At 56.7% G+C, this 922,746-nt stretch carries 868 protein-coding genes, 11 tRNA genes, 3 rRNA genes, 1 other RNA gene, 5 pseudogenes and 1 riboswitch (2 of these 889 running past the window's edge); of the genes and pseudogenes, 542 read left to right on the forward strand and 346 right to left on the reverse strand.

The window, feature by feature from the left end; all coding sequences use genetic code 11:
• The 27 genes from rplC to rplQ form a co-directional block, all read left to right on the forward strand.
• Positions 1-620 carry the 3' portion of a 50S ribosomal protein L3 gene (gene rplC / locus NUW46_RS03375; protein ID WP_008174858.1) on the forward strand. The gene continues 19 nt to the left of window position 1, outside the view, so only the last 620 of its 639 coding nucleotides appear in the window; the start codon falls outside the window, past its left edge; it ends in the stop codon at positions 618-620.
• Between the two features lie 11 nt (positions 621-631).
• Positions 632-1,237 carry a 50S ribosomal protein L4 gene (rplD, locus tag NUW46_RS03380; RefSeq protein ID WP_008174860.1) on the forward strand — a complete coding sequence of 202 codons (606 nt, stop codon included), beginning with the start codon at positions 632-634 and terminating at the stop codon, positions 1,235-1,237.
• Positions 1,234-1,527, forward strand: coding sequence for a 50S ribosomal protein L23 (rplW, locus tag NUW46_RS03385; protein WP_008174862.1), 294 nt, complete (start codon positions 1,234-1,236; stop codon positions 1,525-1,527). Before rplD ends, rplW begins: the two co-directional genes overlap by 4 nt.
• Positions 1,528-1,544: 17 nt before the next feature.
• Complete coding sequence (gene rplB, locus NUW46_RS03390; RefSeq protein WP_069185080.1) at positions 1,545-2,372, forward strand: 50S ribosomal protein L2; 828 nt, start codon at positions 1,545-1,547, stop codon at positions 2,370-2,372.
• A gap of 23 nt (positions 2,373-2,395) precedes the next feature.
• The gene (gene rpsS / locus NUW46_RS03395; RefSeq protein WP_007154011.1) at positions 2,396-2,671 is read left to right on the forward strand and encodes a 30S ribosomal protein S19; all 276 of its coding nucleotides are present in this window, start codon (positions 2,396-2,398) and stop codon (positions 2,669-2,671) included.
• Positions 2,672-2,687: 16 nt separating this feature from the next.
• Positions 2,688-3,020, forward strand: coding sequence for a 50S ribosomal protein L22 (gene rplV, locus NUW46_RS03400; RefSeq protein WP_069185081.1), 333 nt, complete (start codon positions 2,688-2,690; stop codon positions 3,018-3,020).
• 11 nt (positions 3,021-3,031) lie between these two features.
• Positions 3,032-3,715, forward strand: coding sequence for a 30S ribosomal protein S3 (gene rpsC, locus NUW46_RS03405; RefSeq protein ID WP_008174872.1), 684 nt, complete (start codon positions 3,032-3,034; stop codon positions 3,713-3,715).
• Positions 3,716-3,727: 12 nt separating this feature from the next.
• A complete protein-coding gene (gene rplP, locus NUW46_RS03410) occupies positions 3,728-4,141 on the forward strand; it encodes a 50S ribosomal protein L16 (protein WP_069185082.1) in 414 nt (137 codons plus the stop codon).
• The gene (gene rpmC / locus NUW46_RS03415) at positions 4,141-4,332 is read left to right on the forward strand and encodes a 50S ribosomal protein L29 (RefSeq protein WP_008174877.1); all 192 of its coding nucleotides are present in this window, start codon (positions 4,141-4,143) and stop codon (positions 4,330-4,332) included. Before rplP ends, rpmC begins: the two co-directional genes overlap by 1 nt.
• A gap of 1 nt (position 4,333) precedes the next feature.
• Positions 4,334-4,600: a 30S ribosomal protein S17 gene (gene rpsQ, locus NUW46_RS03420; protein ID WP_008174879.1), complete on the forward strand. Its 267-nt coding sequence runs from the start codon at positions 4,334-4,336 to the stop codon at positions 4,598-4,600.
• Between the two features lie 18 nt (positions 4,601-4,618).
• Positions 4,619-4,987, forward strand: coding sequence for a 50S ribosomal protein L14 (gene rplN, locus NUW46_RS03425; protein WP_007154005.1), 369 nt, complete (start codon positions 4,619-4,621; stop codon positions 4,985-4,987).
• A gap of 17 nt (positions 4,988-5,004) precedes the next feature.
• Positions 5,005-5,325, forward strand: a complete 321-nt coding sequence (gene rplX, locus NUW46_RS03430; protein WP_069185083.1) for a 50S ribosomal protein L24 — start codon at positions 5,005-5,007, stop codon at positions 5,323-5,325.
• A gap of 15 nt (positions 5,326-5,340) precedes the next feature.
• Complete coding sequence (gene rplE, locus NUW46_RS03435) at positions 5,341-5,880, forward strand: 50S ribosomal protein L5 (RefSeq protein ID WP_008174883.1); 540 nt, start codon at positions 5,341-5,343, stop codon at positions 5,878-5,880.
• Positions 5,881-5,892: 12 nt separating this feature from the next.
• Positions 5,893-6,198: a 30S ribosomal protein S14 gene (rpsN, locus tag NUW46_RS03440; RefSeq protein WP_012139779.1), complete on the forward strand. Its 306-nt coding sequence runs from the start codon at positions 5,893-5,895 to the stop codon at positions 6,196-6,198.
• An 88-nt stretch (positions 6,199-6,286) separates the two neighbouring features.
• Positions 6,287-6,679, forward strand: a complete 393-nt coding sequence (gene rpsH, locus NUW46_RS03445; RefSeq protein ID WP_069185084.1) for a 30S ribosomal protein S8 — start codon at positions 6,287-6,289, stop codon at positions 6,677-6,679.
• Positions 6,680-6,688: 9 nt separating this feature from the next.
• Positions 6,689-7,222 (forward strand): 50S ribosomal protein L6, encoded by a 534-nt coding sequence (rplF, locus tag NUW46_RS03450; protein WP_008174888.1) that lies wholly within the window; start codon positions 6,689-6,691, stop codon positions 7,220-7,222.
• 9 nt (positions 7,223-7,231) lie between these two features.
• Positions 7,232-7,579 (forward strand): 50S ribosomal protein L18, encoded by a 348-nt coding sequence (gene rplR / locus NUW46_RS03455; protein ID WP_041341459.1) that lies wholly within the window; start codon positions 7,232-7,234, stop codon positions 7,577-7,579.
• 12 nt (positions 7,580-7,591) lie between these two features.
• Positions 7,592-8,092, forward strand: a complete 501-nt coding sequence (gene rpsE, locus NUW46_RS03460; protein WP_008174892.1) for a 30S ribosomal protein S5 — start codon at positions 7,592-7,594, stop codon at positions 8,090-8,092.
• Positions 8,093-8,096: 4 nt separating this feature from the next.
• A complete protein-coding gene (gene rpmD, locus NUW46_RS03465; protein ID WP_012139786.1) occupies positions 8,097-8,285 on the forward strand; it encodes a 50S ribosomal protein L30 in 189 nt (62 codons plus the stop codon).
• 1 nt (position 8,286) lies between these two features.
• Entirely contained in the window at positions 8,287-8,721 is a 435-nt protein-coding gene (rplO, locus tag NUW46_RS03470) for a 50S ribosomal protein L15 (RefSeq protein ID WP_069185085.1), read from the forward strand.
• A gap of 17 nt (positions 8,722-8,738) precedes the next feature.
• On the forward strand, positions 8,739-10,061 hold the full coding sequence (gene secY / locus NUW46_RS03475; RefSeq protein WP_064230335.1) for a preprotein translocase subunit SecY: 1,323 nt from the start codon (positions 8,739-8,741) through the stop codon (positions 10,059-10,061).
• 30 nt (positions 10,062-10,091) lie between these two features.
• Positions 10,092-10,205 carry a 50S ribosomal protein L36 gene (gene rpmJ / locus NUW46_RS03480; RefSeq protein ID WP_008174902.1) on the forward strand — a complete coding sequence of 38 codons (114 nt, stop codon included), beginning with the start codon at positions 10,092-10,094 and terminating at the stop codon, positions 10,203-10,205.
• Positions 10,206-10,345: 140 nt separating this feature from the next.
• Entirely contained in the window at positions 10,346-10,702 is a 357-nt protein-coding gene (gene rpsM, locus NUW46_RS03485) for a 30S ribosomal protein S13 (protein WP_014575963.1), read from the forward strand.
• Positions 10,703-10,715: 13 nt separating this feature from the next.
• Positions 10,716-11,105, forward strand: coding sequence for a 30S ribosomal protein S11 (gene rpsK / locus NUW46_RS03490; protein WP_007153992.1), 390 nt, complete (start codon positions 10,716-10,718; stop codon positions 11,103-11,105).
• Positions 11,106-11,123: 18 nt separating this feature from the next.
• A complete protein-coding gene (gene rpsD / locus NUW46_RS03495; protein ID WP_069185086.1) occupies positions 11,124-11,744 on the forward strand; it encodes a 30S ribosomal protein S4 in 621 nt (206 codons plus the stop codon).
• 35 nt (positions 11,745-11,779) lie between these two features.
• On the forward strand, positions 11,780-12,784 hold the full coding sequence (locus NUW46_RS03500) for a DNA-directed RNA polymerase subunit alpha (protein ID WP_008174911.1): 1,005 nt from the start codon (positions 11,780-11,782) through the stop codon (positions 12,782-12,784).
• Between the two features lie 33 nt (positions 12,785-12,817).
• On the forward strand, positions 12,818-13,216 hold the full coding sequence (gene rplQ / locus NUW46_RS03505; protein WP_064230334.1) for a 50S ribosomal protein L17: 399 nt from the start codon (positions 12,818-12,820) through the stop codon (positions 13,214-13,216).
• Between the two features lie 221 nt (positions 13,217-13,437).
• Here rplQ and uvrA read toward each other — a convergent pair whose 3' ends face one another.
• The gene (gene uvrA, locus NUW46_RS03510) at positions 13,438-16,260 is read right to left on the reverse strand and encodes an excinuclease ABC subunit UvrA (RefSeq protein WP_069185087.1); all 2,823 of its coding nucleotides are present in this window, start codon (positions 16,258-16,260) and stop codon (positions 13,438-13,440) included.
• A gap of 186 nt (positions 16,261-16,446) precedes the next feature.
• Between uvrA and NUW46_RS03515 the strand changes: the two genes are divergently transcribed.
• The 19 genes from NUW46_RS03515 (at position 16,447) to NUW46_RS03605 (ending at position 36,127) form a co-directional block, all read left to right on the forward strand.
• Positions 16,447-17,817 (forward strand): MFS transporter, encoded by a 1,371-nt coding sequence (locus tag NUW46_RS03515; protein ID WP_069185088.1) that lies wholly within the window; start codon positions 16,447-16,449, stop codon positions 17,815-17,817.
• Between the two features lie 57 nt (positions 17,818-17,874).
• A complete protein-coding gene (gene ssb, locus NUW46_RS03520) occupies positions 17,875-18,399 on the forward strand; it encodes a single-stranded DNA-binding protein (RefSeq protein ID WP_069185089.1) in 525 nt (174 codons plus the stop codon).
• Between the two features lie 235 nt (positions 18,400-18,634).
• On the forward strand, positions 18,635-19,567 hold the full coding sequence (locus NUW46_RS03525; RefSeq protein ID WP_228744654.1) for a biogenesis protein MshI: 933 nt from the start codon (positions 18,635-18,637) through the stop codon (positions 19,565-19,567).
• A complete protein-coding gene (locus tag NUW46_RS03530; RefSeq protein ID WP_069185091.1) occupies positions 19,564-20,169 on the forward strand; it encodes a PilN domain-containing protein in 606 nt (201 codons plus the stop codon). Before NUW46_RS03525 ends, NUW46_RS03530 begins: the two co-directional genes overlap by 4 nt.
• On the forward strand, positions 20,169-20,858 hold the full coding sequence (gene gspM, locus NUW46_RS03535; protein WP_418141369.1) for a type II secretion system protein GspM: 690 nt from the start codon (positions 20,169-20,171) through the stop codon (positions 20,856-20,858). The genes NUW46_RS03530 and gspM overlap by 1 nt, the downstream gene beginning before the upstream one ends.
• A gap of 43 nt (positions 20,859-20,901) precedes the next feature.
• Complete coding sequence (locus NUW46_RS03540) at positions 20,902-21,207, forward strand: hypothetical protein (RefSeq protein WP_227514620.1); 306 nt, start codon at positions 20,902-20,904, stop codon at positions 21,205-21,207.
• 17 nt (positions 21,208-21,224) lie between these two features.
• Positions 21,225-22,937, forward strand: a complete 1,713-nt coding sequence (mshL, locus tag NUW46_RS03545; protein WP_209398983.1) for a pilus (MSHA type) biogenesis protein MshL — start codon at positions 21,225-21,227, stop codon at positions 22,935-22,937.
• Between the two features lies 1 nt (position 22,938).
• Positions 22,939-23,778, forward strand: a complete 840-nt coding sequence (locus NUW46_RS03550) for an ExeA family protein (protein WP_291909250.1) — start codon at positions 22,939-22,941, stop codon at positions 23,776-23,778.
• Entirely contained in the window at positions 23,775-24,851 is a 1,077-nt protein-coding gene (locus tag NUW46_RS03555) for a tetratricopeptide repeat protein (RefSeq protein ID WP_418141370.1), read from the forward strand. The genes NUW46_RS03550 and NUW46_RS03555 overlap by 4 nt, the downstream gene beginning before the upstream one ends.
• A complete protein-coding gene (locus NUW46_RS03560) occupies positions 24,851-26,620 on the forward strand; it encodes a GspE/PulE family protein (RefSeq protein ID WP_418142007.1) in 1,770 nt (589 codons plus the stop codon). Before NUW46_RS03555 ends, NUW46_RS03560 begins: the two co-directional genes overlap by 1 nt.
• Positions 26,620-27,849, forward strand: coding sequence for a type II secretion system F family protein (locus NUW46_RS03565; protein WP_418141371.1), 1,230 nt, complete (start codon positions 26,620-26,622; stop codon positions 27,847-27,849). The genes NUW46_RS03560 and NUW46_RS03565 overlap by 1 nt, the downstream gene beginning before the upstream one ends.
• A gap of 39 nt (positions 27,850-27,888) precedes the next feature.
• On the forward strand, positions 27,889-28,431 hold the full coding sequence (locus NUW46_RS03570) for a hypothetical protein (protein WP_418141372.1): 543 nt from the start codon (positions 27,889-27,891) through the stop codon (positions 28,429-28,431).
• 37 nt (positions 28,432-28,468) lie between these two features.
• Entirely contained in the window at positions 28,469-28,981 is a 513-nt protein-coding gene (locus NUW46_RS03575; protein ID WP_418141374.1) for a prepilin-type N-terminal cleavage/methylation domain-containing protein, read from the forward strand.
• 41 nt (positions 28,982-29,022) lie between these two features.
• Positions 29,023-29,493 (forward strand): type II secretion system protein, encoded by a 471-nt coding sequence (locus tag NUW46_RS03580; RefSeq protein WP_141697248.1) that lies wholly within the window; start codon positions 29,023-29,025, stop codon positions 29,491-29,493.
• 75 nt (positions 29,494-29,568) lie between these two features.
• Complete coding sequence (locus NUW46_RS03585; protein ID WP_418141375.1) at positions 29,569-30,030, forward strand: type II secretion system protein; 462 nt, start codon at positions 29,569-29,571, stop codon at positions 30,028-30,030.
• A complete protein-coding gene (locus tag NUW46_RS03590; RefSeq protein WP_153634800.1) occupies positions 30,027-30,518 on the forward strand; it encodes a type IV pilus modification PilV family protein in 492 nt (163 codons plus the stop codon). Before NUW46_RS03585 ends, NUW46_RS03590 begins: the two co-directional genes overlap by 4 nt.
• Positions 30,518-31,303 carry a PulJ/GspJ family protein gene (locus NUW46_RS03595; protein ID WP_418141376.1) on the forward strand — a complete coding sequence of 262 codons (786 nt, stop codon included), beginning with the start codon at positions 30,518-30,520 and terminating at the stop codon, positions 31,301-31,303. The genes NUW46_RS03590 and NUW46_RS03595 overlap by 1 nt, the downstream gene beginning before the upstream one ends.
• Entirely contained in the window at positions 31,293-31,706 is a 414-nt protein-coding gene (locus tag NUW46_RS03600; RefSeq protein ID WP_305967111.1) for a hypothetical protein, read from the forward strand. Before NUW46_RS03595 ends, NUW46_RS03600 begins: the two co-directional genes overlap by 11 nt.
• The gene (locus NUW46_RS03605; RefSeq protein WP_418141377.1) at positions 31,703-36,127 is read left to right on the forward strand and encodes a DUF2341 domain-containing protein; all 4,425 of its coding nucleotides are present in this window, start codon (positions 31,703-31,705) and stop codon (positions 36,125-36,127) included. The genes NUW46_RS03600 and NUW46_RS03605 overlap by 4 nt, the downstream gene beginning before the upstream one ends.
• Before the next feature lie 61 nt (positions 36,128-36,188).
• Here the strand turns inward: NUW46_RS03605 and ntrC are convergent, their stop codons facing one another.
• From ntrC to glnA, 4 genes are all read right to left on the reverse strand, one after another.
• Complete coding sequence (gene ntrC / locus NUW46_RS03610) at positions 36,189-37,616, reverse strand: nitrogen regulation protein NR(I) (RefSeq protein WP_153634797.1); 1,428 nt, start codon at positions 37,614-37,616, stop codon at positions 36,189-36,191.
• Positions 37,613-38,707, reverse strand: a complete 1,095-nt coding sequence (gene glnL, locus NUW46_RS03615; protein WP_069185105.1) for a nitrogen regulation protein NR(II) — start codon at positions 38,705-38,707, stop codon at positions 37,613-37,615. The genes ntrC and glnL overlap by 4 nt, the downstream gene beginning before the upstream one ends.
• 254 nt (positions 38,708-38,961) lie before the next feature.
• Entirely contained in the window at positions 38,962-39,486 is a 525-nt protein-coding gene (locus tag NUW46_RS03620; protein ID WP_136630003.1) for a DUF4124 domain-containing protein, read from the reverse strand.
• A 173-nt stretch (positions 39,487-39,659) separates the two neighbouring features.
• On the reverse strand, positions 39,660-41,063 hold the full coding sequence (gene glnA, locus NUW46_RS03625; protein WP_069185107.1) for a glutamate--ammonia ligase: 1,404 nt from the start codon (positions 41,061-41,063) through the stop codon (positions 39,660-39,662).
• 560 nt (positions 41,064-41,623) lie between these two features.
• Between glnA and typA the strand changes: the two genes are divergently transcribed.
• The 5 genes from typA to NUW46_RS03650 all read left to right on the forward strand — a co-directional run bounded on the left by typA (position 41,624) and on the right by NUW46_RS03650 (position 47,521).
• A complete protein-coding gene (typA, locus tag NUW46_RS03630; RefSeq protein WP_069185108.1) occupies positions 41,624-43,435 on the forward strand; it encodes a translational GTPase TypA in 1,812 nt (603 codons plus the stop codon).
• A gap of 125 nt (positions 43,436-43,560) precedes the next feature.
• On the forward strand, positions 43,561-44,523 hold the full coding sequence (pip, locus tag NUW46_RS03635; protein WP_222466520.1) for a prolyl aminopeptidase: 963 nt from the start codon (positions 43,561-43,563) through the stop codon (positions 44,521-44,523).
• 92 nt (positions 44,524-44,615) lie between these two features.
• On the forward strand, positions 44,616-45,074 hold the full coding sequence (gene dtd, locus NUW46_RS03640; protein ID WP_069185110.1) for a D-aminoacyl-tRNA deacylase: 459 nt from the start codon (positions 44,616-44,618) through the stop codon (positions 45,072-45,074).
• Between the two features lie 488 nt (positions 45,075-45,562).
• On the forward strand, positions 45,563-46,567 hold the full coding sequence (locus NUW46_RS03645; protein WP_222466522.1) for a porin: 1,005 nt from the start codon (positions 45,563-45,565) through the stop codon (positions 46,565-46,567).
• A 90-nt stretch (positions 46,568-46,657) separates the two neighbouring features.
• Positions 46,658-47,521 carry a CYTH domain-containing protein gene (locus tag NUW46_RS03650; RefSeq protein ID WP_418142008.1) on the forward strand — a complete coding sequence of 288 codons (864 nt, stop codon included), beginning with the start codon at positions 46,658-46,660 and terminating at the stop codon, positions 47,519-47,521.
• A gap of 27 nt (positions 47,522-47,548) precedes the next feature.
• Here NUW46_RS03650 and NUW46_RS03655 read toward each other — a convergent pair whose 3' ends face one another.
• Positions 47,549-48,727, reverse strand: coding sequence for an ion channel (locus tag NUW46_RS03655; RefSeq protein ID WP_418141378.1), 1,179 nt, complete (start codon positions 48,725-48,727; stop codon positions 47,549-47,551).
• An 80-nt stretch (positions 48,728-48,807) separates the two neighbouring features.
• Between NUW46_RS03655 and glnE the strand changes: the two genes are divergently transcribed.
• The 3 genes from glnE (at position 48,808) to NUW46_RS03670 (ending at position 53,214) form a co-directional block, all read left to right on the forward strand.
• On the forward strand, positions 48,808-51,714 hold the full coding sequence (gene glnE, locus NUW46_RS03660; RefSeq protein ID WP_418141379.1) for a bifunctional [glutamate--ammonia ligase]-adenylyl-L-tyrosine phosphorylase/[glutamate--ammonia-ligase] adenylyltransferase: 2,907 nt from the start codon (positions 48,808-48,810) through the stop codon (positions 51,712-51,714).
• 77 nt (positions 51,715-51,791) lie between these two features.
• On the forward strand, positions 51,792-52,718 hold the full coding sequence (locus tag NUW46_RS03665) for a branched-chain amino acid transaminase (protein WP_069185114.1): 927 nt from the start codon (positions 51,792-51,794) through the stop codon (positions 52,716-52,718).
• An 88-nt stretch (positions 52,719-52,806) separates the two neighbouring features.
• Positions 52,807-53,214 (forward strand): DUF6165 family protein, encoded by a 408-nt coding sequence (locus NUW46_RS03670; RefSeq protein ID WP_418141380.1) that lies wholly within the window; start codon positions 52,807-52,809, stop codon positions 53,212-53,214.
• 38 nt (positions 53,215-53,252) lie between these two features.
• Here the strand turns inward: NUW46_RS03670 and NUW46_RS03675 are convergent, their stop codons facing one another.
• Positions 53,253-54,317, reverse strand: a complete 1,065-nt coding sequence (locus tag NUW46_RS03675) for a glycosyltransferase family 9 protein (RefSeq protein WP_418141381.1) — start codon at positions 54,315-54,317, stop codon at positions 53,253-53,255.
• Between the two features lie 155 nt (positions 54,318-54,472).
• Here NUW46_RS03675 and NUW46_RS03680 point away from each other — a divergent pair, with 155 nt between their 5' ends.
• The 4 genes from NUW46_RS03680 (at position 54,473) to NUW46_RS03695 (ending at position 58,465) form a co-directional block, all read left to right on the forward strand.
• Complete coding sequence (locus NUW46_RS03680; RefSeq protein ID WP_418141382.1) at positions 54,473-55,189, forward strand: 3-deoxy-D-manno-octulosonic acid kinase; 717 nt, start codon at positions 54,473-54,475, stop codon at positions 55,187-55,189.
• Positions 55,190-55,305: 116 nt separating this feature from the next.
• The gene (locus tag NUW46_RS03685) at positions 55,306-56,304 is read left to right on the forward strand and encodes a glycosyltransferase family 4 protein (RefSeq protein ID WP_418141383.1); all 999 of its coding nucleotides are present in this window, start codon (positions 55,306-55,308) and stop codon (positions 56,302-56,304) included.
• Positions 56,305-57,384 carry a CDP-glycerol glycerophosphotransferase family protein gene (locus NUW46_RS03690; RefSeq protein WP_305967119.1) on the forward strand — a complete coding sequence of 360 codons (1,080 nt, stop codon included), beginning with the start codon at positions 56,305-56,307 and terminating at the stop codon, positions 57,382-57,384. It begins immediately after the preceding gene.
• A 34-nt stretch (positions 57,385-57,418) separates the two neighbouring features.
• Complete coding sequence (locus NUW46_RS03695) at positions 57,419-58,465, forward strand: hypothetical protein (protein WP_418141384.1); 1,047 nt, start codon at positions 57,419-57,421, stop codon at positions 58,463-58,465.
• Here the strand turns inward: NUW46_RS03695 and NUW46_RS03700 are convergent.
• Genes NUW46_RS03700 through NUW46_RS03710 form a run of 3 tightly spaced genes read right to left on the reverse strand, consistent with a single transcriptional unit; the run spans position 58,424 to position 62,750 of the window.
• The gene (locus tag NUW46_RS03700; RefSeq protein WP_418141385.1) at positions 58,424-60,433 is read right to left on the reverse strand and encodes a glycosyltransferase; all 2,010 of its coding nucleotides are present in this window, start codon (positions 60,431-60,433) and stop codon (positions 58,424-58,426) included. The two genes, NUW46_RS03695 and NUW46_RS03700, sit on opposite strands and share 42 nt — an antisense overlap.
• Positions 60,427-61,332 carry a lysophospholipid acyltransferase family protein gene (locus tag NUW46_RS03705; RefSeq protein ID WP_305967122.1) on the reverse strand — a complete coding sequence of 302 codons (906 nt, stop codon included), beginning with the start codon at positions 61,330-61,332 and terminating at the stop codon, positions 60,427-60,429. Before NUW46_RS03705 ends, NUW46_RS03700 begins: the two co-directional genes overlap by 7 nt.
• Complete coding sequence (locus NUW46_RS03710) at positions 61,329-62,750, reverse strand: mannose-1-phosphate guanylyltransferase/mannose-6-phosphate isomerase (RefSeq protein WP_418141386.1); 1,422 nt, start codon at positions 62,748-62,750, stop codon at positions 61,329-61,331. Before NUW46_RS03710 ends, NUW46_RS03705 begins: the two co-directional genes overlap by 4 nt.
• A gap of 132 nt (positions 62,751-62,882) precedes the next feature.
• On the opposite strand from NUW46_RS03710, the gene NUW46_RS03715 reads away from it, so the two are divergent.
• Positions 62,883-63,677, forward strand: coding sequence for a glycosyltransferase family 2 protein (locus NUW46_RS03715; RefSeq protein WP_418141387.1), 795 nt, complete (start codon positions 62,883-62,885; stop codon positions 63,675-63,677).
• 23 nt (positions 63,678-63,700) lie between these two features.
• Here NUW46_RS03715 and NUW46_RS03720 read toward each other — a convergent pair whose 3' ends face one another.
• From NUW46_RS03720 to lpxL, 4 genes are read right to left on the reverse strand one after another with little or no spacing between them, the layout of a single operon-like run.
• Positions 63,701-64,756 (reverse strand): glycosyltransferase, encoded by a 1,056-nt coding sequence (locus NUW46_RS03720; protein ID WP_418141388.1) that lies wholly within the window; start codon positions 64,754-64,756, stop codon positions 63,701-63,703.
• A complete protein-coding gene (locus tag NUW46_RS03725; RefSeq protein ID WP_418141389.1) occupies positions 64,753-65,868 on the reverse strand; it encodes a glycosyltransferase family 4 protein in 1,116 nt (371 codons plus the stop codon). Before NUW46_RS03725 ends, NUW46_RS03720 begins: the two co-directional genes overlap by 4 nt.
• Positions 65,865-66,860, reverse strand: a complete 996-nt coding sequence (locus NUW46_RS03730; RefSeq protein ID WP_069185127.1) for a mitochondrial fission ELM1 family protein — start codon at positions 66,858-66,860, stop codon at positions 65,865-65,867. Before NUW46_RS03730 ends, NUW46_RS03725 begins: the two co-directional genes overlap by 4 nt.
• Before the next feature lie 47 nt (positions 66,861-66,907).
• A complete protein-coding gene (gene lpxL / locus NUW46_RS03735) occupies positions 66,908-67,855 on the reverse strand; it encodes an LpxL/LpxP family Kdo(2)-lipid IV(A) lauroyl/palmitoleoyl acyltransferase (RefSeq protein WP_083231882.1) in 948 nt (315 codons plus the stop codon).
• A 121-nt stretch (positions 67,856-67,976) separates the two neighbouring features.
• Between lpxL and waaA the strand changes: the two genes are divergently transcribed.
• On the forward strand, positions 67,977-69,230 hold the full coding sequence (gene waaA / locus NUW46_RS03740) for a lipid IV(A) 3-deoxy-D-manno-octulosonic acid transferase (protein WP_418141390.1): 1,254 nt from the start codon (positions 67,977-67,979) through the stop codon (positions 69,228-69,230).
• 56 nt (positions 69,231-69,286) lie between these two features.
• On the opposite strand, the gene NUW46_RS03745 is transcribed toward waaA, so the two are convergent.
• The gene (locus NUW46_RS03745; protein ID WP_418141391.1) at positions 69,287-70,645 is read right to left on the reverse strand and encodes a TolC family outer membrane protein; all 1,359 of its coding nucleotides are present in this window, start codon (positions 70,643-70,645) and stop codon (positions 69,287-69,289) included.
• 186 nt (positions 70,646-70,831) lie between these two features.
• A riboswitch (TPP riboswitch) is annotated at positions 70,832-70,954 on the forward strand.
• Between the two features lie 87 nt (positions 70,955-71,041).
• On the opposite strand from NUW46_RS03745, the gene thiC reads away from it, so the two are divergent.
• The 7 genes from thiC to NUW46_RS03780 all read left to right on the forward strand — a co-directional run bounded on the left by thiC (position 71,042) and on the right by NUW46_RS03780 (position 77,733).
• Positions 71,042-72,919 carry a phosphomethylpyrimidine synthase ThiC gene (gene thiC, locus NUW46_RS03750; RefSeq protein WP_418141392.1) on the forward strand — a complete coding sequence of 626 codons (1,878 nt, stop codon included), beginning with the start codon at positions 71,042-71,044 and terminating at the stop codon, positions 72,917-72,919.
• Positions 72,920-72,980: 61 nt separating this feature from the next.
• On the forward strand, positions 72,981-73,598 hold the full coding sequence (locus NUW46_RS03755) for an NUDIX domain-containing protein (RefSeq protein WP_418141393.1): 618 nt from the start codon (positions 72,981-72,983) through the stop codon (positions 73,596-73,598).
• Complete coding sequence (locus tag NUW46_RS03760; RefSeq protein ID WP_069185133.1) at positions 73,598-74,083, forward strand: DUF1249 domain-containing protein; 486 nt, start codon at positions 73,598-73,600, stop codon at positions 74,081-74,083. The genes NUW46_RS03755 and NUW46_RS03760 overlap by 1 nt, the downstream gene beginning before the upstream one ends.
• A gap of 200 nt (positions 74,084-74,283) precedes the next feature.
• A complete protein-coding gene (gene cpdA, locus NUW46_RS03765) occupies positions 74,284-75,090 on the forward strand; it encodes a 3',5'-cyclic-AMP phosphodiesterase (protein WP_069185134.1) in 807 nt (268 codons plus the stop codon).
• 85 nt (positions 75,091-75,175) lie between these two features.
• Complete coding sequence (locus NUW46_RS03770; protein ID WP_305967131.1) at positions 75,176-76,066, forward strand: LysR family transcriptional regulator; 891 nt, start codon at positions 75,176-75,178, stop codon at positions 76,064-76,066.
• A gap of 46 nt (positions 76,067-76,112) precedes the next feature.
• Complete coding sequence (gcvH, locus tag NUW46_RS03775; RefSeq protein WP_418141394.1) at positions 76,113-76,505, forward strand: glycine cleavage system protein GcvH; 393 nt, start codon at positions 76,113-76,115, stop codon at positions 76,503-76,505.
• Between the two features lie 31 nt (positions 76,506-76,536).
• Positions 76,537-77,733: a class I SAM-dependent rRNA methyltransferase gene (locus NUW46_RS03780; protein ID WP_418141395.1), complete on the forward strand. Its 1,197-nt coding sequence runs from the start codon at positions 76,537-76,539 to the stop codon at positions 77,731-77,733.
• 54 nt (positions 77,734-77,787) lie between these two features.
• On the opposite strand, the gene NUW46_RS03785 is transcribed toward NUW46_RS03780, so the two are convergent.
• Positions 77,788-78,444, reverse strand: coding sequence for an HAD family hydrolase (locus tag NUW46_RS03785; protein ID WP_418141396.1), 657 nt, complete (start codon positions 78,442-78,444; stop codon positions 77,788-77,790).
• A gap of 172 nt (positions 78,445-78,616) precedes the next feature.
• On the opposite strand from NUW46_RS03785, the gene NUW46_RS03790 reads away from it, so the two are divergent.
• The 3 genes from NUW46_RS03790 to NUW46_RS03800 all read left to right on the forward strand — a co-directional run bounded on the left by NUW46_RS03790 (position 78,617) and on the right by NUW46_RS03800 (position 82,832).
• Positions 78,617-79,147 (forward strand): RNA pyrophosphohydrolase, encoded by a 531-nt coding sequence (locus NUW46_RS03790; RefSeq protein WP_069185139.1) that lies wholly within the window; start codon positions 78,617-78,619, stop codon positions 79,145-79,147.
• A 15-nt stretch (positions 79,148-79,162) separates the two neighbouring features.
• Positions 79,163-81,469, forward strand: a complete 2,307-nt coding sequence (gene ptsP / locus NUW46_RS03795) for a phosphoenolpyruvate--protein phosphotransferase (RefSeq protein WP_153634776.1) — start codon at positions 79,163-79,165, stop codon at positions 81,467-81,469.
• Positions 81,470-81,590: 121 nt separating this feature from the next.
• Positions 81,591-82,832 (forward strand): patatin-like phospholipase family protein, encoded by a 1,242-nt coding sequence (locus tag NUW46_RS03800; RefSeq protein WP_069185141.1) that lies wholly within the window; start codon positions 81,591-81,593, stop codon positions 82,830-82,832.
• A gap of 56 nt (positions 82,833-82,888) precedes the next feature.
• On the opposite strand, the gene hslU is transcribed toward NUW46_RS03800, so the two are convergent.
• From hslU to NUW46_RS03830, 6 genes are all read right to left on the reverse strand, one after another.
• Positions 82,889-84,217 carry an HslU--HslV peptidase ATPase subunit gene (gene hslU / locus NUW46_RS03805; RefSeq protein ID WP_418141397.1) on the reverse strand — a complete coding sequence of 443 codons (1,329 nt, stop codon included), beginning with the start codon at positions 84,215-84,217 and terminating at the stop codon, positions 82,889-82,891.
• A 12-nt stretch (positions 84,218-84,229) separates the two neighbouring features.
• Positions 84,230-84,760, reverse strand: a complete 531-nt coding sequence (gene hslV, locus NUW46_RS03810) for an ATP-dependent protease subunit HslV (protein ID WP_048497819.1) — start codon at positions 84,758-84,760, stop codon at positions 84,230-84,232.
• 91 nt (positions 84,761-84,851) lie between these two features.
• Positions 84,852-85,490, reverse strand: a complete 639-nt coding sequence (locus NUW46_RS03815) for an SPOR domain-containing protein (protein WP_418141398.1) — start codon at positions 85,488-85,490, stop codon at positions 84,852-84,854.
• A gap of 5 nt (positions 85,491-85,495) precedes the next feature.
• A complete protein-coding gene (gene argS, locus NUW46_RS03820) occupies positions 85,496-87,181 on the reverse strand; it encodes an arginine--tRNA ligase (protein WP_418141399.1) in 1,686 nt (561 codons plus the stop codon).
• Positions 87,182-87,317: 136 nt separating this feature from the next.
• Positions 87,318-89,093 carry an Ig-like domain-containing protein gene (locus NUW46_RS03825; RefSeq protein WP_418141400.1) on the reverse strand — a complete coding sequence of 592 codons (1,776 nt, stop codon included), beginning with the start codon at positions 89,091-89,093 and terminating at the stop codon, positions 87,318-87,320.
• A gap of 128 nt (positions 89,094-89,221) precedes the next feature.
• The gene (locus NUW46_RS03830; RefSeq protein WP_418141401.1) at positions 89,222-91,396 is read right to left on the reverse strand and encodes a primosomal protein N'; all 2,175 of its coding nucleotides are present in this window, start codon (positions 91,394-91,396) and stop codon (positions 89,222-89,224) included.
• 264 nt (positions 91,397-91,660) lie between these two features.
• On the opposite strand from NUW46_RS03830, the gene rpmE reads away from it, so the two are divergent.
• Together rpmE and NUW46_RS03840 are read left to right on the forward strand one after the other, a co-directional pair.
• The gene (gene rpmE / locus NUW46_RS03835) at positions 91,661-91,882 is read left to right on the forward strand and encodes a 50S ribosomal protein L31 (RefSeq protein WP_064230272.1); all 222 of its coding nucleotides are present in this window, start codon (positions 91,661-91,663) and stop codon (positions 91,880-91,882) included.
• 229 nt (positions 91,883-92,111) lie between these two features.
• Positions 92,112-93,377, forward strand: coding sequence for a malic enzyme-like NAD(P)-binding protein (locus NUW46_RS03840; RefSeq protein WP_418141402.1), 1,266 nt, complete (start codon positions 92,112-92,114; stop codon positions 93,375-93,377).
• A 67-nt stretch (positions 93,378-93,444) separates the two neighbouring features.
• Here NUW46_RS03840 and NUW46_RS03845 read toward each other — a convergent pair whose 3' ends face one another.
• Positions 93,445-95,973, reverse strand: coding sequence for a penicillin-binding protein 1A (locus NUW46_RS03845; RefSeq protein ID WP_418141403.1), 2,529 nt, complete (start codon positions 95,971-95,973; stop codon positions 93,445-93,447).
• A gap of 195 nt (positions 95,974-96,168) precedes the next feature.
• Between NUW46_RS03845 and NUW46_RS03850 the strand changes: the two genes are divergently transcribed.
• The 12 genes from NUW46_RS03850 to NUW46_RS03905 all read left to right on the forward strand — a co-directional run bounded on the left by NUW46_RS03850 (position 96,169) and on the right by NUW46_RS03905 (position 112,502).
• On the forward strand, positions 96,169-97,230 hold the full coding sequence (locus tag NUW46_RS03850) for a pilus assembly protein PilM (RefSeq protein ID WP_008170799.1): 1,062 nt from the start codon (positions 96,169-96,171) through the stop codon (positions 97,228-97,230).
• A complete protein-coding gene (locus tag NUW46_RS03855; RefSeq protein WP_088829301.1) occupies positions 97,230-97,793 on the forward strand; it encodes a PilN domain-containing protein in 564 nt (187 codons plus the stop codon). Before NUW46_RS03850 ends, NUW46_RS03855 begins: the two co-directional genes overlap by 1 nt.
• The gene (locus tag NUW46_RS03860; protein ID WP_222466552.1) at positions 97,793-98,404 is read left to right on the forward strand and encodes a type 4a pilus biogenesis protein PilO; all 612 of its coding nucleotides are present in this window, start codon (positions 97,793-97,795) and stop codon (positions 98,402-98,404) included. The genes NUW46_RS03855 and NUW46_RS03860 overlap by 1 nt, the downstream gene beginning before the upstream one ends.
• Before the next feature lie 2 nt (positions 98,405-98,406).
• Positions 98,407-98,955, forward strand: a complete 549-nt coding sequence (locus NUW46_RS03865; RefSeq protein WP_222466553.1) for a pilus assembly protein PilP — start codon at positions 98,407-98,409, stop codon at positions 98,953-98,955.
• Positions 98,956-99,020: 65 nt separating this feature from the next.
• Entirely contained in the window at positions 99,021-101,087 is a 2,067-nt protein-coding gene (gene pilQ / locus NUW46_RS03870; RefSeq protein WP_418141404.1) for a type IV pilus secretin PilQ, read from the forward strand.
• Positions 101,088-101,223: 136 nt separating this feature from the next.
• Positions 101,224-101,790 carry a shikimate kinase AroK gene (aroK, locus tag NUW46_RS03875; RefSeq protein ID WP_418141405.1) on the forward strand — a complete coding sequence of 189 codons (567 nt, stop codon included), beginning with the start codon at positions 101,224-101,226 and terminating at the stop codon, positions 101,788-101,790.
• Complete coding sequence (aroB, locus tag NUW46_RS03880; RefSeq protein ID WP_418141406.1) at positions 101,783-102,877, forward strand: 3-dehydroquinate synthase; 1,095 nt, start codon at positions 101,783-101,785, stop codon at positions 102,875-102,877. The genes aroK and aroB overlap by 8 nt, the downstream gene beginning before the upstream one ends.
• Before the next feature lie 55 nt (positions 102,878-102,932).
• On the forward strand, positions 102,933-104,417 hold the full coding sequence (locus tag NUW46_RS03885; protein ID WP_418141407.1) for an AAA family ATPase: 1,485 nt from the start codon (positions 102,933-102,935) through the stop codon (positions 104,415-104,417).
• Positions 104,418-104,629: 212 nt separating this feature from the next.
• The gene (gltB, locus tag NUW46_RS03890; RefSeq protein WP_291909372.1) at positions 104,630-109,078 is read left to right on the forward strand and encodes a glutamate synthase large subunit; all 4,449 of its coding nucleotides are present in this window, start codon (positions 104,630-104,632) and stop codon (positions 109,076-109,078) included.
• Positions 109,079-109,150: 72 nt separating this feature from the next.
• A complete protein-coding gene (locus tag NUW46_RS03895) occupies positions 109,151-110,569 on the forward strand; it encodes an FAD-dependent oxidoreductase (RefSeq protein ID WP_069185158.1) in 1,419 nt (472 codons plus the stop codon).
• Between the two features lie 126 nt (positions 110,570-110,695).
• Positions 110,696-111,760 carry a uroporphyrinogen decarboxylase gene (gene hemE, locus NUW46_RS03900; RefSeq protein ID WP_418141408.1) on the forward strand — a complete coding sequence of 355 codons (1,065 nt, stop codon included), beginning with the start codon at positions 110,696-110,698 and terminating at the stop codon, positions 111,758-111,760.
• Between the two features lie 373 nt (positions 111,761-112,133).
• Positions 112,134-112,502 carry a PilZ domain-containing protein gene (locus NUW46_RS03905; RefSeq protein ID WP_418141409.1) on the forward strand — a complete coding sequence of 123 codons (369 nt, stop codon included), beginning with the start codon at positions 112,134-112,136 and terminating at the stop codon, positions 112,500-112,502.
• 170 nt (positions 112,503-112,672) lie between these two features.
• On the opposite strand, the gene radA is transcribed toward NUW46_RS03905, so the two are convergent.
• Positions 112,673-114,049, reverse strand: coding sequence for a DNA repair protein RadA (gene radA / locus NUW46_RS03910; protein WP_418141410.1), 1,377 nt, complete (start codon positions 114,047-114,049; stop codon positions 112,673-112,675).
• Entirely contained in the window at positions 114,049-115,710 is a 1,662-nt protein-coding gene (gene ettA, locus NUW46_RS03915; RefSeq protein WP_418141411.1) for an energy-dependent translational throttle protein EttA, read from the reverse strand. Before ettA ends, radA begins: the two co-directional genes overlap by 1 nt.
• Before the next feature lie 375 nt (positions 115,711-116,085).
• Here ettA and glyA point away from each other — a divergent pair, with 375 nt between their 5' ends.
• From glyA to NUW46_RS03955, 8 genes are all read left to right on the forward strand, one after another.
• Positions 116,086-117,339 carry a serine hydroxymethyltransferase gene (gene glyA, locus NUW46_RS03920; protein WP_069185163.1) on the forward strand — a complete coding sequence of 418 codons (1,254 nt, stop codon included), beginning with the start codon at positions 116,086-116,088 and terminating at the stop codon, positions 117,337-117,339.
• A 77-nt stretch (positions 117,340-117,416) separates the two neighbouring features.
• The gene (gene nrdR / locus NUW46_RS03925) at positions 117,417-117,935 is read left to right on the forward strand and encodes a transcriptional regulator NrdR (RefSeq protein ID WP_418141412.1); all 519 of its coding nucleotides are present in this window, start codon (positions 117,417-117,419) and stop codon (positions 117,933-117,935) included.
• The gene (ribD, locus tag NUW46_RS03930) at positions 117,932-119,047 is read left to right on the forward strand and encodes a bifunctional diaminohydroxyphosphoribosylaminopyrimidine deaminase/5-amino-6-(5-phosphoribosylamino)uracil reductase RibD (protein WP_153634759.1); all 1,116 of its coding nucleotides are present in this window, start codon (positions 117,932-117,934) and stop codon (positions 119,045-119,047) included. The genes nrdR and ribD overlap by 4 nt, the downstream gene beginning before the upstream one ends.
• A 64-nt stretch (positions 119,048-119,111) precedes the next feature.
• On the forward strand, positions 119,112-120,227 hold the full coding sequence (gene ribBA / locus NUW46_RS03935) for a bifunctional 3,4-dihydroxy-2-butanone-4-phosphate synthase/GTP cyclohydrolase II (protein ID WP_069185165.1): 1,116 nt from the start codon (positions 119,112-119,114) through the stop codon (positions 120,225-120,227).
• A 47-nt stretch (positions 120,228-120,274) separates the two neighbouring features.
• A complete protein-coding gene (ribE, locus tag NUW46_RS03940; RefSeq protein ID WP_069185166.1) occupies positions 120,275-120,751 on the forward strand; it encodes a 6,7-dimethyl-8-ribityllumazine synthase in 477 nt (158 codons plus the stop codon).
• Entirely contained in the window at positions 120,751-121,227 is a 477-nt protein-coding gene (gene nusB / locus NUW46_RS03945; RefSeq protein WP_069185167.1) for a transcription antitermination factor NusB, read from the forward strand. Before ribE ends, nusB begins: the two co-directional genes overlap by 1 nt.
• A 3-nt stretch (positions 121,228-121,230) precedes the next feature.
• Entirely contained in the window at positions 121,231-122,187 is a 957-nt protein-coding gene (gene thiL, locus NUW46_RS03950) for a thiamine-phosphate kinase (RefSeq protein WP_418141413.1), read from the forward strand.
• Positions 122,184-122,711, forward strand: a complete 528-nt coding sequence (locus tag NUW46_RS03955) for a phosphatidylglycerophosphatase A (RefSeq protein ID WP_153634757.1) — start codon at positions 122,184-122,186, stop codon at positions 122,709-122,711. Before thiL ends, NUW46_RS03955 begins: the two co-directional genes overlap by 4 nt.
• Positions 122,712-122,730: 19 nt before the next feature.
• Here NUW46_RS03955 and NUW46_RS03960 read toward each other — a convergent pair whose 3' ends face one another.
• On the reverse strand, positions 122,731-122,934 hold the full coding sequence (locus NUW46_RS03960) for a DUF6316 family protein (RefSeq protein ID WP_069185170.1): 204 nt from the start codon (positions 122,932-122,934) through the stop codon (positions 122,731-122,733).
• A 269-nt stretch (positions 122,935-123,203) separates the two neighbouring features.
• Between NUW46_RS03960 and NUW46_RS03965 the strand changes: the two genes are divergently transcribed.
• Positions 123,204-123,899: a DUF2057 family protein gene (locus NUW46_RS03965; protein ID WP_209398932.1), complete on the forward strand. Its 696-nt coding sequence runs from the start codon at positions 123,204-123,206 to the stop codon at positions 123,897-123,899.
• A 36-nt stretch (positions 123,900-123,935) separates the two neighbouring features.
• On the opposite strand, the gene NUW46_RS03970 is transcribed toward NUW46_RS03965, so the two are convergent.
• Positions 123,936-125,465 carry a WS/DGAT/MGAT family O-acyltransferase gene (locus NUW46_RS03970; protein ID WP_069185171.1) on the reverse strand — a complete coding sequence of 510 codons (1,530 nt, stop codon included), beginning with the start codon at positions 125,463-125,465 and terminating at the stop codon, positions 123,936-123,938.
• Positions 125,466-125,581: 116 nt separating this feature from the next.
• Complete coding sequence (locus NUW46_RS03975) at positions 125,582-126,493, reverse strand: LysR family transcriptional regulator (RefSeq protein WP_153634754.1); 912 nt, start codon at positions 126,491-126,493, stop codon at positions 125,582-125,584.
• Between the two features lie 115 nt (positions 126,494-126,608).
• Between NUW46_RS03975 and NUW46_RS03980 the strand changes: the two genes are divergently transcribed.
• Positions 126,609-127,595, forward strand: coding sequence for a glutathione S-transferase family protein (locus NUW46_RS03980; protein WP_153634753.1), 987 nt, complete (start codon positions 126,609-126,611; stop codon positions 127,593-127,595).
• Here the strand turns inward: NUW46_RS03980 and ispB are convergent.
• Positions 127,588-128,556, reverse strand: a complete 969-nt coding sequence (gene ispB, locus NUW46_RS03985) for an octaprenyl diphosphate synthase (protein WP_412537138.1) — start codon at positions 128,554-128,556, stop codon at positions 127,588-127,590. The genes NUW46_RS03980 and ispB overlap by 8 nt on opposite strands.
• 243 nt (positions 128,557-128,799) lie before the next feature.
• On the opposite strand from ispB, the gene rplU reads away from it, so the two are divergent.
• From rplU to proB, 4 genes are all read left to right on the forward strand, one after another.
• The gene (rplU, locus tag NUW46_RS03990; RefSeq protein ID WP_008170744.1) at positions 128,800-129,111 is read left to right on the forward strand and encodes a 50S ribosomal protein L21; all 312 of its coding nucleotides are present in this window, start codon (positions 128,800-128,802) and stop codon (positions 129,109-129,111) included.
• A 36-nt stretch (positions 129,112-129,147) separates the two neighbouring features.
• Entirely contained in the window at positions 129,148-129,408 is a 261-nt protein-coding gene (rpmA, locus tag NUW46_RS03995) for a 50S ribosomal protein L27 (protein WP_008170742.1), read from the forward strand.
• A 144-nt stretch (positions 129,409-129,552) separates the two neighbouring features.
• A complete protein-coding gene (gene cgtA, locus NUW46_RS04000) occupies positions 129,553-130,746 on the forward strand; it encodes an Obg family GTPase CgtA (protein ID WP_069185175.1) in 1,194 nt (397 codons plus the stop codon).
• A gap of 36 nt (positions 130,747-130,782) precedes the next feature.
• On the forward strand, positions 130,783-131,907 hold the full coding sequence (gene proB / locus NUW46_RS04005; RefSeq protein ID WP_418141414.1) for a glutamate 5-kinase: 1,125 nt from the start codon (positions 130,783-130,785) through the stop codon (positions 131,905-131,907).
• 68 nt (positions 131,908-131,975) lie between these two features.
• Here the strand turns inward: proB and rpsT are convergent, their stop codons facing one another.
• On the reverse strand, positions 131,976-132,245 hold the full coding sequence (gene rpsT / locus NUW46_RS04010; protein ID WP_222466572.1) for a 30S ribosomal protein S20: 270 nt from the start codon (positions 132,243-132,245) through the stop codon (positions 131,976-131,978).
• Positions 132,246-132,506: 261 nt separating this feature from the next.
• Between rpsT and murJ the strand changes: the two genes are divergently transcribed.
• The 14 genes and pseudogenes from murJ (at position 132,507) to NUW46_RS04080 (ending at position 146,928) form a co-directional block, all read left to right on the forward strand.
• A complete protein-coding gene (gene murJ, locus NUW46_RS04015) occupies positions 132,507-134,087 on the forward strand; it encodes a murein biosynthesis integral membrane protein MurJ (protein ID WP_418141415.1) in 1,581 nt (526 codons plus the stop codon).
• Positions 134,088-134,168: 81 nt separating this feature from the next.
• Complete coding sequence (ribF, locus tag NUW46_RS04020) at positions 134,169-135,140, forward strand: bifunctional riboflavin kinase/FAD synthetase (protein WP_418141416.1); 972 nt, start codon at positions 134,169-134,171, stop codon at positions 135,138-135,140.
• Positions 135,141-135,214: 74 nt separating this feature from the next.
• Entirely contained in the window at positions 135,215-138,034 is a 2,820-nt protein-coding gene (gene ileS / locus NUW46_RS04025) for an isoleucine--tRNA ligase (RefSeq protein ID WP_418141417.1), read from the forward strand.
• On the forward strand, positions 138,034-138,558 hold the full coding sequence (gene lspA, locus NUW46_RS04030; protein WP_153634746.1) for a signal peptidase II: 525 nt from the start codon (positions 138,034-138,036) through the stop codon (positions 138,556-138,558). Before ileS ends, lspA (NUW46_RS04030) begins: the two co-directional genes overlap by 1 nt.
• A gap of 5 nt (positions 138,559-138,563) precedes the next feature.
• Positions 138,564-139,016 carry an FKBP-type peptidyl-prolyl cis-trans isomerase gene (gene fkpB / locus NUW46_RS04035; protein ID WP_153634745.1) on the forward strand — a complete coding sequence of 151 codons (453 nt, stop codon included), beginning with the start codon at positions 138,564-138,566 and terminating at the stop codon, positions 139,014-139,016.
• Positions 139,017-139,034: 18 nt separating this feature from the next.
• Positions 139,035-139,988, forward strand: coding sequence for a 4-hydroxy-3-methylbut-2-enyl diphosphate reductase (ispH, locus tag NUW46_RS04040; RefSeq protein ID WP_418141418.1), 954 nt, complete (start codon positions 139,035-139,037; stop codon positions 139,986-139,988).
• Positions 139,989-140,139: 151 nt separating this feature from the next.
• Positions 140,140-140,763 carry a GspH/FimT family pseudopilin gene (locus tag NUW46_RS04045; protein WP_418141419.1) on the forward strand — a complete coding sequence of 208 codons (624 nt, stop codon included), beginning with the start codon at positions 140,140-140,142 and terminating at the stop codon, positions 140,761-140,763.
• Positions 140,744-141,310, forward strand: coding sequence for a type IV pilus modification protein PilV (pilV, locus tag NUW46_RS04050; protein WP_418142009.1), 567 nt, complete (start codon positions 140,744-140,746; stop codon positions 141,308-141,310). The genes NUW46_RS04045 and pilV overlap by 20 nt, the downstream gene beginning before the upstream one ends.
• Positions 141,311-141,333: 23 nt before the next feature.
• Positions 141,334-142,383 (forward strand): PilW family protein, encoded by a 1,050-nt coding sequence (locus tag NUW46_RS04055; protein ID WP_418141420.1) that lies wholly within the window; start codon positions 141,334-141,336, stop codon positions 142,381-142,383.
• 14 nt (positions 142,384-142,397) lie between these two features.
• Positions 142,398-142,505 (forward strand): annotated as a pseudogene (locus tag NUW46_RS04060) (hypothetical protein); the annotation flags it as partial.
• Positions 142,506-142,526: 21 nt separating this feature from the next.
• Complete coding sequence (locus tag NUW46_RS04065; RefSeq protein WP_418142073.1) at positions 142,527-142,877, forward strand: hypothetical protein; 351 nt, start codon at positions 142,527-142,529, stop codon at positions 142,875-142,877.
• Between the two features lie 95 nt (positions 142,878-142,972).
• Positions 142,973-143,269, forward strand: a complete 297-nt coding sequence (locus tag NUW46_RS04070; RefSeq protein ID WP_418141421.1) for a hypothetical protein — start codon at positions 142,973-142,975, stop codon at positions 143,267-143,269.
• Positions 143,270-143,284: 15 nt separating this feature from the next.
• A complete protein-coding gene (locus NUW46_RS04075; protein ID WP_418141422.1) occupies positions 143,285-146,455 on the forward strand; it encodes a pilus assembly protein in 3,171 nt (1,056 codons plus the stop codon).
• Positions 146,456-146,460: 5 nt separating this feature from the next.
• Positions 146,461-146,928 carry a type IV pilin protein gene (locus NUW46_RS04080; RefSeq protein WP_418141423.1) on the forward strand — a complete coding sequence of 156 codons (468 nt, stop codon included), beginning with the start codon at positions 146,461-146,463 and terminating at the stop codon, positions 146,926-146,928.
• Between the two features lie 7 nt (positions 146,929-146,935).
• Here the strand turns inward: NUW46_RS04080 and NUW46_RS04085 are convergent, their stop codons facing one another.
• From NUW46_RS04085 to NUW46_RS04095, 3 genes are all read right to left on the reverse strand, one after another.
• Positions 146,936-147,505: a GspH/FimT family protein gene (locus tag NUW46_RS04085; protein ID WP_418141424.1), complete on the reverse strand. Its 570-nt coding sequence runs from the start codon at positions 147,503-147,505 to the stop codon at positions 146,936-146,938.
• 101 nt (positions 147,506-147,606) lie between these two features.
• Positions 147,607-148,995, reverse strand: a complete 1,389-nt coding sequence (locus NUW46_RS04090; protein WP_418141425.1) for a sigma-54-dependent transcriptional regulator — start codon at positions 148,993-148,995, stop codon at positions 147,607-147,609.
• Positions 148,996-149,052: 57 nt separating this feature from the next.
• The gene (locus NUW46_RS04095; RefSeq protein ID WP_418141426.1) at positions 149,053-150,708 is read right to left on the reverse strand and encodes a sensor histidine kinase; all 1,656 of its coding nucleotides are present in this window, start codon (positions 150,706-150,708) and stop codon (positions 149,053-149,055) included.
• 93 nt (positions 150,709-150,801) lie between these two features.
• Between NUW46_RS04095 and NUW46_RS04100 the strand changes: the two genes are divergently transcribed.
• Complete coding sequence (locus NUW46_RS04100) at positions 150,802-152,472, forward strand: NAD+ synthase (RefSeq protein ID WP_418141427.1); 1,671 nt, start codon at positions 150,802-150,804, stop codon at positions 152,470-152,472.
• 52 nt (positions 152,473-152,524) lie between these two features.
• Here the strand turns inward: NUW46_RS04100 and NUW46_RS04105 are convergent, their stop codons facing one another.
• On the reverse strand, positions 152,525-153,358 hold the full coding sequence (locus NUW46_RS04105) for an outer membrane protein assembly factor BamD (protein ID WP_418141428.1): 834 nt from the start codon (positions 153,356-153,358) through the stop codon (positions 152,525-152,527).
• Between the two features lie 134 nt (positions 153,359-153,492).
• Here NUW46_RS04105 and rluD point away from each other — a divergent pair, with 134 nt between their 5' ends.
• The 3 genes from rluD to clpB all read left to right on the forward strand — a co-directional run bounded on the left by rluD (position 153,493) and on the right by clpB (position 158,116).
• A complete protein-coding gene (gene rluD / locus NUW46_RS04110; protein ID WP_418141429.1) occupies positions 153,493-154,470 on the forward strand; it encodes a 23S rRNA pseudouridine(1911/1915/1917) synthase RluD in 978 nt (325 codons plus the stop codon).
• The gene (gene pgeF / locus NUW46_RS04115; RefSeq protein WP_418141430.1) at positions 154,460-155,218 is read left to right on the forward strand and encodes a peptidoglycan editing factor PgeF; all 759 of its coding nucleotides are present in this window, start codon (positions 154,460-154,462) and stop codon (positions 155,216-155,218) included. The genes rluD and pgeF overlap by 11 nt, the downstream gene beginning before the upstream one ends.
• Positions 155,219-155,539: 321 nt before the next feature.
• Positions 155,540-158,116: an ATP-dependent chaperone ClpB gene (gene clpB / locus NUW46_RS04120; protein WP_418141431.1), complete on the forward strand. Its 2,577-nt coding sequence runs from the start codon at positions 155,540-155,542 to the stop codon at positions 158,114-158,116.
• A 51-nt stretch (positions 158,117-158,167) separates the two neighbouring features.
• Here clpB and NUW46_RS04125 read toward each other — a convergent pair whose 3' ends face one another.
• On the reverse strand, positions 158,168-158,629 hold the full coding sequence (locus NUW46_RS04125) for a DUF4124 domain-containing protein (RefSeq protein WP_418141432.1): 462 nt from the start codon (positions 158,627-158,629) through the stop codon (positions 158,168-158,170).
• A 518-nt stretch (positions 158,630-159,147) separates the two neighbouring features.
• On the opposite strand from NUW46_RS04125, the gene NUW46_RS04130 reads away from it, so the two are divergent.
• The 23 genes from NUW46_RS04130 (at position 159,148) to NUW46_RS04240 (ending at position 181,661) form a co-directional block, all read left to right on the forward strand.
• Positions 159,148-160,866 (forward strand): acetolactate synthase 3 large subunit, encoded by a 1,719-nt coding sequence (locus NUW46_RS04130; RefSeq protein WP_418141433.1) that lies wholly within the window; start codon positions 159,148-159,150, stop codon positions 160,864-160,866.
• A 2-nt stretch (positions 160,867-160,868) separates the two neighbouring features.
• The gene (gene ilvN / locus NUW46_RS04135) at positions 160,869-161,360 is read left to right on the forward strand and encodes an acetolactate synthase small subunit (RefSeq protein WP_008170692.1); all 492 of its coding nucleotides are present in this window, start codon (positions 160,869-160,871) and stop codon (positions 161,358-161,360) included.
• Between the two features lie 64 nt (positions 161,361-161,424).
• Complete coding sequence (ilvC, locus tag NUW46_RS04140) at positions 161,425-162,441, forward strand: ketol-acid reductoisomerase (protein ID WP_418141434.1); 1,017 nt, start codon at positions 161,425-161,427, stop codon at positions 162,439-162,441.
• A gap of 89 nt (positions 162,442-162,530) precedes the next feature.
• Entirely contained in the window at positions 162,531-163,349 is an 819-nt protein-coding gene (gene pssA, locus NUW46_RS04145) for a CDP-diacylglycerol--serine O-phosphatidyltransferase (protein ID WP_209398907.1), read from the forward strand.
• A 97-nt stretch (positions 163,350-163,446) separates the two neighbouring features.
• Positions 163,447-164,421: a protein-methionine-sulfoxide reductase catalytic subunit MsrP gene (msrP, locus tag NUW46_RS04150; protein WP_418141435.1), complete on the forward strand. Its 975-nt coding sequence runs from the start codon at positions 163,447-163,449 to the stop codon at positions 164,419-164,421.
• Positions 164,422-164,459: 38 nt separating this feature from the next.
• Complete coding sequence (locus NUW46_RS04155; protein WP_418141436.1) at positions 164,460-165,044, forward strand: sulfite oxidase heme-binding subunit YedZ; 585 nt, start codon at positions 164,460-164,462, stop codon at positions 165,042-165,044.
• Between the two features lie 419 nt (positions 165,045-165,463).
• Positions 165,464-167,003: ribosomal RNA gene (locus NUW46_RS04160) — 16S ribosomal RNA — on the forward strand.
• 91 nt (positions 167,004-167,094) lie between these two features.
• Positions 167,095-167,171: transfer RNA gene (locus NUW46_RS04165), tRNA-Ile, on the forward strand.
• A gap of 223 nt (positions 167,172-167,394) precedes the next feature.
• Positions 167,395-167,470: transfer RNA gene (locus NUW46_RS04170), tRNA-Ala, on the forward strand.
• Between the two features lie 324 nt (positions 167,471-167,794).
• Positions 167,795-170,686, forward strand: a 23S ribosomal RNA gene (locus tag NUW46_RS04175).
• A 114-nt stretch (positions 170,687-170,800) separates the two neighbouring features.
• Positions 170,801-170,915 (forward strand): 5S ribosomal RNA (rrf, locus tag NUW46_RS04180).
• The 16S, 23S and 5S rRNA genes sit together here with 2 tRNA genes alongside, the layout of an rRNA operon.
• Before the next feature lie 321 nt (positions 170,916-171,236).
• The gene (locus tag NUW46_RS04185; protein WP_153634616.1) at positions 171,237-172,787 is read left to right on the forward strand and encodes a 2-isopropylmalate synthase; all 1,551 of its coding nucleotides are present in this window, start codon (positions 171,237-171,239) and stop codon (positions 172,785-172,787) included.
• 36 nt (positions 172,788-172,823) lie between these two features.
• Positions 172,824-173,636 carry a 2-isopropylmalate synthase gene (locus NUW46_RS04190; protein ID WP_418141437.1) on the forward strand — a complete coding sequence of 271 codons (813 nt, stop codon included), beginning with the start codon at positions 172,824-172,826 and terminating at the stop codon, positions 173,634-173,636.
• Entirely contained in the window at positions 173,636-174,121 is a 486-nt protein-coding gene (gene rimI, locus NUW46_RS04195; protein WP_418142010.1) for a ribosomal protein S18-alanine N-acetyltransferase, read from the forward strand. The genes NUW46_RS04190 and rimI overlap by 1 nt, the downstream gene beginning before the upstream one ends.
• Positions 174,122-174,209: 88 nt before the next feature.
• The gene (prfC, locus tag NUW46_RS04200; RefSeq protein WP_069184013.1) at positions 174,210-175,790 is read left to right on the forward strand and encodes a peptide chain release factor 3; all 1,581 of its coding nucleotides are present in this window, start codon (positions 174,210-174,212) and stop codon (positions 175,788-175,790) included.
• Between the two features lie 21 nt (positions 175,791-175,811).
• Positions 175,812-176,597 (forward strand): TatD family hydrolase, encoded by a 786-nt coding sequence (locus NUW46_RS04205; protein ID WP_418141438.1) that lies wholly within the window; start codon positions 175,812-175,814, stop codon positions 176,595-176,597.
• 193 nt (positions 176,598-176,790) lie between these two features.
• Positions 176,791-177,219: a 50S ribosomal protein L13 gene (gene rplM / locus NUW46_RS04210; RefSeq protein ID WP_008176556.1), complete on the forward strand. Its 429-nt coding sequence runs from the start codon at positions 176,791-176,793 to the stop codon at positions 177,217-177,219.
• Positions 177,220-177,231: 12 nt separating this feature from the next.
• A complete protein-coding gene (rpsI, locus tag NUW46_RS04215) occupies positions 177,232-177,624 on the forward strand; it encodes a 30S ribosomal protein S9 (RefSeq protein WP_069184011.1) in 393 nt (130 codons plus the stop codon).
• A 243-nt stretch (positions 177,625-177,867) separates the two neighbouring features.
• Positions 177,868-178,461 (forward strand): ubiquinol-cytochrome c reductase iron-sulfur subunit, encoded by a 594-nt coding sequence (gene petA, locus NUW46_RS04220; protein ID WP_069184010.1) that lies wholly within the window; start codon positions 177,868-177,870, stop codon positions 178,459-178,461.
• Positions 178,461-179,693, forward strand: a complete 1,233-nt coding sequence (locus NUW46_RS04225) for a cytochrome b (protein WP_296933806.1) — start codon at positions 178,461-178,463, stop codon at positions 179,691-179,693. The genes petA and NUW46_RS04225 overlap by 1 nt, the downstream gene beginning before the upstream one ends.
• Positions 179,693-180,448: a cytochrome c1 gene (locus tag NUW46_RS04230; RefSeq protein WP_136630355.1), complete on the forward strand. Its 756-nt coding sequence runs from the start codon at positions 179,693-179,695 to the stop codon at positions 180,446-180,448. The genes NUW46_RS04225 and NUW46_RS04230 overlap by 1 nt, the downstream gene beginning before the upstream one ends.
• Before the next feature lie 107 nt (positions 180,449-180,555).
• Complete coding sequence (locus tag NUW46_RS04235) at positions 180,556-181,185, forward strand: glutathione S-transferase N-terminal domain-containing protein (RefSeq protein WP_069184007.1); 630 nt, start codon at positions 180,556-180,558, stop codon at positions 181,183-181,185.
• 59 nt (positions 181,186-181,244) lie between these two features.
• The gene (locus tag NUW46_RS04240) at positions 181,245-181,661 is read left to right on the forward strand and encodes a ClpXP protease specificity-enhancing factor (protein WP_174805052.1); all 417 of its coding nucleotides are present in this window, start codon (positions 181,245-181,247) and stop codon (positions 181,659-181,661) included.
• Between the two features lie 45 nt (positions 181,662-181,706).
• Here the strand turns inward: NUW46_RS04240 and NUW46_RS04245 are convergent, their stop codons facing one another.
• From NUW46_RS04245 to NUW46_RS04255, 3 genes are read right to left on the reverse strand one after another with little or no spacing between them, the layout of a single operon-like run.
• On the reverse strand, positions 181,707-182,297 hold the full coding sequence (locus NUW46_RS04245; protein ID WP_418141439.1) for a D-sedoheptulose-7-phosphate isomerase: 591 nt from the start codon (positions 182,295-182,297) through the stop codon (positions 181,707-181,709).
• 11 nt (positions 182,298-182,308) lie between these two features.
• Positions 182,309-182,674, reverse strand: coding sequence for a YraN family protein (locus NUW46_RS04250; protein ID WP_136630356.1), 366 nt, complete (start codon positions 182,672-182,674; stop codon positions 182,309-182,311).
• A gap of 24 nt (positions 182,675-182,698) precedes the next feature.
• On the reverse strand, positions 182,699-184,627 hold the full coding sequence (locus NUW46_RS04255) for a penicillin-binding protein activator (RefSeq protein ID WP_418141440.1): 1,929 nt from the start codon (positions 184,625-184,627) through the stop codon (positions 182,699-182,701).
• 75 nt (positions 184,628-184,702) lie between these two features.
• Between NUW46_RS04255 and rsmI the strand changes: the two genes are divergently transcribed.
• From rsmI to lpxC, 18 genes are all read left to right on the forward strand, one after another.
• Positions 184,703-185,599 (forward strand): 16S rRNA (cytidine(1402)-2'-O)-methyltransferase, encoded by an 897-nt coding sequence (rsmI, locus tag NUW46_RS04260; RefSeq protein ID WP_418141441.1) that lies wholly within the window; start codon positions 184,703-184,705, stop codon positions 185,597-185,599.
• Between the two features lie 53 nt (positions 185,600-185,652).
• Positions 185,653-186,002, forward strand: an RNA gene (gene rnpB / locus NUW46_RS04265) — RNase P RNA component class A.
• 301 nt (positions 186,003-186,303) lie between these two features.
• Positions 186,304-186,756 carry a division/cell wall cluster transcriptional repressor MraZ gene (gene mraZ, locus NUW46_RS04270; protein WP_064227001.1) on the forward strand — a complete coding sequence of 151 codons (453 nt, stop codon included), beginning with the start codon at positions 186,304-186,306 and terminating at the stop codon, positions 186,754-186,756.
• Positions 186,753-187,736 (forward strand): 16S rRNA (cytosine(1402)-N(4))-methyltransferase RsmH, encoded by a 984-nt coding sequence (gene rsmH / locus NUW46_RS04275; RefSeq protein ID WP_418141442.1) that lies wholly within the window; start codon positions 186,753-186,755, stop codon positions 187,734-187,736. Before mraZ ends, rsmH begins: the two co-directional genes overlap by 4 nt.
• A gap of 2 nt (positions 187,737-187,738) precedes the next feature.
• Positions 187,739-188,143 carry a cell division protein FtsL gene (gene ftsL / locus NUW46_RS04280; RefSeq protein WP_153634610.1) on the forward strand — a complete coding sequence of 135 codons (405 nt, stop codon included), beginning with the start codon at positions 187,739-187,741 and terminating at the stop codon, positions 188,141-188,143.
• Positions 188,144-188,177: 34 nt separating this feature from the next.
• Positions 188,178-189,917 (forward strand): peptidoglycan D,D-transpeptidase FtsI family protein, encoded by a 1,740-nt coding sequence (locus tag NUW46_RS04285; RefSeq protein WP_418141443.1) that lies wholly within the window; start codon positions 188,178-188,180, stop codon positions 189,915-189,917.
• A 4-nt stretch (positions 189,918-189,921) separates the two neighbouring features.
• Positions 189,922-191,406, forward strand: a complete 1,485-nt coding sequence (locus NUW46_RS04290) for a UDP-N-acetylmuramoyl-L-alanyl-D-glutamate--2,6-diaminopimelate ligase (protein ID WP_418141444.1) — start codon at positions 189,922-189,924, stop codon at positions 191,404-191,406.
• Positions 191,403-192,791, forward strand: coding sequence for a UDP-N-acetylmuramoyl-tripeptide--D-alanyl-D-alanine ligase (locus NUW46_RS04295; RefSeq protein ID WP_418141445.1), 1,389 nt, complete (start codon positions 191,403-191,405; stop codon positions 192,789-192,791). The genes NUW46_RS04290 and NUW46_RS04295 overlap by 4 nt, the downstream gene beginning before the upstream one ends.
• Positions 192,776-193,861 carry a phospho-N-acetylmuramoyl-pentapeptide-transferase gene (gene mraY / locus NUW46_RS04300; RefSeq protein ID WP_064227007.1) on the forward strand — a complete coding sequence of 362 codons (1,086 nt, stop codon included), beginning with the start codon at positions 192,776-192,778 and terminating at the stop codon, positions 193,859-193,861. The genes NUW46_RS04295 and mraY overlap by 16 nt, the downstream gene beginning before the upstream one ends.
• Before the next feature lie 15 nt (positions 193,862-193,876).
• Complete coding sequence (gene murD, locus NUW46_RS04305) at positions 193,877-195,217, forward strand: UDP-N-acetylmuramoyl-L-alanine--D-glutamate ligase (RefSeq protein WP_418141446.1); 1,341 nt, start codon at positions 193,877-193,879, stop codon at positions 195,215-195,217.
• Positions 195,217-196,416 (forward strand): putative lipid II flippase FtsW, encoded by a 1,200-nt coding sequence (gene ftsW / locus NUW46_RS04310; protein ID WP_291910335.1) that lies wholly within the window; start codon positions 195,217-195,219, stop codon positions 196,414-196,416. The genes murD and ftsW overlap by 1 nt, the downstream gene beginning before the upstream one ends.
• Positions 196,409-197,494 carry an undecaprenyldiphospho-muramoylpentapeptide beta-N-acetylglucosaminyltransferase gene (gene murG / locus NUW46_RS04315; protein ID WP_136631478.1) on the forward strand — a complete coding sequence of 362 codons (1,086 nt, stop codon included), beginning with the start codon at positions 196,409-196,411 and terminating at the stop codon, positions 197,492-197,494. The genes ftsW and murG overlap by 8 nt, the downstream gene beginning before the upstream one ends.
• Positions 197,487-198,932, forward strand: a complete 1,446-nt coding sequence (gene murC, locus NUW46_RS04320; protein ID WP_136631479.1) for a UDP-N-acetylmuramate--L-alanine ligase — start codon at positions 197,487-197,489, stop codon at positions 198,930-198,932. Before murG ends, murC begins: the two co-directional genes overlap by 8 nt.
• Before the next feature lies 1 nt (position 198,933).
• Positions 198,934-199,905, forward strand: coding sequence for a D-alanine--D-alanine ligase (locus NUW46_RS04325; RefSeq protein WP_222466195.1), 972 nt, complete (start codon positions 198,934-198,936; stop codon positions 199,903-199,905).
• A complete protein-coding gene (locus NUW46_RS04330) occupies positions 199,898-200,737 on the forward strand; it encodes a cell division protein FtsQ/DivIB (RefSeq protein ID WP_209398886.1) in 840 nt (279 codons plus the stop codon). Before NUW46_RS04325 ends, NUW46_RS04330 begins: the two co-directional genes overlap by 8 nt.
• A 36-nt stretch (positions 200,738-200,773) precedes the next feature.
• Positions 200,774-202,009 (forward strand): cell division protein FtsA, encoded by a 1,236-nt coding sequence (gene ftsA / locus NUW46_RS04335; RefSeq protein WP_008176504.1) that lies wholly within the window; start codon positions 200,774-200,776, stop codon positions 202,007-202,009.
• 98 nt (positions 202,010-202,107) lie between these two features.
• Complete coding sequence (gene ftsZ, locus NUW46_RS04340; RefSeq protein WP_008176500.1) at positions 202,108-203,265, forward strand: cell division protein FtsZ; 1,158 nt, start codon at positions 202,108-202,110, stop codon at positions 203,263-203,265.
• Positions 203,266-203,477: 212 nt separating this feature from the next.
• On the forward strand, positions 203,478-204,392 hold the full coding sequence (gene lpxC / locus NUW46_RS04345) for a UDP-3-O-acyl-N-acetylglucosamine deacetylase (protein ID WP_136631481.1): 915 nt from the start codon (positions 203,478-203,480) through the stop codon (positions 204,390-204,392).
• Positions 204,393-204,403: 11 nt separating this feature from the next.
• Here the strand turns inward: lpxC and NUW46_RS04350 are convergent, their stop codons facing one another.
• Entirely contained in the window at positions 204,404-204,850 is a 447-nt protein-coding gene (locus NUW46_RS04350; RefSeq protein WP_418141447.1) for a DciA family protein, read from the reverse strand.
• Between the two features lie 215 nt (positions 204,851-205,065).
• Between NUW46_RS04350 and NUW46_RS04355 the strand changes: the two genes are divergently transcribed.
• The 6 genes from NUW46_RS04355 (at position 205,066) to ribA (ending at position 212,589) form a co-directional block, all read left to right on the forward strand.
• On the forward strand, positions 205,066-206,019 hold the full coding sequence (locus tag NUW46_RS04355; protein ID WP_222466196.1) for a M23 family metallopeptidase: 954 nt from the start codon (positions 205,066-205,068) through the stop codon (positions 206,017-206,019).
• A 181-nt stretch (positions 206,020-206,200) separates the two neighbouring features.
• Entirely contained in the window at positions 206,201-208,939 is a 2,739-nt protein-coding gene (gene secA / locus NUW46_RS04360) for a preprotein translocase subunit SecA (RefSeq protein ID WP_418141448.1), read from the forward strand.
• 127 nt (positions 208,940-209,066) lie between these two features.
• Positions 209,067-210,284, forward strand: a complete 1,218-nt coding sequence (gene argJ, locus NUW46_RS04365; RefSeq protein WP_418141449.1) for a bifunctional glutamate N-acetyltransferase/amino-acid acetyltransferase ArgJ — start codon at positions 209,067-209,069, stop codon at positions 210,282-210,284.
• A gap of 2 nt (positions 210,285-210,286) precedes the next feature.
• Positions 210,287-211,270 carry a Nudix family hydrolase gene (locus NUW46_RS04370; RefSeq protein ID WP_418141450.1) on the forward strand — a complete coding sequence of 328 codons (984 nt, stop codon included), beginning with the start codon at positions 210,287-210,289 and terminating at the stop codon, positions 211,268-211,270.
• Between the two features lie 87 nt (positions 211,271-211,357).
• Entirely contained in the window at positions 211,358-211,840 is a 483-nt protein-coding gene (gene moaC, locus NUW46_RS04375; protein WP_153634599.1) for a cyclic pyranopterin monophosphate synthase MoaC, read from the forward strand.
• A 134-nt stretch (positions 211,841-211,974) separates the two neighbouring features.
• A complete protein-coding gene (ribA, locus tag NUW46_RS04380; protein ID WP_418141451.1) occupies positions 211,975-212,589 on the forward strand; it encodes a GTP cyclohydrolase II in 615 nt (204 codons plus the stop codon).
• A 79-nt stretch (positions 212,590-212,668) separates the two neighbouring features.
• Here ribA and dxs read toward each other — a convergent pair whose 3' ends face one another.
• The 4 genes from dxs to NUW46_RS04400 form a co-directional block, all read right to left on the reverse strand.
• On the reverse strand, positions 212,669-214,600 hold the full coding sequence (gene dxs, locus NUW46_RS04385) for a 1-deoxy-D-xylulose-5-phosphate synthase (protein WP_418141452.1): 1,932 nt from the start codon (positions 214,598-214,600) through the stop codon (positions 212,669-212,671).
• A gap of 133 nt (positions 214,601-214,733) precedes the next feature.
• Positions 214,734-215,630 carry a (2E,6E)-farnesyl diphosphate synthase gene (gene ispA, locus NUW46_RS04390; protein ID WP_418141454.1) on the reverse strand — a complete coding sequence of 299 codons (897 nt, stop codon included), beginning with the start codon at positions 215,628-215,630 and terminating at the stop codon, positions 214,734-214,736.
• Positions 215,630-215,884, reverse strand: coding sequence for an exodeoxyribonuclease VII small subunit (locus NUW46_RS04395; RefSeq protein ID WP_418141455.1), 255 nt, complete (start codon positions 215,882-215,884; stop codon positions 215,630-215,632). The genes ispA and NUW46_RS04395 overlap by 1 nt, the downstream gene beginning before the upstream one ends.
• 55 nt (positions 215,885-215,939) lie before the next feature.
• Positions 215,940-216,713 (reverse strand): NRDE family protein, encoded by a 774-nt coding sequence (locus tag NUW46_RS04400; RefSeq protein ID WP_418141456.1) that lies wholly within the window; start codon positions 216,711-216,713, stop codon positions 215,940-215,942.
• Between the two features lie 89 nt (positions 216,714-216,802).
• On the opposite strand from NUW46_RS04400, the gene NUW46_RS04405 reads away from it, so the two are divergent.
• From NUW46_RS04405 to NUW46_RS04420, 4 genes and pseudogenes are all read left to right on the forward strand, one after another.
• Positions 216,803-217,600: a sulfite exporter TauE/SafE family protein gene (locus NUW46_RS04405; protein WP_069183981.1), complete on the forward strand. Its 798-nt coding sequence runs from the start codon at positions 216,803-216,805 to the stop codon at positions 217,598-217,600.
• Positions 217,601-217,610: 10 nt separating this feature from the next.
• A complete protein-coding gene (gene lgt / locus NUW46_RS04410; protein WP_222466204.1) occupies positions 217,611-218,399 on the forward strand; it encodes a prolipoprotein diacylglyceryl transferase in 789 nt (262 codons plus the stop codon).
• Positions 218,396-219,061, forward strand: a pseudogene (locus tag NUW46_RS04415) (thymidylate synthase); the annotation flags it as partial. The gene lgt and the pseudogene NUW46_RS04415, both read left to right, overlap by 4 nt.
• 171 nt (positions 219,062-219,232) lie before the next feature.
• The gene (locus tag NUW46_RS04420; RefSeq protein WP_418141457.1) at positions 219,233-220,174 is read left to right on the forward strand and encodes a DUF4238 domain-containing protein; all 942 of its coding nucleotides are present in this window, start codon (positions 219,233-219,235) and stop codon (positions 220,172-220,174) included.
• A gap of 803 nt (positions 220,175-220,977) precedes the next feature.
• Here the strand turns inward: NUW46_RS04420 and NUW46_RS04425 are convergent.
• The gene (locus NUW46_RS04425; protein WP_418141458.1) at positions 220,978-222,405 is read right to left on the reverse strand and encodes an argonaute/piwi family protein; all 1,428 of its coding nucleotides are present in this window, start codon (positions 222,403-222,405) and stop codon (positions 220,978-220,980) included.
• Positions 222,402-224,168, reverse strand: a complete 1,767-nt coding sequence (locus NUW46_RS04430) for an SIR2 family NAD-dependent protein deacylase (RefSeq protein ID WP_418141459.1) — start codon at positions 224,166-224,168, stop codon at positions 222,402-222,404. Before NUW46_RS04430 ends, NUW46_RS04425 begins: the two co-directional genes overlap by 4 nt.
• Positions 224,169-224,703: 535 nt before the next feature.
• Between NUW46_RS04430 and NUW46_RS04435 the strand changes: the two genes are divergently transcribed.
• Positions 224,704-224,916, forward strand: a complete 213-nt coding sequence (locus NUW46_RS04435; RefSeq protein WP_418141460.1) for a helix-turn-helix domain-containing protein — start codon at positions 224,704-224,706, stop codon at positions 224,914-224,916.
• 524 nt (positions 224,917-225,440) lie between these two features.
• Here the strand turns inward: NUW46_RS04435 and NUW46_RS04440 are convergent.
• From NUW46_RS04440 to NUW46_RS04450, 3 genes are all read right to left on the reverse strand, one after another.
• Positions 225,441-225,704, reverse strand: a complete 264-nt coding sequence (locus NUW46_RS04440) for a hypothetical protein (protein WP_418141462.1) — start codon at positions 225,702-225,704, stop codon at positions 225,441-225,443.
• Positions 225,689-226,821 (reverse strand): IS3 family transposase gene (locus NUW46_RS04445; RefSeq protein WP_418141463.1). Its coding sequence is split into 2 segments (ribosomal slippage): positions 225,689-226,581 and positions 226,581-226,821, totalling 1,134 coding nucleotides; the frame shifts between segments, so codons are not numbered across the junction. The genes NUW46_RS04440 and NUW46_RS04445 overlap by 16 nt, the downstream gene beginning before the upstream one ends.
• Complete coding sequence (locus NUW46_RS04450; protein WP_418141464.1) at positions 226,767-227,618, reverse strand: hypothetical protein; 852 nt, start codon at positions 227,616-227,618, stop codon at positions 226,767-226,769. Before NUW46_RS04450 ends, NUW46_RS04445 begins: the two co-directional genes overlap by 55 nt.
• 725 nt (positions 227,619-228,343) lie before the next feature.
• On the opposite strand from NUW46_RS04450, the gene NUW46_RS04455 reads away from it, so the two are divergent.
• Positions 228,344-228,607 carry a hypothetical protein gene (locus NUW46_RS04455; RefSeq protein WP_418141465.1) on the forward strand — a complete coding sequence of 88 codons (264 nt, stop codon included), beginning with the start codon at positions 228,344-228,346 and terminating at the stop codon, positions 228,605-228,607.
• Complete coding sequence (locus NUW46_RS04460) at positions 228,600-229,304, forward strand: Abi-alpha family protein (protein WP_418141466.1); 705 nt, start codon at positions 228,600-228,602, stop codon at positions 229,302-229,304. Before NUW46_RS04455 ends, NUW46_RS04460 begins: the two co-directional genes overlap by 8 nt.
• Positions 229,305-229,357: 53 nt before the next feature.
• Here NUW46_RS04460 and NUW46_RS04465 read toward each other — a convergent pair whose 3' ends face one another.
• Positions 229,358-230,938, reverse strand: a complete 1,581-nt coding sequence (locus NUW46_RS04465; RefSeq protein WP_418141467.1) for a hypothetical protein — start codon at positions 230,936-230,938, stop codon at positions 229,358-229,360.
• Positions 230,939-231,371: 433 nt separating this feature from the next.
• Between NUW46_RS04465 and NUW46_RS04470 the strand changes: the two genes are divergently transcribed.
• Entirely contained in the window at positions 231,372-231,662 is a 291-nt protein-coding gene (locus NUW46_RS04470; RefSeq protein WP_418141468.1) for a DUF6957 family protein, read from the forward strand.
• An 81-nt stretch (positions 231,663-231,743) separates the two neighbouring features.
• Here NUW46_RS04470 and NUW46_RS04475 read toward each other — a convergent pair whose 3' ends face one another.
• From NUW46_RS04475 to NUW46_RS04500, 6 genes are all read right to left on the reverse strand, one after another.
• Positions 231,744-233,474: an McrC family protein gene (locus NUW46_RS04475; RefSeq protein ID WP_418141469.1), complete on the reverse strand. Its 1,731-nt coding sequence runs from the start codon at positions 233,472-233,474 to the stop codon at positions 231,744-231,746.
• Complete coding sequence (locus tag NUW46_RS04480; RefSeq protein WP_418141470.1) at positions 233,471-235,453, reverse strand: AAA family ATPase; 1,983 nt, start codon at positions 235,451-235,453, stop codon at positions 233,471-233,473. Before NUW46_RS04480 ends, NUW46_RS04475 begins: the two co-directional genes overlap by 4 nt.
• Before the next feature lie 201 nt (positions 235,454-235,654).
• The gene (locus NUW46_RS04485; protein ID WP_418141471.1) at positions 235,655-238,717 is read right to left on the reverse strand and encodes a type I restriction endonuclease subunit R; all 3,063 of its coding nucleotides are present in this window, start codon (positions 238,715-238,717) and stop codon (positions 235,655-235,657) included.
• A gap of 7 nt (positions 238,718-238,724) precedes the next feature.
• A complete protein-coding gene (locus NUW46_RS04490) occupies positions 238,725-239,903 on the reverse strand; it encodes a restriction endonuclease subunit S (protein ID WP_106695312.1) in 1,179 nt (392 codons plus the stop codon).
• Positions 239,904-241,394, reverse strand: a complete 1,491-nt coding sequence (locus NUW46_RS04495) for a type I restriction-modification system subunit M (protein WP_418141472.1) — start codon at positions 241,392-241,394, stop codon at positions 239,904-239,906. It lies immediately after the preceding gene.
• The gene (locus NUW46_RS04500) at positions 241,391-242,890 is read right to left on the reverse strand and encodes an N-6 DNA methylase (protein ID WP_418141473.1); all 1,500 of its coding nucleotides are present in this window, start codon (positions 242,888-242,890) and stop codon (positions 241,391-241,393) included. Before NUW46_RS04500 ends, NUW46_RS04495 begins: the two co-directional genes overlap by 4 nt.
• Positions 242,891-243,009: 119 nt before the next feature.
• On the opposite strand from NUW46_RS04500, the gene NUW46_RS04505 reads away from it, so the two are divergent.
• Positions 243,010-243,774: a DNA-binding protein gene (locus NUW46_RS04505; RefSeq protein WP_418141474.1), complete on the forward strand. Its 765-nt coding sequence runs from the start codon at positions 243,010-243,012 to the stop codon at positions 243,772-243,774.
• Positions 243,775-244,016: 242 nt separating this feature from the next.
• Here the strand turns inward: NUW46_RS04505 and NUW46_RS04510 are convergent, their stop codons facing one another.
• From NUW46_RS04510 to NUW46_RS04530, 5 genes are read right to left on the reverse strand one after another with little or no spacing between them, the layout of a single operon-like run.
• On the reverse strand, positions 244,017-244,868 hold the full coding sequence (locus NUW46_RS04510; RefSeq protein ID WP_104323012.1) for a thymidylate synthase: 852 nt from the start codon (positions 244,866-244,868) through the stop codon (positions 244,017-244,019).
• On the reverse strand, positions 244,865-245,302 hold the full coding sequence (locus tag NUW46_RS04515) for a hypothetical protein (RefSeq protein WP_418141475.1): 438 nt from the start codon (positions 245,300-245,302) through the stop codon (positions 244,865-244,867). Before NUW46_RS04515 ends, NUW46_RS04510 begins: the two co-directional genes overlap by 4 nt.
• The gene (locus NUW46_RS04520) at positions 245,295-247,163 is read right to left on the reverse strand and encodes a site-specific integrase (protein ID WP_418141476.1); all 1,869 of its coding nucleotides are present in this window, start codon (positions 247,161-247,163) and stop codon (positions 245,295-245,297) included. The genes NUW46_RS04515 and NUW46_RS04520 overlap by 8 nt, the downstream gene beginning before the upstream one ends.
• A gap of 2 nt (positions 247,164-247,165) precedes the next feature.
• The gene (locus NUW46_RS04525) at positions 247,166-249,274 is read right to left on the reverse strand and encodes a site-specific integrase (RefSeq protein WP_418141477.1); all 2,109 of its coding nucleotides are present in this window, start codon (positions 249,272-249,274) and stop codon (positions 247,166-247,168) included.
• Positions 249,267-250,490, reverse strand: a complete 1,224-nt coding sequence (locus NUW46_RS04530) for a tyrosine-type recombinase/integrase (protein WP_418141478.1) — start codon at positions 250,488-250,490, stop codon at positions 249,267-249,269. Before NUW46_RS04530 ends, NUW46_RS04525 begins: the two co-directional genes overlap by 8 nt.
• A 143-nt stretch (positions 250,491-250,633) precedes the next feature.
• On the opposite strand from NUW46_RS04530, the pseudogene NUW46_RS04535 reads away from it, so the two are divergent.
• Together NUW46_RS04535 and NUW46_RS04540 are read left to right on the forward strand one after the other, a co-directional pair.
• Positions 250,634-250,816, forward strand: a pseudogene (locus NUW46_RS04535) (thymidylate synthase); the annotation flags it as partial.
• 23 nt (positions 250,817-250,839) lie between these two features.
• Positions 250,840-251,349: a dihydrofolate reductase gene (locus NUW46_RS04540; RefSeq protein ID WP_069183978.1), complete on the forward strand. Its 510-nt coding sequence runs from the start codon at positions 250,840-250,842 to the stop codon at positions 251,347-251,349.
• Here NUW46_RS04540 and NUW46_RS04545 read toward each other — a convergent pair.
• Positions 251,346-252,860, reverse strand: a complete 1,515-nt coding sequence (locus NUW46_RS04545; protein WP_418141479.1) for a DEAD/DEAH box helicase — start codon at positions 252,858-252,860, stop codon at positions 251,346-251,348. The two genes, NUW46_RS04540 and NUW46_RS04545, sit on opposite strands and share 4 nt — an antisense overlap.
• A gap of 197 nt (positions 252,861-253,057) precedes the next feature.
• On the opposite strand from NUW46_RS04545, the gene NUW46_RS04550 reads away from it, so the two are divergent.
• The gene (locus NUW46_RS04550; protein ID WP_305966660.1) at positions 253,058-253,846 is read left to right on the forward strand and encodes an acyl-CoA thioesterase; all 789 of its coding nucleotides are present in this window, start codon (positions 253,058-253,060) and stop codon (positions 253,844-253,846) included.
• Positions 253,847-253,859: 13 nt separating this feature from the next.
• On the opposite strand, the gene NUW46_RS04555 is transcribed toward NUW46_RS04550, so the two are convergent.
• The 3 genes from NUW46_RS04555 to NUW46_RS04565 all read right to left on the reverse strand — a co-directional run bounded on the left by NUW46_RS04555 (position 253,860) and on the right by NUW46_RS04565 (position 255,581).
• On the reverse strand, positions 253,860-254,759 hold the full coding sequence (locus tag NUW46_RS04555) for a haloalkane dehalogenase (RefSeq protein WP_136629755.1): 900 nt from the start codon (positions 254,757-254,759) through the stop codon (positions 253,860-253,862).
• A 147-nt stretch (positions 254,760-254,906) separates the two neighbouring features.
• Positions 254,907-255,155 (reverse strand): hypothetical protein, encoded by a 249-nt coding sequence (locus tag NUW46_RS04560; protein ID WP_069183974.1) that lies wholly within the window; start codon positions 255,153-255,155, stop codon positions 254,907-254,909.
• A gap of 75 nt (positions 255,156-255,230) precedes the next feature.
• Positions 255,231-255,581 (reverse strand): hypothetical protein, encoded by a 351-nt coding sequence (locus tag NUW46_RS04565; protein WP_069183973.1) that lies wholly within the window; start codon positions 255,579-255,581, stop codon positions 255,231-255,233.
• A gap of 127 nt (positions 255,582-255,708) precedes the next feature.
• Between NUW46_RS04565 and NUW46_RS04570 the strand changes: the two genes are divergently transcribed.
• Complete coding sequence (locus NUW46_RS04570) at positions 255,709-256,824, forward strand: AI-2E family transporter (RefSeq protein ID WP_418141480.1); 1,116 nt, start codon at positions 255,709-255,711, stop codon at positions 256,822-256,824.
• A 122-nt stretch (positions 256,825-256,946) separates the two neighbouring features.
• Positions 256,947-257,369: a peptidoglycan-binding domain-containing protein gene (locus tag NUW46_RS04575; protein ID WP_418141481.1), complete on the forward strand. Its 423-nt coding sequence runs from the start codon at positions 256,947-256,949 to the stop codon at positions 257,367-257,369.
• Positions 257,370-257,443: 74 nt separating this feature from the next.
• Here the strand turns inward: NUW46_RS04575 and ilvD are convergent, their stop codons facing one another.
• On the reverse strand, positions 257,444-259,279 hold the full coding sequence (gene ilvD, locus NUW46_RS04580) for a dihydroxy-acid dehydratase (protein WP_418141482.1): 1,836 nt from the start codon (positions 259,277-259,279) through the stop codon (positions 257,444-257,446).
• Positions 259,280-259,439: 160 nt separating this feature from the next.
• Between ilvD and NUW46_RS04585 the strand changes: the two genes are divergently transcribed.
• Complete coding sequence (locus tag NUW46_RS04585) at positions 259,440-260,696, forward strand: HDOD domain-containing protein (protein WP_069183970.1); 1,257 nt, start codon at positions 259,440-259,442, stop codon at positions 260,694-260,696.
• A 49-nt stretch (positions 260,697-260,745) separates the two neighbouring features.
• Positions 260,746-261,324 (forward strand): LON peptidase substrate-binding domain-containing protein, encoded by a 579-nt coding sequence (locus tag NUW46_RS04590; RefSeq protein ID WP_305966659.1) that lies wholly within the window; start codon positions 260,746-260,748, stop codon positions 261,322-261,324.
• Between the two features lie 3 nt (positions 261,325-261,327).
• On the opposite strand, the gene NUW46_RS04595 is transcribed toward NUW46_RS04590, so the two are convergent.
• Genes NUW46_RS04595 through NUW46_RS04605 form a run of 3 tightly spaced genes read right to left on the reverse strand, consistent with a single transcriptional unit; the run spans position 261,328 to position 264,787 of the window.
• The gene (locus NUW46_RS04595; protein ID WP_305966658.1) at positions 261,328-262,779 is read right to left on the reverse strand and encodes a bifunctional DedA family/phosphatase PAP2 family protein; all 1,452 of its coding nucleotides are present in this window, start codon (positions 262,777-262,779) and stop codon (positions 261,328-261,330) included.
• Positions 262,776-263,774, reverse strand: coding sequence for a GGDEF domain-containing protein (locus NUW46_RS04600; protein WP_069183967.1), 999 nt, complete (start codon positions 263,772-263,774; stop codon positions 262,776-262,778). Before NUW46_RS04600 ends, NUW46_RS04595 begins: the two co-directional genes overlap by 4 nt.
• Positions 263,771-264,787, reverse strand: a complete 1,017-nt coding sequence (locus NUW46_RS04605) for a GGDEF domain-containing protein (protein ID WP_418141483.1) — start codon at positions 264,785-264,787, stop codon at positions 263,771-263,773. Before NUW46_RS04605 ends, NUW46_RS04600 begins: the two co-directional genes overlap by 4 nt.
• A 185-nt stretch (positions 264,788-264,972) precedes the next feature.
• Here NUW46_RS04605 and NUW46_RS04610 point away from each other — a divergent pair, with 185 nt between their 5' ends.
• The 10 genes from NUW46_RS04610 (at position 264,973) to lipB (ending at position 274,006) form a co-directional block, all read left to right on the forward strand.
• Positions 264,973-266,229, forward strand: a complete 1,257-nt coding sequence (locus NUW46_RS04610; protein WP_305966656.1) for a glutamate-5-semialdehyde dehydrogenase — start codon at positions 264,973-264,975, stop codon at positions 266,227-266,229.
• 5 nt (positions 266,230-266,234) lie between these two features.
• Positions 266,235-266,885, forward strand: a complete 651-nt coding sequence (gene nadD / locus NUW46_RS04615) for a nicotinate-nucleotide adenylyltransferase (RefSeq protein ID WP_305966655.1) — start codon at positions 266,235-266,237, stop codon at positions 266,883-266,885.
• Positions 266,886-266,955: 70 nt separating this feature from the next.
• Positions 266,956-267,306, forward strand: a complete 351-nt coding sequence (gene rsfS, locus NUW46_RS04620) for a ribosome silencing factor (protein ID WP_064227041.1) — start codon at positions 266,956-266,958, stop codon at positions 267,304-267,306.
• Between the two features lie 2 nt (positions 267,307-267,308).
• Complete coding sequence (gene rlmH, locus NUW46_RS04625; protein WP_069183963.1) at positions 267,309-267,779, forward strand: 23S rRNA (pseudouridine(1915)-N(3))-methyltransferase RlmH; 471 nt, start codon at positions 267,309-267,311, stop codon at positions 267,777-267,779.
• A 9-nt stretch (positions 267,780-267,788) separates the two neighbouring features.
• Positions 267,789-269,678 carry a penicillin-binding protein 2 gene (gene mrdA / locus NUW46_RS04630; protein WP_418141484.1) on the forward strand — a complete coding sequence of 630 codons (1,890 nt, stop codon included), beginning with the start codon at positions 267,789-267,791 and terminating at the stop codon, positions 269,676-269,678.
• On the forward strand, positions 269,678-270,820 hold the full coding sequence (gene rodA, locus NUW46_RS04635) for a rod shape-determining protein RodA (protein ID WP_069183961.1): 1,143 nt from the start codon (positions 269,678-269,680) through the stop codon (positions 270,818-270,820). The genes mrdA and rodA overlap by 1 nt, the downstream gene beginning before the upstream one ends.
• Positions 270,821-270,944: 124 nt before the next feature.
• Positions 270,945-271,838: a septal ring lytic transglycosylase RlpA family protein gene (locus NUW46_RS04640; protein ID WP_418141485.1), complete on the forward strand. Its 894-nt coding sequence runs from the start codon at positions 270,945-270,947 to the stop codon at positions 271,836-271,838.
• Positions 271,839-271,895: 57 nt separating this feature from the next.
• On the forward strand, positions 271,896-273,062 hold the full coding sequence (locus NUW46_RS04645; protein ID WP_418141486.1) for a D-alanyl-D-alanine carboxypeptidase family protein: 1,167 nt from the start codon (positions 271,896-271,898) through the stop codon (positions 273,060-273,062).
• A 30-nt stretch (positions 273,063-273,092) separates the two neighbouring features.
• Positions 273,093-273,362 (forward strand): YbeD family protein, encoded by a 270-nt coding sequence (locus NUW46_RS04650; protein ID WP_069183958.1) that lies wholly within the window; start codon positions 273,093-273,095, stop codon positions 273,360-273,362.
• Positions 273,363-273,367: 5 nt separating this feature from the next.
• A complete protein-coding gene (lipB, locus tag NUW46_RS04655) occupies positions 273,368-274,006 on the forward strand; it encodes a lipoyl(octanoyl) transferase LipB (protein ID WP_153634578.1) in 639 nt (212 codons plus the stop codon).
• Position 274,007: 1 nt separating this feature from the next.
• Here lipB and NUW46_RS04660 read toward each other — a convergent pair whose 3' ends face one another.
• Positions 274,008-275,099, reverse strand: a complete 1,092-nt coding sequence (locus NUW46_RS04660; RefSeq protein WP_418141487.1) for a GGDEF domain-containing protein — start codon at positions 275,097-275,099, stop codon at positions 274,008-274,010.
• A 252-nt stretch (positions 275,100-275,351) separates the two neighbouring features.
• Here NUW46_RS04660 and NUW46_RS04665 point away from each other — a divergent pair, with 252 nt between their 5' ends.
• Positions 275,352-276,797 (forward strand): ABC1 kinase family protein, encoded by a 1,446-nt coding sequence (locus tag NUW46_RS04665; RefSeq protein ID WP_418141488.1) that lies wholly within the window; start codon positions 275,352-275,354, stop codon positions 276,795-276,797.
• Here NUW46_RS04665 and NUW46_RS04670 read toward each other — a convergent pair.
• Positions 276,737-277,180, reverse strand: coding sequence for a YqaA family protein (locus tag NUW46_RS04670; RefSeq protein WP_064227051.1), 444 nt, complete (start codon positions 277,178-277,180; stop codon positions 276,737-276,739). The genes NUW46_RS04665 and NUW46_RS04670 overlap by 61 nt on opposite strands.
• Before the next feature lie 60 nt (positions 277,181-277,240).
• Here NUW46_RS04670 and NUW46_RS04675 point away from each other — a divergent pair, with 60 nt between their 5' ends.
• Positions 277,241-279,367, forward strand: coding sequence for a methyl-accepting chemotaxis protein (locus tag NUW46_RS04675; RefSeq protein ID WP_069183954.1), 2,127 nt, complete (start codon positions 277,241-277,243; stop codon positions 279,365-279,367).
• A 118-nt stretch (positions 279,368-279,485) separates the two neighbouring features.
• Positions 279,486-279,740 carry a GrxA family glutaredoxin gene (locus NUW46_RS04680; RefSeq protein ID WP_064227053.1) on the forward strand — a complete coding sequence of 85 codons (255 nt, stop codon included), beginning with the start codon at positions 279,486-279,488 and terminating at the stop codon, positions 279,738-279,740.
• Positions 279,741-279,825: 85 nt separating this feature from the next.
• On the opposite strand, the gene NUW46_RS04685 is transcribed toward NUW46_RS04680, so the two are convergent.
• Positions 279,826-281,088, reverse strand: coding sequence for a 6-phosphofructokinase (locus NUW46_RS04685; RefSeq protein ID WP_069183953.1), 1,263 nt, complete (start codon positions 281,086-281,088; stop codon positions 279,826-279,828).
• A 155-nt stretch (positions 281,089-281,243) separates the two neighbouring features.
• On the opposite strand from NUW46_RS04685, the gene mpl reads away from it, so the two are divergent.
• From mpl to NUW46_RS04710, 5 genes are all read left to right on the forward strand, one after another.
• Positions 281,244-282,638: a UDP-N-acetylmuramate:L-alanyl-gamma-D-glutamyl-meso-diaminopimelate ligase gene (mpl, locus tag NUW46_RS04690; RefSeq protein WP_418141489.1), complete on the forward strand. Its 1,395-nt coding sequence runs from the start codon at positions 281,244-281,246 to the stop codon at positions 282,636-282,638.
• A gap of 46 nt (positions 282,639-282,684) precedes the next feature.
• Positions 282,685-283,332, forward strand: a complete 648-nt coding sequence (locus NUW46_RS04695; protein WP_418141490.1) for a flavin prenyltransferase UbiX — start codon at positions 282,685-282,687, stop codon at positions 283,330-283,332.
• A 122-nt stretch (positions 283,333-283,454) separates the two neighbouring features.
• Positions 283,455-284,594 (forward strand): acyl-CoA dehydrogenase family protein, encoded by a 1,140-nt coding sequence (locus NUW46_RS04700; RefSeq protein ID WP_069183950.1) that lies wholly within the window; start codon positions 283,455-283,457, stop codon positions 284,592-284,594.
• A gap of 82 nt (positions 284,595-284,676) precedes the next feature.
• Positions 284,677-286,419, forward strand: coding sequence for a protein adenylyltransferase SelO (locus tag NUW46_RS04705; protein ID WP_222466223.1), 1,743 nt, complete (start codon positions 284,677-284,679; stop codon positions 286,417-286,419).
• A gap of 115 nt (positions 286,420-286,534) precedes the next feature.
• Positions 286,535-288,418 carry a hypothetical protein gene (locus NUW46_RS04710; RefSeq protein WP_418141491.1) on the forward strand — a complete coding sequence of 628 codons (1,884 nt, stop codon included), beginning with the start codon at positions 286,535-286,537 and terminating at the stop codon, positions 288,416-288,418.
• Positions 288,419-288,531: 113 nt separating this feature from the next.
• Here the strand turns inward: NUW46_RS04710 and NUW46_RS04715 are convergent.
• Positions 288,532-288,618 (reverse strand) — tRNA-Leu (locus tag NUW46_RS04715).
• Positions 288,619-288,870: 252 nt separating this feature from the next.
• Here NUW46_RS04715 and rnr point away from each other — a divergent pair.
• From rnr to alr, 8 genes are all read left to right on the forward strand, one after another.
• Positions 288,871-291,447, forward strand: a complete 2,577-nt coding sequence (rnr, locus tag NUW46_RS04720; RefSeq protein ID WP_418141492.1) for a ribonuclease R — start codon at positions 288,871-288,873, stop codon at positions 291,445-291,447.
• A 15-nt stretch (positions 291,448-291,462) separates the two neighbouring features.
• The gene (gene rlmB, locus NUW46_RS04725) at positions 291,463-292,200 is read left to right on the forward strand and encodes a 23S rRNA (guanosine(2251)-2'-O)-methyltransferase RlmB (RefSeq protein ID WP_412537169.1); all 738 of its coding nucleotides are present in this window, start codon (positions 291,463-291,465) and stop codon (positions 292,198-292,200) included.
• A 246-nt stretch (positions 292,201-292,446) separates the two neighbouring features.
• Entirely contained in the window at positions 292,447-292,863 is a 417-nt protein-coding gene (rpsF, locus tag NUW46_RS04730) for a 30S ribosomal protein S6 (protein ID WP_069184037.1), read from the forward strand.
• A gap of 25 nt (positions 292,864-292,888) precedes the next feature.
• Complete coding sequence (gene rpsR, locus NUW46_RS04735; RefSeq protein ID WP_007154918.1) at positions 292,889-293,119, forward strand: 30S ribosomal protein S18; 231 nt, start codon at positions 292,889-292,891, stop codon at positions 293,117-293,119.
• A 26-nt stretch (positions 293,120-293,145) separates the two neighbouring features.
• A complete protein-coding gene (locus NUW46_RS04740) occupies positions 293,146-294,012 on the forward strand; it encodes a hypothetical protein (protein ID WP_069184038.1) in 867 nt (288 codons plus the stop codon).
• Positions 294,013-294,032: 20 nt separating this feature from the next.
• Positions 294,033-294,479, forward strand: coding sequence for a 50S ribosomal protein L9 (rplI, locus tag NUW46_RS04745; protein WP_064227062.1), 447 nt, complete (start codon positions 294,033-294,035; stop codon positions 294,477-294,479).
• A 234-nt stretch (positions 294,480-294,713) separates the two neighbouring features.
• A complete protein-coding gene (gene dnaB, locus NUW46_RS04750) occupies positions 294,714-296,120 on the forward strand; it encodes a replicative DNA helicase (RefSeq protein WP_041644976.1) in 1,407 nt (468 codons plus the stop codon).
• The gene (gene alr, locus NUW46_RS04755) at positions 296,120-297,196 is read left to right on the forward strand and encodes an alanine racemase (protein ID WP_418141493.1); all 1,077 of its coding nucleotides are present in this window, start codon (positions 296,120-296,122) and stop codon (positions 297,194-297,196) included. Before dnaB ends, alr begins: the two co-directional genes overlap by 1 nt.
• Positions 297,197-297,213: 17 nt before the next feature.
• Here the strand turns inward: alr and NUW46_RS04760 are convergent, their stop codons facing one another.
• Positions 297,214-297,570 (reverse strand): hypothetical protein, encoded by a 357-nt coding sequence (locus NUW46_RS04760; protein ID WP_008176372.1) that lies wholly within the window; start codon positions 297,568-297,570, stop codon positions 297,214-297,216.
• A 149-nt stretch (positions 297,571-297,719) separates the two neighbouring features.
• On the opposite strand from NUW46_RS04760, the gene NUW46_RS04765 reads away from it, so the two are divergent.
• Positions 297,720-298,601, forward strand: a complete 882-nt coding sequence (locus NUW46_RS04765) for an SDR family oxidoreductase (protein WP_069184040.1) — start codon at positions 297,720-297,722, stop codon at positions 298,599-298,601.
• Positions 298,602-298,625: 24 nt separating this feature from the next.
• On the opposite strand, the gene fnr is transcribed toward NUW46_RS04765, so the two are convergent.
• The 3 genes from fnr to ylqF form a co-directional block, all read right to left on the reverse strand.
• Positions 298,626-299,375, reverse strand: coding sequence for a fumarate/nitrate reduction transcriptional regulator Fnr (fnr, locus tag NUW46_RS04770; RefSeq protein WP_153634566.1), 750 nt, complete (start codon positions 299,373-299,375; stop codon positions 298,626-298,628).
• A gap of 139 nt (positions 299,376-299,514) precedes the next feature.
• Positions 299,515-300,723, reverse strand: a complete 1,209-nt coding sequence (gene fabB, locus NUW46_RS04775) for a beta-ketoacyl-ACP synthase I (protein WP_209398845.1) — start codon at positions 300,721-300,723, stop codon at positions 299,515-299,517.
• A 136-nt stretch (positions 300,724-300,859) separates the two neighbouring features.
• Entirely contained in the window at positions 300,860-301,798 is a 939-nt protein-coding gene (ylqF, locus tag NUW46_RS04780) for a ribosome biogenesis GTPase YlqF (RefSeq protein WP_209398844.1), read from the reverse strand.
• 242 nt (positions 301,799-302,040) lie between these two features.
• Between ylqF and NUW46_RS04785 the strand changes: the two genes are divergently transcribed.
• Positions 302,041-302,505, forward strand: a complete 465-nt coding sequence (locus NUW46_RS04785; RefSeq protein ID WP_227514549.1) for a Spy/CpxP family protein refolding chaperone — start codon at positions 302,041-302,043, stop codon at positions 302,503-302,505.
• 414 nt (positions 302,506-302,919) lie between these two features.
• On the opposite strand, the gene NUW46_RS04790 is transcribed toward NUW46_RS04785, so the two are convergent.
• The 4 genes from NUW46_RS04790 to NUW46_RS04805 form a co-directional block, all read right to left on the reverse strand.
• Positions 302,920-305,427 (reverse strand): efflux RND transporter permease subunit, encoded by a 2,508-nt coding sequence (locus NUW46_RS04790; protein WP_418141494.1) that lies wholly within the window; start codon positions 305,425-305,427, stop codon positions 302,920-302,922.
• Between the two features lie 48 nt (positions 305,428-305,475).
• Positions 305,476-306,696, reverse strand: coding sequence for a methyl-accepting chemotaxis protein (locus tag NUW46_RS04795; protein WP_418141495.1), 1,221 nt, complete (start codon positions 306,694-306,696; stop codon positions 305,476-305,478).
• Between the two features lie 9 nt (positions 306,697-306,705).
• Positions 306,706-307,758, reverse strand: a complete 1,053-nt coding sequence (lipA, locus tag NUW46_RS04800) for a lipoyl synthase (RefSeq protein ID WP_418141496.1) — start codon at positions 307,756-307,758, stop codon at positions 306,706-306,708.
• Between the two features lie 128 nt (positions 307,759-307,886).
• Positions 307,887-309,164 (reverse strand): O-acetylhomoserine aminocarboxypropyltransferase/cysteine synthase family protein, encoded by a 1,278-nt coding sequence (locus tag NUW46_RS04805; RefSeq protein WP_418141497.1) that lies wholly within the window; start codon positions 309,162-309,164, stop codon positions 307,887-307,889.
• 146 nt (positions 309,165-309,310) lie between these two features.
• Here NUW46_RS04805 and NUW46_RS04810 point away from each other — a divergent pair, with 146 nt between their 5' ends.
• Complete coding sequence (locus tag NUW46_RS04810) at positions 309,311-309,979, forward strand: hypothetical protein (protein ID WP_418141498.1); 669 nt, start codon at positions 309,311-309,313, stop codon at positions 309,977-309,979.
• Positions 309,980-310,253: 274 nt separating this feature from the next.
• On the opposite strand, the gene NUW46_RS04815 is transcribed toward NUW46_RS04810, so the two are convergent.
• On the reverse strand, positions 310,254-310,382 hold the full coding sequence (locus NUW46_RS04815) for a chlorhexidine efflux transporter (RefSeq protein WP_227549549.1): 129 nt from the start codon (positions 310,380-310,382) through the stop codon (positions 310,254-310,256).
• Positions 310,383-310,571: 189 nt separating this feature from the next.
• Here NUW46_RS04815 and NUW46_RS04820 point away from each other — a divergent pair, with 189 nt between their 5' ends.
• Positions 310,572-311,315 carry a hypothetical protein gene (locus NUW46_RS04820; RefSeq protein ID WP_418141499.1) on the forward strand — a complete coding sequence of 248 codons (744 nt, stop codon included), beginning with the start codon at positions 310,572-310,574 and terminating at the stop codon, positions 311,313-311,315.
• A 99-nt stretch (positions 311,316-311,414) separates the two neighbouring features.
• Here the strand turns inward: NUW46_RS04820 and NUW46_RS04825 are convergent.
• The 42 genes from NUW46_RS04825 to NUW46_RS05030 form a co-directional block, all read right to left on the reverse strand.
• Positions 311,415-311,516, reverse strand: a tRNA-Met gene (locus NUW46_RS04825).
• A 59-nt stretch (positions 311,517-311,575) separates the two neighbouring features.
• Positions 311,576-314,290 carry a host specificity factor TipJ family phage tail protein gene (locus tag NUW46_RS04830; protein WP_418141500.1) on the reverse strand — a complete coding sequence of 905 codons (2,715 nt, stop codon included), beginning with the start codon at positions 314,288-314,290 and terminating at the stop codon, positions 311,576-311,578.
• Complete coding sequence (locus tag NUW46_RS04835) at positions 314,280-314,678, reverse strand: hypothetical protein (RefSeq protein ID WP_418141501.1); 399 nt, start codon at positions 314,676-314,678, stop codon at positions 314,280-314,282. Before NUW46_RS04835 ends, NUW46_RS04830 begins: the two co-directional genes overlap by 11 nt.
• Positions 314,678-315,157: a DUF1833 family protein gene (locus tag NUW46_RS04840; RefSeq protein ID WP_418141502.1), complete on the reverse strand. Its 480-nt coding sequence runs from the start codon at positions 315,155-315,157 to the stop codon at positions 314,678-314,680. Before NUW46_RS04840 ends, NUW46_RS04835 begins: the two co-directional genes overlap by 1 nt.
• 47 nt (positions 315,158-315,204) lie before the next feature.
• Entirely contained in the window at positions 315,205-316,329 is a 1,125-nt protein-coding gene (locus NUW46_RS04845) for a hypothetical protein (RefSeq protein ID WP_418141504.1), read from the reverse strand.
• Between the two features lies 1 nt (position 316,330).
• Positions 316,331-318,175, reverse strand: a complete 1,845-nt coding sequence (locus tag NUW46_RS04850) for a hypothetical protein (RefSeq protein ID WP_418141505.1) — start codon at positions 318,173-318,175, stop codon at positions 316,331-316,333.
• Between the two features lie 10 nt (positions 318,176-318,185).
• Positions 318,186-318,650 (reverse strand): hypothetical protein, encoded by a 465-nt coding sequence (locus tag NUW46_RS04855; protein WP_418141507.1) that lies wholly within the window; start codon positions 318,648-318,650, stop codon positions 318,186-318,188.
• Positions 318,650-320,704, reverse strand: a complete 2,055-nt coding sequence (locus NUW46_RS04860; RefSeq protein WP_418141508.1) for a hypothetical protein — start codon at positions 320,702-320,704, stop codon at positions 318,650-318,652. Before NUW46_RS04860 ends, NUW46_RS04855 begins: the two co-directional genes overlap by 1 nt.
• Positions 320,705-320,752: 48 nt before the next feature.
• The gene (locus tag NUW46_RS04865) at positions 320,753-321,865 is read right to left on the reverse strand and encodes a Rha family transcriptional regulator (RefSeq protein WP_418141509.1); all 1,113 of its coding nucleotides are present in this window, start codon (positions 321,863-321,865) and stop codon (positions 320,753-320,755) included.
• A 721-nt stretch (positions 321,866-322,586) separates the two neighbouring features.
• The gene (locus tag NUW46_RS04870; RefSeq protein ID WP_418141510.1) at positions 322,587-322,850 is read right to left on the reverse strand and encodes a phage tail assembly protein T; all 264 of its coding nucleotides are present in this window, start codon (positions 322,848-322,850) and stop codon (positions 322,587-322,589) included.
• 32 nt (positions 322,851-322,882) lie between these two features.
• The gene (locus tag NUW46_RS04875) at positions 322,883-323,233 is read right to left on the reverse strand and encodes a phage tail assembly chaperone family protein, TAC (RefSeq protein ID WP_418141511.1); all 351 of its coding nucleotides are present in this window, start codon (positions 323,231-323,233) and stop codon (positions 322,883-322,885) included.
• A 2-nt stretch (positions 323,234-323,235) separates the two neighbouring features.
• Positions 323,236-323,952 (reverse strand): phage tail tube protein, encoded by a 717-nt coding sequence (locus tag NUW46_RS04880; RefSeq protein WP_418141512.1) that lies wholly within the window; start codon positions 323,950-323,952, stop codon positions 323,236-323,238.
• A 72-nt stretch (positions 323,953-324,024) separates the two neighbouring features.
• Entirely contained in the window at positions 324,025-324,390 is a 366-nt protein-coding gene (locus tag NUW46_RS04885; protein WP_418141513.1) for a DUF3168 domain-containing protein, read from the reverse strand.
• Positions 324,387-324,656 carry a hypothetical protein gene (locus NUW46_RS04890; protein ID WP_418141514.1) on the reverse strand — a complete coding sequence of 90 codons (270 nt, stop codon included), beginning with the start codon at positions 324,654-324,656 and terminating at the stop codon, positions 324,387-324,389. Before NUW46_RS04890 ends, NUW46_RS04885 begins: the two co-directional genes overlap by 4 nt.
• Positions 324,653-325,195 (reverse strand): HK97-gp10 family putative phage morphogenesis protein, encoded by a 543-nt coding sequence (locus NUW46_RS04895; protein WP_418141515.1) that lies wholly within the window; start codon positions 325,193-325,195, stop codon positions 324,653-324,655. Before NUW46_RS04895 ends, NUW46_RS04890 begins: the two co-directional genes overlap by 4 nt.
• Positions 325,185-325,520: a phage head closure protein gene (locus NUW46_RS04900; RefSeq protein ID WP_418141516.1), complete on the reverse strand. Its 336-nt coding sequence runs from the start codon at positions 325,518-325,520 to the stop codon at positions 325,185-325,187. Before NUW46_RS04900 ends, NUW46_RS04895 begins: the two co-directional genes overlap by 11 nt.
• Before the next feature lies 1 nt (position 325,521).
• Positions 325,522-325,875: a hypothetical protein gene (locus NUW46_RS04905; protein WP_418141517.1), complete on the reverse strand. Its 354-nt coding sequence runs from the start codon at positions 325,873-325,875 to the stop codon at positions 325,522-325,524.
• A 13-nt stretch (positions 325,876-325,888) separates the two neighbouring features.
• Positions 325,889-326,248 (reverse strand): head-tail connector protein, encoded by a 360-nt coding sequence (locus NUW46_RS04910; RefSeq protein ID WP_418141518.1) that lies wholly within the window; start codon positions 326,246-326,248, stop codon positions 325,889-325,891.
• 44 nt (positions 326,249-326,292) lie between these two features.
• Positions 326,293-327,519 (reverse strand): phage major capsid protein, encoded by a 1,227-nt coding sequence (locus tag NUW46_RS04915; RefSeq protein WP_418141519.1) that lies wholly within the window; start codon positions 327,517-327,519, stop codon positions 326,293-326,295.
• Between the two features lie 32 nt (positions 327,520-327,551).
• On the reverse strand, positions 327,552-328,154 hold the full coding sequence (locus NUW46_RS04920; protein ID WP_418141520.1) for an HK97 family phage prohead protease: 603 nt from the start codon (positions 328,152-328,154) through the stop codon (positions 327,552-327,554).
• Complete coding sequence (locus NUW46_RS04925) at positions 328,151-329,386, reverse strand: phage portal protein (RefSeq protein ID WP_418141521.1); 1,236 nt, start codon at positions 329,384-329,386, stop codon at positions 328,151-328,153. Before NUW46_RS04925 ends, NUW46_RS04920 begins: the two co-directional genes overlap by 4 nt.
• Positions 329,386-329,562, reverse strand: coding sequence for a hypothetical protein (locus tag NUW46_RS04930; RefSeq protein ID WP_418141522.1), 177 nt, complete (start codon positions 329,560-329,562; stop codon positions 329,386-329,388). The genes NUW46_RS04925 and NUW46_RS04930 overlap by 1 nt, the downstream gene beginning before the upstream one ends.
• Positions 329,563-331,281, reverse strand: coding sequence for a terminase large subunit (locus NUW46_RS04935; RefSeq protein ID WP_418141523.1), 1,719 nt, complete (start codon positions 331,279-331,281; stop codon positions 329,563-329,565). It abuts the gene before it with no gap.
• Between the two features lie 3 nt (positions 331,282-331,284).
• Complete coding sequence (locus NUW46_RS04940) at positions 331,285-331,734, reverse strand: phage terminase small subunit P27 family (RefSeq protein ID WP_418141524.1); 450 nt, start codon at positions 331,732-331,734, stop codon at positions 331,285-331,287.
• A gap of 105 nt (positions 331,735-331,839) precedes the next feature.
• Entirely contained in the window at positions 331,840-332,202 is a 363-nt protein-coding gene (locus NUW46_RS04945; protein WP_418141525.1) for an HNH endonuclease, read from the reverse strand.
• Positions 332,202-332,375, reverse strand: coding sequence for a hypothetical protein (locus NUW46_RS04950; protein ID WP_418141526.1), 174 nt, complete (start codon positions 332,373-332,375; stop codon positions 332,202-332,204). The genes NUW46_RS04945 and NUW46_RS04950 overlap by 1 nt, the downstream gene beginning before the upstream one ends.
• Before the next feature lie 108 nt (positions 332,376-332,483).
• Entirely contained in the window at positions 332,484-332,954 is a 471-nt protein-coding gene (locus tag NUW46_RS04955; protein ID WP_418141527.1) for a hypothetical protein, read from the reverse strand.
• Positions 332,951-333,199 (reverse strand): hypothetical protein, encoded by a 249-nt coding sequence (locus NUW46_RS04960; protein WP_405418684.1) that lies wholly within the window; start codon positions 333,197-333,199, stop codon positions 332,951-332,953. The genes NUW46_RS04955 and NUW46_RS04960 overlap by 4 nt, the downstream gene beginning before the upstream one ends.
• A complete protein-coding gene (locus NUW46_RS04965) occupies positions 333,186-333,455 on the reverse strand; it encodes a hypothetical protein (RefSeq protein ID WP_405418685.1) in 270 nt (89 codons plus the stop codon). The genes NUW46_RS04960 and NUW46_RS04965 overlap by 14 nt, the downstream gene beginning before the upstream one ends.
• Position 333,456: 1 nt before the next feature.
• Positions 333,457-333,885, reverse strand: coding sequence for a glycoside hydrolase family protein (locus NUW46_RS04970; RefSeq protein ID WP_418141528.1), 429 nt, complete (start codon positions 333,883-333,885; stop codon positions 333,457-333,459).
• 154 nt (positions 333,886-334,039) lie between these two features.
• Positions 334,040-334,552 carry a hypothetical protein gene (locus NUW46_RS04975; RefSeq protein WP_418141529.1) on the reverse strand — a complete coding sequence of 171 codons (513 nt, stop codon included), beginning with the start codon at positions 334,550-334,552 and terminating at the stop codon, positions 334,040-334,042.
• On the reverse strand, positions 334,552-334,857 hold the full coding sequence (locus tag NUW46_RS04980) for a hypothetical protein (protein ID WP_418141530.1): 306 nt from the start codon (positions 334,855-334,857) through the stop codon (positions 334,552-334,554). The genes NUW46_RS04975 and NUW46_RS04980 overlap by 1 nt, the downstream gene beginning before the upstream one ends.
• Positions 334,854-335,249, reverse strand: a complete 396-nt coding sequence (locus NUW46_RS04985; protein WP_418141532.1) for a nuclease domain-containing protein — start codon at positions 335,247-335,249, stop codon at positions 334,854-334,856. Before NUW46_RS04985 ends, NUW46_RS04980 begins: the two co-directional genes overlap by 4 nt.
• A gap of 1 nt (position 335,250) precedes the next feature.
• Entirely contained in the window at positions 335,251-335,562 is a 312-nt protein-coding gene (locus NUW46_RS04990; RefSeq protein WP_418141533.1) for a hypothetical protein, read from the reverse strand.
• The gene (locus tag NUW46_RS04995) at positions 335,559-336,065 is read right to left on the reverse strand and encodes a DNA N-6-adenine-methyltransferase (protein ID WP_418142011.1); all 507 of its coding nucleotides are present in this window, start codon (positions 336,063-336,065) and stop codon (positions 335,559-335,561) included. The genes NUW46_RS04990 and NUW46_RS04995 overlap by 4 nt, the downstream gene beginning before the upstream one ends.
• A 5-nt stretch (positions 336,066-336,070) precedes the next feature.
• Positions 336,071-336,442 carry a hypothetical protein gene (locus NUW46_RS05000; protein ID WP_418141534.1) on the reverse strand — a complete coding sequence of 124 codons (372 nt, stop codon included), beginning with the start codon at positions 336,440-336,442 and terminating at the stop codon, positions 336,071-336,073.
• Positions 336,439-337,113: a DUF6475 domain-containing protein gene (locus tag NUW46_RS05005; RefSeq protein ID WP_418141535.1), complete on the reverse strand. Its 675-nt coding sequence runs from the start codon at positions 337,111-337,113 to the stop codon at positions 336,439-336,441. Before NUW46_RS05005 ends, NUW46_RS05000 begins: the two co-directional genes overlap by 4 nt.
• Positions 337,100-338,071 (reverse strand): replication protein O, encoded by a 972-nt coding sequence (locus tag NUW46_RS05010; protein ID WP_418141536.1) that lies wholly within the window; start codon positions 338,069-338,071, stop codon positions 337,100-337,102. The genes NUW46_RS05005 and NUW46_RS05010 overlap by 14 nt, the downstream gene beginning before the upstream one ends.
• Entirely contained in the window at positions 338,068-338,808 is a 741-nt protein-coding gene (locus tag NUW46_RS05015; protein WP_418141537.1) for a Rha family transcriptional regulator, read from the reverse strand. The genes NUW46_RS05010 and NUW46_RS05015 overlap by 4 nt, the downstream gene beginning before the upstream one ends.
• Before the next feature lie 62 nt (positions 338,809-338,870).
• On the reverse strand, positions 338,871-339,281 hold the full coding sequence (locus NUW46_RS05020; RefSeq protein ID WP_219495984.1) for a hypothetical protein: 411 nt from the start codon (positions 339,279-339,281) through the stop codon (positions 338,871-338,873).
• 174 nt (positions 339,282-339,455) lie between these two features.
• A tRNA-Met gene (locus tag NUW46_RS05025) sits at positions 339,456-339,527 on the reverse strand.
• Positions 339,528-340,270: 743 nt separating this feature from the next.
• Positions 340,271-340,510, reverse strand: a complete 240-nt coding sequence (locus NUW46_RS05030) for a transcriptional regulator (protein WP_418141538.1) — start codon at positions 340,508-340,510, stop codon at positions 340,271-340,273.
• 12 nt (positions 340,511-340,522) lie between these two features.
• On the opposite strand from NUW46_RS05030, the gene NUW46_RS05035 reads away from it, so the two are divergent.
• Together NUW46_RS05035 and NUW46_RS05040 are read left to right on the forward strand one after the other, a co-directional pair.
• On the forward strand, positions 340,523-341,431 hold the full coding sequence (locus tag NUW46_RS05035) for an XRE family transcriptional regulator (RefSeq protein ID WP_418141539.1): 909 nt from the start codon (positions 340,523-340,525) through the stop codon (positions 341,429-341,431).
• Positions 341,432-341,933: 502 nt separating this feature from the next.
• Positions 341,934-342,680: a DUF1828 domain-containing protein gene (locus NUW46_RS05040; RefSeq protein WP_418141540.1), complete on the forward strand. Its 747-nt coding sequence runs from the start codon at positions 341,934-341,936 to the stop codon at positions 342,678-342,680.
• Positions 342,681-342,875: 195 nt separating this feature from the next.
• Here the strand turns inward: NUW46_RS05040 and NUW46_RS05045 are convergent, their stop codons facing one another.
• Both NUW46_RS05045 and NUW46_RS05050 read right to left on the reverse strand, forming a co-directional pair.
• Positions 342,876-344,024, reverse strand: a complete 1,149-nt coding sequence (locus NUW46_RS05045; protein ID WP_418141541.1) for an acyltransferase family protein — start codon at positions 344,022-344,024, stop codon at positions 342,876-342,878.
• Between the two features lie 103 nt (positions 344,025-344,127).
• Entirely contained in the window at positions 344,128-344,652 is a 525-nt protein-coding gene (locus tag NUW46_RS05050) for an HNH endonuclease (RefSeq protein ID WP_418141542.1), read from the reverse strand.
• A 154-nt stretch (positions 344,653-344,806) separates the two neighbouring features.
• Between NUW46_RS05050 and NUW46_RS05055 the strand changes: the two genes are divergently transcribed.
• From NUW46_RS05055 to NUW46_RS05140, 18 genes are all read left to right on the forward strand, one after another.
• A complete protein-coding gene (locus NUW46_RS05055) occupies positions 344,807-345,196 on the forward strand; it encodes a response regulator transcription factor (RefSeq protein WP_209398789.1) in 390 nt (129 codons plus the stop codon).
• Positions 345,197-345,209: 13 nt separating this feature from the next.
• Positions 345,210-345,407 (forward strand): hypothetical protein, encoded by a 198-nt coding sequence (locus tag NUW46_RS05060; RefSeq protein WP_418141543.1) that lies wholly within the window; start codon positions 345,210-345,212, stop codon positions 345,405-345,407.
• Between the two features lie 105 nt (positions 345,408-345,512).
• Positions 345,513-345,701 (forward strand): carbon storage regulator, encoded by a 189-nt coding sequence (locus NUW46_RS05065; protein ID WP_209398787.1) that lies wholly within the window; start codon positions 345,513-345,515, stop codon positions 345,699-345,701.
• Positions 345,694-346,029, forward strand: coding sequence for a hypothetical protein (locus tag NUW46_RS05070; protein ID WP_418141544.1), 336 nt, complete (start codon positions 345,694-345,696; stop codon positions 346,027-346,029). The genes NUW46_RS05065 and NUW46_RS05070 overlap by 8 nt, the downstream gene beginning before the upstream one ends.
• Positions 346,004-346,237, forward strand: coding sequence for a hypothetical protein (locus tag NUW46_RS05075; protein WP_286810815.1), 234 nt, complete (start codon positions 346,004-346,006; stop codon positions 346,235-346,237). The genes NUW46_RS05070 and NUW46_RS05075 overlap by 26 nt, the downstream gene beginning before the upstream one ends.
• Before the next feature lie 5 nt (positions 346,238-346,242).
• The gene (locus NUW46_RS05080; protein ID WP_418141545.1) at positions 346,243-346,872 is read left to right on the forward strand and encodes an HNH endonuclease signature motif containing protein; all 630 of its coding nucleotides are present in this window, start codon (positions 346,243-346,245) and stop codon (positions 346,870-346,872) included.
• Positions 346,866-347,252, forward strand: coding sequence for a hypothetical protein (locus tag NUW46_RS05085; protein WP_418141546.1), 387 nt, complete (start codon positions 346,866-346,868; stop codon positions 347,250-347,252). Before NUW46_RS05080 ends, NUW46_RS05085 begins: the two co-directional genes overlap by 7 nt.
• On the forward strand, positions 347,252-347,512 hold the full coding sequence (locus NUW46_RS05090; protein ID WP_286810818.1) for a hypothetical protein: 261 nt from the start codon (positions 347,252-347,254) through the stop codon (positions 347,510-347,512). Before NUW46_RS05085 ends, NUW46_RS05090 begins: the two co-directional genes overlap by 1 nt.
• Entirely contained in the window at positions 347,493-347,684 is a 192-nt protein-coding gene (locus NUW46_RS05095) for a hypothetical protein (RefSeq protein ID WP_286810819.1), read from the forward strand. Before NUW46_RS05090 ends, NUW46_RS05095 begins: the two co-directional genes overlap by 20 nt.
• Entirely contained in the window at positions 347,678-347,905 is a 228-nt protein-coding gene (locus NUW46_RS05100) for a hypothetical protein (protein WP_273156404.1), read from the forward strand. The genes NUW46_RS05095 and NUW46_RS05100 overlap by 7 nt, the downstream gene beginning before the upstream one ends.
• Positions 347,906-348,205: a hypothetical protein gene (locus tag NUW46_RS05105; RefSeq protein WP_418141547.1), complete on the forward strand. Its 300-nt coding sequence runs from the start codon at positions 347,906-347,908 to the stop codon at positions 348,203-348,205. It abuts the gene before it with no gap.
• Positions 348,198-348,479, forward strand: coding sequence for a hypothetical protein (locus NUW46_RS05110; RefSeq protein WP_418141548.1), 282 nt, complete (start codon positions 348,198-348,200; stop codon positions 348,477-348,479). Before NUW46_RS05105 ends, NUW46_RS05110 begins: the two co-directional genes overlap by 8 nt.
• Complete coding sequence (locus NUW46_RS05115) at positions 348,476-349,561, forward strand: hypothetical protein (RefSeq protein ID WP_418141549.1); 1,086 nt, start codon at positions 348,476-348,478, stop codon at positions 349,559-349,561. Before NUW46_RS05110 ends, NUW46_RS05115 begins: the two co-directional genes overlap by 4 nt.
• Positions 349,558-350,007 carry a hypothetical protein gene (locus NUW46_RS05120; RefSeq protein ID WP_418141550.1) on the forward strand — a complete coding sequence of 150 codons (450 nt, stop codon included), beginning with the start codon at positions 349,558-349,560 and terminating at the stop codon, positions 350,005-350,007. The genes NUW46_RS05115 and NUW46_RS05120 overlap by 4 nt, the downstream gene beginning before the upstream one ends.
• Positions 350,004-350,369 (forward strand): hypothetical protein, encoded by a 366-nt coding sequence (locus NUW46_RS05125; RefSeq protein ID WP_418141551.1) that lies wholly within the window; start codon positions 350,004-350,006, stop codon positions 350,367-350,369. The genes NUW46_RS05120 and NUW46_RS05125 overlap by 4 nt, the downstream gene beginning before the upstream one ends.
• 223 nt (positions 350,370-350,592) lie before the next feature.
• Positions 350,593-350,856, forward strand: coding sequence for a hypothetical protein (locus NUW46_RS05130; protein WP_418141552.1), 264 nt, complete (start codon positions 350,593-350,595; stop codon positions 350,854-350,856).
• Positions 350,853-351,302 (forward strand): hypothetical protein, encoded by a 450-nt coding sequence (locus NUW46_RS05135; RefSeq protein ID WP_418141553.1) that lies wholly within the window; start codon positions 350,853-350,855, stop codon positions 351,300-351,302. The genes NUW46_RS05130 and NUW46_RS05135 overlap by 4 nt, the downstream gene beginning before the upstream one ends.
• Positions 351,303-351,522: 220 nt before the next feature.
• Positions 351,523-352,638: a tyrosine-type recombinase/integrase gene (locus NUW46_RS05140; protein WP_418141554.1), complete on the forward strand. Its 1,116-nt coding sequence runs from the start codon at positions 351,523-351,525 to the stop codon at positions 352,636-352,638.
• Between the two features lie 21 nt (positions 352,639-352,659).
• On the opposite strand, the gene NUW46_RS05145 is transcribed toward NUW46_RS05140, so the two are convergent.
• The 9 genes from NUW46_RS05145 to NUW46_RS05185 form a co-directional block, all read right to left on the reverse strand.
• Positions 352,660-352,736: transfer RNA gene (locus NUW46_RS05145), tRNA-Met, on the reverse strand.
• Positions 352,737-352,827: 91 nt separating this feature from the next.
• Positions 352,828-353,919, reverse strand: a complete 1,092-nt coding sequence (gene ychF, locus NUW46_RS05150; RefSeq protein WP_069184051.1) for a redox-regulated ATPase YchF — start codon at positions 353,917-353,919, stop codon at positions 352,828-352,830.
• A gap of 36 nt (positions 353,920-353,955) precedes the next feature.
• The gene (gene pth / locus NUW46_RS05155) at positions 353,956-354,543 is read right to left on the reverse strand and encodes an aminoacyl-tRNA hydrolase (protein WP_418141555.1); all 588 of its coding nucleotides are present in this window, start codon (positions 354,541-354,543) and stop codon (positions 353,956-353,958) included.
• A 30-nt stretch (positions 354,544-354,573) separates the two neighbouring features.
• Complete coding sequence (locus tag NUW46_RS05160) at positions 354,574-355,224, reverse strand: 50S ribosomal protein L25/general stress protein Ctc (protein ID WP_136630231.1); 651 nt, start codon at positions 355,222-355,224, stop codon at positions 354,574-354,576.
• Positions 355,225-355,390: 166 nt separating this feature from the next.
• On the reverse strand, positions 355,391-356,341 hold the full coding sequence (locus NUW46_RS05165) for a ribose-phosphate diphosphokinase (protein WP_008176348.1): 951 nt from the start codon (positions 356,339-356,341) through the stop codon (positions 355,391-355,393).
• 52 nt (positions 356,342-356,393) lie between these two features.
• Positions 356,394-356,468, reverse strand: a tRNA-Gln gene (locus NUW46_RS05170).
• Between the two features lie 19 nt (positions 356,469-356,487).
• Positions 356,488-357,351 (reverse strand): 4-(cytidine 5'-diphospho)-2-C-methyl-D-erythritol kinase, encoded by an 864-nt coding sequence (gene ispE, locus NUW46_RS05175; protein WP_418141557.1) that lies wholly within the window; start codon positions 357,349-357,351, stop codon positions 356,488-356,490.
• Positions 357,348-357,980, reverse strand: coding sequence for a lipoprotein insertase outer membrane protein LolB (lolB, locus tag NUW46_RS05180; protein ID WP_418141558.1), 633 nt, complete (start codon positions 357,978-357,980; stop codon positions 357,348-357,350). The genes ispE and lolB overlap by 4 nt, the downstream gene beginning before the upstream one ends.
• Entirely contained in the window at positions 357,977-359,725 is a 1,749-nt protein-coding gene (locus NUW46_RS05185) for a tetratricopeptide repeat protein (protein ID WP_418141559.1), read from the reverse strand. Before NUW46_RS05185 ends, lolB begins: the two co-directional genes overlap by 4 nt.
• A gap of 247 nt (positions 359,726-359,972) precedes the next feature.
• On the opposite strand from NUW46_RS05185, the gene hemA reads away from it, so the two are divergent.
• The 4 genes from hemA to NUW46_RS05205 are packed head-to-tail and all read left to right on the forward strand — an operon-like array spanning position 359,973 to position 363,969.
• Positions 359,973-361,262, forward strand: a complete 1,290-nt coding sequence (hemA, locus tag NUW46_RS05190) for a glutamyl-tRNA reductase (protein WP_418141560.1) — start codon at positions 359,973-359,975, stop codon at positions 361,260-361,262.
• The gene (gene prfA, locus NUW46_RS05195; RefSeq protein ID WP_069184058.1) at positions 361,259-362,347 is read left to right on the forward strand and encodes a peptide chain release factor 1; all 1,089 of its coding nucleotides are present in this window, start codon (positions 361,259-361,261) and stop codon (positions 362,345-362,347) included. Before hemA ends, prfA begins: the two co-directional genes overlap by 4 nt.
• Complete coding sequence (gene prmC / locus NUW46_RS05200) at positions 362,337-363,233, forward strand: peptide chain release factor N(5)-glutamine methyltransferase (RefSeq protein ID WP_418141561.1); 897 nt, start codon at positions 362,337-362,339, stop codon at positions 363,231-363,233. Before prfA ends, prmC begins: the two co-directional genes overlap by 11 nt.
• Positions 363,223-363,969, forward strand: coding sequence for a molybdopterin-synthase adenylyltransferase MoeB (locus NUW46_RS05205; protein WP_305966628.1), 747 nt, complete (start codon positions 363,223-363,225; stop codon positions 363,967-363,969). The genes prmC and NUW46_RS05205 overlap by 11 nt, the downstream gene beginning before the upstream one ends.
• 184 nt (positions 363,970-364,153) lie before the next feature.
• Here NUW46_RS05205 and phrB read toward each other — a convergent pair whose 3' ends face one another.
• Positions 364,154-365,557: a deoxyribodipyrimidine photo-lyase gene (gene phrB / locus NUW46_RS05210; RefSeq protein WP_418141562.1), complete on the reverse strand. Its 1,404-nt coding sequence runs from the start codon at positions 365,555-365,557 to the stop codon at positions 364,154-364,156.
• A gap of 165 nt (positions 365,558-365,722) precedes the next feature.
• Here phrB and NUW46_RS05215 point away from each other — a divergent pair, with 165 nt between their 5' ends.
• From NUW46_RS05215 to NUW46_RS05265, 11 genes are all read left to right on the forward strand, one after another.
• Entirely contained in the window at positions 365,723-366,532 is an 810-nt protein-coding gene (locus NUW46_RS05215; RefSeq protein ID WP_136630223.1) for a hypothetical protein, read from the forward strand.
• Positions 366,533-366,583: 51 nt separating this feature from the next.
• Positions 366,584-367,444 (forward strand): mechanosensitive ion channel family protein, encoded by an 861-nt coding sequence (locus NUW46_RS05220; RefSeq protein WP_136630237.1) that lies wholly within the window; start codon positions 366,584-366,586, stop codon positions 367,442-367,444.
• A complete protein-coding gene (locus NUW46_RS05225; RefSeq protein WP_069184063.1) occupies positions 367,425-367,922 on the forward strand; it encodes an ATP-dependent zinc protease in 498 nt (165 codons plus the stop codon). The genes NUW46_RS05220 and NUW46_RS05225 overlap by 20 nt, the downstream gene beginning before the upstream one ends.
• On the forward strand, positions 367,919-368,827 hold the full coding sequence (gene rimK / locus NUW46_RS05230) for a 30S ribosomal protein S6--L-glutamate ligase (protein ID WP_069184064.1): 909 nt from the start codon (positions 367,919-367,921) through the stop codon (positions 368,825-368,827). The genes NUW46_RS05225 and rimK overlap by 4 nt, the downstream gene beginning before the upstream one ends.
• A 3-nt stretch (positions 368,828-368,830) precedes the next feature.
• Positions 368,831-369,895 carry a succinylglutamate desuccinylase/aspartoacylase family protein gene (locus tag NUW46_RS05235; RefSeq protein ID WP_069184065.1) on the forward strand — a complete coding sequence of 355 codons (1,065 nt, stop codon included), beginning with the start codon at positions 368,831-368,833 and terminating at the stop codon, positions 369,893-369,895.
• A gap of 14 nt (positions 369,896-369,909) precedes the next feature.
• A complete protein-coding gene (locus tag NUW46_RS05240; RefSeq protein ID WP_418141563.1) occupies positions 369,910-370,335 on the forward strand; it encodes a secondary thiamine-phosphate synthase enzyme YjbQ in 426 nt (141 codons plus the stop codon).
• Positions 370,336-370,569: 234 nt separating this feature from the next.
• The gene (locus NUW46_RS05245; RefSeq protein ID WP_069184067.1) at positions 370,570-371,547 is read left to right on the forward strand and encodes a TAXI family TRAP transporter solute-binding subunit; all 978 of its coding nucleotides are present in this window, start codon (positions 370,570-370,572) and stop codon (positions 371,545-371,547) included.
• 90 nt (positions 371,548-371,637) lie between these two features.
• Complete coding sequence (locus NUW46_RS05250) at positions 371,638-373,827, forward strand: TRAP transporter permease (RefSeq protein ID WP_069184068.1); 2,190 nt, start codon at positions 371,638-371,640, stop codon at positions 373,825-373,827.
• A 123-nt stretch (positions 373,828-373,950) separates the two neighbouring features.
• Positions 373,951-375,762, forward strand: coding sequence for a sensor histidine kinase (locus NUW46_RS05255; protein WP_153634551.1), 1,812 nt, complete (start codon positions 373,951-373,953; stop codon positions 375,760-375,762).
• A complete protein-coding gene (locus NUW46_RS05260) occupies positions 375,759-377,111 on the forward strand; it encodes a sigma-54-dependent transcriptional regulator (RefSeq protein ID WP_418141564.1) in 1,353 nt (450 codons plus the stop codon). The genes NUW46_RS05255 and NUW46_RS05260 overlap by 4 nt, the downstream gene beginning before the upstream one ends.
• 150 nt (positions 377,112-377,261) lie before the next feature.
• Positions 377,262-378,956, forward strand: coding sequence for a methyl-accepting chemotaxis protein (locus tag NUW46_RS05265; RefSeq protein ID WP_153637260.1), 1,695 nt, complete (start codon positions 377,262-377,264; stop codon positions 378,954-378,956).
• A gap of 77 nt (positions 378,957-379,033) precedes the next feature.
• Here the strand turns inward: NUW46_RS05265 and NUW46_RS05270 are convergent, their stop codons facing one another.
• The 3 genes from NUW46_RS05270 to NUW46_RS05280 all read right to left on the reverse strand — a co-directional run bounded on the left by NUW46_RS05270 (position 379,034) and on the right by NUW46_RS05280 (position 381,752).
• The gene (locus tag NUW46_RS05270; RefSeq protein WP_205632665.1) at positions 379,034-380,419 is read right to left on the reverse strand and encodes a PhoH family protein; all 1,386 of its coding nucleotides are present in this window, start codon (positions 380,417-380,419) and stop codon (positions 379,034-379,036) included.
• 24 nt (positions 380,420-380,443) lie between these two features.
• Positions 380,444-380,935, reverse strand: a complete 492-nt coding sequence (locus NUW46_RS05275) for an HPP family protein (protein ID WP_008176308.1) — start codon at positions 380,933-380,935, stop codon at positions 380,444-380,446.
• Between the two features lie 82 nt (positions 380,936-381,017).
• Positions 381,018-381,752: an START domain-containing protein gene (locus NUW46_RS05280; RefSeq protein WP_136629264.1), complete on the reverse strand. Its 735-nt coding sequence runs from the start codon at positions 381,750-381,752 to the stop codon at positions 381,018-381,020.
• Between the two features lie 137 nt (positions 381,753-381,889).
• Between NUW46_RS05280 and NUW46_RS05285 the strand changes: the two genes are divergently transcribed.
• Positions 381,890-382,897, forward strand: coding sequence for a DUF2804 domain-containing protein (locus tag NUW46_RS05285; RefSeq protein ID WP_418141565.1), 1,008 nt, complete (start codon positions 381,890-381,892; stop codon positions 382,895-382,897).
• A 51-nt stretch (positions 382,898-382,948) separates the two neighbouring features.
• Here NUW46_RS05285 and minE read toward each other — a convergent pair whose 3' ends face one another.
• The 5 genes from minE to NUW46_RS05310 all read right to left on the reverse strand — a co-directional run bounded on the left by minE (position 382,949) and on the right by NUW46_RS05310 (position 385,519).
• Positions 382,949-383,200, reverse strand: coding sequence for a cell division topological specificity factor MinE (gene minE / locus NUW46_RS05290; protein ID WP_064227083.1), 252 nt, complete (start codon positions 383,198-383,200; stop codon positions 382,949-382,951).
• A 3-nt stretch (positions 383,201-383,203) separates the two neighbouring features.
• Positions 383,204-384,016, reverse strand: a complete 813-nt coding sequence (minD, locus tag NUW46_RS05295; protein WP_069184076.1) for a septum site-determining protein MinD — start codon at positions 384,014-384,016, stop codon at positions 383,204-383,206.
• A 77-nt stretch (positions 384,017-384,093) separates the two neighbouring features.
• Positions 384,094-384,855: a septum site-determining protein MinC gene (gene minC, locus NUW46_RS05300; protein ID WP_069184077.1), complete on the reverse strand. Its 762-nt coding sequence runs from the start codon at positions 384,853-384,855 to the stop codon at positions 384,094-384,096.
• The gene (locus NUW46_RS05305) at positions 384,852-385,241 is read right to left on the reverse strand and encodes a HopJ type III effector protein (protein ID WP_153634546.1); all 390 of its coding nucleotides are present in this window, start codon (positions 385,239-385,241) and stop codon (positions 384,852-384,854) included. Before NUW46_RS05305 ends, minC begins: the two co-directional genes overlap by 4 nt.
• A complete protein-coding gene (locus NUW46_RS05310; protein ID WP_069184079.1) occupies positions 385,241-385,519 on the reverse strand; it encodes a DUF1244 domain-containing protein in 279 nt (92 codons plus the stop codon). Before NUW46_RS05310 ends, NUW46_RS05305 begins: the two co-directional genes overlap by 1 nt.
• A gap of 115 nt (positions 385,520-385,634) precedes the next feature.
• Between NUW46_RS05310 and dinB the strand changes: the two genes are divergently transcribed.
• The gene (gene dinB / locus NUW46_RS05315) at positions 385,635-386,699 is read left to right on the forward strand and encodes a DNA polymerase IV (protein WP_418141566.1); all 1,065 of its coding nucleotides are present in this window, start codon (positions 385,635-385,637) and stop codon (positions 386,697-386,699) included.
• On the opposite strand, the gene NUW46_RS05320 is transcribed toward dinB, so the two are convergent.
• Complete coding sequence (locus NUW46_RS05320; RefSeq protein ID WP_405418756.1) at positions 386,696-387,244, reverse strand: phosphatase PAP2 family protein; 549 nt, start codon at positions 387,242-387,244, stop codon at positions 386,696-386,698. The two genes, dinB and NUW46_RS05320, sit on opposite strands and share 4 nt — an antisense overlap.
• A complete protein-coding gene (locus NUW46_RS05325; RefSeq protein ID WP_418142012.1) occupies positions 387,210-388,418 on the reverse strand; it encodes a glycosyltransferase family 4 protein in 1,209 nt (402 codons plus the stop codon). The genes NUW46_RS05320 and NUW46_RS05325 overlap by 35 nt, the downstream gene beginning before the upstream one ends.
• A 126-nt stretch (positions 388,419-388,544) precedes the next feature.
• Between NUW46_RS05325 and NUW46_RS05330 the strand changes: the two genes are divergently transcribed.
• The 4 genes from NUW46_RS05330 (at position 388,545) to NUW46_RS05345 (ending at position 393,215) form a co-directional block, all read left to right on the forward strand.
• The gene (locus NUW46_RS05330; RefSeq protein ID WP_069184082.1) at positions 388,545-389,582 is read left to right on the forward strand and encodes an NADP(H)-dependent aldo-keto reductase; all 1,038 of its coding nucleotides are present in this window, start codon (positions 388,545-388,547) and stop codon (positions 389,580-389,582) included.
• A gap of 224 nt (positions 389,583-389,806) precedes the next feature.
• Positions 389,807-390,130, forward strand: coding sequence for a hypothetical protein (locus NUW46_RS05335; protein WP_418141567.1), 324 nt, complete (start codon positions 389,807-389,809; stop codon positions 390,128-390,130).
• 404 nt (positions 390,131-390,534) lie between these two features.
• Positions 390,535-392,745 (forward strand): acetyl-CoA hydrolase/transferase C-terminal domain-containing protein, encoded by a 2,211-nt coding sequence (locus NUW46_RS05340; protein ID WP_418141568.1) that lies wholly within the window; start codon positions 390,535-390,537, stop codon positions 392,743-392,745.
• Positions 392,745-393,215: an FKBP-type peptidyl-prolyl cis-trans isomerase gene (locus tag NUW46_RS05345; RefSeq protein ID WP_008176279.1), complete on the forward strand. Its 471-nt coding sequence runs from the start codon at positions 392,745-392,747 to the stop codon at positions 393,213-393,215. The genes NUW46_RS05340 and NUW46_RS05345 overlap by 1 nt, the downstream gene beginning before the upstream one ends.
• On the opposite strand, the gene NUW46_RS05350 is transcribed toward NUW46_RS05345, so the two are convergent.
• A complete protein-coding gene (locus tag NUW46_RS05350; protein ID WP_418141569.1) occupies positions 393,133-393,993 on the reverse strand; it encodes a lysophospholipid acyltransferase family protein in 861 nt (286 codons plus the stop codon). The two genes, NUW46_RS05345 and NUW46_RS05350, sit on opposite strands and share 83 nt — an antisense overlap.
• Positions 393,994-394,010: 17 nt before the next feature.
• Positions 394,011-394,772, reverse strand: a complete 762-nt coding sequence (locus tag NUW46_RS05355) for a GNAT family N-acetyltransferase (RefSeq protein ID WP_153634542.1) — start codon at positions 394,770-394,772, stop codon at positions 394,011-394,013.
• A gap of 247 nt (positions 394,773-395,019) precedes the next feature.
• On the opposite strand from NUW46_RS05355, the gene NUW46_RS05360 reads away from it, so the two are divergent.
• The 3 genes from NUW46_RS05360 to glpK all read left to right on the forward strand — a co-directional run bounded on the left by NUW46_RS05360 (position 395,020) and on the right by glpK (position 399,139).
• Positions 395,020-395,757 (forward strand): response regulator, encoded by a 738-nt coding sequence (locus NUW46_RS05360; protein ID WP_069184088.1) that lies wholly within the window; start codon positions 395,020-395,022, stop codon positions 395,755-395,757.
• Positions 395,758-395,779: 22 nt separating this feature from the next.
• The gene (locus NUW46_RS05365) at positions 395,780-397,399 is read left to right on the forward strand and encodes an ATP-binding protein (protein ID WP_227514556.1); all 1,620 of its coding nucleotides are present in this window, start codon (positions 395,780-395,782) and stop codon (positions 397,397-397,399) included.
• A 258-nt stretch (positions 397,400-397,657) separates the two neighbouring features.
• Complete coding sequence (glpK, locus tag NUW46_RS05370; protein ID WP_418141570.1) at positions 397,658-399,139, forward strand: glycerol kinase GlpK; 1,482 nt, start codon at positions 397,658-397,660, stop codon at positions 399,137-399,139.
• A 9-nt stretch (positions 399,140-399,148) separates the two neighbouring features.
• Here the strand turns inward: glpK and NUW46_RS05375 are convergent, their stop codons facing one another.
• Both NUW46_RS05375 and argF read right to left on the reverse strand, forming a co-directional pair.
• Entirely contained in the window at positions 399,149-400,222 is a 1,074-nt protein-coding gene (locus NUW46_RS05375) for an ABC transporter ATP-binding protein (protein WP_136631310.1), read from the reverse strand.
• A gap of 3 nt (positions 400,223-400,225) precedes the next feature.
• Positions 400,226-401,140: an ornithine carbamoyltransferase gene (argF, locus tag NUW46_RS05380; RefSeq protein ID WP_069184091.1), complete on the reverse strand. Its 915-nt coding sequence runs from the start codon at positions 401,138-401,140 to the stop codon at positions 400,226-400,228.
• Positions 401,141-401,378: 238 nt separating this feature from the next.
• On the opposite strand from argF, the gene grxD reads away from it, so the two are divergent.
• Positions 401,379-401,705, forward strand: a complete 327-nt coding sequence (gene grxD, locus NUW46_RS05385; RefSeq protein ID WP_008176261.1) for a Grx4 family monothiol glutaredoxin — start codon at positions 401,379-401,381, stop codon at positions 401,703-401,705.
• Positions 401,706-401,717: 12 nt separating this feature from the next.
• Here grxD and NUW46_RS05390 read toward each other — a convergent pair whose 3' ends face one another.
• From NUW46_RS05390 to NUW46_RS05410, 5 genes are all read right to left on the reverse strand, one after another.
• Positions 401,718-402,470 carry an energy transducer TonB family protein gene (locus NUW46_RS05390; RefSeq protein ID WP_418141571.1) on the reverse strand — a complete coding sequence of 251 codons (753 nt, stop codon included), beginning with the start codon at positions 402,468-402,470 and terminating at the stop codon, positions 401,718-401,720.
• 5 nt (positions 402,471-402,475) lie between these two features.
• Complete coding sequence (locus NUW46_RS05395) at positions 402,476-404,707, reverse strand: DUF1631 domain-containing protein (RefSeq protein ID WP_069184093.1); 2,232 nt, start codon at positions 404,705-404,707, stop codon at positions 402,476-402,478.
• Between the two features lie 195 nt (positions 404,708-404,902).
• The gene (locus NUW46_RS05400; RefSeq protein ID WP_069184094.1) at positions 404,903-405,505 is read right to left on the reverse strand and encodes a Yip1 family protein; all 603 of its coding nucleotides are present in this window, start codon (positions 405,503-405,505) and stop codon (positions 404,903-404,905) included.
• A 158-nt stretch (positions 405,506-405,663) separates the two neighbouring features.
• Positions 405,664-406,950 (reverse strand): HlyC/CorC family transporter, encoded by a 1,287-nt coding sequence (locus tag NUW46_RS05405; RefSeq protein WP_064227101.1) that lies wholly within the window; start codon positions 406,948-406,950, stop codon positions 405,664-405,666.
• An 86-nt stretch (positions 406,951-407,036) separates the two neighbouring features.
• Entirely contained in the window at positions 407,037-407,843 is an 807-nt protein-coding gene (locus NUW46_RS05410) for a cytochrome C assembly family protein (protein WP_136629334.1), read from the reverse strand.
• Between the two features lie 182 nt (positions 407,844-408,025).
• Here NUW46_RS05410 and ffh point away from each other — a divergent pair, with 182 nt between their 5' ends.
• From ffh to ung, 13 genes are all read left to right on the forward strand, one after another.
• On the forward strand, positions 408,026-409,417 hold the full coding sequence (gene ffh, locus NUW46_RS05415) for a signal recognition particle protein (RefSeq protein WP_153637256.1): 1,392 nt from the start codon (positions 408,026-408,028) through the stop codon (positions 409,415-409,417).
• 163 nt (positions 409,418-409,580) lie between these two features.
• On the forward strand, positions 409,581-409,820 hold the full coding sequence (gene rpsP, locus NUW46_RS05420; RefSeq protein WP_069184097.1) for a 30S ribosomal protein S16: 240 nt from the start codon (positions 409,581-409,583) through the stop codon (positions 409,818-409,820).
• 27 nt (positions 409,821-409,847) lie between these two features.
• A complete protein-coding gene (gene rimM / locus NUW46_RS05425) occupies positions 409,848-410,375 on the forward strand; it encodes a ribosome maturation factor RimM (RefSeq protein WP_418141572.1) in 528 nt (175 codons plus the stop codon).
• Between the two features lie 3 nt (positions 410,376-410,378).
• Positions 410,379-411,125 (forward strand): tRNA (guanosine(37)-N1)-methyltransferase TrmD, encoded by a 747-nt coding sequence (gene trmD / locus NUW46_RS05430; protein ID WP_069184099.1) that lies wholly within the window; start codon positions 410,379-410,381, stop codon positions 411,123-411,125.
• Between the two features lie 37 nt (positions 411,126-411,162).
• Positions 411,163-411,519 carry a 50S ribosomal protein L19 gene (rplS, locus tag NUW46_RS05435; protein ID WP_048495327.1) on the forward strand — a complete coding sequence of 119 codons (357 nt, stop codon included), beginning with the start codon at positions 411,163-411,165 and terminating at the stop codon, positions 411,517-411,519.
• A 109-nt stretch (positions 411,520-411,628) separates the two neighbouring features.
• Positions 411,629-412,531, forward strand: coding sequence for a site-specific tyrosine recombinase XerD (gene xerD, locus NUW46_RS05440; RefSeq protein WP_069184100.1), 903 nt, complete (start codon positions 411,629-411,631; stop codon positions 412,529-412,531).
• A gap of 129 nt (positions 412,532-412,660) precedes the next feature.
• A complete protein-coding gene (locus NUW46_RS05445; protein ID WP_418141573.1) occupies positions 412,661-413,392 on the forward strand; it encodes a DsbC family protein in 732 nt (243 codons plus the stop codon).
• 145 nt (positions 413,393-413,537) lie between these two features.
• Positions 413,538-414,839, forward strand: coding sequence for a homoserine dehydrogenase (locus NUW46_RS05450; protein WP_136629332.1), 1,302 nt, complete (start codon positions 413,538-413,540; stop codon positions 414,837-414,839).
• Between the two features lie 11 nt (positions 414,840-414,850).
• Positions 414,851-416,251, forward strand: a complete 1,401-nt coding sequence (thrC, locus tag NUW46_RS05455) for a threonine synthase (protein WP_069184103.1) — start codon at positions 414,851-414,853, stop codon at positions 416,249-416,251.
• A gap of 6 nt (positions 416,252-416,257) precedes the next feature.
• Positions 416,258-417,991, forward strand: coding sequence for a single-stranded-DNA-specific exonuclease RecJ (gene recJ / locus NUW46_RS05460; protein WP_418141574.1), 1,734 nt, complete (start codon positions 416,258-416,260; stop codon positions 417,989-417,991).
• Between the two features lie 120 nt (positions 417,992-418,111).
• Positions 418,112-419,207 (forward strand): peptide chain release factor 2 gene (gene prfB, locus NUW46_RS05465; RefSeq protein ID WP_099045589.1). Its coding sequence is split into 2 segments (ribosomal slippage): positions 418,112-418,183 and positions 418,185-419,207, totalling 1,095 coding nucleotides; the frame shifts between segments, so codons are not numbered across the junction.
• 51 nt (positions 419,208-419,258) lie between these two features.
• A complete protein-coding gene (gene lysS, locus NUW46_RS05470) occupies positions 419,259-420,794 on the forward strand; it encodes a lysine--tRNA ligase (RefSeq protein ID WP_418141575.1) in 1,536 nt (511 codons plus the stop codon).
• A gap of 3 nt (positions 420,795-420,797) precedes the next feature.
• Positions 420,798-421,532 carry a uracil-DNA glycosylase gene (ung, locus tag NUW46_RS05475; RefSeq protein WP_418141576.1) on the forward strand — a complete coding sequence of 245 codons (735 nt, stop codon included), beginning with the start codon at positions 420,798-420,800 and terminating at the stop codon, positions 421,530-421,532.
• A 154-nt stretch (positions 421,533-421,686) separates the two neighbouring features.
• On the opposite strand, the gene NUW46_RS05480 is transcribed toward ung, so the two are convergent.
• The 5 genes from NUW46_RS05480 to nadB all read right to left on the reverse strand — a co-directional run bounded on the left by NUW46_RS05480 (position 421,687) and on the right by nadB (position 426,028).
• Positions 421,687-422,520 carry an HDOD domain-containing protein gene (locus tag NUW46_RS05480; RefSeq protein WP_209398735.1) on the reverse strand — a complete coding sequence of 278 codons (834 nt, stop codon included), beginning with the start codon at positions 422,518-422,520 and terminating at the stop codon, positions 421,687-421,689.
• A 125-nt stretch (positions 422,521-422,645) separates the two neighbouring features.
• Positions 422,646-423,641: a YgfZ/GcvT domain-containing protein gene (locus tag NUW46_RS05485; protein WP_418141577.1), complete on the reverse strand. Its 996-nt coding sequence runs from the start codon at positions 423,639-423,641 to the stop codon at positions 422,646-422,648.
• A 21-nt stretch (positions 423,642-423,662) separates the two neighbouring features.
• On the reverse strand, positions 423,663-424,127 hold the full coding sequence (locus NUW46_RS05490) for a hypothetical protein (protein ID WP_418141578.1): 465 nt from the start codon (positions 424,125-424,127) through the stop codon (positions 423,663-423,665).
• The gene (locus tag NUW46_RS05495) at positions 424,111-424,383 is read right to left on the reverse strand and encodes a succinate dehydrogenase assembly factor 2 (RefSeq protein ID WP_069184110.1); all 273 of its coding nucleotides are present in this window, start codon (positions 424,381-424,383) and stop codon (positions 424,111-424,113) included. Before NUW46_RS05495 ends, NUW46_RS05490 begins: the two co-directional genes overlap by 17 nt.
• Before the next feature lie 40 nt (positions 424,384-424,423).
• Complete coding sequence (nadB, locus tag NUW46_RS05500; protein WP_194839000.1) at positions 424,424-426,028, reverse strand: L-aspartate oxidase; 1,605 nt, start codon at positions 426,026-426,028, stop codon at positions 424,424-424,426.
• Positions 426,029-426,163: 135 nt separating this feature from the next.
• Between nadB and rpoE the strand changes: the two genes are divergently transcribed.
• The 13 genes from rpoE to pdxJ all read left to right on the forward strand — a co-directional run bounded on the left by rpoE (position 426,164) and on the right by pdxJ (position 439,538).
• Positions 426,164-426,850: an RNA polymerase sigma factor RpoE gene (rpoE, locus tag NUW46_RS05505; protein WP_069184112.1), complete on the forward strand. Its 687-nt coding sequence runs from the start codon at positions 426,164-426,166 to the stop codon at positions 426,848-426,850.
• A 15-nt stretch (positions 426,851-426,865) separates the two neighbouring features.
• Positions 426,866-427,426 (forward strand): sigma-E factor negative regulatory protein, encoded by a 561-nt coding sequence (locus NUW46_RS05510; RefSeq protein ID WP_069184113.1) that lies wholly within the window; start codon positions 426,866-426,868, stop codon positions 427,424-427,426.
• Positions 427,427-427,446: 20 nt separating this feature from the next.
• The gene (locus tag NUW46_RS05515) at positions 427,447-428,466 is read left to right on the forward strand and encodes a MucB/RseB C-terminal domain-containing protein (RefSeq protein WP_228289986.1); all 1,020 of its coding nucleotides are present in this window, start codon (positions 427,447-427,449) and stop codon (positions 428,464-428,466) included.
• A complete protein-coding gene (locus NUW46_RS05520; protein WP_069184115.1) occupies positions 428,463-428,912 on the forward strand; it encodes a SoxR reducing system RseC family protein in 450 nt (149 codons plus the stop codon). The genes NUW46_RS05515 and NUW46_RS05520 overlap by 4 nt, the downstream gene beginning before the upstream one ends.
• A 135-nt stretch (positions 428,913-429,047) precedes the next feature.
• Positions 429,048-430,472: a DegQ family serine endoprotease gene (locus NUW46_RS05525; protein WP_069184116.1), complete on the forward strand. Its 1,425-nt coding sequence runs from the start codon at positions 429,048-429,050 to the stop codon at positions 430,470-430,472.
• Between the two features lie 128 nt (positions 430,473-430,600).
• Entirely contained in the window at positions 430,601-433,327 is a 2,727-nt protein-coding gene (locus NUW46_RS05530; RefSeq protein WP_069184117.1) for an EAL domain-containing protein, read from the forward strand.
• Positions 433,328-433,431: 104 nt separating this feature from the next.
• Positions 433,432-435,234 (forward strand): translation elongation factor 4, encoded by a 1,803-nt coding sequence (gene lepA, locus NUW46_RS05535; protein ID WP_069184275.1) that lies wholly within the window; start codon positions 433,432-433,434, stop codon positions 435,232-435,234.
• A 12-nt stretch (positions 435,235-435,246) separates the two neighbouring features.
• Positions 435,247-436,053: a signal peptidase I gene (gene lepB, locus NUW46_RS05540; RefSeq protein ID WP_069184118.1), complete on the forward strand. Its 807-nt coding sequence runs from the start codon at positions 435,247-435,249 to the stop codon at positions 436,051-436,053.
• 26 nt (positions 436,054-436,079) lie between these two features.
• On the forward strand, positions 436,080-436,469 hold the full coding sequence (locus tag NUW46_RS05545) for a DUF4845 domain-containing protein (RefSeq protein ID WP_069184119.1): 390 nt from the start codon (positions 436,080-436,082) through the stop codon (positions 436,467-436,469).
• Complete coding sequence (rnc, locus tag NUW46_RS05550) at positions 436,466-437,155, forward strand: ribonuclease III (protein WP_153634528.1); 690 nt, start codon at positions 436,466-436,468, stop codon at positions 437,153-437,155. Before NUW46_RS05545 ends, rnc begins: the two co-directional genes overlap by 4 nt.
• On the forward strand, positions 437,155-438,072 hold the full coding sequence (era, locus tag NUW46_RS05555; protein ID WP_418141579.1) for a GTPase Era: 918 nt from the start codon (positions 437,155-437,157) through the stop codon (positions 438,070-438,072). Before rnc ends, era begins: the two co-directional genes overlap by 1 nt.
• Positions 438,073-438,079: 7 nt before the next feature.
• Positions 438,080-438,808, forward strand: a complete 729-nt coding sequence (recO, locus tag NUW46_RS05560; protein WP_153634526.1) for a DNA repair protein RecO — start codon at positions 438,080-438,082, stop codon at positions 438,806-438,808.
• On the forward strand, positions 438,798-439,538 hold the full coding sequence (gene pdxJ, locus NUW46_RS05565; protein ID WP_153634525.1) for a pyridoxine 5'-phosphate synthase: 741 nt from the start codon (positions 438,798-438,800) through the stop codon (positions 439,536-439,538). The genes recO and pdxJ overlap by 11 nt, the downstream gene beginning before the upstream one ends.
• 12 nt (positions 439,539-439,550) lie before the next feature.
• Here the strand turns inward: pdxJ and NUW46_RS05570 are convergent, their stop codons facing one another.
• Positions 439,551-442,424: an ATP-binding protein gene (locus tag NUW46_RS05570; RefSeq protein ID WP_153634524.1), complete on the reverse strand. Its 2,874-nt coding sequence runs from the start codon at positions 442,422-442,424 to the stop codon at positions 439,551-439,553.
• A gap of 225 nt (positions 442,425-442,649) precedes the next feature.
• Between NUW46_RS05570 and cysM the strand changes: the two genes are divergently transcribed.
• From cysM to NUW46_RS05595, 5 genes are all read left to right on the forward strand, one after another.
• On the forward strand, positions 442,650-443,543 hold the full coding sequence (gene cysM / locus NUW46_RS05575; RefSeq protein WP_069184125.1) for a cysteine synthase CysM: 894 nt from the start codon (positions 442,650-442,652) through the stop codon (positions 443,541-443,543).
• A 26-nt stretch (positions 443,544-443,569) separates the two neighbouring features.
• A complete protein-coding gene (rlmD, locus tag NUW46_RS05580) occupies positions 443,570-444,919 on the forward strand; it encodes a 23S rRNA (uracil(1939)-C(5))-methyltransferase RlmD (RefSeq protein WP_136629319.1) in 1,350 nt (449 codons plus the stop codon).
• A 57-nt stretch (positions 444,920-444,976) separates the two neighbouring features.
• Positions 444,977-447,214 carry a GTP diphosphokinase gene (gene relA, locus NUW46_RS05585; protein ID WP_418141580.1) on the forward strand — a complete coding sequence of 746 codons (2,238 nt, stop codon included), beginning with the start codon at positions 444,977-444,979 and terminating at the stop codon, positions 447,212-447,214.
• Positions 447,211-448,068 carry a nucleoside triphosphate pyrophosphohydrolase gene (gene mazG, locus NUW46_RS05590; RefSeq protein WP_209398710.1) on the forward strand — a complete coding sequence of 286 codons (858 nt, stop codon included), beginning with the start codon at positions 447,211-447,213 and terminating at the stop codon, positions 448,066-448,068. The genes relA and mazG overlap by 4 nt, the downstream gene beginning before the upstream one ends.
• A 136-nt stretch (positions 448,069-448,204) precedes the next feature.
• Positions 448,205-448,549: a hypothetical protein gene (locus NUW46_RS05595; protein WP_008176163.1), complete on the forward strand. Its 345-nt coding sequence runs from the start codon at positions 448,205-448,207 to the stop codon at positions 448,547-448,549.
• A 31-nt stretch (positions 448,550-448,580) separates the two neighbouring features.
• Here NUW46_RS05595 and NUW46_RS05600 read toward each other — a convergent pair whose 3' ends face one another.
• Positions 448,581-448,814: a hypothetical protein gene (locus tag NUW46_RS05600; RefSeq protein WP_091991508.1), complete on the reverse strand. Its 234-nt coding sequence runs from the start codon at positions 448,812-448,814 to the stop codon at positions 448,581-448,583.
• A gap of 104 nt (positions 448,815-448,918) precedes the next feature.
• On the opposite strand from NUW46_RS05600, the gene ppc reads away from it, so the two are divergent.
• From ppc to NUW46_RS05630, 6 genes are all read left to right on the forward strand, one after another.
• Entirely contained in the window at positions 448,919-451,564 is a 2,646-nt protein-coding gene (ppc, locus tag NUW46_RS05605) for a phosphoenolpyruvate carboxylase (RefSeq protein ID WP_349343697.1), read from the forward strand.
• A gap of 76 nt (positions 451,565-451,640) precedes the next feature.
• Positions 451,641-453,011, forward strand: a complete 1,371-nt coding sequence (locus NUW46_RS05610) for an HDOD domain-containing protein (RefSeq protein ID WP_305966604.1) — start codon at positions 451,641-451,643, stop codon at positions 453,009-453,011.
• Between the two features lie 201 nt (positions 453,012-453,212).
• Positions 453,213-453,866, forward strand: coding sequence for an adenylate kinase (gene adk / locus NUW46_RS05615; protein ID WP_069184132.1), 654 nt, complete (start codon positions 453,213-453,215; stop codon positions 453,864-453,866).
• Between the two features lie 34 nt (positions 453,867-453,900).
• Positions 453,901-454,596, forward strand: coding sequence for a tRNA (adenosine(37)-N6)-threonylcarbamoyltransferase complex dimerization subunit type 1 TsaB (tsaB, locus tag NUW46_RS05620; protein WP_291909775.1), 696 nt, complete (start codon positions 453,901-453,903; stop codon positions 454,594-454,596).
• A gap of 133 nt (positions 454,597-454,729) precedes the next feature.
• Positions 454,730-455,092, forward strand: coding sequence for a UDP pyrophosphate phosphatase (locus tag NUW46_RS05625; protein WP_069184134.1), 363 nt, complete (start codon positions 454,730-454,732; stop codon positions 455,090-455,092).
• A complete protein-coding gene (locus tag NUW46_RS05630; protein WP_349343696.1) occupies positions 455,092-455,919 on the forward strand; it encodes a class I SAM-dependent methyltransferase in 828 nt (275 codons plus the stop codon). Before NUW46_RS05625 ends, NUW46_RS05630 begins: the two co-directional genes overlap by 1 nt.
• Before the next feature lie 6 nt (positions 455,920-455,925).
• Here NUW46_RS05630 and plsB read toward each other — a convergent pair whose 3' ends face one another.
• The gene (gene plsB / locus NUW46_RS05635; protein ID WP_418141581.1) at positions 455,926-458,394 is read right to left on the reverse strand and encodes a glycerol-3-phosphate 1-O-acyltransferase PlsB; all 2,469 of its coding nucleotides are present in this window, start codon (positions 458,392-458,394) and stop codon (positions 455,926-455,928) included.
• A 152-nt stretch (positions 458,395-458,546) separates the two neighbouring features.
• Here plsB and nudC point away from each other — a divergent pair, with 152 nt between their 5' ends.
• Both nudC and murI read left to right on the forward strand, forming a co-directional pair.
• A complete protein-coding gene (nudC, locus tag NUW46_RS05640) occupies positions 458,547-459,362 on the forward strand; it encodes an NAD(+) diphosphatase (protein ID WP_418141582.1) in 816 nt (271 codons plus the stop codon).
• The gene (gene murI / locus NUW46_RS05645) at positions 459,359-460,222 is read left to right on the forward strand and encodes a glutamate racemase (protein WP_418141583.1); all 864 of its coding nucleotides are present in this window, start codon (positions 459,359-459,361) and stop codon (positions 460,220-460,222) included. The genes nudC and murI overlap by 4 nt, the downstream gene beginning before the upstream one ends.
• Here the strand turns inward: murI and NUW46_RS05650 are convergent.
• The 4 genes from NUW46_RS05650 to NUW46_RS05665 form a co-directional block, all read right to left on the reverse strand.
• Positions 460,200-461,207, reverse strand: coding sequence for a DUF2156 domain-containing protein (locus NUW46_RS05650; protein WP_069184139.1), 1,008 nt, complete (start codon positions 461,205-461,207; stop codon positions 460,200-460,202). The genes murI and NUW46_RS05650 overlap by 23 nt on opposite strands.
• Positions 461,208-461,256: 49 nt before the next feature.
• Positions 461,257-461,910, reverse strand: coding sequence for a class I SAM-dependent methyltransferase (locus NUW46_RS05655; RefSeq protein ID WP_209401106.1), 654 nt, complete (start codon positions 461,908-461,910; stop codon positions 461,257-461,259).
• Between the two features lie 233 nt (positions 461,911-462,143).
• On the reverse strand, positions 462,144-464,318 hold the full coding sequence (locus NUW46_RS05660; RefSeq protein WP_222466271.1) for an EAL domain-containing protein: 2,175 nt from the start codon (positions 464,316-464,318) through the stop codon (positions 462,144-462,146).
• A 24-nt stretch (positions 464,319-464,342) separates the two neighbouring features.
• On the reverse strand, positions 464,343-466,328 hold the full coding sequence (locus NUW46_RS05665; RefSeq protein WP_418141584.1) for an HDOD domain-containing protein: 1,986 nt from the start codon (positions 466,326-466,328) through the stop codon (positions 464,343-464,345).
• 206 nt (positions 466,329-466,534) lie between these two features.
• Here NUW46_RS05665 and NUW46_RS05670 point away from each other — a divergent pair, with 206 nt between their 5' ends.
• The 5 genes from NUW46_RS05670 (at position 466,535) to NUW46_RS05690 (ending at position 473,988) form a co-directional block, all read left to right on the forward strand.
• Positions 466,535-467,857, forward strand: a complete 1,323-nt coding sequence (locus NUW46_RS05670) for a MinD/ParA family protein (RefSeq protein WP_418141585.1) — start codon at positions 466,535-466,537, stop codon at positions 467,855-467,857.
• Positions 467,858-468,079: 222 nt separating this feature from the next.
• Positions 468,080-469,615 carry a fatty acyl-CoA reductase gene (locus tag NUW46_RS05675; protein ID WP_136631806.1) on the forward strand — a complete coding sequence of 512 codons (1,536 nt, stop codon included), beginning with the start codon at positions 468,080-468,082 and terminating at the stop codon, positions 469,613-469,615.
• A gap of 305 nt (positions 469,616-469,920) precedes the next feature.
• A complete protein-coding gene (acs, locus tag NUW46_RS05680; RefSeq protein WP_136631807.1) occupies positions 469,921-471,870 on the forward strand; it encodes an acetate--CoA ligase in 1,950 nt (649 codons plus the stop codon).
• A gap of 44 nt (positions 471,871-471,914) precedes the next feature.
• Entirely contained in the window at positions 471,915-472,580 is a 666-nt protein-coding gene (locus NUW46_RS05685) for a LuxR C-terminal-related transcriptional regulator (RefSeq protein ID WP_069184146.1), read from the forward strand.
• A 319-nt stretch (positions 472,581-472,899) separates the two neighbouring features.
• On the forward strand, positions 472,900-473,988 hold the full coding sequence (locus NUW46_RS05690) for a fatty acid desaturase family protein (RefSeq protein ID WP_418141586.1): 1,089 nt from the start codon (positions 472,900-472,902) through the stop codon (positions 473,986-473,988).
• 279 nt (positions 473,989-474,267) lie between these two features.
• Here the strand turns inward: NUW46_RS05690 and NUW46_RS05695 are convergent, their stop codons facing one another.
• On the reverse strand, positions 474,268-475,251 hold the full coding sequence (locus NUW46_RS05695) for a D-2-hydroxyacid dehydrogenase (RefSeq protein ID WP_418141587.1): 984 nt from the start codon (positions 475,249-475,251) through the stop codon (positions 474,268-474,270).
• Between the two features lie 239 nt (positions 475,252-475,490).
• On the opposite strand from NUW46_RS05695, the gene NUW46_RS05700 reads away from it, so the two are divergent.
• Genes NUW46_RS05700 through NUW46_RS05710 form a run of 3 tightly spaced genes read left to right on the forward strand, consistent with a single transcriptional unit; the run spans position 475,491 to position 477,483 of the window.
• The gene (locus NUW46_RS05700) at positions 475,491-476,717 is read left to right on the forward strand and encodes a pyridoxal phosphate-dependent aminotransferase (protein WP_136629632.1); all 1,227 of its coding nucleotides are present in this window, start codon (positions 475,491-475,493) and stop codon (positions 476,715-476,717) included.
• A 9-nt stretch (positions 476,718-476,726) separates the two neighbouring features.
• Positions 476,727-476,918, forward strand: a complete 192-nt coding sequence (locus NUW46_RS05705; RefSeq protein WP_069184151.1) for a CPXCG motif-containing cysteine-rich protein — start codon at positions 476,727-476,729, stop codon at positions 476,916-476,918.
• A complete protein-coding gene (locus NUW46_RS05710; RefSeq protein ID WP_418141588.1) occupies positions 476,911-477,483 on the forward strand; it encodes a DUF1439 domain-containing protein in 573 nt (190 codons plus the stop codon). The genes NUW46_RS05705 and NUW46_RS05710 overlap by 8 nt, the downstream gene beginning before the upstream one ends.
• Positions 477,484-477,490: 7 nt before the next feature.
• On the opposite strand, the gene NUW46_RS05715 is transcribed toward NUW46_RS05710, so the two are convergent.
• Positions 477,491-478,645: an isocitrate/isopropylmalate dehydrogenase family protein gene (locus NUW46_RS05715; protein ID WP_291909761.1), complete on the reverse strand. Its 1,155-nt coding sequence runs from the start codon at positions 478,643-478,645 to the stop codon at positions 477,491-477,493.
• A gap of 189 nt (positions 478,646-478,834) precedes the next feature.
• Between NUW46_RS05715 and NUW46_RS05720 the strand changes: the two genes are divergently transcribed.
• Positions 478,835-479,605: an EAL domain-containing protein gene (locus NUW46_RS05720; protein WP_222466278.1), complete on the forward strand. Its 771-nt coding sequence runs from the start codon at positions 478,835-478,837 to the stop codon at positions 479,603-479,605.
• Between the two features lie 29 nt (positions 479,606-479,634).
• Complete coding sequence (locus NUW46_RS05725) at positions 479,635-479,991, forward strand: hypothetical protein (RefSeq protein WP_228289983.1); 357 nt, start codon at positions 479,635-479,637, stop codon at positions 479,989-479,991.
• A gap of 3 nt (positions 479,992-479,994) precedes the next feature.
• Here the strand turns inward: NUW46_RS05725 and NUW46_RS05730 are convergent, their stop codons facing one another.
• Complete coding sequence (locus NUW46_RS05730; RefSeq protein ID WP_418141589.1) at positions 479,995-480,888, reverse strand: LysR family transcriptional regulator; 894 nt, start codon at positions 480,886-480,888, stop codon at positions 479,995-479,997.
• A 154-nt stretch (positions 480,889-481,042) separates the two neighbouring features.
• Here NUW46_RS05730 and NUW46_RS05735 point away from each other — a divergent pair, with 154 nt between their 5' ends.
• From NUW46_RS05735 to NUW46_RS05755, 5 genes are all read left to right on the forward strand, one after another.
• Complete coding sequence (locus NUW46_RS05735) at positions 481,043-482,254, forward strand: acyl-CoA dehydrogenase family protein (RefSeq protein ID WP_418141590.1); 1,212 nt, start codon at positions 481,043-481,045, stop codon at positions 482,252-482,254.
• Positions 482,255-482,442: 188 nt separating this feature from the next.
• The gene (locus NUW46_RS05740) at positions 482,443-483,261 is read left to right on the forward strand and encodes an SDR family oxidoreductase (protein WP_008176103.1); all 819 of its coding nucleotides are present in this window, start codon (positions 482,443-482,445) and stop codon (positions 483,259-483,261) included.
• A 51-nt stretch (positions 483,262-483,312) separates the two neighbouring features.
• Positions 483,313-484,377, forward strand: coding sequence for a phosphotransferase family protein (locus NUW46_RS05745; RefSeq protein ID WP_418141591.1), 1,065 nt, complete (start codon positions 483,313-483,315; stop codon positions 484,375-484,377).
• Positions 484,377-485,066: a histidine phosphatase family protein gene (locus tag NUW46_RS05750; RefSeq protein ID WP_418141592.1), complete on the forward strand. Its 690-nt coding sequence runs from the start codon at positions 484,377-484,379 to the stop codon at positions 485,064-485,066. The genes NUW46_RS05745 and NUW46_RS05750 overlap by 1 nt, the downstream gene beginning before the upstream one ends.
• A gap of 17 nt (positions 485,067-485,083) precedes the next feature.
• A complete protein-coding gene (locus tag NUW46_RS05755; protein ID WP_069184160.1) occupies positions 485,084-485,854 on the forward strand; it encodes an SDR family oxidoreductase in 771 nt (256 codons plus the stop codon).
• Positions 485,855-485,924: 70 nt separating this feature from the next.
• Here the strand turns inward: NUW46_RS05755 and NUW46_RS05760 are convergent, their stop codons facing one another.
• A complete protein-coding gene (locus tag NUW46_RS05760; protein WP_418141593.1) occupies positions 485,925-486,803 on the reverse strand; it encodes a DUF6279 family lipoprotein in 879 nt (292 codons plus the stop codon).
• Between the two features lie 144 nt (positions 486,804-486,947).
• On the opposite strand from NUW46_RS05760, the gene NUW46_RS05765 reads away from it, so the two are divergent.
• Positions 486,948-487,187: a DUF2798 domain-containing protein gene (locus tag NUW46_RS05765; RefSeq protein ID WP_041645013.1), complete on the forward strand. Its 240-nt coding sequence runs from the start codon at positions 486,948-486,950 to the stop codon at positions 487,185-487,187.
• Between the two features lie 154 nt (positions 487,188-487,341).
• A complete protein-coding gene (locus NUW46_RS05770; protein WP_418141594.1) occupies positions 487,342-488,757 on the forward strand; it encodes a DUF4397 domain-containing protein in 1,416 nt (471 codons plus the stop codon).
• Positions 488,758-488,805: 48 nt separating this feature from the next.
• Here NUW46_RS05770 and dacB read toward each other — a convergent pair whose 3' ends face one another.
• On the reverse strand, positions 488,806-490,311 hold the full coding sequence (gene dacB / locus NUW46_RS05775; RefSeq protein ID WP_418141596.1) for a D-alanyl-D-alanine carboxypeptidase/D-alanyl-D-alanine-endopeptidase: 1,506 nt from the start codon (positions 490,309-490,311) through the stop codon (positions 488,806-488,808).
• A gap of 386 nt (positions 490,312-490,697) precedes the next feature.
• Here dacB and NUW46_RS05780 point away from each other — a divergent pair, with 386 nt between their 5' ends.
• From NUW46_RS05780 to NUW46_RS05795, 4 genes are all read left to right on the forward strand, one after another.
• Positions 490,698-491,174: a hypothetical protein gene (locus NUW46_RS05780; protein WP_418141597.1), complete on the forward strand. Its 477-nt coding sequence runs from the start codon at positions 490,698-490,700 to the stop codon at positions 491,172-491,174.
• 29 nt (positions 491,175-491,203) lie between these two features.
• On the forward strand, positions 491,204-491,974 hold the full coding sequence (locus NUW46_RS05785; protein WP_418141598.1) for a glutathione S-transferase N-terminal domain-containing protein: 771 nt from the start codon (positions 491,204-491,206) through the stop codon (positions 491,972-491,974).
• 195 nt (positions 491,975-492,169) lie between these two features.
• Complete coding sequence (locus NUW46_RS05790) at positions 492,170-493,105, forward strand: aldo/keto reductase (protein ID WP_418141599.1); 936 nt, start codon at positions 492,170-492,172, stop codon at positions 493,103-493,105.
• Complete coding sequence (locus tag NUW46_RS05795) at positions 493,102-493,779, forward strand: DUF6064 family protein (protein ID WP_418141600.1); 678 nt, start codon at positions 493,102-493,104, stop codon at positions 493,777-493,779. The genes NUW46_RS05790 and NUW46_RS05795 overlap by 4 nt, the downstream gene beginning before the upstream one ends.
• Here the strand turns inward: NUW46_RS05795 and dkgB are convergent.
• Complete coding sequence (gene dkgB, locus NUW46_RS05800; RefSeq protein WP_418141601.1) at positions 493,748-494,557, reverse strand: 2,5-didehydrogluconate reductase DkgB; 810 nt, start codon at positions 494,555-494,557, stop codon at positions 493,748-493,750. The two genes, NUW46_RS05795 and dkgB, sit on opposite strands and share 32 nt — an antisense overlap.
• 121 nt (positions 494,558-494,678) lie before the next feature.
• Between dkgB and NUW46_RS05805 the strand changes: the two genes are divergently transcribed.
• On the forward strand, positions 494,679-495,092 hold the full coding sequence (locus tag NUW46_RS05805) for a GFA family protein (protein WP_069184169.1): 414 nt from the start codon (positions 494,679-494,681) through the stop codon (positions 495,090-495,092).
• Here NUW46_RS05805 and NUW46_RS05810 read toward each other — a convergent pair.
• From NUW46_RS05810 to NUW46_RS05840, 7 genes are all read right to left on the reverse strand, one after another.
• Entirely contained in the window at positions 495,086-496,207 is a 1,122-nt protein-coding gene (locus tag NUW46_RS05810) for a PQQ-dependent sugar dehydrogenase (RefSeq protein WP_418141602.1), read from the reverse strand. The genes NUW46_RS05805 and NUW46_RS05810 overlap by 7 nt on opposite strands.
• Positions 496,208-496,460: 253 nt before the next feature.
• A complete protein-coding gene (locus NUW46_RS05815) occupies positions 496,461-497,282 on the reverse strand; it encodes a (2Fe-2S)-binding protein (protein ID WP_418141603.1) in 822 nt (273 codons plus the stop codon).
• On the reverse strand, positions 497,269-499,299 hold the full coding sequence (gene fhuB, locus NUW46_RS05820; protein ID WP_418141604.1) for a Fe(3+)-hydroxamate ABC transporter permease FhuB: 2,031 nt from the start codon (positions 499,297-499,299) through the stop codon (positions 497,269-497,271). The genes NUW46_RS05815 and fhuB overlap by 14 nt, the downstream gene beginning before the upstream one ends.
• A complete protein-coding gene (locus tag NUW46_RS05825; protein WP_418141605.1) occupies positions 499,289-500,161 on the reverse strand; it encodes an ABC transporter substrate-binding protein in 873 nt (290 codons plus the stop codon). The genes fhuB and NUW46_RS05825 overlap by 11 nt, the downstream gene beginning before the upstream one ends.
• A 52-nt stretch (positions 500,162-500,213) precedes the next feature.
• The gene (locus NUW46_RS05830; RefSeq protein ID WP_209398639.1) at positions 500,214-500,987 is read right to left on the reverse strand and encodes an ABC transporter ATP-binding protein; all 774 of its coding nucleotides are present in this window, start codon (positions 500,985-500,987) and stop codon (positions 500,214-500,216) included.
• Positions 500,988-501,055: 68 nt separating this feature from the next.
• Positions 501,056-502,858 (reverse strand): ABC transporter ATP-binding protein, encoded by a 1,803-nt coding sequence (locus tag NUW46_RS05835; RefSeq protein WP_418141606.1) that lies wholly within the window; start codon positions 502,856-502,858, stop codon positions 501,056-501,058.
• 102 nt (positions 502,859-502,960) lie between these two features.
• A complete protein-coding gene (locus tag NUW46_RS05840) occupies positions 502,961-503,413 on the reverse strand; it encodes a YaiI/YqxD family protein (protein WP_069184176.1) in 453 nt (150 codons plus the stop codon).
• 284 nt (positions 503,414-503,697) lie between these two features.
• On the opposite strand from NUW46_RS05840, the gene NUW46_RS05845 reads away from it, so the two are divergent.
• The 3 genes from NUW46_RS05845 (at position 503,698) to NUW46_RS05855 (ending at position 505,305) form a co-directional block, all read left to right on the forward strand.
• Positions 503,698-504,270, forward strand: coding sequence for a histidine phosphatase family protein (locus tag NUW46_RS05845; protein WP_418141607.1), 573 nt, complete (start codon positions 503,698-503,700; stop codon positions 504,268-504,270).
• Positions 504,271-504,310: 40 nt separating this feature from the next.
• Positions 504,311-504,649 (forward strand): zinc ribbon domain-containing protein YjdM, encoded by a 339-nt coding sequence (locus NUW46_RS05850; protein WP_014576332.1) that lies wholly within the window; start codon positions 504,311-504,313, stop codon positions 504,647-504,649.
• 146 nt (positions 504,650-504,795) lie between these two features.
• The gene (locus NUW46_RS05855) at positions 504,796-505,305 is read left to right on the forward strand and encodes a copper chaperone PCu(A)C (RefSeq protein ID WP_418141608.1); all 510 of its coding nucleotides are present in this window, start codon (positions 504,796-504,798) and stop codon (positions 505,303-505,305) included.
• A 36-nt stretch (positions 505,306-505,341) separates the two neighbouring features.
• On the opposite strand, the gene NUW46_RS05860 is transcribed toward NUW46_RS05855, so the two are convergent.
• Both NUW46_RS05860 and NUW46_RS05865 read right to left on the reverse strand, forming a co-directional pair.
• Complete coding sequence (locus tag NUW46_RS05860; RefSeq protein ID WP_136629612.1) at positions 505,342-505,518, reverse strand: DUF2897 family protein; 177 nt, start codon at positions 505,516-505,518, stop codon at positions 505,342-505,344.
• A gap of 64 nt (positions 505,519-505,582) precedes the next feature.
• Complete coding sequence (locus NUW46_RS05865) at positions 505,583-506,413, reverse strand: zinc-dependent peptidase (protein ID WP_418141609.1); 831 nt, start codon at positions 506,411-506,413, stop codon at positions 505,583-505,585.
• A 144-nt stretch (positions 506,414-506,557) separates the two neighbouring features.
• Between NUW46_RS05865 and NUW46_RS05870 the strand changes: the two genes are divergently transcribed.
• Genes NUW46_RS05870 through NUW46_RS05880 form a run of 3 tightly spaced genes read left to right on the forward strand, consistent with a single transcriptional unit; the run spans position 506,558 to position 508,218 of the window.
• Positions 506,558-507,229, forward strand: a complete 672-nt coding sequence (locus NUW46_RS05870; protein WP_418141610.1) for an SDR family oxidoreductase — start codon at positions 506,558-506,560, stop codon at positions 507,227-507,229.
• Positions 507,230-507,264: 35 nt separating this feature from the next.
• Positions 507,265-507,720, forward strand: a complete 456-nt coding sequence (locus NUW46_RS05875) for a CopD family protein (protein WP_418141611.1) — start codon at positions 507,265-507,267, stop codon at positions 507,718-507,720.
• A gap of 27 nt (positions 507,721-507,747) precedes the next feature.
• The gene (locus tag NUW46_RS05880; protein ID WP_418141612.1) at positions 507,748-508,218 is read left to right on the forward strand and encodes a MaoC family dehydratase; all 471 of its coding nucleotides are present in this window, start codon (positions 507,748-507,750) and stop codon (positions 508,216-508,218) included.
• Between the two features lie 18 nt (positions 508,219-508,236).
• On the opposite strand, the gene NUW46_RS05885 is transcribed toward NUW46_RS05880, so the two are convergent.
• Positions 508,237-509,091 (reverse strand): PA4780 family RIO1-like protein kinase, encoded by an 855-nt coding sequence (locus NUW46_RS05885; protein WP_418141613.1) that lies wholly within the window; start codon positions 509,089-509,091, stop codon positions 508,237-508,239.
• A 106-nt stretch (positions 509,092-509,197) separates the two neighbouring features.
• On the opposite strand from NUW46_RS05885, the gene NUW46_RS05890 reads away from it, so the two are divergent.
• Positions 509,198-510,058: a DUF6544 family protein gene (locus NUW46_RS05890; RefSeq protein WP_418141615.1), complete on the forward strand. Its 861-nt coding sequence runs from the start codon at positions 509,198-509,200 to the stop codon at positions 510,056-510,058.
• 22 nt (positions 510,059-510,080) lie between these two features.
• On the opposite strand, the gene NUW46_RS05895 is transcribed toward NUW46_RS05890, so the two are convergent.
• The 4 genes from NUW46_RS05895 to NUW46_RS05910 all read right to left on the reverse strand — a co-directional run bounded on the left by NUW46_RS05895 (position 510,081) and on the right by NUW46_RS05910 (position 516,776).
• On the reverse strand, positions 510,081-510,500 hold the full coding sequence (locus NUW46_RS05895; RefSeq protein ID WP_069184187.1) for a universal stress protein: 420 nt from the start codon (positions 510,498-510,500) through the stop codon (positions 510,081-510,083).
• A 139-nt stretch (positions 510,501-510,639) separates the two neighbouring features.
• A complete protein-coding gene (locus NUW46_RS05900; protein WP_418141616.1) occupies positions 510,640-512,022 on the reverse strand; it encodes a sodium-dependent transporter in 1,383 nt (460 codons plus the stop codon).
• Positions 512,023-512,077: 55 nt separating this feature from the next.
• Positions 512,078-513,265: an aromatic amino acid transaminase gene (locus NUW46_RS05905; RefSeq protein ID WP_418141617.1), complete on the reverse strand. Its 1,188-nt coding sequence runs from the start codon at positions 513,263-513,265 to the stop codon at positions 512,078-512,080.
• On the reverse strand, positions 513,258-516,776 hold the full coding sequence (locus NUW46_RS05910) for an indolepyruvate ferredoxin oxidoreductase family protein (protein WP_418141618.1): 3,519 nt from the start codon (positions 516,774-516,776) through the stop codon (positions 513,258-513,260). The genes NUW46_RS05905 and NUW46_RS05910 overlap by 8 nt, the downstream gene beginning before the upstream one ends.
• 157 nt (positions 516,777-516,933) lie before the next feature.
• Here NUW46_RS05910 and NUW46_RS05915 point away from each other — a divergent pair, with 157 nt between their 5' ends.
• Entirely contained in the window at positions 516,934-517,413 is a 480-nt protein-coding gene (locus NUW46_RS05915; RefSeq protein WP_136631644.1) for an Lrp/AsnC family transcriptional regulator, read from the forward strand.
• Between the two features lie 90 nt (positions 517,414-517,503).
• Here NUW46_RS05915 and NUW46_RS05920 read toward each other — a convergent pair whose 3' ends face one another.
• The 3 genes from NUW46_RS05920 to NUW46_RS05930 form a co-directional block, all read right to left on the reverse strand.
• Positions 517,504-517,710 carry a cold-shock protein gene (locus NUW46_RS05920; protein ID WP_069184192.1) on the reverse strand — a complete coding sequence of 69 codons (207 nt, stop codon included), beginning with the start codon at positions 517,708-517,710 and terminating at the stop codon, positions 517,504-517,506.
• A gap of 205 nt (positions 517,711-517,915) precedes the next feature.
• Positions 517,916-521,671, reverse strand: a complete 3,756-nt coding sequence (locus NUW46_RS05925) for a DUF1631 family protein (protein ID WP_418141619.1) — start codon at positions 521,669-521,671, stop codon at positions 517,916-517,918.
• A gap of 142 nt (positions 521,672-521,813) precedes the next feature.
• A complete protein-coding gene (locus tag NUW46_RS05930; RefSeq protein WP_418141620.1) occupies positions 521,814-522,785 on the reverse strand; it encodes a ribonuclease Z in 972 nt (323 codons plus the stop codon).
• A 139-nt stretch (positions 522,786-522,924) separates the two neighbouring features.
• Here NUW46_RS05930 and NUW46_RS05935 point away from each other — a divergent pair, with 139 nt between their 5' ends.
• Entirely contained in the window at positions 522,925-523,770 is an 846-nt protein-coding gene (locus tag NUW46_RS05935) for a crotonase/enoyl-CoA hydratase family protein (protein WP_418142013.1), read from the forward strand.
• Positions 523,771-524,391 (forward strand): lysostaphin resistance A-like protein, encoded by a 621-nt coding sequence (locus NUW46_RS05940; protein ID WP_418141621.1) that lies wholly within the window; start codon positions 523,771-523,773, stop codon positions 524,389-524,391. It abuts the gene before it with no gap.
• Here NUW46_RS05940 and NUW46_RS05945 read toward each other — a convergent pair.
• Genes NUW46_RS05945 through NUW46_RS05955 form a run of 3 tightly spaced genes read right to left on the reverse strand, consistent with a single transcriptional unit; the run spans position 524,382 to position 526,096 of the window.
• A complete protein-coding gene (locus NUW46_RS05945) occupies positions 524,382-524,801 on the reverse strand; it encodes a DUF2721 domain-containing protein (protein ID WP_069184196.1) in 420 nt (139 codons plus the stop codon). The genes NUW46_RS05940 and NUW46_RS05945 overlap by 10 nt on opposite strands.
• 36 nt (positions 524,802-524,837) lie before the next feature.
• Positions 524,838-525,218, reverse strand: coding sequence for a gamma-glutamylcyclotransferase family protein (locus NUW46_RS05950; RefSeq protein WP_136631640.1), 381 nt, complete (start codon positions 525,216-525,218; stop codon positions 524,838-524,840).
• A complete protein-coding gene (locus NUW46_RS05955) occupies positions 525,215-526,096 on the reverse strand; it encodes a LysR family transcriptional regulator ArgP (RefSeq protein WP_418141622.1) in 882 nt (293 codons plus the stop codon). The genes NUW46_RS05950 and NUW46_RS05955 overlap by 4 nt, the downstream gene beginning before the upstream one ends.
• Before the next feature lie 88 nt (positions 526,097-526,184).
• Here NUW46_RS05955 and NUW46_RS05960 point away from each other — a divergent pair, with 88 nt between their 5' ends.
• Both NUW46_RS05960 and NUW46_RS05965 read left to right on the forward strand, forming a co-directional pair.
• Entirely contained in the window at positions 526,185-526,790 is a 606-nt protein-coding gene (locus NUW46_RS05960; protein WP_418141623.1) for a LysE/ArgO family amino acid transporter, read from the forward strand.
• Positions 526,791-526,905: 115 nt separating this feature from the next.
• Positions 526,906-527,379 carry a DUF4442 domain-containing protein gene (locus tag NUW46_RS05965; RefSeq protein WP_418141624.1) on the forward strand — a complete coding sequence of 158 codons (474 nt, stop codon included), beginning with the start codon at positions 526,906-526,908 and terminating at the stop codon, positions 527,377-527,379.
• A 20-nt stretch (positions 527,380-527,399) separates the two neighbouring features.
• Here the strand turns inward: NUW46_RS05965 and NUW46_RS05970 are convergent, their stop codons facing one another.
• Both NUW46_RS05970 and NUW46_RS05975 read right to left on the reverse strand, forming a co-directional pair.
• On the reverse strand, positions 527,400-527,900 hold the full coding sequence (locus tag NUW46_RS05970) for a C40 family peptidase (protein WP_418141625.1): 501 nt from the start codon (positions 527,898-527,900) through the stop codon (positions 527,400-527,402).
• 137 nt (positions 527,901-528,037) lie between these two features.
• Positions 528,038-528,706, reverse strand: a complete 669-nt coding sequence (locus NUW46_RS05975; RefSeq protein WP_418141626.1) for an SOS response-associated peptidase — start codon at positions 528,704-528,706, stop codon at positions 528,038-528,040.
• 84 nt (positions 528,707-528,790) lie between these two features.
• Between NUW46_RS05975 and arfB the strand changes: the two genes are divergently transcribed.
• On the forward strand, positions 528,791-529,204 hold the full coding sequence (arfB, locus tag NUW46_RS05980; protein WP_153634501.1) for an alternative ribosome rescue aminoacyl-tRNA hydrolase ArfB: 414 nt from the start codon (positions 528,791-528,793) through the stop codon (positions 529,202-529,204).
• A gap of 25 nt (positions 529,205-529,229) precedes the next feature.
• Here arfB and NUW46_RS05985 read toward each other — a convergent pair whose 3' ends face one another.
• Positions 529,230-530,300 (reverse strand): alpha/beta hydrolase, encoded by a 1,071-nt coding sequence (locus NUW46_RS05985; protein ID WP_209398589.1) that lies wholly within the window; start codon positions 530,298-530,300, stop codon positions 529,230-529,232.
• Between the two features lie 106 nt (positions 530,301-530,406).
• Between NUW46_RS05985 and NUW46_RS05990 the strand changes: the two genes are divergently transcribed.
• The 8 genes from NUW46_RS05990 (at position 530,407) to NUW46_RS06025 (ending at position 536,599) form a co-directional block, all read left to right on the forward strand.
• Positions 530,407-530,733 carry a DUF2007 domain-containing protein gene (locus tag NUW46_RS05990; protein ID WP_418141627.1) on the forward strand — a complete coding sequence of 109 codons (327 nt, stop codon included), beginning with the start codon at positions 530,407-530,409 and terminating at the stop codon, positions 530,731-530,733.
• A gap of 66 nt (positions 530,734-530,799) precedes the next feature.
• Positions 530,800-531,492, forward strand: coding sequence for an SDR family oxidoreductase (locus NUW46_RS05995; RefSeq protein WP_418141628.1), 693 nt, complete (start codon positions 530,800-530,802; stop codon positions 531,490-531,492).
• Between the two features lie 30 nt (positions 531,493-531,522).
• Entirely contained in the window at positions 531,523-532,281 is a 759-nt protein-coding gene (locus tag NUW46_RS06000) for an SDR family oxidoreductase (RefSeq protein ID WP_418141629.1), read from the forward strand.
• Between the two features lie 4 nt (positions 532,282-532,285).
• The gene (thpR, locus tag NUW46_RS06005; protein WP_418141630.1) at positions 532,286-532,837 is read left to right on the forward strand and encodes an RNA 2',3'-cyclic phosphodiesterase; all 552 of its coding nucleotides are present in this window, start codon (positions 532,286-532,288) and stop codon (positions 532,835-532,837) included.
• 63 nt (positions 532,838-532,900) lie between these two features.
• A complete protein-coding gene (locus tag NUW46_RS06010) occupies positions 532,901-534,469 on the forward strand; it encodes a bifunctional GNAT family N-acetyltransferase/carbon-nitrogen hydrolase family protein (RefSeq protein WP_069184208.1) in 1,569 nt (522 codons plus the stop codon).
• A gap of 23 nt (positions 534,470-534,492) precedes the next feature.
• Positions 534,493-536,013 carry an intermembrane phospholipid transport protein YdbH family protein gene (locus NUW46_RS06015; protein ID WP_418141631.1) on the forward strand — a complete coding sequence of 507 codons (1,521 nt, stop codon included), beginning with the start codon at positions 534,493-534,495 and terminating at the stop codon, positions 536,011-536,013.
• A gap of 44 nt (positions 536,014-536,057) precedes the next feature.
• The gene (locus NUW46_RS06020) at positions 536,058-536,225 is read left to right on the forward strand and encodes a YnbE family lipoprotein (RefSeq protein WP_418142014.1); all 168 of its coding nucleotides are present in this window, start codon (positions 536,058-536,060) and stop codon (positions 536,223-536,225) included.
• Between the two features lie 29 nt (positions 536,226-536,254).
• Positions 536,255-536,599, forward strand: coding sequence for a YdbL family protein (locus NUW46_RS06025; protein WP_136631634.1), 345 nt, complete (start codon positions 536,255-536,257; stop codon positions 536,597-536,599).
• A gap of 27 nt (positions 536,600-536,626) precedes the next feature.
• Here NUW46_RS06025 and rluF read toward each other — a convergent pair whose 3' ends face one another.
• The gene (gene rluF / locus NUW46_RS06030) at positions 536,627-537,565 is read right to left on the reverse strand and encodes a 23S rRNA pseudouridine(2604) synthase RluF (RefSeq protein WP_418141633.1); all 939 of its coding nucleotides are present in this window, start codon (positions 537,563-537,565) and stop codon (positions 536,627-536,629) included.
• 134 nt (positions 537,566-537,699) lie between these two features.
• Between rluF and NUW46_RS06035 the strand changes: the two genes are divergently transcribed.
• From NUW46_RS06035 to NUW46_RS06045, 3 genes are all read left to right on the forward strand, one after another.
• Positions 537,700-538,095, forward strand: coding sequence for a hypothetical protein (locus NUW46_RS06035; protein WP_069184212.1), 396 nt, complete (start codon positions 537,700-537,702; stop codon positions 538,093-538,095).
• A 48-nt stretch (positions 538,096-538,143) separates the two neighbouring features.
• Positions 538,144-539,130, forward strand: coding sequence for a CobW family GTP-binding protein (locus NUW46_RS06040; RefSeq protein ID WP_222466323.1), 987 nt, complete (start codon positions 538,144-538,146; stop codon positions 539,128-539,130).
• Positions 539,131-539,233: 103 nt separating this feature from the next.
• Positions 539,234-539,773 carry a class I SAM-dependent methyltransferase gene (locus tag NUW46_RS06045; RefSeq protein WP_418142015.1) on the forward strand — a complete coding sequence of 180 codons (540 nt, stop codon included), beginning with the start codon at positions 539,234-539,236 and terminating at the stop codon, positions 539,771-539,773.
• Here NUW46_RS06045 and NUW46_RS06050 read toward each other — a convergent pair.
• The 4 genes from NUW46_RS06050 to NUW46_RS06065 form a co-directional block, all read right to left on the reverse strand.
• Positions 539,770-540,771, reverse strand: coding sequence for a PA2778 family cysteine peptidase (locus NUW46_RS06050; protein ID WP_418141634.1), 1,002 nt, complete (start codon positions 540,769-540,771; stop codon positions 539,770-539,772). The two genes, NUW46_RS06045 and NUW46_RS06050, sit on opposite strands and share 4 nt — an antisense overlap.
• Before the next feature lie 9 nt (positions 540,772-540,780).
• Positions 540,781-541,182: a PA2779 family protein gene (locus NUW46_RS06055; protein WP_418141635.1), complete on the reverse strand. Its 402-nt coding sequence runs from the start codon at positions 541,180-541,182 to the stop codon at positions 540,781-540,783.
• A 107-nt stretch (positions 541,183-541,289) separates the two neighbouring features.
• A complete protein-coding gene (locus tag NUW46_RS06060) occupies positions 541,290-542,354 on the reverse strand; it encodes a carboxysome shell carbonic anhydrase domain-containg protein (protein WP_136631630.1) in 1,065 nt (354 codons plus the stop codon).
• A gap of 18 nt (positions 542,355-542,372) precedes the next feature.
• Entirely contained in the window at positions 542,373-543,821 is a 1,449-nt protein-coding gene (locus NUW46_RS06065) for a phospholipase D family protein (RefSeq protein ID WP_418141636.1), read from the reverse strand.
• A 159-nt stretch (positions 543,822-543,980) separates the two neighbouring features.
• On the opposite strand from NUW46_RS06065, the gene NUW46_RS06070 reads away from it, so the two are divergent.
• Genes NUW46_RS06070 through NUW46_RS06080 form a run of 3 tightly spaced genes read left to right on the forward strand, consistent with a single transcriptional unit; the run spans position 543,981 to position 546,746 of the window.
• On the forward strand, positions 543,981-545,630 hold the full coding sequence (locus NUW46_RS06070; RefSeq protein WP_418141637.1) for a protein kinase domain-containing protein: 1,650 nt from the start codon (positions 543,981-543,983) through the stop codon (positions 545,628-545,630).
• Positions 545,630-546,385, forward strand: a complete 756-nt coding sequence (locus NUW46_RS06075) for a protein phosphatase 2C domain-containing protein (protein ID WP_418141638.1) — start codon at positions 545,630-545,632, stop codon at positions 546,383-546,385. The genes NUW46_RS06070 and NUW46_RS06075 overlap by 1 nt, the downstream gene beginning before the upstream one ends.
• 10 nt (positions 546,386-546,395) lie before the next feature.
• Positions 546,396-546,746, forward strand: a complete 351-nt coding sequence (locus NUW46_RS06080; protein ID WP_069184220.1) for an FHA domain-containing protein — start codon at positions 546,396-546,398, stop codon at positions 546,744-546,746.
• 21 nt (positions 546,747-546,767) lie between these two features.
• On the opposite strand, the gene NUW46_RS06085 is transcribed toward NUW46_RS06080, so the two are convergent.
• From NUW46_RS06085 to NUW46_RS06105, 5 genes are all read right to left on the reverse strand, one after another.
• The gene (locus NUW46_RS06085; protein WP_418141639.1) at positions 546,768-547,514 is read right to left on the reverse strand and encodes a glutamine amidotransferase; all 747 of its coding nucleotides are present in this window, start codon (positions 547,512-547,514) and stop codon (positions 546,768-546,770) included.
• Positions 547,515-547,550: 36 nt separating this feature from the next.
• Positions 547,551-548,276, reverse strand: coding sequence for a YebC/PmpR family DNA-binding transcriptional regulator (locus NUW46_RS06090; protein WP_069184221.1), 726 nt, complete (start codon positions 548,274-548,276; stop codon positions 547,551-547,553).
• An 87-nt stretch (positions 548,277-548,363) separates the two neighbouring features.
• The gene (locus NUW46_RS06095) at positions 548,364-549,164 is read right to left on the reverse strand and encodes an MBL fold metallo-hydrolase (RefSeq protein WP_418141640.1); all 801 of its coding nucleotides are present in this window, start codon (positions 549,162-549,164) and stop codon (positions 548,364-548,366) included.
• 147 nt (positions 549,165-549,311) lie between these two features.
• A complete protein-coding gene (locus tag NUW46_RS06100; protein WP_418141641.1) occupies positions 549,312-549,740 on the reverse strand; it encodes an SRPBCC family protein in 429 nt (142 codons plus the stop codon).
• 103 nt (positions 549,741-549,843) lie between these two features.
• The gene (locus NUW46_RS06105; RefSeq protein WP_222466333.1) at positions 549,844-550,719 is read right to left on the reverse strand and encodes an AraC family transcriptional regulator; all 876 of its coding nucleotides are present in this window, start codon (positions 550,717-550,719) and stop codon (positions 549,844-549,846) included.
• Between the two features lie 161 nt (positions 550,720-550,880).
• On the opposite strand from NUW46_RS06105, the gene NUW46_RS06110 reads away from it, so the two are divergent.
• The 8 genes from NUW46_RS06110 to NUW46_RS06145 all read left to right on the forward strand — a co-directional run bounded on the left by NUW46_RS06110 (position 550,881) and on the right by NUW46_RS06145 (position 562,333).
• On the forward strand, positions 550,881-552,374 hold the full coding sequence (locus tag NUW46_RS06110) for a CoA-acylating methylmalonate-semialdehyde dehydrogenase (protein ID WP_418141642.1): 1,494 nt from the start codon (positions 550,881-550,883) through the stop codon (positions 552,372-552,374).
• Positions 552,375-552,467: 93 nt separating this feature from the next.
• The gene (locus tag NUW46_RS06115; protein ID WP_291909602.1) at positions 552,468-553,634 is read left to right on the forward strand and encodes an acyl-CoA dehydrogenase family protein; all 1,167 of its coding nucleotides are present in this window, start codon (positions 552,468-552,470) and stop codon (positions 553,632-553,634) included.
• A 62-nt stretch (positions 553,635-553,696) separates the two neighbouring features.
• Positions 553,697-554,476, forward strand: a complete 780-nt coding sequence (locus NUW46_RS06120) for an enoyl-CoA hydratase (RefSeq protein ID WP_069184227.1) — start codon at positions 553,697-553,699, stop codon at positions 554,474-554,476.
• A 34-nt stretch (positions 554,477-554,510) separates the two neighbouring features.
• A complete protein-coding gene (locus NUW46_RS06125; protein WP_418141643.1) occupies positions 554,511-555,581 on the forward strand; it encodes an enoyl-CoA hydratase/isomerase family protein in 1,071 nt (356 codons plus the stop codon).
• Between the two features lie 27 nt (positions 555,582-555,608).
• A complete protein-coding gene (gene mmsB / locus NUW46_RS06130) occupies positions 555,609-556,496 on the forward strand; it encodes a 3-hydroxyisobutyrate dehydrogenase (RefSeq protein ID WP_418141644.1) in 888 nt (295 codons plus the stop codon).
• A gap of 237 nt (positions 556,497-556,733) precedes the next feature.
• Complete coding sequence (locus tag NUW46_RS06135) at positions 556,734-558,848, forward strand: type VI secretion system Vgr family protein (RefSeq protein WP_418141645.1); 2,115 nt, start codon at positions 556,734-556,736, stop codon at positions 558,846-558,848.
• Positions 558,817-559,677 (forward strand): DUF4123 domain-containing protein, encoded by an 861-nt coding sequence (locus tag NUW46_RS06140; protein WP_418141646.1) that lies wholly within the window; start codon positions 558,817-558,819, stop codon positions 559,675-559,677. Before NUW46_RS06135 ends, NUW46_RS06140 begins: the two co-directional genes overlap by 32 nt.
• Positions 559,664-562,333 (forward strand): LysM peptidoglycan-binding domain-containing protein, encoded by a 2,670-nt coding sequence (locus NUW46_RS06145; RefSeq protein ID WP_418141647.1) that lies wholly within the window; start codon positions 559,664-559,666, stop codon positions 562,331-562,333. Before NUW46_RS06140 ends, NUW46_RS06145 begins: the two co-directional genes overlap by 14 nt.
• Here the strand turns inward: NUW46_RS06145 and NUW46_RS06150 are convergent.
• The gene (locus NUW46_RS06150; RefSeq protein WP_418141648.1) at positions 562,330-563,181 is read right to left on the reverse strand and encodes a formylglycine-generating enzyme family protein; all 852 of its coding nucleotides are present in this window, start codon (positions 563,179-563,181) and stop codon (positions 562,330-562,332) included. The genes NUW46_RS06145 and NUW46_RS06150 overlap by 4 nt on opposite strands.
• A 212-nt stretch (positions 563,182-563,393) precedes the next feature.
• Here NUW46_RS06150 and NUW46_RS06155 point away from each other — a divergent pair, with 212 nt between their 5' ends.
• From NUW46_RS06155 to NUW46_RS06210, 12 genes are all read left to right on the forward strand, one after another.
• Positions 563,394-564,092, forward strand: a complete 699-nt coding sequence (locus NUW46_RS06155; RefSeq protein ID WP_418141649.1) for a DUF3592 domain-containing protein — start codon at positions 563,394-563,396, stop codon at positions 564,090-564,092.
• Positions 564,093-564,233: 141 nt separating this feature from the next.
• Positions 564,234-565,337: an AI-2E family transporter gene (locus tag NUW46_RS06160; RefSeq protein WP_153634488.1), complete on the forward strand. Its 1,104-nt coding sequence runs from the start codon at positions 564,234-564,236 to the stop codon at positions 565,335-565,337.
• A 100-nt stretch (positions 565,338-565,437) separates the two neighbouring features.
• Positions 565,438-566,580: a zinc-binding dehydrogenase gene (locus tag NUW46_RS06165; protein WP_418141650.1), complete on the forward strand. Its 1,143-nt coding sequence runs from the start codon at positions 565,438-565,440 to the stop codon at positions 566,578-566,580.
• Positions 566,580-567,620, forward strand: a complete 1,041-nt coding sequence (locus tag NUW46_RS06170) for a proline racemase family protein (RefSeq protein WP_418141651.1) — start codon at positions 566,580-566,582, stop codon at positions 567,618-567,620. Before NUW46_RS06165 ends, NUW46_RS06170 begins: the two co-directional genes overlap by 1 nt.
• Positions 567,621-567,814: 194 nt before the next feature.
• Positions 567,815-569,464, forward strand: coding sequence for an AMP-binding protein (locus tag NUW46_RS06175; protein WP_418141652.1), 1,650 nt, complete (start codon positions 567,815-567,817; stop codon positions 569,462-569,464).
• On the forward strand, positions 569,461-569,877 hold the full coding sequence (locus NUW46_RS06180) for a PaaI family thioesterase (protein WP_136631801.1): 417 nt from the start codon (positions 569,461-569,463) through the stop codon (positions 569,875-569,877). The genes NUW46_RS06175 and NUW46_RS06180 overlap by 4 nt, the downstream gene beginning before the upstream one ends.
• A gap of 4 nt (positions 569,878-569,881) precedes the next feature.
• Positions 569,882-570,685, forward strand: a complete 804-nt coding sequence (locus NUW46_RS06185; protein WP_418141653.1) for an alpha/beta fold hydrolase — start codon at positions 569,882-569,884, stop codon at positions 570,683-570,685.
• A 78-nt stretch (positions 570,686-570,763) separates the two neighbouring features.
• A complete protein-coding gene (locus NUW46_RS06190) occupies positions 570,764-571,567 on the forward strand; it encodes an ABC transporter ATP-binding protein (RefSeq protein ID WP_069184244.1) in 804 nt (267 codons plus the stop codon).
• Entirely contained in the window at positions 571,564-572,286 is a 723-nt protein-coding gene (locus tag NUW46_RS06195; RefSeq protein ID WP_069184245.1) for an ABC transporter ATP-binding protein, read from the forward strand. The genes NUW46_RS06190 and NUW46_RS06195 overlap by 4 nt, the downstream gene beginning before the upstream one ends.
• Positions 572,287-572,358: 72 nt before the next feature.
• Positions 572,359-573,570: an ABC transporter substrate-binding protein gene (locus tag NUW46_RS06200; RefSeq protein WP_069184246.1), complete on the forward strand. Its 1,212-nt coding sequence runs from the start codon at positions 572,359-572,361 to the stop codon at positions 573,568-573,570.
• A 105-nt stretch (positions 573,571-573,675) separates the two neighbouring features.
• Positions 573,676-574,563: a branched-chain amino acid ABC transporter permease gene (locus tag NUW46_RS06205; RefSeq protein ID WP_069184247.1), complete on the forward strand. Its 888-nt coding sequence runs from the start codon at positions 573,676-573,678 to the stop codon at positions 574,561-574,563.
• 2 nt (positions 574,564-574,565) lie between these two features.
• On the forward strand, positions 574,566-575,561 hold the full coding sequence (locus NUW46_RS06210; protein WP_069184248.1) for a branched-chain amino acid ABC transporter permease: 996 nt from the start codon (positions 574,566-574,568) through the stop codon (positions 575,559-575,561).
• Between the two features lie 85 nt (positions 575,562-575,646).
• Here NUW46_RS06210 and NUW46_RS06215 read toward each other — a convergent pair whose 3' ends face one another.
• Positions 575,647-576,420: a DODA-type extradiol aromatic ring-opening family dioxygenase gene (locus NUW46_RS06215; RefSeq protein ID WP_412537266.1), complete on the reverse strand. Its 774-nt coding sequence runs from the start codon at positions 576,418-576,420 to the stop codon at positions 575,647-575,649.
• Positions 576,421-576,444: 24 nt separating this feature from the next.
• Complete coding sequence (locus NUW46_RS06220) at positions 576,445-576,885, reverse strand: DoxX family protein (protein ID WP_069184250.1); 441 nt, start codon at positions 576,883-576,885, stop codon at positions 576,445-576,447.
• Positions 576,886-576,989: 104 nt separating this feature from the next.
• Between NUW46_RS06220 and NUW46_RS06225 the strand changes: the two genes are divergently transcribed.
• Entirely contained in the window at positions 576,990-577,880 is an 891-nt protein-coding gene (locus tag NUW46_RS06225) for a LysR family transcriptional regulator (RefSeq protein ID WP_069184251.1), read from the forward strand.
• 9 nt (positions 577,881-577,889) lie between these two features.
• On the opposite strand, the gene NUW46_RS06230 is transcribed toward NUW46_RS06225, so the two are convergent.
• Genes NUW46_RS06230 through NUW46_RS06245 form a run of 4 tightly spaced genes read right to left on the reverse strand, consistent with a single transcriptional unit; the run spans position 577,890 to position 581,872 of the window.
• On the reverse strand, positions 577,890-578,717 hold the full coding sequence (locus tag NUW46_RS06230) for an ABC transporter permease subunit (protein ID WP_418141654.1): 828 nt from the start codon (positions 578,715-578,717) through the stop codon (positions 577,890-577,892).
• Complete coding sequence (locus NUW46_RS06235) at positions 578,710-579,639, reverse strand: ABC transporter permease subunit (RefSeq protein WP_136631691.1); 930 nt, start codon at positions 579,637-579,639, stop codon at positions 578,710-578,712. The genes NUW46_RS06230 and NUW46_RS06235 overlap by 8 nt, the downstream gene beginning before the upstream one ends.
• 4 nt (positions 579,640-579,643) lie before the next feature.
• The gene (gene potA / locus NUW46_RS06240) at positions 579,644-580,762 is read right to left on the reverse strand and encodes a polyamine ABC transporter ATP-binding protein (protein ID WP_209398504.1); all 1,119 of its coding nucleotides are present in this window, start codon (positions 580,760-580,762) and stop codon (positions 579,644-579,646) included.
• Between the two features lie 3 nt (positions 580,763-580,765).
• Positions 580,766-581,872, reverse strand: coding sequence for a polyamine ABC transporter substrate-binding protein (locus NUW46_RS06245; RefSeq protein WP_136631689.1), 1,107 nt, complete (start codon positions 581,870-581,872; stop codon positions 580,766-580,768).
• A gap of 345 nt (positions 581,873-582,217) precedes the next feature.
• Between NUW46_RS06245 and NUW46_RS06250 the strand changes: the two genes are divergently transcribed.
• The gene (locus NUW46_RS06250) at positions 582,218-583,582 is read left to right on the forward strand and encodes a glutamine synthetase family protein (RefSeq protein WP_418141655.1); all 1,365 of its coding nucleotides are present in this window, start codon (positions 582,218-582,220) and stop codon (positions 583,580-583,582) included.
• 68 nt (positions 583,583-583,650) lie between these two features.
• Here NUW46_RS06250 and NUW46_RS06255 read toward each other — a convergent pair whose 3' ends face one another.
• Positions 583,651-585,168 carry an aldehyde dehydrogenase gene (locus NUW46_RS06255; protein WP_136629357.1) on the reverse strand — a complete coding sequence of 506 codons (1,518 nt, stop codon included), beginning with the start codon at positions 585,166-585,168 and terminating at the stop codon, positions 583,651-583,653.
• A gap of 181 nt (positions 585,169-585,349) precedes the next feature.
• Here NUW46_RS06255 and NUW46_RS06260 point away from each other — a divergent pair, with 181 nt between their 5' ends.
• The 3 genes from NUW46_RS06260 (at position 585,350) to NUW46_RS06270 (ending at position 588,791) form a co-directional block, all read left to right on the forward strand.
• Positions 585,350-586,633, forward strand: coding sequence for an NAD(P)/FAD-dependent oxidoreductase (locus NUW46_RS06260; RefSeq protein WP_136629358.1), 1,284 nt, complete (start codon positions 585,350-585,352; stop codon positions 586,631-586,633).
• Positions 586,634-586,978: 345 nt separating this feature from the next.
• Positions 586,979-588,463 carry a hypothetical protein gene (locus tag NUW46_RS06265; protein ID WP_418141656.1) on the forward strand — a complete coding sequence of 495 codons (1,485 nt, stop codon included), beginning with the start codon at positions 586,979-586,981 and terminating at the stop codon, positions 588,461-588,463.
• A gap of 91 nt (positions 588,464-588,554) precedes the next feature.
• Positions 588,555-588,791 (forward strand): hypothetical protein, encoded by a 237-nt coding sequence (locus tag NUW46_RS06270; RefSeq protein WP_418142016.1) that lies wholly within the window; start codon positions 588,555-588,557, stop codon positions 588,789-588,791.
• Positions 588,792-588,859: 68 nt separating this feature from the next.
• Here NUW46_RS06270 and NUW46_RS06275 read toward each other — a convergent pair whose 3' ends face one another.
• The 5 genes from NUW46_RS06275 to NUW46_RS06295 all read right to left on the reverse strand — a co-directional run bounded on the left by NUW46_RS06275 (position 588,860) and on the right by NUW46_RS06295 (position 592,356).
• Positions 588,860-589,288 (reverse strand): DUF7282 domain-containing protein, encoded by a 429-nt coding sequence (locus NUW46_RS06275; protein ID WP_069184260.1) that lies wholly within the window; start codon positions 589,286-589,288, stop codon positions 588,860-588,862.
• A 117-nt stretch (positions 589,289-589,405) separates the two neighbouring features.
• The gene (locus NUW46_RS06280; protein ID WP_418141657.1) at positions 589,406-590,137 is read right to left on the reverse strand and encodes an anti-sigma factor; all 732 of its coding nucleotides are present in this window, start codon (positions 590,135-590,137) and stop codon (positions 589,406-589,408) included.
• Positions 590,134-590,730 carry a sigma-70 family RNA polymerase sigma factor gene (locus tag NUW46_RS06285; RefSeq protein ID WP_418141658.1) on the reverse strand — a complete coding sequence of 199 codons (597 nt, stop codon included), beginning with the start codon at positions 590,728-590,730 and terminating at the stop codon, positions 590,134-590,136. The genes NUW46_RS06280 and NUW46_RS06285 overlap by 4 nt, the downstream gene beginning before the upstream one ends.
• Before the next feature lie 151 nt (positions 590,731-590,881).
• Entirely contained in the window at positions 590,882-591,268 is a 387-nt protein-coding gene (locus tag NUW46_RS06290) for a hypothetical protein (protein WP_418141659.1), read from the reverse strand.
• Positions 591,269-591,342: 74 nt separating this feature from the next.
• The gene (locus NUW46_RS06295; protein ID WP_418141660.1) at positions 591,343-592,356 is read right to left on the reverse strand and encodes an AraC family transcriptional regulator; all 1,014 of its coding nucleotides are present in this window, start codon (positions 592,354-592,356) and stop codon (positions 591,343-591,345) included.
• A gap of 88 nt (positions 592,357-592,444) precedes the next feature.
• On the opposite strand from NUW46_RS06295, the gene NUW46_RS06300 reads away from it, so the two are divergent.
• Positions 592,445-594,058, forward strand: a complete 1,614-nt coding sequence (locus NUW46_RS06300; protein ID WP_418141661.1) for an FAD-dependent oxidoreductase — start codon at positions 592,445-592,447, stop codon at positions 594,056-594,058.
• Positions 594,059-594,116: 58 nt separating this feature from the next.
• Positions 594,117-595,775 (forward strand): acetolactate synthase large subunit, encoded by a 1,659-nt coding sequence (locus NUW46_RS06305; RefSeq protein WP_418141662.1) that lies wholly within the window; start codon positions 594,117-594,119, stop codon positions 595,773-595,775.
• Positions 595,776-595,790: 15 nt separating this feature from the next.
• On the opposite strand, the gene NUW46_RS06310 is transcribed toward NUW46_RS06305, so the two are convergent.
• From NUW46_RS06310 to NUW46_RS06320, 3 genes are all read right to left on the reverse strand, one after another.
• Positions 595,791-596,516 carry an SGNH/GDSL hydrolase family protein gene (locus NUW46_RS06310; protein WP_418141663.1) on the reverse strand — a complete coding sequence of 242 codons (726 nt, stop codon included), beginning with the start codon at positions 596,514-596,516 and terminating at the stop codon, positions 595,791-595,793.
• Between the two features lie 26 nt (positions 596,517-596,542).
• Positions 596,543-596,875 (reverse strand): SMR family transporter, encoded by a 333-nt coding sequence (locus tag NUW46_RS06315; RefSeq protein WP_008175853.1) that lies wholly within the window; start codon positions 596,873-596,875, stop codon positions 596,543-596,545.
• A 97-nt stretch (positions 596,876-596,972) separates the two neighbouring features.
• A complete protein-coding gene (locus NUW46_RS06320) occupies positions 596,973-597,998 on the reverse strand; it encodes a DUF2235 domain-containing protein (RefSeq protein WP_418141664.1) in 1,026 nt (341 codons plus the stop codon).
• Between the two features lie 848 nt (positions 597,999-598,846).
• Here NUW46_RS06320 and NUW46_RS06325 point away from each other — a divergent pair.
• From NUW46_RS06325 to NUW46_RS06375, 11 genes are all read left to right on the forward strand, one after another.
• The gene (locus NUW46_RS06325) at positions 598,847-599,977 is read left to right on the forward strand and encodes a hypothetical protein (protein ID WP_418141665.1); all 1,131 of its coding nucleotides are present in this window, start codon (positions 598,847-598,849) and stop codon (positions 599,975-599,977) included.
• Between the two features lie 140 nt (positions 599,978-600,117).
• Positions 600,118-600,513: a hypothetical protein gene (locus NUW46_RS06330; RefSeq protein ID WP_418141666.1), complete on the forward strand. Its 396-nt coding sequence runs from the start codon at positions 600,118-600,120 to the stop codon at positions 600,511-600,513.
• Between the two features lie 460 nt (positions 600,514-600,973).
• The gene (locus tag NUW46_RS06335) at positions 600,974-601,201 is read left to right on the forward strand and encodes a hypothetical protein (protein WP_023008831.1); all 228 of its coding nucleotides are present in this window, start codon (positions 600,974-600,976) and stop codon (positions 601,199-601,201) included.
• Between the two features lie 175 nt (positions 601,202-601,376).
• Positions 601,377-601,706: a hypothetical protein gene (locus NUW46_RS06340; RefSeq protein ID WP_418141667.1), complete on the forward strand. Its 330-nt coding sequence runs from the start codon at positions 601,377-601,379 to the stop codon at positions 601,704-601,706.
• A gap of 653 nt (positions 601,707-602,359) precedes the next feature.
• A complete protein-coding gene (locus tag NUW46_RS06345; RefSeq protein ID WP_305967375.1) occupies positions 602,360-602,839 on the forward strand; it encodes a hypothetical protein in 480 nt (159 codons plus the stop codon).
• Between the two features lie 59 nt (positions 602,840-602,898).
• Positions 602,899-603,363 carry an Imm26 family immunity protein gene (locus NUW46_RS06350; RefSeq protein WP_418141668.1) on the forward strand — a complete coding sequence of 155 codons (465 nt, stop codon included), beginning with the start codon at positions 602,899-602,901 and terminating at the stop codon, positions 603,361-603,363.
• 67 nt (positions 603,364-603,430) lie between these two features.
• Entirely contained in the window at positions 603,431-603,652 is a 222-nt protein-coding gene (locus NUW46_RS06355) for a GDCCVxC domain-containing (seleno)protein (protein WP_418141669.1), read from the forward strand.
• 81 nt (positions 603,653-603,733) lie between these two features.
• Complete coding sequence (locus tag NUW46_RS06360; RefSeq protein WP_418141670.1) at positions 603,734-604,114, forward strand: hypothetical protein; 381 nt, start codon at positions 603,734-603,736, stop codon at positions 604,112-604,114.
• Between the two features lie 130 nt (positions 604,115-604,244).
• On the forward strand, positions 604,245-604,616 hold the full coding sequence (locus tag NUW46_RS06365) for a hypothetical protein (protein ID WP_418141671.1): 372 nt from the start codon (positions 604,245-604,247) through the stop codon (positions 604,614-604,616).
• 17 nt (positions 604,617-604,633) lie between these two features.
• Positions 604,634-605,134 carry a hypothetical protein gene (locus tag NUW46_RS06370; RefSeq protein ID WP_418141672.1) on the forward strand — a complete coding sequence of 167 codons (501 nt, stop codon included), beginning with the start codon at positions 604,634-604,636 and terminating at the stop codon, positions 605,132-605,134.
• A gap of 138 nt (positions 605,135-605,272) precedes the next feature.
• The gene (locus NUW46_RS06375) at positions 605,273-608,248 is read left to right on the forward strand and encodes a DUF3857 domain-containing transglutaminase family protein (protein ID WP_418141673.1); all 2,976 of its coding nucleotides are present in this window, start codon (positions 605,273-605,275) and stop codon (positions 608,246-608,248) included.
• Positions 608,249-608,436: 188 nt separating this feature from the next.
• Here NUW46_RS06375 and NUW46_RS06380 read toward each other — a convergent pair whose 3' ends face one another.
• Positions 608,437-608,940: a lactoylglutathione lyase family protein gene (locus NUW46_RS06380; RefSeq protein ID WP_418141674.1), complete on the reverse strand. Its 504-nt coding sequence runs from the start codon at positions 608,938-608,940 to the stop codon at positions 608,437-608,439.
• Positions 608,941-609,034: 94 nt separating this feature from the next.
• Between NUW46_RS06380 and NUW46_RS06385 the strand changes: the two genes are divergently transcribed.
• The 3 genes from NUW46_RS06385 to NUW46_RS06395 all read left to right on the forward strand — a co-directional run bounded on the left by NUW46_RS06385 (position 609,035) and on the right by NUW46_RS06395 (position 610,393).
• Positions 609,035-609,190, forward strand: coding sequence for a LysR family transcriptional regulator (locus NUW46_RS06385; protein ID WP_418141675.1), 156 nt, complete (start codon positions 609,035-609,037; stop codon positions 609,188-609,190).
• A 69-nt stretch (positions 609,191-609,259) separates the two neighbouring features.
• Positions 609,260-609,904: a substrate-binding domain-containing protein gene (locus NUW46_RS06390; protein WP_418141676.1), complete on the forward strand. Its 645-nt coding sequence runs from the start codon at positions 609,260-609,262 to the stop codon at positions 609,902-609,904.
• 78 nt (positions 609,905-609,982) lie between these two features.
• Positions 609,983-610,393 (forward strand): GFA family protein, encoded by a 411-nt coding sequence (locus NUW46_RS06395; RefSeq protein WP_222466380.1) that lies wholly within the window; start codon positions 609,983-609,985, stop codon positions 610,391-610,393.
• 41 nt (positions 610,394-610,434) lie between these two features.
• Here NUW46_RS06395 and NUW46_RS06400 read toward each other — a convergent pair whose 3' ends face one another.
• The 3 genes from NUW46_RS06400 to NUW46_RS06410 all read right to left on the reverse strand — a co-directional run bounded on the left by NUW46_RS06400 (position 610,435) and on the right by NUW46_RS06410 (position 611,943).
• Positions 610,435-610,836, reverse strand: coding sequence for a GFA family protein (locus NUW46_RS06400; protein ID WP_418141677.1), 402 nt, complete (start codon positions 610,834-610,836; stop codon positions 610,435-610,437).
• A gap of 121 nt (positions 610,837-610,957) precedes the next feature.
• Positions 610,958-611,338, reverse strand: coding sequence for a cupin domain-containing protein (locus NUW46_RS06405; protein ID WP_418141678.1), 381 nt, complete (start codon positions 611,336-611,338; stop codon positions 610,958-610,960).
• Positions 611,339-611,349: 11 nt separating this feature from the next.
• Positions 611,350-611,943 carry an NAD(P)H-dependent oxidoreductase gene (locus NUW46_RS06410; RefSeq protein ID WP_418141679.1) on the reverse strand — a complete coding sequence of 198 codons (594 nt, stop codon included), beginning with the start codon at positions 611,941-611,943 and terminating at the stop codon, positions 611,350-611,352.
• Between the two features lie 110 nt (positions 611,944-612,053).
• Between NUW46_RS06410 and NUW46_RS06415 the strand changes: the two genes are divergently transcribed.
• Complete coding sequence (locus tag NUW46_RS06415) at positions 612,054-612,413, forward strand: winged helix-turn-helix transcriptional regulator (RefSeq protein WP_418141680.1); 360 nt, start codon at positions 612,054-612,056, stop codon at positions 612,411-612,413.
• On the opposite strand, the gene NUW46_RS06420 is transcribed toward NUW46_RS06415, so the two are convergent.
• The 4 genes from NUW46_RS06420 to NUW46_RS06435 are packed head-to-tail and all read right to left on the reverse strand — an operon-like array spanning position 612,406 to position 614,692.
• On the reverse strand, positions 612,406-613,455 hold the full coding sequence (locus NUW46_RS06420) for an NAD(P)H-dependent flavin oxidoreductase (RefSeq protein ID WP_418141681.1): 1,050 nt from the start codon (positions 613,453-613,455) through the stop codon (positions 612,406-612,408). The two genes, NUW46_RS06415 and NUW46_RS06420, sit on opposite strands and share 8 nt — an antisense overlap.
• A 27-nt stretch (positions 613,456-613,482) precedes the next feature.
• Entirely contained in the window at positions 613,483-613,680 is a 198-nt protein-coding gene (locus NUW46_RS06425; RefSeq protein ID WP_136631951.1) for a tautomerase family protein, read from the reverse strand.
• 37 nt (positions 613,681-613,717) lie between these two features.
• Complete coding sequence (locus NUW46_RS06430; protein WP_418141682.1) at positions 613,718-614,074, reverse strand: nuclear transport factor 2 family protein; 357 nt, start codon at positions 614,072-614,074, stop codon at positions 613,718-613,720.
• On the reverse strand, positions 614,075-614,692 hold the full coding sequence (locus NUW46_RS06435) for a glutathione S-transferase (RefSeq protein WP_349343594.1): 618 nt from the start codon (positions 614,690-614,692) through the stop codon (positions 614,075-614,077).
• Positions 614,693-614,816: 124 nt separating this feature from the next.
• Between NUW46_RS06435 and NUW46_RS06440 the strand changes: the two genes are divergently transcribed.
• The 3 genes from NUW46_RS06440 to NUW46_RS06450 all read left to right on the forward strand — a co-directional run bounded on the left by NUW46_RS06440 (position 614,817) and on the right by NUW46_RS06450 (position 617,214).
• A complete protein-coding gene (locus NUW46_RS06440) occupies positions 614,817-615,701 on the forward strand; it encodes a LysR family transcriptional regulator (RefSeq protein ID WP_418141683.1) in 885 nt (294 codons plus the stop codon).
• A 113-nt stretch (positions 615,702-615,814) separates the two neighbouring features.
• Positions 615,815-616,750: a M14 family metallopeptidase gene (locus NUW46_RS06445; RefSeq protein WP_418141684.1), complete on the forward strand. Its 936-nt coding sequence runs from the start codon at positions 615,815-615,817 to the stop codon at positions 616,748-616,750.
• 74 nt (positions 616,751-616,824) lie between these two features.
• On the forward strand, positions 616,825-617,214 hold the full coding sequence (locus NUW46_RS06450) for a phosphate-starvation-inducible PsiE family protein (protein ID WP_418141685.1): 390 nt from the start codon (positions 616,825-616,827) through the stop codon (positions 617,212-617,214).
• On the opposite strand, the gene NUW46_RS06455 is transcribed toward NUW46_RS06450, so the two are convergent.
• Together NUW46_RS06455 and NUW46_RS06460 are read right to left on the reverse strand one after the other, a co-directional pair.
• A complete protein-coding gene (locus NUW46_RS06455) occupies positions 617,211-618,020 on the reverse strand; it encodes a substrate-binding periplasmic protein (RefSeq protein WP_349343592.1) in 810 nt (269 codons plus the stop codon). The genes NUW46_RS06450 and NUW46_RS06455 overlap by 4 nt on opposite strands.
• 98 nt (positions 618,021-618,118) lie before the next feature.
• On the reverse strand, positions 618,119-619,195 hold the full coding sequence (locus NUW46_RS06460) for a TauD/TfdA dioxygenase family protein (protein WP_418141686.1): 1,077 nt from the start codon (positions 619,193-619,195) through the stop codon (positions 618,119-618,121).
• Positions 619,196-619,381: 186 nt separating this feature from the next.
• On the opposite strand from NUW46_RS06460, the gene NUW46_RS06465 reads away from it, so the two are divergent.
• The 5 genes from NUW46_RS06465 to NUW46_RS06485 all read left to right on the forward strand — a co-directional run bounded on the left by NUW46_RS06465 (position 619,382) and on the right by NUW46_RS06485 (position 624,567).
• Positions 619,382-620,305: an ABC transporter substrate-binding protein gene (locus NUW46_RS06465; RefSeq protein WP_418141687.1), complete on the forward strand. Its 924-nt coding sequence runs from the start codon at positions 619,382-619,384 to the stop codon at positions 620,303-620,305.
• A 36-nt stretch (positions 620,306-620,341) separates the two neighbouring features.
• Positions 620,342-621,496 (forward strand): ABC transporter permease, encoded by a 1,155-nt coding sequence (locus tag NUW46_RS06470; protein ID WP_418142017.1) that lies wholly within the window; start codon positions 620,342-620,344, stop codon positions 621,494-621,496.
• Positions 621,497-621,516: 20 nt separating this feature from the next.
• Entirely contained in the window at positions 621,517-622,464 is a 948-nt protein-coding gene (locus NUW46_RS06475; RefSeq protein WP_418141688.1) for an ABC transporter ATP-binding protein, read from the forward strand.
• A complete protein-coding gene (locus NUW46_RS06480) occupies positions 622,464-623,207 on the forward strand; it encodes an ABC transporter permease (RefSeq protein WP_418141689.1) in 744 nt (247 codons plus the stop codon). Before NUW46_RS06475 ends, NUW46_RS06480 begins: the two co-directional genes overlap by 1 nt.
• Before the next feature lie 88 nt (positions 623,208-623,295).
• Positions 623,296-624,567: an MFS transporter gene (locus tag NUW46_RS06485; RefSeq protein ID WP_418141690.1), complete on the forward strand. Its 1,272-nt coding sequence runs from the start codon at positions 623,296-623,298 to the stop codon at positions 624,565-624,567.
• Positions 624,568-624,585: 18 nt separating this feature from the next.
• Here the strand turns inward: NUW46_RS06485 and NUW46_RS06490 are convergent, their stop codons facing one another.
• The 10 genes from NUW46_RS06490 to NUW46_RS06535 form a co-directional block, all read right to left on the reverse strand.
• Positions 624,586-626,571, reverse strand: coding sequence for a hypothetical protein (locus NUW46_RS06490; protein WP_418141691.1), 1,986 nt, complete (start codon positions 626,569-626,571; stop codon positions 624,586-624,588).
• A gap of 21 nt (positions 626,572-626,592) precedes the next feature.
• Positions 626,593-627,279 carry a DUF2959 domain-containing protein gene (locus tag NUW46_RS06495; protein WP_418141692.1) on the reverse strand — a complete coding sequence of 229 codons (687 nt, stop codon included), beginning with the start codon at positions 627,277-627,279 and terminating at the stop codon, positions 626,593-626,595.
• Between the two features lie 152 nt (positions 627,280-627,431).
• Complete coding sequence (locus NUW46_RS06500; protein ID WP_418141693.1) at positions 627,432-629,120, reverse strand: AMP-binding protein; 1,689 nt, start codon at positions 629,118-629,120, stop codon at positions 627,432-627,434.
• Positions 629,121-629,172: 52 nt separating this feature from the next.
• Entirely contained in the window at positions 629,173-629,748 is a 576-nt protein-coding gene (locus NUW46_RS06505; RefSeq protein ID WP_418141694.1) for a peroxidase-related enzyme, read from the reverse strand.
• A gap of 14 nt (positions 629,749-629,762) precedes the next feature.
• Positions 629,763-630,668 (reverse strand): hydroxymethylglutaryl-CoA lyase, encoded by a 906-nt coding sequence (locus NUW46_RS06510; protein WP_069183913.1) that lies wholly within the window; start codon positions 630,666-630,668, stop codon positions 629,763-629,765.
• Positions 630,668-632,662 carry an acetyl/propionyl/methylcrotonyl-CoA carboxylase subunit alpha gene (locus NUW46_RS06515; RefSeq protein WP_418141695.1) on the reverse strand — a complete coding sequence of 665 codons (1,995 nt, stop codon included), beginning with the start codon at positions 632,660-632,662 and terminating at the stop codon, positions 630,668-630,670. Before NUW46_RS06515 ends, NUW46_RS06510 begins: the two co-directional genes overlap by 1 nt.
• 2 nt (positions 632,663-632,664) lie before the next feature.
• Positions 632,665-633,471: an enoyl-CoA hydratase-related protein gene (locus NUW46_RS06520; RefSeq protein WP_418141696.1), complete on the reverse strand. Its 807-nt coding sequence runs from the start codon at positions 633,469-633,471 to the stop codon at positions 632,665-632,667.
• A 14-nt stretch (positions 633,472-633,485) separates the two neighbouring features.
• On the reverse strand, positions 633,486-635,093 hold the full coding sequence (locus NUW46_RS06525; protein ID WP_069183910.1) for a carboxyl transferase domain-containing protein: 1,608 nt from the start codon (positions 635,091-635,093) through the stop codon (positions 633,486-633,488).
• A gap of 202 nt (positions 635,094-635,295) precedes the next feature.
• Positions 635,296-636,465 (reverse strand): isovaleryl-CoA dehydrogenase, encoded by a 1,170-nt coding sequence (locus tag NUW46_RS06530; RefSeq protein WP_069183909.1) that lies wholly within the window; start codon positions 636,463-636,465, stop codon positions 635,296-635,298.
• A 29-nt stretch (positions 636,466-636,494) separates the two neighbouring features.
• Positions 636,495-636,938, reverse strand: a complete 444-nt coding sequence (locus NUW46_RS06535) for a MerR family transcriptional regulator (RefSeq protein ID WP_069183908.1) — start codon at positions 636,936-636,938, stop codon at positions 636,495-636,497.
• 104 nt (positions 636,939-637,042) lie between these two features.
• Between NUW46_RS06535 and NUW46_RS06540 the strand changes: the two genes are divergently transcribed.
• The 4 genes from NUW46_RS06540 to NUW46_RS06555 all read left to right on the forward strand — a co-directional run bounded on the left by NUW46_RS06540 (position 637,043) and on the right by NUW46_RS06555 (position 642,092).
• A complete protein-coding gene (locus NUW46_RS06540) occupies positions 637,043-637,804 on the forward strand; it encodes a 3-hydroxyacyl-CoA dehydrogenase (RefSeq protein ID WP_069183907.1) in 762 nt (253 codons plus the stop codon).
• 24 nt (positions 637,805-637,828) lie between these two features.
• Complete coding sequence (locus NUW46_RS06545) at positions 637,829-638,980, forward strand: acyl-CoA dehydrogenase family protein (protein WP_014576486.1); 1,152 nt, start codon at positions 637,829-637,831, stop codon at positions 638,978-638,980.
• A 161-nt stretch (positions 638,981-639,141) separates the two neighbouring features.
• Positions 639,142-640,323 carry a thiolase family protein gene (locus tag NUW46_RS06550; protein ID WP_069183906.1) on the forward strand — a complete coding sequence of 394 codons (1,182 nt, stop codon included), beginning with the start codon at positions 639,142-639,144 and terminating at the stop codon, positions 640,321-640,323.
• Between the two features lie 431 nt (positions 640,324-640,754).
• Positions 640,755-642,092: a sodium-dependent transporter gene (locus tag NUW46_RS06555; RefSeq protein ID WP_418141697.1), complete on the forward strand. Its 1,338-nt coding sequence runs from the start codon at positions 640,755-640,757 to the stop codon at positions 642,090-642,092.
• Here NUW46_RS06555 and NUW46_RS06560 read toward each other — a convergent pair.
• Positions 642,079-643,992 carry a sigma 54-interacting transcriptional regulator gene (locus NUW46_RS06560; protein WP_305967010.1) on the reverse strand — a complete coding sequence of 638 codons (1,914 nt, stop codon included), beginning with the start codon at positions 643,990-643,992 and terminating at the stop codon, positions 642,079-642,081. The genes NUW46_RS06555 and NUW46_RS06560 overlap by 14 nt on opposite strands.
• 313 nt (positions 643,993-644,305) lie before the next feature.
• Here NUW46_RS06560 and NUW46_RS06565 point away from each other — a divergent pair, with 313 nt between their 5' ends.
• From NUW46_RS06565 to cynS, 4 genes are read left to right on the forward strand one after another with little or no spacing between them, the layout of a single operon-like run.
• A complete protein-coding gene (locus NUW46_RS06565) occupies positions 644,306-645,727 on the forward strand; it encodes an ABC transporter substrate-binding protein (protein WP_418141698.1) in 1,422 nt (473 codons plus the stop codon).
• Positions 645,728-645,729: 2 nt separating this feature from the next.
• On the forward strand, positions 645,730-646,557 hold the full coding sequence (gene ntrB / locus NUW46_RS06570; RefSeq protein ID WP_069183902.1) for a nitrate ABC transporter permease: 828 nt from the start codon (positions 645,730-645,732) through the stop codon (positions 646,555-646,557).
• A 55-nt stretch (positions 646,558-646,612) separates the two neighbouring features.
• Positions 646,613-647,515 carry an ABC transporter ATP-binding protein gene (locus tag NUW46_RS06575; RefSeq protein ID WP_069183901.1) on the forward strand — a complete coding sequence of 301 codons (903 nt, stop codon included), beginning with the start codon at positions 646,613-646,615 and terminating at the stop codon, positions 647,513-647,515.
• A gap of 28 nt (positions 647,516-647,543) precedes the next feature.
• Positions 647,544-647,987 (forward strand): cyanase, encoded by a 444-nt coding sequence (gene cynS, locus NUW46_RS06580; RefSeq protein ID WP_069183900.1) that lies wholly within the window; start codon positions 647,544-647,546, stop codon positions 647,985-647,987.
• Positions 647,988-648,219: 232 nt separating this feature from the next.
• Here the strand turns inward: cynS and NUW46_RS06585 are convergent, their stop codons facing one another.
• Both NUW46_RS06585 and ilvG read right to left on the reverse strand, forming a co-directional pair.
• Positions 648,220-648,498 carry an ACT domain-containing protein gene (locus tag NUW46_RS06585; RefSeq protein ID WP_418141699.1) on the reverse strand — a complete coding sequence of 93 codons (279 nt, stop codon included), beginning with the start codon at positions 648,496-648,498 and terminating at the stop codon, positions 648,220-648,222.
• On the reverse strand, positions 648,495-650,195 hold the full coding sequence (gene ilvG / locus NUW46_RS06590) for an acetolactate synthase 2 catalytic subunit (RefSeq protein WP_418141700.1): 1,701 nt from the start codon (positions 650,193-650,195) through the stop codon (positions 648,495-648,497). The genes NUW46_RS06585 and ilvG overlap by 4 nt, the downstream gene beginning before the upstream one ends.
• Positions 650,196-650,507: 312 nt before the next feature.
• Between ilvG and NUW46_RS06595 the strand changes: the two genes are divergently transcribed.
• Positions 650,508-651,590, forward strand: a complete 1,083-nt coding sequence (locus NUW46_RS06595) for an efflux RND transporter periplasmic adaptor subunit (protein WP_418141701.1) — start codon at positions 650,508-650,510, stop codon at positions 651,588-651,590.
• A 5-nt stretch (positions 651,591-651,595) separates the two neighbouring features.
• Entirely contained in the window at positions 651,596-654,679 is a 3,084-nt protein-coding gene (locus NUW46_RS06600) for an efflux RND transporter permease subunit (protein ID WP_418141702.1), read from the forward strand.
• Here NUW46_RS06600 and NUW46_RS06605 read toward each other — a convergent pair.
• Positions 654,676-656,301, reverse strand: a complete 1,626-nt coding sequence (locus NUW46_RS06605; RefSeq protein WP_418141703.1) for a methyl-accepting chemotaxis protein — start codon at positions 656,299-656,301, stop codon at positions 654,676-654,678. The two genes, NUW46_RS06600 and NUW46_RS06605, sit on opposite strands and share 4 nt — an antisense overlap.
• Positions 656,302-656,443: 142 nt before the next feature.
• Between NUW46_RS06605 and NUW46_RS06610 the strand changes: the two genes are divergently transcribed.
• Positions 656,444-657,187, forward strand: coding sequence for a pseudouridine synthase (locus tag NUW46_RS06610; RefSeq protein WP_418141704.1), 744 nt, complete (start codon positions 656,444-656,446; stop codon positions 657,185-657,187).
• On the opposite strand, the gene NUW46_RS06615 is transcribed toward NUW46_RS06610, so the two are convergent.
• Together NUW46_RS06615 and NUW46_RS06620 are read right to left on the reverse strand one after the other, a co-directional pair.
• Positions 657,172-659,028, reverse strand: a complete 1,857-nt coding sequence (locus NUW46_RS06615) for an EAL domain-containing protein (RefSeq protein WP_418141705.1) — start codon at positions 659,026-659,028, stop codon at positions 657,172-657,174. The two genes, NUW46_RS06610 and NUW46_RS06615, sit on opposite strands and share 16 nt — an antisense overlap.
• A 127-nt stretch (positions 659,029-659,155) precedes the next feature.
• Positions 659,156-660,661 (reverse strand): amidase, encoded by a 1,506-nt coding sequence (locus NUW46_RS06620; RefSeq protein ID WP_418141706.1) that lies wholly within the window; start codon positions 660,659-660,661, stop codon positions 659,156-659,158.
• 170 nt (positions 660,662-660,831) lie between these two features.
• Between NUW46_RS06620 and NUW46_RS06625 the strand changes: the two genes are divergently transcribed.
• Complete coding sequence (locus NUW46_RS06625; RefSeq protein WP_209398357.1) at positions 660,832-661,440, forward strand: methyltransferase family protein; 609 nt, start codon at positions 660,832-660,834, stop codon at positions 661,438-661,440.
• Positions 661,441-661,460: 20 nt separating this feature from the next.
• Here NUW46_RS06625 and djlA read toward each other — a convergent pair whose 3' ends face one another.
• Positions 661,461-662,240 (reverse strand): co-chaperone DjlA, encoded by a 780-nt coding sequence (djlA, locus tag NUW46_RS06630; RefSeq protein WP_069183890.1) that lies wholly within the window; start codon positions 662,238-662,240, stop codon positions 661,461-661,463.
• A 49-nt stretch (positions 662,241-662,289) separates the two neighbouring features.
• Entirely contained in the window at positions 662,290-665,115 is a 2,826-nt protein-coding gene (locus NUW46_RS06635) for an HD domain-containing phosphohydrolase (RefSeq protein ID WP_418141707.1), read from the reverse strand.
• Between the two features lie 112 nt (positions 665,116-665,227).
• Between NUW46_RS06635 and alkB the strand changes: the two genes are divergently transcribed.
• Positions 665,228-665,878 (forward strand): DNA oxidative demethylase AlkB, encoded by a 651-nt coding sequence (gene alkB / locus NUW46_RS06640; RefSeq protein WP_418141708.1) that lies wholly within the window; start codon positions 665,228-665,230, stop codon positions 665,876-665,878.
• Positions 665,879-665,882: 4 nt separating this feature from the next.
• Here alkB and NUW46_RS06645 read toward each other — a convergent pair whose 3' ends face one another.
• Positions 665,883-667,163, reverse strand: a complete 1,281-nt coding sequence (locus NUW46_RS06645; protein WP_418141709.1) for an MgtC/SapB family protein — start codon at positions 667,161-667,163, stop codon at positions 665,883-665,885.
• Between the two features lie 165 nt (positions 667,164-667,328).
• On the opposite strand from NUW46_RS06645, the gene NUW46_RS06650 reads away from it, so the two are divergent.
• Positions 667,329-668,816, forward strand: coding sequence for a SulP family inorganic anion transporter (locus tag NUW46_RS06650; protein WP_291908151.1), 1,488 nt, complete (start codon positions 667,329-667,331; stop codon positions 668,814-668,816).
• Position 668,817: 1 nt separating this feature from the next.
• Complete coding sequence (locus tag NUW46_RS06655) at positions 668,818-669,744, forward strand: universal stress protein (RefSeq protein WP_418141710.1); 927 nt, start codon at positions 668,818-668,820, stop codon at positions 669,742-669,744.
• On the opposite strand, the gene NUW46_RS06660 is transcribed toward NUW46_RS06655, so the two are convergent.
• The 3 genes from NUW46_RS06660 to NUW46_RS06670 form a co-directional block, all read right to left on the reverse strand.
• Positions 669,741-670,610: a patatin-like phospholipase family protein gene (locus tag NUW46_RS06660; protein ID WP_418141711.1), complete on the reverse strand. Its 870-nt coding sequence runs from the start codon at positions 670,608-670,610 to the stop codon at positions 669,741-669,743. The two genes, NUW46_RS06655 and NUW46_RS06660, sit on opposite strands and share 4 nt — an antisense overlap.
• Before the next feature lie 92 nt (positions 670,611-670,702).
• The gene (locus NUW46_RS06665; protein ID WP_418141712.1) at positions 670,703-671,896 is read right to left on the reverse strand and encodes an NAD(P)/FAD-dependent oxidoreductase; all 1,194 of its coding nucleotides are present in this window, start codon (positions 671,894-671,896) and stop codon (positions 670,703-670,705) included.
• Between the two features lie 43 nt (positions 671,897-671,939).
• Positions 671,940-672,746, reverse strand: coding sequence for a PhzF family phenazine biosynthesis protein (locus NUW46_RS06670; RefSeq protein WP_418141713.1), 807 nt, complete (start codon positions 672,744-672,746; stop codon positions 671,940-671,942).
• 239 nt (positions 672,747-672,985) lie between these two features.
• Here NUW46_RS06670 and NUW46_RS06675 point away from each other — a divergent pair, with 239 nt between their 5' ends.
• On the forward strand, positions 672,986-674,401 hold the full coding sequence (locus tag NUW46_RS06675) for a PLP-dependent aminotransferase family protein (RefSeq protein ID WP_418141714.1): 1,416 nt from the start codon (positions 672,986-672,988) through the stop codon (positions 674,399-674,401).
• Between the two features lie 7 nt (positions 674,402-674,408).
• Here the strand turns inward: NUW46_RS06675 and NUW46_RS06680 are convergent, their stop codons facing one another.
• Positions 674,409-675,065, reverse strand: a complete 657-nt coding sequence (locus tag NUW46_RS06680) for a response regulator transcription factor (protein ID WP_418141715.1) — start codon at positions 675,063-675,065, stop codon at positions 674,409-674,411.
• Complete coding sequence (locus NUW46_RS06685; protein ID WP_418141716.1) at positions 675,058-676,572, reverse strand: PAS domain-containing sensor histidine kinase; 1,515 nt, start codon at positions 676,570-676,572, stop codon at positions 675,058-675,060. Before NUW46_RS06685 ends, NUW46_RS06680 begins: the two co-directional genes overlap by 8 nt.
• 152 nt (positions 676,573-676,724) lie before the next feature.
• On the opposite strand from NUW46_RS06685, the gene NUW46_RS06690 reads away from it, so the two are divergent.
• The 6 genes from NUW46_RS06690 to NUW46_RS06715 all read left to right on the forward strand — a co-directional run bounded on the left by NUW46_RS06690 (position 676,725) and on the right by NUW46_RS06715 (position 683,846).
• Positions 676,725-678,353, forward strand: a complete 1,629-nt coding sequence (locus NUW46_RS06690) for an acyl-CoA synthetase (protein ID WP_418141717.1) — start codon at positions 676,725-676,727, stop codon at positions 678,351-678,353.
• Between the two features lie 95 nt (positions 678,354-678,448).
• Entirely contained in the window at positions 678,449-679,825 is a 1,377-nt protein-coding gene (locus NUW46_RS06695; RefSeq protein WP_418141718.1) for a solute carrier family 23 protein, read from the forward strand.
• A 257-nt stretch (positions 679,826-680,082) separates the two neighbouring features.
• The gene (locus tag NUW46_RS06700; RefSeq protein ID WP_418141719.1) at positions 680,083-680,916 is read left to right on the forward strand and encodes a metal-dependent hydrolase; all 834 of its coding nucleotides are present in this window, start codon (positions 680,083-680,085) and stop codon (positions 680,914-680,916) included.
• A gap of 111 nt (positions 680,917-681,027) precedes the next feature.
• Positions 681,028-681,978, forward strand: a complete 951-nt coding sequence (locus tag NUW46_RS06705; RefSeq protein ID WP_069183876.1) for a DegV family protein — start codon at positions 681,028-681,030, stop codon at positions 681,976-681,978.
• A 139-nt stretch (positions 681,979-682,117) separates the two neighbouring features.
• Positions 682,118-683,152, forward strand: a complete 1,035-nt coding sequence (locus NUW46_RS06710) for a hypothetical protein (RefSeq protein ID WP_418141720.1) — start codon at positions 682,118-682,120, stop codon at positions 683,150-683,152.
• A 64-nt stretch (positions 683,153-683,216) separates the two neighbouring features.
• Positions 683,217-683,846 carry a LysE family translocator gene (locus NUW46_RS06715; protein ID WP_418142018.1) on the forward strand — a complete coding sequence of 210 codons (630 nt, stop codon included), beginning with the start codon at positions 683,217-683,219 and terminating at the stop codon, positions 683,844-683,846.
• A gap of 74 nt (positions 683,847-683,920) precedes the next feature.
• On the opposite strand, the gene fdxA is transcribed toward NUW46_RS06715, so the two are convergent.
• The gene (fdxA, locus tag NUW46_RS06720) at positions 683,921-684,244 is read right to left on the reverse strand and encodes a ferredoxin FdxA (RefSeq protein ID WP_008170541.1); all 324 of its coding nucleotides are present in this window, start codon (positions 684,242-684,244) and stop codon (positions 683,921-683,923) included.
• Positions 684,245-684,394: 150 nt separating this feature from the next.
• The gene (mutS, locus tag NUW46_RS06725; RefSeq protein WP_418141721.1) at positions 684,395-687,025 is read right to left on the reverse strand and encodes a DNA mismatch repair protein MutS; all 2,631 of its coding nucleotides are present in this window, start codon (positions 687,023-687,025) and stop codon (positions 684,395-684,397) included.
• 81 nt (positions 687,026-687,106) lie between these two features.
• Between mutS and pncC the strand changes: the two genes are divergently transcribed.
• From pncC to NUW46_RS06740, 3 genes are all read left to right on the forward strand, one after another.
• Positions 687,107-687,607: a nicotinamide-nucleotide amidase gene (gene pncC, locus NUW46_RS06730; protein WP_069183872.1), complete on the forward strand. Its 501-nt coding sequence runs from the start codon at positions 687,107-687,109 to the stop codon at positions 687,605-687,607.
• A 164-nt stretch (positions 687,608-687,771) separates the two neighbouring features.
• Positions 687,772-688,818, forward strand: a complete 1,047-nt coding sequence (gene recA / locus NUW46_RS06735; RefSeq protein WP_069183871.1) for a recombinase RecA — start codon at positions 687,772-687,774, stop codon at positions 688,816-688,818.
• A gap of 487 nt (positions 688,819-689,305) precedes the next feature.
• Complete coding sequence (locus tag NUW46_RS06740; protein WP_418141722.1) at positions 689,306-689,776, forward strand: flavodoxin family protein; 471 nt, start codon at positions 689,306-689,308, stop codon at positions 689,774-689,776.
• Between the two features lie 13 nt (positions 689,777-689,789).
• On the opposite strand, the gene NUW46_RS06745 is transcribed toward NUW46_RS06740, so the two are convergent.
• The gene (locus tag NUW46_RS06745; protein ID WP_069183868.1) at positions 689,790-690,167 is read right to left on the reverse strand and encodes a PilZ domain-containing protein; all 378 of its coding nucleotides are present in this window, start codon (positions 690,165-690,167) and stop codon (positions 689,790-689,792) included.
• A 217-nt stretch (positions 690,168-690,384) separates the two neighbouring features.
• Here NUW46_RS06745 and NUW46_RS06750 point away from each other — a divergent pair, with 217 nt between their 5' ends.
• Genes NUW46_RS06750 through NUW46_RS06760 form a run of 3 tightly spaced genes read left to right on the forward strand, consistent with a single transcriptional unit; the run spans position 690,385 to position 695,088 of the window.
• Complete coding sequence (locus NUW46_RS06750) at positions 690,385-692,793, forward strand: AAA family ATPase (RefSeq protein WP_418141723.1); 2,409 nt, start codon at positions 690,385-690,387, stop codon at positions 692,791-692,793.
• A 39-nt stretch (positions 692,794-692,832) separates the two neighbouring features.
• The gene (gene fixJ, locus NUW46_RS06755; RefSeq protein WP_069183866.1) at positions 692,833-693,459 is read left to right on the forward strand and encodes a response regulator FixJ; all 627 of its coding nucleotides are present in this window, start codon (positions 692,833-692,835) and stop codon (positions 693,457-693,459) included.
• Between the two features lie 45 nt (positions 693,460-693,504).
• Positions 693,505-695,088, forward strand: a complete 1,584-nt coding sequence (locus tag NUW46_RS06760) for a response regulator (protein ID WP_418141724.1) — start codon at positions 693,505-693,507, stop codon at positions 695,086-695,088.
• Here NUW46_RS06760 and NUW46_RS06765 read toward each other — a convergent pair.
• Positions 695,085-695,960, reverse strand: coding sequence for a MaoC/PaaZ C-terminal domain-containing protein (locus NUW46_RS06765; protein WP_418141725.1), 876 nt, complete (start codon positions 695,958-695,960; stop codon positions 695,085-695,087). The genes NUW46_RS06760 and NUW46_RS06765 overlap by 4 nt on opposite strands.
• A gap of 282 nt (positions 695,961-696,242) precedes the next feature.
• Between NUW46_RS06765 and NUW46_RS06770 the strand changes: the two genes are divergently transcribed.
• Both NUW46_RS06770 and NUW46_RS06775 read left to right on the forward strand, forming a co-directional pair.
• Entirely contained in the window at positions 696,243-697,274 is a 1,032-nt protein-coding gene (locus NUW46_RS06770; protein WP_418141726.1) for an AraC family transcriptional regulator, read from the forward strand.
• A gap of 137 nt (positions 697,275-697,411) precedes the next feature.
• A tRNA-Asp gene (locus NUW46_RS06775) sits at positions 697,412-697,488 on the forward strand.
• A 230-nt stretch (positions 697,489-697,718) separates the two neighbouring features.
• Here NUW46_RS06775 and NUW46_RS06780 read toward each other — a convergent pair.
• Positions 697,719-698,768, reverse strand: a complete 1,050-nt coding sequence (locus NUW46_RS06780; RefSeq protein ID WP_418141727.1) for an AraC family transcriptional regulator — start codon at positions 698,766-698,768, stop codon at positions 697,719-697,721.
• A 153-nt stretch (positions 698,769-698,921) separates the two neighbouring features.
• On the opposite strand from NUW46_RS06780, the gene NUW46_RS06785 reads away from it, so the two are divergent.
• The 21 genes from NUW46_RS06785 to NUW46_RS06885 all read left to right on the forward strand — a co-directional run bounded on the left by NUW46_RS06785 (position 698,922) and on the right by NUW46_RS06885 (position 726,040).
• Complete coding sequence (locus tag NUW46_RS06785; protein WP_418141728.1) at positions 698,922-700,994, forward strand: FAD-dependent oxidoreductase; 2,073 nt, start codon at positions 698,922-698,924, stop codon at positions 700,992-700,994.
• Positions 700,995-701,199: 205 nt separating this feature from the next.
• Positions 701,200-702,447 (forward strand): DNA repair protein, encoded by a 1,248-nt coding sequence (locus tag NUW46_RS06790; protein ID WP_418141729.1) that lies wholly within the window; start codon positions 701,200-701,202, stop codon positions 702,445-702,447.
• Positions 702,448-702,564: 117 nt separating this feature from the next.
• Positions 702,565-703,449: an NAD(+) kinase gene (locus tag NUW46_RS06795; protein WP_008170512.1), complete on the forward strand. Its 885-nt coding sequence runs from the start codon at positions 702,565-702,567 to the stop codon at positions 703,447-703,449.
• A 2-nt stretch (positions 703,450-703,451) separates the two neighbouring features.
• Positions 703,452-704,465: a metallophosphoesterase gene (locus tag NUW46_RS06800; protein ID WP_418141730.1), complete on the forward strand. Its 1,014-nt coding sequence runs from the start codon at positions 703,452-703,454 to the stop codon at positions 704,463-704,465.
• A gap of 43 nt (positions 704,466-704,508) precedes the next feature.
• Positions 704,509-705,372, forward strand: coding sequence for a rhomboid family intramembrane serine protease (locus NUW46_RS06805; RefSeq protein ID WP_418141731.1), 864 nt, complete (start codon positions 704,509-704,511; stop codon positions 705,370-705,372).
• Between the two features lie 166 nt (positions 705,373-705,538).
• Positions 705,539-705,829, forward strand: a complete 291-nt coding sequence (locus tag NUW46_RS06810; RefSeq protein WP_418141732.1) for a YeaC family protein — start codon at positions 705,539-705,541, stop codon at positions 705,827-705,829.
• The gene (locus NUW46_RS06815; RefSeq protein ID WP_418141733.1) at positions 705,826-706,665 is read left to right on the forward strand and encodes a DUF2797 domain-containing protein; all 840 of its coding nucleotides are present in this window, start codon (positions 705,826-705,828) and stop codon (positions 706,663-706,665) included. Before NUW46_RS06810 ends, NUW46_RS06815 begins: the two co-directional genes overlap by 4 nt.
• 81 nt (positions 706,666-706,746) lie before the next feature.
• Positions 706,747-709,389 (forward strand): aminopeptidase N, encoded by a 2,643-nt coding sequence (gene pepN, locus NUW46_RS06820; RefSeq protein ID WP_418141734.1) that lies wholly within the window; start codon positions 706,747-706,749, stop codon positions 709,387-709,389.
• 136 nt (positions 709,390-709,525) lie between these two features.
• Positions 709,526-710,914, forward strand: coding sequence for a DUF1329 domain-containing protein (locus tag NUW46_RS06825; protein WP_418141735.1), 1,389 nt, complete (start codon positions 709,526-709,528; stop codon positions 710,912-710,914).
• Positions 710,915-711,060: 146 nt separating this feature from the next.
• A complete protein-coding gene (locus NUW46_RS06830) occupies positions 711,061-712,209 on the forward strand; it encodes a WD40/YVTN/BNR-like repeat-containing protein (RefSeq protein WP_227514533.1) in 1,149 nt (382 codons plus the stop codon).
• Between the two features lie 46 nt (positions 712,210-712,255).
• Positions 712,256-714,640, forward strand: coding sequence for an efflux RND transporter permease subunit (locus NUW46_RS06835; RefSeq protein ID WP_209398298.1), 2,385 nt, complete (start codon positions 712,256-712,258; stop codon positions 714,638-714,640).
• A gap of 185 nt (positions 714,641-714,825) precedes the next feature.
• Complete coding sequence (locus NUW46_RS06840; RefSeq protein WP_069183852.1) at positions 714,826-715,809, forward strand: TAXI family TRAP transporter solute-binding subunit; 984 nt, start codon at positions 714,826-714,828, stop codon at positions 715,807-715,809.
• 82 nt (positions 715,810-715,891) lie between these two features.
• On the forward strand, positions 715,892-718,492 hold the full coding sequence (locus NUW46_RS06845; protein ID WP_209398297.1) for a TRAP transporter permease: 2,601 nt from the start codon (positions 715,892-715,894) through the stop codon (positions 718,490-718,492).
• Between the two features lie 152 nt (positions 718,493-718,644).
• Positions 718,645-720,570: a threonine--tRNA ligase gene (thrS, locus tag NUW46_RS06850; RefSeq protein WP_418141736.1), complete on the forward strand. Its 1,926-nt coding sequence runs from the start codon at positions 718,645-718,647 to the stop codon at positions 720,568-720,570.
• Positions 720,567-721,112, forward strand: coding sequence for a translation initiation factor IF-3 (gene infC / locus NUW46_RS06855; protein WP_083231826.1), 546 nt, complete (start codon positions 720,567-720,569; stop codon positions 721,110-721,112). Before thrS ends, infC begins: the two co-directional genes overlap by 4 nt.
• A gap of 95 nt (positions 721,113-721,207) precedes the next feature.
• Positions 721,208-721,399 (forward strand): 50S ribosomal protein L35, encoded by a 192-nt coding sequence (gene rpmI, locus NUW46_RS06860; protein WP_007151842.1) that lies wholly within the window; start codon positions 721,208-721,210, stop codon positions 721,397-721,399.
• 50 nt (positions 721,400-721,449) lie between these two features.
• Positions 721,450-721,803, forward strand: coding sequence for a 50S ribosomal protein L20 (gene rplT / locus NUW46_RS06865; RefSeq protein WP_418141737.1), 354 nt, complete (start codon positions 721,450-721,452; stop codon positions 721,801-721,803).
• Positions 721,804-721,955: 152 nt separating this feature from the next.
• Positions 721,956-722,954, forward strand: coding sequence for a phenylalanine--tRNA ligase subunit alpha (pheS, locus tag NUW46_RS06870; RefSeq protein ID WP_418141738.1), 999 nt, complete (start codon positions 721,956-721,958; stop codon positions 722,952-722,954).
• Positions 722,955-723,015: 61 nt separating this feature from the next.
• A complete protein-coding gene (gene pheT, locus NUW46_RS06875; protein WP_418141739.1) occupies positions 723,016-725,388 on the forward strand; it encodes a phenylalanine--tRNA ligase subunit beta in 2,373 nt (790 codons plus the stop codon).
• 3 nt (positions 725,389-725,391) lie between these two features.
• Positions 725,392-725,694 (forward strand): integration host factor subunit alpha, encoded by a 303-nt coding sequence (gene ihfA / locus NUW46_RS06880; RefSeq protein WP_007151838.1) that lies wholly within the window; start codon positions 725,392-725,394, stop codon positions 725,692-725,694.
• A complete protein-coding gene (locus tag NUW46_RS06885) occupies positions 725,675-726,040 on the forward strand; it encodes a MerR family transcriptional regulator (RefSeq protein WP_008170477.1) in 366 nt (121 codons plus the stop codon). Before ihfA ends, NUW46_RS06885 begins: the two co-directional genes overlap by 20 nt.
• Positions 726,041-726,106: 66 nt before the next feature.
• Here NUW46_RS06885 and NUW46_RS06890 read toward each other — a convergent pair whose 3' ends face one another.
• Complete coding sequence (locus NUW46_RS06890) at positions 726,107-726,295, reverse strand: YgaP family membrane protein (protein WP_008170476.1); 189 nt, start codon at positions 726,293-726,295, stop codon at positions 726,107-726,109.
• A 129-nt stretch (positions 726,296-726,424) separates the two neighbouring features.
• Here NUW46_RS06890 and NUW46_RS06895 point away from each other — a divergent pair, with 129 nt between their 5' ends.
• The gene (locus tag NUW46_RS06895) at positions 726,425-727,054 is read left to right on the forward strand and encodes a Crp/Fnr family transcriptional regulator (RefSeq protein ID WP_418141740.1); all 630 of its coding nucleotides are present in this window, start codon (positions 726,425-726,427) and stop codon (positions 727,052-727,054) included.
• A 44-nt stretch (positions 727,055-727,098) separates the two neighbouring features.
• Here NUW46_RS06895 and NUW46_RS06900 read toward each other — a convergent pair.
• Both NUW46_RS06900 and NUW46_RS06905 read right to left on the reverse strand, forming a co-directional pair.
• Positions 727,099-727,175: transfer RNA gene (locus NUW46_RS06900), tRNA-Pro, on the reverse strand.
• 117 nt (positions 727,176-727,292) lie between these two features.
• A complete protein-coding gene (locus NUW46_RS06905; protein ID WP_418141741.1) occupies positions 727,293-728,936 on the reverse strand; it encodes an FMN-binding glutamate synthase family protein in 1,644 nt (547 codons plus the stop codon).
• A gap of 260 nt (positions 728,937-729,196) precedes the next feature.
• Here NUW46_RS06905 and NUW46_RS06910 point away from each other — a divergent pair, with 260 nt between their 5' ends.
• Complete coding sequence (locus NUW46_RS06910; RefSeq protein ID WP_418141742.1) at positions 729,197-730,789, forward strand: BCCT family transporter; 1,593 nt, start codon at positions 729,197-729,199, stop codon at positions 730,787-730,789.
• Positions 730,790-730,849: 60 nt separating this feature from the next.
• Here NUW46_RS06910 and NUW46_RS06915 read toward each other — a convergent pair whose 3' ends face one another.
• The 4 genes from NUW46_RS06915 to NUW46_RS06930 all read right to left on the reverse strand — a co-directional run bounded on the left by NUW46_RS06915 (position 730,850) and on the right by NUW46_RS06930 (position 734,645).
• Entirely contained in the window at positions 730,850-731,797 is a 948-nt protein-coding gene (locus tag NUW46_RS06915) for an alpha-L-glutamate ligase-like protein (protein WP_418141743.1), read from the reverse strand.
• A gap of 1 nt (position 731,798) precedes the next feature.
• Positions 731,799-733,316, reverse strand: a complete 1,518-nt coding sequence (locus NUW46_RS06920; RefSeq protein WP_008170458.1) for an inactive transglutaminase family protein — start codon at positions 733,314-733,316, stop codon at positions 731,799-731,801.
• Positions 733,313-734,110 carry an ATP-dependent zinc protease gene (locus NUW46_RS06925; protein ID WP_418141744.1) on the reverse strand — a complete coding sequence of 266 codons (798 nt, stop codon included), beginning with the start codon at positions 734,108-734,110 and terminating at the stop codon, positions 733,313-733,315. The genes NUW46_RS06920 and NUW46_RS06925 overlap by 4 nt, the downstream gene beginning before the upstream one ends.
• A gap of 145 nt (positions 734,111-734,255) precedes the next feature.
• On the reverse strand, positions 734,256-734,645 hold the full coding sequence (locus NUW46_RS06930) for a hypothetical protein (protein ID WP_153634469.1): 390 nt from the start codon (positions 734,643-734,645) through the stop codon (positions 734,256-734,258).
• Positions 734,646-734,932: 287 nt separating this feature from the next.
• On the opposite strand from NUW46_RS06930, the gene rmuC reads away from it, so the two are divergent.
• Positions 734,933-736,408: a DNA recombination protein RmuC gene (gene rmuC / locus NUW46_RS06935; protein ID WP_153634468.1), complete on the forward strand. Its 1,476-nt coding sequence runs from the start codon at positions 734,933-734,935 to the stop codon at positions 736,406-736,408.
• Between the two features lie 5 nt (positions 736,409-736,413).
• A complete protein-coding gene (locus NUW46_RS06940; protein WP_069184929.1) occupies positions 736,414-737,268 on the forward strand; it encodes a hypothetical protein in 855 nt (284 codons plus the stop codon).
• A gap of 1 nt (position 737,269) precedes the next feature.
• Here the strand turns inward: NUW46_RS06940 and NUW46_RS06945 are convergent, their stop codons facing one another.
• Positions 737,270-738,289, reverse strand: coding sequence for an AraC family transcriptional regulator (locus NUW46_RS06945; RefSeq protein ID WP_153634466.1), 1,020 nt, complete (start codon positions 738,287-738,289; stop codon positions 737,270-737,272).
• Between the two features lie 195 nt (positions 738,290-738,484).
• Between NUW46_RS06945 and NUW46_RS06950 the strand changes: the two genes are divergently transcribed.
• Together NUW46_RS06950 and NUW46_RS06955 are read left to right on the forward strand one after the other, a co-directional pair.
• Positions 738,485-739,606, forward strand: a complete 1,122-nt coding sequence (locus NUW46_RS06950; protein WP_209398285.1) for a CaiB/BaiF CoA transferase family protein — start codon at positions 738,485-738,487, stop codon at positions 739,604-739,606.
• Positions 739,607-739,723: 117 nt separating this feature from the next.
• Positions 739,724-742,408, forward strand: a complete 2,685-nt coding sequence (locus NUW46_RS06955; RefSeq protein ID WP_418141745.1) for a penicillin acylase family protein — start codon at positions 739,724-739,726, stop codon at positions 742,406-742,408.
• A gap of 354 nt (positions 742,409-742,762) precedes the next feature.
• On the opposite strand, the gene NUW46_RS06960 is transcribed toward NUW46_RS06955, so the two are convergent.
• Both NUW46_RS06960 and NUW46_RS06965 read right to left on the reverse strand, forming a co-directional pair.
• The gene (locus NUW46_RS06960) at positions 742,763-745,663 is read right to left on the reverse strand and encodes an MECDP-synthase (RefSeq protein ID WP_222466437.1); all 2,901 of its coding nucleotides are present in this window, start codon (positions 745,661-745,663) and stop codon (positions 742,763-742,765) included.
• Between the two features lie 306 nt (positions 745,664-745,969).
• A complete protein-coding gene (locus NUW46_RS06965; protein WP_222466438.1) occupies positions 745,970-746,743 on the reverse strand; it encodes an enoyl-CoA hydratase in 774 nt (257 codons plus the stop codon).
• Positions 746,744-746,926: 183 nt separating this feature from the next.
• On the opposite strand from NUW46_RS06965, the gene NUW46_RS06970 reads away from it, so the two are divergent.
• Positions 746,927-748,441: a fumarate hydratase gene (locus NUW46_RS06970; protein WP_222466439.1), complete on the forward strand. Its 1,515-nt coding sequence runs from the start codon at positions 746,927-746,929 to the stop codon at positions 748,439-748,441.
• 79 nt (positions 748,442-748,520) lie between these two features.
• On the opposite strand, the gene NUW46_RS06975 is transcribed toward NUW46_RS06970, so the two are convergent.
• Entirely contained in the window at positions 748,521-749,975 is a 1,455-nt protein-coding gene (locus tag NUW46_RS06975) for a protein adenylyltransferase SelO (RefSeq protein WP_418141746.1), read from the reverse strand.
• A gap of 75 nt (positions 749,976-750,050) precedes the next feature.
• On the opposite strand from NUW46_RS06975, the gene NUW46_RS06980 reads away from it, so the two are divergent.
• The 5 genes from NUW46_RS06980 (at position 750,051) to NUW46_RS07000 (ending at position 755,863) form a co-directional block, all read left to right on the forward strand.
• The gene (locus NUW46_RS06980; protein WP_418141747.1) at positions 750,051-750,989 is read left to right on the forward strand and encodes a hypothetical protein; all 939 of its coding nucleotides are present in this window, start codon (positions 750,051-750,053) and stop codon (positions 750,987-750,989) included.
• 12 nt (positions 750,990-751,001) lie between these two features.
• Positions 751,002-751,817, forward strand: coding sequence for an HAD-IIB family hydrolase (locus tag NUW46_RS06985; RefSeq protein ID WP_418141748.1), 816 nt, complete (start codon positions 751,002-751,004; stop codon positions 751,815-751,817).
• A gap of 36 nt (positions 751,818-751,853) precedes the next feature.
• The gene (locus NUW46_RS06990; RefSeq protein ID WP_008170429.1) at positions 751,854-753,077 is read left to right on the forward strand and encodes a hypothetical protein; all 1,224 of its coding nucleotides are present in this window, start codon (positions 751,854-751,856) and stop codon (positions 753,075-753,077) included.
• Positions 753,074-754,813: a sugar phosphorylase gene (locus NUW46_RS06995; protein WP_349343519.1), complete on the forward strand. Its 1,740-nt coding sequence runs from the start codon at positions 753,074-753,076 to the stop codon at positions 754,811-754,813. The genes NUW46_RS06990 and NUW46_RS06995 overlap by 4 nt, the downstream gene beginning before the upstream one ends.
• A gap of 84 nt (positions 754,814-754,897) precedes the next feature.
• Positions 754,898-755,863, forward strand: a complete 966-nt coding sequence (locus NUW46_RS07000) for an NAD(P)H-quinone oxidoreductase (protein WP_418142019.1) — start codon at positions 754,898-754,900, stop codon at positions 755,861-755,863.
• A 31-nt stretch (positions 755,864-755,894) separates the two neighbouring features.
• Here the strand turns inward: NUW46_RS07000 and NUW46_RS07005 are convergent, their stop codons facing one another.
• On the reverse strand, positions 755,895-756,920 hold the full coding sequence (locus tag NUW46_RS07005; protein ID WP_418141749.1) for an NADP-dependent oxidoreductase: 1,026 nt from the start codon (positions 756,918-756,920) through the stop codon (positions 755,895-755,897).
• A 170-nt stretch (positions 756,921-757,090) separates the two neighbouring features.
• Here NUW46_RS07005 and NUW46_RS07010 point away from each other — a divergent pair, with 170 nt between their 5' ends.
• Together NUW46_RS07010 and NUW46_RS07015 are read left to right on the forward strand one after the other, a co-directional pair.
• On the forward strand, positions 757,091-757,504 hold the full coding sequence (locus NUW46_RS07010) for a TA system antitoxin ParD family protein (RefSeq protein WP_418141750.1): 414 nt from the start codon (positions 757,091-757,093) through the stop codon (positions 757,502-757,504).
• Complete coding sequence (locus tag NUW46_RS07015) at positions 757,488-758,066, forward strand: AAA family ATPase (protein WP_418141751.1); 579 nt, start codon at positions 757,488-757,490, stop codon at positions 758,064-758,066. Before NUW46_RS07010 ends, NUW46_RS07015 begins: the two co-directional genes overlap by 17 nt.
• A gap of 4 nt (positions 758,067-758,070) precedes the next feature.
• Here NUW46_RS07015 and NUW46_RS07020 read toward each other — a convergent pair whose 3' ends face one another.
• The gene (locus NUW46_RS07020; RefSeq protein WP_418141752.1) at positions 758,071-758,970 is read right to left on the reverse strand and encodes a DUF1853 family protein; all 900 of its coding nucleotides are present in this window, start codon (positions 758,968-758,970) and stop codon (positions 758,071-758,073) included.
• A 69-nt stretch (positions 758,971-759,039) separates the two neighbouring features.
• Here NUW46_RS07020 and NUW46_RS07025 point away from each other — a divergent pair, with 69 nt between their 5' ends.
• The 3 genes from NUW46_RS07025 to NUW46_RS07035 all read left to right on the forward strand — a co-directional run bounded on the left by NUW46_RS07025 (position 759,040) and on the right by NUW46_RS07035 (position 761,354).
• Positions 759,040-759,480: a VOC family protein gene (locus NUW46_RS07025; protein WP_418141753.1), complete on the forward strand. Its 441-nt coding sequence runs from the start codon at positions 759,040-759,042 to the stop codon at positions 759,478-759,480.
• Between the two features lie 103 nt (positions 759,481-759,583).
• Complete coding sequence (locus tag NUW46_RS07030) at positions 759,584-761,008, forward strand: hypothetical protein (RefSeq protein WP_418141754.1); 1,425 nt, start codon at positions 759,584-759,586, stop codon at positions 761,006-761,008.
• Positions 760,980-761,354, forward strand: a complete 375-nt coding sequence (locus NUW46_RS07035; protein WP_136631752.1) for a hypothetical protein — start codon at positions 760,980-760,982, stop codon at positions 761,352-761,354. Before NUW46_RS07030 ends, NUW46_RS07035 begins: the two co-directional genes overlap by 29 nt.
• Before the next feature lie 41 nt (positions 761,355-761,395).
• Here NUW46_RS07035 and NUW46_RS07040 read toward each other — a convergent pair whose 3' ends face one another.
• Positions 761,396-761,926, reverse strand: a complete 531-nt coding sequence (locus NUW46_RS07040; protein ID WP_069184912.1) for a cold-shock protein — start codon at positions 761,924-761,926, stop codon at positions 761,396-761,398.
• 223 nt (positions 761,927-762,149) lie between these two features.
• Between NUW46_RS07040 and NUW46_RS07045 the strand changes: the two genes are divergently transcribed.
• A complete protein-coding gene (locus NUW46_RS07045; RefSeq protein ID WP_064227410.1) occupies positions 762,150-762,368 on the forward strand; it encodes a SlyX family protein in 219 nt (72 codons plus the stop codon).
• 71 nt (positions 762,369-762,439) lie between these two features.
• Here NUW46_RS07045 and dapE read toward each other — a convergent pair whose 3' ends face one another.
• From dapE to map, 6 genes are all read right to left on the reverse strand, one after another.
• Positions 762,440-763,576, reverse strand: a complete 1,137-nt coding sequence (gene dapE / locus NUW46_RS07050; protein WP_418141755.1) for a succinyl-diaminopimelate desuccinylase — start codon at positions 763,574-763,576, stop codon at positions 762,440-762,442.
• Positions 763,563-764,591: a 2,3,4,5-tetrahydropyridine-2,6-dicarboxylate N-succinyltransferase gene (dapD, locus tag NUW46_RS07055; RefSeq protein WP_418141756.1), complete on the reverse strand. Its 1,029-nt coding sequence runs from the start codon at positions 764,589-764,591 to the stop codon at positions 763,563-763,565. Before dapD ends, dapE begins: the two co-directional genes overlap by 14 nt.
• Positions 764,592-764,679: 88 nt before the next feature.
• Positions 764,680-765,021 (reverse strand): ArsC family reductase, encoded by a 342-nt coding sequence (locus tag NUW46_RS07060; RefSeq protein WP_418141757.1) that lies wholly within the window; start codon positions 765,019-765,021, stop codon positions 764,680-764,682.
• Positions 765,018-766,220, reverse strand: coding sequence for a succinyldiaminopimelate transaminase (gene dapC / locus NUW46_RS07065; RefSeq protein ID WP_418141758.1), 1,203 nt, complete (start codon positions 766,218-766,220; stop codon positions 765,018-765,020). Before dapC ends, NUW46_RS07060 begins: the two co-directional genes overlap by 4 nt.
• A complete protein-coding gene (locus tag NUW46_RS07070; protein ID WP_136631748.1) occupies positions 766,217-768,862 on the reverse strand; it encodes a [protein-PII] uridylyltransferase in 2,646 nt (881 codons plus the stop codon). The genes dapC and NUW46_RS07070 overlap by 4 nt, the downstream gene beginning before the upstream one ends.
• On the reverse strand, positions 768,863-769,633 hold the full coding sequence (gene map, locus NUW46_RS07075) for a type I methionyl aminopeptidase (protein ID WP_418141759.1): 771 nt from the start codon (positions 769,631-769,633) through the stop codon (positions 768,863-768,865).
• Between the two features lie 253 nt (positions 769,634-769,886).
• On the opposite strand from map, the gene rpsB reads away from it, so the two are divergent.
• From rpsB to NUW46_RS07155, 16 genes are all read left to right on the forward strand, one after another.
• Positions 769,887-770,639: a 30S ribosomal protein S2 gene (gene rpsB, locus NUW46_RS07080; RefSeq protein ID WP_069184906.1), complete on the forward strand. Its 753-nt coding sequence runs from the start codon at positions 769,887-769,889 to the stop codon at positions 770,637-770,639.
• Between the two features lie 92 nt (positions 770,640-770,731).
• Positions 770,732-771,601: a translation elongation factor Ts gene (tsf, locus tag NUW46_RS07085; protein WP_069184905.1), complete on the forward strand. Its 870-nt coding sequence runs from the start codon at positions 770,732-770,734 to the stop codon at positions 771,599-771,601.
• 184 nt (positions 771,602-771,785) lie between these two features.
• On the forward strand, positions 771,786-772,514 hold the full coding sequence (gene pyrH / locus NUW46_RS07090) for a UMP kinase (RefSeq protein ID WP_008170379.1): 729 nt from the start codon (positions 771,786-771,788) through the stop codon (positions 772,512-772,514).
• A 74-nt stretch (positions 772,515-772,588) separates the two neighbouring features.
• Complete coding sequence (frr, locus tag NUW46_RS07095) at positions 772,589-773,146, forward strand: ribosome recycling factor (RefSeq protein WP_069184904.1); 558 nt, start codon at positions 772,589-772,591, stop codon at positions 773,144-773,146.
• 71 nt (positions 773,147-773,217) lie between these two features.
• A complete protein-coding gene (uppS, locus tag NUW46_RS07100; RefSeq protein ID WP_069184903.1) occupies positions 773,218-773,988 on the forward strand; it encodes a polyprenyl diphosphate synthase in 771 nt (256 codons plus the stop codon).
• A gap of 21 nt (positions 773,989-774,009) precedes the next feature.
• Positions 774,010-774,849, forward strand: coding sequence for a phosphatidate cytidylyltransferase (locus NUW46_RS07105; protein ID WP_418141760.1), 840 nt, complete (start codon positions 774,010-774,012; stop codon positions 774,847-774,849).
• A gap of 2 nt (positions 774,850-774,851) precedes the next feature.
• On the forward strand, positions 774,852-776,036 hold the full coding sequence (ispC, locus tag NUW46_RS07110; RefSeq protein ID WP_418141761.1) for a 1-deoxy-D-xylulose-5-phosphate reductoisomerase: 1,185 nt from the start codon (positions 774,852-774,854) through the stop codon (positions 776,034-776,036).
• A 49-nt stretch (positions 776,037-776,085) separates the two neighbouring features.
• Positions 776,086-777,435: an RIP metalloprotease RseP gene (gene rseP, locus NUW46_RS07115; protein ID WP_069184900.1), complete on the forward strand. Its 1,350-nt coding sequence runs from the start codon at positions 776,086-776,088 to the stop codon at positions 777,433-777,435.
• A 44-nt stretch (positions 777,436-777,479) separates the two neighbouring features.
• A complete protein-coding gene (gene bamA / locus NUW46_RS07120) occupies positions 777,480-779,798 on the forward strand; it encodes an outer membrane protein assembly factor BamA (RefSeq protein WP_136631746.1) in 2,319 nt (772 codons plus the stop codon).
• 45 nt (positions 779,799-779,843) lie between these two features.
• Complete coding sequence (locus NUW46_RS07125; RefSeq protein ID WP_136631745.1) at positions 779,844-780,341, forward strand: OmpH family outer membrane protein; 498 nt, start codon at positions 779,844-779,846, stop codon at positions 780,339-780,341.
• A 47-nt stretch (positions 780,342-780,388) separates the two neighbouring features.
• Positions 780,389-781,414 (forward strand): UDP-3-O-(3-hydroxymyristoyl)glucosamine N-acyltransferase, encoded by a 1,026-nt coding sequence (gene lpxD, locus NUW46_RS07130; protein WP_153637474.1) that lies wholly within the window; start codon positions 780,389-780,391, stop codon positions 781,412-781,414.
• A gap of 11 nt (positions 781,415-781,425) precedes the next feature.
• Entirely contained in the window at positions 781,426-781,863 is a 438-nt protein-coding gene (gene fabZ, locus NUW46_RS07135) for a 3-hydroxyacyl-ACP dehydratase FabZ (protein WP_069184896.1), read from the forward strand.
• Positions 781,863-782,654, forward strand: coding sequence for an acyl-ACP--UDP-N-acetylglucosamine O-acyltransferase (gene lpxA / locus NUW46_RS07140; RefSeq protein WP_069184895.1), 792 nt, complete (start codon positions 781,863-781,865; stop codon positions 782,652-782,654). Before fabZ ends, lpxA begins: the two co-directional genes overlap by 1 nt.
• Positions 782,655-782,672: 18 nt before the next feature.
• A complete protein-coding gene (lpxB, locus tag NUW46_RS07145; protein WP_209398241.1) occupies positions 782,673-783,854 on the forward strand; it encodes a lipid-A-disaccharide synthase in 1,182 nt (393 codons plus the stop codon).
• Positions 783,854-784,552 carry a ribonuclease HII gene (gene rnhB / locus NUW46_RS07150; RefSeq protein ID WP_418141762.1) on the forward strand — a complete coding sequence of 233 codons (699 nt, stop codon included), beginning with the start codon at positions 783,854-783,856 and terminating at the stop codon, positions 784,550-784,552. The genes lpxB and rnhB overlap by 1 nt, the downstream gene beginning before the upstream one ends.
• Before the next feature lie 69 nt (positions 784,553-784,621).
• Positions 784,622-784,698 (forward strand) — tRNA-Met (locus NUW46_RS07155).
• Between the two features lie 639 nt (positions 784,699-785,337).
• On the opposite strand, the gene NUW46_RS07160 is transcribed toward NUW46_RS07155, so the two are convergent.
• The 6 genes from NUW46_RS07160 to NUW46_RS07185 all read right to left on the reverse strand — a co-directional run bounded on the left by NUW46_RS07160 (position 785,338) and on the right by NUW46_RS07185 (position 789,029).
• On the reverse strand, positions 785,338-785,964 hold the full coding sequence (locus NUW46_RS07160) for an SCO family protein (RefSeq protein WP_041644852.1): 627 nt from the start codon (positions 785,962-785,964) through the stop codon (positions 785,338-785,340).
• 17 nt (positions 785,965-785,981) lie between these two features.
• The gene (locus NUW46_RS07165) at positions 785,982-786,338 is read right to left on the reverse strand and encodes a DUF3703 domain-containing protein (RefSeq protein ID WP_014575715.1); all 357 of its coding nucleotides are present in this window, start codon (positions 786,336-786,338) and stop codon (positions 785,982-785,984) included.
• A gap of 57 nt (positions 786,339-786,395) precedes the next feature.
• Positions 786,396-787,118, reverse strand: coding sequence for a cytochrome c biogenesis CcdA family protein (locus NUW46_RS07170; protein ID WP_041644854.1), 723 nt, complete (start codon positions 787,116-787,118; stop codon positions 786,396-786,398).
• 80 nt (positions 787,119-787,198) lie between these two features.
• Positions 787,199-787,876, reverse strand: a complete 678-nt coding sequence (locus NUW46_RS07175; protein WP_014575717.1) for a DsbA family protein — start codon at positions 787,874-787,876, stop codon at positions 787,199-787,201.
• The gene (locus tag NUW46_RS07180) at positions 787,873-788,307 is read right to left on the reverse strand and encodes a disulfide bond formation protein B (protein ID WP_014575718.1); all 435 of its coding nucleotides are present in this window, start codon (positions 788,305-788,307) and stop codon (positions 787,873-787,875) included. Before NUW46_RS07180 ends, NUW46_RS07175 begins: the two co-directional genes overlap by 4 nt.
• Positions 788,304-789,029, reverse strand: a complete 726-nt coding sequence (locus tag NUW46_RS07185; RefSeq protein ID WP_062785141.1) for a cation diffusion facilitator family transporter — start codon at positions 789,027-789,029, stop codon at positions 788,304-788,306. Before NUW46_RS07185 ends, NUW46_RS07180 begins: the two co-directional genes overlap by 4 nt.
• 69 nt (positions 789,030-789,098) lie before the next feature.
• Between NUW46_RS07185 and NUW46_RS07190 the strand changes: the two genes are divergently transcribed.
• Positions 789,099-789,506, forward strand: a complete 408-nt coding sequence (locus tag NUW46_RS07190; RefSeq protein ID WP_041644855.1) for a MerR family transcriptional regulator — start codon at positions 789,099-789,101, stop codon at positions 789,504-789,506.
• A gap of 61 nt (positions 789,507-789,567) precedes the next feature.
• Here the strand turns inward: NUW46_RS07190 and NUW46_RS07195 are convergent, their stop codons facing one another.
• The 7 genes from NUW46_RS07195 to NUW46_RS07225 all read right to left on the reverse strand — a co-directional run bounded on the left by NUW46_RS07195 (position 789,568) and on the right by NUW46_RS07225 (position 794,938).
• Positions 789,568-790,191: an SCO family protein gene (locus NUW46_RS07195; RefSeq protein ID WP_062785139.1), complete on the reverse strand. Its 624-nt coding sequence runs from the start codon at positions 790,189-790,191 to the stop codon at positions 789,568-789,570.
• Complete coding sequence (locus NUW46_RS07200) at positions 790,188-791,030, reverse strand: cytochrome c oxidase assembly protein (protein ID WP_014575722.1); 843 nt, start codon at positions 791,028-791,030, stop codon at positions 790,188-790,190. Before NUW46_RS07200 ends, NUW46_RS07195 begins: the two co-directional genes overlap by 4 nt.
• 22 nt (positions 791,031-791,052) lie before the next feature.
• Positions 791,053-791,691 carry a DsbA family protein gene (locus NUW46_RS07205; protein ID WP_418141764.1) on the reverse strand — a complete coding sequence of 213 codons (639 nt, stop codon included), beginning with the start codon at positions 791,689-791,691 and terminating at the stop codon, positions 791,053-791,055.
• 176 nt (positions 791,692-791,867) lie between these two features.
• A complete protein-coding gene (locus NUW46_RS07210; protein WP_014575725.1) occupies positions 791,868-792,440 on the reverse strand; it encodes a hypothetical protein in 573 nt (190 codons plus the stop codon).
• A gap of 75 nt (positions 792,441-792,515) precedes the next feature.
• The gene (locus tag NUW46_RS07215) at positions 792,516-793,424 is read right to left on the reverse strand and encodes a cation diffusion facilitator family transporter (protein WP_041644856.1); all 909 of its coding nucleotides are present in this window, start codon (positions 793,422-793,424) and stop codon (positions 792,516-792,518) included.
• 97 nt (positions 793,425-793,521) lie between these two features.
• Positions 793,522-794,037 (reverse strand): signal peptidase II, encoded by a 516-nt coding sequence (gene lspA / locus NUW46_RS07220; protein ID WP_062785137.1) that lies wholly within the window; start codon positions 794,035-794,037, stop codon positions 793,522-793,524.
• A gap of 4 nt (positions 794,038-794,041) precedes the next feature.
• A complete protein-coding gene (locus NUW46_RS07225) occupies positions 794,042-794,938 on the reverse strand; it encodes a cation transporter (RefSeq protein ID WP_014575728.1) in 897 nt (298 codons plus the stop codon).
• A 165-nt stretch (positions 794,939-795,103) separates the two neighbouring features.
• Here NUW46_RS07225 and NUW46_RS07230 point away from each other — a divergent pair, with 165 nt between their 5' ends.
• From NUW46_RS07230 to NUW46_RS07255, 6 genes are all read left to right on the forward strand, one after another.
• Positions 795,104-795,571: a hypothetical protein gene (locus tag NUW46_RS07230; RefSeq protein WP_041644857.1), complete on the forward strand. Its 468-nt coding sequence runs from the start codon at positions 795,104-795,106 to the stop codon at positions 795,569-795,571.
• Positions 795,572-795,890: 319 nt separating this feature from the next.
• Positions 795,891-796,466 (forward strand): hypothetical protein, encoded by a 576-nt coding sequence (locus NUW46_RS07235; protein ID WP_041644859.1) that lies wholly within the window; start codon positions 795,891-795,893, stop codon positions 796,464-796,466.
• Positions 796,463-797,653 (forward strand): saccharopine dehydrogenase NADP-binding domain-containing protein, encoded by a 1,191-nt coding sequence (locus NUW46_RS07240; protein WP_227510567.1) that lies wholly within the window; start codon positions 796,463-796,465, stop codon positions 797,651-797,653. The genes NUW46_RS07235 and NUW46_RS07240 overlap by 4 nt, the downstream gene beginning before the upstream one ends.
• Positions 797,654-797,700: 47 nt before the next feature.
• Positions 797,701-798,690 carry a porin gene (locus tag NUW46_RS07245; protein ID WP_227514626.1) on the forward strand — a complete coding sequence of 330 codons (990 nt, stop codon included), beginning with the start codon at positions 797,701-797,703 and terminating at the stop codon, positions 798,688-798,690.
• A gap of 248 nt (positions 798,691-798,938) precedes the next feature.
• Positions 798,939-800,345: a hypothetical protein gene (locus tag NUW46_RS07250; protein WP_014575733.1), complete on the forward strand. Its 1,407-nt coding sequence runs from the start codon at positions 798,939-798,941 to the stop codon at positions 800,343-800,345.
• A 73-nt stretch (positions 800,346-800,418) separates the two neighbouring features.
• Positions 800,419-801,957, forward strand: a complete 1,539-nt coding sequence (locus NUW46_RS07255) for a hypothetical protein (RefSeq protein ID WP_014575734.1) — start codon at positions 800,419-800,421, stop codon at positions 801,955-801,957.
• 30 nt (positions 801,958-801,987) lie between these two features.
• Here NUW46_RS07255 and NUW46_RS07260 read toward each other — a convergent pair whose 3' ends face one another.
• Positions 801,988-803,301 (reverse strand): ATP-binding protein, encoded by a 1,314-nt coding sequence (locus NUW46_RS07260; RefSeq protein WP_014575735.1) that lies wholly within the window; start codon positions 803,299-803,301, stop codon positions 801,988-801,990.
• 186 nt (positions 803,302-803,487) lie between these two features.
• On the reverse strand, positions 803,488-803,784 hold the full coding sequence (locus NUW46_RS07265; RefSeq protein WP_041644860.1) for a hypothetical protein: 297 nt from the start codon (positions 803,782-803,784) through the stop codon (positions 803,488-803,490).
• A gap of 336 nt (positions 803,785-804,120) precedes the next feature.
• Here NUW46_RS07265 and NUW46_RS07270 point away from each other — a divergent pair, with 336 nt between their 5' ends.
• The 5 genes from NUW46_RS07270 (at position 804,121) to NUW46_RS07290 (ending at position 811,717) form a co-directional block, all read left to right on the forward strand.
• The gene (locus NUW46_RS07270; RefSeq protein ID WP_014575737.1) at positions 804,121-805,371 is read left to right on the forward strand and encodes a DcaP family trimeric outer membrane transporter; all 1,251 of its coding nucleotides are present in this window, start codon (positions 804,121-804,123) and stop codon (positions 805,369-805,371) included.
• A gap of 326 nt (positions 805,372-805,697) precedes the next feature.
• Entirely contained in the window at positions 805,698-806,999 is a 1,302-nt protein-coding gene (locus NUW46_RS07275) for a TolC family protein (RefSeq protein WP_041644862.1), read from the forward strand.
• Positions 807,000-807,048: 49 nt separating this feature from the next.
• Positions 807,049-808,233: an efflux RND transporter periplasmic adaptor subunit gene (locus tag NUW46_RS07280; protein ID WP_014575740.1), complete on the forward strand. Its 1,185-nt coding sequence runs from the start codon at positions 807,049-807,051 to the stop codon at positions 808,231-808,233.
• Positions 808,234-808,247: 14 nt separating this feature from the next.
• Positions 808,248-811,355 (forward strand): efflux RND transporter permease subunit, encoded by a 3,108-nt coding sequence (locus NUW46_RS07285; protein WP_014575741.1) that lies wholly within the window; start codon positions 808,248-808,250, stop codon positions 811,353-811,355.
• A 17-nt stretch (positions 811,356-811,372) separates the two neighbouring features.
• On the forward strand, positions 811,373-811,717 hold the full coding sequence (locus tag NUW46_RS07290) for a P-II family nitrogen regulator (RefSeq protein ID WP_014575742.1): 345 nt from the start codon (positions 811,373-811,375) through the stop codon (positions 811,715-811,717).
• A 424-nt stretch (positions 811,718-812,141) separates the two neighbouring features.
• On the opposite strand, the gene NUW46_RS07295 is transcribed toward NUW46_RS07290, so the two are convergent.
• Complete coding sequence (locus NUW46_RS07295; protein ID WP_041644863.1) at positions 812,142-814,283, reverse strand: TonB-dependent receptor family protein; 2,142 nt, start codon at positions 814,281-814,283, stop codon at positions 812,142-812,144.
• A gap of 417 nt (positions 814,284-814,700) precedes the next feature.
• Here NUW46_RS07295 and NUW46_RS07300 point away from each other — a divergent pair, with 417 nt between their 5' ends.
• Genes NUW46_RS07300 through NUW46_RS07310 form a run of 3 tightly spaced genes read left to right on the forward strand, consistent with a single transcriptional unit; the run spans position 814,701 to position 820,402 of the window.
• Positions 814,701-815,918, forward strand: coding sequence for a TolC family protein (locus NUW46_RS07300; RefSeq protein WP_041644864.1), 1,218 nt, complete (start codon positions 814,701-814,703; stop codon positions 815,916-815,918).
• Between the two features lie 24 nt (positions 815,919-815,942).
• Positions 815,943-817,190 (forward strand): efflux RND transporter periplasmic adaptor subunit, encoded by a 1,248-nt coding sequence (locus NUW46_RS07305; RefSeq protein WP_062785126.1) that lies wholly within the window; start codon positions 815,943-815,945, stop codon positions 817,188-817,190.
• 14 nt (positions 817,191-817,204) lie between these two features.
• Positions 817,205-820,402, forward strand: a complete 3,198-nt coding sequence (locus NUW46_RS07310) for an efflux RND transporter permease subunit (RefSeq protein ID WP_014575746.1) — start codon at positions 817,205-817,207, stop codon at positions 820,400-820,402.
• A gap of 87 nt (positions 820,403-820,489) precedes the next feature.
• Here NUW46_RS07310 and NUW46_RS07315 read toward each other — a convergent pair whose 3' ends face one another.
• Complete coding sequence (locus tag NUW46_RS07315) at positions 820,490-821,857, reverse strand: sensor histidine kinase (protein ID WP_014575747.1); 1,368 nt, start codon at positions 821,855-821,857, stop codon at positions 820,490-820,492.
• A 302-nt stretch (positions 821,858-822,159) separates the two neighbouring features.
• Between NUW46_RS07315 and NUW46_RS07320 the strand changes: the two genes are divergently transcribed.
• Complete coding sequence (locus NUW46_RS07320) at positions 822,160-822,390, forward strand: hypothetical protein (RefSeq protein ID WP_014575748.1); 231 nt, start codon at positions 822,160-822,162, stop codon at positions 822,388-822,390.
• A gap of 535 nt (positions 822,391-822,925) precedes the next feature.
• Complete coding sequence (locus NUW46_RS07325; RefSeq protein ID WP_041644866.1) at positions 822,926-823,654, forward strand: TorF family putative porin; 729 nt, start codon at positions 822,926-822,928, stop codon at positions 823,652-823,654.
• 124 nt (positions 823,655-823,778) lie between these two features.
• Here the strand turns inward: NUW46_RS07325 and NUW46_RS07330 are convergent, their stop codons facing one another.
• On the reverse strand, positions 823,779-824,465 hold the full coding sequence (locus NUW46_RS07330) for a response regulator transcription factor (protein WP_014575751.1): 687 nt from the start codon (positions 824,463-824,465) through the stop codon (positions 823,779-823,781).
• Positions 824,466-824,752: 287 nt separating this feature from the next.
• Here NUW46_RS07330 and NUW46_RS07335 point away from each other — a divergent pair.
• Positions 824,753-825,052 (forward strand): annotated as a pseudogene (locus NUW46_RS07335) (transposase); the annotation flags it as partial.
• On the opposite strand, the gene NUW46_RS07340 reads toward NUW46_RS07335, so the two are convergent.
• Complete coding sequence (locus tag NUW46_RS07340) at positions 825,029-826,198, reverse strand: IS30 family transposase (protein WP_014575753.1); 1,170 nt, start codon at positions 826,196-826,198, stop codon at positions 825,029-825,031. The pseudogene NUW46_RS07335 and the gene NUW46_RS07340 sit on opposite strands and share 24 nt — an antisense overlap.
• A 58-nt stretch (positions 826,199-826,256) precedes the next feature.
• Here NUW46_RS07340 and NUW46_RS07345 point away from each other — a divergent pair.
• Both NUW46_RS07345 and NUW46_RS07350 read left to right on the forward strand, forming a co-directional pair.
• Positions 826,257-826,865 (forward strand): annotated as a pseudogene (locus tag NUW46_RS07345) (IS3 family transposase); the annotation flags it as partial.
• A 266-nt stretch (positions 826,866-827,131) separates the two neighbouring features.
• Positions 827,132-828,211, forward strand: a complete 1,080-nt coding sequence (locus NUW46_RS07350; protein ID WP_069185208.1) for an IS110 family transposase — start codon at positions 827,132-827,134, stop codon at positions 828,209-828,211.
• Positions 828,212-828,542: 331 nt separating this feature from the next.
• Here the strand turns inward: NUW46_RS07350 and NUW46_RS07355 are convergent, their stop codons facing one another.
• From NUW46_RS07355 to NUW46_RS07395, 9 genes are all read right to left on the reverse strand, one after another.
• A complete protein-coding gene (locus NUW46_RS07355) occupies positions 828,543-829,265 on the reverse strand; it encodes a cytochrome c biogenesis CcdA family protein (RefSeq protein WP_011784772.1) in 723 nt (240 codons plus the stop codon).
• Between the two features lie 26 nt (positions 829,266-829,291).
• Complete coding sequence (locus NUW46_RS07360; RefSeq protein ID WP_011784773.1) at positions 829,292-829,768, reverse strand: hypothetical protein; 477 nt, start codon at positions 829,766-829,768, stop codon at positions 829,292-829,294.
• Between the two features lie 36 nt (positions 829,769-829,804).
• Positions 829,805-830,236: a c-type cytochrome gene (locus NUW46_RS07365; RefSeq protein WP_011784774.1), complete on the reverse strand. Its 432-nt coding sequence runs from the start codon at positions 830,234-830,236 to the stop codon at positions 829,805-829,807.
• Entirely contained in the window at positions 830,229-831,083 is an 855-nt protein-coding gene (locus NUW46_RS07370; protein ID WP_011786664.1) for a WD40/YVTN/BNR-like repeat-containing protein, read from the reverse strand. The genes NUW46_RS07365 and NUW46_RS07370 overlap by 8 nt, the downstream gene beginning before the upstream one ends.
• A 10-nt stretch (positions 831,084-831,093) precedes the next feature.
• On the reverse strand, positions 831,094-831,606 hold the full coding sequence (locus tag NUW46_RS07375; RefSeq protein ID WP_011786663.1) for a DUF411 domain-containing protein: 513 nt from the start codon (positions 831,604-831,606) through the stop codon (positions 831,094-831,096).
• A 99-nt stretch (positions 831,607-831,705) separates the two neighbouring features.
• Positions 831,706-832,011, reverse strand: a complete 306-nt coding sequence (locus NUW46_RS07380) for a hypothetical protein (protein ID WP_011784777.1) — start codon at positions 832,009-832,011, stop codon at positions 831,706-831,708.
• Positions 832,012-832,121: 110 nt separating this feature from the next.
• A complete protein-coding gene (locus tag NUW46_RS07385; RefSeq protein WP_223268882.1) occupies positions 832,122-832,430 on the reverse strand; it encodes a hypothetical protein in 309 nt (102 codons plus the stop codon).
• A 392-nt stretch (positions 832,431-832,822) separates the two neighbouring features.
• On the reverse strand, positions 832,823-833,176 hold the full coding sequence (locus tag NUW46_RS07390) for a DUF3703 domain-containing protein (protein ID WP_062785117.1): 354 nt from the start codon (positions 833,174-833,176) through the stop codon (positions 832,823-832,825).
• 64 nt (positions 833,177-833,240) lie between these two features.
• A complete protein-coding gene (locus tag NUW46_RS07395; RefSeq protein ID WP_418141765.1) occupies positions 833,241-834,137 on the reverse strand; it encodes a cation transporter in 897 nt (298 codons plus the stop codon).
• Between the two features lie 172 nt (positions 834,138-834,309).
• Here NUW46_RS07395 and NUW46_RS07400 point away from each other — a divergent pair, with 172 nt between their 5' ends.
• Positions 834,310-834,777: a hypothetical protein gene (locus NUW46_RS07400; RefSeq protein ID WP_041343552.1), complete on the forward strand. Its 468-nt coding sequence runs from the start codon at positions 834,310-834,312 to the stop codon at positions 834,775-834,777.
• A gap of 223 nt (positions 834,778-835,000) precedes the next feature.
• On the opposite strand, the gene NUW46_RS07405 is transcribed toward NUW46_RS07400, so the two are convergent.
• The 3 genes from NUW46_RS07405 to NUW46_RS07415 form a co-directional block, all read right to left on the reverse strand.
• The gene (locus NUW46_RS07405) at positions 835,001-835,567 is read right to left on the reverse strand and encodes a class I SAM-dependent methyltransferase (protein WP_082814039.1); all 567 of its coding nucleotides are present in this window, start codon (positions 835,565-835,567) and stop codon (positions 835,001-835,003) included.
• 445 nt (positions 835,568-836,012) lie between these two features.
• Complete coding sequence (locus NUW46_RS07410; RefSeq protein WP_418141766.1) at positions 836,013-837,347, reverse strand: ATP-binding protein; 1,335 nt, start codon at positions 837,345-837,347, stop codon at positions 836,013-836,015.
• Positions 837,334-837,999 (reverse strand): response regulator transcription factor, encoded by a 666-nt coding sequence (locus NUW46_RS07415; RefSeq protein WP_022990681.1) that lies wholly within the window; start codon positions 837,997-837,999, stop codon positions 837,334-837,336. The genes NUW46_RS07410 and NUW46_RS07415 overlap by 14 nt, the downstream gene beginning before the upstream one ends.
• 199 nt (positions 838,000-838,198) lie before the next feature.
• Here NUW46_RS07415 and NUW46_RS07420 point away from each other — a divergent pair, with 199 nt between their 5' ends.
• From NUW46_RS07420 to NUW46_RS07460, 9 genes are all read left to right on the forward strand, one after another.
• Entirely contained in the window at positions 838,199-838,732 is a 534-nt protein-coding gene (locus tag NUW46_RS07420) for a cupredoxin domain-containing protein (RefSeq protein ID WP_062785111.1), read from the forward strand.
• A gap of 84 nt (positions 838,733-838,816) precedes the next feature.
• Positions 838,817-840,526 carry a copper resistance system multicopper oxidase gene (locus NUW46_RS07425; protein WP_062785109.1) on the forward strand — a complete coding sequence of 570 codons (1,710 nt, stop codon included), beginning with the start codon at positions 838,817-838,819 and terminating at the stop codon, positions 840,524-840,526.
• Entirely contained in the window at positions 840,523-841,272 is a 750-nt protein-coding gene (locus NUW46_RS07430; protein ID WP_062785107.1) for a copper resistance protein B, read from the forward strand. Before NUW46_RS07425 ends, NUW46_RS07430 begins: the two co-directional genes overlap by 4 nt.
• 151 nt (positions 841,273-841,423) lie before the next feature.
• Positions 841,424-841,777: a hypothetical protein gene (locus NUW46_RS07435; RefSeq protein WP_062785105.1), complete on the forward strand. Its 354-nt coding sequence runs from the start codon at positions 841,424-841,426 to the stop codon at positions 841,775-841,777.
• 10 nt (positions 841,778-841,787) lie between these two features.
• A complete protein-coding gene (locus tag NUW46_RS07440; RefSeq protein ID WP_082814038.1) occupies positions 841,788-843,140 on the forward strand; it encodes an APC family permease in 1,353 nt (450 codons plus the stop codon).
• Positions 843,141-843,167: 27 nt separating this feature from the next.
• Positions 843,168-843,395 (forward strand): hypothetical protein, encoded by a 228-nt coding sequence (locus NUW46_RS07445; protein ID WP_048496390.1) that lies wholly within the window; start codon positions 843,168-843,170, stop codon positions 843,393-843,395.
• Positions 843,388-845,745, forward strand: a complete 2,358-nt coding sequence (locus tag NUW46_RS07450) for a heavy metal translocating P-type ATPase (RefSeq protein WP_062785103.1) — start codon at positions 843,388-843,390, stop codon at positions 845,743-845,745. The genes NUW46_RS07445 and NUW46_RS07450 overlap by 8 nt, the downstream gene beginning before the upstream one ends.
• 27 nt (positions 845,746-845,772) lie before the next feature.
• Entirely contained in the window at positions 845,773-846,159 is a 387-nt protein-coding gene (locus NUW46_RS07455; RefSeq protein WP_062785101.1) for a DUF302 domain-containing protein, read from the forward strand.
• Positions 846,160-846,335: 176 nt separating this feature from the next.
• Positions 846,336-846,794 (forward strand): hypothetical protein, encoded by a 459-nt coding sequence (locus NUW46_RS07460; RefSeq protein ID WP_062785099.1) that lies wholly within the window; start codon positions 846,336-846,338, stop codon positions 846,792-846,794.
• 60 nt (positions 846,795-846,854) lie between these two features.
• On the opposite strand, the gene NUW46_RS07465 is transcribed toward NUW46_RS07460, so the two are convergent.
• On the reverse strand, positions 846,855-848,147 hold the full coding sequence (locus NUW46_RS07465) for a hypothetical protein (protein ID WP_062785097.1): 1,293 nt from the start codon (positions 848,145-848,147) through the stop codon (positions 846,855-846,857).
• 188 nt (positions 848,148-848,335) lie between these two features.
• Here NUW46_RS07465 and NUW46_RS07470 point away from each other — a divergent pair, with 188 nt between their 5' ends.
• The 4 genes from NUW46_RS07470 to NUW46_RS07485 are packed head-to-tail and all read left to right on the forward strand — an operon-like array spanning position 848,336 to position 850,764.
• Complete coding sequence (locus NUW46_RS07470; protein ID WP_418141767.1) at positions 848,336-849,406, forward strand: YncE family protein; 1,071 nt, start codon at positions 848,336-848,338, stop codon at positions 849,404-849,406.
• A gap of 41 nt (positions 849,407-849,447) precedes the next feature.
• Positions 849,448-849,687: a DUF2933 domain-containing protein gene (locus NUW46_RS07475; protein ID WP_062785093.1), complete on the forward strand. Its 240-nt coding sequence runs from the start codon at positions 849,448-849,450 to the stop codon at positions 849,685-849,687.
• Positions 849,680-850,345 carry a methyltransferase family protein gene (locus NUW46_RS07480; protein ID WP_062785091.1) on the forward strand — a complete coding sequence of 222 codons (666 nt, stop codon included), beginning with the start codon at positions 849,680-849,682 and terminating at the stop codon, positions 850,343-850,345. Before NUW46_RS07475 ends, NUW46_RS07480 begins: the two co-directional genes overlap by 8 nt.
• Positions 850,345-850,764 carry a c-type cytochrome gene (locus NUW46_RS07485; protein WP_062785289.1) on the forward strand — a complete coding sequence of 140 codons (420 nt, stop codon included), beginning with the start codon at positions 850,345-850,347 and terminating at the stop codon, positions 850,762-850,764. Before NUW46_RS07480 ends, NUW46_RS07485 begins: the two co-directional genes overlap by 1 nt.
• Positions 850,765-851,259: 495 nt before the next feature.
• Here the strand turns inward: NUW46_RS07485 and NUW46_RS07490 are convergent, their stop codons facing one another.
• Together NUW46_RS07490 and NUW46_RS07495 are read right to left on the reverse strand one after the other, a co-directional pair.
• Complete coding sequence (locus tag NUW46_RS07490) at positions 851,260-851,499, reverse strand: hypothetical protein (RefSeq protein ID WP_062785087.1); 240 nt, start codon at positions 851,497-851,499, stop codon at positions 851,260-851,262.
• Between the two features lie 149 nt (positions 851,500-851,648).
• Positions 851,649-851,933 (reverse strand): hypothetical protein, encoded by a 285-nt coding sequence (locus NUW46_RS07495; RefSeq protein ID WP_062785085.1) that lies wholly within the window; start codon positions 851,931-851,933, stop codon positions 851,649-851,651.
• 266 nt (positions 851,934-852,199) lie between these two features.
• Between NUW46_RS07495 and NUW46_RS07500 the strand changes: the two genes are divergently transcribed.
• The 3 genes from NUW46_RS07500 to NUW46_RS07510 are packed head-to-tail and all read left to right on the forward strand — an operon-like array spanning position 852,200 to position 857,888.
• The gene (locus NUW46_RS07500) at positions 852,200-853,468 is read left to right on the forward strand and encodes a TolC family protein (protein WP_227510563.1); all 1,269 of its coding nucleotides are present in this window, start codon (positions 852,200-852,202) and stop codon (positions 853,466-853,468) included.
• 5 nt (positions 853,469-853,473) lie between these two features.
• Positions 853,474-854,769 carry an efflux RND transporter periplasmic adaptor subunit gene (locus NUW46_RS07505; protein ID WP_062785083.1) on the forward strand — a complete coding sequence of 432 codons (1,296 nt, stop codon included), beginning with the start codon at positions 853,474-853,476 and terminating at the stop codon, positions 854,767-854,769.
• Positions 854,766-857,888: an efflux RND transporter permease subunit gene (locus tag NUW46_RS07510; protein WP_062785081.1), complete on the forward strand. Its 3,123-nt coding sequence runs from the start codon at positions 854,766-854,768 to the stop codon at positions 857,886-857,888. The genes NUW46_RS07505 and NUW46_RS07510 overlap by 4 nt, the downstream gene beginning before the upstream one ends.
• 350 nt (positions 857,889-858,238) lie before the next feature.
• Here the strand turns inward: NUW46_RS07510 and merR are convergent, their stop codons facing one another.
• Positions 858,239-858,673, reverse strand: a complete 435-nt coding sequence (merR, locus tag NUW46_RS07515; RefSeq protein ID WP_062785079.1) for an Hg(II)-responsive transcriptional regulator — start codon at positions 858,671-858,673, stop codon at positions 858,239-858,241.
• A 73-nt stretch (positions 858,674-858,746) separates the two neighbouring features.
• Between merR and merT the strand changes: the two genes are divergently transcribed.
• Genes merT through merA form a run of 4 tightly spaced genes read left to right on the forward strand, consistent with a single transcriptional unit; the run spans position 858,747 to position 861,074 of the window.
• Positions 858,747-859,103, forward strand: coding sequence for a mercuric ion transporter MerT (gene merT, locus NUW46_RS07520; RefSeq protein WP_104271913.1), 357 nt, complete (start codon positions 858,747-858,749; stop codon positions 859,101-859,103).
• A gap of 15 nt (positions 859,104-859,118) precedes the next feature.
• A complete protein-coding gene (merP, locus tag NUW46_RS07525) occupies positions 859,119-859,421 on the forward strand; it encodes a mercury resistance system periplasmic binding protein MerP (protein ID WP_062785075.1) in 303 nt (100 codons plus the stop codon).
• A complete protein-coding gene (gene merF / locus NUW46_RS07530; RefSeq protein WP_014575810.1) occupies positions 859,418-859,678 on the forward strand; it encodes a mercury resistance system transport protein MerF in 261 nt (86 codons plus the stop codon). Before merP ends, merF begins: the two co-directional genes overlap by 4 nt.
• Positions 859,620-861,074: a mercury(II) reductase gene (gene merA, locus NUW46_RS07535; protein ID WP_227510562.1), complete on the forward strand. Its 1,455-nt coding sequence runs from the start codon at positions 859,620-859,622 to the stop codon at positions 861,072-861,074. Before merF ends, merA begins: the two co-directional genes overlap by 59 nt.
• Here merA and NUW46_RS07540 read toward each other — a convergent pair.
• Entirely contained in the window at positions 861,034-861,414 is a 381-nt protein-coding gene (locus NUW46_RS07540; RefSeq protein WP_156484284.1) for a hypothetical protein, read from the reverse strand. The two genes, merA and NUW46_RS07540, sit on opposite strands and share 41 nt — an antisense overlap.
• Before the next feature lie 896 nt (positions 861,415-862,310).
• On the opposite strand from NUW46_RS07540, the gene NUW46_RS07545 reads away from it, so the two are divergent.
• Complete coding sequence (locus NUW46_RS07545) at positions 862,311-863,201, forward strand: GIY-YIG nuclease family protein (RefSeq protein WP_062785071.1); 891 nt, start codon at positions 862,311-862,313, stop codon at positions 863,199-863,201.
• A 91-nt stretch (positions 863,202-863,292) separates the two neighbouring features.
• Positions 863,293-863,487 carry a PLDc N-terminal domain-containing protein gene (locus NUW46_RS07550; protein ID WP_062785069.1) on the forward strand — a complete coding sequence of 65 codons (195 nt, stop codon included), beginning with the start codon at positions 863,293-863,295 and terminating at the stop codon, positions 863,485-863,487.
• 338 nt (positions 863,488-863,825) lie between these two features.
• Here the strand turns inward: NUW46_RS07550 and NUW46_RS07555 are convergent, their stop codons facing one another.
• Complete coding sequence (locus NUW46_RS07555; RefSeq protein ID WP_008937849.1) at positions 863,826-864,032, reverse strand: helix-turn-helix domain-containing protein; 207 nt, start codon at positions 864,030-864,032, stop codon at positions 863,826-863,828.
• A gap of 152 nt (positions 864,033-864,184) precedes the next feature.
• On the opposite strand from NUW46_RS07555, the gene NUW46_RS07560 reads away from it, so the two are divergent.
• From NUW46_RS07560 to NUW46_RS07580, 5 genes are all read left to right on the forward strand, one after another.
• Positions 864,185-864,430 (forward strand): hypothetical protein, encoded by a 246-nt coding sequence (locus tag NUW46_RS07560; RefSeq protein WP_062785067.1) that lies wholly within the window; start codon positions 864,185-864,187, stop codon positions 864,428-864,430.
• Entirely contained in the window at positions 864,423-865,652 is a 1,230-nt protein-coding gene (locus NUW46_RS07565) for a site-specific integrase (RefSeq protein WP_062785065.1), read from the forward strand. The genes NUW46_RS07560 and NUW46_RS07565 overlap by 8 nt, the downstream gene beginning before the upstream one ends.
• Positions 865,645-865,911 carry a hypothetical protein gene (locus NUW46_RS07570; RefSeq protein ID WP_062785063.1) on the forward strand — a complete coding sequence of 89 codons (267 nt, stop codon included), beginning with the start codon at positions 865,645-865,647 and terminating at the stop codon, positions 865,909-865,911. The genes NUW46_RS07565 and NUW46_RS07570 overlap by 8 nt, the downstream gene beginning before the upstream one ends.
• A gap of 86 nt (positions 865,912-865,997) precedes the next feature.
• The gene (locus NUW46_RS07575; protein ID WP_062785061.1) at positions 865,998-866,681 is read left to right on the forward strand and encodes a hypothetical protein; all 684 of its coding nucleotides are present in this window, start codon (positions 865,998-866,000) and stop codon (positions 866,679-866,681) included.
• A 187-nt stretch (positions 866,682-866,868) separates the two neighbouring features.
• A complete protein-coding gene (locus NUW46_RS07580; RefSeq protein WP_062785285.1) occupies positions 866,869-867,108 on the forward strand; it encodes a hypothetical protein in 240 nt (79 codons plus the stop codon).
• A gap of 211 nt (positions 867,109-867,319) precedes the next feature.
• Here the strand turns inward: NUW46_RS07580 and NUW46_RS07585 are convergent, their stop codons facing one another.
• From NUW46_RS07585 to NUW46_RS07595, 3 genes are all read right to left on the reverse strand, one after another.
• The gene (locus NUW46_RS07585; protein ID WP_062785059.1) at positions 867,320-867,763 is read right to left on the reverse strand and encodes a hypothetical protein; all 444 of its coding nucleotides are present in this window, start codon (positions 867,761-867,763) and stop codon (positions 867,320-867,322) included.
• Positions 867,756-867,899, reverse strand: coding sequence for a hypothetical protein (locus NUW46_RS07590; RefSeq protein WP_156484283.1), 144 nt, complete (start codon positions 867,897-867,899; stop codon positions 867,756-867,758). Before NUW46_RS07590 ends, NUW46_RS07585 begins: the two co-directional genes overlap by 8 nt.
• Before the next feature lie 115 nt (positions 867,900-868,014).
• A complete protein-coding gene (locus NUW46_RS07595; RefSeq protein ID WP_062785057.1) occupies positions 868,015-868,638 on the reverse strand; it encodes a hypothetical protein in 624 nt (207 codons plus the stop codon).
• 497 nt (positions 868,639-869,135) lie between these two features.
• On the opposite strand from NUW46_RS07595, the gene NUW46_RS07600 reads away from it, so the two are divergent.
• A complete protein-coding gene (locus NUW46_RS07600) occupies positions 869,136-869,570 on the forward strand; it encodes an MbcA/ParS/Xre antitoxin family protein (protein WP_197476572.1) in 435 nt (144 codons plus the stop codon).
• A 401-nt stretch (positions 869,571-869,971) separates the two neighbouring features.
• Positions 869,972-870,829: a hypothetical protein gene (locus NUW46_RS07605; protein WP_062785053.1), complete on the forward strand. Its 858-nt coding sequence runs from the start codon at positions 869,972-869,974 to the stop codon at positions 870,827-870,829.
• On the opposite strand, the gene NUW46_RS07610 is transcribed toward NUW46_RS07605, so the two are convergent.
• Entirely contained in the window at positions 870,811-876,294 is a 5,484-nt protein-coding gene (locus NUW46_RS07610) for a hypothetical protein (RefSeq protein ID WP_418141769.1), read from the reverse strand. The genes NUW46_RS07605 and NUW46_RS07610 overlap by 19 nt on opposite strands.
• A 318-nt stretch (positions 876,295-876,612) precedes the next feature.
• Here NUW46_RS07610 and NUW46_RS07615 point away from each other — a divergent pair, with 318 nt between their 5' ends.
• From NUW46_RS07615 to NUW46_RS07630, 4 genes are all read left to right on the forward strand, one after another.
• A complete protein-coding gene (locus tag NUW46_RS07615; RefSeq protein WP_418141770.1) occupies positions 876,613-877,596 on the forward strand; it encodes a TRAP transporter substrate-binding protein in 984 nt (327 codons plus the stop codon).
• A 15-nt stretch (positions 877,597-877,611) separates the two neighbouring features.
• On the forward strand, positions 877,612-878,157 hold the full coding sequence (locus NUW46_RS07620; RefSeq protein WP_222466460.1) for a TRAP transporter small permease: 546 nt from the start codon (positions 877,612-877,614) through the stop codon (positions 878,155-878,157).
• Positions 878,154-879,413: a TRAP transporter large permease gene (locus NUW46_RS07625; RefSeq protein WP_069184879.1), complete on the forward strand. Its 1,260-nt coding sequence runs from the start codon at positions 878,154-878,156 to the stop codon at positions 879,411-879,413. Before NUW46_RS07620 ends, NUW46_RS07625 begins: the two co-directional genes overlap by 4 nt.
• 318 nt (positions 879,414-879,731) lie before the next feature.
• Entirely contained in the window at positions 879,732-880,196 is a 465-nt protein-coding gene (locus tag NUW46_RS07630) for a fibronectin type III domain-containing protein (RefSeq protein WP_418141771.1), read from the forward strand.
• Positions 880,197-880,227: 31 nt separating this feature from the next.
• Here NUW46_RS07630 and NUW46_RS07635 read toward each other — a convergent pair whose 3' ends face one another.
• The 4 genes from NUW46_RS07635 to NUW46_RS07650 form a co-directional block, all read right to left on the reverse strand.
• Positions 880,228-882,795 (reverse strand): CHASE2 domain-containing protein, encoded by a 2,568-nt coding sequence (locus NUW46_RS07635; RefSeq protein WP_418141772.1) that lies wholly within the window; start codon positions 882,793-882,795, stop codon positions 880,228-880,230.
• A 33-nt stretch (positions 882,796-882,828) separates the two neighbouring features.
• Positions 882,829-884,466: a FecR domain-containing protein gene (locus tag NUW46_RS07640; RefSeq protein ID WP_418141773.1), complete on the reverse strand. Its 1,638-nt coding sequence runs from the start codon at positions 884,464-884,466 to the stop codon at positions 882,829-882,831.
• Positions 884,459-885,193 carry a response regulator transcription factor gene (locus tag NUW46_RS07645; RefSeq protein WP_069184877.1) on the reverse strand — a complete coding sequence of 245 codons (735 nt, stop codon included), beginning with the start codon at positions 885,191-885,193 and terminating at the stop codon, positions 884,459-884,461. Before NUW46_RS07645 ends, NUW46_RS07640 begins: the two co-directional genes overlap by 8 nt.
• Before the next feature lie 111 nt (positions 885,194-885,304).
• Positions 885,305-887,488 carry a DNA topoisomerase 3 gene (locus tag NUW46_RS07650; protein ID WP_418141774.1) on the reverse strand — a complete coding sequence of 728 codons (2,184 nt, stop codon included), beginning with the start codon at positions 887,486-887,488 and terminating at the stop codon, positions 885,305-885,307.
• Positions 887,489-887,766: 278 nt separating this feature from the next.
• Between NUW46_RS07650 and NUW46_RS07655 the strand changes: the two genes are divergently transcribed.
• Together NUW46_RS07655 and NUW46_RS07660 are read left to right on the forward strand one after the other, a co-directional pair.
• Positions 887,767-888,123: a BolA family protein gene (locus NUW46_RS07655; protein ID WP_418141775.1), complete on the forward strand. Its 357-nt coding sequence runs from the start codon at positions 887,767-887,769 to the stop codon at positions 888,121-888,123.
• Positions 888,120-888,743 (forward strand): L-threonylcarbamoyladenylate synthase, encoded by a 624-nt coding sequence (locus NUW46_RS07660; RefSeq protein ID WP_069184874.1) that lies wholly within the window; start codon positions 888,120-888,122, stop codon positions 888,741-888,743. Before NUW46_RS07655 ends, NUW46_RS07660 begins: the two co-directional genes overlap by 4 nt.
• A gap of 13 nt (positions 888,744-888,756) precedes the next feature.
• On the opposite strand, the gene NUW46_RS07665 is transcribed toward NUW46_RS07660, so the two are convergent.
• Complete coding sequence (locus tag NUW46_RS07665) at positions 888,757-889,422, reverse strand: hypothetical protein (protein ID WP_209398231.1); 666 nt, start codon at positions 889,420-889,422, stop codon at positions 888,757-888,759.
• A gap of 275 nt (positions 889,423-889,697) precedes the next feature.
• Here NUW46_RS07665 and NUW46_RS07670 point away from each other — a divergent pair, with 275 nt between their 5' ends.
• Positions 889,698-891,323, forward strand: coding sequence for a methyl-accepting chemotaxis protein (locus tag NUW46_RS07670; protein ID WP_418141776.1), 1,626 nt, complete (start codon positions 889,698-889,700; stop codon positions 891,321-891,323).
• Positions 891,324-891,350: 27 nt separating this feature from the next.
• Here the strand turns inward: NUW46_RS07670 and NUW46_RS07675 are convergent, their stop codons facing one another.
• Both NUW46_RS07675 and NUW46_RS07680 read right to left on the reverse strand, forming a co-directional pair.
• Positions 891,351-891,998 (reverse strand): MBL fold metallo-hydrolase, encoded by a 648-nt coding sequence (locus NUW46_RS07675; RefSeq protein ID WP_323128542.1) that lies wholly within the window; start codon positions 891,996-891,998, stop codon positions 891,351-891,353.
• Positions 891,999-892,040: 42 nt separating this feature from the next.
• The gene (locus tag NUW46_RS07680; RefSeq protein WP_418141777.1) at positions 892,041-892,715 is read right to left on the reverse strand and encodes a spermidine synthase; all 675 of its coding nucleotides are present in this window, start codon (positions 892,713-892,715) and stop codon (positions 892,041-892,043) included.
• 163 nt (positions 892,716-892,878) lie between these two features.
• Between NUW46_RS07680 and NUW46_RS07685 the strand changes: the two genes are divergently transcribed.
• The gene (locus tag NUW46_RS07685; RefSeq protein ID WP_209398225.1) at positions 892,879-893,418 is read left to right on the forward strand and encodes a GNAT family N-acetyltransferase; all 540 of its coding nucleotides are present in this window, start codon (positions 892,879-892,881) and stop codon (positions 893,416-893,418) included.
• Between the two features lie 58 nt (positions 893,419-893,476).
• On the opposite strand, the gene NUW46_RS07690 is transcribed toward NUW46_RS07685, so the two are convergent.
• Positions 893,477-893,553 (reverse strand) — tRNA-Arg (locus NUW46_RS07690).
• Between the two features lie 87 nt (positions 893,554-893,640).
• Between NUW46_RS07690 and NUW46_RS07695 the strand changes: the two genes are divergently transcribed.
• Both NUW46_RS07695 and NUW46_RS07700 read left to right on the forward strand, forming a co-directional pair.
• Positions 893,641-894,348: a TIGR04283 family arsenosugar biosynthesis glycosyltransferase gene (locus tag NUW46_RS07695; RefSeq protein ID WP_418141778.1), complete on the forward strand. Its 708-nt coding sequence runs from the start codon at positions 893,641-893,643 to the stop codon at positions 894,346-894,348.
• Entirely contained in the window at positions 894,335-894,967 is a 633-nt protein-coding gene (locus NUW46_RS07700; protein WP_069184868.1) for a TIGR04282 family arsenosugar biosynthesis glycosyltransferase, read from the forward strand. The genes NUW46_RS07695 and NUW46_RS07700 overlap by 14 nt, the downstream gene beginning before the upstream one ends.
• A 5-nt stretch (positions 894,968-894,972) precedes the next feature.
• Here NUW46_RS07700 and NUW46_RS07705 read toward each other — a convergent pair whose 3' ends face one another.
• Both NUW46_RS07705 and NUW46_RS07710 read right to left on the reverse strand, forming a co-directional pair.
• Positions 894,973-897,795, reverse strand: a complete 2,823-nt coding sequence (locus tag NUW46_RS07705; protein WP_418141779.1) for an insulinase family protein — start codon at positions 897,793-897,795, stop codon at positions 894,973-894,975.
• 64 nt (positions 897,796-897,859) lie between these two features.
• Entirely contained in the window at positions 897,860-898,159 is a 300-nt protein-coding gene (locus NUW46_RS07710; protein WP_349343431.1) for a hypothetical protein, read from the reverse strand.
• Between the two features lie 386 nt (positions 898,160-898,545).
• On the opposite strand from NUW46_RS07710, the gene NUW46_RS07715 reads away from it, so the two are divergent.
• Both NUW46_RS07715 and NUW46_RS07720 read left to right on the forward strand, forming a co-directional pair.
• Entirely contained in the window at positions 898,546-900,531 is a 1,986-nt protein-coding gene (locus NUW46_RS07715) for an SDR family oxidoreductase (RefSeq protein WP_291907971.1), read from the forward strand.
• Positions 900,532-900,687: 156 nt separating this feature from the next.
• Entirely contained in the window at positions 900,688-902,934 is a 2,247-nt protein-coding gene (locus NUW46_RS07720; RefSeq protein WP_418141780.1) for a methyl-accepting chemotaxis protein, read from the forward strand.
• Positions 902,935-903,013: 79 nt separating this feature from the next.
• On the opposite strand, the gene rnt is transcribed toward NUW46_RS07720, so the two are convergent.
• Complete coding sequence (gene rnt / locus NUW46_RS07725; RefSeq protein WP_083231870.1) at positions 903,014-903,670, reverse strand: ribonuclease T; 657 nt, start codon at positions 903,668-903,670, stop codon at positions 903,014-903,016.
• A 44-nt stretch (positions 903,671-903,714) separates the two neighbouring features.
• Positions 903,715-904,746 (reverse strand): dihydroorotase, encoded by a 1,032-nt coding sequence (gene pyrC / locus NUW46_RS07730; RefSeq protein WP_418141781.1) that lies wholly within the window; start codon positions 904,744-904,746, stop codon positions 903,715-903,717.
• Between the two features lie 185 nt (positions 904,747-904,931).
• Here pyrC and NUW46_RS07735 point away from each other — a divergent pair, with 185 nt between their 5' ends.
• On the forward strand, positions 904,932-905,849 hold the full coding sequence (locus NUW46_RS07735) for a flagellar protein MotY (protein WP_305967093.1): 918 nt from the start codon (positions 904,932-904,934) through the stop codon (positions 905,847-905,849).
• A gap of 6 nt (positions 905,850-905,855) precedes the next feature.
• Here NUW46_RS07735 and NUW46_RS07740 read toward each other — a convergent pair whose 3' ends face one another.
• Positions 905,856-906,782, reverse strand: coding sequence for a histone deacetylase family protein (locus tag NUW46_RS07740; protein WP_069184861.1), 927 nt, complete (start codon positions 906,780-906,782; stop codon positions 905,856-905,858).
• Between the two features lie 208 nt (positions 906,783-906,990).
• On the opposite strand from NUW46_RS07740, the gene NUW46_RS07745 reads away from it, so the two are divergent.
• Positions 906,991-909,735, forward strand: coding sequence for a GNAT family N-acetyltransferase (locus NUW46_RS07745; RefSeq protein WP_418141782.1), 2,745 nt, complete (start codon positions 906,991-906,993; stop codon positions 909,733-909,735).
• A gap of 58 nt (positions 909,736-909,793) precedes the next feature.
• Here NUW46_RS07745 and rdgC read toward each other — a convergent pair whose 3' ends face one another.
• The 8 genes from rdgC to NUW46_RS07785 are packed head-to-tail and all read right to left on the reverse strand — an operon-like array spanning position 909,794 to position 915,538.
• Entirely contained in the window at positions 909,794-910,720 is a 927-nt protein-coding gene (gene rdgC / locus NUW46_RS07750) for a recombination-associated protein RdgC (protein WP_069184859.1), read from the reverse strand.
• 19 nt (positions 910,721-910,739) lie between these two features.
• Positions 910,740-910,940: a DUF2788 domain-containing protein gene (locus NUW46_RS07755; protein ID WP_069184858.1), complete on the reverse strand. Its 201-nt coding sequence runs from the start codon at positions 910,938-910,940 to the stop codon at positions 910,740-910,742.
• A gap of 24 nt (positions 910,941-910,964) precedes the next feature.
• Positions 910,965-911,735, reverse strand: coding sequence for a peroxide stress protein YaaA (gene yaaA / locus NUW46_RS07760; RefSeq protein WP_418141783.1), 771 nt, complete (start codon positions 911,733-911,735; stop codon positions 910,965-910,967).
• A 12-nt stretch (positions 911,736-911,747) separates the two neighbouring features.
• Positions 911,748-911,981: a glutaredoxin family protein gene (locus tag NUW46_RS07765; RefSeq protein ID WP_069184856.1), complete on the reverse strand. Its 234-nt coding sequence runs from the start codon at positions 911,979-911,981 to the stop codon at positions 911,748-911,750.
• Positions 911,981-912,730, reverse strand: a complete 750-nt coding sequence (locus NUW46_RS07770) for a YciK family oxidoreductase (protein WP_069184855.1) — start codon at positions 912,728-912,730, stop codon at positions 911,981-911,983. Before NUW46_RS07770 ends, NUW46_RS07765 begins: the two co-directional genes overlap by 1 nt.
• Positions 912,731-912,787: 57 nt before the next feature.
• Entirely contained in the window at positions 912,788-913,459 is a 672-nt protein-coding gene (gene gph, locus NUW46_RS07775) for a phosphoglycolate phosphatase (protein WP_418141784.1), read from the reverse strand.
• The gene (gene ubiG / locus NUW46_RS07780) at positions 913,449-914,165 is read right to left on the reverse strand and encodes a bifunctional 2-polyprenyl-6-hydroxyphenol methylase/3-demethylubiquinol 3-O-methyltransferase UbiG (protein WP_069184853.1); all 717 of its coding nucleotides are present in this window, start codon (positions 914,163-914,165) and stop codon (positions 913,449-913,451) included. Before ubiG ends, gph begins: the two co-directional genes overlap by 11 nt.
• Positions 914,166-914,200: 35 nt before the next feature.
• Complete coding sequence (locus tag NUW46_RS07785; protein ID WP_418141785.1) at positions 914,201-915,538, reverse strand: TRZ/ATZ family hydrolase; 1,338 nt, start codon at positions 915,536-915,538, stop codon at positions 914,201-914,203.
• A gap of 113 nt (positions 915,539-915,651) precedes the next feature.
• Here NUW46_RS07785 and mtnA point away from each other — a divergent pair, with 113 nt between their 5' ends.
• A complete protein-coding gene (gene mtnA / locus NUW46_RS07790) occupies positions 915,652-916,716 on the forward strand; it encodes an S-methyl-5-thioribose-1-phosphate isomerase (protein WP_418141786.1) in 1,065 nt (354 codons plus the stop codon).
• Here mtnA and NUW46_RS07795 read toward each other — a convergent pair.
• The 4 genes from NUW46_RS07795 to NUW46_RS07810 all read right to left on the reverse strand — a co-directional run.
• Positions 916,705-917,505: a helix-turn-helix domain-containing protein gene (locus NUW46_RS07795; protein WP_418141787.1), complete on the reverse strand. Its 801-nt coding sequence runs from the start codon at positions 917,503-917,505 to the stop codon at positions 916,705-916,707. The genes mtnA and NUW46_RS07795 overlap by 12 nt on opposite strands.
• 18 nt (positions 917,506-917,523) lie before the next feature.
• Complete coding sequence (locus tag NUW46_RS07800; RefSeq protein ID WP_418141788.1) at positions 917,524-919,707, reverse strand: carboxy terminal-processing peptidase; 2,184 nt, start codon at positions 919,705-919,707, stop codon at positions 917,524-917,526.
• A 244-nt stretch (positions 919,708-919,951) separates the two neighbouring features.
• Positions 919,952-922,102, reverse strand: coding sequence for a 3-hydroxyacyl-CoA dehydrogenase NAD-binding domain-containing protein (locus tag NUW46_RS07805; protein ID WP_418141789.1), 2,151 nt, complete (start codon positions 922,100-922,102; stop codon positions 919,952-919,954).
• Between the two features lie 29 nt (positions 922,103-922,131).
• Positions 922,132-922,746 carry the 3' portion of an acetyl-CoA C-acetyltransferase gene (locus tag NUW46_RS07810; RefSeq protein WP_418141790.1) on the reverse strand. 594 nt of this gene lie beyond the right edge of the window, so the window shows 615 of its 1,209 coding nt (coding positions 595-1,209); the start codon falls outside the window, past its right edge — the gene reads right to left on this strand; its stop codon occupies positions 922,132-922,134.

The raw sequence follows: 922,746 nt of genomic DNA on the forward strand, positions 1-922,746 counted from the left end.
GTCGTAAGGCCGGTATGACCCGTATTTTTACGGAAGATGGGCAGGCGCTGCCCGTAACGGTAATCGAGGTTGAGCCCAACCGCATTACCCAACTGAAAACTCTTGAAAGCGATGGCTACCGCGCCGTACAGGTGACAGTCGGTACTCGTCGTTCCTCTCGTGTTACCAAGAGCGAAGCGGGCCATTTTGCCAAGGCTGGCGTTGAAGCCGGTCGTGGTATGTGGGAATTCCGTCTTGCTGATGGCGAAGGTGAAGACCTGGCCGCCGGTGGCGAAATTACAGCTTCTGTATTTGAAGACGGTCAGGTGGTTGATGCCATCGGTCAGTCCAAGGGTAAAGGCTTCCAGGGCGGCGTAAAGCGCTGGAACTTCTCTATGCAGGACGCCACTCACGGTAACTCTCTGTCTCACCGTGCTCCGGGTTCCATTGGTCAGAACCAGACTCCGGGCAAGGTATTCAAGGGCAAAAAGATGGCGGGCCAGATGGGTAACGCTCAGGTAACTGTGCAGAACCTGAAGATCGTCCGTGTCGACGCCGAGCGCAACCTGCTGCTGGTAAGTGGTGCCGTTCCCGGCGCAACTGGCGGCGATGTTGTCATCAAGCCTGCAGTTAAAGCCTGAGGAGCGGTGCGATGGAATTGACTATTACAGGTAGCGGCAAAGGAATTTCTGTTTCCGACGCCGCATTCGCCAAAGATTTTAACGAGTCGCTGGTTCACCAGGTTGTGACTGCCTACATGGCAGGCGCCCGCCAGGGTACCAAGGCTCAGAAGACGCGTTCCGAAGTAAGCGGTGGCGGTAAGAAGCCATGGCGTCAGAAGGGCACCGGTCGTGCCCGAGCTGGTACCATCCGCAGCCCGATCTGGCGCTCCGGTGGCGTTACCTTCGCTGCCAAGCCCCGTGGCTTCGAGCAGAAGGTTAACCGCAAAATGTACCGCGCAGCGATGCGCTCCATTTTTTCCGAGCTGGTTCGCCAGGAGCGTCTGGTTGTTGTTGACGACATGAACGTTGACAGCCCGAAGACCAAGGCATTCAACGCCAAGCTGAAGGACATCGGTGTGACCAATGCGCTGATTCTGTCCGACAACGTCGAGCAGAACCTGCACCTGGCCTCACGCAACATCCCGCACGTTGATGTGCGTGATATTGCTGGCCTGGATCCGGTTAGCCTGGTTGCCTTCGAGAAGGTCGTTGTGACCGTTCCCGCTCTGAAGAAGATCGAGGAGATGCTGGGATGAATCAGGAACGTATTTACAAGGTCCTGCTTGGACCGCACGTATCGGAAAAAGCGTCTCTGGCAGCAGAGCGTGGTCAGGTTGTGTTTCGTGTAGCACCCGATGCCACCAAGCCCGAGATCAAGAAAGCCGTTGAGCAGCTGTTCAACGTCACCGTAGAAGGTGTTCAGGTTCTGAACCGTAAGGGTAAGCTCAAGCGCACTATCCGCGGGTTCGGCAAGCGTAATGACATTCGTAAGGCTTACGTCAAGCTGGCAGAAGGTCAGGACATCGATTTTCTGGATGTGGAATAAGGTAAAGGGGTCGTAATATGCCGATCGTCAAAACCAAACCAACATCTGCCGGACGCCGTCACGTTGTAAAGCTTTACAACCCGGATCTCCATACTGGGCGCCCCTACGAGCCGTTGGTAGAAAGAAAGAACAAGACGGGTGGTCGTAACAATGTAGGCCGCATCACAACCCGTCACACGGGTGGTGGCCACAAGAAGCACTACCGTGTCATCGATTTCAAGCGGACCAAAGATGGTATTCCGGCGGTCATTGAGCGCCTGGAATACGATCCGAACCGCTCTGCGCACATTGCACTGCTGAAGTATGCCGATGGCGAGCGTCGCTACATTATCGCTCCCAAGGGTATGCAGATCGGTGATCCTGTGCGCTCTGGTATCGACGCGCCAATCAAGGTGGGTAGCACTCTGCCGCTCCGGAACATTCCGGTCGGTTCTGTGATCCACTGCGTCGAACTCAAGCCTGGCAAAGGTGCACAGCTGGCTCGCTCTGCGGGCGCATCCGTACAGCTGGTTGCCCGGGAAGGTGCATATGCCACCATCCGCCTGCGCTCAGGTGAAATGCGTAAGGTGCTTGTAGATTGCCGTGCAACGCTGGGTGAAGTTTCCAACAGCGAGCACAGCCTCAAGCAGCTTGGTAAAGCGGGTGCATCACGTTGGCGCGGCAAACGGCCAACAGTACGTGGTGTTGCTATGAACCCAGTTGACCACCCGCATGGTGGTGGTGAAGGGCGTACCTCTGGCGGGCGTCACCCGGTTACTCCGTGGGGTGTTCCGACCAAAGGGCATAAGACTCGTAAGAACAAGCGTACTGACAAGATGATAGTACGTCGTCGTTCGGCCAAGTAAACGACTACATAGAGGTAATTGCTGTGCCACGTTCTTTGAAGAAAGGTCCTTTTATAGACCTGCATCTGTTGAAGAAGGTCGAGGCAGCTCTGGAAGCTAACGACAAGCGGCCGATCAAAACCTGGTCCCGCCGGTCAACAGTCTTTCCAGAGATGGTAGGCCTGACCATTGCAGTCCACAACGGCAAGCAGCACGTGCCGGTTTATGTCACCGAAGATATGGTTGGACATAAGCTGGGTGAGTTCGCGGCAACGCGTACTTATCGTGGTCATGCGGCCGACAAGAAAGCTAAACGCTGATTCTGAGGTAATCGAAATGGAAGTAGCAGCCAAGTACAAGGGCGCTCGCCTCTCAGCTCAGAAAGCACGTCTTGTCGCTGACCAAGTACGCGGCAAGGCTGTTGAGGACGCCCTGAACATTCTGACTTTCAGCCCGAAGAAGGCGGCGGTCGTGATCAAGAAAGCTCTTGAGTCCGCCATCGCCAACGCTGAGCACAACGAAGGTCTGGACGTTGACGAACTGCGGGTTTCCACCGTCATGGTGGATGAGGGTCCGACGCTCAAGCGAATCAAAGCTCGAGCCAAGGGGCGCGCTGACCGTATTTTCAAGCGCACCTGCCATATCACCGTCAAGGTCGCCGACAAGTAGGAGATGCTCAGATGGGTCATAAAGTAAATCCAACCGGCATTCGCCTGGGTGTGATCAAAGAGCACAACTCAGTCTGGTATGCCGACAAAAAGGAATACTCCAAGAACCTGCTGAATGACATTCAGGTTCGTGAGTTCCTCGACAAGCGTCTGGTTAAGGCGTCTGTCAGCAAGATTGTGATCGAGCGCCCTGCTCAGAACGCCCGTATCACGATCCATACTGCCCGTCCCGGTATTGTTATCGGTAAGAAGGGTGAAGATGTTGATCGTCTGCGTCGCGAAGTCAGCGACATGATGGGTGTGCCTGTGCACATCAACATCGAAGAAGTCCGCAAGCCGGACCTCGATGCCCGCCTGGTAGCGCAAAACGTTGCCGGCCAGCTGGAGCGTCGTGTGATGTTCCGTCGCGCTATGAAGCGTGCGGTACAGAACGCCATGCGCCAGGGTGCCAAGGGTATCAAGATCCAGGTAGGCGGTCGTCTCGGGGGTGCTGAAATCGCGCGTTCCGAGTGGTATCGCGAAGGTCGTGTTCCTCTGCACACTCTGCGTGCAGATATTGATTACGCAACCTACGAAGCGCATACCACTTACGGCGTAATCGGCGTCAAGGTATGGATCTTCAAAGGTGAGATTCTTGGTGGTATGGAGCAGGTCCGTGCTGACAAGAAAGCCTCTGGGAAGAAAGGTTCTAAGTAAAGGGGCACTCTTATGCTGCAACCAAAACGCACCAAATTCCGCAAGGTAATGAAAGGCCGTAACACCGGTCTTGCTCACCGCGCCAACAAGGTGAGCTTCGGTGAATACGGATTGAAGGCGACCAGTCGTGGGCGTATAACTGCGCGCCAGATTGAGGCGGCACGTCGTACCATGACTCGCCGCATCAAGCGGGGCGGAAAGATCTGGATCCGGATTTTCCCGGACAAGCCGATCTCCAGCAAGCCGCTTGAAGTTCGAATGGGTAAAGGTAAAGGTTCTGTCGAGTATTGGGTGGCTGAAATCCAGCCAGGCCGCATGCTCTACGAGATGGAAGGCGTTGCTGAAGACGTAGCACGCGATGCGTTCACTCTCGCCGCGGCCAAACTGCCGGTACAGACCACCTTTGTAACGAGGACGGTGATGTGATGAAAGCAACAGAGCTGCGTGAAAAGTCAGTCGAGGAGCTGAACAAAGAGCTGATCGACCTCCTGAAGGAGCAGTTCAACCTGCGCATGCGTAAGGCGACAGGTCAGCTGAATCAGTCTCACCTTCTCGGCAAGGTGAAGCGCGACATCGCTCGCGTGAAAACAGTATTGAACGAAAAGGCAGGACAGTGACATGACCGAAGCTACCCAAACTGCCAGAACTCTGAGCGGCAAGGTCGTGAGCAACAAGATGGAGAAATCCATCGTGGTGCTGGTCGAGCGTCAGGTGAAACACCCGCTGTACGGAAAGTACATGAAGCGTTCAACCAAGATCCACGCTCACGATGAGAGCAATCAGTGCAACATCGGTGACACTGTGACCATTCAGGAAACCCGTCCGGTCTCCAAGACCAAGAGCTGGGCCCTGGTGGAAGTCACTGAACGTGCATCCAAGGTGTAATTCGCCCGGAGAACAACCATGATTCAGACTCAAACAATGCTTGAAGTCGCGGATAACAGCGGTGCGCGTCAGGTGATGTGCATCAAGGTCCTGGGCGGTTCACACCGGCGTTATGCCAGCGTTGGGGATATCATCAAGGTGACCGTCAAGGAAGCCATTCCCCGCGGTAAGGTGAAGAAAGGCCAGGTCCTGAAAGCTGTCGTGGTGCGCACTCGTAAGGGTGTTCGCCGTCCCGACGGTTCGCTGATCCGTTTCGACGGAAACGCGGCAGTACTTCTGAACAATCAGGACGCTCCTATCGGTACCCGTATCTTCGGACCGGTTACCCGTGAACTGCGTAATGAGAAGTTCATGAAAATTATCTCACTGGCACCCGAAGTACTTTAAAGGACCAGAGGCCGGTTATGAAAAAGATCAAACGAGATGACGAAGTAATCGTCACCACGGGGAAAGACAAAGGCAAACGTGGTAAAGTCCTGAAGGTTCAGGACGATGGCCGCATGGTTGTTTCAGGGATCAATATGATCAAGAAGCACACCAAGCCGAACCCGATGCTGGGCACCCCAGGTGGCATCGTCGAAAAAGAAGCACCTATCCAGGCTTCCAACGTGGCTATTTTTAATCCGCAGACCGGCAAAGCCGATCGCGTAGGCTTCCAGATCAAGGAAGACGGCGCGAAAGTGCGGATCTTCAAGTCCACGAATGAAGCTGTCGATAACCAGTAAGCGGTGGTGGTTACGATGCTTAACATGAAAGAGCAGTACAGTAAGGAAGTGGTACCCGCCCTGCAGAAAGAGTTCAGCTACAAGAACATCATGCAGGTGCCGCGTATCGAAAAGATCACCCTTAACATGGGTGTCGGCGAAGCGGTTGGTGACAAGAAGCTGATTGAAAATGCCGTGGCGGATCTTGAGCGCCTGGCAGGTCAGAAAGCCGTTGTTACCAAGGCACGTAAATCCGTTGCGGGTTTCAAGATTCGTGAAGGTTGGCCTATCGGCTGTAAGGTTACCCTGCGCGGCGAGCGTATGTGGGACTTCTTTGATCGCCTGGTTCACATTGCGGTTCCCCGCATTCGTGACTTCCGGGGTCTGAATCCCAAGTCGTTCGACGGTCGTGGTAACTACAGCATGGGTGTGCGTGAGCAGATCATTTTCCCAGAGATCGAGTACGACAAAGTCGACAAGATCCGTGGTCTGGACATCACCATTACCACCACTGCCGGTACCGACGATGAAGGTCGCGAACTGTTGAAAGCCTTTGGCTTTCCGTTCAAGAAATAAGGAACGAGTGTAATGGCTAAGGTTTCCATGAAAAACCGTGAGCTCAAGCGCGAAAAGACCGTTGCAAAGTTTGCAGCGAAGCGTGCCGAGCTCAAGGCGATTATCAAGAACCCGAATACCAGCGATGAAGAGCGTTGGGACGCACAGATGAAGCTTCAGCAGCTTCCTCGCGATGCTTCTCCCTCACGTCTTCGTAATCGTTGCCAGGTGACTGGTCGTCCCCACGGCGTTCTGCGCAAGTTCGAGCTGTCACGGATCAAGCTCCGTGAATACGGCATGCGCGGTGACGTTCCGGGCCTGACCAAGGCAAGCTGGTAAGATAGGCATCCTGACTTCGGTCAGGTGCCTGTTGGTAAGCGGTGCGGCAAGCCGCTGCACAACTAAAAAGATCAGGAGCCTCATACCAATGAGTATGCAAGACACGCTTGCGGATATGTTTACCCGTATCCGTAATGCACAGATGGCATCAAAAGCAGACGTTACGATGCCGTCTTCAAAGATGAAGATCTCCGTAGCCCAAGTCCTGAAGGACGAAGGTTATGTTGACGATTTCTCCGTTTCAGCCGACGCGAAGCCCGAGCTGACGATTACTCTGAAATACTTCGGCGGCAAGCCGGTCATTGAAGAGATCAAGCGGGTCAGCCGTCCGAGTCTGCGCCAGTACAAAGGCGCTGGGGAACTGCCGAAAGTATCCGGTGGTCTGGGAGTCGCGATTGTCTCAACGTCCAAGGGCGTTATGACAGACCGCGCCGCACGAGCTGCTGGCGTGGGTGGCGAAGTCATCTGCACCGTATTCTAGGAGATACACATGTCCAGGGTTGCCAATAATCCTGTCGTGCTGCCTTCCGGTGTTGAGGTTAAGCTGAACGGACAGGAAATTAGTGTGAAGGGTTCCAAGGGAGCGCTTCAAATCACCATTCACCAGGCGGTTGAAGTAAAGCAGGAAGAAAATGTTCTGCGCTTTGCGGCCCGCGATGGTGCTACAAAGTCCCGCGCTCTTGCTGGTACTACTCGTGCATTGGTCAACAACATGGTGACCGGTGTTTCCACAGGCTGGGAACGTAAACTCCAGCTGACGGGCGTAGGTTACCGTGCCCAGGCGCAAGGTAAGAAGCTCAATCTGACACTGGGTTTTTCTCACCCGGTGGAGTACGAGCTGCCCGAGGGGATTACCGCAGAAACTCCGTCCAATACGGAAGTTGTGATTCGCGGTATCGACAAGCAACAGGTTGGCCAGGTCGCTGCGGAAGTCCGCGCGTTCCGTCCGCCCGAGCCTTATAAGGGTAAGGGTGTTCGTTATGCGGATGAGCAGGTCAGACGCAAAGAAGCCAAGAAGAAATAAGGCGGGACTATGAGCGCGAATAACGAAAGATTGCGTCGCGCACGCAAAGTGCGCATGAAGATCCGTGAACTGGGTACCAATCGTCTGTGCGTTCACCGCACACCGCGTCACATGTACGCCCAGGTCACGACTGCAGACGGCAGCAAAGTGCTGGCTTCTGCCTCCACGTTGGATAAGGAACTGCGCCAGGGTGCAACCGGTAACGTGGACGCTGCCAAGAAGGTTGGTCAGCTGATTGCTGAGCGTGCCAAGGCAGCAGGTGTTGAGCAGGTTGCTTTTGACCGCTCCGGTTACCGTTATCACGGCCGTATTCAGGCTCTGGCCGACGCAGCCCGTGAAGCTGGCTTGCAATTCTAAGAGGTGGAGAAGATGAGCGTTAACGAACAGAAGGCGCCTGAGCTCCAGGAGAAGCTGGTCCAGGTCAATCGTGTCGCCAAGGTTGTTAAAGGTGGCCGTATTTTCGCCTTCACCGCACTGACAGTAGTGGGTGATGGTAAAGGTCGCGTTGGTTTCGGTCGTGGCAAGGCGCGTGAAGTGCCGGTCGCCATCCAGAAGGCCATGGAAGCTGCACGCAAGAACATGGTAGAAGTTCCGCTCGACGGCACTACCCTGCAATACCCGGTTAAGGCTCAGCATGGCGGCTCCAAGGTCTACATGCAGCCAGCTTCCGAAGGTACTGGTATCATCGCCGGCGGTGCGATGCGTGCGGTACTGGAAGTGGCGGGTGTTCAGAACGTACTGTCCAAGTGTTACGGGTCTACCAACCCGGTGAACGTGGTACGTTCCACCATCAAGGGTCTCCAGGCAACTCAAGCGCCTGAAGATATTGCAGCCAAGCGCGGTAAGACCGTGGAAGAGATTCTGGGTTGAAGTCATGGCGAACGCAAAAACGATCAAAGTAACTCTGACCCGCAGCCCCATCGGCTGCCAGCCCAAGCACAAGCTGTGCGTCAAGGGCCTGGGTCTTCGTAAAATCGGTCACACCGTGGAAGTGGAAGATACTCCGTCTATCCGCGGCATGATCAACCGGGTTGATTACCTGGTTCGGGTTGAGGAGAACTAAGATGCGTCTGAACGAACTTAGTCCGGAACCCGGTTCACGCCAGGCACCCAAGCGTGTCGGTCGTGGTATCGGTAGCGGTCTCGGTAAAACCGGCGGTCGTGGTCACAAAGGTCTGAAATCCCGTTCCGGCGGCAGCGTAGCGCCCGGTTTCGAGGGTGGTCAGCAGCCGTTGGCCCGTCGTCTGCCGAAGTTTGGTTTCACCTCCCGTCAGCAGCGTTACGTTGCAGAAATTCGCCTGAACGAATTGGCGAAGGTTGAAGGCGATGTGGTGGATCTGGAAGCCCTGAAGAAGGCGGACATCATTCGCGGGGAAATTCGCGAAGCCAAGGTTATCCTGTCTGGTGAATTGAGCCGGCCGGTAACCGTGAAGGGACTTCGGGTAACCAAAGGCGCGCGCGAGGCAATTTCTGCCGCGGGTGGTAAAGTCGAAGACTAAGGCGAGTCGAGGACTAAATGGCCAAGAACGCATCATTGCCTGCGGGCGCGGGTAAAGGACTGGCAGAGCTGCGATCGCGGCTCTGGTTCGTCTTCCTGGCATTGCTGGTGTACCGGATCGGTGCCCACATCCCTGTGCCGGGTATCAACCCCGACCGTCTGGCGGCACTGTTTGAACAGAACCAGGGCACAATCCTGAGCATGTTCAACATGTTTTCCGGTGGTGCGCTTGAGCGCATGAGTATCTTCGCTCTCGGTATCATGCCGTATATTTCGGCCTCTATTATCATGCAGCTCATGACTGCGGTCAGCCCGCAGCTTGAGCAGCTGAAAAAAGAAGGCGAAGCTGGTCGTCGTAAGATCAGCCAGTACACGCGGTATGGTACGGTTATCCTGGCCCTGGTTCAGGGTTTTGGTATTTCTGTCGGCCTGGCATCACAGGGTGTCACCTTCAATGACAGCTTCAGCTTCCACTTCGTGGCAGTTGTGTCGTTCGTAAGTGGCGCCGTGTTCATGATGTGGCTTGGCGAGCAGATCACCGAGCGGGGTGTCGGTAACGGCATTTCTCTCCTGATCTTCGCCGGTATTGTTGCCGGGTTGCCCGGCGCTATCGGTCAGACGCTCGAGCAGGCCCGTAATGGTGAGATGAGTCTGCTGGTCGTCCTGGGTATTGGCGTTCTTGCGGTTGCTGTAATTGGCTTCGTGGTGTTCATGGAGCGCGGTCAGCGCCGGTTGACGATCAACTACGCCAAGCGGCAACAGGGGCGCCGGGTGTTTGCTCAGCAGTCCAGCCATTTGCCTTTGAAGGTGAACATGGCGGGTGTCATTCCGCCGATCTTCGCCTCATCCATTCTGCTGTTCCCTGCATCTCTGGGTCAGTGGTTCGGCCAGGGCGAAGGTATGGAATGGTTGAGCGATATCTCCCAGGCCCTGGCGCCAAGCCAGCCGTTGTACATTATCCTGTTTGCGGCAGCAGTGGTTTTCTTCTGCTTCTTCTACACAGCGCTGATGTACAACCCGAAAGAAGTTGCGGATAACCTCAAGCGCTCTGGAGCGTTTATTCCGGGCATTCGTCCTGGTGATCAGACTGCCAAGTATATCGATGGTGTTCTGACCCGTCTGACGCTGTTCGGTGCAATGTACATTGCAGCAGTTTCCCTGTTCCCTCAGTTCCTGATGGTGGCCGGGAATGTTCCGTTCTATCTGGGCGGTACCTCACTGCTGATTGTTGTAGTCGTGGTGATGGATTTCATGGCGCAGGTTCAGTCGCACCTGATGTCCCATCAGTATGAATCACTGATGAAGAAGTCCAATCTCAAGGGCTATGGTCGGAACGGTTAACCCCGTTCCCCTTGAAAACTGGAGTCGACAATGAAAGTACGCGCTTCGGTAAAGAAAATTTGCCGTAACTGCAAAGTAATTCGTCGCAATGGCTCGGTACGAGTCATTTGCTCGGAGCCTCGTCACAAGCAACGCCAGGGCTGATTCCTGAAGGAATCCTTCCTGACATTGTAGGGTTTCGAAATGATGGCGCTTGACTCCATGCGGGGTCAGGCGCTATTATTTCGCGCCCTTTTTGTGGCGGAAAATTCACACAGCAAAGCTTTGAACGCGGAGTAATTTGGATGGCACGTATAGCCGGTGTCAATATACCCGATCACAAACATGCTGTTGTCTCGCTGACCTACATCTTTGGTGTTGGCAAGACCACAGCCCAGAAGCTTTGCGATGCAACCGGCGTCAAGCCGGACGTCAAGGTCAAAGACCTTAGCGATGAGCAGCTTGAAGCACTTCGTACCGAAGTGGGCAAGGTGTCTGTCGAAGGCGATCTGCGTCGTGAAGTACAGATGAACATCAAGCGTTTGAAGGATCTCGGATGCCACCGTGGTCTGCGTCATCGTCATGGCCTTCCGGTCCGTGGCCAGCGCACCAAGACCAACGCACGCACCCGTAAAGGTCCACGCAAACCTATTCGTAAGTAACAGGTAGGCAAACATGGCAAAGCCAGGTACACGTACCCGTAAAAAGGTGAAGAAGACGGTTGTTGATGGCGTCGCGCACATTCACGCGTCCTTCAACAACACTATCGTGACCATTTCTGACCGTCAGGGCAACGTCCTGTCCTGGGCCACCTCCGGTGGTTCCGGTTTCCGTGGGTCACGCAAGAGTACACCTTTTGCTGCGCAGGTAGCAGCTGAAAGAGCCGGTAATGCGGCTGCTGAATACGGCCTTAAAAACCTGGACGTAGAGGTTAAGGGTCCTGGGCCCGGACGTGAATCTGCAGTTCGCGCGCTGAACGCGTGTGGCTACAAGATCACCAACATCACAGATGTGACGCCGATTCCCCACAACGGCTGTCGTCCGCCCAAGAAGCGCCGCGTCTAACACAGGAGACAGTGAATTATGGCTCGTTATATAGGCCCGAAGTGCAAGCTGTCTCGTCGTGAAGGGACAGATCTTTTTCTGAAGAGCGGTGTTCGCGCGCTCGATTCAAAGTGCAACATCGAGACTCCGCCGGGTATGCACGGCGCGCGTCGCGGTCGTCTGTCCGAGTACGGCGTACAGCTTCGTGAAAAACAGAAAGTTCGTCGTATCTACGGCGTTCTCGAGAAGCAGTTCCGCAACTATTACAAAGAGGCCGCCCGAGGCAAGGGTGCAACTGGTGAAAACCTGCTGCAACTTCTGGAAGGCCGTCTTGATAACGTTGTATACCGCATGGGCTTTGGTTCCACCCGTGCAGAAGCCCGTCAGCTCGTCTCTCACAAGGCGATCCTGGTTAACGACAAGTCGGTGAACATCCCGTCTTACCAGGTCCGTCCGGGTGATGTTGTGAGCGTGCGTGAGAAGGCGAAGAACCAGCTGCGTGTTAAAGGCGCACTGGATCTGTCTGCAAGCCGTGCACCGGTGAGCTGGGTAGAAGTCGACGCCAACAAGATGTCCGGCGTTTACAAGTCAGTACCTGAGCGTACTGAACTGCCGGCCGACATCAACGAGAACCTCATCGTCGAGCTTTACTCCAAGTAAAGCCCAGTTAGCAACGATAGCAGATAGGGGCGTCTATGCAGCGTTCAGTACATGAGTTATTGACACCTCGTACCATTGACGTGAAGGAATCAAGCGCCACGCGTGCCAAGGTTACGCTTGAGCCTCTGGAAAGAGGCTTTGGTCATACCCTGGGCAGTGCACTGCGCCGGATTCTCTTGTCTTCGATGCCGGGCTGCGCCGTGACTGAAGCGCAGATCGACGGTGTCCTGCACGAGTACAGCGCCATTGAGGGTGTCCAGGAAGACGTCATCGAGATTCTTCTGAATCTCAAAGGCGTAGCCGTAAAAATGAACGGTCGGGACGATGCCGAGCTTACGCTCAGCAAGAAAGGCCCGGGCGTTGTGACAGCCGGTGATATCAAGCTGGATCATGACGTCGAGATTGCCAACCCGGAGCACGTGATCTGTCACCTTAGCGAGAATGGTGAAGTGAACATGCGTCTCCGCGTGGCTCGCGGTCGCGGCTATGAGCCGGCAGACCAGCGTGGTCTCGACGAGGACGAAACTCGCGCCATCGGACGCCTGCAGCTGGATGCAACATTCAGCCCGGTTCGTCGCGTGGCTTACGCCGTGGAAAGCGCACGGGTAGAGCAGCGGACCGATCTGGACAAGCTGGTTATCGACCTGGAGACCAATGGCACCATCGACCCGGAGGAAGCAATTCGTCGGGCGGCCACCATCCTCCAGCAGCAACTGGCGGTGTTTGTTGATTTCGATCATGAGAAAGAGCCTGAGCGCGTTGAGGAAGAGGAAGAAATCGATCCTATCCTGCTGCGCCCGGTTGATGATCTGGAATTGACAGTGCGTTCAGCTAACTGCTTGAAGGCTGAGAACATTTACTACATCGGCGATCTTATCCAGCGCACAGAAGTTGAGCTGTTGAAGACGCCTAACCTTGGTAAAAAGTCGCTGACCGAGATCAAGGACGTTTTGGCGTCCCGTGGTCTGTCACTGGGTATGCGTCTTGATAACTGGCCGCCGGCTAGCCTTCGTGGCGACGACCGGGTTCTGGGCGGTTAATCGCCGATTAGTTTAAGGTAAGGAATAAGAGCAATGCGTCATCGTAAGAGTGGTCGTAAGTTCAGCAGGACCAGTGCGCATCGCAAGGCCATGTTCCGTAACATGACTGCGTCACTGGTTGAACACGAGCTGATCAAAACAACGCTGCCGAAAGCCAAAGAGCTTCGTCGGGTAGCTGAGCCTTTGATCACGCTTTCCAAGAATGATTCGGTCGCGAATCGTCGTCTGGCGTTCTCACGCCTGCGTGACGATGCAGCGGTTGCCAAGCTGTTTGATGAGCTGGGCCCCCGTTACAGCGAGCGTCCGGGTGGATACCTTCGTATCCTGAAGTGTGGCTTCCGTGCCGGCGACAATGCCCCGATGGCATTTGTTGAGCTGGTTGGTCGTCCGCTGGATATTGAAGCGGAAGAGGTGGACGAAGACGAGGATTAATTTCTTCGGCTTTGGCCAACCACAGAAAAACCGGGTTCCGTGAGGGCCCGGTTTTTTTGTGTCTGGGTTTTAGGAAATTGGTAGCCTTCGCGGTTGGGTGGCTGGCAAGGGGGTGGGGATTTATTTTCTTTGGAAAAATAACTCGCTTCGCTCAGACATCTTTTTCCGGCATAAAATAAACCCCCACCCCCTTGCCGACAGAGCTATTCATTGCCCGCCAATTACTTTGTCAGCATGGGCTTGAGGTAACGTCCTGTGTGGGAAGCGGCGTTCTCTGCTACTTCCTCCGGGGTTCCCTCTGCAATGATCTGGCCGCCACCAGAGCCGCCTTCTGGGCCCAGATCGACGATCCAGTCTGCGGTCTTGATGACGTCCAGGTTGTGCTCGATCACCACGATGGTGTTGCCGTGGTCGCGGAGCCTCTCCAGGACATTCAGAAGCTGCTGGATGTCGTAGAAGTGCAGGCCGGTGGTGGGCTCGTCCAGAATGTACAGCGTTTTGCCGGTGTCTCGTTTCGACAGTTCCTTAGCCAGTTTTACCCTTTGGGCTTCGCCGCCGGAGAGGGTCACGGCGCTCTGACCGAGGCGGATGTAGGACAGGCCGACGTCGATCAGGGTCTGAAGCTTGCGGGCGATGAAAGGAACGGCGTCGAAGAACTCTCGGCCTTCCTCGACGGTCATTTCCAGCACTTCGTTGATGTTCTTGCCCTTGTACCGGACTTCCAGGGTTTCGCGGTTGTAGCGTTTGCCCTTGCAAACGTCGCAGGGTACGTAGACGTCTGGCAGGAAGTGCATTTCTACCTTGATCACGCCGTCGCCCTGGCAGGCTTCGCAGCGGCCGCCCTTGACGTTGAAGGAGAATCGGCCGGGCTTGTAACCCCGTGAGCGGGCTTCCTGGGTTCCGGCGAACAGTTCCCTGATCGGCGTGAACAGTCCTGTGTAGGTCGCGGGGTTGGAACGCGGTGTGCGGCCGATGGGGCTCTGGTCGATATCGATGACCTTGTCCAGATGGTCGAGCCCCTTGAGTGACTGGTAGGGCGCGTGGTTCAGACTGGTGGCCTTGTTGAGTTTCGCGGCGGCGACCGGATACAGGGTGCTGTTGATCAGCGTGGACTTGCCGGACCCGGACACGCCGGTGATGCAGGTCATGATGCCCAGAGGCAGGTTCAGGGTTACATCTTTCAGGTTGTTACCGGTAGCACCAGCAAGGGTCAGTGATTTTCCGCCGCCTTTGTTCCGCGTACTGGGTACGGCTATCTCCCGGCTGCCTTTGAGGTATTGGCCAGTGAGAGAATCCGGGTTGTCGATAATCTGTTGAGGCGTACCCTGGCCGATAATGTGGCCGCCGTGGACGCCGGCGCCTGGGCCGATATCAATCACATGGTCGGCGGCTCGAATGGCGTCTTCATCGTGCTCGACGACAATTACCGTATTGCCCAGATCACGCAGGTGGGTGAGGGTGGCCAGCAGGCGGTCATTGTCCCGCTGGTGGAGCCCGATGGAGGGTTCGTCGAGAATGTACATGACACCAACCAGTCCGGCCCCGATCTGGCTTGCCAGGCGAATCCGCTGGGCCTCGCCCCCGGAAAGTGTGTCGGCGCTTCGCTCCAGGGTCAGGTACTCCAACCCCACGTTCACAAGAAACTGGAGCCTTTGACGGACTTCCTTCAGAATTTTCTCGGCAATTTCGCCCTTCCGGCCCGGTAGGGCGAGGGTTTCGAAGTAATCATGGGCCTCGCCAACCGGCAGATGTGTAACGTCCGAAATATTGTGTTCTTCAATAAACACATGGCGGGCGCTACGGCGCAGGCGGGAACCCCCGCACTCCTTGCACGGCTGTGTGCTGAGGTTGCGAGCCAGTTCCTCTCGCATGCTTTGAGAGTCAGTTTCACGGTAGCGCCGCTCAAGGTTGGGGAGAATGCCTTCGAACGGATGGGCCTTTTCCATGATGTGGCCACGGGAATTCACATAGCGAAAAGGAATGTCTTCTTTCCCCGAGCCGAACAGCAGTACATTTCGGAAATCCTCGGGAAGGTCCACCCAGGCCGTTTCCAGATCAATGCCGTAGTGATCTGCCACGCTGCCCAGCATCTGGAAGTAATAGACCGCCCGGCGATCCCAGCCCTTGATGGCGCCCGATGCCAGAGTGGCCTCTGGGTGCTGGACGATTTTCTCCGGATCGAAGAATTGTTTGACGCCAAGCCCGTCGCAGGTAGGGCAGGCGCCTGCGGGATTGTTAAATGAAAACAGTTTTGGCTCGAGTTCGCTCAGGGCGTAGCCACATTGGGTGCAAGCGTAACGGGCGGAGAATGTGTGTTCTTCGCCTTCACCGGTCATCGGCGCTACCAGGGCGATTCCGTCCGCGAGGTGCAGCGCCGTTTCAAAGCTTTCTGCCAGGCGCTGTTCAAGGCCCGGCTTCACCTTGAATCGATCAACGACCACATCAATCTGGTGCTTGCGTTTCTTGTCCAGGGCCGGCACATCGTCAATGTCGTAAACCGTGCCATCCACCCTCAGGCGGATGAAGCCCTGGCTGCGCATGGTTTCGATAACCTGCAGGTGTTCGCCCTTCCGGTCCCGTATCACCGGCGCGAGGATCATCAATTTGCTGTCCTCCGGCATGGCCACCACCTGATCCACCATCTGGCTGATGGTCTGAGCTTCCAGGGGCTGGCCATGGTCTGGGCATCGAGGCTCACCGGCACGGGCAAAGAGCAGGCGCAGGTAATCGTATATTTCGGTGATGGTGCCAACGGTCGAGCGCGGGTTGTGGGAGGTGGATTTCTGCTCAATGGAGATGGCGGGCGACAGACCTTCGATGTGGTCTACGTCCGGCTTTTCCATCATCGAAAGAAACTGGCGGGCATAGGTGGAAAGCGATTCTACATAGCGGCGCTGTCCTTCCGCATAAAGCGTATCGAACGCAAGGGACGATTTCCCGGAGCCGGAAAGGCCGGTGATCACGATCAGCTTGTCCCGTGGCATATCCAGGTCGATGTTTTTCAGGTTGTGGGTCCGTGCCCCTTTGATCTGGATATGGTCCATAACACCTCGCTCGGATAAAAAACGAAAATTATACCGCGTTGGGTCGGCTGCGGCGAAAATGATCCCCGGATCAGCATCACGCGACCTGTCCCCCGTCAGCGCCCCTTCTGCTACAATGCGCCGCCTGCGAAGGGTATCTGCCCTTAATCTGACCGCTTTCAACCCCGGCTGAGGTACGTAATTGCCATGAACGCGCTGGAAAAACGCTCCGTACTCGCACTGGCGTCCGTCTACGCCATGCGCATGCTCGGACTGTTCATGGTGCTGCCGGTGTTCATGCTGCTTGGTGAAGATCTCAAAGATGCGACGCCGGCCCTGCTCGGTTTTGCCATAGGGGCATACGGCCTCAGCCAGGCCCTGTTGCAGATTCCCTTTGGCATGCTGTCTGATCGGGTCGGTCGTAAGCGCATGATCTACATCGGGCTCGTACTGTTTGCCGCGGGCAGTTTGCTGGCCGGGGCCACGGACTCCATATACGTTGTGATTGCCGGTCGGATTCTTCAGGGTGCCGGCGCTATCGCCAGTGTTCTGATGGCGTTGCTCAGTGATCTGACCCGTGAAGAGGAGCGGACCAAGGCCATGGCGACCGTTGGAATCACGATTGGTCTGTCGTTCTCGGTCTCCCTGGTGCTCGGCCCCCTTCTTGGGGCCTGGTGGGGGCTGTCCGGAATCTTCTACGCGACCGCAGCGCTGGCAATAGTGGCGCTGGTGATCGTCAACCGCCTGGTCCCGACGCCGCATCAGCACAAGACGAGCCCCGATACCCATCCTGCCAGGGACATGCTGGGCCGTGTGCTTTCAGACGGTCGTCTTCTCCGGTTGGATTTCGGCATCTTTGCCCTGCACCTGGTGCTCACCGCCCTGTTCCTGGTCTTTCCCTCCATGCTGCAGGAGCAGTTTGGTCTTGCCAGCAGGTCACACTGGTGGTTCTACCTGAGCGTGATGATTACGTCTTTCTTTGCCATGGTGCCCTTCATCATCATCGGCGAGAAAAAGCGTCGGATGAAGCCGGTGCTGTGCGGGGCGATTGCGTTACTGACGTTGGCCACTGCCGGGTTTACTGGTGTGTCCGGCAGCCTGGTTGCGGCCTGGGCCGTGCTGTTTTTCTTCTTCATGGCCTTCAATCTGCTTGAAGCCAGCCTGCCATCACTAATCAGCAAAGAGGCACCGGCGGCAAGCAAAGGGACAGCGATGGGGGTCTATTCCACGTCCCAATTCATGGGTGCGTTTCTGGGTGGCGCCCTGGGCGGCTATCTGCTGGAGAGTGGCGGAATCCAGGGTGTACTCTGGTTCATGGTGGTGGTGCTTGGCCTCTGGTTACTGGTGGCGCTTACTATGCCAGCGCCCGGCCACACCACCAGTTTCGTGGTACAGTTGCAGCAGGTAATGAATAACCAGTACGACGATATCGATGACAATCTCCGTCGCCTTCCCGGCGTTCAGGACGTGGTGATTGTTGAAGAGGCTGCCACCGCCTATCTTAAGGTGGATCGTCAGCAATTTGATGAGGCGTTACTTGCGGACTTTTCCTTTGTCCGGCAGGCTAAACATTCTTGAAATCCGGAAGCCCGCACGGAACGCGGGCGTCCCTGAAAAAAGAGTCAGGAGCAGAGCATGGCACGAGGCGTAAACAAAGTAATTCTGATCGGTAACCTGGGACAGGACCCGGATACCCGCTACACCCCTAACGGTAATGCCGTTGTGAACCTGAATCTGGCAACAGACGAAAGCTACAAGGATCGTCAGACCGGGCAATTGGTGCCAAAAACCGAATGGCACCGGGTTGTCATGTTCGGCAAGATCGCCGAAGTGGCGGGCCAGTATCTGCGCAAGGGCTCGAAGGTCTACATTGAGGGCAAGTTGCAGACGCGCAAATGGCAGAACAAGGAAGGTCAGGATGTCTACACCACCGAGGTTGTGGTGGATATCAACGGCCAGATGCAGATGCTCGACAGCCGTGGCGGCGAAGGCGGTATGAATCAGGGCGCCCCGGCAGGGCGGCCTCAGCAGTCCGGCTATAATGCCCCGGCGGGCCAACAGAACAATCCGCCACCGCAGTCAGGTGGGTACAGCAATCAGCCGTCGCAGGGCAGCATGCCGGAGCCGGTAGACGACTTTGACGATGACATTCCGTTTTAAATTTCCCGTGAACAGAAACGGAATCTGAGCATCCAAAGTGACTTAAGCCCCCGCCTCGCGGGGGCTTTTTGTTACTGGTTTGCAAAAACGGTGTGAAATTGGCCAAAAAAACGTGGAGTTACGTTCGCTTTCTCATCTATCATGTCATTTGATGTAAAAAGCGCCTGTTTTTTAGGCAGCATAATAATAGCTTGATGCTGGCGAGTTGGCTTCGGATCCTTTTTTAACGGACTCCATGACAAAGATACCAATCTTCAAAAGACTGACCGGTCTGTTCGGACGTTCCGGGGCTCGCCTGCGGGTAAGTCTTGAAATTCGTCCAGACGGTATTGCCTGGGCGGAATCGGGGCGGCCGGATGCCGGTAGGTGGGGGTTCATTGATTGCCTCCCTGCGAGGCGTCAGGCGGCACTGGTTGAACTAGTCGACAAGCACGGCTGGTCGGGTGCAGCGACAACGCTCGTGCTGCCCCTGGACCAGTATCAGGTTTTCCAGATGGACCGCCCGGAAGGCGTCGAGGAATCGGAGCTGGGGGATGCCCTCAAGTGGAAACTTAAGGATTTTCTCGATTTCAGCCCGTCCGACGCGGTTTCTGATGTTTTCCCGTTTCCGAAAGACGCATCCCGGGGCCGTGGCGAACTGGTCAACGTGGTCGCCGCCAGAAAAGTTCTGGTCTCTGAACTGGTTCGGCTGGTTCAGGAAGCCGGCCTGGAACTGGAGCGCATTGATATCGCCGAGCTCGCGTTGCGAAATCTGGTATGCAGGCTGGATGAAAACCGGCGTGGTGCCGCGCTGGTCCACCTGAAAGAAAACTACGGCCAGATGGTGATCTGCAAGGACAACACGCTGTACTTGTCCCGCCGGCTTGATGTGACTTCCGACGATCTTCGAGATGCCGCCCGGCAGGAGTCGGCGGTGCAATCACTGGCCCTGGAGATGCAGCGTTCACTGGACTATTACGAAAGCCAGTTGGGCCAGGTGCCGCCGGCAATGATCCACCTCGTTGCCCGTGACAGCGTGCTTCCTCTTGCCTCGATGCTTTCTTCCTATGTCGCCGCGGGCCTTGAAACCCTCGATTGGCGTGCCCTGGGCTTTGAGTCCGATCTGGACAGTCGTTGCCTGCCGGCCTGGAGTGCGGGCTTGCCGTTGCCGGAGGGCGGGCGTCCATGATCCAACAGGTCAATCTCTACACTGACGAGCTGCGTCCGAGAAAGGAAAGACTCCAGGCTGGAATGGCGGTTGGTATTCTGGTTGTCGGAGTGGTGCTGGTTGCGTTCGTGGCTGGTTTCCTGACTTACAAGAATTCGGTGATGGCAAACAAGGCCTCACGCCTTGATCAGCAGAACCAGCAGCTTGAACAGGCTGTGGCGCAGCTTTCTGCCGCGGTTCAAGCCCGTCAGCCGGATGCCGAAGTGAAGGAGGCTCTGGAGCGCGTCACCCAGACCCTCGCGCGCCGCCAGCGATTACTGGAACGGGTGGAAAGCCTGGTGCTTTCCGAGGACCGCAATTTCTCGCCACAGCTGGCAGCATTGGCCCGACAGATCCCGGAAGATGTCTGGCTGACAGGCGTTATCCTGGAGTCAGGCCCGGACAGAGTCACTATCGAAGGGCGTAGCCGCGAAGGCGCTCTGGTGCCTCTGTACCTTGAGAACCTGGGCGAGGAACCAGCGTTTACGGGACGAACCTTTGGTGTGTTCCGATTGTCGCGCCCGGAGGAAGGCCGCTGGATTGACTTTCATGTTTCAAGCGAGCGTGACGGGGAGGGTAACTGATGGCGGACGCACCCAACACTTCCCTTGCCCGGGCTGCGCAGTGGTATAACCTGCGACCGATTCGTGAGCGGGCCCTGATTCTGCTGACTGCACTCGTGCTGGTTGTGGTGCTGGTCTGGGAGCTTGGGGTTACGCCATTACAGCAACGACACCAGAGTCTGGAGAATCGGATCCAGACGCTTTCCGCTAGCCGGGACGACCTGCTGGCGCAGCAGCAAACGCTCAATCAGCAACTTGCCACCGATCCCTCCAGGGAAATGCGGGATCAGTTAAATGCCCGGCAGCAGAGACTGGAGCGGCTCAATCAGCAGATCGCGGAGACCACCGGGCAACTGATCGCGCCCAGGGCGATGGTGGCGCTGTTGCGGGATATTCTGGCCGCCCAGGATGCACTGGAGCTGCAGGCTCTGGAGCTACAGACTCCGACCCCGGTTTTCGCTCCGGATGCCCCCGATCAATCCTCACAGGAGCAGGCAGAGGCGGCGCAACCACTGCTTTATGCCCATGATGTCGAGCTCCGCATCATGGGAAGCTATCTTGATGTGCTGAACTATCTCGAGCGGCTCGAGGCACTGGATGAGCGTCTCGGGTGGATAAAGCTGGAGTACAGTGCGGGCGACTGGCCCTCCGGTGAAGCGACCATCAGGGTGCAAACACTGAGCCTGGATCAGGCGTGGCTGGGGGTGTGAAGTGAGCAGGAACTTGGGTGCCTCAATAATCCGGTGGTTTTGTGTGGCTATCGGTTCGCTGTTGCTGGTGGTGGGAAAAACCCATGCACTGCAGGACCCGACCCGGCCACCGGGCCCCCAGACAACTGTGGCCAAGCCTGCCCCAGAGCGGGCTCTTGCTCTGGATTCCATACTTTTCAGCAAGGACAGGCGTGTCGCCGTCATCGAAGGTGAGGCCCTCAGGGAAGGCCAGGGTTTTGACAACGTGCGGGTTATCCGGATTTTTGCCAACCGGGTTCTGGTAACGGATAACGGCCGCGAACGGGTGTTGTACCTGGAGAGACTTCCGCAGGTTCGGGGAACTCAATGACAGATAATCGGATACTCATGACAACGATCAAAACAACCAGTGCACTGATACTGAGCCTGGTACTGGCGGCCTGCAGCAACAATCCGTTGATGCGCTCGGCAACAGCCACCTCAACCGATGCTGCCGATGCCATTGATCGAAGCCTTGAAGAGGCTTCGCAGGCACAACCTCCAGCGCCGACCCCGAGTCAGGCAGCTGCAACTCTGCCGGCTGACGTGAGCGCAGCACTGCTGCCGCCACTCTCCAGCGAGGCGGATCTGGACGAACGTTTTGACGTCAATGCCCGGGGCGTGCCGGCAGCAAGCTTCTTCGAATCTCTGGTGGAAGGAACCCGCTATAACGTGGTGGTTCATCCTGATGTAAATACCAGTATCGACCTTCGGCTGGGGGACGTCACTGTACCGGAAGTGATGGATATCGCAGGCGACCTGTACGGGCTGGATATTCGACGCAGTGGCCGACTGTTCCGCGTTCAGTCGGACCAGATCCAGACCCGGCTGTTCCCGATTGATTACTTGCACTTCAAGCGTAAGGGCGGCTCGGAGACCAGGGTGAGCTCCGGTCAGGTTACCGGTGCTCGCAGTGGCGGCTCAGGCAGCGCTGACAATAGTGGTGACAGTGCCGGTTCCGGCGAAATCCGCAACCTGGTTGGAACAACCATTTCCACAGAAACAGCCTCGGATTTCTGGCAGGATATCCAGAGCGCACTGAGCATGATTGTCGGTGGCAGTGATGGCCAGCAGGTGATCGTGAATCCGGGCGCAGGGCTGGTAATGGTCCGTGCCGGTTCCGAGGATTTGCGGATGGTTGAGGAGTATCTGCGCCGCACCGAGCTGATCATGCAGCGTCAGGTCATTCTGGAAGCCAAGATCCTGGAGATCGCGCTCAACGAGGGCTACCAGCAGGGCATCAACTGGTCGGATATCCAGAGTGCGTCCAGCATCACGGCCTCGGATGGTCTGCCCGAAGATTTTACCGCGCAGGCGTTGGCCGGCCAGGCCATTCAGACCTCCGATATCGGAGGCCTGTTCTCCGCCAGCGTGCGGGCCGGCGACTTTACCGGCCTGATTGAGCTGCTTGGGGAGCAGGGCAATGTGCAGATTCTTTCCAGCCCACGTATTTCGACCGTGAATAACCAGAAAGCCGTGATCAAGGTCGGTACCGATGAGTTCTTTGTGACCGACATTGATTTCGACGACAACAACTCGGCCGTGACGGCCACGGACTCAACCTCTACCTCCGTGGAACTGACCCCGTTTTTCTCTGGCATTTCACTGGATGTGACGCCTCAAATTTCCGAAAACGGCGTCATCACCCTGCACGTGCATCCGTCGGTCAGTGAGGTTAACGATCAGGAGAAGGTGATCACCATTGGCGAGCGTGACGTCACGCTGCCTCTGGCCAGCAGCACCGTTCGTGAAACCGACAGCGTTATCCGTGCCGAAAGCGGGCAGATCGTGGTTATCGGTGGTCTGATCCAGAACTCCAGCGAAGACAACAATTCCGCGGTTCCCTTCTTCAGCGAGATTCCGCTGGTGGGTGAACTGTTCAAGCAGCGGCGGTTCCAGTCCCGCAAGAGCGAGCTGGTTATCCTCCTGCGCCCGGTTGTCGCCGGAATGCCCGAGATGAATGCGGATGTTTCTGCCAGCCGTGAACGCATGAATGTGCTGCGTGAGTTGCTGCAATCGTCTGAATCCGTTACCCCGGAACCGGAGAAAGCCGTTCGATAGCATGTACGAAGCCCATTTCGGACTGCAGGAAGCACCGTTCGCATTGACGCCCAACACCCGCTATTTCCTGCGGGCGCCCAGCCATGGTGATGCGCTGGAATTGTTGCTGGTGGCGTTGAAAGAGCGGGAGGGCTTTATCAAGATCTCCGGAGAGGTAGGCACGGGCAAAACCCTGCTGTGCCGGCTCCTGCTGAACGAACTCGAGCAGATTGCGTACACCGCCTATATTCCGAACCCGCACCTTACCCCGGATACGCTCTACGAAGCCGTGGCTGAAGAGCTGGGCGTGGAACTGTCCGGATGCGCCAATGCGCATCAGGTGCTCAAGGCCATCAACGAAAAATTGATCGCCCATGCCATGGAGCAAAAGCCGGTCGTCCTCGTGATTGATGAGGCCCAGGCGATGCCGGAAGAGACCATCGAGGCGTTGCGACTGCTCACCAATCTGGAAACCGAGAGCGTCCGGCTGCTGCAGGTGGTCCTGTTTGGCCAGCCTGAGCTGGATGTGCTGCTTCAAAAGCAGAGCCTGCGCCAACTCAACCAGCGCATAACGTTCCACTATCGCCTCGCCCCCCTGGACCGCCATTCGGTTGCCCAGTATCTGCGCCATCGCCTGGCCCAGGCCGGCTACAACGGCGCCGATCTTTTTGCACCGGGCGCGCTTCGGCTGATTACCCGGGCCTCCGGTGGCATTCCGAGGCTGGTTAATATTCTGGCTCACAAGTCCATGTTGGCCGCCTGGGGCAGGGGTGACCGTCTTATTGAGCGGGGCCATGCCATGCAGGCCATTCGCGACACCGAGAGCGTTCGCTTGCCGGGACTGATCGGGAGGTGGTTATGAGCCTGCTGAACGATGCCCTGCGTGCTGCAGAGCAGCGACAGAACCGGCCGGAAGTGGCCGCGGCCTATGCGGGACAGTCGCAATCGCGACGCGGTTCGCGTTACGGGTCTTGGGTCGTCATCGTTTTCCTGGTCGCAGGCGCAGTGGGCGCATCTGCCTTCTGGTTGATGACCCGAACCGGTAATGAAGACATACCTGTCCACGTGAGTGCCCCTCCGGCACAAGAGGCCGGAACAGAACTGCAACTCGAGAGCGTTGCCGAAAACGACAACACCGCAGAGGCCTCGCAGCCCGCCCCCGAGCCCCCGGTTGTGGTTCAGTCGGAACCGGAAGCCAGGAAAGTAGCCGAGGCGGTTGAGCCACAGAAGCCGGAGCCTGAACCTGAACCGGTTAGAGCCGAAGCCCCAAAGCCTGAACCCGCCGTCACTACACCGGTGGTGGCCGAAGCCGAGCCTGCCCAGGAATCCGAAGCGCCAACGCCACCCATAAAACAGGTTCGTGAGACGCCCGAAGCCATCGATCGTCGAGTCAGCCGGGAGTTGGCCTCGCTGCTGAGGAGTGGTGAACCCCGTCAAGCTGAGCAGATGTTGCAGGAACTGGCGAATGTTCAGGTGGCGACTGCCAGCCGCGAAGTTTTCGCGCGCCAGATGCTGGTGCAGGAAATGCCTGACAGGGCTCTGGCCTGGCTTCCGGAATCGGTGACGAGCGGCGATGCCGCTCTGCGACTTCTCAGGGCCCGGGCACTCCACGCCAAGGGCAGTCTGCCCGAAGCACTCGCCACCCTTGAGAGTAGCGTGCCTGCAGCGCGCCAGGGCGTTGAGTATCGGGTAACCCTGGCGACCTTGCTGCAGCAGGCAGGCCGCACCACCGACGCGGCCCGACACTGGTCGGCCCTTATTGCCGAGGACGACAGCCGCGCGGCCTGGTGGGTAGGCCTTGCGATTGCCCTGGAGACAGGCGGCGAGACCAGCAGCGCGGTCCGGGCCTACAGCCAGGCCGCCCAGTTACCCGGGCTTTCGCCGTCCCTGGCGAATTACGTTCGCGAACGACTGAAAGCTTTGCAGGCGGGATGATGACGACAGAGCCGAAAAAGAAAGTCCGGTTAGGCGACCTGCTGGTCCAGAATAATGTCATCACTGAGCAGCAGCTGATGACGGCCCTGCGCGAGCAGAAAAGCACCGGGCGTAAGCTTGGTAAAACGCTTACAGACCTTGGTTATGTGGACGAGGACAGTCTGCTCAATATCCTGTCCCGCCAGCTGGATGTTCCCTTTGTGCAGCTGCGTCACTACCAGTTCAACAACGAACTGGTGAAAAAGCTACCGGAGGCCATGGCCCGACGGTTCCGCAGTATCGTGCTGGCGGAGCATAGTGGCGAGCTGCTGGTGGGTATGGCCGACCCACTGGATATCTTTGCCTACGACGAGCTGGTTCGCATTCTGAAGCAGCCCATCAAACAGGCGGTGGTGCGTGAGAGCGAGCTGCTGAGCACCCTGGACCTGGTCTACCGGCGTACCGATGAAATTGCCTCACTGGCGGAAGAGCTGGAGGACGAGCTGGGCGAGGATGCCTTCGACCTCGCGGACCTCTCGGCCGAATCCGAAAGCGCCGAGGCGCCGGTGGTCAAGCTTCTGCAAACACTGTTCGAGGATGCCGTTCAGGCCCGCAGCTCGGACATCCACATCGAGCCGGACGAGACCGTCGTTCGTATCCGGCAACGGGTGGATGGCGTGCTTCAGGAGCAGGTGATGAAGGAGAAGCGGGTCAATTCCGCGCTGGTCCTGCGCCTGAAGCTGATGGCCGGCCTGAACATCTCCGAGAAGCGGATGCCCCAGGACGGGCGTTTCAACGTCCGGGTCAAGGGCCGCAGTATTGACGTGCGGGTGTCCACCATGCCCGTTCAGTATGGTGAATCCGTTGTGATGCGTCTGCTGGACCAGAGCCAGGGCATGTTGAACCTCGATGGCACCGGGATGCCGGCGCAGCTGCTGGAACGATTCCGCCGGATGATCAAGAAACCCCACGGGATGATTCTGGTGACCGGCCCCACGGGTAGCGGTAAAACCACCACGCTTTATGGCGCCCTCACGGAACTGAACCGCCCTGAGGTGAAGATAATCACCGCGGAGGATCCGGTGGAATACCGCCTGCCCCGGATTACCCAGGTGCAGGTGAACCCTAAAATCGGTCTGGAATTCGCCAATGTACTTCGGGCCGCCCTGCGTCAGGATCCCGACGTGATCCTGGTGGGCGAGATGCGGGATCGCGAGACCGTGGAAATCGGTCTGCGGGCGGCGATGACTGGTCACCTCGTGCTTTCCACCCTGCACACCAACGACTCCATCAGCAGCGCCATGCGACTGATCGATATGGGTGCCGAACCCTTTCTCGTGGCCAGCTCGCTGCTCGGCGTGGTTGCCCAGCGTCTGGTCAGGCGGGTCTGTGACAACTGTGCCGAGGCCTACACACCGACGGAACAGGAAATGGTGTGGCTGCGCAGCTTTGATCTGGATCCGCTGGATATGGAAGCCGGGTTCGTCCATGGCCGAGGTTGCTACCAGTGCAGCAACACGGGCTACAAGGGCCGGGTTGGCGTTTACGAGATGCTTGAAATGAACGAGGCCATGCTGGACGCTTTGCGGCGCCAGGACGTCTCGGAGTTCACCAAAGCGGCTCGCCTGAGCGCCCTGTACCGACCGCTCGGACAGTGCGCCATGGATTTTGCGTTACAGGGCACCACCACGCTGGAGGAAGTGGCCCGGGTGGCGGCGACCTCCGAGGGTGATTTCTCGCCCGATGACGAGATTCCCTTGCCGGATGAGCCTGTTGGTGGAGGTGCCTGATGCAGTTCAGCTACCGGGGCAAGGATAATCGTGGCAGTGTCCAGCAGGGTTTGCTGGGCGCTCCCAATGCCGATGCCGCTGCCACGGAGCTGATGCGCCGGGGGATAACCCCGCTCTCCATCCGGGAGGTGGAGGATACGGATTCGGTTGTTGATCGATTGAACCGGCTGCCGATATTCCGGAAGAAGGTCACCCTCGATGAGCTAATTGTTTTCTGTCGCCAGATGCATGCCCTGACCAAGGCGGGTATTCCCCTGATCCGCACCATGCGCGGCCTGGCGGAAACCACCCGTTCACCGGTGCTGGCGGAAGTGCTGGAGGATGTGACCACCCGGCTCGAAGGCGGCACAACCATGGCGACGGCCATGCAGGCGCATCCCAAGGTCTTCTCGGAGTTATTTATTGCCATGATTCATGTGGGCGAGAACACCGGGATGCTGGACGACGCCTTCCGGCGCCTGTCAGAAATCCTCGAGCTTGAGCGGGACACCAAGCGTCGCCTCAAACAGGCCATGCGCTATCCGATGTTCGTCATTATCGCCCTGTTATCGGCGCTGATGGTCGTGAACTTTCTGGTTATCCCGAAATTCGCTTCGGTGTTCGACAAGCTGGGGGCGGACCTGCCGTTCCTGACCCAGGTATTGGTCGGAACCTCCAATTTCCTTCTGGCCTACTGGTACGTGATGCTCTTTGCGGTCGCTGCAGGCGGACTCCTGCTGCGGCAATGGAAGCAGACGGAACAGGGCCGACTGACCTGGGATCGTTACAAACTCAGGTTGCCGATTATCGGACCATTGCTGGAATTGATCACGCTCAGTCGGTTCGCGAGGAACTTTGCTACCATGCTGTCCGCCGGCATGCCGGTAACAACGGCGTTAACCGTGGTGGCGGACACCACAGACAATGCCTGGATCTCGACCCACATCAAGGGTATGCGAGGCGGTATCGAGAGAGGCGAGACTCTGCTCAGAACAGCCAGACAAAGCGAAATGTTCACCCCGTTGATTCTGCAGATGATTGCGGTGGGCGAGGAAACCGGTTCCGTGGACGACATGCTCAACAATGTCGCGGATTTTTACGATGAGGATGTGGATTACGGCCTCAAGCGACTGGCAGAGTCGATTGAACCGATACTGATTGTGGCCATGGGTATCCTGGTGTTGATTCTGGCGCTGGGTGTGTTCCTCCCGATCTGGGATCTGGGGGCCGCCGCCATGGGTCGGGGCTGAGTGCCAGCGGCACGGGTTTCAGAGGCCAGCGGACTGGCGATGTCGCGCAGGTTCCGCTTCGCGGTGGTGTTGGCCGTACTGGGAGTGCTCTGGTGGTTCCTGCTCGGCGTGTTGGAACGAGAAAGCCGAAATGCCGAAGAACGGGCCGCCAACATGGTGATCGGCCAGCTCAGATCGGCCCTGGTGATCAAGGGTGCAGAGGTAATGCTGAGCCGTGACGGCCGTCTTGCTGAGCACAGGGGCATCAACCCGTTTGAGCTGGTGGAGCACCAGTGGGGTAATTACGCTGGGCGATGCCAGGGCGAAAAACTGGCGCCGGCAACCTGGTGTTTCCGGGTAAGCGAACAAAAAGAAACAGAATACGGGCCCAAAGGCTGGTTAATTTATAAACCGGGGCAGCCGATAACCATAGACAGTCGGCAAGCCAACCAGGAGCAGCCTCTGGCCTGGGCAGTGACAACGGAATTTGCAGACCGCAACGGGAATGGTGCGCGGGAGCAGGAAGAACGGCTGACGGGGCTAAAACTCGCCCCGGTGTCGTTGACAGAAGAAGCAGCGCAAACGCAGGATGCCCAACGCTGACCAAACGGACGAATCAAACCGTAAAGAGGTCGATGTAATGAAACGGGATTGCAGGCAGAACAAACAACAGGGGTTCACCCTGATCGAGCTGGTGGTGGTTATTGCCATACTTGCGATCTTGGCGGCGTTCGCATTGCCACGGTTCGCCCAGCTGTCCGAGCAGGCGCATCAGTCCAGCATTCGCGCAACTGCCGGGGCCCTGGCAGCGGGTGTGGCGTTGGCCAAAACCCAGTGGGTATCCAACGGCTTCACCGCAGCAGAAACGGATGTGGTGGGCTTCGGCAACGACAATGTCGATGTCAGTGATGACGGCTGGCCGACCTCCGTTGCTTCAGACGATACCGGGACCACAATGGATGCCACCAAGTGCGAAGAGGTCTGGCTTGGGGTTCTGCAATCCAATGCGCCGACCGTGAGCACGACAGCGCCAGCCGAATATCTGATTTCGATCACTGGTGGTGATTGTGTCTTTACCTATCAGGCAGACAACCAGGGCAGCACCATTGCGTATGATGCGGACACTGGCGAAATAACCACAACCATTAACTGATAAACCTCGAAGCCAACTGGCGATAAAAACGGAGTAATACCATGAAAGCGATGACAGCCATTGCGGCAAGAAAAGAAAAAGGCTTCACCCTGATCGAACTGGTTATGGTGATTGTAATTCTGGGGATTTTGGCGGCGTTTGCTTTGCCAAGATTTGCTAATTTTACTAACGAAGCGCGCGTTGCAACCATCAATGGTGCTGCTGGATCCGTTCGGTCTGCGGCTTCGATAGCTCATGCACGCTGGGTGGCTGACGGAGACTCTTCATCTACCTCGGTCACGCTGGATGGAACCTCGGTTGCTATGAACGCCACAAATGGTTATCCCTCTGTTTCGGGTATTGTAGATGCGGCTCAGCTAAGTTCGGAGTTTGATGTAACTCCTGATGCTACTACCGCTACCACAGCAGTCGTTTCTCTAAAGGATTCCGACGGTAATGCGATAACAAACTGCAGCTTCAATTACGATGCCCTTACGGGTAATGCAACAGCACCGACTGTAAGTGGATGTTGATGCAATAAATCCGATAGTGGTGGCCTTGGGGATAGCGCTTTCTGTGCAGCTCCCACACTAGGAGCTGGTAGGGGCATGAAAATGAAAAACGCCCAGAGAGAATCGGGATTTACTCTCGTAGAGCTGGTAACGGTCATCATCCTGATCGGAGTCCTCTCCGCTCTGGGCATTGGCCTGTTCGCCAGCCGCTCGGCCTTCTCCCCCTTGCTGGCTACCCAGCAACTTGCCTCCGCCACGCTGCTTGCCCAGCAGGCAGCGTTGGCGGGGAATCCCGCCAACACCCTCACTATCGAGCAGGGTGGAGATAATTTCCGATTTATCGTGGGTGCCGGTTCCGGCAATCCGCGTACCTTCGAGATACCCCGGGAGGGCACCAGCCTTTCAGCACCGGGCGGGTTGCCATTGACGCTGACCTTTGACAGCAAAGGAGCGCCTTCAACCGGTACCAATCTGCAGTTCACTTTTTCGGGCGACAGTACCTTCCAGACGTGTCTCAGTTCATTGGGCGCGGTATACGCCGGGAGCTGCCAGTCATGAGGCCTACTCAAACCGGCGCAACCCTGGTGGAGCTGGTGATCACAATCGTGATTATCAGTGTGGCCATTGCCGGTGTGGTTGGTGCGTTCGCGCTTATCACTGGGCGCAGCGCGGATCCGCTGAATCAGACCCGCGCGGTTAAGCTGGCCCAGCTCTACATGGATGAAATTCTGACCCAGAAATACGATGATCAGACGCCCCAGGGCGGATTTCCCAAGTTTTCGGGGGCCTGTTCCATTGGTCCGGAAGGTTCCGAGGGCCGGGCCACTTTTGACGATGTTGACGACTACGACGGTCTTACCGGGGCTCCATCGACAGCCACAGGTTCTGCCCTGAGTGGCTATTCCGGTTTTTCCATCTCGATCACTGTCACCTGCGCAGGAACGGAAGTTGGCTTGCCCGCGGAAGAAGCCAAACGGGTTGATCTCGATATCACGGCCCCCGGCAATCAGACCTTTTCATTCACCGCATACCGGGCCAACTTCTGATGCACCGGTGTCGCGGCTTTACCCTCGTTGAACTGGTCATTGTGATCGTATTGCTGGCGATTGTGGCCACCATCTCGGTCCGCTTTGTCAGTCTGTCCACGCAGGGCGCGTTGGACGTAAGCTCCCGGCAGCAGCGTTCTCTGGCGGGCGTGGTGATCAGTGAGCAGATCAGCCGCGAGGTTCGCGAGGCGCTTCCCACATCCATCAGAACCAATGTCAGTGGAACCTGTCTTGAGTGGATGCCAATCCTGGCGGCGTCCAACTATCTCGACCTTCCCCGAGGCGCAACACCGAATTCATTTCGCGCTGTCCCTCTTCCAGGAGGCGCATCCGCTTCGGGACGGGTGGTGGTCTATGGCTACGGTTCCGACGTTTACAGCCTGGGCAGTCCGGGGCCGATCTCGCCACCGGCGACGATGCCCACCGGTGCTTCGCCAGTAACCGTCACATTTGATTCGGGGGCCACACACCGATTCTCGGCACAGTCGCCGGAGCGCCGGTTTTACATTGTCGGCGAGCCGGTGTCTGTCTGTCAGGTGGGTCGGTACCTGTATCGTTACAGGGACTATGGAATCAACGCCACACCGGCATCGGGCCTGCCATCGAGTTATCCGGATCGGGAAGTCATGGCCGCGACACTGGCGAACAACTCGCTGGATTTCCAGGTGACGCCGCCCAGCCTTCAACGTGGGGCGGTGGTGTCGTTCGGATTTGTACTGGAGGATTTTGATTCCGGTGAGACTACGGATATCAGCCAGGAGGTGCAGATCCGCAATGTACCGTGAACCTCATAATATGGCTAATCAGGGCGGCGCTGGTTTACCTGTCGCCTTGTTCATCATTACTGTCCTGGCTCTTCTGGTCATCGGTATGGCTCAACTCCAGCAGGCCAGCGGTGAATCTGTCAGTCTGCAGATTCAGTCCCAGAGAGCGTTCTATGCAGCCGAGAGCGGCGCGCAGGTGGCCGTGAGGGATGTGCTTGAGTCCAGCGACTGCAGTGCCTTGACAACCCCTCTTTCTTTTTCGGCAACAGGGCTCAACGGCTGTAGCGCTGCGCTCAGTTGTGAATCCGTCACGGAGAACATCAGTGGCCCGGGTGGCAACACGGTTTTTTCGATTTCCAGCACGGGACAGTGTGGCAGTGGACCCGATCGGGCTGTGCGGATAATTGAGGTGCGTGTCAGATGAAGTGGATCCGAACCAACCGTCCGATATCCGGTTTTCTCGCTCTTCTGGTTTTAATGGCCTGGACCGCAGTTTCTGAGGCCGCCTGGTTCAATCCTGACTGGAATTACCGAAAGGCGATTCAGATCCAGGCCAGCCAGGTGGTGGGTGACCAGGCAGATTTTGCGGTCATGTTCAGGGCGACAGACGCCGATCTGGCCAATTCCGCCCAAGTGGATGGAGACGATATCGTTTTTGCGCTTGAGGATGGGACCCAACTTGACCATGAGCTGGAACGCTATAACGGTTCTACCGGTGAGCTTGTCGCCTGGATCCGGATACCAACTCTGTCGGCATCCGCCAATACCAACCTGTATCTGTATTACGGCAATCCCGCAGCGGCAAACCAGTCGAATCCAGTTGGTGCCTGGGATAATGATTTCCAGATGGTTCACCACCTGGAAGAGTCAGGAGGTCGGCAGACCACTTTGGAGGATTCGACAGCCAACCTGAACGGTGGCGATCTGCTGGGACAGGGCAACAACTACCCGACGTATCTCAATAACGGGATCGTCGCCGGCGCAAGAGCGCACCCGGGGCAGTTCGCCAATGGGCAATCTGAAGACCCGGCGGTACGTTTTTTCGATTTCGGCGACCCCGGCTTATCGACAAGTTTCACGGCCGAAGCCTGGGCAAGGGTTTCCGGCAATCAGTCCGGAAACGATCATCATCCGATTCTCTGGAAAGGCAATGTCATTGGTTGGGGCGCCAACTACTTGTTCCGCATTGCCGTAAGGCAGAACAACGGTGTTACGTGGGGGGTGACCTGCGGTAACACCGAGGCGTGGTTCGATGGCGGTAGCGCCACTACCGGGTGGGCTCATTACGCCATCAGTTTCGACGGGACCACGACCCGCGCTTACATCAACGGGCAACAGGTTGCAGCCGATAACGACTGTTCCGGCAGAACCCTCAACGTAACCTCTCAGCCTTACAGATCCGGGTATGGCATCGTTCAGGGCAACGGTGAAACCATTCTGAATGGCGACGTTGATGAGATCCGGATCTCAACAGGGGCCCGGTCTGGCGGCTGGCTGAGAACCCACTACAACAACCTCTCTGATCCGGGGGCCTTTTTTGTTGTCGGTAATGAAGAGACGGGCGGCTTCTGCAGCACATTAACGGCCCTGTTTTGTGATGATTTCGAGCGCAGTTCTCTCGGACCGGATTGGTCTGTGGTGACATCGTCCGGCGGTGATGCTGGGATCAGTTCGCAAACCAGCAAGAGTCCCGTGCGTTCCCTGTTTACCTCGAGCGGCTTCGCCGAAGTCACGCTTGACCCTCTCGACCTTTCCGGCCTGACAACGGGCACCGTCTCCTATTGGTGGAGGCGGGGCGATGATGCCTTCAGTGAGGATCCCGATGGCAGCGAGGACCTGCGGGTCGAATATCTTGATGATGCCGGCAACTGGGAACTGATTGACCGATACCCCGGTAACGGAACCAGCGGTGAGTCCGGCGATGTTGTCTTCACACTGCCGCCCGATGCCTTTCATACCGACTTCCGCATACGTTTTGTTCAGGACTCAGGCAACAGCGGCAACTTCGATTTCTGGCACATCGACGATGTGGTAATTGATGGCTCTTCGTCACCGCTGACTTGTGCAGGTGATACCTTTGGTACGGGTACCCTGTCGCCGGATGACTGGATAACCAATGTATCCAGTGGCAGCTTCACGCCCGGTATTGTCAACGGTCGCCTGCGGATGACAGAGGCCGCTGGCAACCAGGCGACGGCCGCAACGTTCCAGAACCTGATTCCGGGAGCGGACAATTATGTGCGGCTTGAATTCGACTACTTTGCGTACGGTGGCAACGGGGCGGACGGCCTGACGGTTGTGCTGTCGGATGCGTCGGTTACCCCTCAGCCCGGGAGCTTCGGGGGGTCCCTTGGATATGCCCAACGCAACAATGGCGACCCCGGATTCGCGGGCGGTTGGCTGGGCATTGGCCTGGATGAATTCGGTAACTTTTCCAACGCCACTGAAGGGCGCGTGGGCGGTATTGGCTTTGTTCGTGATGCGGTTGCTATCCGTGGCGCTGCCCAGAGCAACTACCAGTACCTGGGAGGAACCGGTTCCCTGAACCCGGGAATCGACCAGCCAGGTAATAATCCAACGCCTCATCGGTACCGGATTATTGTGGACTCGAGAGGCGGTGTGGGGCCGATTGTTTCCGTCGAGCGGGATGTTTCGGGAACTGGTAATAATTTCCAGCAGCTTGTTCAACTGGACCTGAGCAGTTTCCCGAATCAACCGGTAACGCCTCAAAATTTCTACCTTTCTTTGACTGGTTCAACCGGTGGTTCCACCAACATCCACGAGCTGGATAATCTGCAACTTTGCGCTGAAAAGCTGAACCCGGTCGGTAAGCTGGTTGATCACTTCGAATTCGTGCATGACGGCACAGCACTGACGTGCCAGCCGGAAGCGATCACGCTCAGAGCTTGTGAAAATGCCGATTGCAGTGTGCTTTTTACGGACCCGGTGGATGTAACGCTCAATCCGTCGGGTTGGGTCGGCGGCGACAGTTTTTCATTCAGTGGCGGCCAGACCACTCGCCAGCTGCAGATTACTACAGCGGGAACGGCAAGCCTGGGGATTGCATCTTCAAACCCTTCAACGAAGGCATTTACTCAGACCCTGTGTGACAATGGAAGTGGTAACGTTTCGACCACAGCTTGTGAACTGCCTTTCCTTGATGCCGGGCTTGCCTTCGATGTACCGGATCTGACCTCGCACCGGCCAGCCACCTCAATCCAGGTGAGCGCCGTGCGGCGAGATAACCAGACTGGTGCGTGCGTTCCGGCTTTCGAGAATGTCCAGCGGGAGGTTCGTTTCTGGTCGACGTATGTTGATCCAGGCCCCTCGGGGCGCCCGGAAAGCCGACCGGTTTTCGTTGAAAACGCGGCGGTTGGTTCCGGCCAGGCCAACGCGACGCCGATCAGTCTGCAGTTTGGTGCGGGCGGTATCGCAGAGGTGGATGTTGTTTATCCTGACGCAGGCCTGATGAACCTGAATGCCCTCTACCTCGGCTCGGCAGCAACCGGCGACGACGGTTTACAAATGCCAGGCGCAGACAGTTTTGTCAGTATTCCGGCAGGTTTTTGTGTGACATCCGCGGGTGATTGCCCGGCCGGAAACGCGACCTGTCCTGCATTCCGGAAAGCGGGACAGACGTTTGATCTTTCGATCACCGCTGTGGGTTGGGAGCAGAACGGCGATGGTGATCTGTGTCAGGGCAATCCGATTACGCCCAATTTCCGGTTACTGGATATACCCTTGTCTTCCAGCCTGGTTCAACCTGCTGGTGGGGCACCCGGTTCAGTATCACCCGTCAGCTACTCCCACACCAGATCCTCCTCGGCAGAAGAAATTGTGGCAGCCGAGGTCTCAGAGGTAGGTGTTTTTCGTTTTGAAGCTTCGCCCGTGCCAGGAAGCTACCTCGGGCGAGACGTGCCCGGTGGGCAAAGTGTTCCAATCGGACGCTTTTACCCGGACCGCTTTCGGGTATCGGTCGATCCCGGCGAGTTTGAGGCCCAGTGTACGACGGGTTCAGCTTTTGTTTACACCGGACAGGCGTTCGAATGGCTGGTTACACCTTCTCTGACCATTGAGCCTTTGTCGGTGCAGGGAACCCGAACACGGAATTACACATTCACTGGATTCCAAAGGCTCGTCGCCTCCGATATCAATCGCTCGTATCCAACGTCCGATACTGCCGCTGTCGACACGGCTGGCGCGTTTATGGCGCTTTCGCCAACCGAGGTCGGCGGCAACCTCACGGCTCCGGTGTCTTCGCTGGGTTCAGGGGTGATGCTTTATGATTTCTCGGCGTCGGACCGCTTCGTTTATAACAAGACCTCCGATTCCCGGATAGCGCCATTTGTGCCACAGCTTGAGTTTTCGGTGACCAGCCTGACTGACTCTGATGGTGTGGCAGCCGCCGCTGCACCATACCTGTTTACACCCGCGGCCGCTTTTGATGTCCGGTTTGGCCGATTCACTCTGGAGAACGTTTATGGCCCGGAAAATATCGGGTCGCTCGCAATGCCGTTCAGGCTTGAGTACTGGGATGGGGCAAGTTTCATGACCCACACAAATGATAGCTGCACGATCTGGAATACAACTGATTTGACCAATTCGGCAAATCACCATTCGCTCAGTGCCAGTGCGCCTTCAAGCGGCAACTTCTCCATGGGCGAGGCCACGCCGCTGGAACTCGTGCCCAACGGTACCCGTGGGACCGATTCTTTGGTCTGGAATGTCGACGCCTGGCTGGAGTTTGACTGGAATGATGATGGCGTTCTTGAGGATCCGCTTGGGCTGGCAACGTTCGGCGTCTATCGCGGCCACGACCGCGTGATCTACTGGCAGGAACGATAAAAAAGGGCAGGACGCGAGTCCTGCCCCAAAACATCAACGAACCCCGGCGGTTCGCCAATCGTCAGTCTTCCTCGTGTTCCGGATGATCCATCCCCAGCTCGTTGATTTTCCGGGTGAGCGTGTTCCGGCCCCATCCCAGCAGGATGGAGGCATCCCGTCGACGGCCACCGGTGTGCTTCAGGGCTGTTTCAATCATGATTTTCTCGAACTCGGGCACGGCCGTATCGAGAATTCCCTTCTTGCCACGCTTCAGTTCCTGTTCGGCCCAGTTTTTCAGGCCTTCCTGCCAGGTTGCTCCGGTGGTTGGTGTCTCGGCCTGGTGTAATAACTCGGGTGGCAAGTCATCAATGTGGATCTCGCGGCCGCTGGCCATCACTGTCAGCCATCGGCAGGTGTTCTCCAGCTGGCGGACGTTGCCGGGCCAGGGCAGGGTGGTGAGGTATTCTTCGGCCTCTTCGCGCAGGATCTTGGGCTCGACGGCCAGCTCTTTGGCCGCCCGTTTCAGGAAGTGCTGCATCAGGCGGGGGATGTCTTCCCGGCGCTCGGCGAGCTTGGGCAAGTGCACGCGAATGACGTTTAGGCGGTGGAACAGGTCTTCCCGGAAGGTGCCTGCCTGCACCAGTTTCTCCAGGTCCTGGTGGGTTGCCGCGATGATGCGCACATCCACCTTGATCGGGGTTGTGCCGCCTACCCGGTAGAACTCGCCATCGGCCAGAACCCGCAGGAGGCGGGTCTGAGTGTCAGCGGGCATATCACCGATTTCGTCCAGGAACAGGGTGCCACCGTTGGCCTGTTCGAACCGGCCCTGGCGAGCGGCGCCAGCGCCGGTGAAGGCACCCTTTTCGTGGCCGAAGAGTTCGGATTCAATCAGGTCTTTGGGAATGGCTGCCATGTTCAGGGCAATGAAGGGATGGTTCGCCCGGGGGCTGTGATTGTGCAGCGCCTGGGCCACCAGTTCCTTACCCGTGCCGCTTTCGCCGTTGATGAGAACCGTGATGTTGGAGTGCGAAAGCCGGCCAATAGCCCGGAAGACTTCCTGCATGGCAGGCGCTTCACCGATGATTTCGGCGTTGCGCTGGGACATTTCGGCCTGGGGTTCACCACTGGCACGCTTTTCATGGCTGTGGGCCACGGCGCGCTTGACCAGTGCGACCGCGTCATCCACATCGAATGGCTTGGGAAGGTATTCGAAGGCACCGGTCTGGTAGCTGGTTACGGCGCTCTCCAGATCCGAGTGTGCGGTCATGATGATGACAGGCACGTCCGGGTGAACGTCCACAATCTGGGACAGCAGGGTGATGCCGTCGACGCCGGGCATCCGGATATCGCTCACGATGGCGTCCGGCTGTTCGTGTTCCAGCCGCATCATGATGCTTTCACCACTGTCAAAAACTCGGGGCTGCATACCGGCCTGGTTAAGGGCGCGCTCCAGCACCCAGCGAATACTGCGGTCGTCGTCTATGATCCAGACGTTCGCCGGTTGGCTCATGGGGTGTCCTCCAGAGGCAGGAAGATGATGAAGTCGGTTCGGCCTGGCTCGCTCTCGCATTCGACCAGTCCGCGGTGTTGGCCGATGATGCTCTGGGTAATGGAAAGGCCCAGGCCGGTGCCACTGGCACGGCCACTGATCATCGGATAGAAAATGTTCTGCACCAGCTCCGGCGGAATGCCGGGGCCGTTGTCGATAACGTCGACCCGGCACACGAGCCTGTGGCGTCGGTTACCAATGGTGAACTGACGCAGGGTGCGGGTGCGGAACGTAATGGTCGGCGGCTCGTCGGAACTGTGGCTCGCCTGGTTTTCGAAGGCTGCTTCCATGGCGTTCCGTGCGATGTTCAGGAACGCCTGAATCAGTTGTTCCTTGTCACCCTTGAACTCGGGAATGCTGGGGTCGTAATCCCGTTCGAAATTCAGTCGTCCCTTGCTTTCCGCCTCAAGCAAGGTGCCTACCCGTTCGAGGATTTCATGAATATTGGTCGGCGCCAGCTTCAATGCCTTGTTCGGGCCCAGCATCCGGTCCACAAGGCTCCGGAGCCGATCCGCCTCGTCGATGATGACCCGGGTGTATTCCCGTTGATCCTCACTGTTGAGTTCCCGATCAAGAAGCTGCGCCGCACCACGGATGCCGCCAAGCGGGTTCTTGATCTCGTGGGCCATGCCCCGGACCAGAATTCGGGTGGTCTCCTGCTGGGAGATGATGTCTTCCTCACGACTGATACGCATCAGCCTGTCTCTCGGCTGGATCTCGATCAGGAGTTCCGTCGGTTCCAGGCTGATGGGGGTGACGGAATAATCGACCGTAAGCCGGGAACCGCTGGTGAGGAGAAACTCGGCCTCGCGGCGAGTATAGGATTGTCCGTTCCGTACAGCGGCAAAAAGCGTTTTCAGGGCGTCTTCGGATTCCACCAGAATGTCCTGGAAGGGTTGGCCCTGACTGCGGGTCATGCTGGTTTCGAACAGGCTTTCGGCGGCGGGGTTGAGATACCGGATGCTGAGATTGTCCTCGAGCACCAGGACAGCGGTAGTGAGGCTGTCGAGAATGCTCTTGTATCCGGTTTGATGGGCCGAAGGCAGTGCCATGCGTGAATCCCGTTGGTTCGACATAGTGTGACCTCCGGAGTTTTGCAAAAAGCGAACCACTTTGAACCCGGTTCACGAATGAGTGGGCAAAGTGCGGGCAGAGGGGCTTATTGGCGCTGAAAAGTGCCGTAAGCTGGTGCAAATGGGAGAAATCCCTCTGACCAGTCCGGAAAATGCGCCCCGTTGCTGATCAGAGTATGGCTTTTTTCTGGTGCGTGAGCACCAAAATAGTGCGAATTGTTAGGCAGGTTTGGTTAGTTCAATGCGGAAGGGCGGTGAACGGTGAAGGTGATCGGTGAGCCGGTTTTCACCTGAACTCCGTTTTCATCCACGATGTGGACGCGGGCTTCATGGGTTCCACGGAAGACGTTGTTGACGGTGATCGAGCCAGAAGTACTCTGGCCGACTGGCTGCCCGTCCAGCGTGACTTCGTATTTGTGACCAGGCTGGAGCCCGGGTGTGCTACGGACCTCGAACTGTACGTCGCCGCTGCCACTATGGAACGCCTGATTGTTGTCTGGATAGGCGAACGAGACGCTGTCGTAAGCCGCGCCTTCCCGCTGCACCTCTTCGCGCAGCTTTTCGGTTTCCTGAACAACTTCTGGCTTGGGCAATGTGATGGTCGTGACTGGCTTGACCTGGACCGCTTCAGAGCCCTCGCTTGGCTCGTCAGAGTAGGTGACGTTGCCGTAGGCATCGACATTTCGGTAAACCTCGGCAGAGACGGGAACCGCCAGCAAAAAGAAAAGGCCGGCAACCAATCCAGACTTTGGATTCATAAGCTCACCTGTTATTGGGTTTCCTCGATTATCGGCGGCGCCCGGAGTCTTTTCAACGCCTGCAGAGCCTGATGTTGGTTACATATCGTTAAGGGCTCCAGGCACTGTGCGGCTGCTCACAAAAAAGCCCCGCACGAAGGCGGGGCTTGTCTGCTTTCCTCTAAAGCGAGGTGTTAGCAGGAGTAGTACAGGTCGAACTCGATCGGGTGAGTGGTCATGTTCAGTTTCTCGACTTCACCGCGCTTCAGATCAACGTAGCCTGCGATCATGTCTTCGGTGAATACGCCACCACGAGTCAGGAACTCGTGATCTGCTTCCAGGCAGTCCAGGGCTTCGGACAGAGTCTCGGCCACGGTCGGAATGCTCAGGGCTTCTTCTTTCGGCAGGTCGTACAGATCCTTGTCCATGGCATCGCCAGGGTGGATCTTGTTCTGGATACCGTCGAGGCCAGCCATCATCAGCGCTGCAAACGCCAGGTACGGGTTGGCAGACGGATCAGGGAAGCGAACTTCGATACGACGCGCTTTCGGGCTGTTCACATACGGGATACGGATAGAGGCTGAACGGTTACGGGCAGAGTAGGCCAGCATAACCGGAGCTTCAAAGCCCGGAACCAGACGCTTGTAAGAGTTGGTGGAGCTGTTGGTGAAGGCGTTGATGGCCTTGGCGTGCTTGATCACACCGCCGATGTAGTACAGAGCGGTTTCGCTCAGGCCAGCGTAGCTGTCACCGGCAAACAGGTTCTTGCCGTCTTTGCTCAGGGACATGTGAACGTGCATGCCGGAACCGTTATCGCCGACAACCGGCTTGGGCATAAAAGTGGCGGTCTTGCCGTAGGCGTGGGCCACGTTGTGCACGCAGTACTTCAGGATCTGAACTTCGTCTGCTTTGCGGGTCAGAGTGTTGGCGCCAACGCCGATTTCACACTGGCCAGCGGTGCCCACTTCGTGGTGGTGCACTTCGATTTCCAGTCCCATGGACTCCATGGCCGCACACATGGCGCCACGCAGGTCGTGGAGGCTGTCAACCGGCGGAACCGGGAAGTAACCGCCTTTTACGCCCGGGCGGTGACCGATGTTGTTGCGATCGAAATCTTCGCCGGAAACCCAGGCGGCTTCTTCAGAGTGGATGTGGTACATCGCACCCTGCATGTCGACGTTCCATTTTACGGAGTCAAACACGAAGAACTCGGGCTCGGGGCCGAACAGGGCACCGTCTGCGATGCCGGTAGACTTGAGGTATTCCTCTGCGCGACGGGCAACGGAGCGTGGGTCACGCTCGTAACCCTGCATAGTAGAAGGCTCTACGATGTTGCAGGTGATGTTTACTGTGGTCTCTTCGGTGAACGGATCGAGTACGGAAGTCTCGTCGTCCGGCATCAGGATCATGTCGGATTCGTTGATGCCTTTCCAGCCCGCGATGGAGGAGCCGTCAAACATCTTGCCGTCTGCGAAAAAGTCTTCATCTACTTCGGTGGCAGGCAGTGTAACGTGCTGCTCTTTACCGCGGCTGTCAGTGAAGCGCAGGTCAACCCATTTGACTTCGTGTTCTTTGATCAAATCAACTGTCTTGGACATTGTGCATGCTCCGTAAGTTATACCGCACAGGCGGCTGTATTCATGTTCGTGGCGCCGGATCGCCCGGGTTATCGGGTTCCGATCTGTTTCTCAGGTTTGCGCAGCTTAGCAAATGCCGTTGCGTCTTACCTGTAAATTTCGGCTGATTTCGATAAAGCAAGGCGCTTGCCAATTTTTAGGGCATGCGCCAGAACGGCGCAACTGCAAGGGTTTGGGGCATATTAGAAGGAAATGATGCGCCCTCCACCGAAAACCTGCACCCAAATGGTGCACCTTGTTGGTGCATTTATGAGGTGGTCGCCCCAATGAGGTGCGCGCCCGCTGTATGAAGAATAGGCGTTTTTCTTCATATTAACGACACAGACTTTTCGCTATACTGCGCGCCGCTTCATTTTTTACCCTGTCATTTTCAGGTCCATGATCGGAAAGCACCGTGCAGGGTGCCGGGCAGCCAGCTCCGGTGAATGAGTTCATTTTACGGATTTGAGACGGCATGTGCTGGGATTCCCCCTGCGAACGACCTTCTCAGGTCATTGAGTGCATGCCGCAGGAATATTTTTGTGATTGAGAAACTTCGTAATATCGCCATTATCGCCCACGTTGACCATGGTAAAACCACGCTCGTAGACCAGCTTTTGCGCCAGTCAGGCACTTTGGAGCGCAAAGAGCTCGATAGCGAGCGGGTCATGGATTCCAATGATCAGGAAAAAGAGCGGGGCATTACCATCCTGGCGAAAAACACCGCTCTGAAATGGAATGGCTACGACATCAATATTGTCGACACACCGGGCCACGCAGATTTCGGTGGTGAAGTTGAGCGGGTCATGAGCATGGTGGATTGCGTGCTGCTGGTTGTTGATTCCATCGACGGCCCCATGCCCCAGACACGTTTCGTTACCCAGAAGGCGTTTGCCGCGGGGCTGCGTCCGATCGTTGTGGTTAACAAGATCGATCGTCCTGGCGCCCGTCCGGATTGGGTTGTGGATCAGGTATTCGACCTGTTTGACAACCTGGGCGCCACTGACGAGCAGTTGGACTTCCCGATTGTGTACGCCAGCGCCCTGAACGGCATTGCCGGGCTGGATCACGAAAAGCTGGATGACAACATGGATGCCGTGTTCCAGGCGATTGTTGACCATGTCCCGGCACCCAATGTCGACCCGGACGGCCCGTTCCAGATGCAGATTTCCCAGCTGGATTACAACAGCTTCCTTGGCGTGATCGGTATCGGCCGTATCATGCGCGGCAAGATCAAGACCAATTCGCCGGTAACCGCTATTGGCGCCAACGGCAAAAAGCGCAACGGCCGCATCCTAAAGATCATGGGGCATTCCGGTCTGCAGCGGGTCGAGGTGGACGAAGCCCAGGCTGGAGACATTGTCTGTGTCAGCGGTATGGATGAGCTGTTCATCTCCGACACCCTTTGTGACCAGGCCAACGTTGAAGCGCTGCCGGCACTGACGGTGGATGAGCCGACCGTATCCATGACCTTCCAGGTCAACGATTCGCCGTTTGCCGGCAAGGAAGGCAAGTACGTTACCAGCCGGAACATCAAGGAGCGTCTGGAAAAAGAACTGCTGCATAACGTTGCGCTGCGTGTTGAGGAAGGTGACTCTGCCGACAAGTTCAAGGTATCCGGCCGTGGTGAGTTGCACCTGTCCGTTCTGATCGAGAACATGCGTCGCGAGAACTTCGAGCTGGCGGTTGGCCGGCCGGAAGTGGTTATCAAGGAAGTGGACGGTGAAAAGCAGGAGCCGTACGAGAACGTTATCGTGGATATCGAAGAGCAGCACCAGGGTGCCGTCATGGAGCAAATGGGGCTGCGCAAGGGCGACCTGACCAACATGGTGCCGGATGGCAAGGGCCGGATGCGTCTGGACTACACCATTCCCGCTCGCGGCCTGATTGGTTTCCGGAATACCTTCCTGACCATGACCTCAGGTACCGGCATCCTTACGTCCACGTTCAGCCACTATGGCCCGATCAAGGTTGGGGACGTTACCAGCCGCCAGAACGGCGTCATTGTGTCGATGGCTACGGGTACCGCGCTGACCTACTCGCTGGAAACCCTGCAGAGCCGCGGCAAGCTGTTCCTGGATCCGGGGCAGGAGATCTATGAAGGGCAGCTGTGTGGTATTCATAGCCGGGACAACGACCTGGTGGTGAACCCCACTAAGGCTAAAAAGCTCGACAACATGCGTGCCTCCGGCAAGGATGAAGTCATTGGCCTGGTGCCCCCCATCAAGTTCACGCTTGAGCAGGCGCTGGAGTTCATTGACGACGATGAGCTGGTGGAAGTGACGCCGAAGTCCATCCGGCTGCGCAAGAAGCTTCTGACCGAGAACGAGCGTAAGCGCGCCAGCAAGAAGTAATGTCTTTATGGGGTCAGATGAAAGTCTTCATCTGACCCCATTTCCTTTTGTACTCCCCTCTACGGAATGCCTCTTTCTTTTCGCTTAAGCTAAACTCCGGATAAATCCTTTAAACGGAGCGCTTCATGCTCAGCCTGTACCCGGAAATCAAACCCAACGCCCAGCACCGTATTGCCGTTGATCCACCGCATGAACTCTACGTTGAAGAAAGTGGAAACCCCGACGGGATGCCGGTTCTCGTTGTTCATGGTGGCCCGGGGGGTGGGTGCGAGGACTATCACCGGCGGTTTTTCGATGCCGAGCGGTTCCGGATTATTCTTATGGATCAGCGCGGTGCCGGCCGTTCCACGCCGCTAGCAGAGCTCGAGGGTAACAGCACCGACAAGCTGGTTGAGGATATGGAGGCGGTACGCTCGTTCCTCGGTATCGATAAGTGGCTTCTGTTCGGCGGCAGTTGGGGGTCGACCCTGAGCCTTGTTTACGCCCAGTCACATCCGGAACGAGTGTCCGGGCTGGTTCTGCGTGGCATATTTCTCTGTCGTCCCCGCGATATTCAGTGGTTCTACCAGGAAGGGGCCAGCCGCGTGTTTCCGGACTACTGGTCTGACTTCGAGGCGCAAATTCCGGAAGTCGAGCGCGATAACATGGTGGCAGCCTATTACCGAAAATTGACCAGTACCAACGAGCTGGAGCAGATCCAGGCGGCCAAGGCCTGGTCAATCTGGGAGGGTAGGTGTGCAACCCTGCATCCGAACCCCAGGGTAGTTGAGCATTTCGGCCATCCCCATGTAGCCATCGCGCTGGCCCGCATCGAATGCCACTATTTCATGAACGCTGCCTTTCTTGAGTCTGACCAGATCCTTCGCAATGCGCACCGCCTGGCGGACATTCCCGGGATTATCGTACACGGACGCTACGATATGGTTTGTCCTCTGGATAATGCCCAGGCGCTCAGTAAGGCCTGGCCCGAGGCAGAATTCCAGATCATTCGGGATGCGGGCCACTCTGCATCGGAGCCAGCTATTGTCGATGCGCTCATTCGCGGTGTTGAGTCCGTTGTCGCGAAAACTGAAAAAAGTGCTGGCTGAATTGCGTTTTGAGGGTTGCGGCCGGTAATTGGCATGGATACACTCTTGCCCGATCTTAATTTTTGCCTGTTCAATCGTCCTCAAGGCAGTTGATGAAAGGATTGATCCAGCGAGTTTCGCAAGCCAGTGTTACCGTGGGCGGTGAGCAGATAGCCTCGATCGACAAAGGCCTTTTGCTGTTGCTGGGCGTCGAGAAAGGAGATAGCGAGCGCGAGGCAAGGGAACTTTGCCGAAAAATCCTCACTTACCGTGTGTTTCCCGATGACGCAGGGCGGATGAATCGCAGCCTGCTGGATATCGGTGGTTCCCTCCTTGTTGTTCCACAGTTCACTTTGGCGGCCGATACGTCCTCCGGAACCAGGCCCGGTTTTTCCCTGGCTGCGGGGCCGGATGACGCCAACAGGCTTTATGAATCGTTTGTGGCAGACGCAATTTCACGCCTGGGGCCGGATAGAGTAGGGGAAGGAAGGTTTGGCGCGGATATGAAGGTTGGGTTAACGAATGACGGGCCTGTCACCTTCATGCTTGAGAATAGACAAAGGTGTGAATAGGTAGTTGCACTAGTATTGTGCGCAGGCCGCCATGCTGGCCTGCAATGGTGCGAAATCACCATCAGAGACTTTGTGTGCGCGCAGTTTTAAGGGGCCAAGCTGCTGTTAATAAAGAGTTAATGGTAATCTGGCCTCGGATTTGAAATATAACTGCAACGGAGCTCCTGAGCGCCAAATCGCATAAATAATTGCGTTTCTGGTGCCAAAAGAGCTAAAAATGCAGCGCAGTTAATTTGCAAAATGAGAATGATTGTATTAAAACAGTTTCATCATTCAGGGCTTTAAGAAGATCCTGTAAGTGATTGAGCTGTATAGATCTGGAATCTTTCAGATTTATCCGAAGAAGAAGAAAAGTTACTTGTGTGTCATCAAACTGACACAAGGGTAATGCAGAATCGGCCTCATCCAGCCTGACTGGTGAAGCCTTACAAAATCGGGATAAGAACCCGTCGCTAAAACCTGAGTTAACTCAAAAAGGAAGACGCAACATGAAAAAAACGCTCATCGCATCTGCTATTGCAGCCGCTACCTTCTCTGGCAGTGTTTTCGCACAGTCTGAGATGTCTGCTTCCGAGCTGGCCGCCAAAATGGACTCAATGCCGTCTGTATACGGTAACATCCAGTACGTCCTGACCCACACTAACGTTGATGGCGCTGGCTCCACTGTTGAGCACGCTGATAACGGTTCTACCCTGGGCGTGAAGCATGACCACGAAATTGCTCCGGGTATCACTGGTTTCTTCAAGCTGGAACTCGAAGGCATCAACGCTGACGACAAGTCCAGCAGCAACGGTATCGATGGCTTGGACGAGGCATACATCGGTGTTAAAGGCGACAGCTTCGGTCAGGTATGGGTAGGCTCTGACGACTCTGTTTACGAAAGTGCCATTGTTAAGATTGGTAACTTCCACGAGGTTGGTTCTGATATCTTTGCCAACTACGAGACCGGCGAAGGCGATCTGGTTCAGTACATGTCCCCGTCTTTCGGTGGCCTGACTCTGTCTGCCGCTGTTCAGGTTAACGGCGACAACGACACCAAGGGTGGCTCTGACAAGTCTTACCCGTACCAGTTGGTTGCTACTTATGCAGTTGACGCCCTGGAAATCTCTGCCGGTGTTGACTCCAACGACGGCGGCGCTGGCCCCAACAACGAAAACAGCTACGGTCTGACTGCTACATACAGCGCTGGCGATTTCAGCGTGATCGGTGAGTACCAGACCCGTAAAGACGTTAACGATATCGTTGGTGTAATGGGTGTTTACACCATGGGCGCTAACCAGTTCGCTCTGTCTTACCAGATGCTGGACGACGACGCTTCTGGCGACAAGAACGACACCATCATTCTGCAGGCTCTGCACAACGTGTCTGACCACATGTACGTTTACTTCGAAGGCTACCTGTCTGGTGCCGACGCTGCTAACGAGTACACTCTGGAAGGCGCTTCTGGCGACGAGCAGTCTATCGCAGCAGTTGGTGCTGTTTACTACTTCTGATCAGCCAACCGGCTAATCCAGTAGTATGAAAACCGGCGACCTCAGGGTCGCCGGTTTTTGTGTTTATGAGCATGAGAAAAGGTCGTGGCAATGGCAACCGAACTGGAAATCAAACTAAGTGTTTCTGAAGCTGCACAGGCTCGGGCTTTGCAGTGGCTTTCCTCCCGTACTGAGGTGCGCCCCGGAAAAACCAAACCCCTGGTCAATCGCTATTTCGACACGCCAAAAGCCGATTTGAATCGCGCCAAAGCCGCTTTGAGAATCCGCAAAGCCGGTGATGACTACATTCAGACTTTGAAAACCCGGGGTGAATTTGTCGATGGCGCCCACCGGCGCGAAGAGTGGGAGTGGCCGGTATCAGGTCCGGATCTGGATTTGTCGTTTCTGGAGGACACACCGCTGAGTACCGATCTGGATCTCGGCAGTCTGCGGGTAGTGTTTGAAACCAACTTCCAGCGTAACGTGCTCTGGTTGGAAGAGGGGCAGAGTGTCATCGAGATCGCCCTCGATTCTGGCAGTGTGGCTGGCAATGAAGCCAAGTGGCCACTGCACGAGGTGGAGTTTGAGCTGAAAAGCGGTGACGGCAGGCACTTGGTCGCTTGGGCACTTGAGCTGGCCCGAGAAGTTCCCGTTTTTCTGAATCTTATCAGCAAGGCCGAGCAGGGGTTTTTTCTTGCGGGCCTCTATCGCCCGGAGATTGTTTGCAATACTGAGCCGCTAACCGTAACCGAGTTCCTTCAGGCGTTGGGGAGCTGTTGGCTGCTTGACGAGCCTTTCCCTGCAGACCAATTGGATCTTTCGAAAGTAGCAAATGTAGCTGCTGCCGCGGGGTGCGGGGAGCTTTGGGAGCATGTGGTCGCTGAGCTGGCTCGCGGATCGACGGTTCGTAGTCTTTCCGAAAACGCTACAGAGCTGGGTGTTCTCCAGTTGCAGCTGGCCAGTTCAGGGCAGTAGCTGGCGGATTGTGGAGCCCGGTGGTTTCTAGCCGGGAGACTTGTTTTTTTCTGGCTCTGCTTCGCCCGTTTCCTGGGCGGCGGAGTGGGCTCGCCACTGCTTCAGGAAAACCCGGTATCGCTCCAGGGCTTCCTCCACTACTGACACCTCTGGTGTGTCAGCGGATTTAACAAGCACAATCAATCCCTTGCCTTCAATTTCCTCATTGGTCGGCGGATGACATATGACTTCATTGTCGTCATCAATGTAAGCGAGCGCAGTCCCTATGCCATGACGGACCAGGGCGCTGACTATGTCCGCCCAGTTCAGGTCGTCCAGCTTCAGCTCGTACCGATGGGGATGATCGTGCTCGTAGTTGAACAGGTCCTCCAGAACCTTTTCCGAGCCGGGGGCAACCACTGAACGCACCATGATTTCCGGATAAGTTCGAACAGGGCGGATGATGGTCCTCACACCGAGCGCCTTGAAGCGTCCCCGGTTCTGGTCGTTGACGCATTCGACAATGGTGTGACTGCCGAGATTCAGCTCTGTCAATCGATGAGCGATGTCGAAAGTCAGGCTATCTGAATAGGGATCGGCTTCGTCTGCCGCGAGCACGATGATATGTCTGGCACTGCCGGCGTGAACTGCTTTTAGCGCCTCGGGGTCGAACCCTGCACCGTGATGGTGCACGACTCCGGTGTCGGAAAGTTCTGTGGGCAGTCCCATCGGAAACTGGCGAGTCAGTATCATGATAGGAATGGTTTCATAGCCCGGGATTTCCCGAATCTGGGAAGCAAACCTCATGAAATACTGCTCGCCCCCGTGCTGGGGCGTGTTAACAATAATGATGTGGTCATTCATTTTATAGATCCACCTTCCTGTGAGAATCCGTTCCCGTCGATAGAACCGGTACTCGATATAGTCGCTGACGATCAGTGTCAGCAAGGTAATTGAGGTAATAAACATCAGCACAATGGTGCTGAACCGACCGATCATGGTCTGGGGCGCATAGTCGCCATAGCCAACGGTGACCAGTGTGGTCATTGTCAGCCAGGCAGCTTCGAATAATGAAAGGTCTTCGGCTGCCCAGATGATCAGAACCTGTACCGAAAGCAGCACGCCCAGTATTGCGAACAGGCGCTTCATCCGGCTTCGAATCAGGCCACCCATGGGCAGGTGAGTTTCCTGATGCTCCGGATTCAGTGGGCGGCGGTTTCGTTGCATCCGTGTCGGCGGCCTGTTCAGTTGCGGGGAAGTTCGTTATACAGTACCGGAAATATAACAGAGAGACAGGGGTTTGCATTATGTCCGAGCCGTGGCACAGCCTTCCGAAACCGCTGGCGGATGATGTCGCAGGGTGCTGGAAATCGGTGTTTCCGGATGGAATTCCGGCCTGGTTAACCTCATCGGAAGGCATGGATGACGCGGTGGTGGCTACGGCAATCTCCCGCAGCCTTTTCCTGCGCCAGACACTGGAGCGCCATGCCGGGCAGATTCAGGCCCTGATGATTTCCCGTTCGCTGGCGGAGCCGACCACGCCTGACTATCTGCAAGACCGTTGGCAGGATTATCTCTCCGAGGTCGATAGCGAGTCGGCGCTGCATTCGGCCCTCAGGCAGTTCCGCATGGAGTCCCAGTTCCGAATTATCTGGCGGGACCTGATGCGGTGGGCGGATCTGGCAGAAACCATGGCAGCGACCAGTGCCTTCGCCGATATCTGTATTGATGGCGCCCTCAGCTGGCTATACAGCGACGCCTGCGAGCAATATGGCACACCTCGCGGGGCTGATCCGGTGACCGGCAAGGAAGCAGACCAGAAAATGGTGGTCCTTGGCATGGGCAAGCTGGGTGGTCGGGAGTTGAACGTCTCCTCGGACATCGACCTCATTTTCGCCTTTCCAAGCAAGGGGGAGACTGTTGGCGGGCGTCGCTCGCTGGATAATCAGCAGTTTTTTGTGCGGTTGGGACAGCGGCTGATCCAGGCACTGGATCAGATAACGGCGGACGGCTTTGTCTTCCGTGTGGACATGCGGCTTCGGCCCTATGGTCAGAGCGGTGCCCTGGCTCTGAGTTTCGCGGCACTGGAGACCTATTACCAGGACCAGGGCCGTGACTGGGAGCGCTATGCCATGGTCAAGGCCCGTGTGGTGGCTGGCGACCAGAGGGCCGGCCAGGTTCTGATGGAGAGCCTGCGTCCTTTTGTCTATCGCAAGTACATCGATTTCAGCGCCTTCGAGTCCCTCCGGAGCATGAAAGCCATGATCGGTCGGGAGGTGCGCCGAAAGGGACTCGAAAATAACATCAAGCTTGGTAGCGGCGGTATCCGCGAAATTGAGTTTGTGGTCCAGGCATTCCAGCTTATCCGTGGCGGTCGGGACCGGGAGCTTCAGCAGCGGGAACTGCTGGTCATCCTGAAGGAGCTCGAGGAATTGGAGCTGTTGCCCTCACCGGTGGTTCGTGAGCTGCGCGAAGCCTATGTTTTCCTGAGAAACCTTGAGCATGCGCTTCAGGGTATGGAAGACAAGCAGACCCAACTTCTGCCGGAGGATGAGCTGTCCAGGGCACTGGTTGCCACAATCATGGGGTTCGAGACCTGGCAGGCGTGTGAGCAATGTCTCACCGAGCACAGGGCACGCGTGGCCACCCATTTTGCCAATATCATCGCCACCGAGGATGAAGAGGATGACGATGAGAAGTCGCTTGAAGAAGGATGGTTCGAACTCTGGCTCGCTGAAATGGAAGAGGGCGCAGCCGCCGACTGGCTGAAATCCTGTGGCTATGAAGCCCCCGAGAATACGTTGGCGGAACTGGCGAATCTACGTGACAACCGGACCGTACAGAACCTTCAGACCCAAGGGCGAAGACGGCTCAATCAGTTTATGCCCATGCTGCTTGAGGCACTTACCCAGGTCGATAACCCCTCCGAAACCCTGTCGAGGGTGTTGCAGCTGGTCGAGGCCATCCTCCGTCGAACCGCCTATATGGTGTTGCTGATTGAGAACCCGGGCGCCTGTACCCAGTTGGTCCGGTTGTGCAGTGAGAGCCCCTGGATCGCCCGGCAACTGGCAGAAACGCCGCTGTTGCTGGATGAACTTCTTAACGCCGAGAGCCTTTACAGTCCACCTGCAAAGGCAGAGTTGCAGGATGATTTGCGCCAGCAGATGTTGCGGATTCCGTTTGAGGATCTGGAAGAGCAGATGGAGTCGCTGCGGCATTTCAAGAAGGCCCACATTCTGCGGGTAGCGGCATCGGAGCTAAAAGGCACGTTGCCGTTGATGAAGGTTAGTGATTATCTGACCTGGATCGCAGAGGTTGTTCTGGATCACGTCGTGGACGTGGCCTTCGCCAATCTGGCCAGCCGCCATGGCTACCCAAGAAGGAAAGATGGTTCTGCCTGTGAGACCGATTTCGCCATCATTGGTTATGGCAAGTTGGGCGGTATCGAGCTTGGCTACACCTCCGACCTTGATCTGGTATTTGTGCATCAAGCCGATCCGGAACTGGCGACCGATGGCGAAAAGCCCATCGATAACGCGGTCTTCTACACCCGGTTGGGGCAACGGATTGTTCACATCCTCAATACTCAGACGCCGTCAGGCCAACTCTACGAGGTTGATATGCGCTTGCGGCCATCCGGCAACTCGGGGCTTCTGGTAAGCACATTACAGGCGTTTGAAAAATATCAGCGGGAAGATGCCTGGACCTGGGAGCATCAGGCGCTGGCACGCGCCCGGGGTGTCGCCGGCTGCAGTGAAACTCTCGAAGCCTTTGAATCCATCCGCCACGATATTCTTTGCCAATCCCGCGACCGTGAAAAGCTTCGCAAAGAGGTGGTCGACATGCGTGAGAAAATGCGCGCCAGCCTCGCTACACCCGAAAACCGGCAGGCCGAGGTGTTCCATATCAAGCATGATACTGGTGGTATCGTCGATATCGAGTTCATGGTCCAGTATCTGATGCTGGCCTCGTGTGCCGAGCATCCGGAGCTCACCCAGTGGTCCGACAATATTCGCCAGATGGAAGAGCTCGGCCGTGCGGGTGTGATGGCTGTGGACGATGCCGAGAAGCTCCGGGAAACCTTCATCGCGCTTCGCTCGACCATCCATCGACGGGCGCTTCAGAATCTCAATAGCCAGGTGGAAGGCGATGCCTTTACCGAGGAGCGTGACTACATCCGCGCCATGTGGAAAAAAGTGATGATTGATACCTGAGGCAAATTCAATTCCGGCAGATTTTCCTGCTAGAATGCCGGTTCCCCGAAAAAACGCTTTTTTAGGAGCAATGAAGAATGTCGATGGCTGATCGCGATGGCGTTATCTGGCTGGATGGTGAAATGGTTCCCTGGCGGGAAGCCAAGACGCACGTCCTGACTCACACCCTGCATTACGGCCTCGGCTGTTTTGAAGGTGTGCGGGCCTACAATACCGCGAACGGCCCGGCCATTTTCCGCCTGAAGGAGCACACCGATCGTCTTTTCCGGTCTGCCCACATCCTGAACATGAAAATGCCGTTCAGCAAGGACGAGATCAACGAGGCGCAACGCGCCGCTGTCCGTGAAAACAACCTCGACGAGGCTTACCTTCGCCCGATGGTGTTTCTCGGCTCTGAAGGCATGGGACTGCGAGCAGATAACCTGAAAGTGCACGTGATGGTTGCAGCCTGGAGTTGGCCCTCCTACATGTCCCCGGAAGCAAAAGAAATGGGCATCAAGGTGCGCACATCGTCTTACACGCGCCACCATGTGAATATCACCATGTGTAAGGCCAAGGCCAACGGCAACTACATCAATTCCATGCTGGCGCTGAATGAGGCCATTTCCGGCGGGGCCGAGGAAGCGCTGCTGCTGGACAACGAAGGCTACGTTGCCGAGGGCTCCGGGGAAAACATCTTTATCATGCGTGATGGTGTGCTGCACACGCCTGAACTCACCTCTTGCCTGGAAGGTATCACCCGCGCCACCATCCTGGACTTCGCCCGCGAGCTGAACATTCCGGTCAAGGAGCGCAGGATCACCCGTGATGAGGTCTATATCGCAGACGAAGCCTTCTTTACGGGCACCGCGGCCGAGGTATTGCCGATCCGCGAGCTGGATGGCCGAGTGATCGGCGCCGGCAAACGTGGCCCGGTGACCGAGAAGCTGCAGGGCATGTACTTTGATGCGGTCAAGGGCAAGCTGGCTGAGCACAGTGGCTGGCTGACTCACGTAAAAGGCTGATTCCAGAAAAAGTCGCAAGCCGCCGTTGACTGTTTCAGCCCGGCGGCTTTGTTATTTAACACACCCTGTTTATTGGCGGGACGAGCACATGGCAGACGTTATCAAGGTACCGGTGTCTTTCGGCGAGGTGCTGGACAAAATCACCATCCTCGAAATCAAATCCGAGCGCATCAAGGATGAAGCGAAGGTCAAGAACGTTCGTCTCGAACTGGACGAACTGAGCGCCACCTGGGACGAGGCGGTAAAGGACAAGGCTGCTGAAATTTCCGATCTTCGCAAGCAGCTGAAGGCGGTGAACGAAGAGCTGTGGGTGATTGAAGACGACATTCGTGATCAGGAGGCCGCCCAGGATTTTGGCCCGAAATTTATTAAACTGGCCCGCGCAGTGTACGTCACCAACGACAAGCGTGCTGCCATAAAGAAAGAGGTCAACCTGGCCCTGGGATCACGTTTCGTGGAAGAGAAGTCCTACCAGGACTACACCGCCCGTAAGTGAAGCCCGGGGCAGATTAGCGCTCAAAAACGGCGCCCGCGTCAGGTAGACTCGGGCCCCGATTCTGGATTGGGCGTTACGTGCGCTTCAACCCACCGATCCAGCATCTCCGTTGCATCCGCCACCGTAATCAGTTCCATTGCCCCCTCGAACTCTGCTTTGGCCCCCCATCGAGCCTGTTCCACCGTTTTACCAGTGAACTTTTCAAGTGCTTCTGGATACCGGTTCACACACCACTCAAGAGAATTGTAGGGGCCTGACCGGTACGGATTGCTGGCGGCAAACAACCCAAGCACATCGGTACCCACTGCACTGGCGATATGTGCCGGTCCGGTATCGGGGGCCACCACCAGGTCGGCGTGAGTCATCAGCGCTGTGAGCTGTTTGAGGGTGTCCTTGCCGCAGATGTTGTGGGCTTTCTCCTTCATCGCGGCTTCAATAGCAGCGCAATACTCGGCCTCGAACGGGGCAGGGCTTCCGACCAGGATCACCTTCATACCGTGCTTTTGAACTGCGTGATCGGCCAGCTGCGCGTAACGCTCGGCAGGCCAGTTACGAAGGGTGTGGCTGGCACAGGGGCTGATCACAAGGTTTCTGCGATCAGGCGCCAGTTGATCGCTGGCAAACTGGTGGTCTGATTCACTCAAGGGAATCTGCCAGCGCGGTGGTGCCGGGTCTAGCCCCAAAGGCTCCAGGAAGCTGGCCAGGCAGTCGCGAACATGCTGTTGCGGAGCCGGTTTGATTCGGCGGTTTATAAACAGACTGTGAAGATCCTTGCTGCGGGCCTTGTCATAACCAATTCTGGTGCGGGCGGGAATGCACGCGGCAGCGAGGTTGGCTCTGAATGCTACCTGCATATGCAGCAGTGCGTCGAATTTGCGCCCCTGCATCTGTCTGCGAAGCTCCGCGTACCCTTTGCGCCCGGCCTTCTTGTCGAAAACAATGAACTCAACGCCGGGCAGATCGCCAATCAGCTTGGCTTCGATCTTGCCGATAACCCAGGTGATCTTTACCCCGGGAAGCTGCTCCTGAAGGCTCAGCACAACAGGTATCACGTGGGTTACGTCACCGATGGCGGACAGGCGAAGAATGCAGATGGAGTTCATCAGATATTGATCCGGTTCAGGTTGTGGCCTGGGGCTGTGGAGCTTAGTCGGCAATCATTGGTAAACTGGCCGCCATTCTAACGCACTCGCGCGTGTCCGTCCTGGCGTGAGCGCGTAAGGTGTGTTCTTTCTGTTTCGGTGGCCGGGGACCCAGCATGGTGGAGTCTGAAATCTGTATTCGGGAAAGGGCTTCGGCAATGCTGATTCATCCCGATTATGAGGGCAGGGTTACCCAGGACTGGTTTAATGCCGCCACCTGGGGCGATCAGGCGAGGCCGGTGAGTAGCGGCGGTCGCGGCGGCGCCTGGTTCTTGCAGGCCGGAGAAGACAAGCTGGTGCTTCGCGAATATCGCAGGGGTGGTTTGGTGGCGAAATTTGCCCGATATGCCTATGCCTTCACTCGTGAGGCCGATGTGCGATCCTTTGCTGAATTCCGCTTACTGAATGCAATGCTCAGCAAGGGGCTTCCCGTACCCCGTCCGGTGGCAGCCTGGTATCGGAAACTGTCACCGATTCAATACCGGGCCGCCATCATCATTGAGCGACTGGAGAACACTTCACCATTAGCTGATCTTATTGCTGAACTGGACGGTGATGCCTGGGAGTCCATCGGAGAAACGATTCGTCGATTTCACGACGCGGGTGTCATGCATGCTGACCTTAACTGCTTCAATGTTCTGGTTCGAGACGAAGAATACTTTCTGATTGATTTCGACAAGAGCCGACTTACTGCAGACAGTGCGCCAGCCCGCTGGAAAGAGGCGAATCTTGATCGCTTCTCGCGGTCGCTAGTGAAAGTCGCCGGAGAACACACCCGGGCGAAGGTCTGGAGTTATTTCATGAACGGATATAACAGGGGAATGGCCGCTTGACCAATCCACGACAGGGCGGATCGCTTCCGTCAATACTATGCCTTACGGATGCCTGCGATCGTCCGGAAACTGAACTTTTTATCGGACTCAGAAAAGCCGGATTTGACCTCGACGTTATGTGCAACCCCAAGGGCAGGAATTATCAGCGTCTTGTCGACGAGGGCATGGTTGCCAGCCCCATGGCCCTGAAGAGTCGCTTCGACAAAGACGGCACCGAGGCCATCCGCCAACAACTGGCCAAGAAAAATTACGAGGTCATTCATGCCTATAATCCCCGGGCCCTGGCCTGCGGATTACGGGCTTCCCGGGGCACCGATATCAAGATCGTCGCCTATCGCGGTGTGATCGGTAACATCAGCTTTCTCAATCCGGAGTCCTGGATTACCTTCTTGCACCCACGCGTCAGCAAAATTGTCTGTGTTGCCGATGCCATCAAGGATTATCTGGCGAGCCTCCGGTTTTTGTGGATGCACATCCCTGAGCGCAAGCTTCAAAGAATCTACAAGGGGCACGATCTGGACTGGTATCAGTCGCCCAAGGCCGATCTCACCCAGTTTGGTGTTCCTGAAGGTGCCTTCGTGGTGTGCTGCACCGGACGGAATACCCCACGAAAAGGCTTCGATGACCTGATAGAAGCAGTCGACAAGCTGCCTGCGGATGTGAACGTACATTTGCTGCTGGTCGGAGACGTCATTGATAACGAAGAGATTCAGGCGCAGGCCGCTGCCACCTCTCACCCCGAACGGATCCACTTTACAGGCTACCGCACCGATGCCCCGGCCATCGCCGCCGCCAGTGACGTCTTTGTGCTTCCCTCCAAAGAAAGAGAAGGGCTGCCCCGGGCCGTTATTGAAGCCATGGTCTATGGTGTGACGCCGGTGGTGACCAGTGTCGGCGGCATGCCGGAACTGGTGGAAGACGGTGTCAGCGGTATTGTGGTTCCACCGAAAAATGCCACCGAGCTGTCGGCAGCTATCGAGCGGCTTTACCACGACAGAGAGCTGTCGGCCAAGCTTGGGCAGGCTGCGCGGCAAAGGATCGCCCAGAATTTTCACACCTCACATACCGTCAGCGAGACGGGTGAGCTATATAAAACACTCACGGGCAGGGCTTGAATGCGGCGGTATCTGTTTTTTGTCAATCAACCCTATTCCTATTCGATTCTGCGACCGCTGCAGGAAGAGATACTGCGTCGGGGTGACGAAGCGGCGTGGTTTGTCGCGGGTTGCTCAACGGCGCCGCTTCGGTCCGAAGAGCGCCGTCTTGGCAGCGTAAAAGAGGTTATGGAATACAATGCCGATGCTACCTTTGTTCCCGGGGACTGGGTGCCCTATTTCTTCCCGGGGATCAAGGTCGAGGTATTCCATGGTATGGCTCGCAACAAGCGCGGCCATAGCAGCGAGGACGAAAGTGATCATTACCGCATTCGCGGATGGTTTGATCTCTACTGCACCCATGCCATGAAAGATACGGAAAAGTTCCGTGAGCTGGCGTCCCAATACCAGCATTTCGGGGTTGCCCACACTGGCTGGCCAAAGCTGGATCCTCTGCTATCGCAGCCTAGTGAGGGGAAGAGAAAGCGCTCGGAAAATGAGCTGCCTGTCGTATTTTTCGCCTCCACGTTCAGCCGCTCCGTTACGTCCGCTCCGGATCTGGTGGAGAAAATCGGCGAACTGTCCCGGAATGGTCGGTGGAAGTTCATTGTAACCCTGCACCCAAAGATGGATCCTGCGGTAGTGGATCAGTATCGCGAGCTGAGCGGCGATAACCTCCGTTTTGTCGAAAGCGATGAGGATCTGTTACCCCTGCTTCCGCAGGCAGATGTGATGCTGTGCGATACCTCGTCCATCATGTTCGAATTCATGTTCCTGGATCGCCCGGTGGTTACCTTCAGGACGAAAATGCCGGGCCCCTATCTGATCGACGTCCACGAAGTTGAGGATGTTGAGTCAGCCCTGGAAGAGGCAGTGCAGTATCCCGACACCCTGATGCAAGAAACACGAGCCCTTTGCGACCAGTTGCACAGCTTCAGGGATGGTCGCTCCAGCGGACGGGTACTGGATGCGGTTGAGGATTTCCTGATCAACAAGCGAGGCGAACTGAAACGCAAGCCGATGAATCTGCTGCGCAAACTGAAAGTCAGACGCCGTTTGCGCAAGGAACTTGCACGCATGGCACCGGAAAGCTCAGGATAGATTCTTCGAAGGTCCAAACCGGGAAACGAATGATTTGAGCAGCGCCGCCAGTCCTATTAACGTTTTTGTTGCGAGCACGCCCCTCCAACTGATCAGTTGCTCCGAGGCTCGCTACCATTATGGCTGCAGCGCTGAAACCACGCTTCTTGTCATTGCCAGGCCTGATAACCGGGAGACCGAGGGGCAAATGGCTTTTCTCGCCGATGCCCTGGGCTGGCAGGGCATCGAAACCATCTATCTTAAGAAAAGTTCGTTTTATCTGCGTCTGGGGGCGGTCGCCAAGGGTCTTTCGCGACGCAAAATCGAAAGGTTGTTCATCGGGAACAAATCCAGCTGGATCCACGAAGTGTTCTATCGGGGATTCGACAGCGAGCAGCTGATTTTTGTGGATGACGGCCTGGCGACAGTAACCTACTACCATGCCATTCATGATGAGGGGATCGCCTCCCGGATCTCACCGGCCAAGAAACGGCTCCTCAGAACCATGGGTATCCGGATTCACCGCGTTGTTCCGGATGTGATCGCCTTCTTTACCTTCTTTCCGTTACCGAGCTCCGGGCTCGTTCAGGTGCAGGTTCACGATTTTCCGGTGTTTCGTAGAACCTTTAAAACATCAGCCCGTGACAGCAGCCAGACGCCCATGGTGGGGTTCCTTGGCCAGCCCTTTGGTGGTGAGGATCGGCTTGCGCAACTGAAACTGCAAATTCAGCATGTGGTGGAACGTCATCCTGATAGCCGCGTCGTGTACTTTATGCACCGAAAGGAAAGCCGGGAAGAGTTGGAGGCCTTGCTGGCGGAATTTCCGCTCGAGATACGGCAGGCCGGTCGTCCGATAGAGGTGGAGGTAGCCCTGTCCGGAGAAACGTATCTGGCGTTCTACAGCTTTGCTTCAACCGCTCTGTTTACCCTGAAAAAGATTTTTCCGGAGATCCGGGTGTTCCAGATTGATGACGCCGCACTGGGCGCGCGGCTACCCTATTACGAGGAAATACGGTGTATGTTCAGGAGCATCGGTGTGGAAACGACGCTCCTCCGGGGATCACGAGTCTTCAAAGCGGGCCGGCCGGTCCAGAGTCCATAACCCCGCATACTTATTGAAGGTTACCTGCGCATAGGTCACGGCCGTCAGATAACCCACAGCGCCATCCAGAAAACCGAACCGAATAAAGTACACCTGCACAAACGTCATGAGGCCCCGCAAAGTAGGGTAGATCATCGTTCGGGTTTTCTTGCCTTTACGATGCTTCTCCAGAGAGCCGAGCCACGCATATTTCGCGCTTTTCTCCAGCGAATGGCCGAAATCCCGGTGCGTGTAGTGCGTGAGGCGGCCTCTGAGGGTTTTGATCTTGCGCCCCGATGGAATCAGTATCCGCTCATGTACCAGAGCGTCTGAAAAGCTGACGCCTTCCCTACGGAACAGCCGGAGCGGGGCTCGACCGCTGCGGCCGAAATCCAGACGGCTGCCGTAAATCGTTACCGCCCAGGGAAGCTTGTAGGCGTCCGCGTCAGGATCTGCCAGGTGATCGTTGATCTCCCGTGCCAGCTCCGGTGTGACACGTTCATCGGCATCCAGTGACAGCACCCACTCTCCGGTCGCTTTCTCGAGAGCGCGCTGTTTCTGGATGCCAAACCCCGGCCAGTCAGTCACTTCAACCACATCGGCCAACTCTCTGGCCAGTTCCACCGTCCGGTCAGTACTGCCGCTGTCCAGAACAATAATTTCGTCGGCAACCAGCCTTGCGGATTTCAGACAGTCGGTAATATGGTCTTCTTCGTTTTTCGTGATGATGGTCGCTGAAACCTTGCGGGCCCTGTTTCGAACGTATGAGGCGCTTAACTCTGTGAACATGGCCGAGGCGATTGACGCATTAGCCAGTAGGTAGAAGGTCAGGAACAGGGTTCGATTAAACGTGGCTTCTGTGAGCCCGAACAGGAAGTAGCCGATGGAGACCATGCAACCAGCCGCCGCAAGGTGGGCTGTGGCTGAGTGTCGGCTAGTCAGGTTACGGGCAAAGATGGCCAAAGGAATGAAAATCAGCAGGGCCCAGCTGAGAATGCCCGGAATACCGCTGGTGGCAGCATTATTGAGCAGGTCGTTGTGAGCGTGCCCGGTGCAACAGTCGAGGAAGTGCGCTGGCAGATTGCCGGCTGCCACTTCTGCCTCAATACGGTGGGTATACCCCCCCAGACCTGCCCCGGACCAGGGGCTTTCTCCAAGCATGCTCAGTGCCTGTTCCCAGACCTCCAGACGGATTTCCATTCCTGAGTCCAGGTGGCCGTCATGGAGCAAGCCATTGAGCGAATTCGACATGCGGTCGCTGGTAATAATGGCGCCGGCGACGAGAACTGGCACAACGATCAGTCCGGCAACGCGAAGCCTTTTTCTGAGTAGTGGTACTAGCGCAACCAGAAGAAATGGTAAGGCAACCAGGTTGCTGCGGGTCTCCGACAGCATCGAAATCAGGACGGCAGCCGTTCCACCGATAAAAAACAGTATCGCCAGGCCCAGCCGTTTTTCTCGGACAAAAAACATGGCGCCAACGATGGTTAACATCCCGCCCAGGAGGGAAAGATTTCCAAAGCTGATGGGGTTAATTCCGCCACCAAAACGGGAGTTCATCACCTGGCCAAGGGCACCCTGGCGGGCAGCGATGGTCACGAGAAATATCCCGATGACAGACATGGAAACCAGTCCGATGGCCGCAAACGTCGTGCGTGCGCCGACCCGCGCATAGCTGATGCCAATGATCAGAGGCCAGAACAGGATAAACCGGGCGTGCGTTCCAAACGTTTTTCCACCCTCATAATCAAAGCCTTCCAGGGCCCAGGACAGAAAGCTCACCAGTACGAAGAACCAGAAGGAAAAGTGCAGCAACCTGAGCTCTTTGGGCTTGTCCCAACCGGTTTTGTAAAGAGATTTCCTGGCACTGAGCACCATTCCGGCAATGGCGAGCAACAGAGTGGCGCCGGCCAGGATGCTCGACGACAGGAGCGCGCCGCCAAGCCCGATGATCAGCAGTGCATGGAGGGCCAGTGTCGGGTTCAACATATGCGATCCGGGTTATAGGGATTGATTTCGCCGGGTGGTCGATGGCGCATGCGTTTGTATTCCCACTGATATTGCTCCGGGATTTCCCGCACGCATTGCTCGATGGCGTGATTCATGGCTGTGGTTGCGGCAACAGGGTCTTTGTCTCCGAGGCCCGGGCCAGTCTCCCGAACGACAATCCGGAACCCGGAGGCATCGGGCAGGCGCTCGGCGTAGGTGATCAGCACGTTGGCGCCGGTACGCTGGATCAGCTTGGACACCAGCGTCATGGTTTTCACTTCCATGCCGAAGAAAGGCGCGAAGGCATTGCCTTTGCCCCGGGGTGACTGATCCGGCAGGATCCCTGCGACACCGCCTTCCCGCAGAATTGAGGCGAGCCGGGCCAGACCCCGACGGTCGCCCCTGACCAGTTCCGAGCCAAGGCGTCCGCGGACCTTGATCATGTAATCTTCGAACTCGGGCATATTCGGCGGGCTATAAAGGGCTGCCATTTTGTAACGGGATGAGAAAAACAAACCCGCCAGTTCCCAGTTGCCGAGGTGCGGCGCAAGGAGAATCAGGCCCTTGTCTCCAGCCATGGCGTCGTCGATCAGTTCAAGCCCCTCGGTTTCACGGATCAGGCCAAGGCATTTCTCCACTGGCCACTCCCACATCAAAGGGACCTCGAGCATGGTCATGCCGGTCTGGGCCAGCGAATTTTTCGACATAGCCGCCCGCTCGGTGTCTGAAAGCTCTGGGAGGCAGATGGACAGGTTAATATCGGTGACCTGACGCGACTTGGTGGGCAGTCGCCATACCAGATAACCCACGAACCGACCCACCCGCTGGGCGCCGGCAAGAGATAACCAGCCGGCAATCCTGAGCAGCCCGGCAATAACGAAATACTTGAGCTTGCTCATTTGCGGCCGTACCGATCCTCGTAGCGGACGATGTCATCCTCACCAAGGTAGGAACCCGACTGGACTTCGATCAGTTCCAGATCGATGACCCCCGGATTCTCCAGCGAATGCACCTGGCCAACCGGAATGTAGGTGGACTGGTTTTCGGTGACCAGATAGGTTTTCTCACCGTTGGTGACCCGGGCGGTGCCACTGACCACGATCCAGTGCTCGGCGCGATGATGATGCATCTGCACGGAGAGCTTGGCGCCGGGTTTTACCGTGATGCGTTTGACCTGATAGCGGGCGCCGTTGTCGATGGAATCGTAAACACCCCAGGGCCGGTAGACTTCCCGATGGTTCATGTGTTCGTGGCGGCCATCGGTTTTAATCCGTTCCACCACGGTTTTGACGTCCTGGACACTGTCTTTGTGGGCAACCAGCAGGGCATCCTTGGTTTCGATAACTACCAGGTTGTCCACGCCAACGGTGGCCACCAGCCGGCTATCGGCACGGACCAGGGTGTTGGCTGTGTTGTGGGTAATCACGTCGCCAGTCAGGCTGTTGCCGTCGGCGTCCTTGTCACTGACTTCCCAGAGCGCGGACCAGGAGCCGATATCGCTCCAGCCGGCATCCAGGGAAACCACTGCGGCCTTGTTCGTCTTCTCCATGACGGCGTAGTCCACCGAGTCCGACGGGCATTCCGCGAAGCGCTCGGCATTGATCCGGGTGAAGTGAAGGTCATCGGCGGTATCTGCGATGGCGGCACGGCATGCGGCGAGGATATCCGGGCGATGGGTTTCCAGTTCCTCAAGGTACTGGCGGGCACCGAACAGGAACATCCCGCTGTTCCAGAGGTACTCGCCGGAATCCAGGTAGCCATTGGCGGTCGCCTGGTCCGGCTTTTCGACAAATTTGTCCACCAGGTAGCTGTCGGGGCCCAGTTCGGTGCCCCGGTGGATATAGCCGTAGCCGGTTTCCGGATGGTTCGGGACAATGCCGAAGGTGACCAGTTTTCCTTCCCGCGCCAGCGGAATAGCCTTCTTCACCCCTTCCTGAAAGGCGGTAACGTCCTTGATGAGGTGGTCCGCTGCCAGCACTAGCATTAGGGGATCGTCGGCGCCGTTTTCTGTTGCCTCTGCCAGCTGTAACGCAGCCAATGCGATTGCCGGGGCTGTATTGCGGCCGCAGGGCTCCAGAATGATCCGCGTCTCTTCGTGGCCGGATTGCCGCATTTGCTCCGCAGCCAGGAACCGGTGTTCTTCATTGCAGATCAGAAGAGGGTTAGCTGCGTCCATGCCCTCAAGCCGCGCAACGGTGGCCTGCAGCATCGACAGGGGGCCGTTGGTCAGTTTCAGGAACTGTTTCGGATTCAGCTGGCGCGACATTGGCCAAAGGCGCGAGCCGGTACCGCCAGCCATAATGACGGGGTGAATCATCTGCACACTCCGGGCTTGAGTTAAAGAATGCCAAGAAAAACATCAAAATCAGGCGCGTCATCTTATCATAAGGCAACCATGATATTGTTCTGACCAGTCCGTAAACCGATTGCCTCGACACCAGGAACTTTGATGAAGCTACCGTTATCCGTTTATTACATCACCCAGGATGAAGAGCTGCGATTGCCAGAATCCCTCGCAAAGGTTTCCGGCTGGGTTGATGAAATTATCGTAGTCGATTCCGGGAGCACTGACCGAACCCGCGAAATCGCAGAAGCGGCCGGTGCAAGGTTCGTGCATAACGATTGGCAGGGGTTTGCTTGCCAGAAGGCGTTTGCTGCCAGTCTTTGCCGGAATGACTGGGTGTTGGATCTGGATGCAGATGAGGTGTTGTCAGACGAACTTGTCGCCAACATCCAGGCCCTTTTTTCAAAGCCGGTTGACCCGGACATTGCGGGATTCCGTATGCGCTGGCTTCTGTCGCAGCCGGACCCACGGCATCCATTCCGCCATGATAAATCGAAGAAGATCCTCAGGCTCTACAATCGCAAAAAGGCGGAGATCGAGCCGGAAAAAGACAGCAACAATGACCGGCCGCAGGTGAAAGCTGGACGGGTTGTTGAGCTCAAGGGCGATGTGTTACATCGCACGCTGATTTCCCTGGAGCAGATGGAGCGAAAGTACTGCCAGTTGTCGACGGAGCAGGCCCGCTTTCTGGCCGCAAAGGGGCGACGAATTTCCAGTGCCCGCCTGTTCGCCGAGTTTCCCGTGAAGTTCCTGAAATATTATCTGCTTCATCGCCAGATCCTGAATGGCTGGTTCGGGCTTAGCGTTTCCATTACTGCAGCCAACAGGAACTTCATGCGCCTGGCCAAGGCTCGGGAGATGCAGATGCTGTCTGAATTCGAGAAGGAAAATACACGCTAGGTCGCCACCGGGCATAGCCGCCATCAGTTCGCCCGGCGCTCGCCCATCGCCCTCAGGTAGAGCGCTTCCGTTTGCTCTGCCATGGCAGTGATCGTGAGTTTTTCGCGGGCAAATGCGATGGCCGGTTGCTGGCTCCGCTTCAGTGCCTCCAGATCAGCGAGCGCTTGTGCCATTAAATCGGCGAGGTCCCGATCTCGATAACCTGCGCTGAGAGCCGTTTCTGGAAGAATATCTCGTGGTCCAGATACCGGAGTTGAGACAACAGGGCAACCACCAAGAAGTGACTCCGCCAGCACATAGGGAAAACCTTCCCGCTCGGAACTGATTACCGTCAATTGGGCCTCTTCGTAGATGGGCGCCAGATTTTCCCGGAAACCTGCCAGAGTGATCGAGTTTTCCAGTTTCAGCTGGCGAATCAACTGTTCAAGCTGTGACTGCTGGCTGCCCTCGCCAAAAATGGTCAGATGACAGTGATCTGCGGTGCTGCCGAGCATGGCCCAGGCTCTGATCAGCGCATCAAAGCCTTTGACGGTTTCGAGTCGTCCCACGGCGATGACATTGGTGACTCCCGAGAGGAGCTTTGGGCCAGTGACGGTTGCCATTCGTTGGTCCCCGGGCGCCACACCGTTGTAGATCAGGTGTTTTCTGGGGTGTCGCAGGGACGCCAGAATCCGGGGGCTTACGGCAATGACTTCGTCGAGTCGATCAAATGCCTTGTGACTGGACTTGGTGCCGTGCACCGTACCGACCCGTGCGCTGGCAAGTTTTCCGGTTTTGGCTACCAGTTGCGCCGCCTTGTTGCCCTGGGCGTGAACAATATCGGGTGACAGTTCGCGAAGGCGCCGTCGGAGGGCAAGCTGAAGCCAAAGGTTCCGTCGCCCGAGTTGAACCGGCAGTGGATGAAACTGGACGCCGGCAGGGAATCTTTCCCGATAGGTTTTATGGCCGATCACATGGACGCTATGGCCACGGTCGGCCAGCGCTTTCGCCAGATCCGCAGTGTGCTTTTCCATACCGCCCCAGGTTGTGCCGGGCGTGGCAATCAGCAGGGCAATCGTTAATCGGCGTGGTGACGTCATGATCGACCGGCGACGCTCTTCAGAACCATCTCATAAACTTTCAGGCTCGCTTCGGTCTGTGCTTCCAGACGGAACCGGTAGGGGATGTCGATGACCGGAGGCTCGGTATCCAGCATACGCAAAACGGCCTGAGCGAATTCTTCGACGTTGTCCGGCGTCACCAGTCCATCCCTGAAGCACGCCTGCAGGGTTTCCGCGGCGCCGCCCCGGTTGTAGGCCACAACTGGTGTTCCTGAGGCCAGGGCTTCGGTCACTGTCCGGCCAAAGGGCTCGGGCTTGGTGCTCATATGGCAGACTACGTCGGAGAGCAGGTACAGGTTGGTCATGTCATTGCGCTGGCCCAGAAAGCTGACATTTTCGGTCAGGCCCAATCGCGACCGGTCCTTCTCCAGTTCATCCAGGAAATGCTCTTTGCCGGGTTCCGCGCCACCCACAATAATGCCGTGGCAATCAGGCCGCGCCTTCACCAGCTTCGCCATCATGGCCAGGAAGTCCAGCTGGCCTTTCCAGCGGGAAATCCGCCCCGGCATCATGATGATTTTTTTGCCGGCAAGCTGCGGATACTGACGGAACCAGCGGTCGAGCCATTGCTGTGGGAGCTCCCGCTGATGAAAGGCATCCACATCCACACCCCTCTGGATGACCGTCAGTTTTTCCTCGGGGACCGGGTAATTGTTCATCACGTAATCCCGCACGCACTGGGAGACTGCGATTATGTGATCGGCGCGGGTCATGATGGCGCTATAGGGTGTTACCGAGTACATGCCGTGGAAGGTTGAGACAACCGCCGGTCGCTCGTGCCTCGGGATGCTTTTCAGGGCCAGGAAGATAATCCAGGCGGGCATGCGCGAACGCACATGAATGATGTCGGGCTTCAGTTCGAGGAGCAGTTTTCGCATCGGCAGGATTTGCCCGAAGGAGGCGGGACTCTTCCTGTGTATCGGCATGAAAATATGCTTCGAACCTTGCCCCCGCAGTTGCTCGGCCATGGGGCCACCCTTGGAGACAACAAAGGATTCGTGGCCACGTTTGACGAGATCGGCGGCAAACTCAACGGTGCCTCGCTCCACCCCGCCACTGTACAGTGCCGGAAGTGCCTGAAGAATTCTCAAGGTTGGTTCCCCTTGTGCAGGCGTTGACTGGTTTTCTGGTTCTTTGCGAGCAATCCGTTTTCGATGACCCAACGCGCCGCGCGGTTGGCTTCCCAGAGCGACCGGTCGTGGTCGGCCCGGCCTGCCATAACGCTGGCGTGGTCGGTCCACTGGGCAACATACCCGCTCCGTACCAACCGTTCCACACCTTCCACAACGCGGCTCCCGGATCTGGCAGGCAACTCGAAAAGGCCCGTTGGCACCCCGGAGGTTGCCGCCTCACAAACCATGGACATGCTGTCCGGGGTGACCCAGACCGCTCGCGAGGCCGACAATTGATGGCTCAGCCAGTCCTCGTGGGTCTCGTCCGGATGAACAACGGTAATCCGCAGTCCGGCCATTTCGTCAAGGCGTTCCTGCATGGGCTCTGGTGTTCTCCGGGAGGTGCTGATGGTCCACCGCCAGTCGGGGTAATGACCGATCAGGTGGGATATCTGGCCGAGGACAACATCGTCGTCCCAATCGAAATGGGGGGAAGGCCCGCCAATCAGGAGTAATGCTTCCCGTTTCTCGGTGATTCTGGCCAGGGGGGTGATGGTATTCAGAACGCCCTCGGTTAGCAGTACCCGCGGGCCTGGATGGACGCGATCATGGGCCGGAATCAGTGCGCCGCTGACCAGAGACAGCGGGAATGCGGGCTTCATGATGACCAGTGACCGGCTTCCACGAAGTTTTCGCAGCGCAAGCAATAGTCGATGCGTGCCGGATCCTGCCGCGACGACAAGATCGGGGCGCGGCAATGACTCCTGCATGCGCGGTGGCGATCCCAGGACGGCCCGCCAGAGCGGAATTTTCATGGCGGAGGCGTCGACCCAGTAGGTGCTTGCGCCGGTCAGGACGCGAAGCCGGTTGCCAAGCCCCTTCAGCTGGTTCCGGTGGCCAGGTTTGCTGTCTGTCAGAAGCCACACCACCGGTGTGGATGCATCCTGCGTTCTGGACTCTGATTTGGCCATGGTGTTCCGGCATGCACTGCCGGCCTCCGTATTGCCAGGGTTCTGTGTTACCGGCGTTTGTAGAAGCCAGGGTCGTTCTCGTCCGGACGGGTCTTGAATCGTCGATGCATCCAGAGATACTGATCAGGCGCTCGCCGCACCTCTCGCTCGATAGTCTGGTTGATCAGTGTTGCATCCTGAAGATCATCCCCACTGGGGAAGTTCTCAAGGGCCGGGTGGAAATATATGTCGTAACCCGGTCCATCGTCGCGCCGGAAATGACTGAACGGAACCACCTTGCATCCGCTGCGCTCCGCAATTCTGGATGTGGCGGTAATAGTGCCCGCCGGTATGCCGAAGAATGGAGCAAAAACAATATCCTTACGGCCATAATCCTGATCGGTGGCATACCAGACCGCACGGTTCTTCTTGAGGCTGCGGAACAACCCTCGGAGGTCTCTCGCGCCCAGCACAGTTCCGTATCGGCGTTCCCGGGCCCTCGTCATGACCGCGTTCATCAACGGATTGTTGTGATCCCGTTGCATAACGTCTGCTTCAATGAATTCGGTTACCAGGCTGCCGCCGAGATCCAGGGTGCTGTAATGCCCCCCCAGTAACAAAACGCCTTTGCCATGGGCCAGGGCTTCCTCGAAGTGTTCAAGGCCATGGACTCGGGTGATGCCCGTGAGTTTCGCCGGATCACGAAACCAGGCAATGCCAAGTTCCAGCAGGCCGATACCATTGGCGATAAAGGCATTGCGAACCAGCGCTGATTGCTGGGCAGCTGTAAGTTCCGGGAAGCACAGACGGATGTTCACCTGGGCGATGTGCCGACGACTGCCGGCAAGGCGGAGCGCCAACAGCCCAGCCAGTTTGCCCAGCCACCACTGAACGCGGATCGGGAGCCGTGACACACACCACATGAGGGATATGGCTATCCACGTGGGCCACCATCGGGGATGACGGTAGGCGGAGTAATCTGTGTTTCGCGGCAATTTGCGGTATTTCTTTTTCACGTAAAGAGGGTCCTGCCAGGTCTCAGTCGATCAACGGTGACACAATGGCCCAAGCGATCAATCGGAAGCAAATCAATAGGTTTTGCGCTATGATAGCGCACTGTTTTGCCCGGAGTCCTGTGTGCTGCAATTTATCTATTCCCAGCTTATTCGGCTGATTCTGCCGTTCATCCTGCTACGCCTGTGGTGGAACGGACGTCGAGCTCCGGATCTCAGGCGCAACTGGTACCAGCGCCTGGGCATTGTGCCCAGGGCAAGCGGCACGGTGGTGTGGGTTCATGCCGTCTCGGTAGGTGAAACCATCGCGGCTGCGCCAATGGTCCGACGTCTGCTGGTCCGGAACCCGGGTATCACCATCCTGATGACAGCCATGACTGACACAGGCCTGGCTCAGGCGCGCAAGATGTTCGGTGATCAGGTGCAGTACGCCTACGCACCCTATGACACGCCCGGTGCCATCCGACGCTTCCTCGACCGTGCCAATCCCCGGATTCTGGTGATCATGGAGACCGAAATCTGGCCGAACATGATTCGCCAGTGCCGGGCCCGACGGGTTCCAGTGTTCCTCATCAATGCCCGCCTGTCAGAGCGATCCGCGCGGGGATACGAGCGTATTCGCGGGCTTGCCGCTCCTATCATGCGCAGTATCAGTTGGGTGGCGGCCCAGGCGGAGAAAGACGCTGAGAGGTTCCGGCGAATCGGCGTTGCACCGGCCAAAGTCGCTGTCACCGGTAGCGTGAAATTTGACGTTGATATTCCGGAGGACGTGCGGGCAGCTGCCAGGACGCTCCGGCAGAAGCTGGTGGGTAGACCGGTCTGGATTGCCGGCAGCACCCATGGCAACGAAAATGATCAACTGATTGCCGCCCATGCGAAAGTGTTGGAAAAGCATCCGGACGCGCTGCTTATCCTGGTCCCCAGGCATCCCGATCGTTTTGAGCCCGTGGCGGAAAAGACCTTGAAGGAAGGACTGGTGCTGGCACGACGGTCGATGGGAGAAGACCCGGCCGGGGCTCAGGTCTACCTCGGTGATACCATGGGGGAGTTGATGATGCTCTACGGCGCCAGTGACCTGGCGTTTGTTGGCGGCTCGCTGATCGAGCGCGGTGGCCATAATCCACTGGAACCCGCCGGTTGGGGAATTCCCGTGTTTTCAGGTCCTCACTTCTTCAATTTCGAGACAATCTACCAGCGTCTGCTGGATGACCGGGGCGTAAAACTGGTTTCCGATGCAGACGATCTGGCCGCTCATGTGTCGTCGCTGTTTAGTGATCACCGGGAGCGCGAGGCGATTGGTCTTCGGGCATTGGAGGTTGTGAACAAGAACCGCGGGGCGCTCGACAAAGTGGTGGATGGTATTATTGAGCGGGTTTGACCCATTACCCATTGTTCAGATAGGAAGCTGGCGGGCCGGAGGGCCCGCCCTTAGTGTCACTGGGTCGGGTCGTTCAGGGTTTCTTCCTCATTTGCCAGGGCTTCGATCCCAGGTGCGGCCGCGCTCAGCCAGTTGTTCAGCTCAATCAGGTCTTGAGGGCTAAGGGTTCCTGCAGCCTGCTTCAACTGAAGCGAGTTGATCACATAGTCGTAGCGGGCGTTCGCATAGTCTCGCAGGGCAACGTAATAGGCCCGTTCGGCGTCGAGTACTTCCACGATGTTCCGTGTTCCTACCTCATAGCCTGCGCGGGTGGCATCCAGGGCGCTGCGCCGTGAAACGATGGTCTGCTCAAGTGCCGACGCGGTTTCAACGTTGTTGTTGACTGTCAGAAAAAGGCTTCGGGTGTTCACTCGGACATCGCGACGAACCGTGTTCAGTGACTGCTCGGCCACAGTCACCAGTGAACGTTGCTGGCGAACGCCTGCCTGTGTGCCGCCGCCACTGTACAGAGGAACGTTCAGGGTCAGCCCGATGGTCGCTTGCGTGCCTTCGAATTGGGTTGGTGAGCCACCGTCGATGTTGGTGTCCCCATAGGAGGCATTCAAATCCACAGTGGGATAATGCCCGGCCTTGGCTTCCCGGAGGCCGGCTTCACTAGCATTGAGTTCGTACAGCGCGGACTGGATGGACCAGTTCTGCTCCAAGGCAGTCGCTTCCCAGGCTGACGGATCCATGGGGTCCGGGCGTCCCAAGGGGAAGTTCTGGCGCAGATTGTCCAGCTCTTCAGCGTACTCGCCAGTCAGCCGGGCCAGTTGTTCCCGGGCAACATTCAGCTGGTTTTCGGCTGCGATGCGCTGGCTTTTGCTGTCGTCGTAGCTGGCGCGCGCCTCATAGACCTCTGTAATTGCAATCAGGCCGACATCAAAGCGTTCCTGCGCTTGCTCGTACTGGCGCTGGATGGCAGCTTCAGTTGCCCGGGCCGTGGTGACGGTATCCCGGGCCCTCAGCACATTGAAGTACGCAGTAGCAACATCCAGGATCAACTGTTGTTGGGCGAGATTGTATTCGGCCCGCGCCGATTCCGTCTGGAACTTGCTGGCGTCGTAGCGGAACCAGGCGTCGGCCCGGAAAAGCGGCTGGGTAAGTTGTACACCGTAGTTCAGTTCCCGGTAGCTGTTATCCTGGTTGGGACCATCCACATCGATGTAGTTGCCCTCACCGAAGGCGCCGATCTGGGGTAGCAATGCGCTTTGGCTGACATCGCTTGCTGCCTGCTGCGCTTCAAAGCTTGCCCTGGCAGCGGCAATACCGGAGTCGTAGGAAAGTGCTTTCTCATAGGTCTCGACCAGATCCATGGAAAGAGCGGGCTGGGCCGCCATGAGGCCAATTAGTCCGGAAAGCAATCGCTTTTTCATTCTGTCTCCTGAATACGGTTACGCATCTTTGCCCGGTATCCGGGGCGCGTGTCGGGCTGGTAGACACGCTGCTTCGCCCCGTTTGTTTCATGGGCCGACGGGTCTGGTTGGCCATTATGGACAATAAATGCCCGCAGCTCTACACTTGCAAATGGCACCCATTATGGGTGTCATGCTTTACAGATTCGCGTCTTGACGGGGTGCTGGTCTGCTTTCCGAAGAATTGGAAGCAACCGGCTGAGATTGCATCGCAGAACCCGCGACCTGATCCGGATAATACCGGCGTAGGGATTTAAGACCACAGTGCTGACCGACCATAATTCCTCTGGTGAGGAAGAGTGTCCACGGCTCCGTCATACGCGACCCGAAATCCAAAAATTGTTCCGGGAGCGAATGATGACCGACTTGCCTGATTACCTCAGCGATTCCGCCCAGGTGGATTCCGCCGCGATCAAACCCCTTCCAAGCTCACGCAAAATCTACGTACAGGGTAGCCGACCCGATCTACGGGTGCCCATGCGGGAAATTACCGTGCAGGACACGCCCACTGAAATGGGCGGGGAAAAGAATCCACCGGTAGTGGTGTACGACACCTCGGGCCCCTACACCGATCCGGAAGCCACCATTGACCTGCGCAAGGGCCTCGAGCCTCTGAGGGCCGAGTGGATTGCCGAGCGCGGTGACGTGGAGCAGCTGCCCGGCTATTCTTCGGAATTCACCCGCCGTCGGATGAAAGATCCGCAGCTCGATCCGCTGCGGTTCATGGATGAGCGTAAACCGCTGCGTGCCAAACCCGGGCAGAACGTTTCCCAGATGCATTATGCCCGTCAAGGCATTATTACCCCGGAGATGGAGTACATCGCCATCCGGGAGAACATGAAACTGCAGGAAGCCCGGGAACAGGGGTTGCTGAAAGACCAGCATCCCGGTCAGTCCTTCGGCGCCAATCTGCCCCCGGAAATCACTCCAGAGTTTGTCCGTGACGAAGTCGCCCGAGGACGCGCGATTATCCCCGCCAATATCAACCACCCGGAAATCGAACCGATGATCATCGGTCGCAATTTCCTGGTGAAGATCAACGGTAATATCGGTAACTCGGCCGTCAGTTCTTCCATCAAAGAGGAAGTGGAGAAGCTGACCTGGGGCATCCGCTGGGGCGCCGACACCATCATGGATCTGTCCACCGGCAAGAATATCCACGAAACCCGGGAATGGATCATCCGCAACTCCCCGGTGCCCATCGGCACCGTGCCGATTTACCAGGCTCTGGAAAAAGTTGGCGGCGTGGCCGAAGACCTGACCTGGGAAATCTTCCGGGATACGCTGATTGAACAAGCGGAGCAGGGGGTGGATTACTTCACCATCCACGCGGGCGTCCGCCTTCACCATGTGCCCATGACTGCAAAACGCACGACTGGCATCGTCTCCCGGGGCGGCTCTATCATGGCCAAGTGGTGCCTGGCTCACCACAGGGAAAGCTTCCTCTACGAGCACTTCGAAGACATCTGCGAAATTATGAAGGCCTACGATGTGTCATTCAGCCTTGGCGACGGTCTGCGGCCCGGCTCCATTGCCGATGCTAACGATGCGGCCCAGTTCGGCGAACTGGAAACCCTGGGTGAACTCACCAAAATCGCCTGGAAACACGATGTGCAGTGCATGATTGAAGGGCCGGGGCACGTGCCGATGCATCTGGTGAAGGAGAACATGGACAAGCAGCTCGAATGCTGCGACGAAGCGCCTTTCTACACCCTGGGGCCGCTGATCACTGACATCGCCCCCGGATACGACCACATCACCTCCGGCATCGGCGCTGCCATGATCGGTTGGTACGGCTGTGCCATGCTCTGCTATGTCACACCCAAGGAGCACCTGGGCCTGCCGAACAAGGACGACGTGAAAACCGGCATCATTACCTACAAGATCGCCGCCCACGCAGCCGACCTCGCCAAAGGGCATCCAGGCGCCCAGATTCGCGACAATGCCCTGTCCAAGGCCCGCTTCGAGTTCCGCTGGGAAGACCAGTTCAATCTGGGGCTGGATCCGGACACCGCCCGCGCCTACCACGACGAAACCTTGCCGAAGGAATCCGCGAAGGTGGCGCATTTCTGTTCCATGTGTGGTCCGAAGTTCTGCTCCATGCAGATTTCCCAGGAGGTTCGGGATTACGCGAAGGAACATGGACTGGATGAAGTGTCCGCGGTGGATGCCGGTATGCAGGAGAAATCCCGCGAGTTCGTGGAGTCCGGGAGCAAGCTGTACGATAAGGTTTGAACTTGAAGTAATACCCAACTAAAGGCTATCGTTCCAAGTCGATTCAACGACCGGACGAAAAATGGCCAAACCGTTCCAGTTCACCACCAACGACGTCAACGTCGAGAAACGTGAAACCGTCTTCCAGGGCTTCTTCCGCATGGATAAGCTCTGGTTGACCCATCCGCGTTTCGATGGCCGCGACATGCCTGTATTTACGCGCGAGCTGTTTATTCGTGGCGATGCCACCTGCGTGCTTCCCTACGATCCGGAGCGTGATGAAGTGGTTCTGCTGGAACAGTTTCGCCTGGGTGCCCTGGGCCGCGACCAGTCGCCATGGCTGCTGGAGCTCGTAGCCGGGATGAACGAAGATGGTGAGAGTCCGGAAGAGGTGGCACAGAGGGAAGGTCAGGAAGAGGCCGGGCTTACCTTTGAACCTCTGGAAAAGATCTGCGATTACCTGGTGTCCCCGGGCGGCAGCACCGAGATGATTCACCTGTACTGTGGCCGAGTGAGCACAGAAGACGCTGGCGGGCTCTATGGTATGGAGCATGAGCACGAGGACATACGCGCCCATGTGGTATCTTCGGACGAAGCTATAGCGATGATCCACGATGGCCGTATCAACAACGCGGCCGCCATTATTGCTCTCCAGTGGCTCGAACTGAATCGGGCCCGTTTGAGGAAAGGGTGGCAGTAATGGGTGAATGGACCATGAAGCCCAAGCGGTACGTTCCGGATCTGAGGCAGCTTGGCGCCCTGTGTGACGGGAACTATCAGCGGCTCCAGAAATTGCGGCAGCTGGAGGTAGACGGTAAGCCTGTCTGCGAGTTCGAGCTGCATCGGGAAAACCACTATCTGGGACGAGTCCGGATTCAGGTGCTCCAGACTGCAAGATTTACGGAAACTCTGTTGCTTGAGCAGGTTCACAATTCCGGGCGCTGGCTCAATAATCCTCAAATGACCGTGCGGGTCTACCACGATGCCAACATGGCCGAAGTGATCAGCTGTTACCGTGATCGCCAGATTGCCCCCGTCAATGACTACCCCAACCGCTTCATGCACCATCCCGACGAGAAGGTGCAGGTCAACGGTTTCCTGGCCGATTGGCTGGATTACTGTCTTCGGTTTGGACACCTGCCCATGGAACACGCGGCCTGGTCCGCCGGTGAAGGCGTCGACTGAGACGGTCTAAGTGCCTTATCCCGTACTAAAGTGGTGTGGCTATGGCGCGCCGATGTGCCATAGTTGTCAAAAAATGCAATATTTCGCCAAAGTCTGGCCAGAATGTGACTCCGGTTCGATTCCAATGTGATAAATCCGCCAACCGGCGTCGTACACTTGGGTGAATCCCACGCATTGCCAGTGAGTAGATCCAGAAAGCCATGACCACGAAGGAAGAAGCCCGCCCACTGCGGGTGCTGCAGCTGACTGATCCACACCTTATGGCGCGTGCCGATGGAGATCTGTTGGGCGTCAGAACCCGTGAAAGCCTGCAGGCGGTTATCGCGGAAGTGCTGAAGGTACACGGCCAGCCGGATCTGATTCTGGCTACCGGGGATCTTGCCCAGGATGGGTCCGTGGAGGCGTACCGCGTATTTGGCGAGAGCCTGAAGGTGTTTTCCTGTCCGTCAGTCTGGATCGCCGGTAATCATGATCACGCGGACAACCTGGCTAAAGTCGCCGGAAAATATGATGCCTGCGACCGGCATGTGATACGGGGAGGGTGGCAGTTTGTCATGCTGGATTCCTCAGTGCCCGGCAAGGTTTTCGGGGCCCTGGCCGACTCAGAGCTGGACTTCCTGGCCGAAACTCTGGAACAGCATCCGGATCTTCCGGCAGTCGTTGCCTTGCATCACCACCCGGTAGATATCGGTTCTGACTGGATGGAAAAAATAGGGCTTACCAACCGGGATGCCTTTTGGCAGGTGGTTGATCGCTTTCCTCAGGTTCGGATCGTGCTTTGGGGACATATTCACCAGGAACATGAGCGCGAACGCAACGGCGTGCGGCTGATGGCCACGCCGTCTACCTGTATCCAGTTTACCTCCGGTTCCAGCAAGTTCTCGGTCGAGGATCTTCCCCCCGGGTACCGTTGGTTCGAATTCCACGAATCCGGGAACTTCTCTTCGGAAGTTCGCCGGGCAAAGGATTTCCAGTTCGAACTGGATCAGAACAGTACCGGCTACTGAGTGTCTTCAGCCAATCCCCAGGCGGCAGCGACCGTGCCCCTCAAGGCAGGAAAGCCTCTTCCTGTTGGCCATATATGGAGTATTTATGATCGAGCGGAGCCACCTGGAGATTCTCAGGGCGGTCAATCAGCAGGGTTCGCTGACTGCGGCGGCGGAGAGCCTGCATCTTACCCAGTCTGCACTCAGCCATTCCATTCGTAAGCTGGAGCAGCAGCTGGGTACCGATATCTGGGTGCGGGAAGGGCGGCAGTTACGACTGACCCAGTCGGGAGAATACTTGCTGTCACTCGCCAATAGGCTGTTGCCGCAGATGGAACATGCGGAGATGCTGATTGGTCAGTTTGCCAAGGGACAAAGGGGTACGCTGCGTATCGGGATGGAATGCCACCCCTGCTACCAATGGCTGCTGAAAGTGGTCGGGCCCTATCTTGAGAGCTGGCCGGGCGTGGATGTGGACGTCAAACAGAAATTCCAGTTCGGTGGCATTGGAGCACTGTTTGGTCACGACATCGATATGCTGGTAACTCCGGACCCCCTGCACCGTCCGGGTCTGGTCTTCGAACCCGTGTTCGACTATGAGCAGGTGCTGGTAGTGGCTGAAGACCATGCTCTGGCGGGCAAGGCATGGGCGGAACCTGAGGATCTGGAGAAAGAAACCCTGATTACCTACCCGGTTGAGATCGAGCGTCTGGATATCTACACCCGGTTCCTGTTGCCGGCGCATGCCAGTCCGGCGCGGCATAAAACCATTGAGACCACCGACATCATGCTGCAGATGGTCGCCGCAGGCCGCGGTGTAGCGGCGCTTCCGCGGTGGCTGGTTGAAGATTACGGTGCCCGGATCCCGGTTCGAGCGGTACAACTGGGCGAGGCTGGAATTCCCAAGCAGATTTTCCTTGGGCTTCGGGAGCGTGATAGGGAGGTGGATTACCTGAATTCGTTCATGAAGCTGGCACGTGAGGTTCGCTGGAGTTAACGTCTTCAGTTAAACTGCGCAAAAAATTCGTTCAGGAAACCAGATTATGAGTGAGATACCCGCAGACCTGAAATACATTGAGACTCATCAATGGGTTCGCGTGTCTGATGACGGCACGGCGACGGTTGGCATTACCGATTTTGCCCAGGAGCAACTGGGTGATGTGGTCTATATCGGTGTTCCGGATCTGGGCGTCACCGTTAACGGTGGAGAGGAAGCTGGCGTAGCGGAGTCTGTGAAGTCGGCTTCGGACGTGTTCAGCCCGGTGACCGGAGAGGTGATCGAAGTGAATGAGAGCCTGGAAGATGAGCCGGAGAAGGTCAATGAGGATCCTTATGGCGACGGGTGGTTGTACAAGGTGAAGCTGGCGGATGCGGGCGAGCTGGATGGTCTGATGGACTCCGCCGCTTACGCGGAGCATGTGGCTGCCGAGGAATAATCCCTCGTTAATTCTTTCCCAGGTCATCTCTATGAATTTTCCGGTTCTGTATCTTCGAAAAGGCGCGGAGCGCCGTCTCCGTGCTGGGCATCTCTGGGTATACAGTAATGAAGTGGACACCCGTCGCAGCCCGCTGACGGATTTCGAGGCTGGTGTCCAGGCGGAGCTTCGGGCCTCCAATGACAAGCCTTTGGGGACGGTGTTCGTGAATCCCCATGCGCTGATTTGTGGCCGGCTGATCAGTCGGGACCCGGGCCATGGTATGACGCCGCAGCGGTTAACCCAGCGGATGGAAGCTGCGCTTGAGCTGCGGGAGCGGCTTTTCGACAAGCCATACTATCGCTGGGTGTTTGGCGACAGTGATGGTCTTTCAGGGCTGGTGGTCGACCGTTTTGATTCCACGGTGGTAGTTCAGATCTCCACGGCTGGTATGGAGGCGATGAAGGAGGCAGTTGTTCGGGCTATTCAGCGCCTGGCGCATCCGGAGGCGATCATCCTCAAAAACGACGGCAAGATGCGCAAGGTCGAGGGGCTGGATACCTACGTGGAGCAGGCCCATGGTGCTGAAGTCAGTCTTCTGGAAGTGGAGGAGAACGGTGTCAGGTTCGAGGTACCTTTGGAAGGTGGCCAGAAAACGGGTTGGTTCTATGACCACCGGATGAATCGCGCCCGTCTGCAGGCCTACGCGCCGGGTAAGCGGGTTCTCGATGTGTTCAGTTATGTCGGGGGCTGGGGCATCCAGGCAGCCTGTGCTGGAGCCGCCCAGGTGACCTGTGTGGATAGCTCCGCCGGTGCCATTGATTCGGTGCACCACAACGCCAAGCTCAATGGCCTGGGCAATGTGGAAACCATTGAGGGCGATGCTTTCGAGGCGCTGAAGGCGCTGGCCGATGAGAAGGAAAAGTTTGATGTGGTGGTTCTTGATCCGCCGGCACTGATCCCCCGGCGCAGGGACCAGAAGGCCGGGGAAGAGGCTTATGCCCGCCTGAACCAGCTCGGGCTGCGTTTGCTGGAGCGCGATGGAATTCTGGTCAGTGCCTCCTGCTCGATGCACCTGTCACAGGAAAAACTGATCGATATCATCCGGGGTAGCGGCCGGAAGATCGACCGCTTCGTCCAGTTGCTGGAGCAGGGGCATCAGGCGCCGGATCATCCGGTTATTCCGGGTATTCCCGAGACCGATTACATCAAATCCTGCTTTGTCCGCTCACTGACCGGATTTTTCTGAGGCAGTTGAAGTCGGGGTCAGATGCAAGCTTTCATCTGACCCCATGTTCACGTTTTAACCCCGCAATGACATAACCTTCCAGCCGTTGTCCCGGGCGAATTGCTCGAGAGTAGGGTCCGGGTCGACGGCTACCGGGTTGTCCACTTTTTTCAGCAGCGGCAAGTCATTGTGGGAGTCGCTGTAGAACCAGGCCCCCTCAAGTGTCCTGTTATGGGCATTCAGCCAGTCATCCAGTCGCGTGACCTTGCCATCCTGAAAGCTCGGGGTGCCGGCCACTTCGCCTGTATAACGGCCGTTGACAAGCTCGGGCTCGGTGGCGATCAGATGTTCGATGCCGAGGGCCTCGGCAATGGGTTCAGTCACAAAACGGTTGGTGGCGGTAATGATCATCAGGGTGTGACCCTGCTCCCGGTGGCTGTCCAGCAGCGTATCTGCAGTGGCCTGCATCATGGGGCGCACTTTTTTCTCCATAAAGGCTTCCCGCCACGCCAGTAGCTCTTCCATGCTGTGGCTGGCCAACGGCTGAAGGGCAAACCCGAGGTAGTGCAGGATGTCCAGCTCGCCGTTCAGGTATTCCTGATAAAACCGGTCGTTGGCCCGGCGGTATTCCTCGGCATCAACAATGCCTTCCTCTACCAGAAATTCGCCCCAGGCGTGGTCGCTGTCGCCGGCCAGAAGGGTGTTGTCCAGATCAAAAATTGCGAGCGTCAAGCGGTTACCTCCGGTGATCACAGGGCTTGCAGTAAAGGGCCAAGTCTATCATGACCTGTCCCCAACGGCTCCGTTTGCCGAACCCTTGGGATTCTGTAAGAATGAGAGCAACTTGGACAATTCCGACCGGTGAATTTTTGACCGGTCCACCGACTTTTGAGAGGACTGTGCCGTGATCGATTCAGACGGTTTCAGACCCAACGTCGGAATCATTCTGGCCAATCACAGAGGAGAAGTTCTCTGGGCAAGGCGAATAGGGCAGGACTCCTGGCAGTTTCCCCAGGGCGGCATCAAACATGATGAATCCCCCGAGGACGCACTGTACCGGGAGCTTGGAGAGGAAATCGGCCTGTGTGCAAACGATGTGGAAATCATCAGTTGCACCCGAGGCTGGCTGAGGTATCGACTCCCGAGGAGGATGGTACGCCAAAACTCCCACCCCGTCTGTGTGGGCCAAAAACAGAAATGGTTCCTGCTGAGGATGTTATCGCCGGACGCGCAGGTTTGCGTGGACGGTACGGATTCACCGGAGTTTGATGGCTGGCAATGGGTGAGTTACTGGTATCCATTGGGCCAGGTGGTTTCATTCAAGCGAGAAGTGTATCGACGCGCGCTGAGAGAGCTTGCCCCGCGGCTGTTCTATAACATGGAGCAGTGGCACAAAGCAGAGCAAAACCAGCGTTTACAGGAACACCAGAAATGACGGACTGACACCGCCATGCTGAGCATTCTGCGAAGTCTAGTACAAGAGGTAAACAGCGCCCGCGATCTGCAGGAGGCGCTGGATATCATTGTATCGCGGGTGCAGAAGGCCATGGGCACCGAGGTCTGTTCCGTTTACCTGTTGGATCCAGCCACCAACCGCTACATTCTGATGGCCACCGAGGGCCTGTACCGCAAGGCGGTTGGCCAGGTGAGCCTGGCCTATTCCGAGGGTCTTGTTGGCCTGGTTGGCTCCCGTGAGGAGCCCATCAATCTGGAAGACGCTCCGTCTCATCCACGCTATCGCTATTTCCCGGAGACCGGGGAGGAGCGGTTTCGTTCTTTCCTCGGTGTTCCGATCATTCACCATCGCCGGGTACTGGGCGTTCTCGTTGTTCAGCAGCGGGAGAGTTCCCGGTGTTTTGATGAGGGTGAAGAGGCCTTCCTGGTAACCGTTTCCGCGCAGCTGGCAGGAGTTATCGCCCACAGTGAAGCCACCGGTGCCATCAGCGGTCTCTCCCTGACCGGTGAGGAGGCTCATGATGTCAGCTTCAATGGCGTTCCGGGTGCACCGGGGGTAGCCATTGGCAGTGGTGTTGTAGTTTATCCATCCGCGGACCTTGATGTGGTGCCGGAAAAGCCCACCGACGATATTGATCAGGAACTGGCGCTCTTTGAAGCTTCGGTCAAAGCGGTCAGGGGGGATATTGAGCGGGTGGCAAAGCGTCTGGCTTCACAGCTACGTCCCGAAGAGCAGGCCCTGTTCGATGTCTACCTGAGAATGCTGGGTGACGATGCGATGCCCGGTGAGGTGGCAAACAAGATCCGGGAAGGTATCTGGGCCCAGGGTGCCCTGAAGCAGGTGGTTCAGCAATATATCCGTCACTTCGAAATGATGGATGATCATTACCTCCAGGAACGCGCTGTTGATATCCGGGATCTCGGCCGTCGCCTTCTGTCTCACCTGCAAGAAGGTGAACAGAAACACCTGAATTATCCTGAGCGCACAGTGCTGGTCAGCGAGGAGCTGACGCCTGCCATGCTTGGCGAGGTTCCGAAAGGGCAACTCGTCGGTCTGGTGTCGGTCAAGGGGTCCAGTAACTCCCACGTGGCCATCCTTGCCAGGGCCATGGGTGTTCCCACGGTAATGGGGCTGGTGGACATTCCGGTAAACCAGCTCGACGGCAAGGAACTGGTTGTCGACGGCTTTGAGGGCCAGATATTTGCCTCACCGTCTGCTGATCTCCGCTCTTATTACCAGGCGATCTGCGATGAAGAAGACGAGCTGATCCGGGGGCTTGAGGTACTCAAGGACAAGCCCTGTGAAACGACCGATCACCATCGGGTTTCACTTCTGGTGAACACCGGGCTGATGACCGACGTTGTCCGCTCACTTTCCCACGGCGCTGAGGGTATCGGTCTGTATCGGACTGAAGTGCCTTTCATGATCAAGGATCGGTTTCCCTCCGAGCAGGAGCAGCGGGAGTATTACCGTGAGCAGCTCGAGGCCTTCGCTCCCAGCCCGGTAACCATGCGCACGCTGGATATTGGCGGCGACAAGGCGCTGACTTATTTCCCCATCCAGGAGGAGAACCCGTTCCTCGGCTGGCGCGGGATACGGGTTACCCTGGACCATCCGGAAATCTTCCTGGTGCAGGTCCGGGCCATGCTCAAGGCCAGCGAGGGGCTGAACAATCTACAGATCATGCTGCCGATGATCTCGAATATCTCGGAAGTGGAGGAGTCCCTGCACCTTATATATCGGGTGTACCACGAGGTTCGCGAAGAAGGCTACGACATTCATATGCCCAAAGTGGGTGTGATGGTTGAGATCCCAGCTGCCGTTTACCAGATTCGGGAGCTGGCGGACCGGGTGGACTTCCTCTCGGTTGGCTCCAACGACCTGACCCAATATTTGCTCGCGGTGGATCGCAACAATCCGCGGGTAGCTCAGCTCTATCACTCGTATCACCCGGCGGTACTTCAGGCGTTGGTCCGTATTGCCCAGGATGCGCATTCGGTCGGTAAACCAGTTGGTATCTGTGGCGAGTTGGCCGGTGATCCTGGTGGCGCGCTGCTGTTGATGGCCATGGGCTACGATTCCCTGTCCATGAACGCGGCCAGTTTGCCCAAGGTCAAATCGGTGATTCGCAGTGTCAGTCGGGAGTGGGCCATCCAGTTGCTGGAAGATGTGCTATTGCTGGATTCGCCTCACGTTATCAAGAGCTGCGTTGATCTGGCGTTGAGGAATGCCGGTTTCGGCCGCTATCTGCGACCGGGGAAGTCGACGGCCATGGCGGTGTCGGAGGCCGCCGTCTCCTGATACAGGGGCAGGTTTCAGCAATATAGGGTGTGTACTCTAAATACCGTTGTTATCTTGAGTACTGATGTATCCGGCGGTCCACATAACGGGCCCGCATTCTTTATCCGGAAAAGGGAAGTCTATGAGCTCGCCAGCTGATCATAAACCCGCTCCCCGCATAGGGCTTGCCCTTGGTGGCGGTGGTCCTCTGGGCGGCATTTATGAAATCGGAGCGCTCCGGGCGCTGGATGAGGCGCTCGATGGTCTCGATTTCAACAACATCGATGTCTATGTCGGCGTTAACGGCGGCTCTTTTGTGGCGGCGAATCTCGCCAACCAGATGACCACGGCGCAACTTTGCCGGATTTTCGTGCGCAACGAGGCGGAAGTACACCCGTTCCATCCGGAAGTATTCTATCGCCCGGCTTTCCGGGAAATTGGCAGTCGATTGCTGGCAATTCCCGGGTTGGTTTCGACCGCAGTGAGTCGCTTCGTCAACAACCCCTACGATCAGAGTCTGCTGGAAGCCATGACCATCCTGGCCCAGGCAGCGCCGGCCGGGTTGTTTGATAACGAAGGCCTGCATGAGTATCTCAAGCGGGCCTTCACCATGCTTGGGCGCACCAATGATTTCCGTCAGCTCAAGCGCAGCCTCTACATCGTGGCTGCCGATGTTGAGAGTACCGAAGCGGTCTGCTTTGGCGCTCCCGGTTTTGATCATGTGCCTATTTCCAAAGCTATTCAGGCCAGCACTGCTTCGCCGGGGTTGTATGTGCCAGTGGAAATCGATGGGCGGTATTATGTGGACGGAACACTGCGCAAGGGTTTGCACGCCTCCGTGGCTTTTGAAGACGGTGCCGACCTGGTTTTCGCCGTGAATCCCCAGGTGCCGATCGATGCCAGTGCGGCGGTCCGGGCCGGTTCCATGAAGCCGGGCGAACTGACCCGCTCAGGTATGCCAAACCTTCTGTCTCAGACCTTCAGGACCATGGTGTACTCAAGGATGCAGTCCGGCATTGCCCAGTATGCCCGGGACTATCCCGATAAGGATATTCTGCTGTTTGAGCCCACCCGAGACGACGCCAAGCTGTTCTTCTCCAACGTATTCAGCTTCCAGTCCCGCAGAATGGTGTGTGAGCACGCTTATCAGATGACACGGCGGGATCTTTTGAGTCGCGCAGACCAGTTGGAGCCCAAGCTGGCGAAATATGGCATCAAGCTTCGCCGGGATCGCCTTGAAGACGAGCAGAGGACCATCAGTACCAGTCTGTACGGCGAAATGCTGCCACTGTATGTGGCCAAAGGCAGAAAGAAAAAATCGGAGAAGGGCCGGCTGGCAGCCGGTCTGGACAACGTGTCGCACCTCTTTTCGAAGGCGCAGTAATATTGAGGGGCTGGATAGGGGGCAGATGATCGTTTCATCTGACCCCATATTCACACTTACAGGATATACCGGCTCAGATCCTCGTCTTCGGACAACTCTCCAAGCTTTTCGTCCACGTAGTCAGCGGTTACCTCGAAGCCGTCGGTCACCTTGTCCCCGGCATCGAAGGACAGGGTTTCCAGCAACCGCTCAAGGACGGTGTGCAGCCGACGGGCACCGATGTTCTCTGTGCTTTCGTTGACTTTCCAGGCTACCTCGGCAATACGGGCGATGGCATCCTCCCGGAACGTCAGTTTTACACCTTCGGTCAGCATCAGTGCTTCGTATTGCTGTACCAGGGAGGCATCCGGTTCTGTCAGGATGCGTTTGAAATCCTCGGGTGTCAGCGCCTGAAGCTCAACGCGGATCGGCAGGCGGCCCTGCAGCTCCGGAATGAGATCCGAGGGCTTGGACAGGTGGAACGCGCCGGAAGCGATAAACAGAATATGATCGGTGCGCACAGACCCATATTTCGTGCTCACGGTGCTGCCTTCGATCAGCGGCAGCAGATCGCGCTGAACGCCCTCGCGGGAGACATCTGACGAGGTGTTTTCGGACCGTTTGGCCACCTTGTCGATCTCATCCACGAACACGATGCCATTCTGTTCCACCGCCTGGATCGCTTTCTGTTTGATTTCTTCTTCGTTGACCAGCTTGGCAGCCTCTTCTTCTTTGGCCCGCTTCAGCGCGTCCGCAACCTTCATCTTCCGGGTCTTGCGCTTGTCGGAGGACAGGTTTGAGAACATGCTCTGCAGCTGATTAGTCATCTCCTCCATGCCTGGAGGTGCCATGATTTCCACCCCGGCGCTGGAGTTGCGCAGGTCGATCTCGATTTCCTTGTCATCCAGCTCGCCCTCGCGGAGTTTCTTACGGAACAGCTGGCGAGTGGAGGAATCAGAGCTGCGCTGGCTGTCCTCACCGAAATCCCGGGGCGGCGGAATCAATGCGTCCAGAATACGCTCTTCCGCGGCATCCAGTGCCCGCTCCTCGTGGCGTTTCATCTCTGCTTCGCGCAGCATTTTGACAGCCATATCCGCCAGATCTCGGATAATGGATTCCACGTCACGGCCGACGTAGCCGACTTCGGTGAATTTGGTAGCCTCCACTTTCAGAAACGGGGCATCGGCCAATTTTGCGAGGCGCCGGGCGATCTCGGTCTTGCCCACACCCGTGGGACCGATCATCAGAATGTTCTTGGGTGTGATCTCATCGCGCAGGCTGCTGTCGAGCTGCATCCGGCGCCAGCGATTTCTCAGGGCGATGGCCACCGCCCGCTTGGCTTCTTCCTGGCCCACGATGTGTTTGTTGAGCTCGTGGACAATCTCACGGGGAGTCATTGCAGACATGGTCGCTCCGGATCAGTCGTTTTTGGAGAGCACTTCAAGGGTGCGATTGTGGTTGGTGTAGATACAGATGTCGGCGGCGATATCCAGACCTTTTTCAACAATCTCGTGTGCTGACAGGTCGGTGTTTTCCAGCAGGGCCCGGGCTGAGGCCTGGGCAAAGGGACCGCCCGAACCGATGGCAATCAGTCCCTGCTCCGGCTCGATCACATCGCCGTTGCCAGTGATGATCAGTGAGGCGGTTTTGTCCGCAACGGCCAGCAGGGCCTCGAGCCTTCGCAACGCCCGGTCTGTTCGCCAGTCTTTCGCCAACTCCACAGCGGCTCGGGTCAGGTTGCCCTGATGCTTCTCAAGCTGGGCTTCAAAGCGCTCAAAAAGGGTAAACGCATCGGCGGTGCCGCCCGCAAAACCGGCGATCACCTTGCCGTTGTATAGACGGCGTACCTTCCGGGCATTGCCTTTCATTACGGTGTTGCCCAGGGAAACCTGGCCGTCGCCACCCATGGCAACTTCGTCATCGCGCCTGACGGAAAGAATGGTAGTCATTTGGGCTCCAATTGCCTGATTGAAATTGGTATCCCGTTGTTATGGTGGCTTGCGTGGCGAATTCAAGGTGTTCTTGCGCGGCCCGGAAAGATCAGCCTTCCTTGGGGATCTTCCGGACCAGTGGCTGGATATTCAGGGAGACCAGTTTGTCGATAGCGGAGTTCATCTGGCTTCGGGAGGTGAAGGGGCCAACATTGACGCGATACCAGACGGAGCCGTTGTCCAGGTCGATCCTTTGGGTACTTGCTCTCAAGCCTTGGAAGGCAATCTGGGCCCGCTGACGCTCGGCGTCCTCCTTGCTGCGGAAGGAGCCGGACTGAAGCAGGTAATTGAAATCCGTTTGCGTTGGCCCTGGCGTGTATTCTTCGACTTTGGGCGGCACAACCTCGGATTCCGGCAGCATTTCGTAGAAGCGGAACCCGGGTTTATCCTCTGCTTTCGCGGTCTCTGCGGGTGTCTTCGCCGGTTTCTGGGCCGGCTTTTCGGTGACTGCCGGCTGCTGGGAATGCGGGCTCGTTGGCAAAGAGTTCAGGTAGACGATAAACCCGATAAAGCCGCCCACGGCTGCGAGGGACAGTATCCACTTGAGTGACAGGCTGCCGTGCTGGGAGCGGGCACTGGCCGCAGGCTTTGGCCGGGCGGCCTTCGGCTTTGCCTGTCTCGCAGGCTTTTTGCGCGAAGTGGCTGAGGCCTTGGAAGGTCTGTCCTTGCGGGCGTAATCTCGGGACATTCGTTTTACATCTCTTCCGGTGCGCTGACGCCCAGCAGGTCCAGACCGTTGGCGATAACCTGCCGGATGGCAAGGTAGAGGCTGACCCTGGCATCACGAACGGCGGTATCTTCAATCAATACCTTATGGGCGTTGTAATACGTGTGGAACTGGCCTGCCAGATCCCGCAGGTAGTGCGTCAGGTGGTGCGGCTCACGCTGCGCGGCGGAGTTGGCAATGAGTTCCGGATACTTGGCCAACTGGTTGGCCAGGTCCTTTTCCTCATCAAGGGTTAACAGTGAAAGGTCACCGATGCATTCGTTGCGGTCACGCTCCACGCCCTCCTCAGCCAGTTTTCGAAGCACGCTGCAAATGCGCGCGTGGGCATACTGCACGTAATAAACCGGGTTCTCATTGGTCTGGGAGCGAGCCAGATCGATATCGAAGGTCAACTGGGAATCCACCCGACGCGCGGCCAGGAAGAACCGGGTTGCATCGCGGCCAACTTCATCAATCAGGTCCCGGACCGTCACGTAACTGCCGGCACGTTTGGAGATTTTTACCTCCTGGCCTGAGCGGGTCACCATGACCATTTGGTGCAGTACGTAGTCCGGCCAGCCTTCCGGAATGCCGGCATTCAGCGCCTGCAAGCCGGCGCGAACGCGGGTAACGGTAGAGTGGTGATCGGCACCCTGTTCGTTGATAACGGTGGTAAACCCCCGTTGCCACTTGTCCAGGTGATAGGCAACATCCGGCAGGAAATAGGTGTAGCCGCCATCCTTCTTGCGCATGACCCGGTCCTTGTCGTCGCCGAACTCGGTGGTTTTCAGCCACATGGCGCCATCCTGCTCATAGGTGTAGCCATTTTCCTGCAGCCGCTTGACCGTGGCTTCAACCTTGCCGTCCTCATACAGGGAGGATTCCAGGAAATAGACGTCGAACTGAACGCCAAAGGCTTTCAGATCCAGGTCCTGCTCCCGGCGCAGGTAGGCGACAGCGAATTCGCGGATGGCGTCGCGGTCTTCCGGGTCCGCCTTGGCGGTCACTTCCCGGTCGTCCGCGGTAACGGTGTCGCCCGCAAGGTAGGCCTTGGCCACATCGACGATGTAATCGCCCCGGTAGCCATCGGCCGGCCAGCTCTCGTCGTCCGGCGTCAGACCTTTCACACGAGCCTGGACGGAGAGCGCCAGGTTATCAATCTGGGCGCCGGCGTCGTTGTAATAGAACTCCCGGGTGACATCGTACCCGTTGGCTTCCAGCAGCCGGCACAGGCAGTCACCGATCGCCGCGCCACGGCCGTGACCAACATGAAGGGGGCCTGTGGGGTTGGCCGAAACAAACTCCACCTGAACTTTTTCGCCCTGGCCCTGATTGTTGCGGCCGAAGCGTTCGCCCTCATCCAGTATGGTGTTGACCACTTCAAAAGCACTGGCAGTGCTCATAAAGAAGTTGATGAAACCGGGCCCGGCAATTTCCACTTTCTCTACCGCTTTGCTCTGCGGCAGTTTTCCGACAAGCGCCTCCGCCAGCTTTCGAGGCGGGCAACCGGCAGCTTTCGAGGCAACCAGGGCAATATTGCAGGCATAGTCGCCATGGGACTTGTCCTTGGTATTGCCCACCTGTGGAGTGAAGGACTGATCCGGAGGCAGGGTGCCATCGGCTTGGAGTGCTGCCAGTGCAGACTGGAGCAGATCGGAAACGGTCTCTTTCATGCTGTCAGATGACTCGGTTTACAGGAGAATTGGGTTCGGGGCAGGAGGCCCTGCGATTGAGGCGGTATTATCGCGGAAAGGGATAGTCTTCTCAAACTTATGGCCGCCCTGTAAGAATTCAGGGCGGCCATCAACTTTAGTCGGTAAGAGTTGCCCGGAATATAAAGGCGTTTCCGGTAAATGGTGTTGGAGGAGTCACCTCGACGGTGAGTGTCCCGGTAGACGGTGTGTCATCAGCCTCTACCACGACACATTGTTCAACGGGGCTTTCCCTGTACGAGGTTGTTGTGGTGAAAGAAGTTGGGGCTACGATTGTACCGTTAGTTGATGAGAAGCTGACTTGCGTGCCTCCAGGTGGTGGCCCTTGTACTATGTTACCCGAGCTGTCAGAGAAGACTCCGGCTATTTCAAAGCACACTTCACCTGGAGCCACCGGGGTTGTGGAGCTTATTAAAATGTTGTCGCTCGCCATAAAAATTTCAGCTGTTTGAGTGATCTCCAAGAGTGAGGTTGTGCAATTAACATTGGTGTCGTCGCAGGCTGTTCCGTTATAGATGGAATTTGCCGCGTCGTACTGGCCGTTATCGTTGTAATCAAAATACTCTTCGTTCGCATCGCGTGAGTTATTTCGATTACGGTCGAGAAAGGCCTCTCCTTTGTCATCATTCTGCACATCAAACTCGTCATCAGCCTGGGTATACTTTCCATCGCTGTTGAGGTCTCTAAAGCTCTCTTCCCCTACAGTGCGAGCAAGGACCAGAATAATTCCGTCTTCAGGTCTGGGGTCTTGGCTAATCCATTGGACGGCGCAGGCACCGTCTTGGAGAGTGCACTCGCTCTGGACAGAACCTGCATTGGTCACAAAGTTTACAACGGCGTCACTTATTCTGTTGTTGTTCCTATCTGCTGCCCTTATAGAAATAGGAACGGTTACCCCGTCGTAATTTCTTGCGTTTGGAAGAAAGTTCTCTTCAACCGAAACAGAGAAGCTGTCTTGATCAGGAATGGTCGCGCTAATCGAAATTGGCGCTGATGTTGTCTGAATAGGCGTGCCGGAGTCAGGAGTATAGGTGGCGGTAACGCTTACAACGCTTGCGACTGTTCCTGCGTTAACTCGAGTTGTTGCCTCTCCCTGCTCATCCGTTTGTGTAGAGTTTTGAGAGAGTGAGATGCCTCCTACACTTGTTGAAAGTGAGAAAGTTATTTCTTCTCCAGAAGTGATAGGGTTGCCATTTTTATCTGTCAATCTGAAGGCCACCTCTGAAACGCTGGGGCGAGTGCTGTTGGAGCTCCCACTCAGTGCAATCGAATCAGGGGTGGCGCTGGTAAATTCCAGTTCGCCCACTTCTGGCGCTGCAACAGTGATGTTGGCAATCGCTGTTGATCCGTTTGGTAATCTGGCCGTGATTGTGTCATCGCCGGCGCAACCAGCCTCATAAGTCGTGGTAAAGGACCCTGAGGATGTTGTGACAGAACTGTCAAAATTCGCGCTTTGACACAAGGAGGTAATGCTAACTGAGGTCTCAGTGGCATTGAAAATGCTATTGCCAGCACTCGCGTTGACCACATTGAACTCCAGGCGAGTCGAGCCGCCTGCAGAAAGTGAAGTTGTTGATACGTTCATTTGTCCAGACTGAAACGAGGAGCCGCTCCCTGTGCCGAGCTCCAAAGTTACCTGCTGCTCTGTATCACCAGAGGAGTCGCCGCCAGTTGAAGGTGATGTGCCGCCTCCACCCCCGCCACTACCTGCTAAGGGCGCTGAGTTGTCATCGCCACCACAGGCTGCGAGAAGAAGCGTTAGCGAAATTGCTGACGCGCGCGCAAGGAATTTCCCTGACATTTCCAATCTCCATTTTTCCATTTGGTTGTAAAAAGCTATCCATAAAGCGGGTTTCCCGCACGAGAACCGCATATATGACTTCTGCAATTAAAAATTTTTTAATAGATGAATCGGATCTTAGCACAGGGTATGCGAATGCAAATTAACAGAGCCCGGATTTGTGTAAAAAACTGTGAAATGATGGAGGGTTACGTCGCAAATTAGCCGGTTTCCTGAGGATCAACATCAATCATCCATTTTGTGCCGGCAGGTAGCTTTCTCTGGTCCAGCTCCTGGCAGATTCCGGTTAACAATTGATTCAGTTTTTTCCTGTTTCGGGCGTTGAGGACAAGCTGGGCCCGGTGCTTGTCGGCACGCCGGGCAATCATGGCGGGCAGCGGTCCCCAGGTTTCGATGCCTGCAGCGTTGGTGAGGGGCTTTATTGTGTCCAGTACCTGAAGGCTCTTCTCCATGGTATCGGCTTCTGCCCTGAAGATAGCCATAGCCCGGAACGGCGGAAACTGACCTTCTTCCCGCTCTTTCAGGAGTTGGTCGGCGATATCGAGATACCGGCCTTCGCAAAGCGTCCTCAGTAAGGGGTGGTCGCTGTGGCAGGTTTGTACCAGGACTTTGCCGGGCTTTGTGCCGCGGCCGGCGCGGCCGCTGACTTGCAAAAGGGTCTGAATAAGCTGTTCGGGTGCGCGAAAATCCACGCTGAAAAGTCCGCCGTCGGCGTTGATTACTACCACGAGTGTGACGTTCGGGAAGTCGTGTCCTTTGGCCAGCATCTGGGTACCGACGAGCACGCAGGGTTTACCGCTGTTCACCTGTTTCAGAATGCCCTGAATGCTGCCTTTGCGCTGAGTGCTGTCGCGATCCACCCGTACCACAGGAGTGTCCGGGAAAGCGCTGGCGAGTATGTCTTCGGTCCTTTCTGTGCCCTGGCCGACAGGTTTGAAGGCATCGCTGTGGCATTTCGGGCAGTGTTCTGTGGCAGCCGTTTGGTAGTCGCAGTGGTGGCAGCGCATGGCCCGGTCCCGGCGGTGGTAGGTCAGGCGGGTATCGCACCGGGGGCACTCGACCATGTGGCCGCAGTCGAAGCACATCATCACCGGGGCAAATCCCCGTCGATTGACAAAGACCAGCGCCTGCTCGCCTTTTGTAAGGGTCTGCTCTATGGCGGTCAGGGCGGGCCGGGACAGGCCGCCCTCCAGGGGGCGGCTTCGAACGTCCAGCAGACTGATGTCGGGTGGAGCTGCATTGCCGGCCCGTTCCTCAAGCCTCACCAGATGATATTTGGCCTGCTCCGCGTTATGCACGGATTCCAGTGACGGAGTCGCCGATCCGAGGATGATGGGGCAGTTGTTCTGGTGGGCTCGATAGACTGCCAGGTCGCGACCGGAATAACGGAAACCTTCACCCTGTTTGTACGAACTGTCATGCTCCTCATCGACAATGATTGTGCGCAGATTAGTGAAGGGCAGCAAAACCGCCGATCGGGTGCCTACCAGGATAACCGGCTCACCGTTGCGGACTTTCAGCCAGGTTGTCAGGCGCTCACCGTCGTTGAGGGCCGAGTGCCATACGACAATTCGGCTGCCGAAGTAGTGTTGGAATCGAGCAACCGTTTGCGGGGTAAGGTTGATCTCCGGAACCAGTACCAGGGCCTGGTCCCGGGCGTTGAGGTGTTCCTTTAAATAGTGCAGGTAGATCTCGGTTTTTCCGCTGCCGGTGATGCCGTATAAGAGTGAGACGCCAAACCCTTCATCGGGAACAGTCAGCTCTTCTGCGGCTAAAGCCTGGGCCGCGGACAGTTCGGGTCTTCGAGCATCAAGCTCAGAATCTTGTTCAAGTGAATTCGGCCGGGGCGGCAAAATCGGCTCAATCAGCTGCTTCTCGCGTAGTGCATTGAGTTGCGTCCGGGCGAAACCGGCCTGCAGGATATCCTTTGTCGGGGCACCCCTCGGGTGTTGGCGTAGCCAATCGAAAAGCGCCTTCTGTTTATGGGCTTTTGCAGGCAAGGTCGCAGTATGGTCACGTGTATGCCACCACTGCTCCGTTTTCTCTTCGGCGATTCGCCCCCGCCTGAGGGCGGGGGGCAGGGCGGTGAACAGGCATTCGCCCAAGGGGTGCTGATAATAGTCGCTCGCCCAGCTGAGAAGTTTGAACGTTTCTTGCGGTAATGCCGGCCACTCCTCGATTGCCGAGGACAGCGGCTTGAGCTTTATGCCAGGGGGCGGTTCAACCCCCACCTCTACAACCAGGCCCGTTGCCTGCTGTCGGCCAAAGGGGATTCGCACTCTCTGGCCCGGCGTCAACTCAAGGTCTTCTGGAATAATGTAATCAAAGAGTCGACGCAGAGGTCGATTCAGGGCGATGCGTGCAATCAATGGCACTGAGTGCTCCACTGGATGAGAGGTGTCACGGTTTTTCCTTATCCTGTTTCAGTCGGCGCTCAGCCGCGAAATCCGGAATGGGCGGGTCCGGAAGTCAGGGTGGTGCTTGCCTGCGACACTAATTGCAAGTAAGATTCGCGGTCTGTTTCCGGCTGGGCATGATTGTGCCCCGTCTTCTCAATTGATTCAAACGTGCGGTGCCTGGCGCCTGGGTAATCAAGATGCCCCGCGATCAGGTAGCGGCATGACCTAACGAGGTTCACCATGAAAGAAGGTATCCACCCCAAGTACGAAGAGATTACCGCCACCTGTTCCTGCGGTAACACGTTCAAGACTCGCTCTACCTACACCCATGATCTGCAGCTGGACGTATGTTCCCAGTGCCACCCGTTCTATACTGGCAAGCAGAAAGTTATGGATACCGGTGGTCGTATCGACCGTTTCCAGAAGCGTTTCGGTGGCCGCATCGGCGGCAAGAAAGACTGATCGCACTGGATGTAAGAGAAAGCGCCTTCGGGCGCTTTTTTTGTGCCCGATGATCATACTGTATTTATTGTATACATACGCAATTAGCACTATTGACTGTTCACAAAATGTTCATGGGCCACTTGTCGTTTCGGGTCTGGCGGGCCATAATGGCGCGCTCCGCTGGCTGGGGAGGTTTCCTTGCTCCGGCGGTTCATTACCTTTAAACGTGACAAACGGAACAGTGGCAATGTCTCAAGATCTGAAAGAAGCAGCCCTTGAATATCACGCCAAGCCGCGGCCTGGTAAGCTGAGTGTTGAAATCACCAAGCCAACCAAGACTTCCCGCGACCTTTCCCTGGCGTATAGCCCCGGGGTTGCCGAACCGGTCCGCGAGATCGCAAAGGACCCGGAGAACGCATACAAGTACACCGCCAAGGGCAACCTGGTGGCTGTGATCTCCGACGGTTCTGCGATTCTTGGTCTGGGTAACCTGGGTCCGCTGGCAAGCAAGCCGGTTATGGAAGGCAAGGGCGTACTGTTCAAGCGCTTTGCCGGAATTGATGTTTTCGATATCGAGGTCAATTCCGAAAGCCCGCAGGCGTTTATTGAAACAGTTGAGCGGATTGCAGACACCTTTGGTGGCATCAATCTGGAAGACATCAAGGCGCCTGAGTGTTTCGAGGTCGAGCGCGCGCTCATCGAGAAGTGCAACGTGCCGATCTTCCACGATGATCAACATGGTACTGCTATCGTAACTGCAGCCGGCATGATCAATGCCCTGGAGCTGCAGGGTAAAAAAATTGAAGAGGCGAAGGTGGTGTGCCTGGGTGCCGGTGCCGCCGCCATTGCCTGCATGAAGCTGCTGATCAGCTGCGGTATTCGCTCTGAGAACATCTTCATGCTCGACCGCAAGGGTGTGATCCACTCTGGTCGTGATGATCTCAATCAGTACAAGGCGATGTTTGCCAACGATACTGACAGGCGTACTCTGGATGACGCTATTGATGGTGCTGATGTATTTCTTGGCCTGTCTGGCCCGGATCTGCTGACTGCCGACCAGCTCAAGAAAATGGCTCCGAAGCCTATCGTGTTTGCCTGCTCCAACCCTGATCCGGAAATCAGTCCGGAAGTTGCCCTGGCAACCCGCGATGATCTGATCATGGCTACAGGCCGGTCCGATTATCCGAACCAGGTTAACAACGTATTGGGCTTCCCGTTCATTTTCCGTGGCGCGTTGGACGTTCGTGCAACTGCCATCAATGAGGAGATGAAGGTGGCGGCTGTCAATGCGATTCGTGAGCTGGCAAAAGAGCCGGTGCCTCGGGAAATCTGTGAGGCCTATGGCGTGGATAGCTTTGAGTTCGGAAAAGAGTACATCATTCCCAAGCCGATGGATGTACGCTTGCTTGAAGTGGTGCCCGCAGCCGTTGCTCGCGCTGCTGTAGATTCCGGGGTTGCCCGCAATGCATACCCTGCGCACTACCCGCTCAAATCCATGGACGACATTATCTGATCTGTTCCTATGGATAATAGAAAAACCGGCGGTGATCCCGCCGGTTTTTTTGTGCCCGCTTCGCGTATCAGAAGATTCTGCGTGACAGATCGTCTTCCTCAGAACCTCCGTTCCGATCACCGTCGGTGTCTGACGTCAGTGGCGGTGGTGCGTCCTCTTCCCGGAAGACCTCAAAGATACCGTCCTCGCCAGGTCTGGCGCGCTGCCCAGTCTCGGGATTGATACGGATATTCACGATCCCGTTCGGGCGGGGCATCAAGGAAGAGGGCGCCCCTTCGAGTGCAACTTCCATGTAGTCCAGCCAGATCGGTAGCGCGGTGCTGGCGCCAAATTCACGCCTGCCAAGCGGTGCCGGCTGGTCGAATCCAACCCAGGTTGTCGTGGCGATATCGTGATTGAAGCCGGCGAACCAGGTATCCTTCTGCTCGTTGGTGGTGCCGGTCTTGCCAGCGATGTCGTCCCGGCCGAGGGCCAGCGCCCGCCTGCCAGTACCGCGTCGAATAACATCCTGCATCATCGAGTGCAGAATGAAGACGGCGCGCTCGTCCGCCAGTCTGGGCATCACGCGAACCTCAAGCGGCTCTTCGTTGCCTTGCGATGCATTTGCCGGCGTAGCTGCGTCGCTTTCGTCCGTTTCCGGGATCGCTTGTTCTGCAACCTCCTTGCAGTTTTCATCGCACAGGATGGTTTTCGGAGCCTGGTAGATGATCTCGCCGCTGAAGTCGCTGATCGTCTCGATCAGGTAGGGTTCGACGTCATAGCCGCCGTTGGCAATTACAGCCATGCCTCTGGCCAGTTCCATTGGAGTCAACTGGCCGCTGCCGAGCGACAATGACAGGTTGTCGGGCATGTTTTCGGTAGGGATTTCCAGTTGTGCGAGATAATTGAGCGTTTTTTCAATACCCAAGTCTCGCAGGAGCCTGATAGAAACCAGGTTTCGTGAGCGATAGAGCGCTTCGCGAAGCCGGGTCGGGCCATAAAACTGTCCGGAGGAGTTCTGCGGCCGCCATGCGGTCTCCAGTTCGGAGTCGTCGAACACTATGGGCGCATCATTATAAATAGTGGCCGGCGTCATGCCGCTTTCAAGGGCGCTCAGGTAGAGGAACGGCTTGAAAGTCGAGCCCGGTTGCCTGCGCGCCTGAATGGCCCGGTTGTATTTGCTTTGACCGAAGCTGTAGCCCCCTGCCAGTGCCTGTATAGCACCGGTTTTGGCTTCCAGTGAAATCAGTGCGCCTTCTACCCTCGGGATCTGGGCAAGTGCCACGGTCGCAGCAGTCGGCTGCTCCGGATCGTCAACCTGCTGACTGCTCTCGTCGGCATCAGCTTTTGAGGAAGCCTGGACTGGCTCCTGAGCGCGCACATAGACAACGTCGCCAGGCGAGACAACATCTGAAGGTTTCTCGGGTTCTGGTCCGGTCAGATTTTCGGTTTTGTAGCGACTCGCCCAGGTCATGGTTTCGAACGGCATAATGGCGGGGCCGACGACGCGTGCGTATACACGTACTTCGCCCGATTCGTCGTCAACCTCCTCGACGATTGCCGGCAGCAAGGACTCGACTCTGGGGTAATTCAGGATGACGTCAGATAATTCGCTCGTGGCGAGAGTGTCCTCGTCGATCTGCCCGATGGGGCCGCGAAAACCGTGGCGTCGATCATAGGCTTCCAGGCCGTTCCTGAGCGCTTCGGTGGCAACCTGTTGCTTTTCGCCGTCAACCGTCAGAGTGACGGTATAGCCATCGGTGTAGGCGTCTTCGCCAAACCGCCGAACCATTTCAGATCGTGCCATTTCAGCAACATAGTCGGCGTCGACTTCCGTTTCCGTGCTGTTATAGCTGGCGGTGATGGGGGCCGAAACGGCAAGTTCATGGGCATCCGGAGTGATGTATCCCAGATCCCTCATGCGCCCGAGGATCCAGTTGCGGCGAATCATCGCACGGTCCGGGTTGGCCAGCGGGTTGAAAGCCGAGGGCGCCTTGGGTAGGCCGGCCAGCATAGCCATCTGGGCCAGCGACAGTTCTGATACCGGCTTGTTGTAATAAACCTGTGCAGCGGCAGCTATGCCATAGGCCCGATTGCCCAGATAGATCTTGTTCAGGTAGAGCTCGAGAATGCGATTTTTGTCCAGTTCACGTTCAATCTGAAGAGCCAGAAGTATCTCGTTGAACTTCCGGATAAAGGTTCTGTCCCGTGACAAAAAGTAATTTTTTGCAACCTGCATTGTGATGGTGCTGCCCCCGGACTGGATCTCGCCGGTTGAGACCAGTTCGATGGCAGCCCGCGCCAGGCCTTTGATGTCGACCCCAAAGTGCTCATAAAAACGCGCGTCTTCAGCTGCCATAAAGGCTTGTAACTGAATTGTTGGGATCTGTTCGATTGTGATGGGTGCCCTTCTCTTTTCACCGAATTCTGCTATTAATCTGTTGTCTTTGCTATAGACCCTCAATGGCGTCTGCAGCTTGATGTCCAGAAGCTGATGTACCGGCGGAAGGCCAGGGCGAAGGTAAAGATAAAAGCCTGAGGTTACGATAACGGCGACACTCAGTCCGGTAAGAAACAACCAGGCAAAAAGGCGAGATGTGCGCAACAAATGAGACATTTTTTTCTGACAACTGTTGGATATAGGTCTATCATTTGAGAAATTGCTTTAGGAAGGAAGAGTCGCTTCACCGTCGCAATGGTTCTCAATTAAAGAAGAACAGGCATTGTAGACGGAATGGTGAAGAAATTCTCTTAAATAAAAAACACATAAGTTACGTAACCGGGTGCATCTAACCAGGTATAGGGTGAGCGCGTGTTTGGATTAGGAAAGAAATCCAGTGCAGTGCTGGGCGTGGATATAAGCTCCAGCTCGGTCAAACTTCTGGAGCTGTCGAAGCAGGGCGACCGGTATAAGGTCGAGAGCTACGCGGTTGAGCCATTACCGGCCAATGCCGTGGTGGAAAAGAACATTACCGACGTGGAAGCCGTGGGCGAAGTGATGAAGCGCGTGGCTTCCAAGTCCCGTTCCGGCGTAAAGCAGGTAGCAGTTGCGGTATCAGGTTCGGCGGTAATCACCAAGGTCATCCAGATGGATGGTGGCCTCAACGAATTCGAGATGGAAGATCAGATTGCCCTCGAGGCCGATCAGTATATTCCATACCCGCTGGATGAAGTGGCCATCGATTTTGAGGTTCAGGGACCTTCCGAAAGTAACCCCGACCAGGTAGATGTGCTTCTGGCAGCATGCCGAAAGGAAAATGTCGACATTCGGGAAGATGCACTCGAGATTGCTTCACTCACCACCAAGGTGGTTGATGTTGAGGCCTATGCCCTTGAGCGCGCCTACGCTTTGATCGAGCCGCAGCTGGACTCTCAGGGCGAAGAATTGGTGGTGGCGATTGTTGATATCGGCGCCACGATGACCACGCTGAGCGTTTTGGCCGGCGGCAAAACCGTTTACACCCGCGAACAGATTTTTGGTGGCAAGCAACTGACCGAGGAAATTCAGCGTCGCTATGGTCTGTCTCTGGAGGAAGCTGGCCTTGCCAAGAAACAGGGCGGACTGCCCGATGACTACGAATCCGAAGTTCTGACCCCGTTTCGCGAAGCCGTGGTGCAGCAAGTGGCCCGAGCGCTTCAGTTCTTCTTTGGTGCCAGTCAGTACAATGCTGTCGACTATGTGGTTTTGGCAGGTGGTACTGCCTCGATTCAGGGCCTGACGGAAATGGTCGAAGAAAAAACGGGTACGCCGACTATGGTCGCGAATCCTTTTGCAGACATGGCGGTTGGGTCTCGGGTCAACGCATCGGCACTGAGTAACGATGCGCCGTCTCTGATGATTGCCTGCGGCCTGGCAATGAGGAGCTTCGACTGATGGCAAAGATTAACCTTCGACCGTGGCGCGAGGAACTTCGCGCCGAGAAACAGAAGCAGTTTGTGGTTATGATTCTTGGCGCCGCCATTATCGCCGGTGGTTTGGTTTTCCTCTGGAAAACCGACATGGACAGCCGGATTGCGTACCAGCAATCCCGGAATGCCTATATCGAAACGGCCACGAAAAAGCTTGACCAGCAGATCAAGGAAATCGAGAACCTTAAACGCAAGCGTGATGAGCTTCTGGCCAGGATGCAGGTCATTCAGGATCTCCAGGGTAAACGCCCCGTGATCGTGCGCGTGTTTGATGAGTTGGTGAGAACTTTGCCTGATGGTCTCTTCTATACAGACCTCAAACGAACTGGTGAGCGCGTCGATATCGTTGGGATGGCTGAGTCTAATAGCCGGGTTTCTACGCTTATGCGTCAGTTTGAGGAGTCCGAATGGTTTACCGATCCCAACCTCTCCAATGTGTCAGCTGCTGACAGTCGCCGGGCCGGTTACAGCCAGTTCAATCTGTCGGTTAAACAGAAAACGCCCGAGCCCGAAGGGGAGGATAAGTAATGAGCCTCGCGGACTCTCTCAAAAGTCTCAATGAATTTGATATCAACGACCTTGATGTCAACAACGCGGGTATATGGCCTGCGCCCATTAAATTCATCGTAATCCTGATTATCTTCGGGCTTATCGCTGGCGGTGGTTACTGGTTCTTTATCAAGGATCAGTACGCTCAGCTTGAGCGTGTCGAGCGCACTGAGCAGGATCTGCGCAAGACCTATGAAGAAAAGGCCTATCAGGTGGCTAATCTTGAGGTCTTCAAGGCCCAGATGGCTGAAATGGAAGAAACCTTTGGTGCCCTGGTAAGGCAGCTTCCGAGTGAGACCGAAGTGCCGGGCTTATTGGAAGACATTACGAATACGGCGCTGGGTAATGGCCTGGCGCTTCAGGAAGTGAAGTTGCAGCCGGAGCAGCGGCGGGACTTTTATTCCGAGCTTCCAATCAACATCCGGGTGTCTGGTTCCTACCACGAGCTGGCATCTTTCGTCAGCAGCGTGGCTAGCCTTCCTCGGATCGTGACACTGCACGACTTGACCATAAAACCAACTGGCGGAGACGGAGAACGGCTTGATATGCAGGTTGTAGCTCGTACTTACCGCTACCGGGCTGGAGAATGAGCATGACAGGAAAGCATGCAGTAAAAGCCTGGCTGGGTGTTTGTCTGGTGTCGCTCCTGACAGCCTGCTCCCAGGGCAGCGGATTTTCAGATCTTGATCAATTCATGGCCGAGACCAGGGCAAAACCGAGAGGGTATGTTGAACCCTTGCCGGAGTTCAAAGCTTACGAGGCATTCAGTTACTCCGCAGCAGACCGGCGGGCGCCATTCGAGCCGCCTATCGACGTACAGCTCACTATGGTTGACGAGCAGCCGATCAGTGATGTTGAGCCGGATCTGGATCGGCCGAGGGAAGTTCTCGAGAATTTTGATCTGAAAACGCTTGAAATGGTCGGTACGCTTCAGGGGGCATCGGGTAACCTTTTCGCCCTTATCGAAGACGATACCGGTGGAATTCACAGAGTCCGTACCGGAAATTACATGGGGCAGAACTACGGTCGCATTGTGGGCGTCAGTGAAACCCGTGTCGAGCTTATTGAAATCGTTCCCAATGGCCGGGGTGGCTGGGTTGAGCGTCCTCGCTCCCTGACCCTGGAAGAGGGCGCAGGCTAAGGAGCGGCTGGATGAAAGTTGAAAGAAACATGCACGTACAAAAAAGTTTAGGGTCGAGGCTAGCGATGTTCAGAAAACTCAATGTATACGTCAGCGTGATTGCTTTTGGGTTGTTATCCGGCCTGGCCAACGCGGTCACGCTGGAAGACGTGTCGTTTTCCTCGCTACCGGGCGAGCGGCTTGAAGTCACACTGCAATTTGATGGGGCGCCACCGGAACCCTCTGGGTATACCATTGAGCGTCCTGCTCGCATTGCGGTTGACCTTCGAGACACGACCAGTGGCCTCGACAGCCGGAGCGTTCCGCTCGGCTCAGGCAACGCCCAGAGTATGACCGTAGTAGAAACCAAGGATCGCACACGGTTGATTTTCAATCTGGTTGAGCTGGTGCCTTACGAAACGGTCCGTTCGGGCAACTCCCTGGTTATGACGATTGGCGGGCAAGCCGGGGCTGTTGCTACTACGTCCACCTCTTCTTCGGCTCAAAGCAGCTCAGCTACGGGTACGGTGTCCTCCAACTCTCTTGCCGGGGTGGATTTTCGCCGTGGCAAGGATGGTGAAGGCCGGGTTCTTGTCGAGCTGGGCAGCTCCAGCACACCGGTGGATCTGACCGAACGTGCTGGCAAGATCCGCTTGACGATGGATGGGCTTGAAGTTCCATCGAATCTGCGTCGCCGGCTCGATGTCACTGATTTCGCCACCCCGGTTACCCGTATCGACACCTTTGTCGAGGATGGCAATGCCGTGGTCGAGATCACCCCAGAGGGCAATTACGACTACATTGCTTACCAGTCCGGCAGCCAGTTTACTGTTAGTGTCGAGGAGCTGAGTCAGGAAGAGGCGGAGTCTCGCCGGGAAGAGAAGTTCCCGTACACCGGTGACAAGTTGTCCCTGAACTTCCAGGATATTGAAGTGCGGTCGGTCCTGCAGTTGATTGCCGACTTCACCGGCCTGAACCTCGTGGCAAGTGACACTGTCGGCGGTAGCATCACTCTCCGCTTGCAGAATGTTCCCTGGGATCAGGCCCTGGATCTGATCCTCAAGACCAAAGGCCTCGATAAACGTCAGATTGGCAACGTATTGCTGGTAGCGCCTGCCGATGAAATCGCGGCTCGCGAGAAGCTTGAGCTTGAGACGAACAAGCAAATCGCTGAACTGGCACCGGTCCGTCTCGACATTATTCAGGTTAATTACGCCAAGGCGGCTGATATTGTTGCGTTGATCAAGGAAGACGAAGAGCTGATTTCCGATCGCGGCTTTGTCTCCTCGGATGTGCGAACAAACACCATCAGCGTTCGTGAAACGGCCGAGAAACTTGACGAAATTCGCCGTCTGGTATCGACATGGGACGTTCCGGTACGGCAGGTTTCTATCGAGGCCCGTATTGTGCGTGCGCAAACCAACGTTGCCGAGAACCTCGGTGTTCGCTGGGGTGGCGCTGCTTACGATGTGAGTGGAGATAATGTATTTACCGTAGGTGGTTCGCAGCAATCTCTGCAGGAAGCGCGGGACGCGGCTGCCGGAAACAGCAACACCATCACCTTCCCGGGCGCCCTTGCGGTTGACCTCGGCGTGACAGGTGAGGGCGCATCGTCCTTCGCCATCGGCTGGGGCAGCGATGACTTCCTGGTGGACCTCGAGCTGTCGGCTCTCGAGAGCGATGGTCAGGCCGAAGTGGTCTCCCAACCCCGCGTTGTGACTGCTGATCGCCAGACGGCGTCTATCAAGTCTGGTGAGGAAATTCCCTACCAGGAAGCGTCTTCGAGCGGTGCTACTTCCGTTTCTTTCAAGGAGGCCGTGCTCTCCCTTGAAGTCACTCCGCAGATTACGCCGGATGACAAGATCATCATGGATCTTGTGGTCAACCAGGACTCCCGTGGTGAGGTGACTGCTGGTATTCCATCAATCAATACCAATGAAGTGACCACCCAGGTCCTGGTTGGCAATGGTGAGACAGTTGTTCTGGGCGGCATTTTCCAGTCGGAAGTGGCGACTCAGACTACCAAGACGCCGTTCCTTGGAGATATCCCCTACCTGGGGCGTATTTTCAAGCGAACCGAGCATATTGATGAGCGCAGCGAGCTGCTGATCTTCATTACTCCGAAGATCATCAAGAACGACCTGCTTCGTTAATCAGTGCAGTTCAAAAGCCGCCGCTTAAAACCGGCGGCTTTTTTGTGCCTGAAACAGTCTCGGGGGCGGTCCTGAACTTATGCAATCACGGGGCCTGTGATATTCTCACCCGCCTGAACAAAACTGAGCGGAAGTTATGTCTTTGCCGAAACGCGTTGTCCTGGTTGGCCCAATGGGAGCAGGGAAAAGCACGATTGGCCGGATGCTCGCCAAAGAGCTCGGCTATCGTTTTCTTGATTCTGATCGCATCATCGAAGAGCGATGCGGGGCCAATATCCCGTGGATTTTCGACGTTGAGGGGGAGGATGGCTTCCGTTTGCGGGAAACAGCCATGCTGGACGAGTTGTCCCATGAGGATCATACCGTGCTGGCCACGGGCGGCGGCGCGGTCATGCGCGAGGAAAACCATCCTATCCTGAAAAGGGATGCGACGGTGATCTATCTGAAGACCTCGATAGAGCAGCAGGTGGAGCGAACACGCATGGACCGAAACCGGCCTTTGCTCCAGAACGATAACCCGGAGGCGGTTCTGCGGAACCTGTTCTCGATCCGGGATCCCCTGTATTCCAGTCTGGCAGACATCATCATGTTCACGGACAGGAAGAGCCCTAGGCTGGTTGTTCGCCAGTTGGTTAACCGCCTGAACCCGAAAACACCCCGTCATAAAAGGCAGGTCAGGAAGGAAGGTCGCAATCATGTCTAATCGGTATCGCGAACTCTCGGTGGAGCTCGGCGAGCGCAGCTATCCCATTTTTATCGGCCAGGACCTTCTCGGTACTCAGGATCTGTCATCCTATGTCTCCGGTGCACAGGTCATGATTGTCACCAACGAGACGGTTGCACCGCTCTATCTTGATCGGGCGAACGCCTGTTTTCCGGGTAAGCGGGTCGATACCGTCGTGCTTCCCGATGGCGAGAAGTTCAAGGACTGGCAGACCCTCAATATGATCTTCGATGGTCTCCTTGAGCAGCGGCATACCCGGAAAACCACTCTGGTTGCGCTTGGTGGAGGCGTCGTTGGTGATATGGCCGGTTTTGCCGCAGCGTGCTATCAGCGGGGGGTTCCATTCATCCAGATTCCAACCACTCTACTTTCCCAGGTAGATTCTTCTGTTGGTGGTAAAACCGGTATCAACCACCCCCTTGGCAAGAACATGATTGGTGCTTTTCATCAGCCGCAGGCCGTATTGATAGACACCGCAAGCCTGCAGACTTTGCCTCCCCGGGAAGTGTCAGCGGGCCTCGCAGAAGTAATCAAATATGGGCTGATTCGTGACCAGGACTTTCTTGCCTGGCTTGAAGATCACATGGATTCTCTGGTCAGCCTTGATCCGGAGGCTCTGGCAGAAGCTATCTTCCGCTCCTGTGCTTGCAAGGCTGAGGTTGTAGCTCTGGACGAGCGCGAGGGAGGTCTGAGGGCGATACTGAACCTCGGTCACACCTTCGGACATGCGATCGAAACCTTTGCCGGTTACGGCAACTGGCTCCACGGAGAGGCAGTAGGCACTGGCATGCTCATGGCTGCCGAACTGTCTGCGCTTGAAGGTATGATCAGCCGTGACGATTGCGTCCGGATTAACCGACTTATCCTGCGGGCCGGATTGCCGGATAAACCTCCGGTCGGAATGACCGCAGACGACTTTATGAGCTTGATGGCTGTCGATAAGAAAAACGTGGATGGCCTGCTCAGGCTCGTCCTGCTTCGTTCGATTGGCGATGCAGTCGTCACATCCCAGGCAAAGCCTGAAAACCTGGCACTCACGTTTGCCCGTTTTTGCAGCTCAACATGATGTCGGCCAGAAGGCTTCAATAATTTGGTAACGGACCAGCGACCAAGGAAGACCCGTGACTGAAGAAAGCTTGAACAGTCTTGATGGCGGCGGCCTGTTTCCCAGGCTGCAACAGCGCTACAGCCTCCGTGCCAACCCCCTGGAAATGGAAACGCCGTTTTTCCCGGACGCCATGCGTCATCACGCCCTGGAGGCATTGCGCCATCTTTGCGGCTTTGGTGATATGGCTCTGCTGTTGACCGGTGCTGCGGGTGCGGGCAAAACCCGGATACTGGCGGAGCTGGTCCGCAGCGAGTCGTCCAGGCTTGATTTTCACCGGATACCGGCTGCAGCGTTGACCAGCGCTCAGGCGCTTGCCCGGGACCTGAAAGCCGTTGCCCGCTCCAGTCTCGGCCAGGAAGACAGCCCGCGAGACCTGGTTTATCAGTTCTTCAGATGGTCGGAGTCCAGGGTTCGCAAGGGGCAGCGCATGGTCCTTTTGATTGACGATGCGGATAGAGCGCCGACGGAGCTGCTCAGACTGATTTTGTCTGCTTATCTGGCTTCAGAGCGCGGTTCTTCTGCGGTTCCGGTGTTTGCGGGTACCGATAACCTGGTGCAGATGCTGGGCCTGGATAATTCAAGCACCAGCGTACACCAGATTCATCTCCGCCCACTGACAAAAGACGAAATCGTGGCTTACCTTGAGCCAAGAGTTCATGCAGCTGGCGGTAAGACCGCCGAGCTTCTCAGTCCGGCGCGGGTTTCTAAAATTCATGCCTTGAGCCAGGGTAGTTTTTCGAGGCTTAAGCGGGTAACGCCAGGCGTCTGGTTGGATATGGTATCCGCGCCAAACAGTGCCCGCTCTAGGGCATTGCCCTGGAAAAAGCTTCTCTGGCCGGGGTTCGCTCTGGTTCTGCTCGCGGGCTCGTGGTGGTTCGTGTCGCGCCAGTACGATGAGTCGGTTGCCGAGGAGGTCGTGAAAGCGCCGGAGCCGGTGCGAAAGAGCATTACCATTGGCCCGGAAACGGCGGAATCCGAGCCCGTCTCCGATGAGCCACTCGTGGCGGCTGAGCCCCTGTTGACAGAGCCGGTAACCGAGCCGGACCCTGTCCAGCCAGAGCCAGAGCCAGAGCCAGAGCCAGAGCCAGAGCCAGAGCCAGAGCCAGAGCCAGAGCCAGAGCCAGAGCCAGAGCCAGAGCCAGAGCCAGAGCCAGAGCCAGAGCCAGAGCCAGAGCCAGAGCCAGAGCCAGAAGCCGCGCCGGAGTTCGTTCCTGCCGATCCGCAGTATTTTGCAGCCATCGACGAAATTCGGGCGCGAGGAGGCTGGACTATACAGCTGGTTGCCGGCAACCTGGAGCAGACCGCATTAAATGTCATATCCAGCTATTCAGAGCTTGATGATCTGGTGTATACCCGAGGGGAAAGGCAGGGCCAGCCATGGTTTATGGTATTCTATGGCGAGTTCCCTACCCGGGAGGCGGCGAACGCCGCAGCATCTGGTTTGCCGGAAGAGCTGGCTTCCCGGTCGCCCTGGGTGCGTCCAGTCGACAATTTATAGCGCCGCTCTTTTCGGCGCTAACTTGTTGTTCCGTAACCTTGTCGATTGGTAATTCCGGTTTCGGCTTCCCACAATAACTCCACGCCGATTTGAGTACGTATTTCTACGTGTGTAAAATAGCCAGCCCCCATTTTCAGTGTCAGAGGGTGGTTGTATGGCTGCGCGCCAATTAACTCTTTGATTGAAAAGCATTTCTACGTGAGAGAACGCTTATGATGACAGGTTTGTATCATCCCGATGAATTCAGGGACAACTGTGGATTCGGTCTGATTGCCCACATGAAGGGCGAGGCCAGTCATAAGTTGTTGCAAACTGCCATCGAGTCTCTGACCTGCATGACCCACCGAGGTGGTATCGCTGCAGACGGAAAGACCGGCGATGGTTGTGGCCTGCTGATCCAAAGCCCGGATGGCTTTCTGAAGAAAGCTGCCAAGGCGGCGTTTGGCAAGGAGCCAGGCGACCTCTTTGCCGTGGGTCAAGTGTTCCTTAACCCCGACGAGAACAAGGCTGCCGCCGGTCGTACAGCGATTGAAAAACGGCTGACCGAACAGGGTCTGGAAATCCTTGGCTGGCGTGAAGTGCCGGTGGATGACAGCTGCCTGGGCCCGATGGCGCTGGATTGCCTGCCCCGTATTGAGCAGGTTTTCGTGGTGCCAGCCGGCAAGGAAGAGCGTGACTTTGCAATCAGTCTGTTCGTGGGTCGCCGGCATGCTGAAAGCGACATGGCCGAAGATCCGGAATTCTATATCTGTAGCCTGTCTCACCGTACTCTGGCCTATAAGGGCCTCATGATGCCGGCGGACCTGGCCAACTTCTACAAGGATCTCGGTGATCCGGATCTTGAGACCGCTATCTGTGTATTCCACCAGCGGTTCTCCACTAACACCATGCCCCGGTGGCCGCTGGCACAGCCGTTCCGGTATCTGGCTCATAATGGTGAGATCAACACCATCGACGGCAACCGCAATTGGGCCATCGCTCGGGCCGCCAAATTCAGCTCCCCGGAACTGCCCGATCTGCAGACCCTTCAGCCACTGGTCAATCTCACTGGTTCCGACTCCTCGAGCATGGACAACATGCTGGAAGTCCTGCTTGCCGGTGGTGTAGACCTTTTCCGTGCCGTTCGCATGATGATTCCGCCGGCCTGGCAGAATGTCGACAGCATGGACTCCGAGCTGCGGGCGTTCTATGAGTACAACTCCATGCACATGGAGCCCTGGGATGGTCCCGCAGGTCTGGTGATGTCGGACGGTCGTTATGCGGTCTGTATGCTCGACCGAAACGGGCTGCGTCCCGCCCGGTGGGTTATTACCAAAGATGACTTCATCACGCTGGCTTCAGAGATCGGTACCTACGGGTACCAGCCCGACGACGTGGTTGCCAAAGGCCGTGTCGGGCCTGGGCAGATGCTGGCTATCGACACCGAATCCGGTGAAGTCCTGCATACCAAAGACATTGACCAGCGCCTGAAGACTGCGCAGCCCTACAAGCGCTGGCTGCGCGAGAACGCCTTGCGCGTGGAAACCACCCTGAACCAGGACACACCTGACTTCAGGCTGATGGACTCCGACGAGCTTCTGGTGCATCAAAAAATGTTCATGGTCTCCTTCGAAGAGCGTGACCAGGTCTTGCGTCCGCTGGCAGAGAACGGCCAGGAAGCGGTTGGGTCCATGGGTGACGATACCCCGATGGCCGTGCTCTCCAGCAAAGTGCGCCACGTGGCGGATTATTTCCGGCAGAAGTTCGCCCAGGTGACCAACCCGGCGATCGACCCCCTGCGTGAGGCAATCGTTATGTCTCTGGAGACCTGTCTGGGTGCCGAGCGTAACGTGTTCGAGGAAACCGCCGATCACGCGGATCGAATCATCCTGACCACGCCGGTACTCTCTCCGGCCAAGTTCCTGAAGATCGCCAACAACGAGCGTCCCGGGTTCGAGGTGGCGCGTATCTCCATGAGCTACCGCCCGGAGCAGGGTCTGGAGCAGGCGATTCGCCAGGTTTGTGAGGAGGCGGAGCAGGCTGTCCGGAATGGTAAGGTGCTTCTGATCCTCACAGACAAGGATTTGAAGGAAGGTGAGCTGCCGGTCAACGCCCTGATGGCAACCGGTGCCGTTCATCATCACCTGGTTCAGAAAGGGCTGCGCTGCGACTCCAATATCATTGTTGAAACCGGTTGGGCTCGTGATCCCCACCATTTTGCGGTGCTTTTCGGTTTTGGTGCGACAGCGGTTTATCCTTACCTCGCGTACCAGGTCCTGAACGATCTGATCCGCACCGGCGAATTGCTGATGGATCCGATTGACGCCAAGAACAACTACCGGAAGGGCATCAACAAGGGGCTGCTGAAGATCCTCTCCAAAATGGGGATCTCGACCATCACCTCCTACCGGGGCGCCCAGCTGTTCGAGGCGATCGGGCTGGCTGACGACGTCGTTGACCTGTGTTTCAAAGGTGTGCCCAGCCGTATCCAAGGGGCTGGCTTCTACGACTTCCAGCAGGACCAGGAGCAACTTGCTTCCGTGGCCTGGAAGCCGCGCAAGCCGATTGTCCAGGGTGGCTTGCTGAAGTACGTCCACGGCCAGGAGTACCACGCTTTCAACCCGGATGTCGTCGGAAAGCTGCAAGAAGCAGTAACCAGTGGCGACTACGGCCACTACAAGGAATACGCCGGTCTGGTCAATGAACGGCCGGTGGCAACCCTGCGTGATCTCCTTGGCTTCCGCAAGGACCTCAAACCGATTGATCTCTCGGAAGTTGAGCCGGTCGAGAATATTTTCCCGCGCTTCGATTCCGCGGCCATGTCGCTGGGTGCGCTGTCACCAGAGGCCCATGAGGCCCTGGCAGTCGCCATGAACACACTTGGTGGTCGCTCAAACTCTGGCGAGGGCGGTGAAGATCCTGCCCGCTATGGCACCGAGAAGCGGTCAAAGATCAAGCAGGTGGCTTCCGGACGTTTTGGCGTGACGGCTGAGTATCTGCGTAGCGCTGATGTCATGCAGATCAAGGTGGCTCAGGGCGCGAAGCCTGGTGAGGGTGGCCAGCTGCCCGGTGGCAAGGTCAATGATCTGATTGCACGTTTGCGTTATTCCGTGCCCGGCGTGACCTTGATTTCGCCGCCGCCGCATCACGATATTTACTCTATCGAGGATCTGGCCCAGCTGATTTTTGATCTCAAACAGGTCAATCCCCAGGCCCTGGTGTCAGTGAAGCTGGTTTCCGAGCCGGGTGTGGGTACTATCGCAGCTGGTGTTGCCAAGGCCTACGCCGACCTGATCACCGTCTCCGGTTACGATGGCGGTACGGCAGCAAGTCCGCTGACGTCCATCCGCTACGCGGGCTCTCCCTGGGAGCTCGGCTTGACCGAAACCCAACAGGCCCTGCGGGCCAACGATCTGCGTGGCAAGATTCGCTTGCAGACCGATGGCGGTATCAAGACCGGTCTGGATGTGGTGAAAGGTGCGATCCTGGGTGCGGAGAGTTTCGGTTTCGGTACCACGCCGATGGTGGCTCTGGGCTGTAAATACCTCCGAATCTGCCACCTGAATAACTGTGCGACCGGTGTGGCTACCCAGAATGATCACCTCCGTGAAGAGCACTTCAAAGGCACGGTGGAAATGGCCATGAACTTCTTCCGTTTCGTGGCTGAAGAAACCCGTGAGTGGATGGCGAAGTTGGGCGTGCGCAGTCTGGAAGAACTGGTTGGTCGCGTTGACCTTCTGGAGCGCCTGCCGGGCGACACCGAGCGCCAGAAGAAGCTGGATCTCAGTCGCCTTCTGTCTAATGACCATATTCCGGCGGACAAGCCTCAGACCTGCCAGGTGGAGCGGAACCATCCGTTCGACGAGGGCAAGCTGGCGGAACAGATGGTTCAGGATACCGCTGCAGCCATCAAGGAAAAGAGTGGTGGCGCCTGGTCCTACCGGGTCACCAACTGTGACCGCTCCATCGGTGCCCGTTTGTCTGGCGAAATCGCTCAGCTGCATGGCAATCAGGGCATGGTCGATGCGCCCATTACCCTGGATCTAACTGGTACCGCGGGCCAGAGTTTTGGTGTCTGGAACGTGGGCGGTCTCAACCTGATCCTTGAAGGGGATGCCAACGACTACGTGGGTAAAGGTATGACCGGTGGCAAGCTGGTCGTGAAGCCGCCCCGCGGTAGCGCCTTCAAGACCCAGGAGACGTCCATCGTCGGTAACACCTGCCTCTACGGCGCGACGGGCGGCAAACTCTTCGCTGCTGGTACTGCAGGTGAGCGTTTCGCGGTTCGTAATTCTGGCGCCCACGCGGTTGTGGAAGGCGCTGGCGATCACTGCTGTGAATACATGACCGGCGGCCTGGTGACGGTGCTCGGATCAACCGGGCACAACTTCGGTGCGGGTATGACCGGTGGCTTTGCCTACGTCATGGACCTCAACAATACCTTCGTGGACAAGTACAACCACGAGTTGGTCGAGATCCAACGCATTTCCAGCGAAGACATGGAGTCCTACCGCAATCATCTGCGTGGTGTGATTCGGGAGCACATTTCCGAGACCGGCAGTGAGTGGGCTGAGCACATTCTTGAGAATTTCGACGACTACATCGGCCGCTTCTGGCTGGTGAAACCCAAGGCTGCCAACCTGCGCAGTCTACTGGCCAGCACCCGGGCGCGCCCGGAATAAGAAGCTGAGAGGGTTCGGGGCGAGTGGCCTGGCTGCCGCCCTTGTCGAAATTGAGTTGATGAGAGCATCCAGATGAAAGAACGACTGAGTAACGACTTCCAGTTTGTTGAAGTAGGGCGGGTCGACCCCAAGAAGGTCCCGGCCAAGAAGCGGAAGAAAGAATTTGGCGAGATCTACCACCCCTTCACGGCAGATAGTGCGGCGTCCCAGTCTCACCGTTGTCTTGAGTGTGGTAACCCCTATTGCGAGTGGAAGTGCCCGGTACACAATTACATCCCGAACTGGCTCAAGCTGGTTTCCGAAGGCAATATCATGCGGGCCGTCGAATTGTGTCATCAGACCAACTCCCTTCCAGAGGTCTGCGGTCGAGTGTGTCCGCAGGATCGTCTCTGTGAGGGTGCCTGTACGCTGAACGACGGCTATGGTGCGGTTACCATCGGCTCTGTCGAGAAATACATCACCGACACCGCCTTTGCCCTGGGCTGGAAACCGGATATGTCCGCAGTGAAGTGGACAGACAAGAAGGTTGCCGTCATTGGTGCAGGCCCTGCCGGTTTGGGATGCGCCGACGTACTGGTTCGCAATGGCGTCAAGCCGGTTGTCTTCGATATCTATCCGGAGATCGGCGGTCTGCTGACCTTCGGTATTCCAGAGTTCAAGCTGGAAAAATCCGTCATGACCCGCCGCCGCAAGGTGTTCGAGGAGATGGGCGTGGAATTCCGCCTGTCCACCGAGGTTGGCAAGGACGTTCAACTGCAGGACATCATCGACGAATACGACGCAGTCTTCATGGGCATGGGCACCTACACTTACATGAAGGGTGGCTTCCCGGGCGAGAACCTGCCCGGAGTATATGACGCGCTGCCGTTCCTCGTTTCCAACGTCAATCGTCGTCTCGGCTTTGAGAAAGACGAAGCTGATTTCATCGACATGAAAGGTAAGCGGGTTGTTGTTCTCGGCGGTGGTGACACGGCTATGGACTGTAACCGCACCTCAATCCGTCAACAGGCCGAGAGCGTCACCTGTGCCTACCGCCGGGACGAAGCCAATATGCCGGGTTCCCGCCGTGAAGTGGCCAACGCCAAGGAAGAGGGCGTTAAGTTCCTCTTCAATCGTCAGCCCATCGCCATTATTGGTGAAGACCGGGTTGAGGGTGTGAAGGTGGTTCAGACTCGCCTGGGCGATCCTGATGAAAATGGTCGTCGCCGTCCGGAAGTAGTCCCGGGTAGTGAGGAGGTTATTCCTGCTGACGCGGTTCTGGTCGCCTTCGGTTTCCGCCCGAGCCCGGCCGACTGGTTCGATGAGCTGAAGGTGAACACCGACGATTCGGGCCGGGTAACCGCGCCGGAAGAGTCCGAGTTCATGTTCCAGACCAGCAACGAGAAAATCTTTGCCGGCGGGGACATGGTCCGCGGTTCGGATCTGGTCGTAACCGCTATCTGGGAAGGCCGTCAGGCTGCCGAAGGTATCATGGATTACCTGGATATCTGATTGCAGGATTGATCCTGATCAGAAGGGCGGTTTCCTAAGGGAAAGCCGCCCTTTTTTATTCCCGCAAACCGGGTATTATGGCCTCCATCCAATTTTCCCCTTTGTACAGAACACGCTGGATTTTCTATGACCGAGCTGAAGAATGATCGTTTCCTGCGCGCCCTGATGCGCCAGCCCGTGGACCGCACACCGGTCTGGATGATGCGACAGGCCGGGCGATACCTGCCGGAGTACCGTGCGACCAGGGCCAAGGCGGGGGATTTTCTCAGCTTGTGCAAGAACACTCCGCTGGCCTGCGAAGTCACACTCCAGCCCCTGGAGCGCTTCCCGCTGGATGCGGCCATCCTGTTTTCAGATATTCTGACCATTCCCGATGCATTGGGCCTCGGCTTGTACTTCGAAACCGGCGAAGGTCCGAAATTCCGGAACACGATCCGCTCCGAGGCGGATGTCGCTGCGCTGCCCAAAATTAACGCTGAGGTGGATCTGGATTACGTGATGAACGCGGTTTCCACCATTCGCGGAGCCCTGAACGGCAGCGTTCCCCTGATCGGTTTCTCCGGCAGCCCGTGGACCCTGGCGACTTACATGATTGAGGGTGGCTCCTCCAAGGATTTTCGGGAGGCCAAGAAGCTCATGTACGGCCAGCCGGAGGTTATGCACCGCTTGCTGGACCATCTGGCGGATTCGGTTATTGATTACCTCAACGGCCAGATCAAGGCCGGTGCCCAGGCTGTCCAGATTTTCGATACCTGGGGTGGCGTTTTGAGCAGCTGGGCCTATGAGGAGTTCTCCCTTCGCTATATGAAGAAGATCGTCGAGGGTCTGATTCGCGAGAACGATGGTCGCAGGGTGCCGGTGATTCTGTTCACCAAGAATGGCGGTCAGTGGCTGGAATCTATCGCCGATTCCGGTGCCGATGCCGTCGGCCTCGACTGGACCACGGATATTGGCAATGCCCGCGCCCGCATTGGTGACCGTGTGGCTCTCCAGGGCAACATGGACCCGGCCATGCTGTATGCACCGACTGAGCGGATCCGGCAGGAAGTGGCTGATATCCTCCGGCGCTTTGGTTCCGGTACTGGCCATATCTTTAATCTTGGCCACGGGATTACGCCGGATGTGGATCCGGAGCATGCCAAGGCGTTCATTGAGGCTGTGGTTGAGCTCAGCCCGGAGTATCATCGCTGAGGCTGAGGCGTCGTTCCTAGCCTTCGAGCTTGGAGTCTGAGTCTGTTGTGGGGCCCTTTCCAAAAACCGCTACGAGCACGTCCCTGTGGCTTGTCTCCGGCCGTCCATGGCCTCCGACATTTTTGGAAAGGGCCCCACAACAGACTCGCTCAAACATCGGAGATATGTCTGCCTATTCCACGGCCCTTGGTGAGCTCAAGATCCTCTTGATGCATCAAACTGTCCGGACCATAGTCAGTCCCGTAGGTCGGATTAGGTGCGCAACGCGTGCCGTAATCCGACAACCTTGATCCCACTCAAAAACTCCTCTGGATGCAATCTTCTGTCCGGTCTATAGTCAGGTAAAACAAGACCGGTAAACAGGAGTAACCCGTTGTCCACCAAAACCCCCGAAAAGCGCCGGTTTCACCGAATCGAATTCGATGCGCCGTGTGAACTCCACTGCCAGGAATCCGTCTGGACGACGGAGGTGCTGGATATTTCCCTGAAAGGTGTTCTGGTTAAGCGGCCGGAGGGGTGGCAGGTCCCGTTAAAGCAGCCCTGCGAAGTGATTATTCACCTGAATGATCATGAGGCAGGTATTGTGATGGCGGTAGAGCTTAGGCACGTGGAGCCGCATCGGCTGGGTTTCAAATGCCAGTACATTGACCTGGATAGTGCTACCCACCTAAAACGACTTGTGGAGCTGAACCTGGGAGATCAGGCGATGCTCGAAAGAGAATTTGCCCACCTCATTGATTAGATCTTTTGCAGCCGGACTCTGGCACCGTTGCCCGCAGGTCGGGTTGACTTCGGAGTTTCCAAAAATGTCGGAGGCCAAGGATGGCCGAGGACAAGTGCACATGGATGTGCTCGTAGCGGTTTTTGGAAACTCCGAAGTCAACCTGACCGTTCACTCCGAGGATGGCAGGCTTAAAGCTCTTCCAGGGCAGTAAGAGCATCACTAAGTTTGGTCACCGGAATAACCTTCATGCCTTCAATGGCCTTCCTTGGGGCATTGGATTTCGGCACCAGCGCCCGGGTAAAGCCATGCTTTGCGGCTTCGTAGATTCGTTCCTGCCCACTGGGCACCGGGCGGATTTCACCAGAGAGGCCCACTTCTCCGAAGATTACCAGATCCTGGGGCAGGGCCCGGTCGCGGAACGAGGAGACGATGGCGGCCAGAAGGGCCAGGTCGGCGCTGGTTTCGTTGACTTTTACGCCACCCACCACGTTCACGAACACATCCTGATCGGAGACATGCATGCCACCATGGCGGTGAAGAACGGCGAGGAGCATGGCCAGCCGGTTCTGGTCCAGGCCAACGGCAACACGCCTTGGGTAGCCGCCCTGGGCCATATCCACCAGTGCCTGGATTTCCACCAGCATGGGGCGGGTGCCTTCCCAGACCACCATCACCACGCTTCCCGGGGCGGCGTCTTCGCCGCGGTTCAGGAAGATCGCGCTGGGGTTCTTCACTTCCTTCAGGCCCTGTTCCAGCATCGCGAACACGCCCAGCTCATTGACTGCGCCAAACCGGTTCTTGATCCCGCGTAGTGTGCGATAGCGACTGTCGCTGGAGCCTTCCAGGAGGATAGAGCAGTCAATCATGTGTTCCAGGACTTTAGGGCCTGCCAGGCTGCCGTCTTTGGTCACATGGCCGACCAGGAACAGGATGGTGCCAGTCTGCTTGGCGAAGCGGGTCAGGTAGGCAGCGCTTTCCCGCACTTGGGAGACACTACCAGGGGCGGACTCGATATCCGCCATGTGCATCACCTGAATACTGTCGACCACAAGAATCCGGGGCTTCTCTGCCTCGGCCACCTGCATGACGCGCTCGACGCTGGTTTCGGACAGCATCTTCAGGTCTTTAGTGGGCAACCCCAGGCGTTTGGCGCGCATTGCGACCTGTTGCAGGGATTCCTCACCAGTCACATACAAGGCGGGGACCGTTGCGGCCAGATGGCAGACCGCCTGGAGTAGAAGGGTGCTCTTGCCTGCACCTGGATGGCCGCCCATCAGAACAGCCGAGCCCTCCACGAGCCCGCCGCCCAGAACCCGATCGAACTCCTGCATGCCGGAGCTGATCCGGGGCTGCTCGGCCAGGCTGACGTCGTCCAGGCTCTGAACCTCCGACAGGCTGCCGGCGAATCCCTCAAAGCGGCCACCGCGGGCGCCTTTGCTGTTGCTGCTGACGCCGCGGACTTCGCTGATGGTGTTCCAGGCCTGGCAGGCGGTGCACTGGCCCTGCCATTTGGAATAGTCTGCACCGCATTCGGTGCAGACGTAGGCGGTCTTGGCTTTTGCCATCAGGCCAGCTTCTTGTACTTCATGCGCTGGGGCTGCATGGCAGAATCGCCTTTGCGCTTCTTGAAGTCCTCATCGTACTCCGTGAAGTTACCCTCGAAGTAAACTACCTCGCCATCATCCTCGAACGCCAGGATATGGCTTGCCACACGGTCGAGGAACCAGCGGTCGTGCGAGATAACCAGGGCAGAACCCGGGAAGTTCAGAAGGGCTTCTTCCAGGGCGCGGAGGGTTTCCACGTCCAGATCGTTGGTCGGCTCGTCCAGCAGCAGCACGTTGCCGCCCTGTTTCAGCAGCTTGGCCAGGTGCAGACGGTTGCGCTCACCGCCGGACAGATCGCCAACCCGCTTCTGCTGGTCGCTGCCCTTGAAGTTGAAGCGGCCAACGTAGGCTCGCGAAGGCGTTTCGTAGTTGCCGACCTTGATGATGTCGTTGCCGTCGGAAAGTTCCTCCCAGACGGTTTTGCTGCCGTCCAGATCGCGCATCTGGTCCACGTAGGCCAGTTCCACGGTTTCGCCGACGGTGATGTCGCCAGAATCCGGTTTGTCGAAACCGGCGATCATCTTGAACAGGGTGGATTTACCAGCACCGTTACCACCGATAATACCCACGATGGCACCGGGCGGTACGCTGAAGGACACGTCCTCATGCAGCAGTCGGTCACCGAAGGACTTGCTGATGCCGTCCACCTCGATCACCTTGTTGCCCAGCCGTGGACCGGGCGGAATGTAGAGTTCGTTGGTTTCGTTGCGCTTCTGGAATTCCTGGGAGCTCATCTCCTCAAAGCGGGCCAAACGAGCCTTGCTCTTCGACTGGCGCCCTTTCGCGTTGCTGCGCACCCACTCCAGTTCCTGCTTGATGGCTTTCTGGTGAGAGGCTTCCTGCTTGGATTCCATCTCCAGACGCTTTTCCTTGTTCTCCAGCCACTGGCTGTAGTTGCCTTCAAACGGAATGCCATGGCCACGGTCCAGTTCCAGGATCCAGCCTGCGACGTTGTCCAGGAAGTAGCGGTCGTGGGTGATGGCGACCACGGTGCCCTCGTAGTCGTGGAGGAAGCGCTCGAGCCAGGCCACGGATTCGGCATCCAGGTGGTTGGTGGGCTCGTCCAGCAGCAGCATATCCGGCCCCGACAAGAGCAGGCGGCACAGGGCTACCCGGCGGCGCTCACCACCGGAAAGGACGCTGACTTTCTGGTCCCATGGTGGAAGGCGCAGTGCATCAGCCGCAACTTCCATCTTGCGTTCGATATCGTGGCCGTCGGTAGCCTGGATGTAGGCTTCCAGTTCGCCCTGCTTCTTGGCCAATGCGTCGAAATCGGCGTCCGGTTCTGCATAGGCTGCATAAACCTGGTCCAGTTCGGCCAGTGCGTCATGAACGCCGGAAACCGCCTCGTCGACGATCTCCTTGACCGTTTTGTCCTCGTCCAGCTCCGGCTCCTGGGGCAGATAGCCCACGTTGATGCCGGGCTGTGGGCGGGCTTCACCGATGTAATCCTGGTCCACGCCCGCCATAATGCGGAGCAGGGTGGATTTACCGGCACCGTTGAGGCCCAGTACGCCGATCTTGGCGCCGGGGAAGAAGCTTAACGAGATGTCTTTCAGAATCTCGCGCTTAGGCGGGACTACTTTGCCCACCCGGTTCATGGTGTATACGTATTGGGCCATACTGGCGTAAACCTCTTGATATAACAGGTTCGTGAATTCGAATACTGGTGACTCGGGCGGCGGGGCTGGCCTTCCGGGATACGCTGTAAATACGTCCATGGACGCTCGGCCAAATCATCCCTGATTTTGACGATCCCGGAAGGCCAGCCCCGCCCCCCTTGATCGGAGCTCGTGTTATTGATCCGGTAAGGTAACGAAACGCACCAGTGATAGCAATTGAGCAGAAACCGGAGGTGGCCGTATGCCGGTATCTGCGGACAGTATAGAGGGTGATTTTTCACCCCTTTGTAAGATAGAATAGCGGCCCAATTTTTCAGGGGGCTGCGGAGTGCCAAAGCTCTCCGGGCCAGCCAAGCACACAGAGGCAGCGCATCCATGTTTAATCGTGAAATGAAAATCGCCGGCTTTGACGACGAACTCTGGAACGCCATGCAGGCGGAAGAGAAGCGCCAGGAAGCTCACATCGAGCTGATCGCATCCGAGAACTATACCAGCCCTCGGGTGATGGAAGCCCAGGGCAGCGTGCTGACCAACAAGTACGCGGAAGGCTATCCGGGCAAGCGCTATTACGGCGGCTGCGAGTTCGTGGATATTGCCGAAGATCTGGCGATTGAGCGTGCCAAGGAGCTGTTTGGTGCTGCCTACGCTAACGTGCAGCCGCATTCCGGTTCCCAAGCCAACTCTGCTGTCTTCATGGCCCTGCTCAAGCCCGGTGACACTGTTCTTGGTATGAGCCTTGCCCACGGTGGTCACCTCACCCACGGGGCTAGCGTGAACTTTTCCGGCAAGATCTACCACGCCGTGCAGTACGGCCTGAACCCGGAAACCGGCCTGATCGATTACGACGAAGTGGAAGCGCTGGCTGTTGAGCACAAGCCGAAAATGATCATTGCCGGCTTCTCCGCGTATTCACAGGAGCTGGATTTTGCCCGTTTTCGCGAGATTGCGGACAAGGTTGGTGCCTACCTGTTTGTGGACATGGCCCACGTAGCTGGTCTTGTTGCCGCTGGCGTTTATCCGGATCCCGTTCCCCACGCTCACGTGGTTGCAACCACGACGCACAAGACTCTGCGCGGTCCCCGTGGTGGTCTGATCCTGGCCTGCGACGACGCCGATCTGCAGAAAAAACTGAACTCTGCTGTCTTCCCGGGTGGCCAGGGCGGTCCGTTGATGCACGTGATTGCCGCCAAGGCCGTGTGCTTCAAGGAAGCCATGAGCGATGAGTTCAAGGCCTACCAGCAGCAGGTTGTGAAGAACGCTTCTGCCATGGCCCAGGTTTTTGTGGATCGCGGGTACGACGTGGTTTCCGGTGGCACGAAGAATCACCTGTTCCTGGTCAGCCTGATCAAGCAGGACATTACCGGTAAAGATGCTGATGCGGCGCTGGGTCGTGCTCACATTACCGTGAACAAGAACGCGGTTCCCAATGATCCCAGGTCACCGTTCGTCACTTCCGGTCTGCGTATTGGCACCCCGGCGATCACAACCCGCGGATTCGGTGAGTCCGAGTGTCGTGATCTGGCCGGCTGGATCTGCGATATCCTCGATAACCTGGACGACGAGGCGGTCAACAGCCGTGTTCGCGAGCAGGTCGGTGCGCTTTGCGCCCGTTTCCCCGTCTACGGCTGATCGTTTTATAGCTAGACTACAGGCATGACCCGCCGGGCCGACATGTTGGCCCGGCTTCCTCTTCGGAGTTCCTGATTATGCATTGTCCCTTCTGTGGTGAAGCAGATACCAAGGTGATCGACTCCCGGCTGGTGGCCGAGGGTGATCAGGTGCGTCGCCGCAGGGAATGCCTGTCCTGTCGGGAGCGGTTTACGACCTTTGAGTCCGCCGAACTGGTGATGCCACGGGTGGTCAAGCAGGATGGCACCCGGCAGCCATTTGATGAGGAAAAGCTGCGCGCGGGTCTGATGAAAGCGCTCGAGAAGCGGCCAGTAAGCATTGAACAGATTGATGCGGCCCTGAATCGTATCAAATACCGTCTCCGCGCGATGGGCGAACGGGAAGTAAAATCCATGCAGCTGGGCGAGGAGGTCATGACTGAATTGCGCCAGTTGGACAAAGTTGCCTATGTCCGCTTCGCTTCGGTGTATCGCAGCTTCCAGGATATCAACGAGTTCAAGGAAGAAATCGAGAGGTTATCGGCAAGCAATGGCGAGGCAGCTGTTGATGTCGCCAAAGCACTGGCGGATAACCACGCCCCGAAAGGCAAGGCATGATCGAGAACCGCGACAGGGCCATGATGGCACGGGCTGTCCAGCTTGCCTGGCGCGGTCGGTACTCCACTCATCCTAATCCCAGAGTTGGCTGTGTCATTGCCCGGGGAGATCTGGTGCTTGGTGAGGGCTGGCATGAGCGTGCCGGAGAGGCCCACGCCGAAACTCGCGCTCTGAGTCAGGCAGGCACTGACGCCCGAGGCGCGACAGCGTACGTAACACTGGAGCCCTGCAGCCATTTCGGTCGCACGCCGCCCTGTGCCAGAGCGCTGATCGATGCCGGGATTGCTCATGTGTACGCCGCAACCAAGGATCCGAATCCGTCGGTGTCAGGTCGTGGGCTGGACATGCTCAGGGAAGCGGGTGTCCGGGTTACCGAAGGTTTGCTGGCGGAAGAAGCTGCGCGCTTGAATCCGGGTTTCATGAAGCGGATGAACACCGGGCGGCCCTGGGTGCGCCTGAAAATGGCCGCGAGCCTTGATGGCCGTACTGCGATGGCTTCCGGTGAGAGCCAGTGGATAACCGGTACAGAGGCCCGTCGCGACGTTCAGCGCTTGAGAGCGATCAGTGATGCGATTCTGACAGGTGTGGGTACGGTGCTGGCCGACGACCCGTCCCTGACAGTCCGGCGCGAAGACCTGGGGGATATTGGCGACGCGACGGAACCGTCCAGGCAGCCACTTCGGGTGATTGCAGACCGGGATGCGCGCACGCCGTGTTCGGCGAAGATCCTTCATGGCGGTAACGTCCAGGTGTTCTGTGCGTCATCAACACTGGCGACCGCGCCGGCACAGGATCTGGCGGCGCTGGGCATCAGTCTTACCGGCGTTGCCTGGAAGGACAACGGCATCGACCTGGCTGAGCTGCTGGATTCGCTAGGCGAGCTTGGTATCAACGAACTGCTGGTTGAAGCGGGGCCCACTCTGGCTGGCACATTTATCAGCGAAAACCTGGTCGATGAACTCTGGCTCTATCAGGCGCCGGTTTTCCTCGGCAGCACGGGGCGTCCGACCGCACACCTGCCGCTGGAGACCATGGCAGATAAAGTACAATGGAAAGTTCTGGACCGACGTCAGGTAGGTGAGGATCAGCGTTTGATCCTGGCCCGCCAGTAATCCATAAACTCAGGACGTTCTGCAAGCCAACACTTGCCGGAACGCCGCAAGGGTGCAAAACCATATGGCACTGAACAGCATTGAAGACATCATTGAAGATATCCGTCAGGGCAAAATGGTCATACTGATGGATGACGAGGATCGCGAGAATGAGGGCGATCTCGTGATGGCTGCTGAGCATTGCACGGCCGAGGCCATCAATTTTATGGCCCGTTTTGGGCGCGGCCTGATCTGTATGCCCATGACCCGGAACCGCTGCGAACAATTGGGTTTGCCGCTGATGGTCCAGCAGAACGCCTCCGGTTTCGGGACCAAGTTTACCCTTTCCATCGAAGCCGCAGAGGGCGTGACGACTGGTATCTCAGCGGCAGATCGGGCTCGCACGGTTCAGGCAGCGGTGGCCCGAAATGCCAAGGCCAGTGATCTGGTCCAGCCTGGCCATATTTTCCCGTTGATGTCTGATCCCGGCGGCGTGCTTAGCCGTGCGGGGCACACGGAAGCATCCTGTGACCTTGCGGCACTGGCCGGTTGCGAGCCGGCGGGTGTGATCTGCGAGATTATGAATGACGACGGCTCCATGGCCCGCCGGGAAGATCTGGAGCGGTTTGCCGAAGAGCACGATCTGAAGATCGGCACGATTGCCGACCTGATTCATTACCGCACCATGAACGAGCGCACTGTAGAGTGTGTGGAAGAGAACGACCTGGATACCGAGTACGGCGTCTTCAAGCTTCGAACCTATAGAGACAACATCCAGGGAGCCACTCATCTGGCCATGTTGATGGGGGATATTTCTCCTGACGAGCCAGCGTTTGTTCGTGTTCACATCACCGATACCCTGCGGGATCTTCTGGGCGCCCGCCGCAAGGACTCCCGTAGCTGGCCTCTGCACCACGCCCTGGAGAAAGTAGCGGAGGAAGGCAAGGGTGTGGTTGTTCTCCTGAACAGCGCCGAGGACAGCTACAACCTGGAAGACCGGATACAGGAATTCTTTGATGAGGGTAAGGGTTCCTCCGGCAAGGGCAGCTCGGGCGTCTACTTCACAGTAGGCACCGGTTCCCAGATTCTCCGGGATATCGGTGTTGGAAAGATGCGTCTTTTGAGTCCGCCGATCAAATTCTCGGCGATCTCCGGTTTTGATCTGGAAGTTGTTGAATACGTTCCCTATACCCCTGAATGATTAACCCGGTCGTGGCCTCGAAGCCGCGACACGTGAAGGAGCCATCAATGGCAGATATCAGAGTAATTGAAGGTGATTTTACCGAGTGCAGCGGACGTTATGCGCTGGTCGTGGGCCGTTTTAACGGCTTTGTTGTGGAAAGCCTGGTTGAGGGTGCACTGGACACCCTGCGTCGTCACGGCATTTCCGATGCGGATGTCACCATTGTGCGTGTTCCGGGGGCTTATGAAATGCCGCTGGCCGTCAAGCGCGTTGCAGAAACCAATGATTATGATGCGATTATCGCCCTGGGTGCGGTCATCCGTGGTGGCACGCCCCATTTCGAGTACGTTGCTGGCGAGGCCTCCAGTGGGCTCGGCGCAGTCAGTCTTGATACCGATGTGCCGGTAACTTTCGGGGTGCTGACGGTGGATTCCATCGAACAGGCCATCGAGCGTTCCGGAACCAAGGCTGGTAACAAGGGTGCGGAAGCCGCGATCACTGCCCTTGAAATGGTCAGTCTGTTCAAGAAGCTGGGTGAGTAATGAGCGAAACTGAAGGTACATCACCGCAGCCGGCTGCGTCCGGCCAACCAAAAGCCGGTGATCGACGCCGTGCCAGGGCCCTTGCTATGCAGGGGCTCTATCAGCGTCATTTCAGCAAAACGGCGATTTCTGACATTGAAGCCGAGTTCATGGTCGACAATGACATGAGCAAGGTCGATCTGCTGTATTTCCGTGATCTGCTTCGCGGTGTGCATCGCGAACAGGGCGAACTGGACAAGCTGATCGAGCCTTTCCTTGATCGTCCTATCAACGAGGTTGACCCGGTGGAACTGGCGATTGTTCGTCTGGGAGCCTATGAGCTCAAGCATCGGCTTGATGTGCCCTACAAGGTGGTGATCAACGAAGGCATTGAAATGGCCAAGCGCTTCGGTGGCACCGAGGGCCATAAATTCGTCAACAGCATCCTCGACAAGCTCAGCGGCCGACTCCGCCTTGCCGAGACTCGCGCCCGCTAGGCGATGGGCGAGTTCGAGCTGATCCGGCGCTTCTTTTTGCCGCTCGGCGAGCGGCAGGAATCCGGGTCTCTGATGCTGGGGCCTGGGGATGATTGCGCGATTCAGCGGATTCCCGCTGGCCGGGATCTTGTCTTTTCCGTGGATGCTCTCGTGGAGGGTGTCCATTTTCCCCGAAATTATCGCCCGGATTACCTGGGTTGGCGTGCTCTCGCTGTCGCAGCCAGTGATCTTGCTGCCATGGGCGCCGACCCGGAGAGCTTCACGCTTGCGCTGACGCTGCCAGCCGTGGATGAGCAGTGGCTTGAAGATTTCTCTGCCGGGTTGAGACGAGCCAGCGAGGCGTTCGGTCTCCAATTGGCTGGCGGGGATACAACCTCCGGGCCGCTCACTCTGAGCCTGCAGGTGCATGGCACTGTAGAGCAGGGGGGCGGGGTCCGACGCTCAGGCGCCCGTGCGGGGGATCTGATTGCCGTGTCGGGCACCCTGGGTAACGCGGGGGCTGCCCTCGACTATCTCTCTGAACCTGCCCCTTCTGCTGACATCCTCGCAGTGCTTGAGCATTACCATAGGCCCTGGCCAAGGCTAGATCTGGCAGGGGAGGTGCGCCGGTATGCCAGCGCCGCGATTGATATCTCCGACGGTTTGTTGGCTGATCTCGGCCATATTCTTGCCGCATCGAGGGTCGGTGCCCGGATCGCGAGTGATCGAGTACCTCTTTCGGCCGCGCTCTCGCGGCTCAAAGGTAGCAAGGCCCTAAACTACGCGTTGCGTTCGGGGGACGATTACGAACTCTGCGTCTGTTTTGCCCCGGAAAGCTGGGAGTCTGCACCGGAATCACTGAAGAGCCAGCTTACCGTGATTGGGGCCGTTACTGCCGAGCCGGGCCTGTACCTCGATGGCGTTGATTGCGGTCTGGAAGCGGTGCCAGCGGGGTATGACCATTTCAGGAGTAAATCATGAGTCAGGAAGGTCAAGCTCCGGAGCCCGAGGCGCCGGCAGTGATATTGCCACCCGGTTTTTTGCGAAACCCCGTGCACCTTTTGGCCTTTGGGTTTGGCAGCGGCGCAACCGCGAGGGCACCCGGTACATGGGGGAGTCTGGCAGCCATACCACTCTGGTACGGTTTCGCCTGGTTACCGCCGGTGGGTTATTGGCTGGTGATCCTGGTTGCGTTTATCGTAGGTATCTGGCTTTGCGGAAAGACGGCCCAAGACCTGAAGGTTCATGACCATGGCGGTATTGTCTGGGATGAATTCGTCGGGATGTGGATTGCTCTGGGACTGTTTCCCGACAATATTTACGGGGTTCTGGGCGCCTTCGCTCTGTTCCGGCTCTTCGACATCGCCAAACCCTGGCCCATAAACTGGCTGGACCAGCACCTGCCGGGCGGGCTGGGAATTATGGTCGACGACGTGATCGCCGGTTTAATGGCCCTGGCCTGCCTGTGGGCAGTGGACGTGTGGCTCGTTCCCGTAATGGTCTAGCGAGCCAGCACTGACCCCGTCAGTGAAGCTGCTGCTCTTCCGGCAACAGCCGGACAACGTGCAGAAACCGCTTCAGGCCTGTCTCCGCTCGCTCCCGGGAAGCAAACGGGCCACTATCAAACCCCTCCCGGGTAGTGAAGTACCATTTGCTCCCTACGCAGAAGAATCGACTGCTGCGAAAGGGAACCGGCCCTTCTTCTCCGGTCCTGCGTTGGGTGTCCATGGCATCTCCTGTACTGCCCGCTTTTCGCTCTTGCTTTTCGGGCGCCGCGTTAATATCTGCCGATCTGTTTAAAATTAACCCAATTCAGGGCGAATTCAACATTTTTTTACAATTTTACGGGTTGCGTCTCACTCGGGATCATCAGTGAAAAATCCAGAATGCGATGGTAAAGCCCGCCGTTGTCTTGCCCTTGTCAGATGCACTCGTCAGAATGCTAAAAAACTGGCGCCAGCCTGATGTTATATCCATCCTCATGCCAAGGAGACTTAATGAACATTTCTTATCTGATCCGTGTTTTCCAATCCACAGGACAGCGCTGTCGTCGAGGCGTAACTTGTTTGCGTGCCGGGCTGGCTGCCGTGCTCGTAGTGTCTCTGGTGGGATGTGCTTCCAGTGTCAGCGTCGTTGAAACCTGGGAAGGCAATCCTGCGGCCGCGTCTAACGCCGCTACTTTGCAAACACCCGGTGAAATCCGCGTGACCCGGGTGAACGGTCGCGTCATGACCAACTTCCTGATGGATGACCTGGCCCTAGACTACGCCTTGCTTCCAGGCGAAAACGAGGTTGTGTTTGTCTACAAGACTATCTGGGCGAAAAGCACTGTGGTCAGAAACGGGGAATCGAAAGTTCACGTGATTGAGAGCGAGCCCCAGGTTGCTCGCTTCGAGGCCGCAGCCGGTGAGACTTATCGGTTCAAGTTCGATCAGCCGGAGTCACGCCAGGAAGCTGAAGAAGAAATGCCGGAATTTTCCGCCCAGATTGTCTCTTCGGCGGGAGCAGCCGTGGCGACTTCCACCGTTTGGGATCCGAAAGAGCAGATGACAACCTCCCGTACGCCGATCCCGGCGTCTACTTCCGAGATCGCTCCTGCAAACGGCGACAATGCACTTGAACAGCTCAAATCCATTTGGGAAACAGCGAGTGACGAGGAAAAGAAGGCGTTTCTTCGTTGGGCCTTCGAATAATCGAATCCTTGCCTGAACGTTTCCGGGCCTGCCTGTTCAGGCCCGGAAGCGTTTAAAGGCCTTCTTCAGAAGTCCCTCCATCGCGTTCATCGCATCATCCGCCAGGGTCTGTGTTGGCGAGGCGGCAATGGGCTCTTTGGCATCCTCGGCCCCGAGCTGTTGCATGGCCGATTCGATGGCGCTGAGGCTTTCAGCCACGTGAGCTTGCAGGGACTCCCCATGTGCCACCACGTCTGGACAGCTGGTGAAATTGAGGGTCAGTCTTCCTTCATAGCTTACCGCAACAATAACCAGTCCCATGCTGTCGAACAGCGGCGCCGTGTTGTACTGCTGAACCAGTCGTGCGCCCTGTAGGTAAAGTGGCACCTGCGGCCCCGGAACGTTGGTGATGGGGAGGTTGAATACTGGCTGGTAGCGCTGGGCAATCTGCAATTCCGAGTAAAGTCTCGCTGATAGTGCCAGCATGGTGGATGGCAGGAGCTCCGTAAGCCGATCCGCGGCAATGGCCTCCCGGTAAGGTTCGGAGGCAACCGCATTCCAGTGAATCCGTCGAATCCGGTGGGCAGGATTGGTTTCATTGGTTGCCAGATCCAGCAGCATGGCGGACATCTGGTTCCCGGTTGCCCGGCGCAAACTGTTGGAACGCACCGAAATCGGTGTCATTGCCACCAGTGACTTTTCGGCGTTGGCGCCTTCGCTGATCAGATAGCGTTTCAGGGCTTCGGCACACAAACCCAGAACAACATCGTTCAGGGTTACATCACCGAGGAATGCTTTGATCGCTTTCAATCTGGAAAGCTCCACGCTGGCCGAAACGATCTGTCGGTTTGCTGTAATCTGGCGGTTGAAGGGGCTGTGTGGGGCCGAGAACAGCGGCAAAGGTAGCGGTAGTTTGCGCAGTTGTTTCTGGATCAGACCGCGGGCTGTGGCCTCGGCGGCGTTGAAGGCCAGAGAGGTGAATTGCAGAGGTGTTCGTATGATGTTCGCGCCGGCCTGCAGTACTACACGCTCTTCGGACGGTTCAGGTCTCGGCTGCCAGGGCCGCGGCGGAGCGATCGGGCTGGGCTGGGGGGTGTACTCAAGAAGCTTGCCGATTATTTCTTCGCCGCTGAAGGCGTCAATGGCGGCGTGATGCAGTTTGACGATCAGTGCAAAGCCTTCGCTGCCGGTGTTTTCATCGTCCAGTTTGAAGCCGTCTACGAAGGTGATGTGCCAGAGGGGGCGATCCCTCTTTAAGGGCTCTTCCAGAATCCGGGAGGCCAGGGTCATCAAGCTTGCCTTACGGCCATGTTCGCCCAGATTGACGTAGGCAAGGTGGCGTTCAATGCTGAAATCCGGGTCGTCAATCCAGTAAGGCCGGCCCAGGCGAAAGGGAATCTCTTTCAGGCGCTGACGAAATACCGGCACGACATGCAGGCGGCTTCTAAGGTAAGCGACAAAGGTACTGAAGGCCAGTGGCTTTTCCCGCTCGCTGGCATCGAAGAGATAGATGCCGCCGATGTGCATCGGTGTTGTTTCCGATTCCAGGTACAGGAAAGAGGCATCCAGTTCCGACAGTTGCCGCATCAGAGAGCTCCCTTCGGCGTTGGTTTCAGCTGCAGTATAAACGAAGTGTGCTGGCAAGCGGTTGACTCATTTGCCTGACTTTATTCCAAGTTTAAGTCATATCATTTTCTTTATTTTCAGCCTGTTAGCCAGTTTCCGATGGCGCCATTCGCGCTGAGCCGCTCCCAGAACCACATCAAAGCCTTGCCCTGATCCTCGGCATGCCTGGCTATATGGAGCGTTATCGGTTGGCGTGATTCCTGGACCTCTTTGATGATCAGTTTCCCTTCTTCCAGCTCTTTACTGATTCTTGCCCTCGGTAACCAACCCACGCCAAGACCGGCCACCTGAATGGCGATCTTCTGATCAATGTTGGCGACGGTCAGGGTCCGTTGCCTGTGAAATATGCCGGCATGTCCCGGTGGTAATGAACGTGAAGTGTCTGCCGCCACGGCTGCGGGAAAACGGGAGATGTCTTCCTCGGAAAGCGGCGTGTCGGCATCAGCCAGGGGATGATCCGTGGCAACCGCAAAGACAAAGGGCATGTCTCCCAGCGGCTTTGTAGTGTAGTTTCCGGCAGGCTTGCTGAAATTATCGGCACCAATGATCAGGTCCACTCTTCGGCTTTGTAGCGCATCCCAGGTGCCGGCGAAAACCTCCTCCACGATTTGCACATCCACCGGCACGCCCAGCTCATAGAATTCCTGGATTGTCGGAAACAGGCATTCTGCTGGCAGCAGCGAGTTGAAACCGATTCGTAGACGCGTTTCCCAGCCTTGGGCGACCTGGCGGGTGGTGTGAGCCAGGTTTTCTGCCGCTTCCAGGAGGGTGCGGCCCTCCTCCAGAAGGTATCGGCCGGCCGGCGTCAGTCGAGCGCGATGTCCGGTGCGGTCGTAGATGGCCACGTTCAGGTCTTCTTCCAGTTTCTGCACGGTGTAGCTGATGGCGGAGGGAACCCGGAACAGTTCGTTAGCGGCCCCGGCGAAACTGCCTTTGCGGTCAATGGCGTCAAGGACTTTGAGGGCGTCTATGGTGATGGCTGTATGCATGTTCGAATTATCTGAGGTTGTTGGCCAGAAATGCTTGTTTGAGAGCGTAGCAGGGTCCCCGGTATTCTGCCCGTATTGATTTCATCATGTTCAGGAATTTTAACGGGAGGGCTATATGGGCCTGCTGATTGATGGCAAATGGCACGACAAGTGGTATGACACCGACAAGACCGGTGGCAAATTTGAACGGGAGGCGGCCCGCTTCCGTAACTGGGTGACCGCCGACGGCTCGCCGGGGCCGGAAGGCGAGGGTGGCTTCAAGGCCGAGTCCGGTCGTTATCACCTGTATGTATCGATGGCCTGTCCCTGGGCACATCGCACATTGATCTTCCGAAAGCTCAAGGGGCTGGAAAAGCACATTTCAGTTTCCGTGGTGCACCCGGACATGGTGGAAAACGGCTGGGAGTTTCGGCCGGACAGCGAGCAGCATCGGGATCATCTGCATGACTTCCGCTTCATGCACCAGGTTTATACCAAGGCGGCCCCAGAGTATACCGGGCGGGTGACGGTGCCAACGCTGTGGGACAAAAAGAAGCAGACAATTGCGAGCAATGAATCCGCCGAGATTATCCGCATGTTTAATTCGGCGTTTGATGGTCTCGAAGATGTTCGCGCTGACTTGGATTTCTACCCCAGGGAGTTACAAGGGGAGATTGATGAGGTAAATACCCGGGTGTATGACACGGTTAACAATGGCGTTTACAAGGCGGGCTTTGCTACAGCGCAGGATAAATACGAGGAAGCCTACAACGCGTTGTTCGATTCCCTCGACTGGCTTGAAGAGCGATTGTCTGGAAAACGGTATCTCGTGGGTGGCCGTTTAACGGAGGCAGACTGGCGTCTGTTCACTACGTTGATCCGGTTCGATGCGGTGTATTACAGCCACTTCAAGTGTAACCGACAGCGTATCAGTGATTTCCCGGCGCTTTCTGCCTACGTTCGGGATCTCTACCAGGTGCCGGGTGTGGCGGAGACTGTCGATATCGATCAGATCAAACGCCATTACTATGTGAGCCAGAGAACCATCAACCCGACTCAGATCGTGCCGGTCGGGCCGAAACTGGACTTCGATTCACCTCACGGTCGTGAGTCGCTCAGCTAACCCTGGCAACGGCGACTTCGGTCAGCAGTTCCATGGCCATTTTATGGCCGGAGTCGGGTAGGGATTGAAGGCAGGCTTTCGCCAGGTCTGCCTGCTCCCGGGCCTTGCTCATGGTGTATTCGATGGCGCCTGAGCGCTCAACGATCTCGAGGATGCGTGGCAGATTGTCCAGGCCGCCCTTGCGAATCGCCTGGCGGATCAACTGCCGCTCATCCTCTGTTCCATGGGCCATGGCGTGGATCAGCGGCAAGGTCGTTTTGCCTTCCGCCAGATCGTCGCCAACGTTTTTGCCCATGGCTTCGGCGTCGCCCCGGTAATCCAGGACATCGTCGACTAGCTGGAACGCCAGGCCCAGGTACTTGCCGTAGTTTTTCAGGCTTAGTTCCTGCTCGTCACTGGCCTCGGCAAGCAACGCGCCGGTGTGAGAGGCGGCTTCGAACAGCATGGCGGTCTTGTTGTGGATGACCTTCATGTACTGCTCTTCGGTCAGATCCGGGTTTTTCACGTTCATTAGCTGCATGACCTCGCCTTCGGCGATTACCGCCGTGGCGTGGGACAATACGTCCATAATTCGCAGGCTTTTTAGCTCCACCATCATCTCGAACGCCCGGGCATAGAGGAAATCACCTACCAGTACACTTGGCGCGTTGCCCCAGCGGGCGTTGGCGGTGCTCCGGCCCCGGCGCATGTCCGAGGTGTCCACCACATCGTCGTGCAGCAGGGTGGCGGTGTGCAGGAATTCAATCACGGCGGCAAGTTTCAAATGATCGTCTTTATTGTAGCCGGCGGCCTGGCTGGAAAGCAGAACCAGTAATGGTCTCAGGCGCTTACCGCCGCTTTCGATGATGTACTGGGCTATTTTCTCTACCAGAGGAACATCGGAGGAAAGCCGCTGGATGATCAGGTCATTAACGCGGCTGAAGTCGTCGGCCACGGTGTCGTAAATGCGCTGGGCTGTCATGCGGCTTTTGGATCCCTTGCTGGTGTTATCGCCGTTGCGATCATTGATATTAAAGGCAGGTCGCGGCAATGCTAGGTATTGCCGAAGGTAGTGTCAACTTGGCTTGTGTTGAGGTGCGTCTTTTCGTACAATCACGCGCCCAACTCATCCCAACCTGCGCTCCCTGCTATAGGGTCGCCAGAGCGCCTCCCTTAGAACCAGGTGGATAAGAGCAGGGATGGGTCAATCGTGGAGAGCGAGTGAATGTACGCAGTTATTGTTAGCGGTGGTAAGCAGCACCGTGTAAAAGAAGGCGAAACCCTGAAGCTGGAAAAGCTGGAAGTTGAAACCGGTGGCAACGTTGAGTTTGATCGCGTTCTGCTGATCGCCGACGGTGACAAGGTTCAGGTAGGCGCGCCGGTAGTTGATGGTGCCAAAGTGACTGCAGAAGTGGTTAGCCACGGCCGTCACGACAAGGTTCAGATCATCAAGTTCCGTCGTCGTAAGCATCACATGAAGCGTCAGGGCCACCGTCAGTGGTTTACTGAAGTCAAGATCACGGGTATCAAGGGCTGAGGCTCTCGAATTACCCCTTAAATAAGGAGGCTGGTAATGGCTCATAAAAAGGCAGCAGGTAGTACCCGTAACGGTCGCGATTCCGAGTCGAAACGACTTGGTGTGAAGCGCTTTGGCGGCGAGACTGTATCTGCAGGCAGCATCATCATCCGTCAGCGTGGCACCCGTTTCCACGCTGGTAGCAATGTTGGCATTGGTAAGGACCACACCCTGTTTGCGAAAGCAGACGGCCAGGTGAAGTTCGAAACCAAAGGCCCGCAGAGCCGCAAGTTCGTGAGCATCGTTCCGGCTGCGTAAGCAGCGGCGATCCGGTTCTGTCGAACCTTGGGTGGCGCTGATATCCTGATATCATCAGGGAATCATAGCCATCCGGAGCCCCGCAAAGCTTCCTAGAGGCTGCGGGGCTTTTTAGTTTATGCGCATGGCGCAAAGGGTTGATTCATGAAATTCGTAGACGAAGCCACCATCATTGTGGAAGCCGGCAAGGGCGGTCACGGCTGTCTGAGCTTTCGACGTGAAAAATACGTTCCCAAGGGTGGCCCCGACGGTGGCGACGGGGGCGATGGTGGTTCCGTATATCTGGAAGCCGAGGAGTCGCTGAACACGCTGATCGACTATCGGTTCCAGCGCAAGCACAAGGCCCAGAATGGTGAGCCGGGCGCCGGTCGTAACTGCACTGGCAACAAGGGTCAGGATCTGGTTTTGCCGGTTCCCGTTGGTACCACGGTTGTTGATATGGATACCCATGAGGTCCTGGGGGATCTGACTTACGCCGGCCAGCGCCTTAAGGTGGCTCAGGGCGGGTTTCATGGTCTTGGCAACACCCGCTTCAAATCCTCAGTGAATCGCGCCCCCCGCCAGACTACCAAAGGCTCTGAGGGCGAGCTGCGTAACCTGAGGCTGGAGCTGAAAGTGCTGGCAGACGTGGGTTTGCTGGGCATGCCCAATGCCGGCAAGTCCACCTTTATCCGTTCGGTGTCGGCAGCCCGCCCGAAGGTTGCGGATTATCCCTTTACCACGCTGGTACCCAATCTTGGTGTGGTTAGCGTGCAGGCGCACCAGAGTTTCGTGATTGCCGATATTCCGGGTCTGATTGAAGGTGCCGCCGAAGGTGCCGGCCTGGGTATCCGCTTCCTGAAGCATCTCGTGCGCACCCGGCTACTGCTGCACCTTGTGGATGTGGCACCGTACGATGGCTCGTCGCCCGCCGATGCGGTTAGAGCGATCGAGCATGAGCTTGAGAAGTTCAGCGAAACTCTGGCCAACCGTCCGAGATGGCTCGTGCTGAACAAGGTCGACATGGTGGCAGAAGAGGATCGCGATGCTCACTGTCAGGCCATTGTTGATGAGCTCGGATGGGAAGGGCCGGTTTTCTGGATCTCTGCGCTCAGTGGCGAGGGCACCAAGTCTCTGGCTCAGGCCGTTATGCGCTGGATCGAAGAGCAGGCTGAGGAAGAGGCCCAGAATCCGGAATTTGCCGAGCGGGAAGCCGAGCGGCGCCGGCAGATGGACGACGAAGCTCGCGCCCGTATTGAGGCCGAGCGCAAGGCACGCCGCGCGGCCCGCGAAGAGGACGATGACGACGACTTTGACGACGATGATTATGACGTCGAAGTGGTCTACGCCCCGGAGTAAACGAAGGACTGATACCAGAGAGATCGCTCAAGCACCATGACTGAACGCCTACAGCTGCGCCAGGCCCGACGCCTGGTTATCAAGATCGGAAGCGCCTTGCTGACCAACGATGGCCGTGGCCTGGATGTGGCGGCCCTGGGTTTGTGGGTGGATCAAATTGCAGAGCTGATTGAAGACGGCGTGGAGGTGGTGATTGTTTCCTCTGGTTCCGTCGCGGAAGGGATGAGTCGTCTGGGCTGGACGGTTCGGCCCGAGCAGCTTCATGAGCTTCAAGCCGCTGCAGCTGTTGGTCAGATGGGGCTGGTGCAGACGTGGGAAGCCCAGTTCAAGCGGCACGACATCCATACTGCGCAGATTTTGCTGACCCATGATGATCTGTCGGACCGTAAGCGATATCTGAACGGCCGAGGCACACTGCGCGCCTTGCTGAACTTTGGTGTAGTGCCAATCGTCAATGAAAACGATACCGTTGTTACCGATGAGATTCGGTTTGGCGACAACGACACCCTTGGGGCGCTGGTTGCCAATCTGATTGAGGCGGACGGCCTGATTATCCTGACCGACCAGCTGGGTCTGTTTGACAAGGATCCGAGGAAGCATTCGGACGCCCGCCTGGTGACGGAGCGGCGGGCCGAAGACCGCGAACTGGACGCCATGGCCGGTGGTGGCGCTGGAGTTCTAGGTCGCGGTGGCATGCAGACCAAGTTGCGGGCGGCACGGCTTGCGGCAAGGTCCGGGGCTTTTACTGTGATCGTCGGTGGCCGAATCGAGGGTGTGATTGGCCGGTTGAGGCAGGGCGATGTAATCGGCACCTTGTTGTTGCCGGAGCAGGGCCGGATTGCTGCCCGAAAGCAGTGGCTCGCCAGTCATCTGCAGACCCGGGGCAGGCTGACGCTGGATGATGGTGCTGTGAAAGTGCTCTGTCTGGGAGGTCGCAGCCTTCTGCCGGTTGGGGTCAAGGGCGTGGTCGGGCAGTTTCGGCGTGGGGAGATGGTGTCCTGCTTCGATCAGAGTGGCCGTGAAATCGCCCGGGGACTGGTGAACTACGATGCCGATGAAGCCAGGGCCATTGCGGGCCGGTCCAGTGACCGGATTACCGAGATTCTGGGTTATATGTCAGGCGAGGAGATGATCCATCGGGACAATCTGGTGATTGTTTAAGCGTAATAATCGCTAACCCATAAAAAAACCGGCCGTTTGGCCGGTTTTTTGTACCTGCATCGAGCGAATCAGGCGCTCTTCAGTGCCTTGATCTTGGCGCTCAGGCGGCTCTTATGGCGAGCAACCTTGTTCTTCGCGAAGATGCCTTTGTTGACCATGCTGTCCAGAATCGGCTGAGCCTGCTGGAAAGCGGCCTGGGCTTCTTCGTAGTTGCCGGCTTCGATCTTGGACTGGATCTTTTTCATGTAAGTACGAGCCATTGAACGCAGGCTGGCATTGTGCTTGCGGTTCTTCTCGTTCTGACGTGCGCGCTTCTTGGCTTGCGGGGAATTTGCCACCGTAAAACTCCTGAAAATCTCAAATTCGTTGCTGAATGATTCGTTACATCGCGGGCGCGCCAAAACCAGCGCGTCGAAATAAATGACGCGGAACTATGCCGCTCAAACCTTCAAATGTCAAGGCTAAAACCCATTTCATGCCCCGACACAGAAGGCCTGTGGTAAACTCGCGGCTCACTGAACGCGGGCTAGACCGGGAAGCAGGTAATTCCCGAAATACCCGCGCCAAAAGGATGTCCAGAATGCCAGACAAGGGCCTGCATGTCGTCGGAACCTGAATCAACACCCGAACAGAAGACATTACCCAAGGCGCCCGGCCTGCTCAGGTCGTCGGGTGTTGTGGGCATCATGACCATGCTCTCCCGGGTGTTGGGCCTGGTGCGGGATATGGTCATCGCCCGCTATTTCGGTGCGGGTGCCGGGGCCGATGCCTTTTTCGTTGCCTTCAAGATCCCGAATTTCCTGCGCCGGCTATTTGCCGAGGGTGCCTTTTCCCAGGCTTTTGTGCCGGTATTGTCATCCTACCGGGAGAATCAGTCGCTCTCGGATGTCCAGCGACTGGTCAATGCGGTGGCAGGCTCCCTCGGTCTGGTGCTGCTGGGCGTCACGCTGGTGGCCATTCTCGGGGCGCCGGTTCTGACTGCAGTCTTTGCTCCCGGCTTCCTGGATGATGAGGTGAAGTTTGCGCTGACCAGCGAGATGTTGCGCATCACCTTTCCTTATCTGTTACTGATATCCCTGACCGCCTTCGCGGGAGGCATTCTCAACAGCTACGATCGATTTGCTGTGCCGGCATTTACGCCGGTGCTTCTCAATCTGGCGATGATTGCGGCGGCTATCTGGCTAACGCCGTTGATGGAGGAGCCGGTGATGGCCCTGGCCTGGGGTGTTTTCATTGCCGGGGCCCTGCAATTGTTTTTCCAGTTGCCGTTTCTTATGCGGTTGGGTCTTTTGCCCAGACCTCGCGTGGACTATCGCCACGAGGGTGTGATCCGGATCCTCAAGCTGATGGCACCTGCGCTGTTCGGGGTCTCGGTCAGCCAGATCAACCTTCTGCTCGATACGGTTCTGGCGTCCTTTCTCCAGACCGGCAGCGTTTCCTGGTTGTATTACTCTGATCGGCTGTCGGAACTTCCCCTCGGAGTATTCGGCATAGCCATTGCGACGGTGATTCTGCCGAGCCTTTCCCGTAAGCATGCAGCAGCATCAGCAGACCAGTTTGCGGCCACCCTGGACTGGGCGGTTCGGGCGGTTCTGTTGATTGGCCTGCCGGCTGCCCTGGCGCTTGCATTGTTGGCCGAGCCGCTGATTGCCACCCTGTTCCACTATGGCGCCGTTACCGACCGGGACGTGGCCATGTCGGCCCAGAGCTTGAGGGCCTATTCCGCAGGCTTGCTGGCGTTCATGCTGATCAAGGTTCTGGCCCCCGGGTTTTTCGCGAGGGAGGATACCAAGACGCCGGTCAAGATCGGCATCATTGCCATGGTGGCAAACATGGTGTTCAACCTGATTCTGATATTTCCCCTGGCTCACGCCGGTCTGGCACTGGCAACCTCACTGTCGGCCTGGCTCAATGGCTATCTTTTGTGGCGGGGGCTGCGCAAGGAAGGGGCCTGGCAGAGCCAGTCTGGCTGGCCGCGTTTCCTGCTGCAGCTTCTTTTTGCCAACGGTGCGCTGGCAGCCGTCATTATCTGGCTTAACGCACCGGTGTCGGTGTGGCTGGCAAACGGCGGTTATCAGCGCGCAGCGGATATGGCGTTGCTGGTGGGGGCAGGCGTAGCCGTCTACTTCGTTGCACTGGCCCTGGCCGGGGTTCGGGTAAGACATTTCCGCCAGAGGTAAGGTATAATCGCGCGTTTTCTCACCAGCGTTGTAATAATAGTGAGCGCTGAAAGCTAGCTGGCAATTGAAGGTTCGCATTGCATGCGTCTGATCCGGGGCCTGACCAACCTGAAAATGCTTTCCCGTCGCGAGGATTCACCGCTCGCCAGAGGATGTGTGGCCACCATCGGTAACTTCGATGGCGTGCATCTCGGGCACAAGACCATCATTGATCAGGTCAAAAGCAAGGCGGACGCTCTGGGCGTGCCCTCGGTGGTGATGATCTTCGAGCCCCAGCCCCGGGAGTTTTTTCAGGACGCAGAAGCGCCGCCCAGGCTGATGGGGTTCCGCCAGAAGTTCGAGGCCCTGCTGGCGGAAGGCATCGATATCGTGTTGTGCCTGCGCTTTAATCAGGCGTTTCGCAGCTATTCAGCCATGGGATTTATTGATGATGTTCTTATCCGGGGGCTGGCTGTCCGGCACCTTGTGGTGGGAGACGATTTTCGATTTGGCTGCGATCGCGCGGGCGATTTTGCATTGCTTGAAAAAGTTGGCAACGACGCCGGGTTTACCGTTGAAAATACTCTTACAGTGACCGTCGACGGCGAACGAGTAAGCAGTACCCGTGTCCGGGATTTACTCACTGTGAATGGCCTTGAGAAAGCCGAATCGCTGTTGGGACACCCCTATCGAATTCGGGGCAGGGTAGTGTATGGCCGTCAACTCGGGCGGCAGATCGGTGCGCCGACTGCGAATATCCTGCTGCACCGGACGCCTGCCCTGCGCGGCGTCTATGTGGTTGCCGCCACCCTGGATAACGGTGCCCGATTCGATGGTGTCGCCAACATTGGTGTGCGCCCGACCGTGGACGGTAAGCGGCCTTCGCTGGAAGTGCACCTGTTTGACTTTGCTGGCACACTTTATGGGCAGCATCTGGAAGTGGTGTTCCGCCACGGCCTGCGGAATGAGGAAAAGTTCGGCTCTGTGTATGAGCTGAAAGATCAGATTGCCCGGGATTTTGATCACGCCCGAGCGTGGATTGCCGAAAACGGCTCTGTGAAAAGCGCGGATTGAAACGCCCGGCTGCGCCCCAACGAATTAATGATCGACCAAAACTGACCAAGACCAAAAGAGTACGCACACAAACCATGAGCGACTACAAGCACACTCTGAACCTGCCGGAAACCGCCTTCCCCATGCGCGGGAACCTGGCCAAGCGCGAGCCGGAAATGCTCAAGCGCTGGCAGGATCTCGACGTCTACGGCAACCTGCGCAAGCAGCGTGAGGGGCGGGAGAAGTTCATCCTTCATGATGGCCCTCCCTACGCCAACGGCAGCATTCACATTGGTCACGCGGTCAACAAGATTCTCAAGGACATGATCGTCAAGTCCCGCAGCTTCATGGGCTACGACGCGCCCTACGTGCCGGGCTGGGACTGTCATGGCCTGCCGATCGAGCACAAGGTGGAACAGGAGATTGGCAAAGCCGGTGTGAAGGTGGATTACAAAACCTTCCGCCAGGCCTGTCGCGACTATGCCACCAAGCAGATTGCCGGCCAGAAAACCGATTTTATCCGCCTGGGCGTGATGGGGGAGTGGGACAAGCCCTACCTGACCATGGATCCTAAAGTTGAGGCGGGCATTGTTCGCGCCCTGGGCAAGATTGTCGCCAAGGGCCACTTGGTGCGTGGTTACAAGCCGGTTTACTGGAGTGTGGTAGGTCAGTCCGCACTGGCAGAAGCCGAGGTTGAGTACCAGGACAAGACCTCTACCCAGATCGATGTGCGTTTTACAGCGGTTGATCAGGCACAAGCCCTGTCACCGTTCGGCACCGACAATGGCAGTGGCGATGTCTCCGTGGTGATCTGGACCACGACGCCCTGGACCATTCCGGCCAACCAGGCAGTTTCGCTCAATGCAGATCTGGACTACGCGTTAGTGCAGACCGACGTTGGCCAGGGGCCTGAGCGCATGATTCTGGCCGCCGACATGGTGGAAGGCATCATGGCCCGCTGGCAGGTTGAGAGCTACGAAGTGCTGGCAACATGCTCCGGTTCAGCCCTGGAAAACCTCGTTCTCCAGCATCCGATCTATGATAAGCAGGTGCCGGTGATCCTGGGCGATCACGTGTCCACGGACGCCGGTACCGGCGCTGTCCACACGGCGCCCGATCACGGCATGGAAGACTTTGAGGTAGGCAAGGCCTACAACATCGGCACCATCAACCTGGTTCAGGCGGATGGTACCTACACCTCGGCCGCCGGTGAATTGGCCGGTGTGCACGTTTACAAGGCGGATGAGCCGGTTTGCAGTGCGCTCGAACGCGAGGGCAAGCTGGTTCGCTCCGAAAAGTTCCGCCACAGCTACCCTCACTGCTGGCGTACCAAGACCCCGTTGATCTACCGGGCAACCCCCCAGTGGTTTATCAGCATGGACAAGGAAAACCTGCGCGCTGACGCTTTGGAAGCCATTCAGGGTGTGCGCTGGGTGCCTGCCTGGGGTAAGAACCGTATCGAAGCCATGTTCAACCAGTCGCCGGACTGGTGCATCTCCCGTCAGCGAACCTGGGGCGTGCCCATCACCTTGTTTATCCATAAGGAAACTCAGGAGCTGCACCCGGACACCCAGAGCCTGATCGAGAAAGTGGCCCAGCAGATCGAGGAGGGCGGAATCGACGCCTGGTACGAGCTGGATGCTGCTTCCCTGTTGGGCAGTGATGCCGAGCAGTACGAGAAGGTAACCGATACTCTGGACGTCTGGTTTGACTCTGGCGTGACACACGAGTCGGTCCTGCGGGTTCGCGAGGAGCTGGGCCAGTTCCCGGCGGATATGTATCTGGAAGGCTCGGACCAGCACCGGGGCTGGTTCCAATCGTCCCTGAAAACCTCCATTGCTATGAATGGCGTGGCACCTTACAAGCAGGTTCTGACCCACGGCTTTACTGTCGATGGTAAGGGCCACAAGATGTCCAAATCCCTGGGCAACGTCATCGCGCCCCAGGAGGTCATGAACGAGCTGGGTGCCGACATCCTGCGCCTCTGGGTAGCGGCAACCGACTACAGCGGCGAAATGACCGTGTCCAAGGATATCCTGCGCCAGACCGCCGACGGTTACCGCCGGATCCGGAACACCTCCCGCTTCCTGCTCAGTAACCTTACCGGGTTTGATCCGGAGCAGCACATGGTTGCGCCGGAAGACATGATCGCGCTGGATCGCTGGATGGTGGACCGTGCACTTCAATTGCAGGAAGAGTTGCATGAGGACTATGGCAACTACGCCTTCCTGCGGATCTATCAGAAGGTTTACAACTTCTGTGAAGCCACCCTGGGCGGCTTCTACCTGGATATCATCAAGGACCGGCAGTACACCACCCAGGCCGACAGTCTGGCGCGTCGTTCCTGTCAGACAGCTCTGTACCATGTGGCCGAAGCGCTCGTTCGCTGGATTGGCCCGATCCTCAGCTTCACCGCTGATGAAATCTGGCAGCATCTGCCGGGTAAGCGCGGCGATACCGTGTTCTATGAAACCTGGTACGAAGGCCTCACAGCACTGCCGGACAACGCCGAGCTTGGTCGCGACTACTGGCGCGAGATGTACAGTGTGAAAGAGGCCGTCAACAAGTGTCTGGAGGAAGCCAGGGCGCGGGGTGAAATCAAAGGCTCGCTCAGTGCCGAGGTGACCCTGTTCTGCGAAGGCGATCTGGCTGCCGACCTGAAGCACCTGGGCGAGGAGCTGCGGTTTGTTCTGATTACTTCCGAGGCCAGTGTCAAACCGGTTTCAGAAGCGGGCGATGCGGAAATGACATCCCATGAAGGTCTCCGCGTGAAGGTGACACCCGCCGCTCACGCAAAGTGCGAGCGCTGCTGGCACCACCGTGAAGACGTCGGCCGCAACGCCAAGTACGACGATCTCTGTGGTCGCTGTGTGACCAATGTGGAAGGGCCTGGTGAAGCCCGCGCATACGCCTGATGGACGCGACCATGACGGAGCAGGTCACCGGGACCAAATTGAAGTGGCTGTGGCTGGCTGTTCTGGTGATCGCTTTGGATCTGGGCACCAAGGCGATGGCAACCGCCATGCTGACCTACGGTGATCCGGTTCCGGTGATGCCGATGTTCAATCTGACGCTGCTTCACAACACTGGAGCCGCGTTCAGTTTTCTGGCTGGCGCGGCCGGCTGGCAGCGCTGGTTCTTCGTAATTTTGGCGCTCGTGGTCAGCGTGGTGCTGATTTACTGGCTGAAAAACCTCCAGCGCCATGAAACCTGGACCGCCATTGCCATCGTACTCATACTCGGCGGGGCCCTAGGCAACGTCTACGATCGGGTGGTGCATGGCTACGTGGTGGATTTCCTGCATTTCTACTGGCAGGACTGGCACTTTCCCGCCTTTAACCTGGCCGACACCGCGATCACCATCGGTGCCGCCATGATGATTCTTGATATGTTCCGCAAACCCGCCGATTCGGACGGGGATGCGCAGAGAAGTGAGTAGCTCTTATGAATGAACTGCCTGTCGACAAGGGTACCCGGGTAAAACTGCACTTTGCCCTGAAATTCCCGGATGGCGAAGTGATTGACTCGACCTTTGAGAAAGAGCCGGCTTCCCTGGAAATCGGCGATGACAACCTGCCGGAGAACTTCGAAGCTTACCTGATGGGTATGAAGGCCGGTGACAGGGACAGCTTTGAGGTTCCGCCGGAGAAAGCCTTTGGCCAGCACAACCCGAATAACGTCCAGACCTTCAAGCGCCATGAATTCAGCCCCGATATGGTTCTGGAGCCGGGCGTGATGATCTCCTTCGCCGATGCGCGCCAGAGTGAGTTGCCCGGTGTGGTCAGTCGAGTGGAAGGTGATGAAGTCGAGGTGGATTTTAATCACCCCCTGGCAGGGCGTACACTGACATTTGAAGTGGAAATTATTGACGTGGAGCCGGCTGGCCCGGCCCATTAACCAGAGCAGCAGGTTGATATGCAGATCCGACTCGCCAATCCCCGAGGTTTTTGTGCCGGCGTGGACCGCGCCATTGAAATTGTAAACCGGGCGCTGGACGTGTTCGGAGCGCCTATCTATGTAAGGCACGAAGTGGTCCACAATAAATTTGTGGTGGATAATCTGCGCAACCGTGGCGCCATCTTCGTGGATGAGCTGGACGAGGTGCCAGACGACAAGCTTGTTATCTTCAGCGCCCACGGCGTCTCCCAGGCAGTGCAGAATGAAGCAGCGCGCCGTGGCCTGAAGGTCTTTGACGCGACTTGCCCGCTGGTCACCAAGGTCCACCTGGAAGTTATGCGCTACAGCCGCGACGGTCGGGAGTGCGTACTGATCGGCCACCACGGCCACCCGGAAGTGGAAGGCACCATGGGACAGTACGACCACAGCAATGGTGGTGAGATTTACCTCGTTGAAAACGAGGAGGACGTTGCCAACCTCGAAGTTAAAGACCCCGGCAAGCTCTCCTACGTGACCCAGACCACCTTGTCCATGGACGATACCGCCAGGGTCATCGACGCTCTTCGTGCAAAGTTCCCGGACATCCAGGGCCCGCGTAAGGATGATATCTGCTACGCCACCCAGAACCGTCAGGACGCGGTAAAGCAATTGGCTGGTGACTGTGATCTGATGCTGGTGGTGGGCTCGCCGAATAGCTCTAACTCCAATCGTTTGCGGGAGCTGGCGGAGCGGATGGGTACGCCTGCCTATCTTATTGATGAGGCTTCCCAGATTGACGCCGCCTGGCTGGAAGGCAAGACCGCTGTTGGTGTTACCGCTGGCGCCTCTGCGCCCGAGGTTCTGGTAAACGATGTGATTACTCGCCTAAGAGAACTTGGCGGCAGCGTTCCGGAGGAGATTGCCGGGCGTGAGGAGAATATTGTGTTTTCTATGCCGCGAGAGTTGCGGATAGATGCATCGAATGTTGATTAAATTTATTTCTCTGGCCGCGTAGAATGCCAATCGTGAGTGCTGCGCGGCCAGCCTGACCCGATTTTGTGATCTGCAGCACGCGAAGCTCCTCCTGATATCCGCTTATCCAACCTCTTTGACCGCTCGTCGATCAAAGCTCCATCTTTGAATTTTGCTGATCTATGCTTTCAATGCGGTTCTATCTAACGGACGTTTGGATGTTTGGATGAGAAATCAAAGTGGTCTGACGCTGATTGAGTTGCTCGTTACTCTTGTAGTGCTGAGCATTGTGATTGGCATCGCTGTGCCCTCCTTTCGTGAGCTGGTTCTGAACAACCGTATTACCAGTCAACTGAACACGGTATCTGGAACGCTTTCGTTCGCCAGAAGTTCTGCTTCGAGCAGGCCGGGAGCCTCCGTAACCTTCTGCTCGAGCACCAATGGTGCCGCCTGTAACGGCGGTGCCAACTGGGAAAACGGTTGGATTGTGTTCAGGGATGTGGATGGTGATGCCGCTGTTGATGCTGGTGACGATGAAATATTAAGGGTCAATTCCGGACTTGCCGGTGGAAATACGTTACGAATTCGGGGATTTGGTGGAGTGAATTCGTCAGTCAGGTTTGACCCTGAAGGTATGCCGAGGATGCCAGCAGGTGCGGCGGCTGCAGGAACCTTTATCGTGTGCGATGAGCGTGGTGTTGAAAGAGCTTCCGCCCTGGTTGTGTCGGGCGCCGGCCAGATTCGAATTGTCAGAGACGGGAATGATCATAATGGGAATGCCATTGGTTGTCCGTGAATGTCGTAAGCCTGTTGGGGCAGTCGCCAGGCAGCTTGGATCCTCCAGGTATCGGTCGAATGCTGGTATATCCATGATCGAAGTACTGGTAACACTGGTCATTGTATCGGTTGGGCTGCTTGGCGCCGCAGCTATGGTTATCAATGGCCTTGAGAGCAATCGAAATGCCTACCTCCGCACCCAGGCGAGTATTCTTGCCTACGACATGGCGGATCGTATTCGTGCGAATGGAGCACAGCTTGCCAGTTATACAGGTTTTGCCTTCGATTCGACCGATGAGGACGCGCCGGACCTTCCGGGTTGCTTTACGAGTGACGCAGGGTGTGATGGAGCTGGGCTGGCGAATGCCGACCTTGCGCAGTGGGCGGGTGCACTGGAAGGAGCCGATGGTGGCGTTGTGCTTCTGCCGGCGGCCCAGGGCGCAATTGCTGATGCAGGCGGTGGTGACGTCACCATAACCGTCTCCTGGATAGAGTCACAGTGGGACGAAGATGAAGATGCGTTCACAGATCAGGCTCAAAACTTTGTCCTTAGATTCAACCTCTGAAGGAAGTCTGGATGATATCTGAAGTGACTCGATCTCATAGCATAATCGGTGGCTTAAAGCAGCGTGGCCTCTCTCTTATTGAGCTGATGATTGCGTTGCTCCTGAGTACTCTGCTCACGCTGGGGATTTTGACCATGTACCTGGATTCAACGGAAACCTCACAGGTCAGTCGGTCTCTGGCCCGTGTGCAGGAGTCCGGACGGATCGCCCTGGATCTGGTTGCCCGGGATCTCAGAATGACTGGCTTTGCAGGTTGCGCAGATCCGCTGCAGGATCTGGCGCCGGCTTACGACGCCTCTACGCTTGATGAGGATTTCTACGGGAGCAGTTTGCGTGGCGCGCGGGTAGACGGCGACGAGTGGGATGACCTGGTCGATAACGTGGGAATTGCCGCCCTGGATGCGGCCGCCGTTGGTAATTCCGACGTACTTCAGATTCGTCGCGCCAGTGGCCCTTCCGCAACTCTCGATGCAGACATGGCGGCGGAGAATAGCACCATCAGTACAGATTCTGATCAGACTGTGACCGAATTCCGGATTGGAGAGAACGCGTTGATCACGAACTGCGTGACAGCGGACGTGTTTGCGGTTGGCGATCCGGACGGTTTCGAAGACAACGAGATTAATCACCAGCCGTTATCCAATACCTACCCGGAAGGCTCCAGGGTGCTGCACTTCAATACAACAACCTATTGGGTGGGAGATACAGGACGCACCGATCAGCAGGGCAATACCGTTTGGGCCCTTTACCAGAATGGCCTGGAGGTGGTCACCGGGGTGGAGCGGTTACAGGTTCTCTACGGAGTACGTGAGGACGACGGCAACGTGCGTTTCGAGAATGCGGACGACCTGACTGCGGATGATTGGAACGAGATCGACGTTGTTCAGGTCGGGCTGCTGGTCAGCGATGAGCAAAACGTTCTGGAGACAGCGGACACCAAGAGCTATGACTTGCCGGGGCTGACTGTTCAGCCTGCCGGAACCGCCGGGGCAGATGCCACATATCCGGCTGACGACCGGCTGCGCACGACATTTTCCATGACCGTGAATTTACGAAACAACATTGAGCAATGAGAGGGCCGGACATCATGAGGCGCAATCAAGTGACAGGCCCGCGGAAGGAGCGGGGCGCGGTACTGGTAATCAGTCTGGTTATTCTGCTTGTCGTTACTCTTTTGGGGGTCGGCGCCCTTGAAACGGCGGTTTTCCAGGAGAGGATGGCCGCCAACTCGCAAAACAAAAACATCGCATTTCAGGACACTGCGAGTCTTCTTGAGGACATCCTCCGGGACCCGAATATTCTGGGAGGAACTGCAACCGTGCTGAACGACGCAATTGTGCGCGGCGTTGGTGAGCCCAGTAACGCGACCAATTACGCTGCTGATGATCCAGTTTCAGCGCAGTACACCGTTACCTATATGGGGGAGAGCAACCCCTTTGTGGCGCCGGGACAGGAGACATCTCTGTCCTCTCCGATCCCACAACGACGCTTCGAGCTCCGGATGACGACAGAGAATGCCAACACTCAGGCCGGAACAAGTCATATTCAGGGCTTTGTGCCCAATTAATCTGAACAACAGCCTTATCAGGGGGTGTTATGAGAATTTCAGGATTCAATCTTTGTGGCCTGGCGATGGTCCTTTCAGCAGCTTTATGGAGTTCAATGGTCTTTTCGCAGTCAGTGCCGGGAAGCGGTACCCCCTTCGTGCCACCCATAGCGGCTGAGGGCTTGGACCTGGAACTGAACACCTCTGGTGCGGGCGAAGTGATTTCCATCAGGATTACAGAGTGTGATGGCTGTATGCCCAGAACATTCCTTCCGGCTCCCGAGATAGAGTTCCGGTCAGGCGGTGAGCAGATCAACTTGCGGCAGGCCAAGGCAGCCAGCGGAGGCGGGGGAACGGTACTTTATGACCGCGAAACCGAACTGGCGGAAGTCGTAATTTTTTACGGACAGTGAACCCGAGGTGCAGTCATGAACAAATTCAGATTTATACGCAATGTTTCCCTGGCTCATATCCTGGTGCTGTCCCCTTTCGCGAGTAGCGTCAGTGCTGATGACACGGAAATATTCTTCAACATCGAAAGGGATATATCGTCCCCGAATATTCTCTTTATTCTGGATAACTCCGGGAGTATGGATACCTTCGTTGAAGTGTCTGAGTCGAATTACGACCCTTCACAGAGTTATGAAGGAAATGCTAACGACGACTTCGTGTACTACGAGGACGGCGGTAATTGGTACACTATCAGAAAGACAGTCATAGAGTGTCAGGATATCAACACCAAGCTGGATACGCTTGGCAGGACATCCCCCTACAAAATGGCTTACTTTTACAGAAATCGCTGGAATTCGTTCAGTTACGATAACGTGAATAACTCCAGAACCGTTTGTCAGGCTGATGGCAACAATGAGGTAGATTGGGGGGATATTTCCGCGGAGGAGTTCTACTCTGCGAACTACCTCAACTGGTATGAAAATCGTGAAGTCACCTACGAGAGGCGGATCGATATTGTTAAGCGGGTCGCCAAGAACCTCGCCGATGGTCTTGAAAATGTGAACATCGGACTGATGGCATTCGATCGATTTGCAAACGATTTTGGTGAAGGTGGTGTTGTTCTTGAGGCCATTCGTCCCATATCCGAGGGCCGTAGTAGCTTCAAAGATGCTGTTGACGATCTCGGTGCGGATACCAACACGCCCTTATCGGAAACCTTATTTGGTGCCAAACGATACTTCGAGGGGGGATCTCCTTTCCTGAGCCCGTCCCGTCGCCAGGCCGATAATGCGATGGATGGTGATTCCTACAGCAGTCCAATTGAGCTTGAATGCCAGGCTAACTACGTCGTTCTCCTGACTGACGGTGAACCAACCCGGGATACCAACCACAACGATGACATGGAAGATGAGTTGGGGATTAATGGATGTGACGGCAATTGTCTCGATGAGATTGCCGAATATATGTACACCAACGACCTGAATGACGAGTACGATGGCACTCAGCGCGTGGTGACGTACACCGTGGGTTTCCAGTCTGATCAACAACTGCTGGATGACGCTGCCACCAAAGGCGGAGGTGAATATTATCTGGCAGAGAGTGCGGATCAGCTGGAAGGCGTTTTCAATGAGATTTTTCGGCAGGTTCTCTCTACCAATACGACATTCTCATCACCGGGTGTGAGTGTTAACAACTTTAACCAGCTCAACTATCTGGATGCGCTCTATTTCTCTGTGTTCGAGCCGGTTGTCGAACCCCTCTGGCCGGGTAACCTCAAACGCTACCGCCTTACCTCTGCCGGGGATATCGTTGACCAGAACGGCAATGACGCAATTGACCCTGTGACAGGATTCTTCAAGGATACGGCTCGCAGTTACTGGTCGTCTGGGGTCGATGGCGCGGTCGCCAGCGCAGGCGGTGCAGCCAGTGTTATACCTGACGATAATTCCCAACGGAACGTTTATACCTATTACGTGGGGTCAACATCCCAGTCGCTTACCAACGCGGTCAATAACGTAGTCGTCGGCAACGATAATTTGACCAAGACCCTCTTTGGCGATGCCGATATGTCTGATGCACGGCTTCAGGAGTTGATTCGCTTTACTCGTGGTCAGGATGTAGACGACGAGGACGATGACGGGAGTACGTCAGATTCCAGGAAATTTATCGCTGATCCATTGCATTCCCGGCCCTATCTGCAGGTCTATGGTGGAACTGAGGAAGATCCGGATACTACCGTATTCTTTGGTGACAACCAGGGGTTCCTCCATGCCCTTGATGGCGAAACCGGTCAGTTGAATTTCTCGTTCATGCCGGGCGAATTGCTCGCTAATCAGGGCGTGTATCGGGACAATTTGGTGTCGGAGTTTGCCCGGCCCTATGGCATGGACGGTTCGATCACTGCGTGGTTCCAGGATATCGACCGGGACCGGGTAGTTGATGAAGACGACTCTGTATACATCTACTCAGGCATGCGTCGCGGCGGCCGTAATTACTATGGTTTGGATGTCACCGATCGGGATGCCCCTTCCGTACTCTGGGCAATACGCGGAGGCCAGGGCGATTTTACGGAACTCGGCCAGACTTGGTCTGATCCTGTGAAACACCGCGTCCGCCTGGGTGATGAGATCCGTGAGGTTCTGTTCTTCTCCGGCGGCTATGACACCAATCAGGATGATGTGGCTGTGCGTACAGAAGATTCCATGGGTCGGGCCATCTACATGGTAGATGCATCCACTGGAGAGCGCCTGTGGTGGTCCGGTCCCGCAGACAGTGACGCTGACCTCGAGCTGGCGGATATGGACTACAGCATCCCGGCTACGCCTGCTGTCATTGATGTAAACGGTGACAGACTGGCCGACCAGCTATACGTGGGTGACATGGGCGGTCAGATCTGGCGGGTGGACTTGCGCAATGGTCAGGAAGCCGCCAATTTTGCCACGGCGGGTGTGATTGCGGACCTTGCAGGGAGTACCGAAGCTTCGAACCGCCGTTTCTATCACACACCGGATCTGTCAGGTACTCTGAAGAACGGACAGCGTTATCTGAACCTTGCAATCGGATCAGGCTATCAAGCGAGTCCTCTGGACAAGGGCGTTGAGGATCGTTTCTACAAGCTTACAATCTCTTCCATCGCTGTACCCTTGAATCAGGCTGGAGAAGTCGAGTACACAACTCTGACTGAAGCGGATCTCATGGATACCACGGATAACCTGATTCAGGAGGGTACCGAAGAGCAAAGGGAGGCGGCCGAAACTTCATTGTCCCAGGCTCAGGGCTGGTACATACGCCTCACCCGCGATGGCGAGAAAGTGCTGTCTTCGAGCACGACGCTTCGCGGTGACGTCTTCTTCACAACCTTTGAGCCCGCGGCCAGCCTTGATCCTTGTGTGCCGTCCGCCGGTCAATCTCGCCTCTATCATGTTGAGCTGGCCGATGGTAGGGCAGTGGTGAACTATGACAAGCTTGGTTCAGACGATGCTTTGACCGAATCTGATCGGTACGTCGCTCTGAAAACACTTGGTCTGCCTCCGTCGCCGAAGGCTATTACCATTGACGGCGAAGACATTATTGTGGCCGGTACTGAAACTCTGGTTCCCCCTCCCCCGGGTGGTCTGGTCAGAAAGATCTATTGGTATGAGGAGTAAGTCTCTTGATTCTTGAAAGACGTAATCAGGGCTTTACGCTGATCGAGCTGATGATTGTGGTGGCGATAATCGGAATTATCGCCGCCATCGCCTACCCGAGTTACACGGAATACGTGGAGAGGGCAAGGCGGACAGATGCCCAGGGGGCGCTGATGGGGCTTGCGGCGGCGATGGAACGCCACCGCACAGCTAATGGGACTTATCTCGGGGCTGGAAGTCCAAACAGTGGTGCACCATCAATTTATGCAGATGAATCGCCCATTGATGGTGCGCCAAAATTCTACGATCTGACCATAGATGATGGCAGCGTGATCGCTAATGTTACCGCAACCACATACGTTCTCATCGCTACTCCCAAAAATGCGCAGGCTGGAAATGGTATCCTGACGCTTGCTCACACTGGGGCGCGAGGCTGGGATGAGAATAACGATGGCGATGTGGACGACGCAGGAGAAAACAACTGGGAGGATTAACCGCCCTTTACGAGCAAGTTAATTCTCCACCCCATGCAAGTCTTATATGCCCGTCACCGTCGTCATCCCTGACCTGGCGGGCACGTCCTCCACGACTCACTGCGATGTAGGTCATCTGTCCGCTGGAAACATCGTCCGGACAGATGACCAAACTCCCGGTACCACCGTAGACAATGCCATCAGGCCCGAAATGAAACGAACCGCTGCCTGCAGTACGTGAATGAACGCGCAGTCGGCTACTTCTTGGGTTGATCACTCGCCAGATGGTATTGTCATCGGGTCTCTGATCCCGATCCACGTCCGGGAAAATAGATACTTGTCGGTTCCAATCGTCGACACACTTATTTTCTTCATCTAGTGGGCAGATAGCGGTAATCGCGCGCGTTTTCACCGCTTGGTATCGAGCGAATGCAAACGCGCCGAAATAGCTGTTCACGCTCGATGTTCGCGCATTACTCAGTGACAGACTGCTGAAAGCAGGCACTGCGATGCCTGCAGCGATAATCAGAATGGCGAGAGTTATGAGAAGTTCAACGAGGGTGAACCCCCTCGAGTGCAAGGGACGTAACTTTTTCATCAGGGCCCTCCATGGCTCCTAACTTGTTTTGGATTGAGACTTTAACACTTTTCCTGAGTTTGGGGCTGAACTCACTGTGTCGAACTTCACGGAAATTCAGTTTACTCCATTCCCAACTTCTTCAACCGATACCTCAGCGCCCGAAAACTGATTCCCAGTCTTTTGGCCGCAGCAGTCTTGTTCCATCGGGTCGCCTCAAGCGCCTTCTCAATCGCCTGTCGTTCAATCTTCTCGAGGTATCCCTCTAGATCGATTTCACCATCAGGAACAGCAACCCCCTCTCCCTCGCCGGACTGGCCTTCTGCAATAATCTGTGTGGCGGACGAGGGATGTTGCACTCCGTTCCCCAGGTGAAGATCCTCAGCATCAATCTGGTCAGCGTCGCAGAGGGTGAAAGCCCGCTCCAACACGTTTTCCAGTTCCCGAACATTTCCGGGGAACTCATAGCTTCTCAGCCTTTCGACGGCGGCAGGTGTTAACGAAGCTGGGTCACACTCATACTCTCTCGCAATCCGCTGAAGAATGTGGTTCGAGAGCAGTGGAATATCATCCGGCCGTTCTCTCAGGGGCGGCACTGCGAGTTCTATCACGTTAATGCGGTAGAAAAGATCCTGGCGGAAGCTGCCTTCCTGAACAAGTTCCGGCAGGTTCTTGTGGGTGGCACTCAGTACCCGGATGTCAACGGGGACCTCCTTCGTATCGCCAACCGGACGAACTGCTTTTTCCTGAATAGCCCGGAGCAGTTTCACCTGCATGGCGAGGGGCAGGTCAGCTACTTCATCGAGGAACAAGGTGCCGCCATTGGCTGACCGGAACAAGCCATCTTTATTCTCCACGGCCCCGGTAAAGCTGCCTTTTTTGTGGCCGAAGAATTCGCTTTCCATCAGTTCGGAGGGAATCGCGCCGCAGTTAACCGCGATAAATGCTCCTTCTCGGCGGGGGCCCTGCAGATGGATCATTCTGGCAACCAGCTCCTTACCGCTTCCGGACTCGCCGCTGATAAAAACGGGCGCCTGGCTTCTGGCCAGTTTTCGGGTCTGGTTACGGAGTTTGCGTATCTCTGGCGATTTACCCAGTAACAGGCCTGGCTCGTCGGCTGTATCTTCTGTGTCTGCCTTTGGCTCGGCTAATTTGAGAGCGCTATTGACCAACTCCCTTAAACGGGGCAGTTCCACCGGCTTGGATACGAAATCAAAAGCCCCGGCTTTGAGAGACTCGATCGCGGTATCCATGTTGCCGTAGGCTGTAATCACAGCAACAGGCGTGGCGGGAGAATGCTTCTGAATCCACTGTACGAGTTCGATGCCGTTACCGTCTGGCAGGTTCATGTCGGTCAGGCAAAGATGGGTGGTGTTTTGTTCCAGCAATTTTCGGGCGCTGGTGAGGTCAGGTGCCGTGAGCGTGGTTATCCCCATCCGTGTGAGGGTGATCTCAAGTAAATCCCGGATGTCCGGTTCATCATCAACGATCAGCGCTGTGTATGTGGTCATCTTTTTATCGTCGGTTCCATGTCGTTGTTCAAGCGCTCAATATCCACTAGCGCCGGTTCAGATCATTCGCCCCGGGTGAGCAAATGTAATGCGAAAACAGCAGCCGGGCTTGTTGTCTTCTACCAGAGAAAGGTGCGCCTGATTAGCCTCGCACAGTTCCCGAGCCAGATAAAGCCCCAGCCCGGTGCCCACCTTATCTGTGGTAAAAAATGGTTCGAAGACCGAGCTTCTGTGTTCCGGCGCGATGCCCGGGCCCTGGTCGCGAACGTCGATATATGCGCGCTCGCCGTCCTCGGTTGCCCCAGCATGGATGCCGATCTTTCGCTGTCCTGAATGCTGTTCACTGTAGCGTAAACCGTTATCGCAAAGGTTCACCATTACCTGTTCAATCTGGCTCTTGTCGAACCGGGCTGGCGGCAGTTGCGGATCGATTTTCAGAACGATGTTGGCGGCGGTGCAGTCATCGTCCTGCGTTTGGAGGAAATCTTCCCGAAATTCCTGGAGCCAGGGAGCCACTTCAATCAGATCGGCATTGGCTGCCCGGCGCCTGGAAAGATCCAGTACATTCTCGATGATGCCATTCACCCGCCGGGAATGGCGTCGGATAATTTCCAGCATCTGACGGTCACTGGGTTCGAGGTTGGGGGATTCCTCCATGAGTTGAGCCGCGTGGCTGATTGCCCCCAACGGATTACGGATTTCATGGGCGATGCCGGCCGTGAGTCGGCCCAGCGATGCCAGTTTCATCTGCTGGGCCTGTTGGGTAACTTTGCTCATGTCCTCGATAAATACGAGGATCTGGTCGCCTCGCTCCTGGTCCAGTTGGGTAAAGTTGACCTGCAAAAGCGGCGAGGTTGGTGAGGGCTGGAACGGCTCAATGCGCTGTGTAGGGTCCTTGAGCCATGCATCCAGACCCTGCTTGAGGGGTTTGGGTAACACGTTTGCCCGTTGGTTAATTGGTACCGAGGTTTTGGGTGCCCCGTATAGAAGTTCTTCGGCAGCAGCGTTGGCAACGCGGATCTGGCCGAAACGGTCCAGTACGAGTATGCCGGTACGCATGCGCTGGATAATCTGCTGGTTGATTTGCTCCAATTCGGCAATGCTGCGGGCACGGCTGCTGGCCAGAGCTTCGCTGCGCATCATGCGGAGGGAGATACTTTGCAGGACGAAAGCCGCCGCAAAATATAGGATGCCGAGGGAGCCGGCCCTGACAATGTCGTCGGCGGACTCGCCTAGCGCCAGCACGGCCCAGCCCGAGATTCCCAGGGAGCAGATTGCAGCCAGAGCCGCGTAGAAGGTGCCCATGCGGCTTGGAGTCAGGATGTTGCCCGCTGCCACGGATACTATCACCAGATTGGCCAAGCCGTTGGTAATGCCTGTGCTGGCGAGCAGCAGTCCATGCATGATGAGAATATCAAGCAGGATCGAAAGCGTTATATGACGCTGACTAGGGTGAAAGCCGGCCACCAGAAGCAGGGCAATGAAGGCATTCAGTCCAAGGTAAGCGGAGACCCCTGCCTGATAGTAATCCAGAAACCGGAAGCGCATGTCGAAGTTGACAGGATCTACGAACAACAGAGCCACCAGCATCAGGCTCACCACCAGGCGGTAGTGGTTGTAGATTCTGAACAGCTTTGCTTGCTGAACGCCGGATGGTGTTGAAGGGGGCTTGCCGAGCGTTTCGGCCGACTGTGCTGGTGTATCTGGTGCCATGAGTTACAGGGATCCGCTGTTGATCGGAAGAAATCCACGCCTATGCGGGGTTATAATAGCCTTTTCATGGCAATGAGTTACAGGAGCCGATTTATGTCCGTGTCCGGAAACCAGGCAGCGACCGGGGCGTCAGCCAGAAAACTGCGGGTGGTGATGGCCCAACTGGATTTTCTGGTAGGCGATATACCCGGCAACACCGAGCTTATCCTTGAGGCTGCCCGTCGGGCATCGTCCGAGCATCAGGCGGACATTGTGGTTTTTCCCGAGCTTTGCCTGACCGGCTATCCGCCGGAGGATCTGCTATTGCGCCCGAGCCTGGAAGTCCGGGTCAACGAAGCGTTGGAAAGACTGCAGGCGGAAAAGCTGGATCCGGTGATTGTTATCGGTGCTCCTCTTCGCCATGGCGCGCTGCTGTACAACGCGGCGGTGGTCATTGATGGAGGCGAAATCACCGGTCGGTACTTCAAACGTTTCCCGCCCAACTATCAGGTATTCGACGAGAAGCGTTACTTCGCCGAGGGTCGGGATGTCCTGACTCTGGATATCCGGGGCGTTCCGGTAGGAATTACTGTATGTGAAGATCTCTGGAAAGAAGGGCCGGTGGAGGACTGCGCTGCTGCAGGCGCCCGCCTTATCCTGAACCTAAATGCCTCGCCCTATGACATCGACAAACAGGCGCGCAGGAAGGCATTGCTGGAGCGGAAGTCCCGGGAGAATCTGGTCAGTATCGTGTACGTGAACCTGGTGGGCGGCCAGGACGAGCTGGTTTTTGACGGTGGCTCCATGGTGTTCGACCATTCCGGTGTGCTCACTGCAGAAGCTCCGCAGTTTGGCGAAGGCCTTTATCCGGTCGACTTCCTATGCGAGCACCATTGTCAGCCAGTATCCCAGCCCTTGCCGGAAGAGCCTTCGCTTGAGGCCAATGTCTACAGCGCTTTGGTGACCGGTGTTCGGGATTACGTCAACAAGAACGGATTCAAATCCGTGGTTCTGGGGCTATCAGGAGGCATCGACTCGGCAGTGACTCTGGCTGTGGCAGTGGATGCTCTGGGCAAGGATCGGGTCCGCGCGGTGATGATGCCGTTCCGCTACACCTCAAGTATGAGCCTGGAGGATGCTGAGGCCGAGGCGGTTAGGCTGGGTGTGCAGTACGATGTGTTCTCGATTGAGCCGATGTACGACGCCTTCATGGAATCTTTGGCAGCGCCTTTCGAGGGCACCAAGCCCGACACAACTGAGGAAAACCTGCAGGCGCGTCTGCGCGGTGTTTTGCTGATGTCCCTGTCCAACAAGTTCGGGTCGCTGGTGCTGACCACCGGGAACAAGAGCGAGATGGCGGTGGGTTACTCAACCCTGTACGGGGATATGGCTGGCGGCTTTGACGTTCTCAAGGACGTGCCCAAAACCCTGGTATTCCGCCTGGCCAAGTACCGCAATACGCTTTCGGAGGGAGAAGTGATCCCTGAGCGTGTAATCACCCGCCCGCCGTCGGCAGAGCTCGCGCCAGATCAGAAAGATGAGGACAGCCTGCCCGGTTACGACGTGCTTGATCAGATTCTGAACCTGTATGTCGAGAGGGATTTCAGCGCTGATGCGATCGTTGCCGAAGGCTTCGATAGGGTTGACGTTGAACGGGTGATACGTCTGGTGGATGTCAACGAATACAAGCGTCGGCAGGCGCCGATTGGTGTCCGGATTACCGAGCGAGGGTTTGGTAAGGACCGGCGGTATCCGATAACTAACGGTTGGAAGAGCGGAAAGTAGCCAACAGATATCGGGGTCAGTTGAACATTTCAATTGACCCCGATTTCAGCTCTTATTCGTCGCCCATCAAACCAAAGGTGACAACGTTAGTCAGTGAGCGGTTTTCCCCTTCCAACAGGTCCACCTCAAACTCACCGGCGTCATTGAACGCTTCACTTTCCGGGAAATTGGTGCGGAGCATGGCGATCGCGTCCTGTGACCCTTTTTTCAGTTCCAGGAAGCGAAAGGTTTCTGCAAGGATAATCAGTGCCTCTTCGGTCACAGTGGCGGTAGGGTAGTTCTCGATGATGTACCGCGCCCGGTTGTTGGCAGCTACGTAGGCCTGACGTTTGACGTAGTAACGCGCTGCGTAGAGCTCCAGCTCGGCCATGCGATTGCGTACCGCGATCATTCGCTGGCGGGCATCCGCGACGTACTGACTGTCCGGATAGCGGTTCAGCAGCTCGGAAAAGTCCCGGAATGACTGCAACTGCTCGCCCGGATCCCGGGCCGCTACGTCGATCGGGAAGTAGCGCGCCGCGAGCCCGATATCCAGATTATAGGAGGCGAGGCCGCGCATGTAGAGCGCGTAGTCTGCGTGGTCGCTTTGAGGATTGAGACGCAGAAACCGATCTGCGGCCGCGCGGGAGCCTTCAAGGTCCAGGTTCTGGTAGCGAGCATAGATCAGGTCAAGCTGGGCCTGTTCTGCATACCGGCCAAAGGGATAGTAGGTTTCCAGGGCATCCAGGTTCTGTTCTGCTTCGTTGAAGTTACCAGAGGTCATGGCCTCTCGGGCGTTCTCGTAATAGGTCTTCTCCGGAAGCACTTCCTCCTGCTTGTTGGAGGCGCAGGCGCTCACCATAACAACCAGTGTGGCAAGTAGCAGCAAACGAAGACCTGATCTCATTCCGGAATCCCGTATAATGTCGATTAATTCAAGGGCAGTCATTGTAGCGGGGAAGTGGCTCCATGTGCAGAGCAATCCCCCGTTGTTTCCAATAATCTGACCGAAACGTAACACACACAGGCCCTGGGGGCTTAATGTCATCTGAAAAACGAATCCTCGCCAGCTTTGTCGTGCCGCCGGAATTGAGTGATCGGCGCCTGGATCAGGCTGCGGCAGAACTGATGCCCGAACACTCCCGTTCCCGCCTGCAGTCCTGGATCAAGAGTGGTGCTTTGACGGTGAATGGTGAGGCGCGAAAGCCTCGCGACAAAGTGATGCTGGACGATCGCCTGGAGCTGGATGCCGAGCCGGAAGCTCAGGTGAGCTGGCAGGCCGAGGAAATATCCCTCGATATCGTCTATGAGGACGAGCACTTGTTGGTCATCAACAAGCCGGCGGGTCTTGTTGTGCACCCGGCTGCCGGGCACGCCGATGGGACCCTGGTTAACGCTCTGTTGAATTACGCACCGGAAGTCGAGAATCTGCCCAGAGCGGGCATCGTTCACCGACTCGACAAAGACACCTCCGGCATCATGGTTGTCGCTCGAAGCCTGATTGCGCACACATCCTTGGTTGATCAGTTACAAACCCGGACCATGGGCCGCGAGTATGAAGCCGTCGTCGTTGGTACCCTCACCGGAGGTGCAACGGTTGACGCACCCATCGGCCGACACCCGCGGGAACGCAAGAAAATGGCGGTCGTCGCCTCCGGAAAGCCGGCGGTCACCCACTATCGTCTGGTGGAGCGCTTTGCCGCCCACACCCACGTCCGCTGCAAGCTGGAAAGCGGTCGAACCCACCAGATCCGCGTTCATATGGCCCATGTAAAACACCCGCTGGTCGGAGACCCCCTTTACGGCGGCCGCCTCAGGCTGCCCAAGGGGACCACCGAAGAACTTCGAGAGGCTCTCTCGGCTTTCCATCGCCAGGCTCTCCACGCCCGGCAACTGACCCTCGAGCACCCGGAAACCGGTGAAATCCTGACCTGGGAGGTGCCCCTGCCTGAAGACATGGTTGCCCTGATCGAGGCCCTGCGCAAACACGCCCGGGAGCTGGAAGCGCGTGACTATTGAAGGTGACGCCCTGAAGCCTGACTGGTCCGCGCCTGACAGAGTGCGGGCCCTCAGCACAACCCGCGCCGGCGGCGTTAGCGGGCGACCCTGGGACAGTCTTAACCTTGGTAGCCACGTTGAAGACAACCCGGACAATGTGGAACAGAATCGACTAAGACTCGCCGAATCCGCAGGCCTGACAAGCGAGCGGATCGGCTGGCTCAATCAGGTGCACGGTACCGATGTTGTCGAACTGACCCCGGATAACGTCGGACAAATCGCCAAGGCCGACGCCAGCTACACCCGTCATCCAGGCATCGCCTGCGCCATCCTCACCGCCGACTGCCTGCCCGTTGTTCTTTCCGACCGCGAAGGAACCGTCGTCGGCGCCGCCCACTGCGGCTGGCGAAGCCTGTGTGGTGGCGTTATCGAGAATCTGGTGAGCGTCATGGCCGTTGCACCCGAAACCCTGCAAGCCTGGCTCGGCCCAGCCATCGGCCCGGACAGCTTTGAAGTCGGCCCGGAAGTGCGTGACGCCTTCCTTGATCATGATCCCAAAGCGGTCCAGGCCTTCACAGCCGAAGGCGCTCAGCCGGGTCATTTCATGGCAGATATCTATGCACTTGCCACTCTGAGGTTAAATCATCTCGGCGTTTCCACCGTGACTGGCGGTGGCCTGTGTACCGTTCAGGATTCGGATCGGTTTTTTTCTTACCGCAGGGATGGCCAAACCGGGCGTATGGCAACTTTGATCTGGATAAGAGACTGATTCTGCCTTTCTTTTATCGGTTGGCTCTGGTTTTAACCGAGAATCTCCGGGGCTGGTGCAGGACTACTTTACAGAACTGTCTGCAGCATGGATGCTGCAGCCAAGCCTACAGGGATGTATTCACGGCGTGTTCTGTAAAGTAGTCCTGCACCAGACCTGCACCCAAGTCCCAATTTCAAACTGACGGCCGTCAATTTTCTGACGAATACACCGAAGCCCCGCTTGAAGTCCCCCTACTTGCCCCTACATTAATTGTCAAAGCAATCGAATATCCGCCACCGATGGCACCTTGGTATTCGCAGAAATTTGGGGAAAGTACACATGAGAATCGACAAGCTGACCAGCAAGCTGCAGACCGCCCTCGCGGACGCACAATCGATAGCGGTCGGGAAAGATCACAACTTCATTGAGCCGGTTCACCTGCTGCAGGCACTGCTCGACCAGGAAGGCAGCGCCATCAAACCACTGCTCAAACAGGCCGGCGCAGAGCCCGGACGCATTCGCCAGGCGATTGCCCGTGAAATCGAGAACCTGCCGGAAGTACAGGGATCAGCCGGCGACGTCTCCATGTCCAATGACATGGGCCGCCTGTTCAACATTGCCGACAAACTCGCACAGAAGCGCAAAGACCAGTACATCTCCAGCGAGCTGATGCTGCTGGCTGCCCTGGAAGACCGGGGCACACTTGGCCGGGTACTCCGGGAGCAGGGCGTAGATAAAGCTGCCCTGGAAAAAGCCATCGACGAAGTTCGCGGTGGTGAAGCCGTCAACGACGCCAGCGCCGAGGAAAACCGTCAGGCGCTGTCCAAATACACCATTGATCTCACCGAACGGGCCGAAGCTGGCAAGCTGGATCCGGTTATCGGTCGCGATGATGAAATCCGTCGCACCATTCAGGTATTGCAGCGCCGCCGGAAAAACAACCCGGTCCTCATCGGTGAGCCCGGCGTTGGTAAAACCGCCATTGTCGAAGGGTTGGCCCAGCGGATCGTCAACGGCGAGGTGCCCGATGGCCTCAAGGACAAGAAAGTCCTGTCACTCGACATGGGTGCCCTGATTGCCGGAGCCAAGTTCCGGGGTGAGTTCGAGGAGCGCCTGAAAGCGGTCCTGAACGAGCTGTCCAAGCAGGAAGGCCAGATCATCCTGTTCATCGACGAGATTCACACCATGGTCGGTGCCGGCAAGGCCGAAGGCTCAATGGACGCCGGGAACATGCTCAAGCCGGCCCTGGCCCGCGGCGAGCTGCACTGCGTGGGCGCGACCACCCTTGATGAATACCGTGAAAATATCGAGAAAGATGCAGCCTTGGAGCGTCGCTTCCAGAAAGTTCTGGTCAGCGAGCCCGGCGAAGAAGATACGATCGCCATCCTGCGGGGACTGAAAGAGCGTTATGAAGTGCATCACGGGGTTGAGGTAACAGACGGCGCCATCATTGCCGCCGCCAAGCTATCACACCGCTACATTACAGACCGGCAACTGCCGGACAAGGCCATTGACCTGGTGGACGAAGCAGCTTCCCAGATCCGCATGGAAATGGATTCCAAGCCCGAGGCCCTCGACCGTCTTGAGCGTCGACTGATTCAACTGAAAATCGAGCGTGAGGCGCTCAAAAAAGAGACCGATGCTGCCTCGAAAAAACGCCTGTCGGAGCTGTCCGACGTGATTACCGGTGTCGAGCGTGAATACGCTGATCTGGAAGAGGTTTGGAACACCGAAAAGGCTGCGTTGCACGGTTCCCAGAAGATCAAAAGTCGCCTGGAGCAGGCCCGTATCGATCTGGAGAACGCCCGTCGCGCGGGCGATCTTGGCAAGATGTCCGAGCTCCAGTACGGCCAGATTCCTGAGCTGGAGCGCCAACTGGACATGGCCAGCCAGGCTGAGATGATGGAAATGAAGCTGCTCCGGAACCGGGTGACCGACGAGGAGATCGCCGAGATTGTCTCCAAGTGGACCGGTATTCCTGTGTCCAAGATGCTCGAAGGCGAGCGGGATAAGCTAATGCGCATGGAGGAAGCTCTGCACGACCGGGTGATCGGCCAGGATGAAGCGGTCGAGGCCGTATCCAACGCGGTGCGTCGTTCCCGTGCGGGCTTGTCAGACCCCAATCGCCCCAATGGTTCCTTTCTGTTCCTTGGCCCGACGGGTGTGGGCAAGACCGAGCTGTGTAAGGCCCTGGCGTCCTTTCTGTTCGATACCGAGGAAGCCATGGTGCGTATCGACATGTCCGAATTCATGGAGAAGCATTCAGTCGCTCGCCTGATTGGTGCGCCTCCGGGCTATGTAGGCTATGAGGAGGGTGGCTACCTGACCGAAGCGGTTCGTCGCCGGCCGTACTCTGTGTTGCTGCTGGATGAGGTGGAGAAGGCCCATCCGGATGTGTTCAACATCCTTCTGCAGGTACTTGAGGATGGCCGCCTGACGGACGGGCAGGGTAGAACCGTCGACTTCCGGAATACGGTCATTGTCATGACCTCAAATCTCGGCTCGGACATCATCCAGCAGAAAGCCGGTGAGGAGAACTATGAGGTGATGAAGAATGCGGTGATGGAAGTCGTCGGTACCCATTTCCGCCCCGAGTTCATCAACCGGGTGGATGAAGTGGTCGTGTTCCACCCGCTGGCGGAGAGCCAGATCCAGGGTATCGCCCGCATTCAGATTGAGTCGCTGAGCAAGCGCCTGAAAGAACAGGATATGAGGCTCGAGTTGGATGACGCCGCGATGGAGTTGCTGGCCGAAGTCGGGTATGACCCGGTTTACGGTGCGCGGCCTTTGAAGCGGGCGATTCAGCGAATGATCGAAAACCCGCTGGCTCAGAGGCTGCTGCAGGGAGAGTTTATGCCGGGGGATGTTATCAAGGGGACGGTGGAGGACCACCACCTGACTTTCGCCAAGGCTTGAGTGGAAAACCGGGGTCAGATGAATGCGTTCATCTGACCCCTTTTTTCCGTCTTACTGTTCTTCTGGTCCGCAATTCTCTTCCGCAATCCGCTCAAATTCTGCCCGCTTTTCGGCGATTTCTTCTGAGCTAAGGTAGCGTTGTTCTCCGTTCTCCTCAATCCGAATACGGGCGTTGGTGTCAATTATGTCCAGATTCGAACGAGCTGTTTCGCAGTTCGCTTCGCGCTGTTTTCTGCGGGCTTCCTCAGCTGCCGTTTCCTGGCGCTGCTCCGCCTCCTCCGCTTGACGTTCCTCCATATTCTGCAAACGCTCCTGAAGCCTCTGTCGATTGCCGGATGCGTCTGTGGAAGTGCCTGAGCGCACATTGACTCGTTCGGCCTTTGAACCAGTCGGCTGCCGGTCGCCGAAGTGGGTAACCCCGTTTTCATCGGTCCATTTATAGACAGAGGCGCTCATGGCGACACCTGGTACAACGGCCAGTAATAAGGTCAGCGTCAGGATTTTTCTGTTCATGGCTCTACTCGCGTATGTTCACTGCTCCCGGGCAGGCAGACAACCTGGATAGACCGGGCCCGTTTTTTCAATTCATTATTCCACATCATGCCACTGGCACTGCGGATTTTCTTCTGTCTGGTTCAAATCTTTGTATGGATTTGTAGCAAGATTGGCAGACCTTCGGCCAGTATAGGCACAGAAACCTGCAACGGCTATTGACAGGGAGTTTCGCGCTGTCAGAATTACCGATTGCCTGAAGACTGGGGTCAATACGGCAGGCAATCCCGAGCGAGTATCCCCCATCAATTACCACACTGAACGCGCCGCGCATCCGTCGCGGGATGGTTGTTGCTTACGTGCAACCCGTTGATTGGCCGTTCTCCGCAACCCTCAGGAGGGCGGCTGGCCAGGAGACAACCTCTTAACAAGGTGTGGAGGAGCAGCCGGTTCCGCTTTCACAAGAAGCATGGACACCGTGAATCCAGGCAACCGGGATCAGCCCCGGCTCATTCACTCGTAGAAGAGGGTAGAAAATCGTGGAGTTATTGTCTGGCGCCGATATGTTGATCCGGTCCCTTCAAGACGAATGCATCGAATACGTATACGGCTATCCGGGTGGTGCAGCCCTTCATATTTATGACGCGCTGTTCAGGCAGGACAAAGTCAAGCACATTCTGGTCAGGCACGAGCAGGCGGCGGTCCATATGGCCGACGGTTATGCCCGCGCAACCGGAAAACCAGGTACCGTACTGGTGACCTCGGGTCCTGGAGCCACCAACACCATCACCGGCATTGCCACCGCATTCATGGATTCCATCCCCATGGTGGTTCTGTGCGGCCAGGTTGCATCCACTCTCATCGGTGAGGACGCGTTCCAGGAAACCGATATGATGGGTGTCTCCCGACCCGTGGTGAAGCACAACCTCAGTGTCCGGCACCCCGAGGAAATCCCGGAAATCATCCGCAAGGCCTATTACATTGCTGCCACCGGCCGTCCCGGCCCTGTGGTCGTGGATATCCCCAAGGATATGACCACGCCGAACGAACGGTACGAATACGCGTACCCCAAGAAGGTCAAACTGCGGTCCTACAACCCCGCTATTCGCGGCCATGCCGGTCAGATCAAGAAAGCCGTCGACATGATGCTGGCGGCCAAGCGCCCGGTTATCTATGCAGGTGGTGGGGTGATTCTGGGCAAGGCATCGGATCAGCTGACCGAGCTTGTCCGGATGCTGGGGTATCCAATCACCAATACCCTGATGGGGATTGGCTGTTACCCGGCCAGCGACAAGCAGCACCTTGGTTGGCTCGGCATGCACGGCACCTATGAAGCGAATATGGCCATGCACCACTCGGATCTGATTCTCTGCGTGGGAGCCCGCTTTGATGACCGGGTGACCAATGCCACCGAGAAGTTCTGTCCGGGCGCGCGCATTATCCATATCGACATCGACCCGGCTTCGATTTCCAAGACGGTGGATGCGGATGTGCCCATTGTTGGTCCGGTAGACGCCGTGCTGAAGGAAATGCTGTCGCTGGTCAAGGAAGCCAAAGAAAAGCCCGATGCGGATGCCATCGCTTCCTGGTGGAAGCAGATCGATGAATGGCGGGCATTCCACGGAATGCGTTATGAGACCGGTCCGGATGTGATCAAGCCCCAGGAAGTGATCGAGATGCTGTGTCGCCTGACTAACGGCGAAGCCTTCGTGACTTCCGATGTGGGTCAGCACCAGATGTTTGCGGCCCAGTACTACAAGTTCGACAAACCCAACCGCTGGATCAATTCCGGTGGTCTCGGCACCATGGGCTTTGGTTTGCCGGCGGCCATGGGGGTCAAGCTGACCCATCCGGACGATGAAGTACTGTGCATTACCGGTGAGGGTAGTATCCAGATGAACATTCAGGAGCTGTCCACCTGCAAGCAGTACAATCTGCCGGTGAAGATCATCAACCTGAACAATCAGGCACTGGGTATGGTCAAGCAGTGGCAGGACATGAACTACGAGTCCCGTCATGCCGAGTCCTACATGGAATCACTCCCAGATTTCATCAAGCTGGCGGAAGCCTATGGGCACAAGGGTGTCCGGATTGAGAAGAAAGAAGATCTGGAAACCAAGCTGAAAGAAGTGCTGGCAATGAAGGACGATCTGGTGTTCGTGGATATTTACGTGGACCGCTTTGAGCACGTGTATCCGATGCAGGTTGCCCGGGGCTCCATGAAGGATATGTGGCTCAGCAAGACGGAGAGGGTCTGATCATGCGTCGAATCATTTCTGTTTTGCTTGAAAACGAGCCCGGCGCCCTGTCACGGGTTGTTGGTCTGTTTTCCCAGCGCAACTACAACATCGAAACGCTCACCGTGGCGCCAACCGAAGACGAGACTTTGTCCCGTCTTACCGTGACCACGACGGGTTCTGACAAGGTGATCGAACAGATCACCAAGCAACTGAACAAGCTGATCGAAGTCGTCAAGCTGGTGGATCTGACCGAAGGTGCCCACATCGAGCGTGAGCTGATGCTGGTCAAACTGAAGGCCACTGGTTCCCAGCGTGCCGAGATCAAGCGTACGGTAGACATTTTCCGCGGCCAGATTGTAGATGTGACCAGTTCGGTCTACACGGTCCAGCTGGCAGGTGACAGCGAAAAGCTGGACGGCTTTATTCAGGCCGTTGGCACGTCGGGCGTTCTGGAAGTAGTCCGCAGCGGTGTATCCGGTATCGCCCGAGGCGAGAAGGTGCTCAGCCTTTAAGAATTTCAAACACGTTTTGAACATTATGGCCCCTCGGGGTCATCACAAATAACAGAGGTTTCTCATGCAGGTTTATTACGATAAGGATTGTGATCTTTCCATCATCCAGGGCAAGAAAGTTGCCATCATCGGCTTCGGTTCCCAGGGCCACGCGCACGCGTGCAACCTGAAAGAGTCTGGCGTTGACGTAACCGTGGGTCTGCGCCCGGGTTCCTCCTCCATCGCCAAAGCCGAAGCCTATGGCCTGAAGACCAGCGACGTGCCGTCTGCGGTTGCCACGGCTGACGTTGTAATGGTTCTGACCCCGGACGAGTATCAGGCTCAGCTGTACAAGGCTGAAATCGAGCCGAATCTGCAGCAAGGCGCCACTCTGGCATTCGCCCACGGCTTTGCGATCCACTACAACCAGATCGTTCCGCGCAAGGATCTGGACGTAATCATGGTTGCTCCAAAGGCGCCGGGTCACACGGTTCGCACTGAATTCGCCAACGGCGGCGGTATTCCCGATTTGATCGCCATCTTCCAGGATGCCTCCGGCAATGCCAAGAATCTGGCCCTCTCCTATGCCAGCGGTATCGGTGGTGGTCGTACTGGCATCATCGAAACCAGCTTTAAAGACGAGACTGAAACCGATCTGTTCGGTGAGCAAGCCGTTCTGTGTGGCGGCACGGTGGAGCTGGTCAAGGCCGGTTTTGAAACTCTGGTTGAAGCCGGGTACGCACCGGAAATGGCCTATTTCGAATGTCTGCACGAGCTGAAGCTGATCGTAGACCTGATGTACGAGGGCGGCATTGCCAACATGAACTACTCCATCTCCAACAATGCGGAGTATGGTGAGTACGTGACTGGTCCGGAAATCATCAACGAGCAGTCTCGCGAAGCCATGCGCAACGCCCTGAAGCGTATCCAGAGCGGCGAGTATGCCAAGATGTTCATCTCTGAAGGCGCTCTGAATTACCCGTCCATGACTGCACGTCGCCGCCAGAACGCTGCCCACGATATCGAAGTGGTTGGTGAGAAGCTGCGCGGTATGATGCCGTGGATCTCCGCAAACAAGATCGTGGATAAGGACAAAAACTAAGCGGAATTCCGCCTGGTTTTGAAAAACGCGGCCCGTGAGGCCGCGTTTTTCGTATATACTCCGCCCAAACGCTTTCCGGAGTAATGGAAATGACTGAAGAAAGAAAAACCGCCGACGGCAAGCAGAACCCGGACTACGAAGTCGAGGCCGGGGAAGTGGTTGAAGAAGAGCTGGTTGAGGGTGCACCGGTTCGCCGAAAAGGTATCTATCTGCTCCCCAATGCGCTGACAACGGCTTCGCTGTTTTCAGGTTTCTACGCCATAGTCTCTGCCGCAAACGGCGTGTTTGATAACGCCGCGATTGCCATTTTTGTCTCCATGATTCTGGATGGACTGGATGGCCGTGTTGCCCGGATGACCAACACCCAAAGCAAATTCGGAGAAGAGTACGACAGCCTGGCCGACATGGTGGCCTTTGGTGTTGCCCCTGGCCTCGTTGCCTTCTTCTGGTCGCTGAACGCCTTTGATAAGGTCGGTTGGGCCGTTACTTTTATCTACGTGGCTGGCGCTGCACTTCGTCTGGCCCGCTTCAACACTCAGATTGGTTCAGTTGACAAGAAGTTCTTTGTTGGGTTGCCCAGCCCCGCAGCCGCGGCGTGCGTTGCTGGCCTGGTCTGGTGCTTCCATCTCTTTGAACCCGCTGCCTGGCTCACGTTGCTTACCATGGTGGTGGTTGCCGGTACGGGCGTGCTGATGGTCAGCAATATTCTCTATCGCAGTTTCAAGGATCTGGATCTGCGTGGTCGGGTGCCTTTTGCTGCGATTCTGCTTGTGGTCCTGGTCTTTGTAGTGATCGCGCTGGATCCGGCTACCGTACTCTTTACCGGATTTCTGATATACGCGTTGTCCGGCCCTATTCGTGCGCTGTTTCGTGGTAAGCCCCGAAAAGCTTCAGGCGCCGCTGACTGAGCTCTTGCTGCCCGGGCCTTCTCATCGAGGCCCGGGAATTTTCACCACAGTCTCCGGTCAACGCCTTAGCTGGCTGACGCCCTGACGGAGACTTTCCATGTTTATCAAGAATAGCCCATCCTGGGTGTTGCCCCACTCAGAAGTTACCCCCGAAGCTGTTTATCTCAATCGAAGGAAGTTCATGTCTGGAGCTGCGGCCGTCGCCGCGGGCCTTTCAATGCCGGGTCTTTTATCCGCTGCGAAGCTGCCGGTGCCGGGGGAAGCGTTGGACTATGTTGCAATGCCCGGCTTTTCTACCGGTGAGGAGAAAACACCGTTCGAGGATGTGACCCGCTATAACAACTTCTACGAATTTGGCACCGGAAAAGGCGATCCGGCCGAGTACGCCGACGAAATGAGCGTCGATCCCTGGTCCATAGTGGTTGAAGGTGAATGTGGTCGGCCCGGTAAATATGCCTTGGAAGACCTGCTAAAACCTCATGAATACCAGGAGCGGGTGTATCGCCTGCGTTGTGTCGAGGCCTGGTCTATGGTCATTCCCTGGATTGGCATTCCACTCGCCGACGTTATAAAACGGCTTGAACCCAATTCCCGAGCGAAATACGTCTATTTCGAGACCCTGTATGATCCGGATCAGATGCGGGGTCAGCGCTCATTGTTCAGCACCATCGACTGGCCCTACCAGGAGGGCTTAAGGATGGATGAGGCCATGAACGAGTTAACCTTCCTGGCGGTCGGGCTTTATGGCAAAACCATGCCCAATCAGAATGGTGCGCCTATCCGGCTGGTTGTTCCCTGGAAATACGGGTTCAAGAGCATCAAATCGATCGTCAAGATACGTTTCCAGGAGGAGCGCCCGAAAACCACCTGGGAAATGCTCGCGCCCCAGGAGTACGGATTCTATGCCAACGTTAACCCGGAGGTGGACCATCCAAGGTGGAGTCAGAAGCGTGAACGTAGATTGCCTTCCGGTCTGCTTTCGCCTAACTGGATGGAGACGGTCAAGTTCAATGGTTATGGGGAGCAGGTGGCCGACCTGTACAAGGGTATGGACCTGAGCAAGTTCTATTGATGAATCGTCCGCGAATAGTGGATCGACCGGGCTTTGTCTTGGCTTTTCGCCTTTTTGCGGCCTCTCTTGCCTGCGTTCCACTGCTGATATTGGCAATCAACATTGCAACGCAGTCTCTGGGGCCTGACCCGGGCCAGGAGGTGACGGAGTCACTCGGCCTTGCAGCGTTCCAATTGTTAATCGTGACTTTGGCGATGACCCCGCTCAAGCGATGGTCTGGCTGGGCAGGCTGGATCCGGATTCGCCGAATGCTCGGCCTGTTTGCATTTTTCTATGCCGTACTACATGTGCTGGCGTTTCTGCAATTCATACTCGGGTGGAGTGATCTTTGGGCGACGTTCACCAAGCGGCCCTACATTGTCGCGGGCGCACTTTCCTTCCTTATGCTCGTGCCTCTGGCTGTGACCTCAACGAGGGGGATGGTGAAGCGGCTGGGTAAAAACTGGAAACCGCTGCACAAGCTGATCTACCTGATCGCCATCGCTGCCTGGGTCCATTTTATCTGGCAGGCAAGAAGCGATATTGGCGAAATGGTCGCTTACGGCCTGGTCATCGTGGGTTTGCTGACGTTGCGCTGGAAATGGAACGGCGTTCGAGGGTTGATACCCTTTGTCAGGGGCTGATTTTGGTCTAAGAATTGATCAAAGTGATCGATTGCTGATCAGCCTACTACGTGGAAACCGAAACCGCTAGAAATTAATTCAAAAACCTCGTTGACAGTTTTCCTGACGCCTGTAGAATGCGCACCACTTCTGAGGGACAAGCCACTCACGGCGGTCTCCCGAAGCGATGCAACTGTTTGAAAGTATTGAAGAAAACGAGTTTTAAAATTCTTCAAATAAACGGTTGACAAGGCAGCGGAACGATGTAGAATACGCGGCCTTGATTGAGCAACAGCTCAAACGCTCTTTAAAAAGTTAACCAAGTAATTCGTGTGGGCGCTGGCCGAGGTATTTCGGATACGAAATATCAGGACAGTGACTCGTCGAAATTGAGTTTTGTCTTGAGCAAGAATTGCGATCTTCGGATTGCTATATGATTTAAACTGAAGAGTTTGATCATGGCTCAGATTGAACGCTGGCGGCAGGCTTAACACATGCAAGTCGAGCGGTAACAGGGGGTGCTTGCACCCCGCTGACGAGCGGCGGACGGGTGAGTAATGCATAGGAAACTGCCCAGTAGTGGGGGATAGCCCGGGGAAACCCGGATTAATACCGCGTACGCCCTTCGGGGGAAAGCAGGGGATCTTCGGACCTTGCGCTATTGGATGTGCCTATGTCGGATTAGCTAGTTGGTGGGGTAAAGGCCTACCAAGGCGACGATCCGTAGCTGGTCTGAGAGGATGATCAGCCACATCGGGACTGAGACACGGCCCGAACTCCTACGGGAGGCAGCAGTGGGGAATATTGGACAATGGGGGCAACCCTGATCCAGCCATGCCGCGTGTGTGAAGAAGGCTTTCGGGTTGTAAAGCACTTTCAGTGAGGAGGAAAAGTTGGTCGTTAATACCGGCCAGCCTTGACGTTACTCACAGAAGAAGCACCGGCTAACTCCGTGCCAGCAGCCGCGGTAATACGGAGGGTGCAAGCGTTAATCGGAATTACTGGGCGTAAAGCGCGCGTAGGTGGTTTGATAAGCGAGATGTGAAAGCCCCGGGCTTAACCTGGGAACGGCATTTCGAACTGTCAGGCTAGAGTATGGTAGAGGAGTGTGGAATTTCCTGTGTAGCGGTGAAATGCGTAGATATAGGAAGGAACACCAGTGGCGAAGGCGGCACTCTGGACCAATACTGACACTGAGGTGCGAAAGCGTGGGGAGCAAACAGGATTAGATACCCTGGTAGTCCACGCCGTAAACGATGTCTACTAGCCGTTGGGACTCTTGAAGTCTTAGTGGCGCAGCTAACGCACTAAGTAGACCGCCTGGGGAGTACGGCCGCAAGGTTAAAACTCAAATGAATTGACGGGGGCCCGCACAAGCGGTGGAGCATGTGGTTTAATTCGACGCAACGCGAAGAACCTTACCTGGCCTTGACATGCAGAGAACTTTCCAGAGATGGATTGGTGCCTTCGGGAACTCTGACACAGGTGCTGCATGGCCGTCGTCAGCTCGTGTCGTGAGATGTTGGGTTAAGTCCCGTAACGAGCGCAACCCCTATCCCTAGTTGCTAGCAGTTCGGCTGAGAACTCTAGGGAGACTGCCGGTGACAAACCGGAGGAAGGTGGGGATGACGTCAGGTCATCATGGCCCTTACGGCCAGGGCTACACACGTGCTACAATGGCGCGCACAGAGGGCTGCAAACCCGCGAGGGGGAGCCAATCTCACAAAACGCGTCGTAGTCCGGATCGCAGTCTGCAACTCGACTGCGTGAAGTCGGAATCGCTAGTAATCGTGAATCAGAATGTCACGGTGAATACGTTCCCGGGCCTTGTACACACCGCCCGTCACACCATGGGAGTGGATTGCACCAGAAGTGGTTAGTCTAACCTTCGGGAGGACGATCACCACGGTGTGGTTCATGACTGGGGTGAAGTCGTAACAAGGTAGCCGTAGGGGAACCTGCGGCTGGATCACCTCCTTAAACGAAGCCGAATGCTTCGGTCAGAGTCCACACGAATTACTTGGTTGGCTGAATAAAGAGAGCAGATGGGTCGTTGCAGGCCCGTGTTTTTGGGTCTGTAGCTCAGGTGGTTAGAGCGCACCCCTGATAAGGGTGAGGTCGGTGGTTCAAGTCCACCCAGACCCACCAGAATTTCACTGCTCGTCGTTGTCAAAGCACTTGCATAGCAGGCTATGCGGCGCACTTTGACGCCTAGATCAGCAAAATCCTGATCTTGGAGACGATAGCAGAGCGCAGGACAGATTACGTTAATCTAGGCGCAGCTTGAATGAGTGAAGGAGTGACCCTCGATGGGTCATGACTGATGCGAATGAATGCTGCAACGACGAGTAACGGAAGCTGGACAAGTTCTGGGGCTATAGCTCAGCTGGGAGAGCGCCTGCCTTGCACGCAGGAGGTCGGCAGTTCGATCCTGCCTAGCTCCACCAAATTACTGACTAACTTCGGTTAGCAGTGTACAGAAACAAGCTTTTCAGTTGTGTGACTCGATTGCGAGTTGTGGCTGAAGATCTTCTTTCTGATCACTGGGTCAGATTTGCTCTTTAACAAATTGGACGAGATAGAACACGAAGATATTTCTCTCATTATCTCCGAGAGGAATATGTTCAATGTGATAGCGATTTCAAGCGTTATCCGGTGTTGTCGTTGAAGTGGTTGTTATATTGCTTCAAGTGGCTGTCTCGAATAGACCTCTGAATCAGGCTTGCCTGGTGATGGGTGTTGATTCGTGATCAGTTGTCTTGGGGTTATATAGTCAAGCAACTAAGCGCATACGGTGGATGCCTTGGCAGTCAGAGGCGATGAAAGACGTGGAAGCCTGCGATAAGGCTCGGGGAGCTGGCAAACAAGCTGTGATCCGGGCATTTCTGAATGGGGAAACCCACCGACTTTCGGGTCGGTACCTTACACTGAATCCATAGGTGTAAGGGGCGAACCGGGGGAACTGAAACATCTAAGTACCCCGAGGAAAAGAAATCAACCGAGATTCCCTAAGTAGCGGCGAGCGAACGGGGACTAGCCCTTAAGCTAGACAACTGGTAGGAGAAGGCTCTGGAAAGTGCCGCCATAGTGGGTGATAGCCCCGTATCCGAAACCTGAGTCTGGTGAAATCGAGTAGGACGGGACACGTGATATCCTGTCTGAACATGGGGGGACCATCCTCCAAGGCTAAATACTCCTGACTGACCGATAGTGAACCAGTACCGTGAGGGAAAGGCGAAAAGAACCCCTGTGAGGGGAGTGAAATAGATCCTGAAACCGTATGCGTACAAGCAGTCGGAGCGGACTTGTTCCGTGACGGCGTACCTTTTGTATAATGGGTCAGCGACTTATGTTCAGTGGCGAGGTTAACCGTTTAGGGGAGCCGTAGGGAAACCGAGTCTGAATAGGGCGATTTAGTCGCTGGGCATAGACCCGAAACCGGGCGATCTATCCATGAGCAGGTTGAAGGTGCCGTAACAGGCACTGGAGGACCGAACCCACTGTCGTTGAAAAGCCAGGGGATGACTTGTGGATCGGAGTGAAAGGCTAATCAAGCCCGGAGATAGCTGGTTCTCCCCGAAAGCTATTTAGGTAGCGCCTCGGACGAATACCACAGGGGGTAGAGCACTGTTTCGGCTAGGGGGTCATCCCGACTTACCAACCCGATGCAAACTCCGAATACCTGTGAGTACTATCCGGGAGACACACGGCGGGTGCTAACGTCCGTCGTGAAGAGGGAAACAACCCAGACCGCCAGCTAAGGTCCCCAAGTACCAGTTAAGTGGGAAACGATGTGGGAAGGCTCAGACAGCTAGGAGGTTGGCTTAGAAGCAGCCATCCTTTAAAGAAAGCGTAATAGCTCACTAGTCGAGTCGGCCTGCGCGGAAGATGTAACGGGGCTAAAACTGGTCACCGAAGCTGCGGCTGCATACTTTGTATGCGGGGTAGGGGAGCGTTCTGTAAGCCTGCGAAGGTGTGTTGAGAAGCATGCTGGAGGTATCAGAAGTGCGAATGCTGACATGAGTAACGACAATGCGGGTGAAAAACCCGCACGCCGGAAGACCAAGGGTTCCTGCGCAACGCTAATCGGCGCAGGGTGAGTCGGCCCCTAAGGCGAGACCGAAAGGTGTAGTCGATGGGAAACGGGTTAATATTCCCGTACCTTGGATAGCTGCGATGGAGAGACGGAGAAGGCTAGGTGAGCCGGGCGACGGTTGCCCCGGTTTAAGCGAGTAGGGAGTGGACTTAGGCAAATCCGGGTCCACAATCCCGAGACGTGACGACGACTGCTCATAGAGCGGGAAGTCATTGATGCCATGCTTCCAGGAAAATCTTCTAAGCTTCAGGCTATTCGAGACCGTACCCCAAACCGACACAGGTGGTCAGGTAGAGAATACCAAGGCGCTTGAGAGAACTCGGGTAAAGGAACTAGGCAAAATGGTGCCGTAACTTCGGGAGAAGGCACGCTGGCAGTAAGTGAAGCCCCTGCGGGTGGAGCTGAGACCAGTCGAAGATACCAGGCCCCTGCGACTGTTTATTAAAAACACAGCACTGTGCAAACACGAAAGTGGACGTATACGGTGTGACGCCTGCCCGGTGCCGGAAGGTTAATTGATGGGGTTAGCGCTTGCGCGAAGCTCTTGATCGAAGCCCCGGTAAACGGCGGCCGTAACTATAACGGTCCTAAGGTAGCGAAATTCCTTGTCGGGTAAGTTCCGACCTGCACGAATGGCGTAACGATGGGGGCGCTGTCTCTACCCGAGACTCAGTGAAATTGAAATCGCCGTGAAGATGCGGTGTATCCGCGGCTAGACGGAAAGACCCCGTGAACCTTTACTATAGCTTCACAGTGAACTTTGAGCATGTTTGTGTAGGATAGCTGGGAGGCTTTGAAGTGGGAACGCCAGTTCTCATGGAGCCAACCTTGAAATACCAGCCTGACATGTTTGAGGTTCTAACTTGGTCCCCTTATCGGGGATGAGGACACTGTGTGGTGGGTAGTTTGACTGGGGCGGTCTCCTCCCAAAGCGTAACGGAGGAGCACAAAGGTGGGCTAAGCATGGTCGGACATCATGCGGTTAGTGTAATGGCACAAGCCCGCTTAACTGCGAGACAGACACGTCGAGCAGGTACGAAAGTAGGTCATAGTGATCCGGTGGTTCTGTATGGAAGGGCCATCGCTCAACGGATAAAAGGTACTCCGGGGATAACAGGCTGATACCGCCCAAGAGTTCACATCGACGGCGGTGTTTGGCACCTCGATGTCGGCTCATCACATCCTGGGGCTGAAGCCGGTCCCAAGGGTATGGCTGTTCGCCATTTAAAGTGGTACGCGAGCTGGGTTTAGAACGTCGTGAGACAGTTCGGTCCCTATCTGCCGTGGACGTTGGAGATTTGAGGAAAGCTGCTCCTAGTACGAGAGGACCGGAGTGGACGAACCTCTGGTGTTCGGGTTGTGACGCCAGTCGCATTGCCCGGTAGCTATGTTCGGACAGGATAACCGCTGAAAGCATCTAAGCGGGAAGCCCCTTCCAAGATGAGATCTCCCTGGACCCTCGAGGTCCCTGAAGAGCCGTTCAAGACCAGGACGTTGATAGGTCGGGTGTGTAAGCGCTGCGAGGCGTTGAGCTAACCGATACTAATTGCTCGTGCGGCTTGACTATATAACACCCAAGACAATTGCGGATAACGCAGAGCCTAACCGCTCAAACGAAATCAAACATCACTGTCAGTCCAACTGACCGTTCTATCCCGTCCCCCAGTGATCAACCGTTTTGCCTGACGACCATAGCGGTCTGGAACCACCTGATCCCATCCCGAACTCAGAAGTGAAACAGACCAGCGCCGATGGTAGTGTGGCGTTGCCCATGTGAGAGTAGGTCATCGTCAGGCTCCTAAATAAAACAGCCCCGACAGCATTAGCTGCCGGGGCTTTTTTATTTTGGATCGAGGCCCTGCTGTGCACTACACAGGCCCCCATGTGACCAGCTTGCCAACGGCAAGCGCAGGACGCGGGAGCGCAGCGACGGCGGGCCCAAAGGGCCGAAGGCCAACGGCCTGAGCAATGTAGGTCATCGTCAGGCTCCTAATACCTAAAACCCCAGCATCTTCGGTGCTGGGGTTTTTTATTGCCTGAAAATCACGCCCTCACTCACCACAACCCGGTGATATACTTCCTCCACAAAGAACAAACTCTGACAATGGAGTCACCCAATGCCTGCCACTGATCATCTGGTCATCTTTGATACAACGCTCCGCGATGGTGAGCAAAGCCCCGGTGCCACCATGAATAAAGCGGAGAAGCTCCGCATTGCGAAAGCGCTGGAAAAGCTCCGGGTCGACGTTATCGAGGCAGGATTCGCGATTGCGAGCCAGGGTGATTTCGAGGCGGTGAAAGGGATAGCAGAAACCATTAAGGATTCCACGATCTGCAGTCTTGCCAGGGCGCTTGATAAGGATATCGACCGCGCAGCAGAAGCAATCCGGCCGGCACACCGCGGTCGCATTCATACGTTCATCGCCACGTCGCCTATTCACATGAAGCACAAGTTGCAGATGCAGCCGGATGAAGTGATCGAGCAGGCGGTTCGATCAGTAAAGCGTGCTAGAAGCCATGTGGATGACGTTGAGTTTTCTTGCGAAGACGCAGGGCGCTCGGAGTTGGACTTCCTGTGCCGGATCATTGAGGCAGCCATTGATGCCGGCGCCACCACGATCAACATTCCCGATACCGTGGGCTACGCGATCCCAGAGCAGTTCGGTGAAACCATCCGTCAGCTCATGAACCGGATCCCCAACGCCGATAAAGCCATTTTTTCGGTACATTGCCATAACGATCTGGGTCTGGCTGTCTCAAATTCACTAGCGGCGGTCTCCCAGGGCGCTCGCCAGGTTGAGTGCACCATCAATGGGTTAGGTGAGCGAGCCGGTAATGCGGCGCTTGAGGAAATCGTGATGGCGGTCCGTACCCGCCAGGACCTGTTCAACATCGACACTCGCATTGATACCCAGCACATCGTGCCCGCGTCGCGGCTGGTTTCCACCATCACCGGGTTTCCTGTTCAGCCCAACAAGGCCATCGTGGGTGCCAATGCCTTTGCCCATGAATCGGGCATTCATCAGGATGGGGTGCTGAAGCACCGGGAAACCTACGAGATCATGCGTGCGCAGGATGTGGGCTGGCACACCAACAGTCTTGTGTTGGGTAAACATTCGGGGCGTAACGCGTTCCGTACCCGTTTGCTAGAACTCGGGATCCAGTTTGAGACCGAAACCGAACTGAATGAAGCGTTCACACGGTTCAAGGCACTCGCTGATCTCAAGCACGAAATTTTCGACGAGGATCTGCAGGCGATTGCCAGCGATACCCGCCAGAAAGAGGAAGACGGTCGGTATGGGCTGGTCTGCATGCAGGTATGCTCTGAGACAGGAGTCGTGCCCAAGGCCAATCTGACCCTGACAGTGGACGGCAAAGAACATAAGGTCGAGGCGGAAGGTAGCGGTCCGGTCGATGCGACCTTCAAAGCAATCGAATCTCTGGTGGATTCAGGCTGCAATCTCCAACTGTATTCCGTAAACAACATCACCAGCGGCACCGATGCCCAGGGCGAAGTGACTGTGCGCCTGGAACGTGGTGGTCGGATCGTTAACGGCGTGGGTGCGGATACTGATATCATCATTGCGTCCGCCAAAGCCTACATAGAGGCTCTGAACCTGATCAGCAAGGGCGGAATTCGACAGCATCCCCAGGTGGCGGATGTGTGAGAGTGTGAGTGCGGCGAGTTGCTACAGGCGAAGTGAATGATTGGATCGGAAGCAGAGCGTCAATTTTATCTGGGAGCGGCGGGGATACGGATGTGGTATGCCCGGCAGCCGCTCCCGGGTGCGGCGCCCAGTCCAGAGTTTGTGTATCCAGAGGAGGGCGCAGCTCCTGAGACAGTTCCAGGGCATCCCGAGCCGGTAGCCCGTCGGGCAGGTGGTTTGGGCCACGTTGGCACGGAGAAGCCGATTGCTCCGGATCGCACCGAAGGCGTTGCCCGAATAGCCGATCTGCAGGCATTGATGGGTGGTAACGCTGGTGTTCCGGAAAAGGCCTCGCAGCAGCCCCCCGCAACGCCCTCTTTGCCGGAGGCGCCAACCGAAACTCCGAATTCAGAGTTTTCTGAGGAAGTGTCGGCGCGACCGTCCCGAATCCCAACCGTGAGTGCCAATCTCATGATCTGGGCGGGGAGCAATGTGGTTCTTATCGGAGGCATGTCCGAGGATGCCAGCGGTCGTCTGCAGGAGACCCTTGCGATGAATATTCTCAAGAGCTTGGGAGAGCATAAGCCCCGGGTTCTGGGCCGTGTGGTCTGGCCCATCTTCAACAATCTGCTGGTCCCCGGGAACTCCGGTCATGACCTTGTTGAGGTGATTCGCCACATTCTGTCGGGTCTGGAGCGTAAGCCTGTTGTTGTTCTGCAGGCCGGAGAAGATTCGGAGCAGGGCTGGGTGGAAGCAGCTCTCGGCCGTGATGCGGCAGTTCGGTTTCCGCACACCCTCGCGGAGATTGCCGGTAACCCGACGCTCAAGCGATCCCTGTGGCAACAAATACGGCCTATGGTCGCCCGTTAATGCCCTATCCGGAAGCCTACCAAAAAGTTCTCAACGCCGATCTGCTCATGCGTCCTCTGGCGCCTGAGGATGTGCCGGCAGTGCTTGATATAGAGCGCCAGGGGTATTCCCATCCCTGGAGCGAATCCGTATTTCTGGATTGTTTCAAGGACAACTATCGGGTCTGGGGTGCCTTCCATGGCGGCGATCTTGTTGGCTACGCTGTCCTGGCTTACATCGTTGATGAAGCGCATTTGCTGAATATTTGCGTGCACCCGAGAGCCCGCGGCGAGGGCGTGGGACGCTATCTCCTGAGGTACGTTCTGGCAACCGCAGCCCATGAGGGTATGTCCCAGCTGTTGCTTGAGGTCAGGGTCAGCAATCATGCCGCTATCGCGTTGTACCAGGATGAGGGTTTTCGCGAAATCGGTCTGCGCCCCGGGTATTATCCGGCTGCCAATGGACGGGAGGATGCGCGCGTTATGATGCGTGCTCTCGGCCAGTGAGTGCTCAAGTGCGAGTTAGCGTCACAGCGGCATAGGGCCTATAATGGCCGCCTTTTCCAGAACATCAGATTCAGGTTGCTTTTCGATTATGTCTAACCTTTCCCAGGAAGTGGCCAAGCGCCGCACCTTTGCCATTATTTCGCACCCGGATGCCGGTAAGACTACGATTACCGAGAAGGTGCTGTTATTCGGCCAGGCCATTCAGAAGGCTGGTACCGTCAAGGGAAAGAAATCCGGTCAGCACGCCAAGTCTGACTGGATGGAAATGGAAAAAGAGCGGGGTATCTCGGTTACCACCTCCGTAATGCAGTTCCCCTATGGTGGCAAGCTGGTGAACCTGCTGGATACGCCGGGCCACGAGGATTTCTCCGAGGATACCTACCGGACCCTGACAGCGGTCGACTCCTGCCTGATGGTGATTGACAGTGCCAAGGGTGTTGAGGAGCGAACCATCAAGCTGATGGAAGTTACCCGCTTGCGGGATACCCCCATTCTCACCTTCATGAACAAGCTGGACCGGGATACCCGGGATCCGGTGGAGCTGATGGATGAGGTTGAAGAGGTCCTGAAGATCGCCTGCGCGCCGATCACCTGGCCTATTGGTATGGGCAAGAGCTTCAAAGGTGTGTATCACCTGCTGCGGGATGAAGTCATCCTCTATCAGTCCGGTCAGGGACACATGATTCAGGACAAGCGAATTATCTCGGGGCTCGATAACCCGGAGCTGGATGAGGCGATTGGCGCCTATGCTGACGACCTGCGCGATGAGATTGAGCTTGTAAAGGGCGCTTCCCACGAATTCGATCAGGAAGCCTTTCTTGCTGGCGAGTTGACGCCGGTATTCTTTGGTACAGCACTGGGCAATTTCGGTGTCGACCACATGCTGGATGGCCTGGTGGAGTGGGCTCCGGCGCCACAGCCCCGAGAAACCGACCAGAGACTGGTCCAGCCTGCAGAGGACGCCTTTTCGGGTTTCGTCTTCAAGATCCAGGCAAACATGGACCCGCAACACCGCGATCGCGTTGCGTTCCTCCGTATCGTCTCCGGCAGTTACAACCAGGGCATGAAGGCCCGCCATGTTCGTATTGGCAAAGAGGTCCGCTTTTCAGACGCACTGACCTTTATGGCCGGGGACCGTGAGCACGCCGAGCAGGCCTTTGCTGGCGATATTATTGGCTTGCACAACCACGGGACCATTCAGTTGGGGGATACCTTTACCGCGGGTGAGGATATGAAATTCACCGGCATCCCGAACTTCGCTCCGGAACTCTTCCGCCGGATTCGCCTGAAAGACCCGCTCAAGGCCAAGCAGCTCCAGAAAGGCCTGATCCAGTTGTCAGAGGAAGGGGCTGTTCAGGTGTTCAGGCCTCTGCGTAACAACGACCTGATTGTCGGGGCCGTGGGTGTTCTGCAGTTCGACGTGGTGGTCAGTCGCCTGAAAAGTGAGTACAAGGTAGAGGCGATTTACGAGCCGATCAACGTCGCCACGGCTCGGTGGGTGACCTGCAGCGATGAGCGCAAGTTGGATGAGTTCCAGCGCAAGAACAACGACAACCTGGCTCTTGATGGCAGTGACCGGCTCGCCTACATCGCTCCGACCATGGTAAACCTGAATCTGGCTCAGGAAAGGTATCCGGACATCCAGTTCCACAAGACCCGGGAGCATTAAACGTTCCGGGCGGAGGTGACCGTGCAGCTGATCGACGCCCATTGCCATTTTGATTTCCCTCAGTTCGATGGCCGGCACGAAGCGGAGCTCGAGCAGGCCCGATCGCTCGGACTCCGCCGACTGGTCATACCCGGTGTCCGGCGGCCAGACTGGGACAGGGTCCGTGACACAGCACTTGCCCATAATGGCCTGTTCTACTGTCTCGGGATTCATCCCTGGTTTGTTGAAGAGCATTCCGAAGAGGATCTGTCGGAGCTTCGCAGGCGACTTGCGGCTCGGCCCGAGCGCTGCGTCGCCCTAGGGGAGTGTGGACTCGACCGCCTCAAAGGCAGTCTTGAAGTACAATGGCCCTGGTTTGACAGCCAGGTGGCATTAGCGAACGAGTTCGGCATGCCGCTGGTGATCCATTCCGTTAAGGCCCATGACGAAGTACACAGTCTGCTCAACCGTCGGCAGTGGACGGGACGGGCCCTGATTCACGGCTTCAGTGGCAGTTTTCAGCAGGGCGAAAAGCTGGTCGATCTGGGGTGCTTCATTGGCGTGGGAGGCGTAATTACTCACCCCCGGGCCCGAAAGACCCGCGATGCAATCGCAAAGTTGCCACTGGAGGCGCTGGTGCTTGAGACGGATGCGCCGGACATGGCGCCGGTGGGTGTACCGCAGGGGCAGAATTCTCCCCGGTATTTGCCGGATATTCTGAAGGCGCTTGCAGAGATTCGTGGCGATACGCCAGAGCAGCTGGCGCCGGTGTTGCTGGATAATGTGTCCCGGCTTTACGGTTGGTCCGGCGCGGATATAGGGGAATAACGAAACGAGCCGACACAGGGTTGGCTTTCCCGGGTGGTTCGAGTATACTTCGCGCCCTGGCTTTTCAAGGCGATGTCATTATCTCAGCCCCGAATGATGGCAGCGCAACACAGGTATGGAACCTCCTCCGGATGCCTTGCATTTACCGGTGGTGGTTTTTAACGTTTCTTATATAGCGTTCAAGGCGGAATCAATGAAGACTCTGAGTGCGAAACCAGAAACAGTAAAACGTGACTGGTACGTTGTAGACGCAGCCGGCAAGACGCTGGGTCGTCTGTCAACCGAAATCGCCCTACGTCTGCGGGGCAAGCATAAGCCTGAGTACACCCCTCACGTAGACACTGGCGATTACATTGTTGTGATCAACGCGAGCCAGGTGCGGGTTACCGGCAAGAAGGCATCTGACAAGATGTACTACAGTCATACCGGCTTTCCGGGTGGAATCAAGTCCATCAACTTCGAGAAGCTGGTCGACAAGGCTCCCGAGCAAATCATTCAGAAGTCTGTCAAAGGCATGCTTCCGAAAGGCCCGCTCGGTCGCGCCATGTTCAAGAAGCTGAAAATCTATGCCGGCGCTGAGCATCCTCACGCAGCCCAGCAGCCCAAAGAACTCGACATTTAACGGAAGGCGGATATGTCTGTAGCACAAAATTACGGTACTGGTCGCCGCAAGACATCCACGGCTCGGGTTTTTATCAAGCCGGGAAGCGGTAACATCTCTATCAATGGTCGCTCAATCGAAGATTTCTTCGGTCGTGACACCCTGCGCATGATCGTTCGTCAGCCGCTGGTTGTTGCCGAGTCTACCGATCGTTTTGATATTCAAATCACCGTGAAGGGTGGTGGTATCAGTGGTCAGGCCGGCGCTATTCGCCACGGTCTGACTCGCGCCCTGATGGATTACGACGAAACTCTGCGTCCGGCGCTGCGTAAAGCGGGTTATGTTACCCGTGACGCGCGTGAGGTCGAACGTAAGAAAGTGGGTCTGCGCAAGGCGCGTAAGCGTCCTCAGTACTCCAAGCGTTAATTTCGCTGGAACAGATCCAGGAAAACCCGGCCCTTTTCGGTCGGGTTTTTTTATGTTCGGACGATTTGTCAGCAAATTGATCTGGAACAGTGATGAGGCGCCAGCGCCGGCTTTCCGACTTGTAAGGCCAAGGTAATTTCATTACCATTTGGGCGCTTATATTTTTGGGTTGTGAAGTCCTTTAAGATGCACATCGCCGGCGGTTTTGCGGGCTGTGACATCGCCTGATGGGAGAAAACCATAATGAGTAATGGCGACGTGAGCCAAGGCCGGCGCCGGTTTCTGATCGGTGCCACGTCTGTGGTGGGTGGAGTCGGCGTCGTCGGTGCGGCCGTTCCTTTCGTGGCATCCTGGAATCCCAGTGCCAAAGCGGAAGCAGCGGGTGCACCGGTAACCGTCAATGTCAGCAAGATTGAACCGGGTCAGCAGATTACGGTCGAGTGGCGAGGTAAGCCGGTCTGGATCATTCGCCGTACCGAAGAGATGCAGGCGAATATCGAGAAGCTCAACGACCGGGTGAAAGATCCCCAGTCAGAAGCGCCTCAGCAGCCACCGTATATTGATGGCATCCTGCGTTCCCTGAAGCCGGAGTTTGCCGTGCTTGTAGGGTTGTGTACCCATCTTGGCTGTGTTCCGTCCTACCGTCCGGAAGTTGCTCCGGCGGATCTCGGTGATGAGTGGCTGGGTGGACTTTTCTGCCCGTGTCACGGTTCCCGATACGACATGGCCGGAAGGGTCTATGAGGCGCAGCCTGCTCCCCTGAACCTTGAGGTGCCGCCTTATCGTTTTGACGACGATTCGACCCTCACGATTGGTCTTGATCCGGAGGCAGCGTAATGCAAAAGCTGATTAACTGGGTAGACGAGCGTCTGCCAATCGTAGATGCCTGGAACAAGCATCTTGGAAAGTATTACGCGCCGAAGAACTTCAACGTGTGGTACTTCTTTGGTTCCCTCGCCATGCTGGTCCTCGTGAACCAGCTGGTTACCGGGATCTGGCTGACCATGAGCTACAACCCGTCCGGCGAAGGCGCGTTTGCGTCTGTCGAGTACATCATGCGTGATGTCGAGTGGGGCTGGTTGCTCCGTTATCTGCATTCTACCGGTGCTTCGGCATTCTTCGTTGTGGTCTATCTCCACATGTTCCGGGGGCTGATGTATGGCTCCTATCAGAAGCCGCGTGAACTCATCTGGATCTTCGGTATGTTGATCTACCTGATCCTGATGGCTGAGGCGTTCATGGGTTATCTGCTGCCTTGGGGCCAGATGTCCTACTGGGGTGCCCAGGTTATCGTAAACCTCTTCGGTGCTATTCCGGTCATCGGTGAAGATCTGTCACTGTGGATCCGTGGCGATTACCTGATTTCCGGCATTACCCTGAACCGCTTCTTTGCGTTGCATGTGGTAGCTCTGCCGATCGTTCTCCTTGGTCTGGTTGTGCTTCACATTCTGGCACTGCACGAAGTGGGCTCAAACAACCCTGACGGTATCGATATCAAGAAGAACAAGGACGAAAACGGTATTCCGAAAGATGGTATCCCGTTCCACCCTTACTACACAGTGCACGACCTTCTGGGCGTCGGTGTATTCTTCTTTATCTTCTTCATCGTCGTGTTCTTCTTCCCGGAAGGCGGCGGGCTGTTCATTGAAAAGCCGAACTTCGAACCAGCTAACCCTCTCAAGACGCCCGATCATATCGCGCCGGTCTGGTACTTCACGCCTTTCTACGCAATGCTGCGTGCGGTAACGATTGACCTGTTCGGTCTGGATGCCAAGTTCTGGGGTGTTGTCGTGATGGGCGCAGCGATCGCCATTCTGTTTGTGCTGCCATGGCTGGACAAGAGCCCGGTACGCTCAATGCGGTACAAGGGCTGGCTGAGTCGCATTGCCCTGGCCATTTTTGCAGTCAGTTTCGTGGTGCTTGGCTATCTCGGCCTGGTACCGGCGACTGAAGGCCGCACCATGGTTGCCCAGATTCTGACGGTGCTGTACTTCCTCTACTTCATCCTTATGCCGTTCTATACGCGTATGGAGAAAACCAAGCCAGTTCCAGAGAGGGTGACAGGATAATGAGAAAGCTGATTTTTGGTCTTTTCATCGCGGTCCTGCCGGCACTCGGGCTGGCAGCGGGTTCAACCGTGCCGCTGGACAGCTTCGAGTCAGATCACTCTGACAAAGCCTCTCTGCAGCGTGGTGCAGCTCTGTTTACCAACTACTGCATGGGTTGCCATTCCATGGAGTATGCCCGATACAAGCGCGTGGCTGATGATCTGGAGATTCCCGACGAACTGTACGAGGAAAACCTGATCTTCACTGGCGCCAAGATTGGCGAGCTGATGAAGAACTCCATGAGCAAGGACATGGCTGCCGATTGGTTTGGTGCACCGCCACCGGATCTCACGCTGGAAACGCGTTTGCGGGGCGAAGCGTGGGTATATTCCTACCTGCGTGGCTTCTACAAGGATGAGTCCCGACCGCTGGGCGTGAACAACGTGGTGTTCCCGGCCGTGGGTATGCCTCACGTTCTGGTGGGAATGCAGGGGCTGTGTGCCGTTGAGCCCAACATCGGGACTCCGGCCAGCGTTGAGCCCTTGAGTGGCAACATCAACAACGCCGACGTATGCCCGGAGTACGCCATCGAAGGCAGCATGTCTGGACCGGAATTCGACCAGGCCATGTACGATCTGACCAACTTCATGTCTTACATGGGTGATCCGGTCAAGCTTGAGCGTGAGCGTCTGGGGATTTTTGTCCTGATCTTTGTGGCCATCTTCTTCGTGTTCGCCTACATGCTCAATCGTGAGTACTGGAAGGACGTACACTGAGAAATAGGGTATAATCCCGTCCCCTGAGTTCCAGCGGGCATAACCGGCCCGCTGGATTTTTGCGTTTTTCAGGATCATTTCGGTTTGTTTACTCGTGAGGTAGTTCTATGGGCGTTGTGACCAAGCGGTCATCAATGACGTTTTTCTCGGATCCGGCCAGCCATTACAGCCACAGGGTGCGCATTGTTCTGGCAGAGAAGGGTGTTACCGTCGATATCGTAGATGTGGATCCGGACAATCCGCCGGCTGAGCTGGCCGACCTGAACCCGTACAACGCCCTGCCGACACTGGTGGATCGTGATCTGGTTCTTTATGAGCCCAATATCATGATGGAGTACCTGGACGAGCGTTTCCCGCATCCACCCTTGTTGCCGGTGTATCCGGTTGCCCGTGCCAATAGTCGTCTGATGATTCATCGGATCCAGAAGGACTGGTGTGGCCTGGTAGATCAGATCCTGGCGCAGCCGAACGCCAAAGCGTCTGAAACGGCGCGCAAAGAGCTGAAAGAAAGCCTGTTGGCGACGGCGCCGCTGTTCGGGGAGATGCCGTTCTTCCTGTCTGAAGAGTTCACCATCGTGGATTGCTGTATTGCCCCGATCCTGTGGCGCCTTCCGGCCCTCGGTATCGAGCTGAACGAAAAGCAGGCCAAGCCACTGCAGAAGTACATGGAGAGCATCTTCAGTCGGGAAGGGTTCAAGGCAAGCCTGTCCGACCTGGAAGAAGACATTCGCAGCTGATTTGGTAACGTTCCGCTGGCCGGAGCAGGAGAGTGGCAGTGGCTGAGAGTAAAAACACTATGACGTCCAGCCGCCCGTACCTGGTACGAGCATTCAATGAATGGATTCTGGACAATGACTGCACTCCATACATCGTGGTGGATGCAGGCATTCAGGGTGTACAGGTGCCGACCGAGCATGTCGCCAATGGGCAGATTGTTCTGAATATCAGTCCGGGAGCGGTCCGTGGTCTGGTTATCGGTAACGGTGCACTCGAGTTCAGTGCCCGTTTCGGTGGCGTCCCCATGCAGGTTTTCATTCCGCTGCAGGCGGTTATGGCAATCTACGCCAAGGAGAACGGTGAGGGCATGGTGTTCGGCAGTGAGCCAGGCTCTCCGGATCCGGATGGCACTTCCCGTGAGCGTGAGGGCGAGCAGTCTGCATCCGGGCAGGAGGATCGCCCTTCGGGCAGGCCAACCCTCAAAGTGGTGAAATAAACCGCACCCCGTAGTCCAGAAAAAGCCAGCTTATGCTGGCTTTTTTTATCCGCCAAAAATCTTGGCGTCGATCAGCCCGCAGAGGGCATTGATGATGAGGAGAAGTAACGGCGTTGCCTCTGTGGGGCTGAGGTTATTCAGCGCAATTTCGTGATCTTCCGGATGCAGGAGCGATGTTATATCGGATTTCTCCCTGGCGCTGAGGACCACAACGCTCATCTCCCGGTCATGGGCGACCTGGATCGCCTGGATCAGGTTTGCCTTGTGGCCATCGTCCACGATGACGAAAAGAAGATCTCCGGGTTTGCCAATGGCCCTGACCTGGCGGGAAAAAGTGTCGTTGAAGCGATTATCCCGGCAGATCGCGGAATAGGTTGTCGCATCGGCGCCAAGATTGATGGCAGGTAGTGCAGGGCGGTCCTGGTCGAACCGGTTTAGAAGGGCGGTGCAGAAGTACTGGGCCAGAATATTGGCATTGCCGTTGGCGCAGGTAATGATTTTCCCATCCTGGAGCAGCGTTCCCGCGAAGGCATTGGCAGCCTCTTCAATGTCGGGGCCAACGGTGCTGGCGGTCTGTGCGGTATGCTCCATATGGCTCGCGAACCACTGATTGATCTGGTGTTCGGTATCGGTCATTTTCAGTATCACTATCCTGCCAGAATTGCGTTCCTGATCCATTGTACCCGGTATTTTTTAACGGTACCCGGGCTGATGGCAACCACATCAATCCGCGAGACGCTGTTCCAGAGCCCATGGCGGTGCAAATAAAAGGAAACGGCACGGATCAGGCGTTTCTGTTTGGGGTAATTGATTGAACTTGCAGGGTCAACAAGACTGCCCGTCCCCCGATAACGGACCTCAAAGAACACGAGGGTCTCGCCATCCTGGCCGACGATGTCGATTTCGCCGCCGCGATTGTAGACATTGCGCTCTAGAATCCGGACGCCTCGACTGGCGAGGTATCGGGCCGCGACGCCTTCAAAATGGTTGCCCGTGGTTTTGGTGCCATCCATGGCAGCTGGTCTGCTCCTGTAGTGTTACTCGCTAATGGGGGCCGTTTCCTGGTTCGTGACTTCTGGCTCGCTCTCTTCAGTCACCGGGTCGGGGATGAGCTCAGGAACCCCATTACGGAACTGCGCCCAGAGCTGTTCCCGGTGGATGCTGCCTTCGGCTGTCATGGTCAGGATTCCGGTCTGCCCGGAGATCGAGGCGCTTTCAACCTGTCTCAACAGGGGCAGGCGTTTGCTCAGGTGCCACGCATCGGCGCCCATGGCGAACAGGCGACCGGGTTGGCCACGGGTACCGGAAAGGTTCTCTGTAGCCCGGGTTCGAAGTTCATTGTCATCTCCCAGCACCCAGGGAATGTCGGTGAAAATAACCCCGTTCAGGTCACGGTCCCGGGAGGGTGCGGGTGTGCCCTCGTAGATGATGGATGGCGAATAAACGGGCAGGTCACCACCGAAATAAAAGGCGAACAGAGGCTTGAACTGCCGCGCAACGGTGGGCTCTGCCACCATGACGATGGCGTCGGCGTCCTGCCGGCGCCTCGGCTCGAACTCGACATCCATGCCGATGGTCCGCTCAACCTGAATGGCCCTGTCCCGGGAAACGGTGATGCCCAGAAGGTCGGCCGTTACCGCCCGAAGATTGTCCTCCCGGTAGAAGCGCTCGATATCCAGTGCAACCCCTTCGTTGGAGGCCATTCGCTTCAATAACGCGGCCTCAACCCGATCGCCCCATTCGCCACCGGGGATAAGAACCAGAACCTGGCGCAGTTGTTCTGCGGCAAGTCGGTCGGCAATCTGTCGGGCCTCATCTTCGGCGGAAAGCCCGAATTGATACAGCCCGTCAGCTGGCCGGGTATCGGCTGGCAGATAGTTTAGCCCGAGCGCAGGCACCGGCAGCGTATTCATTGAGCCAAGCCCCGCAAGCGCTTCCTTTTCGAGGGGGCCGACAATCAGGTCGATATCCTGTTCGGACAGCTGCTTGTAAAGATCGGCGAACGCTGTGCCGGCGGTGTTGAAAATGCGAATGTCTGTTTCGCCCCGGTCGGCAGAGTCATCAAGGTAGTAGGCCGCCAGAAAGCCGTCCCGGATTGCCTTGCCTGCCGTTGCCAGCGGCCCCTCGAGGGGAAGGGCAAGTGCGATTTTTTCGGGGCGACTTTCGGCCAGCGTCGCGATCAGTCGCAATTCCGCAGGCAGAACCTGGGCGGCCGGATGACCCGGCCAATTGTTTTGCCAGTTGCGGATGATTCGTCCCTGCTCGTCAATGCCGGCGTCCGGTGTTCTGACAAGGCTGGCCAATTCCAGCCAGCCCTGGGCTTCATAGCCGATGGCCTGGGCAGAAGCCGAGCTCAGGTCGCCCTCAGAGACCTGTTCCAGCAGGGACCAGATCCGGTTGTGAATCTGCTGCGCATCCGCCGTGTTATCGGTTTGCGCCAGCAGAATCAGGGTCATTGCCGCAGATATGGGCTCGCCGGCGAGGCCGTATGTGTCCGTCTGCAGGTTGGCCGCCCGGGTGATCAGGTCAGCCGGGTAGTCGATAAAGGTAGAAGGAGCAAGTTCGCCGGCGATTGCTTTTGCCCAGGACTCATCCCCAAGGGCTGTGGCGCTCGCCATGGCCAGCAGCAGTTTTTGATTGCCAAGCCCGGAGGCGGGTTGCGCGAGCTGCCGACTTTGCAGTAGCGTTCTGGCCGCTTCGTGATGGCCCTGATCCTGGAACCTGCTGGCGATCCGAAGCAGATAGGCCTGTGCGGTTTCGGTGTTGTCCTCGTTGCTCGCCAGTTCCAGGGCCTGGTCGGCAGTTTGTGCAACGTGGGTTTCGAGGTTCACGGTGGCGCAACCAGCCGACAAAAGGGCGGCAGTAAATACGCTGGCCAGGGCTCGTTGATGAATGCGGATCTTTATCATGGCAGGCTCGACATACTCCGGATGATTGGGCTTGTAGCGCCAGACTAACGGTGGCAAGTTTAACAGCTCCGGGGTTAATTCACATGACGTAACTGTCACTGTCCCGGGCTCCCCATGAGAGAGGCAGAAGCTTTGAAAGATGAAGTTAGCGATATCACATCGTCAGACAGCCGCAAGGGTGAATTGAAAGGAACGCTCTATGTTGTTGCCACACCCATCGGCAATCTCGACGATCTGTCTCCGCGGGCGGCCCGGACACTGGCCAGTGTGGATGTGGTGGCAGCAGAGGATACGCGCCACAGCGGGCGGTTGTTGAGCCATTTGGGTATCCAGAAGCGCATGGTCGCGTTGCACGATCATAATGAAAAGGATCGCGCCGCCGGGATACTGACTGAGCTGCAGGCCGGACGTGATGTGGCTCTGATCTCCGATGCGGGTACGCCGCTGATTTCAGATCCCGGTTATGTGCTGGTGCGCGAGGCCCGGGCTGCAGGCCATCGAGTCAGCCCGATCCCCGGGCCCTGTGCTCTGGTGGCGGCATTGAGTGTCGCCGGTCTGCCGACGGATCGATTCCTGTACGTGGGATTTTTGCCTGCAAAGCGCTCTGGCCGCAGGGCCAGTCTCGACGTGCTGAGCAGTGAAGTGGCGACCCTGGTCTTCTATGAGTCGCCCCATCGGATTCTGGAATCGGTACGCGATATTGCCGACGTGCTGGGACCGGATCGTGAGATGGTGCTGGGTCGCGAAATAACCAAGACCTTCGAAACCTTCTACTCCGGCTCGGTGGCCGACGTTCTGGCTGAGTTGGAACGTGACCCCCATGGAAACCGCGGCGAGTTCGTAGTGATGGTTCGCGGCGCAGCGGCTCAGGCCGGTAGTGAGGAGGCAGCTACCATGGACGTGGACCGTGTACTTCGTGTTTTGCTGGCGGAGCTGCCGGTCAAGAAGGTCGCCAAAATGGCTTCAGAGCTGACCGGGCTATCGAAAAACGAGCTTTATCAAAGGGCCCTGGCATTAAAGGATGGTTGAATTCAGGGGCAGTTTCTCTTGCAAGGCCATAGGTGCAGGAGTATTGTCTCGCCCGAGCTCGCCAGACAGTCGCCGCCGGTTTTCCGGGGGAGGAAAGTCCGGGCTCCACAGGGCAAGGTGCCAGGTAACGCCTGGGCGGCGCGAGCCGACGGAAAGTGCAACAGAAAGTATACCGCCTAAGCGCCTTCGGGCGCCGGTAAGGGTGAAATGGTGCGGTAAGAGCGCACCGCGTGGCTGGCAACAGTCCACGGCGATGGTAAACCCCACCTGGAGCAAGACCAAATAGGAATCCAATGGCGTGGCCCGCGCTGGATTCGGGTAGGTTGCTTGAGGTCTGTGGTGACGCAGACCCTAGATGAATGACTGTCCAAGACAGAACCCGGCTTATCGGCGAGCTCGTTTTTTCCCTTCGTGTGACGTCTGTCATTCTCAACGGGCGTTCTTTATAGCCAAAAAATCTTAAACCTCACTTGCAGTCTTCAGACTTTTTTGCAGGTATTTGATTTTATTTCTTTTCTTTTCCGTAATCTCACGATTTCATCGAATCCAGTCCTGTAACCTCTTGTCGTTAAAGGAAGTTTTCCAAGAGTGGCGCTGTTTGCGGCGCTTGCATTGTGTATTGCGTGTTTCTATAGTGTGCAGAAGTGGGAAAAAGTGGATTCTAGTGGTTTTTTGTGGATATCAGGCACCCAGAGACAGCGTAAATGAGCAATTTTCTTGGCAGTCATGCCATCAATATGGATGCGAAGGGTCGCCTGGCGATCCCCGCCAAGGTGCGCGAAGAGCTCGCGCAGGCCTGTGGTGGGCGCATTGTATTGACGGCAAACGCTGACGAGGAGCGGTGCCTGTTGCTTTATCCCGAGCCCGAATGGGAGGTTTTACGGCCCAAGATCGAGGCGCTTCCGAACATGAACAAAGCGGCCCGGCGTCTCCAGCGCCTGATCCTGGGTAACGCTGCGCCCATGGAGCTGGACTCTGCCGGCCGCATACTGATTCCGCCAACGCTGAGAAGCTATGCCCATCTGGAGAAGAAGCTGATGTTGATCGGGCAGGGCAAGAAGCTTGAGCTCTGGAGCGAGGAGCGCTGGTTCGCCTGGCTGGATGAGTCCTCTGATGACGAAGAGATGCCGCCCGAGATGGAGGCGCTGTCCTTATGACCTCCGATCGCAGTCAGGAGGCCGGGGCGGTGTACTCGCATCGCTCGGTACTCCTGGATTCGGCGGTCGACTATCTGGTTAACGACCCCGATGGCTATTACGTGGATGGCACCTTTGGACGGGGTGGCCACAGTCGCCTGATTCTGGGCCGTCTCGGAGAGTCGGGTCAGCTGCTTGGCATTGACAAGGATCCGGAAGCGATTCGCGCGGCGCGGGAGCTGGAAGCCCAGGATAGCCGTTTTCACTGTTTTCATGGTTCCTTTGCAGAGCTTGGCGCCGCGCTGGCCGGTCAGGGTTGGCAGGCAGTCAAAGGAATTTTGCTGGATCTGGGCGTGTCATCGCCGCAGCTTGATGATGCCTCACGTGGCTTCAGTTTCATGCGGGATGGTCCGCTGGACATGCGAATGAACACCGAGAAATCGCCCAGTGCGGCGGAGTGGCTGGCAACGGCGGAAGAATCGGATATAGCGAATGTGATCTTCCGCTATGGCGAGGAACGGTTCTCCAGGCGCATTGCGCGGCTCCTGGTCGAGCGTCGGCAAGAGGCGCCGGTCGAGACGACGCGTCAGTTGGCAGAGCTGGTCAGCGAGGCCGTGCCCAAGAAAGAAAAGCACAAGCATCCGGCCACTCGGACGTTTCAGGCCATCCGGATTTTTATCAACCGGGAACTGGAGGATCTGGAAATCGGCCTTCAGTCTGCTGTTGACCACCTGGCACCCGGCGGGCGCCTGGTGGTGATCAGTTTTCATTCGCTGGAGGACCGGCTGGTCAAGCGATTCATGAGGGATCTGGCCCGGGGGCCGCAGCTGCCCAAGGGTGTTCCGGTAACCGCGGAACAGGAAGCGTCGGACTTCCGGCTTGTTGGCAAGGCCAGCAAGGCTGGCGCTGACGAAGTAAGTGACAACGTACGTGCCCGCAGCGCAGTCATGCGGGTTCTGGAACGCACAGATACCAGAAAAAACTCGCAGGGGAGCGCGTGACCATGGGCGCGGTAGCCATTGAAGAGCCGGTAAAAACGGCAAAGCTGAACAAACAGAAGGTCCGGGACGGCGTTGCAACCGCGGTCCGGATTTCAAGGCAGGTGTTTGCTGCGACGAAGCAAGGCAGAGTGCTGGTCTCGCTCGGGCTGGTTGCCGTGTTGCTGGCTTCCTCCATCGGCGTGGTGGTCAGTGCTCACGAGAACCGGGAGCTCTTTAATACCCTGTCCCAGCTTCAGTCCGAGCGCGATCGCTACCAGAGCGAGTGGAGCCAGTTGCTGCTGGAGCAAAGCGCACTGAGCGCCCACGGGCGAGTGGAGAAACTGGCGGCCGAGCGTTTCGGCATGGTGGTGCCGGGGCGTCAGGACATTGTTCTGGTACCGCTGATGTCGCCGGTTGCTGACCGATAGTCAACGAAAACAACAACGATTCAGGGTGATCGACGTGTCCGATCAGGGAAAGAAGACAACATGGGGGCAGCGTCTGGCGTCCGGGCTGGCAGCCTGGCGTTTTGGCTCCGTCGTGGGCGTCTTTCTCCTGGTCGTAGGTGTGCTTGGCTGGCGCCTGGTTGACCTTCACGTAGTCGACAACGAGTTTCTGCGCAAGCAGGGAGATGTCCGGACCATCCGGGTTGAGAGTATTGATGCCCATCGCGGTGTGATCACTGATCGTTACGACGAACCACTGGCCGTCAGCACCCCGGTGCAGACCATCTGGGCCAATCCTTCGGAGGCCGATCCCGCCGAGGCGCGACTGACTAACCTCGCGCGGCTTCTGGATATCAATGAGGCTTCCCTCCGGCAGCGTCTGGAAGAGTACTCCGGACGGGAGTTTATCTACCTGCGCCGAAAGGTTCAGCCGGATCTGGCCAGAAAGGTCCTGGATCTGGAGATTGATGGTGTCTACGCCCGCCAGGAGTACCGCCGATATTACCCTGCGGGCGAAGTGACCGCTCACGTTGTGGGCTTCACAGATATTGATGAGCGTGGCCAGGAAGGGATCGAACTTGCCTACAACCAGTGGTTGTCCGGCGAAACCGGCCGCAAGCGTGTTCTGAAAGACAACCGGGGTCGAGTCATCAAGGATCTGACCCTGATTCGCGATGCCAGTCCGGGCCAGAATCTCGCGCTCAGCATTGATCTGCGCCTCCAGTACCTGGCTTACCGGGAACTCAAGGCGGTGGTGGCGGCTCATAATGCCAGAGGGGGCACGCTGGTCATGCTCGACGTGGATACCGGTGAGGTCCTGGCAATGGTCAACCAGGGGTCCTACAACCCCAACGATCGCAGCCAGCTTGCCGCCGAGAATCTCCGGAACAAGGCCATTACCGATCTGTTCGAGCCCGGCTCAACCATGAAGCCGATTACCATGGCGGCCGCCCTGGAGTCCGGCACTTACTCGGTTAACAGCACCATTGATACCAATCCGGGCTTTCGCCGGTTTGGTCGTTTTACCATTCGGGACCACCGCAACTATGGCGTGATGGATATGGCCGAGATCATCGTCAAATCCAGCAACGTTGGAATCAGCCGGATTGCCACCGATCTTGGTGGTGATGTGATTCGCGATCTTTACGCCAGGCTTGGGCTTGGCCAGCCAACGGGTATCGGTTTTCCGGGCGAAGCGGTGGGGGTCTTGCCATCGCCGCCCAAGTGGCGTCCAGTGGAAGAAGCAACGCTGTCTTATGGTTATGGCATGAGTGTGAATGCTCTTCAGCTGGCCCAGGCCTATATGGTGATTGCCAACGGTGGTGTGCGGTATCCACTGAGCCTGGTTCGGCAGGATAAAAAGCCGGAGGGGCAACGGGTGCTGTCGGAGCAGGTAGCCCATCAGGTTCGCGCTATGTTGCGCGAGGCAGTGTCGAGGGGAACGGGTAAACGTGCACAGCCGGGATTCTACTCGGCCGGCGGCAAGACCGGGACGGTTCATCTTGTTGGTGCCCAGGGATACGAAGACAGCCAGTACAAGGCGATTTTTGCCGGTATGGCGCCCATTGATAATCCAAGACTGGTTACGGTTGTGGCCGTTGATGCGCCGCAGTCCGGAGAGTACTACGGTGGCGAAGTGGCGGCGCCGGTATTCTCACGGGTAATGAGTGACGCACTGCGACTGTTGAATGTGAAGCCTGAACTGGAAGTGGGAGAGGCCGAAATCGGTTCTTCTGCTACCGGAGAGCGAGGGTAAGCCTATGTGCATCACATCTCTCAGCACGTTATTGCAAGGTATTGTGGCGGTTCCATCGGTCTTCGACGTGACCATTCACGGTCTGAAATCCGACAGCCGGGAAGTCGCCTCCGGCGATGCGTTTATAGCCCTTTCGGGTGCCAAAACGCCCGCTGATTTTTACGTGGACAAGGCGATCACCGCTGGCGCGACGGTCATCCTTTTGGAAACCGAACAGGCCGGCGAGTGCGCAGAGCACCACGGCGCCCTGATAGTGCCTGTTGCCGGCCTGCGCGGTTTGGTGGGTCGAATTGCAGATCGGTTCTTTGAGCACCCCTCCCAACGTCTTCGCCTGATCGGTGTAACCGGAACCAATGGCAAGACCTCGGTCTGCCAGTATGTGGCGCAGTTGCTCAGGGAAACTGGTACCCCGTGCGGCATCCTCGGCACTCTGGGCTACGGCATGCCTGGTTCGCTTCAACCAGCAACTCACACCACGCCGGATGCGGTTCAGGTCAATCGTGTCCTGTCCCGGATCGTGAAGCAGGAGGGCCGCGCTGCCGTGATGGAGGTGTCCTCCCACGCGCTGGATCAGGGTCGGGTGGACAACATCTCCATGACCGGGGCCGTGTTTACCAATCTCACCCGGGATCATCTCGATTATCACGGCTCCATGGAAGCCTATGGTGCGGCCAAGGCACGCCTCTTCGAACGAGAGGAGCTGCACTTTTCGGTGATCAACTTTGACGATCCTTTCGGTCGGCAGCTGTTTGAACAGCTTGAAGGCAAATGTGATCGCGTGCGCTACAGCCTTCACGAGGCCCAGACAGAGCTATGGTTGCGCGAGTTCCGGCCAGCCGACGACGGTTTTGAAGCGGAAGTGGATGGCGAGTGGGGGCGGTTTGTTATCGCGGTTCCCCTGATGGGCAGCTTCAATGCAAGTAATGTCCTGGCGGCGATGGCGACAGTCCTCACGCTCGGGGTTCCGGTCGATCGTGTACAGCAGGCCGTCGGCCGACTCGCGCCGCCCCCTGGCAGGCTTGAGAGATTCGATGGTGCCAATGGGGTCAGAGTGGTGGTTGATTACGCCCACACTACCGATGCCTTGGCCAATGCCCTGGCTGCACTGCGACCTCATGTGGACGGCGAACTGATTTGTGTTTTCGGTTGCGGCGGTGACCGTGATACCGGCAAACGTCCGGACATGGCCCGGGAAGCCGAGAAGCTGGCGGACCGTGTAGTGGTAACGGACGACAATCCCCGTAGTGAACATCCTGAAGCAATTGCGCGGGATATCCTTGCCGGATTCTCGGATTCAGCAAAGGTGACGGTCATTCATGACCGGGCCGAGGCCATCCAGTCGGCGATCCGTTCTGCTACTCCGAACGACCTAGTTTTGATCGCAGGAAAAGGGCACGAGGCCTACCAGGAAATCGCCGGCCAGAAATACCCGTTCAGCGATGCTGAGCAGGTTCGCCACAACTTGAAACTCAACGGGGGTGTGGCATGATGCGCGCCTTTTCGCTGGCCGAAGCCAAGGGCTGGCTCGACGCCGAGTGCGCCTCGGGCGACCTCGAGTCAGTGGCGTTCACTGGGGTTTCTACCGACACCCGTACCCTGGAGCAGGGGCAGCTGTTCGTGGCGCTTCGTGGCGAAAACTTTGATGGCCACCGGTTCCTGCAACAGGCGTTGGCCAAGGGCGCCGTTGGGCTGGTGGTCGATACGCCTGACAACAGTGTCGACCTACCCCAGTTAGTGGTAGACGACACGTTGGATGCCCTGGCCAGGCTTGCTTTGGGCAACCGCGGAGAAAGCAAAGCCAGCATTCTTGCTATCACCGGCAGCAGCGGCAAGACCACGGTCAAGGAGATGTGTACCGCCATTCTCTCGCAGATGGGCAAGACGCTTTCCACAAAAGGCAACCTGAATAATCACATCGGTGTTCCGCTTACCCTGTTTGGTCTTTCGCCAGAGCATCAGTATGGCGTGATCGAGCTGGGTGCCAGCGGGCTGGGTGAAATTGCCCATACGGTTGCCCTTGCGAAGCCCCGCGTTGCCATCCTCACCAATGCGGGCGAGGCCCATCTGGAAGGGTTTGGCAGCTACGAGAATATTGTGCTGGCCAAGGGTGAAATCATTGATGGCGTGGCGGCAGACGGGCTGATGGTACTGAACCGCGACGATCCGGCTTTCGAGCAGTGGCGAACGCGTGCCGGAGCCCGTCGTGTTGCCGGAGTGAGCCGTCTCGGTGCCGAAGCCGATTATCACGCGGTCCTCGAGAGCCAGGACGCTGGAACCAGAATCCTTCAGGTGAGCGGTCCGGACGGCTGGCATTGCCGGGTCACCCTGGTACTTGAGGGTGACCACAACATCACCAACATGCTGCTTGCCATCGCAGCCACCCGCGAGCTGGGCGCCAGTGATCGGGCGATTGTCGAAGGGCTGGCCAGTGTTGCGCCGGTAAAGGGGCGGCTCCAGGTTCTGAAGCTGTCACCGGAACTGACGCTGATTGACGACAGTTACAACGCCAACCCGTCCTCCATGAAGGCCGCGCTTGGAGTTCTGGCCGGGCGCGAGGGTCGGAAAGTGGCTGTGCTTGGTGCCATGGCAGAGCTCGGCGCCGAGGCCAGGACCCTGCACCGTGAGGTTGGGGAATGCGCCCGGGAGCGCGGTATTGATCGACTGATTACCGTGGGGCCGGGTTGCGAGGGTTATGCCGACGGGTTTGGAGAGTCCACGGAACTTGGGCTGAGCCACGAGCAGGCCGTCGAATCGGCCATTGGGGACAAAAACACACCATTGACAGTGCTGGTCAAGGGTTCTCGCAGTTCCGCCATGGAGCGTGTGGTGGAGGGGATTAAAGAAAAGGTGAATAACTCATGCTGCTCTGGCTGACAGAGGTTCTATCACAGTATTTCTCGGCACTGACGGTGTTTCAGTATCTGACCCTGCGGGGAATTCTGGGCACACTCACGGCGCTGCTGATTTCGCTGATCATCGGCCCGGTGATGATTCGTAAACTGAGCCAGTACCAGATTGGCCAGGCGGTGAGAGATGACGGTCCCCAGACCCACCTCAGCAAAGCCGGCACGCCGACCATGGGGGGCGCGCTGATCCTGGTGGCCATTGGCATCAGCACGCTGCTGTGGGCCGATCTTGGTAATCGCTATGTCTGGGTTACGCTCCTGGTGACGCTTCTGTTCGGCGCCATCGGCTGGGTTGATGACTATCGCAAGGTGGTGGAGCGCAATCCGAGAGGTCTGCCGGGTCGCTGGAAATACTTCTGGCAGTCGGTCATTGGTGCCACGGCGGCCGTGGTTCTGTTCTTCAGCTCGGCGTTGCCGCAGGAGACCTCTCTGTACGTGCCGTTCGTCAAACAGGTGTCCCTCACTCTTGGTCCGGTATTGTTCATCCTGCTGAGCTACTTCGTCATTGTCGGCAGCAGCAACGCGGTCAACCTGACTGACGGTCTGGACGGGCTGGCCATTATGCCAACGGTCATGGTCGCAGGCGCTCTCGGCATCTTCGCCTACCTGTCCGGGCACGCCCAGTTCGCCAACTACCTGCTGATCCCGCACCTTCCGGGCACCGGTGAGCTTATCGTTTTCTGTGGCGCCCTGGTCGGAGCCGGGCTTGGTTTCCTCTGGTTCAACACCTATCCGGCCCAGGTATTCATGGGGGATGTGGGCGCTCTCGCGCTTGGGGCGGCCCTGGGTGTGGTTGCGGTTATTGTTCGCCAGGAAATCGTCCTGTTCATCATGGGCGGTGTGTTCGTGATGGAGACCATATCGGTGATCCTGCAGGTTGCATCCTTCCGACTGACCGGTCGGCGGATCTTCCGCATGGCGCCGCTGCATCATCACTTCGAATTGAAAGGCTGGCCGGAGCCGAGGGTGATCGTCCGGTTCTGGGTGATCACCGTTGTTCTGGTCCTGATTGGCATTGCCAGTCTGAAACTGAGATAGGAAAGCACAGCAACTATGAGTGTCATTGTTTCGGATCGTCGCACACTGGTCGTAGGGCTCGGTAAAACCGGGCTTTCCTGCGTGCGCTATCTGTCCGAACAGGGACGGGACGTCACTGTGGCCGACAGCCGTGAGGCCCCGCCCGGTCTTGAGCAGCTGAGAGCAGGCTGGCCGGATGTTCCTGTGCACCTGGGGACCTTTGACAAAGAACTGTTTGCCGGCTTCAACGAGCTGGTGGTAAGCCCGGGCATCGCCATTTCGGAGCCTGCCATTGCCGCTGCTGCGGGCCAGGGCGCCAGAATCCGCGGCGACATTGATCTGTTTGCCGAGGCTGCCGATGCGCCCATTGTGGCCATTACCGGTTCCAATGGTAAAACCACCGTCACCACCCTGGTGGGTGAAATGGCAAAGGCCGCCGGCCGGAAGGTCGCTGTCGGCGGCAATATCGGCACCCCCGCGCTGGATCTACTGGGGCAGGGCGCCGATCTGTACGTACTCGAGCTGTCGAGTTTCCAGCTCGAGACTACGGACGAACTGAACGCCCTGGCGGCGACGGTACTGAACGTCAGCGACGATCACATGGATCGTTACCCGAACAAGATGGCTTATTTTCAGGCCAAACAGCGGATTTTCCGGGGCTGCAAGAACGCCGTTGTCAATCTGGACGATGCGCTGAGCACACCCATGGCGAGGGACAACCTCAGGTTCCTGTGTTTCGGCTTCCACCGGGTGAATCCCGAGACCTTCAGTACCCGGGACGATGACCAGGGTACCTGGATTACTTTTGGTTTCGACAACCTTGTGTTGGCCAGTGAACTGAAACTGATGGGGCATCACAATATAAGCAACGTGATGGCTGCGCTGGCACTGGGTCATGCCGCTGGTCTGCCCATGGATGTCATGCTGAAGGTTGCCCGGGAATTCCCGGGCCTGCCGCATCGATGCGAGTTTGTGCGCCGTGTGAACGATGTGGATTTCATCAACGATTCCAAGGGCACCAATGTCGGCGCCACGGTAGCCGCCATTGAAAGCCTTGCACCCGCCAATGGCAAAGTCGTTTTGATTGCTGGCGGTGATGGCAAAGGGGCCGATTTCACTGCACTGGAAGCCCCCATTGCGCTCTATTGTCGGGCGGTGCTGCTGATTGGTCGTGATGCATCGGCGATCGCCGATGTGCTGGGAAGCGGCATTCCGGTTCATCGGATGGACAGCCTCGCCGAGGCGGTCTCTCGCTCCGCGGAGCTGGCGGTGCCCGGGGATCGGGTCCTGCTTTCGCCGGCCTGCGCGAGCTTTGATATGTTCCGTGATTATCTTGATCGCGGTGACCAGTTCCGATCTCTGGTGGAGGGCCTGTGATGCACGCAGATCTTTCCCTGCAGAACCGGAATCAATGGCTGGGCGAGGTCCAACCGCTGCCGATGCTGGTGATCAGTTCGGTCGCCTTGCTGGTGCTCGGGGTTGTCATGATTTCCTCGGCGTCCATGGATATGGCCGCTGAGACCATGGGCAACAGTTACCACTATGTGATTCGCCAGCTGATGTTTGCCGGTCTTGGCTGCCTGCTGGCGCTGGTCGCCGTGAACGTTCCGGTGGCCTGGTGGGAGCGCAGTGGCTGGTTGCTCCTGGGCATCGGTCTGCTGGCCCTTGTTCTGGTGCTTACGCCGCTGGGGCGTACCGTTAACGGCTCCACTCGCTGGATTCCGTTTGGGCTGTTTAATGTCCAGGTTTCGGAAGTGGCGAAGCTCTGCCTGATTGCCTATCTGGCCGGCTACGTGGTCCGTCGCCGGGATGAATTGCTCAATACCTGGCCTGGCTTCCTCAAACCGCTGGTGGTTCTTGGTCTGGCATCGGTGCTGCTGGTTATTCAGCCGGATTTCGGTGCCACGGTGGTGCTGGTGACGGCCGCGGCGGGCATGATTTTCCTGAGCGGTGTGCGGCTTAGCCGGTTTGTACCTTTGATCGGTACGCTGGTGGTTTTGGGTGCCATTCTGATCGTTACCCAGCCCTATCGGCTGAAACGGGTTGTCAGTTACCTCGACCCCTGGAAAGACCAGTTCGACAGCGGATACCAGTTGACCCAGTCGCTGATTGCCTTCGGTCGGGGAGACTGGGGCGGTGTCGGCCTGGGCAATTCCATCCAGAAGCTGTTCTACCTGCCAGAGGCACACACCGACTTCATCTTTGCCATTATCGCGGAAGAGTTCGGACTCCTCGGATCGCTGCTGGTACTCAGCCTGTTCACCCTGCTGGTAGTGACCGGTTTTGTCATTGCCCGCCGGGCAGAGAAAGCGGATATGCCGTTCGGCGCCTGTTTTGCCTATGGTCTGACCCTGCTGATCGGCCTGCAGGCGGGCATCAATATGGCGGTCAGTACCGGCCTGTTGCCGACCAAGGGGCTGACCCTGCCGTTGGTCAGTTACGGCGGGTCCAGCCTGATGATCACCTGTATCTGCATTGGCATTCTGGCCCGGGTGGAAATGGAACGGCTTGATCAGGAAAAACTGGCCCGGGAAAAGACCGGCCCGAAGACGCGGGGAGGTGCGGTGTATGACTGAGCAGCGCCGCTTCCTGATGATGGCCGGCGGCACCGGAGGCCATGTCTTCCCGGCCCTCGCAACGGCGAGGGCACTTGAAGCCCGTGGTCACCAGGTGTACTGGCTCGGTGCCAGTGGTGGCATGGAGCAGAGGCTGATCGGCGAAACCGATATTCCGCTGTCACTGATTCACATTTCCGGTTTGCGCGGCAAGGGCAAACTGGCCCTGGTGCTGGCCCCGTTCCGCCTGATGCGAGCACTCGGTGAGGCGTTCACCATCCTGCGCCGGATTCGCCCGGACTGTGTCGTCGGTATGGGAGGGTTTGTCACCGGGCCAGGTGGTGTGGCCGCCTGGTTGAACCGCACACCCCTGGTGATTCATGAACAGAACGCCATTGCAGGCATGACCAACCGGATTCTGGTGCGATTTGCAGAAACCGTACTGGAAGCGTTTCCCGGCAGCTTTGGGCCAAAAGTCGTTACCCGCTGTACCGGCAACCCGGTCCGGGAGGATCTCGCGAACCTGCCGGTACCCGAGCAGCGGATGGCAGGACGGGAAGGTGCCCTCAGGTTGCTGGTGGTTGGTGGCAGCCTGGGCGCTCAGGTGTTCAACGAGCAGCTGCCCGAGGCTCTGGCCATGTTGCCGGAGGCCGATCGGCCGGTGGTTCGTCACCAATGTGGTGAGCGCCATGCAGATGCAGCCCGGCAGGCCTATGAGCAACACGGGGTTGAAGCCAGCGTGGAGCCGTTTATCAAGGATATGGCAGAGGCCTATCAATGGGCCGATCTGGTGCTTTGCCGGGCCGGCGCACTCACGGTTTCCGAACTGTGTGCTGCCGGTATCGGCGCAGTACTGGTGCCATTTCCCCACGCGGTGGATGACCACCAGACGAAAAATGGCCAACAGATGGTGGCGGCGAAAGCAGCCATCCTCATCCCCCAATCGAAGATGACCCCGGCGGTGCTGGCGGAAACTCTGGGCGATCTTGCCCGGGATCGCAGCCGGGCAACAGATATGGCAAAGGCCGCTCGAACGCTGGCCCGCCCCGATGCAACGGAGAGAGTCGTGAATTACTGTCTGGAGGCCGCCAATGGCTGATGCAACCAATCCGCCCCTGGTCTATCAGGTGCCTGAAATGCGCCGGATCCGTCACATCCACTTCGTGGGGATTGGTGGTGCAGGGATGAGCGGCATCGCCGAGGTTCTCAAGAACCAGGGCTACGACGTTTCCGGCTCGGATCTGAAAGAAGGTGCGGTGACCGATCGCCTGAAAGCCATGGGCGTGGAAGTCCAGATCGGCCACCGGGAGGAAAACAGCGCCAGTGCCGATGTGGTTGTGGTTTCTTCGGCGGTATCCGCGGAAAACCCCGAAGTTGTGGCCGCACGCAGTCGTCGGGTGCCGATCGTACCCAGGGCAGAAATGCTGGCGGAAATCATGCGCTACCGTCATGGCATTGCCGTGGCCGGAACCCACGGCAAGACCACCACCACAAGTCTGATTGCATCCATTCTGGGCGAGGCGGGTCTGGACCCAACGTTTGTCATTGGCGGCAAGTTGAACAGCGCCGGTACCAACGCCCAGCTTGGGGGATCCCGTTATCTGGTGGCGGAAGCCGATGAGAGCGATGCCTCCTTCCTGCATTTGACGCCGGTGATTTCGGTGGTAACCAACATCGAAGCCGACCACATGGATACCTATGGCGGCGATGTTGAAAAACTGAAGCAGACCTTTGTGGATTTCCTGCACAACCTTCCTTTTTATGGCATCGCGGTGATGTGCGTAGACGATGGGTACGTTCAGGAAATCATTCCCCGGATTTCCCGGGCGATCATTACTTACGGCATTGACAACCCGGACGCGGACTACCGTGCCGAAGGCATCCACTCTGACGGTCTGCGCACCCACTTTGTGGTGAAGCGTCCGGCCGGGAGAAGTGATCTGACCGTCGAGCTGAAAATGCCGGGCCGACACAACGTACTGAACGCTCTGGCGGCCATTGCCGTGGCCACGGACGAAGGCGTTGACGATGACGCCATCTGCCGCGGGCTGGCTGGTTTTGCCGGTGTCGGGCGCCGGTTCCAGGTTTACGGCGATTACAAGACACCCAAGGGTACAGTAACGCTGGTAGACGATTACGGTCATCACCCCACGGAAGTGGAGGCAGTGATCCGCGCGGCACACGATGCCTGGCCTGACCGTCGCCTGGTCATGCTTTACCAGCCGCATCGGTTTACCCGGACACGAGACCTTTACGAAGACTTCGTTCGGGTCCTCTCCGAAGTGGACGCGTTGCTGCTGATGGACGTGTATTCCGCTGGCGAACCGGCGATTCCGGGTGCCGATGGTCGGGCCCTGTGTCGCAGTATTCGCCAGCGTGGGCAGGTGGAGCCGGTCTTCGTCGAGGATAACCGGGAGATCGAAGCCCTGTTGGCCAATGTTCTGAAGGATGGTGACCTGCTGATAACCCAGGGCGCCGGCGATATTGGCGGTGTGGCTTCGCGGCTGGCGGCCGCGGGAGTGATTGCGGGTGAGTGATATGCATCATAACGAAACGCAGGTCTATCAGGCAGATCCCGAACTCGTGAGGGCACTCGGACGAGTCGCTGTCTTCATGGGCGGCGATTCCGCAGAGCGGGAAGTGTCCCTGAAAAGCGGCAAGGCGGTGCTGGCAGCGCTGGTATCTGCGGGCGTGGATGCCTACGCGGAGGACGTTCAAGGGTGTCTTCTGAAAACGGTCGATAATCCGCAATTTGATCGTGTCTTTATTGCCCTGCATGGCAGGGGCGGCGAGGACGGTACCTTGCAGGCCATCCTTTCGCAGGCCGGGATTCCGTATACCGGCAGTGAGGTTCTGGCCTCCGCCCTGGCCATGGACAAGCTCAGAACGAAGTACGTCTTCGAAGGTTGCGGCCTGCCGACGCCGAAGTTCCGGACCATGACCAGCGTCGACCAGGCGGACCAGATTATCGGTGAATTGCGCGCGCCACTGAGCGTGAAGCCTTCCCGGGAAGGTTCCAGTATCGGTATCCGGAAGGTGCATACCGCCGCCGAGCTGGCCGATGCATACGAAGCTGCGGCCGCGCTGGACAGCCTTGTGCTGGTGGAGGAATGGATCGAGGGGCCCGAGTTCACCGTCAGTCTGTTGCAGGATCAGGCGCTTCCGGCCATCGGTCTGAGTGCCAGCACTGAGCACGTTTTTTACGATTATGACGCCAAGTACCTGGCGGACGACACCCGTTACCAGATTCCCTGTGGATTGGCGCCCGAGGACGAAGTTCGACTCCAGCACCTGGCTCTGGATGCGTTTCGGGTTGTTGGCTGCCGGACCTGGGGGCGGGTCGACATCATGCAGGACAGCAACGGTCAGTTCTGGCTGCTGGAAGTCAACACGGTGCCCGGAATGACCGACCACAGCCTGGTGCCCATGGCGGCGAAGGCGGCAGGCATCAGTTTCGAAGAGCTGGTGGTCCGGATACTGAAGGACACCCTGGAGGGCGCCGATGCTTGAAACACTGCTGATCCGGAGCCGGGCGACACCGTCCGAGCCCCCGCGACGCCGGGGGGCAACGTCCCTTGGTCCTGAGCGGGACCGGTTTGGAGTGTTGAAAGGTGTGCTGGCGGCCGTGCCCTGGCTTCAGGTGGGCATGGGCGCCGTGATTGTATTGTTGGCCGCGCTGGTGCCCTGGGGCACCGGCAAGGTGCTGGGTGCCATGGATCAGCAGATCCTGGCGGTGGATGTAAAAGGGGATTTTGTGGGCGACAGCCGGGTGGCTATTGAGCGCGCGGCTGGCGACTGGATCGGCAAGAGCTATTTCGCCACAGACCTCTCAGAAATCAAGGAAAGCCTGGAGCGCCGGCCCTGGGTTGAGTCCGCTGCCGTGCGTCGGGTCTGGCCTGACCGGCTGGTGATCGATATCCGGGAAAAAAAGCCCCTGGCTTACTGGACCGACGGGCGCCTGGTCAGCCGGACTGGCGAATTGTTCGCGCCGTCCAACCCGGAAGTGGCGGGGCGGTTACCGAGACTCGCGGGGCCGGATGAGAGGGTGCGGGATGTGATCAATATGGCGCGGACCATGAGTGACAGGCTGGTCGCCCGGGGACTGGGGTTTTCTGGCCTGGCCCTGGAACACCGGGGCGCCTGGACCCTGCAGCTGGCCAATGGCATCGAAGTGGTGCTTGGCCGGGATCAGGTGGAGCAGCGGTTCGAGCGGTTTATCACGGTTTATGAAAACCGGCTGGCAGCACGGTCGGACGAAGTCAGTCGGGTGGATGCCCGTTACACCAATGGTGTGGCGGTCAAATGGAAAGCTGTCGAGACAGCCTCCAGCCCAAAATCATAGCAACGGTTAATTCAGACCTACGGTTTGGTGGAACACATGTCATCGGTTGAAACGGAAAACATGATTGTCGGCCTCGATATCGGAACCTCCAAGGTGGTTGCGATTGTCGGCAAGCGCAAGATGGACGGCACCATCGAGGTGGTGGGCATTGGCTCTCACCCTTCCCGGGGCCTCAAGCGTGGAGTGGTGGTGAACATCGAAACCACCGTCCAGGCCATTCAGCGCGCCGTGGAAGAGGCGGAGTTGATGGCCGGTTGCCGCATTCACTCGGTGTATGCGGGCATTGCCGGTAGCCACATCAAGAGCCTGAACTCCCACGGAATTGTTGCCATCCGTGACCGTGAAGTCACCCAGGCCGACATTGACCGGGTGATCGATGCCGCCCAGGCGGTCGCGATTCCGGCAGACCAGAAGATCCTTCACATTCTGCCCCAGGAGTTCGTGATCGACAGTCAGGAAGGCATCAAGGAACCCATGGGGATGTCCGGTGTACGCCTGGAGGCAAAGGTTCACCTGGTGACCTGCGCGGTGAATGCCGCCCAGAACATCGAGAAATGCGTCAAGCGGTGTGGCCTCGAGGTGGATGACATCATCCTGGAGCAGCTGGCTTCCAGTCACGCCATCCTCACCGAAGACGAAAAGGAACTTGGGGTCTGCGTCGTCGATATCGGTGGCGGCACCACCGACATTGCCGTGTTTACCGGCGGTGCGATTCGACACACGGCGGTAATTCCGATCGCCGGCGACCAGGTCACCAACGACATTGCCATGGCACTGCGCACACCCACGCAGAACGCCGAAGAAATCAAGATCAAGTATGCCTGCGCCCTGACCCAGTTGGCCGGCGCGGATGAAACCATCAAGGTGCCCAGTGTGGGCGATCGCGCACCGCGGGATCTGTCCAGGCAGGCCCTGGCCGAGGTGGTGGAGCCGCGTTACGAGGAGCTGTTCACCCTGGTGCAGTCAGAATTGCGCCGGTCCGGGTTCGAGGATCTGATTCCGGCAGGCATCGTGATAACCGGCGGTTCGTCCACCATGGAAGGGGTGGTGGAACTGGCCGAAGAGATCTTCCACATGCCGGTAAGGCTGGCCTGTCCGCAGGCAGTTTCCGGTATGACGGAGGTGGTCAACAACCCCATCTACGCCACTGGCGTCGGGTTGTTGATTCATGGTTTCCGCCAGATGGATCTGGGGCGGGCACCGGTGCTCAAGGGTGAAGATGCACCCTCGCTGTTTGAGCGCATGAAAGCCTGGTTTACCGGTCATTTCTGACGGAACCGGGTGGGTAGTACACGAAGGTATCTCGAAAACACAATCTCGAACAAACAGCCCGGAACAAGGGCTGAAAACAGCACGAAGGAGTAGGGGAAATGTTTGAACTCGTCGATAATGTCCAGCAAAACGCTGTCATTAAAGTCGTCGGTGTAGGCGGTGGTGGCGGTAACGCCGTTCGCCATATGCTTAACAGCGACATCGAAGGTGTGGAATTTATCTGCGCCAACACAGATGCGCAGGCGCTGACCGATATGGACGCGCGCCAGATCATTCAGCTCGGTGGCAACATCACCAAGGGTCTGGGTGCCGGCGCCAATCCGGAGGTTGGTCGTCAGTCCGCCCTGGAAGATCGTGATCGCATCGCCGAGGCCATCAAGGGCGCGGACATGGTTTTCATCACCGCAGGTATGGGCGGTGGCACCGGTACCGGCGCTGCGCCGATCGTGGCGGAAGTGGCCCGTGAGCTCGGCATTCTGACCGTTGCCGTGGTCACCAAGCCGTTCATGTTCGAAGGTGGCAAGCGCATGAGCGTTGCCGAATCCGGTCTGAAAGAGCTGGAAGAAAGCGTCGACTCCCTGATCACCATCCCCAACGAGAAGTTGCTGGCCGTGATGGGCAAGAAAACCAGCCTGCTGGACGCCTTTGCCGCCGCCAATGACGTGCTTCTGGGTGCGGTTCAGGGCATCGCCGACCTGATTACCCGCAACGGTATGATCAACGTCGACTTTGCCGACGTGAAGACCGTCATGTCCGAAATGGGTATGGCGATGATGGGCACCGCTCGGGCGACTGGCGAAAACCGTGCGCGGGAAGCCGCCGAAGCGGCCGTTCGCAGCCCGCTGCTGGAAGACATCAACCTGCAGGGTGCCAAAGGTATTCTGGTCAACATCACCGCTGGTATGGACCTCAACCTGGGCGAATTCTCCGAGGTTGGCGACATTGTGCGTGAGTTTGCGTCTGATTCTGCCACGGTGGTTGTTGGTACCGTCATTGATCCGGAGATGACCGACGAACTCAAGGTAACGGTTGTTGCGACCGGTCTGGGCGGTGATCGCGAGAAGCCGACCAAGGTGGTGGACAACACCCGCACCCTGGACGGCAAAACCGATTACAACCAGCTGGATCGTCCTGCTGTTCTGCGTCGCCGGGCCGTTTCCCACGGGAACGTAGCTATCGACCAGAGCAAGGACAGCGAGGAGCAGGGTGTCGACTATCTCGATATTCCCGCATTCCTCCGTCGTCAGGCTGACTGATAATCTGGTGCAATTGTGATCCGGTTCCGGTTTGTCATCGAAATATGGAACCCGAAAACCGGTGAATACGTGCACCGATTGCCAATAGTTGCGCGCTGAATGAACATTCGGCAACAACGGATTGGTTAAATGGTATTCAGTCTTATTTTCTGATATTCTCCGGGCAGATTTTTGCCTAGAATATCGCCTTTTTGTGACGGAATTATGTACCGATGATCAGACAACGGACACTTAAAAACACCATCCGTGCCACCGGTGTTGGCTTGCACTCGGGTGAGAAGGTCTATCTGACCCTCAAGCCCGCCCCGGTGGACTCCGGTATCATCTTCCGCCGTACCGATCTGGACCCGATGGTTGAGATTCGTGCTTCTGCGGAAAATGTGGGTGAGACCATGCTGTCCACGACGCTGGTAAAAGACGGTGTCCGTGTGGCGACTGTTGAGCATTTGCTCTCGGCCATGGCTGGTCTCGGGATTGACAACTGTTTCGTCGAGCTTAGCGCCGCGGAAGTGCCCATCATGGACGGCTCTGCCGGTCCGTTTGTGTTTCTTCTGCAATCCGCCGGTATTGCCGAGCAGGATGCGGCCAAGCGTTTTATCCGCATCAAGCGTGAGGTTACGGTTGAGGAAGGCGACAAGAAAGCGACCCTGCTGCCTTTCGAGGGCTTCAAGGTCAGCTTCGGAATCGACTTTGATCACCCGGTGTTCAAAGGCCGCGCCCAGACCGCAACCGTTGATTTTTCCAGCACTTCCTTTGTCAAGGAAGTGAGCCGCGCACGGACCTTCGGGTTCATGCGTGACATCGAAAAATTGCGTGCCATGAACCTCGCCCTTGGTGGCAGTGTGGATAACGCTATCGTTGTGGATGACTACAAGATCCTCAACGAAGACGGTCTGCGCTATGACGATGAATTCGTGAAGCACAAGCTGCTTGATGCCATCGGTGACCTTTATCAGTTGGGTAACAGCCTGATTGGTGAGTTCCGCGGTATCAAATCCGGTCACGATCTGAACAACAAGCTGTTGCGCAAGCTCAGGGCAGAAGAGGATGCCTGGGAAGTGGTTACCTTTGATGATGAGGCCACTGCCCCGATTTCCTACATGAAGCCCGTGCTGGCGGCGGGTTAAAGCCGGACGCTTTAATCCCGGACGTGGCTAGCGAGTTTTTCGAGAACCTCGCGTAATGCTTTATCCTTCGTGTGCCCGGCTTCCTCTTTGAGGAGCCGGGCATTTTCTTTACTCAAGGGCTCCTTCTTGAACACCGGTTTTTCCCGGAATCGTGGTGGCGCAACCTTGACCCTCAGTTTCCAGACGAACCGGAAGAGTTCGTTCTCTCTAAGCTTTTCCATGATCTCGTGCTGGCGGAACCGGATCTGACTGGCCTTCCCGGCGGTTTCGGCTGTCAGAGCCAGTTCGCCGTCATTGCAGCTGACAAAGCGTGTGCCCTTAACCAGATCCTGCGGAAGGGCTGCGAGAACTTCTGCCTCTGCCTGTCGGTGAAGTTCGGCCTTTGCCACTAGATCCTTGAGTACCGGGGTCATGCCCAGCTTGTCGAAGGTCATTTTTTGCTCGCTTTTGCGTTTCATGGCGGCGTTTTTACTCGACGGCTCCGTTTACGATTGGTTACACTTCGGCACGGTTTATGCGTAGTGCCTGTATTACACTCGTTTTACATTGTGATAAATGAGTATGTCTACCGGGCGCTGCAATTTTTTCAGTATGTAGCTGTTGCCAAAGGATGGCAGACCCCCTTCGGATTTTTCCGGGGCGCAACAGTACAGGATGCGGTTGCGGCTCAACGATGAAACCTGATGATGATATGAACATTATTTTCGTTGGCAAACACCACGGAAAATCCCGGGTGTTGTCTATCAACAGTACGCTTGCTGTTGCTCTGCTGTTTCTGGTGCTTTCCCTGCTGGTTGCCGCGGGTTGGGCCGGTTACCAGACGGCGATTGAGCAGGTAGAGGCCAGGGAGCCCACCAACGCCGAACTGGTGGCCGAGTGGCAGCTGAAGCTGGCAGAGCAGAAGGCCGAGTTGGCCAACATTGAAGAGAACGTCCAGCAACAGGTAGATGCATTGACTCTGCGCCTGGGCGAGATTCAGGGCCGGTTATTGCGCCTGGATGCCCTGGGCCAGCGTTTTGTGGAATCCGGCCTGGTGGCCAGCGATGAATTCAACTTCGATCAGCCTGCTGCGGTGGGTGGCCCGGAGGATGCCTTGTCCGGCGATTCCTTCTCCGCGCCCGAGCTGACCCGCATGATCGAGGAGATGGAATGGCGAATCGAAGACCGTGAACAGCAACTTCGTTTGCTCGACCAGTTGGCATCCAGCAAACGGCTTGAGGACGAACTGTACCTTGAAGGTCGCCCGATAACCTGGGGTTGGCTGTCCTCCAAGTACGGCTACCGTTCCGATCCGTTTACCGGCAAGCGTACCTGGCATGCCGGGGTTGATCTGGCCGGTAAGGATGGCAGCGATATTATCTCGGTTGCGGGCGGTGTGGTGACCTATGCCGGCGAGCGCTATGGCTACGGTAACCTTGTTGAAGTCGATCATGGCGATGGTCTGATCACCCGCTATGCTCATTGCAAGACGATCAAAGTGGAAGTGGGTGATGTTGTTCAGAAGGGCCAGGTAGTCGCGCTGATGGGCAGTACCGGGCGTTCCACCGGTCCTCATGTGCATTTTGAAGTCATTCGGAATGGCAAGTCTGAAAACCCGGAAACCTACATCAAGCGTGCCAGCCGCTGATCCGGTCCCGGCGCCGCAGCTTTCACAATCTCTCCGTCAACCGGCTCCGGGCCGGTTTTTATCTGTGAATCCGGTGCCTCACCGGCGACTTCTTGCGCCTGTGTGAGGCCTGCCTTTTGCCCTGTTACAAAATAAGGTTAGAATGCCGGCTTCCTCCGTTTAATCAAAGAAGCAGTGGTCTATGTTCACAAAGCTTGCAACTAAGATGTTCGGCAGTAAAAACGCCAGAGAAATCAAGAGAATGCGTAAATCTGTCATACGCATCAATGAGCTTGAAGAGCAGTATGGCAATCTGTCCGACTCCGAGTTGCAAGGTAAGACCGCGGAGTTCCGTCGCCGGCTTGATGAAGGCGAATCCCTCGACGCCCTGCTGCCTGAAGCCTTCGCGACCGTGCGTGAAGCAGGCCGTCGCGTTATGGGAATGCGCCATTACGACGTCCAGCTGATCGGTGGTATCACCCTGCACGAAGGCCGTATCGCGGAAATGAAAACCGGTGAGGGTAAAACTCTGGTTGCCACTGCTGCGGTGTATCTGAACGCGCTGCCCGGCAAAGGCGTCCACGTGGTTACCGTGAACGATTACCTGGCCCGCCGTGATGCCGAGTGGATGGGTAAGCTCTACCGGTTCCTGGGCATGCAGGTGGGTGTAGTGGCCTCGGGCCAGCCGGCGGAAGAAAAGCGCGCGGCGTATCAGGCGGATATTACCTACGGTACCAACAACGAATTTGGCTTCGACTATCTGCGTGACAACATGGCGTTCAGTACCGAGGACAAGGTCCAGCGCGGGCTGAACTACGCGATCGTGGACGAAGTCGACTCGATACTGATCGATGAGGCCAGAACGCCGCTGATCATCTCGGGTGCGGCTGAGGACAGTTCAAAACTGTACCAGGCCATCAATGAGCTGATTCCGGGCCTGGAAAAAGGTGAGGTGCCTGAAGAGGGTGAGCCTACCGGCGACTTCACCATCGACGAAAAATCCCGCCAGGTGGAATTGACCGAGGGCGGTCACGAGAAAGTTGAAGAATTGCTGCTTGAGCGTGGCCTTCTGAAGGAAGGAGAGAGCCTGTATTCAGCGGCCAACCTCAGCCTGCTGCACCACGTGCACTCGGCACTGCGGGCCCACCATCTGTTCCAGAAAGACGTGGATTACATTGTTCAGGGCGGCCAGGTGGTCATCGTGGACGAGCATACCGGCCGTACCATGCCGGGGCGCCGCTGGAGCGAAGGCCTACATCAGGCGGTTGAGGCCAAAGAAGGCGTCAAGATCCAGGCCGAAAGTCAGACTCTCGCGTCCACGACGTTCCAGAATTATTTCCGGCTTTACGACAAGCTGGCCGGCATGACCGGTACCGCAGACACCGAAGCTTTCGAATTCCGTCAGATCTACGGCCTCGACGTGGTGGTCATTCCGCCCAACAAGCCGATTCAGCGGACTGACTACAACGATCTGGTGTATCTGACTCAGGAAGAGAAATTCCACGCGATCATTGATGAGATCAAGGATGTCACCGCCGAAGGGCGCCCGATCCTCGTGGGTACCGCGTCTATCGAGGCTTCCGAGCTTCTTTCTGTGTTGCTCAAGAAGGCGCGGATCGAACACAAGATCCTGAACGCCAAGCAGCACGAATCCGAAGCCCATATCATTGCCCAGGCGGGCCGGCCGGGCGCAGTCACCATCGCCACCAACATGGCCGGTCGTGGTACCGATATCGTACTCGGCGGTAACTGGGAGCACGAAGTCGCCGCCATGGAGAATCCCTCGGAAGAGGAGGTTGCCCGGGTCAAGGCGGAATGGACCGAGCGCCACAATCAGGTTCTTGAGGCCGGTGGCCTGCACATCATTGGTACCGAGCGTCACGAATCCCGCCGGATTGATAACCAGCTTCGTGGCCGTGCCGGTCGCCAGGGCGATCCCGGTTCCTCACGGTTCTTCCTGTCCCTGGAAGACAACCTCATGCGTATCTTCGCACCTGACCGGGTCAAGAGCCTGATGCAGGCAATGGGCATGAAAAAGGGTGAGGCCATTGAACACCGTATGGTGACCAATGCGATCGAGAAATCCCAGCGCAAGGTCGAAGGCCGCAACTTCGATATGCGGAAGACGCTGCTGGAATACGACGACGTGGCCAACGATCAACGGACGGTTATCTATGACCAGCGTAATGAGGTCATGTCCTCAAACGACATCTCGGACATGGTCAAGACCATCCGGGAAGACGTTGTCGATTCGCTGATCAGTGAATACATCCCGCCCCAGAGCATGCCCGAACAGTGGGACATCACTGGTCTGGAAGCCCAGCTCCAGTCCGAGATGGCCATTGATCTTCCGGTACAGAAGTGGCTGGAAGAAGATAACAAGCTGTATGAGGAAAACCTGCGCCAGAAGATTCTGGACGAGATTGTCGCCGCCTACGAAGCCAAGGAAGAAATCGCCGGCTCAGAGGCCATGCGCAAGTTCGAAAAGCAGGTCTTCCTGCAGGTGTTGGATACCCTCTGGAAAGAGCATCTTTCCAACATGGACCATCTGCGCCGGGGCATCCATCTGCGGGGTTATGCCCAGAAGAACCCCAAGCAGGAGTACAAGCGCGAGGCGTTCAACCTGTTTGAAACCATGCTTGATACCATGAAGCGGGACGTCACCCGCGTACTCTGCCATGTTCGTGTCCAGAGCCGTGAAGAAATGGAAGAAGTCGAGCGCCGTCGCAAGCAGGAACTCGAAGAAGAGCTTGCCAAGGCTCGCCTGCGCCACGATGAGACCAGCGCCACGGCCCAGAGTCAGGGCGAGGGCAACGCCGACGATCCCCGTCCGTCGACCCCCGAAACCTTCGTTCGACAGGAGCGCAAGGTGGGTCGAAATGAACCCTGCCCCTGCGGGTCCGGCAAGAAGTACAAGCAGTGTCATGGCAAGGTCAGCTAATACAGACTACTGACTGCACCATCGGAACCCGCAATCTGCCAGCCACGACTGGTGGACTGCGGGTTTTTTCGTTTCCAGCGGGTTGTGCGGTACTTCGAGCGCAACCCCAGACAAGAGGAGTGGCAGAATGGCGGTAGGTCCGGGAACCTTACCTGAGTTTCACCCGGTGGCGGGGGTTAAGATCGGTATAGCCAGTGCAGGCATCAAGAAGCCGGGACGGAAGGACGTGGTTGTATTTGAGCTGGCCCCGGAAAGCCGGGTTGCCGGGATTTTCACGAAAAACCAGTTCTGCGCGGCACCGGTTACTCTCAGCCGCCGACATCTGGCCGAGACCTCGCCCCGGTATCTGCTGATCAATACCGGTAACGCTAATGCCGGCACCGGTGAGCAGGGCATGCGGGATGCCGTGGCCTGCTGCCAGGCTCTGGCAAACCAGGCGGGCGTTGCCGAAGCGGAGATCCTGCCGTTTTCCACGGGCGTGATTGGCGAGCCGCTGCCGGTGCAGAAGATTGTCGGCGCCCTTCCGGACGCTCTGGCTAACACCGCCGAGAACCGCTGGGCAGAGGCCGCCAGCGGCATCATGACCACGGACACCCGCCCAAAAGGCGCCTCCTGTCAGGTGGAGCTGGACGGTCACACGGTCACCATCTCTGGCATCAGCAAGGGTGCGGGGATGATTCGCCCGAACATGGCGACCATGCTCGGGTTTATTGCCACCGATGCCCGGATTGCGCCAGAGCTGCTGCAGACTCTGGCCTCCGAGCTGGGAGAGAAATCCTTCAACCGGATTACCATTGATGGCGATACCTCCACCAATGATGCCTGCATGCTGATGGCCAGTGGCCAGTATTCCGGCCCCGAGATTACCGCCTCCAGTCCGGCGCTGCCAAAGCTGCGGGAGGCGCTGCAAAAGGTCTACCTGGAACTGGCTCACGCCATCGTCCGTGACGGTGAAGGCGCTACCAAGTTTGTCACCATTGATGTGAGCGGCGCTGCCAGCCAGCAGGAAGCGCTGGATGTGGCATACACCGTGGCACATTCGCCGCTGGTCAAGACGGCGCTGTTCGCCTCGGACCCGAACTGGGGAAGGATCCTCGCGGCAGTCGGGCGCGCCGGTGTCGACGGACTGGACCTTGAGGCCCTGGAAATCTACCTGGGGGATATCTGCCTGGTTCGCAACGGTGGTCGCGCTGACGACTATTCCGAGGCCCGTGGCCAGGCCGTGATGGATCGGGAAGAGATCACCATTGCCATTGACCTCAAGCGGGGAGAGGTAAGGGAGACGGTGTGGACCTGCGACTTCTCCCATGATTACGTCACCATCAACGCCGAGTACCGTACCTGACCATGTCTGACTCTGCGTCTGCGTCGGAAGCCGGGGTGAAAGAAGTTCACGTTGCCGTTGCGGTTATTGTCCGGGATGGACGGGTGCTGATTGCGCGGCGGCCAGACCATGTCCACCAGGGCGGTTTGCTGGAGTTTCCCGGTGGCAAGGTTGAGCCGGGGGAGAGTGTCCAGGCTGCACTGGTGCGTGAGATTGCCGAAGAAACCGGTCTTCGTGTGCCTGAGGATTCCCTGGAGCCTGTCATCGGAATTCGCCACGACTACGGTGACAAGCGAGTTTTTCTGGACGTCTGGGAAACCGGGGCGGCGGAAGGCGAAGCAACAGGGTGCGAGGGGCAACCCGTTGAATGGCTCGCCCCGGATCAGCTACGGGACGAGGATTTCCCGGCCGCCAACCGGCCAATCATTCGTGCTCTGCGGTTACCCCGGCAGCTTGCGATCACTGGCGAAACCGGTGACCTGAAGCCGACGGTTAAACGCCTTGAGATGGGGCTTGAACTCGCGAGGCCGCCCCTGGTGGTGCTCCGGGCCCCGGCCTTGAGCGAGCGGGCGTACCGGCAGCTGGCTGAGGAAGCGGTGTCGGTTTGTGACCGGGCCGGAGTCGCGCTCATGGTTCACGGTGGTCCCGAGATATTCCGTGCGACCCCCGGTGCCCGGGGGCTGCATTTGCCCTGGCGCGAGGCTGCGGCGCTCTCGGCCCGGCCGGTTCCGCAAGAGGTGTGGTTGGGAGTTTCCTGTCATAGCCGGCAGGAAATCGATCATGCAGAGGCTATTGGCGCGGACTACGTGACATTGGGGCCTGTTCAGCCCACGGAAAGTCACCCGGGTGCGCCCACCCTCGGTTGGCCGGCCTTTGCCGAGCTGGTGTCGGAAGCTGCGCTGCCGGTCTTTGCGCTTGGCGGGCTGTCGTCCGGCGATATCCGGGAAGCCCGTCAACGTGGCGGCCAGGGAATAGCCGGCATCAGTTTCTGGTGGCCCCGGAACTGACGCTTGTCAGCGACGCCGGGCCCATCTCTGTTATGCTGTTATTCCTGCATTTTTCACTATCTTGCACAACCGATTCCGGGGGATTCCGTGAGCAAACTGACCCATCTCGATGACAAGGGCGAAGCCCGCATGGTGGACGTAACCGACAAGGCGGCCACTGAGCGGGAGGCGCGCGCTGAAGCCACCATACGCATGGCGCCGGAAACCCTGAATATGATTATTGAGGGTGAGCACCCCAAGGGTGATGTGCTGGCCGTTGCCCGAATTGCCGGCATCATGGCGGCCAAGAAAACCCATGACCTGATTCCCCTGTGTCACGCACTGAACCTGACCTCCGTGAAAGTCGAACTGAACCCGGGCAGCGATGGGGCATCTGTGCATATTCTCACCCGCTGCAAACTGTCCGGTCAGACCGGTGTCGAAATGGAGGCGCTGACAGCAGCAAGTGTTACAGCACTGACGCTTTACGACATGTGCAAGGCCGTAGACCGTGGCATGGAGATCGGTTCGGTGCGTCTATTGGAGAAGAAAGGCGGCCGGAGTGGCCACTGGGTCGCCGATAACGCCTGATCTGGCGAACCGCTGCGCTCGTAAAAGCTGGTTATCAGAACCACTCCGGAGGAGCGACAGTGCCGAGACTACGCCAAGCGGGCGGGCCCGTGCTAGAATGCGCGGCCCGATTGACTGAACCACGAGGAAACACTGTGGCTGTTCGTTACATCCAGACCTGCCGGTTGCCGACCCCGTTCGGGGTGTTTGATATGCACGGCTTTGAAGAACCGGACACCGGAAAGGAACACGTTGCCCTGACTCTGGGCAACCTGGACAGTGACGAACCCATGCTTGCCCGCACACATTCCGAGTGTCTGACTGGCGACGCCCTTTACAGCATGCGTTGTGATTGCGGTTATCAGCTCGAAGAGGCGCTGAGAAGCATTGCCCGGGAAGGCCGGGGTATTCTGATGTATCTGCGTCAGGAAGGGCGGGGCATCGGGTTGCTGAACAAGATCCGCGCCTACCACCTCCAGGATCAGGGTGCAGATACGGTTGAAGCCAATGAACGTCTTGGGTTCGCGGCGGATCTGCGTGACTACAGCATGTGCAAGGATATGCTGGAGCACCTGGGTATCAAGAGCCTGCGGCTGATGACCAACAATCCCCGCAAGGTGAAGGCGTTATCTTCCTACGGTATTGCTATTGCCGAGAGAGTGCCTCTGCATGTGGGCAGAAACCCCCACAATGAACACTATCTCGATACCAAGCAGAGCAAGTTGGGGCACTGGTTGGAGACACACCAAGACGATGATCCCGAGGTGTGACTCGACCCGCTACTGATCTGCTGACGAAAAAGCCCGCGAGTTTCGCGGGCTTTTTGCGTTTTCTGGGCAACTTGCTCGTTTATTTGACGATTTTCAGGCTCTGGTGGCGGAGGGTTTCCATCCGCGTGCGAATGGAAGATTCAATGCCGGTTGCATCCAGTCCGCATTCGGCCAGCAGTTCTCCATGCTTGCCATGGTCCATAAAGGTGTCCGGCAGGCCCAGTTGAAGAATCGGCATGGACACCAGCCGGCTGTTCAGGAACTCGGTTACAGCGCTGCCCGCGCCACCGGCAATGGCGTTCTCTTCCAGCGTCACCAGCAGTTCATGCTGCTCGGCCAGTTCCAGAACCAGTTCTTCATCGAGGGGCTTTACGAAGCGCATGTCGGCAACTGTTGCACCAATTGCCTCCGCCGCCTCCAGCGCCGGGGCCAGCAGGGTGCCAAAGTTCAGGATGGCAACTCCTCTGCCGCTGAGAAGCTTGCGGCCCTTGCCAATCTCCAGAGGGGTCAATTCCTGCTGTATTTCGGCGCCGGGCCCGGTACCGCGGGGATAGCGCACTGACGCCGGCCCCTCGTAAAGCATGCCCGTCTGGAGCATCTGGCGGGTTTCATTCTCGTCCGATGGTGTCATCACCACCATGTTGGGCACGCAGCGCAGGTAGCTGATATCAAAGGCGCCGGCATGGGTCGGGCCGTCCTCTCCAACCAGCCCTGCGCGATCAATAGCGAACAGGACATCGAGGTTCTGTATGGCGACATCGTGGATCAACTGGTCGTAAGCCCGCTGCAGGAACGTCGAGTAAATGGCGACAACCGGCTTGGCGCCATCGCAGGCCAGGCCCGCGGCTAAAGTGACGGCGTGCTGCTCGGCAATGGCGACATCGAAATAGCGTTCCGGGAAGCGCTGTGAGAATGCCAGCAGATCCGACCCTTCGCACATGGCAGGGGTGATGCCGACCACGCGCTCATCCTGCTCGGCGGAGTCGCAGAGCCACTGGCCGAACACGTTGGCATACTTGGGCTTCTTCGGTGTCGGCTTGACCGGTTCGGGCTTGCTCGGTGGCACCGGTTCAATCTTGTTGATGGCGTGGTAGCCAATCGGGTCGGCCTCGGCAGGCGCAAAGCCTTTGCCCTTGGTGGTTACCACGTGGAGGAACTGCGGGCCTTCAAGTTCGCGGATGTTCTCCAGGGTATCCACCAGCAGGGGCAGATCATGACCGTCGATAGGGCCGATGTAGTTGAACCCCAGTTCCTCGAACAGCGTTCCCGGGGCAATCATGCCCTTGAAGTGTTCCTCGGTCTTCTTGGCCAGCGCCATCAGGTGTGGCGCTCCCTGCAAAACTTTCTTGCTGCCGTCGCGGACCTGGTTGTAGGTGCGACTGGACAACAGTTTGGCAAAGTAATTGGACAGGCCCCCCACATTGCGGGAGATCGACATGTCGTTGTCGTTGAGAATAACCAGCATGTCGGCGTGCAGGTGACCGGCGTGATTCAGGGCCTCGAACGCCATACCGGCGGTCATGGCGCCGTCACCAATAACGGCAATACTCTTGCGGCCGGACTTTTGCAGACGCGCGGCGATGGCCATGCCCAGTGCTGCGCTGATGGAAGTGCTCGAGTGGCCAACGCCAAAGGTGTCGTATTCGCTTTCGGCCCGTTTAGGGAAGCCGGCCAGCCCGCCTTTGCGCCGGATGCTGCCCATTGATTCCTTCCGGCCAGTCAGAATCTTGTGGGGATAGGCCTGATGGCCGACGTCCCAGACCAGACGGTCGCTGGGCGTATCAAAGACGTAGTGAAGGGCAACGGTAAGCTCAAGCACGCCGAGGCCCGCGCCGAAATGGCCGCCGGTCTGGCCCACTGACCATAACAGAAATGCCCTGAGCTCCCGGGCGAGCAGGGTCAACTGCTCCGGGGCCAGCTCTCTCAGCTGGGCCGGTTCATCAATCCGGTCCAACAGAGGCGTGTTGGGCCGCTGCGACGGGATTTCCTTGAAAATATAAGTGTCCTGCATCTGCTCGGGTCTTTTCCGGTACGTTCAGTAACTGACTGGCATTATAAGGGAACAGGGGAAGCTGTTTCACACAAAGCGGGCCAGTTGTTACGAAAATATTTACGGCCAGTGTGCGCCTTCGGGGCGCCGGGGTTCAATGGGTTCTTGCCACCACGTAATCGGCCATGGCCCTGAGGGGGTCGGCTTCGGCGCCGAAATCCTTCAGGCTTTGCTGGGCCTGTTCAAGCAGATCTGCCAGATGCTCCCGGGCGCCGGCGACGCCCAATAGAGCGGGGTAGGTGGGCTTGGCTCGGGCCGCGTCCGAACCCTGGGGCTTGCCAATGACCGTTGTGTCGCCTTCTATGTCCAGCAGGTCGTCCTGAACCTGGAAGGCCAGGCCCAATGCCTTGGCGTACTTTGTCAAGGAGGCCAGAGCCTGCTCGCTGACAGAGGGTGCGGTCAGGGCGCCAATCCGCACGCTGGTCTCGATCAGGGCGCCAGTCTTGTGCCGGTGCATGGTTTCGAGCTGGGCCAGTGCCAGGGTCTTGCCAACGGATTCAAGATCGATGGCCTGGCCACCAACCATTCCACCGTGGCCGCTGGCCCGGGCCAATTCCCGCACCATAATCAGCCGCACGGATTCTGGCAGTCCCGGAGCTTCGGCCAGCCAGCCGAATGCCAGCGCCTGCAGGGCATCTCCGGCCAGTATGGCTGTGGCTTCGTCGAAGGCTATGTGGGTGGTGGGCCGCCCGCGGCGCAATTCGTCATCATCCATGGCCGGCAGGTCATCGTGGATCAGTGAATAGGCATGGATCAGTTCCACCGCGCAGGCCGGGATCAGGGCCTCGTCGCCGGTCTGTCCCAGTGCCTTTGCCGCAGCAAGGCAAAGGGCTGGCCGGATCCGCTTGCCGCCGCCCAGTACGCTGTAGCGCATGGCTTCCTGCAATCGGCCGGAGGCGGAATAACGGGTGATGCAACGGTCCAGTTCCGCATCGACGCGGGCCCGGCAGGTTTCCAGAAAATTAGAGGCAAGCGGGTTTGGTCCGGGCATCAGTCAGCATCATCCGGAGAAAACGGGCGGGTTTCGAGGGTGCCGTCGCTTTTCTGGACCAGCTGTTCAACCCGTTGCTCGGCGCTCTTCAGCGCCTGCTGGCATTCACGGGTCAGCTTTACACCTCGCTCAAACGCCGTGAGGGACTGTTCCAGAGACAGCTCGCCCTGTTCCAGATCGCGAACCAGCCTTTCCAGCTCATCCAGAGATTTCTCAAAATCGGCAATCGATGTGGCGCCTTGTTCACCGGCCATCAGGGGCCCTCCGATCGGGTGGCAGAATTTCGCGGATTATACCAGAGCCTGATCGCTATCGCTGCCAATGGAAGTGACGTCGTTCACCGGGTTCGGCGTCCGGGCCCCAGCTCTGTTCGGTCACCTGGATTTCGCCCCCTGCAGAGACGGTCACCACGGTGGTTGCCCGGGTGCCATAATCGGTCCCGACGATAAAGGGCGATGACAGGAAACGCTCGGTCCCCAGTCCAACACCGGTGTCGGGCAGCAGATGGTCCGGTGCCGGCGTGCTGTCCTGAAGCAGGGGAATCAGGTCGTTGTGCAGCTTTTCCGCGTTCTGGCCGGCGGCGCCAATGATCTCGCCTGCAGACTCGCGCAAACGCAGAAGTTTGGGCCAGGGTGTCTGCAGGAGGTGGTTGCTCAGGCCATAGACCCCACGGTGGACATGCCGACCGGGGTCTGCATCCCGATTACTGAAATACCAGCCGCTTTCAGTGGTAAGGCGCACTAGGTTGAAGCCGGAAAACTGGTCGGCCTTATCGAGCAGATAGCCCTCAAGCTGCTCCCGCGACTCGGTCAGAGCCCGCAAAGGCAGTTCGCCCCGGCTGATTCGACCGGTTTCCGGTGTGCCTTCGCGAACGTTGGTCACAGCACTGACCTCGCCTTTGGCATTTATCGCAAGCCAGGTGCCCCCGGAAAGCAGGTCGCGGCCGGCAAGTACCCGGGTGCCGGAGTCCGTGGTCCACCAGTTCATGGCGGCCGTCGGGCGACGGAAGAATTCATCCCGATTGGCCGCGACTACCAGCGGAAAATGAGGGTTCTGGCCAAGGGCAAAGGCGATCAGGCACATGGTGGCGGATGGCGCTCCCGGAGTTAATGAAGTTGACTCTTGCGCTGTGTATCATACCAGCCTTGGTTTTCCCGGGTGTGCCTCTAACTATGACCCTGTTTTATGTAATTGCATCGTATCTTGCCCTTGGAGCCCTGGCGGGCACCGTAGCGGGCCTGTTCGGCATTGGTGGCGGGCTGATCATCGTGCCTGTGCTGATGTTCAGTTTTGGTCTGCAGGGAATCAATCCGGACATTATTCCCCATCTAGCCGTCGGTACCTCGCTGGCAACCATCGTTTTCACTTCGGTCAGCTCTATCCGATCCCATAACAAGCATGGGGCCGTGCGCTGGGACCTGTTCCGACCCATGACCGTGGGAATCGTGGCCGGGGCTCTGGTTGGCGCCTGGACAGCATCCCTGTTGAGCGGGCGCGCCCTGGAACTGGTGATCGGTATTTTCGTAATCCTGGTGGGTCTCAAGATGTTTTTCCAAGTCGATCCCAAACCCGGTCGCGATGTCCCCGGCGTCGCCGGTCTGGGCGTTGCCGGCGGCGGCATCGGCTGGGCCTCTGCGATTTTCGGAATAGGTGGTGGAACCCTTACGGTTCCCTATCTGAGCTGGTGCAACGTGCGGATGCAGCAGGCTGTGGGAACATCGGCGGCCTGTGGCCTGCCGATTGCCATCGCCGGTGCCCTGGGTAACATCTGGACCGGATGGAGCAACCCCGCATTGCCGGAGCTGAGTGCCGGATTCATTTATCTGCCGGCCTTGATCGGTATCATTCTCACCAGCGTTTTCTTTGCCCGGGTGGGTGCCAATCTGGCCCATCGGCTGAATGCCCGGATTCTCAAGCGCACTTTCTCCATCATGCTCCTGCTGGTGGGGCTCCGTTTTCTCCTGAGCTGAGAGGTAGTTGATGCTGCAGCATCCCCAGATTGATCCGGTGGCGATTGCTATCGGTCCCTTCAAGATCCACTGGTATGGTCTGACCTATCTGTTCGGCTTTGTGGCCGGTTGGTGGCTCGGGCGCATACGCACCCGCAAGCCCTGGTCGCCCATCAATGAAGAGCAGATGGGTGATCTGCTGTTTTACCTGGCCCTCGGGGTGATCCTGGGCGGGCGATTCGGATATGTCCTGTTCTACAACTTTGATGCCTTCCTGGCTGACCCGCTGTGGCTACTCCGTGTCTGGGAAGGCGGCATGTCTTTCCATGGTGGTCTGCTGGGCGTGATGCTTGCCATGTGGTGGTATGGCCGCAAGGTGGGTAGTGGTTTCTGGCGCATGGCTGATTTTGTAGCGCCGCTGGTACCCCTGGGTCTTGGCGCAGGGCGGATCGGAAACTTCATCAACGGCGAGCTGTGGGGCAAGCCTACGGATGTTGCCTGGGGCATGGTATTTCGGACGGCGCCGGATTCGCTCGCCAGACATCCCTCCCAGCTTTATCAGTTTGCCCTCGAAGGTGTCGCCCTGTTCGTCATCCTGTGGTGGTTCTCATCGAAGCAGCGGCCGACCATGGCGGTGTCCGGTCTGTTCCTGGTCTGCTACGGCGTATTCCGGTTCCTGGTGGAATTCGTGCGCCAGCCGGATCCGCAACTGGGCTACCTTGCTTTTGACTGGCTAACCATGGGACAGGTACTGTCCTTCCCGATGATCGTTGCCGGCGCCGCCCTGATGTTTATTGCCTACCGGAGACAAGCCCGATGAAAGCCTATCTGGACCTGATGCAAGACGTTGTTGATAACGGATTCGACAAGGGGGATCGTACCGGTGTCGGCACCCGGTCGGTGTTCGGCCGCCAGATCCGTTTCAACCTGCAGGAAGGCTTTCCCCTGGTGACCACCAAGAAGGTCCACCTGCGCAGCATTATTTATGAATTGCTCTGGTTTCTCCGGGGCTCCACCGACAACACCTGGCTGCAGGAGCGGAAGGTCTCCATCTGGAACGAGTGGGCACTGGAGAATGGTGACCTAGGGCCCATCTACGGCAAACAGTGGCGTAGCTGGCAGTGCCCGAATGGCGAGGTGGTCGACCAGATCAGCGAAGTGATCGAACAGATCCGCACCAAGCCCAATTCCCGCCGCCTGATTGTCTCCGCCTGGAACCCGGCGGAACTGCCAGACGAATCCATTGGTCCCCAGGACAACGTTCGCGAGGGCCGCATGGCCCTGGCGCCCTGTCACTGCCTGTTCCAGTTCTACGTGGCCGACGGCAGGCTTTCCTGCCAGCTCTACCAGCGCAGCGCCGACCTGTTCCTGGGGGTGCCGTTCAATATTGCCTCCTACGCTCTGCTCACGCACATGATTGCCCAGCAGTGCGATCTGGAGGTTGGCGAGTTCGTGCATACCTTCGGCGACTGTCACATCCATAAAGAACCAGAAAAGGCATCACTGCATTGAAATTTTTGGATTAAACGAGTTTTTTGAGCATCACTGAAGAAAAAGCCCCACCCTTGAAAACCAACACTGCACAACTAGCTCCTAGTGACGAAGGTTAAGCCCCAGCAAGGATCGTGACGTCCAATCAACGGAGACACTAATTTGTCGCGACGTACGGATTTAAAGCGTAAACATCATCATGTTTGGGCCCATTACTTGCGAAACTGGCAAGGCGACAATCTGCCCAAAGGAAATCTATTCCAGCTTACTAAGAAGGGGCGCATAAACGCGACTAGTTCAAAGGGCGTGGCTTGTGAACAGGATTTTTATAAAGTTAATGCCTTAAGTGCAGACGATCTCAGATTTCTAAAGAAACTCGCCAATCATCCTGATAATTCAACCTTACGGGAGATCAATCAATCATTCGTTCAGGATATGAGCGTGTTGTCATTCGCTTCTGATTTTTACAAGACAACTATCTCACAACGTCGAAGAAACGAGTTGAAACGAATTTGTGCGAACGCAATTGAGGAGCTGCACTCGGGTTATGAGGATGCAGTACGTGACGAGTTAGATAGGTTGGCGCGTGGAGATGTTTCCGTGCTTTCACCTCGTGCAAGTCCTGAATTATGTGGTTATCTCGGTTTGCAGATCACTCGCACTAAGGCTTTCAAAGAGCGAGCGCTAGCTAGTGAAGATGGTCTAAAAACTGGTGGCTATAGCCTTAACCTTCCTCGACTCTGGTGGGCTCTGCACATAGTGTTAGGGAATAATATTGGTGCCAGTCTGTTCTTGGATGAGACAAATTTCTGTTTGCTGAAAAATGAGTCAAGTGAGGCTTTTTTGACCTCAGACCAACCCATAGTAAATATCCATCATATGCCAAGCAAAGGTTTTACTATTCTCTATCCACTTTCTCCGAGGCTCGCTTTACAGGGTGGGGATGGCATAAGCGACGACCGCAAGAGAACGGTTTCGAATGCTGGCGAAATCGAGATGTTGAATCGAGCAATCGTGAGAATGGCTTACAAAGAGGTGTTCGCTGATAACGAAATGATTTTAAAGAAGTATCGTGGCTTTTTTATGAATCAGAAAGTCATTTGAGGAAATTACATAAAACGGTAAATAGGATTCAAGGTTCCGGTCGTTCGATTTTCGGCCTACACAGCTACTTGGTCTTGGTATACAACCTGGGCACTACCGTCCATACCATCTCGTGACAAATAGCCGATCCACCACGTTGAAAGGGTGATTGCGGAATTGCTCTCCGATCAAGAAGAGACTTCCTCCCTCTGGTTTCTCAACTCTGGTGACCAGCTTTGCAGATCTTAATGCATAAACCTGCATAAAAATCATCCAAAATAACTCCCGATTTGGAGGCATAACCTTCTCACTCGAACGGGATGAAAATTCCTCCCGTAATCCGTGGAATGTGAACACTCCATTCGGTGACTCGATCAAGATTTCATAGAGAATCCTGTCGATAGTGAAAGCTTTGCGCGACATTATTTGACCCATAATTAATGAGAATTTTTTGCATTAAATGGGTATTATATGCCGTGGCACAATAAACTCAAGCACGGAATAACTCTGCCTCCACGTAGGTGGCAACGATATGCAATATCAAAAGAAGATTCGGTGAAAATCCAAGGGCTGTTCGGAAAGTTAGAGGATTTTCCCAAGAGCATCTTGCTCGTCACCCAGGCACCGATAGAAGCTCAAGATGGGATCACCGAACGCTTACATTAGTTCTAATCTTGATTGAGGTAACCGTCCGGCCATCACAGCTTGTGAGGATCAGGAGCCGGATTTTTTCAACTCCGGGTGGACCTAATACGGGTCAGGGTCAGATGCGTGGATTGCTAAGCTTAAAACGGTTAAACCAGAGGGGAGCGCAGGTCAAATAGTTACATAAAGAATCGATAATCGTATACATCATCGACGATATCTGGCGTGCCCTTTACTACGTTGGCAAAACGTTGCGAGTAGACCAAAGTTGCTGGCAGTGATTTATATAACGTATTGTTATTCCAGTCGCATTTTGTAAGCGAAAATACGCTCGAACAGGTGTCATGCCAACCACCGGATCCGGACCAACGTCTAAGCATGATAGGAGTAGGCGTGGGTTTGAAAACAGCCTCTTTAAAAACTGGGCGGCGAGCGTCTTGGACGTTTACTCCAAACACGCTGCCTTGGGTCCAAAGCAGACATTCATTCTCAGTGAGTGGAAGATAGCTGCCTCGTTCAAGTGGATATGGCGCAGGCATGGCCTTCTCGCCTTTTCGTCGCGGAGGGTCAACCTTAAGCCCATGCCAACTTATTCCACGAATAATCTGTATAAGCTCGACCTCAGTGTTTGAGCCAAAAGCATCTAGTGCTCCCTGGACTTCCTCTTCGGTAAATGGGGTTGATTTGTGGACGTAAATTTTTCGCGGCACATGCGCATAGTGACCATTCTGGTATAGCAACAGACTTCGCGAAAGTACTGACATCATTTCCTGGTAAGTTAAATAGGGATTACCTTTCTTATCTTTTTCGAACTCGCGCGTGTCGTAAGCAACAAATTCAAAACCCGTGCCATCAGGATCAAAGATCTGGCTGCAACAGGTGCTGTATTCTGCACCATCGCCACTCTTTCGCATTGCATAGCTAAGTCCAATGTAAGCCTCGTCACGATCAATATTGGCAAGCTTCCATGGAATACCGCCTGCCTTCGCGTAAAGTGCGACCGTAATACCCCACATCGTCTGAGCGCGGCAGATTCTGGAGAATACCATGTCGGTTACGATTTGCACCGGGATGTTGAATGGCGCAATCAGCGCCTTCAGCCGGTCGTGAAGGTTAAAACCCTCGTAGGCGAAAGCATTGCGCCACTCCGGTGGAAGATAAATTACAAGCACATCGAAAGAATGCCGCTTGGTCCTCGCGGCAGCGATAGCGTGGACCAGCATACTCACGAGCCCCTCGCCGTCTTGTAGTTGCGCAAGGCGTGCGCATTCATCAGGCGGAGAGAACTTCAGTAAATCATTCGGCGGTACTATTGGAACACCAAAGACCTGCTGAAATCCCGGATACTCCATATAGTAATTCGCCGCTTCTCTTACTTGGGCCCTTCGCTGCATCTCGCTTACCAAGGATTCTATTTGGTTCATGCGATTGGGGGGCGCAAGATAAGCAAGGCGTACTTGTGTCGGGAAGCCAAGATCATGACTGAACGGCCCATGCATCAGGAGTCCGCGAAGCGGATGTACATCTGTCTTCTTGCTCGCAAATAAGAGAGTTGGCTCCGGAATTACCCCGTGCGCCGATAGGTCATAGTTCCGTTTACCACTCATATTGTTCCCCTTCTGCTGAAGGCCGTGCGAGTGGATACAGTAAAAGATGCCGGGAAATCAGTCCCGGTTCCATAACCGATGGTCACCGGTGCGCCCTGGCCGATTGATCCAATGAGAATTTCAATCCAAGCGTTCAGAATTTCGTAGAATTGCTTGTTATACCGATTCTTTCTTCGCTTTCGAAGAAAGTCTTGAGCTTTTTCGCGATTACTGAGTGGTTTGACCCAGATGTCAGGCTCAAGTAGGAGCCACAACACGCCTGCACGAGCTTCTAGCCGAAGCCGTACACACTCCGACCACACAGTCTCAGGAATCCCCGTTATAGATCCACAAATTTGCCCAAGATCCCCCCGATAACCAACAGCTTTTCTGAGTGCGATAAACCTCTCATCTTTATCTTTCCGGTAGTCGACCACGGCATAAAAGGATCTGCCTTTTTTCCGTAAAAGGAGGGGTTTATCGTCGCAAAGCGCTTCTGCTATACCATGTTCAAAAAGAGACTTAAGATTTGAGGACTCCGCGATTTCAGCAACCGGTCCGACGAACTCAAGAGTGCTGACATTAGGATTTATCAGACCCCCTAGGCCGTTTGAAATCTCTTTAGAATCCCCCCAAAAAACGACTCCCTCCCGATAGGGAGTGGCAACCTTTTCCCTTGCTTCGCGTAAAGCAGAAAATATATCTGAGGCTGGGGTACCTTCAGTAGAAAACACTCCACACTGTCGAGGCGCATCTATAATTTCCAGTGCATTTGTTCGAATAAGTGGGAAAGATTTGCCGGGCTCAGGGATAGGTATCGAAACGGGAGTTGCCTTTCCAGAACGTACTTTGTCATCCAACGCACGCGTTTTATCCGGAATCTGTCTCCAAATTTTTTGGAGCATCACGTCGAACGTACCAGTTTCAACGATGTGGGCTGAAATGCCCATGCCTTGCGCTTTCTCAAGAAACGCAACGACAGTAGACGAAATCCCCCCAATGTTCGGAACTGTCCACCATATACCGTGAGGGAATGGATTAGGCTGGGCCAAAGCTTCGTCCAACATTGCCATAACGTTGCTATCCCGACCGCTATAACCTGCGATAATCAGACCATAGCGTCCAGCCGCAGCAACAAAACATTTCTTAATCTGTTCGTCGTTAGAAAGTAGGTCTTTAGACAGGTTCTTAAGTTTCTGGTATCGAAAGTCCCCATGAATCTTTGCGTACAATGGGAAACGTTCGGTATTGAGCGCCTCAAGCGCGGCATAAGACCCTTCAAGATTAAAAGAAGTTAAATTCTTGGCTGCCACGGCGGCATATGCATCTTCAAGGACATCATCAAAGTTTGTGGTAAAAACAATACGCGAGCGGCCCATTTCTAGAAGTGAAGCGAGCACACGAGGTCCAATCGTCAACGTGACTTTGTCGGGAGACAATCGGTCTTGGATGTAAGTTTGCTGCGCCGTGTAGTCAGCCCCGAACATTAATTCAAAATAGTAGGAATACTCCTCGTTACTCCAGAGTTCGGGACAGCCTTTTGCATCGAAGTAGTTTTGAATCCGCGCCTTGATGGCGTGATTGTTGAGCTTATGGGCCTGAAGGTCCTGATTCTCCTGAGAACAGTAATATTGGCGTTTTAACTCCCAAATCAGATCTACAGCGGTAGGTAAACCAGACGAACGTGAGGTTCCCGCTCCCAAAAACCACATAAGACGTGGTGAATTTTGAACGAAGAAGCGCAAGAACTCCTTTTCAGGGGTCTGTAGATGTGCGTTGCTCAAACTGCCCGGTCCCTCCGACTCACTGTGCGTCCTATTTTTCAGTGATGACTCAACAAATCTCCTCAATGTTGCGGAAATCTGGCTGCTTCAGGTCTAATGCTTCTGGCATGGCCTCTAACTTACTGCACAGTTAAAAACAAAAGGTTAGCCCACGATTAGTACCTATTCCACTGGCAGCCTAGCATAGGGGGGGGAATCTACTGTTCTGATCAGTCACAATAAGCTACGACATTTGCAACCATTGGGCCCTGATTTGCCTGCCCTAGGAGACGCTTCCAGGCAGGACAACCCGGCGGTAAAACCTCTTGGCTCTGGGTTTGAACAGCTAGAGACTTCCTTTCGCAATCCATCGAGAGTGAACATGCCCTCGGGCGATTCGTTCAAGGTTTCATAGAGGTTCCTTCCAATATAAAAAAATTTGTGCGACATAATTTTCCCTAAACTAATGAGAATGTTTGTCATAAAATGGGTGGTATATGCCGTGGCACAATAATCTCAAGCACGGAATAGTTCTGCCTCCACTTTGGAGGCAACGATGTGCGATATCAGAAGAAGATTTGGTGAAAATCTCAGGGCTCTAAGGAAAGCTAGAGGGTTTTCCCAAGAGCACCTTGCTCACGCTGCCGGCATCGATAGAAGCTATGTGGGCAAGGTAGAGCGGGGCGAAGTCAATCTCACTATTGAGAAACTTTACCTTCTGGCCAAAGCTATTGGCTGTTCCCCAAAAGATCTCGTACCTCAGATCTGAAAACTTGTAAGCTGAAGCACTGTTCCTGGCTGGAGTGGTCGGGGCAGCATCTTGGAAAAGGTTGACAAAAAGACTGTTAGGAAAAACATGACCATTTGAAAATACTGGCATCGTGAGCAACTTCATGGTCATGCCTCAGTGCATTATACTGGCTAAATCTCACAGCTGGTTTCCATCAATTGGGCATTGAATCTAATGGAAAGACCGAAAACTGCAAGAGAGCTACACAGACTTGTCCAGCTTCACGACAACTATCTCAAATCCCTTTTACCCAACAACGGTCTCGAAGCTATTCATATCGCGAGCGGCTGTGTAAACCTCCCAGAGTGGGCTTTGCGACGATGGGATAAAGAAGTGAAGTGCCAAGGTGATTTCGTTTACGTTTCGGATGCTCATTACAAGAGATCGGGACTGTATGTTGACTATGACAGTTTGCTTGGTCGAGACTATGACGATCTACTCGATGGGCTCTTGAAAGCATGAATCGCCCTGTTGGCTTGAAACAGGATAATAACAAAACCCAATTACCCGTTCTTCCAGTTTTGCTGTGCGGAAATCCAGTTTTTGGCTTTCTCAACTGAAGTTTCCAAATCTAATTCTTTGAGGTGTGCATACCTCCCAGGGTCCGATTCAATCATTTCCAAAACCTGGGCCATTAATTCTCTGGGTACGGTAAAATCCAAAGATTTTATTTGTTTTATTGGATCTATTCGATTCGCCTCGCTCTCCAGCCAGGTCAGCCAATCGGGTTCTACCCCGCTTCCACGGACGGTTATAAAACGGTGCAAAGCTTCCGATCCTGAGTGGCAACTCTACGTCGCATCCTCGGATTATGGAATCGCTCGATGTAATCGAATATGTCGGCCCTTGCCTCATCCAGGGTTCGATAGCGCCGGTGATGAACACGCTCTCGCTTGAGTATTCCGAAGAACCCTTCACAAGCAGCATTGTCGCCGCAGTGCCCCACAGCACTCATACTGCTCACCACGCGGTTACGACCGAGGAAGCGTTGGTAATCGCCACTGGTGAACTGACTGCCGCGATCTGAATGCAGAATGACAGGTGCCTTTCCCCGGCGTTGCCAGACAGCCATCTCAACCGCCCTGATGACCATGTGACGATCCTGCCGATGATGCATCGACCATCCCACGACCAGCTTGCTGAACAGGTCGAGAACCACGCACAGAAACAGCTTTCCTTCCTGGGTGTGTACTTCGGTGATATCCGTCACCCACTTGGTGTCCGGCTCAAGTGCTGAGAAATCGCGCTCCAGATGATTCTTGATCCCTGGTGGGCGATAAGTCTGTCGACCAGCACGCCCTCGTTTCTTCCTGGGCCAGCCCTGAATACCATTTTTAGCCATCAGCCGAGCAACGCGGTTCAAACCGACAGAAGCTCCCTCAGCAACCAGATCCTCATGCATCCGGGGTGAACCGATCATCCCACCACTGTCGTCATGAATCTCTCGTATGCGAGTAAGCAAAGCTTGATTAGCCCTTGCTCTGGCTGATGGTGGCCGGGATGCCCAGGCGTAATAGCCGCTGGGTGACACCTTCAGGCAACGGCACATCAGGCGTATCGGAAAATCACTGCGACAATGCTGAATCGCCTGATACCTCAGGACGACTCCTTTGCGAAGAACACTGCCGCTTCGCGCAAAAAATCACGCTCCTTCTTCACACGGGCCAGTTCTCGCTTGAGACGCGCAACCTCCTCGTCTCTGGGGGAGCCAGAGCCCTTGAAGGCCTTGTCCGTCTCCTCATCCGCTTCTCTGCGCCAACGGGTCAGTACGTTGGGATTGATGCCGATCTCCAGAGCTATTTGTCGACAGCTCACACCGGGTTGGCGAGTCAAAGCAATCGCTTCGCGTTTGAATTCTGGGCTATATTTTCTGCGTTTGGACATGAACACTCCTTTGGCACATTGTGCCTCTTTTTAGAAGTGTCCGCAGTAACGGGGTAGAACCCGGTGCCGAATTGGAATCTCAGGGTGCCAGTACTGTGATAGCGATACTCCCAAGTCGTCCACCTGCTCTCTGACTTTACTCGTTCTTGTCGTCGGTGTTCTGTAACTGTGAAATAGATTTCCACCCCGTCTACAACTACGGAGTTTTTTGTTCGATCTGATTCGGACGGGGTATGAATTTTCCAGTGATGCATCTGGAACTCTCGAAGAATGGTATCCATCAGCAGAAGCGCTCTTTCCACCATTTCTGGCATGACCGCTATTCGGATTACCTCGGCCGAGCCTGGTAACACGTGCTGGTACTTGTAATCCCGCACAGCTTTTGGAGAAGAGTAGGTCTTATATGCCTTTCGGACTGTTGGTAGGGCCTCTGAAATGGACGTGACTGGGTGTATGCTCGCCGGTACCGAGTTGCTTGAACCGACGGGTGTCGGGCCAGATGTCAGAGCCCCCTTTGTGGCAGCTTTTGCGGTGCCCGAAGAGGGTTGCTTTTTGTTCCTAGGTTTCCGGGGAGGATCCTCAAGTGTAACGCTTTCGTCAGGGTTTCCTATCAGTGTTGGTTGGGTGGGTGATTTCCCCATGGACACTAATGTCCAATGCCCAGGTTTCGGCAGGGGGATGTTCTGCTTTTTGCTGGCATAGGTAATTGTGTTTGGATCGATTCCCCAGGCTGATGCAAGCTCCTTTCTGGGGGACGACCAGAGTGCCTCGTAGAGCGCCTGCCGGGTAATTTCCATGGGGACAGCCTCGTTTACTCAACGCTGGACGTGGTGGAGTGTTGTTTGGGGTTGAATGAGGCCCTCCGCCACAGATGGCGATACTGGGTCGCATCAATAAACAGCAGCGCATGCCCGTTACCGTGATAGCTCTATAATTACAACAAGTCATTTTTGTTGCCAAGAGCGGCTTGCGGAAGAGGTGAAATCGGACGAAGTTACCGATCTGAGAGGCTATGGAAGCTTGGTGGTTGAGGGTGAATGCATGCCCGCCCTCAGTAGAGGAACAAGGCCAGCCAAAATGAGCTAGTTGAGCAGACGATCATAGATGCTGCTCTATGTGTCGCTCTGAGAGCCTTTTCTAGTCACTGATTTCGGAAGGGTGTCGCTGGTAACTTTTGAAATTAAATTACTTTTGGGCCAACCATCTCTAGACCTCATGTTTGTGAGCACAATCCTAAACTGATCCATTGGCTCTTCCTTGTCAAGCCCGCCTCGGGATCTGTGCCCTGTGCCTGCGGGGAATCAATTTTCATGCAGGTTACCGAGTTCGACGGTAAGAATCGGGCGTGTTTGAGTTGTATGCGAACTGAGAAATGCAGACCAACCGTCCCGACAGAGCTATAGTGACAGCAAGCTTCTGTATAGGCCAGCATCGGCTCGGCATCGAGATTAACTCTTACGAGGGGAAAAAGTGCAAGTCATGATAGGCTTGAGGCGTCGATTAGGGGTGAAAGGCAGCGGTCATGAAAAATTCGATCAAGCGGGTATTGCCATTGGAAAAGTCCGTCACTCTCAGAGAATTTTCAAGAGCCCCCTCACGCTGCTTTGAAGACGTTCCAGTTGCCGTCGTAGCCAAAGGCCATCCAGTCGGTTACCTTCTGAGTCCTGAACTCTTCGAAGATCTCACATTTCTAATGGCTCAAACCAAAGACCCTGGTCTATTGAAGAAAGAACTCAATCTTTCTGACGCCTGGCTTGAGAAGTTTTTAGGTGCCGTTGATGTCTGAGGAGGCGAAGGCAGTTCAAGAGGTCGCGAAAACTACCGGTGTCGCGATCCGTGCAGTAGAAAAGATGGGTAAGTTTATTTCGGATGTAGCAGGTGTCCCTATAGAAACAGCGGTAGGCATCTTCGAAGACAAATTGCGCTACATCAGATGGGAAAATCAGCTAAACCTGATACACAAAGCACACGAAAAGCTGGCTCAGCGAGGTTTGTCTGCTCCCACACGCGTTCTTTCGTTGCAATTCACCGTGCCACTGGTTGAAGCAGCTTCGCTGGAAGAGGACGATTTCCTTCGAGATATGTGGGCTACGGTTCTTGTGAACGCTGCGGACGAACATATAGAAGTTCAGCTCCGAAGAGCGTTCATCTCTATCCTTGAAGATATGACATCTCTCGATGTGCAAATTCTGAGAGTTATCGGAGCCGCAGCCGGAAATCCCAAACACCATTTGGACATATTAAACCCCGGATTTTATCTTGGTTACCTACCAGACGAGGCAGCCGCCATGGATGAGTTTCAGGGCGGGATTCCAGAACCAAAAAAAGAGGTTCGAATTTCTGTAGGTAATTTACAGAGACTCAATCTGCTCGCAATCACTAATACAGTCGATGGAGTTTCCGATCCGAATCATGTAATGATAACGGAATTGGGAAAGGAGCTACTGAGGCTTTGCTCAAACGATAAAAGCGCAAAGGGCTGACTTAGCCATGAGTGTAGCCAGGCAAACGTAGCAGAATGGCCGATACTCCACTCTCAAAGGTTCGGGTATACCGCCATCTTGAGCAGTTCATAAGCGAATTTCAGGTTTTCTTCAGTTTCTTCTCTGTCGCGTAGCCAACGGGTGGAAAACCCAAGGTAACCTGCCCAGGCGACACCTTTCTTGAACTCCTCCCAATTCTGAACTTTGGCGCAGATCTCAATATATTGGTTTACCAGCTTATACTGGTTTTCGCCTGCTGAGTATTTGCCCAGCTCGAAGGCTCTTTCGAAATGCGAGGCTGCCTCAGAATATTTCTCCTTTCGATAGAGATGGGTCGCTCTGGCCCACTCTGTGAGCCACCCGAGTGCTTCATCGCCATTGCTTTGGATCGTACCCTCCAATTTTTCGATATCTGAAAGCGACTGGGCGTGGTTCTTCAGCCTCAGGCCAGTTTGGAGCGCCTCTACAAAAGTCTGCGGAGGATAGATCTCTCTTGCGTGAGCATCGTTAAGGATGACAGAGTAGCCTCCGTGAATACCGAGCAAACGGATATACACTCTAAACTTCGAAAACTTCTCGGACGGTACTGAATTGGTCTTTTGCAGGTGGGCCAATTGTTGAGCACCAGCAATGAGATTATCGGATCGATTTTTCCAAAATTGCCGAGTGTTAAGCTCCCATGCAGTATCCACTGCCTGAATGTTTCGCACGTTGTTTGCTACCAGTTTCCGATCAAGGTTTTGCTCGAATCGTTTGTGGTTCCTTCGAAGTCGCCTATCCTGCTTGCGCAAAGTTTCTGAAACTGCATAAAGCACTTCTCGTCCATAGGCTTTCTCAATTTTCCGGAAGGCCGCAGTCGTGAATCGAGCGACTGCAAGCACAGTGCTGAAATTATTTTTGAGTTGGGGCGAGATTTCGCGCCGATAGGCAACGTTCTTCGTTGTCCGCATTGCCTCTGTAGACTCATCAAGGTTGGTCAGTATCGCACTGAGGGAGGGGAACCTCTTGTTTGAAGTCCATCGCCAGGCATTTTCATAATTCTGTTTAAGCCTGTGGTCCTCATAGTCTCCTTGGTTGGGAAAATGAAATCTTGTTTGGTTGGTCTCCACAGTTTCGTAGATCCACTGGAATGCCTTGGCTAATGGCCATTGAATTTGCTGCTCGTCGAATGAAGGAAGCCACCAAGTGCGATCTTCAGGGAATTGATAGCCCGTAGCCTTAACATTAAAAATTAGAGCGTTCTTTTGGTAGGAGAGAACAACCCTTTCCGGGATTGAGGTAAGGAGCAAAAAACGTAAGGTATCTTGCTTGCTCAGATGGCTAATTTGAGTTCGAATCAGATCACGATACTGGTCCAAGGCATCAGCGATGCATTCGCGTACAGCGTGAGCCAGGCGGACTGAGCCTGTCGTTTCTCTGGTGAGTTCTTCAAAAAGTCCCAAGAGTTGGTCAAGGTTTCTGCGAAGTTCGCTGCTTTCATTCGCAAGCCGTCGAAGCCGAGTCTGTATCGATTTTTTCTCTGTCTCTGAGCGGATTATCCCCAAAGGGTCGTTTTTGGTTGGAAGGAAGCCAGCGAGCGCAAAAAGCTCTTTTGCCACCGCTCCAATCGCCGGAAATCCATATTCGTAATTCATTTAAATCCTCGAAAATGCCGGGTATCCAGAGATACCCGGTCGAATTTTCTTATAAGTCTTTTTTAGTTACCTTTCCGGGCATTGCCTCTTCCTTTGCCGGACTTATTACCCGTTGTGGCTGGCCAATTGCCGCCTGGGCCAGGATGAGTTGAAGGGCCACGTCCGCCAGTTTTCTTTGAGCCACCTTTTGAGTTTGCCATCTTTATCACCATCGTTCTGAGTTACTGATAGAAATCGCTGAGGCTTAACTGCGATCAGCGATGTTTCAAAGCGTAATAGGTAGCTTTTGATGAGTAACTCTGCCTTTTGGCGACATCATAAATGAATTCGAATTCTTGGGTTTTAATTTATCCATAACTACTTGTTTAAAAGCAAGTTTTTGACTTTTTCGTGAATGCATCTAGGATCTTAAAAAACACACTGGAGATCTAAAATGAACGCTGACACCATTGTCCGAAACTGGTACCTGGTCGATTTCACGCAAGATGGAAAGCGCCTTGAAAAGCGAGTGTTGTGGGGGATTGTCGTTGAGGACCGAAAAGGACGCTGGGTACCGGGCGATTGGTGTTGCACAAGCCTTGTCCTTGAAGAATTTGAAAACCAGCTCTTCAAGACCCGTAACAGTCTCTATCAAACGGATGGCGAAGGTATCCGCATGGAAGCGCCGGTCGAGACAGTAGAGCTTCTTCGTGCTGGCTACTCACCAGATCAGTGGCAAGCATAAGGAGCACGCTAAACAGCGGTTCCACCAGTGATTCCTGAACCATCCTTGCCAGAGTTCCTCCTATCCGATTGGGCGTATGGTCTAGGATTTCGGTTCTTTCTTAGCGAGCGAAAGTCGAAGTGCTTCTTCTACTCTGGCCATGACGCCGTTTAAATTGGTTGGGACCGCGCCCGAAACCTGTCGCTGATACCGTTTGAGTAACAACTCCAGCTTGCGGAGCAATTGGTCGGTTCGGATAGGGAGTAAGAGCATCCCGGTCCCAACGCTCTGGTTACTTGTAGGAACTGGAACGTCATAGAAGAAACCGACTACTTGATTCTGATCTGACCAGTCGTTGAATTGATCACCAGAGTGTTTGTGAATCTGGTCCCCTCTAAGCAGAGTGAGCGTCCCCTCGAGGCCAAGGTGAAGCTTGAGCCAGTGTGCAAGGTCTGAGCTACCTTTCCCTCCCAGTGCTTGTGCAACATCGTCGATTGATGCCAGCATCTGTTTTAGAGCACTGTCCGCCTCCGTTGACTCGCTGTGAGTCAACGCCGGAAAAAAACGAGCCCACTCGCCAACCACTAACTGTTTTCTATATAAGTCGAAAGGCACACACCATAGGTGAAGATCTTCGCTGAAACTCAACTTCGGCAGAGGTTCCTGAAATGCTGCATGTTTGGGATATATCAGCAGCATATGGCCATATCCATTCTGGTATTTGTGTCCGTAAGCGAAGAGTTGGTAGAGGTCAGCCTGTTTAATGCCGTACTTCTCAGCCGATGTATTCTGGGTGGCCGCCAAAAGCTTCCATTTCGCGTCCATTACGTTCTTGCGGCTGAGATAAGTCACCAGCAGATCAGGTTTCAGTTGGAACCAGGATTCCTCAGGGGCTCTATCCGGAGCGTGTTGTATCAACCATTGACTTGCCGCTTGAGGATTCAGCTTTGCACCAGAGCGCATCCGTTTTTTAATGTGGTGAGTGACATAGTTTTCAAAAAGCTGTTCCATTGGGAACAGCATCGCGATGCCGCTGTGCAGGCCGTGTTGAAAGTTGGGGTTTAGTTGTTCGAGAACCAAAACACACCAGGACTTTATTGCTTTGTAGGGCTGCATCAACTTGGTGTTCTGCCATTGATTGATTTGGGGCAACGGCTTTTTGAAAGGCTCGATAACTGACAGTTGGTGAGACAGCGCGTTTGCTACCCGCCAGTTCTGTCCGTTCTTGGTGAGCTTTAGCACATAATCCAGTGCGGTCCTCAGCAGACGATTTTCAGTTCGATTCGGAGTGAATACGTCATGGCGGATATTGAACCAAGTCGCTCGTGCTGGGGATTGTCGGCTTTGTCTGCCCACATCCAACTGACCGCGAACAAACCTACTTTCCTCTTCGACGGTTTCGTAATCGAATCGGAGACCTCGCTTCACGAGGTGGGTCAGCTGATTGAGAAACTGTGCGATGATCCATTCGTGAATGGGTAGATCAGCGCGCCTGAGATCTGCTGAGTCTCCTTCACGGCCATCCAGTGACGCAGAGCATCCAAGCATATCCTGCAAAAGCATACGCAGCGACTCAGGCTCTTCTGGCGACGCAAATTCAGTTTTTGGCAGAATCTCGATGCCTTCACCGGAAGGGCTTTGGAGGTAACCGATGTAGCTTCCCAGCTTTAGGTATTTCTTGCCGTTCCGAATGATGAGTTTGGAATCCTGCTCCCACTGATTGTGCAGGTCGATAAGCCACTCAAACGTTGCACCCGACACTTGCCCAACATCCATACTCGTGTTGGCCTCAGGATCAGAGGTGATGGTGGCATACTCTCGAACTTGAATCACCGATGCATTCCAACGATCTGCTGATACGCTTCCGCTTCATCGAAAGCGGTTTCGTTGATCCTGAACCTGCTATCGGTCAACTGTTCTGCAATTTTGCCTGGGAAAAGATCGGTTAAGTTGCGCGTGAAGGCATTAGCACCAGTCGTTCCAGGAGTAATGAATTTATGCTCGGAAGCTTTGGCAGGATCGTTCAGGACCCAACCGATACGCTCGTAATCTTCGAAAAAGTATTCCTGAAGCAGAGGAATGACTTTGTCGCGGAATATTTGCCGGAGAGCCACCTGTCGTTCTGACTCCGATTCCATGTCTGCTAGTTCTATGAAATAGGCATGGCCAATCTGATGGTCAGAGTCCAGCAGGACTTCGATACGCTGGTTAATCATATCCAAAAGCGTATCAAGCGGAATGTCGTAAACGGTGATGTCGGACAAGCTGATGGGATCAGGAAGCATTTCAACGAAGCTAAAACGCCTACGAAGTGCCAGGTCCAGTTGGGCCAGGGATTTGTCAGCTGTGTTCATCGTACCAATGATAAAAACATTGGACGGCACTGAGAACTGCTCTTTGGAATAGGGCAATGTCACCGACTGAGCGTCAGAAGCTCCAGCTCGTTTGCTCGGTTCAAGGAGCGTTATTAGTTCGCCAAAAATTCGGGCGATGTTGCCTCGGTTGATCTCATCGATGATTAGAACATGCGGTGGTGCGCTTTCCTCAGGAGAATCTGTCGATACCATCTCCAGTAATCGATTTGTCTTCAGTTTCGAGGGCTTCAGTTTGTATAAGGTCATCTGGGTAAACTGACTGGCATATAGCTCACTGACTGGACGAGAGCTTTCGTAAACCTGAAGCCATTTCACGTTACGGGCTTGATGGAACCAATCTGGCTTCTCCTCAAGCGTTCGATGGGGGCCGGTAACTTCGGCTATGGCGCGAAATCGAGAGTTGCCGTCTGAAATGACCAGCAGGTCACCTTCCTTCACATGGTTTCGAAAGGTGTTCACGGCACGAAAAGCGTACTCCTGCTTTTCGGAGGGATTGTGTTCCAAGTAACGTTTTTTAACCGACTCATAATCGTCGCACCCGGAGAAATCGGCATCTTCGCCCCATCCAAGAAGAACGTAGTCATTTTCCAGACATTCTGTGAAAACCTCACCGGCTTCTGCTGTCTGAGAGTTGCCTAATGACATTTTCCAGACCGCTCTGTCGGCGAGACTTTCTGGTGAAATCGTTTGATGGGCTATGACTCGTTTGTCGGCGTTCTTGCATAGTGTCTTGAAAACGCCGTCTCGGACCGGATAGTGAAGTTCGCCCGTTTCAGGATCGCTTTCAGCTCGGATACCTTCAATAAAGTCTTCATAGGCGAAGCTCTGGTGAAAAGTCGTAAACCTTATTCGCTCTTCCTGGACTAACTCGTCAAAACGCGCTTTCAGAGCCGCCCGATTTTCCTCAGAGTCAGATTGGGTTCCATTTTCTCTATACCATTCTGGATCGGTTATCTGAACGGCCAGGTCGGTTGTGCGGTAGGTCTTTCCGGTACCGGGAGGACCATAGAGAATTTGATTGAGAGGAAACTGCATTGCGTCTTCCTTATTTGGCTGAGCATTCTCTCTCTCGGTAAGAGAAGAATCGGTTTGTTGGCCTCTTAAAATGTTCACAACTTCCTTCAAGACATCGGCATTAGCTACCTCTGCGGGGTAACCGAATTGCGACTGCCCATTTCGCTTCGGGAAACGACGATAGTTGGAATTCTTACTTGGTTGGGCCGAAATATGTAGGCCCGCAATATTTCGTAAATCGCGGCCTATTTGTCCACCTCGAGGCGGAAGAACCAACGGTTCCTTCTTTACCTTCCGCTTCACATAGAGATAAATGTCATTTCCGACGTAGTGTTCGTAAGCGTAGAAAGGGTGGTGTTCACCTGGCTTAATGTCGCAACCAAGCTTTTTCAGTTCGGTATGAATTTCGTCCGCAGTCAACATTCAGAATCTTCCATGCAGCAGTCGTAAATGGCGGCCTTTCCAAGTCTTACTTTCTAATTTTTGATTGGTTTATCAGGGCATCGAGGACCATTCCGGTGAAACTCATCCTGATTGGTTCTCAGGCACCACCGATCTTGGCCGCAGTTATACGCCAAAAAAATTTTTGACGTATAACTTTTAAAAACTATTCTTTCGAAATTTTCAATAATGACCCTTGATGTACTCATAGGCCTTATTGAATAACTCTTTATCCTTCCCCAATCCAAACTGAACTAACGTCAACATCAAAGCTTTCTGTATCTCTCTCGGTCCACTGGCAGAGTTCTGCCACCCATCAAATCGGGTAGCTTTGACGATCTTGTCGATCTGCTCCACCACATCCTGGATGACCTTTGGAGTTCGGTCAGGCCTGGTCTCCATGAAGAGCTTGGTAAGCGCCTGAACATTGTCTTCCTCAGTGACCGTGCGCTCGCCAGTCTGTTTCTCAAGTTCAACGGTTTCTTTGGCGGTATCAAGCAGGCCTTTGAGCCAATCAATGGCCTTAATCACTCCAGCCTCGTACTGTTGCCTGAGCTTTTCTAAACGTTCTCCGAGCGCTACGAATTCCGGGTTTCCACTACCGCGAAGCCGCCCCATCAAATCTATCTCAAGTCGGCGTGCGCGCTTCTCTTGTTCTTTCTCTGTGAGCGTGAAAATGGCGTGCTCATCCATCACAAGTTCATCGATATCATTCCGAATGCGGTTGATATCGGTGTTTTCGTGGATCATTTTGATGGTTTCAGGCCCGAGCGCGGCCCAGACCAGAGCGCCAGTTTGGCCAACGGGGCGAACACTCTCATAGATTTGAGCGAGCCATTTGTAATCGTTTCGGTAGGGCGCGAGGAAAGGGTCTGGATTGATCGCAGACCAGAGTTTGCTGAGTACGCCAAACGCGGCGGCAAATTCGTCCCGTTTCTCATTGGTCGGCAGGCATTCCTGGGCCGCGATGATGCCCTCAAAGCCTTCCAGGGATCGATCCACCCCAGGGAAGAACGCCAAGCACTTTTTCAGCTGCTCTGGAAGCATTTCCTTAAAGCGTTCGATGCCTTCAACAACGCCCTCGATCTCGTCGGGGTTGTAAGCGAGGGCCGTTCGCAGGTTCTCAAACACACCAAGATAGTCGATGATCAATCCCATTCCCTTGCGCACACCGTTTGCTTCGTAGAGACGGTTGGTACGGCACATAGCCTGGAGGAGGGTGTGGTCTCGAAGTGGCTTGTCCAGGTACATGCAGTAGCAAATGGGAGCATCAAAACCAGTGAGAAGTTTTGCAGTAACAATGAGAAGCTGGAGAGGGTTCTCTGGATCTTTGTAGGACTCAATCAGGTCTTTTTGTAGTTGGTCATCTCCGTCAATCTCCTGCCAACGCTGAAAGTCCGCCTCCGTTATCGGTAGTTCCAATTCTTTGTTCCATTTACGCCAGTCTCTGTTTTCCTTCCCATCTTTGCCACCGCCTTTCGCTTTAATCGGAGCTTGATCAACGTTCATCACCACTTCGACGGCGTCAAAACCAAGCTTCTGGCCGAGTAGGTAATACATCTGAACGCAGGCATCTCGGTCGTAAACAACCACCATGCCTTTCAATTTTTTCGGCTTCACGTGGCTGGTGAAGTGGTCAACGATGTCGTCGCTGATCGCCTCCATACGCTTCGGGGCTTTCAGCATTACTGCCAACTTGCCCGCCCGCGTAGACAGCGCGGTCTTCTCATCGTTGTCCAAGCCGTGTTCTTCAGCTAGCCGTTCAAACTCTTTGTCAATTGAGGCTCTATCGACGCGAAGCTCGGCCAAGCGTGGTTCGAATTTCACTGGTACGGTAGCCCCGTCGCGGATGGACTGCTTGTAGCTGTAGCGATTCATGTATCTGCCGGGGTCTTCGTCCGCACCAAACAGCTTGAAGGTGTTTCGCTCGATGCTTGAAATCGGCGTTCCTGTCAGGCCGTAGAAGTGTGCGTTCGGCAGGGCCCAGCGCATCTTGTCACCAAGGGAGCCCTCTTGGGTCCGGTGCGCTTCGTCGACCAACACAATGATGTTGTCCCGGTCATTCAGGCCTTTTGGATTACTTTCATCAATCTCGACATCTTGGAATTTGAAAATGGTCGTAATCAAAATGCCACGGCTGTCCTGCTCAATGTGCTCGCCCAATTTCTTGCAACTTTGCACCTTAACGAGGTTCTTAACGTCGGCACCGCCAAATGTTTCGTTTATTTGGCTATCAAGGTCTCGCCGATCCACCACCACCAGAACGGTGGGGTTTTTGAGGTCATTATCGGCTCGCAGCATACGAGCCGCGTAAAGCATCAGTAGGGACTTGCCGGAGCCCTGAAAGTGCCAGATCAGACCCTTTTTGGGGTAACCGCTTTTGACGCGGTCGACGATTTGCTTGGCAGCTTCGAATTGAGGGTAACGGGGAAGCAGCTTGATGCGTTTTGGTGGTGTTTTTTTGCCGGTCTTGATGGTTGAGAAGAGAGCGAAGGATTCGAGTATCCGAAGCAGCGTCCGAGGGTTCAGTAATCCTTCAACACTTGCAAGGACTGAGGCCATGCCCGTGAGCTGCTCTTCTTCCTGTTCAGTGGTATGCCAGGGCCCCCAATCTTTGGGGCCAGCGTTTATCGCACCATACGCGAAGGTCCGACCCTCGGAGGCGAAGCACAACAGATTTGGGACGAAGAAGGGTTCAGCGTTCTTCCAGTAGTGCTTGGTGCCACCGATGAAGTCAGCGGCACCATCCTGCCAAGTGACGCTTGGGCGCGTTGCTGTTTTGACTTCGCCAACAACCAGCGGGATACCGTTGATATAGAGCACGATATCGAAGAACACTTCCGTGGCAGCGATATAGTGCACCTGCTGCGCAATGACAAAGTGGTTGTTTTCAATGTTGTCGAAATCGATCAGGTTGATGGTGATGTGGTCGCCATTCTCGCCGAAGGGCAAGGTCTTATCGGCCATCAACCACTCTTGAAAATTTTCGTTGGCCTTCACCAAACCGGTATGACGAGCTTCGAGTACCACGCCGCGTAGCTTGTAAATAATCTCATCTGCGTAGTCGGGCTGCCTGGCGACATCGGGGTTTAACGAACAAAGTGCGTTTTTGAGCCATTCATCGACGAAGATATCTTGTGCTTGCTTTGGCAGGCTTTCCCCGTGGCAGTAGTTCCAATCTACTCCGCTCAATCCTTTCAAGCGGTCAATGATTCCGTTTTCTGTGACGGTTTGTTCGTTAAACATATAGGGCCTAGTCAAATAAAAATGCGTTAGCGATGCTCTTATTCAAATCTTGAATATGTTTCTTGTGATTTGAATTAACGATTTCTAAAGTCTGATCTATCAAATTTGCAATTTTTTCCTGATGAAACTTAGGGGGCTTGGGGATTAGTACTTGCTTGAAAACATCAGTACTTAGCCGACAAGTCCCATGAGTTGCTGTCGTGACTTTAGAGAGAAAAAGATCCGCATTATGAATGAGCCAGTGCAGAACGAATCTAGGTGAAAAGTCTTCAGATAAGACCAACGCCTTGATATCTTGATTAAATGTCGATGTTTGGTGCGTAATCCCCACAGGAAAGGTATGTGCTAAAATCATTCCCCTAACGACAATAAGGATTGTATTTTCGTCCACAGAGCGAGTGCCGTTTCGGGCTCCTTCTTCTGTAACTGTTAATAAAGACTTTTTCAGCTCCGGAGATTTCATATCTTTAGGACTGAACCACGGAATATTTCCGTCCCAATACGTCTCCTTTGATTTCGATGGGGTGCCCCCACTTTGCCAATGTCCAACTTCCCACAGCGGAACTTGTTTCCACGTTTTGGAAGGTGATCCGAGATTTTCTGGAATACTATTATTTGAGAAGAGATGGTGCCGTAAATTTTTTATTAATAACTGGCCACTCGTGGTCAAAGAGTCAAATTTTTCAGAGACTTTTAGGGCCTGTTTAAGAATTGCAGCCACTCGCTTTTGACTCTCAATGTCGGGTAATTGAAATTCCTGATTTTCAAGTGTTTTCCATTTAATTGTTGGCGAAAGTGAACCCTCTGAAATTGATTTTGCGCGCTTCATGAACGCGTCAGACTGCATAAAAAAGGGTAGAAAATCCGGGACTATTTTTTCTTTCTTTGGTTCGAGGACCATAGCATGAGCCGAGCATATGCAATCGCAATCCGCAATAGCTAATTTTCGCTGATACGCTCTCCGCTTTCCGAAGATGATTTGCCCTTTTTTTACCAATAGTTTTTGACCTTTAACATCAGCTGGGTTGCCGTGGCGCTTAATCCTCAAGCTATTAGGATCAAGGTGCTCTAACCCTATATAGATATCAAGATCTGTTTCGCTGGGCTCGACTCTCTTAGAGATGTTTTTGGCAATATCACCAAACTTTACTTTTCTCCAGCCCTTCAGTTTTACCTGGTCAGTCATTTATTGCTCCACCTTGCATGCGGTGTTACATACCTGATTCGAAAGGATTTCGAATAATTCGTTAGTCTGTTTTTTTAATTGCACACGGCTGACTTTCCATGCCTCAATAGCGTGCTGAGCATCAGGCACCTCGTGGTTGTCGGGTGTTTGCACATACAAGGGTATCGATAAGTTAAACAGGTTTTTTTCAATGGTATCTATGCCAACGAGAGCGGTGATGCCACTTTGCTGCTCAGGCGTAAAGAAGGCCGCGCATAGCGATTCGAGGTCATCATTTGATAAACGACTATGTGCGCGCTCGCGTGTGACAAGGTCCACACCATTGATAAATAGGATCTTGCCTTTTCGCTCACCTGATTTGTTGGAGTTAAGTACCACAACGCATGATTCCATCGGCGAATTGTAGAAGAGATTGGGTCCTAATCCGATCACTGCCTCGATAATGTCCGATTCAATAACCTGTTTGCGTATGCCTTGCTCGGAGTCCCTGAACAATACGCCGTGAGGCCAAAGCATGGCGGCACGTCCGGTGTCAGGTTTCAGGCTCTTGATGATATGGGTGAAAAACGCGTAGTCGGCACAGCCTTGAGGAGGCACTCCGTAAAGATTACGGCCATACGGGTCTGCGGCAAACTTGTCACGGTTCCATTTTTTGATGGAGTAGGGTGGATTCGCAAAAATGACATCAAACTGTTTGAGCCGATCGTTCTCTACAAACTTGGGATCGCCGAGCGTGTCACCGCGCAGAACGTCAAATTCCTCAATGTCATGGAGGAACATGTTCATGCGGGCGATGGCGGAGGTGAGCAGGTTTACTTCCTGGCCGAAGAGTTTTACTGATCGCCATTCCTTTCCCTGGCTTCGAAGATCCATAACTGCGTTTAACAGCATGCCTCCAGTACCACAGGTCGGGTCGTAAGCAGTCTCGCCGGGTTTAAGCCCCATAATCCTCGTCATTAAGTGGACTACGGTCCGGTTTGTGTAGAATTCAGCAGCCGTGTGGCCAGAGTCATCTGCAAATTTCTTAATGAGGTATTCATAGGCTTCACCCAGATCGTCCTGATTGACCGATTTGATGCCCAGCGGGATTTTGCTGAAGTGTTGGATGAGGTCGGCGAGAAGGTGGTCAGGCAGGCGTTCTTTGTTCGTCCACTGGGCATCACCAAATACGCCGTGCAGTCTCTCGTTCTTAGCTTCGATGAGCCTGAGGGCGCTCTGGATAGCTTCACCGATATTTTTGCTGGTATTGCGGACCCTTTCCCATCGTGCCTCTTCCGGAATATCAAATCGGTGGAACATGGGCATCGTGGCGTAGTGAGCGTCGCCGTCACTTAGCTCTAATGCCTCGGTATACTCGTCTAGGTAGACGTCCGAAAGGCGTTTGTAGAAAAGCAGAGGGAAAATATACTGCTTGTAATCAGACGCATCGATCTGGCCACGTAGGAACTCGGCAGCGCCCCAGAGAAGGTCTTCCAACTGTCGTTTGTTCATAGCTCAAAGCCCTCCTTTACCAATAGTTCCTCAAGCTCCTGCTCCGCTTTTTCCAGGGCAGTCAGTTTTTCCTGAAAATCCTTCAAAGCTTCCTCGACAGAGATTGATTCTTCTTCAAGAGGCTTTTGAACGTATCGCGCAATGTTCAGATTGAAGTCGTTCTCGGCAATTTCAGATAGAGGAACCCAGCGAGCTTTGCCTTCAACTGGTTGCCCAGCGGGGCCAGAGGCCTCTTGATTGCTGTAGATTTCAAAGATTTGGTCGGCTTGAGCATTTGATAAGGTGTTCTGTGCTCGGCCTTTGCTGAAAATTTCTTCTGCGTTAATGACCAGGACATAGCCTTCATGATCGGCTGGGCGCTGTTTGCGTAGAACAAGAATGCAGGCGGGTATGCTTGTGCCGTAGAAGAGGTTGGGCGCAACGCCGATGATGGCCTCGATCCTGTTCTCTTGCAGAAGCTTCGTTCTTATCTTTCCTTCGGAACCGCCTCGGAACAAAACTCCATGGGGTAGGACAACCGCCATGCGACCTTGGTCGTTGAGGGAAGCAAACATATGCAGAACCCAAGCAAAATCACCATTGGTTTTCGGAGCTAGTCCGTATGCATTTCGGTCGTAAGGGTCGCTCGACCAGAGGTTTTGACCCCACTCTTTGAGACTGAAAGGTGGGTTGGCGATTACGCAATCGAACGTTTCGAGGCGGTCATTGATCAAGAATTTGGGGTGTCGGAGTGTGTCGCCTCGCACGATGTCGAAATCTTCTTGACCGTGCAGGAACAGGTTCATCCTTGCGATAGCCTCGGTGGTAAGGTTCTTCTCCTGCCCTTTAATTTTAAGTAGGCGCGGATCGCCACCATTCTCCCGGACGTGGTGAATGGTTTCGAGCAGCATGCCCCCCGTACCGCAAGCCGGGTCGTAAACACTTTCTCCGGCCTTCGGATCAAGAATGTTAACCATCAGCCTGACGATGGTTCGTGGTGTGTAGAATTCACCAGCTTTCTTATTGGCTTTGTCAGCAAACCGTTTAATCAGATATTCATATGCGCGGCCCATGTCGTCATCGCGGACGCTGCGGACACCAAGATTAACTTGGTTAAAGTGGTTGAGTAGCGTGGCCAGCAACTCATCTGGCAGACGGTCTTTGTTGGTCCAGCTCGCATCGCCGAAGATCCCATGGAGCTTGCCGTTCGCCAGCTCAATCCCGCGAAAGGCGTCCTTCAGCGCCTGGCCGATGTCTTTGGTCTGCTCAAACACATGCTGCCAATGGCACTCAGGGGGGATCTGAATGCGGTGGAACATGCTCTGTGCGGCCAGGTCTCTGTCTCCAACCTTTTCCATGGCATCGGCGAACTCTTCGTCGTAGACGTCACAGATCCGTTTGAAGAAAAGAATCGGGAAGATGTAGGTCTTGTAGTCAGAAGCGTCGATGGGGCCGGTGATGATGTGCGCGGCGTGCCAAAGGTGGGCTTCGAGATCCTTTAGGTTGATCAGTGTCATGCTTGTTTTAAGGTCCGTTACTGCTCGAATCGGAGGTGAGAGCGGAAATATTCAGCACCCTCAGAAGTGAGGTTTTTCTATTGAGTTGATAGTAGCAAATACGCACGGCGGATGGTTGGATGAGTGGAGAATCGGTCCTTGGGGTGCTCACGAATCCCGGTTTCTCAGAAATTTACTTTCTTACTTACTTACTTACTTACTTACTTTCTTTCTTGCTTTCTTGCTTTCTTATTTTTTGGTCTATACTGAAAATGCCAGCAATAGAGGAGGTCAATGCGATGCGCCCGGCAGATTTTAGTGATGAAAAGATCATCGAGGCAGGGAAGCGCCTGCAAGTGCAGAAGGGAAAAGTTACTGGTTATGGTTTAAGAATTGAACTTGGTGGTGGAGATCAGAGTCGCCTTATTTCAGTTTGGAGAAAGTTCGTAGAACAAGAAACTAAAGAAGCGGTGCAGGATACGGAACTTCCGCCCGAGATTGAGGAATTGCTTGATAGCGCGGGACAAACGTTGCTATCCCAACTGCTTTCGGTAACGGCCAGTATTCATCAGGCCGCAACAAAAAACGCTGACCGGCGTGTTGCAGAGATGACTCGACAACTCAAGGAGTTGGAAGAACAGACCGATGCCGAGTTGAAAGATGCTGGAATTGTTATTGAAAAGCTTGAATCCGAATCGGGCGAGTTACAGCAGGAATTGACAAAAACCGAGGAAAAACTTGCATCGGCGCTAGAGGAGGCGAAAAAGTACGAAATGAAAGCCTTTCAGCTCGAAACCCAGCTCAACGAAATGAAGGGTGTGGAGGAATTGATAAAGCGACTGGAGGCATTAGAGCAAAGGGCCACAACTGAAACTGTGACCCCACCACAGGAGGCCGGTCATTGAAATGAGAAGCGACACAGACTAATCAATTATCTCTTGGTCCAGGAGAAGCTGCCGTTAGAGCAGTTGGGTTAAACGACACCGTATGTGGCCTTGATGACAGAATGGCACTTGCCCACGAGCGGGGCAGGGAAGTCTGAGAGACTTCCAGCGTATGCCTTCTGTCTGCTCACGTCATGTCTGAATCGAAGAGTAAATCGGTCCAAAGGATCGTAAATTGCTCAGTGCCATGCTAAAAGCATTCTTTACTCGGAGAACGGATATTTTATCGGTCCATGATGCTTGTAACCTGTAACGGTAAAATCATCGACGGTTACCCAAGTCTCAATATCCTCTAAAGATTTGATGTCGGGGTTAATGTGGAGTTGAGGCGACGGATAGGGCTCACGCTTGAGCTGTATATCGCGAAGCATCGGTAGCTGGTCCTCGTACACATGGCAATTGACTAGACGATGATAAGCAGCCTTGGGTTTGTTGCCGGTTATTTGTGCAATAAGTGCTAAGAGTGTAAAGACCTGGACTTGGTTGAAGTTCAGGCCAAGTGGAACATCGCAGCTTCTCTGGTATGAGGTCAGATAAAGGTCCTTGCCTAAGAGGGAAAATGTATGTGTATGCATGCATGGACGGAGGCAGCCCAGGTGAAACTCACCGGGGTTGTAAAACGAGAGAATCTCGCCTCGGTCGTCAATACCTTTAGAAAGGTTGTCGACGAGCTTTCTCAGCTGATCAACAGTTCCCCCATCAGGTTTGGCCCACCGACGACCCTGCACGCCATAAACTCGGCCCATGTCGTCTTCGCCTTTCCTGTTCGGGTTTTCAAGCCAAGCCGGAGTTTTGTTGGCGTTTGCATTCCAGGTGTTGCACCCAATGGCCCTAAATTGGGCAGCATTGTCATAGCCACGGAGATAACCGAGCAATTCAGCAATCGCGGCTTTATAGAAGCTTTTTCGAGTGGTTACGAGGGGAAATTGATTGTTTTCAACATCGTAATCGAGTGAGGCATCGATTACCGTAAGGCATCGCTTTCCTGTTCGGTCATTCGTAACCCATACGCCTTCGTCCACTATCCGTTGGCATAACTCAAGGTATTGTTTCATTCTTTCTCCATATGATTTTGAATTTTCATGATTAATCTTTTTTCAAGCACTTGTATTTCACGGTCGCGTCGTTCGAGCTGGCCTTTCAATCCTATTGCTTCCTCAAATAATATGGCGTTTTCTTTCAATAGATCCCGTACTCTTTCCCGTAACAAGTTAACTTCACTCTTCGACTTTGGCGGTGAAACGGCTTTTTCATTTGAGCTTTTTGCGCTCTTCTTCATTGCTTTTAGCCGCAGAACCGCCCACCTCCTTTTGCGAATTGCCCCTTCAGAAAGCCCGCAAAGATTTACCAGGTTATCCATAGTGGGCTTTGTTACACCGCTCTTAACATCCCTTTGAAGAGTGTCTAAGGCATCTTCGATTGCCTTGTCGTTTTTGTTCTGCTTGGTTTTGATGCTCTCTACTAATTGAACTGGCCGCTTGTCAGTCATCACGCATTCCGCCTTCGAACTTTTTAACGTGCTTGCCCAGTTGCTCAGCCAGGCCAACCCAGATGATGGCTTGCTCTGGGCTTTCCTTTGCTTTTTCTTCCGCGTGCATCTGGCGGTCTTTGAGAGCAGACGAGCACCCCTCTGAAATAACATGATTTGGACAATCGGGGTCGCACGAGAAGTCTCCATAGCAGGGCGGTGTTTCTTTTCCGTTGTCTTTTTCAACAAAGTTGTGCGTGCATACGCCGATTGATGTAGGCATGAGGCTGATATTGGAATTCGCCAACCGGGAAATGTACTTGGCTCTTTGCTCTCCGAAAAGGCCTGCGCCCTTGAACCAGGCATCAATCCGGTACTTGTGTTGCGCGCCCCCGCCCCCTGCGAATTTCTTGTCCGCGCCGAAGAGATCGGTCAGAACTTCCTCGCGGGCCATGGCCATGCGGGACTCAATGCTGAGCTGAAGGTCTCTCTTGTACCCCCCATAACCTGCTGTAACCTCGTTAGGCATCCGCTTGAAGCGACTATGGAAGTGCTTCAGTTGTTTCGAAATAAAAGGTAAGCCCACTTCATGTTTGGCAAGTTGATGTGTCAACGTCTCCCGGCATTGATGAACAGAAAATTTGTAACCATCGAAGAGGCCTTGATGATCAATTTTTTTAATCCAGCGGATGAAGGTGGTGTTGAGGTTGGAATAACCTTGACCTCCCTCTCGCACAACTCCTGTTGGAGAGGAAAATAGGTATTCGTTCCCGGATTGCTCACATGCGTAATTCAGGATGTCATGTGCATCCTCAACCAAGGGGATTGCTATCCATCGATCTACAGCTGGAGTGCCTTCATGTCTTCGTTTGACCACTTTCGAGACAATGTATCTGATGCCATCTGCATATGCCAAAGCTCCTCTTCTAATGAGCTGAGCCTCCGAAAATCTCATGCCCGTGAGTAAGAGAATTATAAGCATTGATGCTTTGTGGGCTTCGTTGTAGAGATTTCGAACTTCGCCAGGGGTGTACCCAAATTCCTTCCTGTATTTTTGCTCGAGGTTGTGATCGTCGCGACCTCCACCCCAAAGGTAGTATTCCAGTGGGATTTTCACATTAGTGAACTTTTTGATGATTTCTTTTCGAGCTGTGTTTGAGATGGTTCTGTCGTGGATCTCGAACTTTATTGCTGCTTTGAACTCGGAAATGGCGCGCTTGCAGTGGCTCAGAAGGAAAATAAACTGTGCATCGGATAGGGTGCCGATTCCTTCGTGTGATGACTGTTCACTCCAGTTGATCGATTTTGAGTCAATATCTGAAGATTGTAATGCAAGCCTCCGTGGCAGGTTTCGCTGAACAATCTCGCTCGTAAGTAAGCGCATAGCGCGTCTCAGGTGGTCTGGGCGGCCTCCGATGTGTGGCGCATGACGTTTGAATGTTTCAAAGCTGATATCAGCAAAAGAGTTTATAGTGCAGCCGTCCTTTTGTTCTTCTCGAATGATGTACGAGCCAATTTTGGCCAGCTCCCTAACTCGCCCTTTTACAGTTTTCCCATCGACGGTAGTTTTCGATGTTCTAGAGTGTTTGAAGAGTTTTGGATAAAAAGCATAGATTGCAGAAGCCGTCTTTAGTTCGGACACCATTTGCTCTGTGAGGCAGTAATCATACTTCTCTAGGTGGTGTCTCGATGATTGTTGGAAGCCCTCCCAATCGATCATGCTGCTTTTTCGGCCATTGAATCGGACGTCATCTGGTAGCAGGTAAACCCATTGGGGGTCTTTAAACTGTGAGTGCCAAATGGGAGTGGCAGGGTCAAACACAGCATCGCCAATTTCAAGATCGTTTACCGAAGGAAGGCCCTCTTGTTGTATGAGTCCCATAGCTAAAGCCCTTGGTATACGAGGTGGTCGAGTGCTTCATCGTCTAGCTCTGAAGCCAAAAATTCCGCTTCTTTCAAAACGGTTTCAGGATAGTTTTGGTCCGGCGTGATGAGGGTCTCGATTACGGTTAATATTTCCCCGTATAGAGCCTTCCTCCCCTCCATGTTCTTCTTATCTTGAAGGAGTACTTCTTCGATTTTCCACTTATAGGCAATGATCTTCGGTAGACCGTCTTCAGTAACGATTGCTTGCTCGCAGAGAAGGCACATATTCCAAAATTTGCAGGGTGACCCTTCAATGTGATTCGTGAGTTTTCTAACCCTTTCGCTGGGGTTGAAGGCATCTTTGCAGCCGGTTCCACATAGTGTCTCGGTGTAACCTGTGTTCGGGATAGGCATTTTGGGGACAGGTTGTGCGTTCTGCGTTTGCTCAGAAATTGATTCTAGAGCAGGCTTAACAACTTTTATGAATTCAGCATCGAGTGCCCGTTCGTTCAGATAATTCGCAGTGGTGCTAATACTTTCGTGGCCAACGACTGCCTGAATAGTAAAGATATTAGCTCCCTCTTTAACCATGTTGTTTATAAGAGTTGACCGGAAGCGGCTTATATTGAACGTAAAATCGTTTCCTAGAACCTCGTAAAGACCGTTCTCTTTACAAAATGCTTTGTACCAACGATCTGAGCCAGACAGAGCGGGGTTTGACTGTCGCTCAGTTAAAGAGGGATAACCCCAAATGATATGGGTTACGCCGCTTTTGTTGTCGTCAGCTGATCGAAACCAGCCGTTATGCTCGTAGATAAATAGCTTATGTTTTGTCTCGCCTTCTGCGCGATCCCTTATCCTTTGTGTGAGTTTGATGGCTAACTCGATTAGTTGTGCGACCTGAGTTTGCTTGGCGTCTTCGATAAAATATTCAGCATCCTCGAGTAAAGCGACGTGTAGCTCTCGATTATCGGTTCGGTTCGCGGAGCCTGACCTGGGTTTCGTGTAACGGATGCACGGCCGATTGGTAAGGGGGTGTTTGGCTATATAGCTGTCCAAAGTCAGTGAAGCGACAGACTCTGCATTCAGTCCGGTTATCCGGGAAAGTTCTGCTGCAATTGGCAAGATAAGCCGCTGATCCACATATGGCCATACTCCTATCTTCACGAAAAACTTCATGAGGAACGCCGAAGAGTAGCTTCCACGATGCATTTTCGAAAATTGAAGCATTCGCAAGGGGTCACATTCGAATTTCTCTTCAAATTCGTAGAGAGCACATTCAAAGCTACCCGCTTTGCTGTAGATTGGAGTTAAGCCTACTGCCTGCTCAGGAGAGCAACCCATAGCGAGGCGACCACCAATGGTTTCTCTTGCCACTCCGTAATGTTCAGCAGCTTGTGTGAGAGAAGACCATTCAACACCCTCAACATTTATGGCTTTGCCAATCCAATATTTTTGGTTTTGTGGAGCAGGGTCCAGGTTTACGCATTGTCTGTGTGTCCAGCCTTTTCTGTTTCTTCTTGCGATGGTGGCGGCACTCACTCCAAACAGTAATGACGCCTGCTTGGGAGTGAAGCTTTCGCCATCGATGAATAGCGGATCAGTATTGCAAGGACGACACCGAATTCCAGCATTCGACTTTCGATAAGGCTCACTAACGTTCATTGCATGTTGAATACACCTGCCGAGAGCGACGTTGATGATTTCTTGTTCCTGCTCAGAATATGGCGCTCGCGTGTCAGTTTCCGGGAGGCCCTTGAACATCGGGGCGTGGTACACAATGTGATCTGTAATGCCAAGCTGGTAGGTCCAGTCCATAGCGTATCGAACAGTTTTGTATACCGAATATCGAGATTTACTTGAAAGCGAGGTCTGTTGTTTGTTGAGCCATGCTGTGAAGCGTATTAGAGCATCCGTTTCCCAATACTTCCCAACAAAGAAGCGAGGATCTGAACGAAGCTCGTCATACCCTGCGCCAGTATCTTGGACAAACTTTACGTACCAGTTTTTTGCGAATGTGATGCTGCTGAGAGGTTTCTCACGTTGAATCATGGAAAATATCCATTCCACCTCACGCAGGGGGTCCAGAGTCGTCGCTTTCGGAACCAATCTAAAAACATTAGGCATTTCTGTGTCCCCTTTTTTCTCTGTGCTTCAAAGGGGGAAGAAATGTCGCTTTCCTGATGTCCTCAGCCTCATGGAGTCGGTTCTGCCTGCTACCCTCTTCGGTGAGTTTGCTGAGAAGCGCAGGTGAAATTTGGGTGTAAATCTCGGTAGTTCCGAGGTGGGAGTGACCGAGCATTTGTTGGGCCGTCAGCATTCGATCTTCGTAGTCTTTGCCGATATCTGAGCCCAGGATTGAAAAGGCTGTGCCATGTCGCATCCAATGCGTAGAAAATTCACCACCTACATTAGACCTAGCAACTGCGGACTTAAACTGTTTTGATGCGTTGCGAGTGCTCCATGGCCTCCCGTTTGCCGTTAAGAAAACAGGTTTGTTTGGGTCATTAATTTTCCAGGCTTCCGCAAGTCTGTATTCGACGGAGTTGTGATATTTCCTTATCCTGTTTAGTACGGCTCGCGATATGAGAGTGATTCGTTCTTTGGGGGATCCAGCACGGCCCTTCGACCCGCGTATACACAAGGGGATGAACTCGAACCCTTGGTCTCGAAATATTGAATCTGGCGGCAGGTCTGATCTTTTAAGGCCAATCAGTTCTGAAATTCTAAGCCCAGTGTCGTACTGGGTGTGGAACATGCAGCGCTCACATTCATTGTGCATTGAATTCAGTAACTGAACGATGTGCTCCGGTGTGATGAACTTTGGCGACTTTCTGTGGCCTCTTCTGGCAACGTAATTAAGATCGTTTGTGCGTCCCCAGGGTGAGTCGGCTATTTCTCGAACCCTTCCTCCCTCTTTAGATGTTAGCCATGAAAGGAACGCCTTCAAAGCCGCTTCACGTGAGTGAAGAGTCGAGTTCCCAACACGGCCTTTCGATAGCTGATGCTCGTGCCACTCCAAAACGTCTTCTCTGGTTATTATTTCGAGAGCCTCATCAATTTCTATGTTCGGGTATTGACGTGTTTGTTCCAGCCAAGAACAAAAGTATTCGATTGAGCGACCATATTGCTCAACTGTCTTAGGTGATATGGATGTCCCTACGGCTTTAGAGAGGTACGATAGCCAGCGATTGGCATGGCGAATGGTTTTTCCGTTTTTGTCGCTTAGCGATACGATCATGCGTTTTTGATTTGCATACGATAGAGGAAAAGCTTCCCCAGTTGATGAGATGACAATCTCTTTTGGTATGTTCTTTCCTTCAACGATGATCATTTTCGCCATTATATTGGATCTTTAGGATTGTTATTAAAGTGTACTAATGTTTTAATTATAGTACATTTTAAAAAATCGTGAAGAGGCTTCGTGATATAATTTCCGGTGAGGTAAATCAGTAGAGTGTTGGTTTTTGACTTTGGTTCCGCAAACACCTGTACCAGAACCATCTGACCGATGACATCGTCTTCGAGCAGCTCAAGCGCGAGCCCCGCGCCTTGCCGACGCTGGTGATCAAACGCAAGCCCGAGAGCATCTTCGAGTACGAGCTGGAGGACTTCGAGTTTGAGGGGTATGACCCGCATCCGGGCATCAAGGCGCCGATTGCCATCTGATTCCATTCCAAACAGGCGAGTCCATGAGAAAAGCACTGATTGTCGCCATGTCCCGCAACCGGGTCATCGGCCGGAACAACAAATTGCCCTGGTATCTGCCCGGAGACCTGCGTTATTTCAAACAGGCTACGATGGGAAAGCCCATTATCATGGGTCGAAAAACCTGGGACTCCATCGGTCGACCACTGCCGGGCAGGATGAACGTGGTGATTTCCAGGAACGAAACCTGGGAAGCACCAACCGGAACGGTTGCCGCCAAGTCATTGCCCGAGGCGCTGGTGAAAGCCGAAGCCCAGGCCGAGCTTGAGGGTGGCGACGAGGTGATGATTATCGGTGGCGGGCAGATCTACGCCGAGGCGCTGCCGATGGTGGATCGCATGTACATCACCCAGGTGCACGCTGAGGTGGACGGCGATGCGTTTTTTCCGGAAGTGAACTGGGATGAGTGGGAGGAAATCGGACGGGAGGATTTCTCCGCGTCCGATAACAACCCTTACGACTACAGCTTCGTGGTCTATCAGCGCCAGGCTTAAGCCTGGCGAGGTGGGCGCTTGCCAGCGGGCTTGCCGCCCTTACCGGGAGACTTGCCTTTGGGCCCCGGGCCGCCGCGTCCCTTCGGTCCTTTCTTGAATCCGCGTTTCGGGCCTTTGCGGTTATCGCCCGGGCGGCCACCCTTGCGGTCGCGACGCGGCGGAGGCGTGGCGGAGACCACCGGCAGTGCCTCGGGCTGCTCCAGAGGCAGGGAACCGGGTTGGGCCGCTTCCATCCAGCAGGCCAGGGCACCCGCCACCATGGCCATATCCATCTCGTTGCGCTCGGCGATCTCGTCCAGCAGGGCCATGGTCTTGGCCAGCTTCTTGTCTTCAGCGAACGCCAGCAGCTGGGTTTCAAACTGCTGCTCGCGCATTTTCTTCAGTTCAACCGGTGACGGCAGCTCATAGGCCTGCATAGGGGAGTTGGTGGCACGTTCCAGCGTGCGCAGCCAGCTCCGCTCCCGAGGCGTGACCAGCAGAATGGCCTTGCCTTCCCGACCGGCGCGGCCGGTACGGCCAACACGGTGGATGTAGGCTTCGGTGTCGTAGGGCACATCGTAGTTGATCACGTGGGTAATGCGCGGCACGTCCAGACCGCGGGCCGCCACGTCGGTCGCCACGATAATGTCTTTCTTGCTGCGCTTGAGGTCTTCAACGGTCTGCTCGCGCTGACGCTGGTTCAAATCGCCGTTCAGTGGTGCCACCGCGTGCCCGCGTGCCGACAGTTTCTCGGCCAGCAGTGTGGTTTCCGCCTTGGTGCGCACGAAGATGATGGAGGCGTCAAACGGCTCCACTTCGAGAATCCGTGTCAGGGCGTCGAGTTTACGCTCGGCGTAGACCGGCAAAACAAACTGGGAGATGCGCTCGACCGTGCGGGTTTCGCTTTCAATGCGAACTTCCGTGGCGTTGCGCAGGTAAGTCTGGGCCACTTTCTTGATTTGCGGCGGCATGGTGGCTGAAAACAGGGCGCGTTGGCAGTTCTCCGGTGTTTTCGCCAGGATCGCTTCCACGTCGTCGATAAAGCCCATGCGCAGCATTTCATCGGCTTCATCCAGAACCAGCGCCTTCAGGCCGTCCAGTTTCAGGGTGCCTTTGCGCAGGTGGTCGAGCATGCGGCCCGGGGTACCCACGACGACCTGGGCTCCGCGGCGGAGGCCCTTGATCTGGGGGTAAAAATCCTGGCCGCCGTAGATGGGCAGCACATGGAAATTCCGGAACTTGCTGGCATAGGTGGTAAAGGCTTCAGCCACCTGGATGGCCAGTTCCCGTGTTGGTGCCAGCACCAGAATCTGGGGTTCGGTAACAGAGGCGTCAATCCGGCTCAGCAGGGGCAGTGCAAATGCCGCGGTTTTACCGGTACCTGTCTGGGCAACACCCAACAGATGGTTGCCGGCAAGCAGCGCGGGAATAGACTGGGCCTGGATGGGAGACGGGGTTTCGTAGCCAACGGCGGACACAGCTTCAAGTACGGCTGGATCAAGCCCCAGTTCGGCAAAGGACAATTCAGACATTGATTCACTCGGAATTCGGGAGGTAGAGCATTGCCGGGCAATGCATGATGTGCGGGCATTATAGCGGTTTTGTTGATGTTTTAATACGCAAAACCCCGGAGGCGCTGTAGGTACTTGCCGGGGACCGGTTATTGCGTTGCCGTCCGATCTTGGGCAGGCTTCGTATTATCCCGATAGGTTGCTAACAGGAACTTGAGATGACCTTTGACGAATTATTGCAGGCGGCCCGTGGCAGCGAGGAACTGATCATGCCCGGCAGCTGGTCCCAGGGAAGAGCTACATTCGGTGGTCTTACGGCTGCATTGATGTTCGAGAGAATGGAGATGCTTGTTGCCGAGGGCCGCGCCATGCGTGCATTGCAGGTCTCGTTCGTGGGACCGGTGGAGCCCGAAGTGCCAGCCAGGTTCGAGGCCGAGATTCTGCGTGAGGGAAAGGCGGTCAGTCAGGTGCAGGGGCGCATTGTCCAGAAAGGAGAAACCCGGCTGGTCTGTCTGGCCAGCTTTGGCGGCGACCGGGAGTCGGAGGTACAGGTGGACGCCCTTCCTGCGCCCGAGGCGCCCCCGATCGATCAATGTCCCGGGCTCGACTATATCGAGGGTGTGACACCGGAATTCATCCAGCAGATTGAGATGCGCTGGGCGTTCGGAAACCTGCCGTTCAGTGGCAAAGGCGGTCGGGAACTGGGCGGCTGGATGCAGTTCCGGAAAACTCCGGAGTCGTTCTCTGACGCCCATATCGTTGCCCTCGTTGATGCCTGGCCCCCGGCAGTACTGCCGTATGTCAAACAGCGGGTACGAACCAGTTCCCTGAGCTGGGCTCTGGACATCGTGCATCCCAGGCCGGTCATGGAACCGGGAGACTGGCTGTTGTACAAGGTCTCTATCGATCAGGCGGGTGCCGGTTACGGTCATACCCAGGCCGGTATCTGGACTGCCAAAGGCGAGCTTGTGGCTTTGAGTCGCCAGACGGTGACCGTGTTCGGGTGATGGAAATGACGGCTCAGGCCGCCATTTCCGATTTCAGGGCATCGATGATAATGCGGGCGAAGTCTTCCGGTGAATCTTCCTGCAGGAAGTGCCCGCCCCGGAGCGTGATGTGGGGTTGGCCATGGGCACCGGGAATCCGACGCTGCATATGCCTGTCGCCGCCCCGGGTAATGGGGTCGCCACTGCTGAAACAGGTGATAAACGGCTTTTTCCAACGTTCAAGCACCTGCCAGGCGGCCTTGTTTGCATCGCTGTCCGGTGTGCCAGGCTCAGTTGGCACCAGCTTCGGAAACGCCCTGGCTCCGGCCTTGAACTCCGCCGATGGAAAAGGAGCCTCGTAGGCGGCCAGTTCAGCCTTGCTCAGCGTGCGATCGGTGCCCAGCTGCACAATGCGCCCAACCGGAAACCAGGGGCTGTGTGTGGCAAAGGCTTTCCAGACTGAGAATACCGCAGGCACAGGCGCCTCCCCGGTTGGCAGCATGCCATTGCCCACGATGATGCGACTGAAGCGCTGTCGGTGTTCTGCTGCCAGACGCAGGCCCAGCAGCGATCCCCAGTTCTGGCAAACCAGGGTGATGTTAGTAAGGTCCAGCTGTTCCAGCCAACTGGTCAGCCATGCCAGGTGGCGGCCATAACTGTAGTCGGTCACCGAGGCCGGCTTGTCGGATTTGCCAAAGCCGATCAGATCCGGAGCCAGTACCCGATGTCCGGCGCTTGCCACGAGGGGAATCATGTGCCGGTAAAGGTAGGACCAGGATGGTTCGCCGTGGAGCATGAGTACCGGCGACGCGCCTCGCGGGCCCTCGTCAACGTAGTGCATCCGGAGCCCGGGTTCTACGTCGAGATGGTTTGGAGTAAAAGGGTAATCCGGAAGACCTGCGAAGCGGGCTTCATCGGTTCTCAGAATACGCATGCCATCGACTGTCCTGACTGATTGGTTGCGTGATTGCCGGGCGGCATCCGGTGATCAGAATGCCCTACTACAATCGTCGAATATCAGGATAAAGCAGATGGAAAATTTGTGTGTTTGAGTTGCGTAACAGAGCGTTGCCGCTTTGAATCAGGACGCGATGCCGAACAGGCGTTCGGGGTTGTCAACGCGGGCCAGAGCCTCGTCGCAGCAATTGACTGCACCGCAATCGTCAGCTGAACAAAGGCCAATGGTGCGGCATTCCATATCCTGCTGGTGGTCACCCTGATTGTTGAAAATCCGGGCCCTGGAGAGAATCGAATGGCAGTGGCCGCACAGCAGGGTAGGAACCGCGCTGCCCTCAGCCAGAAGTGCCGTGTAATGCTGTGTTTGAGTCATAAATATCCTCCTGATACTGCCCAACATATGGGCCAAGTATGACATTTCAAAGTCTGGTTGCCGGATTTATACGGCTTAACTGTCTGGATCGACCAGTGGCCGACGGTTGGATCGCTTGTCATCCCAGTCAAGCTCCTTCGGGTCATACCAGCCAATCGCCTCCAGAACTCTTTCCCGTGTCTGTGGCGACAGTGTGGGCCAGAGCTCCTGGAAGTCCTCCAGGCCAAGGTCCCGCTGCTTCTGTTGCTTGCTCTGAAGTCGGTTGATGATACGTGGCAACTGCAGGGCTTCGCCGAGCTGACCGGGCACCACGACTTCCTGGCCCATCACCTTGCGCCGGTGCGTTCTGGCGGCCAGTACCTTGCGCAGCTCGGTGGCCGCGTCCAGGGCTGTTTCGACAGTGAAGGTTTCCAGTTCCAACAACATGACCTGTCTATTAGTTGAACAACAACCGTCCACTATAACCCGAAGAGAGCTACAGTGGCCACGCCAGCGTGGTAGGGTAGAATGCATCCGTTAACATGCAGAACCACATCAGGGAACCGCAAAAATTATGTACGCAAAACTTGAAACACGGACTTTTCTGGCGTTGCTGGTCGGCGTTTCCCTTGCCTTTGTATTTCTGATGAAGCCCTTCTTCGGGCCCATATTCTGGGCGGTCGCCATCGCCCTGATTTTTCACCCGGTGCAGCAACTGCTCGTACGTAAACTGGGTGACCGGCCAAACATCAACGCGCTGATTACCCTGTGCATCTGCATGTTCATTGTGGTTATCCCGGTTCTGGTTCTGGTGACATCTCTGGTTGCAGAGGGCGTGGCGCTCTACCAGCAGATCCAGAGTGGCGCCATTCGCCCCGGGGAGTACATCGATCGGGTCAATCAGTCTTTTCCGGCTATTCAGGCGTTCCTGGCACAGTTTGACATCAGCTTTGCCGAGCTGAGGGACCGGGCGGTGAGTATTTTTGTCGGCGGCAGTCAGTTCCTTGGCAAGCAGGCCCTGGGCGTTGGCCAGAACACCTTCCAGTTTTTCCTCGGCCTGGCCTTGATGGTGTATCTGGCGTTCTTCCTGCTGCGGGATGGCAGTGCACTGGTGGAGTTGATCATCCGGGCGCTGCCACTGGGCGACGAACGGGAGCGGTTGCTGTTCGCCAAGTTTGCAGAGGTAACCCGGGCGACCGTCAAGGGAAACCTGCTGATTGCAATCATCCAGGGGGGCCTGGGCGGGCTGATTTTCTGGGTCCTCGGGATCTCCGGGGCCCTGCTCTGGGGTGTGGTCATGGCGATCGTATCGCTGTTGCCGGCGGTTGGTGCCGCTTTGGTCTGGGTGCCCGCTGCCATCTACCTCGCGGCAGTTGGAGACGTGATCGAGGCGGTGGTTCTGACGGCCTTCGGCGTGGTGGTCATAGGGCTGGCGGACAACCTGTTGCGCCCGGTACTAGTTGGTCGCGATACCAAACTCCCTGATTACATTGTCCTGCTGTCGACTCTTGGAGGCATCGTCATGTTCGGAATCAACGGGTTCGTGATGGGGCCGTTGGTGGCAGCCCTGTTCATGGCGTTCTGGGGGATTTTCATCCGCGAGTTCAGCGAAGAGGCCCACCGCCAACCGGCCACTGTGGAAGATGAGGCGCATGAGTCTGACAGGTCAACGGGACATGATGTCCGGTAAGGCGACATACGACAAAAGTATGGTAGGCTTTTAACCGTTTGCCCCAGCCTGTGGAGATAGGCACCACATAACAAGAAAGAAACGGATATCGAAGAGATATCAGGAGTTAGCAGGTGAGTACCATGAAAAAAGCAACTTCCCGACTGGGACGCCTGACCGCCGCGGCCGGACTGGCGGTCACACTGGGCTTTGCCCCTGCAGCCTTCGCTGATGAGATCGTTGCACTCAAAAATGCACTTTACGGAGCCGGGTACGATATTACCAATGTCAGCCCGCAGATGGACGACTCTACCCGGTCTGCGTTGACCCGGTTCCAGCAGGATAACGGTCTCCAGGCCACCGGTATTTTGGACGATCCGACCAAGGAAGCCCTGGGCATGATTTCGGTTCAGGTGGCCGCGTCGGTGCCAGCACAGTCTACCGGAACCAGTAGCGCTCCGGCTCAGGAATCAGCGTCTTCCGCAGCGGCGGAGACTTCGGCCCCGGAGCCTGAGCAGGACGACGCCATCGAAGAAGATGACGACGGCGGCTGGTCGCTCTGGTAACCGGAATCTTCTGAACAGGAAAAGCCCGCCGGGTTTCCCCGCCGGGCTTTTTTGCTGGCCAGCGTTCAGGATTTTCAGTCGAGCTTTTCCAGATCCCGAACGGCACCCTTGTCGGCACTTGTGGCCAGTAGCGCGTAGGCTTTCAGGGCTGCAGATACCTTGCGGTCCCGCGGCAGTTCCGGTTTCCAGCCCTTGGCATCCCGGGCTTCCCGACGACGATCGAGCTCGCGCTGGTCGACTTCAACGTTGATGCTACGGCTCGGAATGTCGATGCGGATCGTATCGCCATTCTCGATCAGGCCAATGGCTCCACCGGCGGCTGCCTCCGGCGACGCGTGGCCGATGGACAGGCCCGAGGTGCCGCCTGAGAAACGTCCGTCTGTCAGCAGTGCGCAATCCTTCCCGAGGCCCTTGGATTTCAGATAGCTGGTCGGATAAAGCATTTCCTGCATGCCTGGGCCACCACGGGGGCCTTCATAGCGGATGATCACAACCTCACCCGGCTTGACCTCGTCTGCGAGAATGCCGGCAACGGCAGAATCCTGGCTCTCGAATACCCGGGCCTTGCCTTCGAATACATAGATGCTTTCGTCCACCCCCGCGGTTTTGACCACGCAGCCGTCAAGGGCAATATTGCCGTAAAGCACTGCCAGGCCGCCCTCGGAGCTGTAGGCGTGCTCAACCGAGCGTATGCAGCCGGTTTCCCGGTCGCCATCGAGTGTTGGCCAACGGGTGCTCTGGGAGAAGGCCGTCTGGGTGGGAATGCCGGCCGGCCCGGCTTTGTAGAACTCGACCACTTCGGTGGTCGGCGACCTCATGATGTCCCAGGTCTCCAACGCTTCTTTCATGGTTTTGCGGTGCACCGTCGGAAGATCGGTGTTGATCAATCCGCCTCGTTCCAATTCGCCGAGAATACCCATGATGCCACCTGCACGGTGCACGTCTTCCATATGGTATTTGGGCGAGTTGGGCGCGACTTTGCACAGCTGCGGAACTTTGCGCGACAGCTGGTCGATTTCGTTCAGGGTGAACGGAACGCCGCCTTCCTGGGCGGCCGCCAGCAAGTGAAGGATGGTGTTTGTCGAGCCGCCCATGGCGATGTCCATAACCATGGCATTCTCAAAGGCTGCCATTGAGGCAATGCTCAGAGGCAGTACGCTGGCGTCGTCTTCCTCGTAATAGCGCCGTGCATTCTCCACAATCTGTCGACCGGCCTTCAGGAACAGTTGCTCCCGATCGGCGTGCGTTGCCAGGAGTGAACCGTTGCCGGGCAGTGCCAGACCGATGGCTTCGGTGAGGCAGTTCATGGAGTTGGCGGTGAACATGCCGGAACAGGAGCCGCAGGTGGGACAGGCGCTGCGCTCATACTCTTCCACCTGTTCGTCGGAGGCGCTGGGGTCTGCAGCAATGACCATGGCGTCCACCAGATCGAGCTTGTGCTCGGACAGTTTGGTCTTGCCTGCTTCCATGGGGCCGCCGGAGACGAAGATCGTGGGGATGTTCAGGCGCATGGCGGCCATCAGCATGCCCGGGGTGATCTTGTCGCAGTTGGAAATACAGACGAGAGCGTCGGCGCAGTGGGCGTTCACCATGTACTCTACCGAATCCGCAATGATTTCCCGGGAGGGCAGGGAGTACAGCATGCCGTCGTGGCCCATGGCGATGCCGTCGTCGACCGCGATGGTGTTGAATTCCTTGGCAACACCCCCGGCTGCCTCGATTTCGCGGCACACCAGCTGACCGAGGTCTTTGAGGTGCACATGGCCCGGCACGAACTGAGTGAAAGAGTTGGCAACCGCGATAATGGGTTTGCCGAAATCTCCGTCTTTCATACCGGTAGCGCGCCAAAGGGCGCGGGCGCCGGCCATGTTGCGACCTGCGGTGGATGTCCGCGAACGATACTGAGGCATGGTGTTCTGTTCTCTCTGTTGTTACCTGATGACGGTGATCAAAAAAACAGAGGATACCAGATTAGACTCGAGGCGCATGGTTGTTTTCAGAGTCGCTGTTTACAATAGTTAACACAATTGCCAACTTATTTTCCGGTTTGAACCGACAAGGAGTATGCCTATGGCCGGCCAGGAAAGCCTGCCGCTTCGTCGCCTGAAAGAGTTTCAGCCGTTGAACCGGCTGACCGATGATCAACTGGTCCTGCTTGCCAGCCGCGCCGAGCGACGGACTCATGGGCCCGGACAGAGGGTTCTGGAACGGGGTGTCCGGGATGGTCTGGACTTTTTCCTGGTAGCGGGAAAGATCGAACTTGAATCTGTGGATGGCCGGAAAACAATCATCGAAGCCGAAACCGAGAAGGCCCAGAACCCCATTGCCCGGCTCCAACCCCGGATGTATGACGTTACGGCTGTCAAACCCTCTGAATTCCTGGTTGTCGAGCAGGAAATCCTCAACCAGCTGCTGCGCTCTGCGCCAGTGGAGCAGGTTGAGATGGATTCCGGTGAGGGCACTGGCGGTATAGATAGCGAGGAGCATCATCTGTTGATGGAGTTCCTGTCGGAGTTGAGGTCGAACCAGGTCAAGCTGCCCAGTGTGCCGGATGTGGCCTGGAAAGTGCGGCGTGCGGTCGATCGAGAGGAATCAACGGCGGATCAGGTAGCGCTGGCGGTGTCAGCGGACCCGGCTATGGCGGCCAAACTGGTCCGCGCCTGCAACAGCCCTCTGTACAGAGGGTTCAGTGACGTCCGGAACGTCCGGGAAGCCGTGGTTCGCCTTGGCATGCGTACCACTCGGCAACTGGTGACGGTGTTTTCCATGAGGGAGGTATTCAAGACCCGCCAGGCGTCACTTCAGAAAGAGATGGAAAAGCTCTGGCGGCATTCCCGGGAGGTAGCAGCCCTGTGCTGGGTGCTGGCGGATCACGCCACGAAACTGAATCCGGAGGAGGCGTTGCTGGCGGGCTTGCTCCACGATATTGGCGTGGTGCCGATACTCGTCCAGGCTGAACACCATGTGAACCTCTTTGCCGATGAGGCCAACCTGAGCCATGCGATCCGGGAACTCAGGGCAGACGTGGGAACGGCGGTACTCGAGAACTGGTCCTTTCCGCCGGCCTTTGTGGAAGCGGTCCGCCATGCCGAAGACTGGGGTTATGAATGCCGCGAGACGACGCCCCAGCTCGTGGATGTCGTTATCGTGGCGCAATTGCACTCGATGATTGGTTCCAGCCAGAATGCCGAGCTGCCCCCGTTCGATCAGGTGCCGGCGTACCGGCGTTTGGGTGAACTTGAACTCAATGCCTCCCGCAGTTTGCAGCTTCTGACGGAGGCCAGGGCCCGGGTCGACGAAGTTCAGCAATTGTTGGCCATCCGATGATCCGGGCTGTGTAAACTGTGGAGTCTGCTTTCCGGTGACTGTTGCGCTTATGAATGTACCTTTGTTCCCCCTGAATTCCATCGTCCTGCCCAGGGGGAGGATTCCTCTGCAGCTGTTCGAGCCGCGCTACATCGACATGCTGACGCGTTGTCTCAAGGAGGATCGCGGGTTCGTTGTGGTGCTGTTGCAGGAAGGCGGAGAGACCGGGCGCACCGCAGCCTTTTACGACATTGGTACCTATGTGCGAATTATCGATTTCCAACAGCTTGATAACGGCCTTCTGGGGATTACTGTTGAGGGCGAATCCAAGGTGTCGGTGGTCCGGAGCTGGCAACAGGAAGACGGGCTGAATGTTGGCGACGTGGAGTGCCTGATGGAAGAGGCAGAGAGTGAGGTGCCGGCGCGCTATAACGAACTGCCCTCCGTGCTCAAGGCGCTGTTCCGGCATCCGGTCATCCGCGATCTGAACATGGAGATTGATTATGGCGATGCCCGGGATGTTGGCTGGAGGCTTACGGAGCTATTGCCTCTGGACAAACAGGAAAAGCAGAAACTGGTAGAGTTGCAGGACCCGCTGGAACGGCTCAGCCGACTTCAGGAGCTTCTGGAAGCGCTCGAGGAAGGCTAGGTTCTAGCCGATCGGACGGAAATTCAGGACGGCTTCGTCCCATGACAGCAGGATGTACCCGCCTGCAAATACCGCCCATACAACTGCTGCGGCTACGATGGTTATATCCGGTGCCAAAGGGACCTTGTCGTACCGGCTGTAGCTCGCCCGTACGGCGCCGGTGACAGCCAGCGCCAGTAGCAACCCGCCAATCACGTCAGTGAACCAGTGAACCCCCAGGTACAGCCGGCTTAGAGCCACAGGAACCAATGGGAGAGACAGCAGGACATAGTAGTGCCAGCGCTTTCGGTGCCGGCTTTCACCGGCAACGAAGCTTGCCAGCAGGGTAACCAGCAAGGTAATACCTGCCGTATGGCCGCTCGGGAAGGCGCCGGAATTCGGTGGCCCCATGACTTCTTCCGGCCGGGGAACGCCGAGCAGAGATTTCAGGGCCCAGACCAGAACCACCGTTAAAACGACGGCCACCACAATATGGACAGCAGCGGCGTAGTAGCCTCGGAACATCAGTGCTGCGCATGCCAGGGCACCGGCAGCCACAAGTACCGGGGCGTCACCAAGCAGCGTGATGGCAATGAAGGGACCATCGAGTAGCGGCTGGCGGAGTTGCTCGAACCAGAGAAGAGTCGCCCGGTCGAACCCATCAAGCAGGTGAGTCGCTGTGGCCAGTTGTCCCCAGAGTAACAGCAGGGCGGAAGCGCCCAGTGCGAGCATGAATGAGGCCAGCGGAAATTCACCTTCCCGGGCCGGGCGCTGATTGGTATACAGGCGCCAGAATCGGTGAGTGGCGTCGTACTGCGCCATCCACTGTTTCAGCCATTGGTAGAAGCGGCTGCTTTCGCCAAGCCCCAGCTGGAACCGCAATAGCACGAAATAGACCACGGTCAGGGCCGCGAGGCTGATGCCGATCACCGCATAGAAGTGCGCAGGCGGCCTGATCTCGCTAGCCAGGGCACTGCCCACGAGAAATCCCGGGAAGATATACACCGGTGCCCAGGCGATGGCCGAGCCGATGTTGAAAGCCAGAAAGCGACGCCAGGACATCATCAGGGCCCCGGCCACAAGAGGAATAACCGGTCGTACCGGCCCGACAAAGCGACCGATGATCACGCTTTTGCCACCGTGACGGTTAAAGAAACGCTCGCCGGTGCTAATGATTTTGGGATAACGGCTCAGCGGCCAGGACGTTGTGAGGCGACCCTGCAGCAATCGCCCGAGACCGAAGCTTGCCGTATCGCCCGCAATGGCGCCCAGTCCCGCCCAGAGCAGTGCTTCTGGCAAGGGCATCCCGGTTTCACCGGCCAGCACAGCGACGGCAAACAGGATGGCAACACCCGGGACAATAATGCCGGCGATGGCAAGGGATTCGATAAAGGCGGTCGTAAACAGCGCCGTAGCAAGCCAGCCGGGATGCAGGCTCAGCCATGCCGACAGGTCATTCAGCCAGGCACTGCTCATGTTTCGATGGTTTCTCCCGGGCTGAACCAGACCGAATCCGTGCCGCGTCTGCGAGCTTCCTCCATGGCCTGGTGGGCCCGATTGCGGAGTGTGTCGGTTCGGGTGTCGCCGCTGCCCCGGGTGGTGCAGCCCAGGCTGACAGTGGCTTTGCCTACCACAGGCCAATGGTGCTCAGCGATGGTCCGGCGAATCCGCTCGGCTATCACCCTCACCCCTTCCTCCGGCGTAAATGGCAGGATCAGGAAAAACTCGAAGTCTTTCAGGGTATACAGGGTGTCACCGGCACGAATCACGCCAAAGAGGTGTTCGGTCATATCCCGGAACAGGCCCTGGACCTGATCTCTGCCGTGGAGGTCGGCTACCTCATCCGCGTAATCGATGCTCAGGTCGATCACTGAGAGGCAATGGCCGGTGGCTATGGCGCGGCTGATTTCTTTCTGCAGGGTTTCATCGAGGAAGCGCGCGTTGTGGGCGCCGGTCACCGGATCGGTGATGGCCAGATCCTCGGCCGACTGTGCCATATGATCGTAGTGCCAGATGTACAGGGCGGCGACCGCCAGAAGAATAAACAGCCCCCCGGTAATGGCAATGGCGTCAGCCGGCGCCTGTTCCAGGAACAGGAGGATCGTCATGGGCACCAACAGCAAAAGGGAGAGCCCCACACCCTGTCGCAACGGCAGGATCAGCAGGTTCAGTACGAGCAGGGGCATTGCCCAGTGGCTGATGCCGGGTGCATCCATGGTCAGCAGTGCTGCCAGCATGCCGCTGTTCAGGCCGGAGAGAATGATAAGGTGCCCTGGCGCTGACAGTTGGTGCCGGCGACAGATAATGGTGTAAATGGCGCCAGCCAGGGTCAGGACCGCCATCCCGGAGGCCAGATAGAAAAGCTCGTAGAAGCCGTAACGCAGGTTCTGCATGGCCAGGGTGAAAATGAACAGGCAGGCGATGCCATAGCCGAAGGCGTGGGTCCAGGTTCGGAGTCGGGTCTCTGTCATGATGCCGGTCCCTGTGCCTGAGGTTGGCCCGGTTGCGCCGGCTGCGACCATGAACTGTAGGCCTGGCTCCGGTTGCCACCCTGCTGCTGGGCCCGGCGCAGGGCATTCGCTGCGCTTTGCTGAAGGCTGTTGGCATCGTCACCGATATTCAGGCCGGCGATCCCGGTGCTGACAGTGAGGTTCATGCCGTGGGACTCGAGAAGTGTTGCCAGGCCCTTGCGGATCGTCTCGGCACGGGTGATGGCGTCGCTGGTGGAGATGCCTGGCAGGATCACCAGAAACTGAAGATCGGCCGCCCGGTAATAAGTGTCGAAATCACGGATCTGGGAGTGCAGGTAGCGACCAATGCGAGGAAGTATCGAGCGTATGTCTTCGTCGGGATCATTGTCGCTGAGGTGGGTGTCCAGTCCGATCATGATAACGGACATGTCCGTACCTTCCCGCTCGCTGCGCTGGATTTCCTTGTGCAGATCAGCGGAAAGATATTCCCGGCTGGCAGCCTGGGTAAGTTCATCGGTCCGACGCAACGGGGCCAGTTGCCGGGCTTTGTAGTCGCGAAGGAAGACCAGCAGCGCAGAGAGCAGCATGGTGAGCAGAAAAGCGCTGATCATTTGGTGGCGGTCGGCAAGGCCAACGGCCCATTGTGTCGCGATCATCGCCAGAACAGCGATCAGCAGCGTCACCAGTACAGCGGCCGCGGGCGGAACCAGTGCGAAAGCGGCCAGTGGAAGTGCGTAGAGCCAGTGGCTAAGCACCCAGGGGCCGGTCCAGAAGCCGGCCAGAAGAATCAGCAGAAGAATGGCAAAAAAGACCTGCTGGACTCGGGGCCAGGGCTGATTCACCCGGCTGGGGTGGAAGGTTTTGCCAGAGATTACAATGCCTGAGGCCGCAGCTGCGGCTGCTGCAACCATGGGCTCTCCCAGCAAGGCACAAAGCGTCGCAATGGCGATCAGGGCCGCGAAACCTGCCCGTGACAATTTGCTTAACAGGAATTTTTCGGCCATCTGGGCCATGGTGTCCTTCCTTTTCCTGAGCTCCCTGAAAAAAACGTCCCCGGGGAGTTGATCAAAAGCTCCTTCAGGTTCCGAGTATGGCATATCGCAGCGGTATAATATCTGTTTGGGATGCGTACTTGAAACGGGAAAGGTAAAGTTAGGCACTTATTCCTGATTCCGCTTGAAAACAGAAAGGTATTTGAATGGATATTGCAGCGTACATGGCTGAGGTTGGGCAGCAAGCCCGAGCAGCGGCAACCGGAGTGGCTCGTTCGACCACGGCCGTGCGTAATCAGGCGCTACTGGCGACGGCCGAGGCTCTGGATGCAGCCCGGGAAGAACTCGGCCTGGCCAATGGCAAAGACCTGCAGCGGGGCCGTGAAAATGGCCTGGATGCGGCGATGCTCGACCGTCTGGAGCTCACGCCCCAGCGAATCGATACCATGATCGAGGGCCTTCGTCAGGTTGCGTCGTTGCCGGACCCGATCGGTGCCATTACCGACATGGCCTACCGTCCGTCCGGTATCCAGGTGGGCAAGATGCGAGTCCCGCTGGGCGTCATCGGTATCATCTATGAGTCCCGCCCCAATGTGACCGTCGAGGCTGCCAGTCTTTGCCTCAAGTCGGGCAATGCCACTATTCTTCGGGGCGGCTCCGAGTCGATCCATTCCAACCAGGCGATTGCCCGCTGTCTTTCTGAGGGGCTGGCGAAAGCCGGGCTGCCCGAGAACGCGGTACAGGTAATCAAAACAACGGATCGCGCGGCCGTGGGTGAATTGATCACCATGCCGGAATATGTCGATGTGATTGTGCCCAGAGGTGGCAAGGGGCTGATCGAACGCATCAGTCGAGATGCCCGGGTGCCGGTCATCAAGCACCTGGATGGTGTCTGTCATGTCTACATCGACAGCCATGCGGATCCGGAAAAGGCGATGAAAGTGGCGATCAATGCCAAAACCCATCGGTACGGTACCTGCAACACCATGGAAACCCTGCTGGTCGACGCCGAGATCGCTGAGGATATCCTGCCTCTGCTGTCTCAGGCCTTCGTTGAGAAAGGTGTGGAACTGCGGGGCTGTGAACGAACCCGGGCTATCGTTGACGGCGTGGGCGAAGCCACCGAGGCAGACTGGGAGGCCGAATACCTGGCCCCGGTGCTGGCGGTGCGCGTGGTTGACGGGCTGGATGGCGCCATTGAGCATATCAACCGTTACAGTTCCCAGCATACCGACAGTATCATCACCGAGAACTACACGCGGGCGCGTCGGTTCATCACGGAGGTGGATTCCAGTTCGGTGATGGTTAATGCGTCCACGCGCTTCGCGGACGGCTTTGAGTATGGTCTGGGGGCTGAAATCGGTATCTCCACTGACAAGATCCACGCCCGGGGTCCGGTGGGGCTCGAGGGGCTCACGTCCCAGAAGTACGTGGTCTTCGGTGACGGGCATATCCGGACCTGATGCCCATGCATGTCATTTATGGTGGAACCTTCGATCCGGTGCATCATGGCCACCTGAGGCTGGCCCTTGAAATCAGTGACCGTCTTGGCGTGGAGTACGTCAGCCTGGTGCCCTGTCATATTCCGCCGCATCGGGGCCACACCGGGGCTTCCTCTGGCCAGCGCCTGGCGTTGCTGAGACTGGCGGTTGCCAACGAGCCCCAGTTACGGATTGACGATCGGGAACTGGCCCGGGAGGGGGCCTCCTACACCGCCGATACCCTGCGTCAGCTGCGGGCCGAGCTGGGACCCCGTGAGCCCCTGGTGATGGTGGTTGGCACCGATGCCTTTGCCGGGTTCGATCGCTGGCGGGAATGGCAGCAGATTCCGGAATTGGCCCATGTGGTGGTAGTCCGCCGGCCCGGTCCGGCGCTGGACCCTGCGGGCGAGCCTGCCCGGATGCTGGCGGAACTTGGCGTGAGCGGTCCCGAGGCCCTGCATGAGACTGCCTGCGGCCATTTCCTCGAGCTGGATCCACCACTCTTGGATATTTCTGCCACCGGCATCCGGGAACGGATTGGTGACGGGCGGTCGCCACGCTACCTGATGCCGGATCCCGTATGGGCAGAAATTCGTCGCCTGGGGCTCTATGGTGCATGCCCCGACGGGAACTTTTAGTGCTACAATCGCGTCTGAATATGACATTTCGGGCGGCCATACCGGCAAACGCCCGTCCAACAGGGTGATTATGCAGGCAGAGCAACTGAAAGATCTGGTAATTAATGCGCTTGAAGATGTGAAAGCACAGGACATCAGCGTGATTGATGTCCGTGACCGCACCAGTGTCACCGACTTCATGGTTCTGGCATCCGGAACGTCCAATCGACATGTAAAATCCCTCGCCGACTCCGTGGTTATTGAAGCCAAAGAGCAGGGTGTGCGAGCAAGCAATGTTGAAGGCGCTGGCGTCAGCGACTGGATCCTCGTGGACCTGGGCGATGTGGTTGTTCACGTAATGATGCCTGCCACACGGGAGTTTTACGATCTGGAGCGCTTCTGGCGCGATGCTCCCGATCTTGGTGTTGCGGGCAGCGAATAATCATGCGGTTACGTCTGATCTGCGTGGGGCAGAAAATGCCCGACTGGGTCAGTACCGGATTCGGAGATTACGCTCGCCGCATGCCGCCGGAGCTACCCGTGGAACTGGTTGAAATTCCCGTCGCCCACCGGGGCAAGAATCCCGACATTCCCAGACTGATGCAGCGTGAAAGTGACGCCATCCTCGCGGCGACTGGTCCGAAAGACCGGGTGATCGCACTGGAGGTTGGCGGTCGCCCCTGGTCGACGGAAAAACTGGCGACCCAACTGGAAAACTGGCAGCAGGATGGCCGAGATGTGAGCTTTCTGGTTGGCGGACCAGACGGCCTTGCCGAAGATTGCCGGAAGCGGGCCGACCAGCAGTGGTCGCTGTCCGCGCTCACCTTGCCCCACCCGCTGGTACGCATTGTTCTGGCAGAACAGCTGTACCGGGCCTGGTCGATCACCCGCAATCACCCGTATCACCGGGCCTAGGGGCTAGTTATGCCATGGGGTGAATTCAAGGATACAGCGGCAGAACGCCGGCTCTTCCAGCGCCGGACCCTGGTAATGCTGGCTTTTGTAATGCTGGCGATTGGCGGCCTTATTGCGCGGATGTACCAGCTTCAGGTCGTCGAACACGAGGTATACACCACCCTTTCGGACAAAAACCGCGTCCAGGTTCAGTCAGTGCCACCCCCGCGGGGGCTGGTGTACGATCGTAATGACACCCTGCTAGCCGAGAACCGGCCCGTTTTCAGCGTAACGCTCGTTCCTGAGCGGGTGCAGGGCATGGATGATACCCTGGCTCAGCTTGGCAAAATCCTGGAGATTTCCGACGAAGACCGCGAACGTTTCCAGCGCCGGCTTCAGGAACCCCGTCGACCCTTCCAGGAAATTCCCCTCCGCTACGACCTGAATGAACAGGAGATGGCCCGTCTCGCTGTGCATCGTCATGAGCTTCCTGGGGTAGAGGTCAAGGCTGAGCTTGTTCGTTTCTACCCGCACAGTGAATTGACGGCCCATGCCCTTGGCTTTGTCGGGCGTATCAACCGCGACGAGTTGCAGCGGATCGATCCGGTCAACTATGCCGGCACCAACTACATCGGCAAGTCGGGCATCGAACGTTTCTATGAAGAGATCCTTCACGGTCAGGTCGGCTACGAGCACGTTGAAACCAACGCACGGGGTCGAACGCTGCGAGTTCTGGAGCGGGAAAACCCTGTGCCTGGAGAAGATCTGCAGCTGCACCTGGATCTAAGGTTGCAACAGCGCGCTCACGAGCTATTGGACGGTCGCAGGGGTGCCATTATTGCGATTGAACCTGATACCGGTGGCATTCTTGCCCTGGCCAGTGTGCCGGGTTTCGACGCCAATAAATTCGTTACCGGGATCAGCGTCAACGACTATCGGGAGCTGAGCGACAGTAAGGACAAGCCCCTGTTCAATCGGGCCTTGCGGGGGCAGTACCCTCCGGGTTCGACGGTGAAACCTATGCTCGCAGTAGCCGCCCTTGATAGCGGGGCCACCACCCGGGATTACACCATCTGGGATCCCGGGCATTTCCGTCTGCGTGAAGGCGGCCGGCTATGGCGGGACTGGAAGCGTACCGGACATGGCTGGGTTGATCTGAAGGATGCGGTGGCCGAATCCTGCGACGTTTATTTCTACGAGGTGGCCGTGGAGATGGGTGTGGATACCATGCACAGTTATCTGTCCCATTTCGGTTTCGGAGAAGACGCTACTCTCGATGTCTCGGGTGCCCTGAGCGGTTTGCTGCCTTCCCGGGACTGGAAACGGGCGGTCCGGAATGAGCCCTGGTATCCGGGGGATTCCGTCAATATGGGCATTGGTCAGGGTTTCATGTTGGCTACACCCTTGCAGTTGGCCACGGCAACCGCCTTGATAGCCAACCGTGGCCGATGGGTAGAGCCAAGGCTGCTGAAAGACATCAAAGGGGACCGGCCGGTCGAGGAATTCCTGCCTGCCGAGACTCACGAACCGCTCAATCTCAAGAACCCCGACGACTGGGAATACGTCGTCGACACCATGGTTGAGGTCATGCATGGGCCGAAAGGAACGGCACGCTCTGTCGGCCGGGGTGCGTCTTACAAGATGGCGGGCAAGACTGGTACAGCGCAGGTTTTCAGTCTTGCAGAAGATGAAGAATACGATGAAGAGGAAATCCGCGAGCGGCTCCGGGATCACGCGCTTTTTGTCGGTTTTGCGCCGGCGGATAAACCGGAAATCGCGGTTGCTGTGATTGTCGAAAACGGGGGCAGCGGCAGTGGTACCGCCGCGCCGGTGGCCCGGGCCCTGTTTGATTCCTGGCTGCTTGAGTACAACCAGGCCGATGGCGCACTGGTCAGTGGGGTTGGTGAGGTGGCCAACTGATGGCTTTCAAGGCGTTACTGGATTCAACCGCGAGCAATCCACTTGGCCGGCACCGAAGTATCTGGACCGCGCTGCATCTGGATCCAATTCTTTTGCTCCTGCTGCTTCTGCTGGTTTCCGGCGGGCTGTTCGTTCTGTACAGCGGCGCTGACCGGAACTTCGAAGTCGTCAAGGCCCAGGGCATACGCCTGGGTGTCGCGTTTGTGGTGATGCTGGTGTTTGCCCAGCTGGATCCTTCGGTGTTCCGCCGATGGGCGCCCTGGCTATACGCAGCCGGCATTGTTGCATTGATTGCCGTCATGCTGGTTGGTGTCGGTGCCAAGGGCGCTCAGCGTTGGCTGGCGATACCGGGGCTGCCTCGTTTCCAGCCCTCGGAGCTTATGAAACTGGTGGTTCCCATGATGGCGGCCTGGTACCTGTCCAGGCATTTCCTGCCACCGAGGTTCCGGCATGTGGCTGTGGGGCTCGCGATCGTTCTTGTGCCCATGATCATGATCATGCAGCAGCCGGATCTGGGGACGTCGCTGCTGGTGGGCATGGCGGGCATTTTCGTGGTGTTTTTCGCAGGCATCAGCTGGAAACTGATCACCGCTTTTGTGGCCCTGGTGTCCGTGTCGGCTCCGCTGATGTGGTTTTTCGTCATGAGGGAATATCAGAAACAACGGGTACTGACACTCCTCGATCCGCAAAGTGACCCCCTGGGTGCTGGCTGGAACATCATCCAGTCCAAGACGGCGATTGGTTCCGGGGGTGTGGACGGGAAAGGCTGGCTGCAAGGGACCCAGTCACACCTAGAATTTCTTCCCGAGAGTCATACTGACTTTATCGTTGCGGTGCTGGCGGAAGAGTTCGGGTTTGTGGGAATGCTGATCCTGATGACAGTGTATTTCCTGATTATCCTTCGTTGCCTGTACATTGCCGCCACCGCTCAGGACTCGTTCAGTCGGCTGCTGGCCGGTGCGCTCACCATGACGTTCTTTATCTACATCTTCGTGAATGTCGGGATGGTAAGCGGACTTTTGCCCGTCGTTGGTGTGCCATTGCCCCTGATCAGCTATGGTGGCACTTCGGGTGTGACCCTGATGGCAGCGTTTGGCGTTCTGATGTCGATCCATACGCATCGACGAATGATTGGTGCCTGACCGGTGGTCAATCGAACCATGGCGGTCGGGTAATGGTGATTGCGGCGCAGAACCCGTTACAATGATAGCCAGAGCGCCGAACACCTGACGGCGGTGCCAGTGAAGTGAAGAGGAACTCCGGACAGTGAACTTCAAGCCCTCATTCTTTCTCCTGCTGACGGTTGTGGTGTCCGTGATACTCGGCGGCTGCGCGTCATCTCCGGAAACCGACCACTCCTCTCGCTATACCCTGGCGACCGACAGGGCGCCCTCGGGCAATTTTGATGTCTCCGGGCTTGATGATGCGGTCCCGGTTTATGAGGCGCCCCGAAGGGCCGGTAATAAATCGCCCTACAAGGTCTGGGGAAAGCAGTATCACGTCCTCGACAGCAACGACGGTTATGTTGCCCGGGGTACGGCCAGCTGGTACGGGGAGAAATTCCATGGCCACAAGACGTCCAATGGCGAAATCTTTGACATGTATGCCATGTCCGCCGCGCACAAATCCCTGCGGATTCCTGGTTTTGCCCGGGTAACGAATCTGGACAATGGCCGCTCGGTGATCGTCCGTGTCAACGATCGTGGGCCTTTTCACAGCGACAGAATCATCGATCTGTCCTACGCTGCCGCTAAAAAGCTGGGCTACCAGGCCCGGGGCACGGCGAGGGTAGAAGTCGCCGCCATTACGGTCAGGCCGGATGGATCCATGTTCATTGCCGGTCAGCCCTTTTCTCCGGGAGACGCGACCACATACGCAGAAAGCCGGGTGAAGGCAAGCGGCGACATGGCAATGAGCAACCGGTCATTGTTTGTACAGCTGGGCTCCTTCAGCAGCCGGGACCCGGCCGAGAAGCTGCTCAGCCAGGTAAGGTCGGTGCTGGAAAACCCGATGCGTGTTCGGGCTGTTGATACCTCCTCGGGGCGATTTCACCGGGTTCAGGTGGGCCCGTTCAGCGATGAAGACAGCGCCAGGCGCACCCAGAGCCTCCTGGAAGCTCGGGGTTTCGATCAGTCCATCGTGCTGACCGATACGCACTGAGCATGGCAAACAAGACACCTTCATAAGAAACACACTTAACGACGAATGAATGGACCCATGGCCTTAAACTCTGTTTTTCGAACCCTATCTATTGTCTTTGTGTTGATGCTTGCTCTGACAGGCAAGGCGATGTCCCAGGCGGTACTGATTCCGTCGCCGCCGCAGATTGCTGGCAGCTCTTATGTGCTGATGGATCCCAAGAGCGGACGGATCATCATGGAGGAGAACAGCCACGAGCGTTTGCCGCCCGCCAGTCTGACCAAAATGATGACCGCGTATATCGTTGAGCGGGAGCTTGATGAGGGCCGGATTGCCATGTCCGACATGGTGCCGATCAGCGTGAATGCCTGGAAAACCGAGGGGTCCCGAACCTTCGTCCGGGAAGGCACTCAGGTGTCGGTTGAGGATCTGCTCAGGGGGGTGATCATTCAGTCGGGCAACGATGCCTCAGTCGCCCTTGCGGAATTTGTTGCCGGTAGCGAAGACGCCTTCGTTGATATCATGAACCAGCAGGCCCAGTTGCTGGGCATGAAAGACACCAACTTTGAAAACGCTACCGGTCTGCCGTCGCCGGATCATTTTTCAACGGCCTATGACCTGGCCATGCTGGCGCAGGCAATCATCAATGATTACCCGGAAAACTATCCGCTGTACGCTGAAAAGCACTTCACCTATAACAATATCCGCCAACCGAACCGGAACAGCCTGCTCTGGCGTGATGACAGCGTCGATGGTCTGAAGACCGGTCACACCGAGGAAGCTGGCTACTGTCTGGTTGCTTCGGCCAAGCGCAACGACACCCGCCTTATTGCGGTCGTCATGGGTACCAACAGCTCAGAAGCTCGGGCTCAGGAAATCCAGAAGATGCTGAATTACGGCTTCCGCTACTACGAGAGCGAACGCCTGTTCCAGTCCGGCCAGGAGCTGATTGAAGCCCGTGTCTGGGGTGGCCAGACTGATCAACTGTCAGTCGGCATGACCGAAGACGTCTATGTCACCATCCCCCGGGGTTCGAGAAACGATCTGGAGTCCACGGTTGACCTTGATTCTGTGATCAAAGCACCCATCAAGGTCGGGGATGGGCTGGGCCGGGTCAAGGTGTCCTATAACGGTGAGGTACTGGTTGATCAGCCGGTGCTGGCCCTGACCGAAGTTCCGGAGGGCGGATTCTTCAAACGCATCTGGGATGCCATCAAGCTCTTTTTCGTTCAGTTATTTCAGTAGGGTGATGTTGATCCCGGGGAGTAAAGCGGCATGAGTCAGCCGAAAGCACCAAAAATTGAGTTTCCTTGCGACTACGTGATCAAGGTGATCGGCAATGCAGCGCCGGATTTCACCGAGTTCGTAGTTGAGGTTGTGGAGCAGCATGCGCCCGGGATCAGCGAAACCGACATTACGGTAAACGACAGCAGCAAGGGCCGGTTTTCCTCGGTCCAGCTCAAGATTGTGGCAACGGGTGAAGCACAGCTCAAAGCCCTGTTCGAAGATCTCAAGGCCAGCGGCCGCGTGCACATGGTGCTCTGAGCCCGATGCCTGACCTGATTGTTCGATCCCTCGGGGAACAGCCCTACCTGGAAACCTGGGAGGCCATGAAAGCGTTCACCGCCGACCGCGATGACAGCGTGGCGGACGAGTTATGGTGCCTTGAGCACCCCCGGGTCTATACCCAGGGCCAGGCGGGTAAGGCGGAGCATATCCTCGCTCCGGGCGATATTCCGGTGATCCCGGTTGATCGGGGCGGGCAGGTGACCTATCACGGGCCCGGTCAGTTGGTGATTTACCTGATGATCAACCTGACTCGAAAAAAAATGGGTGTGCGTTCCCTGGTGGATGAGATTGAACAGTCCATAGTCCGCACCCTGGCCGGTTTGGGTATTGAGGCCGCCCCCAGGCCCGATGCGCCCGGTGTTTACGTGGGAGATGCCAAGATCGCTTCCCTCGGCCTCAGGGTTCGCCGTGGTTGTTCTTTCCACGGACTGGCATTGAACGTGGATATGGACATGGAACCCTTCCAGCGGATTAATCCCTGTGGCTATGCCGGCATGGCCATGTGCCAGGTGCGGGACTTTGTTCCGGGTATAACCCTGGCCGACGTGCAGCAACGACTGTCAGAGCAACTCGTCAACGGCCTGGCCCGCGGGGATGTCGAGTTCTGCCAGGGTTGGTAGTTCAGGCCGCCGCTTCATCCTCATAACCGCAGGCACGGTTTCGGCCCTCGGATTTGGCCCGGTACAGGGCTTCATCTGCCCGCTGAAGGAGGCGGTCGATGGACTCCGATCCCCGGATTGATGCCGCGCCCACACTGATTGTGGCCTGCACCTGACCCTGCTCGGTGCTGACGGATCTTTCGGAAAATGCTTCCCGGATCCGGTTGGCAGAGGACATGGCCTCCTCGGTGGTTGTCTCCGGCAGCAGTACCAGGTATTCCTCACCGCCCCACCGGGCCAGGGTGTCAACCTTGCGACATTGCTCCCGCAGGGTTCTGGCAACCAGGGTGATCAATTCGTCCCCGACGTGATGTCCGTAGTTATCGTTGACGCTCTTGAACAGGTCGATGTCCATCAGCAGTACAGAAAACGACCGGGCGTTGCGAAGGTAGCGCTGGTATTCGATGTCCAGCTGCTCGAGGGCTTCCCGTCGGTTGGCAAGGCCGGTGAGTGCATCATGCTTGGCCGCATACTCGAATTCCGCGGCCAGCTTCAGCAGGCCCAGTTTGCTGCGCCGGCGGCTCTGGTCAAGGATGTAGCAGGTGACCATCTCAAAGCCCAGTACCGCCACCATGGTAATCCGGAAGCTGGCGCTGTGAGGAGGCTCGAACAGCAGGTCTCCCAGCGGGCTGAACAGCAGAATGACGGCGGCGAAGCCGCCACTGCAGGCGAGCACGCCAACCCGGGATTCGCTGATGTAGAAAATAATGGGGGGGTAGGCGAACAGCCAGATAATGGCGGACCCGTCCTCAACCGCATGGATCGCCAGGTAGGTGAACAGCACCGTGATAAGGGTTATAAAAGCCCGGCGTTGCAACGTTCTGTTGCCGGACAGTAAATAGGTAACAGAGTTGGCCGTCAGAAGCACGGCAAAGCCAATCAGCAATGGCGGTGTAATCGGGTCATTCTGCAGGCTTGAGCGCCAGGCGAAGAAGAACAGCAGGGGAACGGCAACGGCAGTCAGCCAGTTGATCAGAATCGGGACAGGAATCTCGCCCTTGACCCGGAACTGGGACAGTTCCGTATCCGGCGTTTTTCTTGCGGATTGCGGCATGTTCGGATCTTGTTCTTGTGATAATCGTTGCTGGACCTTACGTATGTAGAAATAGTAGACCGGTTTCCTGCCAGAAACTGTGTCGAAACGTAAACGATCCGGTTGCCCAGATGTAAACCGGCGACGGTGTTGGCACATTGGCCCCGTGGCCGCAGAAAGCCGGTCGACTCGGTTAGGTCAGCTCCCCTGACTATCCGTATAATGGAGTTAGACGCCAAACGTGGTGAAATTCTCTGATCCGAACAGGTCATTATGTCTTCCAGACGTTCAGGAAATTCGGTTTCCCGCATCAAGACAGGCAGTTTCGAGCGCAGGTTGAGCCTGACCCGTGCCGGGTTGTTTGCGGGTACCCGTATGGCTTCGCATATGGCAACCAACTGGTTCAGCAGCCGGGAAAACCGGGAGAAGCGCCACCGCGCCATGCTCTCTAACCAGGCGCGGTTCCTGGTGGATGAGCTGGGACAGCTGAAGGGTAGCGTGGTCAAGATCGGCCAGGTCATGGCCCTGTATGGCGAGCATTTCCTGCCCGAGGAAGTCACGGAAGCCCTCCATACCCTGGAGGACCAGACCACGTCACTGGAATGGCCGGCCATTGAGCGCGTTCTTAAAGACGAGCTGGGAGCCGATCGCCTGGCTCAATTGGATGTGGAACCCGAACCCATTGGAGCGGCCTCGCTGGGGCAGGTGCACCGGGCCTGGCGCAAAAGTGACGGCCTGGAATTGGTGCTTAAGGTTCAGTACCCCGGCGTTGCCGATGCTGTTGATAGCGATTTGAATGCGGTTGCCCAGTTGTTGCGGGTGGCAAGGCTGGTCAGTTTTGGCCCGGAGTTTAATGACTGGCTGGAAGAAGTCCGGCAGATGATGCACCGGGAAGTGGACTATCGTCTGGAGGCGAAAACCACCGAGAAATTCCGCACCATGCTGGCGTCGGATCCCAGGTTCATCGTACCCAGGGTCCTGCCGGAATTCTCAACGGCGCACGTGATTTGTTCGACCTACGAACATGGCCATTCTGTCAGTTCCCAGGCGGTAAAAGACCTTCCTCTGGAGCGTCGGAGCGCCCTGGGCAAGGCTGCCCTGGAGCTGTTCTTCCGCGAGCTGTTCGTCTGGGGCGAAATACAGACCGATCCGAACTTCGGCAACTACCGCATCCGGATTGCTGGCGAAGAAGGTGATGACCCGGGTTACGACCGCATAGTCCTGCTTGATTTCGGGGCTGTTCAGGCCTACTCGGATGACTTTCTCAAACCGGTTATCCAGATGATCAGGGCGTCCTATGAGAACGATCTGCATGCGGTGATTGATGGTGGCGTCAAGTTGCGCTTCATGAGCACCGAGTGGCCCGACGAAGTGCTGGAGAAATTCGGCCAGGTGTGTATGTCGGTGCTCGAGCCGCTATCCAGTGACAAGGACGCCTGGCCGGATTATGCGGTGAACAGTCACGGCGAATACCGCTGGAAGCAGAGTGAGTTGCCGTCCCGGGTGGCTCGACAGGCCGCTCGATCGGCTATCAGTCGCTATTTCCGTGTTCCTCCGAAGGAATTTGTTTTCCTTAACCGGAAACTGATCGGGGTCTACACCTTCGTTGCGGTGCTGAATTCCGAGTTCAACGGCGAGCCACTGCTCAGGAAATACCTCTACGGTGAGGGTGATGACGCGCCGGATGCCTCGGCCACAAGCCAGAGCACGAAGGCGTAGCGGGCGCCCTTGCCAATCCCCACCAGAATGACAAAGTTGAGCCAGGGCACGCGCATGATCCCGCCAACGAGGGTCAGCGCGTCACCCCCCAGGGGCAGCCAGCCCATCAACAGTGACCACTGGCCATAACGGTTAAATCGGTTCCGCGCCTTGTGCAGCTGCATTTCGCTGACCGGAAACCAGCGCTTATGCTTAAAGCGATCCACCTGCCGGCCGATAACTCCATTAACGACCGAGCCCAGCGTGTTGCCCAGCGTTGCCCAGAACCAGAGCCACCACCAGGAGTAGCCCTGGGTTATCAGGGTGCCAAGCAGGACTTCCGAGTAGGCAGGCAGCAGCGTGGCGGCAGCGAACGCGGTCAGAAATAGCGTCAGGTAGGCCACCGTGCCCTCCGTGCTTTAAGATGAAACGAACCTCCAACATTCCGCAGGTCCGGCCTTACCATGAAACAGTTATCGCTGCGCTTCAAGCTCTATGCCCTCGTTGTGTCACTGCTCCTGATTATGGGCATTAGCATTGTAGTCACGGCCCAGTTATCCCTCGGCGACATGGAAGAAAGGCTGACGGCAGAAACCCGGGATACGGTGCAGGGTATTGTGATGGATCAGCTAGGCGCAACCGCCGGCAAATATGGTGAGCTGGTCAGTGGCCAGTTTGCGACCGCTTTTCGCACGCCGGAAGTCGTTCGCAACGTCATCATCCGTAATATTCAGGCCGACAGCTCCGGGCGTATCAGCCGGTCAGCCCTTCAGGAGACCGTTGGCGCGGTTCTGGAGGAGCAGAAAAGCCTGAGCTCGATCTACGCCCAGTTCGAACCGGATGGCTACGATGGCCAGGATCGCTATTTCACCGGTGGTGTTGAAGAGCACAGCAGCGACGAGGGCACCCTGGAGATATACTACTACCGGGAGCCGGACGGGCAGGTCCAGTTCAGCCGCACAGAGGACCCCTCCACCAAGTATCTGGATAACCTCAACGAATTCGGGATCAGGGAAGCTGAGTGGTATCTCTGTTCGCGGGATACCAAAGCGCCCTGCATTATGGAGCCCTACGAATATGAAATCAGTGAGGGCTATTCCGAGCTGATGACCAGTCTGGTGGTTCCGATTCTGGATGACGGAACATTCGCCGGTGTGGTGGGTGTCGATATCAATCTTTCGACCCTGCAAAAAACCATTGCCGGTGTCAGCCAGGAGCTGTTTGGAGGCCAGTCCAGGGTCACGCTGATCAGTGAGCAGGGTCTTATCGCGGCCTCCAGCCATTATGAGTCGCACCTTGGCCGGCCTCTGCAGGAAGCCGTGCCCGATCACGGCAGCACCTTCGCAGGGCTGCACCAGGGTGAAGGCACCTTTGATGACGGTCAGACCCTGGCCGTGGCCTATCCCGTTGAGATCCGGTTGCCGGATGCCGAGTGGTCGCTGCTGATTGAGTTGCCCCGGGATGCCGCGCTGGCAAGCGTTTCGGAAATTACTGGCCTGTTGTCGGACGAAGTTGCCGCCACCGCCACTCGCCAGAGCCTTGTGGGTATCGGTGTGGTTGTCCTGGCCATTGTGGCCCTGGTGCTGCTGGTGCGCTCGGTGACCCGCCCGCTGGATGAAATTCGGGATCGTATGAAGAACCTGGCCAGCGCCGAAGGAGACCTGACCCGTGAACTGGAAATCGACACCCACGCCGAACTGATCGAGCTGGCCGGCGGGTTCAATGCCTTCCTGGCGCGTCTGAGAGAGATGATCAATGATCTGAAGGACGTGAATGTAAAGGTCCGCGAACAGGCCAGGGATGTAGGCAGCATTGCGGTCGAGACCGATGAACAGACAGGTCGACAGCACCAGGACATCGACAGCGTGGTCACCGCCATGAACGAAATGTCCGCCGCTGCAGGAGAGGTGGCAGGGTTTGCCGGCGAAGCGGCCGATAACGCCCGGATGGCCCAGGACGGCATCCGGTTTACCCAGGATACGCTGTCATCGGCGGTGAATGGAGTAAGCGCGGTGGCCAACGATATGGGCGAGGCCAGTACGGCAATCGGGCAGGTGGCCAATCGCAGCGAGGATATCAATCGCATCCTGGATGTCATCCGAGGCATCGCCGAGCAAACCAACCTTCTTGCCCTCAACGCTGCCATCGAGGCCGCCAGGGCTGGCGAACAGGGACGCGGATTCGCCGTGGTTGCCGATGAGGTCCGCACGCTGGCCTCCCGCACTCGGGAATCCACCGATGAAATCAGCACCATGATCGACGGCCTCAAGCAGGATGTGAACGGTGCCGTTTCGGTGATACAGAGCGGCGTTGATCGCGCCACCTCGGCGGTTGATGGCACCCAGGAAGCGGCCCATTCGCTGGCCACGGTAGTCGACCGGATCGGGACCATCGTGGAGCATGTAACCCAGGTGGCCACTGCGGCGGAAGAACAGAGCTCGGTGAGCGAGGAAATCAACCGCAACCTCACTCATATCGGCGATGCGGCCAACGATCTCCGGGAGCTTGCCAGCAGGGTCAAGGGCAGTGGTCAGGCCCTGGACCACGAGGTGCAGGTTCTGGAGCGTGAGCTCAGCCGGCTCAGAACATGATGGCTCGCTACTATGGCGGCGATTCAAAGCATCAATTTTCAATTACCGGGTGCCGTGTCATGATTCGCTCATACGATTTTAATCTCGGAATTTACCGCCAGAGATCTTGGAGGTGTTTATGGAGCAGGTCACGATTTACGGCCGCTCAAGTTGTGGGTTCTGTGTGCAGGCCAGGCACCTGTGTGAGGCCAGAAACATTCCCTATGTGTGGGTCGATATGATCGAGAAGGGTATGAGTAAGCAGGATATTGCCGACAGGATCGGCCGGCCAGTTTACACAGTGCCGCAGATTCTTGTGGGGAGCCAGTATGTGGGAGGTTTTGATCAGTTCTACGCCTATGTTCGAGACCATCAGGCGGAATTGGCTCGCTAGCACACAGCGATGACTCTTCAAGCAACCAAAAAAGCCTGACAGCGTAAACTGTCAGGCTTTTTTATTCGCTGAGTCCTGCAGTGGACTAGAGTTCAAAATCCGTTTTCAGCTTCTTCTCGGTCAGCGTGTTCTGGAGCCTGGCAACCCGAGGCAGGCCATTATCGAACGGCGGGAAGCTCTCTCCGGCAATGAGGGGCTCCAGGTAGTCCCGGCAATCCTGGGTGATACCAAAGCCATCGTCGGTGATGAAGTGGATCGGCATCTTCTTTTCCTGGTTTGCCACCTCACTGAGGGGCGCTTCGCCAATCTTCCAGCGGTACGGCTTTGCCTGCTCGCGCACGATGGTGGGCATCAGCGCCTGCTTGCCTTCCAGGGCCATTTCCACCGCCGCCTTGCCTACCGCATACGCCTGTTCAACGTCGGTAGCGGCGGCAATGTGGCGGGCGCTGCGTTGCAGGTAGTCGGCAACGGCCCAGTGGTATTTGTGGCCCAGGGCCTGCTTGACCATGTTGGCCAGGGCGGGGGCAACACCACCGAGCTGGGTGTGGCCAAACGCGTCCTTGGCTCCGGCATCTGCCAGGAACCGGCCATCTTCATACTGGGCACCTTCGGAGGCGACGACAACACAGTAGCCGTATTCCTTCACACAGTGGTCTACGCGCGCCAGGAAAGCGTCGCGATTGAAAGGAATTTCAGGGAACAGAATGATGTGGGGCGGCTCGCCCTCGCCCTGTCCCGCCAAGCCGCCGGATGCGGCAATCCAGCCGGCGTGACGGCCCATCACTTCCAGGATGAACACCTTGGTGGATGTCTCGCACATGGATTTGATGTCGAGGCTGGCTTCCAAAGTGGACGTGGCAATGTACTTGGCAACCGAGCCGAAGCCCGGGCAGCAGTCGGTGAACGGCAGGTCGTTATCTACCGTCTTGGGCACGCCGATGCAGGTAATGGGATATCCCATTTTGTCCGCGATCTGGGAGACCTTGTAGGCGGTATCCTGTGAATCCCCGCCGCCGTTATAGAAGAAGTAGCCAATGTCGTGAGCCCGGAATACCTCAATCAGACGCTCATACTCGCGGCGGTTTTCGGAAATGTTCTTTAGCTTGTGGCGACAGGAGCCGAAAGCGCCGCCCGGGGTATGAATCAGTGCCTGGATGTCATCGTCGCTTTCGAGGCTGGTATCAATCAGTTCTTCCTTCAGCGCCCCGATAATGCCGTTGCGTCCGGCAAATACTTTGCCGATTTTGTCCGGATGCTTGCGGGCAGTCTGGATGACGCCACAGGCACTGGCATTGATGACGGCGGTGACACCGCCGGACTGAGCGTAGAATGCGTTCTTGATGGCCATCTCGGGCTGGAGCCTCCTGCTGGTTCGACAATGGCGCAGATGATACGCCAATCGCCGGCAATTTTCATGAGCAGGATTGCGGATAGCATGGCTCTTGACGGGGTGGGGCGGATACGGGAGGCTTGTCGGGTTTCAACTCAGAGGGCAGTTGCCGAATGCACATTCATATACTCGGAATCTGTGGCACCTTCATGGGCAGCCTGGCCGTTCTTGCCCGGGAGCTTGGCCACACCGTGACCGGCTCTGATCAGGGTGTTTATCCGCCCATGAGCACGCAGCTGGAGGCTCAGGGTATCAGCCTGATGGAAGGCTATAACGCGGATCACCTTGAGCCCAAACCGGATCTGGTTCTGATCGGCAACGCCATGTCCCGGGGCAATCCGGAAGTCGAAGCGGTGCTTAACCGGAACATTGACTACATGTCCGGGCCCGAGTGGCTGAGCCGCGAGGTGCTTCGGCATCGTTGGGTGATGGCGGTGGCCGGTACCCATGGCAAGACCACAACCACGTCCATGCTGCTCTGGATCCTGGACCAGGCCGGGTTCGAACCGGGTTACCTGGTGGGCGGTGTTCCCCGGGATTTTCCCGTCTCGGCACGGCTGGGCAACAGCGACTTTTTTGTGATCGAGGCGGATGAATACGACAGCGCCTTCTTCGACAAGCGCTCCAAGTTCGTTCATTACCGTCCCCACACCCTGATCCTGAATAATCTGGAGTTTGATCACGCGGATATTTTCGACAACGTCGAGGCGATTGAGCGACAGTTCCATCATCTGGTTCGGACTGTCCCCTCCCAGGGCCTGATCATTCGTCCCGCAGTAGATCGCCACCTGGATAATGCCCTGGAATTGGGCTGCTGGAGCCCGGTCCAGGACACTGCCATTGGCAGCGAGACTCCTCGCATGTCGGATTGGCGCGCCGAGCTGCTCTCGGAGGATGGCAGCCGGTTTCTGGTTATTCACCACGAGCAGCCGGTGGCAACGCTGAAGTGGGATCAGACCGGTCTTCACAATGTCCGAAACGCCCTGTCTGCCATTGCCGCTGCCCGCCATGTGGGTGTCACTCCTGATCATGCCGTGGCGGCGCTTTGCCGGTTCTCTGGCGTCAAGCGGCGCATGGAGTTGCTGGCAGACATCGACGGCGTGCGGGTCTACGATGACTTCGCCCACCACCCGACCGCTATTGCCACCACCCTTGAGGGCTTGCGTAATCAGGTGGGTGAGGAGCCTATCCTGGCGTTGATTGAACCGCGCTCGAACACCATGAAGCAGGGCGTTCACCAGCAGACGTTGCTGCCAAGTGCAGAAACCGCCGACCGGGTTCTGTGGGCCAACCTGAACAACATGGACTGGCTGCCGGAACTGGTTTCCGGATGGCAGGCGCTGAACGCTGGTTCCGAGAGGCACAGGGTAGAGGCCTCGGTGGAAGACTTGCTGGCACGTACCCTGGAAGATCTGCCCAGCCCCTGCCACATTGTGATCATGAGCAACGGTGGCTTTGGCGGTATCCACAGTAAACTCATTGCCGAGCTCGAGCGTATTCGTGGCTGATCCGGCGTGGCCGGTGACTTTTCCTGACTGACAAGTGGCGACATCCATGAGCAACGACCAGAACCGGCCTTCAACAGTTAACCTGGCCTTCACCGGCGCCTCGGGCGCCCAGTATGGTCTGCGCCTGCTGCAGTGCCTGGTATCGGCCGGCTGCCGGGTGAATGTGATGGTCAGCCGGGCCGCGCAGGTAGTGATCGCCACGGAAACCGACCTCAAGCTGCCGGGAACCCCGCCGGCCATGCAGGAAACCCTGTCTGCCTATTCAGGCGCGGAGCCGGGCCAGGTTCTGGTGTTTGGCCGGGAAGACTGGTTTGCACCGCCGGCCTCCGGTTCCGGGGAGAAAGCGCCGCTGGTGGTATGTCCCTGCAGTACGGGAACGCTCTCGGCCCTGGCGACCGGCGCCAGCAATAACCTGATCGAGCGGGCCGGCGATGTGGCCCTGAAGGAACGTCGCCCGCTGATTCTTGTGCCCAGGGAAGCGCCTTTCTCCGAGGTGCATCTGGACAACATGCTGAAACTGACCCGGATGGGGGCCGTCATCATGCCGGCGAGCCCTGGCTTCTACCACAAACCCCAGGCAGTCGAGGACCTGGTGGACTTTATTGTTGCCCGCATCCTTGATCATCTGAATCTGCCCCAGGATCTCATGCCCCGCTGGGGCGAAGCCCGCGCCGAGGATAAGCGCAAGGCCTGAGGCTGCCCGAGACGATGGTTTTGGCCAGCCCGATTGATGCTTTTCATCATTGAGCAAACCGGGCTCCGGGCCGAGACTTGGTGAACGACAATCACAACACAGGTCATTCACCGAGGTTCACCATGATTCCACGTACTCTCTTCGACGCCGACCTTGAAGGCTTCCGCGATTCTGTCCGCAAGTTTCTGGAGCAGGAGGCTGCGCCTTACCATGATCAGTGGGAGAAAGACGGCCAGGTCAGCCGCGAACTCTGGCAGAAGGCTGGCGAGTTGGGTTTTCTGTGTCCCTGCCTGCCAGAGGAGTTTGGCGGTGTAGGCGCGGACTTCCGGTACAGCGCGGTGTTGATCGAAGAGGTCGCCAGGGCCGGCTTGACGGGGATAGGCTGGGGGCTGCACTCTGACATCGTAGCGCCTTACGTGCTCAACTACGGCTCGGACGAGCTGAAAAATCATTATCTGCCCAAACTGGCCAGCGGTGAAATGATTGGCGCCATCGCCATGACCGAGCCGGGGGCCGGCTCGGATCTGCAGGGTGTGAAAACCACGGCGGTCAAGAACGGCGATCATTACGTTCTGAACGGTTCGAAAACCTTTATTACCAACGGTCAGCTTGCCGATGTGGTTATCGTGGTCGCCAAGACCGACCCGAAGGAAGGCGCCAAGGGTATCAGCCTGTTCATGGTGGAGACCGCCTGGGAAGGATTCGAGAAAGGCCAGAACCTGAACAAGGTGGGTATGAAGGCCCAGGACACCTCCGAGCTGTTCTTCCAGGATGTAAAGGTACCTGAAAAGAATCTGATCGGTCCGGGCGAAGGTCAGGGCTTTTTCCAGCTGATGCAGGAGCTGGCGGCCGAGCGCCTGCAGGTGGCTCTGGGCGCTGTTGCCGCTGCCGAAGCTGCCTGGCAGTGGACGCTGGATTACGTCAAGGAGCGCAACGCCTTTGGCAAACCGGTGATTGCCTTCCAGAATACACGCTTCAAGATGGCGGAGATGAAGGCGGAAATCACCGCTGCCCGGGTGTTCACCGATCGGTGCCTGGAGCTGCATCTGGACAAAAAGCTCGATATCCCCACCGCGGCGATGCTCAAGCAGCTCACCACGGACCTGCAGTGCAAGGTAATGGATGAATGCGTGCAGCTTCACGGGGGCTACGGGTACATGTGGGAATATCCGATCGCACGGGCCTGGGCAGATTCGCGGGTCCAGCGGATCTACGCCGGCACCAATGAAATCATGAAGGAAATCGTTGCCCGTTCATTCTGAACCCTCGCCACATGGGCTGGTCATAAGGGCAATTGAGGGCAGTGCTGGCACTGCCCGTTTCCTTTGATCAGGAGAGGCACAGATGAACAAGCCGTTGTCGCGAGAAACCCGTTTCGAAGTGACCAACCTCGAAGAACTTGCACCGATGGCTGACTATTCGCTGATGGATCGCCTGAACGATGATCCGGATGCCACGCCCGATGGCGTTGACCATCGACCAAGACAGGTCTATTCGGGGCATTATGTTCCCGTCCGGCCAACGCCCATCGCGAATCCTGACTACGTGGCGCACAGCCCCGGCTTGTTCCGCGAATTGGGTTTTGCAGACAGCCTGGCTCAATCCGATGACTTTGTCCGAATGTTCTCCGGAGACCTCTCACAGGTGCCGGCGCCCATGAGCAAAGTCGGCTGGGCCTGTGGCTATGCACTTTCCATCTACGGCACCGAATACACCCAACAGTGCCCGTTCCAGACCGGCAACGGCTATGGCGACGGTCGCGCCATTTCGGTTTTGGAAGCTGTTCTGAACGGTCAGCGCTGGGAAATGCAGCTCAAGGGGGGCGGACAGACGCCGTATTGCCGTGGTGGTGATGGCCGTGCGGTCCTGCGTTCCAGCGTTCGTGAATTCCTGGCCCAGGAGCACATGCACGCACTGGGTGTGCCGACCTCCCGGTCGCTGAGTCTCTATGTTTCGAAAACAGAGAGAGTACGGCGCCCCTGGTACTCCCCGGGCTCCCATTCCCTGGATCCCGACCAGCTCATTTCGGAGCCGGTTGCCATCTCCACACGTGTCGCCCCGTCCTTCATTCGGGTGGGCCAGCTGGAACTTTTCGGGCGCAGGGCCCGAAGGCAGGAACACCCCCGGGCGCTTGAAGAACTCGAGCAGCTGGTGCTGCACCTGATTGATCGGGAGTACCACGGCGTTATTGACCAGTCCCTCGATACGCCCACAAAAATCGTGATACTCGCGCGGGAGTTTCGCGGCCGCCTTGCCTCGCTGGTGGCGAACTGGATCCGGGTTGGTTACTGCCAGGGCAATTTCAACAGCGACAATTGCGCCGCTGGCGGTTTCACGCTGGATTACGGGCCTTTTGGCTTCTGCGAAGTATTCGAGCCGTTCTACCAGCCCTGGACCGGTGGCGGGCAGCACTTCTCTTTTCTTAACCAACCCGCAGCGGCTGAACGGAACTTCAAGAGTTTCTGTTCGGCCCTTCAGCCGCTGCTGGCAGATCACGAGAACGAACAGGCGCAACTCCAGGAGATTCACGGTGGATTTGCCGAGGTAATGCAGGCGGAGCTGGAAAAGATGTGGGCAGCGAAGCTGGGCCTTGGCACTTTTGACGCCGAACTCTTCAGGGAACTGATTACGCTGATGACCCGGACCCCAGTGGATTATACGGTGTTCTTCCGGGAGCTTTCCTCCATACCCGAAGACATCGAACCCCTCAAAAACAGCTTCTACAGATCATTGGATGAGTCAGCAGCGGCCGATCCGGAAGGGCTACTCAACCGCTGGTCAGAGTGGTTCGCCAGATGGAAATCGCAGATTGGGATCGATGACTCCACTGTCAGCTCCCAATTCCGTGAGGAGCTATCCCGCAACATGAAGCTGGTGAACCCCAAATACACCATGCGTGAGTGGTTCGTGCTGCCTGCCTATCAGCGAGCAGCAGAGGGCGATTACCAGCCCCTGCGTGCCTTGCAGGGTGTTTTGACGCAACCCTATGCCGAGCAGTCGAATGCGGTTGAGGCGCAATACTACCGGCTGAAGCCGTCGGAGTTGTTCAACCTGGGTGGGGTTTCACACTACAGCTGCTCGTCGTGACTGAAGCCCCGTCTGGTTACCAAACTTTACAAATTGCCAAACCTATCAAGGTCTACAGCCACGACATCCCCTAAAGTAGCGGCACAACCTCTAACAAGGATAAACGGTTGCCGCGATGAAACGCCTGATTGGTCTGCCTGTTACTGCTGTCTCCCTCATCCTCGCCGGTTGCGGTGAGGAATCCGACCAGTTGCCCGTGGACGGGCGGGATTTCGATGGCGTTGAATACAGCGAGCCTGCGCCTTACACGGGTAAGGTCATCGACGGCTACCTGAAGAACGCCCGGGTCTGGCTCGACATGGATGGGGACAGTCAGTTCACCCCGGGGCCTCTGGTTATCGAGCTGGATAATGGCAGGGAGGTTACTCTTGCCTCGGGGGAGCCCACCGCCATGAGTGGTGCCGGCGGTCGTTTCGCGATGGATATTTCGGAACTGGTCCTGAATCCTTCAGTGGGGCCGGATCTTGATCCACGGGATTATGCGCTGCATGCCGTAGCCCTTCCGGGTAAAACCCTTGAGGAAACGCGTAACGGGGAAGTTCCGGTGGTCAGTGCCTACCTGATGTCGGCGCCTCCGGGTGTCCGCAATATCACGCCATTAACCACGCTGGCCCGTTACCGGGGCATCGTCGGCCTTGGTGCCTTCCTGCAAACACCTTCCGGCGCGGCAGCGAGCCTGGCGGACCTGAATCTGGTGCGGGACTATATCCTCGCCCAGGACGAGCGCTCACATGCCTATGCCCGGGCACTGGCAAGGTTCATGGCCAGCCAGATTCCCTCTGCCTACAACGACCTGCTGGCGGCCGGAGACAGTGACGGCACGGAGCGATTCCTGAGCAGGGAAGCGGCGTTTCTATTGGGCGTATCGCTGGTGCAGAACGCTGCGGATGTGATCGCGGTGGTTGATGATGTCGCCCAGGGTGATTTTGCCAATGTCGATGTGGACGCCCTGGTTCTCCCCGAAGTGGATGTGGAATTGAGCGACCCGGTGCTGCTGACCAGCCAGAAGGTATACGCCGAGCCCTCCAATCAGGACAGCCTGCCTGCCAACCGCTCCGGCCTGCAGATCTCCGCCGAGCTGGCGTTCGCTTACAGTGAGAGCGGGCGCCTGCTATCCGTCTCCGCGAACGGCTGCCTGTCACCCTCCATGCCGGAGCTGGCACGACTGATCGGTGTTAACGGCTACATGGCGGACCTGGAAACCCAGTGGTTGCCCTCCGCCGCGCTTTCGGAGCAAAGCCGTCTGAATTTCGACGAAGAGGGCACGGATGAGCGGCTGGTTTTCGATTGGGGCAATCGCCGCATTCACTTCGAGACCAGCACCACCTGTCATGAACACAGGGGAATTGCAGCGGATTCAACGGAATTGGGCGGCCCTCCAGAGGTCACCTACAGCTGGACGACGGACAGCGGCGATCTGGTGGAACTGGTTGCTGAGACCAGCGGTGGCGCAAGGCGCACGCTGGTTCCGGAAACCGACAATTCCTCGTCCGTTTTTCCCGGATACCGGATTTCAGAGCAGGGCGTTGAGGTGGAGGCCGTAACCTTTTCGGCGGGTATAGACAGCTGCGCTCCACAGCAGGATGCTGTCGACGCAAGTCAGGTCGTGACAGGCGTTCAGGCGTACCAGTTTTCCGGCTATGATCCCCAGCCTGCGGGTTTCACCGATCCGGTGCTTGAATTTGATCGACGGGAGTTTTCGGGGCCCGAACAACCGAATCTCCGGCTGTTGCGCTATGGATTTCTGGATCCGGATCTTCTACAGCTGCCCCGGGTGACTGGCGATGGCAGTTTCGAGTGGGCGATAAACTATCCGCCAGCAGACGGGCCAGGCTTTGTTGCAGAACAACCGAATCTTATCCGCGATGCCTATCTGAAAAACTACAATTCGTCCGGAGAATGCGGCCGCGAGTTTGAGGGTGTGCCCAATTCAGCTTATGCGAAGGTAGAGTTTGGTTACCAGAGGTTGTCTGAGTATCTGGTGGGGCTGCTGGAATAGACGCGATCAGTGGCAACCTGGCTTCTGGCAAGAAGACTGCGCGGATCGGATGCTATTTGAGGAAATTAACGACTTCGCCGGTTGGCTGTCTTGCCATTTCCTGAGGGAGGAAATGGTGCCGAGGAGAGGACTTGAACCTCCACGGGGTTGCCCCCACTAGCACCTGAAGCTAGCGTGTCTACCAATTTCACCACCTCGGCAGGTGATTTGCAGAAGCTTAGCTTGTTGAAAACTAAACGTTTCTGCCAGCGTTGAGGTGTGTCCCTCAACCGATGGCGCGTACTTTAATAATTCCCGCCGAGGCTGTCAAACATTTTTTCGCAAAAAGAATGGCAGGTATTTGTGCCTATTCCTTGCAGGTTGATAGGCAGGAGCTCCATCCCAACGTTATACTCCATTGCAAACGAATCTGAACTGTGCCGCGTTGGTACAGCCTCTTAACAAGGATCCGAATGGTTTCCAGGAAGAAAAACGACCGGGATCCTCACGCCAGCCGTGAGGCCCAGAAATACGAAAATCCTATTCAAAGCCGGGAATTTATCCTCGCGCATCTCAAAGAGCGTGGCGCTCCCGCAACCCACGAAACACTGTGTTCAGAACTTGGTCAGTCGTCAGAGGAGGGCATTGAAGCTCTTCGTCGGCGATTGATTGCCATGTGTCGGGACGGGCAGTTGATTTGTAACCGGCGTGGCGCCTACCTTCCCATTGAGGAAGCCGACCTGGTGACGGGGCGGGTGATTGGGCACAAAGATGGCTTCGGCTTTCTGGTGCCAGATGACGGGGGCTCTGATCTGTTTCTCACTGCCCGACAGATGCGTCAGGTGTTTCATGGTGATCGGGTGGCCGCTCGGGTTGATCGGGTTGATGATCGAGGCCGGCGCGAAGGTGTGATCGTTGAAGTTCTGGAATACCGGACCAGCCAGACGGTGGGACGCTTTTTCCAGGAAAGTGGTATCAACTTCGTTGTTCCTGAAAACGCGCGGATCAATCACGAAGTACTGATTCCCCAGGAGAATTGCGGCAATGCCCGCCACGGCCAGTATGTTGTGGTGGACATAGTTCGCCAGCCCACCGTGCGCACCCAGCCATTGGGCAAGGTTGTCGAGGTGCTTGGCGAACACATGGCACCAGGGATGGAAATTGACGTTGCCATCCGTTCCTATGACATTCCCCACAGCTGGCCGCCCGCGGTCGGTGAGCAGACGGCACAGATTCCGGAAGAGGTCACTGAGAAAGACAAGGCCAATCGGAAGGATATCCGCAATCTCAGGCTGGTAACCATCGATGACGAAACGGCCCGGGATTTCGACGATGCTGTCTATTGCGAGCCAAGGCCTCGTGGTGGCTATCGCCTGATCGTTGCGATTGCCGATGTGTCCCACTACGTCCGGCCCGGTTCCCCGCTGGATGAAGAGGCGTTAAACCGCAGTACGTCGGTTTATTTCCCGGATCACGTTGTGCCCATGCTGCCAGAAAAACTGTCCAATGGCCTTTGCTCGTTGAATCCGGGCGTCGATCGCCTGTGCATGGTGGCCGATATGACCATTAGCGCCGCCGGTAACATCAGCAGCTACAACTTTTATCAGGCGGTCATGTTCAGTCATGCGCGGCTTACCTACAACAAGGTAAGCACCATGCTGGAGCACCCGGACACGGAGCAGGGCTATAAGCTGTGCGAGCAATACGCCAACGTGCTCCCGCAGTTGCACAATCTTTATGGTCTTTACCAGTTGTTGCGCAAGGCGCGTACCGAGCGTGGTGCAATTGATTTCGAAACCACCGAAACCAAGATCGTGTTTGACGCCGACCGGAAGATTGAAGAGATCGTGCCGGTACAACGCAACGATGCCCACAAGATCATCGAGGAGTGCATGCTGTGTGCGAACGTTGCTACAGCGCGATTCCTGAAAAAACACAAACTGCCTGCCCTGTATCGGGTGCATGATGGCCCGTCAGAAGAGCGGCTCAATGCGGTTCGTCTGTTCCTGGGTGAGCTGGGTCTGCAACTGGGCGGCGGTGATAACCCTACGTCTGCGGACTACCAGGAGCTGCTGAACAGTATCAAGGACCGCTCGGATGCCAATGTTATCCAGACGGTGATGCTGCGTTCACTCAGCCAGGCCGTCTACAGCCCTGAAGAGGGCGGCCATTTTGGCCTTGGTTATGCGGGTTATGCTCACTTCACGTCGCCGATTCGACGTTATCCGGACCTGATCAATCACCGGGCCATAAAGTCGGTTATTCACGGAGGGAAGCCCTCCAAGGATGTGGTTCCGCCTCCCAAGCCGGACCCCGAGCTCGCCGAGTACCCCTATGATATGGCCCGGATGGAGCAGCTGGGTGAGCATACCTCAATGGCAGAACGCCGTGCCGATGATGCTACCCGGGATGTCATGGCGTGGTTGAAGTGTGAGTACCTTAGTGATCATGTCGGTGAGGAATACGATGGCGTCATTGCATCCGTCGTGCCCTTTGGTTTCTTTGTTGAGCTTTCTGGCGTCTACATAGAAGGACTGGTGCACGTGTCGACGCTAAGCGGTGACTTCTTCCATCACGATTCAGTCAAGCATCGCCTCATCGGTGAGCGCACAGCAATGAGTTTCCGGCTTGGGGATGAGGTCCGTGTGAAGGTCGTTCGGGTTGGAATGGAGGACCGCAAGATCGACCTGGAGCTGATCAGCGAACCGGTGCACCGACAGGCTGATCGCGACGCGCTTGCGGTTCCTGATAAAGGCGAGCGAGGAAAGGCGAGGCGTAACGCCGGCAAAGGCGGCAAGCCGCCGGGCAAAGCCAAGCCTGCACGAAAGAGTGCATCATCCGGCGAACCTGGCCTGAAGCGCCCGAGGAAGCGCCCGGCGTCGACGTCATCGAAGAAAAAGGGGCCTGAGGCCTTCGATGATAATGAAACGCCTTCTGCCAGGGACGAGCTGGTTGCGAAGGCTGCGAAACTCGCCCTGAAAAAAGGCAAGAAGGGCAGCGGCGCTGGCAAAGGCGACAAGAAAGGCAAGCCGCGCAAATCAGGCAAGTAACAGGAAGCAGAATTAGTGTCCGGAGAATTTGTGTTTGGCTGGCACGCGGTTGAGGCTGTCCTCAAACGCGAGCCTGAACGGCTGCAGCAGGTCTGGATCCAGACCGGCCGGCAGGATAAGCGAGTCAAGAGTATTACCGATACCCTGGATAGCCTGGGTGTGCGCTGGAAGGTTGTGCATCGCAGGGAGCTCGACGAGCGGGTGTCCGGCGTTCACCAGGGTATTGTCGCGGCCGTAAGTGAAAGCCGGGAATGGACCGAAGACGATCTGCTGGCGCAGTTGGCCGGCAGTGACAAGCCGCCTTTCCTGCTTGTGCTTGACGGTGTGACCGATCCCCATAATCTTGGCGCCTGTATGCGCACCGCTGATGCTGTGGGTGTTCAGGCGGTCATTGTTCCCAAGGACAAGTCCGCTTCGCTGACTCCGGTTGCCCGCAAGGTTGCCTGTGGTGCTGCCGAGACGGTGCCCTTTGTGCGGGTCACCAATCTCGCCCGCTTTCTGCGCAGTTTGCAGGATCAGGGTGTTTGGCTGATCGGTACTGCCGGTGAGGCAAAGGCAACGCTATATCAGGCCGATTTCAAAGGCCCGGTGGCGCTGGTGATGGGGGCCGAAGGCAAGGGGATGCGCCGACTGACCCGTGAGCACTGTGACCAGCTGATCAATATCCCGATGCTCGGCCATGTCGACAGCCTTAACGTGTCGGTGGCTACGGGTGTTTGCCTATACGAAGCCCTGCGTCAACGGCTTGGTTAACCCTTGCACACAAGGGCTTCCCCGCCTAGAATACGTGACCCCTTTTTTAAGGGGTGGTTTTGTATTGTCTGAATACCGGCAATCCGAAGCCAAGCTTTTGATCAAGCCTTTCTTGTAAAGCCTTATTGATAAAGCAAAAAGAAACCGGCAGCAGAATGCTGTCAACTCCTTGCTTTCATGTTTGTCGGTCGCGGGTTCAGATCCGTGCCGGGAAAAAGGAAGCTGTTTAAACCGTAGGGAGAACTCATGCGTCACTACGAAATCGTTTTTATGGTACATCCGGATCAGAGCGAGCAGGTGCCCGCGATGATCGAGCGTTATACCGGCGTCATCACTGAAGATGGCGGCAAGGTACATCGCCTGGAAGATTGGGGCCGTCGTCACCTGGCATACCCGATCAACAAGATTCACAAGGCTCACTACGTACTGATGAACGTTGAATGTTCACAGGCCGCAATGGACGAGCTGACTCACAACTTCCGTTTCAACGATGCAATCATCCGCGACATGATCCTGCGCCGCGATGGTGCGGATACAGAACTGTCCCCGATGAAAGCTTCCGAGTCCCGTGAAGACCGTCGTGGCGGCGATGATCGCCCGCGTCGTTCAGCCGAATCTGACGAGCCACGTCAGCGTGCTGAAACCCAGGACGAAGAAGAGTAATTAACCGGAGTTGAGGAGTTAAGTTATGGCTCGTTTTTTCAGACGTCGTAAGTTCTGCCGCTTCACGGCAGAGGGTGTAAAGGAGATCGATTACAAAGATCTGGACACCCTGAAAGGCTACATCACTGAAACCGGCAAAATCGTGCCCAGCCGCATCACCGGCACCAAAGCACGTTATCAGCGTCAGCTGGCTACCGCTATCAAGCGTGCCCGCTACCTGGCACTGCTGCCGTACTCGGACAGCCACGATAACTAAGTAACAGAAACACAGGACTTGGGACCATGCGTGCACTTGCACAGTATGTAATGCGCGGTCCCCTCCAGGCCGGTGGGGTAGCAGCAGTAACAACTGCCGTACCCTTGTTGTTCTGGATTGGCGCAGCCGTTGTTGGCCTGGTCATTCTCAGGCTTGGCATCAGTCAGGGGCTCAATATCGGGCTCTGGGCATTACTTCCGGCGCTTGGCTGGAGCATTTTCGGGCAGGACCCGACCGCTCTGGCCGTGTTGCTCCAGGTGATGCTTATGGCGTCATTGATCAGGACAACGCTGTCCTGGGAAAAAGCTCTGCTTGCGGGAAGTTTTCTCGCAATCGTCACGGGCCTGATGTTGCCTGTGGTGTACCCGGGGCTGCTGGATGATCTGGTCCAGGCCGGGGTGAGTTTTTACCAACAGTACAATGCCGAAATTGCGAAGAGTCTCGGCGATGACCTCGATAAGGTTATCCGGGACACGATGAACGCGAGCATGGCAGGCACCTACCTGGCAACGGGTGTGGGCATGACCATGCTGGCGCGGGCCTGGCAGGCGGGGCTTTATAACCCCGGTGGATTCCGCAAGGAATTCCATGGCCTGAGGCTATCTCCGCCTATTGCGGTGTTGTGCGCGGTGACCATGGTAGTCGGTCCGTTCCTCGGGCTGAATTCCATGCTGCTGGCCTGGGCCGCGGGAACGCCGCTGTTCCTGGCCAGCCTGGCGCTGGTGCACGGCGTTGTTGGTTTGAAACAGCTCAGTGGGAACTGGTTGGCGATGTTCTACGTAGCGCTGATCCTTCTGGGCCCAAGCCTGATGATTCTGTTAGTGGTTCTGGCTTTTGTGGATAGCTGGCTGGATATCCGGAGGCGCATAAGTCCTGCCGGGCCGGCTGAATAAAGCACGAAGAGGTTAACGAGATGGAAGTTATTCTGCTCGAGAAAGTTGCAAACCTTGGCTCCCTGGGTGACAAGGTAAAGGTCAAGGCCGGTTACGGTCGTAATTTCCTGCTTCCTTATGGCAAGGCTGTACCTGCCACCGAAGCAAATCTGAAGGCGTTCGAAGAGCGTCGTGCCGAGCTTGAGAAAGCGGCTGCTGAGAAGCTGTCTGCTGCCCAGGCCCGCGCCGAGGCCCTCGAGGGTGCTGCTTTCACCATCAGCTCCAAGGCCGGTGAAGAAGGCAAACTGTTCGGCTCTATCGGTGTGCGCGACATTGCTGACGCGATCACTGCCGGTGGTACCGAAGTCGAGAAGAGCGAAGTTCGTCTGCCGGAAGGCCCGATCCGGGTGACTGGCGAGTACGAGATCGAGCTTCAGCTGCACTCCGACGTTGAAGTTACGGTCAAGCTGGCGGTCGTTGCCGAGTAAGCTGTTTTCCCTGAAAACGGTGTCGGGGTTTCCCCGGCTCTGGTAATACGCTGGTGGCTCTCGCTTCCTCTTTATGAGGTCCAGCGCTGGCCAACCTGACAGGCCCGAACCGCATCTCGCGGCTTTCGGGCCTGTTGCTTTCTGGTATGCTGTTAAGTCCCTGTAACCCTCTCCCATTGCCGCGGCAGGTCGCTTAAACTGTCGTGGTTGTGATGTCCAACTGAAGATGTGTTCATGGCCAAGCCCAATCTGAAGCCCGCGAGTACCGATCTCGAAACCAGTCGTATCAAGGTGCCTCCCCACTCTGTGGAAGCAGAGCAGGCGGTATTGGGCGGCCTGATGCTGGATAACCGCCGGTTCGACGAGATCTCGGAAGTGATTTCGGCCGCCGATTTCTATCGGCAGGACCACCGCCTGATTTTTGGCGCCGTGGAGCGTCTTGCCAGTGAGAGCGAGCCACTGGATGTTGTTACCCTGGCGGAATTCCTGGAGCGCGCCGGCGATATTGAGGATGCCGGTGGCTTGTCTTATCTGGCGGAATTGGCTGAGAAAACTCCGGGCGCAGCAAACATCCGTGCCTACGCGGATATTGTCCGTGAGCGGTCCATTCTGCGACAGCTGGTAGAGGTGTCCGGCAAGATTTCCGATTCGGCCTTCAACCCGCTCGGCAGGAACAGTAATGAAATTCTCGACGAGGCCGAGCGGAGCGTATTCCAGATTGCTGAAGCGAGGGTCAAGGAAGGTTCCGGTCCACAGGCCATAAACCCGATTCTGGCCAAGACCCTGAGCCGGATCGAGGAATTGTTTGAGTCTGGCGAGCAGACCACCGGTCTGACGACGGGCTTCAAGGATCTGGACGAACAGACCTCGGGCATGCAGCCCTCGGATCTGATCATTGTGGCAGGTCGTCCCTCCATGGGTAAGACGACGTTTGCCATGAATATCGTGGAGAATGCCCTGATCAGCACCGGAACGCCGGTGCTGGTGTTCAGTATGGAAATGCCGGCGGATGCCCTTGCCATGCGGATGCTCTCGTCGCTCGGGCGCATTGATCAGACCAAGGTCCGTGGCGGTAAGTTGGAAGAGGACGACTGGCCCCGGCTGACGTCGGCGGTGAGTCTGCTCAAGGACAAACCTCTTTATATCGACGATACGCCGGGTCTGAGTCCCACGGAAATGCGCTCCCGGGCCCGACGCATTGCCCGGGAAAACGACGGCAAGATTGGTTTGATCATGGTCGACTACCTGCAGTTGATGCGGGTACCCGGCAACACCGAAGGCCGGACGGCCGAGATTTCGGAAATCTCGCGGTCCCTGAAGGGTATTGCCAAAGAGCTTAGCTGCCCGGTTGTGGCGCTGTCCCAGCTCAACCGGAGTCTTGAGCAGCGGCCCAACAAGCGCCCGGTTAACTCGGATCTTCGGGAATCGGGCGCCATTGAGCAGGACGCCGACGTCATCATGTTTGTGTACCGGGATGAGGTGTATAACGAAGACACGCCGGACAAGGGCATTGCCGAGATCATCATTGGCAAGCAGCGGAACGGCCCAATCGGCACTATCCGCCTGGCCTTTATCGGCAAGTACACAAAATTCGAGGACCTGGCCCACGGCGATTACAGCGACTATGGCGGGGAGTATTGATGCCCCGCAGCACTGTTGCCCGGATTGATCTCGACGCCCTTCGCAGGAACTATCAGACAGCCCTGAATCGGGCCGGCGGGGCGCAGGTGATGGCCGTGGTCAAGGCCGACGGCTATGGCCACGGCATAGGGCCGGTGGCCTCGGCCTTGGACAGCCTGGCCCCGAAGTTTGCGGTGGCGTGTATCGAAGAGGCGGCGGCCATACGGGAAGCGGGCCTGGCACAGCCGGTAGTCCTGCTGCAGGGAGTGCACGCCGAAGCGGATATTGATGAGTGCGCCCGGAACAGGTTTGAGCCGGTTTTCCACAGTTTCCAGCAACTGTCGTGGCTGGAGCGCCTTGAAGCACGACCGGCGTTCTGGCTGAAAGTGAACAGCGGCATGAACCGTCTGGGTTTTCATCCGGATGAGCTGGGCAAGGTAATGGGCCGGCTGCAGGCCATAAGTGCGGAGAAGGGACTGTTGGGCTTTGTGACCCACTTCGCCTGTGCCGACGATCCGGATAGTGCCATGACGGCGCAGCAGACATCGGTATTTGAGAAGGCTACCTCTGCGTTTCCCAAGCTGATGAAGAGCGTTGCCAATTCGGCCGCCCATTTTCACCCTGACCAGCCGATGTTTGACTGGAGCCGACCGGGCATCATGCTGTATGGCGGTTCGCCAATGGTTGGCAAAACCGGCCCGGAGCTTGGTCTGGAACCGGTAATGTCGCTGGAGGCACCGTTGATCAGCACCCGAATGGTGCCAGCGGGTGAGTCTGTTGGGTATGGAGCCGGCTGGGTCGCCGATCGGGATACCCGGATGGGCATGGTGGCCATTGGTTATGGCGATGGGTACCCCCGGCATGCGGGCACCAACACACCGGCGGCCATCAATGGACAGCGGATCCGGCTCATCGGTCGGGTATCCATGGATATGCTGGCGGTTGATCTCACCAATGCACCGGATTCGAAGGAGGGCGACACTGTCGAACTCTGGGGGCGCACAGTTGGGGTTGATGAGGTGGCGACCTGTGCTGGCACCATCTCCTACGAGTTGATGACCGGCATCACCGGGCGGGTGCCGCGGCAATACCGGTAGTATCGCGGGGCGCTCTGTCAGCCCTGTTCCGGTTCGTGGATGATTTCCTCGATGAAGTCGAGGATGGCAGCGAGGCTGCGGTCGTCCAGCTTTTTGAGCACCTTGTGTACGACCATCTTGCTGCCCTTGAGCATGCTGCTGATGCCCATTTTGGCCATGCCCATCATCATGTTGCTGGCATGGAGGCGGCGAAGCGGCTCCAGGAAAAAGAAGTCCAGACCTTCTTCGGTCATGTCCACAATCAGGTTGAAGAGCTTGTCGATGGCCTCCTTGTCGGCCTTGCCCCGCTCGCGCAGTTCGCCGACGGTGTATAGGGCCCGGGTTCGCAACTCGTCGGGGATCGGCGCCACAATGTGGCTCTGTTGTTTCAGCATGACAGTTCCTGTTGTTGTATGCTCTTGAAAGAAATGGCAAAGCATTAAGTTCAGACTGCATCAGTGTAGGCGCCGGAATCCAGAAGCCATTGGCCAGACCGGTTCCGAAATACCGTCACATAAGTGATACCAGGAGGCATTGAATCCTCGTGCATGTACTTGTTGTTCACGATTACGGCCCTTTGGGGAAGGTGCTGCTGGAGCGTTTGCGGGCTACGCACCTGCACGTCAGCCCATTGCTTGTCAGTGACCCCTCCAATGCCGACCTTGATGCATTGGAGAACTGGATTCCCGAGGATACCGATCTGATTGTTAACGCACTCTGGATGGCCGATCCCGAGGTCGCCGAGAAAGACCCAGAGGGCGTCCACATGGCTGCGTTTTCGCTACCCCTGGCCATGGCGGAGTTTGCCCGTGATCGCGGTATGGCGCTGCTACAGCTTTCCTCCTGTTACGTATTCGATGGCCGTAAGCAGAGTGGATATATCACCTCTAACCCCGGGCAGCCGGTGAACGAATTGGGGAACTGGCAATGGGAGTGCGAGCAGGCTTTGCGCACCCTGCTGCCGAGACACATTATCCTGCGAACCGGCTGGAGCCTGGCGCGATTTATACGAAAGGTTCAGGCCAGCACTGCTGCCGGTGAGGTGCTGTCATTGCCTGGGCGGTGCCGCGGTCAGCCTGTTGCGGTTCGGGATCTGGCCCGGGTGATCGAGGCGGTGGTTCTTCAGCTTGATTGCGGGGCCGAGGTGTGGGGCACCTATCAGTACGCCGGCGCCGAGGAAATCAATCTCTACGAGCTCGGCCTGGCAATCGCCGGCCTTCCAGGGATCCCGGAAGGTATTCGGGTCGTGGATGAGGTGCCTGAGTGGGGGCATCTTGAACCGGTGAATACCACGCTGATCTGCACCAAGATCCGAAACACCTTCGGGATCAAGCAGATGCCATGGCGCTCGGGCCTGGTGGATGAACTGGCCATGTTGAAAAAGAATAACGGAAGGGAAGTGGAGAGTGAGCCCGCCGGTTCATGAAACCGACGGACACGAAGCAGCTTCTCAGTTATTGCACTGGCGAGAAAATTCCCGGCTGACCATCTGCAGGCCTTCGATATCCAATAGTTCGACTTCCCGGCCCCTGGCCTTGATGAGCCCCTGATTCTGGAAACGCGTGAAGACCCGGCTCACGGTTTCGACAGCCAGCCCCAGGAAGTTGGCGATGTCGTTACGTGCCATGGGCAGGCTGAAGTTGGTCGGAGACATGCGCCGGCGCTGGAAGCGGCTGGACAGCGATAACAGCAATGCGGCAATGCGCTCTTCGGCGGTATTCTTGCTCAGCAGCATGGCCAACTGGTGACTGTTCTGGATTTCCTGGCTCATCAGGTGATACATGTGATGCTGCAGTTCCGGCAGCTTGCCAGTGAGCTCCTCCAGTTTGTCGATCGGAAACTCGCAGATGCTGGTCCGCTCCAGAGCCTTGGCGGTGCACGCATAGTTCTCGCTGCCAATGCTGTCCAGACCCACCAGTTCACCGGGCATGAAAAAGCCGGTTACCTGTTCTTCGCCACTCTCGGTAATAATCGACGTCTTGATGGAACCACTTTTCACCGCAAAGCACGCGCGGTAGGGCGTGCTCTGGTCAAAGATATGTTCGCCGCGGTTGAAGATTCGCCCCTGCTGGACTATGTCTTCCAGCCGGTCAAGGTCGTTCTCTTCAACTGCCAGGGGAAGGCAAAGATTGCTCAGGCTGCACTGGTGGCAAGAGGCCTTGAGGGGAGAAGCCTGACGAAACGGAATTGCTTGAGCCATACGTGATGATCCGTCCGATTTGATCCATATCAACTATGTACCTTAATACGGATAGCGGTCTTTGCCAATAATCAAGCTTAATGATCTGAGAATATAATTGTTAAAAATAAGGGCCCGAAGGCCCTCGTACCACTCATGCTTACAGTTTTTCAAATACCAGAGAGGCGTTAGTCCCACCAAAGCCGAAACTGTTGGACATCACGGTGTTCAGTGCGCCTTCGCGACTTTTCGGGCCAACTAACGGCATGTCGCTGATTTTCTCGTCCGGATCGCTGAGGTTTCTGGTGCCTGCAATGAAGCCATTCTGCAGCATCAGGAGCGAGTAGATCGCCTCCTGCACACCTGCCGCACCAAGGGAGTGGCCGGTCAGTGATTTGGTAGATGAAATGGCGGGGATGTCGGAACCAAAGGTTGAACGCACCGCGCCCATCTCGGCAACATCGCCAACCGGGGTGCTGGTGCCGTGCGCGTTGATGTAGTCGATCTTGCCACGGATCGTGGCCATCGCCTGTTTCATGCAGCGCTGGGCGCCTTCGCCCGAGGGAGCGACCATGTCGTAGCCGTCTGAGGTGGCGCCATAGCCGGTGAGTTCGGCAATGATGTTGGCACCGCGTTTCTTCGCATGCTCAAGCTCCTCCAGCACCATCATGCCGCCACCACCGGCGATCACGAAACCGTCCCGGCCGGCGTCGAAGGGGCGCGAGGCTGTCTCGGGGGCGTCGTTGTACTTGGTGGAGAGCGCGCCCATGGCATCGAACATCATGGTCAGGCTCCAGTCCTCTTCTTCTCCGCCGCCGGCGAACACGATGTCCTGCTTGCCCGCCTGGATCTGCTCCATGGCATGGCCGATGCAGTGGGCACTCGTGGCGCAGGCCGAAGACATGGAGTAGTTCACGCCGCGGATTTTGTATGCTGTGGCCAGACAGGCGGAAACCGTGCTGGTCATGATGCGGGGCACCATATACGGCCCGATGCGCTTCACGCCTCTCTCACGCATGATGTCGGTGGCTTCAACCTGGCTGGAACAGGACGCGCCGCCGGAGCCCGCGATCAGGCCGGTGCGGTCATTGGAAATCAGCTCTTCGGTCAGCCCTGCCTGGGCAATGGCCTGCTCCATGGACAGGAAACTGTACATGGCCGACGGGCCCATGAACCGGCGGATCTTGCGGTCGATAACGGATGTGTCGACATCCACCGAGCCTGCAATCTGGCTGCGAAAGCCCATTTCCTTATAGGTTTCGTTGAAACGGATGCCGGACTTTCCATTTTTAAGGCTGTCCCTGACTTCATCCAGTGAATTGCCAATGCAGGACACAATGCCCATACCGGTGACGACGACGCGTCTCATAAGTTCCTCCTTACCGACCGGCCGATGCGGCCGACCTTGCGATCAATAACGTTATTTAACAGTCTAGGCGCTTTGGCCCGGATACGATATTTGACCTTGGTAAGGGGAGAAGGCCGGATAAAGCTCCACAGAGTGTTCAGCGCTTGCCGCTTCGACCCTTTCTGGCGCCCTTCTTTGCGCCGCTGGCCTCCTCGCGAGCGGCTTTCTCAGCCGCGGCTGCCTCGGCTTCCCGGGCTTCGCGTTCGACCATCTCAGGGGTTTCCAGCGAGATGCGTCCCAGAGTTCCGGCCCGGAATTCGTTGAGCAACACCTCCGATACTTTGTGCAGATCCGGGATGCCACCGCGACCGAAGAATCTCCGCTTCTCGGCAATTCCGTCCATCAGCGCCAGGGCATCTTTCGGTAGTTCCTCGAAGCCGTAGCGGGCTTTGACCAGCTCTGGATAGGCTTCCAGAAGGTACTCGGCCTCGAACATGGCCACATCCTCAAAGTCCAGCACCGCGCTGCGAATCGCCCCGGTTACCGCCAGACGATAACCACAGGCTTCGGGAGACAGTTTCGGCCAGAGGAAGCCGGGCGTGTCGTAGAGCAGAATGTTGTTGGGCAGTTTGATGGCCTGTTGCGCCCTGGTTACGGCTGGCTCGTTCCCGGTCTTGGCCGCAGGGCGCCCTGCCAGGGTATTGATCAGGGTGGATTTACCGACATTGGGAATGCCCAGAATCATCACCCGCAGTGCACTCTTCTGGCGATCATGATCGGGCGTCATCTCCTCCGCCAGTTTGAGGATAGCCAGCGCTTCATTGCGTTGGTTGTGGGTAAGCGTAATGGCGCGGACGCCACGCTCTTTTTCGAGCCAGGCTAACCACTGCTCAGTGATTTCTGGATCTGCCAGATCGCGTTTGTTCAATACCTTGATCAGCGGGGTATCACCGCGCAGGGCAGGTACCAGCGGGTTTTCGCTACTGAAAGGAATGCGCGCATCAACCACTTCGATGATGAGGTCCATCTGTGGCATGACTTTTTTGATCTCCTTGCGGGCCTTGTGCATGTGCCCTGGAAACCAGTTGATGGCCATCGTATCTGCTCCGGATTGGTTTGAACGGCGCCATTATGAAGGGGAATGACCAAACTTTCACATTTGTTTGAATCCCCGTGTGTGGCGGCTTTTGGCGCGGAAGACTGAGAAGTATGTACAAAAAGAGGGCTGATCGGGGTGAAAAACCGTATCCGTATGTTTTAGGGTGTAGTCCCTGAACGATGAAACCAATGTATGTCGGTGGTATTTCAATTGTGGCCACCTTGTTTATGGAGAGAGTTATGAAGCTTGCAAAATTGTTTGGTACTGCCCTGGTTGCCCTGAGCCTTTCGGTCCCGGCCGTGGCCCAGCAGTCCGGCGGCCAACCTGATCAGGTTGACCAGCTGGCCCAGATGGTAGGGCTGACCGAAGAGCAGCAGACCGAAATCCGCGCCATCATCGACGAGATGCAGGGCGAAATCGGGGAGCTCCGCCAGGAAGCCCGCGCGCTGCAGCAGCAGATGCAGGGTGAGATCAAATCAGACTTTGACGAGGCCGCGATTCGCGAGCAGGCCAAAGAGCTTGGGGAAGTGACCGGCGAGATTGCGGCTCTGTCCACTCTGATGCAGGCGAAGGTAGACAGCGTGTTTACACAGGAGCAGCGCGACGAGCTGGATAAGCGTATGCAGCAGATGCAACAGCAAATGCAGCAGCGTCGTCAGATGCAACAGCAGATGCAGCAGGGGCAAGGTCAGGGTATGCAGTGATCCTGACTTCCCTCTGACTTTGTTGGAGAAGGGCCGCATCCTCGGGTGTGGCCCTTTTTTGGTTTGTAGCCTGCTGGTTTTGGGAGAGGAACAGGGGTGTGGCGCCCTCCCAAAAACCGCTACGAGCACATCCATGTGCGCTTGGCTGTGGCCATCCATGGCCACAGACATTTTTGGGAGGGCGCCACACCCCAGTTCTTTGAGCTACTCAGTAATCGCCCACCGATCAACAGATTGGGTGGAAGGTTCGGCGCTCAGTATCTTCCTATAACTCTGATTTCTGAAGCTTGGCGGGTGTAGGCCTTTGCCAGAATGTCGGCGGCCAAGGATGGCCGACGTCAAGCGCACATGGATGTGCTCGTAGCGGTTCTGGCAAAGGCCTACACCCGCCGAGCCTCCCCCAAACCTTGAAGGCTAGGAGCCCAAGCCCGAAGAAGCCTCACCTGAGCCAAAGGGTTTGACCAGAATAATAAGCCGGGGAAGCAGCGTTAGAGCCCCCACCAGAGCCATGAACATGGCGAACCCGGTGAACAACCCGAAGTAGATGGTCGGGATGAAGTTGGACAGCACCAGTATCGAGAAGCCGGAGATGATGGTCAGCGAGGTGAAGAACATGGCCTGGCCGATGCTTCGGTGGCAGCGGTGCATGGTGGCGATGTAGTCGCCGTCTTTCTGGAACTCGGTTTTGAACCGATGAATATAGTGGATGGTGTCATCCACGGCGATGCCCACGGTGATGGCGGCCACGGTGATGGTCATCATATCCAGGGGGATGCCCAGCCAGCCCATCAGGCCGAGTACGGAGCCTGCGGCGATCAGGTTGGGGGCGATGCCGATCAGGGCCAGCTTCAGCGAGCGGAACAGGATCAGGAACATCGCCATGATGGCGGCGAAGACCACGCCGATGGTTTTGATCTGGGAATCGAACAGGCTTTGCAGCATGTTGTTGTACATCACGGTCATGCCGGCAAAGAGCACCTGGTCTTTCGAGTAGCCCAGTTCCGTTGTCAGATGTTCATGGATGCGGTTCAACAGCTCCTGTCGACGCAGTTCCGGCATGGTCTCCAGTATCCGGATGCTGAATCTCGCCTGGTCGTGCTCCTCGGAGATATAGGGCGTCAGCAGGGTGTCCTGCAGGTCGTCCGGTACGGCTGCCGGTACGAACGCCAGTTCCAGGGCGTCCAGGGGCTCGCCCTGGTTGATCCTGGCGAGGATATCCAGAGTGGTGTTGATCGACAGCACCTTCCCGGTTTCCGGTAGCCCGTCCAGGTACTCGTGAACGGCATCCAGTTCTTCCATTTTCTGGTAGGTGTACCAGGTATCCCGGTATTCCTCGCCGGCGCCACAGTCCTCCACAAACGGATCACAGTCGCTGGCAAACGGGTCGCCGGTGCCGGCGCCTTCCGGTGGCGGGTCGTCGGTGATGACCACGTCCAGGGGCGTGGTGCCGCCCAGGCGGTTGTCGATGGTGATCATGCCCTGATGGATTTCGGTGGAGGATTTGAAGTAGTCGATGAAGCTGTTTTCCACCGTGAGCTTGCTCAGGCCGACCACGCAGAGCACCGCAATCACGCCGGAGCCGACCAGTACCGTTTTGCCGAAGTGCTCTGTGAACCGGGCAAAGGCATCGGTGAAGGGAATCCGGTCGGAGGTTACCCGGCTATCCAGTGGTGGCGGCAGCAGAGTCAGCAGGGCCGGGAAGATGATGAAGGTAATGAGGAAGGCCACTGCAAGGCCCAGTGTCATCATCCAGCCGAAATCGATGACCGGGCGAATACCGCTGAAGGTGAGGGAGCCGAAGGCGACAATGGTGGTGATGGCCATGTAGAAGCAGGGCTTGATCATCGCCATCACGGTATTGCGCAGGGTGTCTCTGGGGCTGGCCTCGGGCTCGTCGTGCTGGAATTCCCGGTAGCGCACGATCAGGTGGATGGTGAGCGACAGGGTCATGATCAGCAGCAGGGAAATGAAATTGGAGGAGATGACCGTCACCGGCCATTGGGCCCAGCCCAGAAAGCCGATCATCAGCCAGACCGTAAAACCACAACACAGCAGCGGCACCAGCACCCAGGGCCACTGCCGGAAGATAATGGCCAGGGTGAGCAGCAGAAACGCGAGCACGCCGAGCCCGAAGGTCGACAGGTCGTTTTCGATGAAGCGGATCATGTCCGCCACAATCATGGGCACGCCGCCCAGATGTATTTCGGCGCTATCCCGGTAGTTGTCGAGGATAGAGCGAACGGTGCGGATGGTGGCATCGCGCTCCACACCGAGGGTTTCGGTAAAGTCGATGAACTCCTGTTTTACCTGCTCCAGTTCTGCCAGCTCGGCTTCGGAGGCTTCGCCAGCGTCGGCCTTTTCTCGCAGATCGTTGCGCTTTCTCAGTAGCTCAAAATATCGATCCGGCGTGGGCAGGTTGACCTGTATTGCGGTTGTGCGTCCGTCTTCACTGATCAGCAGGTTGGGGTAGAGCGGGTTGTTTAGCAGCGCCTGGCGGGCTGTGTCCGGTGCCACATCGTGTTCGTCCAGGGTCTTGATCTCGCTGTCTACGGTATCCAGCGTCAGATCCGGGCTGTGGAGCAGGGGTACGTTCAGGATGCTATTGGTGGAGCCTACGGCTTCCAGACTTAGCAGCTCATCTCGCAACGCGCCCAGCCGGGCGAGGCCCTCCTCCGAGAACAGTTCACCCTCGGGGGTATAGGTGACGATCAGGAAATCATCCGAGGTGGTGAAGCGGCGGTTTACCTGGCGGTATTGTTCCAGGGAGCGGTCGTTTTCGAGCACCAGCGATTCGGCAGAGGCATCCAGGCGGAATTCGCCGAATTTGATGGCGGCGAGCGCCAGCAAAACAGCAAAGGCCGAAAGGATGATAAACGGGTGCGGAAAAATCAGGCGATCATACAGGGCGCGAAGACGATTCATGAACAACTACTCTGCCAGTTCAAACGAGTGCAGAGTGTGCCACAAACCTCAGTGAACCGTGACCTTTGACGAGGCTTCTTCCAGGGAATCGATCAGCTTTTTCAGGCGGCGACTCATATCGGCGCTCTCGGCAAGCTGGGTCACCATGTTCTGGGTGGTCTCGCGGATGCCTTGCACGTTGGCCAGCACGTCGTCGGTGCCAGCAGTCTGGTCCGCCGAGACGTTCGCGATTTCCTGGTTGGTGTGATCAATCCGGCTGACCACCTCGTTGATGGCTTCCAGGGCACGGCGGCCTTCTTCGGATTCCTCGACGCAGCGGGTCGCATCCTCGGAACTGCCGGTCATCTGGTTCACGGCCGTGCTGATGGCGCTTAGAAGCCGGTCGATGGTGCCCTGAATCTGATCGGTAGAGTCCTGGACCCGCTGGGCCAGTTTGCGGACTTCATCGGCAACCACGGCAAACCCCCGGCCCTGTTCGCCGGCCCGGGCCGCCTCGATGGCCGCGTTCAGGGCCAGCAAATTGGTCTGTTCGGCAATACCCCGGATCTCGGTGATGGCGTGGCTGATTTCATGGCTGTTCTCGGCCAGGGCTTCGACGCTGCTGGCGGAGTTGCGCACCACGTCGGCGAGCTTGCGGATGCTGTCGGCGCTCTGGCCGACTCGGGTGCTGCCGTCACGGGCCGCATCGCTGGCTTCGTGGGAGAGGGTCTTGGCAATGCCGGCCTGTTCGGCAATGCCGGTGAAGCTCTGCAGCATGGCTTCGATGACCTCCGCGGACCGGTCGGCGCCTTGCTGTTGACGGCCCAGGTCGTCGCGGCGTGCTTCGGCAGCCGAAGTGAGTTCTTCAACTTCGCGATGCAGCCGATCGATGGCTTCCTTCATGCTGCGGACTACCCCAACAGTGCGGTCCTGCATGGCATTGAAGGCACTGGCCATTTCGCCGATTTCGTCGGTTGAATCCACCACTGCCCGCTGACTCAGATTGCCCGAGGACTGAACGTCGACCATGGTGTTTTTCAGGCGATTCACGTGGCGCTCGATAAAAGAGATCAGCAGTTGGGAGCCGGCCATCTCCAGCACCATGAGTACTGCAACCACCAGCGCAAAGCCGGGAGCTGTATCAGCGAAGACCTGGTCGAAACTTTTGCCGGTCTGCCCCGCAATGGTCTGCATGGCGTAAAGAACCAGCAAACAGAGAACTGCAAAAACGACAATGTTCAGCAACCAGAATTTGTACTTCAGCCGGGCATTTCGCAGCAGTGTCAGCATGAATCGTTCTCAGTCGATGGCCTTCACCGGAATCTGCATGGCATTGGAGGTCTGGGGAACCTCAGGCACGGCGAGGCCAAGATTGTTTTTATCGAATACCTTATCGGCCCGGTAGCTGGAGCGGACCATAGGACCGGAGGGTACTTCCATGAAGCCCTTTTCCAGGCCAATTTCCCGGTAACGGTTGAATTCTTCCGGAGTGACGTAGCGTTCCACCGGCAAGTGATTAGGGGTGGGGCGCAGGTACTGGCCCAGGGTCAGGATATCCACACCGATGGCGCGCAGGTCGTCCATGGTTTCCAGGATTTCCTCCTCTGTTTCACCCAGGCCCAGCATCAGGCTGGTTTTAGTGAGCACATCCGGGCGGTGCTTTTTGGCATGCTCGAGAACCTTCAGGGTTTTTTCATATCCTGCGCGCGGGTCGCGGACCCGGCTGGTCAGACGTTTAACGGTTTCCACGTTCTGGGCGAAGACATCCAGCCCGGAATCCACCACCTTCTCAACGTCAGACATGACCGCGTCGAAATCCGGCGTTAGCGCCTCAACGGCGACTTCGGGGGTGCGCTGTTTGATGGCCGAAACGCAGGCGGCATAGTGGGCAGCGCCACCGTCGTCCAGGTCGTCACGGTCTACCGAGGTAAGCACAATGTAGCGAAGACCCATGAGCTCTACGGACTTGGCCGTGTTCTCCGGCTCTTCATGATCCAGCCAGCCTTTCGGGTTGCCGGTGTCTACCGCGCAAAATTTGCAGGCGCGGGTGCAGACAGACCCCATCACCATGATGGTAGCCGTACCGGCAGTCCAGCACTCACCGATGTTGGGGCAATGGGATTCCTGGCAAACGGTGCTCAACCGGTGCTCACTGACGTTTTTGCGCACTGCCTCATAGCGCTCGCCTCCGGGCATGCGTGCCCTGAGCCATTTGGGCTTCGGCTCTCGCTTCTCCGCTGATGTGGCTTCCTGCTTCGATGACCGCTTGACGCCGTCCTTGATGGCTGAGAAGCCATGCTCGTTGCGGAATTTGGAACCACTGGTAATGCGGGTTTTTGCGCTGTCGCTCATGCAACCGGACTCTCGATTCGGGTATGGAGAACTCTAAAGAGTAATGGGCTGGCGGGGGAGTTACAAGACAGGTAGGGGCAATCACGGGGGTACCGGGCACGACATTGGTCGTACCCGGTTGACCCTCATCAAGCCTGGGCTTTGTCCAGAGCCTGGCTGATGTCGGCAATGAGGTCGTCGACATGCTCGATGCCGATAGACAGTCGCACCAGATCCTCGCTCACCCCGGCACTCTTCAACTCCTCCGGGTTCAGCTGGCGGTGGGTGGTGGTGGCCGGGTGGCAGGCCAGGGACTTGGCGTCACCAATATTTACCAAGCGCAGAATCAGCTCCAGGGCATCAATGAACTTTGCCCCGGCGTCCCGGCCACCCTTAATGCCAAAGCTCAGGATGCCGGAAGCCTTGCCGCCACAGATCTTCTCGCAGGTCGCCTTGTAGGGGCTGTTGGCCAGGGTTGCGTAATTCACCCACTCCACAGACGGGTGATCCTGCAGGAAGTTGGCGACTTTCTCCGCGTTCTCACAGTGACGTTCCATACGCAGTGCCAGGGTTTCCAGGCCCTGCATGATCAGGAACGCATTGAACGGGGCCAGGGCCGCACCGGTATTACGCAGCGGGACCACGCGGCAGCGGCCGATGAAGGCGGCAGGGCCCAGAGCGTCGGTGTAGACCACGCCGTGGTAGGACGGGTCCGGCTCGTTCAGCATCGGGAATTTGTCGGCGCTGGCCTTCCAGTCAAACTTGCCGGAATCCACCACTACGCCAGCGACGGTAGTGCCGTGGCCGCCGATGTACTTGGTAAGCGAGTGGATAACGATATCGGCACCGTGCTCAATCGGGCGGCACAGGAAGGGGGTGGCAACCGTATTGTCCACCATCAGCGGAATTCCGTGCTTGTGAGCGATCTCGGCCCAGCGCTGAATGTCGACCACATTGCCCGCCGGGTTACCGATGGACTCGCAGAAGAGCGCGCGGGTGTTTTCATCAATGGCCTTTTCCACGGCGTCAAAATCGTCGTGGCGCACCATCTTGCACTCAATGCCCTGGTTCGGCAGCGAGTGCGCGAACAGGTTGTAGGTGCCGCCGTAAAGCTGGCTGGTGCTGACGATGTTGTTGCCCACCTTGCAGATAGTCTGCAGGGCATAGGTGATGGCAGCCATGCCGGAGGCCACGGCCAGGGCGCCAACGCCGCCCTCCAGCTCCGCCATCCGCTCTTCCAGAACCGCATTGGTGGGGTTCATGATGCGGGTGTAGATATTCCCCTGAACCTTCAGGTCGAACAGATCGGCACCGTGCTGGGTGTCGTCGAAGGTGTAGGACGTGGTCTGGTAAATCGGCGTGGTTGCGGCCCGGGTAGTGGGATCGCTTTTGAAGCCTGCGTGCAGGGCGAGGGTTTCCGGTTTCATGTGAACGGTCCTTGCTGCTAAGTTGTTGTGTATGAGTTTTAGCTCGTGAGTATGCCACAGAGTTTAGCGCCAGTACCCTCACTGTAAACCGGTTTAGTACAGGGGTTCTTAATGCTGGTAGGTGGAAAAGGATTGAGGATGTTCCCATGGCAAAATTAAGGACGATGATGCTTGTGGCGGTCATGCTCATGGTGGCCTCGGGTTCCAGCGCAGCGCTACGGGTGATCGTATCAAGTGACATGGCCCACCTCGTGGATGTGGAAGACAGCAAACTGGTGGGCACTATAGGGTCACTCTATCAGTGTGTCTTCGATCATGCGGAAGAAGAGGTTGTGTTCACAAGGGCGCCTCTCAAGCGAGGACTTTTGGAGATTCGCAAGCACCGCGCGGATATCCTGATTCCACTGGCGAGAAGCGCCAGCAGGGATGATTTTGCTGAATTTGGCGGAGCTTTGCTGGGAGCCGATTATGTGTTTGTGTCGAAGAACCGCCTTCCCGACAATTATGAGAAGCTTGGTCTCACTTACGGCATTCCGAGAGAGTTCGTTGGTAAAGATCTCATAGCAGACCCCGATGCGGTCATTGAGGAAGTAAGCGACTGGTCGCAATTGCCGCCCCTGCTCCAGAAGAGTCGCATTGACGTTATTGTTGTGCCTACGTTGATTGCGCCCAAAGTTCTGGCCGGGCTCGAAAAGGACCTTTTCATGAAGCGCGCAGGTACAATCCCCGCCTCTCTCTATATGTCTTCAATGTTGGAGCAGGAACTCCAGGCCCGCATTCGTGAGTCCGTCCAGAGCTGTAGCATTGAACAATAGACATCTTACCGATGTCTTTGTCTTTTTCGGGCTCTGAGATATTCGGTAAGCGAAGGGTAAAAAAAGATTCCAAGGCAGCTCCAGAAGACGCCAATGGACACCAAACCTGCCTTCACGCTCGCGCCAGCGAACCCAAGGGCAATGGGAACCAGAACAACGGCCAGGAATACCGTGAGTGCATGGCGGGACTTCATAATGCGATACAGCCTTAAAACGCATTGGGGCGAAGTCTCTATCTTAGCCGACTCCTGCCCCCGTGATTGTCAAAGTTTGTTTAAGTGGCGTTGGGTTTCTTGGCGTCCGTGTCAGGAAATATGGTGTCGTAACACCAGGTGAATACGAACGCATGCACCAGATAGAACACCACGAATGCAACATCCAATGTCCGCGCACAAAAGACCATGAATTTCGACAGTCAAAGCCCGTTTAATGACGCAGAACATGAAAAAATGGCCAGAAAATGGGCAATTTGTCTGTTTGATCACTATCCTTGTGCGTAGTGGTGATCTGTCTACCATTGAATGACAGCGTTTTAGCGACTTGATGCAGTCAAAAAGCACGTACCGGAACCGCGTGCTTCGGAGGTGGAAACATGGATCGGCTTCTTTCACCCAAACTTCTCCAGTTTGTTTGGTTGTCCTTATTTTCCCTATCCCTGCTTGCTGACTCGAAACGCTCTCATGTCATTGGGGTTTTCGAAGGTATCGATCGGGAAATAGCGGTTGAAGATGGCGATCTCGTGGGGCGGTTCGCGCCTTATTATCAGTGTGTTTTTGGCCGGGTGGAGGGAGATTTCCAATTCGTTGAAATGCCATTGGCCCAGATGCTTTATCGCTTGGAGAAAGGTGGTATTTCTGCCGGCTTGCCAATGGTGCAGACGGCCGAGCGGGATGAATACGCTGACTTTGGCGGGTTACTGTTCCAGACGGAGTATGTTTATCTCCTGCTTGAGGATTTGCCGCCCCTGGATAGTCTGACTGGCCTCAGGTTTGCCTTTGTCCGGCAGTTCGTAGGCGATAAGCTCTTGCAGGGTGAGGACCCTCGGGTGATCCATGTGTCCGATTGGAGCCAGGCCGTCGAGATGCTCAAGCGTGGTCGCGTGGATGTTGTTGTTCTGCCCTGGGTACTCATCGACCTGTATATGAAGGGGTTTGACAAAGCCTACTATGATCGGACTGCCGCCTGGGTGGACCTTTCTATGTATATCTCGCACAAGGTGAAAGACAGCAGCCTGACAAAAGATTTAAGGGATGCAATAAAAGTGTGCCGTTTCATTGCGGACCAGAACCAGAGCAGTTGGGGCCTTCCCTCCAAGGGCCAGACTCAGCATGACTAGGTAAGCTTTAACCCTTACCTGTGTGAACGATTGTCGAGCTGCCGGGACTGTTCAGGCATTAAAAAAGCCCGACTCTCGCGAGCCGGGCTTTCTAAATACTGGTAGCAAGGGGCGGAGTCGAACCGCCGACCCCAGCATTATGAGTGCTACCGGCAATTATAACTAGCTGATTTTAATAAGGTTGTGCCGGCCGCCCTCGCCCACATTATCCTATCAATGCACATCCACGCTTATGGTGTGGCCACAAAATGCCCACACTGTCACGGAGGGCTATTGTCGTCATCGGCGTATACCCGCTCATCGTAATTCGTTGCGGTAACGCTTACTTCAAGCTCTCCCTGCGGGCTAATTTCTGTTATCAGGGCCGGAAAGCTCCAGCGGTCCGTTGTTCCAAAAATCACATGCGGAGGCTCCTGAAAAGGTGACAGCTCCGGCAACGGACTTACGTTGGCAATTATCTCGAAATCGTTGTCTCCGCGAGTTGCAGGAAAAGGGCCCACCATATCGCCGTATACATCACGGTATGCAACCACATGACTTTCCCCATCCCGCCAGTCCATAGGCTGACTTACAATCAGCTTTGGTTCTGGGCCGGAAGTATCAAGCGAACGAAGCACAGACGCCTGGCCATAGCCGGGGATATCATCGACCAGCGGGACATAGCCTAGATAATCCGAGTTTAGTGCGTCCAGCTCGGTATTGAAGCTGTATGTCCAGCGGCGGTAACGCTGAGAGCGGCGCCGCCTCATACCAATCCGCCAGGCTTTGGTTCTATCGGTTACGCCATCAAGTTTTAACTTGTCGAGCTTGATGCCCTGGTCTCCGGGCAGGAAGCATTTTATGGTTTCCGTTGTCCAGGTGTCAGCGTTGGTGTATTCCACTTCTACGCCGTCCGGCTCTTCCGGCTTGCGGCTGGTGAACGAACGTTGCAGTGGTGCCGTCATATTCTCCGGCGAATAGGGCTGCTCAAAATGAGTCCGAGGCGCGTCCCGCACAGGTGTGATCACGCCGGTGCTCAAAGTCATCGAGGCGTAACCGGGGCGCAGAATCTGATCAATGGCATCTTTTGCTGTGCCATCTCCAATCACAAAATCAAAATAATCACCCCTTCCTTGCCAGATTGCGTCCAGTTGCTCGAATGCGTCCAAGTCGATCTGGTCGTCAGAATAGCCGAGCGACTTTGCGACATGCACGGCAGCAGAAGCTATAGATCGCGTTGGGGCTTCGGGGGTTAGGGCTCCACCGCTGATGCCGGGGAGCAGCCGAGTGGCGACCAAGTTTATTCGGTTATTCGAAGCGCTTCCGATCTGGTCGGTGCCCTCAATGGTCACAGCCATCGTAGTGACGCCGGGATAACTGGTAACAGTCGGCAGCTTGGACCGAAGCGCTTGCCATTCAATCCGGTCAAGACTTGCAATCTCGCTGCTCTCTGTGGTCACGCGACGAACTCTGAATTCTGGTCTGATCGCAGGTCCAAGGTCGAGCTGGTAAGTGAAGCCGAGTTGGTCCCTGGTAGCGTTATCAATAGTGTATATCTGGCTGTTCCATGCGGTTGCTCCGAGTTCGCGCCATTGAATTTCAACTTGTCGCTTCGTGCCAAACGGAACAACTGTGTCGCCATCGACCTTGCCTTGCCCTTGAGGCAAGAAAATATCAATCTCAACCGTATTTGTTGTTTCACCATCTGGACACGCGGTAAAAGGCCCGGCCCAGCCGTCGGCCTCTGATCGGCTTGCCAGCAGCACATCTACAACTCCGGTGCCGCCCGGGAAACTAGACCAGGTTGCATCCTCAGCGCCACCAATAAAACGGGATAGTCCGAAGCCATCTACAAGATCCGGGAATGAAGTGTCATAAATCACACTGTCAATCCGAAAGTCCTCGTCCTCTCGGCGCGAAAACATCAGATAGCTTCCAGCAGCCCACCCGGCAATCGGAGACCCGTCTTGCGTGAGCGTGATGTCGTTTCCGGTTTTCGTGTCAATCAGGAAAACGCCGTTGGCGTCTGAAAGCTCTGTCGATCTTAGTCTTATCTCATCGCCAACATCGGCATCCACCCAATCGCCAGTCAGCGTCACCAGCCCACCCCCATCAACTGACACGGTGACGGATTGGCGGGTAGATATGGCAACGAAGTCACCCGTTGCCCAGTCGCCAGGAAAGAAGACGGAGGTGCTGGTGGTGCGTATTTCCGGGCCGCTGTAGCTTACCTGTGCGCCTGTTAGGCCAGAGGATAACGATCGCCCGCGATAGAGCCTGATGCCACTTGACCCGGTGGTGGCGCCCACTTCCGGCGCGGTGTACCAGTTTTCGTGCGCGGGATGAACAGAAACGTCCTCTCCGGGCTCAAATACCTGATAGCTGATGGAGCTTCCCAATTGGCTGAAGGGTGTTTCGCCGAGTTTTAAAAGGGCAGTTTCGATGAGGCACCGGCCAGAGGTGATGCACAGCATGATGTTCTGAACCTGAGTGCGTGCATCCTTGTAATATTTTCTCGGCTGGTTGACGTAATCCGGGTAACGAATGTAACGGCCAAAAAGCTCAGGGACGCCCTGGCCAAGGCGAGCGGTGTTGGCTTTTGCGTCAGCCGGTACGATATCGGAACCCTGCCGACCTCCGCTCCTGGAAGAAACGCTTGGGATATTGATCAGTGCATCGAGGGCTGCCTGGCCGGCAAGTGCGGACCCTGCGTAGAACGGGTTAACCAGAAATGCGCCAATGCTGGTGAAGGCGTCAACAACGTCACCAAAGGGGACAACTCGAAACTCCACGAGGTCTTTTTCGCCAATCACAGCGCCCGCCCAATCCAGCGGGTTGACGATTGCGCCATTGATTGAACAGCTAACACGCTGCACTGGGCCCGGCGTATAGTTTTCGGTCTGGCTGCTCACCCAGGTTTCAACTGTCATGCCGTGGTCGTGGTAAACCTCCACCGGCTCGGCAGGCATGATGGTGTCGAACACTTTAATCGTCATAGAAAACGACTCTCAAAAAACGCTGCTGGAGGGGTTTGATGTTCATAAGGCGCGGTCCATGACGGCCTTTGCCGGGCTCGTCGGTTTCGAGGATCATCAGTCGGCCGTCAATCTCAACTACGAGGGCAATGTGCGTGCACAGCCTGCCACGGTAGCAGCAGGCAATGGCGCCGGGGTGTGGCTCACAGATGCGGTAGTTCACGGACTCTTTCAGCATGGCCTTGGTCAGCGCCCGTTTGTCTGAGCCTTCGACCGCGCCATGCTCTGGCATCCACGGCTTACCGAACAGATGCACTCTGGCCAGCCTCGTCAGGCCATAGCAGTCCGCCCCATCTGGTAGCCGTCCATTGGCGAGATAAGGGACGTTTAGTAGGTCGTTGAGGGTCATCAGAGGTACCGAAGCCCTGGGAACTGGTCGGCTGTGTAGCGGTCTCGTGGCCACTGCGTGTTCAGCAGATCGAAGTACCCGGCTTCAATCTGAATCATAATGCCCTGAAGCGCGCCACCCCTGAGAGTCATCCGATACGGATTGCTTGCCGGCGCTGAAAGATCGGAAGCCACGTATTCCCGATATACAACGGGAACCTCGGCTCCTGATTCCAGAGCTGCCTCAATGGCTTCCTGTCCTTGCGCGGTGACGTTGGCAATAGACAATGATAGCGTCTGCTGGCCAGAGTCGTCTTTTTTAGGCCTACGAATGGACAGGGGGCCGGCTGTGAACTCCACCTTGGCCCCGCTTTCCAGCGTCAAAAGACGATCAACGAAACCGGTGCAGACTCGGATGGGATCGACGCCAGGAACGAGGATTTCCAGCGTGCGAATTATTTCTTCATTGGCGGTGGCGTAGGCACTTTTTATGGTATTCATCGGATCAAGGCTCGCAGCTGAGAATCAGTTTAATCAGCGTCGCCTGATTAGCGAGCCCAAGACTTCGTTACAGCTGACAGTTCTTGGTCCGATAGCGCCCGAGGATAAATCAGCACTTGCGTAGTGATGCCGGGGCCTAATGAAAGTTTTGAAAGCAGCCAATTAACGTCGAAATAAGTTTCGCTGTCCGAAATTGTGTAGACATTCCCATCACTGGCATGCTTTATGACACCATTTTCATAAGCAGCTGCAGTTACTGCTGCTACTGGTTCATCGATTCCAATGTCAATTACGTCCAAAACTTGCGGGGTCCCGCCGACATAGGGTCTCAATCGTGAGGTTCGAGATAAAAGCCTTTTGCCAGCAGACTGCGTATAGCTATTTCTGATTTCACTCTCAATTTCATATGTTCGATCCGCATCACCTGCACTGAACGGTTGATTGTCGATATTTCCTTCTGTCTCCTTTATAGAAAAGGTTTCTATCGATTGAACCACCACTGTACACTGGCCAGCATTTATGTGACTCGACAAAAAACCGTCTGCCATCGATAAGATCTCGGCACTTGTTGTTACTGGAGACCCGGCAGTGTGTACAGGAGATGAAACCGATAAAGGCTGAACCTTCTGCTCGACTTGGGCAAATGTTACGTCTCCGGTGACGTTCAAAGATAGTGCGATTGGGTCACCACTATCTCGCACCTTTTCATAAACTGCCGGTTCGCCTTCTGTTGCCACTGCGGATGTTACTTCAACGTCGCCGGTTAGTGTGGCGGACCCGGTTCCGTGCACATAAAGAATTAAAGAATGAACACTTGCGTCTACGGAGAAAGATTGCGAAGACGGACTATCAGAGTAGGGCAATAGATTCGTTGTGTTATTCTCTAGGAGCAGTCCGTAATAACCATTACCTGATGGGTGGTATCGGAAACGTGGAGTAGCCGGAGCTAAAGTTCTCCAGGTTCCATCTCTGTCTTGAGTGTCCCGAGGACTGCTTCTGGCAACAGTTAAAAAGTCCTCGATGCTTATTTCCTCAATTAAGCCGGCACTTTTTGTTCTGTAAATACCTTTTTGGAAATCGAGGTGTAAAGCATAGTCTTGCGGGCCGTTAATACCGTTTATGTTACCAAGGCTACGAGTAGCTGAAATATCGGATTTAAATGTAAGAGGCATACTAGCTCTCCCGTGCTGCTGTAAAGTTAGTTGTATTGGTGTAAAGGAACCAGTGGACACCATCAGTGCCCAGTTGTGATGTCCAGATGATGTCTAATGCGATTTCGCCGTTAGCATTGAATTTCGGCAGGAATGATGCCTTGTAGGCATCTTCATGAGAGCCTGCAAGCACAGAATTTGAATTGAATCGCCATTTTCCATCATCGCCCTCAATTCCAAGGTGAAGCTCACCATTCTCCATGTCGTTGATGAGGAAAACCTTCTTGTTGCCGACGTACCGAACCTCCCCGTGCCAGATTTGAATGTTGCCGTCTCGGCTCTGCATCTGAATTTCTTGGGAGACACTCCAGGGGCCTGACAGGCTGGGGGCCGTCTCGTACATGATCCGGTAACCATCGAACCAATAAAGTTCCCACAGGCCGCTTACTGGGTCGAATAGAAGCGACGGAGAACGAAAGTGAGCATCGGCTGAAAGTGGACGTATTGTCTGTACAGGCGTCCAGTTAATACCGTCTTTAGATGCGCGGTACCTTATCGAAAACTCCCTGGAACCCGATGCGGTATTCAAGTCAATCGTTTGTCTCCAGTAACAAATAAGATCGCCCGAGTGAATATCGTAGGTCCACCCACAATCGGAGTTGAAACCGCCGCTTGGGGCGTCCTCTAGCGGCTGCGCAAAACCATTTAGCATCTCGAAGCTCTGCAGGTCATTAGAACCATAGATAACAGGGTTTTCGTACGCATTTTCTGAGCCCCGATAGGGGGTCAGCACCATCCAATAGCGGTAGCCGCGAAAGGGATACCCGAACTCAATCACATGAGGATGCACGACTCCATCGTCCTCAAAATACGGAGTATCAACAGGTATCGGTGCAGGCTGGGTAGTCGATATATTGAATATCCAGTCGTCTGAAACTTGGTAATTATGAGGAAAGAGAGTAAAAGGCATAGGCGCGCCTTCTGGCCCACCTGCCAACCTTCTAAACGTCGCGCATTTCAGGGTTTCGCCTGAAAAAACATCTGCCAATGTGTGGCGATCAGGGTGTGGAAGTGCCGCGCTACGCGGGCCGTCACTTATCTCTGGAATATTTGTAAGAATATTCTGGACGCCGTTTTGAAGGCCCGGAAGATACAATTCCCCATCCAAGCCAATGCGCAACAAAATATTACCTTCAGTATCAAGCAGGACCGCAGAATATAGAGGGTTACGCTCTGTATCGGTCGCTATTGCGCTAGTTATGCCCTTAATGTTTGAAGTGGAGAATGAAGGGGTAATGATTTCACCGGCCCTGGTGATTTTAGCTACAATCTCACCGCTTTGATCGACAAAAAGATGTGTAATTTCATCCGCGTCTTTGCCATATACGGAATCGTAGTCAACCGCTTTTTTAATCTCTCCAACCGCTGCTTCAACACCCGCAGCGCTGGGGTATCGCTGTATCTCGATTGCTGTGGACCCGGCGTCATGGCGATAGAGGATCAAATACTCATCACTATCCGCACTTGGCACCGAGAAATAATCACCTTCAGTTGTCGCAGCAAGACCTGCCGCAATATCTACATAGATACCGGCTGAGAGCTGGGCGGCATCTCGGGCGAGCTCAGATCGATCAGCTCCTGCCTCAGAGCGATCCGCCTCCTCAACAGCATTGTAATAAGCATCAATTGCCGGCTTACCCCCATCGAATACCTGCTCCATGCCCTTCAGGGTCAGGCGACTTTTCCCTGTGCGGTCGTTGAAAGTGGTGTCCTCAGAGTTCATCGCCTCATCAAACGCCTGAGAATTATCTGAGCGATCCCGAGGGTCGGTGCTCGGGACAGGGTTTCCAGTATTAAAACGACTCATTGATCAGCTCCTAAGCCTCGGGCCATTCTTGATTCATGGTGATGTCGAAAATTGAGGTGTACTGAATGTCGGGCAGGCCGTAGAGGTATTCCTCTTCGGATACAGTTGGCCGCTCGAAGATCTCAAGTTGTGCGCTGTATTCCCAATGCCGTATGCCGCGCAGCTTAGGGCCGTCATACATATCGACGAAGCGGCATTCGTAGGGCCGGAGACCCATCGGGGAATCCAAATGGCAGTTAAACCATGCAGTGCCATAGCCGATCTCATAGTTAAACCAGCCTTCAAAGACTTGTGCCTGCTCCTCAGTTAACAGAAATGTCACTGGCACCATTGTTGGCACCTCCTTGTTGACGGGGCGCTGCTTGGCACGACCGCTGGCCATCGTGGTTCTGGCAAACGTCGGCCCGGACTTCAGGCCATAGCCGTTGCGCAGCGGGGTTGGAAGCATCTTTGGGAAGTCAATGTTTGTGGTCATCAGTAGCCCTGCCTTTTGAGCCCGAACGCGGTTTGCATCGCTTTTGCTCTGGGCCCACCGCCCATAATGTCAGCGACAAAAACATTAACCTCTTCCTGGCCGTCGCTCCCTCTTTTGGTTTCTGTTTCTCCGGCCCGGGAATTGTCTTCGATGACGTTGACCACAGTTCCGGATCCTCCGCCAGCTTGCTGCCTGGCAAGGAACGCATCGAGGTTGTCAGCTTGAGGGGAGGTGAGGACTCGCTCCCCTTTATCCAGAAGCCAGGTGCCCTCCTTTGGCACGCTGTCGATGCCGTCGTGGGCCATGCCGGCAATTGATACCGCTTGAATGTTGCTGACAATTCCAGCGGTAGCGGCGGCCACTGATGCCATGGCGGCAAGGTTGGCGGGAAATGGAACGGCAGACGCCTGTGCAATGCCGGTGTTAATTGCGACGATAGACTGAGCGATGGCCGCGGCCTTCTGAACCGCGAACATGGTTTTATATAGTGCGGTCTGCTCTCCGGCAAACTGACCGGTGATGTCGGCCAATGAACCAAAGAGCTGTTCTGAGCCAGCCAGAATAAGGGCTTGGCGCTGCTGCTGAAGTCGTGCTTCCTCATCAGCCGCGTTTTGCCGGATCTGCTTAAGTTGATCCTGCATTTCCTGTTCAGACTGGATCTTAAGATGGTCGGCTTCCATCTTGCTGATCACGTCAGCCTGATATAGCTCGTTGATTTCTTCGTTGCGCTCCCCGTACAGGCGCAAAGCTATCTGTTTTTCCGTTTCAAAGGCCTGGCGAAGAGCTTGTACCCGCTGAAGATAGTCTGTGTCGCCATTGCCGGTTTCGTCGGTAGAGCCGCCAGTGCCTGTCGATCCACCACCGGATGAAATGCCGGCGCCCGAGCCAGATGTATCGATTGTGTCAACGCCAGTTCCATCCCCGGCGCCTGCTTGAGCGCTTTGATTTTTCCGGGCGTTTTCTATCAATTCAGAGACTGCGTCATACTCTGCCCTGAGGCGTCTCAGCCGCTCTTCCTCGGTAGCAATAACCTCTTTTGGAATCAGGTTCGGTGTTTGCCGAAGTGATTTAAGTCTTTCCTCCTGTCCTTCAACCGCATCCCCCAAATCATTCAGCTTTTCCGTCAGTCGAGGAATGTCGTCAAAGGCAGGGCCATGAATGAATGCCGCCAGCTCTTCTGCCAGAAATTGAGTGACCTTAACGGCGCCGTCTATCGCCTCGATAACGAAGTTCATAGAGGTGACAATGGCAGAGCCCAGCGCCTGAGCCGATTCCATCGTGCTCTCATCACTCAAGAGGTCAACCAAGTCCTCGATAGCCGGAAGTGCCGCCATGACGACTTCATTTTTCATTCCAGTGGCCGCACCGCTCAGCTCATCCATGCTCCGGCGCACAGATTCCAGCTGCTCGAAATCCATATCAGACAGGACGTAGCCGGTGCGCTCTGCCTCATCGCCAAGGACTCTCATTTCCTTGCCGCCATCGCGCAGCAGAGGAATCAAGGCGGTGCTATCTGAAGCTAGATCCTCCATGTAGGAGGTCATTTCCTTTTGGCCAACCCCTGCCGCCTCAAGGCTATCGTCGTAGAGCTGAAGGGCCTCGGGGCCAGACAGGCGGGCGAATTGGTCGGCAGTGACCCCAACCTTTGGCGCGATATTCTCAAAGAACCCGGCCATCTCGCCGCTTCCATCGCGCATGAACTCGCCGATTCGCTCGTTCGTGGTTTTTAGGATATCGGCATATTTGTCCGTCTCTACGCCGTACCGCTTGACCGCGTAAGCCCCGCGCTGAAACTCACGCGGAGTTGCGCCGGCAATCTGAGCGAGGTTCTTTGTTTCCCTGGCGCCTTCGGCAGTGGACGCAACCAGGGCAGCCATTCCGGTTATTGCTGCAGCTGAACCCGCAGCCACTGACGCCCCGATCTGCTTCGAGTAGCGCTGGATTTGTTTGGCGGTTTTCTGAGACTTTCGCTCGGCTTTATCCATGCCCTGTTCAAAACCTGACACCTTTGCGATGAGATCCAGCGTTAACGTGCCAAGGGATTTTCGGGACATGCTTTTCTCCAGGTATTAAAAAACCCCGCCGTGGCGGGGTTAGGTTTCTCACGCATTGATTATGATCGGCCTGCTTCGGTCCCTTGCAGCAGCAAAATCAACGTAATCTTTCTTTATGCCGTAGGTTTTAGCGGCGGATTCCATCTCAATGCCCATGCCATCATGAAAGTGGGCAACAGCCTTCCTGCATACTTCCAACAGTGATTCCAGGCCGAACAACCCAAGCGGCTGAAGAGCGTTGATCGCAGGCTTCGCGCGCTCACCCATATCAATTAACTGCATGGCTGCAACGCTGAATGCGTAAAGGACAGAAAGATCGCCCTCCGTCAGTGAGGGGCCCGACTCAACCTCCTCCATGCCGAGTAAGTCTCTTTGGCCAATTAAGGCATCGCACTGCCTGGATATTACGAAGACGTGCTCGCGCAGCTCATAAAACAGCTTTTCATTATCAGCGCTGATGGACTTCGGCATTCTGGTGCTGAACTTCTTGCGCAGAGCCTCACAATGCTTCTGCAGGCACTTAAGTTGTTTCACCTGATCCTCAGATAAAGGCGCGCTCTCGGGAGTGGCTTCCAAATATTCACCTTCCAACGGCACCCGCGCCACTAGGCTGACGGCATCGGAGAACTTCTCCGGCTCGATTTCCTTATAGGTGCACCCGAACTTGCTTTTCAGGGACGACCAGCAGGTAATCGCTGCCTTTGCTCGCTGATTGGGTGGCAATGCATCTACTCGGGCCTTCACCAGGCCCTTGATCGCGTCCTGCTGCTCAATGCTCAGCCCGCTGGGTAAGGCCTTCTGCTTGCGCCTCACAGGTACCGGATTGCCATAGAGCTTTTCGGCCATTTCGTTGAAGGCGTTGATGTAGGCTTCTTTGACCTGAGCAGCCTTTTTGCCGGTGAAGCCCATGACCAGGAACATGAAACCGTCTTTTGTCATTTCATAGACTTTGGAACGCCGCTTGACCGCGCCGGCCTGGATCATTTCTTCGTGGGCTGAAAAGTTAGCCGACGCGAATTCGCGTGAGCAATCAAGGTTTTCGATCTTCTGGACGACGTTTTTATGGAGCCTTCCGAAAGCTTCCGAAACCTTGATGGATGTTGTTCGTGGCTGGTTCTGATGAACGACGATCAAGTCGTTTGCAGTGAGAGCGATTGTCATGATTTGCGACCTTTGTGTTTATCTAGCTTCTAGGGTGTCGGGAGGCTAGAAACCCCACAAAGAGGGCGGACAGTATTTCCCCGAAGGGTGTTCTATTCCTATCCCCTCCCGACGCAAACCAGAAGTCATTAGACGCACTTTGGGCGCAAAAAAACCGCCAGCTGTCGGGGGCAGTGAACCGCTTTGTGGGAGTTTCTAGGCTCCGTACTGCGGATTATGGACCGACAGGTAGCGGTTAGCAAGGTATCACATGCCAACCGCTTAAATACTCCTAAAAACAGGGGGCTAATTGGACCATCCAGTTACAACCCCATTTTCCGTATACACGTAAGATGCGTCGCACCGCTTGCATTTTCTATATACCCACTGAGCGTGGGTGCCCCAACTTCCCGTTGATAGGTTGATGTCGCCAAATGGAGTTGGCAGCCCCCATGCACAAATTAAACCTGTGGCGCTCATCCCAAGCCGAATTTTGTGAGCGTCTATGGCGCCCCAATCGTCTTCCGAGATGACTGCCCTCTCATTTATTTCTGACCGCAAACCAGCTGTAGGGGCTTTATAGTAAAAGTGACACAACTCTTCCTTTGTGTACTCCGCAAGGGGTTTGGAAGGCTGTGAAGGCATTCCGATTGGTGCGCAACCGGTAATTACCAGGAGGAACGGAATGATTGCTTTCTTCATGATCAATCCCTTTGAAAATATGCGCACGGAGTTTAGCAACCTATTTCCAGGTTTCCATCGCCTGCTCCAGCGACAGTTTCGGCTCTTCGTGATGAGGGGCGAAGTTGTAAAAGCTGACCGGTTGGCTGTCTTTCTTGCGGTTGACGTTTGCCAGGATGGCAGCCACCAACGCTCCAGCCCTTTCTGTCCTCATTCCAGGATGAAGACTGCCCCTCTTGCGACGGAATTCGGCCCATTCCAGGAACTCAACATAGCTCATGGTCTGCTTGGCGATGGCGATCGTCGGACCGCCAATGCCGCACATTACCAGTTCATGCCAGAGCTCATCCTCGTCGGTCAGCTCTCCGTCTTTTTTCCGTTCACCTCGCCGATCACGCGCAGCAGCTCCATGGTGATTTCACTGCTCAAGGGCCCGCGATCCGGATCCGCCTCGCCAGTAATATCGCCAGGCTTGAAAACAGGTTTTCCTTCCTTGTCGCAAATGGCAGAGGCAATGCGGCCAGCCACGGCATCCGAATTGGCGTTTAGGGATCTAATGTCAGAAACAGCGGTGTAGTAGGAAAGCTTGCGCACGTAGACCGTGGCAGTCTTTTCGTCATTGCCGTCTTTCTTCAGGACAATTTCTTTCTGGACAGGGGCGCCGGTGAAGGCGCCCATGTCTTTAAGTGCATCAAGGGTCAAATCCATGGTTACGCGGCCTTCTTGATCCAGCGGGCACCACCGGTGCGACGAATGCTGACCTCCGATTCAACCAGGGCGTTGGTCTGGAAGTCGAACGGGAAGTCGGAGATGTAACCGCCCATGGTGAACCAGGTCCTGGAGTTCGGGAGCACAAAGCTGTAATCGCCCAATGTCGCAGTTGCAGTTGCACCGGTACCGTCACCGCCAATGGTAACCGTGGGAGCAGCAGTGTAGCCGGTGCCCGGGTCAGTGATGGTAACTTCGGTGACAGCTCCGCTAACCACAGTTGCGATGCCAGTCGCGGTCCGGCCGTCAGCCTCTTCAGGATCAGAGAATGTGACCGTGGTGGTGCTGCTCGAGTAACCAGATCCGCCAGCATCAACAGCGACAGAGCCAACGCCCTGGGCAATACCTGGCGTTGCTTTGCCGTCAGACCAGCCAACAACCCAGTCCATTGAAGGTGAGGGGTTCATTCGAGAAAGATTCCACATGGTCATGTGGCTGTCGTAGTCTCCATCCGGGCGAATACCCAGAGACGCGGTGCCCGGGTTACGCATGCCGGCAACATATTCCATTTCGTTGCTATCCAGACAGGTGTCGTCCAGCTCGCCTGCAGGATCGCCGCCAGGGTTAAAGCTGGTCGCGCAATCGACCTTGACGACTTCCGGAGTCTGGTCGGCTGTGTTCAGAAAGAAAATATGGGTGCCCTGTGTGAGCTTGCTCATGGTTCAATCCTCTCGCGGGTTTCAATAAAAAACCCGCTCGGCGGCGGGTTGTTCGGGTGGTTGGTGTTTCATTTATCGATGGACGTGCCACTCGATATCGAATCCGTAACGTTTGTGGCCCGTGTCTGGGTCTGTGCTCTCGCCATTCCAGCCGACCACGTAAGCATGTGGTTCGATCGCATCGCGCAGCGCCGCGGCTACCTGCCGGGCCTCACTGCCTCGCCCGGCGTAAACATCGATCTGGATGGTGTAGCTGTCGAGATCGGGCGCCTGTCCCAGATAGTTCTCTGGTAGGCCGCTGACTGTTTGCCAAACAGCGTAGGGCAGGGTGACCCCCTGTGGAGCCTGGCCAAATGGAAACAGGCGCGTTGGCCCAGTGCCAAGCAGAGCGGTGACGGCTGAATCAGCGGCGCATACCTGGAAGACTGGCGGGGTCACTGGCTGCCCTCATTCATCAAATCCGAAATAAAAGCCTCAACTTCCTTGTTTTCTGGATTGACGATGGTTACCTGGCCTTTTATCTGGTCGAGGTTTTCCACGTCTTCAACGAAGACCGACAGGCGGGCCATTACTACCCCATCAGGCATGATTTCGATATTGCAGCCAGTCACACCCTTAATTTCATGGCCGTCTTCGGTGTATATCTTTGTTCCCCGGCAAGCCTTCGGCGCTTTACCGGATGGCAAAACAATCTTGATGCTCATTTCACACCTGCCTTCTTCCGGGCTCGCTTGAGGGCGCGGTCGATCTTTTTGGAATACTCATTGGCGAATACGGACACCGCTTGCTGTCCGGCCTGCTGCGGTACCGGGCGGAATATGGGCTGCGCGGGAGCATCCTCTGTGCCGAATTCCAGGAAACGCCAATAGAAGGTATCGCCGCCGGGATTCCCGGAGCTGCCGTCCGTCCGGTATGTCTGTCCAGCACGTCCCTTCCTGACATTCTCCCTGGTGTTGGCATACTGGCGGGCACCACCAAGAACACCGACACGGAACATCATGTTGCCGGTCTTCCTGAAAGTTCGGCCCGACCAGCGCTCGACAATGTTCGCAGCGATATTTTCTGACGTTCGAGGGTCATCCACGCGCTCAGCATTTGACCGCGCCTGGTCCCGGAGAACCTGTGCAGCTCGGCGAAGGGCAAAGCGGCCACCCTTGCGCTTGAGATCGTATTCGAGACCGTCCAACTTGCCGAGCAGCTCAGGTAGCCCGGTCATCTTGTAGCTGACGCCATCAGTCGCCATCGTTCAAGCCTTCGCTGTAGGGCAGGGTCAGGTGCTCACGGCCGCTTCGATCATCGGGCAGTACGCCCTCGATGTTGAAGATCTGGCCTTTGTGAACAATCCGCATGGTTGCGTCGATACCAGGGCGGTACCGGATCTGGAATTCACCGGTGACCTCAGACTGGCCAGCCTGAGACTGCTTGAACTCCCGGGCACTGGAAGGCCTCTTGGCAGCCCATACAGTAGCCACGACCTCCCAGCCCGGACCCATCTCGCCGGTTTCGGGATCCTGGGTCTGGCCAGGCTTTTCGATAGTTATCCTGTGCCGAAGCTGGCCAGCTCTCATCTCACTCTACCCGGTCGTATTTCTTCAGGCGGTCGTACTCGCCCTGGGTCATCAGCATTGTCTCGCCGGCTTCCTTGCAGATTCCGCCCCGGCAATGGCGGGTTTTCAGCGTAGCCTCAACCATCCGCGCTGTAGTCTTTGCGGCAGGCTTTTCTTCAGGTGCGCCGTTTTCCGGGTCTTCGGCCGCTGCAGCCTCGGGCTGTGGCTCAGCTGCCCGCTGGGTCTCGGACTCATTCTGCTCGCCGCCGGCTGCTTCTGTCTGGGTTTCAGCCTCAGAGGTTTCGACCTGTTCAGGATCGACTGGCTGTTGTGTAGCGTCCTGGTCCTGCTTTGTCTTGCTGGGTTTGCGTGCCATGAGCTATTCCTCGCTACGCGAAATGAAAGTGGCGGTATGGAGCGATTAAGGCCTCCACCGCCATTGGCAATTCAGAGGTGATGGTTCCTACAACAACGCTTTCCCGGTTGACGTACCAGTGGCCGATCAGCAGAAGCATCGCGGTTGTGATGTCGTCATCCAGAACCAGGGCGTCTTCATCCGTGACGACCTGTTCTCCGGTGTCCGGATCGGTCTCGGTCGGGATCTCTCCCACCGTCGCGTAAAGCGTCCGGCCGGTGTGGTTCTCGACCAGGCGCTGGGCTGCGGTTGAGTAGGTGTCCAGTAGCGCGTCGTCTTCAACAAAGTCCGGCTCGAGCCGGACGTGTTGCTTGATAATGTCCAGCTCGAGCATATCGGCTCCGTCAGTTCATGGGCCGCTCAAGGCGGCCCGGTGGATTAAGTGGCAGCGCCCTGCAGTGCCTTGATCGCGGCGGCATCCTGCAGCACACAGTCAAAGCGGTGGAAGGCGAGGAAGCCGGTCTGGTCGAAGTCGGCGTAACGCTCTACCAGGCGCTTCAGCACCATGTAGCGAACCCGGCGGATGATGAACTGGGCAAAGTCACCGGCGTACATGAACTTCGCATTAATGCCGATATCGGCAATGCCCTGGTCCACGAAGTACGGCACGTTGAGAATGGTGGCCGGCGCTGCTCCGGATACCGCAGGCAGCCACAGAGGCCGGCCCTGCAGGTCTTCCATCTCGGTCATCAGCTTCAGCGTGTTGTCGTTCAGGCCAATCCGGAAATTGGACGCACGGCGGTAAGCCGGGTCGATGCTGTGGATCAGGCCGTTGACTTCCTGCCAGGTGAACTCGCTGGAGCTCGCGGCAGTGGTGGTTCCTGTTACTGACGCCTGCAGGCCAGTAGGCTGCTCCGGAGTTCCAGCACCGGTACCTTGCACCAGGAACTTGGCCTCACCGCGTCCGAGACGGGAACCGATGCGGCTTGCCAGGAAACCCTGGATATCGATGCCAGAATCGTTCAACAGCTCGTTGGAAACTCGGATCACCTTTGAGCTGAGCTTCTTGGCGCCCAGGTTCTTGATGCCGAAGATCACATCGCCTTCGGAGGCCTGGGAGTTCTCGCCGATCAGCTCGCCCTCTTCAGCGGTACCGTCAGAGGTGGGCCACTCCAGGGTATGACCGCTGTCGGTGGTGAGGATCTGGGCAACGCTGGCCAGGCCGCCATAATCCTTCATGGCCTCGTGAATGCGATTCAGCATCTCGGTAGGCACGGTGTAGCCGCCGGCGGTGTCGGGGTCGGTGGCCTGAGCACGCATTTCACGCAGGATCTGACGCTGCTCTGCGGACATTTCGGACATGCCCTGACGCAGGAAGCCATCAAATGCCTGAGCCCGTTGCTCGTCAATGCTCTGACCACCGCGCTCTTCATTGTCCAGGTTGTCGCGGTGCTCTTCTTCGTTATCTTCTACGAAGCGCTGATCTGCATCCCGCAGCGCTTCCTCGCGCTTGATCTGCTCGTCGAAACCGTCGAGCTTTTGTTTCCAGTCGTTCCACTGGCTGCGCTGCTCGTCAGTCCAGGTGTTGTCGCCGATCTTGTCATGCAGGTTGCGCATGTTCCGGGCGAGCTCGTTGTACGCTTGCTTCAATTCATGGAGTTTCATAGTGCTGTGCCCTCCGGGGCGATTTTTTGGTTTCAGGCGTGGATGAGTTCAAGGAAGCGCTCGCGGGCGCGGCGCTGATTGATGGCACGCTGGGCGAGACCCTTGATCTCTTCGCAGCGAGCCTCGAGGGAGCGCTTTGCAGCGCCCGCATCCGGGTAAGCCGGGTAGGTCACCGGCGAAACGTCGAGCAACCGGCTGAAGCGATGGATGGTCCGAACGATCAGGCCGTCTTCGTCTTCCATCCATTCGTCACCGTCAGGCGCAACCCGAAACGCAAAGCTCGATCCGGTGATGTCACCCCGGGTCAACGGAGCCAACACCAGGTCCCGAACGGACTGGGTATCCGGCGGATTGATGTCGTAACGCAAGCCCTCAGCGTCAACCGAAAGCTCCAGAGTGCCGCTGCGGGTTCGCCCCAGAACAAAATTGGGGTCGTGGTTGAACAGTGCTCGAACATCGTCGTTGAGCACGTCATCGAAGGCGCCCGGGGCGATCTCCTCTTTGAACATGCCCAGGATCATTTCACTGCGCTTATTGAAGACCGCACCATGCCCGACGATGCGGGCCGGCTGTCCTTCCTCGGTTTCTTCGGCACGCACCTCACACAGAAGGGCGCGCTTCTCGACTTCGCTCATGAGGTGGATTCCTCGTCATCGTTGGGGGTGTCGGATTGATTCAGGGCGCTCAGGGGCTGCGCGTTCACGCTGACCAGCATCTGGTCCAGGCCGTCCCGGGGATTCATGTCCTCGAGCACTCGGGCTTCGTTGCGATCCATCCAGCCGTCGTTGATCGCGGCGTGATAGAACTCGGCTCGTTCTTTCGCGGTACCGCGCAGCAGGCCGGCGAGGTTGAACTTGCAGTAGTAGCCAGCGGCACGCTCAGCGCGGGTGAATACCCGGCGGTTAATCTCCTGCTCCCAGTTCACAACCCAGGGCATCATGGTGTGCCGAACAAACTGGATGGCCTGTTCACTGATATTGGAGAAGGTGGCCTTGTCGAGGTCGTTGATCATGTGCGCCGGCACGTTAAAGATGCCGGCAACCTCGGAGCGGTTCAGCTTCCGGGTTTCCAGGAACTGCGCATCCTCGGGCGGAATGGTAATCGACTTGTAGTCGAGATCCGCCGGGAGCATCAGCGTCTTGTTCTCGCTGGCCTTCAGTTTCGAGACAGCGTTGTTCCAGGCGGTTTTTAGGCGCTCCCAGCTGTCCTTCTGAAGCGAGTTTTTCACCGTGACCAGGCCGGTAGGGCGTCCACCACCGGTGAAGAAGTCCTTGCCGTATCTCTGAGCCGCTAGCCCCAGGCCAATGGTTTCGGCGTGTTGCCGGATCAGGCTTTTACCGGTCCGGCCATCGGAGCCCAGGGCCCGAACGTGAATCATGTCCTCGAGGGCGACGGCGCGGCTGCCTTCGTCTTCCTCGGTAACGGCGTAGAGCCAGCGGTTTCCGTTCTTGACCAGCTGTGTTTCCCAGGGCCGCCGGGTGACAAGCTCGCGAAGTTCCCCGCTCGGGCTTCGCACGGTCTGGGTATAGCCGTTGCCCCAGCCCAGGACGTGGCTCTGTTTGGTTTCCCGCCACTTGTAGCTGGTCTGCCACTCATTGGGCTCATCGTGAAGCAGCCAATAAGCCGGGTGATCCTTGGCCGCCTCGATGTTGTCGCCCTTTTTCCGCATCACGTGAAGCGGCAGCTGGCCGATGGACGAGGACAGAACGTACATGCAGGAGTAGACCGCCGAGAGAGTCAGGGCGGACTGGTTGTCCACTTGGATACCGATGTTTGTATCGAAGTACTCCGCCAGGTTCTGGCCGGTCAGCGGTGTATTCGGATCCTCAAGTGACCGGGATTCCGGGGCGAACAGGGACTCAAGCATTACTTCTTACCTCCGCCAGCTTTGCGCTTGGAGGCGCGGGCAGCTGCCAGGGCCATAACGAACATCAGTCCGCCAGCAGCGATAAGGGCATCAGCCAGGCCGAATCTGAGATACAGGCCATAGGTCATCGCCCCGAAACCGGCAAGGCCCAGGGTGTCGATCAGATAAGTGCGCATTTACATCACCAGGATGTCGTCGTCAGAAAGGGTATCCAGTACGCTTTCGCCTACTTGGGCGTTCGCCAGTGCGCGGCCTATGGCCATGATGAGAGCCACCGCGCCGTCGATCTTGTTGTGATCGCCTTGCTTGATGGGACGGACCACGTCGTCATTGCCAGGCAGGTATTTGCCAACCACGTTACCGACACACCAGGTCATGATCGGATTGCCGTCATGGTGGAACCGGCCGGAGACGATCGCGGCCTCCAACTCCTTCATGCCGTCCGACATGTTGGTGTAGTTCTGAACCATGGTGATCGGGTTCAGGCCTTCGTCGTCCAGCTGGTGCGAAAGGTTCGCGGCGCCGTGCGGGTCAATGGGCGACTCTTGCGCCGGCGTTTCCAGGTTGGCTTCCTTGGCGCATTCCAGGATTTCCCGGTAGTCCACCTCACTGCCGTCTGTGGCATCCAGGTGCTTGGACTCAATCCAGCCCTGGTATCGCTCGCCGAGCCGGCGGTCTTCATTGTCGAACGCGGTGTCTTCCGGTACCCAGAACTTCGGCCCGACGCAGTAGTAGTGAGTCTTGCCATCTACCTGGCGGCTGAACAGCCGGGCCATGCTGTTCATGTCCAGCTTGCGGGCCAAGTCGAAAGCCAGAATGCAGTCCTCGCCTCGGAACTGGTCGATGGTCAGTGACTGGTCTTCACATTTCTTCCAGTCCTCCATGTTGAAGTACCCCTCTTTCGAGGAGACCCAGACATTGAGGTGTTTGGTTTTGTACTTGTTCGCCAACCTGGCCCGGGCAACCGCCTTGTCCCTCTGGCTTTTGAGGTAGTCGAGCTTTACCGAAACCCCGGCGTTTGGGTTGGCCTTGAGAATGGCCTCGTCGGTAGTCCAGTCGTCTTTCGCATCGATGGTGTAGATGATGGCGAACAGCTCGTCATCCTGGCTGGTGCCTTCCAGCATCTCGATGGCGCGTTCCCGCATCTCATAGCAGGGCCCGGCGATATCGAAACCGGCGGTGGTTATTACCCACAGCAACGGCTGCGATCGGGCGCCCATGCCAGTGATCATCGTGTCGTAGAGGCGCGAGTCAGGATGTTCGTGATACTCGTCGATGATCGACATCGAGGGGCTGGAGCCGTCACCCGGATCACCGATCACCGGCTCGAAGACGCTTCCATCGCCCCGTTCGAGTTTCTTTGCCCAGGGCACGATGCCAAACCGGTTGCGCAGGTTTGGCAGTTTTTTTGCCATCTTCAGGGCAGGGCGGAAAACCTCCCAGGCCTGTTTCTCGCTGGTGGCACCGCAATAGACCTCGGCGCCATATTCTTTATCTGCACAGAAGGCGTACAACCCGGCGCCGGCCACCTTGATGGACTTGCCGTTCTTCCTGGGGACCTCTTCGTAGACTTCCCGGAACCGGCGGAGCTTGTCCTTCTTCCGGATCCACCCAAACACCATCGAGAAGCTGAACAGCTGCCAGGGCTCGAGGATTATTCGCTGGTTGCCTCTGGCCCATTCGCCCTTGGTGTGGGGCAGGAGCTGGACAAACCTGCAGGCTCTTTCCGCCAGGTCCCGGTCGAACCGGTACGGATAGCTCTTTGCTTTTGCTGCCTTCAGGTCATTCAGGTGTCGGGCACAAGCTGCCTTGACGTAGCTGCAGGCGACGATCCGGCCACCTACCACATCGCGGGCGTACTTCTGCGCCGCGTTCACATTGGGGTAGGCGCTCATAGGTTAGAACTCGTCGAATTCGTTGCCCTCGTTTTTGCCGTCGTCATTTGCTCCGCCACCGCCGAGCATTCTCATACGGGTAAGCGGATCCAGCCCGAGCAGTGAGCCCAGCCTCGAAAGTTGCTGCACTGACTTGTCGCGGACGTTCACAACCGGGTGCATCTTCTCGCTGCCATCAGCGGTCGGAAGCGTTAATCCCTCGTTGGCAATCCGGATCTCGGCATCCAGCATCAGTTGCCAGGCGTTGCAGTAGGCTTGAAGCAGTGGGGCGTCTTCGACTTCGAAGCTGCCGCGATCGATCAGCACCTTCGATTGTTGTTTCCAGATTCTCCGGGCCGCATCACCCATCAATTCTTCGGGAGGATTGATCCGGGTGATCGAGCTTTTCTGAGTGCCAACCGACTTCCGTTTTCGGCCTCCGCCGGAGGCGCGAACTGGAGCGTTGTTGTTCAACCAGGACCTCCGGAAAAAGTTTCGTTATTTCTCACGCATAAAAAAACGATTGAGGGCGCGGTGTCCGCTGGACAGGGCTGTAGAGATTTACCCACCCCCGGGTCGTCAGTCGCCTCGCGCTCGCGCCCTCAAGGCCTCCCGCTGGGTCTTGGCCTGATGACAGGGGTGGCAGGTGGCCTCAAGGTTGCTGGCAACCGTGGCGCCTCCCTCAGCCTCTGGGACGATGTGGTCAACCTCAGTCGCTGGTGTCGCTTTCTGATCTCTCTTGCATGGCTGACAGAGGTATCGATCACGCTCAAGCACCTGATCTCGAAGCCGGCGCCATGGTCTGCCTCCTCTGCCTCTGCCTGCTCTGCCTCGAGTCCAGCTCTTCGCCTGGTCAGCGTGAGCCTCGCAGTAGCCGTGTTTCTCCCTGGTAGTCATCCGGCACAGCTTGTCCCGGCAGGGCTTAGCGGTACGCTGTGGCATCAGTCGAGTGTGCTGCCGTCGAGGTAAGTGGTCGACTCCCTCTCCTCGTCATCCATTACCTCGGCCTCAGCCATCGCCTGAACCAGTGCGGCATTGCTGCTGGCCAGGCGATTGATGGCGTCAATCTGCTGGCGGATAGCTTCGATGAGCTCGGCAGTCTGTTCTTCGTTCACTTAGATGCCTCTTCGATTGGCCGGTCGTTCCATGCCCTGACGTCATCCTTATCGCCCTCGCACGCGGTAGCCACCTTCTTCAGCTGTTCAGCCCACACTGGGCACCAGTCAATCCGCCGAGGTGGCGCCGGAAGTATCCGCGGTACCAGGTAATCCTGAGGGACCTGCTCTTTCACGTACTCGGTTCGGGTCAGCCACTGTGCCGGACCGCATCCGCTCATAAACAGCGTCAGGCCACACATACTCAGGACCAGAGCAAGGCGCATCTCTAACCAACTCCTTCAGCTCGGCCTCGGTCTGGGCCAGCTGTTCGTTAAGGTTTCGCTCTCGCTCTGAACGGATCAGGGCTTGCTGATCCCTCCAACGGATATCCGCCTGGAGTTGAGCGATCTGGGAAAGATTCTGTTCGTTGGTGACCTTCGCCTGAGCCATCGCCTGCGAGAGGTGTGCGTTCTCTTCAAGCAGCTGCTGGCGGTCGTACCACAGCCACCAGAAGGAGAGCCCAGCAACGCCCAACAGTGAGATGATCACTGGAATCGCGTAAGCAGAGAGCTTGGCTTTCAATGTGTCCAGAATCATTGCTTCACCTTGCCTGCCCAGGCGTCAGTGATGTTGTTTCCGAAGTAGCTGATGATCAGGGTCGCGCTGATGCCGTAGGACCAGCCGATAACCACGCCCATCGTCTCGATGATCCCGGGCCGGTTGTACTCAAGGGCAATCCATAGACCGGTCTGGATCAAAGCCCACCACATCCCGGCGTAGTAGCCGCGCCGGCGGTGCTTCCACCAGCGATTCGGATCTGGGTGGTTGTCAGTTGCGTCCATATTGGCTTTCAAGGAGGCGGTCGAGCTTCTCATTCATGCGGCGGATATCGACTCTGAGCTCGTCATAAGTCTTCTGGGTTCGGGCCTGATCGTTGACTCGCGCCTCTTGAAGCATGCGCACAGAGCTCTCAACCAAGGCGATCCGTTCATCCTGCTTGGATTGGTCCCGAGAGATAGAAACCGCCAGCCCGACAACCGTGATTAGTACGGCTATGGGGATACCCTTGTCGATATGCCATCCTCTACGATCGCTCACTTCAGCCACCGACAACCTCGCCAGTCCGCATGATTTCCGACAACTCAACGGCTCTCACGCCTACCTGGCGGGCCCACTTCGAACTCAGCATTTCCTCGGATGCGGACTCCCAGTCACGACGCCCAATGGCAGCCCACATATTTTTGAAGCCCATGAGCCCGGCAAAGCCCAGATTGAAAGCCATGTTCGCGATCACTGCCTGGCGGACAGCGTTAAGATCACGGTATTCGTCGACCGTCTCCAGCTGGCGCTCGACCTGGTCGATATCATTGTCGAGCATGAAATCAGCCTCATCACGGCTGATACCCACGTCTTCCAGGTTGCGACCATAGCCGATAGTCAGCTTGCCCACGGTGTCACGATAGGGCTTCAGGCGAAGGCCTTCATGGCGCTCAAGCTGTGATCTGAGTAGTTGGCGATTCATAGGCATAAAAAAGCCCGCTCAGTGGCGGGCAGATCTGGAGTTGGAGTAATCGGCGCACAAAAAAACCGCCAGCTCCATGGGGAGGACGGTTTCGTTTGAGGTCAGTTTGACCAGCTACCAAATAGTGTATCTGCTGGACCCCTGAAGTCAACATCTAGTATCAAGCGGCTGCAGATTCCCGAAATCCAAGCATCCACTCCAGCTGGCCATAGCCCTTGGTGACCCTCCGCTGGAACACCTTCACAGAGCAACCCAGAAGCTGAGCACAGGCGGAGTCGTTCCAGTGGATCTCGTAGCGCTTCTCAGTAAACGGATCGATGGCGACCTTGGTCCGTCCACGATAGAAGCGATCGACACAAAGGGCGTCTACCTGTTTTGGTGCCCTGCTGGCCATGCGGCTTAACCGGTCGTAGGCCCTGGCGAATTCTTCGGGCATCTGGCGAAGGCGGATCTTCTCCAGCTTGTCCGCCAGCATGCAGAAGCCATTGAAACCCGAGCCGGAAGGCGGCTTGCCTTCGAACTCCGCCCACATGCCCATAATGCTCCGGCCCTGGTGCGCCAGCTGGTCAATCGTGTCGAGCCCCTGCAGGTACGCAATGAATCGGTCTACTTCCCGCTGGGCTGCTTCCCGGGCCCGGCGATGTTCGTGCGTCTTTCGATTTTGCTCTGCCATCACTCAAATCTCCGAATCGCGCTTTCTTCCGGAGCTTCCCGCCAGCCCTCATCCTGATGCGGAAAGCAACGACGAACATCACAGGTTTCAGGCAGAACGGCCCAAGCCGTGTAAAAGTCTTTACCGTAGGAACTCCCAGCAAACTGCCTGAACTCGATAAAATCACCATCCTCAAAGTCCGCAATAGCAACGTGATAACCGTCGCAGGGGTTGAAAAGCAGAAAGTCTCTATCCTCGAAGGCCTTTCCCGGCTCCTGGTTGTTGCTGTGAAAGGTCAACCCAAATGCCGATGTGATTGTCTTCATGCCGCCCCCTTAACTTCGATGTGGCCCTTCTCAATCAGCCGATCCTGAGTCCTCACAACACCTTCCAGGTGCCAGAGATCCCGCGTGGCCCTAGAATACCCCTGAGTGGCATACCCACCATCCAGCCAGCGATGACATGCTGAGCAGGCATAGGCCGCCTTGTGGTCTTCATTCTTTCCACCAACGCCACCGCCATTCAGGTGAGCGAGGACTGTGGTGTCTGGGTTTCGATTACAAACCCCAGGGACTCTAACCAGGCAAGACTCACCTTTGGCGCTGTCCCGGATCTTGCTCCGCTTCGGTCTGGTGGCTTTCACTTGAGCCCGGAACTTCAGGCCACTCTTTGATTTCAGCGATGTCTTGGTTTTCAGCGGCGTTTTTCGAGTCAGCATGTCAGTCCCCGTGGTACCGTGATCCGCCAGCGCCGTAGCCCCGGCCGTTGCTCTCTGCCCTCATGGCCGCCAGCTGTCGCCTGACTTCTACCAGCTCCTGGTTGCGCTCACTCAGCCGGATTCGGAGCTGAATAATCAGGTCCGGCATTGGCAGGCTTTCGCCAGTCTCCTTACAAACGACACCGGACGCTTCGCAGCGATCGCAGGGCATCTCGTAGAACATCGGCTTCACGAAACCACCCCCATGGCATTTTGGGCAGGGCTTGAGCGGTCGCTTCTCCTGATTGAATGCCGGGCCAGATCGCTTCTTCACGCAGCCCTCCCGTTTTCACCAATGATAAAAGTGCCGTACTTCTCCAGCCTCGAAAGCGCACCTGCACATTCCTGACCGAAGGCGAATAGAACTGTGCCTGCACCTGATCGGCTTTTTTTGTGGGCATTTTCATGCCCTGGGACGAAATCAATCCGGCCAGACATAAATAGCATTGCATCAGCCGCCTGGAGACATTCCTGGCACCAGGCCGCATCTGTCCTACTGAAAACAAGGGCAATACCGTTGCCGTGGTCAATCATTCGGCGAATCCAGTAACCGGTGTCTCGACCATAGGGAGGGTTCAGCCAAACTCTACCGGTCCACTCTCTGCTCAAGCCATCATCGAAGATAGTGAACTTCCTGGAAGCCGGTACGAAAGTCTCGTAGTCGTGAGGACTGGCCGGATCCAGATCGAATCTGATGCCGAGCTCGTCGAAAATCCACTTTGGCGTGTACCACTCGACGCTCTTATAGCCAGAATTCGGCTTGACGTGTGAAAACATTCCGCTCACGCAGCGGCCCTCCGCTTCTTCCTCTGAATGCGTGGATCCTCCCAACCGACCAAATCCAGTTCGATATCGATCGCCTCCGGGCTTACCTGGTAATGACGGGACAGATAGGACTTCGTAAGTTTCGGCAGCTGCTGATCAATGCGGGCCTTCTCTGCGGCACACTGGCGGATCAGCGCCTGGTCTTCGTCATCAAGGGCAACAACGGGCATATGCTCCCGGACCTTCCTGATAGTGAATGAGCTGCAGCCAAACTTGACGCCTAGAAGCTTGTCGGAGAGCTCCTCGGACTGGGCTCGCAGATCGGCGCCGTGCATGTAGTCTTTTGCCGCCTGGCGAGCTCTCATCTTGGAAAGGTGGTTGCCGCTCAATGCAAACCTCCAATGCGCTTGGTCTTATCGTCAACCGCCAGCTCCAGGAACTGCTCGGTTCTCTCGTTGTGGATCTTCACGACACCTTGGTCACCGCCACCCTGATACACCAGTCGGGCCTTTTCCTTGTCGCCTACCAGCGCTGGCTGCTCTTTCGAGCGTCCACGAATGAATTCCGATTGCTGGCTGTTCTCGTGTTCACAGGTGCCTATAAGCTTGCGGGGGAAACTATCTGGCGGAGTGACCGTGAATCCCTGGTAAAGCTTGAGGAAGTTGTTCCGGACAAACGGGTATTCCTTATCGTCAGTGAGGGCGATCTTCTGCCAGCCGCCGAGGCGCTCGATCGCAGCGTGGATCTTCGGGTCATCGAAAACCACGGACCGGTAGTTGCCGACGCAGCGGATGGCAAAATCAACTTTCGCCCAGGCCTCACCGCTGGCGGACTGGCTGCTTCCCTGCAGCAACCGGACGATATCAGCAGGTTTGGGCGGATACTGGCCCGTATCTGGGTTGGTGATGTGCCGCGAGAGTGCGTGCTCAATGTCAGCCAACGAGAACGCGATGAGCGACTGGAATACCATGTAAACCACCCTCGGCTCGGGGGTTCTGCCATAGATCTCGTGAGCCTGTGCCCACATATCGCCAAATGCCTCGAGGTCATTGGTGTTCATAGGTCACTCCTTGGTGGCTGTTCGAGCGCTGTTCGTGGATGCGGCGGAGTTCGGCGGCCCGATCGATACCGGCCTGCTGCGGGGCTTTCCGGCGCTCTGATCTCCGCTGCATAGCAACCTGCGGCCACTTGTCGCGAAGCTTGTCGGGGGACTGGACGTGTGAGGCCCAGAATTTCTCGTGACGGATAGCCCAGTCCCACAGAATCCGAATGTGGCGGTGCTCCCGGCCATCCTGCTCTCGCATCAGCCGGATCGTGTTGGCCCAGCGTGAGAATTTCGGTTCTCGTGGCTTGTCCTCACCCAGCTGTTCGGCCAGTGCATCCCACATCCACATCGCAAGATCGAGATCGTCTTGTGTTCCCCAGAATCGGCCGTTCTCGATGGCGGCATCAGGCCTTGAGGGCTGGCTCTGCTCGGTGGGTTGGTCTTGTTGGTCCTGGACTTGGTGGATGTCCGGCCGGTCAGGCCCGGACGTCTTTTCTGCCGTAGTCTCTGAGGTAGTCTCTGAAGTAATCTCTGTAATAGATTGGCTGTTTCCGCCTTCACAGTCTGGCGGGTTCGTGCATTCTTGTATGGCGCTTTCCGCCATACTGGTTGCACCATCTGTACATTCTTGATTGGCGGATTCCGCCATTCTGGAGGACAGCGCTTTTAGCGCGGTTTCCAGCGCATCGACGTTCACCCGGAAGTACAGCTTTGCTGGAACGCCTTTCCGGACCTCTTCCAGAAAGCCAGCCTTTTCCAAGCGCTTTCTGGCTGTCTCCTGCTCCCGGCGTGTCATGCCAGTTTCGGCCTCCCAGTCGGACTGGGACTTGTAGAACCAGCCGTCTTTGTTGGACGTCCTGCCATGCCAGTAGATGCACTGGGAGAGCATCAGAGCGCCAGTGATGCCGACGCCAAGGTCGACGAATGCTCTCTGGAAGGCGATCGGCCTGTCGAATAGTTCAATACCGCTCACGCCACATTCTCCTGGTCATCGAACAGGACGTGGCTGTAATGGCCATCCCAGTCCTTTCGCATTTCAAGCCGCCCCTGCTCATATTGGGCATAGAGCCACTTGGCGCCCTTCTGGGTGAGCACCACCTTTTCACAGGGCCGATCGTCTCGGTTCAGATAGCGCCGCTCGGTAAACAGCTTGTCCCGGTAGGCGGCCGCACTACGGTAGCCGTGGGGAGTTCGTAGCAGTCTCTTGCGCTCAACCAGGACTGGCTGCACACGGTTCAGGTTGACGCCATTGAGCATCCGGCAGAATTCCACCGGTGTGAGGCCAGACTTGAGGTTCTCGGCGAGGTCGTTGCAAACAGCGTTCAGGCGGTTGGTTTCGCCCTTGTAGTGATCAACCTGGGAACTGAGGTCCTCGAGGGCGATCCGGGCTTCTTTGGTCAGGTTTCGAGCCCAGGAGGGAAGGGCAGCCTGCTCTTCCAGGAACTGCCAACGATCCACGACTGCAGCAGTGAACTCTGGAGAGAGACGGGCAACCAGAACGAGAGAGTCCCGCTTGTTGAAGCGATACTCCTGGTAGATGTTGCCGCGGTGCTCGTAGTCTGACCCCTCCAATGGAGAGGTTAAAATGTGATCAGCCGCCAAGCGCTCAGCCGAGCGCTTCACATTGTCATGACGGCTTCCAGTAAGCTCCGCGATCTCGCGACTGCTCATGGTTGGCGTGTTGTTGCCACTCAATATCAGATCAGCCATAATCATTACCTCTTCAAGATTGCCCGCCGAGGCTTTGCCGAGCCGTTTGAGGCGGGTTTTTTTCAGGCCTCTGGCCCTTTCCCCGTAATCACCACCCGAATCTCTCCATCCGGCCTGACGATCTCGTCTCGTTTCAGAAATGGATGTGTCCGGAAGTGGCAGTCATCGATCTTCAATGCGTCCGCCAGCCCATCACGGCCTGACTTGAACGCGGCAATAATGTTGTCGTCGTCCCGGGCCCGCCGATTGGGCGGATGGAAGTCCAGGAACACATGAATCTCTCCGCCAGCTTCGACCAGCTCCCGCAGAGGAGTGAGATCCCACTTGCCAGCCTGGATGGTCTCCAGCGAAATCATCTTGCAGGTGTACCGGTACACTTCCGCAGCGCGGGCTTTCTTCGCCCAATGACCCCGGGAGTTCGGACTCAGGGCCTTGTGCGGCCAGGGAAGTTTGATTTCGAGTTTCTCTGGCATTGCCTGCTCCGTCTGCGTAATTCGAAAACCGTCTTAACGTGACATGTCACGTTTTCGCGTAGTGACTCTGGGCATTCCGCCAGCCTGGCCTTTCTCTCTTCCCGATCGGCGCCGGCGGTCACGTAGGCGTTCCACTCGCCGAGCGATTTCATGTTTACCTCCGTGTTGTCTGGTAGCAGGCGAGGGAGTCGAACCCTCCGATATCCGGGTTATGAGCCCAGCGAGACACCGTTTCTCCATGCCTGCATAGCTAGCGGGTTATCCGGTACCGCCGCCGTATGCCTTTTGAAGGGAGGCTACCCAGACCCCCTACCGGTGGGAGCCACAAGTTCGCAACTGTCATTGCGGTTGATGCGTCGGCCGGGAAACTCCCAACCCCTTACGCATCTGTGAAATGCCCTCGCTTGGCAGACCCGCTTTCAACGGCAAGGACACTCCCAGATGCGTCCCGGTTACCCTCGTCCGGGGACACGTCAACCACCTACCAAAGGTGATACTTTTGTGCCGGGTGCCCTGGGCACCATCCCCAGGGTGGAGCCGTGGCGCCGGTGGCTCGACGCACGACGTTCTATGGCCCTACATTCCTGCCGCAGCTCACACGGGCAGTTCAGATTCCGCCGAAGCGGGCGGGCTCTCTCGGTTGGTATTCGCATCCGAGGAGGGCTCTACCTGACGCGGCAGACTGGGGACCTGCCAGGTCATCCTTGGTCGAGGGAGCAGAGCCCTCCCGGATACGGCCTGTCTTTCCAGGCTGTCAGCGCGATCAACTGGGGCGGTGGTGGGTTACCTTTGACTCGCGCTGCTGGCGTTCTATCGCCGGGACCCTGTCCCCGGCTGCAATGTCGGCACCTCGGCTTTCGCCTGGCCAGCTTGTTTTACCGGCTGCTTCTGATAGCGCTGCAGCTCGCGCTTGCTTCAAACCCTGTACAGATATCCACCCGTAGTCAGACGGGTATTCCGCCAGCTCCGGAGTGGTTTAATAGAAACCATCAGGCGGCCTCGCCTGGTTTGTCAGGAGGAGGCAGGCCGTCAGTGGGGTTTGGGTAAATATCTGGTCGAGCCTCATGCGGAGTGACCTTCCATCCAGTAGCAGCACAGATGGAAATGACATTCGAAGGGGCTATCCGCCGGATACCATTCCGGTAGTGCTTAACCGCAGGAACTGAAACGCCGAGGGTCTTCGCCGCGACTTCCAGCCCTACTTGCTGGATATAGGTCTGTATGTTCATGAGGGATACGATATGTATACATCTGTATCGAGTCAAGCGGATTTGGATACAAAAAGTGTCGTTGCCGGAATGGATACATTGCGTACCATTCAGAGTATGGAAAAATGGTTTGATCGGGTTCGCACCCTTATGCGAAGAGATGGCGTCACTCAGGACGCCCTGACTGAAGTTCTCGGTGTGAAAACCCGGGGAGCGGTAGGTCATTACCTTAGCGGCAGACGAGAACCCTCGATCGAGCAACTGCGGGCATTAGCGACTATTTTTAATGTGAGCCTTGACTGGATACTTACCGGTAATGGCGAGGTTGGAGACAGGCCTCCGCCTCACTTAGTTATGGGAGATACACTGGAATACCCGCGCAGATGGGATACCACACAAGAATGGAAAGAGCGGGTGAAAAAAGCTCAAGGTGAGCTGCAAAAGCCTTCCGGCCCTGACGAACTAGAGTTCTTTGGGCACATGGATGCCTGGGACAGCAACACGCCATTGGATGAGGATGAAGTTGAATTGCCTCTGTTCAGGGAAGTCGAGTTGGCCGCCGGCGCGGGCCAGACTCAGGTAATCGAGAATCACGGCGCCAAACTCCGCTTTGCAAAATCCACGTTATCCAGGGCAGGGGTGGTCGAAGAGAATGCGGCCTGTGCCTTCGTTCGCGGCAATAGCATGGAACCGGTTATGCCTGACGGCACCTGTGTTGGTGTGAACACCGGTGACACCGCTGTTCGGGATGGTGAGATATACGCGATCGACCACGACGGCATGCTCAGGGTGAAGTACCTGCACCGTCGCCCAGGTGGCGGAATCAAGATTGTGAGCCAGAATGCATCAGAGCATGCGACTGAAGAGTATTCGGCTCAGGATGTGATCGACAACAACATCAGGATCATTGGACGCGTGTTTTGGTGGTCAGTACTCAGGTAGGCTAAGGATTCGGCATGTCTTGGATTGATAGCTGCAGAGAGAAATGTAAGACAATAAAATACCTGGGCTCCGAAATGGTCTGGGAAGAGCGCCCTCAGAGGTCGGGCGCTCTGCGGGTGCAAATACCCCTCCTCAACAAAAACAGGGTAACGATCCCCGGATTGATGCTTCAGGGAGACTTCTACGTAAAGAAAAAAACTGGCCATGAGGTTGTCACATACGGATTACTGGCTCGCTATGGCCCAGAGTGGCGCAGGGTTTTCTTCTACTGCATCTGGCCGGACCATGTTAGATCCCATCGTGATGACGAGAACGGAGTGATCTTCGGTCCCCATCTTCACCTTGGAGATGGGCGGATTGAGCAAACTGTTCGAAAATTGGTAACTGGCATTGCTTCCCCGCTTGATCCAAAATGGCTTATGAGATATCAGCGCCACACAAATCTCCGAGCAAACGGAAATCATGAGCTGACAGCCCCAATTAAGGACGACCTATTCGGGGGATGAGTACCGATATGAACTGCGATCTATTTTTCAGACAAGCCGGATGGCACTGTGCACCGATGGAGTTCAATGGCCATGAGATGCTCTATGTAAGCACTCCCGTGACCTTGGCCCAGGGCAAGCCGCTGGATTTTTATCTCGTCGATCGCGGTAACGCATACGAAATGACTGACGACGGCATCACAATGTTTGCCCTCCGCTCTAGTGGGTTCGCGCTTGATGATAAAAGGAATTGGCGGGGGCTTGGCAACATCGCCACCCAGTACGGATTCACCATGGAGGATGATGGTAGCTTCTCTGCGATTTTTGAAAAGCAGCAGCTTCCGGCGTGGTCCGACCGCCTGATTAGGCTCCTTGCCGCATTAGCGCAATGGGAAGCTGACAAATATCAGGAAGCCGATCAGGAGTTTTCTTTCACGGCAGAAATCGAAATGCTTTTACGGGCAAAAGCGCCTGCACGACAGCTGGAAAAATCTCCCGTCATACAAGTGAATGGAGCTGATCTTCATTTTGACTTCCTGTGGGGCAACACCTACGTCGACGCAGTAAAGCCTATCGCTCAGTCCGTGAACTCCAAGCTTCGGAAAGCTCTGCTCATGAGTCGTGAGAACATTGAAGGAGTTGAGACGCTTTTCATCCTGGATGACAGGGTTCATAGGGAAAAAGCGGAAGAAGAGCAGGCCATCATCGGTCAGGTAGCTCAGGCAATAAAATTTAGTGACTTTGAGCAATTTTACGAAGCTTAACGAGCCCGCCGCCGAGCGGGCTTTTTATTATCCGCAACAATCCGCTAGCTGCTGTTTATATCGACTCAACTCTCCCTGTGACGGCTTCAGCCCGCACACTTTCACGATTCTGACAAACCTGCTCACTTTGAGATACCCGCTTGTTACGCCTAAAAGCTAACGAAGTCTGAGAGGCGTTCAAACCACCGTATAAACTCAGCTAGAGGGCTGCAAAATATTTCTCGTCCATAGCGACTTAAGCCATCTGCCTACAGGCTTTTCGATTACAACATGAAAAACTATAGATACAGCAATGCATGCAAATAAAATAAAAATGTAAGACATCATAGCGCCAGCATATCCATAGTCTTTTAAACCCAGTAAGATGGAAATCTTACATAGAATACTAATTAGAGGGTAGTGTATAAGGTATAACGAATAAGAGGCGGAACCCAGAAGCTGAGAAAATCTATTATTCAGAAATATTTTTCCATCCCTTTCATATAAAATCATGGATAAGACAATGATGCTGCATGATGCTCCGTACATTATGGTTTGAATTTCTGGCTTAATTCCTAGTCCATTGATTTTTGCGAGAGCGTTCAATGAGTAAATCGTCAGGCCGGTCACCGCAAATATAAAGGGATTAGATCTTGATATCATTTTAAATGATAAAAGGTATGCTATTAAAATTCCCATTAAAAAAAGAAGCACGTACTCGCTGAAAATAAATGAAAGCGGAAATGCAAAATCTTTTAAGCCGATAGAAAGCCCCAGAAGATATACTGAAATTAAAATGAATCCGAGTGCTTTACGAAGTATTGCTAGAGCAAATCCCAAATAAAACATCATCTCAAACTGAAGGGTCCAAGCCACACCTAGAACTGGAGCCCCGGTTCCTCCGGTCACATCCTTATCTTGGGGTATTAAAAGCAATGCTTTAATTATAGCGCTAAAATCATGCGGCACTGTATCTCTTGTTGCTGGTATTAGAATGGCAGCAAGGTACACTCCTGAAAAAATTATTATATAAGCGGGGTAAATCCTTATCATTCTTTTGTAAATATATGAACCTATATTTCTAGAATCACCTAGATCAATGTTGTGCACATAAAAAATTATAAATCCGCTGAGAACGAAAAAAAATTCAACACCTGAATCACCAAATGAAAATGGAATCGAGAATTCTTCAAACCCAAAATATTGTTCAGAAGCAATTGCGCCTCCGAGGTGAAAAAGAACCACAAGTAAAGCGGCGATTGCTCTTCCAGACTGCAATGAACGATACATAAAAATCCATTTCGGTTTCTGATTTTTAAAAAAACTATGCTGGAAGCATGTTTTCCAAGTGCTATTGGCTTTCATGAGAGGCTATAGCCTTCCCCCAATAATACGGCAATCCAATCATCTAATCCAAGATAAAGCCTTATGTATCGAACATAGGACGTTGTGGAAACAGTAAAAAATGCTACCTCTTTTCCCTGGAACAGATGTTGGCTTCGTGATCCCAGGCCCGGTTCAGCGGTACGACATGATCGATGTCGATATCTGACGCGTTCTGGATAACGTTCCCGGTGAAGGGGCTTATCCAGCGGCCGGTGACCACCCTGCAACGCCTTTCATCCGCGAACCTGACCTTGGTGCTTGACTGAGCGATCAGGGCCTCAGCACGGCTGTTCTGGCAGTCTCCATCCGCATCATCCCACCCAGGCCCAAATTTGCGTCTCTCATAATCTGAGGCGTCCATTACCACCGCCCGGCTGGCGTACTGCTGGCTGGATTCGTAACCGCTCACGCCCTTCGGCAACCGGCCGCCAGATGCCAGGCATTCTTCAACTGAATCGAACGCCCGGAAGTTCTTTGTCCGGTCGTAGTAGGAACTGGCTGGCGGATGGCAGATGCCTGAATTGGTTTTCTTGACTAGCCCTGCAACAGCTTGGAATGGAACGGATAAAAGCAGAGTGGTGATGATGGCAATTAACTTTCTTTGCACAGGTGCCTCCTTGTAGATCGCGGCGAAGATACCGAAATTCCGGCCCAGATTCACCCGCACGATACGCCCCACAAAAAAAGATACATTTTGTATTGACCCTATGGATACATAACGTATACATTGTATCCATAACGTTGATCAGGGAGACAACAAAATGGGTCGCAGACAAAAACCAACTTACCCCCGAATGGAAGTAGAGCTGGCGGACGCAAGCTTGCTACCACCGCGCCGTGCCGAAGTCGTCGTGCTGGCGGCCCGTTCAATGAGCACAAAGGCCATTGCCCGCCAGTTGGGCATTTCCCCAGCCACTGTTGAGTGGCACCTGGATGAAGCGAAGGACCAGTTTCACGCCCTGACTCGGCTGGATCTGGTTTCCCAGGGCTGGATGCAGGGGCTGTTCCGGGCCCGGATGCTTGCCTGGATGCTTGTTGCTTTCTCAGCGCTGCCGGCAATGCGCAGCAGACCCACACCAATGACCGGTACCCGTCCGCCAGCCGTGCGCAGCGTGATTGGCCGTACCGCGATCCGCGAATTCCGTGCTTAACCAGGAGACCACCATGGCAACGCTGACTATCGAACTTCCGGAAAAGGTTACCCAGGGCCAAATGATGGAGGCGCTGGCCTCGCTCGGCTGTGAGCTTCGGCTTTCCAGCGATGGCAGGAACTACAAGGCCGTGCCGCGTGAGCAAAGCAACGTGGTCCGGATGCCGGCGAGGGTCCGGGAGGTCCGCCAGCCGGGGCCCGGCGTCGCGTGAACATGGACGGGGTAGCTCCAGAACCGTTCGCAGTGGCTGCTGCCGCGATCGCGATCTGGGTGCTGGCCCTGATTATCGAAACGACCAAAGCAAGAGGAAAAAAGGATGTTGATTCTGACAAGGCGCACCGGAGAGACGATCGTCATCGAGACCCCGAGCGGGGAAGTGGTGGAGGTCACCGTTCTGGGGAACAACGGCCCGCAAATTCGCATGGGCGTTACCGCGCCAAAGCACACAAGCATTGACCGTGAAGAAATCTACAAGCGGAAGAAGGCGGAGGCCAGTCATGGCTGAGTGCTATGCCCACGAGGTGTTCGGGAATCTGTCCTGCTTTGCAGGAACCCCGGACCAGGTGAAAGCGGCACTGGCGAGCCAGGCAGGTGACGACATGGTCGACTGGGGCAGGGTGGTACCGCTCCAGGTGGAGACAGCCAAGTCCCGACACGCTGACGAGCTCTACCAGGTGCTCCGGGATCTCACCTCAATGGCAAAGCTGGGCGTTCCGATTTCATGCATCAACACATACCTGGCAGCGATCCGGAACGCGGAGCAGCTGCTGGAGAAAGTCGACAACGAATCCACGGAGGATCCGAGCAATGGCCAGCAATCTCAGCAAGCTTAACGACTCTCTTTTTGACCAGCTGAACCGGTTGAATGACCCCAACCTGAAGGGTGAGGCCCTCGATGCCGAGCTGAAAAGAGCGCAGGCCGTTACCAGTGTGAGCAAGGAAATCGTTTCCAGCTCTCGCCTGGTCCTAGATGCCGAGAAGCACCGGACCGAAATGGGAAGCCTCTACAAGATGCCCCAGCTGCTGGAGAACAAGGAGTAATCGCCATGGCCGGGAAAAAGTGGACAGCGAGAGACGATCAGTGGCTGGCAGATATGTATCCGGACACTCCGAACCGAACGATCGCGAAGGTCCTGGGCTGCTCCTACCTGGCCATTAAGAACCGCGCCACGGTGCTGGGCCTGAAAAAGTCTCCGGAGTATCTGGAACGAGAGAAGCCAGGGTGCTTTCGGCCAGGACAGACCAGCTGGGACAAGGGCCGCAGCTATCAGCCAGGCGGGCGAATCGCTGAGAGTCAGTTCAAGGCTGGGCATGCCCCCGCGAACCAGCAGCCGATCGGTACCGAGGTTGTCGATGCCTACGGCTACAGGAAGCGCAAGGTGAGCGATGACGCGCCGATTGGCCGGGCCTACAAGAACTGGAAGTTCGTGCACGTCCTGAAGTGGGAGGAATACCACGGCCGGCCGGTACCGCCAAAGCACATTGTGCGGTTGAAGGATGGTGATAAGCGGAACTTCTCTCCGGACAACCTGGTGTTGGTGAGCAGGGCGGAGAACGCGATCTTGAATAAGTTCTTCGCCATGGAGAACCCGCCAGAGGGGAGCTTCGATGTGCTCCACAACCTGGCCAAGATCAAGTTGGCAGCGAACAAACGGAAACGGGAGCTGACATGTTGATTGCAAGTTACGAGCAATGGCGCGAAGCGAAGAAGAAGGTACTCGAGGAAGAAAACCCGGAGATCGATTGTGAAGAGTGCGGGGGTCTTGGGGAAATCTACGAGCGTTGTCACTGCTGCGGTGGCGAAAAAGAGGAGGAGTGCGACCTCTGTGATGGTCGCGGCACCATTCGCTATCTCGATTCCTCAAAGCCACGGCCAGGCAATGATCTGGTGGGTCAAAGAGTTTACTTCCAGGAAGTGATCGCAGATCTCAAGACCTGGTGCACCTACACCAAGCAGGACTTTCTCCAGGTGGCCGGCGGATTCGTTAGCGAATTCAGAAAGCAACACGGAATCAGGGGTCGTCACGGAATCACCAGGTATAAAGGGCGGGCCTAATGGACGGAAATACAGCCAGAACCATCCTCAGTCTGAACGATCAGCGGGACAAGGCCGAAGCCAGCAAACGGGAAGCGCTCCTGGAACTGGCCGAGATGAAGCACGAGCTCCAGGTGCTCAGGCACATGAAGCGGGAGATCCTCGTCTGCCTGCTCGATCGACGGCTGCCGCACTACCAGCGGGACGGATCATCACCCAGCTGCCACCACACAGTCAGCCGAATAGCGAGGATTGTACGCAGTGCACACGCAGGCAACTGATCTGAGCCACGAGGATCGCGCTGAGGCGATTATCGAGCTAATCGAGAGCACCGGCATGGCCTACGCCCATTCCAGCGGCTGTGTGGTGCTGAAGGACGGAACATGGCTCCAGCCTGAGCAGTGGCAAGTGTGGGTGGAGCATCTGAAGAATCAGGAGAGGGAAGCATGCTGACGGAAGCACAGAAGAAAAGGGTGGCCATGATTATTGGTTCTTCCGCCCATGATTGCGAGGTGTCAATGGTGTTGAACGCCGGAAGCAGCCCGGTTCGCACACTTACTGAAGTTGCCGAGACGCTGCACTACATGAACGCCAACGGCATCGAGAAGATCAGCCATAGAAAGGCCCTGATGAAGGCGGGTCGGAAGGCGCTGAATGTGTTGGGGGAGATGTAAATGGCCATGACACCAACCGAACGTAAACGCCGCCAGCGTGAGCGGAACAGGTTCCTGGACATGAAGCTCTTCACCATGGAGCTGGCTGCCAACGAGCGGGCGGCGATCGAGGAGGCTGCCCGGCTTCGGGAGTTCGACGACCAGACCGAGTACATCCTCGCACTGGTTTACAAAGATCGTGACATGTCACGAAAAGAAAATGTGTGCAGCTATCCCGACTGTAACTGCCCGTTCGATATGGGGCCGGATGGTAAGTGCCTGCGAGGAAAGCCACGTGAACACGAGGTGGAAAGTGACTGATTTGGAGCCACAGGTGCAGATGCCCAGGGCCTGCGTCAGCTGCGAACACTACAGCCATGCAGGCTATGCTGAGGACAAGCACTGTCCCTTTCCCAGGCAGTCCGACAGCGCACCGAAACCAACCCGCACACCCTGCGGCCGGTGTGATCTGCACTGCACCGAGGTGTTCGCCACGGAAATATGCAACAGCCACGAGCCAGAGCCGTTCGTTCACCTGGTGGACGTGACCAACCGGCCGGCGCCGAGAACTGCGATACAGGAGAGATTGCTGTGAGCCAGATTCAGCGAGAAGGTGAAGTTCGTTTTGGTGACGCCCACTTGAGTGTTTGGGAGGAACCGGGGCGTATGGATTGGGATGAGCGCCAGGTATACGAGCGCAACTTTAAGCGGCAAGTTTTCAAGCGAATAATCCAGCAGCTGCACCGCCTCGGATGGAGCGTTGAGGTTCCACAAGACATGATCGAGCAATACAGTCGCAGCTTTGCTGAAGGACATCGTTACTGCCGGAAAGGTGATCTTCAGGGCTTTCTGGATCTGAGTGGCCGTTGCATCAAGTTCGAAATGTGGCAGGACGTGGCTAATGGAGATAACCCGAATGGCGGCCGCTATGACTTCGACAAGGAGCAGCGGATGCCGTATCTGCTCTGGCTGGAAATGGAGCGCACCCGCCGCCGGCTTCGGTCCTATCTGTGCGATGTTTTCTCGGGCTATGAATTCCGGGCAGACCGACATGACGGTCGCATGAATAAGCGAGGCCCAGGCCTTTTGACTGCACTTGAGTGGCTGGATGGCTGCTACAAGACTAGCTGGCACTTCAAGGGTGATACCAGCAAATACACCATCGCTGATTACAACCGAGAATCCGCTGATGGCGCGATGCTAAACCACGGCCAGCGTGTCTGGTTCGCGGATCGTAAAGGAAGAATTTGTACCGGGATCGCCTACTACAACATCAACAACATGTGGTGGGTGGTGACCGGGAAGTATGACGTGAGTAATGAGGCCGCCTTTAGACTCTATGCCGAATGTCCGGAAAACCCCAGGCAGAGACGTAACGGCGGACTTCGCCGGGATCGCCTTGAGTCGGAATTATCCAAAGCTGTGAAATCGATGAACTTCCAGCGAGCTCAAGTCATTAAGGACATTCTTTTCCCGACCGCCGAGCCGTTGTACTTGGTCTACCACAAAGGTCACGGCTGCTATCACCGCTCTAACTTCTCTGGTTACACCAAAGACCCAGTTGAGGCTGGTCGCTTTACCTGGGGTGAGCTGGGGCGCTTTATGCCAAAAGGCGCTGCAATGGAAGATGAGTTGAGCAAGGTCATCCCGGTTAACCAGGAGGCGTTGGCAGCATGAGCTTACCCTACGAAAAAGCTACCAGCGGAGATAAAGCCCTGGGCGAAATACAGAAGATCCTGCGTGGGTTCGGGTGCCAGAAGTTCGGGAGCATGGTCGACGACCAGGAGCAGAGCCTGACGGTCCAGTTCCAGTACCGCGGGAAAATGGTCAGCGTTAAGGCCAGCTTTGCCGGCTACGCGCAGGCCTGGCTGCGGGAGCACCCCCACACGAGCCGGATGCAAAAAACCAAAGCAGAACACGAACGCCAGGCGTACGACAAGGCCAGTATCGCTGTCTATTCAATTCTGCGGGACTGGATCAAAGGGCAGGTGACGGCCATTGAAACCGGGATCCTGTCTTTTGAGGGCGCATTCCTGGGCCAGATGATGCTCGAGCACGGCGAGACGGTTCTGGATTACGCGCAGAGGCAGAAGCTTTTGCCGGGGCCGGGAGGTCAGGAATGAGCACTAAATATAGAGATCCCAAACACGTTCCATCTGAAACGCTGATCGCTCGACTTAACGAGCTGGCCGATGCAATAACCAGAGGCGGTGAATCGAAGGACGGAGAACTCACAATGCGCGTGCCTGCAGAGTGCGATCGAGACGCCGACCTAGTAATTTCAGAAGCCGCCCGAAGGCTGGAGAAGGCAGAAGCGAGAGTGAAAGAATTATCGAAATTCATCCGTGCGGGTGATCGTGTTTGCTGCGAACTGGAATCATGGCTTGCAACCGAGCATGACAAGGAGAGCCAGCGGGCAATAAACATCTGGAAGAAGCTTCGCCGGCGAGCCGAAGAGGCTGAGAGCCCAGGAGGTGAGCAGTGAGCCAGGAAGAAATTATGCGGGACGGCTATCAGCCGAACGTTAACTGCATTCATTTCTACCGCGGGCGATGTGCCCACCCATCGGCGAAGCGATTAATCCTGCCGAATAAGCTGTGTGTCCTGATTGGCAGCTCGGACGATCGATGCAGCGGGTGTCGCTACCAGGTAAAGCATGAACGACCAAGTCCGCCGTCGAACCCGCCAAGACCGCCAGGAGGTGAATAGTGAGTCATGAGCCGTCAGACGCAAGCCACTACCGCCCGCGCTTTGCCAATCCAGCGGGTCGGATCAGTGAGCTGGAAAACATGCTGGATTTTGCCAAGGAGGAAATCGAAAACTTCCGTAACAAGTGGATCTCAGAGCTCCGTCGCGCCGAGCGTTATCACGTTCTGCTTGGAGAGGTTTTCACAACCTTCCCGCCAGTCCAGAACAGAGAGCAGTGTGATTTGCTGAAGCGGGTAAGCCGTGAAATTGGAGGCGAACAGTGAGCAAGCGACCAATCGAGCCGGCCCCTTTTAACATCGGCGTCCGCGTCGTGGATATCGGAGATGTGCGAGTTGCCCGGGGCAGGACCAGATTCAACCGCGAAACCTGCAAGCACAACAGAATGGTCTACGACCAGCAGGAGCGCCGGATCTGGTGTGAGGACTGCGAGAACGATGTGGATGTGTTTGACGCATACGTGAGGCTAGTTGAGTGCCACGACTCCGCCTGGAAGAAAATTACCCGAACATGGAAGGACGCGAAGGAGGCCGCCGATTTCCAGCTACGCAGCCGGGCGGCCAAGGCGATGGACAAAATATGGCGCGGTCGTCGTATGGTCCCGAATTGCCCGCATTGCGGCGAGGGCTTGTTGCCGGAAGACATTTTGAATAACCAGTCCGTTTCGTCTGCCGAGCTAACCAGGCGAAAGAGAGCGAGGGCGAATTCATGACGGAAGTAACGATTCAGCCGCGGATCATCCGGGCAGGCCAGGCCCCAGACTATTGCGGCATGGGGCGGGAAGTTTTTAACAAAGAAATTCGGCCGTATCTCACTGAAATTCCGATAGGCGAGATCGGAAAGGGATTCGATCGCCTTGATTTGGACAGTGCCCTGGACGAGTATATTTCTCGGCGAGGGCGTGCTCCGGCCCAAAAATGGAGTGAAGTAGCATGTCGAAAAGTGGGAACGGTCTCCGCCTCCGCGGCGGGACATGGCACATCGAGAAGCGAATTAACGGACGGAGGATTCGCGAAAGCACTGGAACGAGCGATCGGGTAGAGGCAGAGCAGTACCTCGTCCGAAGGCTTGAGGAAATCCGCCAGGCTTCGGTCTACGGTGTTCGGCCAAGCCGAATCTGGCGGGAGGCGGCTCTCAGGTATGCCCGGGAGTTTGCACACAAACGGAGTATAAAGCGGGATGTGCAGGATCTGAAGTCGCTGGATCCTCATATCGGGAAGCTGCCCCTGAACCAGGTGCATTCCGGAACGCTGCAAAATTTCATCGATGCGCGACGGAAAGCAGGTGCGAAGTCTGGCACCGTTAACCGGGCGCTGGCCGTGGCCAGGAGAATTCTACGGCTGTGTGCCGAGCTCTGGCGGGATGAATACGGAATGACCTGGCTGGAAACCGCGCCAATGATTCCGGATGTGGACTGGAAGGACAAGCGGGATCCAGCGCCGGTGACCTGGGCAGAGCAGGGCAGGCTCTTCCAGGAGCTGCCGGAACACCTGAAGGATATGGCCGAGTTCGCGGTACATACCGGGTGCCGGGAAAGCGAGATCTGCGCTCTGAAGTGGGAGTGGGAGGTGTCGCTACCCGATAAGGGGTTCGGGTTCATCTTGCCCGCCAGCGTCACGAAAAACGGCTGCGATCGCCTGGTGGTTCTGAATGCAACGGCGAGAGCCGTGGTAAACCGCCAGCGAGGGAAGCACGAACACCAGGTGTTTACCTTCAGCAGCCGGCCGGTGGCCTCTATCTTCAATAACGCCTGGCGTAAAGGGCGAAAGAAGGCAGGGCTCACCCACGTCCGCGGGCACGATCTCCGGCACACCTTCGGCAGGAGGCTGAGGGCAGCAGGGGTATCAGAAGAAACCCGGGCGGAGCTCCTAGGGCACAAACGCGGATCGGTTACCACGCACTACTCGGCTGCAGAAGTTGCTGAACTGGTGAAAGCGGTGGAGCTGATCGCGGAGAAGAGAGGACCGGATTCCGATGGCGTAGCCGTGGTGAAATTCCGGTTTGGGCACAAAATGCCCACAGTAGAAAAAAGAAAGGCCGCTGAGTAAGCGGCCAAACCTTGTAAATACTGGTAGCAAGGGGCGGAGTCGAACCGCCGACCCCAGCATTATGAGTGCTGTGCTCTAACCAACTGAGCTACCTTGCCATTTCGCTTTGGGCATCGCCCCAAACGAGGCGCGTATTTTCAGTAAATGGGCCCTTCCTGTCAAGGCTTGGGGGCAGTTTTTCCTGAAAAATTACACGTTGAAGCGGAAGTGGATAACGTCGCCGTCTTTGACGATGTAGTCCTTGCCTTCCAGACGCCATTTGCCGGCATCCTTGGCGCCGGCTTCGCCGTTGTACTGCACGAAATCGTCGTAGCTCACTACTTCTGCCCGGATGAACCCGCGTTCGAAGTCGGTGTGGATCACACCGGCTGCCTGGGGCGCTGTTGCGCCGATTTTCACGGTCCAGGCGCGGACTTCCTTTACCCCGGCGGTAAAGTAGGTCTGCAGGCCCAGCAGGCCGTAGCCGCCGCGAATTACGCGATCCAGGCCAGGCTCTTCCATGCCCATCTCCTCCAGGAACATGGATTTTTCATCGTCTTCCAGTTCGGAGATTTCGGCTTCGATCTTGTTGCAGATGGGCACAACCACGGCATTTTCCGACTCGGCGATCTTGCGCACCGTGTCCAGATGCGGGTTGTTCTCAAACCCGTCCTCGCTGACGTTGGCGATGTACATGGTGGGTTTGACGGTCAGCAGGCAGAGCTCCCGGATAAGCGCCATCTGGTCCTTGTCGAGGTTCATGCTGCGCACCGGCTTACCCTCGTTGAGCACGGGCAGCAGTTTCTCGAACATCTCCAGCTGGGCCTTGGCTTCTTTATCACCGCTCTTGGCGACGCGTTGAACCCGCTTGATGGCCTTTTCCACGGTTTCCAGGTCGGCCAGGGCCAGTTCGGTGTTGATCACCTCGATGTCGGAGGCCGGGTCTACCTTGTTGGCCACGTGAATGACGTTGCCGTCTTCAAAGCAGCGTACCACGTGAGCGATGGCATCGGTCTGGCGGATATTGGCCAGGAACTGGTTGCCCAGGCCCTCGCCCTTGGACGCGCCTGCGACCAGGCCGGCGATGTCGACGAATTCCATGGTGGTAGGCACGACCCGCTCCGGCTTTACGATCTCCGCCAGCTTGTTGAGGCGCGGATCCGGCATGGCGACAACGCCAGCGTTGGGCTCGATGGTGCAGAACGGGAAGTTCTCCGCGCCAATACCCGATTTGGTCAGTGCGTTGAACAGGGTGGATTTGCCGACATTGGGAAGGCCGACGATGCCGCAGTTAAATCCCATGGAGTGCCTCTGCTGGTACTGGAAAATTTGGGCGGATTATACCGGTTTGAAACTGTGCAGGCGATTCATGGCGGCCGGTAGTTTGCCGCTGGCTGCATCCGGTAATACCCGCATGATTTCGTCGATTACGGCGTTCAGTTCCTCGGTTTCCTGTTTGCCCAGGCGGCCGAGTACGTAGCCTGTGACCCTGCGGCTGTCGCCGGGGTGGCCAATGCCGATGCGCAGTCTCTGAAAATCGTTGGTGCCCAGGTGGGCAATGGTGTCACGCAATCCGTTATGTCCGCCGTGGCCACCACCTTTTTTCAATTTGGCGGTACCCGGAGGCAGGTCGAGCTCGTCGTGGGCAATCAGGATCTGTTGGGGCTGAATCTTGAAGAAGTCCGCCAGCGCCTTGATGGCCAGGCCACTGCGATTCATGAACGTGGTCGGATTCAGGAGGTGCAGGTCCAGGCCCTGCCATTGAATGCGGGCGTAGAGCCCGTGGTATTTCTTTTCGGGGCGGAGCGTCTGGCCCGCACTGCGGGCCAGAGCTTCGACGAAAAGGGCGCCGGCGTTGTGGCGGGTATTCTCGTAGTCAGCGCCGGGATTTCCCAGTCCAACCACCATGACAATATCCTGCGCCATTCGCCATTGCCCTCCTCAAGCCAGGAGTGATTACTCCTTGTCTTCGCCGCTTTCTTCGCCTTCTTCGCCGTCTTCGGCTTCGTCATCAACCTTGGCGCCACGCGGCTTGTGGATAGCCACAACCGGCAGGTCGTGATCTTCACCCTGGAGCAGGGCGGCGATCTTGACGTCTTTCGGCAGCTTCAGGTCGCTCAGGTGAACTACCTGGTCCATCTCGACAGTGGTCATGTCCACTTCGATGAACTCGGGCAGGTTCTGCGGCAGACAGATCACTTCAACTTCGTTGATCTGGTGGTTCGCTACGCCGCCGTGGAGCTTGATAGCCGGTGCGGTATCTTCGTTGATGAAGTGCAGCGGTACGTTGACGTGGATCTCGTGGTCCTTGTCAACGCGCAGGAAGTCAGCGTGGGTCAGGATCGGCTTGTACGGGTGACGCTGCAGATCCTTCAGGATTACGCTTTCTTTCTTGCCACCGAGCTCGATGGTCAGGATGTGAGAGAAGAACGCTTCGTTTTCCAGGGCCTTTTTCAGCTCGTTGTGCCAGATGGCAACCGGAGTAGCGTCTTTTCCGCCACCATAGATGATGGCCGGAATTTTACGCTCCTCACGACGCAGGCGGCGGCTCGCACCTCTCCCCTGATCGTCGCGAGGAAATGCTTCGATAACAAATTCCTGAGACATGGTAATAACCTCATTCGTCACCTGAACTGCCCGCGACCAGGCGTTGGATCAGGTGATGTTTCTGAAAAGCCGGATTTTTCCGGCTGACTAAAAGAGTCGGGAGCCTGTGTAGGCTCCCGACCCGGTAACTGCTTGTAATGCCTTGATATTACGACCGTTAGGTCACTCAGGCATTCTCGAACATGGCGCTGATGGACTCTTCGTTGCTTACGCGGCGAATAGACTCCGCGAGCAGCCCGGCCATTCCGAGGACGCGGATTCTATCACAATTATGTGCTTTGTCACCCAGCGGGATGGTGTCACAAACCACAAGTTCGTCCAGTTGGGAGGCATTGATGTTATCAATGGCCGGGCCGGAGAGAACCGGGTGGGTGATGTAGGCAACCACGCGGGCCGCGCCGTGCTCTTTCAGGGCGTTGGCGGCTTTGCACAGAGTGCCGGCGGTGTCGATGATGTCGTCTACCAGAATACAGGTCTTGTCTTTGACATCACCGATGATGTGCATGACCTGGGAAACGTTCGCTTTCGGGCGGCGCTTGTCGATGATCGCGAGATCGGCGTCGTCCAGACGCTTGGCCACGGCACGGGCACGGACCACGCCGCCAACGTCAGGAGATACCACGACAAAGTTCTCGAAGCGCTGCTTGAAGATGTCTTCGAGCATGACCGGTGTGGCATAGATGTTGTCCACCGGAATATCGAAGAAGCCCTGGATCTGATCAGCGTGCAGGTCGACGGTCAGAACCCGGTCTACGCCGATGCTGGAAATCATGTCGGCTACTACCTTGGCGCTGATGGCAACACGGGTAGAGCGTACCCGACGATCCTGGCGCGCATATCCGTAGTAGGGGATAACGGCGGTGACTCGTGTAGCGGAAGCACGGCGAAGTGCGTCGGCCATCACGATCAGTTCCATCAGGTTATCGTTGGTGGGGTAGCAGGTCGGCTGGATGATGAACACATCATGGCCGCGGACATTCTCATTGATCTCGACGGTGGTTTCCCCGTCGCTGAAACGGCCTACAGTAGCCTGGCCCATGGGAATGTGGAGTTTGCGGGCAATCGCCTGAGCCAGTTCAGGGTTGGCGTTACCAGCGAAGATCATCAGTTTGGACACGACGGCATCCTTCTCAGTATCGGCGTTTGATTCAGAAGAAGCGGGAGAAAGGTGGCTGGGGTGGCAGGATTCGAACCTGCGCATGACGGGATCAAAACCCGTTGCCTTACCACTTGGCGACACCCCAGTATCGTGCTTTTTTGGCATCATTTCAGCTCTGTTAGCTTTTTGTGTAGAGGTGATATGTTCACCCCTTTAGCTACGAACCCCGTGACGCCGGACGGTTTGCTTTCCCAGATGATCCGGGCTGCGGATTCTGTCGGGAAACGTCCAAATATGCAAGCCCCGGTTCCGGTTAATCTTGCAGGTCCGAATTGTGAAAGCCATTCCAGGCTCTGGTTAACCTCAGGATACAGTTTGCGAACTACATCCTCACAGTCGTTTCGGTACCTCGAGGCGTCTCCCTCAAAAGCGGGCGCTATTTTGATTCTCGGGGTGTTCCTTGTCAACCCTTGCTCGGAAAAAATCTTGCCAGTGTTTATGTTGCAGCCAGGCTTGAGAACAACAAACCAGTCTTCCGGCGGATTGGCATTGGTCAGTGTTTCACCAACTCCTTCACCGAAGGCGGCATGGCCACGGACAAATACGGGAACATCGGCGCCCAGCCTCAGGCCGATCTCTGCGAGTTCATCGGTGCTCAGCTCGAGTCGCCAGAGATGGTTGAGTCCCAGCAGGGTGGTTGCGGCGTTGGAGCTCCCGCCGCCAAGACCGCCGCCCATGGGTAGCCGTTTGTTAATGCCGATGGTGACTCCGGGCAGCTCGCATTGGGCCCGTTCAAGAAGGGCCCGGGCCGCGCGGATGATGAGGTTGTCCTCGTCGTTAACACCAGGGACAGGCTCCGCGAGCCTTGTGCCGAGCTCTTCGGGTGTGAGGGTGAAGCTCAGCTCGTCACCGTAGTCGAGAAACTGGAACAGGGTCTGGAGCTCGTGATAGCCGTCGTCCCGGCGCCCGACGATGTGCAGAAACAGATTCAGCTTGGCTGGTGATGGCAGTATCAGGTCGGGTGTCATTCAGGCTGCTCCTGCCAGTCGCTCACCACCAATCGAACCCGTTTTTCTTCCTTGAGTGCGGTAATGCGGGCGGGGAGTGCGGGATAGCTGGAGAGAAAGGTCTGCCAACGGTCGTAGCGGATCTCCCAGCCGTTCTGGCGGATGATGGCGAGGGTGCCCTGATCATCAAACAGCAGACGGTAGTCGCTGGCCGGTGATGGCAGGCCGCGAATCCACCAGGTCAGGTTCTCCAGGGGCAGTTGCCAGCCCGTGGCAGCCTCAACCAGTGCTTCCGGCTCGCCCGATCGGTAGGTTTCGCCGTTTGGCAGGGTCAGCTCAATAAAGCCGGGCACGCCTTTGAGGGTTGTGCTGCCCATGCCGAGAAAGGACGAGGAAAGAGCCAGGTCGTAGGCCTCGCCGTCCTGAATCCAGTGATTGATGATGGCGGTGCCGCTGTCGGAAGGTTGTCGGACGGCCAGCTTGCCCGTCAGCTTCCAGTGATCGAGCTCACCGAGACTGGCGGCGCGAGTGGTCCAGCCCGCGGGAGGCTGGTCTGTCATGCCCTCCGGCAATGGCTCGACCTGGATCGTGGTGCAGGCGCCGAGGCTGGCAAGCACTGTCAGTGTTGCCAGAATTCGGGCCAGTCTCATTCCGACTCACCGCCGTTGGTCAACCGGTCGATGGTTTCCCTGAGTACTTCGTGGTCGCTGTCCTGCTCCAGACCTTCCTGCCAGATGATCCGGGCCTGCTCTTCGGCGCCGTTCATCCAGAGTGCCTCGCCATAGTGGGCTGCAACTTCGGGGTCCGGGAAGGCGGCCCAGGCGCGGGACAGGTAGTCGAGCGAAGGTTCAATCTGGCCCTCCAGGAAGAGGACCCAGCCCATGCTGTCGAGGATAGCCGGGTTATCCGGGTCCAGTTGCAGCGCTTTCTCGATATAGCCGCGAGCTTCCCTGAGCCTGTCGGTCCGGGTGGTCAGGATGTAGCCCAGGGCATTCAGGGCCACGGCGTTTTCCGGCTCCTGCTCAATAATCTGCCTGAGGTCGGCTTCGGCGTCGGCAGTCTGGCCAATGCCGTCGTAAAGCATGGCCCGAGCGTATCGTATCTCAATATTGTCCGGATGTTCTTCCAGGGCCTCCGTGGCGGTACTCAGGGCCTCCTGTTGCTGTTCCTGATCCAGAAGCAGGTTAACCTCCAGCAGCCAGAAGTTCTCTGCCTGCCGGGGGTTGGCTTCGCGGAGCCTGCGGATGCGGTCAATGGCGTCCTCAAGTTGACCGTTCTCGGCCAGCAGGGAGCTGGCGCGGGCCAGGGCCGGGAAGTAGTACTTACCCTGTTCCACGCTCTGGTAGTAGCCAATGGCCTGCTCGGTGTTGCCCGCCTGGTCCTCGATGCGACCCAGATAGTAATTGGCTTCGCTGGTGTGATGGCCCTGTTCGGCCAGTTTTGTCAGTTCTTCCCGAGCAAGATCGGTCTGGCCATTCTCGAGGGCAACCAGGGCGTGGGAAAGCCGAAGGCCCGGCGTTTCAGGGTATCGCTTGACCAGTCTCGCAAATTCATCCTGGGCGGCCTGTAATTCGCCTTCATTGATAAGCATCCGACCATAGAGCGTGCCCATTTGCCGGTTGCCGGGAAAGCGGCGGGTGTTGGTCAGCAGGTAGTCGAGGGCGCTGCTTTTCTGGTCGGTCTGATAGAGCAGGTCACCCTTGAGAATGATGGCTGGCTGGAAATTCGCATTTTCCTCCAGCAGCGGTTCAAGCCTGTCGAGTGCTTCCTGCGGCTGCCCGGTGACTTTTAATAGCAGTGCGATGCTGTATTCGAGTTCCGGCGTGTCGGGATGGCGGCCCGACATTTCTTTGTAAAGTGCCAGCAGCTCCTGCTGTTGTTCCGGTGGAAGGTTTGCGGCCATGGCCGCCAGGCTGTCAAAGTCAGCATCGCCCCCCTGATCCATGATCCGTTCCATGTGATGAATGGCGGTCTGGAGGTCGTTTCCTTTTACGGCCTGGATGGCAGAGATCCGATGTGCCTGGAGGTTGTCCGGATCGATTTCCAGCCAGAGTTCGGCCAGCTGCTTCTGGGCGTTATCGCCGTTCAGGGACTGGGCAATTCTCATGGCTCGTTCGATAACCGCCTGGTCGCGGGACTGCTTGGCAGCTTTCAGGTAATTAACGAGGGTAATGTCGTAGCGGCCGCGCTGGGCCGCAATTTCGGCAGACAGTAACAGATAAAGGGTTTCGGGCTCGAAATCGGCGTATTCAACCGGCAGCTGTGGTTCCGTTTTAGTCTCGGTGGCGGCTTTTTCGCCAGGAGCAGGCGCTTCCTCAGTGCCGGTAAGGCTGGCACACCCTGCCAGTGTGAGGCCAAGCAGGCAGGTAACCAGAAACGGTACGGACTTGTGCATGCAACTTCCCATGGTCTGTCGAAAACGCATCAATAATAACCACGCTCCAGCCCCTTTATTGAGGTAGATCGGGTCCCGGCCTCGGCCGAATCCCTATAATGGCATAAGCGTCTGATCTTGCCCAACCTGTCCGCACTTGCCGAAGCGATGGCGGTTTCGGGTGGCAGCTCAGGCCGCTGACCGTTAAAATGTCCAGTAATTGCGCGTATCTGCACCGCTCATCGGCAAAAGGTTGTAAAACCACGAAATGGCACTGGTAACGCTGGGAATCAATCATCGCACGGCCCCCGTTGAATTACGGGAGCGAGTTGCGTTTACGCCTGAGCGTATGGCGGAGGCCTTTGCCGAGCTAAGGGCAACCTCTGGCGCCTCCGAGGCCGCGATCCTGTCCACCTGTAACCGGACCGAGCTATATCTGGCGGGCGATGACGACTGCGCACCCATGGTGTTGCGCTGGATGGCAGGGTTCCACGGCCTGGATGCCGCAGAGCTGGAAGATGCGTTGTATGTGCACCGGGATGGTGACGCCGTCAGGCACATGATGCGCGTGGCCGCTGGGCTGGACTCCATGGTGCTGGGCGAGCCGCAGATTCTCGGGCAGTTGAAGGATGCCTACACCCTGGCCCGGGAGCACGGCGCCAGTGGCTCGTTCCTGTCCCGGCTGTTTGAACACACGTTCTCGGTCGCCAAGCGCGTGCGGACCCAGACTGCTATTGGCGAGAATCCGGTCTCCGTTGCTTATGCAGCTGTGAGCATGGCGCACCATATTTTTGCCGATATGTCCCGTAACAAGGCTCTTCTGATTGGTGCCGGCAAAACCATTGAACTGGTAGCCCGGCATCTTGCAGATGCAGGCGTGAAAGATTTCCTGGTGGCCAATCGTACTCTTGAGCGGGCGCAGGCACTGGCCGAATCCCGTGGCGGCAAGGGCATCTTGTTGTCCGAGATCCCCGAGCACCTGGCGGATGTTGATATCATTATTTCCTCCACCGCCAGTCCACTGCCGATTCTGGGTAAAGGCGCCGTTGAACGGGCACTGAAGAAGCGCAAGCATCGTCCCTATTTTATGGTGGATATTGCCGTGCCCCGGGATATCGAGCCGGAAGTCGCCTCACTGGACGACGTCTATTTATACACGGTTGACGACCTGCGCCAGGTTATTGAAGAAAATATACGCTCTCGCGAGGGCGCGGCCCGGGAAGCGGAGAACCTGGTGGCGTCCGGGGTGCAGGATTTCCTCAACCAGTTGCGGGCGCTGGATGCTGTGTCCACCCTCAAACAGTTCCGTCAGCGGGCAGAATTGCTGCGCGATGCCGAGACCGAAAAAGCCCTGCGCGCCCTGCGTAACGGCACAGATCCCGAAACCGTGCTGCGCAGTATGGCGCGCGGCCTCACCAACAAGCTCCTGCATGAGCCCTCTGTGCAGGTTCGAAAGGCCACTACAGAAGGTCGCACCGAGGTGACAGAGTGGCTGCGTGAGTTGCACCAGCTGGATGCACTGGACGCGGACACGACGACTACCCCGGAAAAACTATGAAGCCATCGATCCAATCCCGCCTCGAGCAGCTTACTGACCGCTTCGAGGAAGTCAGTGCATTGCTCAGTGACTCTTCCATTATTTCCCAGCAGGACAAGTTCCGGGACCTTTCCCGGGAGTTCGCCGAGATTGAACCCATCGTTCAGTGCTTTCAGGCCTGGCAGCAATCGCTCGATGACATCGAGGCCGCCCGTGAGCTGGCGAAAGATGGCGACGCCGATATGCGGGAAATGGCCGAGGAAGAGCTGCAACTGGCCGAGCAGAAAAGCGAGGAGCTGGATGAAGAGCTCCAGCGCCTGATGCTGCCCAAAGACCCGAATGACGGCAAGAACGTTTTCCTGGAGATCCGTGCCGGCACCGGCGGTGATGAAGCCGCTATCTTTGCCGGCGATCTGTTCAGGATGTACCTGCGCTATGCCGAGCGGCGGCGCTGGCAGGTCGAAGTGCTGAGCGAGAGCGAAGGTGAGCACGGGGGCTACAAGGAGCTGATTGCCCGTGTGGCTGGCGATGGGGTGTACGGTGCCCTGAAGTTCGAGTCCGGGGCCCACCGGGTGCAACGTGTACCGGAAACCGAATCACAGGGGCGTATTCACACCTCCGCCTGTACCGTGGCGGTGATGCCGGAGGCCGATGAAGCCGAAGCCATTGAACTGAACAAGGCAGACCTGCGGGTGGACACCTTCCGCGCGTCCGGTGCCGGCGGTCAGCACGTCAACAAGACTGACTCTGCAATCCGGATAACGCACCTGCCAACGGGCATTGTGGTGGAGTGCCAGGAAGAGCGGTCGCAGCACAAGAACCGGGCGAAAGCTCTGAGCCTGCTGGCCTCGCGTCTGCAGAACGCCGAGACTGAGCGGCAGCAGAAGTCCATGGCCGAAACTCGCAAGAGCCTGGTGGGCAGTGGCGACCGGTCTGAGCGCATCCGCACCTACAATTTTCCCCAGGGGCGGGTCACGGATCACCGTATAAATCTGACCCTATACAAACTCGACGAAGTTATTGCCGGCGATCTGGACGCTGTGGTGGTGCCCTTGCAGCAGGAGCATCAGGCCGAGTTGCTTGCCTCCCTTGCCGATGACCAGTAAATCCTCACTGACCTGCGAAGCCCTTTTGCGAGATGCCTTGGCAAGAATTAACAGTGATTCGCCGAGGCTGGATGCCGAGCTCCTTCTCAGCCACGTAACCGGTCTGAGTCGGACCAGTTTCCGGGCCTGGCCTGAACGGGAGATTCCCAATGCTCATGCCGAGGCCTTTGAAGCGCTTGTGCAGGAGCGGGTGACCGGCCGACCCGTGGCACACCTCTTGGGGCAGCAGGAATTCTGGTCGCTTCCGCTGAAAGTCAGTGCCTCAACTCTGATCCCGAGACCCGATACCGAATGCCTGGTGGAAGTTGCTCTGGGTTTGCCGTTGCCCCGGCAGGCCCGAGTACTGGATCTGGGGACGGGAACCGGTGCCATCGCCCTGGCGCTCGCCAGCGAGCATCCGGAGTGGCAGATCACTGCCTGCGATGCGGTGGCTGAGGCCGTTGAGCTTGCCCGTGAAAACACCGACGCGCTGGGTCTGGCAGTTTCCGTGGTTCAGAGCTCCTGGTTTTCCGAGCTTGAGGCTGGCCGGTTTGATTTGATTGTTTCCAATCCGCCCTATATTCCGGATAGCGATCATCATCTGACGGAAGGTGATGTCAGATTCGAGCCTGCCACGGCCCTGGTTTCCGGCAGCGATGGTCTGGACGATCTGCGGCTCATTGTTGATCAGGCGCCAGACTGGCTGGTTGAAGACGGATGGCTTCTGGTGGAGCATGGTTTTGACCAGGCGGAGGCCGTCGCAGGGTTGTTCCATGCCCGCGGCTTTAAAGACGTTGAGACCCGCCAGGATTATGGCAACCGGGACCGGATGACGCTTGGGCGATGGAGCTCCGATGCTGCGGTCCCTGATCCGGCATTAAACAGGGGAGATGCAGATGCTCAGTGACGACGAATTATTGCGCTACAGCCGGCAGATCCTGATGCCACGGTTCGACATTTCCGGCCAGGAAAAGCTGCAGTCTGCCCGGGTTCTGGTGCTGGGTGCGGGTGGCCTGGGATGCCCCGTCGCTCTCTATCTCGGTGCCGCCGGCGTCGGGACGCTGACCCTGGTGGATGACGACAATATTGAACTGGCCAACCTCCAGCGCCAGATCGGTTTCGAAACCGCGCAGTTGGGTGAATCAAAGGCGGAAAGCCTCGCCGACCGCATTCGGCGGATCAATCCTCTGGTATCCGTGAATGCCCTGAATCAGCGCCTTGAGGGTGAGGTTCTGGCGCGCAGGGTTGCAGAGGCGACCCTGGTGGTCGACTGCACGGATAACTTCAACACCCGCTTCGCTTTGAATCGGGCCTGCGTGGCTGCAAAAGTGCCGCTGGTGTCCGGTGCGGCCATCCGTGGTGAAGGCCAGGTTTCTGTTTACGACAGCCGGCGTGAGGGCAGCCCCTGTTATCACTGTCTGTATCCGGAGCAGGGCAATGAGGATCTGACCTGTTCAGAGGCGGGGGTGATTGCGCCGCTAGTGGGAATGATCGGGGCGACCCAGGCCATGGAGGCCATCAAGGTGATTTCCGGGGTGGGGACGCCGTTGATCGGGCGGTTGCTGATTCTGGATGCGTGGGAGATGCAGTGGCGGGAGATGAAGTTGGCTCGGGATCCTTCCTGTCCGGTTTGTTCCGGTTGACTTTGGTGCCGGCGGGCTTGCGAACTTTCGGGCTGCAGCGCCGGGGATGGCCTTCCCAAAACACGCTCCTTGCGGCACGTCCATGTGACGCTTGGGCTCCGCCATCCATGGCTCCGCACAGTTTTGGGAAGGCCATCCCCGGCGCTGCGTCAGAGACTTGGATTAGCCCGCCTCGTTGTTTACCTCAGTTCTTTAATTCCTGAAACTTTGCGATAGCCTCTTTCCTGCTTGCCTTCAGATCAACGATCTGTCGCGGGTACCCCTTCGGAATCACACCGCCTTTCGCTCCGGGATCATGAATCCGCTTGTTGTCCAGTTTGGTCAGTTCGGGAAGCCATTCCCGGATGAAGTCGCCTTTAGGGTCGAAGCGCTCGCTCTGGGTTACCGGGTTAAACACCCGGAAGTAGGGCGCTGCGTCGGTGCCGGTGGAGGCGCTCCATTGCCAGCCTCCGTTGTTGGAGGCCAGGAAGCCGTCGATCAGTTTTGACATGAAGTAGGCTTCGCCCAGGCGCCAGTCGATGAAGAGGTTCTTGGTCAGGTACATGGCAGTGACCATGCGCAGGCGGTTGTGCATCCAGCCGGTCTGGTTGAGCTGGCGCATGGCGGCGTCGACGATGGGGACGCCGGTGTTGCCGGTTTTCCAGGCTTCGAACTTGGCGCCCGGGGTGTTCCATTCCAGAGCTTCGGTTTCCGGTTTGAAGGCGCGGTGCATGCTGACCCGGGGGTAGTGATACAGGATGTTGATGTAGAAATCCCGCCAGGCGATTTCGGTGATCCAGGTTCCCAGGCCTTCCTGGTTGCCGCCTGCGCCCTGTGCCTGTCTGCCGGCTATCAGGCACTGCCGGCCTGAGAGAACGCCGTTGGCGAGGTAAGGGGATATCAGGCTGGTGCCGTCGATTGCCGGGAAGTCCCGTTTTTCCTTGTACTCGCCTCCGCGTTCGTCCAGGAAGCGTTCGAGCCGGTCGTGGGCAGCGCTTTCACCGGTTGCCACCAAGGGTTCCGGGGCGTCTTGAAAGGCATCCGGTATGGTGTCTATCTGTTCCGGGCTTACTGCGTTGCCCCTGGCTTTCGGGACCGGGAACAGGCCTGGATGGGTCTCGTCTATCCAGCTGCGCCAGCGTCTGGAGAAGGGCGTAAATACTGAATAGGGTTCGTCCTGTTGGGTGAGGATTTCGCCTACCGGCGCAACCGTCTGGTCCCGGTATTTGCGAACGGCTATTCCGAGCTCGTCAAATCGGTATTTGACGGCTTTGTCGCGTTTGCGTTCGTTGACACCATACTCCTCGTTGAAGTGCAGTGTTGTCACCTTGTGTTCTTCACAATGGCTCTGCAGTTTCTCGATACTGTCGTCGAAGCGGTTGGCGTAGATAAAGGACAGGGGAATGCCGAGCCGGGCCAGTTCTTCGGCCAGGGCATTGGCGTGGGCGATGACAAATTGTACCCGGGCGGGCGACCAGTCGTGTTCCTGCCATTGGTCCGGGGTGAGAATAAAACAGGCTCGCGCTGCTTCGCTGCTCTCGCAGGCGGCGGTGAGGGCCGGGTTGTCGGCAACCCGGAGATCGTTTCGGAACCAGACCAGTTGTGTCATCCGTAATCCATAGTCGTCTGAGGGATTGATATAAGTGTAAATACAGCCCGGTGTTTCAATAAAATCACCAACTTGGATATTCGCCCGAGCTGCCTGATTGGATTATAGTTAAGGCACTTTTACAGCAAATCAGTCGACCGATCTCGAGGGAGTTCTGTGGCAGGAATGGAGAACAATACCGAAGGTCGTCGTGATGGCGTGTGGGCCCAGCCGTACGTTCTGGCTTCCGGCCAGACCCAATTTCATGAGTTGGGGCATATTCGTTTATGGGTCACCCTGCTGGATCAGGAATGGCAGGTTCGTTCCGAAATGCTGGATCTGGATACGGACCCAGCCAGCTGGACAGAAACCATCGGCCATACTCTGCCATCTGCGTCTGTGCCGCTGCAGCGGTTCATTCGGGAACACCAGTCATCAACCGTCATGTTCCTGCCGGCTCTCGCTAACCGGCCTACCGTCATTCGGCCATTCCAGCCACTGACTATTCCCGCTGGCGGGCGATGCACAATCTATGTGGGAACCCTGCTCTGGATGAAAGTTTGCGTCGGCGACAAGCAAACCGTTCTGACGGAGATCCCTCTGGCGTCGCCGTCCATGACCTGGGTGGGTCGGACTACCATGGAGGGCGAGCTTTGTTATGCCTCGCCCAGTTTTGCCAGATTGGTCCTTGAGGCCGTACCCAAACGTCCCTGGCGAGCAGTTACCCCGGTCACGCTCATCAACCGTCGGGAAGAGCCCCTGTTGCTGGAGCGGTTCAGTCTGCCAACACCGTTGCTCTCATTGCACCAGAATGAGCGAGGGCAGCTTTGGACGCCCGGTGTAACGGTTGAAGTAGAGACCGATATGAATTCCGCTAGTCTGCATGTGGAGCCGTCATTGTTGGCTGCAGCCGGTGTTTGCAAGCATGTGGCGGATGCCCGTGAGAAGGTGGCCCGTGGCCGGTTGGTGCGCGCTTTTGACCGGATGTTTGGCTGAAATGGACCAGAGGGAGTCGATGCTTTGCTCGAAACAATAGAGACCGGTGTGATGAAGGTGTTTACCGATATCGCCTGGGGGCAGTGGATCAGTTCCGCTTTTCTTGTCGTGCTCGGGCTGTTTCTTGGTTCCCTGGCCGCCCGCAGCGTTGGCCGTTTCATGGCCCAGCGTACGTCCCGACACCATACCGTCATGGTCCGGCGGCTGGTGTTCTATGTCATCGTTCTCTTGTTTTTCGTGGCGGCACTGCGGGAGGCCGGGTTCTCCCTGGATGTGGTGCTTGGAGCCGCCGGTATCCTGACCGTTGCCATCGGCTTTGCCTCCCAGACCTCCGCCTCGAACATGATCAGCGGCTTGTTTCTGCTGGTGGAAAAACCCTTCGAAATCGGTGACTTCATTGAGGTAGATGCCACCATCGGCGAGGTAGTCGCAATCGATATGCTCAGCGTGAAATTGCGCACTCCAGACAACCTGTACGTTCGGATTCCGAACGAAACCCTGATCAAAACCCGGGTTGTCAATCGTTCCCGGTTTCCAATCCGCCGGCTCGACCTGACCGTGGGAATTGCCTACGCTGAAGATGTAGAACGTGTAGAAAGCCTGCTGCTGGACCTTGCGGAAAAGAACCCGGTCTGTCTCGAAGAACCCAAGCCGTTCACGCTGGTAACAGCGTTTGGCCCCTCCTCTGTGGATTTGCAGTTCTCGTATTGGGTGCCCAAGGAAAAGGTGCTTGAGGGGCGAAGCGGTATGATGGTTGCGATCAAGAAAACCCTGGATCGGGAAGGCATTGAAATTCCGTTCCCGCATACCAGCGTGTATGCGGGTAGCCATTCAGAGCCGTTCCGTGTTCAGCTGTTGGGGCCGGAAAAAATCACTGAAAAGGATCTCCCGGATGTCGACAAAGACAGCTGAAGTTATCAAAACCATCCCGCCAACCCCAGCCGAGAACAAGATGAGTCTTGGCTGGCGTGAATGGGTGGCGTTGCCGGATCTGGATATCAGCCGTATCAAGGCGAAAATCGACACGGGAGCTCGAACTTCATGCCTCCACACATTCCGGACCGAGCCCTACACAGAAAATGGTGAACGTCGCGTACGCTTCTGGGTGCATCCGGTGCAAAACGATTTGCATCAGGTTGTCGAGTGCGATGCCAAGGTACTGGACGAGCGGAACGTTTCCGACTCCGGTGGCCATAAGGAAATGCGCCTGGTTATCGAGACCACGCTGCTTATTGGCGGCCAGCAATGGCCCATTGAAATGACCTTGACCAACCGGGATTCCATGCGGTTCCGGATGTTGTTGGGCCGCACTGCCATGTCAGGGCGCTCAGTGATCTATCCCGAAGCTTCCTATCTTGCCGGCGAACCGGCCCTAAGGACTGAAAAATGAAAATTGCGGTACTGTCGCGAAATCGTCACCTCTACTCGACCCGTCGTCTGGTGGAGGAGGGCATCAATCGTGGCCATGAGGTGAAGGTTATCGACTGCCTTCACTGTTCGATGAATATCACTTCTGCCAACCCCCAGATCCACTATCACGAGGAGGTTCTGGAGGATTTTGACGTGGTGATCCCCCGTATCGGCGCATCAGTGACCTTCTATGGCACGGCGGTATTGCGCCAGTTCGAGATGATGGGCGTGTTCCCGGTGAATGAATCTGTGGCCATCAGCCGGTCCCGGGACAAGCTGCGCTCGCTGCAACTGCTGGCCCGGAAGGGTGTGGGTATGCCGATTACCGGTTTCGCGAACAAGCCGGACAACGTTCCAGAGTTGCTACAGATGGTGGGCGGGGCGCCGGTGGTGATCAAGCTGTTGCAAGGCACCCAGGGCATCGGTGTGGTGCTTGCAGAAACCCGCAAGGCTGCAGAAAGTGTGATTGAGGCTTTCATGGGCCTGAAGGCGGATATCCTGGTGCAGGAATTCATCAAGGAAGCCGGTGGCGCTGATATCCGATGCTTCGTAATTGGCGACAAAGTGATTGCCGCCATGAAACGTCAGGGGGCTGAGGGCGAGTTCAGGTCGAATCTTCACCGGGGCGGCACCGCTTCACTGATTCGAATTACCCCGCAGGAACGCAGTACTGCGATCAAAGCCGCCAAAGCCATGGGGCTGAACGTTGCCGGTGTGGACCTTCTGCGCTCCAGCAGGGGGCCGCTGGTAATGGAGGTGAACTCATCGCCGGGACTGGAAGGTATCGAGAATGCTACCGGCAAGAATGTGGCGGGCATGATCATCAACTGGACCGAGAAAAATCAGAAGCCCTGGAAAACGGGCACCAAGGGCGGGAGAGGCTGACCGATGGCCCGAGCGCCCTTTGAAATTGCCGGCACCGAGATTAAGGCAGGCACCCGTCAAACCGTGGAAGTGCCGGTGGCTAAGCTCTATACCCACACTCCCCTACATATTCCGGTGGAAGTGGTGCACGGGCGCCGGAACGGTCCGGTACTGATGGTGTGCGGCGCAATTCATGGCGATGAGATCAATGGCGTCGAAATCGTCCGCCGGGTGCTCACCAATTCGGCACTGAGGCATCTTCGCGGTACCCTGGTGGCGGTGCCAATCGTCAATATTTTTGGATTTGTGCAACGCACCCGTTACCTGCCAGACCGGAGGGATCTGAACCGCTGTTTCCCTGGCAGCGAGACCGGGTCTCTGGGCGGGCGCATTGCCTATCTGCTGCGCACCCAGATCATGGAGCGGGTAACCCACATCATCGACTTGCACACCGGAGCGATCCATCGGTTCAACCTGCCACAAATTCGTGCCGAGCTGAAGAACTCGGAAACTGTGCGGATGGCCGAGGCTTTTGGTGCACCGATCATTATCAATTCCGGACTGCGCGAGGGTAGTCTTCGTGCGTACGCCGATTCACAGGATATTCCGGTGATCACCTTTGAGGGGGGAGAGGCGCTGCGCTTTGATGATGTCGTGATTGGCAGCGGTGTGAAAGGCGTGATCCGGGTCATGCGTGAGCTGGAAATGATTCCGGCGAAAAAAGGGCCCAGGGCACCGAGAAAACGGTCTGAAACCGCTGCCAACTCCCAATGGGTGCGAGCAGATATCGACGGCATCATGCGGCCGGTTGCCCGGTTGGGCCAGAAGGTGCGCAAAGGCCAGAGACTGGCGATGGTGGCGGACCCCTTCGGCGAATCGGAAACCGCAGTGGTGTCGCCTTGCTCGGGTATCGTCATCTGCGTCAACAACCTGCCACTGGTGAACGAGGGCGAGGCCATTTATCACGTTGCCCGGTTTGACGAGCTGAGCGAGGCGGAAAAGGCCATGGATTATTTTCGTAGCAGCTACGAAGGCGATGTCGGTGATGACGTGGTTCCAGTGCACCCCTGGGATGATCGCCAGAAATAGAAAGGAGGGTCACCATGATCTGGGATCAGTCGATGATCGAATTGGCGCCTCTGCCCAGGGGCTTTCATCTGGTAACCAATGAAATCGTGGCCCAGGCGCCGGATATGACCAACTGCGAGGTTGGGCTACTGCACCTTTTCATCCAGCACACGTCGGCCTCCCTGGCGGTGAATGAAAATGCGGACCCGGATGTACGAGGCGATCTGGAACGCCATTTCAATGTCATGGTTCCGGAGAATGCGCCGCATTATGAGCATGTGATGGAAGGGCCGGACGATATGCCGGCCCATATCAAAAGCATACTGATCGGTCCCTCCCTGACCCTGCCGGTCAGTCATGGTCATCTGGCCCTGGGAACCTGGCAGGGGCTTTACCTCTGCGAGCACCGGGACCGGGCCGGAAGCCGGCGTATTGTGGCAACCTTGCAGGGACGCTGGTAACCCTGCGCTTGTGCTGCCCCGATGCCGTGGAACGTGTTGGTCTTCACCCATTGGCTCTTGCTGATGGGTGGATATCCACCCATTTTCAGCCCAGAATCCTTTCCTGACTTCACTAATGCTCTGTTTTAAATAATTAATTCGGAACTGGTCTGCTCCTTGCTCTTGGGATTACCCACCGAGGCAACATAGCTTCGTTGAGCACCCAACAAACAAAATGAAACGGGAGCATTCTCTATGAAAACCCAAGCCGTAATGGCGGTAGCATTCGCCTCCACCTTCGCCGTCGCAACCCCCGCAGCAGCCCAGGACCGTTCAGACTGGCCCACCAACTTCACCGTTGGTACTGCCAGCCAGGGTGGGACCTACTTTGCCTATGGTTCCGGTTGGGCCAACTTTGTGGCTGAAAACCTGGGCGTCTCCGGTGGCGCAGAAATCACCGGCGGTCCGGTGCAGAACATGGCGCTCGTGCATACCGGCGACCTCAAATTCGGCCTGACCACCATGGGTCCCGCCCGTGAGTCCATGGAGGGTAATAGCCCGCTGGCTCCGGGTATGATGATGGACAATGTCTGCGCCATGTTCCCGATGTACGAGACGCCGTTCTCGGTAACCGCGCTCTCCAGCTCCGGCATCACCTCCATTGCTGATATACCGGATGGCGCGACCATAGGCTTCGGACCGGCGGGTTCCACCTCCGATACCTACTTCCCGCGCATGATGGAAACCCTGGGTGTGAACTTTGAGCGCCGTAACGGCAGCTGGTCCGATCTGGGTGGTCAGCTCCAGGATGGCCTGATTGACGTGGTGGCTTTCGCGGCAGGTATCCCTATTCCGGCGGTCAGCCAGCTGGAAGTCCAGACTGATGTGAATATCATCGGTATGACCGATGCCGAGGCAGAAACCATTATCAATAACTTCCCGGTCTCCGAATTCATCATCCCTGCGTCCACCTACCAGTCCCTGGATGCACCTTCCCGCGTGGTGTCCATGTGGAACTTCGCGATGGTTAACTGTGATGTGTCCGAAAGCTTCGTGTATGAGATCACCAAGCTGACCATGGAGAACAATGACAAGATGGTTTCCATCCATAAGGCGGCCCGCAATTCGGTTCCCGAGAACTACACAAAGAACAACGTTCTGCCCTGGCACCCGGGCGCGGCACGTTGGTTTAACGAGAACGGTTACCCGATCGAAGACAGCAAGATCAAGTAACAGTGCTCAGGCGGGGGGCGGCCTGGCGGCCCCCCGCAAATTAAGACCAGCAGGGTTCTGGTCCCGATTTGCCTGCAAGCAGGGTGTGTCATGACTACCGAACAAAACTCGAAAGATCTTCCGGACATCGAAGTGGGCGAGGACCATGTGCTCGCACACAACGTGGATGATGAGCCGGTCGAAGCCAACCGTCGCCTGTTTGAAGGCGGCTTGCTGAAATTTGTCGCCATGCTGGCGATCGCCTATTCAGCCTTTCACCTGTATTCCCTTAACATAGCGCCCCTTGAGACCTGGTCGTTCCGGATCGTTCACATCGCCGGCGCCCTGGTACTGGGTTTCGTGCTGTTTGCCGGCGCCCGGTTCGTATCATCCGAAGAGGGTGGTGCCCGCCATCGGTGGACGACCTGGATCAGTGCTGGCGCCATGCTGCCGGCTCTCTATGTGTTGTATCAGACGTTCTCGTTCTGGCAGATGGTCCAGAATGGCGCCATGCGAATCCCTGCTGAACTTGAGGTGTGGCACTTTGGCTGGCCTTTGCTGGCGGCAACCGGTGCCGGCATTGTCATGAGCTGGTTTCACCAACGCGAGCGATCGGTGTTCAGCGTTCCCGATCTGGTGCTGATCGCCTGCTCGCTGGCCGTTGCCGCTTACTTTCTGGTGGTCTACAACACGTCTATGCGTATGTCGACCGGTACGTCCTTCGCGCCGGTAGGTATTTCCTTTGCCGCTATTGCGGGTACCGCCTTGATCATGGAGCTGACCCGGCGTGTTGCTGGCATGGCGCTGGTGATCATCGGCCTGGTTTTCCTGGCTTATGTGTTCGCCGGCCCTTACCTGCCGGGTTTTCTTGGCTACCCCGGTCTTTCCGTACAGCGGTTCTTCAGCCAGGTCTACACGGACGCCGGGATTCTCGGGCCAACCACCGCAGTGTCCTCGACCTACATCATTCTCTTCATTATTTTTGCCGCCTTCCTGCAGTCCTCGAAGGTGGGCGACTACTTCGTGAATTTTGCATTTGCTGCGGCTGGCCGTTCCCGGGGTGGCCCGGCCAAGGTCTCGATCTTCGCGTCCGGTTTGATGGGCATGATCAACGGCACCAGTGCCGGCAACGTGGTCTCCACGGGTTCACTGACGATTCCGTTGATGAAAAAGGTGGGCTATAGCAAACAGTCTGCCGGCGCCGTCGAGGCGGCCGCGTCTACTGGCGGGCAGATCATGCCACCGATCATGGGCGCCGGTGCCTTTATCATGGCTGAGATTACCGGCATTCCCTACACCGAGATTGCTATTGCGGCGATTATCCCGGCGATCCTGTATTTCGCCTCGGTCTATTTCATGGTGGATTTTGAGGCCGCCAAGACAGGTATGCGCGGCATGCGTGAGGATGAGCTGCCGAAGCTCAAAACCATGATGAAGCAGTGCTACCTGTTCGTGCCGATCATCATATTGATCGTGGCGCTGTTCATGGGCTACTCGGTGATCCGGGCAGGTACCCTCGCGACCGTTTCTGCCGCTGTGGTGAGCTGGTTGTCTCCCAACAAGATGGGCCTGCGGCAAATCCTTCAGGCGCTGGAAATCGCGTCCTACATGGCAATCCAGATTATCGTGGTATGCGCCGCGGCCGGGGTTATCGTGGGCGTAATCTCCCTGACCGGAGTTGGTGCACGCTTCTCTGTGTTGTTGTTGGATGTTGCTGCCACCAGCCAGCTGCTGGCTCTGATTTTCGCCATGTTCATCTCCATTCTGCTGGGTATGGGAATGCCCACCACGGCGGCTTATGCGGTTGCTGCCTCGGTGGTAGCTCCGGGCCTGGTGCAGTTGGGGATTGAGCCGCTGACCGCTCACTTCTTTGTGTTCTACTTCGCTGTGGTGTCGGCGATCACGCCACCGGTTGCGCTTGCGTCCTATGCTGCGGCAGGGATTTCCGGCGCCAACGCGATGGAAACCTCCGTGGCCTCGTTCCGGATTGGCATTGCAGCCTTCATCGTGCCCTTCATGTTCTTCTACAACAGTGCTCTGTTGATGGAAGCGGGGTGGTTCGAGATCGCAAGGGCGCTGGTAACCGCAACGTTTGGTGTCTACATGCTGTCTGGCGGTGTGCTTGGCTGGTTTGCGAGGGTTTCTGCTTCCTGGGTAACCCGAGTCCTCCTGATTGCCGCCGCGCTACTGATGATCGAGGGCGGGCTCTGGACAGACCTTACCGGTATTGCCCTGGCGGTTCTGGCCTTCGTCATCCAGAAACAGCGGAAAGCTCGCCTTGCCACGGCAGGTGTCGTGTAAAGAGGCATGGCTGCGAGGATCTGCGACAGAACAACCGTACCCTGTTAGCCAGGGTACGGTTGTTCTGGTTTCAGCCTGCCTATACTCTAGCGGCTTTCCGCGGTTGTTCAGGAACCGGATGCTATGTCCTACCGGATCGGTGCTGTTCTTGTTTTCGTTGCCACACTGGTTGTGTCCTGGCTGCTTGGAGGCTGGGTCGGATACCGGCAGGTGGAGCAGGAGAGCCTGGAAGAGTCGTTCCGTTACCGGCAGCTGGTTGCCAATGAGTTGAACCGGTATCTGCCGGTCCCCGAGTTGATGGCAGAGCATCCGCTGCTTGAACGGGCGCTGACTGACCCGGGTAATCCGGACGTTATTCTCGAGGCCAACGAGCAGATGCAGCGTATGGCCACCATTGTGGGTAGCTCCGACGTTTACCTGATGGATGTAAACGGCCTGACCATCGCCGCCAACAACTATCAGCAAGCCGACAGCTTTGTCGGCAGCAACTACGCTTTCCGGCCCTATTTTTCAGAAGCAGTGTCTAATCGGGATTCGGCCATCTATTTTGCTTTGGGGCTTATGTCGGGAGTCCGCGGCCTGTACTTTTCACATCCTGTCATCGACGACTCGGGCCGTCTTCTCGGAGTGGTGGCCGTAAAGGTTCTTGTTCATGAGCTGGAATCCCAGTGGGATCGGCCTGCTTCTCTCAGGGAAGCAGAAATGGTCGTGCTGGATGACGCTGGTATCAGTTTTCTGGCAAGCAAACCCAATTGGTTGTATCGGAACTTTTCAAATGCGGGGGTGGCCCCGGACGCGGCTTCCCGTCAGCGTTATCCGGACCGCGACCTGAACCCGATCGAATTCGATAACCTGGGTAAGCCCTGGGGCTTGTCGGAGAATTCCACTGCCATCAATATTCTTGAAAACGGCGAGGTCAGAGAGTATCTCAGCGTTCGAACGCCGCTGCCGAAACTGGACTGGAATCTTCAGGTAATGGTGAGCACGCGCTCTGTGGTCTGGACCCGTCTTGGATTTCTGGTTGGTGGTACCGCGCTGTTTTTTGGTGGTCTTCTGACCTGGCTTTATCTGCGCGAACGCTACCGGCGCGAAGCTGAACTTGCCTTGCGAGGCGAGCAACTGGAGCGCAGCGTGGCCGAGAGGACCGCAGACCTGGAGAACTCCAACCGCAAGCTGGTGGAAGAAATTCGGGAACGTGAACGCACCCAGAACGAACTTCGGGAAACCCAGCAGGAGTTGATTCAGGCGGCAAAACTGGCGGTGCTAGGACAGATGTCTGCAGGGCTCAACCACGAAATGAACCAGCCTCTGACGGCCATTCAGACCTACGCACGAAACAGCCGGCGCTTCCTTGAGAAAGGCGCAAGCGAGATGGTCGATGCTAACCTGTCAGAGATCATCGTCCTGTGTGACAAGATGGCGGAGCTGACCCGGCAGTTCAAGGTGTTCGCCCGCAAATCCGAGGGCCCGCCTGCAGTGGTCGATCTCCGGCAACCGATCGATGCTTCGTTGAAAATTATCGTTGCCCAGCAATCGAGCTCAGAGATCGACATCCAGTGGCGCCGCCCAGAGGCGCCGGTGATGTGCCACGGCGACTTGATCCGGATAGAGCAGGTCATGGTCAACCTGATGGCCAATGCGGTTCAGGCGGTTGAGGGTGGCGAGCGACCGGAAATCCGGATCGATATAGAAGAGACCGAGCATTGCTGGAAATGTCTGGTCCGTGACAATGGGCCCGGGTTGCAGGGCGACACCGAACAGATCTTCGAGCCCTTTTTTACCACCAAGTCGGTCAAACAGGGCCTGGGCCTGGGGCTTTCCATATCGCGCCAGATCGTGGATGCGCTGGGTGGCAGCCTGATCGGCCGCAATCGCAAGGACGGCCCCGGCGCCGAATTCGTTGTAACCCTCAAGAAGCGGGAGGCCACGGAATGACAGAATCTTCGGTAATCTTTGTGGACGATGATCCACACATCCGCCAGGCCATTGCCCAGACGCTGACCCTGGAGGACCTGCCGGTCAGCTGTTTCGAGGGGGCGCCGTCGGCACTCAAGCACATCAATGCCGAGTATGACGGTGTGGTTCTGTGTGATTACAACATGCCGGATATGAACGGCCTGGAGATGCTGGACCGGATCCGATCGATTGATGACACCATTCCGGTGATCATCCTTACCGGCCAGGGGGACATAAGCACCGCCGTTACGGCAATGCAGCAAGGGGCGTACGATTTCATTGAAAAGCCCTTTGATCATGACGAGCTGATTGAGCTGCTTCGCCACGCCCTTGAGAAACGACACCTTGCCCTCGAAAACCGCCGTCTCAAGGCCCAGTTGCGTCACCTGGCCAGGCCCGGCCCCCGGATGCTTGGCGATTCGCCGTCCATGCGGAAAGTCATGGCCACTATTGATCCGATTCTTGATATTTCCGCCAATATTCTGCTGCATGGAGAGACCGGGTCGGGTAAGGACGCGCTGGCCCGGTATATCCACGAGAACAGTGGCCGCAGCGCCCATAATTTTGTTGCAATCAACTGTGGGGCGGTCCCCGAGAACCTGATCGAGAGCGAACTGTTTGGCCACGAAGCCGGTGCCTTCACCGGAGCGGAGAAACGCCGTATCGGCAAGATCGAGCATGCTCACAAGGGCACCCTGTTCCTCGATGAAGTGGAAAGCATGCCCATGCCGTTGCAGGTTAAGCTGTTACGGGTGCTGGAGGAACAACGGGTAGAGCGCCTGGGTAGCAATCAGGTGCAGGAAGTGGACGTGCGCATCATTGCTGCCACCAAGGCCGACCTGAAAAAACTCAGTGACGAGGGCGAGTTCCGGTCTGATCTCTACTACCGTCTAAACGTTGTGAAAGTGGATATTCCGCCGTTGCGAGAGCGCAAGGAAGACGTGCCGATGCTTTTCCACCACTTCGTACTCATTGCGGCCGCTCGCTACGATCGCGAAAGCATTCCCCTGGATGCCGGCCAGGCGGCCCGGCTGATGCAGCATTCCTGGCCCGGCAATGTTCGTGAACTCAGGAACCTGGCGGAGCGCTATGTGTTATTGGGGCCTGCAGCACTGGACGAGAATGAGCCGTCGGATGCCGGCAACGTAGCAGGCCGCCAGACGCTGGCTGAAATGATGGATGGTTTCGAACGCTCTGCTATTGTCAGCGCCCTCAACGTCAGCCATGGCAGCATCAAGGACACCATGGTGCAGCTTGGTATTGCCCGTAAAACCCTGTACGACAAGATGCGCAAACACGGGCTGGATAAAGCCCAGTTCAAGGACTGAGCTACAAAATTTTACCGTCGCGGTTACCGGGCAGAAACAAACTACGCATTATCATCAATGATAATTCCGGCGGGTTTTTCGTAGTCTTGCGGGTTTTTCCGTGCCGGGCCACCCGGCTCCCTGATTGTTCAACCTGAAAGACGACCAGCCATGAAAAACCTGACCATCCAGACACGGGTGCTATTGCTGGCCCTGGTGCCGGTGATTGTCCTTACCGCATTCCTGACAAGCTACAACCTGAATCAGGCCAGATTTATTGGCGAGGAGGCCGTTGCCGGCTTCTCCTCCGATATGGAGGAGAGCAAGCGGCAGGAGCTGCAAAATTATCTGGCCGTCGCCAAGTCCTCTATCGCGCATCTCTACAATCAACCGGGCTCCGCGGACGATCCGGAGGTTCGCGAAAAAGCCTGGGAGATACTCCGACAGCTTCGCTTCAACGATTCGGGAAGTACTGGTTATTTCTTTGCCTATGACACCAAAGGCGTCAACGTAATGCACGGTGTTAACCAGTCGCTCGAGGGCAGGAATCTGTGGGATTTCCAGGACCCGAATGGAACCTATCTCATTCGTGAGTTGGTGAAGGCGGCGCGTGGTGGCGGCGGCTACGTTCCCTATGGCTGGAAGAACAGCGATACCGGGGAAGTGGCCCCCAAACTGGGTTACGCAGAAATGCTGCCAAAGTGGGGCATTATGATCGGGACCGGATTCTGGGTTGATGGCCTGGAAACGCAGGTCACCGAGATGGAAAACCATGTTGGCGATTCCTTGCGCGACGCGATCATCGGGTCAGTCACCACTTCACTGATTGCACTGGCGCTGATCGTCCTGCTTGCCCTGGTTGTGGTACGCAGCATTATTCGTCCCCTGAAATCTGCGGTTTCAGCGATGAACGATATTGCCAGTGGTGATGGCGATCTGACCCGGCGCCTGGACGTTTCCGGCAAAGATGAGCTTGGACAGCTGGCCACCGCCTTCAACAGTTTTGCCGACCAGGTCCATGGACTGGTTGAGCGGGTACTGTCATCCACCCGGACACTGAACGAGGCCACGGCAGATCTGAATCAGGTCATGACCGAAGCCGAACAGGGTGTTGAGCGGCAGAAGTCCGAGAGTGATCAGGTTGCCACGGCCATGAATGAGATGACGGCTGCTGCCCAGGAGGTTGCCAGCAACGCCAGTGAAGCCTCCACGGCAGCCGACCATGCCAATGGGCAGGTCTGTGACGCTCAGGGTCTGGTGCACCAGGCTACCGAGGTCATTGGTGGGCTTTCAGAGCAGGTCAGTGAGGGGGTTCGCGTTATTGAACAGCTGGGCGCTGACTCCCGTCGCATTGACAGTGTGCTTGAGGTCATTCGTGAAATTGCCGATCAGACCAACCTGCTGGCGCTCAACGCGGCGATCGAAGCAGCACGAGCCGGTGAGGCCGGGCGAGGTTTTGCCGTGGTTGCCGATGAGGTGCGCACGCTGGCTCGCCGGACCCAGCAGAGTACCCAGGAAATCCAGGACATGATTGAGCGGTTGCAGTCCGGTGCCGGCAATGCGGTCAAACTGATCGGCTCAATCAGTGAGCGCAGTGAAGCAACCGTTGAAGAAACCCGCCAGGTGAACGAGGCGCTGCAGCGCATTGGTCAGGCGGTGGCAACAATCACGGATATGAACACCCAGATTGCCAGCGCTGCGGAAGAGCAGACCAGTGTTTCTGAAACCATTAACCAGAATGTGCACGAGATTGTTGCCATTACCGAACAGACGGCCCAGGGAACCCGCCGAGCCGGAGACGCAACTCAGCGCCTGAAAAATCTGGCGTCGGAGATGTCGGATGAGGTTAGTCGCTACCGGGTCTGATTCCAGCCGGTAATCTCGGGGGAAAGGGCAGAACGCGCGTTCTGCCCTTTTTTGTATCTGTGTCCCGTCCTGGACTGTCAGAGATTGGCTTCGGCAAACTCCGCCAGGACCGAGCGGGGTACACCCTGCAGGTGGATGTGGGCGCCATGGCGGAAGCCCTTGAAGCGCTCGGTCATATAGGTGAGGCCAGAACTCAGGGCGCTCAGATAGGGTGTATCGATCTGCGCTAGGTTGCCCAGACAGATTACCTTCGAGCCATTACCTGCCCGGGTAATAATGGTCTTGATCTGGTGCGGCGTCAGGTTCTGGGACTCGTCTATGATGATCAGGCTGTGCTGGAAACTGCGGCCCCGGATGTAATTCATGGACTTGAAGTGCAGGGGTACCTTGCTGAGGATGTAGTCGACGCTGGCGGTCATGTTCTCGTCGTCTTCGTGGAGCGCTTCCAGGTTGTCGACGATGGCGCCCAGCCAGGGCTCCATTTTTTCAGCCTCGGTGCCGGGCAGGAACCCGATGTCCTCATCCAGCCCCTGGGTGGAACGGGTGGCGATAATGCGCTTGTAAAGCTTGCTGGCCACGGTCATCTCGATACAGGCGGCCAGGGCCAGGATGGTTTTACCGGAACCGGCAGAACCCGTGAGGTTGACCAGATGGATATCCGGGTCCAGAAGCAGGTTCAGCGCCATGGCCTGATAGATGTCCCGGGGTACCAGCCCCCAGACTTCCTCGTTCATCAGGTCGTGCTGATGCAGATCCTTGATAATCACCTGGGTGTCTGAAAGGTCTACCACCTTGCCGACAAAGCCCATTTCATCGATCACAAACTCATTGATGTTGAGCTTTGCCAGTTCTCCCTCGCGCTTGAGGATGTGCTCGGTGGTGCCTTCCCGCTGAACGGTCTCTACTTTCTCGATGGTGTCCCAGAAAGAGTTTGGAAATTCCCGATAGCCCTTGGGCAGAAGATCAATGTCATCAAGCAACTGGTCGTTGTGGTAGTCCTGCGCCTCCACGCCAAAGCCTCGCGCCTTCAGGCGCATATTGATGTCCTTGGACACCAGGATAATATCCCGGGACTTGTGGCGGTTCTGGAGCGCGGCCAGGGTATTGATGATCTTGTTGTCGTTCAGGTGCTCGGGCAGCGAGTGGTTGCCGCTGTCACCGGTGCTCATCAGGATCGAAAGACTGCCCAGGGGCTCGGCCTTCTTGCCACGTACAATGGGGACACCCTTTTCGATGACTTTCGGGCTGGCATCGCCCAGCAACTTGTCGATGTTGCGAATCGCCTGCCGGCAGTCAGCGGCCACGGCTTGCTTGCCGGATTTGAGGCTGTCGAGTTCTTCGAGGACCGTCATCGGGATGATGACATCGTGTTCTTCAAAGTTGAGGAGGGCGTTCGGGTCGTGGATCAGGACGTTGGTGTCGAGGACGTACATCTTTCTGCGAGCTTGCGGTGCTCTGGGCATAGGTGGCGCTACCTCTCTGGTGGCTCAGTCGTTATCGGCGCAGCGTTGCGTGAGTTCCTCATCCGAGATCACTTTCAGCATATCGTAAGTCGTTATGATGCCGGTAATTTTTGAATCATTGGTGACAAAGATCCGGTGCAGGTGCTCGCGCATCATGATATTGGCAATGTCGCGCACCGGCGTCTTCTCGTCAACAGATAAAACGATCGGGGTCATGATGTCACGGACTTCTACCGGCACCTTCCCCATTTCTTCAAAGATCACCATCCGCAGACGACGGGCTTCCTCGCGTTCCTCTGGTGTCAGATGCCTGTCCGCATCGGAGCGAGTGGCGTTCCAGCGGAATTCGGTGATGTCTTTCAGAGTGGCAATACCGACAATCTCGCCATCGTCGTCGGTGACAGGGCTGCCGGTTATTTCGTTGTCGGTGAGAAAGCGTGCCAGGCGGTCCATGGTCCAGGATTGGGGAACGGCCTTTATACTGGGTGTCATGATCTCGTAGGCGAGAACGGTCATTGATCTGGGCTGCCTTATGAAGTCCTTTCCGAAAGCTTAGCGCGTGATCCCTTGCGCGTCATCCCTTCACAGGCCTGACGGGTCAGGAACCGGGCGGACTGATGCCAATGAGTTGGCCATCCTCATCGTAGACCAGTTGATAGCCGCGATATTTGTCCCTGTTGGCAACGCGTTCCAGCTCTTCCATGGAGCGCACCGGAATATCCACCAGCAGCGAGTTCACCAGCCATCCCGGAAGTGAGCCATTGGGATCCGTGTGCTGAACCCAGACCATCCTGGTTTTGTCTCCTTCCGGGGTGAAACGGTACAGGGTGTCGGACCGGTCGACCCTGACCCGGCTGCTGCTCTCTGCCCGCTGATCGGGCATAGCGTTGAGATCCATGACAATCTCACCAGAAGCCCGGTCGCCCCGCGTCCGGATGCGCAGCACATAGTCCCGGTCGGTCACCGGCCATGGCATGTCATTCACCGAATAGGCAAAGCGATCATGGAACTCGCCATCGCCGAAGGCATAGGATTCAGAACAGTTGTGCACCCACTCAACACAGGAGCCGGGATTGGCCATGACGGCCATCAGGTTTTCGATGGGTGCATCGAGAACCGCCACGGCCTTGAAGGCCTTGAAGCTGGAGTCAGGCTGCTCGATGGTATACACCCGGATATGATCGGCTTCCTTTCGCAGTGTCCATTGCTCGTCGGTTTCAGTGGGCAGTTCAGCCCGGGCACTGGCGGCAACGGCAAATACCAGCAGTGCACAGATAAGCCCGCTGATGACCGAGGCCCAGCCCGTAATGCCATGGGCTATGCTCTTTCTCATAGGGTACACTTCCTTGCAGATGGTGGGCCGAGTCTAGCATGAGGCTTTTACTGGCATGGCCACAGAAACAGTGGATTGTGAACCAGGTAGCGACCCGCTGATACGATTCACCGAATTGGCCTGATCTGACGACGACTATGACCATGGAAAAGCTGATCAACGGCAAAGGACAGATAGTTCCCGGGGTGCTCGATGAACCGGTCAAAGAGATTAACTACCTGGACTATGACCTGCGTACGGTAATGGACCGCCCCCGTTCACGGCTGGCCCGGCGGTGGCGCTTCAACCAGTTCCAGTTCGTCAGCGCCATGGGTCCGGGATGGGTGTTTGGCCTGGCGGTGGTGGATCTTAAACTGCTGGGAAACGGGTTCTTCTACCTTTGCGATTTCGAGACCGGCCAGATGATGGAACAATCGTTCCTTCAGCCATTGGCCAGGCAGACCCGCATTGAACCGCTGCCAGAGGAGGGCGTGGCAACATTCAGCAAAGGCGAGGTCGACCTGCGAATCGCGCCAACAGCTGATGGCCGGACGATTGCGGTGTCCGCCCCGGGTGATATCCGTATCGAGCTTACTTTGAAAGAGGATCGGGACCCACTCCGCCTGGTGTGTCCGGCCGGTTACAATGGCTGGGTGTTTACCCGCAAGTCAGCTGGCTTGCCGGTGGAAGGGGAAGTGCGTTGGGATCACCGCATCTGGCGCTGCGACGAGCAGACCCGGGGCACTATTGACTGGAGCTGCGGCTTCATGCGCCGGGAAACCGCCTGGAACTGGGCCTGCCTGGCGGGTCAGCTTCCGGATGGCCGGTCCGTGGGTCTGAACCTGGCCGCTGGAGTTAACGAAACGGGGATGACAGAAAATGCGCTCTGGCTGGATGGTGTGTGCCACAAACTGGGCGCGGCAAGGTTCCGTTTTGATCGCTATCAGCCGGGCAGGGATTGGCATGTGACCACGGAGGATGGCCGGATTGATCTGCATTTTGTTCCAGCCGGTGTCCGCAAGGAAAAACTGAACGCCTGGGTGCTGGCATCCAACTTCCGGCAGTATGTGGGCTCCTTCAATGGAACGGTGACGGATGAGGCTGGCGGGAAAATCGAGGTTAAAGGCCTGCGGGGCCTGATGGAAGATCACTTCGCAAGGTGGTGAGAGATGGCCTGGCCCGCCCCATTCTACCCGGGACAGGCCAGGTCACACCGTTTATCGTTCTGGTAGCGTGACGTTCAGCTCCAGTACCGAGCAACTTTCGTTACGGTCCACTTCAACCTGAACCATGTCGTCACTGATCTGGACGTACTTGCGGATAACCTCAAGCAGCTCCTGCTGAAGCTGTGGCAGGTAATCCGGTTGTTCGCGCTGGCCCCGCTCGTGGGCCACGATAATCTGCAGGCGCTCTTTGGCAACGCTTGCGGATTTGTTTTTCTTGCCCTTGAAATAATCGAGGAAACTCATCCTTTAGCCCCCCTTGAACATCCGTGAGAAGAAACCCTTCTTCTGGGACGTCATGAAACGGTGTTCCCGCTCCTCACCCAGCAGGCGCGCGACGGCGTCTTCATAGGCCTGGCCAGCATCGCTGTCCTCTTCGAGGATGACGGGCAAACCCTGGTTTGACGCATTCAGTACAACCTGGCTTTCGGGAATGACACCCAGCAGCGGAATTGCGAGGATCTCTTCAACATCCGCTACAGACAGCATTTCGCCCTTTTCAACTCGGGCCGGGTTGTAGCGCGTCAGAAGCAGGTGTTCCTTGACTGGATCCTGGCCCATTTCGGCGCGGCGGGACTTGCTCTGCAGAATGCCGAGAATTCGGTCGGAATCCCGGACCGAGGACACTTCGGGGTTGGTAACCACAATCGCTTCATCGGCGTAATACAGCGCCATCAGAGCACCATGCTCAATGCCGGCGGGGGAGTCGCAGACGATGTAATCGAAGGTCTCGGAAAGCTCGTTGATCACCTTCTCGACGCCTTCTTTGGTCAGCGCTTCCTTTTCCCGGGTCTGGGAGGCCGGGAGAATGTAGAGGGTATCGACCCGCTTGTCGCGGATCAGGGCCTGGTTCAGGGTTGCCTCGCCCTGGATCACGTTGACGAAGTCGTACACCACGCGACGCTCGCAATTCATGATCAGGTCCAGATTGCGCAGGCCCACGTCAAAATCGATGACCACTGTCTTGTGGCCCCGTTTGGCAAGGCCGGTGCTGATCGAGGCGCTGGTGGTGGTTTTGCCAACGCCGCCCTTTCCTGAGGTAACGACAATAATTCTAGCCAAGGTTCTGTTCCTGTTTCTCGGTGGATTCGTCGTGTCTGCCGAATTGTCCGGTCAAGTTATTGTATTCAGCTCCAATATCAGGCCTTGTCCAGTGGCGTTACCACCAGCAGGTCGTCCCTGAGCTGGATTTGCACAGCGCTTTTCCAGCCATTGTCCTGAAGATCTTCGGAGATTTTATAGTGTCCCGCGATGGACACAAGCTCCGCCTCAAGGGATTGGCAGAAAATTCGTGCGGATTCTGCCCCATGGATGCCGGCCAGCGCCCGGCCCCGGAGCGGACCGTAAACATGGATGTTGCCTGCCGCCAGAACTTCGGCGCCGGCCTGTACCGGCGCCAGAATAACCAGGTCGCCTTCCGGCGCGTGGATCTGTTGGCCGGAGCGTACCGGCTGGGAGATGATTTTGGCTGGAGGTGGGTCACCGGCAGCGCCAGTAGAGGCTGTGCCAACCGCCGCTTCCGCTTCCTCCGCGACAGCCTGCTCCGCTTCATGGGCGCGGTCCCGCTGGCCGTTGCCTGGCAGCAACGCCAATGCAGCTCCGCGGGCCAGGCGGCGCTGATCGTCGCTGCCACCGCGCACGCCAACGACGTGGATGTTGTTGCGACGACATGTACCGATGATTTTGAAGAAATCCAGTTCGCTATCCAGCCCTTGGTATTTCTCGAGACTGATGATGAGCGGAATGTCTTTGAAGAACCCCGGTGCCTGGCTGATCTTGTCTCGCAGTACGTCTTCGAACTCGCCGTCGTCAAAGTAGTAGAGCTCCAGGGCTGTCATGGACACGCTGGCGCTTTTTAGCTGAAAACCCTGTTTTACCCCGGAGGTGGCGGTATCGCTCATGAAGGAGTCTCTTCCCTGGTGATGTTGTCGGTTGGGTTCGGGCGTTGCCGGAGCGGCACGCCTTCAAATCGGATGCCTGACCATCCGGTGCTGATGAACTGTCGGATGTTGCCGTGGCTCTCACCGGTCGGGTCGTCCAGAACCTGCTGATAGTGCTCGGCAAACAGTTTCAGTGTGTCGACTTCACTCAAATTGCAGTACTGGCCCAGACCAAAGATCCGGCAGGACCCGGCATTCTCGCCTTCGGCGTTTACCAGCGGGCCGTTCCGGAAACCACAGGGCTGATACTCGAAGTGCTGTTCGATCAGGGCCAGGGAGTCTTTGAAGCTGGCATGACCAGCGTCCAGGGATGCCAGGTGAATCCTCACGGCATCGTTAACGCTCATTATTTGTGTTCCTGCTTGGGGCCTGTCTGATAGAGCGCCTTCCACTCCTCGTAGGGCATCCCGTAGATTTCCTCGCGGGCCTGGGGATCAGAGATCTCGAAACCCCGCTCATCCGCTTCTGCCCGATACCATTTCGACAGACAGTTACGGCAGAAACCCGCCAGGTTCATCAGGTCGATGTTTTGCACCTCCGTGTTTTCACGCAGGTGCTTGACCAGCCGACGGAAGGCTGCGGCTTCAATTTCAGTGCGTTCTGCTTCAGGAATCGGATTGCTCATATTGGCCTCGCAATGGTTGATGCGCCGTTTATCAGGAATCCTGACATTCTCTGCATGTTAGCTTAAGATACAAGGCTGTATAAATGTACAGAGAATCGACGCGAGCCCCCTGATTATGCCACAACGCAAGATCATCCATGTGGATTGTGACTGCTTCTATGCGGCCGTGGAGATGCGGGACGATCCCAGCCTCCGGGAGGTGCCGCTGGCAGTGGGCGGTGATGGTGGACGGGGCGTGGTAACCACCTGCAATTACAAGGCCCGAGCTTACGGTGTGCGTTCGGCGATGCCCGGCAGCGAGGCACGTCGCCTTTGCCCGGGCCTGGTGACCGTCCCGACGGATATGGGACGCTACCGGGCGGTCTCACAGCAGGTGATGGCGATCCTGCGGGAAATGACGGATCTGGTGGAACCGCTCTCTCTGGATGAAGCTTTTCTGGACGTTTCCGATGTGACCGATCACAAGGGCAGCGCTACGCTAATGGCCCGACACCTACGGGAGCGGGTACGCAGGGAAGTGGGTATTACCATTTCCGCCGGCGTGGCGCCCAATAAATTTCTCGCCAAGATCGCCAGCGACTGGGAAAAGCCGGACGGGCTCTTTGTGATCCGCCCGGAGGACGTTGAAGGTTTCGTGCAGGGATTGCCGGTGGAGAAGCTGTTCGGGGTAGGGCAGGTGACGGCCTCGAAACTCCACGCACTGGGGGTCAAGACCTGCGGGGACATGCAGGCGCTTGGGGCTGATGTGTTAATCGAGCGCTTCGGGAAGCAGGGCTACCGCCTCCACGAAATGGCCCACGGCCGGGATGACCGGGCCGTCGTGGTGTCGCGGATCGCCAAGTCAGTCAGCGTCGAGCGGACCTTTTCCCAGGACTTGCCGGACATGGCCGCCTGCGAAACCGTTATGGCCTCCCTGGTAGCCGACCTCAACCTTCGTCTGTCGCGCAAGGCGCGCAGGAAGCCGATCCATAAACTCTTTATCAAGATCCGCTACAGTGATTTTTCAACCCATACCCTGGAGCGGGTCCGGGAACAGATCAAAGAGCCCACCCTGGAAGATTATCTGCCGCTGCTGGCGGAACTGGTGACCAACCGGGAGCGACCGGTTCGGCTGTTGGGTCTCGGTGTGCGTTTTCGCAATAATGACGCCCCGGTCACCCAGTTGCGTTTGTTTGATTAGAAGTGCAGCCAGTTCATGGCCATGTAGCCCATCAGCCCGCCGATCAGAGCGCCCGCGGCGACGTCGCTGGGGTAGTGCAGCCCCAGGACTACCCGTGATGCGGCGACACTAAGGGTAAATGGCAGCACTATCGTTGCCAGCGCCGGTTCGGCCAGGGTGAGCATAACCTGGAAGCAGGCAGCGTGAAGGGTATGGCCGGAGGGAAAACTGTAGCGGTCCAGGGGTGGTGTGCCGCAGTCGATGGCAGGAAAGGAAATGAAAGGGCGTTCCCGGATTAGCCAGCGCTTCAGAAGCTTGTAGCTGACGGTACAGGCAAGGCCGGTCAGCGCCATGAGCAGCGCTAGCCCTGGCCCCGAGGCCGGATAAAGAAAAGGGATCGACAGGATCAGGGCATACCAGAACCAGCCGTCACCCAGTCGGCTTACCAGCCGGAAATAGCCGAGGACTGGCCGGAAACGAACAGCCCGGTTAATAGTCTGGCAGAAAGCGAATTCGCGCTGGTCTGCCAGTTCAAAGAAGCGAGACGCTTTGCTTGTTGATGGCATGGTATCCGGCCTTTGCGGGTTGATTGAAAACCAGTTGTTCAAACTGTTCGATCTGGGAATTCCAGCTCTGTTCCAGGGCGTCCAGCCTTGCCTGGGCCCTGATACGGTTCAGCAAGGTCGGCTGATCGGCCAGTCGGAGTGCGCTGTCCACGTAAGCCTCGTCCTGATTCAGCGGCACCTTCATGCCGTTTTCCTCGTGGCGGATGTGTTCGGCTGCTGCCGCGTCGTCAAAGCTGACAACACCCAGGCCGCTGGCCATAGCCTCCAGTACCACGTTGCCAAAGGTGTCGGTCTTGCTGGGAAACAGGAACAGATCGCCCGAGGCATAATGTCGGGCCAGGTCGTCTCCCCGCCGGGTGCCGCAGAACACGTAATCGGGGTGGCGCTCGGCCAGTTGACGCCGAAGCGGGCCGTCGCCAACGAGGATGAACCTTGCCTGGGGATGAAGGCCGCGGATGCGTTCAAAGCAGGCGACCGCCATGCGCAGGTTTTTCTCCGGCGCGAGCCGACCCACATAAAGGATGGCGCGGTCATTGGCCTGCAATCCCCAGGATTCTCGTAGTGCGCTGTCACGCTTATGGGGCGTGAAGCGGTGACAGTCGACGCCTCGACTCCAGAGACCGGTTGCCGGGATGCCCATGGCTTTTGTCGTCTGCTGCATTTTTCGGGTGGGCACCAGGGTGATGGCGGTGCGATTGTGGAACCAGCGGCCGTAGAGACACAGTAAACGCTCAAGCATGCCAACGCCGTAGTAGCGGCTGTAGCTGTGGAAGTTGGTGTGGAAGCCGGAGCTGACCGGAATACCCGTCTGGCGCGCAGCTGATGTGGCAGCGACACCCAGTGGTCCCTGGGTGGCAACATAGACTGCGTCCGGGCGGTCGCCGGCCAGGAGTTTTTTCAGGTGGCTGGTCCGGGCGAGGCCAAAACGCAGGTCCGCATAGCCAGGCAGAGGCAATCCGGTCACCACATGCTCACGGGTGAACAGGGCCTCGCCGGCGCTGGCAAAGTTGCCTTTGCGCTCATGCTGCTGCCGTGGCCGTATAACCGTCACCCGATGCCCACGCTGCATCAGCCCCTGGCAAAGATGCCTGAGCGTATTTGCCACACCATTGATTTCCGGCGGAAAAGTCTCCGAAACAATGGTAATGTGTTGTTGGCGCCGGGTGGCCTGCATGGTCTCGGTCACGGTGTTTCCTGTGCTTCCTTTGACATGCCCCTACTATGAAAAGCTGGCATGACAGTTATGCGACACTCCCGTGACATTCCCTTTACCCGTTAACCGAACCGAATCGGAGACGATATGCAAACGAGAAAGCTTGGCAAGACGGATCTCGACGTTACCCTGATTTGCCTGGGTACCATGACCTGGGGCGAACAGAACACCGAAAAGGAGGCGTTTGAGCAACTGGATTACGCGGTAAACGAGGGCATCAACTTTATTGATGCCGCAGAGATGTACCCCGTTCCGCCCCGGGCGGAAACCCAGGGGTTGACCGAGACCTATCTGGGAAACTGGCTTGCCAGTAGAGGCAAACGCAACGAACTGGTGATTGCCTCCAAAGTAGCGGGGCCGGGCAATGGCCTGAAGTACCTGCGTAATGGTCCCCGCCTTACCCGCGATCACATTCATGAAGCCTGCGACGCCAGCCTCAAACGCCTGCAGACGGATTACATCGACCTTTACCAGGTGCACTGGCCGGATCGCAGCACGAATTTTTTCGGCAAGCTTGGCTATGAACACAATCCCGAGGAGTCCTTCACGCCCATCGAGGAAACCCTTGAGGCACTGGATGAACTGGTGCGCTCTGGCAAGGTGCGGCACATCGGGCTGTCCAATGAGACACCCTGGGGCACTATGGAGTACCTCCGCCTGGCTGGCGAGAAGGGCTGGCCGAGGGTGGCCAGTATCCAGAATCCTTATAATCTCCTGAATCGTTCATTCGAGGTGGGGATGGCGGAAATCGCCCACCGGGAGCAGACCGGCTTGCTGGCTTACTCGCCCCTGGCCTTTGGCATGTTGTCTGGCAAATACCTCGGCGGGAAGTGGCCGGAAAAAGCCCGAATGACCCTCTACGAACGTTTCAGCCGCTATACGAGTGGTCGTGGTATGGATGCCACCCGGGCTTACGTCGAGCTGGCCCGTGAAAACGGCTTGTCCCCTGTTCAGATGGCGCTGGCGTACGTTAACAGCCGCAGTTTCGTAACCAGCAATATCATCGGTGCCACGACCATGGAGCAGTTGCGGGAGAACATCGGGTCGGCGCAGATCTCTCTTAGCCCATCAGTACTCGAAGCCATTGAGTCTATCCATCAGGAGTTCACTTATCCCTGTCCCTGAGTTCGCTGGTTTTCGGCTTTTACCTCCGGTCATCAGGCGCTGGCCGGAGGCGCTGTTACACTCTGAAATATCGGGGATCATAAATTGACAAAAACATGCTGATCTCGTGACAAAAAGTCGGCGTCTTTGTGTGCAGATTCACATCTTTCCGGCCTGTAATCATTAGACTTAAGCCTAAGGTATCCGTAGACTCCCGTGTCGGAAAAAAGGTCTCAGGCAGTGTCATGATTATTCGCATCTTTGTCGCATTACTCGCTCTCAATCTCGTTGCTTTCGTCGTTCGCGCCGAAGCGTCCGAGCGCGTATTCGAGCAGGTCGAGAGCACGACAACCAGCGAGCAGATCTTCGAAGTGCAGGAACGGGTATCCGGCGATTTCGAAGAGGACAGTTCTGACGCCTTTACTGAAATCGGTTCCCGCTTGCTGAGCCTGACGCTTACCCGTTCCAAGCAGTCCGGCAAACACTACGCATCTGATCCGGCACAGGCTGACCATGGCATTGCACTTCTGAATGAGGGCGCCTGTCTGAATCTGAAGTGGAACTTCTGAAACTCAAACCCCTGTTCTTCAGCCCCTGACTCCCCCAAATCCGACAAACCGCAGAATCATGATCTGGCGCATTGTCTGTGTCCGATCGACGTGTGATCATCGCCGCTAGTGTCCCGTCTGGTTAATTCGCTGACCTACTGAGCCACTGAGAGCCTTGAGAGCAAGGCGCGATGGCGAAGGTTTGGTGGTTCCAAATCGAGTCAGCGCAACGCTGCTATCAAGGCTCTCAGTGGCTCCCGGAGGGCGCGGCGCTGAGGCCCCTGGCCGGTGTTGCCAGCACTTGATGGGGAGCCACCACACCTGCGCGCTGGCGCCTTGGCCAGGGGGCTCAGCGCCACGCAGTAGGTCAGCGAATTAACCAGACGGGACACTAACATGCTGATTAGCCGATAAGGAGCTTGGTAATGGCGGGTGATAGAGGGCAGTTATCGAATGATGTGAATGCCTGCGTTGATGAGGTGATTCGCCGGGTTGGCAAGGAAATCACACTGGGGTTGCCGCTCGGGCTCGGGAAGCCGGTCCGCTTCGTGAACGCGCTGTACCAACGGGCCAAGGACGATCCGGAAATTCGTCTGCGTATTGTGACGGCGCTGTCGCTGTTGGCGCCAAAGGGTGGTTCCTCACTGGAGAAGCGCTTCATGGGGCCATTTGTAGAGCGCCTCTATGGTCGAATCCCGGAACTGGCCTATGCCCGTGATGTCTCCGCCAATCGCCTTCCCCAAAATGTCCAGGTCTCGGAATTCTTCTTCAAGGCCGGTAGTTACCTGAACAATCGTTCCCAGCAACGGCATTATGTTTGTACCAACTACACCCACGCAGTTCGCGATCTGATGGCTGTTGGGGTCAACGTGGTCGCCCAGATGGTGGCGCCAGGCGAAGCGCACGGACAGCCCGGGCTAGTCAGCCTGAGTTGCAACCCCGACCTGACCCTGGACCTGATTCCGCTGCTGCGGGAGCGGGAAGCAGCCGGCTCGCCGGTTGCTCTGGTGGCCGAGATGAACAAAAACCTTCCCTGGTTAGGACACCATGCGGCCATCGAGGCAGACCGTTTCGATGTGCTGCTGGATCAACCCTCCAGCGATTACCCGCTGTTCTCGGCCCCCCAGATGTCGGTCAGCCCGGAAGACCACATGATCGGGTTTTATGCCAGTACCCTGTTAAAGGATGGAGGCACCCTTCAGGTTGGTATCGGCTCACTGGGCGCTGCTCTGGTCCACAGCGCGATCCTCCGGCACAGTCACAACGATGCCTGGCGGAAAGTGTTTGATCATCTGAACGTTGACCAGAAGTTTCCGGTGGTCAGGGAAGATGGTGGCACGGGGCCCTTCGAAAAAGGGCTTTATGGTTGCAGCGAAATGATGGTGGATGGTTTTCTGTACCTGATGCAGGAAGGCATACTCAGCCGTGAAGTGTACGATCATGCTGGTCTTCAGGCGTTGCTCAATCGTGGTGACATCAGCGAGGAGGTTTCGCTTGCGACGCTGGATGTCCTGCGGCGGGAGAAGCTGATCGATAGCCCACTCCGGGCAAAGGATGTCCATTGGCTCGCACGGCATGGGATTTTCCGGGAGTCCGTTGAATTCAAGGGCGGCCGGCTACGGGTTGGAGACCAGTCGGTGGAGGGTGACCTGGATAACCCGGAAGCCCGAGAGGCCATCGAAACGCTGATTCTTGGTGAGCGGCTGACGGGTGGTATCGCCATGCACGGCGGTTTTTACGTTGGTCCTGAGCAGTTTTACCAGTACCTCCGCGAGATGAACGACGAGCAGCGTGCAAAAATTTGCATGACCAGCGTGAATTTCATCAACCACCTGTACGATCACCCGTTTGGTGACCAGAAGCTGAAAGCCGCGCAGCGCGTTCATGGCCGCTTTATCAATTCGGCCATGATGTACACCCTCAACGGCGCCGGAGTATCGGATGGCCTTGAGGATGGCCGTGTGGTCAGCGGTGTTGGCGGTCAGTACAACTTCGTTGCCATGGCCCACGAGTTGCCGGGCGCCCGTTCGATCCTGTCGCTACGTAGCACTCGCTCATCCCACGGCAAGGTGCTTTCCAATATTGTCTTCAATTATGGTCATTGCACTATTCCCCGGCACCTGCGGGATATTGTGATCACCGAGTACGGAATTGCTGACCTGAGGGGGCAGTCCGACGAGCAGGTTTTCCTCCGGCTGATCCGCATTGCCGACTCCCGGTTCCAGCAGGAACTCCTGAAAAAAGCCCAGAAGGCAGGGAAGGTGGATCCCGGGTTCAAGCTGCCTGCCGACTGGTGTAACAACACGCCGCAAGCAATTCGGCGCGCTGTTGCGGCTGCGGGGGATGCCAGCCTGTTCCCGCCGTTCCCGTTTGGCAGGGACTTTACCGACGAAGAACTGACGTTGGGGAAAGCCCTTAAGGGTCTCAAGGCCGCAACGGCCACTCGTCGTGGTAAAATATCGACCCTGTTACAGGCCCTCCGGGCCCGGGATGACGAAGGCCGTTATGGAGCCCTGCTTGAACGCATGGGGCTGAGCGACCCTTCAGGATTGCGGGACAAGCTGGATCAGCGACTGGTTATTCATGGCCTGCAGCAGCTCGAAACACCACCGGATACAGGAAACTCGAAAACCTGATGACAGCTTCACAAGCAAGACCCGACGTTTTTACCGTTCACTACGTACTGAAAAACAAGATCGGCGAGCTGGTTGATACTTCCGAGGGCAGTGAGCCTCTGCACTTTGTCTACGGCAGCCCTGAGATTATTGAGGGAATCCAGCAGGCGGTGAAAGACCGCAATGTTGGGGATTGCCTGGAAGTAACGGTGCCACCCGCCATGGCGTATGGCGAACACAAGCCGGAACTGGTGCGCAAGGTGCCGCGCTCATTGTTCGAGGGCATTGAGAACCTGCAGATTGGTATGAAGTTCCAGACCAATACCGGCGATGAAGCGCAGATCGTGCAGGTTGTCGGGATCGACGGCAACCTGGTAAAGGTGGATGCCAATCACCCACTGGCGGGATTCACCCTGTACTTCGATCTGGAGATCGTCGGCCGCCGTGAAGCGACGGAAGATGAGGTAGCCCAGGGACGTCCTCTGTTCTGAGCAGGTTTGTTTCCTGCTGGTCGAACTCGCCACTGTAAACCCGCTTGAGGCCGTCGAGCACTGTTTGTCGCAGGCTGGCGGCCAGCTCCGCGGTCGGCACTTCCTCTGGCGATTGCACCGGTTCGTGGAAAACAACGTCGACCCGTGCAGAGGGCTGTCTGAGCATTCGCAGCAGGTGGCTGTGGAATTCATCCTCTCCGATAAAGGGAGCCAGATGGTCAGGTCGGCCGTCTCTGCGATAGGTAATGGTCACTGGCTGGATTGGTGTTTTGCTTTCCGGGGCGGCCCTGAGCAAGAGGCCATGGAAAGGCAATACGGTCAGGCCTGCGCTGGTGGTTCCTTCCGGGTATACCAGGACATTCTCTCCGGCCTGCAAATTCTCGATGATCTGTCCCCGAACGCGTCGAGCCTGGCCACCCCCGCGATAAATGAAGAGCGTGCCGGCCTGTCGAGCCAGCCAGCCAATGAGCGGCCACTGGCCGACCTCCGCTTTCGACAGGAAGCGAATCGGCGCGAGGCTCCCCAGAATCGGAATATCCGACCAGCTGATGTGGTTGCTGACGAAGAGTACGGTATCGTTCGATGGCGAACCGTGCTGATGAATGTTCAGTCCCAGACATCGGCAGGCCCATCGGAAGCAGAATCTTGCCCAGGGGGTACGATCAATGGTTTTGCGGGTAACCATTTCAGTGATCCGCAAACCGGCGGCCAATAGGGTGGTGGCCGCGAGAAAGGCCACAAAGGCCGTCACGCGAACGCAGAGTCTCAGCCAGTTCATTGATCAACCCCCAGGATTCAGGACGCCGTGCGCATGAAGTGTCGGCTGTAACGGCCGGCCAGTTTGCTGACTTCCAGCAAGACCAGCAAATCCGCACAACGAAAATCCGGATCCCAGCAGGGTTCACCGCAGACCCGGGCGCCGAGGCGCATGTAGGCTCGGATCAGGGCGGGGACGTCCACAGGGCGATCGTTGTCCCGGGTGTGGGTCAGGTGCGGCATTGCCCGGAGCGGTTTGACCAGAAAGGCCGGGTCGGCCAGGTATTCGTTCTGGAGATGGCGGGCGATGCGCCAGGCCTTCAGCCCTCCGTCGGACATACCGATACTCGCGCAGCCGATCATGTAGTCAACACCGCGTTCAACCAGATATTCGGCGACTGCCGACCAGAGCAGGCTGATGGTTGCACCGTTGCGGTAGTCCGGGTGAACGCAGGTGCGACCCAGTTCGGCGATGGTTCCAGGGAGTTTGTACAGGGCGCTCAGGTCGAACTCGCCGGCGGAGTAAAACCCGCCAACGGCTTGCGCGTCTGCCTGATGCAGGATTCGGGTGGTTGCGACCAGATCGCCGGAATCCAGGTCGGTTACGATCAGGTGATCACAGACGGTGTCGAACTCGTCGGCGTCGATTCCTGGCGTCTGTGCGCCCAGATCGCTGCCATACTCTTCCGAGAAGACCCGGTAACGCAGCCGCTGGGCGGCCTCAACCTGTTTCGGGCATCGGGTCATGTCGGTTTTCAGGCGACGGGCGCTGCGGCGGGCTTTCGCGGTTTGTGTGGTCATGGCGTCGTCTCTTTTGTTTCCATTTCCCGACAAGCCTATGAAGCCGGTATGACACATCGGTGACCGCGACGTGACGTGTCTGTGACACCAGGGGGTGAATGGGCGTTTGCGGGAGCTGTGTCACAGGGTGTAACGAAGCACCGGTTCCATGTATATTTCTGAATAGCATGTATAATTGCTGTTACAGCAGGTTGCCTGTATTGTCAGGTACACAGAATGACCTGAAACCGGAATAACAAAACCAGAGATGGATGGCGTGGAACAGACAAACGAAAGTTGGCGAATTCTGATTGTCGAAGACGACGAGCGGTTGGCGGAATTAACCCGCGAATACCTTGAAAGCAACGGGTTGACTGTCTCCCTGGAAACTCACGGCGGCCCCGCAGTAGAGCGGATCCGTAACGAACAGCCTGATCTGGTGGTGCTGGATCTGATGTTGCCGGGTGAAGACGGGCTGTCTATTTGCCGTAGGGTGCGCCCCTTCTATTCCGGCCCAATCATTATGCTGACTGCCCGCACTGATGATCTGGATCAGGTGCTTGGTCTGGAAATGGGGGCGGATGATTACATCGGCAAACCAGTCAAGCCGCGGGTTCTGCTGGCACGCATACGTGCCATGCTGCGTCGGGTTACCGAGACCGGGCAGGGTGCGGGTGACGAGGCAGGCGGCGAAGAACCGGTGCGTCTCCAGTTCAACGATCTGGTCGTAGACCGCTCCATGCGCGAAGCCTGGTTGAATGATGAAAGCATCGATCTGACCAGTGCCGAATTTGATCTGCTCTGGTTACTGGCGAGCAACGCCGGTCGCGTACTCAGCCGGGAAGAGATCTTCACCGCGTTGCGCGGCATTGAGTACGATGGTCAGGACCGTTCCATTGATGTTCGCGTGTCCCGGATTCGTCCCAAAATCGGCGATGACCCCATCCATCCGCGGCGCATCAAGACCGTTCGCAGCAAAGGCTACCTGTTCGTAAAGGAAGCCTGACGATTCAGTCTCTGGAGCCGGTGTGCCCCTCGCCCGCACGCCGGTGTTCCATGCCAGGGTTGGTATCATGCCCCTGAAGTTCTTTCTCAAGCTCTACGCCCGCCTTGCCGGCCTGACTGCGTTGGTGGTCCTGTTATGTGTCCTGCTGTTCACCGGTATCAATACGGTACGCTCGCAGTTCTGGCACGAACGATTTCCTGAGCCCCTGATGCGCTGGTTGGCGACTGCTCCGGCACCCGTTCAACAGTATCATTGGCTTACATCGACGGTAGATCTTCGCGTCGGCGCTCCTTCCCGGTTCAACCTGTCCCCGGTGGCCCTGGAGCGGCTTGGTTACGGCCAGGTGGTTGGTATCGAGAGTGACGTGGGATATCGGGTACTGGTTACCGGGCTTGCCGGGGAGGTTTTGCAACTTCGTCTGAGCGAGCCATACAGGGACGTATCAGAGACTATAGGACTGATCTTCCGATGGCATCTCGATTCAGCCTCGGTGGACGATCGTCTGAATGTTGCCGCTCAGATGGCCCGGTCTCTCAACGTGGAAGTCTACCCTCTGGACGATGCCGACCTGTTACCGGACCCGGACGTTCTGGATCAGGTTGCCGAACGTGGTCTTGCCTTCTATACCGACGATTCGGACGGTTGTGGCCGGGTGATTGTTCAGCTTGCCGATGGCGAGCTGTACCGGATCGATATGCCCCCTGCGTTCAATGCCTGGGCATGGCCGGTTGTCCTGCTGCTGGTGCTGGTGCTGGGTGGGGTGCTGGCTGTCGCCCTGTTCCTCGCACTCCGGGAGGTTGATAGCAATCTCAGAACTGTCGAGTCTGTGGCGGTGCGAATCGCCCGTGGCGAAATGGGTGCCCGGGTCCAGACCGGCGAAGGGACGCTGGTGACGCGTCTGGCCTCGTCATTCAACGGGATGGCCGAGCACATACAGCGCCTGGTACAGGTGCAGCGGGAAATGATCCATGCCGTATCTCACGAATTACGTACCCCGGTGGCCAGGATTCGCTTTGGCGTCCAGATGATTGAAGACTGCCAGGACCAGGCTGCGCTTCAGAAGCAGCTGGATGGCATTGATGGCGATATCCAGGAGCTGGACGAGCTGATCGACGAGATCCTGACCTACGCCCGACTGGAGCAGGGTGGTCCGGTATTTTCGCTTCAGGAAAATTCGGTCACCGATATTGTCCGTCAGGTGGTTTCTGAACAGCAGATGGTTCGGCCCGAGTTGGATATTGAGGGGAACATCGATGAGATCTCCGAGCGTTGGGCGTTGTCGGATATCGAGCCTCGGTACCTGCATCGGGCGATCCAGAATCTGGTGGGCAATGCCGGCCGCTATGCTGCGGGCAAGGTATTGGTAAGTTGCCACTTTGATGAGGACAACTGCCGCATCGACGTTGAGGACGATGGGCCCGGCATTCCCGAGGAAGACTGGGAGAAAGTCTTCACCGCGTTTGCCCGTCTGGATGACAGTCGCACCCGTACTTCCGGAGGTTACGGCCTTGGTTTGTCTATTGTACGCCGCATCCTCTACTGGCATGGGGGCCACGCTTTTGTCAGTAGAAGCGACACGCTTGGGGGCGCAAAATTCAGCCTGGTCTGGCCAAGAAAAAAACCTGTGGACTCAATTGTGTGATGCAGGGCTCATTGCCTCACCTGATGTAACAATGCGACTACACAAGCACTACGGAAGTTTTCCGCTGCCTGATGAATAATCGAAAGCGTAAGGGATGACTTTTGAGGTTGTAGTTCTTACGAACTTTCCTTGTTTCATTCGTCATTTGAGGGCCGGTTTTTCCGGCCCTTTTTTTATGGCTGTTCCCAAATTCCGTATCGGTCACCCTTTACCGGCTGCTCTGCTGTTAGAATCCTCGAAAACAACAGGAGGCCATTCATGACCCGTTATCTGCTTGCCATCGATCAGGGGACAACCAGTTCCCGAGCCATTGTCTTCGACCAAACGGGAAACAGCGTTGCCGGCGATCAGCAGGAATTTCACCAGTATTTCCCCAGAGACGGCTGGGTAGAACACGATGCTCGAGAGATCTGGGACAGCACCCTGGCGGTGTGTCGTGGAGCACTCGAAAAAGCAGGCATCGAAGCCTCAGAACTGGCGGGCATTGGCATCACCAACCAGCGAGAAACAACGGTAATCTGGGACAGGGCAACTGGCGAGCCGATCTACCACGCCATTGTGTGGCAGGATCGACGAACGGCGTCCTGGTGCACCAAGCTGAAATCTGACGGCCATGAGGACATGGTTGTCGACCGTACCGGGCTGTTGATTGATCCTTACTTCTCGGCCACCAAGATAGCCTGGATCCTGGATAACGTGGAAGGCGCGCGGCGTCGGGCTGAATCCGGTGACCTGGCTTTCGGGACCGTGGACAGCTGGCTGCTCTGGAACCTGACCGATGGCAAATCCCACTGTACCGATGCCACCAATGCGTCCAGAACCGCCCTCTTCAATATTCACGAGCAAGACTGGGATGACGACCTTCTGACCCTTTTCCGTGTGCCCCGCCCCCTTTTGCCAGAGGTTCTGGACAGCTCAGCAGATTATGGCACTGCTGAAACGCGGTGGTTAGGTGCTCCGGTGATGATTGCCGGTATTGCTGGAGATCAGCACGCGGCCCTGGTAGGGCAGGCGTGCTTTAGTCCTGGCATGGCCAAAAGCACCTATGGTACCGGTTGCTTCCTTATGCTCAACACCGGCGATGACGCCGTTCGGTCCGAGAACCGGCTGCTGACGACCATGGCCTATCGCCTGAACGGCAAGCCCTGTTACGCGGTGGAGGGCAGCATTTTTGTCGCCGGTGCTGCCATGCAATGGCTGCGGGACGGGCTCAAGTTGATCTCTCACGCCAATGAATCCTCGGCCCACGCGGAGGCAGTCGGAGTCGACAATCCGGTGTACCTGGTCCCGGCGTTTACCGGTCTGGGGGCACCTCATTGGGACCCGCACGCACGCGGCGCCATTATGGGCCTGACCCGGGATACTGGAATTGGCGAGATTGTTACCGCAGGCCTTCAGTCGGTCTGTTATCAGACGAAGGATCTGGTGCGTGCGATTCAGAACGATGGTGCCCGACTTGAATCGCTGCGCGTGGATGGCGGTATGGTGGTGAACGACTGGGTGATGCAGTTTCTGGCCGACATACTGAATGTCACCGTTGATCGGCCCCGGGTAACAGAAACGACCGCTCTTGGCGCGGCCTACCTTGCGGGGCTGCAGACCGGTGTTTTCGATAGTCTTGAACAGATTTCCGGGCTGTGGGAATGCGAGCGGCAGTTCCACCCCGAAATGCGCCCGGCTCTGAGAGAATCGCTTTATGCTGGCTGGCTGGATGCCGTTGAGCGGGTCTGCAACAACTAGTTGGTGGCCTCAGGAGGTGCGTTCGAAGGCGATCAGGTGATCAGCCTCGACTCGCACCGGAACATGCTCGCCCAGATTGAAATCCAGGTGGCTGCGGAACAGGGCCTCGAATTCCGTGTCTTCGGAGCACCGGAAACGGTACAGGGTTGAAGTGCCGGCAAAGGTTTTTTCAACGACCTTTGGCTGCAGATCCGAATCAGGGTCGTGGACAATGTCATCAGGGCGGATCAGCACGTCCACCAGGGTGCCGGGCTCCCATCGGTAGGCCCGGTTACCATGGATCACGCCCAGTTCGGATTCGATAGTGTCCGGCCCGAGGGCGGTGCCCGGGATAAAGCCGCCCTGGCCGACGAAACTGGCCACGAAACGATTCGCCGGTTCATGGTAGAGGTTGTAGGGGACATCCCACTGCTGGATCCTGCCGTTCCGCAACACCGCGACCTGATCGCACATCGCGAAGGCTTCCTGCTGGTCGTGGGTGACCAGGATGGCACTGATGCCCAGAGTCTTGAGAATTTCCCGTACATCCAGGCTCAGGCGCCGGCGCAGATCCGCGTCCAGGTTGGAAAAAGGCTCATCCAGCAGGATCAGGGTCGGTTCGGGTGCCAGGGCGCGTGCCAGAGCAACCCGTTGCTGTTGGCCGCCGGATAGTTCGTGGGGGTAGTTGTCGGCCAGGTCCTGCAGGTGCACAACATTAAGCAGCTCCATGACCTTTTGGCGCTTTTCTGCCTTTTTCAGGTTGCGCAGGCCAAACCCCACGTTGTCAGCAATGGTCAGGTGTGGAAACAGCGCGTAATCCTGAAACACCATGCCGATTCGCCGTTTTTCCGGCGGTAACGTGCGCCCAGGCAGGCTGATGGTCTGTGATTGCAGGCAGATTTCGCCACCGCTGAGCGGGAGAAAACCAGCGAGGGCGCGCAGTATGGTGCTTTTGCCGCAGCCGCTGGGGCCGAGAAGGCAGCCGATGTCGCCATGACTCAGGGCAAAGCTGACGTCCTTGACCACGGAATCCCCGCCGTAACCACAGGACAGGTTATTGACCTCAAGCAGCCAGTCTGCCGGAGATTGCGCGGTTATGCTCATGAATTAGTCCAGACGATTCAGGATGAGAAATTCAAGCAGGGCTTTCTGTGCATGCAGACGGTTTTCGGCCTCGTCCCAGACCACGGACGCGGGGTGTTCCATCATATCGGCGGAGATTTCCTCGCCACGATGGGCAGGCAGACAATGCATGAAGAGCGCATCCTTATCGGCCAGAGCAAGCAGTTCCGGGTTGATCTGATAGCCACTGAATGCTTTTTCGCGAGCCTTCTGCTCGTCTTCCTGGCCCATGGAGGCCCAGACATCGGTTACCAGAAGCTGGGCGTTGCGGGCTGCCTCTGCGGGATCCCGAACGACCTTGACCCGGTCTCCGTGGTCCTTTAGCAGTGCCTCGGCCGGTTCGTAACCTTCGGGGCAGGCAATGTTCAGGTTGAAATCAAACTGGGCGGCAGCGTTGATGTATGAGTGGCACATGTTATTTCCGTCGCCGATCCAGGCCACCGTGGCACCACGGATGCTGCCACGGTGCTCACGATAAGTCTGCATGTCAGCCAGCAGCTGGCAGGGGTGGAAATCGTCGGTCAGGGCATTAATTACCGGGACCCGGGATGCTGCTGCGAACCGCTCCACGGTTTCATGGGCAAAGGTGCGGATCATCACCGCATCCACCATGCTGGATATAACGATAGCGGAGTCTTCAATAGGTTCACCGCGGCCAAGCTGCGTATCCCTGGGCGACAGGAACATTGCGGAGCCACCAAGCTGGGCCATGCCGGCTTCAAAGGACACTCTGGTTCGGGTAGACGATTTCTCGAAGATCATCGCCAGCACCCGGTTTTTCAGGGAGTCCCGAACCTTGCCTTGCCGCCACTCGTTGCGCAATGCCGAGGCATGATCTACCAGGCTTTCCAGCTCGGTGGTTGTCATGTCATTCAATGTCAGAAAATGTCTTGCCGCCATGGGATGGCCCTTATCTCAACGAACCCCGCAGCTGGCGGGATTGCCTGAACGTTGGCTGAAAAAATGGGGCATCAAGTCTAGCCCTTCGAAGCAGGTATGACAACGCTGTAACAGGGCTGGAACTGCAGGCGTTGCGCGAGGTCAAATCAAGGTGTTTGGTGAGGGGTTCGGCACCCGTGTACAATAACGCCAGGAAAATAGCCGTGTGGCAAGACTGTTCCAACAGAGGTAAATGTTCATGGATATCAATGAAACTATCAAAAGCCAGCTCGAAGAGAATCCGATCATCCTTTACATGAAGGGTAGCCCTCAGGCGCCACAGTGTGGATTCTCTGCCAAGACGGTACAGGCAGTGATGGCTTGCGGCGAGCGCTTTGCTTTTGTGAATATCCTGGATAACCAGGAGCTTCGTGAGGCCCTCAAGGTTTACTCCAGCTGGCCGACCTATCCCCAGCTCTATATCAACGGTGAGCTGGTTGGTGGTTGTGACATCGTTCTGGAAATGTCCGAGAGTGGTGAACTGGCCAAGCTTGTAAAAGAGGCCGCGAAGCAGGCAGAAGCCTGATATCGTTGCTGATCAGAGCCGTTTCGGGGTAAATAACAGTTCGACCTCGAAGCGGTTTCGGTTTTCGCCATCTTTCGGTGGCTGGGGGTAGGGGCTCGCTGCCAGAGCCGCCCGATATCCAGCTTCGTCGATAGTCCTGATACCTGTAGAACTCAGCACCTTTGCCCGGGTTAGGGCACCATTTGCCAGCAGTTGCAGTTCCACTTCCATGGCCACTGTCTCGGTCAAATCCCTTAAAGCCGGTACTCTCAGTTTTTCCAGCTCCCGTGCCAGGTGGATGGCCAACTTGACCACGTAAGGGTCCAGTTCGGCCGGCGACTCAGTGATCCGTGTTACCTTCTCGTCTGGATTTTCCGGAGTCGGCTCTGGCTCTGCACCGGCATTGCCGCTGATGCTTTTTTCGGCCGCCGGGCTTTCGGGAGAACGGGTATTAGTCTGCTCACTCGGTGTTGTGGTTTGCGGTTGATTTGTAGTGACAATCTCCGGCTTCGGAGCGGATTCGGGGCGCGGAGGATCAATCTCGAAAGGTGGAATCCTTGATTTGGCCGGGCTCGGGCTGGAGTTCTCAGGCGTATTCGCTGTGGTTTCACGAGCGCCCCGAGGTACCAGCTCGAAACGGACACTGTCCTTATGGGTGACCGCCTGTTCTTCCACGGGGGCCGGGATACCTGACAGCAGCAATGTGTGGAGGAATAGTGCCAGAGATACTGCCAACCCCAGACGGTAAGGAGCCGGCAGGACATGTGGACTGCTTTTTTCAGGCATTGGCGTCAGGCAGTCTTGCTCCGCAGGGTGCCGACGACCGCATCAAGGGCCCGGTCAATCAGCGCCCCCTGCTCAAGCAGGGTCAGCCGGCCGCGCCGCATTTCATGAGCCAGTTCAATTCGGGTTTTCTCAATAACCTTCAGCCCCATCCGGTTCACAAAGACAAAGCAGTCTGCTTCGTCAATGATGGCGGATAGCTTGCACCGGAAATTGGCGCCATTCACGAGACGGAACTCCACCCAGTTGCCGATCTGCAAACCATCTATCTGAACGACATACTCAGACACGGCTGCGTCGTCCAATTCTTGCCGCTTGTTGGTCTGTTTTTGGGAAAGGTTTTCTTCATCCTCGTCGGGTGAAGGTGTCGCATTGGGTCGAGGCTCAATTACTGCATTGGTTCGGAAGGCTTCCGCCAGTTCGTGTTTCAGTTGTCCCATCATTTCATCGAGCTTGGACGAATTGTAGGAAACTTCTTCAAGGCCTGACCTGAGTGATTTCAGCAAGCTTGGAACCACCCGCACCCATTGGTCCCTCTCGTCGTCCTCTTGATGTGGGTGCAGGCACCAGATGAGATCATCAACAACCTTTACTGTAGAGTTCCAGCGATGTTCGACATCGTCGCGCAGATAGGCAAGGAAAAGGACACGGCTCCAACCGTTCATCAAAATGTCGTGCACCGGTTGCGGCAATCTATAGCGCGACACCTTCTCTTTCAGCAGGTTGTCGACCGTTTGTTGTGCCGCCTGGGATTTGATACGTCCTCTTTCCGACTCTCGGGTTCGCTGCTCTACAAGTGACGCCTTGCGGTTTTCGCGCTCGAGAAACTCTTCGAACTCCTGATTCAGTTTTTCGAATAGCGAGACGTCACCATCAAACTCGTTGAGAATGCGTTGTACTATGTTGTGAATCTGGTCGTAGAGCTTATCCTTTGATTTTTCGTCACTATTGCTCCAGCCAATCCCTGCACGGGCAAGCGAGTTAAGGAGCCTGCGAGCCGGATGTGTGGAGCGACTGAAAAAGCTCTTGTCCCGAATGACAACCTTAAGGATTGGTATCTGCAGACGACTGATGAGTACCTGTACAGGTGCCGAGAGATTGTAGTCGTCCAGGATGAATTCAAATAGCATGGAGACGAGGTTAATCAGGTCTTCATCGACCTCGTTCAGTGCAGGTTTTCGCCCATCACCATGGTCAGCCTCTTCCTGGAGGAGTTGGTGTACCAACTGCCTGAGGTCTACACTTACAGGTTCTCCATCACTCAGATTGCTCTGGTTCTGCCAGGAAGCGTTGGCAATTGGCAATGCATTAAGCAGGCTTGCTAACTCAGAGTCCCCGATAACTCTCACTGCAGGATCAGATGCTCTTGGGGGTATGCCCGCGTTGGCCCTTTGCAATGCCAGCATCTGGCGAATTTGCTCGAAGACGGCGCTGCTTCCTGCATATTCCTGGCTGCCGTCTCGGGTTGATGTGTCTGCCGTGTCCGGCTCGCCTTTGGCAGAGCTCGCCGTCTTCGCCCCAGAGGCCTCGTGCTGCTTACCGGCTTTCCCGTGATACCTGAAATTCGGAATGATGCCGGCCTGAATCAGTATGCGATTGGCTTCGTCCAGAAGCATGCCCAGATTGGAGACAACGTAGCGGTCAAACTGCTTCAGCAGAATCAGACGTTCCCGAATCTGGATTTCCAGAGCCTGTATCGCCTCAGTAAAGGCGCTGCAAAGATGTTCAGGTGCCATGGGATTCACCGGTGATTCTTCGGTGGCTTCCGGGTACACCTGGCTGAAGCGGGTTTGGAGTTGAAGCAGGGGGCCCTGAAAGTGCGCTTTCGCCTTGGTGATCATGGCGTTGAGCGCAACCTGCTCTTCCAGGTCGTCATTGCCAACCAGGGAGAGAGTATCTGCGTTGGCCTGTTTGCTCAGGTTTTCCTCTTGAAGCGGGCCGGTATGAGGGGGATTGGCGAAGTACTGGGCTACGGTGTTCTGAAAGTGCCGCTCTACACCCTTCCGTTTGATGCGTATTTCACGCATCGCTTCGAAATACCGGTTTTGTTCATTATTGCTGCGGGCATTGTTGGCCAACTCGAACAGCGAATCGTCGACGGCGTCGAAGGCGCCCTGCAGCAAATCACCGAGTCCGGCGACAACGGTGTCCCGGATGCGGGTGACCTCCGCAGGAACCGGTCTGTTACTTCCGGCTTCCCTGTGCTCGCGGAGGTAATGTATGCCGGACTGCTTGTTCATGGCAGACTCCTGTTTACGCCTCAACCGGATACATGACCGAGCGGGTAATCCTTGAATTCTCGTTATTGGTTAAATTTACCGCATTTTATCCAAAGTTAACATGACCAAACGCTAACGTGAGAGCAAATTCAAAAAAACATGGGGTGCCGGAAAGGCACCCTCATGCAGCTTGCTGACTTGCCAATGAGTTTTCTTTCAACTCACATAGACCGGGCCGATACCCATGCTCCAGATGACGACGCTGATGGCAAGCAGAGCGACAAACATTACCAGACCCACAGTCAGGACTGATGAGGCAAACATGAAGCCCTTTTCCGCGGGTATTTTCATCAGGATAGGTAGGCCTTCGTAAAGCAGGTAGACTGCATAGGCAACAGCTACCAGGCCTGCCAGCATGTTCACCCAGATGTTCGGGTAAGCGGCAATGACTCCGATCAGGAAAATGGGGGTCGCTGTGTAGGCGGCCAGGGTCACGCCTCTGGGCGTTCGCTCCGATGCGTCATAAGTGGCTGCAAAGAAATCAATGAACTTGCCCAGCACAAAGATGCCGGCAAGCATGGCCCCATAAAAAAGCAACGATAGCTGTAGCGCACTCGTCACCGACAACTTCGTAATCTGGCCGTCACCAATCTGCCAGCCTACCTGGGTTGTTCCTATGAAACCGGCAACCGCTGGAATCAGTGCCAATAACAGGATATGGCCGGCGTATAGCTTTGTGACGGACTCGGATTCATTGCGGATCGCTTCCCACTCCTGGTCAGGATGGGCGAGCAGGCCAAACGTGTGTGTCAGACTCATGGACGTATTCCTTGTGATTGTTTTTGTTTCGCACGCTCCTTCAGTGTTGGTGGGGGATCAACGGGGGTCAAGCTGGCGGTTAAATTTTGATCTTTCTAGAATGTGGGGCGCTATAACCGAAGAGTCTATAGCGCCATCCGGAGGGAGGTTTCAGGGGGTTACTGTTTCAGTGACAGTGAGCGCTTTTTGCGTTTTTTCGGGTGCACAATGGCTGCTTTCACGACGTTGTCCTTGATTTGAAGAACCTCCACCCGGTGGCCGTCCACTTTCAGGCAAACGTTGGTGTCGGGGATGTTCTCAAGGGTTTCTGTGATCAGGCCATTGAGCGTTTTCGGCCCGTCCGTGGGGAGTTTCCAGCCCAGTGTCTTGTTGATCGTGCGCACCGCAGAGGTGCCATCGATAATAAAGGTTCCGTTGTCCTGCGGGATAATGTCCGGGCTGGTGGCAGCGTAGTCCGTCGTGAAGTCGCCGACGATTTCTTCAAGTATGTCCTCAAGGGTTGCCAGACCCAGCACGTCGCCGTACTCGTCTACGACAACGCCAAACCTGCGCCGACCCTTCTGGAAGTTGATCAACTGGGTGTTCAGGGGCGTGCTTTCCGGAATGAAATAGGGCTCCTGGCAAAGCTGCATGATCATGGCCTTGTTGATCTCGTCCTGCTGAAGCAGCTTCGAAGCGCTGCGCAGGTGCAGTATGCCCTGAATGTTATTGATGTCGCCCTTGTAAACCGGAAGCCGCGTGTGTTGGCTGCTGCGCAACTGTCGCAGGATCGTGTCGGTGTCATCTTCCAGGTCGATACCGACCACCTCATTGCGCGGCACCATGATGTCATTTACGGTCACTTTCTCCAGATCCAGAATGCTGACAAGCATGTCCTTATGTTTGGCTGGTATCAGGGCTCCGGCCTCGTTCACCAGGGTTCGGAGTTCTTCCCGGCTAAGGTGGTCGTTGGCGGCGTCGGCGGCGGAAACCCCCAAAAGTTTCAGTATGCCGCCGGTAAACAGATTTACGGCCCAGACGATGGGATAGAGGATTTTGAGCAGTGGCCCAAGTATGTAGCTGGCTGGAAAGGCGATTTTCTCGGGAAACAGCGCCGCCAGGGTTTTCGGGGTGACTTCCGCGAAGATCAGAATCACGATTGTCAGCAGTATGGTGGCGATGGCGATGCCGGCATCGCCCCAGACGCGAATGGCAATAACGGTTGCGATCGACGATGCAAAGATGTTGACGAAATTGTTGCCAATCAGAATTACGCCGATCAACTGGTCAGTGCGTTGCAGCAAACCCTGGGCGCGCTTGGCACCTTTATGGCCCGTTTTGGCCATGTGTTTCAGGCGGTATCGGTTCAGGGACATCATCCCGGTTTCAGAGCTTGAGAAGAAACCGGAGAGCAGGATCAGTCCGACCAGGAGGATAAACAGCGCGGTAAGCGATGTTTCGTTCAAAAGAGGTGTCCTTATATTGCTGACAAGTAGCGAAAATAGGGTTTTGGCGAGTGTTGTGTCAAGAGAATACCGGGGGCTCCAGGTGGTCAGCCGCCGCGCTGGAAGATCAGCTCCAGCACAAACTTGCTGCCGTAAAAGGCCAGCATCAGCAGTGCGCAGCCTGCGAGTGTCCATCGGCTCGCAGTAATGCCGCGCCAGCCTTTTGTGTAACGGCCGACTAGTAGCGCCACGAAAACCAGAAGGGAGAGAATCGAGAACAGGGTCTTGTGAGCGAGGTTCTGGGCAAAAAGATCTTCTATAAAGAGGGCGCCGGTCACTATTGCCAGGATCAGCATGACAACGCCTGCCCAGACCATTTCAAACAGCAGGGACTCCATGGTCTGCAAAGGTGGCAGGTTACGAACCAGCAGGCTGTTGTAGTTGTGCTTTAGTTGGCGATTCTGGAAATAAAGAAGGACTGCCTGGATGGCCGCCAGGCTGAAGAGGCTGTAGGCTGTCACCGAAAGTGCGATGTGGGAGAGCATGCCATAGCTTTGTTCCGACACCAGTCTCGAGGGACCGTGCGTAACAAGAGCAAGAATGATGGTGAGGCCTGCCAGGGGGTAGACACCCAGGAACAGGCTCTGCACTGGCTTTTTAAGGTTGAGGCCAAGCAACAGAAACACGATCAGCCAGGAAATCAGGACCGAGCTTTTAAAAAAGCTGAAGTCGAAACCTCCGTCGTGGTGGACCGTCTGACCAATCAGAAGTCCGTGGCTGGTAAGTGCGAGAACGCCGATCAGGGTGGTAATGGCGATATTGCTCTGGACCCGGCCCCTGAAATGCAGGGCCTGCAGCGCGGTACCGACGCTGTAAAGAAAAAGAGAGGTGACCGCGAGAATCAGCGTTCCCATGACTTCCTTATTAACCACTGTTCTGACTGGGGATCGGCGCAGGTTTCGGCCGATTTGACCGGGCTGGTCGTTTCAGGGCGATAGTCTGGTTATAATGTCGCGATTATGCAACTGGAATCAAGGAGTCGTCGCCGGCTCTGCCGATTCACGCACTCAAATTATCCGAGGTACGGAAGAGCAACATGTTTGAGAACCTCCAAGACCGACTTTCCGGCAGTCTGCGCAAGATTTCCGGCCAGGCGCGCCTCACTGATGACAATATAAAGGACACCCTTCGGGAAGTGCGGATGGCGCTGCTGGAGGCGGACGTCGCCCTGCCAGTTGTGAAGGACTTTGTCGAGGGCGTCCGCAAGCGTGCTATTGGTCAGGAGGTTCAGCGCAGTCTGACGCCAGGCCAGGTCTTTGTGAAAGTAGTCCAGCAGGAGCTGGAGCGGGTAATGGGCGAGGGCAACGAGTCCCTCAATCTGAATGTCCAGCCGCCGGCGGTGGTCATGATGGCCGGTCTCCAGGGTGCAGGTAAAACCACGACCGTCGCCAAGCTGTCCCGTTTCCTTAAGGAGCGACAGAAGAAATCCGTGCTTGTGGTCAGTGCAGACGTATATCGTCCTGCCGCGATCCGCCAGCTTGAAACTCTCGCTGGCGATGTTGGTGTAGATTTTTTCCCGAGCAGTGCGGATCAGGACCCCGTGGATATTGCCGAGGGCGCCATCGCAGCGGCCAGGAAAAAGCACATTGATGTGGTGATTCTTGATACCGCCGGTCGGCTGCATGTCGATGAACAGATGATGGGCGAAATCGGCAGGTTGCATAAGGCGGTCAACCCGGTTGAGACCCTGTTTGTGGTTGACGCCATGACCGGCCAGGATGCGGCCAACACCGCCAAGGCATTTAATGATGCTCTGCCGCTGACGGGTGTGGTGCTAACCAAAACCGATGGCGATGCCCGTGGCGGCGCCGCCCTGTCTGTTCGCCACATCACCGGAAAGCCAATCAAGTTCCTGGGTGTCGGTGAAAAGTCCGACGCCCTTGAGCCGTTCTACCCGGATCGTGTCGCGTCCCGGATCCTTGGTATGGGCGACGTGCTTTCGCTGATCGAAGAGGCGGAGCGCAAGCTCGACCAGAAAAAGGCCCAGAAGCTCACCAAGAAAATCAAGAAGGGCAAGAGTTTTGACCTGGAGGATTTTCGCGATCAGCTGCAGCAGATGAAGAATATGGGTGGCATCGGTGGTCTGCTCGACAAGCTGCCGGGCATGGGGCAGATGGCTCAGATGGCGCAACAACAGGTGAATGACAAGTCCATGGGGCAGATGGAAGCCATCATCTGTTCGATGACACCTAAAGAGCGCCGTTATCCGGATGTGATCAACAATTCCCGCAAGCGTCGGATTGCCACCGGGTCCGGAACCCAGATCCAGGATGTGAATCGTCTTCTTAAACAGCATAAGCAAATGCAGAAGATGATGAAAAAGTTTGGCAAGAAGGGCGGCATGGCGAATATGATGCGCGGCATGGGTGGCATGATGCCCCCGGGCGGCGGTGGAGGCGGCGGTATGCCTCCGTTTGGCCGTATGTAAAAAGCCTTACATGGAAAACGGGGAAACAACCGGTTTTGCTGTTTTCTTTGGCGCTTTTTTAGCATAGAATAGCGCCCCTTTCGAGTATGGGTCTTCGCGTCAGCTGGTCTTCAGCAGGCGTGAATCGTACAAAGTTCGTACAACAGAACAGGATATTGGTTAAATGGTAACAATCCGTTTGGCTCGTGGTGGCTCCAAGAAGCGCCCGTTCTACCATCTGACAGTCACCGACAGCCGCAAGTCCCGCGACGGTCGTTTCATTGAGCGCGTTGGCTTCTTTAACCCGGTCGCCCGCGGCCAGGAAGAGCGCCTGCGTGTTGATCGTGACCGTGTTGAATTTTGGCTCGGTCAGGGCGCACAGACCAGTGAGCGCGTTGCACAGCTGTTGAAGGCTGCTGAGTAAGACAGCACTGACGCCGGGGTTTATGGCATGACACAGAATTCGCAGGAAACTGTGATCGGCCGGATTACCTCGGTGTTTGGGGTCAAGGGGTGGCTTAAAGTCTTCTCTTACACTGACCCCAGGGAAGGAATACTGAACTATCCCGAGTGGACGCTCGATCTGGATGGCAGACGTATTCCGGCCAAGCTTGAGGAGGGTCGCCGCCAGGGGCAGGGGATCGTCGTCAGGCTTAAAGGTATCAATGACCGTGATCTGGCTCGCACATACTGCGGTGCCGAGGTCAGGGTCTCGACAGCTGAGTTGCCGGAACTCCCTGAAGGCGAGTTTTACTGGTTTCAGTTGGAGGGCCTTGATGTGTATACGGTCGATGATGAGTGCCTTGGTAAAGTGCACCATCTCATGGAAACCGGGTCCAACGATGTTCTGGTGGTACAAGCTACGGCAGGTTCCATCGATCAACGTGAGCGTCTGATTCCGTATCTGCCGGGCGAAGTTGTCCAGAATGTTGATCTGGATTCAAAGCGCATGGTGGTGGACTGGGATCCGGAGTTCTGACGGGTGTGGATTGGCGCAGTCAGTCTGTTCCCGGAAATGTTCGGTGCGGTAACGGATTACGGGATCACGGGAAGGGCAGTCCGGGATGGTCTTCTGACCTTCCAAAGCTGGAATCCCCGTGAATTCACCCATGATCGGCATCGCACGGTAGACGACAGGCCCTATGGGGGCGGCCCTGGCATGCTGATGAAAATTCAGCCGCTCCGGGACGCGATCCGTGCGGCGCGGGAAGCAGCACCCGGCAAACCCTGTGTGGTTTATCTCTCGCCCCAGGGCGAGACTCTGGATCAGTCTGTTGTGGAGTCGCTGGCTGCTGAGCAGCAACTGATTCTGGTGGCTGGCCGGTACGAGGGTGTTGATGAGCGCCTGATAGCGACGGAAGTCGATCGGGAAGTGTCACTGGGTGATTTTGTGCTTTCCGGTGGCGAATTGGCAGCCATGGCTGTCATTGATGCGGTTACACGCCTCATCCCCGGAGCGCTGGGTCATGCGCAGTCGGCAGAGCAGGATTCTTTCGCCGACGGTTTGCTGGATTGTCCGCACTACACCCGGCCCGAAGTTTACGAAGGTCAGGCGGTGCCGGATGTTTTATTGGGCGGTCACCATGATCAGATCCGGCGTTGGCGGCTGAAACAGTCGCTGAGGCGAACCCGGGAGCGACGCCCCGACCTGCTGGAAAGGCGGGTGTTTACGGACGAAGAGCGTGAGCTGCTGGAAGAGATTTTGAACGAACCGGGTGCCTCTGAATGATCAGGGCATTAACAGATTGGGTATCAGGAGCATTACGATGAGCGGCAAGAACAACATCATCAGTCAACTTGAAGCAGAACAGATGACCAAGGAAATCCCTGCGTTTGCGCCGGGCGACACCGTGGTCGTTCAGGTTCGCGTAACCGAGGGTAACCGTGAGCGTCTGCAGGCGTTCGAGGGTGTTGTCATCGGCAAGCGTAACCGCGGCATGAATTCCTCCTTCACCGTGCGTAAGATCTCTTACGGTGTTGGTGTTGAGCGTACCTTCCAGAGCTTCTCCAAGCTGATCGACAGCATCAGCGTGAAGCGTCGTGGCGATGTTCGCCAGGCCAAGCTCTACTACCTGCGCGACCTGTCCGGTAAGGCGGCTCGCATCAAGGAAAAGCTGGGCTGATCAGCAAGGCGCTGAATCGCAGGCAGAAAAAGGCAGCCAAGGGCTGCCTTTTTTGTGTCTGGGGTTCCGCTATCCTTGCCATAGGCCGTTCGAAGTCCGGGAGCTTGCCATGAAAGCGGAAGATGAATCACTGATTGTGCGGTTCGTTGATGCCATCTGGCTGGAGGATGGGCTTGGCGAAAAGACGCGGCAGGCCTACCGAAGTGATTTGTCGCGATTGGCGGAATGGCTGGAAAGCCAGCCCGGTAAGCCCTCGCTGGCGGATGTTCGCCGAACCGACCTTCTGGCCTGGATGTCGCGGGGGTTGGCCGAAGGAGTCAAGAGCTCCACAGCAGCCCGGCGGCTGTCCGGGCTGCGGCGCTTTTACCGCTTTCTGCTGCGCGAAGGACTGATCGCTGAAGATCCGACCCTCAGGATCGACAGCCCGAGGTTACCCCGACGTCTTCCGGATTCTCTGACTGAGGAAGAGGTGGATGCACTGCTTTCCGAACCGGACCCGAATATTGCCATCGAACTTCGGGACAAAGCCATGCTCGAGATACTTTATGGTTGTGGTCTGAGGGTCTCCGAGCTGACAGAGTTGCGGGTTGATCAGGTAAACCTGCGCCAGGGCGTCATTCGGATCACCGGCAAGGGTGACAAGGAGCGACTTGTGCCCCTGGGAGAGGAGGCGGTGGACTGGCTGCTGAAGTACATGAAGAGTGCCCGCCCGGAGCTTCTGAAAGGCCGCTCCTGTGATGCGCTGTTTCCCGGCAATCGGGCGGCGGCGATGACCCGCCAGACATTCTGGCACCGCATCAAGCATTACGCCGTGCGGGTTGGTATTCGCAAGCATCTGTCCCCCCACACGCTCAGGCATGCCTTTGCCACGCATCTGCTCAATCATGGCGCGGATCTGCGGGTTGTCCAGATGCTTCTTGGGCACTCGGACCTGTCAACGACCCAGATCTATACCCATGTGGCTCGTCAGCGGCTTCAGTCGCTGCATCAGGCTCATCATCCCAGGGGGTGACAGGCCGACTGGTTGCCCTGCCGGAGGTGAACTTTCCTTTTATGAGCTTGTCGCATTGAATTGATTCCCGGCCTGTGCCAATACTGCCCGGGTTCTTTAACTGATCTCTGAAAAAGGTTGTTTGTCAGAATGAATATTAAACATGCGGTCGTGGCGCTTACCTTCAGTTTCGGCTCACTTGGTATGGCGAATGTCAGTGCCGGTGAAGTCGAAGACCGGATTTCCGAGCGCCTGACCCAGGCCGTCCCGGGCCTTCAGGTGATGTCGGTGAAAGAGTCCGAGGCAAAGGGGCTCTATGAGGTTCAGAGCAACAATGGCGACACGATATACGCGACCGAGGATGGCCAGTATCTGATGACGGGGGATCTTCTGAAGATCACCGAGCAGGGCATTGCCAATGTCACCGAGGCAGCTCGCACTGAGGCCCGTCGCGAAGTGATGGCGGACTTTGGTGATAAGGGAGTCATCAGCTTCCCCGCCAAGAACGAAAAAGCCGTCGTGAGTGTGTTCACCGACATCGACTGCCCCTACTGCAGGAAGCTGCATGACGAGGTGCCTCAGCTGAACGATTACGGCATTACCGTCAATTACTATGGGTTTCCCCGGTCCGGTCCCAACACTGCGTCTTTCAGGAAGTACGAGTCGGTCTGGTGTGCTGATGATCAGCAGGCTGCCATGAACGCAGCCAAGGCTGGTCAACAGGTGGCCGATGCAAGCTGTGAAAACCCCGTTCGTGAGCAGTTTGAGCTGGGTGGTCGAGTTGGCGTAACCGGTACGCCTGCCATTGTACTGGAAGACGGCAACATGGTGCGGGGCTATGTTCCGGCGCAGCGATTGGCTGAAGGACTGGGCTTGCTCTGACAACCTTCCGGATCCATTGTCCGGGCTGCGTCACAGGGTATTTTCTCTGGATCCGATTCGGGGCTTATTCAGTGGGGCCTGAATCGGTATACTATGCCCGCCTAATATAATTCATCAGCACCCCTTCGGGATCAGAGGTGAGAGTTTGAAAGACGTCAGTGTCGGAATCTGCGGATTGGGAACCGTCGGCGGCGGTACCTTTAATGTCTTGACCCGCAACGCCAGGCTGATTGCCGGCCGGGCCGGGTGCAATATCCGGATCACCCGGATTGCCAGTCGACGGGCCCGCGAGGATATGGACCTCGGGGACGTGCCTTTCAGCACCGACATTTATGACGTGGTGAACGATCCCGGTGTCGATATCGTGGTCGAGCTGATCGGTGGCTATGACGCCGCGCGGGAGCTGGTACTCGCGGCCATCCGCAATGGCAAGCACGTGGTGACTGCCAACAAGGCCCTGATCGCCGTCCACGGCAATGAAATCTTTGAAGCGGCCGAGAAAGCTGGCGTTGTGGTGGCCTACGAGGCAGGTGTTGCCGGTGGCATTCCGGTCATCAAGGCCGTACGTGAAGGCATGGCGGCGAACCGCATTGACTGGATTGCCGGCATTATCAACGGTACCGGTAACTACATTCTGACGGAAATGCGTGCCGGTCGGGAATTTTCCGAGGTTCTCAAGGAAGCCCAGGACCTGGGTTATGCGGAAGCGGATCCGACCTTTGATGTTGAGGGGATCGACGCCGCCCACAAACTGACCATTCTGGCATCCGCCGGTTTCGGTGTGCCCCTGCAATTCGAGAAGGGCTTTACCGAGGGGATCTCCAAGATTACCCCTTACGATATTGCCCATGCCGAACTATTGGGTTATCGCATCAAGCACCTCGGTATCGCCCGCCGTCGTGATGATGGTATTGAACTTCGGGTTCATCCGACCCTGGTGCCCCAGAGCCACCTGATCGCCCAGGTTGACGGCGTGCTCAATGCAGTCCTGGTAGACGGCGATGCCGTTGGCCAGACCATGTATTACGGCCCTGGCGCCGGTGATGAGGCCACTGCCTCCGCGGTTATTGCGGATATCGTTGATGTCGCCCGTGCCGTAGCAACAGAAAGCAACCTGCGGGTGCCATACCTTGGGTTCTCACCGGAGGCCATGGAAGAGCTGGACGTGCTCTCCATGGAAGACATCCAGTCGGCGTACTACCTGCGAATTACCGCTCTTGATCGTCCGGGTGTGCTGGCCAAGATTGCCTCCATCCTGAGTGAACACGGCATCAATATCGAGTCGATCATGCAGAAGGAATCCGAACTGAAAGACGGTCGGATTCCGGTGATCATCCTGACCCACACCGTTCAGGAACGGCAGATCAACCGTGCGATTGAAGAGCTGGAAGCCCTGTCCGATACCGACGGCCAGGTTGTCCGCATCCGCGCAGAAAACTTCAACTGACAGGTACGAACGTGAGATACATCAGTACGCGGGGTGAAGCGCCCGCACTGGGTTTTGAAGACGTATTGCTGACGGGCCTTGCCACCGATGGCGGGCTTTACGTTCCCGAATCCCTGCCGCATTTCAGTCTGGAGGAAATCCGTAGCTGGCGTGGGCTCCCATACAGTGAGCTGGCCTTCAAGGTCATGCATCCGTTCGTGGACGACGCCATCCCGGCAGACGACTTCCGCAAGATGCTGGACGAGACCTATTCGGTCTTTGCCCATAAGGCAGTCGCTCCGCTGGTTCAGCTGGATACCAACGAGTGGGTGATGGAGCTTTTCCGCGGCCCGACCCTGGCGTTCAAGGACTTTGCACTGCAGCTGCTCGGCCGCCTGCTGGACTACGTGTTGGAAAAGCGCAAGCAGCACGTGGTGATCATGGGGGCGACTTCCGGTGACACCGGCTCCGCTGCAATCGAAGGTTGCCGCCGGTGCGAGCATGTGGATATTTTCATCCTGCATCCGCACCAGCGCGTATCTGAAGTCCAACGCCGCCAGATGACCACCGTTCAGGGTGACAACATCCACAACATTGCGGTGCGTGGCAACTTCGATGACTGCCAGCGCATGGTAAAAGAAAGTTTCGGCAACCAGTCGTTCCTGGGCGGAAAAACCCAGCTGGCCGCCGTGAACTCCATCAACTGGGCCCGGATCATGGCCCAGATTGTTTACTACTTCCATGCGTCCCTCGCCCTGGGTGGGCCGGATCGCAGCATGGCGTTCTCCGTTCCAACTGGAAACTTCGGGGACATCTTTGCCGGCTATCTGGCGAAGAAGATGGGGCTGCCGATCTCACAGCTGGTGATTGCCACCAACCGCAACGACATCCTGCACCGCTTCATGAGCGGCAACAAATACGAGCAGCATCAGCTCGAGCACACGTTGTCACCCAGCATGGATATCATGGTGTCCAGCAACTTCGAGCGCCTGCTGTTTGATCTGCATGGTCGCGATGGGCTGGCTGTGAAGACCCTGCTGGAAAATGCAGCCAAAGGCCCGGTCAGCATTGAAGATTACCGCTGGAAACACGCCCGGAAGCTGTTCGACAGCGACGCGGTGGACGACAAGACGACCTGTGACACCATCCGCGAGATCTACGAGCAGAACGAGTATCTGCTGGATCCCCACACCGCCATCGGGGTGCGCGCTGCGCGCAATTGCCGCCGAGATCCGGCGGTACCGATGATCACCCTGGGTACTGCGCACCCGGCCAAGTTCCCGGATGCAGTAGCCGAGTCCGGCTTGACTGTGGAGCCGCCTCTGCCAGCTCACATGGCTGACCTGTTCGAACGGGAAGAGCGCTACACGGTGCTGGATAACGACATCTCCGGGGTTCAGGAGTTTATTGCCAAGCACTGGAAAAACGCCTGATCGGGTATGACACCAAAAAAGATCCTGCGTCGCCCCCAGCCGGAGATAGTCCCGGACTGGGGGCAAAACCTGCCTCCGTTGCTTCGCCGTCTCTACGCCGCCCGTGGCGTAACCTCTGATGAGCAGCTGAGTTACACCCTCAGACATCTTGCATCTCCCCTGTCACTGAGAGGTATCGACCGGGCAGTTGAGCTGCTGTCGGAAGCGATCCAGCAGCAACGGCGGGTTCTGGTGCTCGGCGATTTCGATGCCGATGGCGCCACTAGCACCGCCGTAGCCATGCTTGGCCTTTCAATGCTCGGTTTGCAGAGCATTGATTTTCGGGTGCCCAGCCGTTTTGCCGACGGCTATGGCCTGACGCCAGGCATTATTGAGCGGCTGCGCGATGAGGGTGAGCTTCCCGACCTGATGGTCACCGTTGATAACGGTATATCCGCCGTTGAAGGTGTCAAAGCGGCCAAAGAGCTCGGGGTGAAAGTCGTGGTGACGGATCACCATCTGGCCGGTGATGAGCTCCCGGACGCCGATGCCATCGTCAATCCCAATCAGCCGGGTTGTCCCTTCCTGAGCAAGAACGCTGCCGGTGTTGGTGTCATGTTTTACGTGCTCACGGCACTGCGCAAGCGGCTTCGGGAAAGCAATCAACTCCCGGATCCTGAGCCCAATCTGGGGAGCCTCCTGGACCTGGTGGCGCTGGGTACAGTCGCCGATGTCGTACCCCTGGATCATAACAACCGGATTTTCGTAGAGCAGGGCCTGCGCCGGATAAGGCAGGGTGAGGCCCGGCCCGGTATCCTTGCGCTCCTTGAAGTCGCCGGCCGCGATCATACTGCAATCAGTTCTACCGATCTTGGGTTTGTGGTCGGCCCCCGCCTGAACGCTGCAGGCCGACTTGATGATATGAGCATCGGCATTGCCTGCCTTCTCGCCGACAGCCAGGACGAAGCGAGGCGCCTGGCCGGGGAGCTGGATACCTTCAACAGGGAACGCCGCACCATCGAGAAGGACATGAAAGCCCAGGCTCAGGATCTGCTTGCTTCCATGTCCCTGGATCTTGAAGGTCTGCCGTGGGGCCTGGCCCTGTTCGATCCCGACTGGCACCAGGGTGTCATCGGCATCCTCGCGGCACGGATTCGAGAACAGACCCACCGGCCCACCATTGCCTTCGCGCCGGATGACAACGGCGAGGATATCAAGGGCTCCGCCCGGTCGATTCCCGGGCTGCATATCCGTGATGTGCTCGCCGTGGTCGACTCCCGCCATCCCGGTATGCTGAAGAAGTTTGGCGGCCACGCCATGGCCGCCGGCATGACCCTGGCCAAAGCGGATCTGGATGCCTTCTCGGAAGCCTTCGATCGGGCCGTGCGAGACAGCGCCTCCGCCGAAGACCTGGAGGCTGCCATCACAACCGATGGCCCCCTGGCCCTCGAAGAGCTTTCCCTGGACACCGCCGCACTGCTCAAGCGGGCCGGCCCCTGGGGGCAGCATTTCCCGGAGCCGTTGTTCGACGGCGAGTTTCGGGTGGTGAGCCAGAGAATCGTCGGTGAAAACCATCTGAAGCTGGTTCTGCAGCCGGTTGAGGGCGGCGGGATCATTGACGGCATTGCCTTCAATACCGGGCCGGAAGTGCCGGATTACACCCGAACCGGTGCCCGGGTGGTGTATAAGCCGGATGCCAATACCTTTCGGGGGCGGACCAATCTTCAGCTTTTGGTCGATTATCTCGAGCCGCTATCCTGATCAAGCCTGCCTCCCGCTTACTCTGAAGTAGCGGTCAACCACGGCTGATTTACGAACTGATTTCCGGTAAACTCCGCCCTCTGTTTTTACTCTCCATTTTCAAGAGCGAGTAAGGGTTTCATGGAAATTAATCCCATTGTGACGAAGATCAAAGAGCTTCGTGAGCGCACTGAAGCGCTCAGGGGGTATCTTTGACTACGATCAGCGTAGTGAGCGACTGATCGAAGTTGAGCGCGAACTGGAGCAGCCAAGCGTCTGGGACGACCCCGAGCGGGCGCAGGCGCTGGGCAAAGAGCGCGCGGATCTTGAGCTGATAGTCAAGACCATCGATAACCTCACCTCCGGCCTGGAAGACGCCGAAGGCCTGCTGGATATTGCCGCAGAAGAAGAGGACGAAGGCACCGTTGCCGAGATCGAGTCCGATCTTGAGGGCCTTGATAAAGAGCTCGAAAAGCTCGAATTCCGCCGCATGTTCTCCGGTGAAATGGACGCCAACAACGCCTACCTCGATATCCAGGCTGGTTCCGGTGGCACCGAAGCCCAGGACTGGGCCAATATGCTGTTGCGTATGTACCTGCGCTGGGCGGAGCGCCGGGGCTTCAAGGCCGAGATTGTCGAGCTGATGGAAGGTGAAGTGGCGGGCATCAAGAGCGCCACCATTCACATCCAGGGCGACTATGCCTATGGCTGGCTGCGTACCGAAACCGGCGTACACCGGCTGGTGCGTAAATCACCGTTTGATTCCGGCAACCGTAGGCATACTTCGTTCTCTTCCGTGTTCGTGTCGCCGGAAGTAGATGACAGCTTCGAGATCGAGATCAATCCGGCGGATTTGCGGGTGGATGTCTATCGTGCCTCCGGCGCCGGTGGTCAGCACGTTAACCGGACCGAGTCGGCGGTGCGTCTGACCCACAATCCCACCGGTATTGTTGTGGCCTGTCAGGCTGGCCGAAGCCAGCACCAGAACAAGGACCAGGCCATGAAGCAGCTGAAGGCCAAGCTGTTTGAGCGCGAGATGCAGGAGCGTAACGCCGAGAAGCAGAAGGCCGAGGACGCCAAGGCCGATATCGGTTGGGGCAGCCAGATCCGTTCCTACGTTCTGGATGACAGCCGTATCAAGGACCTGCGTACCAAGGTTGAAACCAGTAATACCCAGTCGGTGCTGGACGGTGACATTGACAAGTTCATCGAAGCCAGCCTGAAGATGGCGCTGTAACCAGCGCCGTTGCCACGCTAACCCGGACAACCCGATTCCTAGTGAGCCAAAATGACTGATCAAACTCAGAATGCCGCACAGCATGAGGACAACAAGCTGATTGCCGAGCGCCGCGCCAAACTGTCAGAGATGCGCGACCAGGGCAACGCCTTCCCGAACGACTTCCGTCGTGACGCCACCGCCGCCGAACTGCAGGCAAAATACGGCGAGAAAACCAAGGAAGAGCTGGAGTCCCTGGGTATCAAGGTGGCCATTGCCGGCCGCATGATGCTGGATCGCAAGGCATTCAAGGTGGTTCAGGACATGACTGGCCGGATCCAGATCTATGCTTCCAAGGATGTCCAGAAAGACACCAAACACTGGGATCTGGGGGACATCGTGGGCGTCCGTGGGACCCTTTCCAAGTCAGGCAAGGGCGACCTGTACGTAACCATGGATGAGTACGTGCTGCTCACCAAGTCCCTGCGTCCGTTGCCTGAGAAGCACAAGGGCCTGACTGATACGGAAGCCCGTTACCGTCATCGCTACGTCGATTTGATGGTCAACGAGGACAGCCGCCGGGTGTTCCATGCGCGCTCGAAGATCATCAGCGCCATGCGCCAGTACTTCACCGACCGGGACTTCATGGAAGTGGAAACCCCGATGCTTCAGGTGATTCCCGGTGGTGCCACCGCGCGGCCCTTCGTTACCCATCACAACGCCCTGGGCATCGACATGTACCTGCGTATTGCCCCGGAGCTGTTCCTGAAGCGCCTGGTGGTTGGCGGCTTTGAGCGGGTATTCGAGATCAACCGGAACTTCCGCAATGAGGGGCTTTCCACCCGTCATAATCCGGAATTCACCATGGTTGAGTTCTACCAGGCCTACGCAGACTACAACGACCTGATGGATCTGACCGAGGACATGCTGCGCACCATCACCGAGAAAGTGCTGGGCACCACCACGGTGGTGAACACCCGCACCCTGGCGGATGGCAGCGAAGAGACCATCGAGTACGACTTCGGCAAGACCTTCGAGCGCCTCACCGTTGTTGATGCCATCCTCCGCTATAACCCGGACATCAAGCCCGAGCAGCTGGCAGATGAGGCCAGCGCCCGTCAGGTGGCAAAAGATCTGGGTATTCACCTCAAGGAAGCCTGGGGTCTGGGCAAGGTCCAGATCGAGATCTTTGAGGCAACGGCGGAGCATCGCCTGATGCAACCGACCTTTATCACCGAGTATCCGAAAGAAGTGTCGCCCCTGGCCCGCTGCAAAGACAGTAACCCGTTCGTCACCGAACGCTTCGAGTTCTTCGTGGGCGGCCGCGAGATTGCCAACGGATTCTCCGAGCTGAACGACGCCGAAGACCAAGCCGAGCGCTTCCAGGCCCAGGTGGCGGAAAAGGATGCCGGTGATGACGAAGCCATGTTCTACGACGAGGACTACGTCATGGCCCTGGAATATGGCCTGCCGCCCACCGCCGGCGAGGGCATCGGTATCGACCGCCTGGCGATGTTGCTGACCAACTCGGCTTCCATCCGCGACGTCATCCTGTTCCCGGCCATGCGCCCAGAACACAAGCCTGAAAGCCGCAAAGACGAGGAGTGATCCATGAGCCCGGTTGAGGTACTGGCCAGTCAGCTCAGGCCCGACCGGGGCTGGAAAGAACATCTCTCCGAAGAATTCCGCCAGCCCTACATGCAGGGCCTGGCGGAATTCCTGGCTGCCGAGGAGCAAGCCGGCAAAGTCCTGTTCCCCGCCAGCCAACACTGCTTCAACGCACTCAACAGCACGCCGCTGGAAAACGTAAGGGTGGTGATTCTCGGGCAAGACCCCTACCACGGCCCCGGCCAGGCCCACGGCCTGTGCTTCTCCGTGCGCCCGAACGTGGCCATCCCGCCCTCGCTGGTCAACATCTTCAAGGAAATTCAGGACGACCTGGGCATTGCTCCGCCCGATCACGGCTGCCTTCAACCCTGGGCAGAACAGGGCGTATTGCTACTCAACAGCGTCCTCACCGTCGTCCAGGGCCAGGCCGGCGCCCACCAGGGCAAAGGCTGGGAAATGTTCACCGACAAAGTCATCGAAACCATTAACCGCGAACGGGAAGGCGTGGTATTCCTGCTCTGGGGCAGCTACGCCAAAAAGAAAGGCCAGCACATCGACCGCACCAAACACCTGGTCCTCGACGGCCCCCATCCCTCGCCACTGAGCGCTTACCGGGGCTTCTTCGGTTGCAAACACTTTTCAAAGGCGAACGACTGGCTTCAGCAGCAGGGCAAGCCTACGGTTAATTGGGCGCTGCCCAGCAAAGCTGAGTTGATCGAGAGATACAAGAAGAGCTGAAGGTCTGTCCGAAAGTAGTCTTCGGGATGGGGTCAGGCTCCCAGAACCGTGCGGAGCCATGGATGGCGGAGCCGAGCGTACAGGGATGTATTTACAGCGTGTTTTGGGAGCCTGACCCCATCTTGAAGACGGGCGGTCAAACTCCCAGCACAAATTACTGAAGCAGCGCCATGGCCGCTTCCATCTGGGCGTTCAGATCCTCTTCCTCGCTCATGTCGATATTCGGATCCAACCCAAGACGATCAAACGCCGAAATCTTCGTCCAGTCCATTTCGTTCCAGGGATGCTCTGAACCTGCAACCAGCTGCAGATTAGCCACCATGACCAGATCCGCATAGTCCGCAGCGGGAACCTGGCGGCTGAAGTTGGCGTATTCGAGGGGAACGTTCTGCAACTCCTTCGGGAAATCCCACTTCTTGAGGATGGTCGCCCCGATCTTCGGATGCAGCTCATCGACCACATTGTCCAGCATGATGCTGCTGATCTGGATATCCTGGTCTTCCACATAACGCAGAATCGGCAGCACGCCGATCAGATGCACCAGGCCTGCAAGGGTGGCCTGGTCCGGCTTGAGCTTGGTGTAGTGTTGCGCCAGAACATGACAGACACCGGCCACTTCGGTGCTGGTCTGCCAGGTGGCCCGCATGCGCTTGTCGATCATGTCGGAGGTGGCCTGGAACATCTGCTCCATGGCCAGACCCATGGCCAGGTTGCTGGTATAGGCCATGCCGAGGCGGCTTACCGCCATGTTCAGATTCTCGATGGCGCGGCTGCCGCGGAACAGCGGGCTATTGGTCACCCGGATAATGCGGGCGGACAGGGCCGTGTCATTGCTGATGACCTTCACCAGGTCCGCTATTGAAGAATCCTCGGATTGCGCAATGTCTCTGACCTGAAGAGCTACTTCGGGAAGGGTGGGCAGCACCAGCTTGTCATTTTCGATAGCTGCGTTGAGGTCGGCTTTGATGGTTTCAACAATATTCGACATGGTCAGTAAAGGTCCGCTTAAAGAGTTCGACGAGTGGCCGGAATGTCCGAGTCACGGTCCGAACAATCAAATATGTGAGCTACTGCATAGCAAAATAGCAAATTCTGGCGCGTTTGCCTGTCAACTTATGTATCTGATTGTGCGCTTTTTTCCCTTTCAGGCACCGAGTAGGGCAGCGGCAGAGACTCCAGAACGACCTCCGGCAGGCCCTCCGGATGAATGGGGGTGTCGGCGGCATCGTGGCGCACAACGGCGAGCAGTTCCATGCTGCCGTCACGGTATCTGATCGAGTTGACGACTTCTCCCACGGATCGCTCGCCAGCAAACAGAGCACTTCCGGGGGCGGGCAGCTCTTTCGCCTCTTCCGCACGGAACCGGAACAGGCTTTTTTTCAATTGCCCCAGGAAATGCATGCGGGCAATCACTTCCTGACCCGTGTAGCAGCCCTTTTTGAAATGAACCCCGCCTACATGTTGCCAGTTCAGCATCTGTGGCACGAAGGATTCCTGGGTGGCGGCCGTGAGGGAGGCGACACCCGACGCAATCTCGGATGCCTGCCAGTCTGCCACCGACATCCGGTCGCTGGCGGGTAGTGTTATTTCGCCACCCCGGGTATGCCAGAACTCGAAGCGGGCCGTGCCTTCAGCTGTCGATTGGGTTTTCACAAGGATGCCGTCACGGAGTACGCAAGAGTCACCCGGTTCCCTCAGGCTGCCCATTGCAGTTTCGGCGAGCTTTTCGGCCAGCTCATTGCCCAGAATCCCGACGATGCTGGTTTCCTGGACCAGCTCCATGGTGGTTCCGCGAAAGAGCATCAGGTACTTGCGCAAATGGCTGATGATGTCGTCAGCGAACTCGGAGGGAAAGTCCATCAGGATGTCGTCACCGGCCCGGACCATGCGGGTGAGGCAGTAGGCGCGGCCCTTGGGCGTCGCCGCTGCCGCTCGCGGGGAGCGATCCGGGGTTACCTCGTCCAGGTTCTGGCTGAACTGGCCCTGGAGAAACTTGTCGGTGCCCGGGCCGCTGATCCGCACAACCACCCGGTCGTCGAGAACCGCCCAGCCGCTATTGGGTAGGGGGAAGTCTGCAACGGCTGATACAGGAGAGTCTGTGTCGGTCATGGCGTGCTCCAGATTGGTGGATCAGATGGATGGTTGCCCGGATCGGCCCAGTCTGAGCCATACCCGCAGGCGACGAAAATCGTCTTTCGAAACGTTACCCGGTCTACCGGATGACGGTGCCAGCAGTATCGTATTGTACGACCGGAATTTGGTGCCAGTCGGACGCAGTTTCAAGAGTGCCAGTCCGGCCCAGACACGACTGGAAGCCGATGGACGGACCTGAACCTGCCGGTTGTCTCCGGTCTTGACGTACAACTCGCCATCCTCGACGACAAGCCCATTGACGGACCCGCCTCCGCGGAGCAAACCGTTGGACCGATACTGCAGCGCGGCTAGGCCGAGCGCAATGGGCGCTGCAGTGAGTAACCATAACTTGCCGGCCAGCGCCGCAATGACAAGGAACGCCAGCAGCAACAGCCAGGGCAGCACTGCCAGAGCGCCAACCAGCAGGGAGGGGGTGAGCGTCAGCTCAATCCGGCTGGACACGCTTGAGGATGATGTCGACCATGCGTTGGAGGTCCGGATCTGCCGGGCGGCTGCGCTGCATGAACCACTCGAACATGTCGCTGTCCTCACAGGCGAGCAGTTTCTTGTAGCGGGCCTGATCTTCGGCGTCCAGATCGCGAAAGGCTTCCTCCATGAATGGAATCAGGAGGTTGTCCAGCTCCAGCATCCCGCGACGGCTATGCCACCACAGGCGGTTGAATTCTGCTTTTTCGGACGATGCAGGTGTCTCTGACATAGTGTTTACCATTGAATCGATTGTAACAGTCGGCGTTGGTTCAGGGCGCGAGCGTTCGGTAGGTCGTGGGAACCAGTACGGTATCACGGACCTCGTTGAGTAGTCCCGGATAATCCAGTGTGTAGTGCAACCCCCGACTTTCCCTGCGCTGCAGTGCCGAACAGATGATCAGGTCGGAGACGGTGACCAGGTTCCGAAGTTCCAGCAGGTCGTTGGTCACACGGTAATTGCTGTAAAACTCTCCGATCTCTGCGGACAGCAGGTCCACCCTGTGCTTGGCCCGCTGGAGCCGCTTGGTGGTCCGCACAATGCCCACGTAGTCCCACATGAAATGGCGCAGCTCGTCCCAGTTATGGGAGATAACAACGTCTTCATCAGAATCCCGGACCTGGCTTTCGTCCCAGTCCGGGGCTTCCGGTGGTGGCGGAATATCGGCTTCCCGGCGCGTAATATCCGCAGCGGCGGCGCGTCCATACACCAGGCACTCAAGCAGAGAGTTACTGGCCATGCGGTTGGCACCATGGAGTCCGGTGAAGGCGGCCTCGCCCACCACATAGAGCTGATTGACGTCCGTTCTGGCCCGCTCGTCACTCATGACGCCGCCACAGGTATAGTGGGCTGCCGGAACCACGGGAATGGGCTCGCGTGTGATATCAATGCCAAAGCCCAGGCACTTCTCGTAAATGGTGGGGAAGTGGTGTTTGATGAAGTCGGCGGGTTTGTGGCTGATGTCCAGGTACAGATGATCAGCACCCAGTCGCTTCATCTCATGGTCAATGGCCCGGGCAACGATATCCCTTGGTGCCAGCTCGCCACGCTCGTCAAAGCGATCCATGAACCGCGACCCGTCTGGCAGTTTCAGCAGGCCACCCTCGCCCCTGACCGCTTCCGTGATCAAAAAGGATTTGGCGTGGGGGTGATACAGGCATGTTGGGTGGAATTGATTGAATTCCATGTTCGCGACACGGCATCCTGCCCGCCACGCCATGGCAATCCCGTCTCCGGAGGCACCGTCCGGATTCGTTGTATAGCGATAGGCCTTGGAGGCACCACCGGTAGCAATCACCGTGAATCGTGCCCGGAACAGCTCCACATGGTTGTCTTCAAGATTCAGGATATAGGCACCGACACATCGGTTTCCCGGCAGCGACAGTTTGCGATTGGTGATCAGGTCGACTGCCACCCTTCCCGACATGAGCTCGATGTTCGGACGCGCCTCTGCCTGGGACGTCAAAGTCGTTGAAACCGCATGGCCGGTGGCATCTGCTGCGTGAATGATGCGCCGGTGGCTGTGCCCACCTTCCCGCGTAAGGTGGTAATGCTCATCGCGGTCCCGGGTAAAATCAACGCCGGAATCGATCAGCCAATCGATGCTCTCCTTGCCGTGCTCCACGGTGAAACGTACGGCGTCTTCGTGGCAAAGGCCAGCGCCAGCATTCAGGGTGTCAGTAATGTGGTTTTCAGTGGAATCCTGATCATCCAGGACCGCAGCGATTCCGCCTTGCGCCCAGAGGGTTGCTCCACTGCTGATCTGCGCCTTGCTCACCACGCAGACTTTCAGATGCTCTGGCAGATTGAGGGCGACGGTGAGGCCGGCAGCGCCGCTGCCGATAATGAGAACATCGTATTCGAAGGACTGTGGCATCGGGTCGTTATCGCAGGCCATAATGTGGACGTGTATTGAACTAAACTTTACGCTTGCTGTCTATTTGGCCTGACAGGGTGAGCCGCCTGCCAGGAGGCTTCAGCCCGTTCCATTAACGGACGCCGGATAGCATCAATGACGCAGCGCAACTTGGTACAGGCCGGACAGCTGGCCATCAAATCAGGGAACCCCGGCAACCAGGTCATGACTCCGGATACAGAGAAACGACAGGGCGATCACCCAGACAGCCAGACGGACCTGCAACTGGTACGCAAAGTGCGTAATGGTGATCGCGCCGCCTTCGATCTTCTGGTGGTCAAATACCAGTCCAGGGTCGCCTCAATCATCAGCCGGTACGTCTACGACAGCCAGGAAGTCATGGATCTGACCCAGGAGACCTTCGTCAAAGCGTTCAGGGCAATTGAGCGTTTCCGGGGCGACAGCGCCTTTTATACGTGGCTCTACCGGATAGCCGTGAACACTGCGAAGAATTATCTGGAGTCCCGGGGGCGGCGCCCGCAGGGTAGTGCCGACTCGGCCGAGGCGGAGAATTTCGATGATGGCTCACGACTCCGGGACACTGCATCACCAGAAAGGCTTTTGCAACGGGAACAGCTCCAGAAAGAACTGAACAGGGCTATCGCCCAGCTTCCCGAGGAGCTGCGCTCTGCCTTTTTGCTCCGGGAATACGATGGCCTGAGTTATGAGGATATCGCAGGCATCCTGGAGTGTCCGATCGGCACTGTCCGCTCACGAATATTCAGGGCTCGGGATGCGGTTGATAGGCATCTTGGACCTTTACTCAATCACTCCGTGACGTAATCGAGGTTGCATCCCATGGATGATCGTCTCAGAGAAACATTGTCCGCCATGATGGACGACGAAGCTGACGAACTGTCGGTACGTCGCCTGCTGTCACACGATAGCCAGGATGACGTACGGGCACAGTGGCAGCGTTGGCAGGACGTGCGGGATCTCATGCATGATGGCCACTCCCCGGCCCATGGAATGGACGTCAGTGTTGCTGTCCGTGAATTGCTTGATGGCCGCGGTCCCGCGACAGCCCGGTCAGAGCCGGTTGTCCAGGACAGCAGAGCGGGTCGATGGCACTGGCCGGCGGCGGCTATGGTTGCGATGGCTCTGCTGGTCGGGTTTGGCGCTGGTGCAGGTTGGGACTCGCCCGGTGCCGGTCCGGTTCAGTCCGTGACTGCGGCCGCACCGGAAACGTCTGTGCAGGAACCACCGGTCAGGGAGATTGCCCTGCAGGGTCTGGATGAGGAACAGTGGGAATACATGAGCCGCTACCTGCTCGAGCATGCGCAGCATAACAGCGTAGGTGCCGGGCGTGGTGCCGTCGGCTATGCCCGCCTGGTCAGCGCCAATGGCGCCGGCTACTGAACCCCGGAGCAAGTGTCGTTATGCCCCATACCTTTATCAAGTTGTCCCGATGCCAGGCGCTGTCAGTGCTTTTGGGCCTTCTGCTTGTGCTTGCCGCGCCGCTTCCGGCTGCGGCAGACGAAGAAGAGGCATCCGCCTGGCTTGAAAAGCTGGGGCCGGCATTGAACATGACCTCCTATCGTGGCGTGTTTGTGTACGCCCGCGGCGAGAGTGTTCACTCCATGCAGATTGCCCATCGCTACCGCGATGGTGTTGTCGAGGAGCGACTGGTTCTGCAGGATGGTGGCAGCGGCGAAATCGTTCGCAAAGGCATGAACGTGGTTTGCGTGCTCCCCGAAACCGGCCGTGTGAAGCTTGATCAGGTGATTCCATCAGGCCCGTTTGCCGAAGCATTCACAAGCCAACTGGTACCGGTGAGCCGCTGGTATCGTGCGGAAATGAAAGGCGAGGACCGGGTCGCCGGCTATGAAGTGGTTTCGGTGGCGCTGAGCGCCAGAGATTCTTACCGCTATAGTCACAGACTCTGGCTGGAGAAATCCACCGGGCTGTTGGTAAAGAGTCACGTCAGGAATGCTGAGGGTGAGGTGCTTGAGCAGTTCCAGTTCACCAGCCTGCACATTGGCGAGGACATTCCCGACACCGAATTTGAAATCCGTACCGAAGGTCGGGAAATCTCCAGAACGCTGGATGAGCCCGCTTCCCCGGCAGCTGTGGGGCAACGCATGAACGGCTGGCGGCTGGGCTGGCGTCCTGAGGGGTTTGTGCCCGCTGCCACGCCCCGCTCCGGCAAGGGCCAGGCCGTTGCCTTCTCCGATGGCCTGGCAGCTTTCTCGGTGTTTGTTGAGCCGGCCGGGCCGGTAACCATGCCCACTGGCGCCTCCAAAATTGGCGCCACGACGGTTTACATGCATGAGGTAAAGGAAGGAGAGAGCGCCTTCCTGGTCACCGTCGTGGGCGAACTACCGCCGCAAACAGCCCGTCAGGTTGCTGAGTCGGTACGCATCGAAGATTCATTGGCCCTGGGTGCGGCTGAATCGTGATTACCGAAACCGGCAAGGTTGTCGCGCTCAAGGGCGACCGGGTCTGGGTCCAGACGATTCGAACCAGTGCCTGCCAGAGTTGTGCAGCTCGCAGTGGCTGTGGTCAGAAAGTGCTGGCTGCGGCATCTGGCGGGCGCGCCAACCAGATCCTGGTAATGAACTCGGTCAATGCCAGGGTAGGGGATGAAGTCACCATCGGTATTGACGAGCAAGCCCTGCTGGGCGCTTCTCTTCTGGTCTATGCCCTACCGCTGATCCTGATGGTGGTTGCCAGTGTCCTTGGTCACCAGCTGTCCGGTGGGCACGATGGCGCGGCGATGCTCGCTGCAGTCGCTGGGTTGGCCGTGGGCTTTTTCGCAGGGCGAAAATGGCAGCGGGCCGGTAACCGGGATTATGAGCCCCATCTGGTCCGGGTAAACCGGATTACCTCTGAAAACTGTCCGTAAACCCTACGGTTTTGTAAGTTGAAAATCGATGGGGTGAGCCCCAAATTTACGCCTAGATGTGAGAACAACAGGGGGTACTACATGTCGAGTGCAACAGCAGTTGCCCAACCGCTACGGAATGTTATATCCACAAGGATGCCGGCCATTGTGTTTCTCTTACTGTCCACCGTGCTTCTGGTGGTGTGGAGCCAGGCCAGTGTAGCCCGAAGTTTGCCCGATTTTACCGAGCTGGTTGAAGACAATGCCGGTGCGGTGGTGAACATCAGTACAACCACCGAGCCCCGACGCGGAAATTCCCGCTCTCCTGGCATGCCGTTCGATGAACGCCAGCTCGAACAGCTTCCCGAATTTTTCCAGGATTTCTTTCGCGGCCCCCAGTCTCCATTTGGTGGCGGGCCTGGTAGTTCGCAGCCGCGCCGCTCCATGGGCTCCGGGTTTATCGTATCCTCTGACGGCTACGTACTGACCAACAACCATGTGGTTGAAGGTGCTGATGAGATCATCGTTCGTCTGAACGACCGCCGCGAACTGCCTGCAACCCTGGTTGGAACCGATCCCCGTTCCGATATGGCTGTGCTCAAGATTGAAAACGGCGATGACCTGCCAGTCGTGAAAGTAGGCCAGTCCCGGGATCTGAAAGTTGGTGAATGGGTCTTTGCGATTGGTTCGCCGTTCGGGTTCGACTATACGGTAACTGCCGGAATCGTCAGCGCCCTGGGTCGCTCACTCCCGTCGGAAAACTACGTGCCGTTCATCCAGACTGATGTGGCGATTAATCCCGGCAATTCAGGCGGCCCTCTGTTTAACCTGGATGGCGAAGTTGTGGGTATCAACTCCCAGATCTATACCCGATCCGGCGGCTTCATGGGCGTCTCGTTTGCCATCCCCATTGACGATGCAATGAATGTGTTCCGCCAACTGCGCGACAAGGGTTCGGTGTCCCGCGGCTGGCTCGGGGTGTTGATTCAGGAGGTCAACCGTGATCTGGCCGAGTCCTTTGGCCTGAAACGTCCCCGCGGCGCGCTGATCGCCGAAGTCATGGCGGACTCACCAGCTCAGAAAGCCGGTCTTCAGGCTGGGGATATTGTTCTCAGCTATGATGGCGATGAGGTTCAGCTTTCTTCTGATTTGCCACCTATGGTGGGCCGCACTCCAGTTGGTGAAACGGCCGAGCTGCAAGTCCTCCGTGGTGGCGAAGAGATCGAACTTCAGGTTGAAATTGGTCGACTCCCCGAGGAGGGAAGTCAGCAGGCTTCAGCGCCGTCCAGCGACAGCAGTGGTCCCGCGTCGGCGCCTCTGGGCATGATGGTTGAGCCGCTTCCTGCGGATATGGCCGACTCCATGGGTGTTGAAGGCGGCGTTGTGGTCAATAATGTTGCCCGGGGTGCTGCGGCTGATGCCGGCATTCGGGCGGGCGATGTGATCACTGAAATTAACCGCAAGAAAGTGAGATCCGTAGAGGAGTTCCGCGAAGCCGTGCGGTCACTGCCCGAGGGCAAGGCGGTATCGGTACGGGTGGTGCGTCAGGGGCGTGCTCTGTACCTGGTGATGAAGCCCTGATATTGCCCCGGCTGAACCGGTCTGGCTAATCCAAAAGCCCCCGCAGGTGTCGGAAACGACACCTGCGGGGGCTTTTGTTATACTTGGTCGACCAATAAAAACGAGTGGCCATGGAACGGACCAGCCCCATGATGAACAGACAGGAACTCTCTCTTCGCAAGTTACTGGAATTTCGCAATGCCTGGGTTGCCTGGCTGATTTTTGCAGTTGCCATTGCCGTCACCGTACTGCTCTGGCAGGTTTCCATCAGGCTGGTCGAAGACCGCACGGAAGCCCGCTTTCGCACCCAATCCCTGCAACTGAAATCCGCCATCGAAGAACGCCTGCTGAACTACGAACAGGTGCTGGCTGGTAGTGCCGGTCTGTTTGCAGTGACCGGTGATGTTTCCCGCGATCAGTGGCGCGAATATGTCGACAAGGTGGATATTAACCGTTACTACCCCGGCATTCAGGGTATTGGCTATGTTCGCCGTATCGGTGTCCGCCAGATGGCCGATCACATTGCGTCTGTCCGGGCGGAGGGGGTACACAATTACCTTGTGAATCCGCTGGGCAGTGGCCCTTATTACTATCCCATGGTTTACCTGGAGCCGGGCACTGAACGCAACCGCCGGGCCCTTGGCTACGATGCCTTCAGCGATCCCATCCATCGTCGGGCCATGGAACAGGCACGTGATGAGGCGGTCCCCACCGTGACTGCCAAGGTGGTGTTGGTTCAGGAAGAACTCGGCGAAGATCAGGCAAGTTTCCTGATGTACTACCCGGTGTACCAGGGCGGGACCGTCCCCGAGATCCGGGCCGAGCGTCGCATGATGCTGGCTGGTTACGTGTTCAGTGCCTTCCGGATGAACAACCTGATAGACGGCATCGTCGGCCTCATTTCGCCATTTCTGGATGTCCGCATCTACGATGCCGGAGTGGTGGACCGGCAGAACCTGATGTATGGCTCCAATCTGGGTTCCCTCGATAACGAATTCAGTTTCCAGATGAGCCAGACAATCAGCCACGGTGGTCGCGATTGGCTTTTGCAGACCCGCTCCACCCCCGCCTTTGATTTTCTGGCTTCGGACCCGCGCCCCCCAATCGTTCTGGGCAGCGGCTTGGTGATCAGTGCCTTGCTGTTCCTCTTCGTGCTGGCGCTGATCCGGTCACGCCTGATGGCGCAGATCAGTGCCGGTCGGTATCGGGCGATTACCGAGGGCGCCGCCAATGTCACTCTGGTGATGGATCGCGCGGGCAAAGCTCTGTATGCGAGCCCGTCCAGCCTCGATATTCTTGGCTTTGAGCCAGACCAGGTTCAGTCACTGGACTTTGAAGAGCTGGTCCACGGTGATGACTGGCCTCAGCTGAAGAAAGGCTTTGACGATTCCGTGCAGTCGCCGGGCAAACAGATGCCGGTGATTCGGGTTCGTATTCGCGATGCCGAGGGGCAGTGGCGGGATATGGAAGGCACCTTCACCGCCATGTTGTCGGTGCCCGGTGTTAATGGCGTCGTGCTCAGTCTGCGCGATCTGACCCAGCTCAAGGCCGCACAATCGGAACTGCACCGGTTGGCCTTCTACGATCCGCTCACTGGCCTGGCGAACCGGCAACTGTTCCGGGACCGACTCAACCATGTGGTCAGCCGCAGCCGCCGAAGCGGTGAGCCGGCCGCACTCATGTTCCTGGATCTGGACGGGTTCAAGCGTATCAACGATACCCTGGGACATGATTCCGGTGACGAGCTCCTGCGCCAGGTGGCCCAATGGCTGGTGGGGTGTGTTCGCGAGGAGGACTCGGTTGCCCGGCTCGGCGGCGACGAGTTTGTGGTGTTATTGTCCCGCATCAGCGATTCGGACGCCGCCAGCAAGGTGGCAGAGACGATCCTGCGCAGTTTGTGCCAGCGGATCCGGCTGAACGATCATGAAGTCGGGATCACGGTCAGTATTGGCATTACCATGATCCCGCACGACAGCGAGGATGCCGGGACCCTGATGAAATATGCCGACCTGGCCATGTATCGCGCCAAGGAGCTCGGGCGGAATACTTTCCAGTTCTTCACGCCGGCCATGAATATCAAGGCGGCCCGCCGTCTTCTGCAGCAGGAGGAGTTGGCGACGGCCCTGGGCGGCGACCGCTTCGTTCTGCATTACCAGCCGAAGATTGATCTGGCCAGTGAACGGGTCATCGGGGTTGAGGCGTTCCTGCGTTGGCATCACCCTGAGAAGGGCCTGGTCTCTGCCCAGCAGTTCATCGGTCTGGCCGAGGAGACGGGCCTGATTGTGCGCCTGGGTGAGTGGGCCCTGCGGCAGGCCTGTATTCAGGTGCAGGCTCTTGAGCGGGCCGGTTTTGAATCCCTGAAAATGGCGGTGAATCTGTCGGTTCGACAGCTGACCGATTCGGGCTTTCTGGACATGATCCGGCAGGTTATTACGGAAACCGGCGTGTCACCCGAGCGCCTGGAGCTCGAAATGCCGGCGGAACTGCTCAATGAAGATCCGCGAATGCTCCGGGAACTGCTGGTATCGCTCCATGATCTTGGGGTTTGCCTGATTCTCGACGATTTTGGAACCGGTTCCTGTTCACTGGTCTCGCTGCAACAGTTGCCGCTGGATGTGATCAAGATCGATCACCGGTTCATTCGGGACATTCCTTATAATGTCAGTGCTACGGACGTCGCATCGGCGGTCATTGCCCTGGCCCGCAAGCTCCATCTCACGGTGGTCGCAGAGGGTGTGGAAACTCCGCAGCAGCTGAGCTTCCTCAAAACCCATGGCTGCGCCCAGTGCCAGGGGAACCTGTTCAGCTATCCGCTGGACGAGGATGCCCTCATTGGTTTCCTGATCCGGCAGTACGAAAGGCCGCTGATTTCCTGATCATGGCAATGGCGGCCGGTAACCGGTAAAATCACGCCGTTCCCGGACCCCGGTAGCGGCCTCTCCGGGCTCAATCCTTCGTCTTAACTGAGTATTCATTGTCTGTGACTGAACTGAGCCGAATCCGTAACTTTTCCATCATCGCCCACATCGACCATGGCAAATCCACGCTGGCAGACCGTTTTATCCAGGTTTGCGGCGGCCTGACCGACCGTGAAATGGCCGAGCAGGTCCTGGATTCCATGGATCTTGAGCGGGAGCGGGGGATTACCATCAAGGCCCAGAGTGTCACTCTGAATTACAAAGCCCGTGACGGTCAGGAATACAAGCTGAACTTCATCGACACCCCGGGCCATGTGGATTTTTCCTACGAGGTTTCGCGCTCTCTATATGCCTGCGAAGGGGCCCTGCTGGTGGTGGATGCCGGGCAGGGCGTCGAGGCCCAGTCCGTGGCCAATTGCTATACCGCCATTGAGCAGGGGCTGGAAGTGGTGCCGGTTCTGAACAAGATGGATCTGCCCCAGGCCGAGCCGGAGCGGGTAGCGGCGGAAATCGAGGATATCATTGGTATCGAAGCCTCTGATGCGGTCCGCTGCAGCGCCAAGAGCGGCATGGGTGTTGAGGACGTGCTGGAGGATCTCATCAAGAAGATCCCGCCGCCAAAGGGTGACCGGGATGCGCCGCTGCAGGCTCTGATCATCGATTCTTGGTTCGACAACTATCTCGGCGTGGTATCTCTGGTGCGTGTGACCGAGGGTACCCTGAAAAAGGGTGACAAGATCGTTATCAAGTCTACCGGCAAGGCCTGGAACGCCGACAAGGTCGGTATATTTAATCCCAAGCCGAAAGACACTGACGTACTTGAATCCGGTGACGTTGGCTTTGTTGTGGCCGGTATCAAGGATATCCACGGTGCGCCGGTGGGTGACACCATCGTGCATCAGAAGTTTGCCGAACAGACCCCCATGCTTCCCGGGTTCAAGAAGGTCAAACCCCAGGTTTATGCCGGGCTGTTCCCGGTCAGTGCCGATGACTACAACGATTTCCGGGATGCCCTGGAAAAGCTCACCCTGAACGATGCCTCCCTGTTTTTCGAGCCGGAAAACTCCGATGCCCTCGGTTTCGGTTTCCGCTGTGGTTTCCTGGGCATGCTGCACATGGAAATTATCCAGGAGCGGCTGGAGCGGGAATACGACATCGACCTGATTACCACCGCACCAACGGTGATCTATGAGGTGGTTACCAAGCAGGGTGAGACTCTGTCGGTAGACAACCCGTCGCGGCTTCCGGATATTGGTTCCATTGAGGAAATGCGTGAGCCGATTGTGGAAGCGAATATCCTGGTGCCCCAGGAACATATCGGCAACGTCATCGCCCTGTGCGAGGAAAAGCGTGGCGTTCAGAAGAACATGCACTTCATGACCACCCAGGTTCAGCTTACCTATGAGCTGCCCATGGCGGAGGTGGTGATGGACTTCTTCGACCGGATCAAGTCGGCCAGCCGCGGTTTTGCCTCACTGGACTATCACTTTACCCGATTCCAGACCGCCAACCTGGTGCGGCTGGATGTGCTGATCAATGGCGAACGAGTTGATGCCCTGGCCCTGATCGTGCACAAAGAACAGGCTCATCACAAAGGTCGCCAGCTGATCGAAAAGATGAAGGAACTGATTCCGAGGCAGATGTTCGACATTGCCATTCAGGCCGCCATCGGCAATCAGGTGGTGTCGCGGGTCACGGTCAAGGCGCTGCGCAAGAACGTAACCGCCAAGTGTTACGGTGGTGACGTCAGCCGGAAGAAAAAACTGCTGCAGAAGCAGAAAGAAGGTAAAAAGCGTATGAAGCAGCTGGGTAATGTCGAGGTGCCTCAGGAAGCGTTTCTTGCCGTATTGAAAGTAGATAAATAAAAGGCTTCCCGGATGGATATTGATTTTCCCCTGGTACTGGTGGTGCTGACCTTTGCGACAGGTCTGATCTGGCTGGCGGACAAGCTGTTTCTTCGTGAGCGCCGGCTTGCTGCCTACCGTGCCAGTGGTGCTTCCGGAGAGGTCGGTGAGGGCTCATCGGAGGAATCGGAGGAGCCGAAAGAGCCCTACCTGGTCGACCTGAGCCGATCGTTTTTTCCGGTACTGGCGATTGTCTTGGTGCTGCGCTCCTTCCTGGTGGAGCCCTTTCAGATTCCATCGGGATCCATGCTGCCGACCCTTGAGGTGGGCGACTTCATTCTGGTGAACAAATACGCCTACGGCCTAAGGCTGCCTGTTGCCGGAACCAAAGTGGTTCCCGTCGGCGATCCCCAACGCGGCGATGTCATGGTGTTCCGCTATCCGGAAGATGGCCAGACCAACTACATCAAACGAGTGATTGGCCTGCCCGGCGATCATGTTCGCTATCGTGACAAGCAGCTGTACATCAACGGGGAGAAGGTCGAAACCCGATTTATCGCCAGACTCCCGCCGATGGAGCTGCGTCGTGAGGACCTGGGTGAAGTCGAACACGACATTTTCCTGACCATGGGCCGGCCCGGTGGCAGTGGTGAGGGCGAGTGGGTGGTGCCCGAAGGCCATTATTTTGTCATGGGTGACAATCGCGATAACAGTAATGACAGCCGCTACTGGGGCACGGTCCCGGACGAGCTGGTAGTGGGCAAGGCCTTCGCTATCTGGATGCACTGGAAATCCCTAACCAGTCTGCCATCCTTTGATCGTGTAGGCGGAATCGAGTAATTCGGACTATCTGGAGCGCAGTCATAATGCAGAAAAACAATCTTTCCGGCATGGGCCGTCAGCGGGGTGCCTCGGCATTGACCATGATGGTTATGGTGCTGTTTTTTGGTGGCTTGCTGACGCTGGTGATCAAGCTGGGTCCCGCCTACCTTGATGACATCACCATTCAGGAAGCGCTGGAAAGCCTGGATGGTACAGAAGGCCTCTCTCAGATGGGGCCAGCCCAGGTTCGCACACTGATTAACAAGCGGCTCAGTGTGAACAATGTCCGGGGCTTTGATGCCAAGAACATTTCAGTCGATAAGGATGGCGACCTGGTCGTCATCAACGTTGATTACGAAGTGCGTAACAACCTGTTCAGCAATGTGGATACGGTGGTTCACTTCAAACACACCTATGAGATGAAGGGCAAGTGAGTTCACAACCGGACCTGGATCAGTTACAGCGACGCATCGGCTATCAGTTCAAATCGCCGGAGCGACTTCTGCTGGCACTTACTCACCGGAGCTACGGAAACCAGAATAACGAGCGTCTGGAATTTCTCGGCGACTCCATCGTGAACATGGTGATTGCCGAGTATCTGTTTCTGCACTTCGAAAAAGCCCGTGAAGGCCAGCTGAGCCGCCTGCGGGCCCGCATGGTAAAGGGCGTGACCCTGGCTGAGATCGGCCGGGAATTCCAGCTTGGAGGTTACCTCCGGCTGGGCTCCGGAGAGTTGAAAAGCGGAGGCTACCGTCGGGAATCCATCCTGGCCGATGCCGTGGAATCGATCATCGGCGCCATCTATCTGGACAGCGATTTTCACACCTGCCGGGAGCAGGTTCTGCGTTGGTTTGAGCACCGGTTGGAGAAGCTTGATCTCCAGGATACCCAGAAAGATCCCAAGACCCGTTTGCAGGAATACCTCCAGTCTCGCCAGTTTCCATTGCCACGCTATGACGTCATTTCCGTGGACGGCGAGGCTCACAACCAGACATTTCACGTATCCTGTGCGCTGCCTTCGCTGGACCGAAAGACCACCGGGACTGGTAGCAGCCGCCGGGTGGCCGAGCAGCAGGCAGCCCGTAACGCCCTGAAAGAACTGGGCGTGGAGAATCAGTAATGAACGATATCACCCGTCCGGAAAACCCGGACAGTCGCTGCGGTTTCGTGGCTATCGTCGGTCGTCCTAACGTAGGGAAGTCCACGCTGCTCAATCACATTCTCGGGCAGAAACTGAGCATTACCTCCCGCAAGCCCCAGACCACCCGTCATCAGGTGCTTGGTATCAAGACCGTCGGTCCGGTCCAGGCGATCTATGTGGACACACCGGGCATGCACGAGGAAGAGCCTCGGGCCATCAACCGTTATATGAACAAGGCTGCCACCTCAGCGCTCATTGATGTCGATGTGGTGGTTTTTGTGGTGGACCAGCTGGCCTGGACCACCGCGGATGAGATGGTGCTGAAGAAGCTCAGCCGGCTGAAATGCCCGGTGATTCTGGCGGTAAACAAGGTCGATAAGATCGAAAAGCGGGAAAGCCTGCTTCCGCATCTGGATATGCTCTCGAAAAAGCGTGAATTTGCCGAGATCATTCCGCTTTCGGCACTGAAAGAGACCAATCTCGAGCCTTTGGAAGAGGCGGTGGGGCGTTTCCTGCCGGAGAGTATTCACTTCTACCCGGACGATCAGATCACCGATCGCAGTGAACGTTTCCTGGCATCGGAGATTGTCCGGGAAAAGATTACCCGCCAGTTGGGGGCCGAATTGCCATACTCCGTGGCCGTAGAGATCGAGGAGTTCAAGCGGGAGGGCAAGACCCTGCACATTTCCGCCCTGATCCTGGTCGAGCGCGAAGGTCAGAAGAAGATCATCATCGGCGAGAAGGGCGAGCGGATGCGTCGGATTGGTCAGGAGGCTCGCACGGACATGGAGCGACTTTTCGATAGCAAGATCATGCTCAGACTCTGGGTCAAGGTGAAGCGCGGATGGGCAGACAGCGACCGGGCCCTGAAGAGCCTGGGCATGAACGACCTCTGAGGCGGTTATGAAGGGGCCTGAGCTGCAGGAGCCCGCTTATGTCCTTCACCGCCGCCCCTGGCGGGAAACCAGCCTTATGGTGGATCTGTTTTCCCTGAACCATGGCCGGATGACCGTCATCGCCCGGGGCGCGAACAGCGCCAAAAGCCCCCTGAAAGCCCAGCTACAACCTTTTCAGCCCCTGATCGTGGACTGGGCCGGCCGGGGCGACCTGAAAACCCTTACCCAGGTAGATGTTCGAACCGGCCCGACCCTGAGTCGGACAGTTTCACTATACAGCGGCCTTTACCTGAATGAACTGTTGCAGCGGGTTCTGCCCGCCGCTGACCCCCATCCGACCCTCTTTGCAGCCTATATAGATGCCATCCGGCAGCTGTCCGACACCATGGATGTTGAGCCGGTGCTGCGGAGGTTCGAACGGGCCTTTGCCGCCGCCCTGGGCTTCGACTTCGCCTGGGACCTCGCCACTGATAGCGGGCAATCCGTCGAGCCCGGCCGGGAGTATTGTTATGATCCGGAACAGGGCATTGTTTTCGGGCTGTCACCGGGTGTGCGCCTGCGGAATCTCCCGGGTGATGTTTTACTGGATCTGGCCCGCGATGATCTGCAATCGGACAGCGCCCGGCGGTTGGCGAAACGGGTCATGCGGGTACTGATTGACTATCTTCTGCAGGGTCGCCCCCTGAACAGTCGCAGCCTTTTCACTCACCTTCGGGGAGAATCCCATGAATCCTAGAGTACTGCTTGGCGTCAACATTGATCACGTAGCCACCCTCCGCCAGGCGAGGGGAACCCGGTATCCCGACCCGGTGCAGGCAGCACTGATGGCCGAGGAAGCCGGGGCGGACGGCATCACGATCCATCCCAGGGAAGACCGGCGTCATATCCAGGATCGGGATGTGCTGTTACTCAAAGAAGTGCTCCAGACCAAGATGAACCTGGAAATGGCCGTTACCGATGCCATGCTGGCGTTCGCCGAGCAGGTGCGGCCGGAATGTGTCTGCCTGGTGCCGGAAAAGCGTGAGGAATTGACCACCGAAGGCGGTCTGGATGTCGAGGGTCAGGAATCCCGCGTGGCCAAAGCCTGTGAGCGTCTCGCCCGCATTGGCTCCGAAGTGTCATTGTTTATTGACCCGGACCCGGCCCAGATAGATGCCGCAGTGCGTTGCGGAGCGCCGGTGGTGGAGCTGCACACCGGTGAGTATGCCGAAGCGGAGACGCCAGAGGCTGAGAACGCTGCGTTCAAGACGATTGCCGATGCGGTGGCCTATGCCCGCAAGAAAGGGCTGATCGTCAATGCCGGCCACGGTCTGCATTATCACAACACCGAGCGGGTGGCGGCGATTCACGGTATCAACGAATTGAATATTGGCCATGCCATTATCGCCCGCGCGGTGTTTACCGGTCTGAAAGAGGCGGTTCGGGATATGAAGGCCATTATCGATCAGGCCCGGAGCCGGGCCTGATTCGGCGTTTTGTCAGGTGGTTTCCGCGGCCTCGCGGCGTTCGCGGAACAGCTGTTGCCAGTCGGTCTGGTCACTCCAGATCTCAAGCCGCTCCATCGCGGACAGCAACTGGTCTTTCTGGTGTTCCAGATCCGGTGCGGCGCATTTGATCGCCGTTTCCAGGTGATTGGCCGCGGCCCGCAGTTCGGGTACGCCGCAGTAGCGGGTCGCGCCGTGGAGTTTGTGGACGCACTCGAGCAACTCATCCATATGCTCGCCGGTCCAGAGCTCCGGTATTCGCGCCCGATCCACATGGACCTGTTCCAGCAGCATACTGAACAGTTCTTCGGCGAGGTCGGCCTTTCCGGCGGCGAGCTGAATACTCTCCTCGACACTGACGCAGTCCTGTTGCATTTTTCGGGTTGACGGCCGCAGGGTCCGGCGCGTGTCGCGGACTTCCGGCACCGGGAGCCGACCGTTGCCACTGTTCTTGGGGCAGATATAACCAGTGTACTCATGGATGATTTCGGTCAGCTGTCCGCTGCTGATCGGTTTTGGCATGTAGCCATCGAAACCTTGCTTGGTCAGCCGTTCCTGCTCGTCGGCCAGGGCATGGGCAGTTAGGGCAATGATCGGCGTCCGGTGATTGCCGGTATCCATCTCCCTCAGCCTGGCCGTGGTTTCCACTCCGTCCATGCCGGGCATCTGCAGATCCATGAACACCAGGTCGAAGGGCTTCTGTCTGGCCTTGCTCAGGGCCTCAAAACCACTGGAGGCGCTTTCGGCCTCCAGTTGGCAGTCTTCCAACAAAGTCATCACCAGTTTCAGGTTGGCGTCGTTGTCATCCACCGCCAGTACCCTGGGAACATTGGCAGTGGTCACGGGGTTGGCGGAAGTCTCGTACTCAGGGGCCCGACCGCCGGAATGGATGCCGTGCACCAGTAGCAGAAGCTCATCGTAAAGCGAGTCCCGGCACACCGGTTTGGTGAGATGGCCGCTGGCAAGCCCCGATAGGGGTGTGTCGTGGGTTTCCAGCGTGGGCGTCAGCAACAGTGTCCGGCAATCCCGTTCAATCTCCAGGGTACGGACAAGGCCACAATACTGGCTGGAATTGAGCAGGTGGCGGGTGATGCCGACAATGGCCACGGCATAACCGGTCTGGCTTTTCTGGGCCTCTTCGATCTGTTCCTGTAGTGCTCCGGGTGAGGCCACCCGGTCCACCACCATGCCCCAATCCCGCAGCAGGTGTTCCACCGCCAGCCCGGTGGTTTTCTGTTGTTCCAGGTAGATCACCCGTTCCCCACGCAGGCCATCACGCGGGGCAATGGCTTCTCCGCTGGTGGTAAGCTCCGAGGTCAGGGTGAACCAGAAGGTCGAGCCTTTGCCGAGCTCGCTCTCAAGTCCTATCTTGCCTCCCATTTCTTCGACCAGGCGTTTGGAAATGGCCAGTCCGAGGCCGGTGCCGCCGTATTGCCGGGCGGTGGAAGCATCGGCCTGACTGAAGGCGTTGAACAGGGATTGCTGCTGGGCGCGGGAGAGGCCCACTCCGGAATCCGTGATGCTCAGGCGCAGGGTTACACGGTTGGTATCGGCTTCTTCCTCTTCCAGGCTTGCCCGCAGGACCACCTCGCCGGTCTGGGTAAACTTGATGGCGTTGTTGACCAGGTTGGTGATCACCTGTTTGACGCGCAAAGGGTCACCCATGATGTTGTCCGGCACATCGTTGTAGACCAGCGGCACCAGATCCAGGTTCTTGGCATGGGCGGCCGGAGCCAGCATGACCATGACTTCCTCGACAATATCCCGCAACTGGAAAGGCACCCGGTCCAGGATCAGCTTGCCGGCCTCGATCTTCGAGAAATCCAGAATGTCGTTAATGATGGTCAGAAGAATCTCTGAGGACTTCCTGATGGTGCTCAGATGGTCCCGTTGCTGCCTTGGCAGGGGGCTCTTCAGTAGAAGTTCGGTGAAACCGATGATGCCATTCAGCGGGGTTCGGATCTCGTGGGACATGTTGGCCAGGAACTCGGATTTTATCCGGCTGGCCTCGAGCGCCTCTTTCCTCGCGAAATCCAGCTCAATGTTCTGGATCTCGATGGTTTCCAGGGTTTCCCGCAGGTCTTCGGTGGCCTGGTCGATGTTCTGCTGCATTTCTGCCTGGGCCTTGCTCAGCTCTTCAGCCATGGCATTGAGGCCGGACTCCAGTTGTTCAAACTCGGGGCCGGCGCCGGTGTATACGCGGGTATCCAGCTTGCCTTCCTTGAGTTTGGCCACCGCCTCGTTCAGTTCAAATACCGGGTTGGTGAACGCGCGGCTCAGGCGCAGTGCAATGGCCATGCTGAGAATAACGCCGCCGATAATAAGCAGCAGGGAGATCAGCAGGGCCTTGTAGGTCTCTTTTTCGGTGCGGATGTGTGACATTTCCACAACCACCCAGCCCAGAGGCTCCCGCAGATTCGACATGGACTGGCGGGCATCCGGGTCGAGCATGCTCTCGATCATCAGATCCTGAAGAAAGACGGGGGTGATAAACCGGGTGCTGTTTTCCCGGGAAATCCGGGTTGCGTGCTCGGCGGTAAGTTCCTCCGACCTGACAGTCTCCGAGCTTCCCGGCCCGGTGTGAAGCAGGCGCGAGCCGTCGCTACCGAAGAAGGTAATGGAGCGCACGTCCTGCTCTTCCAGGAGCGCATTGGAGAGACTGCTCAGGAGGCTACGGTTTGCGGTAAACAGGCCATATTCGGAACCAGCGGCGAGCTGGCGGGAGAGAGATTCGCCCCGGTCCTTCAGAAGGCTCTCGATATTGTTGACCCAGCTGTAGGTGAAGAAAAGCCCCAGCATCAGGGTGGTCAGCAGGGTGGGAACCAGCGTGACCACCAAAACTTTCTTGCGAATGCCCCAACGTCGCATACCGTGTTCCTGAATTATTGCTTTTGTCCGCACCGCAGGGCGGAAAACGTCCGTGTTAAGAATAGCTGATCCGGAACGGGATAACTGTGGTATCAGTCCCGGCGGTACCGGAAAATCCCGCATCGGATATAGCCGCCGGTCATGGATATAGCGAGAAGCTGTATTGGGAGACCGGGGCGATAACGCGTATCATGCGAAGCCAAAAGTGTACCACAGGGTTATCATATGCATTTTCCCACCATTGAAGATTATGTCGGGCACACCCCTCTGGTTCGCCTGCAGCGTCTCCCCGGTGAGACCAGTAACGTGATTCTGGCCAAGCTGGAGGGTAACAATCCGGCCGGCTCGGTGAAGGATCGTCCGGCCATCAGCATGATCCAGGAGGCTGAGCGCCGGGGCGACATAAAACCGGGTGACACCCTGATCGAGGCAACCAGCGGTAACACCGGCATTGCCCTTGCCATGGCGGCTGCGATCAAGGGTTACCGCATGGTACTGATTATGCCCGCGAACATGAGTGAGGAGCGCCGGGCGTCCATGCGCGCCTATGGTGCGGAGATTGTCACGGTCACCAAGGAAGAGGGGATGGAAACGGCCCGTGACCTGGCGCTCAAGATGCAGGCAGAGGGCAAGGGCAGGGTGCTGGATCAGTTCAGCAACCAGGACAACCCGCTGGCGCACTACCGCACCACCGGTCCCGAGATTTGGGAACAGACCGGTGGCCGTGTCACCCATTTTGTCAGCTCCATGGGAACCACCGGCACCATCATGGGCGTGTCCCGTTACCTGAAGGAGCGCAACCCGGATATCCAGATTATCGGGCTTCAGCCCAAAGAAGGCGCGGCCATACCCGGGATCCGGCGCTGGCCAGAGGCCTACCTGCCCAAAATCTATGATGCCGCACGGGTGGACGAGGTTCTTGATATTGGCCAGGAAGAAGCCGAGAACACCATGCGAGCCCTGGCTTCCGAGGAAGGCATCTTCTGTGGTGTTTCTTCCGGTGGTTCGATCGCGGCGGCTCTCAAACTCTCTGAGCAGGTTGAAAACGCCATCATCGTGGCCATTATCTGTGACCGCGGCGACCGCTATCTTTCCACCGGTGTGTTCCCCGGCGCCTGAACACGACTTTACCAAGAGACCCGAGTATGAGCAGACGACGCAGGAAGGTTCTTCCGAAAGAGCCCGTGCGCTGTGAGATTGAAACCCTGAGCCACGACGGCCGGGGTATTGCCCGTCAGGACGGCAAAACGCAGTTTGTGGATGGAGCCCTGCCGGGCGAAACGGTCATGGCGAAAGTGGTGTCCAGCCGTAGCAAGTTCGACGAGTTGCGCACTGAAGAGGTTCTGGAAGCCGCGCCGGACCGCCAGACGCCACCCTGCGAGTTTGCCGATCTGTGCGGTGGCTGCAGCCTCCAGCATATGAGTGGCGATGCCCAGATCGCGTTCAAGGAGAACACCTTGCGGGAGCATTTTGCCCATTTTGGGGGCATTGAGCCCGAGGAGTGGATTGAGCCGCTGCGTTCCGAGGAGAGTCTTGGCTATCGTCGCAAGGCTCGTTTGGGCGTTCGTTACGTCAAGGCCCGGGAGTCGGTTCTGGTCGGCTTCCGGGAAAAGCGCAACAGTTTCCTGACCGACATTGATCGTTGCGCGGTGCTGGACCCCAGAATTGGTGAGCGCATATTGCCCCTGCGCAACATGCTGCATGATCTGGACGCGTATAGCCGGATTGCCCAGGTAGAAGTTGCCTGTGGTGACGATGTGGCCGTGATGGTGTTCCGGAACATGGATGATCTGTCGGACGGTGACCGGGAAAAGCTTATCGCCTTTGGTCAGGCCCACGACTTGCATATCTACCTGCAGCCCAAGGGGCCTGACACCGTGCATCGGATCTGGCCCGAATCCTCGGGTCCGGATGACGAACGGTTGAGCTACCGGCTGGATGAATTCGACCTGACCATGAAATTTCATCCCATGGACTTTACCCAGGTCAATGCAGGCATTAACCGCGCGATGGTACACAGGGCCGTGGAGTGGCTGGATGTCCAGCCGGGAGAGCGTGTGCTGGATCTCTTCTGTGGTCTGGGCAACTTCACGTTGCCTCTGGCCCGAAGAGGAGGGCAGGTCGTTGGCGTAGAAGGCGACGAGACCATGGTCGTGCGCGGCCGGGAGAATGCGGAACTGAATGGTCTGGACAATGTCGATTTCCACGGTGCGGATCTGCACGGGGATTTCACCGGCCAGAGTTGGGCGAAGGAAGGGTTCGACAAGATTCTGATTGACCCGCCCCGCTCCGGTGCCGAGGAAATCTGCAAGTACCTCACCGCCTTCGGGGCGCGACGGATCGTCTACGTCTCCTGTAACCCGGCGACCCTCGCGCGGGATGCAGGCGTTATGGTGCGCAACGGCTACCGTCTGGTGCGCGCGGGTGTGATGGACATGTTTCCCCACACCACCCACGTGGAATCCATCGCGTTGTTTGAGCGGGATTCCGGCTGACAATGTTGTGGGCAGCCAGGGATGGCTGCGTAAACCATCAGGAACAACAAGACTGATATGGTAAAAGTTCGCGAAGACTACGCAATGACGGGCGATGGCCAGGTGGATATCGAGGGCTGGGTTCAGCAGATCGCCTCGCAGACACACCTGGAAGACCCCGATCAGTTCCGGCAGGCCTGCGAAAAAGCGGCCGAGATTGACCTTCAGGCCTTCCGGCAGGACCGTCAGTGGGCTCCCGGTTCCAGTAGCTTCCGGATCGGCATTGAAATGGCCCAGGTGCTGGCAGAGCTGCACCTGGACCAGGCCAGCCTGGTAGCAGCGATTCTTTACCGGGCGGTACGCGAAGAGCGTGTTCCACTGGAAACCATCCGCAAGGAATTTGGCGACGAGGTGGCGGGCCTGATCAACGGCGTGCAGCAGATGGCGGCGATTTCATCCATCCATCACCCGCTGAAAGGGAACGTCCTCGGGCAGAGTGAGGGGCAGTTGGACAACGTCCGCAAGATGCTCGTCACCATGATTGACGACGTCCGGGTTGCCCTGATCAAACTGGCCGAGCGGACCTGCGCCATTCGGGCCGTTAAGGACGCTCCGGAAGAAAAGCGCATGCGTGTGGCCCGGGAAGTGTTTGATATCTATGCGCCGCTGGCCCATCGTCTTGGTATCGGTCATATAGAATGGGAGTTGGAGGACCTGTCCTTCCGCTACCTGCATGAGTCCGCCTACAAAAAGATCGCCAAGCTGCTCGACGAGAAGCGCCTGGACCGTGATAGCTACATCAAGCGCGTCATTGAGACTCTGCAGACCGAACTGAAAGCCTATGGCATTGAAGGAGAGCTGTCCGGCCGAGCCAAGCACATCTACAGCATCTGGCGGAAAATGCGTCGCAAGGGCATCGATTTCTCTCAGGTCTACGATGTTCGCGCCGTGCGTATCCTGGTTCCGGAAGTGCGCGACTGTTACGCCGCCCTGGGTATCGTCCACACGTTATGGCGCCACATACCCAACGAGTTCGACGACTACATAGCCAACCCCAAGGAAAACGGTTACCAGTCCCTGCACACAGCGGTGATCGGGCCGGAGGGCAAGGTTATGGAAGTGCAGATCCGTACCCACAAGATGCATGAGGAGGCGGAACTGGGCGTCTGTGCCCACTGGTTGTACAAGGGGATGGACAAGAGCAACAAGTCCACCGGTTACGATGCCAAGATCAACTGGCTGCGCCAGGTGCTGGAGTGGCAGGAAGAGCTGGGCGACCTGTCCGGGCTGGCCGACCACCTGAAATCCGATGTGGCCTCAGACAGGGTGTATGTTTTCACGCCCGAGGGCCATGTGGTGGATCTGCCCCAGGGGGCAACGCCGGTGGACTTTGCTTATCGGGTGCATACCGAGATTGGCCATGCCTGCCGTGGCGCCAGGGTGAACAGCCGGATCGTGCCGCTGACCTATCCACTGAAAACCGGCGACCAGGTGTTCATCCTGACCTCCAACAACCCAGCTCCCAGCCGCGACTGGCTGAATCCGAGCCTGGGTTACATCCAGACCTCCCGGGCAAGAGCCAAGGTTACCCACTGGTTCAAGCAGCAGGATCGGGGCCGCAATATCGTTGATGGCCGTGCCATTCTCGAGGACGAATTCAAGCGGCTGTCCCTGTACGACGTGGATCTTGGCGAGCTCGCGAAGAAGGTCAATTATCACAGTGCCGAGGACATGTTTGCTGCGACAGGTGCTGGCGATCTTCGTCCGACTCATGTTGCCAATGTGGCCCAGCAGATGCTGGAGCCCAAATCCGAACAGCTGGATCTGAAGCTCAGCACCCAGCGCCGGAAACCTTACGATACGGAATCGGATATCCAGATCCTGGGCGTCGGCAAGCTCAAGACCCAGGTGGCGAAATGCTGCAAACCCCTGCCGGGAGATGCGATTGGTGGCTACATCACGGTCGGTCGGGGCGTGACGGTGCATCGTCAGGACTGCCTCACATTTCTGAATCTGCGAGAGTTTGAGCCCAATCGGATCATTGAGGTGAGTTGGGGTGGCCGGCAGGCAGCGGTTTATCCGGTTGATATCGAAATCGAGGCCTATGATCGGTCCGGGTTGCTGCGGGATATCACCCAGGTGCTGTCGGCTTCGAAGAGTGATGTACTGTCGCTCAATACCCTGAGTAACAAGGATGAGAACACGGCCACCATGACGGTGACCGTGGAGATCTCCAGTCTGGAGCAGCTGGCCCGATTGCTGGCACAGATTCGCAACCTGCCCAATATCATTGATGTAAGGCGTAAACGCGGATGAGCTATACCATCGAGGATCTGAAAAATCTGATGGCCCGGCTACGGGATCCGGATACCGGCTGTCCATGGGATACGAAGCAATCTTACAAGTCCATCGTGCCTCACACGCTGGAGGAAGCCTACGAAGTTGCCGATGCCATCGAACGTGAGGATTACCCGCATCTGAAAGACGAGCTGGGAGATCTGCTGTTCCAGGTGATCTTCTATGCTCAGATCGGACGGGAAGATGGGCATTTCGACTTCGACGGCGTTGTCGATCATCTGGTGCGCAAACTGGTGCGCCGGCATCCACATGTTTTTCCGGAAGGAACCCTGGACAGTCGAATCGATCCGGATAACCGGCCGGATGAGGCGTGGATCAAGGAAAGTTGGGAACGTATTAAGGCCGAGGAGCGGGCACTGAAGCCGGCACCGGATGCCGGCGCACCGGAAAGCCGGCTTGACGGCATTGCCCGCACCCTGCCGGCCATGGCACGGGCCGAAAAGCTCCAGAAACGGGCGGCGCGCCACGGCTTTGACTGGCCGGATATCGCCCCCGTGTTCGACAAGCTCCATGAGGAAATTGACGAGCTCAAGGAGGCCTGGGAAGCGGCGCAAACCGGCGCTGGTGATCCGGACGCCGTTGAGGATGAGCTGGGCGATCTCCTGTTTGTCTGTGTGAACCTGGCACGGTTCATGAAGGTTAATCCCGAGCAGGCTCTCAATCGGACCAATCACAAGTTCGATGCCCGGTTCCGGGCCATTGAAAAAGTGCTTGAGCGTGAGGGCCGCGACATGGACGAAGAATCACTGGAGGCGCTGGATGCCGTCTGGCAGGCGGTCAAAGGCGTGGAGCGGGGAGGAAGAGAGGGCTGAACAGGGCGGATCGGTAAGTACAATCCGTTACCAATTTTCTCGCCCCCGGACCGACGGCTTCGTCTACACTTCCGGAAACGGACGCACAGTTTTCGTGCGCCGTGCGCCATCAATAAGATGCAGGAGTGAAGGCACCATGAAAATCAAAGATCTGGTCAATTACTGGGACAAGCATGCACGTGGTCGGCTTACCCGAGACGCCTATTTCATGGCGTTGTCTGACCAGCATCACAAGCGCCTCGAAAAGCTCGCAGCGCTTTATCCGATGAAGTCACCTCAGGATCTGATGCGGGATCTGATTTCTGCAGCACTGGATGAAATGGAGACCAGCTTTCCGTATGTCCAGGGCACCAAGGTGGTGGCGTATGACGAGGACGGCTTCGAGATCTATGAGGACCAGGGTCTCACCCCAAAATTCGTCAGTCTGAGCCAGAAGCACATCCAGCGCCTCAAGGCTCGCCAGCTCGAGTCAGTGGCCTGACGAAAGGGCAGCTAACGCTGCCCCTCGTTTCTTACTTGTCTTTCCCTTCCAGCTTGTCCTTCAGCGGGCTCTGGCGAACGAGATCGTCCAGCGCTGCGCCAATCATATCGTTCAGAATGTCGCTCTCGCTGCGATCCGGGTAAAGCTCCGCCAATGCGGCCACGCGTGCGGCATCTTCCAGCGGCAGGCGCAGATTGTAATCGTGCGTGCGCTCCACGGGCTCTTTTTGCTTCTCCCAGTGTTTGGGCAAATCAGTGACCTTCATGATGACTCCTTGCAGCTACAGGCTTGAATCGCCAATAGACTTTCTCGACTGTTCCTTAGTATCGTAAGTTTACTTCGCCTCCGTCAATTCAAAAGGACGTCAATGTGACTGAGCTTCATCCCGAACTCCGAGAAAACGTACGAATGCTGGGCGAGCTGCTGGGCCAGAGCATACGGCGGTATCCAGGACAGGATTGCTATGAACTGATCGAGGAAATCCGTGCGGCGGCCAAGGCAGATCGCCGCCAGGAAAGCGGATCCGGGCAGCGGCTTGTAAACCTGCTGGGCAAGTTGAGCGATGATGAACTGCTTCCGGTTACCCGGGCGTTCAACCAGTTTCTGAACCTGGCCAACCTGGCCGAGCAATACCATGGCATCCGTCGCAAGCGGGGCCATCAGTCAGACCTGATGGTGGAATCTCTCGGTGAAGTGTTTGAGCGGTTGAAGCAGGGCGATGTGACGCCGGAAGAACTTCATCAGAGGGTCGCGGACCTGCGCATCGAGTTCGTCCTTACGGCCCACCCTACTGAAGTGGCCCGGCGCACCCTGATCATGAAATACGACGAAATGTCGGACTGCCTGGCACGGCTGGACCATGACGACCTGATGCCGGCCGAGCGGGAGGAGATCGTTACCCGCCTGTCCCAGTTGGTTACGGAAGCGTGGCACACCGACGAAATTCGCCATGAGCGACCAACCGCAGTGGATGAGGCCAAGTGGGGCTTTGCGGTTATAGAAAACAGTCTGTGGCAGGCACTGCCCCAATTTCTGAGAAGCCTGGATACTTCCTTGCAGGACGCCACCGGGAAGGGCCTGCCCCTGCAGGCATCCCCCATCCGGATTGCATCCTGGATGGGCGGTGATCGCGATGGTAACCCGAACGTTACCCATAAGGTCACCCGCCGGGTCTTCCTGCTTGGCCGCTGGATGGCAGCGGATCTCTACCTTCGTGATATTCAGGCGCTGCGGGCGGAACTGTCCATGTGGCAGGCAAGCGACGAACTCAAGGCAGTTGTCGGTGATTCCCGGGAACCCTATCGCCATGTGCTCGCCGAACTTCGCGAACGGCTGATCAAAACCCGGGACTGGGCCGAGGCGAGCGTCAATGGCGAAACCGCGGACGCCAGCGGGATCCTGTTCGAGAATGAGGATTTCACCGGCCCCCTGGAGCTCTGCTATCGATCCCTGGTTGAGTGTGGGCTGGAAGATATTGCCAACGGCCCTCTGCTGGATACCATCCGGCGGGCACATACCTTCGGCCTGCCGTTGATCCGACTGGACATTCGCCAGGAAGCGAGCCGCCACGCCGAGGCCGTCGCCGAGATGGTCGACTACCTCGGCCTGGGGGATTACCTGTCCTGGTCCGAACAGGAGCGTCAGGCGTTCCTCGTGCAGGAGCTACAGGGCCGACGTCCGCTGGTCCCACGCAATTGGGAGCCCTCTGAATCCGTTGCGGAGGTGCTGGCGACCTGCGAGGTAGTGGCGCAACAAACCCCGGAAGCTCTCGGCTCCTACGTGATTAGCATGGCCAGCAAGCCCTCCGACGTGTTGAGCGTGATTCTGCTGCTGCGGGAATCGGGGATGAAGTTTCCGATGCGGGTCGTCCCTCTGTTTGAAACCCTGGACGACCTGCGTGGCGCGCCGGACAGCATGTCGGCTCTGTACGAGGTTGAATGGTACCGGGAGTATTGCCAGGGCCGTCAGGAAGTGATGATCGGCTACTCGGATTCCTCCAAGGATGCGGGTCAGCTGATGGCGGCGTGGGCCCAGTATCAGGCCCAAGAGAAACTTACCCAGGTCGCCCGCCAGTATGGGGTCCACCTGACCCTGTTCCACGGTCGGGGCGGCACCGTTGGCCGAGGCGGTGGGCCTGCCAACCGGGCAATTCTGTCCCAGCCGCCGGGCTCGGTTAACGGCAGTTTCCGGATCACCGAGCAGGGGGAGATGATTCGTTTCAAGTTCGGTTTGCCCCGGCTGGCTGTTCAAAGTCTGACGCTCTACACCACCGCCGTCATTGAAGCCACACTGGCTCCGCCACCCAAACCGGAGGACAGCTGGCGTGAGACCATGGACTGGCTCACCGAACGCTCCCTGAAAGCCTACCGCGATGTGGTTCGGGAGAATCCGGATTTCGTGCCTTATTTTCGTCAGGTCACACCCGAGCAGGCCCTGGGCAAGCTGGCGCTGGGCAGCCGACCGGCGCGGCGCAAGGCCACCGGCGGCGTGGAAAGCCTGCGGGCAATACCCTGGATCTTCGCCTGGACCCAGATGCGGCTGATGCTGCCCAGTTGGCTGGGCAGTGACGTGGCGCTTGAAGAAGCGGCCCGCGATAACCGGTTGCCGGTACTGAGGGAAATGATGCAGGGCTGGCCGTTCTTCCGCACTTACGTCGACATGCTGGAAATGGTGCTGGCCAAGGCGGATCTGCGGATCGCGAGTTATTATGAACAGACCCTGCTTGATGATGACCAACTGAAAGCCCTGGGTGAAAGCCTTCGAACCCGGCTGCAGGGATGCATCGAGCGGCTTCTGGAGCTCAAGGAGCAAACGGATCTGCTTGAGGCGGAGCCCGTGTTCGCGCACTCTATGCGAGTCCGCAACCCCTACACCGATCCATTGCACTACCTGCAGGCCGAGCTGCTGCGACGAGATCGGGAAAGTGAGGGCAAGGGCGAGGTTCCCGAACTGGTGGAGCGCGCCCTTAAAGTCACCATGGCGGGTATCGCTGCAGGTATGCGCAACACCGGCTGATCAATACAGGTGTCGAAATCAGTGCTGGCAAAGGCCGGGTAGCCTGGCCGCTGACAACGAACGAAGGGAGTAAGCTGTGGCTCTGGCTGCACGATTGGAACGTTTTCTTGCCCGCAAGGGCATCAGCTATCGGGAGCTCCCGATTGATCAGGTGACCAGCCTCGATGCGGCAGTTATGGCCTCGGGACTGTCGCAGGATTCTTTCATTCAGGCCACTCTCCTGATCGATATTACCGGTGTCGTGATGGCAGTGCACAAGTTCGACAGTTCCCTCGATCCGGATGCCGTTCACCAGTTGACCGGCCGGCGCCTCCAGCCACTTACCGCACGGCAGACCATGCGGCTGTTCGGGGATTGCGACCCCGGCTTCACGCCCCCCATCGGGCAGGCCTATGAATTGCCCGTGATCGTCGATGAGGATGTGATACTGGCGGATCAGGTCGTGTTCTCCAGTGGTACCGATCATTCGCTGATACAGATGGATGGTCGCTCACTCCGGTTGGCGCTGGCAGGCGCCAGGGAAGGCCACCTGGTTATCCGGGGGCCGGGCAATGGCAACCGCGAGGCCCTGACGCTCGAGGAAGTGGCCGACAAGCTTCAGAAACTCTACCGGTTGCCACCAATGCCGGCTCTCGCCCTGCGCATTCTGCGGTTGACCGCCAATACCGATGCCACCGCCCGGGAGCTTGCCGAGCTGATCGAGTTTGACCCGAGCCTGACCGCCCAGATCATGCGCTATGCCCGCTCTGCACTGTTCAATTATCCCGGCCAGATCAACTCGGTCCAGGAAGCGGTTACCCGTGTCCTGGGCTTTGATCGCGTGGCACATATCGCCCTGGGCATTGCCTCCGTTCGCGCCTTTGAAGTGCCCCGCCAGGGGATGCTGGGTATGGACAATTTCTGGCGCCACTCGCTGTATTGCGCGTTCCTGTGCCAGATCATTGCTCCGCGATGCGGCGCCGAGAAAGGACTGGGTTATCTGTGCGGTCTGCTGCACAACTTCGGCCTGTTGCTGGTGGGGCATCTTTTCCCGGCAGAATTCGATGAACTCAATGAGCTTCGCGAGGCCAATCCCGAAGCCAGCATGCACTCTCTCGAACAACAGGTCTTCGGACAGGGCAATGGGCAGGAAATCCTGTCGGTTGGCCATGGTGCCATTGGCGGAATACTCCACCGTTTGTGGCAACTGCCGGATCCGGTGGTCAAGGCGGCCGGTGTTCATCAGCAGTCGGGTTACCATGGTGAGCATGAGAACTACGTCCTCATGGTTCAGTTGGCGAATGCCCTTCTGAAGGATCGCGGTATTGGCGATGAGTTTAACCCCGATGATGTGCCCTCTCTGCTGGAAGGCCTGGGGCTGCAGCCGGACGTTGTGGAAGAACTGAACGCCGAACTGGAACGTGTGGCTCCCGATCTGGACGCACTGGCCAACTCCCTGTCATCCTGACACCCTGTCTGTATTCGCTGGGAAATGCGCACTTCCGGTGCATGATACGGAGGTCGACTTTCTCTGACGTGGCTGACTTCGTATAATGCGCCTTCGCCGTTTCCGGCTGACACCTGTTCCGTGCAGGAGAGGCTGTCGCAAAGGCAGAGGTTTTTGCCACAGCTTTTCAAATGATAATGACTAAAACGGGAGCACAGCGTTATGCGAATCATCATGTTAGGCGCACCGGGCGCAGGCAAGGGGACTCAGGCCCAGTTCATTACGGAACGGTTTGATATTCCCCAGATCTCCACCGGTGACATGCTGCGCGCGGCGGTAAAGGCGGAGTCCGAGCTGGGCAAGCAGGTCAAGGAAGTCATGGCAACGGGCGGGCTGGTGTCGGACGACATCATCATTGCGCTGATCGAGGAGCGCATCCAGCAGCCGGACTGCAAGAACGGTTTCCTGCTGGATGGTTTTCCCCGCACGATTCCCCAGGCCGAGGCTTTGAAAGAGCAGGGGATTGCCATTGATTATGTGGTTGAAATTGCCGTCGATGACGAGGAAATCGTCAGTCGTCTGTCCGGTCGCCGAGTACATGAAGGCAGCGGTCGCATCTACCACGTGAAATACGATCCGCCCAAAGTTGAGGGCAAGGATGATGAAACCGGTGAACCTCTGGTTCAGCGCGAGGACGACAAGGAAGAGACGGTTCGCAAGCGTCTGAAGATCTATCACGACCAGACCGCACCGCTGGTCGGCTACTACCAGGACTGGGCTTCGAAAGACCCTGCAGCCGCGCCGAAATATGTTCGCGTGGAAGGCGTTGGCAGCCTTGACAGCATTCGCGACCAGATCCTTTCAGAACTCAAGTAAATTATTGGCATCCTGACCTGAGGTTTTCACACCGGTGAAACTGTTGGCATTGGATACGTCATCAGAGGGCTGCTCGGCAGCCCTTCTTGTTGATGGCGAGATCTCCGAACGCTTCGAGCTTGCCCCCAGAGGCCACACCCGGCTGCTGATGCCAATGGTGCGGGAACTGCTGGCAGAGAAAAATCTGGCCCCGGCCGAGCTGGATGCCCTGGCGTTCGCCCGCGGCCCCGGATCTTTCACTGGCGTGAGAATCGCAACCGGTGTCGTGCAGGGGCTTGCCTGGGGGCTGGATATCCCGGTGGTGCCCGTGTCGTCACTGGAGGCGGTTGCATTGGGCGCCATTGATAGCATGGATATTCCCGAGAACGGCGGCATTGCGGTGGCATTCGACGCGCGTATGGGAGAGCTTTATTGGGGGTGTTTTGCTGCCCGTTCAGGACTGCCGGTGGCTCTGGCTCCGGAACAGGTCTGTCCGCCGGAGGCAGTTAGCCTGCCCGCCGCCACCGAAGGCTGGTGCGGAGCTGGTCCGGGCTGGCAGTATCGCTCCGCAATGCCGGTGGAGGTATCTGAGAGTGTTGATAACGTAGATGAGACTCTGGTACTTCGTGCTGCCTGGGTAGCGCGTCTTGCGGCGAATGCATACGAGCAGGGGAAGACGGTGTCAGCGGAGCAGGCTCAACCGGTGTACATCAGGGATGAAGTGGCCTGGAAAAAACTGCCTGGCCGATAGTCTCACCGGCTGTCTTCGCGAATCCCGGAACGCCAGGCTGGGTAAGAAGTGATCATCCACCTTTTCTTCCTCAAGATAATCTTTCATACTTTCGGTTCACGTTTTCCTGTCATCCGGCCAGCGGTATCTGAACATGATTGGCGGTATTAATCCGGGTAACAATTTCAATTTCCAGACCGGCAACAACAGCCCTGTCCGGGAGCGCAGTGATACGGCCCGGGCGCCTGCATCAACGCCGGAGAAAACACCCGATGCGGCTCGCCGTGACCTCGCCGATGGTCGCCAGGGCATTGTCAGCGAACGCAATGCGACCGAAAGCCTCGAGCGCCGTGTTGAGGCCCGTCGTGCCGCCGAAGACGCCCGTCTGGAGCGTTTCCGTGCCGACGAGGTCTCGCTGCCAGCCGCTAGGGCTCTCTCCACATTTGCCTCTGTAGCCGCTGCCGGTCAGGAAGCAGGCGGCGATGGTAGCCTGGCCGGGATTGATATTCTGGTCTGATGCCTGACTCCTCCTCGCCCGAACCCTCTGCCCTTTGCAGCACCATCGCTGTTGCCCACAGTGCACTTGGCGACCGAGTCCAGGCCGAAAGTCTGGCCCAATCGCTTGGGCTGACTAACCTGGGTGTTGTTCGCCCAAGAGATGTCACGGACTTCCCGGTTTTACTATTTCTTGATGAGCTGGGCCTTGGCCTGCAGGTCACCGGCAAAGGTGCGCCAGGGCCAGTTCGTGCAGAGTTCGTTACCGGAAAAATGGGGTACCGGCGTGAGCATGGTGGTGGCGCGGGCCAACTGGTGGCCAAGGCGGTTGGCCTGCAGAAAACCCGAGCCACCCTGGATGTGGTTGATGCAACGGCGGGACTGGGCCAGGATGCCTTTGTTCTCGCCAGCCTTGGCTGCAGGGTCACATTGTTCGAACGCAATCCGGTTATTCATGCGCTGTTGGCCGACGGTTTGGCGCGGGCAGCGATGAACGTGGATTGCGCCGCCATTGTCGAGCGCATGCGGCTGCTGGAAGGCAGCAGTATTGAGTGGCTGGCACAAAGTGAAATCGAAGCCGCGGACGTTGTCTATCTGGATCCGATGTTCCCACATCGAGACAAGTCGGCCCTGGTAAAAAAAGAAATGCAGGTGTTTCGCACCATCGTGGGTGACGACGAAGATTCCGGACAATTGCTGGCGAGCGCGCTCGAGCATGCTCGTTACCGGGTGGTGGTGAAGCGGCCCCGTAAGGCGCCGGCGATTGAAGGACCGGAGCCGACCACCCGCGTGGAAGGCAAAAGTAGCCGCTATGACGTGTATTCGATTCGGGCGCTGCCGTCCCGGTGAGCGCCGTCAGGCGCCCATCATGGTAACCTGCTGGATAGCCTGTCGCTTCTCGACGCTCAGCACCAGACGGGCATCATCAGCCACCTCATCCAGCCCTTCCCCGTAGCACAGCAAGCCATTATCGTCGGTGGTGATCACACCATTGTTCTGCATATTGGCAATGAAGTTCCGGAACAGGCTCTTGTCAAAGAATTCCGGTGCATTGAGACCGAACAGGATGGACATGCGTTCGGCGAGCAGGGCGCTCTGCTCTTCCAGTTCGGCGGCGCTGATCTTGCCCGAACCGTACTTGCGCAGAATGCCCAGGGCAATGTGGTAGCGCTCGACCGTCTGGATGATAAAGCGGGACAGCACCCTGAGCCTGAGCATGGCTTCGGTGCCTTCCTCTGGTCGTCCGATCCGGTCATCGTACAGGGGCTTTAGCAGGCCCTGTTCAATAAGAACATCAATCCACTGATTGATCACGTTTCTGGCTTCATCCGGCTGGTACTTCAGGAAAAGCTCGGATTGAAGGTAGGGGTAGGCCACGCTGGCAAGGAAGACGATCTTGTCGCGCCCCAGTGAATCCTTGTTTTCAAACAGGCTGGCAATCAGTGAGGGCAGTGCGAACAGGTGCTGGATGTTGTTCCTGTAGTAGGTCATCAGGATCGCGTTGCTGCCCTCCAGGGCAATGATATCGCCGAGCTTTTGCGGCTGCCGGCTGATCAGACCCATACCCTCGCAGTAAGCGACCCAGTCTTTGCCCGAGCCCTCGGGCAGGGTCACGGTTTCCGCGTAGGGGAAGGCTTTGAGCAGGGCTGCGTATTGATCCATCAGGCGGATCAACTGGCCCTCATCCATCGCCAGTCGTTCGGTACCCAGCAGCACCGTTGCGGTCATGCCGATCGGGTTGACGGCAACAGAGGCGTTAATGCTGGACGCCACCCGGAACGACAGTTCTGAAACCGCGCTGTTGAGCCACTTGGGACGATACTCGGCGTCGTAGGCCTCGTCTCGCCAGCTGCTGTTTACGTCGTCGAGAACCTCGGACAGATGGATGGCCTCGCCGAAGTTTACCGCGACGCGACCAAAGGAGTTGCTGAGTTTGCGGACGGTCTTGGCCAGGCCGAAGACGCTCTCTTTCTCTTTTTTCTTGCCGCGAAGTTCGCCCAGGTAGGAGCGCCCTTCCATAACCTTTTCATAGCCAATGTAAACGGGCACGAACACAATGGGTTTGCGATGGTCGCGCAGGAAGCTGCGAACGGTCATTGCCAGCATGCCTGGCCGGGGCTGAAGCATCCGACCCGTGCGGCTGCGACCACCCTCGACAAAATACTCCACGGAATAGCCGCGGGAGAACATCACATGCATGTATTCATTGAAAACGGTAGCGTACAGGGGATTGTCCTTGAAGCTGCGGCGCATGAAGAAGGCCCCGCCACGGCGCAGGATCGGTCCGACAATGGGCATGTTGAGATTGATACCTGCCGCGATGTGCGGCGGCATCAGGCCATTCTTGTAAAGCACGTAGGACAGCAGCAGGTAGTCGATGTGTGACCGGTGGCAAGGCACGTATACCACCGCGTTGTCCTGGGCGACTTCTTTCACCACCCGGATATTGTTGATGGCAATACCGTTGTAGATCCGGTTCCACAGCCATGACAGCACCACCTCAAGGAAGCGGATGGTGACGATGGACATGCTGGCGGCGATTTCGTCCGCGTATTTGTAAGCCTTGGCACGTACTTTTTCCGGCGGGATGTCGTCTTTGGCTGCGGTCTCCCTGATGGCCTCCTTGACTGCCTGAGTGCGCACCAGCCCTGCCACCAGAGTACGACGATGGGAGAGATCTGGGCCCAGAACGGCCTGGCGAACGCGGCGGAAGTGGGTTCTCAGAATCCGTGCCAGCTTGCGGTTGGCGCGCTCCTCGCTGTGCCGGTATTCATCGATAACCTGCTTCAGCGAAAGCGGCTGGTTGAACTGCACGTAGGTATTGCGGCCGTGAACCATGATGATCAGGAACTTCTGAAGCCGGCCGGCAATGGACCAGGTATCAGACAGCAGCAGTTTGACCAGGGATTTCTCCTTGTCAGGGGAGCGGCCCCAGAACAGGGAGACAGGCACAATCTGGACATCTTGGTCCGGGTGTTCCAGACCATAGCGCACCAGTGCCTGGAATTCGTTCGTAGGTGCCGGAGCCTGGCGACCTCGGAAAAAACCACCAATCCGGCGATAGAGAAAAAAGAAGGAGTGGGATGGGCCATTTTTCACTGGGAGTGCTTCGGAGGCGCCCGGCAGTCCCGCCCGGATGACTTCCTGCTCGAGAACCAGGCGGCTGGAAAGGGAGCTGTATTGCAGCACGTAGCAGACCGGTTTGTCGGGATCCAGGGCGAGGGCGTCAACGCTGTTGCCGCTGACATCGGTCCGGACCCAGATGAACAGTATCTTGCGGAAAAGGGTCAGGATCAGGCTGCGAATGCCCTGGTAAAGACGCATAAAGTGCAACTCCGTTGAATAAACAGGTGCCAAGTTTACTTGGTTGAGTTCAGGGCGGAAAGTCGAGCTTTCATTCTTGGCCGGTGCAGCAATGTGGTACATTTCGGACTCATCTTTTTATCACCCAGTTGATTCATCGAATGGTGGTCGCAATGACTCAGTGGATACCCGGCTGGACGACCCGGCGGCCAGAAAAAAGCGATCTGATCCTCGCCTTGTCGGGGTCTGGAGTGGTCAAGGCTGAAAACGGCTGGCTGCATTCCGGCGACAGCGATCTTTTCGAGGGCGGGTTGCCCGAGTCAGTGTCACTGGGCAGCTACGACGGCCGGGACCTGTTTGTTACCGAATTACCGGCGTCTGGCCTTGGTGACCAGGAGGTGATTCCGCTTCGGGATGCTTTGCTGATGCTGAGCGACGCGCCTGCGGATATGCTCAGTACCGGCTTCCAGGTCTGGCAGTGGTGGCGAGACCATCGGTATTGCGGCCGCTGTGGACAGGAAACCGGTTTTCATCCCCGGGAACGGGCCAAATGGTGCGACCCTTGTGGCCTTCCCTGGTATCCGAGGTTGGCGCCCTGCGTGATCGTGGTCATACGCAGGGAGGATCGGTTTCTGCTCGCCAAGTCCTCAAGGGTCAAGCGGCACTTTTACAGCCTCATTGCCGGATTTGTCGAGCCGGGGGAAAGTCTTGAGGGCGCCGTGCACCGTGAGGTGAAAGAGGAGACCGGACTGGATGTCACCAACATCCGCTATCACGCCTCGCAACCCTGGCCATTCCCCCATCAGCTGATGGTCGGCTTCTTTGCTGACTACGCGGGAGGGGAACTGGTACTCCAGGAAGACGAACTTGCCGATGCTGACTGGTTCCTGCCCGGTGATACGCCACCGGTGCCGCCGGAAACCACGATTTCTGGCCGCCTTATCCGGGCCATGGAAAATGAGATTTCCCGGGGAGGCATTCCGGTTTGAACGAGCAGGGACCTCCAAGGGTATTGGTGTTCGACTCCGGCGTGGGTGGGCTGAGCGTCGCAGCCTGTATTCACCGGCATTTGCCCGGGCTGGAGCTCGTCTACCTGGCGGATAACGCAGGTTTCCCCTACGGCGACAAATCCGAAACGGTCGTGATTGATCGCTGTTGCGCACTGATTAATTCAGCCCTGGCGCTTTACCCGTCGGACGTTATCGTGGTGGCCTGTAACACGGCCAGCACGGTGGTTTTACCCTATTTAAGGGCCATGACAAAGGTGCCGGTTGTGGGTGTAGTGCCCGCCATCAAGCCGGCGGCGGCAAAGACGATTAACCGGCGGCTGGGGTTGTTGGCAACACCGGCAACAGTTCGCAGACCTTACCTCGACAGGCTGGTCGAGGAATTTGCCGGCGATTGCCGGGTAGAACGTATTGGCCATCCGGGGTTCGTACGCTGGGCGGAAGACCTGGTTTCTGGTATCGAGGTTCCTCTTGAGGAGCTGAACGAGGCAATGAAGCCTTTCCGGGAAGCGGATGTGGACACGGTGGTTCTCGGCTGCACTCATTATCCACTGTTGCTGGAGAGCCTGAAGCAGAGTTTGCCATCGGTTCGTTTCTGGGTGGACTCGGGAGAGGCTATTGCACGGCGAGTGGCCTGGCTGCTGGATCAGGCTGGGCAACGTGCGTTGGCTGAAAACCAGATCTGCAGGGAAGGGGAGCGTCCCGTGATCGCAGCTTTGTTTTCGGGGTCGGCGCCTGACGGAATCACAGCCTTCATGACGGGGCTTGGACTGGCGCCCAAAGAGCTCAATGAAGGCTGGCCCGGCGGAGCGCCGGGGGCTACAGCAACCGGGTCAGCTTGAACATGGCGAAGAATTCTAACGCCGGGATCGATCGCTTGTGACAACAGTAGGTCTTGAAATTCTCGCCCCGGAAACGCGACTTGGTGAATTCCAGGCCCTTGAAGTTGTAAAGGAAATTACCCTTCTCATAGACTCCGTGCAAAAGGCGCTTCAGTAGTCGGCTCTCCTGATGTTCCGTCGCCGAATCCAGTGACAGTGGAATCAGGCCCAGATCGAGATAGGGCACGCCCTCGGCCCTGAACACTTCCATCGCATGGGCCATAAGGGTATAGAAAATGCCCTGGCGGAAATCGGCATTGGCCCGGGAAATGTTGGGCACATAGCTGATGATCTCGTTATTCCGATAGATCGGGTCGAAATAAATGAACCCGACGGCTTTGCCGTCCTGGTAGGCGTAGAAATGTCGTTCGTTTTCCCGATAGTCCATTTCCATGGGACGGATCAGAAAACGGATTTCATTGCTTTTGCATTTCCGGGTTCGAATCCAGGCTTCGGAGATTTCCCGGGTGTGGTCGTCGCTGAACCTTTCCTTGACGGTGATGCCGTTTTTCTCAGCCTGGTTCAGTGCGGTCCTGAGAATCTGTTTCTTCTTTCCGCTCAGAGACCACTTGCTCAAATCAATGCGGGACTCGCTGCCGAACTGTGTGCCGTAAAGGCCGAAGCGCAGATGGAGAAAATCGACCACAGGCTTGGATACCTGTATGTAGCTGGCATTGGGAAATTTCTGGTGAAAGCTCTCCAGCAGGCTGCCAAAGTCTTCCGGGGCACAGACCGGATCAGAGAGCACGAAGGTCGCACCCCATTTGCGCATGTAGGCGATGTAGCCCATGCCCGGTACATCGAAATACTGCATGCCCGGCTGCAGGGTCGAGAACGACTGGGAGTGGGTTCCGTACTTCTTCAGGAATCCGACCCGCTCGGTAAACGTGAATGAGCCGCTTTCCAGTGTGCCAACCCTGTCCAGTGCGAGGATCTGATCCGACATGCTGCTGCTCCCTGTTTGTTTTTGTTGGGTGACTCTCTAGCGAAGGTAATCAGGCCTGTTTGCGTCCAAGAATGGACCAGTAGCAGTTCATGTTCAGAAGCTTGAAGTGCTTCTTGTCGGTGACCTGAAGGCCCAGGCGCTGCATGTGCTCGGGATAGTTATAGATTTTGTGGAAGGCGTTGTTGGCGAACAGCCAGAAGATGAAGACTGCCATGTACCAGTAGAGCTTTTTGAACATTCGGGAAAGCAGGTTGCCCGTGGGGTAGGAAAAGTCGCCAACAACCACGCGGGCGTCTGCTTTGCCCAGGCGTATCAGATGCTCCAAAACCCGGACCATCATGTCTTCGTCGAATACGTTGAGGAAAAAGTTGGCCACCACCATGTCGTACTGTTCGAACTCATCCACCTTCATGATGTCGCTGTGGATGCGACGGATAGTAAGGTGCGGGGCTTCCTTTTCCTGAGCCTCGGCAAACTTTCTCAGCATGGTTTCGGAAAGGTCCACCACGGTTACATTGGCGCCCAGCTCGGCGGCCCGAATGGCATCCCGACCGTGGCCGACCCCGGCAAACAGTATTCTGTCCCCTGGCTGCACGGTTTCAACGTCCAGCATCGCTGTCTTGCAGCGGTGAATGTTTTTTCCGCTGTAAAGGTTGCTCAGGAAATCGTAGACGGGACCAATGTACTTGTACTTGTCGCGCATGATGACTGCTGCCTGTTCTTGTTCCTTGGATGCCGTCACCGTTTTTGTCGTTATTGGTCCGAGAATGTCGGACATTCCGGTGATCAGCGCCTATGGAATCGAGCTTAGAGAACAGGATGGGAGAAATATGTGCAGTAATGCGCATTTCCGGATACACAAAGTAACGTACTGCAATACTTTGCAAACCAGATCGCGGTTTTATATCGGAGTGTCAGACAATAAATAATCGTCTATCAGAATGATGCGGCTTTGGCTCGTGTGGTACCCAAGGCTCTGGAAATTTCCACGGCGGGCCTGGCCGGTCCGTAGAAGAAGCCCTGAACCTGATGGCAGCCAAGGCTTCGAAGGTATTCCAGTTGCTCGTCGGTCTCCACGCCTTCGGCGACGATCTCCAGTTTCAGCCCGTGGGCCATGGCGACGATGGCATTCACAATGCAAGCGCCGTCGTCGCCGCTGCGAATGGCCTTTACGAAGGATTGGTCGACCTTCAGGGTATGGATAGGGAGGCGGTGGAGGTAATTCAGTGACGAATAGCCGGTGCCAAAATCGTCAATTGCTATGCGGACACCCAGAGCCGCCAGTTCCCGGAGTTTTTGGGAAATCTGCTCAAGGTCGTTCATGATCACGTTTTCGGTGATCTCGATTTCCAGGTTGCCGGCCGGGAAATTGTGGGCTTTTACCTGCTGCATCAGGGTTTCCACAAATCGCGGGTGTTCCACCTGGATAGGGGACAGGTTCACGGCCAGCCTGAGATCGTCGTGGCCGGCCCGGATCCAGCGGCCAACGTCCTGGCAGGCCTGATCCAGAACCCGTTCACTGAGCTGGCCAATGAGTTTGGTCTCCTCCGCCAGGGGCAGAAAATCTCTGGGGTAGAGCAGTCCCCGTTCGGGGTGCTGCCAGCGGACCAGGGCCTCGAGGCCGACGATCCGGTTGGTTTTGGAACACACCTGGGGTTGGTAAAACACCCTCAACTCGTCCCGCTCCAGAGCCAGGCGCAAATCCCGCTCCAGGTTAAGACGGTTGGCCGTATCGATACTCATGCTGTCGGAATAGAATCGGTACCCGTCCTTACCCTTGCCCTTGACGTGATACATGGCGATGTCTGCGTTCTGGATCAACTGATCCATGGATTCGCCGGCTTCCGGGAAGATGGCGATACCGATACTCACACCCACGAACACCTCGTGATCACCCAGTTGAAAAGGCGCCCTGAGGGCATCAATCAGCTTCTTGGCGATCTGTCTGGCATCTTCGTGATTGTGGATCGAGGGCAGTAGCAGGGTGAATTCGTCGCCACCGAAGCGGGACAGGGTATCGCCCTTGCGCAGACATTTTTCAAGGCGATGGGTTACCGCCTGCAGCAATCGATCACCCATGGCGTGGCCGAGGGTATCGTTGATGACCTTGAAACGGTCCAGATCCAGGAACATCACGGCGAGTTTCTGACCGCCACGTTTGGCGTGGGTGATCGCAAGCTCGAGACGGTCCTTGAAAAGGGCCCGGTTTGGCAGGCGGGTCAGCAGGTCGTGATAGGCCTGGAAATTGATGAATGCTTCGGCTTCCTTTCGCTCGGTGACATCACGGGCGGTGCCGTAATAGCGCGCGCCATTGCCATTTCCGCCGCCCTGGGTGGATCCGGAATGGGGCCAGGTCTGCGGATCGATTGGAAAGGCTGTTATCTCGAAGTGTCGGGTTGCCCGGCGGCTGCCCCGGGTCTTAAGGCGAACCTCGAGGGTCCTGGGGTTGTCCGCGGTGATGTTGGGGCCCTTGAGCGCCAGGGTTCCCCGGGTCACGTCACGGTCATCCAGGATGTGTCGGAAGTGTTGGCCACAGAGTTCCGCAGGCTGGTATCCGAGCAGGCTCTCGACCTTGCTGTTCACAAAGCAGAAGTGGCCGTCCTGATCGAGCATGAAAACGATGTCGGGGGAGCTGTTTACGATGTAGCGATGCAGGGCCTCGGATTTCTCGAGCCGCATCTGAATGTGTTCGTGGGCCTCGAGCAGAGATTTCTTTCCGATAACGCTCTCAACGGTGGCCAGCAGCTCTTCAGGGTCGAAGGGTTTGCGGATGTAGTCCAGGGCGCCCCGGCGAAGGGCTCGGCTTACGGCGCTGAAAGAACTCTCGCCGCTGACCACAATCACTCCGCAATCCGGTTGCCCATTGGCAAGGTGGGCCATGACATCGAAGCCGTTGACCTCTGGCATCCGGAGATCCAATAGCGCCAGATCGAATGGTTCCTGATCAATCAGGTCACAGGCTTTTCGACCACCGTGTGCTTCCGCAACCTCGTAGCCCCGGTTGCGCAACAGCGAAGCCAGAGTATTCAGCAGGCGAGGTTCATCGTCCGCTACCAGTATCCGTGCCGTTAACCCGTGACTGAAAGGCTGATCAGTTTGTTCAGGTGCCATCGGTCTGTATCCGTCGTTTGTGCGTCAGTCTGTCTCGTTCTTTTTATGGCTGGCCGCCGGAAGCAGAATCCTGAAGGTGGTGCCTTCCTGCCCCGTTCGACAAGCTATGATGCCCTCCATGTCATCGACTAGCTGCTTCACAATACTCAGGCCCAAACCGCTGTGGCCTTCTCCCTTTGTGGTTTTTACCGGTGAGAACAGGGTGTCCCGTATTTCACCGGGTATTCCTCTACCTGTATCTTTGATTTCCAGCTCAACCCAGGTGCGATGGTTCTGCCACACTGGAGAAGCGGTATGAATTTCAACAGTGCCACTATCCTCGGGTAGGCTTTCCGCAGCGTTACGAACCAGGTTGATCACTACCTGGCGAATTCTGGTGGTGCTGGCCGCAACCCGTGTTGGTTCGCTGCACAGTGATAGCTTCAGATTTCGGTTCCCGGAGCTGAACAGGCTATCTTCAAGGATACGTGCGAGACTTTCCAGCTCAGTATTGAGCTCAACTCCTTCATCACCCGGTCCTACGGCGTCAGTATGACTCATTTGCAGTAAAAGGTTACCGGCCCGGTCCAGCTCATCCCGAATGACGTCCAGTTCCTGCTGGACGCCGGCATCCTCGAGCCTGCCGCGGAGCTGATAAATGTATTGTCTGATGATGGTAAGCGGGTTGCTGACCTCGTGCACCTGTTTGCGCAGCCGTTCGCGGGCTATTTCCTGATCCAGCCCTTCTGATCCGGCCTCTGCGCTGGCGGTCGCAAGATTTCGGTTTGCCAGCACGGAGATCAGCTGGCGGGTAAAGATATCAGCCAGTTCCAGAGTCGTCGGTAGATGGTCGTTGTCGGTACCCAGGGCGAAGACGCCCGGGCAATCGTCGCCGCCCTTCACCGGCACGGCCAGCAGTGACGGTGTGTGTAATAGCGAGAGTAACTGACGGTCCAGTACCGTGGGTGAACGTTCCCCAAGGCTGACTGGCAGCCCGGAAATAAAAGCTTCCGTGAGAACACTCCCGCCTGGCTTGGCAGTTACCGCAAGTTCGGGGATGTCGCCAATGGTGCCGGACAGGAGCACGAGATTATCTCCCGTGTGCCCAAAGCACAGTGCCGGAAGGCCTGTGATCAGGGTAAGGCTGTTTACGGTTTCGGCGAGAATATCTTCGGTTTCACCGGTCAGGTCGGCCAGGTTGATGGCCTGGTTCGCCATGGCTTGACGAAGAATGGTCTGTTTCAGCTGCCTTGAGGCGCTTTCGCCACAGTAATCCTCGTCCAGCGGGATTCCCATGGAGGCCGCCATGCCCGAGACTTCATGACCGATGCGGCGGTTGATTTCACGGGTCAGTTCTTCGTTGAGCCCGAATACCGTGCCTGCCGCTGCAATGCCGGCGGCATCGGACAGAGCCAGGCGGGTTGCGAGACTGATCAGCTTCACCAGGTGGCCGGCATCCCTGAGTTCCGAGGGCAGCGCCTGCTGATAACGCATGGCATCGGCTGCCATGGGGCCCAGGCCCCAGGAGGCCACGAGTTCGGCGGCAATGTCTGACTGGTGATCAAGATAGTGTTGCTTCGCCTCGGTGGCTGGCGTTTTAATAGCGATCAGTTCGCCGATGTTGTGCAGCATGCCCAGCATGAAGGCTTCGTCTGGCTCCGGATACCGGGTAAGGGTTGCCAACGCCCGGGCGGTTAGTGCGGTAGTCAGCGAGTGGCGCCAGAAGTCTCTGAGTTGCTGCCATTCCTCGCCGCCCAGCTCAAACAGCAGCTGTCTCAGGGCTGCGGTCAGAACCAGAGTGTGAAAACGGCGGGTGCCGAGTCTGAGGAGTGCCTGGTCAACCGATCGAATGGGGGTAGAGGGCCCGTAAAGGGCGGAATTGGCCAGTGCCAGTATGCGAGCCACCAGCGCCGTATCGGCAGAGACAATTTCGCTGATTTTTCGGTAGCTCTCGTCCTGATGGCATGCATCGAGCGCCCGCAGGGTCACCTCCGGTAGACTCGGTAGCTGTAGATCAGGCGCGATGTGCATAGGCTTACCTGCCGTGCGACGAAAAAGTCAGTATCTGACGGAGCGTTCATTCTTATTGTCCGAAAAGAGCTTAGACAATAATCCGTCGTTATTAAATACTTATTGCTCTTTTTTTAAGCAATATATTATCTGATTCGTGATATGTGTAGAATTTTTACAGGTTAAAATACTGAAAACCGAAAAATCAGGGACCTAGATTACCGGTGATGAACGCCAGAGAACCTGTCAAGCACAATCCGAACCAACCCCGCACCATCGCAATTGCTGGCGGTAAAGGTGGGGTGGGTAAGACCTCGGTCGCCCTGAATCTTGCGCTCACCCTGGCAAGGCAGGATAACCGGGTTTTGTTGCTGGATGGCGACACCGACCTTGCCAATGTCAGCATCATGGTTGGCCTATACCCGAGAAAAACCCTTGCCAATGTGATGGCCGGAGAGTGTCGTCTGGAGGACGTCATCCTTGAGACCGATTACGGGCTGCACATTGTACCAGGGGCCTCCGGTGTCCAGGAGTGCATGGACATGGGGCCGACCGAGAGTCTTCGAATCCTGCGGGCACTCTATAACCTGGAAAATCGTTACGATTACGTCATTACCGATACCGCTGCCGGCCTGCAGGCTGCCGGGCTCCATATGATTGCCGCAACAGAACTGGCTTGTATGGTGGTGACCCCGGATCCCGCGTCCCTGACGGACGCCTTCTCGCTGATCAAGGTGCTCAGGCGCAGGGGCTACAATCGGATACCTAGCATTCTTGTGAATATGGCCCAGGGGGCCAGCCAGGCCAGGTCCGTCTTCCAGCGTCTGGATGCCGCTGCCCAGCGCCACCTGGGGATCTCGCTCCACTACATGGGTGGCATCTGGCGCGACGAGACCCTTCGCCAGTCGGTTCTCAACCAGAAGCCTGTCGCGCTTCTGCCTGTGTCGGACCCCTCATGCCGACAGTTCCACACCCTTGCCGACATGCTGGACGTGAGGCTTTCCCAACTGCCCAGGCGAAAGGCAGGCATTGCGGCTTACTGGCATAAGGTGTCAAAAAGGGAATCGGCAAATCCGAAAGCGTTGGGCAAGCCCGAACCTCAAACCGGGAACGAGACGCCATCGCTGAAGCATCGGTGCCTGAAGGCCGTGGATGAGATTGAGGCGGTGTTCAGTGAAGCACCGGTCGACCCACTGCTGCGTTATGAAGCATTCACTCGGCTTTTTGCACTGCTTGGGAGCACGCTGGACAGTGATGTCATCGAGATTATCCAGACCGGACTGGGAGCGTTCCAGTGGGAGAATCTCAGCCCCGAGCGCAAGAGTCATCTGGCGATCCACCTCCGTGACCTGGCGGACCAGATTTCGCCCCCCGCACAGGAACCGCAAAGCCGTGAGTTGATCCACCCGGTACTGCGCGAGCCTTTCTACGACCGAATCAGCTTTGGCGAGCAGGATCGCCTGGTGCGGGTGCTAAAGGAGCAGCCGGCGGATATCTCCCTGGATCAACTCCTGCGGTCTCTTTCAGGTAATGATCAGGGACGCTCCTGACCGGTAAAAATACCTGCCTCCTTTTCCGTCATTTTATTAGCACTTTTTGTAGCGTAACTTTGCTGTGTGTCACCGCTCTGTAAATAAAGTTGTGCAAGGATTGACCATAAATCTGAATCGTGGCCCGCAATATGCACTGAGTCTTCCGTACCTGATTCACAAACTTTTCTTTGGTTGGCAGGTGTGCGCCGACAACGAATCGAAATGAGAAGGAGTTCTCCCATGGCAACACAGCAGTTGAATCCCGAAGCGTCGTCCAAAGTACTTGAGCGGCTAAGGGGCAAGCATGTTCTGATTACCGGCACCACCGGTTTTCTCGGCAAGGTGGTACTGGAAAAGCTGATTCGCGCCGTCCCTGACATCGGCGGCATTCACCTGCTGATCCGTGGTAACAAGCGCCATCCCAATGCCCGGGAGCGGTTTTTTGACGAGATCGCGACCTCGTCAGTCTTTGATCGGCTGCGCCAGGATGACAACGAAGCGTTCGAAACCTTTATCGATGAGCGCGTGCACTGCGTGACCGGGGAAGTGACCGAGCCATTGTTTGGCCTGTCCGCAGACCGTTTCCGCAAACTGGCCGGAGGTATTGATGTGGTCATCAATTCCGCCGCCAGTGTGAATTTCCGTGAAGAGCTCGACAAGGCGCTTGCGATCAATACGCAGTGCCTTGAAAACGTCGCCGAACTTGCCCGACAGAACAAGTCCCTGGCGGTTCTTCAGGTTTCCACCTGTTATGTGAACGGCATGAATTCGGGGCAGATCACTGAGACGGTAATCAAGCCGGCCGGTGAGCCTATCCCCCGGAGTACGGAAGGCTATTACGAGATCGAGGAACTGGTTCGGCTGCTGGAAGACAAGATTGCGGACGTTCGTTCTCGCTATTCGGGAAAAATGCTTGAAAAGAAGCTGGTGGACCTTGGCATCCGTGAAGCCAACCATTACGGCTGGAGCGATACCTACACCTTTACCAAGTGGTTGGGTGAGCAGCTTTTGCTAAAGGCCCTGGCAGGGCGTGCCCTGACCATTGTCCGTCCATCGATTATCGAGAGCGCACTCGAGGAGCCCGCGCCGGGCTGGATTGAGGGCGTGAAGGTGGCCGACGCGATCATCCTTGCCTACGCTCGAGAGAAGGTTACGCTATTCCCGGGCAAGCGGTCCGGCATTATCGATGTGATCCCCGTGGATCTGGTGGCCAATGCAATCATCCTGGCCGCTGCCGAAGCCATTGCTGATACTCCCCGTCACCGGATATACCAATGTTGCAGTGGCAGCTCTAACCCGGTTTCCCTGGGGCAATTCATTGATCACCTGATGGCGGAATCCAAAACCAACTTCGCAGAATACGATCAGCTGTTCTATCGCCAGCCGACCAAGCCCTTTATTGCGGTGAACCGCCGGTTGTTCGACGCCGTTGTCGGCGGGGTGCGCATTCCCCTGAGCATTACCGGGAAAGTCTTGCGTATGCTGGGCCAGAACCGCGAGCTGAAAGTGCTTCGCAACCTGGATACCACCCGCTCCCTGGCAACCATCTTTGGTTTCTATACCGCGCCGGACTATATCTTCCGCAATGACGACCTGCTGGCCCTGGCCGCCAGGATGGGGGAGCTGGACAAGGTGCTGTTTCCGGTAGACGCACGACAGATTGACTGGGCGGTATACCTGCGCAAGATTCACCTTGCAGGGCTCAACCGCTATGCCCTCAAGGAGCGTAAGGTATACAGCCTGCGCTCAGCCAAAGCCCGTAAAAAGGCAGCATGAATCCGAAGCCCGGTCCCGCAGACCGGGCTTTTTTTTACCCGGCCGCTTTCCTTCCCGGTTTGCCATCGGCCCCAACCGAACTATCCTTTAGAAAGCTTCTCGTTCGGCGCAATTTACCGTTGTTTTCTTGCGGGATATCGACTTTTTTGGGCTAAAAGTTCAGGCGGATTAGGACGTTAGTCTAATTCATTGTGTAGTGGCTAGCATGGTGAACTACCACTATCCGTCTAAAGGGCCGGAGAGGCCGCAACGTCTGAATTCCAAAACCGACAATGACAACAGACTCTGACTAAAGGGGGAGCACAATGACTGATAAACAGGTATATCCGGTAAGTCCGGAAGTTGCCAAGCAGGCGCTTCTGAACCGGGAACAGTACGAAAAAATGTATCGCCAGTCAGTCGATGACCCGGATACCTTCTGGGGTGAGCACGGCAAGCGCCTTGAGTGGATCAAGCCCTACACCAAGGTGAAAAACACGACCTACGACTACAACAACCTGTCCATCAAATGGTTCGAAGATGGCCAGCTGAATGCCTCTGCCAACTGCCTGGACCGTCACCTCGAGAAGCGTGGCGACCAGACCGCCATCATCTTCGAAGGTGATGATCCTGCCGATTCGCGTCACGTGACCTATCGCGAACTGCACGAAGAGACCAGCAAATTCGCCAACGTCCTGAAAGGGCTGGGCGTAAAAAAGGGTGATGTAGTTACCATCTACATGCCAATGATTGTCGAGACAGCCGTCGCCATGCTCGCCTGCGCCCGGATCGGCGCAATCCACTCTGTGGTTTTTGGTGGTTTCTCTCCGGAAGCTCTGGGTGCGCGCATTGTAAACGGCAAATCCCGTTTCGTGGTGACTGCCGATGAGGGTGTTCGCGGCGGCCGCAAGATTCCGTTGAAGAAGAACGTGGATGCGGCCCTCAAGAACGAAGACACCGCCAATGTAGAAAAAGTCGTGGTTGTCACCCGCACCGGTAATTCCGAAGTGCCCTGGAATAACGCCCGCGACGAGCGTTACGAAGATCTGATGAAGTCTGCCTCCGCAGACTGCCCGCCAGAGCCCATGAACGCCGAAGATCCGTTGTTCATGCTTTACACTTCCGGCTCCACTGGCGCACCGAAGGGTGTGCTCCACACCACCGGCGGGTACATGGTCTATGCCTCCATGACCCATGAGTACGTGTTCGATTATCACCCGGGTGACGTGTACTGGTGTACGGCGGATTTTGGCTGGGTGACCGGCCACAGCTACATCCTGTATGGCCCGTTGGCCAACGGTGCCATCACCGTTCTGTTCGAAGGTGTGCCTAACTACCCGGACAGCTCGCGCATGGGGCAGGTGGTCGACAAACACAAGGTGAATATTCTCTACACCGCACCGACCGCGATCCGTGCCCTGATGGCTGAAGGCGAGTCCTGCATGAACGGCACGACCCGTGAAAGCCTGAAATTGCTGGGCTCCGTGGGTGAACCCATCAACCCTGAAGCCTGGGAGTGGTACCACCGGGTTATCGGCAACAGCAAGTGCCCGATCGTGGACACCTGGTGGCAGACCGAGACCGGCGGCATCCTGATTTCGCCGCTGCCCGGCGCCATTGATCTGAAACCCGGCTCCGCAACCGTTCCGTTCTTCGGTGTCCAGCCGGCACTGGTGGATAACGACGGCAATATTCTTGAGGGCAAGACCGAGGGTAACCTGGTTATCCTGGACAGCTGGCCTGGCCAGATGCGCACAATCTATGGCGATCATGAACGTTTCGCCCAGACCTATTTCAGCACCTACAAGGGCATGTACTTTACCGGTGATGGCGCCCGTCGCGATGAGGACGGCTACTACTGGATCACCGGCCGAGTGGACGACGTTCTGAACGTGTCCGGTCACCGCTTGGGTACAGCGGAAGTAGAGAGCGCGCTGGTTGCCCATGATAAAGTCGCCGAAGCGGCCGTCGTTGGCTATCCCCATGAAATCAAGGGGCAGGGCATCTACGTCTACGTAACCCTGGTTCATGGCGAAGAGCCTTCTGATGAGCTGAAGAAAGAACTGGTGCAGTGGGTCCGCAAGGAGATCGGCCCGATTGCCTCGCCGGATGTGATCCAGTGGGCGCCTGGACTGCCGAAAACCCGTTCTGGCAAGATTATGCGCCGGATTTTGCGTAAGATTGCCTCTAACGAGCACGACCAGTTGGGTGATACGTCGACGCTGGCAGATCCGGGTGTAGTCGATGACCTGATCAGCGGTCGTGCGAACCAGTAACGCCTGTGTGTTACCAGGCCACGTACCTGTAAGGAATCTGTTGAATGGCACAAACAATTATCGTCGCTGATGATCACCCGCTGTTTCGCGCAGCATTGAAGCAGGCGGTCAGTCAGGCGGTGCCCGATGCCGAGACGGTGGAAGTCGACAGCATCAAGGCACTGCAGGCGGCGGTAGAGTCGCATCCGGATGCGGATCTGGTTCTGCTGGATCTCAATATGCCGGGTGCCCACGGCTTCTCCGGGCTCGTGTTCATGCGCGGGCAATACCCGGGGCTGCCGGTGGTGGTTGTGTCAGGTTCCGAGGAATTACAGGTGATGCGCCGCTCGATTGACTACGGCGCTTCCGGCTTCATTCCTAAGTCGGCGCCGTTGCCCACCATCACGGAGGCGATTCAGGCGGTCCTGGAAGGGGATGTCTGGTTGCCGGCGGGAGTGGCTGAGAAGATCGAGCGGATGCATTCGGATGCCACGGACTTTTCCGAGAAGTTGGCGTCGCTTACGCCACAGCAGTTCCGGGTGCTGGGTATGCTGGCCGAGGGGCTTCTGAACAAGCAAATTGCCTATGATCTGGATGTTTCCGAAGCGACCATCAAGGCGCATATCACGGCGGTGTTCCGGAAGCTTGGGGTTCGGAATCGGACCCAGGCGGTGATTGCGATTCAGCAGATGGAGATCGATCCTTCGGATCAGTCGTTGTCTGGTAGCTGATTTGGTTTTACTGGTTTGAATTGATAGCGAGCGGGAGCCTTCGGGCTCCCGTTTTTGTTTCTGTCATTTGTATTGGTTTCCCAGCCCGCTTGTTTGGGGCGGTGCCGGATGAAGAGGACCTCCACCCGGCACTCTCAAGTCTCAGAAAGATTTTCCGGTGTTATAAATTCGGTACAGGTGTTCTATTTTTTATCTCCTTTTTCTCGGCATCTAACCATTGGTGTTGCCATCACAGTTGTTGTTCGCTAAATTCAGCGCACATATGTACTCTGAAGTAGTATTCTATGGCTGAATTTAATCGATTAGTAAAAGGTGAAAAATGAACGCTGCCGTACAGCCCGACTCGCTGGGCCCGACCGGTTTTGGCAAGCCAGACGAGCGGGAACTCAGGGATAGAATGAAGAAGGAACTGCCGGCGGATACGTTCAAGCCGCAAACCTGGCGGGTTATCTGGTTTCTGCCTTTGCAGTTGATCATCTGGGGAGGTATTTCGACCATTTTGCTGGCGGGGTTGCCGTGGTATTTGAATCTGGGGCTTGGTCTGCTGGTGGGCCATACCATTGGTTGTCAGGCGTTGCTGGCCCATGAGGTGCTACACGGGGCGCTGGGTATGAGCCGGCGCTGGCAGAACTTTTTTGGTTGGTTGGGGTTCGGGCCGTTGATTGTGCCGCCTGAGTTCTGGCGTCGGTGGCACAATGTGGTGCATCACGGAAATACCAATGCGGGTGATGTGGACCCGGACAGTTTTGGCACCCTGCGTCGCTACAAGGCGGACCCGAAGCAGAAGAAGTTCACCAAACTGGCTCCCGGTTCAGGGACGTGGTACAGCTATCTGTTTCTGACTTACTCCTTTACCTTCCACGCCCAGTTGGTGCTGTGGTTTCAGGCCAGACGGCGGAAGCAGTTCAAAGGGTTTGATCGCCGCAGGGCCATCCGGCAATCGTTCGCCTGCGTGGCGGCGTGGGCGGTGTTGGCAATCGTGTCCGGACCGCTGGCGGTGTTTACGGTTTTGATTCCATTTATGGCCGCCAACGCTTTGGGGCAGGGCTATATCCTCACCAATCATTTCCTGCGCCCGCAAACGGCAACCAACAACCCGCTGGATAACTCCATGAGTCTGCGCAGCCACCCGCTGCTGGACCGGCTGCATTTCCGGTTCAGTCACCACGTTGAGCATCACTTCTTTCCGAAAATGGGCCACAACATGGCGCCGCGGGTTCGTCGGTGGCTGGAGGACAATTATGGCGACCGGTATGTGGCCATGCCACACAGTACTGCGCTGAAGCTGCTTTACAGCACGCCTCGGGTTTACAAGTCACCGACGGAGCTGGTGGATCCGAATAATCCGGAACGTGTGTTTGATTTGTTGCCTTTGCAGCAGAGGTTTTCCGCAAGTAATCGTGTGTAGGCGAGTATTGTCGGATTACGCCTATGGCTAATCCGACCTACGCGCTTAGGTTTCGGTTAACTCTGAGGAGTGAGGGGCGGGACGGGTTTCCAAAACCGTGCGGAGCCATGGGTGAAGAGCGTGAGCTCTTCACGGGCAGGCCATGGACGGCCTGGCCAGGACCCTTGCGCGACGCAGGAGCGATTAGCGCAAGGGGCGGAGCCGAGCGTACAGGGAGGTATCCACAGCGTGTTTTGGAAACCCGTCCCGACGCTCGCTCCGAGGCTCGAATGAGCACTCTTACTTGCTACCGGCGTACCCCAGTTCCTTGTCCACCAGGTTGAACAACTCCTCGCCTTTGTGCCAGCGGTCGAAGTTCTCCAGAAACTGGTCGGTCAGGGCCCGCTTCCAGCCGATGAAGTCGCCGGCCATATGGGCGGTCATGGTGACGTTCTCCATGTCCCAGAGCGGGTGATCTTCAGGTAGCGGCTCTTCCTCGAAGACGTCCAGGCCGGCGCCGGCGATTTCGCCATTTTTCAGGGCTGTTATCAGATCATCGGTTTTGACGATCGGGCCGCGGCCGATGTTGATCAGTCGGGCGGACTTTTTCATGGCCTTGAAGGCCTTCTCGTCAAACAGGCCCTCGGTCTGGGGTGTCAGGGGTGCTGCAATTACCACGAAGTCCGCGTGCCCCAGCTGCTCGTAAAGGTCGTCGTTGCCGTGTACCGCAACAAAATCCGGATCCTCTTTTCTCGGTTTGCGGGCAATGCCGTGGGCCTTCAATCCGGCAGCGCCAACCAGCCGGCCGATCTGGCGGCCGATAGAGCCTGCTCCAACAACCAGAACCTGCTTGCCTTCTGCGCGCTCGGTGTCCCGGTGCTTCCACTGGTGCTTCATCTGCAGCCGGATGGAGTTCGGGAAATCCTTGGCGAACATCAGGATGGTGCAGAGCACGTACTCGGCAATGGTGCGGTCGAAAATGCCGCGGGCGTTGGTCACGGTGACATCGCCCTTGATCAGGTCCGGGAACATCAGTGCATCAACGCCAGCACTGGTGGCGTGGATCCATTTCAGCTTGTCTGCCGTGTGCCAGGCGGCCGCCAGGGCCTCTGTGCGAAAGTCCGTCACCATCATGATGTCGGTGCCGGGCAAGGTGTCGCGAAGGGTCGGCTCGTCACAGGCAAAGCGCACATCTGCGCGGGCCCTGACGGCGTCCATTCCTGGCGGTTCCTGTTCCCCGGGTGCGGTGAGAACGGTAACAACAGGTTTGCTGTGCTGAGTCATTGAGCCTCCGCCTATGATGATGAGTGACTGTCTGTGCCTGGTGATCGTCCATGGCCAATTTACAGTCTGGTCGGCAGGTACTGTCGGGTCAACTTGCGGGGCAACAGATTTTGCTCTGACCGCGGTGATGGCGGTACTTTCACGTACATCATCTATATGATTTTTTGTCTTGTAGAGGCTTGCCATACTGACTAACCTGCAGGAGTGGATTCTATTTGCCCCGTTTGCAGGAGGTGTTTATGGCAGAAGCCGCCAACAAAGAAACCGGCCAGACCAAACCGCGTCGAGTGAAGTACCGGAAGAACAAGGCCAGTTGGAACCCTGCCATGCAGGCGATTCCGGTGCCCGGCATCAGGCGCATGGTGAATATGGCGGCCACCATGAAGGATGTCATTCATCTTTCCATCGGTCAGCCGGACCTGCCGACCCCCAAGCACGTCATTGATGCCTATGTCGACGCGCTCAATGCGGGGCAGACCGGCTACACCATGGATGCCGGACTGCCGGAACTGCTGGTGGCCCTGCGCGACTATTATGGCAAGCGTTACAACCGCAAACTGACCCGGGATAACATCCTGATTACCAGCGGCGCCACAGAGGCCATGTACCTGGCCATTTCCGCCACCTCTGCGCCAGGGCGGCAGTTTATCGTAACGGACCCGTCCTTCCTGCTGTATGCGCCCCTGATCCGGATGAATGGTGGCGAGGTGAAATTCGTCCAGACCCGGGCGGAGAACAACCACCAGCTGGATCCGGATGAGGTGATCCGGGCGATGGGGCCCCGCACCTTCGCGCTGATCCTGAACAACCCCAACAACCCGACCGGGGCGGTTTATCCGCGCAGCACTGTTGAAACCATCCTTGAGGAGTGTGCCTACCGGGGCATCCAGGTTTATGCGGACGAAGTCTACGACCATCTGATCTTTGATGATGACGACTTCGCCAGTGTGCTGAACTGCTCGATGGATCTGGACAACATCATGTGCATCAGCAGCTTCTCCAAAACCTACAGTATGGCAGGGCTGCGTGTCGGCTGGGTGATTTCCAGCCAGGCCGCCATAAAATCGCTGCGGCGCTACCATATGTTCACCACGTCGGTGGCCAATACCCCCTCCCAGTTTGCCGGTGTGGCAGCGCTCACGGGGGACCAGCAGTGCGTTCGCGATATGGTCGACATTTACCGGGAACGTCGGGACAAGGTGGTTGAACTGGTTGATCAGACCCCCTACATGACCGGGTACAAGCCGGGCGGTGCGTTTTTTGCGTTTCCTGACCTTCCACCCCATGTGGACGGTTCGGATCTGGCCCTGCGGATGCTGAAGGAAACCGGTGTCTGCATGGTGCCCGGTGATGCCTTCGGTGAAGGTTGTACCAACGCCGTCAGGATCAGTTTCTCCACAACCTGCGAGAAACTGGAAGAGGCGTTTGATCGCGTCATTCCGTGGATGGCCAAACAACAGTTCTGAGGTGATGCCATGTCAGCCCTGGACTCGGTATTGATTCAGTGCCCGTACTGCTGGGAGACGCTGGATATCAGCGTCGACCCGTCAGTGCCGGAACAGGAGTATGTCGAGGATTGCCAGGTCTGCTGCAGGCCCATACTGTTGCGCGTGGTTTTTGACGACAATCTGACGCCTCATGTAGAGGCCCGGGCTGAGAATGAATAGAACATCGCTCTATGTTTGCCGCACGCTTCTGGTCCTGGTGGTGGTGCTTGCCAGCGGCTGCGCCAGTCTGTCGCCTTATTCGATTTCTGAAGGCGAGCTGGAGAGGCATCTCCAGGATGTTGTGAGCGAATTTGATCGAAACCAGTTGAACAGCGGTTCTCCGCTGAGCCTGAGTCTTGATGACGCCGACATCACCCTGGGGCCTGATGGCCGGGACGTGGCAGTAATCGATGTTAGGGGGCAGGTTGCCCTGAATGCGTTGATGGCGAAGCTACCGGTGGATATTGCCCTGAAGGTTGAGGGTGCGCCGGTTTACGACAGCTCGGAGAAAGCCATCTTCATACGGCGATTGCAACTTCTTGAAAGCAGTATCGACTCTCCGTTCTTCAAGGGGGATCTGAAGCCGGTAACCGATACGGTCATGCGGCTGGTGGCCCAGATGCTGGAGACCATGCCGGTATATCGGCTGGACGAAACCGATTTCGCCCAGCGTATGTTCGGTATGATGCCAGTGGATGTGCGCGTGGCGCCTGGCCGGCTGGAATTTGTGATGGCCGACCAGTAGCCCTGGTTTACTGAGACAGTCTCTCGCAGATTGCAGAACCGATTTCGTGGGTGCCACGCCGACGACCTGAGTTTTCGGCAAGGTCTGCAGCCACAGCATCGAACAGTTCCTTCCCTGCGGCGGCAATGGCGGGATCCTTGCGCCCCAGCCATTCGAGCATGCGGGCGGCAGTGAAAAGCATGGCGGTGGGGTCTGCGAGGCCCTGCCCGGCGATATCCGGAGCGCTGCCGTGGGTGGGCTCGAACATCGAGGGCATATCCGGATCGGTGGGATTCAGGTTGCAGGAAGGTGCAACGCCCATGCCTCCTGAAAGCACTGCGGCAAGATCCGTCAGAATGTCACCCTGGAGGTTGCTGGCCACCACGACATCGAAAGCCCAGGGGCTTTGGACAAACTTCATACAGGCGGCGTCCACCAGTTCATGGTGCGTGGCCACATCCGGGTATTCTTTGCTGATTTCGTCAAAGGCTTCGGTGTACATATCACCCCAGTAGCGCAGGGCATTTCGCTTGGTGATCAGGCAAACCTGACTTTCGCAGGTGCGGCCATCCAGTGTCCGGAAGGTCCGCGTCCGGCCTTCCTTGACCCGATCAGCAGCACGGTTTCGCGCCTGTTCGAATCCATAGCGGATGATCCGGTCGGTTGCTTTGCGTGTAAATACCTCCATCTGCGTGGCCACTTCGTCCGGCGTGCCTTTGCGCAACCGCCCGCCCTGGCTGACATATTCACCCTCGGAGTTTTCCCGAATCACAAGCATGTCGATGTCTTTGGCGCGCTCGTCCGCCAGATACTGCCGGGCGCCCGGCAAAAGCCGGGCCGGACGCTCGCAGACCCACTGGTCGAACCCCTTGCGCATGTCCAGCAGCGGGGCCAGGGATATGCTGTCTGGCAACAGGTAGCGGTCCGGATCGTCCATAGGGCCCGGATCGCCAAGGGCGCCCAATAGAATGGCGTCGTATTTCTGAAGCTGGGCGAGGGCATCCGCCGGCATGGATTCACCATGTTCTTCGTGCCAGGCGTGGGAGGGCCAAGGGAATCGCGTCCACTCAAGGTCCAGGCCGTGTTTTGCACGCAGGGCTTCCAGGCAGCGCACAGCCTCGGCCACCACTTCGGGGCCTATGCCGTCGCCCGGGGTTACAGCGATACGGGTAGATTGGGCCATTCGGGAAACTCCTTTTGGGGACAGATACGTATAAACAAACCCCAGTTTAGTCATGTAATCCGGGGATTCCACCGTTTGACATGCTTTAACCACAAAGTGGTTTTACCAGGGAGGGGTTCGCAGCTATATTGGTCAAAAACATGTCTAATAAACACAGTAAAACCGCCAGAACTGCAGTCAGGAGTTGAAGTGAACCAGCCCGCCGTACTTTTTGATGAGTCTCATTGTGAGCAATGTGCCTGTGGAGCAGGACTGGATTTTTCCTTCAGCTTCGCATTTCAGCCAATAGTCGACGTTATCAACAAATCGGTTTTTGCCTATGAAGCCCTGGTGAGGGGCACGGAAGGCGAGGGCGCAATGAGCGTTCTCTCCAAGGTAAATGAGCACAATCGCTACGCGTTTGACCAGGTATGCCGGGTGAAGGCGGTAAAGCTGGCCGCCAGGCTGGGCATGGACACGATGCTCAGCATCAATTTTATGCCGAATGCCGTCTACCGGGCCGAATACTGTATTCGTACAACCCTGGCAGCGGCCAAGACCTACGATTTCGATACCCGTAAAATCATTTTCGAGCTGACCGAGGACGAGGCGCTTAACTCAACCTCGGTCGAACACCTTGTGTCCATCATCGAGGCTTACCAGGAAATGGGGTTCAGTACCGCCATTGATGACTTTGGCGCTGGCTTTTCGCGCTACAACATTATGATGGCGAGCCCGCCCAATCTCCTTAAACTGGATATGGCGCTGGTTCGTAATATCCATACCGAACCCAACAAACAGGCGGTGGTGGCTGGAATCATTACAATGATGACGCAGCTTGGCGGTCAGATAATCGCGGAGGGTGTCGAAACCAAGGAGGAGTATTTCTGGTTGCGCTCTCAGGGTATCAGTCTCTATCAGGGCTACCTGTTTGCCAAGCCGGGTTTCGAGTGCCTTCCGGAGCCCGACTTCCCCACATAAACCGCCTTTGAACTGACAGGAAGGATATCTTGCTATACAGAATGATTACCGTGGTGGGCGGACTGGTTTTCGTCATCATCCTGTTCGCCCTTATCTGGTTTTTCTGCAAGAAATTTCTCGAGCATCATGGTGTTACTGACCAGGTAAAAGACCGGGCCATGGTTCTGGCTACCTGGACCTTCGCCGGTATCAGCGTGGGGCTGGTTTTCGCGGTGGTTGGCGCGTTTGTCCTTGGCCCCTGGGCTTTCTACCGAACCCTCCGGGGCCATGGTGTGGATATATCCGATGGTGCTGCGGTCTGGTGGGGGCTTGGGATCGTAGTGGCCTCCCTGGGCATCACGGCTATCGGTTTTTTCGGTTTCCTGATGCTTGTGGGGGCTTACTGAGTCTTAACTGATAGCCTTCAATTGCTCCCGGAACCAGATCAGCGCTGGTTCCCTCTCATAAGCCTTGTGCCAATAAAGGTGAACATCGATGGACGGCAGGTCTGCTGGCGGATCCATAATCCTGATGTTGGCCCGTTCGGCGATGATTCGGGCATAGGCCTCTGGCATGGTCAGCAGCAGATCGGTTTCCTCCACCACTCTGCAAGCAGCGTAGTAATGCTGGCAGCGTAGTCGTATGCTCCGTTGAACTCCCAGCCTTGATAGCTCGAAGTCTTCAATGCCGGGTCCTTCAGTCCGTGACGACACCAGTACGTGTTTTGCGGACAGGTACCCTTCCATATCCAGAGTGCCGTCTGCCAGTGGATGCCCCTCCCGGGCCAGAACCACCAGTCGGTCGCGCCGCAACAGTTCGTGAGATGTCTGATTGCTCACCGGCAGCAGCACATCCACGGCAAAGTCCAGTTTGCCTGCAGCCAGTTGCGTCTCCATGTCGCGCCGCGCGATCCGCTGGCTGACAATCTCCAGTTCCGGGTAGGCATCCAGACGGTTCATCAGGCGGGGCAGGAAAGTGGATTCGAGAATGTCCCGCAATCCGAGCGAATAGGTTTTACGCTGGGTGGCCGGATCAAAGGCGTGAAACTGGTTTACCGCGCCCTGAATCTGGGTGAGGCCGGGGCGCATGGATTCCAGGAACCGCCGTGCCAGGGGAGTTGGCACCATCTGATTGCCCTGGCGGGTAAACAATTGATCATCAAAATGGTCCCGAAGCCGGGAGAGTGAATGGCTGACGGCCGGCTGGGTCAGATGCAGCGCCCTGGCCGCGCGGGTCAGGCTGCCTTCCCGGTAAATGGTATCGAACACGTGCAACAGGTTCAGATCAAGGCGATTGAGGGCCATGGGTGGAGTCCGTTTACGATTCGTTTTGAATAAGTATGGTTAATAATAAATGATAAGAAAAATTCAGTCGCGTAATAGTTTGGTGATCCTCTAGACTGGCCCTAATGTGATTTTCCGTGCATACCACGGCGCAACAGTCAGCGAGGATACGGCGATGGATTTCAATATTTCCGAGAGAGGCCAGGATTATCTCAACCGCGTGAAGCATTTCATGAAGGATGAGATTTTTCCCATTGAAGAGCAGTACCACAAGGAGCTTGCCTCCCTGGATAACCGCTGGGTGGTGCTTCCGATCATCCGGGAGCTGAAGGAAAAGGCCAAAGCCGAGGGCCTCTGGAACATGTTCTTTCCGGACGACAAATACGGCTGCGGCCTGCTGAACTCCGACTACGCCCTGATTGCCGAGGAAACCGGGCGCAGCTTTATTGCGCCGGAGATCTTCAACTGCAACGCGCCGGATACGGGCAATATGGAAGTACTGATCCACTACGGCTCTGAGGAGCAGAAAGCCGAGTGGTTGCCGCGTTTGCTCAGTGGTGAGATTCGCTCCGCCTTCTGCATGACCGAGCCGGCGGTAGCCTCCTCCGATGCCACCAATATGGAAGCCACCGCCGTTATTGAAGGCGACGAAGTGGTTTTGAACGGTCGCAAATGGTGGAGTACCGGCATCGGGCACCCTGATTGCAAGGTTGCCATCTTCATGGGGCTGACGGATCCGGATGCCCACAAGCACCGTCGCCACTCCATGGTGCTGGTGCCGCTGAACACCCCGGGCGTCAAGATCGAGCGCATGCTGCCGGTATTCGGTGAATACGATGAGCCCTATGGCCATGGCGAGGTGCTGTTCGACAACGTCCGGTTGCCCAAGAGCGCTTTCATTGCCGGTCCGGGCCGCGGGTTCGAGATCGCCCAGGGTCGCCTTGGGCCGGGACGAGTTCACCATTGCATGCGGGCCATCGGCGCAGCGGAGCGCACCCTAGAGATTCTGATCAAGCGTGCAACCACCCGTGAGGCCTTCGGCAAGCCCATCGCCAAGCTGGGCGGCAATCCGGACATCATCGCCAACGCGCGGATGGCCATTGAGCAGGCCCGCCTGCTGACACTGAAATGTGCCTGGGCACTGGATACCAAGGGCATCATGGGGGCGCTTCAGGAAGTCTCCATGATCAAGGCCGTAATTCCGTCCATGCTGCAGACCATTGTCGATCAGGCCATTCAGATTCATGGTGGGGCCGGGGTCAGTGATGACGACTTCCCGCTGACGCAATTGTTTGCCTATGCTCGGGTTCTTCGGTTGGCCGATGGGCCCGACGAGGTGCATCGGGCTATGGTGGCCCGTCTGGAGCTCCGTAAATATAAAAATTGAGAATCTGAATCAGGAGGCTGGATTTGGCGGAAGGGTGTTTCTGAAACACGCTCCTTGCGGCACGTCCCTGTGACGCTTGGGCTCCGCCATCCATGGCTCCGCACAGTTTCAGAAACACCCTTCCGCCAAATCCGTCGTACTTCGGAGTTGGTTTCAGTTTTTAGCAAGATAACAGCGGGGAAGCATTGATGACACAAAGAGTATTCATCACGGGCGGCGCGAGCGGACTTGGCCGCGCCATCGCGCTGCGTTATGCCAAAGAAGGCGCGAAAGTCTGCATTGGCGACATCAATCCGGAGCAGGGCGTTGGTGTTGAGAAAGAGATCAACGCCGCCGGGGGCGAGGGCTACTTCGTTGAGTGTGATGTTCGACGGCTGACGGACTTTGAGAAGGTTCGGGATGATCTGGTGAAGAAATGGGGTGGCGTCGATGTGGTTGTGAACAACGCCGGCGTGGCCTCGGCCGGTTCCATCGAGGACACCACCATGGCGGACTGGGAGTGGATTCTCGATATCAACGTGCTCGGCGTCGTTCGCGGCTGTAAGGCGTTTACACCGCAGTTCAAGCAGCAGGGCTCCGGGGCCTTTGTAAATGTGGCTTCGATGGCAGGGTTGATGCTCGCGCCATTGATGGATAGCTACAATGTGACCAAGGCTGGCGTGATCGCCCTGTCCGAGACACTCAGCCAGGAGCTTCGGGATGCCGGTATTCATGTGAGCTGCGTGTGCCCGGCGTTTTTCCAGACCAATCTGACCAGCAGCATGCGTTCAGATATTCCCGGCATTCAGCAGAACGTGAACAAGCTGATGAAGCGCTCCACGGTAACCGCCGAGGATGTGGCCGAGGATATTTTCCGTTCGGTGAACAACAAGAGCTTCTGGGTGCTGCCCCACGCCAAGGAGCGTCGCATGTGGATGCTCAAGCGCCATGCGCCCAAGGCGTTTGACTGGCTGATGCACCAGGAAAGCAAGCGCTGGATGAGCAAGATGGGTGGCAGCAAGGCCTGATGGCGCCGTTTTTAACTGTCTCAAAGTGAAGATTCAAAAGGAGAGTCCTGAATGACCCAGATCGACCAGGCCGTGGACATCCGGGAAGGTGAGGAACTGGACGCCGGCGCGGTAGACCGGTTCATGAAAGCGGCGATTCCGGACCTGCAAGGCGAGCCGGAGATTCGTCAATACCCGGGTGGCGCCTCCAATCTGACCTACCAGGTGGATTACGGTGATCGCTCCTATGTTCTGCGCCGGCCCCCGTTCGGCAAGATCGCCAAGTCCGCCCACGACATGCTGCGTGAGGCGAAGGTTATGCGGGCGCTCAAGCCGGTCTATCCCTATGTGCCCAATATCATTGCCATCTGCGATGATCACGACGTGCTGGGTTGCGATTTCTACGTGATGGAGCGGTTGAAGGGCATTATCCTGCGCCAGGACTTTCCGAAGGATTTCGAGCTCAGTGAAGCCGATACCCACAAGCTTTGCCTGAATGTGATCGACAAGCTGGTGGATCTTCACCGGGTTGATGCCAAAGCCGCAGGCCTGGACAAGCTGGGCAAAGGCGAGGGTTATGTGCAACGCCAGATTGGCGGCTGGAGTGACCGCTTCCGCAAGGCCCGCACCGACGATGTGGGCGACTTTGAGCAGGTCATGGGCTGGCTCAACGACAAGATGCCCGAAGACATTGCCCAGGTGGTGATCCACAACGATTTCCGCTTCGACAACGTGGTGCTGAATCCGGACAACCCGTTCGAGGTGATCGGCGTGCTGGACTGGGAGATGGCCACCATCGGCGATCCGCTGATGGATCTGGGTAACAGTCTCGCCTACTGGATCGAAGCCGATGATGAAGGCCCGTTCCAGATGCTGCGCCGGCAGCCGACCCATCGCCCGGGCATGCTCACCCGCAAGGAAGTGGTGGAGTATTACATGGAGAAATCCGGCTTCAAGGTCGACAACTTCGACTTCTATGAGATCTACGGCTTGTTCCGGCTCGCGGTGATTATCCAGCAGATCTATTACCGGTTCTATCATGGCCAGACCAAAGACAAGCGGTTCGCTGCCTTTGGCCATGCAGCCAATTATCTTGAGAAGCGCTGCCAGCGACTGATTGCGGAGAGCACCCTGTAATGGCGACGATTTATCTGGTTCGCCACGGCCAGGCCAGTTTTGGCAAGGAGAACTACGACCAGCTGTCTCCCACCGGCTGGGAGCAGGGCAGGGTGCTTGGCCGCTGGATGGCTGGCAAAGTGGACCCGGCCGCGATTTTCGGGGGCGATCTGGAGCGCCACCGGGAAACGGTGGAGGCCATCGCCACCGGCTACGGCAGTGCACTGCCGGATATGCAGGTAGCTCCGGGTTTCAACGAGTTCGACCATACCACAGTGGTGGCCCGATACCGCCCGGAGTGGAGTGACCGTGCGGTCATGGCTCGGGATCTCAAGGCATTCCCGAAGCCGGCCAAAGCGTTTCAGGAGGCCTTTGTGCATGCGGTGCGTCGATGGGCCTCGGGCGAATTTGATCATGAGTACGAGGAAAGTTGGCCTGACTTCAAGGCCCGGGTTCTGGCAGCGTTCGAGGAGATGATTGAGTACGCTGATGGCGGTGACGTGTTGGTGGCCACCTCTGGCGGACCGATTTCCGTGATTGCCCAGTATCTGCTTGGGCTGGACGATGCCCGGGCACTCGCCCTGAATGAGGGGATCGCGAATACCAGCGTTTCGCGGGTCCTGTATTCAGGCCCCCGGCGCAGCCTGGCCGTTTTTAACAACTACAGCCACCTGGAAGCGGATGACCCCGCCCTGGTGACATTCCGATAGTGAATCGAGGTGAACGAATGAGCAGCAAGAACCTGTTTGATCTGACCGGCAAGGTTGCCCTGATTACCGGCGCCAGCCGCGGCATCGGCGAAAGCATTGCCCGGACCCTGGCCGAGTACGGCGCGCACGTCATCGTCAGCAGCCGCAAGATCGATGGCTGCGAGGCCGTGGCCAGCAGCATCCGGGATGCCGGCGGCAGCGCCGAAGCTTACGCCTGCCACATTGGTGAGATGGATCAGATCGACAGCATCTGGGCCCACATTGAGCAGACCCATGGCAAACTGGACATTCTGGTAAACAACGCAGCCGCCAATCCCTACTTCGGGCCGGTTGAAGATACCGATCTGGGTGCCTTCAACAAAACCGTGGATGTGAATATCCGGGGCTATTTCTTCATGTGTGCCCGGGGCGCCCAGATGATGAAGAAAGCCGGTGGCGGTTCCATCGTGAATGTTGCATCCGTGAACGGGGTTAATCCGGGGCACTACCAGGGAATTTACTCGGTCACCAAGGCTGCCGTGATCTCCATGACCAAATCCTTTGCCATGGAGCTGGGGCAGCAGAAGATCCGGGTTAATGCACTGCTGCCGGGGCTGACCGATACCAAGTTCGCCAGCGCCCTCACTACCAATGAGGCGATCAAGAAGCAGGCCATGGCTCATATTCCCATGAAGCGTGTGGCAGACCCAAGCGAGATGGCCGGTACCGTGCTTTATCTGGTGTCTGATGCGTCGAGCTATACCACTGGCGCCTGCATTAATGCGGATGGTGGTTACCTGACAGTCTGAAGCTTATCTGAAGTTGAGGCGGGGTCGGATGATTGCTTTCATCTGACCTCGTTTCGATCAACCTGAACGTTCAGGCTGGCGAGCAGGTAAGCGCTGCAAAGTCACTGTTGAGCTCTACCGCCCGGTTCTGCAGGTGGGCAAGCGTTGCAGCGTCACCTGCCGTTATCAGGTCATGCATCAGCGAGGCCATGGCCACCCGACTCTCTGCCATCATGGCTTTGTAATCCTCGCCCCGCACTTCCTCGGAATTGAGAATCAGGTATTCCAGTTCCGCCTCAAACGTCGGCTCTTTTCTTCTTTCAAGTGCCTCAAGTAAGGCCAGTTGCCAGTTCCTGCGGCCCTGCAGCCAGATTTCAGTCTGGGCGCCCCGGTTGGCAGACCATTGCCGCACGATGTCGCGCTGCTTGTTGTTCAGATCCCCCAACCAACGCTCAACCCGCTCTGCTGTCCTTTCGGCCCGGGCTTCGGCAGTCGCTTCCGGGGAATCGGCCAGAAACTCCTCTTCCATTTCCCGCTGACTCCGAGCCATGTTTTCCGCCAACTCGTTGACCTGCTTGTCGCTCAGGCTTGAAAGCAGATTTGCCGCTACCGGTGTTGCCCGCTCCAAAAGACTGGGGAAGAAACCGAAAAGCCGTTGTTGGTGGTATTCGACAGTGGCCTGATCGGGCGGGCTACTGGCTACGTCCGACTCAAGCTCATCCAGCCATGCCTGGTAGCGGGGCAACTCGGCACTGCAATGCCATTGGCGTAGTTGCTCAATATCGCTGTTGAGCTGCTGTTTCTGGTCGGCCGTCAGTGTCACGTAGTCTTCTACCCACCACACGATGCCCCAGTCCGCGTATCGATAAGCGAGCTTGGTTGAACTGCAGCCAACCAGAGCAAACGCCAGTACCAGAATTAGGACAAACGGTTTGGAAAAGCCGGGTGCCCCGTGTTTGGCAGTATCCATGGCCCACCTGTCTTGGTAAAAAGGCTTATCGAAAAAAGATTGCAAGCTCACTATCATTTCAGGTTTGAGTGACAACAGTGTACGTCATATCACCCCTTTCAGATGCTGTTCCGGGGATCCTTGGAGCATTGTTCAGGAGAAGTCATGAGTAAAATGAGACTTTCACGTCTACGCCAGCTGATTTTCGGTTTTTACATGTCCGGAATTATGTCGCTGCTGATGTCCGGGGTGATCACCTTCATCAACACGGGCATCGACGGTGAATTCCACTACCGGTGGGGGCCCGCTTTTCTCGTTGCCTGGGCCGTTGCTTTTCCGCTCGTGACTTTCATCGCGCCGCTTGCCGGGAAGATGACTGAGTTCACCATGCGCAGGTTCGATTAATTGCGTACATCTGTAAGCTTAAATGTTAAAAGTTGCAAATCCGTTCTTTCTGACTCCCCGTAAATGCAGTGACGCACGATTCATGGACGGAAATTGTGCAGGTTCGAACCACTCAAATCCTGGTAAACAACCTCAAAAGTGGGGAGTGTGAAAAATGAAGACAAAATACGCTTTACCGATGGTTTTGGCGGGCAGTGTCGCGCTGTCCGGGTGTTGGCTGGATGACGACGATGATCCGGCAACCACCAGTGTCCGAATCCTGCATGCGTCTTCGGATGCACCTGCGGTTAATGTTCTTGTGAATGGTGATGTCGTCGTTCCGGGAGCGGATTACAAGCAGGCCGCGGTTCTGGCGCCGAGTGCCGGTCTCGCTGATATCGCTGTCGATGGATTGCTGCCGGGCGGTGAAACGGTGACAGTGATTTCTGCCGATGGGGTTTCGCTGCGTTCCGATACCAGCTATGACGTAATTGCAGTCGGAAAAGTAGGTGACGAGACCATTGAGCCGCTGATTCTGACCGATGATGGCGCCCGTGAAGATGCTGATAGTGCGCGTTTGCGAGTTGTCCATCTGTCGCCTGAGGCCCAGACCGCCGCCGCTGGTCCTGTCGATGTTTATGTCACGGCTTCAGGCGACCCGCTTCCCGCCGAAGCTACCTTCAGCTTCTCCTTCAAGGAGAGTGTAGGCCCGTTGGAGCTTCCTGCCTCAAACGACTATCAGATTCGGGTTACCCCTGCAGGCTCCGATACTGTTGTCTTTGATAGTGGCCAAATCGGCTTGCCAGCAGGTTCTGATCTTCTGGTCGGCGCCGTTGACAATACTGGCGCCAATGGCGATGCAAGCCCTATCAGCTTGGTCGTGCTGAACGGCAGTAATGTTGCCGAAATTTTCGATGCAGGCCAGGACGCTGGCGTGCGCGTTGTGCATGCCTCTTCCAACGCACCCAACGTTGATGTTTTTGTTGGAGAAACAGGTCCGGCGGCCCTCTCTGACATTCCGTTCGGCGGTGTTTCTCCGTTCGCCTTCCTCGATGGTTATGCTGCTTTGCCGGCGGGCGATACCCGAGTTCGGGTTGCTGCCGCTGGAACCGGTCTCAGCGGTGGCCAGGTTGTCATTGACGAAACACTGCCACTCGTCAACGGCCAGGGCTACAGCGTTCTTGCGGTCGGACAGTTGGAAAACATCGAAGCGCTCGTCGCAGAGGATACTGTTCGCAGCATCGCGACCCAGGCCTCTTTGAGAATTGTTCACGCGTCTACTGCTGCCGGCAATGTCGACATCTATCTGGTGCCGGGCACTCAGGACGGTATCGGTAACGCTGATCCGGCTCTGGCAGACGTGCCCTTCAAAGCGGTAACAGATTACCTGCCGATCGCGGATGGCACCTATAACGTCTACATCGCGCCAACAGGCACAGGCACACCGGCGATCACCGCCGAAGGTGTTGAGCTGAATGCAGGTGGCGTCTACACGGTGGTTGCGCGGGATGCGGATCCTGATAATGCAGATCCGGCGCTGCAAGCGTTGGGGCTTATTCTGTTCGATGACTTCGTTGGGGAGCCCCAGTAAAATTTGTTGTTAGGGCTTTGAATGAGCCCCGGCCACGGCCGGGGCTTTTTATTGAATACTGGTTTCAGATGTGCCGGAAGGGGCATGGGAAATCGCAGTCCCTGTTGGCGGCCGGAAATGCAGCGAATACAGAATCCGGTCCAGCACCGCCTGACCATTCCAGGCCGGATCGTTATTCACCATTCCCACCACGGCCCAGGTGGTGTCATTGGCATCCCGCGTGAAGCCTGCGATTGATCTCACGTTTTCCAGGTAGCCGGTCTTGATACGGCCCTCGCCATCCATGCCGGTATTGCGCAGGCGGCGTGCCATGGTTCCATCCATCGCGATGATGGGCATGGAGGCCATAAGGTCTGCCGAGTAAGCGCTATTCCAGGCGTGCTGGAGAATCTGTGCGCCCTGGCGGGCGGTAATGCGGCCGTGCCGGGTGAGGCCGGCACCGTTGTCGATGACCATACCTGCGGTGTTGATGCCTTTGTCTTCGAGCCACTCATAGATCACCCGAATGCCGGCAACCCGGTCGTCGTTCTCGTCTTCCAGGCGGTTCTCGGCGCCAATGGTAAGGAGCAGCTGGCGCGCCATCACGTTACTGCTCCACTTGTTGATATCCCTCACCATGGTGACCAGATCCGGCGAGGTGGTTTTCATGACCAGCCGTGCGTCTTCTGGAGTGACGCCATTGATGTCTCCGCCCGAAATAACCACTCCCAGGTCGGCCAGCAAAGAACGGATCAACGAGGCGCTGTACTGCTCATGGGGCAGCAGCGACAGGTAGGTGGTGCTCCGGCAGCCTTGAGGAAGTTCACCGGTAACCCGAACAGTCACCCGATGGTCTTCATGAATAATGGGTTCCCATTCGAAGTTTCTTCGGGACGGGCAGGGTCCTTCGGCAGTGGCCACTACGCGATTATCGATGACGACCTCGCCCAGAGACGGCGTGCTCCATGCCTGGGTGCCGCGCTCATCGGCGCGCACCTGGAAGTGCATCAGGTTCAGGTTTGTCAGGTAAGCAGAAGGTTCTACCAGAAATGGCGCGTGGGGGTTGTCGCCGTTGTCTTCAAACGCGGGAAAACCACCATCGACTTCAAAGTAACTGCCATCAAGAACCAGGTCGCCCTCGATTCTGTTAATCCCCATGCTGCGCAGCTCGCTCAGCGTTGTCCAGAGCCGTTCGATGGTGAGCTTGGGGTCGCCGCCAAAGCGGACGTAGAGATTACCTTCAAGGGTGTCGCCCGCCATCACTCCATCGGTCAGGAAATCGGTATCCCAGTGGTGATTGGGGCCGAGTACCTCCAGTGCAGCAAAGGTGGTTACCAGCTTCATGATGGAGCCGGGGCTCATCAGGGCATCAGCATTGATGTACTGATTTATTCCGGGGCCATTCAGCGGAATGGCCGCCATACTCATGGCATCTTCATTCTGCAGGGACTGAGCCGCGTAATCTTTCAGCTCATTGGTCCAGAGGCGATTCCCGGAGAAACCGGTGGCGTCGCTCTCGGCAAAGGCGATAGGGGCAGCCGCGATCACAGAAAGAGCCACAAGGGGGGCCAGCATGGGGCGTCTGAATCGAGGACACAGTTTTTCGGCTCTTGAAGAGCCAGAGCGTCGCATACCCGGGATTACCATGGTCACCATCCAATGAGTTCTTATACTTCCACAATAGCCCATCCTGGCGGTTTGTACTATGCAGAAAAGCTCTACATGACGTTAAAAAATGGCAGTAGTGTCGTTGTTTGTATTGAAGTTTTGTGACGCGATGTAAGTGCCCTTGAGAATCATGGGGTTAGGTGGACAAAAATTAACCCCCGGATTGTCAATGACCTTGCGTTCAGATTTATGGGTGCTTTTTCCGGCAGTTCAGTCATGGAATCCGCATCCAAAAGGGCGTTTCCTAGAGAGTGTGTAACCAAGTGTTCCGATAACAACAAAAGGAGGGCACCATGATTGGTATTCCACTAGGTCTTTTGACCGCCAATGCTGTGGAATGGGTATTCCATAAACACGTTCTTCATGAACTGGGCCGAAACAGGGAGAGTTTCTGGTCGTTTCATTGGCACGATCATCACCGCAATGTGCGCCGAAATGGCTTCCTTGATCACGATTACCGTCATCCGCCCTTGACCTGGAACGCCCAGACCAAGGAAGTGGCTGCCCTGGTTGCCGGGGCAGCAGCAGTCACTCCGCTACTGCCTTTAGCTCCATTCTTTGTCGGCACGCTCTACTACAGCGCCTGGAATTACTACCGGGTACATAAGCGCTCACATCTGGATCCAGATTGGGCGCGGGAGAACCTGCCCTGGCACTATGACCACCATATGGGACCGAACCCCAACGCCAACTGGTGTGTGACCAGGCCCTGGTTCGATCACATCATGGGTACCCGGGAGCCAATGGAAAATCGTCAGATTGCGTCATAATGGCGTGGTCTCCAACAGAAGGTTTGTTTATGTCGAAAATGTTGTCTCACAACGTCCACGTGCTGGGCTCTGTCGCCACATCGTCGCTTACCGCCTGGCGCGGATGCCTGGTGGTCAAAAATGTTCCGCAGCCAGAAAAACCGATCGTGCTCTACGATATGGAAGGCTGTCCGTACTGTCGCCGCGTTCGCGAAGCCCTGACTGCACTGAATCTGGATGTGGAAATCCGGCCCTGTCCGAAAGGTGGTTCGGTTTTCCGGGCCCAGGCGGAGGCACTTGGAGGTCGGCAGCAGTTTCCGTTGCTGGCGGACCAGAACACGGGCACGGTCATGTATGAATCCGAGGGAATCATCGAGTATCTGTTCCGGCAGTATGCTGGTCGGTCGGTGCCATCCTACTATCGTGGCCGGGTCTGGCAGCCGGTTCTGGGTTCGGTGGCTTCTGTGACCAGTGCCATGCGGGGGCTTCGGGTGAGCCCGGGCAAACGGCCTGAGCAGCCATTACACCTGTGGAGTTTTGAGGGCAGTCCGTTCTCGCGTTTGGTGCGGGAACGGCTTTGTGAGCTGGAAATTCCCTATACCTTGCACAACCTGGGGAAGGAGCACTGGACGGAAATCGGGCCGGCGAAACAGCGTATCAAGCCAGGGCCCTATACGCCGATTCCCGGTGGCAAGCGGGATGCGTTTTTCCAGGTGCACAAGCGGGTTCAGGTGCCCTATCTTGAAGACCCCAATACTGGCGAAGGCTTATTCGAATCTGCCCGGATTCTTAAGTATCTGGATCGTGAGTACGGGAACTGACTTGTTTGTAAGACTGTCAGCCATGTAGCTGCCGCCCGGGTGGGTCATCCCTTCTCCAGACACGCCGTAAATACTTCCATGTAGGCTCGGTCGGGCCATCCATGGCCCTCCACGGTCTGGCGAAGGGATGACCCACCCGGGCTGTTTGCGCTTTGTGCTATTCGCACTGCAATTTATGTCAGTGGGAGAGCTGATATGGCGAATTGGATTACTCGAAGGAAGTTTCTTATCACTTCCGGCCTTGCGGGAATTGCTCTCAAGTCCCCGATGTTGTTTGCAAATGCATCGGGAATTCCCACTTCATCTCCGATTACCCGCCGGATCCCGGGAGCGAACGAAAGCATCCCGGCGATCGGCATGGGCACCTGGATTACCTTTAACGTTGGTGGTGACGAGCAACTGGTCGCGCAGCGCACCAGAGTCCTCAAAACCTTCTTCGATCTGGGCGGAACCGTTGTGGACGGTTCGCCGATGTATGGCAGTGCCGCGGATGTTATGGGTGAGGCGCTGGATTCTCTGGACGCCCACGACCGGATTTTTGCGGCCACCAAGATCTGGACCGGCGATGAATCAGAAACCCGGTCGGAGGCAGCCCGTTCGAGCAGGCGCTGGGGTGTTGATCAGTTCGATCTGTTACAGGTCCACAATCTGTTGGGCTGGCAGGGGCATCTTGAAACCCTCAAGGAAATGAAAGCCAACGGTGAGGTCCGGTATATCGGTATCACTACGTCTCATGGTCGCCGGCATCGGGAGTTCGCGCAGATCATGGAGCGGGAGCCGCTGGATTTTGTGCAGTTGACCTACAACGTTCTGGATCGGGATGTTGAGGACCGGTTGCTGCCGCTGGCCCGGGAGCGGGGTATCGGGGTGATCGTTAACCGGCCTTTCCAGGGTGGTTCGCTGTTCCGCAGGTTCCAGTCAAAGCCGCTGCCGGATTGGGCCGGGGAGGCCGGCGTCAATAACTGGGCGGAGTTTTTCCTCAAGTACATTATTTCCCATCCGGCCGTGACCTGTGCCATTCCGGCCACGAGCAAAGTTGAGCATATGAAAGAGAACATGGGTGCGCTGTACGGCAAATTGCCGGATGACGATCTGCGCCAGCGGATGGCGGATTATGTGAGGTCTATGTGAGTGGCGCGGACTGGCTGAGCTACTCGCTGCAGGATTTCGTGATGTTCGGACCGCAGGTGTTTCTGCGGTTGTTTGTCCGGATCAACCAAGATCTCTGGCCCTGGCAATTGCTGGCGGTGGTTGCTGCTATCGGTATTCCTGCGCTGCTTCTGCGGCAGGGGGACGCGGCAAGGCGTTTGGCCGTTGGGCTGATGGCAATTGCCTGGGTAACCAGTGGTTACGGGTTTCTGGTGGGCTATTTCGGCCCCATTAACTGGCCGGCGACGTGGTTTGGTTGGGCTTTTGTCGCTCAGGGCGCATTACTCGGGGCCGCCCTGTTTTGCGGTGGTGTCCATAAGGGCCGGCTTCCGATCAGGCAATTTGTCGTACTCTGGCTGGTTGCCGTTTGTGGATTGCCCTTCCTCGCGGTGGCGGATTCCGGTCAGTGGCAGTCGGTCGCGCTCTTCGGCATCGCTCCCGGCACCACCGCTGCGGCAGGAGCCCTGGTCGTTGCGCTGGTAACAGGTCCCTGGCGTTGGCTTTACCCGCCGCTGCTGGTGCTGTGGAGTCTGTTCAGCGCAGCCATGTTATGGGTGCTGCAAACCTGGTGGTTGCTGATCGCCCCGCTGGCTACGCTGCTGCTGGTTGGAGCCGGCTTCTGGCTCAGTCCCAGGCCGGCGCGAAGTCAGGATTAGCAATTCGCTCGTTGCGATCGAGCGCATCAATGGCTCGGATCTCTTCCTCGCTTAACTGAATGTCCAGAGCTTCCAGGTTGGCCTTTTGGTGAGCCGGACGTGTGGAGGAGGGGATGGGTACAACGCCCCTGGAGGCCACCCAGGCGATTGCTACTTGGGCGGGGGTAAGATTTCTTTCACGGGCGATTCGCTGCAGGGTTTCATCTTCCATCACTTTACCAACGGCCAGAGGCATGTAGCCTGTCACAGTGATACCTAGCTTCTGCGCATGCTCCACAACTGTGCGGTTGGCCAGGAAGGGGTGCACCTCAACCTGGTTGGTGAAAATGGGCGTGTCGCCCAGAATCTTTTTCGCCTCATCCATCTGGGCACAGGTAAAGTTGGAAATGCCGATGTGCTCTGCAAGACCCTCGCGTTGGGCGTCTCTCAGGGCACCGAGATATTCTTCCATCGGTACTTCGTCGCCGGGTGATGGCCAGTGAATCAACGCCAGATCTACATGGTCGGTTTTCAGCCTTGCGAGACTGTCGTGGAGGCTGTTGATCAGGTCGCTGGCGTGCAGCTGGTCATGCCAGATCTTGGTGGTCAGGAAAATTTCCCGGCGCGGAATGCCGCTGGAGGTGATGCCGTCACCAACTTCCGCTTCGTTCTCGTACATCTGGGCGGTATCGATATGACGGTAGCCCAGAGACAGGGCACTCTTGACGGCCTCTCGGGCATCATTGCCTTTTAGACGGAACGTTCCCATGCCGATTTTCGGAAGTGCGCTGAATGACATAGTGTCCTCCTTAGCGAATCGTGTGTTTCTAAAGTGGTGCCGGCACACTGGTTCTTCAAGTGGCTCGCGGGTATCATCGCCCGTGAATTAACCCGTGAACCGAAGCATTGAGGCCCGGACGATGTACACCGGTCGTTGCCTGTGTGGCGATATCAGTTTTCAGTATGATGGCCCGCTCGGCCCGGTTGCCCTGTGCCATTGCAGTCAGTGCCGGCGTGCACATGGCAGCGCGTTTTCCGCCAGCGCACCGGTACAAAAGGTGCGGTTCCGGTTCGTATCCGGGGAAGACAGAATTACCGAGTTCGAATCACGCCCGGGCAAATACCGGGGATTCTGCAGTCGCTGTGGCAGCCAACTTTATAGCCGTGTTGATGCGATTCCCGGGATCCTCAGGCTGAGAGTCGGTTGCATCAACGAGCCTTTGGAAAAAGGGCCTTCCCAGCATGTTTTTGTTGGCTCAAAGTCGGACTGGTTCGAGATAACCGACCAACTCCCGCAGTTCGAAAAGACTGAAAGAACCAACGACCCTCACTGAACCGGAACCATCCGGTAAACCTTTCCTCTTGGTGAATCCGTGAGTAGCCAGAGGGCGCCGTCCGGGCCCATGCGCACATCGCGGATCCGTTCGCCGAGATCGGTCAAAAGATCTTCCTCTTCGGTCACTTTGCCGTCCTGAATGCGCAGGCGAACCAGCTTGCGCATTTTTAGCGCCCCGACGAACAGATCCCCCTGCCATTCCGGGAACAGATTCCCGGTATAGAACGCCATGCCTGAGGGCGCGATGGATGGGTCCCAGTAATGCAGTGGCTGGGCCGTGCCTTCCTGGCTGGTTTTACTGGTGATGGGCAGGCCAGAGTAGTCGATGCCGTAGGTGATTGTTGGCCAGCCATAGTCCGTTCCGGCACGGATAATATTGATTTCGTCACCACCCCTAGGACCATGCTCGTGGCTCCAGATCTCGCCCGTTTCCTGATGGATAGTCATGCCCTGGATATTTCGGTTGCCGGTTGTGTAAAAGGTGTCGTTGACGCCGGCGGTGCCGAGGAACGGATTGCCGGGAGCAGGAGTGCCGTCGGTCGTAATCCGGTGAACGCCTCCGGCATCGTCTGCGTTGTCCTGGGCGCGATCCATGTCGCCACGGTCGCCAACCGCCACGTACAGGTTACCCTCCCGGTCGAACTCCATCCGGCCGGCGAAGTGGCGGCCGCCGTTGGAGCGAGGCAGGGCTTCAAAAATCACTTCGACGTCGCTGAGGCGATCACCACTCAAACGCGCGCGAGCTACCCGGGTAGTCATACCCTCCCGGTTTCTGTGGGCGTAGCTCAGGAACAGCACCTGATTCTGCTTGAAGTCCGGATGCAGAATAATGTCCAGCAATCCTCCCTGCCCGGATACAACGAGCTCCGGTACGCCACTGATGGGCGCCTCCACCAACGAACCGTTCCGGATCATCCGCAGCCGACCTTCCCGTTCTGTGACCAGCATGGCGCCATCCGGTAAAAATGCCAGGCTCCAGGGGTGTTCCAGGTTCTGTGCCACGGTTTCGAGGCGAAAATCCGCTCTATCTGAGGAGAAGGTCTGATTTGCCTGGCTCGAGACAGCGACCAGTAACAGGGTGCCGGTCAGGAGAAGGTGCTTGAGAATACCCATTGGAGCCTCCGTTTTTAACGGTGTCATCAGAACATTCAGAGTAGCAGTTGAAGCCGGCGTCGCCGAGGCATACCCCAGACAGAGAATGTATAGGGCGCCGGGTCAATTACGGATCATTGATCCAGTATTGCAAATAACAATTATTCGCATTAAAGTTGCATAGAGTTGGTTCAGTTCAGAGCGGGAGAAAAGGGAATGGCACCCGAACAGGAAATGATTGAGGGTTTGAAGTTGGCGGCAGGCGCAGGTGTGCTTATTGGCCTTGCGGCCATTGGGCTGGCTTTGTCGACCGCTCTTGGGGCATGAGTGTGGCCAGTCGTTCCTTACGATGCACGCCGCAGGTGCCGCAATAACCGCCTTCCGGCAAGAGATATTTCAGGCAACACCCTCTGCGCTGGGGGATTGCCGTGGCCTGCTCACCGAACACGGCCGGAATCCAGTCGATAAACCGGTTCGCATCGTTCTGAAACTGCTCCAGCCAGCCCTGCGCCAATTGGCAGAGCGCATGGGGCTCTGCCAGGTTCCACACGGCTGAAAAAGGTGCTCCCAATCCCAATCCGATGCTGCTCCAGTAAGCGCCAGGGCTGACGCCCAGCTGGCGTCTGAAAACCGGGTACCATTGTGCGGTTATTTCTCCTACCGACTGGACGAAAGTCCTCTCACCAGCCATTTCCCCGCCAGGCACCTGAAACCACCGGGACGTTGTTTGCGACTGTTGGTCCATGGGGGACAGGAAGATTCGTTTGGCGTCCGGCAAAGGCGTCTGGCCATCGCGGAACAGTCTGAGGGTCAGCGGCGCAATTACGCTGAGCGCCAGATCCTGCTGCAGCACAGAAACCAACGCACGTGCGGCCCGGGTGCCGGTGTTGTCCGGATAGTCGGTGCCAACCTGGTCAAGTAGTAGCGACGGTTGCTCCAGGCACTGGGCCAAAGACAATACGCTGCTGCGCTCGTCTTCGGCAGGTCTCAGCGCCTCATTCAGGACCAATTCCCTGTTCAGTTCTGACTGGCTCAGAAGGTGGTTGTAAAGCCGGGCCCATGGGCCGATCCCGGAGTTGTGGTCAGGCTCTGCCATGGCGACTCAACCCCCAGAGGAAGTACAGGCCGCCGACCAGGGCTGCCAGAAGCCCCGCCGGAAGCTGGTTTGGGTAAACCACAATTCGTGACAGGTAGTCGGCTACTCCCAGCAACAGGCCACCGGCAAGGGCTGCGACAACGAGCTGCCGTCCAACGGTCTGCTGGCCCAGTACCCGGGCGAGGTGAGGAGCTATGAGGCCCACGAAACTCAGCGGGCCGATCACGACCGTTGCCGACGCAGTCAGTAATGCGGCCAACAGAAGTAAAAGCAGACGCACTTTTGTCACCGGCAAACCCAGTGAGCTGGCCGATGTCTCTCCCAGGGGAAGAATGCTCAGAGGCCGGATAATCACCAGCAGGCTGGCCGAGATCAACACGATGAGCGCCAACAGGCCGAGAGCCTCGGCTTCCGAGACCAGCCAGGTGGAACCGTACATCCAGTTGAGAAGCTGCGAGGCCACGGTGCCACCGGAAGCCATCACCAGGCGAAGGCCAGCGTCCATAAAGACATACAGAGCGAGCCCGCCAAGTAAAAGCTGGTTACCGGCAAATCGGTGCTTGCGGGCCAGCAAGATCAGTAAACCCAAAGCCGCTCCAGCGCCGAGGGTGGCTGCACCCAGCTGTCCGCCCCGGCCGACGTCGGCGCCGAACAGGACAATCATGACCATGACCACCGCCGCGCCGCCGCTGATGCCCAGCAGTTCCGGGCTGGCCATGGGGTTGCCTGTCATGCGCTGGATCAATGTTCCAGCAAGGCCGAGGGCCATGCCAGCAAGAATTGCAGCCATGAGCCTGGGGCCGCGCCAGACCCAGGCCTCGTGCCACTGGGTGATCGGAGTCCAGCTCCACTCGGTCAGCCCGGGGGACCAGGCCATGGAGATGCAGATGGTGATCAGAAGGAGCATGGCTAAGGCCCCACCGATCACAAGGCTGGAACGTCGCTTCGGCAGGAAGCCGGCGGGGCTGTCGTCCTGCCCGGGCATATGATGGGTATTCTTCAAGCCTTGCAGAGCCAGCAGAATGATCGGCCCGCCGATCAGGGCGGTGGTGGTGCCGGTTGGCACCAGAGACCCGTCACCCCAGGTGGATGCCCAGTGGGCGAGGGTATCGGCCAGCAACAGTAGACCCGCGCCCAGAACACTGCTCCAGATAAGCCGTTCAGGCAGGGTGCGGGCCCCCAGCAGTCTCGCCAGTACCGGTGCCGCAAGACCGATAAACGCCACGACGCCGACCCGGCTCACCACAGTGGCACTCATCATTACAACCAGAAACAGGGCCAGGACGCGGATCAGGCCAACCTTGGCGCCAAGGGAGCGGGCGGAGGTTTGCCCCAGTTGCATAACCTGAAGCGGGCGCATCAACAGAATCATGAATACACCCAGCACCAGCACCCGGGGCCAGAGATCCGTGAACGGTTGCCAGTTGTTCTGGACCAGGGAACCGGCGCCCCAGATAAACAGGTTTCCTAGCCACTCTCCCTTGAGCAGCAGGAACGCCATGTTTACTGCGCCCAGGAAAAAGGTGACAACAAGACCGGCCAGGATCACGGTGACTGGTGAAAAGCCCAGGCGCCAGGTGAGTGCGATAACCAGCCCGATGGCCAGAAAGCCACCGGAGACTGCCGCCAGATCCGGGCTAAGAGCCAGCAAGCCGGGGAAGAACAGGGTCGCGACCGTTATGCCGAACTGACCACCGGCTTCGACACCCAGCGTTGTGGGTGAGGCCAGGGGGTTGCCCAGGATCTGCTGGGTAACCGCGCCCGCAAGGCCAAGGCCACAACCAATCAGGACGGCCATGGCGACCCGCGGTGCCCAGCTATAGTGGGCGAGTACCGAAGCGTAATCATTGGCTTCGAACGTCCAGAAGGCGGCGATCAGATCGGCGGCACTGAGCTGGTCAAACCAGGGTACAGCGCTCGCGAGAAAGGCGCCAAACCAGATCAGCGCCGCAGCCACCGGTAACCTTGCTGGCAGGGAGGGGCGACCGACAGGGCTGTTTGCGGATTCAGCGTACATTGTCTGAACCTCCTGCTATCAGGCTGTCGGCCAGTAACGTCGCCAGCCGCTTGACGGGGAAGACGCCTCCGAACGGCCAGACAGGATCGATCTGGTACACCTGGTCGCGTTGAACAGGTGGCAGATAGGTCCAGAAAGGGCTGTCTGCCAGGGTGTCGGACAACCCGGGCAGGGTCGGAGCAATGACAACAATCCGGGTGTCCTGATAGGGCGCGAGCGCCTCAAGCCCAGCGACCGAGAAACCCCAATAATTACCGGGCTGGGACCAGGCGTTTTCAAGACCAAGGGCGTCGAGGGCACTCTGATAAAGACCGTTTGGCGCATAAACGCGAACATGGCGGTCGTCCAGGAAATTCACCAGCGCCACCGGCCGCTCGGTGAGGTTGGCATTCTCAAGACGACGGCGCTGAGACTGCAGAGTCCGGTCTATGTCGTTGAGAACAGCTGCGGCGCGTTCCTCTCGGTCCAGCATGTCACCCAGAGTGGTGAGCATATCGCGGGCTTTTTCGTAGGGGTTGGAGCCTTTTTTGTAAACACTGACAACGTAGGTTGGCGCAATGCGTTCAAGGAGGTTAGCGGCGGGTGCCATTTCGGAGCTGGTGACGATCAGGTCTGGCTTGAGTTCGGCGATGGCTTCCAGGCTCGGCGCCACCCGGGTACCGATGTTGGCCACGCCCTCGGGAAGTTCCGGTTCCTTGACCCAGACACTGTAGCCGTCGCGATCGGCAACGCCAACTGGAGTCACCCCGAGTAACAAAAGCGCCTCTGTCGCTGCCCAGTTCAGGGCAATAACACGTTGCGGGGTTTTATCCAGGCTGAGCGTGCCTTGCTCATGCTGCCATGTCTCCGCGCTGGCAAACACTGGCAGCAAACCCACAAGAAGTATGAAGCAGAATCGAAACCCCGGGACACGACTAGTGAACATAGGACACCCACTGGCCGGGCGCCCGCTCCATCACCCCCATGGGTACGCCATAAATGGATTCCAGAATGCCGGAATCCATGATTTCACGGGGGCTGCCATCGGCCACAAGCTGCCCGGATTTCAGGGCCACCAGGCGGTCGCAGAATCGTGCGGCAAGATCCACATCGTGCAACACAACGACAACCGTGAGGTCCCTTTGTTCGGCAAGACGATGTACCAGGCGCAGGGTTTCAACCTGATGTTTTACATCCAGGGCCGATATGGGCTCATCAAGAAGCAGGCATCGGGTTTGCTGGGCCAGCAGCATGGCAATCCAGGCGCGCTGGCGTTCACCACCAGAGAGTGTGTCCACGGAGCGATGCTGGAAGGCTCCGAGCCCGGTGTCGTCGATAGCCCCGGTAATCAGTTGGTGGTCTTCGTCGTTATAGCGGCCCAGGGGCCCGCGCCAGGGGTAACGGCCCAGGGCAACCAGCTCGCGAACTGTCAAACCATCAGTGCCCGGGGGATGCTGGGGCAGGTAGCCTACATTGCGGGCAAACTCCCGGGCCCCTGTGTTCCGGAAAGATTTTCCCAGCAGCTGTACTTCACCTGAGGCCGGCGCAAGCTGGCGGGCAAGCACCTTGAGCAGGGTAGACTTGCCGGAGCCGTTGTGCCCGAGCAGGGCTGTCACCTCACCCTCAACGAAACCGAGGTTGAGGTTTTGCAGTATGGTGGTGTCGCCAATACGAACACCGAGATTGGAAACGTCAAAAAAAACAGGCATGCAGGCTCCCGGAATTCTGAGGGCCTGCAGGATAATTTAAATGCGAATCACTATCAATATTTATATCGTTAAACGGCAGCCTGGATCTGACCGGTCTGCACTCGCCATTGGTTGGCGTAGGCGCCATCCTGTTCCAGCAGCTCCCGGTGAGTTCCCTGTTCCAGCACTTTGCCGCCTTCAATGACCGCAATGGAGTCGGCGTCAACTATCGTGGAGAGCCGATGGGCGATCATGATCACGGTCCGGTTATGGCCAATGCGCTTCAGGGATCGCTGGATGGCGGCCTCTGTTTCGTTGTCCACGGCGCTGGTGGCTTCATCGAGTACCAGAATGGGCGGGTCCTTCAGCAATGCCCGCGCCAGCGAGAGGCGTTGCCGCTGTCCTCCCGACAGACGAACACCGCGTTCACCTACTGGTGTATCCAGACCCTCCGGCAGGGCTTCGATGAAGGACCAGGCTTCCGCGGTTTTTGCGGCATCGATGATGTCGGCATCGGTGGCAACCGGGTTCCCGTAAGCCAGGTTTTCCCGGATCGTGCCCTCGAACAGATAGACATCCTGGCTCACAAGCCCGATCGAGCCGCGCAGGGAATTCAGGCTGAGGTCCCGAATGGGTTGGCCATCGATGCGGATTTCGCCGTTGCTCGGGTCGTAGAACCGGAGCAGCAACTTGATCAGGGTGGATTTGCCGGAGCCGGTAGCGCCCACCAGCGCAAGGGTGTTGCCCGCTGGCACGGTCAGGCTGATATCCCGGATACCGGCGCCGCTGGAGGGATAGTGAAAGCTTACTTTGTCCAGCTCAACGTTGCCTTTTACCGGTGCCTCGAGGGCCTTCCCGCCCTCATCACGAACGTGCACGGGTTCGGCCAGAAGGTCCAGAATCCGGCGTGTGCTTGCCATGGCACGCTCGAACAGGTCAATCACCTCGGCAAGGCCTGTCAGCGGCCAGAGCAGGCGCTGGGTCAGAAATACCAGCACGCCATAGGCACCCACGTTCAGGCTGCCCTCGAGGGCCATCATGCCGCCCACCGTAAAGGTGGCCAGGAAGCCGGCGAGGATAGCCATCCGGATGACGGGAATAAACGCGGAGCTGATACGGATGGCCCGGCGATTGGCCTCTACGTAGGCTTCGCTGCTCTCCTTGAGGCGTTTGGCTTCCCGTTGTTCGGCGGTAAAACTCTTGATGGTGGCAATGCCGCCCAGATTGTTCGCCAGACGGCTGGACAGGTCGCCCACTTTTTCCCGAACGTCGGCATACAGTGGCCCTGCTTTGCGCTGGAAATAGAAGGCGCCCCAGATAATCAGGGGAATGGGAGTGAAGGCCAGCAGCGCAATGAGTGGTGAGAGCACGAAGAAGACGGCGCCCACGGCAACGACGGTCACCAGAACCTGAATCATCGCGTTGGCGCCACCATCAAGGAAGCGCTCTAGCTGGTTGACGTCGTCGTTCATGGTGGCCACCAGCTGACCAGAGCTGCGGGCCTCGAAGAAGCTCATGTCGAGGCGCTGGGCATGCTCGTAGGCGTCCTGACGCAGATCCGATTGCAGTCGCTGGGCCAGATTGCGCCAGAGGATCTGGAACAGGTATTCGAACAGGGATTCACCGGCCCAGATAAAGAAGGTGAGTACCGCCAGAATGGTGATCTGTTCCTGAGCGGTTTCAAAGCCCAGGCCTGCCACAAAGCTTTCTTCCTGGTTGACGACCACATCAATGGCGACGCCGATCAGGATTTCAGGGGCAATATCGAACAGTTTGTTGATGATCGAGCAGGTTGTAGCGGCGATGATCTGCCGGCGATATCCCCGGGCGTATCTGAGCAGGCGGGCCAGGGCAGCAAAACTGCTGGTGGTTTTGTGGCTGTGTGAGGACATACTCCGCTTCTCTCCCGTGTATCAGGCAGGCCAGAAGTGAGCCTGCAAATAGTAAGGCGGGAAGGGTAGCGGATCTGCTCTGGTTTTAAAATAGAATCATTATCACCTGCGGGCGTTTCTTTGGAGCCAGCGGTCGAGTTTGTCGGCGAATTCCTTGCGGTCGGTCTGGCTGAAGGGGGCTGGCCCGCCGGTGACCTGGCCGGCGTTGCGCATTTCTTCCATGAAGTTTCGCATGGCCAGGCGCTGGCGGATGTTCTCTTTGGTGAAGGCCTGGCCCCGGGGGTTGAACACGTCGGCGCCTTTTTCGATGGCCTCTGCGGCCAGTGGTATGTCCTGGGTGATCACCAGGTCGCCCTCCTGCATCTGGTCCATGATTTCGTTGTCGGCGACATCGAAGCCATGGGGGACCTGGCGTCGCTTGATGTAGGGGCTCGGGGGCAGGTTGATGGCGTGGTTGGCGATGAAGGTGGTGTCGATTTGCCAGCGGGTGGCGGCGCGGCAGAGGATTTCCCGGATTGGGACGGGGCAGGCGTCGGCGTCGACCCAGATTGGCATGGTGGTTCCTTTCTTTTGGCTTGGTTCTGGTGAGAGTTTACCTTTTGTTTATATGAGCCTGATAGATGTTGTCCGCGTATCTCCTGTTAAGCCTTCGAGGTTGGTGCTGGAGGCATTGGGAGAGCCCTTCCAAAAACCGCTACGAGCACGTCCATGTGCGCTTGTTTCAGGCCATCCTTGGCCTTCAACATTTTTGGAAGGGCTCTCCCAATGCCTCGATCGGACATCGTCAGTTCATCCGCGCATTCCACAGCTTTACAGGATTTTTTCAGGAGGTAACAACTATGCTTGCCAGATCTATCCTCACCGCATTCCTGTCGGTCGCCATGTGTTTCAACGTTTCCGCCGCCGATAACAACGAAGAAGCCTGGGACGCTCTGAGAGACGGGCGGGCTGTGCTTATGCTCCGCCATGCACTGGCGCCCGGCACCGGAGACCCGGGCAACTTTGATATTAACGATTGCAGCACCCAGCGGAATTTGAACGATACAGGCCGGGAACAGGCCCGGGCGTGGAAGCCGTTTCTGGCGGACCACGGCATTACCGAAGCGCGGGTGTTCAGCAGTCAGTGGTGTCGCTGTATGGATACCGCTACAGGAATGAACATGGGTGAGGTGACGGAATGGCCGTCGTTGAATTCGTTTTTCCGGAATCGTGGCGACGGGCCAACTCAGACGCGACAGACGATTACTCTGGTGAACCAGCTCGAAGAAGGCGCGCCGGCTATTCTTGTGTCCCATCAGGTGAACATCACGGGCCTGACCGGGATTTTCCCGTCGTCGAACGAGGGGGCTATTATCGCTTTGCCTTTGTCGGAAGATCCTACGGTGCTGGCGCGCGTCTCGCCCGGGCGTTGATGGTATAATGCTGCGCTCATTTAATTAACAGGAAATGATAATGTCGCAGCTTCCCCCATGCCCGCAGTGCAGTTCCGAGTACACCTATGAGGACGGCGTTCAACTGGTTTGTCCCGAGTGTGGGCATGAGTGGTCCGAGGCGGAGGCTGCGGCGGCGGACGCCGCGAAGATGATTCGCGACGCCAACGGCAATGAGCTTCAGGATGGTGATACGGTTACGGTCATTAAGGATCTTAAGGTAAAGGGCTCCAGTTCCGTGGTTAAAGTCGGCACCAAGGTAAAGAATATCCGCCTCGTGGACGGCGATCATGATATCGACTGCAAGATCGACGGGATTGGTGCCATGAAACTGAAGTCGGAATTTGTCAAGAAGGCCTGATTCCCAGCGTTGCGTCCGGATTCTGTCTCTGTCTCCGTTGGTGATTCTCCGGATTATCTGCGGCTATTTGTCGCACTGAAAAACTTGGATGCATGGGACTGACTTTCTATTCTGTACCCCGACATCATCGACAAGGAATACCGGAAATGAAGTACTGCCTGAGTGTGTTTTTGCTGGCATTGGCTCTGGTGGCGCCTGCAGCCATGGCCCATGATTACAGCCAGGGTCCTGTGACGGTCGATCATCCCTGGAGCCGGCCCACACCGCCCGGTACCCCGATGGGAGTCGGATATATGAGTATCTCCAATAATGGCAGCAGTGATATCTCCCTGGTAGGTGCTGCGACCCCGCGGGCAGGCAACGTCTCGATTCATGAAACCAGCATGCACGATGGTGTGATGCGTATGGCGCCGGTAAAAGATGGGCTACCCATACCTGCGGGCACTACGGTTGAGTTGAAGCCCCAGAGTTTTCACCTGATGCTGGAAAAACTGGAAAGCCCGTTGCGCGAGGGAGAGAGCATTCCGCTGACCCTGCGTTTTGAGGGTGCGCAAGAAATGCAGGTTGAGCTCAATGTTGAACCGCTGGATGGCGAGGTGATGAAGAAACAGAGCATGGACCACTCCGGCAAGGAAATGGACCACAGCGGGCACTGACGTATCTGCCCGGCTTGGTTCTGAAGACTGACCGGGCTACCACTCCTTGTCTTCGGCGCTTTCCTCAGCTTCGATCTCGGCCTTCCTGGCTTGAATCTTCTTCATTTTTTCATCGGAGATTTTCATGCTGTGTGCACTGTCACGCAGTATCAGCAGGCTGCCGACGATCAAGGCCAGGGCGAGAATTATGAAGACCCATCCTATGGCTGGCATGTCTACCTCCCTCAATTGATCCCGTTTACTACATAGTGGACCACGCGTTCATCTGTCACAACCGTCAGGCATCTTGCCAGAGGGTTGTCGGGTCCAGCCGGTAGTACCCTTGCAGTGCCGCATAAACCTCGGGCTGCTCGTGTTTGAGATGACTCGGTTGCTGGAAAAACGCCTCAGTCAGTACTGCAAAGAATTCGGCCGGTTCAGTGGCACCGTAGGGGTCAAGCCATGGCTTCTGGTGGTGATGCAGGGTGTGCCTGAGATGTTCGTAGGCGTGGGTCATCGACGTTTGCCAGTGCCTGGCCTGTTCACCGCTGAGGGGTGGCGCACCGTCCGCGGTGCCGTCGAGATAGTCCAGCTGGTGGGCGAATTCATGGAGTATCACATTGTGGCTGCTGTGCCGATTCCTGGCGGCTTCCTCACACTCTTTCCAGGCCAGAACCACCTGACCCCGGCTTGAAGCCTCGCCGGCACGTATTTCGTGGCTTTCGCTGACAACCAGTCCGTCGCTTTCAATGTCTCTGACATGATAGGCGTCGGGATAGACCAGAATGCTGCTTACCTCGTCAAAGTCCGAGTATGGGCGGGCAAGAATGAGCAAGCAGGCGTGGCCAGCAATGGTCACTCTAACCCTGTCGTCCACTTCAAAGCCGTCACAGCCATAGAATTCTTTTTCGGCGAGAAAAAGCTGTACCCGCTGCTCCAACGTCTGCTTCAGGGTTTCAGGAAGCTGCCGGTAAAGCGGCACGCTCTCCTCAAGATGATGGCGCCACGGGGCTGGAAAGGGGGCTCTCAGTTCCCGCTCTCTCCGCCAGGTGCGGTAGAAGAAAAGGTAAAAAATGGTGGCCGCGATCAGGGTCACTGCAAAGACTGCGAAAACAAGTGCTGCTGACATGGCGCTCCCGGCGACCGTTTATGGGTTAGCCCTATCTTACAGAAAAATCCCATCTGCGAGGGGCGAGGTTGCGTATTGCTGGTTGTTCTCGAACGCAGGGGATGTAAAGCTGATTGGGCTGCACTCATCGTCAAGGAGGTTGATATGTCGGAGAATTCCATTGTTGTGATCACCGGAGCAAACCGGGGCATTGGTCTGGAGCTTGCCCGGCTGTACGCAAGCCGCGGCTGCTCGGTGATCGGCGTGTGTCGGGAAGCTTCGCCGGAGTTGAAAGAGGTCGCGGCACGGATCATTGACAGAGTTGATGTGACGACTGATGAGGGCGTGGCAAGACTCAAGGCAGGACTGGAAGGCGAGCACATCGACCTGCTGATCAATAATGCCGGTCTGCTTCAGGATGAGAAGCTGGGCCGCATCGACTTTGATTCCATTCGAACGCAGATGGAAATAAACGCCTATGCCCCGCTTAGGGTGGCTGAAGCGCTGGTTGACCAGATTCCCTCGGGAGGCAAAATCGCCAACGTTACCAGTCGCATGGGCTCTATCGCAGACAATGACTCAGGCGGCCGCTACGGGTACCGCGCCTCCAAGGCAGCGCTCAATGCTTTCGGCAAGTCCCTGGCGATGGATCTGAAGCCCCGGGGTATCGCCGTGGCACAATTGCATCCGGGCTACGTTAAAACCCGCATGGTGAATTTTGGCGGGTTGATCACTCCCGAGGAATCGGCAAAGGGCCTGGCAGAACGCATTGATGGCCTGACCCTCGATAACACGGGGTCATTCTGGCATAGCAATGGCGAAGAACTGCCGTGGTAGATTAGCGGCTTACTTTAATTGGAAGGATTATTCAGATGAGTCTGGCAATTGCACTGCACGTTCTTTCCGCAGTGATCTGGGTTGGCGGCATGTTCTACGCCTACATAGCGATGCGCCCGGCCGTTGTTGAGGTTGTAGATGCCTCGCACCGCGGCGTTCTCTGGGCCAAGACACTTGAGCGGTTCTTTCGCTGGGTGTGGCTCTCGGTTGTTTTGCTCCTGGTCACCGGTTACTGGATGATTTTCAGTGTGTTTGGCGGTATGGCTGGTGCTGGCTGGCACATCCACGCCATGCAGACGCTCGGCCTCGTGATGATGCTGATCTACTTCCACGTGTATTTTGCGCCTTTCCGGCGGCTCAAGCAGGCGGTGGCAAACAAGGATCCCCAGGCTGGTGGTGTTCAGGTGGGAAAAATCCGTCGGCTGGTCGGTATCAATCTGATCCTCGGCCTGATTGTGGTCGCGATAGGGTCTGGCGGTCGGTACCTGTGACCGGCTGGGCGATGAGGGGCCGATATCATGTCTGATATTCGAAAGAGAGCCATTGCCGGCCTGAAAACCGGGGATTCGTTCACTCTGGTGCGCACCTTCACTGAAGAAGAGACTCTTTACTTCGGCGAGATCAGTCGCGATCAGAATCCGGTCCATTACAGCGATGAATTCGCGCAAGCGAAGAATCTGCAGGGCAAGATCTGCCATGGCCTGCTGGTTGGAGGAATGATCACGGAAGTGGGCGGGCAGATCGGCTGGCTGGCGTCCGGCATGAATTTTCGCTTCCGCCGGCCGGTGTATTTTGGCGATACCATCACCTGTGTGTTCACCATCACCGAGGTGGATGAGCGTAATCGGGCCCGGGCCGAAGCGATTCTCTCGAATCAACACGGAGAGCCGGTCATCGAAGCCTGGTTGACGGGTGTTCTTCCGGGGCCCAGGGAACAGCAGGTGATGTCAGCAATGATCAGCGCAGAGAAAACCGCCTCTGCCGGCTGACCAGCGCCGGCCGAGGCCTCAGTCCTCCTCGGCGTCCCTCACGCGTTCCTGTCGCTCCCATTGTTCCTCTTTTGCCGCATCGATGATTTCCATCAGTTCGTCAACGTTGGCAGAGGTATCATCGTGCTGGAAGCAGCCGGTGAGCTTGCTGTCCGGGTGCAGTTCGCCTGACTCGTAGAGCGCCCAGATCTCCTTGCCGTAATCGGTATTCAAAAGTTCCGGCGCGAATCGGCCAAAATACCGGCGCATATTGTCCACATCGCGCTCCAGCATGCGCTCCGCGTTATTATTCCCGGCTGCATTGACTGCCTGGGGGAGATCAATGATGACCGGTCCGTTGGCATCGATCAGAACGTTGAATTCCGAGAGATCCCCATGGATCAGACCGGCACTCAACATGCGGACGACCTCGCGGATAATCTGGCCGTGGAAGTCGCGGGCCTGTTCCGGGGAGAGCGTAACATCATCCAGCCTGGGCGCGGCCCGGCCATCTTCATCCGTCACCAGCTCCATCAGCAGTACACCGTCCACGAAGCCCAGGGGTTCGGGAACCCGGACACCGGCGGCGGCAAGCCGGTAGAGGGCGTCTACCTCGGCGTTGAGCCAGGCGTCTTCCTGTTCCTTCTGCCCGTACCTGGTTTTCTTGCTCATGGCCCGGGCCCGGCGGCTGTTCCGGACCTTTCGACCTTCCTGGTACTCCACCGCCTGCTTGAAGCTTCGCTTGGCGGCTTCCTTGAAAACCTTGGCGCAGCGGGTCTGATTGCCACAGCGCACCACATAAACCTGCGCTTCCTTACCGCTCATCAGCTGGTAGAGCACCTCATCCACCATGCCGTCATCCACAAGCGGTTGTAATCTCTTCGGTACTTTCATAAAACCTTTCAGGCGGAAAGTGAGTCGGCCAGCCGCGTTGATTGATCTGGAACAAGGCTGGATCTTGGCAGGGCAGGGACAATGACTGCTACGGAGCATAGCTTACATGAAAATCTTTTTCCTGATCCTGTTGATTGTGCTGGTCGCAACTGCCTTGGCCCTCTGGTTCTGGCGCCAGACCGACCACGCTTCGGATCATGCCGCCATGGCCAGGTTGGCGGCTCTGCAACCAACTGCACCAGAGTGCTTTGATGTTTCTCTTCTGGAGGGACTGCCGGAGCCTGCCCAGCGCTATTTCCGGTACACCATTCAGCCTGGTACACCTCTGTATACCGTGGCGCGGATATCGATGACCGGGAAGTTTGGCATGGGCAATCGGGAGTCGCCCGACTACATGGATATGCAGGCCTCACAGGTTCTGGCCATGCCCGAAGGCTTTGTGTGGAAGATGGGTGCCAGCCGTGGCGCCCTGAGGGTTTCTGGCTCAGACACCGAAAAGTGGACGCGGTTCTGGCTGATGGGTTTGTTGCCAGTGGCCAGGATGGGCGGAGATGCGGATCACACCCGTTCGGCTTTCGGTCGCTATGTGGCAGAGTCGGTGTTCTGGACACCCGCAGCCCTGCTGCCGGGCCAGGGGGTCAAGTGGGAGCTTGTTGATGTCAATACGGCGCGTGTGATTGTCCGCCATAACGGTATGGAGCAGGCAGTGGATGTTGTGGTGGCCGAGGACGGCCGGCCGCTCCAGGTGAATTTTGACAGGTGGACCAACGCGAATTCGGAAAAAGTCCATCGCTTGCAGCCCTTTGGCGGCTACCTGTCAGAGTTTCGGGAGTTTGACGGGTTTCATTTACCGACCCGGGTGGAAGCCGGGAACTTCTTCGCCACGGAAAATTATTTTCCTTTCTTCATTGCAAGCGTAACGGACATCGAATTTCCGAAGCATGACGCAATCGGGCACCCGGAATAGGGCCACGGATGCCCCGCTATCTTTAACGAACAACAAATACCGAAATATCACTGTGTTTGACGATATTGGCGCCGTTCGAGTGGAGAATGTGTAGCCGGTCGCCAATTCCCGGAGGATGTGAGGCCATCACCACCAGGTCAGTGCCGGTTGTTTTGATCGCCTCAAGCAACTTGTCATCAAGCTCTACGGCCGTATCAGCAGATTCAATCACCATGCTGTCGGTGTCGATCCCATGGGATTTCCCCTGCTCTTCCGCGAACACACTCAGCTTCTCGGCAAGCTCTTTCGGGTTATGGGCAGCCGCTCCCGGGGTGCTGTTTGTCACGCTTACGTAGCACAGGGTGGCGTTGTAGTGTTTGGCAATATCAATGGAGGTATTGAGCGCCTTGACCATTTTATCGGTATGGGCGAGGTCGACCGGAACGAGTATCTTGCTGTACATACGAGTTCTCCTTTTCCGCCTGAGATGCAGAACATTGGTCTTCTGTCCTGAACCCAGATTGGCAGTACCCTTTCAGGTATGTCAAAAAAAGCCCGGTGAAGTTCACCGGGCTGTTGCGGTCTAAGGTGCCTGGTTACCGTTACACCAGGTTGTAAAGAAACACCACGGCGATCCCCGCAGGCGTCAGGTATCGAAGAATGAACATGAATGCCCTGTAGCTGCTTCCCTGTAGACCAATATCGGCCGGCAGGCCTTCACGTTTCATTGCCCATCCGGCAAACAGGGCAATGGCCAGCCCGCCGAGTGGCATCATCAGGTTGGAGACCAGGAAGTCGAGCAGGTCGAACACCGTCTTGCCCTCGAAGAACGGGATGAAGCCGAGCGGATGCACGCTATCCCAGACGTTGAACGACAGCACGGTACCGATACCGATAAACCAGATCGCGAGGCCACCACCAAGCGCGCTTTTCGCCCGGCTGACGCCTTTGTGTTCCTCCAGCCACTCTACCACCGGCTCCAACATGGAAATGGCCGACGTGATGGCTGCGACCAGTAGCAGTGCGAAGAAAATGGTGCCAAACAGAGCGCCACCACTCATCTGGCCAAAGGCCAGTGGCAGGGTTACAAAGATCAGGCCGGGGCCGGCGCCAGGTTCCAGGCCATTGGCAAATACCAGCGGAAAGATGGCGAGCCCCGCAAGAAGGGCGACGCTGGTGTCCAGAACGGCAATGGTCATGGCGGTTCTGGCAATGTTCACCGTTTTTGGCAGGTAAGAGCCGTAGGCCATCAGAACACCAATGCCGATGCTCAGGGTGAATGCGGCGTGCCCCAGGGCGGTCAGAACACCAGCGGTGGTGAGCTTGCTGAAGTCCGGCGAGAACATGAAACTCACGGCCCGGCCAAAGCTGCCGCTGTTCATGGCGTAGATTACCATCGCAATCAGCAGCACGAACAGCAATGGCATAAGCATGTTCACGGCTTTCTCAAGCCCGGAGCGAATGCCCCGACCGACGATAAACACGACGATGGCCATGAAGACGGAATGCCACATCAGCAGTTCCCAGGGATTGGCCAGCAACCCGCCGAACTGGCCGCCAATGGCCTCGGCATCGGCACCGGTAAACAGTCCGGTTGCAGCCTTGCCGATATAGACCAGCGCCCAGCCGCCAATCACGGCGTAAAAAGACAGAACCAGGAACGAGGCAATAACGCCATTCCAGCCGATCGCTCTCCAGCCTCTGGCGGTGCCTTCGGTTCTGGTCAGGGTGCGCATGGTCGCTACAGGGCTCTGTCCGCCCCGGCGGCCAATCATGGTCTCGGCAATCAGAACCGGCACACCAATCAGGAAGATGCAGGCCAGGTAAATCAGAACGAAGGCGCCGCCGCCGTTCTCTCCGGTAATGTATGGAAACTTCCAGATATTCCCGAGGCCTACCGCCGAGCCGGCAGCGGCCAGGATAAACGCCATCCGTGAAGACCAGAGGTTGTTGGCCTGCTGGTGTGGTTGGGTACTCTCACTCATTCTTTTCTCCGGCTAATTGTTTTTGTCGGATTGATGGTTATTGTCTCAACAGAAATTACTTGCCGAGCACCTCGCGCAGGGCTGAAGTGACTTGTGGCAAAACGCGGTCATTCAGGCCGGCGACATTCACCCGGCTGCTGTCGAGCATGTAGATGCCATGCTCCTTGCGTAATTCGCTAACCTGCTCGGGGCTGATACCGAGGAACGAGAACATGCCCCGCTGACGGGCGATGAAGCTGAAGTCTCCCACCGGCGCGAGTGCGTCAGCAAAGGCGTGGCGCAGGTGCAGGATGCGCTCGCACATGCCGTCAAGCTCCTGCTGCCACCGGGATCGCAGGCCGTCATCGCCGAGGATGGTCTCCACAATCGCGGCACCATGGGCGGGCGGCATCGAATAGTGGGACCGGATAACGCTGAGCAGTTGACTGGTGGCAGCTGCGTTCACCGATGCTGTTCCCGAAATCAATGCGAGAGCGCCGGTGCGCTCCCGATAAAGTCCAAAGTTTTTGGAGCACGACGCTGCTACCAGCATTTCCGGTACCGCACTGGCCAGATGCCGCAGGCCCGCCGCATCTGCATCCAGGCCCTCGCCAAGGCCCTGATAGGCCATATCCACAAAGGGCAACAGGCCCTTACGCTGGATCAGGCTGGTCACTTCCTGCCACTGGGCCAAGCTCAGGTCGGCGCCAGACGGGTTGTGGCAGCAACCGTGTAGCAGCACCACATCGCCCGCGTCGGCCTCTTCCAGGGTTTCCAGCATGGCGCCGAAGTCTACCTGCAGCGTCTGTGGATTGAGGTAGGGATATTCGCGAATGGTCATGCCGGCGCCACCCAGCAGGGGGAGGTGGTTGGCCCAGGTGGGCGTGCTGACCCAGACTTTTGTATCCGCCTTGCACAGGCGAAGGAATTCGGCGGCCATGCGCAATGCGCCGCAGCCACCCGGCGTCTGTATTACCGATACACGGTCGTCCCGGATCAGCGGGCTGTTGCTGCCCAGAATCAACTCCGCCATGGCACTGTTGAAGCCGGCAGAACCGGCAGGCCCCACGTAGCTCTTGGTGGTTTCTCCCTCAAGCAGGCGACGTTCCGCTTCGTGCACGGCGGCCATGATGGGCGTATTGCCGGCATCATCCTTGTAGACGCCGATGCCCAGATCTACCTTGTCGGGCCGGGTGTCCTCGCGGAAGGTCTGCATCAGCTTCAGGATCGGATCCTGAGGCAGGGGCTGGAGCGCTTCAAACATGGTTTGCCTCCTTGTCGGCCTGTTGCGTGCGGATCAGCGTCGGGCGACCGGTGTCGAGCGCCTTGATCAGCTGTGTCTGTTTTTCAAGGATGCTCTCTGCCGCCTGTTCCCTGACAGGACCGTAGCCCCGGACATCAGCGGGCAGTTCTGCCAGTTGCAGGAAGGTTTCGTAGTTGCTGGCATTGAGTTCACGGCAAATTCGCGCAACCAGGTTCTGGTAGTCCTTCAGCATGGCGCGATCAAGCTTGCGGTCTGCGGAGTAGCTGAACGGGTCCACTGCGGTTCCTCGCAGGCCGCGAAGTTTGGCCAGAAGTCGGAAAGCCCGGAACATCCAGGGGCCAAAACGGCGCTTTTTCGGGCGACCCTGGGCATCGGTTTCACCGCTGAGCAGTGGCGGGGCGAGGTGGAAATGAACCTTGTAATCCCCTTCGAAGGTTTCCTTGACCTCTTTCATGAAGTCGGTTTCGGCAAACAGTCGGGCCACTTCGTACTCATCCTTGTAGGCCATAAACCGATACAGCTGTTGGGCCACTGCGCGGGTCAGCAGAAGATTGGTTTCACCGAGGGCTTCCTCGGCCTTGCGGACTCCGGCAACGGCGTCCCGGTATTGGTCGGCCCAGCGCTGGTTCTGGTAGTTGATCAGATGCTTGTGACGGGTGTTGATCAGCTCGTCCAGGGTTGGTTCGGGCTTAACCTCGACCACCTGGGCGTTGTTGTCGTCCAGCAGATCGGTGACAGCGCTCGGATCCACGGCTGCCAGACGGCCCCAGCCGAAGGCTTCCTTGTTCCTGTCGATGGCGACGCCATTGAGTTCGATGGCTTTCATCAGACCCGCCTCTGACAGGGGCAGCAGGCCTTTCTGCCAGGCAAAACCGAGCATCATCACGTTGGAGAACACGGTGTCGCCCATCAGCTTTTCAGCGATACCGTTGGCGTCCAGCTGGTCGAAGTGATCCTCGCCCACGGCGTTCTTCAGTAGCCCAAGGCGCTTGTCGGCCTTCATATCGGCGTCGCGGAAGAGCACGTAGTCGGCAGTCGGCAGTTCCGCCTCGTTCGCGACAATCCGTGTGTGGTTTGGCCGGAGCACGCTCAGGGCCTTCTGGGAAGACGCCACCACCAGGTCGCAGGCGATGACCGCATCGGCCTGGCCATTGCTGATCCGCACCTGATGGAGCTTGTCCGGAGACGGTGCCATGCGCACGTAGCTCAGTACCGTCCCGCCTTTCTGGGCGAAGCCCATGAAATCCAGTACCGAGGCACCGCGGGATTCCAGATGGGCGGCCATGGTGATCAGCTGTCCTACGGTCACTACGCCCGTGCCGCCGACACCGCCCACGAGCAGATCGTAGGAGCCGCTCATCTCCGGTAATTTCGGAGCTGGAATGTCAGCCAACTTGCGGGTGAGTACGGAGCCGGTGTCCACGCCCCGGGATTTGCGTAGCTGCCCACCTTCAATGGTAACGAAACTGGGGCAGAAGCCGTTGACGCAGGAGAAGTCCTTGTTGCACGAGGACTGGTCGATCTTCCGCTTGCGCCCCAGTTCCGTCTTGCGGGGTACAACCGAAAGGCAGTTGGACTGTACCGAGCAGTCGCCGCAGCCCTCGCACACATGGTGGTTGATAAAGGCCCGCTTGGCCGGATCCGGGAACTGCTTGCACTTGCGCCGGCGGCGCTTCTCGGCAGCACAGGTCTGGTCGTAGATCAGAACAGTACAGCCAGGGATGTCGCGCAATTCACGCTGCACCTGGTCGAGCTCGGATCGATCGTGGAAGGTGACATCCTTGGGGAACAGATCATGATGGTCATCGTACTTCTCCGGCTCATCGCTGAGCACGACAACCCGCTTTACCCCTTCTGCTGCCATTTGCTGGGCAATCCTGTCGACGGTGATCTGCCCGTCCACGGGCTGACCGCCGGTCATCGCCACGGCGTCGTTGAACAGGATCTTGTAGGTAATGTTGATGCCGGCGGCCACCGCCTGGCGAATCGCCATGGAACCGGAGTGGAAGTAGGTGCCTTCACCCAGGTTCTGGAACACGTGGGGGTTGCCGGTATAGCGGCTCTTGCCAATCCAGTTGACGCCTTCGCCACCCATCTGGATGAGGGATTCCGTGTTACGACCCATCCAGGAGGCCATGAAGTGGCAGCCGATGCCGGCCAGGGCCTTGCTCCCCTCCGGAACCTTTGTGGAGGTATTGTGGGGGCAGCCGGAGCAGAAGTAGGGCATACGCTTGACGCCACCGGGGTCCTGGGCGTTGGTCATGGCGCTGATCTCTGCCATCCGCTCGCTGAAGTCCACCGAGAAAAAGCGCCCTAGACGGGCGGCCAGAAAGCCAGCAACCAGTTTGGGACTCAGTTCACCAACGTAGGGGATCAGCGGTCTGCCCAGTTCGTCCTGCTTGCCGGTGATCAGAACCTCGCCGGGACGGTCCGGCTCGGACATGTATTCCTTGATCTGGCTCTCAATAATGCCGCGCTTTTCCTCGATCACCAGGACTTCTTCCTTGCCGTGCACGAAGTCCAGGATGCCGCGACGCTCCAGGGGCCAGACCATGCCAACCTTGTAGATATCCAGCCCCATGTCCCGGGCCTTGTCTTCATCAATGCCCAGCAGGTCCAGGGCTTCAAGCAGGTCCAGATGGCTCTTGCCGGTAGTGACAATGCCGAAGCGGGCTTGTTTGTTATCGAACAGGCAACGGTCGATGCGGTTGGCGCGGGCAAAGGCCTGAACGGCCGCAAGCTTGTGTTCGATGCGGGTTTCCAGTTGCGGACCCGGCAGATCCGGCCAACGGTAATGCAAACCGCTTTCAGGGGCGGTGAAGTCATCCGGCGTGATGAAATCCGGTTCCGGCGGGATTTCGACAGACGCCGCGCTTTCCACGGTTTCCGAGATTGCCTTGAAACCGACCCAGCAGCCGCTGTAGCGGGACAGGGCGTAACCCCAGAGGCCGAACTCCAGGTACTCGGCGATATTGGCCGGGTTGATCGTCGGCATGAAGAAGCTCATAAACGCCACATCGGACTGATGGGGCATGGACGATGACACGCAGCCGTGGTCGTCACCCGCCACGACCAGCACACCGCCATGAGGCGAGGAACCGTAGGTGGTGCCGTGTTTCAGGGCATCGCCGGCCCGATCCACGCCCGGGCCCTTGCCATACCAGAGGCCGAAAACCCCATCCACCTGCCGGTCTTCATCGGTCTCCACCTGCTGGGTCCCCAGCATGATCGTCGCGGCGAGATCCTCGTTGATGGCGGGAACGAAATCGATCCGGTTCTCGTCCAGCAGGCCCTTGGCCTGCCAGAGCGCCTGATCGACGGCACCGAGGGGGGAGCCCCGGTAGCCACTGACCATGCCTGCGGTGTTCAATCCCTGTTTTCGATCCAGGGCGGCCTGCATCAGGGGAATTCGAACCAGGGCCTGCGTGCCGGTCAGGAAAACCCGGCCGGATTCCCGCAAGTAACGGTCCTCGAGTTTGTAATTGTCGAGCTGGGGGGTATCGGCGGACATGGCGCCCTCCTTTTTGTGCGTTTTATGACCAAAATTCTAGAGGGAAGTCCGCAAAAGGTGCTTGCTTATTGGGTGAGGGTTTTGAGAGTTTGCGAAAGGTTCTTTGATAAATGACAATAAAGAGAAAGAACCTTTGATTAAAATCAGGTGTTACCAAATGAAACAGGTGGAGTTGGACAAGTTGGACCGGAAAATCCTCTCGGCACTGCAGCAGGATGGGCGCATCAGTAACCAGTTGCTGGCAGAGCAGGTGGGGTTGTCACCGGCCGCTTGCTGGCGCCGCGTGCGGACACTTGAAGAAAGCGGCGTGATTCAGGGATACAGCGCCAGAGTGGATCCGGAGCGCATTGGTCAGGGCCTGTGCGTACTGGTCAATTTGTCACTGCAGCGGCATAACATCGATAGCACCGCGGAGATCGAGCAGCAGGTGAGCAGTTACCCGGAGGTGCTTCAGTGTTTCGCGGTGACCGGGAATGCCGACTTTGTGCTCAGGGTCATCGTTCCGGACATGGCCAGTTATGATCGGTTCCTGAACGAAAAGATCTTCACCCTACAGGGCATTGCCCAGGTGAATTCAAACTTTGCCTTGCGGGAGATAAAGAACACCGAAACGATTCCGGTGGAGGGGATGCAGTAGGTTTGGTTGGGAGCAACAACGAAAAAAGGCAGCCTCGGCTGCCTTTTTCTTAACGTGTCGTCTGCTATTTGCAGAGCATCTCTTTATAGATCAAAGAGCGACTACGTTCTCCGCCTGGGGACCTTTCTGGCCCTGGGTAACGGTGAACTCGACCTGCTGGCCTTCAGCCAGAGTCTTGAAACCGCCGCCCTGAATGGCGCTGTAGTGAACGAAAACGTCCGGGCCGCCTTCGCGAGTAATAAAACCAAAACCTTTTGCTTCGTTGAAAAACTTAACGTTGCCGGTAACTGTAGACATAGTATTCTTTCCTGATTTCAATCATTTAGTGTGCCGTCAGATCATCATTCGTGATCATTGATCGGCGGTATGCGGGAAACAAAAAACTGGCGGGATCAAAAACAGGACAAGCTACTTATTACAGCTGAGCGGTCTTATTGATGAAATGCTTTGCTCAATCTTTCCAACGAGCCCCACTGTACTCCTGCCAATGTGAAAAGCAAAGCTATTTCTTGTAGGCATAAACCGGGTTAGTAGAAGTCCCGGTACCAAGGCTGTCGAGCCTGCGAGGTTTGGCAATGGCAAAGCCCTGGGCGTAGTCCACCTGGATCTCCTTGAGGGTGTCCATGATTTCCATGTCTTCCACATATTCTGCAATGGTCTGGAGATCCAGGAAATGGCACAGCTCATTGATCGACCTCACCATGGCGTAGTTGGTCAGGTTGGTGGCCATGTCCCGCACGAAAATGCCGTCGATTTTCACGAAGTCCACAGGCAGTTTCTGAAGGTAGGCGTAGGAAGATAGCCCGGTGCCAAAGTCGTCCAGCGCGAACCGACAGTTCAGGCGCTTCATTTCACGCATGAAATCCGAGGCAAAGTGGAGGTTGGCGACAGCCGAGGTCTCGGTGACCTCGAAACACAGCTTGTGCGCCAGTTCCTGATGGGCCCGGAGGTTTGACTCCAGCCCGAGCATGAAGCTGTCATCGCTCAGTGAGGAGCCTGACAGGTTGACGTTCAAGGTGGCAATCCTGTCGAGCGACTCGGGGTTGTTACGCATCCACGCCAACACTTCGGAAATGACCCACAGATCAACCCGGGTACTGCGTTTGAATTGTTCGGCCGCCTCAATGTAACCCTGGGGCGAAATCTCATTGCCCGAGCTGTCTTTCAGGCCCAGCAGGAGTTCATACATCTTGCCTTCGCCGCTTTCAGGGGCGAGTGCAACAATTGGCTGTGCCCGGAGGTAGAGGCTGCCGTCGCGGATGGTCCGGTCGATTTCCGTAACCCACTGAGGCGTGCCAAGCTTTGACGGGTCCCTCTGTCCTTTCGCCAGCTCAATCCGGTTTCCTCCCAGTTTCTTGGCCGCCTTGAGGGATAGGCTCGCCTGGTTGAGAAGATCGCCGGGGGAGTGAGCGGCACCAGTAACCGGTCGAATACTGATACTGACCGTTGCCTTGTATTCCGCCGGCCCATGCTGGAAAACCTGCTGCTCGAAGTTTCGCCGCAGGGATTCTGCGAAATCCAGGCAGTCCTCCGTGCTGATGTTATTGATGAGCACGGCAAACTCATTACCGCTGATTCGGCCAACGTAGGATTCCGAGAATTTGGCACCGCACGCTCTTCGTAGCAGTTCGGCGACATCTCGCAACAGGGCATCGCCGGCTTCCGCACCATAGGAGGCGTTGATGACGCTGAACTCGTCTATATCCAGGATCATAAGAGCGGAATCACTCTCGTCCGGCGACGAGGGTGCCGCGCTGATCAGCCTTGATACCTGTTTTTCGAAGTCGTGGCGGTGCATGCAGCCGGTCAGGGCATCGTGGGTGGCCTGAAAATTCAGCTTCCGGTACACGTCCTCAACAATGCTGAACAGGCTTTGATCAAGGAACGGGATGTCGCCATCTTCAACCAGCCAGGCTTCGCCTTCGGCGAGTTTCTGGACAAACTCCGGGAATCCGTAACTGACTTCACTCATACCTTTGGGCGAGAGAAAAACAAACCGGAGTGAATCCTCGCCACCCCAGACCAGGCGCATGCGACGGGTCTCCCCGTTTTCAAACCAGGCTTCAACCCAATCGCCGACGGCAATGTCCTTTGCCCTGGAAACCCAACGGCTGTCTTCGAGCTCCGGGGGCAGCGTCAATGGTGTCTCATCGGCGTCGCGGTATTCCTCCACCCAGGTGGTCTCTGCCTCCATAGTGCCCTGCAGGATCCCGGATAGCTCGTCTATGGCCGGTCGGGTTCGGGAGATGTCACCGGTGGTTTTGAGTTCCCGCTCAATGAATTGCAGCATGACACTGCTTTCAAGTTCCCGTTCAAATGCCAGCTCACCAGAGGTGCCGGCTGGAGACAGCCAGGCCTGGAGCTGTGCTACGACATCAACAAGTTCCTCACAGTGTCGGCTCTCCGGGCCTTCCCGCAACATTGTCAGGACGATCAATTGTTCCCAGCCCGCCTGAAGCAGTCGAATCAGCGTTTTTGGAACCTGCCTGCCGCCGAGGAGTTCATTCAGTCGTTGCCGGGCTTGCTTGCGAGTTTTGCGCAGGCGCTCTTTGCCCTCCAGGGTTTTGGCCAGCCGTTCCGAGTTTCGGATAAATGACTGGTCCTGCCGCTCAACCAGCTGTTTCAGGCGTTGGCCCAGACTTTCCAGCAGGTCTGGATCCGATACCTCGATTTCCGTCAGTTCCTCGACAATGTCGGCAACCGTCGCTTCCAGTTTCTTGCTCGATGCCCTCTCTGCAAGGCAGATGTGCATCAGGTTATTGATTATGTCCCGGGCGGGGTGATCGTCGGTATTCAGAAAGTCCGGTGTTTCGACCAGCGTTTCAAACACCGGCAGCCGAAGTTTCTGCAGTTGGTGGCGAAGCGAACCCGAGAGTCCTTCGTTTGTTTCCAGCGGTGCAAACAACCGGTCCACCAGGTTGGCTTTTTCCACGGCTGTCCGGTCAAGGGCGCTGGCCAGTTCGGCGTCCGAGTCGGCCAGTTCCCGCAGCAAACCTGCCATATTCGGTTCATCCTCGTGCAACCTGTTCAGGAGTTCGCGGCGCCTGGAACGGAGGTTTTCCGAGAGCTTCGGATTGGGTTCCTCCCAGTCTGCGGGTTCAGACGAGGGGCTTGCCTCAAGCGCCATCAACTGGAACAGGGAACGGCCAGCCGATGGCATCCCTGACATTGAGTGCCCGGTGGCGTCGGCTTCCGCCGGCTTGTCCGATGTGCCCTTGTCCGTTTCACCTGGAGAACCTGTGTCCTCCTGGGCGTATTCCCTGAGCGACCAGTTCGCCGGCAGCTCGGTGATGTCCAGGGCTTCCAGTCCTGCCCGGCGGCAATCATTGATCAGGGAGCGGATGGCTGCGGGCCACACCCTGCCCAGAGCGCTCTCCCAGGCCCGGTAGATGGTCAGGCGGTGCTCCCGCGCAATACCCAGGTGGTCGACCATGTATTGCAGGCACACGCACAGTGCGCGAGGCGTTAGCGGGTTGTTGTCGTCGTTGACGTCCTGACGGAAGATCTGGTTGAGGAACTGGTTGAGCAAAAAGGTCGCGCCGGAGTTTGCCTTACTTATGCCCGTGGCGATGGCCTGCAAATCAAGCCAGTCTTCAAACTCGTGCTGTTGCAGAAGATGCAATTCTTTGGCGTTGTTCCCGGATTCGGGAGCTGGCTCAAGGGTTGTCTGGTTGGCCTGAAACTGCGCCTGAAAATCCTGGAGCATCCGCTGCTGTCGGCTCTGGAAGATGAAGCGCATATCCTTGAGTCGGGTGATTTCACGAAGCTCGGCCGCTTGTTCCAGATCGGCTTCAATGCCTTCGAACGTGCCCTCCATGAATTCCGGAAGCAACTGTTCCAGAAGTCGCCGGCAATGCTGGTGATAAAGTTGTTTCAGCGCGGGCGCCGGCGCGGGGTCCGCCAGTTTGCTCTTGCCCGTGTGCTGCACCAGAAGATCAACTTCGCGTTCGAGGTCCGGGGTGATGCCCTGGAGTTCGAGCGAAATACTGTCGCCCCGGCCGCTGCGAACCGCTCCCCGAAAATGGAGATGTTGCTTGTCATGATCATGATCGAGGAAAACGTGCAGATCCGCCTGGGCGGAGGCAGACGATGACAGTTGATCAAGCACAGCGGGTGAGGAGAAATGCTTCAGGCCGAGGCGGAGTTCTTTGCTGTCCAGAGTCACGCTGTCGATGATACAGCCACAAGGAATGAGGCCGGGAGTGACGACGACCGCATCCTTGCTGAGACTGGACTGTTTTGCGTTAAACCGGGCCATTGACCGCCTTCCTGAGCAGTGAAAAGTGAATTGTTGTTCAGATTATCCCCGATTGCAGTGTAATTTGAACTTCGCCGAACGCAAAGGTGAATCTACAAAAGCGACACATCAATTTGCTGACGGCCCAGGAGCCACGCCCTCATTATAGACGCTCGGAAGGTCTCAGTATCAGATCCCTGCCAAGCTCATAGCAGGCAAAGTCGTTTGCCAGATACAGGTTCCCTCTATAGATGCCCCTGGCTTCGGATTCGATCTCACCAATGTGTGGATAGGCGTTCGGGTTGAGCTGGTAGCGGGAGCTGAAATGGGTCAACACAAGATGCGGAACACCGGCGGCCTCAGCGAAACGGGCTACCTGGGCCGCGGAGCTGTGTTGTGGCCAGGGGCCGACCCGGTCCGAGACCTCCTGCGTGTAAGTTGCCTCGTGAATCACAACCTGGACATTCGTGCTTGCTTCGAGAAGCAGGTCAGGTTGGTCATTGTCACCGGCAACAATCACTTTACGTGGTTTTCTGGCAATTTGGGTGTAGTCGTCGCAATGGGCCAGGCGGCCATCTTCCAGAACCACATCGTGGCCCTGTTGCATTCGGCCCCAGGCTGGGCCGGCCTCAATACCGTCAGCTTCAAGTTTGTCACGCAGCAGCTGGCGTTCGAGGTTCTTTTCAGTGAACACAAACGCCCGGCAGGATACGCGATGGGAGAGGGGAACTGCCGTAACCGACAGCGCTTCGTCCTCCCAGTGAAAGCTTTCTGCCTCGGAATCAACAAATCGTATTTCAAAACTGAGGCTTGAGTCACTGTTGCCCAGCGCTGCTTCAACGAAGGTTTTTACCGGACGGGGCGCGATCAGGTAGAGCGGGGCGGTTCGGCCCAGCATTGAGGCGCTTGTGAGCAGCCCCGGCAGCCCGAATGTGTGGTCGCCGTGAATGTGGGTGATAAATATGGCCTGGAGTTGCATCACCGAATGATGCGTTCGCAACAACTGGTGCTGGGTGCCTTCCCCGCAGTCAATCAGGTACCAGTGTTTGGGGCCTCCATGACTCAATGCCAGGCCGGTTACGTTGCGAGCTTTCGTGGGTGTTCCGGCTGACGTGCCGAGGAAGGTGAATTCCATACCAGGCCTTTTCGGGTTAACGTGTCGTCTCTCTGTCCGCCATAATACGAAGGTAGCAGAATAGAGAAACCATTATTCGCGGTGTTCGCTTAAGAGCCGGTTTTCGGAATACATAATAAGGAGTGCTGTCTTGTCTGAGTTGTCCAGTTACGAGAGTTTTTCGATTGAGGTCAAAGACCATATCGCCCATGTCCAGTTCAAGCGCCCTGAGGCGCTGAACACCATGAACAAGGCGTTCTGGCTCGAGTTGCCCCGTTGCATGCAGGATATTGAAGCCAACACCGACGCTCGCGTGATTGTCATCTCTTCCACCGGCAAACACTTTTCGGCCGGCATGGACCTGGGTGTATTCAGCGATCCCAAGGCGGTGCCCATGAATGGGGACCCTGGCCGTATGGCGGAAAACCTGCGCAGGGTCGTACTGCAGTTGCAGGATACGCTGACCTCCCTGGAAAAAATCCGCCTGCCGGTACTGGCGGCCATCCATGGTGGTTGCATTGGCGGAGCTCTTGATCTGGTGTGTGCGGCGGACAGCCGTTATTGCACGGAAGATGCCTACTTCACCATCAAGGAAACCGAGCTGGGCATGACCGCCGACGTTGGCACGCTTCAGCGCCTGCCCAAACTGATGCCCGAGGGCGTGGTGCGCGAACTGGCGTACACCGGGCGCAAATTCTCCGCCGCTGAAGCCCGGAATCTCGGCTTTGTAAACGCTGTATACCCTGAGCAGGAATCCATGCTGGAAGCGGTCATGGGCATTGCCGGTCAGATTGCCGCGAACTCACCACTGGCGGTGACTGGTTGCAAGGAAATGCTTAATTACAGCCGCGATCACAGTGTGGAAGACAGCCTGAAGTACATGGCCACCTGGCAGGCGGGCATGTTCCGTCCGACGGACATGATGAAATCCTTCCAGGCGAAAGCCCAGAAGCAGGCGCCCCAGTACGATGCGCTGTTTCCGGTGAAACCGCTGTTCGATCAGTAAATGGCGCTTGGTAAAGGGCGAAAATCCGGTATTTCCCCCAATGCTGCGCTGCTGTTCCAGGGCGGCATTGGGGTCGTAGGGTTGGTGGCCATTCTGGTATTCGGGATTCCGGTGCTGCTTATCGGCCCGGGGCTCTGGCCAAGCCTGATTTACGGCACATTGGGTGCCGTTGCGACTTACGGCTTGCTGCTTCTGCTGACGCGCGTTCCACGCCTGTTTCCGGAGAATCTTGAACGCCAGATGCAGGGGCTGTATGACTTTGCCTCCAGTTATTCTCCGTTGGTGTTGGTCTTGCTGTCCCTATTGGCCGGCGTTGGTGAAGAGCTGTTGTTTCGCGGCGCAATCCAGGGCTGGCTGATGGCGCATACGGATCCGGTGACTGCGGTGTTGGCGGCGTCTGTGCTGTTCGGGCTGGTGCACTACGTATCGTTCACCTACTTTCTGGTAGCAACCGGGCTCGGTTTGATACTGGGCGCGGCCTATGAGCTATCAGAGAGCCTGGCGCTGGTCATGATCTGGCATGCCGTTTACGACATGATCGCGCTCTATTGTCTGCTCCGGTTTCCGCGCTGGTTTGGTGTAAAGATTGTCGAGCCCGCCGCAAACCGGCCTCATGAATAGTCGACATCTTCCCGCCCGGCACTCTTGCGCGCCTCAAAGTTGGAAAGCTCAACGTTGATCGCATTGGTTGAGATCTGGATTTCATACAGTGAGTACAGCAGCGAGAGAGACAGCAGCACCAGGCTGGCGCCAAACGCCACCACGCCCGGCAATTCCGCGCCCAGGAACAGCAGGAACATGGAGACGGTACACAGGAAGAAACTGAGTACCCCGAATGCCTGCATGCGTTTGGTCAGCACAATCCGTTTCCGCAGCATGCTGATCTGCCGGGCGATGAGCGCGTGATCTTCCTCGGTGTCCATCTGCTTGAGCTGGCGTATGAGCTGCGCGAGCACCAGAAAACGGTTGGTGTAAGCGAGCAATAGCAACGAAATGGCGGGGAAGAGCAGGGCAGGCGTTGTCAGATCCAATCTCGTGTCCTTTTCTGTGGCGGGGCGTGAGCTGGCCTACCAGCTTCCGGAGTTCAGCCGTTGGATTGTTTTGACCGGCCGGTTGTAAATATACACCCAGGCCGGCCCGTGGCGGGTGTCCATGGTCCGACGGATATACAGACTGCTCTGCGGGCGTTCAGGAAAGAAGTCTTCCAACTCGTCCAAAACCTTCAGCGTGGAATCCTTAACCTCATAGATTTCCACGCGAACGCCCGAGGAAGGTTCCTCTACAGCGCCTGGGAAGGGGCCCAGGTGATACAGGCTCAGCTTCGGCATCCAGTCGGTTCCAACAAACCGCGCGCCCCGCAGAATATGGCTGTTGTTTCGGCCTCGCTTCAATGTGCCGTAAACCGCTACACGGTGCTTGAATCTGATTGGTGCTCCTCCATTGTTCATGCGCTTGAATTGAGCATGGCGGCAGAGCGCAGGGCAGTAGTCAGTCGGTCCATCACGCCGCCACCGTGGCGCCAGAAGTGCCAGTATAGCCGTACTTCCAGGGTTTGTTCAGGCGCAATGCTTACCAGCCGTCCCGCAGCAATTTCCGGGCGTGCCTGCATTTCCGGAATCATGCCGTAGCCCATGCCGGCCAGCGCAAGGTTCACAAAACCTTCCGAGGAAGGACAGAGGTGGTGGGGGAAGGTGCCGTGATAGCCGCACTGTGCCAGAAACCTGTGTTGCAGCTGGTCATTTGGCCCAAAAACGATGGCCGGGGCATTCTGCAGGCTGGCCTCACTGAGTCCGTTCCCGAAATATCGGTCAACATACTCCGGCGTTGCCAGGGGCATGTAGATCATGGTGCCAATTGGCACGCATCGCGCACCGGCAACTGGCTGGGGGCTGCTGCACAGGCAGGCCGCCACATCCCCCTCGCGCATTCGGCGAAGGCCTATGTCCTGATCCTCTACCACGAGATCCAGTAGCAGGGTTTCGTCCGCGCAGAAACTGCCTACGGCGGCCGCCCACCAGGTGGCCAGGCTGTCGGCATTCAGTGCAATGCGGAGTCTGGCGGTGGGTTCCGAGAGCGCCGGAATGGATTTGGTCAGGTCTCTTTCCAGCAGTTGCACCTGCTGAACGTGATTGAGCAGGCGCTGCCCGGCGGGTGTCGCTTTGAGTATCGGACTACGGACCAGAACCGGTTGCCCCAGCCGGATTTCAAGTGTCCGAATGCGTTGGGAAACGGCCGACTGGCTCAGCCCAAGCGCCAGACCGGCGCGCTCGAACCCCCCGCACTCAACAACCGTCGCCAGCGCTTCCAGCAGTTTGTAGTCAATCATAAGGAAAACTGATGCAGCATAATGAGTATGAATTTCCAGTATAGATGTAAACCGGTAACCTTGCGCCATTGATTGAGGAGAAACCAACGTGCTTGAGAGTTACCTGACCGGATTGATCGTGTGTGGCGGCATTATCGTGGCGATTGGCGCGCAGAACGCCTATTTGCTGAGCCAGGCAATTCGCCGGGAACACCACTGGTGGTCAGCCGGCTTGTGCATGGTGGCGGATGTCACGCTTTTCACGCTGGGTATGTTCGGCATCAGTGCTGCCCTGATGGCCATGCCGGAGGCCCTTGAGATTCTCCGCTGGCTGGGGGTGGCGTTCCTTGGCTGGCTTGCAATCCAGTCATTTGTTCGCGCCAGCCGCGGCAGGGCAGCCCTGGAAGCGGGTGAGGTGACCAAGCGAAGCCTGAAGGCCGTCGTGTTCACGACCCTGGCGGTCACACTGCTCAACCCTCAGGTTTACCTGGATACGCTGCTTCTGATTCCGGCTGTCGGCGCCCAGCAGGAAGACGCGACTACCTTCGTGGCTGGTGCGAGTAGCGCCTCGATTCTCTGGTTCGGCCTGCTGGCCTGGGGTGGCTCGGCGCTGGCCCCGATTCTCGCGCGGCCGCTGGCCTGGCGCACTATTGATGGCGTCATCGGCGTTATGATGGCTGCTATCGCCCTGCACCTCACGTTCAGTGGTCTTTAATATCGGTGGTCTTTAATATTCAAACGGTCGTATGAATTTCTTGCATCAGCGCACGACACAGAGGAAGATAGTGTGCTACTGAATTTGCAGTCATTTTTACCACCGAGGATATGTGATGAACTCCACCGTACGTCGCTGGCTTGCCAGCGCAGGGGCCATGCGCCGCATGCTGTCCACGTTTGCTCCCTATCTCGGAGCAGGCATTCGCGTTACCGATATTGCCGATGACTTCAGCTCGGCAACGGTGGAGATGGGCCAGCACTGGTACAACACCAACTACGTCGGCACCCACTTCGGCGGCTCTCTCTACAGCATGGTTGATCCCATGTACATGCTGCTACTGATGCGTAGGCTGGGGAACGACTACATCGTGTGGGACAAATCCGCGAGCATCGATTTTATTCGCCCCGGCAAAGGCAAGGTGATGGCCCGGTTTGAGCTGACCGATGAGCGTGTTGACGAGATCCGCGCCGCAACGGCAAACGGAGACAAAATGCTGCCAGAGTGGGACGTGGATATTGTTGATGAATCCGGTGATCTGGTCGCGCGCGTGCACAAAGTACTCTACGTGCGTCGCAAAAATCGTTGAAGCGGGCTGGTCAGCCCGGCTCAGTCGAAGCGCCGCGCTTCGGTCAGGCGCCCTTTCCAGTAATAACCGCTGATTGAGGACTGGATAACGCCTGCAGACGTGGAGGCGTGGATAAACCGGTCTCCGCCCATGTAGATGCCCGCGTGCTGTTCCTTGCCGCCAATCTGGAAGAACACCACGTCGCCCGGCTGAATCTCGCCAGGATGAACCACATCACCATCGGCCAGCATTTGGCCGGTTGTCCTGGGCAACTGTTTGCCGAGCCCTTCCTGATAGGCGGTAAGAATAAATCCGGAGCAATCGAAGCCGTCAGAAGAGGTGCCGCCGTATTCGTAGGGGGTTCCCCGGTAGCGCTCGAACACCTGCCAGAGCTTCTGTGCCTTGTCGGAACCGGATGCCTCAACAGGCAACGGCTGCACCGGCGCGGATGAGGACGGCTTGATATTTCCGCTGCTGGCGCAACCGCCAAGTACAAGCGCCATGACTGCCAGAGCGAAAAGATTTTGCAGGGAATTGCGCATGCTCAATCCTGTATCGGTGTCCTCATCCTACACTCTAAGCCTCGGGCGGCCTGATGTCAGGTTACGGTTCGTGAGATTTTGTTGATCTTCTGGTTGATTTCGGAGGCCTCGAACCGGCGTCAGGAACCTCCGGACAATCAGGTTTCCCGGATCAGGTCCGGCCTGTCATGCCTCGGGTTATTGACCTCCTGGGACACGGGAACGGCTTTCAGGTGTTGCGGGTCCAGGCGGTGGGTTACTGCCCGTATCCGGGTGCGATCACTGATTTCCGGGTTCAGCCAGTCCCTCAGACAGCCGGGGTGGAGTACCACTGGTTGGCGATCATGAATGTGTTTCAGGCTCTCGCTGGCGGGCTCGGTAATAATGGCGCAGGCGGTGGTTTCGTCGCCCTCCCTCGGTGTCCAGAGACCGGCAAAGAAAATGGCCGGATTCTCCCCGGTGTCCGATGGCGTGATGTAGTAAGGCGTCTTGCCCTGTTCACTCTGCTGCCATTCGTACCAGCCATTGGCAGGAATCAGGCAGCGGTGGTGGGCAAAGGCGTCCCGGAAGTACTTCGAGGTAGCCGCTGTTTCTGCCCGGGCATTGATCGGGGCGGGGGCCTTTTCATCTGCCCAGGACGGGCGAAAGCCCCAATGGGAGTGCGCCATGATCAGGCTACCGTTCATGCTCATGCGGATCATGGGAATGCCAGTACCGGGCGGAATGTTGTAGCTGGGATTAAAGCGCCCGTCCACTTCCATACCTTCGGGAAAAAACTCGAGGATCAGCGTATCCGGAGGTGTATAAAACGTGAATCGTCCGCACATGGTGTCGGCTGCTTCCTGTCCCGGGTTTAATGGGGAGCGGTCCTCATGGGAGCCCGCTGGTTCGTATTTTGTTAATCTTAGCAGATGCTGAAAATATCCAACGCTGTTGAAATTGGCGACTGGGAGATCGAAATCACCCAGATCCGCGCCCAGGGTGCCGGTGGCCAGAACGTGAACAAAGTGGCCTCCGCCGTGCACTTGCGCTTTGATATCCCCCACTCTTCCTTGCCGCCTTTCTATAAGGAGCGGCTGATGTCGCTCAATGATCAGCGAATCAGCAAAGAGGGTGTGCTGATCATCAAGGCGCAATCCTTCCGGACCCTGGAACTGAACAAGGAAGATGCACTGGAGCGGCTCAAAGAGCTGATTCTGGAGGCGGTAAAGCCCCGCAAGGCTCGCCGACCCACCAAACCGACCCGCGCTGCCCAGCGCAAGAGGGTGGATCGTAAAACCCAGCGAGGTAAAACCAAGGCCCTGCGGGGCAAGGTGTCGGTCTAGCCAGTTCCCGACCGACTGTTCAAAGTCAGGCCGAAGCCTGGCTCTGGTCGCCAGACTCAACCTCTGCCAGAAAGGCCCGGATATCCTCGAAGGCCTCTTCGGCCTCCGGAAGCAGTGGCACGAAGATCTGCCACACATGCACCATGCCCGGCCAGGTGTGGAGCGCGACCGGAGAGCCGGCAGCCTTTGCCCTGGCGGCATAGCGACGGGCATTGTCCAGCAACATCTCGGTGTCGCTGGCCTGTATCAGTGTTGGTGGCAGGTCCCTCAGGTCCCCGCGCAGTGGCGAGGCAACAGGGCTTGTCGGTGAGACCCGGAATGCCGCCAAGGTGGCCCACCAGATCACTGGCAGGGGGATTTTCGACAAGCCTCCGAACACAGGCCCGAGCAGGGGATCGGTACCAATGTTGTTGCGGTTGCTCGGCGCCGTCAGGGTCAGATCGGTGGAAGGCGAAAAAGCGATTGCGGCGTCGGCCTGTCGCAGGCCATTGTCACGAATCCACGCAATGAGCCCCAGGGTATGACTGCCGCCGGCCGAATCCCCGGCGATCAACATAAAGTCTGAAGGCTCGTCACCGTCCGGCCCGTGCTTCAGCAGCCAGGAGTAGGCATCCCGGCAATCCCGGACACCGTCCATGAAACGGTTCTCAGGCATCAACCGATAATCCACGGCAAAAACAGCGGCACCAGTGATCGCCGACAGCCTGTCCGTAATCGCCCGATGGCTTCTGGGGCTGCCGGCAGCCCAGGCACCCCCGTGGATGTACAGAACTCGCCGCCGCGTATCGCAACCCGGGGCCAGGACCCACTCTCCCCTGGGCGATGCGTTGAAACGAAACTCGGAAGCCAGCTCCAGCCCTTCACTCAGGCCATCCATGTGTTTGCGGAGCGCCATCAGTCTTGCCTTGCCCCGAAGCCCCCTGGAGGACTCGCCCATCTCCCGGATGCGCCCCAGTACCTCGCGATTTGCCGGGCTTGGTTTGCCCTCCCGAACCGGAGGATTGTCTCCATCCAGATGCGACAGATCCTCAAGCCGGAACAGCAGAAACGTTGCGGCAACAATGAATACGATGACGGCAAGAATAATCCAGAGCATGGTCGATCCGTACGTTATTGGCCCCTCGTTGCGGGGCGAACTATCCTCTAGATAATACTCGCAGATTTGTCCCGGTTCTGCCCGGAACGGTCACAGAAGGAGTCGCGTGTTGCAAATTGCCTATCGGGCCAAAGACATAACCGAAGCCCACATCGTGGCAGGTCTGTTGGAAGCCAACGGTATTGAGGCTTATGTGGGCGGCCACTATCTCCAGGGGGCAATGGGCGAGATCGGTGCCGCAGGTTTCAGTAATGTCCATGTCGGTGACGAGGATCTCTACCGGGCACGACAACTGGTGTCAGAGTATGAGCAGACTTCCGGTGGCAGTGTCAGCCGCGCGGTTAGCGACGATGAGGATCGCCCCGACCACTACGCTCGCTGGTTCCTGTTCGCCCTCGCCATCCTCACCCTGATCCTGCTGCAGATCTACTGACTGATCGATCTGGTGTCAGCGGGCGTAGCCCTATCCACATATTACAAGCAACAGGAGACGAAACTTATGGCAGACCAACCTGTAATGCTGATCACCGGCGCGTCGTCGGGTATTGGTGCAGAGACAGCGCGAGCAGCGGCGAAAGAAGGTTATCGTCTGGTGCTGGCGGCCCGTTCCGAAGACAAGCTCAAAGGCCTGCAACAGGAACTGGGTGACGAGGAAACGGTGTTAACGGTGCAGTGTGACGTCCAGAGCGGTGATGATCAGAAGAACATGGTCGATCAGGCTCTGAAAGCCTTTGGCCGTATTGATGCGGTGTTCGCCAATGCCGGCCGGGGCGGTGAGCCGGGCGGATTCAGCGGCGCTGATCCTGAGGTCTGGAAGGACATGATCCTCACCAATATCTACGGTGTCGGGCTCACGCTTCAGCACTGCATGCCAGCGCTCAGGGAGAGCAAGGGCCACTTGCTGCTTACCGGCTCTGCGGCAGGTCGTGCCACCATCCCCGGTTCCATGTACAGTGCGACCAAATGGGCGGTTTCCGCCATTGGCTATGGTGTTCGTGAGGAGCTTCGTGGCTCCGGTATCCGCGTTACCCTGATTGAGCCAGGCATGGTAGACACGCCTTTCTTCGATGAACGTCCTGGCCACGCACTGAAGCCGGAAGACATTGCCAATGCGGTCATGTATGCCGTGGCGCAACCGGCACATGTGGACGTCAATGAGATTCTTGTCCGGCCCACGCCCAAGGTTGAGTAAATCAGCAGATCAGCCACAACGGAGGTTGTTTTGAGCCAAACAGATCGCGTCGCATTGGTAACCGGGGGCGCTCGGGGCATCGGCCGGGGCATTGTACTTCACCTGGCCAATGCCGGTTGGAAAGTGGCGTTCTGTGATACCGACAAGGCCGTGGGTGAGCAATTGGCCGCCAGTGACAAGCACCAATTGCGCTTTCTGCCAGGCGATGTGGCCTCGGAAACCGATGTGAAGCACATCCTTGCCGAAACCCTTCGCTGGGGCGGCCGCCTGGACGCCGTTATCAACAACGCCGGAATCGCCAATCCGGAGACCGGACCAGTGGAGGACCTGAGCCTTGAACAGTGGCAGCGTCGGCTGGATGTGAACCTGACCGGGCCGTTCCTGGTCACCAAACACTCGGTACCGCACCTTCGAAAAACGAAAGGCGCTATCGTAAACATGGCCTCGACAAGGGCGCTTCAATCAGAGCCAGACACCGAGGCGTACGCTGCCACCAAGGGAGGCATTGTGGCTCTGACCCATGCCCTGGCCGTGAGCCTTGGTCCGGATCTCCGGGTTAACTGTATCAGTCCGGGCTGGATTGATACCCGGGCCTGGCAGGGAGGCTCAGAACAGGTTGAACCGCTCTCCGAAACCGATCACTTGCAACATCCGGCGGGCAGAGTAGGGCAGCCCGGTGATATCGCCTCATTGGCGGCTTACCTGATATCGCCCGAAGCTTCGTTTATCACCGGTCAGAACGTCGTGGCAGATGGCGGCATGGTACGCAAGATGATCTACGAGGAATAAGGAATTGCCACGGATCTTCTTCGGCCTGGAGCTCCCCTCCGAAATCAAGGAGCGGTTGCTGAACGTCAGGGTCTCGGTGCCGGGCGCCAAATGGCAGAGTGCCGAACAATTGCACATCACACTGCTGTTCCTGGGTGGGGTGGAAGAGAGCCGTCTGGAAGCCGTGGTTGATTCTGCCCGTGCAATTCGACCAACCCCTTTCGAGCTGGAAGTCTCAGGCCTGGGCTGTTTCGGCCAGTCGCGGAGGCCGCGGAACCTGTGGGCCGGCGTGAAGCCGGAAGCGCCGGTGGCCGCCATCCACGAGGCGCTGGGGTTGCGAATGGAGAAGCTCGGGTTTGAGGCGGAGCGCCGGTCCTTTCTTCCGCATATTACCCTGGCCCGATTCAAGCGACAGCCGGGCTCTGTTGAGCGCCTGCTGGCCGAACAGGGTGCATCTGTGTTCGGGCAATTTGCGGTAACCGAGTTCGCCCTGTTCGATAGCAAACCGGGCCCGGCAGGGTCTGAGTATCGTGTCATCGAACGCTTCCCGCTGAGTGGGCCCGGGGAACGGATTTAGCTTGACGAAAAGCCGTCGCTCCACCAAAGATGAGGGCAAATCAACGCCTTTGCTGAGGTGTCTATGTGTCCCCCGTTTTCCGATCCTGATCAGCGCCTGTATGTCCGCAATGCCACGCTGGCGGATATTCCCGGCATCATCCAGCTCAGCCGTCGGGTTTATGAAGGCACCGGCATGTACGGCTACACCAAGGGGCCGTTGACCGGTCAGATCAATACCTTTCCTGACGGGCAGTTTGTTGCCATGCTTGGGGATACTGTGGTCGGCTACTGTGCCACGTTCCGGATCGCCGAAGAGATCGCCCTGGCCGCTCACGACTGGACTTCCATAACCGGCAATGGCTATGCCTCAAGGCATGATCCGGAAGGCGACTGGCTCTACGGAATGGAAGTCTGTGTTGATCCGGAATGCCGTGGCTACCGCATCGGTGAGCGGCTTTACAACGAGCGCAAGCAGTTATGCCAGACGCTGGGGTTGCAGGGTGTGGTCTTCGCCGGGAGATTGCCGAGTCTGCGCCAGCGCCTCAAGAAGTTCACCAGTGTCGAAGAATACGTTGAAGCGATCCGAAGCAAGGAACAGAAGGATCCGGTGCTGTCCTTCCAGCTTCATCAGGGGTTCGAGGTGCACGGCATCATTCCGCATTATCTGGACGCCGATCACGACTCCATGGGCTATGGCATTCACCTGGTCTGGCGCAATCCAAAAGTACCCCAATCCGAGAAAAACGGGCGCAGGAAACGGTACGGTCAGCGCATGCGCGATACCGTGCGAATCGGCACGGTTCAGTATCAGCAACGCCCGGTAGCGTCGTTCGATGAATTCAGTGAGATTGTCCGGTATTTCGTGGACGTTGTTTCTACCTACAAAGGCGACTTTGTCGTGTTTCCGGAGCTGTTCACCCTGCAGCTTCTGTCCATTGAGGCCCGCAAGGGCAGCCCCGCCGAGACCTTTGCCGCCGTTACTCATTACGCCGAGCGCTACCGCGAACTGATGCGCGATCTGGCGTTGCGCTACAACATCAATATTGTGGCCGGCTCCACCCCGGTCCGTGAGGAAGACGGCACCATCCGGAACATGGCGTACGTGTTTCTCAGGGATGGCCAGGTGTTCAGCCAGCCCAAGATCCATCCGACGCCCAACGAGGCCTTTTGGTGGAACGTGCAGGGCGGTAACCGGGTCAGCGCCATCGAGACCGACTGTGGCACCATTGGCGTGCTGATTTGCTATGACGCGGAGTTTCCGGAGTTGACCCGGCATCTGGTGGATCAGGGCGTGCATATTATCTTTGTGCCCTTCTGTACCGACGAACGGCAAAGCTATTTGCGGGTGCGCTACTGCTGTCAGGCCAGGGCCGTTGAAAACCAGGTCTACGTGGTGTTGTCCGGCAACGTGGGCAACCTGCCGAACGTGCCGAACATGGAAATCCAGTACGGCCAGAGTTGCATCCTCACACCCTGCGACTTTCCGTTTGCCCGGGATGGCATTGCTGCTGACACGGAACCCAACGTGGAAACCGTCGCTTTTGCCGATCTGCGCCCGGAAGTGCTGATCACCGCCCGCAACAGTGGTACCGTGAAAAACCTTCAGGACCGCCGGCACGATCTTTACAGCGTGACCTGGCGCGGTGAGTGAACCGGATCGACAGGAGTGTCGTTTTGCCCGATAAAGGGTCCGTACAGCCCAGACGCATCGGACGTCGGCTTTTCTGGATCGGTGGCCCGGCACTGCTCGCCTGGCCCCTGGCAGTCGCAGGCTGGTCTTTTGCCATTGATCAGGGCTCGATAGGCATGGCGTTGCCGGATATCCGGTCTGGTGGTTGGGAAGTCACCGGAAGCCAGGCGGATATCAGACCCTCTGTCACGGCCGATAGTGATTCTGCGATTATCGAATTTGCTCCTTCCTCGCTGATTATCACGGAATATCTCGCCTATACAGGGGCGGAGCAGCCGTTGAAGTTCAACACCCTGCGCACAGACCTCAGCAATTCCACCGTTACCTTGGACTATGGCGCGTCAGGGTCCTGGGCAGACCGCATTGCGATTGACGGCGATATCGCCGTTTCTGCCACCCGTGTTGAGCATCCGATCCTGTTGCCGCAGGCATGGAACTTCGAGGGAAGGGCAGAAGGTCGCCTTTCCGAACTCCGCGTCCAGGGAACCTTGGTTTCTGGCTCTGGTTTCTCCGCCGATCTCGACGTTCAGCTTGACCCCGATGGCGGCGTTTCGGTTGCTATCGAGTCTGTTATCGACGGTAAACAGGGCGTTCGGGCCCTGGCAGGCACTCTGTCTGGCTGGCCGGATCTTCTGACCGTCGATTCCGGCAATGCCCGCCTTTGGATGGCAGTTTCCACCGGCAGGGGCGGTGAGCTTGAAGCCAGTGGGATCGCGGATTTGCAGGATGTCAGGGGTGTGTATAACCGCACGGCCGTGACCGGTCTCTCCGGCCGGGTGCGGGTATCTCTGGAGAATTCGCAGGTGGCGGCCAGTTTCAGGGACCTGGCCGTTGGTGAGATCAATGCCGGCATCCCCGTCAGCTCGGTTCGGTTCTCGGCGGACTACAACGCCCCGATGACGGAACTGCTGGCCGGAACTCTGGAGGTTCAGCAGGCCAGAGCCCGGTTCCTTGAAGGCACGCTCAGAGTTCCTCCTGCGGTGTACGAGTTGGCAGGTGGCTCTGGCCGTATCCCCGTTGAGGTTGAGGATATCTCCCTGAGCCGTCTGATGGCGGTGTATCCAGCGGAGGGGTTGTCCGGAAGCGGGCAGCTTCGTGGAAGAATCCCTCTGGGTATCAGTGGCGACGGGGTGCAGGTGAGTGCAGGAACAGTGTCAGCCATAGACCCGGGTGGCCGTTTGCACCTGCCGGCGGACAAGCTTCAGGCAATGCTGGGTGGCAATCAGGCCATGGATGTTGTGGTTCAGGCGTTGCAAAACTTTCACTATTCAGTGCTTAACAGCACGATAGACTACGATGAACAGGGTAAGTTGACGCTGGGCCTTCGACTTGAAGGCAAAAACCCGGAGCTCAGGGGCGGGCAGCCAGTGGTGCTCAATGTCAATCTTGAGGAAGACATTCCGGCGCTTCTGACCAGTCTTCAGTTGAGTGGCCGGGTGAATGAAGCCGTTACCAGACGTGTCCGGGAGTTGCTGCAGGAATCCGGTGAGGAGACAGCACCATGAGAAAACTCTTGCGGCCCGAAAGGCCGCCATTTGCGAGAATACTGATGACAGCGATGTTGCCACTGTCCATGGCGGCCTGCACACCCACAGTGCAGATGGCAGCACCCAAAGAGCCGATTACGGTCAACCTGAACGTGAAAATCCAGCACGAAATCTACGTGAAAGTGGATAAGGAAGTGGATGACCTGTTCAGCGAACAGGGTCTGTTCTGACTGTACGCGGAAAGTTTGAGGGGTTAACGATGAAACGATTGATGCAGATGTTTGCGCTGGTTCTGGCGTTCGGTATCAGCGCCTCCGTTCTTGCCATGGGGCTGGACGAAGCCAAGCAGAAACTGGAATCGGTCAAGCAACAGGGGCTGGTTGGAGAAACGCCAACGGGTTATCTGGAGGTGGTGCGCGCCGAAGGGCAGGCCAGCGAAGTGGTGGAAGCCATCAATAGCGCCCGCCGGGATGAGTACAAGCGGATCGCTGAGAAACACAACATTCCCGTCACCCAGGTGGAGACCGTTGCCGGTAAGAAGGCCATCGAGAAAACACCGGCCGGACAGTACGTGCAAATGGGCGGCAAGTGGGTGAAAAAGTAGCCCGACATGGCCAGGTACAAGCCCTGGTTACCGTTTAACGCTCTTCTGCCTTGGTTTGCCGCCTTTGGGCCGTTTGCTGGAGGCGGGTCTTTTGCCAGGCGCGGGTTTCCCTTTAGGGCCTGGTCGCCGAGCAACGGCGGGCTTGCCCGGTGCTGATGAAGATCCAGGCTTTCGATTGGTCTGTGGTTTGGTCTTCGCCCCGGGCTTCTTTTTTGCAGGCTTGCCAGAGTTGGGCGGCGCCTCTGACGACGAATCCCGTATGGCATCGAACAGCCCGGCCAGTTCTTTCTCGGTCAGGTCCCGCCATTGGCCCACCGCGAGCCCTTTCAGACTGACGTTCATGATCCGGATACGTTCGAGTTTGGTAACCTCGTAACCAAAATACTCACACATCCGGCGAATCTGGCGGTTCAGGCCCTGAACCAGGGTGATCCGGAAGACAAATCGTGACTCCCGCGACACCTTGCACTTTTTCGTCATGGTTCCGAGGATCGGCACACCATTGGCCATACCCTCCACGAACTCCCGGGTGACGGGCTTGTCGACGGTAACCAGGTATTCCTTTTCGTGGTTGTTGCCCGCTCGCAGGATCTTGTTGACCAGGTCGCCGTTGCTGGTCATGAAGATCAGGCCCTGGGAGTCCTTGTCCAGGCGTCCGATCGGGAAGATGCGTTCGCTGTGACCCACAAAGCGCTGGATATTGTGTTTCTCCGCGCTGTCCGTGGTACTGACAATCCCTACCGGTTTGTTCAGTGCAATGAACACGAGATCTTCTTCAGCCCGTGGCTCGATCACCTGGCCGTTCACCTTGACCGTGTCACCCGGAAGCACCTGGTCGCCGACGGTCGCCCGTTTGCCGTTGATGTAAACATTGCCTTGCTCGATGTATCGGTCAGCCTCCCGGCGGGAGCACATACCGCTTTCGCTGATGTATTTGTTGAGCCGGGTGGAATTGCCAGAGGTCATCGGGAGTCCGGTTGCCAGTGAGAATGTAGGGCATCATATCAGTCTGGAACACCGGTCGCAGCAGGGCTGGTTCTTTCTAACCGTCTCTGCCATTCTTGGCGGCGCCCTCAACCAATCAAACAAAAAAGACCATCATGGAAAAGACACGCATCACTATTGTTGCCGTTACCTGCATTGCCCTGTTCTTCCTGACCAACTACCTGTTCCGGTATCTGATCGGATTTACCGGGTTGCTGGCTTCATTGGTCATTGCGGCCCTGATTGCCGTCTACATGAGCTTCTCTGTGGCCCGGACCCTCGAGCGTTTGCCAATGCCGGAGGAGCGCTCACGGGCGCTATGGATTTATGGCGGCTTTCTTGGAGCCCTGTTCGTCGCTTTCGGCGCCTGGATGTTCCTGGATGCCGGGATGGATGCGGTCACACTTGCCACCCTGTTTGTTCACTATTTGCCCTATCCGGCTCTCGCGCATGCGCTGCTATCGGATAAGGCCGTCGGGATGTTCCTGAAGAAGGATCGTCCCGGGGGATAAGGTGTTACAATATAACGTTTCGATTCTTTAAGGAGTGCCTCCGACGCCATGGCTCAACCTATTCCCACCAGTCTGATACTTGGTTTTCTCGGTGTCGGTAAAACCACTGCCATTCTGGATTTGCTGAAAAACAAACCGGAAAACGAGGTCTGGGCCGTTCTGGTCAACGAATTCGGCGAGGTGGGCATTGATGGCGCCATGCTGCAAACCGAGGGCGCCTTCATCAAGGAAATACCCGGTGGCTGCATGTGCTGCGTGGCCGGCCTGCCGATGCAGATCGGGCTCAACCAGCTGATCCACAAGGCCAAGCCGGATCGGCTGCTGATCGAGCCCACCGGGTTAGGGCACCCCTCCCAGATTCTGGACACCCTGACCAGCGAACACTACCAGGATGTGCTGTCGATGGGCCCGGTGATCTGCCTCGTAGACCCTCGCAGGCTCGAGGAGCCGAAAGTGCTAGGCAATGTGCAGTTCCGGGATCAGGTGGCTGCGGCAGATATTCTCGTTGCCAACAAGACTGATCTTTGCACGCCGGAGCAACTGGCTCATTTTGATGAGTGGGCCTCACAACTGGAACCCGCCAAGCGGGCGATTCACCACACGCGGTTCGGACAGCTTGCGCCGGGATGGCTGGACGGCCAATCGGATGCTTTGCCGGTGACCGATCCGGAAGCTCACCATCACCACCATCATAAGGCTGCATCGCCGGCCCCCGCTATTGATGACGAGCCCTGGCAACAGATTACGAATCAGGGGCAGGGGCACTTCAGTGTTGGCTGGCGGATTCATCCGGAACTGATCCTGGACGAGAACGAGTTGCTGGTGATGGCCATGGACTCGGCGTTTGTGCGCTTCAAGGCTGTCGTTCACACAGTCGATGGCTGGCGGGCAATCAATGTTGTCGATGGTGCTCTGACCGTCATTCAGGGTGAACCGCAGGCCTATAGCCGGGCGGAAATAATCGCGTCTGATCAGATTGATGCCCGGGAACTTGATGCCCGCATGCGGGCGGCCGCAGGTCTGGATCCGAGGTGAACGAGTGAGCCTTTGTCCGGTATGTGAGCAGGGCAGTCTCTTGAAGTTCCGGGTGGTAAATACCCAGCGTTACCTTCGATGCGATGTCTGCCAGGCCACGGTGATGGATGCGTCCTGCCGGCTATCGCCCGAGCAGGAACGGGACATCTATCAGCTCCATGACAATGACCCGTCTGATGCGGGTTACCGGAAATTTCTCTCAAAACTGACGGAACCTCTTCTTGAGCGACTGCCACCGGGCGCCAGCGGCCTGGATTTCGGCTGTGGTCCAGGCCCGGCTCTGGCGCAGATGCTTGAGGCGGAAGGCATGGACGTCAGTCTCTACGATCCCTACTTTTATTCATCGACGACCGTCCTCGATCAAGCCTACGATTTCATCACTTGCACCGAGGTGGTCGAACATCTCTATGCGCCGGCTGCCGTCTTCAGGGATCTGGACCGGATGCTCAGGCCTGGTGGCTGGCTGGGGGTGATGACCTGCTTCCAGACCGACGATGACCGGTTCGACAACTGGCACTATCGCCGTGACCCGACCCATGTGGTTTTCTACCGGGAATTCACCTTCAAGCTGCTGGCCAACCGGTTTGGTTGGCATCTGGAGATACCGAGAAAGGATGTGGCGCTGTTCCGGAAGCCAGCCTAGGGCCTTTTTTGCGAGCACTCCGGTAGTGCAGGACAGTGTTCTGCGGATTTGGCATCGTCATGGCTCAGCAATTCCGACTGACCAAAACGATCCGGTGCCAGAGACGCAGCACACCGCGCAGCCTGCTTTGCTGTCCCCGAACAGCCGCTTTCCTGCAATGCGAAAGCAAGGTTGTTCCAGCCCTCGGCGAACTCCGGAAAACGTGTTGCCGCGCGCAGGAAATGGCCCCTTGCCTCATCCCGGCGGCCCAGTTTCCAGGCCAGGTTGCCTCTGGCCATGGTGGCCGTCGGTTGGTCTGGCCAGGTGATTTCGGCCGTCTCATAGGCGATGCCAGCGGCGGTGGTTCGCCCGGTTGTTTCAAGGTCATGGGCGGATTGCAGAAAACGAAGTGGTTTTGCGGTCGCAGGCACCCGGTCCGGCGGCAGAATGGTCACGGCCCAGTTGTCCGCCCGCCCCCAGGTGTTGCTGAAAACCTCCAGATCTATGGCCTCCCGCTTGCGGGTATCGGTATGGAGGATCAGGTCTCGCTCCTCCGAGTCGTAGCCCATGACAACTGCAAAGTGCCATTGGGGCCACCAGTCGAATCTCAGATTCTGCATCACCAGCACCGGGTTGCCCGAGTCGATTTCGACCAGCAGGCTCTCGAGCTCTCCATCCAGCGGGTAAACCAGCATGCCGTGCGCCCGCGCGGCGGCCACCATCTCGACCTGAAGGGACCCTTCGCGACCGGGGATGTAGACGAGTTCTTTGAGGATGTCGGGGTCGGTTTGAAGTCCATGGCTATTGAGCATCATTGCCAGGGACGCCGGGCCGCACTGATACTTCTCCTGCGGGTAGAAAGGCACATCGTCCAGAGTAACCCGATCGGGCCTTGAGAGCTGGTCGTCTTTAGGTGACGGCCACTCTGGCGTGCTCGCACAGCCAGCCAGCAGGCTGACCGTCAAAAACACGGTCAGCACGCCGGAAATGGCTTTGAGTCTGGAGAACAGGACTGCCACTGCCCGCTGCTAGCGGATGCAGTTCACGAACGGGAAGATGTTCGTGGCGCAGAGCATATCGGTGATGATGAACACCAGCAGGAACAGCACAATAATGCCGACAACATCCTGCCCTGCAGGTGCTTCGGCAAGCTGACGCTCGAACTCCGCCAGTTCCGCGGGCGTGAGGTTCTGGATGCGTTCCTTGACCTGGTCCTGGCTGACCCCGAGATCTGCCAGCTTGGCCTGAACGTCCTGTCTGTCGAGCATGCTGATAAGCTCTTGCCGATCCAGTTGAACCTGTTGTTGGCCGATCATCTCGCCGGTTCCAACCATGCCGGCAGTAGCGGTAGCCGACCAGACAGAGCCCAGCGCCATCATCATCGCCATGAAAAAGGAAACGTACCTCAGGTGTTTGCGAATGCCTGACATGATTCACTCCTGTTATTGGCTACTTCCGCTGTAGCTGATGTGTTGGGTCATGTTGCACTACTTTCACGATAGATCAGTCTGTTGCGTTCCCTCAACCTACAAAATGTTCATGATCCCCGGACTTCAAGCTTGCGCTCCGGCCAATGGAGGATCGCTGAGCGAGTAACCATCCTGGTGGCCAGCTCAGGATAAGCCTGGCGGATAACCTCGGCCCCGAAGTCTGCCAGGAATGCCGATTTCAGTTCCGCCCGGGCTTTCTGCGTGCCCGGCTCCTGATAGGGCGCAGAGCAAAGCAGCAGGAAACCATCGTCGGGAATCCGGCCGCTGTCCATATTGCTTTTGATAATCCCTGCCGCCTGGCGGATGGGGTGAGATAGATCCGGACTGTAGGGGCCAATGATCAGGGCCACGTTCGGCGCGTGCAGGAAATCGAATCCCCGGCCGAGGCAGATTACCCATTCCCGGTGCTCGATGTTCAGCTCCCGGTCAAACTGGCGGATCTCGTTGACGTGTCGAATATTGCCCTCAACCAGGGGCAGCAGATCGCGTTGCACCGGTTCCGGCATATCCGGACAAAGGGATGCGATTTCGGAGGCCATGTCGTCAAGTCTCGACACGGGAATGGTGGACAGATCCAGCGTTCGCTCCTGGCTACCGTGCAGAACCAGCGCATCCTCGTCACTCTCGAAACCACATACCAGGGGATAGACCGTGCGGTGGCCGTTCCCGAACAGTTTTTCCACCTGGCTGCGGATCTGGAACGCATGGCGCATGGCGGCCTCACGGTCGCAGTCAAAGCCGGCGCAGCCCCGTTCCCGTAAACCTTTTGAGTAGTGATAGGTAATGATGATCAGCACCCGGCGCCCCTGACTGACTGCCTGCTGTACCGTGTCCGCAAGCATGTCGCCCAGATAGGGCCAGCCCAGCTCAAAGATGCCGCCGAGATTCCTGAAGGGGTGTATGACCCCAAGGGGCGTCTGGGTCACGTAGGGCAGGTGAATGCGGCCGTCCATGCACTTCATGGCAATGATCTGGGTGTTGTGCTCCGCCAGGTAACGCTGCCTGGCCAGATGGTTTTCCGGGCTGCAGAAGCTGGCCGAGTGGGCCCGGCTGAGTTCCATCAGCCAGTCGATGCGTTCCGAAATGGGGCGTGCATGTACCGGTGTTGTCATGGCTGTGTCCTGTGATGTTCAGAAGGTCGACAGGCCGGTGGCCTCCATTATCCGATAGCGCCAGTAGCGAAGCCTGGATTCATCGGCCCAGTCCTCGTAGGGCAGGCTCATTACCGGATCGTCCCCGGGCCCTTGTTGCCATTGTTGGTTAAAAAAGTCTCTGGCCCGGATGGCAACCTGCGACTGGTCCGCCACCGACACCCAGACGTCGGCTTCGAGATTCAGGTCGTCAAGATTGCGCCTGGTAAAATTCGCCGATCCCAGCAACAGCTCTGTTGCGCCGTTTTGTTTGTCTAGCATCAGAAGCTTACTGTGACATTGCTCGCCCAGGGTATTACACCAACGGACGGGAACGCCTGCCCGAACCAGTTCCATGGCTACCTGTCGATTGGGAATGCCACTCTTATGGTGGCCGAAGGCCTCGTTGTTGGCATCAAGCAAGACCCGCAGCGCCACGTTCCGTTTTGCCGCATCTATCAGGGCTTCGACGATATCGCGGTGGGAAAGATAGAACATGGCCATATCCAGTCGGTCGCCTGCTGAGGCCTTTCGAATCATCGCCAGAGCCTCATTCAGGATGGCTGATTCGGTCAGCACTGCCACCCGGGGCGTTGCAGGTTCATCGGGTGGCGCAGTCGGTTCGGAAACCTGGCCGATTTGCTCATCGATCGGTTGGGTGTCGGCGCCGGACATGGCGAGCACGGCACGCTCGCTTTTAAGCAGATCAATCACCGCCGGGCCCTTGAAACTCAGCCCCAGGTTGCTGTGCCGGCTGCTGCCGTCGTGGGGGTTGGCCGAAGTAACAATGGCTCTTAGTGAACCGGCCTCATCCGCAACTACAACCTTGCGATGGTTGGCCTTGAAGTTCAGTAGCGCGAGGTAGCTTCGAAGGGTAACGGGCCTGGTGCCCAGGGCGTTGTCCAGCCAGACGTCCCGTGGGTTGTTTCCGAACCACTGGCAACACAGGCGCCAGATCGCAGACCAGGTCGGGTTGCTGTCTCTGAGTGGACGAAGCGCGGTCTCCACAACTGGAATGCCACCATTACGCAGGGCCTCGAACCAGGGTGAGATAGTGCCGCCGTACATGGTGTTCAAAGGATCGGAGATCACTGTGATGGAGAGCTCCGGTTTTTCTGCCTTCCTGGCCAGCAGTGCCTCGGTCAGTTGTTGTGCCAGAGGGCGGTGGGCGACATTCTTCGGTGCGGTGCTGTTAAATAGAAACATGTCGACGAGAATGAACTCGTTGGCCTGTCCCACAAGCCGGAACACCTCGTCGAAGATTTCATGGTCGCGCTCTTCCCGGCCGTCCTGATAGTGACGGGTGACGTCTGTCAGCAGCACGGGTTCCTCCAAAGGCACCGCGGTTCCACGATAGCTGATGCCCGGTGGCAGTGGCTTTTGTGTGTGGTACAGGCCGATGCCGGCCAGGGTGAGCAACAGCAGGAGAATCAGTAACTTCAGTGTCATGTGTGTATTTCCATCATCCCTGAGGTAAACGACGGCATAACTATACGTGACCTCTCTCTCAGGTAAACAAACACTTACAAAAAACACCCCGGCCGTTGTATCGAAGTTCCGTCACGCTTCCTAAACTAGTCAGATCAACCATTTATAACAAAGTTGCCTGTGAACGCCATACTCTCTTTCATACCGCGCCTGTTCAGTTTGCGGGCCGTTATACTCGTTCTGGCTGTTGTGTTTGCCCTGATGGGGGACCAGCTTGCCCTCGTTGGCTGGGCCGACCGCGCACTGTTCAGCATTCTCGGCGTGCCAGACGGCTCTGACCCGTCCACGATTGTCCCGCAGGAGGCATTCGGTCCGGCCATGGCTGATCGGGGCCTTTCGGAACCACTCTGGTCCGACATGGCAGTGACCGCAGGGCTGGCAATTGCGGCCCTGTATCTGGTGCTTGCCATTCCGGCGATGGGCGCAGCCGTTTCTCTGCCTGTCACGCTTTTGCTTGGCGGCTCGCTCGTGGTGATCCAGGCCGCGTTGATGTTCTACCACAACGCCTGGGTTCCGTTTGGCGTTGTGCTCACTTTGCTGGTGGTTGGTTATGTGGTGATGCTGTTCTGGCTGCAGCCACGGAAACACATCCGTGCACTGACAGACAATGTGCGCGATGCGCGGCTGAAGCTGGCCAAGGTGTTTCTGCAGCAAGGCCATACAGACGAGGCCCTTGAAGCGCTGGATCGCTGCCCCGACTGTGAGAGCGAGATCGAGCTGCGCTACGATGTCGCCATCCAGCAAGAGCGCAAACGCCAGTACGACAAGGCGGTCAGCACCTACCGCAGTATTCAGGAACGAAAAAAAGGTTTTCGGGACACCGCCGCGAGGCTGTCGGCACTGGAGAAGCTCGCACCGGATAACTCGTTGGTGCAGGGAGGGAGTTTCGACAACACCCGCACCCTGTTGATGCCGGAACCGTCAGTGAGTCGCCCGACCCTGGGGCGCTATGAAATCGAGCGGGAGATTGGTCGTGGTGCCATGGGTGTGGTCTATCTGGGCAAGGATCCGAAGATTGCCCGAACCGTTGCTATCAAGACCCTCAGCTACCAGGCGTTTGATGATGGCCAGCTGCAGGATCTCAAGGAGCGATTCTTCCGGGAAGCGGAAGCCGCTGGCCGCCTGAGCCACCCGGCTATCGTTACCGTGTATGACGTGGGAGAGGAGGCCGACCTCGCCTACATTGCCATGGACTATGCGAAAGGGCGGCCGCTCAGTGAATTTGGCAGAACCGGCCGGTTACTGCCCCTGCCCAGGGTGTTGGATATCGTTGCCCGAGTGGCAGACGCATTGGCCTACGCCCACAGCCAGAAAATCGTCCACCGCGACATCAAGCCCGGAAATATTATCTTCAATCCCGACTCTGGCGATATCAAGATCACCGATTTCGGCATTGCCAAGATTTCCGATGACTCCCGAACGCGAACCGGGGCGGTCATGGGCAGCCCGCTGTATATGTCGCCGGAACAGTTGAAGGGCCAGAAGGTCACCGGAGCCTCTGATATCTATAGTCTGGGTGTGACCCTCTACAAGCTGGTGAGCGGCGAAACGCCCTATCAGGGCGACACCCTGGCCAACCTGACCTACCAGATTCTCAACAAGCGCCCGCGCAGCGTCCGCGAGTTCAACCCGGACCTGCCAAACGGCGTGGTCCGTCTGATCAACAAGGCCATCCAGCGCGAGCCGGACAAGCGCTTCTCCAGCGCAGCAACCATGGCAGAGGCTGTGCGTCGTCTGGCCGTTCGCGAAGCTGGCCAGGAGGTGTCCTGATGCGCTATCACGTTGCCGGTCAGAGTCACCGGGGAGCCGTGCGGGAGTCGAACCAGGACGTTGTCGACTGGCGGATCAATGATGCCGGTGATCAGGCGTTACTGGTGGTTGCCGACGGCATGGGTGGGCATCAGGGTGGTGAGGTCGCCAGCCGTCTGGCAGTTGATGCCGTTATCGAATCCCTGGAGCCGGCCATTGCTGGTGGCGCGTTCGACGGCACCGATGGTGCCATCCGGGAACATCTGGAGCGGGCCTTCTCGCTGGCCAATGAGCGGATAGTGAACCGCCGTTCCGGGGACCCGAAACTTGAAAAGATGGGCACCACACTGGTGGTGGCCTGGGTGATTGATGATCAGGCGCACATTGCCCATGTTGGAGACTCCCGGTGTTACAGCCTGCGTAGCAGTCAGGCGGTGTGTCTGACGCGGGACGATACCGTGGTCCAGAACATGCTGGAAGACGGCAGCATTACCGCGGCGGATGTGCCCAATGTGCCATTTCGGAATGTTCTGACCAGGGCAGTGGGAGCAGTGGAGCAGGCGGATCCGAGTTATCGGCGTGAGACCCTTGAAGAGGGCGATGTGCTCCTGCTGTGTTCCGATGGGTTAACCGATTCGGTCCCGGAATACCGGTGGCTTGAGATCCAAAAGGAAAGTGGCGGCATGGAGCGCACGGTTCAGGCACTGATTGATGCCGGCCTGGCAAACGAGGCTGGCGACAATGTGTCTGTGGTATTACTGACGTTGGAGTATTGAGGAAACTGACATGGCTTCGCTTTCGCAACTGGTGGATAACGTGGTTGTTACCACCTTTGAACTCGGGCAACCGGAAACCCGCATCGGTCGGCGCCCGGACAATGATATCCAGATCGATGAAATTTCCGTGAGCGGTCAGCACGCCCTGATAGAAGCGGTGCCCAACGCCTATCTGGAAGGAACGGTGGATTACTACATCACCGACAGCAACAGCACCAATGGCACCTTCGTGAATGAGCTACGGGTTGCTGACCGGCAGCGCCTCAACAGCAACGACATGGTGCGCATTGGCTGGAACGAGTTCCGCTTTATCGACGAAGAAGAGCAGGCACTGGAAAAAACCGCCTACATTCTCGACTGACAGGAGCGGATGGTACCCGTTTTACCGGATCCGATCCTGGACAAAACGGCTGAAACGGCGCAGCAACGAGGATGCGTCCGGCGCTGGCTTCACGCCTGCGATCAGGGCCTCCGCATCCAGCCCCTCCCGGATCAGATCCGGCGCCTGTACTTTCAGGTAGGCACTCATAATGGCGTCCGTGAACTCCGGATGGAACTGCACGCCCCAGGCGCAGGGGCCAATTCTGAAGGCCTGGTGCGGCTCGAACCGGTTACGCCCCAGCAGCACCGCGCCTTCAGGCAGGCGCAGTACGGATTGCCGATGCGTCAGCTGTGCCGGGAATGTCTTTGGGAGGTCGCCGAACAGGACATCGGAGGCGGCTTCTGGGAGAAGTTCAACCTCGTGGGTGCCGGTTTCCCGGCCATTCGGATGGTAACCCGCTTCACCTCCCAGCGCGTGGGCCAGCAACTGGTGGCCGTAGCAGACACCCAGTACCGGAACTTCACTTTTCACAGCCTTTGCGAGCCAACGACCCGCGTTTTCGCTCCATTCAGCCCGGTCGCTGACCATGGCCGGCGAGCCTGTCACCACAATGCCGTCCCAGTCCTCCGGATTGCCCGGCAGTTCGCCAGCTTCGGCGTTGGCTACAGTGATCTCCAGCTCCTTTGAAAGCCCTCGCAGGAACCATTCGTCAAAATCGCCAAACTCTGCCCGAAGGTCCGGGTAGGTGGTTCCTGTTTTCAGGACCACCACTCGCGCTTTGCGGATTGCGGGAGCGTTCTTCTGCATGGTGTTATCTTCCTGCATGGCCGGAGGCCGGGCTGTTTACTGGTCTGGCAGCTCGGCATTGTGGAACACGTTCTGTACGTCGTCCAGCTCGTTCAGCATGTCCAGGAATTTCTCGAACAGGGGGATATCATCACCTTCCACCACCGTGGTGGTTTTGGGCAAGAACTGGATTTCATCCACCTCAAAATCGATGTCTTCAATGGCGTCCACCAGCGCCTGACGGGCTTTGGCGTATTCGGTGTTCGGCGTGAACACGGTGATCAGACCGTCTTCATTTTCGATGTCGGTGACATCCACATCCGCTTCCATCAGCGCTTCGAGAACGGCCTCTTCATCCTCGCCCTTGAACGCAAAGATAGCGCTGTGGTCGAACATGTGAGACACCGCACCGGGCGTTCCGATCTTGCACTTGGTTTTGGTGAAGGCCAGACGCACATCGCCAAAGGTGCGGTTCGGGTTATCGGTCAGGCAGTCGACAATTACCATGCAGTTGCCCGGTCCATAGCCTTCGTAGCGAGCGGGGGAATAGTCCTCGCCAGCGCCACCCTTGGCTTTGTCGATCGCTTTCTCGATCACGTGGGAGGGCACCTGGTCTTTCTTGGCCCGCTCGATCAACCCGCGCAGGGACAGGTTGGCCTGGGGGTCGGGGCCTCCGGACTTGGCGCTCATGTAAATCTCGCGGCCGTACTTGCTGTAGACCTTGGTTTTTGCCGCAGCCGTCTTGGCCATGGATTCTTTGCGGTTCTGGTAGGCTCTGCCCATCTGCGCTGCCTCTTGGTTCTCTGGAAAAGGCCGGATTTTACTCAACATTGCCGGTTTGGGACAGGCTTATTTGGCAACCGTTCTGGCCTAGACGTAATCAACCGGTCGACGATAGTTATCCTGTGTCATCAGGTCGATACCGCACTCGATGTCGCTGACCCAGTTCAGGAACCGATCAACCATCACTGGCCCTTCAAAGCGTTTGCCATGCTGGGGCACGATCATCGAAACGTCCATGTCGCGGACCATGTTGGCCCACAGCCTGCAGACTTTCTGGGAGGCGATGTAGCGCCGATGGAAGCCAATCATGCTCGGTATGTGCTTGTCGAAGTCTCTCACTGGCAGATGATCGTCCTCACCACCCAGCGAAGCTCCAAGGTCGCCGGAGAAGAGGATCTTGGAGACCGGATCGTAAAACTGAAGATTGCCTACCGAATGCATGAAGTGGGCTGGCAGGCACTGCAAATAGGACTCGCCAAACTTCACATTGGCACCGGCATCCGGAATGCTGACGATGCGGTCGTACACGCTGCCACTGAGCTGATTGGTCACGTAGCTGGAAACCAGGTGCGGAAGGAACCGTGCCCATAGTTTCGAGGTGACGATTTTCGCGCGGGTATGAACAATCCAGCGGTCGATGGCGCCAATGATGTCCGGGTCCTGGTGAGAGGCGAACACGTAGTCCATATCGCGAATGTTCATATAACGAGACGCGGCCACCGACAGGGGAGTGTAGGTCAGGTCACCGCCCGGATCGATGAGCGCTTCGTGTTTTCCGTCGACAATGAGGAACTGGTTGGACTGGACGCCCTCGCCGGTCACCAGGGAATCGAACATAAGGCATTTGTGGTGTCCATTATCGAACAGGACAATCGGCTCGGCTGCCATTTCGGTCTCCCGCTGAATACAGTATGGTCCGGCCGGAATGGCCGGATATTGCAAGCTGCGCGGAGATTACAAAATTGACAAAAGCCAACTATTGCCTCAGGTCAATTCTCTGATATTCCTCAAGTAACGATTTGTTGTTGCCGACCATCAGGCCAGCCGGGGCACCCGTTTGATCCCGCGGCGAATGCCCTGTTCCAGGGCGCTGCTGACCACCTTGCCGGTAAACGGCACGATGTCTTCAAAGGTGATGGTGTAGTTCACCCGGGTATGACCTTCAGGCGTGTCCTCGAACCGGATACGGCCAAGGTGATTGCGGATCGGACTGATGCTGGTGATGGTGTACTCGATCAGTGAATCCGGCTCGAAGTTGGTCACGGTTTCTTCCAGGCCCACCGGCCCAATGCCGATCTTGCGAACGGAACCAATCCCGTTCGGGTCGGCCTGGTCGCTGTCCTTGATGCGTTTGACGGGCGCACCCAGCAGTTTTCCAAAACGGTGGTGGTCGGCGAACAGGGCAAACACCCTTCGTCGCGGTACATCGAAGGTTTCATCAATTTCTATGGTGTACATGGCCATCAGCTCACTCTTTTTGTCGTTTGATATACCAAGCCTAAACCCTTGGCTCCTACAACAAAAGTCGTAGAAAGCGGCAGGTTTCAATCTGGCCCGGTCTGACCGTTCAGTGCCGCGCAGTATGCCGGTAGTCCCGGGGCGACTGGCCCATTACCTTTTTGAAAAGCCGTGAAAAATAGTAGGCGTCGTCGTAGCCCAGCCGTCGGCTGATGTCCGCAAAACTCAGGCTGCTGGTATCCAGCATCTGGCAAGCCCGCTCTACCTTTAGGTGCAGGAAGTGCTGGATCGGGGAGGTGCCGGTCTGCTCCCGATAGCGGGTGGCGAAATGGGCGGGGGACAGGCCGGCAAGGTCAGCCAATTGCTCCAGGCTGATACGCTCATCCAGGTGCTCCCGCATGTAGTTGTGGATGGTTTCCAGCTCGGCCTGCCGTTCATGCCCGGTCTCGTCGGCGTTGATCGGAACCGCCGCTAACAGTTGCCGCAGCCGGTTGGCCGCGTGGATAAGGCCGCGGGCCCGGAAACCGGTCTGCCGTACCGACAGCAGACCGTTGAAGTCAACCAGAAGCCGGGGTTGCCGGCCCAGATGTCGAATGCGGGTCGGTCCGTCAAACCCCATGTAATTCCGGAAATCCTCGGCCAAAGGCCCGGTGTAGTGCACCCAGTGAATGGTCCACGGATTGTCAGGGTCGGCAGTGTAACGGTGATTGGCGCCCGCCGGCAGAAGCAGAAGGTCGCCAGCCTCTACCGTGTAGGGCTCCCCGCCAACGTTCAGGAACGCCCGGCCCTCGGTGCAGTAGATCAAAAGATTGTCGTGATGGTGCTCCCGGTGCATGTGATGGCCCACGGCGCGCCGATAGTGGCCGAACGCCAGCGGGTAAAGGTCCCGGGTGAGCGGATGGCTCGCCAATAGTCGGATGATTGGTTCAGGCACCACGTAGCGAATGCTGTCTTTGGGCACCGGCCACTGTGAGGTTTGGGTCATTTCAGGTCTTTTGTTTTTAGGCTTAATCGAAAGATAGTCCATTACGGGCGAAATTTAGTCAATCACCCCTTGGTCGATCCCGTGCTAGCCTTTGGTTAAACGTGGCCGCAACCCTTTGGTTCTGGCCGGCTTCCCGCACAACAACAAACAGGGACATCAACATGAAAAATGTACCGCTGTATCTCGCAGGTGAGTTCGTCGATAGCCAAACCAGTGAATGGATCGACGTTACCAACCCCGCCACCAACGAAGTGATTGCCAAGGCGCCTTGCACCACCGATGCGGAAATGCGCAAGGCCATCGAAAGCGCCGGCGAAATGTTCAAGACCTGGAAGGAAGTGCCTGTCTCTGAGCGCGCCCGGGTTATGCTCCGTTACCAGGCGCTGCTGAAAGAGCATCATGATGAGATCGCCGAAATCCTGGCACAGGAAACCGGCAAGACCTTTGATGACGCCAAAGGTGATGTCTGGCGTGGTATTGAAGTGGTCGAGCACGCGGCCAACGTCGCTTCCATGATGATGGGCGAAACCGTTGAAAACGTGGCCCGCGAAGTGGATACCCATTCCTGGATCCAGCCGCTGGGCGTATGCGCGGGTATAACCCCGTTCAACTTCCCGGCCATGATTCCGCTGTGGATGTTCCCGATGGCCATTGCCTGCGGCAACACCTTTATCCTGAAGCCGTCCGAACAGGATCCGCTGACGCCTATGCGCCTAGCAGAGCTGTTTGAAGAAGCCGGTGCGCCCAAGGGCGTTTTGCAGGTGGTTCACGGTGGCAAGGAGCAGGTTGACGTACTGCTGACTGATCCCGCCATCAAGGCCGTTTCTTTTGTAGGTTCTGTGCCAGTCGGCCGTTACATTTACGAAACCGGCACCCGCAACATGAAGCGTGTACAGAGCTTTGCCGGCGCCAAGAACCATATGGTGATCCTGCCGGACGCTGACAAGCAGCAGGTGATCAATGCCCTGGTTGGTGCTTCAGTAGGTGCTGCCGGCCAGCGCTGCATGGCAATTTCCGTCGCCGTTTTCGTGGGCGAAGCCCAGCAGTGGATCCCCGAGCTGAAAGAAGCCATGGCTAAAGTGCGTCCCGGCGCGTGGAACGACTCCGGTGCCAGCTATGGCCCGATCATCTCCGCCAAGGCGAAGGAGCGCATTGAATCTCTTATTGCGACTGGCGAAGCCCAGGGCGCCAAGCTCCTGCTGGACGGCCGTGGTTGCACAGTAGATGGTTTGCCGGACGGCAACTGGGTTGGTCCGACGCTGTTCTCCGGTGTAACCACCGACATGGACATCTACAACGAAGAGATCTTCGGCCCCGTGCTGTCCTGCGTCGAAACCGACACCCTCGGTGATGCCATCGAACTGGTCAACAAGAGCCCGTACGGCAACGGTGTGTCCATCTTTACCAGCTCCGGCGGTGCCGCACGTCGCTTCCAGCATGAAATCGATGTAGGACAGGTGGGCGTGAATATCCCCATTCCGGTGCCCCTGCCGTTCTTCTCGTTCACCGGCTGGAAAGGTTCCTTCTACGGTGACCAGCATGCCTACGGCAAGCAGGCGGTTCGCTTCTACACTGAGACCAAGACGGTTACCTCCCGCTGGTTCTCCAGTGAAGCAACCAGCAACGAAGCTAACTTCTCTATCCAGTTGCGTTAATTGCGTTGAAGGTGGGGTATTTGGGCCGGAACCTGTTTCCGGCCCCTTGTTTTCCCTGCCCAATGCCAAGCCTTCTCTATCTGGAGCGTAACGATGGACTTTAACCTCACCGAAGATCAGCTGGCGTTTCGCGAAGCGGCTCGGGCGTTCGCTGAAAAATCCATGGCTCCCCATGCGGCGAAGTGGGATGACGAGCATATCTTTCCGGTCGATGTGATGAAGGAAGCCGGAGAGATGGGTTTCATGGGTATGTACACGCCCGAAGCACTCGGCGGCATGGGCCTTTCCCGTCTGGATACGTCGGTTATCGTGGAGGAACTCGCCGCTGCGTGTCCTTCAACCGCTGCGTTTATCACCATCCACAATATGGCTACCTGGATGGTCGCCAGCTTTGCGTCTGATGATCTCAAGCAGGAAATCGTGCCTAAGCTCGCCAGTGGCGAATGGCTCGCCTCCTACTGCCTGACCGAGCCGGGTGCCGGTTCAGACGCGGCCAGCCTTCGCACTAAGGCCGTGCGGGATGGCGACAGCTATGTGATCACCGGCAGCAAGGTATTTATTTCCGGCGCCGGTGCCACTGATATTCTGGTATTGATGGCGCGGACCGGAGCGCCGGATTCCGGTTATAAAGGCATTTCCACCTTTGTGATTCCCGCAGATGCCGATGGCATTTCCTACGGCAAGAACGAAGAAAAAATGGGCTGGCACAGTCAACCGACCCGGATGATCAGCCTCGAGAATGTCCGCATTCCGGCCAGCAACCGGGTGGGTGACGAAGGTGATGGGTTTGCCATCGCCATGAAAGGCCTCGATGGCGGCCGGCTGAACATTGCTACCTGCTCCCTAGGCGGTGCTCAGGCGGCTCTTCTCCGCGCCCGAAACTACATGCATGAGCGCGAACAGTTCGGCAAACCGCTGGCGGCTTTTCAGGCCTTGCAGTTCAAGCTGGCCGACATGGCCACCAATCTGGTTGCCGCGCGGCAGATGGTTCGCCTTGGCGCGTTCAAGCTCGACAACGCCGATCCGGAAGCGACACTGCACTGTGCCATGGCGAAGCGTTTCGCCACCGATGCCTGTTTCGAGGTAGTCAACGAAGCGCTGCAGCTTCACGGCGGCTATGGCTACATTCGCGAATATCCGCTTGAGCGTTACCTGCGCGACCTGCGAGTGCACCAGATTCTGGAAGGCACCAACGAAATCATGCGTCTGATTGTTGCCCGTCGCCTACTCGATGACGGCGTGGCTGAGGCAATTCAATAATCATAGAAATGGGGCCAGATGACGATTTCGTCTGGCCCCATTTTCAGGATGAGGAATAAGAAATGAGTGACCTGATTCAGCTCGAAAAACGCGGACACATCGCGGTACTGACTATCAATAATCCACCGGCTAACACCTGGACAAAGGATTCCCTGATTGCCCTGACGAAAATCGTCAATGAACTGAACGAAGACCGGGACATCTTTGCTCTGGTGATGACCGGGCAAGGCGAGAAGTTCTATTCCGCCGGCGCCGATCTGAAAACCTTCGCCGATGGCGACAAGGCACGGGCCAATGAGATGGCTCAGTTGTTCGGCGAGGCGTTTTCCACGCTGGGCCGCTTCCGGGGTGTCTCCATCGCTGCAGTGAACGGGTATGCGATGGGTGGTGGCCTGGAATGCGCCATGGCTTGCGACATCCGCATTGCCGAAGAGCACGCCCAGATGGCGCTGCCCGAGGCCGGCGTTGGCTTGCTACCCTGCGCCGGTGGTACCCAGAACCTGCCCTGGTTGGTAGGTGAGGGCTGGGCCAAGCGGATGATTCTGTGCGGTGAGAGGGTAAAAGCTGATACCGCACTGCGGATCGGCCTGGTTGAGGAAGTGGTGCCGAGCGGACAGAGCCTTGATAAGGCGCTGGAGCTGGCGGAAATGGCGTGCCAGCAGAGCCCGTCGTCTACCGCCCGGTGTAAGACCCTGGTAATGAGCGCCCGTGATGGCCGCAGCCACGACGACGGCTGGCGCATGGAGCGGGAACTGTTTGTCGAGCTGTTCTCCACCGAAGACCAGAAAGAAGGCGTAAACGCATTTCTCGACAAGCGCAAACCGGAATGGAAAAACCGCTGAAGCCGGCTGGAAAAGGCTGGCTCAAGGACCTGTTATGAGTGATCAACCCATTGTCTTTGAAGAATGGAAAACGGGCGACGGCACGCTGATCGCCGTGGCCCGATTGAATACGCCGAAGGCGCTGAACTCGCTTTCTCTGGAGATGATCCGGTTACTGACGCCACAACTGAAGCGCTGGGCGGAAGATCCCGCAATCCAGGCTGTCTGGTTGGAATCCGAAGGCGACAAGGCGTTCTGCGCCGGTGGAGACATCGTCGCGCTGTATCGCAGCATGACTGAACCGCAGGGTGCAAGCGAGGGCGAGGCGTTCTTCAACGAGGAATATGAGCTGGATTACCTGATCCATACTTTCCAGAAACCGATCGTATGCTGGGGACATGGCATCGTGATGGGTGGCGGCATGGGCATTATGGAGGGCGCTTCCCACCGGGTGGTGACCGAAGGCTCGAAACTCGCCATGCCCGAGATCACTATCGGCCTGTACCCCGATGTCGCCGCCGGCTGGTTCCTTAACCGGACCCCCGGCCGCACAGGCCTGTTTCTGGGGCTGACCGGCGCCCGCCTCAACGGTGCCGATGCAGTTTTCACGGGGCTGGCAGATCGCTTCATCCGGCATGATCTGAAGGCCGATGTTGTTGCTGCACTCTGCAAGCGTGACTGGCAGGGCGAGGATCCTCACGCCGTGGTTGGCAGCGTGCTCCGCCAATTCGAGCGTGAGAGCATCGATGCCATGCCGGAATCACCGGTTCGTGCGCATTTCGATGAGATCAACCGGGTAACCGATGCGGACTCCCTGGAAGCAACGGTTAGCCAGTTGAAAGAACTGTCCGGAGGCGACGGATGGGTGGCAAAAGCAACCCGCTCCCTGGCGAGTGCGTCACCCACATCTCTGGCTCTGGTCTGGCGACACCTGCACGGTTGCAAACACGACAGCCTGAAAGAGGTGCTCGACAAGGAACTGGTACTTTCCACCAAGTGCCTCACCAAGGGCGAATTCGCCGAAGGTATCCGCGCGCTTCTGATCGACAAGGATCAGCAGCCCCGCTGGCGCTATGCGTCTCTTGCGGAAATGGATAGTGCGTGGATTGACGACTTTTTTAGCTGATCTATTACAAGAACAAGGAGAAAAGACATGGCAAAAATTACCTTCATCGGCCTCGGTAATATGGGCGGCCCCATGGCCAGCAACCTCGTGAAAGCGGGCCACGAGGTCACCGTATTCGATCTGTCCAAAGACGCTGTTGCCGCCTTGGTATCCGAGGGCGCGAAAACGGCAGACACCGCCCACGAAGCAGCCAACGGCGCAGAGTGCGTCATCACCATGCTGCCGGCCGGCCAGCATGTGGAAGCTGTCTACCTCGGCGATGATGGCCTGTTGGCGAACCTGCCGGCCGGTACCCTGGTCATCGACTCCTCCACCATCGCACCGGAAACAGCCCGGGGCGTTGCCGAAGTGGCACGCGCCAAGGACATTCCATTCCTCGATGCGCCAGTCTCTGGCGGCGTTGGCGGTGCCAAGGCCGGTACCCTGACGTTCATTTGTGGCGGTTCGGAAGAGGCCTACAACAAGGCCAAGCCGATTCTCGATGCCATGGGCAAGAACATTTTCCACGCCGGTGATCACGGTTCTGGCCAGGTGGCCAAGATTTGCAACAACATGCTGTTGGCCATCCTGATGTCTGGCACCAGCGAGGCGTTGGCGCTCGGCGTGAAGAACGGGCTGGATCCAGCGGTGCTGTCGGAAATCATGAAGCAGAGCTCCGGTGGCAACTGGGCGTTGAACGTCTACAACCCCTGGCCGGGAGTGATGGAAGGTGTACCCGCGTCCCGTAACTACGAAGGCGGTTTCCTGGTGAACCTGATGACCAAGGATCTGGGTTTGGCCTTCGACAACGCTGTGAAGAACCAGGCCTCTATTCCCATGGGCTCTCTGGCCCGTAACCTGTTCCAGCTGCACGCCGGGCAGGGTAATGACAGCCTGGATTTCTCCAGCATCCAGCGGCTTTACAAGCCTGAATAAAGATTGGGTAAGGACACGATCAAAACGCCGGACGGGCGCTACCTTGTAGTTAAGGGGCGCCTGTGGCGTTGTTCGAATCCCGATCTTCCAAAGGCAAGGGATTAACCTTCGGTCTTTTCGTTGAATAACCACGACGACGCTGTTAATGTTTCACCCGCTACGATGGAAGAGCTGCCAGGGATAGTGCAGTTTCTGTAGCAGAAACATCAGGATTGATGACTTCAAAGGATTGAAGACATGCCCCAGGCAAATGGATTGCAGTTCACCGTCCGTGTTGGCGGTCTCCCCTCTGATATTTTTTCACTTGTTGGCTTTACCCTGACCGAACGCCTGTCCGAGGTTTTTTACGGTCGGCTTGAGCTGGCCAGCACCGATCCGTCAATTCAGGCCGCGGAAATCCTTGAGCTACCGGTGGATCTTGTGGTCTGGCAGGATGGCGAGCCGCTCAGGCGCTTCACCGGTGTGGTCAACGAATTCGTTCGGGGCGATGCCGGTCATCGGCGAACCCGCTATGAACTAATCATCCAGCCGCCGCTCTGGCGCCTGGGCCTGATGCACAATAGCCGGATCTTTCAGACCCAAAGTACCGAGGCCATCGCGCGAACTTTGCTGGAAGAGCGCGGCATTATCGACTCGGTTTTCGATCTGAAACGCACTCCAGAGCAGCGGGAGTATTGTGTTCAGCATCGAGAAAGCGACCTGGCCTTCCTCGAACGCCTTGCGGCTGAAGAGGGTTGGCATTACAGGTATGAACACGGGAGCGTGGACGCAGAAACACAGCCGGCGCTTATAATCGCCGACCATCATGGCGATGCACCGAAGCTTGAGCCGGCAGAATATAACGCCAAAGCCGGCGGCAGCAGCAGGCGCCCGGTCGTGTACCGATTTCGATATGAAGAGCGGGTGCGGGTGGCCTCTGTGGCCATGAAGGATTATACCTTTAAGAATCCCGCCTATGGTCTGATGCATCAGCATGCTTCCGGCGACCTGAAGCACCGGGAAGACTACCAGCACTACGATTACCCCGGCCGCTTCAAGGCCGATGCCAGTGGCCAGCCGTTTACCGAAGCCAGACTTCAGTCTCTGCGTAATGATGCCAGTACCGCATCCGGTGAGAGCAATCGCCCGGACTTCAGCGTCGGCGCCAAGGTTGAACTGAAAGAACATGACAGCGCCGCCTTGAACCGGGAATGGCTGCTAACCGCAGTTACTCATACTGGTTCTCAGCCCCAGGCGTTGGAAGAAGAGGGAGGCAGCGAACCCACCACTTACCACAACCAGTTCAATGCAATACCGGCCGATCTGACCTGGATACCGCAGAGGGCCCACCGTCCTCTTATGGACGGCCCGCAAATCGCGATTGTTACCGGCCCGGAAGGCGAGGAGATCCACTGCGACGAATATGGTCGGGTGAAAGTGCGCTTTCCCTGGGATCGATATTCAAAGAATGATGAGCACAGCAGCGCCTGGCTCCGAGTCAGTCAGGGCTGGGCCGGCGGGCAGTATGGCTTCATGGCCTTGCCACGAATCGGCCACGAAGTGATTGTCTCCTTCCTGGATGGCGACCCGGACCAGCCCATCATCACCGGGCGAACCCATCACATCTCCAACACGCCACCCTATGGGCTGCCGGAGCACAAAACCCGCACCACCCTTAAAACCAAAACCCACAAAGGCGAGGGCAGCAACGAACTGCGGTTTGAGGATGAGGTGGAACAGGAGCAGATCTACGTTCACGCCCAGAAAGACCTGGACCTGCTCACCGAGAATAACCGCACGGAGGTAATTCGGAACGACAGTCACCGTACGGTCGAAAACCACGATTTCACTCACGTGAAAGGCAATGAGCACCACACGGTCGATGGCGAACAGCGTGAATCGGTCGGAAGCGATTACAGCCTATCGGTCGGTGGCAGTCTTCACAGCAAGCAGGGCAAAAACCAGCTCGTTGAAGCTGGCACCGAGATCCACCACAAGGCGGGCATGAAAGTGGTAATTGAGGCAGGCGCCGAACTCACGCTCAAGGCTGGAGGCAGCTTTCTGAAGCTGGATCCGAGCGGTGTCACTGTTTCCGGGCCTTCGGTGCGTATGAATTCCGGTGGTGGGCCAGGGAGTGGGAGTGGGGTGGCAGATAAAGCCCCTGCGCTGCCTGCCGGCATTGTTGGCCAAGACGGAAGTTCGGGCGCTGCGCAGCTAGAGGAAACCGACCAACGTGATACAGGAAAGAGTGCTCCGCAGGTTCTGGCAGATCACTCAACATTGCTGAAGGAATCAGCCAACCAGGGAGCGCCAGTCGTTTCCGATTGTGAGTTTGACGAGAATGGACGCTGCAAACTACATCAGCACGCTTGATAGTCTGGATATGCTGGCCCAGGAACCCTCCAGCGCGGACTTTGCCATCATTGACCTTGCGGTGGACGATCGCTTCCTCAGGTTTCTTTACGAAGCTGATCAGCACGGCTCGGTTCAGTGGTGGAGCCTTCTGGAGAATACCCGATGGCAGGCCTCATGGAATCAGGGACCCATACTCCTGGCGTTCAATGGAGACACCCAATTTCATAAAAAGCTTAAAGAGAAATTGAGCTTTATGCCGCTGGGAATCGTCATTGACTCGCCGGAAAGCTCGACATGTGTCTTCAATTGGGCTCAGGGATGGTTGCTAGCCCTTGGAAAGTCAGATGAGCGCCTTTTTCGATTTTACGATCCAAGATCTTTTCGTCCATTGCTGGCGGCTTTTGCAGGGCGAGAAAAACAGATCATTAGTTCCGGTGTGACGATCTACTGGCATAACGGGTCTGGTTGGCATGGATATCGGTCGCCTGACAACGCCATAAAGGAAGACCTCCCTGAACAACCTTCGTTGGTTCAGGCTGAACTCTCCGAGTTGCCGGCCTTCAGATCGGCTGATCGTGCATTGGTCTATGAGCAAGTCTATCGGGATTATTTGCCTGAAACCGGAGACCGAAGAGTCTGGGTTTTGGAGCAGCTTCAGACAGCCTCGAAACTTGGTTTTGAAACTGTTTCTTTACAAGAGCGTTGGTTAAGACTTTGCATCCGCATTGGCTCTGATCCGATTGCTAGGGCAGATGTTCAGGAAGTGATTAGAAGGTCGGAGATGACGCCGGCGGACCGTTTGAATGCGATGGAGAGCATATTGGAGGGCAAGGATGCCACAGCATGAAGTTCAGTCAGGAGAGACACTTTCAGCTATTGCTTCGAAATATCAAGTCTCGTTAGATGCGATCAAAAGTGAGAACCCGATTATCAAGGATGTGAACCACATAGAGGCTGGCTGGAATCTAACTGTCCCTGAAAACTCCGCTGATCGGGGTGTACTTCCGGCAGCGCAGTCGGCTAACGATGATACAAAAGATGATCTCGAGTGCTCTCAGTGCTCGATCGAGTGCGAAGCGCTTGTTCATGTCACTGGTGAGGAAGACACGGTTTATGCGCTAAGCCGCACTCAGCTGAAGGATCTGTATAGGGAGATTGAGACTCTCAACAAGCCTTTGGCTGAGTTGAAAAGGGCCGAGGCGGGGCCTGTAGAGGATATACCTGCTGCACGCGAAAAGGCTTGGGGCAGCCTTCGAAAGTTGGGGGCACTCCCCGAAACTGAGCAAAGCTCTACAGCAAAGGAGCTGCTCAATGACTACGAGGCCCGTTGGAAACGAGAGCGACAACGACTCGAGCATCAGCGCCGTAGAGAAAAACGGATTGAATATGAGATCAACCAGATCCGAAGCCAGATTCTGTTGCCCGCGAGCCAAGCCAACCTAACTGAAAGGAAAGACCTGCTCTCAGTAAGAGTTTTCACAACGCTTTGTGCCGAACTGGAAGCGACACTGCCCGGCGTGAAGGCAAAGGTTGAGGCCCACGAGCTAGTAACCGAAGCCAGCAAGCAAGATCTGGATGAAATGGACGAGAGGCTAAGGTTCCTCAGGGCGGCTTTGGAGGCTGAGCTTCAGTATCGGATGGTTCAGAGCGATCAGGACGCAGATAGCCATCAAGTGCAACGGCTCAAACACGAGACCCAGGAGCTGAAGAAATACACGCGCTGGCCGGATTTCATTGCTGAGGCTGATCTTCAGTCTTTGGTAGACAAAAAGAAGCGACTGAACGAGCTCGATGATGAGCTGATTCCCTACATGGATTACGTCAACGAATATGCAGCGAGAGTGTCCTGGGTCGTCCGGCTTTGGAACATAATCCACCATGAAGAAGTCGAAAAGCACCGTAACGAACAGCAGGAACGACGGGATCTTATCGTAGATATAGAGAAAACCCTTAGGAGTTTGGTGGAAACCAGTCCGCCTTCAGCCGTCGATGTTCTCGCCAAGCCGAACCTCGGCTCGATGAAGTCTCGCCCCCTGGTTGAGCTTAAGCATACCGGTGGCGCGGGTTACCGCTACGCCCGCCAGGAGGTTCTGAATCAATTACGCGGTAACTGGAAGACGCTCAAGACTTCGGATGTTCGTGCAGTGATGAGTGCTTCCGACTTTGAACGAGCCTGGGACGAGGCGAAAAACGGCCTTAAGAACGACCGGTCGCTCAAGGTGAAGTTTGCTGAGTGGAAGAGCAAAGAGGACAACTTCTTTAACCAGTTGGAAATTGAATTATTTAAAAAAGAAGCTTCAACCGAAGATGGTCGTTTCGCCGCAAGTGCCGAAGCCCAGATGTTCCGGTTTGCGGCTCAGTGCAGTCTGGAGTCTCGCTACGATCCACAAAAGGGTGAGGTTTACGTCGGTACCCAGATGCAGAGCGCATACAGCCTGCTGCAGGGTGAAGCGACCTTTGCTGCCCGGATTCCTGATGAGACCGGAGCCAAAATTGTTCTTGAGTACGAGAACCACGAGGGTGATCCGATACGGGTTCATTGTGGTTACTTCAGAGCAGATGCAGAGTATCGGATTCAGGGCTTTGCGGGTGCCTGTCTTTCTCTCGCCTCAAACGCGAAGTTATCCAGCGCACCCGGAAATGTTGGTATCTCTGGAGAGGCAAATGGTGAAGCTTTTGCTGGCGCAACTGTAAGTAATGAAGCCAGATTTGGGATTAAGTGGAAGGCTGTCTATAGGGGAGTTGATGAAGCCACTGATGACCTAACAAGAGGGGATTCCGAGTTTGAATTGCTGGCTGAGGTAAAGCCAGAAATTGCGGTTTCATCCGGAATCGGTTTAGGTTTTGACTACAAAATTGAGCTTGTTGAAGGCAGGCTCGTTGCCTACTTCAAGGGGAGTTTGGTTCTTGGCCCCGGTGGGAGCGGTGGCATTGCTGCTGAGCTGAATGCTGGGCAGGTGTGGGAGCTGATTAAGTTCATTAGGTGGTCGCTCGAGCAGAGCGATTTTCGCTTTTTAGACTGGATTTCTGAAGAGGCCTTCGACAGTTTATCTCGCCTCTTGAGTATATTTGCTTGCAGTGAGGAGGCTTTTTCGTCGTTAGTTGCGAAGGGAGCAGATACTTTATTGGAACTCTGGCGCTCCCTTTACCAAGCCGATGAAGAGGTACGAAAGGTTGCGGAGGGTGTGCTGAGAAATAATCGACTGAGGTTACTGACTCCGTCTGCCAAAGCGCAATTGCTGACGATAATGGTTCGGGATAGTGGGCCGATTCTGGGTCGAGGAGATCCGCATCGTGACATCGCAACGAAAGCTATGATTGAAGTTTTTGAAACAATTCGCAGCCATCGAGAACTCATAGAAGTTCTGAAAAGAATTGGGAATGATTCAGGGAAGGGCTCGCTCCAAGATTTAATGAGTAACTATTACAAGCTCTTCCCGCGTCGACTGTTCCAATCGACGCAATCTGAAAGGGTTGAGGATTGGCTTGCTTCAATAGTTTAATCTTCTGAGAAGGAACAACGAAAGCCAGTGGATTCGTTTGTTACCCGCTCTATGGCTTTGCGCCTTGTGACGGTTGTGTTGCCAGAGAAATCTCTAAAATCGCCGCCTCGGAGGACTCGGAATGGCTCGTTGCTCCAGCTTTCTATGATTGGAGTGTCGGGGCCCTCTGGGTTATTGATCGGGGAGCGCTCATAGTAATCGGCGCGATAATAATCGCTCACCCATTCAGCGGCATTGCCCGACATGTCGTAAAGGCCAAGTGGGTTCGCAGGGAAGGTTCCTGGCGGCTTTGGGAGCGTTTTTTTCTGCTCTCGATACTGAGATGGGCGTGGCGCCATGGTTACGCCTTCTTCCGCATTTCCGTTTTCTGTTGCATAGCGCAACATTTTCCCCCCGCTTCGGGCCGCATATTCCCACTGCGCCTCGGTTGGAAGTCGAATACTCGTATCAGTTTGAGACCCCAGCCACCTGCAAAACTCCGATGCATCCGTCCACGACACCACCGCTGGTAGGTTCGGCTGGAAACGTTCTGGATGTTCTTCCCTGAGAATTTCATAAGAGTTGTTCGAGTGTTTGTAGTTAGTCACATCCATAAACAACTCGAAATCCCCTTGTGTCACTTCGTATTTCTGAATATAAAAATCATCAACGATGACACGATGAGCCGGGATGGTGTCGCTACGAACACTCCACCCCCCAGGATTCCCCATCATAAACTCCCCACCTTCGACAAAAACCATGGCGTCCATCTGGCGCTGAACCATGTCTTTTGCCTGGGATTCGTAATAGAGGCTGCATCCGGAAAGGGCAGAGGTGACAACAAGTGAAGAAAAAACGAGGTAACGCATGCTTGCTCCGTGCAATGGGGTTAACACTCCATGTGTTAGCAGCATTCTATCAACTTGCTTGAAGCAACAGAATTACCAGAGAGACAGTTTGTGCCCATTGGCGGAACCGCGTCTCATCTCATGACTTCCAAGCCCTGTTGAATCAAGTATAATTTCGACGTTCGAAAACAGGGTGTTTTCGAAATAAGGAAGCAAACTTCAAAGGAACTGATATGAAAACCTTCAATACGCTGCGGGTGATTTTTGCACTCGTGGGTGTCGGCATGCTTGTCGGCGCCTTTTTCTCTTTCCAGAGCACTTCCACGTTTCTTGAAACCGCGACAGCCGAACCGGGTGTTGTAACCGACCTGATTCGATCACGATCCAGTGATTCCAATGCCTACTATCCTCTCGTCCGTTTTGAAGACGAAAAAGGCAGGCTTACAGAGTTCCTCTCATCCAGCGGCAGCAACCCTCCGAGTTATAGTCGCGGTGAGACGGTTCGTGTGTTGTTCATGCCCGGCAATGCTGAGTCTGCCAGAATCGATGGATTCTTTTCGCTGTGGGGAGTAACCCTGATCGTAGGCGGTTTGGGCGGCGTTTTCTTTATGGTTGGAGCCGGTATGTTTGTTGTGCCGGCTGTCAGGAACAGTGGGGCTGCCAAACTTCGCAAAACCGGGCAACGGGTTCAGGGTATGTTTCAGGGTGTCGAAAAGAACCAGAGGATCGTCATGAACGGGAAGAGCCCCTATCAGATCGTCTGCCAGTGGCAGAATCCGGTCACTTCCGATGTCCATGTCTTCAGGAGTCGCAACCTCTGGTTCGATCCCTCTGACCATATTCAGAGCGAGTCCATTCCCGTTTACATCAACCCCACGAACCCCAAGCGGTACTGGGTGGATACCTCCTTTTTGCCGAAGATGGCGAGCTAATTGCGCTGAAATACGACTCATGTGAACCTCACGTAACTCTCTCTTGGGTGCGCCCGGTCAATGGTGAATGTAGACTGACCGTCTTTAACGCTGGCCTGGATTTACCAGGCCAGCTTTTTTCCACGGTATACAGGCTTCACCATGGACGACCAATCCACAGATAGGGAACCGGTTGGCGAGAACAAGCGCCCGCTGATTTCATCAGATCTTGCCACGCCGATCTACGGGCTATTCGGCCTGGGCATCCTGTACACCCTGTACGTCGCTCACCAGATCGTCCTGCCCATCATTCTCGCGGTGATGACAAGCCTGCTACTCTCGCCTCTGGTCAAGAAGGCTTACGTTAAGTGGCGGATTCCCCGGATGATCAGTTCCCTGGTTCTGGTCCTGTTGGTACTGGCCGGAATCGTCGGCATAACTTTGGCTGTGGCAACGCCTGCGCTGAAGTGGGCGGAAGAGGTCCCGCAGGGCATCTCGCGCTTGCTGGTCGGTGAAAGTGAAATCAGTCGCCAGATCGCCCGGGTTACCGAATCTGCTGAGCAAGTTGAAAAGTCGGTGGAGGAGCTCTCAGAGTCAGAACAGCAACAGCCAACGGCGGTGGTTCTGCAAACGGACTCCTGGCGCAGCCAGTTGATGACCAAGGCTCGAAACGGCATTGCCGGCCTGGCATTGGCACTGGCATTGACCTATTTCCTGTTGGTCAGTGGAGATCGTCTGATCAAGAACTTTGTCCGTCAGCTCCCGATTGATCAGCGAAAAACCGTACTTCGGATTACTCACGATTCCCAGCATCAGATTGCCCAGTACCTGGGCGTTCTCGGCCTGAGTAATCTGGCCGTCGGCACCACAACAGGCCTGATCTGCTGGGCCGTCGGGCTGCCGGATCCAGCTGTGTGGGGGTTGGTCGCCGGGCTTGCCCGGTTTATTCCCTATCTGGGCGTTATTCTCTCTATCTCTATGTTGACGATTGTCTCTGCCATCAGCCTAGATGAATTCTGGATGATGGCCATTGCGCCGCTGGGGTTCCTCGGCCTGACCACGCTGGTCGGGTTCTTTATCGAACCCTGGATTCACGGCTTTCGTATGGCGATCAATCCGGTGATCATCTTCGTCTCGATCTTCTTCTGGGGCTGGCTCTGGGGGCCGGTGGGTGTGCTTCTGGCAGTGCCTTTGATGACCGTGATTCAGGTGGTTCTCAAGCAGATTCCCAAGCTGCGACCAGTCTATAAAGTGATTGCGAGGTAGTCTGGTAATGGATACCCGCAACACGCACTGACACGCCCGGTAAACTCACCTATCCTCTCTGAATACCCGAAATTCAGCAAACAGGGAGGATCGTCAGCCCATGATCCCGAACACCATGAAAGCCATGGTTCTTACCGGTCACGGTGATGTCGATAAACTGGAGTATCAGGACGTGTCTGTTCCTGCTCCCGGGCCGGGAGAGGTGCTTGTCCGGGTCACAGCCACGGCGAAGAACAACACCGATCGCAAGGCGCGGGAAGGGCTTTATCCCACCAAAAAAGGCGAAATGACATCCTTTCAGATGGGCGGTAAGCCCACGCTGACGTTTCCCCGGATTCAGGGGGCGGATATCGCCGGGCGTGTCGCCGCCGTTGGTGAAGGGGTGGATGAGTCCCGAATCGGTGAACGGGGCCTGCTGGATTTCAACATCTACGCCAATGATCGGCGGGACATCAACCTCACGCCCGATTACTTCGGTCACGGCGCCGACGGGGGCTATGCGGAATACGTAGCTCTCCCGTCGGAGCAGTTTCACCATATACCCAATGCCGAACTCACAGATGCCGAAGTGGCGTCCATGGGGATGTGTTCCTACCAGACGGCCATGCACATGCTTACCTCGGCCAATATCAAGGCCGGGGAGCGGGTTATGGTTACCGGTGCCAGCGGTGGTGTGGGCACCGCCCTGATCCAGTTGTGCCGGATCATGGGGGCTATTCCCTATGCCCTCAGCAAACAGGACAAGGCGGCAGCGCTGCTGGAACTGGGTGCCGAGGCGGTGCTGGATCGCTCGGATATGGACAGCTTCGTGGATCGGGTGAAAGCGGAAACCGGCGGCAAACCCATTGATGCTGTGATGGATCTGGTCGGCGGTGAGATGACCGATGTGTTCATTGACACCATGATCTTTGATATGAACGCCCGCAGCACCTATCCGCGACTCAGTATTGCTGGCGCCAGCGGCGGCAATATCAGCGAAATTCTGTGGACCCGGATCTACCTCTACCAGGTACAGATCTTCGGGGTATCCCACGGCACCCGGGAGGAGGCCGAACAGTTGATGGCCTGGATCCGGGAAGGGCGACTGAAACCGGTTTTGCACGGTGCCTTCAGGCTCTCTGATCTGCATCGGGCAGAAGAATACTTTGTGAACCGGGGTAGCAATTATCTCGGCAAGATCGTGATAGTTCCCGACTCACAATGGGAAGAACACGGCCAACCCTGGTCACTGGAGAGTGCCTGATGAAACCCGAGCTAACCATTCAGTTGATGGATACCCATGCCGGCGGTGATGTCAGCCGGATCGTGACCGGTGGCATTGATCAATTACCCGGCGATACGGTTCGTGCGCAGATGGAATACCTGCGCGATGATGCCGATGGCCTGCGTCGGCTTTTGTTGGAAGAGCCATATGGCGTGCCCGAAATGTCCGTGGATTTGCTGGTGCCGCCAACGGATCCCCGAGCGGCCGCCGGTTACATCATCATGGAAGTCATGGGTTACCCGATTTACTCCGGCTCCAACACCATCTGCACGGCCACCGCAGTGCTGGAATCAGGTATCGTGCCGAAACAGGAAGGCAAACAGAACTTTCTCCTGGAATCTCCTGCTGGCCTGGTTCAGATCGAGGCGACCGTTCAGGACGGCGTGGTGGAAGCCATCACCTGTGAAGGGTTGCCCAGTTATATTCATACCTACAAGGCCAGCATCGACGTGCCCTCGTTGGGTGAGATTACCTACAGCGTGGCCTACAGCGGTGGTTTTTATGCGCTGGTGGATGCGTCCAGTCTGGGCTTTGATCTGACCCTGGATGAAGAGCGCAAGCTGTCAGAAGCCGCCCATGCCATTGTTGAGGCCATCCAGGCCGAACGGGGCTTTTCCCATTACACCCTGGGCGACGTCGGGCCACTGCCGTTCCTTCACTTCATGGGCCCTGTGGAGCATGTGGCCGAGGGCTATTACCGCTCCCGGTCTGCAACCTATGTGCATCCGGGTGTGATTTGCCGGAGCACCACCGGCACTGGCACCTCCGCCCGCCTGGCGTTGATGAACTACGAGGGCAGCATTAAGCCGGGCGACAAGCTCGAAACCGTTTCCCTGAGAGAGACCGGCTTTATCGGAGAATTTACCTCTGTTGAAGAGGAGGGTGAATACCAGGTGATCAAGAACAGCATCACCGGTAAGGGTTATGTCATCGCCCGCTCCGACATTGTGGTCAACTGTGACGACCCCATGGTTGAGTGCGGATCCCTCCACCACATCCTGTCCAGCCGCCATTCCTGAAAAACTCCCCCTCAATCCTGGGGGCTGTTCGGGAACTCTTTTCCAGGCGCGGCATGCCCGCCGCGCCTGGTTTTCCACCTCATAAAACCACCCAGATTTCTTCCTTTTTGGTCTAAAGTTTACCTTTACGTAAAGTGAAGCCTGTGCTAAACCTTGACCCGTGCTTTCAATGATAAAAACAACAGGAGTTGAGAATGAGCCTTCCGGAATATACCGACGTTTACAACAACTTCGATCCTGCTGCTCTGGAAGCGGACATCCTGGATGGACGTCTGGATAGCGGGCTCAACGTATGTCACGAAATCTGCGACAAGTGGGCGGACGACCCCAGTCGCGTTGCCCTTTACTACGAAACCGAGGATGGCGGTGACGGCACCCTGACTTTCGCCGAACTGAAAGAGGCCTCCGCGCGTTTTGCCAATTATCTGAAATCCAAGGGCATCGGAAAGGGCGACCGCTTGGCTGCACTCCTGCCGCGCACGCCTGAGCTGCTGATCGTTATCGCCGGAACCCTGCGTGCCGGCGCGGTGTATCAGCCACTGTTCACTGCCTTCGGTTCCGGGGCCATCGAATACCGTTTTGAACGAGCCAGTACCAAGCTGGTAGTGACCAACCCTGAAAACTACCCCAAGCTGAACGACGTCAAGGTGTGCCCGCCAGTTGTTGGCGTCAACGCCAGTGAGATTGGTGCGGACATTCCCGATTTCGAACAAACTCTGGCCGCCCAGTCCAGCGAGTTTGAGCCGGTCATGATCAAGGGCGACGATCCGTTTCTTCAGATGTTCACCTCCGGAACCGTCGGTAAATCCAAGGGCGTTGCGGTCCCCGCCAAGGCACTGCTGGCGTTCTACGTTTACATGAAGTACGCCATTGATCTGCAGGAAGGCGACAAGTTCTGGAACGTGGCCGATCCTGGCTGGGCCTACGGTCTTTACTACGCGGTGGTAGGACCCCTGCTGATGGGCCACGCGACCCATTTCAACCCGGGCGGTTTCACGCCGGAATCCACCTACGACATGATCCGCAAATACAAGATCACCAACCTGGCAGCGGCGCCTACGGCTTACCGCCTGCTCAAGGCCAACGATCACGTTCTGCCGGAAGGCGAAAACCTGGGTTTGCGTGTTGCCAGCAGTGCCGGTGAACCTCTTAACCCGGAAGTGGTGAACTGGATTCGCAACCGCCACTTCTGCCCCGTGAAAGACCACTACGGCCAGACCGAAACCGGCATGACCTGTTGCAACTTCCACGGCCTTGCGCATCCGGTCCGCGAAGGTTCCATGGGCTATGCCTCCCCGGGTCACAAGGTAGTTGCGCTGAATGAGAAGAACGAAGTTGTGGGCGAGGGCGAAGTCGGGCAGCTGGCTGTTGACGTGAAGGCCTCCCCGCTCTTCCATTTCGACGGCTACACCTGGGGTGAGAAAGATCCGTTCGTGAACGGTTACTACCTCACTGGCGATATGGTCATCAATCACGGCAACGGCAACTTCTCCTTCAGCGGCCGGGACGATGACATCATCACCACCGCCGGCTACCGCGTAGGCCCCGCCGACGTGGAAAGCACCTTGCTGGAGCACGCCGCTGTGGCGGAGTCAGGTGTTGTCGGCAAGCCCGATGAGAAGCGCGGCTCTATCATCAAGGCCTATGTAGTGATCAAGGGCGATTATGCCGTCGGAGACGAGCAGGCCCTGAAAGATGAGCTTCAGGAACTGGTGCGTCGCAGACTCTCCACCCACGCCTTCCCCCGGGAAATCGAGTTTGTTGATGAACTGCCCAAGACGCCCAGTGGAAAAATCCAGCGGTTCGTTCTGCGTAATCAGGCCAAGGAAGAAATCGGCGCATGATCATTACGTTTGAAGAGCTGCAGGCCTTCCTCGACGAGCAGTTTCCGCAGGGGGCCGCCTATGGCACCCTGCAGAAGCTCGGGGATGGCTGGGCAGAGATGAAGCTGGAAGTGGATGAGGAGCACCTCAGGCCCGGGGGAACCGTCTCCGGGCCGGCCATGATGGGGCTGGCGGACGTCACCCTTTATGCGGCGCTGTTGAGCAAGATTGGCCTGGTTCCCCTGGCGGTAACCACCAACCTGAACATCAACTTTCTCCGCAAGCCGGTGGCCCATCAGCCCATCTGGGCTCGGGCCACCATGCTGAAAGTCGGTCGCACCATGGGTGTGGGCGAAGTGTTCGTCTACTCCGAAGGCGCCGAAGAGCCGGTTGCACACTCCACCATGACTTACTCAATTCCTCCAAACCGGTAGCGCCATGCAGATTCGAGACACGATGGTGCCGGTCGGTGACGGTGTGGAGCTGGAGGTCAGGCGAATCCAGCACGAGGAGCCGCAAGGGCCGGTACTGGTTTTTCTGCATGAATCCCTCGGTAGCATTGCCCTTTGGCGGAAGTTCCCGGAAAAACTGGCCAAAGCCACCGGCTGCGATGCACTGATCTACAATCGTCAGGGGTATGGCCACTCTTCTGACGAAGAGCTCCCCCGCCCGTATGATTACCTGGAAGTTGCCGGTCATCGGTGGTTGCCCAGGTTACTGGACAAGCTCGCAATTCAGGATATCGTGCTGGTAGGGCACAGTGATGGTGGATCCATTGCCCTCGTGACGGCCGGTACCGTGGGTGACCGCGTGAAGGCTCTGATAACCATGGCTGCGCATATCTATGCGGATCACCTTACCCTTGCCGGCATCGAGGAGATGGCTGTTCGTTATCGGGAGACCGATATCCGGGAGCGTTTGGCACGCTATCATGGCGACCGGACCGACGCCCTTTTCAACGCCTGGCAGACAGTCTGGCGCGATGAGGGCTTTCAGTCAGCCATGGATTTCCGTCGCTGGCTGGCAGCGATCGAATGTCCGGCTATGATCATTCAAGGGGAGAATGACGAATACGGCGTGCCTGAGCAGGTTACAGACATCGTTGCTGGCATCGGGGAGGGCGCTCACGGCTTGATTCTGGAGGATGCTGGGCATTCTCCGCACCTGGAGAAGCAGGACCAGGTAGTAGACCTTCTATACGACTTTTTGCGTAGCGAGAGTGTACTTAAAAACTGCAATTAAGTGTTGACGTTTACGTATACGTCAATCTAATCTGGTAAACAGATAAAACGCACAACAATAACAAAGGTAGATTGGCTCATGAGTGAACAGTACGTTCTGGAGACCCGTAACCTTGTCAAAGAATTCAAGGGCTTTGTTGCGGTCGACGACGTGAACCTGAAGGTCCAGAAAGGCCATATTCACGCCCTGATCGGCCCTAACGGTGCTGGCAAGACCACGGTCTTCAATCTGCTCACCAAATTCCTGATCCCGACTCGTGGTCAGATCCTGTTCAAGGATCAGGACATCACCACCATGAAGTCCGCCGCCATCGCCCGCCAGGGCATTGTCCGCTCGTTTCAGATCTCTGCCGTATTCCCTCACATGACAGCGCTGGAGAACATCCGCGTAGCCCTGCAGACGTTTGAGGGCACCTCCTTCAGTTTCTGGAAATCCGGCAATTCCCTGCACAAGCTGAATCAGCGCTGCATGGAGCTTCTGGATGCCGTTGGCCTTGCAGAGTTTGCCAACACCACCACCGTTGAGTTGGCCTACGGGCGCAAGCGCGCACTCGAATTGGCAACCACGCTGGCCATGGAGCCGGAAATCCTGTTGCTTGACGAGCCAACCCAGGGCATGGGTTCGGAAGACGTGGATCGTGTGGTAGAGCTCGTACGCAAGGCGGCAGCGGGACGAACCGTTCTGATGGTTGAGCACAACCTCAGCGTGGTCAGCAAATTGTGCGATCGCATCACCGTGCTGGCTCAGGGCGCTGTCCTGACCGAGGGTGATTACGCCTCGGTCTCTGCAGATCCAAGGGTGCGCGAGGTATACATGGGTAGTGATGGTAGTGGAGAGCGGGGTACTACCGCTGACAGCGAGCAGTCGGAGGCGGCGCAATGACCAGTAAATCAGATCGCGAATACGAGCAGCTCCGACTCTCGGGATTGCACGCCTTTTACGGCGAATCCCACATCCTCCATGGTATCGATATGGTGGTGCACCGTGGTGAGCTGGTGACCCTGCTGGGCCGCAATGGTGCAGGTCGGAGTACAACCCTCAAAGCCATTATGAATATGGTTGGCCGGCGCACCGGCTCAATCATGATTAACGGTGAGGAAACGATGTCTTGTGCGCCTCACCACATTGCCAGGTTGGGTGTCGGGTATTGCCCCGAACATCGGGGCATTTTTTCCTCGCTCAGTGTCCAGGAGAACCTGACGCTGCCGCCAGTTGTGCGCAGTGGCGGCATGAGCCTGGAAGAAATCTACAACATGTTCCCTAACCTGTATGAACGACGTTTCAGCCAGGGCACCAAGCTGTCCGGTGGCGAGCAGCAGATGCTGGCTATGGCGCGCATTCTGCGCACTGGCGCCAACATGCTGTTGCTGGACGAAATTACCGAGGGTTTGGCCCCGGTTATTGTAGAAAAGCTGGGTGAGGTCCTGATTGCCCTGAAAAACAAGGGGCTGACCATTGTCCTGGTTGAGCAGAATTTCCACTTCGCAGCACCGTTAGCCGACCGTCATTACGTTGTTGAGCACGGTCAGATTGTGGAAGAAATCAGCGCCAACGAACTGAGTTCCAAACAGTCGGTGCTGGATCGCTATTTGGGGGTCTGATCCCGGATAGGACGAGAGCAAGAAAAGCAACAACAACCCGAACCAACGCAAGACAGTAGCGGAGATACAACAATGACAATGATGAAAAAGCTTCTGACATCAGCCGTTGCATCAGCCATGATGGCAAGCGGAGCCCAAGCGGCTATTTCCAACGACACAGTCAAGATCGGTTACCTGGCAGATATGTCCGGCACCTACCGTGACCTGGCAGGTCCAAACGGGCTGAAGGCCCTGGAAATGGCGATCGCTGATTTTGGTGGTCAGGTAAATGGCGCCAAGATCGAAGTGGTCAGTGCTGATGACCGTAACAGCCCCGATACTTCCTCCAGCACCGTTCGTCGCTGGGTTGAGAACGAGGATGTTGATCTGGTGGCCGGTATGGTGGCTTCTTCCGTTTCCATTGCCGTGAGCAAGATTCTGGAAGAGAATGATCGCCTGGGTATCATCTCCGGTTCAGCCGCTTCCAGTATCACCAACGAGCACTGCACCCCGAACCACATCCACTACGTTTACGACACTTATCCGCTGGCCAACGGTACCGCCAGTGCGGTGGTTAAAGAAGGCGGCAAAACCTGGTACATGCTGACTGCGGATTACGCGTTCGGCCACGCTCTGGAAGGCGACGTGACACGCGTTGTTGAGGCCAACGGCGGTGAAGTGATCGGCACCGTGCGCCATCCGTTCCCGACCCAGGACTTCTCCTCCTTCATCCTGCAGGCCCAGGCGTCCGGCGCTGATGTAATTGGCCTGGCAAACGCCGGTGCTGACACCACCAACGCCATCACAACAGCCAGTGAGTTCGGTGTCACCCAGTCTGGCCAGACGCTCGCGGCTCTGCTGCTGTTCCTGACTGACGTGCACGCACTGGGTGCGGAAACCGCTCAGGGCATCCAGTTGACCACCGGCTGGTACTGGGACATGAACGACGAGACCCGTGAATGGTCTGATCGCTTCATGGAAGAGACCGGTGTTCGTCCGACCATGGTTCACGCCGGTATCTACTCCAGCACCATGCAGTACCTGAACGCAGTCAAGGCGACCGGTTCCGATGATGCCCAGACAGTGCGCAAACAGATGATGGATACGCCCATCAACGACATGTTTGCCAAGAACGGCAAGATCCGTGTTGACGGCCGCATGGTGCACGATATGTACCTGGCGGAAGTGAAAACCCCGGCTGAGTCCACGAATGAGTGGGATCTGTACAAGATCCTGAGGACTATTCCGGCGGAAGAATCTTACCGTCCGCTCTCCGAGAGCAAGTGCAAGCTGGTTAACAACTAAGACCGGCATCAGGGCTCACCCGGCAACAGGGCAGGGTGAGCCCGCAACTCAGAGAATTGAGTAAGAACAACAACCAACCCCTGTGCTGCTTCTGGAGTTAGCCCAATGTCCATGATTTTCGGCGTCCCTGTAGCTGTGCTCTCCGGCCAGCTCCTGATCGGAATCATCAATGGCGCCTTTTACGCCCTTCTGAGCCTTGGGCTCGCGGTCATCTTCGGTTTGCTGAAGATCATCAACTTCGCCCATGGTGCCATGTACATGCTCGGCGCCATGACCACCGTCCTGATGTTTGACTATCTGGGCGTTAATTACTGGGTCGCGCTCCTGCTGGCCCCCCTGCTGGTCGGCGCTTTCGGCGTCGTCATAGAGTATTTCCTGCTGCGCCGCATCGCGGGACAAGATCATATTTACAGCCTGCTCCTGACTTTCGGTGTGGCGCTGATCATCACCGGCGTGCTGGTGAACTGGTTTGGTGTGTCTGGCCTTCGCTACACCATGCCCGACATGTTCAAAGGCGGTGTGAATCTCGGCTTTATGTTCATGCCGTATTACCGGGCCTGGGTTATCGTTGCGGCACTGGTCGTGTGCTTCGGAACCTGGTTTGTGATTGAAAAAACCAAGCTGGGTGCCTACCTGCGGGCCGGTACCGAGGATTCCCAGCTTATGCAGGGTTTTGGCATCAACGTACCACTCCTGATCAGCCTGACTTACGGCTTTGGTGTGGCGTTGGCAGCGTTTGCCGGAGTCCTGGCCGCGCCGATTTACTCGGTGACGCCTGTCATGGGGTCTGCCACCCTGATCACGGTCTTTGCGGTTGTGGTTATCGGGGGTATGGGTTCCATCGGCGGCGCTATCATCACCGGTATTCTCATGGGTGTTATTGAAGGCCTCACCAAAACCTTCTACCCGCCGGCTTCCTCGGCGGTCATCTTCCTGGTCATGGTTCTGGTTCTGATGTTCCGTCCCAGTGGCTTGTTCGGTAAGGAGGCATAAATATGAATCAGCCAGTCAATTCCGCCGATATTCACAAGTCTATCGTTCAGGAACAGGCCAACCAGGATCGCAAGAAAATGATGCTCAACGGCGTGCTGCTGCTTATCCTGCTCGCTGCGCCGTTTGTGATTTACCCGGTCTTCCTGATGAAGATCCTCTGCTTCGCGCTGTTTGCGGTGGCCTTTAACCTCCTGTTCGGGTTCACCGGCCTGCTGTCATTCGGTCATGCGGCCTTCCTGGCCACGGGTGGCTATACCACCGGTTACCTGCTCAGCAATTACTCCGGGCTTACCACGGAGATGGGGATCATCGCCGGCACCCTGGCGGCCACGGTTCTGGGCACCGGCTTTGCCTTGTTGTCGATTCGTCGGCAGGGCATCTATTTCGCCATGGTTACCCTGGCCCTGGCGCAGCTGGTTTTCTTCTTCTTCGTCCAATCCGAATTCACGGGCGGCGAAGATGGTATGCACGGTATCCCCCGGGGTGAGCTGCTGGGATTCATCAATCTCGAAGATAACCTGAACATGTACTATTTCGTGCTGGCGGTGTTTATCGCTTGCTATCTGCTGGTGCAGCGCATTGTCAGTAGTCCGTACGGTCAGGTATTGAAGGCCATCAAACAGAACGAGCCCCGTGCTGTATCGCTTGGCTATAACGTGGATCGTTACAAGGTGCTGGCATTCGTGATTTCCGCAGCGCTGGCCGGTCTTGCAGGTTCCATGAAATCCGTCGTGTTCCAGCTCGCTTCCCTGAACGATGCGCACTGGCACATGTCGGGCGAGGTTATCCTGATGACTCTGGTCGGTGGTATGGGAACCCTGCTTGGCCCGGTGGTGGGTGCCACCTTCGTGGTGAATATCGAGTACAACCTTTCCCAGGGTCCCTTACGGGATTGGGTAGATCCGATTCTTGGAGGCATCTTCGTGATAACGGTTCTGGCTTTCCGCAGCGGTATCGTGGGTGAGATCCAGAAATTCGTGAAGAAGAACCTGGGCTGAAGCCGTTCGCACCCCTGAAAATCAGAAGGGCCACCTCTAGGGGTGGCCCTTTTGCATTGCCCGGGGTTGGATGATTGTCCCGGCTTCAGGCCGGATGCCTGAAAACAAAGGCATCCATGGCCAGAACACCGTGTTCGATCCCGCCATCAATCAGCACGCCGGGTTGCTGTTCCCCGGCCGCACCGGCCGCCACCAACAGAGGCAGGAAGTGCTCTGTGGTGGGGTGCGCACGTTGTGCATGGGGCGCTTTCTCCAGCGTCGCAATCAATTGTTGGTGGTCGCCTGCCGTGACCTTTGCACGCACCCAATCCGTGAATTCCCGAGCATAGCCAGAGGCGTTCTCATCCCCCCAGCGAACCTCATACAGGTTATGGGTAAGGCTCCCCGACCCGACAATAAGCACACCCTCATGCTCGAGTGGCTGCAGGGTCTGGCCCAGCTTCCAGGCCGAGGCAGGGTCAAGATCAGCGGGCATTGAGACCTGAAACACCGGAACTGAGTGATCGGGGAAAAGGTGCATCAGGGGAACCCAGGCCCCGTGATCAAGGCCCCGCTTTTCGTCAGCTCGTGCTTTCCAGCCCCCTGCCTCAAGCAAGGCAAGGGTGGTTTGGGCCAGTTCCGGATGCCCGGATGCCGGATATTCAAGTTCATACAGTTCGGATGGGAAGCCGCGAAAATCGTGAATGGTCTCGGGCGTTCCGGAAACGCCTACCCGGACTTCCGGCGTCATCCAGTGGGGTGACACCACCAGCACAGCTTCGGGCCTGGTCAGGCGTTTGCCCAGCTCCGTCAGGGCCGGGCCCGCCAGGCCCGGCTCCAGTGCGAAGGAGGGAGCGCCGTGGGAAACAAACAGACTCATGATTGCTCCTCCGGGTTGCGGTGGTTATCGGGCTGCAATCGCGCGATCAATAGACGCGCGGCCTGCGCCGCTGAATACCAGGGATACCGACACGGCCAGCAAGGCCAGGCCAAACTCATAGCCATTGTTACTCATGAACAGGCCGTTGCCGATATGAACGCTGAAAATGGCGACCAGCATGGCAAATGCAAGTACCGCGCTGGCAGGGCGAACCAGCAGGCCGATGATCAGTGCCAGGCCGCCGAAGAATTCCGCGCCACCGGCCAACAGGGCCATCAGGTAGCCCGGGCTCAGCCCGATGGAATCCATCCATTGGCCCGTGCCTTCCAGGCCGTAGCCGCCGAACCAGCCAAACAGTTTCTGGGCGCCGTGAGCGGCGAAAATGATACCGACGGGAATCCGGAGGGCCAATGCGCCCCAGCCTGCGTCAGTGCTGATCAGTTTGTTCAGGAATGCGTTGTTCATGATGAATCTCCTTGGGTGTGTTTTGACCGTGGGAGAACTTTACAAATATCAATAAACGGGATAAACATGGCTTTATTGAATTAACTGTTCCGGAATTTGAGATAATGGATCGACTGTTGGAGATGCAGACGTTCTGCAACGTGGTTGAGGCCGGCAGCTTCGTCGCTGCATCAGAGAATCTGGGAATGTCCAAGGCCGCTGTCTCGCGCTATGTCAGCGAACTGGAAAGCCGTCTCGGGGTTCGGTTGTTGCAGCGGACCACCCGCCGCCTGTCTCTCACGGGGGAGGGCGAGGTGTTCTATGTCCGGTGCCGGGAATTATTGGCCGGGGTTGAGGAGGCCGAAGCAGAAATTACCGCCCGTAATGATGTCGCAAGGGGCACATTAAGGGTGAATGCGCCGGTCAGTTTCGGAATCAGCCACCTGGCACCTTTGTGGGGAAAATTTCACGCCCGCTATCCGGACGTGGAGTTGTCGATCGACCTCTCGGACCGGCTGGTGGACATCGTCGAGGAAGGCTTTGATCTGGCCATCCGGATTGCCACCCTGCAAAGCTCTACACTGGTCAGCCGAAGGATTACCTCCACCCGGTTAATAGCCTGCGCCTCGCCGGATTACGTTGCCACCCATGGCTTCCCCGTCAAACCGGATGATCTGGCCAGCCACAGGGTCATCGGCTACAGCAACTTCACCACGGGCAACGACTGGCCCTTTGAGGGCCCGGACGGCAAGACCAGTGTGCGGGTCCGGCCATGGATGTATGCCAACAACGGTGAAACCTGCTGCGCCGCTGCCGTGGCCGGGCAGGGCATCGTGCTGCAGCCCGGTTTTCTGGTACACAAAGACCTGGAAGCCGGGCGGCTGGTGGAGCTGATGCCTGACTATCGCTCCACCGAACTTGGCGTTTACGCCGTCTATCCCACCCGCAAGTTCGTGACGCCCAAAGTCCGGGCGCTGGTGGATTACCTTGTCTCCGCCTTTCCCGATGCGCTCTAAAGCGGTGGGCTAGGCGTCCGGAGTCTGCAACCGCTTCCGTTCCGCCCGACGCATCAGGTACCAGGCAATGAACGCAATCAGCGAGACTGCCAGAATGATCAGGGTGGCCAGCGCGTTGATCTTCGGCGAAACCCCCATCCGCACGGATGAAAACACCACCATCGGCAGCGTGGTCGCCCCTGGCCCGGACACGAAGCTGGCAATCACCAGGTCGTCCAGGGACAGTGTGAATGCCAGCAGCCAGCCGGACACCAGCGCCGGAGCAATCACCGGCAGGGTGATCACGAAGAAGGTCTTCAGGGGCGTACAACCCAGGTCCATGGCCGCCTCCTCTATGGAGCGATCCACTTCCTGCAACCGCGCCGATACCACCACCGCCACATAGGCACTGCAGAAGGTGGTGTGGGCAATCCAGATGGTTACCATGCCGCGGTCAACCGGCCAGCCAATGGTCTGAGCCATCTGGACGAACAGCAGCAACAGCGACAGGCCGGTTATGACCTCGGGCATAACCAGCGGCGCGGTAATCATGCTGGACAGCAGCGTGCGCCCGCGCATCTTCTTGAACCGGGTAATCACAAACGCACACAGTGTGCCCAGGCACACCGCCATGCTGGCGGAGTAGAAGGCAATCCGCAGGCTCATCCAAACCGCCGACAGAATCTGCTCATCCCGGAACAGCTCGCCGTACCAATGGGTGGAAAATCCGGCCCAAACCGATACCAGCCGGGACGCATTGAACGAATACACGATCAGCACGAACATCGGCAGGTACAGGAACAGCAGGCCCAGAATCAGCATGACCTTTGAAAAACTGAAAGAGCGTGACTTAACCATGCTTTTCCATCTCCCGGGCCTGGAACCGATGGAACAGCACAATCGGCACCAGCAGTAACAACAGCATCACGATCGCGAGGGCAGACGCCACCGGCCAGTCGCGGTTGTTGAAGAACTCCTCCCACAACACCTTGCCGATCATCAGCGTGTCCGGCCCGCCGAGCAGCTCCGGAATCACGAACTCGCCCACCGCGGGAATAAACACCAGCATCGAGCCGGCGAGGATGCCGGCCTTTGAGAGCGGCAGGGTGATGGCCCAGAAGGTGGTCAGGCTTCGGCAACCCAGGTCTGAGGCTGCTTCCAGCAGGCGCACATCCAGCTTCACCAGATTGGTGTAGATGGGCAGCACCATGAACGGCAGGTAGGCGTAGACGATGCCCAGCACCACTGCGAAGTTGGTGTTCAGCATCTTGAGGGGCTGCTCAATCAAACCCAGCCACATCAGGAAACTGTTCAGCAGCCCCTGATTGCCGAGGATGCCCATCCAGGCATAGACCCGGATCAGGAACGAGGTCCAGGAGGGCAGCATCACCATCAACAGCAACACCAGTTGCCAGTGCTTGGGCGCCCTCGCCATGGCGTACGCCATCGGGTAGCCAATCAGCAGGCACACGACGGTGGCCAGGAAGGCGGTTTTCACCGATCCCCAGTAGGCCGCGAAATACAGGCTGTCGGACAGCAGGAACAGGTAGTTCCCGATATTCACCACCACCGAGAAGGTGTTGTCCACCCACCGGAATACGGGCTCGTAAGGGGGAATGGCCATCACCGCCGAGGTCAGGCTGATCTTCAGCACCAGCGCAAACGGCAGGAGGAAGAACAGCAGCAGCCACAGGAAGGGGATACCGAAAACTACCCGCCGATTGAAAAGGACTGCACGCACCCGCTCGGTCAGAGGGGCGGGTAAAAGTTTGCGTCTCATCGGCTCAGTTCCAGAGCAGGATGGGGCTGGAGGCTTCCCAGGATACGAATACCCTGTCGCCCCAGGTTGGCCGCTCACCACGACGTTCGACGTTCGCCATGGTCGCCTGCACCCGTTTGCCGCTGGCCAGCTTCACGTAGTAGGACGTGATGTCTCCCAGGTAGGCAATGTTGTCCACCGTACCGCAGCTCCAGTTATGCTCGCCGTCCGGTTTGTCGGCGGTCAGATAGATTTTCTCCGGACGCAGGGCGATCAGGGTTTCGGTGGTTTCCGCAGGCGTCGTTACGCCACGGTCGATGAACACCGGCGCATCCAGCAGGGTGCTGGTCAGCGTGATGCTGTCGGCCTCGTCTTCGCGGATGTGCGCCTCGAAAATGTTCACCGAGCCGATGAACTCTGCCGTCATGCGGCTGTTCGGGCTCTCGTAGATATCGATGGGCGAGCCGATCTGGGCAATCCGGCCCTGGGCCATGATCGCAATACGGCTGGCCATGGTCATGGCTTCTTCCTGGTCGTGGGTCACCATCAGGCAGGTGGCGCCAACATTTTCCAGAATTTCCACCAGTTCCAGCTGCATTTCGGTACGCAGCTTCTTGTCCAGGGCACCCATGGGCTCGTCCAGCAACAGCAGCTTGGGACGTTTGGCCAGTGAGCGGGCCAGGGCAACCCGTTGTTGCTGACCACCGGAAAGCTGCTGGGGTTTGCGCCGGGCATAGGGTTCCATCTTGACCAGCTTCAGCATGGCCGCCACACGGTCGCGAATTTCGCTTTTCGGCAGCTTGTCCTGTTTCAGACCCATGGCAATGTTCTGCTCCACCGTCATGTGGGGGAACAGGGCATAGGACTGGAACATCATGTTAGTCGGGCGCAGGAACGGGGGCAGAGCCGTAACGTCCTGGCCGTCGAGCATGATGGTGCCGGCGTTGGGCGTTTCAAAACCTGCGAGCATGCGCAGCAGCGTGGACTTGCCGGAACCCGAGCCACCCAGAAGGGCAAAGATCTCGCCCTTGTGGATGTCCAGATTGACGTTGTCTACGGCCAGCGTGCCATCAAAGCGTTTGGAAATGCCCCGAATGCTGAGTAACACCTCCGCTTGCGCGGAGGTGTTGTTGCCGTTTTCCACCGCTTAACGACCAGACTTCACGTTGGTCCAAGTGCGGGTCATCAGACGCTGGGCGTCCTGAGGCCGGCCTTCCATGATGTACAGCTTCTTCATCACTTCGTCGGTGGGGTAGATGCTGGTATCGCTCAGAATCTCCGGATCAACAAACTCGTTGGCCGGCTTGTTCGGGTTGGCGTACCACACGTAGTTAGTCACATCGGCGATGATTTCCGGGCGCATCAGGAAGTTCATCAGCTTGTGGGCGTTCTCCACGTTCGGCGCACCGGCCGGAATGGTCATCATGTCGAACCACAGCACCGCGCCTTCTTTGGGAATGGTGTAGCGGATCACGTTGCCATTTTCGGCTTCCTCGGCGCGGGCAGCGGCCTGCAGGATGTCGCCGGAGTAACCGGCAGCCACGCACAGGTCACCGTTGGCCAGGTCGCCAATGTAACGGGACGAATGGAAGTAGGTGATGTTCGGACGAATGGCCTTGATCACCTCACCGCCTTTCTTGATGTCGTCGGCGTTGTTGCTGTTCGGGTCCAGGCCGATGTAGGCCATGGCCGCACGCACCATCTCTTCGCCGGAATCCAGCATGGCAATACCGCAGCCGCCGGCGGCGAGCTTGCCGGTGACTTCCGGATCGAATACCAGGGCCCAGGAATCGGTAGGAGCGCTGTCGCCCAGGATTTCCTGAATGCGGCCTTCGTTATAGCCATAACCGTTGGTACCCCAGAGGTAGGGCAGGGCAAACTGGCTACCCGGGTCAACCTTTTCCAGATCGTCCATCAGATCCGGGTTCAGGTTGCTCATGTTTGGCAGTTTACTGTGGTCCAGAGCCACGAACGCGTTGGCAGAGATCTGCTTGGCCACGTAGTGGTTGGAGGGGACAACAAGATCATAGCCGGAACGCCCGGAAAGTAGGGCGGCTTCAAGGATCTCGTTACTGTCGTAAACGTCGTAGATCACCTTGATGCCGGTTTCTTCCGTGAACTTCGCCAGGGTATCCTCGGCGATGTAGTCGGACCAGTTGTAGACGCGCACTTCCTCGGCTGCAAAAGCGGAGGAGGCACACAGAGACAACGCAACAGAGGCGGCCAGCGCCTGTGGCTTACACAACTTCAACATTGGATGATGTCCCTCACTCAAAAGGGATTAATACAAAACGTGCAGGACGCACGCAGTGTTGTGCAGGTCTGCTGAGGGTGGCCGCAGTTGGCTGTTGTCCCGGACGGAACCCGTCGCCGCCTTTTGACTCCTTTAAGGCTTGTCCTGGAAACGGCGATTGGGAATCCGCCGAATTCTCGCGATATGTATCATGAGATTCCGGGTTGCGCTATAAAAATTTAACTCCGGGATTTGTGGTATGTCCCTATCTTGCCAAACACCCCGGAAACCGGGATAAAGGAGTGTTGAAACTCCTGCGCCGGCTCCTCGGCACCAGGCCTGTTTGCGTTATGGAAGGCGTTCCCTATGGCTTCTGGTTCTACGAGTGCCGACTCGTTCCTTCAGGCACACCCCGAACTTCAGTTTGTTGATCTGCTGATCCCCGATATCAATGGCATTGTTCGCGGCAAGCGGGTAGATCCGTCTGCGCTGGCGAAAGTGTTTGAGCGTGGCGTGGCCATGCCGGCTTCCATCTTTGCCCTGAACATTCAGGGCACCACGGTGGAGGAAACCGGTCTGGGGCTCGACATCGGCGAGGCAGACCGCGTCTGCCTGCCTATTGAGAACACCCTCACCATGGAACCCTGGCAGAAGCGGCCCACCGCGCAACTGTTGCTGACCATGTATGAGCTGGACCGTGAGACACCGTTTTTCGCCGACCCGCGGGTGGTATTGCAGAACATTATTAAGCGGTTTGAGGAACTGGGGCTGACCCCGGTGGCTGCCTTTGAGCTGGAGTTTTACCTGATCGACCAGGAGAACCTCTCCGGTCGCCCGCAGCCGCCGAAATCGCCGCTTTCGGGTAAACGCCCGGCGGGCACCCAGGCCTACTCCATTGATGATCTGGACGAGTACGCGGAATTCCTGGCGGACGTGCTGGATGCCGCCCACGAGCAGGAGCTGCCGGCGGATGCGCTGGTGGCCGAATCGGCGCCCGGCCAGTTCGAAGTCAACCTGCATTACGTGGATGACGCAGTGCAAGCCTGCGACCACGCCACCCTGCTCAAGCGCCTGATCAAGAACATGGCCTACGACCATGAAATGGACACCACCTTCATGGCCAAGCCGTATCACAACCAGGCCGGCAGTGGCATGCACCTGCACGTGAGCCTGGTGGATAGTGAGGGCCGCAACGTATTCGCCGGCGACGCCGAGCAGCCAAACGACATGCTGCGCTGGGCCGTGGGCGGGTTGGTGGCCACCATGAACGATGCCATGGCGTTGTTCTGCCCGAACATCAATTCCTACCGTCGGTTCAGCCCGGAGTACTATGTGCCCAGTGCGGCTACCTGGGGCGTGGACAACCGTACCGCGTCACTGCGTTTGCCGGGCGGTGACCCTGAAGCTCTGCGAATTGAACACCGTGTGGCCGGCGCCGATGCCAATCCGTACCTGCTGATGGCCGCGGTGCTGGCGGGCATCCATTTCGGCATCTCCAACCGGATCGAGCCGCCACCGGTTACGGTGGGTAATGCCCACGAGCAGCACGAGGCCTCATTGGTGAATAACCTGCGGGATGCCTTGCGGGAGCTGGGCCAATCCAGAGTCATGGCTGACTATCTCGGTCGGGAGTTTCTGGACGTGTTCGTGGCCTGCAAGGAGCATGAGCTGAATGAGTTCGAGATGACCATCTCGGATCTTGAGTATCTCTGGTACCTGCACACGGTCTAGTGGTTGCGGGATTATGAAAAACGGCGCCTTCAAGGCGCCGTTCTCGTTTGTGAAGCGACGTTTCCTGTTTATTCCAGAACCAGCCAGGTGGCCTTCAGCTCGGTGTACTTGTCGAAGGCATGGACCGACTTGTCGCGGCCGTTGCCGGACTGCTTGAAGCCACCGAAAGGCGCTGTCATATCGCCGCCGTCATAATGATTGATCCACACGCTGCCGGCCCGCAGGGCCTTGGCCACCCTGTGGGCGGTATTGATATTAGAGGTCCAAACCGCAGCGGCCAGGCCGTAGATGGTATCGTTGGCAATTGCGACAGCTTCGTCTGGGGTGTCGAATCCGATCACAGAGAGCACTGGCCCGAAGATTTCCTCGGAGGCGATGCGCATCTGGTTGTTTACCCCATCAAACACTGTGGGCTGAACAAACAGACCGCCAGTATCCTCCATGATCCGCTGGCCACCCTCCACCAGGCGTGCGCCCTCAGACTGGCCGATGCCAATGTAGTCGATAATACGATCCAGCTGTCCCTGGTCGACGATTGCGCCACAAGTGGTGGCCGGGTCCAGCGGGTGGCCAGGGCGCCACGTTTTCAGGGCCTCGCGAATCAGCCCGACAAACTCGCCACGAATGCTGTTTTCCACCAGAAGGCGACTGCCGGCGGTGCACACCTCGCCCTGGTTGAAGGCAATGGCACTGGCTGCCTCGGCAGCGGCCTTTTTCAGGTCTGGCGCATCAGCGAAGACAATGTTGGGGCTCTTGCCACCGGCTTCCAGCCACACCCGTTTCATGTTGGACTGGCCGGCGTAAACCATCAGCTGCTTGGCCACATTCGTGGAGCCGGTAAACACCAGGCAATCCACGTCCATGTGCAGGGCCAGAGCCTTACCCACGGTGTGGCCATAGCCTGGAAGCACATTGAAAACACCCGCGGGGACGCCCGCTTCCTCGGCCAGGGCGGCCAGGCGAATGGCGCTCAGGGGCGATTTCTCGGAGGGTTTGAGTATTACCGAATTGCCTGTGGCCAGGGCCGGCGCGATTTTCCAGGCCGCCATGATCATCGGAAAGTTCCAGGGCACGATGGCCGCCACCACACCCATGGGCTCCCGGGAAATCATGCCGATCTGGTTGTGGGGGGTAGGCGCAAGCTCACCGTACACCTTGTCGATGGCCTCGGCGGTCCAGCGGATTGCCCGGGCCGTGGCCGGTACGTCCACGGTTCTGGCGTGGCTGATGGGTTTGCCCATGTCCAGGGTTTCCAGCAGGGCAAGCTCGTCGCCGTAGGCCTCGATAAGGTCAGCGAACCGCAGCAGCACCGCCTTGCGTTTGGCGGGCGCCAGTTGGCTCCAGATGCCCGCCTCGAAAGCAGTCCTCGCAGCCAGAACAGCCTGGTCCGCATCGCTCTGGTCACAGCTGGCAATGGCGGCCAGTTCCCGGCCGTCGATCGGGCTGATTGAAGCAAACGTCCCACCATCAACGGCCCATTGATAGGCGCCGTTCAGGTAAGCGCGGCCCTCAAGTGTGAGGTTGTCGGCCAGTGCTTGCCATTCGGCCTGGCTGGAGGGAGTGGAAGAGCTGGCGGATTGGTTCATGGGCGCCTCGCAGGCTGTAGAGTTGAGCAATCATAGCAGCACTTTCATGCCCGGGCGCCGCCCTCGATATAAGTATAAGAACGTGTCTTTCCGAACGCCCTGCGCTGGAATAGACTTTCTGCGGCGCGCAGCATCGCCGCCGGCTTCTGAACGTCTCTTTCACCCTGTCTGGCGTCATATAATGATCGAGTATCCCCTGGTTCCCTCGTATTACGCAGCTTCCGCCAACGCGGCCCCTGTGCGCCCGGCTCTGCGCGGGTCCTGCGAGGCAGATGTGTGTGTCGTAGGTGCCGGTTATACCGGCCTGTCCACGGCACTGTTCCTGGCAGAGGCCGGGTTCAGGGTGGTGGTTCTGGAGGCCGCAACCGTTGGCTGGGGTGCGTCGGGTCGCAATGGCGGGCAGATCGTTAACAGCTTCAGCCGTGACCTGGACAGCATCGAGCGGCAGACCTCAAAAGAGCATCTGGGGTTGCTGGCTGAAATGGCCTTCGAGGGCAGCCAGATTATTCGCCAGCGGGTGAAGAGTTACGGCATTCACTGCGACCTGAAAGAGGGCGGTATCTTTGCCGCGCTCAATTCAAAGCAGCTCAAGCACCTGGAATCCCAGCAGGCGCTGTGGCGCCGATTCGGTTATGACCAGCTGGAATTGCTGGATCGAAACGCTATCCGCGCCCGGGTTGGTACAGAACGGTATGTCGGCGGCGCCATCGATCACACCGGCGGCCACATTCATCCCCTGAATCTGGCTCTGGGCGAGGCCGCTGCGCTGGAGTCTCGCGGCGGCGTGATTCACGAGCATTCAAGGGTAACGAGCATCGTCCCCGGTAAAACCGTAACCGTTAAAACCGGGATGGGTGAGGTGAGGGCGCAAACGGTTGTTCTGGCGGGCAACGCCTATCTTGGCGGTCTGATACCGGAACTCGGCGCCAAATCCATGCCATGCGGCTCGCAGATCATTGCCACCGAGCCGTTGGACGAAGCCGTTGCCAGAGAGCTGCTGCCCAGCGACAACTGTGTCGAAGACTGCAACTACCTGCTGGACTACTTCCGGTTGTCTGGCGACAAACGCCTGATCTACGGCGGTGGTGTGGTCTACGGTGCCCGCGACCCTGCTAACATCGAAAGGCTGATTCGTCCGAATATGCTCAAAACCTTCCCACAACTGGCGAACGTGAAGATCGACTACGCCTGGACCGGTAATTTCCTGCTCACGCTGTCGCGCCTGCCTCAGCTGGGGCGCCTGCACGAGAACGTGTTCTACTCGCAGGGCTGCTCCGGGCACGGAGTCACCTTTACCCATGTAGCCGGTAAGGCATTGTCACTGGCAATTCAGGGTCAGGCGGAAAGGTTTGATGCCTTCGCCAGCCTGCCCCATTACCCGTTCCCGGGTGGAAGGGCCTTCCGGGTGCCTTTGACGGCAATGGGCGCCTGGTATTACGCGTTGCGCGACAGGTTGGGCGTTTGATTCTCCGGAAAACTGTGAAATCGCTCTCGTTCTGTCAACGTTTAAATTTGTAATCGGGGAGTCCGCCGATCCTTATAAGCTCAAAGCCTGAAAAAGAGCGTCGCACACAAAATCACAACAAAACAATATCTTATGCATCCTGATTCGGGCATCAGGCTGTAACCTTCCATCACAACGTGTATCCCTCCGTAACCGCCAAATTCCTGACGGACTTGCCCCGGTAAATCCGGAACTGCGCCGCATATAACCGAAAACTGCCGCTGTAAGATTTGCTCAAATTCGTCAAATAATTGGTGTGAAACGATGTCATATTGCGGCAAAAAACTAACGAAGCAAGGACTGCTGATGTTTCCTGCGGCGGTCTTGCTTTCGGGCTGCGGTCTGGACATTTCCAGTGAAAACGACAATGCCTCGACACAGTCTTCGGTCGCGGCCGAGCCAACGGTCCAGATTGCTGGCGCAGCTATGAAAGGTGTCATCCAGCAGGGGCTGGTTGTTGCCAACCGTCTGATTGCGGACAAAGATGGCTATTACGCCCCCCAGCGCCAGGCAGCAAAACCGGTGTTGACGGCAGACGACGGCAGTTACGAGTGGCAGCTTCGCGGTAAGGCCGAAGGCTGGGCCCTGGTTGAACTGACGGCTGATGGCGGCACCCGCATGATCTGCGATGTGGTGCCCCAGTGTGATCAGGCGGGTAGTGCGCCGGTGGCATTTGGTCAGCCCATGCCGTTGGATAGCAGTTTCAGCCTCCTTGGTGCCGGCGATCTGCGCATGGAAACCGTCAACCTCACTCCGCTGACCCACCTGGCCGTGAAATTGGCCGAGCGGAGCAGCGATGGCCTTTCACCGGTTGCCATTTCCAATGCCTATTCCTCGGTCGAAAACTGGTTCGGGCTCCCGGCCGGCGCTCTTCGCCTGACCCCGCCGGACCTGACCAGCCTCGATGAAATGACCAGCGTATCCGCTGACGCCATTCAGGTGGCGATTGCCAACGCGGCTTTTCTGGCTCTGGTGAACGACAACACCCAGTGGGATTCGATTTCTGATGTGCTGGCGGATGTTACCTCACAGGTCAGTGCCACCGGCCAGATCAGCGTGATGGGTGATGGCACCAATGTGGCGCTGGCGGATCTAGTCAGTGCTGCTGCGCTGCAGTCGTCTGAGCTTCAGAATATGGTGGACTCGAGCGTCATCAGTCAGAAGCTGGTGGTTGTCGAGTACCGCAACGTGCAGCGCTTTAAGACCATTGCCGATGTACACGAAGAGACTGACACCGATGTTGCCGACTCGGGCGAGACCACCGAGGAAACAACCGGCGGCGATGCAACTGCGGGAACCGATACCGGCAGCAACACTGACACCTCAACGGATACCTCTACCGATACCTCGACTGGTTCAACAGACGAGCAGGTTGCCGGTACAACCGAGCCGGATACGTCAGGGGATGTGACTTCAGGCGGCGATACAACCACTGATACCACGACAGACGAAACCGTCGCAGACACCGGGACAGACACTGAAACCAGTGAGCCAGTCACCGAACCTACTCCCGAGGAAACCGTCCCGGCAAATACAGCACTGCTGAGCTGGACCGCGCCGCTGACCCGCGAGAATGGCGAGAGCCTGGCCATGGGCGAAATCGCTGGCTTCGAGGTGGTTTACGGCACCAGCGCTGAAAACCTAGACCAGAGCCTGGCCATTGGTGATGCCTCGGTGGATGAGTTGCTGGTAGACGAGCTGACTGAGGGTACCTGGTACTTCGCTATCCGCACCCTGGATACCGATGGTAACCGCAGCCGGCTGTCCGAGGTGGTCTACAAACAGATCTGATAAGGCACAAAAAAAGGCAGCGCTGTCCTCTGTGGGCTTCGCTGCCGGCCTGCTACCATGTACTGGAACGAGGCCCCACTCCGAGTACATGATGGAATTTTCAGACGATAATCAAGCCCTCCTTGAAGTCATCCCCGATGTGCGCGATGGCCTGACGCGTACCGAGCGAATCATTCTTTACGTTCTGCAGGAAACGCAGCGCGAGCTGGAAGGCCGCAACGTGCCGACTGCCATGCTGTATGGCCGGGTGCTCGAATACGTGGATATGAGCGAGGCGGAGCTTCATCTGTATCTGGACAGGTTGGGCGTGAAGGGAGATGGCAGGTAGGTTTGTTTGCGGTTCGTGTTGCCGGCCGCTTTCGCCAGTCAGCCTAGCAGCCGGCAATTCCGCAGCGATTATTTCGCGGTAATGGTCGACATCACCAGCTTTCCGTCCCGCTTGATCGGGCCGTCTTCCTTGGCACCCAGGGTGTACTCGAAAATTCCGGTTTTCATGCCGCCGTCTTCGCTGTGAACCATCAGCATCAGCATGTCACCGGATTGCACCTCTTCGGTCAGGATAGCCGCGACATCCATGTTCATGCCTTTGCGCAATGGTGCATGGGCAACGACAGGGCCGGGCTTCATGGATTCGTCGGTGCGGTGAACCACCAGCCAGCCATTCTGTTCGGCAACCACCTTTCTGGCGGATACTACACCGTTGGCAACGGACTGATCATTGGTCCAGACTCCGGCTTTGTGCTCAGCGGCCAGTGCCGAGCCGGTTGCGAATGCGCCGGAAAGCAGGGCTGCCAGAAGTGCGGATGTTTTTGCGTGCTTGGTCATTGCGTTCTCCTTAGTCTCAGTATTTCCCGCCCGTTGGGTTGTTGTTGGGCGGGTTAACTGCAGCTACGGGAGCGGATGCGCAAAGTTTCAGGCACCGGTGATTTTTTGTGATGCTGACTACGGATTGTTCCCATCGGCGGGGTAGAGGTAGCCATGAATCGCCGGCCCGGTGGGTTGACCTGTCGGTGAGCCGCCCTCGGGCTCGACACTGATGCCAAACGTGGCCTCCTTGAGAAGGGCTGGGTCGTAACCGCTCAATGCTCCCTCATCAAGCCTGAAATCATTGCCCAGAACGCCCACTGAACGCGGGTTTGGTCCAAGCTCGTCCGCCTTGATCCACAACTGATAGGATTTTCCGGGTCTTGGCTCGGCGGTCACCGGCCGGATGTTGAGCCGTTGCTCCTTCAGGTCCACGGTTAGCAGGAAGGCCGGCTGTTCATCATTATGCTGGAACACCGCCACGAAAGACTGAGTTTGTGGCGTGGGTTGTGGCTGGAACAACAGAATGGCCACCAACACTAGGGCCGCCGCCGAAGCAATTGCCGTACTCCAGCGCCAGCGGTTCAGCTGGCTGCGCAAAGCAACCACTTTGAGGGTTTCGGAAGGCTGCCGGGGCGTCGATTCGATGCGGTCCAGCGCCTTCTCGATTTTTGCAAACAGCGCAGGCGAGGGCTGAACGGGCTCGGCTTCATCTGCCAGCCTGCCCAGTCGCTCTTCCCACTGCAGGATTAGAGTTTCTACCTTGGGATCCTCGCGGCGTCGGGTTTCAACATACTCCCGCTCCGGGGCCGGCAAAGTGCCCAGAACGTACTCTGCAACCAGCATGTCCAGGTCGTCGCGTTCCGTCATGATTCCAGGCACCTTTTGATCTGTTTCAGGGCGCGGTGCAGCCAGGTCTTTATGGTATTTACTGGCTGCTCGAACTGGCTTGCCAGTTCTTCCCGGGACCAGCCGTTGAGGTAGGCCAGGCGTACCATGTCCTGTCGGTCTTTCTCCAGTTGGTCGATGCAGTGATTCAGTTTATTTGCCGCCCGCTGGTCTTCCAACTGTTCCTGGGCCGTTGACTGTCTTCCCGGCATCTCGTCCAGCTCATCGCTGTTCGTGGTACGACCGGCAGGGTGTTTGCGCAGCTCATCAATTGCGCTGTTACGGGCGATCGAAACCAGCCAGGTGATGGGCGAGGATTTACCGTCCTGATACTGCTCGGCCCTTTGCCAGATCTTGAGGTAAGTGTCCTGGATAACATCGTCTGCCCATGCTCTGTCTCTGAGGATACGCAAGACGGTGCCCAGAAGTTTCGGGGCCGTTGCCTGGTAGAGGAGGGCGAAAGCCTGGCGGTCTTTCTGAGCCACATAGTGAATCAGCCCAGCGACGCGCTCGGGCGACTGCGAACTCTGTGCGTCGATGGCATTGCCTGGGAGCTGATGGGAGTCGGGCTTCATGAGGCCTCGGGCTGTGGTGTCTGTTCAGCAGGGTACTTGCTGGTTCGCTGCTGCTCAACAGGAATTTGCCCGCTGGCCGCCACCTGAAATGGGTGTCCGTGAGGAAGGGAGTGCGCCTCCCCTCCTCACGACAAGGGTTGTGGGCAACAGGTCACCCGCTAACCTGGCGCCCGATGTGGTCGATCACCTGCCCATGCTCGTGCTCAGGGCTGAACATCACAATGTCGGTGTCTGCCTCTGCTCTTACACTGTGGCCGGGAGGCCAGTAGAACAGATCGCCACTGCGGGAGGTTTCTTCCGTACCATCGGTATACATTGCGGTGATTTCCCCGCTTACCACGTATCCCCAATGGGGGCTCTGACAACTGTCGTTTTCAAGCCCGTGGAGCAACTCGGTTATATCGGTGCCGACGCCAAAGGAAAAGTATTCGGCGCCCATCTTCCCGTAGCCCGTAACATCTCCGAAATCGGTTTTTTGGCGGGCTATTGCACCGGGTGCATCGATCCGTACAGGTACATCTTCTTTTGCGATATGCATAAAGATTACCTCCGTGTCGATTCATTGCCAGGGCTTTACCCACTGCGTGCTTACATCGGGTTTAGCCCTGTCGATCACAATAGCACAGTGTTTTGCTTGCGCCACCGCACCGGCGGCATGCCCGTCCAGCGCCGGAACGCGCGGTAAAACGTGCTTACCTCGGCAAAGCCCAGCGCCTCGGCGATTTCGGGTAGGGAAGAGCTGGAATCGGCCACCGCTTGCAGGGCTTTTTCGCGGCGAACGTCGTCGACAAGCCCATCGAAGGTCTGGCCCTGTTCACGGAGTCGCCGGGCCAGGCTGCGCTCGCTGATCCCCAGGGCTTCCGCGGCGTCTGCACGGCGGGGCAGAACTGGCCCGATGCGGGCGGCGAGCCATCGGCGTATTTCCGGCACTGAGGCACTGTTAATGGAGAGGGCGGCAAGGCGGGCATTGGTGTAGCGCTCGTGCACCTGCGCAAGCTGGGGGTCCGCCTGGGGCAGGGGCTGGTCCAGAACGGAGTTGTCGATCTGTACACCGCTGAACGCTTGCTCGAATTCCACCGGGCAGTTGAACACGGTCTGGTACCCGGCCAACGGCCCCAGCCGGGGCTGGCTGAATTGCACCCGGGCCGGTTGCATACGGGTGCCTGTAACCCAGCTCCCGAAGCCCACGACCGAAGCCAGCACCGCCTCAATCTGGTGGGGACTGAACGCCAGCCGGCCCTGCCTGGGATGGTAAACCAGCCAGGTCGCCGCGTTGCCGGCGACAACCTGAAAGCGCCCGCCATCGGAGATCAGCCGCTGGAAACGCTGAACCATCACAATGGCCTCCCGCAGGGTGGCCGCGGACTGCAGCGCAAACCCGACACCACTGATGCTCATCGGCGAGAACTCCGCGCCCACTTTCAGGCCGAAGCCCGGGTCGCCAGTGCACCGTTCGGCGGCGTGCCAGAGCCGGGTAATGTCGTCGATCGGCCAGCGTTCCAGTTCGCAGGCGGAGTGCGGAATACCTGCGGCGGCCAACAGCTGGTCCGCCGAAACAGATAGCCTCTCGGCAGCACCGATCACCGTGTTTATCCAGCCAATGGAAACCGTGGCCTCTAAGGTCAATTTTTCTGGCCTCTGAAGTCAATTTTAAAGCCATGGTACCGGTATATCTTTAAACCTGACAACTCATTGCAATCGGGTCGGATGCGATATGGCCAAGGTAATTACCTCGGATATTCTGGTGGTCGGCGGCGGGCTGGCCGGCATTGTCGCGGCTCTTGAAGGCTTGCGTGCTGGTAAGTCCGTAACCCTGGCGGACCGTGACACGGAAGAACGGATGGGCGGCCTGGCGCTGTGGGCCTTTGGCGGCATGATGCTGGTGGGCACGCCGCTGCAGAAACGCATGAAGATTGCCGACACACCGGAAATTGCCCTGGAAGACTGGCTCAGCTTTGGCGAGCTGGCACCCGAGGATGACTTGCCCCTGCAATGGGCCAAGTATTACGTGGAACACTCACGCTCCGAGGTCTACGACTGGCTCAGCAACGAAGGCATCAAGTTCTTGCCCGCCGTGAACTGGGTTGAGCGCGGCCGTTTCGGCGATGGCAACCGTTTGCCCCGTTACCATGTGGTCTGGGGCACCGCCCGGGAACTCGTGCGTTGCCTGATGACGGCGCTACACCGGGAGAACACCAGCGGTAAACTCACACTGCTGCACCAGCATCGCATCACGGAACTGGATCAAGAGGCAGGAAACGTCAGCGGCGCTCTGGCCATTAACGAAGCCACCGGTGAAGAAGTCCGCTTCGCGGCTTCGGCGGTGGTGCTGGCCACCGGCGGCATCAACGGTAGCCACAAGGAGTGCCGCGCCAACTGGCCGGTGGATCGCCCGCAACCCACCCGCATGCTGAACGGTGCCCATCCCTATGCCGATGGCCGCATGCATCACTGGGTCGCCGATGCCCTCGGGGGGCAGATTACCCACGCCGGCGAAATGTGGAATTACGCCGCCGGCTTCCCGCATCCGTACCCCCACTTTCCCGGCCACGGCCTGTCCACCATACCCTGCAAATCCGCGCTGTGGCTGAACCACCGGGGGGAGCGGATTGGCCCGGAGCCCCTGGTAACCGGCTTTGACACCCACTGGCTATGCCAGAGGGTGGCGGAACAGGAAAAGCCCTGGACCTGGCACCTGCTGAACTGGCGCATCGCCGCCAAGGAATTTGCCATCTCCGGCGCCGAGCACAATGCCCGCATCCGCGATAAACAGTTCCCACTGTTCGTAAAAGAGTTGCTGCTGGGCAATCACGCCCTGATACGACAAATGCAGCACGAAAGCCGGGATTTCCTGGTGGCGGACAGCCTGATGGAACTGGCCGGCAAGATGAACGCGCTCACCTGTTCCAACGACATCAACCCGGCCACACTCAAGGCCACCGCCGATGCTTTTGATGCCAATTTCACCGCAGGCACCAGCCTCCACGACGATCCCCAAATCCGCATGATCCAGCATGCCAGGGAATGGAAGCCGGACCGCCTGCGCACCTGCAAGCCGGCCCCGCTGCAGAAACCGGGCGCCGGCCCCTACATCGCCATCCGTATGCAGCTGATTACCCGCAAGAGCCTGGGTGGCCTGCAAACCGATCTGCAAAGCCGCGTTCTCAATGGCCATGGGCAGCCGGTGGGCGGCCTCTACTGTGTTGGCGAGGCAGCCGGCTTCGGTGGCGGTGGTGCTAATGGCAAACGATCCCTGGAAGGCACCTTCCTGCCTGGTTGCATCATGACCGCCCGCGCAGCGGTGCGCTCTATTGTGGCCGGAGGCTGAACCCCGTGGGCAAATCATTCAACCGAAACCCTGAACCCGGAAAGCTTGGAGAACAACAATGACAAACGGCGCTCAAGCCCTGATGAAAACCCTGGTGGACGCCGGTGTTGAGGTTTGCTTCAGCAACCCCGGCACCAGTGAAATGCACTTTGTGGCGGCCCTGGACGACGAGCCTAAAATGCGGGCGGTGCTTGCCCTGTTCGAGGGAGTCGCCACCGGCGCCGCCGACGGCTACGCGCGCATGGCTGACAAACCCGCCGCCACCCTTTTGCACCTGGGCTGCGGGCTGGGCAACGGCCTGGCCAACCTGCACAACGCCCGCAAGGGCAAGGTGCCGGTGCTGAACATCGTGGGCGACCACGCCACCTACCACGTGAAATACGATGCCCAGCTGCAGTCTGATATCGAGACTGTGGCCCGCAACGTCTCCCCGGGGTTTGTCCGAACCGCCAAGAGCACTGAAACCCTGTGCCAGGATGCCGCCGAAGCCATTGCCGCTGCCCAGACCGCGCCCGGGCAAGTCGCCACACTGATACTTCCTGCGGATGTGTCCTGGGGAGAGGGCGGTGTGCCCAGTGCACCCATGGCGCCGCCGACACCGGAGCCGGCAGACGACGCCACGGTGGAAGCTATTGCCAAGGCCATCCGTTCGGGCAAGAAGACTGCTTTGTTGATGGGCGGTCATTCCCTGCGTGAACCCGCCATGCTGTCTGCCGCCAAACTGGCTGCGCACAGCGGCGTTACCCTACTGGCGGAAACCTTCCCCACCCGCATGGAGCGGGGTGCCGGCCTGCCCTATATCGAACGGATCGCCTACCTGGCCGAACTGGCCACGGTGCAGCTTACCGACATCGAACAACTGATCCTGGTGGATTCAAAAGCGCCGGTGTCCTTCTTCGCCTACCCCGGCAAGAAGAGCTACCTGGTGCCGGACACCTGCGAGGTTCACACCCTGGTGGCTCCCGATCAGGACATCCTGGCCAGCCTGAACAAGCTCAACGACGCCGTTGGCGCCAGCCAGGCCGAGCCGAAGCTGCAGCCGGCGAAACGCCCAGGCCGGCCACGGGGCAAGCTCACTGCCGAGAAAGTCTGCAAAGCGGTGGGTGAGCTGATGCCCGAGAACGCGATCATTGTGGACGAGGGCATTACCTCCAGCCTGATGCTCTCGGTGATGACCGCCGGAGCGCCCCGGCACGACATGCTGACCCTCACCGGCGGCGCCATCGGCCAGGGCCTGCCCAATGCCGTGGGTGCCGCCGTGGCCTGTCCGGATCGCCCGGTGATCGCCCTGATTGGCGACGGGACCGCCATGTACACCATCCAGGCCCTGTGGACCATGGCCCGGGAACAACTGAATGTAACGTCCATCATCTTCAACAACGCCTCCTACTCCGTGCTCAACATCGAGCTGGAGCGTGTAGGTGCGGAAGAGGCCGGAGAAAAGGCCAAATCCCAGCTGGACCTGCGCGGCCCGGTGATCAACTTCGCGGAAATGGCCAACGGCATGGGCGTTCACGGTGTGCGGGTACACACCGCCGAGGAAATGGCAAAAGCCCTGGAATACGCCCAGAGAATGCCGGGGCCTCACCTTATCGAAGCCGTGATCCCGGAATCCCTGAGCGGGGTAAAGCGCCGGATACTGCCCTGGATGCTGCGCTCATTGCCCAGCCTGCCGCTGTCGGTTTCCAAGGCATTGAAGCGCAAGCTGGCGCCCTGAGGCGGGAAGGAAGGGTTAGCCTGGCCGATTGGTGGGGCTGACCCTGTCTGCCAGCGCCTCGGCAATGTACCGGTAGCCCCTCTGGCCGGGGTGATAGCCATCGGCGGCCAGGAGCGCCGGGTCGGTTACCACTGGATAGTCCAGGTAGGTGAATTCTTCCGGAAATTGTATCGCCAGGCGGATATAGAGGTTATCCAGCTGCCGCGCCCGCCAACCCATCACATACCTAAGCGGCGAGGGCAGCGCGGTAAACAGGTGCATGGGCGGCACGCTCAGGAGCAGAATGGGCCCTGAATATCGCGTTGCAAGCAATCGACGCAATGCCCGCAGCTGCTGGCGGAAACGAAAGCGGGGCGTGAACCCAGTGGTGTCGTTCACGCCCATACTCAACAGCACCACATCCGCCTCTGGCAGTTCGGCGGTTTCCAGCTCACTCAGCAATGCACCCAGGCGAATACCGTTTACCCCGAAGGTGTGCCAGGCAGTGGTCTGGCCGGTGCGCTCGTGAATCTGCTTCGCCAACTGGCTGGCCAGGCCCTGATCGTGAGTTTCAACACCCACGCCGGCCGCGGTGGATTCGCCAATCACCAGGATACGCCTCGCCGGAGCGCCTTCACCGTATTGACCGGAAGGAGAGCCACCGGCCTCCGGCAACCTGGGCGTTGTGCGGCGGGCCTTCTTGCCCTGGTAGAGCAGTACCGGAAAGAGCAGGGCGGTTGTCAGCCAGAATGGAAGGTGCATTGGAAGGCTCCTGTTTTACCGGCGGGTTAGTGAGCGACTGACTTGGAAAACAGATTGATCACCGCAACACCGGTGATGATCAACGCCATACCGATCACAGTGGCGGCATCCAGAGCCTGCCCGTAAATCAGCCAGCCGATAAGTGCCACCAGTACAACGCCCATCCCCGCCCAGATGGCATAGGCCACGCCTACGGGAATTTCCTTCAGGGTCAGCGACAGGAAGTAAAAGGCAATCGTATAGCCGGCAATCACCAGCAGGCTGGGCCAGAGTTTGGTGAAGCCTTCACTGGCTTTCAGGCCGGTGGTGGCAATTACTTCCGCTACGATGGCAACGCCCAGAAAAATCCAGCTCTTCAAAACTTACAGCCCCCATTGGTGAACATCCGCCCGGCAAGACCGAACGGCACTTTGTGGCTGCGGAGTCTATCAAAAACCAGGCCGATAACGCGCGGGCTTATCCCTGCCAGATGGGTGGCCATTGGCCGTGAAGCTTGTTGTACTGCTCGATGGGCTCGCTGCGGTAACCGCCGGCGTAGCGCTCTTTCACGCTCGGATGGACCCAGGTGCGGTTATTATCAGGCGGCGGTATCTTGCGCACCAGCTTGCCCAGCAGCTTGTACTTGCCCTTGTATTCGTTGTGCTGGTCGGCGTTGGGATGGGTTGCGGAGGGCAGGGAATCGTTGAATACCAGAGCCTGTTTTTGCGCTTCTGCCTTCAGCCACAGCAGGGGAATATCGGCCAGTGTGCGACCCTGTTTGTCTGGCCCATAACCGCCGCCGACGTCCGAGTGCACGCCAGCAAACCAGACCTGCTCCAGATCCGTGCCATCGCGCGGGTCCCACAGTGTGGGCTCGAAATCCTCCCGCTGCTCGTCCAGCGAGAGCGCGTGGCGGGCGACGCGAATGTTGCTGCCGATCTTGCGATCGTAGAACAGGTCCTGATCCTTGATCAGACCGAAGAACGTGAAGGGCAGGCCCAGGGCGCCCACGGTATCCCACACCCCGACAAACTGGATTGGCGTGCGCTGCTCCAGGGAATACTTCGCCTTCCAGGCCATGGAGTGGTCGCCGTTGGCCTTGTGCTTCTTGGTTTTATAGAGCTTGAAGGCCTCCTCGATCCGGCTGCCGTGTTCCTTTCGCAGAATGCTGCAGTTATTGATCATCCCGCAGAGGCTGCGGGCGGTGTAGGCACCGCGGCTGAAACCGAACAGGAAAATCTCGTCGCCCGGCTCGTAGTTGTGCACCAGAAACCGGTAACCGTCCATCACGTTCTTCTCCAGCCCGTACCCGGTAGCGCCGGCCCGAAGTGAATCGTGGTAGGAGCCAATGCCCCAGTCGTAGAACACCACCTGTTCCACCCCGTTACCGTCGGTAGGCCGGATGGCGCGGGCAAATTGCAGAACGTTGGTGGGAAAGTCCTCGCCCAGGATTTCCTCCGGGCGGTTCCAGGTGCCATCAAAGCAGACAGCAATGCGTTTCATGGGAGTGACCTCCTGTCGTTATTGTTCCCCGTTGCCCAGCCTGTAAACCTGGGAGCAACTTTGCCCACGCTCCGGCGAATCGAAACGGCCGGTACATCCTGTTTGGTGGGTATAGATGAGTATCTCAGGTATGTGAGTGGGAGGGTAGTGCCACGATCCAGGGTGCCGGAGTTATACGAACGCGTTCGCAAAACTCCAGAAATCGCATGAGAAATGTCGGTAACTATCTGATAGGGTTAAAAAGTTGGCAAAGGATGGGTGGAGTTATACGCCCACGGTAGGAGCAGGAGTGACTCAAACAAGGGCGTATAACTCCGGCGGTAGCCGTGGTAAGTGGTGTTCAAGGGCTTGTTTTTATTCAGCAAACTCATGTTTTTGTAATGGTTTTTGAATGGAGTTTTACGAACGGGTGATATACGAACGCGTTCGTATAATTCGCTGTTATGAGTAGTTATGGGTAAAAAGCTTCCACCGGATCAGCTCGAACTATACCTGTCTCTCGATGAGCTTATGTACTTCGAGTGGGACCCAATTGGCGTTTCGTCCATGGGAGGAGGCCGAGATGAATATTACTCGTACCTGCCTGTGGTTTTTCAGCTTTGCTTGGCTCAAAGTGAACCGGAGCAAATAGCTAATTACTTGTCACAGGCAACTGAGTATATGGGGTTGGAGCCAGATGCTTCGCGAAATTTAAGCATCGCAAAGCGGGCGTTGGAGCTCAAAAAATCATGCCTGGGCTGAACGCGAGAACTCATAACCATTGCAGGCACGGCGACGCCTACTACATTGCGCCTTTGGCTCCATTCCGTAGGCGCGCATGCTGCAGGCGTTAGTTGTAAGGAGAAAGAGTGGAAATAGCGGCAATTTTTTCTTCAGTGAAAGATATTGCGTTGGCTGTCGCCGGGGTAGTTACAGCGACCGTGGCCGTTATCGGTCTCAAAAGTTGGAGGAGGGAGCTTGAGGGAAAAAAGGAATTTGAATCAGCCTTAGCATTTGCAAAGGCAACTTATAAGCTCAGAGATCGACTGCATATCTGTCGCTCTCCTTTGGTCCGGATGCATGAGTTTCCTGAAGGCTATAGCCGCTCGCATAAAGACAACACTCCAGATGAAAATGCCAATGCATGGGCATTTGTATACCGTGTTCGATGGGAGCCGGTCTGGGAAGCCTTGCAAGATTTTGATGCAAGAACTCTTGAGGCAGAAGCGCTTTGGGGGCAAGAAATAAAAGGGCGAGCCGAAAAATTAAAAGATTGCGTTAGGGAGCTGAATGCTTCAATTGACTCGTTTTTAAACAATGAACAGAGCAGCGGCGAGGATTTCCGGTGTGATCCTGATTTTGGCAAAGAAATTAGGGCAAATTTGTCTGCTACTCGCAGGGAAGAGAACCCCCTTACCCAGAGGATCGAGGAAGCTGTTTCTGAAATCGAAACCTTCGTCAGGCCACATCTGAAAGATTCCAAACCTCGCCGCGCAAGTATAGAAATCCCGGATACAGAACGCTCGATAAGAAGTGGATTTTTCAACCTGAATGACCTTAAGTTTTCCGGTGTTGGGCTTGCTTTATTCTTTGCGTTCCTCCTATCAGCCTGGCTCTTTGAGAAAAATTCATTCATGAGTTTTGTCATGGATGACTTAGTTTGGCTTGCGTTGTGGTCGGTGCTGTTTTCCATACTAATTGGCGTTTATTTGTTTAAAACTCATGCGTCCTCACGACTCGGAAGGGCTTTATTGGGCGTCGGATTAATACTAAATGGGTTGCTTATTAATATTTCGGTTGGGCCCTCAATCATACGGTTGGGTGAAATAACAGGAAACATGGACCAGTCCAGCGATTGGTACGTGTCATTGCTTTTGGCAATCGAAGCTTTAGAAGCTCTCAAGAGTGTTGGGGCAATCGGGGTTGCGGCGGTTGGTGCAGGAGTAGTCGCTGGTTGTCTTCTACCTTCAGTAGCCCGGCACCAACCAACTAACCAGTAGTTGCAGTTCGTTCCGGGCCTAACGGCCCTCCACCGGACGCCCTTTTCTTCGCTTCGCTACAAAAAGGTCGCCGCTGAACAAGAGCGTTATGCCGCAAAGCAGTCACGTACTGCCATCAACTAATTGAAAATAAGGGAAATATGGAATTCGTCAAAAGGAACTTTAAGTGGGTCATGCTGGTGTCAGGCTTACTGACGGCCACGATGTTTTATGGCCTCGTCGCACCTCAAGCGGCACTTGAATCAATGTTCGGCGCTTCATTCGACGGCGGCCTGCAATCCATAATTGTTCGCAGTTGGTCAGCCCTCGTCGGTCTTATAGGTATCATCTTAATATACGGTGCACTAGTCGAGAGGCACAGAGTCTTTTCCGCTGCGATGGGTGCGCTGAGCAAAACAATTTTCGTATTACTGGTCATGGTTTACGGCCAAGAATTTTTAGGCCAAGCAGCGCCAGCAATCATTATGGATGTAGTGGTTGTCTTGGCTACGTTAATTTTCTTCGTGGCGGTCAGGGTTCAGCGTTCGGCGGCATAACCAGTGGGTGAAGCTGACCGGTACTACGCTGCGCTCCGCACCGGCAGCTTACCCAGGGCGTTATCTGTTTGGTTTGGCGTAGTTTTTTGTTGGCTGTGTGCCCATTGGTTTCAAACCGGCGTCATAATCGCAGCCAAATCGATCACCGTCATTTTCAGCAACTCCGGTGTTCGCCGTGTGGGGCAATCCGCCGCTAACTCGGTTGTGATCTGCTAGTCTGAAGTTCAGGTTTGTTCACCGCTTCATAGGCGGTGATTTCATCAACGTGCATCGGCGGTTGCCGGTGCCAAGGCAGCGCAGTGGGCCGTCATGTTGTTAGCCAGGGAACAGGCATCGCAATTACCCCCAGCTAACCAGTCGCGTCAGTACGCGGCCGAAGGCCGCAGGACGCCCTTTTCATTGCGGCTGCGCCTCCATTACAAGGGCGCCTCTGCGCTTTGCGTTATGTGTAGGAGTATCCATGAGCGACGAAATCGAGATTAAGCTCACAGAGGACGAAGCTTGGGTGCTTTTCGAGTTTGTCCGCAGGTTTAGTGATACAGATCGGCTCTCTATTGCAGATCAGGCTGAGCAAAGGGCTCTTTGGAATTTGTGCTGTATTTTTGAGAAGACGCTGCATCAAGCTCAAGACATTAGCTACGAAGAGTTCATTGCGCAGCGTAGGGATCGACTCCGAGATGAGTTCTGAACTCCAGCACATAACAAACCGCGTAAGACGGACGGCTTTCAGCCGCCGCTTCGCTCCGCGTTATATGTCCAAGGAATTACATGCTCAGCTAGATCTGGTCAGGCGATTTCAACTGCTAGGCCAGACCAAGTTAGGTACGAAAGCCGAAATCTAGCAACAATCTACAGGAATGAATATGTCATGGGCTGTGGCAGTAGCATCGGCACTATTAACAGGTTTCTTGGCCTATAAAACTCTGAGCGTTTACTACCGTTGCCGATATCGGCTCAAGATTGAATCGCGAGGTTGGTCAGCTCTGTTCTTGGATTTGATATTCCCAATGTGGATTTTATCTTTGGGGTATGCACCATCTTATGTGGTATTTCTGGTGCTTCCAGATGAGAACTTTTACCAAAGCGTTCTGGCTGCAATCATATTTGGGGTGTTCGTGATTCGTGCGTATCTCGTTTTCAAGAAAGAGAATCCGGAAATTTACCGGGCGCTCAGGGACCCTGAGGCGAATTAAATTGAGCTGGCTGATGGTGAAAAGAGGGTAACGGTCGAAAAAAGGTGCGCCAGTGCCCTTTGAAGACCCTTTCTCATCAAAACCATCTAACCAGTGCATTAAATACGTTCCGGGCCTAAAGGCCCTCCACCGGACGGCTTTTCCTTCGCTTCGCTACGCAAAAGCCGCCGTTTATGCAGGCGTTATGGGCTCAAGTTGAGTTGAGAATGAAGCACCTAGCGATATACACAGGACTCGCCGTTTTTTGTGGTGCGGTTGTTTGGCAGCTGTTTTTCAGCCGACCTGACGAGGCTTTTCTTGTTGTGCACGTCGGTGGTCCCGCATGGTCCGGAGTTTTGATGTTGGTTGCCGGGTTGGGTTTTTTCGCATCATATGCTTTCCAGCGGGCAACTTTCGCAAAGCCCTTTCTGTTCATTTGCCAACATTTTTCCTGGCCAGCGAGCAACAGAATGGCCGTATTTTACGGTCTCATGCTGAGCATTGCTGGTAGTGCTGTAATCAATAATGCTTTACGGGTCTCGGCGGGCTAGGGAGCTTCAGGTTTGAATCCCATAACCAGTCGCTGTAGTACGCGGCCGATGGCCGCCGGACGCCTTTTTCATTGCGGCTTCGCCTCCATTACAAGGGCGCCGCTAAGCTAAGCGTTACATGCCATGAAAGTATCTGAGTTGCAGAGTATCTTGCTCGAAGAATTGAAGTTCCTATTGCCTGATTGGAAGTTCATCAAGAGTAAAAGAGAGTTCCAGAGATCAGAGGAAGGCTTCGTCTGGTATCTCCACATAGGTTGCATCAATCACTTGGAAGATTTCGATGCGGTGGCCGACGTTGCCGTAGAGTTCAAAGCGGGTAAGGAGCGACTTTGTATTGTTGGTGCAGAGCTGGGAAATATTGAAGGCAGGGGACAGCTTCGATTTCCCGTATCGAATAGAGAGGCGGCCAAATCATCGGCGTTCGAACTTTATGAACACTTTAACGAGCGTGGTCTTCCGTTTCTGCGCAAGTATAGCGATCCAGCTGAAGTCGTGGGCACTCTCAGGAATGGTGGCGCAGAAGCCATGTTGATAAGCCCTCTCCTAAAACAACACCAAGACCAAATTAACCGGCTGAGTAGCCACTATGGCATCAGCCTGTAACAAGCCGCGTCACTCGGACGGCCTTGTCTGGCCGCCGGGCGTTGTGCCTAAGGAAGACTATGCCTCGTAGAAAAAAATGGGAGCCGGGAAATGTTGTTGAAGTTGAGCTTGATGACGGTTCATTTTCATATGGTGTAGTTATTGAGGAACCTCTCGTTGCATTTACAGAGGCTACATTTACGGAACGTCCTGAAATAACGACAGAATTATTCGGCAAGGTAGCTTTTCAGCTTTGGGTAATGAATTCAGCGATTGGCAAGAATGGTTGGCCTGTTATCGGAGATGTGCCGTTCAAAGAACTATCAATATCGGAGGCCATGTTTTACCGATACGATATTGTCTCGAAGAAGTTTTATCACTACGTAGACTGTACCAACGATATACCCTCCACGAGGGAGGCGTGTGTTGGTCTGGAGTGCGCCGCAGTTTGGCGAAAGGATCATGTTGAGGACAGACTGCAAGCACACAAGGAAGGTGGGGTATGTAAGTGGGAAGAATCATTGAGAGCTGAGAACAAGCCATAACCATTGGGTGAAGTCCGCTGGCCTAATATAGGTTGGGCTAATTCATAACTTTCGGGTGGGTGTGGCTATGGTAGATGTGATTTTGGAATCAACGATCGAATGTCCAAACTGTGGCCATCAGAAAACGGTAACCATGCCTACCGACTCATGCCAGTATTTTTACGAGTGTGAGTCTTGTCATGTATTACTGAAGCCCAGGCATGGCGACTGTTGTGTCTTTTGTTCATTCGGCACGGTACCGTGCCCACCAATTCAAAAAGGGTCAGGGTGTTGTGCTCCAGCCCCATAATAAATCATGGAAGGCGAGCGCGTGAGACGCGCCCCTTCGTTTCTGTGTTAGCGGCCTTAGTCTCAGATATGGAAGTCTAGAGTGGAAATTAAGATCTTCGGCATTTCGATAGCGATAGGCATAGGGTTGGCCGCTGTGTTCTGGTTACCCGTCTTATGGGGTTATCTCTTTGCCAAATGGAAGGGGCTTTGCTCTCCAAAGCGTTTCGCGTTTTTCAGTGGTTGTACGAGCTACGGGATTCAAACTCTGATCGGAGCACTGCTGATATTTCCCTTTGCCGTGCCAGCGACAAAGTCTGCGCCGCAGTATTGTTATGACAACCCTGGTGCGTGGCTCTGTCACTTACTGGATTTTGCCGAGGATTGGTCCGGTACATTTGGGTTGGTCGCGGCGGTGGTCGTAACAGTCGTAGCGCCGGCAATATTTAACAAGTACGTGTGGGCCGGTGCCAATAGCCGTTAACCAAGCGGTCAACCGGACTCTAAAAGCGTGGCGCTTTTGGTTCCCTCTGTTGCGCTCCGGCGCCGGACACCCACAGAATTAGTTTCATTAATCGCCTTGCTCGGCGTCAGCATCAATCAAGGAGTCAGTTTTGAGAGCGGGAATCTTCATCGTATTCATTCCTCTGCTGGTTGGGTGTGCCACCTATCAACAACCCACCCATTCAGCACCAGGCACAGGCGAAATCGTCGAGCCGTCTTTTGAACAAAAAGCTGTTGGTGAGGCTTCGATCGTTACGAATCAGGCGCTGAAGTCGTACCGTGAGGAGTATGTCCATGCCACCGAACACAAAGCTTTTGCTCAATCTGATATGGGTGCCTGGTCTTGGAAGTCAAATAGAACCTCAATCCAGTACGCGATAGAGAATTCGTTGATAGATTGTCAGAAAAATAATAAAAGGCACGAAGCGAAATACCCGTGCAAGATAATAAATGTTGACGGGGAATGGGCCGGGGAGCGCTAGATCAGATTAATTTTCTCATGACTGCACCACAAAGCCGCGCATGCTGGCGACGTTATGAATCAGCAGCCAAGTGGATTGTTTCGCTACTGAGGAACAGGAATGTCCCCTTCCTCATTTGTGGCGGGCTTGCCGCGAGGGGATATGGCTCTCAGCGCGATCTGCATGACATTGATCTCTTCGTCCCTGGGGAGCACTTTTCGTCTGTGGTCCAGGCAGGGCAGCAGTTTATATCCAAAGCTGCTGCCCACCGCCAGGAGGAGGGCTGGGACCTGACCTACGTCCAGTTCAAATATGAGGGTGTCAAAGTGGAGGTGGGTAACGCCAACGGTGCACAAATCTTTGATGCAGGCAACGAGACCTGGGTTCCGCTCAATATAGATTTTTCACGCTATGCGACGGTGCAGTTGCTGGGTCTGAATCTTCCCCTCATGTTGAAGGACGACTTGGTCCAGTATAAGACCGCGCTCTCACGCCCAGTGGATATCGAGGATATCCGTGCTATCCGAGCGAAGGCATAACTTGGCCACGCACCTGCCTCCAATGAGAAACAGATCCCGCTCAATCAGTACTTTGAAGTGCTAGACTCCAAACGGTCTGAATGACAGCGCGTGGCTGCCGCCGCGGGCCTGCTCAAAAAACACTAAGAGTTTCAATATATGAAAGGCCTGTCGATTCCAAGACCCGGCTCACCGGGCGGCATCCTCTTGTTTCTGGTTTTCTGGTTCCTGGTCTCCGGCAGCGCTGTCTCCGAGTCGGCGACGATCAACAAACGGGCCCAGCCCGGTTGGGTCACCGATATGGAGCTCCCGCCTTCAGAACCCTCCGGAGGAGTGGGATTAGGCGGAGTGGAGTACCTGCTCTACGACGTTCAAACCGATCTGCGGGACGCAAAGACTCGTCAGTACTTTCGAGTTGCCAGCCAGATCCGAAATGAAGAGGGCCTCCGGGAGCTGTCCTCGCTTTCCGTTGTGTTCGATCCCGACTATGAATCATTGTCTTTCCACAGCCTCAGGATTCACCGCGGTGACCTTGTCATTGATCGTCTGGATGAAGCCCAGTTTCAGATTCTCCAGCGTGAGTCCAACCTTGAGCGGCAAATATACGACGGCTCGCTAACGGCTCACCTGATACTGGAAGATCTCCGCGTCGGTGACCTGGTGGAATACAGTTATAGCCTGGAAGGTAACAACCCCGTTTTTGATGGTCTTTTTTCTGGCCATTACTCGTTGCAATGGCAGGTACCGGTGCTTCGGCACCGGCTACGTTTTCTGACCGACGAGGGCAGCCCGCTGCACATTCAGCCCTCGTCTCCGAATTTCCGATTCACCCGCACTGCTGAAACTGGAACCGTGGAATATGTCCTGCGTCAGGAAGCGACGGAGGCCCGGCCAGTCGAAGGTGGCACGCCCAGCTGGTATCGCCCGCTCGCCCATGTGAGTGTGAGTCAATTCCAGAGCTGGGAAGATGTGCAGCAATGGGCCGCTCCCTTGTATGCCGTGTCTACCCCGGTGTCGGAGGAGGTTCGGGAAATCGCCGAGACCATCGCTCAACAGCACCAGGCACCAGAGCAACGCCTTCAGGCCGCTCTGGATTTTGTACAGCGGGAAATTCGTTATGTCGGCATAGAGATGGGTGCGCATTCCTATCAACCCCGCCCCCCTGAAAAAGTTCTGCAGCGCCGCTTTGGTGACTGCAAGGATAAAACGCTGCTGCTCAATACTCTCCTTGGCCAAATGGGCATTACGGCCCACCCCGTTCTGGTTAATACCGACCTTCGGCACAAAGTCGCCGAGTCCGCTCCCTCGCCTTTCGCATTTGACCATGTCATTACTCAGGCTCACATCGGTGATTCACTCTATTGGGTGGATGGCACCAACACTCATCAGAGAGGTGCCCTGAATCGCCGGACCCTGGCCGACTACGGCGCCGGCCTGGTTCTTGACGGGCAGAATAACGGCATCACGCCCCATTACCCCGATTCGTCGACGCAGACGACACCCCGACTCGATATTGAACAAAAACTGTTTCTGGAAAAGGATCGCGATCAGCCACTCGCGTTGCACATCAAAACGCAGATGAGTGGTGACGAAGCAACAACCATGCGTGGCCGCGTGGCGCAGGGCGGTGATGAGTTTCAGCAGGAATACATCCGTTATTACGAGTCGCTCTTTCCTGAATTGGAAGTCATCCAGAAGCCTGCCTACGTCGATCGGACCGGAAAAAACCAGATTGTCATCGATGAGCGTTATCGAGTGGCAGATTTATGGAGCACTGATGAGGGGGGCTTCACACAAACCCTTTGGCTGGAAGCCGATCAGATAGACGATTTTGCCGTGCCACCGAAGGATCAGAATCGAAGCGATCCCTATCATCAATACCACCCCATCACCGTACAACAGAAATGGGTCGTGCAGGGCCTCGATGAAAGCTGGTCTCTGCCCGCTGAACATGAGGTTGTGGACAACCCCTATTTCCGGTATGAGCGAGAGGTTTCCTTCAATAGCTATCAATTGGAAGTGACCCATCGATACCAGTCGAAGACTGACTTTGTGCCGGCGCAGGACATCACCCGCTACAACTCGGATATCGAAAAGCTGAAGAATCTGAGCTACTACGGCCTGCAGGAACCGATGCCGCAGCTAGTAGCCGAGGAAGAAGATCATCGTATGATGATCATCAGCATTTTAGCCGGTGTGCTCTTTCTTCTGGTTTTGCTCATTATCATCGATTACATCATCGATCGGCGTCGTGAGAAAAAGCTCGATCTGCAAAGCCACTATTATCCGGTCTCAGCCACCAAGTTCATTGCCCTCGGTGTAATTACGCTCGGCCTTTATCAGGTCTTCTGGGGGTACCGTAATTGGCGCTACATCAGCGAGCGTGATTCCCGAAACCTGTGGAGCTGGGCTCGTGGGCTGTTTATCCCGATTACCTGCTACGGTTTGTTCGCCCACGCGCGAAACAATGCTGTGGGCAGCTACCATCTGCCACTAGCCGCGCTATCTTGCGCATTATTGGCGATAGCGTTTTTCGTACTATCACTGATTCAGAGTGCAGACCAGACCCCGGCGCTCCTGATGCTGGTTACATTGATACTGGGGCCGCTCTGCCTGTTGCCTCTGCAGAACTATGTAAATCGACTTCCGGAGAACCGTGAGGCTTTTGCATTCAACTCACGTTGGCGCCTGCGGCATGCAGCCGCTGCACTCATTTTCTCGCTCATCATGGGCCTTATGGTGGCTGAAGAACTACGCATCATTCCATCGGACCAAGTCGTTTCAGGAGAGGAACTCCCGGCTGATCTCAAGCTGTTTTTGTCCCGGCAATCGGTTATTGGTCCGCAAGAAGAAATCCTGAAGTTTTATTCCGACGCGCTTTGGGACTTCAGGCAGGATGGCAATGCGCTCACCAATGAGGGTGTTTTTTCGTATTGGCAGGACAACACTGGTGGATTCCAGTTCGTCAAGGCAAGGTATGAGGATATTGCTGATCTGGAGGTTAAAAAAGGCGGTGCTCTGGAATCGACAATGCTCAAGGTCTTCCTGAAGGACGGCTCCTTTTTCTGGCTTGTACTTTCGGTCGACGGCGACGAATCCTTTGTTCAGAGTCTTGAGTCACGGCTGGCAACTTGATGGAGGAAGCCGTGGAGAGGTTCAAAGTATCCTCGTATCGTTGAAGACTGCGAAATAGTTATCCTGCCTGGCAGTATGGCTTTCTGATAACCACGGTTTTGCTTTGGTTAGCCTCTGCGTCCAGTTTCACGATTGTTGAATCAGGGAGACTTTCCGCAGCGGAAAGTCTCTCTAAAACACCTGGGTGCTTATTGGTAGGCGCCCGCACTGTAAATCAACTCATAGCTGTGGCTGTAGATTTCCAGGATGTTGCCAAACGGGTCTTCCATGTAAATCATGCGGTAGGGCTTTTCGCCGGGATAATAGTAGCGCGGTTTCTCCATGCGCTTTTTACCGCCCGCAGCCACAATCCGCTCTGCCAGTTCCTCTACGTTCGGGTCTTGCACACAGAAGTGAAAAACCCCGGTTTTCCAGTACTCGAAATTGTCTTCCGGGTTGGTCTGGTTCTTGAACCGAAAAAGCTCCACGCCGATTCGATCGCCTGTTGATAGGTGAGCAATACGGAAGCTGCCCCAGCCTGCGCCGAATACATCGGTGCACATTTCTCCGATGGCGCTGTCGTCCTCTTCGATCTCGGTTGGTTCCATGATCAGGTACCAACCCATCACCTCTGTGTAGAACTTTACGGCTTGCTCAAGGTCGGGCACGGATATGCCGATGTGTGAGAAATTTCTCGGGTAAACGTTGTTCATGTCCTGTCCTCCTCTGTTGAGACTGAGAGCAGGTTACATCTGCTGATCAATCATTTAAAATTATCATTTATTCTTGTAAACATTATGGAGTGTAATGATAAATACGACCTGGTTGCGCACCTTTTGCACACTGGTGGAAGTTGGTCATTTCACCCGTACGGCTGAACGCCTTCACATGACACAGTCGGGCGTGAGTCAGCATGTGCGTAAACTCGAGGAGCAACTGGGTGCCGATTTGTTGGTGAGGTAGGGCAAGCAGTTTTCTCTATCCGGTGCAGGAGAGAGGCTGTACACCGAGGCGCAGAGCATCCTCTTCGCATTGTCGAATCTTGAGCAGACAGTGGGAGAAGACCCGCCCTTTGAAGGCAGTGTGCGAATCATGTCCCCGGGCAGTGTCGGGCTGAAGCTCTATCCACACCTGTTGGCTCTTCAGAGCAAACACCCGAAGCTGGTTATCGATTACCGGTTTGCGCCAAATTCCGATGTGGAAACTGACATCGGCGCGTCTGATGTTGATCTCGGATTCATGACGTCGAGACCGACCCTGGCCGACGTAAGCTGCACGCCCGTCGCGCAGGAATCGCTGCTGTTGGTAACACCGGCCACCGTTAAGGAGCCGGATTGGGACACGCTGATGAACCTCGGCTTTATCGACCATCCTGATGGCAGTCATCACGCCAGTTTGCTTCTTGGTGCCAACTACCCCGAGTTTCAGCACAGCAACCTGTTTCCGAAGAAAGGCTTCTCAAACCAGATTGGTTTGATTCTGGAGCCGGTAAGTATGGGGTTGGGATTTACCGTGCTGCCTGCGCATGCCGTTGAAGCTTTTGAGAAGCGTGAGCACATCAGAGCTCATCGTCTTGCTAACCCGGTGAGTGAAACGCTGTATCTGTGTGTTCCACGGCACCGGGCACTTGCGGCGAGAATGCGGACTATAATTGCGGAAGCCAGGAAATGGCTTTAAACCGGCCTGGAATTTGGCACGTCGCGCCACTCGTGTGCGCAGTGATGTTGCCATCTAACTGCTCAATAAGGGATTAAGATGACGACGCATTCTGGCTCTTGCCTGTGTGGCACCGTGAAATATGAGATAGAGGGCGACTTCGAGAGCTTCTACCTCTGTCACTGCCGGCACTGTCAAAAAGATACTGGATCGGCTCACGCGGCAAACCTGTTTTCACAGTCCGCTGAATTAACCTGGTTGGCCGGTGCCGATGCTGTAACCTCCTTTACGCTTCCTGGCACTCGTCATAACAAGAGCTTTTGTAAGCTGTGTGGTTCAGCATTGCCCGACACTCAGATAGCCGGTTTGCTCGTTGTTCCAGCAGGTAGCTTGGACTCGGAGATCTCCCTGTCGCCAACGGCACACATCTTTTCATCCAGCAAAGCCGCCTGGGAAGAGGCGTCAGCGGGAGTGCCAGAGTTCGAGGGACTGCCAGCTACGGCTCAATAATTCCCGCCTGTCGTCATTTAGTCCCTCTAACCTACCGAGCGCTATCGCTTGGGCAGCGCATCATCAATGTCGACGATTCTACGGTCATAGAAGAAATGCCGGTTGGGCTGATAAGACTCCGGAAGTGTGTATCCGTTGGTCTTGAGCACCAGGATCTGTGAAACCAGCTTCCAGCCCATGGCGTTGGTGTTGTAAAGCACCTCGCCACAGTCAGCACAGAACACGCGTGTCATGCGTTTGGAAGGGTGCTGGAATGTTTTCACACTCGGCTCGCCCTTTGTCACCGAAACCTGCTCTGCTTCCCAGGCCAGCACTGAGTGATAGGGGACCTGAAGCAGGTCTCGGCAATCTTCACAGTGGCAGAAAGCGTGGACTTTTGGTGCACCGGTCATGGTGACTTCCACTTTGCCGCAGTCGCAATGTACTTGATGTGTTTCAGTCATGGTGCTTTCCTCCCAACTAAAAACGTTGAATTCGCACTAGCGTTGCTCCGGATGAAACCGATAAAGGCGGGGGATCATGCGGAGCACATCGAGCGATCGAGCCATAAGCGGCTCCGATTGCTCATGGTTTGTCCTCAACAATGATTGCAACCACTTCGCTCTCGCCACTGTTAGTGACCTGATGGGTCCAGGCCTCGTGCCACATCACGTGTCCATCAGGCACATTTGCCTGAAATGATTCTCCGCCAGGCTGGGTGATGGTGAGTTGGCCGCCTTTCTGGAAGTAGACCGTTTCATTGTGATGGCGGTGCATGGCGTCTGATTCACCGGGCTGCAGTACCATCTTCAGCACTAACACATGCTCATTCTCTTTGAGCACGCTGTAATACTCGGGGGAGGCCACGTGCGCGGCCTGGTCCGCCTGGCTTTCTGCGGTGGCGCCTCCGGTGGCCGCCAGAAAGGCGGCGCCGAAAAGCAGGTTCCGTAGATTGGTGCTGGGCATGGCTGCCTCCTTTAAGCGGTTGGAATTTCGGCAGCAAGGTGGGTCCGAAAACGCTGGAAATCCGACTCCACCTGCGGATTTTTCATAACGTCGTAGCAGGCGAAGGTGTTCAACGCTTCCATGCCGAAGAAGCGGAAGTTCATGTGCATAGGGAATAGCAGGTCGTCCACGCTTCCGCCGCGGAAGAGATATTCATCCGGGTTATTGAAGGCTTCTTCGGGGGCATTGAAAGTGAGTGAAAGCAGGTATTTTTTGCCCTGCAGCGTGCCGCCATTGCCGTAATTTGCCTTGGGTGCTTCTTCGGTGCGGCCATCGCCGTTGCACAAGGCGCCGCCCATACCGGCGGTGTACACTTCGTCCATGTACTTCTTGAAGCTCCAGGGCACGCCCATCCAGTTAACCGGGGTTTGCAGCAGGATGATGTCTGCCCACTGGTGGTTTTCCAGCTCCTGGTCCACGTCCCAGCCTTTATCGACTTCCACGATTCTTGTCTGATGCCCGTCGGCAGTGAGCAACTCGTCGGCCATCTGGACCAGAGTTCCGTTGAGTTTGCCTTCTGCGAAGGGATAGTAATGGTGCGCATTGATGATGAGGATATTGCTCATCGGAACCTCCGACTGTGGTAACGAATGTAGTGCTGGTATACTATGGTTACCTGTAAACGGCGATCAATTAGTATACTTTTGGTAACCTCATACCAGGTGCTGGAGAAAGGATGGAAAGTCGCGTAGAAACAGACGATTACGGTCGGAAAAAAGTTTTCAACGCCTGCATGGAACCCTGCGCTATTGAAAGGGGCATGCGCATCATCGGCGGAAAATGGACCGGCTCCATCATTTATCACCTGAAAGACGGCCCGGTGCGCTTCAACGACCTTGCCCGCATGCTCGGTGGTGCCAGCAAGAAGATGATTGATCAGCGCCTCAAGGAGCTGGAGTCGCGGGAGATGGTGGTGAGAAAGGTCATCAATGATCGGCCAGTCGCGGCCACTTACGAGTTGACCGATTTTGGCCGCAGCGCGCTGAAGATCCTTGACGACCTGAGGGTGTGGTCGGAGAAATACGATATCAGCTAGCTTGTTGTGCTCCAGCCAATTTCAACGTCATTTCTCCGGCTGAGATTTCCTCGCACCCCGTAGTGTTCTGACCCGCCCACAGGGGCGAAAAGTCCCCCTTTCCGCGCTTTTCAGCCTCCGATCTCAAGGGCGCCAGCGCAGCTGTGGCATTGGGAAAGTCCGGCACGCGCGTACTGAGAGGGCCTTGCTCTCTGATAAGCCGGTTGACGATGCCGCGCGCCGGGCGACCGGAAAATACGTTGGTGATTTCGGTGTGGGACGCCTGCTCGGACCGGAGCGCGGCACGGTGGATGGCACTGGTTTTTGCTTCGGTGCAGAGAAGGTAAGCAGTACCGACCTGGGCGGCGACGGCACCCAGTTTCGTGGCTGCTTCGACGCCTTCCGCGGAGGCAATACCCCCTGCAGCAATGACAGGAATTTTGACCCTGGATACGATTTGGGGGAGCAACGCAAAGGTACCCATGTGCAGACCAAGGTCGTCAGACAGAAAGTGGCCTCGATGGCCACCGGCCTCGAGCCCCTGTGCAATGATGGCGTCTGCGCCTCGCTCCTCCAGCCACAAGGCTTCGGCCACCGTGGTGGCACTGGCCAGTACCTTCACGCCGCGGGATTTTATATAGGCCAGCAAGTCGGGGGCCGGTAAGCCGAAGTGAAAGCTCACTACCGCAGGCTTCAATTCAGCCACCAGATCGGCAGTTGGTTCATCAAAGGGTCGACGGCTTGCGCCGCCGGCGTCATCGGTCGCGTCCAGCCCCAGCTCTCCGTAGTAAGGTTGCAGGCTTTGTCGCCAGGCCGCTTCTTTCTCCGGGTCTTCCGGTGGCTGGGTGTGGCAGAAGAAATTCAGGTTGAAGGGCCGGTCGGTCGCGGCTCTTATGCTGGCGACTTCTTCGCGTATTTTGTCACCTGTGAGCATGGCGCAGGGGAGCGAACCCAGCCCTCCCGCTTTGGAAACCGCGATGGTCAACGCGCTGTCCTGCACGCCGGCCATGGGTGCCTGAATCACTGGGTATTCCACGTTCAGTAATTCCCTGAGGGTGGTCATTGTAAGTGTTGCTCCCCTGTTTGTTGGTTATCGTTTTCGCAGATTGGTGACGGTTTCCCCTTTCACGCCCCAGTTGTCAGTCGACACTTCGTCGATAACCACGTGGGTGGCGTCAGGATTCTTGTTCAGGACATCGACCAGTAGCTGCGTTGTTCCCTGAATTAATTGGCGTTTCTGTTCGACGGTTACGTTGTCGTCGGTGACTTTGATATTGACATAAGGCATTCGAAATTCCTCTCGTTAAATAATTTCGGGTTTTCGGTCAGTCGGTGGCTGGCGCGTACATTTTGTTCACGATCTTCCAGACACCGTCTTCTCTAAGGAAGCCCAGATAGTCGGTAAAGTTGCCGTGGGGCAGGGGGCACGCCACTTTCACCATGGCCTGGTTTCCGGCCAGTTCCACCTGGAGGATGCGATAGTCCTCCGGGTGTCCGATGTTCGCGGGTATTGGTCGCGTTGCGACATCGGCCAGCCATTCGTCCAGTGTGCGCCGCAGGCCGGGTGCCTTGAGTACACAGTCTCTGTGAAACAACGGCGCGAGTCGTTCGGCATTCCCGGTGTGAAGCCCCTGAAAATATTCATTCACCATGGCTTCGAGTTGAGTCTGTGCGGTTTCCATCTACGCTGCGGCCCCCGCGCTGTATGCCTCTTCCCGCTGCAGGGCAAGTTGCATGCTGTCTCGCTTCAATACGGCATCCACCATCTGCCGGCTGCGCGGGCCGAGTACGATATCCACGGGGAAGAAGTCGCCCCAACGGGAGTACACGGCCAGCAGAATGTCGGCGGCGGAGATGTCATGCCCCCCGAGGTACGGCATGTGCTCCAGCTTCGCTTCCACCACCTGCCACAGTTTGTTGATGGCCACCGCCGCAGAATCGAAAACCTGCTGTCTGGCTGCTGCATCGTTCACGTTGGCCTGGGCAAAGAACAGGCGGCCGTAGGCGGGATGCATGGTGGCGTTTGCGAATAGCATATTTTCGATGGCCTGATGCCGCGCGTCCCCGCTTTCAGCGATCAGGTTGTTCTTATGCTTGTTGAGCAGATGGAGGATGATCGCCACGCCCTCGTTCAGCACCATGTCGCCGTCGACCAGTACTGGCACGGTTCCGGCGGGGTTCAGGGTTTCAAAGTGGTCGGCTTCCAGCTTGTGAACCAGGGTGCTTTCCTGGTTGAGCTCGTTGAGAATCGCCTGCGTGGCCAGTGAACAGGCGCCGGGAATGAAGTACAGGGTGTACATATAAAACCTCGTTTGTTGGGTTATTGCGTGACTGCAAGTGAAGTTTGGCGCTTCCCTTCGTGTTCTTAAATGGCAATAATGTTTTATCAGTATCAACAAATTGGAAACAGTAAGGCCGGGCAGTATGGACAAATTGCGGGCAATGCGGATGTTTGTGCGGGTGGTGGATGCCGGTAGCTTTACCAGTGTGGCCAACGAGCTGAATGTAACCACCTCGATGATCAGCAAGGAGATAGGGCGGCTGGAGGAGGATTTGGGCGTGAGGCTGCTGCATAGATCCACCCGTGGACAGCAATTGACGTCCATTGGTGAGGGATACCTGGAGCGGTGCCGGGAATTGCTGGTTCAGGTAGATGATGCGGACGCTTATGTGCAGCACATGCAGGACAACCCGCGCGGCAAGTTACGCATCAACGCCCCTATGGCGTTGGGCATTACCGATCTGTCGCAACTGTTCTCTGCCTACATGAAGCAATACCCGGACGTGGAGCTGGACATACAGCTGGGAGACGAAAGCCTGGATTTGATCGAGCATGGGTTCGATCTGGGGTTTCGGGCGTCCAGCCAGATGCTTGATTCCAACTATGTAGGCAAACCGCTGGTCCGTTTTACCTACAAGGTGTGCGCCTCACCCGGGTACCTGGAGAGCCATCCGCCGATTCGTGATGTCGACGATCTGGCCGCCCATAACTGTTTTGTGTACAGCTATTTCAAATCGGGAAATTTCTGGCCGCTGGCGCAGGGTATTACCGTCGGTGGTTCCCTCAAGGTGAACAGCACGTTGTTCATGAAACAGGTGATTGAGGACGGGCTGGGGATCGGTTTTCTTCCCAGCTTTGTGGCCAGGGAAAGTATAGAACAGGGCAAGTTGGTGGAAGTGCTGCCGGAGGCTAGCCGCCCGGACCTTACGCTTTATGCGCTCTATCCCAACCGGCAGTTTACGCAGCCGAAACTGCTCAGCTGCATCGAGTTTCTGCAGTCCTGGTTTCTGTCCAGGGATTTCGACTAGGATCAAATACGCGAGGAAGTGAATCGCGAAACCAAGGATCAACATTACTGAAGGATGTACCATCTCACAGTCTGAAACCCACGCATTGACCAACATCGGAGAATTCAAACGATATGAATACAGCGCCAACACCATACCCAATCGGCACTCCTGGCACCCCATGGGGGGAGGCGGAACGCGCCGAGTGGTTGTCACGGCAGACCCGTCAGCGCAGTTACGAGGCGGAGGTGTTGAGTGTAATCGAGCGCCTTCGCTCGCGCTTCGATGTGGAAGAGTACGGCGCTCTGGATTACGGCCCGGATTATTACCGGCTGATGGCGATTCGCAGCCGTGACTGGAACGAGGATTTGCCGGTGGTACTGATCACGGGCGGGGTTCACGGGTATGAAACCAGCGGGGTGCATGGGGCGCTGCAGTTCCTTGATAAACACGCGGCGGAGTATGCGGGCCGCGTGAACCTGCTGGTTGCGCCCTGCGTGAGTCCCTGGGCGTATGAGCGTATTCATCGCTGGAACCGCAATGCCATCGACCCCAACCGTTCCTTCCACGAGGGAAGTCGGGCGGAGGAGTCAGCCGCACTCATGCGATTGGTCGCGCCTATCCGTGACAGTGTTCTGATTCATATCGATCTTCATGAAACCACTGATACCGACGAATCAGAATTTCGGCCGGCCCTGGCAGCCCGCGACGGCAAGCCGTTCGAGCCGGCAGGAATTCCCGATGGCTTTTATGTGGTTGATGACAGTGAGAACCCGAAACCCGATTTTCAGCAGGCGGTGATCAAGGCGGTGGAGCAGGTGACGCACATTGCGCCAGCGGATGAGAATGGCGAGATCTTCGGCTCCAAGGTCGTTGCGCGGGGCGTGATTGAGTACCCACTTACCCAGTGGGGCCTGTGCGCCGGCATGACTCGGGCGCCCTACCGAACCACTACCGAGGTTTATCCGGATAGCCCGCGAGTTACCCCCGAGCAATGCAATGCCGCGCAGGCTACTGCGGTTTGCGCGGCCATCGATTACGGGCTGGCCCATTCAGACACCGCCAAATGATGTACTGAGTCGGCATGGAAGAATAAGTTAATTAGACTTCCTGAAAAGCTGACCCCAAAAACAAGGCGAACTTCATGGATTCTTCTGAAAAGAAGCTGGCGCTCGGACTTTTTCAGATAATCGAGCGTATTCTGCTGTTCCTGGTTGTATTGATGACGCTTGGTGGGGTGGCCTTCGAGCTTCATTCGCTGTACGTCGCCCAAAGCATCAATCTCGCAGACATTCTGCTGATGTTTCTGTACCTGGAGGTCATCGGCATGGTGGCCGTGTTTTACTCGGACCGGCGATCAGCTTCTGTCTTCCCGATCTACATTGCCATCACGGCATTGGCCCGACTGATCATTCTTCAAGGCAAGGATATGGCACCCGAGAACATTCTCTACGAAGCCATCGCGATTCTGATTCTTGCCATTGCAGCGTTTGTAATGACCCGGCTCAACCAGGTTCGCAAATACGACGATTAGCCCGGTTCTGATAAATAGGGCTTTGCCAGCGCCTCAAGTTTTTCTTCTCTGAGTTCGCCGATGGCATCCCAGATCTGCTCGGAGAGCTCTGGGTGGGCTGCTTTGAATTGGCGCGAAAGCATCAGGTAGTAGGGTTTGGTCTTGAGGGGCGGGGCGATCCGGACAATACCCTCCAACTGGTCGGGATTGTTGGCCAACAGATAATCGGCGGTCACCGATTGCAGCGCCACGGCTTTTACACGCTTCGCCTTGAGTAACTGCAGACTTTGCATCGAGCTGCGGACTTTGATCACGGAGACGCCAAGATTCTCAAGATCGTTCACGATTGAGTAACCGAGTGGGGCGCCAATGCTGATGTCCGGATCTTCGAACGCTTCGCCGTTCCAGCCGATTTCAGTGTTGGGCAGGGTATAGAGATAGTAGCTAATGGTGGTCAGGCGGCGTGAGGGATCAACCTGGCCATCCTCCCAGGGGTATTCGCCAATGCGGGTACGCGAGGTGTTGAAAGAGGCGTTGAATATCCCGTCTACCTGGCCGGTTTTGAGCATCGTGAGGCAACGCTTCCAGGGATAGCGGCTGAATCTGATCTGCAGGCCAGGTATCCGTTCCTCAAGCATTTTGACCAGTTCAACCGCGGCGCCGGGCTTGTCCAGAACCCGTTGGGTGTCACCCATGTAGTATGGGAACTGGGTCTTATCTTCATAGGCAACATGCAGCACGGTATCTGCCGCCGCCGGACGGCTTGCACTCAGGGTAAGACCCGCCAACAGAGCAAAAGCGAGAACGACCTGAATACAAGCTTTCATGAGCATACTCAAAATGTTTGAGGGAACCCGCTTAGCTTAGTTCGCGGGTGATTTTTTTCCATTCTTCCCGGAATTCAGGCGCCTGCAGAACCGACGAGTCAGTTCTGCAGGCGAATATCATCCTTCCAGCGAAAGCCAACACCACCGGCTTGCCACACGCCGTCTTTGTTGAACGGATGGGGGCCGGCCATATTAATGTACTGCGGTAGACCGAAGTGAGGCGACAGATTGCGAGGGGCCTTTATGGTAACCCGGTCCATAATGCGCAGACCCTGTTGCTCTGCCGGCAGGTGGGCCTCCGGTGAGGCCCGGTGGGCCACCGCCCAGTTGTCGATAAACAGCAGATCGCCGGTGTCGTACTCGTAGCGAATGCCGTAGCCGTCCTCGAAGGAATTGTTCAGCAAATCGTTGTAGTCGTTGAACAGTTCTTTCATGGCCGCTTCGTCCAGCAGGCGGAAACTGTCTGCATGTGCGGGGAGAGTTTTGAGTTGGTCGATGGTCAGTCCTTCATCCGGCAGGCGTTCGATGACGGCGCCGGTCATGCCCAGGTGCAGCCACACGCTTTTGCGGCTGGAAATCGGATGCGTATGAACCACGGGGTGTGTGACGCTGGACGCGGAGTTAACCGAGACAAGGCGTTCCCAGAAGTCCTGTTTCTCCGGCGGCAGTGAATCGAACGCGGCCCCTTGGTGAGCGAAATGGGTACCGCCGCCGTTTTCCGGTGCGCGAGCCATGTAGTAGGCGCTGTGGGAAAAGGTAGCGGCTTCAAAACTGCCGTCGTTGTGCCATTGGGGACCGACGCCGAGGATGCCCTGGCGGCCATCGTTCGAGCAGCGGAAGATGTGCCGGTTCCGGCCGGGCGTTGCCGGATGAACACCGTGGGTGGAGTGGATTTCACGGCCGCCCCACCACTTGCAGGCATCAATCAGTTCTTCGGGCGATAGACCGGCCTGGTGTTTGAAAACGATGAATCCGCGATTGGCCATTTCCTCTTCCAGGGCCTTGATGGCGGGCTCTGGCAGTTGGTTGCGCACGTCGGCACCGTAGATTTCAACGCCGATGGGATCCAGTGGCTTAAGCGACAAACCGTGCTGTTCAAGCAGGGTCACGTTCTCCGGGTTCAGGGCCGCTACCGTGGAGGTGGGTTCGCGGGGTATTTCCTGGGTCTGTGCCATAGCCGTCACTACCATGCTGCTCGCTTTGCAGACAGCCTAACCCAGCGGGTTTTGGGAATTCAAACCTGAATAATCTCTGTACATGTCTTCAGCTGGGCGGGCCGCGCTTTCACCCGGCAAGACCAATTCGCGTTTGCCTTCGTAGATGCGGCCTCTAGACTGTTATAGGTAACCAAGACCAGAGGAATGGCCGTGACTCCCAAAACCCTTATTCGCCGCACACTGACATTGTTCACTTTCGTGATGTCCGGATCTTTGTTGGCTGCCGACCCAGTGGTGGTGTCTTCGAAGATTGACACCGAAGGCTCGGTATTAGGCCAGATGGTATTGCAGTCCCTCGAGGGAGCCGGTATTCCGGTTGAAAACAGGCTTCAGCTGGGCGGTACGAGCATTGTCCGCAATGCCATCAAGGCCGGGGAAATCGACATTTATCCGGAGTACACCGGCAACGCTGCCTTCTTCCACGATCAGGCCGACCGGGATATCTGGAAGGATGCCGAAAAAGCTTACCAGGAGGCCGCTCGCCTGGATAAAGAGGCACACAACATTGTCTGGCTGGAACCGGCAGAGGCCAATAACACCTGGGCCATGAGCGTACGTGGAGATCTGGCCCGTGAGAACAACCTTGCCACGCTGGAGGATCTGGCGCGCTATATCAATGAAGGCGGTGCCTTCAAGTTTGCAGCCAGCGCCGAGTTTGTGGAATCCGCCAGTGCCCTGCCGGCGTTCCAGGAGGCCTATGGCTTCAAGCTTGAATCCGATCAGCTTTTGATTCTTTCAGGTGGTAATACGGCGGCCACACTCCGTGCGGCGGCGTTGAACAATAGCGACGTGAACGGGGCCATGACATACGGTACCGATGGCGGCCTGGATGCGCTGGATCTGAAGGTGATGGAAGATACCGCGGGCGTTCAGCCGGTGTACCAGCCTGCGCCCATCGTGCGTGGCGAGGTGCTGGCAACCTACCCGCAGATCCGGGAGGTGCTCACTCCCATCTTCGAGTCGCTGGATCTCGAAACCCTGCAGCGCCTGAATGGCCAGGTAGCGGTAAACGGGGTGCCGGCGGATACTGTCGCGCGGGATTACCTGGATTCCCTCGCCCGGGACTGAGGTTTGTCGATTTTCAGCTCCGTTACTCCGAATGCCATGCCGAACCGTGTCCTGCCCGTGCTAGGGTGTCTTGCCCTGGCGCTGGTCTGGTTACTCGACTTGGGCGTGATCCAACCCAACCGGATTGTCCCGGGTACCGGGCACGGCCTGTTGTCGGCTCTCGGCGGAGCCGGGGCTGGCCTGGTCTCGCTGATCCTGGCCGGTTGCGTCTTGCTGTCTCTTCTGCCGCTGCGCCGCCGATACCTGCCGCTGCTGGCTCTGGTAGGACTCTCACTGGCGCTGTTGCCACTGCAGCTTGAGGTCTTTGCAAGCCGGCATCTGCCAGAGAACGCTCCTTATGCACGATCCTCCATCGGTGCCGGTTTCTGGTGTTTGCTGTTTCTGCTGTCCCTGATGCTGATCGAAATCCTCGGGCGCCTTGGAAGCGGGCGAGGGCTGCAGTTGCTGATTCTGGCCTTTGTCAGCGGAAGCTGGCTGTGGTTCCTGAGGGGTGATGGCCTTGAGAGTCTGTCTCTGGTTCGGGAGTTCAATGCCCGGCCAGACAAGTTTGAGCAAGCATTCTGGACCCATCTGGCTTTGGCATTCGGGGCCGTCAGCATAAGTGCTGGCCTGGCGTTTTTCCTTGCCGTGAAGATGATTCGTAGCGTTGCCTGGCGCCGGCCCATCCTCGGTGCCGTCAGCTTCCTGCAGACCATTCCCAGCCTGGCGGTGTTCGGTTTGCTGATCGCACCGCTGAGCGCGTTGGCGGCTGCCTTCCCGGCACTCCAGGCGATGGGAATCCGCGGAATTGGCTGGGCGCCGGCTTTGCTGGCGCTGGTGGCCTACAGTCTTCTGCCGATGGTGCGCAATACCTTTGTGGCGCTCACTGAAGTGCCCGAAAGCCTCTCCGATGCAGGGCGAGGAATGGGAATGAATGAACGGCAGCTGTTTTTCAAACTGAAGCTGCCGCTGGCACTGCCGGTGATTGTGGAGGGCGTTCGCATTACCACGATTCAGGCCATTGGCCTGACGGCGGTTGCCGCACTGATCGGCGCTGGCGGTTTCGGCAGCTTTATCTTTCAGGGCCTGGGGCAGGCGGCGATGGACCTGGTTTTGCTGGGCGCCTTGCCAACGATTGCACTTGCGCTGCTGGCGGATGCCTTGCTCACAATGCTGGCGGCGAGTCTTAAACCGACACCGGCGACGGCCTGACAGAGAAAGGATAAGCCCGGATGATCGAACTGAAAAACGTAACCCGCCGCTTCGGTGATACTGTGGCCGTGGACCGCATCAACCTCACGGTCGAAACCGGGGAAGTATGCGTGCTGGTGGGCAGCTCGGGCTGCGGCAAGTCCACCACCTTGCGGATGATCAACCAGTTGCTGCGCCACAGCGAGGGCGAGATTCTGGTGGATGGCAAGGATGTGACCGCCATGAACCCGGAGCAACTGCGGTTGAACATGGGGTACGTTATCCAGGGCACCGGGCTGTTTCCGCACTGGACGGTGGCCCGCAACATCGCAATGGTGCCCCAGCTTCTGAAATGGCCACGGGAGCAGATCGACGAACGTGTTCATGAGCTGTTGACGCTGCTGGACCTGGACCCGGCCGTCCATGCCAACAAGTATCCCCAGCAATTGTCCGGCGGCCAGGCCCAACGAGTGGGGGTTGCCAGGGCACTGGCGGCCAATCCCAATATTCTGTTGATGGACGAACCCTTTGGCGCCCTGGATGCCATCACGCGGGAGAACCTGCAGCTGGAAATGCTACGCATCCAGAGACAGTTGAAAAAAACCACCGTGTTCGTCACCCACGATATCGACGAGGCCCTGAGACTGGCGACTCGAATCGCCGTAATGGACCGGGGCAGTATCATTCAGCACGACACGCCAGAGAATATCCTCCGGCGACCGGCCTCCGAGTTTGTCGAGAACCTGGTGGGCAAGCAGGACCGGGGACTAAAACTGATGAGCCTGCGAAGCGTGCGTGACCTGATGCAAGCATACCCACAGCCGAGGCAACCGGAACCCGGAGCCGATGGTCTCAAGGAAGACGACAGTCTGAGGGTGGCCCTGTCGATCATGCTCTGGCAGAACTGGAACCAGGTGCCCGTTTTCAATGCCGAGGGCCAGGAAACCGGAACCATCACACGTGAACGCATTATCCAGGAAGGTGCCTGATGCGGATCTGGGTGCCTCCGGTATTGCTGACCGCGCTGCTGTGCGCCCTGAGCGCGGGCATGCCGGCTCTGGAGCCTCTATTCGAATGGGTGCAGCCGGACAAACAGAACGTCATCTATGAGCGGGAGAGCTTCCTGTTTCTGCTTCAGAACCATCTGATGCTAGTGGTGATTTCTGCGCTTGTGGGCACGGTTGCTGCGGTAGCGGGGGGAATCTTCGCCACCCGGTCTTCTGGCCGGGATTTTCTGCCACTGGTGAGCCAGATTGCGTCCATTGGTCAGACCTTCCCGCCGGTGGCGGTTCTGGCCCTGGCGGTGCCGGTTCTTGGCTTCGGCGAGGCGCCGATTCTAGTCGCACTGATTCTGTATGGCCTGTTGCCCATTTTGCGCAACACCCTGGCAGGCCTTGAGGGGGTTGAAACCACCGTCAGGCAGGCAGCCTTGGGCATGGGCATGTCGCCGTTGCAGGTGCTTCTGCAGGTGGAACTGCCGCTGGCGGGCAGGGTGATTCTGGCCGGCATTCGCACTTCGGTGACGATCAACATTGCCACCGCGGCCATCGGCTCAACCATTGGGGCCCGAACCCTGGGTGATCCGGTGATTGCCGGTCTGGTGAACGGCAACACGGCCTACGTGCTGCAGGGTGCGATTCTGATTGGGCTCTTGGCGCTCACCGTGGATAGCCTGTTTGAAGCAGCAGAGCGGGTCTGGGATCGCCGGTTTCTGCCCCAAGCTGCCGGCTGATAGCGTTCGTCCGATCGGCTCACCGCTTTAAAAACCTTGCGTGGATGTCTAGGCTGACGGAGAGGCACAGCGCAAGGAGTACAGCGGAATGAAGTTTCCCTCGAGCACATCATTTGCACTCCTCGGCGCAGCACTGATCGCGATCAGTTACGGGCTTGCGCGTTTCGCGTTTGGTTTGTTTGTGCCCCCGATTCGGGACGATCTCGATCTGGCACCGGATGTGATAGGTATCATCGGTGCGCTGCCGCTGATCAGTTTCGTTTTCGCGACCATGGTTGCGCCGCTCTCCGCGAATCGGCTTGGCGCCCGCAATACCGCCATGGCCTCCGGTATTTTTGGTGTTGTTGGCCTGGCCCTGATCAGCCAGGCCGCGGGCGCACTGTCCCTCGGCATTGGCGTTGTCCTGTGTGGTATCTGTACGGGCCTGATGATGCCAGCGCTCACGGCCGCCATGCAGGCGCTGGTCAGACGCTCCCTCCACGGCCGGGTCAGCTCGGTGATGAACGCGGGCACGAGTGTGGGTGTCATGGTCGCTGTACCAACCATTCTTTTCCTGGCCGGTGCCTGGCGCTATGCCTACGCGTTCTTTGCGGTGCTGGCGGTTATTGGCGTGATTGCCACCTGGTTCTTCATCCCCTCGGTTTCACGTGTGGTTCCCGCCAATGCCGCGCCCGTGCAGCCAATCAGTGCGGATCAGTGGTGGCGACTGCTCCGGCTGTCTTTGTTCGCCTTCATGATGGGGTTTGTGTCTGCCGCCTTCTGGATTTTCGCGCCGGACCTTGTCGTTAACCTCGGATCCATGCCCTCCGATGCCACCGGCTGGCTATGGTTGGGTGTTGGCCTCGCAGGTCTGGGCGGCGCGGTGGTGGCCGATCTGGCAGACCGGAACAATCCGCCGGTTACCCAGGCCCTGATGCTGATGACATTGGCTGCGAGCCTGGCGTTGCTGGCAGCCAGCCCGGACAACCTGGTGATTTCGGCGTTTTCTGCTCTGGTTTTTGGCCTGGCCTATATGAGTCTGACCGGCCTGTATCTGATGACCGGCATTCGCCTGTTGCCGGGGCGGCTGTCCATGGGGCCGGTGCTGCCATTTATCGCCGTATCCCTGGGCCAGGCGGCTGGCTCGCCAGTGGTTGGTCTGCTGGTCGGCGGCGTGGGTTACGCCGATGCCTTTGCCATGTTTTGCTCTATCGGCATCGTTGTGGCCATGCTGTCTCCCTTCTATCCGCGGTATCTCGAGTATGAGCCGGAGGAGGAGACTGAAGAGGATACCGGTCTGCAGGCCGCCTATGACTACCAGCTTCAGGACGAGGAGGGCGAGCCCTACTCGCCGATTAGCGGAAAGACTGAGAGCTACTAGGCTGCACCGCTTCAGCGTCTAGTCCGGTGACCCGTCGGTGGGCGCTGCCCAGCTGGTATAGCCAAGGTCCATCACGCGGGCGACTTCCTCATCCGGTATGGCCGAAAGGTCGCCAAGCTCCAGTGGGTCGAAGTGGAAGGCATAGAGGCGGGAAGTGAACTCTGCAATAGGCAGGGACGCTTCGCCTCGAAATTCGCCGTTGCCGTGGGTTGAGCAGGTAATGCCCTGGCCCCAGTTCTGGCCGCTGTCGTTGTTTGGGTTGAAGAAATAGACCCGCATTTCGTTTTTTGGGCTCAGGGCAACCCGCAGTATGTTAATGGCGTGGCGGCCGACGAATCGGGCGGCGCTGTCGGTAACAGCAATGCCGGCGGGCTGGGCGTGAATCACCGGGATGTTGCCGTTGTAGAAAGGGTGATAACTGGCGTAGAAATGCCGGATAAAACCCTCATAGTCGTGCACCTCTCCGGTTTTTACATCGGTGACCGCGCGGAAACCATGGCTCACCCACCAGCCGTAGAATTCCGGGTTGATCCAGCGGTGGGCATCCTCATCCCGGTTCTCACAGCGGCGCCACATTTCGCCGTAAAGGCGGTCCAGATGGGGGATGAGAACCAGCGAGACCGGGTCGACATCCACGGGCGTTCCTTTCACGAGCCCCGGCTCCAGATCCCGGGATGATACCTCCTGGCCCTCGAATCGACTGAGTACCTCATTGTCCCGAGCCGCCCAGGCCAGAACCTGCAGCAGGTAATCCGCCTCGTTCGATGCCCACATGGAAAGGCCAATGGCAGACTGGCAGGTGGGGTTGTTGCCCTGGCCAACACCCAGTGGCTGTCCCAGAAGATTGATAACACCGGCGAGCAGGAAAACCCGCGGCGGCCGCGCATCGCCGAATGTCTCTGCCAGGGCCTGGTTGGTTTCGGCAGACGGCTGGAGCTTGATTTGCCGCCATAACGCCTGGGCCACGGAGGGGGTAAACAGCGACCCGCGCTCCAGCATCATGGTCAGGCCATACACGGCCTGGCAGGTTTCGGGGTAAATGGCCTCGTCAATCAGGGCATGAACCAGCTCGGTGTAGCAGTAAAGATCGTCCAGGCCGGTCATGGTCAGGCCCAGGGTGTTGGGGATCAGTTCGTCCTGGCCGGTATCGCGGAGAAACCTGAGCATCACCGCATGGTAGGGGGAGGCCAGGCCTGTATCGAACATGCTGCGGGCAAAACTGCTGGCTTCGGAGGACAGCGCCAGGTCATCCATATCTTTCAGGCGTTGCTCGTAAACCGCAAGGCCCGGGTCCTCCGCACTGGCGGGGGTAGGGGCAAACAGTGCTCTCACCAGCCGGGTGGCGTCGGAATTTCCCCGGGTTTTCATCTCGGGGTCATACAGGCACTTGGCAATCTGCCCGATCATCTCGCAGATGCTGTCCACTTGCACTGGCCCCTGGTCCAGCAAGCGCCACACTTCATCCACCAGGCTGTCCAGAAGGCTTTCGTAGCCGAGGTGAGAGACCAGATAGCGATAGAGTTCGAGGACGATGGTGCCGAGTTGCTTCGGACGTTCCCGATCGGCTTCGGTGAGTTGGCCAGACAGCAGATCCAGGTTCAGGGCCATCACCTGGGTGAGGAAGTGCCGCGCCTGTTCCGCAGAGATGCCGGGGTGGAAATAGTCGCCCCGGGTAACGGCCAGCATCCGCAGCTCGCTGAGCGCCTCCACAATGGTGGTGACCGCACCGGCCGCCCGAAGCGAATGTTTTGCCAGGGCGGGTTGCAACAGGGCTGGCCGGGCCCAGTCACTGGTTCCGAAAATACCGGCGGATTCCAGTGAGCGAACCCTGCGGTACAGGGCGTCGAACCCGCCTGGCAGGGTCATCAGCAGTCTGGAACGCTCCAGTACGCCAAGACTGGACGCCTTCGGATCGGCGCGGCGGGCGCGGGCAAACTCTGCCAGCGCCATGTCAAACTGCATCAGTGCCGGCTTGAGCGCAGGATCTGGGTCTTGGCGCTCCATAGCGTTGGCTCCCTTGCGGTTTTATCCGCCCTGACGAAAGCGTTGGATAAAGGCTTCAGACTCCGCGATTGACTGTTCCATATTGCGAATCAGGGAATCCACATCCTGCCGGATACTCACCAGTTCGTTTTCCAGTGAGCCGATCGCCTGGGCGTTCAGGTTGTGTTTAAGATACAGCACCTGGTCTTCAAATGCCTGTAATACCGGTTCCATGCGATCCTCGGCATCGTGCATTCGGCTGATCAGCTGGCTGTACTGAACACGGGTATCCTTCAGTTGCTGCTCACTGCTGCGGCGCAGTGAGGCGCTCTCGTAGAGGCTGAGCTCGTCTTCCCATTCATCAAACAGGTCCTCGGCGACTTCTTCCACCTTGTCGATCCGGTCTCTAACCTCTTCGGCACTCGCCAGGCTGTCTTCGTAGGCATCGCTGATTTCGGCATATTGTTCCTTGAGCTCGGTGTCAGGCGTGTCCACCACACTCTGGAAACTCTCAAGCGAAGAACGGAAGGTTTCCTGGGCGTCGTTCTGGCTGTCCCGGGCATCTTCGACCCGATCTACCAGTATGTCCCGCTTTTCATACCCGAATTTTTCCATGGTTTTGTAGTACACCGTGGAACACCCGCCCAGCAGCACAGTGGCAAACAATAACAACCAGAAACGCTGGATGCTGGTTTGTGTCTTCGGGAAGTCGGTAGCGGGTCTGGGCATAGAGGCGTCTCCGGTTGCATGCTAATCAGAGAAGTGAAGCATGGCGATGGAGCGCTGACAAGCACGGATTCGGCCCGCTTTTGCTGGTGCTGTTAACAACAAACCCCGGCGCGGAGCCGGGGTCTGTGAATTCAACCAGGAAGAAAGGCTGATTATTTCTTCAGTCCCATTTCCTCGATCGAGATCTCGCGCATCTTGAACTTCTGGATCTTCCCGGTGACGGTCATCGGGAATTCGTCCACGAATTTGTAGTTCTTGGGGATCTTGAAGTGGGCAATCTTGCCTTTGCAGAAGGCCTGCAGGTCCTCTGCGGTGACGGGCGCCGCTTCCGGTGCCAGCTTCACCCAGGCAATCAGCTCTTCGCCGTATTTGTCATCGGGAATGCCGGTTACCTGCACTTCTTCGATGGCCGGGTGGGTGTAGAGGAACTCTTCGATTTCTTTCGGGTAGATGTTCTCACCACCGCGGATGACCATGTCCTTGATGCGGCCAACGATCTGGATGTAGCCCTCTTCGTCCATGGTGGCCAGGTCGCCGGTGTGCATCCAGCCGGCATCGTCGATGGCTTCGCGGGTTTTCTCTTCGTTGTTCCAGTACTTCAGCATCACGCTGTAGCCACGGGTGCACAGCTCACCGATCTCACCGCGCGGGACCACGTTGCCGGTGCCCGGATCCACAATCTTGGTTTCCAGGTGCGGCTGGGTGCGGCCCACGGTGGTGACCTGCTTCTCGAACGGGTCGAGGGAGCTGGTCTGGGTGGAAACCGGGCTGGTTTCGGTCATGCCGTAGGCAATCTGAACCTCTTTCATGTTCATCTTGCCGTTGACCTTCTTCATCACCTCGGCCGGGCAGATGGAGCCGGCCATGATGCCGGTGCGCAGGGTGGAGAGATCGTAGGTCTCGAACTCGGGCTCGGCCAGTTCGGCGATGAACATGGTGGGTACACCGTACAGCGCGGTAGCCTTTTCCTGGTGCACGGCCTGCAGCACGGACTTGGGCTCGAAGCCTTCGCCCGGATAGATCATGGTGGAGCCGTGGGTGATGCAGCCCAGGTTGCCCATGACCATACCGAAGCAGTGGTACAGGGGCACCGGAATCACCAGGCGATCTTTCTCGGTGAACAGCTGGCTTTCGGCCACGAAATACCCGTTGTTCAGGATGTTGTGATGGGTGAGGGTGGCGCCTTTCGGGTTACCGGTGGTGCCGGAGGTGAACTGGATATTGATGGGATCATCGAATTGCAGTTCGCCCTGGCGCTTCACCAGATCTTCCTGGGAGACTTCGCTTGCGAAGCCGAGGAATTCTTTCCAGGTCCACATGCCATCGTGTTTGTCTTCGTGAACGTTGATCACGGCACGCAGTTCCGGAACGTGGTCGGCTTTGAGTTTGCCCGGGGCGCTACGCTTCAGTTCCGGGGCCAGCTCGTAGATCATTTCACGGTAGTTGGAGGCCTTGAAGCTGTCAGCGGTGACCAGCACGGTGATTCCGGCCAGGTTCAGGGCGTATTGCAGTTCGTGCACGCCGTAAGCCGGGTTGATGTTTACCAGGATGGCGCCGACTTTGGCAGTAGCGAACTGGGTAACGGTCCACTCGTAGCGGTTGGGGGACCAGATGCCCACTCGGTCGCCGCGTTTTACGCCAATGGCCATGAAGGCGCGGGCGGCTTCGTCGACCTTTTCAACAAACTCTTTGTAGGTCCAGCGAATGCTCTGGTGCAGGCACACCAGGGCTTCGTTGTCCGGGTACTTTTCGGCGGTGCGGTCGAGCATTTCACCGATGGTCATGCCCAGCAGGGGCACTTCCGCGGTTCCGCTGGTATAGCTTGGTAGAGTCTTGCTCATATCTCTGCCTCCATTGTTTTTGTATTCGAGGGCGAGCAGGGTGGTGTACCTGCTAGCGACTCTGACTGTGATATTCGGGGTTAGGTTGCATATCGCTGGCAATCGCCACGCGGTTGGACATGTTGTAGAAACCGATCAGGTTACTGAGATCCCAGATGCCGCGGTCGCTGAGTCCGGCATCCCGCAGGGACTGGATGTCGTCCTCGGTAACAGTGGCCGGCGAGCGGGTCAGGTGGGACGCAAAATCCAGCATGGCCCGCTGGCGCTTGTCGAGTTTGGCGCTGCGGTAGTTCATCACCATGTGCTCACCCAACTGGGGATCACCGCTCAGGACGCGTACGGCGGCGCCGTGGGCGACCAGGCAGTAGAAGCATTTGTTCTCGGAGGAGACCACCACGGCAACCATTTCCCGCTCCAGTTTGGAGAGTTCACCTTCGCCGAGCATAAGCTCGTTGTAGAGGCGGGTGAAGCCCTCAAGCTGTTTGAGGTTCTGGCTGTAGGCGGTGAGTACGTTCGGGATCATGCCCAGCTTTTCCTGGCAGATCTGGAAGTACTTCTGGGTGTCTTCCGGCATGTCGCTGATCTCGGGAATTGGCAGATCCAGTGCGACCACATTCTTGTTGCTCATGACTACTCCTGGTTTTAACAGTTACCGCCCAGTGCCTGGCCGACCTTGGAACCGTTGTGGCGGTTCAGTTGGCCGCAGATCCAGTCGCCGGTGGCGACCAGTTTGTCCAGATCGACACCCGTTTCGATGCCCAGACCGTTCAGCAGGTATAGCACGTCTTCGGTAGCGACGTTGCCCGATGCGCCTTTGGCATAGGGGCAGCCGCCGAGGCCAGCGACGGAGGCATCGATCACTGATACACCTTCTTCGAGCACCGCGTAGAGGTTGGCCAGCGCTTGGCCGTATGTGTCGTGGAAGTGGGCGGCCAGTTTTTCCATGGGTACGTGGGCGGCGACGGCTTCGAGCATGCGTTTGGCTTTCAGCGGCGTGCCGACGCCGATGGTGTCGCCCAGGGAGATTTCGTGGCAGCCCATGTCGTAAAGGGCTTTGGCCACGGTGGCCACCTGCTCGGGTGCAATGTCGCCTTCGTACGGGCAACCCATCACGGTGGAAACGTAACCGCGCACGGGGATGCCGTGTTTGCGGGCTTCTTCCACCACCGGGGCGAAGCGCTCAAGGCTTTCGGCGATGGTGCAGTTGATGTTCTTTTTGGTGAAGGATTCGGACGCGGCGCCGAAGACGGCGACCTCGTCGGCCTTCGCCGCCAGTGCGCCTTCGAACCCTTTCAGGTTCGGGGTCAGGGCAGAGTAGCGAACGCCGGCCTTGCGGTTGATGCTGGCCATTACTTCGGCGGCATCGCCCATCTGTGGCACCCATTTCGGGGACACGAAGCTGGCGGCCTCGATGTGGCTCAGGCCGCTGTCTGCCAGGCGGTCGATCAGCCCGGTTTTGATGGCTGTGGCGATCACCGGGCCGGGCTCATTCTGGAGTCCGTCCCGGGGGCTCATCTCAACCAGGCGAACCTGTTTGGGAAAGGCCATCAGCCTGCCTCCTCTTCATCTACTTCAATGGCAATCAGTTCGGCACCTTCGGACACCTGATCTCCTTCGGCGAAGAAGATTTCGGTAACCACGCCGTCGGCCGGGGCCTTGATGGCGTGTTCCATCTTCATGGCTTCCATGATCACCAGGCTCTGACCGGCGGTGACCTTGTCACCCACCTTGGCCTGCACGGCCACGATGGCGCCGTTCATGGGTGCGGCCAGGCTGCCTTCGCCGGCCATTTCCTCGAAGCCGTAGCTTTCCTTGTACACGGTGCAGTTGAAGGTGTCGCCTTCGTAGAACAGCACCAGCTGGTCGTTGTGCAGGTTGCCGTGGATGCTGATGCGGTGGCCGTTGATAACGGCCTGCAGGTAGTCATCGTCCAGTCGGGCAGTAAGGTTGTATACGCTGTCGCCCACGAACACCTGATAGCGGTCGTCGCGTTCCAGCACCTTCAGGTCGTGAATCTCTTCACCCACCTGCAGCTGCAGTGGCTGGGCGAACTCGGAGTTCATGCGCCAGCTGTTCTGGCGGCCGAACGGCGACCAGGGGTCGGTGCTGACCACTTCCCGGGATTTGCGCTGTTCCAGAACAAAACCGGCGGCCAGTACCAGGGCCTTGTGGGTATCCAGCTTGGATTTCGGGAACAGCAGTTCCCGGTGATCCTCAATGAAACCGGTGGTCAGGTCGGCTTCCCGGAACGGCTGTGCGTCGGCCAGGGCGTGCAGGAACCGGATATTGGTCTTCACGCCGGCGATGCGGTAGTGCTCCAGGGCCTGGACCATGCGGTTGATGGCCTGGTCGCGGGTTTCGTCCCACACGATCAGTTTGGCGATCATGGGGTCGTAGTGGATGCTGATGTCGTCGCCTTCGGTCACACCGGTATCCACCCGCACATGGGCGCTTTCGTCCGGTGTGCTCAGGTAGCGCAGGTTGCCGGTGGCCGGCAGGAAATCCTGGTCCGGGTCTTCGGCGTAGATCCGTGCTTCCAGGGCATGACCACGGGTTTTCACCTGGGACTGCTCCAGCGGCAGGGGCTCGCCCCAGGCCACTTTCAGCTGCCATTCCACCAGATCCTGGCCGGTGACCATTTCGGTAACCGGGTGCTCGACCTGCAGGCGGGTGTTCATTTCCATGAAGAAGAAGGAACCGTCGACGTCGTACAGGAATTCGACGGTGCCGGCTCCCACATAGTTGATGGCCTGGGCAGCGCGCACGGCCGCTTCACCCATGGCCTTGCGGGTATCTTCGCTCAGGCCGGGAGCAGGGGCTTCTTCCAGGACTTTCTGGTGGCGGCGCTGCACGGAGCAGTCACGCTCGGCCAGGTACACGCCCTTGCCGTCCTGATCACAGAACACCTGAATTTCCACGTGCCGGGGCTGGGTCAGGTAGCGTTCGATGAGCATGTCCGGGTTGCCGAAGGCGTTCTGTGCTTCACGCTTGGCGGCCGCCAGGGCATCGTCAAATTCGCCCATGCTGTTGACCACGCGCATGCCTTTACCACCGCCGCCGGCAACGGCCTTGAGCAGCAGCGGGAAGCCGCATTTCTCGGCTTCGGCCCGCAGGGTTTCAACGGACTGGTCATCGCCATGGTAACCGGGCACCAGGGGAACACCGGCTTCTTCCATGATGGCCTTGGCTGCAGACTTGGAGCCCATGGCGGCAATGGCTGAAGAGGGCGGACCGATGAAGACAATGTTGTTGGCTTCGCAGGCTTCCGCGAACGCGGTATTTTCCGAGAGGAAACCGTAGCCCGGGTGAACGGCCTGGGCACCACTCTTCTTGGCAATCTCGATGATCTTTTCGGCGCGCAGGTAGCTCTCGGAGCTGGGGGCGGGCCCGATGTGGAAGGCTTCGTCGGCCATGGCCACGTGCCGGGCATTGGCGTCGGCGTCGGAATAGACGGCGACGACCCGAATGCCCATGCGGTGGGCGGTTTGTATGATCCGGCAGGCGATTTCGCCCCGGTTGGCGATCAGAATCTTGCTGAACATTGTTATTCTTCCTCCGGAACCCAGTTGGCCTTGCGCTTGTTCAGGAAGGCGCTGAGCCCTTCCTGCCCTTCTTCACCCACCCGGATATCCGCGATGCGGTGTGCGGTGTCATCAATCACGTCGTCGTTGATCGGTTTGTGGCTGACGGCGAATACCAGATCCTTGGCGGCTTTCATCGCTTCGGGCCCGTTCATGGCCAGTTGCTGGAGCATCTCGTTGCAGCGGGCTTCCATGGCTTCGACATCGTCACAGACGATGTGGACAAGGCCGTATTCCTGAGCTTGCTTTGCGGTAAACACTTCGGCAGAGATGAAATACCGCCGGGCCTGGCGCTCGCCGATGGCGCGCACCACGTAGGGGCTGATCACCGCCGGAATCAGGCCAAGCTTCACTTCGCTGAGACAGAAGCTGGATTTCTCGGTAGCGATCACGATATCGCAGCAGGCGGCAAGGCCCACCGCGCCACCGAAGGCCGCACCCTGTACCAGGCCAATAACCGGCTTGGACAGGTGGTTGAGGACGTTCATCAGCCGCGCCAGTTCCCGCGAATCGTCGAGGTTTTCCTGGCGGGTGTTCTCAGCCATGCGACGCATCCAGCCAAGGTCGGCCCCGGCGGAGAAGTGTTTGCCTTCGGAGCGCAGGATGACCACTTTCAAGCTTTCGTCGGCGTTCACGTCGGTGAGGGTGGTGATCAGCTGCTGGATGATTACATCGTCAAAGGCGTTGCGCTTGTCAGGGCGGTTGAGAACCACCTCGGCAATGCCTTCGGACCGGTGTCTGAGCAGAACTGCGGATTCGTTGTCTGTCATGTCAGTCTCCCCGATTACATCCGGAACACGCCAAAGCGCGTTGGCTTGGCGGGTCGGTTAAGGGTGGCAGACAGGCTCAGGGCAACCACTTCCCGGGTCTGGGCCGGGTCGATGACGCCGTCGTCCCACAGGCGGGCACTGGCGTAGTAGGGGTGGCCCTGCTCTTCGTATTTGTCGATGACCGGTTTCTTGAACTGGGCTTCTTCCTCGGCGCTCCATTCCTGGCCTTTGCGCTCCATGCCTTCGCGCTTTACCTGGGCCAGTACGCCGGCAGCCTGCTCGCCGCCCATGACCGAGATTCGAGCGTTCGGCCACATCCAGAGGAAATCCGGGCTGTAGGCACGGCCGCACATGCCGTAGTTGCCCGCGCCAAAGGAACCGCCGATCAGCACGGTAATCTTGGGTACGTTGGCACAAGCCACGGCCATAACCATCTTGGCGCCGTGCTTGGCGATGCCTTCGGATTCGTATTTCTGGCCGACCATGAATCCGGTGATGTTCTGAAGGAACAGCAGCGGGATGTTGCGCTGACAGCACAATTCAACGAAGTGGGCGCCTTTCTGGGCCGCTTCGCTGAACAGGATGCCGTTGTTGGCGATGATGCCCACGGGATAGCCGTGAATGTGGGCGAAGCCGGTGACCAGGGTCTGGCCGTAGTAGCGTTTGAATTCGTCAAACTCGGAACCGTCTACGGTGCGGGCGATCACGTCGCGCACGTCGAACTGTTTGCGCAGGTCGGTGCCGACAATGCCGTAGATTTCTTCAGCGTCGTACAGCGGCGCCTTCGGCTTGCGGATTTCCACATCCGTTGGCTTGCGACGGTTCAGGTTGGAGACGCTGCGCCGGGCGATTTCCAGGGCGTGGGCGTCGTTTTCGGCGTAATGGTCGGCAACACCGGAGATTTTACAGTGTACGTCGGCGCCACCGAGGTCTTCGGCGCTGACCACTTCACCGGTGGCCGCTTTTACCAGTGGCGGTCCGGCCAGGAAGATGGTGCCCTGGTTGCGGACGATAATGGATTCGTCGGCCATGGCGGGCACGTAGGCGCCACCGGCGGTGCACAGGCCCATGACGACGGCGATCTGCGGGATGTCGTCGGCGGACATGCGGGCCTGGTTGTAGAAGATGCGGCCGAAGTGGTCGCGATCCGGGAAGACTTCGTCCTGGCGGGGCAGGTTGGCACCGCCGGAGTCGACCAGGTAGATGCACGGCAGGCGGTTCTGCAGGGCAATTTCCTGGGCGCGCAGGTGTTTCTTGACCGTCAGCGGGTAGTAGCTTCCGCCTTTTACGGTGGCGTCGTTGGCGATGATCATGCATTCGGTGCCGGAGACGCGGCCCACGCCGGCGATCACGCCTGCTGCGGGGACTTCTTCATCGTAGACGTTGTAGGCGGCGAACTGGCCGATTTCCAGGAACGGGGAACCGTCGTCCAGGAGGCGGTTGATGCGCTCTCTTGGGAGTAGTTTGCCACGGGCGATGTGGCGCTCCTGGTAGGAGGGGCCGCCGCCTTGCTGGATGGTGGCGACTTTGTCGCGCAGGTCGGCGACGGCCTTGGCCATGGATTCCTGGTTGGCCTGGAACTCTTCGGACCTGGGGTTAATCTTGCTTTGCAGTATTGTCATTGTTTCGGGCCTCGAGGTTCGGGGCGGCGGGACTGGCAGGCTGTCTTTCCGGGAACCGCTACGAGCACATCCATGTGCGCTTGACGTCGGCCATCCATGGCCGCCGACATTCCCGGAAAGACACCCTGCCACTCCCTCGTTTTAACTTGGGAGCAGGCCGTCCCCGGTGCAGGGTTGAACGGCCTCGCCTTGTAACGGCTGCTTACTTGTTCAGGTACAGCTCACGACCGATCAGCATCCGGCGGATCTCGGACGTGCCCGCGCCGATCTCATACAGTTTGGCGTCGCGCAGCAGGCGGCCTGTCGGGTATTCGTTGATGTAGCCGTTACCGCCGAGCAGCTGGATGGCGTCCAGGGCGATTTTGGTGGCCATTTCGGCGGAGTAGAGGATCGCGCCGGCCGCGTCTTTCCGGGTGGTTTCAGCGCCGCGGTCGGCGGACATGGCAACCATATAGACGTAGGATTTGGCGGTGTTCATCCAGGTGTACATGTCGGCAACTTTGCCCTGTACCAGTTCGAATTCGCCGATGGCCTGGCCGAACTGTTTGCGCTCGCGGATGTAGGGAACGACCACGTCCATGGCAGCCTGCATGATGCCCAGCGGGCCGCCGGAAAGAACGAGACGCTCGTAGTCGAGGCCGCTCATAAGAACCCGTGCGCCGTTGCCTTCGCCGCCCAGTACGTTTTCCTTGGGTACTTTGCAGTCTTCGAACACCAGTTCGCAGGTGTTGGAGCCACGCATGCCGAGCTTGTCGAGTTTCTGGTGGCGGCTGAAGCCCGGGTAGTCTCGCTCTACGATGAAGGCGGTCACGCCGCGTGAGCCGGCCTGAGTGTCGGTCTTGGCGTAGATGACGTAGGTGTGGGCGTCCGGACCGTTGGTGATCCACATTTTGTTGCCGTTGAGAACGTAGTGGTCACCGGCGTCTTTGGCGCTCAGTTTCATGGAGATAACGTCGGAACCGGCGTTGGGCTCAGACATGGCCAGGGCGCCGATGTGCTCGCCGCTTACCAGTTTTGGCAGGTATTTCTGTTTCTGTTCTTCGGTGCCGTTGCGGTGAATCTGGTTCACACACAGGTTGGAGTGGGCACCGTAGGAGAGGCCAACGGAGGCGGAAGCACGGCTGATTTCTTCCATGGCGATCACGTGGGCGAGGTAGCCCATGTCGGAGCCGCCGTACTCTTCTTTCACGGTGATACCCAGCAGGCCCATGTCGCCCATTTTCCGCCACAGGTCCATGGGGAATTCGTTGTTACGATCGATTTCCTCGGCGCGCGGCGCGATTTCTGCAGCGGCAAAGCCGTTGACCTGCTCGCGGAGCATATCGAGGGTTTCGCCGAGGCCGAAGTTGAGCTCTGAGTACTGTGATTTCATCGTTGGCTACCTTTGATTTCTGTCGATCATTAGTTTTCAGCGGTCTGCCTGGCCTCGTCGTTGGCCGGCGCCTGCTGTTTCTTTTTCTTTTGTAGCTCCGCCAGGGCTTCTCGGCACCGGGCTTCCGCTGTGTCTATTTCCATCTCTGCCTGGGCAATGTCGTTCTTCTGCTGTTCCAGCATGGCTTTGCGACCGTCCAGGATCTCCAGCATTTTCAGGAGCTGTTTTTCGTTACCGGTGAGGGTTTCATCCCACAAGTCAAACAGCTCCCGGGTTTCCGCCAGGGTGAAGCCCATGCGCTTGCCGCGAAGGATCAACTTCAGACGCACGCGATCCTTGGTGCTGAAAATACGGGTCTGTCCGCGTCGGCGCGGCTTCAGCAGCCCCTGATCCTCATAGAAGCGGATGCTTCGCGTTGTGACATCGAACTCCTGTGAGAGCTCGCTGATGCTGAACGTTCTTTTTTCGACCATTGCGATTTCCTTTTTCGACTTAGGTTAGATAAAGTTTACGTAAACGTAAAGCAGTTTTCTGGTCCGATTTTAAACAAACAGAATTCCGAAAAGGGGAGTGAACGATGGATTTCAAAAATGTACCGGCCATTGTAACAGGCGGCGCTTCCGGGCTGGGCGAGGGTGCAGCCCGCGCGCTGGCAGCTTCCGGATGCAAGGTGGCAATCCTGGATTTGCAGAAAGAGCAGGGCCGCAAAGTGGCCGAGGACATCGGCGGGATTTTCCTCGAGTGTGATGTGAGCTCCCCCGATAGCGCGGAAGCTGCCATCAGTGCTGCCCGCGAGGCCCATGGTCCCTGCGGCATTGCCGTGAATTGTGCCGGTATTGCCACGGCTTCCAAGATTCTGGGCCGCGAAGGTGTGATGCCGCTGGAGAACTTCAGCAAGGTTATTCAGGTCAACCTGATTGGCACCTTTAACATTCTGCGTCTGGCCGCGGCGGATATGGCCCAGCGTGAGCCCAATGCCGATGGTGAGCGCGGCGTAATCATCAACACGGCTTCCGTGGCGGCTTATGAAGGTCAGATTGGCCAGGCGGCCTACAGTGCCTCCAAGGGCGGTGTGGTATCGCTTACCCTTCAGTCAGCCCGTGAGCTGGCTCGCGAGGGCATCCGTGTAAATACGATTGCACCTGGCCTGTTCATGACACCCATGATGGCGGGTATGCCCGAGGAAGTTCAGGAAAGCCTGGCAGCCACGCTGCCGTTCCCGAAGCGTCTCGGCAAGCCGGAAGAGTTCGGCATGATGGTTGACCAGATGGTGCGCAACCCGATTCTCAACGGCGAAGTGATTCGCCTGGACTGCGCGCTCCGCATGGCGCCCAAGTGAAGCATTCAATTGCAGGAGACATACATGACCGTGTCTGTTGATAAAGAAGAACTGGCGATGTTCCGGGATTCCGTAATCAAGGTCCTGGAAAAAGAAGTGACGCCGCACTACGAAGCCTGGGAAAAATCCGGTCTGGTGCCCCGCGAACTCTGGAACACCCTGGGCAACGCCGGCATGCTTTGTGTGGATGTGCCTGAAGAGTGGGGCGGCATTGGTGCCCCCTTCCAGTTCTCCGTCGTTGTGGGCGAAGAACTGGCCCGCATGGGATTCGGCGCACTGTCCACCAACGTGATGGTGCATTCCGACATAGTGGCGCCTTACCTGAGCCACATGGGCAATGAAGAACAGCGTCAGCAATGGCTGCCAAAACTGGTCTCCGGCGAAGCCGTGGGTGCCATCGCCATGACCGAACCCGGTGCCGGCAGCGACCTGCAAGCGATTCGCACCAGCGCCGTGAAAGATGGCGACGAGTACATTCTGAACGGCTCCAAGACCTTCATCACTAACGGCCAGCACGCCGATATGGTGATCGTTGCCGCGAAAACCGACCCGAAGGCCGGCGCCCGCGGCATCAGCCTGTTCCTGGTGGACACCTCGCTGCCGGGCTTCAGCAAAGGTCGCAACCTCGACAAGATCGGCCAGCACTCCGGGGATACCTCCGAGCTGTTCTTCTCCGATATGCGCATCCCGGCCTCCGCGCTTCTTGGCGAAGAAGGGCAGGGTTTTGTGTATCTGATGAAGGAACTGCCCCGGGAACGCCTGGTGATCGGTGCTCTCGGCGTAGCCGCCGCCCGTGGTTCCCTGGACCTGACCATCGCCTACGCCCAGGAGCGGGAACTGTTCGGCCAGAAACTGGCCCAACTGCAAAACACCCGCTTTGAAATCGCTCGCATGGAAACCGACTACCGGGTCAACAAGGCCTTCGTGGACCAGTGCATCGACCAGTACGACCTGGGCGAACTGGACGCGCCAACCGCCTCCATGGCCAAGTACAGCGCCACTGAAATGCAGTGCCGCGTGGCCGATGGCTGCCTGCAGCTGTTTGGCGGTTACGGTTACACCACCGAATACCCGATTTCCCGGGCCTTTATCGACGCGCGGGTGCAGCGGATTTATGGCGGCACCTCGGAAGTCATGAAAGAAATTATTGCCCGGTCGGTACTGGGTAAAGCCTGATAAAGGCAGACGAACTCACAATCTGAAGGCCGGGTGCCAGATGCCTTTCAGGGACTGTCTGCAGCATGGATGCTGCAGTCAAGCGTACATGGACGTATTCACAGCGTGTCCCTGAAAGGCGCCTGGCACTTGGCCCAGCACCAAATTAGAGGGCATTTAACATGAATGGTAACGACGTAGTAATCGCAGGCTCAGCAAGAACCCCGATGGGCGGCATGATGGGCTCCCTCAGCTCCGTGCGCTCTCCAGACCTGGGCGCCATCTCCATCAAGGCCGCCATCGAACGCTCCGGCCTACAGCCGGCGGACGTGCAGGAAGTGATCATGGGCTGTGTACTTCCCGCAGGCCTCGGCCAGGCCCCGGCCCGCCAGGCTTCTCGTGCCTCTGGTATTCCCGACAGCTCCGGTTGCACCACCATCAACAAGATGTGCGGCTCCGGCATGCAGGCCGTGATCATGGCCCACGACCAGATCAAGGCCGGCACCAACAACATCATGATTGCTGGCGGCATGGAAAACATGAGCCAGGCACCCTACCTGCTGCCCAAGGCCCGTGGCGGTATGCGCATGGGCCACGGACAGGTGATGGACAGCATGTTCCTGGACGGCCTGGAAGACGCCTACGAAGGCGGCCTGATGGGTGTATTTGCCCAGCGTACCGCGGACAAGTACGACATCAGCCGTCAGGCCATGGACGAATTTGCCATCGGCTCCCTGCAGAAATCCCTGGCGGCGATTGAAAACGGCTGGTTCCGTGACGAGATTGTTCCGGTAACTGTTTCCGGTCGCGGCGGCGACACCGAAGTCGACACCGACGAGCAGCCGGGCAATGCCAAGCCGGAGAAAATCCCGCACCTGAAGCCGGCCTTCGCCAAAGACGGTTCCGTGACTGCGGCCAACTCCAGCTCCATCAGCGACGGTGCCTCCGCCCTTGTTCTGGCCTCCGCCGCCGAAGCCGACGCCCGTGGCCTCGTTCCCCAGGCCCGAATCGTGGCTCACGCCACCCACGCCCGCCTGCCAGCGGAGTTCACCCTGGCGCCCATCGGCTCTATCGAGAAGGTGCTCAAGAAAGCTGGCTGGAGCGTCGACGACGTGGACCTGTTCGAAATCAACGAAGCTTTCGCGGTGGTTACCCTGGCGGCCATGAACGAGCTGAAGCTCCCGGCTGAAAAGGTCAACGTCCACGGCGGCGCCTGTGCCCTGGGGCACCCGATCGGTTCTTCCGGTTCGCGGATTATCGTTACCCTGATTAATGCTCTGAAGCAGCGTGGGCTGAAGCGTGGTGTGGCTTCGCTGTGTATTGGTGGTGGCGAGGGCACTGCGGTTGCTATCGAGTTGATCTGATTTGGTGGAGTTGTCCTCGTTGTAGCCTGCCTGTTTAGGGGCGGGCTTGCGGGGTGGCCGGTGGAGTTTTTCTTGGAAAAAGAACTCGCTTCGCTCAGACACCTTTTTCCGGCGAAAAATCCACCGGCCACCCCGCGCCGAGATACCCATGAGGTATCGCGAAATACAAATTCCCTTCTTCTCTCTTCCGAGAACCCAATCCCTTAGTCCGAAGGACGGTGGTGGGGGGTACCTTTTCTGGCGGGAAAAAATGTCTGAGCGAAGCGAGTTGTTTTTCCCAGAAGAAAAGGTACCCCCCATCGCCGGCCAGCCCCAAGGCTTGAGTTCTAGACTTCCCAGAAAGCCTGACTTGATATCAGTCATGCGGCCCAACTCATGATTTGCTAGCCTTCAATGCATTGAAATTCCCCGGCATTGGAGAAGGAAACCCCGTGCGAAAGCGCCACGAGTTTATCGAGGAATCCCGCAAACAGTGGAGTTCCGAGCCTGCGTTTGTGGCCTCCATGGCGGCCGCGGCAGTGGGGCTGGGGAACCTGTGGCGGTTTCCTTACATGGTGGGGGAGAACGGCGGTGGCGCTTTTGTGGTCGCTTACCTGTTGGCGCTGATTGTGGTGGTTCTGCCCATCATGATTCTGGAAGTGTCCGCCGGGCGGCTCTCCAAGGGCAGTACCGTTCAGACTTACCGGCAGGTGAACCGCTTCGGCGTGGTCTATGGCTGGTTTGTGGTTCTGATCACCATGGCCATTACCAGTTACTATCTGGTGATTACCGGCTGGACCCTGGGCTATGCAGTGGATGCCGCAACGGACGATCTCCGGGTGTTCGGGGATTTTACCGCCGGGTATAACTCGCTCTGGTACTTCTTCGCCGTGACCGTGCTGGGCGCCATCATCCTGGCCAAGGATGTGACAGCCATTGAGCTGATGTCGAAGATCCTGATGCCGGTATTGATCATTGTGATGATTGGGCTGGTGGTCTTCGCCAGCCGAACGCCCGGCTGGGAGCCGACCAAGGATTTCTTTTTTCAGGTGGATTGGAGCCGGCTGGCGGATGGCAAGCTTTGGGCATTCGCCTTCGGTCAGGCGTTCTACACGTTGGCGATTGGCCAGGGCTATCTGGTGACCTACGGTAGTTTTATCCCCCGGCAGACTCATGTTCCCAGGGCCTGTCTGATTGTCGCAGGCACGGAGACCAGCGTGGCATTGTTGGCAGGCTGGATGATCTTTCCGTTTGTGTTCAGCCTTGGCATGGAGCCCACGGAAGGCAGCCAACTTGCGTTCGTGACCATGCCCCGGGTGTTCGAGGACATGGTTGGTGGCTACTGGGTGGGCACGCTGTTTTTCAGCCTGTTCTTTATGGCGGCGTTCAGCTCCAGTCTGGCCGGTTTGAAGGTGATGATTGCTGCGGTGGCGGAGGAGTTCCGGCTGAGCAATGGCCGGGCGGTCAGTCTCGTCACCCTGGTCATGCTGGTGCTGGGTACAGCATCGGCGCTGAGTTTCACACCGCTGGAGTGGAACATTGCCGGGGAGCCGGTGCTGGATGTGATCGACCGGGTGGCCGGCGGCAATGTGATTATCTTCTCAGGGGTCCTGGGCGCGGCCATGTTCTGCTGGTTTATACCTCCGGAGAAGATCCGGACGGTGCTGGGCACCGAGAGCCGCTGGTGGGAATGGCGGATGTACCTGGTTGGCCGCTATCTGCCGCTGGTAATGCTGCTATGGATCGCGGTGACTTACGCTTTGAACCAGATGGGCATTACTCAGGCCTGACCTGAAATTCGCGGGGTTCGATCTTCAGTTTTTTCAGGCGCGAGGTCAGGGTGGTGGGTTTTATGCCAAGCATGGCCGCTGCGCCATCTTCGCCGAAGACCCGGCCACTGCTCATGGTGAGGGCCCGGGTCAGGTTCTGTTTCTCCAACTCCCGTAACTCCTGTTCCGTCATCAATTCGCCGCTGTAATGTCTCGCGGGGGGCGTTGTTGTGTTTATACGGGCGGTGGAATCCGGCCCGGGCAGGTCAAGGTCCAGTCGGCCGTCTGAAGTGATCACCTGGCGCTCGATCACGTTCTCCAGCTCCCGCACATTGCCCGGCCAATGATAGGCCTTCAGGGTTTCCACATCCCTCTCTCGCAGCGCCAGGGTGGGGCGGTTGAACTTCTGGCAGGCCCGGTTCAGAAATTCCTGAGCCAGGATGGGGATGTCTTCCAGACGACGGCGCAAGGGAACGGACTCGATGGGAAACACGTTCAGGCGGAAATACAGATCCTCCCGGAAGGTTTTCTGCTGCACTTCGGCTTTCAGGTCGCGGTTGGTGGCGGCGATAACGCGCACGTCCACGGCCCGGGTGCGGTTTTCCCCCACCCGCTCGAATTGCTGATCCTGAAGCACGCGGAGCAGTTTGCCCTGCAGCTCCAACGGGATTTCGCCCACTTCATCCAGGAACAGGGTGCCGCCGTCGGCCAGCTCGAACCGGCCGACGCGGTCGCTGACGGCACCGGTGAAGGCTCCTTTGATGTGGCCGAAAAATTCGCTCTCGAACAGATCCTTGGGGATGGCCGCACAGTTCACCCGGATCAGGGGGCGATCCCGCCGGCTGCTGGATTGGTGAATGGCCCGGGCGATCAGTTCTTTGCCCGTGCCGGATTCACCGGTGATCAGCACGTTGGCATCGGTGGGCGCCACCATGCCAATCCGGCGCACGATGGCCTTGATGGCGTCGCTCTGGCCGAAGATCTCGTGGAAGTGGTACTCGGCGCTCAATTCTTCCTGCAAATAGGCGTTTTCCATTTCCAGGCGGCGCTTGAGGGTCTCCACCTCTTCCAGTGCCTTGTGCAATTCGTTCTGGGCTTCCTGGCGGGCGGAGATATCCCGGAACACCACCACAGCACCCACCGGATGGCCGTTGTCGAGAATGGGTGTGCTGGTGTATTCCACCGGAAAGCCACTGCCATCCTTACGCCAGAACCAGTCCTCGCCAACGCGCTTCACGCTGGCATCGCGGAAGGCCGCGTATATGGGGCAGTCCTTCAGTGGGTACAGGCTGCCGTCCGCGTGGGAATGATGCACCACGCGGTGCAGTACCCGGCCCATCAGTTCGTCAATTCGCCAACCCAGCATGCGCTCTGCGGCGGGGTTCGCGAAGGTGCCTCGACCCTCGGCATCCACCCCGTAGATGCCTTCCCCGACGGCATGCAGGATCAACTGGTTTTCTCTCTCCATGTCTTTGAACAGCTCCTCCACCCGTCGCCACTCGAGCAGGCCGCCCCGGTGGTAGTGGTTGGCATCGTGGCGTTCCCGGAGGGTGCGTAATTGGCGCCGGTCTCTCAGCAGAAGAAGTATGTTCTGGGATTCCGCCTCGCCGACCCGGGACGAGGAGATTTCGAGTTCCACAGTGTGGCCGTCCCGATGCTGCAGGAAGAAATCGCGGCTCCAGCCGTGACTGCGAAACAGAGTCTCTTCGGTAAAGGCGATCAGTTGTGGGCGCTGGTCTGTGAACAGATGGGTGCAGGGTGTCCCCGTTAGTGATTGACGGTCCGTGCCGATCATCCGGCCCATGGCGCTGTTGGCTGACAGAATCAGATCCCGCGCAGCGTCCACCAGCAGGGCCGCTTCCGGGAGATGATCGATCCAGTTGCCGGTTATTTCAGGGCTGATGATGGCTTCGTTATTCATGGTGGCTTCCCGAGTCAGTCTGTCGGAGAAGAATCAATCCCCGTGCCAACTACGAATATTCGCAGTCGACGCTACGAAAAATCGTTAATTACGAAATATCGTAGCTCGATTGTTTGCTGGCTTCTGAATATTGGGCATTTAAAAACAAAGGGTTAAAAAAATTTCTGCACTTGGCACAAACCCTGCGATACCTCCTTCAGAACGCGCAGCCGGCCTGCCCCTGTTTTGACCGTCGGGCCCGAGTCGCATTTTTGTTGCACCACAAGAGTGCAGAAATAACCAGTAAATCACGCTAAACGCAGGAGAGTGCCCCATGACCACGAAAAGCCTCGGAAATCCTTTTGATGGTGACAAATCCCTGATTCACGCAAAGACCTGCGGCTGCCCTGAGTGCAAGCCGGGTGACAGCGCCCCGTCTATTTCCCTTGATCTCAAGCCTTCTGCCGGCCAGCAGGCAGTGGCGGACGAGCGTCTGGACTCGGAAGCGATGATGGACCGTGCCATTGAAGGCGCCGTCGTGCGCTCGGTGTTTGGTCACAATGAGCACAGTCGCCGCAGCTTCATGAAGATGATGGGAGCGGGCACCGCAGCGGCCGTTCTGGGCAGCGTGTTCCCTATGGAAAAGGCCAAGGCCGCGGTCAAGGAATCCCTCGGCAAGCTTGAAAAAACCAAGCTGAACGTCGGCTTTGTACCCATTACCTGCGCCACGCCAATCATTATGGCTCACCCCATGGGTTTCTATGAGCGCTACGGACTGGATGTCACCGTGACCAAAACCGCCGGCTGGGCGGTGGCTCGCGATAAGTCACTGGCGGGCGAATACGACGCTTCCCACATGCTGACTCCCATGCCACTGGCGATGACCATGGGCGCCGGCTCCACACCGGAGCCATATATCATGCCCGCGGTTGAAAACATCAACGGCCAGGCGATCGTCCTGCACGTGGACCACAAGGACAAGCGCGATCCCAAGCAGTGGAAGGGCTTCAAGTTCGGGGTGCCGTTCGAGTACTCCATGCACAACTTCCTGTTGCGCTACTACCTGGCCGAGAATGGCGTCGACCCGGACAAAGACGTGCAAATCCGTGTGGTACCGCCACCTGAAATGGTTGCTAACCTGCGCGCCGGTAACCTCGACGGTTACCTCTCCCCGGACCCTTTCAACCAGCGTGCGGTTTGGGAGAAAGTGGGCTTTATCCACATGCTGACCAAAGATATCTGGGAAGGCCACCCGTGCTGCGCCTTTGCCTGCAGCCAGCAGTTCGCCACCGAAAACCCGAACACCTATGGCGCTCTGCTTCGCGCCATCATCGACGCGACCCAGTACTCCAACAATCCGGATAACCGCAAGGAAATCTCCGAAGCCATTGCGCCCAAGAACTACCTGAACCAGCCGGTGCCAGTGATCCAGCAGGTGCTGACTGGTTACTACGCGGATGGCCTTGGCGAGGTGAAAGACGTTCCGGACCGTATTGATTTCGATCCGTTCCCCTGGCACTCCATGGGCGTCTGGATTCTCACCCAGATGAAGCGCTGGGGTTATATCGAAGGTGATGTGGACTACAAGGCCATCGCCGAGCAGGTGTACCTGGCCAGTGAGACCGGAAAACTGATGGAAGAAATGGGTTACTCCGCACCGGATAAAACCTACAAGACCCACACCATCATGGGTAAAACCTTCGATCCGGATAGCGCCGAAGAGTACACCCGCAGCTTCGCGATCGGGAGGGTGTAATCATGGCCTCCCTGAACGTCCGGGCAGCACTGCTGTCGGTGTCGTTCCTGATTCTGGCCCTGGGGCTCTGGGAGATGGCAACCCAGCCCCCGGAGGCCCAGACCGGAATGACCGAATACGAAATGCTGATGGGTGGCGCGGATCAGGAATCCCGTGTGCCGCCACCCTCGGCGGTGATCAAGCTGGCCTGGGCAGAGCTGTCCAATCCGTTCTATGACGCCGGCGCCAACGACAAGGGTATCGGTATCCAGTTGGCCTACTCGGTATACCGGGTGCTGACCGGGTATCTGGCGGCCATGGCCATCGCACTGCCCATTGGCTTCCTGATCGGTATGTCGCCGCTGATGTACAAGGCCTTGAACCCTTACATCCAGGTGCTGCGACCGATCTCACCGCTGGCCTGGATGCCCCTGGCCCTGTTCATCATCCAGGACTCCGACGCCTCGGCGATCTTCGTGATCTTTATCTGCTCGATCTGGCCGATGCTGCTGAACACGGCCTTCGGCGTGGCCAACGTACGGCAGGACTGGGTGAACGTGGCCCGTACCCACGAGCTTAGCCCGATCAAGACCGCGCTTACGGTCATTCTGCCGGCCGCCGCTCCCACCATCCTGACCGGCATGCGCATCTCCATCGGCATCGCCTGGCTGGTGATCGTCGCCGCGGAAATGCTCGTGGGCGGCACTGGCATTGGCTACTACGTGTGGAACGAATGGAACAACCTGGATCTAGCGAGTGTGATCTTCTCCATCCTGATGATCGGGGTGGTGGGCATGCTGCTCGACCTGGCCCTGGGCAAGGCCCAGAAACTGGTGGAATACAAAGAATGAGCGGTCCGGCACCGGCTTCCGGTGCCGGCCTCAACCCTCCGAATGGAGACCTGTTATGAGTAAATCATTCCTGGAAGTAGATGGCCTGTCCAAGGTGTACCCGGACGGCCAGGGCGGTGAGTTGACCGTCTTCGAGGATATCCGCTTTGCCCTGGAGAAAGGTGAGTTTGTTTGCATCATCGGCCACTCCGGCTGCGGCAAATCCACCATCCTGAACGTGCTGGCAGGCCTCGACGAAGCCAGCGCCGGCAACGTGGTGATGAACGGCAAGGAAATCAAAGGCCCCGGCCTTGAGCGCGGCGTTGTGTTCCAGAACTACAGCCTGCTGCCCTGGAAAACCACCCTCAACAACATCGTGTTCGCAGTGAAAGCCCGCTGGCCTGAGTGGTCAAAAGAGAAAGTGAAGGAACATAGCGAGCGCTACCTGAAAATGGTGGGCCTGGACCATGCCCTGAACCGCAAGCCGTCCCAGCTGTCCGGCGGTATGCGCCAGCGGGTGAGTATCGCCCGGGCCTTCGCCACCCAGCCGGAACTCCTGCTGCTGGACGAGCCTTTCGGCGCGCTGGATGCGCTCACCCGTGGCGTGATCCAGGACGAACTGGTGAAAATCTGGGAAGAAACCCGCCAGACCGTGTTCATGATCACCCACGACGTGGACGAAGCCATTCTGCTCTCCGACCGCATCTTCCTGATGTCCAACGGCCCCAACGCCCGCATCGCCGAAAGCGTGAAAGTGGACATCCCGCACCCGCGGGCCCGGGCCACCATCTTCCAGAACCCGGCCTACCACAAGACCCGGGATTACCTGGTGGACTTCCTGGTCAACCGCAGCGGCTCGGCCCTGCCGGAAAAAGACGGCAGCCCGAAAGTTGCCGAGCCTGCCAAGGGCGTTAGCCAATCAACGCCCGAGGTGTCCAAAACCGAATCCGAAACCACCGCCCGCGCGGTGAATGCCTGACGTTACAACCCAAGAGAGGAAAACAGCCATGATGAACAAAGAACTGATGACCGCAAAAATCCTGGAAGCCAAAGTGTCCAAGGGCATGACCTGGGAAGCCATCGCCGAAGCCATCGGCATGTCCCCGGTGTTCACCACCTCGGCAGCCCTGGGCATGAACAGCCTCAGTGAAGACAAGGCCTTTGCCCTGTGCGAAACCCTGGGCCTGGAAAAGCCGGTGGCCGAAGCTCTGCAGGTGTGCCCGAAAAAAGCCTGGGATGGTGCCGTGCCCCAGGATCCGCTGATTTACCGTCTGTATGAGGTGGTCGGCGTTTACGGCGATACCATGAAAGAACTCATCCACGAGAAGTTCGGTGACGGCATCATGAGTGCCATCGATTTCACCATGGACATCGAGAAGGAGGAGAATCCGAAGGGCGACCGTGTTGTCGTGACTATGAACGGGAAGTTCCTGCCTTATAAGGCCTGGTAAACGTTCGAACGGAAGCTTCGGAGTGGGCCCGTCTTTGTAGCCTGTTGGTAGAGGGGCGGGCTTGCGGGGTGGCAGGTGGATTTCTCTTGGAAAAAGCAACTCGCTTCGCTCAGACATCTTTTTCCGGCGAAAAATCCACCTGCCACCCCCGTACCTGCCCGCCAGACCTCAGGCTACAAAAAGACCCTGCCCGCGAAACCTCAGGCTACGAAAAGACTATGCCCCCAGAGCCTTAGGCCGATCGAGACCGGGCCACAGACCCAGCCGCCAGGGCAACCTCAGCAACTGTATGCAGCTTCTCCAGTTGCGACTGCAACATGGCAATCGGCCGCGTGCCCTCCAACGTCAGCGCGATATCCAGATGCTGGCCGGCGGTTTCTACGGCCATGGTGGCGATCCGGAACCCGCGGATGCGGACCACCTGGCAGAGCCGCTCCAGGGCGGCGGCTTCGTGGGTCATTCGGCAGTTGATGGTGTAGCTGGGCGTTGATGGCTTGTTTTGCGGGTTCATGCAACTTGCTCCTTGCTGGCTTTGGCGGTTCGGGCGGTTTCGTCGATCATGTCGGTGTTGCTGGCACCGGGTTTGACGATGGGCCAGACGTTTTCTTCCCGGCTGATGGCTACGTGCAGCAGCATCGGGCCGTTGTAGGCCAGGATGGTTTCGATGCCGCGGCGGATCTGGTCGGTGCGTTCGATGTGCAGGGCCGGGATGTCGAAGGCCCGGGCCATGGCGACGAAGTCAGGATTGTCGTCCAGGTTTATCTGGCTTTCCCGGTTGTTGTAGAACAGCTCCTGCTGCTGGCGGACCATGCCCAGACACTGGTTGTCCATCACGATCAGTTTTACCGGCAGGTTGTAGCGGCGGATGGTGGCCAGTTCCTGGGCGTTCATCATGAACGAGCCGTCGCCGGTTACGTTGATCACCGTGCTTTTAGGGTCGGCGAACTGCGCGCCGATGGCCGCGGGCAGGCCGAAGCCCATGGTGCCCAGGCCGCCGCTGGTGAGGTGGTGGCGTGGGTGATCGAAATCGTAGTGCTGGGCCACCCACATCTGGTGTTGGCCAACATCGCAGGCAATTATGGTGTCGTCTGGAGCGATCCGGGAGAGCTGGCGAATGAAGGCCGGGCCTGTGATCGGCGCCAGGGGCTCTTCGTTGTCAGCCGCGTGGAATCCACCGGTGGTGTACCAGGTGCGGCACTGTTTTCGCCACTCTTTGATGGCCAGTGGCTCTGCCCGCAATGCCTCCGTCAGTGACGTCAGGATTTCGTTCAGGTCGCCCCGGATGGCCAGATCGGCATCACGCAGCTTGTTGATTTCAGCCGCGTCAGCGTCAATGTGAATCAATTTTGCGTTGGGGGCAAAGCCGTCGAGTTTACCAGTGGCGCGGTCGTCCAGGCGGGCACCGATGACCAGCAGCAGGTCGCACTCGTCGACGGCCTTGTTGGCGGCCCGGGAGCCATGCATGCCCAGCATGCCGAGGTTGTAGGGGTTGTGTTTGCCGGGGTTGCCAATGCCTTTCAGCGTGACAACCGCCGGCAGGGCTGAGGATTCGGCAAAGGCCCGGAAGGTCTCCTCGGCATGGGCCAGGCTGATACCGCCACCACTGTAGAGCAGGGGCTTATGAGCGGCGCGCAACATCGCCAGGGCTTCCTTCAGGTCTGGCGAAGTTGGCTCACAGGGCTGGGCCTGGGGGAAGGGGGCATCGGCCACGTCGCTCAGCAACAGGTCCTTGGGGATATCAATCCAGACCGGGCCGGGTCGACCGCTCTGGGCTAAATCGATTGCCTCTTCCATGATGGCAGGCAGGCTGTCGGCATCGTCGATCAGGTAGCTGTGTTTAACGATGCCCAGGGTCATGCCCAGTACGTCGGTTTCCTGAAAGGCGTCGGTGCCAATCAAGCCGGACGGTACCTGGCCGGTGATGACCAGCATGGGAATGGAATCACGGTGGGCGTTGGCAACGCCGGTGATCAGGTTGGTGGCACCGGGGCCAGAGGTGGCAATGCAGACGCCCAGCTTGCCGCTGGCCCGGGCGTAGCCATCGGCCGCCAGGGCACAGCCCTGTTCGTGGCGGCACAGCACGTGTTCCACGCCCACATCGTCCACCAGCGCGTCGTATAGCGGCATGATGCAGCCGCCCGGGTAACCGAAAACCGTGCTGATGTGGTGGCGGTGGAACGCTTCAAGAATGTGCTGTGCGCCGTTCATGGTCGTTTTTCCCTTTTCTTTTGCCGTAAAAAAAGAAACCCCCGGGACCTTTCGGTGCCGGGGGTTTCTGGTGTTTTGTCAGGTTTGTCGCTATCTCACCCGCTTGTCCACGCAGAAGCCCCCGGACGGTACCACGACCACCAGGACAAGCTTCACAAGGACAATCACTGCGTTGAGATTCATAAAATCGACAGTCTGCTCTGAATTCGTAAAAAGATTCTGTGTAGAATCTACCCCACGTTTTCAGACGGATGCAACCGTTAATTGCCGGTTTTTTCTGTCACCCTTCGAATCAGGAACAGTGAGCATTCAATGACGAAAGCAAAATGGGGTTCTCTCGGGCTGTCACTTCTGATCGTAATCGCGTTGGTGGTCTGGATGGCGACCGGTGAGGTGAAGGTCGCCAGTGACGAGGCTCCGGAACGTCAGGATGGCGGCGATGGTCAGCTCACTAGGGTTCAGGTGGAAACCCTGGCGGCGCGGCTTCATGAGCCGGGGCTGATGCTGCAGGGCCAGTTGGAGCCTTGGAATTCGGTCACACTGAGTGCCCAGGTGCCTGGCCGGGTGGAATCCCTGGCGGTGGGTCTCGGTGAGCAGGTTCGGCAGGGGCAGACGTTGCTGACGCTATCGGATGAGGGCCGAAGTGCTGCGGTTTCGCGCTGGCAGTCGCGGGTTCGGGAGCTTGAAGCGGACCTTGTGGCCGCCCGTCGGCTGCGTGCCAACAACCTTGCTTCGGAGTCGCAGATCCTGAGTCTGGAAAGTGAGCTTGCGGGGGCGGAAGCGGAACTGACCAGTGCCCGTCAGGCGATCAGTCACCTCACCCCCAAGGCACCATTTGACGGCACGATCAACAGCAAATCGGTGGATATAGGCGATCTGGTGCAGGTGGGGTCACCGCTGTTTGAGCTGGTGCGGGTGGATAGACTGAAGGCCACCGCGCGGATCCCCCAGCAATCAGTGGGTGATGTGGCGCCCGGCCAGGCGGTTCGTGTGGATTTGCTGGATGGCAGTCGTCTTTCTGGCGTTGTGACCTTTGTCGCCAGCGCCGCCTCCCCGGAAACCCGGAGTTTTGCTGTTGAAATCGCCGTTGAGAATCCGGATCGCAAGCGGGTTGCGGGTGGCAGTGCCAGCCTGCGGGTGGCGTTGCCGGAGGTGAAGGCCATGTTTATCTCGCCTGCTTACCTGTCCCTCGGTGACGATGGTCGCCCCGGTGTGAAGTACGTGAACGGCGAGAATCGCGTGGAGTTCGGTGAAGTGAAGCTGTTGAGCGTGTCCACCGAAGGCGCCTGGGTTACCGGTTTGCCGGATGAGATCCGGCTGATTACCCGCGGTGGCGGATTTGTCAGCATCGGCGAGCAGGTGGTGCCCGTTGATGCCGCCGAAAACAGGGGGTAGGGCATATGCGCAGCCTGATCTTCGCCGCCATTGACCGCAGCCGGACCACCCTGCTCACGCTGCTGTTCCTGATTCTGGGCGGTATCGCCGCGTTCCAGACCATTCCCAAGGAAGCCAACCCCGACGTCACCATTCCGATGATCTATGTGTCCATGACCCTGGACGGTATCAGCCCGGAGGATGCCGAGCGTCTGTTGGTGCGCCCGATGGAGCAGGAGCTGCGTTCTCTGGAGGGTATCAAGGAAATGCGGGGAACGGCCTCGGAGGGCCATGCGTCGGTCATGCTGGAGTTCGATGCCGGGTTTGATCCGGACAAGGCGTTGCAGGATGTGCGGGAGAAGGTGGATACCGCCCGTACCAAACTGCCCCAGGAAGCGGATGAGCCCAGGGTGAACGAGATCAACGTGTCCCTGTTTCCGGTCCTGTCCGTGGGTCTCTCCGGCCCATTGTCGGAGCGCGAGCTGATCACCATTGCCCGCCGGTTCCAGGATGCCATCGAGTCCATTCCGGAAGTGCTGGAAGTGGAGATTGGTGGTGATCGCGAGGACCTGTTGGAAATTGTGGTCGATCCCCAGGTGCTGGAGAGCTACGGAATCGACTTCGATCAACTGGCTTCCCTGGTAACGCGCAACAACCAGCTGGTCGCTGCAGGCTCTCTGGATACCGGAAATGGCCGCATGGCGCTGAAGGTGCCCGGAGTGATCGAGACCATTGAGGATGTTATGTCCATGCCGGTCAAGGTGGACGGCGATACGGTAGTCACCTTTGGCGATGTCGCCATGCTCCAGCGCACCTTCAAGGACCCCACCGGCTTTGCCCGTATCAACGGCGAGCCGGCGCTGGTGCTGGAAGTGTCCAAACGCTCCGGTGCCAACATCATCGAGACCATTGCCCAGGTCCGTCAGTTGATCGAAGAAGCCAAACCGCAGTTGCCGGATTCCCTGGAAATTCGCTACATCATGGATCAGTCCGAAGAAGTGCGGGATATCCTCAGTGACCTGCTGAATAACGTGCTCACGGCCATCGTGCTGGTCCTGATCGTGGTTATCGCCGCCATGGGGCCCCGTTCAGCGGTGATGGTGGGACTGACCATCCCGGGCGCGTTCCTCACGGGTATCCTGGTGATCTGGAGTATGGGGCTCACACTCAATATCGTGGTGCTGTTCAGTCTGATCCTGGTGGCGGGCATGCTGGTGGATGGCGCCATCGTGGTGTCCGAGCTGGCGGATCGGAACCTGTCGGAAGGGCAGACGGTCAAGCACGCCTGGGCCGAGGCGGCGAGCCGCATGGCCTGGCCCATTATTGCGTCGACCGCAACCACCTTGGCCGTGTTTGTACCGCTGCTATTTTGGCCGGGCGTGGTGGGAGAATTCATGAAATTCCTGCCGCTGACGGTGATCATCTGCCTGATCGCTTCCCTGGCCATGGCGCTGGTGTTCCTGCCCGTGCTGGGTAGCACCAGTGGAGGCCGGCGCGCGCGCCAGGGAAACTTGCAGGGGCGCCTGATGCAGGGCTACCGGCAGCTGCTGGCACTGCTGCTCAAGTCACCAGGGCTGACGCTGATAGGCGTGCTTTGTGTGATCGCCGTGATCTATGCGGCCTATGCCCGCTTCAACCACGGGGTGGAGTTCTTCCCCAGTGTGGAGCCGGATTCCGCCCAGGTGCAGGTGAGGGCGCGAGGCGATCTCTCGGTGTGGGAGCGGGATGCCATTGTGCGGGAAGTGGAGCAGCGGCTGCGGGGTATGCCTGAGGTAAAGGCCCTTTACGCCCGCTCGATGGTCCAGACCAGCTCACAGTTGGCGCCGGATGTTATCGGCGTTCTGCAGTTCCAGTTTACTGACTGGTTCACCCGGCGACCGGCCAGTGAGATTCTCGAGGACTTCCGGGAATTGACCTCCGATATTCCTGGCATTGAACTGGAATTCCGCAAGCAGGAGGGTGGTCCTGCAGAAGGCAAGCCGATAGAGCTTCAGGTGAGCAGCCGGGAGGCGAACAGCCTCAATGGCTACGTGGACGAAATCAAAGATCGAATGCGCGAACTCGGTGGCTTCGTGGATATTGAAGACGACCGGAGCCTGCCCGGTATCGAGTGGCGACTGCAGGTAGACCGGGAAGCCGCTGCTCGGTTTGGCACCGATGTCCTGGGTATCGGAAGTGCCGTGCGCCTGGTTACCAACGGATTGAAACTGGCGACCTATCGCCCGGAAGACGTGCGGGACGAAGTGGACATTGTGGTGCGCGTGCCCAACAACTGGCGGGAACTGGACCACCTGCAACGCCAGACCATCCATACCTCACGGGGCCAGGTGCCGCTTTCAGAATTCGTGGATCTTCGCCCGGGTGACAAGACCAACAGTATTGTCCGGGTGGATGGCCAGCGGACCGTGACGATCAAATCTGATCTGGCACCGGGCCGTCGTGTGGACGAGCTGCTGCGGGCCCTGCAGGCGGAGATGCCAGAACCACCCGAGGGTGTTTCGGTGAAGTTTGCCGGCGAGAACGAGGATCAGCAACAGGCCTCCAACTTCCTGGCGACCGCCTTCCTGGTGGCTATAGGGTTGATGCTGTTGATACTGGTGACACAGTTCAATTCGATGTACCAGACCTTCCTGATTCTGTCGGCGATCGTACTGTCGACGGCGGGCGTGCTGTTGGGCCTGCTGTTCACGGGCCAGTCGTTTGGCATTGTGATGGTGGGAATGGGCACGATTGCACTGGCGGGCATCGTAGTAAACAACAACATCATTCTGATCGATACCTATAACCAGATGCGCAAGGACGGCATGGAGGCCTATGAGGCCGCCCTGGAAACCGGTTGCCTGCGTCTACGGCCGGTTCTGCTTACCGCGATCACCACCGTGCTGGGGCTCATGCCCATGGTTCTGGGCGTCAACGTGGATTTGATTACGCCGTCCCTCGGTCTTGGCGCGCCTTCTACCCAGTGGTGGACCCAGCTTTCCAGTGCCATCGCCGGCGGACTGGCATTTGCAACGGTGCTGACGCTGTTGCTCACGCCGTCGTTGCTGGTATTGGGCAACCGGGCTGGCCAGGCTTTCGGGAGGCTGACCAGCCGGTTTCGCAGCGCCTAGTGCCTGATTCGGTTCGCCAACTTCCGGGCTTTGGTGGCCATGGCCTCAAGTTCAGGAACGGTACGCAGGTTGTTTTCTGCGGCCTGGTGCATGGCTTCTGACGTTTCGGCTACATCTGTGACATTGCGGTTAATGTCTTCACAGACGCTGGTCTGCTCTTCGGCTGCCGTGGCTACCTGGGTTGTCGCATCATTGATGCTGCCCATCCGCCGGTTGATTTCCCCCAGGGTGGCGCGCACGGCTTCCACCGCCTCGCTGCTTTCCTGAGCGACAACGCCTGACGCCTGCATGAACTCGGTGGCGTCTCTCGAAGCGCCACTGATGGCGCCAATGATCTGGTCTATCTCGACAGTCGCTTCCTGGGTTTTCGCCGCCAGATTGCGCACCTCATCGGCAACCACGGCAAAGCCACGACCGGCGTCGCCTGCCCGGGCCGCTTCGATGGCGGCGTTCAGCGCCAGCAGGTTGGTCTGGTCCGCAATCTCCCGGATAACCTGCATGACGTCGCCCACTTTTTTACCATCGCTGGCGAGCTGATTGACGGTTTCGGCGGAGCTTCGAATCTGATCCGTAAGCCGCCGCATGCTGTCTACTGCCGTATTGATCTGCGAGTCGGCAGTGGCGGTTTCGCCAGATGTCTGACTGACTTCGGTAGCCACGGAAGCCGCGTGACTGGCGACATCTTCGGCCGTCGCCGACATCTCGTTCATGGCCGTGGCGATCTGCTCAATGCGCTGGTGGGCCAGGTCGGACTGGCTGACAACACTGTCGGCGTTCTTGCGGATTAACTCTCCGGTCTCGTTCAGTTGCCTGGCGTTCTCGCTCAGCTGATTTCCGGTATCGCTGAGGAAACGGTGCAGGCTTCGTGCGGCATCGGCCAGTTGTCCCAATTCGTCGGCGCGTTGCATGGTGACCGGATCGGAAAGGTCACCGTCTCCCAGACGAGCAATCTGTGACGTAAGCCTCTGGGCTGGACGAACCACGCCCGACAGCAGGATCAGAATCAGGGCGATGGTGCCCAGAACGATCGCGGCGATCAACAGACCTGCAACCAGCCAGCTACGTTCTGTAACTACGGTGTTGAGGGTATCGGCCCTTACAAGGCTATCTTCCCGGACCGCGGCTGCGGCATCGACGATCAGTCTGGCGGGTTCCCGGTCAATTCCTTGTACCGCCGCATCGCCCGCGTTCGGATCGAATCCGGACCGGGTGAATGCTTCAAACCCCTGACGGTAGGCTCTTCCCATCGTCTGGTGTGCCCGTTTGAAATCAGACATCAGAGCTTTTGCTTCGGGCTCCTGGATGCGGGGAATAAGCTTATCAAGCTGGCTCTGGATAGACGCCTCGCGCTCCTGGAATCGGCCCCAGTATTTATCCAGTTGATCAGGGTCTGACCCGCGGATCAGGACGTTTTTCCATTCCTGGACCTGGGTCTTGAACTCTGACAGCACGTCCTGGGCTTCCAGGGCATTGACCATCCTGGTGCCCACGAGTTCGTTGAAGTCGTCTTTGACTTTCAGGGAGAAATTCAGGTAAATCACCGCCACGGCGGCGACAATCAGGTTTGCCGTAAGGACGACAAGAAGGACCCGGTTGAGAATGCTCTTGGAATACCAGTTCATTGATACTTACCGATCAGGATGTAGGTGACAGACCATTTGTCGTGGCAGTTTCTAGTATATGTTTATTGAAATGTCGGCATCGCAACTAAAACCATGAGACTTTATATCAATTTGTTTATGAACTTTTTATGACAGGCTTCTGATGGCGAATCCGCTGAGTGTTCTTTATCGGGATGAGTATCTTCTGATTGTCCACAAGCCAGCTGGCTTGTTGGTGCATCGAAGCCCCATCGACAGACACGAAACCGAGTTTGCCCTGCAATATGCCAGGGCGCTCAATGATGGCGAGCATGTCTACCCGGTACACCGACTGGACCGGCCCACCTCGGGCATCCTGGTGTTTGCCAGGGACAGCGACACCGCTCGCACGCTGGGTATGGCAATGATGGCCGGGGATGTGGCGAAAACCTATCTGGCCATGGTGCGTGGCTGGCCGCCGGAGCGAGGGGAGATTGATTATCCCCTGAGGGAAGAGCCAGAAGATCGGCGGCTGAAAGGGATCGAACAGCCGGTCCGCAATGCGCTTACCCATTACCGCACCCTGGCGACCACCGAGATACCGGTGGAAATCGAGAAATACCCGACCAGTCGCTACGCCGTGGTCGAATTGTCCCCGAAAACAGGCCGGAAGCATCAGTTGCGAAGGCACATGAAGCATATCAACCACCCTATGATTGGCGACGCCAATCACGGCCGGGGCCGACACAACCGTTATTTTGCCGAGCGTTTCGGTGAGGGGCGTCTGATGCTGGCCGCGACGAAGATGGCTTTTCGCCATCCTGTTTCGGGTGAACCCCTGACGATCAGTGCCGCGCCTGAGGCGAGCTTCCTTGAGGTGTTATCAATATTTCCCGGGTTTGATGTGCAAAATCACCTGGAACAGTAGCGGCTGATGAAGTCTGAATAGGGCAGCGGTTTGCTGTAACGGTAGCCCTGGAGGTAGTCGCAGCCTTTCTCGAACAACCAGGCTTCATGGGCTTCGCTTTCTACCCCTTCGGCGACCACCGAAAGCCCGAGCCCCCTGGCCAACCCGATGATCGACAGGGTGATTGCGCAATCGTTGTCGTCATCAGGGAGGTTGTTGATAAACGATCGGTCGATCTTGATGCGGGAGAAGGGCAGGGTTTTTAGCCGCGACAGCGATGAATAACCGGTGCCGAAATCATCAATGGCAAGCTCCGCGCCCGCCTCTACCAGCTGCTCCAGAATCCGACCTATCCCACTGAAATCGCCCTGGATCGAATCCTCGGTCACTTCAAACTGAAGGGCACTGACTGGCATATCCTGGTTCTTGCAGATTTCTCTCACCAACTCCGGTAATTCCTGCACCAGCACCTGCTCGGCGGAGAGATTGACGGATATGGTGGGTAAGGGAGTGTTCTGGTCTTTCGCCTGACGCCAGTGGGCGCAGACGTTCTTGAGTACACAGGCGCCGAGTTCGTACATCAGCCCGGCACTGCGCGCTACGTCGAGAAACTCGATCGGTGACAGCCAGCCCCGCTGTGGATGCTTCCAGCGAACCAGCGCCTCGGCACTTTCCAGCTGTGTTCCCGTGCGGTCCATGATTGGCTGGTAGAATACATCGAGGCCGTTGGTTTTGAGCGTTTCCCGCAATTCGCTTTCCAGCGCAAATCGGGAGCGTGCTGTCATCTGGATTTCCGAGTCGAACAGCGTGGATCGGTCCCGGCCCTGCCTTTTGGCATGATACATCGCCGCTTCAGCGCCGCGGAGAAGTTCCTCGGGTTCACGACAGTCGCCCGGGAAGTGACAGATACCCACGCTGGCACTCACGTTCAGGTCCTGGTCGGACACCCGGATTGGCTGGCGGATCCGGGTCTGGATCTCCTGGGTGACTTCATCAAGAAACCCGGGCAGGGTGTAGTTGCGGATGACGAGAGCAAATTCGTCGCCACCAATTCGGGCCAAGAAGTCCTTACCCGCCAACTGGATGTCTTTCAGGCGCATACCGATGTCGGCGATCACCTGATCGCCCGCCTGGGGGCCCAGTCCATCGTTAATGGTTTTCAAACGGTCGACATCTATCCAGAGCAGCGCCAGGCTGCCGGTACCCCGACGTTTGATCTTGCGCACCAGGTGGCTCAACCGGTCGCGCAGCGAATCTATGTTGGCGAGGCCGGTGAGAGAATCGTACCGGCTGACGTAATCGAGGGCGCGCTTGGACCTCAGCCACGCTTCGTGGGTGTTCATGAGGCTTATGGTGTCAGCAATGGCAGCGACCAGCGATATATCCGGGACCGACCATTCCCGGGGGGTGTCCGATTCCAGGCAGACAACACCGCTGAGCTGTTCGCCATCGAAAATCGGCGCGTCCAGCATGGAATGGATGTTCTGAACAGTCAGATAATCCTGGTCGAATGAACGGGTGCGGATATCGTTGCGGGCATCATCCACTGCAATGACCCGTTCTTCTGTAATGGCTTGGAAGTATTCGGGATGGTCCGAGCGGTAAAGGTTGAATTCGGCGCCATTCTGCGCCAGGCAACAGTTGCTGTCGGGCTGCTCCTGGTCGTGCAGCCATTCGCAGGTGATGCGGTCCCGTTCTGGAGGAAACAGCCATACACTTGCCCGTTTTACACCCAGCAAGCGGGTGCACAGCTCCATGAGGGCTGCCAGCTTCCGGGGCCGGGGCATTTCGATAAACCTGATGTTATGGCTCAGTTCCATCAGTGACCTGTGATGGGTCACCAGGACTTCACTGTCACGCATGGCAGGGCTCAATATTGTGTGCCTTTACTGGAAATACGAACGGTCCTCGGTGTCGGTTCGGCCCAGAGGTCAGGTTGTTTCTGAGCTTCCTAAAGAATATGGCAGCTGTTGTTATGGGTGTCCACTTTTACAGGGTATCGGCCAGAGAGTCCCTGGCGTTACGGTCTTCGTTGGTTAAATCTTGCTGTTTGAGCTCGTAGAGCTGTGGCCACGGATGGTTAGCCTCCAGCGTGTAGGCGATATCAAGAAGCGTAGATTCGCCCCCATGACGGCCCATGAATTGAACGGATACCGGCAGATGATCGGGGGTTCGCCCCGCGGGTATGGAGATTGCCGGTGCGCCCGTGGCGTTGGCCAGTGGGGTGAAGCTGACATACTGGCGCAGCCGCTCGAACAGGGTATCGAAAGGTACGTCGGGGCTCAGGTGACCAAGGGTGGGCGTTGTGTGGCCGAGCACCGGCGTGAGCACGGCATCGAAACCTGCCATGGCATGGGCGTAGTCGTGCCAGGAGCGCCTGAGCCGCCAGAGTGCGGCGGGCAGGCGCCAGAACTGTCGTCTGAACATTCTGTCCAGCCCGTTGGTTAGCCCATCCGTTCTGCGTTTGTCGAAGTCCGGGTGAAGTATTTTCCGGCCGTTGGTCCTCACACCGAAAGCAAGCAGGGCCCAGTAGAGAGCAAAATCTTCAGAAAAGGCGCTGTGCACGGGTACGGGGACAGGTTCAATCCGGTGCCCGAGCCTTTCCAGTCTGAGAGCGGTTTCTTTGACGGTCTGGCGAGTGATGTTGTCGGTTTTATGGCCATTGATGGAGTCCAGCACCAGGCCTATCCTCAGGGGCCGACCTGAAGGCCCTTGAATGTTACCCACTGCTGGCAGCTTCGGGTTCCGGTAATAGCTTTGTGCCTGGTCGAGAAAATTGGCCGTATCCCGCACCGAACGGGTCACCACGCCTTCGCTGATTATGTTGATGGGCAGGGAAGCGGCCGCCTCGTTATCGATCAATCGTCCTCGTGTGGGTTTGAGGCCGACCAGGCCGCAGCAAGCGGCCGGAATGCGGATGGAGCCTCCGCCGTCATTGGCATGGGCAATGGGCACCACGCCGGCGGCCACCAGGGCTGCTGAACCGCCGGATGACGCGCCAGATGAATAGGCGAGATTCCAGGGGTTTCTTGTGGCCGGACCGTGGGCAGGCTCGGTAGAGGCGTTGAAGCCGAATTCGGGCAGCGTGCTTTTGCCAAGGCACAGGAAACCCTGGGCAAGCAGTTGTCGGGCAAATGGGCTGGTATCGGAAGCCAGTATTTCAGGCACGGCCAGAGAGCCCTGGCGTGTGGCCAGTCCTGTCACGTTGGTGTTGTCTTTGATAAAGGTCGGAACGCCCCGGAACAAGCTCTGGGCACCCGCCTTGCCCTCTGCGTCGCATCTTGAGGCGGTTTGGAGTGCCTCGTCGTAGTTCGCCAAAGCCACGCCATGGATCAGCGGGTCGGCTGCCTGGGCCCGGGCGATGGCAGCGCGGGTGAGTTCCGTGACCGAAATCTCCCGGTTGCGGATTCTCTCTGCCAAAGTTGTTGCGTCATCGCGCCCCATCACGTCGTTGCAGAATGTATGGCAAGACTGAGGGATTTCGGGGGCACTCATAACAGAATTCTCCGGCAAATGACTTATCCACTCTACTGCATTTAAAAACGTGATGATATGTCATTTTAGGAAGGGTTGGCCCCAGAGTGCCCTGACTCCCACCCCAAACCCTTTTCACAGACGCCTACAGATAATAAGCTGTCGGCCTTAACCCGTTGTAAGCGATCCTGATGGAAGTTATTGAACCCCTCGTACGCCACTTTCTTGGCATTTTCTTTCTGATGATCGGTCTGCAGTTTGCTGGCCGGAGCCTCGGCTTGTATCAGCGTATGCACTTTTCGCACATTAACTATGGTGAGCGAGGGACTGCGCCCTGGTGGCATCGACAGATTTTCAATATCTTTCGTGCGCTCATTCTGGGTATTTGCGTGGTGCGCATTTTTGCCGATGTTGACGGCTGGCTGGGCGTTTTCGGCCCGCTCTACGTCTGGCCCGTTTTGCTGGCCGGCATGCTGCTGCTGATCGGCTCATATACGGCCGTAAACTATCTGCAGGCCTACATGCACGAAGACTGGCGCTCCGGGATAGATCCGCGCAAGGATCAGCGCAAACTGCTGACAAGCGGTCCGTTTGGCCGCTCGCGGAACCCCCTGTTTATGGCTGTGATGGCGGGACAGCTCGGGTTTTTCCTGGCGCTGCCCAGTGTGTTTTCCCTGGTGTGCCTGGTGGCTGGCGTACTGGTGATTACCCGCCAGGCCCGGGAGGAGGAGAAGGCGCTGGCGGACAAGTTCGGCGAAGATTACGAGCGTTATCGAGTGCGCGTGCCTCGTTGGTTCTGACCCGATAACCGGGAATGGCGCTACGCGGATTTTTTCCGCGCCTCCTTGATCACATCGTAGGCATGACTGATTTCGCGGGTGCGTTCCTCCGCCATCTCCCGCATGCTCTCCGGCAATCCCCGGCCCGCGAGTTTATCCGGGTGGTTCTCGCTCATCAGCTTCCGGTAGGCCTTCTTGAGTTCTTCATCACTGGCCGACGAGGACACCCCCAGAACCTTGTAGGCATCGCTGATCTGATCCGCTGACGAAGGCTGGCCGGCGCCGGCCCGGTGGGTGTGGGCGCCCCGAAGCATGGCTTCAAGTTGGTCCACCTGGCTCTCTGGCAGTCCCAGCCCCCGGGCTATGCGCACCAGCATTTCGTGTTCGGCCGGGTGTATCTTGCCATCCGCAGCCACCGCCGATACCTGAACCTGCAGAAACATCTGCAGGAAGGCCGGCTGCCGCCCACTGGCCTGGAGAAAGCGGTTCAGCTCGGCATCCAGATCAAAGTCCGGCTCCTTGCCCCGGTTGAAGGCGGCTTTGGCCTTTTCCTTCTGGTCTTCATTCAGGCGGAAGCGCACGAACATGGCTTCGGCCATCTGGATTTCATCCCTGGATATTACGCCGTCCGCCTTGCACAGGGCGCCCATCACCGCGAAGACGGATTCAATAAAGCCGGACTGGATGCTCTGGAGCTTGCCAATCAGCCGGCGTTTGAGAAGGTTCAAGAGAAAGGCGCCAATCGCCGCACCGATCAGAAAACCGGGGAATTTGCCGAAGGCGTAGCCAATCAGGCCGCCAATTATGATTGCAAACAGCATTAATAAGTCCTTAACAGGAATGAATCAGCCCATAGAATATACGTGTTTTTCAACGCGGCTTCATGAACAGGCTTTCATCGACGTGATCGATCTGCCCAGGCTGCAGGTGCTGATGGGCATAGCGCGTGTACGCACCTGAGCGGATGAAGAGCTCGAACACCTCACGGTCGATGTGTCCGTCCCCAACCATGCGGGCCATGATGGTGAGGGATTCTGTAAGGGTTTTGCCATCCTTATAGGGGCGGTCGACGGCTGTCAGAGCCTCGAATACATCGGCCACCGCCATAATTCTCTCCGGAATGCCCATCTCGGCCGCGGTCAGGCCACACGGGTACCCATGGCCGTCCATGCGCTCGTGATGGGTGCCCGCCAGCTTCGGGACGTTCGCCAGGCGGTCGGGCAGGGGCAGGGCGTCCAGCATGCAGATGGTCTGCACTATGTGTTCGTTGATCTTGAAGCGCTCCTCATCGGTCAGCGTACCTTTGGCCACCGTAAGGTTATGGAGTTCGCCCCGGTTGTAAGCATACTCCGGGAGCTCCATGTCGAAGCCCCAGCGATTCCGCGGATCGTCTTTGCGGACAGGGGGAATGTGATCACCCCACGGCCTTAGGTGTTCCGGTTTGTCGGCAAGCAGCTTCTCGGTAACCGGCAGTGGCGGCTCCGGGCTGGCCTGCAGGGCATTTTTCTCGTCGGGTGAAAGGCCGAGACGGTCACTGAAATGCCGTAACCAGGTTCGCTGGCCAATGCTTCGGATTTTCTCGATATTTTCTTCCGGCATGAACTCACCGCCCTGGTTGGCCGTCGCAATCAGAAGGAATTCTTCCTGCAGGCGGGCCTGGGTAGCCTGGCGTTCCTGCTCGGCAGTCGCCTCCTCCTCGCCTGACAGCATACTGTTCAGGTAACGGATCTCGGCATCCCGGTGCATTACTTCGAAACGAGTACGGATCTCGTGGATGCGATTGTGGATGGTCTCCAGCTTGACCGCCTTGTCGACCACATACTCGGGGCTGGTGATTTTGCCGCAGTCGTGGAGCCAGGCGGCCAGTTGGAATTCCTGGAGTTGCTCGTCGGTCATGGTGAACGAGTCAAAGGCCTGTTCGTTGCTGGCGATCGCTTCATCAACCAGCATCTGGGCGAGCTTGGGTACACGCTCACAGTGGCCGCCGGTGTAGGGTGATTTGGCGTCAATGGCATTGGCCACGAGCCGGATGATGCCCTCGAGCAGCGCCTGCTGGCTTTCTATGAGTTCCCGGGTTTCGATGGCAACGGCGGCAGAGCCAGCAATTTCGTCCACGAAAACGATCAGGTCGTCGCTCAGTTGGGTGTGGTCGCCCAGCTCCATTTCGATCGCCAGGACACCGATCAGCTGCTTGCGACGGTTTCTGAGAACTGCAAACACAGGATGCCCCGAGATATGTTGTCGCAGCAGACGGATGATCTCGTTATCGTCGAATTCCGCTCGCACATCCACGATGGTGTCCGGCAGCTGAAGGTCCTGGTTGACCGCCAGTGAGAGTTGGTTCCTCTGGCGCGCAAACAGGTAGATGCCGCCGCGCTGCTGGCCAACAATGTGGATAATCTGCTCAAGAATGTCCCGGAGCAGATGATTCAGGTCCTGGCCCCGGTTCAGCACCGTGGCGATGCTCTGGAAGCTTCGGATAGTTTGTGCCATGTCGTCCAGGGCCACACTCAGTTGGCGTGCCTCACGGATGTGGGAGTCGGACCGGACCGCAGTATCGAAACGGAACCGTGACAGCCGGCTGACCTGGTCGGTCAGGTGCTCCAGGGGACGGCCGACCCGACGACCCAGAAACCAACCGATGACCAGAAGCAGCAGGGCAATGAGACCCGCGATCACGGTTTGCCGGGCAAGGGCTGCCCAGACGTCAGCCAGCAGCTCGTCTGATGGAATCGCCACGGCAATGCTCAGCCCTTCCTGTTGCAGGGCACTGAGAGGCTCGGTCATTCCATACCAGTCTTTGCCTTCAGCACTGAACCGGGTAACAGAACTGTCCGCCATCAGCTCTCCTCTCCGGTCCAGGGCCCCTGAAATCGCCGGCCCTGGCTCTCTCGCGTTCCCGGAATCCGCCAGAACTTCCCGATCCTGGTTCACGATGGCGATCCGGGTGTTCGCTGTCTGGCGAAGTTCTGCCAGCTGGTTGCTCAGGTCGGTCACGGTGACATCGATACCGAAAATGGTATCCGGGCCGCCGGTTTCCGCGGATGCCCGGCGGGAGAGGGTGATCCCGGTTTCCTGGGTGGTAAAGAACGCGTAGGGAGCGGATAGCTCCGTGGAATCCGATGTTTTGGCGGCATCGAACCAGGGGCGCGTACGCGGATCGTAGTTGTATTCGGGGACCGGTCTCTGTTCAATCAGCTGCATGTTGGCATTGAAGAAACGCCATTGGCCCGGTGTTCCGTCACCTCCGTAGGTGATCGTCTGGAGTAGAAAGCGGGTTTCGTTCGGCGCATCGGGAAACTGGAGTGTTCCGGAACTTCGAACCTTACGCAGGAGAATAAAGTCTCCGTTCTGGTAACCGGCATAGACGGCGCTGACAATGTCACTACTGGTGAGTATGTCAGCCAGTACCGGAAGTCGGTCGAGACGTTGTGCCAAGGTCCGTGCACCTGCGAGGCTGTCGTGGCTGAGCACGGCAAGGGCGGTCGACGGCGGTGCGGTGATGGCCTGGATACGGTCATCAACGCTGACGGCCAGTTGGCGGGCGGTGGCGCCGGCCGCCGACACTTTGGCCGTTTCCATGCCTCGGAAACTCTGGCCAATAAGAACAATCGTTAGGACCAGCATGCCCAGGGTAATGGCCGATGCAATCAGAAGGGCCAGCGAAACCTGGGCCGACTGGCGTTTTCGATGCATGGATGATCCTTACCGGTGTAGATTGGCGTAAAGTGCCAGAGATGGCTCGTCTTACTGACAGCCTAGACGCTGGCCGGCGTTTTTTCCGTTTTTTTAGGTGGAATAAGTAGTTATGACTCAGGACCTGTTTGGCGAACAGCCTCCGGAACAGACCGCTGAGCCTCTGATGGAGGGGGCGATGGTGCTGCGCCAATTTGCGCTGACAGACGCTGAAAGGCTCATGGAAGGTATTGAAAAGGTCACTTCAGAAGCGCCATTCAGACACATGAAAACCCCGGGCGGTCATTCGATGTCTGCCGCCATGAGCTGCTGCGGGAATCTTGGCTGGGTCACGGACAGCCGAGGTTACCGGTATCAGTCCGAAGATCCCGAATCCGGCAAGCCATGGCCTGCCATGCCGGCTGTTTTTCGAGAACTGGCCGTAAGCGCTGCAGACACCGCCGATTTCGAGGGGTTTGAGCCGGATGCCTGCCTGATTAACCGATATCAGCCGGGGGCAAAAATGGGGCTGCACCAGGACAAGGATGAAGAGGATTTCAGCCAGCCGATTGTGTCGGTTTCCCTGGGTTTGCCCATTGTTTTCCAGTTCGGCGGTCTGAAGCGCAGCGAACGCCCGATGCGGGTGCCCCTTGGCCATGGTGATGTCGTGGTCTGGGGTGGCCCTGCCCGGATGCGCTATCACGGTGTGCTGACACTCAAGGCCGGAGAGCATCCGCTGACAGGCGGTTACCGTTACAACCTCACGTTCCGGCGGGCCAGGTAAAAAATTATTGCAGCCAGGCGACCAGCAGTCCGGCTGCCAGCGAGAACAACATGGGGATGCCGACCAGGAAACCTGTCTGACGGTTGCCGACAAACCCAGCCAGCCCCGACTTCACCAGGTTGTTGGTGGCTGCGGCGATCACAATACCGATTACGGCTGTGCCTGCTGCCAGACTGTTATTGGACATGCGGGTCAGGGAGAGGGTGATGGCATCGACGTCGGCAATACCGGAGGTGGCCGCGAGAAAATAGATGCCGGCGTCACCCAGCCAGGTGCCCAGATACTCGCCCAGCAGGAGGATGCCCGTCAGTAACCCACCAAAAACCAGAGCCGAAGTCAGGTCCAGCGGGTTCTGGTTGAGTGCCGGCTGGCTGACACGAAGCTGTCGTTCGTTTTTTCGCCAGATGAAGAACGCTGGGCCGTACAACAGGGCGGTCATCACAACGACCGGCCAGACAAGGTTGGGTAGTAGATCCGGATTGATCACCAGGCAATACACAAGAATGCGCGGGAACATGGTGCCGCAGGCGATGAGTATGCCGGTGGCGAACTGGGCATTGAGCTGCGGATTTTTCGAGGCCTGGCGGGCAAAGTGCAGGGTGAGGGCGGTGGACGAGCTCAGTCCTGCGAACAGGCTGGTAAACAGGATTCCCTTGCGCGTGCCCGCCACCCGTATGGCGAAATAGCCCACAAAGGAAATGGAAGCGATCATCACCACCATCCACCAGATTTCCCGGGGGTTCAGTACTCCGCCGGGCCCCATCTTTTCATTCGGCAGCAACGGCAGCATGACCACGGAAATCAGCAGCAGTTTCAGTGCGGCATCCAGTTCGTGTTCCTTCAGCTTGTTCACCCAGCCGTGAATTTCTTCCTTGTTATCCAGAATGATTGCAGTCACGACCGCTGCGGCAGTGGCGATCACCGGGTCCACTGCTACTGCAACCGCACCGAAGCAAAACGTCAGCACCATACCGACCATGCCAGTGATGCTGAAGTTGCGGATGTGCTCAAGCCGCTCGCTGTAGGCCACAATGGCCATGGCCACAACGCTGACCAATAGCACCGGAAACGCCCATTCGGTAATTTCTTCGGCCAACACGGCCGAGATGCCACCAAGCAGACCGACCATGGCAAAGGTGCGGATACCGGCAATGCGTTCGCCCGATTTCTGTTCCCGGGCATCCCATCCTCGCTCCAGCCCGATGATGGCACCCAGCAAAAGCGCAACAGCGAGATTCAGCGTGGTCTGGTTTCCGGCCAGAAATTGGGAGGCAACGTCGTCCATGGGTTGGTGCAAACTCTTGTTAATCAATGAATGTTCTGATGATAGCAGTACAGCGGTTCGGTCGTTAGACCTCTAAGAAGATACCGCTAGCGACCTTACTTTCCTGTAAGGGGGCTGATAAGCTTCGCGACCTTTGAATTCCTAGCAAGCTGGAAATCCGAAATCATGGTGAATTCCCTTAAAGCCAACTGGCTTTCAAACATTCGTGGCGATGTACTCGCCGGTATCGTTGTGGCCCTTGCGTTGATACCGGAAGCCATTGCTTTCTCGATCATCGCTGGTGTCGATCCGAAGGTGGGGCTGTATGCCTCCTTTTGTATTGCCGTAATCATTGCTTTCGTTGGCGGGCGTCCCGGCATGATTTCCGCCGCCACGGCAGCCATGGCGGTTCTGATGGTAACGCTGGTCAAGGAGCACGGTTTGCAGTACCTGCTGGCCGCGACGCTGCTCACCGGTGTGTTGCAGGTGATTGCCGGCTATCTCAAGCTCGGCAGTCTGATGCGCTTCGTGTCGCGCTCGGTGGTCACCGGTTTCGTGAACGCCCTTGCCATCCTGATCTTCATGGCCCAGTTGCCTGAGCTGACGAACGTCACCTGGCACGTTTACGCAATGACTGCGGCTGGCCTGGGTATCATCTACCTCTTCCCTCTGGTGCCGGTGGTTGGCAAGGTCCTTCCTTCTCCGCTGGTGTGCATCGTGGTGCTCACCGCGGTGGCCGTGGTGACTGGTCTGGATATCCGGACCGTTGGCGATATGGGTGATCTGCCGGATACGCTCCCCGTTTTCCTGTGGCCGGATGTGCCGCTGAATCTGGAAACCCTGATGATTATCCTGCCGTACTCGATTCCGCTGGCCATTGTGGGCCTTCTGGAGTCCATGATGACGGCAACCATCGTGGATGACCTGACGGATACCACCAGTGATCGTAATCGCGAGTGCAAAGGCCAGGGCATCGCCAACATCGGCTCTGGCCTGATCGGTGGTATGGCCGGTTGTGCCATGATCGGCCAGTCCATCATCAACGTGAAGTCCGGTGGCCGGACCCGGCTATCCACACTCACCGCTGGTGTCTTCCTGCTTATCATGGTGCTGCTGCTCGACAATGTACTGGTCCAGATCCCCATGGCGGCTCTGGTGGCGGTCATGATCATGGTCTCGATTGGTACTTTCTCCTGGGATTCCATCCGCAACCTTCGCAAGCATCCTCTCTCCACCAACATCGTGATGCTGGTGACGGTTGTTGTCGTGGTTGCCACCCATAACCTGGCCTTTGGGGTGCTGGCCGGCGTTCTGCTGGCGGCTTTGTTCTTTGCCAACAAAGTGGGCCATTACATGCTGGTGACCTCCGAGCTGGATGAAAGCACCGATACCCGCACTTACCGGGTTGTGGGCCAGGTGTTCTTCAGCTCCTCGGAAAAGTTCATGGAATCCTTTGATTTCAAGGAAGCAGTCGATAATGTGGTAATCGACCTGAGTCGCGCGCATTTCTGGGATATCACCGCCGTGGGTGCCCTGGATAAAGCCGTGATCAAGTTCCGCCGGGAAGGCTCTGAGGTTGAAGTCATCGGGCTGAATGAAGCCAGCGCAACGATAGTTGACCGCTTTGGCGTGCACGACAAGCCGGACGCCGTCGACCAGTTGATGGGGCACTGATATGACACAGACCAGGGAATCCAACACCGATTCCGGCCAGAATAAAAATCATAAGGACCAAGAAGGCGAGGTTGAGATGCTACGAGTAGTTGCCTGTATCGATGGCTCCCAGGCTGCCCCCGCAGTTTGCGATTACGCTGCCTGGGCCAGCAAGCACATGGAAACCCCCATGATGTTGCTGCACGTCCTTGATGAAGAGCGTTACCCGGCAGAGCCGGATCTGGCAGGCAATATTGGTCTGGGCAGTCGTGAACAGCTCCTCGAGGATCTGGCAGAGCTGGACCGAAAACGCGCCAAGCTGGCCCTGGAACATGGCCATCACATGCTGGATGAGGCGCACAAGCGCGTCACCGAAGCCGGCATCGGTGAGGTGATCCAGCGCCAGCGCCATGGTGATCTTACTGAATCCCTGCTGGCGCTGGAGAACCAGACTCGCCTGCTGGTGATGGGGCTGCACGGCGAGAGCAGCTCCGACCGTGATACCCACGTTGGCAGCCAACTGGAGACGGTGATTCGTAGTATGCATCGCCCGATTCTTCTGGTGCCCGACGAGTACTCCGAGCCCCGAAGCGCCATGCTTGCCTTTGATGGCAGCGCCACGGCGTTCAAGGGCGTGGAATTGCTGGCTGGCAGCCCGGTCCTGAAGGGCATGCCGCTGCACCTTGTGATGGTGGGTCCGGATACCAACGACCGTTGGGAGCAGCTCAGGAAAGCCGAGAAAATGCTGGCAGGGCTGGAATCCGAGATTACGTTGGCCATCCGGGCTGGAGACGTAGAACCGGCGTTGCACGCCTATCAGGAAGAGCAGGATATCGACATCCTGGTGATGGGCGCCTATGGCCACTCCCGCATCCGTCAGTTTCTGGTGGGCAGTACGACCACCCGGATGCTCGAAACTGCCAGAAAGCCGCTGGTAGTGCTTCGCTAGGCGACTTCACGGGCTATTCCGGCCAGATAGGCCATCGCTGCGCGGTGGCCTTGCTGATAGCCCAGATCCAGCTTGTTCAGGTCTGTGGTCAGTCGACTCACGGGAAAATCCTCTGGCGGAGCGATAATCCGTAGATGGCAGTCGTCCGGCGGATTTTGAATGAACTCCAATGTCTCGTTATATCTTTCGCCGCGCCGGATCAGGGCCTCGGCCAGTCCAGGTTGCTCCCGGAACATCCGTTTGGTGAGCGCCGGAAACGCCAGAGGTTTTTTCTGATAGCCCAGAGGTCGGGAAAGAACGACGGTAATATCCCGGGCACCCCGGCGATAGGCCTCCGCAACCGGAATGGAATCGGCAATGCCGCCATCGCTCATGGGTTCGTCCTCCACGATCGGGTAATCACGGTAGGCCAGGGGAATGGAGCAGGACGCTGTGAGTACATCGTGGATGTTCTTGTCATCGACGTAGAAATATCGGGCTTCGCCGGTCACCACCGACGTGGTTGCTACCCAGAGCCTGGTGGTGCCAGACAGGTAGCGTTCCAGGTCGAGCGGCACGTCCTCGTAGGATCGGTGCCAGAGCCAGTGAACATCGCAGAGATGCCCGCCCTGGAAGAAACGGCCCCAGTTGATGAACTCCGGGCGGCACGCGTGGTCGGTAATCACCTGATGGTTGCGGCCGTGATGGCCGCAGAGGTAGCCAATGAGGTTGGTTGAACCCGCGGACACGCCCCAGGCTTCGGTAAAAGGCTGATACCGCTTTTCCAGGAAAGCATCGAGTACGCCAGCGGCGAAGATGCCGCGCATGGCGCCACCTTCGACCACGAGGGCATTGGTGGCTGCGGTGTCACTGGCGGTCTGGAGCATCCTTTCCCCCTGTTTGTCGCGTTCTTTGGTGAGGCCAATTCATGGACTCAGGTTACCAGTTCTACGCCAGCTTTGGGCAAGCGGATGTCCGTTCAGGCGCTGTTACCGGCTGCCACACCCGAGGCCCAGGCCCATTGGAAGTTATGGCCGCCAAGATGGCCGGTCACATCCACGACCTCGCCAATGAAATACAGGTTTGGCCGTTCCAGTACTGCCATGGTCTTGGAGGAGAGCTGGCGGGTATCAACGCCCCCCAGGGTTACTTCTGCGGTTCGGTAGCCCTCGGTTCCAGCTGGCTTGATCGACCATTGGCCCAGAGTGTCGGCAACCTGTTCGATATCGCTGTTCTTGTAGCCCTGCAGAGGGCCGGTCCAGCCCTGCAGTTCGTTGAAGGCCTGGGCAAACCGTTTTGGCAGGTGCTGGGTCAGGTAGTTTGCAATGGTCGATTGCGGGCGGGTTTTCCGCAGGCCCAGAAGGTCGTCCCTGATGTTGCAGGCTGGCAGCAGGTTGATAGCCAGGCTGTCCCCCGGTTCCCAGAAACTTGAGATCTGGAGCATCGCCGGGCCACTGAGCCCCCGATGAGTAACCAGCATGGGTTCCCGGAAGTGCTGGTCATGGCATTGCACGTCCACCGGGCAACTGACACCAGACAAAGGGGCAAGCTGTTCTTTCAACTCCGGCTGCAGGGTAAAGGGCACCAGGCCTGCCCGGGTGGGCAGTACCTTCAGGCCAAACTGCTCGGCCACCCGGTAACCAAACGCCGTGGCGCCCATGGTGGGAATGGACAGGCCGCCGGTGGCTATCACCAGGGATTCGCAGGTGAGATCGCCGGAGCCGACGCGCAGGCGATAGCCATTGTCGGTTTCCGCTATGCGGTCGACCGCAGTCTTCATCCTCACTTCCGCGCCGGCCCACTCACATTCGGTCAGCAGCATGTTGAGGATGTCCTTGGCGCTGTTTTTGCAGAACAGCTGGCCTGGGGCTTTTTCCTCGTGCTCAATGCCGTGTCGATCCACCAGTTCCAGGAAGTCCTGAGGTGTGTAGCGCTTGAGCGCGGAGATGCAGTAGTGCGGGTTGTCCGACAGGAAGTTGGAGGGTGTGCTGTTCAGGTTGGTGAAGTTGCAGCGCCCGCCTCCGGACATGAGGATTTTCTTGCCCGGCTTGTTGGCGTGGTCCAGCACCAGCACCCGGCGGCCGCGATAGCCGGCGGTTGCCGCACACATCAGGCCCGCCGCGCCGGCGCCGATAATGATTACGTCGTACTGTGATGCTGAACCTGCCGTCATGCTGCCCGCCGTTGCAAAGAAAACGGCGGGCAGTATACCAGTCTCAGGGCAGGTAGACGGAGCCTTCCATGTAGAAGGCAGCCTGCCCGGCGATATCGACCCGGTCGCCTTTCAGTTCGCAGCGTAGCACACCGCCACGGGCCGAAATCTGACGGGCGTCCAGCCTTGTTTTGCCCAGTTTCTCAGCCCAGTAGGGTACCAGTACGCTGTGAATGGAACCGGTCACCGGGTCCTCATCAATGCCGGCGCCCGGAGCGAAATATCGGCTGACAAAATCGCAGTCGGTGCCCGGTGCGGTAATGATCAGCCCCTGGTTACCCAGTTGCTTTAATTTGCGCATGTCGGGCTGGGCAGCACGCACGGCCGCTTCGTCCTTCAGAACCACCATGTAGTTGGTGTCGTTGGGAACAAAAAAAGCGGTATCAGGTCCGCCTTCCAGAGCTTCCCGAATCAGCGTTGGCGTGGTTTGCTCCTCGAAGGCCAGATTCGGGAAATCCAGGACCAGCCAGCCGTCATCGGACTGCCTGACGGACAGCCGGCCGCTTTTGGAGTCAAAGCGGATTCGCTCTTCATCGCAGCCAAGCTTGTTGAAGATCACCCAGGCGCTGGCCAGAGTGGCGTGGCCACACAGCGGCACCTCTGTGCCCGGCGTAAACCAGCGGATATGGAAATCGGCTTCTTCGTCCTCGGGAAGCCGCACGAAAAAAGCCGTCTCGGAGAGATTGTTCTCCATGGCGAGCGAGAGCATGACATTGTCCGGCAGCCATTGCTCCAGGGGCATGACCGCGGCCGGGTTGCCACCGAATACCTTGCTGGTAAAGGCATCCACCTGATAGAGGGGGTGTGTCATGGTCTCATCTCCTTGGGTTGTTTGGCCTCACCTGGAAGCACCTTGGATGTTGAGCTTATTGTAGGAAATGAACTGACTGACATAACAGATTCAGATAATCTCATTTTGAACCGGTACAGAGTGTGGTTTTCGGAATCTGTGCCGGTCATATTCGACAGTATCTGTACTGCATGAAGAGGTGCTGCTTCTGGTGCAATGGAGTGGCAACTCCCGAAAGACAGTCAGACGAGGGGCGTAGGATGGGCATTCTTTACAATCAGGTGGCGGATCAGCTTCAGGAGATGATCAGGGACGGTGTCTACCGTGACGGTGATCGATTGCCAGGCGTGCGAATGCTGAGCCGGCAGTATGGCGTAAGTATTTCGACTATCCTGCAGGCGCACCAGACCCTGGAAGCACGAGGCTTTCTGCAGGCCAGGGAGCGCAGTGGCTACTTCGTAAGGCTGCCGACGGTGGATGCACCCGAGCCTGTGATGCGAAGGCACCGCAGCCGTCCGGTGCCAGTCAGCGCCCGGGAAATGACCCTGGACCTTTGTGCCGACGAGCAGAAGCGGATGGTGCCTCTGGCGACAGCGATTCCCCATCCTGATTACCTGCCGCTTCGGCAAATCCAGCACAGCACGCTCTGGGCCGCACGACGAGGCCTGGAAACACTCGACTATGCCTTTCCCGGCAAGGAATCGTTTCGGCGGCAGATTGCCCAGCGGATGGCGACACTCGGAGTACCGGTAACGCCGGATGATGTGCTCGCCACCAACGGTGCCCAGGAGGCCATCATCCTGGCGCTTCGTGCCGTGACCCAGCCCGGTGACATTGTGGCGGTGGAATCGCCGTCCTTCCCCGGGATTCTCCAGGCACTGGAAGTGGTCGGGCTGAAAGTCATTGAAATTCCGACACATCCCTCCGAGGGCCTGAGCCTCGAAGGCCTGCAACTGGCCCTCGAGCAGTGGCCCCTGAAAGCCTGTGTGGTGGTGACCAATCACAGCAACCCCATGGGCGCGCGAATGTCCGACGAACGCAAGAAGCAGCTGGTTTCCATGCTGGCGGCTGCTGCGGTGCCTCTGATCGAGGACGACATTTACGGGGATCTGCATCATTCCGGAGACCGGCCAAAACCGGCCAAGGCATTCGATCGTGCGGACAATGTGATTTACTGCAGTTCGTTCTCCAAGACTATCTCACCGGGCCTGCGGCTTGGCTGGATGGTACCGGGGCGGCATATGGCCAGCGCCCGGCAGCACAAGTACTTTGTCAACCTGGCAACCTCATCGATTCCCCAGATGGCGGTGGCGCATTTTCTGGAGCAGGGCGGTTACGATCGCTATCTGCGCTCAGCGCGTCAGCACTATCGTGAGTCCACTGAGCGTATGCGCACAGCCGTGGCCCGGGCATTTCCGGAGGGCACGGCTGTGAGTCGGCCCCAGGGAGGGTTTGTACTCTGGGTGCAGTTGCCGGATGGCGTTTCCGGCACCGAGGTGTATCACAGGGCCAGGGCTGAGGATATTAACGTGGCGCCGGGGTTGATGTTCTCCACCGCGGAAAAATACGAAAACTGCCTGAGACTGAACAGCGCTAACCCCTGGAGTGAGCGTATTGAGCAGGCCGTGGCCAGGCTGGGCGTGTTGGCTCACGATGTGCAGGCGGCCTCGAGGTAGGGGCTGCTCAGCTTTTTTCGCTACGCAGGTCCAGCGGGTCAAGCAGACCGGCGGCGATGGCTTTGCCAGTCACATCTGGCAGGCGATCGGCGCCCAGGCGTTTCATCACCCGGGCCCGGTACAGATCGATCGTCTTTACACTGACATCCAACTGCTCGGCGATTTCCTTGCTGGTGTAGCCCTGGGCCAGTGGCAGAAACACATCCCGTTCGCGCCGGGTGAGGGTGGTCAGCAGGGCTTCGGTTGACTCATCCCCCTGCAGCTGTGGGCCGGATGGCTGGTGTTCCTGAAGCGCCTGCTGAACGCTGTCCAGCAGGAGCTGTTCGTTGAAAGGCTTTTCGATAAAGTCGAAAGCGCCAGACTTGAAAGCCCTGACCACAATAGGCACATCCGCATGGCCAGAGACAAAGATGATGGGCAGGTCCAACCCTCGTTTCTGAAGCTCCTCCTGAACATTCAGGCCGCCGAGTCCCGGCATCCTCACATCGAGAACCACGCAGCCGGCTTTCTTGTTACCTACCGCATCCAGAAATTTCCGGCCGTCGCTGTAGGCTTCCACGTTCAGGCCCACCGATTCCAGCAACCATTGGGTGGATTCCAGCATGCCGGCGTCGTCGTCAACAACGTAGACGGTGGTGGCTTCCGGGGCAGAATGGTCAGTCATCAGGCTGGTTCTCCGTGATTGCGGTTTTGTGCTTCTGGTTCTGGCTGGCCGGGAATCGACAGATTAGCGACAGGCCACCGGTGGCTGCGGGGCGGGCGTCGAGGAAGCCACCGAAACCCTCGATAATGGAACGGCTCATGGACAGCCCGAGGCCGAGGCCCTGGGGCTTACTGGTGTAGAACGGCTGGAACATCTGGCGGATGCCCTGCTCATCCAGGCCTGGGCCTTCATCGGTGACTTCAATCAGGGTTTCGTTCTGATCGTTGATGCAGGTGGTTATGACGATCTGCGCGGGTGCGCCCTGAGTTTCATCGCCACGGGCTTCGATAGTGGCTTCAATGCCGTTGCGGATCAGATTGATCAACACCTGTTCCAGCAGCACCGGGTCGGCGGTGATGACCGGCGCGCAGCAGGCCAGCCTCTCAAGGATCTGCACATTATTTTTTTCCGCTTCCCACTGACACAGCCGGGCGACGTTGCTCACGACGTCGTTCAGGGCGATTGGCGCGGTCCGCTTCTGCCCTTTGCGTAAGAAAGCCCGGAGGCGTTTGATCACTTCCGATGCGCGGTTGGCGTGGTGAACAATTTTCTGCAGGCCATCATCCACGCGATCCAGGCATTCAGGGTTGGTTCGGGCACTTTTCAGATAGCGCTGGCTGGCGCTGGCGAAGTTCACAATGGTGGCCAGCGGTTGGTTCATTTCGTGGGCAATGCTGGAGGCAAGCTCCCCGAGAGTCGCGAGCCTGGCGGTATGGGCCAGTTCGTCGGCCAGCCTGCGGTTGTTCTCTTCGGATTCCACCCGGGCGGTGATATCCCGGGACACACTGATGACCTCAATCACGGCGCCGGTATAGGTCTCCCGGATGGCCCGGCTGGCAATCTCGAACCAGCGACGGGAGCCGTCTCGGTGGATGATCTCCAGGGTCATGGTGGCGTAGCCGTCATCCCTGAGCAGGTTACGGGTCTCCGCCAGTTTCTGGGTTACATGGTTTCCGCGAAAGACCTCTTCGAGCGGTTTACCACGCAATTCCTCCGGCCAGTAGCCCAACAGTCGCCATGATGCGGGAGTGGCATCAATAAAACGCCCATCCGGAGCGTGTCGGGAGATCAGGTCGGTGGTGTTTTCGGTGATCAACCGGTACAGGCGGTTGGAGCGGGTGGCCTCTTCCTGGGTCCGGACGTCTTGCGTGGCGTTCCTTGCCCGTGCCAGAACCTGGGCCGTCTTGACGTCCGGGATGAACGTCCACATCAAGATCGTCCCGGTTTGGCCCGGTTGCGTCCGGGATTCGACGTTTTCAATGGCCCGGATTTGTTCCAGGGATGATTTCACCAATGCCCGGGCGTTGATTGGCAGAAGGTCCTCGGGCGAGGCCAGGCCGGCTGTTTGACGCAGTTCCCTGGCTGCACGGTTCTCCCCCAGGACAGCGCCCGCGCCATCCAGGATTAATCCGGGTTGCGGGTCGGCGTCGTGCAAACTAAATACACTTGAAGGGGAGTTATCGTTCATGGCTCTTCGATATAGTAACTAAACTATAATACGTTGGTATAATTTCTAGTATTTATTCTATTCAATACTATTTTTGCCAGCCCGAAGTATAGCTAGTTTAGCGATATTCCTGAATACGCCATAAGAACAACAGCACTTAAGAGGACCACGCAATGACCTCGATATTTGACCAGGGCCTGGCGCCCGTTGACGCCAATTACGCCGTCCAATCTCCCGTCGATTTTATTGAACGCACCGCCACCGTTTACCCGGAGTACCCCGCGGTAATCCATGGTGCGATCCGTTACACCTGGGCGCAGACCTATGAGCGCTGTCGCCGTCTGGCCTCGGCCTTGAAAGGGCGCGGCATCGGACGAGGTGACACCGTTGCCGTCATGCTGCCGAACATTCCGGCCATGGTGGAGTCCCATTTTGGCGTGCCCATGATTGGTGCGGTGTTGAACACCCTGAATGTTCGCCTGGATGCCGAAGCCATTGCTTTCATGCTGGAGCATGGTGAGGCCAAGGTTGTGATTGCCGACCGTGAATTCGGGGAGGTGATCAAGGACGCCGTCAGCCGCCTGGACACCAAGCCGCTGGTGATTGATGTGGACGATCCCGAGTACGGTGAGGGCGTTCAGGTCAGCGATCTGGACTACGAGGCATTTCTGCACGAAGGCGATCCGGCGTTCCAGTGGAGCTTCCCGGACAACGAGTGGGACGCCATCTCCCTGAACTACACATCCGGCACTACCGGTAACCCCAAGGGTGTGGTCTATCATCACCGTGGCGCCTACATCAATGCCATCGGTAACCAGGCGGTCTGGTCCATGGACATGCACCCGGTGTACCTGTGGACCTTGCCGATGTTCCACTGTAACGGCTGGTGTTTCCCCTGGACCATCACCGCCATGGCTGGAACCCACGTCTGCCTGCGTCGGGTTGACCCGGAGAAGATCTTGCAGCTGATCCGTGACCATCAGGTGACCCACATGTGCGGTGCGCCGATTGTTCTTAACGCACTGCTGAACGTGCCGGAATCCGCCAAAGCGGGTATCGACCACGAAGTGAAGTCCATGACAGCCGGTGCGGCGCCCCCCGCCCAGGTGATTGGTGCCATCGAAGAGATGGGTATCCAGGTAACCCACGTTTATGGCCTGACCGAAGTGTATGGGCCGGTGACGGTTTGCGCGTGGAAGTCCGAGTGGGATGCCCTGCCGCTGCACGACCGGGCCCGCAAGAAGGCTCGCCAGGGCGTTCGCTATCACACCCTGGCTGGCACCATGGTTGGCGACCCGAACACCATGGAGCCGGTGCCCAAAGACGGCAAGACCATCGGTGAAATCTTCTTGCGCGGTAATACCGTGATGAAGGGCTACCTGAAGAACCCCAAGGCTACCGAAGAGGCCTTCCGGGGCGGCTGGTTCCACACTGGCGACCTGGCCGTTTGGCACGAAGACGGCTACATGGAGATCAAGGACCGGCTGAAGGACATCATTATCTCCGGTGGTGAGAATATCTCTACCATTGAGGTTGAGGATACCCTGTACCGTCATCCCGCTGTCCTTGAGGCGGCTGTGGTAGCAAGGCCTGACGAGAAGTGGGGTGAGACTCCCTGCGCCTTCGTTACCCTCAAGCCGGAGGCGGGGCAGGTCAGCGAGGAAGACATCATCAATTTCTGCCGTGAGCACCTGGCCCGGTTTAAAGTGCCCAAGACCATCGTCTTCTCGGAGCTGCCCAAAACCTCCACGGGCAAGATCCAGAAGTTCGTGCTGAGAGATCAGGCCAAAGATCTGAACTGACCCTGTGATCGGCTGCGCCGTCCTGGCGCAGCCGACTTTAACCAGAAAAACAACGCTGTCAGGCACACGCACCGCGTGAGCCCGGAGACCTTTTTATGCAAATGTTTTACCGAAAGAACGGGGAAGAGCAGCCATACTGGCCGGCTGGTCCCTTCAAGGTTCGTCTGCCGTTTGTTCATTACCGCTGGGAATTCGCGGAGATGGTGCAGGCCCTGATCATGTTCGTGGTCAGCCTGGCGATGATCCCCCTTCTTGAGAAATACCTGGGTGTGCCTTACGACGTGGCTCTGGCATACGTGGTGATCTGCGGTATCGGCTTCATGCTGCCGGCCCTGCTGGGTGTGCCCCTGGTGCCTGGCTGGATTACCCCGGGTATTCCGGTTGTCCTGTTGTTCCTGAGTGACTACGAGCCAGGCCCGGAAGCCATTCAGGCTCTGTTCGCCCTGCAGTTCCTGGTGTTCATTATCTTCCTGGTTCTGGGCATTACCCGCCTGGGCAGCGAGCTGGTGGAGCTGATCCCCCGGTCCATGAAAGGTGGAATTATTATTGGCGCCGGTATCGCCGCCCTGATGGGGGAAATCGAGGCGGGCGGCCGCCTGGCTAACACGCCGATTTCCCTGATCATCGGTGGCCTGGTGTGCCTGTACCTGATGTTCTCCGTATCGTTCAAAGGCTTTGTGGAAAGCAGCTCCATCGCCCGCAAGATTGCCAACTACGGCATGGTGCCGGGTATGGTGGTTGCGATTCTGGTCGGCTTTGCCACTGGCGAATACGAGGTGCCCAATGTCGAGTGGGGCATCACCAAGCCAGCGTTTGACGAGCTTTGGAACTACCTGCCGTTCGCGGTCGGTTTCCCGGACGCTAACGTCTTCCTGTATGCCATTCCCACGGCGGTGATCGCCTACGTGATTGCCTTCGGCGACATCGTGGTGGGCCAGTCTCTGATGAACCGGGTTGACCACCTGCGTAAAGATGAAGACATCGACAACAGCATCGACCGGGTGCACTTGGTAACCGCGATCCGCAATGGTGGCCACGCTTTCTTTGCGCCTTACCCGGGCCTGGCCGGGCCGATCTGGACGGCCGTCACAGCCACCATGGCCGAGCGTTACAAGTATGGCCGTAATGCCATGGACTCCATCTACAGTGGTGGCGGTACGTTCTGGATTACCGGCTTTATTGCCCTGTTCGTGCTGCCCCTGGTCAGTTTCTTCCAGCCAGTACTGCCGATTGCCCTGTCACTGACCCTGCTTCTGACCGGCTATATCTGCCTGATGGTAGGGCTGGAGCAGCTGGAGAATAACACCGAGCGTGGCATCGCCGGCACCATGGGTGTGGTCCTGGCTGTCTACGGAGCGGGCTGGGGCCTGGCAACCGGCGCCATCCTCTATTTCCTGATTGAACGTACCAAATTGCTTGGCTTTACCGCCGACCCGGAAGCGCCGGGCGTGAGAGCTGCAGAAGAGCACTAAACCTGCGCTTTCCGGCTCTGCACCGGAAAGTGCTGACCCCCTGTGTGTCCTTGGGAGGCTTCGTGCCTCCCTTTTTTTGTGTCTGCCTTTTCTCTTGAAACTCGATCGTTGACAGAATGTCATTTCGTGACAATTTGTCCAAATTTCCCTCTTGAAGTATTCCTTCCGTGTGGTTTCCGGGTTTAAACTGCTTTGACTGATGAATTTTTGTCCGCTGTTCATTACTGATAACAACACTACAAAAACAGGAGGCAGTCATGACCATCAGCTCTACGCCCGAGGGCGTGTCCGTTGAGCCGAGGCATCTACGGTTCAATGTCAGTGAAGACCTCAAAACGCTCTGGCACGGTAACGACGCTTTCCGGACAGCGTTCTTCAACGCGCTTTCCCTGCAATTCCCTGATGGAGAACAGCAGTTCATAAATGCTGTTCGACTCTATCGGGACAAAATTGAGGATCCCAAGCTGAAAGCAGAGATTCGCGGCTTTATTGGTCAGGAAGCCTTGCACAGCCGTGAGCACAAGGACTACAACGAAGCCCTGAAGGCCAGGGGTTATGACATTGATGCCCTGGACCGGCGGTTCCAGAAACACATGGCGTGGGTGGGCAAGTTGCCGCCCAGCCGCCAACTGGCAGGCACCTGTGGCGCCGAGCATTACACCGCGGTTCTGGCCAATGCCATTTTGAGCCACCCGGAATGGATGGAGGGCGCTACGCCGGCCATGGCGAAACTCTGGCGCTGGCATGCAATCGAGGAAACCGAACACAAATCCGTGGCCTTTGATGTCTACCGGGAATGTGTCGGCAACGAGCGGCTCCGCCGGATTGTCTTCCTGTTCGTGACCTGGAATTTCTTCAAGTACACCTTTCTCAATACCTGCAGCCTGCTGAAGGCCGATGGCAAGCTCTGGAGCCTTCGCACCTGGCTTGGTGGCGTGAATTTCCTGTGGGGAAAGCCCGGCGTGCTTCGCAAGTGCCTGCCGGAATTCCTGGCCTATTTCCGCAAGGGATTTCATCCCTGGCAGCAGGATAACCGGGAACTGCTCGAACGGAATCTTCGGGAGCTGGACATGACATCCAGTGCGGGTTAGACCGGGGTTGCTGAAATTCTGATCGGGGTGTGTAAAACTGTGCGGCATAAAAAATAACGACAAAAAAGGGGGGCTTCCGGTCAAGAAGCTTCCCGGAGCTGGAGGCCCACCATGCGAGTTGGTTTGATCGTCGATTCTGCGTGCGACTTACCTTATGAATTCAGCCGCAAGCACGACCTGTTCATCCTTCCGGTAACCGCTGTAATTGACGGCCAGACCTACATAGACGAGCACGATCCTGTGCGGACCCAGGAGTTCTACCAGAGTGGTCTGCTACAGAAGGGGCATCAGGCGGAAACCCGCGCCTTCACCGCCGAACAGATCCACGATCTGTTCATGGAAAAGATCGTTACCCAGTTTGATGTCGCTATCTGCGAGACTGTGACCAAAACCCGAAGCCTGATTTTCCAGAACGCCACCGAAGCCATGAACAGTGTTCTGGCCAATTATGAAGGGGCGCGGCAGGCCGCCGGTCGCGATGGCCGCTTCTTTATGCGGGTGATCGACAGTAAGCAGATCTTCGCCGGTCAGGGCCTATTGGCGGCACATACCCTCAAGCTGATCGACCAGAAGGTTTCCAAGAATGCCCTGCGACATGAGGTTGAATCCTTCAGCGACAAGATCTACACCTGTGTGATTCCCCGGGACCTGCATTACATCCGTGAGCGGGCAAGGCGTCGTGGTGACAAAAGTGTGTCGGCGTTGGTGGCCTTCCTGGGTAAGGCACTGAACATTACTCCGGTCATCTTCGGGCAGGGGGCCGAAGGCCAGCCGGTGGCCAAAACCCGCAGTTTCGATGTGGCGGTGGAGAAGGTGATGAACTATGCCGCGGCCCGAGTGGAAGCCGGTCTCCTGACCCCGTACGTGAGTCTTTCCTGTGGCCTGACCTGGACTGAAATCGAGGATTTGCCCGGGCTGAACCGCCTGCGGGATGCCTGTGAGCGTAACGGTGTGGAACTTCTACTATCCCAGATGGGCATCACCAGCAGTATCTATGTCGGCCCCGGCAGTCTTTGCCTGGCCCTGGCGGCAGAGCCCCACACGTTCAACGATTTTCAGTGAATCGGCCACGCAGTCCGCAGGTGTGCGGGACTGGCCGGGCCGCACCCTCCCACCTGTAGTTTTGGCAAACCTGCCAGCCCGAACTTCATGTTAGCCTCTGGTCAGTGTCTTTCATTTTAACGACAGGAAGAATTGCGCCATGACCAAAGGCAAAACGGATCTCGCCAACCAGCTGCTGGAACAGCACGTAAAGCATGAACTGGCCTCGCTCAAGGGCACGAAGCTGCGTAAATTTCTGAGGCAGGAGCTGGATGAGCTTTGGGGCTATGCCAATGAGATAACCCTGAACCGGATTACGTCGGAAGACCAGGTGATGGGCGTTATTCAGCGTATCGTTATGGATATGGAGCTGGATGCAGGTATCCCCGAGTTGGCCGCCGAAATGGCAACCGAAGTGCTCAATGCCGACGTGCAGTCGCAAACCACGTTGGGCGAGATCATCACCCGCGAACAGGCTACCGGTTTTCTTGAGGAGGCTCTGGAATTGCGGCAGCAGCGGGAGCGGGTGATTAGTGAAATCATGGCTCACCCGGTCTATCAAGAGTTGGTCTCCAATGTGGTTTACCACGGTCTGGTGAACTACCTCTACGAGGACAATCTGATCACCAAGTCCGTGCCGGGCGTCGGTTCAATGATGAAGTTTGGCAAGCGCATGGCCAACAGGGCGGTGCCTGGGCTGGATGAAACCTTTGAGCGGCGCCTCAAGGCCTGGCTGTCTGACAGTCTGCCCGGTCTGATCAGCCGGAGCGAGCAGTTTCTGCACAGGGCTCTGTCTGACGACGAACTGCGGGACAGCGTGATGGCGGCCTGGGTGTCACTGGAAGATCGCACCATTGCCGAGCTGCACGAGGGCCTGGGAGACGTCGAACTGCAGGAGTTTGTCGTGCTGGGTTATGAGTTCTGGCTGCAGTTTCGCAAGACCGGCTACTTCGAGAACTGTGCCCGTGCGGTGGTTTCTCACCTGTTCGTAAAATATGGCGAAAGACCGCTCACAGACCTGCTGGGCGATTTGGGTGTCAGCCGTGAGGTGGTCATGGCAGAGATCGATGCCTACGCAATTCCGGTTATAGACGTATTGCGTGAAGAGGGCTATGTTGAGGCCCTGGTTCGCCGGCGGCTTGCACCGTTTTATAAGTCCGCCGCGGCGCGTAAGATTCTCCACCAGGAGGCCTGACTTACCGGTTGCGGGTCCGGCCCCTGAAGCGTTCTGTACAAGAGTTTGATAGGGGACGATTTTGATATCGGATTTGTTCTGGGCCTATCTCGTTGCCATTACCCTGCTCACCATCACACCGGGTGTTGATACCCTGCTGGTGATGAGGAACACCGGCCGGGGTGGTTTGCGGGATGGCTGTGTCACCAGTGTTGGCATTTGCAGCGGACTGTTCATTCACGCCACGCTCTCGGCTTTGGGTATTTCACTTCTGTTGGTGGAAACCGCCTGGGCGTTTTCCGCCCTGAAGTGGGCGGGTGCCTGCTACCTGGTATGGCTGGGCATCGGTTCGTTGCGCCAGGCCCTTCGCCGGGGAGACGCGCCCGAGGTAAAAAAAGAAGAGGTCGTTCGCCGGAAGGTTGCCATGGTGGCCTCATTCCGCGACGGACTCCTGTCCAATGTTCTGAATCCGAAAACCGCGCTCTTCTACATGGCCCTGCTGCCACAGTTTGTGGACCCCGCCGGTAACGCTTTCCGGCAGTCTCTGATGTTGGCGGGCGTGCATTTTCTGCTGGCCATGCTCTGGCAGTGTGGTCTGGCCTGGGTGGTGGTCACCTTCCGCAGCCTTGGCGTGAATGTGAAGATGAAACGGATGCTGAACGGTCTGACGGGCGGCTTTTTCGTGGCCATGGGCGCCAAGCTGGCCAGTACCTGAGGCCACCCGATTACCTTCAGACAAAGAAAAAGGGAAGCCGCGGCTTCCCTTTTTTGATCCCCAGCTCTGGAGGCTTACTTTTCCAGATACTGCAGCTTGTTCGGCTTGCCATCCCACTCTTCGGCGTCCGGCAGCGGATCTTTCTTTTCGGTGATGTTTGGCCATTTCGCGGCCAGGTCGGCGTTCAGCTCGACAAACTGGACCTGATCGGCCGGCAGTTCGTCTTCAGAAAAGATGGCTTCGGCCGGGCACTCGGGCTCGCACAGGGCGCAGTCGATACATTCGTCCGGGTCGATTACCAGGAAGTTCGGTCCCTCGTAGAAGCAGTCTACCGGGCAGACTTCCACGCAGTCTGTGTATTTGCACTTGATGCAGTTATCAGTAACGATAAACGCCATAGTCAGATCCCTGGTCCAGTGGTCGGTCAGTCTCATCAGGAGCGCCCTCGGGCGCCGCCGTTATATTTTAGTGCGCGATATTGTAGGGAGCGACCCGCACAGCCGCAAGCGTTCGACTGCTATAACCTTATTACACAGATCAATTTTCCGCTATTTCTTCATCAGCGCTTTCAGTTCATAAAGCTGATTCATGGCATCCCGTGGGGAGAGTCCATCCAGGTCCATCTCTTTAAGGGCCTCTTCCACCGCGCTGGGTTCCAGGCTCGCGAACATGTCACCCTGGTAGACGGATTCATTAACCTGGGGCGCAGGTTTGGTCCGGACCGTGTCTTCCTTCTGCTCACCAGCCGAAGCCGCCGGCGCGGCCGGTGAGGCACTGCCTTCCAGATGGGAAAGCTGGGTCTTGGCGTTGCGGATCACATCCTGGGGTACGCCTGCCAGCTTGGCCACCTGAAGCCCGTAGCTCTGGCTCGCCGGGCCATCGTGGACATTGTGCAGGAACACAATGCTGTCGTCGTGCTCGGTGGCGGTCAGATGCACGTTAACGGCATGCTGCAGCTCATCGGCCAGTTGGGTGAGCTCAAAATAGTGGGTGGCAAACAGGGTGTAGCAGCGGATCTCACGGGCCAGGTGCTCGGCGGTGGCCCAGGCCAGTGACAGGCCATCAAAGGTGCTGGTGCCGCGACCGACCTCATCCATCAATACCAGGCTGTGTTCGGTGGCGTTGTGCAGGATGTTGGCGGTTTCGGTCATTTCCACCATGAAGGTGGATCGGCCGCCGGCGATGTCGTCCGAGGAGCCCATGCGGGTGAAAATGCGGTCGACGGGGCCGATGACTGCCCGGTTGGCGGGCACAAAGCTGCCGGTGTAGGCCAGCAGGGCAATCAGCGCTGCCTGGCGCATGTAAGTGGATTTACCGCCCATGTTCGGGCCGGTGATCACCAGCATGCGGCGTTGGGTATCCATCAACAGGTCATTGGGTACGAAAGGCTCATCCAGCAACTGTTCAACCACCGGATGGCGGCCTTCCTCAATGTCGAACCCGGGAGATTCGCTGAATTCCGGCGCGGAAAAGCGCAGAGAAGTGGCCCGCTCTGCAAAGTTGCTGAGCACGTCCAGCTCGGCCAGTGCCTGGGCGGCATCTTGCAGGGGCGCCAACTGTCCGGCTACGGTTTCCAGCACTTCGTCATACAGGCCTTTTTCCCGGGCCAGAGCCCGGCTCTTGGCACTGAGGGCCTTATCCTCGAATTCCTTGAGTTCTGGGGTGATAAAGCGCTCGGCGTTTTTCAGGGTCTGGCGGCGAATGTAGTCCACCGGCGCCTGGTCGTACTGGGCGCGGCTGATTTCTATGTAGTAACCGTGCACCCGGTTGTAGCCGACCTTGAGGGTGCTGATGCCGGTGCGGTCCCGTTCACGTGTTTCCACATCCAGCAGGTACTGGCCGGCGTTCTCGCTGATATTGCGCAACTCGTCCAGCTCTTCGTCAAACCCTTCCCGGATCACTCCGCCGTCGCGGATCACAACCGGCGGATTATCGATGATCGAACGCTCCAGCAGGTCTGCGAGTTCCGGGTATTCGCCAATGATGGTGGCCAGTTTGACGACGTGGTGGGAGTTGACCGGTTTCAGGGTTTCCTGCAGGTCCGGCAGGGCCTGGAAGGCATCCCGTAGTCGTGCGAGGTCCCGAGGTCGCGCTGAGCGCAGGGCAACTCGCGCCAATACCCGCTCAATGTCGCCCACGGCTTTCAGCAGGTCGTGTACCGGTTCGTAATGAAACCCGTCCAGCAGTGCCGAAACCGCCTGTTGGCGCTGACGGACAGTCTCCACGTCCCGCAACGGGCGGTTCAGCCAGCGGCGAAGCTCCCGGCCACCCATGGCCGTGGCTGTGCGGTCCATCACCCAGGCCAGGGTGTATTGATGGCCGCCCATCAGGTTAGTGTCGATTTCCAGATTGCGACGGCTGGCGGCATCCAGAATCACCGCTTCATCCCTGCGTTCGCGGGTCAGCTTGCGGATATGGGGCAGGGCGGTTCGCTGGGTTTCCCTGGCGTACTGCAGCAGACAACCGGCGGCACAGACGGCCAGATTGAGGTCCTCACAGCCAAAACCGGTCAGATCTCTCACCTGCAGTTGCTGGGTAATCACCCGGCGGGCCGTGTCGGATTCGAACAGCCAGGGGCCCTGACGGCGGATACCGGTGAAGCCCTCCAGTATTTCCTCGTAGGGAAAATCCTCGCTGATCAGAATTTCCGCCGGACGCAGGCGCTGGAGTTCGCCCTGCAGGGCTTCCAGGTTCTCCAGCTCTGATACCGCAAAGCGGCCGCTGGAGATGTCGAGCGAGGCAAAACCGAACTGTTCCCGGTGGTTATATATGGCGACCAGAAGGTTGTCACGGCGATCCTCAAGATAGGCGTCGTCACTCAGGGTCCCCGGTGTGACGATCCGAACCACCTGGCGCTCAACCGGTCCCTTGCTGGTGGCAGGGTCACCGATCTGCTCGCAGATGGCGATGGATTGACCTGCCCGAACCAGGCGGGCAATGTAACCCTCAGAAGAGTGATAGGGGATGCCGGCCATGGGGATCGGGTTGCCCCCGGACTGGCCCCTGGCCGTGAGGGTGATGTCCATTAGCTCGGCCGCTTTCTTGGCGTCTTCGTAAAACAGCTCGTAGAAATCCCCCATGCGGTAGAACACCAGTTCATTGGGGTGTTGGCCCTTGATCTTCAGGTATTGCTGCATCATCGGGGTGTGCTTGGAAAGATCGGTCTGAGCTGCTGACATGAACGGGTCCGTTAGCCTTGCTTTGGATGAAGGCGTGAATTGTAAGAAAATAACCGCCGCGATGAAATGAAGGAGGTCATTATGCTGGCCAGCGATCAGGAATTGGAGGACGCAGGCAATCGCCTCGGTGAGCGGTTGCTGCGCACCGGCCGTACAGTGGCTACGGCAGAAAGTTGTACCGGCGGCTGGGTTGCCAAGGTGCTGACCGACCGGGCGGGGTCTTCGGCCTATGTGCTCGGCGGTCTGGTAACCTACAGCAATGAGGCCAAGCAGGGGCTCCTGGGCGTGACCCGGAAGTCGCTGGATGAGCATGGTGCGGTCAGCGAGCCGGTGGTGCGGGAAATGGTGGCCGGCGCCCTGGTGGCAACAGATGCCGACGTTGCCGTGGCCATCAGTGGCGTTGCCGGGCCTGGCGGTGGCAGCGAGGATAAGCCTGTCGGTACCGTCTGGTTCGCCTGGGGCAGCAGTCCGGCCACCACCGTGGCGCTGGTAAAGCACTTCGAGGGCGACCGTGATCAGGTCCGCCGCCAGGCCGTTCTGTTTGCTCTTCAAGGGGTTAGCGATTTTGTGGGCGAACTCTGACGGCTTTCACATCCGCAGGGGTTGGTCTCCTCTCCGGGTTATGTTTTAATACTGTTCAAATATACAGGGAATTGACTGGTCAAGCTGTAGAGATTCCCGATCCACTATTTCGCTGCCGGCCTTGATTGGGGCCCGGCGGCCCAGGCGACAGAGGGTTTGCACTGATGGAAGACAACCGCAAGAAAGCATTGAGCGCAGCACTTGGGCAGATCGAGCGCCAGTTCGGCAAGGGCGCCGTGATGAAAATGGGTGACCAGCCCCGCGAAGCCATTCCTGCGGTCTCCACCGGTTCTCTGGGCCTGGACGTTGCCCTGGGTATTGGCGGTCTGCCTTACGGTCGAATCTGTGAAATCTACGGCCCTGAGAGTTCCGGTAAAACCACGCTTACCCTGCAGGTGATTGCCGAGGCACAGAAGGCGGGTAAAACCTGTGCGTTTGTCGACGCCGAACACGCCCTCGACCCGGTCTACGCCGAGAAGCTGGGCGTGAATGTGGACGATCTTCTGGTGTCCCAGCCGGATACCGGTGAACAGGCCCTGGAAATCGCCGACATGCTGGTGCGTTCCAATGCGGTTGACGTGATCATCGTTGACTCCGTGGCGGCCCTGACACCGAAAGCGGAAATTGAGGGTGAAATGGGCGACAGCCACGTTGGCCTGCAGGCGCGACTGATGTCCCAGGCGCTGCGGAAACTGACGGGTAACGTCAAGCATGCCAACTGCCTGATGATCTTCATCAACCAGATCCGTATGAAGATCGGCGTCATGTTCGGCAGCCCGGAAACCACCACCGGTGGTAACGCCCTGAAATTCTATTCCTCTGTGCGCCTGGATATCCGCCGTATCGGTTCCGTTAAAGACGGCGACGAGGTGGTGGGTAACGAGACCCGCGTGAAAGTGGTCAAGAACAAGGTGTCCCCGCCGTTCAAACAGGCCGAGTTCCAGATCATGTACGGCAAGGGCATTTACCACATGGCGGAAGTCCTGGATATGGGGGTCAAGGAAGGCTTTGTGGATAAATCCGGCGCCTGGTACGCCTACAACGGCGACAAGATCGGCCAGGGCAAGGCGAATGCCTGCAAGTTCCTGGAGGAAAACATGGACATTGCTAACGAGATTGAAGCCAAGGTTCGTGACAAGCTGATGCCCAAGCCGGTCTCGAAGAAAGATGCTGAAGAGGCGCCCGCAGAAGCGAACGGCGAGCTTCTCTAAACCTTCCTCAGTGATGTCAGGGGCGGCAGGTGTAGATCCAGACCTGCCGCACCACCGTTACCTTCGGCTTTCCTTTCAGGTATCAGTCTTCTTTCCAGCTCTCTCCTGAAGTGACCCGGTTCAGCACCGATGTCGACTTCCAGGCGCCTGAGGTAATCTGCCCCTCCAGCCTGTTGCAGCTGGATTCTGATCCACCTTCTGTATTTCATTTGACGATAGAGAGTCTGCAGTTTTTTGCTGTTGGGAAAATGCATTGATTTCTCCTCCTTTGACTGTTCAGTCCATAGTAAGCAGGAGTCTTTGCAGGGTATCCGTTCAGATGGTTTAAATGTTCTCGTAACAGATCTCTTAATTTCGTCTCTGTGCTGCTCAAATAATGATCATCTGTGCTTGCTGTCCGTTCCTCTGGTTTGAGCTGGTATCACAATGAATTCATACTCGGTGAGTATTGGGTTTCTTTGCTCTTCAGATACAGATCAGAGTCGGTATGGAAGCAAAAAAGAGATTATTGATCATCGCTCATGCGCCTTCCCCGAATACTCTCAAGCTCAGGGAGGCGGCTGAGCAGGGCGCACGCCATGAAGACATCGAAAGCGTCGAAGTCAAGGTAATGGCACCTCTGGATGCGGGGCCTGAAGACATTCTGGCCTGCGACGCTATCATTCTGGGCACCACTGAGAATCTCGGGTATATGAGTGGGGCCCTGAAGGACTTCTTCGACCGCAGCTACTATCCCTGCCTCGAGAAAACCCAGGGGTTGCCCTTTGCCTATTACATTCGGGCCGGCCATGACGGAACGGGCACCAATCGGGCAATCGAAAGCATTACGACGGGTCTGCGCTGGAAGCTGATACAGGAGCCTATGATCTGCAGGGGTGAGTACCGCGATGAGTTTGAAGATCAGTGTCGCGAGTTAGGGATGTACGTCGCTGCCAGCCTTGACGCGGGGCTGGTGTGAGCCCGGAACCGGATCAGCTGGCAAACCGGTTGTAGAAGCCTTCGATGCGGGAGAGAGCATTGTCGACGGTGCGCGAATAGCCTTTTTTGTCCAGGCAATAGCTGAACTGGACGCTGACGCGATAACCCGCCTGGTAAGGTTGACACTCCACCACCCGGGCGCAAACCCGCGATTCGCTGATGTATTTGCCGTCGAAATCCATGAACAGGCGGGCCCCGGGTTCTACCGGCCTGGGGCAGAGAACGGCCATACCGTAGCGGTTCAGGTCCAGGCAGGTAACCGGCGTTGGTTGCTTGCCCCGACCAAAGAAGCCACGCTCCCGGAGCTGAACCTTCAGGCAGGAGGCGGGGTAACGATCCTTGATTCTGCGTTCGGCGGAATCACTGGTCATACGCTGGCGTCCGTTGCGTGCATTGTATTTATGGTTGGGAGATGAAGTGTAGTTCCGGAACGGCTGGTTGAAAAATGAACGGCTACGGATTTGTGAACTGCCTAACAAATTCCTGCGCGCTGTGCGCAACTCCAGAAATCTTCGTGCCGAACGCGACAGAGCCGACCGCAGAATCTACAATGACCGGCCAATGTGTTAACCGTTACAGGACCAAACCTTGAAGTCACTGTCTCTGCACCAGCTTTACAAAGCCTGTGTTCTGAAAGATCTGCCGTTCAAAACCACCAAGCAACTTGAGCCTCTGGCTGAAATCGTCGGCCAGAACCGCGCCCAGGAAGCTGTGCGTTTTGCCCTGGCGATGCCTCATGGCGGCTACAACGTCTATGCCGTTGGCCGAAATGGCCTGGGTAAGCGCACCATGATGTTGCGTTACCTTGAGCACCATGTGGATACGGATCAGCAGAGCCATGACTGGTGCTATGTGGCCAACTTCGAGGAGCCGCGTATTCCGAAGCTGTTGCAGTTGCCGGCTGGAAAAGGCACCCAGCTCAAGCAGGACATGGAAAAGCTGATGAGTCGCCTGGTGAAAGTGATTCCCCAGACGTTTGACAGTGACAGTTTTCTGGAACGCTCGGAGCAGCTAAAGAACGAATACGGCAAAAAGCAGGAAGACGAGCTGGAGAAAGTGGCGGCCCAGGCGCGACGCAAAAAGGTCAGCCTGACCGTCACCACGCCAGGTGGTTACCGGCTGGTGGCCATGAACGGTGACGAACCCCATACCGCAGAATCCTTCCAGGCTCTTACCGAGGAGCAGCGGGACAAGTTTGAAGACGCGATAAACAAGCTTGAGAAAAAGCTTCGCCAGGCCCTGCGAAAACTGGCGGACTGGGAGCAGGAGTACGCCGATAAGCAACAGGCGCTGAACCAGGAAACTCTGGAAAGTATCTCGGGCCACCAGATTGATGAGTTGATCGAAAAGTACAAGGATCTGCCGGATGTGGTCGCCTACTTTGAGGCGGTTCGCGCTGACCTGGTGGAGAACCTGGAGATATTCCTCGACGACAATGAAGAACAGGCTGCCATTGCTTACGCCTCACTCGACAAGAAAATGCCGCGCCGTTATCTGGTTAACGTACTGGTGCACCAGAAGACGAACGAGGTGCCCGTGGTGGTGGAAGATAACCCCACCTACCACAACCTGTTTGGCTACGTCGAAAATGTTACCTACAAGGGCACGGTGTTCACGGATTTCTCCCTGATTCGCCCCGGCAGCCTGCACCGGGCCAACGGCGGCTATTTGCTGATGGATGCCATCAAGGTTCTGGAACAGTCCTTCGTGTGGGACGGCCTCAAGCGCGCCCTGCGTTCGAAGTCCATACAGATAAATTCCCTGGAGAGGGAACTGACGCTGTCCGGCACTATCTCAATTGAACCTGAGTCGGTCCCCCTGGACGTGAAGATCGTTCTGTTTGGTGATCGTGAAACCTGGATGTTGCTGCAGGAATACGATTCCGAGTTTGCCGAACTGTTCAGAGTTACGGCGGATTTCGAGAACGAGATGTACCGCACCGATGACAGCCAGCTGCTCTATGCCAAGTTCATCGCCAGTCTGGTCAGTGAGAAGAAGCTGCTGCACTGTTCGAACAAGGCCGTTGCGCGGGTAATCGAGCATAGTGCCCGGATGGCAGAACATCAGGATCGACTCTCCCTGCACGCCGCGGATATTGCCAACCTGCTGCGGGAATCGGATTTCTGGGCCAGGCAGGCCGGTGCGAAGCTGATCCAGGATCTGCATGTTGAACGCGCGCTGGAAAGTGCGAAATATCGCAGCAGCCGTATCCGGGATCAGTTCTACGATTCCATCCGTGATGGCACGACGCTCGTATCTACCAGCGGCAAGTGTGTTGGCCAGGTCAATGCGCTGTCGGTGCTGTCCACGGGCGGATTTGAATTCGGCCTTTCCAACCGTGTCACGGCTACCTGCTATTATGGAGATGGCGCGGTGATGGATATAGAGCGTGATGTAAAGCTCGGTGGCAATCTTCATTCCAAGGGCGTGATGATCCTGAGTTCCTGGCTTGCCTCCCATTTTGCGGTCAACGACCCGATGCACCTGTCGGCCAGTCTGACTTTCGAGCAGAACTACGGTGAAGTGGATGGTGACAGCGCATCGCTGGCAGAGCTGTGCGCGCTGATCTCGTCGCTATCCGGTATTCCGGTGCGACAGGATCTGGCAATCACCGGCTCGGTCAACCAGTTTGGCGAAGTTCAGCCTATAGGCGGCGTGAATGAGAAAGTTGAAGGCTTTTTCACAACCTGCCAGCTTAAAGGCGGGCTTTCCGGCACCCAGGGTGTCATTGTACCAACCACCAATGTGCAGAATCTGATGCTGGACAGCGAGGTGGTAAAGGCAGTACGCGGAGGCCAGTTTGCGGTATACGCGGTTGCCCGAGTCGAGGAAGCGATAACCCTGCTGCTCGGCAAGCCGGCCGGCAAGGCCGATGATAAAGGCAGGTACCCGAAACAGAGCGTTTTTGGCATTATCCAGCAACGACTTGAGAAAATGCGGGAACACGAGCGCCAGGAACATGCTCGTGACGACCACAAAGACCCGTCAATTCACTGACCGGCGATGATAAGAAAACGGACAGGAGAGAACACACCCATGACTGATATCCAGCAAACCGTGTACGTTGTAGAGGACGATGAAGCAGTCCGAGATTCCCTGGAGCTGCTGCTGAAATCCGACGGCAAGCCGGTCAAGACCTATGAGAGTGCAACCGCTTTCCTGAAGGACTACTCCGACAAGATGGCAGGTTGCATCGTGCTGGATATTCGCATGCCCGGCATGGACGGGATGGAACTCCAGAAAAAACTGAATGAAAAGCACTCCATCCTGCCTATCATCTTTGTAACCGGGCACGGTGACGTGCCCATGGCCGTGGACGCCATGAAAGAGGGCGCCGTTGACTTTATCCAGAAACCATACCGTGAGGAGGCGTTGCTGGAGAAAATCGAAGCGGCACTCAAACAGGATCTGGAGCAGCGCAAGTCTCTGGATGAGAAGCAGGAGATCATCCGTCGTGTTAAAAGCCTGACCCCCCGCGAACACGAGATCATGGACCGGATGATTGCCGGGCAGGCCAACAAGGTCATCGCCATTGAGCTGGAGATAAGCCAGCGCACGGTGGAGATTCACCGTTCCCGCGTCATGCACAAGATGGGTACCCACTCCCTCGCACATCTCGTTCGTATGGTCCTGTCCGTAAAGGACCTTATCGACGCAGGGTGATCCCGGCGGCATCATACGGTTACTATTTTAACCGGTCCGACATTTATGACTGAAGCTGTCAGCGAGAACTCGGAGGTGACGGTTCTGCTTGTGGACGATAACCCGCAGAACCTCAAAGTCCTCTATGAGACCCTGAAAGACAAAGGTTACCGGCTGCTCATTGCCAACGAAGGCGAAAAGGCCCTCGACCTTGCCCACCGCCATCAGCCCGAAGTGATTCTCCTGGATATCATGATGCCGGAGATGGACGGCTATGAAGTCTGCGAGCGCCTCAAGGCGGATCCCCAGACGGCGGACTGCGCCGTTGTTTTCCTGTCCGCGCTGGATGATCTTCAGGCGAAGGTGAAAGGCTTCTCCCTGGGAGGCGCCGACTACATCTCCAAGCCCTTCCAGTCCCAGGAAGTGATCGCCCGGGTGAAAACCCACGCCAGCGTGATTCGCCTCGAGAGAGAACTGCAGGCCCGCAATCGCGAGCTACAGAGTGATCAGGCCCGGATTCTCAATTCCATCAGCGAAGGCATCTATGGCCTTGATGAGAACGGTATTATCGAATTCGCCAATCCTGCGGCGGCGTCCATTGTGGGCTGTCCAGTTGAGGAGCTGATAGGCCGTAATTTTTTTGAAACCCACTTTGCAACAGCCGGCGACAACCCGGACAGTCTCCCGGTAAAGGCCACCTGTCAGCAGGGCGTCGCCGAGAGCCAGAGGGATATCCGGATGCTGCGGGCCGATGGAACCGGCTTTCCGGCAGAATACCGTTCGACCCCCAAGCTGGACTCTGACGAGCTCCATGGCGCCGTTGTGGTGTTCCGGGATATCAGCGCCGAGCTAGACAACGAAAAGGCGCTGGAAGAGGCCCGGCAACTGGTCCAGGAACAGCGTGATCAGCTGGCCCATACCTCGCGTTTGACCACCATGGGTGAAATGGCTGCCGGCGTGGCCCATGAGGTAAACCAGCCGCTGACCGCCATTACCAACTATGCACGCGTCGCCAAACGGATGATGGCAAAGGACAATGCAGACATGAGTCTGCTTCAGGAGACCCTGGACAAGATTGAGGCGCAGTCCCATCGGGCCAGCGAAATCATTCGTCGCATCCGTCGATTCATGAAAAAGCCGGCCACTGGCAAGGAAGTGTTGTCAGTGCCTGCGTTGCTGGAAGACACACGGCAGTTTGCAGAAGTGGATATGCGCAACAACAAGGGCGCCATTGAGCTGTCGGTGCCTGAGGACATGCCAGACGTCCTGGCAGACCCTGTCCAGGTGCAGCAGGTAGCGCTTAATCTGATCCGCAATGCCCTGGAGGCCACCAGCAGCATCGATTCCAATGCCCCCGTCGAGGTGAGTGCGAGTGTGCAGGGTGATTCCTGTGTGCGAATCCAGGTGCGTGACCATGGCATCGGGTTGTCGGAAGATGCGGAAGAGAAGCTTTTCCTGCCTTTCTTCACCACCAAGGACGAAGGGATGGGGATTGGTCTATCAACCTGCCGCTCCCTCATACAGGCCCAGGGTGGCGACATCGGTTTTGAGCGACCGGAAGATGGCGGTGCCTGTTTCTATTTTACGTTGCCCGTTGCCGGCGCCCAGGGTGCTCCCTGCGCACCGGAAACTGATTCCTCCCAGGCCTAGAGCCAGTCGATGCGCCCGGTCAAATGGGGCGCATCGCCTTTGGCATTCAATACCTGATAGTCCCAGCCTTTTTCTCCCGTTTGCCAGTTGAGCTGGGCGGTGCCGGGCAGAAACAGCGGTTTCTTGAACTGGCAACTAACGCTTAGAGCGCCGCCTTTCCAGCCTTCCTGTTGCTCCAGCAGTGCCAGTGCGTGGGCCTTTGTCCACATCCCATGGGCGATTGCCCTTGGAAAACCGAAAGCCCTGGCGCTCAGGGCGTGCATGTGGATCGGATTGCTGTCACCGGACACACGGGCGTATTGCCGGCCAATGGACTCGGGAGCCCTGAGGTTTTCTGTGTTTGGATAACGCGCGAGTTCTGGCGGCGCCTTTTTTCCGGAAAGTTTGCTCTCACCATCCGGCTGCCGGAACAGTGTCGTACTTGCTTCTTCCCATACCAGTCTGCCTGCTGAACGTGCCTCGGTGATCAGATCGAACTCCACACCCCGGCCACTTTTTACGGTATTGCCGAGACTCACCGTGAGATCCAGGTTTTCTCCGGTGCCGATCGGCCGGTGCTGGGTAGTCGCGTTTCGCAGGTGTACCAGGCCAAGCAGTGGAAGGGGAAAGCTTTTCTCGGTCAACAGTCTCAGGTGCAGGGGAAAAGCCAGCACGTGCGGCCAGGTAACCGGCAAGTGACTGCGAGCCTCGAAACCGCACACCTGCTGGTAGCGCATCAGGTTCTTTCCCGCGGTGCTGATACCGAGCAGGCTTGCCGAGAGCCCCGGGATACTGATATCTCCGCAGGTTTGCTTCTGTCGTGGCAGCAGTGTTCGACCATACATCGGTAACAAGGCGGGCGGTTTGTGGTGATAAACGAGAGGCTCGGGCATTGGTATTCTCCTTTACAGCCAGGACCATGGATCCCGGCATTGCCTGATAAGAAAGCTTTGTCGCAAAGGGTATGCTTTTTTTTACATTTTGGTACAACTCGGCGTCTGTGGCCTGATATGCTCTAATATAAGACGATTGTCTAACAGGGTGCCTTTCATAGGCCCCTTGAGTCTGACAAACCTCTGGAGTCTGGCAAACCACGCCAGATCAGGCATTGACCCGGCGTGCCACGGCGGCTGTCGGGAGGGTCACAGTAGTAAACCAATAAAAAGCGGAATCTTATGCAGGAACTTCGTGACGCGGGAGTGATGTTGCGCCTGATTTATGAGGCGATGAAAAAGAAGGGAATCGATACCGACGCCATCTTCACTCGCCTGGGTGTGGATGAGAATTACGTTTATACCGAGCAGCTTCGAACTCCCCACAGTGCCCAGATGTACTTCTGGCAGGCTGTTGAGGATGTTTCTGGCGATCCCGATGTGGGCCTGCACCTTGGGCAACTGCTGCCTGCGTACAAAGGGCAGGTGCTGGAGTACCTTTTCCTGAGCAGTCCAACCTTCGGCGAGGGGCTGCGGCGGGCCCAGAACTATCAGCGTCTGCTGAGTGACGCAGCAAACACCGATTTCTTCATCGAGGGTGACGATGCCTGCATGGTGCTGGACGCAGCGTCTGATGATGTTCGTCGTCTGAGGCATTTCAATGAATGTTTTGTGCTTGGACTGATTACCTTCTTCCGCTCGATCACCGATGGCAACTTTTACCCTTCACGCATAGAGTTCGAGCATGAGCGGACCGAGGGCCAAGATCATGTGCGCGAGGTGCTCGGATGCGACGTTACCTTTGGTGCACCACAGAACCGGCTCTACTTTCCGGCAAAACTGCTGTCCCACGCTTCACCCCATGCAGAGCCCGAGCTGCTGGATCTGCACGAGCGGTTTGCCAGCGAACAGGTCGCCCGGCTTGAGAAGAAGGATATCGTTGGCCAGGTGGAGCGGATCGTGGCCGAGCTTCTCGATAGCGGGGAAGTCACCCTGGATGCCGTGGCCGAGCGCCTTGGCATCAAGCCGAGAACCCTGCGCACGCGCCTGACGGAGGCCGAGACCAGCTTCAATCAGGTGCTCGCGGATTTTCGCTATCGTCTGGCCCGTCAGCTTCTGGCAACGACCGACGAATCCATTGATGAAATTGTCTACCTCACCGGCTTTTCCGAGCCCAGCACGTTCTATCGTGCCTTCAAGCGCTGGTCCGGTATGACGCCGATCGAATACCGCAAAACCGCCCAGGGCAAGGACGCCATGGTCGACGCGATGTAATGCTGGCTTTTTCTGAATATTTTTAAGAAAAAGCGTTGACATGACAGGGCGCCTCTTTATAATGCGCCCTCGTTGTCACAGAGCATTCACACCGCTGAATGCAAAGCCTTCCAGAGGCAAGCTGTGATGACCCGCACGGAGCGGTAGTTCAGTTGGTTAGAATACCGGCCTGTCACGCCGGGGGTCGCGGGTTCGAGTCCCGTCCGCTCCGCCATTTTTATTCTTGTTTTGCATTTCCTTGCGCCTTTGGCGCCTCCCGAGTCAGCTTTCGTTTCCCGAAATCAAGTCTGTGTCATCGTTCTGTCATTCAGGCGATCTAGCCTGTTCCTGAAAGTTCAAGAATAGGACGGCCGCTATGCGGGATTACGAAGAAGAGTTGATTGAGAGCCAGTTTGAAGAATACGAAGACGATGACGGCTGGGATGATGCCATGGAGCTTTGATCTCAGGAATGCCGGATTCGCTTTCGGTGTTCTCCCGGGCTCAGGTTGAACCAGCGCCGATAAGCCTTGTGGAAGGCTGCAGGGTTGGCAAAACCAAGAAGCCAGGCAATTTCCGCCAGTGATGTCTCCGTTTCCCGAATATAGTCCCGCGCCAGCTGTTTCCGCGTTTCATCCATGAGTTCCCGGTAACCGGTTCCCTCGGCGGCCAGTTGTCTCTGAAGTGTCCATGGCGCAACCCCCAGTTTCATCGCAATGGTTTCGAGGCTGGGCGTCTCGCCCCGGAACAGTGGTGTGAGAAGGTTTTTTACCCGGTCTCCTGTTGTCCACCCCCGTTGGATCTGCTGCAGTTCCCGCGCGCACAGCTCCGTGAGCTTTTCATGCATGGCCGGTTGAGCCTGTTGGCTCGCACTTTCCCAGATGTCCTGCCGCACGGTAAGGCTGTTCTTTGTTGCTCCGAATTGCACCGGGCAGCGGAACCAGCCTTCGAACAGGTCATCCTGCCCGATGGACCGGTATTCGATGGTAACTCTCTCCAGAACATCGTAGCGGCCGGTCACGGTTCGCAGGAACTGGGTCCAGGCGGCGAGAACGGAATCCACTACGAAATAGTTAAAGCCATTGTACGGGCGAATCGAATAGAACTGCGCCTGCCGAAGGTCTGGTCGAACCATTGGAACGCCGCGGCTGTTGCGACTGGTCAGCAGGGCGTAGCGAATCAGGGTGCTGATTGCTGCCCCGGCTGTGCTGGCGGTTTCTCCGGCGAGTCCGGCAATGCCGGCGTCGACGGGGCGGGATAATGCCCCCATTCTCAGCCCCAGGGCCGGGTTGCCAGTCTCATGGATAGCAGCGTGCCCCAGGCGCATGAATCTTGGAATGCTGATTCGTGCTTCCGGCGATGTCAGTGTCTGTTGGTCAAGCTGGAAACGGGATGCCAGTTCGGTAGTGTTGGCGCCTTCTGCCTCGGCTGCCCGCATCAGCGCAGAGACATAGAGGACACTGATGTCTCCCAGTGAGTTGCGGCGTTTGGGTGGGGCGTGCGTGGAGTTGCTCATTAAAGTCTTTGTCAGACATGTTATGCAAGGATAATAAAATGTTATCCCGGGATATTGTCCATGGCAAGGAGCGCGAGTAGTTTAAGTCTCAACAATGAACGGGGCCCTGGCTTTGTGGGAGGCCCGACAAAGATCACGATGAGGAGACCGACTATGACCGCGACCACGACGACGCCAGGCGTTGCCAAGTACCCGAACCTGCTCGAGCCGCTGGATCTTGGTTTTACCAAGCTGCGCAATCGCACCCTGATGGGCTCCATGCATACGGGGCTGGAGGAGGCCAAAAACGGCTTCGAACGTCTTGCGGCATTTTATGCCGAGCGTGCCCGCGGTGGCGCTGGTCTGATCGTGACTGGCGGTATTGCTCCCAACGTGGAAGGGGGGGTGTTCCAGCACGCCGCCAAGATGACCACCGAAGAGGAATCCGACAAGCACCGGATTATCACCGACGCCGTCCATGAAGCCGATGGCAAGATCTGCATGCAGATTCTCCATGCAGGCCGTTATGCCTACTCTCCTGAGCTGGTGGCGCCTTCCGCCATCCAGGCACCGATCAACCCGTTCAAGCCCAGGGAGTTGGATGAAGCCGGTATTGAAAAGCAGATCCAGGACTACGCGGATTGCGCCGCACTGGCGCAGCGAGCCGGTTATGATGGCGTTGAGGTCATGGGTTCGGAAGGCTATTTCATCAACCAGTTCATCGTTTCCCATACCAACCATCGAACCGACCGCTGGGGTGGCAGTTACGAAAATCGGATTCGCCTGCCGATCGAAATCGTGCGTCGGGTTCGCGAGCGGGTGGGTGAGAACTTCATCCTGATCTACCGCCTGTCCATGCTGGATCTGATTGAAGATGGCAGCACCTGGGAAGAGGTTGTCCACCTGGCCAAGGAAATCGAGAAGGCGGGTGCAACCATCATCAATACCGGCATCGGCTGGCATGAGGCCAGGGTGCCCACCATTGCCACATCGGTTCCCCGCGGTGCCTTCACCAAGGTGACGGCGCGTTTGAAAGGTGAGGTGAGCATTCCGCTGGTCACAACCAACCGGATTAACATGCCGGATGTGGCCGAAAAGATTCTGGCTGAGGGGGATGCTGATATGGTGTCCATGGCCCGGCCGTTCCTGGCAGACGCCGATCTGGTTCTGAAGGCAGCAGAAGATCGCGCCGACGAGATCAACACCTGTATCGGCTGTAACCAAGCCTGCCTTGATCACACCTTCAGTGGCAAGCTGACGTCGTGTCTGGTCAACCCCCGCGCCTGTCACGAGACGGAGCTGACCTATGTGAAGACCGCTGCACCCAAGTCTATCGCGGTCGTGGGTGCCGGCCCTGCCGGCTTGGCGTTTGCCACGGTGGCGGCAGAGCGCGGCCACAAGGTAACGCTGTTTGACGCCGGCAGTGAGATCGGCGGCCAGTTCAACGTGGCCAAGCTGATTCCGGGCAAGGAGGAGTTCTACGAGACCCTGCGTTATTTCCGGGTGATGCTGGACAAGCATCAGGTGGATGTGCGCCTGAACACCCGGGTTAGCGCCGAGGATCTCAAGGCCGGCGGCTTTGATGAAGTGATCCTGGCGACCGGCGTCAAGCCGCGGACTCCAGACATCGAAGGAATCGATCATCCGAAAGTGATCGGTTATCTGGATGCGCTACTGGAGCGCAAGCCGGTTGGCCAAAAAGTGGCCGTGATCGGCGCTGGCGGTATCGGGTTCGACGTCTCCGAGTTTATCGTCCACAAGGGCACGTCGGCCGCCATGGACACCGATCACTTCATGCGTGAGTGGGGCGTGGATCTTAGCGTTGAACACCGTGGGGGCATTCAGGGCGTTGAGCCTGAAGTCCCGGAACCGGCGCGTGAGGTCTACCTGCTGCAGCGTAAAGCATCGAAAGTGGGTAAGAATCTGGGCAAGACCACCGGCTGGATTCACCGCACGTCCCTGAAGAACCGGCAGGTTCAGATGGTACCCGGTGTGACCTACCGCAAGATAGATGACGAGGGATTGCACATAACGGTCACCCCGAAAGGCGCAGAGCAGGGCGAAGATCGTGTGCTGCCCGTGGATACCATTGTCGTGTGTGCGGGTCAGGAGCCTCTGCGTGAACTGCAGAGCGATCTGGAGGCTGCTGGCCTTCCGGTGCACCTGATTGGCGGTTCGGATGTGGCCGCAGAACTGGATGCCAAGCGGGCGATCAACCAGGGTAGTCGTCTGGCGGCAGAGCTCTAAGCGAAAACACGATCACAAATCGTTGCAGTTTTTCCCTGTGAAGACACGATTGTCTGGCTAGACTAATAGCTTTGAGTCTGACTGCTTGTCCCTTCTATGCTGCCTCAGGATTGTCGGCATAGCAGGGGCGGCATCACGATAAGATGGAACACCTTTCGGGGTTCTGTCGTGTGGTGTCGAATCGACGATTTGTGGAGAACGTGCAATGGTGTCTGCCGACCAGGCAACCGATGGGTATTCGGCGGTATTTTTTGTGGAAGGGAACCAGGTGGCCCGCGAGATGCGGGCTACCGAATTCGGGGCCTTCCTGGATGGCTATGTAGGGCTGTCGGATCTCGCCGAAACCGAGGTCAGGGCTGTACTGGTTGAACTGAGTCCTGACCTCAAGGTGCAGGCCCTGGTTTTCTTCAAAATATGGTTTGATGAGGAAGGTCGGGCAGACAGTCACTGGAACCTGCCGATCGAAGAGTTGGCCAGAACAGGCGCCAAAGGGCCCGACATGGGTGGCGGTGCGATCCGCCTGGTTTGCCGGAGTCAATGCCCTGACCCCAAGTTCAAGGAGGATCTCTGGGACCCGGACATGACACCCGGAAACAACCATTTCCAGGCGATCCGCAAAGCGGTTGAAGCCAACAGCCTGAAATTCCGGAAAGTGGAGCCGGTTCAGGAAGAGAATATTCCGGTTCTGAGCGAACAGGCCGACGATTCCTCTGAGCGCGAAGAGTCGGCTGCAGCGGCTGATCGCTCCCGTCTGGCGCAGCTGATCCGGGAGCAACGCCTGCGGATCAAGACCCTGCAGAGTGTTCACCGCGATGCCCTGTCGGATATCCAGCGGGAGCATCGCCTGGAAATGCAGGGTTTGCGCAGTGATATTGCCGATCTCGAGCAGAAATACGAGCGCCAGCGCCTGAGTAATGAGCAGCTCAAAAAGCGTTTATCGGAGCGAAACGAACAGTACCTGGCCATGCAGGAGCAGATGGCCGCTGTTGGTGAGGAAAAGCAACGCGAGGATTCAAACGCGGGCGCAGAACTCTTGCTGCTCAGGGAGCAGCTGGAGCGGCGCCAGCGGGAGCTGGAATTGAGGGACGAGAAAATCGTTGCCCTTGAGGAGGAGAATCACGAGCTGCGCAATCGCGAACCGCCCGAGGATTCCATCATGGACCACCTCAAGCGCCAGTCGGTGTTTCTGGTGGCCTACCAGCCCGGCGTCGGTCATGTGACGCTGCCTTTCAAGGACATTGATACCTACTTCAGCAACCCTACCGCCTATGCAGCCGAACGCTGCGGTATGAACGAACCTGCCTATCGGGAGTGGCTCGACCACTACGAGAATCCTGTCTGTGCCCATGAAAACGAAGATGGCAAGCCGTGTGGCGAGCCAATTCTTCGAGTAAGCCAGCCTTCGGAGTTCCGCCCGGGCATTGATGACCGGTGCGAGAAACATCAGGGCTAGGGCGATTTCCCAACTTTTTTCAGTATCGGGGTGACTTTCGTTAAACTGTACGCCAGATTGTCCTGGGGGTAACCGTTTCGTTCGTCCCCGCCGCATTCCGACACCACAGGAAACTTCATGGATCAGTTCAGGAACATTGGTGTGATTGGCCGTATGGGCAGCGTGAAAGTGGTTGAATCACTGCGCCAGCTCAAACAGTATCTGATCACCAACAACTACCACGTCATTCTTGAGGAAGACACTGCCAGCATGTTGCCCGGGCATGGCCTGCAGGTGGCGAGCAAAAAACTGCTGGGCGAGATCTGTGATCTGGTTATCGTGGTTGGTGGTGATGGCAGTCTCCTCGGAGCCGCCCGTGAGCTGGCCAAGTCCAAGATTCCCCTGCTTGGGGTCAACCGAGGCCGTCTGGGGTTTCTGACCGATATATCGCCGTCCGATCTTGAGGAGCGCCTCGGCAAGGTTCTGGAAGGCGAGTATATGGAGGAGACCCGGTTTCTGCTGGATGGCAACGTCGAGCGTAATGGCCAGCCCCTGGGGTTCGGTACTGCCCTGAACGATGTGGTGCTGCATCCGGGTAAATCCACTCGAATGATTGGCTTCGATCTGTTTATTGACGGTCATTTTGTCTACAGCCAGCGCTCTGACGGCCTGATCGTCTCAACCCCGACCGGGTCTACGGCCTACTCGCTGTCCGCTGGCGGCCCGATCATGCATCCCAAGCTGGATGCCATTGTTCTGGTGCCCATGTTTCCCCACACTCTCAGTAGCCGGCCGATCGTTGTCGATGGCAAGAGCGAGATCAAGCTGGTGATTGGGGAGACCAATGAAACCTATCCGCAAATCAGCTTTGACGGCCAGATGAACATTGCCTGTGCGCCGGGCGATATCATTCGCATAACGAAAAAGCCGTTCAAGATCCGGTTGATTCACCCCACTGACCACAATTTCTACGCCACCTGCCGTGACAAGCTTGGCTGGGCTAGTGAGATATCAGCGAGTTGATCATGGCTGTAAAAAAACCGACCGCAAATCGCGGTTACGACATCATTGGTGATATCCACGGTTGCGCCCATACTCTGGCCAGATTGCTGGACCAGATGGGCTACCGCAAGATAAACGGGGTATACCAGCACCCGCGTCGTCAGGCGATCTTCATTGGCGATATCATTGACCGCGGACCCCGTATCCGCGAGGCGCTGCATCTGGTGCGGGACATGGTGGAGCATGGCTCGGCCCGCATTGTCATGGGCAATCATGAGTACAATGCACTGGGTTACTGCACTCGAGCACGTGCCGGCAGCGGCAAGACTTTCTTGCGTGAGCATAACGCCCGTCATGACCGCCTGATCCGGGAAACTCTTGAACAGTTCGAGGCGCATCCTTATGAGTGGAATGAGTTTCTCGAGTGGTTCTACACCATACCGTTGTTCATCGACGACGAGGACTTCCGTGTTGTACACGCCTGCTGGGACGGCGATCTGATCGAAAAATTCAAGCAGGTCCAGGGCGGCGCCTGCATCGATGAGGATTTCCTGCATGCTTCTGCCGCTATTGAGTCCTTTGCCGGTCAGGTTATGGATACGCTGCTGCGTGGAACAGATCTCAGGCTCCCCGAGGGGATGGCCATCACGGGTCGGGATGGCTACGTGCGTGAGTTTTTCCGAACCAAGTTCTGGGCGGACAATCCCCATACCTACGCCGATGTTGTGTTTCAGCCAGACCCGCTGCCGCCGGAAGTGGCGAGCCGTGTGCTGACTGATGACGAGCGCAAACAACTGATCAGTTATCCCCTGGATGCACCGCCGGTATTTGTAGGCCATTACTGGATGGAAGGAGAGCCTGCGCCGCTTAAGCCTAACGTCGCCTGCATTGATTACAGTGCCGTGAAGTATGGCCGACTGGTGGCCTACCGGATGGATGGTGAGCGGGCACTTTCCCGGGACAAATTTGTCTGGGTAGATGTGGAAAGGCCGGAGCAACCGGACTATCCCACCAGCGAAGACAGTGTCGCGCGCTAAACCATGCGTTTCGGCTGAAACAATTCCGGAGGCGGAGTAAACGGTGTACCGAGTCAAGCAGTTGGATACCACGGTGAATCTGGCCGGCTTCAGCCGCTGGCTGAACGGGCAAGGTGTGACCCACCGCATCACCGAAGAAGGGGGATTCCAGGTGCTCTGGCTGGAAGACCCTGCCCACGCCGAACCCGTGCTTTCCGCCCTGGACCGCTTCATGGCGGAACCTGAAATCAGGGAGGCTGTGGATCGCCAGAACCGGTCGCCGGTGTTTGTCGGCGGGCGCTGGCAGCCGTCACCCCAGCATGCGCCACTGGTACTCGGGATCATAGTGTTTGCAGTAGCCATGGTCTGGCTTACGGCCATGGGCCAGAATGAACTGGCGGCCAGCCTGATGATGATTGACCCCCGGGATTACGACTGGACCACCTTGGCCGGCCGCATTGATGCGTTAACCGCAACCCTGGCCGGTGGCCAGATCTGGCGGTTGCTGACACCGGATTTTCTGCACTTCAGCTGGACCCATATAATTTTCAACTCCGTGATGCTCTGGTTTCTTGGCAGTCAGATCGAATGGTTCGATGGGCGGGCGCGCCTGATCAGCCTGTTCGTGATCACGAGCCTGATCTCGAACGGCTTGCAGTATTTCGTGTCCGGGCCTCTTTTCGGTGGGCTATCCGGGGTCGTTTATGGGATTCTGGGCTACTGCTGGCTCAGCCAGCGAACGGCACCGCGGTTCCAGTTTCCGCCGGCGCTGGTTACCTTTGCGGTTGCATGGATGGTGATCGGGTTTACGCCGCTCCCGGAAATCATCGGGCTCGGGCGCATGGCCAATGAAGCGCACCTGGGGGGATTTATTGCCGGGCTGGCCCTGGCGGTGGTTTTGCCCGTAAGACGCAGGCGGGGCGCATAAAAAAAGCCCCGCCGGAGGCGGGGCGTTAAAAGAGCTTTTAGCTCCTGATGAGAGAGACCAAATGATACGACCGTCGTCATTTGGTGAGGCAATGATAATCATTATCGTTTGATTCTGTCAAACGGTTCCGCCACATTTTTAATGAACGTTTTTTCAGGAGAGCGGGATGACCTACGAAGAACTGATCGAGCGACTGGATCCGAATGTTTACCGGAGCCTCCGGCAGTCCATTGAGCTCGGAAAATGGCCCGATGGCCGCAAGCTGACACCAGAGCAGCGTGAAATCAGCCTGGAGGCGGTGATTTACTACGAGAATCTGCACAACATTCCCGAAGAGGAGCGCACAGGCTATCTCGACCGGGGCAGCAAGGCGGGGACCGCCTGTGATCCTTCGGTTCAGCGCACCCAGGGCAACGGCGATGTTGATCCAGACCAGTTTGTTGAGGTCAAGTCTTGAGCGAGTTGATTGATGTTACGGGCCGGCTGCGCAAAATGCCGGTGGAGGCGGGGGAACCTGTGGCGTACTCCATTGCCGTGGGCGACACTCGCATTCCCCTGAATGATCTGATCGGAAGGCCGCTGCGCCTGGATTTCGATGGCGTAATTCGATGCATCCACTGCGACCGGAAGACCAAGAAAAGTTTCAATCAGGGCTTCTGCTATCCCTGTTTCCGGAAACTGGCAGCGTGTGACAGTTGCATCATGAGCCCGGAGAAGTGCCACTATCACCTTGGCACCTGCCGTGAGCCGGAGTGGGGTGAAACCCACTGTATGGTGGAGCATGTGGTGTATCTGGCCAATTCGTCCGGCCTGAAGGTAGGCATTACCCGGGCGTCCCAGGTGCCAACCCGCTGGATTGATCAGGGCGCGGTGGACGCCATACCGATGGTTCGTGTTGCATCGCGGTATATTGCCGGTCTGGTCGAGGTTGCCTGCAAAACACACGTGGCCGACCGGACGAACTGGCGGGCCATGCTCAAGGGCGATGTGCCCGAGCTGGATCTGGCGCAAGAGCGCCAACGAATGCTTGGACTGATCGCCGCCGATCTTGATGCGCTCCGGCAGACCCACGGTGAGGATTCGATCCGGGAGGTGGACGAACAGGGGCTTGGCCTGAGCTACCCCGTCCAGGTCTGGCCAGCAAAGATCAAAACCCATAACCTCGACAAAACGCCGGAGGTAGAGGGCGTTCTTGAGGGCATCAAAGGGCAGTACCTTATTCTGGATACCGGTGTGATTAACATTCGAAAATTCACCGGTTATGAAGTCCGGTTCCGGGTTTTGGAAGGCTGACAGCGCCTCGCCCGGCCAATCTTTTCAAGTCTGTGGGCTATGAATGCTGCGTCCGCAGGCCGCGAACTCTGGAGAAAACCAATGCGTACCAGCCAGCCACAGACTATCTATCTGAGCGATTACAAGGTACCTGCTTATCTGGTCGACACTGTAGACCTGAAATTCGAGCTTTTTGAAGACGGGGCGCGAGTTCACAGCACGCTTGAGGTTCGCCGGAACCCGGAATCTGATGAGGTGTCTGCACCTCTTGAGCTTGATGGCGACAGTCTGACCCTGGAATCTGTTGCCCTGGATGGCGCCGAGCTTGCAGCGGGTGATTATGAAGACCGCGGCGATCAGCTTGTGGTCCGCTCGGTACCGGAACAGTTCGCGTTGACTGTGGTGACCTGGATAGAGCCCCAGAACAATACCCGTCTTGAAGGCCTGTATAAATCATCGGGCATGTTCTGCACCCAGTGCGAGGCTGAAGGATTTCGCTGCATTACGTTTTTCCCGGACCGTCCGGATGTTATGGCACGCTTCCGTACCCGCATCGAAGCCAACAAGGGCGCCTATCCGGTGCTCCTCTCCAATGGCAACGATGTGGAGAAAGGCGAGCTGGAAAACGGCCGGCACTTTGTCACCTGGGAAGACCCGTTCCCCAAGCCCTGCTACCTCTTTGCCCTGGTGGCCGGAGACCTGGTGGAAAAACGGGATACCTTCTCTACGTGCTCGGGCCGCGACATTGATCTGCGCATGTACGTTGAACCACGAAACGCCGAGAAGTGCGAGCACGCAATGGATTCTCTGAAGCGCTCCATGCGCTGGGATGAGGAAGTCTATGGTCGTGAGTACGACCTCGATATCTTCATGATTGTGGCCGTGGACGACTTCAACATGGGCGCCATGGAGAACAAGGGGCTCAATATCTTCAACTCCTCCTGCGTGCTGGCCAGCCAGGAAACCGCTACGGACATGGCATTTCAGCGTATCGAAGCCATCGTTGCCCACGAGTATTTCCACAACTGGTCGGGTAACCGGGTTACCTGCCGCGACTGGTTTCAGCTGAGCCTGAAAGAAGGTTTCACGGTATTCCGGGACTCCCAGTTCTCGGCGGATATGGGTTCCCCAACCGTGAAGCGGATTGAAGATGTGACCCTGCTGCGTACGGCCCAGTTTGCCGAAGACGGTGGCCCCATGGCGCACCCGGTGCGGCCTGCGTCTTATATGGAAATCTCCAACTTCTACACCCTGACCATTTATGAGAAAGGTGCAGAAGTGGTGCGCATGATTCACACCCTTCTGGGGCCGGACCTGTTCCGCAAGGGCAGCGATCTGTATTTTGAGCGCCATGACGGCCAGGCGGTCACTACCGATGATTTTGTCAAAGCGATGGAGGACGCCTCGGGTCGTGATCTGCGCCAGTTCCGGCTCTGGTACGAGCAGGCCGGCACGCCGGTTCTGAATGTCTCGGACGACTATGACACCGATAAAGGGGTGTATCGCCTTAACATCGAACAGAGCATTCCGGATACTCCGGGACAGACCAACAAGAAGCCGCAACACATACCGTTTGCGCTGGGCCTGCTGGGGCAGGACGGCCAGCCGCTGCCGTTACAGCTTGGGGCGGGTGAGGCAGATGCCCCGACGGAGCGGGTCCTGGAGTTGACCGAAGCGACCCATTTGTTTGAATTTCATGGCATCGAATCCAGGCCGGTCCCGTCACTGTTGCGGCATTTCTCCGCACCGGTTCGGGTTCGCTACGCCTGGAGTCGCGAACAGTTGCTCTTCCTGATGAGCCACGATCCGGATGGATTCAATCGCTGGGATGCGGGCCAGAGACTGGCTGTGGATGTCATCCAGTCGCTGGTTGGCGCGCCTGACGATGCGGAAATTGAACCCAGACTGGTCGAAGCCTATCGCAAGCTGATTTCCGACACTGAGTTGGATCAGGCCCTGGTGGCCAAGATGCTGCAACTTCCCTCCGAGGCCTACCTGATTGAACTGGCCGATAACGCCGACGTACCAGCCATTCACCGCGCCCGCGACGCGGTACTTCGCCATCTGGCGGGCGCCCTGAAAGCCGAACTCATCGCGTGCTACCAGCGCCATCAGGACGGCGGTCCTTACGAGGTGACACCGGAAGCCATTGCCCGTCGTAGCCTGCGCAACACTGCGCTGGCCTGGTTGCTGATGATTGACGACCAGGAGGGCCGGGAGCTGGCGGTGAGTCAGTTGAACGCCGCCGACAATATGACCGATCGGATGGGCGCTTTGCGGGCGCTTGTGAATTCAGGCTTCGAGTCTGACCGCCAGCAGGCGCTGGATGAATTCTACGATCGCTTCAAGGATGATCCCCAGGTTGTTGAACAGTGGTTCTCTGTGCAGGCGGCCAGCGACCAGGCCGGTCAGCTTCCGGACATCCAGAGACTTCTGGAGCACCCGGCCTTCGACTGGAAAAATCCCAACAAGATTCGCTCTGTGGTGGGCGCGTTTGCCGGTCAGAACCTGGCGGCTTTCCACAATCCTGACGGTTCTGGTTATGAGTTCCTGGCGGATCAGGTCTGTCGCCTGGACGACAGTAACCCCCAGATTGCCGCGCGTCTGGTGACGCCGCTGACCCGGTGGAGAAAGTTTGCGCCGTCGTACAGTGCCCGGATGAAGTCCGCCCTTGAGCGGATTCGTGACAAGTCGGGATTGTCCAGGGATGTCTATGAGGTGGTGCACAAGAGCCTTGCCGATTGAAGTCAGATACAAAATCGCACTTTCGGTCGATAGACTTTAGTCTGGGATCGGGTAATCTGGAGTAAGGTCTGTAATTCCATCAGACGACAATAAAAAAGCCTCCGCAGAGGCTTCCAGACGCACTTAAGGTTTCACAATGATGTATAACAAAAATGCGATTCTCGGCGGCCTGCTGGCTCTCTCCGTGGCATCAGCGCCTGCGTGGGCGGCGGTTTCCGCCAGTGAAGCGGCCCGTCTGGGCCAGGAGTTGACACCCTTTGGCTCACCCAAGGCCGGCAACAGTGCCGGTACTATCCCGGCCTGGACCGGTGGGCTGACAGAACCGCCTCCCGGCTATGAGGGCAGCGGACAGCACCACATCAATCCGTTTCCGGATGATGAAGTCCTGTTTACCATCACGCCCGCCAACATGGATCAGTATGAGGAATACCTTACCGACGGTGTGAAGGCGATGCTGGAAACCTACCCCACCACATTCCGGGTGCCCGTTCATCAGACTCGTCGTACCCATGCCGTTCCCGACTGGGTGGCTGAGAATACCCGTGAAAACGCGGTAAACGCAGAGATTGTGGGTCAGGGCGAAGGCCTGGATGGCGCATTTGGGGGCTACCCTTTCCCAATCCTGCACGGAAATGACGAGCAGAAGGCCTGGCAGGCGGTCTGGAACCATCTGACCCGCTGGCGCGGGGTTAATGTAACCCGTCGTTCCAGTGAGGTGGCGGTTCAGACCAACGGCGACTACTCGCTGGTGACCTCTCAGCAGGAAGCCTTCTTCAACTACTATAATCCGGAAGGCGGTGAAGAAGATCTGGACAACGTGATCTTCTACTACCTGTCGTTTACCCAGTCACCACCCAGACTGGCCGGTGGTGCGATTCTGATTCACGAGACCCTGAACCAGATTATCAATCCCCGGAACGGCTGGGGTTACAACGCCGGCCAGCGTCGAGTGCGCAGGGCACCGAACCTGGGTTACGACTCCCCGATTGCAGCGGCCGATAACCTGCGTACGGCAGACGACACCGATATCTTTAACGGGGCTCTGGACCGCTACAACTGGAATTACGAAGGCAAGCGGGAAATCTACATCCCCTACAACAATTACCGCATCGGTGAAAAAGGTCTTCCGTACGAGGAAATTCTGGGAATCTCCCACTTGAATCCGGACCTCACCCGCTGGGAACTCCATCGCGTTCACGTGGTTGAAGCCACGCTGAAAGATGGTGAGCGCCATATTTACGGCAAGCGCCGGTTCTACATTGACGAGGATAGCTGGAATACGGTTCTGCTTGACCAGTACGACGGCCGTGGCGAACTCTGGCGTGTAACCATGGGGCTGCCTAAAAATTATTATGAACTTCCGGGTGTGTGGACGGTTCTTGACGTCTATCATGACCTTCAGGCCCGTCGTTATCATGTGCTCGGTCTGGACACAGAAGAGGCTAACACCCGCGTGTTCACCGACGAGGTCCCCAATACGCGCTACTTCTCGCCGGCGTCACTGCGCCGCAGGAGTGTTCGCTAGCGCACTGTTGGTCGAGGGATGCGTCCCCGCCCACAGGAAGTGGCGACCCGACATACCGGCAACCGCAGGGTTGCCGGTATGTTTACAGTTATTCCCGGCTTTGCCGGTCAGAGACACAGTTCAATACAACATAATAGGCAATCTGAATGGCTAAAAGGTTGATGTGCAAGACTCTGGGCGCTGCCTGCCTTGGACTTTCCATGGTCTGGTCTGCCCCTGCAGCGTTTGCGCTTGCAGATATCATCGAAACCCCGGCCCGGCTAACGGATCTGGCCCCGGAGAATCTTCTCACCGATGCGACCCGGGTTGGTGATCGTATTGTGGCCGTCGGAGAACGCGGGCATATCATCTACTCGGATGACGAGGGGAAAACCTGGGTTCAGGGTGAAGTTCCTGTTTCTGTGACCCTTACAGCGATTGATTTCGGTACCGACACCCATGGCTGGGCAGTGGGGCACAGTGGCGTGGTTCTCAAAACCACTGACGCCGGAGCCACCTGGAGCCTTCAGATCGACGGGATCCGGGCCATGGAGCTGGCCATCGAGAGCCGCGAAGAACAGATTGTTGCCATGCAGGAGCGCATCGAAGAAGCGCCTGAGGAAGAAAAAGAAGACCTCGAGTGGGCACTGGACGATCTTTACTTTGCCCTTGAGAACATTCAGGCGGACATGGATATCGGTCCGGTCAACCCGCTGCTGGACGTCTGGTTCGAAAACGAGAACCGCGGTTTTGTGGTGGGAGCCTACGGCATGTTCCTGCGTACGATGGACGGCGGTGAAACCTGGAAAGACTGGGCGCCAAGAATTGATAACCGGCAGAACTTCCACCTGAATGGCATTACCCGGATTACGGGTGGAGCCCTTGTGGTTGTTGGCGAGGCCGGTCAGATACACGTCTCTGTGGACGGTGGTGAGACCTTTGAGCGCCGCGAGGCACCCTATGAAGGCTCCCTGTTCGGTGTTATTGGCACAGGTCAGGTGAACGAGATTCTCGCGTTTGGCCTCCGGGGCAACATGCTGTTCTCTTCCGATCTGGGCAAGAGCTGGCGGATGGTCCCGAATTCTGCCGGGGCGACCCTCAACAGCGGCGTCGTTGCTGAAGATGGCCGCATTACCCTCGTGGGTAACGGTGGCGCGGTGCTGATGAGTACCAATGGCGCAGAAACCTTTCGAGAGCATTTCCGCAGTGATCGGGAGGGCGTCATGAGTGCCGTGCCTATTTCAGGAACAGACCTGCTGATTGTCGGCGAAGGTGGCGCGAAAATTACAGACGCCCGTGGAAGAAACCTTCAATAACGCCCTGATGTGGCAACAACCGAACGAACAATAGAGGGGCTTTTGAATGTCCAACCCTAAGCATGACAAGGGCGAGCACTACCTGACCACGCCCAAGGCGGAACCCTTTCTCGAAAGGCTGCTCTTCAATAACCGGCCGATCATTCTTATCTTTTTTGCCGTATTGACGCTGTTTCTTGGTTACAACGCCGTCAAGATCCAGCCTGATGCCAGTTTCGAGAGGATGATTCCTCTCGAGCATCCCTATATCGTGAACATGCTCGAGCACCGGGATGACCTGGAAAACCTGGGTAACTTTGTCCGTATCGCCGTCGAGGCAAAAGAGGGCGATATTTTCACCCAGGAGTACATGGAGACCCTGAAGCAGATTACTGATGAGGTCTTCTACCTCAATGGTGTGGATCGTTCCGGTCTCAAATCCCTGTGGACGTCGAACGTGCGCTGGGTGGAGGTTACCGAACAGGGTTTCCAGGGCGGCACGGTTATACCGGACGGTTACGACGGCTCCCGGGACAGCCTTGAGCAGCTCCGTCAGAACGTTCTGCGTTCAAACGAAGTTGGTCGCCTGATTTCCGACAACTTCAAGTCAACGATCGTTTATGCGCCGCTGTACGAGAAAAATCCGGAAACCGGTGAGGCCCTGGATTACGGCGAATTTTCCCGTCAGCTCGAGGAAAAAATCCGGGAAAAGTACGAAGAGCAGAACCCGAACATCGAGATTCATATTGTCGGTTTTGCCAAGAAGGTTGGTGATCTGATTGAAGGTATCGGATCCATTGCATGGTTCGCCGGCATTACCATCCTGCTGACCACGCTTTTGTTGTTCTGGTACTCCCGGGCCATTGCCGGGACCCTGGTTCCGGTCTTTACCTCGATTATTGCCGTTTTCCTGCAGTTGGGGACCCTTCGGTTGCTGGGGTACGGTCTTGACCCTTACTCCGTTCTGGTGCCCTTCCTCGTGTTCGCGATCGGTATCAGTCACGGTGTTCAGATTGTCAACGCCATGGCCGTTGAAGCTGCCAAGGGCTTCGACGCGGTGACTGCCGCGCGTCTGGCTTTCCGGGCCCTTTACATACCTGGCATGTTGGCACTGATCTCGGACGCCTTTGGCTTCCTGACCCTGTTCTTTATCGAGATCGACGTTATCCGGGACCTTGCGATTGCCGCGGGTATTGGTGTGGCGTATGTCATCCTCACCAACCTGGTTCTGCATGTGTTGATCATGTCCTACGTTGGTATCTCCAAGGGCGGTATCCGCCACGTACAGAACCACGGTGAAAAGCAGGATCGAAAGTGGCGCGCGATGTCTTACTTCTCGCATCCGGGCGTGGCGCCTATCTCCCTGCTGATTGCTGTCATTGGTCTTGGCCTGGGTCTCTACTACAAGCAGGATCTCAAAATCGGTGACCTTGACCAGGGTGCGCCGGAGCTCCGTGCGGATTCCCGGTACAACAAGGATAACGCCTACATCATCGATAACTATTCCACCAGTGCGGATGTCTTGGTGGTGATGGTTAAAACGCCGGAAGAGCAGTGCACCCAGTACAATGTGCTGCGGGCCATGGACACCCTGCAATGGGAGCTTCAGAACACGCCGGGCGTGCAGTCCTCGGCATCCCTCGCAGATGTTTCCAAGATGGTCACCAAGGCTCTGAACGAAGGTAACTGGAAGTGGTACGAGATCTCCCGCAACCAGACCATCATCAATGCTTCCATTCGCGAAGCGCCTGCCGGTCTGATCAATACCGACTGTAGTCTGACCCCGGTGCTGGTGTTCCTTGAGGATCACAAGGCAGAGACCCTGGAAACCGTCGTTGAGCGCGTCGAACAGTTTGCCGAGAAGAACAGCAACGAGGAGCACAGGTTCCTGCTGGCGGCCGGTAATGCCGGTGTCGAGGCTGCGACCAATGAGGTTATCTCCGGCGCCAAGGACAAGATGCTGATTCTCGTCTACAGCGTGGTGAGTTTGCTGTGCTTCGTGACCTTCCGTTCGGTCCGCGCGGTACTGTGTATCGTGATACCTCTGGGACTGACGTCGATCCTCTGCGAGGCGATCATGGCGGTGTCCGGCATTGGTATCAAAGTGGCAACCCTGCCGGTTATTGCCCTGGGTGTTGGTATAGGTGTCGACTACGGCATCTACATCTACAGCAAGCTGGAGAAATACCTGCTTGAGGGCAAAACACTCCAGGAGGCCTACTACGAGACGCTGCGCTCCACGGGTAAGGCGGTGATGTTTACCGGCGTGACGCTGGGCCTGGGTGTTGTCACCTGGATCTTCTCGCCGATCAAGTTTCAGGCCGACATGGGCTTCCTGCTGTTCTTCATGTTCCTGTGGAATATGGTGGGAGCCATCTGGCTGTTGCCGGCTCTGGCCCGGTTCCTGCTACGGCCGGACCAGATGCTCGCCAAGGCCCGAGCTGCGAAATAACCTTCGCAATTATCTGCAAAAAAGCCCGCATCGCGGGCTTTTTTGTTGTCTGCTCAACCGTTTAGCGAGCTAATCCATACTTTATTTATGGTGTGAAGTGGTCTATGTTTTACGGTGTTCGTACCATTTGCCCGCCCACGAGGCGGGCGCTTCATTACAATGAACAGAAAAAAGGAAGAACTCACATGACACTGAAACTGAAAGCCTCCGCATTTGCTGTCGCTGCCGCAGTCAGCCTGGGTGCTGCTTCCACCTCCGTTTCCGCGCAGGAGCAGCGCTTTGTGACTATCGGCACGGGTGGTGTAACCGGTGTTTATTATCCGGCCGGCGGTGCGATCTGTCGTCTCGTGAACATGGACCGTAAAGAACATGGTATCCGCTGCTCCGTTGAGAGCACCGGTGGCTCCGTCTACAACCTGAACGCTATCCGCCAGGGCGAGCTCGATCTGGCCGTGGCCCAGTCCGATTGGCAATATCATGCCTACAACGGCACCAGCCAATTCAAGGACGATGGCGCCAACAAGGACCTTCGCGCGGTATTTTCCCTGCATCCAGAGCCGTTCACCGTTGTTGCCAGCAAGGGTTCAGGCATCAAGACCTTTGAAGACCTGGAAGGCAAGCGGGTTTCCGTTGGTAACCCGGGTTCTGGCCAGCGGGCCACTGCCGAGGTTCTGATGGAAGAAATGGGTTGGGGCATGGACAAGTTTGCCCTCGCCGCTGAGATCAAGGCCGCCGAGCAGTCACAGGCCCTGTGCGACGGCAACATCGACGCTTTCTTCTACACCGTCGGGCACCCCTCAGGCGCCATCAAGGAAGCCACTACTTCCTGTGACAGCGTGATTGTCAACGTTGATAACGAGGCGACCCAGACACTGATCGAAGAGAATCCGTATTACCGCAAAGCGGTCATCCCGGGTGGTATGTACCGTGGCTCTGACGAAGACACCACTACCTTCGGTGTGGCGGCAACCTTTGTTTCTTCCACCGATGTACCGGAAGATGTGGTTTATGCCGTGGTCAAGGCGGTGTTCGAAAACTTCGACAGCTTCAAGCGTCTGCACCCTGCCTTCGCCAATCTGAACAAGGAAGAGATGGTCTCTGATGCCCTGAGTGCGCCGCTGCACCCGGGTGCTGCCAAGTACTACAAGGAAGCCGGTCTGATCGACTGATCTGACCTGAAACCGGACCGGCGGGCCCAGGCCCGCCGGGTTTCCCTCCAGAGAACAACCTTTCACGCTACAGGAAGAACTTATGGCAACGAGCGATCCGTCGAACGGAGGTAGCGCTGGCGGCGGCAATGTAGAAGAAATCCTTCAAACCGAAACCGGGGGCAGGGCGGCGACCGGTTACGCGGCCGTTATTCTGTTCATCGTTCCCCTTGTGTGGTCGCTGTTCCAGCTCTGGATTGCGTCACCGCTCCCGTTTATTCTGGATTTCGGCATTTTCAATTCGACGGAAGCCCGTTCGATTCACCTGGCGTTCGCCGTTTTCCTGGCCTTCGCGTCTTTTCCGATGATCCGCGGTCGTCATGTCAACGCGGTCCCGATTTACGACTGGATCCTCGCCGTTGTGGCGGCGTTTTGTGCCTCTTATCTATACGTTTTTTATGAAGAGCTTTCGACGCGTCCCGGTGCGCCGATCACCCAGGATCTTTGGGTTGCGCTGATCGGTCTGGTGCTGCTGCTGGAAGCTACCCGGCGTTCACTTGGTCTGCCATTGACCATCGTGGCCGCGGTATTCATAACCTACTCTATTGCCGGCCCCTACATGCCGGATGTGATTGCCCACAAGGGCGTCAGTCTTAGCAAGCTGGCTTCCCATCAATGGCTGGGTACGGAAGGCGTGTTTGGTGTGGCGCTCGGGGTGTCCACCAGTTTTGTCTTTCTGTTTGTTCTGTTCGGCGCACTGCTGGAGAGGGCCGGTGCCGGCAACTATTTCATCAAGGTGGCCTACGCCATGCTTGGTCACATGCGGGGCGGCCCGGCCAAGGCTGCGGTTGTGTCCAGTGGCCTGAGTGGTGTGATCTCTGGTTCCTCCATCGCCAATGTGGTGACTACCGGGACCTTCACCATTCCGTTGATGAAGCGGGTGGGTTTTCCAGCCACCAAGGCTGGCGCCGTCGAAGTGGCTGCTTCAACGAACGGTCAGCTGACGCCGCCCATCATGGGCGCAGCCGCGTTCCTGATGGTTGAGTATGTGGGTATCTCTTACCTTGAGGTCATCAAGCACGCGATCCTGCCGGCGATGATTTCCTACGTCGCCCTCATCTACATCGTGCACCTCGAAGCTTGCAAGCTGAACATGCAGGGCATCGAGCGGTTGAACAAGCCCACCATGGCGCAGCGGATGCTGAACTGGGTGGTGATGCTGCTGGGCCTGATCATACTCACTCTGGTTGTGTACTACGGCATAGGCTGGATGAAGACATTGCTCGGCGAGGCAGCCATCTGGGTGCTGGCGCCGCTGCTGGTAGCCGTCTATGTCGCCCTGGTAGGTTACGCGACGCGTTTCCCTGAGCTGGAAGAGGACGACCCGAACAAGGACATGGGCGAGCTGCCTCCGGTCGGGCCAACCGTGAAAACCGGCCTGTATTTCCTGCTGCCGGTGGTGGTCCTGGTGTGGTGCCTGACTGTTGAGCGCTTTTCACCCCAGCTTTCCGCGTTCTGGGCTACCGTGTTCATGATCTTCATTGTGATCACCCAGCGGCCGCTGAAAGCCTTTTTCCGCAAGCGTGGCGACTTCGCCCGCCTGACCAAAGACGGCTTTTTCGATCTGGCCCATTCGCTGGCCACCGGCGCTCGCAACATGGTCGGTATTGGCGTGGCGACCGCCACCGCAGGGATTGTGGTGGGCACCGTCACCCTGACGGGTATTGGCCTCGTAATGACGGCCTTCGTGGAGTTCCTGTCTGGCGGCAATCTGCTGCTCATGCTCATTTTCACCGCCATTATCAGTCTGATTCTCGGAATGGGGCTGCCAACTACCGCGAACTACATTGTTGTCTCCACTCTGATGGCGCCGGTGATTGTCACCCTTGGTGCCCAGAACGGGCTGATCGTACCGCTGATTGCGGTGCACCTGTTCGTGTTCTACTTCGGCATCCTCGCGGATGATACGCCACCGGTGGGTCTTGCCGCCTACGCGGCGGCGGCCATTTCGGGTGCCGACCCGATACGGACCGGTGTGCAAGGTTTTACCTACGATATTCGAACCGCAATCCTGCCGTTCATGTTTATCTTCAACACCCAGTTGTTGCTGATCGGCCTGACGGGGTGGTTTGACCTGCTGGTGACCATCTTCAGTGCGGTCACGGCCATGCTGGTATTCTCGGCCGCTACCCAGGGCTACTGGTTTACCAAGAGCTATAAATGGGAAACAGTGTTGCTGCTGCTCATCACCTTCACTATGTTCCGTCCAGGTTTCTGGTGGGACATGGTTTACCCGCCGACTGAAGACCAGCCGGGTGCACAGGTCATGGAGTATGTCGAAGAGGTTCCGGCGGGCCAGCCGATCATCCTCAAGGCATCTGGCATGAATATCGATGGCGATGAGGTGAGCACCTATGTGCGGCTGCCGATTCCCGCAGGCGAGACACCTGAGCAGCGACTGATGGAGGCCGGCCTGGAGCTGAGCCCTGACGGCGACAAAATGGCGGTGGACTTTGTCGGGTTTGGCAGCCCGGCGGAAGAGGTCGGCATCCAGTTTGGCTGGACCATCGATGCCGTGCAGGTTCAGCTTTCGCGACCGCCGAAGGAGCTGATGTTCATTCCGGCCCTGGCGCTTCTGGGTCTTCTGGCCTATGGCCAGCTCCGGCGACGGGCCCGCGAAGAGGCAGCCGGCCAGGCGGCCTGACAGAGCCCTGGATGCGAGAAACCCGGCATTAACCTGCCAAGTTTTTTTCTGTTAGACTTCGCCTCGAATCGGCCCGCGGTTTGTATCGCGTCGCGCCGTCACCATGTGGTCTCTGGTATAGATCACCGCTGAGTAACCAACAGGAGCTTTTCATGCCCGTCGTAACCCTGCCCGATGGCAGCCATCGCAGTTTTGCCGAACCCGTAACCGTTCATGACGTTGCCGCCGATATTGGCGCTGGCCTTGCCAAAGCCGCCCTTGCCGGAAAGGTGGATGGTCAGCTCGTGGACACCAGCTATCGCATCGAGAATGATGCCGACCTCGCCATTGTCACAGAACGTGACGAGGAGGGCGTTGATATCATTCGCCATTCCACGGCGCACTTGATGGCCATGGCTGTCCAGGAACTGTTTCCAGGAGCCCAGGTTACCATCGGCCCGGTGATCGACAACGGCTTCTACTACGACTTCAAGTACGACCGCCCGTTCACCAATGAGGACCTGGCGCGGATCGAGAAGCGTATGGAAGAGCTCGCCAAGCAGGACCTTCCGGTTTCGCGCTCCATCATGTCCCGTGATGAGGCGATCAAGCTCTTTGAAGATATGGGCGAAGAGTACAAGGTCCGTATCATCCAGGACATTCCGGGCGACGAAGACCTTTCGTTCTACAGTCAGGGCGACTTTATCGACCTGTGCCGCGGTCCCCACGTGCCAAGCACCGGCAAACTGAAAGCCTTCAAACTGACCAAGGTGGCCGGCGCCTACTGGCGGGGCGACATCAGTAATGAGCAGCTTCAGCGCGTTTACGGAACCGCCTGGGGCAACAAGAAAGATCTGAAGGCCTACCTGCACCGTCTGGAAGAAGCAGAGAAGCGAGATCACCGCAAGGTTGGCAAGAAGCTTGGCCTGTTCCATATGCAGGAAGAGGCGCCGGGCATGGTGTTCTGGCATCCCGATGGCTGGTCGCTCTACCAGGAAGTCGAACAATACATGCGCCGCAAGCAGCAGGAGCATGGCTACAAGGAAATCAAGACGCCACAGGTGGTGTCGCGAACCCTGTGGGAGAAGTCAGGGCACTGGGACAAGTTCAAGGACGACATGTTCACCACCGAGTCGGAAAAACACGACTACGCAATCAAGCCCATGAACTGTCCGTGCCACGTTCAGGTCTTCAACCAGGGGCTGAAAAGCTACAAGGACCTTCCGCTGAGGCTGGCAGAATTCGGTTCCTGCCATCGGAACGAGGCTTCCGGAGCGTTGCATGGACTCATGCGGGTTCGGGGCTTTACCCAGGACGATGCGCACATTTTCTGTGAAGAAGACGCTATCCAGCAGGAAGTGTCGGCATTTATTGAAATGCTGCACGAAATCTACACGGATTTCGGGTTCACTGAAATCCTTTACAAGCTCTCAACCCGTCCGGAAAAGCGGGTTGGCTCCGATGAAGTCTGGGACAAGGCGGAAGCCGCCCTGGAAGAGGCGCTGAATCGTGAGGGCGTAGACTGGGAACTGCTGCCGGGCGAAGGGGCCTTTTACGGGCCCAAGATCGAGTTCTCCCTGAAAGACTGTATCGGACGGGTGTGGCAGTGTGGCACCATCCAGGTAGACTTCTCGATGCCGGGTCGTCTGGGAGCGCAGTATGTTGCTGACAATTCGGAGCGGAAAACTCCGGTCATGCTGCACCGGGCGGTGTTGGGTTCCTTCGAGCGTTTCATCGGGATCCTGATCGAGGAATACGAAGGAGCATTCCCGACCTGGCTCGCGCCGACACAGGTGGCAATCCTCAATATTACCGATAATCAGCGTGATTATTGTCAGAATCTGGCGAAAAAGTGGGATTCTTTGGGGTATAGGGTTAATGCTGACTTGAGAAACGAGAAGATCGGCTTTAAAATCCGCGAGCATACTCTTAACAAGGTTCCCTATCTTGTCGTCGTAGGTGACAAGGAAATCGAGAATAACGCGGTTGCCGTACGTACCCGCAAGGGCGAAGATCTGGGAACTTTATCGCTTGAAGCGTTCGAACAGCTGTTGGCTGATGAAATTCAACGCAAAGGCAGAACCAAGACGGAGATCTGATTATTAAACAGCGAACGAATCGGGGTGGGCGTACTCCGAAAGCGCCTATCAATGAGAATATTGACGCAACTGAAGTCCGCCTGATCGATGCCGAAGGCAACCAGGTCGGAATTGTGCCAATTGAGGAAGCTCTAAAGCAGGCCGAAGAGGCTACCCTTGATCTGGTGCAGGTTACGGATTCCGATCCGATCGTCTGTAAGATAATGGACTACGGCAAGAAGATCTTCGAAGAGAAGAAAGCCAAGGCGGCTGCCAAGAAGAAACAGAAGCAGACGCAGGTCAAAGAGCTTAAGTTCCGTCCCGGAACTGAAGAAGGGGATTATCAGGTCAAACTACGCAACCTGATACGTTTCCTTGAAAACGGGGACCGCGGCAAAATCACGATCCGTTTCCGAGGCCGTGAGATGGCACACCAGGAAATTGGTATGCAGCTCATGCAGCGCATCGAATCCGACGTGGAAGAGCTTGCCCAGGTAGAGATGCGGCCGAAAATGGAAGGCCGGCAGATGACCATGGTAGTGGCGCCCCGCAAGAAGAAGTGAACCTGATCGGGTGCTTGTCCCCCGCGCATGCGGGGGATTTGTCGTTCAGGGGCACATCATTGTTTATTTAAAAATAGAATGCGGAGTTTTAAAAAATGCCCAAGATGAAAACCAAAAGCGGAGCCACCAAGCGGTTCAAGAAAACCGCCACCGGCTTCAAGCACAAGCAGTCCTTCACCAGCCACATCCTGACCAAGAAGAGCCCGAAGCGTAAGCGTCAGCTGCGCGGCACCAAGCTCATCGCCAAGTCGGATGTTGCATCTATCAAGCGTATGACCGCGTGCTGATCCAGCCGCGAGAATCATTCCTTAGAAAGTACAGGTAGAAGGATTAAAGTATGGCTCGTGTAAAACGTGGTGTGGTCGCACGCCGTCGTCACAAAAAGATTCTCAATCAGGCCAAAGGTTACTACGGCGCTCGTAGCCGGGTATTCCGTGTAGCCAAGCAGGCGGTTATCAAGGCCGGTCAGTACGCGTACCGTGACCGTCGTAACCGCAAGCGTGCTTTCCGCGCTCTGTGGATTGCCCGTATCAATGCTGGTGCCCGCGCTAACGGTCTGTCTTACAGCCGTCTGATCGCTGGCCTGAAAAGGGCTAACGTTGAAATCGATCGTAAGGTTCTGGCCGATCTGGCCATGAACGAGCAGCAGGCGTTTGCCGCTGTTGTTGAGAAGGCCAAAGCGTCCCTGTGATCGCTTAGCTCTTTCATCGATTGCTGATCGATATGGGCGCCCCATGATTTCATGACGGCGCCTCCTGATAGGGGAAGGGCACGCTCTTCCCCTATTTTTGTTTTTGAAGTTACGTTTTTAAGCACTTCCATTTCTGGTTTGGAGCAGGGTCAATGGAAAACCTGGAGCAACTGGTTCAGGACGGTCTGGCAGCAGTTGATAGCGCCGACAGCCTGCAGGCACTTGATCAAATTCGTGTTGAGTATCTTGGCAAGAAGGGTGTGATTACCCAGCAGGCGAAAACTCTTGGCAAGCTCTCGGCCGAGGAGCGCCCTGCCGCCGGCCAGAAAATCAATGAAGCCAAGGGGCAGGTTGAAGACGCCATCGATGCCCGGCGAACAGACCTTGAGCGTGCTGCCATCGAGCAGAAACTAGCCAGTGAGTCCATCGATGTGACCTTGCCCGGCCGTGGGCAGGACCTTGGCGGGTTGCACCCGGTTACCCGCACCCTGCAAAGGATTGAGCATTTCTTCGCCCGCGCCGGCTATACCGTCGAGCAGGGGCCCGAGATTGAAGACGATTACCACAACTTCGAAGCGCTCAACATTCCGGGGCATCACCCGGCCCGTGCCATGCACGATACGTTCTATTTCAACCCGGGTACGCTGCTGAGAACCCATACCTCGCCGGTACAGATTCGTACCATGGAAGCGGGCAAGCCGCCGTTCCGGATGATATGCCCCGGGCGGGTTTACCGTTGTGATTCGGATATGACGCACACCCCCATGTTTCACCAGGTGGAGGGTTTGCTGGTCGAGAAAAACGTCAGCTTTGCGGATCTCAAAAGTACAGTCGAAGAGTTCCTGCGAGTGTTCTTTGAGCGAGATCTTCAGGTCCGCTTCCGTCCCTCGTATTTCCCCTTTACGGAGCCTTCCGCAGAAGTGGACATCGAGTGGGGGCGGGAAGCCGACGGCAGCATCAAGTGGCTTGAGGTCATGGGTTGCGGAATGGTGCACCCCAAGGTGTTTGAGTATTGCGGAATCGATGCCGAGGAGTACCGTGGCTTCGCATTTGGCCTGGGCGTCGAGCGCCTGGCCATGCTTCGTTACGGCGTCAACGATCTGCGCATGTTTTTCGAGAACGATCTGCGCTTCCTGCGCCAGTTCCGTTAACAGGCAAGATTACGGGCATCCAACCAAACAGGCATAACCGCATCAGGACAAGGCAATAACCATGAAATTCAGTGAACAGTGGCTGCGCGAGTGGGTCAATCCGCAAATCGATACCCAGGAATTAATGGACCAGATCACCATGGCCGGTCTGGAGGTGGACGGTTTCGAGCCGGTGGCCGGTCAATTCAACGGCGTAGTCGTTGGAGAGGTCAAATCGGTAGGTCCACATCCTGACGCAGATAAACTGCGGGTCTGCCAGGTCAGTGACGGCACTTGTGAAGTGCAGGTGGTTTGTGGCGCTCCCAATGTCCGTGAAGGCATGAAGGTGCCTTTTGCAGTGGTTGGTGCGGTCCTGCCCGGTGATTTCAAAATCAAGAAGGCCAAGCTTCGCGGCCAGCCCTCCGAGGGCATGCTCTGTTCCGAGTCGGAGTTGGGGCTGTCCGATAATCACGATGGCCTGATGGAGCTCCCCGCGGACGCACCGGTCGGTCAGGACGTAGCGGACTACCTGAAGCTGAATGATGTCACCATTGACGTGGACCTGACGCCCAACCGCGCCGACTGCCTGTCTATCAAGGGCATCGCCCGGGAAGTGGGTGTTCTGAACAGCATGTTGGTCGACAGCCCCGAAATCGAGCCGGTGGAATCGGTGCACTCTGAAGTGCCTGATATCCGCGTGGAAGCGCCAGCAGGTTGTCCACGGTATCTGGGTCGGATTCTTCGTAACGTGAACCTGCAGGCGGAATCGCCCCTGTGGATGCAGGAAAAGCTGCGCCGTTCCGGGATTCGCTCAATTGACGCCGCCGTGGATGTCACCAATTACGTGATGCTGGAACTTGGTCAGCCCATGCACGCCTTTGACCGTGATGAAATCGAGGGCGGGATCGTTGTCCGGATGGCGCGAATTGGTGAAAAGCTGGTTCTGCTGGATGGCCAGGAAGTCGAACTGACCCAGGGCACCCTGGTAATTGCAGATCACGAAAAACCGATCGCCATTGCCGGTGTCATGGGTGGAGAACATTCCGGTGTCAGTTCCAAAACCCGGGATCTGGTGCTGGAGGCCGCCTATTTCGATCCGATTACGCTGGCAGGCAAGGCTCGTCACTATGGCCTGCACACAGACGCATCGCACCGGTTCGAGCGGGGCGTCGATTACAAGTTGGCGCGGGAGGCCATGGAACGGGCAACCCGTTTGCTGATGGATATCGTGGGCGGTGAGCCTGGAGAAATTGTTGAAGTTGCCAGCGATGAGGATATCCCCGGGGATCGGCATGTCGACTTGCGTGCTCGCCGGCTTAACGACGTTCTGGGTATGGAAATCGACCGTACTACCGTTGAGGAAATTCTCACCCGGCTGGGCCTTCGGGTGGAAAAGCTCCTGAAAGACGGCTGGCGGGTGAGTGTGCCCAGCTTCCGCCCGGATATCTCCATTGAGGAAGATCTGATTGAAGAAGTGGGGCGGATCTATGGCTATAACAATCTGCCCGTAACCGAGCCAACTGGCTCGCTCGGTCTGCGTCCGGAGCAGGAAGCTGTTCGACCGGTATCTGCTATCCGCAACTTCTTTGTGGATCATGGGTATCAGGAGGCAGTGACCTACAGCTTTGTCGATCCGAAAGTTCAGCAGCTGGTGGATCCTGATCGTCAGGGCATTGCGCTGGCCAATCCGATTTCCTCGGATCTGTCGGTGATGCGAACCACCCTATGGAGTGGTCTGCTGAAAACCGTCGCCCACAATCAGAATCGTCAGCAGCCGCGCATCCGGCTATTCGAAACCGGTCTGCGCTTTCTGCGGGAGGGCGAGCGGATTGATCAGCAGCCGATGCTGGCCGGTGTCGTGGTTGGTAGCCAGTATCCTGAAAACTGGGCAAACGGTCGCAGAACAGCGGATTTCTTTGATGTAAAAGGGGATCTGGAGAGTCTGTTCAGGTTGCTGGGTATAGAGATTCAGTTTATCGGCAGCAAACACCCTGCGTTGCATCCGGGACAGACCGCGGAACTTATGCGCGATGGCGAGCACGTGGGCTGGCTGGGTACTCTGCATCCACAAGTTCAGAAAAATCTTGAACTTAATGGCACGATCCTGATGTTTGAGCTATTCTTGAATTCAATCGTTACCGGATATGTGCCTAATTTCAAAGAAATTTCAAAATTCCCGGAAGTTCGTCGGGATTTGGCTATTATTATCGGGAGTGAGGTAGCGTTCGCCGATGTAGAGCGTGTGGCCAGAAAGCATGCCGGTGAGCAGCTGACAGCGTTGCGTGCGTTTGATGTCTATGAGGGCGAGAGTCTGGGTGAAGGTAACCGGAGCCTGGCCCTGAGCCTGTTCTGGCAGCATCCCGAACGTACATTGAACGAGGATGAAGTGCATTCGCTCTTCAACGGTGTGATCGACGCATTGAAAGAAGAGCTGGGGGCAACACTGAGGAGTTGAGAAATGGCGGCTTTGACGAAAGCGGAAATGGCAGAGCGGTTGTACGAGGAATTGGGCCTGAACAAGCGCGAAGCCAAGGAAATGGTAGAAGCTTTTTTCGATGAGATCAGAGGCGCTCTCAGCCATAACGAACAGGTGAAGCTGTCGGGTTTCGGTAACTTCGACCTTCGGGACAAGAAGCAGCGGCCGGGACGGAACCCGAAAACCGGTGAAGAGATTCCCATCAGTGCACGGCGTGTCGTTACGTTTCGCCCGGGACAAAAACTAAAGCAAAAAGTAGAAGCGTATGCTGGAACCCAGTCATAACAACGAACTTCCCACGATTCCGGGGAAGCGCTATTTCACCATCGGTGAGGTGGCGGAGCTGTGCGCTGTAAAAGCGCACGTACTTCGCTATTGGGAACAGGAGTTTCCCCAGCTGTCGCCGGTAAAGCGCCGGGGCAACCGCCGGTATTATCAGCGGGCGGATGTTATTACCATTCGCCAGATTCGGAGCCTGCTCTACGACCAGGGCTACACCATCGGTGGCGCCAAGCAGAAACTCAGTAGCCACGAGGTAAAGGACGACACGTCCCAGTACAAGCAACTGATCCGGCAAATGATTACCGAGCTGGAGGAAGTGCTCGAGGTGCTGAACGCGCCCGTCAAATAGAGTTCATCAGGCTCTGAAGAAAAACCGGGACAGCATGGCTGCCCCGGTTTTTTTATGCCCGCTTGGTTACTGCTTCCTGCAGGTTTTGATGCCCAGCAACGAATAGGCAGGGCAGTTGCCCACCAAAGCGGTTGCCAGAGGCACAATGCCAATCCAGCCCCAGGGTGTTTGCGGGCCCACAAATACGAGAGCCAGCAGTACAATGCCGACGATGGCGCGAATGATACGGTCCGCAGATCCCATATTGATGCTCATGATCCTTTCTCCTTGCTTGATATGCGATGACAGAACGGACTTTAGCGCCTGCTCGCTGGCGGTTCAGTGATAAAGTCACACAAGGCCGGCCGCCGGGCTGAGCTAATCTAATGACCTATGGAAAAGTCGATGGTGCAACATAGCATTCTTGAAACCTTGTCTGAGCCTCTTCGCAAAGAAGTCCTTGGCAGCCTGCAGCCTCTTCATTTTGAGCATGGAAGGATTCTGTTCCGGGCTGGGGATCCCTGTCAGGGGCTTCCTCTGGTGCTGAATGGAACCGTGAAGGTCCAGATGACCGGCCTGTCCGGTCACAGCATCGTGCTTTATCGGATGGGGGCTGATGACATTTGCACACTGTCTATCGGTTGTCTGATGACAGGCGATGGCTTTCGTGCAGAGGCAGTGGTTGAAGAGGATGCCGAAGTGTTTATGGTGCCCAGGGGGCTGTTTGACCGGCTGATGGACCAGTCTGCCGATTTCAGGCTTGGTATTATGGAATCCTACGGACGCCGTTTGAATGACCTGATGTTACTGGTGGAAGAGGTCGCTTTCAGGCGTATGGATGAGCGTCTGTTTCAGTGGCTTGAGGCCAGGGTCGGACAGGGAATGATGACTATCACTCATCAGGAACTTGCCGTGGAGTTGGGAACCGCCAGGGAAGTGGTTAGCCGCCTGCTGAAAGAGTTTGAACGCAAGGGCATGCTGCGGCTTGCCCGAGGAAAGATCGAGTTCACCAGTTCGTTTCCCGGTAAGCCCTGAAGCAAAAAGCCCGGACCTTTCGGCCCGGGCTTTTTGTCGGAATCTGGTCGGGACGGTAGGATTTGAACCTACGACCCCTTGCACCCCATGCAAGTGCGCTACCAAGCTGCGCTACGCCCCGATTCGCTCTGTGCCAACTGGAAAAACTTGAGAGTATTCTCAGTGGCTTAGCGGGAGCGAAGTCTACACGAGCCCATGGAAAAAATAAACATCCGATGGCGATTTTGATGCCCGTTTTTTAGCGCAGCTTGGTTTCCCGGAGTTTCAGGATAAATTCGGGTGGTTCAAAGGTGTCTGGCCGGGCAAATTCCCAGTACTTGTCGAACACCGTCAGCCCGGTTTTTCCCTCCAGCAGGGCCCCGGGTTCGAGGAATGGAAACAGATCCATGTAAGAGTGCACCTCTGTTTTGGATACCCGCCGAACGATGTGCTCCGGGCCGAGTTCGGAAGGGTGCCTGAGCCCCGAGGCTTCCAGCAGGTTCTGCAGCGCGTCGAGCGTATTCTTGTGGTAGTTGTATACCCTTTGGCTCTTGTGCTCTACGTCGAGCTTTATGCCGCGTCGGGGGTCCTGGGTGGCTACGCCGCTCGGGCAGCGCCCGGTGTGGCAATTGAGCGCCTGTATGCAGCCCAGCGCAAACATATAGCCCCTGGCGGCGTTGCACCAGTCAGCCCCCAGCGCCAGGGTTCGCGCAATGTTGAAGGCCGAGGTGATCTTGCCGGCGGCGCCAATGGCAATGTCCTCGCGAAGATTGGTACCCACCAGAGTGTTGTGAACCAGCAGGAGCGCTTCGGTCATTGGCATTCCCAGCCGATTAATAAACTCGAGGGGAGCCGCACCGGTGCCGCCTTCGCCGCCGTCGACCACGATAAAATCCGGTTTTCGCCCGGTCTCCAGCATGGCTTTAACGATGGCAAACCATTCCCACGGGTGGCCGATAGCGAGCTTGAAGCCAACGGGCTTGCCTTCGGACAGCTCCCGCAGCCGGTCAATGAATTCCAGCATTTCTGTTGGTGTTGAGAACGCCGAATGGCTGGCAGGGGAGACGCAGTCCTCGCCAACCGAAACGCCTCGTGCTTCGGCGATCTCGGGCGTTACCTTGGCGCCGGGCAAAATTCCGCCATGACCTGGCTTTGCGCCCTGGGATAGTTTGAGCTCTATCATTTTGACCTGATCAAATGAGGCATTCTCGCGAAACATGTCTTCGTTAAACGAACCATCTTTGTGACGGCAGCCGAAGTATCCCGAACCGATCTCCCAGACCAGGTCACCGCCGGGCTGTTTGTGGTAGCGGGAAATGGAGCCCTCTCCGGTATCGTGATAGAAGCCTCCCATCCTGGCGCCGGTATTGAGACTGAGGATGGCGTTGGCTGACAGCGAGCCAAAGCTCATGGCAGAGATGTTGAACACGCTTGCGTTGTAGGGCTTGTCGCAGTTTTTTCCGATCAGGATACGGAAATCGCTACTACTGAGGCGGGTGGGTGCAAGGGAATGATTCATCCACTCGAAACCCTCATCGTACATCCCGAGCTGTGAGCCGAAAGGGCGCTTGTCCAGAACATTCTTCGCGCGCTGATAGACGATGGTGCGCTGTTCCCGTGAAAAGGGACGCTCTTCCGTGTCTGACTGGATGAAATACTGCCGGATTTCAGGGCCCACGGATTCAAGCAGATAACGAAAGTTGGCCATGATCGGATAGTTCCGGCTGACCGTGTGTTTTCGTTGCATCAGGTCGTAGGTACCCAGGGCCGCGAACGCGCCAAATATTACCGGAAATACATAACCTTCCTCCAAGACCAGGGCAAGCCCGAGCGAGACAAAAAATCCGGCAATGCTGAGTGCATAGGCGGTATAGCGAAGCGGAAAGGTCTTTGTTTTTTCCATGGGATCCTCTGATTGGCTCGGAAAAGCCGACTCGAACAGAGCGGCAGCTGATGAAGAGTTTAGTCGTACGATGCGGGATCCTGTCGCGATTGGTCCCGAATCTGGCTGGTCCGTTTTCGATCATGGTCTATGATTAATATCAAGGCGGCAAAATAATCGTGGTTTTGATGTTTTGAACTCAAAACATTATGATAACGCGCTTGTAATGTCTGAATACCGATTCTGAATAAACGATTTACCAACTCAGGAGGCTCCATAACGTGGGCGAGGTAGTTAAAGACGAATATTCCACGGATTACGTGGCTGGCCAGGACAATATCACTCCGTTCGGGCTGGATCTCCATGCACCGGTATTTCCGATTACGGCGATACTGGTTGTTGCGTTTGTGATAGGCACCCTGATGTTCCCCGGGCCAGCGAAAGAGCTGCTCGACGGGGCAAAATGGGACATTATCGCGACGTTTGACTGGTTTTTCCTGATCAGTGCCAACATCTTCGTGGTGGTGTGCCTGGCTCTGATCTTCCTGCCGATGGGTAAAATCCGCATCGGGGGGCAGGACTGCAAACCTGAATTCTCAACGCTTTCCTGGTTCTGCATGCTTTTCGCCGCCGGTATGGGCATTGGTCTTATGTTCTGGGCCGTGGCCGAGCCGGTGGCTTACTACACGGGATGGTACGAGACGCCGTTCAATGTAGAGGCAAACACAGATGACGCCCGTAATCTTGCGATGGGCGCGACCATGTACCATTGGGGTCTGCATCCCTGGGGCATCTATGCAGTCGTTGCTCTTTCCCTGGCGTTTTTCGCCTTTAACAAAAACATGCCTTTGACCATTCGCTCGGCCTTTTTCCCGCTGCTGAAAGACAAGGTGTGGGGCTGGCCTGGACACATTATCGATGTGCTGGCTGTTGTCGCGACGATCTTTGGTCTGGCAACGTCACTCGGTTTCGGTGCCCAGCAGGCGGCTTCTGGTCTGAACTACCTGTTTGGTACAGGTGCAGATACGAATATCCAGATGGCGATCATTGTCGGCGTCACAGCCCTCGCATTGATCTCGGTGCTCAGGGGGCTCGACGGTGGCGTAAAGATTTTGAGTAATATCAACATGGCCGTTGCGGGCATTCTGCTGTTGTTCGTTATATTTGCCGGTCCGACGATGACAGTTCTGGAAACTCTCTGGGTGACTTCCTCCAATTACGTGGGCAACGCATTGCAACTGAGTAATCCGTTTGGCCGCGAGGACGAAGCCTGGTTCCAAGGCTGGACTGTATTCTACTGGGCTTGGTGGATTTCCTGGTCACCGTTCGTAGGTATGTTTATCGCGCGCGTGTCCAAGGGCCGTACCGTTCGTGAATTTGTCACTGCCGTGTTGATCGTCCCGACTGTTATCACTGTTGTATGGATGAGCGCCTTCGGTGGTGCCGCCATTGAACAGATCCAGCAGGGCATTGGTGAACTGGCTGAGAACGGCCTGACCGAGGTTTCGTTGGCTACGTTCCAGATGTTCGCGAACCTCCCGCTGACTGGAATCCTGTCATTTGTCGGTATCGTTCTGGTTCTGGTGTTCTTCGTAACATCTTCCGACTCTGGTTCGCTGGTCATCGACAGTATTACGGCTGGTGGCAAGACTGATGCACCGACCGCCCAGCGTGTGTTCTGGGTAGTTGCCGAGGGTGCGATTGCTGCAGCTCTGATCTTTGGCGGCGGTGAAGATGCACTGGGCGCGATCCAGGCAACCGCTATCAGTGCGGGGCTGCCATTTACGGTGGTTCTCCTGATCATGACCTGGGGGCTTCTGAAGGGCCTCAGTCACGAGCGGCAACTGTTGATCGCCCGGGGCGAACTGTCCTGAGGGGTCGTGGAAATAAAAAACCGGGGCTTTGGCCCCGGTTTTTTTATGTTTGCTATTAACTCAGTTACTGGCAAACGTTTCCATGGCGAAACGTGAACGCTCCAGAGGCGTGAAGTGTGGACGTTTGAGCGCTTCAATCGCGCGGAGTCGGGGAAGCAGTCCGCGGCCATTTGCCATCTGGATTGCCAGTCCGGGCCGGGCGTTCAATTCCAGTAGCAGTGGCCCCTCGTTCGCATCTACCACCAGATCAACCCCCATGTAGCCCAGCCCGGTTGCTTCGTAGCAGCGGGAGGCCATTTCCAGCATCTCATCCCAGGCTTCTATCTGGATATTCTCCAGTGCCAGACCGGTGTCCGGATGGAGGGTTACGGGGCGGTTGAACTGAACGGCATTCAGTCCCTGGCCAGAGCCGATATCCAGGCCAACCCCAACGGCGCCCTGATGCAGGTTTGCCTTACCGTCAGACGCGGTTGTGGCCAGCCTCAGCATCGCCATTACCGGGTAACCCTGGAAGACGATAATCCGGATGTCGGGCACACCCTGGTGAGAGTATTTCGCCAATGAGGGGGCGGACTCCACCAGGTTTTCGACGATCGCCACATCTGGGGTACCCGCGAGCGAGTAGAGCCCGGCCAGAATGTTGGTCAAATGACGTTCCAGGAACGGAGAATCTACCCGCGACCCGGATGCCTTAATGTACTCATCGCCATCCCGACCGGTTATGACGGTAATCCCCTTGCCGCCAGACCCTTTTGCCGGTTTTATCGCAAATCCGGCCAGATCCTCTGCCATTTCCCGGAAGTGTGATATCTCATGCTGTTGGCGGACAACCTGAAGCAGTTTCGGGGTTTTTACGCCGTATTCGGCAACCACCAGTTTTGTTTTCAGTTTGTTGTCTACCAACGGATAGGATGACCGCTCATTGTACCGGGCAATGTAATCCACATTGCGCCGGTTCATGTTCAGCATTCCCAACCTCTTGAGCGATCTCGGCGATATCCAGTCCATGTCAGTCGTACGCCTTCATTGGCGTAAAGCGCCTCAGCTCGCTGAGCTTGTAGCCGGTGTACTGACCCATCAACAGGATCAGACCGAGAATAACAAGGTGCAGCTCCGGGAAGTTGAAGGTGAGGTGGCCGGCCAAGGGTGCGCTCATCAGCAAATAGGCGCAGATGGCCACAAACAGACTGCCTGCGCCCTGAACCATGACCTCATGCGCCCCTTCTTCTTCCCAGAGAATGGACATCCGCTCGATGGTCCAGGCGATGATCACCATCGGGAAGAAGGTGACCGTCATGCCGGTATTGAATCCCATCTGATAGCCGATAATGCTCAGGCCCGCGGTTATAAAGATAACCAGGATGATCAGGGCGGATATGCGGGATACCAGCAGCAGGTTAAGGCTGGACAGGTAGCCGCGCATCAGCAAGCCAATAGATACCACCGACAGGAACGCGATCAAGCCCGGCACCAGAGTTGTCTGCACGAAGGCCACTGCGATCAACACGGGCATGAAGGTGCCAGAGGTGCGAATGCCGATAACAATCCGCATGAAAGCGACCATCAGTGCCCCCAGTGGCAGCAACAGCAGCATTCGGAACATGCTTTGCTCTTCTATGGGCAGCTCGTAAAAGCTCAGGAAGCCGAGACCATTGGCTGCGGATTCCATAGTTGCCAGTTGAAGGGCAGGAACCGTTTGCCTGAGCATCGAGAAGCTTACTTCCGAGTTCTCGCCACCTACCACATCCAGCAATGAGGCTGCCCCCTGGCGCCAAAGCAGGAGGTCTTCAGGCACGCCCTGTTCGGCAGTCTTCGGGTTGAAGGTGAGCCAACGCTTGCCGTTATAAATTTGCAGGTAGGGCATCAACTGCTGCCGCCGCCGGGCATCCTCGAGCCTCAGTCCGTCCGCTGTTCTGGCGGCAATACCACTGTGGTTGAGCATGTCGACCAGAAGATCCAAGTAATTCTCTTCTGAAACCAGCAGGGTTGTGTTCTGTGTCCGGCTATCCGGCTGCATCAGCCGGATCAGCTCGCGGGTCATGCTTTCCGGTGTGCTCGAGCGGGCTTCTGCCTGACTAAGAATTTCCTGTACAGCGGTTGCCTCGGGCTCTTCCCAGAAGGTCCTCGGTGTTTTCGGTTCGCGCGCCGGGATTTCCGGTCCGGCGTCTGGATCCGGAATGAACTGGGCTTTGAAATACAAAGTCTGCGGCCCGGACACTTCCCGCTTGCTCCATTCCGCCCGGCGGCTGCCCGATGTATCGATGATGGAAAAGCCATAGCCGGGCGAAGCCGCCTGTTCGGTCAGGATGCGAAAGCCCGGTGGCTGCTCGGGGATATTCAGGCTGGCAAGAACCGAACCGTCCACTGCGTCAAAATCAATGCGGGCCTCGACCATCCAAACTGGTCGTTGTTCGCCCGTGAGCCAGGGTATGCCAAGCTCAACGTGCCTCCAGACAGCAAGCGAAATGCCCGCAGAGATGAGCAGGAAAACGGCGATGTAAAAAGGCAGGCGCGAGCGGGTGGTCACGATTCGTTCCCATTGCTGTTGCGGATGGATTCAGGCAGCTCGGTTGCATATTCCTTGCCGACATCGATCAGCATGACGTCACGCAGAATATTGCGGCCGATCAGAACCTCGTAGGTGAGGTTGGTTCTGTCGGCAAGTGTAAACTCCGCAACCTGTTGGTGATCGCCAATAAAAAACTGAAGCTCGACGACGACCCGACGCTCCGCTTCATCGGCGCTGGCCTGGATTACGCGAACCCGGCGAGAGATCTCTTTTTCCAGGGTTACAAACTTGTCTGCACCGGGAACAGGCACATCAAAGCGCACCCAATTGTTGCCGTCCCGCTCGAACCGGGTGATGTTGCGTGCGTCTATCGAGGAAGTTTCGGCACCGCTGTCAATGCGAGCCTTGTAGATCAGGCCGGGGCCCGCAAGGTAGAAGTTTTCAACCTCGCCGACAATCACCTTGCCCTTCAGGCGGTCTGCACGCCCTTTCGAACTATCTGTTGCGGGGCATTGTATCTGGGCCCGCACTGGCGGACATTCAGGTTTTTCCACCTGGGTGGCAATTGCGTCGAGTATGGTCTGAGTCGAAGAGCGGGTTTGGGCAATGGCTTGCTCGTGCCTGACCGCTGAGTTTTCTTCCATGGTAACGAGAGTTGCCCGCTGACTCTTGATGGATCCCTGGAGTTCATTCATATCCGTTTTGGGAACCATGAAATAGCGGTCTGCCGAGCATCCCGTCAGCAGAAGAATGCCTGCAAGTGTGGTGACGGAAAGCTTAGGCAGTCCAGCCCGATACCATTTGAAACCCATTAAGAACCCCTGAGCTGGCAGTCTGTCACGCTCGATACCGAGCTATTGTGACGGTCTATGCGTGTGAAACCGGATAAATAGGAAGGGAAGTATACAACATCCAATCTGTGTGGTTGATTTACAGATGGTTAAGGGGCAGTAGTGTTTACCGTGACAGGAAATTCCCCTCTCCGAGAACAGTCTCAGCGCGCAGGTATTCCTGGATTACCGGGGAGCAGTTAAGGTAGAAAAGCAATAGTTCGCGCTGCACATCCTGATCCTGGATTCTGGCTGCGAAGCTGATCAGCTCCCGGATTTCCTGGTCACTCTCAGACTTGCTGGAGGGCATGCCGAAACTCTTGCCATACCGCGCCTTCAGCAGGTTGGTAAGACGCTCGAGATGAAACTCGCCCGTGTGGGTAATGTGCGGAAGGATTCTGAAGCCGTCCTTGTTGCCGTTCGGACGGGTGCCGAATAAGCCTGCCTGGCTGTCCTGGCCGGAGCAGTCATTGTGCAGAAACTCCGCCTCCAGTTTTCGCCACAGTTCTTTCAGCATGATCTGTTATCCGTTTCTGATCTGGTTCGGGCCCGCCGTGCGGTTAAAAAAGGGTAATAACCACTTGGCGAGTGAACATTTTACCCTTTTAGACGATATTACGTTGGCCGTCCAGAGGCAGATGCCCGAGCTTTAAAATAATGCCAAACAGTCGTGGTCCTTAGTGCCTCGCCATTCTGATTGACGGCGTGCCGGGCAAAAGGTTCCCTTCGTGGGGTAGACTGTTGTGGGGCCGGGAAACACCGGTTCCTCAATCAAACACAGAACCGTAACAGGAGTAGTACCAGGTGTCTGAAGCCCTCACGGAACTGATCTTGTCCCGGCCCGATCTGATGGCGGGATTGATGGTTGTGTTAATCCTTTTGATCGTTCTGAAAGGGCTCTGGGGCAGGAATGGTCGACTTGGGCAGGACGTTGAACAGTGGCGACAGCATGCAACCGCCCTCGAAAATCGGGTGGCCGGTCTGGAGTCGGATCTGGAAAATGGCAAGCAGCGCGTGGCACAGCTGGAGAGCGAGCGTCAGAGCCTGCAGGCGAAGTCGGACGAGCTTTCCCGCGAGCTGGGCGAGGCCCGCGTCGCGCTCCGCGAGAAGGAAGTGACCATTGAGAAGGAGCGCCGATCCGCCCATGAAAAACTGGAGTTGCTTGAGCGTAACCGTGATGCCTTGAAGACGGAGTTCGAGAATCTGGCCAACAAGATTTTTGAGCAGAAGAGCGAGCGTTTCAGCCAGCAGACCCGCACCAGCCTTGATACTCTGCTCAATCCCTTCAGGGACCAGTTGCAGGACTTCCGCAAGCGGGTTGAAGACGTGTACACCACCGAAACCCGTGATCGTCAGGCCCTCCGTAGTGAGATCAAGTCACTGCAGGAACTGAATCGCCAGATAACCGAGGAAGCATCCAATCTGACCCGCGCCCTTAAAGGCGACAAGAAGATTCAGGGTAACTGGGGTGAACTGATCCTTGAACGGGTACTGGAGAAATCCGGTCTGCGCAAGGGTGTGGAGTATGATACCCAGGGAAGCTATCGCGACGGCGAAAATCAGCTCTACCGGCCGGATGTCATTGTCCATCTGCCGGATAGCCGCAACCTGATTATCGATTCCAAGGTCTCACTGGTGGCCTACCAGCAGTGGGTGACGGAGGAAGAGGATTCCGGAGTCAAGGAGGAGGCGCTCAAGCAACACGTCGAGGCCGTGAGGAATCACATTCGTACCCTTAGCGAAAAAGACTACAGCCAGCTCCACGGCCTCCATTCCCCGGACTTTGTGTTGCTGTTCATGCCGATAGAGCCCGCTTTTGTGGCAGCATTTCAGCAGGACGAGAACCTTTTCGCAGAAGCCTTTGAGCGAAAGATTATTGTGGTAACGCCAACCACGCTGCTGGCAACACTGCGAACCATTGAGAACATCTGGCGGTACGAACGCCAGAGCCAGAATGCCCGGCAAATCGCTGAGCGGGCTGGCGCTGTTTATGACAAACTCAGGGTGTTTGTTGAGGCGATGGAGCGCCTGGGCACACAGTTGCATACTGCCCAGGGAACCTATGATTCGGCCATGAACACCCTGACCCGTGGGCGTGGCAACCTGATCTCCCAGGCGAATCGATTTGTAGAGCTGGGTGTTCGGGTGAAAAAGGAATTGCCGAAGGGGATAATGGACCAGGCCGAAGTAGACGAGGGTGAAGAATTCCGTCATTCAGGGGACAACGACCTGCCTGATTCAGAGAAGCAGGCGATTGGTGCAGATAACGAGCAGGAGTAGATGCCATGGCAGTATTATTTGGAACAGGTCGCTGTTTTGCCCTGGGGGCTGTATTGGCTTCCGCGCTCCTGTCCGGGCCCGCGCTGGCGCTGGCGCCCGAGCACGAGACTCGCAGATTGATGCTCGCTACCGAAGGGGCAGTGGTTGCGGAAAACTGGGGCGAGGCCGCTGAGTATCTGAACCGCTTGCAGCAACTGGAAGGTGAAAAGCCCGCTGATTACTATTTTTATCGGGGGCGGGTGATGCTGCAGTCTTCCCACCTGAACGAAGCCCAGTCTGCTCTTGAGACCTATGTGAGCCGCGCCGGCGCTGAGGGTGCCCACTACCAGGAATCCCTGCAGTTGATCACTTCCATTGAAAAGACCCGAAAGCAGAATGCCCTGGCCCCACAGGCAACCGGTGAGAGTGAACAGGTTGCGGTCATTGAGCCGGCGGGTGAGGGCCGTATCGAGTCTTTGCGCAAGCTGTATCTGGCAGATTCAGACCGCGAGGCACTGACGCTTCATATCAACAGCCTGCTCGAATTGGCTGGCTGGCGCCGTGATCAGGCGGTCGTGCGGCTCGATCGGCCAGCCGATGTTGAATACCGTCTTGGCACCCAGGGAGAGGAAATCCAGATTCAGGAACTGAAGCGCGCCGAGGATGGCCGGATACTGCGAAGCACAGAGACGATGTCGGTGTTTGGCATCAACCCCAGGGTGGAATGGCGTTGTGAGGCGACTGTTTCAACTTGCTGGGTCTATGATCCGAGGGACGGTTCCCGACTGCTTCAACTGGCCGAAAACCGGGAAAGGGCCCAGGAAATCGCCGAAACGCTCGGGCAGCTGATCCGTTCGCTTCAGGCGCCCTCGGGGTCCTGAGTCAATCGGAGAGATCACCACGCTCGCCTTCACGATAGGCGCCTGGCGTCACCCCGGTCCACTTCTTGAAGGCCCGATGGAAGGTTGAGGGTTCGGTGAAACCGACTTTGGCGGCGATGTCGTTAATAGGAAGTTCCTGCCGGCTCAGATAGTAAATAGCCATATCCCGGCGTAACAGATCCTTGATCTCCTGGAACGAGGTATTCTCCTGCTTCAGTCTGCGTCGCAGTGTCTGCGGGCTGGTATGCAGGCCCGCTGCAATCCATTCAAAATCCGGCAACGGCTTCGAAAGATCCCTGCCGATCAGCGCCCGAATGCGTCCCGTAAAGGTGTTACTCTCGTCCGGACGGGATAGCAGGTCTGCCGGGGAGGTCTTAAGGAATTGCCGCATCTCCGGCTTGTCGCGGATGACGGGCGCAGACAGGAAGCGCTTGTCGAAGGTGAGGGCGATTCTGTCAGACTCGAATGCCAGGGGGCAGTGGAAAATGTGCCGGTATTCGTCGCCATGGGCCGGCCGAGGGTAATCGAACTCGGCCTTCTCCAGCTCGATGGGTTGGCCGATGAGCCAACTGCCCAGTCGGTGCCAGATCACCAGAATACTCTCCCGCAGGAAAAAGCTCGGATCGTTGATCTCGCCCTCTATCCGGGTTACGAGCTGAGCCTTGTCCTTGCCAACCTCCAGTTCCATGGACACCATGGGTTCAAACAGACGGGAAAACTGGAAGGCCTGCCGGTATACAGATTCCAGATTGGGGCAGTCAATCACCAACGCGCACATGGTGGCAAAGGTTCCTGTTCGGGCCCTTCTGGGCCCCAGCCCCATGAACTCATCTCCCATGCGGTTCCAGAGCACCTGCATCAAATGGCTGAACTGATCACTGCTGACCCTCGCCATCTCGATGCGCAGCAGGTCGGGAGAGATTCCGGCTTCCCGGAGCATTTCACGGGTATCAAAACCAAGTCGCTCGGCGCCCACAAGGGCCGCCTGTACAAAGTGCTTCGAAACCGTCAGATCGGACATTACGCTCGCCATTCCATGAAAACGAAACCCATCATAAAACCCCGGCAGAACAATGCAACCGAAGCCGTTTGGCCACACTGGTAGAAACGGCCAATCGGAATGAAGGAACCGGCAGTTGGCCCGCTTGGCAAAACCGGGCAGCATGAAGGAAACGAATGCTATTTGCGTAAACCTGAGAATAAAAAGGAGATTATCATGGCGGGTCCTCTGACTTCGCTGAAAGTTCTGGATTTCAGCACCTTGTTGCCCGGCCCCTACGCCACCATGCTGTTGGCGGACATGGGGGCAGATGTATTGCGTGTGGAGGCACCGGACCGAGTGGATCTTACCCGGGTAATGCCACCCCACGATGCCGGCGTGAGCACGGCCCACGGGTTTCTGAACCGTGGCAAGAAGTCGCTCGGGCTTAACCTTAAAGAGGAGGGCAGCCGGGAGAAGGTTCTGGAATTGGTCAAGGACTATGACGTTGTCGTTGAGCAATTCCGGCCGGGAGTGATGGATCGGCTTGGTATCGGCTATGAAGCCCTCAAGTCGGTAAACCCTCGCCTGATCTATTGCTCCATCACCGGCTATGGCCAGACCGGCCCCTACAAGGATCGAGCGGGCCACGACATCAACTATCTCTCCCTGGCTGGAGTAAGCAGTCACTGCGGCCGGGCTGACAGCGGGCCGCCGCCGATGGGTATCCAGATTGCGGATGTGGCCGGCGGTTCACACCACGCCGTCATGGGCATTCTGGCTGCTGTTATCCATCGACAGCAGACCGGAGAAGGGCAGTTTGTTGATATCAGCATGACCGACGCGGCCTTTGCGCTGAACGCCATGGCCGGGGCCGCCTGCCTGGCTGGTGGCCAGGAGCAGAAGCCGGAGAGCGCATTGCTCAACGGCGGCTCATTCTACGACTACTACCAGACCAGCGACGGTCGCTGGCTCTCGGTAGGCAGCCTCGAACCCCAATTCTCCGCCCGCCTGTGCGACACCCTCGGTATTTCCGATATGAAAAGCCTGGCCATGAGCCAGAAGCCCGAGCATCAGCAGCAACTTAAAGCCGCCATCAAGGCAAAAATTGCTGCGAAACCCCTGGCCGAGTGGCAGGAGATCTTTGCCAACCAGGACGCCTGCGTGGAGCCGGTTTTGACGATCTCGGAGGCCGCCAAGCATCCACAACTTAAAGCGCGGGATATGGTGATTGGAGTTGACCGGGGAGACGGCACTCAGCAGCCGCAGATCGGATTCCCGATAAAGTTTGAAAAAACGCCATCGCAAACGTCCCGGATCGGGAAAATGCTTGGGGCTGATAATGATCAGTTTCTTTAGAAGAAAATAACGTGAATAAGTGTTCAGTTTTGTCTGGCTGAAAAGGAGGGCTCTGCTAATTTTATAGATGTCACCGGACATGGTGAAAACGTAGTGAACAAATACAAGGAAAACACTATGAAGCTCAGGAAAACACCGAGTGGCAAACATGCCCTCAGTCTCACTGTCGCCCTGCTTGGCAGTACCTTGCTGGCGGGTTGTTTTGACAGCGACAATGACTCTTCTGGACCCTCACAGGCTGAGGTGGATCCCAATCTCTTTCCTTCGGATGGTCAGCTTGAGGCAACCATTCGTCGAACAACGGGTGGCGTTCCTCACATTGTTGCTGATGACCTGAAATCTGCCGCGTTCGGGCACGGATACGCTCAGGCTCAGGACAACGTCTGTATGCTGGCGGAAGCCGTCGTCAAGGCCCGAAGCGAAAGGTCGAAGTATTTTGGGCCGGGGCCGGACGTTCAGTTTGCACCCGGGGCCAGCGTAGGGCTCAACATCATTAACGACTTCAGCTTCAAGGCCCAACAGATATACGCAGGCGCTGAGGCCGAGTTCCCCACTTTAAGCCCGGAGAGCCGTGCGCTTATTGAAGGCTTTACAGAGGGGTATAACCGCTACGTTAACGAAACTGATGCCTCTCAGTTCCCGGCAGAATGTGCGGATCAGGACTGGGTCAAGCCGATAACTCCAGTGGATCTGCTGGCTCATTATCGAATTGTTGGCCAGTACGCCAGTGGTGCGTTGTTCGCCACGGGCGCGGTTTTCCTGGCAGTCCCCCCAGGAGAGAGTCCGGCACCTACACCAGTAAGCTCGGTGACCAATGCTGAGGAAGTAAATAACCTGCTCAAAAGCGTTGTGGCTACCGCAGAAGCTGGCGCGAGATCACAGACAAATTTCGCGGATATGGGGCTTGCCAGTAACGCGTGGGGTATTGGTAGCGAGTTGACCGAGCAGGGACGGGGCGCTCTTTTGGCGAACCCTCACTTCCCGTACACAGGCCATCGCAGGCTTTATGAAGTCCAAATGACGGTTCCGGGATACCTGAACGTCCACGGTGCGGGGCTACTTGGTACGGCAATTCCGCTGATCAATTTCAACGAGAATCTTGCCTGGTCCCACACGGTTACGACCAGTCGCCGCTTTACCTGGTATGAGCTGGTGCTGAAGGATGATGGAGAATTCCTGACATACGTGAAGGACGGGGTTGAAAAGCCGATCACCACTGAGACCTATCAGATTGAGGTCGATATGGGGATGCCGCAACCTGTTGTGCTGGAGAGAACCTTCTATTTCTCCGAGTATGGTCCCATGATCGCAGCCAATGCTGTCAGCAGTCAGCTGCCAGCCTGGGGCGACAACGGTGCCCTGAACGCGTCTTCAATGGTTGCTCACACCTATCGTGATGCCAATGCCAATACCGGCGGCCTTCTGGACACCTGGTTGGGCATGAGTCGAGCCAGCAACCTTGAAGAGTTCCAGAGTGTCTTCCAGAACTGTGGGTCGACCCTCTGGACCAATACTACCTACGCTGATGACCAGGGTAATGCGTTCTACATTGACAGCAGTTCGGTACCAAATCTCTCCGAAAAAGCTATCGCCCTCGTTAATTTGAGAAGAGCGAGTAGCGACGCTTATGCCGGTCTATTTGATCAAGGCGTGACACTACTGGATGGCAGGCTTTCCCAGGAGGACTGGGTTGAGACAGCATGTGGTCCTCTGGTTCCCTATGACCAGAAGCCGAAGCTGGTAAGATCGGACTGGGTGCAGAACTCCAACAGCAGTTACTGGTCAACCAATCCGGACGAGTTCCTGACAGGCTTTTCACCTCTGTTTGGTGATGAAAAGGCGCCTATCAATCCCCGTACGCGCCTGGGCATCAAGATGCTGCAGAATCTGATGGATCCTGGCTTCCCGGACGCGCCGCTACCAGCAGGGCAGGATGGCAAGTTCAGCGCGGAAGAACTTATTGGTGTGATCTGGAACAACCGGGCATGGTATGCAGAACAGTTCCTCCCGGAGCTTCTGCAGCGCTGTGATGCCATCGGCACCACCGCGGTGAACGGTGTCGATTTGTCGTCCTGGTGTCAGTCTCTGAGCAACTGGGATGGGCTATACAACCGGGATAGCGTCGGTGCTCATATCTTCCGTGTTTTCATGGCTAATTATCGCAACGATCTGGACTCAGATCTGACGACGCCTTTCAGCCCGGCTGATCCCGTGGGGACACCGGCTGATCCATCTGAAGAGAATGCCGGGACCGCAAGCGACACCATGCTCTTGGCGCTTGCCGATGGTGTGGCTGCTCTGCAATCTCAGGGAATTTTGCCGACTGATGCCCTTGGAAGCCTTCAGTATTACCGCGCTTCCGGTGGCGTGGCCCCAGGCTCCGGCGCGACACCAGTGTTCCAGACTCAGCCAATTCCCTGGCACGGTGGTGACGGCAACATAGATGGAGCGTTCAACGCGATCGGTGTGGTGACGGATCCGTTCCTGGAAGACACGCGTTTCCCGCGGATTGCACCGTCAACGATCGACAATACTGCCGGATTGTCTGACGGAACGGATGGCATTGATGGCTGGTTGATGGCCAGAGGTACTAGTTGGCATTTTGGTCTGGAGTTCACGGACAACGGTCCGGAGGCTTATGGCCTTGTGAGTTATTCGCAGTCCACAGACTCCATGTCACCTTTCTTCAGTGATCAAAGTGAACAGTATTCCAACAAGGAGTTCCGCCAACTGTTCTTCACGGAAGAGGACATTCAGGCGAATCTGTTGCCACAAGGTCAGACTGTTATTTCTTCGGATTGAGAAACAGTCCACTATGAAAACGCCGCACCCTAACAAGTGCGGCGTTTTTCGTTGCTATTGGTCATGTCGTTGAGAACAAATGGCAGTGCCATCTAAGCTCTCGCAACGCCTGAAATCTCCACGCCTTTACTGCCTATCCTGCCCGACACCACCCCCTTCGCTGGTCAGCTGAGGGCCGTTAACAAGCCTCATGATAAGAACTTCTCTAGAAAACGTGAGCCGCTGAAATCGACGCATGAGTTGTGGGACGTGTGGGCTGTTCGGAATATTGATTGTTCGTGTCTGATCCATGTCGGGCATCGTCCAAAAAAAAAGCCCCGGCGATGCCGGGGCTTGGTAGACAGAAGCCAGTCCTTACGGAGCAGCCTGCTCGTCCTGATCGAGTGCGTTGGCCAGAGTCGGACTGGTTCCCAGTGCATCGATGTTGTTGGGGGAAGCTGGCACGTTGCCGCCGCTCAGAGCTTGCGCTGTTTGCGTGACCATTACCGTAAAGGCGTCACTGGTAACGGCAAACCCACCCGGGCAAGCATCATTTGGCGCTTGAGGCGCTACAAAAGTACCGTGATTGGCGGTAGAGCATGGGTTGCTGCCGTCAAAGAATACTGCGACCGGAGTGGCTGAAGCCCCAGAGACGTCTTCGCTCTGAAGGAGGTTCAGGTCAGCTCCATCGGCAAGATTGGTTCCGCCTGCTCCCAGATCCAGCAGTGCCATCAGAGGCTCCGTGCCAGTCAGCGGTGCGGAGAATGCGGGGCTGAGTGGATTAACGTTAGCTTCGTTCGGTACGGTGCTGTCTCCAACCACCTCAGTGACAAGCAGGTTTCCAGTGGAGGCGCCAAGAGACTTGGCAAAGTTCACTGGATCACCAGCATCAGAGATTGACTGGAACACGTAGAAGAAGCTCTCGAAAGCAGAGGTTCCCTGGGTTACACCTGCATTAGCCAGTCCACCAAGAACTTGGCCGGAGAAGGCCGGTGAGTTCTCAATCAGGCGAGTTACTTGGCCGCTCGTGTTGTGCAGAACAACCGAGCCAAGGGTCGGGAACGTAAAGTTATTAAGGGGAGCCCCGGCATCCTGATAGGTCTGATTCAGCACCCCGTTCAGGCTGCTGTTAGCCAACGCTGAGAAAACGGTTCCAGAAATACCGCCGAGGGAGTGACCAATGAAGTTCACATTGATTCCCGGACCAACGAGATCAAAGGGTTGATAGTCGCCATTAATGTCAAAGGTTTGGATTGACGCTGCCACGTTAAGGAGATCAACGACGCCCTGACGCAGGTTATCGCGGCTGTTCATCATATTGAGAGGATTGATAAACAGGCTACCTGATGAGATGTCTGCCAGAGGGGCTGGTACCGGCTGCAGAGATGCATTTGCGGTATACCCAAAGTGTCGCTCGCCGATGTAGTCAGCAGAAATCAGCGCATTGAGTTGTGCGATGACGGGTGCGAGGGCTGGATTGTTCTGCGCCTCAAGTCCCTGAATCGTAGCCTGTACGGTGGTTGTCAAAGTCTCTTCGTCGAGCTCTGATAGGCCAGCAACCCTGCCTACGCTCGCTCCAGCAAGCCCGTGCAGAGGCTGATCGATTGCTACAACCGTTTGGCAGGCACTTTGTGCCAACAGAATGGCGGGCAGCATTGAGACACTCCGATCTACGGTAATGCCATGCTGGAAAATAGTTACGCCGTTGGGCTTAAATCCTCCCGTTGGGTCTTGATCAACGCAAGACGCTGGGCGCGAATCCGTTGAAGGATTAAACACCACGACTGGTACAGTAGTATCGGCTTTTTTCTGCGGGAATGGGAAGTAGCCATTCACGTTCAGTGTGCCGTCGATATCACGAAGGAAGGAGAAAATTGTGTCTCCCGGAGTCAGATTCTCATTCAGGCCAGCTTCCATGCTTGTGTTGCCTGTCCAGCTGCCTGTGACAATTCCGGCTCCGGTTTCGCCAGGAAGACTCTGGTAGTAGGGCAGGGTGATCGCGCCCTGATGTACTTGAACCTGGGCTGCCGCCTGTGCAATTGGGTTTGCAGGATCTTGTGCTGCCAGACCCTGAATGGTTGCCAGATCTGCCGCCTCAGTTTTCGGATAGAAGAACGAAGGGCGTGGTACTGGCAAGTGAATCGTGTCCCCGATTTCCGGAACAATGGCCTGCGTAAGCGTCGTCTGCGGAGTCTGTGTTCCGTCAGCCGTCAACACATCTTGCACGTTAGACAATGCCGTAACGGCGGCGATTTCTTGCGCACTCAGAGTTGAAGGGTCAAGTTGGCCAGCGCCGAGTTGACCGGCAATCTCGGTGATTTCACCAAGCTTTGTTGTAAGTTGGGAGAAGTTGAGAGTGGGGTAGTTGTCTCTGATTGCTTTCAATTGGGCAGTGAAGCCAATCTTTTGCCCCAGTCCCGACGCATATGCCGCCGGCGCCATCATCGCCCGAAGAACGTCAGTGTCAGAGTTGGTTGTGAATGTGTAAGCCAGCGCAGATTCAGAGCCTGTCTGCATCTGAGCAAGGAATCCGTTCGCCAGCTGGTCAGCAGTCTGCAGAATGGTTTTCACGTTGCCTAGTGCGGGGTTGCCCAGCACGCCATCTGCTAGAGCGACATCCTGAACGGAACGCTCAATTGGCTTACCGTTTGCACCCTGGACGTCGTCAGTGACAACAACCAGGTATTTCTGACCTTCAGTCAAAGGTTCAAGCGGAACAACACGGATAGCGTTGTTTGTGCCGCCATCAACACTTACAGGGTCCGCGCGGAAATTAGGCTGCTCAAGTCCCAAGCCCTGACCAAAGGGATTACTTGCAACGATGCTGGTCGGGTTGGTGTTCGGAAGAGCTTCAGGAGCCGAATCAATTGCAGGGCCAACGTTAAGTGGGAGCAAAAATACTGTCGCGTTTGCCATGACGGTCGCTGGATTCAGCTCACCGTCAAACTTCAGGGTAAAGGCGCCTGAAGTGGAAAAACCCGAGAGATCGTTAACAGCGTCATCTGCCGGGGTGTTACCAGTCGAAAGCCCTGTAAAGTCATAGTTGGCGCTCTGGGTTGCGCCCAACAGCAGGATCAGGTCGGCATTGATCGGGAACGCAGGCTCTTCCGCAATCGGGTTAGGGTTGTAGATCGGACGAACAATCGACCTGTCAATCGTCGTATCTTCAATCTGGTAGTCCGGATTGGCATTCGCCCCCGTCTCGCCGCTATCAAAGCAGCCTGTAAGTCCAACGGAAGACGCCACGGCAAGACTTATTAGAGTTTTCTTGAACATGGGTGGAACCTTTTCCTGTTGTTGTGTCGTTATGTTCGGCAGCTGACGGGGCCGGTCTGATCCGGTAAGCCCGTTGTCAGTGGCCTGTTCTGCTTAAACTGTTGTCTGAAATTGTAGCCAGCGCTGTAAGCCAATTTCTGTATCTCTGACTATAGCGACAGTATGGCAAGTGTTGATCAGCCAAAAGTGTGATTCTGATGCTTTGAATCCTCCCCGCACGATTGGAGTTCGGCCTTTGAGAAAAATAGTTGCCGGATAACGGTTTGTCGAGGTCCCGCAACCGGGAAATTGGGGCCTGGTCGAGGTTTATTCGAAGCGCGAGAAATCCGGTTGGCGTTTTTCCATGAAGGCCCGGAAAGCTTCGGCGGCTTCGGGGGATTTGAGGCGCTCGGCAAACAGCTGCCCCTCTTCCAGCATGGTTTCCCGAAGTGCTTCCATGGTTGGCTTGTTGAGGAGCGCTTTGGTGGCCCGAATCGCTGCCGGGGCTTTTTCAGTGAGCCTCTGGCAGGCTTCGAAGGCATTGGCTTCCGTTTGCCCAGGCTCGCAAACCCGGTTGATCAGGCCAAGCCGAAGAGCTTCTTCCGCGGAGAAGGCGCCACCAAGCATCAGAAGTTCGGCGGTGCGTACCCGGCCGATCCAGGAAGGTAGCAACAGGCTTGAGCCACCCTCGGGACACAGGCCGAGGCTCGCAAAGGGCATCTGGAATGCAGTGTTGTTGCCGGCGAACACCAGATCACAGTGCAGCAACATGGTGGTGCCGATGCCGACGGCTGCGCCGTTGACCGAGGCCACTACGGGTTTGGTAGCACTGGCCAGCAGTAAAAGCAAACGGCCAACGGGCGTCTGTTCGAAGTCACCTGGCAGACCTGCGGCAAATTCGCCCAGGTCGTTGCCTGCGGTGAAGCACTCGCTGGTGCCGGTGAACAGCACGCACCGGATGTTGGTGTCATCCCTGGCCTGCTCCAGCGCGTCGCCCATGGCTGTATACATCGCGTGGGTAAGGGCGTTCTTGCGCTCTGGCCGGTTCAGTCGGACGATGAGAATTCGGTCTTTGATTTCGGTGAGGACGAGGTCGGTCACGGCGTCTCCTGGGGTGTTATTATCGTTTGGTTAGGATGATACCTTTTTCTGATGGCGTTTTTCACGGGTTTTAATCCTTGCTTCGCCATCCGTCGAATCACTCGCCAAACCGATTTTCTGGTAAACTCTCGCCTCCAGATTTCTGATGACACGACATAACGATATCAAGCTGATGAGGCGCCTATGACCACCGTAATCCGCCAGGACGACCTGATTGAAAGCGTAGCGGACGCGCTGCAGTTCATTTCCTACTACCACCCGAAGGATTTCATCCAGGGCGTCTATGAGGCCTACCAGAAGGAAGAATCCCAGGCGGCCAAAGATGCCATGGCCCAGATCCTGATCAACTCGCGCATGTGTGCCCAGGGCCACCGCCCGATCTGTCAGGACACAGGCATCGTGACGGTATTCGTGAATGTCGGCATGAACGTCCAGTGGGACTGCGATATGCCGCTGGACGACGTGATCAATGAAGGCGTCCGTCGCGCCTACACGCATCCGGACAATGTGCTGCGCGCCTCGGTATTGGCCGATCCGGACGGCAAGCGCCAGAACACCAAGGACAACACCCCCGCCATCATCCACTACAAGATTGTGCCGGGTGACACCGTAGAGGTTCACGTGGCGGCCAAGGGTGGCGGTTCTGAAGCCAAGTCCAAGTTCGCGATGTTGAACCCCTCTGACTCGGTCGTCGACTGGGTATTGAAGATGGTTCCGCAGATGGGTGCTGGCTGGTGTCCGCCGGGCATGCTGGGTATTGGTATCGGCGGTACTGCTGAAAAGGCGATGGAGCTGGCCAAGGAATCCCTGCTGGACCCGATCGATATTCACGACCTGAAAGCCCGCGGCGCCTCCAATCGTGCCGAAGAGCTCCGTCTGGAACTGTTCGACAAGGTCAACGAGCTGGGCATCGGCGCCCAGGGCCTGGGCGGTCTCACCACCGTTCTGGATGTGAAGGTGAAAGACTATCCCACCCACGCGGCCAACAAGCCAGTGGCCATTATCCCGAACTGTGCGGCAACCCGTCACGCCCACTTTACCCTCGATGGAACCGGGCCTTCCCTGCAAACACCGCCGAGCCTGGACGATTGGCCAGAGATCACCTGGGAAGTGGGTGAGAACGTCCGTCGTGTGAATCTGGATACCGTCACTTCGGAAGACGTGAAGGACTGGCAGCCGGGAGAAACCGTTCTGCTTTCCGGCAAAATGCTGACTGGCCGCGATGCTGCCCACAAGAAGATGGTAGACATGATCGAGAAAGGCGAAGAGCTGCCGGTCGATCTGAAGGGGCGCTTCATTTACTACGTGGGCCCGGTTGATCCGGTGCGTGAAGAGGTGGTTGGTCCCGCAGGCCCGACCACTGCCACACGTATGGACAAGTTTACCCACACTATGCTCGAGAAGACTGGTCTCACCGGCATGATTGGTAAAGCCGAGCGCGGTCAGGTGGCCATCGATGCCATCAAGGAATTCGGCGCGGTTTACCTGATGGCCGTGGGCGGTTCCGCCTACCTGGTCTCCAAGGCCATCAAGAACGCCGAAGTGGTCGCCTTCCCGGAGCTGGGTATGGAAGCCATCTACGAGTTCGAGGTGGAGGACATGCCGGTCACTGTCGCCGTCGATTCCCGCGGCTCGTCTGTGCACCAGACAGGGCCTGCGGAATGGCACGAGAAGATCATTGCTGCCAAGGCGGTCTGATCTCCGGAAGTCGCTGAAAAAAGAAAAGGGCCGGACGAATGATCGTCCGGCCCTTTTTCGTTCTTTTGGTCCAGATTTATCAGCTTGAACAGCTGATATTCAGGTGTTTGCCCCAATCCGGCGGCAATGCCGCATAAGCGTCGTTCTCCGGTTGTTCGTCATAGGGCCGCTCAAGCACCTTCAGTAGTGCTTTCATGGGTTCGTAATCCCCGTTCTGGGCTTCCTGAATGACCTGCTGGGCCAGGTAATTCCTCAGCACATACTTCGGGTTCACGCGGCGCATGGCGAATTCCCGCTCATCGTGAGCGCGGGTTTCGTACAGTAGTCGTTCCTCATAGCGCTCCAGCCACTGGTCCGCCACGCTCCGATCGACAAACAGATCACGCACCGGCCCATGGCCGTGGCTATGCAGGTTGGAAAGCGCCCGGAAGAAACGGGTGTAGTCCACATGATGCTCGTGCATCATGCTGAAAGTATCCATGATCAGGCTCAGGTCTGCTTCATCCTCAATGGCAAGGCCCAGCTTGTCCCGCATGTTCTGGAGAAAGCGTTCGTTGTAAGCCACTTCATAGCGGCGAAGGCCACGGCGCACGTCGTCTTCCTCCATCACGGGAAGCAGGGCTGTCGCCAGATAACGGCAATTCTCAAATCCGACTTGCGGCTGACGATTGTAGGCGTAGCGCCCGCCCTGGTCGGTATGATTGCTTATATAGCCGGCATCGAAATCATCAAGAAATGCGTAGGGGCCGTAGTCAAAGGTGTCGCCGATGATCGACATGTTGTCACTGTTCATTACGCCGTGGCAGAAGCCCACCGCCTGCCAGTCCGCAATCGTTCGTGCCGTGCGTTCAACCACTTCCTCGAACCACCTGCTGTATCGGTCGTCATCGGGCAGATTGATCAAGTGGGGGAAGTGCAACGAGATCACGTGTTCGAGTAGCGTCTTGACGGTTTCGGGCCCCTCATGGTGGGCGGCGAACTCGAAGTGCCCGAAGCGAATGTGCGTTTCGGCTACTCGCACAAGTGCCGCTGCTGTTTCGATGGACTCCCGGCGCACCGGGTCTCTGGCGCTCACCATGAAAAGGGCCCGGGTGGTCGGGATGCCAAGGCCATACATGGCCTCGCTGCATAGATACTCGCGAATGGTGGAGCGAAGCACGGCGCGGCCATCGCCAAAGCGGGAGTAAGGGGTCATACCGGCGCCTTTGAGGTGCCAGTCCCAGCGTCGTCCATCAGGACCAATGGTTTCCCAGAGGAGCAGGCCACGGCCGTCGCCGAGTTCCGGGTTGTAGACGCCGAACTGGTGGCCGGTGTATTTCATGGCCACCGGGTCCATGCCCTCGAGTAATTCCGATCCTGCGCCCACTCCGGTCCAGTCGGATTCGGCATCGGCGCGAAAGCCCATTTGTTCTGCGAGCTTGTGGTTGAAGCACACCATTTTTGGGTCTTTCAGAGGCGAGGGCTGAACCCGGGTGTAAAAACTGTCCGGGAGCTCCAGGTAGCGGTGCTCTATTCGAAAATCGTTGCCACTCATAAAACGCCTATACTCCCATTGGTATGAATTCTGCTGCCGTCTCGCTTAAGTCACCCATTAAACTGGAAACCCAACGTGTCTGATCGCTCACTAAAACAAACCGTCAGTGCCCTGATTCAACAGGAGGGCCTGCCCGACGCCTACGCCGAAACGGTGGAAAAAACCATTCTGCCGCTGGCAGACCGAATCTGTGCGCTCCATGATACGGAAAAGCGGCCCATTGTGGTTGGTATTCACGGAGCCCAGGGCACAGGCAAGTCCACGTTGACCCTTTTCTTACGGGAAATTCTGCTCCGGCACCGCAATCGCCCCACTGCCAATTTCTCCCTCGATGATATTTACCTTACCAGAGGCGAGCGTGAGGCCCTTGCCCGGCGGGTACATCCGTTATTTAAGACCCGGGGTGTGCCAGGAACCCACGACGTGGCGTTGGGCCAACAGATTTTGCACCGTCTGCGCAGTGCGGGGCCCGGAGATTCCACGCCCATTCCAGCCTTCGACAAATCAAGGGACGACAGGGTTCCACGGGAGCACTGGCCTGTTTTCGGAGGAAGGGCAGAGATCATTCTTCTGGAAGGCTGGTGCCTGGGCGCGCGACCGGAGATAGACAGTGCGCTCAGAGAGCCGATGAATCCCCTGGAGGCGAACGAGGATCCTGACGGCGTCTGGCGCAGGTATGTTAATGAGCAGTTGAAGGGGGAATACCAGGCGTTTTTTGGTCAAATCGATTGTCTGGTTATGTTGAAGGCTCCCTCCATGGAGTGTGTGCTTGAGTGGCGTCGACTCCAGGAGCAAAAGCTGGCGACGAAAATCCGTAATGCACCAGAAAAGGGCGAGCACCATGGCGGTGCACAGGATCTGCGCATCATGACCGACGAAGAAATCGGTCGCTTCGTCATGCACTATGAACGCGTTACCCGATCCTGTCTCGCTGAAATGCCGGGCAGGGCTGATGTTCTGATCAACGTGGCCGAGGACCACTCCCTCGGTCTTCCGCAGTTCCGTGAGTCTTGACGGAGAACGGCCATGGCCCGACCTCATTTGATTATCTTTTCCGACCTCGATGGCACCCTGCTTGATCACGATGATTACCGTTGGCAGGCCGCCGGTCCAGCCCTCGACAGGCTGAAGGCAGCCCAGATACCCCTGGTGCTTAACTCCAGCAAAACCATGCCGGAGATCCGGGCGTTGAGGGAAGAGCTTGGAAATAACGATCCGTTCATAGTCGAAAACGGTGCAGCCGTGGTTATTCCGCCCCATGCACTGGGTAATGCCGAAGAAGAAGTGGTGAATTTTGGTGCAACCCGGGATCGGGTTCTTGAGGTACTGGGCGCCCAACGGAGGAGGGGGGCGCGATTTAGGGGCTTTGCCGACATGTCCCCTGATGAACTGGCAGCAGAGACTGGCCTGGATCCGGCGGCAGCCGGGAGGGCCAAAGAGCGGCTCGGGACCGAACCGTTGCTCTGGCAGGGATCGGAAGAGGAGCTGTCGGAATTTGAGGCGGCTCTAGGCTCGGAGGGCCTTCGACTGGTAGCCGGAGGACGTTTTCTTCATGCCATGGGGATATTCGATAAAGCCGATGGGGCCCGGTTCTTGCTAAACAAATACAGAGAGCAATACCGGGAGCAGTATGGCGATGCGCCCGTGTTGGCCATTGCCCTGGGCGACAGCCCCAACGATCAGCAGATGCTGGAATCGGCCGATATACCGGTGGTAATCCGGGGTGTCAAAAGCGATGAGGTGCGGCTGCCTTCGGCAAAGCACGCCATGCGCTCCCTCAAGCCCGGCCCTGAAGGCTGGAATGAGTGCGTACTCAATCTCCTGTTTGAGTACGGGTACTGACCCGTTTGAATGCGGGTATAAACAAGGAGAGCCGCCATGGGCGACTTTTACCAGAATGGCATTATCACAACCCTTCATAACCTTGTTCGGCGTCCCGTGGAGGACCTGGAAGCGGAGCTGATGAGCTTTCGCAAGGCCCGGCCAATGTCACTGGTGTTGCCGTCGCTGTATTCGGAGCTGGAGGGGCCGGCCCTGAAAAATATTGTGCACGAGCTGGGCAAGGTGCCTTATCTGGATCAGGTGGTCATTGGCCTCGACCGTGCCAATGAGGAGCAATACCGCCACGCTCTGGAATATTTCTCGGAGCTGCCTCAGAACTTCAAGGTGCTCTGGAACGATGGGCCCCGTCTCAGGAGTATTGACCTGAAGCTCAGGGAGCAGAACCTGGCACCGACGGAAATGGGCAAGGGCCGAAACGTCTGGTACTGCTTTGGCTATGTACTGGCCTCCGGTGTCAGCAAATCCGTTGCCTTGCACGACTGCGACATCCTCACCTATTCCCGCGACCTCGTGGCGCGCCTGATCTACCCTGTGGCCAACCCCGGCTTCAACTATATGTTCTGCAAAGGCTACTATGCCCGGGTAGCCGACGGAAAAATGAACGGGCGGGTGAGCCGGCTGCTGGTGACGCCGCTGATCCGCGCACTGAAGAAAGTCTGTGGTCCCAACGATTTCCTCGACTACCTCGACAGTTACCGCTACCCCCTGGCCGGGGAGTTCTCATTCCGCACCGACGTGATCAATGATCTGCGCATTCCCAGTGACTGGGGGCTGGAGATCGGTGTGTTGTCGGAGATGAAACGCAACTACGCCACCAACCGGCTGTGCCAGGTGGATATCGCGGATGTCTATGACCACAAGCATCAGGAACTCTCGCCGGAGGATGCCAGCAAGGGGCTGTCCAAAATGAGCATGGATATCGCCAAGGCCCTGTTTCGGAAGCTGGCGACCAACGGCGAGATTTTCTCCAATGAAAAATTCCGGACCATCAAAGCCACGTATTTCCGTATTGCCCTGGATTTCGTGGAGACCTACCAGAATGACGCCATTATTAACGGTTTGACGTTTGATCGGCACAAGGAGGAGAAAGCCGTGGAGCTGTTTGCCCAGAACGTGATGCGGGCCGGCGCCTATTTCCTCGATAATCCGATGGATACACCCTTTATTCCCAGCTGGAACCGGGTCACAAGCGCCATTCCCGACATCAAGGAGCAGTTGCTGGAGGCGGTCGAACTGGATAACGAGGAATTCAAGCCATGACCCAGCCTCTGAAAGCGAAGCTGGTGTCCATGCTGGAGGTGGTTTACCCGGAGCTGGACTGTGACTTTCTGGCCGGGCAGTTATTGACCACCATGGGGCTGGCGCCCAACCAGGAACCGCCGCCTGCGCATCAGAATAACTGGGACGAATCGGATGTGGTATTGATCACCTACGCCGACACGGTGCAGCGGGCGGACGAAAAGCCGCTGCAGACTCTGCACCGGTTTCTCGGCGATTGTCTGTCGGATTCCATTTCGTCGGTGCACATACTGCCGTTCTTCCCTTATAGCTCCGATGATGGCTTCTCGGTCATGGACTATCTGGCGGTGAACGAGTCCCATGGAAATTGGGAGGATATCGAGAGTATCGCCAGGGACTATAAGCTGATGGCGGATCTGGTCATCAACCATATGTCCGCACGCAGCCGCTGGTTCGAGAACTTCCGCAAACGGGTGGATCCGGGCAAGGATTATTTCTTCGAGGGTAATCCGAGAGACGACCTGAGTGCCGTCGTGCGGCCCCGTACCTCACCGCTCCTGAACCCGGTCCAGACCGACGATGGCGAGCGGTATGTCTGGTGTACCTTCAGCGAGGATCAGGTCGATCTGAATTTTGCCAATCCGAAGGTGCTGATCGAGTTCGCCGCCATCATCCGGCGCTATCTGGAACGAGGCATTATCATCTTCCGGCTCGATGCCGTCGCCTTTCTCTGGAAGGAGCCGGGTACGCCCTGCATTCATCTGCAGCAAACCCATGAGCTGATCAAGATCCTCCGGCTGCTGATCGAGCATCACAGTCCGGATGCCGTGGTGATTACCGAGACCAACGTACCCAACCGGGAAAATCTGACCTATTTCGGCAACGCCAACGAAGCCCATGTCATCTACAACTTCTCGTTGCCGCCCCTGCTGATCAATACCCTGGTGACCGGTGACTGCAAGCACCTGAAAACCTGGCTGATGAGCATGCCGCCGGCCCAGATGGGAACCACCTATCTGAACTTTATTGCCTCCCATGATGGTGTTGGCATGCGGCCGACGGATGGTCTGCTGACGGAAGAGGAAAAGCAGCGGCTGATCAACACCATGGATTCTTTTGGCGGCAAGGTTTCTTTCCGGCGAACGCCGGATGGTCGGGATCAGCCCTACGAAATCAATATTGCCCTGTACGACGCACTTCAGGGCACGGCGGAGTCGGGGCGGGATCACTGGCAACTGCAGCGTTTTATCTGCGCGCACACCGTGATGCTGGCCCTGGAGGGCATTCCGGCGTTCTATATCCACAGTCTGCTGGCGACGGAAAATGATCTGGAGCGAGTGGAGCATACCGGTCGGCTGCGGTCCATCAACCGCAGTCAGTGGCAACTGGACGACCTGGAGCAGAAGCTCGCGGACCCCCTGAGCCATCACAGCAAAGCGTTCCAGGAGCTGAAGCGTTTGATCGCCATTCGGCGCAAACAGCCGGCGTTTCATCCGAATGCTACCCAGTTCACCCTGCATCTCGGGCTTCAGCTGTTCGGTTTCTGGCGCCAGAGTATGCGCCGGGATCAGTCCATCTTCTGCATTCACAACATCAGCAACGAAGTGCAACAGGTTGCCCTGAGCGACATCAATCTGATTGGTACCGATCACTGGCAGGACCTGATTTCCGGGATGACCATCGATGATCTTTCCGGCTCGATTACCCTGAAGCCATACCAGAGCGTGTGGTTGTCCAACCTGGAAGTTACCGTCTGATCATCTGACAACGTCATTTGTGCAATGCTCGAAAAACATAGGGTATCCTGTGCCCATATGAGCAAGGCCGAGACGTGATACATGATCAAAGCAATCAAGGTAACCGGGGGCAACCTCAACTGGGAATCCTGGGAAGGGCCGGGGGAGCCGCCGGAGGACCACGTTGAAATTGAGGTCGTCTGGACAGCCATCAACCGTGCCGACCTGATGCAGCGGGCGGGTGTCTACCCACCGCCGCCGGGCGCGTCCGACATTCTGGGGCTGGAAGTCAGCGGGCGCATTGCCTCGGTGGGATCAGGGGTAACCCGTTTCAAGCCTGGTGACGAAGTCTGCGCCTTGCTCACGGGCGGCGGTTACGCGACCCATGTTGTCGTGCCTGAAGTTCAGGTTTTGCCTATCCCCAAGGGTTTGTCACTCGAGAAAGCAGCGGCCATTCCCGAGGTGCTCGCCACGGCCTGGCTGAACCTTTATCACGAAGCGGCACTGAAACCCGGCGAACGGGTGCTTCTGCACGCAGGCGCAAGCGGTCTCGGCACCGCTGTCATTCAGTTAGCAACGGCCTTCGGTAACCCGGTCTTCGCCACTGCCGGTGACAAAGTCAAGCTGGAGGTTTGTCGCAAGCTGGGGGCCAGCGGTGTCTGGAACCGGAATGACGGTTCCTTTGTGGAGGCCGTTACGGCCTGGGGCGGAGTCGATATGGTTCTGGATCCGGTTGGCGGCAGCTACATTGCCGAAGACCAGAGGGTTCTGAATGTCGATGGCCGGATTGTATTGATCGGTCTGATGGGCGGCCGGATGGCCGAGGTGGATCTGGGCATCATGCTGGTCAAACGCCAGCGTATTATCGGTTCCACACTCCGCTCCCGAACGGTCAAGGATAAGGGTGAGGTCATGCAGGCGCTCTACCGGCATGTCTGGCCGCTGCTGGCCGCCGGCCAGATTGAGCCATTGATCGATAGCACCTGGCCGATCGAACAGTTGGAAGACGCGATGGCCTATGTGGCCGAGAACAGGAACACCGGCAAGGTGCTCCTGAAGATTGCCGACTGAGCAGGCAGCCTGTCGCGCCTTCCTGGATTCGTTAGTCTGCGATATGAACCAGCTGCTTGCCGAAGTTCTGGCCCTTGAGCATGCCCTTGAAGGCGTCAACGGCATTTTCCAAGCCTTCGGCAACAGTTTCCCGGTATTTCAGTTCACCGGAAGCGACCCGTGAGGCCAGAATGTCGGTGATCTCCTGGTGCTGGTCCTGCCATTCGGTCACCAGGAAAAACCGATGTTCGGGTACCGGGTCCAGTGCCTTGAGGACGTGAAACGGGGTTTCCACGCTGGCCATATCCGTCGCATTGTAGGCGGATACGAAACCGCAGATGGGCACCCGGGCGCCCGTGTTCAACAGCGGTGCCACGGCGCGCGTCACGGCACCACCCACGTTTTCAAAGTAGATATCGATGCCGTCAGGGCAGGCCGCTTTCAGGTCTGCTTCCAGATTGCCGGCTTTGTAATCCACACAGGCGTCGAAACCCAGTTCATTGACCACGTAATTGCACTTTTCGGGGTCGCCGGCAACGCCAACAACCCGGCAGCCCTCTGATTTGGCAGTCTGGCCAACGACGGTGCCTACAGGCCCGGAAGCGGCAGAGACAACCACGGTTTCGCCGGCTTTCGGCTTACCCACGTACATCAGGCCGCAGTACCCCGTGCGCCCAGGCATACCGGCAACGCCGAGATAGGCTTGCAGGGGTACGTTGTCTCGCTGCTGAATCTTGTACACCATCGGCGCATCGCCCGGGAAGGTAACGTATTCCTGCCAACCGGAATAACAAGTGACCAGATCACCGACCTTCAGGGCGTCCGAGCGGGATTCCACCACCCGGGCAACGCTCTCGCCGACAATGGGCTCGTCGATGCCGATAGGGTCCATGTAACCTTTGGCATCGTTCATACGAGGGCGCATGTAAGGATCCAGCGACAGCCAGAGCACCTGTGCGACCACCTCACCCTCATTGGGGGAGCGAACGGGGCGCTCTTCCAACACCAGATCGCCTTGTTGAATTTCACCTTGGGGGCGCTGTTTGAGTACAACGGCTCGGTTCCTGTATTCGCTCACTTGTTCTCTCCGGTTGCATAATGAAACCAGATTAGGGTGCAGCAGATTCCGGTGTCGGTCAACCTTCTGGCCAGGTTGATGTGATTGAAATGTTTTGCATCAGTTGTAGCGAAATGCAACAAATGCAATAATTTGTGGCGTATGAACAGGTATCGTATCTGGAGGTCACCATGACAACCGCTGTTCGTCTTGACGACACATTGGTCCGCCATGCTGCGGCGGAGGGTGCAGTCCATCGGCGCTCGACACCCAAGCAGATCGAGTACTGGGCCGAGATAGGGCGTGCCGTCGCTGGCGACGTGAGCGCCGAAGATCTGATCGCCATTCTCCAGGGTATTCGCCGGGTGAGGGTTGAGCCGGTGGTGGCCGAGCAGGTTTCCAGCGATGACCTCTGGGCTGAGGTGGATCAGGCCCGGGCAAGTGGCGAACTGGAGCGCTCTATCAGCCGCGGGCGTGCGGTGTATCAAGCGTCTGGAGAGAAACCGGGCTATCTGGAAGCCATATATCCGGATGGCTCCCGGGAAATCGGTCAGTTTCGCAATGGGCGCTTTGAGGCACTGAGTGACCGTGACAACGCAGCCTGACCTCTGGCTGCTGGTTGGCGGTAACGGTGCGGGCAAAACCACATTTTATGAGCGGTTCCTGGCCCGCCTGAAGATTCCGCTGGTAAACGCCGACAACATCGCCCGCAGCGTGTGGCCGGACACGCCCGAAAAGCACAGTTACGAGGCTGCACTGATTGCGGAAAGAGAACGACTCAGGCTTATTGAGGAGAGGCAGACCTTCTGCTTCGAAACCGTCTTCTCCCACCCCTCGAAAGTGGATTTTGTCGGGACAGCCAAAGCCGCCGGATTTCGGGTTCGGATGTTTTACTTCCATCTGGAATTGCCCTCCCTGAACAAGGCGCGGGTCGCCTCCCGGGTAACAGCCGGCGGCCACAATGTCCCGGAAGCCAAGATTGAGTCGAGGATTCCACGAACGCTGGCGAATCTGCGCCAATGCATTGGTCTGGCGGACGAATTGCACCTGGTCGATAACTCGCGCCTTGATCAGCCTTACGTACGCGTCGCGGTCTGCGAAAATGGGCAGTGGTGTGCCTTGCAGGATAATTTGCCGCAGTGGGCAAGCGATCTCATTGATCGCTGATCATTCACCCTGGCCAGCTGTCCGGCACTACGAATAAGCGATTGGTTTCCTGCCAGAGGCCGGTGACGGAATTCTGCTTCAGCTTCGCGAACAAGAGCGGGATCTCGGCGCGTTCGATGGTGGCCAGTGCGGCATTCACTGCATCAGGAGCGGGGGATTCGTATTGACGCCACGGGCCGATCCAGTGGGGTTTGTTCAGGAGCACCCAACCGGGAAGGTCCGATGATTCAACCTGTGAGAGGTAGCACCACTGGCCTCGAAGGTGATTTGCAGGCACGGACTGTGGGGCGCTCACCTGTGTTCCGGTCGGGTAAAAAAGGTATCCGGGCATGAAAATGCGGGGCATGACAGGTTCTTTGATACCCATGTCTGCCAGCAGCGCCCTGGCTTCGGGCAGCGTGGTTCGCTGGCTTTGCAAGCGCAACATCCGATCTGCTTTCAGGTCCAGCCGATCCCGGGCGTTCGGTCCATACCACAGGGTTCTTCCGCTGTGCGCCGGAACCCCCAGGTAATACTTGATGGCAATTTCGTGGTGCTCAATTCGATCTTCATTCCGATTGTGCACGACAAAATCCAGTTCGCCGATGGTTCGCCCGTTGGACTGTATCTGTTGGTTTTGAAGCAGAACTTCCCAGCCCAGCAGATCTTCCAGCAATACCCGGTAAAGCCGTTCGAAGTAGAACCCGAGCCGTTTCTGGGGCGGTTCTCTCAGCAGAGGCGGTGCTGTTTGCGGGTTGTGATCCCAGGCTTTAATTTTTTCCGTTACATCATCAGGCAGAAAGCGACCTGGCTCAAATGTCAGCGGTGACTGCAACAGCTGAGGTGCCTGGCATATCCAGGCAAGGTGTCGGACCGCGGGGGTGGTCAGCTCAGAAGCAGAGTAGGGGGCTGTTTTTGCATCCATATGGCCAGAATACCGTAAACTGTCCGCGGGGCACGATGATCAGTTCACTTCACTTCTGAAGGAGGCTACATGCAATATCTTCACACCATGATCCGGGTGAGTAATCTGGAAGAGACGCTGCATTTCTTTTGCGATTTGCTGGGAATGGTTGAAATCAGTCGCAAGAGTAGCGACAAAGGCCGGTTTACCCTCGTTTTCCTGGCTGCGCCGGAAGACGAGGCGCGTGCCCGAGAAGACCGGGCGCCGATGATCGAGCTCACCTATAACTGGGATCCTGAAGAGTACACTGGCGGGCGCAATTTTGGCCACCTTGCTTACCGGGTGGACGACATTTATGCGCTTTGCGAGCACCTCAAAGCCAATGGCGTAACCATTAATCGCCCGCCCCGTGATGGGCATATGGCTTTTATCCGTACCCCGGATAACATCTCTATCGAGCTTTTGCAGAAAGGTGAGGCGCTTCCACCGAGAGAACCCTGGGCCAGCATGGAAAACACTGGTACCTGGTGAGCCCTGCAGTCGGGCCGCCGCGTGGGGCCAGAGCGTGATACAATAACAATCCGCAACAAAGCTTTCGCATCAGGATGATGCATCAAGAACATGGAGACGTTCGATGGACGATTGGCAAGGATGCCTGGATCCCCAGTGCCAGACCGCTTTACTACGAGCCCGGGAAAGCGTTGAACGCCGTGGCGGCTCGGTGATTACCGCTGAAGACTACCTGCTTGCCCTGCTGGACTCTGTACCCGATATTGTCCGCTTTTTGCGGGGCTGCGGCGTGGATATGGATGAACTCACCCGCACCATTCAATGCGAACAACCGATAGTGACGGAAGTTGGTGGTGAAGGACAGTTGTCATCCCAGTTGATGTATTGGTTCGCATCGGCCAGGGAAACCAGCAATTCCCCATGGCTGGGGTGGTCGCAGCTGCTTGCGACATTGGTTCGCCACGCGGAGCGGCTGCAGGAGAAAGCCTATGTGGCAGTTTTCGAGCTGGTCCCTCGCTGGCCCGATCCTTCCGAAGAGCGGGAGCCGGCTCCGATCGATGAATTCCAGAGAGCTCCTGTCGTTGTCACTGATTCCGCGTGGGTTGAGCTGGCGGAGGACGTTGCGATCAGTCTGGCGGCATCCCCGTCAGCCATGCTCTGGGTCCGGGGTGATCGGGGTTCGGGTAAAACAGCGTGGCTGCAATCACTGCTACCGACACTGGAGCTCGATTATGTTGAGCTGGACCTCCGCCGTGAAGCGGAAATCATGGCCAGTGATATTCCGGTTCTTCCAGAGCGCCGGGTGCAGGGCGAGCCTGGTGAGAGTGGATCACGCTGGCCGGTCCTTGTGCTGGATAATATCTCACCCGCAGATCTCATTGCGCTGATGAATCTGCCCGATGGTCTGGCCTCTGAGTTGTTGCTGCAATGGGCCGGGCCGATTCTACTGCTGGGTCCCGGCGAGGCCGCCGACAGCAGTTCGGCCGCCACACTCCAGCATCGCCTGGGCCGTACCCTCGACATCTTTGCCATGCCGGCTTCCAGCGTTGTCCAACGGCAGGCTATTCTGACGGCACATCAGGCCGCCTTAGAGAAGCAATGGAATATCCAGATTCCTCGCTCCGTGATCCGGTTTGCGGCCTCTCGCCGAAGCCGTTGTGTGAGCACTCCCGGAGGAATGCTCCAATGGCTGGAGCGCTCGGCTGCCAGGCTCAATCTCTTTGCTCGAAGAGGCCCGGCCGAGGCGGTGGCCCTGTCCGGGCAGGAAGACACTCTGCGACGTCAGTCGCTGGTGGCCCTGGCCCGCAAGGAGCCTCTTGACGATATCGAAGCATCGCTGGGAGAGATACAGCTTCATCGGGTGGCGGCAGAGGTGGCCTGGCATGAGCGTAAGGCGGCCGGCACCTTGCGTCAGCTTTCTGCTGAAGATTTACGACAGGAACTGGAGCGCTGGGTTGCAGCGCGACCCGGGCCGGTTCACTATGTGCTGCATTGTAATCAGCAGGATGGAGATTCAGCGGGTGCAGGATCTGGAAATTTACATTCGTGATCTGGAACCGGGTGCGGTGTCAGGGTGGCTAGAGAATCACCTGGACGAATTGGAACTCGATGATGGTGAGGTGACGCGCGTGATCAAGGGCGTGGGCCGCTACGAGGGCGAAAGACTTCGGATATCGCTTTATCCCGGAGCTTTCGGGAAACGATTTACGTCACTGGTTATTGAAGGCCCCAGAGTGCCCTGGAACAGTGATCTGGACTGCGCGCGCAGTGCCTGGCGTGCAATGGATACCGAGATTCGTTGCAGCCCGGGAGACTGGACAGAAGGGGAGCCTGTAGAGGATGAGAAATGGTGGCGATTGGACCACCGGGGCGAGCAACAGGTCGTCTGGAACTGAAAGAGGCAGCCCGTGGGCTGCCTCTCTTTTTAGCGGGCGATTCAGTCGCTCAGGATGGACACGTTGTCGGCCTGGAGGCCTTTGTCTGCTTCCACAACGTTAAAGCGTACCAGTTGACCCTGGCGCAGAACCCGGCGCCCGCGGCCACGAATGGCACGGAAGTGAACGAATACTTCATCACCACTGTCGCGCACGATGAAGCCGAAGCCTTTCTTGACGTTGAACCACTTTACGGTGCCTTCCTCGTTACCCTCAGGGCTGCTTTCGTCATAGCCGTCATCATCGTCATCGCGGCTCTGGCTGGGTGCACGGTTGCTCGACCGGGATGTTTGTTGCTTTTCGGCCGGTTTCTTGACTGACAACGCAATGGCCAGGAAGCCCGCAATGCCGAAAACGATCAGCGAGATAATGTAGGCTGCGATGCCACGGTTGCTACCCAGGGCCTCCACAAGTTGGCCCGCAGCGATCAGGCGAAGAGGCTCTGGGGTGAAAGACAGCAATATGGCAAGCACCAGCGGTGCGGGAATGGCGATCAGGAGAGAAAAAAGGATCGCTTTGGATGGATTACGCATTGACTGAAATTTCTCCATTCTTGTAACGCTAACGATAAAAACCGGATATCGGGTAAAATCGCACATCCGGCCGGTGAAAACCGACAGTACCCCGAAAAACGGGCGCGCTGGCGGGCAAAAGCGGAATGATACCAGATTATCCCGAGCGCTGACCAAGCAGCGGGGTACGCAGTGTCATCGATCACATTCTAGAGAGATTTACCCAGGGGAGTGCCAATAGCCGATGAGCCAGAACGATCTGGAAACCCGACTGGATGAGCTGGAAACCCGGCTGGCCTTCCAGGATGACGTTATCAATACCCTGAGCGAGCAGGTGGCCAGGCAGGAAATGGATATCCGTGAACTGTGGGAAGCCAAGCGGTTGCTGCACAAGCAGCTGAAGGATGTTTCGCCATCCAATATCAAGTCGGAGCAGGACGAAACACCTCCTCCTCATTACTGAAGATGGCGTAATAAAAAGGGTCAGGTGGAATCTTCACCTGACCCTTTTTTGTGGGATTCCGATTTTGACCTTTATGCCAGGAGTTCGATCAGAATCTGTTCGTAGATGTCCGACAGAGTGTTGAGATCCTCGGCTTTCACGCATTCATCCACCTTGTGAATGGTGGCATTGATAGGGCCAAGTTCCACCACCTGTGCACCGGTTGGCGCGATGAAACGGCCATCGGACGTGCCGCCGGAGGTCGAAAGCTCGGTTTCCCGGCCGGTCACTGTGCGAATGGCGCTCTGGCTGGCGGATACGAGCGCTCCCTTGTCCGTGAGGAACGGACGGCCACTCAGGTGCCACTGCAGGTCGTATTTCAGGTTGTGGCGGTCCAGGATGGCTACCACCCGTTCTTCCAGACTCTCTGCGGTGTTTTCCGTGCAGTACCGGAAATTGAAATGCACGAGGCACTCACCGGGAATAATGTTGCTGCCCGTGCCCGCTTCCATTCTGGTGATCTGGAATGTGGTTGGCGGGAAGAAGTCGTTGCCGTTATCCCAGAACTCCTTTGCCAGCGCATCAAGAGCCGGAGCCACGGTATGAACCGGGTTCTCGGCCAGATGCGGGTAGGCAACATGGCCCTGAACGCCATGCACCGTCAGATAGCCATGCAGAGAGCCCCGGCGGCCGTTCTTGATCACATCACCCACTTCATTGGTGCTGGAAGGTTCGCCAATCAGACACCAGTCTATCTTTTCGTTCCTGGCCTCCAGGGTTTCTACCACTTTGACCGTGCCGTGTTGTGCTGGCCCTTCTTCGTCGCTGGTGATGAGCAGGGCAATGGAGCCACGGTGATCGGGGTATTTTCCAACGAATCGCTCACAGGCGGTTACGAAGGCCGCAAGGCTGCCCTTCATGTCCGCCGCGCCACGGCCCAGCAAATAGCCGTCCTTGATTACCGGATCAAACGGCGGGTGTGCCCAGTTCTTCTCCGGACCAGTCGGCACCACATCGGTATGGCCGGCAAAGGCCAGCACCGGCCCCTCTGAGCCCTTGCGGGCCCAGAGGTTATCGGTATCGCCAAATCTCAGGTTTTCGCCAGTGAAGCCCAGAGGTGCCAGCCGCGACATCATCAGTTCCTGACAGCCGGCATCTTCGGGAGTGACGGACTGCCGGCGGATCAGGTCAATGGCAAGTTCGAGGGTCGGGGAATCAGTTGTTTGCATGCAGCTCTTCATTCAGCTCGATGGCAGACTTGTTGGTTTTGCACTCGACCGCGCCGGTCTGGCTGTTGCGGCGGAACAGAAGATCCGGCTGGTTGGCCAGATCGCGAGCCTTGATAACCTCAACCAGCTCGTTGTTGTCGTCGAGCAGGGCAACCTTGGTGCCGGCGGTGATGTACAGGCCGGCTTCCACTTTGCAGCGGTCGCCCAGTGGGATACCGATACCGGCGTTGGCACCGATCAGGCAGTTCTCGCCAACCGCAATGATGATGTTGCCACCACCGGACAGGGTGCCCATGGTGGAGCAGCCACCGCCCAGGTCGGAGCCCTTGCCAACCATAACGCCGGCGGAGATGCGGCCCTCGATCATGCTGGTGCCTTCGGTGCCGGCGTTGAAGTTGATGAAGCCTTCATGCATGACGGTGGTACCTTCACCAACATAGGCGCCAAGACGGACCCGCGCAGTGTCGGCAATGCGAACACCCTTCGGTACCACATAATCTGTCATCTGCGGGAATTTATCGACGGACTTGACTTCCAATGTGCGGCCTTCGAGGCGGGCCTGTAACTGACGATCGGAGAGCTCGTTCAGGTCGATTGCGCCCTCGTTGGTCCAGGCCAGGTTCGGCAGCAGGCCAAAGATGCCATCAAGCTTCAGGCCATGGGGTTTCGCCATGCGGTGGGAAATCAGGTGAAGCTTGAGGTAAACCTCGGGCGTGCTGGAAGCTGTGTCATCGGTTTCCAGTACCGTAACAACGACCGGGCGTGTGCTGTTGGCCGCTTTGTCCGCGAGGGTTGCCTGGTCGGTCTGGCCAATTTGTCGCAGGGCATTGGCTAGCTGGCTGAGCTGTTCGGCGGTCGCGCTGATCGCCTGGTTGCCGCCCTTGTATTCCAGGGCATTGGAGATGACGTCCATCAGGGTGTTATCGGGTGTCATGACCGGCTGCTGGTAAAAGACTTCCAGCCACTCGCCCTGGTTGTTCTGGGTGCCGATACCGATACCGAATGCAAAGCTCATCTGATGGTTGCTCCTGTTCTGAATGTTGGGGTCAGAAGTTCGCGCCTTCCGACTCCGGAGTTAAAATTTGGATCTGTTGCCCTGAGATTCAGGCCAGCCATGCAGCCCATTCGTCTGCATTGAAACCCACGCGCACCTCATTGCCGTTTTCCACGACAGGGCGCTTAATGATGGACGGATTTTCCAGCATGATCGCGTGAGCACTTTGGGCGCTAATGGTATCACGAACCTCCTCGGGAAGTTTGCGCCACGTGGTGCCACGGCGGTTCAACAGGCTTTCCCAGCCAACGGCGCTCTCCCATTTGGACAGCAGACCGTCGCCCAGACCGTCTTTCTTGAAGTCGTGGAACTGGTAGTCAACGCCTTGCTCATCCAGCCACTTGCGGGCTTTCTTCACCGTGTCACAGTTTTTGATGCCGTACAGTTTCATGTCTGGTTCGCCTTAACAAATTCAACAATCCGGTGTGCCGCCTCGACGCATTCTTCCACCGGCGCAACCAGGGCCATCCGGACCCGGTTTTCCCCGGGATTGTGGCCATCCACCGTGCGAGAGAGGTAGCGCCCGGGAAGGACGTGGACGTTCTGCTGGGCGGAGAGTTCCCTGGCAAAGGTTTCATCGTCCATCGGTGTTTCCGGCCACAGGTAAAAGCCGGCGTCCGGGAAATCCACTTCCATGACTTCTCTGAGAATGGGCACTACGGCCTCGAACTTGGCGCGGTAGGCTGCACGGTTCTCCCGAACATGGTCTTCGTCACTCCAGGCGGCGATGCTGGCCAACTGGTTATGGATGGGCATGGCGCAGCCATGGTAGGTGCGATACTTCAGATAGCCCTCGAGAATGCGAGCGTCACCGGCGACAAAACCGGACCGAAGGCCGGGCAGGTTGCTGCGCTTGGAGAGGCTGTGAAATACCACGCAGCGGCGGTAGTCATCACGACCAATGGCGGCGCAGGTTTGCAGCAGGCCTTCCGGCGGGTTGCTCTCGTCGGGGTACAGCTCGGAATAGCATTCGTCGGAGGCGACGATGAAGTCGTGTTTGTCGGCGAGGGCAATAACCCTGGCCAGTTTTTCCCGTGGAATCACCGCGCCACTAGGGTTGCCCGGTGAACACAGGAACAATATCTGACATTCCCGCCAGACGGATTCCGGCACAGATTCAAAGTCCGGAATAAAGCCGTTGGAGCCGTCGCAGGGAAGGTACATCGGCGTGGCGCCGGCCAGGAACGCAGCACCTTCATAGACCTGATAAAACGGGTTGGGGCTGACCACGGTGGCGGGTTTGCTGGCATCCACCACAGCCTGGACCAGGGAAAAGATGGCTTCGCGCGTACCGTTCACCGGTACGATGTTTTTCGCCGGGCTCAGGCTGTCGGCTTTCAGTTGGAATCGTTGGGTTGCCCAGTGACTGATGGCCTCGCGAAGTTCATCCGTACCCCGGGTGGTCGGGTAATTGGCAAGCTTGTCCAGGTTGTTCGCAATTACCTCTTTGACGAATTCCGGAGAGGGGTGCTTCGGCTCGCCGATCCCGAGAGAGATGGGGCGGAGATGATCAGGCACGCTAATGCCGGCCTTCAGTTTGGCCAGTTTTTCAAACGGGTAGGGATGGAGTCTGTCCAGATTGGGATTCATTGAATGTCGTCCAGCATTTTGCAGAGATCTTGCTGCAGGGCCTGGCAAACGGCCGGGTCCCGGATGGGTTCGCCGTGTTCGTCGGTGACGAAGAAAACGTCCTCTACGCGCTCGCCCAGGGTGGCAATCTTGGCGTTGGTCAGTCGCACCCGATGCTCCAGCAACACCTGGCCGACTCGCGCCAGCAGGCCGGGCCGGTCAGGGGTGATCACTTCCATTACGGTGCGCTGGTTGATGGTGTCGTTAGAGAACGTCACCTCCGTCGGGAAGGCGAAATGTTTCAGTTGCCTTGGTGTGCGCCGGTGGATGATATCCGGGTAGTCTTCCGGGTCATCCAGCTCTTCAATCAGGCGTAAACGCACCCGTTCCTTGCGCGCGGGGTCGATTCCAAGAGGCTGGCCCTTTTCATCCAGCACCACGTAGGAGCTGATCGAGTAGGGACCCTCACTGGAGCTGATACGGGCGTCCACGATGTTCAGGTTCAGCTGCTCAAGCACCGCAGTGGTTGCCGCAAACAGGGCAACCCGGTCCTTCATGTAAATAATGATCTGGGAATAGCCATCCGTGGGTCCGCCCCGTGTGTCGCGAATAAGCACCAGTGGGTCGGGGTTGTTGCCGTGACGGACAATGGCGGCTGTCTGCCAGGCAATATCAACGGTTGAGTCCTGGAGAAAATAATCCTCATCCACGGTGTCCCAGATAACATCGATCTGCTCATCCGTCATATTCTGGGCGTGCAGGATCTCGCGTGCTTCAGATTGGGTGGCGCGCACCCATTCTTGCCGGTCGATGGGGTTTTCCGTGCCCCGGCGCAGGGCCCGTTTGGCCTCGATATACAGTTGGCGTAACAGAGAGGCGCGCCAGGTGTTCCAGAGTTTTGGGTTGGTTGCGCTGATATCGCATACGGTCAGCACATAGAGATAATCGAGGTGCGCCTGGCTCGGTACCGCCCTGGCAAAGGCATGAATGATGTCCGGGTCAGATATGTCTTTGCGCTGCGCGGTCATGGACATCAGCAGGTGGTTTTCCACGAGCCACGAGATCAGCTGTGTGTCCCGCTCGCTCAGATGATGCCTGTGGCAGAAAGCCTCGGCATCCATGGCGCCCAGTTCCGAATGGTCACCGCCCCGTCCTTTGGCAACATCATGGTATATGCCCGCAATATAAAGGGTTTCCAGCTTTGGTAACCGATGGATCAGGCGAGAGGCCAGGGGATATTCGTCCCGCGCCTCGGTGCCGCTCAGCCGAACCATGTTGCGGATGACGCGCATGGTGTGGGCGTCCACGGTGTAAATGTGAAAAAGGTCGTGCTGCATCTGGCCGATAATCTGGCCGAATTCCGGGAGGTACCGGCCGAGCACGTTGTACTTCTTCATGGCGGACAGGGTCTGATCCAGCGCATGGGGCGTTCTGAGCAGCTCCATGAACAAAGTGGTCACAGCCAGATCGGAGCGGAACGCATCGTCAATCAGGTGGCGGTGCGCCCGCAGAGAGCGGATGGTGGTCGCGCGAATGCCCTTGATCTCCGGATGCTGGGCCATCAGCACGAAAATTTCCATGATGGCGTAAGGCGCGTAGGCAAAAACCTGGTTGTTAACCGCTTCGATATAATAGTTGCGAATCTGGAAGCGTTTGTTGATCGGCTGGATGGCGTCTTCGGACGCGCTGCCGAGAATGGCCTCGTCATAATACTGCAGGATCACGTCGGTCAGCTCGGCGAGGGCCAGGACCGTTCGATAGTAGGACTGCATCATCAGTTCAACGCCGAGCCGTTTGCCTTCGTCCTTGTAGCCGAGCATCTGGGCAAGGGCACGTTGGTGGTCGAACAACAGGCGGTTCTCATTCCGGTCGGCCAGCAGTTGCAAGCCATAGCGCAGTTGCCACAGGAAGGTTTCACCCTGGAAAAGGATCTGATGCTCTTCCTCGGTGAGAATGCTGAATCGCGTCAGGTCTGCAATGTTCTGCAGTCCAAAGTGGCGTTTGGTAATCCAGCCAATGGTCTGTATGTCCCGCAGGGCGCCCGGGGAGCCTTTAACATTGGGCTCAAGGTTGTATTCGGTATCGCCGTATTTCTGGTGCCGTTGCTGCTGCTCTTCGCGCTTTGCGATGAAGTAGTTGCGATCAGTGCTGACATCGTCGGAGTACACCTGCTCGCTGAGGTCCGAGCGCAGCTCATCCGGGCCGGCGATGGTGCGGGTTTCGAGCAGGTTGGTGAGTATGGTGATGTCTTCACGGGCTGCCGTTTTGCTTTCCTCAATGCTGCGAACGCTGTGACCGATATCCAGTCGCAAATCCCAGAGAAGCGTAACAAAGGCCCCCAGATCATCGTGCCAGCTGTCCTCGATGCCATTGCGAGTCAGTATGAGCAAGTCAATGTCTGAGTGGGGGTGAAGCTCACCGCGCCCGTAGCCGCCGACAGCCACCAGGGCAATATCCGGCGAGCCGGAAAAAGGATAACGGTTCCAGATTAGCCTCAGAACGGTATCGACGGTGTCGGCCCGGGAGTGGACAAGGGCGCGGACATCGGCTCCCTGCCGGAAGGCCTCGGCATCTGCGTTATACCTTCCCTCTAACAGTTCCCGGGCCGCCTTGACGGGAGAGGGGTCGTTACTGATGCGGGATTCCAGCTCGCTTTGGTCCACTTAGAAGGACTCTTCCTTTCGCTTGGTCAAAACCTCATGGCCGTCAGCAGTCACAAGGATGGTGTGCTCCCATTGTGCAGAGAGCTTGTGGTCCTTGGTAACCACTGTCCAGCCGTCCGGCAGCAGTTTGGTCTGGTGCTTGCCCTGGTTGATCATCGGCTCGATGGTGAAGGTCATGCCCTCCTGAAGCTCCAGGCCGGTGCCGGGTTTGCCGTAATGCATAACCTGCGGCTCTTCGTGAAACACCGCGCCGATGCCATGGCCGCAATAATCGCGAACCACAGAGTAGCGGTGTTTCTCGGCGTGTTGCTGAATGACGTGGCCAATATCTCCCAGGCGGGTTCCCGGCTTAACCAGCTCGATACCTTTATAGAGGCACTCCTGGGTAATCTGGATCAGGCGCTCTGTGCCCGGTTTGGGCTTGCCGACGATCCACATCTTACTGGTATCACCGTGGTAGCCATCCTTTATTACGGTGACATCGATATTAAGGATGTCTCCGTCCTTGAGTATTTTCTTCTCTGACGGGATGCCGTGGCAGATCACGTGGTTAACCGAGGTACAGATGGACTTCGGAAATCCTTTATAGTTGAGCGGCGCCGGAATGCACTTTTGCTCGTTAACAATATAGTCGTGGCAAATCCGGTCGAGCTCTTCAGTGGAAACGCCCGGTTTGACGTAATCGCCAATCATCTCGAGCACTTCGGCCGCCAAACGGCCAGCGACGCGCATCTTTTCGATTTCTTCCGGAGTCTTGATCGATACCTGCATTGGGTTTCCCGTTGATTTGTATCAAACCGGCATTTTAAGGGCCCTGCCGCCCGGGTACAAGGAAGCCGGTCGTCAAAAATAATGGCGTTTACCGGCTCGAATATGGTATAAACGCGCCCGCTGGAAACGAATCCGGCAAATTCACACACGTGTCGGCACGTTATCCCAGGGTGCCTGCTCCTGCTTTATAAGGAGCCAGGTTGGGGTAATCGGATACGTGGAGGACTAACCCGAAGCTAAAAAGGTAACTATCATGGCTCAGGTAAATATGCGTGACCTGCTGAAGGCAGGTGCTCACTTCGGTCACCAGACCCGCTACTGGAACCCGAAAATGTCGAAGTTCATCTTCGGCGCCCGTAACAAGATTCATATCATCAACCTTGAGCAGACTGTTCCTGCCATGAACGATGCGCTGAAGTTCGTTCAGCAGCTGGCAGAGAACAAGAACAAGATCCTGTTCGTTGGTACCAAGCGTGCCGCGGCCAAGATCATCAAGGAAGAAGCCGAGCGTGCCGGTCAGCCGTTCGTTAACCATCGCTGGCTCGGTGGCATGCTGACCAACTACAAGACCATCCGTCAGTCTATCCGTCGCTATCGTGATCTGGAAACCCAGAGCCAGGACGGTACTTTCGACAAGCTGACCAAAAAAGAAGCCCTGGATCGCACCCGCGAAATGGACCGCCTCGAGCGTTCCATTGGTGGTATCAAGGACATGGGTGGTCTGCCGGACGCGATGTTCGTGATCGACGTTGACCACGAGCGTATCGCTATCAAGGAAGCCAACAAGCTGGGCATTCCTGTTATCGGCGTTGTGGATACCAACAGTGATCCGGACGGTGTTGATTACGTGATTCCGGGCAACGATGACGCCATTCGCGCGATCCAGATTTACGTGAAAGCCGTTGCTGATACCTGCATCGAAGCGGCCCAGTCTGCCGGTGCCGGCGCTGACGAGTTTGTTGAGGTCAGCGAAGACGCCGAAGGCGCTGCTCCAGCCGCTGAGTAAGGCTTTATCTTCACGTTTGAGATGTAAGGTGTGCCCCGGGTTGCCTCGGGCACACCTCCCCACCGAATTCGGAACAGTTGAGAGGATTGAACATGGCTGCAATTACCGCTGCAATGGTCAAAGAGCTGCGTGAGCGTACCGGCCTTGGCATGATGGAGTGCAAGAAGGCGCTCGTTGAAGCAGAAGGCAGTGTAGACGCCGCAATCGAAGAACTGCGTAAGTCTTCCGGTCTGAAAGCTGCCAAGAAAGCCGGCCGTACCGCCGCTGAAGGCGCTTCACTGATCAAGATTTCTGACGACAACACCGTTGCGTACATTCTGGAAGTGAACTCCGAGACAGACTTCGTGGCTCGCGATGACAACTTCCTGAACTTCGCCAACGATGTCCTGAACGTTGCCTTCGAAAAAGGCGAAACTGACGTAGCCAAGCTGATGGAAGGCGATCTGGAAGCCAAGCGTGAAGCGCTGGTTCAGAAGATCGGCGAAAACATCACTGTTCGTCGCATTGTGAAAGTTGAAGGCCCGGTTGTTGGTGGCTATGTCCACAGCAACAACAAGATTGCTTCTGTTGTTGCCCTGACTGCCGGCGACCCTGAAGTTGCCCGTGATATTGCCATGCACGCAGCTGCGGTTAACCCGCGTGTTGGCAAGCCGGAAGACATGCCGGCAGAAGAGCTTGAAAAAGAGAAAGAAGTCATCAAGGCCCAGCCGGATATGGAAGGCAAGCCTGCCGAGATCGTCGAGAAGATGATGGGCGGCCGCATCAAGAAGTTCCTCAAGGAAAACAGCCTTGTTGAGCAGCCTTTCGTCAAGAACCCGGATCAGACCGTGGGCGAGCTGATCAAGTCCAACGGTGGCGAGCTGGTTGGCTTCGTGCGCCTGGAAGTGGGTGAAGGCATTGAGAAGGAAGAAGTGGACTTCGCTGCCGAGGTTGCTGCTGCAGCCGGCACAGGCAAGGCCTGATCCTTCGTTTGATGCAGCGGGCGCTCTGCCTCTGCATCACCTGAGTCTGCCACGTTAGCCGGAAACTTCCGGCTCTCGTGGCGGGCTTGTATCTGAGATACCCCTTTTTTGAGGAGTATGTCAGATACAAGCCTGCAACGGGTATCACGCCGGATAGCAGCCAACAGACGACAAGGGGATCATCATGCCGACATCATCGAAAACCCAGCCCAGATACAAGCGTGTTCTGCTCAAGCTCAGTGGCGAAGCCCTGATGGGTGAGCACGATTTCGGTATTGATCCCAAAGTTCTTGACCGCATGGCACTGGAAATCGGTGCGCTGATTGGTATTGGCGTACAGGTTGGTCTGGTGATTGGTGGCGGTAACCTGTTCCGTGGAGCAGCCCTGAATGCTGCGGGCATGGACCGGGTGACCGGCGACCATATGGGTATGCTGGCCACGGTCATGAACGGTCTGGCGATGCGTGACGCTCTGGAGCGCTCCAACATCCGCACCCGCGTAATGTCGGCAATCCCGATGAGTGGGATCGTCGAGCACTACGACAGACGCCGAGCAGTCAGGGATCTCAAGGACGGCGATGTCGTGATTTTCTGTGCCGGTACCGGCAACCCCTTCTTCACGACAGACTCCGCTGCTTGTCTGCGTGGTATTGAAATCGAGGCGGATGCCGTGCTCAAAGCCACCAAGGTGGATGGCGTATACTCAGCGGATCCGCACCTGGACAGCAGTGCAGAGAAATACGACTACCTCACCTATGATGAGGTTCTGGACAAGAAGTTGGGCGTGATGGATCTGACAGCCATCTGTCTCGCCCGTGATCATGGCATGCCGCTGCGGGTGTTCGATATGAACCGTGCAGGCGCGCTGACTCGCATCGTAACCGGCGAGAAAGAAGGTACACTGATCGAATAAAACGCTGTCCAGGCCCCATGGGAGTTTGGGGCCATAGTGCAAAAAGACATGACGAACGAATTGAGGATGCTGAAGTGATTAACGACATCAAAGCAGAAGCCGAAAAGAAGATGAAGAAGAGCCTGGAGTCCCTGAACAATGCGTTTAACAAGATTCGCACTGGTCGGGCCCATCCTTCTATCCTGGATAGCGTCACCGTGAACTATTACGGCCAGGAGACGCCGCTGAAACAGGTGGCAAGTGTCAACGTCGAGGATAACCGGACGCTGACGGTCTCTCCCTGGGAGAAGAACCTGATGCCGACCATCGAGAAGGCGATCATGGCGTCAGACCTCGGTCTGAACCCGGCTACCAGTGGCGATATCATTCGGATTCCAATGCCGATGCTGACTGAAGAAACCCGTAAGGAAATGGTCAAGCAGGCAAAAGCGGACGCCGAGCACGGTCGTGTTTCTATCCGCAACGCACGTCGCGATGCCAACAGCATGATCAAGGATCTGTTGAAGGAAAAGGAAATTACCGAAGACGACGAGCGCAAGGGCGAGGATGAGATCCAGAAGTTGACCGACCGCTACATTGCGGAAGTCGAGAAGATGCTCAAGGCCAAAGAAGAGGACCTGATGGCGGTTTAACCGTTCGGGTTCACTTGCAAGCGAATTGAAAGGCCGCGGCAATCAAGCGCTTCGGCCGCACAGGGGATTTCATGACGGGAACTGTATCCGCAGAGATTCCGGTGTCGGCAGACAGCCGACCCCGGCATGTGGCCATCATCATGGACGGGAATAATCGATGGGCCAAGGCCCGTCGTCTCAAGGGAGTGGCTGGCCACAAGGCCGGAGTGGATGCGGTCAGGGCAGTGGTAGAAACCTGCGCCCGCGAAGGTGTGGAAGTTCTCACTCTGTTTGCCTTTTCCAGTGAAAACTGGCGGCGCCCCAAGGACGAAGTGTCGGCCCTGATGAAGTTGTTCCTGTTCGCGCTCGAGCGCGAAGTGCGGAAGCTTCATCGTAACGACATCCGGTTGCGCATAATTGGTGACCGGTCCGCCTTCAGTTCTGCGCTTCGCGAACATATGGAAGCGGCGGAGGAGCTGACCCGCAACAACACCCGGATGACGCTCGTGATTGCAGCGAACTACGGCGGACACTGGGATATCACTCAGGCCACGCGCAAGGTGGCGGAACAGGTGCGTGTCGGGCATTTGGCGCCATCCGATATTACCGATGACCTGATCCAGCAGCACCTCAGTATTGGTGACCTGCCAATGCCTGATCTGATGATTCGCACGGCCGGTGAGCAGAGAATCAGCAACTTCATGCTGTGGCACCTGGCTTACACAGAGCTTTACTTTTCTCCGGTGTATTGGCCTGATTTTCAGCAGGAAGAGATGCTCAAGGCCCTGCAGGCATATGCCGGTCGACAGCGTCGTTTTGGCCAGACAGATGATCAGATAGCGGCCAAGGCTCTACAACAATAACGAACGATAGCGACGTTAACCGTGTTAAAAACCCGAATTATCACCGCATTGATTCTCGCCCCGATCGCCATCGGCGGGATCTTCTTTCTCCCTCCGCTGGGGTTTGCTCTCTTCACAGGTGCCATCATCTCTATAGGTGCCTGGGAGTGGGCAAATATGTCTGGCATTGGGCATCCTGCTGGTCGGATCGGTTATGCGCTGCTAACCGCCCTGATTCTATACGGGCTTCTCAACGTGCCGTTTGTGGCGGTGCTCTGGCTGGCGCTGTTCTGGTGGGGCATCTGTTTTCTTCTGGTTCGCAGTTACCCCGCAGGGTCTGATAAATGGGGCAGTCTGCCGGTCAGAGCCGTAATGGGGCTGTTCGTGCTGGTGCCCGCCTGGGTTGGCCTGAATCACCTGCGTACCGGTGGCTTCCAGTTTGGCGACAGCAGCAACAACCTGCTGCTCATTCTTTACGTGTTCTGCGTGGTCTGGGTTGCTGATATCGGTGCTTACTTTGCCGGTCGGGCGTTTGGAAAAGCAAAGTTGGCGCCCCGGGTCAGCCCCGGTAAGTCCTGGGCGGGTGTCTGGGGTGGTCTGGTGGCCGTGGGAGCCTTTGCTATTGTGGTGAGTTTTCTGGCTTCAGCAGGGGCAGGACAGACACTGCTCCTGATTGTTGCCAGTCTCGCCACCGGCCTGGTTTCGGTGTTGGGTGATTTGCTGGAAAGCATGCTCAAGCGGCATCGGGGCATCAAGGACAGTAGTCAGTTGCTACCCGGCCATGGCGGGATTATGGATCGGATTGATAGTCTGACAGCGGCGATTCCGGTTTTTGCTCTCATCATTACCCAACTTGGTTGGCTCACAACCGGGCACTGGTGACTATGGCAACCCGCTCTATCAGCATTCTCGGAGCCACGGGCTCCATTGGCCTCAGCACCCTGGATGTTGTTCGAAGGCACCCGGAACGTTTCTCGGTTTATGCATTAACCGCCAGCACCCGCGCTGAGGAACTGGCTGTATTGTGCCGGGAATTCCGTCCCAAGGTGGCCGTCATGGCCGATCCAGAGGCTGCCAATATGCTCTCCGAGCTGCTGGCAGACTTGCCGGACACCGAGGTGCTCGCCGGCCTGGATGGGTTGTGTCAGGCAGCCTCGGCGCCTGACGTTGATACCGTGATGGCAGCCATTGTTGGCGCGGCGGGATTATCGCCTACGCTTTCAGCGGTAAGGGCAGGGAAGCGGGTGCTGCTTGCCAATAAAGAAGCCCTGGTGATGTCCGGGAATTTGTTCATGGACGCCGTGACCGAGGCCGGTGCCGAACTGCTGCCGATCGATTCCGAGCACAACGCGATTTTCCAGTGCATGCCGGCAGACAAGATCCGGGATCCTGCTGGTGCCGGTATTACGAGGATCTTGCTGACAGCCTCCGGTGGCCCCTTCCGCGAGCACTCTGCTGAAGATCTCCGGTCGGTAACTCCGGCCCAGGCGTGTGCCCACCCCAACTGGTCCATGGGGCAAAAGATTTCCGTAGACTCCGCCACCTTGATGAATAAGGGCCTGGAACTGATTGAAGCCTGCTGGCTTTTCAACACAACACCTCAGAAAGTCGAGGTGCATGTTCATCCAGAGAGTATCATCCACTCCATGGTGGAATATGCCGATGGATCCGTGTTGGCACAGCTTGGCAGTCCGGATATGAGAACACCGATTGCCAACGGCCTGGCCTGGCCCGAGCGCATTGATGCCGGAGTTGCCCCCCTGGATCTGTTCGCTATCGGGCGCTTTCACTTCGAACGCCCGGATCTGGGGCGTTTCCCCTGTCTGCGTCTTGCTGCGGAAGCTTTCGAGGCGGGCGGCACTGCACCTGCGGTTCTGAATGCGGCCAATGAAGTGGCGGTTGCCGCTTTTCTCGACGGTACCCTGTGTTTTTCGGATATCCCCGTTATCATAGAGCGAACGCTCGCTGCGACCGCCGTTGAGCCAGCAGACAGCTTTGAGATCATTTTTGCCAAGGATAAAGAGGCACGGGGTCGTGCGCGGGAACAGATAGGTCTGTTAACTGTCTGATAGTCGCAGCCTTAGGCTGCCCGGCTGAAGCCATTCAATCAGGAACGCTATGCAGATTATTGAAACCGTCCTCGCACTCGCGCTTACCCTCGGCATCCTCGTGACCTTACACGAATACGGTCATTTCTGGGTGGCCCGGCGGTGCGGGGTAAAAGTGCTCCGATTCTCGGTGGGTTTCGGGAAACCCATGTTTTCCTGGTATGACAAGCATGGAACCGAGTTCGCGGTTGCGGCCATTCCACTGGGTGGCTACGTCAAGATGCTTGATGAGCGCGAGGGGCCGGTACCCGAGGAACTCCGAGACCAGGCCTTCACGTCCAAGCCGCCCGGCCAACGTATTGCCATTGCCGCGGCTGGCCCCGTAGCCAATTTCATATTTGCCATTTTTGCTTACTGGCTATTAAGCGTGGTTGGCGTTACCCACGTTGCGCCCATTGTTGGCCAGATTGCCGACGAGAGCGTGGCCGAGCGGGTGGGGCTGCAGGAAGGCATGGAGATTCACGCCGTGGATGGCCATCGGGTCAGTTCCTGGCGTGATGTGAACATGCGCATCCTCGAGCGGACTGGCGAGCATGGTTCGATCTCCATGGAGGTGTCCGAGGATGGCGCCCGGGGAACCGTCAGCGGTGAGCTTTCAGGATGGGGCCTGAGTGATGATACGCCCAACCCGCTGGCTGAGTTTGGCATCACGCCATGGCGGCCCGCAGTGCCGCCTGTATTGGGTCAGATTTCCGAGGGTGGGCGTGCAGAGGCAGCCGGGTTGCAGCCCGGAGATCGCATCGTTGCCGTGAATGGCGAGGCGATCGGCAGCTGGTTTGAGCTGGTAGAGTTCATTCGCAACGCTCCGGAGCAGACACTTCAGGTCACTGTGGAGCGCAACGGCTCGGAACAATCCCTGAGCGTGACCCCGGAAGCAAGGACCGAGGAAAGTGGCGAGTCTATCGGTTTCGTCGGGGCAGGCGTGGAGGCGATCTCGTGGCCAGAGGAAGTTCTGCGGGATGTCAGCTACGGTCCGTTCGCTGCCATCCCGGTAGCCCTCAGCGAAACCTGGGCGGACACCCGTCTTACGCTCGTGGCCATCAAGAAAATGGTCACCGGACTGTTGTCGCCCACAAACCTCAGTGGTCCGATAACCATTGCCCGGGTTGCAGAGGCCAGCGTCAGCTCCGGATTCGAAGATTTCGTGCGTTTTCTTGCTTATCTGAGCGTAAGTCTGGGCATTTTGAACCTTCTGCCTGTACCGGTACTGGATGGTGGTCATATCGTTTACTACACCATCGAAGCCCTCCGGGGAAAGCCGCTTTCCGAGCAGGCTCAAGCGTTTGGATTACGAATTGGTATGGCAATGATCCTCACATTAATGGTGTTTGCTCTTTACAACGACCTGATGCGGTTGTGAGAATTGCGAGCTCTTTACGCGCATTAACCAGGCGAAATATTTGAATGAGACGTTCTCTTCTAAGTGTAGCCGTTGGCCTCGCTGTGGCCGTGTCCGGCCTGAAGCCAGCACTTGCTGATCAGTTCACTGTTGCGGATATTGAGGTTGAAGGCCTGCAGAGGGTATCTGCGGGTACTGTTTTTTCTGCGTTCCCTGTCAATATTGGTGAACAGGTGGACGAGACCGAGCTGGCTGATGCGATCAAATCGCTGTTCCGGACCGGGCTTTTTACCGACATTGAGGCCAGCCGGGAAGCTGGTGTACTCATTCTGACGGTTCGAGAGCGTCCCTCCATCAGTGATATCGAGATCGAGGGCAATAAGAACATTGAAACCGAGATGTTGATGGACGCGCTGGCAGGGGCCGGGCTTCAGGAAGGCCAGGTGTTCCGGCGTGCGACCCTCGAGCGTCTGGAGCTTGAAATACTGCGCTCATACATTGCTCAGGGCCGCTACAATGCCCGGGTAAAGGCAACAGCGGAAGAGCTTCCGAGAAACCGGGTTTCGATTCGTCTGGATATCAATGAAGGTTCTGTTGCCGCGATTCACCACATCAATCTCATTGGCAACCGGGATTTCACCGACGAGGAGCTGCAGGATCTGTTCGAGCTGCAGAGCACGAGCTGGTGGAACTCGATAACCAACGCGGACAAATACGCCAGAGAACGTCTGAGCGGCGATCTGGAGTCGCTTCGGTCATTCTATCTTGATCGGGGCTATCTCGATTTCAACGTCGAGTCCAGCCAGGTTTCGATTTCTCCGGACAAGCAAAAAGTCTTCATTGCGATCGCTGTAAATGAAGGTCCCCAGTACACCATTTCCGAAATTAACCTTCGCGGTGAGCTGATCGTGGGAGAGGAGGAATTGCGCTCGCTGATTCCGGTCGAGGAAGGTGATGTATTCTCCCGGTCCCGCATGACAGCAATTTCCGAATCCCTGGCATTCCGGCTTGGCCGGGAGGGCTATGCCTTTGCCAACGTCAATGCCGTTCCGGAGCCGGGCGAAAATAACACAGCCGCAGTCACGTTTTTTGTGGAGCCTGGCAAACGGGCCTACGTGCGAAGAATCAATTTCGATGGCAACGTGTCTACACGCGATGATGTCCTGCGCCAGGAAATGACGCAAATGGAGGGCGGTGTCGCGTCTTCCGACCGAATCGAGTTCTCCAAGACCAAGTTGGAACGTCTTGGCTTCTTCCAGACTGTTAACGTGGACACCGTCCCGGTACCTGGCACCGACGACCTGGTGGACGTCAATTACTCAGTGGAGGAGCAGCCAACAGGCAGCCTTTCGGCCTCCATTGGCTTTTCCCAGGATTCGGGTGTGATTCTCGGTGCCAATGTCTCTGAGAATAACTTCTTTGGTACCGGTAAGCGGGTATCTTTCGGCGTGAATGTCAGTGACTCCATCAAGAGCGCAAACATCTCCTATCTGGACCCTTACTACACCGTTGATGGCGTGAGCCGCGGGTTCAGTGTATTCGCCCGGGAGACTGACTACGAAGAGGAAGATATTTCATCGTTCCTGCTGGATGAGTACGGCGGCCGCGTTACCTTCGGCTATCCCACGGACAGTATTACCCGCCTGAATTTTGGTGCCGGTGTCACGCAGTCGAATCTGAAGGAAGGCCTCTTCACGTCACAGGAGGTGAGTGAATTCATTGATGAGGAAGGCGACTCGTTCACCAACTTTTTCCTGTTCGGAAGCTGGCGTCGCAGTACTCTGAACCGTGGCGTGTTGCCGACTGATGGTTACAGCCACTCACTGTCCCTGGATGTTGCGGTGCCGGGTAGTGATCTGACCTTCTACAAAGCCACACACAAAACGGATTTCTACTACCCTGTGACCGATAATAATCGCTGGGTCTTCCGGGCACGGTCAGAGATCGGCTACGGCGATGGCTATGGTGATCGCAGCCAGATGCCGTTCTACGAGCACTTCTACACCGGTGGTTATGGTTCGGTTCGTGGATACGAAGCCAACTCGCTGGGGCTCAGGGCAACGAATAACGTAAACGACCTTTCGGATCCGGATCCGTTTGGCGGCAACCTTTTGACCGAGGGTGGTCTGGAACTGATCTTCCCGACGCCGTTTGCTGGCGATACCCGCTCAATGAGAACGGCATTCTTCCTGGATGCCGGCCAGGTGTTTGATACAGCCAGGGGGTTCGATCCGGAACTGAGCGAAATCAGGATGGCAGCCGGTGTCGGCTTCCAGTGGATAACGGCTGTTGGCCCATTGGCATTCAGTCTCGCTTACCCTCTGAACGACAAAGCTGGCGACGACACACAGGTGTTCCAGTTCTCGCTGGGCCAGACCTTCTAAAGCATGGATAATAATAATCGACGGATGAAAATCAGGAGAAAACCAATGTCCCGATTTGTTTTGATGTTCGCTGCTGTGATTATGGCGTTTTCATTCCCGGCGATGGCCGAAACCCGGATTGGTGTAGTCGATCTGCGTCAGGCACTGTTCTCGTCTGACGATGCCAAGACATTCAGCGAATCGCTTCAGAAGGATTTTGCCGGGGACGAAGCCCGCGTCCGTGAAGCCCAGGAAGCAGCTCGCAAGCTCCAGGAACGCCTTGAAAAAGACGGAGCCATGATGAACGAGAGCGAGCGTAACAAGCTGGCGGGAGAGTTCCAGGAGAAGGTAAAGGAGTTCAACTTTCTCAAGCAGCGGCTGGATTCAACGGTGAACCAGCGCAAACAGGCGTTTCTGGAGCAGGCTCGTCCCGAGGTGGACGCAGCGGTCAAGGAGCTTCTTGAGGAGAACAACCTCGACCTTATCCTGCCAAGCGAAGCGGTTGTCTATGTAAAGCCTGAAATGAATCTGACCTCTCAGCTTCTTGAAAAACTGAACCGTTAATCTGTGACGGGCACCCCGGTGCCCTGATCGTTGCTTGGGAGTTCGCAATGACAGAAAGGTCCTATCGCCTTGGGGAAATTGCCAATGCCCTTGGTGCGGAGCTACGGGGTGACCCTGATGTAAAGGTTTCGGGTCTGGCGACGTTGCAGGCGGCTGGTCCCGGTCAGATCAGCTTCCTGGCGAATCCTTCCTATGGTAAATATCTGCCAGAAACGCGTGCTTCGGCCGTTATTGTTGCACCTGCCTCGGCGAAAGAGGCTCCGACCAACGTCCTGTTACTGGACAACCCCTATCTCGGATATGCTCGGTTGAGCCACTGGTTTGACCCCGCCCCTGTTGCTTCGCCCGGCATTCACCCATCCGCAGTAGTAGACCCGTCAGCGATTATTGCTGAAGATGCCAGCATAGGCCCGAATGCGGTCGTGGAAGCCGGGGCAGACATTGGTGAGAGGGTTGTTGTTGGAGCCGGCTCGATTGTTGGAGCCCGCGCCAGAATCGGAGCCCGGACTCTGATTCGGCCCCGGGTGACTCTGGCTCACGACGTGGTTATTGGCGAACGTTGCCACATACTCAGCGGTGCTGTGATAGGCTCCGACGGTTTCGGTTTCGCTAACGAGAAGGGCGTTTGGCACCGTATTGCACAGCTCGGGCGCGTTGTTCTCGGGAATGATGTGGAAGTGGGCGCCAACACCACTATCGATCGCGGGGCTTTGGATGACACCGTGATTGGCGACGGTGTGAAGCTCGATAACCTGATCCAGATTGCCCATAACGTATGCATAGGCGAGCACAGTGCCATGGCGGCTATGGTTGGCATTGCCGGCAGCACCCGCATTGGCAGGCACTGTGTTTTCGGTGGCGCATCCGGCGTTGCTGGCCATCTTGAGATCGCCGATCAGGTTCATCTGACCGGTATGACGCTGGTAACCGGTGACATCCGGGAGCCCGGTGTCTATTCATCAGGCACGAGTGCCGATACCAACCGTCAGTGGCGCAAGAATGCAGTGCGCTTCCGGCAGTTGGATGTTCTGGCGCGACGGGTAAAAGAACTCGAAAAGAAATTAGAGGGCTGAGGCCGATCAACATGATGAACATCGACGAAATTCTGGAGTACCTTCCACACCGATACCCGTTTTTGCTGGTGGATCGGGTAACTGAGGTCGAAAAGGGAAAATCGATCAAGGGCTACAAGAATATTTCGTTTAACGAGCCGTTCTTCCAGGGCCACTTCCCGAATAATCCCATCATGCCGGGCGTCTTGATCATTGAGGCGATGGCGCAGTTATCCGGCATTCTCGGTTTTGTGACTGTGGGCCGGAAACCTTCTGACGGCGTGGTACAATACTTGGCCGGTTCGAGCAAGGCCCGGTTCAAACGCCCGGTATTGCCAGGGGATCAACTGTGCATGGAGTCGGAATTTATTTCTGGTAAACGGGGTATATACAAATTCGAGTGTCGCGCTCTGGTCGACGGAGAAGTCGTTTGCGTGGCAGAGATTCTGACCGCTGAGAGAGAAGTTTGATGGCGACAAATGACTGGTCGGGAGTCCATCCTCAGGCAATTGTAGACCCGTCAGCCAGGCTCGGGGACAACGTCACCGTCGGGCCGTGGAGTTACATTGGTCCGGATGTGGAAATCGGCGATGGCACAGAGATCCTGTCGCACGTTGTTGTTAAAGGGCCTACGGTCATTGGCCGGAACAATCGCATCTTCCAGTTCTCCAGTATCGGTGAAGAGTGTCAGGACAAGAAATACGCCGGCGAGCCGACCACGTTGGTGATTGGTGACAACAATGTGATTCGCGAGAATTGCACCATCCACCGCGGCACGGTCCAGGATCGTGGCGAAACCCGCATTGGCAGCGGTAACCTTCTCATGGCTTATGTGCATGTCGCCCACGACTGCATTGTGGGGGATAACACCATCCTGGCCAATTGCGCGACCCTTGCGGGCCATGTCTCGGTCGGTGATTTTGCGATCCTCGGTGGTGGCACCATGGTTCACCAGTTTTGCCATATTGGCCCCCACAGCATGGCGGCCGGTGGCAGCATCGTACTCAAGGATATTCCCGCCTACGTTATGGCCAGTGGTCAGTCAGCGGAACCTCATGGCATGAACGTCGAAGGCCTCAAGCGCCGCGGTTTCAGTAAAGATGTTTTGCTGGCCTTACGCCGTGCCTACAAGGTCATCTACCGCCAGGGGCTCACGACCGAACAGGCCGTTGAAGAACTCGAGAAATCCTATTCCGATGTCGCGGAGATTCGCCCGCTCATTGACTCCCTGCGTGGAGCACACCGCGGCATCATCCGCTAACCCGGCAGGAGCCTGTCGGTGACAGATCTTTCTCACGCGATCATCAGCGAACGCAAAATCACATTCGGTATCATTGCCGGCGAGGCATCGGGGGATATCCTCGGTGCCGGGCTGATTCGTTCCCTCCGGCAGCGTTATCCCCGTGCCCGTTTCGTCGGAATTGGCGGAGAGGAGATGGTTGCTGAAGGTTTTCACTCGCTGGTGCCGATGGAGCGCCTTTCGGTCATGGGCCTGGTTGAGGTCCTGGGTCGGATTCGCGAACTATTCAGCATCCGGGCCCGAGTGCTGGACTATTTCTTCACGACTCCGCCGGACGTGGTCATTGGTATTGATTCCCCGGATTTTACGCTGGCTATCGAGCGACGCTGTCGCGAGGCCGGTATCCTCTCTGTCCATTATGTCAGCCCATCCGTGTGGGCCTGGCGGCAAAAGCGGATTTTTAAAATCGCCAAGTCCGTCGACCTTATGCTGACCCTGTTCCCGTTTGAGGCTCGTTTCTATGAGGAACACCACGTGCCCGTGGCGTTCGTGGGTCACCCCCTAGCCGATCGCATTCCCATGGAACCGGATACCCTCAAGATGCGGGAGTCGCTGGGTATAGACCTCGAAGCGTCGGTACTTGCCGTCCTGCCGGGCAGCCGGGCAGGGGAGGTGGAAAGACTCGGCACCCTGTTTTTGGAAGCGTCTCGCTGGATCCAGGAGCGACGCCCGGATCTTCAACTGGTGATTCCCTGTGTAAACAGGGATCGCGAAAAACAGGTGCGGGATCTGGTTGATGCGCTCGAGGTGAAACTGTCAGTCACGATTGTGCGAGGCAGGTCCCGAGACGTGATGGCCGCCTCCGATGTTGTGCTGCTTGCTTCGGGAACTGCAACGCTGGAAGCGATGCTGTTGAAAAAGCCGATGGTCGTGGGCTATCGCTTGAGCGGATTCAGCTATGCCCTGTTGTCGAAATTGGTCAAGGTACCTCACGTCGCGTTGCCCAATTTGCTTGCCAAGCGCCAGCTGGTTCCGGAACTGCTTCAGGACGACGCCACGGCGGAGAGTCTGGGCGCCGCAGTGCTCGAGCGCCTGGAAAACACTAAAGAGCGGGTTCGGCTCAAAGAAGCCTTTACTGACTTGCACCACACCTTGAGGCAGGGTGCTGATGAAAAAGCCGCCCAGGCGATCTCTGACCTGTTAGAGCAGGGTGCCCGCTGATGCCGAAAAAGCCATTGCCGCCGTTCGAATGCAGCTATACGGGCTCTCTCCTGGCTGGTGTCGACGAGGTCGGTCGGGGTCCGCTGATTGGGGCTGTCGTAACGGCGGCGGTGATTCTGGACCCGGACCGGCCGATTGCCGGCCTCGCGGACTCAAAGAAGCTTACTGACAAACGCCGCAGCGCGCTCTATGGGGAGATCCTGGAGCATGCCAAAGCCTGGAGCATAGGCCGGTGCGAGGCCCATGAGATTGATGAGCTGAACATCTATCAGGCCACGATGCTGGCCATGGAGCGTGCGGTTTCAGGTTTGGCGATCGCCCCCGAATACGTTCTGGTGGACGGTAACCGCTGTCCGAAGTGGCACTGGCCATCGGAGCCTGTTGTGAAGGGTGATAGCAGGGTCGAAGCCATCAGCGCCGCCTCCATCATTGCCAAGGTAACCCGTGACCGGGAAATGGAAGCGCTGGAGACGCGTTTCCCTGGTTTCGGCCTGGCACAGCACAAGGGCTACCCAACACCGATCCATCTGGAAGCCCTGCGCCGTCTCGGTGCGACTTCCGAGCACCGCCGCTCGTTTCGCCCGGTACAGGAAGTGATCGAGCAGGTGGGCTTCTATCGCGAGAAAGTGGCGCCAGAGCCAAAGCCAGAGCCAGAGCAACTGCAATATCGAACCGATCTTTTCGAAGATATTGATTGACAGTGGTGCATCCAATCCTTAATATACGCGCACGTTGATCGGGGCAAACCCATCAACAACCAGTTTTGATGCGGGGTGGAGCAGTCTGGTAGCTCGTCGGGCTCATAACCCGAAGGTCGTTGGTTCGAATCCAGCCCCCGCTACCATATTTAAGAAAGGCAGATCAGTTAGTTACTGGTCTGCCTTTTTTGCGTTTGGGCCGGCAAAAATCCCCTGTGACGTATATGTGACAAATATGTGCCAAGGCTTGTGACGGTTCGATTTGCGGCCAGGTGGAAAATGACCGTCAGTCATTTTTGTTCCTCCTGTGACAGTAGTCGTCTACGCTGCAAGTCTGAGTGTGTTCTTGACGTTCCAGTCTAGCCCAAGCTGCCACATTATTATGGCGACATACGTCGGAGTTCTGGCCACGCTTTCATCGGGAAAGCGGACTTTTTGCCGCGACGAGATGAGCCAGTGAGGGGAATCTGAACCGAGGTAAGTTCACTCATAGGCTAGGAGTGGCAAGGGCCCCAACATAAATCCAAGCTTTTAAACAAAAGCGAACATTCGAGTCAGGGCTTCCTCCAGTGCCTCCAGGCAAATCGCATCCATTTCATCCGGTATCATTGCCGGAACAAGTTGGAAACGCTAAATCATTGCACGGCAGAGATGGAAGGAAAATGCGCCAGCGATTATTGTGCCTCATGCGAACAGGAATGCGTGGAGACTATCGGACTTGAGGATTGTCGAACAGGGTCTTTACAAACGCCCTTGCAAAGAACACTATCGAATCCTTCAGTCATTCAGGAACTTTCTTCAAGAAGGGCAACAAGGTCCTGCCGAATGGCTTGAGCGCTTAAATCTTCCGGTCGGATAAGCAGGCGTGGATTACCCTCACGATCAAACACATAAACTGCGCCGCTGTGAGTGACGGCGTAATCACCTTCTGCGTCCGGTTCTTCATGCCCGAACGTGGTCCGGTATCGCTGGGTAAGTGTGCGTAGGTCAGAGGTTTTGCCGGTCAGCCCGACGATCCTTTCACCAAAAAAATTGACATACTCTGCCAGGCGCTCGGGCGTATCGCGCTGAGGGTCAACGCTGACGAACAGCGTAAGTACCTCCTCCTGGTTTTCCGGGCTCAGGCCGCTAACGGCCTGACTGAGTTTTTGCAGAGCAGTGGGGCAAACATCAGGGCAAGAGGTAAATCCGAAAAACAGCATTCGTACCTGACCACTGTAATCATCGCCTGAAACCGGTGCTCCCTGACTGTCGATCAAATCGAATTCAAGCTTGGGCATCACGCCGCTGATGTCTGTTCCGTGCCAATCCGGCGCATCATCGCCCATGCAGCCAACAAGGAGGATTGCCAGCATCATTAATGCAATGGATGCAAAGCGCTTTGTGTGGTGTTGGAAGCAGGGTGTGATCATAAAGTGGTGTCCTTCAGTTACGTGTTGGAAGGCTTCTGGTGTCCCAGAACAATCGCCAAGTCTTCCGGCACCGCCATCGGTTCAAATGCGCTGACGTTGGCACGTCCCGTATTGCCGACAGGAACCCAGATTCGTGAAACCAGCAACGCAGCGAAGGCCCGAGCCAGCTGACCGAGAACCTCGCGAGCATCGCGCGTGTGCCAGCCGAGCCGTAGCATGCGCAAATGTGTTGTCGTGTGCGCTAACGCGAACTTCTGGCTCAGAATATGAGCCCGTTCAAGATGTCTGAACGCTGTATCGACATCGCCCTGATTGTCTGCATCAGCGGCTGCTGCCAGTTCTGTCAGATAGAACGCCTTGAGTTCACTGTTCACTGCTCGGTTCTCCTGCCTTATCGGCCAGCTGAGTGGTGGGCAAAGATTTGCCCGGGATCAACCGAGTCTTCCGAGTACCGGAAATGCGGATAACATCCATGATGCAAACCGGGTCATCTGTCCCGTCAGCACCATTACCCCCATAACAACCAGAACCAGCCCTGCCAGAATTCTCAGTGACTGACTCCAGCGGCTCATCCAGCGCACTCGCGCCCGAAAGTGCTCAATAAATAGAGCCGTTGCCAAAAATGGAATTGCCAACCCCAGCGAATAAACGGCCAGGTACAGCATGCCGGTTTCAGCATTCGCATGGGTGGAACTGAGAGCCAGGATAGCGCCCAATATCGGGCCAATACACGGTGTCCATCCGACGGCAAAGGCCAAACCGAGAAGAAACGCTGCCGTGGGCCGTCCACCCTCAAGGGTTTGCCCAAAGCGCCAGTCGCGCTGTAGCGCGGGCATGCTCCACCAGCCCAGCATAAATAGCCCCATCAGCACGATCAGAATGCCCGCCACCAGATTGGCTTCCTGCCGGTAGGCCATCAGCCACTGACCGAGCAGACTAGCGCTGGCACCAAAAGCGATGAACACCACACTGAATCCAAGGACAAAACAGATACTGAGCCACAGAGATTGCAGTCGACTCGAACGGTCTGTGACGGTGCCGCCCGTAACGACCGAGAGATACCCCGGAACCAGCGGCAGAGTGCAGGGTGAGAAAAAAGACACCAGGCCGCCAAAAAAAGCAGCCAGCATTCCCCATGTCGCAAGATCTGGCATTTCCGTGAGTCCTCAACTTTCTGAGTTCAGTTGACGGTGGAGGGCATCAAGCCCATCCGTGTTTTAATCGACACCGGTCGCTATTGCTGTGCGTCTGGGAGCGACTCCTGAACAAGGCGAAGTAGCGGTTTGGGACCAAACTCCGTGAGTTGGCGGCCATTCACGAAAAAAGTCGGGGTGCCCCGAACGCCGATGGTTTTGACGTCCTGCATGTCTTGATCAAGGATGGCGCTTATCCGTTCGGATTGCATATCCTCACGGGCTTGGGACAGGTCCAGACCGGCTGCCTCGGCCGCTCCCCATGCCTTGGCAACCTTCGGGTCGTCGTGCCAGGCAGGCTGCACCTCCAACACAGCTTCCAGCACCGGTTCATAGACATCTTGCAGGCGAGCTGCTTCCAGAATTCTGGAGACTTCCTCGGAACCCTGATGGAACAGTGTGTAACGCAAAACAAGGCGCACCTGACCTGGATACTCAGCAAGAATCTGTTTCACGATGGGGTAGAACGCCCGGCAGGCTTCGCAGGAGGGGTCGAAAAACTCAACGATGGTCACCGGTGCGTCGGCAGGCCCGAATGTGGGCGAATGGAAGCGTACCAATGCTTGTTGGTTCGCGATCGGTTCGGAAGCGACAACAGACTTTTCACCGGTGGTGGCCGTTTTTTGAGGCTGCTGGGGCTGTGGCTTGAACAAGACAGCGGCCGAAAAGGCTGCGATCAGCACGAGACACACGACAACAACGATGGCACGACGATTCATGAATGAATTCTCCGACGGACAAGCAAGAGCAGAATTATGATGGCAACGAAAATGGCCAGCGATAGAAACGGAAGCGGCAGCCCACCAAATATCGTCATTCCGTCACCCGAGCAGGACGGGCCAGTGGCCGTGCAGGGCTGAATGGGTTGTGGAATTATCCCCACATAAAGCAGTGAGTGGGCCAGAGCGAACAGGGAGCCAATAACAGCCAGCGGCATAGCGTAGCGCCAAACGTTGAAATCCGAGTAGTAGCAGGCGACTGCGAGAATCACCGCCAACGGAAACATGAAGGCGCGCTGAAACCAGCACAGAACGCACGGAGCCTGCCCGAGAACTTCCCCGATGTAGATGGCTGAAAGCGAGGACACCAACGCCAGTAGCCAGGCCGACAGCAGCAGCCCCCATGGAATCACCTGGTTATTGTTGGTCACCGGGATGGCTCTTCCGATGCACTGCCACACGTGCTTTGCGATGAAGAACAGCAGTTGTCTCCGGTAGTGGCGACCTCACCTTCGTCCGATTGGTTGGCGGATTCTGCGCCACCGGCACGCCATTCCCCCATACCTTCACTGATGACTTGCCAGGCGGAATGCAGGAAAAGCGCAGCAATGGCGAGGCCCACAATGATGTCCGGCCAGAGGGTATTGGTGAGGGCGACCAATCCAGCCGCAATGATGACACTGCTGTTGGCGAACAGATCGTTCCTGGAACACATCCAGGTGGAACGCATGTTGAGGTCGTCCGCACGATGACGGTAGAGCAACACAAAACAAACGCCGTTTGCAAAAAGAGCAAGAGCGCCGACAGCGCCCATCCACTCGGCGGCCGGCACTTCCTGTATCACCAGCTTGCGGATGGCATCGGCGACAACAACAAGCCCGAACAACAGCATAAAGCCGCCTTTGAACAAAGCCGCTCCGGCACGCGCGCGACGGCTTCGGTCCAGCACGAACAGTGTCAGTGCATAGACAGACGCGTCGCCGAACATATCCAGCGAATCGCCCAGCAACGCGGTAGAGCTTGCAATCCAGCCGGCGCTGAATTCCACCACAAACATCACTGCGTTTATGGCAAGCGCAATGTAAAGCACCCGGCTTTGGCTCGCTCGCAATTGTGCCAGTTCACCGGCCTTGTTTTCACAGCAGCTATCCACGACGAACCCTCCTAGTATTTGCAATACAACGATACAATAGGGGTTATAGTAACTATAAGGTCAATGATGATGAGCGAAAAAACCTACACGGTCGGTCGGTTGGCTGATGATACGGGCATCAAGCCCGTAACCATCCGCTACTACGAAAGAATTGGACTGTTACCGAAAGCGATCCGCTCGGACTCCGGATATCGACTGTACGCCAAAGCGGATTATTCGCGGCTGCTGTTTATCCGACGAAGCCGGGGGCTCGGTTTCAGCCTTGACGATATTCGAGAGCTGCTGTCGCTAGCAGATCGACATCAGGAGTCCTGCGCTGGAGTAGACGCCAAAGTTGAACAACAGTTGGAACAGGTGCGCTCTCGACTGAAAGATTTGCGTGCGATGGAACACGAGTTGGAAAGACTGAGTGCGTGTTGTGAAGGCGGGGTTATTATGGATTGCCGAATTATTGAGACACTCTCCGGCTCTGCTTAACCAATTTGTATCTGCCCGCCAATCAGGACTGTCCCAATTCGAGTTGGGACAGTCTATTCAGTCAGGAATCCTCCTGAATAAGAGCAACGAGATCATGCCGAATTTCTTCCCCGCTCAAATCGGGCCGAATTAAAAGGCGGGGGTTACCCTCGCGATCAAATACATAAATCGCGCTGCTGTGTGACACCGCATAATTTCCATCGGGGTCAGGTTCGTCATAACCGAAGGTGGTTCTATATCGTTTTGCGAGTTCACGAAGCTGGGGTTCATTTCCAGTGAGTCCTACAATATTGTCACCGAAAAAATCCACGTATTTTGCGAGGCGCTCAGGCGTGTCACGTTTCGGATCGACACTCACGAACAAAGTGAGTACTTCATCCTGAAGCGTCGGGGCCAGGCCAGTGGTTGCCTGATTGAGCTTTTGCAGGGCGGTTGGGCAAACATCGGGGCACGAGGTGAACCCGAAAAACAGCATTCTCACCCGTCCACTGTAATCCTCGCCAGATACCGACTCGCCCTGGCTATTGATCAGGTCGAATTCCAGCTCAGGCATCAAGCCACTGATGTTTTTACCGTTCCAGTCTTCCTCGTCATTGGCAAAGCAACCAGTCAGCAATAGGGATGCAATCAGCGTTAAGGTCGCCGATATGATGTTGGTGCGCTGTCGCCAGAAGCGAGTTCTCATGACGCTGTTTCCTCAAGTGGTTTGGATTGATTGGCATATTTTCCGTCCTGATGCATGGCTCGCCGAAGCATCAGAAGAATGCCAAGGATGCTCATCATAGCGGGAGGGATATAGGTCAGCATGCCGCCCAGGAGCTGGTCGACTTCCGGGTCCAGCGGCCAGGCCCTGCCACAGACTTCGTAAACGTCGTAGACCATGTCACGTGAGAACACGATCCACGCCCCAAGAAACATCTGAAGCACACCTGCGGCAGCCAGAACCAACATGCGTCTGCCATACCCCAGCGATGAGGTGATCGCAGGCGGTCGCGGGTCGAAGATCAACCACCAGAACAGCAGGCCATCCAGTAACATGCTCCAGTTCATGACCCAGTACAGATCCCGGCTGAGCATGGCGTCGAAATGGATTGATGGCCACAGCCAGAAATAAATGAGCCCGACAAACAGGAATAGGGCGATGAAGGGTTGTTGCAGGACCTGATAAAACCAACCCAGAGGCCGGAGCGTGCGCCTCCAGCCTGGGCTGATTTTTTCAAACCAGAACCGCATGACCGGCAAGGGATTGGAAAGCGCGATCAGGATAGGCCCAATATGATGAAGGATCAGATGCTGGCCCCGATGGACGAAGAACATGTATTGCGCGTAGTAATCGAAGCGGGTCTGCATCACCGCATAACAGATCATCACCCCCAGGGTGAACGCAAAGATCCGCAGTGCGCCTGGCCGGTCCTGTTCCGGCATCCGAAATAGCCCAACGCCATAGAACCCCATCACGAGCATGTAGCTCAGTATGGTCAGCGGCGAGAAATCGTAAGGTAATAAGTAGTCAAGCAGTGACATAGCGTTGCCGGTTCTGAAGTTGTTATTGAGGCGACTCTACCTTGGAGGTGACAAGGTCGTACAGTTCTTGGGGTCCCAGCCGACTTAAGGTGTCCCCGTTGACGTAAAAGGTTGGGGTTCCAGAAATTCCAACCGCTTTCACGTCAGCCGCATCCTGTTGAATAATGCGGTCAATCTCCTGCGAGTTCATACCGGCCCGGGCGGCTTCTAAATCAAGCCCGGCTGACTCCGCCGCATCCCATGCTGCGGCGACCTTTGGATCGTCATGCCACTGGGGTTGGGCTTCCATGACAGCGTCAAGCACCGGCTCGTAGATCCCCTGTTCGCGGGCGGTTTCCAGAATTCTGACGGCCTCTTCCGAGCCTTTGTGAAACAATACGTAGCGCAGGACCAGACGCACGTTGTCCGGGTATGCAGCCTGAATCTGTTTCAAATAGGGATGCATGGCGCGACAGCCTTCGCAGGATGGGTCGAAGAATTCGACAATGGTTACCGGCGCGTCCTCAGGGCCGATAACGGGAGAGTAATCTCTCACCAGCGGCGTTTTTTCAACAACGGCGGGTTCATCAATGCCTTGAGAACGATCGTAATAAACGAAAGCGGCCGCGAAGACAACCAGACAAAAAAGAACGAGGCTTGTGACCAGGGTTCGGGTACGCACGTAAGATCTTCCTATTTTAGATAAGTTTAACGAGTGTCAGATTTTCCGGTATTCGGTAGCAGCCGATTGGGAAGCCACCTCAGATAAAACATCATATCAATAAGTTCCACCAGGGACTGCACGACAATCACCACGACAGCCGCGGCCCAGGCCTCTGGTAGCGACAATGCCAGAGGTTAAACCACGAAGGAGTTGCGGGTGCCAAGGCTGAAAATGACGGTGCGACCGGTTGCTACCGGTAATCGAAAGACCCGGCGCAGAGTCTTTCCAACCGGAGCCTCAGCTAGCAAATAGGCCGGAAACAGAATCATCAAGGGCCAGATAAGTGGGCCGGTACTGTCGATCTGGCTGACTTGTGTCATTGAGATGATGAAAAGTACGACTGTCAGCAGAGGGACCGGCATCAGACCCATGAAGCGAATCAACCCGGTGGCTTTTTCGGACTTTTCCGCCCATTTTTCAGTCAGAAATGCCAGGATAAGGGGGACAACAAGCAGCCCGACAAAGGCCGGCAGGAGGTGTCGCCCAAGCTCAAGATTTACGTCGAACTGATTGCCCAGGAAAAGCCAGAGGTAAAGTGCAAGAAGAGCCAGTTGAGCAATCAACAGAACCGGCGTTGCCGCAATGGCTCGGGTGCTCTGGCACTCCTGCACCCTGTCGCCGAGGGAAGAGGTCCATCCGGCAATGAGGCCGGAAAAAACAGCGATGAGGTAGGCCCAGACCTGATGGCGTTCAATTACGTCTCGCATAAGGTGTTCTTAACCGTGTGGCATGTCGGCCATTCGCAGTCGATCTGCCACACGGCACCCATTTCAGCAGCCCTGTTAGCCATGGCCATAAGTATGGGCATCTTTGTGACTGTGATCAGGGTGTTCAAACTCCAATGTTGAATGAGTGATGCTGAACTCGTTATCCAAAGTTCGTTTTATCCGGCCCTTGACTTTTTCAAGTTCATTCCATGCACTTATTTCGACCACCACATGGGCGTCGAGGGAGGCATCATGCTCACCCATCTGCCAGAAATGTACGTGGTGAAGGTCTAAAACGCCTTCTACGTTTGATAAAGCCTCGATGACAGAATCTGTGTCGATATCCACTGGGCTACCCAGCATGAGTGTCCGGATGGTTCCGCCGATTTCCGTTAAGCCCAGGTAGAGAATATAGCTTGCGATACCAATTGTGATCGCGGGATCAACCCAACGCATGTCGTACAGGAGAATCAGGGCGCCGCCTACAACGACTGCAATTGACGCAAACGCATCAGACAAGTTGTGTAGAAACAGCGCACGGATGTTGACGCTGTCCTTTTGCATGGAGTAAGTGAGCAACGCGGTCAAACCATCCACTACCAATGCGATAATGCCAAGCCAAACTACCCACCAGCCCTTGATTTCCGGGGGATCTAGGAATCGCATGCCACCTTCGTAGATTAAATATGCCCCGATCATAATCAAAGTGGTGTAATTTATAAGTGCCGCAACAATCTCAATTCTCCCGTAGCCAAAGGTCATCTTCGAGTCGGCCGGGCGGCGTGCAATCTTCCGCGCCGCAAATGCAATAAATAGTGACGCCATATCCGAAAAGTTGTGTATAGCGTCGGCTATCAGCGCCAAGCTGCCAGCGAAGATCCCTCCAGCGATCTGAGCCAAGGTTAGGATACCGTTCGCCCAGATAGCTACTGCAACTCTCTTATCCTTAGTATCCGGTGACATGTGAACATGCTCGTGGCCCATTGTTTTCTCCTTGGTCGTTGCTGTTCAATTAAACGTAGTCGCAACACTCGCTAAGCCGGACTCAGAGGGCTTAGCGAGTGTTGCGACCGCGCGAAAACTAGTCATTCTGGCGATTTTTCGTGTTGTTCCCAACACCTTTCTCGGCTGTGAAGCCCGTGACCAAAATCATGATCACGCCCAGGACGATGAACACGTCGGCAAGGTTGAACGCCGGCCAATGCCAGGATTGCCAATGGAAATCCAGGTAATCGACAACGTGGCCTCGAAAAACTCGGTCGATGACATTTCCCAGTGCGCCTCCAAGAACCATGGCGTAAGCTAGGGCTTCTGTTCGTTGATGGCTGTCCCGAATCAATTTGACCAGAACAGCTGAGACGACAACGGCTATTGCGATAAAAAAGTATCGCTGCCAGCCCCCGCCATCGGCGAAGAGACTAAAGGCAGCGCCTTTATTCCATACGTGCACCCAATTAAAGAAAGAAGTGATCTCAACCGATTGCCCGTAAGCCATGGATTGCTGGACCAGCCATTTAATGGCCTGGTCAGCCAACGCTATCAGCGTGGAAAAGCCGAGAAAGTTCAGCGTAAAAAAGCGAGAACGGTCTCCAGACATCGAATTATCCTTTTAGTGCAAGTATGCGCTTGGCACCGATGAGTACAATGCCTCCCACAATGCCGCCAATAACCAGATCCGGGTAGTTGGAGCCGGTCCAGGCGACAAGAAGCCCTGCGAGGATAACCCCTAGATTGATGACCACGTCGTTGGCCGAAAATATCCAGCTGGCTTTCATGTGAGCACCGCCTTCACGGTGTTTGGCGATCAGGAGCAGGCAACTGACGTTGGCAATAAGGGCCACAGATGCGACGGCCATCATCATCAGCGACTGCGGATCACTGCCGAACAGAAAACGCCTGCCAACCTCAACTAGTACACCGACGGCAAGGATGAGCTGGAGAATGCCAGCAACATGGGCCGCTCTGACCTGCATTTTGATGCCATGCCCGACGGCGTAAAGCGCAAGACCGTAGACGGCAGCGTCGGCAAGCATGTCTAGCGAGTCAGCAATCAGGCCAGCGGACTGGGCGATCAGGCCCATCGTCATTTCGACCAGAAACATCAGACCGTTGATTGCCAGCAGTATCCATAAAGTGCCGGATTCCTCGGTTTCGTTGGCATTAGACGACTCAGCCGATCTGACGGATTCAGCGCTGGCCTCTTCTGACTTCTGCAAGGAAGCGCCCAGCCCCAGGGTTTCCAGCTTGCTCGTAATAGGTCCGGCTTCGCCTTGATGAATAATTTCCAGATTTCGATTCGATAGGTCGAATGAGAGTGACCGAATGTTGTCAAAGCCATTGAGCGCCATTCGAATCATTCGCTCTTCCGAAGGACAGTCCATTTTTGGCACTTTGTAGGTGCTGATCTGGGCTCCATGTGTGGTGATAACGGGGTTCCGAGTGTAATTATCTGTGCCAGCTTCCTCACTGCCACACTGTCCGTCACAGGTGTTGCTCATTTTCTCGGCTCCGGTTCTCGTACAAATGATGCAATTTAAAACCCTGTAGTTACTACAGGGTCAATGACTAATTTACTCTAGTCGTTAAGATCGGCGTTTATCTGGATAAAGATCTACAATGATAAGTGAAATGGAGTGGGCATCTCATTTTTGGGGGATAACTTTATGATTTCATCTAAAGGGCTTGCTGCAACCGCTGCGCTATTGGTTTTTCCAGCATTGGTAATAGCGCATGGTGACCAAGGCCCCTGGCAAGGGCATGGTCCCGGCATGATGATGGATCAGGAGCAAATGCAGCAGATGCACCAGAACTGGTCTCACATGAACCAGCTGATGCAACGCATACCTGATGAAGCATCACCGCAAGAGCGGCAACGATTGATGCGAGAACACAGGGAGGCGATGCAAGAACAAATGGATTATATGCATCGCGGCATGATGGGACCTGGCATGATGCGTGGACAAAACGACATGATGGGAGGTCAGCACCTGATGAACGGCGGCGGTAAATCAAAAAATGGTGGTAGTCTGTCTAACGAGCAACAAATTCAGATGATGCAAGAGCGCATGGATCAAATGCAGCTGATGATGGAGCAGATGTTGCAACACCAGAAAAATTTGAACGTGCAGTGATTTGACGTGGCACTCGCCCCCAACTCGACCACCAAGCGTGTGGCTGAATTGGGGGACTGAACATCTCTATATGAATTACTGTTTCGAACCTTGCATCAGTTGCTAGATTCTTTATCCCCGGTCAGGCAAAGCGTCCAATTATTTAAAGTGCGCTCTCGCCCATTCAGCACAGAATGCTCTTCATCAGCTATGGCGAACGCGTTCAATCGCTCCGAACAATCTAAGCTCTTGATCGAACTTTCTGCGTTAGATCTCTATTTGACCCTGTAGTTGCTAAAGGGTTTAGGGATGTCTGATCTGAAGAAAAAGAGGGCTTGGTATGAACCGCATGATAATGGCTTGCGCAACTTTTATGCTCGTCGGACTCTTGATCTTTGCAGGCTTTGATCTTCGGAAAGTGGATGTTACCGAGAGCGTTGTTGTTGATGCGCCCCGCACGGAGATTTGGGGGGCAGTGACGGATTTCGAAGGCATCTTTCACCGAGCAAATGACGCTCATATTTTGACTGAGATAACGAGCCGACCCGGTACGGGATTTGTTGACGGGCTTAGATTTCTCCAGGTTGAAACGGTTGGTGGAATAAAAGGGGTTCTGGACGGGCGTGTGTACGACGTCTTTCCGCCAACACGCTACAGATGGTCAGCCGAAACTACCTACAGCCTTTTGGGGATCGATATCGTTGACGTGTTCGAGGGGGGAGATTTACGAATTGAAAAGACCAACTCTGAGAAAGGATGGCGTCTCTCTCACCGGGTATACGGTGTCTTCCCCGATTCCTTTAAAGGCAGAGCCTTGAGTTGGTTCATGTCAGCCTTTATGGGCATCGAGTCAGACGCTGCGCAACACACCCGGGTTGAGTTGGAGTACGTCAAAAGGGAGCTTGAGAAACGATGAGACAGGGCGACAAGAGCGTACTTGTCCTTGGTGGCTACGGAGCTGCCGGGACCGCTACTGCGACTTTCTTGGGGCAACGGATCGACGGCAATATTGTCTTGGCAGGGCGTTCACTGGAAAAAGGGCGTAAACGAGCGGAACAGTTAGATCGCGAAGCCGGTGTCACAGGTCGTTTCAACGCCAGATCAATTGATGTGGCTGACGCTGCACAGGCCAGGCAATGCTCGCATGAGCAAGATGTCGTTATTGTGGCATGTGACCTTTCCGTGTCTGCTCTTGAGAATCTGGTTCACGGTTGTATCGCGAATCGAGCCGACTACATCGATATCACTCCAAATCCGCGCAAGCTTGAGGTATTCCAAGGCATGCGGACACTCATCGAGACCAGCGACAGCCGATTTGTACTGGATGCAGGTGCTGATCCGGGGCTGCCCGGGTGGCTGGCTCGATGGCTTTGTCAGGCCTCTCCGGGGACAGTGAAGGATATTCAGATGTATGGGCGTTATCGATCCACCGACATAGGCTGGGGCGGTGTTGCCGACATCCTGAGTGCCGCTGATCGCCAGGGGTGGAAGTATAATGGCGGATGGACACAGTCCCGTTTTTGGGACGTCCGTTATAGAAGGTTCGAAGGCGGGTTGGGAAGCAGCATCTGTGTTCCGGTTTTTCTGGATGAACTTCATGGCTTACCGCAGGAGCTATCACTGGAATGCTTCAGCTTCTATCACGCCGGTCTCAACCCGGTTACCGATGTGCTGATGACATTTGAGAGAACGGGAATGCTTGGCTGCTTTTCCTTCAAGTCACGCCAGCGCGCATTTTATTCAGCTCTTAAACGCTTCACTAACAAGCCATTCGGCCTTGAATTGACTGCCGAGAGCCGAGGTGACCGCGCATCGCGCCGAGTATCAATTGGCCATCATGATCTTTATCGCGCAACCGCAATCCCTGCCGCGATTCATTGTGAGTCGCTTTTGGAAGGTTCCGGGGATGAATCTGGGGTCAGATGGGAATCGCTTTCATGCTCACAACGCGATGTACGAAAACGGCTGCTTATATTCAAGTTCAATTCAGTGTCAAAGGATATAATAGAAGGTTTTAATTTTATATTGTTGAAAATAAAAGAAAAAATATTTCAATGTAATAATTTTGCAACAGATACAAAGCACCATCTTCTCAGCATTTGAAAGACTTCAAGTGTCATTTTGAATCTATCTAATCTGAAGAGGTGTCCATGAAAAAGTGTCTATCGATGTTCGTGTTTGGTGGATTTGTCGTTACTTCAATAAATGCACTCGCGGCGGACGGTCCTATCCTGTACGGCAAAGCCAATGTTTCGTATGAAAACCAGGACGACGGTAATAGCGATACTTGGAAGCTTCAGAGCAATGCTTCCCGTCTTGGTGTAAAAGGGGCGTTCGATACCGACCTCGCAGGCCTGGAGGCGATATACAAGGCGGAATTTGAAATATCGATTGATGATGGAGATAAAGATGGCCAAACCTTCTCGCAGCGTAATATATACGGCGGCTTCAAACAGGCGAACCTCGGTGCACTGATTGCGGGAAAATTTGACACACCTTTAAAGTCAGCGCAGGGCAAGGTTGACCAGTTCAACGACCTACAGGCGGATATAAAAAATATCATGGCTGGTGAAAATCGGACCAGCAACATTGTTCAATACAGTTCCCCACGTCTGTTCGATGCTGTGGGCGTCAGTGTTGCCGTCATCCCGGGTGAAGAGCAGTCAGCTGGTGCAGAGAACGACGGACCTGCGGATGCAGTTTCCAGCTCTTTTACGTTTGAGAATGATCGTTTCTACGGAAGTATTGCCTACGATTCTGATATCGACGATTCACTGGAAGCCGATTCAAGTGGCGATAGTCGTCTCAATATCCTGCGAACCGTAGGGAAGGTCCGATTAAGCAACTTCGAGATCGGCGCAGTTTACCAGTTGGCAGAAGAAAGCGATGGCCCTGGAGAAGATACGTCTTATCTGGTTGGCGGTGCCGTTAACCTTGAGCGTTGGAAGATCAAGGCTCAGTACGGACTGACAGAAGCCGAGACAACAAACGAGGAGCTAACCCTGTTGGCCTTGGGGTTCGATTATAAACTGGCAAGCAAGAGTAAGGTTTATGCTTACGTGTCTCAGGTGGAGGCGGACCTGGCTGACTCTGAGGACTCCACATTTGGTGTGGGCTTCGAGCATAAGTTTTCCATGTAGGGTCGAGCGTGATCGCTGAATATGGCGAGACCGACGTATCTAAAATATTTTCCGGATTTCAAGTTCATTTAAGGTTCGTGTGAGAGCCTACTTGCGAGTTAACTAAGGTTATTTAATGGCGGGAATGCTTCATTCCCGCCTTTTTTTTGGTCTTTCGTCCGGTGTTCTAGCTGGTTTTAAGATTTACGCCACTATCCGTACGAATCGAACATCACAAACAATCAAGAAAGAAACTGGAGGAGACTACGTTGAAACGCAACATTCTGGCCACTGCGATTGCGGGGATGACAACACTGTCGGGAAGTTGGGCCGCGACGGCAGCGGAGATTGAATTCCACGGTGATATGGATAACCGCTTTCAGGCTTACACCAATCAAAGAGACTGGTTTTCTGGTGGTAACTCAGGTGGCGGTACGCTGAAAGATGACGAGCCGACCGAGAGCTTCGGCGAGGTCAAATATCGCTTCTGGGCGAAGGCAACTTCCGACGACAAAAACGTTACCGGTGTATTCGCGACGGAGATTGGAGGCATCCGCTACGGTGAGGGTTCGGGTGGCGACTATTCCGGTGATGGTGTGAACATCGAAACACGGTGGGCTTATGTGGATTTTTTGGTGCCCAACACGCTAGACCAGCGCGTATCGCTGGGCTTGCAGCCGGTGTCAGTGAACCGACATGTCTGGACTGAAACCGCCACAGCCGCTGTTTGGAAAGGCTCACTGGGCTCTGGATTTGACTATCAGTTGTTATGGGGGCGAGGTGACTCTTCCAATGAGAGCGGCGTCGACTCAGAACAGGACGAAGGCTGGGATGGCGCGGACAACTTTGCGATCAACCTGAACAAGCGTTACTCACCGAACCTGAGCGCGGGCCTCTTCTATCTCTATCAGATGAATGATCAAATTGCTGAGGGAATAGGTACGGTAAATAGCAGGGAGTATGAACTGAAGAGTATCGCTGATAACTCCAAATATTCCGTTTCCAGCTTTGGGGTGGAGATGGATTACGGTCAAGAGACGTCGCTAGGCCGCATGTTCGTGAAGGGTACGGTGATTGGCCAAAGCGGAACAATAGAAGGTGTAAATTTCGTCCCATTGAATGGTGCTACGAATCCCAATACGAACTATGACCTTTCGACCTTTCTGGGACGCGGCGAGCTCGGGCTGCAATTTGGACCAAACCAACTGACGTACACCGTGCTCTACGCATCGGGCGATGGCAATGAGCAAGACGGGGACTTCGACGCCTTCATCGCCACGGATGTCGACTTCAGCGACAGTATGATTTTTCAGGAAAACATGACGAGCGATGACTACTTCGCCGAAACACCCTATATCCTCGACAAAGGGTATTTCATGAACAAGCTACAGCTCGATCATAAAGTAGCGGCCAATATTACGGTCAGCGGAATGATTGTCTACAACCGCTTGGCTGAGGACATTGCACTTGCCGATGGATCGTCCTCAAAAGATCTCGGACTGGAATTTGGCTCCAAGGTCTCGTACTTCCCATACCCTTCGCTTGAGCTGTCGGCAGAAGCTGCATACCTGGCATCAGGCGATGCTATGGATGCGCTGGAAGAAACTGCCTTGCAGGACGGCAAAAGCGATCAGGACATTGTTCATGTTGCCGGTCGGGTAAGGTACAAGTTCTAACAAGAACGGGGTGGTGGGAGCGCCACCCCGCTTTTGTTATACAAAATGAATCCGCATTAAGTGACTTTTTCCTATGATGACTCGTTCTGCAGTATTTGTGTTCCTGATGCTACTACTAGCTGGTGCGGTACAGGCGGTTGAGCGTGAGCATCCAGCAAAGGCAAAGGTCACTCAGGTAGATCGTGATCAAAAAGTGCTTTCCCTCACAGTCGACGATGCCACTGTTGAGGTAGGTGATTTATTTGTTGTGTTGTGGGAGCCTGATCATGCAGGCATCCTGGAGCAAAACCTTGCAGTCATCGGTATCGAGAGTATCGGAAAGGATCAGGCGGTAGGGAAATTGCTGTTTGGAACGATGCCCTCCGTTGGCGCTGTATCGAAACGCTTTTACGGTATCCCGGCGGTGTTTACTGATAGAGCCGGCGACCCCAGGGCGGTAACGCCGGCGTTGAAAGCCCGATTTCCTGATCTTTTGTGGCGGGACGAGCCAGAGGCGTCAAACGATGTGCCATTGGTGCGTTTTCAGGTTACCGGGAGAGGTCAAGCCGTTGCGACTTACAATAACACCTGGTTGGTCGGCATCGTACAGACCAATGCTGAAGAAGGTCGGGTAGGTCCGGTTGAGGAGGAGGCTTTAGCGTCTCCATTTGCCAGACTGCCCATCAACGCAAAGTCGTTGTCCGCGTTTCGTTCTGGCAGCGATTACTATTTTGCGGCGGAGCATGGAAACAAACTCAGCTTTTTCCATGTTAATTCCAGTGGGGCTGTTCAGAGCCTGGCGTCCATTGAGGTGCCCCGTCGGGAGAAAGTCATCCGAATGGACTGGTACGTTTCAGAGAACTCATACTACCTCATTTTAAATCAGTGGAATGGCCGTCGCGTTTCAAGTTCTTTGATCCAGTTGGCCGAGGGGGAGGCCGAAGCCATCGGTTTCATTCCCTTAATTTTGGGGTTGCAGGATTTGGATGCTGACGGACGCCGGGAAACTATTCTCGGGCAGTCTTTCTACTCAGAGCAGGGGTTTGGTTCAGAGATTTATGAGATATTAATCTCACCGAACGGGCCTGACCTCTATAAGGCCGATCATGAAAAGTTAAGTCGATACACGTCAGTGTTTCGGGTAATCGGTGCTGTTGTTCAGAGCAAACCGGGACCTTTGAATATGGTGACCGTCTCCCAAGGGAAGGTTTCATTTTTCCCTGCTGGCACTGAGGGCCCACAGCTGGACTATGAAATTGGAAACCGGGTGGCAGGCACGAGTATGACTTACGACGTGTCGCCTGAGCTGGTGTTTAGTCCGAGGCAAACACTATTTTTGCCGAACCTGCTCGTACGCTCCGGTGAGGACCCAGTTAATATCGGGATTCCACAGAAATCCAGTGCAGCCGAAGATATGATAGGTGTTTATGATACGCGAGTTGATTGGTTGACGCTGAGATCCGGGAAATCTCCCCAAACGCAGTCAACAAGTCTTCTAACGTCGGCTCCGGTGTCGCCCGTATCAGGTAATACAGGGTTGTTCTTTATGTCGCCTGATGAGAACTCAGTTCAAAGCAACAGTTTTGATGTTGAGACGTTGGTGTATCGGGCTGCTATGCCTGCTGGTCGCTGACTAAAGCTGGATAAGTTGCCCTTGTAGTCGTCAAATGCTTCTGGGAAGCTCGATTAGAACCCGCAGACCACCTTTGGGTGATATAGAAAAATGCATGGCGCCACCGTAGTCATTGGTGATTTCCTCAACGATTGATAGGCCAAGGCCATAGCCAGGAGTTTTTTCGTCCAGTCTTTTCTGGCGCCTGGTAAGATCGGCAAGCTGGTGTGACGCTACTCCGGGGCCGTCATCTTCAACAAGAATGGTCAAAGTGTCATCGTGAAGTTTCAAGTGTAGATGAACTTCCTGAGAGCACCATTTGCTTGCGTTATCAAGGACATTACCCAAGATCTCATTAAAATCACGCTCATCAATTGGCCAGACAAGCTCTCTGGGTAATGTTTCTTGAAGATGGATCTGTTTGTAAGGATAGATTCGACTGACTACGTCCACCAGTGCCAGAGTTCTCTCAATGATCGGTGTCGCCTTTCCAATGTACTGACCGGACATTTCGGTTTTTCTCATTTGAGTGTCGATCAGCTCGTGCATTTCAGACAGTTGAGACTTAATTTGACTCGCGATTGTGGTGGGAATGGCTTCGTCATTGATCATGGAGTTTATGACGGCAAGGGGGGTTTTTAAGCTATGAGAAATATCTGCGGCTAGGTGGCGTGAACGGGAAAGTTTTTTGTCGTACGACTCTAATAGACGATTAAGATGTTTGACAAGTTCAGTGAATTCTTCAGGTACGTTCTCATCCAGTCTATTACGCTCACCATTTTTAAGCGACGTTAATTGGGAGCTCATCATTTTTAAAGGTTTTAGTGCGATAGTTACCCCAATAAATATGATCATTGATATCGTAACGAGAATTGTAAATGATATGATCCATATAAGACCGTGGATTTTGTCAAGAGTGTTTGGGGAGTAGGAGCTTTTTTCAATTATAGTAACGCTTAGCTTATCTTGTCTGTTATTAAATATTTTGTAGTATCCAAGGATTGATCGATCATTATACGATATGTGAAAAATTCCAGGATTTCTGAACGATTCTACCACCTGTAATTTCGGTTCAATGTTCTCGCTTGTAAAACTCCGACCTTGACTGTCTTCGATGTGAACAGAATATTGGGACAATGAAAAATCTCTGAGAGAAGATTTTGTAATTTCTTCTTTATCATTTGTTAGTGTCTTTGAGAGCCGGTTAGCTGCAGCCTCTAGCTGCTGCCTGTGAAGCTCGTCATGGATATAGTCGATTAAAAGGGTGTGTGAGAAGAATATTACCCCGGTACACGCGAAACCCGTTAGTGTCAGGAAAGTAAGCAGTTTCCGTTTTATTGAAGGGCGTTGTTTTTTTCTGGGCATGTGGTCTGCCAAGCAGGTAATTGGAAGTTGCTATCGACTAAATCTAGGCCTAAAAAAGCCGCACTACAAAAGTAGTGCGGCAAGACGGAATGGTGGAGACCATTCACGATGCAACTGGTTTTAAAACGATCTTTGTCGACAAGTTTCTATTGTTCAATCAAAAATTCTATTAATGCGACATTATTTCTAATGAATAAACTGATCTTTTGAAAATTGGTCCAATTGAGATAGATTGATATCTCCCGATTTGATCATCTCGTGATAGATATCGTCCTTAGTCGATAACATCAATTTTCGGCGTGCCTCCATGCCCACTTCAGATAACGCCGCCTGTGTCATTACCTTATGTTGTCTCTTCATATCCTGAATGCTGCTTTTGGAGAGCATGCCTTGTGCTAACTTATCGTCCTTGGCCTCAGTGGCATGGAGGTTTCCTGCCGCCAAGGCTAATGCTAACGATGTGAGCCAGAGATAGTTCCTCATAGAGTCACCTTTAAGTTGAATGATGTGCACCCTGATGGAACCAGATGAACTTTAACTCAGCTTGAAAAAATAAAATTAAATCATGAAAAGAGGACACGGGTGTAAGAACGGTTGCGATGGGGTCGTTAATACAAAGGTATTAAGGGGGTATTTTTTTCAATTTCGTTTCAAGTTCATCTGCTATCAATGGCGATGCGTTGTTCTGGCCGAAAGTGCCGGCATAACCAGCAACTTACCGGTGGTGGTCTGTAACCGAAGCGCCTTCGCGTTTGGTTTATGAGGTGTCGATCGCCGGTAGGGGATCTTATAACGAAAGCTCACGGAGACTGATTTATAATGCAAACTAAAAAACTCAGGTTAGCGATAAGAGCAACACTTGCGATATCAACCATGGGCCTGGTGGTCCCATCTGCTTTGGCGCAATCAACTGCGGAACTTCAAAAGCAGATCAATGACTTGCGCAGTCAGGTGGATCAGATGGCGGGGACCAATGATTCCAAGGGGTGGTTGCTGCCCGGCACTAACACTTCGGTTACGATTGGTGGTTACGTAAAATTGGATATGATTTACGACACAGACCAGGATATCGGTGACTTGCACGACCCGAGTGTTCTCGATACATCCGTAGAGGATGGTGATAGCTCTTTGAGAGCGCATGCCCGTCAATCACGAGTGCGTCTCGGAACCAGTACCCCGACCGATATTGGAGAAGCCAAGACGGTTGTTGAGGCAGACTTCTACGGCGGTGGTGGCAACGAACTGTTCTCCAATTCACGGGGGCTTCGTATTCGTCACGCCTATGGCGAGCTCAACGGCTGGCTTGCGGGTCAGACGTGGAGTAACTTTATGCACTTTACGGCTTACCCGACCACACTGGACTTTAATGGGCCGGTAGGTGTGAGCTTTATTCGTCAGGCACAGATTCGTTACACGATGGGAATAGGTGACGGACAGTTCTCGGTGTCAGCTGAAAACCCTGAAACCAGTGGGTTTGAAGGTTCACGTGATACCGTTCCTGACCTTACCGCCCGTTACAAGTGGGCAGGGTCTGGTGGTGGATTTGAGGTTGCTGGCCTGGCCCGTTCTCTCAAGACCGACGACGTCAGTGCTACAGGTGACGACGCTGCGTTTGGATATGGCGTCATGGCGGCTGGTCGACTCAACGTCACTTCAGAAACCTCGCTCATGGCCGGAGTTGTTTTGGGTGATGGTGTAGGTCGTTATCTTTACAGCTCGTACAGTAACAACGACAGCACTGCGAGTCGGACTGGCATCGGTGAGGCATATATAACTTCCGATGGTGATCTCGAAACTATCGAGGCTTACGGCTTCAACGTGGCGGCGAGCCATAAGTGGACGCCAAAATTCACCACGAGTGTGGCCTATGGGTTTTTAGAGGGTGATCAGGACGAGACTCTCTTTCCAAACTCTTTCCAAACCCTAGAGAGCGCTTACTTCAGCAACTTCTACCAAGTAGCTGATCCGGTGACTGTAGGGGTTGAGCTGTCGTACGCCAACAAAGAACTTGCAAACGGTGAGTCAGCTGACAACACCCGTCTTCAGTTGGCTGCGCAGTTTAGCTTTTAATTCATTATTACATTGCTTCACATAGTTGGACCCCACGACGGGCCTCAGTAGGCCCGTCGTACGTTATTGTTCACTTACACGCGATGCCGTCAGGGGCTCTTTCACCTCTCCTCCTTTTACGACGTTATCCCTGCCATTGTCTCGTCGATTCGACCTGCCCTCGGCATTTAATCCAAAAGTTCGCTAGTAATGTCCGTTCAGTCGCAATGTAGCTCTTATGGAGCGGCATTCAGACTGATTTAAAGGTTTGTCTGTAAGGTCGTCTTGGAATTTACGGCGAAAACGCTGATTCATGTATCTCAGTCAAATAGCCAGGATGATATTGAATGAACAAACGACTGTTGTTGTGGGTGCTGATAGTACCCGGAGTCTTGAACGTCATGCCTTCGGCGGCAGCCACCACCGGGGAGAGCGTTTCACTCAAGGAGTACCAGCAAGCCAAGGCCAGCCAGGCTGTCTCCTTGAATGAGGCAATGGTAATGGCATTTGAGAATAGCCCGGTGTTGGCTTTGAGGCGGGCTGCGGTGTCCATGCAGGAAGCTGACCTCGATCATGCCAGCCGCTGGGCGCCCAGCAACCCTGAGCTTGAGCTGAGTGGCCGTGACAATCCAGATCAGGCGGATCAGGCACTGAATTACGAGGTTCGGGTCACTCAGGAAGTCTGGATGGGCAATCGGGGCGATCTCGGTCAGTCGCGTGCTCAGAGCACTCTCACTTCTCAACAGCAGGAACTTGAATACCTGAAGGTGGCGACCAAGGCCCGAGTGCGGTCGGCCTACTTCAAGATTCTGCTTGCACAGAAAGAGCTGGAAACGGCAAGCCGCACCGTTGAGCTAATGCGGCGAACCAAAGAGCTGGTTGAGGTGTCCGTTGAGCGGGGCAAACAGACCCGAATTGACCTCAATACCGCTGTCATTGGCTTGGCAAGAGCTAAGAACCAGAAGGCCGAAGCGGAGCAAAAGCTTAGGCAATCAAAAATTGACCTGACGGAAGTTCTTGGGGTGTCCCCCTCTGATGCGGTAGAGGTCTTGGGAGAGCTCAATGTAGCTCGTGCCAACTTGCCACCAACTAATCGCCTGGTCGCGATGGCTCAGCGCCAGAGAGGGGATCTGAAGGCGGCAGCAGCCAGAATTGCTGCGAATGAGTCCGGCCTGAAACTGGCCAAGAGTCTAACGATTCCGAACCTGAAAGTGTTCGGGTTCTACGAGCGGGAGGAAAGATCCAACCTTTTTGGTGCGGGTGTGTCGATGCCTCTGACCGTGTTTCATGACTATTCCGGTGAAAAAAGGAAGGCCTCGGCTCAGTTGAAAATCTCCGAGCTTGAGGCCGAAGCGCTGCGTTTGGCGACTGAACGCCAGGTCGTGTCTGCTGTAGCTCAGTACGAATCCGCCGTACGCAGACTGCGCCAGATGAACGAGTCGATTCTCGAACGTTCGGAGGAAACGCTGCAACTGATGCAGAAAGCTCTTCAAGCGGGAAAAGTCGATGCCTCCGATGTCCTAGCTGCCCAGGACAATCTTTTGTCGGTGAGGAAGGAATATGTCCAAGTGCAACACGACTATATCGATGCCGTCCGGGCGTTGGAAGTGAGCACCGGTGGTGCCCTTTCAATGTCATCCGGTTCCTGATGGCAAGAAAATTAATGGTTGAACGTTCTCTTATATCGAAGGTGTTTAGATGATTCGAAATATGCAGATAATGTTTGTCGCGATCAGTTTTCTGGTCTATCAGCCACTGGCGCACGGCGCCGAGGAAGCCGAAGGAGGGCAGCACCAAAAGGGTGAGGCTGGGCACTCGGCTGAAGGCAGTGAGGCCCGCGAAGTTCATCTCACCCCAGAGCAGAGGGAGTTGCTTTCCGTGCAGACTGTAACGGTGCCCCGAGGCCGAGCTGACAATATCGTGACTGCGCCAGCTGAAGTTCATTACGTTCCGGATCGCGTCGCTGAGGTAGGGCCGCTCCTGCAGGGAAAGCTTACGAGACTGGCTGTTGATCTTGGGGACCAGGTTGAAAAAGGCCAGTTGTTGGCCGCGCTGAACAGCGTTGAGTTGGCTCGCATTCGTTCTCGCCTAAACTCGTTGAAAGCTCGGAAAGAAGCCGCGACTGCGGAGTATCAGCGAGAAAAGCAATTGCGGAGTGAAAGCTTCACCAGCGAAGAAGAGTTCCTGGACGCCAAGGCTGCTTATCTTGAAATTACAGCGGAGTACGATTCAATTCGTGAGCAACTGGCGGTTTTTGGCAGTGATTCGTCAGGCGCTGATAGCAGTCTCGCACAGTACGCGCTCCGTTCTCCTATTCAGGGGCGTATTGAGCGCATGGATGCCAGGTTGGGCCAAACCTTAAGCTCTTCAGATACGCCCTTTACCGTGGCTGATACCTCTGTGGTGTGGGTGATGTTGCAAGTTGCCGAAACTGACATTGGCAGGGTATCCGTCGGAGATGAAGTTCAGGTCTTCTCAAAGTCGGTTGAAGACCGCTTTCACACCGGAGAAGTGTCTTGGATCTCAAATGAGCTTGATGAGGAAACCCGCACCATTCCGGTTCGCGTTGTACTCGAATCCCCCAACGGCGACCTTCGTCCAAATACCTACGCCACGGCCAGAATCATGACTGAATCGGCGGCATCACTGCCCCTGGTTCCACACGATGCCGTGCAAACCATCGATGACGAGTCCGTTGTATTTGTTCCGGGTAATGAAAGGGGAGCCTACAAGGCGGTTCCAGTCACTCTTGGCAAGGAGGCTAACGACTGGATAGAGATTAAGTCCGGCATCAGCGCAAACACGGAAGTGGTTTCAGTGGGCGCTTTTGATCTGATGTCGGCCATTACCGCCAGTGGCCGCAGCGCCGCTCACGGACACTAATACTCGGGGGGAGCATGATCAACGCAATTGTGAATTATGCGCTGAACAATCGTTTGATGACGCTTGTTTTTGCTATCGCCGTGATCGTTGCCGGCATATTTTCATTTCAAAAACTGCCGGTGGATGCGTTTCCGGACGCGACACCGACCATGGTTCAGGTGTTCACTACCAGTCCTGGTTTGTCGCCAGTTGATATCGAAACGCTGATTTCCTATCCCGTTGAGATCAGCATGTATGGAATTCCCAAGTTAGAAAAAGTGCAGAGCACGTCGATTTTCGGACTTTCGCGGGTGACCATCTATTTCGAAGATGGCACCGATATCTACTTCGCCAGGCGGCTAGTTAACGAACGGCTATCCGAGGCCAAGCGCCAGATTCCCGAAGGGATGGGGGAACCCGAACTCGGGCCCATCGCAAGCGGTCTTGGGCGCATCCTGATGTATTCCTTGGAAACTGAGGATAAAGAGCAGTACAGCCTGCAGGAAATCCGCACGATCCAAGACTGGATTGTCAAGCCACAGCTCAGAACCGTGCCGGGTGTAACCGGTGTCCTGTCCATCGGCGGCGAGGTAAAACAATACCAGGTCAATATCGATGCGCAGGAGCTTCAGGCAAGGAACTTGACGGTGTCTGATATTCGCGGCGCTCTCACCCAGAATAATCGTAACGTCGGCGCCTCTTTCATTACGCGAGGCGGTGAAGAGTACATTGTTCGCGGTTACGGTTGGGTCGACTCAGGTTACGAAGGCATCGAAGACATCCAGAACATCATTGTGTCCAAGAGTGAGGGTGAGTCCCCTATTTACGTCAAGGATGTGGCGGAGGTTGGGCTTGGGCCAGCGATTCGCCGTGGGGCAGAGGTGTCCTCGGGTGAGGAATCCGTGGGCGGTTACGTGATGAAATTGATTGGCACCAACACCAGTCAGGTGCTTGAGGACGTCAATGCGAAAATCGACGATCTGAACAAGTCCCTCCCAGAGGGGTTGAAGATTGAAGCGTATTACTCTCAGGCAGACTTGGTGGGCAAGGCTATAGGCACTGTCGAGAAAGCACTGCTTGAAGGTTCGGTTCTGGTACTGGTTTTTCTCTATCTGTTCCTCGGAAATGTTCGTTCCACACTGATCGTGGTGGCGACATTGCCGTTGTCTGTACTCTTTGCGTTCATTGCCATGCGCATGTCGGGCCTGTCGGCCAACCTGATGAGTCTGGGGGGGCTGGCTATCGGCATCGGCATGATGGTGGACGGCGCTGTCGTGATGATAGAGAACATCTTCCGACACCTTGAGGAGCGATCCGATGAAAAGGTCAGCGTTTTGAGGCTTGTAGGTGAGTCCGCTCGGGAAGTGGCTCGTCCGATCGTGTTTGCGATTGGCATCATTATCATTGTTTTTTTGCCGCTGTTTACCCTGCAGGGCGTTGAGGGCAAGCTGTTTTCGCCCATGGCCTACACCATCAGCTTCGCGTTGATTGGTGCGCTGCTACTCGCGTTGACATTGGTGCCGGTTCTGGCCTCGCTCTCATTCAAAATGGGTGGGCAACATAAGGAGCCGAAGCTGGTTCTGTTCCTGAACCGGTTATACAAGCCGGTGGTGAATACTGTCGTCAAAGTCCCTAAGATTGTGATGGGCGTGGCCGTCGTTGCTTTTGCAGGCAGTCTTCTGCTCTTTCCCTATCTCGGAAGCGAATTCGTTCCCACGCTCAGGGAAGGCACGTTCCAGATTCGCTCGACACTGCCACCTGGAGCCAGTCTTGAATCCGCCATCAAATATGGCAAACGGATTCAGTCCGTTGTAGATGAATTTCCAGAGGTCACCGGCACCTATGCCAGGATCGGTCGTGCCGAAGTGGGTGGTGATCCTGAACCTGTGAACGTTGTCGCGACGCTTGTCAATCTGAAGCCCCTGGATCAGTGGCGAGAGGACGTGAGCTATGAGGATCTCCAAAGCAGGATTGCAGAGGCTTTGGATGAACGGGTCCCGGGGCTTGCCAACAATCTGTCCCAACCGATTCAGCTCAGAACCGACGAACTCCTGTCAGGCGTTCAGGCGCAACTGGTTGCCAGCATTTTCGGCGATGACCTAGACGAGTTGGGCCGGATCGGCAGGGAGGTAGCGGCCCTGGCGAATGATGTGCCGGGTGCAACGGATGTGCGCGCGCAGCAGAGTGCGGGTAAAAAACAGATCGTTATTCGCCCCGACCGTGAAGTGCTGGCGCAGTTCGGCATCAGCATCGATAACCTGATGAGTACGGTTGAAACCGGTATTGGCGGTAAAAGCGCCGGGCTGGTTTTCGACGGTGTCCGGCGATTTGAGATTTTCGCCCGGCTGCAAGAGTCCTATCGCGGGTCCATCGATGAAATCAGGAAGCTTCCCCTTAGGGGCAACAGCGGCGAGCTGATACCGCTTTCACGGGTGGCAGATGTTGAGATGTACGCGGGACCCAAGAAAATTTCACGCTCCAATGCCAGTCGGCGACAGTACGTGCAGATGAACGTACGTGGTCGCGATATGGGCAGTGTTGTTCAGGATTTGCGCAATCGGATTGAAAAGCAAGTGGACATGCCGCCGGGGTATTTCGTGGAGTTCGGTGGTCAGTTTGAGAACCAGGAAAGGGCCATGGCGCGGCTGGCGATTGTTGTGCCGATTACCCTGGCGCTTATTTTCCTGCTTCTTTTCTCCGCATTCAGCAGTCTGCGCTATGCGGCGCTGATCTTCATGAATGTGCCCTTTGCGGTTACTGGTGGCATTGTCGCGCTTTTTGTGACGGGGCTTTACCTCTCCGTGCCTGCAGCGGTGGGGTTCATCGCTGTGTTTGGCGTAGCCGTACTGAACGGTGTGGTGATGGTGAGCTACATCAATCAGTTGCGGGACGAAGGCTACGAAGTCATTGAAGCAGTCAAGCTGGGTGCTCAACGCCGTTTGCGGCCGGTTCTGATGACAGCCTCGGTGGCTATTCTGGGGCTGATTCCCTTGTTGCTGGCCGACGGTATTGGTTCCAATGTCCAACGGCCGCTGGCGACGGTTGTGGTTGGCGGTCTGATCACCTCAACGCTGCTGACGCTGGTGGTGTTGCCCAGTGTGTACCAGTGGTTTGCATCCGAACGTCGTGACGTTGAAGTCTGATAGGCAGGAGAAGGTTTATGTACGAAATAAAGGCTTATGTCAGAGAGGTGATGGCGGAGCATGTGGTTGATGCTCTAGCAAAAGTCCAAGGAGTGGCAAGCATTGCCGTCGTGTCTCTCAACGAATTTGGCCATCTGGTCGGTGATGAGTCGCCTCTGGAGAAAGTGAAGATGGTCAAGCTGGAAGTAGATGTAGCGACCGAAACTGTTGCCGATGAAGTTGTGGACATCATTGTGCGAACGAGCAGGACCCGGGATGGACACCCGGGGGACGGCAAGGTACTGGTATCCCGCCTGGTTCGGGCTGTTCGCATCGAGGATGGTGCGGCCAACGAAAGCGCACTTCAACCCACTTCAAGCTAGTTCTATTTAAGCTGGATGGTGGCATCGCGGCTGTGCTGGTCGCGCGAGCCGCCATCACAGCTCCATTCCCGGCTGAAAGATTTCAGACCTCGCCTAGGCCGCCCGCAACGAGTCGAAAAGCTCAAATTGCTTGTTTGATCTTGCGCGAAGAGAAGACAATGGTGGCGTAGGCATAAATCAGTAACTTTAGCATCGTCCGTGGATTGAGCGGCGAGTTGCGCCGGCCGACCACTTCATGTTCGTGTTGCGGCGGAAGCGGCGCTTTGAGAATGGGTCAGTCTCTAAAAAGTCGAGGCTCCAACTACAACAAACCCCCGCCGTAATGACGAGGGTTTATCAGCAATCTGAGCCCCAGCCTCGGGCTCTTTGCTGTCGTGACGTAAACGCGAAGCCACCCGGAAATCAGGCGCCATCCGGTTGTTCGTCAGAAGTTGACGCTTATCCCCAATGAAGCGGTGCGTGGTAGGTTTGCCATGGCGCCATCGGGCAAACGTGAGACAATTTGCTGCTCATCGAACACATTGTCCACTTTCAGGAAGACATCCGCACTGGCGGTCAGTGCGTAGCGGCTGATGAAATCAACCAGGAACAGGGACTCGGTCTCGTCCAGTTTCGTGGCGGTGTTGTTGCAACCTGCGCTGACGCACATTTCATCGACGTAGGTGGCCACAAGGTAGTTGTCCCAGCCACTTGGGTGTTCCATGCCTGTCCGGAAGCTCATCTGGTTTTCAGGTACGTCTTTGAGCTGCTCACCTTTTGTCAGGCCCGAGGCAGCATTGTCCTTGCTGATTTCCGCTTGGGTAAAGGTGTAGGTAAGGCTAACCGGAAGGTAGAACTCGCCCGCCCGCGTGCCGGTCTGGAGCTGGAACTCAACACCGGAAATTTCAGCCTCGCCGGTTACAAAACTGCCAGAGGTGGCGCCATTGCTGCACGGCGATCCCACGGAACAGTTTTCGGCCTTGTTGGAGAAGTCGCTGTAGAAGCCGATCATTTCCGCGAAGAACGCATTGCCAAAGTACCGGAGGCCGGCCTCCCAGTTCTTGCTGGTTTCCGGCTCTTCGTTTGCCTTGGCACCACCCCCGAGAGGTGAGAAACCCCGGTGTACGCCACCCAGAACCTGCCAGCTTTGGGATAGGTCATAGGTAAAGGAAGTGCCGGGCAGGAGTTCAGCACTCTCATTGGCGCGGGTGCTGTCGATGGTTGTGCGGCCGGGATCCGCGTATTGGGTGCGACCGGTTTTCACATCCTCGTAGCGCAGGGCGAGGTTAACGCTGAGCTTGTCCGTCGCCTGCCAGGTGTCGAGCGCCCAGAAGCTCAGGGCCTCGCCGGTCTCAAAGCGATTATTGCTGCCCGTGGGGGCGACAGTGTTCTGGAACACCAGAGAGCCGTTGACCTGGTCATAAACATCGACTGGCTGGAAACGATCCATTTCATCTTCGTGGTAGCGGGCGCCGAAATCAAACTGGTGGCTGCCCATGTCGACATCAAAGTTTACCTGCACGCCCTCGGACAGGTAGTCCCTGGCGTTGTTTTTGTAATCCAGACCGCTGGCATCAACTGTGCCGTCCAGAATACCCTGGGCATTGGCGTCGCCGCCGTTTGCCGAGTCGATGATGCTTCCGCCGCCGCTGAGCTTGAACCAGTTCCGCTTGAAGTCGTTGCGATAGAGGGTGGCCGTGCTGCTTACGGTGTTACTCCAATCGAACTGATGGGTCAGGCTGATACCGGAGTGGGTATTGTTCATCTGGTCGATGCTGGACAACCCGTAACGCCGGTTCGGATCCTGGCTGAAGTCCGCATCGGTCAGGCCGAGGTAACTGGAGTTGGAGGTTTCCTCGGAGTATTGCAGCTTGGCGGTCACGCTCTGGCGCTCTCCCTGCCAGCGTAGTTTGCCGACATAGTCTTCGATATCAAAGCCGGTATCGCGGTTGCTGCGGTCAATTTCCTTGAAGCCTTTCGCGGAGCGCTGGACGGTCTCAAGCAGGTAGCCCCAGTCGCCGGCCGTGTCACCGTAGGTTACATGAACGTCGGTGGAGCCGCGGTCGTTGGTGACGGACTCAATATAGCCCTGCCGCTGATCGGGAATGGGTGTGGAAATCAGGTTGACGACACCACCGGTGGTTTGCGGGCCATAGCGCAGCAGCGGGGCACCCTTGAGCACTTCCAGCGAGGACATCCGCTTCAGCGTCGGGAAATAATAGGCGGCCGGATTGGAGTAGGGCGCCGGTGCGATAAGAATGCCATCTTCCATCAGGGTGACATTGCTGCTGCGCTCGGCCGTGGCGCCGCGGATGCCGATGTTAGGTCGCAGACCCAGGCCTTCCTCTTCCCGCACATAGACACCCGGAACGGTTTTCAGTACCTGGTTGATGTCGGTCTCAACTTCGGTTTTCATCTGCTGCTCACCAACAACGTAGCCTGACCCTGGCAAGGTCTGGACGGCAGAAGCATCGCCAATGATTTCCATGGGTTCAAGCATCTGGGGCTGGTTATCTCCGGCGGCCCAGTTCAGACCCGGGGCAAGGCTGATTGCCACGGCCAGTGATAGTCGGCAAGGTTTAAACATGTGGTTATTCTCCGTTATCATTTGCTGGTGGTAATGCAGGTGCAAACAATTCGCATTTCTGTCTATAAACTTTACGGCTCTGTAACTATCGAGTCAATAGTCAATGCTCATGGTGCGGGAAGGTGTCACCAGGCTGAAAACGGTTAACAGCCTTTCCCTGATTACTCGGTCTGAGGGTTATGCCGTGAGCCATCCTGGCGCCCCGGTTGACCTGCTGGCCAGTCGGGCGATGAACCGGTTCAAAACATGGCAGGTCAAAAGCTTATGTCGCGCAGGCCCTAGGCGATTTTTCTAAAATAGGCTGCAAATTCAAACTCATTTCAAAGTTCACACTTAAGATTCCGATCACTTCCTACCTCGTCACGGGCTTCTTACCGCCCATAATTTTTGGCTACTAATTGCTTCGGGAGAACGATGATGAAGGCAAGCAAGCACTCGCCTCGGGCGTTGCTGTGTTCAGTACTATTGTCCATTCCTCTGTTAGGTCAAGCGGAGACTGTCAATTGGGCGAATTGGCTCACAGGCCAGATAAGTAAGCACCCGGAGGTACTGGCAGCGACAGAGCAGGCGGCAGCGCGGAAAGAGGACGCTCAGGCAAGCGAACAACCGCTGTATAACCCGGAGTTATCCGTGGGAGCAGACAGAACGGGCAGTGAGAATAACTTTGAGGCAGGGCTGTCACAAACGATCGATTGGTCTGATCAACAGGGCGCATTAAAGGAGAAGGCAAAGCTGATCAGGCTTTCTGCGCAAGCTGGCTTGAGCGAAGCAGTCCTGACACAAACGTCTGAATCATTGTTTGCGCTTGTCGAGTGGCGCACCACTACGCTGTTAGAGGAAATTGCTGAATCCCAACAGCAGCGCCTGGATGCCTTGCTGGACCAGGTTGAACAGCGCCAGCAGGCAGGTGATCTGGGGCGTGCCGACGCAGAGCTTCTGTTTTTAAATCTATCCCGTCAGTTGAGCGAAGTCGCCCAGGCAAAGGCCGCAGTTGATCGAGCAGAAACTCAAGTTAGAGAACGTCTGCCGGACTGGAGGCCTCAGGATGGGGGAATCCCCGAGTATATATGGTCAGCGCTGGAGTCCGAGATTGGTGATGCTGATCTGCTGGCACACCCGTCAATTGCTGCCGCTCGAGCCGAGTGGCAGGTGCTGAAAAGTGAGGCAGAGGTTGCCAGACGCAAAGCCACAGCATCGCCGACAGTAGGGCTGAGCGGAGGGCGTGACGGCGGCGAGAACGTGGTTGGCCTGACATTCTCGATCCCTCTGAACGTCCGTAATAACTACAGCGCTGAAACCCGGGCTGCGAATCGACGGGCTCTGGAGGCGGAAGCGCGGTTTCAGGCGCTCTACCGGAAACGACAATATGACCTGGCAGGCGCTCGCGCTTCCTGGAAGCGATACGACAAGCAACTCCGTCGATGGAAAGAACTATCCCAGGGGCGTGTACAGCGAAGTGCCGATTTGCTTGAGAAGCAGTGGCAGGTCGGCGACCTCTCCACCTCTGAGTATCTCCAGGCGCTGGGCCAGCGCGCGGAGAGTCTGAAAACCGGTATTGAACTGGAAAAGCTGGCGCAGCTGGGCCTGATTGAGCTCTTGAGCCAGTCTGGCGAACTGATCACCCCCTTCCAATAATATTCTGGAAACTGGATATTCATCATGAAAAAAACTCTGATTTCAGTATTTGTTTTGACGCTGTTTATAGCTCCCCCTTCACTGGTGCAGGCCGAGGAAGATGCTCATAACGAGGCGGGCCACGATCATGCCGCCGGTGGCGACGATCATCGAGAAGGCACCGGTGAAGAGGATGAGCATGAGGGCGGACATGCTGAAGAACGTGAGCATGAAGAAGAAGGTCATGGCCACGAAGAGGAGAGCGATGGTGGTCATGAAGAAGCAACCTCCGCAAGCATCAATGCCAAACAAAAAGAGCTTGCCGGCATTGAAGTAGCAACCCTCGAGAGCAAGCGCGTTGACTATGAAATTTACGCTCCCGGTGAGCTGCTGACCAACGGCTATACCAGCTATCACGTGTCCCCCCGAGTTGCCTCGGTGGTGTTGAGACGTCACGTGGAATTGGGTGAGCACGTAACCAAAGGTCAGCCGCTGGTAACCCTGTTCAGTGAGACGGTGGCACAGGCGCAGGCTGATTACAGGAAGGCTTTTCCTGAATGGGAGCGAATCAGCGGGCTGGGTCGTTCCGTGGTGGGTGATCAACGGTTCAATACCGCGAAAGCCAATATTGAAGCGGCGAGGGCGACTCTGCTTGCTTATGGGCTAAACGATGATGACATTGGTGCGTTGAAGGCCAGCGGCGTAGGTAGTCTCGGTGAATACACGCTCAGGGCTCGCGTGGACGGCGCAGTGCTGACCGATGAGTTTGAGCAAGGACAAAGAGTTGAGGCAGGCCAACCGCTGGTGACTCTGGCTAATGAAAGCGAACTTTGGGTAGAGGCTCACCTGCCAGCAAACTCCGACATTGTCCTTAAGCAAGGAGCAGAAGCGGAAGTAAGAGTTGCAGGTCGTGTAGCTGTGGCAACGGTATCCCAAGAAGCTCATACCATTGATGCTGTGACCCGCACGCGGATTGTTCGGTTGGAGCTGGACAATCCTGAAGATCGTTTTCATCCCGGAATGTTTGCAGATGTGTATTTCCTTTTTAAAACCAAGGAGCCGGTACTTGCGGTGCCGGAGAGCGCCTTGATGCGAAGGGCCGATGGCGACTGGACGGTCTATGTGGAAGAGGCTGAAGGGGAGTATGAGCCTGTGGAAGTGGAACTGGGCCGCTCAATTGGCGGACTCCGTGAAATTTCCGGCCTGACTGCAGGCCAGCGGATTGTTTCGCGGGGCGCATTTTTTGTGGCCTCTGAAATTGCCAAAGGCGGCTTTGACCCACACAACCACTGATTCCGGGAGCCATTATGTTCAACCGAGTTGTCGACTGGGCGGTTCAGAACCGCCTGTTGGTTCTTATTGCGCTAGCAGTGCTTATCGCCACGGCCGCGTTTCAGATCCCAAAACTGAATCTTGATGCCTTCCCTGACGTTACAAACGTCCAGGTCGCTGTTAACACAGAGGCGCCCGGACTTGCGGCTGAGGAGGTCGAGCAGCTGATCACCTATCCCATTGAAGCGGTGATGTATGCGTTGCCGGATGTTGAGGAGGTTCGATCCATTTCCAAAACCGGGTTGTCCGGTGTCACCGTGGTCTTTAAAGAGGGCACGGATATCTATTTCGCGCGTCAACTGGTGTTCGAGCGGTTGCAGGCCGCGCGGGAGCTGATTCCGGACGGGGTCGGGGTGCCTGAAATGGGCCCGAATACGTCCGGTCTCGGCCAAGTCTACCAGTACTTGTTGATAGCGGACCCGAATTCGGGGTACGACGCAATGGAATTGCGCAGCTTGCACGACTGGCTGGTCAAACTGTTGCTGATACCGGCCGAAGGGGTTACAGAAATCCTGTCGTTTGGCGGAGAAGTTCGCCAGTACCAGGTGAACCTGAATCCGGCTCGAATGTTGTCCTATGACTTATCACAGAATGACGTCATGCATGCCCTGGAAAACAACAACTCCAATGTTGGGGGCTGGTATATGGGCCGCGGACAGGAGCAGTTGGTTATTCGCGGTATGGGATGGCTGGGCAATGGCGAGCAGGGGCTGGAGCAGATCCGTCAGGTACCCGTTAAAACCAGTGACGGCATCACAGTAACCGTGGACGATGTCGCTCAGGTGGGACTTGGCACTGAAATTCGCCAGGGTGCGGTGACCATGACCCGGAAGGACGAAGACGGTCAAGTTGAACAACTGGGTGAAGTGGTTTCTGGCATTGTACTCAAACGAATGGGGGCCAACACAAAAGCCACCATCGACGGCATCGAGGCTCGCATTGAGCGCATAAATCAGGCGCTTCCGAGTGGGGTTCGTTTTGAGCCCTATTACAACCAGGCGGATCTGGTGACCAAGGCAGTAGAGACGGTGACGAATGCGCTTTTGTTGGCTTTTGTGTTTATTGCGATTGTGCTTGCTCTCTTCCTGATGAATCTGCGAGCAACAACGCTCGTGCTGCTTTCAATACCGATTTCCATCGGTATTGCCCTGATGATCATGGCCTGGTTCGGTCTCTCGGCCAACTTGATGTCTCTGGGCGGCATTGCTGTGGCAATTGGCATGCTGGTGGACGGCTCTGTTGTTATGGTCGAGAACATGTTCAAACATCTGACGCATCCCGATGCTGAGCATGACGCCCATCGAGATGAATTGATTGAAAACGACCCCGATCCGTTGGACGCGTCACACGATGATCATGGCATTGCGCTCAGACTCCAGGAAGCCGGCCGGGAAGTGGCGCGCCCCATCTTTTTCGCCACGGCGATTATCTTGGTCGTTTTCATGCCTCTGTTCAGCTTTGAAGGTGTGGAAGCCAAGCTGTTCCAGCCAATGGCGATCAGCATCATGCTGGCCATTGTGTCCGCTGTGATCGTTGCTCTGATCGTCGTGCCTGCGTTGGCTTCGTTTGTGTTTCGCAAGGGTATCCGGGAACGGGAAAGCTTCGTTTTAAAACCTCTTGAGAAGCTTTATCGCCAGGGCCTTGACTGGTCGCTGAAACACACCCGATCTGTTGTCGGTGCTGCCGCTGTTCTTGTGGTGCTGGCGGCCCTGGTCGTGCCGCGACTCGGCACTGAGTTTGTCCCTGAACTGGAAGAAGGGACGATCAACCTCCGGGTGACGCTGGCCCCTTCATCAAGCCTTGATACGGCGATTGAAGTTGCGCCAAAACTGGAAGCCATGTTGATGGAATTTCCAGAAGTGACTTACGCTCTGTCCCGGGCTGGTCGAGCAGAAATAGGGGGCGACCCGGAGCCCGTCAACAACATAGAGATCTATATTGGCTTAAAGCCAACTTCGGAGTGGACCAGCGCCAGTAATCGCTACGAATTGCAGGCCCTGTTTGAGGAGAAGCTCGAACAGCACCCGGGGCTACTGTTTAACTTTTCTCAGCCTATCGCGACTCGGGTTGATGAATTGTTGTCAGGTGTTCGTGCGCAGTTGGCCATCAAACTCTTTGGCCCGGATCTCGACGTACTGGCGGAGAAAGGCCAGCAGATTGAAGCGGCGGTCCGAACAGTTCAGGGAACACGAGACGTCGCCATGGAGCAGATTGCTGGTGAAGCGCAGTTGGTGGTTCAGCCTGACCGTCAGGCACTCTCCCGGTACGGACTCGCCGTGTCTGATGTGATGAGTGTCGTCCGGGATGGACTGGGTGGTGCCGCCGCAGGCCAGATCATCAACGGAAATGAGCGGTACGATATCTATGTGCGTCTGGCCAAACGTTTCCGGGAGGACCGGGATGCCATTGCCGATCTCAGGTTACAAGCGCCGTCCGGGGCCTGGGTGAGACTCGGTGATGTGGCCGATGTGTCTATTGAGTCCGGCCCGCCTCAGGTGCGCCGCGATGACGTGCAGCGCCGTGTGGTCATTCAGTCCAATGTGCAGGGTCGTGACATGGGCAGTGTGGTTGCCGATATTCAAGATACCATCGCGTCAGAAGTGAACCTTCCCCCCGGCTATTCGGTGGATATTGGTGGTCAATTTGAAAACCAGCAGCGAGCTCAGAAGCGATTGGCCATTGTGGTTCCTGTATCCTTGGGTCTGATTGCGTTGTTGTTGTACTTTGCTTTCAGTTCGGTTGGTCAGGCGCTGCTGATTCTTGTCAACGTACCGCTTGCTGTCATTGGTGGCGTCTTTTCACTCTGGATCTCCGGCCAGTACCTTTCCGTGCCCAGTTCCGTTGGATTTATCACACTGTTTGGTGTGGCGGTGCTTAACGGAGTCGTTATGGTCGAAAGCATCAATCAGCGAATACAGGATGGGTTAAGCGTGGATGCCGCGGTGTTTGAAGGTGCCGTCTCCCGTTTGCGTCCTGTCTTGATGACAGCAATAACCTCGGCACTCGGTTTGATACCGATGCTATTGTCGACGGGCGTGGGTGCGGAAATCCAGAAGCCATTGGCCAGCGTGATTGTAGGTGGTCTCGTGACTGCGACTTTCCTAACGCTTTTTGTTTTGCCGGCTCTATTCACGCGCTTCTCAAGGGCTAAACTCGATGATATGCAACGGTAGAAAAGAGGTGGAAATACACAGTTTTGATCGCGAGCAGGGGAGGGTAGTCCCTCCGTCATAGCGGGGCGGAGGAATTATGGTTGTGCTCTACTCTGGGAAAGGAAGCACAACTGTAATTCTGGCGCCCCCCGTTTCTGAGGGGCCAATGTTCATCCGTCCGAAATTGTCTTCTAGTATTTCGGACACGATGGACAGTCCCAATCCAAATCCAGAAACGGTTTCGTCAAGCCGGGAACCTCTATCCATCACTTTTGAGGCCGCTTCTGGAGTAATCCCAGGGCCGTCGTCTGCAACTTCTATCGTTAGCCCGGAATCGGTCTGGCTTATTGAAACGTCAATCTCAGCCTGACTCCACTTCCCGCCGTTTTCGAGCAGGTTACCGAATAACTCTGATAGGTCCTGACGCTCCATGGGCCAACTGAAGTTATTCGGCAAGGATGTATTAATACGGAAACTCTTATCGGGAAAGATTTTTTCCATGACAGAAATGACGTTGTTCGCTATTTCAATCGGCAAACATGTTTGCCCCATCTGCCTGCCGGAGATATCTGCCTTGCTCATGCGGTAGTTCAAGGACCGGCTTAGATCCTTTAGGTTGGAGGTCATGAACTCTATGTCGTCGCGGGACGGAGGTAATGAACCAGTGTCTGACAAGATTGCGAGATTGGCAGAGATCGAGGTCTTGACCATGTGAGAAAGATCGGAATTGAGGCGGCGATGGCGGTCAAGGCGACGACTTGCTAGTTCAAGTAGGTTATTGAACTGTTTGATCAGCGGACTGAACTCCTCTGGTGCGTCAGGATTCAAACGAGGTTGTTTGCCAGATTGCAGTCTCCTCATGTCTTCCTTGATGTGTTCGATCGGTTTCAAAGCCAGGTAAGTAGTGGTGCCTACCAGAGCCAAGAGAACAACAAGTAATATTGCGGAGGCAGCCAGCAAGGTCAGGTGAGCCCCACTGGATCGCTCAGCTAGTCCGCTTTCCATTTCCAAGATGGTGATTGACGAAAGCGAACTATCAATTCCGACACCACGTTTTAATCCGAGAAGGCGATCCGCACCGTGGGATATTTCGACAAAGCCCGCCGGCTTTTCTGAGATCATACGCAACTTCGTTTGATTTACGTTGTTACTGGCAATGACGCTTCCATCTTTCATTTCAACAATGAGGGCGTGTTCCAGTAGCAATTGGAATTGATCGATCATGCTTCCGATCTCGTCGGCCGTCGGCATTTCGTTTGCAATGATGGTTTGAAAACTCTCCACCTCTTTGTCAAGACGATGTTTTCTGGACTCGTTCGAAAGCTCCTCTATCACATAGGTGTGTGAGAAAAAAATAAGCAGAAAATACAGGATGCTAAAAACCATGCCATATTGGAGTGCAGTTTTTCGGATGCTTTTCTGCGCTGTCATGAGGGTGCTTTTGTCGATTGAGCGGAAGGGTTCAGTTGAAAGCAAACAGAGGTGTTCCGGTCCGAAAGCATAGTTGGAATCGAAGCGTGCCGCAACGGGTGCGAACCTGAGGGAGGGCGGCTCTGGCCTTCAGATAGGTCTGGCCTAGTCTTATTTTCTCAGGCATTGAAAAATTAGGTTTAGTGTCATCAAAGCCGACCTGAATGGCTTTTGAGCTAGGGGTAAACGCTAAAAAAACGTTTCATCACCATAGATTTTCAAGTGTGTTTAAAGTTTCGATGTTCTACTGATCATCCGAGGCCATTGAATTTTGTCGGTCTAATTGGAATAAATATCGGAGCCGTTTTATGAAGAAAGTATCCATGATTCTAGTAGCTTCTTTCCTGGCAAGTGGTGCTTCAATAGCCCTCGCAGGAGGGCAAGCGGACAGATACAACGAGGCAAGAACCTATCCTAATAAGAGCATAGATGAACGTTCCTCCCAGTATCGTGTGGAAGAGATCGAGACCATCAAAAAACTGAAGGAAGAACATAGATTGATTAAAGAGTTGATTGGGGATCTTTTGGCAAAGCAATAACATTTATCGTTGTTTATTTGGAGCCAGGCGCGCAATTGCGTGGCTCCAAGATTAGTTTGATGATAGATTTTGTTAATTTTTCCAAAAACGGCGAAAGTCGCGCTTTAAGGCTGATCAATTTCGAAAAAAAGACAGAGTGCAAAAAGTTGGAAATTTGCATTCTTTACTCAGAGTTTTTTTAGTAGTATTCATGACCAATTAAGACCTACCTCTATTTTCCTAATAGAACCATATCTTATCTCGAATTTTTGCGTTAAAAATATTCTACTTTAGTGATATTTTTATTTCAGTTTTTGTTCCTATTTGGTGCGCATTATTAATGAGTGCACTATCGTCGAGCAATGCGAAACTATGAAGCAAAATGTTCATTGCATTGAATGATTAAATATTCAACGGATTTTATTAACTATGGACCTGATTTGACAATAATTGCTCATAAACTAAGTCTCTAAAAGTTGGCGCAAAATATGCAGTCATTGTAGATGCGTTATTCGATGCGCAAATAACTAAGCTGTCAAAATTTAAGGTGAAAACGATGAAAAGACGTATCTCGACTAAGGATTGTTTGCTAAGTGTTGGTTTGCTCGTAACCCTCCAAGCGGTCCCGTTAATTGCCAACGCTAATGTAAGTGCAAATTTAGGTGTAACAAGCAACTACTTATTTCGTGGTGTGACACAAACAGATGGCTCAACGGCGACGCAAGGCGGGCTTGACTACGAACATGCGTCGGGGCTTTATTTTGGCGGCTGGGGCTCCAATGTGGATTTCGGCGATGGGACGAGCTATGAGCTTGATCTTTATGCTGGCTTCTCCGGTGCAATCGAGGATATTGGTTACGATGTTGGGTACATTTATTACTCTTACCCTGATGCTCCTGAATCTATTGATTTTGGCGAAATATACGGAGAGTTGAATTACAGCATTGCATCTATAGGTGTTGCTTACACAGCAAACAGCGACGTAAGCGGCGATGGGCTGTTCGTTCAAGGCGATATCTATTATTACGCATCTGTTGATGTGCCGCTGGAAGACGATTTCAGCACAGGTGTTTTGATTGGCTATTATGATTTCACTGATGATAGCAAGGCGTCTATTGGCGAGGCGAGCTACGGACATGCAGCTGTCAACATCACCAAAGATGCGGAGAGCTTTGGAGCTTTTAGTGTTAATCTGGAGTACGCTGATATCGATTCAAGTAACGCACTTGGTTCGGTCAATTCGGACGACCCGAAGTTTTGGCTGGGCTGGACTAAGTCCTTTTAATCTATTTGGTATTTTTCACCGAAACGGTTAAACATTGAGAAAGCTGGCCCGGTCTTTGGGCCAGCGCATTTATCTGGCGAGCCTTGGCCCTTGAGGAAAAATGGTTAAATCACAGTAAAATAATTTAACCTTCAACCCCTTTTTGAAGAGGATCTCTTGCAAAGAAATATCCTTGTCCTCTCAATGTTTTTATTCGTTTTTTACCGAGTATCTTTCTGAGCCTAGCTATGTAGACTTGAACGACATTTCTGGTTGGGCACCTTTCGATATTATAGAGTGCTTCAACAAGTTCGTCCTGCGAGAAGACTCTGTCAGGAGAGCGAAGAAGGCATTGTAAAAGGCGGTACTCCGTTGCGGTTAGTCTGAACTCTTTATGATCGGGAGTTGTTAGGGTTCTATAGGTTGCATTAAGTTGAAAGCCATCCACGATAATCTTATCAGTTGCTCGCCCGTCTTTTCTTCGTATTATGGCGCTAAGTCGAGCTTTTAGTTCATCGAATTCGAAGGGTTTTGGAAGATAATCGTCTGCGCCGGCATTCAAGCCCTCAACTCTCTCTGTCCAGTTGGAGCGAGCAGTTAAAATAAGAATAGCCTCATCTTTGCCACCGCTTCTCCACTTCTGCATCAAGGAAAGTCCGTTCTGGTCGGGCAGTCCGATATCGAGTATAATCGCCTGATAACTGCATGTTTCTACGAAAGAATTGGCCTCTGCGCCGTTTTTGGCTACATCAACAGTAAAGTGTTCCTTCGCAAGCCAACCAGAAATTTTTTCTGCGAGTATCGCGTTATCCTCGACAATTAGAACTTTCATCTATGAACGCCGTTTCTGGATGTTGGATGATTTTGGTCGCCACCTATCTCGTGCGCAAATCAAAATAGCTCAAAAATGGATTTCAAGCGACGCGGCATTTCAACAGACGAACCTGAATTCAGCTTGAAAAGCACATTACCTTTCGGACAGGTTGGCAATCCACAAAGCATGGGCTGAGGCAAGTTGGTCTTCCACCGTTTATCGTGACAGATGCACCAAGTGTAGTGGTTCAGTGATTCCGGACACCAACGTAGGTGGTAATATCGCCACCATAAACGAGGTGTCTGATGACCAGAAAGCGACGTTCTTTTTCTCCGGAGTTCAAACAGGAAGCAGCCAGCCTGGTGCTGGATCAAGGTTACACGATTCCCCAGACGAGCGTGTCCCTGGGAATTGGTGAAAGCGCTATCCGGCGCTGGGTTAACCAACTGACCGAGGAGCGTGACGGTGTCACCCCGAAGGGCAAGGCGTTAACCCCGGAGCAGCGCCGTATTCAGGAGCTGGAAGCCCGCTGCAAGCGCCTTGAGCAGGAGAAAGACATACTAAAAAAGGCTACTATGAGTTCAACCGGTCAACGCAAATATACTTTGTAGCTTCTCCACAGGTGTTAGGTAGTCGAGTGTTTTCCTCGGTCGTTCATTCAGCTTCCTTGCAAATTCATTTAACTGCTTCTGGGAATAGCCCGATAAATCGGTCTTCTTCGGGAAGTACTGGCGCAACAGACGATTGGTGTTCTCGTTGCTGCCTCTTTGCCAGGGGCTCTGCGGGTCACAGAAATAAACCTGCATGTCGGTCGCAAGCGTAAATTTCCTGTGGTTACCCAGCTCACCTCCTCGATCCCAGGTCAGGGTTCTCTTCAACTCCTCGGGGAGTTGGCCGACTTCCCGACAAAGCGCCGAAACAACGCTTTCCGTATCTTTTCCGCCGACATGAACGAGCATCGTAAATCTGGACTGCCGCTCTACTAGCGTCGCAATATGTGAGTTCTTGGATCCGGATATCAGGTCTCCCTCCCAATGGCCAGGAACAGCCCTGCCTTCAACCTCTTTTGGCCGAGCACGGATAGAAACTAAATCTGTGATGCTGGTGCGGGATTCTGCCTCTTCAGAGCTTCTGTGCCGTGATCGACGCATACCGCGTCTTGATCGGAGGTGTTTGATAAGTTCCTTCTTCAGAACACCTCGGGCTTGAATAAAGAGACTTCGGTAAATCGTTTCATGGGACACATGCATCGACTTGTCGTCCGGGAACTGGCGTTTTAGCCAGCCTGCTACTTGCTCTGGAGACCAGTCAAGGCTCAGCTTTTCGGCAACGGCTGCACGGAGGGGCTCATTCAATGCGAGAAGGCATTTTTTCGGACGTCTTGATTGGGTCCAGGCACGCCGATCTGCCACGTTCGCCCTGTACCGACTTCTTCCTCCGTTACGACTGACCTCTCGACTGATGGTTGAGGCAGACCGTCCCATCGAGTCGGCAATCTGAGTCAATGTCAGTCCCGCTGAGATGCCTCTTGAAATCTCTTCGCGCTCAGAGCTACTAAGCACCCTCGCCGACCTGGAACGTCTCAGAGGGGCAATGCCGCCATGTATGGCGAGCATTCCAGTAATCGATCCAGCATGCTTCCCAAGGGCTCTGCCAATCTCGCTAAGCGACTGTCCTTTCTTCCATCGAGCCCATAGCTCCTGCTTCTGCTGGTAGGTCAGCCCTCTGGTCTTTAATACTTGCTGCGACATTCTGAAAGCCCCGATAGTTACCAGTGTGCATTATGTTGCACTGACCGGTTGAATCTACCACCGCTCTCTTGATGTCGGACGACATGAATCGTACGCGCTGATAGACCAGTTGAGTGAGCAAATGCCTGTTGAAATGGTCTGCAATGCGTTTGATATAAGCCGTTCCAGCTATTACGAGTACCGCCAACGGCGGAAGCACGTGGATGTTGAGCGTCTGGCCCTAAAGGCTCAGGTAAACCGCCTATTTACCAAGAGCCGCAGCTCTGCCGGCAGTAGAACGATCAAGGGCATGCTCAATGACGACGGCGTTGTCATCGGGCGCTTCAAGGTTCGACGATTGATGAGTGAGCTGGGGCTGATCTGTAAGCAGCCGGGTCCTCACGCCTACAAGCAGGCGACCGTTGAGCGACCGGATATCCCGAACCATCTGGCTCGTGAGTTTACGGTAGACCGGCCGAATCAGGCGTGGTGTGGTGACATCACCTACGTATGGAGCGGCCAGCGGTGGAGTTATCTGGCTGTCGTTCTGGATTTATATGCCCGACGCGTCGTTGGTTGGGCGATGTCATCCAGCCCCGATGCCGATTTGGTGGTCAAAGCTCTAGACCACTCCTGGGAACAGCGTGGTCAACCAGAAAAAGTCATGTTCCACTCGGATAGTAATACTGTCAGTGCCGGGTATTTCTGATTTTGGCTCAACTTGAAATACTGGGTGTCGCAAGTGTTCTCGGGTTTCCTGACCCGCACTCCGATCGACCCAGATATGTGTCTTTCCCTGGACCTGTCGGAATTCCGAGAACACCTAGCGGCAGGGGTTTCACCCCGCCGATGCATGTGACTCAAGAAGGGCCTGACAGCCTGTCTCGTTACTGTCGTGTCCAGGCTATCGTGCATGGTGAAGCCATCTTCAAATAGATAGCCAGGAGCTTCGTCATGTCTTTACAGCAGGATGTTCGCCCGGTGATTGTCGGTGGTGTTGATACCCATAAAGATCTGCATGTTGCTGCCGCGGTTGATGGTCATGACCAGGTTCTCGGAACAAACACCTTTCCAGCGACGCGCCATGGTTATAAAACCATGTTGGCGTGGATGCGCAGCTTTGGCGACGTCACCAGAATAGGGATTGAATGCTCAGGAACCTATGGCGCGGGTCTGTTGCGCTATTTACAGCAGGCCAGCATCACGACTCTGGAGGTTACAAGTCCCGATAAATCCGTCCGCCGCAAGCGGGGCAAAGACGACAGCATTGATGCTGAAAATGCTGCGCACGCGGCCTTTGCGGGCATTCGTACGGTAACACCGAAGACACGTGACGGCATGGTTGAATCCTTGCGTGTTCTGAAAGTCTGTCGAAAGACAGCGATCGCAGCCCGCAGGGTAGCGCTTCAGATGATTCAAACCCAGATTGTCTCCGCACCGGAGGAGTTACGGGACCAGCTTAGGAGCATGACGCGCATGCAACTTATCCGGACGTTGGCATCATCGCGTCCCGATCTAGGCGGATACCGAGACGTCATGACGGCCTATCGGATAGCCCTGAAGTCCCTCGCTCGCCGATATGTAGAGCTACATGACGAGATCGCGGACTTGGATACCATGATCAAGGCCATCGTGGACGAACTTGCGCCCGACTTGGTTGCAAGAACAGCTGTCGGTTATGAGTCGGCGGCGCAGCTGTTGATTACCGCAGGTGACAACCCTGATCGACTTGGCTCCGAAGCCAGTTTTGCTGCGCTTTGCGGGGTCAATCCCATACCGGCATCTTCCGGAAAGACGCAGCGCCACAGGCTTAACCGAGGAGGCGATCGCGCAGCCAACAGTGCACTGCACATAATTGCGATCGGCAGGCTTCGGCTTGATGTTAAAACCCAGGAGTACGTTGCAAGACGACTAACAGAAGGGCATTCAAAGTTGGAAGCTATCCGTTGTCTAAAACGTTACATAGCGCGAGAGCTGTTCTATCTTTTACGCCACCGGCAACGTGAGATTGGCCAGTCGAGAATTGCTGCTTGACTCTTAGAAGGGGGGTTCTACCCCGTTACTGCGCACCTTTCTAAAAAGAGTCCGAATTTCTTCTAGGGAGAGTCTTGGTCTATCTGTCTGAATATCCGCTTTGCGACCCCTGGTCACATTCCGGGCTCTGAACAAAAGCGAACGTTCACCATCCTCCACTGCGAAGCGGTTTTTAATCTAGTCCTGAAGAACAATGAGCCGCTTCAATCGTTCGGCAATGCAAAACCATTAGTTAACGAAATGGCAGCCCCATTTGTTCATGAAACCTGTTTATACGCAGTATTTGAGTATGAAGCCATGGACCGCTCCCTGTAGTTTGGCTGTAGGAAGCTCAACCAAGCCTTCCGAGAACCGGAAACGTCGACAACATCCACGACGCAAAGAGTGTCATCCGACCGGTGAGCACCATTACTCCCATTACAACGAGCACCAAGCCAGCAAGCGCTCTCAGTAGTCTACTCCAGCGACTGAGCCAGCGTACTCGTTGCCGAAAGTGTTCAATAAACAGGGCAGTTCCGAGAAAAGGGAGAGCTAACCCGAACGAATACGCCGCCAGATACAGCATGCCAGCCTCAGCATTGGCATGGGTGGAGCTGAGCGCCAATATGGCCCCGAGTATGGGGCCTATACAGGGTGTCCAGCCGATGGCAAACGCGATGCCCAGGAGGAAGGCGGCAGTGGGGCGCCCGCCTTCAAGAGACTGCCCAATGCGCCAGTCCCGCTGTAACGCCGGCATGCTCCACCAACCCAACATAAACAGGCCCATTAACACGATGAGCACGCCAGCCACCAGGTTGGCCTCTTCACGATAAGCCATCAGCCATTGCCCAAGAACACTGGCGCTTGCTCCCAGGGCAACGAATACGAGACTGAACCCCATCACGAAACAAAGACTCAGCCAGAACGCCTTCAACCGATTTGAAGCCTCAGTCAGAGCGCCTCCGGTAACAACCGACAGGTAGCCGGGAACCAAGGGTAAAGTACAGGGTGAGAAAAACGACACGAGACCTCCGGCAAACGCGGCGGCAATTCCCCAGGTTGCAAGATCAGGCATTCAGCCCCCTAAGTTTTGTTAGTTCGTTAAACCGCCCAGAAATCAAATTTGATGCCTTCCTTGGACGTGCCGTTGTCGATGATGGCCCGTGCGCGCCATAGCATTTTGCCGGTACCGCATTCCGGCAGGGTAATGGTTCCCTGGTAAACACCCTGGGTATGCGGTAACAGCTGGGTGCGGACCACGCCCATGTACATTTCAAGCCCTTCGAAATCCACGATCAGGGAGTCGGCTGTCACGTTGCCGAGATACACACGGATGGGAATCTCTGTCATCGATTCGATGGCTTCATTACCTAAGCCGACTGTGATGGTTTGATCGCCCTTTCGCCCGATACACTGACCTTTGAAAGGTGCGCATCCCTCGGTGGCGTAAAAGGTAACACCGGCATCCAGATCAGGCTTCAGGTACTGTGGCAGCACGAAGATTGCTGTGACCACAATGCTGAAACCGATGAGGCCGAATAACCATGACCACTTCTTAAAAAGCTGTTTCAATGCCATTTTCCAGTTACCAAAGACTTGAGGGAGGGTTGTTCGTTATTCCTGACTTTCGTTAGGTTGATAGCGGCGCTGGTCCTCGGTCCAGAGTGTTTTCAGGTAGTTGATCACCGACTGAATTTCCTGGTCGGTGAGGGTGTCCTCAAATGCTGGCATGGTCAGGCGGTCTGTTTTGTTGAAGGGATGCCGCCATCCCTCGGCAATCATCCTGAACAGCATGGCATCACTGTGGCGCCAGGTGTGGCCTGTCTCATCGTGAGGCGGTGGCGGCATTTCGCCTTTCTCATCCGGTTTGTTCCAGTCGGCCGCACCTTCACCCTGCCATCCGTGGCAAGCGGCGCAGTATTGCTCATAAATCTGGCGGCCCTCGGTTACTCCGGCCGGCACGCTGCCACTGTCTGTTGGCGCGCCCCCCGCCATCACAAGGGCCGGGGCAACGAGCAAGACCAGCGGGAAAGACCACTTATTCATAAACAGGAACCCATTCGCCAGAGGCGTTCTGCGAAAGCAACTCTCCGTTTTCAGTGCCGACCACGAGTCTTTCCGTGGGCGAGAACGTCAGAGCGGTCACCGCTTGGGGTATCTCAAGGCCAGCCCAGGTTTCGCCACCGTCAGAACTGCGGTGAAGTTCCCCCTCGATCACGGCGTAGACGTTTTCCGGGGCCCAAGGATCGTAATCAATGGCGGAAACAGTTCCTCGCAATTCGCCGGCATCGCCCCAGAAGCAGAAACAGTCCATGGATCGGGCCACACCGCGGGTGGTGCCGGCGAACAGCCAGCCACTTTCCATGCTGCCTGGCATATCGGAGTGCAGGAAGGCCTGCACCGGCTCCCGAGGGCCATTGTCTACCTTCACCCATTCGGCACCGTCGTCCCTGGATCGGAACATGCCGCCGTCACCGAGATAGGCGTAGAGCGTATCCGGTTGGGTGGCGTGGGCGGCAATCGCCGTGACACCCAGGTCCGGCAGGGTGTCATTGAGGGATTGCCAACGCTTGCTGGCCTCGTCATAGCGCCAGATGCCAAGGCCAGGCCCTGCCAGGTACAGGCTTTCGTCTCCGCCCTTTGCCATGGACCGGGGCTGGGCGCCGGAATCGGACGGTGGCAGGGGGATCTCGGTAGTGTTCTGGCTATCCAGGGCAAACAGACCGCTCTGCCGAAGCACCAGCAAAGCGCCAGATGAGTCCGTCGTCAGCGCTCTCACTGCTTGGCCCTCATTCACAGACTGGGCTTGAACCAGGGTCGGCATGACAGCCACGAACGCGAACAGAAAAAGTCTGGAGACTGCTGAATTCAGGCGGGAAACCATTGCTCTCATAGGGCTGACCTCAGTAATCCTTGTGCTCACGGAAAACCTGTTGCTGGCCATTGGCGTTAAAGGCAATGACCTGGTAATCGTCCTTCCGGCCGGTTTCCATGCCAGGGGTGCCATGGGGCATTCCGGGTACAGACAAGCCGGCCGTGTTGAATTGCGGATCCTCAAGGTAGGCCAGGATGTCATTGGCCGGCACATGCCCCTCAATCACCAGATCATCAACCAGTGCGGTGTGGCAGGACGCCATATCGCGTGGCACGCCATGCTGCTGTTTAATTTCATTAAGGTTGTCGGTTTCAACGATTCGGGTGTCAAAGCCATTGGTCGCGAGGTGCTCGGCCCAGGACTGGCAGCAACCGCAATTGGGGCTCTTGTAGATGGTGATGGTTTGGCCTGCCTCTTCACTCTCGGTTAGAGAAGCCGACGGCTGGGCGGATTCGTCGGCCTGGAGGGCCAATGTGGTGGCGCCAGCGCCGATAACGATAGCGGCTATACCCGTATACAGGGCGAGTTTCTTGGTCTTCATGGGAAATCCTCGTTTGTAATCGCTTATGGGCAGTGCAGGGCTCGGGGGTGCACATGCATCCCCGGCCCAGAGCTTCAGTTCATGAGGGTGCCCAAATGGTTATTTGGCGCCGGTGTCTTTGTCTTTCATGCCACCAGGCATGCCATCGTCGCTATGAGCCTGCATCATCTTCATGCAAGCCTCGGTCATGGCTTTACGGTCTTCCGGGGACATATCTGACATCATGTTCATCATCCCCATCATGCCGCCCATACCCTCCATACCGTGCGAGGACATCATGCGGCTGTGTTCGGAATGACCAGCCATCATGCCGGCGCCTTCGCCATGGGCAAGGGCAGAGAAAAGGGCGACGCTGCCGGCCAGAACGGCGGCGGTTACGGTGAGCTTGAGATTTGAATTACGCATTTGATTCACTCCAGTTAAAGCCTCGTTACGGATGAACGGAAGTACGAGACTTTGTTGCAAGAATTAACTTCAAAGAGCTTGCCGCGATGGGCAAAAACCCGGGTTAAAACTCAGGAGTGATGTTCTGGAGGGGGTGTAATAGAGGCCAGGAACGGATTCTGGTAAAGGGCCGCTCGGCCGATCAACACCGTTTGGGAACCGGTGTCGGTAAAACCGATAGAATGCCCCGGTAGTAGGGCAAAGCTTACGTTGACGCCGCATTTGACCGGCCCAGTGGCGCTTGGACAGGCCATTTCCGGGGCGGAAACACAATCCGGTTCTGTGTCTGAGGAGTAAGCGGTGTCTTCAGTCTGGTCCATCATCATGGTGCCGCAATCCGCCATCGCTGGCTCCGCCTGGCCGCCTGCTACTTTTGACAAAGCAAACGCCGGCGCGCTGATCACAAGAAGCAGTGATAGCAATAGGGAGATGATTGGGCGGTTCTTTGCGGACATCCTGATCTTTAGCACCAAGCTTTGAGGACATGAGCTCTGACATGCAATTACTCTGTCAGTTCCGAAGATCTTAGCACTTTTCTATTCCCAAAACACACTCGCCCGGTCGGAAAGGGAGTGGACTTTCCGATGACTAGCTGAACGTCTTATTTTGGCGCGGAGGAGGACTGGCAACAGTGGCGTTTGGCTAATCGGGCGAATACGACGGAGTGTCATCTCGCAGACATTCAAAGGCTCGACGAAGGATTACGCGTGGTTGAAGGGATGGGGGACAGAATGTTCGCTTTGCGACCAGCACCTAAACAAAAGCGAACATTCTAGTCACGCCTTCCCTCCGCCTCCGAAAGCACCACTGCCAAATCCTCGGGCACCGGCATGGGTGCAAATGCGCTGATGTTTGCACCAGTGTTTCCCAACGGAACCCAAATTCGGGAAAAGACCAGGGCGGCAATGGTTCGAATAGACTGCCCCAGCACTTCACGAACGTCTCTTGTTCGCCAACCCAGTCTGAGCATCCGTAAGTGGGTTGCAGCGTGCGCCAGAGCATACCTCTGGCTGAGGATATGGGCACGTTCCAGATGGGTGAAGGCTGTCTGGAAATCGCCTGCGCCTTCCGCCCTGCGTGTCGCCTCAAGCTCCGTAAGATCGGACGCCTTCAATTCACTGTGCATCGATGTTTACTCCCCCTGAATTGCCAACGACGGGCCAATAATCGACCATTTGACTCCGAATGGTTCAGCCTTTCAGTGCCAGTATGCGTTTGGCACCCATCAATACGATGGCACCAACAATTCCCCCAATAATCAGATCTGGGTAGTTGGTACCGGTCCAGGCAACGAGCAGCCCCGCAAGTATTACACCCAGGTTGATGACCACGTCGTTTGCTGAAAATATCCAGCTGGCTTTCATGTGAGCACCGCCCTCACGGTGTTTTGCGATCAGGAGCAGGCAACTGATGTTGGCAATAAGGGCCACAGATGCGACGGCCATCATCATTAACGACTGGGGATCACTGCCGAACAGAAAACGCCTGCCAACCTCAACCAGTACACCGACGGCAAGGATAAGCTGGAGAATGCCAGCCACATGCGCCGCTCTGACCTGCATTTTGATGCCGTGCCCAACGGCGTAAAGTGCGAGACCGTAGACGGCGGCATCGGCAAGCATGTCTAGCGAGTCTGCAATCAGGCCAGCGGACTGGGCGATCAGGCCCATCGTCATCTCGACCAGAAACATCAGGCCGTTGATTGCCAGCAGTATCCATAAAGTGCCGGATTCTTCGCTTTCGTTGGCCTTAGAAGATTCAGCCGCTCTGACGGATTCAGCGCTGGCGTCTTCTGTCCTCTGCAAGGAAGCACCCAGGCCCAGGTTTTCCAGTTTGCTGGTAATAGGACCGGTTTCTCCATGGTGGATAATTTCCAGCTTTCGATTCGATAGGTCGAATGAGAGTGACTGAATGTTGTCAAAGCCCGTGAGCGCCATTCGAATCATTCGCTCTTCCGAGGGACAATCCATTTTTGGTATTTTGTAGGTGCTTAGCTGGCTACCTGTTTCGGCGGTGGCGCGTCCCTGAAACTTGTCATCTACGACAGAGTCTTCACTACCACACTGCCCATTGCAGGGTTTGCTCATTTTCTCGGCTCCGGTTTTCGTACAAATGATGCAATTTAAAACCCTGTAGCCACTACAGGGTCAATAACTAATCTACACTAGTAGTCGTCAAAATCGGCGTTTGTCTGGATAAAGATCTACAATGATAAGTGCGATGATGTGGACGTCTAATTTTATTTCGAGGGTAAACTTTATGATTTCATTTAAAGGACTTACAGCAACCGCTGCGTTGTTGGTTTTTCCTGCATTCGTGCTAGCGCATGGTGATCAAGGCTCATGGCAAGGGCATGGTCCTGGCATGATGATGGATCAGGAGCAAATGCAACAGATGCACCAGAACTGGTCTCACATGAACCAGCTGATGCAACGCATTCCTGATGAAGCTTCACCTCAAGAACGGCAACGATTGATGCGAGAACACAGGGAGGCGATGCAAGAGCAAATGGGTTTTATGCATCACGGTATGATGGGCCCCGGCATGATGCGTGGACAAAACGGCATGATGGGAGGTCAGCACATGATGAACGGCGGCGGTAAATCAAAGAATGGTGGTAGTCTGTCTAACGAGCAACAAATTCAGATGATGCAGGAGCGCATGGATCAAATGCAGCTGATGATGGAGCAAATGCTGCAATACCAGCAAAATCTAAAGGTAGAGTGATCGAGAAGCCTTCAAATACTTTTACTTAACAGACGCGTAGTATCTGGCGAGTTTGATAGGCTGAAGTTTGTGAAAACGGCGCAGTAGCTGGGTTTCGGTCTCAACGAAATCCCTGGCCTTTTACGGCTGGAAGATGGCGCTCTGGGCACCACTTCGAATGTTCGCTTTGCGACCAGGCCGAGCTAAACAAGAGCGGACATTCCGTGGGCGGCAAAGACGCCGTCTAGTTTTTCGCTTCGATAATGTAGCCCCAAAGGGAGAGGAAACGATACTGCATTGGGAATTGGGAAAAGGTCACTGAAGTGAACCCCGCTTTTTGAAGTGCTTCTTCAAGTTCTTGCTTGCTATATAGGTTCGCTCGCCACCATCGGCCGATAAGCGGACGTGTGAGCCAGTTCCTGCGGGTGATAAAGAGAACGAATTTTCCATCTGGCTTTAGTCGTAAACGAAGCGCTCGAAATCCTTCGCTCAAACGTTCTGTTGGAAGGTACTCGAACATCGATGCCGAAACGATTAGATCGTAATTGCCCCATTCAGCCGGCAAGCCCTGAGAATCGAGCACATCTGCCTGTGCAATGTCGACATTGTGGATAGCACGCTTTTGAAGCTTGGAATGAAAGCGATCAAGCATCGCCGGCGTCAGATCGAAGGCCCGAAGCGAACCGGGCACCATGCCCTTGCTAAGCAACGCGTCTCTAAGAGCGAGCGTTGCGATTCCAGAACCGCACCCGGCATCAAGCCCACGAAGGCCTGACCGAAGGTGTGGCGAGCGACGGAAGTACGCGCGGATACCCTGGGGGTAGCACACAAGATTCACAAACCTGACGTAAGTATTCACGCGACTCGTATACAAACGAACGGGGTCCATAAAACAAAGAGTACCTTTACACACAACTCTCGCATAGATGGTCTGATCATGATGACGGGGCTACCCCTTTGCTGTGGACGTAATCGAAGAGGCTCTTAATTTCTCCAAAGGAAAGTGTTGATCTATCCGGCTAATGTTTGTTTTGCGACCAGGTCATGGCTCCGTGCCCACCTATACAAGAGCGAACATTCAAAAACGACCGAATTTGATCAAAAAGCGGACCTTTTCTTCGGCTGCGGGAGCTGGTTGCCTTCCCCACCCCCAATTCACTGAAAGACTCGCGGCCGTTGGAACACTTGGCAAAACGCAATCGGGCGGAGAACCCTAATCCGAGGAGCAACTAAAACAGAGATGTTTACAATCTATTTTATTTTGAGAATTCGATAAAAACGCGTAAACCGCTACAAGACTTAGTCGAAAAGCTGATTTTACCTTCATAGCGAGTCACTATATCTCGAACGATAGCAAGGCCGAGACCGTGCCCAGGTGTTTGCTCATCTAGCCGTAGACCCCTTTGGCCCAAACTGGCTAAATCCTTGTGATTAACCCCTGGGCCATCATCAGCAACAACTATTCGCTTAAAGCCGCTGCCTTGTTCCACAGAGAGCTCTACGCATCTCGAAGACCATTTGCCAGCATTGTCGAGTAAGTTGCCCAATACTTCATTTAGATCATGTTCTTCTATCGGCCATCGGCTGTCTTCAGGCAGAGAACTCGATAGTTCAAACGACTTTTCCGGATATAAACGACCGAGCATCCACAAAAGATCCCGTGCCTGTTTTATGGGGTAGGCGCTTTTTCCAATCTGGGGCCCTGCAAAACGGCTTCGACGCATTTCAGCTTCTAATTGCCTGTCGATATCGCTTAGTCGCTCCACCATCTGGCGCCTTAGATTGGTGTCGAGAGGACGTGTGTCGTCTTCCAGTATCTGCCGGACGGCTGCGATGGGGGTTTTGACGCTATGAGACAGGTTTGCGAGAGCGTCCCTGGAGCGCTCCAGTCGCTGATCTAAGGAGTCCAGCAACTGATTTAGTTGAAGAACCAGCGGGTGGAACTCCTCTGGCGACTGAACGTTGATTCGGGAGATCTCTCCGTCCTGGAGTCTTTTTAATGCGGCTTTGAGTGTGACAACCGGTCGCATGGACATCGTGATTCCGAACCAGAGCACGGCGACCAAGAGCATAATCAACAGAACTGATACTACGGCGGTCCAGGCATGAAGTGCAGCTTGGCTGCGTTTCAGCGCACCCAGATCTTCAGAAACGATTACGACGATGGGTGTTTCACCGACCTGAAAAGACTTTCGGTAGGCGAGGATGTCTAAGGGAGTATCAGTGGTTTCGGCATCTTCTACGCGAACGGTTCCGTCACCTTCGTTTTCAATCAGAGGCGTTAACAAGGGCTCCCAAGTATCGGGTGAAATGATGGTCTGTTCGGGTGTATGTATGGCAAAGGCATGATGAAAAACATCCTGGAAATAATCGCCCGTCTGGAGAGTGTCAACTTCACCATTCGCGTCGCGAATCTGGTGTTCAAGGAAAGCGACTTCATCTTTCAGTCGGCTTTCAACGAATTCCCGAGACATTCGGTCGAGCAGCAAGCCATGGACCAACCACGCTACCCCCATTAGACCAATTCCGGCGGGCAGTAACAGCGCAAGCAAGGTTCCTTTTACGGACGCAGGCTTTTTAAGGAATCGCATTAAAAATGTACCCCTGGCCGCGTCGTGTTGAGATGGTTTCGCTGCCCACTAGCTTCCTTAACCTCCGAATATACGCCTCAATGACGTTTTCACTCGGGCTATCATTCAAGTTGTAAAGCTGTTCCATTAGTTGTTCTTTGGAAAAGACGTGGCCAGGGCGGCTCATCAAACAACGTAGCAGCCGGAATTCGGTGCCGGTAAGTGTATGTTCCACGCCGTCGTCCATCTTGAGGCTCTGGCGGTTTTCGTCCAGTTCAAAGCGGCCGGCTTTAACCTGAGCATGGACCCTTCCTTCACTACGACGCACGAGTGCGTTGAGGCGTGCGATTAGCTCTTCTGTCTGAAAAGGTTTTGCCAGGTAATCGTCTGCCCCGGCTTTTAAGCCGTTAACCTTATCCTGCCAATCGCCTCTCGCGGTCAGAATCAAGACCGGACAGCTGACGTGATTCGTTCGCCACTTTCTCAATACGTCCAGCCCGTTGCCATCAGGTAGACCCAGGTCCAGAACAACAGCACGGTAATCCTCTTGCTCACCCAGAACGACGGCTTCTCGGGCACTGGGAGTTGTATCAACGCTGAAACCTGCTTTTCCCAACTGCCTGACCAGACCCTCAGCAAGCAAGCGGTCATCTTCGACGAGCAGTAAACGCATGAGTCTTTCCTTCTCTGTATGGTCCGCGGTCGAAAGTGTGACTGATTAACCTGAATTCAGCCTGAACGGAAAATAGTTCGAGTTTTTCAGAAAGAATTCAGGTTAGTGAGAGAAGGTAACAACCGATTCTGGACATTGCTCAAGATTGGGACTCAATCCTGCAGTGTTTTTCGAGCAATATTTTACAGAGGATAAAAAGATGAATGCATCAAAACTATTCGTAGCGGGTATGGCGCTTTCAATGTCGGCAACAGCGTTTGCGGCTGGCGCCCATGATGGTGGCCACGGGCACGGCGCTACAAGCGGTGAACCTGGCAAAGCGTCGGAGGCCAGCCGAACCGTAACTGTCGAGATGTACGACAACTACTACGAACCCGAAGAAATCAGTGTAAAGCCGGGTGAAACCGTTCGCTTCGTGGTGGAGAACAAGGGAAACCTCGTCCATGAGTTCAATGTTGGCACTCCCGACATGCACGAAGCTCATCAAGAGGAAATGATGATGATGGTTGAGCATGGCGTCATCCAGGGCGGCAAGCTGAACCACGACATGATGAATATGGATATGGGGAATGGCCATTCCATGAAGCATGACGACCCGAACAGCGTGTTGCTGGAACCCGGCCAAAGCAAAGAAGTGATTTGGAAGTTTTCTGATAAAGGCAATATCGAATTTGCCTGCAACGTTCCGGGCCACTATCAGGCCGGGATGTACGGTGAGGTCAATTTCGAATAACTCGCTTAACTGAGGTCCGCGAGCGCGGGGCTGAGACACGTTTCTCGGCCCGGCTTCAATGACGTGTAGTTTGGAGTAACACAGATGAAAACACGCTTTTTGACAGGGCTTTTGAGCCTGCTGATGCCAGCCATGGTTATGGCCGGTGAGTACGACCTTACGGTCGACCGGGTAAAAATTGATACCGGCGATTTTGTGAAGGAAGGCATTGGATACAACGGCGCATCTCCGGGACCGGTAATGCGTTTCAAGGAAGGCGAGAACGTCCGGATCAACGTGACCAACAACCTGGATGAGATGACGTCCATTCACTGGCACGGCCTGATCCTTCCTTTTAACCAGGACGGTGTGCCTGGTATCAGTTTCCCGGGCATCAAGCCGGGTGAAACCTTTACCTATGAGTTTCCTATCCAGCAGGCAGGCACCTACTGGTTCCACAGCCACTCTGGTTTTCAGGAGCCGGACGGCGCCTATGGTGCCATTGTCATCGAGCCCGAGGGCCGTGAGCCATTCCGCTACGATCGTGAATACGTGGTGCAGCTGACTGACAAGCACCCCCATTCCGGTGACCGCATCATGCGCAACCTGAAAATGATGCCGGATTACTACAACCGCGAGCAGCAAACTGTCGGCGAGTTTTTCTCGGACGTGTCAAAGAATGGCCTGATGAACACCGTCAGTGACCGTATTGCCTGGGGTGGTATGCGGATGATGAAGGCAGACGTTGAAGACGTGCAGGGCTTTACGGGCCTGATCAACGGCAAAGGCCCGGGCCAGAACTGGACGGGACTCTTTGAGCCGGGCGAACGCATTCGGCTGCGATTCATCAACTCTTCTGCGATGACCTACTTCGACATCCGGATTCCTGGTCTGGACATGACGGTTGTCCAGGCTGATGGCAACAACGTTCAGCCGGTCAATGTGGACGAATTCCGGATTGGTGTGGCGGAAACCTACGATGTGATCGTTCGCCCGAGAGACAAGCAGGCCTACACCATTTTTGCTGAATCCATGGGGCGGTCCGGCTATGCCAGGGCAACGTTGGCCCCCGAAGAAGGTATGGAAGCGGCTGTTCCGCAACTGCGTGATCCGGCGCGCCTGACTATGGCAGACATGAGCGGTATGCCCGGCATGGACCATGGCAACATGGCCGGTATGGATCATGGCGACATGGATATGAATAGCTCAGAAGGGATGTCCGGAATGGATCATTCCAACATGGAAGGCATGGATCATGGTTCCATGGCGATGGGAAAAGGCGGCCAAAGCGACCCCTTTTACGCCAAGGGAAGTGGCCTTGTACCCACGGCAGCCAATGGCGGCAAGTTCCTGTCCTATGCTGACCTGAAGGCCCAAGATCCACTGTATGAAGACCGCGAACCGACCCGGGAAATTGAGCTTCGTTTGACCGGCAATATGGAGCGGTATACCTGGAGCATTAATGGCGTTAAGTACGAAGACGCCGATCCGATTCGCCTCAAATACGGTGAGCGAGTTCGCTTCAAATTCGTGAACGAGACCATGATGACTCACCCCATGCACCTGCATGGTATGTGGTCCATTCTCGATGTTGGAGCAGACCAATGGAACCCGATCAAGCACACGGTCAGTGTGCAGCCAGGCACCACTGTTTACATGGAAACCGAGGTCGACGAGCCCGGCCAGTGGGCGTTCCACTGTCACCTGTCCTATCACGCGGCCGCTGGTATGTTCCGCAAGGTAATTGTTGAAGGTGGGCCAGAGTCGGCGCAGGCCAAAACAGACGTGCTTGTCGAAGATGGAGGTGAGGTATGAGCTGTATTCGATCAATTGTCGCAGTCAGCTTCCTTGCCTCTATTGGTGTCTCAACGGCGGTGACAGCTCAGGAAATGATCTCCGACACGACCGCTCGAAAACAGCCGCTCACAACCTGGGGTGTTCAATTCGAGGAATTTGAGTACCGCTACAGCGACGATGACGAGGAGCTGGGCGTCTGGAATGCGGATGCCTTCTATGGCACTGACGATTTTAAAGTCCGGTTGCTCACAACCGGCGAATACGAAATAGAGGAGCAGGCCTACGAAACGCTGGAAAACCAGTTGGTCGGCCAGATCCCCATTTCCAAGTTCTTCGACGCCAAAGCGGGCGTGCGTTTCGATACTCCGGAAGGGCCGGACCGGACATACGCCGTTCTCGGTGTCGCCGGCCTGGCGCCCCAATGGTTTGAGATCGATGCAAACCTGTACGTCAGCAACGATGGTGATACGTCAGCCGAACTGGACGCTGAGTACGAATTGCTGTTCACCAATTACTGGATCCTGGCGGCAACTCTGGATGCCTCGGTAGCGTTCAGTGAGGATGAAGAGATTGGTGTCGGCAAAGGATTGGTTTCCACCGAAACCGGCCTCCGGCTCAGCTACGACCTGATAGACCGTGCGTTCTCGCCTTATGTGGGTGTGGTGCACGAGCGTAAGTATGGCGATAGTGCCGACCTGGCCGAGGCGAGCGGCGGCGGCACAGAAGATTGGTTTGCCGTAATCGGCGCTCGAATCGCATTCTGATGCTGAAGGGCCATGGGAAACCCATGGCCTTTTTTCGTCTATGATTTGATGTAACTCAAATCCACCGAAAGCATGTGTCCATTTTCAGTCGCAGTTCAGGTTGAAGTGTTTTGATACAGGGAGAAGTCATCAGGAAGAGAGGTGTCGCCCCATGACCAAAGCACACAAAGCAACCAATCAGGAGCAGTTTTTGTTGGGCCGAAAAATGGCCGTCGAGGGGCTTGGAGAGGATCAGTGGGAGGGACTCATCCACGATCTGAATCACCACCCCTGCGTTGATTTCGCCGAGCGTAGGCCAAATGGCACATTGCAGGTGACGTACGATGGAACCCACTGGTCCGTCGATGAATTACTGGAACTGATCAAGGCCTACGGTGGCCGATTAAAATCCGGATGGTGGGCCCGGCGCAAACTGGCGTGGTACCGGTTTACCGACGACAACGTCCGGGCAAATGCCAAGCATGAGCCGTTCTGCTGTTCCAAGATTCCACCCATGAAAAAATAAAGGAGATTGAATGAGCAGGGAGGAAGATCGAAGCACTCGCTACCAGGAAGGTAGTCTCACTCTGCCAGGGACGGTGATGCTGGGTACCGGCGTCATGATTGGCGCCGGTATTTTTGCGCTGACAGGGCAAATGGCCCAGATGACCGGTGTTCTATTCCCGCTGGCCTTTCTCGCGGCGGCCTTGATTGTGAGCTTCAGCGCCTATTCCTACATCAAGATCTCCAACGCCTACCCGTCCGCCGGGGGCATTGGCATGTACTTGCATAAAGCCTACGGAAACCGGCTGCCAACGGCTTTCAACGCCCTGTTGATGTACTTTTCCATGGTCATCGCCCAGAGCTTCCTGGCCCGGACCTTTGGCTCTTACACCATGCAACTTTTTGGCGGGGATGACAGTGGCCGCATGGTGCCCATTCTTGGCGTCTCACTGATTCTGGCCGCGTTTCTGATCAATCTTCTGGGTAACCGGATGATTCAAGGGGTGGCGTCTTTCATAGGCATTCTTAAGATCGGCGGCATACTGATTTTCGGTCTGGTCGGGATCTGGATTGCCGACTCAGTCTCGGTTGATTTTTCGGAGCCCGGTGAAGCCGGAACGCTGGGCAACTTCTTGGGCGCGACCGCGTTGGGCATTCTTGCGTTCAAAGGCTTTACGACCATCACCAACAGTGGTTCGGAAGTAATAGACCCAAAGCGAAACGTTGGGCGCGCCATCGTGATTTCCATTGCCGCCTGTGTGGTGATCTACACGCTGGTGGGATTTGCCGTGGCCAGTAATTTGTCACTGGCTGAGATTATCGAGACGCAGGACTACTCCCTCGCGGCTGCTGCGCGACCTGCTCTCGGCGATTACGGTGTCTGGTTTACTGTCGCCATTGCCATGATGGCCACGGCGGGAGGAATTCTGGCCAGTGTCTTTGCTGTGTCCCGCATGTTGGCCATGCTGACGGAGATGAAACTGGTTCCTCATCGGCATTTCGGGATGCCCGGCAGCATTCAGAAACACACACTGGTGTATACCGTTGTCCTGGGTCTGATTCTGACCGCCTTCTTTGACCTGTCACGCATTGCTGCGTTGGGTATCGTGTTTTATCTGATTATGGACATTGCCATTCACTGGGGTGTGCTCCGTTATCTACGCAAAGACATTAAGGCCAACACCTGGGTGCCAGCAACAGCCATCTTGTTGGATCTTTTGGCGCTGGGCGGCTTCGTCTGGGTAAAGCTTAATACGGACCCGTTCGTCATCAGCGTGGCAGTCGTGACCATGATCGTGATTGCAGTATCCGAGCAGATTTTCCTTAAAAGATCACCGGAATCGGCGCAAGCGAAACAGGAAGAGAGTCATGCGCATCATCATTAATCTGAATCAGGAAGAGAGGCTATTGCCATGATGGGAGATAACATGTTCGGGAATACCATGTGGGCAGGCCACTGGCTGTGGATGCTGGTGATTGCCATTGTGGTGGTCATTCCGGCTTGGCGTATTTGCCAGCGCACCGGGTATCCGGGGTGGATGGGTGTGCTGATATTGATCCCCATCGTCAATCTGGTTCTGCTGTATTTTATTGCATTTGCAGACTGGCCCGCCGACAAAACAGGAGATCGCAATGGCTGAGCACCATCACGCCCATGACCACGATCACCACACCGATAAGGAACCTGGTGAGCACACCGCCAAGGATCCGGTTTGCGGCATGGCAGTGGATCCGCATACCGCGGAACACCGCAGCCAGCATGGCGGTAAAACCTGGTACTTCTGCTCGTCGCGTTGCCAGTCCAAATTCGACGAGGACCCTGAGCAGTACCTCGATTGGGAAAAGAAACAGCAAGAGCCGGTAGCGCCGGGCACTATGTATACCTGTCCCATGCACCCCGAGATTCGGCAGCAAGGGCCAGGGGACTGCCCAATCTGCGGCATGGCCCTGGAGCCCGAGCAGGTAAGCCTGGACGACGGGCCTTCGGAAGAACTCAAAGACATGACCCGCCGATTCTGGATCGGCCTGGTGCTGGCCCTGCCTGTACTGGTGCTGGAGATGGGTGGGCACCTCACCGGACTCGATCACATTATAGCCCCGCAGATGTCCAACTGGATTCAACTGGTGCTGGCAACGCCTGTGGTGCTCTGGTGCGGTTGGCCCTTCTTCGTCCGGGGTTGGAAATCCGTGGTTAGCCGTAACTTGAACATGTTTACGCTCATTGCCATTGGTACCGGCGTCGCGCTGATCTACAGCCTGGTTGCGACCCTGGCGCCGCAGATCTTCCCAGGCGCCTTCCGGCAGGAAGACGGGTCGGTCGCCGTCTACTTCGAGGCGGCTGCTGTCATCGTGGTGCTGGTGCTGCTGGGGCAGGTGCTGGAATTGCGCGCCAGAGAGAAAACCTCTGGTGCCATCAAGGCCCTGCTGGATCTGGCACCGGCGACGGCCAGAAAACTGGACGACGATGGCAGCGAATCCGATGTGTCGCTTGATCAGGTCAAGGTGGGCGACCGCCTGCGGGTGCGCCCCGGTGACAAGGTGCCGCTGGACGGCGAGGTGCTTGAAGGCAGCTCCAACGTGGATGAGTCCATGGTGACCGGCGAGCCCCTGGCGGTCAGCAAGAAATCCGGCGACCAGGTGATCGGCGGCAGCATAAACCAGCAGGGCAGCTTCATCATGCGGGCCGACAAAGTTGGCCGCGATACCATGCTGTCCCAGATTGTCCAGATGGTGGCCAGCGCCCAGCGTAGCCGCGCACCGATCCAGGGGCTGGCTGACAAGGTAGCAGGCTGGTTTGTGCCGGCAGTTATTGTGATTGCTATTGTCGCCTTTATTGCTTGGTCCTTCTTTGGACCCGCACCGCCTATGGCGTTCGGGCTGATTGCAGCGGTCAGTGTTCTGATCATTGCCTGCCCTTGCGCACTTGGCTTGGCGACGCCCATGTCCATCATGGTGGGTGTCGGACGCGGTGCTCAAAGTGGCGTTCTGATTCGCGATGCGGAAGCCTTGGAGCGTATGGAGAAGGTGGACACCGTGGTGGTGGATAAAACCGGCACGCTGACAGAGGGCAAGCCGCAAGTCACCCGGCTTGTCGCGGCCAACGGGTTCGATGACAGTAGTCTCATGCGTTATGCAGGCGGCCTGGAGAAAGGCAGTGAGCACCCACTGGCTCACGCCATACTCGATAAAGCCAAGGGCATGGACCTGAAGCTTCCGGATGCGGAAGACTTTGACTCTCCGAATGGTAAAGGGGTTACCGGTCGAATAGACGGCAAGCGGGTGCTACTTGGTAACCGCCTTCTCATGGAGTCGGAAAATGTTGACACCACGCGATTTGACGGCGACGCCGACCAGCTCCGAAAAGATGGTGCTACCGTGATTTTTGCTGCTGTCGACGGAAACGTCGCAGGGTTGCTGGCGATTGCCGATCCGGTCAAGGAAACCACCGAAGCCGCTATTTCCGCGCTGCAAAAAGACGGCATCCGGGTGGTCATGCTGACCGGCGATAACCGCACTTCAGCTGAAGCAGTTGCCCGAAAACTGCATATCGATGAAGTGGAAGCGGAAGTCCTGCCGGAAGATAAGGGCAAGATCGTCCAGCGCCTGAAAGACGAAGGCCGTGTTGTCGTGATGGCGGGTGACGGCGTAAACGATGCGCCTGCACTGGCAACGGCGGATGTCGGTGTGGCCATGGGCACCGGGACCGATGTCGCCATCGAAAGCGCCGGCATTACGCTGCTGCGCGGCGACCTGATGGGCATTGTCGAGGCGCGCCGTTTGTCTCTGGCGACCATGCGCAATATCCGTCAGAACCTGTTTTTCGCCTTCGTTTACAACTCCGCCGGTGTTCCGATAGCGGCAGGGGTTTTGTACCCGTTTTTCGGGATACTGCTGTCGCCCATTTTTGCAGCGGCCGCCATGTCGCTGTCCTCGGTCAGCGTGATTGTGAATGCGCTGCGTTTGAGGGTGGTGAAACTCGGGTCAAAGTAATGAACTTCTGAATCATTGGAGGTAGCTATGTCATACACAATCGATCGAGTTATCAAAGATGTCGATTTCGAGGACGTGGACAGAAGAGCGCGTCAGGCCCTCACTGATCACGGCTTCGGTGTGCTGACAGAAATTGATGTCAAAGCCACCATGAAGAAAAAGCTGGACAAGGATATGCAGGCCTATCGGATTCTCGGGGCCTGCAATCCTGGCATGGCGTGGGAAGCCATCGGTGTGGAGCCTCGCGTGGGTGCCATGCTGCCTTGCAACGTTATTCTTCGTGAGGTTTCGGAGGGCATTGAGGTAAGTGCAGTGGATCCATTGGCTTCCATGAGCGCCATCGATAATGACGAGCTCAAGCAGGTTGCCGGGAAGGTCAGGGATATGCTCTCTGAGGTTGTGGAATCGATCTGAAGCCGGTAGAGGCGTCGATTTGCTGCAGTGCCTGCGGTTTGCAATGGATTAGCGAATTAGCCAGGCGAGCGCATAGCCCAACTGAACACTGGAAATGCAAATAGGACTCCTCATTTGACGACGGGATACCTATTTGATGTCAGTCATATTGTGGAGAAGAAAAAAGGAAAAAAGATATGGATATAAAGACTTTTGGACAACTGATCGACTGGACGCGCGATCTGCACTCACATCTGGCGAGCTGTCTGTCCCATTGCGCAACAAAGCACGAGGAAGAACGGGCCCGTGCGCTTTTGGATTATCTGGCAGATCATGAATCGGAAATAGAGCGGATCGTGAACGAGTTTGAGCACCAAGGGGATAAGAAGGCACTGGAAACTCGGGTGTACGACTACCTGTCCCATAATCCGATCAAAACTCATCGAACCTGCGACGAGCCTTACGCGAAGCTTGATTTTGATGGTATCTGCCGGGAAGTGTTCGACTTTCATGATCAGATTATTGATCTCTACAAAACGCTGATTGGAAAAGCCGAAATTCCAGAAGCAAAAGAGCTGTTCGAATCTCTTTTGGCGATGGAGGAAAATGAGTCGATGAGACTGGCTCGTCAGGTTGGCCGAATGCAGGATCTATGAGATCCGAGCACTTTTGCTGACGGCTTAATCCCTTTGAATGTTTCCAATTGAGGCTCACCTTCACACCTCAAAGACGGGCGCAAAGCCACCTCCCGGCGTTCGAAAGTTGGTGGCCTGGCCCTGGTACACACGGGCAGCGGCAAGCAGATGTTGCCCGGCATAGGTGTACAAACGGATATCGACCTTTCTGGTGGTGACCGTGCCATCCACTCTCAGGGTGCGTTCTCCGGCCGGAACGAAGTTCTGCGCAATGTAATCACCCTTCAGGATCTCTTCGAAAACGCGGCGGGTCAGCTTTTCGCCCCGGTAGACACCCTTGCTGCCATGGCCCGCCACCGGTTTGAAAAACAGTTTACGCCGGTTGTTCCACAACTCCGCCTCATCACTTGCTGAAACCAGCAAGGTCTTCGGTACGGCTCTGTCCAGATATCCTGCCTCGGCTTCACTAAGTCCCCAGTCGCGCAGGGTATGGGCATCAGATAGCAGGGTCAGGTTCCGTTTGTCGGCCATAAGCGCATGGGCGCGGGGATTGGGCGTTACGACCGCCGCGCCGTCGAGGTAGGCGTGCCTCAGTGCCCCAAGAGCCGGGGCCTCCAAGGCAAAATCCACCAGCCGGTTGTACACCATGTCGATAGGCATGCCGTAGGCGCTTAAGGCGCCATCGAGATACTCAAGCTCCGATGGGTCGAGAATCAAGGTCTCTATGCCTCTGGCCTGGAATAACTGTTGGGCCAGCTGGAATTCCGGGAACATAAACTGGGACTTTGGCGCATCGTCCACGATGGCCAGGCGACGAGGCGTTGAGTTGCGACCTTGCCTTTGCCACTCCTGTTTAAACATGGCAAATACCGCGTCCTCGAACCCATTCAGTGCTCGGTTGGTGTCAGCGGTTTGCTGGGATGGGTCACAGCATCGGTGTTGAGCTCGGGCCAGCAGCGTGTTCAGAAATGCGCCGCCGGCGTTGGTGTTGATTTCGATTAGCTGAGGGCCGTCTGGGCCCAGGTGAAAGTCGTAGCCCATGAAGGCCCCGATGGGGCCTGGATCAAATCCGGCGATGTCCGGCGCCCAGGACAGAGCTCTTTCCTTATAGGGCGGAAGCTCGGCTGCGGATTCGATCGCCTGAACGATCCGCTCCATCGTCGCGATGTCAGCCTGGGGAACAAAAACCGGCGTGTTTGAAAAGAGATGATGGATCTCGGGAGTGGCCGGCGCCTCGTTCCCAGTGTCTGAAAACTGCTTCCGGAGGCTGTCAGTGAGCGCTTTTCGGTCAAGGGTGATGCAGTAACACTGCCGGTTGAGCTGGTCGGCTTGGGTTTTGGTTGTTCGCTGGTTTTCCTGGGGCACGTCTTGCATTGGTCGTCCAAGGTTATTGTGAATCGTTCCACCTTGATTCTGGTCAAACGGATGCATGTTTCGCAACTGTTTTCAGGCCTGTTTCAGCTTGGTGTGATGGACTGCCAAGTAATGACCATGCCTGTTCGGGATCTTGCTTACCGGGCGAGGAAATCTTACTGAAACCCTCTGACCAAAAAGGGCACGCTATGAAACATTCGTTGCGCAAGAAGTGGATTGCTGGAATTACGGCCAGTGTCGCTATGAGTTTTTCGCTGATGGTGGCCGCAGACACAAACCGGGCATTTGTTCCCATGGGCACAGCGGATGCCGTCGGCGTTATTGATCTGGAAAACCGCAAGGTGACGTCGTCCATTGGCGGCACACTGAATACCCACGGTTCGGCACTGACCCCGGATGGCCGGCATCTGGTGGTGGGTAGTTTGTCGGAGCATGATCGTCAGGAGCCGGTTAGTCGCCCCGAAGGCGTTTCAGAAGATGAACACGCCGCTCATCATGGGGGCGGGAAGTCTACTGAATTGGAAGCAGGGAGTACCGGGCTGCTCTATTTGGTGAACACGGCCACAAAGACGATTGACCGCAAACTGGAAGTGCCGGGGCCGGTGCACCATGTGCTGGTGACTTCCAACGGTCGCTATGCCGTTTCCACGCATCCTGCTAGTGGCAGTATCAGCGTTGTGGATCTGGATTCCGGTCAGTTGGTCAAAACTGTGGCGACGGGGCCGGCCCCCAACTATCTGGTGCAAACCGACGACGGCCAATCCCTTCTGGTCAGCAATACCGGTAATGGCACGGTCAGCGAAGTGGATACCGAGCACTGGTTCGTCGAGCGCAATTTGCGAGTTGGCGGCAACCCAGAGCATATGGTGCTTGCCCCCGGCAACCAGCGGCTCTACGTGAATGATGCTGCATCCGGCCAGGTTCTTGTCCTTGAGCTTGCCAAAGGCGCGGTGGCGAACCGGTACGAGGTTGGGGAGGCGCCCCATGGCGTTGGCTTGAGCGCAGATGGCCAGACCCTCTATGCCACGAGCCAGGGCGGCAACCAGGTGGTCCGGATTGAGCTAGCCAGCGGCGCCCGCCACACCAGGCCGCTGGCTCCTGCGCCCTATCATCTTGCGGTCTCTCCCTACGATGGCCAGCTACTGGTGACCAGTCGGGCAGAGAACAAGCTTTGGGTGCTCGACCCGGAATCCCTCGATGTGGTTGATGAGATCGCGCTGAGCGGCATAGGCCATCAGATATCCCTTGAGGCCCATTAGTACCCTGTTCTGACACTGGCTTTTTCGCAAAGGAACCGCTCATGGATCGACGCTTTAAAATTACCTTGGCAATGTTTGCCGTTATCGCACTGGTTCTACTCTGGGGAGAACACAAGGTTCATCTGCTTGGCGCCTTGCCCTGGCTGATACTGCTTGCTTGTCCGCTGATCCATATTTTTATGCACGGAGGGCACGGAGGGCACGGAGGGCACGGAGGACATGGAGGACATAACCACCAGGCAGAGAAACCGGGAAAGAGTGGAGAGCAGCGTGATGACTGATGGTGCATCGGATTATGGCCTTTGGAGCCTAGTGGTGCTGAATTCGGCGATTTTCATATTCTTCGCCTTCAGTTTTTTCAAACCGCAGACCCGCCGGGACTGGCGTTCGTTTGGTGCCTTCAGCGCGTTTCTGGTGGCACTGTTCACCGAGATGTACGGGTTCCCGCTGACGCTCTACTTCCTCTCCGGCTGGCTGCAGAGCCAGTATCCCGACGTGAACTGGTTGGCTCACGACAGTGGCCACTTGCTGGAAATGCTGTTTGGTTGGAAGGGTTCCCCACACTTTGGGCCGTTTCATCTCTTGAGCACAGTGTTTATTGGCCTCGGGTTTTATCTGATTGCGGCTGGCTGGCGTACCCTGTATGCCGCGCAAAAGGCAGGGCAGTTGGCCACATCCGGCCTGTATGCCCACGTTCGCCACCCCCAGTATTCCGGCTTCGTGCTCATCATGTTCGGTTTTCTGCTGCAGTGGCCAACGCTGCTGACGCTGGCCATGTTCCCGGTGCTGGTGTGGATGTACTCGCGCCTGTCTATTCACGAGGAGCGTGAAACAGAAAAAGCGTTCGGCTCCGATTGGCGGGCCTATGCAGCCAGAACTCCCCGTTTTATTCCGCAATTGAGGAATTTGAGGCGCAAGGAAATCGAGGAACAAGAATGATGCATGGGGCAACTATCTCAGTAGGCGTTCTTGCAGTCGCACTGATCAGCGGCTGCGGTAAACAGGCGGTGGATGACCGCTGGTACACACAGGCTGAGGTCGAGCGCGGCGCAGTGGTGTTCGACGACAACTGCGCAAGCTGCCATGGCGGCAATGCCCAAGGCGCTTTCAATTGGAAAAAGGCTCTGAAGGATGGCTCTTACCCGCCGCCACCGCTCAACGGAACAGGCCATGCCTGGCACCATTCCTTCGACACGCTGATGGGTACAATTAGTCAAGGTGGCGCCCCCATGGGTGGGAAAATGCCGGCCTTCGCAGACGAGCTCTCCAGGGACGATCAAAAAGCCGCTATCGCCTATTTCCAGAGCAAATGGGACAAGCGGATCTATGAGGCGTGGTCTGAAAGGAGTGGGCTCTGATTTCTCTGGGTAATCAGACGATTAACTCAAGGAGCCAGTGTATGAAATGCTTATGGGTGGTGGCTTTTCTAAGTGTTTTTCCGGGCAATGCGCTGGGTGGTGCGCCCTCGGCGGAATCATTGATTGAGGGGATGGAGGCCACCCTGTGGTCGGACAGCAACCACGGCCGTTTCACCATGCGTATCGAAACCGAATTCTGGACCTGGAGGCCTGGATGGTTCGGCAGGTTTAAGATGGAATTATAGCGAGTTATTGTCGGTAGTCACATGGACAGGCACAGGGGTACTTCCTCTTGCACAATGGGTTTTCTTGCCACTGATAACGGTCCTGGTTGTCAAATGGATGTTTCTTGGATGGTTGACTCTGAGAGCCAAATGAAGAAGCGCCGTGGAAGTGAAATAAAGTATCTTCTGGATGTTAAAAATTGAATAAATAGTCGACTGTCGTTCTAAGAGACAGTCGACTACTGATTTTGCTCTGACGTTCTGGAATTATTTAAGTATGATTGTGATGTGCATTTCTACCTGATCTTATTTCTTGTTGATTGATATTTGACCCCTTCATATCTTTTTGAGATTGCATGTATTTCATACAGGTCATCATTCTGGTTTTCGTGTCGACTGTTTTGTTCGGGTAAGTGCGCGCTTCATTAATCCGATCGGCCAATCCTGAATTGGCAGTGGCCATGGTAGAAAATAAAGTGGCAGCTGCGGCAGCGATAATGATTTTTTTCATGATGCTCTCCTTAATTGCCTTAAACCGTTCAATAAATTCAGTTCAGTTTCAGTTTTCTGTGATTTACTTGAGCGTGATCAGGACGTCGACTGCTCGAAGCCCGAGCCAGCCGACGCTTGCGTCTCCACGAGTTGACTTTACCGCAGGGATTACCCTGCGGTATTTTTTTGCCTTTGTTTCAGAGCTTTGTGATAAGCCCGGCCTTCTTCCGTCATCATTTGCACGCGAGCCTCAAAGCCCCCTTCGGACATCGCATTACGTGTCATGTCTCTGTGTAAGCGCTGCATCTCTTCATTCTTAAGTATTTCTTCAATGGATGATTTGTCCATCATTTGGCTGTGCATGGCCTTCATGTCCTTACTGTCTGACATGTTTCCGGCGAGTACGGACGTTGAAACAGTAACTGCTGCTGCAAATATAAGTAAATTTTTCATTTTTACACCTCCTAGTTGGTTGGTGATTTAATTAAAACATCGGTTTCTGAATTGATCCTGAAAGAAACAAAATAATTTAAAATAAAGGGAATTTTTTCAATAATAATAGTATCTTGATATAAATCAAATTGTGCATTTTCGTTCTGCAATTCAGTTTGGTTTCAGATAAGCGCTATAAGATTGCGATTCAGAAACATTTCAATGGAGATATAACGTTGTCCATTCTTCCTCACCTTATAAAGCCGGCCTTTCTCGGTGCTCTGGTTTTGACCAGTTTGCCCGCTTGGACGGCAACCAGACTTGAGTTAACCGGCGCGATTGATGCGGCCATCGAGAACGATCCGTGGCTGCGTCAGAGTGTGCAGATGCAAGATGCTCTGTTGGAAGAAGCTGTTGCCGATGGGGCACTCCCGGACCCCCGGATGACGCTTGGTGCCGCGAATTTGCCCACGGATACTTTCGATACCGGACAGGAGGCAATGACTCAGGCCACCATTGGATTTACCCAGCGAATTCCGCGAGGTGATAGCCGTCAGCTGGCCAGTGAAAAAAAGCAGGAAATGGCAGGCGTTCAGCCTTTTCGGCGCGAGAACCGCCGGGCGCAGGTCATGGAATCGGTAGCGCATCTCTGGCTTGAGGTCTGGCGAACCCAGCAAAGCATCGAACTGATTGAAGATAATCGTGCTCTGTTTCAACAGTTAGAGGATGTCGCAGAGGCTGGGTATACCTCAGCAAGCATGGGTTCCAGGCAGCAGGATGTTATCCGTGCCTCGCTGGAACTGACGCGACTTGAGGACCGGCTGACGGTGCTGCATTCGCAACAGGCATCGAACCGCGAGGCGCTGGCAGAGTGGATAGGCCCGGACCAAGCCAAGCTGGCTGTCAGTAAAGATGTACCCAACGAGTTGCTGAGAGTGTTTCCTCTGGGCTGGGCTGAAACATCCGCAGAGGCACTGATCCGTCATCCGTCAATCCGCGCGACTGATCAGTTGATTGATGCCCAGAGTGTTGACGTTGACCTGGCTCGCCAGGCCTACAAGCCGGAATGGTCAGTATCTGCACAATATGGATACAGGGAGCGGGCACCAAACGGTCAGGACAGGGCCGACCTGTTTTCTGTAGGCATTGGCTTTGATCTCCCGATCTTTACAGGCAACCGGCAGGATCGAAAACTGAATGCATCAGTGGCGCGACTGGAGGCGGCAAAAACAGAACGTATTTTGCAGATCCGGGGACTTCAGGCCAAAGCCCGTGCGGCCGTGGCCCGGATCGAACGACTGGATGACCGCATAGAGCTCTATGAACAGACCCTGCTGCCGCAAATGGAGGCGCAGGCAAGCGCAGCATTGACTGCTTACAACAACGATGACGGCGACTTCGCCGAAGCGGTACGAGCGCGAATTGCAGAGCTTAATACCCAGGTTGAATTGATACAGATGATGGCCGAGCGGGCCAAGAATCTGGCGAGTTTCCGTTATCTGACGTCCGACACTTCCGACATACCTTCCTTTTCACTGAATCGTTACCAGGACTGACCATCATGGCTAATTTTGCTCGCCCTTTGGGCTTTGTATTGCTCGGCGGCCTCGCCGGTGCAGGGGCCACGTACTGGCTTGACACTGGCGCGACTTCGACGCCTGCAGCTGAAATGACTGCTTCTGGCCAAAAGGAGCCGCTGCATTGGGTAGCCCCGATGGACCCCAATTTCAAAAGTGACAAACCCGGAAAATCCCCGATGGGGATGGATCTAATCCCGGTATACGAGGAGGGTGGGTCAGCTGAGGATCCAGCCGGCACGGTCCGAATTTCACCAACGGTCGTCAACAACCTTGGGGTTCGAACGGAGCCGGTGATTCAGGGGCGCCTGCCTAACAACATTACTACCGTAGGCTACGTGCAGTACAACGAAGACGAGATGGCCCATGTGCACCCTCGTGTTGAAGGCTGGATCGAAGCGCTTTATGTCAAAGCCGAGGGCGAGCCTGTTGAGCAAGGCAAGCCTTTGTACACGCTTTACTCGCCCACCCTTGTGAATGCGCAGGAAGAACTGCTTCTCGCGATGAACCGTGGCAATCAGAGACTGGTTGATGCTGCTACCGAGCGATTGTTGGCGCTGAACGTACCGGCTGGTCTGATCGGCCAACTGCGCCAAAACCGCGAAGTGCAGAGAACCATGACGGTTTACGCTCCGGGTTCCGGGGTGATCGAGAATCTGAATGTTCGTGAGGGTATGTTCATCAAGCCCGGAAACCGGGTTTTATCGATTGCCGCGCTGGATGAGGTCTGGGTGATCGGCGAAGTGTTTGAAAGCCAGCTTTCCGCCGTAGAGGCTGGTAACCGGGTGCAGATGACACTGGATTACATGCCCGGTCGCGAGTGGCGCGGAAACGTGGATTACGTCTACCCCGAAGTGAACCCGAAAACCCGAACGGCGCAAGTGCGGATGCGCTTTGATAACGATGATGGTGTCCTGATGCCAGGCATGTTCGCTCGCCTGGATGTTCAGGGCGAACGGGGACAGCGGCAGTTTCTGGTGCCACGGGAGTCGGTCATCCGCACCGGACAGAGCGACCGACTGGTTCTGGCGATGGAAGAGGGCGCCTTCAAGTCGGTTAACGTGACCGTTGGGCGCGTCGGCGACAAGTATGCGGAAATACTCAATGGCCTCTCGCCAGGCGACACGGTGGTCACATCCGCCCAGTTCCTGATCGATTCGGAATCCAGCAAAACCTCGGACTTCCAACGGATGTCATCCCCTCAGGATATGGATGAGCAGGGGATGGATCATGAAGGCATGGATCACAGCACCATGAGCCATGGCGGGGGCGAGTCATGATTGCCGCTATTATTCACTGGTCTATTCGTAACCGCTTCCTGGTGTTGCTGGCGACGTTGCTTATCACAGGGCTCGGCCTTTATTCGCTGAAACAAACGCCGGTGGATGCTCTGCCGGATCTGTCCGATGTGCAGGTCATTATCAAAACCAGTTTCCCGGGCCAGGCGCCGCAGGTGGTGGAAGACCAAGTGACCTACCCGATGACGACAGCCATGCTCTCGGTACCGGGCGCGAAAACGGTCAGGGGATACTCGTTCTTCGGTGACTCCTATGTTTACGTGATCTTCGATGAAGACACCGACATGTACTGGGCCCGCTCCCGGGTACTGGAATACCTGTCCCAGGTTGCGCCCAGCCTTCCAGACTCTGCAAGGCCTCAGCTCGGGCCAGACGCTACCGGAGTTGGCTGGGTTTACCTGTATGCGCTGGTAGACCGCACTGGGAACCAGGACCTAAGCCAGTTGCGCAGCCTGCAGGACTGGTTCCTGAAGTACGAACTGCAAACGGTGCCGGGTGTCTCTGAGGTGGCTGCGCTAGGCGGTATGGTGAAGCAGTACCAGGTCAAGGTCAGCCCGGAAAAACTCAGGGCGCTGGGAATTCCTCTGGCTCACATCCAGAACGCCATCAAGAGAGGCAACCAGGAAGTGGGCGCCTCCGTCATCGAGATGGCCGAGGCGGAATACATGGTGCGCACGTCTGGCTATATAAAGTCCCGTGAGGATCTTCTGTCGATTCCATTAGGACTCAATGACAACGGTACCCCCATATTGCTGAAAGATGTGGCCACCGTTGAAGTTGGCCCGCAGATGCGGCGTGGGGTTGCCGAACTGAATGGGGAAGGTGAAACCGTCGGCGGTGTTGTGGTGATGCGCTTTGGTGAGAACGCTCAGGCAACCATTAATGGCGTGAAGGCGAAACTGGAAGACCTGAAATCCAGTTTGCCTGAAGGCGTCGAGGTGGTGACGGTTTACGATCGCTCTGGTCTGATTGAGCGGGCGGTCAATAATCTCGGCTTCAAGCTGCTTGAAGAGTTTCTGGTGGTGGGCCTGGTGTGCATCGTCTTCCTGTTCCACGTGCGCTCGTCGCTGGTGGCGATTCTCAGCCTTCCGGTGGGTATTCTGGCTGCCTTTATCGTCATGCACTGGCAAGGCATCAATGCCAACATCATGTCACTCGGGGGGATTGCCATCGCTATCGGCGCCATGATTGATGGTGCTATTGTAATGATCGAGAACATGCACAAACACATGGAGCGAACCCCGTTAACGTCTGAGAACCGATGGGAAGTCGTTGCACGGTCAGCCTCTGAGGTCGGGCCCGCGCTGTTTTTCTCGCTCCTGATCATTACCGTCAGTTTTGTGCCGGTGTTTGCCCTGGAGGCGCAGGAAGGGCGGATGTTTTCTCCCCTGGCGTTCACCAAAACCTACGCCATGGCGGCGAGTGCGGCCCTGGCGGTGACGCTGGTGCCGGTGCTGATGGGCTATTTCATTCGCGGCAAGGTGCTGCCGGAGCACAAGAACCCCGTGAACCGCCTGCTGGTTGGCGTTTATATGCCGGTTCTGAAGCTGGTGTTACGCTTCCCGAAAACGACGGTTATTGCTGCGTTGCTGGTATTGGCTGTGGGCCTTTGGCCAGCCACCAAAATCGGCAGTGAATTCATCCCGCCACTGGATGAAGGCGACCTGATGTACATGCCCACCACCTACCCGGGCATCTCCATTGGTAAGGCTCGGGAACTGTTGCAGCAAACGGACAAGCTGATTGCCACCGTACCCGAAGTCGAAACCGTGTTCGGCAAAGTGGGGCGGGCGGATACCGCTACCGATCCGGCGCCATTGACGATGATCGAGACCTTCATCCAGCTCAAGCCGAGGGATCAATGGCGGGAAGGCATGACCACCGAAAAGCTGAAGCAGGAGCTCAATACTCTGATTCGGTTCCCGGGGGTAACCAATGCCTGGGTTATGCCGATCATCACGCGCATCGATATGCTGGCAACGGGTATTAAAACGCCGGTGGGCATCAAGATTGCCGGTCCGGACCTTACCGTCATTCAGAACATCGGTAAACGCCTTGAGGAAGTCATGGTCGACATCCCCGGTACAGCCTCCGTTTACTCTGAGCGAGTCGCCGGGGGTCGCTACATCAAGGTGGATATTGATCGTGAGCGTGCCGCTCGTTATGGGCTGAATATCGCAGATGTTCAGCAGGTAGTGGCCTCCGCTATTGGTGGCATCAACGTTTCCAGAACCATCGAGGGGCTTGAGCGCTACCCAATTAATCTGCGCTACCCGGAAGATTACCGGGATTCGCCCGAGAAGCTGGAGCAACTGCCCATCGTGACCGCATCCGGCCAGCGCATTGCCCTGGCAGATGTGGCGGAGATCGGCGTGGAGGATGGCCCGCCGGCCATTAAGAGTGAGAATGCCCGCCTGAACGGCTGGACCTTTGTGGATATTGAGGGTGTCGACGTAGGCACCTATGTTGAACAGGCCATGGTTACCGTGAGTGAAGAGCTGGATCTACCTCCCGGTTATTCAATCAACTGGTCTGGTCAGTATGAGTACATGCTCCGTGCGAAGGAAAAACTGACCTATGTGGTGCCGTTAACGCTGGCCATCATCGTCATCCTGCTGTTTCTTAACTTCCGCCGTTTTGCCGAAGTGGGGATTATTATGGGCACGCTACCGTTTGCGATGATCGGTGCTATCTGGCTGATGTATCTGCTTGGTTATAATTTTTCGGTAGCCGTCGGTGTCGGTTTCATTGCGCTGGCCGGCGTTGCGGTAGAGATTGGGGTGATCATGCTGGTGTATTTGAATCAGGCTTATAACGCAATGCTGGAAACGTGTGATGACAAAGGGCTGACGCCAAGGCGAGAAACCCTCCGCCATGCCGTACTACACGGTGCCGGTATGCGGGTTCGGCCAATCATGATGACGGCGGCCGCCATTATCGGGGGGCTTGTGCCCATTATGATTGGCACCGGTACAGGGTCGGAGGTGATGGGCCGGATTGCGGCACCTATGGTGGGCGGTATGATTTCCGCTGTCATTCTGGCGCTGCTGGTGATTCCTGTGCTCTTTTATCTCTGGAAACAGCGAACTCTTGGTGAGTAACGCCGATAGCAAGGTGCCAAGATTCGGCCTGGCACCTTGCTATCACGTCTTTACCGGTTATCACGATCATTCGCAGAGTGCCTACCCGTCTACTGCGCATATTCCAAAATCTATTTGCCTGAACGTTCGCTTTGCGACCATCTTGCATCCCATGCGCCACCTAAACAAAAGCGGACATTCAGAAACAATCGAATTGACCAAAAAGCGGTATACGTCCGGTGATCCCATCTTGAGCCGCGCGCTGAAAAGGTCTTTCTGGTTTTCAATTACTGCACCGGGGTAAGTCCACGGACGTTTTAAAGCCGTCCTTGGAAACCGGGTAGAACCCAAGAGGTTGATTGGTTCAGAAGCTAACCCTTTTGGCCTCTTGTCCCAATACCTCCCTCATGTAACGAAGCAATGAGCGGGCACGCGATGCTGTCCGGCTGTGCGTGGCATTGACTGACCATATCGCTCAGAGCCATCTCAATTTTGACCAGCCTTTCGATCTTTTCACGCACATCCTTCAGCTTGTGCTCGGCGAGCGCACTGGCTTCCTCACAGTGGGTGCCATCTTCCAGCCGTAGGAGGTCGCTTATCTCATCGAGACTGAAACCCAGGTGCTGCGCCGTTTTCACAAAGGTCAACCGATCAATATCGGCGAAACCGTAGCGTCGAATGCCACCCGGAGGCCGCTTGGGTTCCGATAACAGACCACGCCGCTGGTAATAGCGGATCGTCTCTACATTTACGTTGGCCGCCCTGGCCAAGCCGCCAATAGTCATTGAATTGGCTTTAACCGACATGCTGCTTGACTCCGTAGTTGACTACGGAAGTAACCTTATCTCATCAAGTCCATGGGCAACAGGTGTAAACGTCATGTCGAAATTCAAATCTAAATCCGGAGGTGCTTCTCTCGCTGTCGGGGGGGTTGCTGGAATTCTCGCCTCGGCTTGCTGTCTCGGGCCATTGGTACTTATCACTCTGGGCGTTTCCGGTGCCTGGATCGGCAATCTGACAGCTTTGGAGCCCTATCGACCGCTGTTCATTGGCGCGGCCATCGTCGCCATGTACCTCGCCTGGCGACGAATCTATCGCCCTGTAGAGCAATGCTCACCCGGTGAAACGTGTGCGATCCCTCAAGTCCGAAAGACCTATAAGGTGATCTTTTGGGTAGTTACGGCTCTGGTACTGGTCGCTTTAGTGTTCCCTTACATTTTGCCCCTATTCTACTAAACGGAGATTTTCCTCATGCGTAAACAGCTTGTACTTGCCATGTTCCTCACTTTGCTCAGCATGTCCACCTGGGCTGCGTCTCAAAAAGTGACTCTCTCGGTGCCTGACATGACCTGTTCTGCGTGTCCGATCACCGTCAAGCTGGCCTTAAGTAAGGTGGAAGGGGTGTCGCAAGTTTCCGTGAGCTACCCTGATCGAGAAGCCGTCGTCACCTTTGACGATGCGCTCACTTCCATAGAGGCGCTCACCGAGGCCACGAGCGACGCTGGTTACCCCTCCACTCCCACGGCCTCAGAGGCGACCCCGGAGGGGCAATGAAGAATCCGAAGAACCTGCTCAGAGTTGGCATAGTAGGGACTATTCTGGTTGCACTATGCTGCTTCACACCGATTCTGGTCATTCTTATGTCCACCGTGGGACTGGCCGCCCTGACGGGTTATCTCGACTATGTGCTTCTTCCGGCACTGGCGGTATTCATCGGCCTTACGGTCTATGCGTTCTGGCGGAAAAAACACTATGACGCCAGCTACGAGAGCAATTCCAAAGCCCCAAGGAGTTTCCCGAGTGAAAAATGACCAAAAACTGCATATTGCTGTAATCGGCAGTGGCGGAGCCGCCATGGCGGCTGCCTTGAAGGCAACAGAGCGCGGTGCCCGCGTCACCCTGATTGAACGTGGGACCGTCGGCGGCACCTGCGTAAATGTTGGCTGCGTGCCCTCGAAGATTATGATTCGTGCAGCACATATCGCGCATCTTCGAAAAGAAAGCCCTTTTGACGCGGGCATCAGTGCTGCGGCTCCTGAGGTAGACCGAGCGAAACTGCTTCAGCAACAGCTGGCACGAGTGGAGGAGCTGCGTGACACCAAGTACGAAAAGATACTTCGAGAACACAAGGACATCACAGTCCTGAACGGTGAGGCCCGGTTTCTCGACACCAATAGCCTGTTAGTCACGTTGGCTGAGGGTGGTGAAAAACCGGTTCATTTTGATCGCGCCTTTATTGGAACCGGAGCCAGACCGGCAGAACCGCCAATAACGGGGCTGGCAGACACTCCTTACCTGACATCAACCAGTGCCTTGGCGCTGGATACCGTTCCCAAACGGCTGATCGTGATTGGTGCCGGTTTCGTTGCCCTGGAATTGGCTCAGGCATTCGCCAGACTGGGCAGCAAGGTTACCGTTTTGGCCCGGAGCCGTTTGTTGTCCAGTGAGGACCCCGCAATCGGGGAAGCTATGGATGCAGCGTTCAAGCGCGAAGGTATTGAGGTGCTTAGCCAGACCTTGCCCAGCAACGTGGACTATAGCGACAACGAGTTCATCGTCGAGACGCCTGCCGGCACCTTGCGAGCCGATCAACTGCTGGTGGCGACCGGTCGAACTCCCAATACCGAGGACCTGAACCTGGCGAGCATTGGCGTGGAAACCTCACGCGACGCAATTCAGGTGGATGAGCATCTGCAAACCACGGTCCCCGGAATATACGCTGCCGGAGACTGCACCAATCAACCGCAGTTTGTCTATGTCGCCGCTGCCGGGGGCAGCCGGGCCGCCATCAACATGACGGAAGGCGAGGCCAAACTCGACCTCAGTGCCATGCCCGGGGTCATGTTTACCGATCCTCAAGTCGCCACCGTTGGCCTCTCTGAAGCCGAAGCAGTTGCTCGGGGTTATAGCGTGGACACCAGGCTGCTCGACTTGGAAAACGTGCCGCGTGCGCTAGTAAACTTTGACACCCAAGGATTTATTAAAATGGTGGCAGAGCGCAACTCAGGCCGTTTGCTTGGGGTGCAGATTGTCGCAGCGGAAGGCGGTGAAATTATCCAAACGGCAGTGATGGCGTTACGAGCAGGTTTGACCGTTCAGGAAATCGGCGATGACTTGTTCCCTTATTTGACCATGGTTGAAGCACTCAAGCTCTGTGCGCAAACGTTCACCAAGGATGTAAAACAGTTGTCCTGCTGTGCCGGATAAATGATGTGAGCACGGCTTTAAGCTCTGGTGATGGGTTCCTAATGACCAATCGTTCCGATGCCATATCTTGCACGACCATCATTGAAAGAGCCGCATGGCCGAGCACGTGGATCATTACCTGACTGCCCAGGTTGTCCTTTGCTGTGGCAGCCAGTTGGCTACTTCCACTTGGTGTAAGTTTCAGCCAAATAGCCCCCTCAGAGATAACCGCAGCTTCAATGGCCTCGCTGGTTAAATTAACCGTCAGGCCTTCGCTCTCTTGAGCGTTCACGGGTTGCGATTGGACACTGCAAGCAGCCCCGATAATCATCAGGGTGAAAACACACAGTCTTAGTAACATGGATTGGGTGGCATCCCTTCAGTCCAAGTTGATTCGACACCATATGAAACGATGAATGCATCAGATTTTGTTGATACTTCACCTGCTTGAACTCATTTTCAACTTGTTTAGAACCAGACCGGTCTAATGGTTCAACGATTCTGGGCAGGCCAGCAGTTTGATTAAATGCTTGGGACCGGTTAGAGAATGAGCAATAGTTGGCGAATCTCTAACAATTGATTATGGTTTTGCGCTCCGACTGAACGTTCGCTTTGCGACCCTCCGAGACCTCACGAGAACGTTCAACAAAATCGGACATTCACGCCGCTCCAGTGAGCCCTCCAAAATCTCTCGAAAAAGGCAAACACCTGCCTCTAGCAATACACCTGTGAAGAGCTCAGTGCCGAAAGTTTTGGCCAAATCTGTGCAAGATCACGCCGTTGTGCGCTGGCGATATGTGCACTGAGCTCATGGCAGAGCATTAAATTTCATTAATGGTGTCAGTGGGAACAGTTACAAGCATGAAAATCTCCTCGAACAAAACCTGATACCGTTAATGAGGGTTCAGGTTAAGAGGGGATTTCGAGATGGAAGTAGGCAAAACTTACAACGTCGTCTTTGCAACGGGCCACTATGAAGTCGAGTATGAAAATGGCGTTACCTGCATAAAAGTAACGCCGCAATCATATCGAGTAGAAAGAGCTGACGGCACCACCAGATTGGTGAAACACGATTTAATCATGAACCTAGAGGAAATAGCTGGGCCCACATAACCAGGCGCATCAGTGCGTGGCCTTTGGTCACCGGACCGTTACCAGTCGCCGCTGTGCTTTGTTATGTGTCCAAGGAGTTACGAGTTTAGGTCAGAGGTTTGCAATGGATTTTTGCTCTGACCCCAGACGAATACAGAGGGTAAAATGAAGTCAGGTTATATCTATGTATTAATACACCCGTCGGATCCTGACCTTTACAAAATCGGAATAACGACCCGTAAACCCCAACACAGATTGACCGAGCACAATTGCAACCACGAAGGATATACGGGCCAAATCGTAAATGAAACTGGGCAGAAATGGGAATTGAAGGAATTCCATGCGGTCTCTGATCCGTATTGGGCCGAGTCGGTTTTTTGGGGGACAACACCTTTCGCAGACATTCCGTGCCGATATGGAGTTGAAGTTGAAAGGATGGACTGGAGCCAAGTGCAGAAAGGATTAGATGCAGCAAAGAAAGCTGGTGTCCGGCCAGAACCAGGGCCTTTGCCGGATCGTGTCTATGCCTATACAGCATCGATCAGAAAACGACTGGAAGGTCGAGGCATCACCCTTTTAGGTTACGTGCGAAGTGTTATTAGTGGAAAGGCTAATTTTCGATGCATTAATGGTCATCAATGGCGCACGACACCAAGTTTTGTGGGGGAAGGTCAAGGCTGTCCTGAGTGCGGAGTCGGTGAACGAGATCCCGAAGAAATAAAACAAAGGATTAATGCAGGCGTTATCTACCTTTTAACGCATCCTGACAAGCCCGGGTTTGTAAACATTGGGCTGGGGTACGATACACACGAAGAAATTTGTAGAGAAAGACCTTCGGGCGACTGGGAGACGCACCGCTCTCGAAATGTCGAGGAAGTAGCTTTAGCTGAGGGGCTAATCTGGGAATTGCTGGGTCACCCTTTACCCCACGATCGAAAACCAATTAAAAAGGATTTAAGCGTAGCAGAGGATGCCTTTCGCAAACTGATTTACGCGATGCAGAAAGAGATTGCTTTGGCGGAAAAGGCGAAAGAATTGGCGTCGAAAATGATTTAATCAGCGCTTCAACGGGGTTTTCCGTTCCGCTCCAGACCGGCCCGTTATGGACGCGTTAAATGTCTATGTTTAGTCGAGGGTACTAACGCGTATGGAAGGTTCAGATCTCAACTTCACAGTCACATTCCTTATTGTAACTATTGGCTGGTTGCTGCCGATAATAATTATTCTGCGCTCGAGTAAGACTAGCGGTGGCGAAAAGCTGGCCTGGATTCTGCTCATAATTTTTGTATCGTGGCTTGCATGGATATTTTATTGGTTGCTTGCGCCAATTAAGAAAAGTTGAGCGAAGACTGGCCATGAAGCGCAGTGCAAATGATCAATCGCGATTGAGCGGTAACCGCACATGTAACCAGTTGTGGCAATACCACACGCTGCACGTGCCTGACGCAGCTTACGCTGCCCCACTGCCCAGGGCATTATCCCAAGATCTGAATGTTCGCTTTGCGACCTCAGCGTGCCTTTGTTCTCGAATAGCGGATTGGGCAGGCCCCTATCTGACAGGGTCTGCTTTGTGGTCACAGCAAACGAAGTAGTTGGTCCGCGACGGGGCAAGCGATGGAGAGCAGCTGCGGCAACACATCATTGAATCGATGAGAGCGGCCCTTTAACCATCTCATTTGCTCAATGGTCTTCTTGCAACTCGAGCAGGTCTCCCACCTCACATTCAAATAATCGGCAGAGTTTCTCAATAGCTTCCAGGTCTATCCTTTGCGCTGTTTCTTTGTAGAGCAGGGTTACAGTATTCCTGTTAAGCCCCGTCTCTCTGGCTACGTCCACGATCTTCATTTTTCGCTCGCCCATCAGCCGAGCGAGATGGCATCGAACCATTTTTGATCATCCTTAATTAAAAAATGTCATCCAGAATGGCAAAAAATGCTTGCAAATGTACTTTTGTTGCTTAAAATGTCATTTAGGATGGCATTCTGATATGGAGAATGTCTTTTGTTGATTTAGCGTAGCGCAACAGAAGGAAGATTTCGATGGAAAATTCCTACACCTACCTGACCACTGAAGAGCTTGCTGGCCGAATCAAATACGACTGCCGGACAATTCGTCAATGTCTTAAAGACACTGTGCTGTTGGAGGGCAAGCATTACATTAAGCCTTTCGGCCGGCGGAAAATTCTTTTCCTCTGGGAAGAAGTCGAAAAAGAGATGCTGGTCGGTGCTCGTGAGCACGAACACCTGTCAATTCCTATGGCAAGCGGAGCGGTATGTCATGGGTAAGGTGAGAGAGCGTAAGGAGACCGGCAAGCTTTATCTAGATTTTATGTTTGAGGGGCTACGGTGCAGGGAACAGACCGCGCTGCCAGATACGCCGGCCAATCGTAAAAAATGCGAAGCTCTTCTTCAGAAGGTTGAGGCCAAAATCCTTTTAGGTGAATTCGATTACGCTGAATTCTTTCCGGGCAGCCGGAACTTGAAAAAGCTGGCCAAGGCAGGCGCGCTATCCGGCACGGGTCGGGCTTCCAATGCAATGGCTGATCCGGATCAGGAAACCGATCAGTCGCCGCTGTTCCCGGATTTCGCCGACCTGTGGCTTGAGGAGAACAAGATTCAATGGCGCGCCTCTCATCTACGCAATGTTGAGTCTATTCTTGAGAGCTCTCTCAAGCCGGCATTTAAAAACAAACGTCTGACAGAAATCACCAAAGCGAACATCCTGGCAGCCCGCAACAAGCTGGCGAGCCGCAAGGGTAGGGCGGGCAATATCCAGATGGCTCCCAAGACCATCAATAGCCACATGGCGATTCTGCGGATGATTCTGACCGAAGGCGCCGAGCGCTTCGACTTTGCGAACCCGTATCGCAACATCAAACCGCTGAAGCTGAAGAAGGTAAACATCGAACCTTTTTCTCTGCATGAGGTAGAGCGGATTACCAAATATGTGCGGAAGGACTATCAGAATTACTACCTGGTTCGCTTCTACACCGGCATGCGCACTGGCGAGATCGATGGCTTGAAGTGGGAGCACGTGGACTTTGAGAAGCGCGAGATTCTGGTTCGCGAGACGCTGATCAATGGTAAGACCGAGTACACAAAAACCGATGGCTCACAGCGGGAAATCCCGATGTTTGGTCCAGTTTATAACGCACTCAAGGCTCAGAACGCGGCGACTGGCAAGCTGAGCAAGTTCGTATTCTGTAATCGCCTTGGTGAGCCACTTGACCACAATAATGTCACCAAGCGCGTATGGTACCCCTTACTTCAAGCTCTGAACTTGAAAAAGCGTCGGCCTTACCAGACACGCCATACCGCAGCCACGTTGTTGTTGGCATCCGGCGAGAACCCTGAATGGGTGGCTCGAGTGTTGGGCCATTCCTCTACTGAAATGTTGTTCAAGGTTTACTCGCGCTTTATTCCGAATGTGACCCGTATGGACGGCAGCGCCTTCGAGCGCCTGATTGGCTCGCGTTCAGAAGACCTGGAGGAATCTGAAAATGCCTAAATCATCTCTTAGCTTCGAGACTCAAAGAGATATCGCCGAAGTGGCGGAAGTTTTAATTCGTTTGAACAATATTTCGCAAGGGCGAGACCTGGTCTGGCTGCTAAATCAGCAGAGGGCGCGAGACAATTTCGATGCCGTCGCACTGTGGCTTCGGAATGAGGTATGGAAGCGGCAGAGGAACCGTGAAGATGTTGATATCAGCACCTTGTCCAACGCTCTTCAGACGTATCTGACCAAAGCGTTGATGGATTTGGAATAGCTTGCTTTGCCTGGCTGAAAATCGCACGCGGCTTGTTCTGGAATCGGAGGCCTGTCTTGTATACTCAGGTCAGCAAAGGAGAATTCATGACCGAAAATACCACCCCACAAGTTCTTTTTAGGACTAAGTCTGTCGCTGTGTCGAGCGATGCTGAAGGAATCGATCCGCGCACAGACAAGTCGTTAATGCAGGCTGTTGTCATCACCTATGCGGACAATCAGAACCATGCTATCTATCTGAATGTCCCGCTGGAGGAGGCCAAAAGGCGCTTCGAGAAGACCATGGTTGAGCGCTCAGATTTTGAGATCGAGGATGAAGGATGGGATGCGGAAGTTTCCGTGATTGCAGTTTCTGATGAGATACTTATTTCAAGCAATTTGGGGAATCAGGCGGCCCGACTCAACGATCACTTCATGGGCCAGATTGAGAACATGGGGAAGAGGAATTCCCATGGTATAGATCTTATCACCCAAGCGGATGTGGATGAGTATTCAGAAAGCATCCGCGTGAGAGTAGTCCCTAAAACCCTATTGGAGATGACCGATAGTCCGGACGGGACATCCATGAAGTTGGCTCTTGCGCCAGGTTCCCCTTACGAGGATCTCGATGTGGACTTCGGTGAGAGCAAGGAGATCTGTATTACCTGCCATTCTTCTGATGCCGAGATAATAATCAACGCGAGTGAGTTCCTTAGCTCCGAGGCGTCTATTAATCAGATACGAGAGGATGATGGGGAAATAACTCTTCAAGTTATACCTGTCTTCGAGTAGTCAAAGACCGCTGCGAGTTATTGGGCCAGAGCTTCAAATTGTTGGCGTGCTAACTTGAGGTGCGTCTTTGGCCCCTTAGCCTTAAACTGGATCGGAGAGGCTGTTCGGAACGGCCCTTCGCTGGCGCGTCTGACGCCCTGCTAAACTGGCCTGTGTGGCATTTATGCTCACTCGGAGAATGGCCGTGATGAAAAAGAAACGCTTTACTGAACAGGAACTGTTGGAAGACCTAGATGTGGATTCGGCTGATGCTGACGAGTTGGCCGTGCCTCTCCCACAGGAGCTTTCGCCACTTGAGCGGCTAAAAGGTTCTGTCAAACGCTATGAGCGACCTACCGATCCCGTTTGGGATGAGTACTTTGACTCCAGCGAGGGGGTTTCGGAGGATTTTATGGAAGACCGGGATCAGCCGTCGCATGAGGACTGATACCCGCACGTGAACCCAATTGACCGGAAGTAGAGTCAGGGCAATACCTGGCGTTGTGCGAAAAAAAGAATTGGAGCCTGCCAGACGAAAAGACGAGCTAGCTTTCGCCGGCAGCTAAATGGCTTTTCTTGAGCCATTCGAGAAGTAGAAGCTCTCTCAAACAATGCTGGACCGGTCGATATTCGGATTAGCCTTCTTGCGTTCGTCTCATTTAGTGAGATGATCGATGTCGCTTTCTTCTGATATGAATGAAGCCGGCTGCAGGGAGAAAAAAGGTAGATGCAGTGACGATCAATAAAATGACCATGGAAGTCATTAAGCTCTGGAAAAATGCGAGTGCCAGATAGCTGGCCAAAAACGCTACCAGATGGAGAGCACAAAACAGCACCATCTCCGTTGCAGTTGGCAGGTTTCGGCCAGCGCGATTCGACGTGATCTGAAAGCCGCTGATTATTAATGCTCCCGTTAAGGGGGCTACAAACATCAATCCCGATTTGCCGCTTACGCCCTCAATGTCCTCTGAACTTATCCAGGCGTATGGCCCGTATGCTCCAACTAGAGTGAGAGCACTCAGCATAAGCATCGCAATTGCTGCGCAATCGAGATATACGCGCAGGTCCTCAGCGCCCTTATGATCGGGAAAGCTTCTAGCCATGGCGATCATTTCCTTTCGAGCAGCGCTTTTTCGCCCACGCTTCTAATTGATCGGCCCGCCAGTAGCCAACCAGACCCAGCAGTGCCAGTGTCAGAAAAAATCCGCCAAAGCCAATCAATCCTGCGAGCATATTCACAAATGGTTCTCCTGAAATAAGCGTCTTGTAAGCAGTGTACCGGGTCTGGGAAATCTTCCAAATCTGCTGCTTATACGGGAGCAATTGGGCACTTTCGGTTGAAGGGGCGGAACAATTAATTTGACCCGATAAATCGAGCTAACTGGAAGATGAGATCTGGCTCGTGTTTGGCGATGAGCCACTCTCTCGGGCACACGCTTTTACCATCAATCTCTAGATCGCAATGCGGAAGACGCATGAATCGATCTAAAAGGACTGGTTTCCACTGCGCCACGATTTCAAGAATGGAAGACAGGTGCGGAATCTCCCCTGCATCAGTGAACTGCCAAGCTGGAAAACGCCATACTCCCGGCTCCACCTCGAATCCATGCAGCGAGGGAGGTGAACGCTGCGCATCGCGTTCGACGTCAGATACGGAGATCTGTAGTAGTTTTGCAACTGACTCTGATTTGAGTGCGTGGTCAGTGAGTGTTTGGCATTCTTCGATCAATCTTTGTAACGAATTAACTCGAGCCAGATGAAGGTCTGGCCCTTCATCTAGCCCTTTGGCTCCTCCGGACCTTAAAACCTCAACCTCTTTCTCGGACAATGGATTAGTGTTCGTAGATCGTCCTGGTGAAGCGTGAACAGGATAGTCAATGTCTGCGGCTTTCAGCAATTTCGAAAGATCTGTCTCAGAAAGACCTAGGCGAATCATCACCTCAGAAATGTCATGGTTGGGAGCGTTTGAATGAGCCATGTCACTGTTATCTCCGTGGTGCTTCTTTGACCTTACTCTGAAAACCTGCACGAATTCTGAGTTTCTTTGGGCAAGAATTCCAATGTCAGCATAGTTTTGGGCTGAATCGGCGAGCTCGATGAACTCGCGCAAGGGGTTTGAAAATGGGGCGATTTGTCAACGTGAAGCTTTCTGCCAACTGCCAAAGTGCGCTGCCATGTCTGATATCCGACGCATAACCATCCTCATTGATTTTTCCGGGCCGGCGGTCGGCGGGGGATTAAGGTAGCTATCGTTTTTCGAGATCTTTGCCTTCTCGATATCTTGACCAAAGGCACCAAGCAGTCAGTACACTTGCGCCCACGATTCCGATCGCCATGGCCATCAGAATACCCGTTTCAAAATCCATTGCTGCCTCATGCGTGAGTGGCGTGTTTACTATACGATTATAATTTAGTCAGTGAGATTTTGGGCAAGACGAACCAGATTTAACCCTATCAACGATGCTTGGCAACTTTATGAAGCAGAATAATTCACAACAATATTCTGATATGGTTGTTGGGTGTGTGCCAGAGAACCTGTTCGCTGACCCTCCGGCCTTCATTCGTGCAGTTCGGAAAGGTATTCCAGGACATTGGCTGTCTTCGATCATCCGGTCGTCCGGGTTAGATGAGAGTATTGCTAAGGCGCTTGGCGCGCAGCAAAAGCAGCTTGAGGTTTTGTGCGATATGGATGTGCTGGATACCCGAACCTCGGAAGCAGTTTTAGACATCGCGAGAGTGCTTTATTCGTGCGCAGCGACGTGGGAGTCTCCGGTATTAGCAAATCAATGGTTGACGAGTGGGGTGCCGGCTCTGGGCGGTGAGAGTCCCGTCAGCCTATTGGACACCCATGAAGGCCGGCGTTGGATCATTGAGGTCCTCCGAAAAATCGAGGGTGGCCAGTTCAGCTAGGCTTCATGGGAAGGGTGACTGTAGCGTATCCGTCGTCAGACAGAGAACGCTGCCTAAGATCTTAAACCTCTGATGGGATTAGATTGCCATGGCACCAACTAAGGCCTCTTTTTACCCACACTCGCCAAAAAGTGCGCAAAAAACACGCTTTTACTGCAAAAACGCTCCCTTGATCCTTGAAATAATTAAGCCTGAAGAGTGCCACTGTCAGTGATCAAACTGATCTGAGAGGTTTGCCTGAACGACTCGACTGTATTGTCGTTCAGAGCGTCTCGCCGGATGCGAGTCTGACGTGTGGTAAAAGTTAAGAGTAACCGTTTGTTGTAGCCTGGACGGATTGTGATCGACAGCAATCAGTGGGTGGCGAGGCCGGTACTCGAGAATCTTTGGGACTGAAGTTTATGGCTACTCAGGAATCATGCGCGACACTCGATACGACAATCCTTGTTCTTCACCCATCTAGTGCTCCACATGTTGTGAACACTGATGGTGCGTTGGAGTTTGAGGAAGAGGGTGCGCTGGTATTGCCGGCGCAAAAGCAGTTGAAAGACGCGCTGATTCGCGCGCTTAATGAATACGCCAGTTCTCGAAAAACTGGAGCCGTCGCTGTCGAATCTTGGCTGAGGGTCGATTCGAGGAGCGATATTGAGTTCCCTGCAACGTATGTTATTAAGCTTGTCGGTTCTGGCGTAACGTCCGTCGACGTTGAGGCGTTCTCAGCTGCCGCTCGGCTGATCCTTGCCAAATTGATTCCACAGCAAGCGCTCGGAGAGCCAGAGGTAGACAGCTTACTAGGTAAGCAGGATCAGGATGTTCTGCAGTCATTGGGCGAAGATGTCGCTGCGCGGTTTGCGAACAAATCGATCAAGCAAGGAGTCATGATAAAATTTGGCCGCGCGGATTCTCACGGAATAACAATGCAGGGAGTGATGCCCGCTCTCACGGTAGAGCAGGGTTCGCTGGGAACTATCGAGGGTATTGCAAGGCCCCTCGGGTTCGACGAAGAGAAGAGTATCGTGATCCTCACTGTCAGGAAGGCCGCCAACGACGACAAAGGTTCGCATTGTGAAGGCAGAATAGAGGTGTTGTGCCACGATCTGAAGTTTCTTCGCATCGTAGCCCAGGTTTATGCAAACTGTGGCCAGGTAGAATTCAAGGCGATTACTCAGCCCGAAGCTAGAAAAAAGAAACCTGTCATCACCCTGGTGGAGTTGAATGAGGTGGCGGCAAATGAACTGGATCAGTTTGAGCTCGAATAAACTGACTGGGACTCTGACCCCGACAGAGGCCCTGTCCTAGGACAGTAGGCTGCTGCAATAGAGATGTACGCCAGCACCAACTCAAGACCGTCATGAAGAGGACCTACAGCGGGTTTTGCTAGGACTAACCCGGCGTAAGACCTCGCCCGCACGAAGGTTAGCCCAAAATCTTCGTTGAACGTATCTAGCTGGAATGAAGCGTCAGCAGTCTCATCAAATTGGCCGGCTTGCAGTAAGCTTTGAGCGCGTAACATATCGTGCGGTCTGCTTTTGATGATCGCCATATACGAGGACGCTGGTAAACCAAAACTGTCGACAACAAGGCGCAGAAGGTTTGACTCCTCTGGTAGGTTCATAAGCAGGTGGCCGTTTCTGCCCACCAGGTTGGAAGCCTGATCCAACAGAGGTAGAGGTCCAACGTTGGTCAGTTGATTCTTCGGTGGCAGCTTCTCGGTGAGTTCCAACAGGCGTGGCCAGACGCCAAAAGGGCGTGATTTAAGCAGGTATCTTGGTAAGGACTCTCCGTAAACGTATGCCTTTTTCCCTTTCTCAGGATCAAAAATCTTGAAGCGAATACCCGCGTTGATTCGATCAACCAAGGTGGCAACGTCGGCCAGTTCCCCGGGCTCAAGACGCAGCACGTGTTCAATACGGTATGTTTGGTAACCCAGCGCCATGAGTCGCAAAGCCTCGATCACGGTGTAAGGCGTCAGTTCTGCTTGTTTGGAGAAGATTGTGGGCAGAGAGTCGTGATCAGATACCGGTTCAATGGCCCATTCGTCGGTGTGAATCGCGTTTGGAATGTTGCTGGCGTAGTGGGACCTGACCGGGGTGAGCGCGTCGGCCCACTCGGTGAGTACGTGATTGTATGAGCGTATCTGCGTATGTGGGGTCTGGTGGCCCAGCGCGCGGCCGATCGCCATTGCGCCACGTCTCGATGGCAGTTCATGCTGTCCCAGCATAATTTGCCTGATAGCTTCTACATCTGCAGACGTGCACAAATTGGCGGCCAGCGGTGATTGAACCTCAAACAGCGCAGTAGACAATATATTGCAAAAGCCATGTCTTGCCTGATGGAGGCTCATTCCTGAGTTGCCTGTTACAAGTTTCAGTGCCTTGGCAATGTCGGAGGGAATTGATCGCGCAAAGGGCGTGAGCGCTCCGTTGTTACCCCCCAAGATCGGCTTATTGTTCGAACCTACTGAATGGATTGTGTACCGGGTAAGGATTGTTTCAATCAGTGTCCGTTCGATCTCAGCGAGTGGGAACATCAAAGGTACAGCGCGCCGACTGTTGGCGCTATTTTTCAGGGATCGAATGGCGTTGCTTTGAACGAGAACCCATGTAAGTTCCCCTGATTGGCACCAATCAGAGCGCAGTAAGCCCAGGGCTTCTTGGGCCCGGAGGCCAAACCGAAAGGCAAGTAAAAGGACAAAGGCGGCTTGCTTGCCACGGTCCACATCGTCTGAGTCTGGGCGCAGCAGTATCCGCAGGGTCTGAAAGTACTCTTCTTCTGAAAACAGCCTGGGGCGCACCGATCGTCTTGAGCTGCCCAAGTCCAGCTCATCCCAGTCGGGTGCAGAGACGCCGCGCTCGCAAGCCCAGTCAAAAAAGTCGATGAGTCGGGCCGAAAAGTACTGCAGGTCCCGCTGTTTCTCCACATGCCGGGCCAGCATTCTCGCGCACAGTTCGGTGACCGCTTCTTCCGTCATGACCATCAGGTCCGCATTTGACGCTAAACCACGGAATGCAGGCGAAAGTGCGCCGAGGTAGCGTTTTACAGAGGTGGCCGCATAAGGTTTGTGAGCTCGGTCGTGTCTGCCCTTGCCTCTTCGGATCCGGTAGGCGACCCAGTAACCGAGCATTAAAACGGCGCTGCTGACTCGGTAAGCATTGGATCCACAATGCCGCTCAATGTTCTTGGCAATCTGCAGTGACGTGCTCTTAGTGTACTGATTCAGAAAGTCATGCAGCGCTTGGAGGAAAGCCTTCGATGCATCATAAAATGCTTCGGGATAGACCGCGGAGGTCATGGCCGGGACGTTTGGTAAAGCTTCCGGCTCCGGGAGTTGGTCTTCTGTGCGGCCTCCCGGGACTTTATAGCGTAGACCTTCAGTAAGCCTCAGGTAATCATATAAACAGACGCTTGTTGGGGGACTCCGCTCACTAAGGGCGCCGGCGACCATTCCGGGCAAGTCAATGAGGTTGGCCTGCTCGACAACTTGATGTAAAGATTTAAGCACTTTGTCGAGAGTCGGACTTGTTTGCCCAGCCACACGCTCGGGCCAAGCGGTCTTCATAATTTGAAGTAGTGAGTGCAGAGACTTCGGACACGGTGTTCGCGTGAGGTCCTTTGTGTCTTTTATACCGAGGCCCTTTGCCAGCGAACGTCCAGTGGTGTGATCGATTTCGTGTCGTTGAACCGGCTGATCAAAATTATCAGGCTCTAGGGCTTCGTTGTATTCAAGGTACACGCGCCGTTTGTGCTGGATCACACGGTAATTCTCGCCCTGAACCAGATCCTCCAGCAGCTTAAGGTAGGAGATTCGCTTTTCGATGGCGAGGAAGGCTGCAGCGAGTACCAATCCCTCGGATTTGGATAGTCGTGTCTGTCGGATGGCTTGCCTGGTTTCGCTCGCCCAGCGCTGAAGGTCTGGCATGATCTGAAGTGACCGGGGACAAGAACTACGGAACAGTGAGCGCTCAGTGCCGAGATGAGTGAGTCGATGGCGGATAAACTGCCGTGCTTGTGGCCCTGAAGTCTCAAGCCACTGGATCAAGACCTCCATCCGAATGGCTGCGCGGGGGTGGGGCAGACCGTTCTCGCGCAAGAGCATCCATTTAACCAGACTGTCGACATATGCCTGGGTCAGCTGTTCATGCTCTGCGAGAGGATTGGCTTCCAGTGCTAAATCCAGATCCTTTCGGGCTAATGAGCGAGCTTGATCACGAGCCTGCAACCGGTCCTGATGGCGTTTCGCCTCACCGAAATGCTTTGGCTCGTTGTAGTTAGCTGTGGTGGGCTGGCGTTGAAGCTGAATCTTAGCTTGGGGTGTGGTGGGCGGGGCAGCCGTAAAACCAAGTCGGTCAAAGCAGTCATTAATCGCATGGCGATATCGCTCGGCGTCGGCTTTCCAGCATCTTGGTGAGTGATCGCTGTAGGTTGTTGAGCCACGTTCACCGTGCCCCATCCAGCCATCGACGACTTCAGGATTTACGTTACGTCGTACTAACTGCTGGGAAAATCTATGCCGGAACAAATTGTTCGGAAGAGACCATTCGAACAGTTCGGCTCCGGGTATGCTTGTATCGTTTAGTGGGTGCCAGGAACCGAAAGGATCCAGAAAGAAAAACAGCGGCAGGGAGTCGGACGTTCCCTGCAGTACCTGTTCGATACGCTCAGCCAGTCCAATTTCTTCACAGGCCAGAACAGCTTGGAGCTCACGAAGATGCTCACAATACGCCGTAATCAGTGCCCTTGCTCCATCAGCCAAAGGCACCATTCGGCCGCAGTGAAGACCGTCGTCTGTTTTATCATTGATAAAGACCGAAGAAGGCCTGTTGCAAAAATGGCTGAGAGACTCAAAGGGTTCGGAAAGATGGCGGCACCCCGTGGCGGCGTAGAGAGCGGTGACCGTATATTGGACCAGATTGTTGTGGAAAGTGACGGGATCTCCATTGGCACTTGCCAGAAGTTTTTCAGTGGCTTTGTGGACCGCTTCAATCAGTATTGATTCTAGCGGTGCCAAGAGACTGCCCATGAGGTTAACCCGTTCACTACTCCCGGATGTGTGTTTCACGGGTAATGCGAAGCCGCTCTGTACTTGTCCGATATCCCAATTGGCATAACCACACGCTGCGGGAAGGGCAGTGCGGGGATGAGCTGATATCAGACGCGCGAGAGAGTGATCGCCTTGTTCATTAAACACTCGCTGGGGTAGGGCGTTCGCGAGTTTCGCGCTGGAGAGTCTGGGAAAGTGTTGGCGTGCGTGTTCTCGGAACCAGGTTTTCAGGGCATGAGGGCAAGCCCGCGCCCACAACCGTCTCAGCGATGATTTCTCCTGATATGACTGGCTGGCTTGTCGAAATATTTCGTGGATCTGTTTCGGCAGGGTGATACAGAGAGTGTCTGCAAAATGCTCGATCAAAGGCTCGTCTTTCTTGTCGGGATACCATGAGCTGTGCCTGCGGGGTGCCTGGCGATGCAACGTTAAGAAATCGCTTGAGAGGCTCCATTCGGGCTGGACCTTATCGGTGATCTCGAACTCCAATATAAAATCCAGGGATCGTCCAAAATGAAGCGCCAACCAGACCAGGCCTGCGCCCAGTTGCTCTGAAAGTTCATCATGAGCGAGGGTGCTCGCTAGCCATCGCTCCAGAAGGTCGGTTTCCGGTGGAAGTGGCCTTTCCCATGACCATGGAAGATAGTGAGAAAGCTCCGCCGTTTGCATCAGAATACTTCGGCCTGATAGCTGCTGCTGTTCCGGAGTTTCTTTTGGATTTACGTCGAACAGGATCAGTTGTTCGAGCGCGTCTTCATCAGCCGAGCTGCTCTCGCCGTAGGAGTGGTTCAGAATCTGTGGCGTGCTGCTTTTCTTTTTAAGAATCAGAGGGTAGTCGGTGTTCGTGATTGAGCCAGTGAAAGATGGGGTGAAGAGGTGAGCCGTTTTTTGACTGGCAATTGGATTTCGTTGACCTTCGGCTACCCGTTGGAGGGCGCTGAGCAATAAACGATATTTGAGATCGCCGGTGTTTGAAAAGCGCGCCAACGATTGTGTGGCAGCGTGCCGGATCGCAAGAGTGAACTGTTTGTAGGAATGGTGATCTGAAGGATAGGCCTGCGTAGACTTCTCAAGAACTGCGTCTATTGCGGTCCACTTATCGTCCTCACGGGATAAGCTGAGAGCGCTCGCTACCTGTTGTATTTGGCTGTCGTGGCAACAGGAATGTTCTACCGTGCGCTCAATGGCCTGCACGATGAGCCAAAGCCTGAGGGTCCGGCGGAGGTGATCCTGTGAATCACGACCCGATGATGCTAAGGGTTGTACGACCATTTCGAGCAGGAAATGCTCGTGCTTGATGTCGGCACCGGCGGCCCGGAGTGTTTGTTTAGTATTGTTTCTTGATACGCCCTGGTGAATGCCAACGTACGCTGAGGAGATTTCTGTGCATCTATTGTAGGCTGAGATCAGTCGATTTAGTTGATAGACGTATGGATTGTCAGCCCATTGGGTTAGTAGGTCGACGGAATCGGAGTTGGAGAGTTCGCGGGAGAGGTTGCCGAGAATCGTGAAATTTTCGGTGAAGCCAAAAGTGAGAGCAATGGCTTCGAAGATTTCGGATAGGTCTTGCTGCTCCGCCCAGGATTTGAGGGTTCTAAAATGAGGTCCAGCGAGCCTTACGGTCAAATCACTATCGTCTGATTTTTCGATATTGTGCCAATCTTGATGGTCGTCTTTTGCCATTAATGCACCTAGTCTCCAGAGCCTATACCTCATGAAAACTTAGTTCATACATCAATTTAAGGCAATTTATCAAAATTTGGCACAAAAAAAGTGGGTTATAATCTTCAGTCTCATAACCGTCGTTGGTTCGAATCCAGCCCCCGCTACCAAATTCAAAAAAGGCAGATCAGTTAGTCACTGGTCTGCCTTTTTTGTTGCGATATTAAAAACTTGTTAGCGAAATCGCCCGTCCAAAACTCCGTCGTTCTGGGGTATGCTTCGGGACTGAGTTTCCGAAACCATCGTTTGATGAATAAAACAACATAAATGGAGCCTCCGATGAGTTCAATGAAGCGCCTGCTTGCCGCGTTTGCATCCTTTGCAGTTATGTCCAGTGCCGCCGTTGAGGCCCGCGATTTTCGCCTCGGCTTGATCACGCCACCGCCCCACATCTGGACCAAGGCAGCCAACGAGTTCGGGCAGGATCTGAACGAGAAGTCCGGAGGAGAGCATTCGGTAGCGGTTTTCCCGGCCAGGCAGCTGGGTAACGAGGCGCAGATGGTTCAGCAGCTGCAAACGGGCGCACTGGATATGGCGTTCCTAACCATTGCTGAAGTGTCCAACCGGGTGCCGGATTTCGGCGCGCTATATGCGCCTTATCTGGTCGACAACATTGACCAGGCCGCAGAATTGTTACGCTCCGACGAAGCGAACAAACTTCTGGACCAACTGCCGGCCAACGTTGGCCTGGTAGGTGTAGGTTATGCCATGGCTGGAATGCGCCAGGTGCTCAGCCGGGATGAGGTTTCCGGTCCTGCCGATCTTGAGGGCAAGAAGCTACGCATTACCCCGTTCGAGCCCATTCGGGATTTCTACAACGCCGTCGGCGCGGCACCTACGCCGTTGCCACTTCCTGCGGTCTATGACGCGCTGGCGAATGGCCAGGTTGACGCCATCGACATGGATTTCGACTCCATCCTGGTGCTCAAGTTTTACGAGCGCGCCGACCACCTGCTGATTTCCAACCACATGATGTTCCCCATGGTGGGCGTGGTATCTGGCAAGGTCTGGCGTGACCTGGGCAACGAAGACAGACAGCTCATCCAGGAAACCATGAAAGCTCACCTGAATGCCGTGATGGACAAGTTTGTGGCCCAGGAGAAGGACCAGGAACAGCAGCTCAGAGAGCTGGATATCACCGTGAGGAAGGCAAGCCGCAGTGAATTCGCTGACGCCATTTCCGCCTGGGAAGACATCTGGGCTGAGAAAGCCCCGTCTCTTGGTATCCTGCGCAACGTCGCTGAGGACATCAAAGCCCAATAATCCGGGCGATGCACCATGCTTAAAGCTGTTTCGGATTTTGTCGCACGCATTGAAGCTGTCATCGCCGCATCGCTTGCCGGTGCGGTGACCCTGCTGATACTTCTTAACATCGTCACTCGTTTTGCCGGTTACGCCATCTACTGGGTGGATGAGCTGGCGATCTACTGCATGATCTGGATGACTTTCTTCGCGACATCCGTGCTGCTCAAACGGCGGGAAAGCGTTGCCGTGGGTCTGCTGACCGAGTATGTAAAAGGTGGAACCCGAACCGTACTGGCGAAAATTAGCGACCTGATGGTGCTTCTGTTTGGCGGCATTCTGGCCTGGCTCAGCTGGCGCTGGTATGACCCGGTCACGCTATATCAGGTGGGGTTTGACCTGCAAAGCTTTCAGGCAGAAACCTTCAACTTCATGTACGCAGAGAACACCAGCACCCTGGGCATTAAAAAGTTCTGGGTGTGGATGGTGCTGCCGATTCTGTCGATTACGTTGACCATTCATGGTTTAGCTAATCTTCTCTGTTTCGAGGCCGCCCCCGAACAGAGCGGGGGTACGACATGACCGCGGTTGTCTTCGCCGTTCTGTTGTTTTTGGCAGTGCCGATCTCCCTGGTATTGGCACTGACGGCGCTCTGGTATATCTACGATTCGGGTAACACCGTGCTGCTGGATTCCTACTTGCAACAGCTATTCGGCGCTATCCAGAGCTATGGACTGCTGGCGATACCCCTGTTCATGCTCGCCGGCGAATTGATGAATGAGGGTGGCCTTACCAGCAGGCTGGTGAACCTGGCGCGCATCCTGGTCGGTGGGTTCCGCGGAGGCATGGCTTATATCAATCTGGTGGCCAACATGATGATGGCGGCCATTATGGGCTCTGCTGCCTCACAGATCGCCATGATGTCTCGCGCCATGGTGCCTGCCATGGAGAAAGACGGTTACGAAAAGCCTTATGCCGCCGCCATAACCGCTGCCGGGGGATTGCTCTCGCCCATTATCCCGCCGTCCATGCTGTTCGTGCTGTTTGGCGTTCTGGCCCAGGTACCGATTGCGGATATGTTTATTGCGGGCATTATTCCAGGGCTGGTGATGTCCTTCCTGTTTTTTATCGCTATCAGCCTGCTCGGCCTGAAATACCAGTATCCGAAAGGGAGCTGGCCAACGCGCCAGCAGGCTAAACAGTATTTCCTGATGGGCATCCCGGCAGCGCTTATCCCGCTGATCATCATCGGCGGCATCCTCACCGGGCTGGCCACGCCCACAGAATCAGCCGCGCTGGCTTCAATGGGTGCGCTGGTGATTGGCAAATATGTTTATAGAGACCTCAAATACAAAAACCTTTTCGGCGTTCTGAGGCGGACCGCCTTCAATTCCGGCATGGTCATCATGCTGATTGCCGCGGCCGGCGTATTCGGCTGGGTGATCATCTTCGAAAAGATCCCGCAAAGCGCGGCCAGCTGGATCGCCGCACAAACCACAGACCCTTTCATGTTTCTGATGCTGGTCGTGGGTATCCTGCTGCTGGTGGGCATGGTGATCGATGGCATTGCCGCACTGATATTGGTCGTGCCGATCCTAATGCCCATAGCGGAAGCTCAGTTCGGCATCAGCGCTTACCAGTTCGGCGTGGTGGTGTGCCTGACTTTGGTTCTTGGCTTGCTTACGCCACCGGTTGGTGCGGGCCTTTATATTTGTTCCGCCATGACCGGCGCATCGCCGATGGCTATTTTCCGGGCTTTGCTTCCGTTCCTTCTGGCAACTATTCTGACGCTGGTGTTGATCAGTTGGGAAGAGGGGTTGGTGCTGGCGTTGTTGTAGGTAGCACCTGATTTACATAGAGGCACGCTCTCGCAGTTGAGTATGGTCTCCAGTCATTTCGAGGTATGCTATATACCTTCCTTCATTTCTTTCCCTGCTTATCTTTCCCTGCTTAGACTTTTTTCCAGTAGCTCACGCCGCTATCGCCCTTTCCGGGCAAATTTTTGCCTTGCTAGTCAGTGATTTCCCCTCTTTATTACCATTCCCTGACGGGAAATTGACATTTTCGTAATTAGGAAAATGACCGTCATCACATCGATAATCGTCCACGTTTTATACAATTTTACAAAGTCGACGATATATTGGTGTTAATTGCATATGAAACGCGTCATCAAAGTGTCACAGGCATGGATTGCCGCGTTTATTCTGGGAGCACTTCTCACAGGCTGTGGGGGTGGTTCATCGGGTAGTGCTGGCACTGCATCACCGGGCGATTCCGGCGGTTCGGTTGGTTCAGGTAATCCGACTGATGGCGGCAACGTTGGTGGTCAGGATCCATCTCCTGAGCGTTCCGCAGTGCTGAGCTGGAGCGCGCCGCTTACTCGCGTGAATGGCGAGAGCATTCCGATGGGCGAGCTCGACAAATATGTGATCCGTTACGGGCAGGATGCCGAAGAGCTGAGCGAAGAGGTTGTCGTTATCAATGCTCAGGCCGAGGCGGAAATGTCCTATGAAGTAAGCGGGCTGGACGTGGGTACCTGGTATTTCACCATTCAGGTTCAGGATACCAACGGGCTGATCAGTGAGCCCTCCGATGTTGTAAGCAAGGCTATCCGGTCCTGAGACGGGAATTCCCGGCCTGAAGTTTGAAGTCTCAGGCCAGCGGATCTGCAATTGGAAGTTTCAAGGTGAAGGCAGAACCTTCACCCGGTGTCGATGACACCGATATCTCTCCCCTGTGTTTTTCCACGACGGTCTTTACGAACGAAAGCCCCAGCCCGGTACCGTGTACTCCGGCCAATTCCGAGCTCTTCTGCCGACGGTAGCGGTCAAACAGGTGCGGCAGTTCTTCCGGATCGATGCCTGTGCCTTCGTCCGCGATCGTCAAACAGGCCTGGTGACCGGCGCGGAAGACCTGAATGCTGACGTCGGATCCACTCGGGCTGTATTGAACCGCATTGGTGAGCAGGTTGATAACGGCCCGCTCCAGAAGCTCCGCGTTGCCTTTCAGCCAAAGATCTTCGGTGCCCTGAAGCTGGAGCTGTATCTGCTTCTCGACGGCCTGTTCGCTGACGCTATCACGGGCATTCTCCACGATGGCCAGAAACTCGCATTCGTAGAACCGGGTTTCTGTCAGCTGTTCGGCTCGTGCCAGTTGTACGAACTCCTCCGCCAGGTGATAGCTTCGTCGGGCCAGCCGTCCCAGCTGGTCCAGTTGTTCCTGTTCAATGTGGCTGGGGTCTCTTTTCAACTGTTCGATCAGGGCAAGCTGTGAAACCAGTGGCGAACGTACGTCGTGGGAAATAAAGTCGATGGCTTCGCGGTGCTGGCGCTGCTGTTCCCGCAGTTCCGAAATGTCCGAAATGTTGGCAATGATGCCTTGTTGGTCAGTGTCGGGCAGTGAAAACGGCGCGAAATGAATCAGAAAATCCTTGTCGCGAATTCTCAGATCCACGGTTCGGCTCTGTTGCAGTGTCAGGGTATCGGAAACCGTTTCGTGCCAAGGCGGCGTTTCCCGAGGGTCATGTCCTTCGAGCAACCTGACCAGGGGCAGGCCTGCAAGGCTCGGCATGGGTTCGCGGAACCACTCTTCAATATGGCCGTTGGCAAAGCGGATAACGCCCAGTTCGTCGGTAACAATGATGCCGTCGGGCATGCGCTCGAAGCTTCTGCGAATAAATTGTTGCATGTGATTCAGCCGATCCGTGGCGATACGCACCCGCTCAATTCGCGCTGAGATATTTTCGCTGGGTCTTGAGGTTGAATCCGCCAGTGCAGGCTGCTCCAGATGAAGTCTGCGCAAGTAGCGCTGGACAGCTTCGCGGCCGAGATCATTGGGCAGCATCAGGCCCAGGTGATAGCGGGTACCTGCGCGCAATAGCTGAATCCAGCTGCGGTTGCTGTCGTGGAACCAGTGGCCGGGGGTCAGATCAGAGGGAACATCGGCCAGGGACAATCCGCGGGCGGAAAGAACCTCGTTCTCCTCAAGTAAAAGCCAGCCAGTGGGCCGGAAGAGGGCTTGAAAGTGCTCCAGAAGTTGCGTTGGGTTTCTTCCCGAGGGTGCGGGCAGGGCAACTTGCGGGCTTCTTGCAAGGTCGTCCAATTGCCGGTTAAGAAAACGATTGGTCATGGCGAGCCTGAGGCCGCTTGAGACTGGAAAGGCCAGGAGCGGTACCAGCAAAGCGTTCGCCAAGGGAATCCACCATTTCAGCGCCAGAAGCATGAACAGATAGAGACCGACCAGTCCGACCAGAGCCGCTGCGCAGGCCAGTAGAGTGCGTGCCGGGCGCATCGGAGGCAGGGCGAGCGCGAGGATCAGGATGGTTGTTAAAGACAGAAGGGCCGAAGCCCATTCCGGTGCCGGGCGAATCAACAGCCCCTGGGTTCTGGCGGAGAACACGTTGGCGTGAAATTCAACACCGGCCATAGGTCGACTCAGGCCTGAGAAAGGTGTTGGCAGTATGTCTCCGAAACCTGCGGCTGTGGCGCCGACAAAGACGGTTTTGCCTCTGAAACGTTCAGGGGCTGGCGGTTGTGTAATAACCTCTGCAAAGGAGTACGACTGCAGGGAGCCGGCACCACCGATCAAGGGGATGGCCCGATACTGATCGCGAACATTGACATAGGGAAGGGCCTCTTCCGTCCCCGAATTTTGTGGCCCTATCCCGCTAGCGGCCAGCGCTAGGCTCGGCCAGAGCTGACGACCCAGACCATTAAACAGGTAGAGACCACGCGCAACGCCGTCGCTGTCCAGTTCCACGTGAGCGTGCCCGAGACCGTTGGCCGCTGAAGCCAGTTGTCCAACCGGCAATTGTTCGCTCAACAGATACTGGGATGTGGGGGGAGACAGATAGACCGGCAGGATGACGTTGCCATGGCTGCGCATCTGTTCTGCCAGTTGCTGGTCATCGGGTGACGGTTCTGCAAACAGAATATCGAAGACAATGGTTTTGGCGCCTGCCTGCTCAAGCTTGGCAATAAGCTCGGCGTGCAGTGTGCGAGGCCATGGCCAGCGCCCGAGGCGGTTCAGACTCAGCTCATCAATGGTTACCAGTACTACCTCGTCCGAGGCGTCTACAGGATTTGAAGTAATGGCCTGATCGTAGAGCCAGAAATCAAGGCGCTGGGGCAAATCCGTGGTCTGGATGAGCAGAAGGAGCGCCAGCAGTATCAGGCCCAGAGTCCAGGGGGTCGTTTTAATTGGCAGCCAATCCCGGTTCATGAGCCCTGCTGTGTGTTTCGTTCGATCAACGGATTATTCCAGGTACAATTCCCTCCCAGGTCCCCAGCGGCTTTGCAAGGGACCATCAGAAAGAGCTTTCAGGCGCACAAAATACCGCCTTCCGGGAATAAGACGCAAGGCTGCGGTGGTGTCAGACAGCGTTGCTTCCTTGATGATGTTGTTGAAACCGGGCTCTTCCGACAGCTGCAGGCGATAGTCAGTGGCTGTGTCCACCTTCTCCCAGAAGACCCTGACCTGGCTGTCGATGTAGTTCACACTGATGATTCGCACTGGGGGCAGGCTGCCATTGACCACAAGCTCTCGCGGCTCGGTGGAAGCGACGGAGTTTCCGCCTGCCTCGGTAACCACCCGCCAGTAGTATTTGCCGGGCCCCAGCGGGCGTGAAGGCAGTGCTGCAGTTTCCGGCGCCCATTCGCTGGTGGCGATAACGTTCCGGAAATCCCGGTCCTCGGCAACTTCCACTCGAGCCACTTCATTGTCGCCGTTCAACTGCCAGCGAAACTCGGGCATATCATCGTTTACCGTGTCTCCATCGGCGGGAGACAAAAGGCTGGCGGTTCTTGCCTGAAGATCGACCTCCACCGGAATTACACGAGGCATGCCGGCGGTTCCGCGAGCATCGAGGGCCGCCAGGTGCACTTCATAGCTGCCGTTATCCAGCCGGCCGATATCAAAGCTGCTGCCAGTGAGTTTGCGGCTTTCCACCCAGCGGCCGGTGTCACTTTCGAAAATATCCACGCGATGCATGGGGGCACGGCTTTCCTGCCAGGTCATCGTAGCCGGCAGTTGGGTCAATTTTTGTGGAAGTGGGTCAAGGGCAGGCGCTGGTGGCAGGCGTCGAATGCTGAGGCCATCATTGCCCGCGGTGGACAGGCTGGCACCGAAGCCCGCAGGAATGCGGCGGGTCTTGCCGGGTGCTCCGAAGTCAACATTTCCCTCGGTTACCTGCAGGCGAGTACCCTCTGCGGATGTCTGAAGTGCAAATGCGGTCCCGCGCACAGCGGCGACGGCGGATGGCGTTTCAATCTCGAATCGGGCGCCGCCCTCCATCACTGGTTTTACGCGGGTGTGGATCTCGCCCCTGTCCAGTCGCAGCCGGGTATCCACCATGCCGGCTTTGCCATATTGGGTCAGGCGATTGAAGATCAGCCGTGAATTCGGGGAAATCCGGACTTCCGAGCCGTCTGCCAGTTCAATAGTGGCGGTTCCGGACGCTGATAGAATTTCGTCACCGACGCGGATCAGGGCATCTTCACTGAGCGGCGTTTTTCGACCCGAGTTTCCGGAAATCAGTTGTACAGTTCCGGTGACCGAGGTTGCCCGTGCAGGTTGTGGTTGGCGTTTCAACCAGGCAAGAGGAATGCGAACACTGTCGCCGGCACCGAGCGTGGCACCGTTTTCAATCTTGTTGTACTGCAAAAGGCGACTTGCTGGAAAGTTCGGCGCTAAAAGATCGCTGGCCACTTCCGAAAAACTCTCGCCAGGCCGTAACGTGTAGATCCACTCAGGCACTGTGTTGGCGGGAGATGCGTCGGAATGGCCGGCAGAACCGCGAGTCACCGACAGCTCCGCAGCCGTGGGAGCGGCGCAAGCGAGCAGAGCGAGTATCAGCAGCAGTACGGGCAATCGCGGTGCCGGGCTTTCAGTCATTGGCGGCCCTGGCGGGTTCTTGATCATCAAACGCCTGATCCTGTGCCTTCATGGCCTCCAGGCGGTAACCGCGCTGGTAAATTGTCTTGATGCGGAAACCATTTTCGGGATTGAGCCCCAGGCGACGGCGAAGGCGGCTCATGTGTGTATCCACAGTGCGGGTATTGATGTCCCTGGCCAGCCCCCAGACACGCTCGAGCAGCATTTCCCGGGTCAGCAGACGCCCCTGGTTCTGGAACAGGAACAGGGTCAGGTCGAAATCCTTGTCGGTCAGCGTGAGCTCTTCACCATGAAGCGCAATGACTCGCTGCTGCGTATTGATTTCGAACGGGCCGTAGCGAAGCACCTCCTTCTCGCTGTCAGGATTGGACCGTCTCGCCAGGGCGTTGATGCGCGCGACCAGTTCCGCAGCCCGGGCGGGTTTTGCCAGGTAATCGTCGGCGCCGGCATCGAGGGCGCGAACGATGTCTGCCTCGCTGTCCCGTTGGGTGAGGAAAACCACGGGAATTGGCCAGTTGAGCTGGGCCCGGACGCTCTCCAGAACGTCGATGCCAGTCATATCCGGAATCTGCCAATCCAGAATAAGCAGGTCGTAGCTACGATGCAGAACTGCGCTCAGGAAATTTTGGCCGGTAGGGAAGCTATCGCAGTGATGCCCGCGCTCAGACAGAATTGACTGGATGTGCTGTGCCTGTTCGGTTTCATCTTCAAGCAAAGCAATACGCATTAAGCCTCTCCCGGAGTGTTGCTCTCTTGCCTGTTATGGAGCAGAGCGCTTGACGGACTACTCTGCTATATCAACCAATTATCACAAAATGTGGATCTGCCTTCAGTATCGTTATGTAGACTTGCGTAAACGGACTGCAGGCTTTCCGTTGTCGTCGTCCAGTGTTTGTCGGCAGCCCGGGAAATTACTGCAGCCCCAGAACCAGCCTTTTTTGCCTTTTCGCCGCACCAGGGGCGAGAAACAATGGGGGCAGGGAATGGGTTTTTGGCCAGTACCATCCTGGGGTGCGGCTTCTTCCAGTGGTCGGGTACCCCGGCAATCGGGGTAGCGGGTGCAGGCATAGAATCGGCCGAACTTGCCGTCCCGCTCCGTCATTGGGGCACGGCATTTGGGGCAATGGGGCCGGGCCTCGGCTGATTCTGTCCCGGCATGCTCGCAGTCCTGGGCGGGCTGGCCCTGGGGTTTGTCCAGAAAGGCGCGTATTTCATCTTTCAGGGTTTCCAGGAACTGCCTCGGGTCACCCTCTCCGCGGCGAATGCTTTCCAGATTGGCTTCCCATACTGCTGTGCGATCCGGTTTGCTGACCGATTTGGGCAGGGCGCCGATCAATGCTTTGGCTTTGTCGGTAGCCCGGATGTGTCGACTGTCACGGTATAGGTAATCCCGCTTGAAGAGGGTTTCGATGATGGAAGCCCGGGTTGCCTCGGTGCCCAGGCCATCGGTTTCCCGCAGGGTTTTTCTGAGTTCGGTATCGGTGACAAACCGGGCAATGTTGGTCATCGCCGATAGCAGGGTCGCATCGGTAAAATGCTGCGGCGGCTGGGTCTTCCGTTCAGTGAGGCTGCTATCTTCACAGAATACCGGCTCGCCTTTTTCCAGCCTCGGCAGGGGCGTCTTGTCCGGTTCGTTGCGCCCTTCCCGGAGTTTCAGTTCCAGCGCTTTCCAGCCGGGCTCCAGGATGGCGGTTTCCGTGGCGCGGAATTCGTGCTCTGACACTCGAACCGTCAGTTTGCCTTCCCGGTGCACGGCATCAGGCGCGAATTGCATCAGGTAATACCGGCTGATCAGGCCGTAGATTTTTTCTTCTGCTGCAGTGAGTTTGCCGTTGGGCGTGGGGCGGCTGGTTGGAATAATGGCATGGTGGGCGTCGACCTGTTTATCGTTCCACGCAGCCGTCCGGCGATCGAGATCTGCGCCGCTACAGGCCTCCTGAAGATCGGGTGCGACCCGGGCAATGGCCCTTACCACCTGTTCCCGCTGGCCGTAATGGCCCTCCGGTAGATACCGGCAATCAGATCGAGGGTAGGTGATGAGCTGGTGACGCTCGTACAGGTTCTGGGCGGTATCCAGGACCTCTTTGGCGCCCATCCGGAACAGTCGGCCTGCTTCGATTTGCAGGGCCGATAGGGAAAACGGCAAAGGTGGCGCTTCGGACCGATCACGAAAGCGGGATTCGGTGATTGTGCCGGGGCGGCTTCGGACACTGTCGGCAATCTGTTCAGCAATTTCCCGATTCAGCAGGCGATTTTCTTCATCCAGATAATCCTGGAACTGTTCGTTGGGCAACCAGCGGGCGGTGAAGCTTCGCTGGTCGGCTTCCTCTTCCTGAGCCTTGAATCGGGCTTCAATCCGGTAATAGGGCTTAGGCTGGAAGTTTTCGATGGTGTTGTCACGCTCAACCACAAGGCCAAGTACCGGGGTTTGGACCCGGCCAACGGAATAGACGCCTTGCTCCCCTTGTTGCTGGTAACTGAGCGTGTAGAAGCGGGTCAGGTTGATACCATACAACCAGTCTGCCCGTTGCCGGGCGAGCGCTGAATGGGACAGTCGACGGAAATCGCGGTTGTCTTTGGGGCTCTGTATAGCACGAGCTACGGCCGCTGGGGTCAGATCGTTGATTAGAATGCGCTGCACCGGTGCTTTGGTGCCGAAATAGCGGATAACCTCGTCTACCAGAAGTTGGCCCTCACGGTCCGGGTCGCCGGCATGAATAATGATCTGGGCCTGTCTAATCAGGGATTCCAAAACCTTGAGTTGCTGGCGCACGCTGTCCTTGGGCATGACTTCCCATTTGTCGGGAAACATGGGCAGGTCTTCCTGGCGCCATTTTTTCCACGCCGGGTTGTAACGCGCCGGTTCTGCAGGCTCGAGGAGATGGCCGATGCACCAGCTTACGGTGGCAGCTTTTTCACCATTGCCACAGCGTATCCAGCCCTGGCCTTTCTGGTGAGGGCCGGGGAGGGCGGCGGCGATGGCGCGGCCCAGGCTTGGTTTTTCGGCGATGTAGAGGTGCATGGGGTTTGGGTGTTTTGGAATCGGGATGGGAATGTGGCGCTTTGGCTTTATGCTGTCAAGGCTCTCGGGTAGGTCGGTCGTTCTGTAGTAGACTGTGAGCTAAGCGGGCAGTGGCTGTGCGAGAGGCCTTTCCAAAACACGCCGTAAACCCATCCCTGGGGGCTTGGTGTTGCCATCCCTGGCAACACACAGTTTTGGAAAGGCCTCTCCCACACCCACGTCGAGCTCCCCGTAATTCGCCCCCTATACCTCGGGTTCAGCATTAGGAGTCCTGGAACATGAAAATCCAAAGCGCAATTGAAACAAAGCTGAGCGAAGCCTTCGAGGCCCGTGTGCTTCAGGTGGAGAACGAGAGCCACAAGCACAGTGTGCCGCCGAATTCTGAAACCCATTTCAAGGTGACCCTGGTGTCGCCGGAGTTTGAGGGGCAGATGAAGGTGCGGCGGCATCAGGCGATTTACAAGGTGCTCGCCGAAGAGTTGGCGGGTCCGGTTCATGCGTTGGCGTTGCATCTATACTCACCGGAAGAGTGGGAGGCGACCGGTCACGCTGCGCCGGAGTCTCCGAATTGTATGGGTGGGTCCAAGAAGGATCCGGTGATGGCGGCGCGGACCGCTCAGGGAGAGGGTTCATGAGTCAGTTTTTCCAGATTCATCCGGAGACGCCGCAGAAGCGTCTGATCAATCAGGCGGTGGATATTCTGCGTCGTGGCGGGGTGATTGTGTATCCCACGGATTCCGCCTATGCCATCGGCTGCCACCTGGGCGATAAGCAGGCAGCGGATCGGATCAAGCGGATTCGCAGGCTGGACGACAAGCATAACTTCACCCTGGTATGCCGGGATCTGTCGGACATCGGGGTGTACGCGAAGGTGGATAATACCCAGTACCGGTTGCTGAAGAATTTCACGCCCGGCCCCTACACGTTCATTCTGGATGCCACCAGTGAAGTGCCCCGGCGACTGCTGCATCCGAAACGCCGCTCGGTGGGCGTAAGGGTGCCGGATAATGCGATTGTTCAGGAGCTGCTGGGTGAACTTGGTGAGCCAATCATGAGCAGCACCCTGATCCTGCCCGGAGAAACCGATCCGATGACAGACCCCTATGACATCCGGGAAACCCTGGAGCATGAGCTGGATCTGATTATCGACGGTGGTTTTTGTGGTATGGAAGCGACTACGGTGGTGGACTTTACTGGCGAGGCTCCGGTGGTTACCCGAGTTGGCAAGGGAGATCCAGCGCCGTTTGAGGTCTGATCTCCCTTCTGGATTATGCCCGGGCGTTCAAATTAAAGGCGTACGCCCGGCTATTTCCCGCAGCTTCCATTTGCTCAGCACTCACCGAGCGCCGCATGGTGTCGTAACGGTGTACCAGATCCTGCAGGCCATTGAACTGCTGATTCTCGCTGATCAGTGTGTCCAGTAACGGGTTGTTCACGCCGTAGGCCTGGTTCAACTTGAGCGCATTATCCATGAAATGCAGGGTCGGCTCGGTGACGCTCAGGCGATTGAACGCTTCCTTGAAGTTCTTGTTCACGTTCAGGTCTTTTTCAATCTGGGCACGGGTGTTGTCCGCAATTTTCCCCTCTACCGTAACGCTGCCGTTTTCGTTTTTGCTCACGTTCAATGCAGTTGCGGGGTGTAAATTGTATTCGGCAAGTTTGTGCCGCAGTGTCTCGCGAATGAAGGCAAGATCCTGCCCCACCGTTTGCTTGTAGTCTGCCATTGCCAGCCGCCGCGCTTTCAGGCGTGAGAGATCAGCCTCGCTGCTGTCAGAGGGCGTGAAACGGTCATCGCCAGATGTCGGTTCGGCTTCTACAGCTTTGGGCTGGGCCTTGCCAGTCGCGGCTTCCGGAGCTGTTGAGGGCGTCTGGCGCTTTTCCATGGCCTGCTGGAACTGGGTGCTCGCCCGGATCAGAGAGGTCAGTAGGGACATGGATGGGTTTCCTCCTTCGGTGAACCGTAATGCGGTTTCCGAACAGTCTGCGTTGGATATAACGGATACTCGTTATCTAGCTCTGCAGCTTTCAGGCCAACTCCATCAAGTCCCTGCCTGAGGGCTCCCCTCTCTGGTTATGCAAATGACCTTTCCCGGATCTGATCTGGGTCAGGAAATAATTGACGCATATCTATAAAGTTTGGCGACAGTTAGTTGTCGCCATAAAACGTCAAAACAACTCTCAGGCCGCGCGGCCTCGGTGTCGGATTACCATGAAAAAACACTACTCCATCCGCTTTCTGCTACTTGCGGCCCTGGCGGCTGCCTTCTCGCTGATTCTCGTGTTTACCGTGCTCTACAGCGCCGACTCCCAGCGTGATCATCTAGAAGAGTTCAGCCACAAATATGTGGACGGGCTGGCGAAATCCTACTTCGATGGGCTGAACACCATGATGGTCACCGGCACCATCGGTAATCGGGATGTGCTACGGCAAAAGGTGATGGCATCCGAGGATGTGCTGGATGTGCGGGTGATTCGCAGTGATCATCTGAACCGCACCTTCGGGGCTGGCAATGCATCGGAGCAGATAAGAGAGCCTCTGGATGAGAAAGCGCTGGCAGGCGAGAGGGTGGAAGCCTATTCCAACAATGAGGAGGGTCGCGTCTACACGCTGATTGAGCCGGTGATCGCTATGGAAAACTACCAGGGTGTGAACTGCCTGGGCTGTCACCAGGCCAAGGAGGGTGATGTTCTCGGTGCCATTCGGGTGGATTATTCCCTGGCGGATAGCGACGCCCGTTTGCAGCAACAACTTCTGACCAGTGGCGGCATCCAGGTGGCCATTTTTGCTGCAGTGTTCTTCATGACCGCAGCCGCCTTGAGCCGACTGGTGTTTTCCCGCCTGCGGCGACTCCACGACCGTATGGATGAGATTTCCAGCAACTCGGATCTGACGATTGAGCTTGAGGTTACCCGCAACGACGAAATCGGTTCCGTTTCCCGCGCCTTCAACCGGATGATGGCGAAGATACGGGAGAGCATGAATACGGTAATGGACAACGCCGAACAGGTTGAGCAGGCGGCCAGAAGCATTGCTGGTAAGGCGGACACCACTGAGCGGGAAGTGCTCGCCCAACGCGACAACACCGATCAGGTGGCCAGCGCCACGACAGAGATGGCTGCGTCGGCGGTTCAGGTCCGGGAAAACGCCATCCACACGACTCGCAAATCCGCAGATACGGCGGAATCCGCGAGCAAGGGGGAAAGCCTTGCCCGCAATGCAGTTGAGGGAATTGAAGCACTGAACAGCGAGGTCCAGAGCGGCGCGCAGCGCATTGAGCAACTGGATCAGCGGACAAGCCAGATGTCAGATATGCTGGAGGTGATTTCCAATATCGCCGACCAGACCAACCTGCTGGCGCTCAATGCCGCCATCGAGGCAGCGCGGGCCGGCGAGCAGGGGCGAGGTTTTTCGGTGGTGGCTGATGAGGTGCGGGCTCTGGCCTCGAGAACCCAGGATTCAACGGAGGAAATCCGAAACACCATCAATGGACTCAAGGGCGAGGTCGTCGATTGTGTGGCCACCATGCGCCATGCCTCGGAAATGGCAGAGCAGCAGGTTTCAGCGATTCTGACCGTGGAGTCGGAGTTACAGACGATTGCCGCTGCCGTGCGCGAGATCACCGATCTCAACCAGGAAATGGAGAGTGCCGCCAACGAGCAGAGCGATGTCTCCGAGTCCATCAATCACAACGTGATTGAAATCAGCCGCTCAGCAGAGCAGACCTCCGGGGATGCCAAGGAGACGGCGAGGATCGCCGGTGACCTGCTGGCCATGGCGGAGAATCTGAGGAAGACCATCGAACAGTTCCGGCTGAATCAGGAAGGTCGCCCATAAAAAAGCGACCCGGGGCTGAAGAAAGGCTCAGCCCCGATGGTCGGAGACGAAAGGGTTGGTGGCTCGTTCCTGGCCAAATGTGGACATCGGACCGTGTCCGGGAATGAACGCAACCTCATCTCCGAGCGGGAACAGCTGTTCCTTGATCGAGCGGATGAGTGTTGCGTGATCCCCCTTGGGAAAATCCGTGCGCCCGATGGAGCCATGGAACAATACGTCACCGACCAGCGCCAGGCCGGAGCCCCTGTGGTAGAAAACCACATGGCCAGGCGTGTGGCCCGGACAATGGAGCACCTCCAGTGTCTGATCGCCCACAGTCACCTGCTCCCCACCTTCAAGCCAGCGATCCGGGGTGAATACTTCCGGTGCCGGAAACCCGAACATCTGTGCCTGCTGGGGTAGGCCGACAATCCAGAAATTGTCTTCCTTCTGCGGTCCCTCAATGGGGATGCCCAGCGTTTTCGACAGCTCTGCGGTTCCGCCGGCATGGTCAATGTGGGCATGTGTAAGCAGAATCTTTTCGACCGTTACACCTTCCTCGTCCACGGCGGCGCGGATCTTCTCAAGATCGCCGCCTGGGTCCACCACGGCTGCCTTGCGTGTCTTCTCGCACCAGATCAATGAGCAGTTCTGTTGGAAAGGTGTAACCGGGATGATTCTGTACTTCAGTGACATAGGTTTTCTCGAAAACAGGGGGGGATAGCTTCTTCGAATAGCTTACCACGCCAGCCAGATAACGTGGTGGGCACCCTTGCCCGGCCGCAGAGCCCTCACTGTGACCGCTTCAACAGAAAATCCGGCCCGGCGTAGCTTCTCGGTGAAGGCATGCTCCTGGCCGGCTGACCAGTAGGCGAGTATGCCGTCAGGACGCAGGGCTTTCTGGGCGGCCGCAATGCCTTCCGGTGAATAAATCCAGTCGTTTTCTTTGCGGGTCAGTCCTTCCGGACCGTTGTCGACATCGAGGAGGATGGCGTCCCACTCGCTGTTTGAATTTCTCAGTAATTCCGCCACATCACCGATGTGTACCCGGGCTCTCGGATCATTCAGCGGGTTGCCCGCTGCGGAGCCTAGCGGGCCACGATTCCAGGCTTCGACTTCGGGAACCAGCTCGGCAACCGTTACCTGCGCATCGTCTCCAAGGGCGGACAATGCTGCGGCCAGCGTGAACCCCATGCCCAGGCCGCCAATCAGCACTCGCGGAGTGGGTTGATCGGCAATGCGTTCGCACGCCAGTGTGGCCAGGGCATCCTCCGAGCCGTGGATGCGGCTGTTCATCAATTCGCCCGTGGTGCCAGCGATCTTGATAGAGAATTCTTCATTACGCTGCAAAAGACGCAATTGCGTCCCTTTGCCAGGGATGGTCGCAGTGCCGATTTCGGTGAAGCGTGCCATTTGCGGTACCGGGGTGAAATATTGGCGGGCAGTGTAACCCGCTTCATATCCGGTGAATACAATGGGCTGGGTCCGAAGTCGGAAACAAGCCTTTCGTCTGGCTTGTCTTTACCTCTATATTCAAAAAATTAACAAATGAAATTCTCTGAGAAGGGCATCACGCATGGAGTTTTCCAGTCACTTCAAAGGCCTCGAACAGGACATCAAGGACCTCGTCATAGCAAGCTTCACTGACTCGGAAGGCTCTGACGAAGGAGAGCTTATCGGTGAACTCGTCCGTAACGTTCTCAGCGATACAGCACCTGATGACATCCAGGTTTTTCTTGCCAGAGCAGGGGATGAGCTGGTTGGGGCGGCTGTTTTCACCCGGCTGACTTATCCAGATGATCACAGAGTGGTCTTTTTGCTATCGCCGATGGCGGTGGCCACCCGGTGGCAAGGCAAGGCTGTCGGTCAGCGCCTATTGACCCATGCCCTGGATTCACTCCGTGAAGGGGGCGTTGATGTGGCGATCACCTACGGTGATCCGGCGTTTTACGGCAAGGTCGGATTCAAACCCCTCTCCCAATCAATCGCCCGGCCACCTCTGCCATTGAGTCAGCCCGAGGGTTGGATCGGGCAGTCGCTCACAAAAGAGCCCTTGGCGGCACTGAGCGGGACATCATTTTGCGTGGCAGCGTTGAACGATCCGTCTTTCTGGTAGTGAGCTATTCGGTTTTTGATTCAACAGGACGGGATGGCAGGTTCTGAGTCAGGTGAGGTGGTACCCCCGGCAGGACTCGAACCTGCTACCTTCCCCTTAGGAGGGGGACGCTCTATCCAGATGAGCTACGGGGGCATTATCGCGAGAAGGGCGCTATGATAGCGGGCTAAGCCAAGAGGCTCAAGGTGCGACCCGGTTTCGGTGACTGTCACGGAGTTTGTTTTGCCAGACCCTTTCTCGTTAAGTGTGATTGTTCCTGTATGGATGGAGGCGGCGGGTGTTACGGAAACCCTGCGTGCCCTGCAAACGATTCGTACACGGGGGCATGAGGTGGTTGTCGTTGATGGTGGTAGCACCGATCGAACCGTTGAGCTGGCCCGGCCGCTTTGCGACAGGGTGGTTGTCGCAGAGAAGGGACGGGCGCTTCAGATGAACGCCGGGGCAGCGGCGGCAACAGGCGATCTTCTGTTGTTTTTGCACGCGGATACGCGCCTGCCGGACAACACTCTTGAGCACCTCGCACGTTTCGTCCAGACGCGCCGGGCCTGGGGACGGTTCGATGTGCGGTTGAGCGGTGAGCGACCGCTGTTCCGGGTTATTGCCTGGTTCATGAATCAGCGCTCCCGCCTGACCGGCATCTGCACCGGCGATCAGGCCATGTTTGTACGACGGGATACTTTCGAGGCGCTGGGCGGCTTTCAGCCTATGCCGCTGATGGAAGATGTGGAGTTTTCACGTCGTCTTTGCCTGGTGTCCCGTCCCTTCTGTATAAACGAACCTGTTGTTACCGATAGCCGCCGTTGGCAGAAAAATGGTGCCTGGCGAACGATTCTTCTTATGTGGCAACTGCGCTGGCGTTACTGGCGTGGTGAATCGCCAGAGTCTCTGGCCCAAATCTATCGATCGGATGTGCGCAATGCCCCAAAGTAACTTTCCGTCGGCGGTCTTTCTGCAGTTTGCCAAATGGCCGGAGGCTGGCCGGGTAAAAACCCGTTTGATGCCGGAGTTAGGCGCTGTGGGCGCACTTGATGCCCACATCCGACTTACGCTGGCGGTGCTGGATAACCTGTGTGCGACCGGCTACCCGGTAGAGTTCTGGTGGGACCGACCGGCTGATGATCGGCCCGGCGAGGCCGAATCGATTGTTGAAGAACTGGAAGGTGCAGGTCTGCATCAGGGCGTCCAGCAGGGCAGGACGCTCGGGGAGCGGATGCACCGCGCCCTCAGTCAGTCACTTGGGGATTACGAGCGGGCCCTGATTGTTGGCAGTGATTGCCCGTCGGTGGACCCGGATTATGCCCGAAAGGCGGTTGCCTGTTTGGCGGATTATGACGTTGTGCTCGGCCCGTCAGACGATGGCGGCTATGTGCTGATTGGGGCCTCCAGAGTGGCGGAGGGAATGCTCGACGACATTGCCTGGGGGACGCCCGAGGTTCTGACTCAAACCTGTGATCGACTGGAAGAGTCGGGGCTCAGCTATTGTTTGCTCGAGCCCCGCTGGGATGTTGACGAGCCCGAGGACTGGGCTCGTTTTCTGCGTACCTGCTAATGTTTTCAGCTGGCGGGTACCGGTGGCAGTTCCGTTAGCCTGCCCAAAGCCCGACTCGCCTCAAGGCCGTCTCCGCCGGTCACAACCTGCAGGCTCTGGTCTCGCTCCAGAACCGACTTCCGGAACGTTTCAAGCAGTGCCGCTTTACTCACGCCTCGCACCGCGTCGGCCAGTTGCTCACGGGAATCAAAGCTTTCCATGTCTCGATCAATCTCGCGCCAGTAGCGGCTGGAGATCTCGCCAAGTTGCCGGTCTTTCTCCAGCAGTTTGCTGATGACGGCCTGCTTTTCGCGTTCCAGACGCTCCGCTGTCAATGCTGACAAGGTCTCCTCGAAGCTGTTGGAAAACTCCTGAACGGCCTGGTCGATCTCTGCGCGCGTTGCCGACGGTGATTGCACCACAAACCCGAGGGCAGGCGTCTCCAGCATTTCGAAAGGCGTCGCGTATACGATATAGCCCAACTGGCGGTTGGTTCTTATTTCCTCATAGAACGGGCTGCTGATGATCTGGGCCAGCAGACGGAATCGGGCCCGTTCCTCGAAGCTGGTGTTGTCGCCCTGCATGTAGAGTGTATAGCCGGTGTCCGGGTGGTCTACCTCAATGGAAACCATCGTTTCAGTGTCTGGCAACTGACGTACCTGACTGCGGTCTACCTCGGTCAATTCACTGTTGCCCAGAACAATCGCGTCGATCTGCCGCGCCAGGTTCAGGGCCGAGGCTTCCGTGAGATTTCCATGGGCCAGCATGACCGGGTCCACCTGTGAGAGCAGGGCCTCCGAGAAGGAGTTCAGTTCATCGAAGCTCACTTCCCGGGCAGCCTTGAGCTTGGCGTCAGTCGGCCAGGCACCTTCGATAAGGGACGTCTGTACGAACTCCGAGGTCTGTTCCACCGGGCGGTCCTTGGCCTTGTTCTGAAGGCCGTCAATCAGCTGTTGCCGGGCGATTTCAAAACGCTGCTCCGTTAGCTCTGGTGTAGCCACCTGGACCAGTATCCGGTTCATCAGGGTATGGAGTTTATCGTTGTAACCGCCGACACGAACCGTGATACCCCTCAGATGAGGGTAAACACTGTAATCCAGGCCCGCGAGGCTGGCGGAGTAGGCCCAGGCATTCAGATTGGTATTGATGGTGTCTACCAGCAGCTGGGTCAGAACGTAGCTGCGGGCCGAAGCCCGGGTGGCTGGCGTTCGAAGACCCACGAACACATTGGCTTTCGGGGTATCAAACCGGGTGTCCCGGGCAAACCAGACATCCATTCCTTCAAGTGCGCCGAGTCTTGTCGGCTGGTCCATCGTGCTTCCCGATACCATCGCCAGATCTTCCGGCACGAAGGGGTTTTCAGGGGGTAAACGCAGCTGGGCCGAGAGCTCAGGGAGGCTCCGAGCCGTGAGCATTTCCGGGTTCAGGGCTTCCCGGGTCCAGGCGGCGTTGTACCAGTCGGTGCGATTCGGATTCTCCAGTTCAGGTTCCGGTGCCAGAACGAAGGCAAGCAGGTTTTCCGGTGTCAGTTTGTCCAGAATGTCGCGATACTGCTCCGGTGCAAAGCGCTCAACCAGCCAGGGAGCCCGCAGTACGTCTTCCGGCGGATAGTCCTGCAGGTAACGTGAGAGGCGCATCGCCTCATGCAGGGGATTACCCTGCTCGCGGAACCGGAAGTCTATTCGTGCCAGGTTCTGCATCTCGAGGAAGCGCTGCTCGCTGATTCCTTTCTGGCGAACCTTTTCAATGTACTCGAATACCAACGGCAAAATGTCCTCATGGCGAGCTAGCCCCTCTGGTGTCAGGGAAATGCTGATCTCGAGGGTGGCGTTTTCACCGGTATCCATGCCCAGACCTGCGGAGAGGCTCTCGGCCAGACCGGCCTTTTTAAGTACATCGAAAAGACTGCCTGGGCCCTCATGGCCAAGCAGGTTGGCCACGTAGCTGACGGGCTTGGTGCGGTAGTTTTCTTCCTGGGATGGAATCGGGAAGGTAAGCGACAGGCTGCGAACATCCTTGAGCGCTTCTGCTGTTACCTTGGCCGGGAGGTCCTCCGCCCGGTAAAGGCTGGCCACATGGCGTTTGGTTTCGAGGTTTCGGTTTTCGATGGCATCGAACCGGCCTCGCACCATGGATTCCAGTTCGTCCAGGGTTTGCGGCCCGTAAACCGCCAGGCTCATGATGTTCGAGGAGTAGTGCTGCTTCCAGAACTCGATCAGGTCAGGCCGGAGCGGGTTGTCTTCGGTGTTCTCCAGGGTGCTGAGGTTGCCCACCGCAAACTGGCTGAAGGAGTGGTCGGGATTACTAGCGGCTTTTTTTACGGAATAGAATCGGCGCCCATCGTCTTTTTGTTTGGCGCTGAATTCCGAGTGCACGGCGTTGCGTTCACGGTCCACCAGTTCGGCGGTAAACAGGGGTGCGGAAAACTGCTGCGCGAATCGGTCCAGGGCCGGTTCCAGAAATTCGGCTTGAACATCGAAGAAATAATTCGTGTCCTGGAATGCAGTGAAGGCATTGTGCTGGCCGCCATGGCTCTTGATGAACTGCTGGTATTCCCCTGGATCCGGATATTTCTCGGTTCCAAGGAACAGCATGTGCTCCAGGAAGTGGGAGAGTCCTTCCCGATCCGCCGGATCGTCCCCGCTACCGACGGCAACGTTCATCGAGGCAGCCGCTTTGTCGGCATCCTGATCCGAAACCAGAATCACCTTCAGGGCATTATCCAGTTCGATGAACCGGTACTGGTTATCGTCATTGGGGCTCTTCTCCGGAATCTGGGCTGCAAAAGCAAGGGTGCTGAACAGCACAAGTGTCAGCAGGGAAAACAGGCGTGATATCGGGTTCTGCATTGAGTTCTTCCTGACGGTGCGTGTGTTCATAGGTTCTCTGTGATTCGGAGAAGAGTTTCGTGTATCAGTGCATCGGCGCGCTGCGTGTGCTCTCTGGTTGCTGGTCCAATGTTTTACGAGCGAGATCCGCGGCTTTCTCACCGTCCAGCTGGCCAGAGGCGATACGCTCCAGAACCGTAGCCATGATGGCGACGGACTGTCGGTAATCGGCAAACTCGGCCTGGAAGGCATGATCAATGGCCTCGTAGACCGCCTGGATTTTCTCCTCGCGGGAACCTGCGTTTTCGGCGGTGTCGTTTATGGCCCTCAAACAGGCTCGGGCAATGGAAATGTATCGTTCTGCGTTGGGATTGTCTTTCTGCATGATTGGTGGTTCCGAAGATCGGTTTTCCTGTGAAAAGAAGAGATGCCAGAAGGCGCGATAAGTTCCCGATTATGTCATTGCTGGCGGGCGCTTTCATTGCTTTGCGGTAATCCGGAAATTGGGCATGCATGGGCCAATTCCTGTGCTAGTCTCAAAAGCATTGTGTCGGCGAACCGGACAGGCCCGTTGAGCGTGCGGGAGAAAATTTTTAGAGTAATAGCTCTATGCAAAACAAAGGCTTACAGAGTAAAAACTCTAAAAAAGTTCGATACATGAAGGTTGCAATTAAGTACAATGCCGGCGTTTCCGGAAAACTCTAAGACTTTAGTCGTATGAGTGCCGGCATGGATAGACAACAACAGAGCAACAGGCAGGGTGGAAGATCGATGAATTATTTCCTGACGGGTGGCACCGGATTTATTGGCCGTTTCCTCGTGGAGAAGCTTCTGGCACGTGGGGGTACTGTCCACGTTCTGGTGCGTGAACAATCCCAGGACAAGTTGGACAAATTGCGCGAGCGGTGGGGTGCGGACGAAACCCAGGTGAAGGCTGTCATAGGCGACCTGACCAGCAAAAATCTGGGTATTGACGCCAAGACACTGAAAGCCCTGAAAGGGAAAATCGACCACTTCTTTCACCTCGCCGCCGTGTACGACATGGGGGCAGACGAAGAAGCTCAGCAGGCGACCAACATCGAGGGCACTCGGGCTGCGGTGAGTGCTGCCGAGGCAATGGGCGCCAAACACTTCCATCACGTGTCTTCCATCGCGGCTGCCGGTCTGTTCAAGGGGATCTTCCGCGAAGACATGTTCGAGGAAGCCGAGAAACTGGACCATCCTTACCTGCGTACCAAGCACGAATCTGAAAAGGTGGTTCGGGAGGAATGTAAGGTTCCCTTCCGCATTTACCGCCCGGGCATGGTAATTGGTCATTCTTCTACCGGCGAAATGGACAAGGTGGATGGCCCCTACTACTTCTTCAAGATGATTCAGAAAATTCGCCATGCGCTACCCCAGTGGGTGCCGACCATTGGTGTCGAAGGCGGGCGTCTGAACATTGTGCCGGTGGATTTCGTAGTTAACGCCATGGACCACATTGCCCACCTTGAGGGTGAAGACGGCAAGTGCTTCCACCTGGTGGACAGTGATCCGTACAAGGTTGGCGAAATCCTCAATATCTTCAGTGAGGCGGGGCACGCACCCAAGATGGGGATGCGGATTGATTCCAGAATGTTCGGCTTTATTCCGCCGTTCATTCGCCAGAGTCTGAAGAATCTTCCGCCCGTGAAGCGGCTGACCTCGGCAATCCTCGACGACATGGGCATTCCGCCCTCCGTGATGTCATTCATCAATTACCCGACCAGATTCGACGCCCGTGAAACCGAGCGCGTTTTGAAAGGCACCGGTATTGAAGTGCCCCGGCTGCCGGACTACGCGCCGGTGATCTGGGACTACTGGGAGCGCAATCTGGACCCGGACCTGTTCAAGGACCGCACGCTCAAGGGCACGGTTGAAGGTCGCGTGTGCGTAGTGACAGGTGCAACGTCCGGTATCGGTCTGGCCACGGCGCAAAAACTGGCAGACGCTGGCGCCATCCTGGTGATCGGCGCCCGGAAACTGGAGCGTCTGAAGGAAGTGACCGCGGAGCTGGAGTCTCGCGGAGCGAGCGTGCACGCCTATCCGTGCGATTTCTCCGACATGGACGCGTGCGATGAGTTTGTGAAGACCGTTCTGGATAACCACGGCCACGTGGATGTGCTGGTCAACAATGCCGGGCGTTCCATTCGCCGGTCACTGGACCTGTCGTTCGATCGATTCCACGATTTCGAGCGCACCATGCAGCTGAACTACTTCGGTTCCGTGCGCCTGATCATGGGCTTTGCGCCGAAGATGCTGGAGAACCGCCGAGGGCACGTAGTGAACATCTCGTCTATCGGGGTGTTGACCAACGCGCCCCGATTCTCGGCCTACGTGGCGTCCAAGTCTGCCCTGGATGCATTCAGCCGTTGCGCTGCTGCGGAGTGGTCAGATCGCAACGTGACCTTCACCACCATCAACATGCCGTTGGTGAAGACCCCGATGATTGCGCCGACCAAGATCTACGATTCTGTGCCTACCCTGACGCCGGATGAGGCCGCAGGCATGGTCGCTGACGCGATTGTTTATCGACCGAAACGCATCGCGACTCGTCTCGGGATTTTTGCCCAGGTGCTGCATGCCCTGGCACCCAAGATGGGCGAGATTGTCATGAACACCGGTTACCGGATGTTCCCGGATTCACCTGCCGCCGCCGGCAGTCGATCCGGCGAGAAGCCGAAGGTGTCCACAGAGCAGGTGGCTTTCGCCGCCATCATGCGGGGCATCTACTGGTAACGTGGTAGCGCCTGAATCGAGTGGGAGGGGAGTTACTTCCCCTCCCATTTCGATTGGTTAAACAAGATTCGCCTCTTTTTTGAGTTGTTCTGGGCTAAAGAAAACCTGCCGATAGCCGATGGTTAACATAAGAACAATATAAAAGAAGGGCTATTGATGACTCTCAAGAAACGTCTTTTGCTGACCTTGCTGCTGGTTGGCCTGCTTCCCGTCATTGCCATCTCGTTTTTTAACGCCGAAATTGCCCGACAGAGCCTGACGGAACAGGCGTTGCAACAACTCTCTATTGCGGCTACCAACAAGCAGCATAGTGTTGAAGATTATCTCAGCACTATTGCCCGGCAGCTGAAAGCCATGGCCAATAATCGCGGGACCCGAACGGCGGCCCAGGGGTTTGGTTTGGCATTTCAGAATTACGAAAAACTGGTACAAGAGGAGCAGTCGACCTTACGAGAAAACGTCGAGGCTTATTATCAGCAGAATTTCTTGCCACCCTTACAGCAAAATGGTGGTGCTAAGGGACGTTCAGCCTCGGATTTTGTTGCATCCCTCAGCAAAAACAGCCTGGCTCTGCAGATGGGTTACATCGTGGACAACCCAAATCCTGTGGGGCAGAAAGACGAATTGGTATCGGCCGACGTCCATATCGCGCAGTTTTATAACACCCTTCACAAACAGTGGCACACCTCGTTCAAGGAGTTTCAGGAGGCGTTCGGCTACTACGATATTTATCTCATTGATGCCGATACAGGCCATGTTATCTATTCCGTAGCCAAAGAGGTTGATTTTGCTACCTCCCTGAAAGACGGTCCCTACGCGGATTCCGGCCTTGCGGCAGCTTATCGTCAGGCGCTGTCTGACGGACAGGATACTGCTCCGACTTTTGTTGATTTTACTCGGTATGTACCGTCCTACGGTGCGCCCGCCGGATTTGTGGCAACCCCCATATATTCCGAAAAGGATGAGCGGCTGGCCGTGCTGGCCTTCCAGTTCCCCATCGACAGCCTGAACAACATCATGATGGAGCGAGATGGCATGGGCGAAACCGGGGATGCCTATCTGGTGGGCCCGGATAACCTGATGCGGTCAGACTCATACCTGGATCCGGAAAACCGCAGCGTTGTCGCTTCCTTTGCCGACCCGGAGAATGGGCGCATAAGTTCGACATCGGTGGATGAAGCTCTGGCTGGGAATTCCGGTGAAGGCGTGGTTACGTCCTACCGGGGCGAACCAGTGTTTTCCGCCCACAGGCCAGTTGCTGTAGGCGGGTTGAACTGGGCGCTGGTGGCGGAGATCAGCGAAGACGAGGCCTTGGCGCCCGTGCGTGAAATGTGGATGCTGGCCGCGATAGCCATTGCTATTGTGATCCTGGCTGTAGTGGCCGTGGCGGTCTGGACCGCAGTGCGGATCATGAAACCCCTCGGCAGAGACCCGGCCGAATTGCAGGCACTGGCGGAGCAGGTGGCTGCGGGTAATCTGGTCATTGATTCGTCCGAAAGTGACAGGGCAACGGGTGTTTACGGCTCCATGCTCAAAATGGTGTCGGACCTGAAAGAAGTGATCTTCAGGGTCGAGGAGGCTTCCCAGCGCCAGGCCAGTGCATCTGAACAATTGTCGGGTACTTCCTCACATACTCTGGAGAGTGTGAATCAGCAGGCAGAGCAGACTGAGCAGGTGGCGTCGGCCATTGAGGAAATGTCCTCCGCCATCAACGAGGTGTCCCAGAACACCGCGGAATCGGCAGCCAGCGCCAAGCGCACTCATGAGGCGGTGAGCCGCAGCGCAGCCGAGGTGGAATCCTCCGCTGATGACACCCGTGCCATGGCCAGGGAACTGGAGGAAGCAGAGGCCGGCATAGAGGACTTGCGAAAGAATATGGAATCCATCACCAGGGTTCTGGATTCGATAAAGTCAATTGCCGACCAGACCAATTTGCTGGCTCTGAATGCCGCCATTGAAGCGGCCCGGGCCGGTGAACAGGGCCGGGGCTTCGCGGTGGTTGCGGATGAAGTGCGCAGCCTGGCCCAGAATAGCCAGAAGGCGACCGAGGAGATCAGTAGTTCCATCGAAACTCTGGTTAATTCGTCGGAGCGTGCTTCACAGGTGGTTACGCGCTGCAGCGTCCAGGCCAGCGGTATTTCCGAGCGGGCAGGAGCCGTTGTATTGCAACTTCGCGAGGCAGTGGACGAGGTCACCCGGATGTCCGGTATGGCCGAGCAGATTGCGACTGCCTCCGAAGAGCAATCAGCCACAGCCGAAGAAGTAACGCGCAACGTATCTACAATTGCAGAAAAGTCCGTTGAGACCAAACAGGCCATGGCCCAGATATCAGAAGCCAGTGGTGACCTGGCCGAGTTGTCTCATCAGCTCAAGGATTCGCTGTCCCGGTTTAAAGTCAGCTGAGTACCAGAAGGCGTTGAAATCTTAGGCCATGCTTGGCACACAAATAAAAACCCGCTACGGCGGGTTTTTCTAATGGCGGTTACTCGGTCTCTTCGGGGATCACCGGAGGTGGAAAGCCGCCCAGCTCTTTCCATCGATTCACAATGCCGCAGAACAGGTCCGCAGTCTTTTCCGCATCATAGGCTGCGGAGTGGGCTTCCTTATTGCTGAACGGAATGCCCGCGATCTTACAAGCCTGGGCCAGAACCGTATGGCCGTACGCCAGGCCGGCCAGAGTGGCGGTATCGAAAGTGGAAAAGGGATGAAATGGATTGCGCCGGATATCTGCTCGCAGTGCGGCCGCAAAGATGAAATTGTGGTCAAAAGTGGCGTTATGTCCCACCAGAACGGCCCGCTTGCAGTCGTGGTTTTTCACTGCCTTGCGAATCGGGCTGAAGATTTCACTGAGACCTTCCCGCTCGGGAACCGCTTCACGCTCTGGATTCCACGGATCGATGCCGGTGAAATCCAGGGCGGATTGCTCCAGATTGGCGCCTTCAAAGGGATCAATCTGTTGTACGTGGGTCTCCGCTCGCCGCACCCAGCCGTCGTCGTCCATGGTCAGTATTACCGCCGCCACCTCCAGCAGGGCATCCCGCTCGGGATTGAATCCTGCGGTTTCCACGTCGACGACAACGGGTAGAAATCCGCGGAAGCGGCGGGACATGGGATGCGGTGGTTTGTTTTCGTCAGTCACTCAAGCTCCGGTCTTGGCCGTGTGTGAGAAGGAATAGATCAGGTTTACGCCAGTCGCCAGTGAACGGTTTCACCGGCCTTCAGGGGCACGATGGTTCCGTCAGCCAATGGCAGCTCCGCCGGCATGGTCCAGGGTTCGCGAACCAGGGTAATGGTATCGGTGTTGCGCGGCAGGCCGTAGAAGTCAGGGCCGTTGAAGCTGGCGAATGCCTCAAGCTTGTCCAGAATGCCAAGCTCTTCAAAAATATCCGCATACAGGCCGATGGCGCCATAGGCTGAGTAACAGCCAGCACAGCCGCAGGCAGCCTCCTTGCGATCCTTGGCATGGGGAGCAGAATCCGTGCCCAGGAAAAAGCGTTTGTCGCCGCTGGCTACTGCGTCCCGCAACGCCTTCTGATGGCGGTTGCGCTTCAGAATTGGCAGGCAATAAAGGTGCGGTCGAATGCCGCCGACCAGCATATGGTTGCGGTTATACATCAAATGCTGGGGCGTCAGCGTCGCGGCAAGGTTGTCGCCGGTGTGCTGCTGGACAAACTCGGCGGAATCGGCCGTCGTAATATGTTCCAGCACAACCTTGAGATTCGGGAAAGCCTCCAGGGTGGGGGCCAGGACCCGCTCGAGAAACACCTTTTCACGGTCAAAGATATCGATATCGGCGTCGGTTACTTCACCATGAACCAGAAGAAGCATGCCGCAGTCTGCCATTGCCTCCAGCACGGGATAGATGTTCCGTATATCCTTCACTCCGGAGTCGGAGTTCGTTGTCGCGCCCGCCGGGTAAAGCTTGGCGGCCACAACACCGACGGCTTTGGCCTCGCGGATGGTTTCCGGTGTCATGCTCTCGGTCAGGTACAGGGTCATCAACGGCTCGAAGGCGGTGCCTTTGGCAGCCGCGAGAATCCTCTCCCGATAGGCTGTGGCATCAGCGGCGGTTGTGACCGGTGGCACCAGGTTAGGCATGATGATGGCGCGGCCGAAGCAGGCCGCCGTGGCCGGTACCACGTCGCTAAGAATGTCACCATCCCGAACGTGAAGGTGCCAGTCGTCGGGCCGGGTAAGAGTAAGCTTTTCTGTCATGGCAGTTGTCCGCAATACCTTATGCGAGGCGTGCTGTGGGGCCCTGGAGGATAGAGCCCCGAAAAATTTGGCGAATTATACCAGAAGGCGCCGGCGATTGTTTTCCGGCCGGAGCTAAAGAAAGGCAGGCGCGGGCCGTTAAGCAATCAGGATCTGTTAACTACCGGACACTGATGGCACGTACTATGGGATTCCGCCTCGGAAAACGTCTCAATACACTGCTCGCTTGCAGTCTTCCTGTGCTGCTTTTGCCGGCTGCCGGGCAGGCTGCCAGCTATGGTGCCGGTATCGAGAATAGCCAGTGGTATCTTGCCGAATCGGTATTCGAGTGTCGCCTGGTGCACGAGGTTCCCGGTTACGGTCGGGCCGTGTTCAATCATCGCGCGGGTGAAAGTCTGAGCTTTTTCCTGGAGTCTGATTCGACACCGATGCGACCGGGGCGTGGGAGTCTCGTGGTGGAGGCACCGGCCTGGCGTCCGGGTGTGGCGACGAAGCCCCTGGGCACGGTCAATGTGTCGGATGATCGCCGCCAGGTCTCCCTGGACACACGCCAGGCCTTTGTTGTTGCCCACGGCCTGCTGGAGGGTATGCGCCCCACGGTTACCCGGGAATCCTGGTTTGATGGTCGTCCGGTGCGGGTGCAGGTGTCCAATATCAATTTTGCTGGTGAATACCAGCGCTATCAGCGCTGCACGTCGAATCTCTTGCCGGTGAACTTTGATCAGATTCAGCGTTCAAGGGTGCCCTTTGCCAGTGGCAGCACTCAACTGTCTGACGCCGACAGGCAGTTGCTGGACAACATCGTGCGCTACGTGAATGCCGACACCACGGTTGAGAGAATTTTCGTGGATGGCCACAGTGACAGCATTGGCAGTCGTATCGACAACCGCGCGCTTTCCGAAGATCGTGCCAACGTGGTGGCCGACTACCTCAAGGCGAGCGGTATTGATGAAAACATGATTACCGTTCGGGCCCACGGTGACCAATACCCGGTATCCAACCGGCCGGCGGATAACCGCCGCACCAATATCCGCTTGCAGAGGGCAGGTGATCGCCCGGAGCTTCAGCAGGCCAACGGGTATGGCGGTGAGCCCCGGGGATAATCGCTTTCAGTAAACCGAGTTCAATACTTCCAGATGGGCGTTTACGCTTTCTGCCAGGGCCCTCAGGTGGTATCCGCCCTCCAGCGTTGAAATGATGCGGTCGTTGCTGTGCTCACGTGCAACAGACACGATCATTTCCGTCAACCAGCGGTAGTCGTCGGTATCCAGATTCAGTTCCGCCATCGGGTCAAGTCTATGGGCATCAAAACCCGCGGAAATCAGAATGAGTTGCGGTTTGAAGTCGTTCAGCCGCTTCAGCCAACCTGCCTCCACCTGTTTCCGATACTCTTCAGACGAACAGTTCGCTGCAATCGGAATGTTGACGATGTTGTCGGCCTGGCGGTGCACATGGGAGTGCGGGTAGAACGGGTGCTGGAAGCTGGAGCACATCAGGATTCGCTCGTCACCACCGACAATGTCCACGGTTCCGTTGCCCTGGTGCACATCGAAATCAATGATCGCGACCCGTTCAAGGTGATGGAAGGTGAGAGCGCGCATGGCGGCCAGGGCGACGTTATTGTAGAAGCAGAAGCCCATGGATTTTGCTCGCTCGGCATGATGGCCGGGCGGGCGCGCGCAAACAAAGGCGTTGGTTACCTGGCTACTCATAACCATATCCACGGCCTGGATGTTGGCGCCAGCGGCAAGGCGGGCTGCCCGCAAAGTGTCCGGCATCATGGCCGTATCCGGATCGGTAAACACGCGGCCCCTTGTGGGTTGCATCAGATCGAGTTGATGAAGGTACTTTTCGGGATGCACCGTCAATAACTGGTCCCGGGTGATCTCTTCCGGCCTCACCCAGTCGAGCTTCTGATCAAGACCGGTATCAGCCAGGTAGCTGATGATCGCCGCCAGACGCTCAGGGCTTTCCGGATGTTCCGGCCCCATGTTGTGTTTCATGAAGTCATCGTGGGAAAAGAATGCCGTGGTCATACGTCTCGAACTGCCTTCGATGTGCTTATATTTTCTTCAAGCTTATCAGGGAAAACTGCCTGATGCCGTGTTTCTTTGGTCTTATAGGGGCGATAGCCATTTCACATCGGGGAATCAGGGCCTAAGATAAGGGTTACACTCATAAGTAACCTGTTTTATTACATTTATTCGCCAACGGCCTGCCGGCCACTCACATAGGAGAGTCAGCTTGAGCACCCGGTATCTGGAGAGCCTTTTCAATCCCGCGTCCATTGCGGTGATCGGTGCGTCGGAGCGGGCAGACAATCTTGGCGGCATGGTATTGCGGAACCTGATGGGGGGCGGTTATCCGGGGCGCCTGCTGGTGGTCAACCAGAACGATTACGACAACGTGCACGGTGTGCCCTGCGTCAAAAAAGTCTCCAAAATGGACTTTTCCCCGGACCTGGCCATCATCTGCACGCCGCCGGATACCGTGGCCAAGACCATCAAGCGGCTCGGGGAAGCCGGGGTGCGCACCGCCATCGTCATGACCGGTGGCATGTCCCGTACTCACAGCAAAACCGGTCAGCCTTTGATGTATTCCGTACGCGAGGCCGCCCGGGAAACCGGGATCCGGGTGCTCGGCCCCAACACGATTGGTCTGATGGTTCCGGCACGTAGCCTGAACGCCACCTATGCCCATATGGGCGCGATCCCGGGACGGGTTGCTTTCGTCGGCCAGTCCGGCACCATTGCCAGTTCGGTTATAGACTGGGCCTTTGCCCGGGGGGTGGGGTTTTCCTACTTCCTGACCCTCGGCGATGGCATGGATATCGATCACGACGATCTGATCGACTATCTGGCGCAGGACACCCAGACCCGCGCGATTCTTCTGCACATCGAGAACATCCCGAATGCCCGGCGGTTTATGTCTGCGGTGCGGGTAGCCTCCCGCACCAAGCCAGTGATCGCAGTAAAATCCGGGCGGGTACCGGAATCGGAGTGGTTTCCCCACGATCTGCCGGCCGGTTTGAAACGCAGCGATCCGATATACGATGCCATGCTCCAGCGGGCCGGTGTGCTTCGGGTGGACGGCCTTGGCCAGATGTTCGATGCGCTCGAGACGTTAACCCGGATGCGGCCATTGCGCCGGGAAAGCCTGGCCATCATGGCCAACGGGGTTGGCCCGGGGGTGTTGGCCGTGGACCGCCTGGCGGACCTGGGCGGTGAGCTGGCGGAGTTGTCGGATGCCAGTATCGATGCCCTGGCCGAGCTGCTGCCACCTTACTGGACCCGCAAGAACCCGATCGATCTCAACTACGATGCTTCCCCGGAGTTGTATGGGCAGGCGATCAAGATTCTTGCCAAGGATCCGGAAGTGGCAAACGTTCTGGTGATGTATGCGCCAAGTCTGACAGAGGACAGCCTCCAGATTGCTGACGCTGTGGTACAGGCTTCCAAGGGCACCCGTCTGAACGTGTTCACCTGCTGGCTGGGCCAGAGTACGGTCATGGATGCGCGGGAAGAGTTTTACCGGGCCGGGCTGCCGTCGTTCTTCAATCCCGAAAAAGCCGTCATGGCGTTCATGCAGCACGTGCGTCATCAGCGTGTTCAGCGGCTGCTCACGGAAACACCCGAGTCCTTTACCGATCACTTTGCAGACCGAACCCACACCCGTCATGTGGTCAGCCGGGCATTGCGCTCTGGCCGGTATCATCTGTCGAACCGGGAAGCCCGGGATCTGGTGAGTGACTATGGCATTAGCACCATCGACACCATGTACTGCGACGATATGGAAGAGGTCCTCGAGGTTTTCGCAGTTGAGCGGCGTCCCATCGATATCACCATCATCCATGAGCAGGCCTGCCATCCTTTCCTCGACCTGAGTCCTACCCAGCGCCGATACAAGGGCACGGTTCAGAAGCTCAACAGCGAAGCGGCCATCATGGACTCCTGCCGCTACCTGATGGAGGAATACCAGAGCCACTTTCCGGGCAGTGGCTTCCTCGGCTTCGCTGTTCAGCGTTCCTATCAGCACGTGGGCGGGATTGAGTTCAGTGTTGGTATTACCCGGGATCCGTTATTTGGCCCCCTGGTGGTATGTGGCGCAGCGGGCGCCCAGATCAACGTGATGACCGACCGGCAGATTGCACTGCCGCCATTGAACATGGTGCTGGCCCGGGAGCTTCTGCGCCGGACTTATATGTACAAGCTGTTGAAAGAACACAGCCTGAAGCCGGAAGAGGATATCCGGGCGGTGTCCGAGACGCTGGTCACCCTCTCCCAGATCGTCATCGACATTCCCGAAATACAGGGTCTGGAGATTTCGCCACTGCTGTTCAACGAGCAGGGGGCCGTGGCTGTGAATATCGCCATCAATCTGGCCGACAAGCCAGGCCGGCCGATTATCCAGCCATACCCGCGCGAACTCGAGGAGTGGATTGTATTGCCGAAGTCCGGGCGGCGGGTCATCATCCGGCCGGTACTGGCCGAAGATGAGCCCGCGCACCGGGCGTTTCATGAGCTACAGTCGCCAGAATCCATCCGCTACCGGTTCTTCCAGTACCGGAAGCATTTCTCCCGGGAGGACGTTGCCCAGATGGTGCAAATCGACTACGACCGGGAAATGGTCTTCATTGCCAACGCGCCGAGGGAAGACGGAGAAGGTGAGGAAACCCTGGGCACCGTGCGCACCTGGACTGACGCAGACAACCTGCAATGCGAGTTCGCGGTCATGGTGCACGATAAAATGAAGGGAGAGGGCCTGGGCGTCGCCCTGATGCAGAAGATGATCGATTACTGCCGTTCCCGGGGCACCATGGAAATGGTTGGCAACGTGTTGCCGGACAATCGCCCCATGTTGCAGCTTGCGGAACACCTGGGCTTCGAGATCAAGTTCAATATCGAAGAGGAGGTGATGGACCTGCGGCTGGTTCTGAACGAACCGGAAAAGGACTGGCAGAGAGAGCGCCTGGGCAAGAGCGCCCATTGAGCGGTAAGGGGAAAGACGGGGTCAGATTGATTATGCACCTGACCCCGGGGTATCAGCTTTATTCTTCGACAATCGCTGAACGATCTTCACCACCCAAGGCTTCGAGAAGCCCCGGGATCAAGCGGGACAGCTCCAGGGTCATCAGCGTGAAGGCTGCGTCAAACTTGGCAACGGCATCATCCACATCGACGTCGTCCAGTTGATCCTGGAGAGTTTCGCCGAATTTCAGGCGACGAATGCCCAGCTCCTCATCGAGTACGAATGAGACGTTGTCGTCCCAGGTCAGTGACAGCTTGGTTACCTGCATGCCCGCGTCGAGATGATTGCGGATTTCATCGGCTTTCAGGTCCAGGCCTTTGCAGCGCACCACTCCACCATCTTCAGACGGATCTTTCAGCTCGCATTCACTGCCCAGAACCACCTTGCCAGGCAGATCGACGGATTCGTTCAGCCAGCCGGTGAAGGTAAAGGCAGGCGCCTGCTCCACGGCGGGCGGACGAACTGGTAGTGAGCCAAGGCTCTTGCGCAAGGTGGAGGCCAGATCTTCCGCCTGTTTGGCGGAGCCGGCATCCACGACCAGGACACCGTCCTGGGGCGCGAGGTAGGCGAAGCAGCGGCGATTTTTGGAGAAGGCCTGGGGCAGCATCTCCAGCATCACCTGTTCCTTGATTTCATCCTTTTCTTTGCGGCGGACCTTGCGGCCCTGCTCGAACTCGATAGCCTCCGCTTTCTCTTCCACGGCTTCCTTCACCACCGGGCCAGGAAGGATTTTCTCTTCTTTGCGCAGGGCAATCAGGTGATAGCCGTTAGCACTGTGAACCAGCTGTTCGCCATGCTTGCCCAGGGGTGGAACCCAGCCCTGGCGGCTGGTTTCCTGGGGGCCGCAGGGTTTGAAGGCGTCGGCCTGCAGTTTTTCTTCCAGCTCTTCGGCGGAGATATCAAACGGTTTGGTAAAACGGAATACGCGGGCGTTGCGAAACCACATCAGGGCTGGTCCTTGTCGTTCATATTTGCATGATCTCTACGAGTACGGTCTTGATAATAAAGCCCACAACGCCGGCGCCCAGCACCGTAAACAGGGCGATGGTGCCGAATCTTCCGGCCTGGGATTTCTTGGCCAGGTCCCAGACGATGATACCCATCCAGACAATCAGGCCGGTCAGAAACACCAGCATGGCGATCTGGGAAAACACTGCTTCGTTCATTGCTTACTCCGATGTCAACGTGGATTACTGTTCATCCCGCAGGAAAACCCAGTTGTTCTTATCGGATTGGTCTTCGCTGAAGTAATAGCCTTCGAGGTTAAAACCTTTGAGGTCGTCGGCCTGGGTAATGCGGTTCTGGATGGCAAATCGGCACATCAGGCCGCGGGCTTTCTTGGCGTAGAAGCTGATCATCTTGTACTGACCATTCTTCCAATCCTTGAATTGGGGGGTAATCAGCCTACCTTCAAGGTCTTTCTTCTTTACACTTTTGAAATACTCGTTGGAGGCCAGGTTTATCAGCACGCCGTCGTCGTCTGCCAGCAGCCGGTTGATCTCGTCAGTAATCTTGCTCCCCCAGAAGGCATACAGGTCCTTGCCACGGTTATTCTCGAACCGGGTACCCATCTCCAGGCGATAGGGTTGCATCAGGTCCAGCGGTTTCAGGACCCCATACAGGCCGGAGAGCATGCGCAGATGCTGTTGGGCAAACTCGAAGTCCTCCTCGCTGAAGCTCTCTGCGTCCAGGCCGGTATAAACATCACCCTTGAAGGCCAGTACCGCCTGGCGGGCATTCTCGGGGGTGAACGGCGTGTGCCAGTTCTGGAAGCGCTCCGCGTTCAGCTGGCCCAGCTTGTCGCTGATGCTCATCAGGTTGCTTATCTGATGCGGCTCCAGTTCCTTCAGTTGGTCAACCAGCTCACAGGCGTCGTCGAGAAATTCCGGCTGGGTATAGGTGTCAGTTGCCAGCGGGCTTTCGTAGTCCAGCGTTTTTGCAGGGGAAATAACCATCAACATGTCAGGCAATCCTCATTGCAGGAATGTGAGTAATTCATCCCTGGTAAACGGCCAGTCCAGTTCCGCACCGGTGTCGTTGCGTCGCAGCACTGGAATCCGGGTGCCGTACCGCTCCACCAGCTTTTCGGACTGGGCAATATCCACCACGTCTACCGGTATGGGTTCCGGCATGGGCGTACTGACAAGCAGGGCTTCAGCCAGCTCGCACAAATGGCACTGGGATGTCGTGTAGAAAAGCAGTTCCATTATTTCGGCTGTGCGTCCAGTTTCTGGCCGTTGACGCCCTGGCTGTCCTTGCCCATGAGATACAGGTAAATCGGCATCAGGTCTTCCGGTGCCGGATTTTGCTGTGGGTTCTCCGCCGGGTAGGCGTGGGCTCTCATATTGGTACGGGTCGCGCCCGGGTTCAGACTGTTCACCCGGACATTGTGGCGTTCGTCATCCAGTTCTTCGGACAGAAGTTGACTGAGCCCTTCAACCGCAAACTTGGAGACTGCGTAAGCGCCCCAGTAGGCTTTGGCTTTGCGACCGACACCGGAAGACGTGAAAATCACCGAAGCATCGTCGGATTTGCGCAGCAGGGGGATCATGGCCCGGCTGAGCAGAAACGGGGCTGTTGCATTGACGTGCATGACCTTGTTCCAGGTTTCCGGGTCATACAGTTCAACCGGGCTGCGATCGCCCAGGATGGCCGCGTTGTGCAGTAAACCGTCCAGTTGGCCGAAGTTGTCTTCCAGCGTCATGGCCAGTTCTTCATAGTCCTTCACCGCAGCGCCCTCAAAGTTCATGGGCACGATGGCGGGCTTGGGGTGCCCGGCGGCCTCGATTTCGTCGTAGACCGTTTCCAGCTTTCCTACAGTTCGGCCAACAAGTACGACGGTCGCACCATGGGCGGCAAAGGCCTTTGCCGCAGCCCGGCCAATGCCGCTGCCGGCACCCGTCACCATAACGATACGGTCTTTCAGAAGATCGGCGGGTGCTTGGTAATCATGCATAACCTGTCTCCGTGTCAGGCTGTTACCGGCTGAATACCGGATCCTAAAATTGATGGACTATTGTAACAGCTTTGCCAGGTCCGTGACGGTGTCGGCAATAAGATCCGCTTGCCACAGGTCAATGGTTTCCGGCTCTTCGATATAACCGTAGCGGACCGCGATAGTCTTCATTCCGGCATTGCGGCCTGCTTCGATGTCCCGTTCGTGATCGCCTACATAAACACCTGAACCAGGCTCGGTTCCCATTTGCTGGCAGGCGAGAAACAGGGCCTCCGGATGAGGTTTGCGCTGGGCAACATGATCGGGGCACACCAGGACTGCGCATCGGTTCGCAAGATTCAGGGCTTCGATTAGCGGAACCGCAAAACGGGCAGGCTTGTTGGTGACAATGCCCCAGGGGATCCCCTGTTCCTCAAGGGCCTGGAGTAATTCATCCATGCCTTCGAACAGGCGGGTTTCTACTGCCACTCCGGCCTCGTAGAGGTCGAGGAAGGCTGAGTGTTTTTCCAGGTACTCCGGGTGCTCCGGTTCCAGGCCGAAGCCGACCCGGATCATGGCCCGAGCGCCGTTTGAGACGGAGCGTCGAATATGCTCCGGGGGCAGGGCGGGCATGCCGTGTTGTTCCCGCAACTGATTGAGGCAGCGGATGAAATCCGGTGCCGTGTCAATCAGAGTACCATCCAGGTCGAACAGGACTGCCGAGGCTTGATGCGTGTTTTCAGGCTTCACGGATATCCCTGGCGTGCATCAGGTAGTTAACGTCCACGTCCCTACCGAGTTTGTAGATCTTGGTAATCGGGTTATAGGTCATACCCGTCAGTTCCCGTACATCCAGGCCTGCGTGGCGCAGATGATCGGACATTTCAGAGGGCCGGATAAACTTCTTCCATTCGTGAGTGCCCTTTGGCAGCAAACGAAGCACGTATTCGGCGCCGACAATGGCAAACAGGAACGACTTGGGGTTCCGGTTGATGGTTGAGACAAACAGGTGTCCGCCGGGTTTGAGCATGGCGGCACACGCCTTGATGACCGATGCCGGATCCGGGACATGCTCCAGCATTTCCAGACAGGTCACGACATCGTACTGGCCAGCATGTTCGCTGTCCTGCGCCAGTTCTTCGACGGTGATTTGCTGGTAATCCACGTTCACACCGCTCTCCATGCCATGGAGTCGAGCGACCGCAAGGGGCGCCTCGCCCATATCGATACCGGTAACATGGGCGCCGCGCTGGGCCATGCCCTCAGACAAAAGGCCGCCACCGCAGCCGACATCCAGGGCGCGCTTGCCAGCCAGGGATACGCGCTCATCAATGTAATTCAGGCGTAGCGGATTGATGTCGTGTAGCGGTTTGAATTCGCTTGTGGGGTCCCACCAGCGACTGGCCAGGGCCTCGAACTTGGCGATTTCGTTCCGGTCTACATTCTGGTTTGTCATGTTTCGTTCTGCCTGATGGATCAATAGTAAATCGGTTAGTCTGACTTTGTACGGATTCGCCCGGCCCAATCCTCAACCCGGAGCATGAGATCGGCGACGTCAATGCGGGTAAGCCGGCCATCCTGTACTTGTGGTACGCCGTTAATCCAGCTGTGGCTTACTGATCGACCATGGTTGCTGTAGACCAGGTGCGAAGCCGGGTCGTAAACCGGCTGCAAAAACGGGTCACTCAGGTCAATGGCGATGATGTCTGCCAGCTTGCCCTCAACCAGTGATCCGAGTTCGTGGTCCCGCCCCAGGGCCCGGGCTCCGTTGATGGTTGCCATTTCCAGAGCCTTGTGGGCAGACAACGCCGAGGCATCACCGGCAACTACTTTGGCCACCATGGCAGCGGTGCGAAGTTCTCCGAACAGATCCAGGTCGTTGTTGCTGGCGGCGCCGTCAGTGCCAATCGCAACATTAATTCCGTTGTCCAGAAGGTCCTGCACCGGGCAAAGGCCGCTGGCCAATTTCAGGTTCGATTCCGGACAGTGAATGACATGGGCTCCCGATTGTTTCAGCAGGCTCACATCGCTTTCATCGATCTGCGTCATGTGCACGCACTGGGTCTCCGGGCGAAGTACGCCGAGGTCTGCCAGTCTGGCCGTCGGGCGCTGGCCACCTTTTTCAATGGCCTCGGTTACTTCAAAGGCAGTTTCGTGCAGATGTACCTGGATGACGGCACCGGTTTTTTCCGATAGCCGTACCGCTTCAGCCATCGGGCCGTCGGAAACCGTGTAGGGGGCATGGGGGCCAATGGCCGGCATGATGTAGCCGTCGGTCTTCCAGGTGCCTATAAAGTCGGCACCTTTGCTCAGATACTCGTCCGGACCGGCACCCCAGGGTGTCGGGAAATCCAGCAGCGGAAAACAGATCTGGGCGCGCATGCCCGCATCATGGGCGACCTGTGCAGCGATCTCCGGAAAGAAATACATGTCCGAGAACGTGGTGGTTCCGGTGCGCAGCATTTCTGCCATGGCCAGTTGCGTGCCATCGGCAATGAACTGTTCGCTGATAAAGCGACCTTCGGCCGGCCAGATGTGATCATTCAACCAGGTCATGAGCGGCAGATCATCCGCCATCCCCCGAAACAGTGTCATGGCTGCGTGGCCGTGCATATTGATCAAGCCGGGCATGACAACATGGTGGGGAAGATCGACGGTTTCACGGGTTCGGAAGGTCTGGTCCGCCTGCTCCTGAGGGATAACGGCGACCAGGCGGCTCCCCTGAATTATGACGGCGTGATTCTCAAGCACTGTGCCTGCTGGCTCAATTGGAATCAGCCAGCGCGCGTTGATGCGGATATCGGCTGCGGTGATGGTATCTGCCGTCATTCATTCCTGCCTTACAGCGCTTGGTGCGACCCTGCCGCACCTTGAAAATGTAGCCCGGAAGTATAACCGTTATACTGGCAGTTTTCAGCGCTGAAAAACCGGAGCAGTTTTCTATGGCAACCACCCCGAAACCCTCTTCTGAACGCGGCATTGGTACCGTTGCAATACGGTGGCATGGCAGCAGTCTTGAATTGCTGGACCAACGCCTGCTGCCCGGGGAGGAACACTGGATCACCCTGGAGGGCGCTGCGGGTGTGGCGCAAAGTATCCGGGACATGGTGGTTCGTGGCGCTCCGGCGATCGGCATCAGCGCAGCCTACGGGGTCGCCCTGGCAGCCAGGCATGCCGGCGGTGGCGACTGGAAAGCGGAAATCAAACAATCCATTCGTGAGCTGGCGGCATCACGGCCCACGGCGGTGAACCTGTTCTGGGCGTTGCAACGGATGGAACGGGTCTTCCACGCCTGTCACTCTCTCGACGAAGCGGAGAAACGTTTGGCCAATGAGGCCGAGGCAATCCATGAAGAAGATCTGGCTGCCAATTTTGCCATGGCGAACCATGCCCTGGAATTCATCGGTGCAGAGAAACCGCTTTCGGTGTTGACCCACTGCAACACCGGTGCACTTGCCACCGGTGGCTACGGCACGGCTCTGGGCGTTGTTCGACGGCTGCACGAGGAAAAACTGTTGAAAGACGTCTATGCCGATGAAACCCGACCCTGGCTTCAGGGTGGGCGGTTAACGGCCTGGGAACTCTCTCGGGACGGCATTCCTGTCACTTTGAACGCTGATGGCGCTGCGGCAGCAATATTGGCTCGTAACGATGTCCGTTGGGTCATTGTCGGCGCCGACCGCATCACCGCCAATGGTGATGTGGTCAACAAGATTGGCACCTACAGTCTTGCGGTGCTGGCCAGGCATCATAAAGTGGGCTTCATGGTGGTGGCACCGTCGAGCACCGTGGATATGGCTCTGGAGTCAGGCGCGGATGTTCCCATAGAAGAACGGGACGGGATTGAGGTGCGGGAAATCCGGGGTATTCCTCTGGCGCCGGAAGGCGTCAATGTGTTCAACCCGGTTTTCGATGTGACACCGGCCAACCTGATCGACGCCATCGTTACTGAAAAGGGCGTCGTGCATAACCCGAATATTACCGGTATGAGAGCACTATTTGGTTGAAGACGGGCCGCCCGCCTGCCGCTTCTTTCGGACGGGGGATTTCTCGGGTCTGGATGGTCCTTCGGGGTGTTTGTCCTCGTAGGCAGCCTGCAGTTCGGCCACCTCCTGTTCCTGTTCTTCGATAAAGTGCAGGGACATCTCAAAGCTCTGGCGGGTGAACTCCAGCACTTTCTGGAAGCCCTCATCCGAGAGCGTCCGTGCGTCGTCATGCCGGCGGAAGATGTTGATGAATTCGCGTTCCCGCTCGAACTGCAGGGGGAGTTTCGCCACACCCCAGTCGTTCAGAATCTGCCAGACTTCCGGGTTGTAGTTGCGCGTGGTGCGCATGATAAAAGGGATTGGATCATTCCGGGCAATGAGAGCCGCGAGCCGCAGAATCAGCTCGAAGGAGAGAGTGGAGGTGCCATTCTCAATGGCCTCGAGAACCGACTTGTCCCGCAGGTTCAGGGCCTCGCTCATTTCCGACAAGGTTAGACCGGCCACTTCCCGGATGTCCTTCAGGGACTGACCCGCCGTGAGCATCGCCCGCAACTGATCCTGGGAATTCATCAGGGCCCGACCAACCCGAAGTGACGTATCTGTGGCCTTCACCCCGAACCGGAGCGCTGACCCGGTGAGGCTGGCCAGGCGGTCGATAAGACCTTCCGGCGTCCGTTCCTGGGTTACCGGTTTTTCCAGCCCTTCCACCTGCTCCAGCGAGCGCATGGCATGCAGCGCATCCAGAAGCATGTCCTGGAGCATTCGCGCTTTCTGGCGGCTATCCTGCCCGCTGGTGTCCTTTTCAGTCATGGGCCTGGAGGCATCCGCTTACCGGGTTACCGCGGAGGCCGGAGCCTGTGCGGCGAACTGTTGCGGGTCCAGGATGGACGCCATGCGGTTATCCAGGTCCAGCATGTCAGCCATGATATGGCCACCTTCACGAATCACGAAATCCAGTTCTTCGTCGGTGGAATCCAGGTCAGTTGCCTGTTGGTCCTGCCAGTCTTCGAGGGCTTCAAGGGAATCGAATGGTGGCTGCCCTTTCAGTTCCCGCCTGGCATTCGCAATTGTCAGACGCGTTCGCTCAATTTGTTCGTGTTCGGCACGACGCTCTTCCAGATTAAGGCTGACGCTGTCCGTGGCGCGCTGCTTGGTGAGGAAGTCGATTTCCTGCTGCAACAGACTGAATTCAGGGTTGGTTGAGAATCGCTCTTCGTGTCGCTTGCGAAGCTCATCAATAATACCGCTGAAATCAAAGTAACGCGTGTGCGGCACGGCTTCGATCTGGTCCCAGGGCAGGGCATGGTCGAGGGCGTCCTCACCGATGCGGGTCTTGTCGATGCGGGATGGAATCTCGATATCCGGAATCACCCCTTTGTGCTGGGTGGAGCCGCCTGATACCCGATAGAACTTCGACTGGGTGATCTTGAGTTGGCCATGGTTCAGCGGACGCACCGCCTGAACGGTACCTTTGCCGAAGGTCTGGGAACCAACGACCAGCCCCCTGCCATAGTCCTGGATGGCGCCGGCGAAAATCTCGGACGCTGACGCGCTCATACGGTTGGTGAGCACCACCAGCGGGCCATCATAGGCGACCGAAGGGTCCTCATCGTTCAGTACCTGCACATCGTTATTGGCATTGCGGATCTGAACAGTGGGGCCTTTATCGATAAACAGCCCTACCAGATCGTTGGCCTCGTGCAGGGCGCCACCACCATTGTTGCGCAAATCCATGACCAGTCCATCAACGCCCTCGGCTTCGAGTTCCGCGATGAGGTTACGAACGTCCCGGGTTGTACTCTTGTAGTTCGGGTCTCCGGCCTGCATGGCCTGGAAATCGGCATAGAACGTGGGGATGGTGATTACGCCAATCGTGTATTCCTTGCCACCGCGCTCAATCCGGATGGTGTCCTTGCTGGCGCTCTGTTCTTCCAGTTTCACCTCATCGCGCTTGATCGCGATGGTTTCGGTGATGGTCTCGTCAGACGCGTTAGCCGGAATGACTTCCAGGGTGACGGTCGAGTTCCTTGGCCCGCGAATCAGATCTACAACTTCGTCCAGCCGCCAACCGATCACGTTCACCGGTTTTTCACCTTCCTGTGCCACCGAGACTATGCGGTCTGCCGGTTCAAGCTGACCTTGCTTGGACGCCGGTCCGCCGGGCACCAGTCTCACCACCTTGGTGTATTCGTTATCTGACTGAAGGACCGCTCCAATGCCTTCCAGGGAAAGGCTCATGTTGATGTTGAAGTTCTCGGAGGTGCGCGGTGAAAAGTAGGATGTGTGCGGATCCCACATACCGGTAAACGCATTCATGTAGGCCTGGAATGCATCTTCGCTTCTGGCCTGGTACGCGCGCTTGAGCTGACCTTCGTAGCGCCGGCGCAGAGTTTCAACGATGGCCTCATCGTCGGCGCCGTTCAGTCGCTGTGCCAATACTGCGTTTTTGATGCGTTTTACCCACAGTTCGTCCAGCGCCTTGGCATCCGCCTCCCAGTCCGCTTCCGAGCGGTCCACCAGAATGCTCTCGTTGGCCGAGAAGTCCAGCGATTCTATGCCGTTGTCGATGATTTCCAGTGCAAACTGCAGACGCTCGATAATCCGTTGCTGAACAAGGTTGTAGATATCAAAGCCCGGCTGGAGCTGGCCGGTTTTCAGGGCAGAGCCCAACTGGGTCCGGATTTTGTCGAATTTCGCAATGTCGTCTTGTGACAGGTAGATTCGTTGGCCGTCCAGATAGTCCAGGTAGGCATCAAACACGTCGCCAGACAATTCGTCGCTGATTCCAAGGTCGCGGAAATGCGTAAATTGCAGCTGACGGGCAATCAGAATGTTAGCGCGCGCCTGATCGATCGTCGGCGCAACCGGCTCGTAGACAGCTGGGGTTTCAACCTTGGCATGCAGTCCCAGTGGCGTCGACAGTAGCAAGGCTACAGCCATTGCCTTGCACACCCCGGATCGACCAGTTCCGGCCAGGGTGCGACGAGCCATAATTCTTTCCGCGATGGTCATAAATGCGTACCTGACGGTGTGGGGAGCCCCTCGGCTTTCGGAGGGAGTGTCTACCCGTGACTTATAAATTTATTGTAGGCAAGCACTACACCCGATGCCATAGGCAGGGCGTATCGGTTCGTGACAATCTGTCCATGAAGGCGCCAGGTTGGTAACCGGATGATGGTCGATTGCGTAGGTCTTTGATTGGTAGGGGTGCCGGGCGGAAGCGCATCCCGCCCGGCAATGAGTCAGCATGGTTTGATCAGGCGAACGCTGTGTTGGTTTCCGCCTTTTCCTGCAGGAGTCTGGGCGGTGCAAAGCGCTCACCATAGGTTTTGGCGAGCTCCGATGCCCGTTCCGTGAACGCTCTCACTCCGTATTGATTGATGAACTGGATGGCGCCACCGGTCCAGGGCGCATAGCCAATGCCGAAGATACTTCCGATGTTGGCGTCTTCCACCGTGCGCAATACGCCTTCCTCGAGGCAGCGCACCGTTTCAATGGCCTGAATGAACAGTATCCGGTCCTTCAGCTCCTGCAGTTCGACTGCCCGAGCCTTGCCGCTATCCACGAACAGGTTTTCCAGTTCCGGCCAAAGGTGTTTTTTGCCACTGGCGGGGTAGTCGTAGAACCCGGCGCCCGAGGCTTTGCCTTTGCGCCCGTGCTCGTTGACCATGGCATCAATCACCGCCTCAGCCGGGTGGGGGTTCCAGGTGCCGCCTGCCGCCTCGGTGTCTTTCTTGCTCTGGTCCCGGATGTGCTGCATAAGGGTCATGCTGACTTCGTCCGAGATCGCCAGAGGTCCCACCGGCATGCCGGCCAGCAGTCCTGCATTCTCAATGCTGGATGGGTGGATGCCTTCGCCCAGCATGCAGATGCCTTCATTGACAAAGGTGCCAAAAACCCGGGAAGTGAAGAATCCCCGGCTGTCATTCACCACCACCGGAATCTTGCCGATCTGCTGAACGTAGTCGAACGAGCGTGCCAGCGTTTCATCGGAGGTTTTCTCGCCTACGATGATTTCCACCAGTTGCATCTTGTCGACGGGAGAGAAGAAATGCAGGCCAATAAAGTTCTCGGCGTTCGCGGAGGCCTCGGCGAGTTGGGTGATGGGGATAGTGGACGTATTGGAGGCAAATATGCCGTTGTTTACCAGCTTCGGTTCCGCCTCCTGGGTTACTTTGGCTTTCAGGCCGCTGTCTTCAAACACGGCTTCGATCACCAGGTCGCAGCCCTCCAGATCATCCGCAGAATCCGTGGCTTTGATGCGCCCGAGGATCTCTGCCTTCTGCGCTTCGCTCATCCGGCCACGGCTGACTTTCTTGGCCAGCAATTTCTCGGAGTAGCTCTTGCCTTTTTCGGCGTTCTCCACAGAGACATCTTTCAACACCACGTCGATTCCCCGCGTGGCTGTGGAATAGGCTATACCTGCGCCCATCATGCCGGCGCCAAGCACGCCAACCTTGCGGAAGGTTTCTTTCTCGACGCCATCGGGCCGGCTGCCGCCCGCCTTGATGGCGTTCAGCTGGAACCAGAAGGTGCCGGTCATGTTCTTGGCGACCTGGCCGATCACCAGCTCGGCAAAATACCGGGTCTCGATCAGGCTACCGTTGTCGAAATCCACCTGGGCTCCCTCGACGGCCGCGGAGAGAATGCGTTCAGGCGCCGGGTAGCAGCCTTTGGTTTTCTGCTTCAGCATGGCCGGTGCGATGGCCAGTTTCTGGGCCATGGCGGGATGGTGAGGCGCCCCGCCAGGAAACTTGAAGCCTTTCTGGTCCCACGGCTGATGACACTTGGGATTGGCATCGATGAATGCCCGGGCCTTGGTGATCATGTCGTCGGCAGAATCGGCCAGTTCGTCGACAATACCAGCCTTCAGTGCGGCTTTGGGGTTCACCTTTTTGCCTTCCATCAGAAACGGGAAGGCTGCCTCCAGGCCAATCATCCGGGGCAGTCGCTGGGTTCCGCCACCGCCGGGCAGCAGGCCCAGCGTCACTTCCGGCAAGCCCAGTTGAATGCTGTCGTCGTCAATCGCCACGCGATGGTGGCAGGCCAGGGCGATCTCCAGACCACCGCCCAGGGCAGAGCCGTTGATAGCGGCCACCACGGGTTTGCCGGTGGTTTCGAGGAAGCGCATGTGGGCTTTCAGGCCGTTGACCATGTCCTCAAAGGTTTTGGCGTCGGCCCTTGTGACCTTGTGCAGCTCTGTCAGATCGCCGCCGGCAAAGAAGGTTTTTTTGGCTGAGGTAATGATCACGCCGCGGATGTTGTCCAGGTCATCTTTTACTTTCGCTGCCGTCTCCGAGAGGGCGTCCCGGAAAGTGGCATTCATGGTGTTGGCGGACTGGCCCGGCATGTCGATGGTGAGGGTCAGGATCTGATCTGAACCCAGTTCGTAACGGATGGCACTCATAATCGGTTCTCCTTGAAAAGTGGACGGGTTCAGACGCGCTCGATGATGGTGGCAATGCCCATGCCGCCCCCAACGCAGAGGGTGGCGAGGCCGTAGCGCAGTTCACGCCGCTCCAGCTCATCCAGCAGGGTGCCAAGAATCATGGCGCCGGTGGCACCCAGCGGGTGGCCCATGGCGATGGCGCCGCCGTTCACGTTCACTTTTTCGTCGGGAACCGAGAGTTCCCGCTGGAAGCGCATCACCACGGACGCGAAGGCCTCGTTCACTTCAAACAGGTCAATCTGGTCGGCGGTCATGCCCGCTTTTTCCAGCGCTTTGCGCGCCGCCGGCGCCGGACCGGTGAGCATGATGGTTGGATCGGTGCTGGTGACGGCTGTGGCAATGATGCGGGCGCGAGGTGTCAGGCCCATGGCCTTGCCCTTGGCTTCGCTGCCGATCAGCATGGCGGTGGCGCCGTCGACAATGCCGGAGGAGTTACCGGCGTGATGAACGTGGTTGATCTTCTCAACGTAGTGGTACTTCTCCCGGGCGACACCGTCGAAGCCCATTTCGCCCATCATCTGAAAGGAGGGTTTGAGGCCACCCAGGCTCTCCAGCGTCGTGTTGCCGCGCACATGCTCGTCACGGTCGAGGATCACGACACC

Origin of the sequence: Marinobacter sp. MA, assembly GCF_048298425.1 — a bacterium.
Taxonomy (GTDB): Bacteria; Pseudomonadota; Gammaproteobacteria; order Pseudomonadales; family Oleiphilaceae; genus Marinobacter; species Marinobacter salsuginis.

Coding starts and splice junctions, on each gene's coding strand:
- rplD (WP_008174860.1), top strand. CDS start 632: ATGGAATTGACTATTACAGGTAGCGGCAAAGGAATTTCTGTTTCCGAC.
- rplW (WP_008174862.1), top strand. CDS start 1,234: ATGAATCAGGAACGTATTTACAAGGTCCTGCTTGGACCGCACGTATCG.
- rplB (WP_069185080.1), top strand. CDS start 1,545: ATGCCGATCGTCAAAACCAAACCAACATCTGCCGGACGCCGTCACGTT.
- rplV (WP_069185081.1), top strand. CDS start 2,688: ATGGAAGTAGCAGCCAAGTACAAGGGCGCTCGCCTCTCAGCTCAGAAA.
- rpsC (WP_008174872.1), top strand. CDS start 3,032: ATGGGTCATAAAGTAAATCCAACCGGCATTCGCCTGGGTGTGATCAAA.
- rplP (WP_069185082.1), top strand. CDS start 3,728: ATGCTGCAACCAAAACGCACCAAATTCCGCAAGGTAATGAAAGGCCGT.
- rpmC (WP_008174877.1), top strand. CDS start 4,141: ATGAAAGCAACAGAGCTGCGTGAAAAGTCAGTCGAGGAGCTGAACAAA.
- rpsQ (WP_008174879.1), top strand. CDS start 4,334: ATGACCGAAGCTACCCAAACTGCCAGAACTCTGAGCGGCAAGGTCGTG.
- rplN (WP_007154005.1), top strand. CDS start 4,619: ATGATTCAGACTCAAACAATGCTTGAAGTCGCGGATAACAGCGGTGCG.
- rplX (WP_069185083.1), top strand. CDS start 5,005: ATGAAAAAGATCAAACGAGATGACGAAGTAATCGTCACCACGGGGAAA.
- rplE (WP_008174883.1), top strand. CDS start 5,341: ATGCTTAACATGAAAGAGCAGTACAGTAAGGAAGTGGTACCCGCCCTG.
- rpsN (WP_012139779.1), top strand. CDS start 5,893: ATGGCTAAGGTTTCCATGAAAAACCGTGAGCTCAAGCGCGAAAAGACC.
- rpsH (WP_069185084.1), top strand. CDS start 6,287: ATGAGTATGCAAGACACGCTTGCGGATATGTTTACCCGTATCCGTAAT.
- rplF (WP_008174888.1), top strand. CDS start 6,689: ATGTCCAGGGTTGCCAATAATCCTGTCGTGCTGCCTTCCGGTGTTGAG.
- rplR (WP_041341459.1), top strand. CDS start 7,232: ATGAGCGCGAATAACGAAAGATTGCGTCGCGCACGCAAAGTGCGCATG.
- rpsE (WP_008174892.1), top strand. CDS start 7,592: ATGAGCGTTAACGAACAGAAGGCGCCTGAGCTCCAGGAGAAGCTGGTC.
- rpmD (WP_012139786.1), top strand. CDS start 8,097: ATGGCGAACGCAAAAACGATCAAAGTAACTCTGACCCGCAGCCCCATC.
- rplO (WP_069185085.1), top strand. CDS start 8,287: ATGCGTCTGAACGAACTTAGTCCGGAACCCGGTTCACGCCAGGCACCC.
- secY (WP_064230335.1), top strand. CDS start 8,739: ATGGCCAAGAACGCATCATTGCCTGCGGGCGCGGGTAAAGGACTGGCA.
- rpmJ (WP_008174902.1), top strand. CDS start 10,092: ATGAAAGTACGCGCTTCGGTAAAGAAAATTTGCCGTAACTGCAAAGTA.
- rpsM (WP_014575963.1), top strand. CDS start 10,346: ATGGCACGTATAGCCGGTGTCAATATACCCGATCACAAACATGCTGTT.
- rpsK (WP_007153992.1), top strand. CDS start 10,716: ATGGCAAAGCCAGGTACACGTACCCGTAAAAAGGTGAAGAAGACGGTT.
- rpsD (WP_069185086.1), top strand. CDS start 11,124: ATGGCTCGTTATATAGGCCCGAAGTGCAAGCTGTCTCGTCGTGAAGGG.
- NUW46_RS03500 (WP_008174911.1), top strand. CDS start 11,780: ATGCAGCGTTCAGTACATGAGTTATTGACACCTCGTACCATTGACGTG.
- rplQ (WP_064230334.1), top strand. CDS start 12,818: ATGCGTCATCGTAAGAGTGGTCGTAAGTTCAGCAGGACCAGTGCGCAT.
- uvrA (WP_069185087.1), bottom strand. CDS start 16,260: ATGGACCATATCCAGATCAAAGGGGCACGGACCCACAACCTGAAAAAC.
- NUW46_RS03515 (WP_069185088.1), top strand. CDS start 16,447: ATGAACGCGCTGGAAAAACGCTCCGTACTCGCACTGGCGTCCGTCTAC.
- ssb (WP_069185089.1), top strand. CDS start 17,875: ATGGCACGAGGCGTAAACAAAGTAATTCTGATCGGTAACCTGGGACAG.
- NUW46_RS03525 (WP_228744654.1), top strand. CDS start 18,635: ATGACAAAGATACCAATCTTCAAAAGACTGACCGGTCTGTTCGGACGT.
- NUW46_RS03530 (WP_069185091.1), top strand. CDS start 19,564: ATGATCCAACAGGTCAATCTCTACACTGACGAGCTGCGTCCGAGAAAG.
- gspM (WP_418141369.1), top strand. CDS start 20,169: ATGGCGGACGCACCCAACACTTCCCTTGCCCGGGCTGCGCAGTGGTAT.
- mshL (WP_209398983.1), top strand. CDS start 21,225: ATGACAACGATCAAAACAACCAGTGCACTGATACTGAGCCTGGTACTG.
- NUW46_RS03550 (WP_291909250.1), top strand. CDS start 22,939: ATGTACGAAGCCCATTTCGGACTGCAGGAAGCACCGTTCGCATTGACG.
- NUW46_RS03555 (WP_418141370.1), top strand. CDS start 23,775: ATGAGCCTGCTGAACGATGCCCTGCGTGCTGCAGAGCAGCGACAGAAC.
- NUW46_RS03560 (WP_418142007.1), top strand. CDS start 24,851: ATGACGACAGAGCCGAAAAAGAAAGTCCGGTTAGGCGACCTGCTGGTC.
- NUW46_RS03565 (WP_418141371.1), top strand. CDS start 26,620: ATGCAGTTCAGCTACCGGGGCAAGGATAATCGTGGCAGTGTCCAGCAG.
- NUW46_RS03570 (WP_418141372.1), top strand. CDS start 27,889: ATGTCGCGCAGGTTCCGCTTCGCGGTGGTGTTGGCCGTACTGGGAGTG.
- NUW46_RS03575 (WP_418141374.1), top strand. CDS start 28,469: ATGAAACGGGATTGCAGGCAGAACAAACAACAGGGGTTCACCCTGATC.
- NUW46_RS03580 (WP_141697248.1), top strand. CDS start 29,023: ATGAAAGCGATGACAGCCATTGCGGCAAGAAAAGAAAAAGGCTTCACC.
- NUW46_RS03585 (WP_418141375.1), top strand. CDS start 29,569: ATGAAAATGAAAAACGCCCAGAGAGAATCGGGATTTACTCTCGTAGAG.
- NUW46_RS03590 (WP_153634800.1), top strand. CDS start 30,027: ATGAGGCCTACTCAAACCGGCGCAACCCTGGTGGAGCTGGTGATCACA.
- NUW46_RS03595 (WP_418141376.1), top strand. CDS start 30,518: ATGCACCGGTGTCGCGGCTTTACCCTCGTTGAACTGGTCATTGTGATC.
- NUW46_RS03600 (WP_305967111.1), top strand. CDS start 31,293: ATGTACCGTGAACCTCATAATATGGCTAATCAGGGCGGCGCTGGTTTA.
- NUW46_RS03605 (WP_418141377.1), top strand. CDS start 31,703: ATGAAGTGGATCCGAACCAACCGTCCGATATCCGGTTTTCTCGCTCTT.
- ntrC (WP_153634797.1), bottom strand. CDS start 37,616: ATGAGCCAACCGGCGAACGTCTGGATCATAGACGACGACCGCAGTATT.
- glnL (WP_069185105.1), bottom strand. CDS start 38,707: ATGGCACTGCCTTCGGCCCATCAAACCGGATACAAGAGCATTCTCGAC.
- NUW46_RS03620 (WP_136630003.1), bottom strand. CDS start 39,486: ATGAATCCAAAGTCTGGATTGGTTGCCGGCCTTTTCTTTTTGCTGGCG.
- glnA (WP_069185107.1), bottom strand. CDS start 41,063: ATGTCCAAGACAGTTGATTTGATCAAAGAACACGAAGTCAAATGGGTT.
- pip (WP_222466520.1), top strand. CDS start 43,561: ATGCTCAGCCTGTACCCGGAAATCAAACCCAACGCCCAGCACCGTATT.
- dtd (WP_069185110.1), top strand. CDS start 44,616: ATGAAAGGATTGATCCAGCGAGTTTCGCAAGCCAGTGTTACCGTGGGC.
- NUW46_RS03645 (WP_222466522.1), top strand. CDS start 45,563: ATGAAAAAAACGCTCATCGCATCTGCTATTGCAGCCGCTACCTTCTCT.
- NUW46_RS03650 (WP_418142008.1), top strand. CDS start 46,658: ATGGCAACCGAACTGGAAATCAAACTAAGTGTTTCTGAAGCTGCACAG.
- NUW46_RS03655 (WP_418141378.1), bottom strand. CDS start 48,727: ATGCAACGAAACCGCCGCCCACTGAATCCGGAGCATCAGGAAACTCAC.
- glnE (WP_418141379.1), top strand. CDS start 48,808: ATGTCCGAGCCGTGGCACAGCCTTCCGAAACCGCTGGCGGATGATGTC.
- NUW46_RS03665 (WP_069185114.1), top strand. CDS start 51,792: ATGTCGATGGCTGATCGCGATGGCGTTATCTGGCTGGATGGTGAAATG.
- NUW46_RS03670 (WP_418141380.1), top strand. CDS start 52,807: ATGGCAGACGTTATCAAGGTACCGGTGTCTTTCGGCGAGGTGCTGGAC.
- NUW46_RS03675 (WP_418141381.1), bottom strand. CDS start 54,317: ATGAACTCCATCTGCATTCTTCGCCTGTCCGCCATCGGTGACGTAACC.
- NUW46_RS03680 (WP_418141382.1), top strand. CDS start 54,473: ATGGTGGAGTCTGAAATCTGTATTCGGGAAAGGGCTTCGGCAATGCTG.
- NUW46_RS03685 (WP_418141383.1), top strand. CDS start 55,306: ATGTGCAACCCCAAGGGCAGGAATTATCAGCGTCTTGTCGACGAGGGC.
- NUW46_RS03690 (WP_305967119.1), top strand. CDS start 56,305: ATGCGGCGGTATCTGTTTTTTGTCAATCAACCCTATTCCTATTCGATT.
- NUW46_RS03700 (WP_418141385.1), bottom strand. CDS start 60,433: ATGTTGAACCCGACACTGGCCCTCCATGCACTGCTGATCATCGGGCTT.
- NUW46_RS03705 (WP_305967122.1), bottom strand. CDS start 61,332: ATGAGCAAGCTCAAGTATTTCGTTATTGCCGGGCTGCTCAGGATTGCC.
- NUW46_RS03710 (WP_418141386.1), bottom strand. CDS start 62,750: ATGATTCACCCCGTCATTATGGCTGGCGGTACCGGCTCGCGCCTTTGG.
- NUW46_RS03715 (WP_418141387.1), top strand. CDS start 62,883: ATGAAGCTACCGTTATCCGTTTATTACATCACCCAGGATGAAGAGCTG.
- NUW46_RS03720 (WP_418141388.1), bottom strand. CDS start 64,756: ATGACGTCACCACGCCGATTAACGATTGCCCTGCTGATTGCCACGCCC.
- NUW46_RS03730 (WP_069185127.1), bottom strand. CDS start 66,860: ATGGCCAAATCAGAGTCCAGAACGCAGGATGCATCCACACCGGTGGTG.
- NUW46_RS03745 (WP_418141391.1), bottom strand. CDS start 70,645: ATGAAAAAGCGATTGCTTTCCGGACTAATTGGCCTCATGGCGGCCCAG.
- thiC (WP_418141392.1), top strand. CDS start 71,042: ATGACCGACTTGCCTGATTACCTCAGCGATTCCGCCCAGGTGGATTCC.
- NUW46_RS03755 (WP_418141393.1), top strand. CDS start 72,981: ATGGCCAAACCGTTCCAGTTCACCACCAACGACGTCAACGTCGAGAAA.
- NUW46_RS03760 (WP_069185133.1), top strand. CDS start 73,598: ATGGGTGAATGGACCATGAAGCCCAAGCGGTACGTTCCGGATCTGAGG.
- cpdA (WP_069185134.1), top strand. CDS start 74,284: ATGACCACGAAGGAAGAAGCCCGCCCACTGCGGGTGCTGCAGCTGACT.
- NUW46_RS03770 (WP_305967131.1), top strand. CDS start 75,176: ATGATCGAGCGGAGCCACCTGGAGATTCTCAGGGCGGTCAATCAGCAG.
- gcvH (WP_418141394.1), top strand. CDS start 76,113: ATGAGTGAGATACCCGCAGACCTGAAATACATTGAGACTCATCAATGG.
- NUW46_RS03780 (WP_418141395.1), top strand. CDS start 76,537: ATGAATTTTCCGGTTCTGTATCTTCGAAAAGGCGCGGAGCGCCGTCTC.
- ptsP (WP_153634776.1), top strand. CDS start 79,163: ATGCTGAGCATTCTGCGAAGTCTAGTACAAGAGGTAAACAGCGCCCGC.
- NUW46_RS03800 (WP_069185141.1), top strand. CDS start 81,591: ATGAGCTCGCCAGCTGATCATAAACCCGCTCCCCGCATAGGGCTTGCC.
- hslU (WP_418141397.1), bottom strand. CDS start 84,217: ATGTCTGCAATGACTCCCCGTGAGATTGTCCACGAGCTCAACAAACAC.
- hslV (WP_048497819.1), bottom strand. CDS start 84,760: ATGACTACCATTCTTTCCGTCAGGCGCGATGACGAAGTTGCCATGGGT.
- NUW46_RS03815 (WP_418141398.1), bottom strand. CDS start 85,490: ATGTCCCGAGATTACGCCCGCAAGGACAGACCTTCCAAGGCCTCAGCC.
- argS (WP_418141399.1), bottom strand. CDS start 87,181: ATGAAAGAGACCGTTTCCGATCTGCTCCAGTCTGCACTGGCAGCACTC.
- NUW46_RS03825 (WP_418141400.1), bottom strand. CDS start 89,093: ATGCGGTTCTCGTGCGGGAAACCCGCTTTATGGATAGCTTTTTACAAC.
- rpmE (WP_064230272.1), top strand. CDS start 91,661: ATGAAAGAAGGTATCCACCCCAAGTACGAAGAGATTACCGCCACCTGT.
- NUW46_RS03840 (WP_418141402.1), top strand. CDS start 92,112: ATGTCTCAAGATCTGAAAGAAGCAGCCCTTGAATATCACGCCAAGCCG.
- NUW46_RS03845 (WP_418141403.1), bottom strand. CDS start 95,973: ATGTCTCATTTGTTGCGCACATCTCGCCTTTTTGCCTGGTTGTTTCTT.
- NUW46_RS03855 (WP_088829301.1), top strand. CDS start 97,230: ATGGCAAAGATTAACCTTCGACCGTGGCGCGAGGAACTTCGCGCCGAG.
- NUW46_RS03860 (WP_222466552.1), top strand. CDS start 97,793: ATGAGCCTCGCGGACTCTCTCAAAAGTCTCAATGAATTTGATATCAAC.
- NUW46_RS03865 (WP_222466553.1), top strand. CDS start 98,407: ATGACAGGAAAGCATGCAGTAAAAGCCTGGCTGGGTGTTTGTCTGGTG.
- pilQ (WP_418141404.1), top strand. CDS start 99,021: ATGTTCAGAAAACTCAATGTATACGTCAGCGTGATTGCTTTTGGGTTG.
- aroK (WP_418141405.1), top strand. CDS start 101,224: ATGTCTTTGCCGAAACGCGTTGTCCTGGTTGGCCCAATGGGAGCAGGG.
- aroB (WP_418141406.1), top strand. CDS start 101,783: ATGTCTAATCGGTATCGCGAACTCTCGGTGGAGCTCGGCGAGCGCAGC.
- gltB (WP_291909372.1), top strand. CDS start 104,630: ATGATGACAGGTTTGTATCATCCCGATGAATTCAGGGACAACTGTGGA.
- NUW46_RS03895 (WP_069185158.1), top strand. CDS start 109,151: ATGAAAGAACGACTGAGTAACGACTTCCAGTTTGTTGAAGTAGGGCGG.
- hemE (WP_418141408.1), top strand. CDS start 110,696: ATGACCGAGCTGAAGAATGATCGTTTCCTGCGCGCCCTGATGCGCCAG.
- radA (WP_418141410.1), bottom strand. CDS start 114,049: ATGGCAAAAGCCAAGACCGCCTACGTCTGCACCGAATGCGGTGCAGAC.
- ettA (WP_418141411.1), bottom strand. CDS start 115,710: ATGGCCCAATACGTATACACCATGAACCGGGTGGGCAAAGTAGTCCCG.
- glyA (WP_069185163.1), top strand. CDS start 116,086: ATGTTTAATCGTGAAATGAAAATCGCCGGCTTTGACGACGAACTCTGG.
- nrdR (WP_418141412.1), top strand. CDS start 117,417: ATGCATTGTCCCTTCTGTGGTGAAGCAGATACCAAGGTGATCGACTCC.
- ribD (WP_153634759.1), top strand. CDS start 117,932: ATGATCGAGAACCGCGACAGGGCCATGATGGCACGGGCTGTCCAGCTT.
- ribBA (WP_069185165.1), top strand. CDS start 119,112: ATGGCACTGAACAGCATTGAAGACATCATTGAAGATATCCGTCAGGGC.
- ribE (WP_069185166.1), top strand. CDS start 120,275: ATGGCAGATATCAGAGTAATTGAAGGTGATTTTACCGAGTGCAGCGGA.
- nusB (WP_069185167.1), top strand. CDS start 120,751: ATGAGCGAAACTGAAGGTACATCACCGCAGCCGGCTGCGTCCGGCCAA.
- thiL (WP_418141413.1), top strand. CDS start 121,231: ATGGGCGAGTTCGAGCTGATCCGGCGCTTCTTTTTGCCGCTCGGCGAG.
- NUW46_RS03955 (WP_153634757.1), top strand. CDS start 122,184: ATGAGTCAGGAAGGTCAAGCTCCGGAGCCCGAGGCGCCGGCAGTGATA.
- NUW46_RS03960 (WP_069185170.1), bottom strand. CDS start 122,934: ATGGACACCCAACGCAGGACCGGAGAAGAAGGGCCGGTTCCCTTTCGC.
- NUW46_RS03965 (WP_209398932.1), top strand. CDS start 123,204: ATGAACATTTCTTATCTGATCCGTGTTTTCCAATCCACAGGACAGCGC.
- NUW46_RS03970 (WP_069185171.1), bottom strand. CDS start 125,465: ATGCGGCAACTGTCGGAACTGGATGCCTCTTTCCTGTACCTGGAATCG.
- NUW46_RS03975 (WP_153634754.1), bottom strand. CDS start 126,493: ATGCATACAGCCATCACCATAGACGCCCTCAAAGTCCTTGACGCCATT.
- NUW46_RS03980 (WP_153634753.1), top strand. CDS start 126,609: ATGGGCCTGCTGATTGATGGCAAATGGCACGACAAGTGGTATGACACC.
- ispB (WP_412537138.1), bottom strand. CDS start 128,556: ATGACAGCCCAGCGCATTTACGACACCGTGGCCGACGACTTCAGCCGC.
- rplU (WP_008170744.1), top strand. CDS start 128,800: ATGTACGCAGTTATTGTTAGCGGTGGTAAGCAGCACCGTGTAAAAGAA.
- rpmA (WP_008170742.1), top strand. CDS start 129,148: ATGGCTCATAAAAAGGCAGCAGGTAGTACCCGTAACGGTCGCGATTCC.
- cgtA (WP_069185175.1), top strand. CDS start 129,553: ATGAAATTCGTAGACGAAGCCACCATCATTGTGGAAGCCGGCAAGGGC.
- proB (WP_418141414.1), top strand. CDS start 130,783: ATGACTGAACGCCTACAGCTGCGCCAGGCCCGACGCCTGGTTATCAAG.
- murJ (WP_418141415.1), top strand. CDS start 132,507: ATGTCGTCGGAACCTGAATCAACACCCGAACAGAAGACATTACCCAAG.
- ribF (WP_418141416.1), top strand. CDS start 134,169: ATGCGTCTGATCCGGGGCCTGACCAACCTGAAAATGCTTTCCCGTCGC.
- ileS (WP_418141417.1), top strand. CDS start 135,215: ATGAGCGACTACAAGCACACTCTGAACCTGCCGGAAACCGCCTTCCCC.
- lspA (WP_153634746.1), top strand. CDS start 138,034: ATGGACGCGACCATGACGGAGCAGGTCACCGGGACCAAATTGAAGTGG.
- fkpB (WP_153634745.1), top strand. CDS start 138,564: ATGAATGAACTGCCTGTCGACAAGGGTACCCGGGTAAAACTGCACTTT.
- ispH (WP_418141418.1), top strand. CDS start 139,035: ATGCAGATCCGACTCGCCAATCCCCGAGGTTTTTGTGCCGGCGTGGAC.
- pilV (WP_418142009.1), top strand. CDS start 140,744: ATGCCATTGGTTGTCCGTGAATGTCGTAAGCCTGTTGGGGCAGTCGCC.
- NUW46_RS04065 (WP_418142073.1), top strand. CDS start 142,527: ATGGCCGCCAACTCGCAAAACAAAAACATCGCATTTCAGGACACTGCG.
- NUW46_RS04070 (WP_418141421.1), top strand. CDS start 142,973: ATGGTCTTTTCGCAGTCAGTGCCGGGAAGCGGTACCCCCTTCGTGCCA.
- NUW46_RS04075 (WP_418141422.1), top strand. CDS start 143,285: ATGAACAAATTCAGATTTATACGCAATGTTTCCCTGGCTCATATCCTG.
- NUW46_RS04085 (WP_418141424.1), bottom strand. CDS start 147,505: ATGAAAAAGTTACGTCCCTTGCACTCGAGGGGGTTCACCCTCGTTGAA.
- NUW46_RS04090 (WP_418141425.1), bottom strand. CDS start 148,995: ATGACCACATACACAGCGCTGATCGTTGATGATGAACCGGACATCCGG.
- NUW46_RS04095 (WP_418141426.1), bottom strand. CDS start 150,708: ATGGCACCAGATACACCAGCACAGTCGGCCGAAACGCTCGGCAAGCCC.
- NUW46_RS04100 (WP_418141427.1), top strand. CDS start 150,802: ATGTCCGTGTCCGGAAACCAGGCAGCGACCGGGGCGTCAGCCAGAAAA.
- NUW46_RS04105 (WP_418141428.1), bottom strand. CDS start 153,358: ATGAGATCAGGTCTTCGTTTGCTGCTACTTGCCACACTGGTTGTTATG.
- rluD (WP_418141429.1), top strand. CDS start 153,493: ATGTCATCTGAAAAACGAATCCTCGCCAGCTTTGTCGTGCCGCCGGAA.
- clpB (WP_418141431.1), top strand. CDS start 155,540: ATGAGAATCGACAAGCTGACCAGCAAGCTGCAGACCGCCCTCGCGGAC.
- NUW46_RS04125 (WP_418141432.1), bottom strand. CDS start 158,629: ATGAACAGAAAAATCCTGACGCTGACCTTATTACTGGCCGTTGTACCA.
- ilvN (WP_008170692.1), top strand. CDS start 160,869: ATGCGTCGAATCATTTCTGTTTTGCTTGAAAACGAGCCCGGCGCCCTG.
- ilvC (WP_418141434.1), top strand. CDS start 161,425: ATGCAGGTTTATTACGATAAGGATTGTGATCTTTCCATCATCCAGGGC.
- pssA (WP_209398907.1), top strand. CDS start 162,531: ATGACTGAAGAAAGAAAAACCGCCGACGGCAAGCAGAACCCGGACTAC.
- msrP (WP_418141435.1), top strand. CDS start 163,447: ATGTTTATCAAGAATAGCCCATCCTGGGTGTTGCCCCACTCAGAAGTT.
- NUW46_RS04185 (WP_153634616.1), top strand. CDS start 171,237: ATGCCTGCCACTGATCATCTGGTCATCTTTGATACAACGCTCCGCGAT.
- NUW46_RS04190 (WP_418141437.1), top strand. CDS start 172,824: ATGATTGGATCGGAAGCAGAGCGTCAATTTTATCTGGGAGCGGCGGGG.
- rimI (WP_418142010.1), top strand. CDS start 173,636: ATGCCCTATCCGGAAGCCTACCAAAAAGTTCTCAACGCCGATCTGCTC.
- prfC (WP_069184013.1), top strand. CDS start 174,210: ATGTCTAACCTTTCCCAGGAAGTGGCCAAGCGCCGCACCTTTGCCATT.
- rplM (WP_008176556.1), top strand. CDS start 176,791: ATGAAGACTCTGAGTGCGAAACCAGAAACAGTAAAACGTGACTGGTAC.
- rpsI (WP_069184011.1), top strand. CDS start 177,232: ATGTCTGTAGCACAAAATTACGGTACTGGTCGCCGCAAGACATCCACG.
- petA (WP_069184010.1), top strand. CDS start 177,868: ATGAGTAATGGCGACGTGAGCCAAGGCCGGCGCCGGTTTCTGATCGGT.
- NUW46_RS04225 (WP_296933806.1), top strand. CDS start 178,461: ATGCAAAAGCTGATTAACTGGGTAGACGAGCGTCTGCCAATCGTAGAT.
- NUW46_RS04230 (WP_136630355.1), top strand. CDS start 179,693: ATGAGAAAGCTGATTTTTGGTCTTTTCATCGCGGTCCTGCCGGCACTC.
- NUW46_RS04235 (WP_069184007.1), top strand. CDS start 180,556: ATGGGCGTTGTGACCAAGCGGTCATCAATGACGTTTTTCTCGGATCCG.
- NUW46_RS04240 (WP_174805052.1), top strand. CDS start 181,245: ATGACGTCCAGCCGCCCGTACCTGGTACGAGCATTCAATGAATGGATT.
- NUW46_RS04245 (WP_418141439.1), bottom strand. CDS start 182,297: ATGACCGATACCGAACACCAGATCAATCAGTGGTTCGCGAGCCATATG.
- NUW46_RS04250 (WP_136630356.1), bottom strand. CDS start 182,674: ATGGATGGCACCAAAACCACGGGCAACCATTTTGAAGGCGTCGCGGCC.
- mraZ (WP_064227001.1), top strand. CDS start 186,304: ATGAGCAATTTTCTTGGCAGTCATGCCATCAATATGGATGCGAAGGGT.
- rsmH (WP_418141442.1), top strand. CDS start 186,753: ATGACCTCCGATCGCAGTCAGGAGGCCGGGGCGGTGTACTCGCATCGC.
- ftsL (WP_153634610.1), top strand. CDS start 187,739: ATGGGCGCGGTAGCCATTGAAGAGCCGGTAAAAACGGCAAAGCTGAAC.
- NUW46_RS04290 (WP_418141444.1), top strand. CDS start 189,922: ATGTGCATCACATCTCTCAGCACGTTATTGCAAGGTATTGTGGCGGTT.
- NUW46_RS04295 (WP_418141445.1), top strand. CDS start 191,403: ATGATGCGCGCCTTTTCGCTGGCCGAAGCCAAGGGCTGGCTCGACGCC.
- mraY (WP_064227007.1), top strand. CDS start 192,776: ATGCTGCTCTGGCTGACAGAGGTTCTATCACAGTATTTCTCGGCACTG.
- murD (WP_418141446.1), top strand. CDS start 193,877: ATGAGTGTCATTGTTTCGGATCGTCGCACACTGGTCGTAGGGCTCGGT.
- ftsW (WP_291910335.1), top strand. CDS start 195,217: ATGCACGCAGATCTTTCCCTGCAGAACCGGAATCAATGGCTGGGCGAG.
- murG (WP_136631478.1), top strand. CDS start 196,409: ATGACTGAGCAGCGCCGCTTCCTGATGATGGCCGGCGGCACCGGAGGC.
- murC (WP_136631479.1), top strand. CDS start 197,487: ATGGCTGATGCAACCAATCCGCCCCTGGTCTATCAGGTGCCTGAAATG.
- NUW46_RS04325 (WP_222466195.1), top strand. CDS start 198,934: ATGCATCATAACGAAACGCAGGTCTATCAGGCAGATCCCGAACTCGTG.
- NUW46_RS04330 (WP_209398886.1), top strand. CDS start 199,898: ATGCTTGAAACACTGCTGATCCGGAGCCGGGCGACACCGTCCGAGCCC.
- ftsA (WP_008176504.1), top strand. CDS start 200,774: ATGTCATCGGTTGAAACGGAAAACATGATTGTCGGCCTCGATATCGGA.
- ftsZ (WP_008176500.1), top strand. CDS start 202,108: ATGTTTGAACTCGTCGATAATGTCCAGCAAAACGCTGTCATTAAAGTC.
- lpxC (WP_136631481.1), top strand. CDS start 203,478: ATGATCAGACAACGGACACTTAAAAACACCATCCGTGCCACCGGTGTT.
- NUW46_RS04350 (WP_418141447.1), bottom strand. CDS start 204,850: ATGAAACGCAAAAGCGAGCAAAAAATGACCTTCGACAAGCTGGGCATG.
- NUW46_RS04355 (WP_222466196.1), top strand. CDS start 205,066: ATGAAACCTGATGATGATATGAACATTATTTTCGTTGGCAAACACCAC.
- secA (WP_418141448.1), top strand. CDS start 206,201: ATGTTCACAAAGCTTGCAACTAAGATGTTCGGCAGTAAAAACGCCAGA.
- argJ (WP_418141449.1), top strand. CDS start 209,067: ATGGCGGTAGGTCCGGGAACCTTACCTGAGTTTCACCCGGTGGCGGGG.
- NUW46_RS04370 (WP_418141450.1), top strand. CDS start 210,287: ATGTCTGACTCTGCGTCTGCGTCGGAAGCCGGGGTGAAAGAAGTTCAC.
- dxs (WP_418141452.1), bottom strand. CDS start 214,600: ATGCAGGACACTTATATTTTCAAGGAAATCCCGTCGCAGCGGCCCAAC.
- ispA (WP_418141454.1), bottom strand. CDS start 215,630: ATGCCCGGACCAAACCCGCTTGCCTCTAATTTTCTGGAAACCTGCCGG.
- NUW46_RS04395 (WP_418141455.1), bottom strand. CDS start 215,884: ATGGCCGGTGAACAAGGCGCCACATCGATTGCCGATTTTGAGAAATCT.
- NUW46_RS04400 (WP_418141456.1), bottom strand. CDS start 216,713: ATGTGCCTGATCGCCTTTGCCCTTGGCCAGAACCCTCATTTTCCGCTG.
- NUW46_RS04405 (WP_069183981.1), top strand. CDS start 216,803: ATGACCCTGTTTTATGTAATTGCATCGTATCTTGCCCTTGGAGCCCTG.
- lgt (WP_222466204.1), top strand. CDS start 217,611: ATGCTGCAGCATCCCCAGATTGATCCGGTGGCGATTGCTATCGGTCCC.
- NUW46_RS04425 (WP_418141458.1), bottom strand. CDS start 222,405: ATGAGTGGTAAACGGAACTATGACCTATCGGCGCACGGGGTAATTCCG.
- NUW46_RS04435 (WP_418141460.1), top strand. CDS start 224,704: ATGTGCGATATCAGAAGAAGATTTGGTGAAAATCTCAGGGCTCTAAGG.
- NUW46_RS04450 (WP_418141464.1), bottom strand. CDS start 227,618: ATGGAAATTACCCGGCAGGCGCTCTACGAGGCACTCTGGTCGTCCCCC.
- NUW46_RS04455 (WP_418141465.1), top strand. CDS start 228,344: ATGAAAAATTCGATCAAGCGGGTATTGCCATTGGAAAAGTCCGTCACT.
- NUW46_RS04460 (WP_418141466.1), top strand. CDS start 228,600: ATGTCTGAGGAGGCGAAGGCAGTTCAAGAGGTCGCGAAAACTACCGGT.
- NUW46_RS04465 (WP_418141467.1), bottom strand. CDS start 230,938: ATGAATTACGAATATGGATTTCCGGCGATTGGAGCGGTGGCAAAAGAG.
- NUW46_RS04470 (WP_418141468.1), top strand. CDS start 231,372: ATGAACGCTGACACCATTGTCCGAAACTGGTACCTGGTCGATTTCACG.
- NUW46_RS04480 (WP_418141470.1), bottom strand. CDS start 235,453: ATGTTGACTGCGGACGAAATTCATACCGAACTGAAAAAGCTTGGTTGC.
- NUW46_RS04485 (WP_418141471.1), bottom strand. CDS start 238,717: ATGTTTAACGAACAAACCGTCACAGAAAACGGAATCATTGACCGCTTG.
- NUW46_RS04490 (WP_106695312.1), bottom strand. CDS start 239,903: ATGACTGACCAGGTAAAACTGAAGGGCTGGAGAAAAGTAAAGTTTGGT.
- NUW46_RS04495 (WP_418141472.1), bottom strand. CDS start 241,394: ATGAACAAACGACAGTTGGAAGACCTTCTCTGGGGCGCTGCCGAGTTC.
- NUW46_RS04500 (WP_418141473.1), bottom strand. CDS start 242,890: ATGACACTGATCAACCTAAAGGATCTCGAAGCCCACCTTTGGCACGCC.
- NUW46_RS04505 (WP_418141474.1), top strand. CDS start 243,010: ATGAGTGGAGAATCGGTCCTTGGGGTGCTCACGAATCCCGGTTTCTCA.
- NUW46_RS04510 (WP_104323012.1), bottom strand. CDS start 244,868: ATGAAACAATACCTTGAGTTATGCCAACGGATAGTGGACGAAGGCGTA.
- NUW46_RS04515 (WP_418141475.1), bottom strand. CDS start 245,302: ATGACTGACAAGCGGCCAGTTCAATTAGTAGAGAGCATCAAAACCAAG.
- NUW46_RS04520 (WP_418141476.1), bottom strand. CDS start 247,163: ATGGGACTCATACAACAAGAGGGCCTTCCTTCGGTAAACGATCTTGAA.
- NUW46_RS04525 (WP_418141477.1), bottom strand. CDS start 249,274: ATGCCTAATGTTTTTAGATTGGTTCCGAAAGCGACGACTCTGGACCCC.
- NUW46_RS04530 (WP_418141478.1), bottom strand. CDS start 250,490: ATGGCGAAAATGATCATCGTTGAAGGAAAGAACATACCAAAAGAGATT.
- NUW46_RS04540 (WP_069183978.1), top strand. CDS start 250,840: ATGAGAAAAGCACTGATTGTCGCCATGTCCCGCAACCGGGTCATCGGC.
- NUW46_RS04545 (WP_418141479.1), bottom strand. CDS start 252,860: ATGTCTGAATTGTCCTTTGCCGAACTGGGGCTTGATCCAGCCGTACTT.
- NUW46_RS04550 (WP_305966660.1), top strand. CDS start 253,058: ATGACCTTTGACGAATTATTGCAGGCGGCCCGTGGCAGCGAGGAACTG.
- NUW46_RS04555 (WP_136629755.1), bottom strand. CDS start 254,759: ATGCGTATTCTGAGAACCGATGAAGCCCGCTTCGCAGGTCTTCCGGAT.
- NUW46_RS04560 (WP_069183974.1), bottom strand. CDS start 255,155: ATGACTCAAACACAGCATTACACGGCACTTCTGGCTGAGGGCAGCGCG.
- NUW46_RS04565 (WP_069183973.1), bottom strand. CDS start 255,581: ATGTTGTTGGAACTGGAAACCTTCACTGTCGAAACAGCCCTGGACGCG.
- NUW46_RS04570 (WP_418141480.1), top strand. CDS start 255,709: ATGTACGCAAAACTTGAAACACGGACTTTTCTGGCGTTGCTGGTCGGC.
- NUW46_RS04575 (WP_418141481.1), top strand. CDS start 256,947: ATGAAAAAAGCAACTTCCCGACTGGGACGCCTGACCGCCGCGGCCGGA.
- ilvD (WP_418141482.1), bottom strand. CDS start 259,279: ATGCCTCAGTATCGTTCGCGGACATCCACCGCAGGTCGCAACATGGCC.
- NUW46_RS04585 (WP_069183970.1), top strand. CDS start 259,440: ATGGCCGGCCAGGAAAGCCTGCCGCTTCGTCGCCTGAAAGAGTTTCAG.
- NUW46_RS04590 (WP_305966659.1), top strand. CDS start 260,746: ATGAATGTACCTTTGTTCCCCCTGAATTCCATCGTCCTGCCCAGGGGG.
- NUW46_RS04595 (WP_305966658.1), bottom strand. CDS start 262,779: ATGAGCAGTGCCTGGCTGAATGACCTGTCGGCATGGCTGAGCCTGCAT.
- NUW46_RS04600 (WP_069183967.1), bottom strand. CDS start 263,774: ATGACAGAGACCCGACTCCGAACCTGGACCCACGCCTTCGGCTATGGC.
- NUW46_RS04605 (WP_418141483.1), bottom strand. CDS start 264,787: ATGGCCCAGATGGCCGAAAAATTCCTGTTAAGCAAATTGTCACGGGCA.
- NUW46_RS04610 (WP_305966656.1), top strand. CDS start 264,973: ATGGATATTGCAGCGTACATGGCTGAGGTTGGGCAGCAAGCCCGAGCA.
- nadD (WP_305966655.1), top strand. CDS start 266,235: ATGCATGTCATTTATGGTGGAACCTTCGATCCGGTGCATCATGGCCAC.
- rsfS (WP_064227041.1), top strand. CDS start 266,956: ATGCAGGCAGAGCAACTGAAAGATCTGGTAATTAATGCGCTTGAAGAT.
- rlmH (WP_069183963.1), top strand. CDS start 267,309: ATGCGGTTACGTCTGATCTGCGTGGGGCAGAAAATGCCCGACTGGGTC.
- mrdA (WP_418141484.1), top strand. CDS start 267,789: ATGCCATGGGGTGAATTCAAGGATACAGCGGCAGAACGCCGGCTCTTC.
- rodA (WP_069183961.1), top strand. CDS start 269,678: ATGGCTTTCAAGGCGTTACTGGATTCAACCGCGAGCAATCCACTTGGC.
- NUW46_RS04645 (WP_418141486.1), top strand. CDS start 271,896: ATGGCCTTAAACTCTGTTTTTCGAACCCTATCTATTGTCTTTGTGTTG.
- NUW46_RS04650 (WP_069183958.1), top strand. CDS start 273,093: ATGAGTCAGCCGAAAGCACCAAAAATTGAGTTTCCTTGCGACTACGTG.
- lipB (WP_153634578.1), top strand. CDS start 273,368: ATGCCTGACCTGATTGTTCGATCCCTCGGGGAACAGCCCTACCTGGAA.
- NUW46_RS04660 (WP_418141487.1), bottom strand. CDS start 275,099: ATGCCGCAATCCGCAAGAAAAACGCCGGATACGGAACTGTCCCAGTTC.
- NUW46_RS04665 (WP_418141488.1), top strand. CDS start 275,352: ATGTCTTCCAGACGTTCAGGAAATTCGGTTTCCCGCATCAAGACAGGC.
- NUW46_RS04675 (WP_069183954.1), top strand. CDS start 277,241: ATGAAACAGTTATCGCTGCGCTTCAAGCTCTATGCCCTCGTTGTGTCA.
- NUW46_RS04680 (WP_064227053.1), top strand. CDS start 279,486: ATGGAGCAGGTCACGATTTACGGCCGCTCAAGTTGTGGGTTCTGTGTG.
- NUW46_RS04685 (WP_069183953.1), bottom strand. CDS start 281,088: ATGGCCATCAAGAACGCATTCTACGCTCAGTCCGGCGGTGTCACCGCC.
- mpl (WP_418141489.1), top strand. CDS start 281,244: ATGCACATTCATATACTCGGAATCTGTGGCACCTTCATGGGCAGCCTG.
- NUW46_RS04695 (WP_418141490.1), top strand. CDS start 282,685: ATGAGCAACGACCAGAACCGGCCTTCAACAGTTAACCTGGCCTTCACC.
- NUW46_RS04700 (WP_069183950.1), top strand. CDS start 283,455: ATGATTCCACGTACTCTCTTCGACGCCGACCTTGAAGGCTTCCGCGAT.
- NUW46_RS04705 (WP_222466223.1), top strand. CDS start 284,677: ATGAACAAGCCGTTGTCGCGAGAAACCCGTTTCGAAGTGACCAACCTC.
- NUW46_RS04710 (WP_418141491.1), top strand. CDS start 286,535: ATGAAACGCCTGATTGGTCTGCCTGTTACTGCTGTCTCCCTCATCCTC.
- rnr (WP_418141492.1), top strand. CDS start 288,871: ATGGTTTCCAGGAAGAAAAACGACCGGGATCCTCACGCCAGCCGTGAG.
- rpsF (WP_069184037.1), top strand. CDS start 292,447: ATGCGTCACTACGAAATCGTTTTTATGGTACATCCGGATCAGAGCGAG.
- rpsR (WP_007154918.1), top strand. CDS start 292,889: ATGGCTCGTTTTTTCAGACGTCGTAAGTTCTGCCGCTTCACGGCAGAG.
- NUW46_RS04740 (WP_069184038.1), top strand. CDS start 293,146: ATGCGTGCACTTGCACAGTATGTAATGCGCGGTCCCCTCCAGGCCGGT.
- rplI (WP_064227062.1), top strand. CDS start 294,033: ATGGAAGTTATTCTGCTCGAGAAAGTTGCAAACCTTGGCTCCCTGGGT.
- dnaB (WP_041644976.1), top strand. CDS start 294,714: ATGGCCAAGCCCAATCTGAAGCCCGCGAGTACCGATCTCGAAACCAGT.
- alr (WP_418141493.1), top strand. CDS start 296,120: ATGCCCCGCAGCACTGTTGCCCGGATTGATCTCGACGCCCTTCGCAGG.
- NUW46_RS04760 (WP_008176372.1), bottom strand. CDS start 297,570: ATGCTGAAACAACAGAGCCACATTGTGGCGCCGATCCCCGACGAGTTG.
- fnr (WP_153634566.1), bottom strand. CDS start 299,375: ATGGCTCAAGCAATTCCGTTTCGTCAGGCTTCTCCCCTCAAGGCCTCT.
- fabB (WP_209398845.1), bottom strand. CDS start 300,723: ATGAGACGCGTCGTCGTCACCGGTATGGGCATTGTGTCCTGCATTGGC.
- ylqF (WP_209398844.1), bottom strand. CDS start 301,798: ATGGCCATCAACTGGTTTCCAGGGCACATGCACAAGGCCCGCAAGGAG.
- NUW46_RS04785 (WP_227514549.1), top strand. CDS start 302,041: ATGAAGCTTGCAAAATTGTTTGGTACTGCCCTGGTTGCCCTGAGCCTT.
- NUW46_RS04790 (WP_418141494.1), bottom strand. CDS start 305,427: ATGAATCGTCTTCGCGCCCTGTATGATCGCCTGATTTTTCCGCACCCG.
- NUW46_RS04795 (WP_418141495.1), bottom strand. CDS start 306,696: ATGCTGACACTGCTGCGAAATGCCCGGCTGAAGTACAAATTCTGGTTG.
- lipA (WP_418141496.1), bottom strand. CDS start 307,758: ATGAGCGACAGCGCAAAAACCCGCATTACCAGTGGTTCCAAATTCCGC.
- NUW46_RS04805 (WP_418141497.1), bottom strand. CDS start 309,164: ATGAAACCGGAAACCCTCGCCCTGCACGCAGGCTTCAAAAGCGATCCC.
- NUW46_RS04810 (WP_418141498.1), top strand. CDS start 309,311: ATGGCAAAATTAAGGACGATGATGCTTGTGGCGGTCATGCTCATGGTG.
- NUW46_RS04815 (WP_227549549.1), bottom strand. CDS start 310,382: ATGGTCTTTTGTGCGCGGACATTGGATGTTGCATTCGTGGTGTTCTAT.
- NUW46_RS04820 (WP_418141499.1), top strand. CDS start 310,572: ATGGATCGGCTTCTTTCACCCAAACTTCTCCAGTTTGTTTGGTTGTCC.
- NUW46_RS04830 (WP_418141500.1), bottom strand. CDS start 314,290: ATGACGATTAAAGTGTTCGACACCATCATGCCTGCCGAGCCGGTGGAG.
- NUW46_RS04835 (WP_418141501.1), bottom strand. CDS start 314,678: ATGACCCTCAACGACCTACTAAACGTCCCTTATCTCGCCAATGGACGG.
- NUW46_RS04840 (WP_418141502.1), bottom strand. CDS start 315,157: ATGAATACCATAAAAAGTGCCTACGCCACCGCCAATGAAGAAATAATT.
- NUW46_RS04845 (WP_418141504.1), bottom strand. CDS start 316,329: ATGCCTCTTACATTTAAATCCGATATTTCAGCTACTCGTAGCCTTGGT.
- NUW46_RS04850 (WP_418141505.1), bottom strand. CDS start 318,175: ATGAGTCGTTTTAATACTGGAAACCCTGTCCCGAGCACCGACCCTCGG.
- NUW46_RS04855 (WP_418141507.1), bottom strand. CDS start 318,650: ATGACCACAAACATTGACTTCCCAAAGATGCTTCCAACCCCGCTGCGC.
- NUW46_RS04860 (WP_418141508.1), bottom strand. CDS start 320,704: ATGTCCCGAAAATCCCTTGGCACGTTAACGCTGGATCTCATCGCAAAG.
- NUW46_RS04865 (WP_418141509.1), bottom strand. CDS start 321,865: ATGACAATCGCTCTCACTGCAAACGACTTGATCGTCGTTCATCAGAAC.
- NUW46_RS04870 (WP_418141510.1), bottom strand. CDS start 322,850: ATGTGCGGCATTGGCGGTCCGACGATCGCCATCGCCAAGCAGACCATG.
- NUW46_RS04875 (WP_418141511.1), bottom strand. CDS start 323,233: ATGGATTTGACCCTTGATGCACTTAAAGACATGGGCGCCTTCACCGGC.
- NUW46_RS04880 (WP_418141512.1), bottom strand. CDS start 323,952: ATGAGCAAGCTCACACAGGGCACCCATATTTTCTTTCTGAACACAGCC.
- NUW46_RS04890 (WP_418141514.1), bottom strand. CDS start 324,656: ATGAGCATCAAGATTGTTTTGCCATCCGGTAAAGCGCCGAAGGCTTGC.
- NUW46_RS04895 (WP_418141515.1), bottom strand. CDS start 325,195: ATGGCGACTGATGGCGTCAGCTACAAGATGACCGGGCTACCTGAGCTG.
- NUW46_RS04900 (WP_418141516.1), bottom strand. CDS start 325,520: ATGAGAGCTGGCCAGCTTCGGCACAGGATAACTATCGAAAAGCCTGGC.
- NUW46_RS04905 (WP_418141517.1), bottom strand. CDS start 325,875: ATGGCACGCAAACCCAGCAAGACAAAGCAGGACCAGGACGCTACACAA.
- NUW46_RS04910 (WP_418141518.1), bottom strand. CDS start 326,248: ATGCTCGAGCTGGACATTATCAAGCAACACGTCCGGCTCGAGCCGGAC.
- NUW46_RS04915 (WP_418141519.1), bottom strand. CDS start 327,519: ATGAAACTCCATGAATTGAAGCAAGCGTACAACGAGCTCGCCCGGAAC.
- NUW46_RS04920 (WP_418141520.1), bottom strand. CDS start 328,154: ATGAGCGAAGTCGAGAAGCGCGCCCTTCTGTGTGAGGTGCGTGCCGAA.
- NUW46_RS04925 (WP_418141521.1), bottom strand. CDS start 329,386: ATGCTTGAGTCCCTGTTCGCCCCGGAATCCCGGTCACTTGAGGATCCG.
- NUW46_RS04930 (WP_418141522.1), bottom strand. CDS start 329,562: ATGCGCACTTATCTGATCGACACCCTGGGCCTTGCCGGTTTCGGGGCG.
- NUW46_RS04935 (WP_418141523.1), bottom strand. CDS start 331,281: ATGAGCGCCTACCCCAATGTGAACGCGGCGCAGAAGTACGCCCGCGAT.
- NUW46_RS04945 (WP_418141525.1), bottom strand. CDS start 332,202: ATGCCACAGCGTACCGCTAAGCCCTGCCGGGACAAGCTGTGCCGGATG.
- NUW46_RS04955 (WP_418141527.1), bottom strand. CDS start 332,954: ATGATTCTGGACACATTGAAAGCCAAGCTCTCTGCTTACGCGATTCCA.
- NUW46_RS04960 (WP_405418684.1), bottom strand. CDS start 333,199: ATGGACGCAACTGACAACCACCCAGATCCGAATCGCTGGTGGAAGCAC.
- NUW46_RS04970 (WP_418141528.1), bottom strand. CDS start 333,885: ATGCCTATGAATCGCCAACTACTCAGATCACAGCTTGAGCGCCATGAA.
- NUW46_RS04975 (WP_418141529.1), bottom strand. CDS start 334,552: ATGGCAGAGCAAAATCGAAAGACGCACGAACATCGCCGGGCCCGGGAA.
- NUW46_RS04980 (WP_418141530.1), bottom strand. CDS start 334,857: ATGAAGACAATCACATCGGCATTTGGGTTGACCTTTCACAGCAACAAC.
- NUW46_RS04985 (WP_418141532.1), bottom strand. CDS start 335,249: ATGCTGACTCGAAAAACGCCGCTGAAAACCAAGACATCGCTGAAATCA.
- NUW46_RS04995 (WP_418142011.1), bottom strand. CDS start 336,065: ATGTTTTCACACGTCAAGCCGAATTCTGGCTATAAGAGCGTCGAGTGG.
- NUW46_RS05005 (WP_418141535.1), bottom strand. CDS start 337,113: ATGAACACCAATGACCTCGAGGCATTTGGCGATATGTGGGCACAGGCT.
- NUW46_RS05015 (WP_418141537.1), bottom strand. CDS start 338,808: ATGGCTGATCTGATATTGAGTGGCAACAACACGCCAACCATGAGCAGT.
- NUW46_RS05020 (WP_219495984.1), bottom strand. CDS start 339,281: ATGCCAGAGAAACTCGAAATCAAACTTCCCTGGCCGCACAAGGCCCTG.
- NUW46_RS05030 (WP_418141538.1), bottom strand. CDS start 340,510: ATGAACATACAGACCTATATCCAGCAAGTAGGGCTGGAAGTCGCGGCG.
- NUW46_RS05035 (WP_418141539.1), top strand. CDS start 340,523: ATGTATACATCTGTATCGAGTCAAGCGGATTTGGATACAAAAAGTGTC.
- NUW46_RS05040 (WP_418141540.1), top strand. CDS start 341,934: ATGAGTACCGATATGAACTGCGATCTATTTTTCAGACAAGCCGGATGG.
- NUW46_RS05045 (WP_418141541.1), bottom strand. CDS start 344,024: ATGAAAGCCAATAGCACTTGGAAAACATGCTTCCAGCATAGTTTTTTT.
- NUW46_RS05055 (WP_209398789.1), top strand. CDS start 344,807: ATGGGTCGCAGACAAAAACCAACTTACCCCCGAATGGAAGTAGAGCTG.
- NUW46_RS05060 (WP_418141543.1), top strand. CDS start 345,210: ATGGCAACGCTGACTATCGAACTTCCGGAAAAGGTTACCCAGGGCCAA.
- NUW46_RS05065 (WP_209398787.1), top strand. CDS start 345,513: ATGTTGATTCTGACAAGGCGCACCGGAGAGACGATCGTCATCGAGACC.
- NUW46_RS05070 (WP_418141544.1), top strand. CDS start 345,694: ATGGCTGAGTGCTATGCCCACGAGGTGTTCGGGAATCTGTCCTGCTTT.
- NUW46_RS05075 (WP_286810815.1), top strand. CDS start 346,004: ATGGCCAGCAATCTCAGCAAGCTTAACGACTCTCTTTTTGACCAGCTG.
- NUW46_RS05080 (WP_418141545.1), top strand. CDS start 346,243: ATGGCCGGGAAAAAGTGGACAGCGAGAGACGATCAGTGGCTGGCAGAT.
- NUW46_RS05085 (WP_418141546.1), top strand. CDS start 346,866: ATGTTGATTGCAAGTTACGAGCAATGGCGCGAAGCGAAGAAGAAGGTA.
- NUW46_RS05090 (WP_286810818.1), top strand. CDS start 347,252: ATGGACGGAAATACAGCCAGAACCATCCTCAGTCTGAACGATCAGCGG.
- NUW46_RS05100 (WP_273156404.1), top strand. CDS start 347,678: ATGCTGACGGAAGCACAGAAGAAAAGGGTGGCCATGATTATTGGTTCT.
- NUW46_RS05105 (WP_418141547.1), top strand. CDS start 347,906: ATGGCCATGACACCAACCGAACGTAAACGCCGCCAGCGTGAGCGGAAC.
- NUW46_RS05120 (WP_418141550.1), top strand. CDS start 349,558: ATGAGCTTACCCTACGAAAAAGCTACCAGCGGAGATAAAGCCCTGGGC.
- NUW46_RS05125 (WP_418141551.1), top strand. CDS start 350,004: ATGAGCACTAAATATAGAGATCCCAAACACGTTCCATCTGAAACGCTG.
- NUW46_RS05140 (WP_418141554.1), top strand. CDS start 351,523: ATGTCGAAAAGTGGGAACGGTCTCCGCCTCCGCGGCGGGACATGGCAC.
- ychF (WP_069184051.1), bottom strand. CDS start 353,919: ATGGGATTTAACTGCGGCATCGTCGGCCTTCCCAATGTCGGCAAATCC.
- pth (WP_418141555.1), bottom strand. CDS start 354,543: ATGGCGCAGGATATTGTCATGGTGGTTGGACTGGGAAATCCCGGCGCT.
- NUW46_RS05160 (WP_136630231.1), bottom strand. CDS start 355,224: ATGTCTCAGGAATTTGTTATCGAAGCATTTCCTCGCGACGATCAGGGG.
- ispE (WP_418141557.1), bottom strand. CDS start 357,351: ATGACACCCGACCTGATACTGCCATCACCAGCCAAGCTGAATCTGTTT.
- lolB (WP_418141558.1), bottom strand. CDS start 357,980: ATGAGACTGGCCCGAATTCTGGCAACACTGACAGTGCTTGCCAGCCTC.
- NUW46_RS05185 (WP_418141559.1), bottom strand. CDS start 359,725: ATGCACAAGTCCGTACCGTTTCTGGTTACCTGCCTGCTTGGCCTCACA.
- hemA (WP_418141560.1), top strand. CDS start 359,973: ATGGCACTGGTAACGCTGGGAATCAATCATCGCACGGCCCCCGTTGAA.
- prfA (WP_069184058.1), top strand. CDS start 361,259: ATGAAGCCATCGATCCAATCCCGCCTCGAGCAGCTTACTGACCGCTTC.
- prmC (WP_418141561.1), top strand. CDS start 362,337: ATGACCAGTAAATCCTCACTGACCTGCGAAGCCCTTTTGCGAGATGCC.
- NUW46_RS05205 (WP_305966628.1), top strand. CDS start 363,223: ATGCTCAGTGACGACGAATTATTGCGCTACAGCCGGCAGATCCTGATG.
- phrB (WP_418141562.1), bottom strand. CDS start 365,557: ATGACACAACTGGTCTGGTTCCGAAACGATCTCCGGGTTGCCGACAAC.
- NUW46_RS05215 (WP_136630223.1), top strand. CDS start 365,723: ATGGAGAACAATACCGAAGGTCGTCGTGATGGCGTGTGGGCCCAGCCG.
- NUW46_RS05220 (WP_136630237.1), top strand. CDS start 366,584: ATGAAGGTGTTTACCGATATCGCCTGGGGGCAGTGGATCAGTTCCGCT.
- NUW46_RS05225 (WP_069184063.1), top strand. CDS start 367,425: ATGTCGACAAAGACAGCTGAAGTTATCAAAACCATCCCGCCAACCCCA.
- rimK (WP_069184064.1), top strand. CDS start 367,919: ATGAAAATTGCGGTACTGTCGCGAAATCGTCACCTCTACTCGACCCGT.
- NUW46_RS05235 (WP_069184065.1), top strand. CDS start 368,831: ATGGCCCGAGCGCCCTTTGAAATTGCCGGCACCGAGATTAAGGCAGGC.
- NUW46_RS05240 (WP_418141563.1), top strand. CDS start 369,910: ATGATCTGGGATCAGTCGATGATCGAATTGGCGCCTCTGCCCAGGGGC.
- NUW46_RS05245 (WP_069184067.1), top strand. CDS start 370,570: ATGAAAACCCAAGCCGTAATGGCGGTAGCATTCGCCTCCACCTTCGCC.
- NUW46_RS05250 (WP_069184068.1), top strand. CDS start 371,638: ATGACTACCGAACAAAACTCGAAAGATCTTCCGGACATCGAAGTGGGC.
- NUW46_RS05255 (WP_153634551.1), top strand. CDS start 373,951: ATGTCCTACCGGATCGGTGCTGTTCTTGTTTTCGTTGCCACACTGGTT.
- NUW46_RS05260 (WP_418141564.1), top strand. CDS start 375,759: ATGACAGAATCTTCGGTAATCTTTGTGGACGATGATCCACACATCCGC.
- NUW46_RS05265 (WP_153637260.1), top strand. CDS start 377,262: ATGAAAAACCTGACCATCCAGACACGGGTGCTATTGCTGGCCCTGGTG.
- NUW46_RS05270 (WP_205632665.1), bottom strand. CDS start 380,419: ATGCCCAGAGCACCGCAAGCTCGCAGAAAGATGTACGTCCTCGACACC.
- NUW46_RS05275 (WP_008176308.1), bottom strand. CDS start 380,935: ATGACCGTTCTCGCCTACGAGATCATGACACCCAGTATAAAGGCCGTT.
- NUW46_RS05280 (WP_136629264.1), bottom strand. CDS start 381,752: ATGAGAAAGAGCATAGCCCATGGCATTACGGGCTGGGCCTCGGTCATC.
- NUW46_RS05285 (WP_418141565.1), top strand. CDS start 381,890: ATGACCATGGAAAAGCTGATCAACGGCAAAGGACAGATAGTTCCCGGG.
- minE (WP_064227083.1), bottom strand. CDS start 383,200: ATGAGTTTCCTCGATTATTTCAAGGGCAAGAAAAACAAATCCGCAAGC.
- minC (WP_069184077.1), bottom strand. CDS start 384,855: ATGAGCGATACCGCCACCTCCGGGGTAAAACAGGGTTTTCAGCTAAAA.
- NUW46_RS05305 (WP_153634546.1), bottom strand. CDS start 385,241: ATGAGCGTTAACGATGCCGTGAGGATTCACCTGGCATCCCTGGACGCT.
- NUW46_RS05310 (WP_069184079.1), bottom strand. CDS start 385,519: ATGAGCAATCCGATTCCTGAAGCAGAACGCACTGAAATTGAAGCCGCA.
- dinB (WP_418141566.1), top strand. CDS start 385,635: ATGCCACAACGCAAGATCATCCATGTGGATTGTGACTGCTTCTATGCG.
- NUW46_RS05320 (WP_405418756.1), bottom strand. CDS start 387,244: ATGCCATCAACAAGCAAAGCGTCTCGCTTCTTTGAACTGGCAGACCAG.
- NUW46_RS05325 (WP_418142012.1), bottom strand. CDS start 388,418: ATGCAGGCCACCCGGCGCCAACAACACATTACCATTGTTTCGGAGACT.
- NUW46_RS05330 (WP_069184082.1), top strand. CDS start 388,545: ATGCAAACGAGAAAGCTTGGCAAGACGGATCTCGACGTTACCCTGATT.
- NUW46_RS05335 (WP_418141567.1), top strand. CDS start 389,807: ATGATTATTCGCATCTTTGTCGCATTACTCGCTCTCAATCTCGTTGCT.
- NUW46_RS05340 (WP_418141568.1), top strand. CDS start 390,535: ATGGCGGGTGATAGAGGGCAGTTATCGAATGATGTGAATGCCTGCGTT.
- NUW46_RS05345 (WP_008176279.1), top strand. CDS start 392,745: ATGACAGCTTCACAAGCAAGACCCGACGTTTTTACCGTTCACTACGTA.
- NUW46_RS05350 (WP_418141569.1), bottom strand. CDS start 393,993: ATGAACTGGCTGAGACTCTGCGTTCGCGTGACGGCCTTTGTGGCCTTT.
- NUW46_RS05355 (WP_153634542.1), bottom strand. CDS start 394,772: ATGACCACACAAACCGCGAAAGCCCGCCGCAGCGCCCGTCGCCTGAAA.
- NUW46_RS05360 (WP_069184088.1), top strand. CDS start 395,020: ATGGATGGCGTGGAACAGACAAACGAAAGTTGGCGAATTCTGATTGTC.
- glpK (WP_418141570.1), top strand. CDS start 397,658: ATGACCCGTTATCTGCTTGCCATCGATCAGGGGACAACCAGTTCCCGA.
- NUW46_RS05375 (WP_136631310.1), bottom strand. CDS start 400,222: ATGAGCATAACCGCGCAATCTCCGGCAGACTGGCTGCTTGAGGTCAAT.
- argF (WP_069184091.1), bottom strand. CDS start 401,140: ATGGCGGCAAGACATTTTCTGACATTGAATGACATGACAACCACCGAG.
- grxD (WP_008176261.1), top strand. CDS start 401,379: ATGGATATCAATGAAACTATCAAAAGCCAGCTCGAAGAGAATCCGATC.
- NUW46_RS05390 (WP_418141571.1), bottom strand. CDS start 402,470: ATGCCTGAAAAAAGCAGTCCACATGTCCTGCCGGCTCCTTACCGTCTG.
- NUW46_RS05395 (WP_069184093.1), bottom strand. CDS start 404,707: ATGAACAAGCAGTCCGGCATACATTACCTCCGCGAGCACAGGGAAGCC.
- NUW46_RS05400 (WP_069184094.1), bottom strand. CDS start 405,505: ATGAGTCTGACACACACGTTTGGCCTGCTCGCCCATCCTGACCAGGAG.
- NUW46_RS05410 (WP_136629334.1), bottom strand. CDS start 407,843: ATGGGAACGCTGATTCTCGCGGTCACCTCTCTTTTTCTTTACAGCGTC.
- ffh (WP_153637256.1), top strand. CDS start 408,026: ATGTTTGAGAACCTCCAAGACCGACTTTCCGGCAGTCTGCGCAAGATT.
- rpsP (WP_069184097.1), top strand. CDS start 409,581: ATGGTAACAATCCGTTTGGCTCGTGGTGGCTCCAAGAAGCGCCCGTTC.
- rimM (WP_418141572.1), top strand. CDS start 409,848: ATGACACAGAATTCGCAGGAAACTGTGATCGGCCGGATTACCTCGGTG.
- rplS (WP_048495327.1), top strand. CDS start 411,163: ATGAGCGGCAAGAACAACATCATCAGTCAACTTGAAGCAGAACAGATG.
- xerD (WP_069184100.1), top strand. CDS start 411,629: ATGAAAGCGGAAGATGAATCACTGATTGTGCGGTTCGTTGATGCCATC.
- NUW46_RS05445 (WP_418141573.1), top strand. CDS start 412,661: ATGAATATTAAACATGCGGTCGTGGCGCTTACCTTCAGTTTCGGCTCA.
- recJ (WP_418141574.1), top strand. CDS start 416,258: ATGACACCAAAAAAGATCCTGCGTCGCCCCCAGCCGGAGATAGTCCCG.
- lysS (WP_418141575.1), top strand. CDS start 419,259: ATGACTGATCAAACTCAGAATGCCGCACAGCATGAGGACAACAAGCTG.
- ung (WP_418141576.1), top strand. CDS start 420,798: ATGAGCCCGGTTGAGGTACTGGCCAGTCAGCTCAGGCCCGACCGGGGC.
- NUW46_RS05480 (WP_209398735.1), bottom strand. CDS start 422,520: ATGTCGAATATTGTTGAAACCATCAAAGCCGACCTCAACGCAGCTATC.
- NUW46_RS05485 (WP_418141577.1), bottom strand. CDS start 423,641: ATGACCGACACAGACTCTCCTGTATCAGCCGTTGCAGACTTCCCCCTA.
- NUW46_RS05495 (WP_069184110.1), bottom strand. CDS start 424,383: ATGTCAGAGACACCTGCATCGTCCGAAAAAGCAGAATTCAACCGCCTG.
- nadB (WP_194839000.1), bottom strand. CDS start 426,028: ATGCCACAGTCCTTCGAATACGATGTTCTCATTATCGGCAGCGGCGCT.
- rpoE (WP_069184112.1), top strand. CDS start 426,164: ATGACGCAGCGCAACTTGGTACAGGCCGGACAGCTGGCCATCAAATCA.
- NUW46_RS05510 (WP_069184113.1), top strand. CDS start 426,866: ATGGATGATCGTCTCAGAGAAACATTGTCCGCCATGATGGACGACGAA.
- NUW46_RS05515 (WP_228289986.1), top strand. CDS start 427,447: ATGCCCCATACCTTTATCAAGTTGTCCCGATGCCAGGCGCTGTCAGTG.
- NUW46_RS05525 (WP_069184116.1), top strand. CDS start 429,048: ATGCCGGCCATTGTGTTTCTCTTACTGTCCACCGTGCTTCTGGTGGTG.
- NUW46_RS05530 (WP_069184117.1), top strand. CDS start 430,601: ATGATGAACAGACAGGAACTCTCTCTTCGCAAGTTACTGGAATTTCGC.
- lepB (WP_069184118.1), top strand. CDS start 435,247: ATGGATATTGATTTTCCCCTGGTACTGGTGGTGCTGACCTTTGCGACA.
- NUW46_RS05545 (WP_069184119.1), top strand. CDS start 436,080: ATGCAGAAAAACAATCTTTCCGGCATGGGCCGTCAGCGGGGTGCCTCG.
- era (WP_418141579.1), top strand. CDS start 437,155: ATGAACGATATCACCCGTCCGGAAAACCCGGACAGTCGCTGCGGTTTC.
- recO (WP_153634526.1), top strand. CDS start 438,080: ATGAAGGGGCCTGAGCTGCAGGAGCCCGCTTATGTCCTTCACCGCCGC.
- pdxJ (WP_153634525.1), top strand. CDS start 438,798: ATGAATCCTAGAGTACTGCTTGGCGTCAACATTGATCACGTAGCCACC.
- NUW46_RS05570 (WP_153634524.1), bottom strand. CDS start 442,424: ATGCGACGTTGGGGCATTCGCAAGAAAGTTTTGGTGGTCACGCTGGTT.
- cysM (WP_069184125.1), top strand. CDS start 442,650: ATGCATTTTCCCACCATTGAAGATTATGTCGGGCACACCCCTCTGGTT.
- rlmD (WP_136629319.1), top strand. CDS start 443,570: ATGAGCAGACGACGCAGGAAGGTTCTTCCGAAAGAGCCCGTGCGCTGT.
- relA (WP_418141580.1), top strand. CDS start 444,977: ATGGTAAAAGTTCGCGAAGACTACGCAATGACGGGCGATGGCCAGGTG.
- mazG (WP_209398710.1), top strand. CDS start 447,211: ATGAGCTATACCATCGAGGATCTGAAAAATCTGATGGCCCGGCTACGG.
- NUW46_RS05595 (WP_008176163.1), top strand. CDS start 448,205: ATGAAAATCAAAGATCTGGTCAATTACTGGGACAAGCATGCACGTGGT.
- NUW46_RS05600 (WP_091991508.1), bottom strand. CDS start 448,814: ATGAAGGTCACTGATTTGCCCAAACACTGGGAGAAGCAAAAAGAGCCC.
- adk (WP_069184132.1), top strand. CDS start 453,213: ATGCGAATCATCATGTTAGGCGCACCGGGCGCAGGCAAGGGGACTCAG.
- NUW46_RS05625 (WP_069184134.1), top strand. CDS start 454,730: ATGATTGGCGGTATTAATCCGGGTAACAATTTCAATTTCCAGACCGGC.
- NUW46_RS05630 (WP_349343696.1), top strand. CDS start 455,092: ATGCCTGACTCCTCCTCGCCCGAACCCTCTGCCCTTTGCAGCACCATC.
- plsB (WP_418141581.1), bottom strand. CDS start 458,394: ATGCGTCTTTACCAGGGCATTCGCAGCCTGATCCTGACCCTTTTCCGC.
- nudC (WP_418141582.1), top strand. CDS start 458,547: ATGACTCAGTGGATACCCGGCTGGACGACCCGGCGGCCAGAAAAAAGC.
- NUW46_RS05650 (WP_069184139.1), bottom strand. CDS start 461,207: ATGTCGGATCAGATCCTCGCACTGGACAGGGTTGGCACACTGGAAAGC.
- NUW46_RS05655 (WP_209401106.1), bottom strand. CDS start 461,910: ATGCGCGACAAGTACAAGTACATTGGTCCCGTCTACGATTTCCTGAGC.
- NUW46_RS05660 (WP_222466271.1), bottom strand. CDS start 464,318: ATGGCACCTGAACAAACTGATCAGCCTTTCAGTCACGGGTTAACGGCA.
- NUW46_RS05665 (WP_418141584.1), bottom strand. CDS start 466,328: ATGCACATCGCGCCTGATCTACAGCTACCGAGTCTACCGGAGGTGACC.
- NUW46_RS05670 (WP_418141585.1), top strand. CDS start 466,535: ATGAACGCCAGAGAACCTGTCAAGCACAATCCGAACCAACCCCGCACC.
- NUW46_RS05675 (WP_136631806.1), top strand. CDS start 468,080: ATGGCAACACAGCAGTTGAATCCCGAAGCGTCGTCCAAAGTACTTGAG.
- acs (WP_136631807.1), top strand. CDS start 469,921: ATGACTGATAAACAGGTATATCCGGTAAGTCCGGAAGTTGCCAAGCAG.
- NUW46_RS05685 (WP_069184146.1), top strand. CDS start 471,915: ATGGCACAAACAATTATCGTCGCTGATGATCACCCGCTGTTTCGCGCA.
- NUW46_RS05690 (WP_418141586.1), top strand. CDS start 472,900: ATGAACGCTGCCGTACAGCCCGACTCGCTGGGCCCGACCGGTTTTGGC.
- NUW46_RS05695 (WP_418141587.1), bottom strand. CDS start 475,251: ATGACTCAGCACAGCAAACCTGTTGTTACCGTTCTCACCGCACCCGGG.
- NUW46_RS05700 (WP_136629632.1), top strand. CDS start 475,491: ATGGCAGAAGCCGCCAACAAAGAAACCGGCCAGACCAAACCGCGTCGA.
- NUW46_RS05705 (WP_069184151.1), top strand. CDS start 476,727: ATGTCAGCCCTGGACTCGGTATTGATTCAGTGCCCGTACTGCTGGGAG.
- NUW46_RS05710 (WP_418141588.1), top strand. CDS start 476,911: ATGAATAGAACATCGCTCTATGTTTGCCGCACGCTTCTGGTCCTGGTG.
- NUW46_RS05715 (WP_291909761.1), bottom strand. CDS start 478,645: ATGGCCCAATCTACCCGTATCGCTGTAACCCCGGGCGACGGCATAGGC.
- NUW46_RS05730 (WP_418141589.1), bottom strand. CDS start 480,888: ATGGCCCTCAATCGCCTTGATCTGAACCTGTTGCACGTGTTCGATACC.
- NUW46_RS05735 (WP_418141590.1), top strand. CDS start 481,043: ATGGATTTCAATATTTCCGAGAGAGGCCAGGATTATCTCAACCGCGTG.
- NUW46_RS05740 (WP_008176103.1), top strand. CDS start 482,443: ATGACACAAAGAGTATTCATCACGGGCGGCGCGAGCGGACTTGGCCGC.
- NUW46_RS05745 (WP_418141591.1), top strand. CDS start 483,313: ATGACCCAGATCGACCAGGCCGTGGACATCCGGGAAGGTGAGGAACTG.
- NUW46_RS05750 (WP_418141592.1), top strand. CDS start 484,377: ATGGCGACGATTTATCTGGTTCGCCACGGCCAGGCCAGTTTTGGCAAG.
- NUW46_RS05755 (WP_069184160.1), top strand. CDS start 485,084: ATGAGCAGCAAGAACCTGTTTGATCTGACCGGCAAGGTTGCCCTGATT.
- NUW46_RS05760 (WP_418141593.1), bottom strand. CDS start 486,803: ATGGATACTGCCAAACACGGGGCACCCGGCTTTTCCAAACCGTTTGTC.
- NUW46_RS05765 (WP_041645013.1), top strand. CDS start 486,948: ATGAGTAAAATGAGACTTTCACGTCTACGCCAGCTGATTTTCGGTTTT.
- NUW46_RS05770 (WP_418141594.1), top strand. CDS start 487,342: ATGAAGACAAAATACGCTTTACCGATGGTTTTGGCGGGCAGTGTCGCG.
- dacB (WP_418141596.1), bottom strand. CDS start 490,311: ATGCTGGCCCCCCTTGTGGCTCTTTCTGTGATCGCGGCTGCCCCTATC.
- NUW46_RS05780 (WP_418141597.1), top strand. CDS start 490,698: ATGATTGGTATTCCACTAGGTCTTTTGACCGCCAATGCTGTGGAATGG.
- NUW46_RS05785 (WP_418141598.1), top strand. CDS start 491,204: ATGTCGAAAATGTTGTCTCACAACGTCCACGTGCTGGGCTCTGTCGCC.
- NUW46_RS05790 (WP_418141599.1), top strand. CDS start 492,170: ATGGCGAATTGGATTACTCGAAGGAAGTTTCTTATCACTTCCGGCCTT.
- dkgB (WP_418141601.1), bottom strand. CDS start 494,557: ATGTCATTCAGCGCACTTCCGAAAATCGGCATGGGAACGTTCCGTCTA.
- NUW46_RS05805 (WP_069184169.1), top strand. CDS start 494,679: ATGTACACCGGTCGTTGCCTGTGTGGCGATATCAGTTTTCAGTATGAT.
- NUW46_RS05810 (WP_418141602.1), bottom strand. CDS start 496,207: ATGGGTATTCTCAAGCACCTTCTCCTGACCGGCACCCTGTTACTGGTC.
- NUW46_RS05815 (WP_418141603.1), bottom strand. CDS start 497,282: ATGGCAGAGCCTGACCACAACTCCGGGATCGGCCCATGGGCCCGGCTT.
- fhuB (WP_418141604.1), bottom strand. CDS start 499,299: ATGTACGCTGAATCCGCAAACAGCCCTGTCGGTCGCCCCTCCCTGCCA.
- NUW46_RS05830 (WP_209398639.1), bottom strand. CDS start 500,987: ATGCCTGTTTTTTTTGACGTTTCCAATCTCGGTGTTCGTATTGGCGAC.
- NUW46_RS05835 (WP_418141606.1), bottom strand. CDS start 502,858: ATGTCCTCACACAGCCACAAAACCACCAGCAGTTTTGCTGCCCTGGCC.
- NUW46_RS05840 (WP_069184176.1), bottom strand. CDS start 503,413: ATGCCAATCTGGGTCGACGCCGACGCCTGCCCCGTCCCAATCCGGGAA.
- NUW46_RS05845 (WP_418141607.1), top strand. CDS start 503,698: ATGCTTGCCAGATCTATCCTCACCGCATTCCTGTCGGTCGCCATGTGT.
- NUW46_RS05850 (WP_014576332.1), top strand. CDS start 504,311: ATGTCGCAGCTTCCCCCATGCCCGCAGTGCAGTTCCGAGTACACCTAT.
- NUW46_RS05855 (WP_418141608.1), top strand. CDS start 504,796: ATGAAGTACTGCCTGAGTGTGTTTTTGCTGGCATTGGCTCTGGTGGCG.
- NUW46_RS05860 (WP_136629612.1), bottom strand. CDS start 505,518: ATGCCAGCCATAGGATGGGTCTTCATAATTCTCGCCCTGGCCTTGATC.
- NUW46_RS05865 (WP_418141609.1), bottom strand. CDS start 506,413: ATGTCAGCAGCACTTGTTTTCGCAGTCTTTGCAGTGACCCTGATCGCG.
- NUW46_RS05870 (WP_418141610.1), top strand. CDS start 506,558: ATGTCGGAGAATTCCATTGTTGTGATCACCGGAGCAAACCGGGGCATT.
- NUW46_RS05875 (WP_418141611.1), top strand. CDS start 507,265: ATGAGTCTGGCAATTGCACTGCACGTTCTTTCCGCAGTGATCTGGGTT.
- NUW46_RS05880 (WP_418141612.1), top strand. CDS start 507,748: ATGTCTGATATTCGAAAGAGAGCCATTGCCGGCCTGAAAACCGGGGAT.
- NUW46_RS05885 (WP_418141613.1), bottom strand. CDS start 509,091: ATGAAAGTACCGAAGAGATTACAACCGCTTGTGGATGACGGCATGGTG.
- NUW46_RS05890 (WP_418141615.1), top strand. CDS start 509,198: ATGAAAATCTTTTTCCTGATCCTGTTGATTGTGCTGGTCGCAACTGCC.
- NUW46_RS05895 (WP_069184187.1), bottom strand. CDS start 510,500: ATGTACAGCAAGATACTCGTTCCGGTCGACCTCGCCCATACCGATAAA.
- NUW46_RS05900 (WP_418141616.1), bottom strand. CDS start 512,022: ATGAGTGAGAGTACCCAACCACACCAGCAGGCCAACAACCTCTGGTCT.
- NUW46_RS05905 (WP_418141617.1), bottom strand. CDS start 513,265: ATGTTTGAAGCGCTCCAGCCCCTGCCTCAGGATCCGATCCTGAAGCTG.
- NUW46_RS05910 (WP_418141618.1), bottom strand. CDS start 516,776: ATGTCCGCCGATACCCCCCAGCTCGACAATTACAAACTCGAGGACCGT.
- NUW46_RS05915 (WP_136631644.1), top strand. CDS start 516,934: ATGAAACAGGTGGAGTTGGACAAGTTGGACCGGAAAATCCTCTCGGCA.
- NUW46_RS05920 (WP_069184192.1), bottom strand. CDS start 517,710: ATGTCTACAGTTACCGGCAACGTTAAGTTTTTCAACGAAGCAAAAGGT.
- NUW46_RS05925 (WP_418141619.1), bottom strand. CDS start 521,671: ATGGCCCGGTTTAACGCAAAACAGTCCAGTCTCAGCAAGGATGCGGTC.
- NUW46_RS05930 (WP_418141620.1), bottom strand. CDS start 522,785: ATGGAATTCACCTTCCTCGGCACGTCAGCCGGAACACCCACGAAAGCT.
- NUW46_RS05940 (WP_418141621.1), top strand. CDS start 523,771: ATGGCGCTTGGTAAAGGGCGAAAATCCGGTATTTCCCCCAATGCTGCG.
- NUW46_RS05950 (WP_136631640.1), bottom strand. CDS start 525,218: ATGAACAATGGAGGAGCACCAATCAGATTCAAGCACCGTGTAGCGGTT.
- NUW46_RS05955 (WP_418141622.1), bottom strand. CDS start 526,096: ATGATTGACTACAAACTGCTGGAAGCGCTGGCGACGGTTGTTGAGTGC.
- NUW46_RS05965 (WP_418141624.1), top strand. CDS start 526,906: ATGAACTCCACCGTACGTCGCTGGCTTGCCAGCGCAGGGGCCATGCGC.
- NUW46_RS05970 (WP_418141625.1), bottom strand. CDS start 527,900: ATGCGCAATTCCCTGCAAAATCTTTTCGCTCTGGCAGTCATGGCGCTT.
- NUW46_RS05975 (WP_418141626.1), bottom strand. CDS start 528,706: ATGTGCGGACGATTCACGTTTTATACACCTCCGGATACGCTGATCCTC.
- arfB (WP_153634501.1), top strand. CDS start 528,791: ATGCTGAAAATATCCAACGCTGTTGAAATTGGCGACTGGGAGATCGAA.
- NUW46_RS05985 (WP_209398589.1), bottom strand. CDS start 530,300: ATGCTCTGGATTATTCTTGCCGTCATCGTATTCATTGTTGCCGCAACG.
- NUW46_RS05995 (WP_418141628.1), top strand. CDS start 530,800: ATGGCAGACCAACCTGTAATGCTGATCACCGGCGCGTCGTCGGGTATT.
- NUW46_RS06010 (WP_069184208.1), top strand. CDS start 532,901: ATGTGTCCCCCGTTTTCCGATCCTGATCAGCGCCTGTATGTCCGCAAT.
- NUW46_RS06020 (WP_418142014.1), top strand. CDS start 536,058: ATGACAGCGATGTTGCCACTGTCCATGGCGGCCTGCACACCCACAGTG.
- NUW46_RS06025 (WP_136631634.1), top strand. CDS start 536,255: ATGAAACGATTGATGCAGATGTTTGCGCTGGTTCTGGCGTTCGGTATC.
- rluF (WP_418141633.1), bottom strand. CDS start 537,565: ATGACCTCTGGCAATTCCACCCGGCTCAACAAATACATCAGCGAAAGC.
- NUW46_RS06035 (WP_069184212.1), top strand. CDS start 537,700: ATGGAAAAGACACGCATCACTATTGTTGCCGTTACCTGCATTGCCCTG.
- NUW46_RS06040 (WP_222466323.1), top strand. CDS start 538,144: ATGGCTCAACCTATTCCCACCAGTCTGATACTTGGTTTTCTCGGTGTC.
- NUW46_RS06045 (WP_418142015.1), top strand. CDS start 539,234: ATGGATGCGTCCTGCCGGCTATCGCCCGAGCAGGAACGGGACATCTAT.
- NUW46_RS06055 (WP_418141635.1), bottom strand. CDS start 541,182: ATGTCAGGCATTCGCAAACACCTGAGGTACGTTTCCTTTTTCATGGCG.
- NUW46_RS06060 (WP_136631630.1), bottom strand. CDS start 542,354: ATGACAACACCGGTACATGCACGCCCCATTTCGGAACGCATCGACTGG.
- NUW46_RS06065 (WP_418141636.1), bottom strand. CDS start 543,821: ATGACACTGAAGTTACTGATTCTCCTGCTGTTGCTCACCCTGGCCGGC.
- NUW46_RS06075 (WP_418141638.1), top strand. CDS start 545,630: ATGCGCTATCACGTTGCCGGTCAGAGTCACCGGGGAGCCGTGCGGGAG.
- NUW46_RS06080 (WP_069184220.1), top strand. CDS start 546,396: ATGGCTTCGCTTTCGCAACTGGTGGATAACGTGGTTGTTACCACCTTT.
- NUW46_RS06085 (WP_418141639.1), bottom strand. CDS start 547,514: ATGCAGAAGAACGCTCCCGCAATCCGCAAAGCGCGAGTGGTGGTCCTG.
- NUW46_RS06090 (WP_069184221.1), bottom strand. CDS start 548,276: ATGGGCAGAGCCTACCAGAACCGCAAAGAATCCATGGCCAAGACGGCT.
- NUW46_RS06095 (WP_418141640.1), bottom strand. CDS start 549,164: ATGGCAGCCGAGCCGATTGTCCTGTTCGATAATGGACACCACAAATGC.
- NUW46_RS06100 (WP_418141641.1), bottom strand. CDS start 549,740: ATGGCCATGTACACCATAGAAATTGATGAAACCTTCGATGTACCGCGA.
- NUW46_RS06105 (WP_222466333.1), bottom strand. CDS start 550,719: ATGACCCAAACCTCACAGTGGCCGGTGCCCAAAGACAGCATTCGCTAC.
- NUW46_RS06110 (WP_418141642.1), top strand. CDS start 550,881: ATGAAAAATGTACCGCTGTATCTCGCAGGTGAGTTCGTCGATAGCCAA.
- NUW46_RS06115 (WP_291909602.1), top strand. CDS start 552,468: ATGGACTTTAACCTCACCGAAGATCAGCTGGCGTTTCGCGAAGCGGCT.
- NUW46_RS06120 (WP_069184227.1), top strand. CDS start 553,697: ATGAGTGACCTGATTCAGCTCGAAAAACGCGGACACATCGCGGTACTG.
- NUW46_RS06125 (WP_418141643.1), top strand. CDS start 554,511: ATGAGTGATCAACCCATTGTCTTTGAAGAATGGAAAACGGGCGACGGC.
- mmsB (WP_418141644.1), top strand. CDS start 555,609: ATGGCAAAAATTACCTTCATCGGCCTCGGTAATATGGGCGGCCCCATG.
- NUW46_RS06135 (WP_418141645.1), top strand. CDS start 556,734: ATGCCCCAGGCAAATGGATTGCAGTTCACCGTCCGTGTTGGCGGTCTC.
- NUW46_RS06140 (WP_418141646.1), top strand. CDS start 558,817: ATGGACGCTGCAAACTACATCAGCACGCTTGATAGTCTGGATATGCTG.
- NUW46_RS06145 (WP_418141647.1), top strand. CDS start 559,664: ATGCCACAGCATGAAGTTCAGTCAGGAGAGACACTTTCAGCTATTGCT.
- NUW46_RS06150 (WP_418141648.1), bottom strand. CDS start 563,181: ATGCGTTACCTCGTTTTTTCTTCACTTGTTGTCACCTCTGCCCTTTCC.
- NUW46_RS06155 (WP_418141649.1), top strand. CDS start 563,394: ATGAAAACCTTCAATACGCTGCGGGTGATTTTTGCACTCGTGGGTGTC.
- NUW46_RS06160 (WP_153634488.1), top strand. CDS start 564,234: ATGGACGACCAATCCACAGATAGGGAACCGGTTGGCGAGAACAAGCGC.
- NUW46_RS06165 (WP_418141650.1), top strand. CDS start 565,438: ATGATCCCGAACACCATGAAAGCCATGGTTCTTACCGGTCACGGTGAT.
- NUW46_RS06170 (WP_418141651.1), top strand. CDS start 566,580: ATGAAACCCGAGCTAACCATTCAGTTGATGGATACCCATGCCGGCGGT.
- NUW46_RS06175 (WP_418141652.1), top strand. CDS start 567,815: ATGAGCCTTCCGGAATATACCGACGTTTACAACAACTTCGATCCTGCT.
- NUW46_RS06180 (WP_136631801.1), top strand. CDS start 569,461: ATGATCATTACGTTTGAAGAGCTGCAGGCCTTCCTCGACGAGCAGTTT.
- NUW46_RS06185 (WP_418141653.1), top strand. CDS start 569,882: ATGCAGATTCGAGACACGATGGTGCCGGTCGGTGACGGTGTGGAGCTG.
- NUW46_RS06190 (WP_069184244.1), top strand. CDS start 570,764: ATGAGTGAACAGTACGTTCTGGAGACCCGTAACCTTGTCAAAGAATTC.
- NUW46_RS06195 (WP_069184245.1), top strand. CDS start 571,564: ATGACCAGTAAATCAGATCGCGAATACGAGCAGCTCCGACTCTCGGGA.
- NUW46_RS06200 (WP_069184246.1), top strand. CDS start 572,359: ATGACAATGATGAAAAAGCTTCTGACATCAGCCGTTGCATCAGCCATG.
- NUW46_RS06205 (WP_069184247.1), top strand. CDS start 573,676: ATGTCCATGATTTTCGGCGTCCCTGTAGCTGTGCTCTCCGGCCAGCTC.
- NUW46_RS06210 (WP_069184248.1), top strand. CDS start 574,566: ATGAATCAGCCAGTCAATTCCGCCGATATTCACAAGTCTATCGTTCAG.
- NUW46_RS06215 (WP_412537266.1), bottom strand. CDS start 576,420: ATGAGTCTGTTTGTTTCCCACGGCGCTCCCTCCTTCGCACTGGAGCCG.
- NUW46_RS06220 (WP_069184250.1), bottom strand. CDS start 576,885: ATGAACAACGCATTCCTGAACAAACTGATCAGCACTGACGCAGGCTGG.
- NUW46_RS06225 (WP_069184251.1), top strand. CDS start 576,990: ATGGATCGACTGTTGGAGATGCAGACGTTCTGCAACGTGGTTGAGGCC.
- NUW46_RS06230 (WP_418141654.1), bottom strand. CDS start 578,717: ATGGTTAAGTCACGCTCTTTCAGTTTTTCAAAGGTCATGCTGATTCTG.
- NUW46_RS06235 (WP_136631691.1), bottom strand. CDS start 579,639: ATGAGACGCAAACTTTTACCCGCCCCTCTGACCGAGCGGGTGCGTGCA.
- NUW46_RS06245 (WP_136631689.1), bottom strand. CDS start 581,872: ATGTTGAAGTTGTGTAAGCCACAGGCGCTGGCCGCCTCTGTTGCGTTG.
- NUW46_RS06250 (WP_418141655.1), top strand. CDS start 582,218: ATGGCTTCTGGTTCTACGAGTGCCGACTCGTTCCTTCAGGCACACCCC.
- NUW46_RS06255 (WP_136629357.1), bottom strand. CDS start 585,168: ATGAACCAATCCGCCAGCTCTTCCACTCCCTCCAGCCAGGCCGAATGG.
- NUW46_RS06260 (WP_136629358.1), top strand. CDS start 585,350: ATGATCGAGTATCCCCTGGTTCCCTCGTATTACGCAGCTTCCGCCAAC.
- NUW46_RS06265 (WP_418141656.1), top strand. CDS start 586,979: ATGTTTCCTGCGGCGGTCTTGCTTTCGGGCTGCGGTCTGGACATTTCC.
- NUW46_RS06270 (WP_418142016.1), top strand. CDS start 588,555: ATGGAATTTTCAGACGATAATCAAGCCCTCCTTGAAGTCATCCCCGAT.
- NUW46_RS06275 (WP_069184260.1), bottom strand. CDS start 589,288: ATGACCAAGCACGCAAAAACATCCGCACTTCTGGCAGCCCTGCTTTCC.
- NUW46_RS06280 (WP_418141657.1), bottom strand. CDS start 590,137: ATGACGGAACGCGACGACCTGGACATGCTGGTTGCAGAGTACGTTCTG.
- NUW46_RS06285 (WP_418141658.1), bottom strand. CDS start 590,730: ATGAAGCCCGACTCCCATCAGCTCCCAGGCAATGCCATCGACGCACAG.
- NUW46_RS06290 (WP_418141659.1), bottom strand. CDS start 591,268: ATGCATATCGCAAAAGAAGATGTACCTGTACGGATCGATGCACCCGGT.
- NUW46_RS06300 (WP_418141661.1), top strand. CDS start 592,445: ATGGCCAAGGTAATTACCTCGGATATTCTGGTGGTCGGCGGCGGGCTG.
- NUW46_RS06305 (WP_418141662.1), top strand. CDS start 594,117: ATGACAAACGGCGCTCAAGCCCTGATGAAAACCCTGGTGGACGCCGGT.
- NUW46_RS06310 (WP_418141663.1), bottom strand. CDS start 596,516: ATGCACCTTCCATTCTGGCTGACAACCGCCCTGCTCTTTCCGGTACTG.
- NUW46_RS06320 (WP_418141664.1), bottom strand. CDS start 597,998: ATGAAACGCATTGCTGTCTGCTTTGATGGCACCTGGAACCGCCCGGAG.
- NUW46_RS06330 (WP_418141666.1), top strand. CDS start 600,118: ATGGAATTCGTCAAAAGGAACTTTAAGTGGGTCATGCTGGTGTCAGGC.
- NUW46_RS06335 (WP_023008831.1), top strand. CDS start 600,974: ATGAGCGACGAAATCGAGATTAAGCTCACAGAGGACGAAGCTTGGGTG.
- NUW46_RS06340 (WP_418141667.1), top strand. CDS start 601,377: ATGTCATGGGCTGTGGCAGTAGCATCGGCACTATTAACAGGTTTCTTG.
- NUW46_RS06345 (WP_305967375.1), top strand. CDS start 602,360: ATGAAAGTATCTGAGTTGCAGAGTATCTTGCTCGAAGAATTGAAGTTC.
- NUW46_RS06350 (WP_418141668.1), top strand. CDS start 602,899: ATGCCTCGTAGAAAAAAATGGGAGCCGGGAAATGTTGTTGAAGTTGAG.
- NUW46_RS06355 (WP_418141669.1), top strand. CDS start 603,431: ATGGTAGATGTGATTTTGGAATCAACGATCGAATGTCCAAACTGTGGC.
- NUW46_RS06370 (WP_418141672.1), top strand. CDS start 604,634: ATGACTGCACCACAAAGCCGCGCATGCTGGCGACGTTATGAATCAGCA.
- NUW46_RS06375 (WP_418141673.1), top strand. CDS start 605,273: ATGAAAGGCCTGTCGATTCCAAGACCCGGCTCACCGGGCGGCATCCTC.
- NUW46_RS06380 (WP_418141674.1), bottom strand. CDS start 608,940: ATGAACAACGTTTACCCGAGAAATTTCTCACACATCGGCATATCCGTG.
- NUW46_RS06385 (WP_418141675.1), top strand. CDS start 609,035: ATGATAAATACGACCTGGTTGCGCACCTTTTGCACACTGGTGGAAGTT.
- NUW46_RS06395 (WP_222466380.1), top strand. CDS start 609,983: ATGACGACGCATTCTGGCTCTTGCCTGTGTGGCACCGTGAAATATGAG.
- NUW46_RS06400 (WP_418141677.1), bottom strand. CDS start 610,836: ATGACTGAAACACATCAAGTACATTGCGACTGCGGCAAAGTGGAAGTC.
- NUW46_RS06405 (WP_418141678.1), bottom strand. CDS start 611,338: ATGCCCAGCACCAATCTACGGAACCTGCTTTTCGGCGCCGCCTTTCTG.
- NUW46_RS06410 (WP_418141679.1), bottom strand. CDS start 611,943: ATGAGCAATATCCTCATCATCAATGCGCACCATTACTATCCCTTCGCA.
- NUW46_RS06415 (WP_418141680.1), top strand. CDS start 612,054: ATGGAAAGTCGCGTAGAAACAGACGATTACGGTCGGAAAAAAGTTTTC.
- NUW46_RS06420 (WP_418141681.1), bottom strand. CDS start 613,455: ATGACCACCCTCAGGGAATTACTGAACGTGGAATACCCAGTGATTCAG.
- NUW46_RS06425 (WP_136631951.1), bottom strand. CDS start 613,680: ATGCCTTATGTCAATATCAAAGTCACCGACGACAACGTAACCGTCGAA.
- NUW46_RS06430 (WP_418141682.1), bottom strand. CDS start 614,074: ATGGAAACCGCACAGACTCAACTCGAAGCCATGGTGAATGAATATTTT.
- NUW46_RS06435 (WP_349343594.1), bottom strand. CDS start 614,692: ATGTACACCCTGTACTTCATTCCCGGCGCCTGTTCACTGGCCACGCAG.
- NUW46_RS06440 (WP_418141683.1), top strand. CDS start 614,817: ATGGACAAATTGCGGGCAATGCGGATGTTTGTGCGGGTGGTGGATGCC.
- NUW46_RS06445 (WP_418141684.1), top strand. CDS start 615,815: ATGAATACAGCGCCAACACCATACCCAATCGGCACTCCTGGCACCCCA.
- NUW46_RS06450 (WP_418141685.1), top strand. CDS start 616,825: ATGGATTCTTCTGAAAAGAAGCTGGCGCTCGGACTTTTTCAGATAATC.
- NUW46_RS06455 (WP_349343592.1), bottom strand. CDS start 618,020: ATGAAAGCTTGTATTCAGGTCGTTCTCGCTTTTGCTCTGTTGGCGGGT.
- NUW46_RS06460 (WP_418141686.1), bottom strand. CDS start 619,195: ATGGCACAGACCCAGGAAATACCCCGCGAACCCACCTCCACGGTAGCG.
- NUW46_RS06465 (WP_418141687.1), top strand. CDS start 619,382: ATGGCCGTGACTCCCAAAACCCTTATTCGCCGCACACTGACATTGTTC.
- NUW46_RS06470 (WP_418142017.1), top strand. CDS start 620,342: ATGCCGAACCGTGTCCTGCCCGTGCTAGGGTGTCTTGCCCTGGCGCTG.
- NUW46_RS06475 (WP_418141688.1), top strand. CDS start 621,517: ATGATCGAACTGAAAAACGTAACCCGCCGCTTCGGTGATACTGTGGCC.
- NUW46_RS06480 (WP_418141689.1), top strand. CDS start 622,464: ATGCGGATCTGGGTGCCTCCGGTATTGCTGACCGCGCTGCTGTGCGCC.
- NUW46_RS06485 (WP_418141690.1), top strand. CDS start 623,296: ATGAAGTTTCCCTCGAGCACATCATTTGCACTCCTCGGCGCAGCACTG.
- NUW46_RS06490 (WP_418141691.1), bottom strand. CDS start 626,571: ATGGAGCGCCAAGACCCAGATCCTGCGCTCAAGCCGGCACTGATGCAG.
- NUW46_RS06495 (WP_418141692.1), bottom strand. CDS start 627,279: ATGCCCAGACCCGCTACCGACTTCCCGAAGACACAAACCAGCATCCAG.
- NUW46_RS06500 (WP_418141693.1), bottom strand. CDS start 629,120: ATGAGCAAGACTCTACCAAGCTATACCAGCGGAACCGCGGAAGTGCCC.
- NUW46_RS06505 (WP_418141694.1), bottom strand. CDS start 629,748: ATGAGCAACAAGAATGTGGTCGCACTGGATCTGCCAATTCCCGAGATC.
- NUW46_RS06510 (WP_069183913.1), bottom strand. CDS start 630,668: ATGGCCTTTCCCAAACAGGTTCGCCTGGTTGAGATGAGCCCCCGGGAC.
- NUW46_RS06515 (WP_418141695.1), bottom strand. CDS start 632,662: ATGTTCAGCAAGATTCTGATCGCCAACCGGGGCGAAATCGCCTGCCGG.
- NUW46_RS06520 (WP_418141696.1), bottom strand. CDS start 633,471: ATGACAGACAACGAATCCGCAGTTCTGCTCAGACACCGGTCCGAAGGC.
- NUW46_RS06525 (WP_069183910.1), bottom strand. CDS start 635,093: ATGACAATACTGCAAAGCAAGATTAACCCCAGGTCCGAAGAGTTCCAG.
- NUW46_RS06530 (WP_069183909.1), bottom strand. CDS start 636,465: ATGAAATCACAGTACTCAGAGCTCAACTTCGGCCTCGGCGAAACCCTC.
- NUW46_RS06535 (WP_069183908.1), bottom strand. CDS start 636,938: ATGGTCGAAAAAAGAACGTTCAGCATCAGCGAGCTCTCACAGGAGTTC.
- NUW46_RS06540 (WP_069183907.1), top strand. CDS start 637,043: ATGGATTTCAAAAATGTACCGGCCATTGTAACAGGCGGCGCTTCCGGG.
- NUW46_RS06545 (WP_014576486.1), top strand. CDS start 637,829: ATGACCGTGTCTGTTGATAAAGAAGAACTGGCGATGTTCCGGGATTCC.
- NUW46_RS06550 (WP_069183906.1), top strand. CDS start 639,142: ATGAATGGTAACGACGTAGTAATCGCAGGCTCAGCAAGAACCCCGATG.
- NUW46_RS06560 (WP_305967010.1), bottom strand. CDS start 643,992: ATGAATAACGAAGCCATCATCAGCCCTGAAATAACCGGCAACTGGATC.
- NUW46_RS06565 (WP_418141698.1), top strand. CDS start 644,306: ATGACCACGAAAAGCCTCGGAAATCCTTTTGATGGTGACAAATCCCTG.
- ntrB (WP_069183902.1), top strand. CDS start 645,730: ATGGCCTCCCTGAACGTCCGGGCAGCACTGCTGTCGGTGTCGTTCCTG.
- NUW46_RS06575 (WP_069183901.1), top strand. CDS start 646,613: ATGAGTAAATCATTCCTGGAAGTAGATGGCCTGTCCAAGGTGTACCCG.
- cynS (WP_069183900.1), top strand. CDS start 647,544: ATGATGAACAAAGAACTGATGACCGCAAAAATCCTGGAAGCCAAAGTG.
- NUW46_RS06585 (WP_418141699.1), bottom strand. CDS start 648,498: ATGAACCCGCAAAACAAGCCATCAACGCCCAGCTACACCATCAACTGC.
- ilvG (WP_418141700.1), bottom strand. CDS start 650,195: ATGAACGGCGCACAGCACATTCTTGAAGCGTTCCACCGCCACCACATC.
- NUW46_RS06595 (WP_418141701.1), top strand. CDS start 650,508: ATGACGAAAGCAAAATGGGGTTCTCTCGGGCTGTCACTTCTGATCGTA.
- NUW46_RS06600 (WP_418141702.1), top strand. CDS start 651,596: ATGCGCAGCCTGATCTTCGCCGCCATTGACCGCAGCCGGACCACCCTG.
- NUW46_RS06605 (WP_418141703.1), bottom strand. CDS start 656,301: ATGAACTGGTATTCCAAGAGCATTCTCAACCGGGTCCTTCTTGTCGTC.
- NUW46_RS06610 (WP_418141704.1), top strand. CDS start 656,444: ATGGCGAATCCGCTGAGTGTTCTTTATCGGGATGAGTATCTTCTGATT.
- NUW46_RS06615 (WP_418141705.1), bottom strand. CDS start 659,028: ATGCGTGACAGTGAAGTCCTGGTGACCCATCACAGGTCACTGATGGAA.
- NUW46_RS06620 (WP_418141706.1), bottom strand. CDS start 660,661: ATGAGTGCCCCCGAAATCCCTCAGTCTTGCCATACATTCTGCAACGAC.
- NUW46_RS06625 (WP_209398357.1), top strand. CDS start 660,832: ATGGAAGTTATTGAACCCCTCGTACGCCACTTTCTTGGCATTTTCTTT.
- djlA (WP_069183890.1), bottom strand. CDS start 662,240: ATGCTGTTTGCAATCATAATTGGCGGCCTGATTGGCTACGCCTTCGGC.
- NUW46_RS06635 (WP_418141707.1), bottom strand. CDS start 665,115: ATGCATCGAAAACGCCAGTCGGCCCAGGTTTCGCTGGCCCTTCTGATT.
- alkB (WP_418141708.1), top strand. CDS start 665,228: ATGACTCAGGACCTGTTTGGCGAACAGCCTCCGGAACAGACCGCTGAG.
- NUW46_RS06645 (WP_418141709.1), bottom strand. CDS start 667,163: ATGGACGACGTTGCCTCCCAATTTCTGGCCGGAAACCAGACCACGCTG.
- NUW46_RS06650 (WP_291908151.1), top strand. CDS start 667,329: ATGGTGAATTCCCTTAAAGCCAACTGGCTTTCAAACATTCGTGGCGAT.
- NUW46_RS06655 (WP_418141710.1), top strand. CDS start 668,818: ATGACACAGACCAGGGAATCCAACACCGATTCCGGCCAGAATAAAAAT.
- NUW46_RS06660 (WP_418141711.1), bottom strand. CDS start 670,610: ATGCTCCAGACCGCCAGTGACACCGCAGCCACCAATGCCCTCGTGGTC.
- NUW46_RS06665 (WP_418141712.1), bottom strand. CDS start 671,896: ATGACGGCAGGTTCAGCATCACAGTACGACGTAATCATTATCGGCGCC.
- NUW46_RS06670 (WP_418141713.1), bottom strand. CDS start 672,746: ATGACACACCCCCTCTATCAGGTGGATGCCTTTACCAGCAAGGTATTC.
- NUW46_RS06675 (WP_418141714.1), top strand. CDS start 672,986: ATGGGCATTCTTTACAATCAGGTGGCGGATCAGCTTCAGGAGATGATC.
- NUW46_RS06680 (WP_418141715.1), bottom strand. CDS start 675,065: ATGACTGACCATTCTGCCCCGGAAGCCACCACCGTCTACGTTGTTGAC.
- NUW46_RS06685 (WP_418141716.1), bottom strand. CDS start 676,572: ATGAACGATAACTCCCCTTCAAGTGTATTTAGTTTGCACGACGCCGAC.
- NUW46_RS06690 (WP_418141717.1), top strand. CDS start 676,725: ATGACCTCGATATTTGACCAGGGCCTGGCGCCCGTTGACGCCAATTAC.
- NUW46_RS06695 (WP_418141718.1), top strand. CDS start 678,449: ATGCAAATGTTTTACCGAAAGAACGGGGAAGAGCAGCCATACTGGCCG.
- NUW46_RS06700 (WP_418141719.1), top strand. CDS start 680,083: ATGACCATCAGCTCTACGCCCGAGGGCGTGTCCGTTGAGCCGAGGCAT.
- NUW46_RS06705 (WP_069183876.1), top strand. CDS start 681,028: ATGCGAGTTGGTTTGATCGTCGATTCTGCGTGCGACTTACCTTATGAA.
- NUW46_RS06710 (WP_418141720.1), top strand. CDS start 682,118: ATGACCAAAGGCAAAACGGATCTCGCCAACCAGCTGCTGGAACAGCAC.
- fdxA (WP_008170541.1), bottom strand. CDS start 684,244: ATGGCGTTTATCGTTACTGATAACTGCATCAAGTGCAAATACACAGAC.
- mutS (WP_418141721.1), bottom strand. CDS start 687,025: ATGTCAGCAGCTCAGACCGATCTTTCCAAGCACACCCCGATGATGCAG.
- pncC (WP_069183872.1), top strand. CDS start 687,107: ATGCTGGCCAGCGATCAGGAATTGGAGGACGCAGGCAATCGCCTCGGT.
- recA (WP_069183871.1), top strand. CDS start 687,772: ATGGAAGACAACCGCAAGAAAGCATTGAGCGCAGCACTTGGGCAGATC.
- NUW46_RS06740 (WP_418141722.1), top strand. CDS start 689,306: ATGGAAGCAAAAAAGAGATTATTGATCATCGCTCATGCGCCTTCCCCG.
- NUW46_RS06745 (WP_069183868.1), bottom strand. CDS start 690,167: ATGACCAGTGATTCCGCCGAACGCAGAATCAAGGATCGTTACCCCGCC.
- fixJ (WP_069183866.1), top strand. CDS start 692,833: ATGACTGATATCCAGCAAACCGTGTACGTTGTAGAGGACGATGAAGCA.
- NUW46_RS06760 (WP_418141724.1), top strand. CDS start 693,505: ATGACTGAAGCTGTCAGCGAGAACTCGGAGGTGACGGTTCTGCTTGTG.
- NUW46_RS06765 (WP_418141725.1), bottom strand. CDS start 695,960: ATGCCCGAGCCTCTCGTTTATCACCACAAACCGCCCGCCTTGTTACCG.
- NUW46_RS06770 (WP_418141726.1), top strand. CDS start 696,243: ATGCAGGAACTTCGTGACGCGGGAGTGATGTTGCGCCTGATTTATGAG.
- NUW46_RS06780 (WP_418141727.1), bottom strand. CDS start 698,768: ATGAGCAACTCCACGCACGCCCCACCCAAACGCCGCAACTCACTGGGA.
- NUW46_RS06785 (WP_418141728.1), top strand. CDS start 698,922: ATGACCGCGACCACGACGACGCCAGGCGTTGCCAAGTACCCGAACCTG.
- NUW46_RS06790 (WP_418141729.1), top strand. CDS start 701,200: ATGGTGTCTGCCGACCAGGCAACCGATGGGTATTCGGCGGTATTTTTT.
- NUW46_RS06795 (WP_008170512.1), top strand. CDS start 702,565: ATGGATCAGTTCAGGAACATTGGTGTGATTGGCCGTATGGGCAGCGTG.
- NUW46_RS06800 (WP_418141730.1), top strand. CDS start 703,452: ATGGCTGTAAAAAAACCGACCGCAAATCGCGGTTACGACATCATTGGT.
- NUW46_RS06810 (WP_418141732.1), top strand. CDS start 705,539: ATGACCTACGAAGAACTGATCGAGCGACTGGATCCGAATGTTTACCGG.
- pepN (WP_418141734.1), top strand. CDS start 706,747: ATGCGTACCAGCCAGCCACAGACTATCTATCTGAGCGATTACAAGGTA.
- NUW46_RS06825 (WP_418141735.1), top strand. CDS start 709,526: ATGATGTATAACAAAAATGCGATTCTCGGCGGCCTGCTGGCTCTCTCC.
- NUW46_RS06830 (WP_227514533.1), top strand. CDS start 711,061: ATGGCTAAAAGGTTGATGTGCAAGACTCTGGGCGCTGCCTGCCTTGGA.
- NUW46_RS06835 (WP_209398298.1), top strand. CDS start 712,256: ATGTCCAACCCTAAGCATGACAAGGGCGAGCACTACCTGACCACGCCC.
- NUW46_RS06840 (WP_069183852.1), top strand. CDS start 714,826: ATGACACTGAAACTGAAAGCCTCCGCATTTGCTGTCGCTGCCGCAGTC.
- NUW46_RS06845 (WP_209398297.1), top strand. CDS start 715,892: ATGGCAACGAGCGATCCGTCGAACGGAGGTAGCGCTGGCGGCGGCAAT.
- thrS (WP_418141736.1), top strand. CDS start 718,645: ATGCCCGTCGTAACCCTGCCCGATGGCAGCCATCGCAGTTTTGCCGAA.
- rpmI (WP_007151842.1), top strand. CDS start 721,208: ATGCCCAAGATGAAAACCAAAAGCGGAGCCACCAAGCGGTTCAAGAAA.
- rplT (WP_418141737.1), top strand. CDS start 721,450: ATGGCTCGTGTAAAACGTGGTGTGGTCGCACGCCGTCGTCACAAAAAG.
- pheS (WP_418141738.1), top strand. CDS start 721,956: ATGGAAAACCTGGAGCAACTGGTTCAGGACGGTCTGGCAGCAGTTGAT.
- pheT (WP_418141739.1), top strand. CDS start 723,016: ATGAAATTCAGTGAACAGTGGCTGCGCGAGTGGGTCAATCCGCAAATC.
- ihfA (WP_007151838.1), top strand. CDS start 725,392: ATGGCGGCTTTGACGAAAGCGGAAATGGCAGAGCGGTTGTACGAGGAA.
- NUW46_RS06885 (WP_008170477.1), top strand. CDS start 725,675: ATGCTGGAACCCAGTCATAACAACGAACTTCCCACGATTCCGGGGAAG.
- NUW46_RS06890 (WP_008170476.1), bottom strand. CDS start 726,295: ATGAGCATCAATATGGGATCTGCGGACCGTATCATTCGCGCCATCGTC.
- NUW46_RS06895 (WP_418141740.1), top strand. CDS start 726,425: ATGGTGCAACATAGCATTCTTGAAACCTTGTCTGAGCCTCTTCGCAAA.
- NUW46_RS06905 (WP_418141741.1), bottom strand. CDS start 728,936: ATGGAAAAAACAAAGACCTTTCCGCTTCGCTATACCGCCTATGCACTC.
- NUW46_RS06915 (WP_418141743.1), bottom strand. CDS start 731,797: ATGGACTGGATATCGCCGAGATCGCTCAAGAGGTTGGGAATGCTGAAC.
- NUW46_RS06925 (WP_418141744.1), bottom strand. CDS start 734,110: ATGGGTTTCAAATGGTATCGGGCTGGACTGCCTAAGCTTTCCGTCACC.
- NUW46_RS06930 (WP_153634469.1), bottom strand. CDS start 734,645: ATGCTGAAAGAACTGTGGCGAAAACTGGAGGCGGAGTTTCTGCACAAT.
- NUW46_RS06940 (WP_069184929.1), top strand. CDS start 736,414: ATGGCAGTATTATTTGGAACAGGTCGCTGTTTTGCCCTGGGGGCTGTA.
- NUW46_RS06945 (WP_153634466.1), bottom strand. CDS start 738,289: ATGTCCGATCTGACGGTTTCGAAGCACTTTGTACAGGCGGCCCTTGTG.
- NUW46_RS06950 (WP_209398285.1), top strand. CDS start 738,485: ATGGCGGGTCCTCTGACTTCGCTGAAAGTTCTGGATTTCAGCACCTTG.
- NUW46_RS06955 (WP_418141745.1), top strand. CDS start 739,724: ATGAAGCTCAGGAAAACACCGAGTGGCAAACATGCCCTCAGTCTCACT.
- NUW46_RS06960 (WP_222466437.1), bottom strand. CDS start 745,663: ATGTTCAAGAAAACTCTAATAAGTCTTGCCGTGGCGTCTTCCGTTGGA.
- NUW46_RS06970 (WP_222466439.1), top strand. CDS start 746,927: ATGACCACCGTAATCCGCCAGGACGACCTGATTGAAAGCGTAGCGGAC.
- NUW46_RS06975 (WP_418141746.1), bottom strand. CDS start 749,975: ATGAGTGGCAACGATTTTCGAATAGAGCACCGCTACCTGGAGCTCCCG.
- NUW46_RS06985 (WP_418141748.1), top strand. CDS start 751,002: ATGGCCCGACCTCATTTGATTATCTTTTCCGACCTCGATGGCACCCTG.
- NUW46_RS06990 (WP_008170429.1), top strand. CDS start 751,854: ATGGGCGACTTTTACCAGAATGGCATTATCACAACCCTTCATAACCTT.
- NUW46_RS06995 (WP_349343519.1), top strand. CDS start 753,074: ATGACCCAGCCTCTGAAAGCGAAGCTGGTGTCCATGCTGGAGGTGGTT.
- NUW46_RS07010 (WP_418141750.1), top strand. CDS start 757,091: ATGACAACCGCTGTTCGTCTTGACGACACATTGGTCCGCCATGCTGCG.
- NUW46_RS07020 (WP_418141752.1), bottom strand. CDS start 758,970: ATGGATGCAAAAACAGCCCCCTACTCTGCTTCTGAGCTGACCACCCCC.
- NUW46_RS07025 (WP_418141753.1), top strand. CDS start 759,040: ATGCAATATCTTCACACCATGATCCGGGTGAGTAATCTGGAAGAGACG.
- NUW46_RS07030 (WP_418141754.1), top strand. CDS start 759,584: ATGGACGATTGGCAAGGATGCCTGGATCCCCAGTGCCAGACCGCTTTA.
- NUW46_RS07040 (WP_069184912.1), bottom strand. CDS start 761,926: ATGCGTAATCCATCCAAAGCGATCCTTTTTTCTCTCCTGATCGCCATT.
- NUW46_RS07045 (WP_064227410.1), top strand. CDS start 762,150: ATGAGCCAGAACGATCTGGAAACCCGACTGGATGAGCTGGAAACCCGG.
- dapE (WP_418141755.1), bottom strand. CDS start 763,576: ATGCAAACAACTGATTCCCCGACCCTCGAACTTGCCATTGACCTGATC.
- dapD (WP_418141756.1), bottom strand. CDS start 764,591: ATGAGCTTTGCATTCGGTATCGGTATCGGCACCCAGAACAACCAGGGC.
- NUW46_RS07060 (WP_418141757.1), bottom strand. CDS start 765,021: ATGAAACTGTACGGCATCAAAAACTGTGACACGGTGAAGAAAGCCCGC.
- dapC (WP_418141758.1), bottom strand. CDS start 766,220: ATGAATCCCAATCTGGACAGACTCCATCCCTACCCGTTTGAAAAACTG.
- map (WP_418141759.1), bottom strand. CDS start 769,633: ATGCAGGTATCGATCAAGACTCCGGAAGAAATCGAAAAGATGCGCGTC.
- rpsB (WP_069184906.1), top strand. CDS start 769,887: ATGGCTCAGGTAAATATGCGTGACCTGCTGAAGGCAGGTGCTCACTTC.
- tsf (WP_069184905.1), top strand. CDS start 770,732: ATGGCTGCAATTACCGCTGCAATGGTCAAAGAGCTGCGTGAGCGTACC.
- pyrH (WP_008170379.1), top strand. CDS start 771,786: ATGCCGACATCATCGAAAACCCAGCCCAGATACAAGCGTGTTCTGCTC.
- uppS (WP_069184903.1), top strand. CDS start 773,218: ATGACGGGAACTGTATCCGCAGAGATTCCGGTGTCGGCAGACAGCCGA.
- ispC (WP_418141761.1), top strand. CDS start 774,852: ATGGCAACCCGCTCTATCAGCATTCTCGGAGCCACGGGCTCCATTGGC.
- rseP (WP_069184900.1), top strand. CDS start 776,086: ATGCAGATTATTGAAACCGTCCTCGCACTCGCGCTTACCCTCGGCATC.
- bamA (WP_136631746.1), top strand. CDS start 777,480: ATGAGACGTTCTCTTCTAAGTGTAGCCGTTGGCCTCGCTGTGGCCGTG.
- NUW46_RS07125 (WP_136631745.1), top strand. CDS start 779,844: ATGTCCCGATTTGTTTTGATGTTCGCTGCTGTGATTATGGCGTTTTCA.
- lpxD (WP_153637474.1), top strand. CDS start 780,389: ATGACAGAAAGGTCCTATCGCCTTGGGGAAATTGCCAATGCCCTTGGT.
- fabZ (WP_069184896.1), top strand. CDS start 781,426: ATGATGAACATCGACGAAATTCTGGAGTACCTTCCACACCGATACCCG.
- lpxA (WP_069184895.1), top strand. CDS start 781,863: ATGGCGACAAATGACTGGTCGGGAGTCCATCCTCAGGCAATTGTAGAC.
- rnhB (WP_418141762.1), top strand. CDS start 783,854: ATGCCGAAAAAGCCATTGCCGCCGTTCGAATGCAGCTATACGGGCTCT.
- NUW46_RS07160 (WP_041644852.1), bottom strand. CDS start 785,964: ATGATCACACCCTGCTTCCAACACCACACAAAGCGCTTTGCATCCATT.
- NUW46_RS07170 (WP_041644854.1), bottom strand. CDS start 787,118: ATGCCAGATCTTGCGACATGGGGAATGCTGGCTGCTTTTTTTGGCGGC.
- NUW46_RS07175 (WP_014575717.1), bottom strand. CDS start 787,876: ATGAATCGTCGTGCCATCGTTGTTGTCGTGTGTCTCGTGCTGATCGCA.
- NUW46_RS07190 (WP_041644855.1), top strand. CDS start 789,099: ATGAGCGAAAAAACCTACACGGTCGGTCGGTTGGCTGATGATACGGGC.
- NUW46_RS07195 (WP_062785139.1), bottom strand. CDS start 790,191: ATGAGAACTCGCTTCTGGCGACAGCGCACCAACATCATATCGGCGACC.
- NUW46_RS07200 (WP_014575722.1), bottom strand. CDS start 791,030: ATGTCACTGCTTGACTACTTATTACCTTACGATTTCTCGCCGCTGACC.
- NUW46_RS07210 (WP_014575725.1), bottom strand. CDS start 792,440: ATGCGAGACGTAATTGAACGCCATCAGGTCTGGGCCTACCTCATCGCT.
- NUW46_RS07215 (WP_041644856.1), bottom strand. CDS start 793,424: ATGGGCCACGAGCATGTTCACATGTCACCGGATACTAAGGATAAGAGA.
- lspA (WP_062785137.1), bottom strand. CDS start 794,037: ATGTCTGGAGACCGTTCTCGCTTTTTTACGCTGAACTTTCTCGGCTTT.
- NUW46_RS07225 (WP_014575728.1), bottom strand. CDS start 794,938: ATGAGCAACACCTGTGACGGACAGTGTGGCAGTGAGGAAGCTGGCACA.
- NUW46_RS07230 (WP_041644857.1), top strand. CDS start 795,104: ATGATTTCATCTAAAGGGCTTGCTGCAACCGCTGCGCTATTGGTTTTT.
- NUW46_RS07235 (WP_041644859.1), top strand. CDS start 795,891: ATGAACCGCATGATAATGGCTTGCGCAACTTTTATGCTCGTCGGACTC.
- NUW46_RS07240 (WP_227510567.1), top strand. CDS start 796,463: ATGAGACAGGGCGACAAGAGCGTACTTGTCCTTGGTGGCTACGGAGCT.
- NUW46_RS07245 (WP_227514626.1), top strand. CDS start 797,701: ATGAAAAAGTGTCTATCGATGTTCGTGTTTGGTGGATTTGTCGTTACT.
- NUW46_RS07255 (WP_014575734.1), top strand. CDS start 800,419: ATGATGACTCGTTCTGCAGTATTTGTGTTCCTGATGCTACTACTAGCT.
- NUW46_RS07260 (WP_014575735.1), bottom strand. CDS start 803,301: ATGCCCAGAAAAAAACAACGCCCTTCAATAAAACGGAAACTGCTTACT.
- NUW46_RS07265 (WP_041644860.1), bottom strand. CDS start 803,784: ATGAGGAACTATCTCTGGCTCACATCGTTAGCATTAGCCTTGGCGGCA.
- NUW46_RS07270 (WP_014575737.1), top strand. CDS start 804,121: ATGCAAACTAAAAAACTCAGGTTAGCGATAAGAGCAACACTTGCGATA.
- NUW46_RS07275 (WP_041644862.1), top strand. CDS start 805,698: ATGAACAAACGACTGTTGTTGTGGGTGCTGATAGTACCCGGAGTCTTG.
- NUW46_RS07280 (WP_014575740.1), top strand. CDS start 807,049: ATGATTCGAAATATGCAGATAATGTTTGTCGCGATCAGTTTTCTGGTC.
- NUW46_RS07285 (WP_014575741.1), top strand. CDS start 808,248: ATGATCAACGCAATTGTGAATTATGCGCTGAACAATCGTTTGATGACG.
- NUW46_RS07290 (WP_014575742.1), top strand. CDS start 811,373: ATGTACGAAATAAAGGCTTATGTCAGAGAGGTGATGGCGGAGCATGTG.
- NUW46_RS07295 (WP_041644863.1), bottom strand. CDS start 814,283: ATGTTTAAACCTTGCCGACTATCACTGGCCGTGGCAATCAGCCTTGCC.
- NUW46_RS07300 (WP_041644864.1), top strand. CDS start 814,701: ATGAAGGCAAGCAAGCACTCGCCTCGGGCGTTGCTGTGTTCAGTACTA.
- NUW46_RS07305 (WP_062785126.1), top strand. CDS start 815,943: ATGAAAAAAACTCTGATTTCAGTATTTGTTTTGACGCTGTTTATAGCT.
- NUW46_RS07310 (WP_014575746.1), top strand. CDS start 817,205: ATGTTCAACCGAGTTGTCGACTGGGCGGTTCAGAACCGCCTGTTGGTT.
- NUW46_RS07320 (WP_014575748.1), top strand. CDS start 822,160: ATGAAGAAAGTATCCATGATTCTAGTAGCTTCTTTCCTGGCAAGTGGT.
- NUW46_RS07325 (WP_041644866.1), top strand. CDS start 822,926: ATGAAAAGACGTATCTCGACTAAGGATTGTTTGCTAAGTGTTGGTTTG.
- NUW46_RS07330 (WP_014575751.1), bottom strand. CDS start 824,465: ATGAAAGTTCTAATTGTCGAGGATAACGCGATACTCGCAGAAAAAATT.
- NUW46_RS07340 (WP_014575753.1), bottom strand. CDS start 826,198: ATGTCGCAGCAAGTATTAAAGACCAGAGGGCTGACCTACCAGCAGAAG.
- NUW46_RS07350 (WP_069185208.1), top strand. CDS start 827,132: ATGTCTTTACAGCAGGATGTTCGCCCGGTGATTGTCGGTGGTGTTGAT.
- NUW46_RS07355 (WP_011784772.1), bottom strand. CDS start 829,265: ATGCCTGATCTTGCAACCTGGGGAATTGCCGCCGCGTTTGCCGGAGGT.
- NUW46_RS07360 (WP_011784773.1), bottom strand. CDS start 829,768: ATGGCATTGAAACAGCTTTTTAAGAAGTGGTCATGGTTATTCGGCCTC.
- NUW46_RS07365 (WP_011784774.1), bottom strand. CDS start 830,236: ATGAATAAGTGGTCTTTCCCGCTGGTCTTGCTCGTTGCCCCGGCCCTT.
- NUW46_RS07370 (WP_011786664.1), bottom strand. CDS start 831,083: ATGAGAGCAATGGTTTCCCGCCTGAATTCAGCAGTCTCCAGACTTTTT.
- NUW46_RS07375 (WP_011786663.1), bottom strand. CDS start 831,606: ATGAAGACCAAGAAACTCGCCCTGTATACGGGTATAGCCGCTATCGTT.
- NUW46_RS07380 (WP_011784777.1), bottom strand. CDS start 832,011: ATGCGTAATTCAAATCTCAAGCTCACCGTAACCGCCGCCGTTCTGGCC.
- NUW46_RS07390 (WP_062785117.1), bottom strand. CDS start 833,176: ATGCACAGTGAATTGAAGGCGTCCGATCTTACGGAGCTTGAGGCGACA.
- NUW46_RS07395 (WP_418141765.1), bottom strand. CDS start 834,137: ATGAGCAAACCCTGCAATGGGCAGTGTGGTAGTGAAGACTCTGTCGTA.
- NUW46_RS07400 (WP_041343552.1), top strand. CDS start 834,310: ATGATTTCATTTAAAGGACTTACAGCAACCGCTGCGTTGTTGGTTTTT.
- NUW46_RS07410 (WP_418141766.1), bottom strand. CDS start 837,347: ATGCGATTCCTTAAAAAGCCTGCGTCCGTAAAAGGAACCTTGCTTGCG.
- NUW46_RS07415 (WP_022990681.1), bottom strand. CDS start 837,999: ATGCGTTTACTGCTCGTCGAAGATGACCGCTTGCTTGCTGAGGGTCTG.
- NUW46_RS07420 (WP_062785111.1), top strand. CDS start 838,199: ATGAATGCATCAAAACTATTCGTAGCGGGTATGGCGCTTTCAATGTCG.
- NUW46_RS07425 (WP_062785109.1), top strand. CDS start 838,817: ATGAAAACACGCTTTTTGACAGGGCTTTTGAGCCTGCTGATGCCAGCC.
- NUW46_RS07430 (WP_062785107.1), top strand. CDS start 840,523: ATGAGCTGTATTCGATCAATTGTCGCAGTCAGCTTCCTTGCCTCTATT.
- NUW46_RS07435 (WP_062785105.1), top strand. CDS start 841,424: ATGACCAAAGCACACAAAGCAACCAATCAGGAGCAGTTTTTGTTGGGC.
- NUW46_RS07440 (WP_082814038.1), top strand. CDS start 841,788: ATGAGCAGGGAGGAAGATCGAAGCACTCGCTACCAGGAAGGTAGTCTC.
- NUW46_RS07445 (WP_048496390.1), top strand. CDS start 843,168: ATGATGGGAGATAACATGTTCGGGAATACCATGTGGGCAGGCCACTGG.
- NUW46_RS07450 (WP_062785103.1), top strand. CDS start 843,388: ATGGCTGAGCACCATCACGCCCATGACCACGATCACCACACCGATAAG.
- NUW46_RS07455 (WP_062785101.1), top strand. CDS start 845,773: ATGTCATACACAATCGATCGAGTTATCAAAGATGTCGATTTCGAGGAC.
- NUW46_RS07460 (WP_062785099.1), top strand. CDS start 846,336: ATGGATATAAAGACTTTTGGACAACTGATCGACTGGACGCGCGATCTG.
- NUW46_RS07465 (WP_062785097.1), bottom strand. CDS start 848,147: ATGCAAGACGTGCCCCAGGAAAACCAGCGAACAACCAAAACCCAAGCC.
- NUW46_RS07470 (WP_418141767.1), top strand. CDS start 848,336: ATGAAACATTCGTTGCGCAAGAAGTGGATTGCTGGAATTACGGCCAGT.
- NUW46_RS07475 (WP_062785093.1), top strand. CDS start 849,448: ATGGATCGACGCTTTAAAATTACCTTGGCAATGTTTGCCGTTATCGCA.
- NUW46_RS07480 (WP_062785091.1), top strand. CDS start 849,680: ATGACTGATGGTGCATCGGATTATGGCCTTTGGAGCCTAGTGGTGCTG.
- NUW46_RS07485 (WP_062785289.1), top strand. CDS start 850,345: ATGCATGGGGCAACTATCTCAGTAGGCGTTCTTGCAGTCGCACTGATC.
- NUW46_RS07490 (WP_062785087.1), bottom strand. CDS start 851,499: ATGAAAAAAATCATTATCGCTGCCGCAGCTGCCACTTTATTTTCTACC.
- NUW46_RS07495 (WP_062785085.1), bottom strand. CDS start 851,933: ATGAAAAATTTACTTATATTTGCAGCAGCAGTTACTGTTTCAACGTCC.
- NUW46_RS07505 (WP_062785083.1), top strand. CDS start 853,474: ATGGCTAATTTTGCTCGCCCTTTGGGCTTTGTATTGCTCGGCGGCCTC.
- NUW46_RS07510 (WP_062785081.1), top strand. CDS start 854,766: ATGATTGCCGCTATTATTCACTGGTCTATTCGTAACCGCTTCCTGGTG.
- merR (WP_062785079.1), bottom strand. CDS start 858,673: ATGTCGGTTAAAGCCAATTCAATGACTATTGGCGGCTTGGCCAGGGCG.
- merT (WP_104271913.1), top strand. CDS start 858,747: ATGTCGAAATTCAAATCTAAATCCGGAGGTGCTTCTCTCGCTGTCGGG.
- merP (WP_062785075.1), top strand. CDS start 859,119: ATGCGTAAACAGCTTGTACTTGCCATGTTCCTCACTTTGCTCAGCATG.
- merF (WP_014575810.1), top strand. CDS start 859,418: ATGAAGAATCCGAAGAACCTGCTCAGAGTTGGCATAGTAGGGACTATT.
- merA (WP_227510562.1), top strand. CDS start 859,620: ATGACGCCAGCTACGAGAGCAATTCCAAAGCCCCAAGGAGTTTCCCGA.
- NUW46_RS07540 (WP_156484284.1), bottom strand. CDS start 861,414: ATGTTACTAAGACTGTGTGTTTTCACCCTGATGATTATCGGGGCTGCT.
- NUW46_RS07545 (WP_062785071.1), top strand. CDS start 862,311: ATGAAGTCAGGTTATATCTATGTATTAATACACCCGTCGGATCCTGAC.
- NUW46_RS07550 (WP_062785069.1), top strand. CDS start 863,293: ATGGAAGGTTCAGATCTCAACTTCACAGTCACATTCCTTATTGTAACT.
- NUW46_RS07555 (WP_008937849.1), bottom strand. CDS start 864,032: ATGGTTCGATGCCATCTCGCTCGGCTGATGGGCGAGCGAAAAATGAAG.
- NUW46_RS07560 (WP_062785067.1), top strand. CDS start 864,185: ATGGAAAATTCCTACACCTACCTGACCACTGAAGAGCTTGCTGGCCGA.
- NUW46_RS07565 (WP_062785065.1), top strand. CDS start 864,423: ATGGGTAAGGTGAGAGAGCGTAAGGAGACCGGCAAGCTTTATCTAGAT.
- NUW46_RS07570 (WP_062785063.1), top strand. CDS start 865,645: ATGCCTAAATCATCTCTTAGCTTCGAGACTCAAAGAGATATCGCCGAA.
- NUW46_RS07575 (WP_062785061.1), top strand. CDS start 865,998: ATGACCGAAAATACCACCCCACAAGTTCTTTTTAGGACTAAGTCTGTC.
- NUW46_RS07580 (WP_062785285.1), top strand. CDS start 866,869: ATGAAAAAGAAACGCTTTACTGAACAGGAACTGTTGGAAGACCTAGAT.
- NUW46_RS07585 (WP_062785059.1), bottom strand. CDS start 867,763: ATGGCTAGAAGCTTTCCCGATCATAAGGGCGCTGAGGACCTGCGCGTA.
- NUW46_RS07595 (WP_062785057.1), bottom strand. CDS start 868,638: ATGGCTCATTCAAACGCTCCCAACCATGACATTTCTGAGGTGATGATT.
- NUW46_RS07600 (WP_197476572.1), top strand. CDS start 869,136: ATGAAGCAGAATAATTCACAACAATATTCTGATATGGTTGTTGGGTGT.
- NUW46_RS07605 (WP_062785053.1), top strand. CDS start 869,972: ATGGCTACTCAGGAATCATGCGCGACACTCGATACGACAATCCTTGTT.
- NUW46_RS07610 (WP_418141769.1), bottom strand. CDS start 876,294: ATGGCAAAAGACGACCATCAAGATTGGCACAATATCGAAAAATCAGAC.
- NUW46_RS07615 (WP_418141770.1), top strand. CDS start 876,613: ATGAGTTCAATGAAGCGCCTGCTTGCCGCGTTTGCATCCTTTGCAGTT.
- NUW46_RS07620 (WP_222466460.1), top strand. CDS start 877,612: ATGCTTAAAGCTGTTTCGGATTTTGTCGCACGCATTGAAGCTGTCATC.
- NUW46_RS07625 (WP_069184879.1), top strand. CDS start 878,154: ATGACCGCGGTTGTCTTCGCCGTTCTGTTGTTTTTGGCAGTGCCGATC.
- NUW46_RS07630 (WP_418141771.1), top strand. CDS start 879,732: ATGAAACGCGTCATCAAAGTGTCACAGGCATGGATTGCCGCGTTTATT.
- NUW46_RS07635 (WP_418141772.1), bottom strand. CDS start 882,795: ATGAACCGGGATTGGCTGCCAATTAAAACGACCCCCTGGACTCTGGGC.
- NUW46_RS07640 (WP_418141773.1), bottom strand. CDS start 884,466: ATGACTGAAAGCCCGGCACCGCGATTGCCCGTACTGCTGCTGATACTC.
- NUW46_RS07645 (WP_069184877.1), bottom strand. CDS start 885,193: ATGCGTATTGCTTTGCTTGAAGATGAAACCGAACAGGCACAGCACATC.
- NUW46_RS07650 (WP_418141774.1), bottom strand. CDS start 887,488: ATGCACCTCTACATCGCCGAAAAACCAAGCCTGGGCCGCGCCATCGCC.
- NUW46_RS07655 (WP_418141775.1), top strand. CDS start 887,767: ATGAAAATCCAAAGCGCAATTGAAACAAAGCTGAGCGAAGCCTTCGAG.
- NUW46_RS07660 (WP_069184874.1), top strand. CDS start 888,120: ATGAGTCAGTTTTTCCAGATTCATCCGGAGACGCCGCAGAAGCGTCTG.
- NUW46_RS07665 (WP_209398231.1), bottom strand. CDS start 889,422: ATGTCCCTACTGACCTCTCTGATCCGGGCGAGCACCCAGTTCCAGCAG.
- NUW46_RS07670 (WP_418141776.1), top strand. CDS start 889,698: ATGAAAAAACACTACTCCATCCGCTTTCTGCTACTTGCGGCCCTGGCG.
- NUW46_RS07675 (WP_323128542.1), bottom strand. CDS start 891,998: ATGTCACTGAAGTACAGAATCATCCCGGTTACACCTTTCCAACAGAAC.
- NUW46_RS07680 (WP_418141777.1), bottom strand. CDS start 892,715: ATGGCACGCTTCACCGAAATCGGCACTGCGACCATCCCTGGCAAAGGG.
- NUW46_RS07685 (WP_209398225.1), top strand. CDS start 892,879: ATGGAGTTTTCCAGTCACTTCAAAGGCCTCGAACAGGACATCAAGGAC.
- NUW46_RS07700 (WP_069184868.1), top strand. CDS start 894,335: ATGCCCCAAAGTAACTTTCCGTCGGCGGTCTTTCTGCAGTTTGCCAAA.
- NUW46_RS07705 (WP_418141779.1), bottom strand. CDS start 897,795: ATGCAGAACCCGATATCACGCCTGTTTTCCCTGCTGACACTTGTGCTG.
- NUW46_RS07710 (WP_349343431.1), bottom strand. CDS start 898,159: ATGCAGAAAGACAATCCCAACGCAGAACGATACATTTCCATTGCCCGA.
- NUW46_RS07715 (WP_291907971.1), top strand. CDS start 898,546: ATGAATTATTTCCTGACGGGTGGCACCGGATTTATTGGCCGTTTCCTC.
- NUW46_RS07720 (WP_418141780.1), top strand. CDS start 900,688: ATGACTCTCAAGAAACGTCTTTTGCTGACCTTGCTGCTGGTTGGCCTG.
- pyrC (WP_418141781.1), bottom strand. CDS start 904,746: ATGACAGAAAAGCTTACTCTTACCCGGCCCGACGACTGGCACCTTCAC.
- NUW46_RS07735 (WP_305967093.1), top strand. CDS start 904,932: ATGGGATTCCGCCTCGGAAAACGTCTCAATACACTGCTCGCTTGCAGT.
- NUW46_RS07740 (WP_069184861.1), bottom strand. CDS start 906,782: ATGACCACGGCATTCTTTTCCCACGATGACTTCATGAAACACAACATG.
- rdgC (WP_069184859.1), bottom strand. CDS start 910,720: ATGTGGTTTCGCAACGCCCGCGTATTCCGTTTTACCAAACCGTTTGAT.
- NUW46_RS07755 (WP_069184858.1), bottom strand. CDS start 910,940: ATGAACGAAGCAGTGTTTTCCCAGATCGCCATGCTGGTGTTTCTGACC.
- yaaA (WP_418141783.1), bottom strand. CDS start 911,735: ATGTTGATGGTTATTTCCCCTGCAAAAACGCTGGACTACGAAAGCCCG.
- NUW46_RS07765 (WP_069184856.1), bottom strand. CDS start 911,981: ATGGAACTGCTTTTCTACACGACATCCCAGTGCCATTTGTGCGAGCTG.
- NUW46_RS07770 (WP_069184855.1), bottom strand. CDS start 912,730: ATGCATGATTACCAAGCACCCGCCGATCTTCTGAAAGACCGTATCGTT.
- ubiG (WP_069184853.1), bottom strand. CDS start 914,165: ATGACAAACCAGAATGTAGACCGGAACGAAATCGCCAAGTTCGAGGCC.
- NUW46_RS07785 (WP_418141785.1), bottom strand. CDS start 915,538: ATGACGGCAGATACCATCACCGCAGCCGATATCCGCATCAACGCGCGC.
- mtnA (WP_418141786.1), top strand. CDS start 915,652: ATGGCAACCACCCCGAAACCCTCTTCTGAACGCGGCATTGGTACCGTT.
- NUW46_RS07795 (WP_418141787.1), bottom strand. CDS start 917,505: ATGACTGAAAAGGACACCAGCGGGCAGGATAGCCGCCAGAAAGCGCGA.
- NUW46_RS07800 (WP_418141788.1), bottom strand. CDS start 919,707: ATGACCATCGCGGAAAGAATTATGGCTCGTCGCACCCTGGCCGGAACT.
- NUW46_RS07805 (WP_418141789.1), bottom strand. CDS start 922,102: ATGAGTGCCATCCGTTACGAACTGGGTTCAGATCAGATCCTGACCCTC.